The 912,527-nt window shown below is 72.4% G+C and carries 782 protein-coding genes, 13 tRNA genes, 8 pseudogenes and 3 riboswitches (2 of these 806 only partly in view); of the genes and pseudogenes, 363 read left to right on the plus strand and 440 right to left on the minus strand.

The window, feature by feature from the left end; translation table 11 throughout:
• From ahcY to ACQPW6_RS12990, 6 genes are all read right to left on the minus strand, one after another.
• Positions 1–875, minus strand: partial view of an adenosylhomocysteinase gene (gene ahcY, locus ACQPW6_RS12965; protein WP_433889741.1) — the 5' portion only. 577 nt of this gene lie to the left of the window's left edge; the window shows 875 of its 1,452 coding nt (coding positions 1–875); its start codon is at positions 873–875; the stop codon falls past the left edge of the window.
• A 235-nt stretch (positions 876–1,110) separates the two neighbouring features.
• Entirely contained in the window at positions 1,111–2,070 is a 960-nt protein-coding gene (locus ACQPW6_RS12970) for a cation diffusion facilitator family transporter (RefSeq protein WP_433889742.1), read from the minus strand.
• 93 nt (positions 2,071–2,163) lie between these two features.
• Positions 2,164–3,369, minus strand: coding sequence for a mannose-6-phosphate isomerase, class I (manA, locus tag ACQPW6_RS12975; RefSeq protein ID WP_433889743.1), 1,206 nt, complete (start codon positions 3,367–3,369; stop codon positions 2,164–2,166).
• Between the two features lie 5 nt (positions 3,370–3,374).
• On the minus strand, positions 3,375–4,544 hold the full coding sequence (locus ACQPW6_RS12980) for an SIS domain-containing protein (RefSeq protein ID WP_433889744.1): 1,170 nt from the start codon (positions 4,542–4,544) through the stop codon (positions 3,375–3,377).
• A 46-nt stretch (positions 4,545–4,590) separates the two neighbouring features.
• Entirely contained in the window at positions 4,591–4,770 is a 180-nt protein-coding gene (locus ACQPW6_RS12985; protein ID WP_433889745.1) for a Trm112 family protein, read from the minus strand.
• A gap of 202 nt (positions 4,771–4,972) precedes the next feature.
• Entirely contained in the window at positions 4,973–5,395 is a 423-nt protein-coding gene (locus ACQPW6_RS12990; protein ID WP_433894519.1) for a DUF3499 domain-containing protein, read from the minus strand.
• Positions 5,396–5,712: 317 nt separating this feature from the next.
• Here ACQPW6_RS12990 and ACQPW6_RS12995 point away from each other — a divergent pair, with 317 nt between their 5' ends.
• Positions 5,713–6,153 carry a metallopeptidase family protein gene (locus ACQPW6_RS12995; protein WP_433889746.1) on the plus strand — a complete coding sequence of 147 codons (441 nt, stop codon included), beginning with the start codon at positions 5,713–5,715 and terminating at the stop codon, positions 6,151–6,153.
• Positions 6,154–6,198: 45 nt separating this feature from the next.
• Here ACQPW6_RS12995 and ACQPW6_RS13000 read toward each other — a convergent pair whose 3' ends face one another.
• The 4 genes from ACQPW6_RS13000 to ACQPW6_RS13015 all read right to left on the minus strand — a co-directional run bounded on the left by ACQPW6_RS13000 (position 6,199) and on the right by ACQPW6_RS13015 (position 13,130).
• Positions 6,199–7,185: an IS481 family transposase gene (locus tag ACQPW6_RS13000; protein WP_433894407.1), complete on the minus strand. Its 987-nt coding sequence runs from the start codon at positions 7,183–7,185 to the stop codon at positions 6,199–6,201.
• A gap of 101 nt (positions 7,186–7,286) precedes the next feature.
• A complete protein-coding gene (locus tag ACQPW6_RS13005; protein WP_433889747.1) occupies positions 7,287–8,768 on the minus strand; it encodes a DUF5719 family protein in 1,482 nt (493 codons plus the stop codon).
• Entirely contained in the window at positions 8,765–12,664 is a 3,900-nt protein-coding gene (locus ACQPW6_RS13010; RefSeq protein ID WP_433889748.1) for a glycosyltransferase, read from the minus strand. Before ACQPW6_RS13010 ends, ACQPW6_RS13005 begins: the two co-directional genes overlap by 4 nt.
• Positions 12,665–12,866: 202 nt before the next feature.
• Positions 12,867–13,130: a WhiB family transcriptional regulator gene (locus ACQPW6_RS13015; protein ID WP_031519519.1), complete on the minus strand. Its 264-nt coding sequence runs from the start codon at positions 13,128–13,130 to the stop codon at positions 12,867–12,869.
• Between the two features lie 646 nt (positions 13,131–13,776).
• Here ACQPW6_RS13015 and ACQPW6_RS13020 point away from each other — a divergent pair.
• From ACQPW6_RS13020 to ACQPW6_RS13035, 4 genes are all read left to right on the plus strand, one after another.
• Entirely contained in the window at positions 13,777–14,361 is a 585-nt protein-coding gene (locus tag ACQPW6_RS13020) for a cysteine dioxygenase (protein ID WP_433889749.1), read from the plus strand.
• Positions 14,362–14,400: 39 nt separating this feature from the next.
• The gene (gene cofD / locus ACQPW6_RS13025) at positions 14,401–15,357 is read left to right on the plus strand and encodes a 2-phospho-L-lactate transferase (protein WP_433889750.1); all 957 of its coding nucleotides are present in this window, start codon (positions 14,401–14,403) and stop codon (positions 15,355–15,357) included.
• Entirely contained in the window at positions 15,354–16,652 is a 1,299-nt protein-coding gene (locus tag ACQPW6_RS13030) for a coenzyme F420-0:L-glutamate ligase (RefSeq protein WP_433889751.1), read from the plus strand. Before cofD ends, ACQPW6_RS13030 begins: the two co-directional genes overlap by 4 nt.
• Before the next feature lie 718 nt (positions 16,653–17,370).
• Entirely contained in the window at positions 17,371–17,838 is a 468-nt protein-coding gene (locus ACQPW6_RS13035; protein ID WP_433889752.1) for a hypothetical protein, read from the plus strand.
• 286 nt (positions 17,839–18,124) lie between these two features.
• Here ACQPW6_RS13035 and ACQPW6_RS13040 read toward each other — a convergent pair whose 3' ends face one another.
• A complete protein-coding gene (locus tag ACQPW6_RS13040; RefSeq protein WP_433889753.1) occupies positions 18,125–19,114 on the minus strand; it encodes a DNA-3-methyladenine glycosylase family protein in 990 nt (329 codons plus the stop codon).
• Positions 19,115–19,387: 273 nt separating this feature from the next.
• Positions 19,388–20,515, minus strand: coding sequence for a sugar phosphate nucleotidyltransferase (locus tag ACQPW6_RS13045; RefSeq protein WP_433889754.1), 1,128 nt, complete (start codon positions 20,513–20,515; stop codon positions 19,388–19,390).
• A 98-nt stretch (positions 20,516–20,613) separates the two neighbouring features.
• Between ACQPW6_RS13045 and ACQPW6_RS13050 the strand changes: the two genes are divergently transcribed.
• The 4 genes from ACQPW6_RS13050 (at position 20,614) to ACQPW6_RS13065 (ending at position 26,886) form a co-directional block, all read left to right on the plus strand.
• Complete coding sequence (locus ACQPW6_RS13050) at positions 20,614–21,375, plus strand: TIGR03089 family protein (RefSeq protein ID WP_433889755.1); 762 nt, start codon at positions 20,614–20,616, stop codon at positions 21,373–21,375.
• A gap of 215 nt (positions 21,376–21,590) precedes the next feature.
• Positions 21,591–23,021: an LCP family protein gene (locus tag ACQPW6_RS13055; protein WP_433889756.1), complete on the plus strand. Its 1,431-nt coding sequence runs from the start codon at positions 21,591–21,593 to the stop codon at positions 23,019–23,021.
• Between the two features lie 152 nt (positions 23,022–23,173).
• Positions 23,174–24,958 (plus strand): LCP family protein, encoded by a 1,785-nt coding sequence (locus ACQPW6_RS13060; RefSeq protein ID WP_433889757.1) that lies wholly within the window; start codon positions 23,174–23,176, stop codon positions 24,956–24,958.
• Positions 24,959–25,095: 137 nt separating this feature from the next.
• The gene (locus ACQPW6_RS13065) at positions 25,096–26,886 is read left to right on the plus strand and encodes an LCP family protein (protein WP_433889758.1); all 1,791 of its coding nucleotides are present in this window, start codon (positions 25,096–25,098) and stop codon (positions 26,884–26,886) included.
• A 58-nt stretch (positions 26,887–26,944) separates the two neighbouring features.
• Here the strand turns inward: ACQPW6_RS13065 and ACQPW6_RS13070 are convergent, their stop codons facing one another.
• Positions 26,945–27,997, minus strand: coding sequence for a glycosyltransferase family 2 protein (locus ACQPW6_RS13070; RefSeq protein WP_433889759.1), 1,053 nt, complete (start codon positions 27,995–27,997; stop codon positions 26,945–26,947).
• 146 nt (positions 27,998–28,143) lie between these two features.
• Between ACQPW6_RS13070 and ACQPW6_RS13075 the strand changes: the two genes are divergently transcribed.
• The gene (locus tag ACQPW6_RS13075; protein ID WP_433889760.1) at positions 28,144–29,703 is read left to right on the plus strand and encodes an LCP family protein; all 1,560 of its coding nucleotides are present in this window, start codon (positions 28,144–28,146) and stop codon (positions 29,701–29,703) included.
• A gap of 73 nt (positions 29,704–29,776) precedes the next feature.
• Here ACQPW6_RS13075 and ACQPW6_RS13080 read toward each other — a convergent pair whose 3' ends face one another.
• Positions 29,777–30,322, minus strand: coding sequence for an acyl-CoA thioesterase (locus ACQPW6_RS13080; protein ID WP_433889761.1), 546 nt, complete (start codon positions 30,320–30,322; stop codon positions 29,777–29,779).
• A gap of 116 nt (positions 30,323–30,438) precedes the next feature.
• Here ACQPW6_RS13080 and ACQPW6_RS13085 point away from each other — a divergent pair, with 116 nt between their 5' ends.
• A complete protein-coding gene (locus ACQPW6_RS13085) occupies positions 30,439–31,671 on the plus strand; it encodes an LCP family protein (RefSeq protein ID WP_433889762.1) in 1,233 nt (410 codons plus the stop codon).
• Positions 31,672–31,789: 118 nt separating this feature from the next.
• On the opposite strand, the gene ACQPW6_RS13090 is transcribed toward ACQPW6_RS13085, so the two are convergent.
• From ACQPW6_RS13090 to ACQPW6_RS13105, 4 genes are all read right to left on the minus strand, one after another.
• Entirely contained in the window at positions 31,790–32,212 is a 423-nt protein-coding gene (locus tag ACQPW6_RS13090; RefSeq protein ID WP_433889763.1) for a hypothetical protein, read from the minus strand.
• A gap of 140 nt (positions 32,213–32,352) precedes the next feature.
• On the minus strand, positions 32,353–33,048 hold the full coding sequence (locus tag ACQPW6_RS13095) for an LAETG motif-containing sortase-dependent surface protein (protein WP_433889764.1): 696 nt from the start codon (positions 33,046–33,048) through the stop codon (positions 32,353–32,355).
• Positions 33,049–33,309: 261 nt separating this feature from the next.
• A complete protein-coding gene (locus ACQPW6_RS13100) occupies positions 33,310–34,485 on the minus strand; it encodes an acyl-CoA dehydrogenase family protein (RefSeq protein ID WP_433889765.1) in 1,176 nt (391 codons plus the stop codon).
• A 150-nt stretch (positions 34,486–34,635) separates the two neighbouring features.
• Positions 34,636–36,006 (minus strand): LCP family protein, encoded by a 1,371-nt coding sequence (locus tag ACQPW6_RS13105; protein WP_433889766.1) that lies wholly within the window; start codon positions 36,004–36,006, stop codon positions 34,636–34,638.
• Positions 36,007–36,104: 98 nt separating this feature from the next.
• Here ACQPW6_RS13105 and ACQPW6_RS13110 point away from each other — a divergent pair, with 98 nt between their 5' ends.
• A complete protein-coding gene (locus tag ACQPW6_RS13110; RefSeq protein WP_433889767.1) occupies positions 36,105–37,445 on the plus strand; it encodes a UDP-glucose dehydrogenase family protein in 1,341 nt (446 codons plus the stop codon).
• A gap of 142 nt (positions 37,446–37,587) precedes the next feature.
• Here ACQPW6_RS13110 and ACQPW6_RS13115 read toward each other — a convergent pair whose 3' ends face one another.
• Entirely contained in the window at positions 37,588–38,160 is a 573-nt protein-coding gene (locus ACQPW6_RS13115) for a CGNR zinc finger domain-containing protein (protein ID WP_433889768.1), read from the minus strand.
• 101 nt (positions 38,161–38,261) lie between these two features.
• Here ACQPW6_RS13115 and ACQPW6_RS13120 point away from each other — a divergent pair, with 101 nt between their 5' ends.
• On the plus strand, positions 38,262–38,633 hold the full coding sequence (locus ACQPW6_RS13120; protein WP_433894520.1) for a VOC family protein: 372 nt from the start codon (positions 38,262–38,264) through the stop codon (positions 38,631–38,633).
• 127 nt (positions 38,634–38,760) lie between these two features.
• Positions 38,761–39,699 carry a hydroxymethylbilane synthase gene (gene hemC, locus ACQPW6_RS13125; RefSeq protein WP_433889769.1) on the plus strand — a complete coding sequence of 313 codons (939 nt, stop codon included), beginning with the start codon at positions 38,761–38,763 and terminating at the stop codon, positions 39,697–39,699.
• A 28-nt stretch (positions 39,700–39,727) separates the two neighbouring features.
• Here the strand turns inward: hemC and ACQPW6_RS13130 are convergent, their stop codons facing one another.
• Positions 39,728–40,288 carry a MarR family winged helix-turn-helix transcriptional regulator gene (locus ACQPW6_RS13130; protein ID WP_433889770.1) on the minus strand — a complete coding sequence of 187 codons (561 nt, stop codon included), beginning with the start codon at positions 40,286–40,288 and terminating at the stop codon, positions 39,728–39,730.
• Between the two features lie 144 nt (positions 40,289–40,432).
• On the opposite strand from ACQPW6_RS13130, the gene ACQPW6_RS13135 reads away from it, so the two are divergent.
• On the plus strand, positions 40,433–41,380 hold the full coding sequence (locus ACQPW6_RS13135; RefSeq protein ID WP_433889771.1) for an NADP-dependent oxidoreductase: 948 nt from the start codon (positions 40,433–40,435) through the stop codon (positions 41,378–41,380).
• A gap of 22 nt (positions 41,381–41,402) precedes the next feature.
• On the opposite strand, the gene ACQPW6_RS13140 is transcribed toward ACQPW6_RS13135, so the two are convergent.
• From ACQPW6_RS13140 to ACQPW6_RS13155, 4 genes are all read right to left on the minus strand, one after another.
• Positions 41,403–41,945 (minus strand): NUDIX hydrolase, encoded by a 543-nt coding sequence (locus ACQPW6_RS13140; protein WP_433889772.1) that lies wholly within the window; start codon positions 41,943–41,945, stop codon positions 41,403–41,405.
• Between the two features lie 4 nt (positions 41,946–41,949).
• Entirely contained in the window at positions 41,950–43,071 is a 1,122-nt protein-coding gene (locus tag ACQPW6_RS13145) for an NAD(P)-binding domain-containing protein (protein ID WP_433889773.1), read from the minus strand.
• Between the two features lie 47 nt (positions 43,072–43,118).
• The gene (locus ACQPW6_RS13150; RefSeq protein WP_433889774.1) at positions 43,119–43,454 is read right to left on the minus strand and encodes a hypothetical protein; all 336 of its coding nucleotides are present in this window, start codon (positions 43,452–43,454) and stop codon (positions 43,119–43,121) included.
• Between the two features lie 213 nt (positions 43,455–43,667).
• Positions 43,668–44,447, minus strand: coding sequence for a GntR family transcriptional regulator (locus tag ACQPW6_RS13155; protein WP_433889775.1), 780 nt, complete (start codon positions 44,445–44,447; stop codon positions 43,668–43,670).
• 30 nt (positions 44,448–44,477) lie between these two features.
• Between ACQPW6_RS13155 and ACQPW6_RS13160 the strand changes: the two genes are divergently transcribed.
• Entirely contained in the window at positions 44,478–44,948 is a 471-nt protein-coding gene (locus ACQPW6_RS13160; RefSeq protein ID WP_433889776.1) for an NUDIX hydrolase, read from the plus strand.
• Positions 44,949–45,054: 106 nt separating this feature from the next.
• Positions 45,055–45,990, plus strand: coding sequence for an NADP-dependent oxidoreductase (locus ACQPW6_RS13165; protein ID WP_433894521.1), 936 nt, complete (start codon positions 45,055–45,057; stop codon positions 45,988–45,990).
• A 10-nt stretch (positions 45,991–46,000) separates the two neighbouring features.
• On the opposite strand, the gene ACQPW6_RS13170 is transcribed toward ACQPW6_RS13165, so the two are convergent.
• The 4 genes from ACQPW6_RS13170 to ACQPW6_RS13185 all read right to left on the minus strand — a co-directional run bounded on the left by ACQPW6_RS13170 (position 46,001) and on the right by ACQPW6_RS13185 (position 49,579).
• Positions 46,001–46,492: a hypothetical protein gene (locus tag ACQPW6_RS13170; RefSeq protein WP_433889777.1), complete on the minus strand. Its 492-nt coding sequence runs from the start codon at positions 46,490–46,492 to the stop codon at positions 46,001–46,003.
• A 114-nt stretch (positions 46,493–46,606) separates the two neighbouring features.
• Positions 46,607–47,797 (minus strand): dipeptidase, encoded by a 1,191-nt coding sequence (locus ACQPW6_RS13175; protein WP_433889778.1) that lies wholly within the window; start codon positions 47,795–47,797, stop codon positions 46,607–46,609.
• Positions 47,798–47,865: 68 nt separating this feature from the next.
• Entirely contained in the window at positions 47,866–48,435 is a 570-nt protein-coding gene (gene purE, locus ACQPW6_RS13180; RefSeq protein WP_433889779.1) for a 5-(carboxyamino)imidazole ribonucleotide mutase, read from the minus strand.
• The gene (locus ACQPW6_RS13185) at positions 48,428–49,579 is read right to left on the minus strand and encodes a 5-(carboxyamino)imidazole ribonucleotide synthase (protein ID WP_433889780.1); all 1,152 of its coding nucleotides are present in this window, start codon (positions 49,577–49,579) and stop codon (positions 48,428–48,430) included. The genes purE and ACQPW6_RS13185 overlap by 8 nt, the downstream gene beginning before the upstream one ends.
• A 260-nt stretch (positions 49,580–49,839) precedes the next feature.
• Here ACQPW6_RS13185 and ACQPW6_RS13190 point away from each other — a divergent pair, with 260 nt between their 5' ends.
• Positions 49,840–50,379: a GtrA family protein gene (locus tag ACQPW6_RS13190; RefSeq protein WP_433889781.1), complete on the plus strand. Its 540-nt coding sequence runs from the start codon at positions 49,840–49,842 to the stop codon at positions 50,377–50,379.
• A 39-nt stretch (positions 50,380–50,418) separates the two neighbouring features.
• Here ACQPW6_RS13190 and ACQPW6_RS13195 read toward each other — a convergent pair whose 3' ends face one another.
• The 3 genes from ACQPW6_RS13195 to ACQPW6_RS13205 form a co-directional block, all read right to left on the minus strand.
• Positions 50,419–51,687 (minus strand): ATP-binding protein, encoded by a 1,269-nt coding sequence (locus tag ACQPW6_RS13195; RefSeq protein WP_433889782.1) that lies wholly within the window; start codon positions 51,685–51,687, stop codon positions 50,419–50,421.
• 12 nt (positions 51,688–51,699) lie between these two features.
• Complete coding sequence (locus tag ACQPW6_RS13200) at positions 51,700–52,374, minus strand: response regulator transcription factor (RefSeq protein WP_433889783.1); 675 nt, start codon at positions 52,372–52,374, stop codon at positions 51,700–51,702.
• Between the two features lie 128 nt (positions 52,375–52,502).
• Entirely contained in the window at positions 52,503–52,994 is a 492-nt protein-coding gene (locus ACQPW6_RS13205; RefSeq protein WP_433889784.1) for a carboxymuconolactone decarboxylase family protein, read from the minus strand.
• Between the two features lie 47 nt (positions 52,995–53,041).
• On the opposite strand from ACQPW6_RS13205, the gene ACQPW6_RS13210 reads away from it, so the two are divergent.
• A complete protein-coding gene (locus ACQPW6_RS13210; RefSeq protein WP_433889785.1) occupies positions 53,042–54,649 on the plus strand; it encodes a PLP-dependent aminotransferase family protein in 1,608 nt (535 codons plus the stop codon).
• 93 nt (positions 54,650–54,742) lie between these two features.
• Here the strand turns inward: ACQPW6_RS13210 and ACQPW6_RS13215 are convergent, their stop codons facing one another.
• Together ACQPW6_RS13215 and ACQPW6_RS13220 are read right to left on the minus strand one after the other, a co-directional pair.
• The gene (locus ACQPW6_RS13215) at positions 54,743–55,279 is read right to left on the minus strand and encodes an ATP-binding protein (protein WP_433889786.1); all 537 of its coding nucleotides are present in this window, start codon (positions 55,277–55,279) and stop codon (positions 54,743–54,745) included.
• 139 nt (positions 55,280–55,418) lie between these two features.
• Complete coding sequence (locus tag ACQPW6_RS13220; RefSeq protein WP_433889787.1) at positions 55,419–55,787, minus strand: STAS domain-containing protein; 369 nt, start codon at positions 55,785–55,787, stop codon at positions 55,419–55,421.
• 229 nt (positions 55,788–56,016) lie between these two features.
• On the opposite strand from ACQPW6_RS13220, the gene ACQPW6_RS13225 reads away from it, so the two are divergent.
• Entirely contained in the window at positions 56,017–56,868 is an 852-nt protein-coding gene (locus ACQPW6_RS13225; protein ID WP_433889788.1) for an RNA polymerase sigma factor SigF, read from the plus strand.
• Positions 56,869–56,901: 33 nt separating this feature from the next.
• On the opposite strand, the gene hutI is transcribed toward ACQPW6_RS13225, so the two are convergent.
• From hutI to hutU, 4 genes are all read right to left on the minus strand, one after another.
• Positions 56,902–58,170: an imidazolonepropionase gene (gene hutI, locus ACQPW6_RS13230; RefSeq protein ID WP_433889789.1), complete on the minus strand. Its 1,269-nt coding sequence runs from the start codon at positions 58,168–58,170 to the stop codon at positions 56,902–56,904.
• Between the two features lie 32 nt (positions 58,171–58,202).
• Positions 58,203–59,546 carry a formimidoylglutamate deiminase gene (locus tag ACQPW6_RS13235; RefSeq protein WP_433889790.1) on the minus strand — a complete coding sequence of 448 codons (1,344 nt, stop codon included), beginning with the start codon at positions 59,544–59,546 and terminating at the stop codon, positions 58,203–58,205.
• Positions 59,537–60,742 (minus strand): allantoate amidohydrolase, encoded by a 1,206-nt coding sequence (locus ACQPW6_RS13240; RefSeq protein ID WP_433889791.1) that lies wholly within the window; start codon positions 60,740–60,742, stop codon positions 59,537–59,539. The genes ACQPW6_RS13235 and ACQPW6_RS13240 overlap by 10 nt, the downstream gene beginning before the upstream one ends.
• Before the next feature lie 275 nt (positions 60,743–61,017).
• Entirely contained in the window at positions 61,018–62,679 is a 1,662-nt protein-coding gene (hutU, locus tag ACQPW6_RS13245; protein ID WP_433889792.1) for a urocanate hydratase, read from the minus strand.
• Between the two features lie 181 nt (positions 62,680–62,860).
• Here hutU and ACQPW6_RS13250 point away from each other — a divergent pair, with 181 nt between their 5' ends.
• Positions 62,861–64,213, plus strand: coding sequence for a diaminopimelate decarboxylase (locus tag ACQPW6_RS13250; protein WP_433889793.1), 1,353 nt, complete (start codon positions 62,861–62,863; stop codon positions 64,211–64,213).
• A gap of 419 nt (positions 64,214–64,632) precedes the next feature.
• Here ACQPW6_RS13250 and ACQPW6_RS13255 read toward each other — a convergent pair whose 3' ends face one another.
• The 5 genes from ACQPW6_RS13255 to ACQPW6_RS13275 form a co-directional block, all read right to left on the minus strand.
• Complete coding sequence (locus ACQPW6_RS13255) at positions 64,633–65,172, minus strand: hypothetical protein (protein WP_433889794.1); 540 nt, start codon at positions 65,170–65,172, stop codon at positions 64,633–64,635.
• 146 nt (positions 65,173–65,318) lie between these two features.
• Positions 65,319–66,170: a MurR/RpiR family transcriptional regulator gene (locus ACQPW6_RS13260; protein WP_433889795.1), complete on the minus strand. Its 852-nt coding sequence runs from the start codon at positions 66,168–66,170 to the stop codon at positions 65,319–65,321.
• A 170-nt stretch (positions 66,171–66,340) separates the two neighbouring features.
• A complete protein-coding gene (locus ACQPW6_RS13265) occupies positions 66,341–66,706 on the minus strand; it encodes a DUF488 domain-containing protein (RefSeq protein ID WP_433889796.1) in 366 nt (121 codons plus the stop codon).
• A 193-nt stretch (positions 66,707–66,899) separates the two neighbouring features.
• Positions 66,900–69,083: an MMPL family transporter gene (locus ACQPW6_RS13270; protein ID WP_433889797.1), complete on the minus strand. Its 2,184-nt coding sequence runs from the start codon at positions 69,081–69,083 to the stop codon at positions 66,900–66,902.
• 197 nt (positions 69,084–69,280) lie between these two features.
• Positions 69,281–70,615, minus strand: coding sequence for an AMP-binding protein (locus ACQPW6_RS13275; RefSeq protein ID WP_433889798.1), 1,335 nt, complete (start codon positions 70,613–70,615; stop codon positions 69,281–69,283).
• Between the two features lie 92 nt (positions 70,616–70,707).
• Between ACQPW6_RS13275 and ACQPW6_RS13280 the strand changes: the two genes are divergently transcribed.
• Positions 70,708–71,121, plus strand: a complete 414-nt coding sequence (locus tag ACQPW6_RS13280; protein ID WP_433889799.1) for a hypothetical protein — start codon at positions 70,708–70,710, stop codon at positions 71,119–71,121.
• Between the two features lie 460 nt (positions 71,122–71,581).
• Here the strand turns inward: ACQPW6_RS13280 and ACQPW6_RS13285 are convergent, their stop codons facing one another.
• Positions 71,582–72,970: a cystathionine beta-synthase gene (locus ACQPW6_RS13285; protein ID WP_433889800.1), complete on the minus strand. Its 1,389-nt coding sequence runs from the start codon at positions 72,968–72,970 to the stop codon at positions 71,582–71,584.
• A gap of 182 nt (positions 72,971–73,152) precedes the next feature.
• On the opposite strand from ACQPW6_RS13285, the gene ACQPW6_RS13290 reads away from it, so the two are divergent.
• From ACQPW6_RS13290 to ACQPW6_RS13300, 3 genes are all read left to right on the plus strand, one after another.
• Positions 73,153–74,217, plus strand: coding sequence for an SGNH/GDSL hydrolase family protein (locus ACQPW6_RS13290; RefSeq protein WP_433889801.1), 1,065 nt, complete (start codon positions 73,153–73,155; stop codon positions 74,215–74,217).
• A 123-nt stretch (positions 74,218–74,340) separates the two neighbouring features.
• The gene (locus ACQPW6_RS13295; protein ID WP_433889802.1) at positions 74,341–75,570 is read left to right on the plus strand and encodes an acetyl-CoA C-acetyltransferase; all 1,230 of its coding nucleotides are present in this window, start codon (positions 74,341–74,343) and stop codon (positions 75,568–75,570) included.
• A 289-nt stretch (positions 75,571–75,859) separates the two neighbouring features.
• The gene (locus ACQPW6_RS13300) at positions 75,860–76,783 is read left to right on the plus strand and encodes a hypothetical protein (protein WP_433889803.1); all 924 of its coding nucleotides are present in this window, start codon (positions 75,860–75,862) and stop codon (positions 76,781–76,783) included.
• An 88-nt stretch (positions 76,784–76,871) separates the two neighbouring features.
• On the opposite strand, the gene ACQPW6_RS13305 is transcribed toward ACQPW6_RS13300, so the two are convergent.
• Positions 76,872–77,198 carry a hypothetical protein gene (locus ACQPW6_RS13305; RefSeq protein ID WP_433889804.1) on the minus strand — a complete coding sequence of 109 codons (327 nt, stop codon included), beginning with the start codon at positions 77,196–77,198 and terminating at the stop codon, positions 76,872–76,874.
• A 120-nt stretch (positions 77,199–77,318) separates the two neighbouring features.
• On the opposite strand from ACQPW6_RS13305, the gene ACQPW6_RS13310 reads away from it, so the two are divergent.
• Positions 77,319–77,552 carry a DUF4287 domain-containing protein gene (locus ACQPW6_RS13310; RefSeq protein ID WP_433889805.1) on the plus strand — a complete coding sequence of 78 codons (234 nt, stop codon included), beginning with the start codon at positions 77,319–77,321 and terminating at the stop codon, positions 77,550–77,552.
• Between the two features lie 96 nt (positions 77,553–77,648).
• On the opposite strand, the gene ACQPW6_RS13315 is transcribed toward ACQPW6_RS13310, so the two are convergent.
• Positions 77,649–78,578 (minus strand): Bax inhibitor-1/YccA family protein, encoded by a 930-nt coding sequence (locus ACQPW6_RS13315; protein ID WP_433889806.1) that lies wholly within the window; start codon positions 78,576–78,578, stop codon positions 77,649–77,651.
• A gap of 108 nt (positions 78,579–78,686) precedes the next feature.
• Positions 78,687–80,717 (minus strand): tetratricopeptide repeat protein, encoded by a 2,031-nt coding sequence (locus ACQPW6_RS13320; RefSeq protein WP_433889807.1) that lies wholly within the window; start codon positions 80,715–80,717, stop codon positions 78,687–78,689.
• 319 nt (positions 80,718–81,036) lie between these two features.
• Here ACQPW6_RS13320 and ACQPW6_RS13325 point away from each other — a divergent pair, with 319 nt between their 5' ends.
• Both ACQPW6_RS13325 and ACQPW6_RS13330 read left to right on the plus strand, forming a co-directional pair.
• Complete coding sequence (locus ACQPW6_RS13325; protein ID WP_433889808.1) at positions 81,037–81,900, plus strand: bifunctional DNA primase/polymerase; 864 nt, start codon at positions 81,037–81,039, stop codon at positions 81,898–81,900.
• 50 nt (positions 81,901–81,950) lie between these two features.
• Positions 81,951–82,490 (plus strand): flavoprotein, encoded by a 540-nt coding sequence (locus tag ACQPW6_RS13330; protein ID WP_433889809.1) that lies wholly within the window; start codon positions 81,951–81,953, stop codon positions 82,488–82,490.
• A 113-nt stretch (positions 82,491–82,603) separates the two neighbouring features.
• Here the strand turns inward: ACQPW6_RS13330 and ACQPW6_RS13335 are convergent.
• From ACQPW6_RS13335 to ACQPW6_RS13345, 3 genes are all read right to left on the minus strand, one after another.
• A tRNA-Leu gene (locus tag ACQPW6_RS13335) sits at positions 82,604–82,686 on the minus strand.
• 214 nt (positions 82,687–82,900) lie between these two features.
• Complete coding sequence (locus ACQPW6_RS13340) at positions 82,901–84,223, minus strand: class I SAM-dependent methyltransferase (RefSeq protein ID WP_433889810.1); 1,323 nt, start codon at positions 84,221–84,223, stop codon at positions 82,901–82,903.
• A gap of 168 nt (positions 84,224–84,391) precedes the next feature.
• A complete protein-coding gene (locus ACQPW6_RS13345) occupies positions 84,392–85,768 on the minus strand; it encodes an NAD(P)/FAD-dependent oxidoreductase (RefSeq protein ID WP_433889811.1) in 1,377 nt (458 codons plus the stop codon).
• 475 nt (positions 85,769–86,243) lie between these two features.
• On the opposite strand from ACQPW6_RS13345, the gene ACQPW6_RS13350 reads away from it, so the two are divergent.
• A complete protein-coding gene (locus ACQPW6_RS13350) occupies positions 86,244–88,619 on the plus strand; it encodes a GH92 family glycosyl hydrolase (protein WP_433889812.1) in 2,376 nt (791 codons plus the stop codon).
• A 71-nt stretch (positions 88,620–88,690) separates the two neighbouring features.
• Here ACQPW6_RS13350 and ACQPW6_RS13355 read toward each other — a convergent pair whose 3' ends face one another.
• From ACQPW6_RS13355 to ACQPW6_RS13385, 7 genes are all read right to left on the minus strand, one after another.
• On the minus strand, positions 88,691–89,680 hold the full coding sequence (locus ACQPW6_RS13355) for an exopolyphosphatase (RefSeq protein ID WP_433889813.1): 990 nt from the start codon (positions 89,678–89,680) through the stop codon (positions 88,691–88,693).
• Entirely contained in the window at positions 89,677–90,237 is a 561-nt protein-coding gene (locus tag ACQPW6_RS13360; protein WP_433889814.1) for a DUF501 domain-containing protein, read from the minus strand. Before ACQPW6_RS13360 ends, ACQPW6_RS13355 begins: the two co-directional genes overlap by 4 nt.
• Before the next feature lie 153 nt (positions 90,238–90,390).
• Positions 90,391–90,903 (minus strand): FtsB family cell division protein, encoded by a 513-nt coding sequence (locus ACQPW6_RS13365; protein WP_433889815.1) that lies wholly within the window; start codon positions 90,901–90,903, stop codon positions 90,391–90,393.
• Positions 90,904–91,075: 172 nt separating this feature from the next.
• Positions 91,076–92,413: a phosphopyruvate hydratase gene (gene eno, locus ACQPW6_RS13370; RefSeq protein WP_433889816.1), complete on the minus strand. Its 1,338-nt coding sequence runs from the start codon at positions 92,411–92,413 to the stop codon at positions 91,076–91,078.
• Positions 92,414–92,543: 130 nt separating this feature from the next.
• Positions 92,544–93,260: a transglycosylase family protein gene (locus tag ACQPW6_RS13375; protein ID WP_433889817.1), complete on the minus strand. Its 717-nt coding sequence runs from the start codon at positions 93,258–93,260 to the stop codon at positions 92,544–92,546.
• A 510-nt stretch (positions 93,261–93,770) separates the two neighbouring features.
• Positions 93,771–94,877: a transglycosylase family protein gene (locus ACQPW6_RS13380; RefSeq protein ID WP_433889818.1), complete on the minus strand. Its 1,107-nt coding sequence runs from the start codon at positions 94,875–94,877 to the stop codon at positions 93,771–93,773.
• 226 nt (positions 94,878–95,103) lie between these two features.
• On the minus strand, positions 95,104–96,405 hold the full coding sequence (locus tag ACQPW6_RS13385) for a cytochrome P450 family protein (protein WP_433889819.1): 1,302 nt from the start codon (positions 96,403–96,405) through the stop codon (positions 95,104–95,106).
• 252 nt (positions 96,406–96,657) lie between these two features.
• Here ACQPW6_RS13385 and ACQPW6_RS13390 point away from each other — a divergent pair, with 252 nt between their 5' ends.
• Positions 96,658–96,999 (plus strand): hypothetical protein, encoded by a 342-nt coding sequence (locus ACQPW6_RS13390; RefSeq protein WP_433889820.1) that lies wholly within the window; start codon positions 96,658–96,660, stop codon positions 96,997–96,999.
• A 21-nt stretch (positions 97,000–97,020) separates the two neighbouring features.
• Here ACQPW6_RS13390 and ACQPW6_RS13395 read toward each other — a convergent pair whose 3' ends face one another.
• The 6 genes from ACQPW6_RS13395 to ACQPW6_RS13420 all read right to left on the minus strand — a co-directional run bounded on the left by ACQPW6_RS13395 (position 97,021) and on the right by ACQPW6_RS13420 (position 102,833).
• Positions 97,021–97,740, minus strand: a complete 720-nt coding sequence (locus ACQPW6_RS13395; RefSeq protein WP_433889821.1) for an endonuclease V — start codon at positions 97,738–97,740, stop codon at positions 97,021–97,023.
• Positions 97,741–97,744: 4 nt separating this feature from the next.
• Positions 97,745–98,833: a nucleoside triphosphate pyrophosphohydrolase gene (locus tag ACQPW6_RS13400; RefSeq protein ID WP_433889822.1), complete on the minus strand. Its 1,089-nt coding sequence runs from the start codon at positions 98,831–98,833 to the stop codon at positions 97,745–97,747.
• 86 nt (positions 98,834–98,919) lie between these two features.
• Positions 98,920–99,588, minus strand: a complete 669-nt coding sequence (locus ACQPW6_RS13405) for a SurA N-terminal domain-containing protein (protein ID WP_433889823.1) — start codon at positions 99,586–99,588, stop codon at positions 98,920–98,922.
• 126 nt (positions 99,589–99,714) lie between these two features.
• Complete coding sequence (locus ACQPW6_RS13410; protein WP_433889824.1) at positions 99,715–100,551, minus strand: HNH endonuclease family protein; 837 nt, start codon at positions 100,549–100,551, stop codon at positions 99,715–99,717.
• Positions 100,552–100,605: 54 nt separating this feature from the next.
• Entirely contained in the window at positions 100,606–102,141 is a 1,536-nt protein-coding gene (locus ACQPW6_RS13415; RefSeq protein WP_433889825.1) for a protein kinase domain-containing protein, read from the minus strand.
• Positions 102,138–102,833, minus strand: coding sequence for a hypothetical protein (locus ACQPW6_RS13420; RefSeq protein ID WP_433889826.1), 696 nt, complete (start codon positions 102,831–102,833; stop codon positions 102,138–102,140). The genes ACQPW6_RS13415 and ACQPW6_RS13420 overlap by 4 nt, the downstream gene beginning before the upstream one ends.
• A 288-nt stretch (positions 102,834–103,121) precedes the next feature.
• Between ACQPW6_RS13420 and ACQPW6_RS13425 the strand changes: the two genes are divergently transcribed.
• Positions 103,122–104,726, plus strand: a complete 1,605-nt coding sequence (locus tag ACQPW6_RS13425) for a DUF2079 domain-containing protein (RefSeq protein WP_433889827.1) — start codon at positions 103,122–103,124, stop codon at positions 104,724–104,726.
• A gap of 183 nt (positions 104,727–104,909) precedes the next feature.
• On the plus strand, positions 104,910–106,529 hold the full coding sequence (locus tag ACQPW6_RS13430; protein ID WP_433889828.1) for a DUF2079 domain-containing protein: 1,620 nt from the start codon (positions 104,910–104,912) through the stop codon (positions 106,527–106,529).
• Between the two features lie 115 nt (positions 106,530–106,644).
• Here ACQPW6_RS13430 and ACQPW6_RS13435 read toward each other — a convergent pair whose 3' ends face one another.
• From ACQPW6_RS13435 to ACQPW6_RS13465, 7 genes are all read right to left on the minus strand, one after another.
• On the minus strand, positions 106,645–107,553 hold the full coding sequence (locus tag ACQPW6_RS13435; RefSeq protein ID WP_433889829.1) for a TolB family protein: 909 nt from the start codon (positions 107,551–107,553) through the stop codon (positions 106,645–106,647).
• Positions 107,554–107,630: 77 nt separating this feature from the next.
• Positions 107,631–108,719, minus strand: a complete 1,089-nt coding sequence (locus tag ACQPW6_RS13440; protein WP_433889830.1) for a glycoside hydrolase family 19 protein — start codon at positions 108,717–108,719, stop codon at positions 107,631–107,633.
• A 133-nt stretch (positions 108,720–108,852) separates the two neighbouring features.
• On the minus strand, positions 108,853–112,401 hold the full coding sequence (gene mfd, locus ACQPW6_RS13445) for a transcription-repair coupling factor (protein WP_433889831.1): 3,549 nt from the start codon (positions 112,399–112,401) through the stop codon (positions 108,853–108,855).
• A gap of 642 nt (positions 112,402–113,043) precedes the next feature.
• Positions 113,044–115,614 carry an ABC transporter permease gene (locus ACQPW6_RS13450; protein ID WP_433889832.1) on the minus strand — a complete coding sequence of 857 codons (2,571 nt, stop codon included), beginning with the start codon at positions 115,612–115,614 and terminating at the stop codon, positions 113,044–113,046.
• Complete coding sequence (locus ACQPW6_RS13455; protein WP_433889833.1) at positions 115,611–116,399, minus strand: ABC transporter ATP-binding protein; 789 nt, start codon at positions 116,397–116,399, stop codon at positions 115,611–115,613. Before ACQPW6_RS13455 ends, ACQPW6_RS13450 begins: the two co-directional genes overlap by 4 nt.
• A 336-nt stretch (positions 116,400–116,735) precedes the next feature.
• On the minus strand, positions 116,736–117,221 hold the full coding sequence (locus ACQPW6_RS13460; RefSeq protein WP_433889834.1) for an SUKH-3 domain-containing protein: 486 nt from the start codon (positions 117,219–117,221) through the stop codon (positions 116,736–116,738).
• 8 nt (positions 117,222–117,229) lie between these two features.
• The gene (locus ACQPW6_RS13465; protein WP_433889835.1) at positions 117,230–117,739 is read right to left on the minus strand and encodes a YwqJ-related putative deaminase; all 510 of its coding nucleotides are present in this window, start codon (positions 117,737–117,739) and stop codon (positions 117,230–117,232) included.
• A 314-nt stretch (positions 117,740–118,053) separates the two neighbouring features.
• Here ACQPW6_RS13465 and ACQPW6_RS13470 point away from each other — a divergent pair, with 314 nt between their 5' ends.
• The 5 genes from ACQPW6_RS13470 to ACQPW6_RS13490 all read left to right on the plus strand — a co-directional run bounded on the left by ACQPW6_RS13470 (position 118,054) and on the right by ACQPW6_RS13490 (position 125,011).
• Positions 118,054–118,824, plus strand: coding sequence for a sensor domain-containing protein (locus tag ACQPW6_RS13470; protein ID WP_433889836.1), 771 nt, complete (start codon positions 118,054–118,056; stop codon positions 118,822–118,824).
• Positions 118,825–119,047: 223 nt separating this feature from the next.
• Complete coding sequence (locus ACQPW6_RS13475; protein ID WP_433889837.1) at positions 119,048–119,884, plus strand: sensor domain-containing protein; 837 nt, start codon at positions 119,048–119,050, stop codon at positions 119,882–119,884.
• A gap of 176 nt (positions 119,885–120,060) precedes the next feature.
• On the plus strand, positions 120,061–121,071 hold the full coding sequence (locus tag ACQPW6_RS13480; RefSeq protein WP_433889838.1) for an HNH endonuclease: 1,011 nt from the start codon (positions 120,061–120,063) through the stop codon (positions 121,069–121,071).
• Position 121,072: 1 nt separating this feature from the next.
• Positions 121,073–123,727: an SUKH-4 family immunity protein gene (locus tag ACQPW6_RS13485; protein WP_433889839.1), complete on the plus strand. Its 2,655-nt coding sequence runs from the start codon at positions 121,073–121,075 to the stop codon at positions 123,725–123,727.
• Positions 123,728–124,060: 333 nt separating this feature from the next.
• Entirely contained in the window at positions 124,061–125,011 is a 951-nt protein-coding gene (locus ACQPW6_RS13490; RefSeq protein ID WP_433889840.1) for a DivIVA domain-containing protein, read from the plus strand.
• Positions 125,012–125,312: 301 nt separating this feature from the next.
• On the opposite strand, the gene ppc is transcribed toward ACQPW6_RS13490, so the two are convergent.
• The gene (gene ppc, locus ACQPW6_RS13495; RefSeq protein ID WP_433889841.1) at positions 125,313–128,069 is read right to left on the minus strand and encodes a phosphoenolpyruvate carboxylase; all 2,757 of its coding nucleotides are present in this window, start codon (positions 128,067–128,069) and stop codon (positions 125,313–125,315) included.
• A 190-nt stretch (positions 128,070–128,259) separates the two neighbouring features.
• Between ppc and ACQPW6_RS13500 the strand changes: the two genes are divergently transcribed.
• Positions 128,260–129,558 (plus strand): sensor histidine kinase, encoded by a 1,299-nt coding sequence (locus ACQPW6_RS13500; RefSeq protein WP_433889842.1) that lies wholly within the window; start codon positions 128,260–128,262, stop codon positions 129,556–129,558.
• Between the two features lie 76 nt (positions 129,559–129,634).
• On the opposite strand, the gene ACQPW6_RS13505 is transcribed toward ACQPW6_RS13500, so the two are convergent.
• The 8 genes from ACQPW6_RS13505 to ACQPW6_RS13540 all read right to left on the minus strand — a co-directional run bounded on the left by ACQPW6_RS13505 (position 129,635) and on the right by ACQPW6_RS13540 (position 136,204).
• Positions 129,635–130,372 (minus strand): GntR family transcriptional regulator, encoded by a 738-nt coding sequence (locus ACQPW6_RS13505; RefSeq protein WP_433889843.1) that lies wholly within the window; start codon positions 130,370–130,372, stop codon positions 129,635–129,637.
• 157 nt (positions 130,373–130,529) lie between these two features.
• On the minus strand, positions 130,530–130,997 hold the full coding sequence (locus ACQPW6_RS13510; RefSeq protein ID WP_433889844.1) for an NUDIX hydrolase: 468 nt from the start codon (positions 130,995–130,997) through the stop codon (positions 130,530–130,532).
• Between the two features lie 258 nt (positions 130,998–131,255).
• Positions 131,256–131,759: a hypothetical protein gene (locus ACQPW6_RS13515; protein ID WP_433889845.1), complete on the minus strand. Its 504-nt coding sequence runs from the start codon at positions 131,757–131,759 to the stop codon at positions 131,256–131,258.
• A 39-nt stretch (positions 131,760–131,798) separates the two neighbouring features.
• Complete coding sequence (gene pth / locus ACQPW6_RS13520) at positions 131,799–132,392, minus strand: aminoacyl-tRNA hydrolase (protein WP_433889846.1); 594 nt, start codon at positions 132,390–132,392, stop codon at positions 131,799–131,801.
• 109 nt (positions 132,393–132,501) lie between these two features.
• On the minus strand, positions 132,502–133,110 hold the full coding sequence (locus tag ACQPW6_RS13525) for a 50S ribosomal protein L25/general stress protein Ctc (RefSeq protein ID WP_433889847.1): 609 nt from the start codon (positions 133,108–133,110) through the stop codon (positions 132,502–132,504).
• Between the two features lie 229 nt (positions 133,111–133,339).
• Entirely contained in the window at positions 133,340–134,332 is a 993-nt protein-coding gene (locus ACQPW6_RS13530) for a ribose-phosphate diphosphokinase (RefSeq protein ID WP_433889848.1), read from the minus strand.
• A 167-nt stretch (positions 134,333–134,499) separates the two neighbouring features.
• On the minus strand, positions 134,500–136,002 hold the full coding sequence (gene glmU, locus ACQPW6_RS13535; protein ID WP_433889849.1) for a bifunctional UDP-N-acetylglucosamine diphosphorylase/glucosamine-1-phosphate N-acetyltransferase GlmU: 1,503 nt from the start codon (positions 136,000–136,002) through the stop codon (positions 134,500–134,502).
• A 130-nt stretch (positions 136,003–136,132) separates the two neighbouring features.
• Positions 136,133–136,204, minus strand: a tRNA-Gln gene (locus ACQPW6_RS13540).
• 256 nt (positions 136,205–136,460) lie between these two features.
• Between ACQPW6_RS13540 and ACQPW6_RS13545 the strand changes: the two genes are divergently transcribed.
• The gene (locus ACQPW6_RS13545) at positions 136,461–137,459 is read left to right on the plus strand and encodes an acyl-CoA desaturase (RefSeq protein ID WP_433889850.1); all 999 of its coding nucleotides are present in this window, start codon (positions 136,461–136,463) and stop codon (positions 137,457–137,459) included.
• Between the two features lie 70 nt (positions 137,460–137,529).
• Entirely contained in the window at positions 137,530–138,132 is a 603-nt protein-coding gene (locus ACQPW6_RS13550) for a TetR family transcriptional regulator (RefSeq protein WP_433889851.1), read from the plus strand.
• A 38-nt stretch (positions 138,133–138,170) separates the two neighbouring features.
• Here the strand turns inward: ACQPW6_RS13550 and ACQPW6_RS13555 are convergent, their stop codons facing one another.
• Both ACQPW6_RS13555 and ACQPW6_RS13560 read right to left on the minus strand, forming a co-directional pair.
• Positions 138,171–138,551 (minus strand): VOC family protein, encoded by a 381-nt coding sequence (locus tag ACQPW6_RS13555; protein WP_433889852.1) that lies wholly within the window; start codon positions 138,549–138,551, stop codon positions 138,171–138,173.
• Positions 138,548–139,396, minus strand: coding sequence for a trans-aconitate 2-methyltransferase (locus tag ACQPW6_RS13560; RefSeq protein WP_433889853.1), 849 nt, complete (start codon positions 139,394–139,396; stop codon positions 138,548–138,550). The genes ACQPW6_RS13555 and ACQPW6_RS13560 overlap by 4 nt, the downstream gene beginning before the upstream one ends.
• Before the next feature lie 137 nt (positions 139,397–139,533).
• Here ACQPW6_RS13560 and ACQPW6_RS13565 point away from each other — a divergent pair, with 137 nt between their 5' ends.
• Positions 139,534–140,031, plus strand: coding sequence for a MarR family winged helix-turn-helix transcriptional regulator (locus tag ACQPW6_RS13565; RefSeq protein ID WP_433889854.1), 498 nt, complete (start codon positions 139,534–139,536; stop codon positions 140,029–140,031).
• On the opposite strand, the gene ACQPW6_RS13570 is transcribed toward ACQPW6_RS13565, so the two are convergent.
• The 9 genes from ACQPW6_RS13570 to ACQPW6_RS13610 form a co-directional block, all read right to left on the minus strand.
• Positions 139,990–140,787 (minus strand): LuxR C-terminal-related transcriptional regulator, encoded by a 798-nt coding sequence (locus ACQPW6_RS13570; RefSeq protein WP_433889855.1) that lies wholly within the window; start codon positions 140,785–140,787, stop codon positions 139,990–139,992. The two genes, ACQPW6_RS13565 and ACQPW6_RS13570, sit on opposite strands and share 42 nt — an antisense overlap.
• A 381-nt stretch (positions 140,788–141,168) precedes the next feature.
• Positions 141,169–142,305 (minus strand): galactokinase, encoded by a 1,137-nt coding sequence (gene galK / locus ACQPW6_RS13575; protein ID WP_433889856.1) that lies wholly within the window; start codon positions 142,303–142,305, stop codon positions 141,169–141,171.
• Positions 142,302–143,273 carry a UDP-glucose 4-epimerase GalE gene (gene galE / locus ACQPW6_RS13580; protein ID WP_433894522.1) on the minus strand — a complete coding sequence of 324 codons (972 nt, stop codon included), beginning with the start codon at positions 143,271–143,273 and terminating at the stop codon, positions 142,302–142,304. The genes galK and galE overlap by 4 nt, the downstream gene beginning before the upstream one ends.
• A gap of 5 nt (positions 143,274–143,278) precedes the next feature.
• Positions 143,279–144,337 (minus strand): galactose-1-phosphate uridylyltransferase, encoded by a 1,059-nt coding sequence (gene galT / locus ACQPW6_RS13585; RefSeq protein WP_433889857.1) that lies wholly within the window; start codon positions 144,335–144,337, stop codon positions 143,279–143,281.
• Positions 144,338–144,497: 160 nt separating this feature from the next.
• Positions 144,498–145,184 (minus strand): response regulator transcription factor, encoded by a 687-nt coding sequence (locus ACQPW6_RS13590; protein WP_433889858.1) that lies wholly within the window; start codon positions 145,182–145,184, stop codon positions 144,498–144,500.
• A 199-nt stretch (positions 145,185–145,383) separates the two neighbouring features.
• A complete protein-coding gene (locus ACQPW6_RS13595; RefSeq protein WP_433889859.1) occupies positions 145,384–147,276 on the minus strand; it encodes a PQQ-binding-like beta-propeller repeat protein in 1,893 nt (630 codons plus the stop codon).
• Between the two features lie 144 nt (positions 147,277–147,420).
• Positions 147,421–149,211, minus strand: a complete 1,791-nt coding sequence (locus ACQPW6_RS13600; RefSeq protein ID WP_433889860.1) for an ABC-F family ATP-binding cassette domain-containing protein — start codon at positions 149,209–149,211, stop codon at positions 147,421–147,423.
• Positions 149,212–149,626: 415 nt separating this feature from the next.
• On the minus strand, positions 149,627–149,824 hold the full coding sequence (locus tag ACQPW6_RS13605) for a DUF397 domain-containing protein (protein ID WP_433889861.1): 198 nt from the start codon (positions 149,822–149,824) through the stop codon (positions 149,627–149,629).
• Positions 149,824–150,708, minus strand: coding sequence for a helix-turn-helix domain-containing protein (locus ACQPW6_RS13610; protein ID WP_433889862.1), 885 nt, complete (start codon positions 150,706–150,708; stop codon positions 149,824–149,826). The genes ACQPW6_RS13605 and ACQPW6_RS13610 overlap by 1 nt, the downstream gene beginning before the upstream one ends.
• Before the next feature lie 221 nt (positions 150,709–150,929).
• On the opposite strand from ACQPW6_RS13610, the gene ACQPW6_RS13615 reads away from it, so the two are divergent.
• The 3 genes from ACQPW6_RS13615 (at position 150,930) to ACQPW6_RS13625 (ending at position 152,321) form a co-directional block, all read left to right on the plus strand.
• Positions 150,930–151,136, plus strand: coding sequence for a hypothetical protein (locus ACQPW6_RS13615; protein WP_433889863.1), 207 nt, complete (start codon positions 150,930–150,932; stop codon positions 151,134–151,136).
• Positions 151,133–151,570, plus strand: coding sequence for an ATP-binding protein (locus ACQPW6_RS13620; protein ID WP_433889864.1), 438 nt, complete (start codon positions 151,133–151,135; stop codon positions 151,568–151,570). The genes ACQPW6_RS13615 and ACQPW6_RS13620 overlap by 4 nt, the downstream gene beginning before the upstream one ends.
• Before the next feature lie 67 nt (positions 151,571–151,637).
• Positions 151,638–152,321: a hypothetical protein gene (locus ACQPW6_RS13625; RefSeq protein WP_433889865.1), complete on the plus strand. Its 684-nt coding sequence runs from the start codon at positions 151,638–151,640 to the stop codon at positions 152,319–152,321.
• Here the strand turns inward: ACQPW6_RS13625 and ACQPW6_RS13630 are convergent.
• Positions 152,318–153,004 (minus strand): TetR/AcrR family transcriptional regulator, encoded by a 687-nt coding sequence (locus tag ACQPW6_RS13630; protein ID WP_433889866.1) that lies wholly within the window; start codon positions 153,002–153,004, stop codon positions 152,318–152,320. The two genes, ACQPW6_RS13625 and ACQPW6_RS13630, sit on opposite strands and share 4 nt — an antisense overlap.
• Before the next feature lie 107 nt (positions 153,005–153,111).
• On the opposite strand from ACQPW6_RS13630, the gene ACQPW6_RS13635 reads away from it, so the two are divergent.
• The 4 genes from ACQPW6_RS13635 (at position 153,112) to ACQPW6_RS13650 (ending at position 156,138) form a co-directional block, all read left to right on the plus strand.
• Entirely contained in the window at positions 153,112–153,948 is an 837-nt protein-coding gene (locus ACQPW6_RS13635) for an NmrA family NAD(P)-binding protein (RefSeq protein WP_433889867.1), read from the plus strand.
• Between the two features lie 38 nt (positions 153,949–153,986).
• Entirely contained in the window at positions 153,987–154,670 is a 684-nt protein-coding gene (locus tag ACQPW6_RS13640; protein WP_433889868.1) for a class I SAM-dependent methyltransferase, read from the plus strand.
• A 10-nt stretch (positions 154,671–154,680) separates the two neighbouring features.
• On the plus strand, positions 154,681–155,361 hold the full coding sequence (locus tag ACQPW6_RS13645) for a DUF1707 SHOCT-like domain-containing protein (protein WP_433889869.1): 681 nt from the start codon (positions 154,681–154,683) through the stop codon (positions 155,359–155,361).
• A gap of 63 nt (positions 155,362–155,424) precedes the next feature.
• Positions 155,425–156,138, plus strand: coding sequence for a hypothetical protein (locus tag ACQPW6_RS13650; RefSeq protein ID WP_433889870.1), 714 nt, complete (start codon positions 155,425–155,427; stop codon positions 156,136–156,138).
• Here ACQPW6_RS13650 and ACQPW6_RS13655 read toward each other — a convergent pair.
• The 3 genes from ACQPW6_RS13655 to ACQPW6_RS13665 form a co-directional block, all read right to left on the minus strand.
• Positions 156,135–157,016: a TIGR03620 family F420-dependent LLM class oxidoreductase gene (locus ACQPW6_RS13655; protein ID WP_433889871.1), complete on the minus strand. Its 882-nt coding sequence runs from the start codon at positions 157,014–157,016 to the stop codon at positions 156,135–156,137. The genes ACQPW6_RS13650 and ACQPW6_RS13655 overlap by 4 nt on opposite strands.
• Positions 157,017–157,095: 79 nt before the next feature.
• Positions 157,096–157,653 carry a hypothetical protein gene (locus ACQPW6_RS13660; RefSeq protein WP_433889872.1) on the minus strand — a complete coding sequence of 186 codons (558 nt, stop codon included), beginning with the start codon at positions 157,651–157,653 and terminating at the stop codon, positions 157,096–157,098.
• Positions 157,654–157,732: 79 nt separating this feature from the next.
• Complete coding sequence (locus tag ACQPW6_RS13665; RefSeq protein WP_433889873.1) at positions 157,733–158,077, minus strand: ArsR/SmtB family transcription factor; 345 nt, start codon at positions 158,075–158,077, stop codon at positions 157,733–157,735.
• 159 nt (positions 158,078–158,236) lie between these two features.
• On the opposite strand from ACQPW6_RS13665, the gene ACQPW6_RS13670 reads away from it, so the two are divergent.
• Complete coding sequence (locus ACQPW6_RS13670; RefSeq protein ID WP_433889874.1) at positions 158,237–159,259, plus strand: NAD(P)/FAD-dependent oxidoreductase; 1,023 nt, start codon at positions 158,237–158,239, stop codon at positions 159,257–159,259.
• A gap of 96 nt (positions 159,260–159,355) precedes the next feature.
• Here ACQPW6_RS13670 and ACQPW6_RS13675 read toward each other — a convergent pair whose 3' ends face one another.
• A complete protein-coding gene (locus ACQPW6_RS13675; protein WP_433889875.1) occupies positions 159,356–160,330 on the minus strand; it encodes a quinone oxidoreductase family protein in 975 nt (324 codons plus the stop codon).
• A gap of 106 nt (positions 160,331–160,436) precedes the next feature.
• Here ACQPW6_RS13675 and ACQPW6_RS13680 point away from each other — a divergent pair, with 106 nt between their 5' ends.
• Positions 160,437–161,033, plus strand: a complete 597-nt coding sequence (locus ACQPW6_RS13680) for a TetR/AcrR family transcriptional regulator (RefSeq protein WP_433889876.1) — start codon at positions 160,437–160,439, stop codon at positions 161,031–161,033.
• Between the two features lie 63 nt (positions 161,034–161,096).
• Here ACQPW6_RS13680 and ACQPW6_RS13685 read toward each other — a convergent pair whose 3' ends face one another.
• On the minus strand, positions 161,097–161,666 hold the full coding sequence (locus ACQPW6_RS13685; protein WP_433889877.1) for a TetR/AcrR family transcriptional regulator: 570 nt from the start codon (positions 161,664–161,666) through the stop codon (positions 161,097–161,099).
• 111 nt (positions 161,667–161,777) lie between these two features.
• Between ACQPW6_RS13685 and ACQPW6_RS13690 the strand changes: the two genes are divergently transcribed.
• Positions 161,778–162,695 carry an NmrA/HSCARG family protein gene (locus ACQPW6_RS13690; RefSeq protein ID WP_433889878.1) on the plus strand — a complete coding sequence of 306 codons (918 nt, stop codon included), beginning with the start codon at positions 161,778–161,780 and terminating at the stop codon, positions 162,693–162,695.
• A 29-nt stretch (positions 162,696–162,724) separates the two neighbouring features.
• Here ACQPW6_RS13690 and ACQPW6_RS13695 read toward each other — a convergent pair whose 3' ends face one another.
• From ACQPW6_RS13695 to rsmI, 5 genes are all read right to left on the minus strand, one after another.
• The gene (locus ACQPW6_RS13695; RefSeq protein ID WP_433889879.1) at positions 162,725–163,615 is read right to left on the minus strand and encodes a 4-(cytidine 5'-diphospho)-2-C-methyl-D-erythritol kinase; all 891 of its coding nucleotides are present in this window, start codon (positions 163,613–163,615) and stop codon (positions 162,725–162,727) included.
• Positions 163,616–163,857: 242 nt separating this feature from the next.
• A complete protein-coding gene (gene rsmA / locus ACQPW6_RS13700) occupies positions 163,858–164,718 on the minus strand; it encodes a 16S rRNA (adenine(1518)-N(6)/adenine(1519)-N(6))-dimethyltransferase RsmA (protein ID WP_433889880.1) in 861 nt (286 codons plus the stop codon).
• A gap of 128 nt (positions 164,719–164,846) precedes the next feature.
• Complete coding sequence (locus tag ACQPW6_RS13705) at positions 164,847–165,740, minus strand: TatD family hydrolase (RefSeq protein ID WP_433889881.1); 894 nt, start codon at positions 165,738–165,740, stop codon at positions 164,847–164,849.
• A 68-nt stretch (positions 165,741–165,808) separates the two neighbouring features.
• Positions 165,809–166,249 carry a hypothetical protein gene (locus tag ACQPW6_RS13710; RefSeq protein ID WP_433889882.1) on the minus strand — a complete coding sequence of 147 codons (441 nt, stop codon included), beginning with the start codon at positions 166,247–166,249 and terminating at the stop codon, positions 165,809–165,811.
• A 180-nt stretch (positions 166,250–166,429) separates the two neighbouring features.
• Positions 166,430–167,329 carry a 16S rRNA (cytidine(1402)-2'-O)-methyltransferase gene (rsmI, locus tag ACQPW6_RS13715; protein ID WP_433889883.1) on the minus strand — a complete coding sequence of 300 codons (900 nt, stop codon included), beginning with the start codon at positions 167,327–167,329 and terminating at the stop codon, positions 166,430–166,432.
• Positions 167,330–167,633: 304 nt separating this feature from the next.
• Between rsmI and ACQPW6_RS13720 the strand changes: the two genes are divergently transcribed.
• The 4 genes from ACQPW6_RS13720 (at position 167,634) to ACQPW6_RS13735 (ending at position 172,855) form a co-directional block, all read left to right on the plus strand.
• Positions 167,634–169,361, plus strand: a complete 1,728-nt coding sequence (locus tag ACQPW6_RS13720; protein ID WP_433889884.1) for a dolichyl-phosphate-mannose--protein mannosyltransferase — start codon at positions 167,634–167,636, stop codon at positions 169,359–169,361.
• An 80-nt stretch (positions 169,362–169,441) separates the two neighbouring features.
• The gene (locus ACQPW6_RS13725; protein ID WP_433889885.1) at positions 169,442–171,124 is read left to right on the plus strand and encodes a penicillin-binding transpeptidase domain-containing protein; all 1,683 of its coding nucleotides are present in this window, start codon (positions 169,442–169,444) and stop codon (positions 171,122–171,124) included.
• Positions 171,125–171,215: 91 nt separating this feature from the next.
• Complete coding sequence (locus ACQPW6_RS13730) at positions 171,216–172,061, plus strand: EamA family transporter (RefSeq protein WP_433889886.1); 846 nt, start codon at positions 171,216–171,218, stop codon at positions 172,059–172,061.
• A gap of 80 nt (positions 172,062–172,141) precedes the next feature.
• Positions 172,142–172,855, plus strand: a complete 714-nt coding sequence (locus tag ACQPW6_RS13735) for a GNAT family N-acetyltransferase (protein WP_433889887.1) — start codon at positions 172,142–172,144, stop codon at positions 172,853–172,855.
• 85 nt (positions 172,856–172,940) lie between these two features.
• Here the strand turns inward: ACQPW6_RS13735 and ACQPW6_RS13740 are convergent, their stop codons facing one another.
• From ACQPW6_RS13740 to ACQPW6_RS13760, 5 genes are all read right to left on the minus strand, one after another.
• Positions 172,941–173,741 carry an SDR family NAD(P)-dependent oxidoreductase gene (locus tag ACQPW6_RS13740; RefSeq protein WP_433889888.1) on the minus strand — a complete coding sequence of 267 codons (801 nt, stop codon included), beginning with the start codon at positions 173,739–173,741 and terminating at the stop codon, positions 172,941–172,943.
• A 4-nt stretch (positions 173,742–173,745) separates the two neighbouring features.
• Positions 173,746–174,996 carry a serine hydrolase domain-containing protein gene (locus tag ACQPW6_RS13745; protein WP_433894523.1) on the minus strand — a complete coding sequence of 417 codons (1,251 nt, stop codon included), beginning with the start codon at positions 174,994–174,996 and terminating at the stop codon, positions 173,746–173,748.
• A gap of 143 nt (positions 174,997–175,139) precedes the next feature.
• Positions 175,140–176,903, minus strand: a complete 1,764-nt coding sequence (locus ACQPW6_RS13750; RefSeq protein ID WP_433889889.1) for a glycoside hydrolase family 6 protein — start codon at positions 176,901–176,903, stop codon at positions 175,140–175,142.
• A 343-nt stretch (positions 176,904–177,246) separates the two neighbouring features.
• Positions 177,247–178,593, minus strand: a complete 1,347-nt coding sequence (locus ACQPW6_RS13755) for a serine hydrolase domain-containing protein (protein WP_433889890.1) — start codon at positions 178,591–178,593, stop codon at positions 177,247–177,249.
• Positions 178,590–180,275, minus strand: coding sequence for an FAD-binding dehydrogenase (locus ACQPW6_RS13760; RefSeq protein ID WP_433889891.1), 1,686 nt, complete (start codon positions 180,273–180,275; stop codon positions 178,590–178,592). Before ACQPW6_RS13760 ends, ACQPW6_RS13755 begins: the two co-directional genes overlap by 4 nt.
• A gap of 307 nt (positions 180,276–180,582) precedes the next feature.
• On the opposite strand from ACQPW6_RS13760, the gene ACQPW6_RS13765 reads away from it, so the two are divergent.
• The gene (locus tag ACQPW6_RS13765; RefSeq protein WP_433889892.1) at positions 180,583–184,335 is read left to right on the plus strand and encodes a S41 family peptidase; all 3,753 of its coding nucleotides are present in this window, start codon (positions 180,583–180,585) and stop codon (positions 184,333–184,335) included.
• A 46-nt stretch (positions 184,336–184,381) separates the two neighbouring features.
• On the opposite strand, the gene ACQPW6_RS13770 is transcribed toward ACQPW6_RS13765, so the two are convergent.
• From ACQPW6_RS13770 to ACQPW6_RS13790, 5 genes are all read right to left on the minus strand, one after another.
• On the minus strand, positions 184,382–185,365 hold the full coding sequence (locus tag ACQPW6_RS13770; RefSeq protein WP_433889893.1) for a septum formation family protein: 984 nt from the start codon (positions 185,363–185,365) through the stop codon (positions 184,382–184,384).
• A gap of 135 nt (positions 185,366–185,500) precedes the next feature.
• On the minus strand, positions 185,501–185,719 hold the full coding sequence (locus tag ACQPW6_RS13775) for a hypothetical protein (protein WP_433889894.1): 219 nt from the start codon (positions 185,717–185,719) through the stop codon (positions 185,501–185,503).
• A gap of 107 nt (positions 185,720–185,826) precedes the next feature.
• Positions 185,827–186,726 (minus strand): SDR family oxidoreductase, encoded by a 900-nt coding sequence (locus ACQPW6_RS13780; RefSeq protein WP_433889895.1) that lies wholly within the window; start codon positions 186,724–186,726, stop codon positions 185,827–185,829.
• The gene (locus tag ACQPW6_RS13785; protein WP_433889896.1) at positions 186,723–187,694 is read right to left on the minus strand and encodes an alpha/beta fold hydrolase; all 972 of its coding nucleotides are present in this window, start codon (positions 187,692–187,694) and stop codon (positions 186,723–186,725) included. Before ACQPW6_RS13785 ends, ACQPW6_RS13780 begins: the two co-directional genes overlap by 4 nt.
• A complete protein-coding gene (locus ACQPW6_RS13790) occupies positions 187,691–189,199 on the minus strand; it encodes a flavin-containing monooxygenase (protein WP_433894524.1) in 1,509 nt (502 codons plus the stop codon). The genes ACQPW6_RS13785 and ACQPW6_RS13790 overlap by 4 nt, the downstream gene beginning before the upstream one ends.
• Before the next feature lie 233 nt (positions 189,200–189,432).
• Between ACQPW6_RS13790 and ACQPW6_RS13795 the strand changes: the two genes are divergently transcribed.
• The 5 genes from ACQPW6_RS13795 (at position 189,433) to ACQPW6_RS13815 (ending at position 193,117) form a co-directional block, all read left to right on the plus strand.
• On the plus strand, positions 189,433–190,236 hold the full coding sequence (locus ACQPW6_RS13795) for a MerR family transcriptional regulator (RefSeq protein ID WP_433889897.1): 804 nt from the start codon (positions 189,433–189,435) through the stop codon (positions 190,234–190,236).
• A 47-nt stretch (positions 190,237–190,283) separates the two neighbouring features.
• Positions 190,284–190,550, plus strand: a complete 267-nt coding sequence (locus ACQPW6_RS13800; RefSeq protein ID WP_433889898.1) for a DUF2630 family protein — start codon at positions 190,284–190,286, stop codon at positions 190,548–190,550.
• Positions 190,547–190,882, plus strand: a complete 336-nt coding sequence (locus ACQPW6_RS13805; protein ID WP_433889899.1) for a GNAT family N-acetyltransferase — start codon at positions 190,547–190,549, stop codon at positions 190,880–190,882. The genes ACQPW6_RS13800 and ACQPW6_RS13805 overlap by 4 nt, the downstream gene beginning before the upstream one ends.
• Positions 190,883–191,024: 142 nt before the next feature.
• Positions 191,025–192,527: an AlkA N-terminal domain-containing protein gene (locus ACQPW6_RS13810; RefSeq protein WP_433889900.1), complete on the plus strand. Its 1,503-nt coding sequence runs from the start codon at positions 191,025–191,027 to the stop codon at positions 192,525–192,527.
• Positions 192,524–193,117, plus strand: coding sequence for a methylated-DNA--[protein]-cysteine S-methyltransferase (locus ACQPW6_RS13815; protein ID WP_433889901.1), 594 nt, complete (start codon positions 192,524–192,526; stop codon positions 193,115–193,117). The genes ACQPW6_RS13810 and ACQPW6_RS13815 overlap by 4 nt, the downstream gene beginning before the upstream one ends.
• Before the next feature lie 130 nt (positions 193,118–193,247).
• On the opposite strand, the gene ACQPW6_RS13820 is transcribed toward ACQPW6_RS13815, so the two are convergent.
• The 5 genes from ACQPW6_RS13820 to ACQPW6_RS13840 form a co-directional block, all read right to left on the minus strand.
• Positions 193,248–195,794: a YfhO family protein gene (locus ACQPW6_RS13820; RefSeq protein ID WP_433889902.1), complete on the minus strand. Its 2,547-nt coding sequence runs from the start codon at positions 195,792–195,794 to the stop codon at positions 193,248–193,250.
• Between the two features lie 247 nt (positions 195,795–196,041).
• Positions 196,042–198,264: an MMPL family transporter gene (locus ACQPW6_RS13825; RefSeq protein ID WP_433889903.1), complete on the minus strand. Its 2,223-nt coding sequence runs from the start codon at positions 198,262–198,264 to the stop codon at positions 196,042–196,044.
• A gap of 171 nt (positions 198,265–198,435) precedes the next feature.
• Entirely contained in the window at positions 198,436–199,038 is a 603-nt protein-coding gene (locus ACQPW6_RS13830; RefSeq protein WP_433889904.1) for a TetR/AcrR family transcriptional regulator, read from the minus strand.
• Positions 199,039–199,278: 240 nt separating this feature from the next.
• Complete coding sequence (locus ACQPW6_RS13835; RefSeq protein ID WP_433889905.1) at positions 199,279–199,950, minus strand: GTP cyclohydrolase II; 672 nt, start codon at positions 199,948–199,950, stop codon at positions 199,279–199,281.
• A gap of 234 nt (positions 199,951–200,184) precedes the next feature.
• Entirely contained in the window at positions 200,185–201,186 is a 1,002-nt protein-coding gene (locus ACQPW6_RS13840) for an NADP-dependent oxidoreductase (RefSeq protein ID WP_433889906.1), read from the minus strand.
• A 182-nt stretch (positions 201,187–201,368) separates the two neighbouring features.
• Between ACQPW6_RS13840 and ACQPW6_RS13845 the strand changes: the two genes are divergently transcribed.
• Positions 201,369–202,052 carry a TetR/AcrR family transcriptional regulator gene (locus ACQPW6_RS13845; protein WP_433889907.1) on the plus strand — a complete coding sequence of 228 codons (684 nt, stop codon included), beginning with the start codon at positions 201,369–201,371 and terminating at the stop codon, positions 202,050–202,052.
• A 60-nt stretch (positions 202,053–202,112) separates the two neighbouring features.
• Here the strand turns inward: ACQPW6_RS13845 and ACQPW6_RS13850 are convergent, their stop codons facing one another.
• Positions 202,113–202,535, minus strand: coding sequence for a MarR family winged helix-turn-helix transcriptional regulator (locus ACQPW6_RS13850; protein WP_433889908.1), 423 nt, complete (start codon positions 202,533–202,535; stop codon positions 202,113–202,115).
• Between the two features lie 125 nt (positions 202,536–202,660).
• Here ACQPW6_RS13850 and ACQPW6_RS13855 point away from each other — a divergent pair, with 125 nt between their 5' ends.
• On the plus strand, positions 202,661–203,473 hold the full coding sequence (locus ACQPW6_RS13855) for an alpha/beta fold hydrolase (RefSeq protein WP_433889909.1): 813 nt from the start codon (positions 202,661–202,663) through the stop codon (positions 203,471–203,473).
• Between the two features lie 181 nt (positions 203,474–203,654).
• Here ACQPW6_RS13855 and ACQPW6_RS13860 read toward each other — a convergent pair whose 3' ends face one another.
• Entirely contained in the window at positions 203,655–204,203 is a 549-nt protein-coding gene (locus tag ACQPW6_RS13860; RefSeq protein WP_433889910.1) for a TetR/AcrR family transcriptional regulator, read from the minus strand.
• A gap of 76 nt (positions 204,204–204,279) precedes the next feature.
• On the opposite strand from ACQPW6_RS13860, the gene ACQPW6_RS13865 reads away from it, so the two are divergent.
• Entirely contained in the window at positions 204,280–204,975 is a 696-nt protein-coding gene (locus tag ACQPW6_RS13865; RefSeq protein WP_433889911.1) for an alpha/beta hydrolase, read from the plus strand.
• Between the two features lie 175 nt (positions 204,976–205,150).
• Positions 205,151–205,639, plus strand: a complete 489-nt coding sequence (locus ACQPW6_RS13870) for a DUF4265 domain-containing protein (RefSeq protein WP_433889912.1) — start codon at positions 205,151–205,153, stop codon at positions 205,637–205,639.
• Between the two features lie 249 nt (positions 205,640–205,888).
• Here ACQPW6_RS13870 and ACQPW6_RS13875 read toward each other — a convergent pair whose 3' ends face one another.
• The 8 genes from ACQPW6_RS13875 to galU all read right to left on the minus strand — a co-directional run bounded on the left by ACQPW6_RS13875 (position 205,889) and on the right by galU (position 212,437).
• Positions 205,889–206,350, minus strand: coding sequence for a GNAT family N-acetyltransferase (locus ACQPW6_RS13875; protein ID WP_433889913.1), 462 nt, complete (start codon positions 206,348–206,350; stop codon positions 205,889–205,891).
• 594 nt (positions 206,351–206,944) lie between these two features.
• A tRNA-Ala gene (locus ACQPW6_RS13880) sits at positions 206,945–207,018 on the minus strand.
• 81 nt (positions 207,019–207,099) lie between these two features.
• Positions 207,100–208,182 carry a divisome protein SepX/GlpR gene (sepX, locus tag ACQPW6_RS13885; protein ID WP_433889914.1) on the minus strand — a complete coding sequence of 361 codons (1,083 nt, stop codon included), beginning with the start codon at positions 208,180–208,182 and terminating at the stop codon, positions 207,100–207,102.
• A gap of 117 nt (positions 208,183–208,299) precedes the next feature.
• Positions 208,300–208,920, minus strand: a complete 621-nt coding sequence (locus ACQPW6_RS13890) for a GNAT family N-acetyltransferase (RefSeq protein ID WP_433894525.1) — start codon at positions 208,918–208,920, stop codon at positions 208,300–208,302.
• Positions 208,917–209,528, minus strand: a complete 612-nt coding sequence (locus ACQPW6_RS13895) for a MogA/MoaB family molybdenum cofactor biosynthesis protein (RefSeq protein ID WP_433889915.1) — start codon at positions 209,526–209,528, stop codon at positions 208,917–208,919. Before ACQPW6_RS13895 ends, ACQPW6_RS13890 begins: the two co-directional genes overlap by 4 nt.
• A gap of 77 nt (positions 209,529–209,605) precedes the next feature.
• Positions 209,606–210,088 (minus strand): cyclic pyranopterin monophosphate synthase MoaC, encoded by a 483-nt coding sequence (gene moaC / locus ACQPW6_RS13900; protein WP_433889916.1) that lies wholly within the window; start codon positions 210,086–210,088, stop codon positions 209,606–209,608.
• Positions 210,089–210,176: 88 nt separating this feature from the next.
• Positions 210,177–211,532 (minus strand): molybdotransferase-like divisome protein Glp, encoded by a 1,356-nt coding sequence (gene glp / locus ACQPW6_RS13905; protein WP_433889917.1) that lies wholly within the window; start codon positions 211,530–211,532, stop codon positions 210,177–210,179.
• Entirely contained in the window at positions 211,529–212,437 is a 909-nt protein-coding gene (gene galU, locus ACQPW6_RS13910; RefSeq protein WP_433889918.1) for a UTP--glucose-1-phosphate uridylyltransferase GalU, read from the minus strand. Before galU ends, glp begins: the two co-directional genes overlap by 4 nt.
• A gap of 81 nt (positions 212,438–212,518) precedes the next feature.
• Here galU and ACQPW6_RS13915 point away from each other — a divergent pair, with 81 nt between their 5' ends.
• Complete coding sequence (locus ACQPW6_RS13915) at positions 212,519–213,115, plus strand: 5-formyltetrahydrofolate cyclo-ligase (RefSeq protein WP_433889919.1); 597 nt, start codon at positions 212,519–212,521, stop codon at positions 213,113–213,115.
• A gap of 45 nt (positions 213,116–213,160) precedes the next feature.
• Here the strand turns inward: ACQPW6_RS13915 and ACQPW6_RS13920 are convergent, their stop codons facing one another.
• On the minus strand, positions 213,161–215,875 hold the full coding sequence (locus ACQPW6_RS13920; protein WP_433889920.1) for a penicillin acylase family protein: 2,715 nt from the start codon (positions 215,873–215,875) through the stop codon (positions 213,161–213,163).
• 179 nt (positions 215,876–216,054) lie between these two features.
• Between ACQPW6_RS13920 and ACQPW6_RS13925 the strand changes: the two genes are divergently transcribed.
• The 6 genes from ACQPW6_RS13925 to mscL all read left to right on the plus strand — a co-directional run bounded on the left by ACQPW6_RS13925 (position 216,055) and on the right by mscL (position 221,864).
• Complete coding sequence (locus ACQPW6_RS13925; protein WP_433894526.1) at positions 216,055–217,548, plus strand: potassium/proton antiporter; 1,494 nt, start codon at positions 216,055–216,057, stop codon at positions 217,546–217,548.
• Between the two features lie 144 nt (positions 217,549–217,692).
• Complete coding sequence (locus ACQPW6_RS13930; RefSeq protein WP_433889921.1) at positions 217,693–219,060, plus strand: MFS transporter; 1,368 nt, start codon at positions 217,693–217,695, stop codon at positions 219,058–219,060.
• A 66-nt stretch (positions 219,061–219,126) separates the two neighbouring features.
• Entirely contained in the window at positions 219,127–219,477 is a 351-nt protein-coding gene (locus ACQPW6_RS13935; protein ID WP_433889922.1) for an FmdB family zinc ribbon protein, read from the plus strand.
• Between the two features lie 98 nt (positions 219,478–219,575).
• Complete coding sequence (locus ACQPW6_RS13940) at positions 219,576–220,448, plus strand: S-methyl-5'-thioadenosine phosphorylase (protein WP_433889923.1); 873 nt, start codon at positions 219,576–219,578, stop codon at positions 220,446–220,448.
• 378 nt (positions 220,449–220,826) lie between these two features.
• On the plus strand, positions 220,827–221,291 hold the full coding sequence (locus ACQPW6_RS13945; RefSeq protein ID WP_433889924.1) for a hypothetical protein: 465 nt from the start codon (positions 220,827–220,829) through the stop codon (positions 221,289–221,291).
• Positions 221,292–221,342: 51 nt separating this feature from the next.
• Entirely contained in the window at positions 221,343–221,864 is a 522-nt protein-coding gene (gene mscL, locus ACQPW6_RS13950; RefSeq protein ID WP_433889925.1) for a large conductance mechanosensitive channel protein MscL, read from the plus strand.
• Between the two features lie 19 nt (positions 221,865–221,883).
• Here mscL and ACQPW6_RS13955 read toward each other — a convergent pair whose 3' ends face one another.
• Entirely contained in the window at positions 221,884–222,189 is a 306-nt protein-coding gene (locus ACQPW6_RS13955; protein WP_433889926.1) for a hypothetical protein, read from the minus strand.
• 179 nt (positions 222,190–222,368) lie between these two features.
• Here ACQPW6_RS13955 and ACQPW6_RS13960 point away from each other — a divergent pair, with 179 nt between their 5' ends.
• Complete coding sequence (locus ACQPW6_RS13960; RefSeq protein ID WP_433889927.1) at positions 222,369–223,562, plus strand: PLP-dependent cysteine synthase family protein; 1,194 nt, start codon at positions 222,369–222,371, stop codon at positions 223,560–223,562.
• 55 nt (positions 223,563–223,617) lie between these two features.
• Here ACQPW6_RS13960 and ACQPW6_RS13965 read toward each other — a convergent pair whose 3' ends face one another.
• Complete coding sequence (locus tag ACQPW6_RS13965) at positions 223,618–224,409, minus strand: VIT1/CCC1 transporter family protein (RefSeq protein WP_433889928.1); 792 nt, start codon at positions 224,407–224,409, stop codon at positions 223,618–223,620.
• 120 nt (positions 224,410–224,529) lie between these two features.
• Entirely contained in the window at positions 224,530–225,525 is a 996-nt protein-coding gene (locus ACQPW6_RS13970; protein ID WP_433889929.1) for a sigma-70 family RNA polymerase sigma factor, read from the minus strand.
• A 207-nt stretch (positions 225,526–225,732) separates the two neighbouring features.
• Between ACQPW6_RS13970 and ACQPW6_RS13975 the strand changes: the two genes are divergently transcribed.
• From ACQPW6_RS13975 to ACQPW6_RS13985, 3 genes are all read left to right on the plus strand, one after another.
• Positions 225,733–226,254, plus strand: a complete 522-nt coding sequence (locus tag ACQPW6_RS13975; RefSeq protein ID WP_433889930.1) for an N-acetyltransferase family protein — start codon at positions 225,733–225,735, stop codon at positions 226,252–226,254.
• Positions 226,255–226,375: 121 nt separating this feature from the next.
• Positions 226,376–227,161 carry a dioxygenase family protein gene (locus ACQPW6_RS13980; protein WP_433889931.1) on the plus strand — a complete coding sequence of 262 codons (786 nt, stop codon included), beginning with the start codon at positions 226,376–226,378 and terminating at the stop codon, positions 227,159–227,161.
• 21 nt (positions 227,162–227,182) lie between these two features.
• Entirely contained in the window at positions 227,183–227,812 is a 630-nt protein-coding gene (locus ACQPW6_RS13985; RefSeq protein ID WP_433889932.1) for a hypothetical protein, read from the plus strand.
• 129 nt (positions 227,813–227,941) lie between these two features.
• Here ACQPW6_RS13985 and ACQPW6_RS13990 read toward each other — a convergent pair whose 3' ends face one another.
• Both ACQPW6_RS13990 and ACQPW6_RS13995 read right to left on the minus strand, forming a co-directional pair.
• The gene (locus ACQPW6_RS13990) at positions 227,942–229,450 is read right to left on the minus strand and encodes an MFS transporter (RefSeq protein ID WP_433889933.1); all 1,509 of its coding nucleotides are present in this window, start codon (positions 229,448–229,450) and stop codon (positions 227,942–227,944) included.
• A gap of 262 nt (positions 229,451–229,712) precedes the next feature.
• The gene (locus tag ACQPW6_RS13995) at positions 229,713–230,372 is read right to left on the minus strand and encodes a TetR/AcrR family transcriptional regulator (RefSeq protein WP_433889934.1); all 660 of its coding nucleotides are present in this window, start codon (positions 230,370–230,372) and stop codon (positions 229,713–229,715) included.
• A 264-nt stretch (positions 230,373–230,636) separates the two neighbouring features.
• Here ACQPW6_RS13995 and ACQPW6_RS14000 point away from each other — a divergent pair, with 264 nt between their 5' ends.
• Positions 230,637–231,122, plus strand: coding sequence for a MarR family winged helix-turn-helix transcriptional regulator (locus ACQPW6_RS14000; protein ID WP_433889935.1), 486 nt, complete (start codon positions 230,637–230,639; stop codon positions 231,120–231,122).
• Positions 231,123–231,176: 54 nt separating this feature from the next.
• Here ACQPW6_RS14000 and ACQPW6_RS14005 read toward each other — a convergent pair whose 3' ends face one another.
• The 3 genes from ACQPW6_RS14005 to ACQPW6_RS14015 form a co-directional block, all read right to left on the minus strand.
• Positions 231,177–231,998: an ABC transporter ATP-binding protein gene (locus tag ACQPW6_RS14005; RefSeq protein WP_433889936.1), complete on the minus strand. Its 822-nt coding sequence runs from the start codon at positions 231,996–231,998 to the stop codon at positions 231,177–231,179.
• A 105-nt stretch (positions 231,999–232,103) separates the two neighbouring features.
• Positions 232,104–232,520, minus strand: coding sequence for a hypothetical protein (locus tag ACQPW6_RS14010; protein WP_433889937.1), 417 nt, complete (start codon positions 232,518–232,520; stop codon positions 232,104–232,106).
• A gap of 86 nt (positions 232,521–232,606) precedes the next feature.
• Entirely contained in the window at positions 232,607–234,193 is a 1,587-nt protein-coding gene (locus tag ACQPW6_RS14015; protein WP_433889938.1) for an MFS transporter, read from the minus strand.
• 628 nt (positions 234,194–234,821) lie between these two features.
• Here ACQPW6_RS14015 and ACQPW6_RS14020 point away from each other — a divergent pair.
• Positions 234,822–236,132, plus strand: coding sequence for a hypothetical protein (locus ACQPW6_RS14020; RefSeq protein ID WP_433889939.1), 1,311 nt, complete (start codon positions 234,822–234,824; stop codon positions 236,130–236,132).
• A gap of 86 nt (positions 236,133–236,218) precedes the next feature.
• Here the strand turns inward: ACQPW6_RS14020 and ACQPW6_RS14025 are convergent, their stop codons facing one another.
• Both ACQPW6_RS14025 and ACQPW6_RS14030 read right to left on the minus strand, forming a co-directional pair.
• Positions 236,219–236,887 carry an FMN reductase gene (locus ACQPW6_RS14025; RefSeq protein WP_433889940.1) on the minus strand — a complete coding sequence of 223 codons (669 nt, stop codon included), beginning with the start codon at positions 236,885–236,887 and terminating at the stop codon, positions 236,219–236,221.
• Entirely contained in the window at positions 236,884–238,065 is a 1,182-nt protein-coding gene (locus ACQPW6_RS14030; RefSeq protein WP_433889941.1) for an LLM class flavin-dependent oxidoreductase, read from the minus strand. Before ACQPW6_RS14030 ends, ACQPW6_RS14025 begins: the two co-directional genes overlap by 4 nt.
• A gap of 222 nt (positions 238,066–238,287) precedes the next feature.
• Between ACQPW6_RS14030 and ACQPW6_RS14035 the strand changes: the two genes are divergently transcribed.
• Positions 238,288–238,360, plus strand: a tRNA-Arg gene (locus ACQPW6_RS14035).
• A gap of 116 nt (positions 238,361–238,476) precedes the next feature.
• On the opposite strand, the gene ACQPW6_RS14040 is transcribed toward ACQPW6_RS14035, so the two are convergent.
• The 4 genes from ACQPW6_RS14040 to ACQPW6_RS14055 form a co-directional block, all read right to left on the minus strand.
• Positions 238,477–238,878: a hypothetical protein gene (locus ACQPW6_RS14040; RefSeq protein ID WP_433889942.1), complete on the minus strand. Its 402-nt coding sequence runs from the start codon at positions 238,876–238,878 to the stop codon at positions 238,477–238,479.
• 61 nt (positions 238,879–238,939) lie between these two features.
• The gene (locus ACQPW6_RS14045) at positions 238,940–240,430 is read right to left on the minus strand and encodes a hypothetical protein (protein ID WP_433889943.1); all 1,491 of its coding nucleotides are present in this window, start codon (positions 240,428–240,430) and stop codon (positions 238,940–238,942) included.
• Positions 240,334–240,666 carry a hypothetical protein gene (locus ACQPW6_RS14050; protein ID WP_433889944.1) on the minus strand — a complete coding sequence of 111 codons (333 nt, stop codon included), beginning with the start codon at positions 240,664–240,666 and terminating at the stop codon, positions 240,334–240,336. Before ACQPW6_RS14050 ends, ACQPW6_RS14045 begins: the two co-directional genes overlap by 97 nt.
• Positions 240,667–240,730: 64 nt before the next feature.
• A complete protein-coding gene (locus tag ACQPW6_RS14055) occupies positions 240,731–241,339 on the minus strand; it encodes a TetR/AcrR family transcriptional regulator (protein ID WP_433889945.1) in 609 nt (202 codons plus the stop codon).
• A 90-nt stretch (positions 241,340–241,429) separates the two neighbouring features.
• Between ACQPW6_RS14055 and ACQPW6_RS14060 the strand changes: the two genes are divergently transcribed.
• Both ACQPW6_RS14060 and ACQPW6_RS14065 read left to right on the plus strand, forming a co-directional pair.
• The gene (locus ACQPW6_RS14060; protein ID WP_433889946.1) at positions 241,430–241,840 is read left to right on the plus strand and encodes a DUF4345 domain-containing protein; all 411 of its coding nucleotides are present in this window, start codon (positions 241,430–241,432) and stop codon (positions 241,838–241,840) included.
• Between the two features lie 196 nt (positions 241,841–242,036).
• Positions 242,037–243,311 (plus strand): APC family permease, encoded by a 1,275-nt coding sequence (locus ACQPW6_RS14065; protein WP_433889947.1) that lies wholly within the window; start codon positions 242,037–242,039, stop codon positions 243,309–243,311.
• Positions 243,312–243,396: 85 nt separating this feature from the next.
• On the opposite strand, the gene ACQPW6_RS14070 is transcribed toward ACQPW6_RS14065, so the two are convergent.
• On the minus strand, positions 243,397–243,993 hold the full coding sequence (locus tag ACQPW6_RS14070) for a MarR family winged helix-turn-helix transcriptional regulator (RefSeq protein WP_433889948.1): 597 nt from the start codon (positions 243,991–243,993) through the stop codon (positions 243,397–243,399).
• A gap of 83 nt (positions 243,994–244,076) precedes the next feature.
• Here ACQPW6_RS14070 and ACQPW6_RS14075 point away from each other — a divergent pair, with 83 nt between their 5' ends.
• From ACQPW6_RS14075 to ACQPW6_RS14095, 5 genes are all read left to right on the plus strand, one after another.
• Complete coding sequence (locus ACQPW6_RS14075) at positions 244,077–245,414, plus strand: MFS transporter (protein ID WP_433889949.1); 1,338 nt, start codon at positions 244,077–244,079, stop codon at positions 245,412–245,414.
• Between the two features lie 471 nt (positions 245,415–245,885).
• Entirely contained in the window at positions 245,886–246,896 is a 1,011-nt protein-coding gene (locus tag ACQPW6_RS14080; RefSeq protein ID WP_433889950.1) for an amino acid ABC transporter permease, read from the plus strand.
• Positions 246,893–247,666, plus strand: a complete 774-nt coding sequence (locus ACQPW6_RS14085; RefSeq protein WP_433889951.1) for an amino acid ABC transporter ATP-binding protein — start codon at positions 246,893–246,895, stop codon at positions 247,664–247,666. The genes ACQPW6_RS14080 and ACQPW6_RS14085 overlap by 4 nt, the downstream gene beginning before the upstream one ends.
• Positions 247,667–247,755: 89 nt before the next feature.
• Positions 247,756–248,775 (plus strand): ABC transporter substrate-binding protein, encoded by a 1,020-nt coding sequence (locus tag ACQPW6_RS14090; RefSeq protein ID WP_433889952.1) that lies wholly within the window; start codon positions 247,756–247,758, stop codon positions 248,773–248,775.
• 159 nt (positions 248,776–248,934) lie between these two features.
• A complete protein-coding gene (locus tag ACQPW6_RS14095) occupies positions 248,935–249,735 on the plus strand; it encodes a GNAT family N-acetyltransferase (protein WP_433889953.1) in 801 nt (266 codons plus the stop codon).
• A gap of 30 nt (positions 249,736–249,765) precedes the next feature.
• Here ACQPW6_RS14095 and ACQPW6_RS14100 read toward each other — a convergent pair whose 3' ends face one another.
• The 9 genes from ACQPW6_RS14100 to ACQPW6_RS14140 form a co-directional block, all read right to left on the minus strand.
• Positions 249,766–251,109: an NtaA/DmoA family FMN-dependent monooxygenase gene (locus ACQPW6_RS14100; RefSeq protein WP_433889954.1), complete on the minus strand. Its 1,344-nt coding sequence runs from the start codon at positions 251,107–251,109 to the stop codon at positions 249,766–249,768.
• Between the two features lie 10 nt (positions 251,110–251,119).
• Positions 251,120–252,235 (minus strand): LLM class flavin-dependent oxidoreductase, encoded by a 1,116-nt coding sequence (locus ACQPW6_RS14105; RefSeq protein WP_433889955.1) that lies wholly within the window; start codon positions 252,233–252,235, stop codon positions 251,120–251,122.
• Positions 252,222–253,139 (minus strand): DUF1684 domain-containing protein, encoded by a 918-nt coding sequence (locus ACQPW6_RS14110; protein ID WP_433889956.1) that lies wholly within the window; start codon positions 253,137–253,139, stop codon positions 252,222–252,224. Before ACQPW6_RS14110 ends, ACQPW6_RS14105 begins: the two co-directional genes overlap by 14 nt.
• The gene (locus tag ACQPW6_RS14115) at positions 253,136–253,834 is read right to left on the minus strand and encodes a flavin reductase family protein (RefSeq protein ID WP_433889957.1); all 699 of its coding nucleotides are present in this window, start codon (positions 253,832–253,834) and stop codon (positions 253,136–253,138) included. The genes ACQPW6_RS14110 and ACQPW6_RS14115 overlap by 4 nt, the downstream gene beginning before the upstream one ends.
• Positions 253,831–254,964, minus strand: coding sequence for an LLM class flavin-dependent oxidoreductase (locus tag ACQPW6_RS14120; protein WP_433889958.1), 1,134 nt, complete (start codon positions 254,962–254,964; stop codon positions 253,831–253,833). Before ACQPW6_RS14120 ends, ACQPW6_RS14115 begins: the two co-directional genes overlap by 4 nt.
• A 14-nt stretch (positions 254,965–254,978) precedes the next feature.
• Entirely contained in the window at positions 254,979–256,142 is a 1,164-nt protein-coding gene (locus ACQPW6_RS14125) for an LLM class flavin-dependent oxidoreductase (protein ID WP_433889959.1), read from the minus strand.
• Entirely contained in the window at positions 256,139–257,521 is a 1,383-nt protein-coding gene (locus tag ACQPW6_RS14130; protein ID WP_433889960.1) for an NtaA/DmoA family FMN-dependent monooxygenase, read from the minus strand. The genes ACQPW6_RS14125 and ACQPW6_RS14130 overlap by 4 nt, the downstream gene beginning before the upstream one ends.
• 134 nt (positions 257,522–257,655) lie before the next feature.
• On the minus strand, positions 257,656–258,870 hold the full coding sequence (locus ACQPW6_RS14135) for an LLM class flavin-dependent oxidoreductase (protein ID WP_433889961.1): 1,215 nt from the start codon (positions 258,868–258,870) through the stop codon (positions 257,656–257,658).
• 267 nt (positions 258,871–259,137) lie between these two features.
• Positions 259,138–259,299, minus strand: coding sequence for a putative leader peptide (locus tag ACQPW6_RS14140; protein ID WP_433889962.1), 162 nt, complete (start codon positions 259,297–259,299; stop codon positions 259,138–259,140).
• 40 nt (positions 259,300–259,339) lie between these two features.
• Positions 259,340–259,454: riboswitch (SAM riboswitch) on the minus strand.
• A gap of 185 nt (positions 259,455–259,639) precedes the next feature.
• Between ACQPW6_RS14140 and ACQPW6_RS14145 the strand changes: the two genes are divergently transcribed.
• From ACQPW6_RS14145 to ACQPW6_RS14165, 5 genes are all read left to right on the plus strand, one after another.
• The gene (locus ACQPW6_RS14145) at positions 259,640–259,768 is read left to right on the plus strand and encodes a putative leader peptide (protein ID WP_433889963.1); all 129 of its coding nucleotides are present in this window, start codon (positions 259,640–259,642) and stop codon (positions 259,766–259,768) included.
• A gap of 309 nt (positions 259,769–260,077) precedes the next feature.
• A complete protein-coding gene (locus ACQPW6_RS14150) occupies positions 260,078–261,175 on the plus strand; it encodes an amino acid ABC transporter permease (RefSeq protein WP_433889964.1) in 1,098 nt (365 codons plus the stop codon).
• Entirely contained in the window at positions 261,172–261,990 is an 819-nt protein-coding gene (locus tag ACQPW6_RS14155; RefSeq protein WP_433889965.1) for an amino acid ABC transporter ATP-binding protein, read from the plus strand. The genes ACQPW6_RS14150 and ACQPW6_RS14155 overlap by 4 nt, the downstream gene beginning before the upstream one ends.
• A 134-nt stretch (positions 261,991–262,124) precedes the next feature.
• Positions 262,125–263,126, plus strand: a complete 1,002-nt coding sequence (locus ACQPW6_RS14160) for a transporter substrate-binding domain-containing protein (RefSeq protein ID WP_433889966.1) — start codon at positions 262,125–262,127, stop codon at positions 263,124–263,126.
• Between the two features lie 121 nt (positions 263,127–263,247).
• Entirely contained in the window at positions 263,248–264,258 is a 1,011-nt protein-coding gene (locus ACQPW6_RS14165; protein ID WP_433889967.1) for a pseudouridine synthase, read from the plus strand.
• 171 nt (positions 264,259–264,429) lie between these two features.
• On the opposite strand, the gene ACQPW6_RS14170 is transcribed toward ACQPW6_RS14165, so the two are convergent.
• Positions 264,430–265,227 carry a VOC family protein gene (locus tag ACQPW6_RS14170; protein WP_433889968.1) on the minus strand — a complete coding sequence of 266 codons (798 nt, stop codon included), beginning with the start codon at positions 265,225–265,227 and terminating at the stop codon, positions 264,430–264,432.
• Between the two features lie 188 nt (positions 265,228–265,415).
• Here ACQPW6_RS14170 and ACQPW6_RS14175 point away from each other — a divergent pair, with 188 nt between their 5' ends.
• Positions 265,416–265,622 (plus strand): hypothetical protein, encoded by a 207-nt coding sequence (locus tag ACQPW6_RS14175; protein ID WP_433889969.1) that lies wholly within the window; start codon positions 265,416–265,418, stop codon positions 265,620–265,622.
• Between the two features lie 16 nt (positions 265,623–265,638).
• Here ACQPW6_RS14175 and panD read toward each other — a convergent pair whose 3' ends face one another.
• The gene (gene panD, locus ACQPW6_RS14180) at positions 265,639–266,061 is read right to left on the minus strand and encodes an aspartate 1-decarboxylase (protein ID WP_433889970.1); all 423 of its coding nucleotides are present in this window, start codon (positions 266,059–266,061) and stop codon (positions 265,639–265,641) included.
• 224 nt (positions 266,062–266,285) lie between these two features.
• Positions 266,286–268,442 carry an FUSC family protein gene (locus ACQPW6_RS14185; protein ID WP_433889971.1) on the minus strand — a complete coding sequence of 719 codons (2,157 nt, stop codon included), beginning with the start codon at positions 268,440–268,442 and terminating at the stop codon, positions 266,286–266,288.
• A gap of 193 nt (positions 268,443–268,635) precedes the next feature.
• Here ACQPW6_RS14185 and ACQPW6_RS14190 point away from each other — a divergent pair, with 193 nt between their 5' ends.
• From ACQPW6_RS14190 to ACQPW6_RS14210, 5 genes are all read left to right on the plus strand, one after another.
• Positions 268,636–269,070, plus strand: coding sequence for a MarR family winged helix-turn-helix transcriptional regulator (locus tag ACQPW6_RS14190; protein ID WP_433889972.1), 435 nt, complete (start codon positions 268,636–268,638; stop codon positions 269,068–269,070).
• 108 nt (positions 269,071–269,178) lie between these two features.
• Positions 269,179–269,391: a heavy-metal-associated domain-containing protein gene (locus tag ACQPW6_RS14195; RefSeq protein WP_433889973.1), complete on the plus strand. Its 213-nt coding sequence runs from the start codon at positions 269,179–269,181 to the stop codon at positions 269,389–269,391.
• A 70-nt stretch (positions 269,392–269,461) separates the two neighbouring features.
• A complete protein-coding gene (locus ACQPW6_RS14200) occupies positions 269,462–271,765 on the plus strand; it encodes a heavy metal translocating P-type ATPase (protein ID WP_433894527.1) in 2,304 nt (767 codons plus the stop codon).
• A 35-nt stretch (positions 271,766–271,800) separates the two neighbouring features.
• Complete coding sequence (locus ACQPW6_RS14205) at positions 271,801–272,997, plus strand: DNA glycosylase AlkZ-like family protein (protein WP_433889974.1); 1,197 nt, start codon at positions 271,801–271,803, stop codon at positions 272,995–272,997.
• Positions 272,998–273,168: 171 nt separating this feature from the next.
• Entirely contained in the window at positions 273,169–273,903 is a 735-nt protein-coding gene (locus ACQPW6_RS14210; protein WP_433889975.1) for a rhomboid-like protein, read from the plus strand.
• Between the two features lie 40 nt (positions 273,904–273,943).
• Here ACQPW6_RS14210 and ACQPW6_RS14215 read toward each other — a convergent pair whose 3' ends face one another.
• Complete coding sequence (locus ACQPW6_RS14215; RefSeq protein WP_433889976.1) at positions 273,944–275,971, minus strand: D-alanyl-D-alanine carboxypeptidase; 2,028 nt, start codon at positions 275,969–275,971, stop codon at positions 273,944–273,946.
• 651 nt (positions 275,972–276,622) lie between these two features.
• On the opposite strand from ACQPW6_RS14215, the gene ACQPW6_RS14220 reads away from it, so the two are divergent.
• From ACQPW6_RS14220 to ACQPW6_RS14245, 6 genes are all read left to right on the plus strand, one after another.
• Positions 276,623–277,321 carry a GOLPH3/VPS74 family protein gene (locus tag ACQPW6_RS14220; RefSeq protein ID WP_433889977.1) on the plus strand — a complete coding sequence of 233 codons (699 nt, stop codon included), beginning with the start codon at positions 276,623–276,625 and terminating at the stop codon, positions 277,319–277,321.
• Positions 277,322–277,627: 306 nt separating this feature from the next.
• Positions 277,628–278,485 (plus strand): helix-turn-helix domain-containing protein, encoded by an 858-nt coding sequence (locus ACQPW6_RS14225; RefSeq protein WP_433894528.1) that lies wholly within the window; start codon positions 277,628–277,630, stop codon positions 278,483–278,485.
• Positions 278,486–278,652: 167 nt separating this feature from the next.
• Positions 278,653–278,862, plus strand: a complete 210-nt coding sequence (locus ACQPW6_RS14230) for a DUF397 domain-containing protein (RefSeq protein WP_433889978.1) — start codon at positions 278,653–278,655, stop codon at positions 278,860–278,862.
• Positions 278,863–279,056: 194 nt separating this feature from the next.
• Positions 279,057–280,253, plus strand: coding sequence for a PLP-dependent aminotransferase family protein (locus ACQPW6_RS14235; RefSeq protein ID WP_433889979.1), 1,197 nt, complete (start codon positions 279,057–279,059; stop codon positions 280,251–280,253).
• 381 nt (positions 280,254–280,634) lie between these two features.
• Entirely contained in the window at positions 280,635–282,227 is a 1,593-nt protein-coding gene (locus ACQPW6_RS14240; RefSeq protein WP_433889980.1) for a sodium:solute symporter family protein, read from the plus strand.
• A 102-nt stretch (positions 282,228–282,329) separates the two neighbouring features.
• Entirely contained in the window at positions 282,330–283,028 is a 699-nt protein-coding gene (locus ACQPW6_RS14245) for a class I SAM-dependent DNA methyltransferase (protein WP_433889981.1), read from the plus strand.
• A 143-nt stretch (positions 283,029–283,171) separates the two neighbouring features.
• Here ACQPW6_RS14245 and ACQPW6_RS14250 read toward each other — a convergent pair whose 3' ends face one another.
• The 3 genes from ACQPW6_RS14250 to ACQPW6_RS14260 all read right to left on the minus strand — a co-directional run bounded on the left by ACQPW6_RS14250 (position 283,172) and on the right by ACQPW6_RS14260 (position 290,317).
• Complete coding sequence (locus ACQPW6_RS14250; RefSeq protein WP_433889982.1) at positions 283,172–284,275, minus strand: ADP-ribosylglycohydrolase family protein; 1,104 nt, start codon at positions 284,273–284,275, stop codon at positions 283,172–283,174.
• Positions 284,276–284,439: 164 nt separating this feature from the next.
• Complete coding sequence (locus ACQPW6_RS14255) at positions 284,440–287,643, minus strand: tetratricopeptide repeat protein (RefSeq protein ID WP_433889983.1); 3,204 nt, start codon at positions 287,641–287,643, stop codon at positions 284,440–284,442.
• Between the two features lie 97 nt (positions 287,644–287,740).
• The gene (locus ACQPW6_RS14260) at positions 287,741–290,317 is read right to left on the minus strand and encodes a bifunctional FO biosynthesis protein CofGH (RefSeq protein ID WP_433889984.1); all 2,577 of its coding nucleotides are present in this window, start codon (positions 290,315–290,317) and stop codon (positions 287,741–287,743) included.
• A 457-nt stretch (positions 290,318–290,774) separates the two neighbouring features.
• Here ACQPW6_RS14260 and ACQPW6_RS14265 point away from each other — a divergent pair, with 457 nt between their 5' ends.
• Positions 290,775–292,322, plus strand: a complete 1,548-nt coding sequence (locus ACQPW6_RS14265) for a CehA/McbA family metallohydrolase (RefSeq protein WP_433889985.1) — start codon at positions 290,775–290,777, stop codon at positions 292,320–292,322.
• A gap of 270 nt (positions 292,323–292,592) precedes the next feature.
• On the opposite strand, the gene ACQPW6_RS14270 is transcribed toward ACQPW6_RS14265, so the two are convergent.
• A complete protein-coding gene (locus tag ACQPW6_RS14270) occupies positions 292,593–293,657 on the minus strand; it encodes an AMP-binding protein (protein ID WP_433889986.1) in 1,065 nt (354 codons plus the stop codon).
• 358 nt (positions 293,658–294,015) lie between these two features.
• On the opposite strand from ACQPW6_RS14270, the gene ACQPW6_RS14275 reads away from it, so the two are divergent.
• Entirely contained in the window at positions 294,016–296,955 is a 2,940-nt protein-coding gene (locus ACQPW6_RS14275) for a BTAD domain-containing putative transcriptional regulator (protein WP_433889987.1), read from the plus strand.
• Between the two features lie 178 nt (positions 296,956–297,133).
• Positions 297,134–297,319 carry a hypothetical protein gene (locus ACQPW6_RS14280; RefSeq protein ID WP_433889988.1) on the plus strand — a complete coding sequence of 62 codons (186 nt, stop codon included), beginning with the start codon at positions 297,134–297,136 and terminating at the stop codon, positions 297,317–297,319.
• A gap of 251 nt (positions 297,320–297,570) precedes the next feature.
• Here the strand turns inward: ACQPW6_RS14280 and ACQPW6_RS14285 are convergent, their stop codons facing one another.
• The 3 genes from ACQPW6_RS14285 to ACQPW6_RS14295 form a co-directional block, all read right to left on the minus strand.
• On the minus strand, positions 297,571–298,227 hold the full coding sequence (locus tag ACQPW6_RS14285; RefSeq protein ID WP_433889989.1) for a hypothetical protein: 657 nt from the start codon (positions 298,225–298,227) through the stop codon (positions 297,571–297,573).
• 138 nt (positions 298,228–298,365) lie between these two features.
• Positions 298,366–300,780, minus strand: a complete 2,415-nt coding sequence (locus ACQPW6_RS14290) for a PQQ-binding-like beta-propeller repeat protein (protein ID WP_433889990.1) — start codon at positions 300,778–300,780, stop codon at positions 298,366–298,368.
• Between the two features lie 309 nt (positions 300,781–301,089).
• Entirely contained in the window at positions 301,090–301,881 is a 792-nt protein-coding gene (locus tag ACQPW6_RS14295) for a VOC family protein (RefSeq protein ID WP_433889991.1), read from the minus strand.
• A gap of 316 nt (positions 301,882–302,197) precedes the next feature.
• On the opposite strand from ACQPW6_RS14295, the gene ACQPW6_RS14300 reads away from it, so the two are divergent.
• Both ACQPW6_RS14300 and ACQPW6_RS14305 read left to right on the plus strand, forming a co-directional pair.
• Positions 302,198–302,845, plus strand: coding sequence for a TetR/AcrR family transcriptional regulator (locus tag ACQPW6_RS14300; RefSeq protein ID WP_433889992.1), 648 nt, complete (start codon positions 302,198–302,200; stop codon positions 302,843–302,845).
• A 163-nt stretch (positions 302,846–303,008) separates the two neighbouring features.
• Positions 303,009–304,187, plus strand: coding sequence for a flavin-containing monooxygenase (locus tag ACQPW6_RS14305; protein WP_433889993.1), 1,179 nt, complete (start codon positions 303,009–303,011; stop codon positions 304,185–304,187).
• A gap of 28 nt (positions 304,188–304,215) precedes the next feature.
• Here the strand turns inward: ACQPW6_RS14305 and ACQPW6_RS14310 are convergent, their stop codons facing one another.
• Positions 304,216–305,592, minus strand: a complete 1,377-nt coding sequence (locus ACQPW6_RS14310) for an MFS transporter (protein ID WP_433889994.1) — start codon at positions 305,590–305,592, stop codon at positions 304,216–304,218.
• 71 nt (positions 305,593–305,663) lie between these two features.
• On the opposite strand from ACQPW6_RS14310, the gene ACQPW6_RS14315 reads away from it, so the two are divergent.
• Entirely contained in the window at positions 305,664–306,716 is a 1,053-nt protein-coding gene (locus tag ACQPW6_RS14315) for a GlxA family transcriptional regulator (protein WP_433889995.1), read from the plus strand.
• Between the two features lie 70 nt (positions 306,717–306,786).
• Here ACQPW6_RS14315 and ACQPW6_RS14320 read toward each other — a convergent pair whose 3' ends face one another.
• From ACQPW6_RS14320 to mca, 3 genes are all read right to left on the minus strand, one after another.
• Positions 306,787–307,200 (minus strand): ATP-binding protein, encoded by a 414-nt coding sequence (locus tag ACQPW6_RS14320; protein WP_433889996.1) that lies wholly within the window; start codon positions 307,198–307,200, stop codon positions 306,787–306,789.
• A 351-nt stretch (positions 307,201–307,551) separates the two neighbouring features.
• Entirely contained in the window at positions 307,552–308,067 is a 516-nt protein-coding gene (locus ACQPW6_RS14325) for an O-acetyl-ADP-ribose deacetylase (protein ID WP_433889997.1), read from the minus strand.
• Positions 308,068–308,082: 15 nt separating this feature from the next.
• Positions 308,083–308,961 (minus strand): mycothiol conjugate amidase Mca, encoded by an 879-nt coding sequence (gene mca, locus ACQPW6_RS14330; RefSeq protein ID WP_433889998.1) that lies wholly within the window; start codon positions 308,959–308,961, stop codon positions 308,083–308,085.
• Positions 308,962–309,034: 73 nt separating this feature from the next.
• On the opposite strand from mca, the gene ACQPW6_RS14335 reads away from it, so the two are divergent.
• Positions 309,035–309,742, plus strand: coding sequence for a TetR/AcrR family transcriptional regulator (locus ACQPW6_RS14335; RefSeq protein WP_433889999.1), 708 nt, complete (start codon positions 309,035–309,037; stop codon positions 309,740–309,742).
• Positions 309,743–309,751: 9 nt separating this feature from the next.
• Here ACQPW6_RS14335 and ACQPW6_RS14340 read toward each other — a convergent pair whose 3' ends face one another.
• Positions 309,752–310,144 carry an STAS domain-containing protein gene (locus ACQPW6_RS14340; protein WP_433894529.1) on the minus strand — a complete coding sequence of 131 codons (393 nt, stop codon included), beginning with the start codon at positions 310,142–310,144 and terminating at the stop codon, positions 309,752–309,754.
• 347 nt (positions 310,145–310,491) lie between these two features.
• On the opposite strand from ACQPW6_RS14340, the gene ACQPW6_RS14345 reads away from it, so the two are divergent.
• Both ACQPW6_RS14345 and ACQPW6_RS14350 read left to right on the plus strand, forming a co-directional pair.
• Positions 310,492–311,076 (plus strand): sigma-70 family RNA polymerase sigma factor, encoded by a 585-nt coding sequence (locus tag ACQPW6_RS14345; protein WP_433890000.1) that lies wholly within the window; start codon positions 310,492–310,494, stop codon positions 311,074–311,076.
• On the plus strand, positions 311,073–312,554 hold the full coding sequence (locus ACQPW6_RS14350; RefSeq protein WP_433890001.1) for a maleylpyruvate isomerase N-terminal domain-containing protein: 1,482 nt from the start codon (positions 311,073–311,075) through the stop codon (positions 312,552–312,554). Before ACQPW6_RS14345 ends, ACQPW6_RS14350 begins: the two co-directional genes overlap by 4 nt.
• A gap of 65 nt (positions 312,555–312,619) precedes the next feature.
• Here ACQPW6_RS14350 and purU read toward each other — a convergent pair whose 3' ends face one another.
• Positions 312,620–313,546 carry a formyltetrahydrofolate deformylase gene (purU, locus tag ACQPW6_RS14355; protein ID WP_433890002.1) on the minus strand — a complete coding sequence of 309 codons (927 nt, stop codon included), beginning with the start codon at positions 313,544–313,546 and terminating at the stop codon, positions 312,620–312,622.
• Positions 313,547–313,687: 141 nt separating this feature from the next.
• A complete protein-coding gene (locus ACQPW6_RS14360) occupies positions 313,688–314,170 on the minus strand; it encodes an SCO4402 family protein (RefSeq protein WP_433890003.1) in 483 nt (160 codons plus the stop codon).
• A gap of 250 nt (positions 314,171–314,420) precedes the next feature.
• Here ACQPW6_RS14360 and ACQPW6_RS14365 point away from each other — a divergent pair, with 250 nt between their 5' ends.
• Positions 314,421–315,548, plus strand: coding sequence for an ABC transporter substrate-binding protein (locus ACQPW6_RS14365; RefSeq protein WP_433890004.1), 1,128 nt, complete (start codon positions 314,421–314,423; stop codon positions 315,546–315,548).
• Between the two features lie 106 nt (positions 315,549–315,654).
• Here ACQPW6_RS14365 and ACQPW6_RS14370 read toward each other — a convergent pair whose 3' ends face one another.
• Entirely contained in the window at positions 315,655–317,229 is a 1,575-nt protein-coding gene (locus ACQPW6_RS14370; protein WP_433890005.1) for a hypothetical protein, read from the minus strand.
• A gap of 379 nt (positions 317,230–317,608) precedes the next feature.
• Positions 317,609–318,988 carry a transcriptional regulator gene (locus ACQPW6_RS14375; protein ID WP_433890006.1) on the minus strand — a complete coding sequence of 460 codons (1,380 nt, stop codon included), beginning with the start codon at positions 318,986–318,988 and terminating at the stop codon, positions 317,609–317,611.
• Between the two features lie 350 nt (positions 318,989–319,338).
• On the opposite strand from ACQPW6_RS14375, the gene ACQPW6_RS14380 reads away from it, so the two are divergent.
• From ACQPW6_RS14380 to ACQPW6_RS14390, 3 genes are all read left to right on the plus strand, one after another.
• Positions 319,339–319,995, plus strand: a complete 657-nt coding sequence (locus tag ACQPW6_RS14380; RefSeq protein WP_433890007.1) for a bifunctional DNA primase/polymerase — start codon at positions 319,339–319,341, stop codon at positions 319,993–319,995.
• Positions 319,996–320,237: 242 nt separating this feature from the next.
• Positions 320,238–321,071: an ABC transporter ATP-binding protein gene (locus ACQPW6_RS14385; protein ID WP_433890008.1), complete on the plus strand. Its 834-nt coding sequence runs from the start codon at positions 320,238–320,240 to the stop codon at positions 321,069–321,071.
• Positions 321,068–322,732: a transporter gene (locus ACQPW6_RS14390; RefSeq protein WP_433890009.1), complete on the plus strand. Its 1,665-nt coding sequence runs from the start codon at positions 321,068–321,070 to the stop codon at positions 322,730–322,732. Before ACQPW6_RS14385 ends, ACQPW6_RS14390 begins: the two co-directional genes overlap by 4 nt.
• Before the next feature lie 76 nt (positions 322,733–322,808).
• On the opposite strand, the gene ACQPW6_RS14395 is transcribed toward ACQPW6_RS14390, so the two are convergent.
• On the minus strand, positions 322,809–324,059 hold the full coding sequence (locus tag ACQPW6_RS14395; protein WP_433890010.1) for an MFS transporter: 1,251 nt from the start codon (positions 324,057–324,059) through the stop codon (positions 322,809–322,811).
• A gap of 99 nt (positions 324,060–324,158) precedes the next feature.
• Between ACQPW6_RS14395 and ACQPW6_RS14400 the strand changes: the two genes are divergently transcribed.
• The gene (locus tag ACQPW6_RS14400; RefSeq protein WP_433890011.1) at positions 324,159–324,737 is read left to right on the plus strand and encodes a CGNR zinc finger domain-containing protein; all 579 of its coding nucleotides are present in this window, start codon (positions 324,159–324,161) and stop codon (positions 324,735–324,737) included.
• A gap of 361 nt (positions 324,738–325,098) precedes the next feature.
• Here ACQPW6_RS14400 and ACQPW6_RS14405 read toward each other — a convergent pair whose 3' ends face one another.
• From ACQPW6_RS14405 to ACQPW6_RS14460, 12 genes are all read right to left on the minus strand, one after another.
• Positions 325,099–328,056: a BTAD domain-containing putative transcriptional regulator gene (locus tag ACQPW6_RS14405; RefSeq protein WP_433890012.1), complete on the minus strand. Its 2,958-nt coding sequence runs from the start codon at positions 328,054–328,056 to the stop codon at positions 325,099–325,101.
• Positions 328,057–328,215: 159 nt separating this feature from the next.
• Positions 328,216–328,764 carry a TadE/TadG family type IV pilus assembly protein gene (locus ACQPW6_RS14410; protein ID WP_433890013.1) on the minus strand — a complete coding sequence of 183 codons (549 nt, stop codon included), beginning with the start codon at positions 328,762–328,764 and terminating at the stop codon, positions 328,216–328,218.
• Entirely contained in the window at positions 328,764–329,135 is a 372-nt protein-coding gene (locus ACQPW6_RS14415; protein ID WP_433894530.1) for a TadE/TadG family type IV pilus assembly protein, read from the minus strand. The genes ACQPW6_RS14410 and ACQPW6_RS14415 overlap by 1 nt, the downstream gene beginning before the upstream one ends.
• Before the next feature lie 98 nt (positions 329,136–329,233).
• A complete protein-coding gene (locus ACQPW6_RS14420) occupies positions 329,234–329,605 on the minus strand; it encodes a TadE family protein (RefSeq protein ID WP_433890014.1) in 372 nt (123 codons plus the stop codon).
• Positions 329,602–329,727, minus strand: a complete 126-nt coding sequence (locus ACQPW6_RS14425) for a hypothetical protein (RefSeq protein ID WP_433890015.1) — start codon at positions 329,725–329,727, stop codon at positions 329,602–329,604. Before ACQPW6_RS14425 ends, ACQPW6_RS14420 begins: the two co-directional genes overlap by 4 nt.
• Before the next feature lie 66 nt (positions 329,728–329,793).
• On the minus strand, positions 329,794–330,039 hold the full coding sequence (locus tag ACQPW6_RS14430) for a hypothetical protein (RefSeq protein WP_433890016.1): 246 nt from the start codon (positions 330,037–330,039) through the stop codon (positions 329,794–329,796).
• A gap of 36 nt (positions 330,040–330,075) precedes the next feature.
• Positions 330,076–330,987, minus strand: coding sequence for a type II secretion system F family protein (locus ACQPW6_RS14435; RefSeq protein ID WP_433890017.1), 912 nt, complete (start codon positions 330,985–330,987; stop codon positions 330,076–330,078).
• Positions 330,984–332,000 carry a type II secretion system F family protein gene (locus tag ACQPW6_RS14440; protein ID WP_433890018.1) on the minus strand — a complete coding sequence of 339 codons (1,017 nt, stop codon included), beginning with the start codon at positions 331,998–332,000 and terminating at the stop codon, positions 330,984–330,986. Before ACQPW6_RS14440 ends, ACQPW6_RS14435 begins: the two co-directional genes overlap by 4 nt.
• A complete protein-coding gene (locus tag ACQPW6_RS14445) occupies positions 332,000–333,307 on the minus strand; it encodes a CpaF family protein (RefSeq protein ID WP_433890019.1) in 1,308 nt (435 codons plus the stop codon). The genes ACQPW6_RS14440 and ACQPW6_RS14445 overlap by 1 nt, the downstream gene beginning before the upstream one ends.
• On the minus strand, positions 333,304–334,107 hold the full coding sequence (locus ACQPW6_RS14450; RefSeq protein WP_433890020.1) for a hypothetical protein: 804 nt from the start codon (positions 334,105–334,107) through the stop codon (positions 333,304–333,306). The genes ACQPW6_RS14445 and ACQPW6_RS14450 overlap by 4 nt, the downstream gene beginning before the upstream one ends.
• 20 nt (positions 334,108–334,127) lie before the next feature.
• Positions 334,128–334,751, minus strand: a complete 624-nt coding sequence (locus ACQPW6_RS14455) for a hypothetical protein (protein WP_433894531.1) — start codon at positions 334,749–334,751, stop codon at positions 334,128–334,130.
• Between the two features lie 416 nt (positions 334,752–335,167).
• Entirely contained in the window at positions 335,168–335,473 is a 306-nt protein-coding gene (locus tag ACQPW6_RS14460) for a hypothetical protein (RefSeq protein WP_433890021.1), read from the minus strand.
• A gap of 153 nt (positions 335,474–335,626) precedes the next feature.
• On the opposite strand from ACQPW6_RS14460, the gene ACQPW6_RS14465 reads away from it, so the two are divergent.
• Positions 335,627–336,271 (plus strand): hypothetical protein, encoded by a 645-nt coding sequence (locus ACQPW6_RS14465; protein ID WP_433890022.1) that lies wholly within the window; start codon positions 335,627–335,629, stop codon positions 336,269–336,271.
• A 68-nt stretch (positions 336,272–336,339) separates the two neighbouring features.
• On the opposite strand, the gene ACQPW6_RS14470 is transcribed toward ACQPW6_RS14465, so the two are convergent.
• Positions 336,340–338,421 (minus strand): hypothetical protein, encoded by a 2,082-nt coding sequence (locus tag ACQPW6_RS14470; protein WP_433890023.1) that lies wholly within the window; start codon positions 338,419–338,421, stop codon positions 336,340–336,342.
• Positions 338,422–338,655: 234 nt separating this feature from the next.
• Between ACQPW6_RS14470 and ACQPW6_RS14475 the strand changes: the two genes are divergently transcribed.
• Positions 338,656–343,176 (plus strand): FtsK/SpoIIIE domain-containing protein, encoded by a 4,521-nt coding sequence (locus ACQPW6_RS14475; RefSeq protein WP_433890024.1) that lies wholly within the window; start codon positions 338,656–338,658, stop codon positions 343,174–343,176.
• Between the two features lie 122 nt (positions 343,177–343,298).
• Here the strand turns inward: ACQPW6_RS14475 and ACQPW6_RS14480 are convergent, their stop codons facing one another.
• The 4 genes from ACQPW6_RS14480 to ACQPW6_RS14495 all read right to left on the minus strand — a co-directional run bounded on the left by ACQPW6_RS14480 (position 343,299) and on the right by ACQPW6_RS14495 (position 346,465).
• Complete coding sequence (locus ACQPW6_RS14480; protein WP_433890025.1) at positions 343,299–343,565, minus strand: WXG100 family type VII secretion target; 267 nt, start codon at positions 343,563–343,565, stop codon at positions 343,299–343,301.
• A 214-nt stretch (positions 343,566–343,779) separates the two neighbouring features.
• On the minus strand, positions 343,780–344,379 hold the full coding sequence (locus ACQPW6_RS14485) for a hypothetical protein (RefSeq protein ID WP_433890026.1): 600 nt from the start codon (positions 344,377–344,379) through the stop codon (positions 343,780–343,782).
• Positions 344,380–344,447: 68 nt separating this feature from the next.
• Positions 344,448–345,398 carry an alpha/beta fold hydrolase gene (locus ACQPW6_RS14490; RefSeq protein WP_433890027.1) on the minus strand — a complete coding sequence of 317 codons (951 nt, stop codon included), beginning with the start codon at positions 345,396–345,398 and terminating at the stop codon, positions 344,448–344,450.
• 374 nt (positions 345,399–345,772) lie between these two features.
• Positions 345,773–346,465: a metal-dependent transcriptional regulator gene (locus ACQPW6_RS14495; protein ID WP_433890028.1), complete on the minus strand. Its 693-nt coding sequence runs from the start codon at positions 346,463–346,465 to the stop codon at positions 345,773–345,775.
• Positions 346,466–346,747: 282 nt separating this feature from the next.
• Here ACQPW6_RS14495 and ACQPW6_RS14500 point away from each other — a divergent pair, with 282 nt between their 5' ends.
• Entirely contained in the window at positions 346,748–347,533 is a 786-nt protein-coding gene (locus tag ACQPW6_RS14500; protein ID WP_433890029.1) for an SIS domain-containing protein, read from the plus strand.
• Positions 347,534–347,581: 48 nt separating this feature from the next.
• Here ACQPW6_RS14500 and ACQPW6_RS14505 read toward each other — a convergent pair whose 3' ends face one another.
• On the minus strand, positions 347,582–348,997 hold the full coding sequence (locus ACQPW6_RS14505) for a PAS domain-containing protein (protein WP_433890030.1): 1,416 nt from the start codon (positions 348,995–348,997) through the stop codon (positions 347,582–347,584).
• A gap of 408 nt (positions 348,998–349,405) precedes the next feature.
• Here ACQPW6_RS14505 and ACQPW6_RS14510 point away from each other — a divergent pair, with 408 nt between their 5' ends.
• Complete coding sequence (locus ACQPW6_RS14510; protein WP_433890031.1) at positions 349,406–350,422, plus strand: alpha/beta fold hydrolase; 1,017 nt, start codon at positions 349,406–349,408, stop codon at positions 350,420–350,422.
• A 29-nt stretch (positions 350,423–350,451) separates the two neighbouring features.
• Here ACQPW6_RS14510 and pdxH read toward each other — a convergent pair whose 3' ends face one another.
• Positions 350,452–351,111, minus strand: a complete 660-nt coding sequence (gene pdxH / locus ACQPW6_RS14515) for a pyridoxamine 5'-phosphate oxidase (RefSeq protein ID WP_433894532.1) — start codon at positions 351,109–351,111, stop codon at positions 350,452–350,454.
• A gap of 303 nt (positions 351,112–351,414) precedes the next feature.
• Here pdxH and ACQPW6_RS14520 point away from each other — a divergent pair, with 303 nt between their 5' ends.
• Positions 351,415–352,515, plus strand: coding sequence for a citrate synthase 2 (locus tag ACQPW6_RS14520; RefSeq protein ID WP_433890032.1), 1,101 nt, complete (start codon positions 351,415–351,417; stop codon positions 352,513–352,515).
• A gap of 123 nt (positions 352,516–352,638) precedes the next feature.
• Here ACQPW6_RS14520 and ACQPW6_RS14525 read toward each other — a convergent pair whose 3' ends face one another.
• Complete coding sequence (locus tag ACQPW6_RS14525; protein ID WP_433890033.1) at positions 352,639–355,707, minus strand: FAD-binding and (Fe-S)-binding domain-containing protein; 3,069 nt, start codon at positions 355,705–355,707, stop codon at positions 352,639–352,641.
• A gap of 120 nt (positions 355,708–355,827) precedes the next feature.
• Between ACQPW6_RS14525 and serC the strand changes: the two genes are divergently transcribed.
• Entirely contained in the window at positions 355,828–356,946 is a 1,119-nt protein-coding gene (gene serC, locus ACQPW6_RS14530) for a phosphoserine transaminase (RefSeq protein ID WP_433890034.1), read from the plus strand.
• A gap of 86 nt (positions 356,947–357,032) precedes the next feature.
• Here the strand turns inward: serC and ACQPW6_RS14535 are convergent, their stop codons facing one another.
• A complete protein-coding gene (locus tag ACQPW6_RS14535; protein ID WP_433890035.1) occupies positions 357,033–358,091 on the minus strand; it encodes a hypothetical protein in 1,059 nt (352 codons plus the stop codon).
• Between the two features lie 47 nt (positions 358,092–358,138).
• Between ACQPW6_RS14535 and ACQPW6_RS14540 the strand changes: the two genes are divergently transcribed.
• Both ACQPW6_RS14540 and ACQPW6_RS14545 read left to right on the plus strand, forming a co-directional pair.
• Positions 358,139–358,819 carry an SGNH/GDSL hydrolase family protein gene (locus ACQPW6_RS14540; RefSeq protein WP_433890036.1) on the plus strand — a complete coding sequence of 227 codons (681 nt, stop codon included), beginning with the start codon at positions 358,139–358,141 and terminating at the stop codon, positions 358,817–358,819.
• A gap of 90 nt (positions 358,820–358,909) precedes the next feature.
• Complete coding sequence (locus ACQPW6_RS14545; RefSeq protein WP_433890037.1) at positions 358,910–359,905, plus strand: aldo/keto reductase; 996 nt, start codon at positions 358,910–358,912, stop codon at positions 359,903–359,905.
• Between the two features lie 186 nt (positions 359,906–360,091).
• Here ACQPW6_RS14545 and ACQPW6_RS14550 read toward each other — a convergent pair whose 3' ends face one another.
• Positions 360,092–361,486: an MFS transporter gene (locus ACQPW6_RS14550; RefSeq protein WP_433890038.1), complete on the minus strand. Its 1,395-nt coding sequence runs from the start codon at positions 361,484–361,486 to the stop codon at positions 360,092–360,094.
• Between the two features lie 108 nt (positions 361,487–361,594).
• Positions 361,595–361,972 (minus strand): MarR family winged helix-turn-helix transcriptional regulator, encoded by a 378-nt coding sequence (locus tag ACQPW6_RS14555; protein ID WP_433894533.1) that lies wholly within the window; start codon positions 361,970–361,972, stop codon positions 361,595–361,597.
• Between the two features lie 212 nt (positions 361,973–362,184).
• Between ACQPW6_RS14555 and ACQPW6_RS14560 the strand changes: the two genes are divergently transcribed.
• Complete coding sequence (locus ACQPW6_RS14560) at positions 362,185–362,388, plus strand: ribbon-helix-helix protein, CopG family (RefSeq protein WP_433890039.1); 204 nt, start codon at positions 362,185–362,187, stop codon at positions 362,386–362,388.
• On the opposite strand, the gene ACQPW6_RS14565 is transcribed toward ACQPW6_RS14560, so the two are convergent.
• Both ACQPW6_RS14565 and ACQPW6_RS14570 read right to left on the minus strand, forming a co-directional pair.
• Complete coding sequence (locus ACQPW6_RS14565) at positions 362,370–363,407, minus strand: hypothetical protein (RefSeq protein WP_433890040.1); 1,038 nt, start codon at positions 363,405–363,407, stop codon at positions 362,370–362,372. The two genes, ACQPW6_RS14560 and ACQPW6_RS14565, sit on opposite strands and share 19 nt — an antisense overlap.
• Positions 363,408–363,831: 424 nt before the next feature.
• Positions 363,832–365,241: an NCS2 family permease gene (locus ACQPW6_RS14570; protein WP_433894534.1), complete on the minus strand. Its 1,410-nt coding sequence runs from the start codon at positions 365,239–365,241 to the stop codon at positions 363,832–363,834.
• A 167-nt stretch (positions 365,242–365,408) separates the two neighbouring features.
• Between ACQPW6_RS14570 and ACQPW6_RS14575 the strand changes: the two genes are divergently transcribed.
• Complete coding sequence (locus tag ACQPW6_RS14575; RefSeq protein WP_433890041.1) at positions 365,409–365,687, plus strand: DUF2530 domain-containing protein; 279 nt, start codon at positions 365,409–365,411, stop codon at positions 365,685–365,687.
• A gap of 29 nt (positions 365,688–365,716) precedes the next feature.
• Positions 365,717–368,116, plus strand: a complete 2,400-nt coding sequence (locus tag ACQPW6_RS14580; RefSeq protein ID WP_433890042.1) for an HAD-IC family P-type ATPase — start codon at positions 365,717–365,719, stop codon at positions 368,114–368,116.
• 24 nt (positions 368,117–368,140) lie between these two features.
• Here ACQPW6_RS14580 and ACQPW6_RS14585 read toward each other — a convergent pair whose 3' ends face one another.
• Together ACQPW6_RS14585 and ACQPW6_RS14590 are read right to left on the minus strand one after the other, a co-directional pair.
• Positions 368,141–371,353, minus strand: a complete 3,213-nt coding sequence (locus tag ACQPW6_RS14585; protein WP_433890043.1) for a sacsin N-terminal ATP-binding-like domain-containing protein — start codon at positions 371,351–371,353, stop codon at positions 368,141–368,143.
• 356 nt (positions 371,354–371,709) lie between these two features.
• A complete protein-coding gene (locus ACQPW6_RS14590; RefSeq protein ID WP_433890044.1) occupies positions 371,710–372,510 on the minus strand; it encodes a DUF3027 domain-containing protein in 801 nt (266 codons plus the stop codon).
• Positions 372,511–372,780: 270 nt separating this feature from the next.
• Here ACQPW6_RS14590 and ACQPW6_RS14595 point away from each other — a divergent pair, with 270 nt between their 5' ends.
• From ACQPW6_RS14595 to ACQPW6_RS14610, 4 genes are all read left to right on the plus strand, one after another.
• Entirely contained in the window at positions 372,781–374,160 is a 1,380-nt protein-coding gene (locus tag ACQPW6_RS14595) for an MFS transporter (RefSeq protein ID WP_433890045.1), read from the plus strand.
• 172 nt (positions 374,161–374,332) lie between these two features.
• A complete protein-coding gene (locus tag ACQPW6_RS14600; RefSeq protein WP_433890046.1) occupies positions 374,333–374,827 on the plus strand; it encodes a hypothetical protein in 495 nt (164 codons plus the stop codon).
• A gap of 61 nt (positions 374,828–374,888) precedes the next feature.
• Positions 374,889–375,578: a futalosine hydrolase gene (locus ACQPW6_RS14605; protein WP_433890047.1), complete on the plus strand. Its 690-nt coding sequence runs from the start codon at positions 374,889–374,891 to the stop codon at positions 375,576–375,578.
• Positions 375,568–376,476, plus strand: a complete 909-nt coding sequence (locus tag ACQPW6_RS14610; protein WP_433890048.1) for a 1,4-dihydroxy-6-naphthoate synthase — start codon at positions 375,568–375,570, stop codon at positions 376,474–376,476. The genes ACQPW6_RS14605 and ACQPW6_RS14610 overlap by 11 nt, the downstream gene beginning before the upstream one ends.
• Positions 376,477–376,656: 180 nt before the next feature.
• Here ACQPW6_RS14610 and ACQPW6_RS14615 read toward each other — a convergent pair whose 3' ends face one another.
• Positions 376,657–377,040, minus strand: coding sequence for a cold-shock protein (locus ACQPW6_RS14615; protein WP_433890049.1), 384 nt, complete (start codon positions 377,038–377,040; stop codon positions 376,657–376,659).
• Positions 377,041–377,209: 169 nt separating this feature from the next.
• Between ACQPW6_RS14615 and ACQPW6_RS14620 the strand changes: the two genes are divergently transcribed.
• The gene (locus ACQPW6_RS14620; protein ID WP_433890050.1) at positions 377,210–377,452 is read left to right on the plus strand and encodes a hypothetical protein; all 243 of its coding nucleotides are present in this window, start codon (positions 377,210–377,212) and stop codon (positions 377,450–377,452) included.
• Between the two features lie 66 nt (positions 377,453–377,518).
• On the opposite strand, the gene ACQPW6_RS14625 is transcribed toward ACQPW6_RS14620, so the two are convergent.
• Together ACQPW6_RS14625 and ACQPW6_RS14630 are read right to left on the minus strand one after the other, a co-directional pair.
• Positions 377,519–378,166: an HAD family hydrolase gene (locus ACQPW6_RS14625; protein ID WP_433890051.1), complete on the minus strand. Its 648-nt coding sequence runs from the start codon at positions 378,164–378,166 to the stop codon at positions 377,519–377,521.
• 131 nt (positions 378,167–378,297) lie between these two features.
• The gene (locus ACQPW6_RS14630; protein WP_433890052.1) at positions 378,298–379,287 is read right to left on the minus strand and encodes a hypothetical protein; all 990 of its coding nucleotides are present in this window, start codon (positions 379,285–379,287) and stop codon (positions 378,298–378,300) included.
• 88 nt (positions 379,288–379,375) lie between these two features.
• Here ACQPW6_RS14630 and ACQPW6_RS14635 point away from each other — a divergent pair, with 88 nt between their 5' ends.
• Entirely contained in the window at positions 379,376–382,117 is a 2,742-nt protein-coding gene (locus ACQPW6_RS14635) for a helicase-associated domain-containing protein (protein ID WP_433890053.1), read from the plus strand.
• A 7-nt stretch (positions 382,118–382,124) separates the two neighbouring features.
• Here the strand turns inward: ACQPW6_RS14635 and ACQPW6_RS14640 are convergent, their stop codons facing one another.
• Together ACQPW6_RS14640 and ACQPW6_RS14645 are read right to left on the minus strand one after the other, a co-directional pair.
• Entirely contained in the window at positions 382,125–383,030 is a 906-nt protein-coding gene (locus ACQPW6_RS14640) for a VanZ family protein (protein ID WP_433890054.1), read from the minus strand.
• 154 nt (positions 383,031–383,184) lie between these two features.
• Complete coding sequence (locus ACQPW6_RS14645) at positions 383,185–383,952, minus strand: LPXTG cell wall anchor domain-containing protein (protein ID WP_433890055.1); 768 nt, start codon at positions 383,950–383,952, stop codon at positions 383,185–383,187.
• Positions 383,953–384,308: 356 nt separating this feature from the next.
• Between ACQPW6_RS14645 and ACQPW6_RS14650 the strand changes: the two genes are divergently transcribed.
• Positions 384,309–385,964, plus strand: coding sequence for a DNA repair helicase XPB (locus tag ACQPW6_RS14650; protein ID WP_433890056.1), 1,656 nt, complete (start codon positions 384,309–384,311; stop codon positions 385,962–385,964).
• A 59-nt stretch (positions 385,965–386,023) separates the two neighbouring features.
• Here ACQPW6_RS14650 and ACQPW6_RS14655 read toward each other — a convergent pair whose 3' ends face one another.
• Entirely contained in the window at positions 386,024–388,456 is a 2,433-nt protein-coding gene (locus tag ACQPW6_RS14655) for an FtsX-like permease family protein (RefSeq protein ID WP_433890057.1), read from the minus strand.
• Positions 388,453–389,205 carry an ABC transporter ATP-binding protein gene (locus tag ACQPW6_RS14660; protein WP_433890058.1) on the minus strand — a complete coding sequence of 251 codons (753 nt, stop codon included), beginning with the start codon at positions 389,203–389,205 and terminating at the stop codon, positions 388,453–388,455. The genes ACQPW6_RS14655 and ACQPW6_RS14660 overlap by 4 nt, the downstream gene beginning before the upstream one ends.
• 458 nt (positions 389,206–389,663) lie before the next feature.
• Here ACQPW6_RS14660 and ACQPW6_RS14665 point away from each other — a divergent pair, with 458 nt between their 5' ends.
• The 4 genes from ACQPW6_RS14665 (at position 389,664) to ACQPW6_RS14680 (ending at position 394,215) form a co-directional block, all read left to right on the plus strand.
• The gene (locus ACQPW6_RS14665) at positions 389,664–390,920 is read left to right on the plus strand and encodes a sensor histidine kinase (RefSeq protein WP_433890059.1); all 1,257 of its coding nucleotides are present in this window, start codon (positions 389,664–389,666) and stop codon (positions 390,918–390,920) included.
• A 26-nt stretch (positions 390,921–390,946) separates the two neighbouring features.
• The gene (locus tag ACQPW6_RS14670; RefSeq protein WP_433894535.1) at positions 390,947–391,600 is read left to right on the plus strand and encodes a response regulator; all 654 of its coding nucleotides are present in this window, start codon (positions 390,947–390,949) and stop codon (positions 391,598–391,600) included.
• 148 nt (positions 391,601–391,748) lie between these two features.
• Complete coding sequence (locus ACQPW6_RS14675) at positions 391,749–391,928, plus strand: hypothetical protein (RefSeq protein WP_433890060.1); 180 nt, start codon at positions 391,749–391,751, stop codon at positions 391,926–391,928.
• 220 nt (positions 391,929–392,148) lie between these two features.
• Positions 392,149–394,215 (plus strand): HelD family protein, encoded by a 2,067-nt coding sequence (locus ACQPW6_RS14680; protein ID WP_433890061.1) that lies wholly within the window; start codon positions 392,149–392,151, stop codon positions 394,213–394,215.
• 93 nt (positions 394,216–394,308) lie between these two features.
• Here ACQPW6_RS14680 and ACQPW6_RS14685 read toward each other — a convergent pair whose 3' ends face one another.
• The gene (locus ACQPW6_RS14685; RefSeq protein WP_433890062.1) at positions 394,309–395,016 is read right to left on the minus strand and encodes a copper homeostasis protein CutC; all 708 of its coding nucleotides are present in this window, start codon (positions 395,014–395,016) and stop codon (positions 394,309–394,311) included.
• A gap of 449 nt (positions 395,017–395,465) precedes the next feature.
• On the opposite strand from ACQPW6_RS14685, the gene ACQPW6_RS14690 reads away from it, so the two are divergent.
• Entirely contained in the window at positions 395,466–398,774 is a 3,309-nt protein-coding gene (locus ACQPW6_RS14690) for an ATP-binding protein (RefSeq protein WP_433890063.1), read from the plus strand.
• On the opposite strand, the gene ACQPW6_RS14695 is transcribed toward ACQPW6_RS14690, so the two are convergent.
• From ACQPW6_RS14695 to ACQPW6_RS14710, 4 genes are all read right to left on the minus strand, one after another.
• Positions 398,755–399,540 (minus strand): ABC transporter permease, encoded by a 786-nt coding sequence (locus ACQPW6_RS14695; protein ID WP_433890064.1) that lies wholly within the window; start codon positions 399,538–399,540, stop codon positions 398,755–398,757. The two genes, ACQPW6_RS14690 and ACQPW6_RS14695, sit on opposite strands and share 20 nt — an antisense overlap.
• Complete coding sequence (locus ACQPW6_RS14700) at positions 399,537–400,538, minus strand: ATP-binding cassette domain-containing protein (protein WP_433890065.1); 1,002 nt, start codon at positions 400,536–400,538, stop codon at positions 399,537–399,539. The genes ACQPW6_RS14695 and ACQPW6_RS14700 overlap by 4 nt, the downstream gene beginning before the upstream one ends.
• 95 nt (positions 400,539–400,633) lie before the next feature.
• On the minus strand, positions 400,634–401,062 hold the full coding sequence (locus tag ACQPW6_RS14705; RefSeq protein ID WP_433890066.1) for a pyridoxamine 5'-phosphate oxidase family protein: 429 nt from the start codon (positions 401,060–401,062) through the stop codon (positions 400,634–400,636).
• Between the two features lie 61 nt (positions 401,063–401,123).
• Positions 401,124–401,666 (minus strand): VOC family protein, encoded by a 543-nt coding sequence (locus ACQPW6_RS14710; protein ID WP_433890067.1) that lies wholly within the window; start codon positions 401,664–401,666, stop codon positions 401,124–401,126.
• 130 nt (positions 401,667–401,796) lie between these two features.
• On the opposite strand from ACQPW6_RS14710, the gene ACQPW6_RS14715 reads away from it, so the two are divergent.
• Positions 401,797–402,558: an HD domain-containing protein gene (locus ACQPW6_RS14715; RefSeq protein ID WP_433890068.1), complete on the plus strand. Its 762-nt coding sequence runs from the start codon at positions 401,797–401,799 to the stop codon at positions 402,556–402,558.
• A gap of 179 nt (positions 402,559–402,737) precedes the next feature.
• On the opposite strand, the gene ACQPW6_RS14720 is transcribed toward ACQPW6_RS14715, so the two are convergent.
• The 3 genes from ACQPW6_RS14720 to ACQPW6_RS14730 form a co-directional block, all read right to left on the minus strand.
• Complete coding sequence (locus tag ACQPW6_RS14720; RefSeq protein ID WP_433890069.1) at positions 402,738–403,340, minus strand: GNAT family N-acetyltransferase; 603 nt, start codon at positions 403,338–403,340, stop codon at positions 402,738–402,740.
• A 100-nt stretch (positions 403,341–403,440) separates the two neighbouring features.
• Positions 403,441–404,505: an alpha/beta hydrolase gene (locus ACQPW6_RS14725; protein WP_433890070.1), complete on the minus strand. Its 1,065-nt coding sequence runs from the start codon at positions 404,503–404,505 to the stop codon at positions 403,441–403,443.
• Positions 404,506–404,705: 200 nt separating this feature from the next.
• On the minus strand, positions 404,706–405,416 hold the full coding sequence (locus ACQPW6_RS14730) for a TetR/AcrR family transcriptional regulator (protein WP_433890071.1): 711 nt from the start codon (positions 405,414–405,416) through the stop codon (positions 404,706–404,708).
• 156 nt (positions 405,417–405,572) lie between these two features.
• Here ACQPW6_RS14730 and ACQPW6_RS14735 point away from each other — a divergent pair, with 156 nt between their 5' ends.
• Positions 405,573–405,908 (plus strand): hypothetical protein, encoded by a 336-nt coding sequence (locus ACQPW6_RS14735; protein ID WP_433890072.1) that lies wholly within the window; start codon positions 405,573–405,575, stop codon positions 405,906–405,908.
• A 70-nt stretch (positions 405,909–405,978) separates the two neighbouring features.
• On the opposite strand, the gene ACQPW6_RS14740 is transcribed toward ACQPW6_RS14735, so the two are convergent.
• Positions 405,979–406,353 carry a cupin domain-containing protein gene (locus tag ACQPW6_RS14740; protein ID WP_433890073.1) on the minus strand — a complete coding sequence of 125 codons (375 nt, stop codon included), beginning with the start codon at positions 406,351–406,353 and terminating at the stop codon, positions 405,979–405,981.
• A 181-nt stretch (positions 406,354–406,534) separates the two neighbouring features.
• Entirely contained in the window at positions 406,535–407,149 is a 615-nt protein-coding gene (locus ACQPW6_RS14745; protein ID WP_433890074.1) for a TetR/AcrR family transcriptional regulator, read from the minus strand.
• A gap of 117 nt (positions 407,150–407,266) precedes the next feature.
• Between ACQPW6_RS14745 and ACQPW6_RS14750 the strand changes: the two genes are divergently transcribed.
• Positions 407,267–407,983, plus strand: a complete 717-nt coding sequence (locus ACQPW6_RS14750; RefSeq protein WP_433890075.1) for an SDR family NAD(P)-dependent oxidoreductase — start codon at positions 407,267–407,269, stop codon at positions 407,981–407,983.
• A gap of 26 nt (positions 407,984–408,009) precedes the next feature.
• Here the strand turns inward: ACQPW6_RS14750 and ACQPW6_RS14755 are convergent, their stop codons facing one another.
• From ACQPW6_RS14755 to ACQPW6_RS14765, 3 genes are read right to left on the minus strand one after another with little or no spacing between them, the layout of a single operon-like run.
• Complete coding sequence (locus ACQPW6_RS14755; RefSeq protein WP_433890076.1) at positions 408,010–408,546, minus strand: hypothetical protein; 537 nt, start codon at positions 408,544–408,546, stop codon at positions 408,010–408,012.
• A 5-nt stretch (positions 408,547–408,551) separates the two neighbouring features.
• Positions 408,552–409,493 carry a serine hydrolase domain-containing protein gene (locus tag ACQPW6_RS14760; protein WP_433890077.1) on the minus strand — a complete coding sequence of 314 codons (942 nt, stop codon included), beginning with the start codon at positions 409,491–409,493 and terminating at the stop codon, positions 408,552–408,554.
• The gene (locus tag ACQPW6_RS14765; RefSeq protein WP_433890078.1) at positions 409,490–410,212 is read right to left on the minus strand and encodes a Clp protease N-terminal domain-containing protein; all 723 of its coding nucleotides are present in this window, start codon (positions 410,210–410,212) and stop codon (positions 409,490–409,492) included. The genes ACQPW6_RS14760 and ACQPW6_RS14765 overlap by 4 nt, the downstream gene beginning before the upstream one ends.
• Positions 410,213–410,306: 94 nt before the next feature.
• Here ACQPW6_RS14765 and ACQPW6_RS14770 point away from each other — a divergent pair, with 94 nt between their 5' ends.
• Positions 410,307–411,428 (plus strand): ABC transporter substrate-binding protein, encoded by a 1,122-nt coding sequence (locus ACQPW6_RS14770; protein WP_433890079.1) that lies wholly within the window; start codon positions 410,307–410,309, stop codon positions 411,426–411,428.
• Positions 411,429–411,430: 2 nt separating this feature from the next.
• Positions 411,431–411,823, plus strand: coding sequence for a hypothetical protein (locus tag ACQPW6_RS14775; protein ID WP_433890080.1), 393 nt, complete (start codon positions 411,431–411,433; stop codon positions 411,821–411,823).
• A gap of 65 nt (positions 411,824–411,888) precedes the next feature.
• On the opposite strand, the gene ACQPW6_RS14780 is transcribed toward ACQPW6_RS14775, so the two are convergent.
• Positions 411,889–412,299, minus strand: coding sequence for a pyridoxamine 5'-phosphate oxidase family protein (locus ACQPW6_RS14780; protein WP_433890081.1), 411 nt, complete (start codon positions 412,297–412,299; stop codon positions 411,889–411,891).
• 402 nt (positions 412,300–412,701) lie between these two features.
• On the opposite strand from ACQPW6_RS14780, the gene ACQPW6_RS14785 reads away from it, so the two are divergent.
• The 4 genes from ACQPW6_RS14785 to ACQPW6_RS14800 all read left to right on the plus strand — a co-directional run bounded on the left by ACQPW6_RS14785 (position 412,702) and on the right by ACQPW6_RS14800 (position 416,243).
• A complete protein-coding gene (locus tag ACQPW6_RS14785; protein ID WP_433890082.1) occupies positions 412,702–414,168 on the plus strand; it encodes an MFS transporter in 1,467 nt (488 codons plus the stop codon).
• A gap of 9 nt (positions 414,169–414,177) precedes the next feature.
• The gene (locus ACQPW6_RS14790) at positions 414,178–414,645 is read left to right on the plus strand and encodes an SAM-dependent methyltransferase (RefSeq protein ID WP_433890083.1); all 468 of its coding nucleotides are present in this window, start codon (positions 414,178–414,180) and stop codon (positions 414,643–414,645) included.
• Positions 414,646–414,914: 269 nt separating this feature from the next.
• The gene (locus ACQPW6_RS14795; RefSeq protein ID WP_433890084.1) at positions 414,915–415,691 is read left to right on the plus strand and encodes a dienelactone hydrolase family protein; all 777 of its coding nucleotides are present in this window, start codon (positions 414,915–414,917) and stop codon (positions 415,689–415,691) included.
• A 99-nt stretch (positions 415,692–415,790) separates the two neighbouring features.
• The gene (locus tag ACQPW6_RS14800) at positions 415,791–416,243 is read left to right on the plus strand and encodes a hypothetical protein (RefSeq protein ID WP_433890085.1); all 453 of its coding nucleotides are present in this window, start codon (positions 415,791–415,793) and stop codon (positions 416,241–416,243) included.
• Between the two features lie 117 nt (positions 416,244–416,360).
• On the opposite strand, the gene ACQPW6_RS14805 is transcribed toward ACQPW6_RS14800, so the two are convergent.
• Positions 416,361–416,696, minus strand: a complete 336-nt coding sequence (locus ACQPW6_RS14805; protein WP_433890086.1) for a hypothetical protein — start codon at positions 416,694–416,696, stop codon at positions 416,361–416,363.
• A gap of 167 nt (positions 416,697–416,863) precedes the next feature.
• The gene (locus ACQPW6_RS14810; RefSeq protein WP_433890087.1) at positions 416,864–417,574 is read right to left on the minus strand and encodes a uridylate kinase; all 711 of its coding nucleotides are present in this window, start codon (positions 417,572–417,574) and stop codon (positions 416,864–416,866) included.
• A 286-nt stretch (positions 417,575–417,860) separates the two neighbouring features.
• On the opposite strand from ACQPW6_RS14810, the gene ACQPW6_RS14815 reads away from it, so the two are divergent.
• Together ACQPW6_RS14815 and ACQPW6_RS14820 are read left to right on the plus strand one after the other, a co-directional pair.
• Positions 417,861–418,439: a hypothetical protein gene (locus ACQPW6_RS14815; protein WP_433890088.1), complete on the plus strand. Its 579-nt coding sequence runs from the start codon at positions 417,861–417,863 to the stop codon at positions 418,437–418,439.
• A gap of 146 nt (positions 418,440–418,585) precedes the next feature.
• Complete coding sequence (locus ACQPW6_RS14820; protein WP_433890089.1) at positions 418,586–419,635, plus strand: alpha/beta fold hydrolase; 1,050 nt, start codon at positions 418,586–418,588, stop codon at positions 419,633–419,635.
• Here the strand turns inward: ACQPW6_RS14820 and ACQPW6_RS14825 are convergent.
• Together ACQPW6_RS14825 and ACQPW6_RS14830 are read right to left on the minus strand one after the other, a co-directional pair.
• Positions 419,610–420,449, minus strand: coding sequence for a protein kinase (locus tag ACQPW6_RS14825; RefSeq protein WP_433890090.1), 840 nt, complete (start codon positions 420,447–420,449; stop codon positions 419,610–419,612). The two genes, ACQPW6_RS14820 and ACQPW6_RS14825, sit on opposite strands and share 26 nt — an antisense overlap.
• 8 nt (positions 420,450–420,457) lie before the next feature.
• Positions 420,458–421,408, minus strand: a complete 951-nt coding sequence (locus ACQPW6_RS14830) for a radical SAM/SPASM domain-containing protein (protein ID WP_433890091.1) — start codon at positions 421,406–421,408, stop codon at positions 420,458–420,460.
• Positions 421,409–421,580: 172 nt separating this feature from the next.
• On the opposite strand from ACQPW6_RS14830, the gene ACQPW6_RS14835 reads away from it, so the two are divergent.
• The 4 genes from ACQPW6_RS14835 to ACQPW6_RS14850 all read left to right on the plus strand — a co-directional run bounded on the left by ACQPW6_RS14835 (position 421,581) and on the right by ACQPW6_RS14850 (position 424,616).
• On the plus strand, positions 421,581–422,333 hold the full coding sequence (locus ACQPW6_RS14835; protein ID WP_433890092.1) for a DUF6879 family protein: 753 nt from the start codon (positions 421,581–421,583) through the stop codon (positions 422,331–422,333).
• 12 nt (positions 422,334–422,345) lie between these two features.
• The gene (locus ACQPW6_RS14840; RefSeq protein ID WP_433890093.1) at positions 422,346–423,197 is read left to right on the plus strand and encodes a helix-turn-helix domain-containing protein; all 852 of its coding nucleotides are present in this window, start codon (positions 422,346–422,348) and stop codon (positions 423,195–423,197) included.
• A gap of 284 nt (positions 423,198–423,481) precedes the next feature.
• Positions 423,482–424,366 (plus strand): helix-turn-helix domain-containing protein, encoded by an 885-nt coding sequence (locus ACQPW6_RS14845; protein ID WP_433890094.1) that lies wholly within the window; start codon positions 423,482–423,484, stop codon positions 424,364–424,366.
• On the plus strand, positions 424,326–424,616 hold the full coding sequence (locus tag ACQPW6_RS14850) for a DUF397 domain-containing protein (protein WP_433890095.1): 291 nt from the start codon (positions 424,326–424,328) through the stop codon (positions 424,614–424,616). The genes ACQPW6_RS14845 and ACQPW6_RS14850 overlap by 41 nt, the downstream gene beginning before the upstream one ends.
• A gap of 97 nt (positions 424,617–424,713) precedes the next feature.
• On the opposite strand, the gene ACQPW6_RS14855 is transcribed toward ACQPW6_RS14850, so the two are convergent.
• Positions 424,714–425,220, minus strand: a complete 507-nt coding sequence (locus ACQPW6_RS14855; RefSeq protein WP_433890096.1) for an RICIN domain-containing protein — start codon at positions 425,218–425,220, stop codon at positions 424,714–424,716.
• Positions 425,221–425,474: 254 nt separating this feature from the next.
• Positions 425,475–425,906: a winged helix-turn-helix transcriptional regulator gene (locus tag ACQPW6_RS14860; RefSeq protein ID WP_433890097.1), complete on the minus strand. Its 432-nt coding sequence runs from the start codon at positions 425,904–425,906 to the stop codon at positions 425,475–425,477.
• A gap of 87 nt (positions 425,907–425,993) precedes the next feature.
• Here ACQPW6_RS14860 and ACQPW6_RS14865 point away from each other — a divergent pair, with 87 nt between their 5' ends.
• The gene (locus ACQPW6_RS14865; RefSeq protein WP_433890098.1) at positions 425,994–427,292 is read left to right on the plus strand and encodes an MFS transporter; all 1,299 of its coding nucleotides are present in this window, start codon (positions 425,994–425,996) and stop codon (positions 427,290–427,292) included.
• On the opposite strand, the gene ACQPW6_RS14870 is transcribed toward ACQPW6_RS14865, so the two are convergent.
• Together ACQPW6_RS14870 and ACQPW6_RS14875 are read right to left on the minus strand one after the other, a co-directional pair.
• Positions 427,270–428,232 carry a GNAT family N-acetyltransferase gene (locus ACQPW6_RS14870; protein ID WP_433890099.1) on the minus strand — a complete coding sequence of 321 codons (963 nt, stop codon included), beginning with the start codon at positions 428,230–428,232 and terminating at the stop codon, positions 427,270–427,272. The two genes, ACQPW6_RS14865 and ACQPW6_RS14870, sit on opposite strands and share 23 nt — an antisense overlap.
• Before the next feature lie 91 nt (positions 428,233–428,323).
• The gene (locus ACQPW6_RS14875) at positions 428,324–428,944 is read right to left on the minus strand and encodes a TetR/AcrR family transcriptional regulator (protein ID WP_433890100.1); all 621 of its coding nucleotides are present in this window, start codon (positions 428,942–428,944) and stop codon (positions 428,324–428,326) included.
• A 68-nt stretch (positions 428,945–429,012) separates the two neighbouring features.
• Between ACQPW6_RS14875 and ACQPW6_RS14880 the strand changes: the two genes are divergently transcribed.
• Positions 429,013–430,113: a hypothetical protein gene (locus ACQPW6_RS14880; protein ID WP_433890101.1), complete on the plus strand. Its 1,101-nt coding sequence runs from the start codon at positions 429,013–429,015 to the stop codon at positions 430,111–430,113.
• A 42-nt stretch (positions 430,114–430,155) separates the two neighbouring features.
• Here ACQPW6_RS14880 and ACQPW6_RS14885 read toward each other — a convergent pair whose 3' ends face one another.
• Positions 430,156–430,512 carry a hypothetical protein gene (locus tag ACQPW6_RS14885; RefSeq protein WP_433890102.1) on the minus strand — a complete coding sequence of 119 codons (357 nt, stop codon included), beginning with the start codon at positions 430,510–430,512 and terminating at the stop codon, positions 430,156–430,158.
• 361 nt (positions 430,513–430,873) lie between these two features.
• Entirely contained in the window at positions 430,874–431,476 is a 603-nt protein-coding gene (locus tag ACQPW6_RS14890) for a maltokinase N-terminal cap-like domain-containing protein (protein ID WP_433890103.1), read from the minus strand.
• A gap of 154 nt (positions 431,477–431,630) precedes the next feature.
• On the opposite strand from ACQPW6_RS14890, the gene ACQPW6_RS14895 reads away from it, so the two are divergent.
• From ACQPW6_RS14895 to ACQPW6_RS14905, 3 genes are read left to right on the plus strand one after another with little or no spacing between them, the layout of a single operon-like run.
• Positions 431,631–432,017: a GntR family transcriptional regulator gene (locus tag ACQPW6_RS14895; RefSeq protein WP_433890104.1), complete on the plus strand. Its 387-nt coding sequence runs from the start codon at positions 431,631–431,633 to the stop codon at positions 432,015–432,017.
• Positions 432,010–432,957 carry an ABC transporter ATP-binding protein gene (locus tag ACQPW6_RS14900; RefSeq protein WP_433890105.1) on the plus strand — a complete coding sequence of 316 codons (948 nt, stop codon included), beginning with the start codon at positions 432,010–432,012 and terminating at the stop codon, positions 432,955–432,957. Before ACQPW6_RS14895 ends, ACQPW6_RS14900 begins: the two co-directional genes overlap by 8 nt.
• A complete protein-coding gene (locus ACQPW6_RS14905) occupies positions 432,954–433,568 on the plus strand; it encodes an ABC-2 transporter permease (RefSeq protein ID WP_433890106.1) in 615 nt (204 codons plus the stop codon). The genes ACQPW6_RS14900 and ACQPW6_RS14905 overlap by 4 nt, the downstream gene beginning before the upstream one ends.
• A gap of 42 nt (positions 433,569–433,610) precedes the next feature.
• On the opposite strand, the gene ACQPW6_RS14910 is transcribed toward ACQPW6_RS14905, so the two are convergent.
• Both ACQPW6_RS14910 and ACQPW6_RS14915 read right to left on the minus strand, forming a co-directional pair.
• Positions 433,611–434,171: a phosphotransferase-like protein gene (locus ACQPW6_RS14910; RefSeq protein ID WP_433890107.1), complete on the minus strand. Its 561-nt coding sequence runs from the start codon at positions 434,169–434,171 to the stop codon at positions 433,611–433,613.
• A gap of 13 nt (positions 434,172–434,184) precedes the next feature.
• A complete protein-coding gene (locus tag ACQPW6_RS14915) occupies positions 434,185–434,625 on the minus strand; it encodes a nuclear transport factor 2 family protein (RefSeq protein ID WP_433890108.1) in 441 nt (146 codons plus the stop codon).
• An 86-nt stretch (positions 434,626–434,711) separates the two neighbouring features.
• Between ACQPW6_RS14915 and ACQPW6_RS14920 the strand changes: the two genes are divergently transcribed.
• Positions 434,712–435,383 carry a TetR/AcrR family transcriptional regulator gene (locus ACQPW6_RS14920; protein ID WP_433890109.1) on the plus strand — a complete coding sequence of 224 codons (672 nt, stop codon included), beginning with the start codon at positions 434,712–434,714 and terminating at the stop codon, positions 435,381–435,383.
• Between the two features lie 78 nt (positions 435,384–435,461).
• On the opposite strand, the gene ACQPW6_RS14925 is transcribed toward ACQPW6_RS14920, so the two are convergent.
• Positions 435,462–436,487 (minus strand): aldo/keto reductase, encoded by a 1,026-nt coding sequence (locus ACQPW6_RS14925; protein WP_433890110.1) that lies wholly within the window; start codon positions 436,485–436,487, stop codon positions 435,462–435,464.
• 125 nt (positions 436,488–436,612) lie between these two features.
• On the opposite strand from ACQPW6_RS14925, the gene ACQPW6_RS14930 reads away from it, so the two are divergent.
• Positions 436,613–437,290: a TetR/AcrR family transcriptional regulator gene (locus ACQPW6_RS14930; RefSeq protein ID WP_433890111.1), complete on the plus strand. Its 678-nt coding sequence runs from the start codon at positions 436,613–436,615 to the stop codon at positions 437,288–437,290.
• Here the strand turns inward: ACQPW6_RS14930 and ACQPW6_RS14935 are convergent.
• Complete coding sequence (locus tag ACQPW6_RS14935; protein ID WP_433890112.1) at positions 437,287–437,958, minus strand: sigma-70 family RNA polymerase sigma factor; 672 nt, start codon at positions 437,956–437,958, stop codon at positions 437,287–437,289. The genes ACQPW6_RS14930 and ACQPW6_RS14935 overlap by 4 nt on opposite strands.
• Before the next feature lie 86 nt (positions 437,959–438,044).
• On the opposite strand from ACQPW6_RS14935, the gene ACQPW6_RS14940 reads away from it, so the two are divergent.
• A complete protein-coding gene (locus tag ACQPW6_RS14940) occupies positions 438,045–438,884 on the plus strand; it encodes an alpha/beta fold hydrolase (protein WP_433890113.1) in 840 nt (279 codons plus the stop codon).
• Between the two features lie 795 nt (positions 438,885–439,679).
• On the plus strand, positions 439,680–439,811 hold the full coding sequence (locus tag ACQPW6_RS14945) for a hypothetical protein (RefSeq protein ID WP_433890114.1): 132 nt from the start codon (positions 439,680–439,682) through the stop codon (positions 439,809–439,811).
• Between the two features lie 33 nt (positions 439,812–439,844).
• On the opposite strand, the gene ACQPW6_RS14950 is transcribed toward ACQPW6_RS14945, so the two are convergent.
• A complete protein-coding gene (locus ACQPW6_RS14950) occupies positions 439,845–440,363 on the minus strand; it encodes a hypothetical protein (protein WP_433890115.1) in 519 nt (172 codons plus the stop codon).
• 554 nt (positions 440,364–440,917) lie between these two features.
• Positions 440,918–441,634, minus strand: a complete 717-nt coding sequence (locus tag ACQPW6_RS14955; RefSeq protein WP_433890116.1) for an SDR family NAD(P)-dependent oxidoreductase — start codon at positions 441,632–441,634, stop codon at positions 440,918–440,920.
• 198 nt (positions 441,635–441,832) lie between these two features.
• On the opposite strand from ACQPW6_RS14955, the gene ACQPW6_RS14960 reads away from it, so the two are divergent.
• The 5 genes from ACQPW6_RS14960 to ACQPW6_RS14980 all read left to right on the plus strand — a co-directional run bounded on the left by ACQPW6_RS14960 (position 441,833) and on the right by ACQPW6_RS14980 (position 448,479).
• Positions 441,833–442,249: a winged helix-turn-helix transcriptional regulator gene (locus ACQPW6_RS14960; protein ID WP_433890117.1), complete on the plus strand. Its 417-nt coding sequence runs from the start codon at positions 441,833–441,835 to the stop codon at positions 442,247–442,249.
• Between the two features lie 31 nt (positions 442,250–442,280).
• Positions 442,281–442,856, plus strand: a complete 576-nt coding sequence (locus ACQPW6_RS14965) for a TetR/AcrR family transcriptional regulator (protein WP_433890118.1) — start codon at positions 442,281–442,283, stop codon at positions 442,854–442,856.
• Positions 442,856–443,182 carry a hypothetical protein gene (locus ACQPW6_RS14970; RefSeq protein WP_433890119.1) on the plus strand — a complete coding sequence of 109 codons (327 nt, stop codon included), beginning with the start codon at positions 442,856–442,858 and terminating at the stop codon, positions 443,180–443,182. The genes ACQPW6_RS14965 and ACQPW6_RS14970 overlap by 1 nt, the downstream gene beginning before the upstream one ends.
• Positions 443,183–443,246: 64 nt before the next feature.
• Positions 443,247–443,582 carry a Pepco domain-containing protein gene (locus ACQPW6_RS14975; RefSeq protein WP_433890120.1) on the plus strand — a complete coding sequence of 112 codons (336 nt, stop codon included), beginning with the start codon at positions 443,247–443,249 and terminating at the stop codon, positions 443,580–443,582.
• Positions 443,583–443,610: 28 nt separating this feature from the next.
• Complete coding sequence (locus ACQPW6_RS14980) at positions 443,611–448,479, plus strand: HD domain-containing protein (RefSeq protein WP_433890121.1); 4,869 nt, start codon at positions 443,611–443,613, stop codon at positions 448,477–448,479.
• Between the two features lie 435 nt (positions 448,480–448,914).
• On the opposite strand, the gene ACQPW6_RS14985 is transcribed toward ACQPW6_RS14980, so the two are convergent.
• The 6 genes from ACQPW6_RS14985 to ACQPW6_RS15010 form a co-directional block, all read right to left on the minus strand.
• On the minus strand, positions 448,915–449,181 hold the full coding sequence (locus tag ACQPW6_RS14985) for a DUF4031 domain-containing protein (protein ID WP_433890122.1): 267 nt from the start codon (positions 449,179–449,181) through the stop codon (positions 448,915–448,917).
• Between the two features lie 2 nt (positions 449,182–449,183).
• The gene (locus ACQPW6_RS14990) at positions 449,184–449,606 is read right to left on the minus strand and encodes a hypothetical protein (RefSeq protein ID WP_433890123.1); all 423 of its coding nucleotides are present in this window, start codon (positions 449,604–449,606) and stop codon (positions 449,184–449,186) included.
• A 74-nt stretch (positions 449,607–449,680) separates the two neighbouring features.
• Positions 449,681–450,610: an N-acetylmuramic acid 6-phosphate etherase gene (gene murQ, locus ACQPW6_RS14995; RefSeq protein WP_433890124.1), complete on the minus strand. Its 930-nt coding sequence runs from the start codon at positions 450,608–450,610 to the stop codon at positions 449,681–449,683.
• Positions 450,611–450,731: 121 nt separating this feature from the next.
• Positions 450,732–451,682, minus strand: coding sequence for a MurR/RpiR family transcriptional regulator (locus ACQPW6_RS15000; RefSeq protein WP_433890125.1), 951 nt, complete (start codon positions 451,680–451,682; stop codon positions 450,732–450,734).
• A 120-nt stretch (positions 451,683–451,802) separates the two neighbouring features.
• Positions 451,803–453,149: a low temperature requirement protein A gene (locus ACQPW6_RS15005; protein ID WP_433890126.1), complete on the minus strand. Its 1,347-nt coding sequence runs from the start codon at positions 453,147–453,149 to the stop codon at positions 451,803–451,805.
• A gap of 67 nt (positions 453,150–453,216) precedes the next feature.
• A complete protein-coding gene (locus ACQPW6_RS15010; RefSeq protein WP_433890127.1) occupies positions 453,217–453,876 on the minus strand; it encodes a TetR/AcrR family transcriptional regulator in 660 nt (219 codons plus the stop codon).
• 85 nt (positions 453,877–453,961) lie between these two features.
• Between ACQPW6_RS15010 and ACQPW6_RS15015 the strand changes: the two genes are divergently transcribed.
• Positions 453,962–454,885 (plus strand): aldo/keto reductase, encoded by a 924-nt coding sequence (locus ACQPW6_RS15015; RefSeq protein ID WP_433890128.1) that lies wholly within the window; start codon positions 453,962–453,964, stop codon positions 454,883–454,885.
• 323 nt (positions 454,886–455,208) lie between these two features.
• Here the strand turns inward: ACQPW6_RS15015 and ACQPW6_RS15020 are convergent, their stop codons facing one another.
• The 6 genes from ACQPW6_RS15020 to thrC form a co-directional block, all read right to left on the minus strand.
• Positions 455,209–455,802, minus strand: coding sequence for a hypothetical protein (locus ACQPW6_RS15020; RefSeq protein WP_433890129.1), 594 nt, complete (start codon positions 455,800–455,802; stop codon positions 455,209–455,211).
• Positions 455,799–456,566 (minus strand): DUF4129 domain-containing protein, encoded by a 768-nt coding sequence (locus tag ACQPW6_RS15025; RefSeq protein ID WP_433890130.1) that lies wholly within the window; start codon positions 456,564–456,566, stop codon positions 455,799–455,801. The genes ACQPW6_RS15020 and ACQPW6_RS15025 overlap by 4 nt, the downstream gene beginning before the upstream one ends.
• A gap of 539 nt (positions 456,567–457,105) precedes the next feature.
• The gene (groL, locus tag ACQPW6_RS15030; protein WP_433890131.1) at positions 457,106–458,731 is read right to left on the minus strand and encodes a chaperonin GroEL; all 1,626 of its coding nucleotides are present in this window, start codon (positions 458,729–458,731) and stop codon (positions 457,106–457,108) included.
• 334 nt (positions 458,732–459,065) lie between these two features.
• A complete protein-coding gene (locus ACQPW6_RS15035) occupies positions 459,066–459,269 on the minus strand; it encodes a cold-shock protein (protein ID WP_009339379.1) in 204 nt (67 codons plus the stop codon).
• A 500-nt stretch (positions 459,270–459,769) separates the two neighbouring features.
• Positions 459,770–460,045, minus strand: a complete 276-nt coding sequence (locus tag ACQPW6_RS15040; RefSeq protein ID WP_433890132.1) for a MoaD/ThiS family protein — start codon at positions 460,043–460,045, stop codon at positions 459,770–459,772.
• Positions 460,042–461,334: a threonine synthase gene (gene thrC / locus ACQPW6_RS15045; protein ID WP_433890133.1), complete on the minus strand. Its 1,293-nt coding sequence runs from the start codon at positions 461,332–461,334 to the stop codon at positions 460,042–460,044. Before thrC ends, ACQPW6_RS15040 begins: the two co-directional genes overlap by 4 nt.
• Before the next feature lie 17 nt (positions 461,335–461,351).
• Positions 461,352–461,481: riboswitch (SAM riboswitch) on the minus strand.
• 211 nt (positions 461,482–461,692) lie between these two features.
• Between thrC and ACQPW6_RS15050 the strand changes: the two genes are divergently transcribed.
• Positions 461,693–462,658 (plus strand): glucosyl-3-phosphoglycerate synthase, encoded by a 966-nt coding sequence (locus ACQPW6_RS15050; RefSeq protein WP_433890134.1) that lies wholly within the window; start codon positions 461,693–461,695, stop codon positions 462,656–462,658.
• A 279-nt stretch (positions 462,659–462,937) separates the two neighbouring features.
• Positions 462,938–464,374, plus strand: coding sequence for an alpha,alpha-trehalose-phosphate synthase (UDP-forming) (locus ACQPW6_RS15055; protein ID WP_433890135.1), 1,437 nt, complete (start codon positions 462,938–462,940; stop codon positions 464,372–464,374).
• Between the two features lie 22 nt (positions 464,375–464,396).
• On the opposite strand, the gene ACQPW6_RS15060 is transcribed toward ACQPW6_RS15055, so the two are convergent.
• Genes ACQPW6_RS15060 through ACQPW6_RS15070 form a run of 3 tightly spaced genes read right to left on the minus strand, consistent with a single transcriptional unit; the run spans position 464,397 to position 467,251 of the window.
• Positions 464,397–465,776, minus strand: a complete 1,380-nt coding sequence (locus tag ACQPW6_RS15060) for an SMI1/KNR4 family protein (protein WP_433890136.1) — start codon at positions 465,774–465,776, stop codon at positions 464,397–464,399.
• Between the two features lie 60 nt (positions 465,777–465,836).
• Positions 465,837–466,205 carry a hypothetical protein gene (locus ACQPW6_RS15065; protein ID WP_433890137.1) on the minus strand — a complete coding sequence of 123 codons (369 nt, stop codon included), beginning with the start codon at positions 466,203–466,205 and terminating at the stop codon, positions 465,837–465,839.
• Positions 466,206–466,246: 41 nt separating this feature from the next.
• Positions 466,247–467,251, minus strand: a complete 1,005-nt coding sequence (locus ACQPW6_RS15070) for an oxidoreductase (protein ID WP_433890138.1) — start codon at positions 467,249–467,251, stop codon at positions 466,247–466,249.
• 156 nt (positions 467,252–467,407) lie between these two features.
• On the opposite strand from ACQPW6_RS15070, the gene ACQPW6_RS15075 reads away from it, so the two are divergent.
• A complete protein-coding gene (locus ACQPW6_RS15075; RefSeq protein WP_433890139.1) occupies positions 467,408–468,058 on the plus strand; it encodes a TetR/AcrR family transcriptional regulator in 651 nt (216 codons plus the stop codon).
• Here the strand turns inward: ACQPW6_RS15075 and ACQPW6_RS15080 are convergent.
• Positions 468,043–468,870 (minus strand): hypothetical protein, encoded by an 828-nt coding sequence (locus ACQPW6_RS15080; protein WP_433890140.1) that lies wholly within the window; start codon positions 468,868–468,870, stop codon positions 468,043–468,045. The two genes, ACQPW6_RS15075 and ACQPW6_RS15080, sit on opposite strands and share 16 nt — an antisense overlap.
• A 48-nt stretch (positions 468,871–468,918) precedes the next feature.
• Positions 468,919–469,623 (minus strand): IMP cyclohydrolase, encoded by a 705-nt coding sequence (locus ACQPW6_RS15085; protein WP_433890141.1) that lies wholly within the window; start codon positions 469,621–469,623, stop codon positions 468,919–468,921.
• A 94-nt stretch (positions 469,624–469,717) separates the two neighbouring features.
• Between ACQPW6_RS15085 and ACQPW6_RS15090 the strand changes: the two genes are divergently transcribed.
• Complete coding sequence (locus ACQPW6_RS15090; RefSeq protein WP_433894536.1) at positions 469,718–470,254, plus strand: GrpB family protein; 537 nt, start codon at positions 469,718–469,720, stop codon at positions 470,252–470,254.
• A gap of 73 nt (positions 470,255–470,327) precedes the next feature.
• Here ACQPW6_RS15090 and ACQPW6_RS15095 read toward each other — a convergent pair whose 3' ends face one another.
• Together ACQPW6_RS15095 and ACQPW6_RS15100 are read right to left on the minus strand one after the other, a co-directional pair.
• Positions 470,328–470,960: a DinB family protein gene (locus ACQPW6_RS15095; RefSeq protein WP_433890142.1), complete on the minus strand. Its 633-nt coding sequence runs from the start codon at positions 470,958–470,960 to the stop codon at positions 470,328–470,330.
• Positions 470,961–471,066: 106 nt separating this feature from the next.
• Complete coding sequence (locus ACQPW6_RS15100) at positions 471,067–471,651, minus strand: TetR/AcrR family transcriptional regulator (RefSeq protein ID WP_433890143.1); 585 nt, start codon at positions 471,649–471,651, stop codon at positions 471,067–471,069.
• 147 nt (positions 471,652–471,798) lie between these two features.
• Here ACQPW6_RS15100 and ACQPW6_RS15105 point away from each other — a divergent pair, with 147 nt between their 5' ends.
• Positions 471,799–473,298: an MDR family MFS transporter gene (locus tag ACQPW6_RS15105; protein WP_433890144.1), complete on the plus strand. Its 1,500-nt coding sequence runs from the start codon at positions 471,799–471,801 to the stop codon at positions 473,296–473,298.
• Between the two features lie 59 nt (positions 473,299–473,357).
• Here ACQPW6_RS15105 and ACQPW6_RS15110 read toward each other — a convergent pair whose 3' ends face one another.
• From ACQPW6_RS15110 to ACQPW6_RS15125, 4 genes are all read right to left on the minus strand, one after another.
• Positions 473,358–474,242 (minus strand): transglycosylase SLT domain-containing protein, encoded by an 885-nt coding sequence (locus tag ACQPW6_RS15110; RefSeq protein WP_433890145.1) that lies wholly within the window; start codon positions 474,240–474,242, stop codon positions 473,358–473,360.
• 263 nt (positions 474,243–474,505) lie between these two features.
• A complete protein-coding gene (locus ACQPW6_RS15115; RefSeq protein WP_433890146.1) occupies positions 474,506–475,111 on the minus strand; it encodes a peroxiredoxin-like family protein in 606 nt (201 codons plus the stop codon).
• Positions 475,112–475,240: 129 nt separating this feature from the next.
• Positions 475,241–476,530 (minus strand): hypothetical protein, encoded by a 1,290-nt coding sequence (locus ACQPW6_RS15120; RefSeq protein ID WP_433890147.1) that lies wholly within the window; start codon positions 476,528–476,530, stop codon positions 475,241–475,243.
• Positions 476,531–477,080: 550 nt separating this feature from the next.
• Entirely contained in the window at positions 477,081–477,839 is a 759-nt protein-coding gene (locus tag ACQPW6_RS15125) for a DeoR/GlpR family DNA-binding transcription regulator (protein WP_433890148.1), read from the minus strand.
• 74 nt (positions 477,840–477,913) lie between these two features.
• On the opposite strand from ACQPW6_RS15125, the gene ACQPW6_RS15130 reads away from it, so the two are divergent.
• A complete protein-coding gene (locus ACQPW6_RS15130; protein ID WP_433890149.1) occupies positions 477,914–479,239 on the plus strand; it encodes an MFS transporter in 1,326 nt (441 codons plus the stop codon).
• A 58-nt stretch (positions 479,240–479,297) separates the two neighbouring features.
• Here ACQPW6_RS15130 and ACQPW6_RS15135 read toward each other — a convergent pair whose 3' ends face one another.
• A complete protein-coding gene (locus tag ACQPW6_RS15135; protein ID WP_433890150.1) occupies positions 479,298–480,293 on the minus strand; it encodes an ArsR/SmtB family transcription factor in 996 nt (331 codons plus the stop codon).
• A gap of 143 nt (positions 480,294–480,436) precedes the next feature.
• Between ACQPW6_RS15135 and ACQPW6_RS15140 the strand changes: the two genes are divergently transcribed.
• The 4 genes from ACQPW6_RS15140 (at position 480,437) to ACQPW6_RS15155 (ending at position 483,058) form a co-directional block, all read left to right on the plus strand.
• On the plus strand, positions 480,437–480,820 hold the full coding sequence (locus tag ACQPW6_RS15140) for a hypothetical protein (protein WP_433890151.1): 384 nt from the start codon (positions 480,437–480,439) through the stop codon (positions 480,818–480,820).
• 46 nt (positions 480,821–480,866) lie between these two features.
• Positions 480,867–481,277 carry a TetR/AcrR family transcriptional regulator gene (locus ACQPW6_RS15145; protein ID WP_433890152.1) on the plus strand — a complete coding sequence of 137 codons (411 nt, stop codon included), beginning with the start codon at positions 480,867–480,869 and terminating at the stop codon, positions 481,275–481,277.
• Positions 481,278–481,409: 132 nt separating this feature from the next.
• Positions 481,410–482,069, plus strand: coding sequence for an RNA polymerase sigma factor (locus tag ACQPW6_RS15150; RefSeq protein WP_433890153.1), 660 nt, complete (start codon positions 481,410–481,412; stop codon positions 482,067–482,069).
• Entirely contained in the window at positions 482,066–483,058 is a 993-nt protein-coding gene (locus tag ACQPW6_RS15155) for a CU044_5270 family protein (protein ID WP_433890154.1), read from the plus strand. The genes ACQPW6_RS15150 and ACQPW6_RS15155 overlap by 4 nt, the downstream gene beginning before the upstream one ends.
• A gap of 27 nt (positions 483,059–483,085) precedes the next feature.
• On the opposite strand, the gene otsB is transcribed toward ACQPW6_RS15155, so the two are convergent.
• Positions 483,086–483,934 carry a trehalose-phosphatase gene (otsB, locus tag ACQPW6_RS15160; protein WP_433890155.1) on the minus strand — a complete coding sequence of 283 codons (849 nt, stop codon included), beginning with the start codon at positions 483,932–483,934 and terminating at the stop codon, positions 483,086–483,088.
• 591 nt (positions 483,935–484,525) lie between these two features.
• Positions 484,526–484,759, minus strand: a complete 234-nt coding sequence (locus ACQPW6_RS15165) for a DUF3263 domain-containing protein (protein WP_433890156.1) — start codon at positions 484,757–484,759, stop codon at positions 484,526–484,528.
• A gap of 202 nt (positions 484,760–484,961) precedes the next feature.
• Between ACQPW6_RS15165 and ACQPW6_RS15170 the strand changes: the two genes are divergently transcribed.
• The 3 genes from ACQPW6_RS15170 to ACQPW6_RS15180 all read left to right on the plus strand — a co-directional run bounded on the left by ACQPW6_RS15170 (position 484,962) and on the right by ACQPW6_RS15180 (position 488,207).
• Positions 484,962–485,894, plus strand: coding sequence for an ROK family protein (locus tag ACQPW6_RS15170; RefSeq protein ID WP_433890157.1), 933 nt, complete (start codon positions 484,962–484,964; stop codon positions 485,892–485,894).
• Entirely contained in the window at positions 485,894–487,117 is a 1,224-nt protein-coding gene (nagA, locus tag ACQPW6_RS15175; RefSeq protein WP_433890158.1) for an N-acetylglucosamine-6-phosphate deacetylase, read from the plus strand. The genes ACQPW6_RS15170 and nagA overlap by 1 nt, the downstream gene beginning before the upstream one ends.
• A gap of 145 nt (positions 487,118–487,262) precedes the next feature.
• A complete protein-coding gene (locus ACQPW6_RS15180) occupies positions 487,263–488,207 on the plus strand; it encodes a 1-phosphofructokinase family hexose kinase (protein WP_433890159.1) in 945 nt (314 codons plus the stop codon).
• A 274-nt stretch (positions 488,208–488,481) separates the two neighbouring features.
• Here ACQPW6_RS15180 and ACQPW6_RS15185 read toward each other — a convergent pair whose 3' ends face one another.
• On the minus strand, positions 488,482–489,558 hold the full coding sequence (locus ACQPW6_RS15185; RefSeq protein WP_433890160.1) for a carbohydrate-binding protein: 1,077 nt from the start codon (positions 489,556–489,558) through the stop codon (positions 488,482–488,484).
• A gap of 214 nt (positions 489,559–489,772) precedes the next feature.
• Here ACQPW6_RS15185 and ACQPW6_RS15190 point away from each other — a divergent pair, with 214 nt between their 5' ends.
• A complete protein-coding gene (locus ACQPW6_RS15190; RefSeq protein WP_433894537.1) occupies positions 489,773–490,723 on the plus strand; it encodes an SAM-dependent methyltransferase in 951 nt (316 codons plus the stop codon).
• On the opposite strand, the pseudogene ACQPW6_RS15195 reads toward ACQPW6_RS15190, so the two are convergent.
• Positions 490,720–491,172, minus strand: a pseudogene (locus tag ACQPW6_RS15195) (reductase); the annotation flags it as partial. The gene ACQPW6_RS15190 and the pseudogene ACQPW6_RS15195 sit on opposite strands and share 4 nt — an antisense overlap.
• A 422-nt stretch (positions 491,173–491,594) precedes the next feature.
• Here ACQPW6_RS15195 and ACQPW6_RS15200 point away from each other — a divergent pair.
• On the plus strand, positions 491,595–492,074 hold the full coding sequence (locus ACQPW6_RS15200; RefSeq protein WP_433890161.1) for a hypothetical protein: 480 nt from the start codon (positions 491,595–491,597) through the stop codon (positions 492,072–492,074).
• 224 nt (positions 492,075–492,298) lie between these two features.
• Here the strand turns inward: ACQPW6_RS15200 and ACQPW6_RS15205 are convergent, their stop codons facing one another.
• Positions 492,299–492,652 (minus strand): DUF6247 family protein, encoded by a 354-nt coding sequence (locus tag ACQPW6_RS15205; protein WP_433890162.1) that lies wholly within the window; start codon positions 492,650–492,652, stop codon positions 492,299–492,301.
• 465 nt (positions 492,653–493,117) lie between these two features.
• Positions 493,118–493,831 (minus strand): hypothetical protein, encoded by a 714-nt coding sequence (locus ACQPW6_RS15210; protein WP_433890163.1) that lies wholly within the window; start codon positions 493,829–493,831, stop codon positions 493,118–493,120.
• 180 nt (positions 493,832–494,011) lie between these two features.
• Between ACQPW6_RS15210 and ACQPW6_RS15215 the strand changes: the two genes are divergently transcribed.
• Entirely contained in the window at positions 494,012–495,154 is a 1,143-nt protein-coding gene (locus ACQPW6_RS15215) for an NADH-quinone oxidoreductase subunit D (protein ID WP_433890164.1), read from the plus strand.
• Between the two features lie 41 nt (positions 495,155–495,195).
• On the opposite strand, the gene ACQPW6_RS15220 is transcribed toward ACQPW6_RS15215, so the two are convergent.
• From ACQPW6_RS15220 to ACQPW6_RS15235, 4 genes are all read right to left on the minus strand, one after another.
• Entirely contained in the window at positions 495,196–496,227 is a 1,032-nt protein-coding gene (locus tag ACQPW6_RS15220; protein WP_433890165.1) for a hypothetical protein, read from the minus strand.
• Positions 496,228–496,381: 154 nt separating this feature from the next.
• Positions 496,382–497,389, minus strand: a complete 1,008-nt coding sequence (locus ACQPW6_RS15225; protein WP_433890166.1) for an ABC transporter substrate-binding protein — start codon at positions 497,387–497,389, stop codon at positions 496,382–496,384.
• A complete protein-coding gene (locus ACQPW6_RS15230) occupies positions 497,386–498,087 on the minus strand; it encodes an ABC transporter permease (RefSeq protein WP_433890167.1) in 702 nt (233 codons plus the stop codon). The genes ACQPW6_RS15225 and ACQPW6_RS15230 overlap by 4 nt, the downstream gene beginning before the upstream one ends.
• Positions 498,084–498,809 carry an ABC transporter permease gene (locus ACQPW6_RS15235; RefSeq protein WP_433890168.1) on the minus strand — a complete coding sequence of 242 codons (726 nt, stop codon included), beginning with the start codon at positions 498,807–498,809 and terminating at the stop codon, positions 498,084–498,086. Before ACQPW6_RS15235 ends, ACQPW6_RS15230 begins: the two co-directional genes overlap by 4 nt.
• Positions 498,810–499,020: 211 nt before the next feature.
• On the opposite strand from ACQPW6_RS15235, the gene ACQPW6_RS15240 reads away from it, so the two are divergent.
• Positions 499,021–500,175 carry an ABC transporter ATP-binding protein gene (locus ACQPW6_RS15240; RefSeq protein ID WP_433890169.1) on the plus strand — a complete coding sequence of 385 codons (1,155 nt, stop codon included), beginning with the start codon at positions 499,021–499,023 and terminating at the stop codon, positions 500,173–500,175.
• A 27-nt stretch (positions 500,176–500,202) separates the two neighbouring features.
• Here the strand turns inward: ACQPW6_RS15240 and ACQPW6_RS15245 are convergent, their stop codons facing one another.
• The 14 genes from ACQPW6_RS15245 to dacB form a co-directional block, all read right to left on the minus strand.
• Complete coding sequence (locus ACQPW6_RS15245) at positions 500,203–500,646, minus strand: rhodanese-like domain-containing protein (RefSeq protein ID WP_433890170.1); 444 nt, start codon at positions 500,644–500,646, stop codon at positions 500,203–500,205.
• Between the two features lies 1 nt (position 500,647).
• The gene (locus ACQPW6_RS15250) at positions 500,648–501,199 is read right to left on the minus strand and encodes a cysteine dioxygenase (protein ID WP_433890171.1); all 552 of its coding nucleotides are present in this window, start codon (positions 501,197–501,199) and stop codon (positions 500,648–500,650) included.
• A 334-nt stretch (positions 501,200–501,533) separates the two neighbouring features.
• Complete coding sequence (locus ACQPW6_RS15255; protein ID WP_433890172.1) at positions 501,534–502,025, minus strand: DUF3180 domain-containing protein; 492 nt, start codon at positions 502,023–502,025, stop codon at positions 501,534–501,536.
• Between the two features lie 71 nt (positions 502,026–502,096).
• Positions 502,097–502,723 carry a 2-amino-4-hydroxy-6-hydroxymethyldihydropteridine diphosphokinase gene (gene folK, locus ACQPW6_RS15260; RefSeq protein ID WP_433894538.1) on the minus strand — a complete coding sequence of 209 codons (627 nt, stop codon included), beginning with the start codon at positions 502,721–502,723 and terminating at the stop codon, positions 502,097–502,099.
• Positions 502,724–502,752: 29 nt separating this feature from the next.
• Positions 502,753–503,112 carry a dihydroneopterin aldolase gene (folB, locus tag ACQPW6_RS15265; RefSeq protein ID WP_433890173.1) on the minus strand — a complete coding sequence of 120 codons (360 nt, stop codon included), beginning with the start codon at positions 503,110–503,112 and terminating at the stop codon, positions 502,753–502,755.
• A gap of 133 nt (positions 503,113–503,245) precedes the next feature.
• Positions 503,246–503,758 (minus strand): nuclear transport factor 2 family protein, encoded by a 513-nt coding sequence (locus ACQPW6_RS15270; protein ID WP_433890174.1) that lies wholly within the window; start codon positions 503,756–503,758, stop codon positions 503,246–503,248.
• The gene (folP, locus tag ACQPW6_RS15275) at positions 503,755–504,624 is read right to left on the minus strand and encodes a dihydropteroate synthase (RefSeq protein ID WP_433890175.1); all 870 of its coding nucleotides are present in this window, start codon (positions 504,622–504,624) and stop codon (positions 503,755–503,757) included. The genes ACQPW6_RS15270 and folP overlap by 4 nt, the downstream gene beginning before the upstream one ends.
• Positions 504,625–504,748: 124 nt before the next feature.
• Positions 504,749–506,584: a phosphatidylglycerol lysyltransferase domain-containing protein gene (locus ACQPW6_RS15280; protein ID WP_433890176.1), complete on the minus strand. Its 1,836-nt coding sequence runs from the start codon at positions 506,582–506,584 to the stop codon at positions 504,749–504,751.
• Between the two features lie 176 nt (positions 506,585–506,760).
• Positions 506,761–507,381 carry a GTP cyclohydrolase I FolE gene (gene folE, locus ACQPW6_RS15285; RefSeq protein WP_433890177.1) on the minus strand — a complete coding sequence of 207 codons (621 nt, stop codon included), beginning with the start codon at positions 507,379–507,381 and terminating at the stop codon, positions 506,761–506,763.
• Between the two features lie 111 nt (positions 507,382–507,492).
• On the minus strand, positions 507,493–509,547 hold the full coding sequence (ftsH, locus tag ACQPW6_RS15290) for an ATP-dependent zinc metalloprotease FtsH (protein WP_433890178.1): 2,055 nt from the start codon (positions 509,545–509,547) through the stop codon (positions 507,493–507,495).
• Between the two features lie 244 nt (positions 509,548–509,791).
• Positions 509,792–510,346 carry a hypoxanthine phosphoribosyltransferase gene (gene hpt, locus ACQPW6_RS15295; protein WP_433890179.1) on the minus strand — a complete coding sequence of 185 codons (555 nt, stop codon included), beginning with the start codon at positions 510,344–510,346 and terminating at the stop codon, positions 509,792–509,794.
• Positions 510,347–510,374: 28 nt separating this feature from the next.
• A complete protein-coding gene (tilS, locus tag ACQPW6_RS15300) occupies positions 510,375–511,373 on the minus strand; it encodes a tRNA lysidine(34) synthetase TilS (protein WP_433890180.1) in 999 nt (332 codons plus the stop codon).
• 171 nt (positions 511,374–511,544) lie between these two features.
• The gene (locus tag ACQPW6_RS15305) at positions 511,545–512,741 is read right to left on the minus strand and encodes a zinc-dependent metalloprotease (RefSeq protein ID WP_433890181.1); all 1,197 of its coding nucleotides are present in this window, start codon (positions 512,739–512,741) and stop codon (positions 511,545–511,547) included.
• A 338-nt stretch (positions 512,742–513,079) separates the two neighbouring features.
• Positions 513,080–514,474 carry a D-alanyl-D-alanine carboxypeptidase/D-alanyl-D-alanine endopeptidase gene (gene dacB / locus ACQPW6_RS15310; protein WP_433890182.1) on the minus strand — a complete coding sequence of 465 codons (1,395 nt, stop codon included), beginning with the start codon at positions 514,472–514,474 and terminating at the stop codon, positions 513,080–513,082.
• Between the two features lie 114 nt (positions 514,475–514,588).
• Here dacB and ACQPW6_RS15315 point away from each other — a divergent pair, with 114 nt between their 5' ends.
• The 3 genes from ACQPW6_RS15315 to ACQPW6_RS15325 all read left to right on the plus strand — a co-directional run bounded on the left by ACQPW6_RS15315 (position 514,589) and on the right by ACQPW6_RS15325 (position 516,258).
• Positions 514,589–515,083, plus strand: a complete 495-nt coding sequence (locus ACQPW6_RS15315) for an inorganic diphosphatase (protein ID WP_433890183.1) — start codon at positions 514,589–514,591, stop codon at positions 515,081–515,083.
• A 68-nt stretch (positions 515,084–515,151) separates the two neighbouring features.
• The gene (locus ACQPW6_RS15320) at positions 515,152–515,751 is read left to right on the plus strand and encodes a TlpA family protein disulfide reductase (RefSeq protein WP_433890184.1); all 600 of its coding nucleotides are present in this window, start codon (positions 515,152–515,154) and stop codon (positions 515,749–515,751) included.
• Positions 515,752–515,760: 9 nt separating this feature from the next.
• On the plus strand, positions 515,761–516,258 hold the full coding sequence (locus tag ACQPW6_RS15325; protein ID WP_433890185.1) for a GNAT family N-acetyltransferase: 498 nt from the start codon (positions 515,761–515,763) through the stop codon (positions 516,256–516,258).
• 13 nt (positions 516,259–516,271) lie between these two features.
• On the opposite strand, the gene ACQPW6_RS15330 is transcribed toward ACQPW6_RS15325, so the two are convergent.
• Together ACQPW6_RS15330 and ACQPW6_RS15335 are read right to left on the minus strand one after the other, a co-directional pair.
• A complete protein-coding gene (locus ACQPW6_RS15330) occupies positions 516,272–516,637 on the minus strand; it encodes a YbjQ family protein (RefSeq protein WP_433890186.1) in 366 nt (121 codons plus the stop codon).
• 66 nt (positions 516,638–516,703) lie between these two features.
• Positions 516,704–518,191 carry an ABC transporter ATP-binding protein gene (locus ACQPW6_RS15335; RefSeq protein ID WP_433890187.1) on the minus strand — a complete coding sequence of 496 codons (1,488 nt, stop codon included), beginning with the start codon at positions 518,189–518,191 and terminating at the stop codon, positions 516,704–516,706.
• Between the two features lie 131 nt (positions 518,192–518,322).
• Between ACQPW6_RS15335 and ACQPW6_RS15340 the strand changes: the two genes are divergently transcribed.
• Positions 518,323–519,144, plus strand: coding sequence for a DedA family protein (locus tag ACQPW6_RS15340; RefSeq protein ID WP_433890188.1), 822 nt, complete (start codon positions 518,323–518,325; stop codon positions 519,142–519,144).
• Positions 519,145–519,158: 14 nt separating this feature from the next.
• The gene (locus ACQPW6_RS15345) at positions 519,159–520,715 is read left to right on the plus strand and encodes a threonine/serine exporter family protein (protein WP_433890189.1); all 1,557 of its coding nucleotides are present in this window, start codon (positions 519,159–519,161) and stop codon (positions 520,713–520,715) included.
• 107 nt (positions 520,716–520,822) lie between these two features.
• On the opposite strand, the gene ACQPW6_RS15350 is transcribed toward ACQPW6_RS15345, so the two are convergent.
• Positions 520,823–521,323 (minus strand): N-acetyltransferase family protein, encoded by a 501-nt coding sequence (locus ACQPW6_RS15350; RefSeq protein WP_433890190.1) that lies wholly within the window; start codon positions 521,321–521,323, stop codon positions 520,823–520,825.
• A 42-nt stretch (positions 521,324–521,365) separates the two neighbouring features.
• Positions 521,366–522,013 (minus strand): hypothetical protein, encoded by a 648-nt coding sequence (locus ACQPW6_RS15355; protein ID WP_433890191.1) that lies wholly within the window; start codon positions 522,011–522,013, stop codon positions 521,366–521,368.
• Positions 522,014–522,130: 117 nt separating this feature from the next.
• Here ACQPW6_RS15355 and ACQPW6_RS15360 point away from each other — a divergent pair, with 117 nt between their 5' ends.
• The 6 genes from ACQPW6_RS15360 to ACQPW6_RS15385 all read left to right on the plus strand — a co-directional run bounded on the left by ACQPW6_RS15360 (position 522,131) and on the right by ACQPW6_RS15385 (position 528,138).
• A complete protein-coding gene (locus tag ACQPW6_RS15360; protein ID WP_433890192.1) occupies positions 522,131–522,892 on the plus strand; it encodes a helix-turn-helix domain-containing protein in 762 nt (253 codons plus the stop codon).
• A gap of 93 nt (positions 522,893–522,985) precedes the next feature.
• Positions 522,986–524,245: an ion channel protein gene (locus ACQPW6_RS15365; protein WP_433890193.1), complete on the plus strand. Its 1,260-nt coding sequence runs from the start codon at positions 522,986–522,988 to the stop codon at positions 524,243–524,245.
• A gap of 197 nt (positions 524,246–524,442) precedes the next feature.
• Positions 524,443–525,843, plus strand: a complete 1,401-nt coding sequence (locus ACQPW6_RS15370) for a glutamate decarboxylase (RefSeq protein ID WP_433890194.1) — start codon at positions 524,443–524,445, stop codon at positions 525,841–525,843.
• Positions 525,844–525,946: 103 nt separating this feature from the next.
• Positions 525,947–526,174 carry a dodecin gene (locus ACQPW6_RS15375; protein WP_433890195.1) on the plus strand — a complete coding sequence of 76 codons (228 nt, stop codon included), beginning with the start codon at positions 525,947–525,949 and terminating at the stop codon, positions 526,172–526,174.
• Positions 526,175–526,483: 309 nt separating this feature from the next.
• On the plus strand, positions 526,484–527,077 hold the full coding sequence (locus tag ACQPW6_RS15380) for a DUF7144 family membrane protein (protein WP_433890196.1): 594 nt from the start codon (positions 526,484–526,486) through the stop codon (positions 527,075–527,077).
• Positions 527,074–528,138, plus strand: a complete 1,065-nt coding sequence (locus ACQPW6_RS15385; protein ID WP_433890197.1) for a rod shape-determining protein — start codon at positions 527,074–527,076, stop codon at positions 528,136–528,138. The genes ACQPW6_RS15380 and ACQPW6_RS15385 overlap by 4 nt, the downstream gene beginning before the upstream one ends.
• 423 nt (positions 528,139–528,561) lie before the next feature.
• On the opposite strand, the gene ACQPW6_RS15390 is transcribed toward ACQPW6_RS15385, so the two are convergent.
• The 3 genes from ACQPW6_RS15390 to ACQPW6_RS15400 all read right to left on the minus strand — a co-directional run bounded on the left by ACQPW6_RS15390 (position 528,562) and on the right by ACQPW6_RS15400 (position 531,478).
• A complete protein-coding gene (locus tag ACQPW6_RS15390) occupies positions 528,562–529,587 on the minus strand; it encodes a DUF2786 domain-containing protein (RefSeq protein WP_433890198.1) in 1,026 nt (341 codons plus the stop codon).
• Positions 529,588–530,066: 479 nt separating this feature from the next.
• Complete coding sequence (locus tag ACQPW6_RS15395; protein ID WP_433890199.1) at positions 530,067–531,008, minus strand: M56 family metallopeptidase; 942 nt, start codon at positions 531,006–531,008, stop codon at positions 530,067–530,069.
• Positions 531,005–531,478, minus strand: coding sequence for a BlaI/MecI/CopY family transcriptional regulator (locus tag ACQPW6_RS15400; protein ID WP_433890200.1), 474 nt, complete (start codon positions 531,476–531,478; stop codon positions 531,005–531,007). The genes ACQPW6_RS15395 and ACQPW6_RS15400 overlap by 4 nt, the downstream gene beginning before the upstream one ends.
• 112 nt (positions 531,479–531,590) lie before the next feature.
• Here ACQPW6_RS15400 and ACQPW6_RS15405 point away from each other — a divergent pair.
• Together ACQPW6_RS15405 and ACQPW6_RS15410 are read left to right on the plus strand one after the other, a co-directional pair.
• Positions 531,591–532,259 (plus strand): annotated as a pseudogene (locus tag ACQPW6_RS15405) (DedA family protein); the annotation flags it as partial.
• A 161-nt stretch (positions 532,260–532,420) separates the two neighbouring features.
• Positions 532,421–533,158, plus strand: coding sequence for a phosphatase PAP2 family protein (locus tag ACQPW6_RS15410; RefSeq protein ID WP_433890201.1), 738 nt, complete (start codon positions 532,421–532,423; stop codon positions 533,156–533,158).
• On the opposite strand, the gene ACQPW6_RS15415 is transcribed toward ACQPW6_RS15410, so the two are convergent.
• The 3 genes from ACQPW6_RS15415 to ACQPW6_RS15425 form a co-directional block, all read right to left on the minus strand.
• The gene (locus ACQPW6_RS15415) at positions 533,085–538,727 is read right to left on the minus strand and encodes a DNA repair ATPase (RefSeq protein WP_433890202.1); all 5,643 of its coding nucleotides are present in this window, start codon (positions 538,725–538,727) and stop codon (positions 533,085–533,087) included. The genes ACQPW6_RS15410 and ACQPW6_RS15415 overlap by 74 nt on opposite strands.
• A complete protein-coding gene (locus ACQPW6_RS15420) occupies positions 538,724–540,838 on the minus strand; it encodes a flotillin family protein (RefSeq protein WP_433890203.1) in 2,115 nt (704 codons plus the stop codon). The genes ACQPW6_RS15415 and ACQPW6_RS15420 overlap by 4 nt, the downstream gene beginning before the upstream one ends.
• A 69-nt stretch (positions 540,839–540,907) precedes the next feature.
• The gene (locus ACQPW6_RS15425) at positions 540,908–541,681 is read right to left on the minus strand and encodes a hypothetical protein (protein WP_433890204.1); all 774 of its coding nucleotides are present in this window, start codon (positions 541,679–541,681) and stop codon (positions 540,908–540,910) included.
• A 252-nt stretch (positions 541,682–541,933) separates the two neighbouring features.
• Here ACQPW6_RS15425 and ACQPW6_RS15430 point away from each other — a divergent pair, with 252 nt between their 5' ends.
• Positions 541,934–542,578: a class I SAM-dependent DNA methyltransferase gene (locus tag ACQPW6_RS15430; RefSeq protein WP_433890205.1), complete on the plus strand. Its 645-nt coding sequence runs from the start codon at positions 541,934–541,936 to the stop codon at positions 542,576–542,578.
• 145 nt (positions 542,579–542,723) lie between these two features.
• Here ACQPW6_RS15430 and ACQPW6_RS15435 read toward each other — a convergent pair whose 3' ends face one another.
• On the minus strand, positions 542,724–543,278 hold the full coding sequence (locus ACQPW6_RS15435) for a YceI family protein (protein WP_433890206.1): 555 nt from the start codon (positions 543,276–543,278) through the stop codon (positions 542,724–542,726).
• 105 nt (positions 543,279–543,383) lie between these two features.
• Between ACQPW6_RS15435 and ACQPW6_RS15440 the strand changes: the two genes are divergently transcribed.
• Positions 543,384–543,914, plus strand: coding sequence for a MarR family winged helix-turn-helix transcriptional regulator (locus ACQPW6_RS15440; protein ID WP_433890207.1), 531 nt, complete (start codon positions 543,384–543,386; stop codon positions 543,912–543,914).
• A 183-nt stretch (positions 543,915–544,097) separates the two neighbouring features.
• Here the strand turns inward: ACQPW6_RS15440 and ACQPW6_RS15445 are convergent, their stop codons facing one another.
• The 5 genes from ACQPW6_RS15445 to ACQPW6_RS15465 all read right to left on the minus strand — a co-directional run bounded on the left by ACQPW6_RS15445 (position 544,098) and on the right by ACQPW6_RS15465 (position 547,779).
• Entirely contained in the window at positions 544,098–545,177 is a 1,080-nt protein-coding gene (locus ACQPW6_RS15445) for a PucR family transcriptional regulator (protein WP_433890208.1), read from the minus strand.
• Positions 545,178–545,433: 256 nt separating this feature from the next.
• A complete protein-coding gene (gene tatA / locus ACQPW6_RS15450; protein ID WP_433890209.1) occupies positions 545,434–545,727 on the minus strand; it encodes a Sec-independent protein translocase subunit TatA in 294 nt (97 codons plus the stop codon).
• Between the two features lie 237 nt (positions 545,728–545,964).
• Entirely contained in the window at positions 545,965–546,570 is a 606-nt protein-coding gene (locus ACQPW6_RS15455; protein ID WP_433890210.1) for a hypothetical protein, read from the minus strand.
• 181 nt (positions 546,571–546,751) lie between these two features.
• Positions 546,752–547,018 (minus strand): DUF6295 family protein, encoded by a 267-nt coding sequence (locus tag ACQPW6_RS15460; protein WP_433890211.1) that lies wholly within the window; start codon positions 547,016–547,018, stop codon positions 546,752–546,754.
• Positions 547,019–547,023: 5 nt separating this feature from the next.
• On the minus strand, positions 547,024–547,779 hold the full coding sequence (locus ACQPW6_RS15465; RefSeq protein WP_433890212.1) for a dienelactone hydrolase family protein: 756 nt from the start codon (positions 547,777–547,779) through the stop codon (positions 547,024–547,026).
• A 49-nt stretch (positions 547,780–547,828) separates the two neighbouring features.
• Between ACQPW6_RS15465 and ACQPW6_RS15470 the strand changes: the two genes are divergently transcribed.
• Complete coding sequence (locus tag ACQPW6_RS15470) at positions 547,829–548,365, plus strand: MarR family winged helix-turn-helix transcriptional regulator (protein ID WP_433890213.1); 537 nt, start codon at positions 547,829–547,831, stop codon at positions 548,363–548,365.
• On the plus strand, positions 548,358–550,097 hold the full coding sequence (locus ACQPW6_RS15475) for an MFS transporter (RefSeq protein WP_433890214.1): 1,740 nt from the start codon (positions 548,358–548,360) through the stop codon (positions 550,095–550,097). Before ACQPW6_RS15470 ends, ACQPW6_RS15475 begins: the two co-directional genes overlap by 8 nt.
• A 141-nt stretch (positions 550,098–550,238) precedes the next feature.
• Here ACQPW6_RS15475 and ACQPW6_RS15480 read toward each other — a convergent pair whose 3' ends face one another.
• Both ACQPW6_RS15480 and ACQPW6_RS15485 read right to left on the minus strand, forming a co-directional pair.
• Positions 550,239–550,787 (minus strand): N-acetyltransferase family protein, encoded by a 549-nt coding sequence (locus ACQPW6_RS15480; RefSeq protein WP_433890215.1) that lies wholly within the window; start codon positions 550,785–550,787, stop codon positions 550,239–550,241.
• Positions 550,788–550,974: 187 nt separating this feature from the next.
• Positions 550,975–551,433, minus strand: a complete 459-nt coding sequence (locus tag ACQPW6_RS15485) for an SPW repeat protein (RefSeq protein WP_433890216.1) — start codon at positions 551,431–551,433, stop codon at positions 550,975–550,977.
• Between the two features lie 214 nt (positions 551,434–551,647).
• Here ACQPW6_RS15485 and ACQPW6_RS15490 point away from each other — a divergent pair, with 214 nt between their 5' ends.
• Entirely contained in the window at positions 551,648–552,376 is a 729-nt protein-coding gene (locus ACQPW6_RS15490; protein ID WP_433890217.1) for an MgtC/SapB family protein, read from the plus strand.
• Positions 552,377–552,562: 186 nt separating this feature from the next.
• On the opposite strand, the gene ACQPW6_RS15495 is transcribed toward ACQPW6_RS15490, so the two are convergent.
• The 4 genes from ACQPW6_RS15495 to ACQPW6_RS15510 form a co-directional block, all read right to left on the minus strand.
• The gene (locus tag ACQPW6_RS15495; RefSeq protein WP_433890218.1) at positions 552,563–554,653 is read right to left on the minus strand and encodes an ABC transporter ATP-binding protein; all 2,091 of its coding nucleotides are present in this window, start codon (positions 554,651–554,653) and stop codon (positions 552,563–552,565) included.
• A gap of 176 nt (positions 554,654–554,829) precedes the next feature.
• Entirely contained in the window at positions 554,830–555,228 is a 399-nt protein-coding gene (locus tag ACQPW6_RS15500; RefSeq protein ID WP_433890219.1) for a hypothetical protein, read from the minus strand.
• Positions 555,225–555,632: a hypothetical protein gene (locus ACQPW6_RS15505; protein ID WP_433890220.1), complete on the minus strand. Its 408-nt coding sequence runs from the start codon at positions 555,630–555,632 to the stop codon at positions 555,225–555,227. The genes ACQPW6_RS15500 and ACQPW6_RS15505 overlap by 4 nt, the downstream gene beginning before the upstream one ends.
• The gene (locus ACQPW6_RS15510) at positions 555,629–555,979 is read right to left on the minus strand and encodes a hypothetical protein (protein ID WP_433890221.1); all 351 of its coding nucleotides are present in this window, start codon (positions 555,977–555,979) and stop codon (positions 555,629–555,631) included. The genes ACQPW6_RS15505 and ACQPW6_RS15510 overlap by 4 nt, the downstream gene beginning before the upstream one ends.
• A 552-nt stretch (positions 555,980–556,531) precedes the next feature.
• On the opposite strand from ACQPW6_RS15510, the gene ACQPW6_RS15515 reads away from it, so the two are divergent.
• From ACQPW6_RS15515 to ACQPW6_RS15545, 7 genes are all read left to right on the plus strand, one after another.
• Positions 556,532–557,776, plus strand: coding sequence for a radical SAM protein (locus ACQPW6_RS15515; protein ID WP_433890222.1), 1,245 nt, complete (start codon positions 556,532–556,534; stop codon positions 557,774–557,776).
• On the plus strand, positions 557,773–559,116 hold the full coding sequence (locus ACQPW6_RS15520; protein WP_433890223.1) for a hypothetical protein: 1,344 nt from the start codon (positions 557,773–557,775) through the stop codon (positions 559,114–559,116). Before ACQPW6_RS15515 ends, ACQPW6_RS15520 begins: the two co-directional genes overlap by 4 nt.
• Positions 559,113–559,805, plus strand: coding sequence for an iron-containing redox enzyme family protein (locus ACQPW6_RS15525; RefSeq protein ID WP_433890224.1), 693 nt, complete (start codon positions 559,113–559,115; stop codon positions 559,803–559,805). Before ACQPW6_RS15520 ends, ACQPW6_RS15525 begins: the two co-directional genes overlap by 4 nt.
• Positions 559,795–560,139, plus strand: coding sequence for an aroma-sacti cluster domain-containing protein (locus tag ACQPW6_RS15530; protein ID WP_433890225.1), 345 nt, complete (start codon positions 559,795–559,797; stop codon positions 560,137–560,139). The genes ACQPW6_RS15525 and ACQPW6_RS15530 overlap by 11 nt, the downstream gene beginning before the upstream one ends.
• A gap of 115 nt (positions 560,140–560,254) precedes the next feature.
• Positions 560,255–563,638: an adenylate/guanylate cyclase domain-containing protein gene (locus tag ACQPW6_RS15535; protein WP_433890226.1), complete on the plus strand. Its 3,384-nt coding sequence runs from the start codon at positions 560,255–560,257 to the stop codon at positions 563,636–563,638.
• Between the two features lie 86 nt (positions 563,639–563,724).
• Positions 563,725–564,558: a S8 family peptidase gene (locus ACQPW6_RS15540; RefSeq protein WP_433894539.1), complete on the plus strand. Its 834-nt coding sequence runs from the start codon at positions 563,725–563,727 to the stop codon at positions 564,556–564,558.
• On the plus strand, positions 564,555–565,202 hold the full coding sequence (locus ACQPW6_RS15545; protein ID WP_433890227.1) for a GAF domain-containing protein: 648 nt from the start codon (positions 564,555–564,557) through the stop codon (positions 565,200–565,202). Before ACQPW6_RS15540 ends, ACQPW6_RS15545 begins: the two co-directional genes overlap by 4 nt.
• Positions 565,203–565,290: 88 nt before the next feature.
• Here the strand turns inward: ACQPW6_RS15545 and ACQPW6_RS15550 are convergent, their stop codons facing one another.
• Positions 565,291–567,159, minus strand: a complete 1,869-nt coding sequence (locus tag ACQPW6_RS15550) for a BTAD domain-containing putative transcriptional regulator (protein ID WP_433890228.1) — start codon at positions 567,157–567,159, stop codon at positions 565,291–565,293.
• A gap of 520 nt (positions 567,160–567,679) precedes the next feature.
• Here ACQPW6_RS15550 and ACQPW6_RS15555 point away from each other — a divergent pair.
• The 4 genes from ACQPW6_RS15555 (at position 567,680) to ACQPW6_RS15570 (ending at position 573,834) form a co-directional block, all read left to right on the plus strand.
• A complete protein-coding gene (locus ACQPW6_RS15555; RefSeq protein WP_433890229.1) occupies positions 567,680–568,336 on the plus strand; it encodes a TetR/AcrR family transcriptional regulator in 657 nt (218 codons plus the stop codon).
• On the plus strand, positions 568,336–569,310 hold the full coding sequence (locus tag ACQPW6_RS15560; protein ID WP_433890230.1) for an SDR family oxidoreductase: 975 nt from the start codon (positions 568,336–568,338) through the stop codon (positions 569,308–569,310). Before ACQPW6_RS15555 ends, ACQPW6_RS15560 begins: the two co-directional genes overlap by 1 nt.
• A 509-nt stretch (positions 569,311–569,819) precedes the next feature.
• The gene (locus ACQPW6_RS15565; RefSeq protein ID WP_433890231.1) at positions 569,820–572,507 is read left to right on the plus strand and encodes an SCO7613 C-terminal domain-containing membrane protein; all 2,688 of its coding nucleotides are present in this window, start codon (positions 569,820–569,822) and stop codon (positions 572,505–572,507) included.
• 934 nt (positions 572,508–573,441) lie between these two features.
• The gene (locus ACQPW6_RS15570; protein WP_433894540.1) at positions 573,442–573,834 is read left to right on the plus strand and encodes an ATP-binding protein; all 393 of its coding nucleotides are present in this window, start codon (positions 573,442–573,444) and stop codon (positions 573,832–573,834) included.
• A 295-nt stretch (positions 573,835–574,129) separates the two neighbouring features.
• Here ACQPW6_RS15570 and ACQPW6_RS15575 read toward each other — a convergent pair whose 3' ends face one another.
• Complete coding sequence (locus ACQPW6_RS15575) at positions 574,130–574,960, minus strand: HEAT repeat domain-containing protein (protein WP_433890232.1); 831 nt, start codon at positions 574,958–574,960, stop codon at positions 574,130–574,132.
• A 205-nt stretch (positions 574,961–575,165) separates the two neighbouring features.
• On the opposite strand from ACQPW6_RS15575, the gene ACQPW6_RS15580 reads away from it, so the two are divergent.
• Positions 575,166–575,888: a sensor domain-containing protein gene (locus ACQPW6_RS15580; protein WP_433890233.1), complete on the plus strand. Its 723-nt coding sequence runs from the start codon at positions 575,166–575,168 to the stop codon at positions 575,886–575,888.
• 112 nt (positions 575,889–576,000) lie between these two features.
• Here the strand turns inward: ACQPW6_RS15580 and ACQPW6_RS15585 are convergent, their stop codons facing one another.
• Entirely contained in the window at positions 576,001–576,963 is a 963-nt protein-coding gene (locus ACQPW6_RS15585; protein WP_433890234.1) for a quinone oxidoreductase family protein, read from the minus strand.
• A gap of 120 nt (positions 576,964–577,083) precedes the next feature.
• Here ACQPW6_RS15585 and ACQPW6_RS15590 point away from each other — a divergent pair, with 120 nt between their 5' ends.
• Complete coding sequence (locus tag ACQPW6_RS15590; protein WP_433890235.1) at positions 577,084–577,557, plus strand: MarR family winged helix-turn-helix transcriptional regulator; 474 nt, start codon at positions 577,084–577,086, stop codon at positions 577,555–577,557.
• On the opposite strand, the gene ACQPW6_RS15595 is transcribed toward ACQPW6_RS15590, so the two are convergent.
• From ACQPW6_RS15595 to ACQPW6_RS15605, 3 genes are all read right to left on the minus strand, one after another.
• Positions 577,554–578,768 (minus strand): glycoside hydrolase family 64 protein, encoded by a 1,215-nt coding sequence (locus ACQPW6_RS15595; protein WP_433890236.1) that lies wholly within the window; start codon positions 578,766–578,768, stop codon positions 577,554–577,556. The two genes, ACQPW6_RS15590 and ACQPW6_RS15595, sit on opposite strands and share 4 nt — an antisense overlap.
• Before the next feature lie 685 nt (positions 578,769–579,453).
• Positions 579,454–579,801: a hypothetical protein gene (locus ACQPW6_RS15600; protein ID WP_433890237.1), complete on the minus strand. Its 348-nt coding sequence runs from the start codon at positions 579,799–579,801 to the stop codon at positions 579,454–579,456.
• Positions 579,798–580,082 carry a hypothetical protein gene (locus tag ACQPW6_RS15605; protein ID WP_433890238.1) on the minus strand — a complete coding sequence of 95 codons (285 nt, stop codon included), beginning with the start codon at positions 580,080–580,082 and terminating at the stop codon, positions 579,798–579,800. The genes ACQPW6_RS15600 and ACQPW6_RS15605 overlap by 4 nt, the downstream gene beginning before the upstream one ends.
• Positions 580,083–580,225: 143 nt before the next feature.
• Here ACQPW6_RS15605 and ACQPW6_RS15610 point away from each other — a divergent pair, with 143 nt between their 5' ends.
• The 3 genes from ACQPW6_RS15610 to ACQPW6_RS15620 all read left to right on the plus strand — a co-directional run bounded on the left by ACQPW6_RS15610 (position 580,226) and on the right by ACQPW6_RS15620 (position 581,866).
• Positions 580,226–581,020: a helix-turn-helix domain-containing protein gene (locus ACQPW6_RS15610; protein WP_433890239.1), complete on the plus strand. Its 795-nt coding sequence runs from the start codon at positions 580,226–580,228 to the stop codon at positions 581,018–581,020.
• Positions 581,013–581,243: a DUF397 domain-containing protein gene (locus ACQPW6_RS15615; RefSeq protein WP_433890240.1), complete on the plus strand. Its 231-nt coding sequence runs from the start codon at positions 581,013–581,015 to the stop codon at positions 581,241–581,243. Before ACQPW6_RS15610 ends, ACQPW6_RS15615 begins: the two co-directional genes overlap by 8 nt.
• Positions 581,244–581,317: 74 nt before the next feature.
• Complete coding sequence (locus ACQPW6_RS15620; RefSeq protein WP_433890241.1) at positions 581,318–581,866, plus strand: pyridoxamine 5'-phosphate oxidase family protein; 549 nt, start codon at positions 581,318–581,320, stop codon at positions 581,864–581,866.
• Here the strand turns inward: ACQPW6_RS15620 and ACQPW6_RS15625 are convergent.
• Positions 581,863–583,065: a GDSL-type esterase/lipase family protein gene (locus tag ACQPW6_RS15625; RefSeq protein ID WP_433890242.1), complete on the minus strand. Its 1,203-nt coding sequence runs from the start codon at positions 583,063–583,065 to the stop codon at positions 581,863–581,865. The two genes, ACQPW6_RS15620 and ACQPW6_RS15625, sit on opposite strands and share 4 nt — an antisense overlap.
• Before the next feature lie 296 nt (positions 583,066–583,361).
• Complete coding sequence (locus ACQPW6_RS15630) at positions 583,362–583,931, minus strand: TetR/AcrR family transcriptional regulator (RefSeq protein ID WP_433890243.1); 570 nt, start codon at positions 583,929–583,931, stop codon at positions 583,362–583,364.
• A gap of 199 nt (positions 583,932–584,130) precedes the next feature.
• Here ACQPW6_RS15630 and ACQPW6_RS15635 point away from each other — a divergent pair, with 199 nt between their 5' ends.
• The 10 genes from ACQPW6_RS15635 to ACQPW6_RS15680 all read left to right on the plus strand — a co-directional run bounded on the left by ACQPW6_RS15635 (position 584,131) and on the right by ACQPW6_RS15680 (position 593,789).
• Positions 584,131–584,220, plus strand: a complete 90-nt coding sequence (locus ACQPW6_RS15635) for an LPXTG cell wall anchor domain-containing protein (RefSeq protein ID WP_433890244.1) — start codon at positions 584,131–584,133, stop codon at positions 584,218–584,220.
• A 137-nt stretch (positions 584,221–584,357) separates the two neighbouring features.
• Positions 584,358–584,933 (plus strand): RNA polymerase sigma factor, encoded by a 576-nt coding sequence (locus ACQPW6_RS15640; protein WP_433890245.1) that lies wholly within the window; start codon positions 584,358–584,360, stop codon positions 584,931–584,933.
• Positions 584,930–585,391, plus strand: a complete 462-nt coding sequence (locus ACQPW6_RS15645) for a hypothetical protein (RefSeq protein ID WP_433890246.1) — start codon at positions 584,930–584,932, stop codon at positions 585,389–585,391. Before ACQPW6_RS15640 ends, ACQPW6_RS15645 begins: the two co-directional genes overlap by 4 nt.
• A 278-nt stretch (positions 585,392–585,669) precedes the next feature.
• The gene (locus ACQPW6_RS15650) at positions 585,670–587,340 is read left to right on the plus strand and encodes an ABC-F family ATP-binding cassette domain-containing protein (RefSeq protein WP_433890247.1); all 1,671 of its coding nucleotides are present in this window, start codon (positions 585,670–585,672) and stop codon (positions 587,338–587,340) included.
• Between the two features lie 214 nt (positions 587,341–587,554).
• Complete coding sequence (locus tag ACQPW6_RS15655) at positions 587,555–589,003, plus strand: family 2B encapsulin nanocompartment shell protein (RefSeq protein WP_433890248.1); 1,449 nt, start codon at positions 587,555–587,557, stop codon at positions 589,001–589,003.
• Positions 589,000–590,040 carry a family 2 encapsulin nanocompartment cargo protein terpene cyclase gene (locus ACQPW6_RS15660; RefSeq protein ID WP_433890249.1) on the plus strand — a complete coding sequence of 347 codons (1,041 nt, stop codon included), beginning with the start codon at positions 589,000–589,002 and terminating at the stop codon, positions 590,038–590,040. The genes ACQPW6_RS15655 and ACQPW6_RS15660 overlap by 4 nt, the downstream gene beginning before the upstream one ends.
• A 72-nt stretch (positions 590,041–590,112) precedes the next feature.
• Positions 590,113–590,991 (plus strand): geranyl diphosphate 2-C-methyltransferase, encoded by an 879-nt coding sequence (locus tag ACQPW6_RS15665; RefSeq protein ID WP_433890250.1) that lies wholly within the window; start codon positions 590,113–590,115, stop codon positions 590,989–590,991.
• Positions 590,992–591,457: 466 nt separating this feature from the next.
• Complete coding sequence (locus ACQPW6_RS15670; RefSeq protein ID WP_433890251.1) at positions 591,458–591,865, plus strand: hypothetical protein; 408 nt, start codon at positions 591,458–591,460, stop codon at positions 591,863–591,865.
• Positions 591,866–592,111: 246 nt separating this feature from the next.
• Positions 592,112–592,678: a PadR family transcriptional regulator gene (locus ACQPW6_RS15675; protein WP_433890252.1), complete on the plus strand. Its 567-nt coding sequence runs from the start codon at positions 592,112–592,114 to the stop codon at positions 592,676–592,678.
• Between the two features lie 94 nt (positions 592,679–592,772).
• Positions 592,773–593,789, plus strand: coding sequence for a tyrosine-protein phosphatase (locus tag ACQPW6_RS15680; protein ID WP_433890253.1), 1,017 nt, complete (start codon positions 592,773–592,775; stop codon positions 593,787–593,789).
• Positions 593,790–593,870: 81 nt separating this feature from the next.
• On the opposite strand, the gene ACQPW6_RS15685 is transcribed toward ACQPW6_RS15680, so the two are convergent.
• From ACQPW6_RS15685 to ACQPW6_RS15710, 6 genes are read right to left on the minus strand one after another with little or no spacing between them, the layout of a single operon-like run.
• Positions 593,871–594,938, minus strand: a complete 1,068-nt coding sequence (locus ACQPW6_RS15685) for an FAD-dependent monooxygenase (RefSeq protein WP_433890254.1) — start codon at positions 594,936–594,938, stop codon at positions 593,871–593,873.
• A 2-nt stretch (positions 594,939–594,940) separates the two neighbouring features.
• The gene (locus tag ACQPW6_RS15690) at positions 594,941–595,897 is read right to left on the minus strand and encodes a class I SAM-dependent methyltransferase (protein WP_433894541.1); all 957 of its coding nucleotides are present in this window, start codon (positions 595,895–595,897) and stop codon (positions 594,941–594,943) included.
• Entirely contained in the window at positions 595,897–596,556 is a 660-nt protein-coding gene (locus tag ACQPW6_RS15695; protein WP_433890255.1) for a response regulator, read from the minus strand. The genes ACQPW6_RS15690 and ACQPW6_RS15695 overlap by 1 nt, the downstream gene beginning before the upstream one ends.
• Positions 596,553–597,296 (minus strand): sensor histidine kinase, encoded by a 744-nt coding sequence (locus ACQPW6_RS15700; RefSeq protein WP_433890256.1) that lies wholly within the window; start codon positions 597,294–597,296, stop codon positions 596,553–596,555. The genes ACQPW6_RS15695 and ACQPW6_RS15700 overlap by 4 nt, the downstream gene beginning before the upstream one ends.
• Positions 597,293–598,057, minus strand: a complete 765-nt coding sequence (locus ACQPW6_RS15705; RefSeq protein WP_433890257.1) for a class I SAM-dependent methyltransferase — start codon at positions 598,055–598,057, stop codon at positions 597,293–597,295. The genes ACQPW6_RS15700 and ACQPW6_RS15705 overlap by 4 nt, the downstream gene beginning before the upstream one ends.
• 12 nt (positions 598,058–598,069) lie before the next feature.
• The gene (locus ACQPW6_RS15710; protein ID WP_433890258.1) at positions 598,070–598,975 is read right to left on the minus strand and encodes an SAM-dependent methyltransferase; all 906 of its coding nucleotides are present in this window, start codon (positions 598,973–598,975) and stop codon (positions 598,070–598,072) included.
• 222 nt (positions 598,976–599,197) lie between these two features.
• Between ACQPW6_RS15710 and ACQPW6_RS15715 the strand changes: the two genes are divergently transcribed.
• The 14 genes from ACQPW6_RS15715 to ACQPW6_RS15780 all read left to right on the plus strand — a co-directional run bounded on the left by ACQPW6_RS15715 (position 599,198) and on the right by ACQPW6_RS15780 (position 624,237).
• On the plus strand, positions 599,198–599,479 hold the full coding sequence (locus tag ACQPW6_RS15715; protein WP_433890259.1) for an acyl carrier protein: 282 nt from the start codon (positions 599,198–599,200) through the stop codon (positions 599,477–599,479).
• Positions 599,476–600,741, plus strand: coding sequence for a beta-ketoacyl-[acyl-carrier-protein] synthase family protein (locus tag ACQPW6_RS15720; protein WP_433890260.1), 1,266 nt, complete (start codon positions 599,476–599,478; stop codon positions 600,739–600,741). The genes ACQPW6_RS15715 and ACQPW6_RS15720 overlap by 4 nt, the downstream gene beginning before the upstream one ends.
• Positions 600,741–601,973, plus strand: a complete 1,233-nt coding sequence (locus ACQPW6_RS15725; RefSeq protein WP_433890261.1) for a beta-ketoacyl synthase N-terminal-like domain-containing protein — start codon at positions 600,741–600,743, stop codon at positions 601,971–601,973. The genes ACQPW6_RS15720 and ACQPW6_RS15725 overlap by 1 nt, the downstream gene beginning before the upstream one ends.
• A gap of 378 nt (positions 601,974–602,351) precedes the next feature.
• Complete coding sequence (locus ACQPW6_RS15730; RefSeq protein ID WP_433890262.1) at positions 602,352–602,933, plus strand: LuxR C-terminal-related transcriptional regulator; 582 nt, start codon at positions 602,352–602,354, stop codon at positions 602,931–602,933.
• 155 nt (positions 602,934–603,088) lie between these two features.
• Positions 603,089–603,832 carry a cupin domain-containing protein gene (locus ACQPW6_RS15735; RefSeq protein WP_433890263.1) on the plus strand — a complete coding sequence of 248 codons (744 nt, stop codon included), beginning with the start codon at positions 603,089–603,091 and terminating at the stop codon, positions 603,830–603,832.
• Positions 603,829–604,161 carry an antibiotic biosynthesis monooxygenase family protein gene (locus ACQPW6_RS15740; protein ID WP_433890264.1) on the plus strand — a complete coding sequence of 111 codons (333 nt, stop codon included), beginning with the start codon at positions 603,829–603,831 and terminating at the stop codon, positions 604,159–604,161. The genes ACQPW6_RS15735 and ACQPW6_RS15740 overlap by 4 nt, the downstream gene beginning before the upstream one ends.
• A gap of 2 nt (positions 604,162–604,163) precedes the next feature.
• The gene (locus tag ACQPW6_RS15745) at positions 604,164–604,553 is read left to right on the plus strand and encodes a nuclear transport factor 2 family protein (RefSeq protein ID WP_433890265.1); all 390 of its coding nucleotides are present in this window, start codon (positions 604,164–604,166) and stop codon (positions 604,551–604,553) included.
• Positions 604,550–605,494: an MBL fold metallo-hydrolase gene (locus ACQPW6_RS15750; protein ID WP_433890266.1), complete on the plus strand. Its 945-nt coding sequence runs from the start codon at positions 604,550–604,552 to the stop codon at positions 605,492–605,494. Before ACQPW6_RS15745 ends, ACQPW6_RS15750 begins: the two co-directional genes overlap by 4 nt.
• Positions 605,460–605,906 carry an ester cyclase gene (locus ACQPW6_RS15755; protein ID WP_433890267.1) on the plus strand — a complete coding sequence of 149 codons (447 nt, stop codon included), beginning with the start codon at positions 605,460–605,462 and terminating at the stop codon, positions 605,904–605,906. The genes ACQPW6_RS15750 and ACQPW6_RS15755 overlap by 35 nt, the downstream gene beginning before the upstream one ends.
• Positions 605,907–605,954: 48 nt before the next feature.
• Positions 605,955–619,631, plus strand: a complete 13,677-nt coding sequence (locus tag ACQPW6_RS15760; protein ID WP_433890268.1) for an SDR family NAD(P)-dependent oxidoreductase — start codon at positions 605,955–605,957, stop codon at positions 619,629–619,631.
• On the plus strand, positions 619,628–619,957 hold the full coding sequence (locus ACQPW6_RS15765) for a hypothetical protein (RefSeq protein WP_433890269.1): 330 nt from the start codon (positions 619,628–619,630) through the stop codon (positions 619,955–619,957). Before ACQPW6_RS15760 ends, ACQPW6_RS15765 begins: the two co-directional genes overlap by 4 nt.
• Before the next feature lie 32 nt (positions 619,958–619,989).
• On the plus strand, positions 619,990–622,005 hold the full coding sequence (locus ACQPW6_RS15770) for a type I polyketide synthase (RefSeq protein WP_433894542.1): 2,016 nt from the start codon (positions 619,990–619,992) through the stop codon (positions 622,003–622,005).
• Positions 622,006–622,059: 54 nt separating this feature from the next.
• Positions 622,060–623,010: an AfsA-related hotdog domain-containing protein gene (locus ACQPW6_RS15775; RefSeq protein WP_433890270.1), complete on the plus strand. Its 951-nt coding sequence runs from the start codon at positions 622,060–622,062 to the stop codon at positions 623,008–623,010.
• A gap of 231 nt (positions 623,011–623,241) precedes the next feature.
• The gene (locus tag ACQPW6_RS15780) at positions 623,242–624,237 is read left to right on the plus strand and encodes an acyltransferase domain-containing protein (protein WP_433890271.1); all 996 of its coding nucleotides are present in this window, start codon (positions 623,242–623,244) and stop codon (positions 624,235–624,237) included.
• 19 nt (positions 624,238–624,256) lie between these two features.
• Here ACQPW6_RS15780 and ACQPW6_RS15785 read toward each other — a convergent pair whose 3' ends face one another.
• Positions 624,257–624,877, minus strand: a complete 621-nt coding sequence (locus tag ACQPW6_RS15785; RefSeq protein ID WP_433890272.1) for a TetR/AcrR family transcriptional regulator — start codon at positions 624,875–624,877, stop codon at positions 624,257–624,259.
• 142 nt (positions 624,878–625,019) lie between these two features.
• On the opposite strand from ACQPW6_RS15785, the gene ACQPW6_RS15790 reads away from it, so the two are divergent.
• Both ACQPW6_RS15790 and ACQPW6_RS15795 read left to right on the plus strand, forming a co-directional pair.
• On the plus strand, positions 625,020–625,652 hold the full coding sequence (locus ACQPW6_RS15790) for a hemerythrin domain-containing protein (RefSeq protein ID WP_433890273.1): 633 nt from the start codon (positions 625,020–625,022) through the stop codon (positions 625,650–625,652).
• 6 nt (positions 625,653–625,658) lie between these two features.
• A complete protein-coding gene (locus tag ACQPW6_RS15795; RefSeq protein WP_433890274.1) occupies positions 625,659–627,152 on the plus strand; it encodes an MFS transporter in 1,494 nt (497 codons plus the stop codon).
• A 100-nt stretch (positions 627,153–627,252) separates the two neighbouring features.
• Here ACQPW6_RS15795 and ACQPW6_RS15800 read toward each other — a convergent pair whose 3' ends face one another.
• Positions 627,253–628,200 (minus strand): sigma-70 family RNA polymerase sigma factor, encoded by a 948-nt coding sequence (locus tag ACQPW6_RS15800; RefSeq protein WP_433890275.1) that lies wholly within the window; start codon positions 628,198–628,200, stop codon positions 627,253–627,255.
• Between the two features lie 19 nt (positions 628,201–628,219).
• Positions 628,220–628,957 carry a TetR/AcrR family transcriptional regulator gene (locus ACQPW6_RS15805; protein WP_433890276.1) on the minus strand — a complete coding sequence of 246 codons (738 nt, stop codon included), beginning with the start codon at positions 628,955–628,957 and terminating at the stop codon, positions 628,220–628,222.
• A gap of 94 nt (positions 628,958–629,051) precedes the next feature.
• Between ACQPW6_RS15805 and ACQPW6_RS15810 the strand changes: the two genes are divergently transcribed.
• Positions 629,052–630,497, plus strand: a complete 1,446-nt coding sequence (locus ACQPW6_RS15810; protein ID WP_433890277.1) for a DHA2 family efflux MFS transporter permease subunit — start codon at positions 629,052–629,054, stop codon at positions 630,495–630,497.
• 136 nt (positions 630,498–630,633) lie between these two features.
• Here the strand turns inward: ACQPW6_RS15810 and ACQPW6_RS15815 are convergent, their stop codons facing one another.
• The 14 genes from ACQPW6_RS15815 to ACQPW6_RS15880 form a co-directional block, all read right to left on the minus strand.
• Positions 630,634–632,196 (minus strand): NADase-type glycan-binding domain-containing protein, encoded by a 1,563-nt coding sequence (locus ACQPW6_RS15815; protein WP_433890278.1) that lies wholly within the window; start codon positions 632,194–632,196, stop codon positions 630,634–630,636.
• Entirely contained in the window at positions 632,193–632,759 is a 567-nt protein-coding gene (locus tag ACQPW6_RS15820) for a phage tail protein (RefSeq protein ID WP_433890279.1), read from the minus strand. Before ACQPW6_RS15820 ends, ACQPW6_RS15815 begins: the two co-directional genes overlap by 4 nt.
• A gap of 79 nt (positions 632,760–632,838) precedes the next feature.
• Entirely contained in the window at positions 632,839–634,800 is a 1,962-nt protein-coding gene (locus ACQPW6_RS15825; RefSeq protein ID WP_433890280.1) for a putative baseplate assembly protein, read from the minus strand.
• A complete protein-coding gene (locus ACQPW6_RS15830) occupies positions 634,800–635,243 on the minus strand; it encodes a GPW/gp25 family protein (RefSeq protein WP_433890281.1) in 444 nt (147 codons plus the stop codon). The genes ACQPW6_RS15825 and ACQPW6_RS15830 overlap by 1 nt, the downstream gene beginning before the upstream one ends.
• 49 nt (positions 635,244–635,292) lie before the next feature.
• Positions 635,293–637,191, minus strand: coding sequence for a VgrG-related protein (locus tag ACQPW6_RS15835; protein ID WP_433890282.1), 1,899 nt, complete (start codon positions 637,189–637,191; stop codon positions 635,293–635,295).
• Positions 637,191–637,913, minus strand: a complete 723-nt coding sequence (locus tag ACQPW6_RS15840; RefSeq protein WP_433890283.1) for a peptidase M23 — start codon at positions 637,911–637,913, stop codon at positions 637,191–637,193. The genes ACQPW6_RS15835 and ACQPW6_RS15840 overlap by 1 nt, the downstream gene beginning before the upstream one ends.
• A 16-nt stretch (positions 637,914–637,929) precedes the next feature.
• Positions 637,930–638,352 carry a phage tail protein gene (locus ACQPW6_RS15845; RefSeq protein ID WP_433890284.1) on the minus strand — a complete coding sequence of 141 codons (423 nt, stop codon included), beginning with the start codon at positions 638,350–638,352 and terminating at the stop codon, positions 637,930–637,932.
• 99 nt (positions 638,353–638,451) lie between these two features.
• Complete coding sequence (locus ACQPW6_RS15850; RefSeq protein WP_433890285.1) at positions 638,452–639,354, minus strand: hypothetical protein; 903 nt, start codon at positions 639,352–639,354, stop codon at positions 638,452–638,454.
• Between the two features lie 2,423 nt (positions 639,355–641,777).
• Complete coding sequence (locus ACQPW6_RS15855; protein ID WP_433890286.1) at positions 641,778–641,957, minus strand: hypothetical protein; 180 nt, start codon at positions 641,955–641,957, stop codon at positions 641,778–641,780.
• Between the two features lie 1,264 nt (positions 641,958–643,221).
• Positions 643,222–643,380, minus strand: coding sequence for a DUF6760 family protein (locus ACQPW6_RS15860; RefSeq protein ID WP_433890287.1), 159 nt, complete (start codon positions 643,378–643,380; stop codon positions 643,222–643,224).
• A complete protein-coding gene (locus ACQPW6_RS15865; RefSeq protein ID WP_433890288.1) occupies positions 643,377–643,898 on the minus strand; it encodes a hypothetical protein in 522 nt (173 codons plus the stop codon). The genes ACQPW6_RS15860 and ACQPW6_RS15865 overlap by 4 nt, the downstream gene beginning before the upstream one ends.
• Positions 643,898–644,341, minus strand: coding sequence for a phage tail protein (locus ACQPW6_RS15870; protein WP_433890289.1), 444 nt, complete (start codon positions 644,339–644,341; stop codon positions 643,898–643,900). Before ACQPW6_RS15870 ends, ACQPW6_RS15865 begins: the two co-directional genes overlap by 1 nt.
• 70 nt (positions 644,342–644,411) lie before the next feature.
• The gene (locus ACQPW6_RS15875; protein WP_433890290.1) at positions 644,412–646,013 is read right to left on the minus strand and encodes a phage tail sheath subtilisin-like domain-containing protein; all 1,602 of its coding nucleotides are present in this window, start codon (positions 646,011–646,013) and stop codon (positions 644,412–644,414) included.
• 137 nt (positions 646,014–646,150) lie between these two features.
• Complete coding sequence (locus ACQPW6_RS15880) at positions 646,151–648,295, minus strand: eCIS core domain-containing protein (RefSeq protein ID WP_433890291.1); 2,145 nt, start codon at positions 648,293–648,295, stop codon at positions 646,151–646,153.
• A gap of 212 nt (positions 648,296–648,507) precedes the next feature.
• On the opposite strand from ACQPW6_RS15880, the gene ACQPW6_RS15885 reads away from it, so the two are divergent.
• Positions 648,508–649,959, plus strand: coding sequence for a hydrolase (locus tag ACQPW6_RS15885; RefSeq protein ID WP_433890292.1), 1,452 nt, complete (start codon positions 648,508–648,510; stop codon positions 649,957–649,959).
• A 77-nt stretch (positions 649,960–650,036) separates the two neighbouring features.
• Here ACQPW6_RS15885 and ACQPW6_RS15890 read toward each other — a convergent pair whose 3' ends face one another.
• The 3 genes from ACQPW6_RS15890 to ACQPW6_RS15900 form a co-directional block, all read right to left on the minus strand.
• Positions 650,037–652,094: an ATP-binding protein gene (locus tag ACQPW6_RS15890; protein ID WP_433890293.1), complete on the minus strand. Its 2,058-nt coding sequence runs from the start codon at positions 652,092–652,094 to the stop codon at positions 650,037–650,039.
• On the minus strand, positions 652,091–652,777 hold the full coding sequence (locus tag ACQPW6_RS15895) for a DUF4255 domain-containing protein (protein ID WP_433890294.1): 687 nt from the start codon (positions 652,775–652,777) through the stop codon (positions 652,091–652,093). The genes ACQPW6_RS15890 and ACQPW6_RS15895 overlap by 4 nt, the downstream gene beginning before the upstream one ends.
• 200 nt (positions 652,778–652,977) lie before the next feature.
• Positions 652,978–653,580: a helix-turn-helix transcriptional regulator gene (locus tag ACQPW6_RS15900; RefSeq protein WP_433890295.1), complete on the minus strand. Its 603-nt coding sequence runs from the start codon at positions 653,578–653,580 to the stop codon at positions 652,978–652,980.
• A 431-nt stretch (positions 653,581–654,011) separates the two neighbouring features.
• Here ACQPW6_RS15900 and ACQPW6_RS15905 point away from each other — a divergent pair, with 431 nt between their 5' ends.
• Complete coding sequence (locus tag ACQPW6_RS15905) at positions 654,012–657,092, plus strand: LuxR C-terminal-related transcriptional regulator (protein WP_433894543.1); 3,081 nt, start codon at positions 654,012–654,014, stop codon at positions 657,090–657,092.
• Positions 657,093–657,147: 55 nt separating this feature from the next.
• On the opposite strand, the gene ACQPW6_RS15910 is transcribed toward ACQPW6_RS15905, so the two are convergent.
• The 7 genes from ACQPW6_RS15910 to ACQPW6_RS15940 all read right to left on the minus strand — a co-directional run bounded on the left by ACQPW6_RS15910 (position 657,148) and on the right by ACQPW6_RS15940 (position 669,173).
• The gene (locus tag ACQPW6_RS15910) at positions 657,148–662,400 is read right to left on the minus strand and encodes a hypothetical protein (RefSeq protein WP_433890296.1); all 5,253 of its coding nucleotides are present in this window, start codon (positions 662,398–662,400) and stop codon (positions 657,148–657,150) included.
• 262 nt (positions 662,401–662,662) lie between these two features.
• The gene (locus ACQPW6_RS15915; RefSeq protein WP_433890297.1) at positions 662,663–663,490 is read right to left on the minus strand and encodes an NAD-dependent epimerase/dehydratase family protein; all 828 of its coding nucleotides are present in this window, start codon (positions 663,488–663,490) and stop codon (positions 662,663–662,665) included.
• A complete protein-coding gene (locus ACQPW6_RS15920) occupies positions 663,487–664,218 on the minus strand; it encodes a hypothetical protein (protein ID WP_433890298.1) in 732 nt (243 codons plus the stop codon). The genes ACQPW6_RS15915 and ACQPW6_RS15920 overlap by 4 nt, the downstream gene beginning before the upstream one ends.
• Complete coding sequence (locus tag ACQPW6_RS15925; RefSeq protein ID WP_433890299.1) at positions 664,215–665,834, minus strand: extracellular solute-binding protein; 1,620 nt, start codon at positions 665,832–665,834, stop codon at positions 664,215–664,217. Before ACQPW6_RS15925 ends, ACQPW6_RS15920 begins: the two co-directional genes overlap by 4 nt.
• A 22-nt stretch (positions 665,835–665,856) precedes the next feature.
• Entirely contained in the window at positions 665,857–666,738 is an 882-nt protein-coding gene (locus ACQPW6_RS15930) for a carbohydrate ABC transporter permease (RefSeq protein ID WP_433890300.1), read from the minus strand.
• Positions 666,735–667,607 (minus strand): ABC transporter permease, encoded by an 873-nt coding sequence (locus tag ACQPW6_RS15935; RefSeq protein WP_433890301.1) that lies wholly within the window; start codon positions 667,605–667,607, stop codon positions 666,735–666,737. Before ACQPW6_RS15935 ends, ACQPW6_RS15930 begins: the two co-directional genes overlap by 4 nt.
• A 195-nt stretch (positions 667,608–667,802) precedes the next feature.
• The gene (locus tag ACQPW6_RS15940; protein ID WP_433890302.1) at positions 667,803–669,173 is read right to left on the minus strand and encodes a glycoside hydrolase family 28 protein; all 1,371 of its coding nucleotides are present in this window, start codon (positions 669,171–669,173) and stop codon (positions 667,803–667,805) included.
• 168 nt (positions 669,174–669,341) lie between these two features.
• On the opposite strand from ACQPW6_RS15940, the gene ACQPW6_RS15945 reads away from it, so the two are divergent.
• The 8 genes from ACQPW6_RS15945 (at position 669,342) to ACQPW6_RS15980 (ending at position 680,972) form a co-directional block, all read left to right on the plus strand.
• Entirely contained in the window at positions 669,342–671,258 is a 1,917-nt protein-coding gene (locus ACQPW6_RS15945) for a cellulase family glycosylhydrolase (protein ID WP_433890303.1), read from the plus strand.
• Positions 671,255–672,400: a galactonate dehydratase gene (dgoD, locus tag ACQPW6_RS15950; protein WP_433890304.1), complete on the plus strand. Its 1,146-nt coding sequence runs from the start codon at positions 671,255–671,257 to the stop codon at positions 672,398–672,400. The genes ACQPW6_RS15945 and dgoD overlap by 4 nt, the downstream gene beginning before the upstream one ends.
• Positions 672,401–672,409: 9 nt before the next feature.
• Complete coding sequence (locus ACQPW6_RS15955) at positions 672,410–673,378, plus strand: acetylxylan esterase (protein ID WP_433890305.1); 969 nt, start codon at positions 672,410–672,412, stop codon at positions 673,376–673,378.
• Positions 673,375–675,462, plus strand: a complete 2,088-nt coding sequence (locus ACQPW6_RS15960) for a heparinase II/III domain-containing protein (protein ID WP_433890306.1) — start codon at positions 673,375–673,377, stop codon at positions 675,460–675,462. Before ACQPW6_RS15955 ends, ACQPW6_RS15960 begins: the two co-directional genes overlap by 4 nt.
• A gap of 5 nt (positions 675,463–675,467) precedes the next feature.
• Entirely contained in the window at positions 675,468–676,484 is a 1,017-nt protein-coding gene (locus tag ACQPW6_RS15965; protein ID WP_433890307.1) for a LacI family DNA-binding transcriptional regulator, read from the plus strand.
• Positions 676,485–677,011: 527 nt separating this feature from the next.
• Entirely contained in the window at positions 677,012–679,120 is a 2,109-nt protein-coding gene (locus ACQPW6_RS15970) for a sugar-binding protein (RefSeq protein ID WP_433890308.1), read from the plus strand.
• Between the two features lie 176 nt (positions 679,121–679,296).
• Positions 679,297–680,001 (plus strand): bifunctional 4-hydroxy-2-oxoglutarate aldolase/2-dehydro-3-deoxy-phosphogluconate aldolase, encoded by a 705-nt coding sequence (locus ACQPW6_RS15975; RefSeq protein ID WP_433890309.1) that lies wholly within the window; start codon positions 679,297–679,299, stop codon positions 679,999–680,001.
• A complete protein-coding gene (locus ACQPW6_RS15980; RefSeq protein ID WP_433890310.1) occupies positions 679,998–680,972 on the plus strand; it encodes a sugar kinase in 975 nt (324 codons plus the stop codon). Before ACQPW6_RS15975 ends, ACQPW6_RS15980 begins: the two co-directional genes overlap by 4 nt.
• Positions 680,973–681,456: 484 nt before the next feature.
• Here ACQPW6_RS15980 and ACQPW6_RS15985 read toward each other — a convergent pair whose 3' ends face one another.
• Complete coding sequence (locus ACQPW6_RS15985) at positions 681,457–682,428, minus strand: LLM class flavin-dependent oxidoreductase (protein WP_433890311.1); 972 nt, start codon at positions 682,426–682,428, stop codon at positions 681,457–681,459.
• A 105-nt stretch (positions 682,429–682,533) separates the two neighbouring features.
• Here ACQPW6_RS15985 and ACQPW6_RS15990 point away from each other — a divergent pair, with 105 nt between their 5' ends.
• The 4 genes from ACQPW6_RS15990 to ACQPW6_RS16005 all read left to right on the plus strand — a co-directional run bounded on the left by ACQPW6_RS15990 (position 682,534) and on the right by ACQPW6_RS16005 (position 686,769).
• Positions 682,534–683,367, plus strand: coding sequence for a helix-turn-helix domain-containing protein (locus tag ACQPW6_RS15990; RefSeq protein ID WP_433894544.1), 834 nt, complete (start codon positions 682,534–682,536; stop codon positions 683,365–683,367).
• A 623-nt stretch (positions 683,368–683,990) separates the two neighbouring features.
• Positions 683,991–684,392, plus strand: a complete 402-nt coding sequence (locus ACQPW6_RS15995) for a very short patch repair endonuclease (protein WP_433894545.1) — start codon at positions 683,991–683,993, stop codon at positions 684,390–684,392.
• A complete protein-coding gene (locus ACQPW6_RS16000; protein ID WP_433890312.1) occupies positions 684,389–685,384 on the plus strand; it encodes a DNA cytosine methyltransferase in 996 nt (331 codons plus the stop codon). Before ACQPW6_RS15995 ends, ACQPW6_RS16000 begins: the two co-directional genes overlap by 4 nt.
• Before the next feature lie 11 nt (positions 685,385–685,395).
• A complete protein-coding gene (locus tag ACQPW6_RS16005; protein ID WP_433890313.1) occupies positions 685,396–686,769 on the plus strand; it encodes a DNA cytosine methyltransferase in 1,374 nt (457 codons plus the stop codon).
• Positions 686,770–686,786: 17 nt separating this feature from the next.
• Here ACQPW6_RS16005 and ACQPW6_RS16010 read toward each other — a convergent pair whose 3' ends face one another.
• Genes ACQPW6_RS16010 through ACQPW6_RS16020 form a run of 3 tightly spaced genes read right to left on the minus strand, consistent with a single transcriptional unit; the run spans position 686,787 to position 690,810 of the window.
• Entirely contained in the window at positions 686,787–687,665 is an 879-nt protein-coding gene (locus ACQPW6_RS16010; protein ID WP_433890314.1) for a DUF6339 family protein, read from the minus strand.
• Positions 687,662–688,657 (minus strand): hypothetical protein, encoded by a 996-nt coding sequence (locus tag ACQPW6_RS16015; protein WP_433890315.1) that lies wholly within the window; start codon positions 688,655–688,657, stop codon positions 687,662–687,664. Before ACQPW6_RS16015 ends, ACQPW6_RS16010 begins: the two co-directional genes overlap by 4 nt.
• Positions 688,654–690,810 carry a helix-turn-helix transcriptional regulator gene (locus ACQPW6_RS16020; protein WP_433894546.1) on the minus strand — a complete coding sequence of 719 codons (2,157 nt, stop codon included), beginning with the start codon at positions 690,808–690,810 and terminating at the stop codon, positions 688,654–688,656. Before ACQPW6_RS16020 ends, ACQPW6_RS16015 begins: the two co-directional genes overlap by 4 nt.
• Positions 690,811–691,363: 553 nt before the next feature.
• Between ACQPW6_RS16020 and ACQPW6_RS16025 the strand changes: the two genes are divergently transcribed.
• The 5 genes from ACQPW6_RS16025 to drmB all read left to right on the plus strand — a co-directional run bounded on the left by ACQPW6_RS16025 (position 691,364) and on the right by drmB (position 703,536).
• The gene (locus tag ACQPW6_RS16025) at positions 691,364–691,567 is read left to right on the plus strand and encodes a hypothetical protein (protein WP_433890316.1); all 204 of its coding nucleotides are present in this window, start codon (positions 691,364–691,366) and stop codon (positions 691,565–691,567) included.
• Positions 691,568–691,758: 191 nt separating this feature from the next.
• Positions 691,759–696,519, plus strand: a complete 4,761-nt coding sequence (locus ACQPW6_RS16030) for a DEAD/DEAH box helicase (RefSeq protein ID WP_433890317.1) — start codon at positions 691,759–691,761, stop codon at positions 696,517–696,519.
• Positions 696,516–698,420, plus strand: a complete 1,905-nt coding sequence (locus ACQPW6_RS16035; RefSeq protein ID WP_433890318.1) for a UvrD-helicase domain-containing protein — start codon at positions 696,516–696,518, stop codon at positions 698,418–698,420. The genes ACQPW6_RS16030 and ACQPW6_RS16035 overlap by 4 nt, the downstream gene beginning before the upstream one ends.
• Positions 698,417–701,674, plus strand: coding sequence for a helicase-related protein (locus ACQPW6_RS16040; RefSeq protein ID WP_433890319.1), 3,258 nt, complete (start codon positions 698,417–698,419; stop codon positions 701,672–701,674). The genes ACQPW6_RS16035 and ACQPW6_RS16040 overlap by 4 nt, the downstream gene beginning before the upstream one ends.
• Positions 701,671–703,536, plus strand: coding sequence for a DrmB family protein (gene drmB / locus ACQPW6_RS16045; RefSeq protein WP_433890320.1), 1,866 nt, complete (start codon positions 701,671–701,673; stop codon positions 703,534–703,536). Before ACQPW6_RS16040 ends, drmB begins: the two co-directional genes overlap by 4 nt.
• A 617-nt stretch (positions 703,537–704,153) precedes the next feature.
• Here drmB and ACQPW6_RS16050 read toward each other — a convergent pair.
• Entirely contained in the window at positions 704,154–704,852 is a 699-nt protein-coding gene (locus ACQPW6_RS16050) for an SDR family oxidoreductase (RefSeq protein ID WP_433890321.1), read from the minus strand.
• 172 nt (positions 704,853–705,024) lie between these two features.
• A complete protein-coding gene (locus ACQPW6_RS16055; RefSeq protein WP_433890322.1) occupies positions 705,025–705,912 on the minus strand; it encodes a helix-turn-helix domain-containing protein in 888 nt (295 codons plus the stop codon).
• Between the two features lie 125 nt (positions 705,913–706,037).
• Here ACQPW6_RS16055 and ACQPW6_RS16060 point away from each other — a divergent pair, with 125 nt between their 5' ends.
• The gene (locus ACQPW6_RS16060; RefSeq protein ID WP_433890323.1) at positions 706,038–707,423 is read left to right on the plus strand and encodes an MFS transporter; all 1,386 of its coding nucleotides are present in this window, start codon (positions 706,038–706,040) and stop codon (positions 707,421–707,423) included.
• 188 nt (positions 707,424–707,611) lie between these two features.
• Here ACQPW6_RS16060 and ACQPW6_RS16065 read toward each other — a convergent pair.
• The 6 genes and pseudogenes from ACQPW6_RS16065 to ACQPW6_RS16090 all read right to left on the minus strand — a co-directional run.
• Positions 707,612–707,818 (minus strand): annotated as a pseudogene (locus ACQPW6_RS16065) (IS1634 family transposase); the annotation flags it as partial.
• Positions 707,819–707,893: 75 nt separating this feature from the next.
• Positions 707,894–707,998, minus strand: a pseudogene (locus ACQPW6_RS16070) (transposase family protein); the annotation flags it as partial.
• Positions 707,999–708,268: 270 nt separating this feature from the next.
• Positions 708,269–708,345 (minus strand) — tRNA-Thr (locus ACQPW6_RS16075).
• A 111-nt stretch (positions 708,346–708,456) separates the two neighbouring features.
• On the minus strand, positions 708,457–710,091 hold the full coding sequence (locus ACQPW6_RS16080; RefSeq protein ID WP_433890324.1) for an alpha/beta hydrolase: 1,635 nt from the start codon (positions 710,089–710,091) through the stop codon (positions 708,457–708,459).
• A 124-nt stretch (positions 710,092–710,215) separates the two neighbouring features.
• Positions 710,216–711,406, minus strand: coding sequence for a hypothetical protein (locus ACQPW6_RS16085; RefSeq protein ID WP_433890325.1), 1,191 nt, complete (start codon positions 711,404–711,406; stop codon positions 710,216–710,218).
• 309 nt (positions 711,407–711,715) lie between these two features.
• Positions 711,716–712,117 carry a winged helix-turn-helix transcriptional regulator gene (locus ACQPW6_RS16090; RefSeq protein WP_433890326.1) on the minus strand — a complete coding sequence of 134 codons (402 nt, stop codon included), beginning with the start codon at positions 712,115–712,117 and terminating at the stop codon, positions 711,716–711,718.
• Between the two features lie 103 nt (positions 712,118–712,220).
• Between ACQPW6_RS16090 and ACQPW6_RS16095 the strand changes: the two genes are divergently transcribed.
• Positions 712,221–713,156: an NADP-dependent oxidoreductase gene (locus ACQPW6_RS16095; RefSeq protein WP_433890327.1), complete on the plus strand. Its 936-nt coding sequence runs from the start codon at positions 712,221–712,223 to the stop codon at positions 713,154–713,156.
• 39 nt (positions 713,157–713,195) lie between these two features.
• Here ACQPW6_RS16095 and ACQPW6_RS16100 read toward each other — a convergent pair whose 3' ends face one another.
• Both ACQPW6_RS16100 and ACQPW6_RS16105 read right to left on the minus strand, forming a co-directional pair.
• Positions 713,196–714,407 (minus strand): DNA polymerase III subunit delta', encoded by a 1,212-nt coding sequence (locus ACQPW6_RS16100; RefSeq protein ID WP_433890328.1) that lies wholly within the window; start codon positions 714,405–714,407, stop codon positions 713,196–713,198.
• 202 nt (positions 714,408–714,609) lie between these two features.
• Positions 714,610–717,129: an asparagine synthase-related protein gene (locus tag ACQPW6_RS16105; RefSeq protein WP_433890329.1), complete on the minus strand. Its 2,520-nt coding sequence runs from the start codon at positions 717,127–717,129 to the stop codon at positions 714,610–714,612.
• A gap of 913 nt (positions 717,130–718,042) precedes the next feature.
• Between ACQPW6_RS16105 and ACQPW6_RS16110 the strand changes: the two genes are divergently transcribed.
• The 5 genes from ACQPW6_RS16110 (at position 718,043) to ACQPW6_RS16130 (ending at position 724,279) form a co-directional block, all read left to right on the plus strand.
• A complete protein-coding gene (locus ACQPW6_RS16110; RefSeq protein ID WP_433890330.1) occupies positions 718,043–719,458 on the plus strand; it encodes an MFS transporter in 1,416 nt (471 codons plus the stop codon).
• A gap of 352 nt (positions 719,459–719,810) precedes the next feature.
• Positions 719,811–721,112: an L-2-hydroxyglutarate oxidase gene (gene lhgO / locus ACQPW6_RS16115; RefSeq protein WP_433894547.1), complete on the plus strand. Its 1,302-nt coding sequence runs from the start codon at positions 719,811–719,813 to the stop codon at positions 721,110–721,112.
• Positions 721,113–721,466: 354 nt separating this feature from the next.
• Positions 721,467–722,264 (plus strand): tRNA (guanosine(46)-N7)-methyltransferase TrmB, encoded by a 798-nt coding sequence (gene trmB, locus ACQPW6_RS16120; RefSeq protein ID WP_433890331.1) that lies wholly within the window; start codon positions 721,467–721,469, stop codon positions 722,262–722,264.
• Positions 722,265–722,407: 143 nt separating this feature from the next.
• Positions 722,408–723,841, plus strand: coding sequence for a PrsW family intramembrane metalloprotease (locus tag ACQPW6_RS16125; RefSeq protein ID WP_433890332.1), 1,434 nt, complete (start codon positions 722,408–722,410; stop codon positions 723,839–723,841).
• Between the two features lie 138 nt (positions 723,842–723,979).
• Positions 723,980–724,279 carry a hypothetical protein gene (locus ACQPW6_RS16130; protein WP_433890333.1) on the plus strand — a complete coding sequence of 100 codons (300 nt, stop codon included), beginning with the start codon at positions 723,980–723,982 and terminating at the stop codon, positions 724,277–724,279.
• A 123-nt stretch (positions 724,280–724,402) separates the two neighbouring features.
• Here the strand turns inward: ACQPW6_RS16130 and ACQPW6_RS16135 are convergent, their stop codons facing one another.
• Positions 724,403–725,578: a peptidoglycan DD-metalloendopeptidase family protein gene (locus tag ACQPW6_RS16135; RefSeq protein WP_433890334.1), complete on the minus strand. Its 1,176-nt coding sequence runs from the start codon at positions 725,576–725,578 to the stop codon at positions 724,403–724,405.
• A gap of 12 nt (positions 725,579–725,590) precedes the next feature.
• A riboswitch (cyclic di-AMP (ydaO/yuaA leader) is annotated at positions 725,591–725,763 on the minus strand.
• A gap of 408 nt (positions 725,764–726,171) precedes the next feature.
• Here ACQPW6_RS16135 and ACQPW6_RS16140 point away from each other — a divergent pair.
• Entirely contained in the window at positions 726,172–726,897 is a 726-nt protein-coding gene (locus ACQPW6_RS16140; RefSeq protein WP_433890335.1) for an N-acetylmuramoyl-L-alanine amidase, read from the plus strand.
• A 147-nt stretch (positions 726,898–727,044) separates the two neighbouring features.
• On the opposite strand, the gene ACQPW6_RS16145 is transcribed toward ACQPW6_RS16140, so the two are convergent.
• On the minus strand, positions 727,045–728,388 hold the full coding sequence (locus tag ACQPW6_RS16145) for an HNH endonuclease signature motif containing protein (protein ID WP_433890336.1): 1,344 nt from the start codon (positions 728,386–728,388) through the stop codon (positions 727,045–727,047).
• 279 nt (positions 728,389–728,667) lie between these two features.
• On the opposite strand from ACQPW6_RS16145, the gene ACQPW6_RS16150 reads away from it, so the two are divergent.
• Genes ACQPW6_RS16150 through ACQPW6_RS16165 form a run of 4 tightly spaced genes read left to right on the plus strand, consistent with a single transcriptional unit; the run spans position 728,668 to position 732,695 of the window.
• The gene (locus ACQPW6_RS16150; RefSeq protein ID WP_433894548.1) at positions 728,668–729,597 is read left to right on the plus strand and encodes an ABC transporter ATP-binding protein; all 930 of its coding nucleotides are present in this window, start codon (positions 728,668–728,670) and stop codon (positions 729,595–729,597) included.
• Position 729,598: 1 nt separating this feature from the next.
• On the plus strand, positions 729,599–730,954 hold the full coding sequence (locus ACQPW6_RS16155) for an FtsX-like permease family protein (RefSeq protein ID WP_433890337.1): 1,356 nt from the start codon (positions 729,599–729,601) through the stop codon (positions 730,952–730,954).
• A complete protein-coding gene (locus tag ACQPW6_RS16160) occupies positions 730,951–732,063 on the plus strand; it encodes a sensor histidine kinase (protein WP_433890338.1) in 1,113 nt (370 codons plus the stop codon). Before ACQPW6_RS16155 ends, ACQPW6_RS16160 begins: the two co-directional genes overlap by 4 nt.
• Entirely contained in the window at positions 732,015–732,695 is a 681-nt protein-coding gene (locus tag ACQPW6_RS16165; RefSeq protein ID WP_433890339.1) for a LuxR C-terminal-related transcriptional regulator, read from the plus strand. The genes ACQPW6_RS16160 and ACQPW6_RS16165 overlap by 49 nt, the downstream gene beginning before the upstream one ends.
• A 94-nt stretch (positions 732,696–732,789) precedes the next feature.
• On the opposite strand, the gene ACQPW6_RS16170 is transcribed toward ACQPW6_RS16165, so the two are convergent.
• Positions 732,790–734,097, minus strand: coding sequence for a hypothetical protein (locus ACQPW6_RS16170; RefSeq protein ID WP_433890340.1), 1,308 nt, complete (start codon positions 734,095–734,097; stop codon positions 732,790–732,792).
• Between the two features lie 115 nt (positions 734,098–734,212).
• Positions 734,213–734,713 carry a SigE family RNA polymerase sigma factor gene (locus ACQPW6_RS16175; RefSeq protein ID WP_433890341.1) on the minus strand — a complete coding sequence of 167 codons (501 nt, stop codon included), beginning with the start codon at positions 734,711–734,713 and terminating at the stop codon, positions 734,213–734,215.
• A 317-nt stretch (positions 734,714–735,030) separates the two neighbouring features.
• On the opposite strand from ACQPW6_RS16175, the gene ACQPW6_RS16180 reads away from it, so the two are divergent.
• The 4 genes from ACQPW6_RS16180 (at position 735,031) to ACQPW6_RS16195 (ending at position 742,150) form a co-directional block, all read left to right on the plus strand.
• Positions 735,031–739,080, plus strand: coding sequence for an Ig-like domain-containing protein (locus ACQPW6_RS16180; RefSeq protein ID WP_433890342.1), 4,050 nt, complete (start codon positions 735,031–735,033; stop codon positions 739,078–739,080).
• A 181-nt stretch (positions 739,081–739,261) separates the two neighbouring features.
• The gene (locus ACQPW6_RS16185) at positions 739,262–740,158 is read left to right on the plus strand and encodes a YhjD/YihY/BrkB family envelope integrity protein (RefSeq protein ID WP_433890343.1); all 897 of its coding nucleotides are present in this window, start codon (positions 739,262–739,264) and stop codon (positions 740,156–740,158) included.
• Between the two features lie 142 nt (positions 740,159–740,300).
• The gene (locus ACQPW6_RS16190) at positions 740,301–740,762 is read left to right on the plus strand and encodes a VOC family protein (RefSeq protein ID WP_433890344.1); all 462 of its coding nucleotides are present in this window, start codon (positions 740,301–740,303) and stop codon (positions 740,760–740,762) included.
• A gap of 545 nt (positions 740,763–741,307) precedes the next feature.
• The gene (locus tag ACQPW6_RS16195) at positions 741,308–742,150 is read left to right on the plus strand and encodes a GH25 family lysozyme (protein WP_433890345.1); all 843 of its coding nucleotides are present in this window, start codon (positions 741,308–741,310) and stop codon (positions 742,148–742,150) included.
• A 124-nt stretch (positions 742,151–742,274) separates the two neighbouring features.
• On the opposite strand, the gene ACQPW6_RS16200 is transcribed toward ACQPW6_RS16195, so the two are convergent.
• Positions 742,275–742,805 carry a GNAT family N-acetyltransferase gene (locus ACQPW6_RS16200; RefSeq protein WP_433890346.1) on the minus strand — a complete coding sequence of 177 codons (531 nt, stop codon included), beginning with the start codon at positions 742,803–742,805 and terminating at the stop codon, positions 742,275–742,277.
• Positions 742,806–742,990: 185 nt separating this feature from the next.
• Positions 742,991–743,563 (minus strand): hypothetical protein, encoded by a 573-nt coding sequence (locus ACQPW6_RS16205; protein WP_433890347.1) that lies wholly within the window; start codon positions 743,561–743,563, stop codon positions 742,991–742,993.
• Positions 743,564–743,659: 96 nt separating this feature from the next.
• Here ACQPW6_RS16205 and ACQPW6_RS16210 point away from each other — a divergent pair, with 96 nt between their 5' ends.
• A complete protein-coding gene (locus tag ACQPW6_RS16210) occupies positions 743,660–744,838 on the plus strand; it encodes a UDP-N-acetylglucosamine--N-acetylmuramyl-(pentapeptide) pyrophosphoryl-undecaprenol N-acetylglucosamine transferase (RefSeq protein WP_433890348.1) in 1,179 nt (392 codons plus the stop codon).
• Between the two features lie 139 nt (positions 744,839–744,977).
• Positions 744,978–745,337, plus strand: coding sequence for a hypothetical protein (locus ACQPW6_RS16215; RefSeq protein ID WP_433890349.1), 360 nt, complete (start codon positions 744,978–744,980; stop codon positions 745,335–745,337).
• An 86-nt stretch (positions 745,338–745,423) separates the two neighbouring features.
• Here ACQPW6_RS16215 and ACQPW6_RS16220 read toward each other — a convergent pair whose 3' ends face one another.
• The gene (locus tag ACQPW6_RS16220; RefSeq protein ID WP_433890350.1) at positions 745,424–746,062 is read right to left on the minus strand and encodes an HD domain-containing protein; all 639 of its coding nucleotides are present in this window, start codon (positions 746,060–746,062) and stop codon (positions 745,424–745,426) included.
• A 177-nt stretch (positions 746,063–746,239) separates the two neighbouring features.
• On the opposite strand from ACQPW6_RS16220, the gene ACQPW6_RS16225 reads away from it, so the two are divergent.
• The 3 genes from ACQPW6_RS16225 to ACQPW6_RS16235 all read left to right on the plus strand — a co-directional run bounded on the left by ACQPW6_RS16225 (position 746,240) and on the right by ACQPW6_RS16235 (position 748,422).
• A complete protein-coding gene (locus tag ACQPW6_RS16225; RefSeq protein ID WP_433890351.1) occupies positions 746,240–747,262 on the plus strand; it encodes a GlxA family transcriptional regulator in 1,023 nt (340 codons plus the stop codon).
• 162 nt (positions 747,263–747,424) lie between these two features.
• Positions 747,425–747,664: a hypothetical protein gene (locus ACQPW6_RS16230; protein ID WP_433890352.1), complete on the plus strand. Its 240-nt coding sequence runs from the start codon at positions 747,425–747,427 to the stop codon at positions 747,662–747,664.
• Between the two features lie 272 nt (positions 747,665–747,936).
• On the plus strand, positions 747,937–748,422 hold the full coding sequence (locus tag ACQPW6_RS16235) for a pyridoxamine 5'-phosphate oxidase family protein (RefSeq protein ID WP_433890353.1): 486 nt from the start codon (positions 747,937–747,939) through the stop codon (positions 748,420–748,422).
• A 70-nt stretch (positions 748,423–748,492) separates the two neighbouring features.
• Here ACQPW6_RS16235 and ACQPW6_RS16240 read toward each other — a convergent pair whose 3' ends face one another.
• The gene (locus ACQPW6_RS16240) at positions 748,493–748,882 is read right to left on the minus strand and encodes a hypothetical protein (RefSeq protein WP_433890354.1); all 390 of its coding nucleotides are present in this window, start codon (positions 748,880–748,882) and stop codon (positions 748,493–748,495) included.
• An 85-nt stretch (positions 748,883–748,967) separates the two neighbouring features.
• On the minus strand, positions 748,968–750,785 hold the full coding sequence (locus ACQPW6_RS16245; protein WP_433890355.1) for a SpoIIE family protein phosphatase: 1,818 nt from the start codon (positions 750,783–750,785) through the stop codon (positions 748,968–748,970).
• A 792-nt stretch (positions 750,786–751,577) separates the two neighbouring features.
• Between ACQPW6_RS16245 and ACQPW6_RS16250 the strand changes: the two genes are divergently transcribed.
• A complete protein-coding gene (locus ACQPW6_RS16250) occupies positions 751,578–751,904 on the plus strand; it encodes a MerR family transcriptional regulator (protein WP_433890356.1) in 327 nt (108 codons plus the stop codon).
• 154 nt (positions 751,905–752,058) lie between these two features.
• Positions 752,059–752,736 (plus strand): DUF402 domain-containing protein, encoded by a 678-nt coding sequence (locus tag ACQPW6_RS16255; protein ID WP_433890357.1) that lies wholly within the window; start codon positions 752,059–752,061, stop codon positions 752,734–752,736.
• A gap of 273 nt (positions 752,737–753,009) precedes the next feature.
• Here ACQPW6_RS16255 and ACQPW6_RS16260 read toward each other — a convergent pair whose 3' ends face one another.
• On the minus strand, positions 753,010–753,297 hold the full coding sequence (locus tag ACQPW6_RS16260) for a hypothetical protein (RefSeq protein ID WP_433890358.1): 288 nt from the start codon (positions 753,295–753,297) through the stop codon (positions 753,010–753,012).
• Positions 753,298–753,446: 149 nt separating this feature from the next.
• Between ACQPW6_RS16260 and ACQPW6_RS16265 the strand changes: the two genes are divergently transcribed.
• The gene (locus ACQPW6_RS16265) at positions 753,447–753,602 is read left to right on the plus strand and encodes a helix-turn-helix domain-containing protein (RefSeq protein ID WP_433890359.1); all 156 of its coding nucleotides are present in this window, start codon (positions 753,447–753,449) and stop codon (positions 753,600–753,602) included.
• Here the strand turns inward: ACQPW6_RS16265 and ACQPW6_RS16270 are convergent.
• Positions 753,599–754,495, minus strand: coding sequence for an oxidoreductase (locus ACQPW6_RS16270; RefSeq protein WP_433890360.1), 897 nt, complete (start codon positions 754,493–754,495; stop codon positions 753,599–753,601). The genes ACQPW6_RS16265 and ACQPW6_RS16270 overlap by 4 nt on opposite strands.
• Positions 754,496–754,590: 95 nt before the next feature.
• On the opposite strand from ACQPW6_RS16270, the gene ACQPW6_RS16275 reads away from it, so the two are divergent.
• A complete protein-coding gene (locus tag ACQPW6_RS16275) occupies positions 754,591–755,232 on the plus strand; it encodes a DNA-binding response regulator (RefSeq protein WP_433890361.1) in 642 nt (213 codons plus the stop codon).
• A gap of 41 nt (positions 755,233–755,273) precedes the next feature.
• Here ACQPW6_RS16275 and ACQPW6_RS16280 read toward each other — a convergent pair whose 3' ends face one another.
• Complete coding sequence (locus tag ACQPW6_RS16280; RefSeq protein WP_433890362.1) at positions 755,274–755,468, minus strand: hypothetical protein; 195 nt, start codon at positions 755,466–755,468, stop codon at positions 755,274–755,276.
• Positions 755,469–756,036: 568 nt separating this feature from the next.
• Between ACQPW6_RS16280 and ACQPW6_RS16285 the strand changes: the two genes are divergently transcribed.
• Both ACQPW6_RS16285 and cutA read left to right on the plus strand, forming a co-directional pair.
• The gene (locus tag ACQPW6_RS16285; RefSeq protein ID WP_433890363.1) at positions 756,037–758,358 is read left to right on the plus strand and encodes an RNA-binding domain-containing protein; all 2,322 of its coding nucleotides are present in this window, start codon (positions 756,037–756,039) and stop codon (positions 758,356–758,358) included.
• Between the two features lie 111 nt (positions 758,359–758,469).
• On the plus strand, positions 758,470–758,802 hold the full coding sequence (gene cutA / locus ACQPW6_RS16290; protein ID WP_433890364.1) for a divalent-cation tolerance protein CutA: 333 nt from the start codon (positions 758,470–758,472) through the stop codon (positions 758,800–758,802).
• A 34-nt stretch (positions 758,803–758,836) separates the two neighbouring features.
• On the opposite strand, the gene ACQPW6_RS16295 is transcribed toward cutA, so the two are convergent.
• Both ACQPW6_RS16295 and ACQPW6_RS16300 read right to left on the minus strand, forming a co-directional pair.
• On the minus strand, positions 758,837–759,349 hold the full coding sequence (locus tag ACQPW6_RS16295; RefSeq protein ID WP_433890365.1) for an NUDIX domain-containing protein: 513 nt from the start codon (positions 759,347–759,349) through the stop codon (positions 758,837–758,839).
• On the minus strand, positions 759,346–760,611 hold the full coding sequence (locus ACQPW6_RS16300; RefSeq protein ID WP_433890366.1) for an XRE family transcriptional regulator: 1,266 nt from the start codon (positions 760,609–760,611) through the stop codon (positions 759,346–759,348). Before ACQPW6_RS16300 ends, ACQPW6_RS16295 begins: the two co-directional genes overlap by 4 nt.
• Before the next feature lie 261 nt (positions 760,612–760,872).
• On the opposite strand from ACQPW6_RS16300, the gene ACQPW6_RS16305 reads away from it, so the two are divergent.
• The 6 genes and pseudogenes from ACQPW6_RS16305 (at position 760,873) to ACQPW6_RS16330 (ending at position 764,673) form a co-directional block, all read left to right on the plus strand.
• Complete coding sequence (locus ACQPW6_RS16305; RefSeq protein ID WP_433894549.1) at positions 760,873–761,409, plus strand: ATP-binding protein; 537 nt, start codon at positions 760,873–760,875, stop codon at positions 761,407–761,409.
• Positions 761,410–761,455: 46 nt separating this feature from the next.
• On the plus strand, positions 761,456–762,133 hold the full coding sequence (locus ACQPW6_RS16310; protein WP_433890367.1) for a hypothetical protein: 678 nt from the start codon (positions 761,456–761,458) through the stop codon (positions 762,131–762,133).
• Positions 762,130–762,330: pseudogene (locus ACQPW6_RS16315) on the plus strand (helix-turn-helix domain-containing protein); the annotation flags it as partial. The gene ACQPW6_RS16310 and the pseudogene ACQPW6_RS16315, both read left to right, overlap by 4 nt.
• Positions 762,331–762,447: 117 nt before the next feature.
• The gene (locus ACQPW6_RS16320) at positions 762,448–763,113 is read left to right on the plus strand and encodes a radical SAM protein (RefSeq protein WP_433894550.1); all 666 of its coding nucleotides are present in this window, start codon (positions 762,448–762,450) and stop codon (positions 763,111–763,113) included.
• Positions 763,113–763,478: an SPASM domain-containing protein gene (locus ACQPW6_RS16325; RefSeq protein ID WP_433890368.1), complete on the plus strand. Its 366-nt coding sequence runs from the start codon at positions 763,113–763,115 to the stop codon at positions 763,476–763,478. The genes ACQPW6_RS16320 and ACQPW6_RS16325 overlap by 1 nt, the downstream gene beginning before the upstream one ends.
• Before the next feature lie 13 nt (positions 763,479–763,491).
• Positions 763,492–764,673 (plus strand): protein-L-isoaspartate O-methyltransferase family protein, encoded by a 1,182-nt coding sequence (locus ACQPW6_RS16330; RefSeq protein WP_433890369.1) that lies wholly within the window; start codon positions 763,492–763,494, stop codon positions 764,671–764,673.
• 426 nt (positions 764,674–765,099) lie between these two features.
• On the opposite strand, the gene ACQPW6_RS16335 is transcribed toward ACQPW6_RS16330, so the two are convergent.
• Together ACQPW6_RS16335 and ACQPW6_RS16340 are read right to left on the minus strand one after the other, a co-directional pair.
• Complete coding sequence (locus ACQPW6_RS16335; protein ID WP_433890370.1) at positions 765,100–766,479, minus strand: DUF3631 domain-containing protein; 1,380 nt, start codon at positions 766,477–766,479, stop codon at positions 765,100–765,102.
• 229 nt (positions 766,480–766,708) lie between these two features.
• Entirely contained in the window at positions 766,709–766,942 is a 234-nt protein-coding gene (locus ACQPW6_RS16340) for a hypothetical protein (RefSeq protein WP_433894551.1), read from the minus strand.
• A gap of 94 nt (positions 766,943–767,036) precedes the next feature.
• On the opposite strand from ACQPW6_RS16340, the pseudogene ACQPW6_RS16345 reads away from it, so the two are divergent.
• Together ACQPW6_RS16345 and ACQPW6_RS16350 are read left to right on the plus strand one after the other, a co-directional pair.
• Positions 767,037–767,399 (plus strand): annotated as a pseudogene (locus ACQPW6_RS16345) (helix-turn-helix domain-containing protein); the annotation flags it as partial.
• Positions 767,400–767,541: 142 nt separating this feature from the next.
• Positions 767,542–769,074, plus strand: a complete 1,533-nt coding sequence (locus ACQPW6_RS16350; RefSeq protein ID WP_433890371.1) for a site-specific integrase — start codon at positions 767,542–767,544, stop codon at positions 769,072–769,074.
• Between the two features lie 133 nt (positions 769,075–769,207).
• Here the strand turns inward: ACQPW6_RS16350 and ACQPW6_RS16355 are convergent, their stop codons facing one another.
• Positions 769,208–769,483 carry a hypothetical protein gene (locus ACQPW6_RS16355; protein WP_433890372.1) on the minus strand — a complete coding sequence of 92 codons (276 nt, stop codon included), beginning with the start codon at positions 769,481–769,483 and terminating at the stop codon, positions 769,208–769,210.
• Positions 769,484–769,502: 19 nt separating this feature from the next.
• Here ACQPW6_RS16355 and ACQPW6_RS16360 point away from each other — a divergent pair, with 19 nt between their 5' ends.
• Complete coding sequence (locus ACQPW6_RS16360; protein ID WP_433890373.1) at positions 769,503–770,891, plus strand: hypothetical protein; 1,389 nt, start codon at positions 769,503–769,505, stop codon at positions 770,889–770,891.
• Positions 770,892–771,105: 214 nt separating this feature from the next.
• On the opposite strand, the gene ACQPW6_RS16365 is transcribed toward ACQPW6_RS16360, so the two are convergent.
• The 4 genes from ACQPW6_RS16365 to ACQPW6_RS16380 all read right to left on the minus strand — a co-directional run bounded on the left by ACQPW6_RS16365 (position 771,106) and on the right by ACQPW6_RS16380 (position 776,625).
• Positions 771,106–771,178: transfer RNA gene (locus tag ACQPW6_RS16365), tRNA-Lys, on the minus strand.
• 95 nt (positions 771,179–771,273) lie between these two features.
• Positions 771,274–772,851, minus strand: a complete 1,578-nt coding sequence (locus ACQPW6_RS16370; protein WP_433890374.1) for an FG-GAP-like repeat-containing protein — start codon at positions 772,849–772,851, stop codon at positions 771,274–771,276.
• A 175-nt stretch (positions 772,852–773,026) separates the two neighbouring features.
• A complete protein-coding gene (locus ACQPW6_RS16375; RefSeq protein WP_433890375.1) occupies positions 773,027–775,369 on the minus strand; it encodes a DEAD/DEAH box helicase in 2,343 nt (780 codons plus the stop codon).
• Positions 775,370–775,956: 587 nt separating this feature from the next.
• Positions 775,957–776,625, minus strand: coding sequence for a hypothetical protein (locus tag ACQPW6_RS16380; protein ID WP_433890376.1), 669 nt, complete (start codon positions 776,623–776,625; stop codon positions 775,957–775,959).
• Between the two features lie 257 nt (positions 776,626–776,882).
• Here ACQPW6_RS16380 and ACQPW6_RS16385 point away from each other — a divergent pair, with 257 nt between their 5' ends.
• Complete coding sequence (locus ACQPW6_RS16385) at positions 776,883–777,233, plus strand: metallopeptidase family protein (protein ID WP_433890377.1); 351 nt, start codon at positions 776,883–776,885, stop codon at positions 777,231–777,233.
• Positions 777,234–777,398: 165 nt separating this feature from the next.
• Positions 777,399–777,471 (plus strand) — tRNA-Glu (locus ACQPW6_RS16390).
• A gap of 951 nt (positions 777,472–778,422) precedes the next feature.
• On the opposite strand, the gene ACQPW6_RS16395 is transcribed toward ACQPW6_RS16390, so the two are convergent.
• Both ACQPW6_RS16395 and ACQPW6_RS16400 read right to left on the minus strand, forming a co-directional pair.
• Positions 778,423–779,472, minus strand: a complete 1,050-nt coding sequence (locus tag ACQPW6_RS16395) for a phosphotransferase (protein ID WP_433890378.1) — start codon at positions 779,470–779,472, stop codon at positions 778,423–778,425.
• A gap of 110 nt (positions 779,473–779,582) precedes the next feature.
• On the minus strand, positions 779,583–780,143 hold the full coding sequence (locus ACQPW6_RS16400) for a TetR/AcrR family transcriptional regulator (protein WP_433890379.1): 561 nt from the start codon (positions 780,141–780,143) through the stop codon (positions 779,583–779,585).
• A gap of 82 nt (positions 780,144–780,225) precedes the next feature.
• On the opposite strand from ACQPW6_RS16400, the gene ACQPW6_RS16405 reads away from it, so the two are divergent.
• The 3 genes from ACQPW6_RS16405 (at position 780,226) to ACQPW6_RS16415 (ending at position 782,745) form a co-directional block, all read left to right on the plus strand.
• Positions 780,226–781,080, plus strand: a complete 855-nt coding sequence (locus tag ACQPW6_RS16405; protein ID WP_433890380.1) for a patatin-like phospholipase family protein — start codon at positions 780,226–780,228, stop codon at positions 781,078–781,080.
• A 265-nt stretch (positions 781,081–781,345) separates the two neighbouring features.
• On the plus strand, positions 781,346–781,996 hold the full coding sequence (locus ACQPW6_RS16410) for an HAD family hydrolase (RefSeq protein WP_433890381.1): 651 nt from the start codon (positions 781,346–781,348) through the stop codon (positions 781,994–781,996).
• A gap of 131 nt (positions 781,997–782,127) precedes the next feature.
• Complete coding sequence (locus ACQPW6_RS16415; protein WP_433890382.1) at positions 782,128–782,745, plus strand: ALF repeat-containing protein; 618 nt, start codon at positions 782,128–782,130, stop codon at positions 782,743–782,745.
• A 67-nt stretch (positions 782,746–782,812) separates the two neighbouring features.
• Here ACQPW6_RS16415 and ACQPW6_RS16420 read toward each other — a convergent pair whose 3' ends face one another.
• Entirely contained in the window at positions 782,813–783,874 is a 1,062-nt protein-coding gene (locus ACQPW6_RS16420; protein ID WP_433890383.1) for a hypothetical protein, read from the minus strand.
• A gap of 168 nt (positions 783,875–784,042) precedes the next feature.
• On the opposite strand from ACQPW6_RS16420, the gene ACQPW6_RS16425 reads away from it, so the two are divergent.
• Positions 784,043–784,498 (plus strand): group II truncated hemoglobin, encoded by a 456-nt coding sequence (locus ACQPW6_RS16425; protein WP_433890384.1) that lies wholly within the window; start codon positions 784,043–784,045, stop codon positions 784,496–784,498.
• Positions 784,499–784,519: 21 nt separating this feature from the next.
• Here the strand turns inward: ACQPW6_RS16425 and ACQPW6_RS16430 are convergent, their stop codons facing one another.
• The 4 genes from ACQPW6_RS16430 to ACQPW6_RS16445 form a co-directional block, all read right to left on the minus strand.
• Positions 784,520–785,833 (minus strand): RNA polymerase sigma factor, encoded by a 1,314-nt coding sequence (locus ACQPW6_RS16430; RefSeq protein ID WP_433890385.1) that lies wholly within the window; start codon positions 785,831–785,833, stop codon positions 784,520–784,522.
• Positions 785,834–785,889: 56 nt separating this feature from the next.
• A complete protein-coding gene (locus ACQPW6_RS16435) occupies positions 785,890–786,213 on the minus strand; it encodes a YciI family protein (protein ID WP_433890386.1) in 324 nt (107 codons plus the stop codon).
• Positions 786,214–786,274: 61 nt separating this feature from the next.
• Entirely contained in the window at positions 786,275–786,895 is a 621-nt protein-coding gene (locus ACQPW6_RS16440; RefSeq protein ID WP_433890387.1) for a dihydrofolate reductase family protein, read from the minus strand.
• Positions 786,896–787,120: 225 nt separating this feature from the next.
• Positions 787,121–787,801 carry a hypothetical protein gene (locus tag ACQPW6_RS16445; RefSeq protein ID WP_433890388.1) on the minus strand — a complete coding sequence of 227 codons (681 nt, stop codon included), beginning with the start codon at positions 787,799–787,801 and terminating at the stop codon, positions 787,121–787,123.
• Between the two features lie 179 nt (positions 787,802–787,980).
• Between ACQPW6_RS16445 and ACQPW6_RS16450 the strand changes: the two genes are divergently transcribed.
• A complete protein-coding gene (locus tag ACQPW6_RS16450) occupies positions 787,981–790,620 on the plus strand; it encodes a fibronectin type III domain-containing protein (protein ID WP_433890389.1) in 2,640 nt (879 codons plus the stop codon).
• Between the two features lie 137 nt (positions 790,621–790,757).
• Positions 790,758–790,952, plus strand: coding sequence for a hypothetical protein (locus ACQPW6_RS16455; protein WP_433890390.1), 195 nt, complete (start codon positions 790,758–790,760; stop codon positions 790,950–790,952).
• A 72-nt stretch (positions 790,953–791,024) separates the two neighbouring features.
• On the opposite strand, the gene ACQPW6_RS16460 is transcribed toward ACQPW6_RS16455, so the two are convergent.
• The 5 genes from ACQPW6_RS16460 to ACQPW6_RS16480 form a co-directional block, all read right to left on the minus strand.
• A complete protein-coding gene (locus ACQPW6_RS16460) occupies positions 791,025–791,429 on the minus strand; it encodes a nuclear transport factor 2 family protein (RefSeq protein WP_433890391.1) in 405 nt (134 codons plus the stop codon).
• A 28-nt stretch (positions 791,430–791,457) separates the two neighbouring features.
• Positions 791,458–792,462 carry an alpha/beta hydrolase gene (locus tag ACQPW6_RS16465; RefSeq protein WP_433890392.1) on the minus strand — a complete coding sequence of 335 codons (1,005 nt, stop codon included), beginning with the start codon at positions 792,460–792,462 and terminating at the stop codon, positions 791,458–791,460.
• Between the two features lie 92 nt (positions 792,463–792,554).
• Positions 792,555–793,982, minus strand: coding sequence for an MFS transporter (locus ACQPW6_RS16470; protein ID WP_433890393.1), 1,428 nt, complete (start codon positions 793,980–793,982; stop codon positions 792,555–792,557).
• Between the two features lie 204 nt (positions 793,983–794,186).
• Positions 794,187–794,543 carry an ArsR/SmtB family transcription factor gene (locus ACQPW6_RS16475; RefSeq protein WP_433890394.1) on the minus strand — a complete coding sequence of 119 codons (357 nt, stop codon included), beginning with the start codon at positions 794,541–794,543 and terminating at the stop codon, positions 794,187–794,189.
• Between the two features lie 181 nt (positions 794,544–794,724).
• Positions 794,725–795,771 (minus strand): LysR family transcriptional regulator, encoded by a 1,047-nt coding sequence (locus ACQPW6_RS16480; protein ID WP_433890395.1) that lies wholly within the window; start codon positions 795,769–795,771, stop codon positions 794,725–794,727.
• Between the two features lie 330 nt (positions 795,772–796,101).
• Here ACQPW6_RS16480 and ACQPW6_RS16485 point away from each other — a divergent pair, with 330 nt between their 5' ends.
• Both ACQPW6_RS16485 and ACQPW6_RS16490 read left to right on the plus strand, forming a co-directional pair.
• Positions 796,102–797,367 (plus strand): MFS transporter, encoded by a 1,266-nt coding sequence (locus ACQPW6_RS16485; protein ID WP_433890396.1) that lies wholly within the window; start codon positions 796,102–796,104, stop codon positions 797,365–797,367.
• Positions 797,364–798,233, plus strand: a complete 870-nt coding sequence (locus tag ACQPW6_RS16490) for an alpha/beta fold hydrolase (RefSeq protein ID WP_433890397.1) — start codon at positions 797,364–797,366, stop codon at positions 798,231–798,233. The genes ACQPW6_RS16485 and ACQPW6_RS16490 overlap by 4 nt, the downstream gene beginning before the upstream one ends.
• Positions 798,234–798,523: 290 nt before the next feature.
• Here the strand turns inward: ACQPW6_RS16490 and ACQPW6_RS16495 are convergent, their stop codons facing one another.
• From ACQPW6_RS16495 to ACQPW6_RS16505, 3 genes are read right to left on the minus strand one after another with little or no spacing between them, the layout of a single operon-like run.
• On the minus strand, positions 798,524–799,651 hold the full coding sequence (locus tag ACQPW6_RS16495) for a MerR family transcriptional regulator (protein WP_433890398.1): 1,128 nt from the start codon (positions 799,649–799,651) through the stop codon (positions 798,524–798,526).
• 49 nt (positions 799,652–799,700) lie between these two features.
• The gene (locus tag ACQPW6_RS16500) at positions 799,701–801,524 is read right to left on the minus strand and encodes a DHA2 family efflux MFS transporter permease subunit (protein WP_433890399.1); all 1,824 of its coding nucleotides are present in this window, start codon (positions 801,522–801,524) and stop codon (positions 799,701–799,703) included.
• Complete coding sequence (locus tag ACQPW6_RS16505) at positions 801,521–802,117, minus strand: MarR family winged helix-turn-helix transcriptional regulator (protein WP_433890400.1); 597 nt, start codon at positions 802,115–802,117, stop codon at positions 801,521–801,523. The genes ACQPW6_RS16500 and ACQPW6_RS16505 overlap by 4 nt, the downstream gene beginning before the upstream one ends.
• A gap of 228 nt (positions 802,118–802,345) precedes the next feature.
• Here ACQPW6_RS16505 and ACQPW6_RS16510 point away from each other — a divergent pair, with 228 nt between their 5' ends.
• The gene (locus tag ACQPW6_RS16510; protein WP_433890401.1) at positions 802,346–804,313 is read left to right on the plus strand and encodes a S53 family peptidase; all 1,968 of its coding nucleotides are present in this window, start codon (positions 802,346–802,348) and stop codon (positions 804,311–804,313) included.
• A 33-nt stretch (positions 804,314–804,346) separates the two neighbouring features.
• On the opposite strand, the gene ACQPW6_RS16515 is transcribed toward ACQPW6_RS16510, so the two are convergent.
• Complete coding sequence (locus ACQPW6_RS16515; protein ID WP_433890402.1) at positions 804,347–805,225, minus strand: sigma-70 family RNA polymerase sigma factor; 879 nt, start codon at positions 805,223–805,225, stop codon at positions 804,347–804,349.
• An 82-nt stretch (positions 805,226–805,307) separates the two neighbouring features.
• Between ACQPW6_RS16515 and ACQPW6_RS16520 the strand changes: the two genes are divergently transcribed.
• Complete coding sequence (locus ACQPW6_RS16520) at positions 805,308–805,757, plus strand: carboxymuconolactone decarboxylase family protein (protein WP_433890403.1); 450 nt, start codon at positions 805,308–805,310, stop codon at positions 805,755–805,757.
• A 69-nt stretch (positions 805,758–805,826) separates the two neighbouring features.
• Here the strand turns inward: ACQPW6_RS16520 and ACQPW6_RS16525 are convergent, their stop codons facing one another.
• Positions 805,827–806,435: an NAD(P)-dependent oxidoreductase gene (locus tag ACQPW6_RS16525; protein WP_433890404.1), complete on the minus strand. Its 609-nt coding sequence runs from the start codon at positions 806,433–806,435 to the stop codon at positions 805,827–805,829.
• A gap of 104 nt (positions 806,436–806,539) precedes the next feature.
• Here ACQPW6_RS16525 and ACQPW6_RS16530 point away from each other — a divergent pair, with 104 nt between their 5' ends.
• Entirely contained in the window at positions 806,540–806,944 is a 405-nt protein-coding gene (locus ACQPW6_RS16530) for a winged helix-turn-helix transcriptional regulator (protein ID WP_433890405.1), read from the plus strand.
• Between the two features lie 129 nt (positions 806,945–807,073).
• Positions 807,074–808,291 (plus strand): glycosyltransferase, encoded by a 1,218-nt coding sequence (locus ACQPW6_RS16535; protein WP_433894552.1) that lies wholly within the window; start codon positions 807,074–807,076, stop codon positions 808,289–808,291.
• Between the two features lie 84 nt (positions 808,292–808,375).
• Here ACQPW6_RS16535 and ACQPW6_RS16540 read toward each other — a convergent pair whose 3' ends face one another.
• From ACQPW6_RS16540 to ACQPW6_RS16550, 3 genes are all read right to left on the minus strand, one after another.
• On the minus strand, positions 808,376–811,729 hold the full coding sequence (locus ACQPW6_RS16540) for a glycosyl hydrolase family 95 catalytic domain-containing protein (RefSeq protein WP_433890406.1): 3,354 nt from the start codon (positions 811,727–811,729) through the stop codon (positions 808,376–808,378).
• Positions 811,730–811,823: 94 nt separating this feature from the next.
• Complete coding sequence (locus ACQPW6_RS16545) at positions 811,824–814,352, minus strand: discoidin domain-containing protein (RefSeq protein ID WP_433890407.1); 2,529 nt, start codon at positions 814,350–814,352, stop codon at positions 811,824–811,826.
• Between the two features lie 132 nt (positions 814,353–814,484).
• Entirely contained in the window at positions 814,485–815,711 is a 1,227-nt protein-coding gene (locus tag ACQPW6_RS16550) for an ROK family transcriptional regulator (protein ID WP_433890408.1), read from the minus strand.
• A 79-nt stretch (positions 815,712–815,790) separates the two neighbouring features.
• On the opposite strand from ACQPW6_RS16550, the gene ACQPW6_RS16555 reads away from it, so the two are divergent.
• The 5 genes from ACQPW6_RS16555 (at position 815,791) to ACQPW6_RS16575 (ending at position 822,662) form a co-directional block, all read left to right on the plus strand.
• Positions 815,791–816,681 (plus strand): LacI family DNA-binding transcriptional regulator, encoded by an 891-nt coding sequence (locus tag ACQPW6_RS16555; RefSeq protein ID WP_433890409.1) that lies wholly within the window; start codon positions 815,791–815,793, stop codon positions 816,679–816,681.
• 168 nt (positions 816,682–816,849) lie between these two features.
• Entirely contained in the window at positions 816,850–818,163 is a 1,314-nt protein-coding gene (locus ACQPW6_RS16560) for an ABC transporter substrate-binding protein (protein WP_433890410.1), read from the plus strand.
• Positions 818,164–818,269: 106 nt separating this feature from the next.
• Positions 818,270–819,232, plus strand: a complete 963-nt coding sequence (locus ACQPW6_RS16565) for a carbohydrate ABC transporter permease (RefSeq protein WP_433890411.1) — start codon at positions 818,270–818,272, stop codon at positions 819,230–819,232.
• The gene (locus ACQPW6_RS16570) at positions 819,229–820,104 is read left to right on the plus strand and encodes a carbohydrate ABC transporter permease (RefSeq protein WP_433890412.1); all 876 of its coding nucleotides are present in this window, start codon (positions 819,229–819,231) and stop codon (positions 820,102–820,104) included. Before ACQPW6_RS16565 ends, ACQPW6_RS16570 begins: the two co-directional genes overlap by 4 nt.
• Entirely contained in the window at positions 820,101–822,662 is a 2,562-nt protein-coding gene (locus tag ACQPW6_RS16575) for a glycoside hydrolase family 2 protein (RefSeq protein WP_433890413.1), read from the plus strand. Before ACQPW6_RS16570 ends, ACQPW6_RS16575 begins: the two co-directional genes overlap by 4 nt.
• Positions 822,663–822,670: 8 nt before the next feature.
• On the opposite strand, the gene ACQPW6_RS16580 is transcribed toward ACQPW6_RS16575, so the two are convergent.
• The 6 genes from ACQPW6_RS16580 to ACQPW6_RS16605 form a co-directional block, all read right to left on the minus strand.
• Positions 822,671–823,633, minus strand: coding sequence for a GNAT family N-acetyltransferase (locus ACQPW6_RS16580; RefSeq protein WP_433890414.1), 963 nt, complete (start codon positions 823,631–823,633; stop codon positions 822,671–822,673).
• A 127-nt stretch (positions 823,634–823,760) separates the two neighbouring features.
• Positions 823,761–825,944 (minus strand): peptidase C14, encoded by a 2,184-nt coding sequence (locus tag ACQPW6_RS16585; RefSeq protein WP_433890415.1) that lies wholly within the window; start codon positions 825,942–825,944, stop codon positions 823,761–823,763.
• Positions 825,941–826,783, minus strand: coding sequence for an SDR family NAD(P)-dependent oxidoreductase (locus ACQPW6_RS16590; RefSeq protein WP_433890416.1), 843 nt, complete (start codon positions 826,781–826,783; stop codon positions 825,941–825,943). Before ACQPW6_RS16590 ends, ACQPW6_RS16585 begins: the two co-directional genes overlap by 4 nt.
• Positions 826,780–827,637, minus strand: a complete 858-nt coding sequence (locus ACQPW6_RS16595; RefSeq protein WP_433890417.1) for an amidohydrolase family protein — start codon at positions 827,635–827,637, stop codon at positions 826,780–826,782. The genes ACQPW6_RS16590 and ACQPW6_RS16595 overlap by 4 nt, the downstream gene beginning before the upstream one ends.
• A complete protein-coding gene (locus tag ACQPW6_RS16600) occupies positions 827,634–828,821 on the minus strand; it encodes a mandelate racemase/muconate lactonizing enzyme family protein (RefSeq protein ID WP_433890418.1) in 1,188 nt (395 codons plus the stop codon). The genes ACQPW6_RS16595 and ACQPW6_RS16600 overlap by 4 nt, the downstream gene beginning before the upstream one ends.
• The gene (locus ACQPW6_RS16605; protein WP_433890419.1) at positions 828,821–830,212 is read right to left on the minus strand and encodes an aspartate aminotransferase family protein; all 1,392 of its coding nucleotides are present in this window, start codon (positions 830,210–830,212) and stop codon (positions 828,821–828,823) included. The genes ACQPW6_RS16600 and ACQPW6_RS16605 overlap by 1 nt, the downstream gene beginning before the upstream one ends.
• 350 nt (positions 830,213–830,562) lie before the next feature.
• Between ACQPW6_RS16605 and ACQPW6_RS16610 the strand changes: the two genes are divergently transcribed.
• The 10 genes from ACQPW6_RS16610 (at position 830,563) to ACQPW6_RS16655 (ending at position 843,394) form a co-directional block, all read left to right on the plus strand.
• Positions 830,563–831,369, plus strand: coding sequence for an IclR family transcriptional regulator (locus tag ACQPW6_RS16610; protein ID WP_433894553.1), 807 nt, complete (start codon positions 830,563–830,565; stop codon positions 831,367–831,369).
• A 637-nt stretch (positions 831,370–832,006) separates the two neighbouring features.
• The gene (locus ACQPW6_RS16615) at positions 832,007–833,845 is read left to right on the plus strand and encodes a peptidase C14 (RefSeq protein ID WP_433894554.1); all 1,839 of its coding nucleotides are present in this window, start codon (positions 832,007–832,009) and stop codon (positions 833,843–833,845) included.
• Between the two features lie 54 nt (positions 833,846–833,899).
• Positions 833,900–835,204, plus strand: coding sequence for a Gfo/Idh/MocA family protein (locus ACQPW6_RS16620; protein ID WP_433890420.1), 1,305 nt, complete (start codon positions 833,900–833,902; stop codon positions 835,202–835,204).
• Between the two features lie 88 nt (positions 835,205–835,292).
• The gene (locus ACQPW6_RS16625) at positions 835,293–836,543 is read left to right on the plus strand and encodes an ABC transporter substrate-binding protein (protein ID WP_433890421.1); all 1,251 of its coding nucleotides are present in this window, start codon (positions 835,293–835,295) and stop codon (positions 836,541–836,543) included.
• Positions 836,544–836,629: 86 nt separating this feature from the next.
• The gene (locus ACQPW6_RS16630) at positions 836,630–837,544 is read left to right on the plus strand and encodes a carbohydrate ABC transporter permease (protein WP_433890422.1); all 915 of its coding nucleotides are present in this window, start codon (positions 836,630–836,632) and stop codon (positions 837,542–837,544) included.
• Between the two features lie 2 nt (positions 837,545–837,546).
• Positions 837,547–838,398 carry a carbohydrate ABC transporter permease gene (locus ACQPW6_RS16635; protein ID WP_433890423.1) on the plus strand — a complete coding sequence of 284 codons (852 nt, stop codon included), beginning with the start codon at positions 837,547–837,549 and terminating at the stop codon, positions 838,396–838,398.
• Between the two features lie 8 nt (positions 838,399–838,406).
• Complete coding sequence (locus ACQPW6_RS16640; protein ID WP_433890424.1) at positions 838,407–839,537, plus strand: NAD-dependent epimerase/dehydratase family protein; 1,131 nt, start codon at positions 838,407–838,409, stop codon at positions 839,535–839,537.
• Positions 839,538–839,660: 123 nt separating this feature from the next.
• Positions 839,661–840,656, plus strand: a complete 996-nt coding sequence (locus ACQPW6_RS16645) for a dihydrodipicolinate synthase family protein (RefSeq protein ID WP_433894555.1) — start codon at positions 839,661–839,663, stop codon at positions 840,654–840,656.
• Positions 840,657–841,128: 472 nt separating this feature from the next.
• Positions 841,129–842,112, plus strand: coding sequence for a hydroxyacid dehydrogenase (locus ACQPW6_RS16650; RefSeq protein WP_433890425.1), 984 nt, complete (start codon positions 841,129–841,131; stop codon positions 842,110–842,112).
• A gap of 433 nt (positions 842,113–842,545) precedes the next feature.
• On the plus strand, positions 842,546–843,394 hold the full coding sequence (locus tag ACQPW6_RS16655) for an SMP-30/gluconolactonase/LRE family protein (RefSeq protein ID WP_433890426.1): 849 nt from the start codon (positions 842,546–842,548) through the stop codon (positions 843,392–843,394).
• On the opposite strand, the gene ACQPW6_RS16660 is transcribed toward ACQPW6_RS16655, so the two are convergent.
• Positions 843,388–844,020 (minus strand): NAD(P)-dependent oxidoreductase, encoded by a 633-nt coding sequence (locus ACQPW6_RS16660; protein WP_433890427.1) that lies wholly within the window; start codon positions 844,018–844,020, stop codon positions 843,388–843,390. The genes ACQPW6_RS16655 and ACQPW6_RS16660 overlap by 7 nt on opposite strands.
• 52 nt (positions 844,021–844,072) lie before the next feature.
• Positions 844,073–844,963 (minus strand): EamA family transporter, encoded by an 891-nt coding sequence (locus ACQPW6_RS16665; protein WP_433890428.1) that lies wholly within the window; start codon positions 844,961–844,963, stop codon positions 844,073–844,075.
• A 69-nt stretch (positions 844,964–845,032) separates the two neighbouring features.
• Between ACQPW6_RS16665 and ACQPW6_RS16670 the strand changes: the two genes are divergently transcribed.
• The gene (locus tag ACQPW6_RS16670; protein ID WP_433890429.1) at positions 845,033–845,638 is read left to right on the plus strand and encodes a MarR family winged helix-turn-helix transcriptional regulator; all 606 of its coding nucleotides are present in this window, start codon (positions 845,033–845,035) and stop codon (positions 845,636–845,638) included.
• Positions 845,639–845,744: 106 nt separating this feature from the next.
• Here ACQPW6_RS16670 and ACQPW6_RS16675 read toward each other — a convergent pair whose 3' ends face one another.
• Both ACQPW6_RS16675 and ACQPW6_RS16680 read right to left on the minus strand, forming a co-directional pair.
• Positions 845,745–846,884, minus strand: a complete 1,140-nt coding sequence (locus ACQPW6_RS16675) for a ricin-type beta-trefoil lectin domain protein (protein ID WP_433890430.1) — start codon at positions 846,882–846,884, stop codon at positions 845,745–845,747.
• A gap of 88 nt (positions 846,885–846,972) precedes the next feature.
• Positions 846,973–849,324 (minus strand): ricin-type beta-trefoil lectin domain protein, encoded by a 2,352-nt coding sequence (locus ACQPW6_RS16680; protein ID WP_433890431.1) that lies wholly within the window; start codon positions 849,322–849,324, stop codon positions 846,973–846,975.
• Between the two features lie 775 nt (positions 849,325–850,099).
• Here ACQPW6_RS16680 and ACQPW6_RS16685 point away from each other — a divergent pair.
• The 4 genes from ACQPW6_RS16685 (at position 850,100) to ACQPW6_RS16700 (ending at position 855,358) form a co-directional block, all read left to right on the plus strand.
• The gene (locus ACQPW6_RS16685; RefSeq protein ID WP_433890432.1) at positions 850,100–851,251 is read left to right on the plus strand and encodes an MFS transporter; all 1,152 of its coding nucleotides are present in this window, start codon (positions 850,100–850,102) and stop codon (positions 851,249–851,251) included.
• A gap of 443 nt (positions 851,252–851,694) precedes the next feature.
• Positions 851,695–853,182, plus strand: coding sequence for a sugar ABC transporter ATP-binding protein (locus tag ACQPW6_RS16690; protein WP_433890433.1), 1,488 nt, complete (start codon positions 851,695–851,697; stop codon positions 853,180–853,182).
• Positions 853,179–854,300, plus strand: a complete 1,122-nt coding sequence (locus tag ACQPW6_RS16695; RefSeq protein WP_433890434.1) for an ABC transporter permease — start codon at positions 853,179–853,181, stop codon at positions 854,298–854,300. The genes ACQPW6_RS16690 and ACQPW6_RS16695 overlap by 4 nt, the downstream gene beginning before the upstream one ends.
• The gene (locus ACQPW6_RS16700) at positions 854,297–855,358 is read left to right on the plus strand and encodes a substrate-binding domain-containing protein (protein WP_433890435.1); all 1,062 of its coding nucleotides are present in this window, start codon (positions 854,297–854,299) and stop codon (positions 855,356–855,358) included. Before ACQPW6_RS16695 ends, ACQPW6_RS16700 begins: the two co-directional genes overlap by 4 nt.
• 99 nt (positions 855,359–855,457) lie before the next feature.
• On the opposite strand, the gene ACQPW6_RS16705 is transcribed toward ACQPW6_RS16700, so the two are convergent.
• The 3 genes from ACQPW6_RS16705 to ACQPW6_RS16715 all read right to left on the minus strand — a co-directional run bounded on the left by ACQPW6_RS16705 (position 855,458) and on the right by ACQPW6_RS16715 (position 861,342).
• Positions 855,458–858,373, minus strand: a complete 2,916-nt coding sequence (locus tag ACQPW6_RS16705) for a PQQ-dependent sugar dehydrogenase (protein WP_433890436.1) — start codon at positions 858,371–858,373, stop codon at positions 855,458–855,460.
• Between the two features lie 115 nt (positions 858,374–858,488).
• Complete coding sequence (locus ACQPW6_RS16710; protein WP_433890437.1) at positions 858,489–859,718, minus strand: ThuA domain-containing protein; 1,230 nt, start codon at positions 859,716–859,718, stop codon at positions 858,489–858,491.
• A gap of 328 nt (positions 859,719–860,046) precedes the next feature.
• A complete protein-coding gene (locus tag ACQPW6_RS16715) occupies positions 860,047–861,342 on the minus strand; it encodes an ROK family transcriptional regulator (protein ID WP_433890438.1) in 1,296 nt (431 codons plus the stop codon).
• Positions 861,343–861,754: 412 nt separating this feature from the next.
• Here ACQPW6_RS16715 and ACQPW6_RS16720 point away from each other — a divergent pair.
• From ACQPW6_RS16720 to ACQPW6_RS16750, 7 genes and pseudogenes are all read left to right on the plus strand, one after another.
• Positions 861,755–862,927, plus strand: a pseudogene (locus tag ACQPW6_RS16720) (inositol-3-phosphate synthase); the annotation flags it as partial.
• A 443-nt stretch (positions 862,928–863,370) separates the two neighbouring features.
• Positions 863,371–864,183, plus strand: coding sequence for an SCO3242 family prenyltransferase (locus tag ACQPW6_RS16725; RefSeq protein WP_433894556.1), 813 nt, complete (start codon positions 863,371–863,373; stop codon positions 864,181–864,183).
• A pseudogene (locus ACQPW6_RS16730) lies at positions 864,180–865,082 on the plus strand (sugar phosphate isomerase/epimerase family protein); the annotation flags it as partial. The gene ACQPW6_RS16725 and the pseudogene ACQPW6_RS16730, both read left to right, overlap by 4 nt.
• A 186-nt stretch (positions 865,083–865,268) precedes the next feature.
• Positions 865,269–865,772, plus strand: coding sequence for an EboA domain-containing protein (locus ACQPW6_RS16735; RefSeq protein WP_433894557.1), 504 nt, complete (start codon positions 865,269–865,271; stop codon positions 865,770–865,772).
• Positions 865,773–865,899: 127 nt separating this feature from the next.
• Entirely contained in the window at positions 865,900–866,754 is an 855-nt protein-coding gene (locus ACQPW6_RS16740) for a TatD family hydrolase (RefSeq protein ID WP_433890439.1), read from the plus strand.
• A gap of 78 nt (positions 866,755–866,832) precedes the next feature.
• Complete coding sequence (eboE, locus tag ACQPW6_RS16745; protein ID WP_433890440.1) at positions 866,833–868,017, plus strand: metabolite traffic protein EboE; 1,185 nt, start codon at positions 866,833–866,835, stop codon at positions 868,015–868,017.
• The gene (locus ACQPW6_RS16750; RefSeq protein WP_433890441.1) at positions 868,014–869,456 is read left to right on the plus strand and encodes an alkaline phosphatase family protein; all 1,443 of its coding nucleotides are present in this window, start codon (positions 868,014–868,016) and stop codon (positions 869,454–869,456) included. Before eboE ends, ACQPW6_RS16750 begins: the two co-directional genes overlap by 4 nt.
• A 152-nt stretch (positions 869,457–869,608) precedes the next feature.
• Here the strand turns inward: ACQPW6_RS16750 and ACQPW6_RS16755 are convergent, their stop codons facing one another.
• Positions 869,609–870,898: an MFS transporter gene (locus ACQPW6_RS16755; protein WP_433890442.1), complete on the minus strand. Its 1,290-nt coding sequence runs from the start codon at positions 870,896–870,898 to the stop codon at positions 869,609–869,611.
• A 101-nt stretch (positions 870,899–870,999) separates the two neighbouring features.
• On the opposite strand from ACQPW6_RS16755, the gene ACQPW6_RS16760 reads away from it, so the two are divergent.
• Positions 871,000–871,383, plus strand: coding sequence for an ArsR/SmtB family transcription factor (locus ACQPW6_RS16760; RefSeq protein ID WP_433890443.1), 384 nt, complete (start codon positions 871,000–871,002; stop codon positions 871,381–871,383).
• A gap of 55 nt (positions 871,384–871,438) precedes the next feature.
• Here the strand turns inward: ACQPW6_RS16760 and ACQPW6_RS16765 are convergent, their stop codons facing one another.
• Positions 871,439–872,986 carry an MFS transporter gene (locus ACQPW6_RS16765; RefSeq protein ID WP_433890444.1) on the minus strand — a complete coding sequence of 516 codons (1,548 nt, stop codon included), beginning with the start codon at positions 872,984–872,986 and terminating at the stop codon, positions 871,439–871,441.
• Between the two features lie 200 nt (positions 872,987–873,186).
• Here ACQPW6_RS16765 and ACQPW6_RS16770 point away from each other — a divergent pair, with 200 nt between their 5' ends.
• From ACQPW6_RS16770 to ACQPW6_RS16785, 4 genes are all read left to right on the plus strand, one after another.
• Positions 873,187–873,834: a TetR/AcrR family transcriptional regulator gene (locus tag ACQPW6_RS16770; RefSeq protein WP_433894558.1), complete on the plus strand. Its 648-nt coding sequence runs from the start codon at positions 873,187–873,189 to the stop codon at positions 873,832–873,834.
• A gap of 33 nt (positions 873,835–873,867) precedes the next feature.
• The gene (locus ACQPW6_RS16775; RefSeq protein WP_433890445.1) at positions 873,868–874,281 is read left to right on the plus strand and encodes a VOC family protein; all 414 of its coding nucleotides are present in this window, start codon (positions 873,868–873,870) and stop codon (positions 874,279–874,281) included.
• Positions 874,282–874,359: 78 nt separating this feature from the next.
• Positions 874,360–875,334: a threonine/serine dehydratase gene (locus tag ACQPW6_RS16780; RefSeq protein WP_433890446.1), complete on the plus strand. Its 975-nt coding sequence runs from the start codon at positions 874,360–874,362 to the stop codon at positions 875,332–875,334.
• Positions 875,335–875,414: 80 nt separating this feature from the next.
• A complete protein-coding gene (locus ACQPW6_RS16785) occupies positions 875,415–876,020 on the plus strand; it encodes a hypothetical protein (protein WP_433890447.1) in 606 nt (201 codons plus the stop codon).
• Positions 876,021–876,060: 40 nt separating this feature from the next.
• Here ACQPW6_RS16785 and ACQPW6_RS16790 read toward each other — a convergent pair whose 3' ends face one another.
• From ACQPW6_RS16790 to ACQPW6_RS16800, 3 genes are all read right to left on the minus strand, one after another.
• Positions 876,061–876,591 carry a hypothetical protein gene (locus tag ACQPW6_RS16790; RefSeq protein ID WP_433890448.1) on the minus strand — a complete coding sequence of 177 codons (531 nt, stop codon included), beginning with the start codon at positions 876,589–876,591 and terminating at the stop codon, positions 876,061–876,063.
• Positions 876,592–876,836: 245 nt separating this feature from the next.
• Complete coding sequence (locus ACQPW6_RS16795; RefSeq protein ID WP_433890449.1) at positions 876,837–877,235, minus strand: RidA family protein; 399 nt, start codon at positions 877,233–877,235, stop codon at positions 876,837–876,839.
• A gap of 150 nt (positions 877,236–877,385) precedes the next feature.
• The gene (locus ACQPW6_RS16800; protein WP_433890450.1) at positions 877,386–877,769 is read right to left on the minus strand and encodes an STAS domain-containing protein; all 384 of its coding nucleotides are present in this window, start codon (positions 877,767–877,769) and stop codon (positions 877,386–877,388) included.
• 175 nt (positions 877,770–877,944) lie between these two features.
• Between ACQPW6_RS16800 and pyrE the strand changes: the two genes are divergently transcribed.
• Complete coding sequence (gene pyrE / locus ACQPW6_RS16805) at positions 877,945–878,475, plus strand: orotate phosphoribosyltransferase (protein ID WP_433890451.1); 531 nt, start codon at positions 877,945–877,947, stop codon at positions 878,473–878,475.
• Between the two features lie 151 nt (positions 878,476–878,626).
• Here pyrE and ACQPW6_RS16810 read toward each other — a convergent pair whose 3' ends face one another.
• On the minus strand, positions 878,627–879,442 hold the full coding sequence (locus ACQPW6_RS16810) for a TetR/AcrR family transcriptional regulator (RefSeq protein ID WP_433890452.1): 816 nt from the start codon (positions 879,440–879,442) through the stop codon (positions 878,627–878,629).
• Positions 879,443–879,561: 119 nt separating this feature from the next.
• Between ACQPW6_RS16810 and ACQPW6_RS16815 the strand changes: the two genes are divergently transcribed.
• The 5 genes from ACQPW6_RS16815 (at position 879,562) to ACQPW6_RS16835 (ending at position 885,828) form a co-directional block, all read left to right on the plus strand.
• Complete coding sequence (locus ACQPW6_RS16815) at positions 879,562–881,199, plus strand: FAD-dependent monooxygenase (protein ID WP_433890453.1); 1,638 nt, start codon at positions 879,562–879,564, stop codon at positions 881,197–881,199.
• Between the two features lie 193 nt (positions 881,200–881,392).
• A tRNA-Asp gene (locus ACQPW6_RS16820) sits at positions 881,393–881,467 on the plus strand.
• A gap of 4 nt (positions 881,468–881,471) precedes the next feature.
• Positions 881,472–881,545, plus strand: a tRNA-Phe gene (locus tag ACQPW6_RS16825).
• Positions 881,546–881,716: 171 nt separating this feature from the next.
• A complete protein-coding gene (hrpA, locus tag ACQPW6_RS16830) occupies positions 881,717–885,661 on the plus strand; it encodes an ATP-dependent RNA helicase HrpA (RefSeq protein WP_433890454.1) in 3,945 nt (1,314 codons plus the stop codon).
• 92 nt (positions 885,662–885,753) lie between these two features.
• Positions 885,754–885,828 (plus strand) — tRNA-Asp (locus ACQPW6_RS16835).
• A 1,063-nt stretch (positions 885,829–886,891) separates the two neighbouring features.
• Here ACQPW6_RS16835 and bldC read toward each other — a convergent pair.
• Both bldC and ACQPW6_RS16845 read right to left on the minus strand, forming a co-directional pair.
• Positions 886,892–887,098, minus strand: a complete 207-nt coding sequence (gene bldC, locus ACQPW6_RS16840; RefSeq protein ID WP_003949541.1) for a developmental transcriptional regulator BldC — start codon at positions 887,096–887,098, stop codon at positions 886,892–886,894.
• Positions 887,099–887,517: 419 nt separating this feature from the next.
• Entirely contained in the window at positions 887,518–888,363 is an 846-nt protein-coding gene (locus tag ACQPW6_RS16845; protein ID WP_433890455.1) for a hypothetical protein, read from the minus strand.
• A gap of 267 nt (positions 888,364–888,630) precedes the next feature.
• On the opposite strand from ACQPW6_RS16845, the gene ACQPW6_RS16850 reads away from it, so the two are divergent.
• Complete coding sequence (locus tag ACQPW6_RS16850; RefSeq protein ID WP_433890456.1) at positions 888,631–889,776, plus strand: Leu/Phe/Val dehydrogenase; 1,146 nt, start codon at positions 888,631–888,633, stop codon at positions 889,774–889,776.
• A 337-nt stretch (positions 889,777–890,113) separates the two neighbouring features.
• Positions 890,114–890,380 carry a DUF3073 domain-containing protein gene (locus ACQPW6_RS16855; RefSeq protein WP_433890457.1) on the plus strand — a complete coding sequence of 89 codons (267 nt, stop codon included), beginning with the start codon at positions 890,114–890,116 and terminating at the stop codon, positions 890,378–890,380.
• 69 nt (positions 890,381–890,449) lie between these two features.
• On the opposite strand, the gene purM is transcribed toward ACQPW6_RS16855, so the two are convergent.
• From purM to ACQPW6_RS16895, 8 genes are all read right to left on the minus strand, one after another.
• Positions 890,450–891,529 carry a phosphoribosylformylglycinamidine cyclo-ligase gene (gene purM / locus ACQPW6_RS16860; protein ID WP_433890458.1) on the minus strand — a complete coding sequence of 360 codons (1,080 nt, stop codon included), beginning with the start codon at positions 891,527–891,529 and terminating at the stop codon, positions 890,450–890,452.
• 159 nt (positions 891,530–891,688) lie between these two features.
• Positions 891,689–893,206: an amidophosphoribosyltransferase gene (purF, locus tag ACQPW6_RS16865; RefSeq protein WP_433890459.1), complete on the minus strand. Its 1,518-nt coding sequence runs from the start codon at positions 893,204–893,206 to the stop codon at positions 891,689–891,691.
• A gap of 165 nt (positions 893,207–893,371) precedes the next feature.
• Positions 893,372–893,785 (minus strand): PH domain-containing protein, encoded by a 414-nt coding sequence (locus ACQPW6_RS16870; protein ID WP_433890460.1) that lies wholly within the window; start codon positions 893,783–893,785, stop codon positions 893,372–893,374.
• Positions 893,786–893,908: 123 nt separating this feature from the next.
• Positions 893,909–894,352 carry a spore-associated protein A gene (locus tag ACQPW6_RS16875; RefSeq protein ID WP_433890461.1) on the minus strand — a complete coding sequence of 148 codons (444 nt, stop codon included), beginning with the start codon at positions 894,350–894,352 and terminating at the stop codon, positions 893,909–893,911.
• Positions 894,353–894,544: 192 nt separating this feature from the next.
• Positions 894,545–895,351, minus strand: a complete 807-nt coding sequence (locus ACQPW6_RS16880; RefSeq protein WP_433890462.1) for a sterol carrier family protein — start codon at positions 895,349–895,351, stop codon at positions 894,545–894,547.
• A 100-nt stretch (positions 895,352–895,451) separates the two neighbouring features.
• Positions 895,452–895,655, minus strand: coding sequence for a DUF4177 domain-containing protein (locus ACQPW6_RS16885; protein WP_433890463.1), 204 nt, complete (start codon positions 895,653–895,655; stop codon positions 895,452–895,454).
• A 95-nt stretch (positions 895,656–895,750) separates the two neighbouring features.
• Positions 895,751–896,320 (minus strand): Uma2 family endonuclease, encoded by a 570-nt coding sequence (locus ACQPW6_RS16890; RefSeq protein ID WP_433894559.1) that lies wholly within the window; start codon positions 896,318–896,320, stop codon positions 895,751–895,753.
• 159 nt (positions 896,321–896,479) lie between these two features.
• Positions 896,480–896,986: a DinB family protein gene (locus ACQPW6_RS16895; RefSeq protein ID WP_433890464.1), complete on the minus strand. Its 507-nt coding sequence runs from the start codon at positions 896,984–896,986 to the stop codon at positions 896,480–896,482.
• Positions 896,987–897,163: 177 nt separating this feature from the next.
• Between ACQPW6_RS16895 and ACQPW6_RS16900 the strand changes: the two genes are divergently transcribed.
• The gene (locus ACQPW6_RS16900) at positions 897,164–898,093 is read left to right on the plus strand and encodes an NAD-dependent epimerase/dehydratase family protein (protein ID WP_433890465.1); all 930 of its coding nucleotides are present in this window, start codon (positions 897,164–897,166) and stop codon (positions 898,091–898,093) included.
• 315 nt (positions 898,094–898,408) lie between these two features.
• Here ACQPW6_RS16900 and ACQPW6_RS16905 read toward each other — a convergent pair whose 3' ends face one another.
• The 4 genes from ACQPW6_RS16905 to purS form a co-directional block, all read right to left on the minus strand.
• Positions 898,409–899,272 (minus strand): DUF3592 domain-containing protein, encoded by an 864-nt coding sequence (locus tag ACQPW6_RS16905; RefSeq protein ID WP_433890466.1) that lies wholly within the window; start codon positions 899,270–899,272, stop codon positions 898,409–898,411.
• Between the two features lie 140 nt (positions 899,273–899,412).
• Positions 899,413–901,662 (minus strand): phosphoribosylformylglycinamidine synthase subunit PurL, encoded by a 2,250-nt coding sequence (gene purL / locus ACQPW6_RS16910; protein WP_433890467.1) that lies wholly within the window; start codon positions 901,660–901,662, stop codon positions 899,413–899,415.
• Entirely contained in the window at positions 901,659–902,360 is a 702-nt protein-coding gene (purQ, locus tag ACQPW6_RS16915; RefSeq protein ID WP_433890468.1) for a phosphoribosylformylglycinamidine synthase subunit PurQ, read from the minus strand. Before purQ ends, purL begins: the two co-directional genes overlap by 4 nt.
• The gene (purS, locus tag ACQPW6_RS16920; RefSeq protein WP_433890469.1) at positions 902,357–902,602 is read right to left on the minus strand and encodes a phosphoribosylformylglycinamidine synthase subunit PurS; all 246 of its coding nucleotides are present in this window, start codon (positions 902,600–902,602) and stop codon (positions 902,357–902,359) included. The genes purQ and purS overlap by 4 nt, the downstream gene beginning before the upstream one ends.
• Positions 902,603–902,974: 372 nt before the next feature.
• Here purS and ACQPW6_RS16925 point away from each other — a divergent pair, with 372 nt between their 5' ends.
• The 4 genes from ACQPW6_RS16925 to ACQPW6_RS16940 all read left to right on the plus strand — a co-directional run bounded on the left by ACQPW6_RS16925 (position 902,975) and on the right by ACQPW6_RS16940 (position 904,036).
• A complete protein-coding gene (locus tag ACQPW6_RS16925; RefSeq protein ID WP_433890470.1) occupies positions 902,975–903,292 on the plus strand; it encodes a histone-like nucleoid-structuring protein Lsr2 in 318 nt (105 codons plus the stop codon).
• Positions 903,293–903,584: 292 nt separating this feature from the next.
• A tRNA-Gly gene (locus ACQPW6_RS16930) sits at positions 903,585–903,656 on the plus strand.
• A 67-nt stretch (positions 903,657–903,723) separates the two neighbouring features.
• Positions 903,724–903,799: transfer RNA gene (locus ACQPW6_RS16935), tRNA-Gly, on the plus strand.
• 161 nt (positions 903,800–903,960) lie between these two features.
• Positions 903,961–904,036 (plus strand) — tRNA-Gly (locus tag ACQPW6_RS16940).
• A gap of 77 nt (positions 904,037–904,113) precedes the next feature.
• Here ACQPW6_RS16940 and ACQPW6_RS16945 read toward each other — a convergent pair.
• The 4 genes from ACQPW6_RS16945 to purD all read right to left on the minus strand — a co-directional run bounded on the left by ACQPW6_RS16945 (position 904,114) and on the right by purD (position 910,448).
• A complete protein-coding gene (locus ACQPW6_RS16945) occupies positions 904,114–905,016 on the minus strand; it encodes a phosphoribosylaminoimidazolesuccinocarboxamide synthase (RefSeq protein WP_433890471.1) in 903 nt (300 codons plus the stop codon).
• Between the two features lie 320 nt (positions 905,017–905,336).
• On the minus strand, positions 905,337–906,827 hold the full coding sequence (locus ACQPW6_RS16950) for a N,N-dimethylformamidase beta subunit family domain-containing protein (RefSeq protein WP_433890472.1): 1,491 nt from the start codon (positions 906,825–906,827) through the stop codon (positions 905,337–905,339).
• A 492-nt stretch (positions 906,828–907,319) separates the two neighbouring features.
• Complete coding sequence (locus tag ACQPW6_RS16955; protein ID WP_433890473.1) at positions 907,320–908,960, minus strand: hypothetical protein; 1,641 nt, start codon at positions 908,958–908,960, stop codon at positions 907,320–907,322.
• Between the two features lie 237 nt (positions 908,961–909,197).
• Positions 909,198–910,448, minus strand: coding sequence for a phosphoribosylamine--glycine ligase (gene purD / locus ACQPW6_RS16960; RefSeq protein WP_433890474.1), 1,251 nt, complete (start codon positions 910,446–910,448; stop codon positions 909,198–909,200).
• 205 nt (positions 910,449–910,653) lie between these two features.
• Between purD and ACQPW6_RS16965 the strand changes: the two genes are divergently transcribed.
• The gene (locus ACQPW6_RS16965; protein ID WP_433894560.1) at positions 910,654–911,388 is read left to right on the plus strand and encodes an SLATT domain-containing protein; all 735 of its coding nucleotides are present in this window, start codon (positions 910,654–910,656) and stop codon (positions 911,386–911,388) included.
• Between the two features lie 41 nt (positions 911,389–911,429).
• Here ACQPW6_RS16965 and ACQPW6_RS16970 read toward each other — a convergent pair whose 3' ends face one another.
• On the minus strand, positions 911,430–912,077 hold the full coding sequence (locus ACQPW6_RS16970; RefSeq protein WP_433890475.1) for a hypothetical protein: 648 nt from the start codon (positions 912,075–912,077) through the stop codon (positions 911,430–911,432).
• A 140-nt stretch (positions 912,078–912,217) separates the two neighbouring features.
• Positions 912,218–912,527: the final stretch of a GntR family transcriptional regulator gene (locus ACQPW6_RS16975; RefSeq protein WP_433890476.1), read on the minus strand. 368 nt of this gene lie beyond the right edge of the window; the window shows 310 of its 678 coding nt (coding positions 369–678); its start codon lies beyond the right edge, outside the window; the stop codon is at positions 912,218–912,220.

The following is a 912,527-nucleotide window of genomic DNA, read 5'->3' on the forward strand; positions in this document are numbered from 1 at the left end:
GTGATGATCACCCGGGCGCCCTGGCCGCGCAGCGACTCCGCGCAGCCCTTGCCGACGTCGCCGTAGCCGCAGACGACGGCGACCTTGCCGCCGATCAGGACGTCGGTGGCGCGGTTGATGCCGTCGATGAGGGAGTGCCGGCAGCCGTACTTGTTGTCGAACTTCGACTTGGTGACCGCGTCGTTGACGTTGATCGCCGGGAAGAGCAGCGAGCCTTCCTGCTGCATCTCGTACAGGCGGTGGACGCCGGTGGTGGTCTCCTCGGTCACGCCGCGGATCTCCGAGGACGCCTGCGTCCACTTCTGCGGGGACTCGGCGACGGTGCGGGTGAGCAGCCGCAGGACGTGGCTGTACTCCTCGCTGTCGGCGGTGGCCGGGTCCGGTACGGAGCCGGCCTTCTCGAACTCGACGCCCTTGTGGACGAGCATGGTGGCGTCGCCACCGTCGTCCAGGATCATGTTGGGGCCGCCGGTGGGAGTGTTGGGCCAGGTCAGCGCCTGTTCCGTGCACCACCAGTACTCTTCGAGGCTCTCGCCCTTCCAGGCGAAGACCGGGACGCCCTTGGGGTCGTCCGGGGTTCCGTCGGGGCCTACGGCGATGGCCGCGGCGGCGTGGTCCTGGGTGGAGAAGATGTTGCAGGAGGCCCAGCGGACCTCCGCGCCGAGCGCGGTGAGGGTCTCGATGAGGACGGCCGTCTGCACGGTCATGTGCAGCGAGCCGGTGACGCGCGCGCCGGCCAGCGGCTGGGCGGCGGCGTACTCCTCGCGGAGCGACATCAGACCGGGCATCTCGTGCTCGGCGAGGGTGATCTCCTTGCGGCCGAAGGCGGCAAGGGAGAGGTCCGCGACCTTGAAGTCGGTGGCGGTAGTGGTCATTCTGGCTGCTCCTCGGGATTGAGTTCGAGGCGGACGGTTCTGGGGCGCGGCCGGCAGACGGCTGTGGGTGGGTCCTGGCGTGGACACACCTCTCCCCCTGCGGCAGCGCAATCCGTCGGAGGCCCTCTCTCCCTCGGCCGGTCATCGTGCGGCGACCGCCCGACCGCCATCAGCAGCGACGTCTGGCTAGGAACGAATCTACACCGGACGGCTTGTCAGCCCCAGTGCGCGTTCCTCAACGGCCGCCGGGCGACTGGTCGGGGTCGGAGCCCGCCGCCGCGGCGGCGGCGCTGTAGACGTCGGGTTCGAGGTAGATGACGCGGGCGAACGGCTCGGCCGCGCGGATGCGCTCCTCGGCGGCGTCGATGGCGCGGGCGATCTCTGCGGCGGTGTCGTCGTGCTGGACGGCGATCTTGGCGGCGACGAGCAGCTCCTCGGGGCCGAGGTGCAGGGTGCGCATGTGGATGATGCCGGTGACGGTGTCGCCGTCCACGACGGCGTCGCGGATCCGGGTCAGCGATTCGGGGCCGGCGCTCTCGCCGAGCAGCAGGGACTTGGTCTCCACGGCGAGGACGAGGGCGATGGTGATCAGCAGGGTGCCGATGCACAGGGTGCCGACGCCGTCCCAGACTCCGTCGTCGGTGGCGAGCGCGAGGCCGACGCCGATCAGGGCGAGCGCCAGGCCGATCAGGGCGCCGAAGTCCTCCAGCAGGACGACGGGCAGTTCGGGTGCCTTGGCGCGGCGGATGAACTCGGGCCAGGACCGTCCGGCCCTGGTGTGGTTGGACTCTTTGACGGCGGTGCGGAAGGAGGAGCCCTCGGCGAGGATCGCGAAGATCAGGACACCGACCGGCCAGTACCAGTGGTCGATGGCGTGCGGGTGCCGCACCTTCTCGTAGCCCTCGTAGAGGGCGAACATGCCGCCGACGGAGAAGAGGACGATCGAGACGAGGAAGGCGTAGATATAGCGTTCGCGCCCGTAGCCGAACGGGTGCTCCTCGGTGGCGGCGCGCTTGGCCTTCTTGCCGCCGATGAGCAGCAGGCCCTGGTTGCCGGAGTCCGCGAGGGAGTGCACGCCCTCGGCGAGCATCGACGACGAGCCGCTGAACGCGAACGCCACGAACTTCGCCGCGGCGATGGCGAGGTTGGCGCTGAGCGCCGCGACAATCGCCCTGGTCCCGCCTGACGTGCTCATAGCTGGTGGGTGTCCTTCCGTCGGCCCGGATTTACCACGCCTTTACCGGCGTTGCGGACGGACATTGTCGCAGCCCGCTCGGCGGGGGGTGCGTCAGGCCGTCATCGTGGCGCGGAAGACGGTGCCGTCGCCGGTGAGTTCGGCGCGTTCGCCTGCCGGGAGGTAGCCGGACTGGCCGCGGTCGAGGTCGAGGGTGTCGCCGGCGGCGGAGCGCACGGCGATCCGGCCGTCGGTGCACAGCAGGATCTGCGGAGTGCGTGCGTCCAGCGGGCGCGGGTCGGCGCCGGGGGCCAGCACGTGCCGGGACAACCGGAACTCGTCGATCGGGGCGGCGTAGAGCTCCTCGCCGTCGGCGCCGGCTTCCGGGCGCAGCACGCCGGGGTCGCCGGATTCGAACCGGACGACGCGCAGGAGTTCGGGTACGTCGATGTGTTTGGGGGTGAGGCCGCAGCGCAGCACGTTGTCGGAGTTGGCCATGATCTCGACGCCGAGGCCGCCGCCGAGGTAGGCGTGCGGGACTCCGGCGCCGAGGTAGAGGGCCTCACCGGGTTGCAGCCGTACGTAGTTGAGCAGCATCGCGGCGATGATGCCGCGGTCCCCGGGGAAGCTGTGGGCGGCCTTGGCGTAGGCGGCGTAGTCGGCGGCGAACGGGGTGCCGGGGGTGCCGGCCAGCCGCTCGGCGGCCTGGGCGGCCTCGTCGACGGTGGCGGCCATCGCCTCGGGGTCGGCGCCGAGTACCGCGGCCAGCACCTCGCGCAGCGCCTGGTCCTCGGGCTGGGCGCGCAGGATGTCGGCGTAGGGGGCGAGGGCGTGGACGCCGAGCGCGTCGATGAGTTCGGCGGCCTCGGCGGGGCGGCGGAATCCGCACAGCCCGTCGAACGGGGTGAGCGCCACCAGCATCTCGGGCTTGTGGTTGGCGTCCTTGTAGTTGCGGAAGCCGGCGTCCAGCGGCACTCCGCGGGCCTCCTCGTCGGCGAAGCCGGCCTTGGCCTGGGCGAGGTCGGGGTGCACCTGCACCGACAGCGGTGTGCCGGCGGCCAGCACCTTGAGCAGGAACGGCAGCCGGGGGCCGAAGCGCTTGACGGCGGCGTCGCCGAGTTCGGCGGCCGGGTCGGCGTCGATGACGGCGTCGAGGGCGACCGGGCCCGCGCCGCGGTCGATCCGGGAGGGGGCGCCGGGGTGGGCGCCCATCCACAGTTCGGCCTGGGGTTCGCCGGTGGGCTCGGCACCGAGGAGTTCGGGGATGGCGGTGGTCGATCCCCAGGCGTAGGGGCGGATGGTGTTGATCAGGCGGTTCATACGGGTCATGATCTCTCGGTCGAAGCGACCGCCAGGTAGACGGCGGCGAAATCCACGAGGGCGAGCAGTTCGGCCGCGATGTCCAGCGGGTCGGCGGCGGTGGCGGCGATCTCGCTCAGCGGGGTGTCGTGGGAGTACGCCTGCTCGCGGGCGGCGGGCGCGGCCGATCCCGGCTGGTCGGCGGCCTCCTGGAGCAGCACGATGCGCAGCCGCAGCCCCGGGGACTCCTCGACGCGGTCGCGGAAGAAGTCGTCGGGGTCGGCGCCCTGTTCGTGCGGGCCGGCCTGCAGGGGGCCGTGGGCGGTGAGCGCGGCGGGCAGTTCGGCGCAGAGCGCGGGGCGGGCGGCCCGGCCGGCGAGCACCGAGGCGAAGCGGCGGCCTGCGGCGCCGGCGACCCGGCCCTGGCTCCACAGCAGCGGGAGGGCGTCGTCGAGTTCGGCGGCGAGCGTCTTGGCCGGGTTGGTGTAGGTGGCGATGGCCGGCCCGCAGCGGGCGGCGACCTCGTCGAGCCGGTCGGCGACGGCGTACAGCGCGGTGGTGGGGGCGCTGAGCAGCCCGACCCGGTCGGCGACCGCGAGCAGCGGGGTGAGCAGCGCCCAGAAGGCTCCGGTGTCGTCGGCGGGCTCGCCGGCCTCGGCGGCGCCGTCACCGTAGCGGTCGCCGTAGCCGTAACCGCCGCCGTTGCCGTTCAGGGCGGCGAACGGCAGGGCCATGCCGCGGACCTGGGCGACGGCCTCGGCCAGCGGCGCCTTGGGCGGGGTGACCGCCACGGCGGTGCAGCCGCGCCGGTACGCCTGCTCGACCAGGTCGGTCAGGCCCTGCTCGGTGCCCTGCGGGGTGAGGAGCAGCAGCAGGTCGAGCGGCCCGGCCCAGCCCGGCAGGGTCCAGTGCGACTGCTGCGCGGTGGGCCCGGTCGGGGTCAGCATCTGTACGGGGCAGCTGCCGGCGCCCAGTGCGGCGAGCATGTCGGCGGCGGCCACGGCGTCGGTGCCGGCGGCGGCGATGATCACGGTGCGCGGCCGGCCCTCCGGCCGCACCTCGTTGACTCCGGCCTCCTCGGCGAGGCGCAGCGCGGTGCGGACCCTGGCGCCCGCGGCGGCGGCGCCGCGCAGCAGCCCGTGGCTGTCGGCTGCGGCGAGGGCATCCGGGTCCTCAAGCAGCGACTCGTCGAACAACGCGACCTCCCGGTCGGGTGTCGGGGTGCGGTCCTGATCGGGCTGATCAGGCCGGGCGGCGGGCCTCGTCCACGAGGAGGACGGGGATCTCGTCGCGCACCGGGTAGGCCAGTCCGCAGCTGTCGGAGGTGCAGACGAGTTCGGCGGCGTCGGCCTCCTCGCGCAGCGGGGCGTGGCACGCCGGGCAGGCGAGGATCTCCAGCAGGCTGGGTTCGACGAGCGGCATGGCGGTGTCCTCCGGACGTTCTGCTGGCGCCGGTCCTGCGGCGGCCGGCGGGTGACTGCGAGCGGTGGGCGCCCACGGGGCCGGTGGGTGTCTGTGTCCGCGCCCTCAGCCTATCGCCGTGCGGCCTCACGCATGGCAGCTGCGGGTCCTGGCCTGTGGATAACCACCGGACGACCGGAGGGGGCCGCGTGAAGAGGGGGCTCTACGACTCGGGTGAGCGCAGCACCCGCAGGTGGCCGCGGCGGGCCACTTCGAGCGGGTCGATGTCGCGCCGCCCGGGGCCTGACGGCTGCCGCTGCTGCGGGCGGGCGGCCTCGCGGACGGCGTTGGCGAGGGCTTCGAGGTCGTCGCCGCTCGGCCGTACCGGGCCGGTGTCCGTCGCCAGCCGTACGACTTCCCAGCCGCGCGGGGCGGTCAGCCGCTCGGAGTGCTCAGAGCACAGGTCGTAGCAGTGCGGTTCGGCGTAGGTGGCGAGCGGGCCGAGCACGGCGGTGGAGTCCGCGTAGACGTACGTCAGCGTCGCGACGGCGGGCCGGCCGCAGGCAGTGCGCGAACAACGACGTACAGGGCTCACGATGTTGGACGGTACCGCACTCTTGAGCGGGCTGCGACGACTCTCCGTCAGCTCACCCGGTCGTGTCGTCCGGGTGAGCGCGAGGTGGCGGAAATCCGCCGCCAGGGCGCTGAGCTGGGTGGTTCTCCTCGTCCCTGGTGTGACGTACCGGAAGTAACACGGAGTGGCCGGTTTCGGCCGCCGATGGCTGCCGGTCGCCAGGTGGCGCGTTTCCGTCACCTCTGTGGCTTGATGCGATCGAAGCTCCCGGCGCCCGGGGCCGGTGGCCCGTGCGGAACCGTTCCGGCGGGGGCACCTGGCCCGACACGGCCGCCCGGAAACGGCGGCTCACCTTCACGTGTCCGATCCGGGGACTAGGCTCACCGCTGATGGACAGCCCGGCTCCGCCTCCTTCCGCACCACGTCCGCGCCACCGCGATCGCCACGGGCGCGGGATGCGCGGGCCTGTCGCGCCCCCGCAGGTGCCGCTCTCGGTCAGCCGCTCGGACGCCTTCGACGATCTGGTGCGCGACGCCGCCGACCGGCTGGAGCGGCGCTGGCCGCAGCTGGCCGACGTGGAGTTCGCCGTCCAGGAGGTGCCCTGGCCGCAGGACGTGCCCGACGACGGCGACCAGGTGCCGCTGGGCCGGCTGATCGGCGCGGCCAAGGACCGGCCCAGCCGGATCGTGGTCTACCGCCGCCCGGTGGAGATCCGCGCCAAGAGCCGCGACGAGCGGGCGCTGCTCGTCCACGAGGTGGTGGTCGAGCAGGTCGCCGAGCTGCTGGGCCTCTCCCCCGAGAACGTGGACCCGAAGTACGGCGAGGACTGACCGCGCAGGGCTGCCGGAACCTCGGCAGTCCGGGCGGGATGCGCCCTAGCTGTATTGACCCGCAGGGTTGTTGACACGGCTGATCGGGGGTTGTCCTCCGAGTGCGGTGTGGCAGCGATGGTAGTTGTAAGCGTGCAGGAAGGGTGCGAAGGCTTCGGTGCGTTCGGTGTTGCTGGCGTAGGGCTTGAGGTAGGCCCATTCGTCGAGCAGGGTGCGGTTGAAGCGTTCTACTTTCCCGTTGGTCTGGGGCCGGTAGGGCCGGGTTCGTTTGTGGGTGATCCCGGCCGCGGTCAGGGCGTCGCGCCAGGCGTGGGATTTGTAGCAGGAGCCGTTGTCGGTCAGGACACGCTCGACGGTGATCCCGTGGCCGGTGTAGAACGCCTGGGCCCGCTGCCAGAAGGCCACGGCGGTCTCTTTCCGCTCGTCGCCCAGGATCTCGCTGTAGGCCAGGCGGGAGTGGTCGTCGACGGCGGTGTGGATGAAGCTGTAACCGATCTTCGGGGTGCCGGAGGGGCTGCGGGCGGGTGTGGTGGCCTGGCGGTTCGCCTCGCCGGCCTGGCGGTCCATGACGCGGTGGCCGCCACCGTCGGGAATGTTCCCGAGTTTCTTGATGTCGATGTGGACCAGCTCGCCCGGCCGGTCCCGCTCGTAGCGGCGGATCACCGTGCCGGTCGGACGGTCCATCCAGGCCAGCCGGTTCAGGCCGTGCCGGGTCAGGATCCGGTGCACCGTCGATGTCGGCAGGCCGAGGACCGGGCCGATCCGGGCGGGCCCGAGCTTGCGTTCCCGGCGCAATTCGCACACGCGCACTTCGATAGCCGGCTCAGTCCGGTGCGGCGTGGTGCGGGGTCTGCTCGGCCGGTCGGCCAGACCCGCCTCACCCTCGTCCCGCCACCGCTTCACCCACTTGTAGCCCGTTGCCCGGGAGATTCCCATCTCGGCTGCCACATGAGCCACAGGCCGGCCGGCATCGACCCGCTGAACCAGCAGCCGTCTGCCGTGAACGGTCAGCCGGGCATTACGGTGGGACACGAAGACCTCCATGCGGTGCAGTCCTAGACAGCTCCACTGCATCGGAGGTCTTCGCCATGATCAAGCCCGACACGTGTCAACAACGCTCGTGATCAATACACCTAGCGGTTCAGGATCGCCAGGTCGGCGCCGGCCTCGGGCACCGAGACCGACGACTGGTCGTCCGGCATCGGCTGGATGGTGAACATCGGCACCCCGCCCTTGCTCAGCAGCAGCATGCGCGAGGCGTAGACCGGGCCGCCCGACAGCGGTTCCACGGTCACCGCGAAGTTGCCCTTGCCCTCGGCGGGGGGCGGCGGCTGCAGGGCCAGCGTCGAGCCGGCCTTGACGGTGACGGTCCTGGTGGCCGCTGTGCCGCCGGTCGCGCCCGCCGACGAGGTGACCTTCACCGTGGCGGCCTTGCCGGTGGCCGTCAGCGACAGGATCGACGCCTTGGGGCGGTTGTCGGCGACGGTGGCCCTGGTGGCGATCTGCGCGGTCGCCGGCAGGAACGCGATCTCCTGGTTGGCGCCCTTGCCGCGGGTGACGCGCAGCGCGGCGATCACCGGGGCGGCGCTGTGCGCGCTGCTCGACCCGATGATCAGCGATCCGGCGTCGCCCTTGGTGATGTCCCCGAGGTCGACCGCGGTGGTCATCCCGCTCTTGACGTGCAGCGTCTCGTGGCCGGCCGGGGTGATGAGACCGGTGGAGGTGGCCAGCTTCAGGGTGAGGTCGGCGTCATCCGATCCGGTCGCGTACGTCACCAGTCGTACGTCCGTGGCATCGGACGGGATGCCCGGCAGCACCAGGGAGGTGGCCGGCGCGGAGACCGGCGGCAGCCAGTCGGTGCCGAGCTTGCTGTCGGTGACCTGGACGTCGGCGCCCACCCGTCCGCTACGCGCGACCACGTGCACGGTGAGGTCGGCGTCCTTGTCGGCGACCAGGGTGGACAGCAGGACGGGCTTGGAGCTGCGGCCCGGCACCGTGATGCCGTCACCGGTGGACGCCTTCAGCAGACCGGACTTGTCGTACATCGAGATGTCCACCACCGCGGGGGTGTCATCGGGGTTGACCAGGTGCAGGTAGTCGGTGCGGCCGGCGGCGGTGCTCGCGCCGGGGAACCAGAAGTCGCCGCCCGGCGCCACGCACGAGGTGCCGAGCACACCGCGGCCGGGGCCCGAGTCCACGACGGTGGTCTGCTGCACGGTCCAGCCGGGGGCGAGCTGCCCGTCGGCGGTGCCGATCAGCGCGGGCGCGTCGGCCTTGTCCGTCGCATAGGCGGCGGGTTTGCCGGGCGTCTTCAAAGGCGCGAACGCCTTGCCCTTGGCCACGGCCGGCACCAACTGTGCGCTGCCCGGCGCCGTCGGGTCGGGGGCCTTGCTCCCCGCAACTGTGCCGGTCGGCGTGAACGACGTATAGGTGGTGGCCGCGAACTCCGACGACGAGGGCGACGGGCACAGCAGGGTGCTGCGCTGCACCGGCAGCCGGAGGGAGGGCGCGGAGTCGGCGGCCTTGGAGTCGCCGCCGCCGGTCAGCGAGGCGGCGCCGGTCAGGACGACGAGCGCGGCGACGGCGCCGGCCAGGGAGATCGTGCTGCGGTTCACTGCTGGTCGCTCCCGTCGCGGCGCTGGTCGCCTTCTTGCTGCTGGTAAGCGGCGGGGTCGCCGTAGGCCGCCGGGTCCTGGTAGCCGGCCGGGTCGGCGTAGGGCTGCTGCTCCCCGTAGCCGGGCGCCGGGTAGCCGGGTTCTGCGTAATCGGACCCGCTGCCGTAGCCCGCGGCCGTCTCGTCGTGGCCGGTCGTCGCGTAGGGGTCGTAGCCCGGCTGCTGCGGCACGTACCCGTAGCCCTCGCCGTAACCGGTGGGCTGCTGCTCGTAGGTCCCCGGGTCGGCGGGATACGGCTGCTGCTCCCACTGCCCGGTCTGGCCGGCGTAGTCGGGGTCCTGGGCGGGCGCGGCCGGGTCCTGCTGCTGGTCGGGGTAGCCGCCGTAGTACGGCTGCTGCTCGCCGGCCGCCCCGGGGACGGCGTACGGGTCGTAGCCGCCCTGCTCGTCGTAGCCGCCCTGCTCGGGGTCGTACGGGGCTGCCGCGGGCTCGTACGGGGGCTGCGCGGTCTCGGCGCCCGGGTCGTCGGGAGCGGGCTGCTCCGACGCGTCGTCGGCCGTCTCACCGGCAGCTGCGGCCTCCGCGTCGGCGGCGGCCTGGAGGCGGCGGGCCCTGCGGCCCTCGCCGCTCGCCTGGGCGGGGATCTCGGCGGCGACCGCGCCCTCTGCCTCCGGCAGGTCGTCGTCGATCTCCTTGCGGCGGCCGGGCAGCGCCAGGACCACCACGACGAGCAGGAGGACGGCCTGCGCGCCGAGCCAGCCGATGTGCGAGACCGGCTCCTTGAAGGTGACGTCCAGCCGGCCCCCCGCGGGCGGCAGTTCGAAGCCCTGCGCCCAGCCGTCCACCTTGACGGAGGTGAGCGGGGCGCCGTCCAGGGTGGCGTGCCAGCCGGCGGCGGCGGAGTCGGCCATCCGCAGCACCCGGCCCGACGGTCCGGCCGGCACCTTGGTGTGTGCCTCGACGCGTCCCGAGTCGACCCCTACCGGCTGCGCGCCCTTGCTGGTGATCGTCACCCGGGAGACGGGCTGGTCCACCCGCCACAGCTCGCTGCCGTCGGCCTGGCTGACCCGGGACAGCCCCGGGGTGCTGTCGAGTACCGCGCCCATGGAGGCGGGTGTGCCCTTCTGCGCCAGGATGTAGCGGACGGCGTAGCCGGCCAGCCGGCTGCCCTGGTCGGCGCCCGAACCCGCGACAAGGTTGGCGACGATGTCGTCCAGGGCTCCGTCGTGCGGCGCCTCTGCGGCGAGTTCCGCGTCGCCCAGATAGGCACCGCTACCGCGCACAAGGGCGTAGGACACGTGCCGTTCGGTGCCGTCCAGCACAAGGGTGCGCGGTTGGTCGCCGCTGACGCTCTCCTCCGCGACGAACGGCGGCACCTGCTGCGCGTTCTGCCGCTTGATCGGGCCGTCGGCGCCGTCGGCGATCCAGGTGAAGGCCGCGAGCAGCGGGGCGGCCACCGCGGCGACCGCGATCAGGCCGGCCACCGGCTGCCGCCAGCCGAAGCCGCTGGCGGCGATCCGCTCCTTGGCGTCCTCCGCGCCGACCACCGCGGCGGCCAGCAGGGCGATGCCGTACACAAGGGTGGCCGGTCCCGCCCACGCCTTGCCGTTCTCCACGACGGCGAAGAGCAGCCCGGTCGCGGCGGCGGCCCAGGCGGCGATGACCGCCCGGCGGCGCGAATCGCGCATGGTGGCGGCGAGCGCGGCGAGCACCAGGCCGACGAGCAGCAGGCCGCCGGACGCCTTGGGTCCGCCGGGGCTGAGCAGCAGCAGGTCGAGGCCGGACGCCGCCTTGGTGCCGCCGTACGGGATTCCGGCCTCGCGCAGCATCCGGCCGGGGTGGCTGAGCAGCGTCAGCGACCAGGGGGCGAGCAGCACCAGCGGTGTGAGGATCAGCGCGGAGAACCGCAGCAGATGCGGGACCAGCAGCTGCTGCTGGCCGTTCACCAGCCGCCAGCCGATGGTGACCACGGCGAGCACCAGCGCGATCGGCCAGGTGACCGGGGTGAACGCGGTGGTGAAGGTGAGCATCAGGGCCAGTGCCCAGGTGGACCGCCAGCCGGGGCGGGCGCCGCGTTCCACCGCGGAGTCGCTGAGTTGCAGGCCGGCGGTGCCGGCGGCGGCGCGGGCCATCAGCGGCAGCAGGATGGCCAGCACGGCGGTGCCGAGCCGTCCGGAGGCCAGCGCGCCGGTGGCGGCCGGCAGGAACGCGTAGGCGACCGACGCCCAGGCGCGCAGCAGCCGCGACTCCACGAGCGGGCGGGAGGCGAAGTAGGCGGTGACGCCGGCCAGCGGCACGGAGGCGACCAGCAGCAAGGTGAGCGTCAGGCTGGTGGAGCCGAACAGCACGGTGGCGAAGAGGCCGAGTACGGCGAGGTAGGGCGGCGCCGACTGGGTGCCGCCGGTGCCCAGCGCGTGCCAGGAGCCCGCGTAGCGCGCCCACAGGTCGGACGCGCCCGGGTCGGCGGGCAGCAGCGCGCCGCCGGACAGGGCGCCGCCGCCGATCAGTGAGCGGCAGGCGATCAGCGAGACGAGCAGCAGGACCGCGAAGAGCACCGGTCCCGGCTTGCGGGCGATCCGCTTGAGCCGGGCGAACTGCTCGACCTCCAGGAAGTCGCCGTCCTCGTCGCCCGGGCCGGACTCGACGGCTCCGCCGTGCCGTCCGGCGGCGGCCGTGGCGGCGTCGGCGCGGCCGGCGATGTTGCTGACCACCTGCTCGACGGTGGCCCGCACGGTCGCGCCGGGCGGCGGGAAGAGCGGGCGCAGTTCGGCCGGGGTGACCGAACCGCGTCCGCGTCTGCGGCGGGCGCTCAGCAGCCGTCCTGGGCGCAGCAGGACGGCGGCCAGGCCGACGATCTCGTCCACGGCCTGGCCGGGCACCTTGCCGACGAGGTAGGCCAGGGTGCGCAGCAGGGTGCCGACGACGATCCGCACGGCGACGTAGGGCAGCATCGGGCCGCGGGTGTTGGCCAGCAGGGTGTAGACGGCGCCGGACTTGTCCACCCGGTGCGGGTTGACCGCGGAGCGGCCGGCGCAGTCGACGGGGCGTCGCTCTCGGGAGGCCGCCTCGGCGTGCCACATCATGGCGTCGGGCGCGATGACGACCGCGTGGCCGGCGGCCTGGGCGCGCCAGCAGAAGTCGACGTCGTCGCGCATCAGGGGCAGCCGGCGGTCGAAGCCGCCCAGCTCCTCCCACACGTCGCGGCGCACCAGCATGCCCGCCGAGGACACCGAGAGCACCGAGCGCACCTGGTCGTGCTGGCCCTGGTCCTGCTCGCGGCGCTCGAGACCGGTCCAGCGCCGGCCGCTGCGGGCGATCGTCACGCCGACCTCAAGCAGTTGGCGGCGGTCGAACCAGCTGCGCAGCTTGGGGCCGACGACGGCGGCCGGGTGCGCGGCCAGCTCCTGGGCCTCCACCGTGCGCAGCAGTGCGCCGAGCGCGCCGGGGTCGGGCTCGCTGTCGTCGTGCAGCAGCCACAGCCAGTGCACCGGGTCGCCGTGCGGGCGCTGCGGCTCGTCGTAGACGTCGTCGTTCCAGGTGCGGCTGGCCGGGTCCCAGCCGCTGCGGCGCTCCAGGTAGGGCAGCTGGTCCGCGGTCATCGGCACGGCGGTCCGGGCGGCCTCCTCGACAGCTGCGCCGAAGCCGGTCCTGCGGGCCAGGTGCAGCACCCGCTGGTCGCCGAGGGAGTCGGCGAGCAGTCGTGCCGAGTCGTCCGCGCTGCCGGTGTCGGCGGCGATCACGTCCTGGACCGGGCGGTCCTGGGCGAGCAGGCCGGCGAGCGTTTTGGGCAGCCAGCGCGCGCCGTCGTGCGCGACCAGCACGGCGGTGACGACATGGCGCGGGAACTCAGGGGTGCCGGCCTGGTGGGCGGCCGGAGCTGGGCTGTTCACGGACATCGAGGTTCGGGCCCCGGTTCGCTGGACTGCGGTGGACGCATGAGCCCGCTCATGTGCGGGCTCGCGTCTCGGACGGCCCCCCACACTAACGGCTCAATCCGGAACCACCGTCCTGGTGTGAGAACAACGGCAGCCCGCCGCCCGTGCCTGCGGGCACGGAAAGCGGGCTGTACGGCGGCCGGCGGGGCGGTCGGCGGGGTGCCTAGACGACACCTTTCTTCAGCCGCCGGCGCTCGCGCTCGGACAGGCCGCCCCAGATGCCGAAGCGTTCGTCGTTGGCGAGGGCGTACTCCAGGCAGTCGGAACGGACTTCACAGGCAAGGCAGACCTTCTTCGCCTCACGCGTGGAACCGCCCTTTTCGGGGAAGAACGACTCCGGGTCGGTCTGCGCACACAGCGCACGCTCCTGCCAGCCGAGTTCCTCGTCGGCCTCTTCGGCCAGCAGCAACTGGAACTGCTCGGTCATGCGCGCCCCTCGTCTGTCGTGCTTCCCCGTGATCCTGCCGTCACCTTGTGCGGCTGAACGACACGAGTGAAATTACAAGTGCGCCGATCCGGGCCAGTCAAGCCGAGATCTGCTATTGGGTCCGTTATTCACTCCGCTGAACCAAGAGGTGACAGAAAGTGTTGATATCGGCCTAAAGGCTGTCATCCGTCAACCATGGTCCCGTCGGTCAACCGTTCACACTTCGTCAGACGCTGCGGGAACGCGCTGCGTTCCGCACGTTCGACTGAAGCGCCGTAGATCACATTCCGATCACAAAAACACACCATCGGATGCTCGGTAAACGGAATGCGAGGTGCACGGTTGCCGCTCCACTTATCCGCACACATCTGCGCACAAACCTTTCAGCAACCAACGTGGCCGGAACAGGTGAATGTGGTGCGACATACCGGACATCGAGTTGACAAGCACCGGCCTGAACGATCTGCTTGGCCTCATGTACGCCGAGCACCACGCGCCCTTCCGGACCCGCAACCGCGAGTCCCGCTGCGTCGCGCTCGCGCAGAGCTGTTGTTGTTCCTGTCGCTGCCGCTGAGTCCCCTTGTTCAGGGCCCTGTCACGGTCCTGGCACCTCCACCACTCGCGCATCCCGAGGAACACACCCTTCATGTACTCCGACGTCTCCATCGCCGGTGACCCGCTCGCCCTGCCCCACCTGCTCCCCCCGGTGCCGCAACACCCCGGCACAGTCGCGGAGTTCTCCGGACTCTCCCGCTCCATCGCCGCGAACCCCGCGCGGTGGGCCCCGCTGGTGCGTTATGACGCCACCACCCGCTGGTATGCCCGCCTGCAGACCGGCCCCGGATACGAGGTGTGGCTGCTGAGCTGGCTGCCCGGCCAGAGCAGCGGGCTGCACGACCACGGGCGTTCGTCCGGCGTGCTCACCGTGCTGAGCGGCGCGCTGCGTGAACGGTCGCTGGTCCGGCGGCCGTCGGCCGGTCCCGTCGGCGCGGCCGGTTCCGCCGGCGCGGTCGATCTCAGCGGCGCTGCCGAGACCGGCCGGGTGCTCGGCGCGGGGCACCAGCGCGTGTTCGCGCCCGGATACGTGCACGAAGTGATCAACGACACCCTGGAACCGGCGGTCAGCCTGCACGTCTACTTCCCGGGTCTGACCGAGATGACGCCGCACGCGTGCACTCCGGCCGACCGTGCCCGTACCGCGTCCGAAGCCCTGGCCCCGACCAGGAGGTAGCCGCCCGGCACCGGACGGCGGGCTGACAGACTGGGGCCCATGCGAATCGTGGTTCTGGCCGGAGGAATCGGAGGGGCGCGCTTTCTGCGCGGCCTCAAGACAGCGGCGCCGGAGGCGGACATCACCGTCATCGGCAACACCGGAGACGACATCCATCTGTTCGGGCTCAAGGTCTGCCCCGACCTCGACACCGTGATGTACACCCTCGGCGGCGGCATCCACGAGGAACAGGGCTGGGGACGGGCCGGCGAGACCTTCGCGGTGAAGGAGGAACTCGCCGCGTACGGCGTCGGTCCGGAGTGGTTCGGGTTGGGCGACCGCGACTTCGCCACCCACATCGTGCGCACCCAGATGCTCGGCGCCGGGTATCCGCTCAGCGCGGTCACCGAGGCGCTCTGCGCCCGCTGGAACCCCGGCGTGCGGCTGATCCCGATGTCCGACGACCGGGTGGAGACCCACGTCCTGGTCGAGATCGACGGCGAGCGCAAGGCCATCCACTTCCAGGAGTACTGGGTACGGCTGCGCGCCGCGGTCACCGCGCACGCCGTGGTGCCGGTCGGCGCGGAGGCCGCCAAGCCCGCGCCCGGCGTCCTGGAGGCCATCGGCTCCGCGGACGTCATCCTCTTCCCGCCGTCCAACCCGGTGGTCAGCATCGGCACCATCCTGGCGGTGCCCGGGGTGCGCGAGGCCATCGCCGACGCCGGGGTGCCGGTCGTCGGCCTCTCGCCGATCATCGGCGACGCCCCGGTCCGCGGCATGGCCGACAAGGTGCTGGCCGCGGTCGGCGTCGAGTCCACGGCCGGCGCCGTGGCCACCCACTACGGTTCCGGGCTGCTCGACGGCTGGCTGGTGGACACGGTGGACGCCGGCTCGGTGCCCGAGGTCGAGGCGGCCGGCATCCGCTGCCGGGCCATCCCGCTGCTGATGGACGGCCCCGAGGCCACCGCCCAGATGGCCCGCGAAGCGCTCACCCTCGCCGAGGAGGTCAGGGTATGACGGGCTTCGAGATGTTCGGCCTCGACGGGATCGGCGAGGTGCAGCCCGGCGCGGACATCGCCAAGCTCATCGCGGCCACCGGGGCCGGGCTCGCCGACGGCGACATCCTGCTCGTCACCTCCAAGATCGTCAGCAAGGCGGAGGGCCGGATCGTCCAGGCCGACGACCGGGAGGCCGCGATCGACGCGGAGGCCGTCCGGCTGGTCGCCCGGCGCGGGCCGACCCGGATCGTGGAGACCCGGCACGGCTTCGTGATGGCCGCGGCGGGCGTCGACGCGTCCAACACCCCGCCCGGCACGGTGCTGCTGCTGCCGGAGAACCCCGACGACTCCGCCCGGCGGATCCGCGACGGCCTGCGCGAACTGCTCGGCGTCCAGGTCGGCGTCATCGTCACCGACACGTTCGGCCGGCCGTGGCGCGAGGGGCTCACCGACGTGGCGATCGGCGCGGCCGGCGTGCACGTCCTGGACGACCTGCGCGGCGGGCGGGACGCGCACGGCAATCTGCTCAGCGCCACCGTCACCGCGCTCGCCGACGAACTGGCCGCCGCCGGCGACCTGGTGAAGGGCAAGGCGACCGGGACACCGGTCGCCGTCGCCCGCGGGCTTTCCCACCTCGTGCACCAGGAGCAGGCCGACGCCGGCGCCCGCGCGCTGGTGCGGCGGGCCGCCGACGACATGTTCCGGCTCGGGGCGTCCGAGGCGATCAGGGAGGCGGTCACGCAGCGGCGCACCGTGCGCGAGTTCACCGACGAGCCGGTGGACCCGGCCGCGGTCCGCCGCGCCGTCGCCCTCGCCGTCACCGCGCCGGCCCCGCACCACACCACTCCGTGGCGGTTCGTGCTGCTCGAATCCGCTGAGGCACGGACCCGGTTGCTCGACGCGATGCGGGACGCCTGGGCGGCGGACCTGCGGCGGGACGGCTTCTCCGAGGAGAGCGTGGCGAAGCGGCTGCGCCGCGGCGATGTGCTGCGGCGGGCGCCTTACCTGGTGGTGCCCTGCCTTGTCGCCTCCGGCGCGCACCAGTATCCCGACGGGCGGCGGGCTGCCGCGGAGCGGGAGATGTTCGTGGTGGCGATGGGGGCGGGCGTTCAGAACTTCCTGGTGGGCCTGGCCGGGGAGCAGTTGGGGTCGGCGTGGGTGTCCTCGACGATGTTCTGCCGCGAGGCGGTGCGGGACGTTCTCTCACTCCCGGAGGAGTGGGACCCGATGGGAGCGGTGGCCATCGGCCGCGCCGCCACCCCGCCTCCGGCGCGGTCAGAACGGGCCCCGGCGCCCTTCATCGCCGTCCGCTGACGCTTCCCGGGCCCCGGGTGGGCGGGGGAGGCGGCTTCGCGAGGTGGGTGGGGGAGGCGGTGGTTCGCTTCCGGTAGGTGGAGCCGTCACGCTTCCGGGCTCCGCCCGTGCCCCGGATTCCGGGTGGGCGGGGGAGGCGGCGGCTTCGCGGGGTGGGTGGGGGAGGCGGTGGATCTACCCCCGGTAGGTGGAGCCGTCACGCTTCCGAGCTTTGGGTGGTGGGAAGTGGTGGTTCGCTTCCGGTTGCCACCGGTGGGGTTTCCGCCCCGGTGGGCGGTGCCGTTGCGTTTTCACGGCTGGGCGTCGTGCCTGCCGTTTTTTCCCACCCGCCCGCCCGTGCGAGTGCGTCCTTAGGTGCGGGTCTTCTGGTGGGTGGGGGTCGGTGCCGGCCCGGGGCACCTCCTCGGGCTGTTCACGCATCCGGGGTAAATCGTTCGCCTCATGTTGTTCGCAGCCCTGCGGGGGCACCCCGGACCGTCCCCTCCCAGGCCGAATGGCGGCTTGAGGCCGCGAGGGGGTGATCGGTGGGTGGCTGGGGTGGTGGGTGACTTGTTGACTCTGGGGAGTGGGGGTAGGCGGTCGGCAAGGGTTCGGTCTTGTACTCCCAGGGGGCACGATGAGTGGACACGCGCTCAGCAACAGGGCCAGTGAGGTGGACTGGCGGGGTGAGGGGCGGTGGTACGACCGGTCGTGGGTGAGGGCCGGGTTGGCTCTTCTCGTGAGTGTCGCCGTGATCGCCGCGTTCGCCGTCGTGTGGGGAGACGTGTACTTGGCTGTGGGCGGCGCTGTCATCTGGGCCGGGGTATTCCTCGCGTTGCAGTTCGCGGCCCGGCATGTGCAGCGGCAGATCACTGATGAGACCGGTCTCAGCCGGCGGCAGATTCCGGTGATCGCACGTCGAATGCGCAAGGAACGCCTGCCCGTGGATCCGAAGGCACGCCTGGCGATGACCATCCTCACCCAGCGGCAGCTCAAGTGGATCCGCCAGGGACGCTGGTCGCCGCCCGTACTGGTCTGCCTCTACGTGCTCTTGGGAAGCACCTCCGTCGCGACAGGTGACGAGCCGGCAGGCACTATTTGGCTGGCACTCGCCGTGTTGGCCGTCCTTCTTGTGCTCTCTCAACGGCGCGCGGTCCACCGCCTGGAGCGGATTCGGGCGCACCTCTCCCCCACCCCCGATCAGTAACCGGCACCCGACAACGCACCCCCGCCGCCCACCGATCACCCCCCGCGGCCTCAAGCCGCCGACGGACCCGGGAGGGGACGGTCCGGGGTGCCCCCGCAGGGCTGTGAACGACATGGGGGCAACCAATTCACCCCGGTGCCGTGATCAGCCCGAGGAGGTGCCCCGGGCCGGCCCTGACCCCACCCACCACAAGACGTGCACCCAAGGACGCACTCGCACGGGTGGGCGGGTGGGAAAAACGGCAGGCACGGCGCCCAGCCGTGAAAACGAACCGCACCGCCGCCACCTACGGCTGCACGTTCGGCGCCAGCCGAGGCCCGTGCCGCGGCGGACTGGGCGCCCCCAGAAGGATGAGACGCGCGGCCCGGTGCCGCTGCCCCGCATACGGCGACAAAAGCGAAAGCATCGTCTCGTCGTCCGACCGCCTCGCCCCGGTCAGCGCGAACCCGATCCGATGCGGAAGGTGCAGGTCCCCGACCGTCACCGCGTCCGCCGCCCCGTGACTGCGCTGCACCGTCTCCGCCGCCGTCCACGGCCCGATCCCGGGTACGACCTGCAACCGCGCCGCCGCCTCCGTCGCGCTCAGGCGGGTCAGAGCGTCGAGTCGCGGGCCGAGCCGGGCGGCCCGCAGAACGGTGGCGGCGCGTTTGCCGTCGACGCCGGCCGCGTGCCAGTCCCAGGACGGGATCAGGGACCAGCCGCGGGCGTCGGGCATGACGGCCATCCGGCCGAGGTCGGGGCCCGGGCCGGGGGCGGGGTCGCCGTATTTGAGCACCAGCGTCCGCCACGCCTGGTACGCCTCCCCCGTCGTGACCTTCTGTTCGAGGATGGACGGGATCAGGGATTCGAGCACCAGGCCGGTGCGGGCCAGCCGCAGTCCGGGGTTACGGCGGTGCGCGGTGTGCACGAGGCGGTGCCGGGGGACGAACGCGGACGGGTCGTCGTGCGCGCCGAGCAGCGCGGGCAGCGCGTCGAGCAGCCACTCGGCGCCGGGGCCCCAGGCGTGGCCCTCGATCGCGGCCGGGCTGCCGGTGAGCCGCAGGGTGCCGGGGCCGGCGGGGGTGCGGCCGGCCCGCCAGACCGTGCCGTCGCGGGTGATCCGGAACGCCGGGTCGCCCGGCCCGCGGCGCAACGGGTAGAGGGTGCGCCGTACGTCGAGCGGCCCGTCGGGGATCCACGAGCGGCTACGGGCGGGCGCCGGCCCCGCGCCGTCGGCGGTAGGGCTGCGCGGCGCCGGCAGAGGCAGCGGCGGTCGCGAACGGGCGGGGTACGGCACCCGGCGAGGCTACCGCCCACCCCGGGCTCCGCGGCACCCGCCCGCCAACACCGGACCGGCGGTACCGACAGCCATCCAGACGCGCCGACCGAGCCCAGCGGCTCCCGGCAGCAAACCGGGCCACGCACCGACGACCACCCAGGCGCGCCCCGGGCGCCCACATCAGCCCCGGTCCGCGCGCCCCGAAACCCAGCCCGCGCCCCGGCCACTCCCATCAAACCGGCCCCCGCGCCCGGCCGGCGCGCCCCCCAACCGCCCGCAAAAAGAAACGCCTCACTGATCCGACGAGAACCGCACACTCCCCGCCGGAATCCGCGCCCCGCACCACACCCGCACCCCGTGCAGCAGCTCGTTGTCCGCGCCGACCTCCGCCCCGTCGCCGACCACCGCACCGTCAAGCACGGTCCGCGCGCCGACCCGGGCGCCCGCCCCGACCAGGGAGTTGCGGACCACGGCGCCGGGTTCGACCACGGCGCCGGCCAGCACCGTGCTGCCGTCGATCCGGGCGCCGCCGCCGATGGCCGCGCCGGCGGAGACGCAGCTGCCGCCGCTGAGTTTGGCGTCCGGGGCGATGTCGGCCCCGGGCAGGGCGAGGTGTTCGCCGTGCCGGCCGGGCACGGCGGGTGAGGGGGCGCGGCCGAGGACGAGGTCGGCGGAGCCGCGCACGAACGCCTGCGGGGTGCCGAGGTCGAGCCAGTACGTGGAGTCGACCATGCCCTGCAGGTGCGCGCCGGCCGCGAGCAGGCCGGGGAACGTCTCGCGTTCGACGGAGACCGGGCGGCCGGCCGGGATCGTGTCGAGGACGGAGCGGGTGAAGACGTACGCGCCCGCGTTGATCTGGTCGGTGACGATCTCCTCCGGGGTCTGCGGCTTCTCCAGGAACGCGGTGACCCGCCCGTCGGCGTCGGTCGGCACCAGGCCGAACGCCCGCGGGTCCTCGACCCTGGTGAGGTGCAGCGAGACGTCGGCGCCGGTCCTGCGGTGGGTGCCGACGAGTTCGCGGATGTCGAGGCCGGTGAGGATGTCGCCGTTGAAGACCAGGACGGGTTCGCCGGGCGCGGAGTGCAGCCGGTGCACGACGTTGCGCAGGGCGCCGCCGGTGCCGAGCGGGTCGGTCTCGGTGACGTACTCCAGGTGCAGGCCGAGCTCCGAGCCGTCGCCGAAGTGCGGCTCGAAGACCTCGGCCAGGTAGGAGGTGGCGAGCACCACGTGCTCGATGCCGGCGGCCTTGGCGCGGGCCAGCTGGTGGGTGAGGAACGGCACGCCGGCCGCCGGGATCATCGGCTTGGGCGTGTGGACGGTGAGCGGTCGCAGCCGGGTGCCCTTGCCTCCGACCAGGAGGATGGCTTCGGTCGCCGGAGGACTCTCCACACCGGCGACGGTGGCAGATTGTGCGCGCATGGGAATGATAGTTCCATAACCGGGTAAGCAGCGTATTCGGGACTTGACGGTTCGTCCGCCGCGCCACGCCACCGGATCTCGCCGGTAGCCTGGCAGATGTGACGCCCACCGCCGAAACCGGCACCCCCGCAGGACTTCTCGCCGCCGCGCTCCGCGCCGACCCCGGTCGCCCGCTGGTCACTTTCTATGATGACGAGACGGGCGAAAGGGTTGAGCTGTCGGTCGCCACTTTTTCCAACTGGGTGGCCAAGACCGCGAATCTGCTCCAGGAGGAGCTGGGCGCGCAGCCCGGCGACCGGCTCGCGCTGCTGCTGCCCGCGCACTGGCAGACGGCGGTCTGGCTGCTGGCCGGCTTCTCCACCGGCGTGCTGGTGGCGCCCGGCGGCGACCCGGCGGGCGCGGACCTGGTGGTGAGCGGCCCCGACACGCTGGACGCGGCGCTGACCTGCAAGGGCGAGCGGATGGCGCTCGCGCTGCGGCCGCTGGGCGGACGGTTCCCGACGCCGCCGGCCGGGTTCGCCGACTACGCGGTCGAGGTGCCGAGCCAGGGCGACCGCTTCGTGCCGTACGAGCCGGTCGGCCCGGACGCGCCCGCGCTGGAACTTCCCGACGGCGGCGGCGTACTGGCCGGCGGTGAGGTGGTGGCACGGGCCCGCGCCTCGGCGGCCGGCCTGGGCCTCGTACCCGGGTCGCGGCTGCTGTCCGGGCTGCCCTTCGACGGCTGGGACGGGCTCGCGGCGGGGCTCCTGGCCCCGCTGGCCGCGGACGCGTCGGTGGTCCTGTGCCGGCATCTGGACCGGCTGCCGGCCGACCAGCTGGCCCGCCGCCAGGACGCGGAACGGGTCACCCACACCGCCTAGGTCGACCGCCGTCCCACCCGCTCCGGCGCCCCGGCGGCCCCCGGAGAAGCTCGGGCGAGCAGAATTGGTGTCCGAGGCAACCAAGTTGTCCTTTCGACTGTCTGAACGATTGCCGGTAGGGCATTCGTGCCCCGCTCCCCGGCGAACGGCGATCGGCACACGGCGGGGGAGGACTCGCGCGCGGTGGCCGACAGGACCTACCGAGGGACGGGCACGTGACCACGCCAGCAGGGCCACCGCACGGGGACGGCGACGCAGAGCGCGAGGCGGACGGCGACGCGGCTCCGGAAGCAGCCTCGGAATCAGCCCCTGAGGCGGCCCCGGAGCCGACGCCAGGACCCGACGCCGAACCGGCCGCCGAACCGGCCGCCGAGCCCGACCCGGAACCGGAGCCGGCCCCCGACGAGCCCGCGGACACGGCCGAAGCCGCCGCCGGAAACGCCGAAGCACCGGCCCCCGGTGATCCGGCCCCCGGCGACCCCGCCGAGCGTCCCGACGAGCTCGGCGCCCCGAAAAAGCCCCGCCGCCGCCACCGCGGCCTCCGCATCGCCGCGATATGCACCGCCGTCGTCGTCCTCATCGGCGGCGGCGGCCTCTGGTACGTCTACGAGCAGCTCAACGGGAACATCACCACCGACACCGCCACCGAGACCCAGCTGAAGGTCCACGAGTCGGAGCGGCCCACCGAGGGGCCGACCAAGGCCGAGAACGTGCTGCTCATCGGCTCGGACAACCGCGGCTCCGGCAACGAGCAGTACGGCCACGACACCGGCACCCAGCGCTCGGACACCACGATCCTGCTGCACCTGTCGGCCGACCGCAGCAGCGCCACGGCGATGAGCATCCCGCGCGACCTGATGACGCACGTGCCGGAGTGCCAGGCACCGGACGGGCACACCGTCAAGGCGACGTTCGAGCAGTTCAACTGGGCGTTCCAGTTCGGCGGCGCCGCCTGCACCATCCGCACGGTCGAGAACATGACGCACATCCGCATCGACCACCACCTGATCGTGGACTTCGCCGGCTTCAAGAAGATGGTCAACGCCATCGGCGGCGTGGACGTCTGCCTGAAGGAGCCGGTGCACGACATCGACGCGCAGCTCGACCTGCCCGCGGGCAAGCAGAAGCTCAACGGGGCCCAGGCGCTGGGCTTCGTACGGGCCCGGGAGAGCATCGGCGACGGCAGCGACACCCAGCGGATGGAGCGGCAGCAGGATTTCCTGGCCTCGTTGATCAAGAAGGTGCGCAGCAACGGCGTGCTGCTCAATCCGGTGAAGCTGTACCCGCTGCTGTCGGCGGCCACGTCGTCGCTGACCGCCGACCCGGGGCTGGACTCGCTGAACGAGCTGTACGACCTCGTGCACAGCCTGCAGAAGACGCCGACCGGGGCGGTGCACTTCCTGACCGTGCCGCAGGAGCCGTACGTCAACGACCACAACCGCGACCAGCTCATCCAGCCCGACGCCGACGGCCTGTTCACGACGCTGCGCGAGGACCGGCCGGTCGCGGTGGCGCCCGACAGCTCGTCCGGTGACAGCGGTGCCAAGCCCTCACCGGATGCGAGCGGCAGCTCCACGGCCTCCCCGAGTACGGCGCCGACGTACCACGGGACGACCGCGGATCGGGACATCTGCGACAAAAACTGAACCGCTCCCCCGGGCATCGATCGAGCGCAGAGCCGATATTCAGGCATTTGTCCCTACATCGACCGGCGGATTTGTCACGGGCGCGCATCGGCGCTGAACTGGGCCGCTAGTGTGAGCGATCCGGCAGATCCGGTTGGAGGACACGAACGACCGTGGACAACCAGGGCGGCAGCAACATCGATCCCGCGGACCAGTGGGTGCTCGATCCGGCCACCGGCACGTACCAGTTGCGGCTGGAGCCGGAGACCGGCGCGGGCGGCCGGCCCGGCGTTCCGCGTCAGGCGGGCCCCACCACGAGCGGCACCGGTACGAGCAGTCCCGCCGGCGGAGCCGCAGGAACCGCCGGAGGCACCGGCACCGCCGGCACCCGTCGTGCCGGCGGCCCGACCACCAGCGGCACCGGCACCGCCGCCGTCCCCACCACCGCGCCGCCCGGCCGCCGTCGCCGGGCGAACCCCGACACCGCCACTCCGGACCGCCGCCGGGGGCGGAAGAAGGGGAAGTCCGGCAAGCAGAAGGCGCTGCTGTGGACCGCGGGCACCCTCGGCTTCGTCCTCATCGCGGGCAGTGTCGGCGGCTACCTGGTCTACCAGCACTTCAACAACAACATCACGACGGTGGACGTCGGCAACGCCGGCAGCAAGAACGTCACGCACTCCGGTCCGATGAACATCCTGGTGATCGGCACCGACAGCCGGATCGGCCTCGGCGACAAGTACGGCGACGCGGGCAGCGTCGGCCACGCGGACACCACGATCCTGTTCCACGTCTCGGCCGACCGCAGCAACGCGACGGCGATGAGCATCCCGCGGGACATCGTCACGTCCATCCCCGACTGCCCGACCAAGCAGAAGGACGGCTCCACCAAGACCATCCCCGGCACGCCGGCCGGGATGACGACGCCGAAGTTCAACGAGAGCCTGGGGGTGGACGGCCGCGATCCCGGCTGCACCATGCGGGCCGTCTCGCAGCTGACCGGCGGCATCCCGATCGACCACTTCATGATGGTCAACTTCGAGGCGGTCAAGACCCTGTCGTCGGCGGTCGGCGGGGTGGACGTCTGCCTGGACCGCCCGCTGGTCGACCCCAAGTCGCATCTGAATCTGCCGGCGGGGCCGCACAAGCTGGAGGGCGAGCAGGCGCTGGAGTTCGTCCGCACCCGGCACGCGCTGCAGAACCAGAGCGACCTGGACCGGATCAAGCTGCAGCAGAACTTCATCGGCGCGATGATCCGCAAGATGAAGTCCGGCGGCACCCTGACCAACCCGAAGAAGCTGTTCACGCTGGCGAACGCGGCCACCAAGGCGCTCACCGTGGACTCCGCGATCGGCAGCGTCAGCAAGCTGACCAGCCTGGCCAAGGACCTCAGCAAGGTGGACAGCAAGCACATCTCGTTCACCACGCTGCCGGTGGTGGACAACCCCAACGAGAAGGTGCACGCCACGGTCGTGGTGGACCAGACCCGGGCGCCGCAGCTCTTCTCGCTGATCAAGAACGACGTCTCGCTCACCCAGGTGAAGAAGCCGGCCGCCAAGCCCGACCCGCGGCTGGTCGGGCCGAAGGCCACCCCGCACGACACCCGGGTCAACGTGCTCAACGGCAGCGGGGTCTTCGGCGCCGCGCAGGACACCGTCAACTGGCTGCAGAACACCCAGGGCGTCAACCGCTCGGCGAACGCGGGGAACGCGCCCGCCACCGCCAAGACGCTCCTGGAGTACGCGCCGAACCAGGCCGACCAGGCCCGCTCGCTGGCCGCGATGATGGGGCTGCCGGCGTCCGCGCTCAAGCAGGGCACGGTGAACGCGAAGCCGCTGGCGTACATGAAGCTGACGCTCGGCAAGGACTTCAGCACGCCCGGTACGCCGATCGGACCGCCGACCAGCGCACCGAAGGATCTGCAGAAGACCGAAGCGGACAATTCGGCCTGCGTGAAGTAGCTCACGAAACCTGACGGTGATCCACGTCGTGTTAAGTCAAAGGGAAGAGGTGCAACTTCACCCGTCCCGATTCCGTCTGACAGATGGACGACCGGGGACAGCACGGACAACAGCGGGGATCAGCGGAAGGGGTTCGCATGCGCGACGGAACGGTGGGCGGGATGCCCGGAATACCCGGGGCACCCGGCGGCCGGCCGGACATGCACGCGGACCCGTACGGGAACCGGCAGTACCAAGGCACGAACCACGAGAGCCCGCAGTACGAAGACCCGCAGCACGAGAGCCCGCAGCACGAGGACCCGCAGCGCGGTGGCGGCGACGAGCCGCCCGGCGAGATACCCGAGCCACGCGCGGCCGGGGGCAGCGGTGGCGGGCACCGGCGCGGCGGGTCGCGGCGGCGGCCCAAGAGCCGTAAGCGCCGGATACTCAAGTGGACGGCGATCATCGCCGCGGTCGCGGTGCTCGGCACGGCGGGCGCCGCGTACGGCTACTACGAGTACCTGTCGGGCAAGATCCGCAAGGGCGAGCGGGTCAGCGGCAGCACACACGTGGCCAAGACCAAGGCCAACGCCAACGGCGACACCCCGATGAACATCCTCATCCTCGGCTCCGACACCCGCAACGACGCCGAGGACCTCAAGCTCGGCGGCGCGAAGGACACCGTGGGCCAGCCGCCCCGGGCCGACGTGATCATGATCGCGCACCTGTCGGCCGACCGCAGCAACATGTCGGTGGTCAGCATCCCGCGCGACACCCGGGTCGACATCCCGCAGTGCACCGATCCCAAGACGCACCAGGTGTTCGCGCCGAAGAACGCCATCATCAACGAGTCGCTCGGCCGCGGCGGCGCCGGCTGCACGCTGGCCACCGTGCAGAACCTGACCGGCGTCTACATCGACCACTGGCTGACCATCGACTTCTCCGGTGTGGTGAAGATGGCCGACGTCGTCGGCGGTGTCTCGGTCTGCGTCAAGGAGAACGTGGACGACCACTCGACCCCCGCGCAGCCCGGCGGCTCGCACCTGCACCTCAAGGCCGGCACCCAGAAGATCTACGGCAACACCGCGCTGCAGTGGCTGCGGACCCGGCACGCCTGGGGCAGCGACGCGATGCGCTCCAAGGCCCAGCACATGTACATGAGCTCGCTGATCCGGGAGCTGCGCAGCCAGAACCTGTTCACGAACCCGGGCAAGCTCAACAAGATCGCGACCACCGCGATGTCGGCGTTCGAGGTCTCCAAGGAGATCGGCACCCCGAAGAAGCTCTACGACCTGGGCATGCAGCTCAAGACCGTGCCGTCGAACCGGATCACGATGCTGACGATGCCGCACGACGCGGACCCGGAGGACCCGACCGCGCACTACATCCCGTCGGCGGACGCCCCCCAGGTCTGGTCGCTGCTGCGCAACGACGTGGCGATGGACAGCAACGGCAAGGCGAAGACGCCGGCCTCCGGATCGCCGGCGGCGAAGCCGACGACGACCGCGCCGTCCGGACCGCCGGCGGCCGCGGCGGCCACCATCCCGGTCACCGTCGTCAACGGCACGGCGGGCACCAGCGGCGGCGTGGCGACCGACCACCGGGCCACCAGCATCGCGACCGCGCTGAAGGCGGCCGGCTTCACCCAGGCCACCACAGGGCAGACCGCTCCCAGCCCGGGCACCGTCCTCAACTACCCGGCGAGCAGCGGCGCCCAGGGCAAGGCGAACGCCCTGTCGGTGGGCAAGGCGCTGAAGATCCCGGCAGCCAACGTCAAGGCGTCCACGACCGCGAAGGCCATCACGCTGACCGTCGGCGCGGACTGGAAGACCGGTACGGACTTCAGCAAGACGCTGCCGAAGAGCGGTTCGGTGCCGACGACGGCGGACGCGGTGAACGGGGCGGACACCACCGGGTGCATGGAGGTGCTGAAGATCTACCGCTGGTAGCGGGTGCCGGTGGGACCGGGGCCGTCCGTACCCGCCTCCGCGCGGGTACGGACGGGGCTCACGCCTCCGCGCGAGCGGTCTCGCTCTGCTCGTCGCGCACCGCGGGGCGGCGGCTGGCGATCACCCGGCGGGCCAGCGAGCGCGGGCTGGTCAGGAAGCCGTAGCCCCAGCACATGTGCATGGTGCCGAGCGCCAGCGGGATCCGCAGCCGGGCGCCCGCCGGCAGCCCGCGGCCGGCCGGCAGCGAGCCCAGGACGATGCCGGCCAGGTAGGCGGCGGGCACGACCAGCGCCCACGGCGTCAGGGCCGCGCCGACGACGATGCCGGCCACGTTGGCCAGCAGCGCGCCGGGCGCGGCCAGGTAGCGCAGGTTGACCGAGCCGCGGTGGTAGCGGGTGACGACCCGGCGCCAGCGGCCGTAGTCCTTGTACTGCTTGGCGAGCGCGCGCACGCTGGGCCGCGGCCGGTAGGAGACCCGCAGCTCGGGCGAGAACCAGATCAGGTGCCCCGCCTCGCGGATCCGGTAGTTCAGCTCCCAGTCCTGGGCGCGGATGAACTCCACGTTGTAGCCGCCCTGCCGTTCCAGCACCTCGCGGCGGAAGACGCCGAGGTAGACGGTGTCGGCCGGGGCGGCCTGGCCGCCGGTGTGGAAGGCGGCGTTGCCGACGCCGATCTTCGCGGTCATCGCGGCGGCCACCGCGCGCTCCCAGTCGTTCTCGCCCTCGGCGTGCATGATGCCGCCGACGTTGGCCGCGCCGGTCTCGGCGAGCAGCCGGACGGCGGTGGCGATGTAGTCCGGCGAGAGCATGCCGTGCCCGTCGACCCGGACCACGACGGGGTGCCGGGACGCCTGGATCGCCGCGTTGAGCGCGGCGGGCGTGCGTCCGGTGGGGTTGGGCACCGTGTGGACCCGGGGGTCCTCGGCGACCAGCTCGGCGGCGATCTCATCGGTGCGGTCCTTGGACGGGCCGATCGCGATGACGACTTCCAGCTCGCCTGGATAGTCCTGCTCCAGGATGTGCCGGACGGAGTCGCGCAGATGGCGCTCCTCGTTGAGGACCGGCATGATCACGGAGACTGCCGGGAGTGCGGTGTCAGTGGCGGCGTTCATCGCGGCAAACGTTACCGCTAACGGGGGACCCCAGCGCGTGGGGCCAAGACCTACAGTCCTATTTGTCCCTAGCCTGAACGGGTTCGCGTCCTTATCGCCCCACTACCTCACGGCCCCGTCCGTGACCTCTACGCGGAGGGACCCCCGTGCCGCCCAACCGACGCAGCCCGTCAGGAGCCCGCCGACCGGCCGCCGGCCGCCGTCCCGCCGCTGGGCGCAGGCCGCCGATCCGCTGGAGCACCAGGATCGCCGGCGGTGTGGCGCTGCTGGTGATCACCGCGGCCGGCGTCGGCCACGCCGTGGTGAACGGCATGAACGGCGCCATCGACCGGGTGGACGCCTTCGGCGGCATGCAGGGCCGCCCCGACGGCACCAAGGGCACCAACTTCCTGCTGGTCGGCACCGACGGCCGGGACGGCATCGACCCGGCGGAGAAGCGCCAGTACCACCTGGGCGGCGAGCCCTGCCACTGCACGGACACGATCATGCTGGTGCACCTGTCGGAGGACCGGTCGCGGGCGAGCGTCGTCAGCATCCCGCGCGACACGCTGGTGCAGCTGCCGACCGGGGCCGCGACCGCCACCCCGAGCCCGGCCGGCTCCACAGCGGCGGCCGTGGACGCCAAGGCGGCCGGCCCTTCCGCGAGCGCCTCCCCCACCGCGTCGGCCGCCCGCCCCGCCACCCGCCCGGCCAAGATCAACGAGGCGTACGCGGACGGCGGCCCCAAGCTCACCGTCAGCACCGTCGAGCAGCTCACCGGCGTGCACATCGACCACTACCTGGAAGTGGACTTCACCAGCTTCATGAAGACGGTGGACGTCATCGGCGGGGTCCCGGTCTGCACCACCCGCCCGCTCAAGGACTCGCACACCGGCCTGAACCTGCCGGTCGGCACCACCGTGCTGGACGGCGGTCAGGCCCTGCAGTACGTACGGTCCCGGCACCTGGACGAGTCGGCGGACCTCGGCCGGATCCAGCGCCAGCAGCGTTTCGTGGCGCAGATCATCCACAAGGTCACCAGCGGCGGCATCCTGACGAACCCGGTGGAGCTGGCCAAGGTGGCCGGCACCGCGCTCGGCTCGGTGCGCGCCGACCAGGGCCTGAAGCCGACCGATCTGATCGCGCTGGTCAAGAGCATGAAGAACTTCTCGTCGCACTCGTCGGAGTTCACCTCGGTGCCGATCAGCAACCCGAACTACACCGTGCCCGGTGTCGGCTCGACGGTGAAGTGGGACGACGCCAAGGCGGGCGTGCTGTGGGCGGACCTGCGGGCCGACAAGCCGCTCGCACCGGTCCGCAAGGCCCCGGCGGCGACCCCGCACGCCGGGGGGCTCAAGCCGGTCACGGTGGACGTCGACCCGGCGACCATCCGGGTCCGGGTGGCCAACGGCACCGACACGGTCGGGCTGGCGGCCTCCGCGCAGAAGGCGCTGCACGCGACCGGCTTCGCCACCACCGGCGCCCCCGGCACCTCGGAGCACCGCACGGCCAGGACGGTGATCACCTACGACCCGGGCTGGGACCGTTCCGCCAGGTCGCTGGCCGCGGCGCTGCCCGGCGCCCAGCTGGTGCCGGTGGCGGGGCAGGGCGCGGTGATGCGGGTGACGCTCGGCACCGACTTCAAGGCAGTGGCGCCGGTGGCCGCGGCGCCGCCGTCGGACAGCTCCGAGCACGCGCTGACCGGGGACGAGGTGGGCTGCCCGTGACGGGGTGGCGGTGAGACCCGTGGCGGGCGGTCGAGGGGACCCCAGCCCGTCCAGCCCCCGTCCCGTACGGCCCTCAGTCGTCCAGGCCCTCCGCCGCCCGCTCCCTGCGCAGCTCCAGGATCGCGCGGCGGCGGGCCAGCCGGTGGGTGCGGCGGATCTGCGCCTCCTGCCAGCGGCGGCGGTCGCGGTCGGTCTCCGGCAGCACCGGCGGCACCCGGCGCGGCCGGCCCTCGGCGTCCACGGCGACGAAGACCAGGTACGCGCTGGCCACCTGCTTGGCGGCGCCGGACTCGTTCCACCGCTCGGCCACCACCCGCACGCCGACCTCCATCGAGGTGCTGCCGGTCCAGTTGACCTGGGCCTTCACCTGGAGCAGGTCGCCGACCATGACGGGTTCGAGGAACGCCATCTCGTCCATCGCGCCGGTGACGGCCGGGCCCCCCGAGTGCCGTCCGGCGACGGCGCCGGCCGCGTCGTCGACCAGCTTCATCACCACGCCGCCGTGCACCGTGCCGAGCAGGTTCGTGTCGTGCGCGCTCATGATGTGGGAGAGCGTGATCCGGGAGGCGGAGTTCGGCTTGCCCGGGATCACCGGGGCGGCCGGAACGTCATCGATCATGACAGCCACTTTATGTCCGTTACGGCTTCGCTGCGGCCGGTGGCCGAATGCATCGGGTCTGCTACAGAACCGCCCTGGATTGCGGGTCGCACCGGGTGGCCAGGCACACTTTCGGCATGAACGGTTGGAGCGATGACACCGAGCGGCGACGGCTCTCAGAGCCGCCGCTCCCCCCAGAACTGTCGCCTCGCCGCGCCGCCGCAGCCGGTGGCGGCATCCCGCCGCAGCCCTCCGCGCGCCCGCAGCAGGGCGGCCCCGGCGGTCCCGGCGGATTCGGCGACCCGCAGCCGGGCGGCGGGTCCGGCGACGGCTACGGCCCGCCCTCGACGAGCGGCAGGGGCAGCGGTCCCCGGCGCCCGCGCTGGAGCACCCGCAAGAAGATCGGCTACACCGCGCTCGGTCTGGTCGTGGTGCTGCTCGTGGTGTCCGTCTCCACCTACTTCTGGGCCGACTCCAAGGTGCGCCGCGAGGTGGACCTCAGCAAGGTCGAGGACCGGCCGCCGACCGGCAAGGGCACGAACTACCTGATCGTCGGCTCCGACAGCCGTGAGGGCCTGACCAAGCAGGACGAGAAGGATCTGCACACCGGCGCCGACAGCGGCCAGCGCACCGACTCGATGATGATCCTGCACACCGGCAGCAACGGCACCACGATGATGAGCCTGCCGCGCGACTCCTACGTCACCATCCCGGCCTTCACCGGCAAGGAGTCGGGCAAGCGGTACGCGGCCTCCACCCACAAGCTCAACCGGGCGTATTCGGACGGCGGCCCCGAGCTGCTGACCCGCACGATCGAGTACAACACCGGCCTGCACATCGACCACTACGCGGAGATCGGCTTCTCCGGCTTCGTCAACCTGGTCAACGCGCTCGGCGGCGTCAACATGTGCCTGGACAAGCCGCTCAAGGACAAGGCGTCCGGCGCGGACTTCCAGGCCGGCTGCCAGAAGCTGAACGGCAAGCAGTCGCTGGCGTTCGTCCGGCAGCGGCACCAGGAGGCCGACCAGGACCTGGGCCGGATGCGCAACCAGCAGAAGTTCCTGTCCACGCTGGCGCACCAGGCGGCCTCGCCGACCACCGTGCTCAACCCGTTCAAGCTCTACCCGGTGATCGGCTCCGGCCTCGACACGCTCATCGTGGACAAGAAGATGAGCCTGCTCGACCTCACCCACATGTTCTGGGCGATGAAGGGTGTCACCGGCGGCAGCGGCAAGTCGATCACCGTGCCGATCGCCAACGCGAACTACATGACGCCGAACGACGGCGACGCGCTGAAGTGGGACATGACCAAGGGCAAGCAGCTCTTCGACGAGCTGAAGAACGACCAGAAGGTCACCGTCACGAAGTAGCGGCCCTCGCGCCCTTCGCGGGCGGCGGCATGAAGCGGCCCCGGTCACCACGGCGTTCACGCGCCGGGCGGCCGGGGCCGTTCCCGTTCCCGCTGTCTGCGGGCAGGTGCCGGACGGCTCAGGCGGGGATCGGCACGCCGGTGACGGTGGGCACCCACTGGTCCAGCTCCGCGCGCCAGTAACGGGCCACGTTCAGCCGGGTCGGCTTGGGCTCGCCCGGCAGCTGGAACCTGAGCGAGCTCCACAGCGCCCCCCGCCTCACGTCGGTCACCAGAGCCGCGGCCTCAGCGCGCGGTATCGCCGCCACCAGCTCCTTGGGGCGGGCGCTCATCCGCCCGGCCTTGTGGAAGACCACGGCCTGCTCGGTGACGGTGACGAAGTAGTACTTCACGAATGCCTGGGCGATCAGCCCGAACAGGTTGGTGAGGTACGGGCTCGGACCGGTCACCGTGTGGATCGTGGCGATGGGCCGGTCGGCCGGGTTGATCTGCGCGATGGCCTGGGCCACCTGTTCCTGCATCGTGGACTTCCGAATGGCCATGAAGTGCCCCCACTTTCGGTTGACTTGAAACGCCGCGACGCCGCTACCAGGCTGGTAGCGGCGTCGCAGCGTATCGTCTTCCGGCTGTCAGGTACGCGCCCAGGTGGCCGATCGTACGAAGCCGTGACTTCCGTTATCGATCAGTGACGTGCGGCTGCTCCGCGACGGCGCAGACCGAAGACCGCGCCACCGCCGATGACCACGAGGGCACCCGCGATACCGGCGATCATCCCGGTGTTGCTACCGCCACCGGTCTCGGCCAGGTCCGACGAGCCACCGGCCGCGGGAGACGGCGCGTTGGTGTCGTCCACGACCGGCGCCGCGGCGCTGGAGGTCGGGGCCGCGGTCGGCGGGGTGGTGGCCGGGGCGGCCGGCGTGGTCGTCGGAGCCTCGGTCGCCGGGGTGGTCGGCGTCGTCACCGGGGGGGAGGTCGGCGGCGGCGTGGTGGGCGGCGTGGCGCACGCCTCGGAGCCCGTGGTCACGTCCTTGTCGCCGACCTTGGCACCCGACGTCTTGACGACCGTCACGGTGTACGTGGTGTTGGGCGTCCAGGCGACCGGGATGCTGACGTTGACACCCTCCTGGGTGCCGACGACGTCGTCCTTGCTGCCGACGACGTTGTCGCCCTGGTGAACGGTGATGTTCACGTGGGTGCCGGAGCCGTCCTTGTCGAGCACGTTGATGGCGCCCTGGCCGGCCGTGCACGAGGCGGTCGGGGTGAACTCAGTGATGCTGCAAGCAAACGCGTTGCCTGCCACGCCGAGCGCGATTGCGGCTGCGGCGGAGGCGACGCCGATGGAACGCACCGCGATTGCGGTGCGGCGGGATATAGACACGTCTTCCCTTCACGGGATCGGAACACAAGCGCGGAATAGGGCACACAGTGGGCAATAGCCGTCCCCCGTACCACTGATGGCATCCACACCTCTACAAGCCCCGCCGCTTGCTTGTCAATTGATCGCAACCGGCGGCTAAACCGCCCCAACTACCCGAAGAGCACCCGGAACAGCACTCAATTGAGCACCCGTCCCGGCGGTTTATTACGGAGTTGAGACGTACGGAACCGTGATGCGCCGGGACGGCGGGCCTCGCGTCGGCTACGGCAGGTTGCGGGACATCACGATGCGCTGGACCTGGTTCGTACCCTCGTAAATCTGAGTAATCTTCGCGTCGCGCATCATCCGCTCCAGCGGGTAGTCCCGCGTGTAGCCGTAGCCGCCGAGGAGTTGGACCGCGTCGGTGGTGATGTCCATGGCCGCGTCGGAGGCGTAGCACTTGGCCGCGGCGCCGAAGAAGGTCAAGTGCTCGTCCTTGCCGCCGCCCTCCGAGACGCGCTCGGACCTGGCCGCGGCGGCGTAGGTGAGCTGGCGGGCCGCTTCGAGCTTCATCGCCATGTCGGCCAGCATGAACTGGATGCCCTGGAACTCGGCGATGGCCTTGCCGAACTGCTTGCGCTCCTGGACGTAGCCCTTGGCGTAGTCGAGCGCGCCCTGGGCGATGCCGATGGCCTGGGCGGCGATGGTGATCCGGGTGTGGTCCAGGGTCTTCATCGCGGTGGCGAAGCCGGTGCCCTCCTCGCCGATCATCCGGCTCGCCGGGATGCGGACGTGGTCGAGGTAGACCTCGCGGGTCGGCGAGCCCTTGATGCCGAGCTTCTTCTCCGGGGCACCGAACGAGACGCCCTCGTCGTCCTTCTCGACCACGAAGGCCGAGATGCCCTTCGAGCGCTTGTCGGGGTCGGTGACCGCCATGACGGTGTAGAACTCCGAGACGCCGGCGTTGGTGATCCAGCGCTTGACCCCGTCGAGTACGTAGAAGTCGCCGTCGCGCACCGCGCGGGTCTTCATGCCGGCCGCGTCGGAGCCGGCGTCGGGCTCGGACAGCGCGTAGGAGAACATGCCCTCCTTGCGGGCCAGCGCGCCCAGGTACGTCGCCTTCAGCTCCTCGGAGCCGGACAGCTGGACGGGCAGCGAGCCGAGCTTGTTGACCGCCGGGATCAGCGAGGAGGACGCGCAGACCCGGGCGACCTCCTCGATCACGATCACGGTGGACAGCGCGTCGGCGCCGGCCCCGTCGTACGCCTCGGGGACGTGGATGGCGTGCAGGTCGTTGGCTTCCAGCGCCTCGCGGGCCTCCTGCGGGAAACGCGCCTGCTCGTCCACCTCGGCGGCGAAGGGGGCGATCTTCGCCTCGGCTAGCGAGCGGACCGCGTCCCGGAGCATGTCGTGCTCCTCGGAGGTCCGGAAAAGGTCGAAGTCGGAGGAACCGGCCACAGAGTCTCACTCCCCGGGTGCTAACTACCGTTAAGTAACCCTACGATCGTAGGCCCGGGCGCCGCTGCGGTATCCCGTCGGCATGCGTGACGTTCATGACTTTCACCTCCCGTTCGGCGCGGGCCGCCCGCCCGCGCCGCCGCCGGGCCGTCAGGACACGTTCTTGCCGAGCTTGTCGACGGTGTTCGTGGCGATGTAGTGCTTCATCGTGTCGTTGCGCAGCGCCTCCCACAGCGCCGACGAGCCGTTGTCGTCGAGCAGCACCACCGACTGCTTCTGGATGGTGTCGAAGCCGGCGACCGGCGCGTTCATGAAGACCATGTCCGAGGAGCGCACGCCGCGCATGTTCCACACCAGGTCGCGCAGGTCGCCGTTGGACAGCTTGTCGTCCACGCTGACCACGTCGGTGAACTGGTCGAGGGTGTGCTTGAGCTTGAGCGGGTTGGCCAGGGTGCCGCCGGAGAGCATCTTGGACAGCACCGCGCGCAGGAAGTTCTGCTGCCGGTGGGTGCGGTCCAGGTCGCCGTTCGGCAGGCCGTAGCGCTCCCGTACGTAGTCCAGGGCGTCGTCGCCGTCCATGTGGTGGGTGCCGGCCGTCCAGACGCCGCCGGGGCCGTTGCGGCGGGAGACCGTCTTGTCCACGGTGATGTCCACGCCGCCGACCGCGTCGGTCAGCTTCTTGAAGCCGCTCCAGTCGATCACCGCGAGGTGGTCGATCTTCACCTTGGTGAGCCGCTGCACGGTGTCGATCAGCAGCGGCGGGCCGCCCCAGGAGAAGGCCGCGTTCAGCTTGGCCTTGCCGTGGCCGGGGACGTTCACCCAGGAGTCGCGGGGCAGCGAGACGACGTAGGCCTGTTTGTGGTCGGCGGGTATGTGCAGCAGCATCATCGTGTCGCTGCGCTGCGCGCCGGGCTTCCACTCCGGGGCCTTGGCGTCCTTGCCGGTGGTCGGCAGGTCGGAGCGGGCGTCCACGCCGACCAGCAGGAAGTTCTCGCTGCCGCCCTTGGAGGGCGCGGGCTGCGCGGCGGCCGGCACGTTCGTCGGGAACGCGTTGGGGATGCGGGAGACCCGGCCGGTGTAGTGCTCGAACGCCAGGTAGCCGCCGCCGACGACCAGCAGGACGCCGGCGCAGAGCAGGGCGAGGGCGGCGTACAGGACCCGGCGGGTACGGCGGCGGCGCCGGGCCGAGCGGTCGGGGGCGGTTCCCGGAGCGTCCGGACCGTCGGGCTCGTCCGGGACCTCGGGGTCGCCGGGAGCGTCGAAGGCTCCGGGGTCGTCGGGGCGGTCAGGGCCGCCGGGCGCGTCCAAGGCGCCGGTACCGCCGGGATTTCGGGGGTCGGTCGGCTCGGGGAGCGCGGCCGGCTCCGGCTGGTCGGCCGGCTCCGGTTGCTGCTCCTCGTCTGCCGGACCGGCCTCCTTGGCCCAGGACGGCCGGCGGGCCGTCGTCTCCTCGGCGGTGTCGGCGACCCCCTCGCCCCTCCCACCGGTTCTGCGCGCGGCTATGCCGTCGTCGTCACTCACAATTGCCCCCACCCCATAGATCTCTGCACGTATTGTGCAGCGCGCGCCCTCCCACCACCACGATTTGGTTCGCCCATTCCACGGCCTATGCTCTGCGCATGCCTCTGAAGCTCACCGTCATCGGCACCGGCTACCTCGGCGCCACCCATGCTGCGGCCATGGCCGAGCTCGGATTCGAGGTCCTCGGGCTCGACATCGAGCCGCGGAAGGTCGAGATGCTCTCCCAGGGCAGGGTGCCGATGTACGAGCCCGGGCTGGAGGAGATGCTCGCCCGGCACGTGGCCGGCCTCGACGGCTCCAGCGGGCGGCTGCGCTTCACCACCTCCTGGGAGGAAATCGCGGAGTTCGGCGACGTGCACTTCGTGTGCGTCAACACCCCGCAGAAGCACGGCGAGTACGCGTGCGACATGAGTTACGTGGACCGGGCGTTCGCGCTGCTGGCCCCGCATCTGCGGCGGCCGGCCCTGGTGGTCGGCAAGTCCACCGTGCCGGTGGGCAGCGCGGCCCGGCTGGCGGCGACGCTCGCGGAGCTGGCGCCGGCCGGGGAGGACGCGGAGCTGGCCTGGAACCCGGAGTTCCTGCGCGAGGGCTTCGCCGTCCAGGACACGCTGCACCCCGACCGGATCGTGGTCGGCGTGACGAGCGAGCACGCCGAGTCACTCCTCCGGGAGGTTTACGCGACACCCCTCTCAGAAGGCACGCCTTTCGTGGTCGCCGACTACCCGACCGCCGAGCTCGTCAAGACCGCGGCCAACGCCTTCCTCGCCACGAAGATCTCCTTCATCAACGCCATGGCGGAGGTCAGCGAGGCGGCCGGCGGCGACGTCGTCAAGCTCGCGGAGGCGATCGGGCACGACGACCGGATCGGCCACAAGTTCCTGCGGGCCGGGATCGGGTTCGGCGGCGGCTGCCTGCCCAAGGACATCCGCGCGTTCATGGCGCGGGCCGGCGAGCTGGGCGCCGACCAGGCGCTGACGTTCCTGCGCGAGGTCGACTCGATCAACATGCGCCGCCGCACGCACATGGTGGAGCTGGCCCGGGACGCGGTCGGCGGCGGGTTCCTCGGCAAGCGGATCGCGGTGCTCGGCGCGAGCTTCAAGCCGGACTCGGACGACGTGCGGGACTCCCCCGCTTTGAACGTCGCCGGTCAGATCCACCTCCAGGGCGGCCAGGTGACCGTCTACGACCCCAAGGGCATGGACAACGCGCGGCGGCTGTTCCCCACGCTCGGTTACGCGCCGACACCGGTGGACGCGGTACGGGGCGCCGACATAGTGCTGCACCTGACGGAGTGGCGCGAGTTCCGGGAGCTCGACCCGGAGGCGCTGGCAGAGGTGACCGGCCGCCGGCTGATCCTGGACGGCCGCAACGCGCTGGATCCCGCGCTGTGGCGCAAGGCAGGCTGGACATTCCGGGCGATGGGCCGCCCGGCCGCGTAGGCGGGGCTGTGGCGTGAGGCGCGCTTTCGGGTAAGGGGCAGGCGTCTTGGTGCGCGGTCCGTACGAGGCCGCGGTCGCGTAAGGGGCAGGCGTCTTGGTGCGCGCCCCCTACAACGCACGCGTTCGATCGGCGCCGGCCCCGTCAACCTGCCTTGTTCTTGCGGTAGGTCCGCATCTTCGCGCGGCTGCCGCACACCGCCATCGTGCACCAGCGGCTGCGGCCGGCCGGGCTGCGGTCGTAGTACACCCAGCGGCAGGTGTCGGAGGCGCACGCCTTCAGCCGCTGCCAGCTGCCGTCGGCCGTCCCCGCCGCGACGGCCGCCGCGATCCGGGCGGTGAGCACGGCGACGCCGGTGAGGCCGTCGGCCGGACGTACCGTCGCCGTGCCCGTCTCGTCCACGGCGAGCCGCAGCGGCCCGCGGGCCAGCAGGCGGGCCAGCGCGGCGACCGCCGCGGGCGCCATGTCCACGCCCGCGTGGGCCTGGCACGCGTCCCGCAGCGCCTCGCGCAGCTCGATCACCTCGGCGAGCCCGCCGTCCCCGAAATCCGCGCCCTCGGTGCCGTCCGGGCCGCCGTGCGCGCGCACCCACGCCGCCAGGTCGGCCGGCGTCAGCAGCTCCTCGCCGGTCTCGCTCTCCAGGTCGACGGTGTTCACCAGGTCCTGGACCAGCCGCAGCGGCTCGGGGGCGGGTTCGCGTACTCCAGGCTGCTGCACCCTTGCCACGTTACCGCTGCCACGCCATGATGAAGTAACGGTTACCGGCTGATGCCCGTATACCGGTAACGTCCTTCCCTGACGTCCCGTGAAAGGAACCCCTGATGATCGGCACGCTGAGCGCGGTGGCCCTCGACTGTCGCGACCCCCGGGCGCTCGCCGCCTTCTACGCCGAACTGGTCGGCGGCACCGTGGAGGCCGAGGACGACACCTGGGTCGACCTCAAGCGCCAGGGCGCCCAGACACTGTCCTTCCAGCTCGCCCCCGACCACCGCGCGCCCAAGTGGCCCGACCCGGCCGCCCCGCAGCAGATCCACCTCGACATCGCCGTCCCGCGCGAGGGCATGGACGACGCCGAGAAGCAGGTGCTCGCGCTGGGCGCGACGCTCCTTGAGGGTGACCTGGACGGCACCCGCAACTGGCGGGTCTTCGCCGACCCGGCCGGGCACCCGTTCTGCCTCTGCGCCTGCTGAACGGCCCTTTCGGTGCCGGGCGCGGGAGTCATCCCGACGCGGTGTCCGTAAAAGCAGCTCGGCGGCTGGCGTAATCTGACGGAATCGCCGTCCGGTGCGGCGGGTCGGATTCGGGGAGTTGGTCAACGTGGCTCAATATCTCGTCGGTTCGCGCGCCAGCAACCTTGCCAAAACCCAAGTACGTGAATATCTGCGGCCGTTGCGTGAACGGTTTCCGGACGTCACGTTCACCCACCGGGTGATTCTGGAGGGCGGCGACCGGGACCGAAAGTCGCCGACCTCCGTCGTGTCGGCCGCCAGCGGCGGTTCGGCGTTCAGCACCGAGCAGGAGGCGGCGCTGTCCCGCGGCGACGTCGACGTGGTCGTGCACTCGATGAAGGACCTGCCCACCGCGAACCCGGCCGGTCTGGTGCTGCTCGCCCCGCCGCCGCGCGAGGACGTGGCCGACGCCCTGTGCGGCTCGACGCTGGCGGGCCTGCGCGAGGGAGCGCGGGTCGGCACGGGTGCGCCGCGCCGCGTCGCCCAACTCCTCGCGGTGCGGCCCGATCTCCGGATGGTCCCGATTCGCGGGAATGTGCCGCCGCGGCTGAAAAAGATCGAAACGGAAGGGCTCGACGCGGTGGTGCTCGCCGTGGCGGGCCTTCGCCGTCTCGGCCTTGACGACGCGATCGGCGAAATCCTGCCACTCGACCTATTCCCGCCGAGCCCGGGACAGGGCGCCCTGGGAATCCAGATCCGCGAGGGCGACAGGGAAATCCGCGAAATCCTTTCCACCGCGGGGGATCTGTCGGCCGACGCGCAGGTCAGGGCGGAACGCGCGTTTCTCGCCGAACTGCACGGCGGGTGCAGCGTTCCGGTGGGTGCTTACGCCGAGTCGCTGCCGGGCGGCCGGCTGCGGCTGTCGGGTCAGGTGACGTCACTGGACGGCACCACGCAGATCTCCGCGACCCGGACGGGTGAGGCCGCGGATCCCGAGTCCCTCGGCCGGGGCCTGGCGGCCGACCTGGTCGCCCAGGGCGCTCACCGGATTCTGGACGCGATCCGTACGGCCGCGCTGGCCGGCTGAGAGGTCGTGGGCCGGCTGGAGGTCGCGGTCAGGGCGCGGGTCGGGCCGAGCGCGCGGTACGCGCCTTGCGGGGCGCGGCGGAGCGGGGCGGCTGGGCCCGCATGTGGTCGCGGACCCGGGTCATGATGTCGCCGAGATGGCGCAGGTCGTCGTCCGCCATGGGGTCGAACAGCAGACCGCGGATCAGCCGGACGTGCCCGGGAAGCACCCGCTCGACGAGGGCGCGGCCGTCGCCGGTGATGGCGACCAGGGTGGCGCGGTCGTCGTCGGGGCTCGGGCCGCGGGTGACCAGCCCCGCCTTCTCCAGCAGGCCGGCCTGGTAGGTCAGGCCGCTGCGGCTGTAGACGACGCCGTCGGCCAGTTCGGTCATGGTCAGCGGACCGTCCAGCTGGCTGAGCCGGGCCAGCAGCTGGAACTGGACGTAGCTGATGCCGCCCTCGGCGCGCAGCTGCTGTTCGACCTGGTGCTGGAGCAGGCTGACGGCTTCCATGAGCACGAAGTAGGCGCCCAGCTGGGCGGGATCGAGCGACGCGACGTCCTCGGGTCCGGGCACGGCACCGGGGCCGGGGGCGGGACGGCTGTCGGTCATCCGCTCACGCTACATGGTGCGAATTCGCAGCAGTGTGATCCTCCTCACCCAGGTTCGGCTTTGCTTCGAAGTCGAAGCAAGTTACGGTGACGTTGTGCTTCGAATTCGAAGCACACAGAACCGCACCTGGAACAGGGGAAGCTCATGAAGGCGATGCGTTACCACTCCTACGGCGACAGCGACGTCCTGGTCTACGAGGAGACGGACCGCCCGGTGGCGGGCGCGGGCCAGGTGGTGCTGAAAGTGGCCGGCGCCGCGTTCAACCCGGTCGACGTGCCGATCCGCGGCGGCGTGCTGAAGGACGTCTTCCCGGTGGCGTTCCCGCACACGCCCAACTACGACGTGTCGGGCGTCGTCACCGAGACGGGTGAGGGCGTGAGCGGCTGGAGCGTCGGCGACGCGGTGGTGGCGTTCCTGCCGATGACCGCACCGGGCGCGGCGGCCGAGTACGCGGTCGCGCCGGCCGAGGCGCTGGTCGCCGCTCCCCTGACCGTCGAACTCGCCGACGCCTCCGCGCTGCCCTCGACCGTGCTGACGGCCTGGCAGTCGCTGTTCGAACTGGCCGGTCTGAAGCCCGGCCAGAGCGTCCTGATCAACGGCGCGGGCGGCGCGGTGGGCGGTTACGCCGTCCAGCTCGCCGCGCAGGCCGGCGCCACCGTGACCGCGACCGCCGGTCCGCGCAGCCACGACCGGGTCCGCTCCTACGGCGCCGACCGGATAGTGGACTACACCGCCACCCCCGTCCTGGAGGCCCTGGCCGGCCGGCGCTTCGACGTGGTCCTGAACCTGGTGCTCAACCTGACTCCGTCAGCCCCGGAAGAGGTCGCCCAGCTGGTGGACGAGCTGGTAGCCGACGGCGGAGTCTTCCTGAGCACCACGACCCCGGTCCCGAAGTCCCCCGCCCGCGCCATCCGGGCGACGGACGTCTTCGTCCGCAGCGACGCGACCCGACTCGCCGACCTGGTCGCCCAGGTGAACGCCGGCACCCTCCAGATCGACGTGACGTCCCGCCGCCCCCTGACCGACCTCCCGTCCATCCACGACGAATGCCTGGCAGGCCGGCTCCCCGGCAAAACCATCGTGATCCCCTGACTCGACGACCGGGCGTATCCGGTCAGCGCAGTGCGGCGCGTACCCGATCGCGGAGGGTCTCGTCGGCGAGCGTGTCCGCGCTGCGCCAGGCCCAGGCGCTCACCTCTTCCTCCTGGAGCTTTACGGGCTGCTCGCCTTCCGCCCGGAACAGGTAGCGGAAGTCGATGTGCTGGTGCGCGTCCTCGTTCTTGGCGGGATTCGCCGGGATGGGGTGCACGTCGATGTGCACCGGGAGCGGGGACACCGGGGAGGGGGTCAGCGTGATCCCCGTTTCCTCGATCAGCTCCCGCAACGCGGCGCCGATGAGGTTCGCGTCCTCTGGCTCGACGTGTCCGCCCGGGGTCAGCCACTTGCCGAGGGCCACGTGGCGGATGAACAGTACGTCTCCGCTGCCGTTCAGCAGGACGGCCCCGGCCGTGACGTGGCCCCGGTATTCCTTGCGGTTCGTCAGGTCCACCCCGTCGTCCAACAGTTCGTGAACGACCGCCAGAGCGGCTTTCTCCTCGGGATGCGCGTCGGTATACCCGGCCAGCGTGGCGCGGATGTGGTCTGCCGTAATGGGCATCGGATCACCTGTTGTAGTAGCTGAGCCAGGTAGCGGCGATGGTCGCGCGGTCGTCTGCGGACACCTCGTGCAAGCCGGGGGTCAGGTCGCCTCGGGCCAGCAGTCTGACGCTCGCCAGGATCTCTCCTTGTACCAGGAAGATGAACGGTCCAACGCTGGCTCCGTGTAGAAAGTTGACGGCGTTGCCATGGTTCATCAGATAGAAGTAGTGACCGGTCGTCTGGTACCGGGTGATGTGCTCGCCCGAATTGGCACGGGTGTAGCCGTCCGGGAGGCCACTCAGCTCTAACTCGTCCTCCGAGCTGGTCACCGTTGCGACGTATGCCCCGTTCTTGAGCAGCGTGAAGTCCTCGCCTCTGAGTGCGAACGCCCCCGTGGAGCACAGCACCAACCCGGCTGCTCCAATCGCCTGATCTCGGTCGCGTGCGACGCCGAAGCCTTGTGACAGCGCCTGCGCACGCCTCACCGGATCGATGTCGTACACCGTGACGTTGATCCCCTTCGCATGCAGAAGGCGTGCGATGCTCGACCCGAGTTTGCCGAAGCCGATCACCAGCGCCGGGCGCCCGTGAAGAATGTCGCCCCGCCCCCGTAGCAGTGCTTCCGTGGAGAACACCACGGACTGCCCGACCAGGAAGTCCTCCGGATCCTTGAGCGGAGAACGGGCGACCGACAGCACCGGGCACGGCAGACTGCCCAACTCGGCATATCGTTTGTGTCCGTTCTCGGTGTCCTCGACCACGCCGAGCAACCGGCCGGAGAAACGGTCGGACAACTCCTGCAAGGACGGAGCGAAGTAGCCTCCCACGTCGACCAGGACGACCGGCTCGCCCGGCGCCCTGGTCTCGAGATAGGCGGTCGCCGCGTCGGGGTTCGCGAACATGTCGCGAGACAGTTCGTCGCACGGGGTGCTCCGCTCGACTTCTCGACGCGCTCCCATATCCACCGACTTGGGCTTGGGAAGCACGGCCCGCAGCTTGGACACCGTGCCCACGGCCCGAACAAACGCGGGACGTTCGGGCAGCAGATGGGTGATCAGCAACGAAGACGGTCGTTCGGGTGGCGTGAACGCCCGCGCGATCTTGCCGAAGTACGTATCGAGTCGCACACGCTCCGACGTTTCCATGAAAGCTCCTCCGATTCTCCGAGGCGAAGGTCTGTGGTACACGGCTGCTACTGCCTCGAAAGCGCGGCGATCTCGGCGTCCAGGTCGACCAGTTGGCAGCCGCGGAGGCGGCGGACGAGGTGGTAGGCGATCATGTAGCGGATATCGGGGTGGTCGTATCCGCAGATGCCGTCCACGAGGCGCTTCCGCGCCGGGTCGCGGGGGTCGTACAAGCAGCCGTACACACCCGCCACGGGATAGTGCTTCACCCGGACCGCCACGAATCCGGTCTTCAGGTGCGGGCACAGGCGGGTGGACTTCCACGCGCACGGCAGGCAGACCGGTGGATGGACCGCCGCCATGTCCTCCGGCCAGCGCGGCCTGTCACCTTGCGCGTCGCCCAAACAGCCAGAGCATTCCGCGCTCGTCGAGGTCGGACGAACGCTCGTGGCGGTCGGAGGATCAGCCTTGAAAGATGCCACGACATCTCCTGTAGAAGAGATTCTCACTGGCACTCATGTACATGAGCAACATGAACCAGAGTGACCTACTCATGTACATGAGTCAAGCAGTAGCGGGGAGTAAATGGCTGCGGCTGACTGCGAGGTGACGACTCGTCAGTCTCCGGCGGGGAAGCGGTAGTCCAGAACGAACTGGTCAGCGGCCATGACGGTGTCGCACACCTCAACCACGCGGCCGTCGTCCGTGACCGCGCTCCGGACCAGGTGGATCACCGGTGACCCCGGGCTGAGAGCAAGAGCGGTGATCTCGGCCTTGCTCGCAAGCCGCGCGCGAACCGTCTCGGTGAACTCCGCCAGGAGGTAACCGTGCTCTTCGAGCCGCGCGTAGATACCGCCACCTCCCGGGTTCTCCGCGAAGATCTCGGGGATGTCCTTGACCACGTCCCATGGAAGGAACGACGTTGCCTCCTCGGTCGGCACGTTGTCCCGGAAGTACCGCCGCTTGCGAGCCAGGACCTGCGCTCCCCTCGGAACGCCAAGCCGGTCGGCGATGTCTTCGGAGGCGTCGGCCGGCCCGACGAAGAGGACGTTGACGGAGGGCTCTCCGCCCGACTGCTCGGCCTCAGCCAGAAATGCGGCCTTGCCTGCCTTACGGTGCGCGCGGCGGAAGCGGTCCGAGGACTTACGCTGCACAGGCGGACGGGAACGTACGAATGAGCCGCGGCCATGGTGCGTCTCGATCAATTGCCTCGTACGAAGCTCCGCGACCGCCTTGCGCACCGTACCGGACGCGACCTTGTACCGGTCCATGAGTTCGGTCTCACTCGGCACCGCGTCACCGGGTGCGAGCGCGCCGGATCGGATCTGTGCCGCCAGATCATCGGCGATCTGGAGGTACTTCGCCTTGGCAGATGAGGCCAGGTCACTGGTCGCCATAGTCCTTCACTGTCTCCTATTCTCCTGTGCATGAGTAACAGCACCTCCCGAGACACGTCAACGCCGCAGCACTCCGTTTCCGTCGCCGGGGTGGTCGTCCGGGAGGACGGGCGTGTGCTGGTGATTCGGCGGGCGGACAACGGGGACTGGGAGCCGCCCGGTGGGGTGTTGGAGCGGGGGGAGACGGTTGAGGAGGGGGTGCGGCGGGAGGTTTTTGAGGAGACCGGGGTCGAGGTTCGGGTGGGGGCGCTCACCGGGGTCTACAAGAACATGGCGCTCGGGGTCGTCGCCCTCGTCTTTCGCTGCACGCCGGAGGGCGGATACGCGCGGACGTCTGACGAAGCTGCTGCCGTCGAGTGGGTGGCGGCCGACAAGGCCGCCGACAGTATGGGTGAGGTCTACGGCGTGCGGGTCAAGGATGCCCTGCGCGACGGCGGCCCCTGCGTGCGGGCTCATGACGGGCGGGTGCTGCTTCCTTCGGAGGATGTGGCCCGATCTTGAGGGAGGGTGGCCCTCGGGGGGCTGCCCGGGCGGGGGCTCGGGCGGGAGGGTGGAGGGGAGACGGTCGGGGCGAGTTGAGGTGGGGGCGTTCATGGCGGGACGGATGATGCGGGCTGTCAGTCCGCGGTCCTGGGGTGGGGCTGATGTGCTCGGGGTGATCGAGACGCCGCGGCCTGGAGCGGGGGCCACGGAGGTACTCGTGCGGGTGCGGGCTGCCGGGGTCAATCCGGCGGACTGGAAGGCGCGGGCGCACGGGGGGCTGGGGCTTTGGGGGGATCCGGTCATCCTGGGGTATGAGGTGTCCGGGGTGGTGGCGGCGGTCGGGCTCGGCGTGACGCACCTCCGGGTGGGGGACGAGGTGTTCGGGATGCCGCGGTTCCCGCACCAGGCGGGCGGCTACGCGGAGTATGTGGCCGCGCCCGCCCGGCAGTTCGTACGGAAGCCCGCGCGGATCGACCATGTGCAGGCGGCCGCACTGCCGTTGGGCACGCTGACCGCCTGGCAGGCGCTGACCGAGACCGCGGAACTGCGGCCCGGGCAGCGGGTGTTGGTGCACGGCGCCGCCGGCGGCTTCGGCCATCTGGCCGTGCAGGTCGCCAAGGCGCTCGGCGGGTACGTGATCGGCACCGCCCGCGCGGCCAAGCACGGCTTCGTGCGCGGGCTCGGCGCGGACGAGATGATCGACTACACCCGGGCGGACTTCGCCGACGCGGTCCGGGACGTCGATGTCGTCCTGGACACCATCGGCGGCGACTACGGCACCCGCTCGCTGCGGGTGCTGCGCACCGGCGGCACCCTCGTCACGCTCACCTCACCCGGCGACGTCCCGCCCGCCGAGCAGACCGGGCCCCTCGGCCTCCGCACCGGCTTCACCCTCGTCGAACCGGACTACGCCGGCCTGAAGGCCCTGGTCGACCTGGTGGAGGCGGACCGGCTGCGGGCCGAGATCAGCACCGTCCTGCCGCTCGAACAGGCGGCCACGGCGCACGAACTCGGCGAGACCGGACGCAGCACCGGGAAGATCGTGCTGACCGTCGCGTGAGCGGCCGGGCTCACAGCGTCGCGGCGCGCCTGCGGATCAGCACCGCCTGGGCGGCCAGGCCGAACGCCAGGTAGGGGTAGAGGGACACGTCTCCGATCGAACCCGCTCCGGCCGCGGGGTCGATCCACAGGCCCATGAACAGGTGCGCGACGACCGATGCCACCCACAGCGCCGCGGTCAGCCCCGTGCCCTTGCGGAGCACGTCCTCCTCGCCCTCGGAGGCGCGCCAGACCCGTACGGTGCGGGTCCGGGCCGCGGCGAGGGCGGCTGACACGGCCAGGCTCACCAGCAGCCAGAACACGAGCGAGACGGTCACCGGGCGGGAGTCGGCGGCGGTGACGAAGGCGTAGGCGATCCCGGCGACGCCCAACGCGGCGAGGGCCGCCGGTCCGGCCGTCGAAGCGGCGTTGCGCACCGGGCGCGCGGGCAACTGCCAGTACAGCAGCAGGCAGATGAGCAGCACGACGACGATCGGAACGGGTAGGTGGCCCGAGCTGTTCATCTCAACCCCCGTGCGTGGCACCGCACTTGGCCGCGCGGCACCGCGCCTCCCATTCTGCCAGCCGCCACCCGGCGCGCATCAGGCCGCCAGCCCGCGCCCGCCAGCCGCCGCCCCTCAGCCCGTGAGATCCGTGAACCGCGCCGCCGACGCCGGCCGCTTCGCGCGCAGCGTCCCCGCCACCGCCTGCGCGTCCCGCAGCACCCGCACCGCGTTCCGCCACGTCAGCTTCGCCAGATCCGCGTCCGACCAGCCCCGGGTGAGGAGTTCGGCGATCAGGTTCGGGTAGGAGGCGACGTCGGACAGGTCGGCCGGGGTGAACGCGGTGCCGTCGAAGTCGCCGCCGACGCCCAGGTGGTCGATGCCGGCCACCTCCCGCATGTGGTCCAGGTGGTCGGCGACCGTCGCCGCGGTCGCCTGCGGGCGCGGACGCGCGGCCTCGAAGGCGTGCTGCACGGCCATCCCGGCCGGGGTGGTGTCGAGCCGGTCGAAACCGTTCGCCACCATGTTCGCGTCGGCCTCCAGCGTCCACTCGATCGCGGCCGGCAGGATGAACTTCGGCACGAACGTGGCCATCGCCACTCCCCCGTTGGCCGGCAGCAGCGCCAGCATGTCGTCGGGGATGTTGCGGACGTGGTCGCAGACCGCGCGCGAGGAGGAGTGCGAGAAGAGCACGGGGGCCTCGCTGACCCGCAGCGCGTCCCGCATCGTGTCGGCCGAGACGTGCGAGAGGTCCACCAGCATGCCCAGCCGGTTCATCTCCCGTACGACCTGCTCGCCGAACGCGGTGAGCCCGCCGTGCGCCGGGGTGTCGGTGGCGGAGTCGGCCCACGGGGTGTTGTCGTTGTGGGTGAGCGTCATGTAGCGCACGCCCAGCGCGTACAGGTCGCGCAGCACGCCCAGCGAGCAGTCGATGGAGTGGCCGCCCTCCGCGCCCATCAGGGACGCGATCCGGCCCTCGGCGCGGGCCGCCTCCATGTCGTCGGCGGTCAGCGCGAGCCGCAGATCGGCCGGGTAGCGCTCGGCCATCCGGTGCACGACGTCGATCTGTTCGAGGGTCGCGGTGACGGCCGCGGCGCCGGTCAGCGACACCGGAACGTAGACCGACCAGAACTGCGCCCCGACGCCGCCGGCCCGCAGCCGCGGGATGTCGGTGTGGGTGCGGGAGCGCTGGTCCTCGGCGATGTCGAGCCGGTCCAGGTCGTAGCCGACCTGCTCGCGCAGCGCCCACGGCAGGTCGTTGTGCCCGTCCACCACGGGGTGGGCGGCGAGCAGTTCACGGGCGCGGGCGGCGGGCGAGGACGTCAACAGGGTCTCCGTTGCGGGAAGGGCCGGCACGAAGGCGCCGGCCCCGGAGCGGCCCGACGGGGCCGCCCTCAGTCGCCGAAGCCGAAGCCGGTGGACCCCTCCACCTTCGCACGCAGCCGGCGGCCCTTCTCGGTCGCCTGGTCGTTCAGCGACTGCTGGAACTCGCTCATCCGCGCCGTCAGCTCCGCGTCGAACGCGGCCAGCATCCGGACGGCGAGCAGTCCGGCGTTGCGCGCGCCCGCCACCGAGACGGTGGCGACCGGCACCCCGGCCGGCATCTGCACGATGGACAGCAGCGAATCCATGCCGTCCAGGTACTTCAGCGGCACCGGCACGCCGATCACCGGCAGCGTGGTGACCGAGGCGAGCATGCCCGGCAGGTGCGCGGCGCCGCCGGCGGCGCCGATCAGCACCTTCAGGCCGCGCCCGGCGGCCTGCTCGCCGTAGGCGATCATCTCGCGCGGCATCCGGTGCGCGGACAGCACGTCGACCTCGTAGGGCACGGAGAACTCGTCCAGCGCCTGGGCCGCGGCCTCCATGACCGCCCAGTCGGAGTCGGAGCCCATCGCGATGCCGACCAGCGGGCCGCCCTCGGACCCGTCGCTCCCGGACCCACCGCTGCTCTGCGGACTACTCATCGATCGTTCCTCGCAGGTAGTCGGCCGCGTGGCGGGCGCGCTCGCGCACCTGCGCCAGGTCGTCGCCGTAGGTGTTGACGTGGCCGACCTTGCGGCCCGGCTTCACGTCCTTGCCGTACATGTGGATCTTCAGGCCGGGGTCGCGGGCCATGCAGTGCAGATACGCCGGGTACATGTCGGGGTAGTCGCCGCCGAGCACGTTGGCCATCACCGTCCAGCGGGCCCGCGGGCGCGGGTCGCCGAGCGGCAGGTCGAGCACGGCGCGCAGGTGGTTGGCGAACTGCGAGGTGACCGCGCCGTCCATCGTCCAGTGGCCGCTGTTGTGCGGGCGCATCGCCAGCTCGTTGACCAGGATGCCGGGGGTGCCGTCCGCGCCGCGGGTCTCGAACAGCTCCACGGCGAGGTGGCCGACCACGTCCAGCTCCCGGGCGATGGTCAGCGCCAGCTGCTGGGCCCGCGCGGACAGCTCCTCGGCCAGCTCGGGCGCGGGCGCGATCACGGTGTCGCAGACGCCGTCGACCTGCACGGACTCCACCACCGGGTAGGCGACGGCCTGGCCGTGCGGCGAGCGGACCACGTTGGCGGCCAGCTCGCGGACGAAGTCCACCTTCTCCTCGGCCAGCACGGGCACCTCGGCCCGGAACGGCTCGGCGGCCTCCGCCTCCGACCGGACGATCCACACGCCCTTGCCGTCGTAGCCGCCGCGCGCGGTCTTCAGCACCACCGGGTAGCCGCCGACGGACTCGGCGAAGGCGGTGACCTCCGCCGGGCCGGCGACGATCCGGTTGCGCGGGCAGGGCGCCCCGATCTCGGCGAGCCGGACCCGCATGGCGGCCTTGTCCTGCGCGTAGAGCAGCGCGGCGGGGCCGGGCCGCACGACGACGCCGTCGGCCTCCAGGGCGCGCAGGTGCTCGGTCGGCACGTGCTCGTGGTCGAACGTGAGGACGTCGCAGCCGGCCGCGAAGGCCCGCAGCACCGCCAGGTCGCGGTAGTCGCCGACAGTGACGTCGGCCACCACCTGGGCCGCGGAATCCTGCGGGGTGTCGCTGAGGATCCTGAACCGGATGCCGAGCGGGATGCCCGCCTCGTGGGTCATGCGGGCCAGCTGGCCGCCGCCGACCATGCCGACTACGGGGAATGTCACGTTTTTTCCTGCCGGAGGTGCGTGGGAACCGGAAGCCCCCTTGTATTGGCCTTTCCAGGGTATCCGGCGTACGAGCACATGAACGACGCCCGACGTCCCGGGCGGCGGCCCCGGCGCTTGGATAGCATGAGGTGGACCAAACGCCCCACCCGAGGGAACGAACCCCGCCCGTCTCACGTCAGACAGAGCAGACCCGGAAGCACTGGCCGGGGCCGGACGGACGATCGCACACCACCCACAGACAGGGCCGAGCAGACACCATGAGCGCACCGCGAGGACTGCAGGGACTCCAAGGACTCCGCGTCCGGCTGCGGCTGGTCTACCGCGAGATCGCGAAGTTCGGGGCCGTGGGTGCGGTGGGCGTCCTGGTCAACATCGGGGTGTTCAACTGGGTGCGGCACAGCACCGACCTGCACACCGTACGGGCGTCGATCGTGGCCACGATGGTCTCGATCGTGTTCAACTACGTGGGCTTTCGGTACTTCACCTACCGGGATCGCGACAAGTCGGCGCGCACCAAGGAGCTGACGCTGTTCCTGCTGTTCAGCGCGGTCGGGTTGGTGATCGAGAACGGCGTGCTGTACACGGCGACGTACGGCTTCGACTGGGACAGCCAGCTGCAGAGCAACGTCTTCAAGTTCCTCGGCATCGGGATCGCCACGCTGTTCCGGTTCTGGTCCTACCGCACCTGGGTGTTCCGGGCGCTGCCGGCCCGCGAGGCCGTGGAGCAGGCGGAGGCGTTCCTGAACGAGGAGCAGCCGAAGGCGGCGGCGGTCAAGCGCCGCAAGGCGATCAGCTGACGATCAGACCGCTGGATACGCCCCCCGCGAGCCCCGCCCTCAGCTGACGACCTTCTCGCGGGGCGGCGGCGGCAGGATCTCCCGGGACAGGAAGAGCGCGAAGACCGGCGGACGCTGCTGGAGCAGTTCCAGCCGCCCGCCGTCCGCCTCCGCCAGGTCGCGGGCCACCGCGAGGCCGAGCCCGGTGGAGTTGCGGCCGCTGACCGTCCGCTCGAAGACCCGCGCGCCGAGGTCCGGCGGCACCCCGGGGCCGTCGTCGGTCACCTCCACCACCGCCTGGTTGCCGGTGACCCGGGTCCGCAGGCCCACCGTGCCGGCCCCGTGCATCAGCGCGTTCTCGATCAGCGTGGCGAGCACCTGCGCCACCGCGCCGGGCGTGCCCACCGCGCGCAGCGCCGGGGTGCCGGTGCGGACGATGGCCCGGCCCTCGTTCTGGTAGGCCGGCCGCCACTCCTCCACCTGCTGCTTGATCACCTCGTCGAGGTCGAAGTCCACCGCGGAGCCGGACCGGGGGTCGCGCGCGTTGGTGAGCAGCCGCTGCACCACATCGGTGAGCCGCTCGACCTGGCCGAGCGCGATGGTCGCCTCCTCCTTGACCGCGTCCTCGTCGTCGGCGGTGGCGACGATCTCCTCAAGCCGCATCGACAGCGCCGTCAGCGGGGTGCGCAGCTGGTGCGAGGCGTCGGCGGCCAGCCGGCGTTCGGCGGTCAGCATCCGGCCGATCCGGTCGGCGCTGGCGTCCAGCACGTCGGCGATCCGGTCCAGCTCGGGGACGCCGTAGCGGCGGTGCCGGGGGCGCGGGTCGCCGGAGCCGAGGCGTTCGGCGGTGCCCGCCAGGTCGGTGAGCGGGCTGGACAGCCGCCGGGCCTGCAGGACGGCCAGCGCGACGGCCGCCAGGACGGCGAGCAGCGCCACGGCCAGGATCACCAGCAGCGTGCGGCCGATCTCCTGGCTGACCTTGGAGCGGGCCTCCTCGACCTGCACGGACTCGCCGTGGTCGCCGTGCTCGCCGGAGGAGATGACCTTGCCCTTGGGCTTGTCGCCGAGGGTGACCACCGGATGGCCGGGAACGCGCACCACGGCGTAGCGGTCGGCGGAGATCTGCCGGTCAAGGCCCTTCTCGTCCACGCTCTCGCCGGCCAGCAGCCGGTTCTCCACGATGCCGACGAGCCGGACCGCCTCGGACTCCACGCCGTCGCGGGCACTGCTCTCGATCGTCCTGGACTCCACGATCACCAGGGAGAGCCCGAACACGGCGATGACGACCAGCACCACGGCCAGCGTGGAGGTGATCAGGCGGCGGCGCATGGAGGCCGCGGGTCAGTTCTTCTCGAACCGGAACCCGACACCGCGGACGGTGGAGATGTACCGGGGGTTGGCCGCGTCGTCGCCGAGCTTCTTGCGCAGCCAGGAGATGTGCATGTCGAGGGTCTTGGTGGACGACCACCAGGTGGTGTCCCACACCTCGCGCATCAGCTGCTCGCGGGTGACCACCCGGCCCGCGTCCCGTACCAGCACCCGCAGCAGGTCGAACTCCTTGGCGGTGAGCTGGAGTTCCTCCTCGCCCATCCAGGCCCGGTGCGACTCGACGTCGATCCGGACGCCGTGGGTGGCGGGCTGGGCGGGCTCGGTGGTGCCGCGGCGCAGCAGCGCCCGCACCCGGGCCAGCAGTTCGGCCAGCCGGAACGGCTTGGTGACGTAGTCGTCGGCGCCGGCGTCGAGGCCGACGACGGTGTCCACCTCGTCCGCCCTCGCGGTCAGCACCAGCACCGGGAAGGTGTGCCCTTCGGTGCGGATCCGGCGGCAGACGTCAAGGCCGTCCATCCCGGGCAGGCCCAGGTCGAGCACCACCAGGTCGATGGCGCCAAGCAGCGCCGCCTCCAGGGCGGTGGGTCCGTCCTCGCGCACCTCGACCTCGTACCCCTCGCGGCGCAGGGCGCGCGCGAGCGGTTCCGAGATGGATGCGTCGTCCTCGGCGAGAAGTACGCGGGTCATGGGCTTGATGGTAGACCGCAAGCCCATGTAACCGATGTCCCGGTGCGCGGCTCGGTCGCCGGACCGGGCCGCGCGGTTGCCGCGACCGGGCCGCGCGGCGCCGCGACCGGGCCGCGCGGTTGCCGGGCTCAGTCCAGCGACCACGGCCGGGCGGTGGCGCCGAGCCGGTTCCAGGCGTTGATGACGGTGATGGTCCAGATCAGTTCGGCGAGCTCGGTCTCGGTGAAGTGAGCGGCGGCCTCGCCGAAGACGTCGTCGCTGACGCCGCCGTCGGTGAGCCGGGTGGCGGCCTCGGTGAGGGCCAGCGCGGCCCGCTCGCGGGCGGTGAAGAACGGGGTCTCCCGCCACACCGGCAGCGCGTACAGCCTGCGCTCGCTCTCGCCGCCGTCCCTGGCGTCCTTGGAGTGGGTGTCCACGCAGTAGGCGCAGCCGTTGAGCTGCGAGGCGCGGGCCCTGACCAGCTCCAGCAGCGGGGCCTCCAGGCTCACCTTGCGGGATGCGGCGTCCAGGGCGCTCATGGCGCGGTTGATGTGCGGGGCCAGGGTGTCCACGGCGAGGCGGGCGGCGGGGACGACGAGGGCGGCCGCGGTGTCGGCGCTGGTGGTGGTCTCGGTGCTCATGACATCCAACCTACGGCTGGATTGGATCGCCGATAAGATCCAGTTTCGTGTCTGAATCCTGGCCCACTTCGCGCGGTGTCCGGCTCGGCTCGGGCGTGGATCTGCACCTGGATCTGGGCAGGGGTGACGCAGGGGGCGCGGGTGACGCCGAGGGCGGCGGCGAGGCCGCAGGCGGGCTGCGGGCCGCGCTCGAACGGGCGCTGCGGGACGCCGTCAGGGCCGGCCGGCTGGCCCCGGGCACCCGGCTGCCGTCCACCCGGAAGTTCGCCGCGGAGACCGGGCTGTCCCGCGGCACCGTCAAAGCGGCGTACGACCAGCTCACCGCCGAGGGCTACCTGACCGCCCGGCAGGGCTCGGGCACGGTGGTGGCCGCCCGGCCCGCGCCGGCCGCCGCGCCCTCCGGCGGCGCCCCCGCGGCCAGGCCGCCCCGGCACGACCTGCGGCCCGGCAGCCCCGACGTGACGTCGTTCCCCACCGCGGCCTGGCTGCGGGCCACCAGGAGGGCGCTGGCGGGCGCGCCCTCGGCCGCGTACGACTACGGCGACCCGCGGGGCCGGAGCGAGCTGCGGGAGGCGCTCGCGGAGTACCTGGGGCGCACCCGCGGGGTGCTGGCCGACCCCGGGCGGATCGTGATCACCTCCGGCTACGTGCAGAGCCTCGCGCTGCTGGTGCGGGCGCTCGGCGGCGGCCGCGCCCCGGTGTTCGCCATGGAGGACCCGGGGCTGCCGTTCCACCGCGAGGTGGTGCGCCGGAACGGCGGCAGGGTGGTGCCGCTGCCGACCGACGAGGACGGCGCGCGTACCGATGTGACCGCCGTGCTCGGCGGGGTGGACGCGGCGGTGCTCACCCCGGCGCACCAGTACCCGACCGGGGTCACGCTGCACCCCGCCAGGCGGCAGGAGTTCACGGCGTGGGCCAGGTCCGGCGGCGGCGTGCTGGTCGAGGACGACTACGACGGCGAGTTCCGCTACGACCGGCAGCCGGTCGGCGCTTTACAGGGGATGGCGCCCGACCACGTCGTCTACCTGGGCACGGCGTCCAAGACGCTGGGGCCCGCGCTGCGGCTCGGCTGGATGGTGCTGCCGGCCCGGCTGGTGGACCCGGTGGCCGAGGTGAAGCTGTACAGCGACCACCACACCGGGGCGATCGGGCAGCTCGCGCTGGCCGATCTGATCAGCAGCCATGGGTATGACCGGCATGTGCGGGCGGCCCGGCTGCGCTACCGGCGGCGGCGCGACCTGCTGGTCGAGCGGCTGGTGGGGCCGGCGGGGTCCAGGGCGGACGGCACGGCGGCGGCCGGGGTGGGCTGGCCGGCGGCGTCCGGGGCGGGCTGCCTGGCGGTGGAGGGCATCGCGGCCGGGCTGCACGCGCTGGTCACGCTGCCGGCCGGCGGGCCGGACGAGCGGGAGGTGCTGCGGCGGGCCGCGGCGCTCGGGCTGGCGGTCGGCGAGCTCGGCAGCCACTGGCACGCGGCGGACGAGGGTGCGGACGGTACGGGCGATAAGGGCGGTACGGGTGGTCGTTCAGACGCTGGCGCGGGCCGGCCGCAGGGGCTGATCGTCGGCTACGGCAAACCGGGCGAGGGCGGCTATCCGGCGGCCCTGGACGCGCTGGTGCGGGTGCTGCGGGGGCCGGTGCGGCGAGCGGGCGGCTGACCGGGAGGGCGGACGTGAGGGGTACCCGTACTCCGACGGCGCGCGCTTGGGAAAGGCGCGCCCCGGGGCCGTGCGCGGCGGAAAGCGGCGCCTTCAAGAAGGCGCGGCCAGCTCCGCCCACACCGTCTTGCCGACCCGGTCCGTGTGCCGGATCACGCCCCAGTCGAGGCACAGCCGCTGCACGATGAACATCCCGTGCCCGCCGGGACGCCCGGCACGGTGCGGGGTGCGGGGAGCCGGCTCGCCGGGGCCGCCGTCGGCCACTTCGAGCCTGACGGCCTTCGCGCTGAGCCGCAGCCGCAGCTCCTCGGGGCCGCCCGCGTGCAGGCAGGCGTTGGTGACCAGCTCGGACACCACCAGCAGTACGTCCTCGGCGGCGGCCGTGCGGTCCTCGGAGCGGGCGGGCAGCCAGCCCCAGTCGCGCAGCGCCTGCCGGGTGAAGTCACGGGCCCGCGGCACGATGCCGGTCTCGTCGGGCGCCAGCGTGAGCCGTCGCACCTCTGACGAGTACGCGTTCGCATCGGCCTTCCCGGGCCCGGAACCGGAACCGCCGGTGCCGGCCGTACCCGATTCCGCGTTCTCCGCGTCGGATCCGCGGTCATCAGCGGGGAAGGGCCGGGTGGTGCTCATCAGGGCCTCACCTCACGGATGTCCGACTGGTTTCGACAGTCTTCTGCCCGGTGGATCTCCGGGAAACCACCCGCGTCACCCGAAACATCGCGCACCCGGCACTCGCCACTCACGCCTCACAGCCCCCGTTCGCACCACGCTATTCCTGAAGTGCCTGGTCAAGCGCGTCATAGATCGTGAACACCGCTTCCGCGCCGGTGATCTCGAAGACCCGGGCGACGGTCGGGCGCATGGCCGCGAGCAGCACCTCGCCGCCGGCCGCCTCGGCCCGCAGCCGGGCGCCGAGCAGCACGTTCAGCCCGGTGGAGTCGCAGAACTCCAGCTCGGAGCAGTCGATCACCAGCCGCTTGACCCCGGCGTCCACGGCCGCCCCCAGCGGCTCGCTCAGCAGGTCGGCGGTGTGGTGGTCGAGCTCTCCCGCCGGTGTGAGGACCGCGGTCCGGCCGTCCTGTCTGACCTCGACATGCAGCCGGCCCAGGCCGGCGGTGCCGACCGCTTCGCGGTCCATTTGCGCTCCTTCGTCAATCTGCGGTGACGCGCCTTCCGACCCTACGCGTTCGGCGGGTGGGGCGGTAGTCACGGTGTGAGGGCTCTGACGTGCGACGGTACCGGGGACGGCGCCAGGTTTTCGCAGTACGGAAGTTCGTCGCCGAAAACTTGCGGCATCCCCCGTAGAAGGGGTAGGGGTGGAGATACGGCATCGGCATCGCCTACCGCCGCACATGAGGGAGGAGCACATGACACCCCGGCTCGGCCTGGATCATGAGCAGGAGCAGCTCGAGGGTCTCGACGGACTCCCGGAGATTCCACCGTACGAAAGCATCGGGGCGGTGGACGCGCGGGCGCTGTCCAAGACGCTCTTCGCCCGCCTCCAGTCGCTGGAGGAGGGCACCGCGGACTACTCGTACGTCCGCAACACACTGGTCGAACTCAACCTCGCCCTGGTGAAGTTCGCCGCGTCCAGGTTCCGCACCCGCAGCGAGCCGATGGAGGACATCATCCAGGTCGGCACGATCGGCCTGATCAAGGCGATCGACCGGTTCGAGCTCAGCCGCGGGGTGGAGTTCCCGACCTTCGCGATGCCGACCATCGTGGGCGAGATCAAGCGCTTCTTCCGGGACACCAGCTGGTCGGTACGGGTACCGCGGCGGCTCCAGGAACTGCGCCTGGACCTGGCCAAGGCCGGCGACGAGCTGGCCCAGAAGCTGGACCGCACCCCGACCGTCCGCGAACTGGCCGAGCGGCTCGACCTGCCCGAGCACGAGATCATCGAGGGCATGGCGGCGAGCAACGCGTACACCGCCAGCTCGCTGGACGCGCAGCCCGCCGAGGACGACCCGGAGGGCGCGCTCGCCGACCGGATCGGCTACGAGGACGGCGACCTGGAGGGCGTGGAGTACCTGGAGTCGCTCAAGCCGCTGATCGCCGGGCTGCCGCTGCGCGACCGGACCATCCTGTCGCTGCGCTTCGTCGGCAACCTCACCCAGTCCGAGATCGGCGAGGAGCTGGGCATCTCGCAGATGCACGTGTCGCGGCTGCTGACCCGGACGCTGTCGCGGCTGCGCCGGGGGCTGATGGTCGAGGAGTAGCCCCGGGACGTACGAGGACGGCGCGTCGGCCTGCTAGGCGGCGCGCCGGCCGTCTTTCCACACCGCCGCCGCCAGCGGGACTCCCGGGCGGTAGGCCAGGTGCAGATGGCTCGGGGCGTCGAGCAGCAGCAGGTCGGCGCGCGCGCCCGGCGTGACGGTACCGATGTCGGTACGGCGCAGGGCGCGCGCGCCGCCGTATGTCGCGGCCCTGACCGCCTCGTCCGGGGTCATCCGCATGTCGCGGACGGCGACGGCCACGCAGAAGGGCATCGAACTCGTGTAGGACGAGCCCGGGTTGCAGTCGGTGGACAGCGCCACGGTGGCGCCCGCGTCGAGCAGCCGGCGGGCGTCGGGGTAGCGGGCCCGGGTGCTGAACTCCGCTCCCGGCAGCAGCGTCGCCACGGTGGTGTCGCGGGCGTCGGCGAGCGCGGTCACGTCGGCGTCGTCCAGGTGCGTGCAGTGGTCGGCGGAGGCGGCGCCCAGCTCGACCGCCAGCCGCACGCCGGGGCCCTGGCCGAGCTGGTTGGCGTGCACCCGTGGGATCAGGCCGCGGGCCGCGCCCGCGGTGAGCACCGCCCTGGCCTGGTCGCCGTCGAAGGCGCCGCGCTCGCAGAAGGCGTCGATCCAGCGGGCGTGCGGGGCGCAGGCGTCCAGCATCGGGCCGGTGACCAGCTCGACGTAGCCGGCCGGGTCGGCGGCGAACTCCGGCGGCACCACGTGCGCGCCCAGGTAGGTGACCTCGTCGGTGTGCCGGGCGGCGACCCGCAGCGCGCGGGCCTCGTCGTGCACGGTGAGGCCGTAGCCGGACTTGGTCTCCAGGGTGGTGGTGCCCTGGTAGAGCGCCTCGGCCACCAGCCGGCCGACGTTCGCCGACAGCTGCTCGTCGGTGGCGGCGCGGGTGGCGGCCACGGTGGTGCGGATGCCGCCGGCGCCGTACGGGCTGCCGCTCATCCGGGCGGCGAACTCCGCGCTGCGGTCGCCGGCGAAGACCAGGTGCGAGTGGGAGTCCACGAAGCCGGGCAGCAGCGCGCGGCCGGCCGCGTCGAACCGGTTGTCAGTGGGGGGTGCTTTGCTGGAGGCACCGATCCAGGCGATGCGGCCGTTGTCGATGACGACGGCGGTGTCGTCCTCGATCAGACCGAGGAGTCCGTGCGCGGCGGGGAGAGAGGGATCGTTGGTGACCAGGCTGCCGATGTGGGTGATGACGGTGCTGCCGGCTCTGCCGGGACGGCCGATGCTGCTGCCGTACGTGCTGGTGCTGGCCGTGCTGGCGCTGGGCGTGCTGGGGCCGGCTTCGGTCATCGCGTGCTCTCCGGGGGTGCCCGGGGTGCCGGTCATTCGTGTACGGCGGCGATCGCCGCGGCCAGTGCGGCGGGCACGTCCTGGACCAGCAGGTGCTGCCCGTCGCGGACGACCGGCCGGCCGGCCACCACGGTATGCCGAACGTCCGCCGCGGTCGCGGCGAATACCGCGGTCTCGCCGCCGAGCCGGGGCGGCGGCCCCGCGGTGCGCACGGAGTCGAGTGCGATCGTCGTGAAGTCGGCGAGCGCGCCGGCCTCCAGGCGGCCCGCGTCCGGCCAGCCCAGGCAGGCATGGCCGTCCTCGGTGGCCGCGCGCAGCAGTTGGGCGGCGGTCCAGTGGCCGCGGGCACGGCTGCGCAGCCGCTCGTTCAGCTCCATCGCGCGCGCCTCCTCGAACAGGTCGATCACCGCGTGGCTGTCGCTGCCCAGGCTCAGCGCCGCTCCGGCGCCGCGCAGTTGGGGCGCCGGGCCGATGCCGTCGGCGAGGTCCCGTTCGGTGGTGGGGCACATGCACACCGTGCTGCCGGAGCGCCCGATCAGCGAGATGTCCTCGCCGGTCAGGTGGGTGGCGTGCACGGCGGTGGTGTTCCGCCGCCAGAAGCCGGAGTCGGCCAGCAGCCGGGCGGGGGTGCGGCCGTGCACGGCCAGGCACGCCTCGTTCTCGGCGGGCTGCTCCGACAGGTGGATGTGGGTGGGCACTTCGGCGGTCCGCTCGGCGAACCTGCGGTAGCCGTCCCGGTCGGAGAAGGCCCGCACCGAGTGCAGCGCCGCGCCGATCCTGGCCTGGTCGCCGCCCTTGAGCTGCGACCAGCGGTCGTACCAGCGGTCGCCGGTGCCGTCGCCGAACCTGGTCTGGGGGCCCTCCAGCGGCCGGTAGCCGCCGCGGGTCAGGCCGCCGTGCAGGTAGGCGGTGTCGAGCAGGGTGATCCGGATGCCGGCCTCGGCCGCGGCGGCGAGCAGCGCCTCGCCCATCGCGTTGGGGTTGTCGTACGGGGTGCCGCCCTGCTGGTGGTGCAGGTAGTGGAACTCGCCGACGCAGGTGATGCCGGCCAGCGCCATCTCGGCGTAGACGGCGCGGGCGAGGTCGAAGTACGAGTCGGGGGTGAGGCGGAAGGCGGCGGAGTACATCATCTCGCGCCAGGTCCAGAAGGTGCCGGAGCCGACCTGGGTCAGGCCGCGCAGCGCCCGGTGGAAGGCGTGGCTGTGCGCGTTCGCCAGGCCCGGCAGGGTCAGGCCGCGCAGCACGGTGGCGCCGGGCGGGGCGGCGGTCACGCCGGTGCGCAGTTCGGTGATCCGGCCGTCCGTGACGGCCAGCAGGACATCGGGCTCGGCGTGCGTGCCGAGCCAGGCGTGCTCGAGCCAGTAGGTCACCTGCACGCGAGGCCTTCCAGTACGTCGGCGAGTGCGGTCACCCCGGCCAGGCAGTCGTCCTCGGCGGCCGACTCGGCCGGGGAGTGCGAGACCCCGGTGGGGTTGCGTACGAACAGCATGGCGGTCGGGACGGCCTCGGAGAGGATTCCCGCGTCGTGTCCCGCGCCGGTCGGCAGAACGGGCACGGCCGTACGGGCGCCCTCGCCGGTCAGCAGGGCCGCGAGCCGGTCCCGCAGGTCGTGCGCGAACTCCACCACCGGGGTGAACGACTCCCGCGCCACGGTCACCCGCACGCCGTCCCGTTCGCCGCGCTCGACGGCGGCCTTCCGCACCGCGGCCACCACTTCGGCGAGGGTGGCCTCGTCGGCGGCGCGGGAGTCCAGCCAGCCGCTGACCAGGGACGCGATGGCGTTGACGCCGTTGGGCTCGACGCTGACCTTGCCGAAGGTGGCCAGCGCCCCGGCGACCCTGGCCTTCTTGCGGGCGGCCAGCACGGTGTTGGCGTAGGTCAGCATCGGGTCGTGCCGGTCCTCAAGACGGGTGGTGCCGGCGTGGTTGGCCTCGCCGTGGAAGTCGAACCGCCAGCGGCCGTGCGGCCAGATGGCGGAGGCGAGGCCGACCGGGGCGGCCAGCTCGTCCAGGGCGCGGCCCTGCTCGACGTGCAGTTCGACGAAGGCGGCGATGCGGGAGAGGCGTTCGGGGTCGGGGCCGATCGCCATCGGGTCGTGGCCCGCGCTCTCCATCGCGGCGGCGAGGGTGACGCCGTCGGCGTCACGCAGGTCGCGGGCCGCCTGGGCGGTGAGCTTTCCCGCCGTCAGGCGGGAGCCGGTGCAGGCGAGGCCGAAGCGGGCGCCTTCCTCGTCGGCGAAGTTGACGACGGCGAGGGGTTTGTGCGGCTCGGCGCCGCGGGCCTTGAGTTCGTCGAGGGCGGCGAAGGCGGAGATCACGCCGAGGGGGCCGTCGAAGGGGCCGCCGTCCGGGACGGAGTCCAGGTGCGACCCGGTGACGATCGCCTCCCCGGCGAGGGGGTTGCCCTGCCAGGCCCACTGGTTGCCGTTGCGGTCCTCCTCGTAGGCGAGGCCGCGGGTTTGCGCCTGCGCTTTGAACCAGGCGCGGCAGTCCCCGTCGGCGGACGTCCACGCGAACCGGCGGTAGCCGAGCGTCCGGCCGTCCCGGCCGATGGGCAGGAGGTCCCGCCACATCTCCCGAAATCCGCTGGGGTCGCCTCCGGCGGTCTGCTCCCCTACCCCGCCCCTTCCCGAAACCAAGGGCTCCGCCCCTGGACCCCGCTCCTCAAACGCCGGAGGGGCTGTTTTTCGCTCGCCGGGCCCCGAAGAACCAGCCCGTCCGGCGCTTGAGGACACGTTTTCAGCCCGTCCGGCGATTGAGGACAAAGGGGCGGGTGGGCGGGGAAGAGAAGCCCGTCCGGCGATTGAGGACCCGGGCCCCGGCTGGGCGCCGTTGTTGGGTGGCTCGCTCACCGCAGGTGCTCCCGCATGGGGGTGCGCACCCCGCGCCCCGCCGCCACCTCTTCCGCCTCCGGATAACCCGCGTCCACGTGGCGGATCACGCCCATCCCCGGGTCGTTCGTCAGCACCCGGCGGATCTTCTCCGCGGCGAGTGCCGAACCGTCGGCCACCGTCACCTGGCCGGCGTGAATGCTGCGGCCGATCCCTACGCCGCCGCCGTGGTGGATCGACACCCACGACGCGCCGGAGGCCACGTTCACCATCGCGTTCAGGAGCGGCCAGTCGGCGATCGCGTCGGAACCGTCGCGCATGGCCTCGGTCTCGCGGTAGGGGGAGGCGACGGAGCCGGCGTCGAGGTGGTCGCGGCCGATCACGATCGGGGCGGCAAGGGTGCCGTCGGCGACCATCTCGTTGAAGCGTTCGCCCGCGCGGTCGCGTTCGCCGTAGCCGAGCCAGCAGATCCGGGCCGGCAGGCCCTGGAAGTGGACGCGTTCGCCGGCCAGCCGGATCCAGCGGGCCAGCGACTCGTTCTCCGGGAAGAGGTCGAGGATGGCCTGGTCGGTCTTGTGGATGTCGGACGCCTCGCCGGACAGCGCGGCCCAGCGGAACGGGCCGCGGCCCTCGCAGAACAGCGGGCGGATGTAGGCGGGGACGAAGCCGGGGAAGGCGAAGGCGCGGTCGTAGCCGTACAGCTTGGCCTCGCCGCGGATGGAGTTGCCGTAGTCGAAGACCTCGGCGCCGGCGTCCTGGAAGCCGACCATCGCCTCGACGTGCTTGGCCATCGACTCGCGGGCCCGCTCGGTGAACTCGGCGGGCTTGGCGGCGGCGTAGTCGGCCATGTCGGCGTGTTCGACGCCGAGCGGCAGGTAGGCGAGCGGGTCGTGCGCGGAGGTCTGGTCGGTGGCGATGTCGATGGGTGCGTCCATGGCGAGCAGCCGGGGCACGGCGTCGGCGGCGTTGCCGAGCACGCCGATGGACAGCGGGCGGCGCGCGTCGCGGGCCTCGGTGGCCAGCCGCAGGGCGTGGTCGAGGGAGTCGGCGCGGACGTCGAGGTAGCGGTGCTCGATCCGGCGGTCGATGGCCCGCGGGTCGCAGTCGACGCAGATCACCACGCCGCCGTTCATGGTGACGGCCAGCGGCTGGGCGCCGCCCATGCCGCCGAGCCCGGCGGTCAGCGTGATGGTGCCGGCCAGCGTGCCGCCGAACCTCTTCTCGGCGACCGCGGCGAACGTCTCGTAGGTGCCCTGCAGGATGCCCTGGGTGCCGATGTAGATCCACGAACCGGCCGTCATCTGCCCGTACATCGTCAGGCCGAGGGCTTCGAGGCGGCGGAACTCCTCCCAGGTGGCCCAGTCGCCGACCAGGTTGGAGTTGGCGATCAGCACCCGCGGCGCCCACTCGTGGGTCTGCATGACGCCGACCGGGCGGCCGGACTGGACGAGCATCGTCTCGTCCTGCTTCAGGCCGCGCAGGGTGCGGACCATCGCGTCGAAGGAGTTCCAGTCGCGGGCGGCCTTGCCGGTGCCGCCGTAGACGACGAGCTTGTCGGGGTGCTCGGCGACCTCGGGGTCCAGGTTGTTCTGGAGCATCCGCAGCGCCGCCTCCTGCGGCCAGCCCTGAGCGCTCAGTTCGGTGCCGCGCGGCGCGCGCACCGGCCTCGGTCCCGTCATCGGTCCGGCCTCCTCGTTGACTGCCCGTCCACTGGGTCTGGAATCCACCGCGTCCGGTCCGCCGCGCCTCGTCCGCCGCGTCGGCTGTTCAGCAGATCTATTCACATCCTGGTCACCTGAATAGCTCTAGTCAACAAGGCCGGGTGGCGGCTCGCCGCGGCGGGATGGTGGGATGTCCGCCATGACCGACGCTGCTGTGACGAACGAGACCGGCTGGGACGAGGCCGGCACCCGGCGGGAGCTCGCGCTGCACGCGGCGGTGCGGCAGGGTCTGGTCGGGGCGGCCGAGCCGGTGACCGGGCTGCTCGACGCCACCGGCATCGAACGGTCGGCGCGGGCGCTGCACGCGGCCTTCGCCACGCCGGGCGTGGCGATCACCCATACGTTCGCGGTCAAGGCGGCCTCGCTGGTGCCGGTGCTCGCGCTGCTCGGCGAGTGCGGGCTCGGCGCGGAGGTGGCCAGCCCCGGCGAGCTGGCGCTCGCGCGCGCCGCGGGCATCCCGGCGGCGGCGACCGTACTCGACTCGCCCGCCAAGACGGTGGCGGAGCTGCGCGAGGCGCTCGCGCTCGGCATCGCGGTCAACGCGGACAACCCGCAGGAGCTCGCCAGGATCGACGGGCTGCTCGACGGCGGCCCCTGCGCCGCGCCGATCGGGCTGCGGGTCAACCCGCAGGTCGGCGGCGGCAGCATCGACGCGATGAGTACGGCCACGGCCACGTCGAAGTTCGGGGTGGCGCTGCGGGATCCCGGCGCGCTCGACTGGGTGCTCGCCGCCTACGCGCGGCGGCCCTGGCTGAACCGGCTTCACACGCACACCGGTTCGCAGGGGGTGCCGCTGGAACTGATGGCGGCGGGGGTGCTCGCCGCCTACGAGCTGGCCGAACGGATCAACGCGGCGGCCGGGCGGCAGCAGGTGACGGTGCTCGACATCGGCGGCGGGCTGCCGGTCAACTTCGGCTCCGACGAGGTCACGCCGTCGTTCACCGACTACGCGGATCTGCTGCGGGCGCGGGTGCCCGGGCTCTTCGACGGGCGGTACGGGCTGGTCACGGAGTTCGGGCGGGCGCTGCTCGCGAAGAACGGGACGGTGCTCGCGCGGGTCGAGTACGCGAAGTCGGCCGGCGGCCGGCGGATCGCGGTCACCCACGCGGGCGCGCAGGTCGCCACCCGCACGGTGTTCACCCCCGGCGCGTGGCCCCTGCGGGTGCTCGCCCTCGACGGCAAGGGTTACCCGAAGGGCGGCGAGCAGGCCGTCCAGGACGTGGCCGGCCCGTGCTGCTTCGCCGGGGATCTCGTCGCTACGGGGCGCGCGCTTCCGCTTCTCGAGGCGGGGGATCATGTGGCGCTCCTCGACACCGGCGCGTACTACTTCTCGAACCACTTCGCCTACAACTCGTTGCCGCGCCCGGCAGTCTGGGCTTTCACCGCCCACGCGGACGGCACGGTGGATTTCGCCCCGGTGCGGGCGCCGCAGACGCTTCCCGAACTCCTCGCGGAAAGCGGCGCGAACCTCCCGCCCCTGCGCCGCGGCTAACGCCCCTCCGGGGCCCGGCCCCGGCTCCCCACCCGCGCCCCGGTGGTGGGCTGGTCGCGCCCACGCGGCGGAGCCGCACATCAGAAACAGCCCCGCGCCCCTTCGGGGCACGAACCCCGGTTGCCAATCCGCGGCACCGTCGTGGCTTATCGCGCAGTTCCCCGCGCCCCCTACGGGGCGCAGATGACCGCTGGCCGCAAGGGGCACCTACCTAGGGGCGCGGGGAACTGCGCGACCAGCCCACCACCGGGGCGCGGACGGAATCGGACCCGGGGACGTACGGCGGGCCCCGAAGGGGCGCGGGGCTGTTTCTGATGTGCGGCTCCGCCGCGTGGGCGCGACCAGCCCACCACCGGGCGGACGGTCCCGCGACGGCCCGAAGGGGCTGGGCCGGGGGAATCCCCGGACGGAGCCCGGGGCTATCTGCGGGGGCCGCCGCCCGGGGCCGCGTCGCCGGCGGCTATGCCGGTGAGGTGGTAGGCGGACGGGTTGCCGTCGAGGCGGACCCACAACAGGGCGTCGCCGCGGCGTTCTATGCGGGCCACGCGGCGGGACCTGGCCCAGAGGCCGGCGCCGAGGCCGGCCATGAGCATGCCGCCGGCGCACGGCAGCGCCAGCGATGACGCCGCGGCCACCACGAAAGCCGCGAGCAGCCACCACCTCCGCCGCAGCAGCCACGTCCGCGCGGTCACCCTGCGGTCCTGCAGAATCACCGTCTTCGCGGCCCGCGACGCCGCTTCCGCCCGCTCCTCGTAGCGTCCGACCCGTACGAGGTACGCGGTCACCGCCGTGACGATGAAGAGCGCCGCGCCGGCCATCACGCCGATCCGCCGCCCGGTCGGACTGAACGTCACCGCCGTGCCGGGCGCCGCGGCGATCACGCCCAGCCACCACAGCCAGCACGCCGCCGCGCGCACCCTCACCGCCACCCGCGCCAATGTGTAGGCCCCGCGCGCCATCCCGCGCCTCCTCCGTACCGCTCCAAGGGTCGCCGCAGCGCGCGGCCGCACCCGGTAAGTGGTCGGGAGCGTACTTCGCGATTCTCAGATTTTCGTTAAGACGTGGGCCCGGACACGCCCCGGGGACGACCCCGGCTACGCCCGGCTCAGTCGGCGAAGACCCCGCGGGCCGCCGCGTGCGCGTCGAACTCCTCCAGGCGGGCCTGCGCGTCCGGCAGGTCGTCGCACATGGACTCCAGGAGCACCCGGCCGAGCAGCATCGGCCCGCACGGGGTGTCGAAGGCCAGGCCGGTGCCGACGGCCGCGGGCAGCAGCAGGTCGCTGTGCGCGGCGACGGGCGCGAACGCGCTGTCGGCGACGGTGACCACCGTCAGCCCGCTCTCCCGCGCCTGGCGCAGCGCGCCGAGCACCTCCCGCGGGTGCCGGGGCAGCGCGAAGCACAGCAGCGCGCTCGCCCCGGCCCGCACAGCCCCGTCGATCCGGTCGGCGAGCAACGTGCCGCCCTCGTCGAGCAGCCGCACATCGGGGTGCACCTTGGCCGCGAAGTACGCGAAGCCGCGGGCCTGGGCGGCGGCGGCCCGCAGCCCGAGCACCGGCAGCGGCCGGGAGGCGGCGAGGACGGCGGCGGCCCGGGTGACGGGCGCGGGGTCGGCGAGGAGTTCGGCCAGGTGCCGCAGGTTCTCGATCTCGGCGTGCACGGCCTGCTGGTACTCGTTGTACCCGGCCGCGGCGGGCTCGGCCCGTACCGGCGCGACCTCCCGCAGGTGGCGGCGCAGCGCCGGGTAGCCGTCGAAGCCGAGGGCGACGGCGAACCGGGTGACCGAGGGCTGGCTGACCCCGGCGAACTCGGCCAGCTCCACGCTGGACAGGAACGGCGCCTCGGCGGCCTTGCGGACCAGGCAGTGCGCGATCCGCCGCTGGGTGGGGGTCAGCCGGTGCGCCTCGAAGAGCGCGAGCAGCCGCGCGGAGGCGCCGGCCGCCCCGGTCCCGTCACTCATCGCCCGTCCGTCCCTCCGCACCGCGACGCGCACTCCCGCGTCCACCGCGGTTATTCACCGCTCCCCGACTCTGCATGACGTTATGCAGCCAGGCAAGCCCCGCACCGGGTCAACCAGGTCAACCGGGTCAACCGGGTCAACCGGGTCAACCGGGTCGGCTGCCCGACCGCTCACTCCCCCAGCCACCGCGCGAGCACGGCGGCGTGGCTGAGCTCCAGCTCCTTGGTGGCGGTCAGCAGCGTCAGCCCGCCCGTGCCCGCCCCGGCGGCGAGCTCGCGCAGCTGCGCCACGGCCGCCTCGTGCGCGGAGTCGTCCAGCTCCGCCCGGTAGCGGTCGCGGAACCCGGCGAACAGCTCGGGGTCGTGGCCGTACCAGCGGCGCAGGTCGGTGGAGGGGGCGATGTCCCGCAGCCACGTGTCGAGCCGGGCCGCGTCCTTGCGCATCCCGCGCGGCCACACCCGGTCGACGAGCACGCGCGTGCCGTCCCCGGCCGCGGGCTCCTCATAGATCCTGCGGTACGCGACCTGCTGCGTCATGACGGCACCTCACTCGTCGCCGGGCGGCCTGCCCCACCCGCCGAGCGTATCGACCCACCGTGAGGACCGCCCGGCGCGCGCATAGGAGCCCGGCGCAAAGGCCCGCACAGCCCGAGGGCCGGACGGTGGGTGATCCACCGTCCGGCCCTCGGTCGTGCGTCCGGGCCGCCGCTGAGCGGCGGCCCGCTGCGGCTCAGTGCTGCCGGCCGCTCTCGTCCAGCTGGCGGTCCTGCTGCCCGGCCGCGCCCTGGCTGCCGGCCGCGACCAGCGAACCGTGGTCCGCGCCGCGGTCCGCGTGGCCCGGCCACCAGGCCGCGTGGCCGATGAGCGCGGTGAGCGCCGGGGTGAAGAACATCGCCATCACGAACGCGGCGATCACGATGCCGAAGGCGATCGCGAAGCCCATCTCGGTCAGGAAGGTGTTCCCGGACAGCATGAGGGTGGCGAAGGTCGCCGCCAGGATGAACCCGGCCGCGCCGATCGTCGGCCCCGCGTGCCGCAGCGCCTCTGCCGCCGCCTCGCGTGGATTGCGGCCCTCGCGGGCCTCCTCTCTCAGCCGGGCGATCATCAGGATGTTGTAGTCCGTGCCGATCGCCACCACGAACAGGTACATGATGATCGGCAGCATGAAGATCAGCCCGTCGCCGCGGCCGAAGATCAGCACCGTGGAGCCGAGGGTCGCGCCGAAGCCGAGCGCCACCGAGGCGATCAGGTACCAGGGCGCCACCACGCTGCGCAGCAGCAGTCCCAGGATGATCATGATCAGGATCGCGGCGACCGGGAAGACCGTGCGGTAGTCGTGGTTGACGGCCGCGTTGATGTCCCGGTAGATCGAGGACGTGCCGCCGACCACCGCGTCGGTTCCCGGCGGCGCGTTGTCGCTCGCCACCGTACGGACCTTGCCGACCGCGGAGATCGCCTGGTCGCTGGCGCCGGAGTACTTCAGCGTCAGCGAGAACAGCGCGGTGCTCTTGTCCTTGCTGAGGTCCTTGCTCTGGTCGAACGTGGCGTCCGCGACGCCGTCGGTCTGCCGCAGCTTGCTCTCGAACGCCGTGAAGTCCACGCCGGTGAGCGGCTTGCCGTCGGTGGTGCGCAGGAAGACCGAGGTCGGGTCGGCGGCGCCGGCCGAGTACGCCTTCTCCATGGTGTCCTGGACGACCATGGACTCCTTGGTCTTGGGGATGGACCCCGAGGCCAGGTCGTAGTTCGCCTTGAAGCCGAGGGTGCCCAGCGCCAGCAGCACCATGACCAGGCCGGAGACGATCGCCACCAGGCCGGACTTCTTGCCGAGCATCCGGCCGATCGCGGCGAACCGCGCGTCGCTCGGCTCCTGCTGCCACTTCTTGCCGGGCCAGAACAGCGCCCGCGGCGGGATCAGCGAGCAGATCGCCGGGAAGAGCGTCAGTCCGGCGATCAGGGTGACCGCGACCAGGATGGCCAGCGCCGGGCCGAGCTGGGTGAGGAAGCCCAGGGTGGACAGGGTCAGCGCCAGGAAGGAGATGATCACCGCGCCGGCCGCCGAGGCGATGGCCTCGCCGACCCTGGTGACGCTGTTGATCATCGCCTGCTTGGGTTCGTCACCCGCCCGCAGCCGTTCTCGGTAGCGGAACATCAGGAACAGGAAGTAGTCGGTGCCGACGCCGAGCACCACCACGATCAGGAGCGCCGACAGCGAGTTGTTCGCCTTCAGCCCGAACAGCTTGGTGGCGTCCGCGATCAGCGCGTTCGACGTGGTGAACACCACACCGGTCAGGATGAGCAGCGGCATGATCGCGATGATCGGCGACCTGAAGATGATCAGCAGCGTGATGATGATGATCAGCAGCGAGCCGACCAGGGCCACCGCGTCCGAGGTGTTGCCGGCCTCCTGCTGGTCGAGCGCCTGCGCGGCCTGACCGCCGAGCTGCACCTTGAGGTCGGTGCCCTTGGCGAGCGCGGTGGAGTCCTTGCGCAGCTCCTTGGCCGCGTCGGCCTGCTTGGGCTGGCCGGCGGACTCCTTGTTCATCTGGACCAGCGACGTCTGGTACTTGCCGTCCTTGGACAGGCTGCCGTCGATGACCTTCTGGACCTGGTCGATCTTCTTGGTGCCCAGATCGTGGGTGATCTTGCTGATCTCCGCCTTGTCCGCGGCGGTCAGCGGGGCGTTGTCGTTCCGCTGGTAGAGCACGATCGCGGACGGCGTGAAGTTGGAGGGGAACGCCTTCTCCTGGATGTCCATCGCCTTGATCGACTGGTAGCTGCTGGGGAGGAAGCTACTTTCGTCGCTGTTCGACGGCAGACTCGGCGCTGTGGCGACGATCGCGACGGCTGCGATGAGCCACGCGACAATCGTCCATACGGGATGGCGGACGACTACGCGTCCGATGCGGTGGAACATGCGGTGCTGCCTCCATGGCAGGACGAATCACCGCCACCCTTTGGAGCGGGGCCCGGGTATCGGCGACCCGGACGGCGCGTGGCGCCGGCCGGTGGTGTGCGTCTGGACTTCGGGTACAACTTCGGGGACTGGTGCCCGTGAGCTTACTTGCCGCCCGACAAGTCACAACCGGCGGGGGTACCTGTATAGCTATCCGCTCACAGCGGCGGCAGCAACCGCTTTTGCGGCTTGCCCATCGCGTTGCGCGGCAGTTCAGGCAGGAAGCGGACCGCGCGCGGCCGCTTGTGCACCGACAGCCGGACGGCGACGAAATCCGTGAGTTCGGCGGCCGTCACGCCGTCGGCCACCACATAGGCGACCACCTGCTGGCCGAGGTCCGCGTCCGGCGCGCCGACCACCGCGGCCTCGCGGACCGCCGGATGGTCCAGCAGCGCGTTCTCCACCTCGCCGGCGCCGATCCGGTAGCCGCCGGACTTGATCAGGTCCGTCGAGGCCCGGCCGACGATCCGGTGGGTGCCGTCCTCGTCCACCGAGGCGATGTCGCCGGTACGGAACCAGCCGTCGGCGGTGTACGAGGCGGCGGTCGCCTCGGGCCGGCCGAGGTAGCCGTCGAACAAGGTGGGGCCCTGCACCTGCAGCTCGCCGATGCCGTCGGCGGACTCGGCGATCCGGGTGGTGATCCCGGCCAGCGGGGTGCCGACCGCTCCCGGGCGCCGCTCCCCCGCGGCCCGCGCGCTCAGCGTGATCAGCGTCTCGGTCATGCCGTACCGCTCCACCGGGGCCTGCCCGGTGAGCGCCAGCAGGTCGCGGAAGACCGGCGCGGGCAGCGGCGCGCTCCCCGACACCAGCAGCCGGGCGCCGGCCAGCGCCCGCGCGGCGGGCTCGTCGCGCACCACCCGGTGCCAGACGGTGGGCACGCCGAAGTAGAGGCTGCCGGCCGCCGCCGCGTACGCCTGCGGGGTGGGCCGGCCGGTGTGCACCAGCCGGCTGCCGGTGCGCAGCGCGCCCAGCACGCCGAGCACCAGGCCGTGCACGTGGAACAGCGGCAGGCCGTGGACGAGGGTGTCCTCGGCCGTCCACTCCCAGGCCGCCGCCAGCGCGTCCAGGTCGGCGGCCAGCGCCGCGCGGGACAGCAGGACGCCCTTGGGCGGTCCCGTGGTGCCCGAGGTGTACAGCACCAGGGCGGTCGCGGACGGCGGCGGCTCGGCGCCGGCGAAGTCGGCGCGCTCGGTGAAGTCCACCGGCACCAGCCGCGCGCCGGAGTCGCGCAGGATGTGCTCGCGCTCGGCCGGCCCGGCGTCCGGCGCGACCGGCACCACGGGCACCCCGGCCAGCAGCCCGCCGACCACGGCCGCGACCGTGTCCAGCGAGGCCGTCGCCGTCACGGCGAACGCCGCCGCTCCGGCCACCCGGCGGGCCACCGCCCCGGCCGCGCCCGTCAGCTCCTCATAGGAGCAGCTCTGCCCGGCGACGGTCACCGCGTCCGGCCGGTCGCCGCCGGTGTGCAGGGCCGTGAGCAGCGGCAGCGGCATGGCGGAATCCTCCTCAGGGACGGCAGACCCCCGGGGAAAACGGGGGGTAACCCCAGTGTCGCCCACCCTTCCGGTTCTCTACGGTGGGTCCCATGGACGCCCGGGACCCGGAACTGAAGAAGGAACTCGCCGCGACCTTGCAGGCCCGCAAGGATCTCGGTGACGAGTACGAGTCGGAGCTCGTCGACTCGTTCATGGACAAGATGTCGCAGCGCGTGGACAGCCACGTGGAGCGCAGCGTGCGACGGGAGATGGCGCAGCAGCAGACCTCGTTCGTGCGCGCCGACCGCCGCCCCATCGGCCCCCCGCAGAGCAACCCGCGCTTCGCGCGGTACGGCTTCGCCGGCTTCACGATGATCGCCGCGATCCCGCTCTCCGCGATCGGCGCGGTGAACGCGGGCACGGCGGGCCTGTTCATCACATGGGCGGGCATCGTGGGCGTGAACATCGCCCAGGGCCTCGGCACCTGGTTCACCCCGAGGGGCCGCCAGGACCGGGAGGACTAGCGCAACCACCCCTGATGCGAGCGAGCCGAGGGCCGCGCCGGTTTCGAAAGCGACGATGAGGAGGCCCTGAGGAACGAGGGGCCGCTCGAAGAGGAGCGTCGAAGCCGGATCCAAGCGGCCCTTGGCGAGCGAGCCTGAAAAAAGGGAGATTAACGCGGGAACCGCCGCACCCCCGGGATAAATCCGGGGGGCGGGACGACGGCGGTTCCCGCGGGGGACGCGGGCCGGGCCCGAGGGCACGGCTGGCGCGTCCGGGTCACCATGGAGTCCGGGAGCCGCTCCGGAAGCCTTGGCGCCACATCTGCGGTCGAGGTGGAGCCGGTGACCCGGCCCCGTTTCGACAACGCCCAATCTGCCGGACGCGTGTTAAGCCCGTGCTGCGTGCGCGTGTCGCGTGTGTACCACTTCGGCGAAGTCCCCCCGGGTTCCCGCCGCCGGCCTCACGCGCGGCCGGCCGGCCTCACGCGCCGCCGTGCCCGGCGAGGAACGCCAGCAGGTCCTGCCGGCTGACCACACCCGTCGGCTTGCCCTCCACCAGCACGATCGCCGCGTCCGCGCCCTCCAGCACCGTCATCAGGTCGCCCACCGGCTCGCCGGACCCGACCTGCGGCAGCGCCTTGGACAGGTGCTTCTCCAGCGGGTCGTCGAGGCCGGCCCGCTTGGAGAACAGTGCGTGCAGCAGCTCGCGCTCCACCACCGAGCCGATCACCTCCGCCGCCATCACGTCCGGGTGCCCGGCGCCGGGCTTGACCACCGGCATCTGCGACACGCCGTACTCGCGCAGCACCTCGATCGCCTGCCCGACCGTCTCGTCGGGGTGCATGTGCACCAGCTGCGGCAGCTCGCCGTCCTTGTGCAGCAGCACGTCGGAGACCCGGGCCTGGCCCTCGCTGTCGTCGAGGAAGCCGTGCGAGCTCATCCACTCGTCGCTGAAGATCTTCGACAGGTAGCCGCGCCCGCTGTCGGGCAGCAGCACCACCACCACGTCGTCAGGACCGAGCTCCTCGGCCACCTTCAGCGCGGCGACCACGGCCATCCCGCAGGAGCCGCCGACGAGCAGGCCCTCCTCGCGGGCCAGCCGCCTGGTCATCTGGAAGGAGTCCTTGTCGGAGACGGCGACGACCCCGTCGGCCACGTCGCGGTCGTAGGCGTCCGGCCAGAAGTCCTCGCCGACCCCCTCGACCAGGTAGGGGCGCCCGGAGCCGCCGCTGTAGACCGACCCCTCGGGGTCGGCGCCGATCACCTTGACCCGGCCGTCGCTGGCGTCCTTGAGGTAGCGGCCGGTGCCGCTGATCGTGCCGCCGGTGCCGACGCCGGCCACGAAGTGGGTGATCCGCCCGTCGGTCTGCTCCCACAGCTCGGGGCCGGTGGAGTGGTAGTGCGACAGCGGGTTGTTCGGGTTGCTGTACTGGTCGGGCTTCCAGGCGTTGGGCGTCTCGGTGACCAGCCGGTCGGAGACGTTGTAGTACGAGTCGGGGTGGCTGGGATCGACGGCGGTCGGGCAGACCACCACCTCCGCGCCGTACGCCCGCATGACGTTGATCTTGTCCGCCGAGACCTTGTCGGGGCAGACGAACACGCACTTGTAGCCCTTGCGCTGGGCGACCATCGCGAGGCCGACACCGGTGTTGCCCGAGGTCGGTTCGACGATGGTGCCGCCGGGCTTGAGCGCGCCGCTCGCCTCGGCGGCCTCGATCATCCGCAGCGCGATGCGGTCCTTGACCGAACCTCCGGGGTTGAAGTATTCGACCTTGGCCAGGACGGTCGCCTGGATGCCCTCGGTCACGCTGTTGAGCTTCACCAGCGGGGTGTTGCCGACGAGGCTGATCATCGAGTCGTGAAACTGCACCGTGTGTCTCCGGGTTCTCCGTGATGGTGGGGCCAGCCTAGGGCGTGTCCGGGAAATCCCGGGCGGACGTTGCCCGCGGCATCCAACGGGGCAACAGATTGTTGTACCGGTCGGTAGGCCGGGCCGGTAAGCAGCCGGCCGGCGAGCGGGCGGTACGCACGACTGGGAGGTGAGCCGGCTCGATGTCGAGGGCGAGGGTGGCACGGCGGATCGCGACCGCGGCGGCGTTCGGCGGCGGTGGGATCAGCCTGGTGGGCGGGGCCGCGGTCGGCCTGTTGCTGACCGAGGTACGGCTGGCGAAGCGGGTGGTGGGCGGTTCCGACGACGTGGCACCGCGGGCGGACGGCAGATACGGTTCGGCGTTCGCGCACCGCAGCGGCCAGTCGCCGCTGCGGCTGATCTTCCTCGGCGACTCCACGGCCGCGGGGCAGGGCGTGCACCGGGCCAGGGAGACCCCGGGGGCGCTGCTGGCCTCGGGGCTCGCGGCGGTCGCCGAGCGGCCGGTGAAGCTGGTGAACGTGGCGCTGCCGGGCGCCCAGTCGGACGACCTGGCCCGGCAGGTGGACCTGGTGCTCGACCCGGTGGGCCCGGTGGGGCAGCCGCCGGAGGTCGCGGTGATCATGATCGGTGCGAACGACGTGACGCACCGGATGCCGCTGGCGGTGTCGGTGCGGCTGCTGTCGGACGCGGTGCGGCGGTTGCAGGAGGCGGGCTGCCAGGTGGTGGTCGGCACATGTCCCGATCTGGGCTCGGTGGAGCCGGTCTACCAGCCGCTGCGCTGGCTGGCCCGGCGGATGAGCCGGCAGCTGGCCGCCGCGCAGACCATCGCGGTGGTGGGCCTGGGCGGCCGTACGGTGTCGCTGGGCGATCTGCTGGGCCCGGAGTTCGAGGCCAGGCCGCGCGAGCTGTTCGGCCCTGACAACTTCCACCCGTCGGCGGAGGGCTACGCGACCGCCGCCATGGCCGTCCTGCCGACGCTCTGCGCGTCGCTGGGCCTGTGGCCGGAGGCCGACGAGCGGCCGGACGCGCGCCGCGGCGAGGGCTTCCTGCCGGTCGCGGAGGCGGCGGCGGAGGCCGCTGCCGAGGGCGGTACCGAGGTGACGCCGGCGGCCGGCACGGCCGGGGGCGGGCGCGGGCGCTGGGCGCTGCTGAAGCGGCGGCGCAGGCGGCTGCCGGAGCACGAGGACGACCGGCAGCACGAGGAGGAGGCGGCAGCGGAGGGGGTGGGCAGCGGCGGCGTAGGGTAAGACGAGTAAGCAAGCGCTCAGAAACCCGCCGCGAAGCGCGCCTCAGCGGCCCGGGGGGCTCGACGGGCCCCGCGGGCCGGGGGCTGGAGCGCTTCGGAACCCGCCTCGACGAGGAGTGTCGCGATGCCAGAAGCCGTCATCGTCTCCGCCGCCCGATCGCCCATCGGGCGCGCCTTCAAGGGGTCGCTCACCCAGCTGCGCCCGGACGACCTGGCCGCCACGATCATCCAGACCGCGCTGGCCAAGGTCCCGCAGCTCGACCCGCGGCAGATCGACGACCTGATGCTGGGCTGCGGGCTGCCCGGCGGCGAGCAGGGCTTCAACATGGGCCGGATCGTCGCCGTGCAGATGGGCATGGACCACCTGCCGGGCTGTACGGTCACCCGCTACTGCTCCTCGTCGCTCCAGACCACCCGGATGGCGCTGCACGCGATCCGGGCCGGCGAGGGCGACGTCTTCATCTCCGCGGGCGTGGAGATGGTCTCCCGGTTCACCAAGGGCAACTCCGACAGCCTGCCCGACACGATGAACCCGGTCTTCGCCGACGCCCAGGCGCGCACCGCGCAGCGCGCCGAGCAGGGCAGCGCCGGGCTCGGCGACTGGCACGACCCGCGCGAGGACGGCGTGGTGCCCGACGCGTACATCGCGATGGGGCAGACGGCGGAGAACCTGGCGCAGCTGAAGGGCGTCACCCGGCAGGACCAGGACGAGTTCGGCGTCCGGTCGCAGAACCTGGCCGAGGAGGCGCTGAAGAACGGCTTCTGGGAGCGCGAGATCACCCCGGTGACGCTGCCGGACGGCACGGTGGTGGCCACGGACGACGGGCCGCGGGCCGGCGTCACGCTGGAGGGCGTGCAGGGGCTCAAGCCGGTCTTCCGCCCCGACGGCACGGTGACCGCGGGCAACTGCTGCCCGCTCAACGACGGGGCCGCCGCGCTGGTCGTGATGTCCGACACCAAGGCGCGCGAGCTGGGCATCACCCCGCTGGCCCGGGTGGTCTCCACCGGCGTGTCCGGGCTGTCCCCGGAGATCATGGGCTACGGGCCGGTCGAGGCGTCGAACCAGGCGCTGCGGCGGGCCGGTATGTCGATCGGCGACGTCGACCTGGTCGAGATCAACGAGGCGTTCGCCGCGCAGGTCATCCCGTCCTACCGGGACCTGGGCATCGACCTGGACCGGCTGAACGTCAACGGCGGCGCGATCGCCGTGGGCCACCCGTTCGGCATGACCGGCGCGCGGATCACCGGCACGCTGATCAACAGCCTGCAGTTCCACGACAAGCAGTTCGGCCTGGAGACCATGTGCGTCGGCGGCGGGCAGGGCATGGCGATGGTGATCGAGCGGCTGAGCTGAGCACTCGGGAGACGGCGGCGGTGACGCTCCGCGCGCGGCCGACTCCGTAACGCAGAGTTGTGACGTAAGTCGCAATCAAATCGCCCCCAGGATGTGATTTTCCCTGGGGGCGCTTTGTTTGCGCAGGTCAGCGCGGTCCTCCTCGGACGGACTAGGTCTATATACCCACCCAAGTCATGACTTTACGCACTGCAAAGGCCAGGGGTTTACCGGCAGAGTGAGTGAGGGGGAAGTTTCGTCCACCGGTCTGGTGGGCATTGCTCGGGTCGCGTCAGTCGGGAGAACGTCAGTGAGTGCCAACTTCACCGTCCTGCTGGTCGCCGCGGGTATCGCCGTGGCCGCGGGTTCCGCCGCCCTGCTCTCCGCCCGCGGTCTGCGCCGCGAGCTGACCGCCCTGCGCCAGGATCTGGCCGGCCTCAAGGTGCCCGCGCCACGCGAGTCGGCGTGCGAGACGGCCTGTGACATCAGGACCGCCGTGGCCGACGCGCTGGCCGACGAGCGGGAACGCGAGCTGGCCGAGGCGCGGGCCTTCTGGGCCGAGCAGGAGGCCAGGGAGACCGCGGGCGACGGCGCCTTCTTCCGCGGCGGCCTCTACGGCGCGGGCCCCGGCGGCGTGCTGCCGCCCGAGGCGGCGGCCGGCCTGCCCGACCTTCCGGACCTGCCCGAGCGGCCCGAGCGCGTCGAACGGATCGAACGGTCCGACCGGCCGGACTACGAGGTGCCCCCGGTGCTGCCGTACCTGCCCCGGCAGGCGGACTTCGCGGGCCTTGAGCCGGGCCTCGACGCCGAACTGGACGCTGGTCTCGACGGCGGCCTGGAACCGGACGCGCCGGAGCGCCCCGAGACGGCCAGGCCCGCGCCGGGCGCGATCCCGCACCCCTCGGGTCCGGACTACGCGCCCTCGCCGGTCGTGGCCTCTCAGGACCAGACCGCGCAGCGGCTCGCCGACCTCGCCGAGGGGCGCATCCCGCTCTCCGACGTCCGCCCCGGCCCGCTGGGCACGCTGGACGTGTACGTCTTCGCCGACGGCACCACGCTGTGCATGACCCCCGGTCACCGGGACACCGCGCTGCGGCTGTCGGACGCGCTGGACCGCGGTGACGTGCCGGTGCTGCGCGGCGGCTCCGCGATAGCCGGCGCCTACGCGCTGACCTTCGCCTTCGGCGAGGAGAGCGTGTACGTGCTCGCCGACCGGGTGGTGGCCTCGCTCTGACGTGGCCGCCGGGGGCCTGGCGCCGTACCGCGGCCCGGAGTTCGGCGTCCGGCGTCCGGCGCTGGGGATCAGGTGCTCGTCGGCCCGGCTAGCCGACGGCCTTCGCCGTCACCGTCACCCTGGCCAGCGCCTCGGCCAGCAGCCGCTGGCCGCCGGCCGGCTCCGCCTCGGCCAGCGCCGCCACCAACTCGTTGCCCGCGACGGCCAGTTGGTCGCCCACGGTGAACACACCGTCGTCGGGGATCAGCCGCGGCTCGCGGTCGGGGAACTCCAGCAGCTGCGCCTCGCGCGCCAACCACCGGGCCAGTTCCAGCCCTTCGGCCGCCGCGCCCGCCTGGAGCCTGCGTTGCGGCAGCGACCGCAGCCGCCCCGCGAGGCGTTCGACAGCGGGGCGCAAGTCGGTGGGTTCGGGCATGGCGCGACCCTACCCGGGTGAGGGTGCGGCCTCGCACCCATATCCGCACGCCCCTGATGGTTGCCAACAACCCACGGCTCGGGCACGGTGGGGTGACCGGACCACATACCGGAGGCGCCGATGTACCAAACGCACTTCTCCGAGGAAACCCACCGGAATCTGCTCGACCGCATTCCCCAATCCACCGGCCGTGAGGTCAGCGACTGGCTGCGAGCCGTCGCCGACGGTCCCTCGTTCCTCCGCTTCGACGAGAAGGTCAGCTGGCTGCGCAGCGAGCACGACCTCTCCTACGGCCACGCCAAGGCCCTCATCCACGAGTACGACCTGCGCCGTGCCGCGCGCAATCTGCTCTAGCCGCCGCCTTCCCACCACCCACCGACGCCGACGGGCCGCCGGGAAGCAGCGCTTCCGGGCGGCCCGTTCATGCTTGGCCGGCCTCTGCCGGACAGGTCAGTCGCGCAGCAGCGCGATCAGCCGCAGCATCTGCAGGTAGATCCACACCAGCGACAGCGTCAGGCCGAACGCGGCGAGCCAGGACTCGTTGCGCGGGGCACCGTAGCGGATGCCGTCCTCGATCTGCTTGAAGTCCAGGGAGAGGAAGAAGGCGCCGAGGGCGATGCCCAGGATGCAGAAGACGATCGCGAGCGGGCCGGTGGTGAGGCCGAGGCCGTTGTTGTTGCCGAAGGCGGCGAACAGCAGGTTGACCACCATCGCGATCACGAAGCCTACGGCGACGGCCAGGCCGATCCGCTGGTAGCGGGCGGTGACCCGGATGATCCGGGTCTTGTAGGCGAACAGCGTGCCCGCGAGGACCGCCATCGTGCCCAGCACGGCCTGGACGGGAGCGCCCTGCCATGCCTCGTTGTACTGCTCGCTGAGCACCCCGAGGAAGACGCCCTCGAAGATCGCGTAGCCGAGCACCAGCGCGGGCACCGGGCGGCCCATGAACGACTGGATCATGGCCAGCACGAAGGCGACGATCGCGGCGCCGAACGCGAGGCCCATGCTGTCGGGCAGCGCGAACCAGCCGAGCAGCACGCCGACGACCACGACGCCGAGGGTCATCAGCGTCCGCATGACGACGTCGTCCATCGTCATCCGGCCGGTCTGGGCCGGGCCCGCGGACGGGCCGGCGTACATCTGCTCCAACTGCTCGGGGCTCATCGGCTGCTGGTCGTAGGGGTTGCGGGCGCCTTGCGGCGGGTACGGGGCGCCGGCCTGTTGGTAACCGGCGCCGCCCTGGGCGTACGGATTACCGGCCTGGCCGTAGGGGTTGCCCTGCGTGCCCGCGCCGCCCTGCGCAGCCTGGCCGCCGAAGCCGGCGTACTCGCTCCCGCGGGTGAAGCCCCGCCGGGAGAAGACCGGGTTGCTGCTCCTCATGTCACTCCTCCATGGCCGCGTGCTGCGGCTCTGTCCCAAGAGTAATGGCTTGGCAAAAAAGCCAGCCAGTTCCTGGTCTGGAGGGTGATCGTTCCCCGAAACGACCGGTCAATCACGCCTGCGGCGGAAAAGGCCGCGGCGCGGCGTGCGCGCTTTGCGCCCGACTGACGGATCACGGGCCGGGGCGGGCGGCTGCGCGCCGCGGTGATCGGCCGGCGCGGCCGGCGGGTCCGGGGCCTCGGCGTCCAGCTCGGCGAGCAGGCCGCGGGCGGCGGCGGTCGCCTCCCGGCCGGCCGGGTCCTGGTCGAGCCACGGGCAGAGCAGCACCAGCCGGCACAGTGAGCCGAGGATGGTGACCTCCCGGGTCAGCCGGGCCCGCCCGGCAGCCGCCAGCCGCTCGGCGAGCCGCGCACCCACGTCGGCGCGGGCCGCCGGTTCCACCCAGCCGACCGCGACGAGCGCGAAGGCGGCGCTCTCGGTGATCCAGTCCTCCGGCCCGTTCAGCAGATCGAGCAGCACCCGCCGCCGCTCGGACCCCGCCCACGGCTGATCGGTCCGGTGATGCGCGATCCCCAGGCACCCGAACGTCTGCACCCCCCTGACCCACAGCTCAGGCCGATGATCGCGCAGCACACCCCCGAACTCGTCATCCGGCGGCACCGGCGGATGAACGAGCACCCCGAGCAGATCGTCGAGCGCCAGCCCGGCCAGCCGCACGGCATGGTCATACGCGGCAGGAATGTGCGGCCAGCTGAAAGCAGCGGTGTCCTGAACCAGCCGACCCGCCTCGGGCGCCGGCGGCGGTACGGCGGGGTAGGGGTCGAGGCCCGCATAACGCCACACCTGAACGCGAGCCCGCGCGTCGGCATCGCCGGACGTCTGCCGCTGGTCGGGGTCTGCCATCGGCCCCCTCGCGTCCGGCTGCCCCACCGGCACTCGCGGGTCCGGGGCTCCCACCGACTCCGCCGACAGTTCCGCGTGCGGGAACGCCAGCCGGAAGGCCAGGCCCGCGCTCGGGGGTTCGACTGTTGAGGACACCAGGCGGCTCGGGCCGTCGCGGTCAGGGCCGGCGTCGGCGCTCTGCAGGATCTGGTGGAGGACGTTCACCGTTGCCTCGGTGGCCTGGTCCACCGTGCCGAGCCAGGCGCGGGACTCGCTGTGGCGGGTCAGCACCACGGCCGCGTAGCCGTGGTCGGGGTGGGCGCGGAGGTGGTCGGCCAGGGCCAGCAGGTGGGCGGCGGCGCCGTCGGCGGCGAAGCGGACGCCGTGCACGGCGGGGGCGGCCTGGGGGTGGGCCGGGTCGGCCGCGGCGGCCCGTTCGGCCCAGGCCAGGCCCTGCGCGGGGCGGCCGGTGGAGGTGTAGAGCTCGGCGATGTCGACCATCAGCGACAGATCCGAGTCGTCCCGTTCGATCTCCTCCTCCCACACCCGCACCGCCTCGTCCGGCCGGTCCGCGGCGCGCAGCGCGTACCCGAGCATCACGCTGGCGACGTGGCCCGGCTCGGCCCGCCGGGCCTGCTCGGCCCAGGCCACCGCGCGGCCGGTGTCGCCGAAGCGGCGGGCCAGGCCGGAGCCGATCGCGGCGAGCCGGGCGTCGGCGGGGTGCCGGGCGATGACGGCGGCGGCCAGGTCGTAGAACGGCCGCAGCGCGTCCCGCGCCGGCTCCGGGATCGGGTCGGGGAGCGCCCCGCCGACCGCGCGGGCCAGCGCCTGGGTCATGACGTCGGGCGGCAGCAGGTCGGGCAGCCGGTCCTGGGTCAGCCAGGCCACCTGCGACCAGGGGCGGTCGTACTCGGCGCGGATCGCGGTCGCGATCAGGCCGACCGCCTCCGACCACTCGCCGCAGGCCGCCTGAAGGTGCGCGTGGCAGACGACCGCGCCGATGTAGGGGTTCTCCAGCGGGAACAGCGCGAGCGCGGCCCGCGGCCCGCCCGCCCTGGCGGCGAGTTCGCTGAGCGCCTCGTGCGTCTCGGGCAGCAGCGGGTCGATGGCGACGGCGTTGCCGAGGTGGCTCGCGGCGTGCGGCAGGTCGCCGCCGTCCATGATCAGCCGGGCGAGCGACGTCTCGCCCTCGGCCGCCAGCCGCTGCGCGCCGCCCCCGGCACACAACTCGGCGTCCCCCGCGTGCAGTTCGTCCACCGCCTGCCCCCTCCTCCGTGCTCGCCACGGCCGAGCCCCCGGCACGGCCAACTGGCAACGAGCCGACCGTAGTACCGCCGGGCGGCCGCCGCGAACACGGGGGTGGGCGCGCGGCTGGCGCATCCGGGCGCCGCCCCGCACGCGTGCGGCCGGTCCGGGCGCCGTCCCGTACGCCGCGGGTACGGCGTGCGCCCCCCGCTGCATCCGCTGATCACCGCAGTGACCCGGCCCGCGGCCCTATCCGGTGGACGCGGAGCCTCCGGCGCGGTATCACTGACATGTGGAGACGAACACGCGTTCGAACATCAGGGAGCAGGCCATGCCACGCCCCGACCACACCCGCGCCCTGCACGCGGCGCTGCTGACGGCCGCGCGCGGGCTGCCGGTGATCCCGCTGTCCCGCACCAAGATGCCCGCCGTCCGCTCCCCGCACCGGGACGAGCTGCGGGCGACCGGCTGCCGCGGCGAGTGCGGCAGACCGGGGCACGGGGTGTACGACGCGACCACCGACCCGGCGGCGATCCGCGCGCTGTTCGCCGTCGCGCCCTGGTCGACCGGCTACGGCATCGCCTGCGGCCGGGCGCCGTTCCATCTGATCGGCCTCGACCTGGACGTCAAGCACGGCACCGACGGGGTGGCCGAGCTGCGCGCGCTGGCCGGGGCGTACGCCTTCACCGTGCCCGACACCGTCACCGTGCTGACGCCCAGCGGCGGCCGGCACCTGTGGCTGTCCGCGCCCGGCCCGGTGCCGAACTCGGTGGGCCGGCTCGGGCCCGGCATAGATGTCCGCGGCGAGGGCGGCTACGTCGTCGGGCCCGGTTCCCGCACGGTCGGCGGCCGCTACCTGCTGGCGCCGGGCGCCGCCCGGCATCCGCTGGCCCCGGCGCCCGAGGCGCTGCTGCGGCTGACCGCGCCGCCGCCACCGCCCCGGGAGGCCGAGCCCGAGCCGCGGCACCCGGCCGAGAAGCGCGCCGCGGGCCTGGTGCGCTTCGTGCTCGACTCGCAGGAGGGCGAGCGCAACGGGCGGCTGTTCTGGGCGGCCTGCCGTGCGTACGACGCCGGATTCGGCGAGGCGCTGGCGCCGGCTCTGGTGACGGCCGCGGTGCACACCGGCCTGTCGGAGCGGGAGGCGGCGGCGACGGTGGCCTCGGCCGGCCGGCTGCGGGCCTCGCCGCATCCGTGACGCGTGGGGCACGGTTGCACTCCCGGGGACCGCCGGGGTTGGCTGTGACCATGACTTCCCGCACCTTGTACCTGTTCGGCTCCGCCGCTCCGCCGGTCTTCGACGTGGCGGGGGTGATCGAATCCGCGCAGGCCCAGGGGTGGGACGTGTGCCTGGGGTTGACGCCGACCGCGGCCCGCTGGCTGGGCGGCAGCCTGTCCGGGCTCGCGGCGCTGACCGGCCACCCGGTGCGCTCGGAGTACAAGCTGCCGGGCGAGCCCGACGTGTGGCCGGCGGCGGACGTGATCGCGATGGCGCCCGCCACGTTCAACACGGTCAACGCCTGGGCGCTCGGGCTGACCGACAGGTTCGTGGTGGGCGTGGTGGCCGAGGCGATCGGCCGGGGTGTCCCGCTGGTGGCGATGCCCTGCGTGAACACCGCCTACGCCCGGCACCCGGCGTTCGAACGGTCGATCGGCGAGCTGCGGCTGGCCGGCGTGAACGTGCTGCACGACAGCACCGGTTCGGTGCCGCAGGAACCCGGCCAGGACAGCCCGGCCGTCTTCCCGTGGCACCTTCTGCTCTCCGCGGTGGACGAGACGGCCGGCTGAACCGTACGCGGTGATCCGGCTGCGGGCCTCTCCCCCGTTCCCGGCCTGGTGGTCGCGGGCCGGGAGCGCCGCGGCCGGGCTCCTTGCGGAGGCGGCTCGCAGGATGGGGAGAGTGCCCGGAGCCGGACTTGAACCGGCACGCCCCCGAGGGGCAGCGAGGTTTAAGCTCGCCGTGTCTGCGTTCCACCATCCGGGCCGGGCGGGGCGCAGGAAAAGCGTATCCGTGCCGGAGGCGGCGAACAGGACCGCAGTTCAGCCATGTTGTCTTATTTTAGGGGTTACTGACGGAACATCAGTACCCTTTGAACGGTCCCAGGGCAGTACAGAACGGTTTCACAGCAGCAACTGTCACCACGCACAAGTGACGTGAAATCGCTCTCCGCAACCGGATGTTGACGCCCCGCAGGGCCCTATGACAGCCACGCGGCACGGGTGCGGGGCAGGCCCGAGTCGCCTTCGTCGTCGGTGCGCACCGCCATCACCTGGTTGACGGCGATCCGGTTGCGTTCGAAGGACAGCGCGGAGGCGGCCATGTAGAGCCGCCAGACCCTGGCCCTGCCGTAGCTCGTGGCGCGGGCCGCGGCCGCCCAGTGCTGCTCCAGGTTGCCGACCCAGGCGCGCAGCGTGCGCGCGTAGTGCTCGCGCAGCGCCTCCACGTCCCGCACCTCGAAACCGGCCTCCTCAAGGCGGGAGACGGTGGCGCCGACCGGGGCCAGCTCCCCGTCGGGGAAGACATAGCGGTCGATGAACTCGTCGATCTCGTACGCCTGTTCGTCGCGCAGCGGGCGGCGGGCGATCTGGTGGTTGAGCAGCCGGCCGCCGGGCCGCAGCAGCCCGTAGAGGGTGCGGGCGTACTCCAGGTAGCGGGCGCTGCCGACGTGCTCGGCCATGCCGATCGACGAGATCGCGTCATAGGGGCCGTCGGGCACGTCCCGGTAGTCCTGCACCCGGATCTCGATCCGGTCGCCGAGCCCGGCCTGGGCGATGCGCTTGCGGGCGAACGCGGCCTGCTCGACCGACAGCGTGATGCCGGTGGCGGTCACCCCGTAGTGCTGGACGGCGTGCAGCACCATCGAGCCCCAGCCGCAGCCGACGTCGAGCAGCCGCTGCCCCTCGCGCAGCCCCAGCTTGCGGCAGACCAGGTCGAGTTTGGCCTCCTGCGCCTGCTCCAGGGTGGTGTCCTCGGCCGGCCACAGGGCGCACGAGTAGACCATGGAGGGGCCGAGCACCAGCTCGTAGAAGTCGTTGCCGACGTCGTAGTGGTGGGCGATGGCCGCCTGGTCGCGGCGCTTGGTGTGGGCGATGCCGGTACGCCGGCGCACCTCCTCCGGCGGCGGCGCGGGCGGCAGCCCGGCACCGGCCAGCGACAGCGCGCTGCGGGCGGCCCGGTAGGTGACCGGGTCGCGCAGCACGGCCGTCAGCTTGCGGGCGGTTTCGGCCATCGAGACGGCCGGTCCGGCCTCGCCGCGCTCCCAGAACAGCCCGGAGAGCCGTTCGAGCGCGTCATAGAGGTCGCCGTCGATGTCGAGGTCGCCGGCCACCCAGGCGCGGGCCAGGCCCAGTTCGCCGGGCCGCCACAGCAGTCGGCGCAGCGCCCGGCGCCGGCGGATCACGAGTACGGGGGCGCCTTCCGGTCCCGCCTCACTGCCGTCCCAGGCGCGCACGCGCAGCGGGAGCGGTCGAGCCAGGGCCTGACCGGCGAGTTCTACGATTCGACGTGCCGCATCAGCCATGTTTCCGAGCGTACGACTGAAACTCGCCGTTGACCCGGGAATCTACGTTGCGGATACACATATATTCGCCGGACGGCCGAACATGCCGAGGGCGCCCGCACCACGGATGGCGGGCGCCCTCGGTTTCAGCGCTTGTTCCGGCTGGTCAGCCGGGGTACTGCGGGCCGTTCAGGAGGCGTTCGCCCGCTCGGGCGCCGGCTCGGCGACGACCGCGGCGACCGGGGCGGGACGGGCCGCCACGTAGAACTCCTCGCGCGGGTTCTCCATCGCGCTGAGCGAGACGACCTCGCGCTTGAGGAACATCCCCAGCGTCCAGTCGGCGAAGACCCGGATCTTGCGGTTGTAGGTCGGCATCGCCAGGCCGTGGTAGCCGCGGTGCATGTACCAGGCCAGCCGGCCCTTGACCTTGATCTTCGCCTTGCCGACGACGATCATCGCGACGCCCTTGTGCAGCCCGAGGCCGGCCACGGCACCCTTGTTGGCGTGCTTGTAGTCCGACTGCGGGAAGCCGCGCAGCCCGGAGATCACGTTGTCGCCGAGCAGCTTGGCCTGGCGCAGCGCGTGCTGGGCGTTCGGCGGGCACCAGGCGCCCTCGCCGGCGGCGAGGTCGGGGACCTGGGCGTTGTCGCCGGCGGCCCAGATGTAGTCGGTGCCGCGCACCTGGAGGGTGGGCGCGGTGTCGACGTGGCCGCGCGGGCCCAGCGGCAGGCCGAACTTCGCCAGCGCCGGGTTCGGCTTCACGCCGGCCGTCCACACGATGGTGGAGGCGTCGATCTCCAGTCCGTTGGCGAGCACCACGTGCTTGTCGACGCAGGACTTCATCGAGGTGCTGAGGTAGACCTCGATACCCCGCTCGCGCAGGTGCTCGAGGCCCCAGGCGCCGAGCTGCGGGCCGACCTCGGGGAGGATCTTGTCCGCGGCGTCGACGAGGATGAAGCGCATGTCCTCGCGCTTGACGTTCGGGTAGTACTTGGCCGCGTCGCGGGCCATGTCCTCGACCTCGCCGATGGTCTCGGCGCCGGCGAAGCCGCCGCCGACGAAGACGAAGGTCAGCGCCCGGCGGCGGACCTCCTCATCAGTGGTGGAGTCGGCCTTGTCGAGCTGCTCCAGGACGTGGTTGCGCAGGCCGATGGCCTCCTCGACGCCCTTCATGCCGATGCCGTTGTCGGCGAGGCCGGGGATCGGGAAGGTACGGGAGACCGCGCCGAGCGCCATCACCAGGTAGTCGAAGGGCAGCTCGTAGGACTCACCGACCAGCGGCTCGACCACGGCGACCTTGCGGTCCTGGTCGATGGTCGTGACCCGGCCGGTCAGCACCTCGGCCCCGGGCAGCACGCGTCGCAGCGGGACGACGACGTGGCGCGGGGAGATGCTGCCTGCTGCGGTTTCGGGAAGGAAGGGCTGGTACGTCATGTACGAGCGCGGGTCGACAACCGTGACGGTCGCCTCGCCGTACCGCATCTTCTTCAGGATGCGGCGCGCCGCGTACAGGCCGACGTAACCGCCGCCTACTACGAGGATCCGTGGACGCTCCGTGGTGCTCATGCCATCGAGTATCCAACACAGGTGGGGGACCCCCTCGTGAGCCCCTTCACAAGGTGATGGGTACCCTGTGCTACCCTGCCCGGCTTCACGATCGGCGCCCCACCTGCGGGTCCTGGACGATCGCGGGCCGCACCTCGACGGCGCCCGGTGATCGTGCCCGTGATCAGCGTCGATCACCCGGCGACCACCGCTCACGGGTCCGGTGTTCGACCACCCGTCACGTGCCTGAAACACTGCTGGGCCAAGGATTTCAGGGGTTTGGACGTCCGAAACCTTGGAAAATTGGCCCGCCGGGCGGGAACTTCATGTGAAGAGTTTCACAAAGGTTCTCGGAGTGCCGCCCTCCGCGGTTCCGCGCGGGCCGCCTCCGCAGTTATGTGTGGGCTGTGTGTTCATCGTGTGCCGGATCTTGACCGGCTCCGCCGCCGGGTATCGACTCGTCTCTTAGACAACGTTGTCAAGCGAAGGACCACTCATGTCAGGACTCCGCAGACACCGGCGTTTCGCCGTCGTGGTCGGAGTGATCGCGTCATCGCTGCTGGCGGCGGGCGCGCTGGCCGCACCGGCGGCGCAGGCCGCTCCGCCGGCCGTCTCCGACCCGACCGTCTACGTCAACCCGCAGGTCGGCAACACCACGGACGGGATGACCTTCCCCGGCGCCTCGATGCCGTTCGGGATGGAGCAGAACAGCCCGGACACCAACGTGGGGAACGCCGCCTACAACTACGACGCCACCACCCTGACCGGCTTCAGCCAGGTGCACCTGTCAGGTGTCGGCTGCCCGGCGGGCAGCTGGATCCGGGTGATGCCGGTCAGCGGCGCCGTCACCGACACCTCGCTGGCGGCGAACATGTCGCCGTTCCGGCACTCCACCGAGCAGTCCACGCCCGGCTACTACGCGGTGACGCTGGACAAGTCGAACATCAGGGCCGAGCTGACCGCCTCGACCCGGGTGGGCATGGACCGCTTCAGCTACCCGGCCGACACCGCCGCGCCCAAGGTGGTCGTCGATGTCGGCGACGTGTGGGGGCAGACGTTCGCCAGCGACGTGAAGGTGGTCGGCGACAAGATCCAGGGGTCGGTGACCAGCGGCTCGTTCTGCGGTGACGGGCGGCCCAGCCGGTACACCGTCTACTTCAGCATGACGCTCAATCAGCCGATCACCGACGTGGCCACCTGGAACCGCGGCGAGAAGACGCCGACCGAGGGACGTACCTCGGCCACCGGCGGCGCGGTGATCTCGGTGGCGCCCCACCCGAAGGCGCCGGTGGTGACCACCACCGGGATCTCCTACAGCTCGGTGGCGGGCGCGGAGAAGAACCGGGTGGCGGAGGCCACCGGTTCGCAGGGCAGGCCGCTCGCGTTCGACGCGATGCGGGCCGCCACCCACAAGGCGTGGCAGCACCAGTTGCTGTCGGTGAAGGTGTCGACCGACTCCACGGCCGACCTGAAGACCTTCTACACCGCGCTCTACCACGGCCTGCTGCACCCGTCGGTGGCACAGGACGTGGACGGCACCTACCAGGGCTTCGACGGCAAGCCGCACAAGGTGGCCAAGGGGCACGACTACTACCAGATGTTCTCCATGTGGGACACCTACAGATCGCAGAACCAGCTGGTGGCGCTGCTCGAACCACAGCGGGCCACCGACATGGCGCAGACGATCCTGGACATCTACCAGCAGGCCGGCTGGGTGCCGCGCTGGTCGCTCGGCCAGGCCGAGACCAACGCCACCAGCGGCGACCCGGTGACCCCGTTCGTCGTATCGCTGTACTCCCGGGGCCTGTTGGGCAAGAAGCTGGCGAACGACCTGTTCGACGCGCTGTGGAAGAACGTCAACGAGACGCCGCCGCCGTCCACGAACATCAACGGCCGGGCGTACAACCCCGATTACCTGGCCAAGGGCTACATCCCGTCCTCGAAGATCCCGAACGAGGCGGCCTCGATCGGCCTGGAGTACTCGCTCGCGGACTGCGCGCTCGGCACCATGGCGCGCGGGCTCGGCAAGGACGCCGAGGCCAGGCAACTACAGCCGCGCTGCGACGCGTTCAGCAACATCTGGGACACCTCGGCGACGTCGATGGGCTACACCGGCTTCCCGCAGGTGCGCGGTGACGACGGCGGCTTCGTGCCGGCCGACTCGGTGGTGGACGGCACCGGCTTCAAGGAGGGCACCGCCTGGCAGTACCAGTGGCTGGGCCAGCAGGACCCGAACAAGCTGTTCGGCCTGATGGGCGGTTCGGCGCTGGCGGAGTCGCGGCTCGACACGTTCTTCTCGATGCCCGCGGTGATGGCCGACCCGGCCACGGCCGCGTCGAAGAACTGGGTGACCGGCTCGATCGACTACGCCGGCCACTACCAGTTCAACCCGAACAACGAGCCGGACTTCCACGCCCCGTGGATGTACGCCTGGACCAGCAGCCCGTGGAAGACCTCCGCGGTCACCCGCGCGCAGCGGGCGCTGTTCACCGACGGCCCGCAGGGCATCCCCGGCAACGACGACCTCGGCGCGACCTCCGCGGTCGCGGTCTTCGAGATGCTCGGCATGTTCGAGGCGCAGCCGGGCTCCGGCAACTACGTGCTGTCGGCGCCGATGTTCCCGAAGGCGGTGATCACGCAGTCCGACGGCACCAAGCTCACCGTCAACGCCCCGGGCGCGTCCTCCACCAGCCTCCAGTACGTCAAGTCCCTGAAGGCGGGCGGCACTCCGACCACGAAGAGCTGGATCTCGCACCGGGACCTGCTCAAGTCGGGCACGCTCACCTTCAAGCTGACCACGGACCCGGCCTCCACGAGCTGGGGCGTCGGCACGCCCAACCAGCCGCCGGCGATGTCCGGCACGAAGGGGTAACCCCCGGCGGAACCAGAGGACCAGGCGAACGGGCCGGGGCGGCAAACATCCGCCCCGGCCCGTTCGCGTCGCTAACCGGCGTCCGCTGCCGTGCCCTCTGCCGTGTCTTCTGCCGTCTTCCAGGCGATGCCGTCGAGGATGTCGTGCTCGCTCACCACTACCTCCTGGGCTCCGGTGCGGTCCATGATGCGGAGCAGGACCAGGGCGCCGGCGGCGATCACGTCCACGCGGCCCTCGTGCATGACCGGGATCGCGGCGCGTTCGGCGTGGGTGGCGGTCAGGAGGCGGGTGGTGATCTCGCGGACCCGGTCCACCGATACGCGGGAGTGGTGGATCGCGGTGGAGTCGTAGGCCGGGAGGTCGAGGGCGATGCCGGCGATGGTGGTGACGGAGCCGGCCAGGCCGACCAGGGTGCGGGCCCGGTCGAGGGGGACCGTGCGGGCGGCCTCGTCCAGGGCCGCGTCGATGTCGGCGGTGATCGCGGCGACCAGGTCGGGGGTGGGCGGGTCGGTGAGCCGGCCGTCGTGCAGCAGGTGCCGTTCCGTCATCCGTACGCAGCCGATGTCCACCGAGCGGGCCGCCGTCACCTCGCGGTCGCCGAGGACGAGCTCGGTGGAGCCGCCGCCGATGTCCACCACCAGGTAGGGGCGTTCGAGGCCGTGGCCGCCGGTCAGTTCGCAGGTGGCGCCGGTGAAGGACAGGGCGGCCTCCTCGTCGCCGCTGATCACCTCGGGGCCGACGCCCAGCGCCTCCCGCACCCCGCGGACGAAGTCGTCCCGGTTGTCGGCGTCGCGCGAGGCGGAGGTGGCCACGAACCTGACCCGTTCGGCGGGCACGCCGTGCTCGCGGATCACCTCGGCGTATTCGCGGCAGGCCGCGAACGTGCGCTCCAGCGCCTCCGGCGCGAGCCGTCCGGTGCGGTCCACGCCCTGGCCGAGCCGGACGATCCGCATCCGCCGGTCCAGGTCGGCCAGCGTGCCGCTGCCGGTGTCGAGGTCGGCGACCAGCAGCCTGATGGAGTTCGTGCCGCAGTCGATCGCGGCGACCCGGGTGGCCGTCACCTGGCGTCCTCCGTCCCGGCCCGCTGCACGCAGGGCCCCTTGGCCCACCAGTCGGGCAGCATCGCCAGCGCCTCGTCGCCCAGCGGGTTCACGCCGGGACCGGCCGCCAGCGAGTGGGCGACCAGGACGTGCAGGCACTTGACCCGGTCGGGCATGCCGCCCGCGCTCGGAAAGCCCTCAAGGACGTCGATGGCGTCCCGGCGCGCGAGGTAGTCCTCGTGCGCGGCGCGGTAGCGGGCGGCCAGGTCCGGGTCGGTCGCCAGCCGGGCGGACATCTCCTTCATCACGCCGTCCGCCTCCAGCGTGCCGATCGCGGAGGCGGCCCGCGGGCAGGTCAGGTAGTACGTGGTCGGGAACGGGGTGCCGTCCTCCAGCCGGGGCTGGGTCTCCACCACGTCGGGGTTGCCGCACGGGCAGCGGTGCGCGACCGCGCGCAGGCCGCGCGGCGGCCGGCCGAGCTGGGCCCGTACGGCGGCGAGGTCCGCGTCGGTGGCGGGGGTGCTGCCCTGCGGGGCCCGGGGGGCGGGGGCGGGCTGGGGGTCGGGCGCGTTGTCCATGGGCCGTTCTGTCCGGAGGTGGGCGGTGATCGGGTGGGTGTCAGTGGGGCGAGTGGCGAGGCGAGTGGCCGGCGGCGGGATCTGCCGGAGCGCGGGCCGGGGACCCGGGCGCGGGCCGGGGCGCCGTTCCGGATCTGCCCAGGGGCAGCCGGCTCAGCGCCGGGCCGCGGGCGCCGCCGCGTCGGTGTCGGCCTGGTCGACCCCGTCGAACAGGTTGTCGTACCAGGGGCGGTGCGCCGCCGCGTCGTTGACCGGGTGCCGGCCGCCGGCCTGGTCGGCCGTGCCGCTGGGCGCGGGGGACGGCACCTCGAACCCGGTCTCGCCCGGCAGCACGTAGTGCAGGTGCTCGCGTGCCTGGGTGCGGACGTACTCCGGGTCCTGCCAGCGGGCCTTCTCCTCGCGGAGCTGCTCCACCTTGCGCTGCGCCTGCTGCGCCTCGCGGCGCTGGTCGGCGATGTCGGACCGCTGGGCGATGTACTGCCGCATCGGGTAGGCGAGCGCCACCACCAGTGCGCACAGCACCAGGGCGAGCAGCGCGGCCCTGCCGGTCAGCCGGCTGCGCCGCAGCGGGCGCGGGGGGCGGTTGGCGGCACGGTAGACCCGGGCCTGCGCCTCGTGGCCGATCGCCTTGAGCCGCGCCGCGGTGGAGAACCGGTCAGCCGCCACGCCGTCACTCCCCTCCACCGTTCCGTCGCCGTTCCCGCCCGCTCGTACGTCTCCGCACGCTCGTACGTGCCCGCACGCTCGTACGTCCCCGCACGCTCGTACGTCCCCGCCCACGGTACGGGACCGGGTGCGGGGACGTAGGGAGGCGGGGTCAGTCAGGCCCCTGCGCGGGTCAGCCCTTGAAGCGCGGGAACGCCGAGCGGCCGGCGTAGACCGCCGCGTCGTCGAGGATCTCCTCGATCCGCAGCAGCTGGTTGTACTTGGCGACCCGCTCGGAGCGGGCCGGCGCGCCGGTCTTGATCTGGCCGCAGTTGGTGGCGACGGCGAGGTCGGCGATCGTGACGTCCTCGGTCTCGCCGGAGCGGTGCGACATCATGCACTTGTAGCCGCTGCGCTGCGCCAGCTCCACCGCGTCCAGCGTCTCGGTGAGCGAGCCGATCTGGTTGACCTTCACCAGCAGCGCGTTCGCCGTGCCGTTGTCGATGCCCTTCTGCAGCCGCTCGGGGTTGGTGACGAACAGGTCGTCGCCGACGATCTGCACCTTGGTGCCGAGCCGGTCGGTGAGCACCTTCCAGCCCGCCCAGTCGTCCTCGAACAGCGGGTCCTCGACCGAGACCAGCGGGTACGAGGCGACCAGGTCCTCGTAGTACTCGGTCATCTCGGCGGCGGACCGCTCCTTGCCCTCGAACTGGTACTTGCCGTCCTTGTAGAACTCCGAGGCGGCGACGTCGAGCGCCAGGCCGATGTCCTGGCCGGGCCGGTAGCCGGCCTCCTTGATCGCCTCGACGATCAGGTCGAGCGCGGCGCGGTTGGAGTCCAGGTTCGGCGCGAAACCACCCTCGTCGCCGAGGCCGGTGGACAGCCCGCGGGACTTCAGCACGCCCTTGAGCGTGTGGTAGACCTCGGCGCCCCAGCGCAGCGCCTCGGAGAAGGACTCCGCGCCGATCGGGGCGATCATGAACTCCTGGATGTCCACGTTGGAGTCCGCGTGCGAGCCGCCGTTGAGGATGTTCATCATCGGGACCGGCAGCACGTGCGCGTTCGGGCCGCCCAGGTAGCGGAACAGCGGCAGGTCGGACGCCTCGGAGGCGGCGTGCGCGACGGCCAGCGAGACGCCCAGGATGGCGTTGGCGCCGAGCGAGGACTTGTCGGGGGTGGCGTCCAGGTCGAACATCGCCTGGTCGATCAGCCGCTGCTCGGTGGCGTCGTAGCCGACCAGCTCCGGGCCGATCTGCTCGATCACGGCCAGGACGGCCTTCTCGACGCCCTTGCCCTGGTAGCGGTTCTTGTCGCCGTCACGGAGTTCGAGGGCCTCGAAGGCGCCGGTGGAGGCGCCGGACGGGACCGCGGCACGGCCGGTGCTGCCGTCGTCGAGGCCGACCTCGACCTCGACGGTGGGGTTGCCTCGCGAGTCGAGGATTTCCCGGGCTACGACGACGTCGATGGACGGCACGTTGTCTCCTTCAGAGATCTGCGAAGTCTTCGTCTTCAGTGTCTTCTGTGTCGGCATGAGCCTAACCGGCTTCGCCGCCCGCGCCGGTCCTGGGCCGTGTCCTGAGACGGAAAACCGCCGGGCACGGGAAAACCCCGGCCGGGCACGCTCGGGGGGAGTACGTGCCCGGCCGGGGCGGATGGGGGGGTCAGCTCAGGTGCAGGTGCTGACCGGGGTAGATCAGGTCGGCGTCCTGGACGATGTCCTTGTTCAGGTCGTACAGGTGCTCCCAGCCGCCGGAGAGGTGCTGGGCCTGGGCGATGCCGGACAGCGAGTCGCCGGTGACGACGGTGTACTCGCCGTCGCCGTTCTTGACCGGAGCGGAGGTCTGGACCGGGGCCGGGGCGCTGTGCCTGGCGTGCCGGGGGGCGGACTTCTGCGTCGGCTGCTGGGTCGACTGCTGCGAGGAGCTGTTGTCGGAGGAGGACGAGCTGCTGCTGTTGCTGCTGGAGCCGCCGTTGTCGGAGGAGCCGCTGCCGGACGTGTTCACGTCGGCCGGGGCGCCGCCCGAGGTCAGGTTGCCGGCGCCGGCGCAGGACCAGGCACCCGGGCCCTGCATGGCGAGCAGCTTCTCGGCGGTGGCGATCTGCTGGTCCTTGGTGGCCAGGTCGGCGCGGGAGGCGTACTGGTCGCCGCCGGCCGCGTCCCAGCTGGACTGGGAGAACTGCAGGCCACCGTAGTAGCCGTTGCCGGTGTTGATGGACCAGTCGCCACCGGACTCGCACTGCGCGACGGCGTCCCAGGTGGAGACGCTGGCTGCGGAGGCGGAGGTGGCGGCTACGAGCGGTACGGCGATCGCGGTGCCGGTGACGCCGGCGAGAGCGGCGAACCGGACCAGCTTGGAGGCGCGACGGTGCTTTGCCATGGTGTTGTCATCCCTCACCGACGCCTGCGAGGTGAGCTGTCGGGTTCGGACGTGAGTTGCCCGGCCTGGGCCGCCTGCTGCGGCGCCTCGGCTTCACCCCGAGCCGGCCCCTGCTCGTCCGTCACGTTCGCGGCGCGGTGCGTGCCCGCTGTCCGGTGTGCGGATCAGGTTCCGGCGAAAGACCTTGGGTCCCCCGCTCCTGCCTGCGGCGCTTTCGCGTCGACTGTTCCCGTCGGTCGGCGGCAGGACTCGGCGTTCTGACCGGCGGGGCTCACTGTGGCGAGCGGTACGACGTTAAGCACAGGCCGCCGGGGAGGACAAACACCTCATGATCGCCCGCCGGGTGCCGTACCGGGCTGAGCGGTCGCACAGACCCGCAGGTCGCAGCGGGCGTTCTGAGCGCTCTGCGATGGAGCGGTCACAGCGGCCCGCGAGAGGCTTGTCACACCGGTGGCGGGCCGCGGCGTACGGTACGTCCGATTTGTCATCCGGCCGCCGCGACCCGGGAGTTCAGCCCAGAGTGAGGATCTGTCCGGGTTTGATGACATTCGGATCGGTGCCGATGGCCTGCTTGTTGGCCGCGTAGAGGTGCTGCCAGCCGCCGTCCACGTGCTGGCTGCGGGCGATGCCGGCGAGCGAGTCGCCGGAGCCGACGGTGTAACGGCTGGGCGCGGTGGGGCCGGTGGCGTGCTTGCCGGAGCCGACGGGGGCGGTCGCCTTGCCGTCGTCGGTGCTTCCCGGCCGGCCGGTCATGCCGAGGACCTCGGTACGGCTGGCCCGGTCTGCGGCGGCCAGCTCCTCGTCGGTCGGGCTGTACGGCCTGGCGTGCTTGCCGGAGCCGGCGCTCGGGTCGGGGGCGGGCAGCGGGTCGGTGCTGTCCGGGCCGCCGGGGTCGACCTGGCCGGGCGGGCGGACGTCGCCGGTGCCGGTGCCGGGCGAGGCCGGGTCGGTGGGGTCGGTGGACGGCGGGGTGGTGGTCCCCGTGGCCGGCGGGGGCGTGACCGGCGTGGTGGGGGCGCCCGGGGTGGTGGACGGCGGGGTGACCGGCGTGGTCGGGTCCGTCACCGGGGGCGTGACCGGCGTCGTGGGAGCGCCCGGGTCGATCGGGTCGGTCGGGTCGGACGGCGTGGTACTCGGCGTGGTCGTGCCGCCGCTCGCCCCCGTCGTCGAACCGGTGCTCGTGCCCGTGCCCGCGCTCGTCCCGGTGCCGGGCTGGTCGGCGGCCGGCGGTGTGGTGACCGACGCGAGCAGCCCCGTCAGCGTCTCGCAGCCGGGCCAGGCGTCCGGGCCGAGGTCGGACAGGATCCGCTCGGCCACGGCTATCTGCTGGGTGCTGGTCGCGAGGTCGGGGCGCTGGGCGTAGGCCGTGCCGCCGTACTGCTCCCAGGTGTCCTGGGTGATGGCGAGGCCGCCGTAGAAGCCGCTGCCCGGGTCGGCGTGCCACTGGCCGCCGGTCTCGCAGACCGCGACCCGGTCCCAGGTGGTCGCGTCGGCGGCGTGCGCGGCGCCCGCCCCGAGCAGGGGGAGCGCGATCCCGGCGCCCGTCGCCGCGACCGCCGCCATGGCGGCGGGAGCCTGGCGGGGGCGGCGGTGCTTGCCGTTCCCGGACGAGAGCATTCGGTCGCCTTTCTCTGATGCCTTGACGTGTCACGGCGGGGGCCGCTGATGCCGCTGTTGCGGCTTTTCCGCCGCCTTTGCGGTGCTTGGGGCGGCGCGGCCCTCGTGGTGCGCGTCCCGCGAGCCGGTTGTATCTCGCGTTGACCGCAGAACGTAGCGGTGTTGGCCAACGCATCACAAGTCGGTGTAGCGAGCGTCACGCCGTGATCACGTTCCTGACGCGGGGTCACTTCCCTTGCGCCGCCGGGGCGGTGCCGGGGGTGAACGCCACCGGTAGCGTACGCAATCCGCGCATGATCAAACCGCCGCGCCAGCGCAATTCTGCCGGATCGGCGGCAAGGCGCAGGTCGGGGAGCCGGGTGAGCAGCGTGGCGAACGCCGTTCTGGCTTCGAGACGGGCCAGCGGGGCGCCCAGGCAGTAGTGGATGCCGTGCCCGTAGCCCAGATGCGGGTTGTCCCGGCGGGCCAGGTCGACGGTGCCGGGCGCGTCGAAACGGGCCGGGTCGCGGTCGGCCGCGGCGAGCACGACGAGCACCGGGTCGCCGGCCGCGATCGGCCGGCCGCCGATGGTGAGCGGTCTGGTCGCGTACCGCCAGGTGGCCATCTCCACCGGGCCGTCGTAGCGGAGCAGCTCCTCGACGGCGGGGTCGAGCAGGGCGTGGTCGCCGCGGGCCAGCGCCTGCTGGAGGGCGGCCCGCTGCGCCGGGTGCCGGAACAGCGTGTGCATCCCGTTGCCGATCAGGTTGACCGTGGTCTCGAACCCGGCGAAGAGGAGCACGAAGCACATGGCGGCGGCCTCGTTGCCGGTCAGGTGCTCGCCGTGGTCGCTGGCCCGGATCAGACCGGAGATCAGGTCGTCGGCGGCGGACTCCTCGCCGAGCGTGGCGCGCTTGCGCTCGATCAGCTCGACCAGATACGTCCTGATCCGCTTGACCGCCCGCGCCACCCCGCCGCGCGGGCCGCCGCCCTGACCCGGCTTCACATGGCGCATCATCATGCCGGCCCAGTCCCGGAAGTCGTCCTGGTCCTCGGCGGGCACCCCGAGCAGGTCGCAGATCGCGTAGATGGGGAGCGGGAACGCGAACTCGTGGATCAGGTCGGCCTGCCCGGTGCCGTCCCGCAGCATCCCGTCCACGAACCGGTCGGCCAGCTCCCGCACCCGCGGCTCGAACTCCGCCACCCGGCGCGGGGTGAACGCCTTCGACACCAGCCGGCGCAGCCGGGTGTGGTCCGGCGGATCGATGTTCAGCAGATGCGTCATCAGATCCGCCGACCGCTCCCCCGGAATCCCGGTCTTCCCCCGCGCCCCCGGCGACTCCGCGTGATGCACCGGATTCTTGCTCAGCCGCCCGTCCGCCAACGCTTCCCGCGCCTCCGCATACCGCGTGACGAGCCATGCCTCCACCCCGCTGGGCACGGTCGTCCGATACACCGGCGCATGCTCCCGCAGCCACCCGTACGCCGGATAAGGATCGGAGGCGAACTCCCAGTCGAACAAGGTGGGCGGCGTCCCCGCGCGATCATCCATCCCCTGACGCTACCGCCGCGGCGCAGGTTGCCGCGGAGGGGAAGGTTCACCCCATCGGCGGAAAGATCATCGCTCGCCTTGGGTACGTCGGCCCCGCGCGCGAGACTCCGCCGCATGAGTGCACAGGTCGATATCCCGCCGGAAGGCGCTCCGGAGCCGGAGGAACCCGCCGACAGGTGGCCCCGGCCGCCGGTCGGCGGATGGACCGCAGCTGACCTCGACACGATTCCTGGGTTGCCTCCGCATACGGAGATGATCGATGGCGGCCTGTTCTTCGCAAGCCCACAGACCTACTTCCACATGGAAGTCCTGTGGGTATTGGTCTCGGCGGAGTCGGTCGAGCGCGACCGCGAGGTCAAACCGCGCAAGTACGCCCGGGCCGGCATCCGCAACCTCTGGCGGGTGGAGGAGAACGAGGGCCTGCCCGTCGTCTACGTGTACGAACTGGATCCGGCCACCGGGTCGTACGCGGTCACCGGCATCCACCACAAGGAACTGAAGGTCGAGGTCCCCTTCCCCATGACGGCGGATCTGACCTCGCTCAGGGGCCGCCGGACCGCTGCCTCGCAGCCCGAGGCCGGCGACCAGGGCTGAGTCTGAGCCCTGCCCGCTTCGCTACGCCGGTTCGGGGGCCGTGGCCTGGGCTGCGGCGAGGGTTTGGCGGCTGAGGTGGTCGGAGTGGCGGGTGGTTTCGGGGAGGCGGTAGGCGGGGGTCAGGGTCAGGACGTGGGTGGTGGTGGTCGGCAGGTCGATCAGGTGGCCGGTGGAGAGGTAGACCGGTTTCACGCCGGGCTGGGTGCGCAGGGCGCGGCCGACCGTCTCGGTGCCGTCGGTCAGGGGGGTGTGGGAGCCGCGGGCCTGGGGCAGGGCGGCGGGGTCGTGGCGGCCGGTGAAGGGGGTCTTGGCGACGCCCGCCGTGGGCAGGCCGGTGAGAACGCCGAGGTGGCAGGCCAGGCCGAAGCGGCGGGGGTGGGCCAGGCCGTGGCCGTCGCAGAGCAGCAGGTCGGGGGTGATCCGCAGGGCGCGCAGCGCCTCCACCAGGACCGGCAGCTCGCGGAAGGCGAACAGGCCGGGCACATAGGGGAAGGTCGTCCTCGCCACCGCGGTGGACTGCTCGGCCACCGCGAGGGTGGCCATGTCGATGACGACCACGGCCGCCGCGACCAGGTCGCCGGTGCCGCGGCCGTTACCGGCGTAGGCGACGTCCAGGCCGGCGACGTAACGGGGGTCGGACGGGCCCGGGCCGAGGTGGTCGGCGAGCGGTCGCAGCCGGTCCTGGAGCGCGCGGGCCTCGGCCTCGTCGGCGGGCCACTCGTGCGGAACGTCCACGCGCATGCCGCTACTCCCCCGCCTTCTGCGCCGTCTTCTCCTCGGTCTCCTCGGCCTTCTCCGCCTTCTCCGCCGCCTCCGCCGCGCGGATCGCCGCCCGGTAGCGGCGGGCCGCGTGTCGCAGGGCCGCCTCCGGGTCGAGGCCGGCGTCCTGGGCGGCGGCGGCCTCGGACAGCAGGTGGTCGCCGAGCGCGGTCTCGTCGGCGTAGGGGTCGGCGGGCGCGGAGGCCAGCGTCACCGGGCCGCCGGCCGGGGACTGCGGCACCGGCAGGCCCGCCGAGCGGGCCCGGGCGGCCAGCTTGGCGGCCAGCGCGAGGGCCGGGGAGGCGACCGGCACGCCGTCCGTCACGGACTCGCGGGCCTTCTCGACACCCTTGAGCCGCACCCAGTTGGCCTGCACCTGCTCGGGCGTCTCGGCGATCTCGTCGCCGTAGATGTGCGGGTGACGGTGCACCAGCTTGGCGACCAGGCCCGCCGCCACCTCGTCGATGTCGAACGGCTCGGCCGGATCCTCCTCGGCGATCGCCGCGTGGAAGACCACCTGGAGCAGGACGTCCCCGAGCTCCTCCTTGACCGCCGCGCGATCCCCCTCCTCGATCGCCTCGACCAGTTCGTACATCTCCTCGATGCCGTACCGGGCCAGGTCCTGGTGGGTGCGCAGGCTGCTCCACGGGCACTCGGCCCTGATCCGGTCCATCACCTGGACCAGGTCGAGCAGCCGGGCGCCGGGCAGGTCCCAGGAACCGGGCAGCAGCTCCAGGTCGGGCATCGCGACCCGGCCGGAGCCGCCGAGCGCGGCCAGCTCGTCGGTCACCTCGCGGTCGCCCTCGCCGCCGGCCGGCAGGTAGACGACCGTACGGGCGCCGGCCGCCGCGTCCACCAGCTCGCGCCCGGTCGGCGCGGCCAGCTCGACGCGGACACCCGCCTCGCGCAGATACGGCAGCTGCGGGTGCTCAGCGTCCGCGCACAGCACGCGGTCGGCCTCCCGCAGGATCTGCCAGGCCGGCCAGGAGAGCTGGCCGGGCGCGACCCGGTGGCTGGTGGTGAGCAGCACCAGCCGCCCGGGAGCGGCGCCGGCCGCTTCGTCTGCTTCGTTCACACCCCGAACGTACCCCGGGCCGCCGACATCCCCGCCGCCGGACCGGCCCGGCCGGCACGCACGGGCCGCCGGCGGGCCAGTATCCGTCAGGCGCCCTGCGGGGCCTGGGCCTGCGCCTGCGCGGCGGTCGGCGTCCGGTTCAGCAGCCACGGGTCCTTGGCGGCGCCGATGACCGCGGTCTTCGCGTCCCAGCTCCCGTACCGCGGGTTGATGTGCACGCCGAGCTCGTTCGCCTTCTTCGCGATGGCGCCGACGATCGCGGTCTGGCCGCCGTCGCTGCCGGGCTGGAAGCCGAGGCTCTGGGTGATCTTGCCGGCCGCCAGGCTGGTCCGCAGGAAGCTGTCGATGCCGCTCGGCGCGATGCCGTAGTTCTGCAGCAGGTCGGAGTCGAGGGCGGCCTCGCTGCCGTACTGCTGCACGGCCTGGGCGCGGGCGGCCTGCACCTCGCCGTTGCTGACGGTCAGTCTGGCGTCCGACAGCGCCTGGCTGATCACCTTGTCCTGCACCAGCATGGTCAGCGTCTGGGTGGACAGCGTGCTGCTCTCGCTGAGCAGCTGCGCGGCCTGCGGGGACTTCGTCTGCGCCGTACGCACCGCGTTGACCTGTGACTGGAGCGCGGCCACCGAGATCTTCTGGTCGCCGACCACCGCCGCGGAGCCGGTGCGGTCAGGTCCTGAACCACACGCGGTGAGTGCGGGCGACGCCAGCAGCAGCGCGGCTGCGGCGATCGAGACGGCGGTGCGGCGGCGGACCATGGTGCCTCCCGGCAGAAACGAGCCTCGCTGATCGATCGAACGCGGGCCTCATGAGAATAGAGAGCCCGGGGCGCCGATATCCAGCACTCCGCCGAACATGATCCGCCCGGCGGGCGGCCCCGGGACTCAGCCGCCGCACAGCTTCAGCATCATGTCCTTGTCCGCGGTCGTCACCGGCAGGTCGTACTTCTGCGAGACCTGCGCGAAGCGCACCGCGTAGGAGCAACGGATCTGGTGGTTCGGCGGCAGCCAGGAGGCCGGGCCGGAGTCGCTCTTGGAGCCGTTGGACGGACCGTCGACCGGAATCAGGTTGAGCGGATCGTTGGCGATGTCCTCGCGCTTTCCCTTGTCCCAGTGCGCGGCGCCCATCTGCCAGTCGTACGACAGCGGCATCACGTGGTCGATCTGGATCGTGGTGGCGTGCGTCTTGGTCCAGTTGATGGCCTTGCCGGTGTACGGGTCGTCCAGCTTCATGGAGGAGATCACGCACTTCGATCCGCCGCGGTAGTGCAGATCCGTCCCGTCCCGCTTGAGCAGGTCGTTCCGCGAGTCGCAGCCGTTGTGCGAGTACGGTATCGCGCCGGGCGCCGAGTCCGTCCAGGCGGAGCCGAACTCGTCCCTGCTGTAACCGGTCTTGGGCCCGCGGCCCTTGGTGGCGACCTTCTTGATCAGTGCGACGGCCTTGGCCTTGTCCGCCGCGGAAGTGATCGGCGCCAGGCCGGTCTTGGTGCCGTCGGGGTTGTCGAGCGGGCTGACGGCCCGCCCGTTGCTCACCACCGGGCCGCTGCCCGCGGTGGAACTGGCGCCGCCGCTCGGCGAGTCGAGGCCGATGTCGGTGTCCTTGCAGCCGGCCAGGCTCAGGGTGACGGTGAGGGCGGCCGCCGCGCACACGGCGGCCCTGCGCAGTCTCCTGGTACGGGAGGGCGCGGTGGTGGCGCCCGCTGTGCTGCTGCCCGCTGTCATGTACGCCCCTCGGGAGAGTTCTCGATGCCGGGAGACGCCGACCGCCCCCGCCTGCTACCCCTGCATCTGCCCCAACCAGGCGAGAGTACGGCGGACTTCCGCGGCGAACGGGTGGTGCGGGCCGTGCACCCGGTCGGCGTCGTACAGCAGCCGGGTCAGCACCTCGCGGGCCGCGTGCCGGTCGCCGGCGGAAAGCAGCAGGTGCGCGATCCGGCGGCGGATCTCCAGCGGGGTGGCCGGGTCGGTGGGCGTGTAGCGCTCGAAGTACGGCAGCAGGACCCGGTACTCGGCGAGCGCGGCGGCGGTGTCGCCGAGCTGCTCCAGGCACTGGGCCGCCTCGTAGCGGAAGCCGAGCGAGCCGCGGTCGGCGCCGCCGTACTGCGAGGCCAGCTCGTCGGAGAGCCTGCGCAGTTCGGGCAGCGCGCGGCGGTACTGGCCGTCCTCCATCAAGGTGGCGGCGTACTGCTTGCGCAGCGAGAGCAGCACCGGGGAGTGCTCGCCGTGCTTCTCGGCGGCGGCCGGCAGGATGCCGCCGAGGATGTCCACGGCCTGGGTGACCCGGCCGGCGTCCAGCAGCCGCCTGACCTCGTCCACCGCCTTGGCCAGGTCGATGGCCGCGGGCGCGGTGACCGGCGCGGGCGCCGGGTGGACCGGCGGCGGCGCGGGGCGGTCGGGCCAGGGCGCGTGCGGGCGCAGGAACGGCCGGGTGGGGTCCATCGGCCCCGGCGCGGGCTGCCCGCCGGAACCCGAACTCGGGCCGGGCAGCAGCGCGGCCAGGTCCCGGTAGACGTCCTGGGCGCCGGCCGGGCGGTCCTGCGGGTCCTTGGCGAGCAGCCGCAGCACCAGCGCCTCCAGCGACTCGGGCACCGCGGGCCGCAGCCGGCGCAGCGGCACCGGCGCCTCGTACAGGTGCCGGTGCAGCACGCCGAGCGCGGTGGAGCCGGCGAACGGCACATCCCCGCTGAGCAGTTCGTGCAGCAGCACGCCGAGCGCGTACAGGTCGGTGCGCGGGCCCACGGCGCCGCCCATCGCCTGCTCCGGCGCCATGTACGCGGGGCTGCCGATCGGCGAGCCGGTGTGGGTGAGCCGGGTGGTGTCGGTGTCCATCACCGAGGCCACACCCAGGTCGAGCACGGTGACCGTGCCGTCCGGCCGGATCATCACATTGCGCGGCTTGAGGTCGCGGTGCACGATCGGCACCGCGTGCACGGCCGACAGCGCCGCGCACAGCTGGGCCGCGACGGCCACCGCCCACGGCCACGGGTACGGCCGGTGCTCGGCCAGGTGGTCGCCGAGGTCCTTGCCCTCCACGTACTGCATGACCAGGTACAGGTCGTCGCCGTCGCCGCCCGCGTCGTGCACGGTGACCAGGCCGGGGTGGTCGACCTGCGCGGTGACCCGGCACTCGCGGTCGAAGCGCTGCCGCAGCTCGGTGACGTCCTGGCCGGCCGCGACCTTGTCGGGGCGCAGCAGCTTCACCGCGACCCGGCGGTCCAGCCTGCGGTCGTAGGCCGTCCACACCTGGCCCATGCCGCCCTGGCCGACGATCGCGGCCAGCTCGTACCGACCGGCGACGAGCCGGCCGGTCACCTGCCCTCCTCCTCCTTGCGGAGCAGGTTGCTCAACTCGTCGAGTTCGGCGCGCACCTGGTCCATCCGGGGACCGGGCGCGGGCGGGGCCGGCGGCGCGGCGGAGCTGGGTCCGGGTATCGGCGCGGGGGTGGCGGGCGACGGTGTGGGGGTCGGCGCGGGGCCGGGCGCCTGGGCGGCCGGGCCGTAGCCGTAGGGCGGCCGGGCGGGTATGCCGGGCCGGCCGGATATCGGGCCCTGCACCGGCCCGGGCGCGGCCGACGGGCCGCTGTCGGCCCGGTAGGAGTACGGGTTGGTGCTGCGCGGGTCCTGCCGGCCGAGCTGCTGCATCTGCTGCTGGTAGGCGAGGTAGCGGCGGGCGACGGCGCCGGTCCGCCGGACGTCCACCACCAGGAAGTAGACCGGGGTGGCGAACATGCAGAACAGCAGGCACGCCGCGCCGCTGTTGATCTGCCAGTCGTTGTCGTCGGTCGAGGTGGCGAAGAGCACGATCATGATCGGCACGAAGCCGGCCGACACCGCCAGCAGCACCCAGTCCTGGGTGCGCTTGAGCAGCATGGCGAGCCGGAGCATCGAACCCCACGCGCCGAAGCCGAAGGTGATCAGCGGCAGGACGGTGAAGAGCACGCGCAGCCCGATGTTCTCCGCCTGGCTGGCGGGCGGGGGCGGCGGAGCGGTGCCTTGGCCGTACATCGCTTGCTCCTGGACGTCGGTGCGGGTGGGGTGGACTGCGCGGCTCCCGGCGGCTCCGCCTTGCGCGCTACCGCACTTGGCGCCCCCGGTTCTGCTGCTGCGAGCGTATCGGCCACCGGGTCCGCGCGTCGCCCGGTCTCCGCCGACCTGTGGATAACTATTTCGGTTCGCGTACGACCGAGGGGCCAGGGGGCCGGCTTCCGGCGCGCCGTCCACCTGCCGGATCACCCGCGGGCCCAAGCTGGATTCCTACCAAACCTGGGTAAACCGGACGAGAAGGATCCGCCGATGCACGGCGAAAGCGAGACGGCCGAGGCCGAGGCCGCGACCGTGGCCCCTGCCCTGGACACCGAGGCCGTGCTCCCCGCCCAGGACGCGGCCGGCCCACCTCCTCCCACCGCGCAGGCCACCACCCAGGACACCGGCCTGACCCCAGGACCGGCCGACACCGGCGACGCGCACAGCCGGACCCGCGCCGCCGCCCCCTGGCTGCTGGCCGCCGCCTTCTCCGCGCTCTACGCGGCACTGTCGATCTCCCGCTACCGCCAGATGCGCACGATGTCCTGGGACCTCGGCATCTTCGAACAGGCCGTCAAGTCCTACGCCCACCTGCACGCGCCGGTCGCCGACCTCAAGGGCCCCGGCTTCAACGTCCTCGGCGACCACTTCAGCCCGATCACCGCACTGATCGCGCCCTTCTACCGGCTCTTCCCCACCCCCGTCACGCTGCTCGTCGCACAGGCGCTGCTCTTCGCGCTGTCCGTGGTGCCGGTGACCCGGGCGGCGGGCCGGGTGTTCGGGACGCGCGCCGGGCTCGCGGTGGGCGCCGCCTACGGGCTCTCGTGGGGAATCCAGCGAGCGGTGGACTTCGACTTCCACGAGGTCGCGTTCGCCGTTCCGATGCTGGCCTTCGCCCTGGAGGCGGTGCTGCGCGGGCGGTGGACCGCGGCCATGTGGTGGGCGGTGCCGCTGACGCTGGTGAAGGAGGACATGGGCGCCACCGTCGCCGCCCTCGCCGCGGTGGTGTGGCTGCGGTCGGCCCGCGCGACCACCCGCGGCGGGGCGAACGTCCGCACCTACGCCGTCATGCTGGCGGTGTTCGGCGCCGCCGCCTCGGTCCTGGAGATCCGGCGGCTGATGCCGGCCTTCCACGGCCCCGGCTACCACCTGCTCAACCACATCGACGGCGCCGGCACCCTCACCGGGCACATCCCCGCGGACACCGCCGTCCGCACCCTGCTGTGGCTGCTGCTGCCGGCCGGCGGTCTGCTCGCACTGCGCTCCCCGCTGCTGCTGGTGGCGCTGCCCACCCTCGGCTGGCGGTTCGTCAGCCACGAGCCAGCGGACTGGGGCACCGCCTGGCACTACAACGCGGTGCTGATGCCGGTGGTCTTCCTCGCGCTGGTGGACGCGGCCGAGCGGATCGTACGGTCATCGCCCCGGACGTCCCGCCGGCCCCGGCAGCCGCTCTCGTCGCGCCGCGCGCCGCTGCGCCCGTTCCTGCGCTCCTACGCGGCGGCCGCGCCCGTCGCCACGGTCGCCGCCGCGCTGGCGCTCAGCACCCAGCTCCCGCTGGCCTCGCTCTCGCACCCGGCCGCCTACCGGGTGGACGCGCGCACCAAGGCGGTGGTCGGGCTGCTCGACCGGATCCCGAACGGCGCCACCGTGGAGGCCAACGTGGGGCCGATCAGCAGGCTGGTCCGGCGGACGACCGTCTACTGGGTGGGCGGCACCAAGGGCGTGACTCCCGACTACCTGGCGCTGGAGGACAGCTCCGGCTGGGTACCCGACCCGGTCGGATACGCCCGGCAGCTGCACCCGGCCGCGCGGTACGTGATGGTCGGCAGCGCCGGCGGCTACGTGCTGCTGCGGCATGAGCGGGCGGCCGGGTAGGCCACCGTTCGACGAGCCCGGCGGCCGGCCCCCGCACCCGCGCGGCGGCCCGCCGGGTGACCGTCCGGTGACGGGACCATTACGGCCGGCGATCGGATTGGCGCATCAGACGACTCCCCCGGCACAGCCGCGTCCCGTATCTTTTCCGGCAGACCCCGACCGACCTGCCGTGGAGGACCGACGATGGACAGGGCCGAGGCCGTCATGGCGGAGCAGAGCACCAGGGCTCCGTCCAGCACGGCCGCCGGCGGCGAGGCGGCCGCCGGGCGCTTCGCCGGTATGCCCGGTCAGCGCCTGGACCCGTACCTGCTGGCGCTGCTCTCGCTGCTCGCCTTCATGGCCCTGTCGATCACCCGCTACCGGCAGATGCTCACCATGTCCTGGGACCTGGGCATCTTCGAGCAGGCGATCAAGTCCTACGCCCACCTGCACGCGCCCGTGGCCGACCTCAAGGGCCCCGGCTTCAACATCCTCGGCGACCACTTCAGCCCGATCACGGCGCTGATCGCGCCCTTCTACCGGCTCTTCCCCACCCCCGTCACGCTGCTCGTCGCACAGGCGCTGCTCTTCGCGATCTCGGTGATTCCGGTCACTCGCTGCGCCGGGCTGCTGCTCGGGCGCGGCCGGGGGCTGGCGATCGGGACGGCGTACGCGCTGTCGTGGGGTGTGCAGCGCGCGGTGCAGTTCGACTTCCACGAGATCGCGTTCGCGATGCCGCTGCTGGCCTTCGCACTGGAGGCGGTGCTGCGCAAGCGGTGGGGCGCGGCGATGTGGTGGGCGCTGCCGCTGATCTTCGTCAAGGAGGACATGGGGGTCACGGCCGGCGCCATCGGGGTGATCGTGTGGTGGCGCACCCGCACCGAGACCGCTCCCGCGGACGGGCCCGAGCCCGAACCCGGCACAGCTGCGGCGGTCAACACCGCCAAGGCGACCGTCCCGGCCCAGCAGGACGGCAGCACGGCGCCGGGCGAGGGCCGGGCCGACGGCGGCGCCGACGAGGCCGAGGACGACCAGGAGCCGCTGACCGACGCGCTGCGCTACGGGCCGTGGGCGATCGGCCTGGCCGGCTTCGGGGTGGCCGCCTCCGCGCTCGCGTTCGGGGTGCTGATCCCGGCACTAAACAGCACGGGCGCGTACGACTACTGGAACAAGCTCAACGGCAACGGGGCTCCGATGCCCGGGCACATCCCGCTCAGCACCGCGATCCACACCCTGCTGTGGATCCTGCTGCCGACCTCCGGGCTGCTCGCGCTGCGCTCCCCCCTGCTGCTGGCGGCGCTGCCCACCATCGGCTGGCGGTTCATCTCGCACGACGACCACTACTGGGGCACCGACTGGCACTACAGCGCGGTGCTGATGCCGGTGGTCTTCCTCGCGCTGGTGGACGCGGCGCAGATGTCGCGGACCAGCCGCCGGCCGTGGCTGCGGTCGTACGCGGCCGGAGTGCCGGCAGCCGCTGCGGGTGCGGCGCTCGCGCTCACCCTTTCGATGCCATTGGCGTCGCTGGCCCATACCGACACCTACAAGGTGGACGCGCACACCAAGGCCGTGGAGAAGCTGCTCGACGAGATCCCCGACGGGGCCACCGTGGAGGCGAACGTCGGTCCGATCAGCAGACTGGTGCACCGCACGACGGTCTACTGGGTCGGCGACACACCGGGCGTCACGCCCGACTACATCGCCATCGACAACACCTCGGGCTGGGTGCCCGACCCGGCGACCTACGCCAAGCAGCTGCACCCGACGGCCACGTACACCATGATCGCCAACTCCGAGGGCTACGTGATCCTGCGCCGGTCCTGAACACCGTTCGCGAACCCCGGCCTGAACACCGTTCGCGAACCCCGTAGCGCGAACGCCGTTCGTCAAGCCCCGTCGCGAACACCGTTCGCGCAACCCGACGCAGCTGCGTCGGGTTTCAGTCAGTCGGGTAGTCCACGTACGCGAAGCGCCTGCTGTCCGGTGCCCAGCTGTTGACGTTCAGGCTGCCCTGACCGCCGGTGAAGGCGAGCAGGTCGCGCGGGGCGCGGCCCTCGGGATCGGCCAGCCGCAGGATCACCTCGCGGTCGGCCGGGTGGCCCTGCGTGCCGGGCGGGAAGCTGATGTAGAGCAGGTGGCGGCCATCAGGAGACGGGTGCGGGAACCAGTTGACCCGCTCGTCGGAGGTGAGCCGGGTCAACTGCGACCCGTCCGGGCGCATCCGGAACAGCTGTGCGTGGCCGGGGACGTCGTTGCCGTGCTCGGAGTTGAAGTAGATCCACTCCCCGTCCGGGCCGAACTCCGGTCCGTCGGCGGGCGCCGGGCTGTCGGTGAGCCGGGTGTCGGGGCCGCCCGACGACGGCACCGTGAAGATGTTGCGGTAGCCCCACTCGTCGCCGCCGTACGGTTCGACGCCCACATAGGCGAGCGTCTCCCCGTCCGGCGAGACGCCGTGCAGGAAGTGCCGGAAGGGGCCGGGGCTGTGCTCGTTGGTGACCCGCCGGGCGGGCCCGCCCGCGAACGGCACCGCGTGGATGTGGCCGTCACCCGCCGACAGGTAGATGGTGCCGCCGTCCGGCGCGAGCACGTGGTCGTTGTTGGCGTCGGTGATCCCGCCGGTGTCGATGACCTCGGGCGCGCCGCCCTCCACGGGCACCCGCAGCAGCAGCCCGTCCTGGTTGAACACCAGCAGGCGGCCGTCCGGCGACCAGTTCGGCGCCTCCAGCGCGCTGTCGGCCGTCTCGTACACCAGGCGGGGCTCGCCGCCGTCGATGTCCGCGACCAGCAGCCGGGCGCGCTGCCCCGCCGCCAGCGGCCGTACGTTCGTCCCCGCTCCGGTGATCGTCACAGCTGATCACACTAACGCGCCCCGCTCACGGCGAGCGGGGCGCGTCGAAGATGATCAGACCGATGACGTCACGGAGGTCAGCAGCTCAGGTTGTTGCCCGCCGGGACTCCGAGGATCGAGACGAAGTTCTGGTAGGCGTTGACCCGGTCCTGCACCTCGGCCGGGTTGCCGCCGTTGCACTCGATGCTGCCGTTGATGCTGCGGATGGTCTCACCGAATCCGGCGCCGTTGACCATGGCGTTGTGCGGGGTCATGGTGCCCGGGCCGGTCTGGGTGTCCCAGTACCACAGGCCGGTCTTCCAGGAGATCGCCGCGTCGGTCTCGACGAGGCCGGGGTTGTCCAGCAGGTCGACGCCGAGCGAGTCGCCGGCCGCCTTGTAGTTGAAGTTCCAGCTCAGCTGGATCGGGCCGCGCCCGTAGTAGGAGTAGGTGCCGGCCGGGCAGCCGTAGGGCTCGGAGGCGCAGTAGTTGCCGGACTTGTCGATCTCGCTGACGTAGACGAGGCCGCCGGTCTCGTGGCTGACGTTGGCGAGGAAGGCCGCGGCCTCCTGCTTCTTGACGGTGTCGCTGCCGGTGGTCGCGAAGCCCGGGTACGCGCTGAGCGCCTCGGTCAGGCCGCTGTAGGTGTAGAAGGAGTTCCGGCTCGGGAACATCTGGTTGAACTGCGCCTCGCTGACCACGAAGGAGCCGCCGGACGGCGGGGTGGTGCCACCGCCGCCGCTGCACCCGTACGGGTCCCAGTACCAGGTGCTGATCACCGGGTCGTAGCCCGGGTTGTCGTGCGACGCCTTGTAGTAGTTGCCGTTGGTGTACTTGACGATGTCACCGGCCACGTAGTTGTGGCCCGCGGCCCACGCCGGGTAGTTGCAACTGTCGCCGGTGCCACCGGTGGTGCCGCCGGTGCCGCCCGAGCCACTGCCGCAGGAGCCCTGGTCGGCCCAGACTCCGGAGCCGCCGGTGGACGGCGTCTCGCCCTGGGTCCACCACTTGGCCTGCCAGTTGTGGCTGTTGTACGAGGCGGTCATACCGCCGGTGTAGACCGAGGACGCGTTGTACGGCGTCGTACAGGTGGCGGCGGAGGCGCTGGACGCCAGCGGTACGAGGATGGCCAGTCCTACCGCGACCGCCAGGGCGGTGAGAAAGGCTATGAGCCGTTTCGTTGACACGTGACCACTCCTTGTGGGGGATCGAGTGGGGTCGTGACCGACTCAAGCGGATTGGTCTGGACCTGTCAAGGTCCAGACCAATCAAAAAAGGGCGAACGGGCCGCCCGGCAGCGTCAGTTGCCGGGCACGAGCGTCAGTTGTCGAGCACGGTGGTCAGGAACTCCGCCGTCCACTCCAGCAACTGCCGTCCCACCACCGGCTTCCCGCCGATCCGCGCCGACGCCGGGCGCGGCACCATCAGCTGCCGGGTGGCGTGCTTGTGGACGGTCCGCGGGTAGATCCGGTTCAGCCGCAGCTCCTGCGACTCGCGCAACTCCACCGGTCCGAACCGGACGTTGCTGCCCTGGAGCGTGATGTCGCTGACGCCGACCTTGCGGGCCAGCATCCTCAGGGCCGCCACCAGCAGCAGGTTCTCCACCGGCTCCGGCAGCTTGCCGTACCGGTCGGTCAGCTCCTCGCGCACCGCCGCGATGTCCTGCTCGGTGGTCGCCGACGCGATGGCCCGGTACGCCTGGAGCCGCAGCCGCTCACCGGGGGCGTAGTCGTGCGGCACGTGCGCGTCCACCGGGAGTTCGATCTTGACGTCGAGCAGGGTCTCCTCCGGCTCGCCGCCCGACTCCAGCGCCGAGCGGTAGTCGGCGACGGCCTCGCCCACCATCCGTACGTACAGGTCGAACCCGACGCCCGCGATGTGCCCGGACTGCTCGCCGCCGAGCAGGTTGCCCGCGCCGCGGATCTCCAGGTCCTTCATCGCCACGTACATGCCCGCGCCCATCTCGGTGTGCTGGGCGATGGTGGCGAGCCGCTCGTGCGCGGTCTCGGTCAGCGGCTTCTCCGGCGGGTACAGGAAGTACGCGTAGCCGCGCTCCCGCGACCGGCCCACCCGCCCCCGCAGCTGGTGCAGTTGGGACAGGCCGAAGGTGTCGCCGCGCTCCACGATCAGCGTGTTGGCGTTCGGGATGTCGATGCCGGACTCCACGATGGTGGTGGACACCAGCACGTCGAAGCGCTTCTCCCAGAAGTCCACCACGACCTGTTCGAGCTGCGACTCGCCCATCTGCCCGTGCGCGGTGGCGATCCGCGCCTCCGGGACGACGGCCCGCAGCCGGGCGGCGGCCCGGTCGATGGACTCCACCCGGTTGTGGATGTAGAACACCTGGCCCTCGCGCAGCAGTTCACGGCGGATGGCCGCGCCGATCTGCTTCTCCTCGTACGGGCCGACGAAGGTCAGCACCGGGTGCCGCTCCTCCGGCGGGGTGGTGATGGTGGACATCTCGCGGATGCCGGTGACCGCCATCTCCAGGGTGCGCGGGATCGGGGTCGCGGACATCGTCAGCACGTCCACGTTGGCCCGCAGCTTCTTCAGCTGCTCCTTGTGCTCGACGCCGAACCGCTGCTCCTCGTCCACGATGACCAGGCCGAGGTCCTTGAACTTGGTCTCCGAGGAGAACAGCCGGTGGGTGCCGATCACCAGGTCCACCGAGCCCTCGCGCAGCCCCTCCAGGGTGGCCTTGGCCTCGCTGTCGCTCTGGAACCGGGACAGCGCCCGCACCTTGACCGGGAACTGCGCGTACCGCTCGGTGAACGTGCCCATGTGCTGCTGCACCAGCAGCGTGGTCGGCACCAGGACGGCGACCTGCTTGCCGTCCTGCACCGCCTTGAACGCCGCCCGCACCGCGATCTCGGTCTTGCCGTAGCCGACGTCGCCGCAGATCAGCCGGTCCATCGGGACCGACTTCTGCATGTCGTCCTTGACCTCGGCGATGGTGGTCAGCTGGTCGGGGGTCTCCGCGTACGGGAACGCGTCCTCCAGCTCGCGCTGCCACGGGGTGTCCGGGCCGAAGGTGTGGCCGGGGGCGGCCATCCGGGCCGAGTAGAGCTTGATCAGGTCGGCGGCGATCTCCTTGACGGCCTTCTTCGCCCGCGCCTTGGTCTTGGTCCAGTCCGCGCCGCCGAGCCGGTGCAGGGACGGGGCCTCGCCGCCGACGTACTTGGTGACCAGCTCCAGCTGGTCGGTCGGTACGAACAGCCGGTCGCCGGGCTGGCCGCGCTTGGCGGGCGCGTACTCCACCACCAGGTACTCGCGGGTGGCACCCTGCACGGTGCGCTGCACCATCTCCACGTAGCGGCCGACGCCGTGCTGCTCGTGCACGATGTAGTCGCCCGACTGGAGGGTCAGCGGGTCGATGGTCTTACGGCGGCGGGACGGCATCCGCCCCATGTCCTTGGTGGACGACTTCTGCCCCGACAGGTCGGTCTCGGTCAGCACCGCGAGCCGCAGCGCCGGGTCGATGAAGCCGTGCTCGATCGAACCGGTCGCGACCTGGACGACGGCCGGGGCGATCTCGCCGAGGTCCACGTCGAGCCGGGCCGCGATGCCCTCGCCGCCCAGCACCTCCACCATCCGGGCGGCCGGGCCCTGGCCCTCGGTGACGTAGACGGTGCGCCAGCCGTCGGCCAGCCAGCCCTTGGTGTCGGCCAGGGCGCGGGCAGTGTCGCCCCGGTACAGCTCGGGGGCGTGCATGCCGAGCTTGAGGGTGTCGGCGTCCAGGTCGTCGGCCTCGTCGGCGGCGAACGGGCTCACCGTCCACCACGGGACGCCCAGCTCGCGGGCCCGGTCCCGGACCGCGGCGATCGACCACAGCGAGGCGGCGCCCAGGTCGACCGGGGCCTCGCCGCCGCCCGCGCTCGCCGCCCAGGACGCCTCGAGGAACTCCTGCGAGGTGGCCACCAGGTCCGCGGCCCTGGTCCGGACCCGCTCCGGATCGCAGACCACCGTCATCGAACCGGCCGGCAGCACGTCGAGCAGCAGCTCCATCTCGTCCACCAGGACGGGGGCGAGGGATTCCATGCCCTCGACGGCGATGCCCTCGGCGATCTTGTCCAGCATCTCGTTCAGCTCGGGGTGCCGGACCGCCAGCTCGGCGGCCCGCTCCCGCACCTGGGCGGTGAGCAGCAGCTCGCGGCAGGGCGGGGCCCACAGGCCGTGCTCGGCGACTTCGAGGGAGCGCTGGTCGGCGACCTTGAAATACCGGATCTCCTCGACCTCGTCGCCCCAGAACTCCACCCGCAGCGGGTGCTCCTCGGTGGGCGGGAAGACGTCGAGGATGCCGCCGCGGACGGCGAACTCGCCGCGCCGCTCCACCAGCTCCACCCGGGAGTACGCGGCTGCCGCCAGGCCGTCCACGACCTCGCCGAGGTCGGCGCTGCCGCCCGTGCGCAGGGAGACGGGCTCCAGCTCGCCCAGGCCCTTGACCTGCGGCTGGAGCACCGAGCGGATCGGGGCGACGACGATCCGCACCGGGCCGGCGGTGACGTCGTCGGCCCGGGGGTGGGTCAGCCGGCGCAGCACCGCGAGGCGGCGGCCGACGGTGTCGCTGCGCGGGGAGAGCCGCTCGTGCGGGAGCGTCTCCCACGCGGGGTACTCCACGACGGAGTCCTCGCCGCCGGGCGGCATCATCGAACGCAGGGCCGCGGCCAGGTCCTCGGCCTCGCGGCCGGTCGCGGTGACCGCGAGGACGGTACGGGACGCTTTCGTGGCGAGCGCGGCGATGGCGAGCGGGCGGGCCGCGGGCGGCCCGACCAGGTCGACCTGCGGGCGCGCGCCGGAGGAGGCGGCGCGGACTGCCTCCGCGAGGGCGCTGTCGGCGAGGGCGGCGGCGACGAGACCGTTCAGACTCATGGGTTTCCGTCCCGAAGGGGTGCGGGGCGCCTTGGCGGCGCGGGCAACGCGAATCGCCCGACACGTCACACGGGCCGGGGGTCCCCACCACCCTACGACCTGCCGTCGCCCCCTGCGCCCCGCGGCTTCCGCCCCGCCCCCCACACCCGCCACTGGGGCTTACGCCCCCGGCCCCCTCCCACGCCGCCGTGGCTTGTCGCGCCCACGCGGCGCCAGCCGCAAATCCGATACAGCCCCGCGCCCCTGAAAAACCCCGCCGCTGGGCCTGGCCGCCCCGGCCCCCTGCGGCACCGCTGTGGCTTGTCGCGCAGTTCCTCGCGCCCCTTGAAACCGCCCCTGGCGGGTCGGCCCAAGGGGCCCGCGGATGACCGCCGAGGCCAGCCGGGCTTTCAAGGGGCGCGGGGAACTGCGCCACCAGCCACCCACCGGGCCCAGGGACCGGGAACGACCCCCAGGGGCCGGGCGAGCCGGGTTTTTAAGGGGCGCGGGGAACTGCGCCACCAGCCCACCACCGGGCCCAGGGACCGGGGACGACCCCCGGGGGCTGGGCGGGGGGATGTCGGGAGCGGGCCGCAGGACGGGCGGCGGCCCCGGGGCGCGGGGGGATGCGCCGGCCGGGGCCGCCTGGTTCACGGGGAAAAGCTAGTCCGTGGCGATCGCGTTCAGGACGTTCATGCGGCCGGCACGGAAAGCGGGCATCAGGGCGGCCAGCAGGCCGACCACCGCCGAGCCGATGAAGACCGCGATGATCGTCGCCCACGGCACGCTCAGGATGCCCAGGCCCTGGGACGCGAGCACCTGCTGGCCCGTGGAGCCCCAGCCGAGGCCGAGGCCGAGGCCGACCAGCGCGCCGAAGAGCGCGATGACCACCGACTCCAGCCGGATCATCCGCCGCATCTGGCGGCGGGACATCCCGATCGCCCGCATCAGGCCGATCTCCCGGGTGCGTTCCACCACCGACAGCGCCAGCGTGTTGACCACGCCGAGGATGGCGACCACGATCGCCAGCGCCAGCAGCACGTAGATCATGGTGAGCAGCTGGCTGACCTGGTCGTGCACGAGCTTCTTGTAGTCGGCCTGGTTGCGCACGTCCACCTGCGGGAACTGCTTGACGCTGGCCTTGAGCGACGCGTACGCCTGGTCGGTCTTCCCGCTCTGCGCCTTGGCGAAGAGCATGAAGTCGGCCGGCATCTTGTCCGGCGCCAGGTACTGCCTGGCGGTGGCGATGTTGATGAACATCGACCCGTGCTCGATGGCCGTGTCGTCGGAGGTGATCGCCGCCACCCGCAGCTTCGCGGGGGTGCCGCCGACCATCGCCACCGGCAGTACGTCGCCGATCTTGAGGTGGTTGTCCTTGGCGAAGCCCTCCGGCACCGACATCGCGTTGCTGCCGTAGGCGTTCGACAGCTTGCCCGCGGTGGTCGCGATCCGCAGGTCCTGCGCGTAGGTCGGATCGGCCGCGCTCAGCGACTTGGTGGTGGTCTTGCCGGACGGCAGCGTGATCTTCGCGTTCACCAGCGTGTACTGGGTGAAGTGCTCGATGTCGCTGGCGCCGCGCAGCGCCTTCTCCACGCCCGGGGTCAGCGGCTGGCTGCCGTTGTCACCCACCTGGACGATGAAGTCCGCGCCGACCGACTTGTCGAGCTGGTCGTTGGCGGAGGCCACCATCGAGGAGCCGACCACCGACATACCGGCCACCAGCGCCAGTCCGATCATCAGCGCGGAGGCGGTCGCACCGGTGCGGCGCGGGTTGCGCAGCGCGTTGCGCTCCGCGAGCCGGCCGACCGGGCCGAAGAAGCGCAGCAGCACCGCGCTGACCGCCCGGACGATCACACCGGCGAGCAGCGGTCCGACGATCACGAAGCCGATCAGCGTGAGCAGCACGCCGAGGCCCAGCAGGCTGCCGCCGGTCGACGCCTTGCTCGCCTGCGCCGCGCCGACCAGCGCGAGCACACCGGCCGCGCAGACCAGGATGCCGACCGCGGCCCTGATCCGGCCGGCCTTGGCGTCGGCGGGGGTTCCCGCGTCGCGCAGTGCCGCCATCGGGGAGATCTTGCCGGCCCGGCGGGCCGGGATGTACGCGGAGACCACCGTGACGACCACACCGATCACCAGGCCGATGACCGGCGTGGTGGCCTTGATCGTCAGATCCGAGGTCTCCAGCTTCAGTCCGGCCTTGCCCATCAGCTTCATCAGCCCGATGGCGAGTCCGATGCCGCCGCCGATGCCGAGCACCGAGCCGGTGACACCGAGCAGCACCGCCTCGATCAGCACCGACCGGTTGATCTGCCGCCGGCTGGAGCCGAGCGCCCGCATCAGCCCGATCTCCCGGGTGCGCTGGGCGACCAGCATCGAGAAGGTGTTGACGATCAGGAAGATGCCGACCAGCAGCGAGATGCCGGCGAAGCCGAGCATCGCGTACTTCATGAAGTTCAGGAACGACCCGAGGTCGTCCTTGTTCTCCTTCTTCTGCTCGGCCGCGGTGTGGATCTTGTACCCGTTGCCGATGGACGCCTGGACGTCCGCCTTGAGCTGCTCGTCGCTGACGCCCTTGGCGGCGGTCAGGTTGAACGTGGTGTACGCGTCGGACTTGCCCAGCAGCCGGGACTGCGCGGTGGGCGTGTCCACGTAGATCAGCATCGCGCCGGGGTTGGTGGTCTTGAAGGTGACCACCCCGGAGACGGTGACGTGGAAGTCGCCGGGCGCGGCGATGATCCGCAGCTGGTCGCCGATCTTGAGGTGGTGCTTCTTGGCCGCGTCGGCGTCGACGAGCGCCTCGGTGCCGTTCTTGGGCAGGTGGCCGCTGGTCAGCGACACCGCCTTGGTCTCGGTCGGGTCCCAGTTGCTGACGATGGTCGGGGCGCCGGACGACGAGCTGAGCTTGTCGTTCTGGGCGTTGGTGACCGTGACGTCGGTGCTGGTGACGTCCGGGACGGACTTGGCGACGCCGGTGGTGTGCGCCAGCTTGGCCTGGAGCGAGGCCGGCACCATGTCGGGCAGACCGGTGGCCTGCGCGTCGTCCACCTTCTGGGCGCTGACGGCGACGTCGGAGGCGGTGGAGCCGAAGAGCTTGTCGAACGTGGTGGTCATCGTGTCGGTCAGCACCAGCGTGCCGCACACGAAGCCCACCGACAGCAGCACCGCGATCGCGGAGAGCGTCATCCTGCCCTTGTGCGCGAGGAAGTTGCGCACCGAGGTCTTCCAGACGGTCATGACGTCCGCCCGCGACCGTCGAAGTTCTTCATCCGCTCGAGGACGCTGTCAGCCGTCGGGTTCTGCATCTCGTCCACGATCCGGCCGTCGGCCAGGTAGAGGACCCGGTCCGCGTAGGACGCGGCCACCGGGTCGTGCGTGACCATGACGATGGTCTGGCCCAGCTCGTCCACCGAGCGGCGCAGGAAGTCCAGCACCTCGGCGCCGGCCCGCGAGTCCAGGTTTCCGGTCGGCTCGTCACCGAAGATGATCTCCGGGCGGGCGGCGAGGGCGCGGGCCACGGCCACGCGCTGCTGCTGGCCGCCGGACAGCTGGGTGGGGCGGTGCTTGAGCCGGCCGGCCAGGCCGACGGTGTCCACCACCCGGTCCAGCCAGTCGCGGTCCACCTTGCGGCCGGCGATGTCCATCGGCAGCGTGATGTTCTCCACCGCGTTCAGCGTGGGGAGAAGGTTGAACGACTGGAAGATGAAGCCGATCTTGTCCCGGCGGAGCTGGGTGAGCTTCTTGTCCTTCAGGCCGGTGATCTCGGTGTCGCCGATCCAGATCCGGCCCTCGGAGACCGTGTCGAGGCCCGCGAGGCAGTGCATGAGGGTGGACTTGCCGGAGCCCGAGGGGCCCATGATCGCCGTGAAACGGCCGCGTGCGATGTCCACGTCCACCGCGTCGAGCGCGACCACCCGGGTCTCGCCGACGCCGTAGGCCTTGGTGACCGCACGCCCTGCTGCGGCAACGGCCGAACGCTCTCCGCTGCCCCCGGACTTGGGAACCGTTACTGCCGATGTCACTGCTGTCTCCTGTGGGGTGTGGTGGTGTGGCCGGGCTGTGCACCAAGCCTGTCCGAGCACGGGGTGTCCGAACGATGGGGCAGGTCTCCGTCTTGGGGTGGGGCTATCCCCACCCCGCCCTATGACCGTAGGGAGCACTCGGCTCCGGTTCGTCATCCCCGGGTATCAACCATGGCCACCCGAAAGTAGGTCCCTCCCCCTAGGGGTCCGGTACCTGCGGCTCATACCGGTGTCCGGGACAGCGACCGATCGGTGGTCGGCCGCGAGGGCGGGAAGATGGCAGGAAGCTGCCAACAGGGTGGGCGGCGGGCCGCGGGCGGCGCGGCCGCAGGCCGGTCAGGCCGTGGTCAGCCGGGTCGGCCGCAGGCCGGTGAGCAGGGTGGTCAGGGCGCGGTCGATGGTGGCGCCGGCGTACCAGTCGCCGGTGTGGTCGACCGCGTACACCCGCCCCTCCTCGTCGATGGCCAGCAGCGCGCCGGAGCCGGGCTCCTCGCCGAGCGGGCTGATCTCGACCTCCAGCGCCCGGCCGAGGTCGCCGATCGTACGGGCCTGGTGCAGGCCCAGCATCGGGTCGACGGTGACGGCGGTCGGCGCGAGCAGCCGGCCCGGTCCGGCCGCCGCCGCGATGGCCAGGCCGCCGAACTCCGCCCACGCCTCGACCGCGGCCGGGAAGACCGCGTGCCGGTGGCCGCCCGGCGAGACGTGCGCGCGCAGCCGGTCCGCCCACTCCTCGGCCGCCTTGATGTCCCAGCGGCCGGGCCGCCAGCCGGCCGCGCGCAGCGCCGCGTCCACCCCGACCGGGAACCGGGTGCTGTTCGGCATCCCGTCGTTCATGCGCCGCCCGCCGCCGGGTCGACCGGCCGCACCCCGAAGTGCGAGAGCAGCGGCCCGCAGGAGCGGCAGGGCGGGACGTAGGCGCCGTGCGCCGGGTCGCCGTCCTCGCGTATACGGCGCGCGGTGAGCTTCGCGCCGCGCAGCGCCTTGCGGGCCTCACCCTGGGTGAGCGGCTTGCGCGAGGCGCGCTTGCCGCGCTGCTCGTCGACCGCCGTCAAGTGGCGGGAAAGCAGCACCGGTTCAGGGCAGCGTCCGCTGAACCGCTCGCGCTGCGACACCGGCAGCGCGTCCAGGAAGTCCTGGACGATCGGATGCAGCGCCGGCGGCTGCTCCCCCTTGGCCCCCGTGCAGGTCAGCACCTCGTCGCGGATCAGCAGCGCGCCCGCCACGGCCGGCAGGATGCCGTCCCTGCGGTGCCGCAGCGGCGGCGGTCCGACCGGATCGCGGGCCGCGCTCCAGCTCAGTCGTGGATCGGCGGATCCCGCCGCCGGAACGTGAGTTGTCATGATTTGCGCGTATCCTCCTTCCGCCCGCGTCCGCGGGCGGTCCCCCGTACATCGACTCAGAGTGCCAAACGCGCCATCGGATGCGGAAGCGGGACGCGGCGTCAGAGCCATCCTGTGTGGGCCATGTCACCGTGTTGTGACGATGGGTCGGTGGTCCGGGCACCGTCCGTACACGTTTACGGGCTCCCACACAGCCGGAACACAGCCTTCAGGGGCGGCATGGACGGCGCACCCCCGGTACGGGGAGTATCGACCGCACGGCCCGCCGTCCGCGCGGACCCACCCCCCAATGCCAAGCAGGGAATGTGACCTCCATGCGCAAGACCCGGCTCCGTCTGGCCGCCGCCGTACTCCCCGCGCTGCTGTTCGCCGCGGCGTGCTCCGGCTCGTCCGACGACAAGTCACCGTCCGACGCCGGCGGCCACTCCTCCTCCGGCTCCCCGGCCCCCGGCTCGTCCGCGACGGCGGGCCCGCAGGCCCCCGACTCCGGCGGCAAGACACCGCTCACCAAGGCCCAGTTGACCAGCGCGCTGATCGCCACCACCGACGTGCCCGGCTACCAGGTGCAGGTGTCGCAGACCGACGACACCAAGGACACCTCGACGCTCACCTCGGACAAGCCGCAGTGCCAGCCGATGGCCGACATCACCAGCAGCAAGCCGGCGATCGTCCGCAAGGCGTTCGTCGGCGCCGCGTTCGCCAAGGCCACCGCGACCGGCAACCCCGACGAGATCACCCAGATGCTGGTCGCCAGCCACGCGCAGGGCGACGCCAAGAAGGTGATCGCCTCGCTGCGGGACGCGCTCAGCAAGTGCACGACGTTCACCGCGACCGACAACACCGGCGTGAAGACCCCGTTCGCGATCACCAAGAAGCCCGCGGCGTCGGCCGGCGACGAGGCCGTCAGCTATGTGATGACCGACACGAAGGACGCGAAGACCGGCGCCGCGAGCGTCACGGTGGTGCGCACCGGCGAGACGATCACCGCGTACCTGTCGGTGAAGTCGGCCGGCGGCCCCGGCACGCTGCCGGTGGACGTGGCGCGCAAGCAGAGCGACAAGCTGAAGGCGGCGCAGGCGAAGTAGCGGGGCGGAGGGCGCGGGCACGCGAGGCGGCCCGGGCCGGGTGACGGCCGGGGCCGGGTGGCGGCCCATTGGCGGCCGGGGCCGGGTGGCGGCCCGGTGTGATGAGCGGCCCGGGCGGGCTGCCGGCGCGTGTCGGATTCGCGGCGCGTGCCGTAAAGTCGCGCGGCAACGGGTCGTCGCCCGCGGGATCCCGGGGACGGACACAACACAGGGGTACGTTTCGATGCCGATACGCTCACACAGCCGCCTACTGACCGGTAGCCGCGGGCAGGCCGCTGACCTGCGACGCGACCGGGGCCAGGTCCTGGGCCGGGGCCTGGGCCCGGGCCGCGGCCCGGGACGGAGCCGCCGGCGGTCCGCCGTACTGCTCGGCGCCGCGCTGGTGCCCGCGCTCGCACTCACCGCCGCCTGCGGCGGGGGCGGCGGCGACGACAAGGCGAAGAAGCCGGGCCCCGTCGTGGCCTCCGGCGCGGTGTCGGTGGGCAAGCTCACCTCCTCGCTGCTCGGCAACTCCGACGTGCCGCACGTCCAGGTGCTGCCGGCCGGCGACAAGAGCCAGCTGCTCGGCGGCGGCGGGAGCGTGGAGGAGCCGGCCTGCCAGCCGATCTACGACGAGTGGAGCAGCCAGCCCAAGCACCCGCGGCAGGTGTACACCGGCGCGATGGTCACCGACAGCTCGTCACCCGACAAGGGCGCCAAGGCGATCAGCCTGTCGGTGATCGCCTCGTACAAGAAGGGCGAGGCGCGGGCGGTGCTCGACGACCTGACCGCCGCGCTGAAGACCTGCACCGGGTACAAGATCCTCCGCGAGGGCACCACCACGAGCTTCGTGGTGGGGTCGGCCAAGGCCGCCCCGGGTCTCGGCGACCAGGCGGTCGCGTACACGGTCGGCGACAAGTCCAAGGGGCCGGCCGGCACCATCCTGGTCACCGTGGTCCGGGTCGGCGACACCACCGCCGCCTACGAGACCATCAGGGCCGACCACAAGGCCGCCACCATCAACCCGGCGATCCCGCTCAAGCAGGCGGCCAAGCTGCGCACGGCGGCGTCCGGCAAGTGAGCGGAGACGGAGTCCGCCGCGGGCACGGCGGCGGCGCCGGCGAAGTGCCGGCCGGCTGCCCGGAGAACGACCGTCCGGCACGGCTGACCTGCCCCGACCGGGACCATCCCGGTCACGACTCTTGCCACACCCCCTAGGCTGTCGTCATCAGCCGGACGCAGCAGGGGGCAACCGCCATGACGACAGGTCGGCAAGGGCTGGGAGCACCTCCCGGCCCCGGAGCCGGGGAGAGGCCCGCGCCGCCGAACGCGGCCTACGCCGGACAGGTCGTGCACTTTCCCGACCCGCTCCGCGCCGCCCGTTTCCCGCAAGGGGTGTGGGTGGACGACGACGGCTTCCCCGACTTCTCGCCGTACGCGCGGGCGGCGGCGGAGATCGCCGAGCCGCCGGACGGATTCGGCGTGGACGAGCTGCGGCTGACCGACTACGTGTCGGCGAACGCGGCCCTGCACGCCACCGGGCACGAGCTGTGGGGCAGCCTGCCGGCCGTCGCCACCCCGCACGGCTGGACCTGGCACCACGTGGTCGGCAGCCGGCGGCTGGAACTAGTCCCCGCCGAGGTCAAGGCGCTGCTGCGGCACCACGGCGGGCTCGCCACCTCCCCCGCCGACCACACCAAGCGCGGCACCCGGCCGCTCCAGGAGACCAGGCCGGTGCACTTCGGGCTGCCGAAGGACGCGGTCACCGTCACCGAGTCGCAGGTGCGTGACGTGGAGGAGGAGCTCGGCTACCGGCTGCCCGGCGCCTACCGCACGTTCCTGAAGGCGGCCGGCGGCTGCGCGCCCAGCGGGGTGGCGCTCGACCCCGACCTCGGGCTGCTGATCGACCAGCCGTTCTTCACCGTCCGCGACGACGCGGCGGTCAACGACCTGGTCTATGTGAACAAGTGCCTGCGCGACCACCTCACCAAGGACTACCTGGCCATCGGGTACGTCCAGGGCGGCATCCTGGCCGTGAAGGTGAAGGGGGACGCGGTGGGCACGGTGTGGTTCTGCGCGTATGACGACGCGCGGGACGGCGAGCGCTGGGACACCCCCGCCGACCGGGTCGCCGAGCTGCTGCTGCCGTGCGGCGACTCGCTCGACGCCTTTCTGCTCCGGCTGGCCGGCAACCCGCCGGAGCTGGAGACCGTAGCGAACCTGATGGTGGACGGCGGGTTCGCCGCCGCCGTCGCCGTGGAGGGCTGAGATGGTCACGTTCGCGCAGGCGCAGGAGCGCGCGGAGCGCTGGATCAACGGTGACGTGCCGGCCTACCAGGCGCGGGAGATCCGGGTCCGCGAGTTCGACCTCGGGTTCGTGGTCTGGTCCGAGCCCCGCGAGGACGGTCCGTCGGCCGTCGACGGCGGCGACGTCCGGATCATCATCGCCCGGGACAGCGGCGAGGCCACGCTGTGGCCGGGACTGCCCATCGGCGAGCTGATCCGCCGCTTCGAGGAGGAGTACGGGCCGGTGCCGAACGACGCGGTGCCCGAGCCGCCGGAGCGGATCGATCTGGAGGCGACGTCCTTCCTGCTCAGCCCGCCGCAGTGGCTTCAGGACGCGGCGGACCGGATGGGAATTCCGGACCGCCGGACGGGCGGCGGCACGGGGTCGGCTGCCGCCGGGGCCAACCCGTCGGCAGCCGATGCCGGTTCGGGTTCGGGTTCCGGCATCGACTACCGGCGGCCCGCTGCCGCCGCCCCGGAGTCCGCGGGCCCGCGTGGCGCGGGCACGGCCGGGGTGAGCGCTCCCGGCTGGGAGGACGGCTCGGGCTCCGCGCGGAGCGCGGGTTCTGACCGGCAGGGCGCGTCCGGCTCCGGTTCGTCGTCCGGTATCGACTACCGGCGTCCGGGCGGTGACCCCGCGGCAGGCGACGGCTCCGGTTCCGGCAGCCGCGCGGCGGCTTCCGGGCAGGGCGGCGCGGGCCCGTCCGGCTACGACTCGCCGCAGAGCGGCCCGGGCATCGACTACCGGCGGCCGGGCGCCCGCGGCGGCTCCGCGGGGGCGGAGTCAGGTGACCGGGGTGCTGCCGCTGCGGCGCAGGGGAGTTGGGCCGGTAAGACGGTCAGCGACAGCGGCGAGGGAGAGTCCGTCGCGCCGCCCGCGACCGTGTTCGCGCCGCCGATCAGCGGCGCCGACCGGGAGCTGCCCGAGCAGCCGGGGCCGGGCATCGAGGCCGCGACCGAGCTGATGCCCGGGGGCAGCGCGCTGCCGCCGACCCGGCTCGACCAGAACCGGCCGCAGCCGCAGCAGGCACCGGCCCCGCCGGCGCCCTCCCCGCAGGCGCCGCCGGGAGTGCCGCACACCACCGGCGGGTCGCTCTTCCCGCCGCCGGGCGGCGCGCCCGTCGCCCTGCCGCCGCCCGCCGCCGGCGGTGGCGCCGCCGACATCGCGGACCTGGAGACGGCCAAGGCCGTGTCCCGGGGAAGCATTCCCGCGAGCCGCCCGGCGCGCAGCCCGGACGCACCGCCGCCGCCGGCCCCCGCGCCGCCGGCCGGCGGATACGTGCCGCCGCAGAATCCGTCGCAGGGCCCGCAGCGGGGTGCGTCCACCCCGCCGCCGCCCCCGGCGAACAACGACCCGCACTACGCCGCCACCATGCTGGCCGGGCCGTCTGGCCCGCCGCCTCCGCCGCCGCCGCCGGCGAACAACGACCCGCACTACGCGGCGACGATGCTCGCCGGTCCGTCGGGTCCGCCGCCGCCCCCCGGCCCGGCGCAGGGCCCGGCCGGGAAGGACCCGCACTACGCCGCGACCATGCTCGCGGGCGCCGGCGGCATGGCGCCGCCTCCCCCGCCGCCGTCACCGCAGCACGGCGGCCCCGGCATGGCGCCGCCGCCCCCGCCCGCGTACGGGTATCCGCAGCCGGCCAACGTGCCGACGGTCGGTCCCGGCTACATGGCGGTACTCCGCTACCGCGGCCAGGACGGCAGCGAGCAGCAGCTCATCCGGCGTTCCGCGCCCGGCACCCCGCACCCGGAGTGGCAGATCCTGCACGAGCTGCGGTCCATCGGGGTGCGCCCCGAGCAGGTGCTCGAACTGCACACCGAGCTGGAGTCCTGCGACCTGCCCGGCGGCTACTGCACCCGGATGATCCGGGAGACCTGGCCGCAGGTGCGGATCAGCCACACCGCCCCGTACGGCCATGACCACGCCAGCCGCCGGCAGGGCGTCCAGCACCTGCTGACGCACCAGGGCGAGCTGCACCAGGTGGCCGGCGCGCCGGCCCGCCCGCAGCCGCAGCGGGTGCCGATGCCCGACCCGCACAGCGTGCAGCGGGTGCCGCCGGTGCCGCTCGACGTGATCGGCCAGGAGCTGTCCATGGCCTTCGGGCCGCAGGGCCTGTTCAGGTTCGACCAGCGCGCGGTGTCCCGGCAGGGCGTGCCGGAGATCGTCGCGCAGACCCTGATGTGGTCCGGGCTGCCGGTGGACTTCGGCCCGTTCTTCTGGGCGCAGGCCCAGCCGGGCCAGCCGGTGCCGACCCTGGCGGAGCTCGCCCAGCAGCGCGGCGTGCAGCCGGCCGCCGACGCGGGCTCGTACCTGGTGATGGGCAACGACTTCGGCCGGCAGCTGTGCGTGCAGTACGGCACCGCGCACATCGTGGCCGTCCCGCTGGAGGCGGGCCCCGGAGGGACGACCGCGGCGGTGCCGCAGTTCGTCAACTCCAGCCTGCCGGAGTTCGCGCGCTGCCTGGCGCTGCTCGGCGGGATGTGGCGGCTGCGGATCGGGCTGACCCCGGAGCAGGCGGGGCACTGGACGGTGGACTTCCAGGCGCAGTTGGCCGCGCAGGACCCGGCGGCGATCGCGTCGCCCGACAACTGGTGGTCGGTGCTGATCGAGCAGATGTGGGACGGGCTCTTGTAGCGGTACGCGCGGCGGCCGGTGGCCGTCGGCGGGGCGGCCGGTGGCCGTCGGTACGGCGGTCCCTGCGGCGGGCCGGGTGGAAGGGGCGACCCTTTCCGCCCGGCCCGCCGTCGTTTTCGGCCACCCGGGGCCGGTTCGGCCATCCCCGCCTCGCCGGATGGGTAGCGGATGGGGATGGGTAGAAGAGAACCCGGAGTGTCGCGACCCGTACAATTCGGACATAAGCGAAAAATAGCTAAGGCGCCACAGCGCCAACCAGGGCCACATCAGCCATGACTCGGAGCAGCCCGTCGGCGAGATCACCAGCGGCAAGCGGCAAGAGGGGCGAAGGGCATGAGCAGCAACACGACGGCGTCGTCAGCGCGGACGACGCACGGTCTGGACACCGTACGGAACCGGGGCTACCGGCCCGACCAGGTGGACCGCTTCCTCGACGAGCTGTCGGAGGACCGCGACGCCGCATGGGAGCGGGCCGCCCGGCTCACCGTGCTCGCCAACGAGATGGACGCCGAGGTCACCGACCTGCGGCGGCAGGCCGAGGCGCTCAGCGGAACGGCGTTCGACGCGCTCGGCGAAGGCGCGCTCGAGCTGCTGCGGCTGGTCGAGGAGGAGGCCGCGGCGGTACGCGACCGGGCCGAGGCCGAGGCGCAGCACTCCCGCGACGCCGCCGAGATCGCCCGCCGCACCCTCCAGGACGAGGCCCGCGCGGCGGCCTCCGCCCGTCTCGCGGCGGCCGAGGACCAGGCCGAGCGGATGCTGGACGAGGCGTGCGGGCGCGCCGCGGAGATCCTCGGCCAGGCCCGCGCGGAGGCCGACGCGGTACGCGGCGAGGCCGGCCGGGCGCTGGACGCGATGCGCCAGGACGTCGAACGCGGGCTGGCCGAGACCGGCCAGGAGCAGCAGGAGCGGCTTGACGCGCTGGCGCACGAGGTGGCCGAGCAGGAGGCCGGGGTGGACGGCCGGCTCGGCGGCCTGCTCGCCGACGCGGAACGGCGGCTGGACGAGGCGCACAAGGAGCGGGCCGCGGCGGAGGAGGCGCTGCGCCTCCAGCAGGAGGCCGCCCAGGAGCGGGCGGCGGAGCTGCTCGCGGCGGCCCGGGCGCGGGAGGAGGCGCTGCGCCAGGACAGCGAGCGCGCGCTGCGCGAGCACGAGCAGCACCGCGACGAGATCCGCGCGCATCTCGCCCACGTCCGCTCCACCCTCGCCGCCCTGACCGGCCGCACCCTCCCCACCGACCCGGCGCCCCCGACCCTCCCGGGCCAGCCCCCGGCGACAGAAGACTGACGGCTCCGCCCCAGCCCCTCCCCCACCGCTGCCGACCACCGGCCCGCTGTGGCTTGTAGCGCAGTTCCCCGCGCCCCTTAGAAGCGTTCCGCTCGCGCCCCGGCGGGGATGCGCCCCGACAGGGGCGCGGGGAACTGCGCGCTCAGCCACATGCCGGCGGACAGCCGGGACGGCGGGCAATCCCGACGGCGCGATCCCGAGGGGCGCGGGGAACTGCGCCGCCAGCCACCGACGGCCCGCAGCCGGGGCGGCGGGAAACCGCCCGCGGCGCGGGCCGTGCTCGTCAAGCTCCCGGCAGGGGTCAGCCCGTGTTGCGCAGGCCCGCCGCCACCCCGTTCACCGTCAGCAGCAGTGCCCGCGAAAGCAGCGGGTCCGGCGACTCGCCGCGAGAGGCCGCTTCCCGCTGCCGCGCCAGCAGCGTCACCTGGAGGTAGGAGATCGGGTCCAGGTACTGGTCGCGGATGTGGAAGGTCTGGGCGAGCACCGGGCTTCCGGCCAGGAGTTCCGACTCGCCGGTGATCCGCAGCACCTCGCGCACGGTGAGCTCGTGCTCCGCCTCGATGTCGGCGAAGACGTGCTTGAGCTCGTCGGGCACCAGCGTGTCCACGTAGTGGCGGGCGATCCGCAGGTCGGTCTTGGCGAGCGTCATCTCCACGTTCGACAGGAAGTTGCGGAAGAAGTGCCACTGCCCGTACGCCTCGTCGATCACCGAGTCGAGCCCGGCCTCACGCGCGGCCTTCAGACCGGAGCCGACCCCGAACCAGCCGGGCACGATCTGCCGGGACTGCGTCCAGCCGAACACCCACGGGATGGCCCGCAGGCCGTCCAGGCCCGCGTCGGAGTCGGGGCGGCGGGACGGCCGGGAGCCCAGGTGCAGTTCGCCGAGCTGGTCCACCGGGGTGGAGGCGAAGAAGTACGGCGGCAGGTCCGGGTCCTCGACCAGCTTCCGGTACGCGCCGTGCGCCGCCTCGGAGACGATGTCCATCGCCGCGTCCCAGCGCGACAGCGCCTCGTCGGACTGCCGGGGCGCGGTGTGCAGCGCGGACGCCTGGAGGGTGGCGGCCACCGTCAGCTCCAGGTTCTCCCGGGCCAGCGACGGGATCAGGTACTTGTCCGAGATCACCTCGCCCTGCTCGGTGACCTTGATCTCGCCCTCAAGGGTGCCCCACGGCTGCGCCAGGATCGCGGTGTGCGAGGGGCCGCCGCCGCGCCCGACCGTGCCGCCGCGGCCGTGGAACAGCCGCAGCCGCACCCCGTGCCGGTGCGCCACGTCACGCAGCCGCCGCTGCGCCCGGTGGATCTCCCACTGCGAGGTGGTGATCCCGCCGAACTTGGACGAGTCGCTGTAGCCGAGCATGACCTCCTGCACGTCCCCGCGCAGCGACACCAGCCGCCGGTAGGAGGGGTCGGACAGCATCTCGTCGAGCAGCGTGTCGGCGATCTTCAGCTCGTCGGTGGTCTCCAGCAGCGGCACGATGCCGATCTTGGCGATCCCGCCGTGCAGGTCGATCAGCCCGGCCTCGCGGGCCAGCACCGCCGCCGCGAACACGTCGTCGGAGCCCATGCACATCGAGATGATGTACGACTCGATGACCTCGGGGCCGAACCGCTCGAACGCCTCCTGGATGGTGTGGAACACCCCCAGCGTCTTGGCCCCGGCCGCGTCGAGCGGCGCCGGGGTGGGCGCCAGCGGGCGGCGCGAGCGCAGCTCCTTGGCGAGCAGCTTGCGCCGGTAGTCGCGCGGCATGTCCGCGTACCGCCAGGACTCCTCGCCGAGCCGGTCGAAGAGCTGCCCCAGCGCGTGGTGGTGCGCCTCGGCGTGCTCGCGCACGTCCATCGTGGCCAGCTGGAGGCCGAACGCCGACAGGGTGCGGATCGTACGGTCCATCCGGCCGTCGGCGATCAGCCCGCCGCGGTGGGCGCGCAGCGAGGTCTGGATCAGCTCCAGGTCGGCCAGCAGCTCGGCGGTGCCCAGGTAGTCGCGCCCCGGCACGTGCGGGGTGCCGCCGGCCAGCCGCTCCCGGGTGTTGATCAGCTTCTGCCGGATGCAGGTGGCCTTCAGCCGGTACGGCTCCTCCGCGTTCAGCCGCTTGTAGCGCGGGCTGATCTCGGGCAGCGCCACCAGGTCGGTGGCCAGCGAGTCGAGCAGCTCCTCGCTGGCGCCGGCGTTGCGGATCGAGTTGGACAGCGCGCCGCGCAGGAAGTCGACCAGTTCCAGCGCGTCGGTGATGCCGTGCTCGTGCTGCAGGATCAGCACGTCCCAGGTGACCTGCGGGGTGACGTTGGGGTTGCCGTCCCGGTCGCCGCCGATCCAGGTGCCGAAGGTCAGCGGGCGGGTGCCGAGCGGCAGCGGCACGCCGACCCGGTCCAGCTCGGCGGCCAGGTCCTCCAGCACGTCGCCGACCGCGCCCGCGTGCAGCTCGTCCAGGTAGTAGATCGCGTTGCGGGCCTCGTCGGCGGGCTCGGGACGGACCACCCGCAGCTCGTCGGTCTGCCACAGCAGGTCGATGTTCTCGGCGAGCCGCAGGTCGGCGCGCCGCCGGTCGCCCGAGCCGCGGTGCGCCTCGTCGCTCTCCTCCAGCAGTTCGGCGATCCGGCGCAGCTTGTTGAGCACCGAGCGGCGGGCGGCCTCGGTGGGGTGCGCGGTGAACACCGGGCGCACGTTGAGGTTGCGGACGGTCTCCTGCACGTGCTCCGGGTCGCCGTCCTTGAGCAGGTCGGCGGTCTGGGTGAGCAGGCCGCCCTCCACCGCCCGGCGGGCCCGCAGGTCCCGGCCGCGGTGCACCTGCTCGGTGACGTTGGCCAGGTGGAAGTAGGTGGAGAAGGCGCGGACCAGCTTCGCGGCGGTCTCCAGATCGGTGTCGCCCAGCAGCTCCGCGGCGGCCTCGCCGTCGCTGCGGGTCAGGGCGCGGACCTTCTCGACGAGGTCCAGGAGCTCCTGTCCCTCCTGTCTCACCAGCGTGCCGCCGAGCAGCTCACCCAGGCGTCGGATGTCGGCTCGCAGGGCTGTACTGCTGTCTGGGCTGCTGCTGTCCGGGGCGGTGTCGGCGCTGCTCACAGGTGCGGCTCCTTGTGCAGTGGGGTGGGCGACGGCGTACAACGGCGTACTCGCGGACCGCGCTGTCCGACCGGTCCAGGATAGGTCGCCGTCCCGTCGGTGAGACGGGCAGCCCACCTGCCGGACAGCGTGGCCGAGACGAGAAGCCGGGAAGGTGGCCCGCGACGGGGCACCGCTTAGTCTGGACGGCATGAGCACGACGGGGGCGCGGGTACCGGACGACGGGGCTGGAGGACGGCCCCGGTCCGGCTGGTGGTGGTGGCCGCGGCGGCGCAGCTTCCTGCTGGACGCGTCGCTGGCGGTGGTCTCGGCGGTGGAGTGCGCCTTCGAGGGCGCCACCTTCGCCGACAAGACCGGGATCGCGGCCGGGGCGGGCGCGCTGTTCGGGGTGCTGGTCGGCGCGGTGCTGCTGCTCCGGCGGCGCTGGCCGGTGGCGGTGGTGCTGGTCGGGATCGCGGTCGCCCCGGCACAGATGGCCTACCTGCTGTCGCTCGTCGGCCTCTACACGCTGGCGGCCTCCGAGGTGCCGCGCCGGATCACCGCGGCGCTGGCCTCGATGAACGGCCTCGGCACGCTGATCGTGTCCTTCCTCCAGTTCCAGGACAACCTGCGCGGCGACGACAGCCGGAACTCGGCGTCGGTGGCGCTCACGCTGATCGTCGCGACGCTGGCGGCGCTCGGCCTCACCGCGCCGCCGGTGCTGCTCGGCCTGTACGTACGGGCCAGGCGCCGGCTGGTGGAGAGCCTGCGGGAACGGGCCGACGGCCTCGAACGCGAGCTGGAACTCCTCGCGGAGAAGGCGGCCGAGCGGGCCGAACGGGCCCGGGCCGACGAACGGACCCGGATCGCCCGGGACATGCACGACGTGGTCGCCCACCGGGTGAGCCTGATGGTGGTGCACGCGGCGGCGCTCAAGGCGGTGGCGCTCAAGGACCCGCTGAAGGCGTCGGCGAGCGCGGAGCTGCTGGGGGACATGGGGCGGCAGGCGCTCACCGAGCTGCGCCAGATGCTGGGCGTCCTGCGTACGGCGGAGGCCCCGGTGAAGGCCGTCGCCGTCGCGGCGCCGGTCTCCACCGCGCCGGTGCCGGACGAGGGCGGGCCGTGCCTGGAGCAGCTCGGGGCGCTGGTGGAGGAGTCGCAGGCCGCGGGCATGGGCGTGGAGCTGACGGTCGAGGGCGAGGCGCGGCCGTGCGGGGCGCGGATCGAGGCGACGGTGTACCGGGTGGTGCAGGAGGCGCTCACGAACGTGCACAAGCACGCGGCGGGCGCGAAGGCGCACGTGCGGCTCGCCTTCCGCGAGGCCGAGGTCGCCGTCCTCATCACGAACGGCCCCTCCGACGGTTCCCCCCGCGCCCACCTCCCCAGCGGCGGCCACGGCCTGATGGGCATGAAGGAACGCGTCACCTCCCACGGCGGCGGCTTCGCGGCGGGCCCGACGGAGGACGGCGGCTTCCGCGTCTCCGCGATGGTCCCCCTCCAGCCGGCCTGACTGCCGCCGGGCCCTGCCGTGGCGGGTTGCCGACCGCCCGTCGGAACGCTGTGGCTGATCGCGGAAGCGCGTGGCCCTATTCGAGGTCGTAGTCCGCGGCGAGCTGGCGGTCGGCGCTCATGAAGTCGCGGGCGTACTCGGTCACCTGGCCGTGCTGGTCCCAGTAGTGGTTGGCGATCGTCAGCGCGAGGGTGCCGGGCCGCACGTCGAGCAGCAGTGCGACATCCTCGGGCACCGCCCGCAGCGAGACCACGTCCCGCCGCTTCACCGCCCGCCGCCCGGTGCGCGCCTCGACCAGGCCGAACGTCATGGCGGGCAGCGGCGCGGCGGACAGCAACTCGGGCGCGGCTTGCGCCAGATCGCCGGCCAGCCACGAGGTGGAGACGGCGATCACGCCCTCCTCGTCCAGATAGCGCCGCCGCCGCTGCACGACGGAATCGCCTTCCTCGACTTCGAGCGCGTCGGCGACCTCCTCCGTCGCAGGCACGAGCCCGGCGCCGACGATCTCGGCACGCTCGCCCGTCCGGAAGCCGCTTCCTGTGCTGCGCTGCAACTGGAGCCGGTCGGGGCCGGGCGTCATCTTGCCGGGCATGCGGGCCACGGTGCCGATCCCCGGGATGGTCTGCGCGTACCCCTCCGCCCGCAGCACCGCGGCGACCCGCGTGGCCGTCGCCACCGAGACGTCCTCGTCCCGGACGATGTCGCGCACGGACGGGATACGGTCCCCGGGCTGGAGATCGCCACGCTCGATCTGCGCCTTGATCACAGCGGCGATCCGCCGGTAGGGCGGCAGGGCGGACGGGTTCCCGGACATGATCCTCACTCCCGTTCTGGAGCACTTGAGTACACCCGCGTGGCTCGCCAGGTGCTCTAGAACACCGTAGAGAGGTCGGCATCACGGCCAACAGTCGTGATCCGACACGTGTGGCGGGCGGTTGGCCGAGACCAGTCCGGAGAGTGGAGCGGGCCCCTCAGGCCAGGGGTCGTGATCGGCCGGATCGATCTGCCCGGTCGGCGAGGAGGAGAGCCAAAGGGCCGGCGGGCAGCAGGAAGCGGCCCTGGGTGACGGCGTCCAGCGCCTCCTGCCATGACCGCCAGGAGAGCTTGAAGTCCTGTTCGGTGGGGCTGAGTTCTTGCGGACCGCAGGTGAGGTCGCGGGCTTCGTAGAGGTGCACGCGGGCGGCCGAACCGAGCGTCGGAACGAAGGAACCGAGCGGCTTCCACGTCTCAGCGGTGATCCCGGCCTCCTCACGCAGCTCACGCCGCGCGCATTCCTCGTCCGTCTCGCCAGGCTCCCTGCGACCACCGGGAAGGAAGAGGTAGTCGCCGCCGTGGTCAGGGAAGTGCGCGCTGAGAATGGCGACGAGGCCGTCGCGCTCGCGGGCGACGATGACGGAGGCATCGCGGGTCGGGCCATGTCCAGGTTGGGCGTTGCTCATACCCGGCGAGGCTAGCGGGCATCAGCGGAGCATCGCGGCGAACGGCACGTTCATCACGACGGGGTGGGCGATGCCGCGGCCGTGGTAACCGTCTTCCCCGAAGGCGTCACCGTGGTCGGCGCACAGGATGATCAACCAGCGACTTTCGGCGGTGAGAGTGATGATCAGGCTGCTGCACCGCGGGAAACCCGATACTGGATCTCCCAGACGACAAGCCTGGTCGCTGACAGCGCGCCGACGTTCACCCCGGCGTGAGGGTCACAGCGTCAGGAAAGCGCCGCCCAGTATCGCCGCGCCCAACCCCGCCAGCGTCCACGCCGTGCGCCGCATCCGCAGGCCGCCGGCCACCACGATCGCGGCGAGCAGCAGCGCGCCGCCGAGCGGGACCCAGGCGAAGAGGACGCCGCCCCAGCCGGCCCGCACCACCTCGTCGGTGCCGGGCTTGACCGCGACCTTGACCTTCGCCCCGGTGCGGTGCCGGATCGGCAGGCTGATGCTGACCTTCGACCGGGCGGTCGCCGAGCCGTTCGGCGCGAACGGGCCCGTGCACGTGGAGTCGCCGCAGCTGACCAGCGTCATCGTGCCGCGCTCGCGGCCCTTGGTGAGCATCACGTAGTGCGCGGTGCGCCAGGAGTCCCAGGCGCCCGACGCGAGCAGCAGCGCGACCACCGCCACCACGGCGACGATCCTGCCGAGCAGCACCAGACCCCATGTGCCCTCGGCCACCCGCCGCGAGCGGCTGCGCTTCGCCGGCTTCACCATGCGGGCGATCTTTGGCCATGGCGTGCCCCGCGGTCAACCTCAGCTGTTGTACGTGCCCTGGGCCCGTTCAAGACCCTGCGCGGTGAGCGCCTCCACCGCGTCGGCGGCCCGGTCCACGAACCAGTCGAGCTCCTTGCGCTCAGTGGACGAGAAGTCCTTGAGGACGAACGCGGCCACGTCCATCCGTCCCGGCGGCCGGCCGATCCCGGCCCGCACCCGCAAGTAGTTCGCGCCGAGCGACCTGGTGATCGACTTCAGCCCGTTGTGCCCGTTGTCGCCGCCGCCCAGCTTCAGCCGCAGCGTGCCGAAGTCGATGTCCAGCTCGTCGTGCACGGCGATGATCCGGTCGGTCGGCACCTTGTAGAACTCCTTGAGCGCGGTGACCGGGCCGCCCGACAGGTTCATGAACGAGGCCGGTTTCGCCAGCACCACGCGCCGGCTGCCCGGTCCGATCGGCCCGAGCCGGCCCTCGACCACCTGGGCCTGCGCCTTGCCCGCGCGCTTGAACCGGCCGCCGATCCGCTCCGCCAGCAGATCGGCCACCATGAAGCCGATGTTGTGCCGGTTCCCGCTGTACTCGGGTCCGGGGTTGCCGAGCCCCACCACCAGCCAGGGCCCTTCGCTGTCGCTCATCCACGTCTCCCAGGGGTCGTGCGGGTGTGAGAACCGGCGCGGAGAACCGGCGCGGAAAAACGGCCGCCGCCGCACCCCGGAGGGTACGACGGCGGCCGGCTGCTTCGGATCAGGCCTCGGCGGCGGCGTCCTCGGCCGGGGCGGCCTCGCCCTCGCCCTCGTCCTCGGCGGGGGCCTCGGCCTGCGCGGCCACGACCTGGATCACGACGGCGTCGTCGTCGATCGCCAGCGTGGAGCCCTCGGGCAGCGTGATGTCCTTGGCCAGGATCGCCGCGCCGGCCTCAAGGCCCTCGATGCTGACGGTGACCTGGGTCGGGATGTGGGTGGCCTCGGCCTCGACCGGCAGCGTGTTGAGCACGTGCTCCAGCAGGTTGCCGCCGACGGCGAGCTCGCCCTCGGTCTGCACCGGGATCTCGACGGTGACCTTCTCGCCGCGCTTGACCGACAGCAGGTCGACGTGGTCGATGGTGCCGCGCAGCGGGTCGCGCTGTACGGCCTTGGGGATGACCAGCTCGCTGGCGCCGTCGAGCTCCAGCGAGATCAGCACGTTCGCGGTGCGCAGCGCGAGCAGCAGCTCGTGGCCGGGCACGGAGACATGCTTGGGCTCGGCGCCGTGGCCGTAGACGACGGCGGGGACCTGGTGGGCGCGGCGGACGCGGCGGGCAGCGCCCTTGCCGAACTCCGTACGGAGCTCCGCGGCGATCTTGACCTCGGCCATGGGGGCTCAACTCCTCGTGAATCAGCGGGAATGCAAACGACAGGCGGTACGGTCGCCCGACCCACGAGGTCGTCCCACTTACGAGGAGCGCGTCGATAACGGTTGCCGCCGGACAGACGTCCGGGGCCTCCCTCGCCGAGCAACGCGGACAGCGTAACCGGCGGGGAGGCCCCGGGCGAAATCGATCAGTGCGGGCGCGATGCCCGATCAGTGCTCGTACGGCGCTCGCTCAGTGCGAGACGGACTCGTGCGAGTCCTCGAAGAGGCTGGTCACCGAGCCGTCCTCGAACACCTCGCGCACCGCGTTGGCGATGGTCGGCGCCATCGACAGCACGGTGATCTTGTCCAGGTTGAGCTGGCCCGGGGTCGGCAGCGTGTCGGTGAGGATGAACTCGCTGACCCGGGAGTTCTTCAGCCGGTCGGCGGCCGGGCCGGACAGCACCCCGTGGGTGGCGGTCACGATGACGTCCTCGGCGCCGTTGGCGAACAGCGCGTCCGCGGCGGCGCAGATCGTGCCGCCGGTGTCGATCATGTCGTCGACCAGCACGCAGACCCGGCCCTTGACGTCGCCGACCACCTCGTGGACCTTGACCTGGTTGGCCACGTCGGGGTCGCGGCGCTTGTGCACGATGGCCAGCGGCGCGCCGAGCCGGTCGCACCAGCGGTCGGCGACCCGGACCCGGCCGGCGTCGGGGGAGACGATGGTCAGCTTGGAGCGGTCCACCTTGCCGCCCACGTAGTCGGCGAGCACCGGCAGCGCGAACAGGTGGTCCACCGGGCCGTCGAAGAAGCCCTGGATCTGGTCGGTGTGCAGGTCGACGGTCAGGATCCGGTCGGCGCCCGCGGTCTTGAACAGGTCGGCCATCAGCCGGGCCGAGATCGGCTCCCGGCCGCGGTGCTTCTTGTCCTGCCTGGCGTAGCCGTAGAACGGCACGATCACGGTGATGCTGCGCGCGGAGGCACGTTTCAGCGCGTCCAGCATGATCAGCTGTTCCATGATCCACTGGTTGATCGGCACGGTGTGGCTCTGGATCAGGAAGCAGTCCGCGCCGCGCGCCGACTCCTCGAACCGCACGTAGATCTCGCCGTTGGCGAAGTCGAAGGCCCGGGTGGGCACGAGTTCGACGCCCAGTTCCTCGGCCACCGCCTCCGCCAGATCGGGGTGGGCGCGGCCGGAGAAGAACATCAGCTTCTTCTCACCGGTCGTCTTGATCCCGGTCACAGCACCGTCTCCTTGGTGTTCGATCGGTTGTCTGTTCGATCGGTGTTCGACGCAGCGTCACCCGGAGTCGGGCGGGCTGGCGGAATTGTGTGCACCACACACGGTACGCCCCATCCGGCGCACCCGTGCACCTCTGCGACCGTCATGAGACGACCCTCACTCAGCCCTCACCCGGAGTGCCCGCCGGCCGGTCCTCCGGGCTGCCCATCTGCCGGTCCTCCGGCCGGTCCGCCGGTCTGCCGCGCGCGCTCCGCGGCCTGCGCAGCGGCGCTGCCGGGGCGCTTGCGGGCCACCCAGCCGTCGATGTTGCGCTGCTGGCCGCGGGCCACCGCCAGCGACCCCGAGGGCACGTCCTTGGTGATCACCGAGCCGGCCGCGGTGTAGACGCCGTCGCCGACGCTGATCGGCGCGACGAACATGTTGTCCGCGCCGGTCTTGCAGTAACTGCCGATGGTGGTGCGGTGCTTGGCCTCGCCGTCGTAGTTGACGAAGACGCTGGCCGCGCCGATGTTGGTGTGCTCGCCGATGCTGGCGTCGCCGACGTAGCTCAGGTGCGGCACCTTGGTGCCCTCGCCGATCGAGGCGTTCTTGATCTCCACGTACGTGCCCGCCTTGGCCTTCCGGCCGAGCACGCTGCCGGGCCGCAGGTACGCGTACGGGCCGACGCTGGCCTGCTCGCCGATCTCGGCCTGCTCGGCGACGGTGTTCCTGACCCGGGCGCCGGCGCCCACGGCGGTGTCGGCGAGCGTGCAGTCCGGGCCGACCTCGGCGCCGGCCGCGACGCTGGTGCCGCCCAGCAGCCGGGTGTTCGGGTGCACCACGGCGTCCGGCTCAAGCGTCACCTCGACGTCCAGCCAGGTGGTGGCCGGATCGACGATGGTGGCGCCGGCCAGCATCGCCCGGTGCAGCAGCCGGTCGTTCAGCGCCCGGCGGGCGTCCGCGAGCTGCACCCGGTTGTTGATGCCGGCGATCTCGTGGTGGTCGGCGGCGCTGAAGGCGCCCACCCGGTGGCCTGAGGTGCGCAGGATCGCCAGGGTGTCGGTCAGGTACTCCTCGCCCTGCGCGTTGTCGGTGCCGACCTTGCCGAGCGCCTCGACGAGCAGCTTCGCGTCGTACGCGTACACCCCGGAGTTGATCTCGGCGATGGCCCGCTGGCCGTCGTCGGCGTCCTTCTCCTCCACGATCGCGGCGACCTCGCCGTCGGCGGTGCGTACGATCCGGCCGTAGCCGGCGGGGTCGGGGACGCGCGCGGTGAGCACCGTCACCGCGTTGCCGTCCGCCTCGTGGGCGGCGGTGAGCGCGGTCAGCGTGCGGGCGGTGAGCAGCGGTGTGTCGCCGTAGGTCACCACGACGGTGCCGGACGGCCGGACGCCCCGATGGTCGAGCTCGTCGAGCGCGACCCGGACCGCGTGCCCGGTGCCGTTGCGCTCGTGCTGTACGGCGATCACGGCGGCCGGGTCGAGGGCGGCCAGGTGCTCGGTGACCTGCTCGCGGCCGTGGCCGACGACGACCACCAGGTGCTCGGGGGCCAGCTCGCGGGAGGCGGCGACCACATGGCCGATCAGGGACCGGCCGCAGATCGGGTGCAGGACCTTGGGCGTGGCCGACTTCATGCGGGTGCCCTCACCCGCGGCGAGGACGACGACGGCAGCCGGGCGGTTGGGGCTCACGACGGAGACTCCTCGGCTTCGGGTGTGGGACATCCGCAGGATACCGAGGGGACACGTGCCGGGCGCCCACCGAGGACCGGGGGCCGCCACGCTCACCCACGGGTGGCTGTAGGCCGCCGTGAGTGATCTGCTCCGCCGCCAGGACTCGAACCCGGACTTAAGGCACCAAAAGCCCCAGTGCTGCCGATTACACCACGGCGGATCAACCCGAACCCCTGGCCCGTCACCGGGCCCCGCGGGCTGGACGCCACCATCATGCCGTACGAGCCTGGGTGGACGCGACGCGAATCCGGGGTAGGTAACCGTTCGTCGGACCGGGTGAACCGGTTCTGTCGCTCGTCGTGCGTCGCTGCTTTACTTACGGAGGCGTAGGTTACGGGCGTAACAGGCGAAACCAGCCTCAGCGTTGACATTTGTTCCACACAGCGTTCCACACAGCCGATACACAAGGGACCGACATGACCACACAGCCGGACGTGATCGCCGAGTCCCGGGAACCCGGTAGCTCGCCAGCAGTACAGGGCGAGCCGCTGCCGAGTGCCACCCGGGGCGGCGAGAGCAAGCGGTCGATCGAGCAGATCAGCCTGCTGCTCTTCATCTGCATCCCCTTCGTGGCACTGGCCGCGGCCGTGCCGCTGGCCTGGGGCCGCGGCATGAGCTGGCTGGACGTCGGCCTGATGGTCGGCATGTACTACCTGGGCTGCCACGGCATCACCATCGGCTTCCACCGGCACTTCACGCACGGCTCGTTCAAGGCCAAGCGCCCGCTGAAGATCGCGCTCGCGGTGGCCGGCTCGATGGCCGTCGAGGGGCCGATCGTGCGCTGGGTCGCCGACCACCGCAGGCACCACAAGTTCAGCGACGCCGAGGGCGACCCGCACAGCCCGTGGCGGTACGGCGAGACGCTGCCGGCGCTGCTCAAGGGCCTGTGGTGGGCGCACATGGGCTGGCTGTTCGACGAGGAGCAGACCCCGCAGCAGAAGTACGCGCCCGACCTGATCGCCGACCCCGCCATCCGCCGGGTCTCCCGCGACTTCTGGCTCTGGACGCTGATCTCGCTGATGCTGCCGCCGCTGGTCGGCGGGCTGGTCACCATGTCCTGGTACGGCGCGCTCACCGCGTTCTTCTGGGGCTCGCTCGTCCGGGTCGCGCTGCTGCACCACGTCACCTGGTCCATCAACTCGATCTGCCACGCCGTCGGCAAGCGCCCGTTCAAGTCCCGCGACCGGTCCGGCAACGTCTGGTGGCTCGCGGTGCTGTCCTGCGGCGAGTCCTGGCACAACCTGCACCACGCCGACCCCACCTCGGCCAGGCACGGAGTGCTGCGCGGCCAGGTGGACTCCAGCGCCCGGCTGATCCGCTGGTTCGAACTGGCCGGCTGGGCGACCGACGTCCGCTGGCCCAGCCGGGAGCGGATTGCCTCCCGGCGTAAAGAAGACGTCAGCGAAGCGGCATGATGGAGCCGTGAGCGGCGACGGCACAGACGGCACGGCGGGTCCCTCTGCACGACGCCCGAGACGGGTCCGGATGACCGGCGAGGAGCGGCGCGAGCAGCTCCTCGACATCGGGCGGACGCTGTTCGCCGAGCGCGGCTTCGACGGCACGTCGGTCGAGGAGATCGCCCACAAGGCGGGCGTGTCCAAGCCGGTGGTCTACGAGCACTTCGGCGGCAAGGAGGGCCTGTACGCGGTCGTCGTCGACCGTGAGATGCGCCGCCTGCTCGACATGGTGACCGGCGCCCTCACCGGCGGCCACCCCCGTGAACTGCTCGAACAGGCCGCGTTCGCCCTCCTCGACTACATCGAGCAGTACACCGACGGCTTCCGCATCCTGGTCCGCGACTCCCCGGTGGCCCAGTCCACCGGCACCTTCGCCTCCCTGATCAGCGACATCGCCACCCAGGTCGAGGACATCCTCGGCCACGAGTTCAAACAACGCGGCTTCGAGCCCAAACTCGCCCCGATGTACGCGAAGGCCCTGGTCGGCATGGTGGCCCTGACCGGCCAGTGGTGGCTCGACGCCCAGCGCCCCCTGAAGGCCGAGGTGGTGGCCCACCTGGTGAACCTCTCCTGGAACGGCCTGTCGGGCCTGGAGCCCAAGCCCCGGCTGATCGGCCACCGCAAGAACTGACACGGCGGCCGATCGGGGGCGCCCGTGCGCCGGGAGCGTCAGTTCTCCGGGGGCTTCACGGCCACCGGTTCCAGGAACTCCAGACGGTTGCCGACCGGGTCCTTCGCGTAGAAGCGGTTGTGGGCCGGGAGGTCGTAGTCCCAGACGACCTGGGTGCCGTGGGCCTCAAGGCGCTTGGCGAAGTCGTAGATGCGGTCGACCCGGATACCGGGGTGGGCCTTGGCCGACGGGCGGTAGCCCTCCTCGATGCCCAGGTGGAGCACCGCCGTGCCGGCCTGGAACCAGCAGCCGCCGCGGGCCGCGAGCACCGGCGGCTTGGCCAGCTCGGTCATCCCGAGCACCCCGGTGTAGAACTCGCGCAGCGCGGCCTCACTGCCGGGCGGCGCCGCCAGCTGGACGTGGTCGATGCCGGCGATCACCGGGTCACCTCCGCGGCCCCGCCGGCCGGCCGCGGCGCGCGGGCGACGGCGAAGATCCGCCGGAACGGGAACACCGTGCCGTGCGCGCCCGGCGGATACGCCTTGCGCAGCAGGTCCCGGTACTGCCCGACGAACTCGGCCGCGGCGGTGGGGTTGCCTTCCAGCGCGGTGAGCACCGGCCGCAGCGCCGTCCCCTTGGTCCACTCCAGGACCGGGTCCTCGCCCTGGAGCAGCTGCACGTAGGTGGACTCCCAGACGTCCACCGGTTCGCAGCCGAGCACGGTGAGCCGCTCCAGGTACTCCGCGGGGCTGAGGATGTGCACGTACCGGCGCCCGTGGCCGTCCAGCGTGGTGCGCCAGCGCGGGGTGTCGCACAGCTCGGCGAGCAGCGCGTGGCTGGGGGCGGTGAAGTTGCCGGGGACCTGGAAGGCCAGCACGCCGCCGGGCGCGAGGTGGTCGAGCCAGTCGGGGAAGCGTTCGGCGTGCCCGGGCACCCACTGGAGCGCGGCGTTGGACACGATCAGGTCGTACGGCTCCTCAGGGGTCCAGCGGGCGGCGTCGGCGGCCCTGAAGTCCAGCGCGCCGCCGCCCGCGGTGGGCCCGGCGTAGCGCTCCGCCTCGTGCAGCATCTCCGGGGAGCTGTCGTATCCGGTGATCCGGGCGCCGGGCCAGCGGTCGGCGAGCAGTGCGGTGACGTTCCCGGGGCCGCAGCCGATGTCGGCGATCCGCGGCGCCCCGCCGCCCGGCAGGTCGCCGATCCGGGTGAGGAGGTCGAGGAACGGGCGGGTGCGATGGCCCGAATGCCGCAGATACTGCTGGGGGTCCCACGTTGGAGCTGCTTGCATCGTTCGTACTCCCCTTGCTGGTGCGGAGCCGCTGCCGAAAACGGAGGGCCAGGTTCTGCCCTCGGTTTCCAGCCTCCACCAGGAAGTATCTTGATGTCAAGAGACTTCATATCGACAGACCTACTACACTGATCGCCATGGAGGACGAGGTCGATCGGCTGGTGGCGGCATGGCGCCGGGAGCGCCCCGACCTCGACGTGGAACCGCTTGAGGTGCTCAGCCGGGTGAGCCGGCTGGCCCGGCACCTGGACCGGGCCCGGCGGCTGGCCTTCGCCGAGCACAGCCTGGAGCCGTGGGAGTTCGACGTGCTGACCTCGCTGCGCCGGGCCGGGCAGCCCTACCAGCTCTCCCCCGGGCAACTGCTCACCCAGACCCTGGTGACCTCGGGCACCATGACCAACCGGATCGACCGGCTGGCCAAGAAGCGGCTCGTGGAGCGGCTGCCCGATCCCAGCGACCGGCGCGGGGTGCTGGTCAGGCTCACCGCGGAGGGCCGCGACCGGGCCGACCAGGCGCTGGCCGGGCTGCTCGCGCAGGAGCGCGCGCTGCTCGGCGACCTCAGCGACCGGCAGCGCGCCGAACTGGCCTCCCTGCTACGACAGCTGACCGCGCCGTTCGACAACATCCCCGGCTGACGGCACCAGCTCGACCGGTCCGACGCCCGCCCTGCGGGCCAGCGCCACCGCGGCCAGCGTGGAGTGCACGCCCAGCTTGCCCAGCACGTTCTGCATGTGGGTGCGGACCGTGTGCGGCGACAGGAACAGCCGCTCGGCGACCGCCTTGCGGCCCAGGCCCGCCACCATGCAGCGCAGCACCTCCTGCTCGCGCGGCGTCAGCGACTCCACCAGCTGCTCGCTCTCGGTGCGGTGCCTGCGGGCCGCGGTGAGCTCGCGCAGCACCCCGGTCAGCAGCGCCGGCGGCAGATGCGTCTCGTCCCGCAGCACCCCGCGGACCACCGCGAGCAGCCGGGACAGCGAGCAGTCCTTGGCGACCCAGCCGGATGCCCCGGCCTGGAGCGCGCGGGCGGCCCGTACCGGGTCGTCCCGCTCGGCCAGCACCACGGTTCGGGTGACCGGGTACTCCGCCCGCACCCGCTCCACCAGCGCCAGGCCGTCGAGCACCGGGTCGCGCGGCTCGACGCGGCGCTGCTCCGACAGCGGCGGCACGGCGGCCAGCGCCACCGGCGCCCGCGGCCCCGTGCCCAGGTCGGCGTCCACCAGCAGGACGTCATAGCGCCTGCCGTCGGCCGACGCCCGGTCCAGGCACCGCTGCGCGGCGGGGCCGCTGCCCGCGGCCGAGACATCGACGTCAGGTTCCGCCGCCAGCGCGGCGGCAAGCGACTCGGCGAAGATGCGATGGTCATCGACGACGAGAACGCGGATTCGTCCCACGGACACCACTCCCGCTGTACGGCTCTCCCCCAGTGGCGGGGCGTCAGTCACGGGGGATCCGGCACCCGGACCGGGACCGCCGTCCCGTCCGGGTGCCGAACCCCGCGCGTCTCGCCCCCTGATCGGCACCGGCCCCCACCGGCGTCGTGGGAAAAGCGTAGGGCGTACCTCCGGGATTGGCGCGGTCTTGGCGCAAGTTCACGTACATGGGCACGTGCAATTGCCGGTGGCCCGGTACGGAAGGTGCGGCGGTGACGTGGGCCGCCTCACCCCTGGGCCGTACTGCCGGTGGCCGCGGGCCGGTCCCGCCGGTGGCCACCGGGCCCGTGCCGCCGACGTCCGCGGGCCGGTCCCGCTACCGTCCCCGCCCTGGCCGGGGGCTCACCAGAGCCGGTGCGCGCCCGCGCCCGGGGTGGTGGCGAACCTGCGCACCTGCGGGAGCGCCCGGGCGATGGTCTCGCCGAGCTCGGCCGCCCGGTCCTCCTCGACCAGGACGATCGCCGAGCCGCCGAAGCCGCCGCCGGTCATCCGGGCGCCGAGCGCGCCGCCGGCCAGCGCGGTGTCCACCACCAGGTCCAGTTCCGGGCAGGAGATCTGGAAGTCGTCGCGCAGCGAGACATGGCCCTCGGTCAGCACCGGGCCGATCTCCCGGGTGCGGCCCGCGTCGAGCAGCGCGAGCACCCGCTCGACCCGGCGGTTCTCGGTGACGATGTGCCGGGTCAGCCGGCGCATCCGCTCCTCCGGCAGCGCGACCAGCGCCGCGTCCAGCTGCGGGTAGGCCACATCGCGCAGTGCGGGCAGGCCGAGCGCCGCCGCGGACGCCTCGCAACCGGAACGCAGCTGCGCGTAGGCCCCGTCGGCGTGCGCGTGCTTGACCCGGGTGTCCACCACCAGCAGTTGCAGGCCCTCGGCGGCCAGGTCGAACGGCACCTGCCGCTGCTGGAGCCCGCGTACGTCCAGGTGCAGGGCGTGGCCCGAGGTGCAGCAGGCGGACGCGGTCTGGTCCATCACGCCGACCGGCGCGCCCACGTAGACGTTCTCCGAGCGCTGGCAGAGCAGCGCCAGGTCCTGCCGGGGCAGGTCAAGGCCGTGCAGCTCGGTGAGGGCGAGCGCGGTGACCACCTGGAGCGCGGCGGACGAGGACAGGCCGCCGCCGACCGGCACCGTGCTGTCGTAGTGGATGTCGGCGCCGGGTATGTCGTGGCCGGCCTCGCGCAGCGTCCACAGCACGGCGGCCGGGTAGGTGGCCCAGCCGCTCGCCGTGCCGGGTTCCAGGTCGGCCACCCGCAGCTCGACCACGCCGCCGTCCATGTCGGCGGAGTGCACCCGCAGGCGCCCGTCGTCGCGGCGGGCGACCGCCGCCCGGGTGGTGTGCGGCAGTGCGAACGGCATCACGAAGCCGTCGTTGTAGTCGGTGTGCTCACCGATCAGGTTCACCCGTCCGGGGGCCGCCCAGGCCCCCTCGGGCGCGCGGCCGTAGACGTCCTTGAACGCGATGTCCAGCGCGGCTTGCGTCATGCTTCGTCCTCCACCGGGGTCTGTGCGAACGTCCAGGCGTCGCGGATGATCTCCGCCAGGTCGGTACGGGTGGGCTGCCAGCCGAGCCGCTGCCTGGCGCGTTCGGCCGATGCGACCAGCACGGCCGGGTCGCCGGCCCGGCGGGCCTGCACGGTGGCCGGGATCGGGTGGCCGGTGACCCTGCGGGCGGTGTCGATCACCTCGCGGACCGAGAAGCCGCTGCCGTTGCCGAGGTTGCAGATCAGGTGCTCGCCCCCGGTGGCGTGATCGAGCGCCAGCAGGTGCGCCCGCGCCAGGTCGGCGACATGGATGTAGTCGCGCAGGCAGGTGCCGTCCGGCGTCGGGTAGTCCTCGCCGTAGACGGCGATCTGCTCGCGGCGGCCCTGGGCGACCTGGAGCACCAGCGGGATCAGGTGCGACTCGGGGTCGTGCCGCTCGCCGTGCCGGCCGTAGGCGCCGGCCACGTTGAAGTAGCGCAGGCTGACGGCGGCCAGGCCGTGCGCGGCGCACTCGCCGCTGATCATGTGGTCCACGGCCAGCTTGGTGGCGCCGTACGGGTTGGTGGGCGCGGTGGCCGCGTCCTCGGTGATCGGCACGGTGGCGGGCTCGCCGTAGGTGGCGGCGGTGGAGGAGAAGACCAGGGTGCGCACCCCGGACGCCCGCATGGCGGCCAGCAGTTCGAGGGTGCCGGCCACGTTGTTGCGCCAGTACTTCTCCGGGTCCGCGACCGACTCGCCGACCTGCGAGGAGGCCGCGAAGTGCAGCACCGCGTCGTAGGACCCGTCCAGCACCTTGCCGGCGTCCTGGACCCGGCCCTCGACGAACTCGGCGCCGGCGGGCACCCCGGACCGGAAGCCGGTGGACAGGTCGTCCAGCACCGTCACCGTGTGGCCGGCCTCCAGCAGGTGGGCGGCGACCACCCCGCCGACATATCCGGCGCCACCGGTGACCAGCAACTTCCTACGCACGTCCGTCACTTGCTCGCTACCTCTCGCAGTCGCAACGCCGCGGACTCCGGCGGCACGTCGTTGATGAACGCGCCCATGCCGGACTCGGAGCCCGCGAGGAACTTCAGCTTGCCCGAACTACGCCGGATGGTAAAAAGCTCCAGGTGCAGCGCGAAGTCCCTGCGGTCGTCCAGGTAGTCGCCGAGGCCGGTGAACGGCGCCTGGTGCCAGCCGGAGACGTAGGGGGTGGGCGGCTGCCCGTCGCCGAAGATCCGGTCGAAGCGGCGCAGCAGCTCCAGGTAGACGTGCGGGAACTCGGCGCGGGCGTCCTCGTCCAGGCCCAGCAGGTCGGGCACCCGGCGGTGCGGGTAGAGGTGCACCTCGTAGGGCCAGTGCGCCGCGTACGGCACGAAGGCCGTCCAGTGCTCGCCGGCCAGCACGATCCGGCTGCCGTCGGCGCGTTCGGCGGCCACCAGGTCGTCGAAGAGGTTGCCGCCGGTGGCCTGTCGGTGGGCGGCCAGCGACCGCAGCATCAGCTCGGTGCGCGGGGTGACGAACGGGTAGGCGTAGATCTGCCCGTGCGGGTGGCCGAGGGTGACGCCGATCTCGGCGCCGCGGTTCTCGAACGGGTAGACCTGCACCACGCCGGGCAGTTGGGACAGGTCCCTGGTGCGGTCGGTCCAGGCGTCGAGCACCAGCCGGGCGTCGGCGGGGCTGAGGTCGGCGAAGGAGGCGTCGTGGTCGGAGGTGAAGCAGACCACCTCGCAGCGGCCGGCGCTGCCGGTCAGCGAGGGGAAGCGGTTCTCGAACACCACGACCTCGTAGTCGGCGGCCGGGATCTCGCTGAGCCGGCCCTCCTTGGACGGGCACAGCGGGCACTGGTCGGCCGGCGGGTGGTATATCCGGCCCTGCCGGTGCGAGGCGATGGCCACGGTGTCTCCGAGCAGCCGGTCGTGGCGCAGCTCGGAGTCGGTGGCCACCGGGTCCAGCGGGCGCCGGTCGACGGCGTCGCGGACCACCGCGTCGGCGGAGTCGTAGTAGATCAGCTCGCGACCGTCCGCCAGCCGGCTCGACGTCTTCTTCACCCTGCGGCCCCTCACAACATACCCACCCAACATAACCGCACACAATGAATCACAACACAACAGCGCAGTCAATGTTCAGGGCAGCACGAAGTTCGGCGTACCGAAAGTAGGACAGGTCACGACACGGGAGGGCGCAACCAAACAAAGACGAACAGAATCTTTAACGAGACGGAAACATGGGGCCCGCCGACGCCCGGTCGAGCAGCCCGGTACGGGCCGCGAGCGCCGCCGCCTCGAGGCGGGAGCCGACGCCCAGCTTCATCAGCACCCGCTGCACATGGGTGCGCGCGGTGCTCGGCGCGATCCGCATGCCGGCCGCGATCACCCGGGTGTCCTCGCCGTCGGCGACCCGCACCAGCACCTCGACCTCGCGCGGCGTCAGCAGCTCCAGCAGCCTGGCGCCCTCGTCGTCGGGCTGCCTGGCCGGATTGAGCAGCTCGGCGAAGGCGCCCTGGAGCAGCGTCTGCGCCACCGCGACCTCGCCGGCCCGCACCTTGCCCATCGCCCGCTCGACGCCCTCTATCCGCTCGTCATGCCGGACGTAGCCGGCCGCGCCGGCGGCGAAGGCCGCCGCGATGCCGCGCGGATCGGGCACCGGGCCGAGCACGATCACCGCGACCGCGGGCCGCTCCCGTTTGATCCGCGCCACCGCCTCGAAGGCGCCGGGCGCGGCCGGCTCCGCGGTGCCGAACAGGCACACCTCAGGCGACCTGTTCACCACCAGCTCGGCCGCGGCGCCCGAAGGCGCCGAAGCGGCCAGCACGCGGTGCCCGCGCAGCTTCAGCGCGGAGGCCAGCGCCTCGGCGAGCAGCCGATGGTCATCGACCACGACGAGCCGTACGCCCATGTCGGGTATCCCCCATCCCCCCGGGGACCGACGGCCGCCGTCCCCGTGCCTCACGCATACCGCGCCAGGGCCCTTCCCAACCGCGCCCCCGCGGGAAGGCCCACAGGCCGGAAGTTACACGCTTGCCCCCTGGAGCGCGCCCCCATCCGGGCAGAAGCCCCCGGCAATTGCGGGGCTTCTGCCGGTCGTGCAGCCGGAATCAGCCGAACGACGCCAGGTAGTGCTGGTCCTGGTTGCCCGCGTAGACGGTCTTGGCCACCACGTAGAAGTGCTCGTTGTGCCACACGTTGTAGCCCTCCATCGACGAGACGTCCAGATGGTCGCTGGCCGCCGAGTCGAAGGTGGAGTACGGGGTGATCGCGCCGGTCGCCGGATCGAGCAGCACCAGCTTGGCCGCCACGTCGTAGTCGGACGGCTCGTACGCCAGCAGCTTGCCGTCCTGGATGGCCAGCCCCTGGATGTCGTGCTTGTCGCTCGGCTTGGCGATCCACTTCTGCTTGCCGTCGCTGGTGTTGAACGCGACGATGCCGCTGAGCACCTGGCCGTTGCTGTCGCTCTTGCTGCTCAGCGACAGGTAGACGGTGTCGGCGGTGACCAGCACGCTGTGCACGGCCTGCTTCTCGGTGCCGTCGTCGCTGATGTTGTACTTGTCGGTGCCCAGCGAGATCCGGGACTGCAGCCGGCCGCCCACGATCGTCGCCACGTCGGTGAACGTCTTGTCCTGGGTGCCGAGCAGCACCACCACCGGGTCGGTGGACACGATCGCGTTGACCTCGGTGCCGGTCGGCGCGGTCCACGACCACTTGGGGTTGCCGCTGTTGTCCGGGTCGATCAACTGCACCTTGTAGGTCTTGTAGTCGCAGTTCACCACGGCCACGAACTGGGCGCCGCCCGCGTAGCCGTCGTCCTCGCAGTTGCCGTTGCCGGACTGCCACAGCACCTTCTGGGTGCTGATCCGGTAGGCGATCGAGCCGTCCAGCCAGTCGATGCCGACGGTGTCGCCGCTGATCGCCATCTCGGCGTAGTCGAAGTCGTTCTTGGCGCCGGTGCCGCCGGGCAGCTTCGCCGTCCACACCGACTTGCCCGAGGTCAGGTCGAAGACCATCACCTGGTCGCAGCCCGGGCCGGTCTGGATCGCCGCGTAGTTCTTGTACGTGTCACGGGCGGCCGTGCAGTCGCCGCGGGACGGGGACGGCAGCACCCAGGCCTGGGCGCCGGTCGTCAGGTCGTACGCCACGACCTTGTTGATCTCGTTCTTCACCACGTACTTGTCGGTGAACCAGATCCCGAGCGCGTCCTTGAGGTTGTCCTTCTCCGCGACGGTGTCGGCGGCCTTGTCCCACTGGAAGGACATCAGGTTCTTGTGCGGCGCCTTCGTGGGCTGCTTGACGGTGCTCGGGCCGCCGGAGCTGGCCACCGGCGGCTTCGGGTCGTCGCCGCCGCCACCGCCCTTGGTGCCGAGGTAGACCCCGCCGGCGATCACCAGGACGGCGACCACGGCGGCGGCGATGATCGCCAGCATCTTGTTGTTGTTCCCGCCGCCGGACGGGGCGCCCTGGTAGGGGGGTTGGGCGCCGTACGGTCCGCCGGGGGGCGGGGTCTGGTAGCCGTACGGGCCCGGTTGGCCGGGCTGCTGGCCGGGTTGGCCCTGCTGGCCGGGGAACTGGCCGCCGTACGGGGGCTGCTGGGCGTACTGGGGCGCTTGCGCGTACTGCTGGTCGTAGCCGGGCTGGCCCGGGTACGGGGGCGGGGGCGGCTGCTGGCCGCCGCCGGAGTACGGCGGCGGGGGCGGCGGGCCCTGCTGCTGGAACTGCCCCGGCGGGAACGCGGCCTGGGTGGGCGCCTGCGCGTACGGGTTCTGCCCCGGCTGCACCGGCTGCGCGTACGGGTTGTCGCCGGGCGGCGGCGTGGCCGCCTGCGCCGGGTAGCCGTAACCGCCGCCGGGCGGCGGGGTGCCCGGTGCCGGATAGCCGTAACCGGCGACCGGCGGCGGGGGCGGCGGAGTGCCGGGAGCCTGCGACGGCGGCGGCACGGCCCCGTCGGACGCCCCGGACTTGGGCGGGTTTCCGGGCGGCGGGGGCGGCTGCGACATCAGCGGGACCTCTTCGTGCGAACAGGAGGGGACAGGGGGGCGGAAATTCTTTCTATCACCCGCTCCGCCCCACCCCGCGGGCCAGCGCTGTACCGTTACCGGCCCGCTACACCATTCCCCACCGGACCGCCCGGTTCCGCCGGCTCAGCTCTCCTCGGCCAGCTCCAGCCAGCGCATCTCCAGCTCCTCGCGCTCCGCGCGCAACGAGCGCAGTTGCAGGTCGAGTTCGGCGACCTTCTCGAAGTCCGTGGAGTGCTCGGCGATCCCGGCGTGCAGCTTGCCCTCGCGCTCGCCGAGCTTGTCCAACTGCCGCTCGATGCGCTGGAGTTCCTTCTTCGCCGCCCGGGTGTCGCCGGCCGGCTTCTCCTTCACCGGCGGGGGCGGCGGCGCGGCCTCCTCGGCGAGCCGGCGGCGGCGCTCCAGGTACTCGTCCACCCCGCGCGGCAGCATCCGCAAGCTCTGGTCGCCGAGCAGCGCGAACACCCGGTCGGTGGTGCGCTCAAGGAAGAACCGGTCGTGGCTGATGACCAGCATCGAGCCCGGCCAGCCGTCGAGCAGGTCCTCCAGCTGGGTCAGCGTCTCGATGTCCAGGTCGTTGGTCGGCTCGTCGAGGAACAGCACGTTGGGCTCGTCCATCAGCAGCCGCAGGATCTGCAGCCTCCTGCGCTCACCGCCGGACAGGTCGCCGACCGGCGTCCACTGCTTCTCCTTGGTGAAGCCGAACTTCTCGCACAGCTGGCCCGCGGTCATCTCCCGGCTCTTGCCGAGATCCACCCGCTGCCGTACCGCCTCGACGGCCTGCAGCACCCGCCAGTTCGGGTCGAGCTCGGCCACCTCCTGGGAGAGGTAGGCCAGTTTGACGGTCTTGCCGACGGTGATCCGCCCGGCGGACGGCTGCACGTCGCCGTCCGTCGCCTTGGCCTCCGCGAGCGCCCGCAGCAGCGAGGTCTTCCCGGCCCCGTTCACCCCGACCAGGCCGACCCGGTCGCCCGGGCCGAGCTGCCAGGTGATGTGCCGCAGCAGCTCCTTGGGCCCGGCCGTCACCGACACGTCCTTCAGCTCGAACACGGTCTTGCCGAGCCGGGAGTTGGCGAACCGCATCAGCTCCGCGGTGTCCCGCGGCGGCGGCACGTCCTCGATCAGCGCGTTCGCCGCCTCGATCCGGAACCGCGGCTTGGACGTACGGGCCGGCGCGCCGCGGCGCAGCCAGGCCAGCTCCTTGCGGACCAGGTTCTGCCGCTTGGTCTCCTCGGTGGCCGCGATCCGCTCGCGCTCGGCGCGGGCGAAGACGTAGTCGCTGTAGCCGCCCTCGTACTCGTACACGTCGCCGCGCTGCACGTCCCACATCCGGGTGCAGACCTGGTCGAGGAACCAGCGGTCGTGGGTGACGACCACCAGCGCGGTGCGGCGGGCCTGGAGGTGGCCCGCGAGCCAGGAGATGCCCTCCACGTCGAGGTGGTTGGTCGGCTCGTCGAGCACGATCAGGTCCTGCTCCTGGGTGAGCAGCTTCGCCAGCGCGATCCGCCGCCGCTCGCCGCCGGACAGCGGCCCGATCACGGTGTCGAGCCCGTCAGGGAACCCCGGCAGGTCGAGCCCGCCGAACAGCCCGGTCAGGATGTCGCGGATCTTCGCGTCCCCGGCCCACTCGTGATCGGCCCGCCCGGCGACGATCTCGTGCCGGACGGTCGCCTCCGGATCGAGGCTGTCGGTCTGCGTCAGCACGGCCAGCCGCAGCCCGCTCTGGTGGGTGACGCGGCCGGCGTCCGGGCTCTCCAGCTTGGCGAGCAGCCGGATCAGGGTGGTCTTGCCGTCCCCGTTGCGCCCGACGACGCCGACGCGGTCGCCCTCGGAGACGCCGAGGGAGACGGCTTCGAGGAGGGCGCGCGTGCCGTATGTCTTGCTGACGGCTTCGACGTTGACCAGGTTGACGGCCACTTCTTGTGTCTCCCGGGGGCAGGGGTATCCGACTCCTCAGCGTAGTCGGCTCCACCGGGTGCTCCCGTCAGGCCCTTTCCCGCCCCGGCGGGCGGCCCGCCTCCTTCTCCGGCTGGGCGCCGTGGCCTACCGGTTTTTCCCACCCCGCCCACCCGTGCAGATGCGTCCTTAAGGTGCGGGTCTTCTGGTGGGTAGGGGTCGGCGCCGGCCCGGGGCACCTCCTCGGGCTGATCACGGCACCGGGGGTAGATCGTGAAGCCCCATGTCGTTCACAGCCCTGCGGGGGCACCCCGGACCGTCCCCTCCCAGGCCGGACGGCGGCTTGAGGCCGCGAGGGGTGATCAGTGGTGCAGCGGGGCAGACGCCGACGGCGAGGAACCCCACCGGGAAAGCCGCCGACCGGTCCGTGGCCGGGTCAGCTCGGGAAGCGGTCACTCTTGAGCGCGCCGACGAACGCGGTCCACGCTTCGCCGCTGAACGCGAGCGACGGGCCTTCGGGGTCCTTGCTGTCACGGACGGGCACCACGCCGGACGTTCCGTCCGCTATCTCGACACAGTCGTTGGTGCTGCCGCTGTAGCTGGACTTGCGCCAGTTCTTCGGGGGGGTATCCATCACTTACCTCTTGTCTTCTTGGGCAGGAACTCGTCTGCGATCACCGCGATGTACTCCAGCGATTCAGCAGGATTCAGGGCCGATGACCGCAGGTCATCGAACACGAGGGTGTAGCCGTCTACCTCGTCCTTGGTTTCCAGGTAGAGGCTGGACGACAGGTTCTCCAGGAACACGACGCCCGAGTCGTTGGGGACGGCGGGGAACGAGAAGATGACGAAAGGACCGCTCAGCCCCGCGTGGGCGCCGACCGCGTACGGCAGCACCTGAAGCGTGACGTTGGGCCTCTGGACGGCCTCTGTCAGGCTGTCGAGCTGCGCCCGCATGACCTCGGCACCGCCGATCGGAGTCCGAAGAGCGGCTTCGCCGATGATCGCCCAGAAGCGAGCGGGCTTGTCCGCGCGGGTAAGGATCGTCTGCCGTTCCGCGCGGACCTTCTGCAACGTGTCGATCACGTCGTCGCGGACCAGCGCGGGGTTCGCCCGGATCACGGCCCGGCTGTACGCCTCGGTCTGGAGAAGGCCGGGGATCAGGATGGACTGGAAGGTCCGCAGATACTCCGCATCCGCTTCCAGACCGAGGTAGTTGGCGTAAGCAGGCGCGATGATCTGGCCGTAGGCGTCCCACCAACCGCGTTGCTTGCCGTCTCTGGCCAGGCCCAGCAGGTAGTCGCGCAGTGCCTGGTCTTCGACGCCGTAGTCGTCCAGCAGATCCCGGGTGTCCCGAACGCTGATGCCGAGCTGGCCCAGCTCAATTCGGCTGATCTTGGAACGGCTGCACTCCAGCACGTCGGCTGCGTCATCAAGTGACTTGGGGACTGCTTCGCGAAGTCTCCGCAGCTCAGAGCCCAGGCGGCGGCGCCTGACCGTGGGGATCTGCTCGGCCACAGTTGTCCCTTCTCCGTGTGTCGCTCTCAGTGTGCCGGGTTCGGCGGCAAAACGACACTTAATGATCATGGAACGGTTTCCACTCGAACGGAACTCGTTCTACAGGAACCGTTGCGAGATGCACCGCTGCGGGTCTAGCGTAGTAGCACCGTCACGGTGAGTGCGGATCCTTCGTACGGACCGTGGTCATCCACGTTGCTTGCTGCGGCCGGGAGTTGGAGATGGACGTTGGACGCACTCCGGGCCTGCGAGTCGTGCTCGGACGGCAGGTCGGTTCCGGCTCGGGCTTCCTCCTCCTCTTCGGCCGTCACGGCGAGCGGGTGGAAGAGGTCACGGACGCCCAGGCCATGACGCTGTTGGTGGAACTGGTCCGAGAAATGGGGTTATCGATCTCAGGTCAGCCGAACGACAGGAAGGCGCAGCCATGATTCTCGACCCGGGGCCGCCGGTGTTTGCTCACCTGGAATTCGACTGCGCTCCGTCCGCCGCGAAGTTAGCTCGCGATCACGCCTCGGACACGTTCGGGTACTGGCGCATTCCGGAGAGCACGCTCGATGACGCCAGGGTCGTGGTTTCCGAACTGGTCACGAATGCGATCAAGCACGCGGCCCGCCCTGCTCGTTCGGTGGCACACCCGTACGTGCTCACCCTGTGCCGGATGCCGGACTGCGTCGTCATCTACGTCCAGGACGGCGACCGGACGCCCCCGGTGTTGCGGAAGCTCTCGGACGGCGACGGTGGGGGGCGCGGTCTGCATCTCGTTGAACAGCTGAGCGCTCAATGGGGATACGCCTATCCGAGCCCCGGGTTCGGCAAATCCGTCTGGGCGAAGCTCGTGGTTCCGGAACTGTCGCCCGGGTGAAGGCGAGGGGGCCTCCCCCGACCCTTGGCCGCTCGTTCACTTACCGCTCACCGATAAAGGAACAGCCATGCCCGAAACGCAACCCGCCGCCCGGCCCGGCGTCTATACCTGGTCTCCCCTGACCTGGGGGCCGCACAAGATTCCGGTGCCGTTCGCCGCCGTGTGGAGCGGTGAACGCAACGACACCGGCCAGCTCCATATCCGTACCGGCCGCAAGGGCGTTCCCAGCCTGGCCTACCGGGACGAACGGCCCGAGGACCGCGACCGGCACGGCGTGCTCTGGGCCCGGACGACGTGGGCACCCGGCAGCGGCACTCCCCAGTTCGCGGACATGCACCCCTTACGTCAGCGCGACGCCATGCTGCTCAAGCTCTGCCAGGTGTGCGGGAAACCGGCGGACCGGACCCGGGAGGGGTGGCTGTTCCTGGAGGCGCGCGGCCCGCACACCCTGGACCTCCCCGACCCCGCCGACCCGTACCAGGGCTTCACCTCCAAGCCCCCGGTCTGCTCCGGATGCGCGGTGCTCGCCGCCCGCATGTGCCCGCACCTGGGCGACCCGGTCGCCTTCCGCAGCCGCAAACCCCTGCTCTGGGGCACCTTCGGCGGCATGTACCTGCCCAACCGGACCGGCCGCGTCCTGGGCCTCCCCAAAGACGACCGCCTCCCCTACTGGCGCAGAGACGCGGCGCGGTGGTTCCTCGCGAGTCAGCTCATCGTCGAACTCACCAAGTGCACGCCGGCCGAGATCTAGGCACGCCAGGTAGGCGGCGAATCCGTCACGGCCGGCGCCGCCGCGGGGGCCGGCTGTCGCGGGGTTGCCTGGTCGTGGATGTGGGCGATCACGGTGTCGATCGCGGCCTCAAGGGCGTCGGTGGCGTGCTGGGCCTGGGCGAGGAGAAGGCCGCCCTGGACGGCGGTCAGGAGCGCCAGGGCGAGCTTGTCGGCGTCGGTCTGCGGGCGCAGGGTGCCATTGGTGAGCATCCCGAGCAGACCTTCGCGGATGGCTGTGGCCCACGCGGTGAAGCTCGCGGCCAGGGCTTCGCGTGCCTGCGGGTTGTGGTCGGACAGTTCGCTGGACAGGCTGCCGAGCGGGCAGCCCCCGGTGCCGCCGTACTGCCGGGCCGCATCGACGACGACATCGCGCCACGCGTTAAGGGCAGCGAGGCTGTCGAGCCGGGCCAGCAAAGGGGCCTGATGCGCGAGGATCGCCTCGGTCTGGTAGGCGATGACCGCTCGGGTGAGATCGTCCTTGTCGGCGAAATAGTGGTAAATCTGCGACGAGCTGACTCCGGCGGCGTCGCGCAGCGCCGGGGTGCTCGTGCCGGCCGCTCCGTGCTGGTACATCAGATCCGCCGCGGCCGCGATGATCCTGTCGCGGGTCGCACGGCCCTTCTTGGTGCTCGGCGCGTCCTGCCGCGCCGTCTGCGTTGACATCCGCTCACCCCTGACTGGATTTGACGATCCAATTTTAGCCGCCCTAGATTGGATAGAGCAATCCAGTCTGCCGCACCATTTCCGATCCGCCCGCAGGGGAGAACGACATGATTCTGGTAACCGGCGCGTCCGGAAAGGTCGGCTCGGAAGCCGCCCGGCTGCTCGGCGCGGAGCAGCAGCCCACGAGAGCGCTGGTGCGCGATGCGTCCCGCGCGCCCCTGGCCGGCGTCGAGACCGTCACCGGCGACTTCGACCGCCCGGACACGCTCGACGCGGCCATGCGCGGCGTCGAGACCGTCATCCTGGTCAGCCCGGCCGTGCCCGCCCAGGAGATCGCGGTCATCGCCGGCGCCGTGCGCCAGGGCGTACAGCACATCGTCAAGATCACCAGCAAGGCGTCGGCCGACTCCCCGGTCGAGCGCCGTCGCGGTCAGGCGCAGATCGAGGAGTACCTGCTGGCCGCCGGAGTCTCCTACACGCTGCTGCGGGCGAACGCCTACATGCAGAACATCCTCGCGCTGGCTCCGATGATCAAACAGTCGGGCGGGTTCGTGATGTCCGCCGGCGACGGCCAGGTCGGCATGATCGATGCCCGTGACGTCGCCGCGACCGCCGTGAAGGTGGCAGTCTCGCCGGAGGCACACGTCGGCCGGACGTACTGGCTGACCGGGCCGGACCTGATCACCTACGACGACGTCGCCAAGGAGCTGTCCGATGCGCTCGGCCGCACGGTCGAATACCGCAGGACCACTCCTGCCGAGCACCGGGCGGCGATGCTCCAGGCGGGCGTGCCCGAGAGCGTCGCGACCTCCAACGCCCAGGCTTTCGGGCTGATCGCCGAGGGTGACGCGGCATGGCTGTCTGGCGAGGTCGCATCGGTCACCGGCACGGCGCCGCGCCCGCTGCGCACCTTCATCGCGGACCACGTCGCGGCCTTCACCTGAACGTCAGCGGGCGAGCCGGGTGCGCTACGGTCGCCGCCGTGGTGGAACGGGATGCGTTCGCAGTGACGCGTGAGGGATATGACGGGGCCGCGGAGTTGTATGCGCGGCGGTTTCGGGACGAGCTGCGGGGGAGGCCGGTCGAGCGGGCGGTGCTCGGCGCGTTCGCCGAGGTGGTGCGGGCCGACGGCGCCGGGCGCGTCGCGGATCTGGGGTGCGGGCCGGGGCACGTCACCGCGCATCTGCACGCGACCGGGCTGGAAGCCTTCGGCGTTGACGGGTCCACCGCGATGATCGCGCTCGCCCGGCAGAGTTATCCGGAGCTGCGCTTCGACGTGGGCTCGATGTCCGCCCTCGACATCGCGGACGGCTCGCTGGACGGCGTCCTCTCGCGGTGGTCGGTCATCCACACACCACCCCCCGAAGTGCCCGCGATCTTCGCCGAGTTCCACCGCGTCCTGGCCCCCGGCGGCCACCTGCTGATCGGCTTCTCGTCCAGCGAGGACGCAACGCACGCGACGCAGCCCTTCGACCACACCGTCGCCGTCGCCTACCGGTGGTGGCCCGACCATCTCTCCGCGCTGCTGCGCGCGTCCGGCCTGGACGAGGTGGCCCGGATGGTCCGGGAGCCGGAACCCGGCGACCGGCGGCAGTTCAAGGAGGTCCACCTGCTGGCCCGCAAGCGGCCGGGCGGGGGGCTGGCCCGCCCGGAAGGCGCTGCATAGGGTGACGGGCATGAGCATGAACGAGCCGCGCGATCCGCGGATGCTTCGGGTCTCGCACGAGGACCGGGACCGGGTGGTGGAGATCCTGCGGGTGGCCGCCGGGGACGGTCGGCTGGACGCGGAAGAGCTCGACGAGCGGCTGGAACGGGCCTTGCGGGCGCGGACGTTCGCGGATCTGGAGCCGTTGACCGAGGACCTGCCCGTACCGCAGCCGGCGCCGCCGCGCCTGCCGGAGGCCGTGCCCGCGCCGGCGGGGTTGGTGAAGGCGGAGGACGAGGTCGCCTGGTCGGTGCACGGGGTGCCGATGCGCCGGGAGGGCGCGTGGGTGGTGCCCCGCGCGGTGCACCTCGACGTGCACGGCGGCACCGCGCGGCTCGACTACACGCTCGCGCGGCTGCCCGAGGGCGGCGCGAGCGAGATCCACGTGTCGGTGCACGGCGGTTCGGTGCGGCTGATGCTGCCGCCGGGGGTCGCGGTGGACATGACCGGCGTGACCCGGCACGGCGGTTCGCTGCGCGACCGCTCGCTGCGGCACGCCGACTCCGAGGTGCCGATCACCCACGTCATCACCATGACCGGCTCGGTGCACGGCGGGAACGTCAAGGTGATGTCGGCCGACCAGTCCCCGAGCAGCCGCCGCGACCGCCGCCGCCTGGAGCGGGCCCGCCGCTCGCGGCGGGACGGGAGTTAGCCGGCAGGCCGGGACAAGTCGGCCCGGGCGCCCCGCGGTTCCCGGCGCGGTGAGGCGGCCTCCGTGCCCGGCTTGATGGACCTGGCCTACACGACGGCCGGCGGTGTCGTGGGCGCCGCCGTGACCAACTACCTGTCGAGGAACCAGGAACGCAGGCAGCTGCGCGCGGCCGTCATGCAGCAGCTGCATCACGTCGCCGCCGTGCGCGACGGGGTGTGCGCGATCGTGCCGGGCCGCAGAGGGCGTCCGGCGCAGTACTTCGTCGGGCAACGGCCGCCGGCCACCGGGCAGTTCCGTGTCACGGCGGTCCTGGACGACGACCGCGACGCCGAGCACGCCCTGCGGGAGGTGATCTCGGATCTCGTGGTGGCCGCGCTCTCGGCGGGCCTTCCGCGGCGGGTCCTGGACTTCGCCGCGGGCGGCGAGGAACGCGCGCTGCAGTCCGAGGTCATCAGGCTGATCGACCTCCGCCTCGGCGGCGTCCTGGGCGAGCCGCTCGACGAACTCATGGCGCACAGCGAGCAGTACCGGAACGCGACGGCCCAACTCCTGCTCCAGGCCCTGTGGCGGCCCTGGCAGACGAGGTGGCGGACGCGCTCGCGCCTTCGTGCCCTGCGCCGCGACGTCGACGCGCTCCACCGCGAGCAGCAGGCCGCCGTGGCCGCCCTGAGCGGGCACGCCGACGTGCTCGCCGTGCGGCTCCGCCCCGAGCCGGACGGGACCGACGGCCCAGCCGGACCGGACCGACGGCCAGAGCCGCCGCGGGCCGGCGGCTAGGACGCCGGGAGGAGCGCCGGGGCGAGGCGGCGCCAGAGGGGGAGGGCGGAGTCGCCCGGGGCGATGCCGATCACCTGGACGCCGACGTGGTCCGCGCCGGCCGCGACGTGGGCGCGCAGCTTTCCGGCGATCGTGTCGAGGTCGCCCCAGAAGACGAGGTCGTCGATCAGCCGGTCACTGCCGCCGTGCGCGACCTCGTCCTCGGTGTAGCCGAGCCGGCGGAACTTGGCGAGGTTGTACGGGGTGTGCAGGTAGGTGTGCATGTGCGCGCGGGCGGTCTGCCGGGCCTTGCCGGGGTCGGTCTCGAACAGCACGGCGTGCTCGACGCCGAGGAACGCGTCCGGCCCCAGGGTCTCGCGGGCCCGCGCGGTGTGGTCCACGTTGACGTGGTAGGTGTGGGCGCCGGCCGCGCGGTCGCGGGCCAGCTCCAGCATCTTGGGACCGTAGCCGGCGAGGATCCGCCGGATCGGCCCGCGCGGCGCCGGGTTGGGCGACGTGAACGCGTCGAGCTCGTCGAGGTAGCCGCGCATGGCCTCCAGCGGCGTGGCCCCCGGCACCCCCGCACCGATGCCGAGCCCCAGCACGTGCCGGTCGGGATAGGCGTCGGCCAGCAGCAGGGCGCCGCCGTACGTGGTCCTGGCCGCGCGCTGCCCGATCTGCGCGATGCCGTTGACCACGTGCATCCGCTCCGTGGCGGCGAGCAGGAACCCGGCCTGCGACAGCGCCTCGCGCCCGCCGACCTCGGGCACCCAGATCGCCCGCCACCCCAGCTCCTCGAGCTCCCGCACCGACTCGCGCATCAGCGCGGCCGGCTGCTCCTCGAAGTCGAAGGTCCAGACCCCGAACGTCCCGAGGTCCACCCCGTCAATGCCACCCATCACGCATCTCCCCGCGCACGCCGCCGATCACCAGTACGCATCGAAGTATCGTGGATTAACGATATGAGCGCAACCCGGCTCACGCCCTCCGGCGCCCCAGGAGAACCGCTTGCTCCTGCTTGAGCAGGTCGAAACTGTCCCGGACGTAAGCGCGGATCTCCGCCATCGGGAAGGGCTGAGGGAGCTGTTCGAGAGTGAGGTCGCCCCCGTTCCACCTGGCCACGTCGATCTCGTGCCAGGAGGCGTGGGCGTAGACCTCCAGCAGGATCTGCGGCATGTGCGGTTCGCGCAGCAGATCCGCCTTGGCCACCAGGATGTCGCGCATGGCGCGGTGGTTGGGCAGGAACACCGTCGTGATCCACAGCCGCCACTGCGCCGACTCCTCGTCGGTGGGGGGTATCCCGTCCGCCCCGTGCTGGAGAGGGGAACGGCCGTCCGGGCGGGGATGCCGCTCCGAGAACCCCTTGTACACGCGGCTGTTGATCTCGGTCAGGGCGAGAAGCGGCCCGTAGAACTCGCTCAACTGCCGGTTCACCCGGGCCAGTCGCTCCTTCCGCTGCTCCAGCCGAAGGCTGTTCAGGTAGGTGACGAGGTACCCGGCGAATGCCAGCCCGACGGTGATGATCGCTGCCCACATGGGCGGCAACGCTAACGCCCCGGGCCGCCCGGAGGGGCCCGGGAGCACGAATCGGGGGCGCCGCAGGGGCCGCGGACCTCTAGAGCGTCGCGCCGAGCACGGCGACCAGCTGCGCGATGCGCTTCTCGTCCCGCTTGTAGTGCGTCCACTTGCCGATCCGCGTCGCCTGCACCAGGCCGGCCCGCTGCAGTTCGGCCATGTACGCCGACACCGTCGACTGGGCCAGGCCGGATTTGGCGCGCAGGTGGCTCACGCAGACGCCCACCTCGACGGGGTCGGCGATCGCCTCGTACTCCGCGAAGTTCCGCTCGGGCTCCCGCAGCCATCTGAGCATCTGGAGGCGGACGGGGTTCGCCAGCGCGCGCAGCGCCTCGACCACGTCCTGGTCCGTGCGCCCTTCGAGGTCGATCGCGGGTTCGGGCATACGTTCATTCTACCGGCGCTCCCGTCGACGTATCGCGGCATCTCGATCCGACCCTGCTCCGGGCTGTTTGCGGATCGCGTAGCGCCGAAGGTCCGGCCCGTTGCCGAACCCGGTCGCCCCGGCCAGCATCCGCACCCCGCCGGGGCTAGGGTCGTCAGCATGCGGAGCTCAACGGGGAGCAGGGATCTGGTCGTTGTCGGCGCGGGCATCGTGGGCGCGTCGGTGGCCTATCACGCCGCCCGGGCGGGCGCCGCCGTGACGCTGGTCGACGCCGGGCGGCCGGGCGGCGGCGTGACGGCGGACTCGTTCGCCTGGATCGGGGCGTCCGGCGTGCTCGACGGGCCGGCCGCCGCGCTGCGGGCCACCGCGACGGCCGAATACCACCGGCTCGGCACCGAGTTGCCGGGGCTCCCGGTGACCTGGTCCGGCGCGCTGAGCTGGAACAGGCAGCGCAGCGCGCCGGCGGCCGGACCCGGGCAGACGATCGTGGACGCGGCGACCGTCGCGAGCATCGAGCCCGCCGTCCGGCAGCCCCCGGAGTGGGCGATCTGGGCGCCGGACGACGGGGCCGTCGATTCGGTGGGCGTGGTCGAGCGGCTGGTCGCGGGCGCCCGCGCGCACGGGACCCGGGTGCGTCTGGACACCGCGGTCACCGCGCTCCGCCGGGACGCGGCGGGCCGGATCGCCGGGGCCGACACGACGGCGGGGCCGCTCCCCGGCACAACGGTGGTGCTGGCGGCGGGAGTTGCCACGGCCGCGCTGGCCGCACCGCTCGGCGTACGCGTCCAGGTCGAACCGTCACCGTGCCCGCTGTTCCGGCTCAGCGCCCCGGCCGGCCTGGTCCGCACCCTGGTCAGCACCGAGGACTTCGACCTCCGGCAGGTCGCCGCCGACCGGCTGATCGCCGCCGCCGACTCGCCCGAACAGACCCTGGCCGCCGTCCGGTCCACCTTCCGCGGCGCCGAGAGCGTCGAACTGCTCAGCACCCGGCTCGGAGCGCGTCCGATGCCGGTGGACGGTGAGCCGATCATCGGCCCGATCGCCGAGGTGCCCGGGCTCTACGTGTCGGTGATGCACGCGGCGGTCACGCTGGCGGCGGCCGTGGGCCGCCTGGTCGCACGGGAGTTGGTGGACGGAACGGTCGAGCCCACGCTGTCGGGCTGCCGGCCGGACCGCTTCTGACGGCGGGCGAGCACGTCAACGCCGGGGCCGGCGAATGGCGTTCCGCCCAGTAGCGTCCCAACCAGCAACTGCCAGACGGGACTTCGCGGGCTCGGCCTACGGGATCAGCAGGACGCGGCCGAGGTGGGTCCGGGACTCCAGGAGGACGTGGGCGCGGGCCGCCTCCGTCAGCGGAAGCCGGATGGCGGTCGCGGTGCGCAGCCGGCCGGCGGCGGACCACTCGGCCACCTCGGCCTGCTCGGCGCGGGCGCGGTCGGGAGCGGCGGCGCGCCAGTCGTAGAGCGCGAAGCCGATGGCCGAGCGCAGGCCGAAGAGGCTGGTCACCGGGATCTGGCCGAGTTCTCCGCTCGCGGCGCCGTAGACCAGCACCCGGCCGGCCGGCGCGAGCACGTCGAAGCTGCGGAGCAGGACGTCCCCTCCGACGGAGTCGAGCACCAGGTCCACGCCGCCCGGGGCGACCTCCCGCACCCGGTCCTGCCAGCCCTCCACGCTGTAGTCCACGCCGGCGTCCGCCCCGTATCCGCGGGCGAAGTCCAGCCTGGCCGGGGAGCTCGCGGTGGCGATGACGGTGCCGGCGCCGAGCAGCCGGGCCAGTTGGACGGCGTGGTGCCCGATCCCGCCCGCGGCGGCGTGCACGAGCACGGTCTCGCCCGGCGCGAGCCGCCCGTGCCGCAGGCTGCCCAGTGCCACCGGTGCGGCCAGCGGCAGCATGCACGCGGCGGCGGCGTCCAGCCCGTCGGGCACCGGCACGGCCCACTCCGCGTCGCTGACGGCGTATTCGGCGTAGGCGTCCTCGGCGGTGCCGGCATACCTGCGCCCGACGAGTTCCGCGCCGACGCCCGGCCCCACCGCCTCGACGGTGCCGACCACGTCACCGGTGGGCCGGCCGGGCAGCGGGCGGCGGAAGAGCGGCGGGCTGGCGGGGCCCCGTCTGATCAGCGTGTCCACGAAGTTCGCGCCGATCGCCTCCGCCCGGATCAGCATCTGCCCGGGGCCGGGCTCGGGAATGTCGGCCTCCTCGACGGTGAGCACGTCGGGGTCGCCGTATTCGTAGTAGCGGACGCGTCGCATGGCAGCACTCTCCTCCGGCGCGGACCATAAATGGACCGTCGGTCATGTTATGCCCGACCGTACTTGACCGCCGGTCCAGTTGTCCACGCTCCCTTACGATGCACGCATGCCAGCAGCAGATCGCCCCGAGCGCGCCGACGCGGCCCGCAACCGGCGCGCGATCCTGGCGGCCACCGAGGATCTGCTCACCCGGTACCGGCCCGAGCAGATCTCGATGGAGCAGGTCGCCGCGGCGGCCGGCGTCGGCAAGGGAACGGTGTTCCACCGGTTCGGCAGCCGGGCCGGCCTGATGCGCGAGCTGATGGTCGAACGCGCGCTGGCCATGCGGCAGGACATCACCGAGGGGCCGCCGCCACTGGGCCCCGGCGCACCGCCCCGCGAGCGGTTGCTCGCCTTCGTGGACGAGGCCACCGCGATCATCGTCCGCAACCGGAGCCAGATGGCCGCGCTCGAACACGCGGAATCCACCTCGCAGCAGCCGGTCGACCACGAGGCCCACCCGGTCTACGCGTTCTGGCACGCCCACGTCGCCGGCCTGCTCACCGCCTCCCGCCCCGGCCTGACCGACCCCGACGCCCACGCGCACCTGATCCTGGCGGCGTTCCAGAGCGCGACCCTGCTCCACGACGACTCCCCGGACGCCCCCGCCCGCTTCGCCGCCGCGCTCCGCAGGCAGATCACCGCCCTCCTGACCGCCGCCTGAGCGCCCCCCGACCACCGCTTGAGCGCCCCGCCGCCCCGGCGACTCTGAGACGGGCCGACCGGATCAGCGGGCGCGTACGCCGTCGATGGCGATCCCGAGCAGCAGATCGGCCTCGGCCGGCCCGTCGGCGTCCTGCTCGGTGGCCAGCGCGATGGCGCCGACGAGCTTCAGCAGCTGGGAGATCGTCACCCCGGGACGCACGGCGTCCCCCGCGCGGACCAGGAGGGCGTCTCCCGCGGCGGCGATCATGTCGTGGCAGGTCGCGCCGAACCCCGGCTCCGCCTCACGCATCAGGGACGCCCCGAGCCCCCGGTTGGCCACGGCGTGCGCGCCGACGGCACGCAGCCAGCCGGCCAGGGCCTGGCCCGGATCGGGTGCGGCGAGCAGATCGCCGGCCCGCGCGCACAGCGCCTCCACCCGGTCCTTGAACACCGCCTCCAACAGCGCCTGGCGGGAGGGGAAGTGGCGGTGCAGGGTCGCCGACCCGACCCCGGCCCGGCGAGCGACCTCCTCAAGCGAGACGTCGGCGCCGTGCTCGGCGATCAGCTCCCCGGCGGCGGCCACCACCTTGCCGGCGTTGCGGCGGGCGTCGGCCCGCATGGTCCGGCGCGGCGGGGCGGCGTCCTCTGGCACGGGATCTCCTGGCGGTTTTGAAAACGGGGTGGCCCTCCATATAGTACCGAGCAGGAAACGGGGGCCCACCCCACTTACTGGCGGCGGCCCGTGAACCCCAGGGAGACGAACATGAACCCGACGAACAAGACAGTCGTGGTGGCGGGAGCGACCGGCCTGCAGGGCACGGCGGTGACGCGTCACCTGCTCCGCGCCGGCTGGCAGGTCCGCGCACTGACCCGCGACCCGCGAGGAGCGCGGGCGGCGGAGCTGGCCCAGGCCGGCGCACAGGTCGTCCGGGCGCGGATGGAGGATGTCGACTCGCTGACCGCCGCGGCCGAGGGCGCCTGGGGAATGTTCAGCGTCCAGCCCACCGTCGGCTCCCCTGGCACCGCGCCGGACTTCAGCACCGGGGACGAGGTGCGGTGGGGCGTGAACGTCGCCGACGCCGCGCGGGCCGCGGGCATCGGGCACTTCGTCTTCACCTCGGTCGCCGGCGCGGACCGGCACCACGACGAGAAGCTGCCGGTGAACCTGGTCAGCAAGTGGCGGATCGAGCAGCACATCAGCGCGCTCGGGCTGCCCGCGACGATCCTGCGGCCGGTGTCCTTCATGGAGAACTTCACCGGCGGCTACGCACTGGTGGACGGCGCCCTGTCCACCGGGCTCGCGCCGGAGGTGCCGCAGCAGATCATGGCCGTGGACGATGTCGGCGCCGTGGCCGCGCTCGCGTTCGCCGGCCCGGAGGAGTGGATCGGCCGGCAGGCCACCCTGGCGGGCGACGAGCTCACGCCGGTCCAGATCGCCGCGGCCGTCGAGAAGGCGCTCGGCATACCCCTGCCGTACGTACAGATCCCGATCGAGGCGATCCGCTCCCTGAACGAGGACTTCGCCTACGCCAACGAGTGGCTCAACACGGCCGGTTATCGCGCCGACATCGCCGCCACCCGGGAGATCCACCCCGCCGCGATGGACTTCGCCACGTGGCTGGCCCGGACCGGCGCGTCCCAGATCGCCGCGTTCCTGAACTCACCCTCCCGGCGGGCGTGAGCCGCGTGGGACCCCCGCCGGGCGGCCCGCTAGACCAGTACCGCGCCCCGCGCCGGGCCCACCGCAAGGTGGGAGCGGGGGATCGCCCCGGCGATCCGCTCGCCCGCGGCCCGGTCCGCCGCGAGCAGCGCGCAGGACGGACCCGACCCGGACACGATCGCGGCGAGCGCCCCGGCCGCCACCCCCGCCGCCAGCGTGTCCCCGAGCTCGGGCCGCAACGAAACCGCCGCCCCCTGAAGGTCGTTGGACAGCGTCCGCGCCAACTCCCGCGCGTCCCCTGCCCGCAGCGCCGCGAGCAACGCGGGATCGGCCACCGGCTCCGGCACGGAGGTGCCCCCTTCGGCCCGCAACCGATCGCACTCGCGGTAGACCGCCGGCGTGGAGAGCCCGACCTCCGAGGTCACGAACACCCAGTGGAAGGAGCCCCCCACCTCCAGCGGGGTGAGCTGCTCCCCCCGGCCTACCCCGAGCGCCGCCCCGCCGACCAGCGAGAACGGCACGTCGCTGCCCAACTCCGCACAGATCGCGAGCAGTTCCTCGCGCGACGCCCCGGTCTCCCACAGCGCGTCACAGGCGACCAGCGCCGCCGCCGCGTCCGCGCTGCCGCCGGCCATGCCGCCCGCGACCGGGATGTCCTTGACGATGTGCAGCCGGACGTCGGGCTCGATCCCGTACCGCTTGGCGAGCAGGATCGCGGCGCGCGCGGCGAGGTTGGTCTCGTCGAGCGGGACGCCCTCGATGTCCCGGCCCTCGGCGGTGATCCGCAGCCCGTCCGCCGGGGAGGCGGTGACCTCGTCGTGGAGGCCGACCGCGAGGAAGACGTTGGCCAGGTCGTGGAAGCCGTCCGGCCGCACGTCGCCGACGGCCAGTTGGACGTTGACCTTGGCGGGCGCGCGTACGGTGACGGAAGCGGCGGTCACGGCGGGTTGCTCCTAGCGAGTCGTGCGGAGATTTTCAGAAGGACAGAACACCACAGGGCCGCGCCGCGGGAAAACCGGGGAACCCGGGGCCCGGAGAACCCGGGAGCCCGGCAGCGCGGGGCACCCGGCGGACCGGAACCCGGCGGCGCCGGGGCACGCGCGCACCGGAAAGGCGCGAACCGGGAAAGGCGGGAACCGGGACACGCGCGCACCGGGAGAGGCAGGGACCGGGGAACGGGCCCTCACCCCGCCCGCCGCTCCGCGATCGCCGCGAACTCCTCGACGCCGAGCGCCTCGCCCCGCGCCTGGGGCGACACCCCCGCCGCGACCAGCGCCGCCTCCGCCGACGCCGCGGACCCCGCCCACCCGGCGAGCGCCGCCCGCAGCGTCTTGCGGCGCTGCGCGAAAGCCGCGTCCACCACCGCGAACACCTCGCTCCTGGAGGCGGTCGTCCTCGGCGGGTCGCGGCGGACCAGGGCGACGAGGCCGGAGTCCACGTTGGGCGCGGGCCAGAACACGTTGCGGCCGATCGATCCGGCCCGCCGCACGTCCGCGTACCAGTTGGCCTTGACCGACGGGACACCGTAGACCTTGCTGCCGGGTCCCGCGGCCAGCCGGTCGGCGACCTCTGCCTGCACCATGACCAGGGTGCGTTCGATGCTGGGGAACTCGGCGAGCATGTGCAGCAGCACCGGCACGGCCACGTTGTACGGCAGGTTCGCGACCAGCGCGGTGGGCGGCGGCCCGGGCAGTTCGGTGACGGTCATGGCGTCGCTGTGCACGAGCGCGAACCGTTCGGCGCGGTCCGGCATCCGGGCGGCGACGGTCGCGGGCAGCGCGCCGGCCAGTACGTCGTCGATCTCGATCGCGGTGACCCGGTCGGCCGCTTCGAGCAGCGCCAGGGTGAGCGAGCCGAGGCCCGGGCCGACCTCGACGACCGTGTCCTGCGGGCCCACCCCGGCGGTCCGCACGATCCGACGAACAGTGTTCGCGTCGATGACGAAGTTCTGGCCGCGCTGCTTGGTCGGGCGTACGCCCAGCGCGGCGGCCAGCTCACGGATGTCGGCGGGGCCGAGCAGGGCGTCGGGGTCTGTCGTACTCACACCGGCCAGGGTACGGGCCGCCCGGGTACGTTTCCGGCCACCGGCCGGGGGTATGGGCGCCGCCCCCGCGCGCCGGACCGGGCGCGGACCGGGCGCGGGTCAGGCCCGAAGCAACCGGCGCAGCCGGGTCAGTACCCGAACGCCCGCGCCGTGTTCGCCGCGACAGCCGCAGCGAGCACGTCCTCCTCCTCACCCCGCGCCGCCGCCATCACCCGCAGCGTGAGCGGGATCAGGTAGGGGGCGTTCGGCCGCCCCCGATAGGGCACCGGCGGCAGGAACGGCGCGTCGGTCTCCACCAGCAGCCGGTCGCGCGGCGCGACGGCGACGGCGTCCCGCAGGTTCTGCGCGCTCTTGTAGCTGACCGTGCCGGCGAAGGAGAGGTAGTAGCCGCGCTCGGCGCAGACCCGGGCCATGTCCGCGTCGCCTGAGTAGCAGTGGAAGACGACGGTGTCGGGCGCGCCCTCCTCCGCCAGGATGCGCAGCACGTCGTCGTGCGCGTCCCGGTCGTGGATGACCAGCGCCTTGCCGTGCCGCTTGGCGATCTCGATGTGCCGGCGGAACGAGTACTGCTGCGCGGCCGTGCCGTCCGGCCCGGTGCGGAAGTAGTCGAGACCGGTCTCGCCGACGCCCCGCACCTGCGGCAGGGCGGCGAGCTCGTCGATCGCGGCGAGTTCGGCGTCCAGCCCCGCCATGCCGCCGGCCTCCCGCGCGGGCTGGAAACCGCCGCCCGGGTCGCCGTGCACGATGCGCGGGGCCTCGTTGGGGTGCAGGGCGACGGTCGCCCAGATGGCCGGCCAGGCGGCGGCGGTCTCCGCCGCCCAGCGGGAGCCGGCCAGGTCGCAGCCGACCTGGATCAGCGTGTCGACCCCGACGGCGGCGGCCTGCTCCAGCGCTTCGGCGACGGTGCCCGACTGCATGTCGAGGTGGGTGTGCGAGTCGGCGACCGCGACCCGCAGCGGCTCGGGCGGCGGCGGGGCCGCGTTCTTGTTGTCGCGGGCCGGCTTGGCGGGTGTGGAAGGCATGCTCCGATCCTAGGCAGCCCGTTCGCGGGAGCCGCGCCCGCCCGGACGGCGTCCTCCGAAGGCGTCCCTCAGGCCGAGTCCTCGTGCCGGTGGTGCAGGAAGTTCAGCACGGACCAGTGATGGGCCGGCCGTTCCACGGGGGCGTCCCGCCGAGCCTTCCACAGCGAGGCGACGACGTCGGAGACCTGCCCCGACCGCATGATCCGTACGGTGTGGCCGTCGCAGTTCTGGCAGGTCGGACGGGTCAGCGGCGACGGCACCTGAGCGCCGTCCGCCAGATAGGTGACGAACTGCACGCCGGACGCGTCCTGGTGGTGCTCGATCTCGTAGCCCTGCTCCCAGCCGTGGCCGCAGCTCATGCAGGCGAAGGCGTACGCCTCCGTGACGTTGCGCTCCGTGAGGCTGTGGCCCGTGACGCTGCGGCCCGGGACGTCGTGGCCCGGGACGTCGTGGCCCGGGACGTCGTGACCCGTCGCGGCGCTTGCACCGGTTCCGGCGGTCTCGCTCATGGCTCTCCTAGGTGCCCTCCCGGACGTGGTGTCCGGGGCGGGACTTCCCACTGACCAGCGAACGCCTCGGCGCCGGTTCCCGCAGGTCAGGAAGCCGACTCTTGGGGGAGATTTGGGTTCCAGCTGGGACAAGCCGGATGTTGCTTTGCCCGGGGAGCCGTTTGTGCGGGGTGTGCCGGACTACGCGCCCGATGTCGCGCCAGGCAGTGCGCCGGTGCGCTTCGCGGCCACCACCGCGTCGAAGACCTCGCGTTTGGGCAGGCCCGCCTCCGCGGCGACCGCGGCGATCGCCTCCTTGCGGCGTTCCCCCGCCTCCTCGCGGTGCCGCACCCGGGTGACGAGTTCGGCCGGGTCGAGCGCGGACGGGCCCGGCGCGGGCGCGCCCTCCACCACGACGGTGATCTCGCCGCGTACGCCGTCGGCCGCCCAGCGGGCCAGTTCCTCCAGCGGGCCGCGCCTGACCTCCTCGTAGGTCTTGGTCAGCTCCCGACAGACGGCGGCACGCCGGTCCGGGCCGAACGCCTCGGCCATCGCGGCGAGCGTGTCGTCGATGCGGTGCGGGGCCTCGAAGTACACCAGCGTCCTGCGGTCCGCGGCGACCTCGCGCAGCCGGGCCAGCCGTTCGCCGGGCTTGCGGGGCAGGAAGCCCTCGAAGCAGAAACGGTCCACCGGCAGTCCTGACAGCGCCAGCGCGGTCAGCACGGCGGACGGCCCGGGGACCGCCGTCACCCGGATGCCCCGTTCCACCGCGGCGGCGACCAGCCGGAAACCGGGGTCGGAGACGGACGGCATCCCGGCGTCCGTCACCAGCACCACCCGGGCACCGCCGGCCAGCGCCTCGACCAGCTCCGGGGTGCGGGCGGCCTCGTTGCCCTCGAAGTACGACACCACGCGAGCGGTGGTCTGCACGCCGAGCGCCTGGGTCAGCCGGCGCAGCCGCCGGGTGTCCTCGGCGGCGATCAGGTCGGCCCCGGCGAGCTCGGTGCCCAGCCGGGGCGGGGCGTCGGCGGGGGTGCCGATGGGGGTGCCGGCCAGGACGAGGACGCCTGCGGCTGCGGCGGGGGTGGCTGAGGTGGTCACCCGGCCATCGTCCCACCGGTGCGGACGCGCCCGCGCCCGGCGGCGGCCCGGTGCACGTCGGGCGGCGGCCCGGCGCGGGTCCTCGGGCGGCGGCCCGGCGCCGGGCGGCGGGCATCCGGGGGCACGGCCCGGCTCGCCTCGCCGTCCACCCGGGACCGCGACCCCGCGCGCCTCACCCTCCGCCCGGGCCTGCGACCCGCCCCACTCCCCCGATCCCGTCCGTCCGAACCTCTGATACCGGACAAAGTCCCACCCTGTGTGGTGGGCTCATCGCATTCTCAGGGCGGTTCCCTACGATGGGCCGGTGACGAGTGAGACCGCGACCCATGACCGTGCCGACGAGGGCACTCGGGCGAAGCCGGAGCAGAGCGCGTGGGCGCAGCGGCTGCGCCGGTTCGGCTATGCCGAAAGCCCCCGCACGGACACCCGGGAGCGGCTCGTCCCGCGCTTCCCGGAACCCGGCACCCGGATGTGGGAGGCGCTGGGCATCGGCCCGGCGGCCGCGCGGATCCTGGCCCGGCTGTCGGGCTGGCTCGGCCCGGTCGCGGTGGCGCTCTTCGCGGGCCTGATCCGCTTCTGGCACCTGGGCAGCCCCAACGAGGTCGTCTTCGACGAGACGTACTACGCCAAGGACGCCTGGTCGCTGCTGAAGTACGGCTACGAGGGCACCTGGCCGGACGGCAAGATCGTCAACCCGCAGCTGGTGGATCCGAAGAACCACGTGATCCCGCTGTCCGACACGGCCAGCTACGTCGTGCACCCGCCGATGGGCAAGTGGGTGATCGGCTTCGGCGAGTGGATCTACGGCCTGACCCCGTTCGGCTGGCGCTTCTCGATGGCGCTGCTGGGCACCCTGTCGGTGCTGATGCTGTGCCGGATCGGGCGGCGGCTGTTCCGTTCCACCGCGCTCGGCTGCGTGGCCGGGCTGCTGATGTCGGTGGACGGCCTGCACTACGTGATGAGCCGGATCGCGCTGCTCGACCTGGTGATCATGTTCTTCGCGCTGGCCGCGTTCGGCTGCCTGCTGGTGGACCGGGACTGGTCGCGGGCCAGGCTCGCCGCGGCGCTGCCGGTCGACGACAGCGGTTTCGCCGGGCCCGACGACCACACCGGCTCCCGGGTCGGGATGGGCTGGCGGCCGTGGCGGATCGGCGCCGCCTTCTTCCTCGGCCTGGCCGCGGCGAGCAAGTGGAACGGCCTGTACTTCCTGGCGTTCTTCTGCCTGCTGACGCTGGCGTGGGACATCGGCTCGCGGCGGCTGGCGGGCGCCCGGCGGCCGTATCTGTCGGTGCTGAGGAAGGACCTGGGCTGGTCGGCGCTGACGATGCTGCCGGTCGCCCTGGTGACGTATCTGGCCACCTGGACCGGCTGGTTCCTGTCCGACAAGGGCTACAACCGGCACTGGGCGGACGGCCGCGGCGGCACCTGGTCGTGGATCCCCGGCCCGATCCGCAGCCTGTGGAACTACGAGACGCAGGTCTACAAGTTCAACGTCGGGCTGCACACGCCGCACCCGTACCAGTCGAACCCGTGGAGCTGGATGGTCCTCGGCCGGCCCATCTCGTACTACTTCACCTCGCCGGCCAACGGCAGCCAGGGCTGCCACAGCAGCGGCGGCTGCTCCCGGGAGATCCTGGCGCTCGGCACCCCGCTGCTGTGGTGGTCGGCGTGCTTCGCGCTGGTGTACATGCTCTACCGCTGGGTGCTGCGCCGGGACTGGCGCGCGGGCGCCATCCTGTGCGCGGTGGCGGCCGGTTACCTGCCCTGGTTCCACTACCAGGACCGTACGATCTTCTACTTCTACGCCGTCGCCTTCGTGCCGTACCTGTGCCTGGCGGTGGCGATGATGGTGGGCGCCTTCCTCGGCCCACCGGGCGCGAGCGAGAACCGGCGGATGTGGGGCGCGGTGGGAGCCGGCACCCTGGTGCTGCTGATCATCTGGAACTTCATCTACTTCTTCCCGATCTACACGGGTCAGACCATTCCGACCAGCAGCTGGCAGGCCCGGATGTGGTTCGACTCCTGGGTGTGACCGGGTGCCGTAGCATGGTGCAGGTTTTATGGAACACGTACGGTTGAACGTGTTCAAAGGGGATGGGAGGGGGGATTCCGATGCCCATGGCACGCGGGGTCAAGACGGGCATCATCGGCGCGGTGTTCGCCGGGATGCTGGGGGTCGCCGGTTTCGGCGCGTACAACATCTACAGCTCACTGAACAAGGACAGCGGAAGCGGTTCCGGGGCGTCGCAGACGGTGGGGGCCTCCACCGACGACAAGCCGCTCGGAGTGAAGGACGTGCAGTCCGCCGCGGACGCGTTCCTGAACGCGTGGACGGGCGGCGACCTGCAGAAGGCCGCTGACGCCACGGACTCGCCGCAGACGGCGCTGGCCGCGCTGAACGAGTTCAAAACGGACGCGCGCATCACAGCTGTGCGCGCGGTGACCAACGCGGCCTCGGCCGCCGACACGGGCACCGACCCGTCCACCCCCGCGGCGGGCGACTCGGCCGGCAAGGTGACGTTCTCCGTCGAGGCCACCATCAACTACCAGGGCTCGGTCTACCCCTGGTCGTACAGCTCAGGTCTGACGGTCGCGCGCAATGCGGCGGGCAAGCCGGCCGTCACCTGGGCCTCGTCGGTGGTCAACCCGCACCTCGACACCGGCGACTCCGTCGTCACCGGGCCGGCCAGCACGCCGGACGTGCAGATAGTGGACCGCAAGGGGAAGGTCATGGACCCGGCCACGTTCCCCTCGCTGGCTCGGATCATCCCCGACCTGCGGACCCGGTACGCGGACAAGCTCGGCGGCGGCGTCCCCGGCGTCGAGACATACGTGAAGAAGTCGGACGGCTCGACCGGCCTCACCCTGCACAAGCTGAAGAAGGGCCGGCCCGCCAAGCTGGACACCACGCTGGACTCCACGATCCAGGCGGCGGCGGAGAAGGCGGTGGCCGCACATCCCTCCTCGGGTGTCACCGCGCTCGACACCGGCACCGGCGGCATCCTGGCCGTCGCCAACAACCCGGCCGACGGCACCGACTACGCGCTGGGCGACACCTCTGCGCCGGGTTCGACGTTCAAGGTGGTCACCGCCGCGGCGCTGATCGAGCGCGGCCACCTGACCCCGTCCTCCCCGGCGCCCTGCCGGAACGGCGCGAACTACGGCTACGGCAAGGCGTACAAGAACGACGGCGACATGAACGTGCCGGGCGCCGATCTGAGCTACGACTTCACCCGGTCCTGCAACACCGGCTTCATCCTCCAGGCAGGCTCGCTCGGCGCCACCGGACTGGTGGACACCGCCAAGCAGTTCGGCATCACCCAGCCGTGGAACATCGGCACCACCTGCACCGACCCGAACGTGCCCGGCGGCACCGGCGACGAGCTCACCTCGGAGATGATCGGCCAGGGCACCCTGCAGCTGAGCCCGCTGGTCATGGCGTCGGTGGCGGCGACCGCGGCGACCAGCGACTTCCACCAGCCGGTGATCGTGGACAAGAAGCTGATCGGCAAGCCGATCGCCAAGGCCGACGGCATCAAGCAGCAGACCTCGCTCTACCTGCGGCAGATGATGCGCGCGACGATCACCGACGGCACCGCCACCGGCGTCATGAACGGCTTCGGACCTGACTCCGGCGCGAAGACCGGCTCGGCGGAGACCGACACGTCGGCCATGCCCAACGGCTGGTTCGTCGGCTTCTCCGGTGGCGTGGCCGCCAGCGCGGTGGTGCACAGCGGCGGTCACGGCAACGCGTCGGCGGGTCCGATGGTGGCGGCGGTGCTGCGCGCTTCATGAGCGTGCGGTTCGTGAGGATGCGGTTCGTGGGCGTGGCGGTCGTGGGCGTGGCGGTCGTTGACGCGCCTGCCGCGGGCGGCGGGTGGCGGGGGTGACGCCGCTGGTCGCCACCGCGGTGCTCGTCGCCGCGCTCACGCACGCCAGTTGGAACGCCATCGCGCACGGCATCAAGGACCAGTTGCTCGCGTTCACCCTGGTGGGTGGCGGCGGGGCGCTGTGCGCGGCGGCGCTGGCACCGTTCGCCGCCCTCCCGCGCGCCGCCGCGTGGCCGTACCTGATCGCGTCCGTACTGGTCCATCTGGCCTACCAGTACCTGCTGATGCGCTCGTTCCAGCTCGGCGACTTCGGGCAGGTCTACCCGATCGCGCGCGGCATCGCGCCGCTGGCGGTCACCGTGCTGGCCGCCGTCTTCGTCCACGAACGGCCCGGCGGCTGGCAGACCGCGGGCGTGCTGGTGGCGTCCGCGGGGCTCGGCGGGGTCGCGCTGTGGGGCATGCGCGGCAGGACGCCCAACTGGCCGGCGCTGGCCGCCGCGGCCGGCACCGGGCTGACGATCGCGGGCTACACGGTGGTGGACGGCGTCGGCGTCCGCGACTCCGGCACGTCGCTCGGCTACATCTGCTGGCTGCTGCTGATGCAGGGCCTGGTCGTCCCGGTGGTGGCGCTGACCGCCCGGCGCGGCGAACTGTTCGCGCAGCTGCGTCCGGTGGCGGTACGCGGGCTGTTCGGCGGAGCGCTGTCGATCACCGCGTACGGGCTGGTGCTGTGGGCGCAGACCCGCGCGGACCTGGCCCCGGTGGCCGCGCTGCGCGAGACGTCGATCATCGCGGGCGCGGCGATCGGCGCGCTGTTCTTCAAGGAGCACTTCGGCCGGCCGCGGATGGTGGCGGCGGCGCTGGTGGTCGCCGGGATAGGGCTGATGCTGCACGCGGGTTGAGTGCCGTTCGGGTGACCGGCAGCCGCGCACTCACACGAAGGGGTGGCTTCGCCGCGCCTTCCTGGTGTAATAATCATTCCATGAGTTCACCTATTACCGTAACGAAGGTAGCCTCGCCCTTCGCGGACACGGCCGAGGCCGTACGGGCGTGGGTCCGCGGTTGGGTCGTCTCGCGCTGCGCGGCCGAACCCGTCGCCTCTGCGTGGGGTTTCACCGTGGACGTGGGCCTGCCCGGGCACGTCATGCGGCACGTACTGCACACCGCGGACGAAGCGGCCGTCCGGAAGATCACCGAGCACGCGACCGCGCCCGGCGTCTGGTTGAAGGCGTTCGTCGCGCCGGAGACGCTCGAACCCTGGCTCGCCGACGGCTGGCACCTCGCGGAGGGGCCGGGCTACCTGATGTCCACCACGCTGGCCGTCACACCCACGCCGGACCCCGTTCCCGATGATTACCGGCTGAGCATATGGACGCGCGGCGGCGTCACCCGCGCTCTGGTGCGCACCGCCGACGGGGCTTTCGCCGCGCGCGGCCAGATCGCCGTCACCGGTGCCACCGCCGCCGTCGACCAGGTGGAGACGGACCCGGCGCACCAGCGGCGCGGGCTGGGGCGCCTGGTGATGCGCAGGCTCGCCGCCGCCGCGGCGGAGCAGGGGGCCACGGCGGGCGTGCTGGGCGCCACTCCGGAGGGCCGGGCGCTGTACGAGACGACGGGGTGGCGGATGCTGGCGCCGCTGACCGGCGCCGTGCGGGGCCCGGACCCCGACGCCGAGGGAGCCCTCCGACGGTCTTGAGCGGATCGGGACGGCCGCCTGGGTCAGGGCCGGCCGGCCGCCTCGTCCCCGCGCCTTCACACCCTCCCGCGCCCTCCGCCCCGTCCTACTCGGCCGCCGCGCTCACCTCGTCGGAAAGCATCTGCTGGAAGCTGTTGTTGCTGTTCAGGATGCCGCCCTCCACGGGCAGCGTCACACCGGTGATCCAGGCGGCGTCCGTGGACGCCAGGAAGGTGATCGCGGCGGCGATGTCGGCGGGTTCGCCGACCCGGCCGAGCGGGTAGCCGCGGGCCGCGGCGGCCAGTGAGTCCTCCCGGCCCTCCCAGGCGCGGGTGCGGATGGTGCCGGGCGCCACCAGGTTGACGCGCACCCGGTCCGGTCCCGCCTGCACCGACAGCGTGCGGGTCAGCGACATCAGTGCCGCCTTGGCCGCGCTGTAGGAGTGGTTGCCGAAGAACGAGATGCCGTTCACCGAGCCGACGTTGACGATCGAGCCGCGCCCGCCCGCCGCCTTCAGGTAGGGCATCGCGGCCCGCGAGCAGCGCATCGAGCCGACCAGGCAGACGTCCAGGTCCCTGGTCCAGTCGTCGTCGAGCTCGTCGGCGAAGTCCTCGCGGAAGTCGCTGCACGCGTAGGCGTTGTTGACCAGCACGTCCAGGCCGCCGAACGCCTCGGCCGCGAACGCCACCGCCGCCCGTACCGCGCCGGAATCGGCCACGTCGCACACCAACGCCTCGGCTCTGCCCCCCGATTCGCCGATCGAGGCGGCGACCGCGCGCCCCGCCTCGCCGTCCAGATCCGCGATCAGCACCGCGGCGCCCTCGGCGGCGAACCGCCGGGCGGTCGCCTCGCCGATGCCGTGGGCCCCGCCCGTCACCATCACGCTGTACGTCTCGAAGCGTCGCATCGCGTCAGCGTAGGCACTCCCGTACGGCCCTGACCAGAGCCTGGGCACGGGGGTCGGCGGTGACGTTGCGCTGCATGCCGTTGGTGACGTACCCGAAGCCGATGCCCGCCTCCGGGTCGGCGAAGCCCAGGCAGCCGCCGCGGCCCGGGTGACCGAACGCGCCCGGGCCGAGCAGCGGGGAGGCCGGGCCGTGCAGCATGTAGCCGAGGCCGAAACGGGTGTTGACCACCAGCACCTTGTCGGGCCCCTCGGACTCCACGGTGCGCGCGGCGGTCAGTGTGGCCGGCGCGAACAGCCGCCGGCCGTCCACCTCGCCGGCCAGCGCCGCGTAGAAGCGGGCCAGCGAACGGGCGGTGGCGATGCCCCCGGACGCCGCCAACTCCCCCGCGCGGTAAGCCGGATCGTTCTCGTCAGGGAGCGGGGTGATCGCGGCGAACGCGCGGCGGGTCAGCGACTCCGGGTCGGCGTAGGCGTCGGTCACCGACTGCTTGGGGCGCGCCCGCAGGCCGCCGGACGCGGGCGGCTGCGGGGTCTGGATCTCGCCGATCCGGCCCACCCGGTGCTCCTGGCCGGCCGGCAGGCCGACCCACAGGTCGAGTTCGAGCGGCCGGGCGATCTCCTCGGCGACGAACCGGCCGAGCGGCCGTCCCGACGCCCGTCGCACCAGCTCGCCGACCAGCCAGCTGTACGTCTGCGCGTGGTAGCCGTGCGCGGCGCCCGGCGGGAACAGCGGCTGCTGCGCGGCGACCGCCCGCGGCCCGGACACGCCGTCCAGCGCCTGCTCCGGGGTGAGCGGCACGTCGAGCGCGGGCACCCCGGCCCGGTGCGCGAGCACGTCACGCACGGTGACGCGCTCCTTGCCGCGGGCCTTGAACTGCGGCCAGTAGGTGCCGACCGGGGCGTCCAGGTCCAGTTGCCCGCGCTGGTGGAGCAGCAGGAGGCAGGCGGCGGCGACGCCCTTGGTCGCCGACCGCACGGTCTGCGCGGTGTCCTCACCCCACGCCTCGCCCTGCGCCCCGCTCCCTTGCTCGCCGCGCGCCTCGGCGCCGGGCTCGCCGCCCGCCTCGCCGCCGTCGAAGTCCGCCGCCCCGCCGCCGTCGAAGTCCCGGCTGCCGGCCCACAGATCGACGACCTTGCGCCCGTCCCGGTACAGCGCGAACGCGGCCCCGCGATCCCCCCGGCGCTCGAAGTTCCCGGCGAACGCGGCCCGCACGGCCTCGTAACCGGCCGCGATCTCGCCGTCCACCCGCAGCATCTCGTCTCTCCTCAGCAGCGTCACCCCTGGTCCCATGCTCCCTCATCCGGGAACGGGGCCCGAACACAGGGCCGGGCCCGTGACGAGGGCGCGGGATGCGGCCTCGGCACGGGCCCGGTGGGGGGACCCGCTGAACGTAAGGGCTACGACAGCGGCGGGTATGCGTTCGCCACGAGCTGGTGGAACTGGGCGGAGAACCAGTCACCTGCGAGCGGCGAGTTCGGCAGCGCACCGGTCAGGTTGTTGCCGTTGCGCCCGTTGCCGGTGTAGGTCGGGTCGCACATCCGGTCGAAACCCTTGCCCTGGTCGTTCGGGATCGCGGTGCTCGAACCGTCGGACTCACCAGGGGGCTTGACCCACACGTAGGCGTCGAGTCCGGCCGCGGGCGAGGCGGTGGGCCGCGCACCGAGGCCGGCGCCGGACTGGTTGCACCAGTTGCCGGCGTGGATGCGGCGGTCGATCCGGCCGCCGTCGACGTACGTGTCCACGCTGGTCGTCGCGCCCGGGGCGGTCGGACGGGCCGAACCGCCCCAGCCGTTGCGGGAGGTGTCGATCAGCATGCCGATGTTGGAGTTGAAGCCGTCCTGCACCAGGAGCGTGCGCAGCGCCTGCGCGTAGCTGGTCTCGTCCACGTAGTTGTTCCAGTCGACCCACTTGGACTGCCGCACGGTGGTGCCGTTGACGTTGTCGGTGACCTTGAAGTTCGGCTCGGTCGTCGCGCTGTAGTTCGCGGTGTTGACGATGAAGCCGGTCACGTCGTTGACGGTGGCGCCGCTGGTCGTCGCGGCCTTCAGGAACTCCTGCGCGGCCGGGGCCAGGTTGGAGTCCCAGCCGAGCCAGGCGTGGTGCGCGGCGTCGATGTAGTTGTAGACGTTGCCGATCGCGCCGAGCTTGTTGAGCGCGTAGCCCACGCCCTTCTCGTAGTTGCCGTTCGCCTTCATCGTCGCGCAGGCGTCGGTCGAACCGGCGGTGCCGCCCGCGTTGGTGGTGAGGTTGGGCAGCGAGTCGGGCTCGATGATGTTGACGATCCGCAGACTCGCGTACTTCGGGTCCGACATGATCGCGGCGATCGGGTCGATGTACTCGGTCTCGTAGCGGCCGATCTCGGTGGCGCCCAGCTCGCCGTTGGAGGCGAGGGCGGCGCAGTCGCGGCCCGGCAGGTCGTAGATGACCAGCTCGATGGTGAGCGGCTGGCCGCCGGCCTGCTGCACCGCCTCGTCCAGGTGGTCGCGCAGGCCCATACCGCCGTTGACGCCGTCGATCGCGGCGATCCGGTCCAGCCATACCGCGGTGGACTGGTTCGCGATCTTCTGCCCGCCGTCGGCCGCGGCCTTCGCGGACCACTCGGGATTGACGTAACCCTTCGCTCCCGCATACGGGTTGTCCACCCGGCTGCCGTCGGGCGGGTTGGTCGGCGGGGTGGTGGGAGGCGTCGTCGGCGGAGTGGTGGGCGGGGTGGTCGGCGGCGTGGTGCCGGTGCCGCCGCCACCGCAGGTCACACCGTTCAGGGTGAACGACGTCGGCGAGGTGTTGGTGCCGCTGTACGAGCCGTTGAAGCCGAAGGTCGCCGTACCGCCGCTGGCCACCGCGCCGTTGTACGACAGGCTGGCCGCGGTGACGGCCGCGCCGGTCTGGCTGACGGTGGCGTTCCAGCCCTGGGTGACCTTCTGGTTGCCGGAGAAGGACCAGCCGAGCGTCCAAGTGGTCAGCGCGGGACCGGTGTTGGTGATCGTCACCTGGGTGGTGAACCCGGTGTCCCACTGGCTCACGCTGTAGTTGACGGCGCAGCCTGCGGTGGCCGCCGATGCGGTCGAACTGCTGACGGCGGCGACCGCGCCGCCGGAGGCGACGATCAGTGCGCCCGCGGCCAGCAGGGCGCTTCTGCGTCGGTTAGTCGGAACTGCCATGTGCGAACGACCTCCATATGGGGGGATGGACCTCGCGAAGCTGCTTCGAGAGGTCAAGGGAGGTGGTGCGGTGGATCGTGGTTCGGTTACACGCTCTTAACGTGGGAGCGCTCCCATAGTGGGGAGAGGGGTTGCCCGTGTCAATGCTTGAAGCACGACCTGCTATGGCGACGGCTTAACCGGAACCCCGGCGGAGGGGGCGCCGGCGGCGCCAGGGGCGCGGGTCGCGGGGGCCGCGGCCAACGTCCAGGGGCGCGGGAAACTGCGCGCCCAGCCACGAACGGCCCGCAGACGGCCGAATACCGCCCCCGCAACGGCGAGTTGCCGCACGTGCGGCCCCGCATCAGCGCCGACGCAACCCACAAGCGTGCGCGAGAAAGTTCCCCAACCGCCCCACAGCATCGCCCTCCTTGTACGCGTACAACACCCCGCTCAACCCGTCCCCGCCCGCGCGCAGCAGCAAAGCGCTGACGGGACTCCCCACCCCCGCGTCGCCCGTCGGCAACCGCACCGGAACAGAGACCTTCAGGTCCCACGCATCAGACCCGGCGGCCGGGGCGACGACCCCCTCCCCGCCCAACCGGACCTCAACCTGACCTTCCGTCAAAATCCTTACCACAAGCGGAACTTCACGCTCAGGCGTGTTGACGGCGCCAGCCCACGTGCTCCCCTCCGGCAGTGCGAGCGGCCGCGCCGGATCCGGTACCACCGGACTGATCCACTCGTCCCGGTACCCGGGTACAAGTTCGGCCATCACGTGCCGGACGATCGCGTCGCGCGCGCCCTTGTTCGTGGTGTTGGTCAGCACGGAAACCGCGAGCCCGCGCCCCGGAACCCCGATCGTCATCGCGGCGACCCCGGGCCCGCCACCTCCGTGGCTGTGCACGAGCGGAGAACCGGCGCCGGCAGCGGCCACACACCACCCGAGCCCGTACCCCAGATGCTCGTTGACCGGCAGCCCGGCCAGCGTCGCGGCGGCCGTGCCCGGCCCCATTACCCGCCCGAACGACCCCGTGAACAAAGCCAGTTCACCAGCCGTGGCCCACCCGAGAGTGGCCCCCGGGTGCCCGCAGTCGTAGTCCGGGTACGCCCGGCCGTCGACCGCGTACCGCACGGCGGCCGGCGCCGGGCCGGTGTACCGGGCGCCGATCCGGCAGGCGTCGAGGCCGAGCGGCTCGCACACCCGCCGCCGTACGAATTCGGCCAACCCGACCCCGGCGGCCGCCTCCAACTCCCGCCCGAGCAGGCGATAGCCGAGGTTCGCGTACTCGAACCCGGCGTCCGGCGCCCGGAGTTGAAGCACGTACGCGTCCGGGTCGATCGGCCGGCCGCCGTCCCCGTCGTACTCCCAGTGGTAGAACGGCGCCAACCCGCCCCGGTGCCGCAGCAGTTGGCGGAGCGTCGGCGCCCCGAAGCGGAATGTGCCGGGCACCGGCGCGTCGAGGTCGAGGAGCCCGTCGTCGGCCGCCGCACACACCGCGGCCGCGGTGAACGGCTTGGTGACGGAGGCGAGTCCGTACGCCGTACCGGGCGTCGCCGGGCGGCCGGTCGCCGTGTCCGCCGTCCCGTACGCCTCGGCGAAGACCACCTCGCCGCGCTCGGCCACCGCGATCGAGACAGACGGGCAGTCGTACCGTCGCAGCGCCTCGGCGCAGTGCTCGGCGAACGCGCGGGTGTCGAGTCCCGTCACGCGGTCGCCCGCGCCGCCGCCCGGCCGGCCGTGCGGCCGGAGAAGATGCAGCCGCCCAGGAACGTCCCCTCCAGCGACCGGTATCCGTGCATGCCGCCGCCGCCGAAGCCCGCGGCCTCCCCCGCCGCGTACAGCCCGGCCAGCGGCGCCCCCCGCCCGCCGGCGGCGTCACCGCCCACGGGGGCGGGCACCAACACCCGCCCCTCCAGGTCGGTTTCGAGCCCGCCGAGCGACTTGCGGGTCAGGATGTTGAGCCGTACCGCGATCAGCGGCCCGGCCTTCGGGTCGAGCAGCCGGTGCGGCGCGGCCGTCCGGATCAGCTTGTCGCCAAGGTAGTTGCGGGCCCCGCGGATCGCCGTGACCTGGAGGTCCTTGGTGTAGGTGTTGGCGATCTCCCGGTCCCGCGCCTCGATCTCGCGGCGCAACTCCGCCTCGTCGATCAGCCCTTCACCGCTGAGCGCGTTCATCCCCCTGACCAGCGCGCCGAGTTCGCGTTCCACGACGAAGTCCACGCCGTGCTGCTTGAACGCCTCGACCGGTCCCGGCGCCCCCGGCAGCACCCGCTTCAGCACATCGCGCACGCTGCGGCCGGTCAGGTCCGGGTTCTGCTCGGAGCCCGACAGCGCGAACTCCTTCTCGATGATCTTCTGCGTGAGCACGAACCAGGTGTACTCGTGGCCGGTCCGCATGATGTGCTCGAGCGTTCCCAGCGTGTCGAACCCGGGGAAGTACGGCACCGGCAGCCGCTTGCCGGTCGCGTCCAGCCACAGCGAGGACGGGCCCGGCAGGATGCGGATGCCGTGCTTGTGCCAGATCGGGTTCCAGTTCTCGATGCCCTCGGTGTAGTGCCACATCCGGTCGCCGTTGATGCCGGAGGCGCCGGCCGACTCGGCGACGCCGAGCATCAGGCCGTCCACATGTGCGGGCACCCCAGACAGCAGCTTCTTCGGCGGGGTGCCGAGCCGCTCCGGCCAACTGGCCCGTACCAGCTCGTGGTTGCCGCCGATCCCGCCGCTGGTGACGATCACCGCCTGCGCGCGCAGGCTGAACTCCCCCGCCGTCTCCCGCGAACTGGCCTGCCCCCGTTCGGCGTCGCTCTCCACCAGCAGCTCGCCGGTCACTCCGTCCACCGCGCCGTCGGTGCTCGTCAGCCCCGTCACCCGGTGCCTGAACCGCAGTTCGACCCGGCCGCGGGCCACCGCCTCCCGTACCCGCCGTTCGAACGGCTCGACCACGCCGGGTCCGGTGCCCCACGTGATGTGGAAGCGCGGCACCGAGTTGCCGGGGCCGGTCGCCAGGAAGCCGCCGCGCTCGGCCCAGCCGACCACCGGGAACAGCCGCAGGCCCTGCTCGCGCAGCCACGCGCGCTTCTCGCCGGCGGCGAAGTGCACGTACGCCTCGGCCCAGCGGCGCGGCCAGTGGTCCTCCGGGCGGTCGAAACCGGCGGTGCCGAGCCAGTCCTGGAGGGCGAGTTCGGGGCTGTCCTTGATCCGCATCCGGCGCTGTTCGGGCGAGTCCACCAGGAAGAGGCCGCCGAACGACCAGAACGCCTGGCCGCCGAGCGAGGCCGCCGGCTCCTGGTCGAGCAGGATCACCTTCCGGCCGGCGTCGGCCAGTTCGGCGGTCGCCACCAGACCGGCCAGCCCCGCCCCCACCACCACGACGTCCGCGTCCAGCGCCATCGGCTCGCTCCCTCGATCGATCGTCTGCTGCTTCTGCTCGGCCTGTACGTCTGCTCGGTGCTACGTCTGCTCGGTGCTACGTCTGCTGCTCGGTTTCACGTCTGCGGGCGGCGGTGCCCGCGCGCATGATCGCCGGTGCCGGGCCGGCCCGGTACTTACTCGCGGGTCAACTCGTCGGTAGCACGTTACGCGAGCGCTCGCGGCAGGTCAGCGGGGGCGGCGGGAGGAATCTGCGGGGCCGGGGCGCGCCCGGGCGCGGGGGCGGCGGCTCGCGGAAAAGTTGCTGGCCGGTGCCGGGGGCCGAACCATGGGACGGGTGAGCGATCGCGCGTACCTACGGTTCCCGCACCTGCACGGCGACCTGCTCTGCTTCGCCGCAGAGGACGACATCTGGGTCGCCCCGCTCGACGCGCCCGGCCGCGCCTGGCGGGTGACCGCGGACCGTACGCGGGTGGGCCCGCCGCGGCTGTCGCCCGACGGCACGACGATCGCGTTCACCACCTGGCGCAGCCTGGACCCGGAGGTGTACCTCGTCCCGGTGGACGGCGGAACCGCCAGACGGTTGACGTACTGGGGCAGCACCGACACCCGGGTGTGCTCGTGGACCCCGGACGGCGACGTCCTCGCCGTCTCCTCGCACGGCCAGCCGTTCTCGTACTTCACCTGGGCGCACAGCGTGCCCGCCGACGGCGGCGGGCCCGGCGGCCCGCTGCCATGGGGGCCGGTCTCGGACATCGCCGTCCACGACGAGCCCCGGGAGAGCGACGGGGGCGAGGCCGGGGCCGGGTCCGGGGCCGGGTCCGGCGAGGCGGCCGGCGAAGGGGACCCGGCGCGCGAAGGGGGCGGCGAGGCGGCCGTCGAACGCCGCACCCTGCTGCTGACCGGTACCCCGCCGCACGAGCCGCACGCCTGGAAGCGCTACCGCGGCGGCGCGACGGGGCGGCTGTGGCTGCACGGCGAGCGGCTGGTCCCGGAGCTGAACGGGCACCTGGCCGCGCCGATGTTCGTGGCCGGCCGGATCGCCTTCCTCTCCGACCACGAGGGCATCGGCAACCTCTACTCCTGCCGCCCGGACGGCACCGACCTGCGCCGGCACACCGACCACGCCGACTTCTACGCCCGCAGCGCCGCCACCGACGGCATCCGGGTGGTCTACCAGTGCGCGGGCGAACTGTGGCTGGTCGACGACCTGGCCTCCCCCGACGCCCGGCCGCGCCGGCTGGAGGTGCGGCTCGGCGGGCCGCGCAGCGGGCGCCGCCAGTACCAGGTGCCCGCGTCCTCGCACGTGGACGGTCTCGCCATCGACGGCACCGGCCGGGCGAGCGCGGTGTGCGTCCGCGGCAGCCTGTACTGGCTCACCCACCGCGACGGCCCGGCCCGGACGATCTCCGACTCGCCCGGCGCCCGGGTGCGGCTGCCGGAGATGCTCGGCGACACCGGCCTCGTCGCCTTCGTGACCGACGCCGAGGGCGAGGACGGCATCGAGCTCGCGCACCTGCCGGGGCGGGCGTCGCGGGCACTCAGCCGCGGGCCGCAGGAGGCCGGCGACGTCCCGGCGTACGCGGCCGCGGAAACCGCTGCCGGGGGCGAACCCGCTGCAGCTGCGGCGGGTTCCGGCGGCGTTCCGCGGGCCGACGCGGTGCCGCTGCCGGAGCCGACCGGCGCGACCAGGTGGCGGGACCCCGCGGAGAGTGACACGTCGGCCGATGGTCATAAGAATGTCCAGATCACCACAGCGCTCACTCGTTCGGGTGAGGTGCGCCTGACCGACACAGCTGCGGCGGGTAACGACAAGCCGGCCGGCGCAGCTGTAGCGGTCAGCGACGAACAGCGTTCGCAACCCGCCGCAGCTGCGCACGGCGGACGGCTGGCCGTCGGCAGACTGGGCCGGGTCCTGGAGCTGGTCTCCTCCCCCGACGGCCGCACCCTGGCGGTGGCCGCCCACGACGGCCGGCTGCTGCTGATCGCCACCGGCGAGGGCGAACCTCCGACCGACGCGGACGGCGACGACTACGACGCCGTCCCTTCCGGCACCGGCGGCCCGCCGGCCGGCACCGTGGACGAACTCGTCCGCTCCACCAACGGCCCGGTCCGCGACCTCGCCTTCTCCCCCGACTCGGCGTGGCTGACGTGGTCGCACCCCGGTATCGGCCGCAGTCTGCGCTCGGTTCGGATCGCCCGCCTGGACGATCACACGATCATTGATGTGACCAACGGCAGGTTCGAGGACGAGCAGCCGGTGTTCACCCGCGACGGCCGCTATCTGGCGTTCCTGTCCTGGCGCGGCTTCGACCCGGTGTACGACGTCCACACCGGCGACCTGTCGTTCCCGCTGGGCTGCCGCCCCTACCTGGTGCCGCTGAACTCCGCGACCCCGTCACCGTTCGCCCTGCCGGTGGACGGCAGCCCCGTCGGCAGCGGCCTCGACCCGGGTGAGGCCGGCGGCGAGGGCGGCGACGGCCCGGTCGTGGTGGAGGCGGAGGGGCTGCCGAGCCGGGTCACCCCGTTCCCGGTGTCGGCGTCGAAGTACTCGGCGCTCGCGCCGGTCCGCGGCGGCCTGGTGTGGCTGCGCTGGCCGATCTCGGGCGCGCTCGGCGAGACGTTCGTCAACCCCACCGACCCGTCGGCCCGCCCCACCCTGGAGTACTTCAACCTCGGCAAGTCCCGGCGCACCGAACTCGTCCACCACATGGACTGGTACGCGGTCAGCGGCGACGGCCGGCGGCTTGCCGTCTTCGACCAGGGCGAGCTGGCGGTGCTGCCGTCCAACGAGCGCGGCGACGACGACTCGACCGTCTACGTCGACATGCGGCGGATCATGCACGAGGTCGAACCGGGCGCGGAGTGGCGCCAGTCGTACGCCGAGGCCGGCAGGCTGATCAGGGACTACTTCTGGGCGCCCGACATGTGCGGCGTGGACTGGCCCGCGGTGCTCGACCAGTACCGCCCGCTGGTCGAACGGGTCGCCACCCCCGACGAGTTCGCCGACCTGCTGCGCGAGGTACTCGGCGAACTCGGCACATCGCACGCATATGTGCAGCCCGCCCGCCGCAACGAGGGCCCGCCCCACTACCAGCGCCCGATCGGCCTGCTGGGCGCCGACTTCCAGCACCACAAGGACGGCGGCTGGAGCGTGGCGCGGATTCTGCCGGGCGAGTCGTCGGACTCCAAGGCCCGTTCGCCGCTGGCCGGAACGGGCATCAGGGAGGGCGCGGTGCTCACCCATGTGGACGGCCGGCCGGTCGATCCGGACGCGGGACCGGCCCCGCTGCTCGCGGGCGCCGGCGGCACCACCGTCGAGCTGACGTTCACCCCGCCGGGTGGCAGGGGCGCGCCGCGCCGGGTCGCGGTGGTGCCGCTGATCGACGACCGTCCGCTGCGCTACCAGCACTGGGTGGCCAAACGCCGCGCCATTGTGCGGCGTCTGAGCGGCGGCAGGTGCGGCTACCTGCACATCCCCGACATGGGCGGCTCCGGCTGGGCGCAGTTCAACCGCGACCTGCGCAAGGAGGTCGCCTACGACGCGCTGCTGGTCGACGTCCGCGGCAATGCCGGCGGCAGCATCAGCGAACTCGTCATCGAGAAGCTCAGCCGTACGGTGCTCGGCTGGGACCTGACCCGCGACGCGCAGCCCGTCTCCTACGTCGGCGGCGCCCCGCGCGGCCCGGTGGTCGCGATCGCCGACGAGGCGACCTCGTCCGACGGCGACATGATCACGGCCGCGTTCAAACTCCTCGGACTGGGCCCGGTGGTGGGCCTGCGCACCTGGGGCGGCGTGGTCGGCATGACGGGCCGGCACAAGCTGGGCGACGGCACGGTGATCACCGTGCCGATGAACGCGGCCTGGTTCGACGCGTACGGGTGGTCGGTGGAGAACCACGGCGTGGACCCGGACATCGAGTCGCTGCGCACCCCGCTGGACTGGGCGGAGGGCCGGCACGGCCAGCTCGACGTGGCCGTGAACACCGCTCTCACGCTGCTGTCCCAGCACCCGGCGGCCACCCCGCCCGACCTCTCCGCCCGCCCCGACCGCGCCCGCCCCCCGCTCCCGCCGCGCTGAGGCGCGCGCGGCGGGCCGTCGCGACCGGGGCCGTCGGACCGGGACGTCACGACCGGGTGGTCGCGGCGCTCTTCGGGGCTGTGCCGCCCGTTCCGGACTTCGCGGCGGTATCGTGCGTCGCGAGGTCCAGCGCGGCCCGTACGGCGCTCTCCTGCGCCGTGAGGGTGTGCTCCCGGGCGACGGTGTAACCCGCGATCAGGTCGGCCACGCTGGTGGTCTGGGAGGCGCTGCGCCACAGCGGCGTCGTGGTGTCGATCCGCTGGATCAGCGCGTTCACCGGGGCCTGTGCCCGCACCGGCCAGTTGTGCGCCTTGAGCAACTGCTCCTCGATGCCGAGGGAGTCGGCGACGCTGCCCGTCCACTGCTCCCAGTCGGACCGGTTGGAGCTGCTGAGCTCGTCCGGCGGCAGCGCGAGGGCGGCGTCGAACCGGCCCTCCGCGTCGAGATACGCGTACTGGTCGGCGGTCAGCGTCCGCCGGTCGCGCCGCATCGACCCGGTGGCGGTGCCGCTGCGGGCGGCGAAGAAGCACACGGCGTTGTGGTCGCCCGCCTGCCACGCGGACTTGCCCGGGTAGAGGGCGCGGGTGGGGCGGGCGGCCGGGTCGAGCGTCCAGGCGTCCATGTCGTACCGGGCGATGAGCGTATGGCAGTAACCCGCCGCATCCTGCGCCAGTTGCGCGGCGCCGGGGTAGGGCCGGTTGAACAGCGCGGCCGTGCCGAACGCCTCCCCCTGGTGCGGCTGCGCGCAGGGCACGATGCGCACGGTCTGCGCCGCCTCCATGCCTCCGGCGAGCGTCGCCGCGTCGGCCGTGAAGCAGTCGCCCGCCCTGAGGTGGCGGGGGTCGGGATCGGCGGTGTGCGGATCGGCGCTCACCTTTACGGGTGAGTGCGTGGCGGTCGGCGCGGCAGACGTTCCCGATCCGTGGCAGCCGGCCACCGATACGGCGGCAGCCGCGACGGCCGCGACCGTCGCGAAGACGGCACCCCTGCGTCCGGCGCGGACACGTACGACAAATGCTGAACCGATCATCGCGACGACCCCCCGGGCAGATCCTAGGCGCTGGGACCGCCGGTGCGGCACACGGGCGACGTGAAGAAGGGGCGCCCCCTCAGGGGGTGCCCCTTCCGCGTCACGGTGTTCGCGCGACTAGCTCAAAGCGCGACGTCAGCTCCAGTTGTCGCTGTCGTCGGACTCCGAGTCGCGACGCTCCTGCGCCTGGTCCTCGAAGTCGGAGCGGCGCTCCTGACCCTGCTGTGCGCCACGCTCGGCCATCTCACGGGGGTTGTCCGCGTCAGCGGCCTTCTCCCGCTGCTCACCGGCGGCACGCTTGCCCTTCTCGGTGAACTCGTTGGCCTTGTCCTTGAACTGGTCGAAAGCGCCCATGATTCACTCCTCCTGGAGTTTGTGGGGATGGGGCCTCGATCAGACTGACACGGCGCCGCACACCTCGCATCTCGGACGAAAACCCTCTGTGATCGCAGGGGTTGGCCTCACTGTGTGTGATGCCCCGCGGCGCGCGCCGACTCGTCGGCCTCCCCGCCCCGCCCGACCAGCCCTCGCCGCACTCCCGCCTGACCGGCCAGCGCCGGCGCCGCCCGCCGCATCTCGCGGCGTCCGAGCGGGCCGCCGATCACCGATGGCAGCGCGCCGCGCACCGACTGCATGCCGCGCAGCCACCACTGCGCGTATACGTGCGGCGAGCGGCGCACGACGCCGGCCGCGAGCCGCTCCACCGCGGGCTCCAGCGGATATGTGCGGTTCGTCGGCCACGGCAGCTTGGCGCGCAACTCGCGCAGTACGTCGTCCTGGTCGGCACCGCGCACCATGTCGGTGTCGGTCCAGCTCAGATAGCCGACGCCGACCTTGACCCCGAGATGGCCGATCTCCGCGCGCAGACTGTGCGCGAATGCCTCGACACCCGACTTGCTCGCGCAGTAGGCGGCCATCATGGGCGCCGGAGTGAGCGCGGCGAGCGACGCTATCTGCAGCAGGTAGCCGCGCGAGGCGATCAGCGCGGGGAGGAAGGCGCGGGCGGTGGTGACGCTGCCGAGCAGGTTGACCTGGATGACGCGGTCGAACGCGTCCGGGTCGGAGTCGAGGAACGGCCCGCCGGTGGCGACTCCAGCGTTGGCCACCACGACGTCGATCCGGCCGAAGTGCGCCAGCACCTCGGCGGCGACCGCGGCCATCGCGTCGCGGTCGGTGACGTCCGCGGTCCAGCAGGCCGCTCCGCCGCCCAGCGCCCCGGCGACCTGCTTCAGCTCGTCCGGTTCGAGGCCGACCAGCGCGAGCCGGGCGCCGCGCGCCGCGAGCTTGCGGGCCAGCAGCGCGCCCACCCCGCGGGCCGCACCGGTGACCACCACGACCTGACCGTCCAATGATCTGCTCATGCGCTCTTCTCCTCTTCGGCCGGCAGGGCGAGGGGTGACACGGCGGTCTGATCATCGGACGTGACGCCGCCGGCGGTCAGGTGGTCGGCGGCAAGGCGCCGGATCACGGTGTCCACGGCCGCCGCGTCCTCGATCGGCGTCATATGGCCGAGGCCGGGCAGTTCGGTCAGGCCGGCGCACAGCGGGAGGACCGCTGCCAGACCACGGGCGTGCACCTTGGGGGTGAGTTTGTCGGCGCTGCCGACCAGCACGGCGGTGGGCGCGGCCAGCGCGGCGGCCTCGGCGTCCAGGTCGAGCACGGCGAGCACCCGCCCCCAGGCGGAACGCTGCCGGGCCCGGCAGGCGTGCACGATCCGCGCGGTGAAGGCGACCTGCTCGCGGGTGGCGCCGGCGGCGAGCACGCCGTACTTCAGCGCGGCGCGCGACAGCGGGGTGACGGGGCCGAGCGGCAGCCGCGAGGTGAGCAGCTGCCGGTGGAAGGCGCGCCTGATCGCGCGCGGCCCGAACCGCGACGGCAGCACCTGCGTCGAGCCCAGCAGCCGTCCGCTGCCGGTACTGGCCAGCAGCACCGCGGCGGTGCGGTCGGTGACGGCCGTGCGCCCGGACGCCGCCATGATCGTCATACCGCCCATCGAGTGGCCGACGAGCACCGCGCGCTCACCGTCGGGCACGACAGCCGTGACGACCGCCTCCAGGTCGTCGGCGAGCACCCCGGTGCCGTAACCCCTGCGGGTGGCCGGCGGCGCGCTGCGGCCGTGGCCGCGCTGATCGTAGGCGACCACCCGGAAGTCGGCGGCGAGCCGCCGCACGACCGGCGCCCAGAAGAGGGTGGAGCAGGTCCATCCGTGTGACAGCACGATGGTCGGACCGTCGGACCGGCCGTACTCCTCGACGTGGATGCGGGTTCCGTCATCCGATACGACGGTCAGTTCGCGGCGGGCGGCCACCGCCTCGTACGGCACGCTCACGACATCGCCTCCACCGACTGCTCGGCATCCGCGGCGACCGGCGCGAGCACCTCGTACTCCGACAGCTTCAACTGCTGGGTGGCGCGCCGGAACTCCGCGGTGGTGCCCGGCCAGGCGGTGGTGTTGCGGCCGTTGGCGTCCAGGTACCAGCTGTTGCAGCCGCCGGTGTTCCAGACGGTGCGGGCGGCGCGGCGCTGCATCTCCTCGTTCCACGCACTGACTGCGGCGGGTTTCGCGTCCAGCGCGGCGCCACCCGTACGGGTGAGGGTGCGCAGGTAGTCCGCCACGTAGTTGAGCGACGATTCGATCATCAGGATCATCGAGCTGTTCCCGAGGCCGGTGTTGGGGCCGATGATGAACAGCAGGTTGGGGAAGCCGTCCACGGTGCAGCCGCGCAGCGCGGCCATCCCGTCCTTCCAGTGCTCGGTCAGCGTGCGGCCGTCCGATCCGATCACCCGATCACCGATCGGCATGTCGGTGACGTGGAAGCCGGTTCCGAAGATGATCGCGTCGACTTCGCGCTCGGTGCCGTCGGCGGTGACGATCGACGAACCGCGCACCTCTGCGAGCGCCGAGGTGACCACCTCTGTGTTGGGTTGCGCGAGCGCCGGATAGTAGGTGTTGGACAGCAGGATGCGCTTGCAGCCGATGGTGTAGTCGGGGGTGAGCCGGGCCCGCAGTGCCGGGTCTTTGACCGACCGCCGCAGATGGCCGCGCGCGATGGCCTCGGCCGCCTTCATCAGCTTGGGCCGCTTCACGAACGCGCCCACCTGGAACTCGCGAATCGTCCACAGCAGTGCGCGGCGCGCCTTCGCGGTGCTCGGCACCTTGCCGTGCAGCCAGCGTTCGGCGGCCGTCACCGGGCGGTCCACCCGGGGCATCACCCACGGAGGGGTGCGCTGCACCACGGTGAGCTGCCCGACCTCCGGCTGGATCGACGGCACGATCTGGATCGCGGACGCGCCGGTGCCGACCATCGCGACCCGCTTTCCCCTCAGGTCGAAGTCGTGCTCCCAGCGCGAGGAGTGGAAGACCCGGCCGGGGAAGTCCTCGATCCCGGGGATGTCGGGGATCTTGGGGTCGGACAGCGGGCCGGTCGCGGAGATCACCACGTCCGCGGTCAGCTCGCCGGCCGCGGTCGTCAACTCCCAGCGCCGGTTGTCGCCGTCCCAGCGGGCCTGCCGGACCTCGGCGCCGAACCGCAGATGCGGGCGCAGCCCGAAGGTGTCGGTCACCCGTTCGAGGTAGGCGCGGATGTGCTGCTGCCCGGAGAAGGCGCGCGGCCAGTCCGGGTTGGGCGCGAAGGAGAACGAGTACAGGTGGGAGGGCACGTCGCAGGCGCAGCCGGGGTAGCTGTTGTCGCGCCAGGTGCCGCCGACCGAGTCGGCCCGCTCCAGGATCACGAAGTCGGTGATCCCCTCGCGCCGCAGCCGTACCGCCGCCCCGAGCCCGCCGAACCCGGACCCGATCACCGCCACCCGCACGTGTTCACGGCCGTCGTCCATGGCACCGCCCTCCACATCCGTCACGCCGACTCGCTTCTTAATCACGCCAGCAATCACTGGCATAGTCGGGACTGTAGGGCACACCGGGTTACCAGCGGTAGGGGTAGGCCGAAATCCGCCGCAAGGGCATCGGGTACGCCGGCCGCCGGCAGTCCCCGCGCCGGCCCCCGCCCGTCCCGCGATCCGCAACAGGGGCGGCCGGTAACGGTTACCGCAGGCCATAGGCTGGCCGGGTGGACGACCACGACGACGACAACGCGACCAGGCCGCGCGAATACCGCGTGGAGGAGCTGGCCGAAGCCGCCGGCATCCCCGTCAGGACGCTGCGCTTCTACCGCGAGCGCCGCCTCCTGCCGCCCCCGCGCCGCGACGGCCGGATCGCCTGGTACGGCGAGGACCACCTCGCCCGGCTGCGTACGATCGCCGCCCTGCTGGAACGCGGCCACACCCTGGGCGGCATCGCCGAGCTGATCGCCGCCTGGGAGAACGGCCGCACCCTGCACGGGGTAGCCGAACTGCTCGGCCTTGAGGGCGCCCTGGCCATGCCCTGGTCGGCCGAGACCCCGGTGCGGCTGACCCCGCAGGAGCTGGCCGACTACTTCGGCCACGACGTCAGCCCGGAGAACCTGACGGACGCCCTGGAGATCGGCTACATCGCGGTCGACGGCGAGAACGTCGTGCACATCAGCCGCAGGCTGCTGGACGCCTCCGCGGCGCTGGTGCGCGAGGGCGTGCCGCTGTCCGCCGTCCTGGCGGCCGGCCGCGAGGTGCGCGGCCACGTGGACGCGATCGCGGAACTCTTCACCAAGGCCATCAAGGACAACGTGCTCGGCCCGGTGGCCGAGGCGGCGCCCGCGGAGGCGCAGCGCATCGCCGAATCCGTGCAGAGGCTGCGCCCGCTGGCCAAGAACATCGTGGAGGCGGAGATGTCGCTCGCCATGGAGCGCCGGATACGCGCGGAGCTGGACGCATGGCTGCGCGAGCAGCACTCAGGCGATGATCACACCGGAAAGACCGAGCACAGGCGGCGCGCCTGACCGGCGGCATAGAGTGGGACGCAGCTACCCCTACCGGGAGGTGTCCCGTGCAACAGCCCCATGACGCCGACGCGGAGAAGGCCATCCTCGGCCGGATCACCGCAATGGTCGCGGACGAGAAGACCCTGCGCGATCTGCTCACCGCCGGGGGGATCGACGGCGCGACGGAACGCGAGCGGCTGACCGCCCTCGAACACGAACTCGACCAGTGCTGGGACCTGCTCCGGCAGCGCCGCGCACTGGCAGAGGCCGGGGAGGACCCCGGCGCCGCACAGGTCAGGCCGTCCTCCACCGTCGAGGGCTACCGCTCATGACGGACCCGGCCGGCGGGGAGCGCGCGCGCAGCGCCGTCACCGTCAGCGACGACCCGCAGAAGAAGCGGTACGAGGCCAGGATCGGCGGCGAGGTGGCCGGTGTCGCCGCGTACATCCGCACCCACGACATGATCGCCTTCATCCACACCGAGGTGCGCGACGAGTACGAGGGCCGCGGCGTCGGATCCTCGCTGGCCCGCAGCGCCCTGGACGAGGCCCGCGCGCAGGGGCTGCGGGTGCTGGCCGTCTGCCCGTTCTTCGACGGCTGGATGGGCAAGCACCCCGAGTACGACGACCTGCGCTATGTGCCCGCCAGCCAGGTGACCGACTGACCCGCTTCCATTGGAGCGGTTTTCGCCCACCCGGCGCCCTGTGCGTCGCGCGCGCTCACCCGCAGGAGTGAGCGCGCGCCGACCGGACCTCGATGTCGTTTTCTCGCCAGACCGGGAGCGCGCGGCGGGCGATGCTGGTGGGGTGCATACGGACTTCGACGCCTGCGTTCGTGCCGTCCAGTCGAAGGACTCCCGGTTCGACGGGTGGTTCTTCACGGCGGTGCTGACCACCCGCATCTACTGCCGGCCCAGCTGCCCCGTGGTACCGCCGAAGGTCGAGAACATGACCTTCTACCCGAGCGCCGCCGCGGCCCAGCAGGCCGGCTTCCGGGCCTGCAAACGCTGCCGTCCTGACGCCAGCCCCGGTTCGCCGCAGTGGAACGAGCGCGCCGACCTGGTGGCCCGCGCCATGCGGCTGATCGCCGACGGCGTGGTGGACCGCGAGGGCGTACCGGCGCTGGCCGCGCGCCTGGGCTACAGCCCGCGGCAGGTGGAACGGCAACTGCTGGCCGAACTGGGCGCCGGACCGCTGGCCCTGGCCCGCGCCCAGCGCGCGCAGACCGCCCGGCTGCTGATCGAGACCACCGCACTGCCCATGGGCGAGATCGCCTTCGCGGCCGGCTTCTCCAGCATCCGCACCTTCAACGACACCGTCCGCGAGGTGTTCGCACTGGCCCCCGGCGAACTGCGCGCCAGAGTGGCCGGCGGCGCACAGAGCCGTACGGCCGCCGCGCAGGAGACGCCCGGCGTGCTCGCCCTGCGGCTGCCCTTCCGCCGTCCGCTGACCCCCGACAACCTGTTCGGGCACCTGGCCGCCACCGGCGTCCCGGGGGTCGAGGAGTGGCGGGCGGGCGCCTACCGCCGCACCCTGCGGCTGCCGCACGGCACCGGCATCGCCGCCCTGCGGCCGGAACCCGACCACATCGGCTGCCGGCTGTGGCTGACCGACTGGCGGGACCTCACGCAGGCGATCAGCCGCTGCCGCCGGCTGCTCGACCTGGACGCCGACCCGCAGGCCGTGGACGCCCTCCTGTCGCAGGACCCGCTGCTGGCGCCGCTGGTCGCGAAATCGCCCGGCAGACGGGTGCCCAGGGTGGTGGACGGCCCCGAGTTCGCCGTCCGCGCGGTGCTCGGCCAGCAGATCTCCACGGCCGCGGCGCGCACCCACGCCGGGCGCCTGGTGCAGGCGTACGGCGAGCCCGTCACCGACCCCGACGGCGGGCTGACCCACCTGTTCCCGTCCACCGCCGCACTGGCCGGCCACGACCCGGCGCAGCTGGCGATGCCGCAGTCCCGGCGCACCACGCTGGCCGCCCTGGTGCGGGCACTGGCCGACGGCGACCTTGACCTCGACGTCGGCAGCGACTGGCAGCGGGCCCGCGCCCAACTGGCCGCACTGCCCGGCTTCGGGCCGTGGACGGTCGAGTCGATCGCGATGCGGGCGCTCGGCGACCCGGACGCGTTCCTGCCGACCGACCTCGGCGTACGGTACGCCGCCCGCGACCTGGGGCTGCCGGCCACTCCCGCGGCGCTGACCCGGCACGCCGCGGCCTGGTCGCCCTGGCGCGCCTACGCCACGCAGTACCTATGGGCGACCGGCGACCACCCCATCAACCTGCTCCCCCTGGAGGGTGTTTCCCGATGACGACCGCGACCCCGACTGCCGCCGCCCCGACCACCGCCCCCGGACGGACCGCCGTGACCGAAACCGCCGCCTCTGCCGCGGGTAACACACCGTTCGTCGCACACACCGTCGTCGACAGCCCCTGCGGGCCGCTCACCATGGTCGCGCGCGACGGCGCCCTGGCCGGTCTGTACATGGTCGCGCAGCGGCACCGGCCGCCGGAGGAGAGCTTCGGGCCGCGCGACGACGACCTGCCGGTCTTCGCCGAGGCGGCGAGGCAGCTCGACGCCTACTTCGCGGGCGGGCTCAGCCGGTTCGACCTGGACCTGTCGATGACGGGAACACCGTTCCAGCGGCGCGTCTGGCAGGCGCTGCTGGACATCCCCTACGGCGAGACCGTCTCGTACGGCGAGCTGGCGGTGACCCTCGGGCAGCCGACCGCGTCCCGCGCGGTGGGGCTGGCCAACGGCAAGAACCCGGTCGGCATCATCGTGCCCTGCCACCGGGTGGTCGGCGCCGACGGCAGTATGACCGGCTACGGCGGCGGCGTGGACCGCAAGCGCTGGCTGCTGGCGCACGAGCGGGGTACGCACCAGCCGATGCTCGGCTGACGGCTCGTCACCGGCGTCATCGTCAGCCCGGCACGCGGCAACCAGCCGCAGCTGCACCGGTTTCCCCGGTCATACATAGGTCCGTAGTACCGGCGGCGGTGACCCCTGCAAGGGGCCGCCGCCGCACCGGCTACTCGACGAGTGCTTCCGCCATCTGCCGTCCGGGGACGTCCGCATCGCCGCCGGGCGTCTCCTTGCGGCGGCGACCGCGCCACCAGCCGTAGCCGGCGATGCCGATCACCGCCAGCAGGGACGCGGCCGCCGCCGCCTCACCCTCGTGCAGCCCCGGCGGGGTGAAGGAGCAGGAGACCGACGAGGCGCCGCCACCGAGCGGCACGGCGACCAGGCCCAGGTAGGACGAGGCGGCGTGCGACCCGCGGCCGTCCGCCGAGCAGGACCAGCCCTTGATGGCGGGCGCGGCCAGCACCGCGTATCCCTTGGTGCCGGGCCGCAGCGTGGCGTGGAAGCCGTCGTCGTTGATGGCGACCTTGGTGGCCGCGGTGGCGGCGAGCCGCTGCTCGGCCGCGGCCAGCCGGCTCCGGTCGAGGCAGCCAAGGCCGTTGGCCGGCAGCTTGCCGCGTGAGGCCGCGTGCACCCACAAGGTGAAGCGCCCGCTCGCGGGCACCTCGCCGATCCGCGCCATGGCCGCGCGGTGGCTCGGCATCAGCCCCTGGAACGGCACCGGCTGCTGCCCGGCGAGCGCCACGGTACCCATCAGGTTCGGCGCCCAGAAGTAGATCTGGTTGCCCGCAGGACAGGCCGAGTCGAGCCGGTAGGTGTTCGAACCCGCCGTGCCCCTGCGGCCGTTCCGCACCGGAAAACCGTCGCCTCTGCGGTGGATCGGACGGCCCGCGCTGTCGTGCAGCGCGATCGTGCCGGGTGTGTAGACGCGGCTGCCGAGCAGCATCTCCTGGTTGCGGTACGGCGACGGGCCGTACCTCCCGGCGGGAGCCGTCGCCCGTACGGTGACCATCGGCGGCACCGCCTGGTGGGTGACGATGGGCGGCGCAGTCTGCGGAGGGTTGGCGCGCTGATGCGGGTCGGGCGGCGAGTGCAGCCGCGCGCCGACCGACAGGAGCACGTCGGTGACGGGGTTGTCGATGCTCTGCGGGGCGCGGCCGCGCGAGGTCCAGCCGCCGCCGAGCGACGCCAGGGTGCTGGTCAGCACCTCGGAGGTGAGGCTGCTGTAGTACTGCGCGCCCTGACCGCCGACTTCCAACGGGTCATTGCTGACGGTCTGTTGACGCCCCGGCTCGGTGCGATACGCCGGCCAGGCGTCGTTCGCCTTGATCGCGTCGCGCTCCCACTGCTGGCGCTGCCCCCAGGGGGCGTAGTTGTCGAACGACTCCAACTTCTTGTGGTCGGTCCAGGAGTTGCTGATCGCGGACTGCCCCACCTGGGTGACGATCAGCAGCCCGACCGCGATGGCGGCCGGCACCGTACGCCGCAGCCGCTGCGCCCGGTCGAAGAGCAGCAGCGCGCCCATCGCGAGCACCAGCCCGGCACCGGCCAGCGGATAGGTCGAGGGTCCCGCCAGGCCGTCGTCGGCGATGAACACCGACGCGGCCACGACAGCGGCCATCACCCCGGCACCGCAGGCCAGCGGGCGCCACCCGGGCAGTCCGTGCGCGAGCGCGAACCAGGCGGCGATCACCAGCACCCCGCTGAGGGCGAACGTCTCGCGGTAGGCGCTGCCGTTGGGCGTGGTGAAGGCGTACCAGAACAGGTGCGTCGGGCCCCACTGGAAGGAGGCCGCGACCACCACCGCCAGCGCCGTCCACACCGCGCGGGTGCGGCGCGGCACGGCCCGGTGGAAGGGCAACGCGAAGGCGAGCAGCAGGGCGGCGGTGTCGATGTAGTTCGACGGGCTGGCGAAGCCGTAGGTGCCCGGCAGCATCCGGACCAGCATGTCCGACCAGGGCACCGCCTGGAAGTCCTGCTTCGGCAGCGGGTAGACGAGCTTGTCGCCCTTGACGATGGTCATCAGCACGGGCGCGGTCAGGGCGACGCCGAGAACCATGCTGAGCGCGCCCCTGCCGGCCGCGATCAGCCGCTGCCGGTTGGTGGCCGTACGGTCGGTGGCCAGCCGCGCCAGCAGCACCAGAGCGGCCGCGACGGTGGCCATGTAGGCGGTGTAGAAGTTGGCGAACCAGCAGATCGCCACCACCCCGACCGACAGCACCATCCGCCGCCCGGCCCGCGCCCACTCCCCGACCAGGCAGAGCAGCGGGAAGGCGATCAGCCCGTCGAGCCACATGGGGTTGTACGAGGCGAGCATCAGGGTCCACCCGCACAGCGCGTACGAGCTGCCCAGCAGACCGGCCGCCCACCAGCGTCCAGGGCGCAGGGTGAGCAGCAGGCACGCCATCGCGGCGGCCGCGGCGCCGATCTTGAGCACGGTGATGACGTAGAGCGCCAGATCGATCCGGTCGCGCGGGAAGAGCGCGACCAGCAGCGCGAACGGGCTCGCCGTGTACGCGCCGAGGTCGGGCAGGAAGCTGCTGCCGTAGCCGGACTGCCAGTTCAGCAGCAGGCCGCCGTTGGCGCCGCCGTGCAGCATGTCCCAGAAGTGGGCGTGATAGGGCACGTATTGGTTGCCCAGGTCATTCACATTGCGGGTGCGGCTGCCGAACGGATAGCTGCGCGCCATGGCGTCGCCCACGCAGAAGGCGATCATTGCGACGGACGCTGACAGTAAAGCCGCCCGGAGCCGAAGCCGCCCGCCAGGGCCGGGGAAGTCTACTTCGGATGCCATCGGTTCCCCCGCGCCTGTCTTGTGCGTCATCTCTGCAGATAGTAAACAGAGTTGGGAGGCGCATTGACACGGACTATGTATGCATCGCGTAACAAGACGTCCCCGGCGGAGAATTGACTCCGGCCGGGGACATCTTTTGCAAAGATGTGATTAGTTCGGGGACAACCAATCAGACCCGAATCGACTCACGGTCGTCGTCCGCGGCGCCCTGCGGCACGGTGTGGCCGGCCACCACCAGGCTCTTGCGCAACTGCTCGCCCTCGACATCCACGTTGGGCAGCACCCGGTCGAGCCAGCGCGGCAGCCACCAGGCGCCGCGGCCGAGCAGTGCGAGCACCGCCGGCACGATGGTCATACGGACGATGAACGCGTCGAAGGCGACGGCGATGGCGAGCCCGAAGCCCATCATCTTGATCATCGACTCCGAGGAGCCGATGAACCCGGCGAAGACGCTGATCATGATGACCGCGGCGGCCGAGACCACCCGCGCGCCATGGGTGAATCCGGTAACGACGGCTTGACGTGGCGACTCGCCGTGAACGTACGCCTCCCTCATCCGGGTGACAAGGAAGACCTCGTAGTCCATCGCCAGTCCGAAGACCACACCGATCATGAAGATCGGCATCATGCTCATGATCGGACCAGTCTGCTCAACGCCGATCAGACCGGCCAGCCAGCCCCACTGGAAAACCGCCACCACTGCGCCGAGTGCGGCGAGCACCGACAGCAGGAAGCCGAATGCGGCCTTCAGCGGCACCAGCACCGAGCGGAACACCACCATCAGCAGCAGGAAGGCGAGCCCGACGACCAGCGCCAGATACGGCACCAGGGCGTCGTTGAGCTTCTGCGAGACGTCGATGTTCATCGCAGTGGTGCCGGTCACCAGTACGTGCGCCCCGGTGGCCTCGGTGAACCCACCCGAATGGCCGCGGATGTCGTGCACCAGGTCCTCGGTCTGCGAGCTGCTCGGCTTGGAGTCCGGCACCACGGACAGGGTCGCGGTGTCACCCTTGGCGTTGAACGACGGTTCGTGCACCGTCTTGACGTCCGGGAAGCCGGCGATGGTCTGCTTGACCTGCTGCGCCGCCGCCTTGGAGTCGGCGCTGTGGGCGGTGTCCACCACCACCATGAGCGGCCCGTTGAAGCCGGGGCCGAAGCCGTCGGACAGCATGTCGTACGCCTTGCGCTGGGTGGTGCTGACCGGCTGCGAGCCGTCGTCCGGCAGGCCGAGCTGCATGCTGGTGACCGGTATCGCGGCCAGGCCGAGCGCCACCACGCCGGCGATCAGGAACGGAACCCGGCGCCTTACCACCAGTTGGGCCCAGCGAGTACCGCGATTGGGCTTGCCGTCGGTGGCCGCGCGGCCCTTGCGCACCTTGCGGGTGAGTACCTTGGGGCCGGCGAAGCCGAGCAGCGCGGGGATGAGGGTGAGTGCGATCAGTACCGCGACGGCGACGGTGCCCGCGGCCGCCAGGCCCATCTTCGTCAGCATCGGGATGTTGACGACGGCGAGGCCGGCGAGCGCGATGAGCACGGTCAGACCGGCGAACACCACCGCGGAGCCCGCCGTGCCGACCGCCCGCCCGGCCGCGTCCTCGCCGTCCCGGCCCTCCATGAGCTCGTGCCGGTGCCGGGAGACGATGAACAGCGCGTAGTCGATGCCGACCGCCAGTCCGATCATCGACGCGAGGGTGGATGACGTACTGGACAGGCCGAGCGTGCTGGCCAGCGCCGTGATGGACGCGATGCCGACGCCGACACCCATGATCGCGGTGAGCAGCGGCAGTCCGGCGGCGACCAGCGAGCTGAATGTGATCATCAGAACGACGGCCGCGATGCCGATGCCGATGACCTCGCTGTTGCCGGTCTCGGGTGACGCCTGCAGCGCGTCGCCGCCGGTCTCCACGGTCAGCCCGGCGTCCCGGCCGTCCTGCGCCGCGTCCTCGATGGAGTGACGGGTGGCGTCGGTGATGGCGGTGGACTTCGCGTCATAGGTGACGGTCGCATACGCGGTGCGGCCGTCCTTGCTGACGGCGTCGCCGCCGTCGGCGAACGGGTCACCCACGGTCGCCTTCTGCGGGCTGTTCTTCAGATCGGTGACGACCTTCTCGACGGCCGCGCGATTGGCGCCCGCGGTGATCGTCTGACCATTGGGCGCCTTGAAAACCATACGAGCGCCGGCGCCGTCCGCATTCGACCCGGGTGACCGTTCGTGCAGCAGATCGAATGCCTGCTGCGCCTCGGTACCCGGCACCGTGAAGTTGTCACTCGGCGCGGACGGCGCGGTGGCGGCGCCGACACCGGCGAGCGCCAGCAGGCCTATCCAGACCAGGACGACATAACGCCGTCGCCGGAACGCGAACCGGCCAAGTTTGTAGAGGAAAGTAGCCATGAGGGCATGGACTCCCGTCGGAAGAAGTCGGAATTGGGCGCGAGGAACCAGCCCGACGACGAGAGCGGCGTGTCAGGTGGAGCGGTGACGCAGTAAGTTGAAACGAGCGCTGGGAATGCTTATGTGATTACAGTTCGACCCGATGAGGTCTCAGGTGATCAGATGCCGGGCTTATTGAAGACCCAGCGCGGGGACGACCACGGCGTCGATGTACCGGTGGCTGTACTCCGGATCGGCATCGACACCTTCGATGATGGGCCGCGCCAGTGCGGCCCCGAACAGCATGTGCGGAATGAACTCGCTCGCCGGACGGTCGGCCGCCAGCTCGCCGCGGTCCACCGCGCGCTGCACCAGGAGCCGGAAGCTGTCCAGCTCCGGTTCGATGAGCAGCTCGCGCAGCGCCCGGAACAGGTCCTCGTTCTGGAAGGCGGCGTGCGCCAGGCCTCGCATGAGTTCCTGGTCGCGTTTGGTCTCGGTCTGGTCGTGACAGCGGACCAGCTCGTGCAGGTCGCCCGGGAGCGACCCGGTGTCGATGTCCGACATGGACACCGGCTTGGAGTGCCGCAGCGCGGTGGCGACGAGTTCCGGCTTGCCCTTCCACTGGCGGTAGAGGGTGGCCTTGCTCGACCGGGTACGGGCGGCGACAGCGTCCATGGTCAGCGCCTCGTAGCCGACCTCGCGCAACAGCTCGACGACCGCCTCGTACAGCTCCCGCTCGCGCTCGGGGGTCAGGCGAGTACGACGTGAGGCCGGTGTGGCCGCCTGTGCCGTCATGTCCTGCTCCCTTCTCCGAACGAATCCGCACGGCAGCTTACGGTGTCGGGGCGGCAACGTAGCGACACCGTCAGGCGCCGTTCCGAACCGTCCGACCCGTTAGCGAAACGATGTCGTACACCTAGAGAGTAGACGACCCACGAACGAAACGCCACCGTTTCGATCGTGGGACGTATCACGCGCTTGTATGTCGGCTCCCGACAACCCGTCCACGGCGCCGCGCGTCCGCCGGGGGCGGGCTCAGGCGGGCAGCGCCAGGGTGTGGCCGGTGTGCTCGACCTTCGCCCGCAGATAGCGCACGTTGGCCGCCGACAGGTGGACACCGGTGGGCACCCGCTCGACCACCTCGGTGCCGAGCGCCGCCAGCTGCCGCTCCTTGTCGGGATTGTTGCTCAGCAGCCGGATGCCGGTCACGCCCAGTGCGGTCAGCATCTGGGCGGCTGCGGTGTAGTCCCGCTCGTCCTCGCCGCGACCGAGCGCGAGGTTGGCCTCGTAGGTGTCCAGACCCTCGTCCTGCAGCGCATAGGCGTCGAGTTTGGCGTACAGCCCTATGCCGCGGCCTTCCTGACGCAGATACAGCAGATAACCGCCGTGCTCGGCGATCCGCTCGGCGGCCTCGCGCAACTGCGGCCCACAGTCGCAGCGCTCGGAACCGAACACGTCACCGGTGAGGCACTCCGAATGCGGGCGCACCAGCGGAACGCCGGCCCGCCGGTAATCGCCGAGCCCGAGCGCCAGGTGCTCCTTGCCATCCGCCAGGCCGGTGAAGGTGAACACATCGGCGGTCGTCTCCCAGCCGTCGAGAAATCTCAGCGGAACGCGCACCTTGGTGCGGATTTCGGCGGCGACCGCAACTGCCGCCGGTGCGCCGGCCGAACGTCCCTCAATCTGGCTTACTGCCTCACCCGACATGGTGACTCCCCCTCGTATGATCTTGAAATATCAAGCTCTCGCCGGGCGGGATTATTTCCACGATGGGCTGTGGCTCAGGTCACATGACGTCGTGGCGAGGGTGACGTACGGGGCGGCAGGTTGACGGCGCCGGCGCCGAAACGCTGTTCCTCGGACCGGGTGAGTGCGCGCCCGCGGTGTTGACGGTGCGGCCGACCCCGGCGCCGCCGCCAGCTTGCCGGGCGCCTATATGACCTACGCGCCCATGACCACGACCAGCTTGCCGCGGGTGTGCTCCCGCACCAGATCGCGGTAGGCGCGCGGCGCCTCCTCCAGGCGGTAGCGGCGGCCGATGGAGACCGGCAGCGTTCCGTCGGCCGCGCGGGCCGCCAGTTCGTCCAGGTCGCCGAGCCGGGCGCCGCCGTAGACGGTCTCGAACGTGAAGTCGCAACCGTCGAAGTCGCCGGGGTCCGGGCTGGGAAAGGCGACATTCAGCAGCCGGCCACCCGGTCGGAGTAGTCGGCCGGCGTCCACCAGCCGGCTGCCGGGAAGCGCGGTGTTGACCAGCGCGTCGAAGCCGTCCGGCCGGCGGCGGACCGCCTCGGCGACGAGGTCGGCGGCATGACGGTCGATCACCTCCGCCGAGCCCAGGCCCCGTACGTACGCCTCGTCGGCCGCGCCCGCGGTAGCGACCACATGCACCTTCGCCGCGGCCAGCAGCGGCACCACCGCGCTGCCCACGCCACCGGTCGCGCCGACGACCAACACGCTCTCGCCGGGCTGGAACCGGCCCGCCCGCAGCACGGCCAACGCGGTCAGACCGGCGATGGGCAGCGCGGCCGCCCGATCGGCGGCCAAGGCGGCCGGGCGCAGCGCGAGCGCGGGGGTATCGGCTTCGAGGACGGCGTATTCGGCGACGGTCCCGGTGGTCAGCGACGGCGGGGCGGCGAACATCGACGCCATCTGGACGGTCTCGCGAGGCAGCGCCGTTCCGAACACCTCGTCCCCCACGGCGAACCGGTCGACCCCGGCGCCGATCGCGGTGACCCTACCGGCGAAGTCGCTGCCCGGTATGTGCGGGAACCGCAGCGGCGCCAGCCCCGCCAGCACACCGCTGAGCGATCTGAGGTCGGCGGGATTGAGCGCGGCCGCCGCCGTCCGCACCTGGATCTGGCCCGGTCCCGGCAGCGGAACCGGCACCTCTGCGACGGCCAGCACCTCCGGCGAGCCGTAGTCCCGGGCAACCACTGCCTTCATCGTGCCGTCCATCAAGCGTCCCCGCCCTCACAGCTGCGGCCGTTGCCGACCTTATAAACGGACCAGGTGGTCACGTTATTCAGAACGTAGCACCTAACCTGACCACCTGGTCCGCTTCCGGTATCGTCGTACAACTAGAGGTGCAGTGCGACGAATCCGAGACGAGCGGGGAGCCAGCCAGGATGACCGCGACGTCACCGCCGGAACGACTGCGCGCCGACGCCGCGCACAACCGGCGGGTGCTGCTGAACGCCGCAGCTGCGACGTTCGCCGAACAGGGCATGGACGCGTCGATCGCGCAGATCGCCGCACGGGCCGGGATCGGCAAGGGCACGGTCTTCCGGCACTTCGCCACCAAGGGGCAGCTCGTCGCCGCGATCTTCTGCGACCAGCTCGACGAGCTGACGTCGATCGGCACGGCGTTGCTCGACGCGGCCGACCCGGCCGCCGCGCTGTCCGATTTCATGACCGCGGGCGTGGAGCTGCAGACCCGCGACCGCTCCTTCTGTCAGGCCGCCAACGGCGTGGCCCGCACCGATCCCGCCGTCCGCGCCGCCAGCGCGCGACTTTCCCGGACCGCGGAGGCGCTCACCGACCGGGCGCGGCGCCAGGGGGCCGTACGCGACGATGTCACCGGAGCGGACATCGTGCTGCTCCTCGGCGCCGCCTGCCAGGCCGCCGCACCCGTCGCAGCTGCCGCGCCCGAACTGTGGCGGCGCTATCTCGCGCTGATCATCGACGGCCTGCGCCCGGAAGCCGCCCACCCCCTCCCCCACCCGGCGCCGACCAGCGCGCAGCTCACCGCCGCCGCGAAGGCGGCACAGACTGCGTCGGTTTCGGCGGCGGAGGCGACCGCGCGGGGCTGAGTCCGCTCGACGCCCTGAGCTTGGCCGCGGCAACGGCCGTCGGCCGGCGAGCCCGCGCCGCTACGCCGTCGGGTCGGGGCCGAGCGTGATGTCCAGCAGCTCGCCCAGCTGGTCCAGTTGGGCGGGCGACAGACCGTTGAACGAGGACTCGAGGACGACGTCCACGGCGTCCTGACCCTCGGCGCGGAGCCGCGCGCCCTTCTCGGTGAGCCGGTGCCGCACCGCGCGGCCCGGTCCCGGTACCCGTTCGATCAGTCCGCGATCCGCCATCCGGGTGGCCAGCGAGCCGAAGGACTGGTCGGTCTGAAAGGTCAGCACGGCGAGGTCGTGCAGGGACGCGTCGGGCTTGCGATGCAGGTGGCGCAGGGTGTCCCACTGGACGAGCGAGAGGTCGAGTGGCGCCAGGGCCCGGCTCAGCGCTCGGTGGTGGCGGTACTGCAAGCGCTTGACGGCCAGGGCGACTTCGGCCGGACGGTACTTCATGCCGCCCATCCTATCCCCTGAAAGACAGCTTCCTTATATCCTGATGCTGATATAAGCTTCCTTATGTTGTTCGCGACGAACGCCGCCGCAAGTCCGACCGCGAAGCCCGACGTAAGAAGGAAAAGATGACCGCCCCCACCACGACCGGCACCCTTCGCCCCACCAGCGCCCAGATCACCACCGAGACCCGCACGCTCCAGGGCGGCGCCACCGGCCCGGTCGAGGTGACGTTCGAGGACCGCGACCGCACCCGGACGTTCCTGCTCCTGCACGGCGGTGGCGGCGTGGCCACCATGGCCGGCTTCGCCGACCTGCTCGCCGAACGCACCCGCTCCCGGGTGCTCCTGCCCACCCACCCGGGCTTCGGCGGCACGCCCAAGGCCGCGGGTCTCACCGGCGTCGCCGCGCTGGCGCAGGCGTACGTCACGATGCTGGACGAGCTCGACCTCACCGACGTCACGGTGGTCGGCAACTCCTTCGGAGGCTGGCTCGCCGCCGAGATAGCCCTGCTGGGCAGCCCGCGGGTCAGCGGCGCGGTGATCATCGACGGGGTGGGCATCGAGGTCGAAGGCCGGCCGATGACCGACGTCCGCGGCCTCGCGCCGGCCGAGATCAGGTCGTACTCCTTCCACGACCCGAGCAAGGCGCCCGCCGCGCCGGGCGGCGGCAACGGGCCGAGCCCTGACGTGCGGGCGCTGATCGGCTACGCCGGCCCGACCATGTTCGACCCGACCCTCGCCGACCGGCTCGGCGGCCTCGACCTCCCCGTCCACGTGCTGTGGGGCGAGAGCGACGGCATCGTCACACCGCAGTACGGGCGCGCCTTCGCGGCCGCGATCCCGTCGTCGAAGTTCACGCTGCTCCCGCGTACCGGCCACCTGCCGCAGGTCGAGGCGCCCGAGCAGCTGCTGAGCGCACTGCTCGACCCTGCCCACTGATCACGACACCGGCGCCCGACCCGCGCCCATGGTGTCCGGTTGGCCTACCGCGCACAGTGGTGACGGTTCTGTGGGCGCCGCATCTGCGGGCGATCGGTAGTCCCGTGCTCGTAGTCCCGTTCCGGACAGTCAATGCCCGGGGTCGGCGACGACCTCCGACCGGGTGAGCGTGCGCGCACAGTCAGGTGCCGTCGATCGTGCCGAGGAAGTCGTGGAAGGCCCGGCGCGTGCGGGCGGTGTCGCCGGTCGCGTCCAGGTCCATCAGGAGGCCGCGGATGACGGCGAGCACGACGGTGGCCAGTTCGGGCCGCCCGAGGCTGCGCATGCCGGTCTCCAGCGGCGCGAGCCAGTCAGTGGTCGCGGCCCGCCGGAACCCGGGCCAGAGGGGCTCTCCCGCGGTGTCGTGCAGCCGGTTGAACATCCGCAAGTAGGGCGCGCCCTCCGGCCCGGAGACCGCGGACCAGGCGCGGGCGAGGGTCGCCGGGTACGGCTCGTCCGGTCGCAGCGAGATCAGCGCGGTGAACGTCTGGAGCTGGCGCTGCCGGGCCTGTCCGAGGATCTCGCGGAGCAGTCCGTCACGGGTCCCGAAGTGGTAGATCAGCATCCGGCTCGACGTGCCCGTGGCGGCCGCCAGCGACTCGAGCTTGTCGGGCAGCCCGTTCTCGAGCGAGTAGTCGGTACAGGCGTCGAGAAGCCGCTGCCTGATCTGCGGTTGCCGTTGCCTGCCCATCGCGTCATTTTTTCACGTAATAATTGTTACGTCTACTGTTGTCGAAGACGGACGAAGGAACGGCGAGGAGGTCGTGATGCGGGTCGTTTTCGTGCACGGGGCATGCGTCAGGGACGGTTCGTGGTGGTGGCACCGGACCGGTGAACTGCTGGCCGAGCGGGGTGTCGCCAGCGAGGCGCCCGCCCTGCCGAGTTGCGGCGAGACGGGTGCGCCGGTGGACGCAGCAGGGCCCGGACTCGCCAAGGACGTCGCCGCGGTCCGGCGGGTGTTGACCGCGAGCGACGAGCCGACCGTCGTTGTCGCCCACAGCTACGGCGGGATCGTCACCGCCGAGGCGGCAGCGGGCATCGACTCCGTCCACCACCTACTGCTCGTATCGAGCTATCTGCCCGAGATCGGGCAGAGCCTCTCCTCGTTCGGCGGCGAGGAGCCCGCGCCGTTCCTCGACATCGCCCCCGACGCCGGCACCTTCACGGTCCGGCTCGACGCGCTGGCCGGAACGTTCCTCCAGGACTGCGACGCGCGTATCCAGCGCCAGGCAGCGGACAGGACGGCCGCGCAGAGCCTGGCGGTCCTCCAGCAGCCGGTGAATGCGGCGGCGTGGCGTCAGGTTCCCTCGACGTACCTCGTCTGCCTCCAGGACGGAGGCACGCCCGCCAAGCTGCAACGCGAGTACGCCGGCCGGGCGGGCAGCGTCGTGGAGATCGACGCCGGCCACCACCCGTTCCTCTCTCAGCCCGCCGCTGTACGAGACCTGATCCTGGGGCTGTGACGACTCCTCCTCCCGGCGTATGCGGCCTGCATGCCGGTCGGTGACGCCCTCACCTATGCGGGCGGTAGACCTTGTTGGCGAGAGCGCTCAGTAGTCGTCCGACGTCCGCGAGACGAACGCCCGGCCAACCGCCGCCAGAGGCCCAGGCGTCAAAGCGACAGTAGATGATGGTGCCGTGACGAGCATCAAAGACGGTTATGTGAAGGTCCACTTCAGGATGGTCCTGGCCGACGACGGGTGGCCGCCGGTGAGTGTCGAGAGTCTGTGGGCGGTGGACCTCGGCGATGGCACGGTGCGACTGGCCAACACTCCGTGGTTCGTACGCGGGATCGCGAGCGACGACGTCATACGGGTGGAGTCCGACAACGAAGGCGTCCGCTGGGCCCGGGAGACGGTTCGGGCTTCCGAGCACTGCACGATCCGGTTGATCGTGCTGAAGGACGACGGTTCAACGGCCGCCCGGCAGAGCGTTCTGGAGACGTTTCACGGCCTCGGCACGACCGGTGAGGGAATCGAGCAGTACCGGATGGTGGCTCTGGATGTCCCGCCGGAGGCGGATCTGCCGCGGATCCGCAAGCTCTTGGAACACGGTGCGGCCAAAGAGTGGTGGCACTGGGAGGAAGGGTGTGTCACAGCCGCCTGGAATTCCATCGCCCTCGGATGAAGTCCCGGCGGTCACACCCGCGCCACCTGCCCCGAGCCGATGCCACCGTCCCGGCCCCCGAAACGCCGAGATCCCGCCCGATCGAAGTGATCGGACGGGATCTCGTGAACTCTTCCTGAGCGGGCCAAGGCAGTGGTGTTGCGGGTGGTCACGAGGGTCCTTGGGCTGGCGCCTTGAGGGCCGCTAGAGAACGCCTCTCACCCGCTGAGTGATCGGTTCCCGGCTGAGCTGCTCTTCTCGGGGTAGCGGTCAGTGATCCTCGCGAAGCGCGAGCGTGATGTGCTCGTACTCGCCGTGTCGTACTGTCTCGACGGGCTGGAAACCGCATTTCTCCAGCAGCCGGACCGAACCGGTGTTCCCGGTGAAGGGATCCGCGAACAGCGGCCGGGTCGTTTCCCGCTTCAGGAAGAGCGTCAGAGCTTCGGTTCCGATGCCGCGCCCCCAGTACTGGGGGCCGAACCAGTAGCCGATGAAGCGCTTGCGCTTCTCCCACCAGGCCATGATGTTCCCTGCTGCCTCGCCGTCCACTGTGACGGTCTGCACGAGAACGGCCGGGTCTCCAAGCACTTTCGTGACCCAGTGGGTCATAAAGGTCTCCCTCTTCCGGGGAGTGAACTTGGACCGGCGAACCGCTTCCGCATCGTGTTCGTGGGCGAAGAACACTTCCAGATCGGCTTGCTCGACGTCCCTGAGCCGCACGTCGTTTCTCATCCCCAGCGAGCCTGGCACCAGGCACTGACAATCGGCTCTTCGCGCTGCCCTTGGATGCGGCCCCGGGTTGTCCTCATGCGGTGTCAGGTGTCCTCAAGGCAGCGGTGAGTTATCGGTTGGGAGGCGGCCACCCTCTGCGATCCTGATGTGCGCCTTCTACGGTTGGAGCTGCGAAGGCGCCCCCGTCCCAGCGCCGCAGCCAGGCGTGGTCGACCTCACCGGCAAACGAGCCATCGCCGCGCAGCGCACAGCGCGACCACCCCGAAGTCGTCACGATCACTGCATCAGCAGCCCAGACACCCCGAGAAGCCTGCCTGCTGCCACCAGAGGGCCCGGAGACTCGCACGACTACGTGAGAGACGTAAGCACCACCAGCCGGGATCACACATGGCCGCCGGCAGCCACAGACCGCCGCACGCACCGGAACCACCGCGAAACCTCAGGCCTACGACCGACAGGCAAACCGCCACCGGCACTGGCCACGTCCGGATGCGCCTTGAACAGACCGCCGAAACGCCGAGATCCCGCCCGATCGAAACGATCGGGCGGGATCTCGTAAACCGTTTACGAGCCGACTCGCGAACGGCCCGGTTGTGGACCTGAGGGGATTCGAACCCCTGACCCCCTCGATGCGAACGAGGTGCGCTACCGGACTGCGCCACAGGCCCTTGCAACGAAGAAAACTCTAGCATCCCGGCAAGGGTGGTCGTGAACGTGATTTGGGCTGGTCCGGGTGGCGGGGGCCGGTGTTACTCGTTGGCGGCGCGGGGGCGGTCGGGGTCTGCGTACTGGTCGAAGAGCGGGGTCCGGCTGGTGCGGGGGCGGCGCGCGGGGGGCTGCTGGTCGCGGTCGCGCGGCGCGGCGGGCGCGGGGTCGGCCGCGGGGGTGGTGCCGGAACGGGCCGCGCTCCAGGTGTCGGGCGTGCCGGCGTCCGGGCGGCCCGGGGTGCGGGGGGCGACCGGCGCGGTGACGTAGGTGGGGCGCGGGACGGGGACGGGGTCCCAGCCGTCGTCCGCCGTCTGCTGGGCGCGCTGCTGGTCCACCCATTCCGCGTGGTCGGTCTGCTCGACCAGGGCGCGGCGGTCGGCGGTGCGCGGCGACGGCGCCGGCACGGGGGCGGCCTGGGACGACGCGGCAGCGGAGTGCCGCTGCTCGGCGGCCGACGCCGGGCGGTCGGGGCGACCCGAGTGGTCGGGACGGGCCTGGCGGGCCGGGCGCTCGGGGCGGTCCCGCAGCCGGCGCGCCGCCTCTGCCGCGTGCCGCTGGTCGATCCGCACCTCGAAGCGGCGCCGCTCCTGGCGGCGCATCTGGCCGATGTAGACAGTGAGCAGAACGGCCGGTACGGCAGGCGCCCAGAGCATCGAGAAGCCGCCGACGGCCACGGCGATCGCGCCGACCGTGAAGGCGACGAACAGCAGCGTGGTCGTACGCCGGCGGCGGGCCAGCACCTTGGCGCGCGGATTGGGCACGGCCGACGAGCCGGCGGAACCGGCGGACGACTGCGCCAGGGGGACGGACGGGGCACCCTGTGCGGCGCGAACGGGTGCCGGCCGCACCTCGGTCACGGGCACGGCAAGGCTGCGGACGTCCACCGCGCCCGCGGGGTCGAGGTCGTCCTCGACGTCGTCGGCCCCGGGCTCGACGCTCTCACCTCGCGCCTTCGCGACGCGCCGCTCCATCGCCGCCCGCCCGGACAGCAGCCGGATGGCGGTGCTGAAGCGTTCCGTCGGACGCGCTTCGTTGAGCTCGTCCTGCCTACGGAGCCACATCGGCACCAGGTAGGCAGCCCAGGCCCCGACGATGACTGCGTAGATGAGGCCGCTACTGCTCACGCGCTACACGGTAGGGGTGATCGCGACACGCCATACGCAATTTGGCCCGGTGTGTCGCACGATCTGGTTGATATGCCGAGAATTTTTTGCGATTGGCTTCATTTTCGAACAATTGTTTTATTTGTGAGCGGCGTCCGGCCTGGTCTGCCGCCACCGGTTGAGCAAACCTTCCGGCACCTCTTCGGCGGTCAGCGCGTAGACCAGATGGTCTCGCCATCCACCGTCGATATGCAGATAGCGCGGGCGCAGCCCCTCTTCGCGGAACCCGAGCTTTTCGGCGACCCGGCGACTGGGCGCGTTCTCCGGGCGAATGCACACCTCCACCCGGTGCAGCCCGACCCGGCGGAAGCAGTGGTCGACGGTGAGTGCGACCGACGTGGGCATCACCCCGCGGCCGGCGACCGCCTCGTCCACCCAGTAGCCGATGTGCGCCGAGCACATAGAGCCCCAGGTGATTCCCGCGACGGTGAGTTGACCGGCCAGCCGCCCCTGGTAGTCGATGACGAACGGCAGCATCCGTCCGGCGCCGGCTTCGGCGCGCAGGTGGCGGACCATCTGACGATATGTGGGACGCTGCGCCACATGCCCGGGGGGCGCGGGCGGCACGGTTGCCTCCCAGGGGCGAAGCCATTCGCGGTTGCGCCGGTTGACCTCTCGCCAGGCGCGCTGGTCGCGCATCCTGATCGGGCGGAGGGTGATGTCACCGTCCACCAGTTCGGCCGGCCAGGACCCGTTCAGCTCGGTCTCCCAGGGACTGGAGGTACGGAGGGGGTGGGTGGTGCGCTTGTCGGATGGTGCGACGTCGGGTGGTCCGAAGTGTGACGATCCGACGTCGGATGGTCTGACGTCGGATGGTCTGACGTCGGATCACCCGATGTCGGATGATCGCCGCCCCGGAGCTGGTCCACGGCGTGCACCAGGAGCGGAGCGAGTACGGCGAGGCCGTCCTTGACCCCGCCGGTCGAACCGGGGAGGTTCACCACCAGGGTGCGGCCTCGGACCCCCGCCACGCCACGCGACAGTACGGCGGTGGGTACCTTCTCCCGGCCGGCGGCGCGGATCGCCTCCGCGATTCCCGGGATCTCGTAGTCCAGCGCCGCCCGGGTGACCTCGGGCGTGCGGTCGGTCGGCGAGATGCCGGTGCCGCCAGTGGTGACGACCACGTCGTACACGGCTGCCGCCGCCCGGTGCAGCGCCTCCCCCACCGGGTCGCCGTCCGGCACCACCTGCGGGCCGTCCACGGTGAAGCCCAGCCGTTCCAGCGCGGCGACGATCAACGGGCCGCCCCGGTCCTCGTAGACGCCGGCGGCCGCGCGGTTGGACGCGGTGATCGCAAGCGCGCGCATGGGCGCGGGCGACGGAGACTGCGGCGGTTGCGGCGCGGACGGCTCGCGGGAGGGGGGTGGCGGCTCGTGCGGCGCACTCATGGCCGGTGCCAGTCGCCGGACTTGCCGCCGGTCTTCTCCTCGACCCGCACATCGGTGATGACCGCGGCCTTGTCGACGGCCTTGACCATGTCGATCACGGTGAGCGCGGCGACGCTGACGGCGGTGAGCGCCTCCATCTCCACCCCGGTGCGGTCGGTGGTCTTCACGGTGGCGGCGATCTCCACGGCGTCGTCGGCGACCACCAGGTCGACTGTCACACCGGAAACGACCAGCGGGTGGCAGAGCGGGATCAGGTCCGGTGTGCGCTTGGCGCCCATGATGCCCGCGATCCGTGCGGTGGCCACGGCGTCGCCCTTCGGCACACCCTCGCCACGCAGGAGTTCGATGACCCGCGGGTTGACAAGGACACGCCCTGTCGCCCGTGCCGTGCGCGCGGTGACGTCCTTGGCGGAAACGTCGACCATACGGGCCGCGCCCGCGTCGTCGAGGTGGGTGAGGTGCTGCTGCGCGCTGCTCATCGTTCTCCCGGTGCGGTCTCCTGGGCAGACACCGTACCGGCACGCACCCGCGCCCGGCCCGTTGGCCCGCACGCCCGGGCGCGCACCACTAGTCCAGCAGGATCACATCGACCTCGTCGCCGGCCGCCACAGAGGTGCTGGATTCCGGTACGACAATCAGTGCGTCGGCGTATGCCAGCGCTTTGACCAGGTGCGAGCCCGAACCACCCACAGCTGTGACGGTTCCGGTCACCCGATCGTGGTGACCGCGCAGATACTGCCGCCGCCCTTGCGGCGAGTGCTCGATCGCCGTCACGCACCGGGCCCGTACGACTTCCCTATGAACGGCTCCGGCGCCCATCAGTGTGCGGATGACGGGGCGGACGAACAGCTCGAAGGAGACGTAGGCGCTGACCGGGTTCCCGGGCAGGGCGAGCAGCGGGGTGCGGTCGGGGCCGATGCGGCCGAAGCCCTGGGGCTTGCCCGGCTGCATGGCGAGCTTGCGGAAGTCGACGTGGCCGAAGTCGGCACCGCCGCCCTCCGGAGCGTCCTCGTCGCCCTCCTCGCTGCCGAACGACGACCCGCCGCCCAGGGACGACAGTGCCTCCTTGACGACGTCGTACGCGCCGACGCTGACGCCTCCGCTGGTGACGACGATGTCGGCGCGGACCAGCTGGTCCTCGATCGTGGCGCGCAGCGTCTCGACCTCGTCGGCGACGGCTCCCACCCGGTACGCGATGGCGCCGGCGTCGCGGGCGGCGGCGGTGAGCGCGAAGCTGTTGGAGTCGTGGATGCGGCCGGGCCCGAGGGGCTCACCGGGCTGGACGAGTTCGCTGCCGGTCGAGACGACGACGACCCGCGGCCGCGGCCGAACCGTCACGGTGCCGCGTCCGATGGCGGCGAGCAGCCCGATCTGCGACGGGCCGAGCACGGTTCCGGCGGCGAGTGCCAGCTCGCCCGCGGCGACGTCGCTGCCGCGGGCACGCACGAACTGGCCGGTCTCCGCGCCCTGGTACACCCGGACCTCGCCACCGGAGGCGGACGCGTCGGTGCTGTGCGCGGCCATGGTGCTGACCGGGCCGCCGCCGGTGCCGCCGTCGGTCCACTCGACGGGAACCACTGCCTCTGCGCCGGGTGGCAGCGGAGCGCCTGTCATGATCCTGGCGGCCTGACCGGGCCCTACGGTGGGGAGTTCGCCACTGCCTGCCGCGATATCGCCGATGACGTCCAGGACGGCCGGGTGCGCGTCGGTCGCCGCCTTCACGTCGGCGGTACGGATCGCGTAACCGTCCATGGAGCTGTTCTCGAACGGTGGCAGGGCGACGGGCACGGTGACATCCTCGACCAGGACGCACCCCTGGGCGTCGAGCAGTTGCAGCTCGATCGCCTCCAGCGGGCTCAACTGGCCCAGGATGCTGTCCAGGTGCTCGGAGACGGACCACACTCGGTCGGCGCCATCACTCACTCTTGCAACTCCTCCGCGACGTACGAACGTAGCCAGGTCCGGAAATCAGGTCCCAGGTCATCACGTTCGCATGCCAGTCGGACAATCGCACGCAGATAGTCACCCCTGTCGCCGGTGTCGTAGCGGCGGCCGTTGAAGACGACACCGTGCACCGGGCCGCCGTTGTCGTCGCGGTGCGAGAGCTCGGTGAGGGCGTCGGTGAGCTGGATCTCGCCGCCGCGGCCGGGGCCGGTCTTCTTGAGGACCTCGAACACGGCGGGATCGAGCACATAGCGTCCGATGACGGCATAGGAGGAGGGCGCCTGGCCGGCCTCCGGCTTCTCCACCAGGTCGGTGACGCGCACCACGTCGTCGTCCGCGGTCGGCACTATGGCGGCGGATCCGTAGAGGTGGATCTGCGCCGGATCGACCTCCATCAGGGCGACAACGCTGCCGCCGTGCTGCTGCTGAACCTCGATCATGCGGGCGAGCAACGGGTCGCGGGGGTCGATGAGGTCGTCGCCGAGCAGGACGGCGAACGGCTGGTCCCCAACGTGCGGTTCGGCGCACAGCACCGCGTGGCCGAGGCCTCTGGGGGCGCCCTGGCGCACATAGTGCATGGTCGCCAGATCGCTGGATTCACGCACCCGGGCGAGCCTGGACTCGTCACCCTTGCGGGTGAGCGCTTCCTCCAGCTCGTAGTTGCGGTCGAAGTGGTCCTCAAGGGCCCGCTTGTTGCGGCCGGTGATCATCAGCACATCGGACAACTGCGCCGAGACCGCCTCCTCGACCACGTACTGGATCGCCGGCTTGTCGACTACCGGAAGCATCTCCTTGGGCGTCGCCTTGGTCGCCGGCAGGAAGCGGGTGCCCAGGCCGGCTGCGGGGATGACAGCCTTGCTGATCCGGGTGGGTGAATGCGTCATGCACTGCACCATAGCGTTCACCAATGAGCACCAGATGAAATACTGGTTCATTGTGGCTGATAGGCGGCAATCGTGCGTGATGTGAGTGAGGTCGGAGCGCAGAAGGCGCAGCTGCGCGCGGAACTCCTGCGGGCCAGACGCGGTTTGACCGCCGAGGAACGGCACACGGCGAACGCCGCACTGCTGCAGAGGGTACGTGGCCTGCCGGAATTCAGCGTTGGCGGAACCGTCGCCGGGTACGTCTCGATGGGCACCGAACCCGGCACCCGTGCGGTCATCGACTCGCTGCGGCAGGCCGGTACGCGCGTCCTGCTGCCCGTCCTGCTGCCTGACAACGACCTGGACTGGGCCGAGTACGGCGGCCCTGAGGCCCTGGAGCGCACCAGGCGCGGCCTGTTGGAGCCGACGGGTCCCCGACTGGGCCCGGCAGCCGTCACGGCCGCACACACCGTCCTGCTGCCCGGCCTCGCCGCCGACGCCCGCGGGGTGCGTCTGGGACGCGGCGGCGGCTCCTACGACCGGGTGCTGAGCCGCGTCCAGGAGGCGGGCGGAACGCGACCCGCGCTCATGGTGCTGCTCTACGCCCACGAGGTGGTGGAACGCGTGCCGCGCGAACCGCACGACCATTTGGTGGACGCCGCAGTGACACCGGACGCACTGTGGCGCTTCACCGGTTGACGCCAACCGACACCTAGGGGGCGTTTTCGGCACCAGGGGGACGGTTCACGGCGTCAGCGCCATCTTCGCCTTGGTGGCCGCCTCGACCTGTTCCTCGGTGAAGTACCAGGGCAGCAGCTCGTTGTTGGCCCATTTGCTCGTCTGGTCGGTGTAGTGCGCGTTATATGCGTGCCCTGAGGCACCGGTGAGGTTGATCCACCGGGACTTGTCGAGGTCACCGAGGTTGACGATCATGCGCATCGAGGGAACCCACACGACGTCGTAGCCGCCGGCCGCGTTCCAGCCGGTCGCGTCCACGGCCGCCTCGCCACCGCCGAGCTGCCAGGGGCCGCGGTTGAGCAGCCACTTGACCACGGCGGGCCCGTCGGTGCCCAGCGTCTGGTTCTTCAGGTCCAGCTTGTGCAGCCGTCCCCAGCTCCAGGTGCTGATGTCCTTGCCGAGCTTGGCGGTCAGCTCGTAGCGGGCGTCCTTCATGGCCTGCGCGAGCAACTCGTCGCGGGTGCTGTGCTTGGACTGGTCGGGGTCGCCGGTGAAGAACGCGGTCGTGGACATCGTCCACCACGGGCTGGTCTCGTCCGGGAGGATGTTCCGCATCACCTCGAACCAACGGTCGCCTCCGTCGGGCTGCGCCTCGTCGGGGTCACGCTGGCCGCACTCCTCCACGGTGGTGTCCCCGCTGATGTTGTCGACGGGACCGGTCTGGCCCGGCGGCAGCACCCGCAAGCACTGCCCCTTGGGACGCAGCTCCTTTGGCAGCTTGTTGCCAACGCTCAGCTTGAGCACGTTGCGCCAGACGGCGTTGAAGTAGGCGGCGGCCGCCGAGTCCGCGTCCTGGTTGTAATCCCATCCTTCAAGCAGCTTCTGCGCATCGCGCACGTAGTCGTGCTTGTCGTTCTTGATGTCGACCTTCAGCAGGTAGGGCACGAGCAGCTGGGCGATCTCGCTGCTGTCGTCGCCCTGCATCGCCTGCATGTCGTCCATCGAGATCCGGCCGCCGTCTTTGGTCTTGGCCACGATGAGGTTGTTGATGCGCTGGCTGCGAGTGCCGTAGTCCCAGTCCTGGGTGAGCAGGTAGGGGTACTTGCTCTGGTCGATGACGGGTTGGTTCGCCGTCACGATGTAGCCGGAGGGTGGGTTCTCCTCGTACGGCATCGAGTTGAACGGGATCGACGGGCCCCACTTGTAGTGGGAGTCCCAACCGGGCACCGGGTAGGTGCCGTCGACGCCCTTGGCGCGGATCGGCACCTGTCCGGGGGCCTGGTAGCCGATATTGCCCGCGGTGTCGGCGTAGATCAGGTTCTGCGAGGGGACGGCGAAGTTCTGCGCCGCGGCGCGGAACTGCTGCCAGTTCTGCGCCCGGTCGAGCTGGAAGACGGCATCCATCGTCTTCGATGGGGTGAGTGCGGTCCACTTCAGGGCGACCGCGTAACCGCTGTTGACGCCGCCTGGCGGGTCGGTGACCGGTGCGGTCTTCCCGACGTCGCGCAACTCGTCGCTCCGGTCGGAGATCACCGGTCCGTTGTTGGTGGTGCGCACCGTGATGGTGCGGGGCTTGCCGCCGGCGACCCTGATGGTCTCCTTGCGCGTCGTGAACGGCTGCTGCTTGCCGTCGTAGAGGTAGGTGTTGCCGGTGACCTTCTCCAGGTAGAGGTCGGTGACGTCGGCGCCGAGGTTCGTCATGCCCCAGGCGATGTCCTGGTTGTGGCCGATGACGACGCCGGGCATACCGGAGAAGGTGTAGCCGGCCACGTCGTACGGGCAGGCGGTGCTCACCGTCCGGCAGTGCAGGCCCATCTGGTACCACAGCGAGGGCAGCTGCGGCGCGAGGTGCGGATCGTTGGCCAGCAGCGGTTTGCCGGTGGTCGTGTACTGGCCGGAGACCACCCAGGAGTTGGACCCGATGCCACTGCCGGTGGTTCCGAGGAGCGCCGGCATCTGGTCGATGATCTGCGAGATCCCGGAGAGCTGTGCGTCCACCGTGCTGTTGAGGCCCTGCGGCCCGGATGCGCCCGCGGGCTGGTAGTCACCGGTAGATTTGTCGACAGTGCCCGGTTGGCTGATGATCGGCTGGTTGCGGTCGTACGGATACGCCGGGTAGAGCTGCTCGATCTGCGCCTGACTGAGCCTGCTGGTCATCAGCGCGCGGTCGATCTCGTCCTGCATGTTGCCGCGCAGGTCCCACGCCATCGCCTTGAGCCAGGCGACCGAGTCCACCGGCGTCCACGGCTGCGGCTTGTAGTTGTTGCTGAACGAGAGCGCGGCGTATTCGACGGACAGGGAAGAGCCGCTGTGGTCCTTCAGGTACGCGTTGACACCGTCGCTGTACGCCTGCAGGTACTTCTTGGTGGTGGCGTCCAGCTTGGTGTCGTACTCCTGCTGCGCGACGCCGTGCCAGTTGAGCGTGCGCAGGAAGGCGTCGGTTTCGACCTGCCCCTTGCCGAACATCTCCGACAGCCGGCCCGAGGTGAGGTGCCGGCGCACGTCCATCTCGTAGAAGCGATCCTGCGCCTGGACGAAGCCCTGGGCGCGGAAGAGGTCCTCCGGGGAGTCGGCGTAGATCTGCGGGATGCCGTTGGCGTCGCGTTTGACGTCGACCGGCGCGGTCAGGCCTTTGAGCTTCAGCGAGCCGGTGGTCTGCGGGAAGGAGGCACGCACTGTACTGACGCTCCAGTACGACCCGTACCCGACGCCCGCCACGAGCAGGAGCACGACCGTGATCACCACGAGGCGTAGGCGGCGGGACTTCTTCCGTGCGGGCATCGCTGTCCTTCGAGGGGCAGGGCGGACCGGATGATCAAGGTGCTCTTTGTGCAAGGGCAACCATAGGCGTAGGCGCTGTGCGGCCTGGACGCGGAGTCGGGGAGACCCTCGGTTGACCTTGGAATGTCAAGGGAGGGTAAAATGTTAGCTAGGGCAACGAAGTTGAAAGGACCGCGCTCCTGACTGTTCACCATCTCAACGAGATCCTGCTCATCGGCGCCTCTGTTCTACTCATCGCCGTCGTCGCCGTACGGCTGGCGTCACGCAGCGGCCTGCCCACCCTGCTCATCTACCTCGCCATCGGCGTCGCGATCGGACAGGACGGCCTGGTCGGCTTCACCTTCGACAACGTCGCACTGACCCAGGTGCTGGGTTACGCGGCTCTCGTGGTGATCCTCGCGGAGGGCGGTCTCGGCACGAAGTGGCACGAGATCAAACCCGTGATGCCGACCGCCGCGGTGCTGTCGACGGTCGGGGTCGTGGTGAGCGTCCTCATCACTGCCGGCGCCGCGCACTATGCGGTGGGCCTCGACTGGCGGCAGGCACTGATCATCGGCGCAGTGGTGTCGTCCACGGACGCAGCGGCGGTCTTCTCGGTGCTGCGCAATGTGTCTCTGCCCAAACGCATCACCGGTGTGCTGGAGGCCGAGTCCGGCTTCAACGACGCCCCTGTGGTGATCTTGGTGGTCGCCTTCTCGGCTGCCGGGCCGATAGACAGCTGGTATCACCTGCTCGGCGAGATCGTGCTGGAGCTGCTGATCGGTGCCGCGATCGGGCTCGCGGTGGGCTGGTTCGGCGCCTACGGCCTCAAGCACGTCGCGCTGCCCGCCTCCGGCCTCTATCCCATCGCGGTGCTCGCCATCGCGGTGGCGGCCTACGCGGCAGGCGCAATGGCGCACGGTTCGGGATTCCTCGCCGTCTACATCGCCTCGCTCATCCTCGGCAACGCGAAGCTGCCGCACCGCCCCGCCACTCGCGGCTTCGCCGAAGGGCTCGGCTGGATCGCGCAGATCGGCCTTTTCGTACTTCTCGGTCTTCTGGTCACACCGCACGAGCTGGGCGACGACATCGTGCCCGCCCTGATCATCGGCTTGTTCCTGACCCTGGTCGCGCGGCCGGCCGAAGTGGTGATCAGTCTGCTGCCGTTCCGCATTCCGTGGCGTGAACAGGCGCTGATGTCGTGGGCGGGGCTGCGCGGCGCGGTGCCGATCGTGCTGGCGACCATTCCCATGGTGGCCGGGGTCGCCGACAGCCGGCGGATCTTCAATATCGTCTTCGTACTTGTGATCTTCTACACCCTGGTGCAGGGTCCGACGCTGCCCTGGCTGGCCAAACGGCTTCAGCTCGGCGCCACCGACGGTGACGGCGCGGCGGACCTCGGTATCGAGTCCGCGCCCCTGGAACGGCTGCAGGGGCATCTGCTCTCCGTCGCCATCCCCAAGGGGTCGCGCATGCACGGCGTCGAAGTCGGCGAGCTGCGACTGCCGGCGGGTGCCGCGGTCACGCTCGTGGTGCGCGACGGGGCCAGCTTCGTTCCGCTGCCGTCCACCACACTGCGGCGCGGTGACGAGCTGCTCGTGGTCACCACCGACCCGGTGCGGGACGCTGCCGAGGACCGGCTCCGGGCTGTCGGCCGGGGCGGCAAGCTGGCGGGATGGCTCGCGGAGACGTGACCCCGGCGAGGCTCCGCGGCGCGATCACGGGTAGGTACTACGTATGATGGTCAGGTATTTGTCGAGTGCAACCTCTGTCTGAAGCAGAGCCGGCGCGGTGAGCCCGCGCTGAGCGGACGGCTCTCGGCGCGGCTCCGCGGGCTCATGCCCGGAACGCGCCACCAGGCGGCAGAAAGTTTTCAGACCGTGGCATCCAAGGTGCCCTTTTCCTCCTTGCCATCCGAAGTGAGGGCGGCTGACGCTGCCCCGAAACCGGGCTATCGGCAGTTGCTGCGCACACCGGGCGCATGGACGTTCCTGCTTCCCGGATTCGCCGCGCGGCAGCCGTTCGCGATGCTCACCATCAGCATGGTGCTGCTCATGGAGCACACCACCGGCTCCTACGGCACAGCGGGAGCCGTCGCAGCCGTCACCGGGGTGTCGATGGCACTGTGTGCACCGCGCGGCGGGCGGCTGGCCGACCGGTTCGGGCAGCGTGCGGTCCTCGTGCCGGGCGTCCTCCTGCACTCCTCGTCCGTCGTCGCGCTGGTGGTGCTCGCTCTCGCGCACGCGCCGGTCTGGGCGGCGTTCGCGGCAGCGGTGGCCGCGGGCGCGACGGTGCCCCAGGTCGGCCCCATGGTGCGGGCCAGGTGGGCGGTGGCGCTCGACGGGTCCGCGCAGCGTTCCGCGTCGCCTCTGATGGCCACCGCCGCGGCCTTCGAGTCGGTGACGGACGAGTTCACGTTCGTCATAGGTCCGGTGCTCGCCACCGCGCTGTGCACCGGCGTGGACCCGGCGGCGGGTCTGCTCGCGGAAGCCGCACTCACCCTTGTGGGTGGGATCTTCTTCGCCGCCCAGCGCAAGACGGCGCCCGTGCCGGTAAGCGCCGCCCGAGGTGCGGAGGCCAGGCAGGCGTCGGCGCTGTCGGTGCCCGGCGTGCGCGCGCTGGCGGTCGCCTTCCTGGGCATCGGCGCGGTCTTCGGCGGCATGCAGGTGTCGATCACCGCGTTCACGCAGGAGGCGGGGCGGCCAGGCATCAGCGGGTTGCTCTACGGGACGTTCGCCGCCGGCAACATGCTGGCCGGAGTGGTCTACGGCACAGTCACCTGGCGCCGTGGTCCGCGCTGGCGGTTGTTGACGGCATACGGAGCGCTGACGGTGGCCTGCGTACCGTTGTGGGCCGTGCACGCGGTGCCGCTGCTGGGCATGCTCGGACTCCTGGTGGGCCTGTGCATCGCGCCCGCTCTGATCACCGGCTACACGTTGGTAGACGCCCTGGTGCCCGCCGCGGTACGAACAGAGGCGTTCACCTGGTTGACCGGTTCGGTCGCACTCGGTCAAGCGGCGGCTGTCACGGTGGCCGGACTTCTTGCCGACAAGGCGGGCTCGCACGCGGGGTTCGCGGTGCCGCTGATGGGCACCGCGCTGGCGTTCGCGGTGCTCACGGGACTGCGCGGGCACCTGGTGCCGTCGCCCCGGAGCGTGGTCGCCGCCAGTGTGATCGATCACCGTCCGGCCGTCGTGGTGGACTGACGCCGGGAAATGCTGCACTATTGAGCGTCGTTAGCACTCAATGAGTGAGAGTGCCAGGAGGAGCAAGTGCCGACGTACCAGTATCAGTGCACCGAGTGCGGCGAGGGCCTTGAGGTGGTGCAGAAGTTCAGCGATGACGCGCTGACTGTGTGCCCCAACTGCAGCGGACGCCTGCGCAAGATCTTCTCCGCCGTGGGCGTGGTCTTCAAGGGCTCCGGTTTCTACCGGACCGACAGCCGCGGCTCCTCGACGGGCAGCGCGCCCGCCGCCAAGAGCAACAACGGCAATTCCGAAGGCAAGACCGCCGCGCCGTCGTCTTCGTCCGACTCGTCGTCCGGTTCGTCCTCGCCTTCGAGTTCGTCGTCCGGCTCCTCGTCGTCGGGTTCGTCGTCGTCCAGCAGCACGTCGGCAGCCTGAACGACGCCTGCATCCCGGCCGGCCGCAGATCTTACGAACCCCCGTCGCTCCGGCGACGGGGGTTCGTCGCGCTTCCGTGTCCCGTCTAGGGTGATCGCATGGTGCAGAGCAGCGGTGTGAGCGGCGCGGCCGACGCAGGGGCGCAGGCCGAGATCGGCGTTATCGGTGGATCCGGCTTCTACTCCTTCCTCGATGATGTGATTGAAGTCACGGTTGACACCCCCTATGGACAGCCGAGTGATTCGCTCTTCCTGGGAGACGTGGCCGGCCGCCGAGTGGCGTTCCTGCCGCGGCACGGGCGCAAGCACCACCTGCCGCCGCACAAGATCAACTACCGGGCGAATCTCTGGGCGCTGGCCTCGGTGGGGGCACGTCAGGTACTCGGACCGTGCGCGGTGGGCGGATTGCGCGCGCAGTACGGTCCGGGCACCCTGCTCGTGCCCGACCAACTGGTGGACCGCACGAAGTCGCGCGAGCAGTCGTACTTCGACGGCGAGGTGCGGGCCGACGGCCAGGTGCCGAACGTGGTGCATGCGACCTTCGCCGACCCGTACTGCCCGGTGGGGCGAAAGGCCGCAGTGGACACGGCACGCGCCGGCGGCTGGGAGGCGGTGGACGGCGGCACGCTGGTGGTCGTTGAGGGTCCCCGATTCTCCACGCGGGCGGAATCGCTCTGGCACGCGGCGCAGGGCTGGTCCGTGGTGGGCATGACCGGGCACCCGGAAGCTGTCCTCGCCCGCGAACTCGGTCTGTGCTACACGTCGTTGACGCTCGTGACCGACCTGGACGCGGGCGCGGACACCGGCGAGGGCGTCTCGCACGAGGAGGTGCTCGAGGTCTTCGCGGCCAACGTCGGGCGAATGCGGGACGTGCTGTTCGACGTAGTGGGCGCGCTGCCGGCCAACGACGAGCGGGACTGCCTGTGCAGGGACGCACTGGGCGGGCAGGACACGGGAATTCCGCTTCCATAGCAGTTTCGGGGCCCGGCAGGGGCTGTTGACCAGGAGTTCCCTCGTTCGGGTGGCCGGTTTATCCACAGCCACCAGGTTGTCCACAGGGCCTCCTACGGGTGTCGGCGCAGTGCGCGATGGTGGATCTGCCGACCGGATCGACCGGTCGGCGTCCCTCGTGTCAGGCGGTGGTTCCCCATGCGTACGTCCGTAGCGGTCCCGGCTCGCAATCAGGCCCCAAAGTCCCCCGGGTCTCCGGCCGTTGCCCCCTCTCCCCCGTTCCCGTCAGCCCAGGAGTCGATGGCGCCGGCTGCTCCAGAGCCGTACGCGCCGCCGCGCTGTGCGGTGCCGCCGTTCGCGCCGATCCGTGCGGGTAGCGGCTTGTTCGGAGGCCGGCCGATGCGCCGACCAGCGCGGCGCAAACGGCGGGCCGCGGCGCTCGGCCTGGCCATGACCGCCGCAGCGTTGGCCGCGACCGCGGCGCACGGGGCCGCTCCGCGGCAGGTCGCTGCGGCGCCGCGCGGCCCATCGGTGGCGCAGGCCGTCCACGAACGGCACGAACGGCCTGCCGACGTCGTCAGGGCGCCGGTGCGGATCGCGGACGCGAGCGTCGTGGGGCTGCTGCGTCCGGGCGACCGGATCGACGTACTCGCCGCGTCGCGAGTGGTGGCCTCCGGCGTGACCGTCGTCGCGATCCCGCACACGGGCGTGGACGACGTCGCTTCGTCGCAACCGCCTTCGGGCACCGGCCTCCCCGCCGGCGGGCCGGGCGGCGCGCTCGTCGTACTGGCCGTGCCGCGACCCGCCGCGGCCGCTCTGTCGGGTGCCGCCGCGACATTGCCTCTGGCGGTGACATTGTGCTGAATCACCCGTTCGTGAAAGGCGATTGGACACGCCGTTCCGGGATTGCCTTGTATGGCGGAATCCATCATTCCGCCCTATCGGCATCAGGAGAGAGGCGCGTCGGTGAGAGACACGACCAAGCCGAGTCTGCTGGCAGGCTTCAAAGAATTCATCATGCGCGGCAACGTGATCGACCTGGCGGTGGCCGTGGTCATCGGCGCGGCGTTCAGCAACATCGTGAACTCCGTGGTGAACGGGATCATCAACCCGCTCGTCGGTGCGTTCGGTACGAAGGACCTCGCTGGGTACTCGTCCTGTCTCAAGGGCCCGTGCGTGACGAACGACAAGGGCGAGGTGGTCGGCGGCATCCGGATCATGTGGGGTTCGGTGCTCGGCGCGACCCTCACCTTCCTGATCACGGCCGCGGTGGTCTATTTCCTCATGGTGCTGCCGATGGCCCGCTACCTGGCGCGCCGGGCGGCCAAGACGAAGCACGACGAGGTGGTGGAGAAGGTGGCCGAGGTGGAGGAGATCACGCTACTGCGCGACATCCGCGACGCCCTGGTGGCGCCACGCAGCGGTGGCATGAGCTGACGGAGGCAGGCAACCGGATTCAGTTGTGGTGCGGCGGCTTCTCGTTGAGGAAGCGCGCGAAGTCGTCGTCCGCGGCACCGGCGGGTGAATCGCCCCAGCCGCGATCGGAGTCGTCGGCCGAGGGCCGGTCGAACGGGTCGTCGAAGACGAGCCCGGGGGCTGTGGCTGCCGAACCGGTGGCAGAGGGCACCGCTCCGGGCCGGGAGACGTCCACCGCGGAGTCCGTCTCCCCCGCCGTCTCTCCTGTGCCGCCTGCGCCCCCGTCTGAGGACGGTGCGGGGTCGGCAGCCGGCGGAACTGCGGAATCGGGGGCGGCGGGGCTCATGCCTCCAGGGTACGGCGGTGCGGCGGCCACCGAGCCGGCGCCCGAAGCACTGGCGCCGCCTGAGCGGCGGGCCCCGCAGCCGACATCGTCTTCACGGCCGCCTTCGCCGTCACCCAAGCGGACGGGTGGAGATACCCCAAGTGTCCGTTTGAGGCAGTCGGACGGATATACCTGGCCTCATGAGCGCACCCGAGCCGACGTCGTCCTCCCCAGCACCGGTCCCCGCCGCCGGGCAGACACCGCCACCGGCACCGGCAGTGGAACTGGACATCGACCGAAGCGACCCCGAGTACCGCCGCTGGTTGAGCGAGGCTGTGGGGAAGGTCCATGCCGATGCCAACCGGTCCGCCGATACCCATTTGCTGTCGGTGCCGCTCCCGGCGGACTGGGGCGTAGACCTCTATCTGAAGGACGAGTCCACGCATCCGACGGGCTCGCTCAAGCACCGGCTGGCCCGTTCGCTGTTCCTGTACGCCCTGTGCAACGGCTGGATCCGGCCGGGACGCCCGGTGATCGAGGCGTCCAGCGGCTCGACGGCCGTCTCGGAGGCCTACTTCGCCCGCCTGATCGGTGTCCCGTTTGTGGCCGTGATGGCACGCAGTACGGTCCGGTCCAAGATCGATCTGATCGAGTTCCAGGGAGCCCGCTGCCACCTGGTGGACGACCCGTGCGAGGTGTACGAGACGGCGGCCCGGCTGGCCCGGGAGACCGGCGGACACTACATGGACCAGTTCACGTACGCGGAGCGGGCGACGGACTGGCGGGGCAACAACAACATCGCCGAGTCGATCTTCCGGCAGCTGGCGGCGGAGCGGCACCCGGTTCCGACCTGGATCGTGGCGACGGCCGGCACCGGGGGCACTTCGGCAACGCTGGCCCGGTATGTGCGCTATGCGCAGGCGACGACCGGGATCTGCGTGGCGGATCCGGAGAACTCGGCGTTCCTCCCCGGCTGGCGGGACCACGACCCGACCGCCACCACTGGCACCGGTTCCCGGATCGAAGGGATCGGCAGGCAGCGGGTGGAGCCGAGTTTCGTGCCCGGCGCCATCGACCGCATGATGCGGGTCCCGGACGCGGCGTCGATCGCCTGCGTGCGGGTCCTGGAGCGGTTGCTCGGCCGCAGGGCGGGCGCGTCCACGGGCACCGGACTGTGGGCGGCCTTCCGGATCATCGCGGAGATGCGCGAACGCGGTGAGCACGGCAGCGTGGTCGGCTTGCTGTGCGATCCGGGCGAGCGCTACCTGGAGAAGTACTACGCGGACGGCTGGCTGGCCGAGCAGGGCATCGAGATCGGCCCGTATCTGGCGCGTCTGGAACGGTTCCTGGACGGCGGCTCGCTGGAGGTCGACGGCCCGCGCAGAGCGGCCTGAGACGGGTCGGCCCACGCGGGGCGCGGCCTGTCGCCCGCCCTCACGTTGAGGACGGTCACACGCCTGCCGCGCCCAGTAGTGCGCCGACCGCGTAGGTCACGCCCATCGCGAGCGCGCCGCCAGCCGCGTTGCGGATGATGGCGGGCCTGACGGGGGCGCTGCCGAGGCGGGCGCTCACCCAGCCGCAGCCGACCAGCGCGGCCAGTACCGAGACGACAGTGACGCCCAGTCTCCAGCTCTCGGCCGGCAGCACGATCGCCAGCAGCGGCAGCAGTGCTCCGACGGTGAAGGAGATGAAGCTGGCCCAGGCGGCGTGCCAGGGGTTGGCGAGTTCGTCGGGGTTGATGCCGAGTTCGACGCGAGCGTGGGCGCCGAGGGCGTCGCGGGCGGTGAGTTGGCGCGCCACCTCCCGGGCGAGGTCGTGGCTGATGCCCTGGTCTTGCAACAGGCCGGTCAGTTCCTCGAGTTCGGCCTGCGGGGTGGCGGCGAGCTCCTCGCGTTCCAGGGCGAGTGCGGCCTGTTCGGAGTCGCGCTGGGTGCTCACCGACACGTACTCGCCCGCCGCCATCGAGAGCGAGCCGGCCATCAGACCGGCGAGGCCCGCGGTGAGCAGCGCCGATCGGGAATCGGTCGCACCGGCCACGCCTACGACCAGGCCGGCGGTGGACACGATCCCGTCGTTGGCGCCCAGGACGGCGGCGCGCAGCCAGTTGAGCCGGGTGCCGAGATCGTCGTGGTGGGGTTCTCCGGCGTGCTTGCCGGTGCGATCCTCAGCGTCCTCCGCCGGCTGCTGCGGCGCCGCGCTCGCTGTGTCGGCCGCAGGCCGGGTCCCCGTGTCGTCGTTCATGGGAGGCAGCGTCTCACCTCGCACCCGTCATCCGCCGCGCAGGGCAAGGCCGAACCCCGGCGCGGGGGGGATGCACCGGGGTTCGGGTCTGTGGTGAGTTCTGGGTAGGTCTGCCGGGGCTCAGGCGGCTTCGTAGTCCAGGCCGGTCGCCCGGGCCATCCGCTTGAGGTCGGCGAGCGCGTGCTTCTCGATCTGGCGGATGCGCTCCCGGGTGAGGCCGTGCTCCTTGCCGACCTCGGTCAGGGTGCGCTCGCGGCCGTCCACGATGCCGTAGCGGGAGCGGATGATGGAGGCGGTGCGGTCGTCGAGACGGTCGATCAGGCCGTCGAGTTCCTCACGCCGCAGCATGACCAGCACGGAATCCTCGGGGGACGGCGCGGCGCCGTCTTCGACGAGGTCGCCGAACTCGGTCTCGCCCTCGGCGTCCACCGACATGTTGAGCGACACCGGGTCGCGGGCCCAGTCGAGCACGTCGGCGACGCGTTCGGGGGTGGAGCCCAGCTCGGTGGCGATCTCCGTCGGTTCGGCGTCACGGCCGTGCTCGCGGTTGAACTCCCGCTGCACCCGCCGGATCCGCCCCAGCTCCTCCACGAGGTGCACGGGCAGCCGGATGGTGCGCGACTGGTCGGCGATGGAGCGGGTGATGGCCTGCCGGATCCACCAGGTCGCGTAGGTGGAGAACTTGAAGCCCTTGGCGTAGTCAAACTTCTCGACGGCGCGGACCAGGCCGGCGTTCCCCTCCTGGATCAGGTCGAGCAGGGGCAGGCCGCTGCGCGGGTAGCGCCGGGCGACGGCGACGACGAGTCGGAGGTTGGAGCGGATGAAGACGTCCTTGGCGCGCTCGCCGGCGGCGACGATCGCCTCCAGTTCCTCACGGCGCGCGTCGGCGCCGGAGTCGGCGGGCAGATCGGGGTCGGCGGAGAGTATCCGCTCGGCGTAGACGCCTGCTTCGATGTCCCGGGACAGCTCGACTTCACGGGCGGCGTCGAGCAGCGGCGTACGCGCGATCTCGTCCAGGTACATGCCGACGAGGTCGCGGTCGGCGACTTCCCCGCCTGCCGCGCGAACGCTGCTGGTCCCGCCTGCGTGACGACGGGCGACGGCACGGGTTGCCATGCGTGCTCCCTTACGAAGGTGCGGTCGGACTCGGTCGGATGGAACTGCTGTCGTAGCCTGGCCACTCGGCTCCCGCCTTCGCGGCTCTGCTCTTCCGGTTGCCCCATCCGATCTGAATAACGACTGGAATCCGGACACAATTCCCATGTCGTCACCTGTTTTTTATGATCATGCAGTATGCTGTCCCGCCACAGAGAGAGACATCCGGTGTCAGAACGTAAAGAAGTGCTGGTCAGCCCGGGTTCCGAGGACGATCTGACAGCTCTGACCGACATCTACAACCACTTCATCCGCGAGACGCCGACCACCTTCGATGTCACCCCCATGCGTCCCGAGGATCGCCGCCCCTGGTTGCTCTCCCACCCGGAAGACGGCCCCCACCGGCTCATGGTTGCTCGTATTCCGGGTCCCGAGCCGAGAATTCTGGGCTATGCGACCAGTAGCGGGTTCCGCCCGAAGGCCGCCTATGCGACGTCGGTGGAGACCACGATCTACCTCGCGCCGGACGCGACCGGCCGCGGCGTGGGCACGCTGCTGTACGAGGCGCTTTTCGACGCCCTGCGCGGTGAGGACCTGCACCGCGCCTATGCGGGCGTCACGCTGCCGAACGAGGCGTCGCTGCGCCTGCATGAACGTTTCGGCTTCCGGCAGGTCGGGCTGTACGAGCAGGTCGGGCGGAAATTCGGCACCTACCACGACGTGGCGTGGCTGGAGAAGCGGCTTCGCTGACCGCCGCCCCCACGCACCTTGAGTCGCGTCCCGCGCCGATCATTGTTTGAACCTTCAAGCAGACCGCGCTACCGTCACCCCTGTACGCGTACGCTTGAATCTTCAAAGAGGGGTTACCGCGATGACCGCACCAGCTCCGGAGCGCATGCCCGCGCTCTACCTCTCGCACGGTGCCCCGCCGCTCGCCGACGACCCGGTGTGGCCGGGGCAGCTCGCCGCCTGGTCGGCCGAGCTGCCCCGGCCCAAGGCGATCCTGGTGGTCTCCGCGCACTGGGAGGAGGCGCCGCTCGCCATCGGCGCGACCACGACCCTCCCGCTGGTCTACGACTTCTGGGGCTTCCCCGAGCACTACTACCAGGTGCGCTACGAGGCCCCCGGGGCGCCGGGCCTCGCCGAGGACGTGCGCAAGCTGCTGCGCGGCGCCGGACACCCCGTGCAGGACGTGCCGGACCGCGGGCTCGACCACGGCGCCTATGTGCCGCTGGTGGAGATGTTCCCCGCCGCAGACGTTCCGGTGCTCCAGGTGTCGATGCCGACGCTCGACCCGCAGCAGCTGCTGGCGGTCGGCCGCAGACTGGCGCCGCTGCGCGACGAAGGCGTGCTGATCATCGGCAGCGGCTTCTTCACGCACAACCTGGCGGCGCTGCGGCACGCCGGTCCGCGGCCGCCCGAGTGGTCGGCGGAGTTCGACGACTGGGGGCACCGCGCCCTGGACGCGCAGGACGTCGACGCCCTGCTGGACTTCGAACACAGTTCGCCCGCCGGGCGGCTGGCCCACCCGCGAACCGAGCACTTCGCCCCGCTGTTCGTTACGCTCGGCGCCGCCGAGTCCGACCTCGGCAGTCAGCGCAGCATCATCGACGGATTCTGGATGGGTCTCGCCAAACGCTCGATCCAGTTCGGCTGAACAGGAAGACACCCCACTCTCATGCTCAAGCAGAAACGACGCATCGCGATCGGCGTGGCCCTGCTGGCCGGTGCCATGACGCTGGCCGCCTGCGGCTCGGACAGCTCGGACGGGAAGAAGGACGCCGGCAGCACCACGCCCGCCGCCACGAGCGGCGACAACAAACCCGCCGCCTCCTCCGTCTCCTGGCCGGCCCCGTCCGACGCCTCCGCGCGGGCCAAGGCGGCCGGACTGCCGATGCTCGGGCAGGAGGGCCAGGTGCTGCACATCCACAGCCACCTGGACGTGTACGTGGACGGCAAGGTGGTGACGGTGCCGGCCCTGGTCGGCATCGACGAGGCCAAGCAGCAGATCAGCCCGCTGCACACGCACGACACCACCGGCGTCGTGCACATCGAGTCGCCGGTGCAGGCCGACTTCACCCTCGGCGAGTTCATGACCGAGTGGAACGTGCCGATCACCTACAACTCGCTCGGCACGCTGAAGACCGGCGGCGGCAAGGAACTGCACATCTTCGTCAACGGCAAGGAGCAGTCCGGCAACCCGGCCACGCTCAAGCTGACCGCGCACGCGGAGATCGCCGTCGTCTACGGCTCGGCGGCCGACAAGGTGCAGGTGCCCACCTCGTACAACTGGCCGCAGGGCCTGTAAGCGCCGCTAACCCCCCGCAGTCTGCAGCGGTTTTCACCCGGCGCAGAACGACGATAAGACAAAACGGCAGGTCCCCACCCTTCCGAGTGATCCGGAAACGGTGGGGACCTGCCGTATGACGTCACACGGTCAGTGTGCGATCACCGGCACCGCGAAGTCCTCGACGGAGTCGCCGTCGGCGGTCTTCTCGGGCTGGTTCTGCACACCTGCGTTGACCAGGGAGAACACCAGCGCCGCGGAGAGGATCAGGATCCCCATCGCCACGTAGATGGCCACCGAGTAGCCGTGCACTGCCGACCGGTTCACGAAGTCGTGGTTCGCCAGGTCGGCCGCGCTCTTCTTGTGCGACGAGATCCACGAGGCCGTGGCGCTCGTCGCGAGGGTGTTGAGCAGGGCGGTGCCGATGGAGCCGCCGACCTGCTGCGAGGTGTTGACCATCGCGGACGCGACTCCCGCGTCCTCCGGCCGCACCCCGTGCGTGGCCAGGCTCATGGCCGGCATGAACGCCGTACCCATGCCCAGGCCCATCAGGATCAGGCCGGGCAGCAGGACGGTCGCGTAGCTGGAGTCGACCTTGATCTGGGCCAGGATGCCCATACCGACGGCCGCGACCAGGAAGCCGGGACCCATCAGCAGCCGCGGCGGGACCCGCAGCATCAGCCGGGTGCCGATCTGCGTGGAGCCCACGACCATGCCGCCGACCATGGGCAGGAAGGCGAAGCCCGACTTGATCGCGCTGTAACCCAGCACCTGCTGCAGGTAGTACGTCAGGAAGAGGAACAGGCCGAACATGCCGATGATGGCCAGGCCGAGCGACAGGTAGATGCCGCCGCGGTTCCGGTCGGTGACGACGCGCAGGGGCAGCAGCGGGGCCTTGACCCTGCCCTCCACCACGACGAAGGCCGCGAGCAGCACCAGGGCGCCGGCGAACAGCGACAGCGTGCTGCCTGCCGTCCAGCCGGACGAGTCGGCGCGGCTGAAGCCGTAGACCAGCGCGACCAGGCCGAGGCTGGCCAGGATGACGCCGGGGATGTCCAGGCGGTTGCGGTTGCGCCCCTGTGCGGGCTCGTTGATGAACAGCACGGCGCCGATGACGGCGGCCACGGCGAAGAAGATGTTCACGAACAGCACCCAGCGCCAGTTCAGGTACTGGGTCAGCACGCCGCCGAGGACGAAGCCGAGGGCGGCACCGCCACCGGCGATGGCGCCGTAGATGCCGAACGCCTTGGCGCGTTCCTTGGCGTCGGTGAACATCACCGCGAGCAGCGACAGCGCGGCGGGCGCGAGCAGCGCGCCGAACACGCCCTGCAGGGCGCGCGCGCCGAGCAGCATGGCGGTGTTGACGGCGGCGCCGCCGAGCGCGGAGGCCGCGGCGAAGCCGAGCAGGCCGACGACGAAGGCGTTCTTGCGTCCCCACAGGTCGGCGACCCGGCCGCCGAAGAGCAGCAGGCCACCGAAGGCCAGGGTGTAGGCCGTGATGACCCACTGCTTGTTGCTGTCCGAGATCCCCAGGGATGCCTGAGCGGACGGCAGAGCGATGTTCACGACGGTCGCGTCGAGTACGACCATCAGCTGGGCCAGTGCGATGAATATGAGCGCTGTCCAGCGCTTTGGATCAGGTTGGAGCGTTTCAGGCATAACTGGACTCACTAATCGGTGCGGAGTGACAGGACGTGGGGACGTGTGTCAGCAATCGGTTCCGTCCGGCGCCTTGGATCGAGGTCCTGAATCCCGGCCCCGGTCCCCACCCTGTGTGGGGGAACCCGCCCTCTGGGGGCATGGGCCGCGGACGGGCGTCCGGCGGGACGAGCGGTGGATCCGGGCCACGCAGATCGTTGATCTTGGCGAACTCGCCTACGCTATAACCCGGCTGGAGTACGTTGCGAACGAATTACGGTGGCTAGCAGCGTTTGGTCTGCAAATCCTCCAGAGTGGCGGCGGTCCCCGTCAGCACCGACTGCGCGGGTGCGCGCAGCCCGTCGAGGAAGAGTTGCAGGTGGCGCTGGACGAAGCGTTCGAAGCCCAGGCAGCCGGTGCCCGGCAGCGGCCGGGACAGCTGGGTGACGGCCACCATCAGGTCACCGACGGCGATGTCGGTGCGCAGCTGGCCGGAGCGCTGGGCCCGGTCCATGATGGCGGTGATCGAACGTTCCAACCGCTCCACTTGGGCGACGACCGCGGGATCGAGGCGGTCGAACACGTCGGACAGCAACGGGCAGATGGCCCCGATCCGCTCCTCGGCCGCCTCGAAGACGAAGCGGCGTAGTGCGGCGAAGGCGTCGGGCTCTTCGGCGAGCGCGTCCTCCGCCCGCTGGGCGGTCTGTGCCATGACCGAGCACGTGACCTCGCGGATCAGCTCCGCGCGGTCGGTGAAGTGCCGGTACAGCGTGGCGTTGCCCACTCCGGCCCGCCGGGCCACTTCGTCAAGCGGCACATCGGGTCCGAGTTCGACGACGGCCTCGCGGGCCGCGGCGACGATCCGCTCCCGGTTGCGGGTGGCGTCCGCGCGCAGCCGTACGGCGCGGGGCGGCCTGGTGGCGGTCTCGACGTCGATGGTCACGGCGGGCTCCTTCCGGGGTCGGTGTCACAGTTGCTGTGAACGGCTCATGTCGAAACGGATAGTGGCTCCCCGTTTCCTGACACCAAGGTTAAACGGGGAGTCGGTCCCCGGATATTTCGGGTCCCTGTGTGACCTGCGTCACTCATTTTCGGCCACAGAGGTGTCGGGTGGCCGGTATGCCGCGCACGGGGGGCGCGGGCGACACGGGGAGGCGCGGGCAGCACAGAGGTGCCGCTCATTGAAGCTTCAAGAAGTGCACCTACGATGAACAGCATGAAATGGCTGACCGAAGACGAGCAGGCGACCTGGCGGGCGTTCCTGCACGCCACGACGCTGCTCGAGGACCACCTGGACCGTCAGCTCCAGCGCGACGCCGGCATGCCGCACATGTACTACGCGCTGCTCAGCACGCTCTCCGAGACGCCCGGCCGCAGCATGCGGATGACCGAACTCGCCGAGCAGGCCAAGATCACCAGATCCCGGCTCTCGCACGCGGTGGCCCGCCTGGAGGGCAACGGCTGGCTGCGCCGCGAGAGCTGCCCCTCCGACCGCCGCGGCCAGGTGTGCGTACTGACCGACGCCGGCTACCAGGAACTGGTGCGCAGCGCGCCCGGGCACGTGGCCGCCGTCCGCGGTGCGATCTTCGACCGGCTCAGCCCCGAGCAGACGCGGCAGCTCGGCGAGATCTCCCGGGTCATCGCCGAGGGACTGCACCAGCCGGAGGGCGCCGACCTGCCCTGGCTGCGCTGAGAACGCCCCTCAGCCGCCCCCGCGGGGCCGGTACGAGCCCGCGGGCCCTGACGGTCAGCGGCGGCCCGAGCGGGCCAGCCAGCGGCCGTCGTGCCGGCTGACCTCGATCGGCCGGCCGAAGCACTCGGTGAGCCGGTCTCCGGTGAGCACCTGCTCGGCCGTCCCGGAGGTGAGCACCCGGCCCTCCTTGAGCAGCATGACGTGCCCGATCGCGGGCGACAGCTCCTCCAGGTGGTGGGTGACGGTGATGGTCGCCAGGCCCGTCCTGGTGACCGCGAGCCGGTGCATGGCGTCGATCAGGTCCTCGCGGGACGGCAGGTCGAGGGCGTTGAACGGCTCGTCGAGCAGCAGCAGCGACGGGTCGGCCATCAGCGCCCGCGCGACCAGCACCCGCGCCCGCTGACCGCCCGAACACACTCCGTACGGCCGCTGCTCCAGCTCCTTGATGTCGAGCTCGGCCAGCAGCGCGTGCGCCCGATCGCGCACCTCTGTGTCGTACTTGCGCCACAGCGGCTGCACGGTGCCGGTATGACCGGTGAGGACGACAGTGTGGGCGGTCGCGTCCAGCGGCACCTTCTGGGCGGACGACACCAGGCCGATGTGGGCGCGCAGCTCGCGCATGTCCACCCTGCCGAGACGGTGGCCGAGCACCTCGACGGTGCCGGTGGTCGGGTGCATCAGCGCGCCGATCAGCCGCAGCAGCGTCGTCTTGCCTGCACCGTTGGCGCCGAGCAGCGCCCAGTGCTCGCCGGACCGGACCGTCCAGCTCACGTCGTCCAGGATGACCTGTCCCGTGGTGTACCGGCGGACGCTGGCGGCGTCGAGTGCCGCCACGACCGCCGGCGTACCGCCTGCCGCAGTGCCGTTGGCTGTCATGCCGGCACGGTAGCTGCATCCACCATCTTCACGCGGCCGGTTCCGGCATGTGGAAACGCGCACAGTCTGTGCCGGGTCGCTGCCGCCACAGGCGGACGCCGCCCCCTACCCGAGGTGGAGGCCGCCGTCGATGTGGAAGTCGCGGCCCTGGATGACGGTTCCCTGCCTGCCGCCGCTGACGACGTTGGTGACCCGGCCGCCGCCCTCGCCCTGGGCGCCGCCCTGTGCGGCTTCGGCCTCGGCAAGGATCGCCCGCAGCTCGGCTGCCGCCGCCGGGTCCTCGGCCAGCACCCGGCGCAGTTCACGCCGCCACTGGGCCTCGACGTCGCCGGCGGCCTCGGTGTCGCCGTCGCGCCGCGCGGCCTCCAGCTCGCCGCGGTAGGTCTCCAGGTCGTCGGCCGCCGTCGGCCGCCGCAGCAGCCGCGCCACCCGGTCGCGGACCTGCGTCCAGGCGTCGGTCGCCATGAGTGTGACCAGCGTGGTCGCGCCCGACGCCGCCAGCGCCGTCAGCTCCGGTTCCATTTCCGCCCCCTCTGTGACGGGTTGCCACCGCGTCGTGACACACGATAGCCGCGCGGTCCGCGCCGCTACGCCCCGCAGGGGATGTCCTACCCGCCGGTCGTCCGGGCCGCACTTGTGTCGGCCGCGGCGGCGTCTTCGCCCTGCTGCACGGGCGGTGACTGCAGCGAGCGCGGCAGCCCGCTCCGGTAGAGCAGGAACGTCGCCACGAAGCCGACCGCGAACAGCGCCGCCGACCACCAGTAGGCGACGGTGTAGCTGTGCAACTGCGACTGCGCGAGCACCGCGGGGGTGTGCTGCTTGCCGGACAGGTAGCTGGCCGCGGCGCTCGTCGCCAGGGTGTTGAGCAGCGAGGTGCCGATGGAGCCGCCGACCTGCTGCGAGGTGTTGACCATCGCGGACGCGACACCTGCGTCGTGCGGCTCCACGCCCGCGGTGGCGAGGTTCATCGCGGTGGCGAAGATCAGGCCGAGGCCGAGGCCCAGGACGAGCGTCGGCGGCAGTACGTGCGCGGCGTAGGTGCTGTTGCGGTCAAGCGCGGTCAGCCACGCCATGGCGCCGCACGACAGCAGCATGCCGGTCGGAACGATCGGCTTCGCGCCCAGCTTCGGAACCAGCACATTGGTGGTGGTCACCGACGTCGCCATGATCAGCAGCACCATCGGCAGGAAGGCGAGCCCGGTCTGCACCGGTGAGTAGTTCAGGCTCTGCTGGAGGTAGTACGTCAGGAACAGGAAGACGCCGAACATGCCCGCGCCGGAGATGAACATCGCCAGGTACGACGCGCTGCGGTCCCGGTCGGCGACCACCCGCGGCGGCAGCACCGGGTGCTGCGCGCGGACCTGCCAGCGGGCGAAGGCGATCAGCAGGATCGCGCCGGCGGCCAGGAAGCCCCAGGTGCCGGTCGAGCCCCAGTCGTGCTGCTCGGCGTTGGAGAAGCCGTAGACGATGCAGAAGAGGCCGGCCGAGACCAGGACCGTGCCGGGGATGTCCAGGTGCGGCTTCGCCGGCCGGCCGCCCGGCGACAGCAGGCGCAGGCCGCCGAGGAACGCCACCAGTGCGAAGAGCAGGTTGACGTACAGGCACCAGCGCCAGTTCAGGTACTCGGTCAGCACGCCGCCGAGCAGCAGGCCGACCGCGCCGCCGGCGCCCGCGATGGCGCCGTAGATGCCGAACGCCTTGGCGCGCTCCTTGGGGACCGTGAACGTCGTGGTGAGCAGCGACAGTGCCGCGGGCGCCAGCAGGGCGCCGAACATGCCCTGGAGGGCCCTGGCGGTCACCAGCACCTCGAAGCTGGGCGCCGCGCCGCCGATCGCCGAGGCGACCGCGAAGCCGACCAGGCCGATCAGGAAGGTCACCTTGCGGCCGATCAGGTCCGCGAGCCGGCCGCCGAACAGCAGCAGCGAGCCGAACGCGAGGGCGTAGGCGGTCACGATCCACTGCCGGTTGCCGTCGTTGAAGTGCAGGTCGGTCTGGGCGGACGGCAGGGCGATGTTCACGATCGTGGCGTCGAGGATCACCATCAGCTGTGCGACGCCGATCACGGCCAGCACCCACCAGCGGTGGGACGGTGTGCCGACGACGCTGCCGCGCCCCTGTCTCCCGCCGGGCCTCCCTCCGGAGGCGCTGCCGCCCGGTCCTGATTCCGCGGAGCTGCCAGGGGTGCTATGGGCCATGACGTGATCTCCTCAGCGCTGGCGCAGGGTCCGTCCGTCCCTCGGTTTTTCTACGCTAAGCGCAGCTCAGCGGGCCCGCCACGCGAGGCGGCGGGGGCGGCGCGAGGGCGGGCCGCGAGGGCGCGGGAGACGGGGGCGGGGGCGGGTCGTCGCGTGGGCGCGGAGTGCCGAGGAGCCGCCGTCGCGTCCGGTCCCCGTACCGGGTGCGAGGGCGGCTCCTCCGTTCACGGTCGGGGCCCAGGCGGCGGCCCGGGTCCCGTACTCCACCGCGACCGCCATCGGACGACCGTCCCGGGTGGCGATGACGGCCACGGATCCGACCACCGCGCGGCCCGCGTTTCACCGGGTGTGCGGCACTGACACAACGATCAGTAACCGCCCATTCGATACGACTAACGCATCGTCACTCGTTCGGCGTGACTCAATGAGCGGCCGTCCGCGCGCAGGTGTACGCGCGGGCGGCCCGCACCCATGCCCGGCGCGGCGGGCCGCCACACCCGGACGGCGACCGCGTCACCCGCTCGCCCTGTGCCGGTAGCCCGTACGCAGCATCTCCGCGCGCGGCCCGCGGCCGCGCCGCGTTGGCTGGGTGCAACAGGGGCGGGTCCTCCGGCGAGGGAGTGCGCAGATGGCGACCATCGAGGGCGGTCCCGGCGGCTCCGACGGCTCCGGGGACGGACCGCTCAGTGCCGGCGAGCGGGCCGAACTGCTCGCCCTCCGCAGCCGTTTCCCGGCCCGGCACCGGCTGCGCTCCTTCTTCTCCGCGCTGCTCATCACACTGGCCGCGGTACTCGCCCCGCTCAGCGCGGTGGCCGTGTGGGCCGCCGACCAGATGGGTGACACGGACCGCTTCGTGTCGACAATGTCGCCGCTCGCCTCCGACCCGCACGTGCAGGCGGCCGTCACCGACCGGGTCACGGACGCGGTCGTACAGTATGTCGATCTTGACGCGCTGCTGGCCGGCGTCACCCCTGGCGACCGGCCGGAGGTCAAGGCGGCGCTGGGGACACTGAGCGGCCCCATCAGCAGCGGCCTGAAGGACGTCGTACACGGCACAGTGGCGTCGTTCGTCTCCAGCGACGCCTTCCGCACGATCTGGACTCAGCTCAACCGGCAGGCGCACGGCGCGTTCACCGGGGCGCTGACCGGTGACAGCGACACTGCCGTACGGGTGAAGGGCGACGCGGTCGTCCTGGACCTGGCGCCGGTCGTCGCGCAGGTCAAACAGCAGCTAGTGGACCGCGGGGTGGGCATCGCGTCCAAGATCCCGGCGGTGCACGCCAAGTACACGCTGGTGCAGTCGCGTGACGTCAAGCGGGTCAAGACCGGCTTCCGGCTGCTGCAGGTGATGGGGAACTGGATGACGCCGCTGACGGTCGTGCTGGCTGCGGCCGGCGTACTGCTCGCCGGCCGGCGGCGGCGCGCACTGGTGGCGGCCGCGCTGGGCATCGCGGCGGGGGTGGCCGTGCTGGGCATCGCGTTGACGGTTTTCCGGATCATCTACCTCGACCACCTGCCGACCGGGGTGGACGACAAGGCCGCCGCCGCGGTCTATGACCAGCTGGTACGACTGCTGCGCAGCAGCGTGCGGATGGTGGTCGTGCTCGGGATCGTCGTGGCGGTCGGCACGTGGCTGAGCGGCGCGGGACGGTGGGCGGTACGGAGCCGGGCCATGTGGGAGTCGGGCATCGCGGCGGTGCGGGACGCCGCGGGGGTGACGACGACCGGACCGGTGGGGCCGTGGGTGCACCGTCACCGCGGCTGGCTGCGGTGGGGGACGGTGCTGGTCGCGGCGGTCGCCTTGGCGCTGTGGTCGTATCCGACCGGGATGGTGATCTTCTGGATCGCGGTGGTCGTCCTGGCGGCGCTCGCGGTGATCGAGTTCCTGGACGACGCAGAGGCGTCGGACAGCGGACCCGCCGTCAAAACGCCCGCATAGGCAGCGGTTTCCGGGATGACCAACAGTTCATCGTCCCGGAAACCGCTGCCTATGTGTCGGGTAGGGCCTGAACCAGCCGCAGCTGTTCACGCTTCGACGGCGAGCGCGGCCAGTTGCTCGGCGAACGGCACCAGGTCGTCGTCGACCTCGCCCGCGCTCTCCGCTGCGCCCGGCGCGGGCCGCGCGCGGCCCGGACGCCCGTCGAGCAGCGACGCGAGTTCCGCCGCCGCGCGGTCGATGCGGACGGCGAGCGCGTCGTCGCCGGCCGCGCCCCAGTCCTCGGAGGCCGCGTAGACACCGGTGGGTACGACGACCGCGCGCAAGTAGCCGAACAGCGGGCGCATCGCGTGGTCGAGCATCAGGGAGTGCCTGGCGGTGCCGCCGGTCGCGGCGATCAGCACCGGGGTGCCGGCCAGCGCGTCCTTGTCGATCACGTCGAAGAACGACTTGAACAGCCCGCTGTAGGAGCCGGTGAACACCGGTGTGACGGCGATCAGGGCGTCCGCCGCGGCCACCGCGTCCACCGCCTCGCGCAGCCGGGGCGGCGGGAAGCCGGTGACCATGTTCTGCGCCACCTCGCCGCCGAGGTCGCGCAGCTCGATCACCCGCACCTCGACCTCAGCGGCGGCCAGCCGCCGTACGGCCGCGGTCAGCCGGTCGGCCAGCAGCCGCGTCGAGGACGGCCGGCTGAGCCCGGCGCTGACCACGACCAGCCGCGTCACCGCGCCCTCCTTCACGACGGACTCCTCGGTCACGAGGTCACCTCCAGCTCCACGTCATCCGCGGCGGACGCCGCACCGGCACCCGCACCCTCACCCGAACGAGCGCCCGCGCCCGTACCCGCCGCAGCTGCGGCGTCCGCGTCCCGGCGGGCCACCAGCGAGGCGTGCGTCGGCGCGTCCGGCACCTGCGCCGGCCGCCCCTTGGCGAACTCCGCGCGCAGCACCGGCACGACCTCCTCGCCGAGGATGTCGAGCTGCTCGAGGACGGTCTTGAGCGGCAGCCCCGCGTGGTCCATCAGGAACAGCTGCCGCTGGTAGTCGCCGACCTCCGCGCGGAAGCCCAGCGTGCGGTCGATGACCTGCTGCGGCGAGCCGACGGTCAGCGGCGTCTGGTCGGTGAACTCCTCCAGCGACGGACCGTGTCCGTAGACCGGCGCGTTGTCGAAGTACGGGCGGAACTCGCGTACCGCGTCCTGCGAGTTCCTCCGCATGAACACCTGGCCGCCGAGTCCGACGATGGCCTGCTCGGGCGCGCCGTGCCCGTAGTGCGCGAAGCGCCGGCGGTAGAGGTCGACCATCTTCCGGGTGTGCTCCATCGGCCAGAAGATGTTGTTGTGGAAGAAGCCGTCGCCGTAGTAGGCGGCCTGTTCCGCGATCTCCGGGCTGCGGATCGAGCCGTGCCAGACGAACGGCGGCACGCCGTCCAGCGGGCGCGGCGTCGCGGTGAACGACTGCAGGGGTGTGCGGAACTTCCCCGCCCAGTCCACGGCCTCCTCGCGCCACAACTTGTGCAGCAGCGCGTAGTTCTCCACCGCCAGCGGGATGCCCTGCCGGATGTCCTTGCCGAACCACGGGTAGACCGGCCCGGTGTTGCCGCGGCCCATCATCAGGTCCACCCGGCCGTCGGCGAGGTGCTGCAGCATCGCGTAGTCCTCGGCGATCTTCACCGGGTCGTTGGTGGTGATCAGCGTGGTGGACGTGGACAGGATCAGCTTGCTGGTGCGCGCGGCGACGTAGCCGAGCATCGTCGTCGGGGACGACGGCACGAACGGCGGGTTGTGGTGCTCGCCGGTCGCGAAGACGTCGAGCCCGACCTCTTCGGCCTTCTGCGCGATCGTGACCATCGCCTTGATCCGCTCGTGCTCGCTCGGCACGCGGCCGTTCGTCGGGTCCGCGGTGACGTCGCCGACCGTGAAGATCCCGAACTGCATCTCAACCCACCGTCCATTTGGTTGACCGTTCAACTGCTTACCTCGTCGAACGCCCCTCCCCCGCCCTCTATTCCCCTCCCCGCCCCGGGCCCGCCCCGACCCCCGACCTCACGCCCGGACCGGCCCCCAGGCCCCCGGCCCCGCGCTTGAACGCACCCCGACCGGGGAGGAAGCCGGCGCCCCCCGCCGATCCGCTACGCTGTCATCCGTCAGACCCACCCCGCCCCAGTAGCTCAGGGGATAGAGCACGGCTCTCCTAAAGCCGGTGTCGCAGGTTCGAATCCTGCCTGGGGCACGTTCCGAATCCACGACCCGGCGCGGCCGTCGCTCACCACGCCGTGGCGCGGTTCGGCCGCCGGGCAGACCGGCTCCGCAGCCCCGTCCGCAGGCAGGCGGGGGCGCTGCGCGGAATCACCAGCGGTTGAGGACGGACCGGGTCACGGACATCGCGTCGCCGCCGCGCGCCACGGCGTCGAGGACGGCGGTGGCGAAGTCGGAGGGCAGCCCGGTCGCCAGCGGGCTGCCGAGTTCGCTGCGGCACGCGCGGGGCGCGTCCAGCTCCAGGGGCGTGCCGTGGCTCAGCTCGAAAACGGTGGGGGTGCCGGGCGCGCCGGGTTCGAAGGCGGCGCCGAGCAGGGCCCTCATCGCCGTTCCGCCGCACGACCGGCGCAGTTCCACGACGGTCCGGATCGGCCGACCGCGCCGTTCGGAACCGGGCCGTTCGCGGCGCACGGTGTGCGGGCCGGTGTACGCGGCCGAGGTCTCGTCGTTGCGGATGGCGGCGCGCCGGCCGCCCAGCCTGCTGATGATCACCGCGGGTCCATTCCCCAGGCGCGGCGCCAGACGTTGTTGAACAGTTCGGGGAACCGGTCGATCACCTCGGGGGTGTAGTCCTGGCCGCCGGGTGGGTGCGCAGCGCCGCCTCGTACGCGTCCTCGGGGCTCGCCCCGCCGTCCATCAGCCCGGCCTCGGTGAGCTGGTGGAGCATGAAGTCGGCCTCGCCCTCGCTCAACGGGCGACCGGTGGCCAGTGCCTGGCGTATGCCGGCGGCCATGACGTCGTTCGGCGCGAAGCGGTCGAGTTCGGGCCGGGACAGGTGCCGGAGGACGCGGCTGAGGTGTTCGAGTGTGTAGTCGCCGGCGGCCGGCAGATCGGGGGGAGTCGGCGCCGCGGATCGCGGAGTCTCCGGTGTCGCCGCCGCCGGTCTCGGGTCCGCCGACGGTGTCGCCGCTGCCGGTCTCGGGCCCGCCGGCTTCGCACCGGCCTGTCCCTGCCCCGGTGGCCGCGTTGTTGCCGCTGACCGCCGGCCGGCGCTCAGCCGCATCCGTGTCCGCCGGCCCGTGAGCAGCGCGGACGACGTGCGGGCGGTCCGGCGCAGCCGTGCGCCCCGGGCGGCCGGACCGGTGGCGGCAGCGGCCGCGACTCTGCGGCGCCGCCAGTAGAGCAGCACCAGCACCAGCAGGACCAGTTCCGGGAGCAGGCGGATCACGGGGATGAAGGAGCGGGCGGAGATGCCGTGGTGCGATGACGCGGCGGATGCCTGCTCGGGGGTGGGCGCGCCGAGGAAGACCGTGTGCGAGCCGCTGTCCACGGACGGCTCGGTCAGCGAATCGCCCACGTGCTGCGGCAGTTGGGCGTAGTGCGCCTTGAAGTTGCTGTCGCTGACCTGCTGGAAGGGGACGTTGGTGAGGTCTACTCCACCGTAGACGTAGGTGCGGGTGTGGACCGTGTCGCCCTCGGTCGTCTTGTGGGTGACGTTGAACTCGCCCTTGGTGTAGGAGTCGACGTAGTCGTCGAAGGTGTCCGTGGGCTTCCAATACGTCGCGGTCGCCCAGTCGTCGACATCCCCCTTGTCGATGAGGTCGCCGTACGCGGTGTCCTGCTTGCGGCTGAGGTCCCGGTACCACTGGGCGGCGACCCGGGCGACGTAGACCCGGCGCAGATCCGCGTACGCCGGTGCCGTGTTGATCTCGTTCTTCAGCTCGGGCAGCACCAGGCTGCGGAACAGCTGCTCGTTGTGGGTCTCGGTGGCCTTGTCCTGCTTCGGGCACGACGCGGCGGCCGACGTTCCGTGGACCTTGAGGTGCTGCGTCTCCATCTCGACGTCCAGCGGGGCGTCGATGATGTAGAGCTTGTCGCCGCCCTGGTGCACCTTGGCGGGCTGGGGCACGATCCACGTGCGGTAGGACATGCAGTTGCCCGCCATCAGACCCCAGAACTGCTTGCCGAGCGCGGTGTCGGGATGGATGAGCCTGCCGATGCTCTTCTTCATCTGCAGGTCGGCCTGGGGCATGACCCGGCCGGCGTCGGTACGGCCCAGCTTGCCGTCGACGATGCGATCGGGCTCGGTGGGGTCTGCTTCCACTTCGACTCCAGGAAGTCGTCACGCGGCTCGGAACGGAGGAAGACACCGTTCCGGTAGACGTCGAACACGACCACCCGGTTCTTCACCAGGTTGCCGGTGCTGGCGGTCACCACCGTCATACGGGTGCCGTCCGCGGTGACGTACTCGATGGCCGCCACATTCCTGTTCATGGAGATGCCGTGGTTGATCCGGTCCTGCTGCATGTACCTCGCCAGGCGGGTGGTGCCCCACGGCACCTGTCCCTTCGGCGACGTGGCCGCCGCCGGGAGTCCCGCCCGGGTCGGGGCCGCACGCGCCGCGTCAGCACGGCCAGTCGGGGGCCGGGTCCTCGGCGAGCAGGGGGCGGAGGGCGCCGAGGACCGCGCCGACGCAGACGTCGCGCAACTGGGTGCGGGTGCACGTCTCCTGGGTGAGCCAGTCGACGCAGAGGATCTGGACGAAGACCAGCCAGCTCTTCAGGACGCCGGACACGGCCTCGCGGACGTCGTCGTCCGCGAGGGGGAGTACGGCCAGCAGCCGCGTGCGGAGCGCGTCGAGCTCGTTCGTCATGATCGTCTGGATCACCGGGTCACCCGCGAGGACCCGGTTCGCGGCGAGGACGGCGTTGCGGTTCGCCACGAAGTAGTCCAGGTGGACGTCCATCCCCTGGATGAGCTGCTCCAGCAGGGAGTCGGCGGGGTCGAGCCGCGTCTCGGCGAGCAACTGGTCCGCCGCCTGCTGGTAGACGGCCGCGAAGAGGGTCTGCTTGCTCGGGAAGTGCCGGTAGAGCAGGGCCCGGGAGACCCCCGCCTGGTCGGCGACCTCCTCCATCAGCACGTCGGCGTACGGGTGCGTGGCGAAGAGCCGGGCGCCGACCGTGAGCAGTTGGGCGCGGCGGTCGGCGGGGGTGAGTCGCTGGCGGGGGGACACGGGAGAAGTCTAGTTGACACGGGTCTACTTGGCCGCCACTGTAGTAGACACATGTCAACTAAGCTCCGCAGTGACGGCTTGGAGGAATCAATGGCCAGGGTTCTGCGCCCGCTCACACAGCTGATGGGATGGGCCTGTGTGGCGATCGGCCTGTTCCACGTGGCGCTCGGCAACGCGGCGATCCCCGGCGCCGGTTCCGCCGGTACGACGATCGACAGCTGGGGCAGGTTCATGGGCGCCAGCTTCGTCGGCTACGGGCTGGCCTGGATCTGGACCGGGCGGCAGCGCCCGATCCCGGCACAGGCGGTGCGGTGGCTGACCGCGGTCTTCCTGCTGGGCGGCGTGGGCCGGCTGATCTCACTCGCCGAGCACGGCTGGCCGCAGTGGTTCCAGATCGCGCTGACGGTGATCGAACTCGGGTTGCCGCCGGTCTTCTTCTGGCTGGCCGACGCGGAGGAAGGGCCCTCTGGGGCGGCGGCGACCTGGTGGCCGGCCGACTGATCGACGAACGCGCCTGAGCCCGGCCGAGCCCGGAACCGCGAGCCCCGACGACGACTCCGGCTCCGGCTCCGGGCCGCGAACGCCGGGCGCGACACCGGCTGGACACCTCGGCCCGGTACGGTGCGCCGACCCGCGACCCGCGACCCGCGACCCGCGACCCCGGCCCGCCGTCCGCCGTCCGCCCGAGGAGTGAGTGTTGACCACCCCGCCGCCCCCCGCCGGCCCCGGCGCCGGCCCCGCCCTGAAGCGCCGGCTGGGAGTCTTCGACGCCGTCGTCATCGGCCTCGGTTCGATGATCGGCGCGGGCATCTTCGCCGCGCTCGCCCCGGCCGCCGGGGCCGCGGGGTCCGGGCTGCTGCTCGGTCTGGCGCTGGCCGCCGTGGTGGCGTACTGCAACGCCACGTCGTCAGCCCGCCTGGCGGCCCGCTACCCCCAGTCGGGCGGCACGTACGTCTACGGGCGTGAGCGCCTCGGCAACTTCTGGGGTTATCTGGCCGGTTGGGGGTTCGTCGTCGGCAAGACGGCCTCGTGCGCGGCGATGGCCCTGACCGTCGGCTCGTACGCGTGGCCGGGGCAGCAGCACGCGGTCGCCGTCGTCGCCGTGGTGGCACTGACCGCGGTGAACTACGCCGGGGTGCAGAAGTCGGCCTGGCTGACCCGGGTCATCGTCGCCGTCGTGCTCGCGGTGCTCGCCGCGGTGGTGGCCGTCTGCCTGACCAGCGGCAGCGCCGACACCGCGCGGCTGGGCATCGGCACCGACGCCACCGTCGGCGGGGTGCTCCAGGCCGCCGGGCTGCTCTTCTTCGCCTTCGCCGGCTACGCCCGCGTCGCCACCCTCGGGGAGGAGGTACGCGACCCGGCCCGCACCATCCCCCGGGCGATTCCGATCGCCCTGGGCATCACCCTCGTGGTGTACGCGGCCGTCGCCGTCACCGTCCTGACGGTGATCGGACCGGACCGGCTGGGGGACGCCACCGCGCCGCTGGCCGACGCCGCCCGCGCCGCCGGCGCTCCGGGCCTGGTGCCGGTGGTACGCGCGGGGGCCGCCGTCGCCGCGCTGGGTTCGCTGCTGGCGCTGATCCTCGGCGTCTCGCGCACCACCCTCGCGATGGCCCGCGACCGGCACCTGCCGCACGCGCTGGCCGCCGTCCACCCGCGCTTCCACGTCCCCCACCGTGCGGAACTCGCCGTCGGGGCCGTCGTCGCCGTGCTCGCCGTGACGGTGGACGTCCGCGGGGCGATCGGCTTCTCGTCCTTCGGCGTGCTGGCGTACTACGCCGTGGCCAACGCGTCCGCCCTCACCCTCACCCCCGCCGAGGGACGTCCTCCCCGCGCCGTACCCGTAGTCGGCCTGGCCGGCTGCGTCGTCCTGGCGTTCGCCCTGCCGGCGGCATCGGTCGCCACCGGCGCGGCGGTCCTCGCCCTCGGCGCGGTCGTCTACGCCGTCCGCCGTACCACCGACCGCGACTGACGACCCGCGACTGACAGACCCGGGTTGCACCGACTCCCCCGCGCGGTCTACGCCGCCAGGCGGACATCCCTCAGGCGTACTGCCGTCAGCCGGCTTGCGGGCGCTGCGAGGTCTCGGCCGGCGAGCCGGGGTCGCGCTGCTCGTCCTCGATCTCGCGCAGGTGCCGTAGCGCCGGAAGGGCCGCGGTCAGCGCCGCCGCCTCGTCAGCAGGCAGCCGTTCGATGAGCCGGGCGAACGTCTCGATGCCGGTCTGCCGCCGCGCGTGCATGTAGGCGGAGCCCGCCTCGGTGATGGCGACCAGCACCACCCGCCGGTCGGCCGGGTCGCTGCGCCGCTCCACCAGGCCGGCCCGCTCCAGGGTGGCGACCAGCGCCGTCGCCGAGGGCTGGGTGATGCCGGACATCGCCGCGAGGTCGGTGATCCGCCGCGGGCCCGTCCGGTTCAGGGTGCCGAGGGCCGATGTCGAGGTGAGGCTCAGGTCGCGGGACACCCGGCGGAGCAGGGACGAGAGCAGGTCGTACACCACGTCGGCCGACCGCGCCGCGGCCTCCGCCTCAAGGTCCACCCCGCCTCCGGCACCCGCGCCGCCGACGGGCTCGCTCCTCGCCGCGGAGGCCGCGGAGGCCGCGGAAGCCGCGGAAGCCGCGGAAGCCGCGGAAGCCGCAGAGGCGGATGTGCTCATGAGCGGAAGCCTAGCCGCCCGCGATCTAGCTGCATCATGCATCACATTGACAGTCTATATAGATAGTCAATATTGTTGGCCACATGACAGCAGAACCTCACACCGCGGACACCGCGCCGGACGCGAGCGACCGGCCGAGCCCGTTCCGCCAGCCGAAAGCCGTCTGGGCGGTGGCGTTCGCCTGCGTCATCTCCTTCATGGGCATCGGCCTCGTCGATCCGATCCTGCCGTCGCTCGCGTCGAAGCTGCGGGCCAGCCCCAGCCAGGTGGAACTGCTCTTCACCAGCTACCTCGTGGTGACCGCGGTGGCGATGCTGGTGACCGGCTGGGTCTCCAGCCGGCTGGGCGCCAAGGCCACGCTGATCGCCGGGCTGGTGCTGATCGTGGTGTTCTCCGCGGTCGCCGGCGCCAGCGGGAGCATCGGGCAGATCGTGGAGTTCCGGGCCGGCTGGGGCCTGGGGAACGCGCTGTTCATCGCGACCTCGCTCGCGGTGATCGTCGGCTCGGCCAGCGGCGGGTTCGCCGGCGCCATCGTGCTGTACGAGACCGCGCTCGGCGTCGGCATCGCGCTCGGCCCGCTGCTGGGCGGGCTGCTCGGCAACATCAGCTGGCGGGGGCCGTTCTTCGGCGTCTCCGCGCTGATGCTGATCGCGCTCGCGGCGACCGCGATCCTGGTCCCGGCGACGCCGCGGCCGGCCCGGAAGTCCTCGATCAGCGAGCCGCTCAAGGCGCTGCGGCACCGCAGCCTGACCACCACCAGCGTCACCGGGCTGCTGTACAACTGGGCGTTCTTCACCATCCTGGGCTACGCCCCGTTCCTGATGCACCTGTCGCCGCTGAAGCTCGGCGCGGTCTTCTGCGGGTGGGGCGTGCTGGTCGCGATCTTCGCGGTGTTCGGCGCCCCGGCGCTCAAGTCCCGGTTCGGGACGGCCCGGACGCTGTACGGGACCATGGTGCTGATGGCCGTCGACTCGCTGGTGATCGGCCTGTTCCCGGGCCACCCGGCGGTCGTCATCGGCGCGACGATCGCGTCGGGCGTCTTCATCGGTACGAACAACACACTGGTGACCACCGCGGTGATGAGCATCTCGCCGGTGCCGCGTCCGGTGGCCTCGGCGACGTACGGGTTCGTCCGGTTCATCGGCGGCGGGCTGGCACCGTTCGCGGCGGGCAAGCTGGTCGAGCACTACAACGCGCATGTGCCGTTCATCCTGGGGGCCGTCGTCCTCGTGGCGGGCGCGGTGGTGCTGAGCACCGTGCACGGCGCGCTGGACGAGGCCGACGCGGACGAGACGCACGCCGGGCCCTCGCACGAGCGGGCGGACGCCGAGGACGCGGCCGGGGACGTGCCGGGCCTGCCGGAGGAGGCCGTGCTGGCCGAGACGGCACTGACCGAGGACCGCGAACTCGGCCGCGGTTGAGTGGCGGACGCGAACACTCCGCACTTCGGTGCGACTGCCTGGCCCCGCCCCCGGCGCGAACGCTCGCGGCGGAGTTCACAGGGGGTTCATTGACTTGGCCGGCCCGGGCTGCCTGACTTGCACCAGGGCCGGTTGACCGGTCATCGGCGCGATGTCCGCACGGGCGGACGGGTGATGGGTGGTCGGGATGTACGCAGGACCGGGGATGGCCGCGTGGCGACGCCACGGCCGTCGCGCCGCGTTCCTGGCCCGGCACATCGACCTGCTCCGCGTGTGCAGCGCCCTCTGTTGCGGCTGACTCCCGGTCCCGCTTCCGGGCCCGCCTCCGGTCCCACCCCCGGTCCGCCTCCCGGTCCGCCCTTCCGGTTCTGAGCCGCGGCTCGTCCGGGCGCCGGGTCTGCTGACCGTCGACAACCCCTGAGACTCCCTGGTCCCTGCCACCTGCCGGCCTGCCCCCGCGCTGGAGTTCCGATGAGCGACTCATCCCCGCCCGCCGGCGTCGCCGACGCCGCACCGGACGTACCCCCGTCCCCTCCCCCGTCTCCGCCGCCCGCCCCCGGGCCCGACGCGCTGAAGGCGCAACGCGTGATCCCGCTGCGGCACCCCGGCCGCTGGATCGCCACCCTCGTCGTCCTCGTGGTGGTCGCCCAGCTGATCCACGGGCTGGCCACCAACCCGTTCTTCGAGTGGGACAGGTTCCGCTACTGGTTCCTGCGGCCGGTGATACTCGACGGCCTGCTGGTCACGCTCAAGGTGACCGCGTGGAGCGCGCTGTTCGGGCTGCTCGGCGGCGTCGTGCTGGCGCTGTGCCGGCTGTCGCGGAGCCCGGTGCTGCGCACGGTCGCTTGGGTGTACATCTGGCTGTTCCGGTCGGTGCCGCTGATCGTCGTGCTGCTGTTCATGTACAACTTCAGCGCCCTGTATGCCACGTTGAGCGTGGGCGTGCCCTTCGGCCCCGGCTTCGCGCACTTCGACGAGTCGAAGCTCGCCACCGAGATGGTGGTCGCGGTGGTCGGCCTCAGCCTCAACGAGGCCGCGTACGCCGCCGAGGTGGTGCGGGCCGGCGTGCTCTCGGTCGACCAGGGCCAGCACGAGGCAGCCGCCGCGCTCGGCCTGCCCAGGGGCTACCAGTTCACCCGGATCGTCTTCCCGCAGGCGCTGCGGGCGATCGTCCCGTCGTACGTCAACCAGCTGATCGGCCTGATCAAGGGCACCTCGCTGGTCTTCTACGTCTCGCTGCTCGACCTGTTCGGCAAGGCGCAGACGATGGCGAGCACGTATCCGAGCGACATCGTGCCGCTGCTGCTCGTGATCACCGCCTGGTACGTGATCCTCACCAGCGTGGTGTCGGTGGTCCAGTTCTACGTGGAGCGGTACTACTCGCGCGGCGCGCTGCGCACCATGCCGCCCACCCCGTTGCAGAAGCTGCGCGCCGGGCTGTCCGGCGTACGCGGCCGGATCGCGATCGGAGCGGCGGGATGAGCGGCGGGACGAGCGCCGCCGTCAGCATCCATGACGCGCACAAGTGGTACGGCGCCCACCACGTGCTGGCCGGTGTCGACCTGACCGTGCGGCCAGGGCAGGTGACGGTGATCGTGGGGCCGTCGGGCTCCGGCAAGTCCACTCTGCTGCGGGCCGTGAACCACCTGGAGAAGCTGGACATCGGGCACGTCAGCGTCAACGGCGAGCTGATCGGGGTGCGCAGGCACCGCGGCCGGCTGAAGGAGCTGAGCGAGCGGGCGATTCTCGCGCAGCGCAGCCGGATCGGCTTCGTCTTCCAGAACTTCAACCTGTTCCCGCACCTGACCGTGCTGGAGAACGTGGCCGCCGCCCCGGTCGCCACCGGCCGTACGTCGCGGGCCCGTTCGCTGGACGCGGCCCGGGTGCTGCTGGAACGGGTCGGGCTCGGCGACAAGGCCGGTGCCTGGCCGCGGCAGTTGTCCGGAGGACAGCAGCAACGGGTCGCCATCGCGCGGGCCTTGGCGCTGGAGCCCGGCGTCATCCTCTTCGACGAGCCGACGTCCGCACTCGACCCCGAACTGGTCGGCGAGGTGCTGGCCGTCATCAAGGACCTGGCGACCAGCGGCACCACGCTGATCGTCGTCACGCACGAGATCGGCTTCGCCCGGGAGATCGCCGACACCGTCGTGTTCCTGGACGGCGGCCGGATCGTCGAGCAGGGCACGCCGGAGGACGTCCTCGACCACCCGCGGCACCCGCGCACCAAGGAGTTCCTGAGCAAGGTGCTCTGACCGCCGCTCCCGCCCCCTCGCGACGCGCCGCCCTCGCACCACCAGACCCTCGCCACACCCCGATACCCTATGACCGTTAAGGATGCGATATGTCCCGCTTTCGTACCAGATTCCTGCTCAGCGCCGCCGTCGCGTCCAGCCTCGCCCTCGGGCTCACCGCCTGCGGCGGCGGCGACGGCGACAGCGGCTCCGCGGCCCCGGCCGCCGCGACCGCCAAGGACGGCGTGGTGATCGGCGCGGTGTCCAACGGCGCCGCGAAGCCGGCCACGCTGACCGTGCCGGTGAACGCCGCGCTGCGCGCCGAACTGCCCAAGAGCGTCACCGACAGCGGGCAGTTGGTCATCGGCCTCGGCTTCCTCCAGGGCGGCGCCCCGCCGATCGGCTTCGTCGGCGACGACCAGAAGACCGTCACCGGCTCCGAACCCGACCTGGCCCGGCTGATCGCCCAGGAGTTCGGCCTCAAGCCGGTGTTCCACAACGCCACCTGGGACAACCTGTTCGTCGGCATCGACAGCGGCAAGACCGACGTCGGCTTCTCGAACATCACCGACACCGAGCAGCGCAAGGAGAAGTACGACTTCGCCAGCTACCGGCAGGACAACCTCGGCCTGGAGGTGCTGAAGAAGAGCAAGGTGACCTTCGACGGCACCGCCGACAGCCTGGCCGGCCTGACCATCGCCGTCGGCTCCGGCACCAACCAGGAGAAGATCCTGCTGGAGTTCCAGAAGGAGCTGAAGGCCAAGGGCAAGAAGCTCACGATCAAGTACTACCAGGAGAGCAACAGCACCTATCTGGCGCTGACCTCGGGCAAGATCGACGGCTACTTCGCGCCCAACCCCGGCATCGCCTACCACATCGTGCAGACCGCCGGTAAGCCGCAGGCCACCCGCAGCGCGGGCAAGTACTCCGGCGCGGGCGCCACCTTGCAGGGGCTGATCTGCGCCACCACGAAGAAGGACGACGGCCTTGCCAAGCCGCTCGCGGACGCGATCAACCTGCTGATCAAGGACGGCCAGTACGCCAAGTGGCTGGCCACCTGGAACCTCGCCAACGAGGCCGTGCCGTCCTCCCAGATCAACCCGCCGGGCCTGCCGCTCGACAACTCCTGACCGGCGCGAGCACCGGCACGGGCACGGACACCGGCACGAGCACCGGCACCGGCACTACGCCCCCACACCGTGACGAGGCCCACACCCGTCACACGGGCCGCCCGCCGCGCCCAGCAAGAACAATGGCCGTGAGCAGCAGAAACGGAGTGCACCGCCACCATGTCGACCAGCCTTCAGCCCCCGCAGCAGCCCGCCCCGAACGGCGCCGGCGCCCCTGACCTGGCCGCCCCTGCCGTCCCGACCGTCCCGACCGCCCTGGCCGTTCTGGACAACCCGGCCTGGGCCGCACTGACCGGACCGCACCGCCACCTCGCCGAGATCGTCGGCTCGGCCGCCCGCTACCAGGCGGAGGTGTCCCCGTTCACCGCGATCGAGGACGCCGGCGACCCGCAGGCGTGGGCGGATCTGGCCGCGCTGGTCGGCCCGGGCGGCACCTTCGCGCTGGCCGGGGTGCCGGAGCTGCCCGAGGGGTGGTCCACCGGCCAGTCGGGGGACGGCGTACAACTGGTGGCCGACACCCTGCGGGATGAGTCCGACCCGGAGGCGCGGCGGCTGACCGACGCCGACGTGCCGGAGATGCTCGACCTGGTGGCGCGCACCAAGCCGGGGCCGTTCCTGCCGCGGACCATCGAGCTGGGGGCGTACTACGGGATCTTCCGGGACGGCCGGCTGGTCGCCATGGCGGGCGAGCGGCTGCGCCCGCCCGGCTTCACCGAGATCAGCGCGGTGTGCACCGACGACGCGCACCGCGGGCAGGGGCTGGCGACCAGGCTGGTCCGGCATGTCGCCGCGGGCATCAGGCAGCGCGGCGACACCCCGTTCCTGCACGCGGCGGCGGTGAACACCCGGGCGATCAGGCTCTACGAGTCGATGGGCTTCCGGCTGCGCCGCAGCACCAGGTTCCACTTCGTCCAGGTGCCGGAAGGCGCCGCCGGCGGGGATTCCGCCGGCGGCGCCTGAGCCGTTCCGCCCGAGGACCCGCGGGGTCGGTCAGGTCAGCGGCGGCAGCTCCAGGTGCTCGCGCAGGGTCGTGCCCTCGTACGCGGTGCGGTACGACCCGCGCTCCTGGAGCTCGGGGACGACCTTGTCCACGATGTCGGTCAGCGCGTCGGGCAGCAGGTGCGGCACGATGTTGAAGCCGTCGGCGGCCCGGGTGCGCACGTAGTGGGTCCACTTGTCAGCGATCTGCCCGGCGGTGCCGACGAACGGCGGCCTGCGGGACTGCACCTCGCGCACCAACTGCACGATGGACAGGTCCCGTTCGGCCGCCAGGTCGCGCCACTTCTGGATCTGCGCCAGCTTGCCCGTGCGGTCCTCGATGGCGATCGTGCCGCGTGACGGGTCGAGTTCGGCCTCGCTCGGCTCGATGTCGGGCAGCGGCCCGTCCGGGTCGTAGGCCGACAGGTCGGTGCCCCAGTACTGTTCGAGGAACGCGATCGCCCGTGGCGGCGAGACCTGTTCCTCGCGCAGCCAACCGGCCTTGTCCTCCGCGTCCTTGGCGTTGTCGCCGACCACCACGATGGCGCCGGGCAGGATGCGCACCGAGTCGGCCGGACGCCCGTGCCTGACCAGCCGGGCCCGCAGATCGGCCGCGTAGGCGAGCGCCTTCTCGTAGCCGGTGTTGGCGGAGAACACCACATCGGCGTGGGCGGCGGCCAGTTCACGGCCGCCGTCGGAGTCGCCGGCCTGGAAGACCACCGGACGGCCCTGCGGGCTGCGCGGCACGGTGGCCGCCGCCCGCAGCCTGACCAGGTCGGTGTCCCTGGCCACGGTCCTGTCCGCCCCCGCCGGGGCGTCCGCCGCGGCCCACAGCGCCTTGGCCGCCTCGACGAAGCCGGTGGCCCGCTCGTAGCGGCGCTCGTGCGCCAGCCAGCCGCCGTGCCGGAAGTTCGCGCCGGTCCAGGCGTTGTCGGTGGTGACCACGTTCCAGCCGGCCCGGCCGTCGGACAGCAGGTCGAGCGAGGCCAGCCGGCGGGCGAGGTCGGCCGGGTAGTTGTAGGTGGTGTTCTGGGTGGCGACCAGGCCGATCCTGCTGGTCGCCCCGGCCAGTGCGGACAGCTGGGTGATCGCGTCCGGCCGGCCGGCGATGTCGAGGTCGAAGACCCGCCCCTGGTTCTCGCGCACCCGCAGCCCCTCGCCGAGGAAGAACGCGTCGAACAGGCCGCGTTCGAGCAGCCTGGCGACATCGACGAAGGTCTCGATGGCGGTGTGCGAGGGTGACGAGGGCTTCGTCCAGATGAGTTGCGGGCCGACGCCGGTGAAGAAGACGCCGAGGTGCACCCGGGCGTTCGGGTCGTGGTCGGGGGTGGCGGTGCCCTGCACCGGTGCTGGCATGGCGGTCACCTCAGGAGTTCGTGGTCGCCGGGACGGCGAACCGGTTGGCCGGGCGCGGCAGGCCCAGGGTGTCGCGCAGGGTGGCGCCCGGCCGCGGCGGCCGGTGCGGTCCCGCGTCGGCGAGGGCGGGCAGCACCTGCCGGGCGAGCACCGGCAGATCGGTGCCGAGCACCGCGGGACGCAGCCGTACGCCGTCCACGCTGCCCGCCAACTCCCGCAGCAGGCCGACCAGTCCGGCCGCGGAGCCGATGTGCCGCAGCCGGCCGGTCTGCGGCCATGGCCCGTCCAGCGCGGCGAGCCTCTCGACGGCGGGCAGTCCGGCGTCGAGCAGCACCTCGACCTCGGCGAAGACCAGCGGCGCGCCGGCCTGCCTGGACACCGCGGCCGCGGCGGCGACGGCCGCCGGGTCCGGCTGCGCGACGAGGACGACGTCGGCCCGGCCGCCGACGGCGAGGTGGTCGGGGGCCAGCACCACGACCTGCCCCTGCGGCGGCCTCGGCGTGATCAGCGGTCCCTTGACGGTGAAGCGGTCGCCTTCGACGTCGACGTGGTGGACCTTGCGCCAGTCCAGGAAGCGGCCGGTGGCCACGTCCTTGATCACCGCGTCGTCCTCCCACGAGTCCCACAGCGCGCGGGCCGTGTCGATCACGTCCGCGACCTCGCGGCGCAGCGCCCGCGGGTCCAGCGGCACCGCCCCGACGGTCGCCTGCGCGTGGGCGTCGTTGGCGGCGCCGACCACCCAGGCCGCCCGGCCGTTGCTCGCGTGGTCGAGCGAGGCGAGCTGGGTGGCCAGGTGGAAGGGCTCGGTGACGGTGGCGTGCAGGGTCGGCGCGAGGCCGATCCGGTCGGTCAGGGTCGCCACGAACGCGGCCCGGGTGCCGGCCTCGACGCGCAGGCCGGCGCCGTTTCCCGGGGCGTTCCCTGGGCCGCTCCCGGCGTCGGGCGGCAGCGGTGTGTCGGCGAAGGTGACGAGGGCGAAGCCGGCCTCCTCGGCGGCGGCGACGGTCCGGCGCAGCGCGGCGCCGCCGAGGCCGCCGCCCGCGGTGGCGGCGGCGGGATGGGCGCCGCCGCCGTCGGCCTCAAGGGCCAGGTGCAGGCGGCGGCCGCCGTGGTCACGGCTGGTCATTGCGCGGCTTCTCCTGCGCCGGGTCCGGCCGGCCGGCACGGTCGCCATCGGCTCCCGGCACGACCGGGGCCGGGTCGCCGGTGGTGGACTTCGGGCCGGTCGGGGTCTTCTCGCCGGCCTCGATCGGCACCCGCAGCCGGTTCTCGGCCGGCGGCAGCGGGCAGGTGGCCAGGTCGGTGTAGGCGCAGGGCAGGTTCGAGGCCCGGTTGAAGTCGATCAGCACGGTGCCGTCGGCGTCGGGCGCGGCGATGGACAGCGCGCGGTTGGCCGCGTAGGTGGTGACACCCGAGGTGGCGTCGGTGAGCAGCACCGTCAGGCTGCCGGCCGCCCGGCCGTTGAACGCGGTCAGCCGGTGGGTCGTCCCGTCGAGCTCGAACTCGACCTGGCCCGGGGCGTCGTAGACGTGGCTGAGGCCCTCGACGGCCGCTCCCACGGTCGTCGGGCGCGGCGCGTCGAACGGCAGGTAGCGGCCGGTGCGGGCCCACCGCGGGTCGGGGGCGTAGGCGGGGGTGCCGGCGAAGGCGAGCCGCAGCGCGTTCTCCGGGTGCCGGGGCCTGATGATGTCGTGGCCGCCGCGCTTGGCGACCTCGATCACCGCGTCGCCGGCGGCGGGGAACAGGCTGTCCCGCTCGGCGATCACGCCGAAGTCGTGCCGGCCGCGCAGCGTCTGCCCGTCGAGCAACAGCTCCTCGCCGTCGGCCAGTTCGACCATCACGCCCTCGTCGGTGCTCGACCAGGCGCCGGGCGCGTCGGGGAAGCGGGCCGGGATCTCGTCCAGCCAGCGCAGGCTGGTGATGGCGAGGAAGCCGTGCGGGTCGGCGAGCTGCCGCTCGTGGTCGGCGTGCCAGCGCTCCCAGTCCTCGACGAAGGCGGCGCGGTCGGTCTCTGCTGCTTGTGCGGTCACGATGACTCCTTGGCTGGAACTCGGGTGTCGGAGGCGGGTGTTCTGAGGGCGGTGTCGGCGGCTTCTTCGAGCCGGCGGAACCGGCTGGCGTGGAAGACCAGCGGCGGCACCGAGTGGTCGGCGTCCAGCGCGTGGATCCGCAGCAGGACGATGTCGTGGTCGCCGGCCCTGACGTGCTGCTCGATGGAGCAGTCGAACCAGGCGCTGCCGCCGTCGAGCAGCACGGCCCCGTCGTCGGTGGCGTGCCAGTCGAGGCCGGCGAACCGGTCGCCGGTGCGGGCGGCGAGCTGTGCGCAGGCGGCTTCCTGTTCGGCGCCGAGCACGGTGACGCCGAGCCGGGCGCGGTCGGCCAGCACCGGCCAGGTGGTCGAGGTGTGCGCCACGCAGACCGACAGCAGCGGCGGGTCGAGCGAGACGGAGGTGAACGAGTTGGCCGCGAGTCCGGCGGGGGCGCCGTCCACCAGTGCGGCGATCGCGGTCACGCCGGTGGGGAACGCGCCGAACACCCGGCGCAGTTCGGCCGACGCGAACGACCCTTCCTGGGACGGGAGTCGGCCGTTCCCGCTCTGCTCGGCCGACCTCCCGTCGCCGTTCCCGTTCCCGTTGCTGTGCGCGGGGGCCTGCGGCCGGACGGGCTGCCGCGGGCCGCGCCCGTCACGGCGTTCGTCCCTGCACTGCGCCTTGGTCGTCGTCATCGTCGCTTCCACTCCTCGGCGAGCAGTCGGTAGGAACGGACCCGGTCGGCGTGGTCGTGCGTGATGGTGGTGACCACCAGCTCGTCGGCGCCGGTGGCGTCGCGCAGCGTCTCCAGCTGGTCGGCGACCTGCTGCGGCGATCCGACGAACTGCGTCTCGACGCGGTCCCGCACCAGCTCCTCCTCCTCCGCGCTCCACACGTGCGTGCGGGCCTCGTCGGGGGTGGGGAACGTGATGGCGCCGGCCCCGCTGCGGATGCTGTGCACCCACAGCCCGTAGCCGGTGGCCAACTCCCGTGCGGTGGCCTCGTCCTCGGCCACCACGACGTCCGCGGAGACGCTGACGTAGGGCCGGTCGAGCTCGGCCGACGGGACGAAGGCGGCCCGGTAACCCTCCGCCGCCTCCAGTACGGTGGCCGGGCTGACGTGGTAATTCGCCGCGAAACGCAGGCCGTTGGCGCCGGCGACCTGGGCGCTGATGCCGGCGCTGCTGCCCAGGATCCACACCTGGAGTTCGGCGCCCTCGCCCGGCACGATGTGCGCCTCGACGCCGTCGGCGGTGGCGTAACTGCCCGCCAGCAGCGCGAGGATGTCGGCGATCTGCTCGTCGTAGGGCTGCGGTTGCGCGCCCGGCTGGGTCAGCAGCCGCTTGTGCAGCGCGAAGCGCGGCGACTTCAGCAGCTTCTCGAACGAGAACCGGGCCGGTATCCGCAGGCCGCCCGGCGTGTAGCCGTCCACCACCGCGGTCGCGGTCAGGGCCGGCACCTTGGCGGCGGCGCCGGGCTCGGCCCGTCCGCCGGACCGGCCGAGGCCGAGGTCGAACCTGCCGGGGTGCAGGGCGTCCAGCAGCCCGAACTCCTCGACGGTGGACAGGGCGGTGCGGTGTCCGAGCTGTACGGCGCCGGCGCCGAGCCTGATGGTGCTGGTGGCGGCGGCGGTCAGGGCGAGGACGACGGCCGGGGAGGTGCCGGCCACGCCTGGGTTGAGGTGGTGTTCGGCGAACCAGTAGCGGGAGTAGCCGAGTTGTTCGGCGTGCCGGGCCAGGTCGATGCTGTTGCGCAGCGCCTGTCCCGCGCTGGATCCGGAGGAGATCGGCACGAGGTCGAGTACCGCGAGCGGGGTGTTGGCCACGGTGGTGCTCCTTGTCAGGCGCTGGCGGTGGCCGCGGCGTCGGCCGCGCTGATGGGTTCTGCGGTGGGCTCAGCACCGGTTCCGGCTTCGGCTCCGGCTTCGGCTCGCGTTCCGGGCGCGTCCGTGCCGGCCGGGCCCCACTCCCACGGCGGGTCGGGGATGTCCCTGCGCAGCACGGGCGCGATGTCGGACTGGAACAGTTCGAGCGCGTCGCGGTGCTGCGCGTCGGTCAGCCCGCCCGCGTCCGCGTGCAGGTGCAGCACGGAGTGGCCGAACTGCTCGTGGTAGCGGTGCACCTTGTCGATGACCTGCTGCGGGCTGCCGATCAGCGCCGAGCTGCGCTCGACGAAGTCCTCCAGGGTCGGGAAGACCGGCTCGACGCCCAGCTGCTTCTGGAACGCGAGATGGCCCTCGAAGACCGGCCGGTAGGCGGCGATCGCCTCCTGCGAGGTGCGGGCCGCGTAGTAGCCGGCGCTGCCCGCGCCGACGGTGGCCAGCGCCGGATCGTGGCCGTAGTGCTCCCACTGCTCGCGGTAGTACCGGACGAGTTCGGCGTAGGGCTCGATCGGGTTGGTGACGTTGGCCGAGAACAGCGGGTCGCCGTAGCGGGCGGCCAGGTCGACCGACTCGCGGCTGGTGGCGCTGCCGTGCCAGACCCGTACCGGACGCTGGAACGGCCGCGGCCACACCTCGGCCCCGGTCAGCTCCGGCCGGAACCGCGGGCTGGCGGTGACCTTGTCCTGCCGCCAGATCCGCCGGAACAGCTCGTAGCTCTCGGCGTTGCGGTCCCACTGGTCGTCGGTGGTGACATCGAACAGCTCGCGCTGGGCCGAGCCGTTGCCCTTGCCGACGATCAACTCAAGTCGCCCGCCCGACAGATGGTCGAGCGTCGCGTAGTCCTCGTACGCCCGCACCGGGTCGAGCAGGCTGAGCGTGGTGACCGCGGTGAACAGCCGGATCCGGGAGGTCAGGGCGGCGAGGTGGCTGAGCACCACGGGTGGCGAGGAGGAGATGAACGGGCGCTCGTGCCGTTCACCGACGCCGAAGCCGTCGAAGCCCAACTCCTCGGCCAGCAGGGCGTTGTCGACCACCTCGCGGAACCGGTCCTGGGTGGACTTCCTGTGTCCGGTCACGGGGTGCGGCGCGTGCACGATCAGGGTGATGGCGAGGAACTTCACGATGCCGCCCTCCCCGTGCCGGCCGCGGCGCGTGCCCGGTCGGGGTGCGCCAGGCCCAGGTGGTCGCGCAGCGTCTCGCCCTCGTACTCGGTGCGGAAGACCCCGCGCTCCTGGAGCAGCGGTACGACGGTGTCGGCGAAGTCGTCGATGCCGCCCGGGGTCAGGTGCGGCGCGAGGATGAAGCCGTCGCTGGCGTCGGCCTGCACGAACTCGTCCATCTCGCGGGCTACTTGGGCCGCGGTGCCGACGAAGGACTGCCGGCCGGTCAGCTCGATGACCAGCTCGCGGATCGAGAGCTTCTTCTCCTCCGCGACCGCCCGCCAGCGCGCCACGGTCTCGGCCCGGTCCATGGTGTTGGTGTCGGCCCGGCCGCGCACGATCGGGTCGCCGTCGATCAGCGGCTCCACCTCGGGCAGCGGGCCGTCGGGGTCGTACGCGCTCAGGTCGCGGTTCCACACCCGCTCCACGAACGTCATCGCCGTCGCCGGGCTGACCTGCTGGTGCCTGATGACGTCGGCCCGCTCGTGGGCGTCCTCCTCGGTGTCGCCGAGGACGAAGGTGACCCCGGGCAGGATCAGCAACTGGTCGGGGCTGCGGCCGTACTTGGCCAGCCGGCCCTTGACGTCGGCGTAGAAGGCCCGGCCGGCGTCCAGGGTGCCGTGCCGGGTGAAGATCGCGTCGGCGGCCGACGCGGCGAACTCCCGGCCCTGCTCGGAGTCGCCGGCCTGGAAGATCACCGGGTGGCCCTGCGGGCCGCGCGGCACGTTGAAGTGCCCGCTGATGTCGAACTGGCCGACATGGTGGTCGAACCGGCCGGGACCTGGTGCGTTCAGGAAGGCGCCGGACGCCTTGTCGGCGACGATCTCGTCTCCCTGCCAGGAGTCGAGCAGCACGCGGACGGCGGCCAGGAACTGCTGCGCCCGCTCGTAGCGGTCCTCGCGGGCGAGGTAGCCGCCGCGGCGGAAGTTCTCGCCGGTGAACTCGTCCCACGAGGTGACCACGTTCCAGGCGGCGCGGCCGGCCGACAGGTGGTCGAGCGAGGCGAACTGCCGTGCCACCTCGTACGGTTCGTTGAACGTGGAGTTGATCGTGCCGGCCAGGCCGAGCCGGTCGGTGACGGCGGCGAGCGCGGCGAGGATCGTGAAGGTGTCGGGCCGGCCGACCACGTCGAGGTCGTGGATCCGGCCGCCCTGCTCGCGCAGCCGCAGCCCCTCGGCCAGGAACAGGAAGTCGAACTTGGCCCGTTCGGCGGTTCTGGCGAGATGGACGAACGAGCTGAACTCGATCTGGCTGCCGGCCGCCGGATCGCTCCACACGGTGGTGTTGTTGACGCCGGGGAAGTGCGCGGCGAGATGGATCTGCTTGGGCGTGCTGCTCATACGGGATCGCCCTCCTCGGGGCTTCGGCTTCGCGCGGGTCGCTCACGCGGGACGTTCGGCGGTCGCGGTCTCGGTTGCAGCCGAGGCCGGGCGGTCGCGCGGTCGCGGTCAGGCGGTCGCGGTCACAGTCACGGTCAGGCGGCGGCGTAGCGGTTGGCGGGGCGCGGGAGGCCGAGCAGTCCGCGCAGGGTGCCGGCCTCGTACTCGTGCCGGAAGGCGCCGCGGCGCTGGAGTTCGGGCACCAGGCCGCGGGTGATCTGCGCCAGGTCGTGCGGCAGGGTGGCCGGCCGCAGCCGGAAGCCGGAGAGGCCGCTCGGCGCGAAGTCGTCGAAGAGGTCGGCGAGTTCGGCTGGGGTGCCGGCGAAGACCAGCGCGTCGCTCGCGTACGGCGCCTCCAGCAGACCGTCCAGCCTGGCCCTGCGGTCGGCGGCCCGGCCGGGCTGCTCGTCCAGGAAGACCACCAGGTCGGCGAGGACGTGCACGGTCTCGGCGGCCCGGCCGGCCCGGTCCTGCTCGTCGCGGATCTCGCCGATGACCGCCGCCGCCTGGCCCGCGTCGTGCGGGGTGACGAAGCCGAGGTCGGTGGAGCCCGCGACCAGCCGGAAGGGCTCGGTGCGGTGCGCGAGCGCGGCGACCAGCGGCTGGCCCTGCGGCGGACGCGGGGTGATCGAGGGGCCCTTGACGCTGAAGTGCCGGCTCTCGAAGTCGATGTAGTGCAGCTTGTCGCGGTCGATGAAGCGGCCGGTGGCCACATCGCGGATCTCGGCCTCGTCCTCCCAGCTGTCCCACAGCCGCCGCACCGCCTCCACGTAGTCGGCGGCCTCGCCGAACAGGTCCTGGAGCAGGGCGAGTCCGGCCGGCGAGTCGAGTTCGCTGACCGGCAGCCGGGGCAGCGTGCGGCGGCCGAAGTGCGCGGCCTCGTCGGCCTTGCCCGACACCCTGACCTGCACGCCGGCCCGGCCGCCGCTGACGTAGTCGAGGGTGGCGATCGCCTTGGACAGGTGGAAGGGCTCGGTGTGGGTGACCACCGCGGTCGGCACCAGTCCGATGTGCCGGGTCAGCGGGGCGATCCGGGCGGCGGTGAGCACCGCGTCCAGCCGGCCGCGCACCTGGTCGGTGCGGTTGTCGGAGCCGGCGGGGCTGTTGAAGGGCGGGCCCTGCGGGCCGAGCGAGTCCTCGATGGTGATCAGGTCGAGCAGGCCGCGTTCGGCCTCGGCGGCCAGGCCGGCCCAGTACGGGGCGCCGAACAGGTCGGCGGGCCGGGCGTCGGCCTCCCGCCAGGCCGCGGGGTGCCAGCCCGCGCCGTCGAGGGCGACGGCCAGATGGAGGTGGGTGGTCGGACGGGACATGGGCGTACCGCTTCCTGCTCGGATCTGCGCGGACGGGTCGCAGGCGGACGGCCGCTCACCGGGCCTGGCGGCGTAACGGCCTTGAGAAGTAAGGGAGTTGCCGCTTCGTTGCGGCGTGGCGGGGTTGCGGCATGAGCGGCATGAGCCGCGTGAGCGGCGCGCCGGCGGGCGCGGGCATGCCGGACGGGGCCCGCGCCGGGCGCACGGCCCAGGGCGGGTTCGGCGGAGACGAGGGGGAGGGCGGAGCGGGGAGAGCGCGGCCGGAGGTCAGCCGGCGGTGCGCGGCAGCGCGGCGGTCCGGAACTCCGGACAGCGGGGCGCGGTCGCCGGTGCGCCCGGACACAGGGCGCCGGCGACACGCTGGAGGTCGATGTGCCGGCGGGAGAACATGAGGATGCCCGGCATCGACCGCTCAGTGGTCTTCCGCACCGCCGACACCTCCCCGTCCCGATCGGCTCGCGCCTGTTCGAGCTCGCACTTGCCGAGCCGTCTTCGGCTCCGCCGGGTCGTCACCTGGAGCACCCCACCGCGACAGAGGGTTGCCGGTCAGCCGGCCAGGGCCTTGGTTGCTGACGCTCATGACCTGCAAGCACGGTAACTCCGTCGCGCGCTCGAACACAATCCCCTCCCGCCCGGAGTGACCTGCGTCGCTCCGGCCCGGTCGGGGCGGCCGGGGGATTGTCCAACCGCCGCCCTGCGGTTAACGTGCTGTAGGCATAGGCCCTTCTGAGCGGGCCACCAGAGCGACGCGACCGAGGGGATGGGACACATGGACGCCGACCGGCGCGACCACGAGCTGTGCCCCCGCGGCTCGTTCCAGACCCCGGTGACCCGGCGGCATGTCGACCTGCTCCGGGTCAGCAGCGCGCTGTGTCCGGAAACGCCCGCGGTCCACTGACCGTTCGACGGCGACGCGCCGGAGCCTGAGCGCTCGGTGAACGCGCGCCGCACCGCATTCCCGCTGAGCCGCCGTTCGCCCTCGTCCCGTCTTTCCGGGATCGACGGTTCGCCCGGCCGGCCTCGAACTCCCGCTCGCTCCTCGGCAGTTGACGTGGCGCCGGTCATCGGCGTGCGGCCGGGACGTGCGCGCCCACGCCTCCTTACGCCTTCCTCCCGGTAGCCGCCCGCGGCGCACCGGCCCCCGCGCGGGGCCGTCGCGCCCGCATGCGCGCCGCCGCGGTACCCCGACGAGACGGGAACCCCGCCGATGACCCAGCACGACACCTCAGGACCGGCCACCGCCGCGCCGGGACACCCGCCGCCCGACCCCGCACCCACGCCTCCCGACCTGTCCAAAGCGGCGGGCCGGACGCCGGACGGCCGACCGTCGGACAGCGGGGCCCTGGACCGCCGTTCCCTGGACCGCAGGCCCGACGACGAGGAGCTGCTGTCCGCGAAGCTGGTGCCGCTGCGCCACCCCGGCCAGTGGATCTCCGCGGCCGTGCTGCTCGTACTGTTCGCGATGCTGGTCCACACCCTGGTCGCCAACGACCGCTTCCAGTGGCACGTCGTCGGCCACTACTTCCTGCGCGGCTCGATCATGCACGGCCTCGAACTCACCTTGTGGCTCACCGCCGCCGTGATGTCCAGCGGCTACCTGCTCGGCATCGGGGTGGCCGCGATGCGGCTGTCCCGCAACCCGGTGCTGAGCTCGCTGAGCTTCGGCTTCGTCTGGCTGATCCGCTCGGTGCCGCCGCTGGTGCAGCTGCTCTTCTGGTACGAACTCGCCTCGCTCTACCCGCGGTTGTCGGTGGGCGTGCCGTTCGGCCACGAGTTCGCCGGGGTGCAGACCGCGCACCTGTTCAGCGGCATCCTGGCCGCCTACGTCGGGCTCACCCTCGATGTGGCGGCGCTGTCCGCGGAGATCGTGCGCGGCGGCATCCTGTCCGTCGACCCCGGGCAGCGCGAGGCCGCGAAGGCGCTGGGGCTCGGCGAGGGGCGGATCTTCCGCAGGATCGTGCTGCCGCAGGCCATGCCGGCGATCATCCCGTCGTCGGGCAACCTGCTGATCGGGATGCTCAAGGCGACCTCGATCGTCAGCGTCATCGCCGTCCAGGACCTGCTGTACTCCACCCAGTTGATCTACAACCAGAACTTCCTGATCATGCCGCTGCTGCTGGTCGCGACCATCTGGTACATCATCCTGACCACGCTGCTGTCGATCGGGCAGTTCTACGTCGAGCGCTACTACGCGCGCGGCAGCGACCGGTCGGACAAGCCGCCGTCCCGCGGTCTGTGGCAGGTGACGCGGTCCAACATCCCGCTGTTCGGCTCGGCCAAGTCGCCGCTCGCGGGGCTGTCATGACCGCCGCCGACGACCGTCCGCTGGTGCGGATCAGGGGCCTGCGCAAGAGCTTCGGCGCGAACGTCGTGCTCGACGGCATCGACCTGGACGTGCGCGAGGGCGAGGTCACCGTGCTGCTCGGCCCGTCGGGCTCGGGCAAGTCCACGCTGCTGCGCTGCGTGAACCATCTGGAGAAGCCGGACGGCGGCTTCGTGGAGATCGGCGGCGAGATCGTCGGCTACCGGCAGGGCGCCGGACGGAGCGGCGGGCGTCCCAGCGCCGAACGCCCCAGCGGCGGCCGGCTGCACGAGCTGCCGAACCGGGCGATCACCCGGCAGCGGGCCCAAGTGGGCATGGTCTTCCAGCAGTTCAACCTCTTCCCGCATCTGACCGTGCTCGACAACATCACCGAGGCGCCGGTCGCGGTGCGCGGCATCCCCAAGAAGCAGGCCGTGGCCCGGGCCCGCGAACTGGTCGCCCGGGTCGGGCTGGCCGGCCGGGAGGACTCCTATCCCCGGCAGATGTCCGGCGGCCAGCAGCAGCGGGTGGCCATCGCCCGTGCGCTCGCCATGGAGCCGCGGCTGCTGCTCTTCGACGAGCCGACCAGCGCGCTCGATCCCGAACTCGTCGGCGAGGTGCTCGCGGTGATGCAGGATCTGGCCCTCAGCGGCATGACCATGATCGTCGTCACCCATGAGATCGGCTTCGCGCGCAAGGTGGCCGACACGGTGGTCTTCCTCGACGGCGGAAAGATCATCGAGGCCGGCGCGCCCGCGGACGTCCTGACCGCGCCGCGGCACGAACGGGCCAGGTCCTTCCTGGCCGCCGTCCTCTGACCCTCGCTCCCGCACGCGCTCCCCGCAGGTACCGGCCGGCCGACGCAGCCCGGCACCGTACCGCTCGCCTCCGCACGTCCGCGCAGGTTCCCGCACGTCCTCCCGCAGGTCCCACCCTTGTGAAAGGCACTCCCGTGACCACCGAAAGCCGTTCAAGCCGCCGCGCCCCGCGGCTGGCCGCCGCCACCGCCGCCGTCACCGTAGGTCTCGCCCTGCTCGTCGCCTGCGGCAGTTCCTCCGACGACGACGCCTCGTCGGGCGCGCCGCCCGCCCCCGGTGCCACCAAGTCAGGCGCCAAGGCGGCGGACTCCACCGCGATCCCGGTGCAGGACGTGATCTCCACCGTCGCCGCCGACCCCGCCCTGAAGGCCGAACTCCCGGCCAAGGTGCGCGACAGCGGCACGCTGACGCTGGGCACCACCCGCTCCCCCGGCGTCCAGGGCCTGCCGCACGCCGGCGAGCAGAACGGCACGGCCGTCGGCCTCGACGTGGACCTGCGCAACGCCGTCGCCAAGGTGCTCGGCGTCAAGTGGGACGTTCAGTACGGCACGTTCCCCACGGTCATCCCCGGTGTGCAGAACGGCCGTTACGACGTCGGCCAGGACAACTTCGGTGCCACCAAGGCCCGCGAGCAGGTGGTGGACTTCGCCACCTACCTCAACGACGGGCAGGCGTTCCTCGGCTCCAAGGACGTGAAGGTGGACACCGTCAAGCAGCTCACCGACCTGTGCGGGCTGACCATCGCCACCTCCCCCGGCTCGACCTTCCAGCAGATCCTGACCGACGGCGCCGGCAAGTGCGCCGCGCTCGGCAAGAAGCCGTACAAGGTGCAGTACTTCGCCGACAGCGCGCCGATCTTCCTCGGCCTGGCGAACGGGAAGGTGGACGTCATGTTCGGCCCGACCCTCGGCCTGAAGTACGACGCGACGCACATCGCGAACACCAAGTTCCTCGGCGAGATCAGCACCACGCCGGTCGGCTTCGTCACCGCCAAGGGCTCGCCGATCGCCAAGGCGCTGAGCGACGCCGTGAACAAGCTGATCGCGGACGGGGACTACGGCAGGATCTTCGCCAAGTGGGGGGTGCCGGGCACCGGGATCACCACGTCGCAGCTGAACCCGGCGACCACTTTCTGACGCCTGCCGCGCGGCGCCCGTCCGGCTTCCGCCCCGGCCGGCCGGTCGCGGCCACCCGCCTCAGCTGGAGCGCATAGGCTGCACCGGTCGCCGGCACCGGCGGCCGGAGAGGTGAGCGCGGGTGGCACGCAGAGGCGGGGCGAAGGGGCCGGCGGCGCCGCTGGAGCAGCGCGAGGGCGTCGATCCGGTACGGCTGCGGCTGCCGCAGGACGACGAGGGCCGGTGGGCGACCGTCCGGGCGTATCTGGTCGAACGGTACGGGGCCGCCGTCGGGGCCGAACGGGTGGACGCGATGCTGGCCGCGGGACGGTTCGTCACCGCGGACGGCCCGCTCGACCCGGCGGCCGGCTACCGCGCCGGGACCTGGGTGTGGTTCCACCGCGACCTCGCCCCCGAGCCCGAGGTGCCGTTCCCGGTGCGGGTGGTGCACCGGGACGAGCGGATCGTCGTCGCGGACAAGCCACACTTCCTGGCCACCACCCCGCGCGGCCGGCACATCACGCAGACCGCGCTGGCCCGGCTGCGCGGCGAGCTCGCGCTGCCCGCGCTCTCCCCCGCCCACCGCCTCGACCGGCTGACCGCGGGCCTGGTCCTCTTCGTCGTGACGCCGCGGGACCGCGGGGCCTACCAGACGCTTTTCCGTGACCGGCTGGTACGCAAGGAGTACGAGGCGGTGGCCGCGTACCGCCCGGAGGTGCCGCTGCCCCGGACCGTGCGCAGCCGGATCGTCAAGGAGCACGGGCAGCAGGCCGCCCGGGAGGAACCGGGACCGCCGAACGCCGAGAGCCGGATCGAGCTGCTGGCCCGCCGGGACGGCCTCGGCCGCTACCGGCTGCTGCCGCTGACCGGCCGCACCCACCAGCTGCGCGTCCATATGAACGCGCTCGGGCTGCCGCTGCTGAACGATCCGCTGTACCCGGAAGTGCTCCCCGAGCCGGAGCCTTGGGCGCCGGACGGCGTGGGGGCGGACGGCATGGCGGACGAGGCCGGGTCCGGGTCCGGGGCGGCGCCCGACTTCTCCCGGCCGCTGCAACTGCTCGCGCGGGCGCTGGAGTTCACCGACCCGCTGACGGGGCGGGCGATGCGCTTCGAAAGCACGCGCGAGCTGGCGGCCTGGCCCCGGCAGGACTGACGGCGGCGCGGAGCGCGACCGTCGCGGCGGGGTGCACCGGGCGGCGGGACCCGCGCACCGGGCGGCCGGGCACGGGTGGCCGGCTGGGGGTCGAGCTGGGGGGCCATCGGGGCAAGGCCGCGTCCCGCGCGCGCCGTCCCGCGAACATCCCCGCCCGGCGGGCGCTCCGGCTCAGACAGTCGGCGGCAGCGGGTCGAGTACCGCGAAGAACGCCTCCTCGGGGTCCCTGAGCAGGGCCATCCGGCCGACGCCCGCCATGTCGGTGGCCGGGACCACGACCGAGCCACCGCCCGCCGACGTCCTGGCGACCACCCCGTCGCAGTCGTCCACCGCGAAATACGGCTGCCAGTAGGCGGAGCCCGCGGGCAGCATGTCGGTGCCGAGCTGCATGAGGCCGGCGTGCGACTGCGCCTGCCCGCCGCCGGTCGGGGACGCCACGATGTAGACGCCCGCGCCGGAGTCCTCGGGCAGCGGCATGTCCTCGTAGTCCCAGCCGAAGACCGAGCCGTAGAACCGCTTGGCGGCCGGCCCGTCGGTCGTGGTCAGCTCCGTCCAGCACAGGCCGCCGAGCGAGCCGACCCGGTCCAGGCCCTTGGTGCGCTTGGGCTCGAAGACCGCGAACTCCGCTCCGTCCGGGTCGGTGTACCCGGCGAACCGGGACTCGCCGGCGACCTCGGCGGCCGGGAAGCGCACGGTGCCGCCGGCCTGCTCGACCGCCTTGGTGGTGGCGTCGGCGTCGGTGGTGTGGAAATAGACCGTCCACGCGGACTTGGCATCTTCGTCCAGCGGGCCGAGCGCGGCGACCGTCTCGCCGTCGAGCTGGAAGAAGCCGTAGCCCCCGGCCTCAGGCCCGGCCGACTCGAACCGCCAGCCGAACACCGCCGTGTAGAAGGCCGCGGCGGCCTGGATGTCACGGCTGCCGAGGTCGAGCCAACTGGGCGCGCCTGGCACGTAGTCGTTGCTGAGCATGGCCTTCCTCCAGATGGTTTTGTCCGATACGCAGTGTTCTCACTCACACTCAGCTTGGCAGCCGCCACTGACAATCGCCGCTCGTGGCTGGTCAGCACGCGTGAGCGGTGCCCGCGCGTGCCGGTGCGGGCACGGGCTGTGCCGTTATCGATTCGGGATTGTCAGTGCCGCCGTCTAGGGTGGTTCGCATGTACGGGGGAAGTCTCGATCAAGCGAACGCCGCACTGCGCGCTTATGTGCAGGAGCACGGCGACCGGCCCTGGACGGCCGATGAGCTCACGGAGCTGGCACGACTGCGCACCCGCTGGACGTCGGCGGCGCGCGGCGCACGTATGCAGATACGCCCGGTGAACGGGCAGCAGGTCCGCGGCGCGGCGGTCGTCACCGCCGCCTGAGCCCCCCGGACCCTGCTCAGGCGCGCGCAACCGCGTGCGGGGGCCGTACGGCGTCGGTGCCGGGGGCGGGCTCGGCGGTGTCGTCGCCCAGCGCGATGATCCGGTTCGCCGCGTCCACATGGACGACGGCCGGCCGCAGCGCGCGGGCCTCGGCGTCGTCCACCTGGGCGTAGCTGATCAGGATCACCAGGTCGCCGGGGTGCACGAGGTGGGCGGCGGCCCCGTTGATGCCGATCACGCCGGAGCCGCGCTCGCCCTCGATGACATAGGTCTCCAGCCGGGCGCCGTTGGTGATGTCCACGATGTGCACCAGCTCGCCGGGCAGCAGGTCGGCGGCCTCCATCAGCGCGGAGTCGACGGTCACGGAGCCCACATAGTGCAGATCGGCCTGGGTCACGGTGGCCCGGTGGATCTTGGACTTGAACATGGTGCGCAGCACGGTGCCGTCCTCCTGGCGGATGAGCTGGTCGCGTCCCGGGCGGGGTACGCGCCGACGTCCCCAGGGTAGAGCGGCCGCCCGCGGGGCGGACATGCGGGCGGCCCGGGAGTGCGGAAGATCTCAGGCGGGTGGTCGGGTCGCGTCCGGGGTTCGGTCAGATCCGGGGTCCGGTCAGGGCCGCGCCGCGGTCACGTCCGCGGTCAGGTTCACGGTCACGTCTGCGGTCACGTCTGCGGTTCGGCGACGGCGGAATGGGGTGCGGGGGCCGGGGCGGCCGGGGACGTTCCGGGGCCGGCCGGGCCGGGCAGCTGGTCGTACAACTCCGCCAGGCAGGCGTTCAGCCGGCGCAGCTGCGGCGGGCCGCCGCGTACCGGGCGGGGCGGGGCGGCGTTCGGGCGGTGGCCGAGGCGGCGGCGTACCTGGCCGACGTTCTGCGCGGTCAGGCCGAGCTGCGGCCCGACGCCGGCCAGCTCGGCGGGCTCGACGACGGCCAGCGCGCGGGCGGCGTGCGCGCACTCGGCGAGGGTGTCGGCCCAGTCGGCGGCGTGCGGGTCGGACCCGGTCCGCCGCCAGGGCAGGCCGCGGGCCGGGGCCGCCGCGTCCTCCGTGCCGCGACGTGCGAACAGCGCGCGGTGCGCCCTGGCCGGGGCGGCCGCCTCGGCCAGCAACCGCGCGGCCCGGTCGAACGCGCGGGACAGATGGCGGATCGCCGTGGGCTCGGGCGCCGGTTCGCGGGTGGCGGCGAGCAGGTCCTGGAGCACGCGCAGCGCGCGGGCGGTGCGGCCCCGCATCACGATCTCGGTGCGCAGCGGGAGGACGAGGTAGGCGGCGGTGATGCCGCAGGCCGAGCCGATCAGGATGCCCTCGGGTCGCTGGACGAGCAGCGCGGCGCCCTGCTCGCCGTTGAGGCTGTAGAGGACCGCGAGCAGGCTCGTCACGCAGAACGCCCAGGCCGCGTAGGTCAGGTCGCGCAGCCAGGAGCCGATCAGCAGATAGCAGAAGATCACCGTGATCGCGGCGGCGGGCACGCCCGCGACCAGGTGCGCGACCAGCGTGCCGGTGACCGCGCCGGTGAACGCCCCGGCCACCCGCAGCCCGCTGCGGTGCACCACGTCACCGCGGCTCCTGGCCGCGCTGCAGACGACGAACGCGGTGATCACCGTCCACACCCACCGGTGCCCGAAGACCAGGTGCCCGGCGAGGAACGCCACCCCCATGGACGCGGCGAGCTGCAAGGTCAGCCGGGTCTGCGGCTGCGGATCCCGCCAGCCGCCCTCCCGCCGCGCGGGCGCGGGCACGTCCCGGATCGGCCACTCCGCCGCGTCGATCCCCCGCACCTGCCCGGCCAGCACCCGGACGTCGGCGAGCGCCCGGTCGAACTCCCCGTCCGGCCGGGTGGCGTCCGGACCTGCGGCGGGCGGGGCGGCCGGGGCGGACGCAGCCGCGAGACCCCTCGCAGCGGCCGACGCAGCAGGCCCGGCTGGCGCCCGCCCGTCAACCGGCGCCCGGTTGAGTTCCCCGTCCCGCTCGGGGACGGCGGCGTGACCGGCGTCCGGGAGCGCAGGGCCAGGCCGGCCGGACGGCCCGGGCCACGTCTCGACCACCGGCCCCGGCGCCGTCACCGGCTCCGCCAGTACCTCCACCCGCAGCACCGCCGCGGCCAGCGCGTCCAGCGGGGCGCGGTCGGGGTCCGCGCCCGGTAGCCGGGCCGCGTCGAGGCGGTCCTCCACGGCGAGGGCCGTGCGGTGCAGGGCGTTCAGCGCGCGGGTGCGGGTCCGGCCGGGCCGCGGGAGGGCGCGCAGCCGTTCGGCGGCGGCGGCCAGGTCGAGTGCCGCAGCCGCGGCCTCCCGGGTGGGCCGGCCGGGCAGCGCGGTCTGTACGGCGATCACGCAGGCGACCGCGATCAGCCCGGCGACCCCGCCCCACAGCGGCCCGGTCGACTTGGCGGCGCTCGGCGGCACCGGCACCACCAGCACCGAGATCAGCGGGGTGAGGGCGAGCCGGCCGAACCGCCGTACCTTCCCGCCGAACCGCATCATGTAGCGCGAGGCCGCGACCGCCCCGACGAAGACCGCCGCGCCCAGCCACGTGTGATGCAGCATGAAGCGTCCGACGAGGGCCGCGAGGATGCCGATCGCGGGCACGTAGACCAGGGCGGAGAGCCGATGGGGGAGGCTGGTGGCGTGCAGACTGCGCGAGACCAGGACGGCGACGACCGTCGCGATCACCACCACCCCGCCGGGCAGGTCGGCCTCCCGCGCGATCCCTCCGGCGACCAGCAGGGCGACCACCGAGGCGAGCACCGTGCGGACCGCGATCATCAGCCTGACCCGTCCGGGGTCGAGCCGCGGCACCCAGTTGCCAGGCGCCAGACCGGCCACCGGCAGTCGCCACGCCGCCCCCGTCCCGATTATTGCTACGCCTTGCTTACGAAAGGAACGCACCAATCCCCCTCATCACGGGCTCGACCCCGGGCCGCCTGCTGACCTGATGCCAGTCTGGTACGGGCCCACCTCGAACCCGAGCCTCTTCCGTCCGCCTACGATCGTACGCACACCTTAGGAAATGGCCACCATGTTTCCCCCTCCGCCACTCGACCCGGCCGCCGTCGTCCGGCGCGCGGTGAACCGGCTCGGCCGCCGCATGCGCGCGGAGCGGCCGCCGGACGCGCTGCCGACCGGCCGGCTCGGCGCGCTCGCGCTGCTCTACCGCTCGGGCCCGTCCAGCCCCGGCGCCATGGCGACCGCGCTGCGCGTGCAGCCGCAGTCGCTGACCCGGACGCTGGCCGCGCTGGAGGCGGACGGCATGGTGACCAGGACCCGCAGCGCGGCGGACGGCCGGCAGGCCAGGATCGACCTGACCGAGCGCGGGTTCGACGCGATGGCCCGCGATGTCGCGTACGCGGACAACTGGCTGCGGATCAGGATGGAGACGGAGCTGAACGAGACCGAGCGCGAAGTGCTGCGGCTGGCCGCCGCCCTGCTCGACCGGCTCGCCGACGACGACTGAGAGACTGGGAGAGATACCCCCTGGGGGTGTTCGCGTTCATACCCCTAGGGGGTATAAAGTGAGTACCGAGGGCGGGAAAGCCGTCCCAGGTATGACGAGGAGCACACCATGAGCGAGGCCGTCTACTCCGTCTCCGGTATGAGCTGCGGGCACTGCGAGTCCGCGGTCACCGCGGAGGTCACCGCGATTCCCGGCGTCACCTCCGTCAAGGCGGTGGCCGCCACCGGGCTGCTGACCGTCGGCTCCGAGCAGCCGGTGGACGACGCGACGGTGCGGGCCGCGGTGGACGAGGCGGGATACGAGCTGGTCGGCCGCGCCTGACCCGTCCGGCCGCGCGGGTACGCGGCACAGGCAGGCGGAACCGGCGCCGACCAGGGGAGTGGAAGTGACGATGACCAGCGGTACGACGGAGAGCGGAGCGGCCGGGCAGGCCCGGCGGGTCGAGCTGGCGATCGGCGGCATGACGTGCGCGTCCTGCGCCGCCCGGATCGAGAAGAAGCTCAACCGGATGGTGGGCGTCAGCGCCACCGTCAACTACGCGACCGAGAAGGCCAGGGTCGCCTACGGGGACGGGATCGCGGTCGGCGACCTGATCGCGACGGTCGAGGCCACCGGCTACACCGCGGCTCCCCCGCCGCCGCCCGCCACCACCGCTCCCCCGGCGCCCGGGCCGGCCGGCACCACCGGCGGCGCCGACGCGCCCGACCCCGAACTGATCACGCTGCGCCAGCGGTTGACGACCGCGATCGTGCTCGCCGTGCCGGTGATCGCGATGGCGATGGTGCCCGCCTGGCAGTTCACCAATTGGCAGTGGCTGTCGCTCACTCTGGCCTCGCCGGTCGTCGTCTACGCCGGCTGGCCCTTCCACCGGGCGGCCTGGACGAACCTGCGGCACGGCGCCGCCACCATGGACACCCTGGTCTCGGTCGGCACGCTGGCCGCCTTCGGCTGGTCGCTGTGGGCGCTGTTCTTCGGCGACGCGGGCATGGCCGGCATGACGCATCCCTTCGAACTGAGCGTCTCCCGCGGCGGCGGCAGCAGCAACATCTACCTCGAAGCGGCGTCCGGCGTCACGGCGTTCATCCTGGCCGGCCGGTATTTCGAGGCGCGGGCCAAGCGGCGGGCCGGCGCCGCGCTGCGCGCGCTGCTCGAACTCGGCGCCCGGGACGTCTCCGTGCTGCGTCCGGACGGCCGGGAAGTGCGGGTGCCGATCGGCGAGTTGGCGGTCGGCGACCGCTTCGTCGTACGGCCTGGCGAGAAGATCGGCACCGACGGCGTGGTGCGGGACGGCGGTTCCGCGGTGGACGCGTCGATGCTGACGGGCGAGTCGGTGCCGGTCGAGGTGGGTCCCGGCGACCAGGTCACCGGCGGCACGGTGAACGCGGGCGGCCGGATCGTCGTGGAGGCGGTCAGGGTCGGCGCGGACACCCAACTGGCCCGGATGGCACGGCTGGTGGAGGACGCGCAGAACGGCAAGGCGGCGGCGCAGCGGCTGGCCGACCGGATCTCGGCGGTGTTCGTGCCCGCCGTGATCGCGCTGGCGCTCGGCACCCTGGTGGTCTGGCTGGCGCTCGGCGAGGGCGGCACCGCGGCGTTCACCGCGGCCGTCTCCGTACTGATCATCGCCTGCCCCTGCGCGCTCGGCCTGGCCACGCCCACCGCACTGCTGGTCGGCACCGGGCGGGGCGCCCAACTGGGCATCCTGATCAAGGGGCCCGAGGTGCTGGAGTCGACCCGCGCGGTCGACACGATCGTGCTGGACAAGACCGGGACGGTCACCACGGGCGTCATGACGCTGACCGAGGTCCACGTGGCGGCCGGCACCGAGGAGAAGGACGTGCTGCGGCTGGCCGGCGCCCTCGAACACGCCTCTGAGCACCCGATCGCCCGGGCGGTGGCGGCGGGCGCGGAGCAGCGGGTCGGCGAGCTGCCGGCCGTCACGGACTTCGGCAGCGTGGCCGGGCTCGGCGTGCACGGTGTGGTGGACGGGCACGCGGTGCTGGTCGGCCGCGAGCAACTGCTCGGTGATTGGGCGCAGTCGCTGCCCGCCGAGCTGTCGGCGGCGAAGTCGGCGGCGGAGGCGCGGGGCGGCACGGCGGTGGCCGTCGGCTGGGACGGCCGGGCCCGCGCGGTGCTGGTCGTCGCCGACGCGGTGAAGCCGACGAGCGCGGAGGCGGTACGGCGGCTGCGCGGCCTCGGGCTGCGGCCCGTGCTGCTCACCGGCGACAACGCGGCGGTGGCCGGCTCGGTGGCGGCGGCGGTCGGCATCCCGGCGGCCGATGTGCACGCCGAGGTGCTGCCGGAGGACAAGGTGGCCGTGGTCAGGCGGCTCCAGGAGCAGGGCGGCACGGTCGCGATGGTCGGCGACGGCGTCAACGACGCGGCGGCGCTCGCGCAGGCGGACCTCGGGCTCGCGATGGGCACCGGCACGGACGCGGCGATCGAGGCGGGCGACCTCACGCTGGTGCGCGGCGACCTGCTGGTGGCGGCCGACGCGATCCGGCTGGCCCGGCGCACCCTGACCACCATCAAGTCCAACCTCTTCTGGGCCTTCGCCTACAACGTGGCCGCGCTGCCGCTGGCCGCGGCCGGGCTGCTCGACCCGATGATCGCGGGCGCGGCGATGGCCTTCTCGTCGGTCTTCGTGGTGGCCAACAGCCTGCGGCTGCGCACGTTCACGCCGCTGGCGCGCTGAAGCGGGCGCGCGGTCGCCGTGTGAGCATGGGGGCCATGACGGCAGACGGGGTACTGCGGCGGGTTTCGGTGGCCGAGCGACGGGCACGGGTGGCGGTCAGGCAACTGGCCCGGTTCAAGCGCTGCGAGGACGTGGCCGACGCGCTGGTGGCGCTGCACGCCACCGATCCGGCCACCGTGTTCCTGTCGGTGGGCGCGCGGCTGGGCGAGGCCGGGACCGCCACCGCCGGGATGGAGAAGGCGCTGTACGGGGAGACCGGCAGCCTGGTGCGGATGCTGGCGATGCGGCGAACGATGTTCGTCGTCACCCGGGAGACCGCCGCGGATGTGTACGCCGCCGCCGGGCAGAAGATCGCGGCCAACGAGCGCAGGAAGCTGCTGGTCTTCCTCGCCGAGGGCGGCGGCTGGGACGCGAAGTGGCTGGCCGCGGTCGAGGCGGAGGTGGTTGCCGCGCTGGACACGCACGGTGAGATCAGCGGCGCCGAGCTGTCCAAGCTGGTGCCCGGGCTGCGCGAACGGGTGCTGGTCGCCGCGGGCAAGCCCTACGAGGCGTGGCAGAACGTGGCGAGCCGGATCATCAGGACGATGGCGGCCGAGGGCCGGATCGAGCGGCGGCGGCCGATGGGCTCGTGGATCAGCGGGCAGTTCCGGTGGGCGAACGCCGAGCCGCTGCCGGAGCGGCCGGCGCCCGAGGCCCGCGCGCGGCTCGCGGCGGCGTGGCTGAGAGCGTACGGACCGGGCACCGAGGCCGACCTGAAGTGGTGGACGGGCTGGTCGCTCACCGACACCCGCAAGGCACTCGCCGCGAACCACGCACAGTCTGTGACGGTTTCGCGCGGCGACGATGACGGCGACGGCGTGCCGGGCTTCGTCCTTCCCGGTGACGACGCGCCCGTGGACGGCGCCCCGCCGCCCGCCGCCCTGCTGCTGCCCGCGCTGGACCCGACACCGATGGGCTGGCAGGACCGCGACTGGTACCTGCCGCAGTCGCACCGGGCCGCGCTGTTCGACGGCACGGGCAACGTCGGGCCCACCGTGTGGTGGGGCGGCGAGGTGATCGGCGGCTGGGCGCAGCGGCCCGAGGGCACGGTGGCCTGGCGGCTGCTGGCCGACCGCGGCGCGGAGGCGGCGGCGGCCGTCGCGGAGGCCGCACAGGAGCTCACCGGGCACCTTGGCGACGTACGGGTGACGCCCCGGTTCCGTACGCCCCTGGAGCGCGAGCTGTCCGCGTAGCCGGTGCGCGTAACCGGCACAGGGGCAGCGGGTTCGCGACGAAACCCGCCGCAGAGGCAGCTGGTGGAAACCCGGCGCAGCTGCGGCGGGTTTCCAACCAGCGCCCATACCCACCGCGCCGGTGTCGGATAAACCTCGCACCAGCGTCGTTTTCCGGACAGAATCCGAGACGTGGATCCCGCCAGCGCCCAGCGCAGCCGCCGTCCCGCCCGGGCCAGGGCCACCGCGCTCACCCGGGCCGTGTGGGGCTACGTGCGCAGCGCACCCGGCACGTACCTGTGGCTGGCCGCGCTGTTCGTCACCACGATCGTCATCCACCGGATGGGGCCGAACCACGCGGACCACTTCCTGCGGGCGCGGTCCACCAACATCCACAACCTGTCCACCCACCCGGTGCGCGCGCTCTTCCGCAGCGCGCTGTGGATCGACGGCGGCGGCTGGCCGCTGTACGCGCTGCTCTACACGGTCTTCCACGCCACCGTCGAACGCTGGCTCGGCACCCTGCGCTGGCTGTTCGTGGTCGTCTTCGGCCACGTCCTGGCGACCTACCTCAGCGAGGGCGTCCTGCTGTGGGCGATCCGGCACGGCCACGCCCCGCAGTCCGCCGTCAACACCCTCGACGTCGGCGTCAGTTACGGCCTCGCCGCGGTGGAGGCGGTGCTCGCCTACGCGATCGCCGCGCCCTGGCGCCTGCTCTACGCCGGCTGCCTCACGCTCTTCTACGCGCTCGCGCTGGCGGACGAGCGGAACTTCACCGCCGTCGGCCACCTCAGCGCCGTACTGCTCGGCTTCGCCTGCTACCCGCTGACACGCGGACGGCCGGGTCGGATCGACCCGGCCGCCTGGTGCCGTCGCGCGTACCGCAGGCTGTCCCGCCGGCCGGCGGGCCCAGCCGGTCCTCGGTGACCGGCGGCCGGTGACCGCCGGCCGCCCGCCGCCCGCCGCCTCAGCTGGTGCGCAGCAGCTTCGTGCCGAACGACGGCTTGTCCAGGTCGTCCTGGAGCACGACCGGCACAGAGGTGCGCGCCGAGCCCGACCCGAAGCTGATCGTGCCGACCGGGGTGCCGGCCTTCGCGCTGTGCGGCAGCCCGCCGCTCTCCGTGGTCAGCGAGACGCCCGCCTTCATGCCGGGCCAGCCGATCGCGACCAGGTCCTTCTGCGCCACGACCGGCGTCTTGCCGCCGAGCCCGTCGTCGATCTGCCCGACGACCTGGCCCTTCTTGACCACCGTGGCCGATGTCAGGCCGCCCTGGACGCCGTTGATCAGCGCCTGGCTCTTGGTCAGCGCGATGGTCAGGTCGTCGAAGACGGTGGCGCCGCCGTGCTGCTGGAGCACCACGCCCAGGATCAGCTGCTCCTTGCCGGCGACCTTCTTCTGCGCCGCCCACATCAGGGCGCCGCCGGCCGGCGTGGTGGAACCGGTCTTGATGCCGATCACACCCGGGTTCACCAGGTCGTTGTTGTTGTTGTAGATGGTGCCCACACCGGGCACGTCGACGTTCGGCAGCGCCACGACCGAGCGGAAGACGTCGTTCTTCATCGCCGCGCGGGCCAGCTTGAGCTGGTCGACGGCGGTGCTCTTGGTGGACGACTCGACGCCGCTCGCACCCGTATACGTGGTGTTGGTCATCCCCAGGTCGTGCGCGGCCTTCATCATCTTGGTGACGAACGCGCCCTGGGTGCCGGCGTCCCAGCGGGCCAGCAGCCGGGCGATGTTGTTGCCCGACGGCACCAGCAGCAGCTGCAGCATCTGCCGCTCGCTGAACTTCTGGCCCGCCTTCACGACCGCGATCGACTCGTCGCTCGACGTGGACTCGGCGGCGGCCTGCGCGTCGACCGGGATCATCGGGCCGGTCTCCTTCCCGCTCAGCGGGTGGTCGCGCAGGATCACGTAGGCGGTCATCACCTTGGTGACGCTCGCGATCGGCATCGGGGTCTGCGCGCCGTGCACGCCGAGCGAGCCGAGCCCCTCGACCTCAGCGACGGACTGGCCCTGGTCCGGCCACGGCAGCGACTGCGGCAGCGGGGTGCCGGCGAAGGTGTACGACGCGGCGGAGGTCAGCTTCATCGACGGCGACGGGATGGGCCGCAGCGTCTGCACCACGCAGAAGATGATCGCGAGCAGCACGACCAGCGGGGTCCAGATCTTGAACCGCCGCACGACGCTGCGCAGCGGGGTCTGCCGCGGCGGCGGGGTGTTGGTCAGCTCGGCGAGCAGTTTCAGCGGGGCGTCCGGGGTGAGGGGCACGGGCATCCCGCGCGTCCCCTCCGGCCCGACGGGCGGCTCCTCGACCCGGCCGGCGCCCTCCTTGGGAGCGGGCGGCGCCACGGCGCCGATCCCGGCGGGCCGCGCCACGCCCAGCGCTTGGGCTGTCGGCAGGTCAGAGACGAGCGGGCGCAGCACGGACCGCCGCGCCTCGCGCTCCGCGCGCGCATCCGCGTCCGCGGCCGGCCCGGCGCCGTCGCCTTCCGCGGGGCTCTCCCCCGCCGCCTTCGCCGCAGGCGCCGCCGCTTCGGCGGGAGCGGCGTCCTCCGGCCCGTCGCCGTCTTCGGCAGCAGGCTGCGGTTCTGACTCGGGCTCGGGCTCCGGTTCGGGCTCCGGTTCGGCGTCAACCGGGCTGCCGTCCCCGGGGTCGTCCCCGGAGTCCTCAGCCGAGTCGTCGGCGGAGTCCTCGGCGGAATCGTCCGCGCCGGCAGCGTCAACCTCGTCGTCCTCGGCTGCGTCCGCCCCCTGGTCCTCGGGGCCGTCAGCGGGCGCGTCCGGCTCCGCGGGATCGCCGGCCGGCCCGTCCTCCGCCGGGGTCTCGTCCGCCGGCGGCTCGTCGGACGGCGGCTGCTCGTCCCGGGGAGGTGCCTGGGAAGGGGCTGGAGGGGGTGTGGAAGGGGCGGGGGAGGCGTCGGGGGGCTCGGGGGCGGTCGTCGGGGTGTTCGCGGCGGAGACGGGCTCCTGCGGCGGGGGCGGGGGTGCGGTCACATGCGGACCGAGGGGCACAGGAGCCTCATCCGTTGCAGCGGGCAGGTCACGATCCGGTTCCGGTTCCGCCGGCTCGGCGGGCGGGGTGCGCGAGACGGACCGGCGGATCGTCGTAGTGCGGTCGCTCGGCGCGTCTACTTCCGACAGCTCATCACGCGTATCCGGTTCCAGCCCGGAAGCAGACGGCGCCGACTGCCCGGTTGCGCCCGTTCGGGGGGCGTGCGCCCGCGCGGACGCCTCCTCGCCGCCGGATCCGCCGTGTTCTCGTTCGCGCAGCGGCCCGCGTCCGGCGGACACCACATCCGCCACACCCGTATCAGAAGGCGCCCGGAACACCGCCAGCCTCGGATCAACGGCCGTACGCCCGGCCGCCTCCCCCGACGTCCCGTGCTCCTGCTCCCTGCCGGGGGACTCGCCCGCCACGCAGACCTCCTCCACACATCGTGCGGGGCGCACCGAATGGCGCCCCTACCCGTCCTGGCTCACACTGGCAAGTGTCCCGCGACAGGCCCGCAGGCCGACTGCGACACCCCACCCACCCCGTAGACGAGAACGACATACCACCCGGTTCCCGCCGATATGGAGAAGGCGCTCTCGACAGGCCGGTGTGAGAGGCGTCACCCTGTCATTCATCCACGCGGGGAGGCATGGATGGGCAAGAGCCGCAGAACAATTCCGGAAGAGCTGTTGTTGCTCGCCCTGGACCCGACGACCGGGACCACGGCGCAGCCGCAATCGCTCGACCTCGGCCTCGCCGGGGCGCAGCTCGTCGAGCTGGCCCTGGCCGGACGGATAGCCCCTGACGGGGATCGTATCGCCGTGGTGCACCCACGGCCGACCGGAGATCCGACCCTGGACTCCGCGCTCGAGCTGCTGCGCCGACGTGGCAGCCCGGTGCGTGCCGTCCACTGGATCGGCGGGCCCCGGCTGGGGCTGCGCCAGACATATCTCGCGCATCTGGAGCGGTGCGGCATGGTGCACGCCGTGCCGGGACAGATGTGCGGTGTACTGCCGACCACGCGGTACCAGGCGTCCGACAGCGCGGTCAGCCGGGAGATCAGAGCCCGGCTGGACAGTGCGATCCGCACCGGCGTACCGCCGGACCCGCGGACCGCCGCGCTCGCCGCGCTCGCCCACTCCGTGGGGCTCGGCAAGCACCTGTACCCGGGTAACGAGGGCCGGTCGTCACGATCGCGCCTGCGCGACCTGATCAGGTACGACCCGATGGGCGGCCTCGTCGCGCACGCCGTGATGGACGTGCAGAACGGGGTCGCGGCGCAGCCGAAGCAACGGCCGCCGGCCCAGATCCAACGGGCCACGGCCGGGCACAGCACCATGGCCCGCGCCTGAGCGCACCGCCCTGAACCGGCTCGGCACACCCCGCCGGGCCGGCGAACGGGACGCACGGCACCGCAGCACGGCACCGTAAGCACCGCAGCACACCCCCGTACCCTCCGGGAGCCGCTGTGACGCGCGGGACGCCGCACCGACCGGGCAGCAGCCCGTACGGTCCGGCGCCCCGCGCGTCATGCTTTCCGGCGCGGCCGGATCGCCCGCGCGGAGAAATCTTGTTCCGTTCATTCGCCAGCGCGGCGATGACCGCTAGTGGCAGGCTGCTGACCATCAGTACGGATCAGCGTGGAGGTGCGAGTTCCTGTGGTCGCCAACGTCAACCCCACCGTCAGGCGCCGCCGGTTGGGTTCGGAGCTGCGCAAGCTCCGTGAGGAGAAGGGCATGACGGCCGAGGAGGTCGCCGCCCGGCTGCTGGTCTCGCAGTCGAAGATCAGCCGCCTGGAGAACGGCCGCCGCAGCATCAGCCAGCGCGATGTGCGCGACCTGTGCGGGGTGTACGGGGTCGAGGACGTCCGGATCGTCGACTCGCTGATGAACATGGCCAGGGAGTCCCGCCAGCAGGGCTGGTGGCACGCCTTCGGCGACATCCCGTACAGCGTCTACATCGGCCTGGAGACCGAGGCGGCCAGCCTGCGGGTCTTCGAACCCCAGGTGGTGCCCGGGCTGTTGCAGACCCCGGCGTACGCGGCCGCGGTGATCGCGGGCAACCTGCCGGAGGCGACCGGCGAGCAGGTCGACAAGCGGGTCAGCGTACGGCTGCGCCGCCAGGAGCGGATCAACGACGAGAACGCGCCGCTGCGGATGTGGGCGGTGATCGACGAGGCCGCGCTGTGCCGCCGGGTCGGCGACAACCGCACGATGCGCGAGCAGCTGCTGCACCTGGTGGAGTTGAGCCGGCTGCCGCATGTCACCGTCCAGGTGCTGCCGTTCGAGGCGGGCGCCCACCCGGGCCTGAGCGGTCAGTTCGCGGTGCTGGAGTTCACCGACGCGACCGACGCCACTGTGGTCTACCTGGAGGGCGTCACCAGCGACCTCTACCTGGAGAAGGACACCGACGTCCAGGCGTACGGCCTGATGTACGAGCACCTGCGGGCGCAGGCGCTGAGCGCGGAGCAGACCCGGGAGTTCGTCGAGGCCGCCGCGGAGCGGTACGCGGACTGAAAACCGGCACAATACATCGCGGCCTAGTGAATAGGGAAGATTTACAAGGAATATGCCATCCACTTGGGTGAAGGCGCCCACTGCGCACTGATGGTGGCGAGTAGCGTCGATCGCAGTCAGTCAGTGGCGTGAAAACGCCGTTCTCACCAGTACAGACCGGAGCAGAGATGGCAATCAAGCTGGGCAGCACCCCCGCGTGGATGAAGTCTTCGCGGTCCACCGGAAACGGTGCATGTGTCGAAGTCAAGTCCCCCGCCGTCGAGTCGGTGGTCGTGCGCGACTCCAAGGACCCGCAGGGTCCGGTCCTGACGTTCTCGCCCCAGGCGTGGGCCTCGTTCGTCACCGACGTGGACCACGGCGCGTTCAACCTCCGCTGATGGGCCGGCACCGCGTGCGACATCGGTGACCCCGCGCCACACGACATAACAGCACACGGCAGATAATGCGCAGCACAACAGCAGAGCCCTCTCGACTGGTTTCGCCGTCCTGGCCGAGGGGGCTCCCTGCTGCCCGCGGACCGGATCGTGGAAAGTGCCTGGACAGTGCACGGATCTTTCGTAGGCTGCCCGGCATGACGACGACCCCAGCGACGACCGCCCCGCCCGCTCTCGCCTCCCGGTCCCGCGCGGTAGGGGCGTCGCCGGTGCGCGAGATCCTGGCGCTGACCGCGCGGCCCGAGGTGGTCTCGTTCGCCGGGGGGCTGCCCGCACCGGAGTTGTTCGACGCGGCGGCGATCGCGGAGGCGTACGCCCGGGTGCTGGCCGAGGCGCCGCACCGGGTGCTGCAGTATTCGACGACCGAGGGCGATCCGGCGCTGCGCGGCGCGGTGGCCGCCCGGCTGACCGGGCGCGGCCTGGCCACGTCTGCCGACGACCTGCTGGTGACCGGGGGTTCGCAGCAGGGGCTGACGCTGATCGCCGCCGCGCTGCTCGAACCGGGCGATGTCGTCCTGGTGGAGAACCCCACGTACCTGGCCGCGCTCCAGTGCTTCGGCTTCGCCGGCGCCCGGGTGGTGCCGGTGCCGACCGACGAGGACGGGGTGATCCCGCAGGCGCTGGAGGAGCTGGTGCTGCGGGAGCGGCCCAAGCTGCTCTACCTGGTGCCCGACTTCCAGAACCCGACCGGCCGTACGCTGCCTGCCGCGCGGCGCGAGGCGGTCGCCTCGGTGGCCGCCAGGCACGGGCTGTGGATAGCCGAGGACGACCCGTACGGGGAGTTGCGGCTGGAGGGCGACTACCAGCCGTGGATCGCCGGGCTGGCGCCGGCCGCCGACCGCACGGTGCTGCTCGGCAGCTTCTCCAAGATCATGGCGCCGGGCCTGCGGCTCGGCTGGCTGCGCGCGCCGAGCGCGATGCTGCGCGCCTGCGTGATCGCCAAGCAGGCGGCCGATCTGCACACCTCGACGGTCGACCAGGCCGCCGCCGCCCGCTACCTGGCCGACAACGACCTGGACGCGCACCTGGCGCGGGTGCGCGCCGCCTACCGGGCGCGCAGGGACGCGCTGCTGGCCGGGCTGCCCGCCGCGCTGCCGGCCGGCAGCAGCTGGAACCGGCCGCAGGGCGGCATGTTCGTCTGGGTCAGGCTGCCGGAGGGCCGTGACGCCACCGCGCTGCTGCGCACGGCGATCGAGCACGGCGTGGCCTACGTGCCCGGCACGCCCTTCTACGCCGCCGCGCCGGAGACGGGCACGCTGCGGATGTCGTTCACCACGCACACGCCCGGCGAGATCGCCGAGGGCCTGACCCGGCTGGCTCGCGCGCTGGCCTGACTCCGGGCCGCCTGCCGGCCCCCTGCGGACCGACCGCGGCCCGGTCTCCCTGCCTCCCCCCTCCAGCCGTCCGGGATTCCCGCACCCCGTACGGCTGTTCGGACTGTGCCCGGTGTGACGTGTGTGAAGTCGTGCAGCGAAGTGCCCGCTCATCGTGGGCGAGCGATCAGGGTCATCACAATGCCAAGTAGAGCAAAGAGAAAGCAAAATCGTTCTGCTCGCTGACTTGAGTTCAGACTCCTGAACGCCAAACCCTTGACCGGCGGTCCGGACCAAGGGTTCAATCCCCCAAGTCCCCACTCCCGCACGGGGGCGACCCGCCCGAGGGAACGTCGCAGCGAAGCGCGCTCTCGTTCGCAAGGCGGACCCCCTGGAGGGGACATGAACAGTCTCGACTGGGTCGTGCTCATCGCGTACTTCGGTGTGATGATCGCGATCGGCTTCTGGTCGCACAAGCGCGTGGACGACGTGGGCGACTACTTCACTGCCGGCGGCCGGATGCCCTGGTGGCTGTCCGGCATCTCGCACCACATGTCCGGCTACAGCGCGGTGATGTTCACCGGCTACGCGGGCATCGCCTACCAGTACGGCATCACCTCCTACGTCACCTGGGCGTTCCCAATCGCACTGGGCATCGCCATCGGCGCCAGGCTGTTCGCGCCCCGGCTGAACCGGCTGCGCTCCCGGCTGTCGGTGGCCTCGCCGCTCGAATACCTCAAGAACCGCTACAACCTGACCACCCAGCAGGCGCTGGCCTGGTCGGGCGTGCTGCTCAAGGTGGTGGACGTCGGCGCCAAGTGGGCGGCCATCGCCACCCTGCTGTCGGTGTTCACAGGTGTGACCATCACCCAGGGCATCGTCATCACCGGCGCGATCACCGCCGTCTACTGCACGGTCGGCGGCCTGTGGGCGGACGCGCTCACCGAACTCGGCCAGTTCGTGATCCAGTTGATCGCCGGCCTGGCCATGCTGGTAGCCACCCTGAACAAGCTCGGCGGGATCAGCGGCATCTGGAACGTCTGGGACGAGCCCGCGCTGCGCCACCACGACCACCCGGTGGCCGGCCCCTACACCACCGTCTTCCTGCTGGCGTACCTGTTCATCAAGACCTTCGAGTACAACGGCGGCATGTGGAACCAGGCCCAGCGCTACATGGCCACCGGCTCCGCCCGCGAGGCGACCCGCTCGGCGTGGCTGTCGTCGGCGCTGTGGTTCGTCTGGCCGGTCGTGCTGTTCTTCCCGATGTGGGTGTCGCCGCTGCTGGTGCACGCCAAGAAGCCGGACGGCTCGGACTCGTACGGCCTGATGGTCGAACAGCTGCTGCCGCACGGGCTGCTCGGCCTGGTCGTGGTCGGCTTCTTCTCGCACACCATGGCGATGTGCTCCTCCGACGCCAACGCCATCGCGGCCGTCGTCACCCGGGACATCGCGCCCGCCTTCTCCAGGACGGCCCGCGAGTGGACGCAGCGGATCGGGCTGATCGCCGCCCGGGTCACCACACTCGCCTTCCTCGGCCTGTCCATGGCGGTGGCCACCCAGGTCAACTCGCCGACGTTCAAGGACATCATCACGGTGGTCATCAAGTGGGTGGCCGGACTGATGGGCCCGATCGCGATCCCGTTCATGCTGGGTCTGCTGCCCAGGTTCCGCAAGTCCGGGCCGACGGCGGCGCTGACCAGCTGGGCGCTCGGCCTGCTGGCCTTCTACCTGCTCAACTACCCGATCAACGATGCCGTGTCCGGCGGTGTGAACCTCGAATACCAGATATCGCTGCCGCTGGTGGTCTCGCTCGTCCTCTACATCGTGGTCGGCTGGATCAAGCCCGAGGACACCCCGGAGCGGGACGCGCTGCTCGCGAAGATCAACTCAGACGACGGCGGTGGCGGCCCCGGCTCCGCGTCCGTCGCACTGCCGGAACCCGCCGCCTCCGAGGACGAGTTGCTGCGCGGGACGGCGACCAGGGCGGCGGAGTAGGGCGGCTGGCGGAGACGCCGCCGTTTGATTCCGGTGCGGCGGAGGGCCGCCGCCGGATAAGTCCGGTGCGGGCGGGAAGGGCCGGCACTACGCTCGGGCGGCATGATCGAACCGCCCTCAGCTGAGCCGCCCTTCCTGTCCGGCACCCGCTCGTCCTACGACACCTGGGCCGCCGACTACGCCGAACGCTTCCAGGCGGAGCTGGCGGCCAAGCCGATGGACCGGGCGCTGCTCGCCGCCTTCGCCGAACTCGTCACGGGCGCGGGCGGCGGCCTGCCGGTCGCCGACGTGGGCTGCGGGCCCGGCCATGTGACCGCGCACCTCAGCGGGCTCGAGCTGACCGCCTTCGGCGTCGACCTGGCGCCCGAGATGGTCGCGGTGGCCCGGCGCTCCCACCCGGAGCTGCGCTTCGAGGTGGGCTCGATGACGGCGCTCGACCTGCCGGACGGCTCGCTCGGCGGCATCGTGGCGTTCTACTCGATCATCCACCTGCCGGACGCGGAACTGCCCCGGGTGTTCGCCGAGTTCCGCCGCGTGCTGGCGCCCGGCGGGCAGCTGCTGCTGGCGTTCCACGACGGCGACGGACTGCTGCGGCTCGACGAGTCCGACGGCCACCCCGTCCCGCTCGACTACTACCTGCGCCCGCCGGAACTCGTCGCCGGACTGCTGGGTCGGGCCGGGCTGCCGGTGACGGCACGGCTGACGCGGGAGCCGTACGAGGCGGAGTCGCTGCGGCGGGTGTACCTGGTGGCCGGGCGGCCGGTGGACGGCAGCGGGCCGGAGGCGGGGAGCGCGGGCTGACGGGTGATCGAGGACGAAACGAACGGTGTTCAGACCGTTCGGCGACCGGAGCCGCGACGAACGGTGTTCAGGCCGCCGGGTGATCCGTGCCGTCACGAACGCTGTTCAGGCCGTCGGGTGATCCCTGCCGTCACGAACAGTGTTCAGGCCGCCGGGTAGCGGTCGAGCCAGGCCGGGCTCGCGCCGGACGGGCCGTGCAGGGCGGACGCCTGGGTCATCTCCATCGCGAAGTCGTCGGCGAGCTGCAGGATCGTGGCGCGGCCCTCGAGTTCGGCGGTCCAGGCCGGCGGCAGCGCCGTCTCGCCGTGCTGGACGCCCAGCAGGTTGCCGCAGATCGAGCCGGTGGAGTCGCTGTCGCCCGAGTGGTTCACGGCCAGCAGCAGCCCGTGCCTGACGTCCTCGGCGACCAGCGCGCAGTAGACCCCGATGGCGAGCGCCTCCTCGGCCGTCCAGCCCTCACCCAGCGCCTCGACCCGCTGCGGCGACGGCATCCCCTGCCGTACGGCGCCGAGCGCGCCCTGCAACGCGTCCGTCGTCTCCTGGTGGCCGGGCCGGGCGCCGAGCAGCGCCAGCGCGTGCTGCACGGAACCGTCCAGCGCCTCGCCGCGCGCCAGGCCGTGCACGATGACGGCGAACGCGCCCGCCGCGAGCTGCCCGGTCGGGTGGCCGTGGGTCTGCGCGGCGCACTCCACCGCGAGCTGGAACACCAGTTGCGGCTCCCAGCCGACCAGCAGCCCGAACGGCGCCGAGCGCATCACCGTGCCGCAGCCCTTGGAGCCGGGGTTCTTCGGCTGCTCCAGGGTGCCCATCCGATCGTCGGACAACCCGCTGATGCACGCCCCGCCCGGCGCCCTGCGCGCGTACAGCCACTCCTCGCGGGCCAGCCAGCCGGAGTCCTTGCGGCGCTCGTCGGGACCCCACTCGCTCTGGGTGGCCGACCAGCGGCGATACGCGCGGTGTATGTCGGTCGGCGGGTGCCAGGCGCCGGTGTCGCGGCGCACCTGGGCGCGGATCAGCCCCTCGACCGTGAACAGCGTCATCTGCGTGTCGTCGGTGACCGCGCCGCGCCTGCCGTACGCCGTCACGTAGTCGGTCACGCCGTCCGGTCCGTGGTTCTGCCGGATCGCGTCCAGCGACTCGAACTCCACGCCCGCGCCGAGCGCGTCACCGATGGCCCCGCCGAGCAGGCAGCCCCGGACGCGGCTGCGGAAGTCCTGCTGCTGCGCGCGTCCCCAGACAGCGGTCAAGGCGGTCCCCTTCGATCGTGTTCGATCCTGGCCGGACCGAACCCGGTCCGGCACCGATCTTCACTGGTCCGAACCCGTTCCGGTCCAGCACGATATCCGACGCCGCTGGGAGCGGAAGAGGGGCGAGAACTAGGCGAGGCTTGCCGCGATTGGGGTTATTGGGGTCATTGGGTAGCGCGGGGCGCGTTCTGGGCCTGGTTTTCGAGCCGCGCCCGGTTTTCGAGCGCCCGGCGCGCGGCGGCGACACGTTCACGCCGGGCGTCGAGGGGCTCCCGGCCGGCGGGAGCCCGCTCGGCCAGCCAGGCCAGGTCGCATTCAAGGCCGGCCAGCACGTGCCAGGGGGCGCCGGCGGCGAGCAGCATGTCGAACCGGTCATCGGCGGTGGGCCAGTCGGCCCCGGCGCAGGCGATGATGGCCACGGAGGCGTTCTGGGCCGGGGCAACGAGAAGATCCCGAGGAAGCGGGGTGACACCGCCAGCGAAGCTCCCAGCCGGGTCATCGGGCACCGGGGAGCCGGGAGCCGGGCCACCGCCGTCGAGGGCGGCGAGCGCCTGTTCGGTCAACACGTCGACGCTGCCGGGGAGGAGCACCCTCAAACGGGCCAGCGCTGCTCGGGCCTCTTGCGAGCTGCCCGCCCGCCGGGCCAGCCGGCAGCGCACCAGGAGCAGGTCGAGCGCGTCCGGCTCCACTGCGGCGACAGCGTCCAGGTCGGACCGGGCGTCTTCCTCCCGGCCCAGCAGGCTGAGCAGTTGCGCACGCAGTACCCGCACCATGTGCGCAGCGGGATCGGTGTCGAGCAGGGCGTCGAAATCGGCCAGCGCGTCGAGCGGCCGGCCAAGTCGGAGACGGGCGAGGGTGCGCAGTTCGCGCGCCTGGGGATCGTCGGAAGCGCCGTCGAGCAGCCGGTCGCATACCGCCGCCGCCTCCTGCCAACGGCCCATGTCCCTGTAGACGCCCGCCAGTTCGCGGCGCATCCCGCGGTCGTCCGGATCGAGTCGGGCGACAGCGGCAAGGTCGTCGAGAGCGGCCTCGTACCGGCCCACGTTCCGGTACGTCATGGCCCGGAGCAACTGCCAGTGCCTGTTCCGTCTCACCAGGACGACCATGTCGAGATCCGGCAGCGCCTCCTCGTAGCGGCCCAGCTGGACCAGCGCGGTGGCGCGTCTGGCATGCGATGGGATCCGGAACCGGGAGTCGTCAATGCCGCCGGGAGCGAGCGACACATCGCAAGCTGCGACGGCGTCTTCCGGCCGTGCTCGGGCCAGGTAGGACTTGGCGATGATGGAGGCGTAGCTCGCGCTCGGCCAGTCGTCCGAGTCGAGTTCGCAGGCCCGCTCGTAGTCCTCGATGGCCTCGTCGTGGCGGCCGAGGAGGCAGTTCGTCGTGGCCCGCTGGCCCAGGGCGCGAGCGGTCGGGGCGAGGCTGACAAGCATGTCGAGATCGCTCAGTGCCTCCTCGTGCCGCCCTGCCACGGACCAGCAGATGGCTCGCAACTGGAGCGGAATGAGCGCCTCCGGATCGTGTGCCAGGGCCCGTCCGAAGGCGGCGCCCGCCTCTTCCCAGCGGCTCAGTTCGATCAGCGCCCAGCCACGGTCTTCCTGAACGCCGTAGGTGTCGAGACCCAGTCGGAGCGCACTGTCGCAGTCGGCCAGCATGGCGGTCAGATCGATGTCGCCGACGCGACGTGCCCTCGCCCGCCCGGCGAAGGCCCGCGCCCTGGCGTCATCGGGCAGCCTGCCCCGGCCGAGCAGCGCCGAAAGCACCCGCACGACCGCCCCCTCGTCCTCCTCGACCGCCGCGCCCAGCCGCCGCCCCCAGTCCGCGACCGCCGCATCGTCCCGGTCAGCGCCGGCCGCCGCCAGCATTCCGGCCCAGCGGCGTACAGCCTCCAGACCGGCCCCGGCCGCCGCCACCGCGTCGGCCAGCGCAACCGGCAGCGCCTGCCGGGGATTGGCGCACAGCAAGTGGTACGTCTCCTCAAGCCGGAAGCCCAGCCACTGCCCGTCGACCCACAACTCCTCGCCGGACAGGCCCGCTTCCGCCTCCGCCCGCCAGCCGCCGAACGCCGTCGACAACCGTCCGTGCTGCTCGCGCCAGCCCTGCGGGGACCTGGTGCGTCGCAGCCGGAGCATCACCGTACGGACCACGTCGTGGTAAGCGGCCTGGCCCGCGCGCTCGTTGACGAACGGGAGGGAGCGCAGCCAGGCGTAGAGGCCGGCGGCCTCCGGGGCGACCGCCGCGCGGAAGACGTCCTCGTCCAGGCGGCGCGGGAGGGCGGCGGACAGGGCCGCGTCGCGGCGGGCGGGGTCGTCCACCCACTTCAGGAAGCGTTCGACGGCGGTGTCGCTGGGGTCGTCCACCGCTTCCGCGCCGGCCGGACGGGCCTCGGCGAGCATGGAGACCAGGACCGGCAGCCGGCCGGACAGCCGCAGCACCGTCTCCACGGCGCTCTCGTCGATGACGCCCTTGTCCGCGAGGAGTTGGCGGGCCTCGGCCTCGGTGAACAGGTCGAGCGGCACGTCCTCGACCAGGTCCAGGTGGTCGGACCAGACGGCGGGCGCCAACGGGCCCTGGCCCGCCAGGGTGATGACGAGGTTCGCCGGCAACTGACCGTAGCGGTCGTCCAGGACGAGGTCGTGCAGCCAGCGGTCGAGCAGCGGGCCGGTGCGCTCGTAGGTGTCGAAGAACAGCGCCGTCCAGGGGGCGTTGGCGGCGGCCGCGGCCAGGTCGGCGACCAGGACCGGGGTGAGTACGGCCAGCGGCTCCATCACCAGGCGGACGTCGTGCTCGTTGCGGAACCGGGAGCTGAGCAGGGCGCGGATCCGGTCGGCGCCCTGCGCGACCTGGCCGGGGTCCATCGCGCCGACGAACGGGCCGAGCCCCGGCAGCAGGCCGATCCCGGCCAGGCTCACCTGGGCGGCGACGACGCTGCCCGCGGTGGGCGCGTCGAGCACTCCGGCCGCGGTCTCCGCCTCGTGCCGGCGCTCCCGGTAGGTGGCGTGGAGCTTGTCGAACGCCTTGAACGGGCGGTCCTGCTGCCCGAACTGGGCGCTGAGCGCGGCCATCGCGTCCAGGACGCCGGTCACGCCCTCGTCCACGTACGCGGTCAGCGCGTGCTGTTCGTGCGCCGCGCTCTCCCACTGCCGCAGCAGCGACGACTTCCCGACGCCGGCCGCGCCGCGCACATGGAACAGGAAGCGGTGCGCCTCGTCCTCGGGGGCGGTGGTCAGGTTGGCCCGGAAGGCGGCGATCTCGGTGCGCCGGCCGACGAACGCGCCTCTGCGACGGCGCCTGATCAGCTCCTGCATCGAGGGGCGCGCCGGCGCACGTGCCGACGATCGCGCCCCGGACTGCGGCTGAGCTGGCACCGGCCGATCCCTCTCCCCCGGAGTACCGCCCGGGGCGCCCGTACAGCACCCCGGATCCCCCGGAACCAGCCTAGCCGGGGCCCGGTAAGCGGGCCGGTCAGTCGCTCAACACCGGCAGCAGCTGCGGCAGATGACCGTCGGAGGCACGCCCGGCCGCGAGGCGTTCCGCGGACACCTCGCCGTAGAGCGTGGAGCGCTGCCGGGACGGACGGCCGGCCGCGTCGGCGATGGCGACCAGGTCGCGGATCGACCGGTAGGAGCCGTAACTGGAGCCGGCCATCCGGGAGATGGTCTCCTCCATCAGGGTGCCGCCCAGGTCGTTGGCGCCGGAGCGGAGCATCTCGGCGGCGCCCTCGGTGCCGAGCTTGACCCAGCTGGTCTGGATGTTGGGGATGTGCGGGTGCAGCAGCAGCCGGGCCATCGCGGTGACCGCGCGGTTGTCGCGGGCGGTCGGGCCCGGGCGGGCGATGCCGGCCAGGTAGACCGGCGCGTTGGTGTGGATGAACGGCAGCGTGACGAACTCGGTGAAGCCGCCGGTCTCCTGCTGGATCTGCGCCAGCAGCCGCAGGTGGCCGAGCCAGTGGTGCGGCTGGTCCACATGGCCGTACATCATCGTGGACGAGGAGCGTATACCCAGCTCGTGGGCGGTCTTGACGACCTCGATCCAGGTGGCGGTGGGGAGTTTGCCCTTGGTGAGCACCCAGCGCACCTCGTCGTCCAGGATCTCGGCGGCGGTGCCGGGGATGGAGTCGAGGCCGGCCTCGCGGGCGGCGGTCAGCCAGTCGCGGATCGACATCCCGGTGCGGGTGGCGCCGTTGACGACCTCCATCGGCGAGAACGCGTGCATGTGCATGCCCGGCACCCGCTCCTTGACCGCCTTCGCGATGTCGAAGTACGCGGTGCCCGGCAGGTCCGGGTGGATGCCGCCCTGCATGCACACCTCGGTGGCGCCGACCTCCCAGGCCTGCTCGACCCGGTCGGCGACCTGGGACAGCGACAGGGTGTACGCGTCGGCGTCGGTGCGGCGCTGCGCGAAGGCGCAGAACCGGCAGCCGGTGTAGCAGACGTTGGTGAAGTTGATGTTCCTGGTGACGATGTACGTCACCTCGTCGCCGACCACCGCCCGCCGCAGGTCGTCGGCGATCCGGCAGAGCGCGTCGAGCGCCGGGCCGTCGGCGTGCAGCAGGGCCAGCGCCTCGGAGTCGGTGAGCTTGGTGGGGTCGTCGGCGGCCGTCTTGAGCGCGGCGAGCACGTCGCCGTCGACCCGGTCGGGAACCATGCCGGGGGCGGCCTGCTCGCGCAGTTCCTCCCAGTCGCCGTAGACCTCGTCGAAGTCGTCGCGGCGGTCGGAGGTGCGGCCCTCGGTGTCGATGGTGGCGTGCAGGTCGGTACGACCGCCGGCGGCCGGGAACTCCTCCTCCGGCTCCTGCCACGGCCGGCCCGTCACGACCGCGTCCTGCACGGCGAGTCCGGTGCCGGGGTCGGCGAGCGCGCGCACGTGCGGCAGCAGCCGGGGGTCGAGCCACGGCTCGCCGCGCTGGATGAACTCCGGGTAGATGGTGAGGCGTTCACGGAGCTCGAAGCCGGACTCGGCGGTACGGGAGGCCAGCTCGTCGATCTGCGGCCACGGCCGTTCGGGGTTGACGTGGTCGGGGGTCAGCGGCGACACCCCGCCCCAGTCGTCGATGCCGGCCTCGATGAAGCGGGCGTACTCGCCGTCGACCAGGTTGGGCGGCGCCTGGATGCGGGCGGCCGGGCCGAGCACGATCCGGGCGACGGCGATGGTCGCGGCCAGCTCCTCCAGCTCGGCGTCGGGCATACCGCGCATAGCTGTGTCGGGTTTGGCGCGGAAGTTCTGGATGATGACTTCCTGGACGCCGTGGTAGCGGCGGGCGGTGCGGCGGATCGCGAACAGCGACTCGGCGCGCTCCTCGTGGGTCTCGCCGATGCCGATCAGGATGCCGGTGGTGAACGGCACGTTGGAGCGGCCGGCGTCCTCCAGGACGCGCAGCCGGACGGCCGGCTCCTTGTCGGGCGACCCGTAGTGCGGGGCGCCGGGCTCCGACCACAGCCGGGTGGCGGTGGTCTCCAGCATCATGCCCATCGACGGGGCGACCGGCTTCAGCCGCTGGAGGTCGGTCCAGCTCAGCACCCCGGGGTTCAGGTGCGGCAGCAGCCCGGTCTCCTCCAGCACCCGGATGGACATCGCGCGCACGTAGGCGAGCGTGTCGTCGTAACCGTGCGCGTCGAGCCACTCGCGGGCCTCGGGCCAGCGGTCCTCGGGGCGGTCGCCGAGGGTGAAAAGCGCTTCCTTGCAGCCCATTTCGGCGCCGCGCCGTGCGATGTCCAGCACCTCGTCCGGCGACAGGTACATCCCGTGGCCTTCGCGGCGCAGCTTGCCGGGCACCGTCACGAACGTGCAGTAGTGGCACTTGTCCCGGCAGAGCCGGGTCAGCGGGATGAAGACCTTGCGCGAATAGGTGATGACCCCGGGCCGGCCGGCTGCCTCCAGGCCCGCGTCCCGCAGCCGGGCGGCGGTCGCGGACAGCCTGGTCAGATCCGCGCCGCGGGCCTGGAGCAGCACCGCGGCCTCGCCGGTGTCGAGGGCGACGCCTTCCCCGGCGCGGTGCAGGGCGCGGCGCATGGCATTGGCGGTGGGCGATGACGAGGTCATCCTCCGAGGATAGGTGGACCCAGGGACATTACGGCGGCCCACAGGGGCGCGGGCCGCGCCGGGGCGCTGTCGCGTTTCTCACCAGGGAAAGCGGGTTCGGGTGGAATACCCGCGGGCGGATACGGCGCGTAGCCGTTCCGGGTGACGGCGCGAGGCGCGTGTTGACGGCGGGCGGTGACCGTCGCGGGTGGACGAGAGTGGTCAAGCCTGATGGCCGGCGGTGACCGTCGCGGGTGGACGAGGGCGGTCAAGCCTGGCGGCCGGTGGTCACCGTTGCGGGTGACACTGTGCGGCGCACGTTGACGGCCGACGCTCACCGTTCCGGTGGACGAGGGGCGGTCAAGTTGACCGCCGGGCCGTAACCGCGGAGGGCGATGGGGCGGCTGGGACGTTGACGGACAGCGTGCGGCCACGCCTCGGCCACGCTCCCGTCACCCGGGAGGGTGACCGTACCGGCATGGACCGACGCGACGTACTGAAGCTCTCCGCACTCGCGGGCGCCACCGGCGTCCTTACGCTGGCTCCCGTGAACTTCGCGGCTGCCTCCTCCGACGCGGATTCCGGCCCGGGTGCGAACCCCGGCCCGGGATCGGGCGCCGGCTCGACCCGTACCGTCACCGTCAGCGGCCATCTGCCCACCGGGGTCGCCGACTTCGTCTACCTGCCGGTGCAGGTGCCGCGCGGGGTACGGGAGATCGCCGTCTCGTACACGTACGACAAGCCCACCGTCCCGGCCGGCTCGGTCGGCAACGCCTGCGACATCGGCATCTTCGACCAGCACGGCACCGACCTCGGCAGCCGGGGCTTCCGCGGCTGGTCGGGCGGCGCGCGCACCGAGTTCGCGATCAGCGCGGAGGAGGCCACCCCCGGGTACCTGGCGGGACCGGTGGAGGCGGGCACCTGGCACGTCATCCTGGGGCCGTACACCGTGGTGCCCACGGGCCTGGACTACTCCGTGACCGTCACCCTCACCTACGGCGAGGCCGGGCACACCCCGGCGCCCCACTACCCGCCGGAGCGGGCCCCGGGCCGCGGCCGGGCCTGGTATCGCGGCGACTGCCACCTGCACACCGTGCACTCCGACGGCAAGCGCACCCTGGAGCAGTTGGTGGCGCTGGCCCGCGCCGCCAAGCTGGACTTCATCAACTCCAGCGACCACAACACCAGCTCGGCGCACGCCTTCCTCGGCCCGCTGGCCGGCGACGACCTGCTGGTGCTGACCGGCGAGGAGGTCACCACCCGCAACGGCCACTTCCTGGCGATCGGCACCGACCCCGGCGTCTGGTTCGACTGGCGCTACCGGGCCCGCGACGACGCGTTCGACCGCTTCGCCCGGCTGATCCGGCGGGCCGGCGGCCTGGTGGTGCCCGCGCACCCCTACGGAACGAGCCTGGCCAGCCAGTGGAAGTTCGGCTACGACGACGTGGACGCCGTCGAGGTGTGGAACGGCCCCTGGACGCCCGATGACGAGGTCTCGCTGCTGACCTGGGACAACCTGCTCACCGCCTCGGCGAAGAACGGCGGCCGGTGGGTGCCGGCGATGGGCAACTCCGACGCCCACCGCGACCCCGACGTCGTCGGCCTGCCGCAGACCGTCATCCTGGCGGACGGCCTCGACCGCGCCTCGCTCCAGGCGGGCATCCGCGCGGGCCGCTCCTGGATCGCCGAATCGGCCGCGGTGCAGCTCGCGTTCACCGCGTCGGGACCGCGCGGCGAGCACGCGGGCATCGGCGACCGGCTGCGGGTCGCCGCGGACGCGGCGGTGACGGTACGGCTGGAGGTGAGCGGGGTGCCGGTGAACTCGCTGGTGCGGCTCGTCACCGACGAGGGCCAGATGCACGCGGAGGCGCTGCCCGCTTCGGGGACGGTGGAGTACGCGACGACCGCGTCGCTGGCGGCCTACATCCGCGCGGAGGTCCGCCACCCGGCCGCCGACGGCGGAGCATCCGGCCTCCCCGGCCCGGCGGCGGCCATCACCAACCCGATCTGGCTGGGCCGCGCCTGACCCCAGTTCCGCGCGCCGTAGCGGGCTACGGTCTCAGCCGAACTACCGGCCGGGGTGGGCTGGTCGCGCAGTTCCCCGCGCCCCTGGTGAAGCCGGGACGTCCAGATGACGCCAGACGCGAACGGACCGCTTTCAAGGGGCGCGGGGCTGCGCTTGATCTGCGGCTGCCGCCGCCTGGGCGCCACCAGCCAGAGCGGACCCGCACATGCCCACCCACCGCAAGGGGTTGCCGTCCTGGCCGCCCCCACCGGCGGGTGGGCCGGGGTCCGGTCAGGACGTGACGCGGATCGGCAGGAGGATGCGCCAGATCGCGTCCTCCACTCCGTGCACCGCGGCGATCCAGCCGACGTTCTCCTCGTCCGTCCCCAGCCGCACCGCCTGCGCCAACTCGCCCATCACGTCGGACAGGTCCCCGTGCCCCATGGCCGGTTCGAGCCGGCCGCCGGCCGCCCCGTCGTCGTGGTAGCGGTGGTAGGCCGCGGCGCCGCGCAGCACCCCGACCGGGCGCCACTGCTGCGCCAGCCGCCACACCGGCTCACCTGCGACGCGTACCCCGTCGGCCTCCATGACCTGGGTGCGGCTGCGGTCCACCGCGAGCGCGGACCAGCCGTCGGTGCCGGTCAGCACCAGCTCGGGGGCGCAGCGCCGTACCGCGCGGCCGACCGACTCGGTGGCACCGGCCGAGGCGAGCACCAGCGGCACCGCGGCCATCCCCGCGTACAGGCAGCCGAGGAACGCCCCGGCCAGGTCGGGCCCCTGCGGGTAGACGAGCATGACCCGGCTGCCGGGTTGCAGCAGCGTGCCGAGCCGGGCGGCGATCGCCCGGGCCCGCCGGTCGAGTTCGGCGTAGCTGCAGCCGGCCGTGCCGGTCACCGCCGCGCCGGCGAAGGGCAGTTCGGGCACACCGTGCGGGTTGCGCTCCGCGCGGTGGCGCAGCAGCGGGCCGGGCAGCCGGCCGGAGTCGCCGCCGCTGGTGCGTGACCCGTTGCCGCCGCCGTTGCCCGGCCGTCCGGCCCGGCCCGACCTGCCGGGCCTGCCGTCCGTGCCGCCGCTGTCGCCGCCACCGCCGGGGCGGTCTGATCCGCCGGTCATGGGAACCACCGCGGGCACTCCCAGTGGTGCGGGGCGCAGAGGCCGTACCGAGCCTGCCGCCAGCCTGCTCCAGCGGATCGCGCGCTGGGCCAGCGCGACGGTGTCGGCCACGACAGCGGGGACCGGGGCCGCGGGGACGGGAACCGTCGGGCCCGGGACCGTACCGGCGCCGGAACCGGCGCCGCCCCGGCCCGCGCCGCTCGCGCCGTCACCCGGGCCGGTCGCCCAGAAGGATTCCGACATCCGGACCGTACTCCTCTTGTCACATGAACCCGGCAAACCGCCCACGCACTCCGTACACATCCCGGCCCCGCTATCCGGCCGGTCGCAGAACGCACACCGGCACGAACGATCCCCTCACAGCACAACCTCCGGGCACACACAGTCCGAACCTCGAATTCGACCCAACTTCTGCCGCAAGGCCGGTTCGGTACCCGGACGGGGTGACCCCGGCGGCCCGACACGGCAAACTGGCACAGGCGGCTCCGCATCAGCGGTTTCGCCTGCCGTGCGGACAACTGTTCCGGTCGGCGATGAACGATAGATATACGCGCGGAGAGTCAGGTTCCGGCCGGGACCGGCCGCGGTTCAGGGGGCATGGATGGCAAGCAGCACGGAACCGGGCGACAGCCGACGGTTGCGGTTCGCGGTCCTCGGCCCGGTGCGCGCCTGGCGCGGCGACGAGCTGATCGCCACCGGCGCGCCGCAGCAGCGCGCCCTGCTGGCCGCACTCCTGCTGCGCGGCGGACGGACGGCCACCGCCTCGGAGCTGCTCGACGCGGTGTGGGGCGAGACGCAGCCCAACACCGCGCTGGCCGCCCTGCGTTCGTACGCCTTCCGGCTGCGCAAGGCGCTCGGCTCCCAAGCGCTGGTCACCGACTCCGGCGGCTACGCGCTGCGGCTGGACGACGACATGCTCGACACCCGGGTGGCCGAGCAACTGGCCGCCGAGGCCGACAAGATCCGTGCCTCCGACCCGGCCGGCGCCCGCGAACGGCTGGCCTCCGCGGTGGCGTTGTGGGTCGGCGAGCCGCTGGCCGGGCTGCCGGGCCCGTTCGCCGAGGCGCAGCGCGACCGGCTCACCCAGTGGCGGGCCGCCCTGATCGAGTCGCTGCTCGAACTCGACCTGGAACTGGGCGCGCACGCCGAGGCCGTCTCCAAGCTCACCGCGGCCTCCGCCGAGCACCCGCTGCGCGAACGGCTGCGCGCCCTGCTGATGCTGGCCCTGTACCGCAGCGGGCGGCAGGCCGAGGCGCTCGGCGTCTACGCCGACACCCGGCGGCTGCTCGCCGAGGAACTCGGCATCGACCCGTCGGCCGAACTGAAGGACCTGCACCAGCGGATCCTGGAGGCCGACCCGTCGCTCGCCGCGCCCGCCGGCAGCGCGCCGACCGCCCCCGAGGTGGTCAGGCCCGCGCAACTGCCCGCGATCGTGCCCGACTTCACCGGCCGCGCCGCCGTCGTCAGGGAGCTGGCCGGCCAACTGGCCGCCGCCGCGAGCGAGCACGGCGTGATGGCCGTCTCCGCGGTGGCCGGCATCGGCGGCGTCGGCAAGACGACGCTCGCGGTGTACGTCGCGCACGCCGCCCGCGAGGCGTTCCCCGACGGGCAGTTGTACGTCGACCTGCAGGGCACCAGCCCGCGCCCCAGCGAACCCGAGGCCGTACTCGGCTCGTTCCTGCGCGCGCTCGGCCTCGCGGACGCCGCGATACCCGACTCGCTGGCCGACCGGGCGGCGCTGTTCCGCTCCACCCTGGACGGCCGCCGCGTGCTCGCCCTGCTCGACAACGCCTACGACGCCGCGCAGATCCGGCAGTTGCTGCCCGGCACGCCCGGCTGCGCCGCGCTGGTCACCAGCCGGGTGCGGATGGTGGACCTGGCCGGCGCGCACCTGGTGGACCTCGACGTGATGTCGCCGGAGGAGGCGCTCGAACTCTTCACCCGGATCGCCGGCGAGGAGCGGGTCAGCAGCGAACGGCAGGCGGCGCTCGACGTGGTGGCCGCCTGCGGCTTCCTGCCGCTGGCGATCAGGATCGCCGCCGCCCGGCTGGCCGCCCGCCGCACCTGGACGGTGTCGGTGCTGGCCCGCAAGCTCGGCGACCAGCGCCGCCGGCTGGACGAGCTGCGGGCCGGCGACCTCGCCGTCAAGGCCACCTTCGCGCTCGGCTACGGCCACCTGTCGCCCGCGCAGGCCCGCGCGTTCCGGCTGCTGTCGCTGCCCGACGGCCCGGACATCTCGCTGCCGGCCGCGGCCGCCGCACTGGACCTGGACGTCTACGAGGCCGAGGAGCTGCTCGAAGCGCTGGTGGACATCAGCCTCATCGAGTCCGCGGCGCCCGCCCGCTACCGCTTCCACGACCTGCTGCGGCTCTACGCCCGCGAGTGCGCGGAGCGCGACGAGGCCGGGCCGGAGCGCTGCGCCGCGCTGTCGCGGGTGATGGACTTCTACCTCGCCTCCGCCGCCTGCACCTACGAGTGGGAGAACCCCGGCGACCGGGTGCTCGACCACCTCGCGCCCACCACGCACCCCGGGCTGACCTTCGAGGACCGCGAGGAAGCCCTGGAGTGGCTGTTCTCCGAGTCGCAGGACCTGCTCGCGACGGTCCAGCAGGCCGCCGACGACGGGTGCGAGGGGCTGATGCGCCGCGCGGTGGACCTGCTGCTCGTCACGCAGGACCTGATGGAGTCCGGCGTCTACGCACGGCAGTACGAGCAGGCCACCCGCGCGCTGGTCAGCACCGCGCAGGACCTCGGCGACCTGGTCGTGCAGGGCCGTGGCCGGGTGCTGCTCGGCCAACTGCTGTGCATGTCGGGCCGGTTCCAGCAGGCCGAGACGGAATCCGCGCAGGCGATGGTGCAGGGCCTGGCCGCCGACGACCCCATCACCCGCAGTTACGCGCCGAACCTGCGCGGCATCGTGGCGATCTACGGCCGCCGCTTCGAGGACGCCGCGCACTTCCTCACCGGGGCGCTGGACATCTTCCGTGCCGACGGCAACCAGCACGGCGAGGCGGCCACCCTCAGCAATCTGGCCCGCGCCCAGACCGAACTCGGCGACGTGCCCTCCGCGTTGGCCTCCACCGAGCGCGCGGTGGAGATCTACCGCGAGCTGGGCGCCGGATTCCGGCTCGGCAACGGCCTGTACGCGATGGGCACCGCGCTGACCACCGCGGGCCAGTTGGGTGAGGCGGTGGACTGCCTCAACGAGTCGCTGGACATCTTCCGCGAGGCGCGGCAGCAACTGTGGGAGAGCATGGCCCTGTTCCGGCTGGCGAAGGCGCATCTGGCCGCCGGCCGCTGGCGGCAGGCCGCCGCGTTCGCCGAGCAGGCGCTGCCGCTGCTGCGCGAGACCGGCGGCGAGTGGCGGGTCGCCAACGACCTGACGCTGCTGGGCCAGGCGCTGGTCGGCATGGGCCAGCCGATCCGCGCGCACGCCTGCTGGCACGACGCACTCGGCATCTTCACCGCGCTCGGCGCGCCCGAGGCCGACGAGGTACGGGCGCTCATCGACGACCACCCGGCGTCCGCGCAAGCGGTGTGACCCTCAATTCACCGCAGGTCACATCACTTATCACATCGCTCATTGATGCCGTTTATCAGTTGATTATCGACGGCTGCCACGATTCCATCACTGCACGAGCTGCCCACCTGGTGGCGCACGGGGGTTGCCGCCGGGTGGGCTTCACGACAGCACGTCCCTGATAGCACAGGAGATCGATATGAGCACCGAAGTCCCGAAGCCGCCGAAGACGCCGCCGGCCGACGGTCCGCTCGACCCGGACAACTTCCACGTGACCAGCGAGCCCGCCGATCCCCCGGAGGGCCTGCTGCCGCCGGTCCCGGAAGCCAAGGGCGGCACCGTGGCACCCGACAACTTCCACGTGACGGACAAGCCGAGCGGCTGACCACCGCACTCCACGGCTGAACCGCGCGCGGACCACGAAACGGGGGACCGCACGGGGGGACCGTACAGGGGGAACGACACAGGGGGACGAGACGGGGGACCCGCCGGGGGACGCAGGGGGAAACGGGGTCCCGGGGGGAACGGGGGGCGCCAGGGGGACCGGAGGACTCGGGGGGAACGGGTTCACTTCCGGGGGCGCACCGCAGATCGGCCGCAGCGTGGAGGGGACGCTGCGGCCGGTCTGTTTTTTCGTTACATGCCGGGCGGGCTGATCGACGGCCCGGTCTGCGGGGACGGCGGGCTGATCGAGGTGTCCGGCGGGGACGCGGGCAGCGGCGGCAGATCGGTCAGCGTCGGGGGCGGGTCGTCGTACGGCGGGGGCGGCTCGTACGGCGGCTGCGCCTGCGGTTCCGGCTGCGGCTGGGGCTGGGGCTCCGTCTGGAGCTGGGGCTCCGTCTGGAGCTGCGGCTCCTGTTCCGGCAGGGGTTTGGGGCGCGGGCGGCGGGACGGCAGGGCCGCCGCCCCCAGCAGCATGAGGGCCGCCGCGCCGAAGGCCGCGGCCACGCCGGTGTCCAGGCCGGGGCCGCCGGCCGTGAGCGAGCCCGCCGCCTGGGCCTGGCGGACCATCCACAAGATGGTGATGGCCAGCACGATCAGGCCGGCCAGGGCCACCACGGGCCGGGACCGCAGCAGTACACCCAGCAGGGTGAGCAGCGCGGCGAAGCCCATCGGCAGGAAGAGGGAGCCGAGCAGGGCCGCGTTGTCCGGAGTGACGCCGACCCCCGTGAAGAGGTCGTCCACTCGGAACCGGGACCCGTGGCGACCGCCGTACCAGGAACGGAAGGGGCTCCAGACGGCGATCGCCGCTCCGATGAGCGCGAGGAGGGACCCGAAGACGGTGCGGATCATCTCGGTCGTCGCCTCACTTCGCGTACTCGACCCCCTCGCCGCCGACGCTACGCCCGCCCCGCCACCCCCGCCACACGAGCAGCAGCCGAGCGGGTGCCCGGTGATCTGAGGCGGCCCGGGCCGCTGAACGCGGGGGGCTCAGGCGCGTCGGGGCGCGGCCCCGGTGCCCTTCGTCGCGTCGAGTGCGTACACGCAGCGGTCCTTGGAGCACGCGTAGACCACGCCCTCCGCCGCCACCGGCGACCCGGTGATCTCCCCGCCCGTCTCCAGCCGCCAGCGCAGTTGGCCGCCCTGCGCGTCCACCGTGTACAGGCAGTGGTCCTTGGAGCCGAAGTGCACCCGGCCGTCCGCCACCGCCGGCGAACCCACGACCTCGCCCTGCGCGGCGAAGCGCCACCGGGGCGTACCGGTGACCGCGTCCAGCGTGTAGAGCGCGCTGCCCGCCCCGAGGTGCACCCCGCCTGCGGCGACGAGCACGGGCTCGACGGACTGCCGCGGCTCGGTCGCCACCCGCCACCTGGCGCGGCCGTCGGCCGGGTCGAGCGCGTAGACGGTGCCGAGGTGGTCGGCGACGTACACGCCGCCGCCCTCCGCGCCGGTCCCGGGAACGTGCGCGGGCGGTGCGAACATCACCGCGGGCGCGTCGAAATGCCAACGCTCGGCGCCACTGCGGGCGTCGAGCGCGAGAACCCTGGTACCGGCGGTGAGATACACGACGCCGTCGGCCACCACCGGCCGGGTCGGCATCGAACCGGCGGCGCCGGGCTCCCCCACCGGATACGACCACATGTCGGAGCCGGTCAGCGCGTCGACCGCGTGCAGCAGGCCGCCGCCCTGGTAGTACACCGCCCGGCCGTCCACGGTCGGGCCCGAGTCGGTGGACTCGAACTCCGTCTGCGCCCCGCCGCGCTCCCAGCGCAGCGAGCCGCGCCCGGCGTCCCACGACTGGACGCCGCCGCCGCGGGTGCCGGTGACGACCGTGCCGGCGTCGGCCCGTACCGCGTAGATCCAGCCCTCGATGGGGGTGCGCCAGCGGTCGGCGCCGTCGGTGGCGTCGAGCGCGAACAGGCTGGGGCCGTCGGAGGCGTGGATCCGGCCGCCGTCCACCGCCATCGTCCAGGCCACGTCACGGGTCTTGAACTGCCGCCGCCCGCTGGCCACGTCGAGCGCGTGCACCTCGAAGGAGGTGACGTAGAGCAGGCCGCCGGCCACCACCGGGGTACCCCAGACGTCGTTCGACATCCGGAAGCGCCAGGGCCGCCACTCCCCCGGCGGTGCCTTCGGCGAGGACTGCGCGGGGACGGCGGCGGGCGCCGGGTCGCCCGCGCGGTGCGATCCGGCCCGGTGCCGTACCCACTCGGTGCCGGGCAGCGCGGCTGCCTGCGCCTTGTGCTCGACGGCCTCGGCGACCCGCAGCCCGGGGCCGATCGGCGCGGAGCCGGCGAGCTGGACGGGGGCGGACCGGCCGTTGCCGTTGCCGTGGTCGAGTCCGACCGCGGGGGCGGCGGGGACGCTCGCCGCGGCGGCGCCGTCCCGCCCCGGTCCGGCGCTGAGCGGGGCGTGCTGCGGGCGCGGCGGTGCCTGGACCGGCGGCGCGGCCACCGGGGCCTGCGGGCCGGCCGCGTGCGCGCCCCGGCTGCGGCCCGCGGCGGCTGCCGTCCGGCCGCTGCGGCGCTGCTCTATCAGCGCCACCGCGCCGGGCGGCAGCCAGGCCGAGGCGGTGCCGGTGTCGTCGCCGCCGGCCGAGAACAGGTGCGGGGCCAGCTGCGCCTGGAGGTCGGCCGGGGTGGGGCGGCCCTCGGCCTCCATCCGCATGCAGGACTCGATCAGCGGGCGCAGCTCGTCGGGCAGCCCGTGCAGGTCGGGTCCCTCGCGCAGCAGCATGAAGACCGTCTCGACCGGGTTCGCGCCGCGGAACGGGGCGTGCCCGGTGGCGGCGAAGACCAGCGTGGAGCCGAGCGAGAAGATGTCGCTGGCGCCGCGCACGCTGCGGGAGTCCCTGGCCTGCTCGGGGGACATGTAGGCGGGGGTGCCGACGGCCACGTTGGTCATCGTCAGCCTGGTGTTGGACACCCCGGAGGCGATGCCGAAGTCGATCACCCGCGGGCCGTCCTCCACCACCAGGACGTTGGACGGCTTCATGTCGCGGTGCACCAGGCCGGCCGCGTGGATCGACTGCAGCGCCTCCGCGATGCCGGCCGCCAGCCAGCGGACGGCCTGGGCGGGCATCGGCCCCGCCTCGTTGACGATCTCCTCCAGAGACGGGGCCGGCACGTAGGCGGTGGCGAGCCAGGGCACCGCGGCCCGCGGGTCGGCGTCCACCACGGCGGCGGTGTAGAAGCCGGAGACCGCGCGGGCGGCCTCCACCTCACGGGTGAAGCGGACCCGGAAGAGCTGGTCCTCGGCGAGTTCGGCGCGCACCGTCTTGATCGCCACCCGGCGGCCGGATGCCGAACGGGCGAGATAGACCAGCCCCATGCCGCCGGCGCCGAGCCGTCCCAGCACCTCGAAAGGGCCGATCCGTCTCGGGTCGTGCTGCGTCAGCTGCTCCATCACTGCCCTGCCACCTCCCCGTGCCCCGCTTTGTCGCCGCTGTGCCCCGTGCCAGCGTGTTTCCTGCCCCGCCCCTCGCGGCCGGTCGTCCAGTCCCCACGTCAGCGTACGAGGCTGATTGTTCCTGGGATGGACGCCGGTTGCGAACCCGGGGCAGTCACGACACGCCCGGAGGGCGAACTCGTTATCATCCGCCATCGCACACGGTCAGGTCACGCGGCGCGCCGTACGAGGGCCGGGGCAATGGCCGACACGTCAACCGGAGTGACAGCAGGGGCTGGTGGGACCCCGCCGGCCGGGGCCTCGCCGCTAGCCGGGGGTCTGCTCGCTCCTGCGCTGCAGGTCGATGACGGCGAACTCGGCGCCCTGGTCGTCGGAGACCACGGCCATCCGCCCGAACGGCGAGTCCGAGGGCTCGTTGATCACCCGGCCGCCGAGCCGCTTGACGGTGGCCGCGGCCTCGTCGCAGTCGGCGACGACGAAGTAGACCTGGAACGCCGAGGGGTGGTCGGCCGCGAGGTCGGAGGCCCGGTTCATCCGGCCGAGCACCTGCTGGTCGGGCTGGCCGGGCAGCGACCAGACCTTGTAGTCGAAGTGCACCCCGTCGCCGACCTGCTGCTCGTCGTAGCCGAACACCGCGGGGTAGAAGGCGTCGACGGCCGCCGCGTCCCGGGTGTGGTTCTCCGCCCAGCAGTAGCCGCCGGGCTCGTTGACGATGCCGAAGCCGAGGTGCCGGCCGGCCTGCCAGACGCCGAAGAACGAGCCGCCGGGGTCGGTGGCGCCGGCCATCACGCCCGCGTCGCCCACCGTGTCGGGACCGAAGACCACCTGGCCGCCGGCCTCGGTGATCCGCTCGGCCGTCTTCGCCACGTCGGAGCTGGCCAGGTGCAGGCCCCAGGCGGTGGGCATCGACGGGTCCACCTTGCCCATCAGCGCCGCCGCGGCCTTCCCGTCCCGGGAGGCGATCGTGTAGTGGCCGTACTCCTCGCCCTGGTCCTGGAAGGACCAGCCGAACAGCTCGCCGTAGAAGCGGCGGCCTGCCGCGAGGTCGGGGACCGACACGTCGGCCCAGCAGGGTGCACCTTCGCCGAATGTGGACATGAGCCGGTCCTCTCCGTACCTGGTCCGCACCGAGCGGTGCGGTGTCTGTATTGCCACCGTATCCAGTGATCCTCCCACCCGCACGGATCACAATTCGAACGTATGGTCAATTCTTTCGAAGGGGCGGAATCGATCGTTCCGGAGGTGCGCAAAAGGGGCGAAACGGCCTTGCCGCGCCAGTCACGGGGGTCGCAGCAGTCTCCTGGGGCATCCGTGGTCACCCCTGCTGAGCTGCGATGACGGACCGGTCCCGAGGGGACTCCCCATTTGCACGCCGCCAGATCGCGCGCTGATCACGCGTCGGTAAACTGACGGCATGACAGGACAAGTTCGCACCGTCGATGGCCGTGTCGCGGGTCGCCGCGGGCAGGCGACGCGGCAGAAGCTGCTCGACTGCCTGGGCGAGATGCTGAGCACGTCCCCGTACCGGGACGTCAAGGTGATTGACGTCGCCCGGATGGCCGGCACCTCCCCCGCAACGTTCTACCAGTACTTCCCCGACGTCGAGGGCGCCGTCCTGGAGCTCGCCGACGAGACGGCGAAGGAGGGAACGAGCCTGACCCAGCTGGTCGCCGGCCGCTCCTGGGCCGGCAAGGCCGGCGCCCAGGCGTCCGAGCAGCTGGTGGACGGCTTCCTCTCCTTCTGGCGGAAGCACGACGCGATTCTGCGCGTGATCGATCTCGGCGCCGCGGAGGGGGATAAACGATTCTCCAGAATCCGCCTGCGGATCCTCAACGCGGTGACCGGCTCGCTCACCGAATCCATCAGGGACCTCCAGGACAAGGGCAGGGTCGACAAGGAGGTCAACCCGGCGGCCGTGGCCGGCGCGCTGGTCGCCATGCTCGCGGCGGTCGCCGCGCACCAGAAGGGCTTCACCGGATCCGGCGTCAAGCAGGCCGAGCTGAAGCCGAACCTGGCTCTGCTGGTGCACCTCGGCGTGACCGGCCGCAAGCCGCCGAAGTGAGCTGACCGCGCACCGCAGCGCCGGCGACTCCCGCCGCCCTACCTGACCGCCCGCCGCCCGGGCTACGCTCACACCCGCGCCGACCGTTACCTCCGGGTACGGCCGCCACCGCCGGGTATACGAGCGGCGTCGTCAGATCAGGACCAGGCTCCGGGAGTTCCCCATGTCCGACCCCACCACCGCCGCCCCGGGCGTCTCCGCGGGCACCGCGAGCACCGCGGAGCCGGACGCCATAGTGATCGGGGCCGGCCCCGGTGGACTCGCCGCCGCGGCGGCGCTGCGGCAGCGGGGCGTGCGGCCGCTGGTGCTCGAACGCGCGGAGCGGCTCGGCGCGTCCTGGCGCGGCCACTACGACCGGCTGCACCTGCACACCACCAGGCGGCTGTCCGCGCTGCCGGGGCTGCCGATCCCGCGGGCGTACGGCCGCTGGGTCGGCCGCGACAACGTGGTGCGCTACCTGGAGCAGTACGCCGAGTTCCACGCGCTCGAGGTGACCACCGGCATCACCGTGGAACGGGTGAACCGGGTCCGCGACCGCTGGGAACTGCCCGCCAACGGCGGCCGGGTGCTCACCTCACCGGTCGTCGTGGTGGCCACCGGCCACAACCACACGCCGCACATACCCGACTGGCCCGGCCTGGACACCTTCCCCGGCGAGCTGCTGCACGCCGCCCGGTACCGCAACGCGGGCGACTACGCCGGGCGGGACGTGCTCGTCGTCGGCGTCGGCAACACCGGCGCGGAGATCGCCGTGGACCTGATGGAGGGCGGCGCCGGCCGGGTCAGACTCGCGGTGCGCACCCCGCCGCACATCATGCGCCGCTCCACCGCCGGCTGGCCGGCCCAGGCCAGCGGCATCGCGGTACGCCGGCTGCCGCCGCGGCTGGTGGACCGGCTGGCGCCGTACATCGAGCGCGTCAGCGTCCCTGACCTGTCCGAATACGGCCTGGCCCGGCCCGAACACGGCCTCTACGCGCGGGTGCTGGACGGCGCCATCCCCGTACAGGACGTCGGCCTGATCGACGCCATACGCTCGCGGCGGGTCGAACCCGTCGCAGCTGTCGAGGGTTTCGACGCTGACAAGGTGCGGCTCGCGGACGGCAGCCGGATCAGCCCCGAGGTCGTCATCTGCGCCACCGGCTACCGGCGCGGACTGGAACCGCTGGTCGGTCACCTGGGAGTGCTCGACGGCCGGGGCCGGCCGGTGGTGCACGGCACCCGCACGCCGCCGGGCGCTCCGGGGCTGTACTTCACCGGCTTCACCAATCCGATCAGCGGCATGTTCCGCGAGATGGCCCTGGACGCGCGGCGGATCGCGCGCTCGGTCGCCCGGCACAGCTGAGGGCTTCCGGGCGCGGGCCGCCCGCCGTTCAGAGCGCGGCAGGCAGTACGGCCGGGGCGGCGGGCGCGGCGGCCGAGCGGCCGCGGATGGCCAGCGACATCAGGGCGGCCAGCGCGCACAGTGCGCCCGAGCTGTACCAGACGACGTCGTAGGAGCCCAGCGCGTCCCGGGCGACGCCGCCGAGGAACGCCACCAGCGAGGCGCCTATCTGGTGAGAGGCCAGCACCCAGCCGAAGACGATCGCGCTGTCCTCGCCGTAGTGCTCGCGGCACAGGGCGATGGTCGGCGGCACCGTCGCCACCCAGTCGAGGCCGTAGAAGACGATGAACAGGACCATCGGCGGGTGCACGCTGTCGGCCAGCGTCATCGGCAGGAACATCAGCGACAGGCCGCGCAGCCCGTAGTAGATCGCCAGCAGCCGGCGCGGCGATATCCGGTCGGTGAACCAGCCGGAGGCCACCGTGCCCACGATGTCGAAGACCCCGATGACGGCCAGCAGCGACGCCGCCGCCGTGACCGGCATCCCGTGATCGTGCGCGGCGGGCACGAAGTGCGTCTTGACCAGGCCGTTGGTGGACGCGCCGCAGATCGCGAAGGTGCCGGCCAGCAGCCAGAACGTACCGGTACGTGACGCGTCGCGCAGCGCGCGCAGCACCCGCAGCCCGGTCCCGGTGACCGGTGGCGGCTTCGGGGTGAACTCGGTGGCGCCGTAGGCCGCCAGGCCCACATCCGCGGGGTGGTCGCGGAGCAGCAGCCAGACGAACGGGACGACGGCGAGCGCGGCGCCCGACACCAGCGCGGCGGCCGGCCGCCAGCCGTGGTGCTCGGTGATCCAGGACAGCAGCGGCAGGAACACCAGCTGGCCGGCCGCGCCGCCGGCGGTGAGTATCCCGGTGACCAGGCCGCGGCGGGCCACGAACCAGCGGTTGGTGACGGTGGCGGCGAAGGCCAGCGCCATCGAGCCGCTGCCGAGGCCGACCAGCACGCCCCAGCACAGCACGAGCTGCCAGCTCTCGGTCATCCTGACGGTCAGTCCGGCGCCCAGTGCGATGGTCAGCAGCGCGCAGGCGACCACCCGCCGGATGCCGAACCGGTCCATCAGACCGGCGGCGAACGGCGCGGTGAGCCCGTACAGCGCCAGGTTGACCGACACCGCGAAGCCGATCATGCCCCGCGACCAGCCGAACTCGGTGTGCAGCGGGTCGATCAGCAGCCCGGGCAGCGAGGCGAACGCCGCCGAGCCGATCAGCGTCACGAAGGTGACCAACGCGACCAGCCAGGCGCGGTGCACCCGCGGCCGGCGCGGGCGGCCGGCGGGAACGTCAGTCGGGGCGGAGGCGCCGGCCTCGGCCTCAGCGGGCGGAACGGCGGATCCTGCGGCGGCGGCTTGAGATGTCTGCGTCACGTGGATCAGTCTCTTGTGCCCGGCACCGGGCGACGAGTGGCCCGAAGGACATGATGTGCAAGGATCGGGCCATGGCCGTCTCCCCGCACTCCGCCACGCCAACTCCCGCACTGGACACACCCCCTTCCACGGTCTTCCGGCACCAGGACCGGCACCGGATCGCCGTCTTCGCCCTCGACGGCGTCATCCCCTTCGAACTCGGCATCCCGCTGCGGATCTTCGGCGGCGCCAGGCACCCCGACCACGACGGGAATCTCTACGAGCTCGTCACCTGCAGCCTGGCCCCCGGCCAGGTCCGTACCGACGCCGACTTCCCGATCGTCGTCACCCATGGCCCCGAGGCGCTGGCCGAGGCCGACACGGTGGTCGTCCCCGCCTCCTACGCCCTCGGCACCGTCTTCACCGACGGGGTGCTTCCCGCCCCGCTCGCGGCCGCCTTCGGCCGGATCCGGCCGGGCGCCCGGATCGTGTCGATCTGCACCGGCTCCTTCCTGCTGGCCGCCGCCGGACTGCTGGACGGCCGGCCCGCCACCACCCACTGGTCCGACGCCGACCACTTCCAACGGCTGTTCCCCAGCGTCAAGGTGAACGCCGATGTGCTCTACGTGGACGACGGCGACGTGCTGACCTCCGGCGGTGTCGCCGCCGGCATCGACCTCTGCCTGCACATCGTGCGCCGCGACTTCGGTACGGCGGTGGCCAACGCCGTCGCCCGCCGCACCCTGGTGCCGCCGCACCGCGACGGCGGCCAGACCCAGTACATCCGCCGACCGCTGCCCGAACCGCAGTTGTCAGGTACCGAGCGGGCCAGGGCCTGGGCCCTCGACCGGCTCGACCAGCCGCTGAACCTGCGGCAGCTCGCCGCCCGCGAATCCATGAGCGTCCGCACCTTCACCCGGCGGTTCCGGGAAGAGGTCGGGATGAGCCCCGGGCAGTGGCTGACCCAGCAACGGGTCGAGCACGCCCGCCACTTGCTGGAATCCACCGACCTGAGCGTCGATCAGGTCGCCCAGCAGTCCGGCTTCGGTACCGGCGCTTCGATGCGGCAGCATCTTCAGTCGGCGCTCGGGGTGTCACCGACGGCCTACCGCCGGACCTTCCACACCGCCGCCCACCGCACCTGAGCGGCCGGCGCCAGCCAGTCTCGCGGCGCGCGGCCAGAGAGGGAGCCGGGGCAGGAGGCCGAAGGCAGGGTCAGCGCAGGGCTACCGTGACCGACCGGTCGACCTCGCACCAGATCTGCTTGCCGGCACCCTCAGGCTGCCAGCCCCAGCGGTCCGCGAGGCCGTCCACCAACTCCAGGCCGCGGCCACCGGTCTCGTCTCGCTGTGCGTGCCGCGGGGCGGGCGGCGCCTCGCTGGTGTCGGCCACCTCGACCCGTACCGGGGCCGCGGGAGCGGCCGGGAAGAGCATCCGCAGCACCGCGGGACAACCGGTGTGCACCACCGCGTTGGTGACGAGCTCCGAGATCAGCAGGATCAGCGTCTCGGCAACCAGCTCGTCGGCCCCTATGCCGGAACCCACCAGCCGGGAACGCGCCCACCGACGGGCTCGGCCGACCTCTGCGGGATCGACCCCGACCTCCAGTTGCACCTGAAGCACCTGCACTGCTCACACCATCCGAACCGGCGGACACAACGCCTCGCGCCTGCCCGAGATCACCGTGCGTGATCTCGGCCTAACACAGCATGATTGACCTACAGTCACCCCAACAAGCGCTTCGGGCATATTCCAGCGCAACGGAGTAGCCATACCGCATACTGTGCCGCGCACCCGGCGGGAGCTCCGTCGCCAAGGCTCCGACCCCGCCCGGTCCAGCCGGGCGGCGCTTTCGGGGATCCCTGAACGTACGCGCACCCGATGGAGCGTACCCGAGCCGGAACCATGCACCACCGCCTGACAAGTTACGCATCGGACACAACTCCGCGCGGACGCTCCGTAATCAAACAGCGCTCGATCTCAGGACTCTGGCTGCTGAGCGGTGAAGGCCGCATACGCAGCGTCATCAAAGAGCACGAAGCGCACCTCGTCCACGGCGGTTGCCGACTCCCGCACAGTCCGGACGGCGATCCGCGCGCCATCGTCCATCGGCCACCCGTAGACCCCGGTGGAGATCGCGGGGAAGGCCACGCTGGTGGCGCCGAGTTCATCGGCGACGCGCAGCGATTCGCGGTAGCAGGAGGCAAGCAACTCGGAGCGGTCCTCCCCCGGCTGCCAGACCGGGCCGACCGTGTGGATCACCCAGCGGGCCGGCAGCCGGCCGGCGGTGGTCGCGACCGCCTGCCCGGTGGGCAGTCCGCGCCCGTACTTCGACGCCCGCAGTTCTCGGCAGGCGTCGAGGATGGCGGGGCCGCCCTTGCGGTGGATGGCGCCGTCGACGCCTCCACCGCCGAGGAGTGAGGAATTCGCGGCGTTGACGACGGCGTCGACGTGCTGCTCGGTGATGTCGCCCTGGGCGAAGGTGAGATGAACCATGGACTCATCCTGGCCTCATTCCCCGATGCCCGCGAAGAGGTTTGTCTCGGGCAGCCGAGCCGCGATCCGGCTGCGGGCCAGTACGTAGTCCTCGGTCGGCCACAGAGCGCGCTCAAGATCCCGGGGATGGGAGAAGAAGGGGTTGTCGGGGGCGGCCTGGGTGGCGTGGGCGCGGAAGGCGCGGTCACGGGTGGCGAAGTGCTCTGCGCAGTCGATCCGGGTGGTGGGGCTCAGGTCGGGAGCCCAGTCCGGCCAGTGGTCCAGGACCTCGCCCATACCGGATGGCACGCCCTGGCTGATCATGCCGCGGTGCAGGGTCGCGAACCACGCTCTCGAAAAGGCCACTTGGTAGTAGAGCTTGAGCGGCTGCCAGGCCGGGCCCGCCTGCGGGTAGCGGTCCGGATCGCCGGCCGCCTCGAATGCCTCGGTGGTGACCCGGTGGGTCTGGATGTGGTCGGGGTGCGGGTAGCCGCCGGACTCGTCGTAGGTGATGACGACCTGCGGCCGGACCTCTCTTATCGCCTGCACCAGCCGCTCCGCGGCGGCCGGTACCTCCTCCCTGGCGAAGCAGTCGGGCGGCAGCGGCTCCCCTTCCCCGGGCAGCCCGGAGTCGGTGAAGCCGAGGAAGCGGTGCCGCACTCCCAGCACGGCCGCGGCGGCGGCCATCTCCTGCTTTCGCAGCTCCGGGAGCCGGGCCCGGACCTCGGGGGTGTCCAAGAGGGGGTTGAGCACATCAACGCGCTCCCCACCGGTGCAGGTCACCACGGTGACCTCGACGCCGTGCGCGGCGTAGTGCGCGAGAGTGGCGGCGCCCTTGCTCGACTCGTCGTCGGGGTGGGCGTGGACGGACATCAGACGAAGGTTCGGACGGTCGACTTGCTCGTTTTTCTTCATGGACCTAACTTTAGGTCGGACCCACTCGATTGGTCAAGCACTTTTTTAGGTCCGACCAAGTAAAGTGGGAACCATGGCCCAGCTCCGCGAGTTCAAGAAGCAACAGACCCGGCAGACGATCGCCCACGCCGCCACCGATCTGTTCCTGCGCAACGGCTTCGAGGGCACGACGATCGCCGACGTCGCCGATGCCGCCGGAGTCTCGAAGATGACCGTCACCAATTACTTCCCGAGGAAGGAGGACCTGTTCTTCGACATGCATGAAGAGGTGATCACCGGCCCCGCCCGCGCCGTCGCCGCCCGTCCCGTCGGCGACTCCGCACTGGACGCGGTGCGCCGTGACTACCTCCAGGCCGTTCAGCGGCAGGACGCGCTGCTCGGCTGGACCCGGCCGGCCTTCACCCGGCTGATCGACCAGAGTCCGGTGCTGCGTGCCCGGCTCCGGGAGATGTTCGAGCACCAGGAGCAGGCGCTCTCCGTGGTACTCGCCGAGGCCACCGGCGAGCAGGCGGACTGCTTCGAGCCGCGGCACGCAGCCGCCCAGCTCAGCACGGTGCTCCGGCTGCTGTTCGGCGAGGCGCAGCGCCGGGTGCGGTCGGGGGACACGAAGGACGAGCTGTTCGCGGCGCTCGACCGGACCGCGGTCGCCGCGTTCGCCCGGCTGGAACCGTCACTGGCCGGATACGCGGTACGGCAGGTGCCGGCTGACCAGAAAGAACCCGGAGAACCCGGAGATTTCGAAGACGGGCCCGCAGCAGGGCCCGAGGAAGGAGAAAGATGAACGAATGAGTCAGGCGGAGAGCGGGCGAGCGGTGTCGTCCGTGGCCGCCGCCAGGTCGGGGTAGACCTCGAAGAGCCGGCGTACGCCCAGCGCAGCCAGTACCCGGTTGACATGCGTGCCGCCACCGTAGCCGTCGGTGGGGGTGTCGAGTTCGGTCGCGCCCTGCTCGGGGAGGACGATCCGCAGCCGTCCCGCGCAGGATCGCATCAGCCGGCGGGCGCCGATCAGGACTCCGACTCCGCTGGAGTCACAGAAGCGCACGTCAGCGAGGTCGAGTACCAGGCTGCGGCGGCCGTCGGCGACCGCGTCGTGCACCTTCTGCCGGACCGCGGGCGACGAGATGAGGTCCATCTCGCCCGCGACCGTCACCACCACCCAGCCTTCTCGCTCGGCCTGGGTCACCAGCACCGGTTCCCACCTCGCCTCGCCGTCGAGTTCAGCAATGTCATCTCTACGAGCCTATGCCCGTTCTCAGCCGTAACCCTGCAATGTTCCGGTCACACACACATAACAGAGAGCCAAAACCGATCACATGCGGCGCCAGGTTGGTGCAAAGGGGCGCACTCCTCCGCGGGCGGCCGGTAACGTCGGGAGAGCGCATTCGGACAAGGAGCACGCACTCCACTACGGTCGGTGTCCGGCCGGCCGGTCATCGGAGAGCGGACCGGCGGGGCGGAGCGACCGGCAGGACGACCAACGGGGCGACGGGTAAGGCGACGGGCAGAGGCGACAAGGCAGGGGGCCGGCGGATGACGACACCCGCACCACCGCGCTGGGACCGCAAGATGCAGCAGCGGTTGGCGCGTGGCGAGGAGGCCGCTCTCGGCGAGCTCTACGACCGGTACGCGTCGCTGGTGCACGGCCTGGCGCACCGGGTGCTGGATGACGACGAGGCCACCGACCAGGTCACCCGTGAGGTGTTCGGCTACGTCTGGGAGAACCCGGACGCGTACGAGCCGAAGCACGGTTCGCTGCGCGCCTGGCTGGCCGCGCTCACCCAACGGCACGCGGTGCACCGGCTGCGGCAGTACGAGAACCGGGGCCGGTCCAGTGCGGCCGAGGTGGAGGACCGGGTCCGGGAGGCCAACACCGCGGCCCGCGCGGACTTCATCGTCACCTCGATGCCGGAGCCGCTGCGGGTCGCGCTCCAGCTCGCCTACCGGGAGCGGCTCGACTACCGGACCGCGGCGGTCGATCTCGGGGTCAGCGAGGACGAGGCGCGGCGCCGGCTGCGGCTGGGACTGCAACTGCTGTCCACCGCGATGGATCCGGGCGCCGACGCGGGCGGCGCCGACCGGTCCCTGGATAGCCGCGGGCCGCGGGGGCTGCGATGAGCGGCCCGGCGTTCCGCAACGGCGAGGGCCACTCCGACGGCGAGGACAGCGGCGACCGGCCCCGGGTGCCGAGCCAGCGGGCACAGCCGGACGACGGCCCGACACCTGAGTTCCCGGCGCCGCCCCCGGCCGAGACCCAACCCGAGACCCCAGGACCCGGGACCGCCGCCGATACCCCGGCCGAACCCGCGGCCGAGGACGAGGACTTCCCCGGGAGCGAGCTCCCCCGCGATCCGCGGCTGCCGGCCCGGACCCGGGTCCTGGGGTCGTCGCAGCCGCGGCCGGTGCAGTTCGACCACGGCACGCTCAAGTCGCTGCTCGGCGCGTGGGCGCTGACGGTCTGCTCGACGGACGAGTCGCTGGCCGTCGAGGTGCACCTCACCGACTGCGCGACCTGCGCGGATGAGGCGCTGCGGCTTCGGGACGCGGTCGGGCTGCTGCACCAGGAGGAGTCGCTCGACCTGAATCCGCTGCTGCGGGCCCGGGTGCTCGAAGGGTGCCTCGGCCGCCGCCCGGCACGGATCCCGGTGCCGGAGTGGGCGAGCCCCTATGACGCGGAGGCCGCCCGGCTGGACGCGCTGCTGCGCGACCTCGGCGACGGGTACTGGAAGGAGCCGGTCGAACTGCGCTGGTACCAGGGCCGTTCGGTGAAGCGGGAGTTCACCGTCGGCCAGGTGATCGCCCACCTCACCGCGGTGGACGGCCTGCTGGGCCGGGCGCTCGGCCTGCCCGCCTCCGGTCTGGACACCGAGGGAGCCGCGGACGACGAGCCCGGGCAGCCGGCGACGGGCGCGCGGGCGTCGGGTCTGGTGCTGCCGCCCGGGACGGGTGACGTTCCGGACGACCTGCCGCTCGACCCGCAGGCGCGCACGTCGGCGCACTGGGCGACGCAGGGCGACCTGTCCGGCGAGCAGCTGCGTACGGCGTGGCGGGAGCAGAGCCACGCCCTGGTGCGTACGGTCTCCTTCGCCGACGGCGGGGTGGCCGACCTCGGTGTGGACTACGGCTCGTTCGCGCTGCCGATGCGGGACGCGTTCGTGGACCGGGCGTTCGAGTGCTGGATCCATGCCACCGACATCGCGGACGCGGTGGCCTACCCGTATGACCCGCCGGCCCCGCGGCATCTGGGGCTGATGGTCGATCTGGCGGCGCGGATGCTGCCCGAGGCGCTGGCCGGCCGCCGTCGGGCCGGGCTGACCGCCTGGCCGGCCCGGCTGGTGGCGGCGGGCGCGCCGGGCCGTTCGATGCGCCTTGAGGTGGAGGGGCACGGCGGCGGTGAGTGGTGGGTGTCGCTCGACTCGCCGGGAGCGGTGGCGTCGCCGGACGAGATGGTCGCGCATGTGGCGATGGACAGCATGGAGTTCTGCCAGCTCGCGGCCGGGCATCTGGAGCCGGACGACGTCGCGGCCGGTCAGGAGGGCGACCGGGATGTCGTACGCGATGTGCTGTTCGCGGCGGCGTCCATGTCCCGGCTCTGACCGGATCCGGCTCCCGGCAGCGAGGCCGAAGACCGGCCACACGGACCAGGCCGTGGGGCCGGGTGTCAGGCGAAGACGACCGTCCGGCGGCCGTTGAGCAGCACCCGGTGCTCGCTGTGCCACTTCACCGCGCGGGCCAGCGCCTGGCACTCCACGTCGCGGCCGATGGCGACCAGCTGGGCCGGCGTGACCTGGTGCCCGACCCGTTCGACCTCCTGCTCGATGATCGGCCCCTCGTCCAGTGCGGCCGTCACATAGTGCGCGGTGGCGCCGATCAGCTTGACGCCCCGGTCGTGCGCCTGGTGGTACGGCTTGGCGCCCTTGAAGCTCGGCAGGAACGAGTGGTGGATGTTGATGATCCGGCCGGGCAGCTTGTTGCACAGGTCGTCGGAGATCACCTGCATATAGCGGGCGAGCACCACCAGTTCCACGCCCTCCTTCTCCACCAGGGTCAGCAGTTCGGCCTCGGCGGCCGCCTTGGTGTCCCGGGTGACGGGGATGTGGTGGAAGGGCACCCCGTAGGAGCCGACCAGCTCGCGGAAGTCGGTGTGGTTGGAGACCACGGCGGCGATCTCCACCGGCAGCGCGCCGATGCTCGCGCGAAACAGCAGGTCGTTGAGGCAGTGCCCGAACTTGCTGACCATGAGGATGATCCGCATGCGCTCCTGCGACGGGTGGATCCGCCAGTCCATGTGGTAGGCGCTGCCCACCGCTGCGAAGCTCGCGCGCAGCCGCTCGGCGGTGACGACGTTCTCGGCGGAGAAGTGCACCCGCATGAAGAACAGGCCCGTGTCGTTGTCGCCGAACTGCTGGCTGTCCACGATGTTGCAGCCGGTCATGAAGAGGTAGCTGGAGACCGCGTGCACGATGCCCTGCTTGTCCGGGCAGGACAGGGTGAGGACGTACTCCGGGTCCGCGCCGCCTCCCTCGGGGGCGGTGTCGGGGACGACGGCGTAGTCAGGGGTGTCGGCCTGCGGCGGCTGTTCGGTCACGGCGCCAGCCTCGCACACCGGCCCGCCGTCCGGCGCGGCGTTCCGCCCTCCGGAACGCCGGCCCCCGCACGACGGCGCCCGGCACGTACAGGAGGGCCCGCCGCCACGCACAGAGGTGCCCGCCCCGCGCAGAAGCGCCCGTCACACCGTCCGGTTGTAGATCGCCAGCACTTCCAGCGAGCGCGGCGGCGTGTCGGGGTCGTCCCCGTCGGCGCCGGCCAGCCGGATGTGCGCCTCGCGCGCCGCGCGTACCGCCTCCGGCCACGCGTGGTGCTCCAGGTAGGCACTGGCCGGGGCGTCGGCGCCGACCTGGTGCAGGATCTTCAGCACCCGCAGCACCGCGACGTCGACCAGCGCGGCCTCCTGCGAGTCGCGGAAGATCGTGCCGACGTACTTCTCCGCCGACCAGTTGTCCAGCCAGGTGTCCTCCACCAGGCGGTACACGGCGTCGGTGACGTCGCCGTATCCCTCGCGGCCGGTCTGCCAGACCTCGCGCTGGAACTCCGGGTCGCTGATCATGTGCAGCGCGGAGCGCACATTGCTGCGCCAGCGCCACCACGGCATGTCGTTGAGGGGCATACCCCCCATCGTGGAGGAGGGGCGCCCGCGGCGGGAAGACTTCATAGAACCTTGCACAAGCCGAGATCGTACGTGGCGTCACATTGGCGCCCGTAATTCACCCGAACGTGGCCTTTCGTTTGGGCAAGGCAACCCGCGCGTTGGGCGTGGACCGGAATCTTCCAGCTACATGACGGAACGGCGCACACGGAAGTCCATACGAGCGGCGGCCCCTCTGCTCGCCGCAGCTGCGCTGCTCGGTGCCTGCGGAGTGGTCCCCGGGGTCTCGGGGGGCTCCGAGGGCCCGATCGTCGTGATGACCTGGGCTCCGGAGGACACCAAGGCCACCAACATGCCGGGGATGCTGGCCATGGCGCAGGTCTTCCAGAAGTACGTCAACGACCAGGGCGGGCTGAACGGGCGCAAGCTGAGGGTCCTCACCTGCAACGAGGGCAACCTGCCTGCCGCCCTCGCCGGCTGCGAGCAGCGGGCGGAGAAGGCCAAAGCGGTCGCCGTCGTCGGTTCGTACAGCGAGCAGGGGTCGATCTTCGTGGCGGAGCTGACGGCGGCCGGCATCCCGTACATCGGCGGCTACGGGATCACCCAGAACGAGTTCCAGAGTCCCATGTCCTACCCGATCAACGGCGGACTGCCCGCGCTGCTGGCAGGAAGTGGCCGCCAGCTGGCGGACGTGTGCAAGAAGGTGACACTGGTCCGGCCGGACACGATCACCGGCGACCAGTTCCCGATCTTCCTCGACCAGGGCCTGGCGGCCGGCCGGCGTGCACCGGCGCGGGACATCCCGACGGCCGACGACGTGTCGGACTACACCGACCCGGCCGCCCGGTCGGTCGGCGACAACAAGCCCACCAGCTGCGTGTCCGCGGTGCTCGGCGACCACACCAGTACGTTCTTCGACGCGCTGCGCAGGACCGGCGACAACAAGCCGAAGGTCCGGGTGTCCTCGGTGCTCGGCAGCGTCCAGCAGTCGTTGGTCGACTCCACCGGCGGCGCCGCCAGCCCGCTGGAGGGCGCGTACGTCACCGGCTGGTACCCGGCGACCGCCGACCCGAAGTGGAACCCGATGAAGGCCGCCATCACCAAGTACGCCTTCGGCGACAACCGGATCGAGGCCTCCGACCCCGGGGTGCAGACCACCTGGATCGCGTACGACGTCTTCGCCAAGGTCGTCCGCGCCATGGACCACGGCACGAAGGTGAACGCCGCCGGCGTACGGCTGGCGATGGACCGCACCACCGGCCTGAGCACCGGCGGCCTCACGCCCACCCTCGGCTGGTCGCTGGACGACACGCTCAACGTCCCGAGCCAGCCCAGGATGGTGAACTCCTCGATCACCTACCAGGTGGTCAAGGACGGCACGCTGGTGCAGGCCAGGCCCGGCTTCGTCAACGTGGCGGCGACCCTGCGGGACACCAAGAACTGACCGGGGCCGCGGCCCGCGCCGACCAGCCTCGCCCGGGGGCCCGCGTCAGCCGGCCGAACCCGCCCGCGCGGCCCCGCCGGCCCGGGCCGGCCCCGCCGCCGTACCGCTAGAGCTGGCTGTACTCCCGCTTGGTCAGGCCGTACTTGGTGGCGATGCTGTTCCACAGCTTGACCGCCTTCTTCTTCTCCGACGTGGCGGTGCCACTGGAGTTGTTCGCGGCCTGCGACTGGGTGGTGTTGCGCGCGTGGCCGCCCTTGCACACCTTGCCGTGCGCGGCCGCGGCCTGGTCGGCCCAGCTCGCGTAGTGGCCGTCGGCGGCGGCGGACGCCTGCCATGCCTTGGTGAGCGCGTCGGTGAGGGCCGCGTGGTTGGGCAGCCGGTCCACCGACAGCGTGCCGAGCTGGGTGACCAGGCCGGTGCGCTGAGTCGCGGCGGACCGCAGGGCGGTGGCCGCCGCGCCGAGGTTCTTGCAGTTCTTGATCGACTCGACCGCGCCGACCACCGCGCTGCGGCTGGCGCCGCTGGTGTTGAGCAGCGAGTCGAGCGCCTGCGCCTGCTGCTTGGTCGCGTTGTCGACGGCCGGGGCGCTGCTTCCGGTGGACGCCGACGCGCTCGGCTTGGTGGAGGCCGCGGCGGAGGTGGTCTTGTCGGCCACGTTGCCGCTGCCGCCGGAGCCGCCGCCGCTGTTCATCAGCGCGCCGACGATCAGGCCGGCCACCGCGAGACCGGCCACCGTGATGCCGATGATCACACCGGGTGACATCCGGCGCCGGCCGCCGCCCCGGGAGCCGCCGTCGTCGTAGCCGTCGTAGCCGGGCTCGTACGGCTGCTGCTGCTCGTACTGCTGCTGGCCGAACTGCGGCTGCCCGTACGGCGCCCCGCCCTGCTGGTTCTGGCTCGGCGGCTGGATGATGCGCTGCCGCAGCGGTTCGGGGCCGGGTACGTCGTTGCGGAAGAGGTGGTCGTAGTCGCTGTCGTTCTGCGGCGCGGGCTGCGGTCCCTGCTGCTCGTAGCCCTGCTCGTAGCCCTGGCCCGGACCGGGGCCCTGCCCCTGGCCTTGCTGGTCGTAGCCCTGCTGCTGGTAGCCGCCCTGGCCGCCGTACGACTGCTGCTGCCCGTACGAGCCCTCGTCGTACGAGCCCTGGCCGTACTGCTGCTGCCCGTACGGCTGCTGCTGCGGCTCCTGCCGGCCCTGCTGCTCGTAGGGGTCGTAGCCGCCCTGGTAGCCGGCCTGCTGCTGCGGCTCGTCGTCGTGGAAGATCGACAGCGGCAGCGCCTGGGTGGCCTCGGCGGGCGGCGGTTCGGGGATCATCCGGCGGCCCTCGTCGTGGGCGGCCTGCGGGGGCAGCGGCGGCTGCTGCGGCGGCGGGGGTATCGGCCCGGGGCCGGCCATCGGCGCGCGGCCGCCCGGGGCGTCGCCCGGGTACGGCGGCAGCATCTGGGTGGCGTCGGCGATCGGGACGGGCGGCGGCGGCAGTTCGCCCGGGTACGGGGGCAGCATCTGCGTCGCGTCCGCGGGTTCCGGCTGCTGCGGCGGGGCCTGCCCCGGGCTCGGGCTGCCCCAGGGGGCGCCGCCGGCCGGCTGGACGTGCTCGCCGTAGGCCGGGGGCTGCTGCTCGGCGGGGAGAACGACGCCCCGGTACGGTTCGGGTGTTTCCTCGCCGCGTCCGTTGCTGTGCATCGCCGCTAACTCCCGCCTCTACCCTGTCGTGGACGTCTGCACACGCTACCGGGTGAACTCAGGCCGCCGACACTTACCCGAACGAGTGAGCGCCTCGCCGCCTGCCCCCGGTGCGCGCCGGACGGCCGGCCGGGCGCCCGCCGCCGGGCCTGCTCAGCGCTTTGCCGGGCCGCCGACCTGGGGCGCCGGTCAGATAACGATTCGGTACTGGCGCCAACCGGAACACCCGGCAATGCCTCGGCTACCCCGGCGTGTGACCTCGCACTCCTCCCCCGCCGGGCGCACCGCGCTCGTACCGCCGTCCCTTATGCGGCTTTCGGGAACTCCGGCACGCCAGTACCGTCACGCGGCTCCTGCGGCAGCGTCACCCCGCCTCCGCTCACGCGGCCTCCTGCTCCTCCAACCGGGCGCCGAACTCCCGCACCACGGGCTCCGCGGCGAACGGTTCGAGCCGCTGCCGGAAGTCCTCCAGGTATTCGGCGCCGCGGTTGGAGCGCAGCCCGGAGAGCAGGGTGACGGCCTGTATGCCGGTGTGGCAGGCGAGTTCGAGCTCGCGCTGCTGTACGTGCGCGTCGGCGAGCAGCAGCAGGTCGATCGCGCGCCGCCGGGAACGGGACTCCGGGTGCGCGGCGAGCGCCTCCTCCGCGCGGCGTACGGCGGGCGCGGCCTGGCCCAGGTCGCGGTGGCAGTGCGCCAGTTCGTCGGCGAGGTAGGCGTGGTCGAAGTGCGCGATCCACGGCGGGTCCTCCTCCGGCCGCGAGCGCTCCATGGCGTCAACCGCCAGCCCCGCCACGGTGGTGAAGGTGCGGGCGTCGCCGAGCAGCGCGTGGCCGCGGGCCTCGGCGGCGTAGAACATCGCCTCCGCGGTGGCGGTGACCTGGCCGCGGGCGCCTTCCTGCGCGGCGCGGGCGAGTTGGGCGATCTCCCGCGGATTGCCGAGCGCGGCGGCCAGGTGGCTCATGCTCGCGGCGAGGATGTAGCCGCCGTAGCCGCGGTCGCCGGCCGCCTGAGCCAGCCGCAGCGCCTGGATGTAGTAGCGCTGGGCCAGGCCGGGTTGGCCGGTGTCCACGGCCATGTATCCGGCGAGTTCGGTCAACCGGGCGACGACGCCGAACAGTTCGCGGCCGACCGCCTCGCGGTAGGTGCCGGCCAGCAGCCCGGAGACGACGCTGTTGAGGTAGTGCACCACCACCGGCCTGACGTGGCCGCTGCCGAAGCGGTGGTCGAGTTCGGTGAGCGCCTGGGTGGTGGCCTTGACCGCCTCGACGTCCGCCATGCCCACCCTGGCCCCGCCGTTGCGGGCGACGCCCTGGTCGGGACGGGTGATCAGCCAGTCGCGGCTGGGCTCGACCAGCGCGGAGGCGGCCACCGTGGAGCCGGTGAGGAAGTCGCGGCGGCCGACGTCGCTGCGCCACAGCTCGCAGACCTGCTCGATCGCGCCGAGCACGGTGGGCGCGAAGTGCAGGCCGATGCCGGTGGCCAGGTTCTTGCCGTTGGCCATCCCGATCTCGTCGATGGACACCGCGCGGCCGAGCTTGCGGCCGAGCGCCTCGGCGATGATGCCGGGGGCGCGTCCGCGCGGCTGCTGGCCACGCAGCCAGCGGGCCACCGACGTCTTGTCGTAGCGCAGGTCGAGGCTGTGTTCCGCCCCGCACATGTTGACCCTGCGGGCCAGCCCCGCGTTGGAGCAGCCGGCCTCCTGGATCAGCGCCTGGAGCCGTTCGTTCGGCTGCCGCGCCACGAGTGGTCGTGCGGCCATCAGTTCCCCCTCGTACGGCTCTGTGTGCGGAAGACTTCCCACCCTGCGGGCGAAAGATGCGGTGCGATCCGGTGGATTCGGGTGTCATACGGTGCGATGTGGTGTGATGCCATGTTTTTTCGATGAATCGGCGTACGACTGGACTCTGACCGGACGGTGGCCGGACAAGGGCCGTCCGCCGTGCGGCAGATGGGGTCTGCCGCCGTGCGGACCCTGAGTGCCTACCCGGATCCGGTGCCCGCTGCCCGTGCGCGCCCCCAGGCGTGCACCAGTGCGCCCGTCATGAGCCGCGGACGCACCACCTCGGCTCCGCCCCGTAACCCCCGCAGGTGAGCGAAGTTGTGCAGCGCGTGGAAGACACCATCGGAGCGCCGGGCCGGCTCACCGGCGAACTGCTCGACTCTGCGGTCCGCTACGCGCAGGAGCGGCACTGGGACGTGCTGCCGGGTGCCTGGCTGGAGACCGACGCGGCCGGCGTACGGCGCTGCTCGTGCGGGTCGGCCGCCTGCCCGGCCCCCGGCGCCCACCCGACCAGGCCCGACTGGTCCTCGCAGGCCGGCGGCAGCGGCCCGGCGGCCCGCCGGATGTGGCAACGGCAGCCGCTGGCCTCGGTGTTGCTGCCGACCGGGCGGGCGTTCGACGCGATCGACGTGCCGGAGGGCGCGGGGTGCCTGGCGCTGGCCCGGATGGAGCGGATGGACCTGCCGCTCGGCCCGGTGATCGGCACGCCCGCCCGCCGGATGATCTTCTTCGTGCTGCCCGGCGCCACCGCCAAGGTGCCCGAACTGCTGGCCAGGCTTGGCCTGACGGCCTCGGCGCTCGACCTGGTGGTACGCGGCGAGGGCGACTGGGTGGTCGCGCCGCCGACCCGGGTGGGCGCGGGCGGCTCGGCGCAGTGGGCCAGGGAGCCCACGGCCCTGAACCGCTGGCTGCCGGACGTGGAGGAGCTGGTGAGCCCGCTGGCGTACGCGTGCGGGCGGGACGCGGTGGCGGCGCGGGGGCGCTGAGCGAGTGCGCTGAGCCCGGGTTCCGGGCCGGGGTTCCGGGCCGGAGTTCTGAGCCCGGGTTCTGAGCCGGGGTTCTGGGCCGGGGTTCTTAGCCGGGGTTCTGAGCCGGGCAGGCTCAAGGCTCGCTCAGATCGATCGTCACTGTCCGTGGTCCCGTCTAGGGTTGTTGTACGTACGAAGGTGCGTACGGGCGCCCCCTGACCGGTGGCGCTCACCGGCACGAACGGGGAGAGGTGCCACGGATGGAAGGGCAGCGGGAGACGGCGGGCGGCGGATACACGGCCGGGCAGGCCGCCGGCGGCGGGGACGAGCCCGCGGTGGTGGTGCGCGGGCTGTGGAAGCGGTTCGGCGAGCAGGTGGCCGTCGCGGGGATCAGCCTGGAACTGCCGGCCGGGCGGTTCATCGGCCTGGTCGGGCCCAACGGGGCGGGCAAGACCACGACGCTGTCGATGATCACCGGCCTGCTGCGCCCCGACGACGGCGGCGTGCGGATCGTGGGCCGGGACGTGTGGTCGGACCCGGTCGGGGTGAAGTCCAGGATCGGCGTGCTCCCCGAGGGCCTGCGGCTCTTCGAGCGGCTCTCGGGCCGCGAACTGCTCGGATACACCGGCCGGTTGCGCGGCCTGCCCGGTGACGAGGTCGACAAGCGGGCCGGCCAGCTGCTGGACGTGCTCGACCTGGCCGGATCGCAGCACAAGCTGGTGGTCGACTACTCCACCGGCATGCGCAAGAAGATCGGTCTCGCCGCGGCCCTGCTGCACAACCCCGAAGTGCTGTTCCTCGACGAGCCGTTCGAGGGCGTCGACCCGGTGTCCGCGCAGGTCATCCGGGGCGTGCTGGAGCGCTACACGGAGTCGGGCGGCACGGTCGTGTTCTCCTCGCATGTGATGGAGCTGGTGGAGAGCCTGTGCGACTGGGTCGCGGTGATGGCGGCCGGCCGGATCGTGGCCCGCGGCCCGCTCGCCGAGGTCCGCGGCGAGGCGCCCACCCTCCAGGACGCGTTCCTGTCCCTGGTCGGCGCGGAGCGGCGGGAGGGCCAGGACGACCTGGACTGGCTGAGCGGCGGCAGGCGATGAGCGCGGCCCCGGCGGTCTTCACCGATCCCCCGGCGCCCGCGCCCCGATCCGGCCGGCCGGCGTCCATCACCCCGGTCTTCGTCCGGCTGAAGCTGTCGCTGCTGCGCAACGGGCTGCGGCAGTCGCGCGGCCGTACGGTCGGCTGGTCGATCGGCGTCGCTTTCGCGATGCTCTACGCGCTCGGCAACGGCGCCGCGATGATCGCGCTGCGTGACAACGACTACGCGCCGGCCGCCGCCATCACCGTGGCCGTGGTGCTCGGCGTGGGGTGGACGGTGATGCCGCTGTTCTTCTTCGGCGGCGACGACACCCTCGACCCGACCCGGCTGTCGATGCTGCCGCTGCGCCCGCGCCCGCTGGTCACCGCGCTCATCGTGTCCTCGCTGATAGGCGTCGGGCCGCTGTTCACGCTGCTGGTGGCGACCGGCACGGTGATCGCGGTGGCGCACGGCGTGGCGGCGGCCGTCGTCGCGGTGCTCGCGGTGGCACTGACGCTGCTGCTGTGCGTGGCGCTGTCGCGGGCGGTGGCCGCGGCCAACACCCGGCTGCTCACCAGCCGCAAGGGGCGCGATCTGGCGGTGCTCAGCGGGGTGTTCATCGCCGTCGGCGCGCAGCTGATCAACCTCGGGGCCAACTCGCTGTCGTCCGACGACGGCCTGCACCGGGCGTCCTCCACGGCCGACGTGCTGCGCTGGATCCCGCCGGCCACCGCGGTCGACGCGGTGCGCTCCACCGGGCGCGGGGCGTACGGGCTGGCCGCCGTTCAGTTGGCGGTCACCGTGCTGGCGCTCGGGCTGGTACTGCGCTGGTGGTACCTGAGCCTGTTCAAGCTGATGGTGTCGCCGGACGCGTCCACCCTCCAGGGGGAGCCGGAGCGTACGGCGGGCGCGAGCCGGACGCGGTCGCTGTCCGTGCTGCTGCCCACCCGCCTGGTGGCCGGCCGCACCCGGCCGGTGATGGAACGCCAACTGCGCTACATGTGGCGCGATCCGCGGGCCAAGGCGTCGCTGGTCACCGGGCTCGCGGTGGGGCTGCTGCTGCCGCTGGTCGCGGTGGTCCAGCACGGCACGGTGTACCAGTGCCTGTGGGCGGCGGGGCTGCTCGGCATGCAGATGTACAACCAGTTCGGCATGGACGGCTCGTCGTTCTGGACGGTCGCGGCCACCATCGGCACCCGGCGGGACGCGGGCCTGGAGCTGCGCGGCCGGGCCCTCACGCTGGCGCTGATCGCGGTGCCCTACGTCACGGTGGTGACGGCGGGCGCGGCGGTACTGCTCGGCAGGGTGGAGGCGCTGCCCGAGACGTTGGGCCTGGCGTTCGCCTTCCTGGGCTCGCTGATCGCCACGGGGGCGTACGCGAGCGTGCGGTATCCGTACGCGGTGCCCGGCGACAACAACCCGTTCGCGAACGGGGCGCCCGGGCAGGGCGGTCTGGTCGCGCTCAACCTCTTCGGCGGGACGGCGAGCGGGGCGGGGCTCTGCCTCCCGGTGCTGGTGCCGGTGATCGTGCTTCACGTGACGGGTCATCACGGGCTGCTGTGGCTCGCACTTCCGGTAGGCGCGTTGTATGGCATAGCCATGGCAGCGGCATCCCTCCACTTCACCGCTCCCCGCCTCCTCGACCGGCTCCCCGAGATCCTGGCGGTCTCCTCCAAGGGCTGAAACAGCAGAGACTGCCCCTTCGGGCCGGTGGCCACCCGCGCCACCGCCGTGGCGGAGCGCGCGGTTCCCCGCGCCCCTAACGGGGCACGTGCTCGCGTCGCGCGAGGTCAGGGGTGGGCGGGGTGGACGCTGGGGGGCGGTCGGTGAGCCAGGCCGCGAGGGCTGCCAGGGGGAGGGCGGCGCCCAGGAGGGTCGTCGGGGTCCAGCCGCCGGCGTGGTAGGCGTAGGAACCGGCCTGCGATCCGATCGCGCCACCGACGAAGAACGTGGCCATGTAGGCGCTGTTGAGCCGCGCCCTCGCTCCCCCGTCGAGCCGGTACACGACGTGCTGGCCGAGGATCAACGTCGTCTGCACCGCCATGTCGAGGAGCACCGCCGCCCCGCCCAGCGCGAGCACACTGTGCCGCCCGAACCCGGCGAGCGCGAAAGCCCCCGCCGCCACCGCGAAGGCCACCGCGGTCATCGGCCGCACCAGGCCGCGGTCCGCCCACCGTCCGGCCAGTGGCGCCACCAGCGCGCCGCCCGCGCCGGCCAGCGCGAACAGCCCGACCTGCCACTGCCGGTAGTTGAACGGGTCACTCGTCAGCAGGAAGGAGACGGTCGTCCAGAACACGCTGAACGCCCCGAACATCGCCGCCTGGTAGAGCGCCCGGCGCCGCAGCGCCGGGAACCGCTTCATCAACCGCGCGGTCGACCGCAGCAGTTGCCCGTACGACAGCGCGGCCGCCGCCTTCCCGGGAGCCCGCCGGGGCAGTTGGGAGCGGAGCACCACGGTCAGGACGGCCATCAGCACGGCGGAGGTCAGGTAGACCACCCGCCAGCTGGTCGCGTCCGCCAGCATGCTGCCGAACGTGCGGGACAGCAGGATGCCGGTGAGCAGCCCGCTCATCACCTGGCCGACGACCCGGCCGCGGCTCTCGTCCGGCGCGAGGTCGGCGGCGAAGGGGACGAGTATCTGGGTGACGACCAGGGTCGTGCCGGCGATCAGCGAGGCGATCAGCAGCACCGGGAAGTCCGGCGCTAGGCCGGCCAGTACGACGGCGCCGGTGGTGAGGCAGAGCAGCAGGGTGGCCAGCCGGCGCTTCTCGACCATGTCGCCGAGCGGCACGATCAGCAGCAGGCCGAGCGCGTAGCCGAGTTGGGTGACGGTGACCAGGCTGCCGGCGGTGACGGCGTCGATGCCGAAGGTCTTACGCAGTTCGCTGAGCAGCGGCTGCGCGTAGTAGAGGTTGGCGACGGTCAGCCCGCAGGAGACGGCGAGCAGGACGATCAGGCGGCGCGGCGGGCCGGTGGTGGCAGGGGCGTTGGCGGGCAGCGGCGGCGGCACAGGGCACCTCACGGCGAGTGGGACGCGGACGAGCGGGAACCGGTTAGACCGGTTCGGCGACCGTACCAGTTAAACCGGTTCCGGTAGTACGCTGTCCGGATGACAGACACCACTACGGTCTGCTTCCGCGAAGGCGCGGGGCGGCTGTGCCTGGACTTCCTGCGGACGCTTCGGTACCGCGGAACGCCGGACGCCACAGAGGAGTTGGCCCGGCCGGCCGACCTGGCGGCGTGGGTGCGGCAGTGCGGGCCCTGCGGGGGCGCTTCCGGTGTGGTGGACGAGGAGCGGGTGCGGGAGGGGCGGGCGCTGCGGGAGGCGGTGTACGAGCTCGTCACCGCGGCGGGTGGCCCTGGCGGACCGGGCGCGGCGAGTTCGGGCGCGCGGTCGCGGGTGAACCGGGCCGCCGGGGAGGCGATGCCGGTGCCGCGGCTCAGCCCGGCGGGGGAACTCCGTTGGTACGCGGAGGATCCCGTGCGGGCCACTCTCGCGGTGGTCGCGCGGGACGCGCTTGATCTCGCGACCAGTGCCGAACTCCTCGCTCGGTTGCGGCCGTGCGCGGCCGCGTCGTGCGGGGCGCTGTTCCTTGATCAGTCCCGGCCGGGGACGCGGCGGTGGTGCTCGATGGATGTGTGCGGGAACCGTGCGAAGAAGTCGGCGCTGCGGGCCCGAGATCACTGACCTCCGGTCGGGTCAGCCGGGCCTCGGCACCCCGCCGCACCACCCGCGAACCGTTCCCGGCTCTCCCGCCGCGGTGGCTGGTGGCGCAGTTCCCCGCGCCCCTTAAAAGCCGAGGCTCACCTCAAGCACCCAACCCGCGCCCCTTAAAAGCCGAGGCTCACCTCAAGCACCCAACCCGCGCCCCTTAAAAGCCGAGGCTCACCTCAAGCGCCCAACCCGCGTCCCTTACGCGGCCCGCTGCAAGGCGCCCCGTAAGGGGCGCGGGGAACTGCGCGATCAGCCCACCACCGGCCCGCGGCCGGGGGCGGTCGCAGCAGGTCCCGGGCCCGTTCCGGGCTTGTCCCCGTAGGGGGGCGCGGGGCTACGCGACGCTGTCGCGCCAGGTGGGGAGGAGTTCGTCGAGGAGGGCTTCTACTCGTGGGGGGAGGCCGCGGGCCGGGCCGTTCAGGGTGGCGGCGCGGGTGATCAGGGACTGGGCCGCGGCCTCTACGCGGGCCGGGTCGGCGGTGGCGTGGGTGGCGCGGAGGAGGGCGAGCCAGAGGCGTTCGTCGTTCGGGGAGACCGCGAGCGCCGTGTCGATCGCGGCCACTGCCGCCTTCGGCTTATCCGCGTCGAGGTGGAGGCCGGCGAGGGCCAGGGCGATCTCCGCGACGAGCACCGGGTGCTGCGCGTCCACTATCTCGTGGGACAGCCAGCCGTAGCGGCCGGGCGCCCGGTCCTCCAGGAGCCGGCCGCGGGCCAGGGACAGCGCGTCGGTGAGCAGCCGGCGGCGGGCCGCCGGGTCGCCCGCGGCGACGCCCTGGCCGGCCTCGTGGTGCAGCGTCTGGAGCACGTCCCAGTCGCACACCACGGACGTGGAGAGCACGATCCGCCCGGTGCCGTCGAACGTCAGCCTCGGGGTGCCGTCGGCGTCGGTGCCGAGCCATTCGCGCAGCCGGTCCACCATCGCGTCCCTGACGTCCTCGGTGACTCCGCGCGGCCACAGCGCGGACGCCAGCACCCGCGGGTGCACGCCCTCGCGGTGCAGCAGCAGCAACGCCAGTGCCTCGTTGAGCAGTTGGCGGCGGTCCTCGGGCGGCGGCTCGACGCCGATGAGTTCGAACCCGCCGAGCAGCCTGGCGTAGATGCCGGGGCGGCCCTGGTCGCTGAGGTCGACCAGGAACGGCGGTGCGTCCGGGCCGGGTTCGGGGCCGTCGCCGCCGGCCTCGGCGAACAGCCGCAGCACGGCCGCGTACTGGGCGGCCGGCAGCTGCTGCGCCTCCAGGTCGAGCCCGAGCAGCGGCGCCAGCAGCCGTCCCTCCGCGGTGATCTGCAACTGCCAGGCCGCGCCCGGCAGTTCGGCCTGGTCGGTGGCGACCAGGTAGCCGATGCCCAACCGGCCGGCGTCCGCGGCGAGTTCGGCGAGCCGTTCGGCCTGCTCCTCGGTGGGCTCGGTGGCCAGCAGTACCAGGTGCGGCGCCCACTGGGTGTGCTGGGCGGTGCCGGTCCGGCCGGTGAGCACGCTGTCCTGGCCCGCGTTGCGCAGCGCGCCCGCCCGCTGCGCGGTCTCGGCGGACATGATCTCGATGACCTCGGGCAGGTCGGCCAGGTGCCGCACCCGGGCCGGCGCCAGCGCCGTCAGGTCCTCGGCGAAGCCCACCAGGGTCACCGTCATCCGGTCCGACCAGCCGTTGGTGGCGAGTTCCGCGGCGACGGCGGCGAGCACCGCCTCGCGGTCGGCGGCGGCGCCGGTCAGCGACACTATGCCGGGCACCGCTTCGAGGTTGAGCAGCAGCCGGGCGCCGTCGAGCGTGCCGAGCGCGACGAGGCCGGGGTACGGGGCCGCGGCGGTCATGTCGGCGTCCTCGACCAGGTCACCGCGCTCCAGGCGCCAGAAGGTCTCGTCCTGGCCGATCGTCCACGGTGTCGGCGGCCGGCCCTCGGGCCAGGCCAGTTGGAGGTGCAGCGAGTCCGAGGTGAGCCAGGCGGCGTAGACGGTGGGCAGTTGGCGGCCCTCCGCGTCCAGCCGCGCGGACAGCGTCCGCAGCGCCCGGTCGAGGAAGGACACGGTGTCGGGGTCGGCGCCGATCCGCAGCGCGTCGGCGACGTCGGCCTGCGGCCCGGTGGGGGTCCGCGGGGTGCGCAGCACGCCGGCGGTGACCGACTGCCACAGCGCGGTACGACGCCGGCGGCCGAGCGCGGCCAGCAGGCCGGCGGCCAGCAGCGGCGCCCCGATCAGCGCCTCGGACAGGTCGAAGCCGTGCGAGGACGAGGACGACTGCGCGGTGGCGTGCTCGGCCGCCGCCCCTGTGCTGGTGCCGGTGTCGTGGGCGGGAGTCGCGTGGCCGCCGCCGGAGCCGCCGCCCGAAAGGTCGGCGGAGGACTGCTCGGCGGCCGGCTGCGGCGCCGCGTGCGCGCCTTCTTTCGCGGTGTCCTTGGCGCCGCCGTGCTCGGCGTAGTGCTGGATGTCGGGCGCGGTGTGCGGTGCGGCCACCGGCATCTCGACGAGGTCGCCGCCGTGCGCGTCGGCGGGCATCTCCATCACCCAGCCGGGCCTGATCAGACTGGCCTGCGAGAGCTTCGAACCGTCCGGCTGCACCCGGTCCTTGTTGAGCTGGTAGATCTCGTGGTACCTGCGGCCGTCGCCGAGATGCCGCTGCGCTATCTCCCACAGCGAGTCGTGGTGCCGGCCCTCGGGCGGGTTGATCCGGTAGAACTTGGTGCCCTGCTGCGCCGACTGCCCGGCGCCCTGCGCCGCCGCGCCGCCCTGCTGCCCCTGCGCGCTCGGCTGGGCCACGGCGGTGCTGGACGCGCGCGCGTTGTGCTGGCCCGGGGTCTGCTGGGCGGAGGCCGCGACGCCGGGACGGGCCTGGCTCTCCACGCTCTGGTGCTGGCCGAGTTGGGAGAGCCCCGGCACCAGCCCCGCGGTGCTGACGCCGAGCAGCAGCAGCGCGGCCACCAACTGCCGGGCCAGCAGCTGGCTGCCGCCGGAGGCGGGCACCCGGTGCGGCATGCCGACGCCGGAGACCGCGGCCTTCGTCTCGACGAGCACGCACGCGGTGAACTGCGCCCAGGCCACCCACACCACCACGGCAAGGGTGTTGATGAACGTCTCGGAGGTGATCGGCTGCCGCAGCACGTCGGAGTTGAAGTGGTGCGGGAACGGCGAGCCGATGAAGTACAGCAGCGAACCGGGCACGCCGACCACCAGCACCGCGAGCAGCACGAACGCGCCCAGCGCGCGTACCACGTCGCCGAACGTCCGGCGCCTGCGCGGCGGACGCCCCGCCGGGCCGGCCTGCTGCGCGCGGTTGCCCCCCGCGGCGGTCGTGCGTGCCATGGCTGCTTCCCTGCTTCCTCTGTGCCGTCGTGCCGTCGTGTCGTCGTGCCGTCGTGCCGTCGTGTCGTCGTCGGCTGCCTCTCGCGTGCCCGGTGCGGGCCTGCCCTACGTTGATACCAACGGGGGCGGGCGGCGGTCACCCCCGTTACGCCCCGGCGGCTATCCGGGGTCGGTCACCGACTCGGCCGATGCCTTCCCCTTGGCCGTGAGGTCCTTCTTGTAGAAGAACCCGGTCAGGATCGGCTTGTACGTCAACTCGACCGTCACCTCGACGCGGTCGGCGGCCATGCCGGTGCAGGTCGCCACGATGTCCGCGGCGTTGATGCCGAGCAGTCCGACGTACTGGTCGACGCGGGCCGGGCAGTCCTGGTAGTTGATCTCCGGCGCGGTGCCGGGCAGCGCGGTGCGCAGCTGATCGGTGTTGATGTCCTCAGCCGCGTATCTGGCCGCCTGCTCGGCGATGTCGGCGGCCCGCTCGCGCTGCGAGATGGACATGCCGCCGTCCACCACGAAGCCGGCCAGCGTCATGAAGACGAGCGCGAAGATCAGTACGGCGGCGGCGCCGGAGCCCCGGTCGTCCCGCAGCCGGTCACGCAGCCCGCGCAGCACGTTCGCCCGCGCCGCTTTCGACCGCGCCGCTATCGCCCGCGCCGCTATCGCCCGCGCCGCTTTCGACCGCGTCCCGTTCCACCTCGTAGGCGTCCGCATCAGCCCGCCCGCTTGTAGGGGTCGATCGGCGAGACGCCGGTGGAGGTCATCTGCTTGTCGATCTTCAGCCCGAGGTCGCCGAGGCCGCGGATCTTGCAGGTGACCTGGACGCTGAACAGGCCGCCGGGCGCGAACCCGGCGCTGGTCTTCGTCACCTGCAACGTGCCGCTCACGCACGTGTCGTCGAGGTCGGCGGTGGCCGCGGCCCGCGCCTCGTCCATCGCCGGACCCTCGTCGTGCTGGATCGACCCGGCGCGGGCGGCGTCCCTGGCGGCGCTGTCCACCGACCCGCGACCGTCCACGAGTTGGCCGAAGGCGACCAGGATCAGGATGAACAGGATCATCACCGGCGCGAGGATCACCACCTCGATGGTGGAGACACCGCGGTCGGTACGCCGACCGGTCCACGCGTCGGCGCGCCGTCCGGTACGGGCACGGGTACGAGTACGGATGTCGGACGTCAACCGGCTCACCCCGTGTCCCGCACGAAGCGCTCGATGGGCCCCTGCGACTTCTCGTCCACGGTGAACTTCATGCCTGGGAAGACCGTCGGGACGTGGCCGGTGACCCGGACGCTGACCGAGGTGCCGTTCCGGTCCGGGTGCGCCTCGGGGCTGGTCAGCAGCTGCGGGCCGAGCTGCTGCACGTAGTCGTGGGCGACCTGGCTGGCGTCGGCGGCCCAGCCCGGGTTGTCGTCGGCCTCCGCGCGCGCCTTGCGGGCGCCGGCCTGCGCGGCGGCCTGGGCGACATGGTCGGCGAAGAAGTACAGTCCGAACTGCACCGTCGCGAAGATCATGAAGAACAGCACCGGTGTCAGGAAGACGAACTCGATCGCCGTCATGCCGCGATCACCGCGACCTGCACCACCACCGGCACCGCGAGGCCCGGCACCGCGCCGCCCGACACCGCGCACGCCGACACCGCTGTCGCCGTGCGCGGCGTCCAGTCTGCGGCGCACGGCACGGTGCAGCGCGCCGGTGGTTCGGTTCACGACTCGTCTCCCCCGTGTTCTGCTCGGTCGTCGCCCGATCAGCAGTTGCTGGTGTTCGAGGTGCTCTGGATGCAGTTGCTGACGGAGTCGGACTTGTTGCTGAGGGCCTTGTTGATCGCGACCCCGACGACGCCGACGATCGCGACGACGATCGCCGAGATGACCACCCATTCCACGGCCGAGGCACCACGCGAGGTGTCCTCGTCGCGGGCGTGGGCGATCCGGCCGCGCAGGTAGACGATCATGAAGTCAAGGACGGGATGACTGATCGGCAGTCGGTTCATGGTTCTGGTCCTCCGTTTTCGATGACTCGCTGGTGATCAGATCTGGAACACGCGCATGGCTGCGGGGTAGATCAGAAAGACCAGGAAGCCCGCGCACAGCAGCAGCTGCGCCACGAGCATGGACTGGGAGTTCTCACCGGCCGAGCCTTCGATCTCGGCGAGCTCCCGGTGCCGCATCGTCTCCGCGCGAGAGGCGAGCGACTCACGGATCTTGGCGCCGTCATCGGCCACCAGAGCGAGTGTGACAGAGAGGTCCTGCAACTCCTCGATACCCAACTGCTCACCCAGCCTGCCGAGCGCGACCCACTGGCTGGTGCCGGTGATCCGGGCGTCGGACAGGCAGTTTCGGATACGCATCAGCGCCCAGCCGTCGCTGACCTCGGCCGCGGCCATCAGCGCCTCGGGCAGGCCGCGCCCGCCGGCCAGGTTCATCGACACCAGGTCCAGATAGGCGCCGATCACCCGCCGCAGGTCCTTGCGCTTGTCGGCCGCGTCGCGGCGCACTTCGAGGTCGGGCAGCATGAAGAACACCGCGCCGCAGACCAGGGCGAGCCAGACCGGGATGATCGGGCTGCTGCCCAGGCCCAGTTGCCAGATCAGCGCGAACAGGAACGGCCCGAAGACCACGCCGGCCGCGCCGAGGATGGTCTTGGTGGCGAGGAAGGACTCCCAACTGCGGTCGAGCACGGCCAGGTCGGCGCGCAGCGAGCGCATCTCCCAGCCCTGCTGGATGTAGAAGGCGGAGATCCGGTGGCCGAGCCGGCTGCGGTAGTCGGTCGGTACCGGTTCCGCGGTGCCGCCGGTCATCGGGCTGGCCGCGCGCATCGCGTCGATCTGCGCGACGGTGGACACCGAGCTGCGCCTGCTGGGCATCAGCGCCCGGACCAGCGCGAAGATGCCGAGGCCGACGATGCCGCCGACCAGGCAGCTGAAGAGGATGGTGTTCATCGGGTACCCGCCTCCTGGCCGGGAACGGCGTGGCCGCCGTGGCCGCTCTGCCCGTGGTCGGGCATGGCCTGTGGCGGACCCTGTACCCGGTGCCGGCCCGCCGCGAACTGCCCGGCGAGCGCGGCCTGCCGCTCGGCCAGCCGCTCAGGCGCGTGCACCAGGAAGCGGTCGGGCGTCTCGACCTGGGACAGCTTGCGCAGCCACCAGAACCCGGCGGCGAACAGCAGGCACACGACCAGCAGGACGAGTTGGCCGAGCGCCGTGCCGTACGGCTTGACGAAGCCGCGGTTGAAGATCGCCAGGCCGAGGACGAACACCACCGAGACGATCACGACGATCTGCACGCTGCGCCGGGTGCTGGACCGCTGCGCCATCACGCGCTGCCGCATGTCCACTTCCTCGCGGGCGGACTTGGCGAGCGCGCCGAGCACCTCGCGCAGACCGGGGCCGCGCAGCCGGGCGTTGAGGATCAGTGCGGCCACGATGATGTCGGCCGAGGCGTCGTTGATCTCGTCGGCCAGGTGCTGGAGCGCCTCGGGCAGCGGCGTACGGGCCCGCAGCCGGTCCACCAGCGACTCCAGGTGGACCCGCAGCGCGGGAGCCGCCGCCCGCGACGAGGCCGGGATGGCCTGTTCGAGGCCGACGGCGCCGGCGATGGTGTCACGCAGCGACTCCGTCCAGGCCGCCAGCGCCTCCACCCGCTTCATCGCGGCGCGTTCCTCCGCCGCGCCGCCGAACAGCTTGTCCCAGGCGAAGACCAGCAGCGCGGTGGCGAGGCCGAGCACGACCCAGCGGGTCAGCCCCAGCACGATCAGGCCCGCCACCACGGCGATCGAGCCGCGCTGCGAGATGAACCGGACCAGATCCGAGGCCTTGTCGGTGTTCGTCTGGCCGGCCACCGCCGGCTTGGGCGCCCAGCCGCGCATCGCCACGACGAACAGCGCGATACCGCCGCCGACCACCGCACCGGCCAGTAGTCCGAACAGTACGGACGTCGAGAAGACACCGGTCATTACCGCCACACCCCCGTGGGCTGGTAGCCGTTGGCGAGGAGTTCGTCCAGGCAGGAGATCGGGGCGTGCGGGAGTGCCACGCCGTCTCCTGTCTCGGCGAAGACCTCGCTGGACAGGACACGGCCGTCCACACCGTTCACCTCGCGGACGGAGGTGACCATGCGGCGCAGGGTGCCGCCGCGCTGGAAGTCGTTGCGGCGCTGGACGAAGACCACGAAGTCGATCGCGCCGGCAACCAGCATCTGCGACGCCTCGACCGGCAGCCGCTCGCGCGCCTGGAGCGCGTAGGTGGAGATGCGGTTGAACACCTCGGCGGAGCTGTTGGCGTGGATGGTGGACAGCGAGCCGTCGTTGCCCTGCGACATGGCGTTGAGCATGGTGACGATCTCGTCGCCGAGCACCTCGCCGACGATGACCCGGGAGGGGTTCATACGCAGCGAGCGGCGGACGAGTTCGGCCATCGTGATGGCGCCCAGCCCTTCGGAGTTGGGCAGCCGTTCCTCGAACGCCACCACGTTGGGGTGCAGTTCGGGGAACTGGTCCAGGCCCAGCTCCAGCGCGCGTTCCACGGTGATCAGCCGCTCGAACGGCGGGATGACGTTGGCCAGCGCCCGCAGCAGCGTGGTCTTGCCGGCGTTGGTGGCGCCGGCGATCATCACGTTCTTGCGGGCCAGCACGGCCGCGGACAGGAACGAGCCCAGCTCAGGGGTGAGCGTGTAGTTGCCGACCAGGTCGCTGACGAAGACCTTGCCCATCCGGGCCCGCCGGATGGAGAGCGCCGGCCGCCTGGTCACGTCCATCACGGCTGAGAGCCGGGAGCCGTCGGGCAGCCGGAGGTCCAGCTGCGGGTTGGCGGTGTCGAACGGGCGCGAGGACAGGCCGGAGTAGGCGCCGAGCACCTGGATCAGCTCGATCAGCTCGTCGTCGGTCTCCGCGACCGGGTCCACCTGGACTTCGCGGCCGTCGGAGTAACCGACGAAGACCTGGTCGCAGCCGTTGATGTCGATGTTCTCGACCTCCGTGTCGTCCAGCAGCGGTTGCAGCCGGCCGACGCCGAACAGCGCCGCGTGCACCGCCGCCGCGTACCCCTCCTCCGCCTCGGCGTCCGGCGGGGTGCGGCCGACGGTGATCTCAGAGCGGGCGTAGTCCTCAAGGATCTGCGCGATGATCGCCCGCGCGAACTGCCGCTCGTCCTCGGGGGACATGACGGGGACGTTCGCTATCTGGTCCAGCCTGCGCTGTTCCGAGATGCGGTCGCCCGCCTCCTGGCGGAAGCGTTTGACAAGCGAGTGGTCGACCACACTCATCGCAGCACTCCGTACCGGTGCGGTACGTCGGAGGTGATCTGGCGGGCGGAGCGGATCAGCAGGGACTTGTCGAGCCGGCCGCGGCGGCGTCCGTTGAGCATGTCGGCGCCGGCCGGGTCGTGCGCGAGAGTGCCGACCACCCGTGCCGAAATCTGCGAGGCGACCAGCATCTCGTTGACCTGGCCGGCCTCCCGGGCGCTGTGCCCGGGGTCGGTGATCAGCACGATGCCGATCGGCGGGAAGCCGAGCGCGGCGGCGGCGCCGCGCTGCGACCCGTGCAGCTTCGCCGACAGCGCGCCGGCCCTGTCCCTGACCCGGGCCAGGTGCTCGGGCTCGGTGCGGGAGACCAGCAGCACCAGGGCGGCGTGCGGGAAGAGTTCGAGCGACGGCGAGTCGGCGCCGATCCGGCCGCAGTCGGCGATGACGTCGGCGGCGCCGTTCGGCGACTCGGCCAGGGTGGCGAACGCCTGCCCGAGGATCGGCCACAGCCCGGCCAGGCCCGCGGCCTGTTCGGCGCCGCCGAGGCCGACCAGGACGTCGAGTCCGCCGGACAGCGGCTGGGCGTGGTCCCACAACTGCTCGGCGGCCAGGCCCCGTCGGGCGGTCGCGGCCAGCGACAGCAGGCCCGAGTTGGGGTCGAGCACCCCGCCGTGCGCGGCCCGCGAACGGTAGACGAGGTCGCCGCCCGCCGGGTCGGTCTCGGCGAGCAGCACCCGCCGCGGCCATACGGCGGCGAGGGCGACCGCGGCTGTGGTGACGCCCGGCGAGCCCTTGTCGGCTGCGATAGCGATCAGTGCCATGACTGTCTAGACCCGCTCGCTCAGTTCCCCGCGGTGGATGGTGGGACGAGCACCAGGGCGACGCTGTTCGCCGATGCGGCGATGGTCAGCGCGGAGACTTGGCTGCTGTTGGCGACGACGGTGACCGACTCGTTGCCGGTCTGGCTGTTGCCGATCGCGGACTTGACGGTCAGGCCGGTGGCGATCGGCATCCCGCCGGTGGGGGGCGCGCCGCCGGTCGATCCGCTGCTGGTGCCGGTGCTGGACCCGGTCGCGGACTTGCCCGCGTCGGTTCCGACGTAGTAGGCCGCGACCGTGTCGCCGACCGCGATGCCCTTGTAGAACTGACCGTCCTTGAGGGACAGCCCGACCATGGACTTGCCCGCGGTCAGCACGTCGTCCTTGTCGGTGATCATGTTCTGGACGAGGATGCTGTCCTTCACCAGGGTGGTGGCGGCCCGGTAGTGACTGGTCAGGTCGCCGCGCTGCTTCCACAAGATGAACGACATGTCGGTGTCGTCGGACACCATGACCTCTTTGATCGCGGTCGGCGGGATCGGCTCGCCGGCGGCGACGGTGTCGGTGATCTCCACGACCGACACCTTGTTGCCCGCCCGCATCACCATCACGGTGGCGCCGAGCGCGCCGAGCAGGATGAGCAGCACGGCCAACGCGGCCAGCGCGGGCTTGCGTTCCCGCGGTGCGACAGGCAGCCGCTCTCCGCCGACCGGACCGCCGGGCCCCGGTGCGGGAACAGGCTGGCGGCCACCGCCGCCACCCGCAGCGGATCGTTCCCTGGTTTTCACGTCACTGCCCCCGTCGAGCCTGCGTGTGTGCCGACATCGTTTGTGTTGGGATGGACTGCCGCACTCCGGTCCGGCGCCAGCCCGTATGTCGATGTCCGGTCACCGCACGCTATCAGCGCTGAATAAACACCCTCAAGGCGCAGCCCGTGACAAGCGCCTCACAGCATTGCAACAGAACCGCACGGCGCGAGGGTCAGCCCGACGTCAGAGAGGCAACGTCGGCGCGGCATCGGCGGGGAGTCAGCCCGTACCGCGTACGGGTTGCCGCACGCGGGTCACTGCATGCGGTAGAGCTTCGCCTCGACCGGGGTCACCTTGGGCGGAGTCCGCTTGATCTCCGCGTCGATGATCGGGATCAGCTTGCCGACCAGGGTCTGGATCCGGCTGCGGCGGCCGTTGATGTCGGACGTCCAGGTGTCGGCGGTCTTGCCGACCCACACCTTCTTGCCGTTCATGTCGGCCGCGGTGGTCTTCAGTGTGTCCTGGAGCTTGGTGACCTCACCGCTCAGCCTGCTGCGCAGGTTCTGCAAGTCGGTCAGGTACGGATTGGTCGCCGTCGCTTTCGGATCCGTGCCGCCCATGTCATCCACCCCCGTGGTGTGCTGGCGGCGGCGCCTGCGCGCTGCCGCGGTTTCCGGGGGCACATCATGCCACCTGCCGTACGGCCGACGGCAGCCGCCTGGCCGCACCGGATCGCTCGGCCCTATCGTAGTGCCGACCACCAGGAGGACCACGTGTCACACAGCACCCCGGAAGAAGACCGGATCACGCTGACGCCGATCAGCCGGCCCGACCCGGCGGCCAGGGACAACAGGCGCCGGCGCCGTACGATCGCCGTCGCCGTGCTGGCGGGCGTGGTCGTGGTCGCGGGGGTCGTGTGGGCGGTGGTCGCGGCGAACCAGGGCGACGACAAGCCGGCCAAGCACAAGGCCGTGGTGCCGTACGCGTTCGGGCCCTACGTGCGCTCCACGGCGGCGCAGTCGGCGTGGTACCCGCTGGCCGACGGCAACAGTGACCCCAACAAGGGCTACGCCTACCTCAGTTACAACGCCGGCCCGGACAAGGGGGCGCACGTGTCGGTCAACCTCGACCCACCGTTCACCCAGCAGCCCGGCGACAACTCCGACTGGCTCACCACGATCTTCGGCACCCCCGTGACCCCGTCGAAGGCCCACAAGTACGACGCGGGCCCGGTCGGGGGGACGATCTGGTGCGCCGACATCAGCGCCAACGGCGGCGCGTTCACCGAGTGCGTCTGGAACAGCAAGAGCGTGTACGTCTCGCTGACGCCGACCCTCGGCCACCACACCGTGACCTCCGCAGACGCGCCGGCCGACCTGCGCTCCTTCCTGAAGGCCCTGCAGATCTCCGAGAAGTGACGAGGACGTGACCGCGGCCCGGTGGGACGTCCCACCGGGCCGCGCGTTGTTCGGGCAGGTGAAGCCCGTTACTCCGGCAGGTTCTGCATCAGCTCGGTGGTGTCGAAGCCGTCCTTCTTGACCATCGCCGCGACCGCCGGGTCCTGCAGCCACTTGGCGTACGCCGCCTGCTGCTGGTTGCTCATCTTGCCCTCGTCCATGACGGAGCCGTCCGCCTTGAGGAAGTTCTGAGCCGGCGTCTTGATGTAGCCCTTGGGGTTGCCGGTGTACGTGACCGGCGGGTTGCCCGGGACCGGGTGGATCGGGCCGATGGTGACCGGCGGGATGACGGCCGGGTCGAAGCCGCCCTTGAGGCCGTTGTGCGGGTCGGGTGACAGCAGCAGGCTCGCCTTGGTGCGGTAGGTGTTGCGCCATGAGGTGTCGAGCTTGATGCCCTCAAGTGCCTTGTACTTGTCGGCCAGGCCGCCCGGTGCCTGCTCCGGCTTCACACTGACCAGGTCCTTGGCCCAGCCGGTCAGCAGCGTGTTCACCGTGTCGGTGGCGAGCCCCGTTCCGGTCTCCTTGGCGGCGGTGGCGGCAGCGGAGGCGCCACCGGTGACGCCGGCCTCACCCACCTTGTAAGCGGCGTCGATCATCGCGCTGCGGGCGGAGTTGACGCCGTCGGCCCACGCCTGGGCGTCCGACTCGGTGGTGGCCATCGCCGAGTCGAAGGCCTTGCCGTAGAGCTTCATCATCTCGCCCTGCTTGATGTTCAGGTACTCGCTCGACCCGGGGTCGGTCTTCTTGGTGTGGGCGATCTGCGTGTTGAGGTCGAGCCGGTAGGCGTCGAAGGTGGCGCTGATCTCACCCGCGGTGTGCGGGTCGCGCGAGGCCTCGGCGACCAGCGACTCCCACATCGGTCCGCTCAGCTCCATGCCGAAGCGCTTGGGGTCCTGGCCGGCCAGGAACGCCTTCTCGTCCCACTTCGACGCCTTCTCGGTGAAGCCGCCCACGGTGGCGTCGTTGCCGAACATCTTGTCGGCCATCGGCGAGGTGGTGCCGTACTCCAGGTCGTTCCAGTACGCGCGCACCAGGTCGCCGTAGAAGGCGTCCATGCCGTCCACCGGGTGGATGCTCTTGGTGTCGTCGCTCTGGGTGTGCTGGTAGTTGTCGCTCATCAGGTGGGCGGTGAGCTTCTCCGCCAGCGGCTCGTTCGTCGCGCGCAGGGTGATCGTCGAGGCGTGCAGGATCTTCATGAACGACGCGGCGCGGGACTTGGGCTGGTCGAGCTCGAAGGTGGTGCCGGGGTAGATGAAGCTCTGGATCGTGTCGTAGTTGTGGTCCACGAACTCGCCGGACGCCTCCGGGTTGTTGGATATGGCGTCGAACAGCTGGCCGTAGTGGTCCTGGCCCCAGGGGCCGTTGCCCATCCCGCCGCCGTTCATCCACTCGCGCTCGTTCCCGTGCTTGTTCGAGTTGCTGAACACCCGGTCGCCGAGCGCGACGAGGAAGTCCTTGTCCTGCGTTCCGCCCTTGAGGAACGGGATCAGGTCGTCGGGGCGGAAGATGTTGCGCGGGTCCTTGAAGTCGTCGAACCACTTGTTCCAGCCGGCCTGCTTGTCCTTCGCGCTCTGCCCCTCGAACTTCACCTGGGTGTAGGTGCCGAAGGTGTTCGCGAGCACCGAGCGGTCGTGCTCCAGCTGGTCGGGGTGCTTGGAATAGCGGTCGTCGTACGGGTTGTCCGCCATGTCGTTGGAGATCTGCTGGAACCGCTGCGGGCCGAGGTCGTCGTAGAACGCCTTGACGAAGTCGGCGTCGTCCTTGTGGGCCTCGAGCTGGTTGAACAGGTCCTCGGGGATCGTGTCGCCCTTGTCGAGCGCCTTGTTGTACTGGTCGGCGAGCGCCTTGCCGTCCTTCTGCGACTGCGCGGTCTGCCCGACCATGCTCTCGTCGATCGACACCATGCCCTTGTGCCCCGGGTACGGCTTGTCGGCCGCCATCGACAGGTGGTAGCGGCGGGTGAGCATCGGCGTCTGGTCGTCCAGCCAGCTGCAGATCCCGATCAGCTCGCCGAGCCCGGAGGAGTCGAGGCCGTATGAGTCGAACTCCGACTTGAAGGAGGAGGACATGCTCCGCAGGTGGTCTTTGTCGGCCTTGTATGAATTCGTCATGCCCAAAAGAGCAGCGGCGTCGATTCCCGAAAAGTCACCCACGTGCGTTCGCCTCTCCCCGTTCTCCCCGTAAGTCCTTGCACCGGCATGATGCCATGCGGCCGCCGTACGGTTCCCAGGGTGATCAATTCCCCGGCACGAGGGGGGTTTCCTGATGTTTCGGGAGGCGGATAGCCTCGTGGGGTAGGTGTGCGTGCAGGGCTCGGGCGGGCCCGACGGGGAGGGAAACATCCCATGCGGGTGACCGTGACGGTCGTACAGCAAGGAATCGACGGGCAGGACGTCCTGGTGACGGCGGACGACTCCGCCAGCGCCGGCGACGTCGCGCTCGCCCTGGCCAGGGCCGTCGGCGGTGACGCGGGTGGCCCGGCCTCGGCCGCGGCGGCCGGCGGTGTCGTGCTGCCGTTCCCGCAGCAGGGCGGCGGCCGGTTCCCCGGACAGGCCCAGGCCCCCGCCGGCCCCGTCGCGGCGTTCGGCAAGCCGGCCGTCGCGGAACGGCCGCCGGTGCTGTGGGCCGACGGCGCCCCGTGCGACCCGCGGGCCCCCGCGACGGCCGTGCTGCGCGACGGCATGCGGGTCACCGTGGACGACTCCATCGGCCCGTTCATGCGCGCCGGGGAACCGTCGGGGCGCTACGAGATCCGGGTGTGCGCCGGTCCCGGCTCCGGCCGGGTGGCCCGGCTCGGCCTCGGCACCGCTACCCTCGGCTCCGGGCAGCGCTGCACGGTGTCGGTGCCGGACGGCGCCCTCGCGCCGCTGGCCGCCCGGGTCTCGGTGGGCTCAGACGGCCGGGTGACGCTGGCCGCGGAGCCGGGCGCCGGCGTCCAGTTGGAGAACGAGCCGGTCACGGCTGAGCAGGAGTGGCCGGCCGGCCGCCAAGTACGCGCCGGGGACTCGGTGTTCGTACTGGACGCGCCGAGCGTGCCGGACGCCCACCTGTCGCCGATGGGCGAGGGCGGGCTCGCCTACAACCGGCCGCCGCGGCTGAAGTCGCTGCCGCCGCGGGCCCGGCTGTTCGTTCCGCAGCCGCCGAAGAAGGGCGAGGGCGCCCGGTTCCAGATGATCGCCGCGGCGGTGCCGCTGGTCTTCGGCGTGGCCATGTACTTCATGGTCCACCAGGTCTACATGCTGCTGTTCTGCCTGATGAGCCCGGTGATGATCATCGGCCAGTGGGCCAGCGAGTCCCGCGAGGGGAAGAAGAAGGACCGCAACTCCGCCAAGGACTACAAGGCCGACCTCGCCCAGCACGAGATCGACCTGGAGGCCGCCCGGGTCACCGACCAGCGCGAGCGGCGGGCCGGCTACCCCGATGCCGCGGAGATCCTGCTGTTCGCCACCGGCCCGCGCCGCCGGCTGTGGGAGCGGCGGATCACCGACCCGGACGCGATGCGGCTGCGGATAGGCGTGGCGAACATGCCCGCCGACATGGAGCTGATCCCCAAGGGCCATGTGTCCGACGACGTGCCGCCGCCGGTGCCGCCGGACGTCTTCGACGTGCCGGTGCCGCTGCCGTTCCCCGAGGTCGGGGTGATCGGTGTGGCCGGCGAGCGGGCCGACGCGCTGTCCACCGCGCGCTGGATGGTCGCGCAGGCGGCCGTCCTGCACAGCCCCCGCGACCTGTCGATGGTGGTGCTGTCCTCCGCGCAGGACGCCGACGCGGCCTGGGGCTGGGCGCACTGGCTGCCGCATCTGACCCCGCAGGCCGGGCAGGACTGCGTGTCGCTGATCGGCACCGACCAGGAGGCGGCCAACCGCCGGATCAACGAACTCCTCCAGGAACTGGCCCGCCGCAAGGCGGACTCGGCGGCCACCGCGGGCGGCGGCCGGCTGCGCCCGGACCCGTACGTGCTGGTGGTGCTGGACGGCGCCCGGCTGCTGCGCCGGATGCCCGGTGTGCCGCAACTGCTCCAGGAGGGGCCGCGGTTCGGCATCTTCGCGCTGTGCATCGACGAGGACGAGCGGCTGCTGCCCGAGGAGGTGCGGGTCGCGGTGTGCTGGTCGCCGCAGTTCCCCGGCCGGGTGCATCTGCGCGGCGGCGGCCTGGAGCGGATCGGCGACATCCTCGCCGACCGGATCGGCGACGAGTGGTGCCAGTTGGTGGCGCGTTCGCTGGCGCCGATCAGGGACGTCAGCCGGGACGACGCCGACAGTGCGCTGCCCACCTCCGCCCGGCTGCTCGACCTGCTCGGCATGCCCGATCCGACCGGCAACGACGTGGCCTCGATCTGGCAGCGCGGCGGCTCCACCACGGCCGCGCCGATCGGCGTCGGCGCGGACGGCCCGTTCGTCCTCGACATCCGCAAGGACGGCCCGCACGCGCTGGTGGCCGGCACCACCGGCGCCGGCAAGTCGGAGCTGCTGCAGACCGTGATCGCGTCGCTGGCCGTCGCCAACCGGCCGGACGCGCTGAACTTCGTACTGATCGACTACAAGGGCGGCAGCGCCTTCCAGGACTGCGCCCGGCTGCCGCACACCGTCGGTATGGTCAGCGACCTGGACGCGCACCTGACCGAACGCGCGCTGGCGTCGCTGGCCGCGGAGCTGCACCACCGCGAGACCATCCTGTTCAACGCGGGCACCAAGGACATCGAGGACTACAACGACGCGCGCCGGATGCGCCCGGAACTCGAACCGATGCCCCGACTGGTGCTGATCATCGACGAGTTCGCCTCGCTGGTCGCCGAACTGCCGGACTTCATCGCCGGTCTGGTGGACATCGCCCGCCGCGGCCGGTCGCTCGGCGTGCACCTGGTGCTCGCCACCCAGCGCCCGGCCGGTGTGGTCAGCGCCGACATCCGCGCCAACACCAACCTGCGGATCGCGCTGCGGGTCACCGACGCCGACGAGTCGCGGGACGTCATCGACGCCCCCGACTCCGGCGCCATCGCCAAGTCCACCCCGGGCCGGGCCTATGTGCGTTCCGGCGCGCAGTCGCTGCTCGGCGTGCAGTCGGCGCGGATCGGTGGCCGACGCCCGGCGAGCGGCCAGCAACGGGCCAAGGCCGGTGTGCAGGGCTTGAGTTGGACCGCGCTCGGGCGGCCGATGCCGCGCGGCCCCGAGGGCGACGCCGACGACGGCACCATGGTCACCGACCTCGCGGTGCTGGTGGACGCGATCCGGGAGGCCTCTGATCTGCTGGGCTTCCCCGCGCCGCGCAAGCCGTGGCTCGACCCGCTGCCCGAGCACGTCACCGCCGAGTCGCTGCCCGCCACGGCCGGCGACCCCGAGCGGGACGTGCTGCCGATCGCGTACGGCCTCACCGACCTGCCCGCCCAGCAGGCCCGCGCTCCGCTGGCCGTCGACCTGGTGCACGGCGAGCACGTGCTGATCGTCGGCGGCCCGCGCTCGGGCCGGTCCACCGCGCTGCGCACCATCGCCGGCGCGCTGGCCCGCGACACCTCGCCGCAGGATGTGCACGTCTACGCCATCGACTGCGGCGCCAACGCGCTGCTGCCGCTGGTGGGGCTGCCGCACTGCGGCGCCGTCGTCACCAGGGACCAGCCGGAGCGGCTGTCCCGGCTGCTCGACCGGCTGTCCGGCGAGGTGTCCCGGCGGCAGCAACTGCTCGCCATGCGGGGCGCGTCGAGCGCGGCGGAGCAGCGCGCGATGGCGGCGACCCCGGAGGAGCGGCTGCCCTGGATGGTGCTGCTGCTCGACGGCTGGGAGGGCTACACCTCGACCTTCGAGACGTACGACTACGGCAAGTTGATCGACGGCGCGCAGCGGCTGTTCCGCGAGGGCGGCTCGGCCGGCCTCAAGGTCGTGATGACGGCCGACCGTTCGGGCTTCAGCGGGCAGATCTCCTCGGTCTTCGCCGACAAGCTGATCCTGCGGATGGCCGACCCCAACGACTACAGCACCGGCGGCCTGGCCACCCGCGAGGTGCCCAAGAACATGCCGTCGGGGCGGGCGCTGCGGCCCACCGACCGCGGGGTCCAGGAGAGCCAGATCGCGCTGCTGGCACCCGAACCGGCCGGCCAGGCGCAGGTGGAGGCGCTGCAGCGGATCGGCCGGGAGGCCGGCGGGCGCTTCGGGCGGCTGCCGCGCGAGCTGCGGCCGATGCGGGTGGACGCGCTGCCGCCGCGGATCACGGTCTCCGAAGCCTTCGCGCTGGAACCGGACTTCACGCCGCCCGGGCCGCTGTGGACGCTGCTGGCCGTCGGCGGCGACGAGTTGCAGCCGCTGGGCGTCGACCTCCAGGAGTCCGGCCCCGGCTTCGTGATCGCCGGGCCGCCCAAGTCGGGGAAGTCCACGACGCTGGTGGCCGCGACGCGTTCGCTGCTCTCGCAGAGCGTGCCGATCGTGCTGATCACCCCGCGCCGCTCGCCACTGCGCGACCTGGAGAACGAGGACGGCGTGCTGGGCAGGCTGGGCTCCGACGCGTCCCAGGACGATCTGCGGACGATGACCGAGGAGGCCGGCGGCCGGCCGTTCGTCGTGGTGGTGGACGACGCGGAGTTGCTGTACGACTCCCCGCTGGACACGGCGCTGGAGGAGGTCGTCAAGTCGGGCCGGGACGGCGACCACGCGGTGATCGCGGCGGGCTCCGCGGACCAGATGGGCTCGCAGTACCGCGGCTTCCTGGTGGAGGCGCGGCGGTCCAGGAACGGGATGCTGCTGTCACCGCAGGGCGCCACCGAGGGCGATCTGTTCAACATCCGGCTGCCGCGGGACGCGGGCGGCGGCCCGACGGGGCGCGGCCTGCTGATCCGGGGCGGCGAGGTGGTGCAGATCCAGGCGGTGGGGCTGGGGTAGCCGGTCGGCGCGGGGGCCGGGCCTGCCGGCCCGGCGCTGCGGGCCGGACAACAGCGAAGGGGCCGACCTCCCGGATTTCTCCGGGGGCGGCCCCTACTGCTGGCGACTGCTGGCGCGAAAGGTCAGCGGGTGGCAGCTTCGACGTTGTCCGCGTTGGTGTTCGCGGAGCGCTCGGCCTCGTGCAGCGTGGCCACGAACTTGTCGAAGGTCGGCTTCAGCTGCGACCACTCGTTACGGAAGCGGTCCGCGGCCGGTCCCTTCCAGTAGCCGTCGCTGCTGGTGGTCGCACCCTGGAGGTGGCTGATGAGCGTGTCCAGGTTGCCGGCCTCGGTCTTGAACTTCCCGGCCAGGTCGCGCAGCTGCTGGATATCAGCACCGTGAAGAGCCATCTGATTCCTCCCCGTTTCTCAGGAACGTGCGGGCGTCTCGCCCGCCTCAGGGACGCTAGCGTACGAGAGCCGGGAATGCAGCCCTCACCCGGGAACCCCCTTGACCACTACAGAGCTGTTGCGCACCGAAGACACAACGGAGATGGCGGGGCGCGACGGGCCGCACGAAGTCGGCCGGATTCGGCGGAATGTCGGAAGTCGCCTTCGCGGCGCGTCAGTTGCCGGGCAGCCCGGTGCGGGAGAACGTGTCGGTCGGGCCGCCGGTCCACTTCACGGTGAGCGTCTGGCCGTCGGGGGCGAGCACGCCGTGGCCGGTGGTGCGGTCCCTGTTGCCGTCCATGCAGGTCAGTTTGAGGCCGACGCCGTCGGTGTCGGTGTACGAGCCGCCGCACAGGCTGGTGCTGGTGAGCCCGGCTTCGCCCTTGCCCAGCACCAGTTGGACCTTGGCCGAGCCCTCCGTCGCCAGCCAGACGCCCTCGATGCCCAGCGACGAGTCGGCGCCCGGGCTCGCGGTGGCACCCGGGCTGGCGGAGTCCGTGCCGGTGGCCGTGGCCGTGCTCGTCGGCTTGCCGGTGCTGCCGCCGGTGGTGGCGGCACTGTCGGCGGCCGACGAGCTGCCCGCGGGCGCGGGCGCGGTGGTCTGGCCGGTGACGCCGGACGACGGCGGTGCCTGCCCGTCCTTGTCACTGCTGCCGCCGCAGCCGGCCACCGCCAGGGCGACGGCGACCGCCAGTACCGCGGCACCCGCTCCCATGAACTTGTGCCGTGCGACCTTGTGCCGGATGAGTTTGTAGCGAGCGAACCTGTGACGCATGTGCTCCCCCGTGACGCGATATCGAAGCCAGCGACGGCAAGCTACCAGCAGGTCCTGGCAGTCTGCGCCTACCTCACGCGCTCCGCCAGCGACTCGCGCAGGAAGCGTTCGAGCTCTTCACACCACGCGTCTGGCTGGTCCCACGGCAGCAGGTGGCCGGCGTCGGGTATCTCGGCGTACCGGCCGCGGGGCAGCACCCTGACCATCTCCTGCGCCTCGGCCCGGCCCAGCTCGCCGTCCAGGCCGCGGACGACCAGTGCCGGGCACTCGACGCGGGCCAGCTCGTCCCAGTGCGCGTCGCGGATCCAGGGGTCACGGGAGCGCAGCAGATGGCGGGCCGCGTACTGCGGCCGCCAGCCGTCGTCGTCCTCGGCCATGACCTCGGCGAAGAAGTCGCCGCGGGCCGGGTTCGGCGGATCGGCCCACGGGTCGAGGCCGCCGAACCAGTCGCGGACGTCGGCGAGGCTGGCGAAAGGCACCGGCCAGGACCGCGTCCAGTCCTCCCACTCGCGCTGCCCGGCCTCGCCGAGCGCGGAGGCCCGCATGTCGCAGATCACCACGGCGGTGACCAGGTCGGGCCGGCGGGCGGCCACCTGCCAGGCGGTGAGCGCGCCCATCGAGTGCCCGACCAGGGTGACCGGGGCCAGGCCGAGCTGATCGACGGCGGCGATCGCGTCGGCGAGGTAGGCGTCCGGCCCGTAGGGGCCCTCGGGCTTGCCGCTGCGTCCGTGCCCGCGCTGGTCGAGGGCGAGGGTGCGGTAGCGCGGGGCGAGGCGGCGGGCGGTCGCCGCCCAGTGCGAGGCGCGTCCCAGCAGGCCGTGCAGCAGCAGGACGGCGGGCCGGTCGTCCGGGGCGGCGGGGGTGGCGGGGGTGGCGGGGTCAACGGGGGCAGCGGCCGGGCCGCCGTCCGGGGCCGGGACCGCCGGCGGGGCCGCGTAGTCCCACACGGCGAGGCGGATGCCGTTCGCACCGGTCACGTCGTGGCGCCGGGTCGTGTACCGGCCAGTGTGCTGCTCCATGAGCCGCACCTCCTTTCCGCGCCCCACGCTATCGAACTTTTATTCGAACAAACGGCTCAGGACGCCAACACCGCTCTTTCGGGTGACAACGCTCAAGGATTGGCCGGCACGGCCGAGGGGAGGACTTCAGCGGGACGCGGCGCGAAGGGGAAGCGGGTCGCGTGGAGGTCGCGGAAGGCTCGGGGTTCCGAGTCCTCCAGGGGTCCCGATGGGGAGGGACAGGGGAGGAAGGGCCGCTCCGGCGCCGTTCACACGGCGCCGGGGCGACCCCACCGCTCAGCGGGTCTGACCAGGTCTTCTACCGGGCCTGAGTCGTCGGTCGGGCGCGCCGGACGGGGACGCCGGCAGAGCACGTCGGCAGGGGGGGCCGCCGGCTACCGCTTGGCCACGAAGACGTGCGAGGCCACCTCCGGGTCCAGCTCCGCCGCCTCGCCGCCGCTGCCGACCAGCACACCGCCGGGCGAGGTGGTCACGCTCACCACGGCGCCCGGCTGCACGCCGGCCCGCCGCAGCGTGTACATCACCTGCGCGTCGGTCTGGATCGGCTCGCCGATCCTGCGCACCACCACGCTGGTGGCCACCGATCCCGGCCGCAGCTCGTTCAGGCTGACCATGCCGTCGCCCAGGAACGGGTCGGCCTCGCCGGACTCGCCCAGTTCCTCCAGGCCGGGGATGGGGTTGCCGTAGGGCGACTCCGTGGGGTGCTTGAGCAGCGTCAGCACCCGCCGCTCCACCGCCTCGCTCATCACGTGCTCCCAGCGGCAGGCCTCGGCGTGCACCTGCTCCCACTCCAGGCCGATCACGTCGACCAGCAGGCACTCCGCGATGCGGTGCTTGCGCATCACGCGGGTGGCCGTGCGCCGGCCCTCGTCGGTCAGTTCCAGATGCCGGTCGTCCGCGACGTGCAGCAGCCCGTCGCGCTCCATCCGCGCCACCGTCTGGGAGACCGTCGGGCCGCTCTGGTCGAGCCGCTCGGCGATTCGGGCGCGCATCGGGACCACACCCTCCTCCTCCAGTTCGAGGATGGTGCGGAGATACATCTCCGTCGTATCGATCAATCCGGACATGCGTGCCCCTCGTTCGTTCGTGCGTGGCCCTGCACCAATTCTGACGCATAGCACCGACAACCGGCCCCGGCCGCGAGGCGCGGGTAGCATCCGCCGCTCCCGGCGGCGGTTCCAGGGCGGCTTCGCGGCGGTTCCGTGGCGGTCCCGGCGCCGGTCGCGGGGCCTCTGGCGCGGCCTGGGCACGGCCTGGGCACGGCCTGGGCACGGACATGGCGAGGCTTCCCCGGACGCCCCGGGACGCGTCCTTGACACCGGCCGGGCCCCGGCCGCACGGTGTCCCGCATGACTGAGCCCCGCACCGACCCCCGCGCGGACCTGGCCGACCGATGTTCCGACCGGTATCTCGACGCCGCCATCGGCCTGCTGCGCCGGGTGCGGGACGAGGAGGCGGACAGCATCGCCGCCGCCGCGACCGCCATCGCCGACGCGGTGGCCGCCGAAGGGCGGATCTTCACCTTCGGCGCCGGCCACTCCTCGCTGGCCGCCCAGGACGTGGTCTACCGGGCCGGCGGCCTGGCGGTGGTCAACCTGCTCGCGGTGCCCGGCACCGTCGGCATCGACGTGATGCCGGCCACCCTGGGCAGCGCCCTGGAGCGGGTGGACGGGCTCGCCGCGGTCGTCCTGGACACCAGTGCCGCCCGGCGCGGCGACGTCCTGGTGGTGATCTCGCTGTCCGGCCGCAACCCGCTGCCGGTGGAGATGGCGCAGAACGCCCGCGCGCTCGGCCTGACCGTCATCGGCGTCACGTCCGTGGCGTACGCCGAGCAGACCCGGTCCCGGCACTCCTCGGGCACGTTCCTGAAGGACCACTGCGACATCGTGCTCGATTCCAAGATCGCGACGGGTGACGCGGAGCTGACCGACGACGCCATCCCGGCGCCGTTCGCCCCGGCCTCCACGGTGGTCACCAGCGCCCTGATGCAGGCCGTGATCGCGAGCGCCGCCACCGAGCTGGCCGCCCGCGGCATCACCCCGCCCATGCTGCGCTCGGGCAACGTGGACGGCGGCCACGACTGGAACGGCCGGATCTTCGAGGAGTACCGGGACCGGATCTTCTTCCGCCACTGAGCGGCCGGTCATACAGGCGCCGGGGCGGGGCCGCCGCCGTTACGCCGCTCAGTCCTGCTGCCGCCGCTCCCCCGCGAGACCGGCGAGGTCGAGCGCCATCGCGACCCGCGCCGCCACGTCCTCGGCGTAGGCCGCGTCCGGGCGGTCGAAGAGCCGCCGGCCCGATCCGCGCAGGAAGGTGAGCACGCCGAGCGTCCTGCCGCGGCTGCGCAGCACCGTGGACAGCCCGTGCACGGTCCCCCGCGGCCAGCGCCGGTCGGCGGCCCACGCGTCGATCCGCTCCTCTGCGGCGGTCTGCTCCTCGGCGAGCGAGCCGAAGCCGGTGCGTACGGTGCCGAGCCGTTCGACCGCCTGGCGTGCCGGGTGGTTCTGGCCGTAGCCGACGGGGATGGCGTTGTCCGCCGTCAACTCGCACGGGCCGGGCTCACCTTCCGGGGTGGACGCTATCCGGGCCAGTTGACCGTTGCCGTGCACCAGGTCCACCAGTGCGTGGTCGGCGAAACCGGCCAGCGCGAAGTCCAGCTGCAAGGTGGCCGCCTCCAGGGCGGTGCCGCACTCCGCCGCCGCCCGGTCCGCACGGTGCAGCTGCTGGTAGCGGAAGCGCACCTGTGCGGCGTCCTTCTCCGCGGTCTTCTGCCGGGTGATGTCGGTGAACAGCCAGCCCACGCCCAGCGGCACCGGCTCCTCGCCGAGCGGTGACCCCAGCCGGACGAATCCGCTGCGCCAGCAGTACCGGCCGCCGCTGTCGTCGCCCCGGGGGGTCACCCACAGGTCGGCGGTGGCGGTCGGCGGCGCGCCCTCGGCCAGTACGTGCTGGAGCGCGTTCTCCAGCTCCTCCACGCCCGCGCTGAGCAGGTCCCCCAGCGGGCGGCCGAGCAGTTCCGAGCGCCCGGTGCGCAGCATCCGCGCGCCGTACCCGTTGACGACGGCCGGGCGCAGGTCCGCGTCGATCAGCGCCACGCCCCAGGACGCGTCGCTGAACAGTGCCTCGCTGAGCGCGATCGAGCGCTCCAGGTCGATCTGCGTGTGCACCTCGGAGAAGGCGCAGTAGACGCCGGCGGGCCGGCCGTCGGCGCCCGGCACGGCGGCGGACTGGGTGCGGACCAGCACCCTGCGGCCGTCCTTGGTGACCAGCGCGAACTCGTGCACCCGGCGGCCGGGCGCCACCATTGCGGCGAGCAAACGTTCCGCCACGCCTTCGGCGTCGGCCGGCCGGGCGGCCCAGCCGCCGAAACCGCGCCGCCCTATGGCGTCGGTCGCGCTCCAGCCGAGTATCCGTTCCGCTTCCGCGTTCCAGTGCGTGACCACACCGTCCTGGTCGAAGGCGCAAAGACCCGCCTCCATACCGTCGAGCAGTGCCGCAAGCAACTGCTCGTCACCCCCGTGCCCGTCGGGGCCCACGTGGTCACCACTGCCGCCGGCGTCGTCACCCAGCGGCTTCGATTGCGCATCGAAAGGCTGCACGGCACAACATTCAACACGTGTGTGGGCTGCGTCACACCGGATTTACCTAAATCAGTTGTGCGGTTTCCCGTCGGTTCCTAATGTGGCGGTACACACGAAGGGAGGTGGTCTGATTCATGAGTTGCAGTCGGACACGTGAGGTGACTGCGGGCTAGTTCCGCGCACTGGGCGTGCGCGTTGCGCGCCAATCCCACGCAGTTCACCCGACCCGCGGGCTCGTCGGACTTGTCCGGCCGGTGCCCGGAGCCTCGGCTCCGGGGAGCAGCCCGCGGGTCGTTCGCGTTCCCGCCCGGTCGCGGGCGGTGCTCCTGGAACAGCGGTTTGCTGAACCGGCAAGGTTTCTGGCGCCGGGCCGGTCGCGGCCGGATGATCGTCTGAGGTCACCGAGCAACGCCGCCTGGAGGATCCATGTCGCAGCCCACCGCAGCCCCGTCGCCCCAGTCGCAGCCGCCGGCCGCGCTCCAGGTGACCCACCGCCTGGTGGCGGCCCCCGCCGGCCGCATCCACCTCGTCGAGCAGGGCAGCGGGCCGCTGGTCCTGCTGGTGCACGGTTTTCCCGAGTCCTGGTACTCCTGGCGGCACCAGCTGCCGGCCCTCGCCGCGGCCGGCTACCGGGCGGTGGCCGTCGACGTCCGCGGCTACGGCCGCTCCTCGAAGCCCGCAGAGGTGTCGGCCTACCGGATGACCGAACTCGTCGCGGACAACGCCGCCGTGGTGGCCGCGCTCGGCGAGGAGTCCGCGGTGATCGTCGGCCACGACTGGGGCTCGCCCATCGCCGCCAACTCCGCGCTGCTGCGGCCGGACGTCTTCACCGCCGTGGGCATGCTGAGCGTGCCCTATGCGCCGCGCGGCGGCCCGCGCCCCACCGAGGCGTTCGCGGCGATCGGCGGCGGCGAGGAGTTCTACGTGAGCTACTTCCAGGAGCCGGGCCGGGCGGAGGCGGAGATCGAGCCTGATGTGCGCGGCTGGCTCGCCGGCATCTACGCCGCCCTGTCGGCGGACACCATGCCGCCGGCCGACGGCCCGAGCCCGTACTTCGTCGCACCCGGCACAGACATGTCGGACCGGTTCCCCGGCAAGGCGCTGCCCTCCTGGCTGACGGAGGCCGAGCTCGACGTATATGCGGCGGAGTTCGAGCGGACCGGCCTGACCGGCGCGCTCAACCGCTACCGGAACATGGACCGGGACTGGGAGGAGCTCGCCGACCTGGACGGGGCGCCGATCACCCAGCCGTCGCTGTTCGCCGGCGGCGCCCTCGACGCGTCCACCACCTGGCTGCGCGACGCCATCGCCGCCTACCCCACGACGCTGCCCGGCCTGCACGGCTCCCACATCCTCGAGGGCTGCGGGCACTGGATCCAGCAGGAGCGCGCGGAGCAGGTCAACGAGCTGCTGGTGGACTGGCTGCGGGCGGTGCACAGCTGACCGTCCGCTGCGGGCGCGGGACCGGCCGCCTACGGCGCCAGGCGTTCGACGCGCCAGCCGGCGTCCTGGGCGGCGTCACCGGCGGCCTCGTCGCGTACGTAGCGCAGCCGGTCGTGCAGTCGGTTCTCCCGGCCCTGCCAGAACTCGGCGGTCACGGCCGCGACCCGGAAGCCGCCCCAGAACGGCGGTACGGGCACCTGAGCGCCTTCCGGCCACCGGTCGGCCAGTTCCCGGTACCGGTGCTCCAGAGCCTCCCGTGCGGCCACCGGGGCCGACTGCTCGCTGGCCCAGGCGCCGATCTGGGAGCCGTGCGGCCGGCTGTGGAAATACTCGGCCGTCTCGGCCGGCGACACGCGCTCCACGGTGCCGCCGACGATCACCTGCCGGGCGATCGGGTGCCACGGGAACAGCAGCGAGGCGACGGGGTTGGCGGCCAGCTCGCGGCCCTTGCGGGACCCGTGGTTGCTGAAGAAGACGAATCCGCGCCGGTCGTAGCCCTTGAGCAGCACCATGCGCGAGCTGGGCACCCCGGCGGAGTCCGCGGTGGACACCACCATTGCGTTGGGTTCGGTGAGCAGGCCGTCGGCGGTGGCCCGCACGGCCTCGGCGAACCAGCGGGCGAACTGCTCGTAGGGGTCCGCCGCGAGACCGCTCTCGGTCAGCGCGGCGGAACGGTACTGCTTGCGCATGGCCGCCGGGTCGTCCGCGCGCAGCTGGTCGTCACTTGGTTCTGGCACCCGCTCATCCTGCCGGACCGGCGGCGCGGGCCGGGATGTGCGGCATCTCACCCTGTCTGTCATGAGCGCTTGCCGCGAGAATTACCCGAACGCTCCGGGCGTGCCGGACCCGGCACCGCCGCTCCCGGCGGCTGATCCGGATGGAGCAGGGTGATCGCCCCGCGGGAGGGGCATGACCCGAAGAGGCCGCCATCGCACCAGATACCAGGCACCGCCGTTCAGCGCACCGTCGAATTGATCTAGAGGAGCCGCCTCATGTCCGACTTCGTACCCGGCCTCGAAGGAGTAGTCGCGTTCGAGACAGAGATCGCCGAACCCGACAAGGAGGGCGGTTCGCTGCGCTACCGGGGCGTCGATATCGAAGACCTGGTCGGCAAGGTGGGCTTCGGGAACGTGTGGGGCCTGCTGGTCGACGGGAAGTTCAACCCGGGGCTGCCGCCCGCCGAGCCCTTCCCGATCCCGGTGCACTCCGGTGACATCCGGGTGGACGTGCAGTCGGCGCTCGCCATGCTGGCCCCGGTGTGGGGCCTCAAACCGCTGCTCGACATCGACGCCGAGGAGGCCCGCGACGACCTGGCGCGGGCCGCCGTCATGGCGCTGTCGTACGTGGCGCAGTCCGCGCGCGGCCAGGGCCTGCCCATGGTGCCGCAGCAGGAGATCGACAAGGCGCAGTCCATCACCGAGCGCTTCATGATCCGCTGGCGCGGCGAACCCGACCCCAAGCACGTGGCCGCGGTGGACGCGTACTGGAGCTCGGCCGCCGAGCACGGCATGAACGCCTCCACGTTCACCGCCCGGGTCATCGCCTCCACTGGCGCGGACGTCGCAGCTGCGCTGTCCGGCGCGGTGGGCGCGATGTCCGGACCGCTGCACGGCGGCGCGCCGTCCCGGGTGCTCGGCATGATCGAGGAGATCGAGCGCACGGGTGACGCGGAGGCGTACGTGAAGGCCGCCCTCGACAAGGGTGAGCGCCTGATGGGCTTCGGCCACCGCGTCTACCGCGCCGAGGACCCGCGGGCCCGCGTGCTGCGCCGTACGGCGCGCGAGCTGGGCGCGCCGCGCTACGAGGTCGCCGAGGCGCCGGAGAAGGCGGCGCTCCCCGAGCTGCACGCCCGGCGTCCCGACCGGGTGCTCGCCACCAACGTCGAGTTCTGGGCCGCGATCATGCTGGACTTCGCGGAGGTGCCCGCGCACATGTTCACCTCGATGTTCACCTGCGCCCGTACGGCCGGCTGGTCGGCGCACATCCTGGAGCAGAAGCGCACCGGCCGGCTGGTCAGGCCGTCGGCCCGCTACATCGGCCCCGGCACCCGCGGCCCGCAGGACATCGAGGGCTACCAGGGCATCGCCCGCTGACGCCGGCGCGCCGGGCGGACCCCGCGCCGTTCGTCGGCGCGGTGGGCGGGCGCCGTTCACCGGCGCCGGGAACGGCGTCGTGGATCCGCCCGGCGCATCTGGCACGGTTTCCGGCCGTCCCCGCTACTCCGGGGGCAGCGCCTCCGCCAGGAGTTCGGCCAGGTGACGGGCCTTGACGCCGTCGCCGCCGAGCTGGGCGATCTGGGTGCGGCAGGAGAAGCCGTCCGCGAGGACGGCCGCGCCCGGTCCTGCGGCCCGCAGGGCGGGCAGCAGCGCCTCCTCCGCGCAGGCGACCGACACCTCGTAGTGCCCCGCCTCGAAGCCGAAGTTGCCGGCCAGGCCGCAGCAGCCGCCGGCCAGTTCGCCGGTGAGCCCGGCGCGTTCCCGCAGCCGGCGGTCGGCGGCGTCGCCGAGCACGGCGTGCTGGTGGCAGTGGGTCTGGCCGACGGCCGTACGGTCGAGCCGCGGCGGGGTCCAGCCGGGCGCGTACTGCTCGACGGCCTCCGCGAAGGTCCGCACCGAGGCGGCGAGCGCGGCGGCGCGCGGCTCGCCGGGGCCGAGCAGTTCCGGCAGGTCGGCGCGCAGCGCGGCGGCGCAGCTCGGTTCGAGCACGACGAGCGGCAGGCCGGCGTCGAGCACCGGCCGCAACCGCTCCAGGGTGCGCCGCATGACCTTCTTGGCGTGGCCGAGCTGGCCGGTGGAGACCCAGGTCAGGCCGCAGCAGACGGCGGCCGGCGGGGTCAGCACCCGCAGCCCGGCGGCCTCCAGCACCCGCACGGCGGCCCGGCCGACCTCGGGCGAGAGGTGGTCGGTGAAGGTGTCGGGCCACAGCACGACGGTGGTGCGGGTGGTGCCATCGGGCCCGTTGGGGCCGCCGGGGCTGTCGGTCTCGGGCCGCGAGCTCCCGGCGTTCGATTCCGAACGTCCTTCGCGTCCCCCGTTCGTGGCTCTGCCGTCCCACCATCGAGTGAATGTCTCGGACGCCAGTTCGGGGATGGCGCGTTCGCGTGCGATTCCGCCGAAACGTTTCGCGAGCCAGCCGGTTGACCGAGTTCTGCCAAGGGCGTTGAGCGTCCCGGCGACCGGGGCGGCGGCCCGCAGCCAGACCGGCAGCCAGCCCATCGCATAGTGGGAACGGGGCCGGAGCCGGCGCCGGTAATGGTGGTGCAGGAACTCCGCTTTGTACGTGGCCATGTCCACCTCGACCGGGCAGTCCGAGCGGCAGCCCTTGCAGGACAAGCACAGGTCAAGCGCGTCCCGTACCTCGGTGGACCGCCAGCCGTCCTGGATCACCTCGCCGGCCAGCATCTCGTGCAGCAGCCTGGCCCGGCCGCGGGTGGAGTGCCGCTCCTCTCCGGTCACCCGGAACGACGGACACATCACGCCGCCGCCGCCCGATTGCGGGGCCGCCGTACGGCATTTGGCGACCCCGACACAGCGGGCGATCGCGGTCGGAAAATCACCTCGGTCATCCGGATAGGTGAACTCCACATCGGCCGGCCCGGGCCGGCCGGCGGGCAGCGCGGCGAACCGCAGATTGCTATCAATGGGGTCGGGACGCACGAGCATCCCCGGATTCATTCCGCCGTCGGGATCCCAGAGGTCCTTGAAATCTGAAAAGAGTGCGATCAACTCCGGGCCGTACATCTTCGGCAGCAGTTCGGCGCGCGCCTGCCCGTCGCCGTGCTCGCCGGAGAGCGAGCCGCCGTGCGACACCACCAGGTCCGCGGCGGCCTCGGAGAAGCGGCGGAAGCGCGCGATCCCGGCCTTGTCCATGAGGTCGAAGTCGATACGCACATGGACGCAGCCGTCGCCGAAGTGCCCGTAGGGGGCGCCGCGCAGCCCGTGCGCGGCCAGCAGGGCCCGGAAGTCGCGCAGGTAGCCGCCCAGCCGGGCGGGCGGCACCGCGCAGTCCTCCCAGCCCGGCCATGCCTCGGTGCCGTCGGGCATCCGGGTCGCGGTGCCGGCCGCGTCCTCCCTGATCCGCCACAGGGCGCGCTGTCCCGCCGGGTCGGCGACCACAGCGTGGCCGGTCACGCCGTCGGCCGCCCGGGACAGCTCGCGGGCCAGCGCCGCCGCCTCGTCCGGGTCGTCCCCGCCGACCTCGACGAACAGCCACGCGCCGCCTGGAGGCAGCGCGTGCCGGGCCGTCCCCACCAGGTCCGCGGCCATCCCCTCGACCGTCAACGGCCGCCGCGGCAGCAGGAGATGCGCGGCGTCCGCGGCGGCGCCCTCGTCGGGGTAGCCGAGCACGGCCAGGGCCCGCGCGGTCGGCAGCGGCACCAGCCGTACCGTCGCCTCGGTCAGCACCCCGAGGGTGCCCTCGCTCCCGGTGAAGGCGCGGGCCGCGTCCCGGCCGTGCTCGGGCAGCAGCCGGTCGAGGGCGTAGCCGGAGATCCGGCGCGGCAGTTGGGGGTAACCGGTGCGCAGCAGTGCCAGGTTGCGGTCGGCCAGGGCCCGCATCCCGTCGCCGAGGCGGCCGGCGGTGCTGCCGGCGGCGGGCTGACCGGCCGTCATGGCGCCTTCGGTCACCGTGCCGTGGACGGTCGCGGCCTCCCGGCCGGCGCCGGCGGCCGAGAGCCTGACGGGCTCCCCGCGGTAGGTGAGCACGTCCAGCGCCCGCACGTTGTCGGCGGTGGTGCCCCAGGCCACCGAGTGCGAGCCGCAGGCGTTGTTGCCGATCATGCCGCCGAGAGTGCAGCGGCTGTGCGTGGAGGGGTCGGGTCCGAAGGTGAGGCCGTGCGGGGCGGCGGCGGCCCGCAGTTCGTCCAGCACGACCCCCGGCTGTACCCGGGCGGTCCCGGCCTCGGCGTCGATTCCGACCACCCGGTTCATGTGCCGGGTGAAGTCCAGGACGACTCCGGTACCGGTGGCCTGCCCCGCGATGGACGTCCCGCCACCGCGCGGCACCACGGGCACCCCGAGCTCCCGGCACACCGCGAGCGCCGCCGCCACGTCCTCCGCGTCGCGGGGCGCCACCACTCCCAGCGGCACCCGGCGGTAGTTGGACGCGTCCATGGTCATCAGGGCCCGTGCCCCGGCGTCGCAGGAGACCTCACCGCGTACCGCCGCATGCAGCGCCCGCTCCAGATCCCGCGCCCGGTCCGTTCCCTGGTCCCGCGCCTGGTCCTTCGCCCGCCGCGCCGGGTCCTCCGTGTGCCGGGCCGATCGCCCCGCCATGTCCGCAGCCATGGACCCAGCTTGCCCGGTCACGGCACCGGGGGACGGGCGGGCCGCCGTGAACCGCCGCGGCGCCGTCTCACCGGATGGAACACTCACGGAAACCTGACCGTGACGCACTACGCTGCCAGCGTGGCCGATATCCAGATTCCCGCTGACATCAAGCCCACCGACGGACGCTTCGGATCGGGCCCCTCCAAGGTGCGGACTCAGGCGCTCGACGCCCTGGCCGCCACCGGGACGTCCCTGCTCGGCACCTCCCACCGCCAGGCCCCGGTCAAGAACCTGGTGGGCCAGGTCCGTGACGGCGTCCGGCAGCTCTTCTCGCTGCCCGACGGCTACGAGGTGGTGCTCGGAAACGGCGGCTCCACCGCGTTCTGGGACATCGCGACGCACGGTCTGATCACCGCCAAGTCCCAGCACCTGTCGTTCGGCGAGTTCTCCTCGAAGTTCGCCAAGGCCGCCCAGCTGGCGCCGTGGCTGGAAGCGCCGAGCGTGATCAAGTCCGAGCCCGGCACCCACCCGGAGCCGGCCGCCGAGGCGGGCGTGGACGTATACGCGTTCACCCAGAACGAGACCTCCACCGGTGTCGCGGCGCCGATCCGCCGGGTCGCGGGTGCCGACGACGGCGCGCTGGTCGTGGTGGACGCCACCTCGGGCGCCGGCGGCCTGCCGGTGGACATCACCGAGACGGACGTCTACTACTTCGCGCCGCAGAAGTCCTTCGCGGCCGACGGCGGTCTGTGGATCGCCGCGTTCTCGCCGGCCGCCCTGGAGCGCGCCGCCGCGATCGCCGCCTCCGGCCGGCACATCCCGGCGTTCTTCGACCTGCCGACGGCGATCGACAACTCGACGAAGAACCAGACGTACAACACCCCGGCGCTGTCCACCCTCTTCCTGCTCAAGGAGCAGCTGGAGTGGATCAACGGGCAGGGCGGCCTGGACTGGGCCACCGCGCGCACCGCGGACTCCTCCTCGCGGCTGTACGGGTGGGCGGAGAAGGCCTCTTACGCTTCGCCGTTCGTCGCCGATCCGGCGCAGCGCTCGCAGGTCGTCGGCACCATCGACTTCGAGGACGGCATCGACGCCGCCGCGGTGGCGAAGGTGCTGCGGGCCAACGGCATCGTGGACACCGAGCCGTACCGCAAGCTCGGCCGCAACCAGCTCCGGGTCGCGATGTTCCCGGCCGTGGAGCCGGCCGACGTCGAAGCGCTGACCAACTGCATCGACTACGTCATCGGCGCGCTCTGAGCAGACCCGCTCACCCGCTGACCTGATCGGACCGGCTCTGAACTGAGCCGGTCCGACTCGTTCCACCCCTTCTCGGCTGCCCGGGGTCAGTCCTGCCGGTCGCGGTGGCTGCGCCGCGCCTTGCGTGCCCCGATGCCCAGCGCGGTGATCGCGGCGAGTATCGCCAGGCCCACCGCCTTGCTCCCGTTGCTGCCCGAGCCGCCGTCCTTCGCCTTGGAGGGCGAGGTACCGCCGGTCCCGGTCGGCGAGCTGCCCGCAGGGGCGGACGCCGAGCCCGAGGCCGACGGGCTCGGCAGGCTCGCCACGTTGTCGGGGAGGTCGGCGCCGCTCAGCGGCTCGCGCCACACCTGGCTGTCCGCGCCCTCGCTCCCGTACATCAGCGCCCGGCCGTCCCGGGTGTAGGTGACGGACTCGCCCTGCGGCTGCATCGGCAGCGCCAGGCTGCCTATCAGCCGCGGCCGGTCGTTCACCCAGCGGTAGTCGTCGGCCGAGATATAGCCGCGCAGCGCCAGCCGGCTGCCGTCGGGCGAGAAGGCGCCGTCAGTCACCCAGGGCACGTCGGCGATCCGCCGGAAGACGTTCACGCCCTGCGCGGTGAGCTTCGCCGGGCCCTCGTAGAGGCCGCCGCCCTTGTCGTTCTTGCTGGCGATGTAGACCCGGCCGGTCTTGGGCTGCACCATCAGGGCCTCGGCGTTGCGCGGCCCGGCGGCGTACTTGACGGTGAAGCGGGTGACGTCCACCGTCTGGTCGCGGAGCTGCCGGGGCTCGGGGAAGCGGTAGATCCACACCTCCGACCAGGCGCCGTCGAGGTTGTCGCCGATGTCGCCGACGTACAGGTCGCCGTCGGGGCCGAGCGAGATGGCCTCCACGTCGCGGGCGTGGACGCCGCGCATGGTGATCCGGGCGACGGTCTTGCCGGTGGCCGAGTCGATCCCGTAGACGTACGGCCCGTCGCCGCTGTCGTTGTGCGTCCAGTACACCCCCGGGTGCAGCCGACTGGCGGCGAGCCCGCTGGATTCGGTGATCCGCGGGTCGCTGATCCGGAAGGCGACCGAGGGGCCGGTGTCGGCCGCCGCGGGCACGGCTGACCCGCAGGCCAGGGCGAGGGCGGCGCAGCCGGCCGCCATCGGGAGATACGCACGCATGGACCCCAGTGTCCCTGGTCGCCGCCCGGTCGGGGATGATGCCCGGCATGCGTTACCTCTTCGTCGGCGATTCGATGACCGTCGGCGCCGCCGGCGACCACACCTGGCGCTACCGGATGTGGCAGCACCTGTGCGGACTCGGTGAGCGCTTCACGGTGGTGGGCCCGCGCACCGCGCTGTACGACCCGGCGGTCGGCTCGGCGGTCTCGGAGGACTACGCGGACCCGGCGTTCCCCGCGCACGCCCGGCGCCACCTGGCCGGCTGGGGGGAGGGCTGGCAGCAGCTGGCCCCGGTGATCGGGGACACCGTCAGGGAGCACCGGCCGGACGTGCTGCTGATATCGCTGGGCCTGATCGACCTGGGCTTCTACACCAACGCCGAGCAGACCGCGGCCAACGCGGAGCTGTTCATCACCGAGGCGCGCGCCGCCCGCCCGGGGCTGCGGATGGTGCTGCTGCCGGTCATCCCCAACACCCGGGCCGACCTGGACCCGGACTTCGCCGACCAGTGCGCGGAGCTGAACACCCGGCTGGCGAAGGTGGTCGCCGAGTACGACTCCCCCGACTCGCCGCTGCTGCTGGCCTCCCGACCCGAGGGCTACGACATCCTGCTCGACACCTACGACGGCACCCACCCCAACGCCGAGGGCGAGCACAAGCTGGCTGCGGCGTTCGCCGACGCGATGCACCAGGCGTGGGACCTCGGGGCGCCCTACGAGCGGCTCTGACGCCGGCCGGGCGGTTCCGCTGGACCGCCCGGGGGCCACCCCACGGACAGCCCCTTGATTCGAGCGCACTCCAAGAGCTTGGCTGGCTCCATGGAGTACACACAGCTCGGACGTACCGGACTCAAGGTCAGCCGCCTGGTCCTCGGCACCATGAACTTCGGTCCGCAGACCGACGAGGCGGACAGCCACGCGATCATGGACGCGGCGATCGCCGCGGGGGTCAACTTCTTCGACACCGCCAATGTCTACGGCTGGGGCGAGAACAAGGGCCGCACCGAGGAGATCGTCGGCAGCTGGTTCGCCAAGGGCGGCGGCCGGCGCGACAAGACCGTGCTGGCCACCAAGGTCTACGGCAACATGCGCGGCGACGGCGACGACTGGCCGAACTACGACAAGCTGTCGGCGCTGAACATCCGCCGCGCGGTCGACGCCAGCCTCAAGCGCCTGGGCACCGACCACATCGACATCTACCAGTTCCACCACGTGGACCGGGCCACCCCGTGGGAGGAGATCTGGCAGGCGATCGACGTCCTGGTCGCCCAGGGCAAGATCCTCTACGCCGGGTCGAGCAACTTCGCCGGCTGGCACATCGCCCGGGCCAACGAGGCCGCCGCCCGCCGCGGATCGCTCGGGCTGACCTCGGAGCAGTGCCTGTACAACCTGATGGAGCGGCGCGCCGAGATGGAGGTCATCCCGGCGGCGCAGGGGTACGGCCTCGGGGTGATCCCGTGGTCGCCGCTGCACGGCGGTCTGCTGGGCGGCGCGCTGCGCAAGCAGCGTGAGGGCGGCGGCGCCCGCTCCACCGGCGGTCGCAGCGCGGACGCGCTGAAGGACGAGGCGCAGCGGGTGCAGATCCAGGCCTACGAGGACCTGTGCGACAAGCACGGCCTCAAGCCGGGCGACGTGGGCCTGGCGTGGCTGCTGACCCGCCCGGGGGTGACCGGTCCGATCGTCGGCCCGCGCACCCAGGAGCAGCTGGACTCCGCGCTGAGCGCGGTGGAGCTGGAGCTGTCGGCGGAGTTCCTGGCCTCGCTCGACGAGATCTTCCCCGGTCCCGGCCCGTCGCCGGAGGCCTTCGCCTGGTAGCGGTTCGAGCCGGCCCCGGTCCCGGGGCGGCCCGTGCCCGGTCCGCCGCCGCGGTTCAGTGCACCGCGGCGGCGACGACCACCACGACGAGCATCAGGACGAAGGCGGCGGTCATCACGCGGGTACGGGTCTTGGGGTCCACGCTCCGAGGTTAACCGGCCCGGCCGGCCACCCCGCCGCCCGGGTTCAGGCGGCGGGTGTGAGGCTGGGCGCGGTGTCCTCCTCGGCGCCGCTCCCGGGCTCGTCCTCGCCCCGCGGCGCGCTCCCCTTCCGGGGCACGAAGGACACCAGCGGCTGGTCCTTGGCCGGGCGCAGGTTGATCCGCGGGCGCAGCCCGCCGCTCTTGGCCAGTACCAGCCCGACGGTGGCGGCGGCGGCCGCGGCGACCAGGCCGCCGGACAGGAAGCCGACCCTGGCCCCGTAGTTGTCGGTGACCCAGCCCATGATCGGGCCGCCGATCGGGGTGCCGCCGACGAAGACCATCATGTACAGGCTCATCACCCGGCCGCGCATGACGGGTTCGGTGGCCAGCTGCACGGAGGCGTTGGCGCTGGTGTTGAAGGTCAGGCTGCACACGCCGATCGGCACCAGCAGCACCGCGAACAGCCAGAACGTGGGCGCCAGCGAGGCGGCGGCCTCCAGCAGCCCGAAGAGCAGCGCCGCGGCGACCAGCATCCGCAGCCGGGTACGGGTGCGGCGGGCGGCGAGCAGCGCGCCGATCAGCGAGCCGCCGGCCATCAGGGTGTTCAGCAGGCCGTAGGTGCTGGCGCCGCTGTGGAAGACGGTGTTGACGAAGGCGGACAGCCAGATCGGGAAGTTGAAGCCGAACGTGCCGATGAAGCCGACCAGCACGATCGGCCAGATCAGCTCGGGCTTGCCGGCCACGTAGTGCAGCCCCTCGCGCAGCTGCCCCTTGCCGCGCGGTGCCCGTTCGATCTTGTGCAGCTCGGCGGTGCGCATCAGCAGCAGCCCGGTCAGCGGTGCCAGGAAGGACAGGCCGTTGATCAGGAACGCCCAGCCGCTGCCCACGGCGGTGATCAGCACACCGGCGACGGCCGGTCCGACGAGCCGGGCGGCCTGGAAGTTGGCGGCGTTCAGCGAGACGGCGTTGCGGACGACGTCGGGGCCGACCATCTCGACCACGAAGGTCTGCCGGGTCGGGTTGTCCACCACGGTCACCATGCCGAGCAGGAAGGCGATGGTGTAGACGTGCCAGACCTGGACGACGCCGCCGAGGGTGAGGCCGGCGAGCAGCAGGCCGAGGGCGCCGAGGGCGGCCTGCGAGCAGAGCAGGATCTGCCGCTTGGGGTAGCGGTCGGCGATGACGCCGCCGTACAGGCCGAAGAGCAGCATGGGCAGGAACTGCATCGCGGTGGTGATGCCCACCGCGAAGGACGAGCCGGTGATGCTGAGCACCAGCCAGTCCTGGGCGATCCGCGACATCCAGGTGCCGGTGTTGGAGACCACCGCGCCGGTCGCGAAGAGCCGGTAGTTGCGGATCTTGAGTGAGCTGAAAGTGCCCGTCTTCACGGCGGGACGGTCAGGTTCGGTTGCGGCTTCTGGTCCGGCTGCCGAACTCAATCGGTACTCGCCTCCCCTTCGTCAGGTGTCGCGTACGCGGCTACCGCGCGTACATCCGGTCCTACGGTCGGATCCGTCGGCGGGGAGAACCGTCGGCGGACCGGCGCGTCACAGTTGTGCGAGCTTCTCCAGGACGGGGGCGGCGGCACGCAGTACGGCGCGCTCCTCGTCGTTCAGTCCCTCGGTGAGCTGGGCCAGCCAGGCGTTCCGCTTGGTGCGGCTCTCGGCGAGCATCGCCTCGGCCTCGTCGGTGCGGCTCACCACGACCTGGCGGCGGTCCTCGGGGTGCGGCTCCCGGCGGACCAGCCCCTTGGCCTCCAGCATCGCCACGATCCGGGTCATCGACGGGGGCTGTACGTGCTCCTTGCGGGCCAGTTCGCCCGGTGTCGCCGATCCGCAGCGGGCCAGGGTGCCGAGTACCGACATCTCCGTCGGGCTGAGCGATTCGTCGACGCGCTGGTGGCGCAGCCGGCGCGACAGGCGCATCACGGCGAACCGCAGCGCGTTCACCGCGGCGGCGTCGTCCTCGGACAGTTCAGTCACGGTCCTTAGCCTAGCTCATTAGCTAGACTAAGGACACCGAACGTCCCCCGTTCGGGCTGTGTTCCGAAACACTGCGGACACTTTTCTCACCCTTACGGGTGAGAAAGCAGCCGATACCGACCCACCGGGCCACTCCTTCCGGGGACCGTTGGCACATGGCATCGAGAGTGCTCAGCCTCCGCATCGACGGAGACCTGTGGGAGCGGATCAGCGACCATGCCGCCAGACGAGGGATGACCGCGCAGGACTACGTGGTCCAGGCGCTCGTCCGCGACGACTTCGACGAGCGGTTCAAGGCCGCCGTCGAGGAGACCGACCGCTTCTACGCCGAGCCGCCCTCTCAGGCGGGCTCGGCGTAGCGGGGCAGCAGGGCGAGGGCCGGCGGCCCGCCCCGGTAGCCGAGGTCGCGGGCGGCCTGGTGGGCCTGCGGGCGGGCGGCGAGCATGGCGAGGTGGCGGTGCTCGGCCGGCCGCAGCCCGGCCGCCCGGTCCGCCGGGCCGGCTGCGGGCGTACGGTCCGGGGCGGTCAGGGCGGCGAGCTGGGCGGCCAGCGCCTCGCGCAGCTGGTTCACGGCGAGCGGATAGGCCCGGTGCGCGGCCCGGCCGGCCCAGCCGGCGGCCGATCCCCCGCGCGGGGCGCCGGCCGCGTCGCGTACGTGCACGGTGTGCACGTTCCGGTAGTCCTCGGCGGTCTGGTAGCGCGGCTCGAAGACCAACGTCACCCGGGTGCCGGAGGCGAATTCCACCTCGGCGAAGCGATACCGCAGTTCGGATCCGTACGGTATGTGACCGCGCGATATACGGCGGCGGGCGAGCGGATAGCTGAAGGCGAAACAGGCGGCACCGGGAAATCCGATCCGGCCGTGGGTGGAGGCATGGAGTGCGATCTCGGGCAATCCAGGCCGACCGTTCATCACCACCCGCATTTCCGGGGCGATCTGTTCCGGAGCGCGACCAAGGTAGGCCGCATAGCCGGCCGGCGGCAGAATCGCCCGGAGAATGGACAGCATATGAAACCACTCATATCCGGCCGCACCGTACTCGGTGTCCACGAATCGGCCGTGCTGGACGTCCCGCTCCCGGTTCTTGGTGAACTCGACGGTGATCCGCGCCATCCGGTCGCCGCCGGGCTCCCGCTCGGCCACCGCCGCGACCACCTCGGCGAACCGGCGGACGGCCGAACTGTGCCCGTAGACGTCGTTGACCGCGATCCGGGCGCGCGGGTGGGCGCGGGCGGTGTCTGCGAGAGCGGGCAGGTCAGCGGGCGAGCAGGCGGGCTGCTCGAGCAGCACCCGGGCCGCCGGATCGAGCCGCAGCAGGCCGCGCAGCAGCCCCAGCCGGGTGGGCGTGGGCGTGGCCACCGCCCAGACATCGACCATCCCGGGGTCCACACTGCCGAGACCCAGAGCGGCCTCCGGCCCCGGTCCCGGGCCTGACCCCGGGCCCGCCCCCGGCCCGCCCACGGCCCGGGAGCCGCCGGACCGGACGCCCCCGGACCGGGCACTTCCGGCCGAATCCAGGACGACCACCCGATGGCCGTCCGCTCTTAACTGCGTCGCATAACGGGCGCCGGTGGCGCCCGCGCCGAGCACTGCGATCCTCATCCTGGCTCACTTCCCCCGTGATGCCGCAAAAGGCTGACCGCGCGCAACATAACCCGCGGTACGGGAATCCAATCCTGATTGGCGTGAGCACGCCGCTGTGATCCGGATCACAGCATAGATCCCGGGTGGTTCAGCACGCGATCACAGCGCATTTATGCGCGCCGCCGCAATTAAGGTTCCGGCGGCGGAATCCCCGGCCTCAGAGCAGCCCGAGCGCCGGCATCATGTAGTAGAAAGCGAAAACAGCGGCGACCACGTAGAGCGCGAACGGCACCTCGCGCCACCGCCCGGCGGCCACCCTGAGCACGCAGAAGGTCAGGAAGCCGATCCCGATGCCGTTGGTGATCGAGTAGGTGAACGGCATCAGCACCATGGTCAGGAAGGCCGGCACCGCGATGGTGAAGTCGCTCCAGTCGATCTCCCTGACCGACCCGGCCAGGATCAGGAAGCCGACCGCGACCAGCGCCGGGGTGGCGGCCTGGGCCGGCACCATCGTGGCCAGCGGTGTGAAGAACAGCGCCAGGACGAACATCAGGCCGGTCACGACGCTCGCCAGCCCGGTCCTGGCGCCCTCGCCGACGCCGGCGGTGGACTCCACGAAGCAGGTGTTCGCCGACGAGGACGAGGCGCCGCCGACGGCGGTGGCGATGCCGTCGATCATCAGCACCTTGCTCATGCCGGGCAGGTCGCCCTTCTCGTCCAGCAGCCCGGCCTCGTCGCTGACGCCCAGGATGGTGCCCATCGCGTCGAAGAAGCAGGACAGCAGCACGGTGAAGACGAACAGCACGCCGGTCAGCACGCCGACCTGCTGGAAGCCGCCGAACAGGCTGACCTTGCCGATCAGCCCGAAGTCCGGGCTGGCGACCGGGTTGCCCGGCCACTTGGGCACCGTCAGGCCCCAGCTGGCGGCCGGGATGTCCGCGACGGCGTCCACGATCACCGCGACCACCGTCATCGTGACGATCGAGATCAGGATCGCGCCGGTCACCTTGCGGATGATCAGCGACAGGGTCAGCAGCGCGCCGAGGATGAAGATCAGCACCGGCCAGCCGGTGAGGTGGCCGTCGGAGCCGAGCTGGAGCGGCACGGTGGTGTGAGCGGCGTCCGGCATCCGGGTCACGAAGCCGGAGTCCACCAGGCCGATCAGCATGATGAACAGGCCGATGCCGATCGCGATGCCCTTGCGCAGCCCGAGCGGCACCGCGCTCATCACCCGCTCCCGCAGCCCGGTGGCCACCAGCACCATGATCGCCAGACCGGCCAGCACCACCATGCCCATCGCGTCCGGCCAGCTCATCTTGGGGGCGAGCTGCAGGGCGACCACGGTGTTGACGCCGAGCCCGGCGGCGAGCGCGATCGGCACGTTGCCGATGACGCCCATCAGCAGCGTGGTGAACGCGGCGGTGATCACGGTGGCGGTGACCAGCTGGCCGTTGTGCAGGTGGTGACCGTACTTGTCCACCGCGGAGCCGAGGATGATCGGGTTGAGCACGATGATGTACGCCATCGCGAAGAAGGTGGCGAGACCGCCGCGGATCTCGCGCGGCACGGAGGACCCGCGCTCGGAGATCCGGAAGTAGCGGTCAAGGCCGGTGGCGGCGGGCGGCATGCGGGTCCTCAAGGTGCTCAACTTGGATGATGATACGAACGAATCCGGCCAGCGGGTGACCGGTTTCAGTATGAATAAACAACATGTCAAACGCCATCTCCGCGCGTAGACGCCTGCGCCGCCTGGCCCCCGGCCCACCCCGCAAGGCGCCCGATTACCATGACCGCATGAGCAGCAGCAGCAAGCAGCGCGAGCCGTTGCGGGAGGCCCCCGAGCCGCTTGAGGCCAACGACGTCGCCACCGTCACGATCGGCACGATCGTCTGGTTCGCGCTCTTCGTCGTGCAGCTGCCCTTCTACGGCTGGTACTCCGACCACGGCCACACCTGGTGGATCTGGACCTGCCTGGCCGGCGGCTGCCTCGGCCTGGTCGGCCTGCTCTACGTCCGGGCCCGGCGGGACGCGATCCGCCGCGCGCAGCAGTCCCAGGACGCGCAGAACGCGTAGAAGCCCGGCCGTCCACGTACCGTCTGACCATGACGGAACGCAACGCCATCGACGTCGTCACACCCCGCAACCCCGGTCTGACCAGCGAGGAGGTCGCCGAGCGGGTCGAGCGCGGTGAGGTCAACGACGTGCCGGTCCGCTCGTCGCGCTCCGCCGGCGAGATCGTCCGGGCGAACGTCTTCACCCGGTTCAACGCGATCATCGGAGTGCTCTTCCTGGTCATCCTGGTGGTCGGCCCGATCCAGGACGGGCTGTTCGGCTTCGTGATCGTCGCCAACACCGCGATCGGCATCTTCCAGGAACTGCGCGCCAAGCGGACCCTGGACAGCCTCGCGGTGATCGGCGAGTCGCGGCCCGAGGTCCGCAGGGACGGCGCCACCGCCGAGATCCACACCTCGCAGATCGTGCTGGGCGACCTGATCGAGCTGGGTCCCGGCGACAAGGTGGTGGTGGATGGCGAGGTGGCCGAGGCCGACAGCCTGGAGATCGACGAGTCGCTGCTCACCGGCGAGGCCGACCCGGTCGTCAAGCGGGCCGGCGACCAGGTGATGTCGGGCAGCTTCGTGGTGGCGGGCGGCGGCGCCTTCACCGCCACCAAGGTCGGCCGGCAGGCGTACGCGGCCCAGCTCGCCGACGAGGCGTCCCGCTTCACCCTGGTCAACTCCGAGCTGCGCAACGGCATCAGCCAGATCCTCAAGTACGTGATGTGGCTGATGATCCCGACCGCCGTCGGGCTGATCATCAGCCAGTTCACCGTGGAGAGCCACGACGGCCGCGAGGCGGTCCGCCGGACGGTCGGCGGCATCGTGCCGATGGTGCCGGAGGGCCTGGTGCTGCTCACCTCGGTGGCCTTCGCGATCGGCGTGGTGCGACTCGGCCGCAAGCAGTGCCTGGTGCAGGAGCTGCCCGCGATCGAGGGCCTGGCCCGGGTGGACGTGGTCTGCCTCGACAAGACCGGCACCCTCACCGAGGGCGGCATGGACGTCGCCGAACTGCGCCCGCTGGACGGCGCCGACGAGGCGTACGCCGCCCGCGCGCTGGCGGCCCTCGGCGGCAGCGACCCGCACCCCAACGCCAGCCTCCAGGCGATCATCGACGCCTACCCGGCGCCCACGAAGGCCGCCGACGCCTGGCGGACCACCGGCACGCTGCCGTTCAGCTCCGCCCGCAAGTACAGCGGCGCCGCCTTCACCGAGCCCGACGGCGGCACCGGCAACTGGCTGCTGGGCGCGCCCGACGTGCTGCTGCCGGACGGGCATGCCGCCCTCGGGCAGATCGACCGGCTGAACGACGAGGGCCTGCGGGTGCTGCTGCTCGCCCGTACCGACACCGCGCTCGACGACCCGGCGGCGGCGCGGGCCGTCACCCCGTTCGCGCTGGTGGTGCTGGAGCAGCGGCTGCGCCCTGACGCCGCCGAGACGCTGGGCTACTTCGCCGACCAGCAGGTGCAGACCAAGGTGATCTCCGGCGACAACGCCGTGTCGGTCGGCGCGGTGGCCGGCAAGCTCGGGCTGCCGGGCGCGCAGCAGCCGGTGGACGCACGCCGACTGCCCGCAGGGCGGGACGAGATGGCCGAAGTCCTGGAGCGCGGCTCGGTGTTCGGCCGGGTGACGCCGCAGCAGAAGCGGGACATGGTGGGCGCGCTCCAGTCCCGCGGCCACAACGTGGCGATGACCGGCGACGGCGTCAACGACGTACTGGCCCTGAAGGACGCCGACATCGGGGTGTCGATGGGCTCGGGCTCCGAGGCGACCCGGGCGGTGGCACAGATCGTGCTGCTCAACAACAGCTTCGCGACGCTGCCTTCGGTGGTCGCCGAGGGGCGCCGGGTGATCGGCAACATCACCCGGGTGGCGACACTGTTCCTGACCAAGACGGTCTACTCGGTGCTGCTCGCGGTGCTCGTGGTGTGCTGGCAGGTGCCGTACCCGTTCCTGCCGCGCCATCTGACGCTGCTGTCCACACTCACCATCGGCGTGCCCGCGTTCTTCCTCGCGCTGGCGCCCAACAAGGAGCGCGCGCAGCCGCACTTCGTCCGCCGGGTGATGCGGTACGCGACACCGGCCGGCCTGATCTGCGGCGTCGCGGCCTTCGCGTCCTACCTGTTCGCCCGGCACGTCTACTCCGGTCCGCACGCGCTGGACGCGGAGACCAGCGCGGCGACGCTCACGCTGTTCCTGCTGGAGGTGTGGGTACTGGCGATCGTCGCCCGCCCCTACACCTGGTGGCGGATCGCCCTGGTGCTGGCGATGGTGGCGGGATTCGCGCTGGTGCTGGTCGTGCCGTGGCTCCAGGACTTCTTCGCGCTGCGGCTGGCGGGCGACGAGGGCCCGTGGACGGCGGTGGGCATCGCGGTGGCGGGCGGCGTGGTGCTGGAGTTCGTGTGGGCGTGGATCCGGCGCCGGGACACCGCCGGGCTGCCTGCCTGACGGAGGGGACGGGGCCCCGCCGGCTCAGTCGAACCAGCGGGCGCGGGCCAACTCCTCGGTCCTGGTGGGGTCTTCGAGCAGAGCCGTCAGCTCGAAGCGGCGGTGCCAGTGGCCGGCCGCCCAGGCCAGCCCTGCGGCGACACCTTCAACGGTGGCGGCGTGCAGGACACCGTCCACGTAGCGCCAGTCGAGCTCGACATCGCCGGTGACCAGCAGCTCCTCGTGCTCGACGTAGCCGGTGGGGGCGCTGGGCAGCAGGTCGTGGACGGCGGGCAGCACGTCGTGCGGCTCGCCCTGCGAGACGACCTCGGCCCGTACCGCCTCGCTGAGCCTGCGCACCTGGAAGAGCTCGGCCAACTCCGCGGCCAGCAGCGGCGGTACGGGCAGCAGCGCCCGTCCGGCGGCCAGCGGGAGCAGGTCGGGGGCGTCGGCCACCAGCGCGTCGGCGGCGTCCACCACGACCGGTTCGCCGTCCACCACCGCGCGCAACTCGTCGGGGAGGGTGACCTGTTCGGGGTCGAGTTCGGCCAGCGCCGCATACAGCCGGTGCAACTGGGCCGGGGTGACCGGGCGATCGGGGTCGGCGAGCCGGGCCAGCAGTTCGGCGGCGCCGCCGGGCTCGGCGAGCAGCGCGCTCACCGAGGTGCGCACGCCGAGCGCCCGCAGCACCTGCTCGTCGACGGCGGTGTCGGTCTCGGCCTCGTCGTAGAGGCCGGCGAGCAGCGGGTCGCCGCCGGCCGCACGCAGGCCGACCGGGCGGCGGCCGTCGAGCACCGGGTGGTCGCGCAGCCACCAGGCGGCGTACGGGGTCACCGACTCGGTGGTGCCGTCGGGCAGCATCACGCGCACGGGCGCGGTGATCGCGTCGCGCAGCGGCGGCCGGGAGAGCATGGCAAGGGCCTGCGGCCAGGCGTCGTCGTCCACCAGGTCCAGGTCGCGGACGCCGGTGATCTCGGTGGCGACCGGCGGCACGTCGGCCTCGGGCAGCTGGTCGAGTACGTCCTCGCACCAGACGTCCACGGCGTCCAGCAGGCCGACGTCGTCGGGCTCGGCGTAGTCGCCCTCACGGGGTTCGAGGTCGTCCGGGTCGAGCACCACGTCGCCGGCCCTGACCAGGGCGAACGTGGCGAGCACGCCGACTGCGGTGAGGGGCTGTTCCCCCCACCGGTCGGCCAGTTCGGCGTCCACCGTGCCGAGTTCGTCCTCGCGCAGGACGGCTTCCAGGGGGCTGCCGGGCAGCACCAGCTCGCCGGCCGGGGCGAGTTCGCCCTCGTCGTCGGGCAGTGCGAGCGCCGCGAGCCACGGTTCGTCGCCGGGCGCGAGGCCGCCGGCGGCGGCCAGGCCGAGCACGACGGCGGCCAACTCGTCGGCGTCCAGCCCGCCCTGGTCGTCCCAGGCGCCGCTGTCGTCGTCGAGCGAGGCGGCGACCGCGGCCCGCACCTGCGGGGTGGTCAGGACGGCGCGGGGCGTGGCGGGCGCGGCGCCGAGCTTCTCCAGCAGCGGGTGCGCGGCATCGGCGTGCGCCACCCGCAGGCCGAGCCGGGCGAGCAGTGCGGGGTCCACCCGGTCGGCGCCGTCCTCCCCCGGCACCGGCAGCAGCACCTGGCGCGGGCCGATCACGGTACGGCCGTCGGCGAGCGGCACCGGCAGGCCGCTGAGCACGTCGGAGTCGGTGCCGGCCAGCGCGTCGTAGAGCCGCCACCACCAGTCCGCCGGACGCTCGGTGCCGGCAAGGCGGTCCACGGCCTCGGCCAGGGTGAGCCGGGCGACGCCCAACTGCCGTAGCGCGGGCCGCCGTTCGAGGGCGGACGGCAGCAGCGTCGGCAACACCTCGGCCAGCACCTCGACGGCTCGGGCGGTGGCGCCCTCCACGACCTCGGCCTCCACCGGGCGCAGGGCGTGGCCCTCGCCGGCCAGCGGGCCGCCGCCGTCCCAGGCGGCGTCGGGGACGTCCAGCCGCTCCGGCCGCTCCGGCCGCGGGCCCTGCTGCGGGTCGGAGGCGCGGGGCAGGAACGGCGTGCGGGGCAGCGCGGCCAGCACCCGGCGGCGCAGCTCGGCGTCCAGCTCGCCCTTGCCGAGCGGGCCGGGCACCAGGTCCACCAGACCGGTGCTGACCGGGCGCCAGTCGGCGAGCAGCCGGACGTACGAGGCGGCGGCGCGTTCGAGCAGGAAGTCGGTCAGCGGCCCGGGCGCGGCGTGCCTGCGGGTCGGGTCGAGCGGGAACGAGGCGAGCAACAGGGCGGGCAGGCCCAGCGGTTCGTCGGTCGGCGTCGGGGCGTGTACGACGCCCGCGGTGCGCGGCGCGGCGGGCGCGCCGTCCTCGCCGACCGGGACCGCCCAGGTGACCGACCACACCGGGCGCAGCCGCTCCTCGACCGGGCGGTCGGCGAGCAGCGCGGCCTCCAGCGGGCCGCCCTCGGCGGACACCCGCCAGCGGCTGGGGCCGGTACGTGAGGTGTCCTCGATCAGCACGTCGGCGCCGTCGAGCGCGGTGCGGGTCAGGGTGCGGGTGCCGGCCGGGGTCTCGATCACCACGTCGGCCAGGCCCGGGAGCGCGAGCAGCAGCGCGTCGTCGACCGCGTCGAGCAGCCGGACGGCGAGATCCTGCGCGGCGCCGTCACGCAGCGGCAGCAGGACGACGGTGTCGTACGGGTCAGGCGCCCGGCCCTCCGCGGCGAACGGCAGCCGCAGCAGTGGGACGTGGCCGTCGCGGCGGCGCAACTCCTCGTCCAGGCCGGGCAGTTGCGCGGCCAGCCCGCGGGCCTCGTTCAGCGACCAGCGCACCCCGCCGGTGCGGCTGATCACCGCGGGCTCGTCGCTGACGGCCAGCACGGCGGCGAAGCCGACGCCGAAGCGGCCGACGGCGGCCGGGCCGTCGTCGCGCTTGGCGGAGGCGCGCAGGGTCGACAGCGACTCGACGGCGGCGGCGTCGAGCGGGGCGCCGGTGTTCGCGGCGGCCAGCAGCGCGGGGGCCTCGGCGGTGGCCTCGTGCAGCGTGAGGCGGAGCCGGCCGGGGACGCCGGCGCGGGTGGCCGCGTCGGCGGCGTTCTGCGCGAGCTCGATGACCAGGCGGTCGCGGTAGCCGCCGAGGGCGAGGTCCTCCTCGGCGTTGGCGTCCTCGCGGAAGCGGGCGGCGGAGGTGGACCAGGCGGTCAGGACGGCTTGCCGCAGGGGGGTGGTGGCGAAGGGGTCGCCGTCCGGGCCTTCGCCCGGCCGGGGGGCACCTGTGCGGGTCACTTCCGCCCTTCCGTCGGTTCATCCGGGGCCTTGCGGCCCCTTGCGGCCCCGACGCTATCTCCTGCGGAGCTCCCCGACGAACCCACCCACCGTTGCCGGTTCCGGCCGCCCCCGGACCACCCGCCGGTGGTGGGCTGGCCGCGCAGTTCCCCGCGCCCCTCAAAAGGCGTTCCGCTCGCGCCGGGCGTTACAGAGGGCGCCCCGACAGGGGCGCGGGGAACTGCGCGACCAGCCACAGCGGCGGGAAAGCCGGGACAGAGCGCAACCGGCCACGGCGGGTTGCCGGGGGGCGCGGGGAACTGCGCCACCAGCCCGCCACCGGTCCCGCACCAGACCTCGTACCGCGCCGGAGGCGGCTAAGCCTCCAGGCTCAGCGGGTCGTCGAGGTCGTCGAGGACCATGGGGGACGGGCGGGGGGGTGGGGGCATCAGGGCGGCCTCGGAGTGGGCGCCGCAGCCGTAGCCCAGGGAGACGAGGCGGCCGTCCGCCGGGGAGAACTCGTTCGCGCAGATGCCGAACGCCTGGCTCAGTGAACCCGCGATCGGGACGAGGAAGGCGCAGCTCACGCAGTTCGCGGGCGCCGCCTGCGCCATCGGCGACTTCGCCCCGAACTGCTCCTCCCAGCGGTCGGCGGCCGAATGCAGCCCGTACCGCGAAAGCACCCGCGGCCGCCGCATCCCGATCTCCTGCGCGACCGCCCCGATCGTCGCGATCGACGGCACCACCGCGGGCGCCACCGCGTCCTCGTCCGCCGGATCGTCGGCCGCCGCGGCGTCCGCGGCGTCCGCCCACCCGGGCTCGAGCCGCAGATCGTCCGCCTCGGTCGGCAGCAGATCGCCGGGCCCGAGGTCACCGGGCCGCAGCCGTTCGCTCCAGGGCACCCACTCGGGTGCGAGCACCGCGTCGGAACCGGGCAGCAGCACCGTTTCGTCCACGGTCACGTTCTTGGCCCGGGACGCCCGGGTCAGCGTCGTCGCCCACCGCCAGCCCCGGTAGGCCGGCTCCTTGCACGCGAAGAAGTGCGTCACGACGCGATCACCCTCGGCGACCACACCGAGGTGCTCCCCGACGGACTGCGGCCCCGCCGCCTCCTCCGTCATGGCAAGCGCGACTTCGACCGCCTCGGCGCACAGGCGGTCAGGTGTCCGGCTTCGCATCGCAGCACTCACAGAAATCGTTTCTCTCTCTACGCCGTCTCACGTGTGCGCTCGCGGGCGGACGGACCGGGCCGGGACCCGATGCGGGAAACTGGGGCGGAGCGGACCTGTGGACCGCTTCAACGCCTTCGTTCCCTGCCTCACTGGCCCTGCGGACGCATCCTCGGGCGCACCTGTTGTCACCCATTCTGCGCGATCGCACGCTACCTGTGCGCACCACAGGCGCAAAGGAGGGGGTGCGTGCTTCGACAATTGGGGCAGGATTGCGTCGTGGCACGTTCCGACACAGTGGGCCAGGGGCCCCTACGCAAGGCCGGAGGCGCCCTCACGAACAGCGTGGGGCGGTCGGCGGGTGCCGTGCGCCGCCGCGTCCGGCGGTCCACGCACGCGGGAGGCGCGGGCGAGTCGGGCCTGGCGAAGCTGATCGAGCTGCACGCGGTGAACTCCGCGGGCGACATGCTGATCACCGTCGCGCTGGCCAGCACCGTCTTCTTCTCCGTGCCGTCGGGCCAGGCCCGCGGCCGGGTCGCGCTCTACCTGCTGGTGACGATGGCGCCCTTCGCGCTGCTCGCCCCGGTGATCGGACCGCTGCTGGACAAGCTGCAGCACGGCCGCCGGGCGGCCATGGCGATGTCGATGATGGCCCGCGCGGTGCTGGCCTGGACGATGGCCGGGGTGGTGTCCACCGCCGGCCTCGGGCTCTATCCGGCGGCGCTCGGCGTCCTGGTGGCCTCCAAGGCGTACGGAGTGGTGCGCAGCGCCGTCGTACCAAGACTTCTGCCCGGCAGAACGACCCTGGTGAAGGCGAACTCACGGGTCACCCTCGCCGGGCTGCTCGCCACCACCATCGCCGCGCCGGTCGGCGCCGGCCTGCACAAGATCGGCCCGCAGTGGCCGCTGTACGGGGCTTTCGCCGTGTTCATGACCGGCGCGCTGCTGTCGATGGCGCTGCCGCACAAGGTGGACTCGGCGCGCGGCGAGGGCAAGGTGCGGCTGTCCGCCGACGAGGAGGCGCCGGCCGAGCCGGCCGGCATCCCCGGCAAGAAGCCGGGCCTGCTGGGCGTCGGCTCGTCGGTGCTGCACGCGCTCCAGGGCAACGCGGGGCTGCGCGCGCTGTCCGGCTTCCTGACGATGTTCCTGGCGTTCATGCTGCGCGAGCACCCGCTCGGCGGCCTGTCCGGTCCGATGTCGCTGGGCGCGGTGGTGATCGCGGCGGGCGCGGGAAACGCGCTGGGTACGGCGCTGGGCGCGTGGCTCAAGTCGCGCGGACCCGAGGTGATCATCGCCACCGTGCTGATCTTCGCGCTGTCGGCGGCGGTCTGCGCGGCGACCTGGTACAGCCTGTTCACGGTGGCCGGCCTGGCCGCGGTCGCCGGCATCTCACAGGCGCTGGCGAAGCTGTCGCTCGACGCGCTGATCCAGCGTGATGTGCCCGAGCTGGTCCGCACCTCGGCCTTCGCCCGCTCCGAGACGGCGCTCCAGCTGTCCTGGGTGGTCGGCGGCGGCCTCGGCATACTGCTGCCGCTCAACGGCCCGCTGGGCATGTCGGTCGCGGCCTGCCTGGTGCTGACGGCGTTCCTGGTGGCGGTACGCGGCCTGGTGGGCGCGGCCCGGCGCGGCGGGAGTTCGGCCAAGGCCCGGGTGGCGTAACGCGCGTGGCGCGCTCCGGCGGGGCTCGCCGGACGCGCCCGGAGCCGGACGGACCGGGCCTGGGCAGTCGCGGGACCCGGCTTGGGGCAGTCACGAGACACGGCTTGGGGCAGTCGCGGGACACGGCGCACCCCCGCGCGGACTGGGGGCAACCGCCCGGTAGCCTCCCTCCATGAGCATTCGCCGCGCTGCCACCACCATCGGTGCCATCTCCCTCGGGCTCGTCGCCCTCACCGCCTGCGACAAGCCGACCCCGCTGGCAACGGTGACCGTGGGCACCAGGACCGTCACAGCCGAGGCGACCGACAAGTGCTACAACCACGGCAAGAAGCTCCCGCAGGCGATCTTCCTGGCCTGCCTGCAGAACGGGAAGCCCAAGCACCACATCACCGTCGCGGTGGGCGACAAGGTGCGGGTCGGGGTGGACCCGAAGATCGGCAAGAAGGGCTGGCTGATCGCCAACGGCACCACGCTGGTCACCAACGAGCTGCTCAAGGACAAGACGTACTGGTCGCTCGACAGCGCGCAGCTGTTCAGCCAGCAGGACCCGCAGAGCGGCCAGACGTCGACGGCCAAGCAGGTCGTCCTGAACATCGTGGAGTCCGGCGACACCACGGGCAACGACTCGTACGGCATCTGGCAGATCCAGCTGATCCGGGGCAAGTGACGGCTCCCGTCCGGCCCCTGATCCCGCGCCAGTGAACCCCGATCCCGTGACCCCCGATCCCGTGACTTCCGGTCCCCTGCCTCCCGCCGGCGCCCCGCACCGGCTGCTGGTGGTGACCGCGGTCGCCGTCGAGCGGGACGCCGTCGCGGCCGGCCTGCACCTGGCGGGGCACACCGCGGCCGACGTGATCGCGGCCGGCGCCGGACCGGCCGCCGCCGCTGCGGCCACCGCCACCGCGCTGGCCCGCGGCTCGTACTCCCTGGTGATATCGGCCGGCATCGGCGGCGGGTTCGCGCCCGCGGCGCCGGTCGGAACGGTCGCGGTCGCCGAGTCGATCGTGGCGGCCGACCTGGGCGCGCAGACGGCGGAGGGCTTCGTCCCGATCGCGGACCTGGGCTTCGGCACCTCGCAGCACCGTCCGCCCGCCGCGCTGTCCCGGTCGGTGGCCGCCGCGCTCGGCGCCGCGTACGGCCCGGTGCTGACGGTCAGCACCGTCACCGGCAGCGCCGAGCGGGCCGCCGAGCTGACCGGGCGTCACCCGGACGCGGTCGCGGAGGCGATGGAGGGCTTCGGGGTGGCGGAGGCCGCGGCGGCCGGCGGGGTGCCGGTGCTGGAGATCCGTACGGTCTCCAACACGGTCGGCCCGCGGGACCGGGCGGCCTGGCGGATCGGCGAGGCGCTGGCGGCGCTGACGACGGCGTTCGGGAAGCTCCCGGCCGCACTGGAGGTTGAAGCAGGACATGACGACTGACGGCGCCGCGGCCACGCGGACGACAACCGGCCCCCTTGCCCAGGACGAGCCCGCCGCGGGCGACGCGCTGCGGATCGCGTTCTCGCCGTGCCCCAACGACACGTTCGTCTTCCACGCCTGGGCGCACGGCCTGGTGCCCGGCGCCCCGCCGCTCGACGTCACGTTCGCCGACATCGACATCACCAACGGCATGGCCGAGCGCGGCGAGCTGGACGTCCTGAAGGTCTCGTACGCGGTGCTGCCGTGGGTGCTCGACGACTACGTGCTGCTGCCGTGCGGCGGCGCGCTCGGCCGCGGCTGCGGGCCGCTGGTGCTGACCCGGGAGCCCGGCGTCGACCTTGCGGGCAAGACGGTGGCGGTGCCGAGCGAACGCTCCACGGCCTACCTGCTGTTCCGGCTGTGGGCGGCGGACCAGGTGCCGGGCGGCGTCGGCGAGATCGTCGTACTGCCGTTCCACGAGATCATGCCCGCGGTGCGGGACGGCCGGGTGGACGCCGGCCTGGTGATCCACGAGGCCCGCTTCACGTACCAGAACTACGGCCTGCACAGCCTCGCGGACATGGGCGAGCACTGGGAGTCCACCACCGAGCTGCCGATCCCGCTGGGCGCGATCATCGCCAAGCGCTCGCTGGGCGCCGAGCGGCTGCACGCGCTGGCCGACGCCGCCCGCGCCTCGGTCCGGGCGGCCTGGGACGACCCGGCGGTCTCCCGCGACTACGTGCTCGCGCACTCGCAGGAGATGGATCCGGCGGTCGCCGACCAGCACATCGGGCTTTACGTCAACGAGTTCACCGCGGATCTCGGCACCGACGGCTACGCGGCGGTGCGCGGGCTGCTGACCCGGGCGGCAGCCGAGGGCCTGGTCCCGGCGCTGGCCCCGGACGCGCTGGCGTTCTGAACCGCCGGGCCTCTGGGGCTCCGGACGTCCGGGCCCCCGGGGCCTCTGGACCGTTCCTTTACCTGCCCGAAATCGCTGACCGAAAATCGACGAAATCCGGCCGGAATCCCGGCCGGATCCGCCCGAATACCGCTCGGTAGAACTCGGATGAAATCGGCAACGCCGCCGCGTGCGGCGGGCTCACACGTCCAACTGATCGGCGACCACCCGCAGCACGGAGGCGATCTTGTGGCCGTGCTCCCGGTCCGGATACCTGCCGCGCTGAAGAGACCGCGCGACCTCCTCCAGGAGAGTCGTCAGATCCTGGACGATGGGCAGCAGTTCATCGGGCTTACGGCGCTGGGCCGCCGCGACCGAGGGGGCGGGATCGAGCAGCGTCACCGAAAGTGCCTGGTCACCGCGCTGTCCGGCGACGACTCCGAATTCCACGCGCTGGCCGGGCTTGAGCGCGGCGACTCCGTCGGGCAGGACAGAAGAGTGCACGAAGACGTCGCCGCCGTCGTCGCGGGAGAGAAAGCCGAAGCCCTTCTCGCTGTTGAACCACTTGACCTTGCCGGTAGGCACGTCCGACCTCGTCCTCATTGCTCGACTGCGCGAAACCGCTCTGAATAAGACTGCGGCGGGCCCATCGGGGACCCGCTGGGCTCCAGGCTAATGGCCTGGTGCTGTCTGACAAGACGCCGAGCTCCCGTCCCGTACCCCGGCACCCACAGCACGGATCTACCCTTGTCCGGTGAGCAGACAAACCATGGGCCCCGGTGACCTGCTGGTCAGGATCGGGGCGATCATCTTCCTCGTCGGGGCGGTGGGCACCATCGCCACCGTCGCGCCGCTGCTGCTCGGCACGCACCGGCTGCCGACTCCGGCGTATTTCGTGTCGATGCTGATGGGGGTGGGGCTGGCGGTGGCACTCGTCGGGCTGCTCAGGTCGGCGCTGGCGCAGCGGCAGGGCGGCCAGCGGCAGGGCGCGCAGTAGCAGGGCCAGCAGCAGGGCGCGGCTTCGAAGGCGGGCTGAGCGGTCCCTTTACGCTGCCTGGCCGGATCAGGCCGCCGCGGCCCGGTGACCGGCCAGCCAGGCGGGGAACTCGGTGAGGTCGGTGAGCACGACGTCGGCGCCGGCCGCGCGGAGTTCGGCCGCGTCGCACGGCCCGGTGGTGACCGCCACGGACAGCGCGCCCGCCATGCGGGCGCCACGCACATCGCCGAGGTGGTCGCCGACGTAGACGCTCGCGCCGTACTCGATCAGCGCCTCCGCCTTGGCCTCGGCCCACAGCCAGCCGCGCACCTCGGCATCGATGCCGACCTGGGCCAGGTGCAGCTGCGCGTTCGGCGCGTACTTGGCGGTGACGACCACGGGCCGGCCGCCGGCCGCGCGTACGGCGTCCACGGCCTCGACGGCGCCGGGCATCGCGGGCGTCGGCGTGATCGCGTACTCCGGGTAGATCGCCCGGTAGCGCTCGCTCAGCTCCTCGACGCGCTCAGCGGGAAACCAGTGCGCGAGCTCTTCGTCCAGCGGGGGCCCGAGGCGGGTGACCGCGAGGTCGGAGTCGATGAAGACGCCGGTCTCGGCGGCGAGCCGGTCATAGACCGCCTTGATCCCCGGCCGGGAATCGATCAACGTCATGTCGAGGTCGAACCCGATGGTCAGCTCGGCCGCCCGCGCGGCAAGATCCTTGGTCACACCACCCATTCTCCCCCGAGAGGTCAACCCGGTTTCCCCGCCGCGTGCGCGCGACCAGTCCCGGCGGCGCTTGAGCCGGGGACGGGCGCAGCCTCGACGGCGGCTGGCCGGGCGGGAGAGGTGGCGGCGGGATCCCGGGATCACGCCGTGCGGCGGGCGCGCCAAAGAAGGTAGAGCGCTGAGGTCACCGCCGCCGCCCGCACCGCCGTCGGCAGCGCGTCCTGGAAAGCGTGCCCCATCTGCCCCTGCGCGATCGGATCGCCCCACTTCCGGGTGTCCCGGCCCCACACCCACACGAGCAGCCCGGCCGCCGCCGCCCCGGGAATCCCGAGCACCGCGAACTTCGCCTGCGTCCGCGTCAGCCGACGCGAGAGGTACCCCGCCAGCCACCCGAGCAGCAATGGTATCCACGACCCGAGCACCGCCCCGGCCACCAGAAGCGCCGCGGCCAGCAGAAGCACCGGGCTCCCCCAGCCCCGCCCCCGCGGCAGCAGCCTGCGCCGCGGCCGGGCGGCCGTCTCCTCCTCGTACTCGGCGGCCGCCTCCTCCGTCTCGTCCGCCTCCGGCGCCGCCAAGCGCCGCCGCGGCACCGGCCGGTCCCCGCTCTGCTCCGCGAGCTCCTCGTCGTCGAACGGGATGAACACCCCGCCGGTCATCCCGGGCAGCCCCAGCAGCTCGTCCCCGGCCCGGGTCCGCCCGCCGTTCGGCCCGACCCGCCACCAGTCGGGAGCGTCGTCGTCCCCGGCCGCGGCCCGCCCTCTGCGCGGGGTCGGCACCTGCGGCCCGTCCTCGCCGTCCGCAGGACCCCCCTTGGACATCGACGGCCGCTTCGGCGCCGGCTTCTGCTTGGCGTACGGCCCGTACGAGCCGGGCGGCGGCTCGGCCGGGGGCGCCTCGTAGGCCGGGCCGGCCGTCCCCGCGGCGGCCTCCACCACCTCGTCCGGCGAACCGATCCTGCCGAGGATGCGCCGCACGGTCGCCGTGTTGTCGCTCTCGCGCCGCTCGCGGTCGATGTCGTTGCGCAGCTGCGTGACCAGCCGCATCCGCTGGGCGGCGGGCAGCGCCGTCTGCGCCAGGTCGCCGACCCGGCTCAGATAGTCGAACACCAGCTGATCGCTCTCGACGCCCACCGCAGGGCCCCCTTCGTCGCGCTGACTCGACGGTACCCGCCTGTCAGGGCGGCTGTCGTCACCCGGCCGGGCGGCTAATGTGGAACGAATGACGACTGGAGGCCAGAGCTCGGCACCGCGCACGCTCGCGGAGGACCTGCGCGCCCGCGACGACGACGCGCTGGCCCTCCTGCTGCGCGCCCGCCCGGACCTGCTCACCCCGGTTCCCAACGACCTCACGCAGCTCGCCACCCGCGCGGCGACCCGCACGTCGGTGCTGCGCGCCCTCGACCACCTGGACACGTTCACCCACCAGGTCGCCGAGGCCCTGGCGCTCCCCGCGGACGGCTCCCCGTACGAGACGCTGCGCGTCCTGATGACGGGCCACCCTCCCGTCGCGGGCGCCGAGGCGGCGGTGGGCGAACGCGGGGACGGCGCCGAGGGCCCGGCGGGCGGAACGGCGCAGGGCGAGCGGCCCGCCCCCGCCTCCGACCAGCGCACCCGCGCCGAAGACGAAGCCCCCACAGGCGCCGAAGCCGGCACCCGCTCCGATCCCGACGCCGGCGCCGCGCACGTCATCGCGCAGCGCCGTGACGTCCCCCGCGCCGGCGCCGAACCCCTCGACGCCGGCCTCGTCGCCGCCGTCCTGGACGCGCTGCCGTCCGCGGTGACCACGCTCCGCGAGTGCGGCCTGGTGTGGGGCGGCGACGGCGGCCCGCTGCGGCTGGTGCGCACCGCGCGTGACGTGCTCGCGCCGGCCCCGGCCGTGGTGTCGGCGACCGGTCTCGGCCCGTCCGTGGGCGAGGCCACCTCGGGCATGTCGCCGGCCCGGCTGCAGGAGATCCTGGCCGACGCCGGGCTCGCCGCCACCCACGACCCGACCAGCGCGATCGGCGCCCTCGAAGCGCTGCTCGGCGACTCGCAGCAGCTGGGGGCGCTGCTCGCGACCGCCCCCGAGGGTGCGCGGGGCGTGCTCGACCGGCTGGTGTGGGGGCCGCCGTACGGCGAGGTGCGCGACGCGACCGTCCCCGTACGGGCCGCCGACGCGACCACCCCCGTCCAGTGGCTGCTGGCGCGCGGCCTGCTGCTGCCGACCGGACGGCACAACGTCGTCCTGCCGCGGGAGGCGGCCCTCACCCTGCGCGGCGGCCGGGCGCACCGCAGGCCCGAGCCCGTACCGCCCGCCGTCGAGCCGGTGCAGCGCACCCCCCGCACCGTGGACGCGACCGCGGCCGGCCAGGCGTTCACCTCCGTCCGCACCGTCACCGACCTGGTCAAGGCGTGGGAGACCGGCGGCCCGGCGGTGCTGCGGGCCGGCGGCATCAGCGTCCGCGACCTCAAGCGCACCGCCGCCGCCCTCGACATGGCCGAGCCCGAGGCCGCGTTCTGGCTCGAACTCGCCTACGCCGCCGGGCTGATCGCCACCGACGGCGAGCTGGACGAGATCTACGCGCCGACGCCCGCCGCGGACGAGTGGCTGCTGCTGCCCGCCGAGCAGCAGTGGGCGGTGCTGGCCACCGCCTGGCTGAAGGCGACCCGGACGCCCGGCCTGGTCGGCACCCGTGACCCGAAGGGGCGGGCGCTGGCGGCGCTCGGTCCGGAGCTCGACCGTTCGCTGACGCCCCGGGTACGCCGCCGTACGCTGCTGCTGCTCGCCTCGCTGCCGCCGGGTTCGGCGGCCACGCCGGCGGCACTGCTGGCCCGGCTGCGCTGGGACAGCCCGCTGCGGGCCGCCGCCGACGCGCTGCGCGCCGACCTGCTGGGCTGGACCCTGCACGACGCCGAAACCCTCGGCCTCACCGGGCGCGGCGCGCTCGCCGCGCATGCCCGTCCGCTGCTGGCCGCCGCGGCGGGCGGAGGCAGATCCCCGGCCGGGAGCGCGGGCAAGGCCGTCGACACCGTCGCCGCCGTGGAGTCGGCCACCGCGCTGCTCGCGCCGCTGCTGCCCGAGCCGCTGGACCACGTACTGCTCCAGGCCGACCTGACCGCCGTCGCGCCCGGCCCGCTGATCGCCCCGCTCGCCGAGACGCTGGGCGTGCTCGCCGACATCGAGTCCAAGGGCGGCGCCACCGTCTACCGCTTCACGCCCGACTCGGTGCGCCGCGCCCTGGACGCGGGCCGTACCGCCGCCGAGCTGCAGGCGTTCCTCACCGAGCACTCGCGCACACCGGTGCCGCAGCCGCTCAGCTATCTGATCGACGACATGGCCAGGCGGCACGGCACGCTGCGGGTCGGCGCGGCCTCCGCGTATCTGCGCTGCGACGACGACGCCGTCCTCAGCGAGCTGCTCGCCGACCGGCGGGCGAACGGCCTGGGCCTGCGCCGGCTGGCCCCGACGGTGCTGGCCGCGCAGAGCGACCCGGCGACGCTGCTCGACCGGCTGCGCGCGATGGGGCTGGCCCCGGCCGCCGAATCCGCCGACGGGGACGTGCTGATCACCCGTCCCGACGCCCACCGCACCCCGCCGCGTACCGCCCCGGTCCCGCTGCCCGACGGGCCGCCGGTCCCCGAGGCCAAGCTGCTGGGCGCCGCGGTGAAGGCGATCCGCGCGGGCGACCGGGCCTCCACCGCCGTCCGCCGCGGCCCCTCCCCCGACGGGCCGTCCGCCGACGACGTGCCGCGCTCCCCCAGCGCCGACACGCTGGCCACGATGCAGTCCGCCGTCCTGACCGGCGAGTCGCTGTGGATCGGGTACGTCAACGCCGACGGCGCCGCCAGCCAGCGGGTGATCGCGCCGGTCCGGGTCGAGGGCGGCTACGTGACGGCCTACGACCACACGGCCGACGAGGTCCGCACCTTCGCGCTGCACCGGATCACCGGGGTGTCGGAGCTGGCCGAAGACCCGGCCTGACCCTGCGTCAGTCCTCCGGCGGCGGGGGGTTGCGGCGGTTGGCGCGCTGGTACCAGTGGTTGCGGCGGGGGTGAAGGGCGCGGCCGAGGCGGCGGCCCAGGAAGAGGTAGCCGAGCAGCGCGCCGAACGTGTTGAGGATGACGTCGTCGATGTCGAACGCGCGGCCCTCGACGATCGCGCCCTGGGTCGCCTCCACCAGCACCATCACGAACGCCGTGATCACCGCGACCCGCAGCAGGCCGCGGGCGCGCGGGAAGAGCATCGGGAGCAGGATGCCGAACGGCACGCCCAGCACGATGTTCCCGCCGATCTGCTTGACCGAGTCGCGCAGCTCCGGCTGGTCCAGGTACGCGCGGATCGACGCCCCCGGGCGCAGGTTGGTGTGGATCAGGTGCACGGACGCGGGCGACGGCACGAGGGTGACCTTCGCCAGGGCCACGGCGAAGGCCACCATCAAGACGATCGCCACCGCCATGACCGCGGCGCGGGCGAGGGAGGCGGCGAAGCTGCGGCGTTGCAGAACGGGGCGGCGCGGGGCGTCGGCCGCCTTTGCGGCTCCGGTGCCTTCCGTCTCGGCCGCCGGGCGGGGGGTGCTCCGGCGGAAGCGGGACGGGGACTTCTCGATCGTGGCCGGCTGACGTACGGCCGTGGCGTTCTTGGCGGAACGGGACCGCGGCTTGGCCTTCGTCTTCAGGGCGGCGGCGGTGGGCTTGGCCGCGGGCTTGCGGGCGGGTTTGCGCGGCGGCTCCGGTTCCGCGGGCTTCGGCCTGAGCCGGGCCCGGGCGCGGGCCAACGCCCCGGTGCCCGTCGTGGGGTCGGCCTTGGCCTTCCGGTCGGCCGCCGTCGAGGCCTTGCGCCGCGTCGGGCCTTTCGGCCGCGGCGCCTCATGGAACATCGCCACTCGTACGGCCATCGACCGTGACCCCCCTCGGTAGGCACCTGTGAGCGGCGCCTACCCCGGACCGGCCGCCGTACGCCGTGAACGCGCCGCCGCGCGGCCCAACCGCCGTACCGAGGACGGCGGTACGGCGGGTACGGCGGTTGCCCGCGATCGGCGGCTCAGCGGATCAGTTGTGCCGGCCGCGCCGCCGGGTGGCCATGACGAACGCCCCGCCGAGGCCGAGCGCCCCGGCCGCCGACGCCGCCATCCACCCGATGTCGCTGGCCCCGGTGTGCGGCAGCTGCCCGGGCGTGGTGGTCGGGGGTGTGGTGGGAGGCGTGGTGGGGGGTGTGGTCGGCGGAGTGGTGGGAGGGCTCGTCGGTGGAGTCGTGGGCGGCGTGGTCGGGGGTGTGGTGGGAGGCGTGGTCGGAGGGGTCGTCGGAGGCGTGGTCGGAGGCGTCGTAGGCGGAGTGGTCGGGGGCGTGGTCGGCGGAGTCGTGGGGGGCGTCGTAGGCGGGGTGGTCGGCGGAGTGGTGGGCGGAGTGGTGGGCGGGGTTGTCGGGGGCGTCGTCGGTGGAGTCGTCCAGGTGGTGGTCGGCGGCGTCGTGGTCGGAGTGCAGGTGGTGGTCGGCGGGGTCGTGGGCGGGGTCGTGGGCGGCGTCGTCCACCCCTCGTCCCACCCCTCGTCACTGCGGCTGTCGCCGGGGCCCGAGCCGACGTCCTGCGCCGTGGCCGTCTCGGTCGCTCCCGGCTCGGGCGCCGCGCCCGCCGCCGAACCGGGGAGCAGGAGGCCGGTCGCGGCCATCACGGCGGCGGCGCCGACGACCGCGGTGGCCGCCGCGGCGGCGCGCAACCCGGTCCTGCCGCGCGGAGCGCCCGCGGCCTCGTCCGAGCCGTCGGCTGAGGTCTGTGGAGGTGGGGTGGGAGAAGGCTGCTGCGGGTTCATGGAGGACATGGCCGACAGAAAACATCAAATCGGACCCGTCCTCCCGTCCCCGCGCCGTGCCCCACCGCAGCCCACCGCCAAGGTTCGTACGGATGGGGAACAACCGGGCCCAGGGTTGGCCGCCAGGCGGGTGACAGCCGCCGTACCCAAGCGGACGCCCACGTGGCCTGCGACACGCTGTACCGCCAGCCATCCGCAGTACAATTTCCTGTTTGGACGGAGTAGCGGTTACCACGCTCGGGGGATGATCCCCGCCGCGCGACGCGTTGCCCCTGCCGGATCCACTGCTGGAATCCCCTGGAGACCCAGCCGGATTCCCCGCCTGATCCACAGCCGGATCCACAAGCGTCCGCGGAGGTAAACGCGTGTCCTGCCTGATCGTCCAGAGCGACAAGACGCTGCTGCTGGAGGTTGACCACGAGGAGGCCGACGCCTGCCGCCGCGCCATCGCCCCGTTCGCGGAGCTCGAACGGGCCCCCGAGCACATCCACACCTACCGTCTGACCCCGCTCGGCCTGTGGAACGCCCGGGCCGCCGGGCACGACGCCGAGCAGGTGGTGGACGCCCTGGTGCAGTACTCGCGCTACCCCGTGCCGCACGCCCTGCTGGTCGACGTGGCCGAGACGATGGACCGCTACGGGCGGCTGCGGCTGAGCAAGGACCCGGCACACGGCCTTGTGCTGACCACCACCGACCGGCCGGTCCTGGAGGAGATCCTGCGCTCCAAGCGGGTGCAGCCGCTGGTGGGCGCCCGGATCGACCAGGACACCGTCGCCGTTCACCCCTCCGAGCGCGGCCAGATCAAGCAGGTGCTGCTCAAGCTGGGCTGGCCGGCCGAGGACTTCGCCGGCTACGTCGACGGCGAGGCGCACCCGATCGAGCTCGACGAGTCCGACTGGAGCCTGCGGCCGTACCAGAAGCAGGCCGTGGAGAACTTCTGGCACGGCGGCTCCGGCGTGGTCGTCCTGCCCTGCGGCGCCGGCAAGACCCTGGTCGGCGCCGGTGCGATGGCCGAGGCGAAGGCCACCACGCTGATCCTGGTGACCAACACCGTCTCGGCCCGGCAGTGGAAGCACGAGCTGATCAAGCGGACCTCGCTCACCGAGGAGGAGATCGGCGAGTACAGCGGCACCCGCAAGGAGATCCGGCCGGTCACCATCGCCACCTACCAGGTGCTGACCACCCGCCGTAAGGGCGTCTACCCGCACCTGGAGCTGTTCGACTCCCGCGACTGGGGCCTGATCCTCTACGACGAGGTGCATCTGCTGCCCGCCCCGGTGTTCAAGTTCACCGCCGACCTCCAGGCCCGCCGCCGGCTCGGCCTGACCGCCACCCTGGTGCGGGAGGACGGCCGCGAGTCCGACGTCTTCTCGCTGATCGGCCCGAAGCGCTTCGACGCTCCCTGGAAGGAGATCGAGGCGCAGGGCTACATCGCGCCCGCCGACTGCGTCGAGGTCCGGGTCAACCTCACCGACTCCGAGCGGCTGACCTACGCCACCGCCGAGACCGAGGAGAAGTACCGGTACTGCGCCACCACCGCCACCAAGCGGAAGGTGACCGAGGCGCTGGTCGCCAAGCACCGGGGGCAGCAGACCCTGGTCATCGGGCAGTACATCGACCAGCTCGACGAGCTCGGCGAGCACCTGGGCGCCCCGGTGATCAAGGGTGAGACGCCCAACGCGCAGCGCGAGAAGCTCTTCGATGCCTTCCGGCAGGGCGAGCTGTCGGTGCTGGTGGTCTCCAAGGTGGCGAACTTCTCCATCGACCTCCCCGAGGCCACCGTCGCGATCCAGGTGTCCGGCACGTTCGGCTCCCGCCAGGAGGAGGCACAGCGTCTGGGCCGGGTGCTGCGCCCGAAGGCCGACGGCCACGAGGCCCGCTTCTACTCGGTGGTCGCCCGCGACACCATCGACCAGGACTTCGCCGCCCACCGCCAGCGCTTCCTGGCCGAACAGGGCTACGCCTACCGCATCGTCGACGCCGACGACCTGCTGTCCGGCGCGGAGGACGACGGCATCTAGGTGCCGGGTGGGTGCACGGCGGGGCGGCGCTTCGGCGCACGGCCCCGCCGTCACCCGCGTCACTCCGTCCGCAGCGCCGTCGCCGTCCGGGTCCGCGCCGCCCATCCGGCGGGCAGCAGCGCCCCGGCCGCGGCTATCAGCAGGCCGCCCAGGCCGAGCAGCACCATCTGCGAGGCGTGGTAGACGTCCATGTCGACCGCCGGGATCCTGGTCCCGGCCGCGTTGCCCATCGCCGGCAGGATCACCCCGTGCAGCGCCATCCCGACCGGGACCCCGACTATGCCCGCGAGCAGCCCGAGCCCGGCCACCGACGTGATCACCATCGCCACCGTCTGCCGCGGCGCCATCCCCAGAGCCTTGTACACCCCCAGGTCGTGCACCCGCTCCCGGGTGTCGAGCACCACCGTGTTGAGCACGCCGAGGCCGGCGACGAGGATCAGCATCAAGGTCATCGTCGCGATGATCGCGTCCATGGCGATGATCGTGGAGCTGTACCAGCTCGGCGTGAGCAACGCCTCGGCTTGCAGCGGTGCCAGGTCCGCGTTCAACTGCCGCAGGTACGCCGCCTGGTCGGTGCCGGACTTGAGGTCCACCGAGAACTCGGCCGGCGGGCCGTCCGACGCCCCGGCCAGGCCGACCGCGGTGAGGGTGGCCCGGTCGGTGAGCACCCGCAGCCCGTCGTTCCCGGTCGTGAACGCCTCCCCGACGATCCGCACCCGCTCGCTGCGCCCGTCGCCGTTGAGCGTCACCAGGTCGCCGACCTTCGTGTCGGTCGCCTTCAGGAAGCGGCTGGCGACCACTATCTGGCCGGGTCCGCTGAACCAGTGGCCGGCCACCATCTGATAGGCGCCCCACGCCGAGTCCCCCTGGTACACCACCGCCGTGCACGTCCCCGGCACGCCGGCGAACGTGACGTCCATGAACTCGCTGGAGAAATACCCCCGCGTCCCGGGCTGTGCGCCGATCACCCGCCCGACTGCTGTCGCGTTGGACGGCGGCCTGACCGTCCCGGATGACCCCGCCGGCGGCTTGCCGCCCGGCGGCGGCGCGTTGTGGTTGCCTGGCGCGCCGACCACCGGCCCCGTGCCGTGCACCGTCACATCGCCCGGCGTGTCACGGTTCAGGGCGTGCTGGACGTTGTTGAGCGAGGCGCCGAGGCCGTAGGCGAAGGTGACACCGACCGCACCGAAGAGGATCGCGGCGCCGATCGTCAGCGACCTGGCCGGCCGGGCGAACGGGCTCGCCAGCCCCAGGCTCAGCGCTCTGGGCAGCGGCAGCCGGCCGGCCAGCCTGGCCACCGCCCTGCCCTGCCCGACCCGCGGGGTGCGGCCGATGGCGATCGCCTCGACGGTCCGCAGCCTCCCGGCCCGCAGCGCGGGCACCAGCGCGGCGACCACCACCATCGCGAGCACCCCGACCGGCACGACCACGTCGATCCAGCCCGCCACCGTCAACGTGCCGCTGTCGTAGGCGTCCTGGGCCTGCGCCAGCAGCGGGACCGCGGCCAGGTTGCCGACCACCAGCCCCAGCGCGGTGCCGACGGCCGCCGGGACCAGCGCCTGGCCTACATAGGCCCGGCCGACCTGCCCCGGGGTGAAGCCGAGCGCCTTCAGGATGCCGATCCTGCGGGTGCCCGTGCTGACCGCGCCGCTCACCACCATCCCGACGATCAGTACCGACATCGCCAGGCCGAGTACACCGAAGGCCGTGACGAACGGGACGAAGGTCGCCGACTCCTGGACCGCGGTCGCCTTCACCACCAGGTACGAGAGCGCGCCGGTCAGCGAGCCCGCGGGCGCCGCCGCCGCGATCGCCGAGCGGTCGGTGGCCATCTGCGCGCTGCTGCCTGCCTTCGTGAAGCGGTACAGCATCTGCTGGTCAGGTGTGCTGCCGGGCGCGGTGAGCGCGGCGATCTGCGCGGGCGCCACCCAGGCGTCGGCGGTCTTGGTGGCCGAACGGGCCAGTCCGACCACGGTCAGTACCGGCTTGCCGGGCAGCGAGTCGAACGTGACCTTCTCCCCCAGCGCATCGGCCCTGGCCCAGCCGTCGGTCAGCACGATCTGGCCCGGCCCGGTGGGCCAGTGGCCGTGGGTGACCTCCAACCGGTCCACCGGCCCGCCCGCCTGCGGGCGTCCCGCGATCGTCAGCGGCGTCACCGGCGGAGAGGGTGCGCCCTGCGGCGCGCCGGCGGGCGGGGGCATCTGCGGTCGGGCCACGACGACGGCGAACGGCCCGGCGCTGCTCGTCACCCCGGCGGCCTGCGCGGTGGTGGCGACCTGCGCCGCGGTGGCCTTGGCTCCGCTGAACCGGGCGGTCAGCTGGGAGCCGTGCTGCTTGCCGAACTCGTGGTCGAACGGGGCCTGCGAGGACACCACGAGTCCGAGGGCCATCAGCGAGGCGGCCACCGCCATCATGGTGGTCAGCGCCATGACCACGCTCTGCACCCGCCGCCGCCCGACCCCGGCCCGTACGACCTTCCCGAGCGCGCTCATCGGCCTGCCGCCGTCTCGGCGCGCGGGTGGCGGCTGTCCCGGGTGATCCGGCCGTCGACCAGTTCTATCGTGCGGGTGGCGCAGCTCTCGGCCAGGGACAGGTCGTGGGTGACCAGCAGGATCGTCTGGCCGTCGGCGTTGAGATCGGTCAGCAGCTGTCTGACCTCCGCGCCGGACGCGGTGTCCAGCGCGCCGGTGGGCTCGTCGGCGAGCAGCAGGGCGGGGCGGTTCATCAACGCGCGGGCCACGGCCACCCGCTGGCGTTCGCCGCCGGACAGCCGGCCGGGATATGCGGCGGCGTGCCGGTTGATGCCGAGATAGCCGAGCAGTTCGGCGGCCCGGTCGCGGGCGCCCGACCGGTCCTGGCCGAGGAGTTGGGCAGGCAGCAGCACGTTGTCCAGCACGGTGAGGTCGTCGAGGAGGTTGAAGAACTGGAAGACCATGCCGATCCGGTCCCGCCGGTAGCGGGCCGAAGCGGTCTCGCTCAGCTCGTCCACCCGCACGCCCGCGACGGTGACGCTGCCCTCGGTCGGCCGGTCGAGACCGGCGATCATGTTGAGCAGCGTGGACTTGCCGCTTCCCGACGGCCCCAGAACGGCCAGCGCCTCGCCCTGCCGCACCTCGAGTGACAACCCGTCGAGCGCGGGCGGCCCCTCGTCGTATCTCTTGCCGACATCGCGGATGTCGATGACGGGTGAGCCGCTGACGCGTGCGGATGAACTGCCGTCGCTGCCTTGCCTGCTGGTCACGAGGTCCTCCGTGAGAGTGCCTTTCGACGGTTCGCCCGCCGGTCTTCGACGCTACGTATCGGGCCGGTCGCGGCACGTCACTCTCCGTGCCGATCATGGGTACGGTGCCAGGAGGATGCCGCCGCAGGTCATACCGCAGGCGTACGTGATCGGCGTAGCCCCAGATCGAAAGACGCCCCGCTGGGACGACGTGCGGGCCCGGGACGAGTTGGCACACTGAGCGATGTCAGGAAGACAGGCGGGACGGCCGGTGTGGGGAGGCGGGCGAGGTGGAGAGCGGAATGGGTGGTGCGATCGCCGCCGCGACGAGCGGCCCGGGCGTGACCGGCGGCGCAGGCGGTACGGGCGGCGCGGGCGGATCCGACCCGTCCGGCCGGCGGGGGTTCCTCAGGCAGCGCGGGCGCCTCGCGCGGGGCGCTCGCCCGCGGCTCAGGCTGTCACAGCGGGTGCCGGTCGGCTTGCAGAGGCTCTCGCGCTGGACGTGGACGGCCGACGTCTTCCTCGCGGTGTTCCTCGCGGCCTTCACGGTCGAGAGCGCCACCCGCCAGTACCGCTTCGTCGACGACATGCAGCACCGCCCCTTCGATCCCGGCGATGGCACCGTGCCGCCCCCGCCGCCGCCACCCGACCTCGTCGGTCAGGCCGGCCATCTGGTCTCGGTGTCGGTGCCGCTGTGGGCGCTGGTTCTGGTCTCGGCCACCGCGCTGCCGCTCGCGGTGCGGCGCCGCTACCCGCTGGCCGCCTTCTGGGTCATCTTCGGCGCGACCCTCGCCTTCCACGCCTCGACCAATCCGACCGAGGACACCAACGGCCCCACGCTCTTCACCTTCGTGTCCACGCTGGTCGCGGCCTACAGCGTGGCGGTCCACGGTGCCAAGCGCCGGGCCCAGGTGCTGACCCTGACGCTCGGCACCGTCTTGATGCTGGGCTTCCACCATGCGACGATCCCGGCCATCTCGCCCGGCTTCGTGCCGTTCCTGCTGCTGGTGCCGGCCGGGCTGGCGGCCAACACCGTGCACACCTGGCGGCAGCGGGTGAAGACGATGGAGACCGAGCACGAGGCGGCGACGCTGCGGGCGGTGGAGCAGGAACGGGCCAGGATCGCCCGCGAGTTGCACGACGTGGTGACGCACAACGTGAGCATGATGACGGTGCAGGCCGGCGCGGCCCGCAAGGTGATGGCCAGCTCGCCGGACGACGCACGGGAGGCGCTGCTCGCGGTGGAGGCCGGCGGGCGGGCGGCGCTGTCGGAACTGCGGAACGTCATGGGGCTGTTGACGATGGGCGCGGATCCGGACGACCCGGCGGAGGTGGAGCTCGCCCCGCAGCCCGGTCTGGGGCAGGTGGGCGTGCTGGCCGGGCGGATACGTGACACCGGCGTGCCCGTCGAGCTGACCGTGTCGGGCGACCCGGTGCCGCTGCCTCCAGGAGTGGATCTGGCGGCGTACCGGGTGGTCCAGGAGGCACTGACGAACACGGTCAAGCACGCGGTGGGCGCGGCGGTGCGGATCAGCGTCGAGCATGCTCGCGACGAGGTGCGGATCGAGGTCGCCGACACCGGCGGGTCGGCGGCGGCCTCGGCCGCCGCCGGGAACGGGCGCGGGCTGATCGGGCTGCGGGAGAGGCTGGCGGTCTATGGCGGCACGCTCGACGCGGGGCGCCGGATAAGCGGGGGTTACCGGGTGCGGGCTGTGATTCCGATGGGGGACGTGTGAAGTCGAACGACGCGGCGGGCGCGCCGATGCGGGTGGTGATCGCCGACGACCAGTCGCTGGTGCGGAGCGGTTTCAAGATGATCCTGGAGGCCGACGGGATCGAGGTGGTGGAGGAGGTGGCGAACGGCGAGGAGGCCGTCGCGGCGGTCCGGCGCACCCGACCCGACCTGGTGCTGATGGACGTCCGGATGCCGATGCTCGACGGCCTGGAGGCCACCCGGCGGATCCTGACCGGCGGCCCGAACGAGCCTCGGGTCCTGATGCTGACCACCTTCGACCTCGACCGGTATGTGTATGCGGCACTGACGGCGGGGGCGAGCGGGTTCCTGCTCAAGGACGTCACACCGGAGTACCTGGTGTCGGCGGTCCGGCTGGTCAGGGCCGGCGACGCGCTGCTCGCCCCGGTGATCACCCGCCGGCTGGTCGAGCGGTTCGCTTCCCGCGACGCGGCGGCGGCCACGCTGCACCGGGATCTGGCGGCGCTGACGCCGCGCGAGCTGGAGGTTCTCCAGGTGATGGCGAAGGGGCTGACGAATGCGGAGGTGGCCACGCGGTTCCGGCTGAGTGAGGCGACAGTGAAGACACATGTGGGACGGATTCTGGCGAAGCTCTCGCTGCGGGACCGGGCGCAGGCGGTGATCGTGGCGTACGAGACCGGTTTGATCACGCCGGGGTCATGAGGCGGGGAACGGGCGCCCGCGGCCGGGTGTCGGGGATGACCCTGACGGCCGGGTCAGGGTCCGGTGTCAGCCCGCAGGGGGAGCCGGGGCCCACAGGGTCCGCCCTGAGCCCGACGTGCGGCGATGCGGGATTTCGTACGGTGGAGATATGGCTTCTACGACATTTCATACGGGTCCGGCGACAGCAGTCCACGGCGGTACGGCGCTCGGCGCGGGATCGTCGGGTTCGCGGCACCGGGTGGGCAGCGCGGTCCGCGCGGTGCGGGTTTTCGTGGTGACGGCGGTCGAGATCGTGGTGCTCGGCGGGGACGGTCTGCGCCGCGCGTGATCGCGCACGGCGCCTAGCGTTGCGGGACACGCCTGGCGGTTCTCCGGGCAGAGGACGCGGCGGCTGGCGGGCGGCGGGTAATTCATTCGACCGACCCGTGCCGGACACGTATGATTTCGCGTCTTGCCGCCTCCCTGGGAACACGGGAGTGCCGCCGGCCGGACGGAAACCGGGCGGCACACGCCAGAAACGAGTCCATCCCGCAGCCGGAGGCAAAACCGTGCCCTCGCACGCCCAGAACACGCACCTCGACGACCCGCTTCAGCGTGAACGCGACCACCTCGCCTCCTCCCGGGCCGCGCTGCGCGCCATGCGCGCGGACGTGGAGTCGCTCGACATCTCCGACGTCACCGGCAACTGGGTCAACGCCAAGATCCTGGCCGGTGAGATCGACTCCCGGATCAAGGCGCTGGCCGACCTCGCCGGCACCCCGCTCTTCTTCGGCCGGCTCGACTACCAGCACGCCCCCGGCGTCGAGGTGTCCGAGGGTGCCGACGGCGAGAGCTTCTACATCGGGCGGCGGCATGTGCACGACGCCGGCGGCGACCCGATGGTGATCGACTGGCGCGCGCCGGTCTCGCAGCCGTTCTACCGGGCCACCCGCAACGACCCGCAGGACGTGGGGCTGCGCCGACGGTTCGGCTACACCGGCGGCGACCTCACCGCGTACGAGGACGAGCACCTGACCGACCCGGCCGAGGCCGACACCACGAGCAAGCTGCTGCAGAGCGAGATCGAGCGCCCGCGCGTCGGCCCGATGCGGGACATCGTGGCGACGATCCAGCCCGAGCAGGACGAGATCGTCCGGGCCGGGGCGAACGGCACGGTGTGCGTGCAGGGCGGCCCCGGCACCGGAAAGACGGCGGTCGGCCTGCACCGGGTGGCGTTCCTGCTCTACGCGCACCGGGAGCGGCTGGCCCGCACCGGGACGCTGGTGATCGGGCCGAACAAGTCGTTCCTGCAGTACATCGAGCAGGTGCTGCCGGCGCTGGGCGAGCTCCAGGTCAAGCAGGCGACGGTGGACGACCTGGTCGCGCATGTCGAGGTGCGCGGCACCGACTCCTCGCTCGCGGCCCGGATCAAGGGCGACGCCCGGATGGCCGAGGTGCTGCGCCGGGCGGTGCGGTCCGGCATCCGCCGGGAGCCGGCCGAGCCGCTGGTCGTGGTGCGCGGCTCGCGCCGCTGGCGGCTGCCGGTCTACGAACTGGCGGAGATCATCGGCGAGATGGCCGACCGGGAGATCCGTTACGGCGCCGCGCACGACGCGCTGCCGCAGCGGATCGCGCACGCGCTGCTCGTCCAGATGGAGCGGTCGGGCGAGGCGCCCGACGACCGGGTGCAGGACGCGGTGGCCCGCAACTCCGCGGTGAAGGCGCTGGTCAAGGAGTGCTGGCCGCCGGTGGATCCGGCGAAGACGGTGCTGCGGCTGCTGTCGGACCCGGAGTTCCTGGCGCGGGCGGCCGACGGCCTGCTCACCGAGGACGAGCAGGTGGCGATCCTGTGGGCCAAGCCCGCGCGGGGGCTGGCCTCGGCGAAGTGGTCGGCGGCGGACGCGGTGCTGGTGGACGAGGCGCGGGACCTGGTGCAGCGGACCGGTTCGCTGGGGCATGTGGTGCTGGATGAGGCGCAGGATCTGTCGCCGATGCAGTACCGGGCGGTGGGGCGGCGGTGCTCGACCGGCTCGGCGACCGTTCTGGGTGACCTCGCGCAGGGCACGACGCCGTGGGCCACCGCGTCGTGGGACGAGGCGCTGACGCATCTCGGCAAGCCGGAGGCCCGGATCGAGGAGTTGACGCGCGGCTTCCGTGTGCCGCGCGGGGTGATCGCGTTCGCGTCCCGGCTGCTGCCGGCGATCGCTCCCGGGCTGGCCCCGGTGGTGTCGGTGCGGGAGTCCGCCGGGGAGCTTGAGGTCCGGGAGGTCAAGGCCGACGGGCTGGACGCGGCGGTGATCGGGGCGTGCGAGGAGTCGCTGGCGCAGGAGGGGTCCACCGGGCTGATCGCCGCGGATGCGCGGATCCCGGCGTTGGCCGCTGCGCTGGGCGCCGCGGGGATCGCGTACCTCGCGCCCGGCGAGGAGACGTCGGCCGAGGCGCGGCTCACGCTGGTGCCGGCGTCGCTGGCGAAGGGGCTCGAGTACGACTTCGTCGTGCTGGACGATCCGGCGGCGATCGTCGAGGGCGAGCCCGACACGCGCACGGGCCTGCGCCGGCTCTACGTCTCACTGACCCGCGCGGTCTCCGCCCTGACAGTCCTCCACAGCGCGCCCCTCCCGGCCGCCCTCACCTGACGCGCCACACGCGCCCGCAGTCCGGCGCCCCGGCGCGCCACCGTCGTGGCCGGTCGCGCAGTTCCCCGCGCCCCTTCGGGGCCCGGGGCCGGGCTATGCCTCTTGGAGGGTGTCGAGGGCGGCGCGCCATTCGCGGACGGCGTCCGGGGAGACCGGGCCGGCCCAGCCCGCGGGGCGCACCGCGCCGCCGACGTGGAAGGCGTCGAGCCCCGCCGCCCGCAGCCGGGGCACGTGCTTGAGCAGCAGGCCGCCCCCCACGAGCAGCCGGGGCTCGTACCCCGGCTCCCCCACCCGCGCGGCCTCGGCGCAGAGCACCGGCAGCCCCGTCGTGACGCCGTCCGCCGACCCGGCGGTCAAGTAGGTGTCGAGCCCCGGCAGGCCCGCGAGCTGGAGCCGCACCGCGTCCCGGTCCGCGGCCCGGTCGAAGGCGCGGTGGAACGTCCACCGGCACCCGTCCAGGACGTCGACGAGCGCGTGCACCGCTTCCAGGTCGGCGTGGCCGCCCGCGTCGAGGAAGCCGAGGACGAACTCCTCCGCGCCCTCCGCCCGCAGCCCCTGCGCGGCCTCGCACAGCGCGTCGAGCTCGCGCGCGTCCGCGACGCCGAACCCGTCGGACAGCCGCAGCATCACGCGCAGCGGGATCTCGACGGCCGCGCGAATCGCCCCGAACGTGGCCCGGGACGGGGTGAGCCCGTCGGCCGCCATATCGGTAACCAGTTCGAGGCGGTCCGCGCCGCCGTCCCGGGCCGCTACGGCATCCTCCGCGCCGAGGGCGATCACCTCGAAGATTGGTCTAGACATATGAGCAAGGGTGCCACACGCGCCACTCCCACGCGAGAGGCGGGCCACTCTCGGGAGTGACGCTCAGCGAACGTCCCACCATCTTCCGGGACAGAACGTCACGCCACGGCGACCGGCCGCCCGAAACTCACCGCCACCACCCGCACGGCGGTCCCGCCCGGACGCCCCGAATCCTCGTCGGCGAGCCCGCCGTTGACGCCCCCGGCCAGGACGCGCCCGGCAGGGGCGCGGGGAACTGCGCCGCCGGCCCCCCACCGGCCGGTGGTCCGGCAACAACAGCAACTGCCCCTCCGGGCCGGGCGCCGTGCGCGCCACCGTCGCGGCTGAGCGCGCAGTTCCCCGCGCCCCTAATGGGCCCCGGCTCGCGCCCGGCGAGGGGAACCTCCCCGGTCAGGACGGCCCCCGCCAGGGCGCGGACGGCAATGCCGGGGCCAGGCTAACCTGCAGCGGTGAGTCCCGACCTGGTCCTTCTTCCTCGCGTCGCCTATCGGCGACAGGAGATCACCGCGCCGCGCCTGCGCGCGCTGCTCGCGCTGCTCGCCGGCGACCTCCGCACCGGGTGCAGCAGTGAGCGGCTGGTGGAGGGGCTGTGGGTCGGGGAGCTGCCGGAGCGGCCGGGGAAAGCGTTGCAGGTGCTGGTGTCTCGGGCGCGGGCGCAGTTGGGGGCGGACGTCATCGTCAGCACGCCCAACGGGTACCGGCTCGGCCTCGCCGAGGAGCAGGTCGACAGCTCCGCCCTCCTGCTGCACGCCGCCACCAGCGCCGACCGCGCCCGGTCAGGCGATCACGCCGGCTCGCTCGCCGCCGCCGAGGCGGGGCTCGCGCTGTGGAGCGGGACCACCCGAGCCGCGAGGGACAGCGACGACCCCGTCGAGAACCTGCGCGCCGAGCGCGCCCCCACCCGCGACACCCTCCTCCGCGCCCAAGCCCTCGCCCTCGCCCGCCTCGGCCGCCACGCGGAGGCCGCCGGCCCGCTGGCCGTCACCGCCGCCGCGCACCCCCGCGACGAGGAGGTCCTCGCCGAACTGCTGCGCGGCAAAGCGGCCACCGCCGGCCCGTCCGCCGCGCTCGCCCGCTACGAGTCGTACCGCCGCGAGTTGCGCGAGGACCTCGGGTCGGATCCGGGCGCCGCGCTCAAGGCCGTGCAGCAGGAGTTGCTGCGCGGCGACACCCCCGCCGTCCGGTACGGCGTTCCGCACGAGCCGAACCAACTCCTCGGCCGGGACGCGGACATCGCGGAGGTGGAACGGCTGCTGCGCGCGTCCCGCGCCGTCACCGTCGTCGGGCCCGGCGGCCTGGGCAAGACCCGGCTCGCGCACGCGGTGAGCCGCCGCGCCGAGCAGCGCGTGGTGTGCTTCGTGCCGCTCGCCGGCGTCACCGCGGACGCGGACGTGGCCGGCGAGGTGTCCTCCGCGCTCGGCGCGGGCAGCGGCCCCGCCGACCCCGCACCCAGCCCGGCCGGAAACCCCCCGACCGCCGCGATATCCGGCATCCTCAACGCCCTCGGCCCCGGCCCCGCCCTCCTGGTCCTGGACAACTGCGAGCAGGTCATCCGCGGCGCCGCCGACCTCGTACACGCCCTGGTCTCGTCCGCCAAGGACCTGCGCGTGCTCGCCACCAGCCGCTCCCCGCTCGGCCTCACCTCCGAATCGGTGTACGCGCTACCGGAGTTGGGCCCCGACACCTCCATCCAGCTGTTCACGCAACGCGCGAGGGCCGCCCGGAGCGGTGTGGCGCTGCCGCCGGACGCGGTGGCCGAACTGTGCCGGCAGCTCGACGGCCTGCCGCTGGCCGTGGAGTTGGCCGCGGCCCGGGTACGCGCGCTGTCCGTGCCGGAGATCGCCCGCCGCCTCGGCGACCGGTTCGCGCTGCTGCGCGGAAGCGCCCGGGACGTTCCCGAACGCCACCGCACCCTGCACGCCGTCGTCGAGTGGAGCTGGAACCTGCTCGACGAGGACGCCAGAGCGGCGCTGCGCACGCTGTCCGTCTTCCCGGGCGGCTTCTCCGGCGACGCGGCCGAACACGTCCTGGGCGAGGACGCGTTGTTCCTGTTGGAGCAGTCGGCCGACCAGTCGCTGCTGACCGTCGAGGACACCGCGTCCGGCGTGCGGTTCCGCATGCTGGAGACCGTACGGGAGTTCAGCGCGGCCCGGCGCGCGGAGGCCGGCGAGGAGGACGTGGCCGTCGGCCGATTCCTGTCCTGGGCGCGGGACTTCGGGGTCGCGCACCACGACGCCCTGTTCGGCCGCGAACCCCGGACGGCCTGGGAGCGGATCAGGCCCGACCACGACAACCTCGTGCTGGCCCTGCGGCACGCCCTGGCCCGTGACGACGGCCCGACCATCGCCGCCCTGACCGCCATGCTCGGCGCGCTGTGGTCCACCGACGCCAACTTCCCGCGCCTCAGCGCCCTCGCCACCGACACCGGACCGCCGCTGTCGCACTACCACCCGGAGCCGGAGTACGTCGAAGTCACCCGGGCCGCCGCGGTGGTGTGCACGGCGAGCATGCTCATGGGCTACGGGCCGCGCGCCGTACGCCAACTCGTCACGCTCCGGCGGCTGCCCCCGGCCCCGCCCGACACACTGCTGCGGGCCACTGCCGTCGTGCTGAGCGCGATCCCCGACATGCGTCCGCCGCACTACGAGGGACTGCGCGCGCTGTGCGATGGGGAGGGCCAAGTCGGCGGCGGCGCAAAGCCGTTGGCGGCAGGCCAAGTCGGCGGCGGCGCACAGCCGTTGGTGGCCGGCCTCGCCGAGTGCGTCGCCAGCTACGTCTGGGAGTACGAGCACGAGGTCGACCGCGCGCTCGACTCCGCGCACCGGATGGTCACGGCCCTGGCCAGCGTCGACAGCCCGACCGTCCAACTCCTCGTCCACTCCCGGCTGGCCGAACTGTGCCTGCGCACGGGGCAGGGCCAGCCGGCCTACGAGCACCTGAGGGCGGCGCTCGACGCGCTGCCGCGGCTCGGCGACGGGCACGACTACATCGGCATCCGCTCCGCCCTCGTCCTGGCCTGCCTGCAACGCGGCGAACCCGACGAGGCCGAGCACTGGCTGCGGCAGGCCGAGGCGGAGAGCGGCAGCACCCAGCGGCAGGACGACTTCTACATCTACGGCACGGACCTCGGCGGGCGGGCCGAGATCGCGCTCACCCGCGGGCTGACGGAGGTCGGACTGGGGTTGTGGCGCGGCGCCGTGGAGCGGATACCCGGGGCGGGGCCGGCGGGCGGCTTCGAGAAGGCCCCGGTGGACGGCATAGGGGACGGGACGGCGGACGGGTCCGTCAACGGCTCGGCCGTCGGCACGGTGGACGGCGACGAACCGTGGCTCGACCCGTGGACGTTGCAGGTCCAGTCGGCCGCGGTGACGGCGCACGCGCACGCCGGCCGGCTCGAACTCGTCTCGGGGCTGGTCGAACGGCTCCGGCAGCGGCTGCTGCTCTCCTCCGCCCCGCCCGCGCCGATGGAACTGCCCCTGTTCGGGACGGTGTTGCACGCTCTCGGCATGGCGGAGCTGGCGTCCACGGGCAACGCCACCAGCGAGGCCGGGCACCCCGTCCCCGTACGGATGATCGCGCTGGCCGAACGCCTCGGCGTACTGCGGGAGTTCCAGCCGACGATGTCGGCGGCCCGCGCCCGGCAGGCGGCCCAGAACGCCGACGGGGCGGCATACTCCGACGCGCTCTCGGAGTACACCGCCCTGAAGCGGGACGAGTTGTGGGCCGCGGTCCGCGCCCTCACCTCGGGTCGCGGTTGAACAGCGCGGTGGTCCAGCGGTAGCCGAGCGCCGTCAGGCCGACGCACCACAGGATCGCGATCCACCAGTTGTTGCCGATGTCGGTGCCGAGCAGCAGGCCGCGCAGCGTCTCGATGGCCGGGGTGAACGGCTGGTACTTGGCAACCGGTTGGAACCAGCCCGGCATGGTGTGCACGGGCACGAACGCGCTGGAGATCAGCGGGAGGACGATCAGCGGCAGCGCGTTGTTGCTGGCCGCCTCCGCGTTGGGGCTGACCATGCCCATCCCGACCGCGATCCAGGTGAGCGCGAGGGCGACGAGCGCGAGCAGTCCGAACGCGGCCAGCCACTCCAGGGGCGTCGCGTTCGAGGACCGGAAGCCGATGGCCACACCGACGACGCCGACCAGGACCACGCTCGCGATCGACTGGAGCACGCTGCTGATGACGTGGCCGATGATCACCGAGCCGCGGTGGATGGCCATGGCGCGGAAGCGGGCGATGATGCCCTCGGTCATGTCGTTGGAGACGGAGACCGCGGTGCCGACCACGGTGCTGCCGATGGTCATCAGCAGCAGACCGGGGACGATGTAGGCGATGTAGTCGGAGCGGTCGCCGCCGCCGATGCTCGCGCCCATGGCGTCGCCGAAGATGTAGACGAAGAGCAGCAGCAGCATGATCGGGGTGAGCAGCAGGTTCAGGGTGAGGGACGGATAGCGGCGCGCGTGCAGCAGGTTGCGGCGCAGCATCGTGTTCGAGTCGCGTACGGCCAGGGCGAGGGTACTCATCGGACGGCATCCTTGGGCTGGTGGGGAACGGTGTCGGCGCTACCGGCGGGGGCGGGGTCGGCGTCGGTGCCGCCGGTGAGGGCGAAGAAGACGTCGTCGAGGTCGGGGGTGTGCACGGTCAGTTCGTCGGCCTCGACGCCGGCGGCGTCCAACCAGTCGAGGATGGAACGCAGTTCGCGCTGGCTGCCGCCGCTGGGGATCTGCAACGAGAGCGCCTCGTCGTCCCGGCTGACCTCGCGCAGCGCGGAGGCGGCGGACCGGTAGGCGTCGGGGTCGGTGAACCGGAGCCGGACATGGCCGCCGGGGATGAGCCGCTTCAACTCCTCGGCGGTGCCCTCCGCGGCGATCCGTCCGTCGCTCAACACGGCGATGCGGTCGGCGAGTTCGTCGGCCTCGTCCAGGTACTGGGTGGTGAGGAAGACGGTGACGCCGCCGGCGACCAGCTCGCGGATGATGCGCCAGGTGTTGTGCCGGGAGCGGGGGTCGAGGCCGGTGGTCGGCTCGTCGAGGAAGATGATCCGCGGGCTGCCGACCAGGGTCATGGCGATGTCGAGGCGGCGTTTCATGCCGCCGGAGTAGGTGGAGGCGGGCTTCTTGGCTGCGTCGGTGAGGTCGAAGCGCTCCAGGAGTTCGGCGGCGACCCGCCGCCCGTCCCGGCGGGGCAGGTGGTGGAGGTCGGCCATGAGGAGCATGTTCTCCTCGCCGGTGATCAGGCCGTCCACGGCGGAGAACTGCCCGGTGACGCCGATCGCGGCGCGGACGGCCTGCGGGTCGGTGGCGAGGTCGTGGCCGCCGACGCGGAGTTCGCCGGCGTCGGCGGAGACGAGGGTGGAGAGGATCTTCACGGCGGTGGTCTTGCCGGCGCCGTTCGGCCCGAGGAGGGAGAAGACGGTGCCTGCGGGCACGGCGAGGTCGATCCCGTCGAGAACGGTCTTCTCCCCGTAGGCCTTGCGCAGTCCGCCGGCCGCGATGGCCGGTTCGGTGTTCGTTGTCGTCATGCCCCGAACCCTGCGGCCACCTGCCTTCACCCCGGTTCCAACCCGGTTTCACCCTCCTGAAACCGGCGGCCTCGGCAGCCGCCGGAGGCGGGGGGTCAGGTCCAGGAGCCCAGGTCGGCGGTGTGCCAGTGGGCGGGGCGCATGCGGATCACCACGTGGTCGGACATCTCGGTGACCGCCATCTGCACGTAGCGCTCCAGTGACTCGCCTGACAGGTAGCGGGCGGCCAGTTCGCGGTGGTGGGCGGGGGTGCCTTCGGTGATCTCGGCCACCGGGCCCTCGACCGAGACGTAGCGGGTGGTCGGGCTCGTGCGTTCGACCAGGAGGCTGAAGCGGCCCGCCGACCGGATCAGTCTGCCCTTGACGGAATCCGCGCCGGTCAGGATCCACGGCAGCCCGCCGGGCTCGTAGCCGAACCAGATCGGTACCACCAGCGGCCCGCGCCCGTCCTCCCCCGCGACGCCCACCGCCGCCGTACGGGGCTCGGCCAGAAACGCTTCTCTCTCTTCGCGTGTCAGTGCCATACATCCACCGTAGCCACGCCCACTGACAAGTCCACTGACAACCCGCTCCACCGCGAAGGGCTCAGCCGCCGTCGCCCGCCCTCCGCACCGGCGCGCTGCTGCGCCCCCGGCCCCGGGCGGCCAGCTCCGCGTCCAGGGTCTCCTGGGCCACCCGCATCACCCGGGCGTACTCCGGCTCCTGGAGCCGCCTCCACATCTCGTCCTCGGCGATGTCCTCGACCCGGCTCACCACCCACCAGATGTTCCCGAACGGGTCCTTGATCCGCCCGCCGCGCTGCCCGAAAGCGTCGTCCGCCACCGCCGTGACGATCCCGGCCCCGGCCGCCGCGGCCCGCGCGAACACCTCGTCCGCGTCGGCGACGAACACCCGCAGCAGGCTCGGCATCACCGGCCAGTCCGCGTGCCGGTCGAAGGCCAGCACGACGGTGTCGCCGACGCGGATCTCGCCGTGCCCGATCTGCCCGTCCTCGGTCGGCACCCGCGCGAGTTCCCCGCCTCCGAACGCCGCCGTGACGAAGTCCAGGAAGGCCCCCGTGTCATCGGTGACGACCCAGGGCGCGACGGTGGTGTAGCCCGCCGGCGTGGTCGTGGTCTGCTCGGGCATGACGGTCCTCTCGCTGGGGTTGCTCCGGGGTCCACGCTAGGAGCGAACGAGGTCAGCTTCTGTCCTCGATGCCCGCCGCCCGGCGTCCCCGGTCCCCCGCCGCAAGCCCGCGTGGCGCAGAATTGCGGCCATGTCGAATTCCGCCGGCCCGACCGCCGCCTCCCACCCCCGTCATGACGCCCTCCTCGCCGAGTGGTGCGAACTGGTGCGGCGCTGCCGGCATGAGGACGGGTACGGGACCGGGAACGGGGTCGCGAACGGAGCCGGGAACTGGGTCGCGAACGGAGCCGGCGGCGGCGCGCGGGACGGTGGCGGCGCGCCGGATCCCGAACCGTACGGGCGCGACCTGCTGGCCCGCTGGTCCGAACCCCAGCGGCGCTATCACACGGTCGACCACCTAGTCGCCGTCCTCGCCCGCGCCGTCGAACTGACCGGGTACGCGGACGATCCCGACGCCGTCGCGCTGGCCGCCTGGTTCCACGACGCCGTGTACCGGCCCGACCGCAGCGAGAACGAGGAGCGCAGCGCCAACCTCGCCGAACGCGCCCTGCGCGAGGCCGGGTTGGACGAGGAGAAGACCAACGAGGTCGCCCGGCTCGTACGGTTGACGACCACCCACGACCCGGCCGACGGCGACCACAACGGCGAGGTGCTGTGCGACGCCGACTTGGCCGTCCTCGCCGGAGGCCCGGCGGACTACGCCGACTACGCGGCGGCCGTACGCGCGGAGTACGGCTTCGTACCGGATCCCGACTTCCGCGCCGGGCGCGCGGACGTCCTGCGCCAACTCCTCGCGCTGCCAAGGCTGTTCCGCACGCCGTACGGGCAGGACAAGTGGGAGGCGACGGCCCGGCGCAACGTGGGTACGGAGTTGGAGCTGCTGGAGGCGTGACGCGCAGGCCGACCGCCGTCAACTGACCCCCGGTTCCCGGCCTGGCAGCCGTGAGCCAACCGCCGTACCGGGCCCCGACTCCCGACCCGGCCGCCGTCAACCCGCCGCCGCACCAGGCCCGTTGGCCCGCCTCAGCCAGCCGCCGCACCCGGCCCCGGCTTCCGACCCGGCCGCCCGCCCTAGCCAGCCGCCGTACCCGGCTCCGGATCCCGCCCCGGGCGGTCGAGCCGCCACACCACGTCGATCCCGACCCCCGCCGGCGGCCCCGGCGGCGTCACCTGCTCCCGGCCCACCTCGCGGAAGCCCAGCCTGCGCGGAATCGCCCCGCTGGCCGTGTTGGCCACGTCGTGCGTGATCTCCAGGTGGTCGACCTCCTCCTCCGCCAGGCCGAACATCTCGGCGATCACCGCCTCCGTCGCCCGGGTCGCGATGCCCTGCCCGGTGACGGCGGGGTGCAGCCAGTAGCCCAACCGCCAGGCCCGGCCCTCGACTTCGGCCGTCCGGTACGCCTGGTACATGCCGGCGAGGGCGTCGTCCTTGGTGATCGCGTAGTTGTACACCTCGCCGTTCTCCCACCGGGTCTCGCACCGCGCGAGGAAGTCCCGGGTGCGCCGCACGCTGTGCCCGCCGGCCCACTGCCCCCAGGGCGTCAGGTGCTCAAGCGACTCCGAGATCAGCGTGAACGCCGGAACGAGGTCGCTCTCCCCCCGCCAGCAGCGCAGCGCGAAGTCCCCGCAGTCGATCAGCTGCCTCGGTCGTGTCCGTCGTCCGGGTCGCTCCATGAGGCCGATTGTTTCGCGGCGGAGCGGCTCCCTTCGCCAGGGGTCGTCCTGCCGGCCCCGGCGGTGCCCCGGCGGTCGCCCTGCCGCCGCCCGGGTACGGCTAACCGTGCGCGTTTCCCGTGGCCGCCGCCCGAGCGCCCGGGGCTGCTTGGCCGCCGCTGCCGCCCACGTGACGTTCCAGGAACGCGAGTTGCGCCGCCACCGCCTCCTCGTGCGCGGCCAGGAAAGGCGCGTAGTGCATGCCGGGCAGCCGTACGAGCTCGCCGCGCGGCGCGTCCTCCGCCACCTGGAGGGCCGGCCCCGGAACGGCCGACTGGTCCTGGTCGCAGACGACCACCAGCAGTGGGCAGCGCACCTGGGACGCGTACCGGCCCGGCCGGTAGAACCCGGACGCGAGGGCCGAGCGGGCGGCGACGGCCGGGAGCCAGTTCGACGAGCCCCCGTTGGCGGCGCCGAGCGCCTGGTCGGTCTCGACGACGTCCGGCGTGGTGAGCGCCGAGACGCTGCCGGGCGGGCCGCCGAGCGGCACGGTCAGCGCGGGGCGGCCGAAGACCCCGACGATCGAGTCGATGACCGCGAGCCCGGTGAAGCGCAGCATCGCGCCCGGCTTCTGGTGACGCAGCGCGTTGCGGGCGACGACCTGGCCGTCGGGGTTCGGGGTCTGCGCGATGGCGGCGGCGACGTCCGGGCTCTGGGCGGCGACCTTGATGACGTGGCCGCCGGAGAGCGAGAACCCCCACACCGCGATCCGCGCGGGGTCCACGCCCGGGAGCGTCCGGGCGAACTCGATCGCGGCGTGCCAGTCCGCGACCTGGTCGCCGTTGCGCACGACCTGGCGCGGCTCGCCGCCGCTCTCGCCGATGCGGCGGTAGTCGAACGCCAGGACGCCGTAGCCGGCCTCGTGGAAGCGGCGGGCGAAGAGATTGGTGGCGGGTTCCTTGGTGACGGCGAAGCCGCCGGCCATGATCACGCAGGCGCCGTTGCGGGTGGGGTAGTGCCAGGCGGCGCAGTCGGTACCGGCACTGGCGAAGCGAACGGCTTCCCGTCCCGGGGCGGGGGGTCGTTCCCCCGGCTCGGGAGCCGGCCCCGGCGTCGCGGCGGCCTTGGGCACGGCCCCCGACGCGGGTACGGACACGGACTCGGACACAGGCACGGACTCGGACATGCCGACCCTCCGGACAGACAGACGCGATCAATCCCTCCCTTGAAGTGAACCACGCGGTTCACAGCCTGTCCACGCGGGCCGGGGCCGGGGCTGAACGGGGTCAGGCTCGGGGACTGGTGCGGGTCGAGGCAGGGCCAGGGCCCGGGCTGAACGAAGCCGGGGGCGAGCCGCGCGTGGGCTGAACGGGGCCGGGCGGGGGCCTACGTGTTGGCCGTTTCCTCTCGTTCCAGCGCGCGGATCAACGCTGCGAACCCGGGGTTGATGTCACCGTCCCCGCCGCGCGGGCCCGGGCTGATCAGCCAGTCCACCAGGAAGCCGCGAAGCACCGCGAGGATCATCTCGGCGACCTCCGACTTCCGCTGCGGCGACCACTGTTGGGGGCACAGCGACAGCAGCAGCGGCAGGTACTGCTGGGACGCGCCGCGCACCAGGTCGGCGTAGCGGTCCGGGTTGTACATCGCCAGGCCGATCGCCTGGTCGAGCACGCGCAGCCCGGACTCCTCCCCGACGAGGACGCCCCACATCGCCCTTACGCCCGCGACCAGTTGGGACCCGTTCGCCTCTCCCGCCGAGGTGGACGTCTCGGCCGCCGCCAGCGCGTGGCCGATCCGGCGTTCGCGCAGTTGCAGGATCGCCTGCCGGAGCAGGTCGTCGCCGCCGTCGAAGTGGTAGAGCAGCACCTTGTGGGTCGTACCGGCCGCGCGGGCGGCGCGGCGCAGGGAGAAGTCGACGAGACCGTTGGCTGCGAGGTCGTCGGTGACGCGGTCGAGCAGCTCGCGCCGCCGCGCCTCCCCGCGCGGCGAACCCGCCGACCGCCGGTACCCCGCGCGCCCGTCCTGCGCGCCCGGCCCGTCCTGGCCGTCCTGCCCGTCCTGCCCGTCATCACCTGAGGTGTTCGTGTCGCTCTCCACGGTGGGCCATCCTCACACAGCGGTACGGTGCCCCCGCCGATCCGCGACGGTGCCGCCGCCGGTTCGTCCGAGGCCGCGACCGGCCCCGGGGCACGACAAGAACGCGATCGTGCGGCACGCTGACCCCTATGCCAGCCCCGACCGGAGCACCCGCCCATGCCCACTGAGCCCGGAGAAACCGCCCCGGCCGCCCCCGCCCCCGTCCACACCCCGACCACCGGCACCGTCTGGGCGACCGTGCACCTGCCCGGCGGCCTGCCGCTCGGCTACTGCGACATCAGCCCCAGAGGGCTGACCCCGGTCGAGATCCGCAGCATCGCGTACCGCACGTCACGCTGGGGCACGATCCGCATGGGCCTGTTCCCGGCCACGTACATCCTCGTCGCGCGCGCGGAGGACGCGGCCGGCCGCCGCCTGTACGGGGAGAGCCCCGAGTTCGTGATCGAGCTCGGCCGGACGGTCACCACGCGGATCGACCTCGCCCCGCGCTGAAGACCGGCCCCGTCCGACCCGGCCCCGTCCGATCCGGCCCCGTCGCCCAGCCCTGCCCTGCCCTACCCCCTCAGTCGAGACTCTCGGCCGCCTTGGTCAACGGCCCTCCCGCGTCACCGGTGTTCATCGTTCCCGCCGGTTCGAACAGCAGGATCGCGGTCTCCTCCTCCGCCACCGGGCAGTGTTCGACCCCGCGCGGAACGACGAACAACTCGCCGGACTCCAGCACCACATCACCGTCCCGCAGCTGGATCGTGAGCCGACCGCTGACGACCAGGAACAGCTCGTCGGTGTCCTCGTGCGTGTGCCAGACGAACTCGCCCTTCAGCTTGGCGAGTTTGACCTCGTAGTCGTTGAGTGCGGCCACCTTCTTCTGCGACCACAACTCGCTGAACTGCGACAGCTTTTCGGCGAGGTTGACGGGAGCGAACGATGACTCGGACATCCAGCATCCTTCCTCGGGGCCAGTCCACCGGGAGCGGCCTCTCAAGCCCCCCGGCCGGCGTCACGAGCCTTTCACGGCCGGGGCCGACCCGTCTTGTACGTTTCTGGCGCGTGCGCGAGACGCGCGACTGCGCGAGATGCCCGCGACGCGCGGGAGCGGAGAGCCCGGAGACCGGGGAGCGCTACGGCCTGCGGACGGCGGCCAGCCCCTCGTCGTACAGGTCGAGGATGTCGCCCTCCCCGTCGCCTTCCAGCCACGTCGCCGTCGCGGCGTCGAAGCACGCGAACGCCGTCGCGACGATCGCCCGCGCCTGCCCCCGGTCCGCCGCCCCCGAAGGCGTCAACCTCGCTTCGAGCAGCGGCAGTAGCTCCTCCTGGAAGCGGACGCGCTTGCCGAGGTAGGCGGCGCGCAGCGAGTCGGTGCGGTGCACGAGGCGGAAGCGTTGGAGCGCCTGCGCGCGGGTCTCGTTGACGGCGAGCGCGGCTTGGAACGCGGCGCGCAGCACGTCCCAGGGGTCGGCGTCGTCCGGCTGCTCGCGGACGGTGTCGGTCAGGACGGCGACGAACCGGTCCTGGCTGGTGCCGATGAGGTCTTCTTTGGTGCCGAAGTAGCGGAACAGGGTGCGTTGGGAGACGCCGGCCTCGCGGGCGATCTGCGCGATCGTCGTCTCGTCGTAGCCCTGCTCGGTGAACAGGCGCAGCGCGGTGTCCAGGATCTCCCGGCTGGCCAGCTGCCGGGTCCGGTCCCACAGCGTGGGCGGCGTCGCCGTCCCCTTGCCCTGCGCTTCCTGCGTCATGCGGCCAGTTTAGCCGGGGGTGCCAGGTTGGCACTCACCCGAGGTTTGGCAGTCACTGCCAGCGAGGCGTACGCTGCCAAACAGAGACCGGGCAACCCCAGCTTCAGGAGACCGACCATGCCAACGAGAACAGCCCTCATCACCGGCGGAACCAGCGGAATCGGCAAGGCCACCGCGCTGCTGCTCCGCTCACGCGGCTACCGCGTCATGGTCACCGGCCTCGGCGACCCGGACGCGGCCGGCCTGCCCGCAGACGTCATCGCCGTCCGGGCCGACGCCCGCTCCCTGGCCGACATCGACCGGGCCGTCGAGCAGGCCCGCGAGCACCTCGGCTCCCTCGACCTGCTCCACCTCAACGCGGGCGTGTCGCACCCCGGCCCGATCGAGTCCACCGACGAGGCCGCCTTCGACGCGCTGTTCGACGTCAACGTGAAGGGCAGTTTCTTCACCCTCCAGAAGGCGCTTCCGCTGCTGAACGAGGGCGCGTCGGTGGTCTTCACGGTCGGCGCGGGCGAGGGCCTGGGCTCGGCCCTGACCGCCGCGAAGGGCGCTCTGCTCCCCCTCATGCGCTCCCTCGCGATCGAACTCGCCCCGCGCCGCATCCGCGTCAACGCGGTGAGCCCCGGCGTGATCGACACCCCCGCCTACACGAAGCTGGGCATCCCCCCGGAAGCAATCGCCTCCTGGTCAGAAGGCGTCCCCCTCGGCCGCATCGGCACCCCGTCCGACGTCGCCGAGGCCGTAGCGTTCCTGTCCTCCGACGCGGCGACCTACATCACGGGCGACAACCTCCTCATCTCCGGCGGAATGGGCGTCCACCCCCAAGCGGCCTAGCCGCGCCAGAACCCCGAACCGGGTCCCTACCACCGATCGAAAGCCCACCCGGGGTACCACCCACCCAAGCGTGAACGGTGCGCCTCCCAGTCCCCGCCCGCCAACTCGCCCACCGGCCGCGCCGTGATCCGCCCGGCCCCGTCGATGTCGAACCCCCAGGAGAAGCCGGTCAGCGGCACGACATGCCGGTCGGCCGGCTCCAACGGCGTCCACGCCAGAAAGCTGTGCGCCAGCCACGCCAACGGCCTCCGCTCGTCCCGCGACGGAGCGTCGAACAAGGTGGGCTGCACGCCGTAGAAGCAGTACGGGGACGGCGCGTCCTCGAAGATCCGGAACGGGTCCATCTCGAAGGCGGTCCCGTCGGACGAGTTGTCCGTCGACCGGACCAACTGCACCCAGCCGAACATCGCGCGGTAACCGCGGGCCGGGTGGTCAACCACGGCCGTGCAGCTCGGAAATCCCGGCGACTCCGCCGGACTCCCCACGACGCCGGGCTCGTTGACGCGCTCCACGGCCACCGTCACCGTTCCCGTCACGCCATCGTGGACGAAGGGGAGGATCATCCGCCTCACGCCCCCGGGTGCAGGGCGGTCTGGACTGCCCTGGTCAGCCTCATGAATTGCTGCGGGCCGACCGTGTCGATCCGGGTCGGCGGGGGCGTGCCCTGGGAGCGGGCGAGGATGAACTCGTCGGGGACGGCGCGCAGGTGGACGATCACCAGGCCCGGGGGGACGCAGAGGACGTATTGGCCGAAGTTGCCGAGGGCCAGGAACGAGCCGGGGGTCAACAGCCTTGGCAGCCACCAGCAGTAGCCGTAGTCGAGCTGGACGCCGGCGCCGCGGTCGACCTGGACCGAGGTGCTGTCGGCCACCCAGGACGCGGGGACCACCTGCCGGCCGGCCCACTGGCCGCCGCGCAGCAGCGTCGTGCCGAGCCGGCCGAGGTCGCGGGCGGAGAGGAAGAAGTGGTGCGCGAGGTGTTCGGACACCTCGGGGCGGCCGAGGAGTTGCTGCCGGGACGGGTCGAAGTCCTCGAAGCCGAGCGGGGCGGCCAGGTCGTCGGCGAGCGCGGCGAAGACCGAACGTCCCGTGCAGCGCTGGAAGATGGTGCCGAGGGCGTTGAAGTCCCAGTTGTTGTAGTGGAACAGCGTGCCGGGCGGCTGCGAGCCGCGCGCCGGGGCGTGCTCCTCGGGTCCGGCAACGGTGGCCGCCGGGTGGTAGACGCCGGAGCTCGACGTCAGCAAGTCCCGTACGGTGGCCCGGCGTTCCTGCGGGAGGAGGCCGCCGGTGTCGTCGATGCCGAGTTCGGCGAGGGTGGCGCCGAGCGGGATGGTTCCGTCGGCGACGGCGGAACCGTAGAGGACGGAGAGGATGCTCTTGCGCGCCGACGCGAGGTAGCTGGGCGCGGACGTCTCGCCGTGGTCGAGGACGACCCGGCCCCCGTCGAGGGCGAGGAACGCCGTGGTCGGCAGGGCTTCGAGCATGCCGACGACCTGCTGGAGGTCCGTCATGACGACTCCCCCGCCGGGCGGCCGGCGAGGCCGAGCAGGTGGGCGAGCGCGGCGGGGCGGTTGACGCCGTGCGCCACGAGTACCTGGCCGGCCCGGCTGCCGGGGGTGCGCAGCAGCCCGAGAAAGAGGTGCGCGACGGTGACCCCGGCCCCGTGCGCCTCGGCGAGCGCGCCGTCGATCGCCCGGCGCACATCCTGCCCGACCGCCGGCCGCGCCCGGTCGGTTGTCGCGTCCGCATCCCCCTCAAGGCCGGCGCGAACCTCCGCCGGATCCGCCCCGAGCGCCCGGATGACGGCGCCCGCCAACCCGCCCGGATCGTCGAGAACCGCGACGAGCAGATCACCGCTGTCGACAGCGTCATGCCCGAGTCGCCCCGCCCGCGCCTGAGCGCGCCGCAGGCAGCCGAGCGCGTCGTCACCGAACCCCCGCAGCCCGCCCGTCCGGACGAGATCCTCGACGGTCAACTGCGCGATCAGCGGGGCGTACCGCTGCTGCGCCCCCTGCCGGCTGAGCCCGCGCGACGCCCCGATCTCCCCCCACGAACACCCCTCGGCCCGCGCCAACTCCACAAAGAACCCGACGAGGCTCTCCCCGAGCACGGTGAACTCCCCGGCGATCCGCTCGGCGGCAGCGATCTGCTGCACGGGATCGCGCGGCCCGGTGATCCCGTCAAGGAGCACCAACCCGACGAGCTCCGACAGCGTGGGCATCTGAGGCATGTCAACACTCTAGTTGACGCCCGATATTCGTCAACACCTCCATTGACGGAGGGCGGTAAGCTATCGGCGAATCGCGACAGGGGGGCGCCAACTCATGGATACGACGCCGATAGCGGCCGGCACGGGACACGCGGAGGCCGCCGCCGGCGGGGGCGTTCGGGTGGGGGCTCTCGTTCCGCTCAGTCGGCCCGGGTGGGTTGAGGCCGGGCGGCAGCTGCTGGCGGGGCTGGAGCTCGGGGTGGGGGACGTCAATCGGGGTGGCGGGATCAGCGGGCGGCCGCTTGAACTCGTCGTGCGGGACACCGCTGCGGATCCCGCGAAGGCGGCCGCCGCCGTGGAAGAGCTGGCCGGGACGGGCGTTGCCGCCGTCGTCGGGGAGTATCACAGCGTCGTCGCTCGCGCCGCCGCTGCCCAAGCCGACGCCCTCGGGGTGCCGTTCCTCTGCTCGTCGGCCGTCCTCGACGCGCTCACCGATGAGCCGACGGAATGGGTCGCGCGGATCGCGCCGGCGCAGTCGCGCGGGTGGCGGATCTTCGCGGACTTCCTACTCGGCGCCGGGCACCGCCGGATCGCCGTCGCGGCCGAGCCGAGCGTCTACTGGGCGGCCGGGGCCCGCATCCTGCGCGAACACCTCGCCCCGCGCGGCGGCACCCTCGTCGAACTCGACGCGCGCGCACTCGGCCCCGCCGCGTTGTGCGACGAACTCGTCGCCCAGCGCGCGACGGCCCTGCTGCTCCTGGTCGGCACCCCGGAACCGGCCGTGCCGATCGTCACGTCCGTCCGCCACGACCCGCGCCTCGCCGACGTGTTGATCGGCGCACCGGCCGGGCAGCCGGAGTTCGCCGAGTGGGCGAGCCTGCTGGGCGGCGACGGCGCCGCGATCCCGTTCCTGCGCTACCTGCCAGAACACCTCAGCCCGCTCGGCGCCCGCGTCGAAGCGGCGCTCCGCGAACGACTCGACGAGGCAGCCTCGTTCGTGGCCTTCGAGGGGTACGACACGATCGCCGTCCTGGCCGAAGCGCTGCGCGCGCACCACGGGACCCGCACTAAGGCGGCCGACTTCTGGCCGCACGTCACGGCCGAAGGCACCCGCGGCACGATCAGCTTCTCCCGCCAACCCGCCCTCACCGCCTGGCAATGGACCTGGCCCCCCATCCAGGTCGCCGACCGCGACCCCGCGAACCCGACCCGCTTCCGCGTCCTCCACACCGGCTGACGATGACCATGGAGCTGGTGTACTGCGTGCACGGGGGACGGCGTGCCGCCGCGGAGTTCGGCCGGGCCGCGTGGGGGGACGAGGCGGTGGTGCCCGAGCAGACCGCAGGGGTCAGCGCACTTGCCCACATGACCAGGTTGCGGGCCGGCGAGCTGAGCGTGACGGCGTTCTCCGGCACGATCACGGAAGTGATCACCGACCCCAACGGAATGTCCTGGGTGACGGTGGCGCGCACCGACGGCGAGGAGGACGAGATCCCAGCGTTCGGGGGCGTGGAACTCTACCGGGCCGGCCGCCGGTTGACCGTTCGCGAGATCAACACCGCGGCGCCGTCCGATCGGCTCCCGTCCTACCTCGTCATCGAGGTCTGGCTCGACCGGCCCCCCAGCGAGTGAGGTCAAGCGCGCTCCACGTCGTGAGCACGCGCGCGACGGGCGGACGGCCGTCGTCCCAGGCGCGGTTACTGGGCATGGCCGGACAACAGCCAGCGGTGGACGCGGACTTCCAGGAGGACGCGGTCGGCTGACGGGCCCGGGCGGGTGGGGGCGGTCACGTTCCAGGCGTACTTCTCGTTGAAGGCGGTCACGACCTCGTGGGGGAAACCCCCGCGGATCAGGGAGGCTTCGCCCTCCGCGACGACCGGGGCGCGGCCGTCCTCCAGGGCCAGCGAGACGCGGGGGTCCACCTGGACGTTGCGGACCTTGACCGCGCCGGCCCCCGCGCCGATCCACCACCGGTCGCTCCGGTAGACGAACCAGACGGGGGTGACGTGGGCCGAGCCGTCCGGGCGCAGGGTGCACAGCCAGACGTTCTGCTCCTCGTCCAGGCGCTTGAGGACGGCCGGTTCGGGAACGTTCGCGGGATCACTCACCCCGCCATCCGACCAGCCCCCGCCAGGACCCGCATCGGGCGGCGCACCGGACCATCGTCCTAGGTCGCCGGGCTCGCGGGCGCCGGTGAGGACGGGGTTCTCATCCGGCGGCGGGGGCATTAGTGTCGGGAGTGCTTGATCCGCTCACGGATCTCGCCGATCTGATCAACAACACTCGACGTTTCTGCCGGCGCTGGAGCCGACGCCGATGTGGGCCTCGTCAACGGGGTCCCGTCCGCGTCACCATGGACGACTCCTGGCGGCAGGGGGCGGCGCCCGCGTGACGCGGCCGGCCCCCGGGCCGTCCCACCGCGCAGCGGAAGGTTCGCCGTGGCAGCGCGGCACTGGTCTCGTCATCGCTCTCGTCATCGCTCTCGTCTGCGCGCACCCGCTCGCGCGGGCATGTCGGGGGACGGGCACGTCTCTTATCGTTCGGCGCTGCGGACGCCCGGCGCGGCGGGGTTCTTCCTGGCCGCCGCACCGGCGCGGGTCGGCGTCGCCATGGCCGGCCTCGGCATCGTCTGGCTGGTGCACGGGGAGACCGGGTCGTTCGGGGTGGCGGGCCTGGTCACCGGGGCTTTCGCCGTCGCCGAGACGGTCGTCGGACCGCAATCGGCCCGGCTCATGGACCGGTTGGGGCAGACTCGCGTCCTCGTCCCCCTGCTGTGCGCGCACGCGGTGGCGATCACCGCGCTGGTCGCCCTCGTCCTGGCGGGGGCGCCCGCCGTGGCGTTGGCGGCGGCCGGCCTCGGGGCGGGGGCGACGATCCCGCAGTTCGGCGCGCTGTCCGCGGCGCGGTGGTCAGCGCTGCTGCACGGGCGCCCCGAGATCACCCCGGCGTTCGCGCTCGAAACGATCAGCAACGAGGTGGCGTTCCTCGTCGGCCCAGCCCTCGCGGTGCTGGCCGCAACGCGGTTGTATCCGGCGGCGGGGACGGGGCTGGCGGCGGTACTTGTCGTCGGGGGCGGCCTGGCCTTCGCGGCACAGCGCCGTACGACCCCGGCGCCGTCGTCCCGTTCGGCGGGGCCGGTGTCCGGCGGACGGGGCGCGGCGCGCGGCGAAACGCGGGCGTCGGGCCGTACGGCCCGGGCCCCGGTGGCCGAAAAGCCCGGCGCGGCGCGCGCTGAAGCGCGAACGACGAGGCGTACGGCCCCGGCCCCGGCGGACGCACAGTCCGGCGTGCACGCGAGGACGCTCGCCGCCCCGCGCAGCGAAACCCCCGTCCCCACCGCCCTCTTCACCCGCCCCTTCGCCCTCCTCCTCACCGTCAACGGAGCCTTGGGCATCTTCTTCGGCTCGATGCAGGTCTCGGTGAGCGCCTTCGCCGACGCTCATCACGCCGCGCCCGCCGCAGGCGTCCTGTACGGGCTGATGAGCGTGACGAGCCTGCTGTCCGGTGTCGTCTACGGGCGGCGGGCCCGCTCACGCACCTCCCCCTCCGCCCAACTGCCGCTGATCCTGGGCTTCCTGGCCTGTACGTCACTGCTGCCGCTGCTCGCCGACGCGCCGTGGCAGCTCGGGCTCGCGCTTCTGCTTCCCGGTGCGGGTGTCGCCCCGCTGATCATCGTCTCCTCGACGCTCATCGAGTCGGTCACGCACCGGTCGGTGCTGACGCAGACGTTCACCTGGGTCAACTCCGCGAGCGCGGCCGGCATCGCCGTCTCCGCCGCGGCGGTCGGGCGGCTGGTGGACGGGTCCGGCGGCGCACGCGCGGGCTTCACCGTTCCGCTGCTCGCGCTCGCCGTGACGGCAGTGCTGACGTGGTCCGGTCGCCACGCCCTGGCCCCGAAAGCCCCGGACACCGCGGGCACGGCGAGCCCAGCCCCAGCCCCAGCCCCAACGCGCCCCCCGTCCCGGCCGGTTCAGTAGCATCGGGCCATGTCGAGCTTCGAGATCACCCCGATCGGCACGGTCCGCAACGACCGGACGGACGTCCAGAACAGCGACAACTGGGGCGCCGTCCGCAGCACGATCACCGTGGACGAGCGTTTCGGCGACGCGTGCCTGCAGGGGCTCGACGGCTTCTCGCACGTCGAAGTCCTGTTCGTCTTCGACCAGTTCACGGAGGCCGACGACTACCGGGAGCCCCGCCCCTACCGGGGCCGCGCCGACCTCCCGCCGGTCGGGATCTTCGCGGGACGCGGCCCGCGCCGGCCGAACCGCATCGGGGTGACGGTCTGCGCGATCGACGCCGTCAACGGGCGCGAGTTGACGGTGACGGGGCTGGACGCGGTGTCGGGCACGCCGGTCATCGACCTGAAGCCGGCGATGGTGGAGTTCGCGCCGACGGGTATCACGCAGCCGGACTGGGTTACCGACATGATGTCGGCGTACTTCCAGCCGTAGCCGGGCGAGAGGGCGAGGCCGGGTTCCGAGGCCCAGCGCCCGGGGCCCGACGCCCGGGTTCGGGCCCAGCCCGGGGGCCCGCGCCGCCCCGCCCGCCCCGGCCCACGCCGGGATAAGCTGCCCGCATGACCACCGGGACCGGCTCGCGCCGCACACAGATTGGTGACCCGGTGCTCCGCTGAGCGCCGCCGGGGCCGCCCGCGCTCCCCCCTCCGTCGTGTTGATCACCAGCTCCAGCAGATCGACCACGACGACAGGAGAGCCCTCCCATGCCCACCAAGACGTTGCAGATTCCCACCCCGGACGGCCTGGCCGACGCGTTCGCCGCCTTTCCCGACGACGACGACGGCGGCAGCACCCCGCACCCCGGGGTCCTCCTCTACACCGACGCGTTCGGCGTCCGGCCCGTACTGGCCTCGATGGCCCAGGAGTTGGCCGGGCACGGCTACTACGTGCTCGTCCCCAATCTCTACTACCGGCACGGCCCCGCCCCCGTGATCGAGCTGCCCGCGCACATCGGTGAGGACGTACGGCCCGCCGTCATCGGGCAGTTGATGCCGCTGATCGACGCGCACACCACCGAGCGCGCGCTGCGCGACGCCGACGCGTATCTCACCTTCCTCGCCGCGCAGCCCGAGGTCAGCACAGGACCGTCCGCCGTGATCGGCTACTGCGTGGGCGTCGGCCTGGCGCTGCGCACGGCGGCGGCGCATCCCGGCCAGGTGGCGGCCGTCGCCGGTTTCCACCCCGGTTTCCTGGTGACGGACGCGCCCGACAGCCCGCACCGGGTCCTCGACGGCCTGACCGCCGAGGTCCATCTCGGCCTGTCGGAGCACGACATGCGGCCCGAGGCGATCGCCGCACTGAACGGGGCGCTGGACGCGGCGGGCGCCACGTACACCACCGAGATCTACCCGGGCACGATCCACGGCTACACGATGTCCGACACCGACGCGTTCAACTCAGCCGGGCTGCAACGCCATTGGGCCCGCCTGCTCCCCCTCCTGGCCCGCACCCTCGCGGACGGCCGCGGCGCCGGCGCCTGAGACGGACCCGCAGAAGCCCACGCCCAAGCCCCCCGCCGGCGCCCGGGACACGTCTGGCATGATCACGACGCCCGACCCACCACAACCCTGAGGATCACCGTGGCCCACATCAGCCGCACCCGGACCTTCGCCGTGACCGCCGCCGCGCTCGCCGCCGCCTTCGCGTGCGCCAACAGCGCCGCCGCGGAGGACTACCCGCCCGCCTACAACCAGAAGACGCAGTTCCTGACCAACGACCCGAAGCCGACCATGCCCGTCGCCTCCAAATTCAAGGACCAGAAGCTGGCCACCGGCATCTACACCTGGAGCCAGGTGGACAACACCGCCCACCGCAGCATCTGCCTCACGAAGGGCACGTACACCTGGGACGACTTCCTCACCCCGGGCAACGGCACCTACGCGCACAAGTCGAGCCTCCAGGACGACCACCAGGACCCGCCGGCCGTCCTGAACGGCATCGTCGATCTGAAGGGCTGGGGCCTGCCCTCCCAGGACTGGACGTGGGGTTCGGAACTCGTCCTGACCCAGGTGGTGAGCAGCTGCACTCCGTGACGTGACGCGATGTGACGTGACGTGAAATGACCGCAGCCGACCGGGCCCGGGGCGCCGACGCCTGAGACGGGCCCGGGGCGCACGCGGTCAGATCGTCACGAGCGTGGTCGCGCGGGCTCAGATCGTCACGAGCTCGATGCCGCGATACGCCCGCCGCGGGAACGCGAAAGCGATCGACGTCCACCCGCGCACGCCCACACCCGCCGAGACGTCGGCGCCGTGCCAGAAGAACGACATCATCGGGGTCCCGTCGACCGTGATCATGTCGCTGCCCGGCGCCGAACGGTCGAAAGCCGCCCCGGCGGGCACGTCACGCTCGTCGGTGAGCGGCGACCACGAGGCGGGAACGGGCAGCCCCGCGCGCTCGAACATGTCCCGCAGGCCCTGGAGCCCGCCGCAGAAGACGCCCCCGAAGTCGTCGTGGTTGTCGACCACTTCGCCCACCACGTCCATGACGGCAACCGCCCACGCGTCCCCGCCACCGGTGACGAGCCGCCCGTGCGGAGCGGCCCAGCGCACAGCGCCAACCGGCCCGGCCGGCCCCTCCCGGAACCAGAACACCCGCGCACCCCTCCCGAACTCCCGAACTCCCGCGCCCACGCGCCGAAATGCCCGTCCCGCTACGGTGCATGCGTCCTTCGCGTTCCGCCCTCGCGAAGCACCGGACGCGCGACGTCCCGGTTGTCCATGATGACGTCGGCGTGCGCACGCGGATCGGCCTCCGCGTCGTACAGCCGCTCGGCGGGGATGTAGTAGCGGCGGTAGTGCTCGGCCGCCTCCTGCTCGGAGTTCATCCACGCGGAGTCGCGGGCAGTGCCCCTGGCCAGGACCAGGTCGAAGTCGATCTCGACGAAGATCCGCAGGTCCCACAGGTCGCGGAGCCCGGGGCGGAGCAGGTAGCCGCCGTCGGCGATCACGATCGCGTCGGCGGCCACCGGGCGCAACTCGGCTGGGAACAGGGCCTGTTGCTGCTGGTCGAAGTACCGCGACTGGACCTGCCGGTCGCCGCCCGGTCCGAGGGGCGCCAGCAGGCGCGTGCGGATCGCGTCGAGGTCGAACGCGCCGCGGTAGAAGCCGTCCGGCCCCGGCGGGCGTTCGGTGCGTGGCCGCTTGAAGTCGTCGAGGTCGGCGCGCAGGCACGTCCGGCCCTGGTCGGCGAGCACGGCCGCCAACTCGGCGGCCAGCGTGGACTTCCCGGACGCGGAGAACCCGTCCACGCCGACCCGTACCGGATGCGGCCGTCGGACGCCGGTGATCATCCGGGCCAGCCGGTGAAGCACCGCCGTGCGCGTCCCGTTGTCGGTGTGTGGTGTCGAAGGCTCCTTTTCCACGGGGCGAGCCTAGAGCGGTGGCGCGGCCCGGTGCTCTCGTCGGCGTCGCGGGGAGGTGGCCGCCGCCGGTCGTGGGCGCACCGACGCAGGCGGCGACCACCGCCGCCGCGCTTCCGCCTGGTCGACGACACCGAGCAGTAGCGACGCGGACCTCAGCCGGGACCTCCACCAGGGGCCTCAACCCGGGCCTCCACCCGGACTCCACCTGGGCCCCGGCCCGGACTTCCACCCGGGTTGGACCCCTGGGTTGAAGGAATTCGGGGCGCGTCAGCAGAAGCTCGTACACATGACAACGACCGACTGGTTCATCGACCTCGCGCTCCTGCTCATCGTCCTTCGCCAGATGCGCGAGGAGCCGCTGACCGCCCGCACCGTCCTGCTCCCGCTCGGCATGATCGCCTGGGCCGGCAGCAAGTACCTGACCGACATCCCGACCGCCGGCAACGACGTGCTGCTGGCCGTGGTCTTCGCGGCCACCGGGGTCGTCTTCGGCCTCGCCGGCGGCCTGCTCACCAGCGTCCGGCACGACGGCGGGCACGACGGGGGCCACGACGGCGGGCACTCCGGCGGCCACGTGCTGATCAAGGCGTCCCGCGGCGCGGCCGCACTCTGGATCGTCAGCATGGGCTTCCGGCTGGGCTTCGCGGTGTGGTCCACGCACGCGTCCGGCGCCGCGCACCTGACCAGCTTCTCCGCCGCGCACCACATCACCAGCGGCCAGGCCTGGGTCGTCGCCCTGCTGCTGATGGCGGTCGGCGAGGTCGTCGCCCGCCTGGGCACGATCATCGTCCGCGGCCAGCGGCTGCAAGCACGGGCCGACCGTGACGCGAACAAGCCGGTCCACCGCGTGGGCGCCTACGTCTGACCGGCCCACCGCCTGACCGGTCCACCGCGTGGGCGCCGCCGTCTGAGCCGCGCAACAGCCCGCGGCGCGCCGCTCGACACGCGCACCGAACCGCAGCTCACCCGGCTCGACCCCCTACCCGTACATGATCAGCACGGAGGTCCCTCATGTCCGCATCACACCGCACGCCGCACGCCCGCATCCTGCCCCGGCTGGCCGCGGCCGTCGCCACGGTGGCCCTCGGAGCGGTCGCCTGCTCGTCCGGCGGCGGGCACACGGCGGCCGGCGCTTCGACCAGCGCTTCGACCAGCACGCCGAGCACGCGGGCCGCAGCAGTGGCCGCTGCCACCGCGGCGCCGGCCACCGTCCCGCACTCCACCCCGACCGGGCCGGGCGCGTTCCTCGGGCCGGTTCGCCAGGTCCCGGTCGACGGCATCACGATCGGCTACCGCCAGTTCGGCTCCGGCCCCGAGCTCGTCATGGTCATGGGCGACACGGGCACCATGAGCGACTGGACGGTCGACCTGCTGAGCCTGATCGGCCGGCACTACCACGTCACGATCTTCGACAACCGCGGCGTCGGCTACACGACCGACGACACATCGGTCCCCGACACCATTCCCCTCATGGCGGACGACACCGTCGGCCTGATCAAGGCGCTGGGTCTGCGGCACCCCGCACTGCTCGGCTGGTCGATGGGCGGCGAGATCGGCCTGACCGTCGCCGCGCTGCACCCGGGCGCGATCAGCGCGCTCGTGAGCACCGGCGGCGACCTCGGCGGCAGCCACGCCGTCAACACACCGCCCGCCATCGCCAAGGAGCTCAACAGCCCCAAGACGACGGGTCCGCAGATGATGGACCTGCTCTTCCCGGCCGACGCCACCGCCGCGCGGACCGCGTACATCGCCCAACTCGGCCTGATCCCGCCGGAGAAGGTCAGCGACGAGACGCTGCTGCGTCAGTACCAGGCGGGCCAGGCGTACGAGTCCTTCGAGGACACCTGGAACAAACTCCCCACCAGCACCATCCCGATGCTGATCACCAACGGCTCCCTGGACAAGATCACCCCGCCCGCGAACGCCGCCGTCATCACCCACCGCGCCAAGCACGCCCAGTTGGTCATGTTCCCCGACGCGGGCCACGCGATGCTCGTCCAGGACTCCCCCCGATTCGTCTCCCTGGTAACCGCGTTCACCAAGTCGTCCGGCCTCGGATGACCGACCCGCCCGGGGCGAGGGGGACGCTCCGGTGGGCGAGCCATTCGCGCGCGGCCGTCACCATCGCGCCGAGCCATTCCTGGTCCGGGCGGCGTTCCACGAGGCCCTGATACATGCGGAGTTGGGCCACGGCGAACGCGTCGATCGCACGCGGGTCCGCGTCCGTCCACCCGGGGCAGTGGGCCGCCCAGGATTCGGCGGACTCGGCGCTGTGCCCGGCCGCGACGAGTTGCAGCGCGAGGATCGCCGGGTCGATGAAGGCCGCGCCCAGCGTGGGCCAGGCCCAGTCGACGAGCCAGACCGCCCGCGCGCCCACCAGGATGTTGCTCGGGTTGATGTCGGTGTGCAGCAGGGTGTCCCCGCGAAACAGGCCGGCCTCCGCCTCGCCTCCCGCGAACCGGTCCCACCGCGTCTCCGCCCATCCTCGGGCCTCGTCCGGAACGGTAACGTGCGCGATCTCTTTCAGCGCGCCCGTGATTCGGGGCAGGTCCGGCGACCCCGGTTCGAACCTCGCGTGCCTCGCCTCGACGGCCTCGAAGCCGAGCACGATCCACTCGTCGTCCCGCGCGGTCCAGCGGATCGCCGGTGAGAGCGGTTGTACGGCGGGGTTGATCACCCATTCGCGGTAGAGGGACGCGCGGTGGCCGCCGGGCCGGTTGCGAACGGCCTTGACGAAGAACCGCCCGTGCTCGGCGTCGATCAGCCCCGTGAATTCCGCGCTGAACCCGCGCTTCGTCCGTTCGACGCTGACGATCTCCCCCGCGTGGGGTCGGATCAGATCCCGGAACCCCTGGCCGGGCAGGCTGCCACTCATCGCGTCCTTCAGTTCCTCGGGGAGCACTCGGTCCCCGGATGGCCGGGGCTGCACTCCCGTTCGCTGTCAGGGCCGCACGGCTGCTGCGGCGCGTTGTCCGGGCTGCACGGAGCCTGGTCCGGATAGCAGCCCCGCGACTCCCGGACCGCGTCCCGGATCCCCGCACTCGCCCTGACCATCTCCGGGCCGCCGAGGATATCGGCGAGCGGCGTCGTCCGGACGTTGCCCGCGTCGATGAACCCGGAGAAGACGCACGGTGAGACCGTGCCGTCCGGGCTGACGGAGGCCGCCCCGTCGCCACACCGGCCGCACAGTTCCGACAGGTCCGGCTCCAGGTCCCGGCCGCCTCGGCCGCCCCGGCCGAAGGGACGGACGTGGTCCACGCCGATACGGGTGACGCCCAGCGCCTCCAAGTCCCGCCGCACCGAACCCACATGAGCCTCACCCTCCCGGGTGATGATGCCGACGCGTAACGGGATGCCCAGGCGCACCGCTCGCCCGATGTTGGCGCGGGTACGGCGGTGGGACGGGCGGCGGGTCATCGCGTCGTGCTCGGGCGGCCGGTCCGAGTAGTACGACGTGGCAAGGCTCAGCCTGTCCCGCTGGAAGAGCGCCCAGCACCGGGCGGACACATGCACGAGGTTGCTGAACACCTCAACCCCGAGGCCCAGGTTCAGCGCGTGGTCCGCCAACTCGGCGAAGTCAGGGTGCATAGTCGGCTCGCCCCCGATGAACTGGACGTTGCGCACGCCACCGCCGGCCGCCTGATCGAGCACACCGTGCCAGTCGGCGCGGGACATCGTCCCGTGGCCACCCGCCGGCCCGGACCCGTTGTAGCAGTGTGCGCAGCGCAGTTGGCACTTGCGCGTCAGGTCAAGCCACAGGAGCCGCGTGCTCGTCTTCCGGCCCGATAAGACCTCTGTCGCCATGAGCCCTCCTCTCATCGTCGCCGTCGTCATGCACGGGACGCTAGAAGCTGGAAGCCGGTGAGCGGTACGGTACTTTCTCGAATTTGCTCGACGCGCCCCACGGATTGCGGGTGTTTTCTCCCGGGCCCTCCCCGATCCCGTAGTGCCGGGCCGGAGCCCCGGCCAAGCTGCTGGATCAACACCCCTAGAAGGGAGAACGTCCATGGCTCGCGAATTGCGCTTCACCGGTACGGACAGCAAGGTCGACGGTTGCCCCGCCCTGCACACGGACGTGCGGACCGGCGAGATCATCGTCCAAGGGGCACCCGTCACCGACCCCGGCGACGTCGCACAGCTCCAGCACCTCGGGCCGAACGAGGCCGCGGTGGCCGTACCGCGCGAACTGCTCGTGAACTGGGGGCCGAAGGAGATGGAGCGAGTGCCGGACATCGTTGACCGGGACACCTTCCGGCGTCTGTTCCACACCTTCAAGCACACCGCGTGGCGCCTGGAGACGCGGCGCGGCTACGCGTCCGACCGGCAGGACCCCGACTTCCGCGCGTTTCTCGCCACCGGGTCGGCGCCCTGCGACCCGGACGAGCCGTGGTTCGTCAACGTCAGGGCCCAGACGGCGGCAGGCAAGACGGTCGGACGCGTCCGCATCGCCGACAAGCCGCCCACCACCGAGCAGTTGTTCCTGCTCGACTACGCCCGGCACAACGCCGCAGCCGGTGAGGACATCCGCTACTTGTGGCGCGAGGACGCGGGCCAGGCCGGCCTGCCCGCGGAGGACTTCTGGATCTTCGACTCGCGTCTCGTCGCCCTGCTGCACTTCGACGACCAGGACAACCTGCTGACCGTCGAGCTGATCACGGAACCTGCGGAGGTCGTGCGGTACGCCGTCGCGCGCGACGCGGCGATGCACCACGCCGCGCTCTACGGCCAGTTCGCCGCGCAGGCGGCCTCGGCCACGTAGCCCGCCTGACCGGTGAGCACCGACTATCAGCAGGCACGAGCTGCGCTCGGAGCACGTCTGCGTGAACTCCGCCTCTCGAGCCCTGATGGCCGGCTTACCGGTCAGCAACTCGCGCAGCGGCTCGGCTGGCAGGGCTCCAAGGTCAGCAAGCTGGAGAACGGCAGGCAGACGGCCACCCCCGAGGACCTGCGAGCGTGGGCCGAGGCGACCGGCCGACCGGAGGCATCCGCCGAACTCGCCGCGCGGCTGGCCGGGTTCGAGTCCCACATCAGGTCCTGGCGCCGAGCCCTCGCGAACGGCTTCAAGCCGATGCACGAGGATCTGAGCGCGGAGATCGAGCGCACGGTGGAGATCCGGATGTGGGAAGAGTCGGTCGTCCCCGGCCTGATGCAGACCCCCGAGTACGCGCGCCACGTCATCCGGCGGTACGCGGAACTGCTGGGCGGGGCCAGTGACATCGAGGAAGCGGTACGGGCCCGAGCGCAGCGGCAGGAGTGGTTGTACCAGCCCGGACGCAAGCTGCACGTGCTGATGTGGGAAGCCGCACTGCGGTCGCTGATCTGCCCTCCCTCCGTACTGGCCGCCCAACTCGACCGCCTCACCGGACTGATCGGCTTGGACACCGTCGATCTGGGCGTCATCCCGTTCACGGCGCCCGTGAAGATCGTGCCCGCAAACGGCTTCTGGGTCCTGGACGACCGCCTGGTCGTCGCGGAGGACTGGCACGCCGAACTGTGGTTGGACGACGCCGACAACGTCGCCCTGTACGGGAAGGTCTGGAAGACCCTCCGCGAGTCCGCGGTGTACGGAGCCGACGCCCACAACGTCATCAACGCCGCCAGGCGTGCGCTGGAACCGGGTTAAAGAACCCCTGCGAATAGGCTCCGCTCACGCCCGGAGAATGCGTTAATTCGGTTCTCTGAACGATGCGGCGGGAACCTCCGCGGAATTACGCGTCGCAGGTGGGGAGGGGTGCACCCCGGTGACAGACTGCGATTGGTACAACGAGGTTGTGTGGCAAGGGAATTGGAACATCGGGAAGCGGGAGATGTGGCCGATTACCCCTACACAGAGGGGAATAGAGTCGCTACCGTCGGTCATGGAGCGGGGACTCCGCTCCGAACTGGAACGGCCAACGGGAGAACGGCATGATCAATCGGAAGCAGGGTGGCGACCGCAGCAACGTCGTCCCGCCCTCCATGTCCACCCGCGAGATGTACGGGCGGGAGATCCGGTACCAGCGGGAGCGGATGGGGATGAGCCAGGAGGAGTTGGGCGATCTGCTCTTCCTCAGCCGGTCGCAGGTGACCCGGATGGAGCTCGGCACCCGGCGTATCCAGCCCGGCTGCGCGGAGATGCTGGACACCATCCTCAACACGGGCGACTACTTCGTCCGCAACCTGGACGGGGCCCGCGCCACGCCCTACCCCGAACACTTCGCGGACGTCGCGGAGTTGGAGGGGCTGGCCGAGGACATCCGTGAGTGGGGTCCGGTGACGGTGCCCGGCCTGCTCCAGACGGAGGCGTACGCCTCGGCCATCATTCGCGGCTGGGACCCGGTGCTCGCCGACCCGAAGGTCAAGGAGCGGGTCATGGCCCGGCTCGCCCGCGCGCTGATCTTCGCCAACGCCGACAACCCGCGCTACCGGGTGATCCTGGACGAGGCGGTGCTCCGCCGTCCGGTGGGCGGCCCCGCCGTGATGGCCGAACAGCTCCGGCACCTCATCGAGATGGTGAAGCAGAGCCGCATCCTGCTCCAGGTGCTGCCGTTCAACGGTGGCGCGCACGCGGGCATGGACGGCGCGCTCAAGCTGATGAAGTTCGAGGAGGACGCACCGATGGCGTACCTCCCCGGTTTGCAGACGGGCACGCTGGTGGACGATCCGGCCGCCGTCAAGCGGTTCCACCTGGCATACGATCTTCTCGGAGCGGCGGCTCTGTCGCCGAAGGCTTCGTTGACCCTCATCGAAGCGGTAGCCGAGGAGTACGAGCATGGAACTCAAGTACGGCCTGACGGCGGTGACTTGGCGTAAGAGCAGTTACAGCGGCGGAAGCGGCGGCGACTGCATCGAGGCCAGCGACAGCCTGACCTCCGCCAGTTGGCGCAAGAGCAGCCACAGCGGCGGCGACGGCGGCGACTGCATCGAGTTCGCCGACAACCTCCCCGACGTCATCCCGGTCCGTGACAGCAAAGACCCGCACGGCCCGGCCCTCACCTTCACCCCGGCAGCATGGACCGCGTTCGTGACGTCCGCCGCCGAGGGCCACTTCCCCGAGGCATAACCGCCTCAAGTTCCACCCCCGCACGCCCAAAAACGGGAGGGACCCCACCGGGGCCCCTCCCGTCGCGGTTACGACGACGCGGAGTCGCGCCGCGGCCTCACTGGGCCCATTCCTGATCGAACTTGTCCACTTCACAGGTCCACTGGATCAGGGCAACGCTGTTCGCCTCGCTCCCGTGAGGAACTGCCAGGCAACGGCCGCTTTCCTTGTTCCGCAGCCGGTTGTTGCCGTCATATATCCACTGCTGCTCGGGATGGCCGCTTTCGCAAGGCCACTGGATCGCCCCGGCGCCGTTGGTGTGGCTGGCGCCACCTATGGCGAGGCACTGCTCGGTGACGACATTCTCCAGCGTGTACGTCGATGTGGCTCCCGGAACGAGATCCCAGTACCAGTTCTCTTCATTCCGCACCAAGCTGCAGTCGAACTGAATGGCCAGCGCCCCCTCCGTATGGTTCCCCTGCCCGATCGACAGACATTTATAGCTACTCAGGTTTTGTGCCCACAACTCACCTTCGTGGCCGTTGGCGCTGGCCGGAGCCGCAGAAAGCGGAACGGCGGCAAGCACCGCCACCCCCGCCGCGATTGCCATGCTGCGAATGCGCATGCTTTTCCCCTCCCAGATGCGAGCTTCCCCCGCGGCGGCCACGATACTTGGGGTTCGTCCTTAGCAGCCACCGTTTCCCGACGGAATAATCGGAATTCGATATTCCACCCGAGCGCCCCGCAACCGCGCGAATTCACGTTCACCTGATTGCCACTCGATCAACCCGATGAGTTCATCTGGCTCATATCCTGCCGGAACGCGATCTCGGACAGCGACCTCTCGTAGACGAAGGGACCCCACCGGGGCCCCTCCCGTCAGGTTTTTTGGACGAGCGTGCTGTCGGGGCCGAGTGGGGTGCCGTCGGTGCCGGTCGGGGTGACGTCCGGGACGGGGACGCCGTGCCGGTCGAGCAGGACCGAGTGGGGCTCGCCGGGGGCGAAGGCGTGGCGCTGCCCCCACTGACGCAGGGTGAGGATGACGGGGAAGAGGTCGCGGCCGGCCTCGGTGAGCACGTACTCCTGGCGGCGGCCCGAAGGCGCGGTGCGCTGGGTGAGCAGGCCGCGGCCAGTGAGTTTGCGCAGGCGGTCCGTGAGGATGTTGCGGGCGATGCCGGTGCGCCGCTGGAACTCGGTGAACGACCGCGCCCCGTCCATGGCGTCGCGGACGACGAGCAGGCTCCACCGGTCGCCGACGAGATCGAGCGTGCGGGCGACGGGGCAGTCGGGGTCGGTCCAGTCGAGGTGCACGGCGCCTCCCGGTGAGTTGCGAATTGAAACCATCATGCCGTACCGTCGAAACGGTTGCAATCTGCTACTCATCAGATGGGGGGCGCGATGAACACGTGGCGGCGATTGCTGCTCGCGACGGTGTGCGGTGTCGCCGTGGCGAGCATCTACGCGGCGCAGCCGATCCTCGGTCCGATGGGACGCGGCCTCGGGGTGCCGGCCGGGCTCACCGGGTGGATCGTGACGACCGGCCAGTGCGGCTACCTGGTCGGGCTGATGCTGCTGGTGCCGCTCGGCGACCTGGTCGATCGGCGCCGGCTGATCGCCGTGCATCTCGCGGTCACCGCGGGAGGCATGGTCCTCACGGCCGCGGCGCCGACCGCGTGGGTGGCGTTCACGGGTCTCGCCCTCGCCGGCGTGTTCGCGGTCGTCGTGCAGACCACCGTCGCCTACGCCGCGTCGACGGCGCCGCCCGCCGAACGCGGACGCACCCTCGGAGTGGTCACGTCGGGCGTGGTGGTCGGCATCCTCGGCGCCCGGGTCGTCACCGGCGCCCTCGCACAGGCGTGGGGATGGCGGAGCGTCTACGCCGTGCTCGCGGTGCTCGCCCTCGGGCTGGCGGCCCTGGTCCTCCTCGTGCTTCCGGCCGAGGAGGAACGCCGCGCCGGGCCGGCGGGGTACCCACGTGCCCTGGCATCGCTCGGCGGCCTGTTCGGCAAGCGCGTCTTCCTCACCCGCGGGCTGACCGCCTTCTTCCTGTTCGCCTCGTTCGGCACCCTGTGGACCGGGGTGTCCCTGCCGTTGGCGGACGCGCCATGGCGGCTGAGCGAGAGCCAGATCGGACTGTTCGGCCTGGCCGGGCTGGCGGGCGCGCTCGGTGCGGCACGTGCGGGGCGGTGGGCGGACGCGGGCCGGACGAGACCGGCCACCGGCCTCGCCCTGGCCCTGCTCGTCGTCTCGTGGGCCGCGACCGCGCAGCTGGACAGGTCGCTGTGGCTCCTGGTCGCCGGCATCGTGGCGCTCGACTTCGCCGTGCAGGTGGTGCACGTGAACAACCAGCACGCGCTCACCGCCGCGCTGCCGGACCGGATCAGCGGTGTCATCGGCAGCTACATGCTCTTCTACTCGCTCGGCTCCGCGCTCGGCGCGGCCACCACGACCGCCGTGTTCTCCGCGCACGGCTGGGGTGGCTCCAGCGTTCTCGGAGCCGGATTCGCGCTGTGCGGACTGGCGGTCTGGGCGATCGACCTGCGGGCGCCGGGCGACAGCGGGCTCTCCGCCGACCGGGACGACGACGCGGGTGCGCCGCGGCAGCGCGCGGAGGACCCGGCGCAGGCGGAGGGCCCGGACAAGGCGGAGAGCCCGGCGCACGCGCCGGACGGTGCTACTCCTGCCCGGTGGAGATGAGGGGGGCGTCGCGGGAGATCTCGCGGAAGCCGACGCTGTAGTAGAGGCCGCGCGCTCGGGGGTGGCCGGGTGCGCCCAGGCAGGCGACCGTCGCGTGGGTCGCGCCGGCCGAGCGGGCCCGGCGCAGGCCGTGCAGCATCATCGCGCGGCCAACTCCCTTGCGGCGGTGGTCCGGATGAGTTCCGACCGGCTCGAACTCGACGGTCTTGTTCGCCTCGTCGAACCACATGATCGCCGAGGCCGCCATCGTGCCGTCCGGGGCTTCGACGAGGACGTGCAGGTCGCCGCGGTACGCGGAGGTCCGGCGTACGCCCTCGTAGGTCTCGGCGCGGTACGGCGTCGGGGCCCAGACGTCCAAGTGCGCCTGGACCGCGGCTTCCGGCCCGGCCTCGTCCGCCGTGCGGAACGTGAACCCGGGCGGCAGGACGGGCTGTTCGACGTCGGTGAGGTCGCGCGCGTTGAGCTGCGTCCAGACGCCGGTGTCGCCGAGGGAGGACGGGTCGGTGACGTAGCCGTGGGCGGCCCAGCGGGTGAGGGCCAACTCGTCGGAGGCGGAGGGGATCACCGTGCGTTCGAGGCCCGGGGCGAGAGCGTGGAACCAGGTGATGATCTCTTCGAGCAGGGCGGGGTGGGAGGGGTCGTCGGGGTCGACCTGGTAGGTCAGGGAGGCGCCGGTGACGGTTTTGACGGTGCCGTCGCTTCGGCTTACCTGGTACGGGAGTTGGGCCCAGGCCCAGGCGGCCGGCTCGCCGCCGTCGGCGAACCAGAGGCGGGCGGGCCAGTGCGCGCCGAGGTCGGCGTGGCCCTTGCCCCAGATCCAGGCGAGCTCGCCGTAGGAGCCGCCGGCGGCGATCAGGTGGGGGTGGCTGGCGGTGACGCGCTGGGCCAGGGCTTGCATGTGGGTGACGTCGGCAGGGGTCAGGGGGGCGTAGTCCGTCATGGGGGGACACGGTCCCAGGGTCCCGGGGGTCCGTCGAAGGGTTTTCCGCCGCCGCGCGCTTCCGGTTGTCGCCCGGGTGGCCGCTTCCCGGTCAGCGGGCTGGGTGGGCGCGGCCTCTGACCAGGGGCAAGAAGACCTCGTCGATGATCTCGGTCAGCGTCTCGTCCGGGGCCTCGGGGAAGCCGCGGGAGGCGTATTCGGCGCGGAGGAGGGTCAACGGGGTGCCGGCCACGCGGGGGTGCAGGGATTCGGGTGGGGCCTCGCCGCGGGCCACCGCGCGGGTGAGCAGGGTCCACCATGCCGCGTCCGTGCGGGTGGTGCCGGACTGGGCGCGGAGGAGGGTGAGCAGGTCAGGGGTGTCGGCCGCCGCGGTGAGGAGGTCGCGGAGGACGGCGCCCTGGGGGGAGGACCACGTCTCGTTCGCCGCGCGCAGGAGCGCCAGCGCGTCGCCGCGCAGCGTCCCCGTGTCCGGGACGCGCAACTCCGCGTCGGCCAGGTGCCGGTAGGCCGCGACGCCGAGCGCCGCGCGGGACGGCCAGCGGCGGTAGATCGCGTTCTTGTTCGTGCCGGCGCGGTGCGCGACCCGGTCCATGGTCATGCCCGCGTAACCGGCCTCGCGGAGTTCCGCCGCCGCGGCCCGCAGGATCGCGTCCTCCAGCGCCGCGCCACGGCGCCGGGTCGTACCTCCGCGCTGCTCGTCAGCTGCCGTCACGTCTCTCCTCTCCCCGATAGGGTACCGTGCGTACCCTATTCCGCCTCCACCGGATCGGGAGACCTCTGTTGCGCGCCTTCGGCATCACCTACGACACCGGCTTCACGTCCGGCGGGACGACCACGCACGAACCGTTCCTGCCCGACATTGTCCAGCGCGAGATGCGGGTCATCCGCGACGACCTGCGCTGCGACGCCGTCCGGATCACGGGCGGGGACGCCGACCGGCTGGAGATCGCGGCGCGCGCCGCCGCCGACGCCGGACTGGAGGTCTGGTACTCGCCGTTCACCAACGGGCTGACGCAGGACGGGCTCTTCGCGTTCCTGCTGGACGCCGCCGAGCGGGCGGAACGGATCCGGCGCGGCGGCGCGCGGGTCGTGTTCCTGACGGGGTCGGAGGTCAGCCTGTTCACGGACGGTTTCCTGCCCGGCGGCAGCCTCCGGGAGCGGACGGCGCTGCTGGCCGACGACCCGGCGGCGTTCCGCGCGCTGCTCCCCCGGCTGCATGCCGACCTGAACGCGTTCCTCGGGCGGGTGGTGGGTGAGGTCCGTGGCCGTTTCGGCGGACGGGTCGGGTACGCGTCGGTCGCGTTCGAGGGGGTGGACTGGACGCCGTTCGACGTCGCCGCCACGGATTCGGGGTACCGGGACGCGACGAACGCGGGGACGTTCGCGGGCGCGCTCCAGGGGCAGTTGGCGCGGCTGGGGCCGGAAACGGCCTTCGCCGTGACGGAGTTCGGGTGCGGGACGTTCCGGGGCGCGGGGGACCTCGGCGGGCGCGGCGACTCGATCGTCGAGTGGGGGGACGACGCGCGGCCGGTGCGGATCGCCGCGGGGACCGTACGGGACGAGGGCGAACAGGCGCTGTACGTGCGGGAGATGCTTGAGGTCTACGACGGGGTGGGCGGGGTGGACGCGGCCTTCGTCTACACGTTCGCGCGGTGGGACCTGCCGGGGACGGCGGGGGACGGGGGCGGGACTGGGGACGGGGCTGGGGACGGGACCGGGGGCGGGACCGGGGGTGATCCTGAACGGGACTTCGACGCCGCGAGCTTCGGCGTCGTGCGGGTGCTGCCGCCGGGCGCGGCGCGCGGGCCGTACGCGGAGTTGGGGTGGGAGCCGAAGGCGGCCTTCCACGTGCTGGCCGGCTTCGGGCGGGCTCGCGGCTGAGGCGCGGGCCCGCCCGTTCGGAGCCCCGCTCCCCCGGTCGGCTCACATCGCCGGGACCCGGGCGGTTGGCGGGTTGCTGTGGGTGGGGCGGGGGGTCTCGCGGGGGCGGTGGGTCCGGGACTGCGGCGGGTCCGCGTCCGGCGCCTTCACCCGGAGGCGGCGGCGGGTTCCGGCGGCGAAGCGCTCGCTGGTCACCCGGTAGCCGCGCGAACGGAGTTCGCCCGTGTACGCGTCGAGGAAGTACGGCTCCTCCGGGCCCTCGTGGTAGAGCCGCACCCGGCGCAGCCCGAACCCGGCCATCCGGTAGCCGGGGCCCCAGGCGGCCTCGTCCACCAGCCAGTCGGCCGGTTCGAAACCGGCCGCGTCGAGCGTGCGGGCGATGCGCTTGCGTATCCCCACGGAATCAACTCCCGTTGCGGGTAGGCCGGGACGGGCGCGGGGCGGGGCGGGGTTCGCCGTGCGGCGGCGCGACCGGGGCGGGCCGACCGTGGGGTGGCGCGACCGGGCTCTTCCGGTCTGCGGATGGTGCTCCCACGGGGTTCCTCCAAGCGGCCGACGAACGCGAGTCATTGACTTCAACGCCGCCAGTCCGCTCCGCGGGTGACGGGCGCGAGTCACTGACTTACACGCGCCGGGCGGGCGCTCCCGTGACGCGCTTCTCTCCGCGAGCGGGCGCTCCCCCATGACGAACGCCCTCCGCGAGCGGGCGCTCCCCGGGACCGGGCGCTCCCCGTGACGGGCGCCCGCCGCCGCCTCCGCGCTACTTCGCGCGCAACACCGCCAGGCAGCCGCCGACTTGGGCCGAGTCCGGGCCGTCCGGATGCCACGTGCCCATCACCACCCCGGCCACGTCGGGCCCCTCGACCGCGCCGCCCACGCTGAGCACCCGGTGCAGCTGGACGGTCACGCTGCCCGCGTCCAGCACCCCCGCCCCCGTCCGACGCCCGCGCGCCTCCGCAGGCCCGACACCGTTCTTGCTGCTCGGGTCGGAGACCGTCTCCGCCCGTACCAGGCCCAGGAGTTCCCCGCGCCAGACCGGATCGGCGGCCCCGTCGTAGAACCAGCGGGTGCCGAGCACGCTGTGCTCCGAGGTCGCGATGAGCGGATCACCCGTGACCCCGGGCAGCGCGTCGGTGAGCGGGGCGCCCCGGTACGTCATCGGAATCTGGTACAGCACGGACGCGTCCCTCAACAGGTGCGTCTCGATGCCGACTTCACCGTCCGGATCCTCGAAGCGGAAGTACCCGACGGGAGTGAGCGTGGGTATCCCGGACCCGATGTACCACTCCTGCCGGGAGAGCCACTCGGGCAGGAACTCGCGGAAGTGGGGAACGAGGGTCGCGCCGGGATGTGTCTTCGCCATGCGCCCGCACGCTATCGCAGGATCCCCCTCGCGGCGCCGGCCATGGACGGTCTCGCCGACCGGGGCCGCACGTACGCCCCGCCGGGCCGAGGCTTGTCCGGGAAGCTGTTCTGGCTGTATATGTTGGGTAAGTACAGTGAGAACGGAGGGCGCCGTGCGGGTCGTGTTGTCCAACAGCAGTGGGGTGCCGCTGTATCAGCAGATCAAGGAGCAGATCGGGGCGGCCATCCTCGCCGGGGAGCTTGGGGAAGGTGACGCGCTGCCGTCCGTGCGGGTGCTCGCGCGGGATTTGCGGATCAGCATCATCACCACCACGCGGGCCTATTCGGAGCTCGCCGGCGAGGGGTTCATCGGGACCGTGCCCGGCAAGGGGGCGTTCGTGCTGCCGCTGGACTCCGCGCTCGTGCGCGAGCAGCTGCTGCGGCAGGTGGAGGACGGGTTGCAGGCCGCGCTGGACGCTGCCCGGCGGGGCGGGCTCGGGCGGGACGAACTCATCCAGATCCTCGACGGGTTGATGGGAGCTGAGCGCGAACATGCCTGAGGACAAGGCGAGTCAAGCCGCGAGCGCACCCCCACTCGCTTTCGCGCTGCGAGGCGTCGGCGTCCCCGTCGGCAACGGCTTCGCGCTGCGCGACGTCAGCTTCGAGCTGCCCACCGGCTACGTGATGGGCCTCATCGGCGCCAACGGCGCGGGCAAGACGACCACCATCCGCTGCCTGCTAGGCATGCGCGGCATCGAGACCGGCGAGATCGAACTCCTCGGGCACCGCGTGCCCGGGCCCGTCGCGCTGCGACAGGACGTCGGGGTGGTGCTCGACCACACCTACCTCGTCGGGGAGTGGCGGCTCGCCGAGGTCGAGCGGACGCTGCGGCCGTTCTACGACCGCTGGGACAGCGGGCGTTATCGGGAGCTGCTGGACGAGTGGGGGCTCGACCCCCGGGCGCGGGTCAAGGACCTGTCCCGGGGCATGGCGATGAAGCTGATGATCGCCGTCGCGCTCTCGCACCACGCGCGGCTGCTCGTCTTCGACGAGCCGACCAGCGGCCTCGACCCCGTCGCCCGCGACGAACTCGTCGGCATCATCGGGGACTTCCTGCTCGACGAAGGCCACAGCGTCCTGTTCTCCACGCACATCACCACCGACCTGGAGCGGATCGGCGACTACGTGACCCTCATCCACGACGGCCGCGTCATCCGCACCGGCCCCAAGGACGACGTCCTGGACGCCTACCGGGTGGTGCGGGGCGGCCCCGACGACCTGACCGGACTCGTCGGCGTCGAACTGATCGGCCTCAGAAGGACGGCGGCCGGCGCGGAAGCGCTCGTCCGCACCGAGGAGGCGGATCTGCTCGACGGCCACGTCCTCGTGGAGGCGCCGACGCTCGAGGAGATCGCCGTCCATGTCGGCTCCCGGCCGAGAAGGCCCGGAGCCACCGGGACCGCACCGCAACGAGGCGGCCGGCGCGGGGTGATCGCATGACCGCCGTCGGCCGGGTGACGATGCTGCACCTGCGCACCGTCGCGCCGTACCGGACCCAAGGGCTGCTGTTCTACGGCCTGTTGGTCGCGATCCTCGCCCGCAACCCGGTCGGCCTGGTGCCGGTGCTCGCGCTGATGCTCACGCCGGTGATCGCCGCGTACCCGTTCGTGATCGCCGACAAGGCGGGACTGGAGACGCTGTACGCCGTCCTGCCGCTGTCCCGCCGGGCGGTGGTGCTCGGGCACTACACCTGGGCGCTGGCGAGCTTCGCCGGCACGGTCGTCGCGGGCGCGGTCCCGGCCGTCATCCTCATGCGGACCGAGGACGGCCACCTGGACGGCCACACCCTGATGACGCTGCTGACCGTGTCGTGGGCGCTGTTCGCCCTCAACATCTCCGTCCAGCTCCCCCTGTTGATGCGGTTCGGCTACGCCCGCAGCAGCGCCCTCGGCACGAACATCCCCGTCGCCCTGATCATGCTGGCCGTCTACCGCCTGCACCTGACGATCGCGTCGGTCCAGGTCTGGCTGCCGCTGCTGTGGGCGGGCGGGGCGGCGGTGCTCGTGGCGTCGGCGACCCTGGCGGCCCGCCCGGCGGACCAACAGGCTTAGCGGGCGCGGCTGTTGGCCGGGTCCGGCGACAAGGCCCCGCGCTCATCCGTCGATCCGGGCCGCGTCCAGCCCGTCGAGAACCGCGTCCACCGTCTGGCCCGCGTCCAGCTCCGAGGTGTCGAGCCAGAGCCCGAGGCGCGGGGTCTCCGCGCGGAACACCCCGTCGAGCCCGCCGACGGACCAGGCCCCGTAACCGGACTTGCCCCGCCCCGCCTCCCGCGCCGCCACCGCCTCGACCCCGGGCGCCAGCACGACGAGGTAGAGCGGGCGCGTCCGCACCGCGGACAGGTACTCCGCCAAGTGCTCGCCCAGGATGACGTCCTGGACGACGACGGTCCAGCCGGCGTCCGCGTACGCGTCAGCCGTCGCCGCCGACAGGCGGTAGCGCAGCCGGAGTTGGGCGTCGGCCTCGGCCTCCGCCGCGGGCCCCGCCCCGGGCTCCACCTCCTGGCGTCCCGACACGATCATCCGGCGGAAGACGTCACCGCGTACGTGCACCGACCGGGGAAGCCGCTCCGCGAGCAGTTGGGCGACGGTGGACTTGCCCGACGCCATGATGCCGGTGATGACGACGACGGCAGCGGAGTGGAGCGGCTCGGTCATGCGGATCTCCTCCTCAGAACATGCCGTTTCCGTTCGCCGACTGCTCCGGGACCGGCTGCATCACGTCCCAGTGCTCGACGATCTTTCCCTCGTCGAACCTGAAGATATCCACGATCGCCGAGCCGGGCTGTCCCGGGACCCGGACGCCGTGGACGTGGGCTATCACGTAGTCGCCCTCCGCGAAGAGGCGTTTGACGTCGGCGTGCAGAGCCGGGAAGGACTCGGTGAGGGTGCCGACGAAGGCCCGGAGGCCCTCGCGGCCGTCCGCGATCAGCGGGTTGTGCTGGGTGTAGCGGTCGCCGACGAGCTTCGAGACAGCCTCGAAGTCCTTGTTGTTCAGGCCGGCTTCGTAGAAGGCGAGGACGGTCTGCTTGTTCGCTTCGAGCCTCGCTTCGAGGCTCGGGTCGGGTGCCGGGTCAAGCGTCGGGTCGGGGGACGGGGCGGCGGACGGCATGGCGTTGCTCCGTAGCAGTCGAGCTTGCGTGGACGAGTGTAGCGCTACAAGCGTAGCGCTATGCCGATTCGCCTACAATGGCTGCCATGAACACGACCCCGCCGGCGTCCGGCGCCCAACGCAGCCGCAACCGCCGCGGCCAGGGCGAACGGCTCCGCGAGGACATCCTCACCGTCACCCTGCGGCTGCTCGACGAGCTCGCCGACGACCAGGCGCTGTCGCTGCGCGCCGTCGCCCGCGAGGCCGGGGTCGCCGCCACATCCGTCTACCTGCACTTCGCCGACCACGACGCCCTCGTCCTGGCCGCCATGGAACGCTGCCACGGCGACCTCACGGAGGCGGTCGACAGGGCCGACACCGGCGCGGACGGCGACCCGGTGGCGAGCCTGCGCGCCCGCACCCTCGTCATGGGCGAGTGGGCCTTCCAACACCCGGGCCTGTACAAGGTGTTGCACGAGAGCACGATCAACCAGCGGGCGAACACCTCGTTCAGGTACGACCTCACCGAGGGCAGCACGGCCGCCGTCCAGCGCTGCATGGACGCCGGGCTCGCGCCGGCCGACGACGCGGCGGCCGTCGCGCTCGACCTGCGGGCGGCGGTGCACGGGGCGGTGTCGATACGGCTCAACCAGTCCAAGGAGAGCGGCAGGCAGTGGCCGCCGCTTGAGGAGCAGGTGGAGCGGTTCCTGGTCAAGCTGGTCGGCGTCGCCCGGTCGGGGGCGGGGGCGGGGGCGGAGGCGGGGGCTTCGCGAGGCTGACGGGCGGGGCGCCAACTGGCGCGTGGGCGCGGCTCGTTACGGGCCGCCGATCGCCTCCTACCGGACCGCCGCCGGCTGTCAGGCCGCCGCGCGTTCGGCGGGCGGACGGCGGCGCAGGCCCGTCTCCTGAAGCGCCGGCGGCAGGTACTCCTGGTCGAGCCTGCCAACTTCCGTACCGGGCGGGACGATCGCGTCGATCCGGTCCAGGATGTCGTCGCCGAGCACGACGTCGAGCGCGGCGAGCAGGTCGTCCAGGTGCTCCATCGTGCGCGGCCCGATGATCGCGCTGGTGACGCCCGGGTGCGCGATGGCGAACGACGTGGCGAGGTGCGTCAGCGGCATGCCCGCCTCCTCCGCGAGCGCGATGAACTGCTCGACGACGTCGATCCGTTGCCCGTCGTTGAGGTGCTTGAGGAAGCTGGCCCGGCGCAGCCCGTTCTCCTGGTTCCTGCGCACCCGCCCGGTCAACAGCCCCTGGGCGAGCGGCCCCCACACGAGCGCGCCCATCCCGTACCGCTGCACGACGGGCAGCACCTCGCGCTCGATGCCGCGGTTGAGGAGGGAGTACGACGGCTGCTCGGTGCGGAAGCGCGCCAGGCCCCGGCGCTCGGCGACCCACTGCGCCTCGACCATGTCCGAGGCCAGGGTGCCGGACGAGCCGATCGCCCGGACCTTGCCGTCGCGGATCAGGTCGGTGAGCGCGGAGAGGGTCTCCTCGACATCGGTGGTGGGGTCGGTGCGGTGGATCTGGTAGAGGTCGATGTGGTCGGTGCCCAGCCGGCGCAGCGAGTTCTCGACCGCGGTCATGATCCAACGGCGGGACGTGCCCTGCTCGTTGGGGTCGCTGCCGACCGGGCGGCTCACCTTGGTGGCGAGCACGACGTTGTCGCGGCGACCGCCGGCGAGCGCCTTGCCGACGACCTCCTCGGAGTCGCCGTACGCGTCGGCGGTGTCGATGAAGTTGATGCCGGCGTCGAGGGCTTTGTGGATGACGCGGACGGAGTCGGCGTGGTCGGCGTTGCCGATGGACGAGGCGAACATCAGGGTGCCGAGGGCGTACGGGCTGACTTTGATGCCGGTGCGGCCGAGGGTGCGGTAGCGCATGGGTCCTCCGGGGTGCGGTAGCGGGGCGGTGCGGTAGCGTGGGGGCTAAGTGGAAAGTCATTCCGGTACCTGTGTCGTCGACTATACGGAAAGGCTTTCCGGTTACGCAACCGGGAGGGATGATGGTGGGCGAGGAGGCTCAGGGGGCCGGGGGGCAGGTGGCCGGTTCGGGCGAGGGCCAGGCGGCCGGTTCGGGCGGTTCGGCCGGGGCCCAGGCGGCCGAGGGGGCGCCGCGGCGCAGGCGGGCGGACGCGCAGCGCAACGTCGACGCGCTGCTCAAAGCGGCGCGGGCCGTCTTCGACACGTCCGGCGTGGACGCCCCCGCCAAGGAGATCGCCGACCTGGCGGGCGTCGGCGTCGGCACCCTCTACCGGCACTTTCCGCTGCGCTCCGACCTCGTCAAGGCGGTGGTCGAGACCGGGATCGACGCGTGCGCGGCGGCCGGGCCGCGGCTCAGCGCCGTCCACGAACCCGGGGACGCGCTGGCGGAGTGGCTGCGCCAATACACCGCGTTCCTGGGGACGAAGCGGGGGCTGGCGCCGGCGCTGCACTCGGGCGACCCGGCGTACGCGGGGCTGTCCGGCTACTTCCACGAGAAGTTGGGCCCGGCGCTGGCCGCGCTGCTCGACGCGGCGGCGGAGGGCGGGGAGGCGCGGGGGGATGTCGAGGCGCATGAACTGCTGTACGCCATCGCGAACTTGTGCGTGCCGGTGCCCGGTGGGGGGCCGGAGTACAACCAGCGGATGGTGGGGCTGCTGATCGACGGGTTGCGGCAGCCCGGGGCGGGCGGCGGTCCGCGTTAGGTCGCCGTGAGGCGGTCGCGCTGGAGGCGGCGGGCGAGGGTGCGGCGGACGGCGGCGGTCTCCCGGGGTTGCTGAGGGGTTCCCTGAGCCGGGGCGTTTTCCGGTGCCTGGGCGGGAGCGTTCCTGGCGGGCTTCGCGGGGACGTCGAGACGGCGGCTGATCTCGTCGTACGCCGTCCGGTAGCTGCCGCCCAGCCGGGCCCGGTGCCGCAGGAGGTCGTCCTCGACCAGGCGCCGCAGTTCGTCCACGTGCCGTGGCGTGAAGCGTGTGCGGCCGCGGGCGACGGCGTCCAGGAAGGGCGTGCAACTCGCGCTGCCGGCAGGGACGTTCGCGGCGATCTCCTCGGCCAGCCCCCAGAGCCGGCCTTCGAGCCACGGCACGTCGTACTGGTCGAGGCCGAGGCCCATCGGGGGCAGCGGGTCGCCGCTCGCGCGGTACTTCGCGACGTGCTTGGACACGGCCGGCTGGCTCATCTCGGTGAGCCGGGCGATCCGGTCCTGCGTCCAGCCGAGGCCGACGAGGATGCTGATCATCTCGGCGCGCTGCTTGCGCATCTCCTCGCCGGCGCGGATGACCTCGTTCATCTCGGCGAGGATGCGTTCGGCCTGGTCGTCGGTGAGGGTTCGCGGCGCTTGCTGCGCTTCCTCCGGGTTCCTCTCGGGTGCCATAGCTCGGTTATACACCGTGGTCAGGTGAGGGCGAGGGCTTCATAACCGGGTTGTATAACGCGGTTATGAGTGACAGGATGGGCGTCATGCCCACTTTCACCGCACCTGACGGCACCCGGCTCGCCTACCGCGAGAGCGGCGACGGCGACCCGCTGATCTGCGTTCCCGGCGGTCCGACGGACTCCCGCTACCTCGGCGACCTCGGCGGCCTGTCCGCGCACCGCCGGCTGATCGTCCTCGACCTGCGCGGGACGGGCCGGTCGGACGTACCGGCGGACCCGTCGTCGTACCGGTGCGACCGCCTGGTCGACGACGTGGAGGCGCTGCGCGCGCACCTCGGGCTCGCGCGGGCGGATCTGCTCGGCCACTCGGCCGGGACGAATGTGGTGACGCAGTACGTGGCCCGGTTCCCGGAACGGGTCGGGAAAGTGGCGCTGATCGGGCCCAGCACGCGGGCGGTCGGCATCGAGATCGACGGGGAGGCGCGGCGGGAGGTCGCGCGCGGGCGGGAGGGGGAGGCGTGGTTCGCCGACGCGTGGCCGGTGCTGGATTCGCTGACGCGAGGTGGGGACGGGGGTGGCGATCCCGGGGCCATCGCCCCGTTCTTCTACGGCCGTTGGGACGCGGCGGCCCAGGCGCACCATGCGGCTTTCGGCCGCCCGGAGAACGCGGAGGCGGTGCGGGTTTTCGGGGCCCCCGGGGCTTTTTCGCCTGCGGCTACGCGAGCGGGGATTGCGGCGTGGGCGGGCCCGGTCCTCCTGCTCACCGGTGAGTTCGACGTGAACAGCCCGCCCGGCGCGACCGAGCGGTTCGCGTCGCTTTTCCCCGCGGCGGGGTGCGAGGTCCAGGCGGGGGCGGGCCACTATCCGTGGGTGGACGCGGCGGAGGCTTTCACGGGGGCGGTGTCTTCGTTCCTCCGGGCGTGAGCCTGCCCCCCGGGCCCCGGCTACACGGGGGCCACTCGCCGTGGGGGGCTCGGGCTTCGTGGCCCGGCCCCGGCCGGTGGGGGGCTGGTGGCGCAGTTCCCCGCGCCCCTGGGGGTCGGCCCTTGCGGTCGCGTGCCGACTTCCCCCCGGCGGGGGCTGAGCGCGCAGTTCCCCGCGCCCCTGGGAGGTTGCCCCATTGCGGTCGCGCGCTGGCTTCCCCCCGGCGGGGGCTGAGCGCGCAGTTCCCCGCGCCCCTGGGGGGTCGGCCCTTGCGGTCGCGTGCCGACTTCCCCCCGGCGGGGGCTGAGCGCGCAGTTCCCCGCGCCCCTGTCGGGGCGCCTCGTTGACGCCGGGCGTGAGGCTGTATTCGTTTTGCGGCTGCCGCCGCGCGGGCGCGAAAAGCCAGACGGGGCGCCCGTTACGCCGGGCGCGAGCGGAACGCCTTTAAAGGGGCGCGGGGAACTGCGCCACCAGCCACAGGCGGCGGAAAGCCGGCACGTCACCGCAAGGGGCACCTCCCAGGGGCGCGGGGAACTGCGCCACCAGCCCCCAACGGACCCGCACGGGGCCGCTCGCCCCAAGCGGGGCGCCCCGTCGGCGTCAGGTTTCGCGGGACGTTCAAACCGCCCGCGTTAGGGTGAGCCCCACGAACGGGTCGTACCCGGTGAGAGGTTGGAGCTGAACGTGTTCGGGGGCGGAAAAAGGAAAAGCGGGCTGCCGAAAATCCCGAGAAGCGTGGATCCGCGACGCGCCCGCGCCCTGCCGGTTCCAGCCCAAGCGCAAGCCGACGCGCGTATGTTCATGCTGGGTGGCGACACCATCCGGGCGGTCAAGGTGATCGTGGACGCCACGGGCTACGACCTGCGCCAGGCCCGGGACATCGTGTACGCGCTCGTCTACGACATCGAGGTGCCGAGGGAGAGCTGAGCCGGGGCGCGGGGCACGCGGATTCGCGGAACGTCACGCCCACGTGAGGGCGACGGCGGTCACGTCGGCGGTGCGGCCGGCCACGACCACGGCCAGGCCCTCACCGTCGAGTACCGCCAGGCGCGCGGCCATCCCGTCCCGGGGCAGCATCCGCACGCACGCGTAGGGCTCGTCCGCGATGAGCAGCGGTTCCGGGCACGGCTCGACGACCGGGCCGGGGCGCGATCGTTGGCTCGCCAGCCACGCCTCGATGGTGTCCCCCGTGATGTCGTCCGGGGGCTGCTCGACCTGGCTCATCACGTCGGCGATCAGCTCTTCAGGAGTGGCGCCGGGGCGGTTCACGGTGGGGTGCCGGAGGGTGGCGACAGTGACGTCCGGGTACTGGACGCGGATCTCGAACACCTCGTCGGGGGAACCGTAGTGGCTGCCGGCGGTGTAGCCGAGGAGACCGGTGGGGCGGCCGGAGGGGATGGCTATGCGGCCGGTGAGGGCTTGTTTCGCCCAGGCGAGGGTGAGGGGTGGGCGGGGTGGGCGCTCTTCGCTGAACTCCACGGGGGCCTCCGGCGGTTGAGGTAGGGCGAGCCGCGGCTCGCCTCGCGCAAGCCTAGCCACGACGGGGGGTGGCGCACCCCCGTAACCCCCACCGGCCGGTGGGGTCGGCTCGGACCGCAACGCGTTGCGGTGGGCGGGCTTGTGCAGGTCGGCTGTGGCTTGTCGCGCAGTTCCCCGCGCCCCTGGGAGGTGCCCCCTGACGGTCGCGAGCCGACCTCCCCCCGGTGGGGCTTGTCGCGCCCACGCGGCGGCAGCCGCAAATCGGATACAGCCCCGCGCCCCTGCCGGGGCGCCTCGTTGACGCCGGGCGCGAGCGGACCGCCTTTAAAGGGGCACGGGGAACTGCGCCACCAGCCCCAACGGGCGGAAAGACAGCACGCCACCGCAAGGGGCACCTCCCAGGGGCGCGGGGAACTGCGCCACCAGCCACGGCGGACCCGCACAAGTTCACTCACCCCAAACGGGGGCGCCCTCCCAGGGGCGCGGGGAACTGCGCCACCAGCCCCAACGGACCTGCACGTGGCCGCTCGGCGGGGGCGGTGGGTGTTCGCCGGTTAGGCGGCGGGGAGGTGGGGGTGGGGGTGGATCTCCTCTATGCGGTCGCGCTTCGCGTACATGTCCCAGTACAGGGCGGCCAGGTCGGCCGGGGAGACGACCGGGAAGGAGGCTGTTTTAGGGTCGGCGGCTGCCGACTCCGCGGCCTCGCTGCCGGTGATGAACGCGGCGATCGACAGGGTGCCGGCGTAGACGCCGGAAGGGGCGAGTTCGCCGTTCAGGGAGTAGAGCCAGTTGCGGGCCGCGGCCATCAGCGGGCCGATGCCGCTCCAGTGGGGCATCGGGTGGACGGCGGTGGCGCCGGTGGTCATCAGGAAAGCGCCGTCGCCGCGCGCCTTCCATTCCGCCAGCACCGCCTGGACGACGGCCAGCGGCGTGAGCAGGAGCAGCGGGATGTCCTGGGCCAGGTCGGCCGGTCGCAGCTCGGCGGCCGGGGTGAAACGGCCGCTGGGGAACGGGCCGTACTCGATCACGTCGATCCGGCCGAACCGCTCGCGGATCGCCCCGATCAGTGCGGGGATCTGCTCCGGCGCGGAGAGGTCGGCGGGGAAGCCGGCCGCCTCGATGCCCTCGGCGCCGAGCTCGTCGACCAGGGCGTCGAGGCGGTCCTTGCGGCGCGCGACCAGGGCGACGCGGAAGCCCTCGGCGGCGAACCGGCGGGCGATCGAGGTGCCGAGGCCCTGGCCGGCGCCGAAGACGGCGATCACTTTGGACATGGGGGTGCTCCTCCAACTACCGCGGTGCGGTGACGGTGACGGTAAACAGTGACGGCGAGGGAGTCCGGATCAGCGCCCACGGCATCCGCGAGGCCCTGACCTCCAATTCCTCTCATTTGTTCGTAACGCCATGATGCGCCAGTATGGAAGCCGCTACAAAAGGCACATCCATGTGCGCGACGGAGAGGAACGGGCGCCATGCAGGACAGCCCCGGTACGGAGATGGCCGCCGCGATCGGCCCGTGCGCGAGCATCCCGGCCGACCAGATGGCCTTCATCCGCCAAGTGCTCGACCGGATCGGCGACAAGTGGAGCATGCTGATCATCGCCGTCCTGAAGGACGGCACCCTGCGCTACACCGACCTGCAGCGCCAGATCCCCGGCATCTCCCAGCGCATGCTGACCCACACCCTGCGCCAACTCCAGGACGACGGCCTGGTCACCCGGACCGCGTACGCCGAGGTGCCGCCGCGCGTGGAGTACACTCTCGCCCCGCTCGGCCACGGCCTCCAGGAGATCGTCAAGCAGCTGATCGGCTGGGCCTCCGAGCACCACGACGACATCCGCGCGCACCGCTCCCGCACCCCCTCCACCCCTCGCGCGACGACCGGTTGACGTTCTGACAATCTAGGTACAAAATGTCAGGGTGTCAGAGCATCCCGTAACCACCTCCTCGCGGCGCGAGCAGATCGTGGGCGCCGCCGTCGCCGTGTTCAGCCGGTACGGCTACCGGCGTACGTCCATGGAGTTGCTCGCCGACGCCGCCGGCGTCTCCCGGCCCGCCCTCTACCAGCACTTCCGGAACAAGAAGGACGTCCTGCGCGGTGTCGCGCAGCTGATCGACGCGCAGATGGGGGCCGCCGCCCGCGCCGCCGTCGGCGGGACGGACAGCCTCGCCGACCGGCTCTACTCCGTGCTCTCCATCAAGCTCGAAACCGGCATCGGCGTCGCCGACGCCGGGCACCGGCAGGAACTCATCGCCGAGGCCACCGCCTTGGGGATCACCTCGGCCTCGCCGCTGGAAGGGCCGCTCGCCGACGTGCTGGCCGATGTGCCCGGGGTCAAGGAAGGCGCGGTCACCGCGCGGGAGATCGCCGCACTGCTGCTCGACTCCACCGTGGGGATCGGGCAGTCCGACGACCCGCCGGACGTGCTGCGCGCACGGCTGCGGCAACTCGTCGACCTCACCACCCGGGCCCTCGGACAGGGGAGCAGTTCCTGATGATCACCACTGTCGTGCTGGCGTTCACCGCCGGATTCTGCGCGGGCAACGGCCTGCCGTACTACGTGATGGGCAGCGTCGGCGACGGGGTCAGCCCGTCGCCGCTGCGGCCCTCCGCCGCGGGGAACGTCGTCAACGGCGTCATCCTGCTGGGCGCGGCGGCCGTGAGCTGGCACTACGCCCACATCTCCGATCACCCGTGGGCCGGTTGGGCCGCGGCCGGGGTCGGCGTGCTGTCGGTCGGGCTGATCCATGCCCGGCTGTGGCGGCGCGACCCCTGGGGGCGCACGCCCGAAGTGGCGCCCAACGCGGGCGCCGACGCCTAAAGTTGACGCACGCGGCGGCGCGCGGGCCGTCCGCTTGGGCGACTTGGGCCGGGGGAACGGGCAGATGTCCGACAGCACCACATCCGACAGCACGACGGCGGCACTGCCCTTCTGGGTCAGCCCGGTCGACGAGACCGGCGACGGGGACGACAGCCTGGGCATCCTCGGCGGGGACGCCGTCCTGCGCTCCGTCCCGCTGGGGCCGCTCCGCAAGAACCTCGCCGCGACCGTGGACGCGCTCCAGGAGATCTTCAACGACGTGATCGCGCGCGGCGGTTCGCTGCCGCTGGCCGAGGCACAGCTGTCGTTCGAGGTGACGGCGAGCGGCGGGGTCCAGCTCATCGGCACCGGGCAGGTGCAGGGCAGCCGGGGCCTGACGCTCACCTTCAAGCGGCCGTAGCGGCGCGGCTCCGGTGCCCGCCTCCTCCGTGGCCCGATTCAAGGCCCTGCTGATCGGGGCGAGCGAGTACGACGACCCGGCGATCGCCGACCTGCCGTTCGTCCGCGACGACCTCCAGAAGCTGCACGCGGTGCTGACCGAGCGGAACTTCACATCCGTGGAGATCGTGGAGTCCCGGCGCGGCATCACCGCGACCGTCGTCCACGCCCAGGTCAGCGGGTTCCTACGGGACGCCGCGCCCGGCGACACGCTCTTCGTGCTGCTCAGCGGCCACGGCCAGCACTTCAGGGGCGCCGACTACCTGATCCCGGAGGACGCGAGCTTCGCCGTACGGCCGTTCGCCGACTGCTGCGTGGAGATCGGCTGGCAGCGGGAGCTGGAGGACTCGGCGGCGGCCCGGATCGTGTTCCTGGTCGACGCGTGCCGCGAGGGCATCGAGGAGGACGTCAAGTCGCCTGCGGGCGTGGCCGGTTGGAGCAGGCGGAAGATCGCGGCGGCGCTACAGCGCAAGGTCGCCTACGTCTACGCCTGCTCCCCCGCCCAACTCGCGCGCTTCGTAAGGCCGTCGGACACCCTCGTGGCGAACGGCGAAGGGGCGGACGGTGGCGGGACGGACGGCGGCGGGACGGACGGCGTGTCGCCCGGCGAGGGGGGCGAGTCGTTCAGCCTCTTCTCGCGGGCCGTCGCAGATGTCGTCGGCGGGACCGGGCACGCCGTGGACCTGGCGGAGTTCACCGACCGCGTGCAGGACCGGATGGCGGCGCTGCACGCGGCCTACGGCAAGCCGGGGGCCGTCCAACTCCTGCACGTCACCACCGACACCGAGCGGGCCGGCTTCGACGTGCTGCCGGGCCCGGCCCGGCTGTCGGCCGTACATCCGTGGGTCCGGACCGTCACCGCGCATCCGGCCTGGGACCGTACCGCCGCGGGCCCCGGCCGGGACGCGCTGCGGGCCGCCTGCGGACGGATGGCCGTCCAACTCGCCGCCCGCTACGAGGAGTCGGCGGCGGCGCTGCGCGACGACCCCTGGCACGACGGGCAGTTGGGCCGCCGGGTGCAGGAGCGGATGGGCTTCCTGGTCGGCCGGATCGCCGACGTCCTTCCGGCCTCCGGCCCCGGCAGGCCCGCGCTCAGCCCGACGGAGGCCGCGCTTGCCGCGCTGCTGCCGCTGGTCGACCACACGTTCTGGGCCGCCGAGGCGGCCGGCCGGGTGGCGGTGCTGCGCGCGGACGGCGCCGGGCAACGCAGTCTGGACCAGGGCCGGTTCCAGGAGTTCATCCGCAGTCACCCCCGACTGGTGCGGCGGCTGCGGACCCTGGACCAGGCGGGCGATCCGCGCGGCGACGCCGAGCGGATCCGCTGGTGGCTCTTCCACCGGTGGCTGCTCCAGCAACCGGAGCTGTACGCGGGCCAGTCGCTCGCCTCGCTGCTGAGCGGCGACGGCGGTGGCGTTGCCTCTGACGGTGACGTCGGCGACCAACCGGCCTGGGTGGAGGGCGCGTTGTCCGCGCAACGGCTGGCCCGGTTCGTCCGCGACCAGCGCATCGCCCCGTTCTCGGTGGCGGGCGGCCCGGCCGCCGCGAGCAGCCCGCTGTCAGGCATGGCGTCCGGCCAGGCCGCCTACGACGAGGTGTACGACGTGGTGGCCGCGACCACCGGTGACGAGCACGAGGTGCGCGAGCCGCTGGTCGCCGCGCTTTGCAAGGCCGCACACGCCCTCGCGATCGACCCGGTCGACCTGCCGGAGATCGTGGTCGAGCACCTCGGCATCTCCGACAGCGTCGACCTCGGCCAACTCCTCACCACCCTCCGGGAGTCGGACTGGCGCGCCTCGGGCATCGGCCGCGCGCTGAACGCCGTCTGCCGGCACCCCGCCGTCCAGATCGCGCTGCGCGAGCACGCCCAGCGCACCGACACCCTGCTCCGCGACATCAACCGCGCCGCCGCGCTCGCACCGCTCGGCGCGCTGCCGCCGTACGCCGACGCCGACCGGGTACGGCTCAGCGGCCACACCCCCGAGCACCTGTCGGAGGGCATCCGCTTCCAGCTCGCCGAGGACCGCGTCCAAGAGCTGCTGATGGGCGAATCACTCTACGGCGACCGGTCGTTGGCGATCCGCGAGCTGTACCAGAACGCGCTGGACGCGCTCCGCTACCGCGACGCCCGCACCCAGTACCTGCGCCGCACCGGCGACCGCCGGCAGCCGGACGGGTGGGAGGGCCGGATCACCTTCCGGCAGGGCGTGGACCAGGACGGCCGCCCGTACCTCGAATGCCGGGACAACGGCATCGGCATGGGCGTCCACGAACTCAGCCGCACCTTCGCGCAGGGCGGCGCCCGCTTCGTCGATCTGCCCGAGTACGTCGAAGAGCAGGCGCTGTGGGCCGAGTTGCACCCGAAGATCGAACTGCACCCCAACAGCCGGTTCGGCATCGGCGTGCTGAGCTACTTCATGCTCGCCGACGAGATCACCGTCCGCACCTGCCGGATGACCCGCGCGGGCCGCCCCGGCCGGGTCCTTGAGGTCACGATCGCGGGCCCCGGCAACCTGTTCCGGATCGGGGACGCCGGGGAGGGCGAGGAGACCGGGACGGCGGTGCGGCTGCTGCTGAACCGGGGGGAGTTCGTGTCCTGCGTGGACACGCTGGAGAGCTTGCTGTTCGTCTCCCCGTACCGGGTGTCGGCGGAGTACGGTTCCCGGCGGCTGGAGTGGGCGCCGGGCGAGCTGTCGGAGTACGCGTGCACGCAGATGACGGGGGACCGCGGCCCGGCGGGAGAGCCGGCGATCAGCGTCGTCCCGTCTCGCGACCCGGATCTGTGGTGGGCACCGTCAGAGGGCCGCGTGCTCGCCGACGGCCTCCGCGTCAATCCGCCGGATGACGGCACGGATGCCCCGCACGGCGTGCTCATCAACCTGCACGGGCCGCAGCAGCCCGAACTGACCGTGAACCGAAGGTGGTTGCTCAGCCTCGACTCGGACCACGTGACACGCTCCGCGCTGGCCGCCGTGTCGGACCTGCTGCGGAACGGGCCCTCGCTGGTGACGCCCGGGTGGCTGAACCGGGTGTCGGCGTCGTCGCTGCCGCTGGCCGACACGATCGCCGAGCAGGCGGCGCGGCTGCGGCTGCCCGTACAAGCCGGGGTCCAGCAGACCACGTTCGACACCGTCGGCCACTTTCCGGCGGACCGGCTGCTGCTGGCGCTGTTCGGCCTGGACACTCTCTCGCACCAGCCCACCCGGCGTGCCGCGCCCCTGGTCCGCTGCATGCCACAGGCCCTGCTCGCCTGGCGGCTCCGTGCACTGCACCGGGCGAGCACCGATGGACCACCCGCCGGGCCGGGTACACGCCTGTCCCCCGCCGGAGCCGTACCGGACGCCGTCCGCGCCAGGCCCTCGGACCAGCGGCTGCTGCTCTTCCTGCCGCGCAGCAACAGGTGGCTCATCAACGCCGGGCGGCACATCAGGCCCTCGACCGACGAATTCCCGTACGACAAGGTGCTCACCGGCAACTGGCCGGTGTCCACCGACCCCTTCGCGGCCGGCGCCAACAACCTCTCACTGCTCCCTACTTGGCGCCCCGCCGCAGAGACGCTGACCGCACAGGAGATCTTCGACGCCGTCGAGCCGAGCGGGATGACCGCCGGTGAGGTCCGCGACCGGTACACCGAACTCGGTTATCGGGCCGAGCCGTTGGGCGGCACCGAAACAGCCGGTCCGGCCGACCTGCCGCTGCTGTGGCCACTCGGCAGCGGCGTCACCGGCTGGCTGCCGCCGGGCGCCGCACTGTCGCCCGCGCAGATCGCGTACAGCGCCGCGATGGCCGACTGCTCCACGCACGCGGCGGCCCGGCGGCTGCGGGACCTGGGCTACCAGGTGCCGGCGGTGTACCCGGTCAGGGACCGCTGGCTGCTGGAAGAGCGGCGGATGCTGAACAGGCCGTGGTCGGCCCAGTCCGTGCAGCCTCCCGAGGAGGAGTTCGCGGAGGTGACCCGGGTCAAGCTCGTGTCGGCCGCGCACGTTTCGGGGTGGCCGGTACGGAAGGTGGCCGGCCTCCTGCGGGAAGCCGGCTTCGTCATGCCGGGCGGGACCGACGCCGTGGCCGAGTTGAGCCCGGACGACGAAGTGCTGCTCGGCGGAAGGGAGTTCTCGCCTCCGGTGGACCGCACCCTGTCGGTGGCGTACATCTTCGCGGTGGCCGCCCGGACCCGTCGCCCACCGGACGATGTGCGACTGCGGTTCGGCCAACTCGGTTACGCCGTGCCCGACTCACTCCCGGAGCTGGACGACCGGATCCGGGAGTGCCTCCAGCTCGTCACCGAGGCCGACCGGGATCTCTGTTGGTACATCTCGGACGAGCCGGTCCCGCTGCACGTCCTGGGGCTCCTGGCCGTCAGGGTCGGCCGCAGCGTGCGGGCCGTGGCCGAGGCGTTGGCCGCGCTCGGGCAGCCATGCGCCGAGGTCTCGGAGTTCGCCACCTCCCTCGACCCGGGCGACCTCGCCGACCTTGGGGCACCGGGCCGTCCGGTCACCGCCGCCGAGCTCTATGCCGCCGCCCAGCAGGGTGGCATCTCCCGGGAGGACGTCCTCCACCAACTGGCCGCGCTCGGCTATGAGATCGCCCCGATAGACCCGGAGTTCGAGCGGGACGTGTGGGCGGAGGGGCAGTTGGAGGGGTTCCTCGGCGAGGGGTCGAGGGGGATGCCGGACTTCCTGGCGAGCTTCTCGTCGTTCGCGGGCGCCCCGGCCGACGCCGACCGCGCGTCATTCGGCGTCACCGACATCTCGCTGCCCGCACTCGCCGCGTTCGCGCTGCGCCGCGGGCTCGCCCTGCGAGAGGCATCCGACATCGCCGAACACTGCGGCCTGCGCAGCCCGGTGCGCGACTGGTTCCCCTGACACACCGCCGCGCGGCCGCGACTCACCCCGGCCGGCATCACCAGGGGCGCGGGACTGTTGTCGATCTGCGGCTACCGCCGCGCGGCCGCGACTCACCCCGGCCGGCATCACCAGGGCCGCGGGACCGTGTCCGATGCGCGGCTGGCGCCGCGTGGGCGCGACTCACCCCGGCCGGCATCACCAGGGCCGCGGGGCTGTGTCCGATGCGCGGCTACCACCGCGCGGGCGCGACTCACACCCCGGCCGGCATCACCAGGGCGCGGGACTGTTGTCGATCTGCGGCTACCGCCGCGTGGGCGCGAGTGGAGCGGGTTTAAAGGGGCGCGGGGAACTGCGCGACCAGCCACGACGGTGGCGCGCCTGACCACCGGCCCGGAGGGGCAGTCGCTGTCTGTGTCTGTTCCGCTCGCGGCAGCGAACGAGGCGCCCGGCCCGTCAGGGGCCGGGGTATTTGCGGCGACGGAGGCCCGCGGCCGTGAGGCGGCGGACGAGTTCCTTGCTGCCGATCTCGATCGCGCCGAGCCGGACCGCTTCGGCGTAGCGGGACGCCGGGAGGTCGTAGTGGTCGCGTTCGAACGCGCGCGGCGGGGCGCCCAGGCGGGCGGCGAAGGCGTGCAGCTCGGCGTACGAGGTGTCGCTGACCAGGTGCGACCACAGGCGGCCGTGGCCGGGCCAGGTCGGCGGGTCGATGTAGACGGGCACGGTCAGCTGTCTTCCGGGGCGGGGTCGGGAGCCGGGCCCGGGCCCAGCGAGCCCACCGGGGCGATCGCCTCGCCGACCGCCTCGCAGACCCAGTGCGGGTCCGGGCCGAGCTCGGGTTCGACGGCGAGGGCGTGCGGGTCGTCGCAGTGCGGGCACAGCGGCCAGCGGCCGTAGGTCTCCAGGAGGGCGTCCTGGACGTCCTGGGCGAGCAGGCCGGGGACGTAGGGGGCACCGTCGGACCACTGCTCCAGCCACCAGCGGCGCGAGCTCACGGCTTCTTCGAGGAGGGAGACGGTTTCGGGGGCGGTGGCGCCTCTCGCTTGGAGGTCGGCGAGTACGAGTGCACGGGCGGCGTGCAGCACGCTCTCGTCTGCGGGCTCCGGCCCGCTGTCCCGGTCGGGGCGCCCTTCTTCCGGTACGTTCATCCCCCTATTTTCCCCCTTCGGGGGAACCGCCCCACCAGCCCCTTCCGGTCGCCCCCGGACCGTCCGCCCGTCGGCTAGGAACCCGCTGACGTCAGGGCCTGGCGGAGGTGGCCGTTCGAGGCGGCCAGGAGGCGGGTGGCTGTGGGGGCGTCCACCTGGGCGAGGAGGGTGAGGATCGCGGGCTTGACCTCGCCGTCCGTGGCCGTCAGGGCCGCCTCGATCGCCGCGTCGCCCGCTCCTGTCGCGAGGGCGACGATCCGGCGCGAGCGGGCCCGCAGCTTCTCGTTGGACGCGCGCACGTCCACCATCAGGTTGCCGTAGGTCTTGCCGAGCCTGATCATCGTGATCGTCGACAACATGTTGAGCACCAGCTTCTGCGCCGTCCCGGACTTCAACCGCGTTGATCCCACGACGAGTTCGGGTCCGACGACCACCTCGATCCCGTGCTCCGCGGCAGCGGCGAGCGCGGACCCGGCGTTGCACGAGAGGCCGATGGTCAGCGCGCCGACCCCGCGCGCGTACTCCACCGCGCCGACCGCGTACGGCGTGCGGCCGGACGCCGAGATGCCGACCACGCTGTCGGCCGCCGTCAGCCCCAGCGCCGCCAGGTCCGCCGCGGCCAGCTCCCTGCTGTCCTCGGCGCCCTCGATCGACGTGACCATCGCCTCGGGGCCGCCCGCGATCAGGCCGACGACCTCCTGCCCGGGGGTGGTGTTGAACGTCGGCGGGCACTCGCTGGCGTCGAGTACGCCGAGCCGTCCCGCCGTGCCCGCCCCGGCGTAGACCAGCCGCCCGCCGCGGGCCATCCGCGCGGCGATCCCGTCGATCGCGGCGGCGATCTGCGGCAGCTGGCCGGCCACCGCGGCCGGAACGGTGGCGTCCTCACCGTTCATCGTGCGCGCGATGTCCAGCGTCGAGAGCCGGTCGATCTCCGCCAGGTCCGGGCGGAACTCCTCCGTCGTGAGCGTCTCCAACTCGCGGCGCAGCTCGGTGTAATGCGACATATGCGGCTCGTTCATCCTTACTCTGCGATGCTTTTCCGGTGCTCTTCGGCGCTCTGACGTGCGTGAGGAGGCGGGTACGGGCGGTAAGCGGCGGAAAGTGCCGGTTGGTGACGATCATGCCTCATGCGCGGGCGGCGCGCGGCCGGTGCCGGTGCGCGAGCGCTTCGTACGAAGCGGACAGGGCGGGCGCGGCGGAGTCGTAGGTGCGTTGCGCGACTCCGATGAACAGGCAGTCCACGACCAGCAGTTGGCCCGTCCTGCTGGACATCGCGGCCGGCCGCAGCTCGCTCTCCCGCGAACTGGACGTCGTCAGCACGAGATCCGCGTACTGCGTCACAGCGCCGTCCGCGCGGCCGGAGATCGCGATCGTGGTGGCACCGTGGTCGAACGCGGCGCGCAGCGGCTCGATGACGTCGTGGGTGCTGCCGGAGTGGGTGATCGCGAGGGCGACGTCGCCGGGCCGGAGTTGGACGGCGTTGGTGACGGCCAGGTGCGGGTCGGCGTGCGCGTGCGCGATCAGGCCGATCCGCAGCAGCTTCTGGGCCAGGTCCTGGCCGACGAGGCCGGACGCGGCCATGCCGTAGATGTCGATCCGGCGGGCGACGGCGAGCGCGCCGACCGCCGCTTCCAGCTGCACCATGTCGAGTTGGGCTGCGGTGTCGGCGAGGGTCTGCTGCTCTTCGAGGGCCAGCTTGGTGACGACGTCGGGGAGGGCGTCGTCCACGGCGATGTCGGCGGTCATCGCCGGTGGCGCGCCGGTCGCCTGCTGGGCGGCGAACGCGGCGAGGGCCAGCCGCAGGTCGCGGTAGCCCGGGTAGCCGAGCAGGCGCGCGGTGCGGACGACGGTGGCTTCGCTGGTGCCGGTCCTGATCGCCAGGGCGGTGACGGTCAGCTGGGCGCAGCCGGCGGGGTCGCTCGCGACGGCTTCCGCGACGCGCTGCATCGAGCGGGTCATGGAGGGCGCGGCGGTGCGGACCTTCGCGGCGAGGGCTCCCGGGTCGGGGAGGGTGACGGGGGTGGCGGGAGGAGTGGGGGTCGGCTGGGCGGTGTGCGCGGGGTGGGCTGCACGCATGCTTCGGAGGCCTGGGGGGAAAGTTTCCTTCACGCTGTAGGTCACCTTCTGAAAGGTATTTTCACCCCCAGCTCCCGTCAACCCCGCGTCCCCGGCCGAACCCGGCCAGCCCCCGGGCGGTCAGTCGGGAAGCGCGGCGAGCATCGCCTGTTGGTGGCGGTATCCGACCGTCTCGTACCCCACCACCGTCACGAACGGCGCGAGCATCACGATCAGCAGGCACACCGCGATCGCCGCCCCGACCGCCGCCAGAACGACCGCCACCGCCAGGACGAGAAGCGTCGCCGAGATCAGCAGCAGGTGGAAGCGGTCCGCGGAGGACAGCAGCAGCGTGTGCAGCAGGTACACCATCAGCAGGTACACCCCCACCGGCACCGCCAGCGCGAGCACCACCGCCGTCCGGCCGATCTCCGCGTCGTGCTCCAGGGCGAGTCCGGCCACGTGCAGTCCCCCGCCGGACGCGGCGATGCCCGCGAACAGCGGGATGTGGCCGTAGCCGAACAAGTACCCCCGGGCCCGGCGGCGTTCGAGGACGTCACCGAACGGCGTGGTGAAGTACACCCACCACATGCCGAACGTCAGGCCGATGCCGGCCACCACCACCGCGATGGCGTTGCCGCTCCAGTGCGTGCCGTCCGCGCCGCCGAGCAGTTCGCCGGACGAGGCGACCGTGCCGACGACCCCCTCGCCGAGCACGATGATCGCGAACAGGCTGTAGCGCTCGGCGACATGGTGCGGATGCCACGGTGTGTCGCCGGCGCCGCCCTGGGCGAGCCGCGGCAGCACCATCTCCAGCACGCCGAGCACCGCGAACGCGGCGAAGGTGGCGGCGAACGGCAGATGCGTGAACGCGAGGGCCAACCAGCCGAGTTGGAGGAGCGCGGTCCAGCGGATGTTGGCCATGCCGACGTCCCGGTACCCGGGTGACTCGCGCGCGGCCCGCCACCACTGGGACAGCAACGCGACCCGCATCACCACGTACCCGAGCACGATCACCCGCATCTCGAAGTGATCGCCCTCCTGCACGGAGTGGAACATCGCGGGCAGCCCCAGCGAGAACACCACGACGCCGATCATCTGCACCATCGTGAGCGCCCGGTCCAGCCAGTCGTCCGTGCCGAACGCGGACGCGAACCAGCTGTAGCCGATCCAGGCGACGCTGATCGCGAACATCGCCACCACGAACGCGGCGACCCCGCTCCCGGCGTGGCCCGCGGCCAGCGTCTCCGCGAACTGGTCGGCGGCGGTGCCGACGGCGACCACGAAGGTCAGGTCGAACAGCAGCTCAAGGGGGGTGGAGACGCGCCCGCGCTCGCCGGGATCGCGCCCGGTCATCCGCACCCGGCTGTGCGCCAGCCTGCGGACCCCGTCGCCGCCGCCCCGCGCCTCGTCCCCGCCGTCCTGCGCCCCGTCGCCCGTATCCGCGGCCGCCCCGGCGGACTGCGGGGGATCGTTCTCGCTCGGCATGGTGGTTCGGTGGTCCCTTCTCCGGTGGGGATGAGCTTGCTGCACCCTGTCTACGGCGTCCAGGCCGTCAGAGCCCGGAAGGCGGGGCGGGCGGCGGGCGCAGGGCGTCCAGGAGGAGGTCCAGGAGGCGGGTGACGCGCTTCGGGGTGTCGCCGGCCGCGGTGGCGAGGAACACGCCGAGCAGCATCGTGGTGATGTCCTCCGCCTCGACGTCCGACCGCAGCGAACCCGCCCTGGCGCCCTCGGCGAGGAACGTGGCGAGCACGGCCGTGATCCGCTCGCGGGTGGTCGGAGTCGCCATCCGGCCGGACGCCCAGCCGGCCCGCAGCGTGTCGATCATGCCGCGCTTGGTGGCGACGAAGGCGGCGTAGCGGTCCATCCACGCGCGCAGGGCGGCGTCAGGGGGGAGGTCGGCGAGCAGGGCGGGGGCGCTCGCGGTGACGTCGTCGAGCTCGGCGGCGTAGACGGCCTCGACCAGGGCCTCGCGGGTCGGGAAGTGCCGGTAGAGCGTGCCGATGCCGACGCCGGCGGCGCGGGCGATCGTCTCCAGGACGACGGTGTCGTCGGCGGCGGTGAAGGCGTCGCGGGCGGCGGCGAGGAGTTTCTCGCGGTTGCGGCGGGCGTCGGCGCGGGCGGGCCGGCCGGCGGCGTCCGGGACGGGGTCGGGGGACGGTTCTCCGGGCGTGCCGGGGGGCTCCGGCGCGCCTGGCGGATCGGCGGGAGTCAAAACGGAGGTACCTCCGGTAGTGTTACAGTCGAAGAACGGAGGTTCCTCCGCTTCGTATCCATGGTCGCACAAGGACGGGATTCCCATGTCGCACACCGACACCTTCACCGACACCACGGCCTCCGGCGCCCCGCGCCCCGGAGGCGGCTGGCAGCTCGCCGGGCACACCGTCTCCCGCGTCGGCTTCGGGGCGATGCAGCTGGAACGGCTCGACGGCGACCGGGCCGCGGCCGTCGCGATTGTGCGGCGCGCGGTCGAGCTCGGCGTCGACCACATCGACACGGCCGAGTTCTACGGGTACGGCTTCGCCAACGGGGTCCTCCGCGAGGCGCTGCGCGAGGAGGACGGCGTGGTCGTCGTCAGCAAGGTCGGCGCGGCGCCGGACCCCGGCGGCCCGCGCCCGCTGCGGCTCGCGCAGCGGCCCGAGGAGCTGCGGGAGGCCATCGAGGCCAACCTCGCGAGCCTCGGGCTCGACCAGATCCCGGTGGTGAACCTGCGGCGCGCGGACGCCGGGGCCGGGCTGATCGCCGAGGGCGACCAGATCGTCGACCTCGACGACCAGCTCGCGGTGATGGTCGCGCTGCGCGACGAGGGCAAGATCGGCGCGATCGGACTCAGCAACGTCAGCTTGGCGCAGCTGCGGCGGGGGATGCCGGCGGGGATCGTGTGCGTGCAGAACGCTTACAGCTTGGTGGCGCGGGACGACGAGGAGACGCTCGCGCTGTGCGTGGAGGAGGGCATCGCGTGGGTGCCCTACTTCCCGCTCGGCAGCGCTTTCCCCGGCTTCCCGAAGGTGACGGACCAGCCCGCGGTGCGGGCGGCGGCGGAGTCGCTGGGCGCGAGCCCGGCGCAGGTGGGGCTGGCGTGGCTGCTCCAGCACGCGCCGAACGTGCTTTTGATTCCGGGGACGGCGGATGGGGCGCACCTTGAGGCGAACGTGGCGGCAGGTTCGCTCGCGCTGAGCGGTCCGACGATGGCTTCCCTCGACGCGATCCGCGCTTCCCGCTGAGCCCCGACCCGCCCCGCCGCGGGGGTTGCGCCCGTACCCCGACTGCCAGCCGGTGGGGGCTGAGCGCGCAGTTCCCCGCGCCCCTGACGGGGCGCCCTTGTCGCCGGGCGCGAGCGGAGCGCTTTTAAGGGGCGCGGGGAACTGCGCGACAAGCCACGGCGGGCCCGCACCTACCCACGACGGGGCCGGGCCCCGAAAGGGGCGCGGGGAACTGCGCGACAAGCCACGACGGCGCCGCACCTACCCACGACGGGGCCGGGCCCCGAAAGGGGCGCGGGGAACTGCGCGACAAGCCACGGCGGGGCCGCAGTGATTCGCGGCGGTCAGGGGCGGGGGGGCTGGAGGGACTCCAGGCGGGTGAGGAGGGCGCGGAGGGTGGGCTCGGGGATGGACGGGTGGGGGGCGGGGGAAGCGGGGTCGAGCCAGGGCCAGAGGTCGGGCCCTATGAGCTCGCTCGCGCGGACCGGCGCGCGATACAGGTCCGTGCCGTACTCCTCCGCCAGCCGCGCCGCGAACAACCGCTGCAACTGCGGACGCAACCGCTTCTCCAGGTACGCCGGCCCCTCCGCCCCGAGCGCGTTGTGCACCAGCCACTCCCACGACCCCAGCCCCGGCTGCGAGTGGCCGAGCAGCCGGACCGGCCGGCGCAGGCCCGAGTCCCGGGCGCTGCCGGCCAGCGCGTAGCGGGCGATCACGATGCCCGCCGCGACGAACGCGGCGAGGCCGAAGGCCACCGCGTCCACCCCGTCGGTGACCGCGAGCAGCACCTCGCCGGCCGCCGCGACGAGCACCAGCACCGTGACGGAGTGCCGTACGGAGCCGATCCGTACCCGCCGCCGCGGGGGCGCGGTCTCGGCGCGGGCGGCGGTCTGCACCGGGGCCGTGATGTCGATGAAGCCCCGCGAGTTCGCCGTCATACGCTCTCTCCCGCTCCTAGTTGGGCCGCCAGGCCGTTCAACGCGGCGGCGGCCCGGTCCCGTTGGGCGTCGGACATCGGGTGGCTGGAGTAACGGGCCTCCCGGAACAGGTCGGTGAGCGCCGCCGCGTCCGCGGCGATGTCCAGGCCGCTGTCGGCGACCCGGCGCAGCAGGTCGGTCGGGGTGTCGGAATCCTCCCTGACGACCCCGGAGCCGGCCAGCGACGCCTCCATGGCGACGTAGCAGGCGATCACGGCGGCCCGCGCGTCGGAACCGTCGAGCAGCGCGCGGCGGCCGGATGCCACCGCGTCCGCCAACGCCCCAGCCGCGAGGGGCGGTTCGGCGCTCGGCGCCTGCGGCGGCTTCCCGCCCAGCTCCTCGCGCAGCCGTACGTACGCGTAGGCCAGCCCCGCGAGGAACACCAAGGCGATGACGACGAGGACGACGTACCAGAGCGGGGAGTGGCCCGATTCCGGCGGAGGGGGGTTCGGAGGTGCGGAGGGCTGGAGCGCGGGGAGGGGGGCGGGTTTGGGGGGCGGTTCGTGGTAGGGGCGCCGCCGCAGCCGGTGCAACGCGATGGCCCCGGCGGGCACGGCGACGGCGAACGCCAGCAGAGCGGCACGCACCGCCTGCACGAGGCGCAGTTCGACGGGGTCGAGCGACGCGTTGTGCCCGACCTGCCCCCGGTGCCGGATCAAGAGGGCCGCGCACAGCACGCCCCAGCCGAGCGCGAGCAGGATCGTCGGCAGATCGCCCGTGACCACCCCCCGGCTCCGCCCGGGCCAGCCCCCGGGCCGCAGCAGCAGCGCACTCAGCGCGACCCCGGCAACGACCACGGCGAGCAGCACCCGCCCAAGGCCGCCAGAGCCACCGGAGCCGACCGACAGGCCCGCGCGACCCGGCCTCACCGCGCTACCCGCACCACCGGGGCCGGCCGCCAGCCCGCGACCCGGCCTCGCCGCGCTACCCGCACCACCGGAGCCGGCAAACACGTCCGCACCACCCGTACCGCCCGGCGCAACCGGCCCACCCGCACCGTTCACCCCCGGACCATCGCCGTGCTTTCGCCGCACCGGCCACCACACGCTCAGCTCCGTCCCCCCGTGCCCCCGTCCCCTCGCGGCAGCCTCGCACACAAGTCCGGGGGCCCGCCAGACCGGGCCGGCCGGGGCGGCGGGTGCCCGGCGGACGGCTCGCGTCGGGCCCGCGGCAAGCGGAAGGCGGTGCCCCCCTGTCGTCCAGGGGGGCACCGCCTTCGTCGCGCGGGCTGCCGATCGGGCTGATCCGGAGAGGATCGGTCAGATCAGAAGTCCATGTCACCGCCGGGCATGCCGCCCGGAGCGCCGGCCGGAGCCGCCTTCTCGGGCTTGTCGGCGATGACCGCCTCGGTGGTGAGGAAGAGCGCGGCGATGGAGGCCGCGTTCTGCAGGGCGGAGCGGGTGACCTTCGCCGGGTCGATGATGCCCTCGGCGATCAGGTCCACGTACTCGCCGGTCGCGGCGTTGAGGCCGTGACCGGGGGTGAGGTTGCGGACCTTCTCCACCACGACGCCGCCCTCAAGGCCGGCGTTGACGGCGATCTGCTTCAGCGGGGCCTCGAGCGCCAGCTTGACGATGGCGGCACCGGTGGCCTCGTCACCGTCGAGCTCCAGCTTCTCGAAGACGGCGGTCGCCTGGAGCAGCGCGACGCCACCACCGGCGACGATGCCCTCCTCGACGGCGGCCTTCGCGTTGCGCACCGCGTCCTCGATGCGGTGCTTGCGCTCCTTGAGCTCGACCTCGGTGGCGGCACCGGCCTTGATGACGGCCACGCCGCCGGCCAGCTTCGCCAGCCGCTCCTGGAGCTTCTCGCGGTCGTAGTCCGAGTCGCTGTTCTCGATCTCGGCGCGGATCTGGTTGACCCGGCCGGCCACCTGCTCGGTGTCACCCGAGCCGTCGACGATGGTGGTCTCGTCCTTGGTGATGACGACCTTGCGCGCGCGGCCGAGCAGGTCCAGGCCCGCGTTCTCCAGCTTGAGGCCGACCTCCTCGGAGATGACCGTGCCACCGGTGAGGATGGCGATGTCGCCGAGCATGGCCTTGCGGCGGTCACCGAAGCCGGGGGCCTTGACGGCCACGGACTTGAAGGTGCCGCGGATCTTGTTGACGACGAGCGTGGACAGCGCCTCGCCCTCGACGTCCTCGGCGATGATCAGCAGCGGCTTGCCGGACTGCATGACCTTCTCCAGGAGCGGGAGCAGGTCCTTCACCGAGGCGATCTTGGAGTTGACGATCAGCACGTACGGGTCGTCGAGCGACGCCTCCATACGCTCCAGGTCGGTGGCGAAGTAGGCGGAGATGAAGCCCTTGTCGAAGCGCATGCCCTCGGTGAGCTCGAGCTCGAGCCCGAAGGTCTGCGACTCCTCGACGGTGATGACGCCTTCCTTGCCGACCTTGTCCATCGCCTCGGCGATGAGCTCGCCGATCTGGGTGTCGGCGGCGGAGATGGAGGCGGTGGAGGCGATCTGCTCCTTGGTCTCCACGTCCTTGGCCTGCTCCAGCAGAGCGGCGGAGACGGCCTCGACGGCCTTCTCGATGCCGCGCTTGAGGGCCATCGGGTTGGCGCCGGCGGCTACGTTGCGCAGGCCCTCCTTGACCAGGGCCTGGGCGAGCACGGTCGCGGTGGTCGTACCGTCACCGGCGACGTCGTCGGTCTTCTTGGCGACTTCCTTGACCAGCTCGGCGCCGATCTTCTCGTAGGGGTCCTCCAGCTCGATCTCCTTGGCGATGGAGACACCATCGTTGGTGATCGTGGGGGCGCCCCACTTCTTTTCGAGAACGACGTTGCGGCCCTTGGGGCCGAGGGTGACCTTGACGGCGTCGGCGAGCTGGTTCATCCCGCGCTCGAGTCCGCGCCGCGCCTCCTCGTCGAACGCGATGATCTTTGCCATGGTGAAGTGTCCTCCGCGGACTGGGTTCCCCCACCGGGGCAGGGGGCGGTGGATCGGACCGCGTGGCGCCCGCGACGGACGGCCAGCCTGGTCGCCGGTATCTTTCCGGCGCCCGAGCGGGCCTCGCCGACCCGGTCCTGCTGTCACTCTCACTCGGAGAGTGCTAACGCCAATGATTAGCACTCACCCGGGTGGAGTGCAAGCGTCAGCCGTCCGGACCCCCCTTACGTGCGCGCCCCACGTGCGCGCGCACGAAGGACCCGTACCGCGGCACTGCGGTACGGGTCCTTCGCCGTGAGTACGTCGCGTCGGTGGCCGAACGCGCCGGAGCCGATCAGCCGGCCAGCCGGACCATGTCCGCCTGCGGCCCCTTCTGACCCTGCGAGATCTCGAACTCGACCCGCTGGCCTTCTTCGAGGGTGCGGTAACCGTCCATCTGTATCGCGCTGTAGTGGACGAAGACATCCGCACCACCGTCGACCGCGATGAAGCCGTAGCCCTTCTCCGCGTTGAACCACTTGACGGTGCCCTGAGCCATTCCTAACTCCCCTATTACTGGCCCTATCGCGGCCCCGCGCTCCGCGGGCCCGGGTCAGACCTCACCCCGGGTAGGACCCCTTACCTTCGGCAGGGAGAGCCACGAGAGGTGTGCGCCGGAACGCGTCGACCGCGGCTGAATGTATCTGCACGGATGCCCAGTGCAACAGGTCAATCGGACGAGAATTCTTGGCGTGACCGATCGGAAATAGCCCGTGATAAATCGATAATGCGGGGCATCTCGGGCCTGACATAGCTCACCAACGGGACATTCGTCACGTGAATTTGGCGATAAATCGCCGCACTGACCGTCGATGGGGGGCACTTGCCCCCGGCAACCGTACAACTTTGAAACTTCCGCCCCGCACCCGCCCCCTCCCGTGCCAGGTGCAACAGTGCCCCGCTCACCACAAAGGGGTGAACGGGGCACATTTCGGCGGGTCTCACACCGCCGGCCGCCGACCGACGTCAGATCTTTGTCAGATCAGTGTGCGGGATGGTTCAACCACCCGCGACCGCGGGAATGATCGAGACGCTGGCGCCGTCCGGAACAGCCGTGGCGAGACCCTCGGAAAAGCGGACATCGTCATCATTTACATACACGTTGACGAAACGACGGAGCTTTCCGGTGTCATCAAGAACCCGAGCGGAAATACCCGCGTGATTCTCCTCCAGCGACGCGATGACCTCGGCGAGCGTGCCGCCCTCGGCCGGCACCTCGGCCTGGCCGCCGGTGTACGTACGCAGGATGGTCGGGATACGGACGGATGCACTCATGCGAGGCCAGCCTCTCGGAACGCGGCAACGGTCGGGCGGATGGTCGCGGTGGGTCCGGTGGTCGGTGCCACCGCGTCCAGGGTCTTCAGGCCGTCGCCGGTGTTGAGTACGACGGTCTCGGCGGCCGGGTCGAGCTGCCCGGACTCGATCAGCTTGCGCAGCACTCCCACCGTCACCCCGCCGGCGGTCTCCGCGAAGATGCCCTCAGTGCGCGCCAGCAGCTTGATGGCGTCCACGATCTGCTCGTCGTTGACGTCCTCCACCGCGCCGCCGGTCCGCCGGGCGATGTCCAGCACGTACGGGCCGTCCGCCGGGTTGCCGATGGCCAGCGACTTGGCGATGGTGTCCGGCTTCACCGGCCGTACGACGTCCAGCCCGGCCTTGAACGCGGCCGAGACCGGCGAGCAGCCCTCGGCCTGGGCACCGTAGATCTTGTATGCCTTGTCCGGCACCAGGCCGAGCTTGATCAGCTCCTGCAGCCCCTTGTCGATCTTGGTGAGCTGGGATCCTGAGGCGATCGGGATCACCAGGTTGTCCGGCAGGTGCCAGCCGAGCTGCTCGGCGATCTCGTAGGCCAGCGTCTTGGAGCCCTCGCCGTAGTAGGGGCGCAGGTTGACGTTGACGAAGCCCCAGCCCTCGCCGATCGGGTCGCCGATCAGCTCCGAGCAGAAACGGTTCACGTCGTCGTAGCCGCCCTCGATCGCGACCAGCTCGCCGCCGTAGACCGCGGCCATCACGACCTTGCCGGCCTCCAGGTCGTGCGGGATGAACACGCAGGAGCGGAAGCCGGCCCGGGCGGCGGCGGCGCCGACCGCGCCGGCCAGGTTGCCGGTGGAGGAGCAGGACAGCGTGGTGAGGCCGAAGGTGCGGGCCGCCTCAAGGGCGATGGCCACCACGCGGTCCTTGAAGGAGTGCGTCGGGTTGCCGGAGTCGTCCTTGACGTACAGGCCGCCGGTGACGCCCAGCTCGGCGGCCAGGTGGTCGGCCTTGACGAGCTTGGTCCAGCCCGGGTTCAGGTTCGGCTTGGTCTGGACGTCGGCCGGGACCGGCAGCAGCGGGGCGTACCGCCAGATGTTGGCCGGGCCGGCCTCGATCCGGGCGCGCAGCGCCTCCGGGTCGCCGGCGGGGAGGTCGTAGGCCACTTCGAGCGGCCCGAAACACTCCACGCAGGCGAAGATCGGGCTCAGCGGGAAGCGGGTGCCGCACTCCCGGCAGGACAGTGCCGCCGCCGGCCCGAAGGCGGGGGTCGAGGGGTTGTCCTGGGTGCCGGCGATTGTCTGGACAGACATGATGGCGAGGCCCTTTCTCCTCATCTTCCCCGTGACGGACGTCGCCACGAGACGGAATTGGCACCTTCCCCACCGTGTGACCTCGCGGTCGGCGGGAGGGTTGCCGGGGCTTCAACGGGCCGTTCCCTCTGCCCCTCTGGATGAGCGGTATGGCACCGGATGCTCTGGCTCCGGGCGTTTGTCCCGCGCTGACCCCCGGCATGCGGCGGTCATACGCGTTGTTCAAGACTGTAACCGACGAGGGTGACAGCTGAGATGGTCGTCCGGTCCGCGAGATGTGGCGCGCGAGGCCGCGTCGGAACTTTTGTCTGATTATGGCCGGTATCGATGTGTCACGAACCACAAGGAGACGTCCGACGTGCTCGATGAGGTGGAGCGGTGGCTGACCCGCCGGTCCTGGTCGGCGGCCGACCGGCCGCTTGACGTGCTGCTCGCGGCGAAACGGGCCGCCGGGGAGCGGGGCACGATCAGCGTGGTGCTGCCGGCGCTCGACGAGGAGGCGACGGTCGGGGCGATCGTGGCGGCGATCCGCCGGGACCTGATGTCGGCGGCGGTGCCGCTGGTGGACGAGGTGGTGGTGATCGACTCCGGCTCCCGGGACGGCACGGCGGCCGTCGCCGCGGCGGCCGGGGCGCGGGTGGTGCGGCGGGACGAGATCCTGCCGCGGCTGCCGGCCGTGCCGGGCAAGGGCGAGGTGCTGTGGCGGTCGCTGCTGGTGACCAGCGGGGAGATCGTCTGCTTCGTGGACGCGGACCTGCGGGAGTTCGACACGCGGTTCGTCTCCGGGATCGTCGGGCCGCTGCTCACCGAGCCCGGGGTGCAGCTGGTCAAGGCGATGTACGACCGGCCGCTGGAGACCGGCGGGACGGTGCTGCCGGCCGGCGGTGGCCGGGTCACGGAGCTGGTGGCGCGGCCGCTGCTGAACCTGCACTGGCCGCGGCTGGCCGGTTTCGTGCAGCCGCTGGGCGGGGAGTACGCGGCGCGGCGGTCACTGCTTGAGGGGCTGCCGTTTCCGGTGGGCTACGGGGTGGAGCTGGCCATGCTCATCGACGCGCTCGGCGTGGTGGGGCTCGACGGGCTGGCCCAGGTGGACGTCGGCGTGCGCCACCACCGCCACCAGGACGGCCAGGCGCTCGGCCGGATGGCCGCGGCGATCTACCGCACGGCCCAGCTCCGCCTCTCGCGGGGCCTGGTGCGGCCCCGGCTCACGCAGTTCCACCGCGCACCGGGCGGGGGTTTCGCCCCCCGCACCTACGAGGTGGACGCGGACGAACGCCCCCCGATGCGCACGATCCCGGAGTACGCAACCCGGAAGGTGGCGTAGCCGGCCCCGGCCGCACCAGACGCTCCCGGCTACGCCCGGCTTCAGGGGCGCGGGGAACTGCGCGACCAGCCACGACGGCGGCGCGCCTTACCACCGGCCCGAAGGGGCTGGTCCTGTTGTTTCCCGGCCAACGGTCGGTGGTGGGCTGGTGGCGCAGTTCCCCGCGCCCCTGAAAAGCGGTCCGCTCGCGCCTACGCGGCGGGAGCCGCAAAAAGCCGGGGGTGGCCGGGAGCGCACGGTGGACGTTTGAGGGTGCGGGCCGCTGGCTAAGCTGGCCGCATGGTTGACCTTGCCGGTTCGGAAGAACATGCCGCTCGGATTCTTGTCGCCTCCAATCGGGGGCCCGTCTCGTACTCCTTGGGGGACGACGGGGAACTGGAGAGCAGGCGCGGCGGGGGCGGGCTCGTCTCGGGGCTGAGCGCGATCGGGCCGGAGGCCGGGGCCGTCTGGGTGTGCGCCGCGCTCGGCGAGGGCGACCGGGAGGCCGTGCGCCGGGGCGTCGGCGAGCCGGGGTCGCGGATGATCGCCATCGAACCCGACGTCTTCCACGCCGCCTACAACGACATCGCCAACTCCGCCCTCTGGTTCGTGCACCACATGCTCTACCAGACCCCCCTGGAACCCCTCTTCGACGAGGAGTTCCGCACCCAGTGGGCGGCCTACCAGACCTACAACGCCGCCTTCGCCGACGCCCTCGCCGAGGAGGCCGCCGAGGGCGCCGCCGTCCTCGTGCAGGACTACCACCTCTCCCTCGTGCCCGCGATGCTCCGCGAGCGCCGCCCCGACCTGCGCGTCGGCCACTTCTCGCACACGCCGTGGGCGCCGCCGGACTACTTCCGCCTGCTGCCCGACGACATCGCCGCCGAACTCCTCGAAGGCATCCTCGGCGCCGACCGCGCCGCCTTCCTGACCCGCCGCTGGGCGGACGCCTTCGCCGCGTGCTGCGTGGCCGTACTGGGCGCCACCCTGTCCGACGACGGCCTGGAGATCACCTGGCGGGGCCGGACCACCCGGCTCGGCGTGCACGGCCTCGGCGCCGACGGCGACTTCCTGCGCGAACGCTCCCGCCGCCCCGACGTGGCCGACCGGATCGAGGCGCTGCGCACCGAGGCCGGGCCCGGCCGCAAGCTGATCGTGCGGGTGGACCGCACCGAGCTGTCCAAGAACATCGTCCGCGGGCTGCTCGCCTACCGGCAGCTGCTCACCGACCACCCCGGCTGGCGCACCCGCGTCGTCCACCTCGCCTTCGCCTACCCCTCCCGGCAGGACCTGTCGATCTACCGGGAGTACACCGCCGAGGTGGCCCGGGTCGCCGACGAGATCAACGCCGAGTTCGGCACCGCCGACTGGAAGCCGGTGCTGCTCAAGGTCGACGACGACTTCGCCCGTTCGCTGGCCGCCTACCGGCTCGCCGACGTGGCCCTGGTCAACCCGATCAGGGACGGCATGAACCTGGTCGCCAAGGAGGTGCCGGTGGTGTCGGACAACGGCGTCGCGCTGGTGCTGTCCCGTGAGGCGGGCGCGTTCGAGGAACTCGGCGACGACGCGATCGTCGTCAACCCGTACGACATCCGGGCCACCGCCGCCGCGCTGAACACCGCACTGACCCAGCCGGACGCCGACCGCACCGACCGCACGAAGCGGCTGGCCTCGGCGGCCACCGCGCTGCCGCCGAGCCAGTGGTTCCTCGACCAGCTGCACGCGCTGGACGACTGACCCAGGTGCTTGCGGGGCCGCCTCAGCCGCGCGCGGTGGCTATCAGCTCGGCGCCGCGCTCCGGCGTGATGATCGCCGCGATCAGCGGGTCGGCGAACAGCACGACCGGGGCTATGTGGTCCTCGCAGCGCGGGCGCCACCACGCGAACGCGGCCTTCAGCTCCGGCCAGGCGGCGTCCAGCAGCGCCGCCCGGTCGGCGCGCACCCGGGCGTAGTCGGGCACCGGATCCCGGGGCGCGGCGGCCCCGGTCTCCGCGACGATCACCAGCGGGCCGATGCGCGGCGGCGGGTGCCCGGCGGCCAGGAACGCCGGCTCGGCGGCGAGGCGGTCGGAGATCGCGCGGACGGCGGCGTCGAACTCCGGGTTGCCGAATCCGAGCCGGTAGCCGGGCTCGGCGCAGCGGGCCTCGTACGCCATGACGGCGGCGCGGGTCGCCGCGGAGCCGTCCCGCTTCAGCCGCCCCACAGTCGAGTAGGCGCCGGGGCCCCTGGCCGTCTCCTGAGCCACCATCAGCGGCAATAGTTCCGCGCTGAACAGCGGCTCCTGGAACGCCGGTTCACCGTCGTGGTTGACGTGGAGCACGGTGTCGAGCAGCATCGGCTCCCACTCGCCGCGCATCCCCAGCAGCTGCGTGCGCAGCAGCGCCGCGCGCTGACGCCCGTACTCCACCGCGGCGGCGAACACCTCCAGCGGTTCGTCGACGGCGCCGCCGAGCGCCGCGACCCTGGCCCGTTCGACCTCCGCGTCCCAGTGGTCCCTGGTCGGGCCGGGCGGCTGGCGCAGCGCGTGGAAGGACACGTACATGTCGCGCATCAGGTCGTAGAACGACCCGAATCTCTGCGGTCCCTCGCCGGACCAGGAGGCGAGCCAGTAGCCGGCCCACTCGCCGTCCGCGTCCACGTCCTCGGGATCGAGCAGCATCACCGCCGCGTCGCCCTCAAGGGACAGCCGCAGGGCGCGGCGCAGCACCCGCGCCTCGTTGACCGGGTCCCACCCGCCGTCGTCGCCCTCATCGCCATCGCCGGCCGTCTCCTCGGGCCCCTCCTCCGCCAGGTCCTCGTAGACCTCGATCCAGTCGCGGTCGTCGGTGTCGGCGAGCCAGGCCAGCTCTGCCGCACCGGCCAGCCGGTAGATGAAACTGCCCGTGTCGCGCCAGCCGTTCGTGACGAGCAGGAAATCCCGCAGGGACGGCGGCAGCCGGCGCCCGAGCCGCGCCTCGGCCGCCGCGACCTCGGCCTCGGCGGCCGGCTCGAAGCCCAGCCAGCGGTCCCGCCGGACCTCCGGCACCAGCTCCTCGTCCGCCCCCGGGCCGTGGCCGTCGACCCACTCCCCGCTCCACCGTTCGAGAAACGGGCGCCAGTCGCCCCGTCCCCGCCGCTCTCCCCGCCCCGTCGTCTCCATGTCCCCCATCCCACCACGGGGGTCTGACAACGCCCCCTGACCGACCCCAGGGCCGCCGCCCTACTCCGCGTCCTCGTCGTCGTCCGGCCACAGGTCGTCGGCGCGCAGGGCGAGGTCCTGGAGGACGTCCGTGGACGACACGTCGGTGCGGCCCGCGTCGTGGATCTCCGCGAGCGCGAGGTAGATCAGCGAGAAGACGCCGGTGAGCCGCTCGATGACCGGCCCGAGCTGCGCGCTCAGCGCCTCCGCGAGGTCGCTGGCCGTCGCGTCCATCGGGAACTCGATGTCCGGCAGCATCTCGTTGAGCAGCGCCCGCATGTTCTCGCCGGAGAGGTCGTCGCGATCCGGGTCCTCCTCGATCAGCGTCTGCATCTGCTTGGCCTCCGTCAGGATGCCGATGACCCGGCGCACGAAATCACTGTCTTTCATGCCCGGAGCGTACGGTGCCGCCGCACGCCCCCGCGGGAAGCTCAGCGCACCGGCTCCGCGATCCGGTACGTGACGCCCGTCAGCCGTTCCGACTCCTCCCACAGCCGGCGCTGCGCCTCGGTGTCGTACGAACGGGCGCTGGACTCGACGCGGACCGGGTGCCCGGTGAACTGCGCGCGGCCGGGCGGCCCGTAGTAGTCGCCGCCGCGCGCCACCGGATCGACCGCGGCACGTACCGGGGACAGCGCCGCCGTCCGCGGGTCCTGCAGCAGCCACCAGGTGAGCGCCCGCAGCCGGGGGTGCAGCGCCACCCGGACCGGCAGTGGCATGTCCCGGCCGAACTCGGTGCGGGCGTTGCCGGGGTGGGCGGCCACCGCGACGGTCGGCGCGCCGGCTGCCGACAGCCGGCGGTCCAGTTCGTAGGTGAACATAAGGTTCGCCAACTTGGCCTGGAAGTAGGCGTGTTGGTAGCGGTATCGGCTCGCCCGGGCGTCCGGCCCGGCGCCCGGTTCGGCCCCCTTTTGGCCCGCGCCTGCCTGGTGCAGGTCGTCGAAGTCGATGCGGCCGCGCCGGTGTCCGATGCTGCTGACCGTGACGACCCGCGAGCCGGGCACCGCCAGCAGCCGGTCGAGCAGCAGGCCGGTGAACGCGAACGGGCCCAGGTGGTTGGTGGCGAAGGTCATCTCGTGTCCCGCCGCGGTGAGTTCGTAGCGCGGCCTCACCCCGCCGGCGTTGTTGAGCAGCAGGTCGAGCCGGGGGAAGGCGGTTCGGATCTCGCCGGCGGCGACACGGATCGACTCCGGCGAGGCCAGGTCGAGCCGTACGGTGCGGACGGCCGCGGCGGGCAGCTCGGCGGTGAGCCGGGCCGCGGCGGCGGCAGCTCTGGTGTCGTTGCGGCAGGCCAGTACGACGGTGGCGCCGCGGGCGGCGAGCAGCCGGGCCGCCTCGAAGCCGAGGCCGGTGTTGCCGCCGGTGATCAGGGCCGTGCGGCCGTGCTGGTCGGGGATGTCGGCGGCGGTCCAGCGCGGGCGGGGGGTGGTGGGCATGGGTTGTCTCCGTCGCCGGGTCGGTCGGTGGGTAGAATCGGGATGGCGATCCCGGTTACGTCGAGAATACGGGACAGCCATCCCGCTTGTCGATCGCCGAGTAGGGTCGGGACGACCGGCCGACCGGCCCGACTGCTGAAAGGACACGGCCCCGCGATGGTGAACGAGCCCGCGCAGGCGTCGGCGGAGACGCCCGCGCAGGCGCCCGCGAAGGCGTTGCGCGCCGACGCGCGGCGCAACCGTGCCCGGGTGCTCCAGGTGGCCGCCGAGGTGTTCGCGGCCGAGGGGCTCGCGGTGCCCGTGCACGAGATCGCGCGCCGGGCCGGGGTCGGCACCGGTACCGTCAGCCGGCACTTCCCGACGAAGGAGGAGCTGTTCGCGGCGGTTCTGCTCGACCGCATGGCGGTGCTCAGTGCTCAGGCGGACGCGCTCGCCGAGGGCGAGGACGCGACGACGGCGTTCTTCACGTTCTTCGCCAGGCTCGTCCACGAGGGCGCGGCCCACCGCGGGCTCGCCGAGACGCTGGTCGGCGCCGGATACGACATCGACCAGGCGGCGGCCGAGCACGACTGCGACGTGTCGGCCCGCATGAACGCGATGCTGCTGCGCGCGCAGCGGGCCGGGGGCGTCCGGGAGGATGTCACGTACCCGGACGTGAAGGCGCTGATGACCGGCTGCCTGTCACGCGAGCCGGACCCGGCGGACGCCGACGCGGGCGCCGACGCACTGTCCCGCCTCATCACGGTGGTCTCCGACGGCCTGCGGGCCCGCGCGAACCCCGCGCCGCGGGGTCAGTTGCCGTCGTAGGAGACCACGACGCCGCCGAGGTCGGTGGCCACCTGGTTGCCGAGGCTCGCGTCGCAGAGGTCGACCGTCCAGTTGGCGGCCGTCACCACGGTGGCCGGCACTCCCACGTAGGCGATCGCCTCGCGCAGCGCTTCGTCGCGCGCGGCGTCCGACGGGTACAGCGTGAGCGTCGCGCAGTTGGAGTCGGCGGCGCCCGCCGCGCCCGTCTCGCAGGTGAGCGACACCGGGGACGCGGTGTGCCGCTCGCGGCACCCGGCCGAGCCGGCCAACTCGTCCGCCAGGGCGGTGACCTTGGTGAAACGGGGCGTCGCCGGGATCGCCGGCAGCGGGTACTTGGGGATCTTCTGCTGGTCGATCGGCGGCAGCACGACCCCGCCAAGCGCGCGGGCGATGTCGGGCGCGCGGCTGGGCAGTTTGACCCAGATGAACCAGTTGCCGGCGGCGACGATCGTCTGGTGGAACGGCTTCCGCCGACCCGCGCCGATCGCATCCCCGACGTCCAGCCGGGAGAACCTCTTCGGGTCGAGTACGTTGATCTCGATGATCGACCCGTCCGGCCCGACGGCGCAGGTCAACGTTGATCCGTACTGGTCGGCCGAGTTCTCGCCGACCGCCTTCGTACAGGGCAGCCCCTTGGCCGACAGCCGCGCCTGAATGTCCACCGCCGCAACGAAGTCGGGCCCGGTCGGCACGTTCGACGGCATCGGGATCTTCGGCGGCGGCCCACCCGACCGCCAGCACCCGGCCGCGAGCGCCAGCACGCACACCAGCGCCATGATCCGGGCCACCGGCCGGGCGACACGACGGAACATACGGATCAGTCCTTGGGTGCCGCCGGCGGTGGCCTCGTCGTCGGAATTTTACGCGCCCTGCTCGCCGGGCGAGAGGGTGATGAGGTCCGCTGCGGGGAGGGCTGAGAGGGGGAACGCCGTTGCTGCTACGCGGAGTTCGGGGGTGAGGGCGGACCACAGGGTGGTCAGCAGGGTTGCCGGGGTGGGGGCGTCCGTGCGGGTCTCGGTGAACGGGGGGCCGGTGGTGACGGTTTGGGTGTCGGAGTGGTAGGTCGTCAGCAAGATGGCCTCGCCGGGGGCGAGTTCTCCGACGCGCAGGGTCATGCGGTCGGTTGCCGTGCGGGGGCCCGGGCTGTGGCGGGCCGCGCCGAACCAGGCGGCGGAGCCGTTCGTGTCCGCCACCACCGTCAGGCGGGGGGTGAAGATCGGCGGGTCGGGCTCGTAGTCGAGGTCGTCCAGGGCCTGCGCCGGGGGCCGGCCGGCGGCGAGGCGGTCGGCGACCGTGGCGACCTGTTCGCCGTTGCCGTAGACGATCCACCGGCCGGAGGGGCGTACGGCCACGTAGTGGCGGAGGGCGTCGTCCGCGTCGCCCGCGACCGGGGCCACGGTCAACTCGCCGTCGGCGCCCGTGCGGTGCAGCGTGCGGGAGCGCGACGCAGCCGTCCGACCGGTGAGGAAGTACGCCCCGACGGGCGTCCCGTCGCCGGTGCAGGCCCACAACACCCCGCGTCCCGGATACCGGTTGGCCGACAGCACGTCGTCGAGCAGCTCCATTTGTCCCACCTCTCCGCGACCCCGCCGGGGGCCGGACACCGACAGACCGTCGCCCCATCCAACCGCAGCCGATACCGTTCCCTCCGTGGCGGACATGGCGGTGTCGATCAGTGAACCCGACCCGGCGTGGGCGGTGGCCTTCGCGCGGCAACGCGACGCGCTGGAAAGCGCGTTGGCGCCCTGGCTGGCCGGGCCGATCGAGCACGTCGGGTCCACCGCCGTGCCCGGGCTGCGGGCGAAGCCGGTGGTGGACGTGCTCGCGCCGGTCGGCGCGCTCGACGAGCGGGACGCGATGGTGGACGTGCTGTCGGCGGACGGCTGGCTGTACTGGCCCGACGACCCGCGCGGCGACACCCGGTTGTGGTTCCTGCGCCCGCACCCCGAGGCGCGCACCCACCATCTGCACGTCGTCGTGCACGGAGGCGCCAGGGAACGGGCGTTGCTGACGTTCCGCGACGCGCTGCGCGCCGACCCGGAGCTCGCGCGGGCATACGAGGAGCTCAAGGTCCATCTGGCACAGGAGAGTTCGGGCAACCGGAACGCGTACACCAACGGGAAGGCGCGGTTCGTCGCCGACGTGCTCAGGGCGGCGGGGATCGACGATCCGGTGGCGGAGGATCTGCCGGAGTGACGCACGCCCGCTGAGTAACTGCCTTACAGGAGAGGGTCAGTTCAGGGGCGTACCGTCTCCGGGCGCCCGGGCGTCAGCTGCGCGGGCCGTCCCAGTCCCGGTACAGGTCCCGCAGCAGCGCGATCTCCGCTCCGTGGTGCAGGACCTCCTGGTTGACCCACCACACCGTGTCGATGAACGCGTCCTCCGGGTCACTGCCGTTGGGGTACGTGCTGCGGCCGATCACGTCCAACTCGGCGTCGTCGGCGATCCCGAGGAGCGCGGCGCGCCAGGCTTCGGCCGCCTCGGTGAAGGCGGTGACGGCGGCCGCCGCGTCGCCGGGGACGCGGTAGTCGGCGCGGTCCAGCGCGTGGCTGCCCGCCGTGTGGTCCGCGCGCAGCGCCAGCATCTCGCTCAGGTGGACCAGCCGCCAGGCGATCGTGGTGAACGGCGGCGGCACCGGATTCGGGACCTCGGCCACGTCCCGGCCCCACTCCCCCGCCCCGGCCAGCCCGGACGCGCGCGGACCCGGCCCGTCGGCGTGCCGCCGTACCGACCAGCAGCCCGGCACCGGCTCCCACAGGTACTCGGCGTCGGTCAGCGGGCCGACGGGCACCTGCTGGCCGTTCCCGCTGTCGAGGAACGGGCCCGCGAGCCGTTCGGCCAGGCGCTGCCGGGCGAAGTCGAACTCGTCGAGGAGGGGGGTGAGGCGGCTGGGGGTCGTCACGGGTGCTCCTGCTGGGTACGGGGCCGGGCCGGGGTGGGCACTCTGCCAGGTCGCGGCACGGCGCCGCGCCTCGTTTTCCGCCGGACGGCCCGTCGAGCCCCGGCTGTCAGCGCGGCGCCCGCACCACCGGCAGGAACACGTCGTCGACGATCCCCGTGAGCGTCTCGTCGGTCACCGGCCGCCGGGAGAGCAGGAGTTCGTGCCGCAGCAGGTCGGTGGGGAGCGTCACGACGCGGACCGGCAGCCGGGCGGACGGGATCTCGCCGCGGGCGGCGGCCCGTTCGAGGATGGTGGTCATGACGTCGCTCATGACGGTGAAGAACTCCGGGTGCAGGTCGGGGAGGTCGGCCATGATGCCCCGGATCACGTCCTGGCCGGTGTCGCGATGCCGGTGGACGGTCTGCCGCAGGACGGCGAGCACGTCGCCGCGCAGCTCCCCGGTGTCCGGGATCTCGTCGGCGATCGAGCCCCCGCGGTGGCGCATGGCGGCGACGACGAGCTCGGCCCGGTTCGCCCACCGCCGGTAGAGCACCTGCTTCCCGGTCCGCGCCCGGGCCGCGACCCCCTCCATCGTCAGCCGCGCGTACCCGACCTCGCTCAGCTCCGCCCAGACGGCGTCGAGGATCGTCGCTTCGAGGGCGGGCCCGCGGCGGCGCGTGCCGCGGTCGCCGGCGGCGGCTCGGGCTTCCATCGCTGCGCTCGCTTCCGGGGTTCGAGGGGTCGGGGGCCGATGGTCAGCGGCCCGAGGTCGATAAGAGACCTTGCGTCTCCTGTAACGCCAGTCTACGCTGCGAGAAGTAGAGACGTTCCGTCTCTTATGATGCTCGATGAGGGCCCCATGAGCGGTACGCGTACCAGCCCCGCCCCCGGCGCCAAGCCCCCAGGGCTCGATCGGGACGTGCTCACACGCGCCCTCGTCCTCGTCCTCGGGGCCGTCGCGCCGCTGCTCGACAGCACCGTCGTCAACGTCGCCCTCCGCGACCTCGGCCAGGACCTGCACGCGGGCGTCGGCACCGTGCAGTGGGTCAGTACGGGGTATCTGCTCGCGCTCGCCATGGCCGTGCCGCTCAGCGGGTGGACGGTCGAGCGGTTCGGGGCGCGCCGGATGTGGCTGCTGTCGCTGCTGCTGTTCCTCGGCGGCTCGCTGCTGTGCGGGGCCGCCTGGAACATCGGCGCGCTGATCGCCTTCCGGGTGGTCCAGGGGGTCGGCGGCGGGCTGATGATCCCGATCATGCAGACGCTGCTGATGCGGTCGGCGGGCGGCCGGCAGATCGGGCGGCTGATCGCGGTCGTCAGCCTGCCCGCGCTGGTCGCGCCGATCTTCGGGCCGGTGATCGGCGGGCTGGTCCTCAGCCACTGGAGCTGGCGCTGGATCTTCTACGTCAACCTGCCGATCTGCCTCGCCGCCGTCGCACTGGCGCTGCGCCACCTGCCCGCCGACGGCCCCGGGCGGCCCGGCCTGCGGCTCGACGTACGGGGCCTGCTGCTGCTCTCCCCCGCGCTGGCCGCCGTGATCTACGGGCTGTCGTCGGCCGGCGGCGGCGGTTTCGTCCGGGTACAGGTGCTCGCCCCGGTGGCGTGCGGGGCGGCGCTGCTCGCCGTGTACGCCCGCACCGCGCTGCGGACCCCGGCGCCGCTGATCGACCTGCGGCTCTTCCGGGTGCGCTCGTTCAGCGCGTCCTCGGCGCTGCTGTTCCTGTCGGGGCTCGCGATGTTCGGCGCGATGCTGCTGCTGCCGCTGTACTACCAGCAGGTGCGGGGGCAGGGCGTGGTCGCGGCCGGGCTGCTGCTGGCGCCGCAGGGGGTCGGCAGCCTGCTGGCGCGGGGCGCGGGCGGGCTCACCGACCGGATCGGGCCGCGTCCGGTGGTACTGGGCGGGATCGCGCTGACCGCGCTCGGCACGGTGCCGTTCGCGTTCGGCGTGCGGCACACCGACTACTGGGTGCTCGGGGCCGCGCTGGTGGTGCGGGGCGCCGGGCTGAGCGCGGCGAACATGGCCGTGATGGTCGGCGCCTTCCGCGACCTCGCGCCGGACGAGATCCCGCACGCCAGCAGTACGACGCGGATCATGCAGCAGGTGGGCGGGTCGTTCGGGGCGGCGGTGCTCGCCGTCATCCTGCAGCGGGAGCTGGCGGGGTCGGGTGGCCAGGCCGCGGCCGCTTACGGGCACACGTTCACCTGGGCGCTGGGGTTCACGGCGCTGGCGGTGCTGCCCGCGCTGCTGCTGCCGTCCGCGGGGAGGCCGGCGGGCCCGGCAGGTCCGGCGGACGTGGCGGGCGCGGCGGACGCGGCCTCCCCGTCGAGCACGGAACGCACGAAAGGGCGGCGGGACCGTTGAAGGTCCCGCCGCCCTTTCGGCCGGTTCGATCAGTTCGCGCCAGGCGCTGATCGGGCCGATCAGTACGCCGAGTTGACGTTGTCCATCGAGCCGTACCGGTCCGCCGCGTAGTTGCAGGCGGCGGTGATGTTGGCGACCGGGTCGTAGATGTTCATCGAAGTTCCGGACACGTGGTACGTGTTGAACGTCGGCTGGATCACCTGGAGCAGACCCTTCGAGGGAATGCCGTTCTGGGCGTTGATGTCCCACAGGTTGATCGCCTGCGGGTTACCGCTCGACTCGCGAATGATGTTGCGGTGAATTCCCTCGTAGGAACCGGGAATACCCTTGGCGTGCATGATGTCGAGCGACTGGCGGATCCAGCCGTCAAGGTTGTTCGCGTAGGTCTTGGTGACCGCGGCCTTCTTCGGGGCGGCCTTCTTCGGCTGCGCGACGATCGCGACGCGCTTGGTGGAACGGTTCGCGGCCTGCTTGTCCTTCGCGCGCTCGGCAGCGGCGGCAGCGGCCTTCTTGGCGGCGGCCTTCGCGTTGGCGGCCTTGGTCGCCGCGGCGGCGTCGGCCTTCTTCTTCGTTGCGGCGGCGGCCTGGTCAGCGGCCTTCTTCTTGCTGGCGGCGGCCAGGTCCTGCTTCTTCTGTGCGGCGTCCTTGATGGCCTTCTGCGAGGCCATGCCGGCCTGCGGGCCGATCTGCTTGACGGCCGCGCCCTGCTCGGTCTTCGCACCGGCCAGCGGGCTGGAGCCCTTGGCGTTCTGGGATACGGAGAACCCGGCAGGGTCACCCGCCGCGGTCGCCGATCCTGCTCCGGCGGTCGCTTCCAGGCCCGTGACACTCAGAACGACAGCGGCTGCGGCTGCGGCACCGGCAACCGTGATCTTGTGCTTCTTCGACAGGCGGTTGAAGGCGTTGAACGCGGGGAGCTTCTTCGGGATCGCGGAGAAACGCATGCGGGACTTTCCTCTTCCGTTGGGGACCTGTGAATTGTTAGAGGTAGCGAATTCATAGGTCAAAGACCCCCTCTACGAATGGCATTCGTAGGTGGCGGGGAAGAGGAGCTGAAATTCCGGGTGGATCGGCATGGGCGTGCGCTTCCGCATTAACTAAGCGGCTTAGTATGTGACGCACGTCCTATCGAGGACGTCACAAGGGGGCGCCCTCCCGATCGCTCAGTGTGACGAGGAGGGCGCTTTATGTGAGTGAAAGTCGGTATTTAGCGGGCCGTATCGGACGGGGCTTCCGCGGAGGCGGCGGGCGGGGTCCCAGTGCCGGCGGCGCGGGCGGTGCGGGCGTGGGCCAGCAGCTCGTCGACCGTCCACTGGTCGTATGCGTGCTCGCCGTACTTCACGGCAAGCAGCCGGCCGTCCGGGGCGAAGAGGAAGTCGGCGGGCAGGCCGAGCTGGCCGCCGTTCGGCATGACCGGCGCCAGGCGCTCGCGGCGCCGCAGCACGCCCCACATCGACGTACTGACCGCCCGCGCCAGGCCCGGCCAGGCCCGCGGGTCGAGCGCGGCCCGGGCGGAGGACTCGACGCCGAACTCCCGGTAGAGCTTCTTGTCCGGGTCGCCGACCACCGCGAACGGCAGGTCGGCGGCGTATTTGCGCAGCTCCTCGTCGGTCGAGTGGAACACCACCACCTCGCGGACGCCCGCGGCCTCGATCTCGCCGGCCCGCCGTACCACCGACCTCAGATGCAGACTGCACACCGGGCACCCGGCGAACCTCCTCAGCTGGAGGTGCACCAGCCGCTCCGGGTCCGGCACGGGGACGTCCTCCCCGGACATCGCGGCCAGCTCACGTGGAGCCGGCGAATCCCCCACGGCAAAGATCGTTTCGCTCCTGCGCACGGCGTGCTCCCATCTGATCGGCGTCATCGATACGTCGTACGAGCGGGACGGAACCGGTAGAGCGTCATCTTCATGTGTACCCGCAGCGGTCAACACCCTTGCCTACAAAGGAAATTCCGCCAGCCGCGCCCTGGCGGCGGCGCGCACACCGGCCTCCTCCATCGGATCGTCGCGGAGCGTGACGAGCCGTGCCCGCACGATCGGCAGGTCCGGCGCGGAGCCGCAGGCCAGCAGGCGGGCCGGGGTCTCGCAGTCCCACAGCGACTCGGTGAGGGCCAGCGCCAGGCCGACCGGGCCGTCCGGGCCCCTGGCGCCCTCCGGGGGCTCGGGGGCGATGACCGCCAGCGCCTTCAGATAGGCGGGCCGCTCGTACGAGTGCGGGGTGAGGGCCCACAGCCGGCGCAGTACGGGTGCGGCCTCCGCCGCCTCCGGCCCGAACCGGGCCAGGCCCTCCGCCAGGCTGTGGGGCCCGCACCACTGGCGCCGGTCCCACAGCGCGGTGAGCTCGTCGACCAGCAGCGGCAGGTCACGGTGCTCGCCGTGCGCGGCCAGCACGTCCAGGCCGAGGTCGGCCCGCCACGTCCGGGGGCCCGATGCCCATGCGCGGGCGGCCGGGACGGCGAGGGCGCCGAGCCGCAGGACCGCCTGCCGGAGGCCGACCAATGACCAGCGGTCGTCCTCGGTGCCGAGGGACGGGACCAGGGGGATCAGGGCGGGGTCCGGGGGGCGGGCGGACAGGGCGCGGAGGGCGTTCACCTTGGGCTGGGTGGACGCTCCCGGGTCGGCGAGCAGCGCCAGCAGGGCGCCGGTGCTCATCGCCCGCTCGGCGAGACCGGGCGGGCGGGGCGGCCGGGCACCCGGCCTGGTGATGCCCCAGCGGGGCCAGGGGGCGGCGTGCCACAGCGGGGAGTCCGTCCCGGTCAGCCGGGCGCGGGCGACGTCGGCGAGGTCGTCCCACCAGGACGGTGGCCACACCTCGGCCACCGATTCCAGTACGTCCACCCAGTGCTCGCCGTTCCGGATGTACGCGCGCAGGGCGTCGCGCGCCTCGCGGGCGTCGGCCGTGTCCGGCAGGGCCAGCAGCCGCAGCACCTCGGCGGCTCTTGCGCAGGAGTACGCGTCGGAGGCGAGCTGGGGGGTGAAGGTGGTGGCGGGCAGGCCGCAGTCGACGGCCAGACGGGCCAGGTAGAGGGAACGGTCATCGACGGCGTCCCAGCGGCGGTCGTTCGCCACCGCGTCGCTGACGAGGGCGGCGACGGCGGCTCGGTCCTCCCCGGCCCGGAGCGCGCCCAGGCCCCGGCCGCGCTGGACCAGCCCGGTCAGGGTGCGGGCGGGGGCCCACACCCACTCGTCGCCTGCGGCGGGCGCGCTCCCGGTGTCGTCGGCGTTCACCGGACGGAGCTTGCCGGAGCGGGGGCGCTGCCGCGAGGTGTTTTACGGCCCGGCCCCGGCCCGCAACCGTTGCGACCGTCTCCCGGCTACCGCCCGGCGCCCGGCTGAGCGCGCAGTTCCCCGCGCCCCCAAACAACCGGGGCACCCCCGGCCGGGACGAGCCCCGAAGGGGCGCGGGGAACTGCGCGGCCAGCCACAGCGGACCGGGAGATGAGGACGGTCCGAAACCGTTACGGCCGCATCCCGACCACCGCCCGGCGCCCGGCCGAGCGCGCAGTTCCCCGCGCCCCCAAACAACCGGGGCACCCCCGGCCGGGACGAGCCCCGAAGGGGCGCGGGGAACTGCGCGGCCAGCCACAGCCGACCGGGAGATGGGGACGGCCCGAAACCGTTACGGCCGCATCCCGACCACCGCCCGATGGGTGGCCGAGCGCGCAGCTCCCCGCGCCCCCAAACAACCGGGGCATCCCGTAACGCCAAGCAGCCGCTCGCCCGGGGCGCGCCGGGGGAGGGCGAATGGAGCGCCTATGTATATAGGGGACAGAAGCGGCTATACGCGGTGCACCTCGACGCCCGCCTCCGTGAGGGCGGAGGTCGCCGAGGTGGGGGCGGAATCGTCGGTGATGACCACGTCGAGGGCGGTTGCCGGGGCTGCGGCGGCCAGGGCCGTGCGGGAGAATTTGGCGGCCTCGGCCACGGCGATCACGCGGCGGGATGAGGCGATCGCCGCGCGTTTTACTGCCGCGTCGGCCAGGTCGTAGGCCGTCAGACCCTCCCCCGCCGTGAGTCCGCAGCACCCGATGATCGCCGTGTCGAAGCGCAGCGCGGTCAGGGACGCCTCGGTCAGGGGGCCGGTCAGGGCCAGCTCGCCGGGGCGGGGCTCGCCGCCGGGGAGGAGGAGTTTCAGCTGGGGGGCGCCGGTCAGGGCGTTGGCCGCGTGCAGCGACAGGGGGACGACGGTCAGCCGGCGGTGGGCGAGCAGGCGGGCCACCTCCAGGCAGGTGGTGCCGCTGTCCAGGACGACGGACTCGCCCTCGGCGATCATCCCGGCCGCCTCGGCGGCGATCCGCCGCTTCGCCTCGACGTCGTCCTGCACGCGCAGCGCGAACGGCGGCTCCTCGCCGCGCAGCAGCAGGCTCCGCGCCCCACCCCGGTACCGTTCGAGCACGCCCTGCTCGGCCAGAACCTCCAGGTCACGGCGGACGGTCATCTCGGACGCGCCGGTCAGCTCGGCCAGTTCCGCCACGCTCAGCCGGCCGGTCTCGCGTACCGCCTCGGTGATCTTCCTCAGTCGTTCCGCACTCGTCACACCCCACATCGAACACCGCACGTGTTCAAAGTGCAACTTTACAAACACGATGGACGTTCGTTACGTTCGCACGCATGGACAGATCCCTACGGGCCGGCCGCCAGGCCACCTTCGCCTTCTTCGCGCTCAACGGCTTCGTCATGGGCATGTGGATCGTGCACATCCCCGCCGTCGAGCACCGGGTCGGCATCAGCCACGCCGTACTCGGCTGGCTGTTGCTGCTGCTCGGCGGCGGCGCGTTCGCGGGGATGCAGCTGGCCGGGCCGCTCACCGACCGGATCGGCGCGCGCAAGGTCGTGCCCGCGAGCGCCGCGCTGTGCGGCGCGGCCGTCGTCCTGCCGGGGCTCGCCACCGCGCCCTGGGCGCTGGGCGCGGCCCTGCTGGTGCTCGGCTTCGGCAACGGCTGCCTCGACGTGAGCATGAACACGCACGCGGTGCAGGTGGAACGGGGCTACGGGCGGCCGATCATGTCCGCGTTCCACGCGGTGTTCTCGGTGGGGGGCGTGATCGCCTCGCTGATCGGGGCGGTGACGCTCCGCTGGGGGTGGGGCGCGGCCGGGACGCTCGGCGGGGCGGCGGTCTTCGCGCTCGCCGCGACCGCGCTGGCCGCGCGGGGCCTGCTCGGGCAGCGGGCGGCGGGCCCCGGGGCGGACGGTGAGGTGCCGGCCGGCGACGGTGCGGTTTCCGCCGGCGACGGCGCGCTGTCCGCCGGCGACGGTGGCGTGCCCGGCGGTGACAGTGCGGCGCCCGTGGCCGCGCCGGGCGGCGCCGACGTTTCCGCGCGGCGCAAGACGCCCCGGCGCATCTGGGCGCTCGCCGCACTCGCCCTCATGCTGATGCTCTCCGAGGGCGTGGCCAACGACTGGAGCGTGCTCGACCTGCGCGACGTGCTGGACGCGCCCGCCTCGACCGCCGCGCTCGCGTACGGGGCGTTCGCCACGGCGATGACGGTGGGACGCTTCCTCACCGACCGGGTGGCGGCGCGGTTCGGGGCGGTCGCCGTCCTGCGGTACGGGGCGGGGATCGCGGCGGTCGGGCTGACGACGGCCGCGTTGTCGCCGGGGGTGGCGCTCGCGCTGGTCGGGTGGACGGTGTTCGGGATCGGGCTCTCCGGCTGCATCCCGCAGTTGTTCAGCGCGGCGGGGCACTTCGACCAGGAGGCGGCCGGGGCGAATGTGTCGCGGGTGGCGGGGCTGGGGTACCTCGGGATGCTCGCGGGGCCCGCTGTGATCGGGCCCATGACGCACTTCATTCCGCTCAACGTGGCCTTCTTCCTGCCCGTGGGCTTCTGCGTGATCGCCTGCGCGACGGCCGGAATGCTGGACGCGCCGGGCGACCGGGCGGGGCGCGCCTCCGCACCCGAGGGCCGGGCGGCCGACCCCGAACTCCTGGACTGCTGACCGCCGTTCCCCGCCTGCTCGGGGGACGGCACGAGGGCTGCCCCGCCTGCACGAAGGTCTACTGCTGCCGGCGCGGGTCGAGGAGGTTCTCGGCCTGCTGCGTGCGCCGGTAGTACACGCGATGGCCGTGCCGCGTGCGGCTCAGCAGGCCGGCGCGATGGAGGCGCGTGAGGTGGTACGAGACGGTGGACGCATCCAGGTGGTGGAGTTCGGCCAGGTCACCGGTGGTGAGAGGCTGGCTCAGGCAGGCCAGCAGCCGGTGCCGGGTCGCCCCCAGGACGTCGGCGACCGGGCGGCTGTCCGGTTCGGCGGGCCGGCCCGTGGGGGCGTGCGACAGGGGGTAGCAGAGCATCGTGTCGTGGCTGAGCAACGGGTCGAGCCCCGGGGTCAGTTGGCCCCCGGTGACGGTCGGAATCATGATGACCGCCGGCGCGTGCGAGAGCGTGACGCTGAAGGTGCTGCGGATGCTCAGCGTTCCCTCGCACCAGCTGACGTCCGGATGAACAGAGCCCAGAGCGGCGCCAGTTCCCTGCTCGGCCATCACCCGTGAGCGGGCGTTGATCTCGATCTCCACCCGGTCGCGGATGGCCGGCCAGCGCGGGGCGAGCGTGTGGTGCCACAGGGCGTGCAGCTCCCGAGCGGTTCGCTGGGCGAACGCCGTTTCCCCCCGGTCGAGTTGGTCGCGGATCGGGGCGGACAACTCGGTGCCGGTGAAGCCGTCACGCCCCGAACCCGTGGTGAACAGGGCGATCTCCTGGATCAGCCGGGCCGGCGGCAGCGTCTCGATCTGGTGCAGCTCGTCGTCAAGAGCGGGGGCGAACCGGTCGGGCGTGGGGCTGATGAAGTCCGGCAGCCACACACGTCCCTGAACGAGCCCGGCCAGCAGGGGCATCCTCTCGTGCAGCAGCCGCAGCGGAGCACGGTACCGGCCGGCCGCGCGGGCACCGGCCGGCGGCCTGGCCGCGGCGGACAGGACTCCGAACAGCTCGGCCATCGGCGATATGGCGAACCTTGTCCTGGCGAGTTCGGCCGGTTCCATGGTCAGACGCAGCATGATGCCTTCCGGTACGGAGTCGGACGGTTCACGGACGCGGCAAGCCAAACATTTGAGCCTCATCGAATCAATTGCCTTATCGGCCAACTTCCGCGTTTACTCGGGGTCTTGCGGGACTCGTCGAATCAAGGGAGAGACCTGAATTGAAACGTCGAATCGGTATTGCCATGGCAGCCTCCGCCTGTGCGCTGGGAACGGCCTTCGCCTTCGCGGCGCCGGCCAGCGCAGCGGACCAGACCAGGGTGGATGTGCCCAACCACCCCAACACCGGGCACGCTGACTGGAAGAAGTCGACCCACCACGGCTGGGTGTGCGACGACGCCTCGGACGGCTACCAGGTGTACGCCTACTGGTACTTCAGTAACGGCGGGTCGAGCCCCCGCATAAACGCGCCCGCGCATACCGGCGGCACGACCGGGAATGGCTGCGTCGACTACTACCCGGGCGACACGGTCTCGGTGACGACTGTCGAGGTGTGCCTCAATATCCCGAACGGCTTCGACCCGTGCGGCGACAAGAACACATAGAGGGGGTCACGGGGTCGCGGGGTCACGGGGTCACGGGGTCCACACCGTGACCCCGCGCAGCCGGGGGGAGAGCGTGGCCGCCGCCGTCCGGATCGCCGACGCGGAAGGCATCGAGGCCGCCTCGATGCGCCGGGTCGCCACCGAGGTCGGCACCGCGACGACCGCGCTCTACCGGTACGTCGCCCGCAAGGACGACCTCCTGGAGCTGATGATCGACAGCGTCTTCGGCGAGCAGCCGCCGCCCGCGAAGCCGTCCGGCGGCCGGCAGGCCGACCTGCGGCTGTTCGGCCGATGGAGCAGGGCGCTGACGCTGCGGCACCCGTGGATGGCCTTCCTGTCGGCCGGCGCCACCTTCGGTCCGAACCGGCTGCGGTCAGCCGAGTACGTCTTCGGTGCCGCCCAACCGCTCGGCCTGGACATCGACCGGATGATGGCCGCGGTGGACGGCGCCGGCTGACGCGGGGCGCGACCCCCCTCCGGCCGCCGCACGTACGGTGAAACCGCTGGTCGACGCGGCGCCGAACGCTGCGGCGCGGCGCGCGCAAGTAGGAGGTGGGGCCGGACGGATCCGGCCTCAGGAGGAGGGGCGATGACCAGGTCGCACATACCGCGGGGCGGCGGCGGGGACGAGCTGCCCGACGGGGGTAACGGCGGTGGCACCGGCGGGAGTTGCGCGGACGATCCGGGCGGCGACCCGCGCGGCGACGACGCCGCGCTGCTGGCCCGTTCGGCCCGCGAACCGGAGTCCTTCGAGCCGCTGGTCGGCCGGCACTCGACCGCACTGCACGGCTATCTCGCCCGGCGCGCGCCCAGCGCCGCCGACGACCTGCTGTCCGAGGTGTGGCTGCGGGCCTTCGCCGGACGCGCCGGCTTCGACCCGGCGAAGGGCACCGTACGGGCCTGGCTGTTCGGCGTGGCCCGGCACGTGCTCGCCGCGCACTGGCGGGGCACCGAGGCCACCGGGCCGGACGTTCCCGAGCCGATCGCCGACCCCTGGTACGCGGTGGACGCGCGCCTCGACGCGGCGGCGGTGGCCCCGTTGATCCGCCGCACCATGGTCGAACTTCCGCACGTGGAACGGGAGTTGCTGCTGCTCGTGATCTGGGAGCAGCTCACCCCGGCGGAGGCCGCGGACGTGGTGGGAGTGCCGCAGGGCACCGCCAGATCCCGGCTGCACCGGGCCCGCGCCCGGCTGCGCGAGGCCATCGACCGATCGTCACTGACCAGCCTGACAGGAGAACGCGCGTGAGCACCGACGAGCAGAACTGGCTCCCGGCCGGCTCGGACGCCGGCACCGACTTCGACGCCGACTTCGACCTGACCGGTCTCGACACGCTGACCGCCGCCCGCGACGTACCGCCGCCGTCCGCGACCGTCCTGGCCTGCGCCCAGGCCGTGATCCTGGCCGCCGTCCAGCGCGAGGAGCCGGCGGAGCCGGTCCCGGCCCCCGCCCGCCCGCGGCGCACGCGCCGCTGGATCGTGGCCGGCGTCGCGGTGGCCGCGGTCGCCACCGCCGCGGCCGTCCTGCCGGTGGTGGACTTCGACGGCAGCAGCGCGGCGAACGCGTCGGCGGCGACGACGTTCCTGAACAAGACCGCGGACCACGCGGGGGCGCAGGCGGACCACCGGGGAAGGTACTGGAAGGTCCAGCTCCTGTCGCCCGACTCCCGCGACCCGCTCGGCTACACCTCCTGGGAGACCAGGGACGGAGGGTACGCGTCCGACGGACACGGGCATCTCAGGCACTGGAGCAAGCCCGAGGCGTCCCGTGTCGGCCCCGACGGCAAGCAGGTGCCGCTGACGAGGCAGACGTACTGGGGCGGCCCGTCCACGGCCGCGGTCACCTGGGACCAGGTGGCGGGCCTGCCCACCGACCCCGAGGCTCTGCGGGAGCGGCTCGACCCGCACGACCCGCGACTGCCCGGCGCGGTGTACGAGACCGCTTCGGACCTGCTCGCCAGCGCTCCCGTCACCTCGCGGCAGCGGGCCGCGCTCTACCAGGTGATCGCCTCACTGCCCGGCGTCCACCTCGACGGCACGGCCAAGGACGAGCTGGGGCGCACCGGCACCGCTGTCAGCATGACGCAGCGGTTCGTCGCCAAGGGACCGGTGGTCACCTGGACGCTGCTGATCGACCCGGACACGGGCAAGGTGCTCCAGAGGTCGGACGACGGCCGGAAGGGCCCGCTCAACCCCGCGACGTACGTGTTCACCGGGTGGACGGACAAGATCGCCTGACCGCCCCGCCGGCGGACCCGGGCCCCGTCACTCCAGGGCGTCGGCCAGTGCGTCGAGGACGGCGACCACGCCCTCGGGGCCCGGGACCACCAGGTCGGCCTGGGCCAGCAGCTCCGCCGGGGACTCGCCCGTTCCCGCGCTCGCCACCAGCAGGCCGGGCAGGCCCTGCTCTCGGCGCTCCTGGACGGCGCCGAACGCGGCGAGGTCGCCGAGGTCGTCACCGGCGTACAGGACGCAGGAGGCGTCCACCTCGCGCAGGTACTGGGCCAGCGCCACGCCCTTGTCCACGCCGGGCGGGCGCAGCTCCAGAACGTAGCGGCCCGGCTCGATCATCAGGCCGTGCCGCTCGGCGAGGCCGGTCAGCGGCTCGCGCAGCGCCTCGAAGGCGGCGTCGGGGTCGTCGGTGCGGCGGGTGTGGACGGCGACGGCGCGGCCGCCCTTGTCCTCGATCCAGGTGCCGTGCCAGGCGCCCGCCTTGTCGAGGAAGCCGGGGAGTTCGGCGCGGACGGCTGTCACGCCGGGGTGGTCGCCGGGGGTGTGCACCTCGCTGGTGTGCGCGTCCCAGCGCTCGGCGCCGTAGTGGCCGAGCACGACCAGGTGGTCGAGGGCCGGGACGCCCGCGAAGCCGCCGTAGCGGACCGCGACGCCGGCCGGGCGGCCGGTGACCACGGCGACGGCGGCCAGGTGCGGGGCGAGGCGGGTGAGGGCCGGGACGGCGCCGGGGTGGGCGCGGGCGGATTCCGGGTCGGGCACGATGGGGGCGAGCGTGCCGTCGAAGTCGAGGGCGACGACTGCGCGTTCGGGCCGCGCGAGCAGGGCTGCGAGGCCTTCCTTTCCGGCGGGGGTGGCGGGGGCGAGTACGTCGGCGGAGGCCATGTCGCCGACTTTACCCGGGCGGGGCCGCGCCAACCCTGCACGTGGCTCGCGCCCGGCGTAACGAGGTGCCCCGGCTGGGGCGAGCGATCCCCTGCGGGTCCGATGTGGCTTGTCGCGCAGTTCCCCGCGCCCCTTTACACGCGCTCCCCTTACGCCCGGCGTAACAGACACCCCGGCTAAGGCAAACGGTCATGTGCAGGCCCGCTCTGGCTGGTGGCGCAGTTCCCCGCGCCCCTGAAAAGCGCTCCGCTCGCGCCCACGCGGCGGAGCCGCACACCAGACACAGCCCCGCGCCCCTTTACATGCGCTCCCCTTACGCCCGGCGTAACAGACACCCCGGCTAAGGCAAGCGGTCATGTGCAGGCCCGCTCTGGCTGGTGGCGCAGTTCCCCGCGCCCCCGAAAAGCGCTCCGCTCGCCCCCACGCGGCGGAGCCGCACATCAGACACAGCCCCGCGCCCCTTTACACGCGCTCCCCTTACGCCCGGCGTAACAGACACCCCGGCTAAGGCAAGCGGTCATGTGCAGGCCCGCTCTGGCTGGTGGCGCAGTTCCCCGCGCCCCTTGAAAAACGGTCCGCTCGCCGGGGGCGTCAGCGGGCGGCGCGGCGGGTGGCGCGGGCTTCGCGGAGGCGGTTGATGGTGGTGGGGGCGTGGGAGAGGGCGCGGGGGTCGTCGAGGAGGGCGTTGAGGAGTTGGTAGTAGGCGGTCGGGGACATGCCGAGGCGTTCGCGTATGGCGCGCTCGCGTGGGCCGGGGGCGGTCCAGTTGGCCGCCGCGATCTCCAGCACGGCCACGTCCCGTTCGGACAGACCTTCCGCCGTCATCGAACCTCCCACCGTCCATCCCCAGCCGCCCGCAGGGCGATCCCCGCCGGGTGGGCGCCCGTCCCCGCGTGGGCGGGTGGCCGTTGTCTCCCCTGCTGCCCGCAGGGCAATCCTCGCAGATCGGCCCCGACCCGGCACCACCCCGGCGATCTTCTCGCGGAGTGGACTAGACCTCTAGTACGTTAACGGCGAGACTGTCCTCGTGAGACATGTCATCGCCCTCGATGTGGGCGGCACCGGGATGAAGGCCGCGCTGATCGCGGCGGACGGCACGCTGCTGCACGAGGCGCGGCGTGCCACCAACCGGGAGCGCGGGCCGGAGGCCGTCGTCAGCGGGATCCTGGGCTTCGCCGACGACCTCCGCGCGCACGGCATACGCGAGCACGGCGAGCCGGCCGCCGCCGCGGGCGTGGCCGTTCCCGGGATCGTGGACGCGGCCAACGGCATCGCCGTCTACGCCGCCAACCTGCGCTGGACGGACGTCCCGCTGCGCGCGCTGCTGTCGGAGCGGCTCGGCGGCGTGCCCGTCGCGCTCGGCCACGACGTCCGCACCGGCGGCCTCGCCGAGGGCCGGATCGGCGCGGGCAACGGCACCGACCGGTTCCTGTTCGTCCCCCTCGGCACCGGCATCGCCGGCGCGATCGGGATCGACGGCCGGATCGAGGCCGGCGCGCACGGCTACGCGGGCGAGATCGGGCACGTCGTGGTCCGGCCCGACGGGCCCGAGTGCGGCTGCGGGCAGCGCGGCTGCATGGAGGCGCTGGCCTCGGCCGCCGCGGTCTCCCGCGCCTGGGCCGCGGCCAGCGGCGACCCCGAGGCGGACGCCGCCGACTGCGCCCGCGCCGTCGAGGCCGGCGACCCGCGGGCGGTGGCCGTCTGGGGCGACGCGATCGACGCGCTGGCCGCCGGACTGGTCACCGGCATCACGCTGCTCGACCCCCGCGTGCTGATCATCGGCGGCGGGCTCGCCGAAGCCGGGGACATCCTCTTCGGGCCGCTGCGCGCGGCAGTCGAGGCACGCATCACCTTCCAGAAGCTCCCCCTCATCGTCCCCGCCGCACTGGGGGACACCGCAGGATGCCTGGGCGCCGGCCTGCTCGCCTGGGACCTACTCTCCGTGGAGGTAACCGCCTGATGGCCGCCGTAACGACAACGCACCGCACGGTGCTGGCGGGTGCCCGCGTGGCCCTGCCCTCCGGTGTGGTGGAACGCGGCCGGCTGACGGTCGAGGGCACCCGGATCACCGGGACCGGCACGGACCACGACCCGTCGGCGAACGGCAGCAACGGCCGCGCCGTAAACGCGGACGGCGCCGGCGAACCGGCCGGCACGACGACCGTGGAGCTGGCCCCCGGCCACCTCGTCGTCCCCGGCTTCGTGGACATCCACAACCACGGCGGCGGCGGCGCGTCCTTCACCTCCGGCACCGTGCAGGACATCCTCACCGGCGTCCGCACCCACCGCGAGCACGGCACCACCACGGTCGTCGCCTCCACCGTCACCAACACCCTTGAGGCGCTGACCCGGCAGGCCGGACTGCTGTCCGAGCTGGTCGAGCAGGGCGAGTTGGCCGGCATCCACTACGAGGGCCCGTTCATCTCGCCGTGCCGCAAGGGCGCGCACGACGAGGGGCTGCTGCGCGACCCCGACCCGGCCGACGTCCGCAAACTCGTCGACGCCGCGCGCGGCACCGCCAGGATGGTCACGCTGGCGACCGAACTGCCCGGCGGCATCGACTCGGTGCGGCTGCTGGCCGAACTCGGCGTGATCGCGGCCGTCGGGCACACCGACGCCACGTACGAGCAGACGAAGGCGGCCATCGACGCGGGCGCGACCGTGGCCACCCACCTGTTCAACGCGATGCCGCCGCTCCAGCACCGCGAGCCGGGACCGATCGCGGCGCTGCTCGAAGACGACCGGGTCACCGTCGAGTTGATCAACGACGGCACCCATCTGCACCCGTCCGTCCTGGAGTTGGCGTTCGGCACCGTCGGCGCCGGCCGGGTCGCGTTCATCACCGACGCGATGGACGCGGCCGGCTTCGGCGACGGGCTCTACGAGCTCGGGCCGATGAAGGTCGAGGTGCGGGAGGGCGTGGCGCGGCTGGTCGAGGGCGGCTCCATCGCCGGTTCGACGCTGACGCTCGACACGGCGTTCAAGCGGGCCGTCACGGTGGACGGCCTGGCGCCGGACGACGTGGTGCGGGCGATCTCCACCAACCCGGCCCGGCTGCTGGGGCTTTCGGACCGGATCGGGACGCTGGAGGCCGGCAAGGACGCGGATCTCGTCGTCCTCGACGAGGAGTACGAGGTGGTGGGCGTGATGCGCAAGGGCGAGTGGGTGGTCCGGCCGGCGTGAGGCGCGGGCCCGCCACCTTCGCGGCGGCGGGCGTGAGGCGCGGGCCCGTCACCTCGGCGGTGGCGGCCGGCGTCCGCCTCACAGATGGGTAAAAAGCGTCCGACCCGCTCTGGGCCGGGCGCTTTTGTTTTGCCATCATCAAGAGGTGATCATCACCGTCACGCTGAACGCCGCGCTCGACCTGACCTACCGGGTGGCCGCGCTGCGCCCGCACACCACGCACCGGGTGCTCGACACCGTGGAGCGGCCCGGCGGCAAGGGCCTCAACGTCGCCCGGGTGCTGGCCGCGCTCGGCCACCCCTGCACCGTCACCGGATTCGCCGGCGGCGCGCCCGGCGCCGAACTGCGGCAGCGTCTCGCCGCGACCCCCGAGGCGGCCGGCGGCCTGCTCACCGACGCGCTGCGGCCGGTCGGCGGCGCCACCCGCCGTACGGTCGGCGTCGTGGACGTCTCGACCGGCGACACGACGATGTTCAACGAGCCGGGGCCGACCGTCACCGCCGCCGAGTGGGCGGACTTCCTCGACACCTACCGGGGCCTGCTCGAAGCGGGGGACGTCACGGCGGTCGCGTTGTGCGGCAGCCTGCCGCCCGGGGTGCCGGTGGGCGCGTACGCGGACCTCGTGCGGGAGGCGCGGGCGACGGGGGTGTTCGTCCTGCTCGACACGCACGGCGAGCCGCTGCGGCGCGGGGTGGCCGCGCGGCCCGACCTGATCAAGCCGAACGCGGAGGAGCTGGCCGGGCTCACCGGCTACTCCGAGCCCGGGCGGGCGGCGCGGGACGCGCGGCGGCGCGGGGCCCGGGCGGTGGCGGCGTCGCTGGGGGCGGAGGGCATGCTTTTGATTTCCGAGGAGGGCGGGTGGCGGGCGGTCGCGCCCGAACGACTGGCCGGGAATCCGACCGGGGCGGGCGATTCGGCCGTGGCCGGCCTGCTGTCCGGGGTGGCCGAGAAACTCTCCTGGCCGGAGCGGCTGGCGCGGGCGGTGGCCTTGTCCGCGGCGACGGTGGCCGCCCCCGCGGCGGGAGAATTCGCCCCGGCCACCTACACGTCCACTTTGCCCCGGGTCACGGTGACCCCGGCCCCGGCATAGCCCCGCGAAGGCCGTCCCCCGGCCGCCAGGCCGGTGGTGAGCTGGCGCCGCGGGGCGCGAGCGGACCGCTTTTCAGGGGCGCGGGGAACTGCGCGACAAGCCACAACGGCGAGAAAGCCGGCAACGGACCGCGACCCCGGCGGCGGTAGCCGAAGGGGCGCGGGGCTGTCCCCGATATGCGGCTGGCGCCGCGCGGGCGCGACAAGCCACAACGGCGGGCCGGCCGGGAACGGGCCGCAACCGCAGCGGCGGGGCGCCTCCGCAGGAGCCCGGGCTACTTCTGGACCTGCCCCTGCTTCAGCCAGACCTGGTCGAGGTTCACGCCGCACACGTCGCCCTGCCCACAGCTCAGCGCCAGCGTGTTCGCCCCCTTGTTGAGGTTCACGTACGCGTACGTGGAGTCACCCCACGCCTTCGACCAGTCCGTGTCGTGGTTCCAGTTGCTCAGGTGCACCGGGGTGTCGCGCGCGGTGCCGTTGACGGCGAGGCTGAGCGTCGCGTCCTTGCCCGCGTTGCCGTAGCCGACGAAGAGCGTGTAGTCGCCGTCGGTCGGCACCGTGACCGTCCACGTGACGCTGGCGCCCACGTTGTCCATGTGGTCCACGTACGTGCCGCCCGCGGCCTTCGCGCCCGGCCACTGGGTGCTCGGCACCGCGCCGCCGGCCAGCGCCAGCGTCGACACGTCGGTGGTCTTGGAGGCGAACGGCGGCGGGGTGGTCGGGGCCGCGGCGGTCTTGCTGGGCGCGGCGGAGGTCACCGGCGGGGTGGTGGGCTTGTCGTCCGCCTGGTTCTTGCCCTTGTCGCCGCCGCCGTTGGTCATCGCGAAGGCGATCACTATGGCGACCACGGCCACCACGGCGACGGCCGCGATCACCAGGCCCTTGCGGCTGCGCTCGGGGCCGGGCCCGCCACTGCCGGGACCACCGCCGGAGCGGTGGCCGCCCGCGGGGGGCTGCTGGTCGTACTGCTGCTGGCCGTACGAAGGCTGCTGCTGCCCGTACGCCTGCTGGCCGCCGTACTGCTGCTGCCCGTACTGCTGGGTCTCGCCCGGGGCCTGCTGGGCCGGCTGCGGGTAGCCGTAGCCGCCCGTCTGGCCCTGCCCCTGCCCCTGGCCGGGGCCCTGGCTGGCGTAGCCCGGCTGGCCCGGCTGCGGGTAGCCGTACGCGCCCGCCTGCGGCTGCTGCGCGGGGCGGCGGCTGCCCACCGGCTGGACCTGGTGGTGCGACGTGCGCGGCGTGCCCGGCCGGCCCCCGGCCGGATCGGCCTGAGGCTGCTCCTCGGCGCCCTCCGAACGGTAGAGATACGCGAACGGGTCGTCGTTCTCCGGGGTGCCGTCGTTTCCGACCGTCATCCGCTGTCCACTCCCTCTTACTGCCTTACCGCACACGCATCGCGAAGGTTGACGCGGCGCTGTGGTATTCGGGAACACTACCGGCCCCGGACGACACACCGCTCAGACCTTGGACGCATCACCAGGTCAGGAAGGTTCCCTGTGACCAGTCACACCCCAACCGTCACGTACCGTTAACCTCGTGGACGACGAGTGGCTGCCCTGGCAGGACGCGATGTCGCGGGCGCTCTACGGGCCCGGCGGCTTCTTCGTCCGGGAGCGCCCGGCGGCGCATTTCCGCACGTCCGTGCATGTGTCGCCGCGGTTCGCCGGTGCCGTCGCCGAACTGCTCCTACAGGTGGACGCGGCGCTCGGGCAGCCGGCCGTCCTGGACTTCGTGGACATGGGCGCGGGCGGCGGCGAGCTGTGCGCGGGCGTGCTGGCCGCGCTGCCCCCGCAGGTGGCGGCCCGCACTCGGGCGCACGCGGTGGAGCGTTCGGCGGCCCCGGCGGGGCTCGACCCGCGGATCGAGTGGCGCCGGGAGCCGCCGGCCGGGGCGCACGGGCTGCTGTTCGCCAACGAGTGGCTGGACAACGTGCCCGTAGGGGTGGCAGAGGCTTCCGGGGGGCCGCCGCGGTATGTGCTGGTCAGGGCGTCGGACGGCGCCGAGCGCGCGGGCGCCCCCGTCACCGGGCCTGACGCGGAGTGGCTGGCCCGCTGGTGGCCGCTGGCCCCCGGCTCCGGTCACCGCGCCGAGATCGGCCTCGCCCGGGACACCGCCTGGGCCACGGCCGTCGGCGCCCTGTCCGCGGGGCTCGCCGTGGCCGTGGACTACGCCCACGGTCGTACGGACCGGCCCCCGTACGGCACGCTCACCGGCTACCAGGCCGGGCGCCAGGTCCTCCCCGTACCCGACGGCAGCCGCGACCTGACCGCCCACGTGGCCATGGACGCCCTCCCCGGCACCACCTGCTCCCAGCGCGCCGCCCTGCACGCCCTCGGCCTGCACGGCGCCCGCCCGCCCCTCGCGCTGGCCGCGTCCGACCCGGCCGCCTACGTCCGCGCGCTCGCGGCGGCCTCGGAGGCGGCGGAACTCACCGCGGCGGGCGGCCTCGGCGACTTCACCTGGCTGGCGACGCCGGTGGGGCCGGCCTGTACGGGGCTGCTGCCGCAGGGCCCGGGCTAAGGCTGGAGCAGCTTCGCCTCGGTCTGCGGGTCGAGACCGACCCGCGGGCAGTCCGGACGCTGCGGGGCCTCGCCGCCGATCGACCGCAGCCAGCGCCAGGTGTCGGCGACCGTCTCGCCGACCGGACGGCAGCGCAGCCCCGCGGCCAGCGCCTTACCGGTGTCGGAGCCGTGCATCGTGGCGTGCAGCTCGCCCGGCGGGATCCAGACCGGGAGCTGCGTCCAGGGCTCGATGCCGGCCGCCTCGATCACGGCGGGATCGGTCCAGCGCAGTTCGGCGGCCGAGCCGGTCGCGGCCACGCACGCGTCGAGCAGCCCGCCCATGGTGGTGTGGCCCGGCGCGCTCACCAGGTCATACGGCCCGCCCCGGCCGGCCTCCACCGCGTCCAGCGTCCAGGCCGCCCACTCGCCGCCGGCGGCGCTCGCGGTTCCCCGGACCGGCGGTCCCGGTCAGGACGGCGGCGCCGGGCGCGGGCCCGGTGCCGTCCGGGTTTTCCGCCCCCGGTGGTCGATGCGGTTCGTTTCCGGGCGCGGGCCCGGTTGCCTGCCGTTTTTTCCCACCCCGCCCGCCCGTGCGGGTGCGTCCTTGGGTGCACGTTTTCTGGTGGGTGGGGTCGGTGCCGGTCCGTGGCACCTCCTCGGATTTCCTCCGCGCGGGTTTCGTCGTCGACTGCACGCCGGTCTGTCGGAAATCCTGCGGGGGCACCCCGGCCCGTCCCCTCCCGGGCCGGACGGCGGCTTTGAGGCCGCGGGGGGTGATCGGCGCGGGAGGGCCGGTGTGGGCCGGCATCCGTTGGCGGCTTGCGGTGAGTTCCCCGGGGCAACTTCCGTCACGCCTGACACGGTGGCGGTCGGCGGGGTTCAATTGCCCCATGCTGCGCAGAGGAACGTCGTCCGCCGCCGTTGTCTTCGTCGCGTGCGTGGTCGCCGCCCTCACGTCGTGTTCCTCGGACTCTTCGGGCGAGTCGGCTGCTGAAGGCAAACCCAGCGGGTCCGGCCCCACGGGGACGGTGACGCCGTCGGCCGCGCCGACCAGGCCGTGCGGCGACGGGACGTGCGACATCAAGGTCGCGGTGGGAGACATCGTGAACGTGCCGGCGACGTACGGTCTCGGGCCGATCAAGGTGACGGCGATCGGTGGCGGCAGGGTCGAGATGGCCGCACCGGTGACGGGGTCGGGCTACAGCGTCTCCGGCTGCTCCGGCGGCGGCAGCGTGTCGTCGGCGGGCGGCGGCGGTGTCGGATTCAGCTGCGGCGAGGGACCGGCCGCGACCATCAACGAGGCGATGAGCCTGAAGGTCGTCCACATCGTGGGGAAGACCGCCGTCCTCAGCATCAAACCCGCCAAGTGATCCCCGGCGCCGACATCCCTTGACCGGTGGCTGCGGGCGGCCCGGCCGGCCCGATCGGCAGAGATCAGACCGAGGTGGCCTGCAAAACGTAGACACGCTCATGCCGGATGACGGTCAGGTACTCGAACATCCCGCCTTCCACATATGCGGTGGCAACGCCCGGACCGACGCCTTGGTAGTCCGAACCGTCAAGGTAGAGCTCGGTTCGTACTCCCACGCCCACGTCACGCGCCCAACTCCCGGTGTGCCGCTCGGACGATGTCGCCCGCTTCCCGCACCGCCTTCCGCGACAGTTCGGGATCCTCGGCCTCTGCGGCGACCTGCTCGGCCCGGTGCAGCCTCCGCGCCGTCTCGGGCCGGCGTTCGATCTCCGCGACGACCGCCCAGCGCAGCAGGAACATGTGGACCGGTGCGAGCGAGTTCTGCTCGACCGCCATCGCCAGGGTCTCGTTCTTCTCCCACTCCATCTCCGCGAGTCGATAAGGCGCGAGCTTGGCGATCGCCTCGCGGAGGGCGTCGGGAGTGCGGTCGGGCCTTGGCGCGATCGGTGCGTCGTGGGGCAGGGACTCTGCTGTCATCGTTTCCTCCGGCGCGCCGGGCAGAGGCGCCAGCATCCAGGATGCCGCAAACGCGCACTACCTGTCGGCCTCCACCGCGAGGTGCGCGACCACCCGCACCACCACCGCACCCGCGTCTCGGTCTTCGACCAACCAGCACCAGCCAACGAACCCGCACTCCCACCGATCACCCCCCGCGGCCTCAAAGCCGCCGTCCGGCCTGGGAGGGGACGGGCCGGGGTGCCCCCGCAGGATTTCCGACAGACCGGCCCGCACCCGAAAACGAAACCCGCACGGAGGAAATCCGAGGAGGTACCCCGGACCGGCACCGACCCCCACCCACCAGAAAACGTGCACTCAAGGACGCACCCGCACGGGCGGGCGGGTGGGAAAAAACGGCAGGCGCGGCGCCCAGCCGTGAAATCGAACCGCACCACCCACCGGGCGAAAGCCCCGAAGGCCCCGGCGCCGAGCCGGGGACCCCGGTCAGTCCGGGAGTTGGGACAGCGTGTAGCTGTCCACGCCGTGCAACGGCGAGGTTGTGGACAGCACCGTCCCGTCCGCCGACGCCAGCGTCAAAGGCGGTTGGCCGGGAAGGCCGACAGGAGGCGGAACCTGCCAGACAACGATCATCGTGCCGGTGTCCGGAACCAGAATCCGTCGGCCCCCCAGGCCGACAAACGCCACCTCCGCCGCAACCTGAAGCGCCGTGCAGCCGATCCAAGGCGCCTGCCCCACCAACTCGCGCCCGTGCTCCAGCCGATACGCCATGCTCCGCGTGCCCGCTCCTGCGTACACCTCGGCCATGCCGAGGTGGCCCGGCTCGCCCGCCGCCAGCCGCCGGGCAGCGGACGGCAACGGGTCGACCGGGCGGACGGAGCCGCCGCCCACCCACCGCCACGTGCCGTCGGCGCGACGTTCAAGCAGCTGCTGGAACGACACCGCTCGCCGCGCCGAGCCCGGCCGCCGTACGAGCCAAAGCGCCGCGACCCCGCGGGCGTCATCGACGTCCGCGGCCACCACCGTGAACCACCACCGCGGCAGCCACCACGGCTGAAGCGGGCGCCCGCCGGCGATCCACCGGAAGACGCGCATCGCGATCCGGTCGGCCAGCGGGTCCTGCCAGAACCGCAGGCCGGGCGGACGCGTCACGCCCTCCGGTAACGCCAACCGCCGCCGCCGCACGATGCCCAGGCCCATACCCCGACCGTACGCACGCCCGTGCCACCCGGGAACCCGCCCGCGGCGGCGGTGACGATTCCGGGACGATCCGAACCGGGAAGCACCCCGTCGCCGGCAACGGAGCCCAGGCCGGGAGGCCCAGCATCCGAACCGGGCAGCGACCCGCCCCGCGCAGGGGCGACCTGAGAGGATGGGGGCATGACGGAGACCACCATCGGGATCGGCGGCGCGGCCGAGGGCACCGACATGGTGCTGAACATCGGCCCCCAGCACCCCTCCACCCACGGCGTGCTCCGCCTGCGGCTCGTGCTCGACGGGGAGCGGATCCAGTCAGCGGAGCCGATCGTCGGCTATATGCACCGGGGCGCGGAGAAGCTGTTCGAGGCCCGGGACTACCGGCAGATCATCATGCTGGCGAACCGGCACGACTGGCTGTCGGCGTTCTCCAACGAGCTGGGCGTCGTCCTCGCCGTCGAGCGCATGCTCGGCATGGAGGTGCCGGAGCGGGCCGTCTGGACCCGCACGCTGCTCGCCGAGCTGAACCGGGTACTGAACCACCTGATGTTCCTCGGCTCGTACCCGCTCGAACTCGGCGGCATCACCCCGATCTTCTACGCATTCACCGAGCGCGAGCAGCTCCAGCACGTGATGGAGGAGGTCTCCGGCGGCCGGATGCACTACATGTTCAACCGGGTCGGCGGCCTGAAGGAGGACCTGCCGAACGGCTGGACCGGCCGCGCCCGCGCCGCGGTCTCCGGGGTGCGGGCCCAGCTCGGGCGGATCGACGAGCTGGTGATGGGCAACGAGATCTTCCGCGGCCGCACCCGCGGGGTCGGCGTGCTCGCGCAGTCCGACGTGCACGCGTTCGGCGTCAGCGGGCCGATCGCGCGCGGCTCCGGCGTGGACTTCGACCTGCGCCGCGACGAGCCGTACCTCGGGTACGGGGAGCTGGCGGACACGCTGAAGGTGGTCACCAGGACCGAGGGCGACTGCCTGGCCCGCTTCGAGGTGCTGCTCGAACAGGCCCACAACTCGCTCGACCTCGCCGACGCCTGCCTGGACCGGATGGCCGAGCTGCCGCCGGGGCCGATCAACCAGCGGCTGCCGAAGGTGCTCAAGGCCCCGGAGGGGCACACCTACGCGTGGACCGAGAACCCGCTCGGCATCAACGGCTACTACCTGGTGTCGAAGGGCGAGAAGACGCCGTACCGGCTGAAGCTGCGCTCGGCGTCGTTCAACAACATCCAGGCGCTGACGGTGCTGCTGCCCGGCACGCTGGTGGCGGACATGGTCGCGATCCTGGGCTCGATGTTCTTCGTGGTCGGCGACGTCGACAAGTAGCCGGCCCCGGGCCTCGCACCCGCCGAACGCCGGGCCCGGACCTAGCTCGACGCCTTCGTCGTCCGCAGCGGGGTCATGTCGAACTGCTCCGTGTCGTCGTGCGGCGTCAGGTCGATGACCTCCGGCTCCTCCGCCGCAGGTTCCCCCGCCGCGGGCCCCTCCGCCAAAGGTTCCTCGGCCGTGGTCTCCCCGGCCTCGTCCACGACGTCCTCCTCCGAGGACACCCCATCCCGCTCCCCCGGCGGAATCCCCTTCGTCCCGAAGAAGTCGAACCCCCCGATCGCCCGGTTCCCATGCGGCGCGTTCGGGTCGGCCGGCGACCGCGGCGGCTGCGCGTACGGCAGCACCGCCGCCGCCACCGCCGGCACCAGCCGGTGTTCGCGCACCGGCAGCCCTGCCGGGGACACCCGGGCCCCGTCGGCACCGGGCTCGGTCCGGGTGTGCCGCCCGATCCGGTCCTCCTCGGGCGACGCGGCCTCGCGGGCCCGCGCCTCGGCGACCGTACGTTCGGCCTGCTGCCTGGCCCCGTTGCGGGACAGGTCCCGCAGCGCCTGCTCGGCGCGCAGGAAGGCGGCCGGGCCGATCGGCGACGGCGCGGTCAGGGCGAGTGCCTTGGGCGCGCCCTCGATCTGGAGCCTGCGCTTGCTCTCCAGCGCCCGGGCCCGCTCGCTCTCGGCGGTGGCGTAGCGCCGCAGCAGCTCGGCGTGCTCGGTGCGCAGCCGGGCCAGTTCGCCCCGCTTGCCGCGCAGTTTCTTCTCCAGCCGGCCGCGGATCTCCCGCGACTCCTCCAGGTCGGACTCGACCTCGGCTATCCGCTCGTCGGTGCGCCATTCCTCGCGCACCCGCGCGTTCTCCAGCTCGGCGACCCGGTGGCCGGCGGACCGGTCCCAGGTGCGGGCCAGCGCCGCCCCGGCGCACGCGGCGACCGCGGTGGCGATCGTGAGCATCCGGACCACACCGGTATCGGAGACGGCAAGGGAGGCGACGGCGAGTGCCGCGGCACTGCCCGCGACGGTCAGCGGCGGCAGCATCCTGTGCAGCGGCTGCGAATGGCGGTGACGTCCACGGGGCATGGCCAGAAATTTAGCGTGCGGGGGACCTTCATGGGGCGGCGGGGTGGTTATTTCGAGGCCGGTTCCGGCCAACAAATGGCCACCGAATACGGAGGGCATTCAGGCCCGCACGATGTGTCCGTAATGTGCAGTTCTGAATGCCCCCCACTTCGGGCTACTTGGTGAGGCCCTTCGACTTCAGGTAGTCGGCGGCGACATCCGCCGGCTTCTCCCGCTCGGCGTCCACCTTCTGGTTCAGATCCGTCAGATCCGCGGTGGTGAGGGTCGCGGTGAGCTTGTTCAGCGCGGCGGCGATCGCCGGGTCGCCGGCGTCCTTGGCGTTGACCACCGGCAGCAGGTTGTCCGCGTTCTGCAGGTGCTTGTCGTCGGTCAGCAGCACCAGGTTGAACTGGTCCAGCGTGGCGTCCGTGGTCGTGGTCAGCACCAGCTGGTCGGTGCCGTCCTTGACCGCCTGCTTGGACTGCGCGGTGCCGACGCCCTTGGGGTCGATTCCGGTGATGTCGATGCCGTACGTCGACTTCAGACCCGGCGAGCAGAACGGCCGGTCCGGGCATTCGTCGCCGGCCGCCAATTTGATCTTGAGATGCGAGGCGCCAAGATCGGAAAGCGTCTTCAGCTTGTGCTGCTTGGCGAAGTCCTTGTTGACGGCAAAGGCATTCTGGTCGACGGCCTTGCCGACATCGAGCACCTTCAGCCCGCGCGGGGTCGCCAGCTTCGTCAGCGCGGTAACCGTCGCGGTGGCGTCACTGGAGGCGACCGGCTTGGCCTTCGGGCCGTTCGCCTTGGTGTTGAAGAACTCCGCGAGCGTCGCCGCGTACTCCGGGACGATGTCGATCTGGCCCTTCTCCAGGGCGGGTTCGTACAGCTCGCGGTTCTCCAGGGTCTGCACCTTGGTGTGGTAGCCGGCGTCGGCCAGCACCTTGGCGTAGAGCTCGGCGAGCACCGAGGACTCGGTGAAGCCGGCCGACCCGATCACCAGGTCCTTGCTGCCGCCCGATGCCGCGGTGGTGCTGGTGCTGTCCGAGGGGGCGCTGGTCGCCGGGGCCGACGAGTCGGTGTCGCCCTTGTCCTCCAGGCTTTTGCCTCCGCCGCAGCCGGCCACGCCCGTCAGCAACAGGGCGGCTACTACGGCCGTACCGGCGACGCGCACGCGTCCGTTCATGGGTTCAGCACTCCTAGTGAGTCCGCGCCGGGCCGATTGCGCCGGCGCATGGGGTCGAGCAGCCGCTGAAGGATCAGGAAGACCCCTTCGACGAGCAGGGCGAGGACGGCGACCAGCACCGCGCCCGCCACCACCTGTGCGGTGATCTGCCGGTTGAAGCCGGCGGTGATGATCCTGCCCAGGCCGCCGAAGCCGGCCAGGGCTGCGAGGGTGGCGGTGGCCACCACCTGGACGGCGGCGGTCCGCACGCCCGTCCAGATCAGCGGGAAGGCCAGCGGCAGTTCGGTCCTCAGCAGCAACTGCGGACCGGTCATGCCCATTCCACGGGCCGCCTCCACGACGTCCTGGTCGACCTCGCGCATGCCGACGTAGGCGTTGGTGACCAGCGGCGGCACCCCGAACAGCACCAGCGAGATGATCACCGGCCAGTCGCTGTCCGAGCCGATTGCGAACAGCAGCAGGGTCAGCACCGCGTAGGTCGGGATGGCCCGGCCGACGTTGGAGATGTTGATCGCGACGGCGCCGCCCCGGCCGTAGTGGCCGAGCACGATGGCGATCGGCAGCGCGATCACCAGCGAGATGCCCAGCGACACCCCGCAGAAGTACAGGTGCTCCGACAGCCGGTGCAGCACGCCGTCGCTGCCCGACCAGTTGGAGCCGTCGGTGAGCCAGTCCCAGGCTCCGCTCACCGCGCTCATGACGCCGCCACCTTCTCCGCCTCCACTGTCCGCCGGGTTCTCGGGGCCTTGGTGCGGCGGCCGTGCCGCCACGGGGTGAGCAGCCACTGCACGCCCAGCAGCAGCACGTCGGCGATGATCGCGAGCACCACGCAGAGCACGGACGCGGCCAGCACCTGCGCCTTGAAGTTGCTGTCGATGCCGGATTTCAGCAGGTTGCCGAGGCCGCCGTAGTCGATGATCGCGCCGACCGTGGTGAGCGCGACCGTGGAGACGGTGGCGATCCGCAGTCCGGCCATCACCGCGGGCAGCGCCAGCGGCAGTTCCACGGTGAACAGCAGCCGCAGCGGGCCGTAGCCCATCGCGCGGGCCGCCTCCCGTACGTCCTCGGGCACCGCCTCAAGGCCGGCCAGGATGTTGCGGACCAGAATGGTCAGCGAGTACAGCACCAGGCCGGTGACCACCAGCGACGGCGAGATCCCGAACACCGGCAGCAGCAGCGAGAACATGGCCAGCGACGGCACCGTGTACAGAATCGTGGTGATCGCCAGCACCGGCCCGGCCGCCAGCCGCCAGCGGCGGGCGATCAGCGCCAGCGGGAAGGCGATCAGCAGGCCGACGGCCACCGACACGGCAGTGATCCAGATGTGCTGGACCGTCGCGTCGGTCAGCTCGTGACGGTAGTTGTGGAGGTACTTCCCACAGATCCAGTCGTTGGAGACCAGACAGTTCTTGTCAGCCATGCGTGTCCACCTCCCCCATCGTGACGTCCGCATGCCTCTCGTCCGCATGCCTTGCAGGTTCCGGGGCAGAGCCCCGGCAGATCCCTGGCGCGAGATCTTCGGCGAGCCTATCGCCGGGCAGTGACATTCCGGCCGGCCGCCATACAGCCGCAACACTCCCGCCACACACGGCGGGGAGAGTACGGTTGCAAGCCGTCATCAGTGAGGACCCATGATCCGTTTCGAGAACGTCAGCAAGCGATACCCGGACGGCACCGTTGCCGTGGACGATCTGTCCTTCGAGGTCGGCGAGGGCGAACTGGTCACGCTGGTCGGGCCCTCCGGCTGCGGCAAGACGACCACCATGAAGATGGTGAACCGGCTGATCGAACCCACCGGGGGTCGAATTCTTCTCGACGGCGAGGACATAGCCGGTATCGAACCCGTACAGCTTCGGCGTCGGATCGGTTACGTCATCCAGCAGGTCGGCCTGTTCCCGCACAAGTCGGTGCTGGAGAACACGGCGACGGTGCCGTCACTGCTCGGCTGGAAGCGGGCCGCGGCCCGCGAGCGGGCGGCCGAGCTGCTCGACCTGGTCGGCCTCGACCCCAAGGTGTTCGGCCCGCGCTACCCCGACCAGCTCTCCGGCGGCCAGCGGCAGCGGGTCGGCGTGGCCCGCGCGCTCGCCGCCGACCCGCCGGTGCTGCTGATGGACGAGCCGTTCGGCGCGGTGGACCCGGTGGTGCGCGAGCGCTTGCAGACCGAGTTCCTCAACCTCCAGGCCAACGTGCGCAAGACCGTGCTCTTCGTCACACACGACATCGAGGAGGCGGTCAGGCTCGGCGACCGCATCGCGGTGTACGGCGAGGGCCGGATCGAGCAGTACGACACGCCGGCGACGGTGCTGGGGAAGCCGGCGACGCCTTACGTGGCGCAGTTCGTCGGCTCCGACCGGGGACTGAAGCGGCTGTCGGTGACGGCGATCGAGCCGTCCGACCTCGAACAGCCGCCGACGGTCCGGCTGGAGGACACGGTGGAGTCGGCCGCGGCCCGGATGCGCGAGGAGGACGCCCGCTGGGCGGTCGTCCTGGACGCCAACGGGGAACTGCACGGCTGGGTCCAGCTGGACGCTCTGGCGCTGGCCAAGGGCGGCGCGGTACGGGATCACGCGCGGCGGATGGAGGCGTGGGTGCCGGTGGGGGCGAACCTGAAGCAGGCGTTCAGCGCGATGCTTCAGTACGACGCCGGGTGGATCGCCGTCGTCGACGGGGCGAAGTTCACCGGCGTGCTGACGCCGGCCAGGTTGCATGAAGCGTTGCGGCGCTCCATCGACGCGGACTCCTCCGGAGTGGACAGGGCCGAGGTCACGATCGAGACGGTCGGCTGACTGCCGGGCGCACGTTCCCGATGAACGCTAGGCGCCGTCGGCGGGTGCGGCTATCGACGGTGTGGGGCGGGATGGGGCACCCGTCGGGGGCGTGACCGGGTGGCCCTTCTCGCGCCAGGCCTGGAAGCCGCCTTCCAGGTCCGTCGCGCGGGTGAGGCCCAACTCCTGGAGGGACGCCGCTGCCAGGCTGGAGGCGTAGCCCTCGTTGCAGATCACGATGACGTGCAGGGCGTGGGATATGGCCTGGGGGACGCGGTCGGGGCTCGTCGGGTCCAGGCGCCATTCGAGTTCGTTGCGTTCCACGATCACCGCGCCCGGGATCGTGCCGTCGCGGTCGCGCAGCGCGCCGTAGCGGATGTCCACCAGCAGGGCGCCGTCGCGGGCGGCGGTCGCCGCCTGGGCGGGGGTGAGGCGGTCGAGGCCGGCGCGGGCCGCGGAGAGCAGGTCGGACACGGAGCGGGACGCGGTCATCTCACCATTCCTCGGGGCGCTCGACGAGTTCCAGCCGCAGGGTGCTGCCCTTGCGGCTGTAGCGGCGGATCAGCGGCAGCGGCGGGTAGTACGCGTGCACCGAGACCGCGTGGCTGGACTCGGAGACGTTCCGCACCTGGTGCACGTGGTTGCGGCCGAACGCCCGGCCGCCGCCCTCGGGGAGCACGCGCTCGCGGTCCACGCCCTCGGCGAGTTCCAGCGAGCGCCAGCCCTCGGAGGGCAGCGGCACCGACAGCGACTGCTCGGTGAGCTCGCCGCCGGCGGTGACGAAGACGCCGTACGAGCCGCCGTGGTCGTGCCAGCCGGTCTCGGCGCCGGGCGGCCAGCCGATCAGCCACGCCTCGGCGCCGCCGGGGCCTTCGAGCCGTACCCAGGTGCGGCCCTCGGGGTCGAGCGGCAGGTCGCCGACGACGGCCGGGTCGGCGGCCACCTTGCGGGCGAAGTCCAGGAGTTCCGCGGCGGTCGGCGCGGCAGCGGGCGCCACGGTGGTCGCAGGGGTCACGGGGGTGGAGACGGGTGCGGTGACAGACATCGGTCGAGTCCCAGGGGAAGCCGCGCCCGCGGCAGGCAGCGGCGGGAGGCCGCTGCGGAGCGTCTTACGGCGCGAAGGTGAACGGTGGGCCGGAAACGCGCTTCAGCGCGCGTCCGTACACACGCAGCCCGCGTACCTGACGAGGTCCAGATGGACTCGCCGGTGCAGTCGCAGGCCGGATCCGCTCATACCAGGGACTGAACCACGACGCCGGGGCACCGGTCAAGCCGGACACCGTACGTCACCCGTCCGACCGTACGCCGCCCCTCCGACCGCGCCCCGCCCGTCCGACCGCGCCTCACCCGTTCCGGCGCATCGGGAGTACGGCCCGCGCTCAGCGGCGCTGCTGGAGGACCGTCGGCGCCTTGTCGTCGTCCTCGGGCAGCTTGCAGACCCGTTCGAGGAACATCGCGGCCACCACCACCAGGATGCCGGCGAGCACCGCGAAGCCCGCGTAGATCGCCTGGTGGCGGCGCGGGTCCATGTCGAGCCGGTACATCACCAGGAACAGGCCGGTGCCGCCGTACATGCCCACCACCAGCGCGGCCACCAGCGCGCTGGCCTGGCCGAAGACCACCACCCGGGCGGCGGCCAGCGGATCGACGCCCTTGGCGCCGGGCCGCCGTTCGCGCTGGGCGCGCAGCCGGGCGCGCAGTGACAGCGCGGTCGCGAACAGCGCGACGGCGATCAGCAGCAGCACCACCGGCGCCGCCACCGGCACGCCGGGCAGCGTGCCGACCGAGTCCCAGAGCTTGGCCCCGGACCACGACAGCACGCCCGCCACCGCGAACAGCCCCGCCAGCGTCCTGATCCGCAGCGTCCTCACCGAGTGCCCGCCTCCACCTTCGCCTTGCCCCACTGTGCGCCAGCCGCGCCGTCCCGCCGCTCGCCCAACGATTACTCGGGCAGCCTGAGTTCCACGTCGTCCCGGCGGCGCACCTCGCCGCTGTCCCGTGCGGTCCGCAGACCGTCCAGCAGCGCGGCGACCGGCCCGCGGCCCGGCAGCTCGGCCGCCGGGTCCACGTCGTACCACGGTACGAGCACGAAGGCCCGCTCGTGCGCACGCGGGTGCGGCAGGGTCAGCACCGGGTCGTCGCTCACCACGCCCTGGTAGGCGACGATGTCCACGTCGATGGTGCGGGCGCCCCAGCGCTCGGCGCGCACCCGCAGGAACGCCTCCTCGATGGCGTGGCCGCGCTCCAGCAGCGAGTCCGGCGGCAGCGTGGTGCGGACCAGCAGCACCGCGTTGAAGTAGCTGGGCTGCGAGCCGGGCTCGACGCCCCAGGGCTCGGTCTCGTACACCGGTGAGACCGATCTCACCCGCACGCCCGGGGTGTCCTCCAGCGCGTCGATCGCGCCCTGGAGGGTCTCCAGGCGGTTGCCGAGGTTGCTGCCGAGGGCGATCACCGCGGTCTTCGGGTTGGACAGCGTGCTGTCCGCCGCGTCCACCCTGGCCACCACCGACGGCGGCACCGGCTGCACGGTGGGGTCCTCGACCGGCCGGTCCTGGGCGTCCGGCCACACGGGCCGCGGGGTCTGCGGCGACTCGGAACTCACGGGCGCCTCCGGGTGATGGTCACGGTCACGTCGTCGAAGGGCACGGTGATCGGGGCGTCCGGTTTGTGCACGGTCACCTCGACCTCCTGCACCACCTCGTGCCCGAGGCAGACGTCGGCGACGCGCTGGGCGAGGGTCTCGATCAGGTCCACCGGATCGCCGCTCACGACGGCGGCGACCTGCTCGGCGACCACACCGTAGTGCACGGTCGCGGTGAGGTCGTCACCGGCCGCCGCGGGGGCGGTGTCCAGGCCGAGCACCAGGTCGACGACGAAGATCTGGCCGTCCCGCCGCTCGTGCTCGAACACGCCGTGGTGCCCGCGGATCTTCAGGCCGCGCAGCGTCACTCGGTCCACGAAATCCACTCCCGCCGGTCGGTGCGGGGCCGCTCACCGGCCCGTGATCAGGAGGACGAATCTACGGCATGGGCGCAGGTCACCCGACGCTGTCCCCGTCCGTCCCGGCCGCACCCCGCCGTTCGCCCGCACGTCACCCGACGGTGTCCCCGTCGTCGCCCTCCGCGCCGCCGGCGCCCTCCGGGCCGTCCTCGTCCTCCGCGCCCTCCTCGTCGTCCTCGGCCAGCACCGGGGAGCCGTGGTGCACCCACAGCCGCCAGCCGTCGGCGGTGCGGTGGAAGACGTTGGTGGCCACCACCAGGCCGCCGACCAGCGAGCCGGCCGAGCCGTCCTCCTCGGCCGGACCGCCGGTGAGGATGTTCTCGGTGCAGGTGACGATGGCGGCGTCGCCGTCGACGGCCACCTCGACGTCGGTCAGGAAGAACTGGATGTAGTCGGTGTTCGCCATGATCAGCGCGTAGGAGCGCATCACCTCGCGGCGCCCGCGCAGCACCGGCCAGCCCGGGTGCACCACGGCCACCGACTCGGCCAGCGGCCCGGACAGCACCACCGCTTCGAGGGCGTCCAGGTCGGAGGTCTCCACGGCGTCGTAGAAGGACTGGTTGGCGCGCTCCACGGCGCGCGCCTCCGCCGTACGCGGCGTCACCGGCTCTCCCCCGCGGCCTGGATGGCGCGGGCCACCCGGACGGCGTCGGCGCTGGCCTGCACCTCGTGCACCCGGACCGCCCAGGCGCCCTCGCGGGCGGCGATCGCGGTGACCGCGGCGGTGGCCGCGTCGCGTTCCCTGGCCGGCGGCGGGTCGCCGGCCGCGCCGGCCAGGATGCGGCCGAGGAAGCGCTTGCGGGAGGCGGCCACCAGCAGCGGGCAGCCGAGCTCGCGCAGCGCGGCGAGCCTGGCGAGCAGCGTCAGGTCGTGGTCGGCGGTCTTGGCGAAGCCCAGGCCGGGGTCGAGCACGATCCTGGCCGGGTCGACGCCGCCGGCCACCGCGCGCTCCAGGCCGGACCGCAGCTCGGTGACGACCTCGCGGAGCACGTCGTCGTAGACCGCCCGGTTGTTCATGTCGATGCTCTGGCCGCGCCAGTGCATCACCACGAACGGCACCTGGGCGCCCGCCACCACCGGGATCATCTCGGGGTCGGCGAGGCCGCCGCTGACGTCGTTGACCAGCCGGGCGCCGGCCTGCACGGCCTGCGCGGCGACGGACGCGCGCATGGTGTCGACGCTCACCAGCACGCCGGAGGCGGCCAGTTCGCGGACCACCGGCACCACCCGGCGCAGTTCCTCCGCCTCGTCCACCCGCTTGGCGCCGGGCCGAGTGGACTCGCCGCCGACGTCCACCAGGTCGGCGCCCTCGGCGACGAGGTCCAGGCCGTGCTTGACGGCCAGCTCCGGGTCGAACCACCGCCCGCCGTCGGAGAACGAGTCGGGCGTCACATTGACCACGCCCATGACCGCGCAGCGGTCCCACTCCGGCAGTCCGACGGGCCCGTTCCGGCCCTGCAACGTAACCATGCGCCCAGCGTAGGCGGTACGGGGGCGGCGGCCGGTCAGCGCCGGTCCGGGCGGCGGCCGGTTCAGGCCGAGGTGCGGAGCGGAGCGGGTGGTTCAGGGCGACGCGCGGGGTCGGACGGGCGGTTCAGGCCGCCGCGTTGTGCTTGCGCGGCTCGGGTTCGGTCGCGTAGCCGGGCTTGGCGGCCTGCGGGCGGCGCTTGGCGCGTCCGGGCAGGAAGCGCTGGATCGCCGCGGGCAGCGGCAGCGAGAGCGTCACGAAGCCCTCCGCCTGCATGATGGCGAATCCGATCCGGGGCAGGTCGCGGGAGTTGGGGAAGACCAGGAACCGCGGCACCCACTCCGGCTGGAACTTCGCGTTGAACTTGTACAGCGACTCGATCTGGAACCAGCGGGACAGGAACACCAGCAGCCCGCGCCAGCCGCGCAGCACGGGTCCCGCGCCGATCCGCTCGCCACGGGCCAGCGCGGAGCGGAACATCGCGAAGTTCAGCGACACCCGGGAGATGCCCAGCGAGGGCGCCTGCTGGAGGGCGGCGACGATCAGCAGTTCGTTCAGCCCCGGGTCGGCGGCGCGGTCGCGGCGCATCAGCTCAAGCGACATGCCGTCGGCGCCCCACGGCACGAAGTGCAGGACGGCCCGCAGGTCGCCGAGTTCGGGCTGCGGCGCGCCGGCCTCGCGGGCCTTGTGCGCGGTGACGACCACGCAGTCGCCGTCGGCCTGCTCGCCGAACCGGCCGAGCGCCATGGAGAAGCCGCGTTCGGTGTCGGTGCCGCGCCAGGCGTCGGCGGCCAGCCGCACGCGGTCCTTCTCCCCCTCGGTCAGCTCGCTGACCCGGCGGACCCGGCAGACGTAGCCGGACCGCTCGATCCGGCTGACCATCTGGCGGACGTTGCGCATCGCGCGGCCCTGGAGGGTGAACGCGGCGGAGTCGACGATGGCCTCGTCGCCGAGTTCGAGCGCGTCGAGGCCGGTCTGCCGGGTCCACACCTCGCCGCCGGTCTCGCTGCACCCGACGACCGCGGGCAGCCAGGCGTGCTCCCTGGCCAGCTCCATGAACCGGCAGATGGCGCCGGGCCAGGCCTCGACATCGCCGATCGGGTCGCCGCCGGCCAGCATCACCCCGGACACCACCCGGTAGCAGACCGCGGCCTTGCCGCTGGGCGAGAACACCACGGACTTGTCGCGGCGCAGCGCGAAGTGGCCGAGCGAGTCGCGGGCGCCGTGCCGGGCCAGCAGCGCGCGCAGCCGCTCCTCGTCGTCCTCGCTGAGCTCGGCGACCGGCCGGCCGGGGCGCAGCACCAGATAGACCGTCGAGATCGCGACCAGCAGGCCGAGGCCGCCGAGCGAATAGCCGACCACGTCGTTGACCCGGTCGCTGGTGTAGTGCACCGGGCCCTGGAAGCCGAACAGCCCGTACAGCACGTGCTGGAGCCGGGCGGTCAGGCCCGGGGTGCCGCGGTCGGCGGCCGGGTGGGCGCTGGTGATCACCAGGCCGAGGCCGAACGCGACGGTGCTGAGCAGCGCGAAGTTGAGCACCGCGCGCCAGCGGGTGCGGGGGTCGGACAGCGCCTGGAACTCGTGCCGGTACCGGATCAGCACCCCGAGCAGCGCCAGCGACACGGCCGCGCCGAAGAACGAGTGCCGGTAGATCAGCTGGGTGGCCGCGCCGACCGGCATCAGCACCACAGCGGCCCACCAGGCCCGCTGCTTGCCGCGTTTGAGGGCGTGCGCCAGCATCAGCAGCAGGATGCCGGTGACGATCGCGGTGGCGGCGGCCAGCGAGCTGACGGTGCCGGGGAACAGCGCGGCGAGATGGTGCATCCGCCCGTTGCGGAACGCCGGGAAGACCGCCGAGATCACGTCGAGCAGGCCGATCACGGCGGTGGCGGTGCCGATGATCTTCGGTACGGCGGAGGACCGAAGGGGCCAGCGAAGGCGGCGCGCCTGTGCGGAGGACATGGGTCACCAAGCTTCAACATCACGGGCATACGGATGATTGCGCCCCTTAGGACGCGAAGTCGGATGTCCGGGTTCCGTCCGGATGCGACAGCTTGGAAGGTACACCCACCGGGCGGGTTCGGCCTGCCGGGATGCCGGGTTGCCGGGATGCCCGCCTGCCGGGTTGCCGGTTCGGGTCAGCCCCTGCCGATGATCAGGCTCATGGCCTCGGCGCGGGTGGTGGGATTGCGCAGCTGGCCGCGGACCGCCGAGGTGATGGTCTTGGCGCCGGGCTTGCGCACGCCCCGCATCGTCATGCACATGTGCTCGCACTCGACCACCACGATCACCCCGCGGGGCTCCAGGATGCGTACCAGCGCGTCGGCAACCTGGGTGGTCAGCCGCTCCTGCACCTGCGGGCGCCGAGCGTAGACGTCGACCAGACGGGCCAGCTTGGACAGACCGGTGATCTTGCCGCTGACGGCCGGGATGTAGCCGACATGGGCCACCCCGACGAACGGCACCAGGTGGTGCTCGCAGGACGACATCACCTCGATGTCCTTGACCAGCACCATCTCGTCGTGGCCGAGGTCGAAGGTAGTGGTCAGCACGTCCTCCGGCTGCTGCCAGAGGCCGGCGAATATCTCCCGGTAGGCGCGGGCCACCCGGGCCGGGGTCTCGCGCAGGCCCTCGCGGTCCGGGTCCTCGCCGACGGCGATCAGCAGCTCGCGGACGGCGGACTCGGCCCGCTTCTCGTCGAACGAGCCGACGCCCGCGCCACCGCTGGCGCCGGCGTCGAGTGTCACGGGATCGGTCATCAGAGCCTCTTCCTTCCGAGCTGCGCGCAGGGCCGAAAAACGGCCGCGGCCCCAAGGTTAGAACCCCGGGGCCGCGGCCCGCATTCCGGTAGGTGCCCCGGACCTGCGCAATCAGTTGTTCTGCTGGCCGTCCTCCGGACGGTCGACCGGCTCGGCGACCGGCGGCTTGGCCGTGGAGATACCGGCCGGGCCGTTGCCGTTGGCGGGCTGGCTGCCGTTGGTCAGCGCCAGCTCCTTCGGCGAGAGCACCGGCGGCCGGGTGGACGGGGTACGGCGAGCCGAGCCCGTCCAGGCCGGACGGGCCGGGCGCTTGACGATCGGGGCGAAGACCTCGGCGATCTCCGCCTTGTTGAGCGTCTCCCGCTCCAGCAGGGCCATCACGAGGTTGTCCAGGACGTCCCGGTTCTCCACCAGGATCTCCCAGGCCTCGTTGTGCGCCGTCTCGATGAGCTTCTTGACCTCTTCGTCCACCAGCCCGGCGACCTCTTCCGAGTAGTCGCGCTGGTGACCCATCTCACGGCCGAGGAACGGCTCCGAGTCGCTGGTGCCGAACTTGATCGCGCCGAGCCGCTCGGTCATGCCGTACTGCGTGACCATGGCGCGGGCGGTCGTGGTGGCCTTCTCGATGTCGTTGGAGGCACCGGTGGTCGGGTCGTGGAAGACCAGTTCCTCCGCGGCCCGGCCGCCCATCATGTAGGCCAGCTGGTCCAGCATCTCGTTGCGCGTGGTGCTGTACTTGTCCTCGTCGGGCAGGACCATGGTGTAGCCCAGGGCCCGGCCGCGGGACAGGATCGTCACCTTGTGCACCGGGTCGGAGTTCGGTGAGGCCGCCGCGACCAGGGCGTGTCCGCCCTCGTGGTACGCGGTGATCTTCTTCTCCTTGTCCGACATGATCCTGGTGCGCTTCTGCGGACCCGCCACGACCCGGTCGATGGCCTCGTCGAGGACGAGGTTGTCGATCAGCTTCTTGTCGCTGCGGGCGGTGAGCAGCGCCGCCTCGTTGAGCACGTTGGCCAGGTCGGCACCGGTGAACCCGGGGGTGCGCCGGGCGACGGCCATCAGATCGACGTCCGGCGCGATCGGCTTGCCCTTCTGGTGCACCGTCAGGATCTCCAGGCGCCCCTGGAGGTCCGGCGGGTCAACCGCGATCTGCCGGTCGAAGCGGCCCGGGCGCAGCAGCGCCGGGTCCAGGATGTCCGGCCGGTTGGTGGCGGCGATCAGGATCACGCCGCCCTTCACGTCGAAGCCGTCCATCTCGACCAGCAGCTGGTTGAGGGTCTGCTCGCGCTCGTCGTGCCCGCCGCCGAGGCCCGCGCCGCGGTGCCGGCCGACGGCGTCGATCTCGTCGACGAAGACGATCGCCGGGGCGTTCGCCTTGGCCTGCTCGAAGAGGTCGCGGACCCGGCTGGCGCCGACACCCACGAACATCTCCACGAAGTCGGAGCCGGAGATCGAGTAGAACGGCACGCCGGCCTCACCCGCGACCGCACGGGCGAGCAGCGTCTTGCCGGTACCGGGGCGGCCGTAGAGCAGCACGCCCTTGGGAATCTTGGCGCCGACGGCCTGGAACTTGGCGGGCTCCTGCAGGAACTCCTTGATCTCCTGGAGCTCCTCCACCGCCTCGTCGCAGCCCGCGACGTCGGAGAAGGTCGTCTTCGGCGTGTCCTTGGTGATCAGCTTGGCCTTGGACTTCCCGAACTGCATGACGCGCGAACCGCCGCCCTGCATCTGGTTCATCAGGAAGAGGAAGACCAGCACGATCAGCACGAACGGCAGCAGGGACAGCAGGATGCCGAGGAAGGCGTTCTGCTTGGACTGCGACACCGTGTACTGGTCCTTGAGGTGAACCCCCGAGACCTTGCCGTCCACGATGTTCTGCAGGTTCGCGGCGATGGCGGCACCCTGGTCGCCGATGTAGCTCGCCTTGATCTTGTCGCTGCCCTGGATCTTGACGCCGTCGTTGAGCTGGATCTTGATCGAGTTGTCGTCGCCGGTCGTCAGCTCGGCGTTCTTCGCCTGGTTGGTGTTGATCGCATGCAGCACCACGCCGGTGTCCACCGTCTTGTAGCCGCCGCCGGAACCGACGACCTGCATCAACACGACCACGGCGAGGACAGCCAGCACGATCCACATAACTGGCCCACGGAAATAGCGCTTCACGTCCATCCATGCGGGGCGACTTCGCCCCGTCCCTCCTGCCACAGTGAGGCACCGCCGCCTGAGGCCGCGTGCACATCCGGTGTATTGACCCGACCTTCGGACGGTACCCCAGCATTGTCGCCTGAGGTTGCCGCCGACCGTTAACTAACCCGCTTTCCCCTGCTCCAACGGCGAGAAACCGGCTGTGGTTCCCGCAGCCGAACGGGGCGAAGGTGACCTGCGTCCCTTCCGCGGCGCCACCGGGTCCCCGTCAGCCGCCGTAGACGTGCGGGGCGAGCGTGCCGACAAACGGGAGATTGCGGTACTTCTCCCCGTAATCCAGTCCGTATCCCACGACGAACTCATTGGGGATGTCGAAACCGGTGTATTTCACGTCGATCGCCACCTTGGCGGCCTCGGGCTTGCGCAGCAGCGTGCACACCTCCAGGGAGGCGGGGCCGCGCGAGCCGAGGTTGCTGATCAGCCAGGACAGCGTCAGGCCGGAGTCGATGATGTCCTCGACGATGAGCACGTCACGGCCGGCGATGTCGGTGTCCAGGTCCTTCAGGATCCGCACGACGCCGGAGGACTTGGTGCCGGCGCCGTAGGAGGACACCGCCATCCAGTCCATCGTCACGTTGCTGGACAGCGATCTGGCCAGGTCGGCCATCACCATCACGGCGCCCTTGAGCACCCCGACGATCAGCAGGTCCCGGCCCGCGTAGTCCCGGTCGATGCGCGCGGCCAGGTCAAGCAGCCGCGCGTCGATCTCTGCCTTGGAGACGAGGACCTTCTCAAGGTCGGGGCCCATGTCGTTCTCGTTCACTGCGCGGTACGTCCCTCGGTGTGCGGCTCTACGACGGCGAGAAGAACAGTCTCCCATCAGCCCGCCGGGCGCTGACGCCGCCCGGCAGGTTGAGCGCTTTCTGGCCGTGCCAGCCGGTCACCAGGCGGTCCACCTCCTCGATGTGCCGGGCGAAGAGGAAGCCGGGCGGGGAGCCCGCGGCGATGGCGGCGGCGCGCAGCACGCGGCGGCGGACGGCGGCCGGCAGCGCGTACAGCCGCAGCACGTCCAGGCTGCCGTCGTCGCCGGCCGCGCCGGCCTGGGCGTCGGCCGCCCACTGGTCGAGCGCGTCCGCGTCGTCCCTGGACAGCTGGGCGGTACGGGCCAGCGCCTCGACCACGCCCTTGCCGAGGGACTTCTCCAGCACCGGCAGCGCCTCGTGCCGCACCCGGGAGCGGGTGTAGGCCGGGTCCTGGTTGTGCGGGTCCTCCCACACCGTGATGCCCTGGGCCAGGCAGCCCTGGCGGACGGTGTGCCGGTCGAGCAGCAGGAACGGTCTGCGGTAGCGTCCGCCCGCCCCCGAGACGGCGGCCATGCCGGACAGCGAGCGGGTGCCGGAGCCGCGAGCCAGGCCCAGCAGCACGGTTTCCGCCTGGTCGTCGCGGGTGTGGCCGAGCAGCACGGCGGCCGCGCCGCGGGCCTCCGCGGCGGCGTCCAGGGCCGCGTAGCGGGCCTCCCTGGCGGCGGCCTCGGGGCCGCCCTGGCGGCCCACGGTGACGCCTACCGCGTCCACCGGGTCCAGGCCGAGGGCGCGCAGCCGGCCGGCCACCTCCTGGGCGCGGCCGGCCGAGCCGGCCTGCAGTCCGTGGTCGACGGTGACGGCTCCGGCGCGCACGCCGAGTCTTGGGGCTTCGAAGGCGAGGGCGGCGGCCAGCGCCATGGAGTCGGCACCGCCGCTGCACGCGGCGAGCACCAGCGGGTGCGGGTCGTGGGCGGACGCGGTGAGGACGTCGTGCAGGACGCGGCGGACCGCCAGGCGTATCGCCGCGACCGTGGGGTGGGGTCCCATGTCCGGATCCCTCCTGAGGAGGCTTGGGGAGTGGCTGTGGAGCCCTGCGCCGCCTAGAGCGATGACGCAGGGTATCCAGATGGTGACAGAAGCTCGGGCCTTACCCGAGCATCGCACGCGCCACCCCGCGCCTGTCGTCCCTCGGACGGGTGAACCGGGCGGGGAGCGGGCTCAGGAATCGCTGCGGCTGTGCACCCGCGCCACCCAGTCCGCCGGTTTGGCGATCTCCGCTTTGGTGGGCAGCGTGTTGGGTGAGGTCCACACCCGGTTGAAGCCGTCCATGCCGACCTCGCCGACCACCGCGCGCACGAAGCGCTCGCCGTCGCGGTACTGGCGCATCTTGGCGTCCAGGCCGAGCAGCCGGCGCAGCGCCTGGTCCAGCCGGCTGGCGCCCTTCGCGCGGCGCTGGCTGAACTTCTCCCGGATCTCCGCGACGCTGGGCACGACGTCGGGCCCCACGCCGTCCATCACGTAGTCGGCGTGGCCTTCGAGCAGCGACATCACGGCCGTCATCCGGGCCAGGATCTCCCGCTGGGACGGGGTCTGGACCAGGTCGACGAGGCTGCGCTCCTCGCGCGGGGCGTCGTCTTCGGGGACGTCGTCGGCGTCGGCCTCCTTCGCGTCCCGGCCGCCGTTGCCGGTGACCGACTGGACGGCCTCCCTGACCCGCTCGATCAGCGTGGAGGCGTCGAGCTCGGTCTCGCCGAGGAACGACTGGATCTCGCCCTCGATGTGGTCGCGCAGCCACGGGACGGCGGAGAACTGGGTGCGGTGGGTCTCCTCGTGCAGGCACACCCACAGCCGGAAGTCGTGCGGGTCGACCTCGAGTTCGCGCTCGACGTGGACGATGTTCGGCGCGACCAGCAGCAGCCGGCCCGCGCGCGGCTCGCCCGGGCCCGGGGCGGCGGGGCCGGCCGGCATGTCGCGGCTCGGCGGGGCGAAGGTCTCGTACTGGCCCAGCACCCGGGAGGACAGGAAGCTCAGCAGCATGCCGACCTCGACGCCGGTGACCTTGCCGCCGACCGTGCCCAGCACCGCGCCGCCCGGGCCGCCGGGGCGCTTGGCCTGCATCTTGCCCAGCAGCGGCTTCATGACCTCGCGGAAGCCGGCGACGTTGGCTTTGACCCATCCTGGGCGGTCCACGATCAGGACGGGGGTGCTGTGCGGGGGCACGTCGGCGTCCCCGTCCCCGTACATCCGGGTGAAGCCGCGCACGTGCGCTTCGGAGGCTTGCGCGTGCTTGCGCAGCTCCGCAACGATCGCCCGGGCCTCGTCCCGGCTCACCTCAGGCCCCGGCCGGGTCAGCCGCTGCGCGGTCGCCACGGCGAGGTTCCAGTCGACCATCTCGCTTCCACCGATGCTCGTCATGTCTTCACGGTACGTTGCCGCTCCCGCTTTGGGTGCCCCGGCAGCCGATCCACCCACTCCGAGGGCGCCCCGAACCCGCCCTGCGGGCGGCCCGCATGCCCAGCCCCATGCGGTGGTTCCCGGCCCCCGGCCGGTGGTGGGCTGGTCGCGCAGTTCCCCGCGCCCCTGATGAAGCCGGGGCAAGCCGCGCCCACGCGGCGGAGCCGCAGATCAGATGCAGCCCCGCGCCCCTGCCGGGGCCCATCGTGGCCGGGACGCGATGTGCCCCGGCCGGGCCTGGTTTTTCAGGGGCGCGGGGAACTGCGCGACAAGCCACAGCGGACCCGCGCGCTGGGCTCTTACCGCGACGGAGTCGATAGCGCTGAGGTCAGGGCGTCCAGGGCCGATTGGGCCGGGTTGGGGGCCGGGGCGCCCTGGGTCATGAAGGCGAAGGCCAGGAGGCGGCCGGTGGGGGAGACCGTCAGGCCGGCCTCCGTGTTCGTGCCGGTGAGCGTGCCCGTTTTCGCGCGGACGACTCCCGCGCCGGGGGTGCCGCGGAAACGGGTGGCGAGCGTGCCGGTGAAGCCGGCTATCGGGAGGCCCGTCAGGATCGGGGCCAACTCGGGGTGCCGGGGGTCGGCGATGAGCGCCAGGAGCCGCGCCAGCGTCACGGGCGCGAGCGCGTCCACGTGGTCGAGTCCGCTGCCGTCGGCGAAGACCGCCTTCCCGAGCGGCACCCCGTACTTCCGCAGCGCCCCCGCGATCGCCTGCGCCCCGCCGCTGAACCCGGCCGGCAGGCCCGCCGCCCGGGCGGTCTGCCGCGCCAGCGCCTCCGCGAGATCGTTGTCGCTGTACGTCAGCATCCGCTCCACCAGCTCCGAGAGCGGCGCCGACTGATGCACCGCCAGCCGGCTCCCGCCGGCCCCCCGGGCGGGCCCGGGCGTCCCGGCCACGGTGATCCCGCGGGCCCGCAGCAGCTCCGCGAAGGACTCCGCCGCCGCCGACGCCGGATCGAACGCCCGCTGCGCCGGCCCCTCCGTGGACTTGTCGAGCCGCCCCTCGTCCACCATGAGCGCGGTGACCGGCGAGAGGTTCTCGTTGTGCCCGATCGGGTGAAGGCTGGGCCCGGCGAAGTACGACGTGTCGTAGCCGAGCGCCACGCTCCGCTGCCCGCGCGCCTTGAGCGCCGCGGCCGTGTCGTCGGCGAGCCCGGTCAGTTCGAGGGTCGGGTCGCCGCCGCCGACGAGCACGATCCGGTTCGCGCCGGTGGACACCACCGTGGTCGTCAGCCGGGCGTCGGGCCCGAGCGTGCCGAGCGCGGCGACGGCGGTGGCGAGCTTGGTGGTGGACGCGGGCGTCGAGGTGACGTCGGCCCGGTGCCCGTACAGCAGCTGCCCGCTGGCCACGTCGATCACCGCGCCGGTGGTGACCGGGCCGAGCGCGGGCGCGGCCATCAGCGGGTCGAGGCGGGCGGCGAGCGGGTCGGCCTTCGCGGCGGGGGCGGCGGTGCCTTCCGGGACGGGCAGCAGGACGGGGGCCGCGGTCGGCGCGGGGCTCTGCGTGGTGTTCGGCAGGGACGGCGGCACGGCCCCGGGCGGCAGGGTGGTGATCGATATGGAATAGGCGGGCTGCCGTGCCCGGTCCCGCGCGGCGGCGGCCGAGCGCTCCGCCGTACGCTGTCCCGCGTCCCACGGTCCCGCCGCGGCCACCGCCCCGACGGCCACCGCCAGACCTATCGCGGCCGATCCCGCCACGACCTGCCACGTCCTGCCGTGCGGCACCGCCGACCAGCCCCTCTCACGACCACCCGATTGCGTGGGAGACACTTAATCACCCGCATTACGCGCTGATCATGGAGGAGTAGGGCCTTGGAGTTCGACGTCACGATCGAGATCCCGAAGGGTTCGCGGAACAAGTACGAGGTGGACCACGAGACCGGTCGTATCCGCCTGGACCGCAGGCTCTTCACCTCGACCAGCTACCCCGCCGACTACGGCTTCATCGAGAACACCCTCGGCCAGGACGGCGACCCGCTGGACGCGCTGGTCATCCTGGACGAGCCCACCTTCCCGGGCTGCCTGATCACCTGCCGGGCGATCGGCATGTTCCGGATGACGGACGAGGCCGGCGGCGACGACAAGGTGCTGTGCGTGCCCGCGTCCGACCCGCGGGTGGAGCACCTGCGTGACATTCACCACGTCAGCGAGTTCGACCGGCTGGAGATCCAGCACTTCTTCGAGGTCTACAAGGACCTGGAGCCCGGCAAGTCGGTCGAGGGCGCGGACTGGGTCGGCCGCAGCGAGGCGGAGGCGGAGATCGAGGAGTCCTTCCGCCGCCTGAAGGAGCACGGCCCCGGCCACTGAGGCCACCCGCCGGGTGCCGGCGCCCGCCCGGTGAACGGGCGGGCGACGGCCGGTGCGAGACTCGTCCGATGACCCTGCGAACAGCCGAACGCCCGCGCGTCCGGGTGAAGTTGGCGGCACTGGCGCTGACGGCGGCCTTCGCAGCCGGCGCGTGCTCCGGCGGCTCGGGCGGCAGCGCGTTCACCGCGACGAAGTCCGGCTTCGACACCGCGCCGGCCGCCAAGCGCAGCACCGCCCCGGACCTGGCGGGCAAGACGGTGGACGGCGGCACGGTCCGGCTCTCCGACTACCGCGGCAGCGTGGTCGTGGTGAACCTGTGGGGCTCCTGGTGCGACTCGTGCCGCCTCGAAGCGAAGAGCTTCGGCCAGATCGCGACCCGCTACCGGGACAAGGGCGTACGTTTCCTCGGCATCAACACGCGGGACAACGGCACGGTCCAGGGCCGGCGCTTCGAGAAGACCTTCGGTATCACGTACCCGAGCCTGTACGACCGCTTCGGCAAGCAGATCAGCCGTTTCGCCCCCGGCACGGTCAACCTCCAGACGATCCCGTCCACGATCCTGATCGACCCCCAGGGCAAGGTCGCGGCCCGCTCACTGGGCCCGCTGAGCGGCGAGCACCTGGAGTCCGGCCTCACCACCCTCCTCGCGGAGAGCCCGGCCCGGTAGGCCCGGAGTATGGACGATCTTGAGACCGCGCGGCTGGTGCTGCATCCGCTCACCGCCGCCGAGGCGCAGCGGCTCCTCACCCGGGAGCCGGGAGCGGGTGACCGCTGGGGGCCGGGGTATCCCACCGACGGGGACCTGGCCGGGGCCCGCCGCTTCCTCGGGATCCGGGGCGCGACCGGCGACCCCGGAGTGTTCTGCTGCTACGAGATCCGGCACCGCGCCGGCGGTGAGGCGATCGGCGGCCTCGACTTCCACGGGCCGGCCGACGACGAAGGCGCCGTCACCATCGGCTACGGCCTGATCCCGGCGGCACGCGGCCACGGCTACGCCGCCGAGGCGCTGCGCGCGCTCCTCGTGCTGGCCCGCGCCCACGGCGCCACCCGCGTGCTGGGGGACGCCGACGCCTCCAACGTCGCCTCCCAGCGGGTGATGGCCGCCGCGGGCATGCGCCAGGTCGCGGCCACCGACCAGCTGACGTTCTTCGCCATCAGTTGGCCGGAGCCGTGATCGAACGGCCCGCTCACTCCTTGGCGAGCACCACCGCCGTGCCGTAGGCGCAGACCTCCGTGCCCACGTCCTGCGCGTCCGTGACGTCGAACCGCATCATCAGCACCGCGTTGGCGCCGCGCGCCTGTGCCTGCTCGATGAGGCGCTCCATCGCCTGGTTGCGGGTCTGCACCAGGGTCTTGGTCAGACCCTTCAGCTCGCCGCCGACCATCGACTTCAGGCCCGCGCCGATCTGGCTGCCCAGGTGCCGGGAGCGGACGGTCAGCCCGAACACCTCGCCGATCACCCGTTCCACCCGGAAGCCCGGTGCCTCGTTCGTGGTGACCACGAGGATCGCCGCGCCCTGTTCCTGTCCACCGCCGAAATCTTCGATTCCCATGGAGGGAAGCCTGCCCCGCCACGCGCAGCCACGCATGCGCGAGCCCGCCGCGCTACTCCAGCCGCGCTACTCCAGCCGGGGCTGCTCGGCCGGCGCCGGGCAGATCCGGCGGCCGTCCTGGTCGAAGACGTACAGGTGCGCGAGGTCCACCAGCAGCGGCACCCGGTCGCCGCGCCGTACCCGGATGTCGGGGCCGGTACGCACCACCAGGTCACCGGTCTCCGTCACCGGTGCGGACGGCCGGTCCATCACCGAGACCGGGCCGTGCCCGGCGGCGTGCGCCGGCTTCGGCGGGGTTCCCTTGAACGCGTCGAAGCCGGAGTCAGAACCCGAACCGTCGGAACCCGAGGCCGCCCCCGCGGCGGCCCCCGACCCCGACCCGTCCCGCTCCATCACGCTCGCCTGTATCCGCCGGGCCGCCTTCTGCGCCAGCTTGCCGAGGCCCACGCCGGCGCTGTGGCCGCCGTGTCCGTTGCCGTTCGCCGCCCGCCGGGCCGCGGATCTGGACAGCGTCCCGGTCGGCCGCGGCGCCTCCAGCTCGGGGACGACGGCCGGCCGCGACCCGGTGTTCAGGTGCACCAGCGACTCGTGCCCCTGGTACTCCACGTGCTCCACGATCCCGCTGAGCACCACCTCGCCGGCGTGCGCCTGGCTGGGCTGGGCGATCCGTACCGCCTCCGAGCGCAGGCCGACGATGATCGGCCGGTTCTGCTGGATCCGCAGCATCTGGTGGTCCAGGCTGAGCGGCTCGGGCAGCCCGAGCCGCTGCCGGCCGAAGTCGATCCACATCCCGCCGCCGAGCGGGGCGAGCACGGTCGCCTGGAGCAGGTTGATCCGCGGGGTGCCGACGAACGCGGCGACGAACACGTTCTCCGGCAGGTGGTACGCCTCCCGCGGGCTGCTGATCTGCTGGAGTACGCCGCTGCGCATGATCGCGACCCGGTCGCCGAGCGACATCGCCTCGGCCTGGTCGTGCGTGACGTACACGGTGGTGACGCCCATGCCGTGGGTGAGCCGGGCGATCTCGGCCCGCAGGTGGGCGCGCAGCTTGGCGTCGAGGTTGGACAGCGGCTCGTCCATCAGGAAGACCGACGGGTGCCGGGAGATCGCCCGGCCCATCGCGACCCGCTGGCGTTCACCACCGGACAGCTGGCCGGGGTAGCGGTCGAGGATCTCCTCGATGCCGAGGATCCTCGCGGTCTCGTCCACCCGCGGGCCGGCGTCGGCGCCGGGCATCTCGAAGCGGAGTGGGAAGCCGATGTTCTCCCTGCTGGTCATGCTCGGGTAGAGAGCGAAGTTCTGGAAGACCATCGCCATCCGGCGGTCGCCGGGCGCGAGATCGTTGGAGTATTCGCCGTCGAGCAGCAGCTCACCGGTGGTGATGTCCTCAAGGCCCGCGATCATCCGCAGGACGGTGGACTTGCCGCAGCCCGAAGGCCCCAGCAGCACCAGGAACTCCCCTGGTGCGATGTCCAGCGAGAACCGGTCCACGGCCGGGGACGGCTGCTTCGGGTAGAACTTCGAAACTTCGTGCAGGGTGATGGCGCGAGTCATAACGGGAGCCGCCAGGTGGTCGGACGCGGTGACGGGGCACGTGGGGGGAGACGCGATGCTGCGCAGAAGGTAGTCCACTTCGGCAGGTTGCGAAACGTTTGTATCAACACTGGATTGATAGTTTTGATCCCGTGACGAACATCGCGCTCGGTCCGAGCTGGCTCGACCCCGACCATCTGATCAACACGTACGGCCTGTGGGGCGTGCTGCTGATCGTGTTCGCCGAGTCGGGACTCCTGATCGGATTCTTCCTGCCCGGCGATTCGCTGCTGTTCACCACGGGTCTGCTCGTCGCGGGCGGCACCCTCGACCGCCCGCTGTGGCTGGTGGCGCTGCTGATCGCGGTGGCCGCCGTGGCCGGCCAGCAGGTCGGCTACCTGTTCGGACGCAAGGTGGGCCCCTCGCTGTTCAGACGGCCGGATTCCCGGCTGTTCAAGATGGAGAACATCGAGAAGGCGCACGCGTTCTTCGAGCACCACGGGCCCAAGGCGATCGTCATGGCGTGCTTCGTCCCGGTGGTGCGGACCTTTACGCCGATCGTCGCCGGCGTCAGCCGAATGAACTACCGCACCTTTGTCACCTTCAACCTCATCGGCGGTTCGATGTGGGGCGCGGGTGTGACGCTGCTCGGTTACTGGCTCGGCCAGATCGATTTCGTGGCGAAGAACATCGAGGCGATTCTCGTCCTGGTGGTGCTGGTGTCGGTGCTGCCGCTCGTCATCGAGTACCTGCGGTCGCGGCGCAAGGCGCAGCGCGGCGGGTCGGACGGCCCGTCCGGCGGTCCCTCGGGCGGCGGCACCGGCGGCCCCGGTGGCGGGTCCGCCGGGATGGTCGCGGGGACGGCGGCGGACGGCGTTCTGGACGGCGCCGCGGACGGCGCTGTGCGGCCGTCCGAGACGGCGACGGGGATGGCCCAGCGGGCCGGCGGCCGGCACCGCGCGCAGAAGCGCTGAGCCGGGAGCGGTCGGTGTCGGAGGAGGAAGGCGGGGGAGGCGGCGGCCATGCCGAGGGCGTGCGGTCCGGGTTCACGCCGCCCGAGGGCTACCCCGTGCTGCCGCCGCCCCCGTACGGCGGCAGCGCCTTCACCCCGCCGGACGGCTTCCCGGTCGTCGTCCTGCCGCCCGACGACGCCCGCTGGCAGGACCGGATGCGGGCCATGGTCCGGCTGCCGGTCACCGAGCGGCCCGCGCCCGTACCGCCCGCCGGCCGCCCCGAGCCCGAACCGGCCGCCGTCCCCGTACCGCGGGTGCTCGACCTCACGCTGCGGATCGGCGAGCTGCTGCTGTCGGGCGGCGAGGGCGCGGAGGACGTCGAGGCGGCGATGCTCGGCGTGGCGTACGCGTACGGACTCGCCCGGGTCGAGCCGAATGTCACGTTCACCCTGCTGGGCGTGTCCTACCAGCCGTCGCTGACCGACCTGCCGGTCACCATGAGCCGTACGGTGCGCCGGCGCGGCACCGACTACACCCGGCTGGCCGCGGTCTTCCAGCTGGTGGACGAGATCACCGCGCACGAGGCCACGCTGGAGGACGCGTACCGCACGCTCGCCGACATCCGGCGCAACCGGCACCCGTACGGCACCTGGGTGCTCACCGGGGCGTCGGGACTGCTCGCGGGCGCGGCCAGCCTGCTGGTCGGCGGCAACTTGATCATCTTCGTGGCCGCCGCGCTGGCCGCGATGCTCGGCGACCGGCTGGCCTGGCTGCTGGCCGGGCGCGGGCTGCCGGAGTTCTACCAGTTCGCGGTGGCCGCGATGCCGGCCGCCGCGATGGGCGTGCTGATCGACCGCTACGCGCACTGGATCCCGGGCGCGGCCGGCGTGCAGTCCTCCGCGGTGATCACCGGTGGGCTGTTCGCGCTGCTGCCCGGACGCGCGCTGGTCGCCGCCGTGCAGGACGGGCTGACCGGCTTCTACATCACCGCGTCCGCCCGGCTGCTCGAAGTGATGTACCTGGTGGTCGGCATCGTGATCGGGGTGACCCTGGTCCTCTACGCGGGCTTCAAGCTCGGCGCCGACCTCAACCCCGACCAGGCGCTGCGCGCGTACGACCACCCGTGGGTGCAGCTGGTCGCCGCGATGGTGCTGACGCTCGCGTTCGCGGTGCTCCTTCAGTGCGAACGGGGTGTGCTGGTGCTCGCCACCCTCAACGGCGGCGTCGCCTGGACGGTCTACGGCGTGCTGCACCAGCAGGCGCACGGCAACCAGGTCGCGAGCACGGCGGCCGCGGCCGGCCTGGTCGGCCTCTTCGGCCAGCTGATGGCCCGCTACCGGTACGTGTCCGTGCTCCCGTACGTGACCGCGGCGATCGGCCCGCTCCTCCCCGGTTCGGCGACGTACTTCGGGCTGCTGGCGTTCACCCAGAACCACACGGACGAGGGGTTCACGCTTCTGACGCGGGCGGCGGCTCTGGCGCTCGCGCTGGCGATCGGGGTGAACCTCGGGAACGAGGTGGCGCGCCTCGTGCTGCGGACGCCGGGGCCGGCGGGGCCGCGGGGGGCCGCGAAGCGGACCCGTGGGTTTTAGCGAACCCAGGCCGGGGAGTCGGCCGGCCGACGGCCTCGACCGCGACGGGCGGGGCCCGTCCCCCGGCTTTCCCGCCGTCGTGGCTTGTCGCGCAGTTCCCCGCGCCCCTACGGGGCGCATGCTGGCCGGGTTGGCAACTCCTTGCTCAGCAGCGTGCCCCGGGGGCCGAAGCCGGCGGCGGAGTAGAAGCGGGTGGCGGCGGTGTTGGGCGCGAAGATGCCGGCGTAGAGGACGACGATGCCGCGCTCGACGGCGCCCCGCTCGATCGCGGCGACCAGGGCGGCGCCGACGCCTTCGCCTCGGTGGCCGTCGAGGACGACGGTGTGGATCTCGGCGGCGGGGCGCGGGATCAGGATCTGGTGGTCAGGGGGGAGGGCGAGGGGGACGAGTTCGGCCATGCCGACGACGCGGGTCTCGTTCTCGGCGACGAGGACGAGGCTGTCGGAGCCGCCGGAGAGCAACGCGTCGAAGTGCCGGCGCACGGCCTCGGCGTCGGGCAGCCGATAGAGCCCCGGATCGAGCTCGACATGCCGCTCGGCGTTGGCGATCCGCAGCCCGACGAGCGCGTCACGATCCCCGACCCCGGCCCGTCTGACCCGCATCTCCATCCCGGCACCCTACGGCCCCGCCGTCATGGGTGGGCGCGATGGTTAGAGGTCGGTGACCGTGAAGTCCCCCAGGGACGCGATCAGTTGGTGGGCGCGGACCCAGCGCAGGTGTGGGTCGCCGAAGCGGACCTGTGCCGTGTCCACGGCGACGGGTTCCGGTCCGAGCGAGGAGTACCGGACGCCGAGAACGCCCCACAGGGCGTACGACCGCACCCGTACCGCGACCCAGGCCGGGCGCAGGTGGGGGCAGCCGCGTACTGACTGGTGCGCGCAGGGCACGCACACCGGCGGATGCGCCGTCAGTTCGTCCCCGCGCCGCAACTCATGGGCGTCGGCGTCCAGCAGCCACAGCACCCCGTCCCGGTTGCGGTCGGCCGGCCCGCCGCAGATCTGGCACCGCAGACCACCCATCGCCAGCCGCTGCCGCAGCGAATGGACCTTCCCGAACTCCGGCCTTCCCCGCCCCGGCTCCGAGACCGTGCGCGTCCAGAGGACACCCAACTCACGATCGAACGCCCGCTCGTGGGCGAACCCGACGCCACGCCCGCCGCGCCGGACCACCACCGGCACATCGAGATCCTTCTCCCCGCTCCACCGCGTGACGTACGGCACCCTTACCGGTGCGCGGCGGGCATCTCCGGCCCGGATGGTGTCAGGGGCCGAGGTCTCCGACTGCGATACATCGTTCATGGGCCTAGAATGACGCCGGAATGTCGCCTCACGTAACGTCACCGCCGGTGTCGGAACGACGACACAGGGGGCGTCATTTCGGTGTCAATGCCGCCGTCAGAGAGCTAGCGTGAACCCATGGCCACACCCAACAGCGCCCTGCGGGCCACCCGCATGAGCCTGCTCATGTCCCAGGACGACTTCGCCCGCGCCCTGCGGGAAGCGGGCCGGCGTGCAGGACACCCCAACGACGCGTCCAAGCGGCTCGTACAGCGCTGGGAGGCGGGCATTTCCCTGTCCCCGCGCCCGGCCTACGCCCGCGCGCTGGAAGCCGTCACCGGACTGCCCATAGAAGTCCTCGGCTTCCCGGCCGCCGTTCCCCAAGCCCACGTCTCAGACGACGGAAAGGGCGGCCACGACCTGGTCGAATCGCCCACCGGCATCGCCGCTTCACAAGGGATGCCGACCGCACAACCGGCACCCCGGGGCAACTACTCCGGAGTATGGCTGTCGCGCTACGAGTACGTCTCCTCCAGCAGGGACAACCAGGTGTTCACCGGCCTGCACTACGCCGTCATCCTGCAGCACGCCAACCGGCTGACCGTACGCAGCCTGCCCGGCTCCTCGGACTCACCGCTCACGATGGACCTGACCGTGGACGGCAACGTCATCACCGGAACCTGGGTCGAACAAACGGCAGAGGACGGCCACTACCGGGGCGCCCGCTACCACGGCGCCATCCAGCTCCTCGCCGAACCCACCGGACGCCGGCTGACCGGCAAATGGGTCGGCTTCGGCACCGAGATGGACGTCAACACCGGCCCGTGGGAGCTCATCTTCCAGGACGCCTCGACCACCAAGGCCACTCTGGACAACTACAACCGCCGCCCGGCGCCCTGACGCGGGGGCACGTAAGCACCGAAGCCAGACAGGTCCGGGCCGCGTCCGGGGGTTTGGGTCGGTTTGCTGGGAAGTGGGCGTTATGGTGACGCCGTGGTCACTACCGCTCCCACCACGGCCCGGCGCCTGCTGCCCCTGCTCGGGCCCGCTGTCGCCGTCGGGGTCGGCGCCGCGCTCGTGCTGCTCGGGGTCAGCGTCGTCGCGGAGAAGTTGCAGCATGTGCTGTGGGGGAACCTGCCTGACGCGCTCGGGGTCGGGCGGTACTCCATCGGCTGGATGCTCGCCGTCCTCACGGCGACCGGGATCGCCGTCGGGCTCGTCGTCTGGAAGGCTCCGGGGCATGCCGGGCCCGATCCGGCGACGACGGGGCTGGTGGATCCGCCGCTCGGCGTCCCCGTGCTGCCGGGGCTCCTGGTCGCCACCGCGCTCGCCCTCGCCGGCGGGGTGAGCCTGGGTCCTGAGAACCCGATCACCGCGGTGAACGTCGCCCTCGCCTGCGCGCTGGGCAAGCGCTTCGCCACTCCCGTCCCCGCCGAGATCTGGATCATGCTCGCCGCCGCCGGCACGATCGGCGCGCTGTTCGGCACCCCCGTCGGCGCCGCGCTGATCATCGGCGAGACGCTCGCCGCCCGTCCCGCCCCGGGCGCGCTGTGGGACAAGCTGTTCGCCCCGCTGGCCGCGGCCGGCGCCGGCTCGCTGACGATGGTGCTGATCTCGCACCCGTCGTTCGACATCAACCTGCCGCCGTTCACGAAGCCCGGGTACGGCGACATCCTGGCCGCCCTGGTGATCTCCACGGTCGGCGCCGCCCTCGGGCTCGTGCTGGTCTACGCGTTCCCGTACGCGCACACCGCCTTCCGCCGGCTGCGGAACCCGCTGCTGATGCTGACCGCCGGCGGCCTGACGCTGGGTCTGCTCGGCGCGCTCGGCGGCAAGCTGACGCTCTTCAAGGGTCTCGACGAGGTGAAGACCCTCGCCGCGCACCCGGACGCGTACTCCACCGGCCGGCTCGCCCTGCTGACCGGCGTGAAGCTGGCCGCCCTGCTGGTGGCCGCCGCCTGCGGCATGCGCGGCGGCCGGATCTTCCCCGCGGTCTTCGTCGGGGCGGCGCTCGGGCTGTTCGCGCACGCGGTCGTCCCGGCTGTGCCGCCCGCGCTCGGCGTCACCTGCGCGGTGCTCGGCGTGCTGCTGGCGATCACCCGGCAGGGCTGGCTGAGCCTGTTCACGGCGGCGGTCCTGGTCGCGGACACCGCCGTCCTGCCGATCCTGTGCCTGGCGATGCTCCCGGCGTGGCTGCTGGTCACCGGCCGCCCGCAGATGCAGCTGAACGAGGACGGCACCTCGCTCAGGTGACCCGCTCAGGTGACCCGCTGAGGTGACCCCGGTCAGGTGATCCCGCGAAGGCGAGGCCGCCCCGGCGAGCCGACCGGTCCGCGACGCGCCCGCCGTGCCCGCCCTGACGTCCCGCGGCCCCTGACGTAGCGTCGGACGCAGTCGTACGACACCCCAGGCCGGGAGGCACCCCGGCCGCCGGCCGGAAGGCACCGCGCATGTCCCTGCACAAAGGAACGGGCTCGTCCCGCGAGATCGCCGTCAACCCGTTCATCGGCGAGGCCGACCCGGTCGGCGGCATGACCACGGCGCCGCCCAAGCACCGGCTGCCGGACGGCCCGATGACGCCCTCGGCCGCGTACCAGCTGGTGCACGACGAGCTGATGCTCGACGGCAACTCGCGGCTGAACCTGGCCACGTTCGTCACCACCTGGATGGAACCGCAGGCCGCCGTGCTGATGACCGAGTGCGCCGACAAGAACATGATCGACAAGGACGAGTACCCGCGCACCGCCGAGCTGGAGCGGCGCTGCGTGGCGATACTGGCCGACCTGTGGAACGCCCCCGACCCCGCCTCGGCGGTCGGCTGCTCCACCACCGGCTCGTCCGAGGCGTGCATGCTGGCCGGCCTGGCGCTCAAGCGCCGCTGGTCCAAGCGCACCCCCGGCTATCCGGCGAGCGCCCGGCCGAACCTGGTGATGGGCGCGAACGTGCAGGTGTGCTGGGAGAAGTTCTGCGCGTTCTGGGAGGTCGAGGCCCGGATGGCGCCGATGACCGGCGACCGGCTGCACCTGGACGCCGACGCCGCGATCGCGCTCTGCGACGAGAACACCATCGGCGTCGTCGCCATCCTCGGCTCCACCTTCGACGGGTCCTACGAGCCCGTCGCCGAGATCTGCGCCGCCCTGGACGCGTACCAGGAGCGGACCGGCACCGACATCCCCGTCCACGTGGACGGCGCCTCCGGCGCGATGATCGCACCGTTCCTCGACGAGGACCTGGTGTGGGACTTCCGGCTGCCGCGGGTGGCGTCGATCAACACCTCGGGGCACAAGTACGGCCTGGTCTACCCGGGGGTCGGCTGGGCGCTGTGGCGGGACACCGAGTCGCTGCCCGAGGAGCTGGTCTTCCGGGTCAACTACCTCGGCGGCGACATGCCGACCTTCGCGCTGAACTTCTCCCGCCCCGGCGCCCAGGTGGTGGCCCAGTACTACAGCTTCCTGCGGCTCGGCCGGGACGGCTACCGCGCGGTGCAGCAGACCAGCCGGGACGTGGCGCGCTCGCTGGCCGCCCGGTTCGCCGAGCTGGACGACTTCCAGCTGGTCAGCAAGGGCGAGGAGTTGCCGGTCTTCGCGGTCACCACCGCGCCGCACGTGACGGCGTTCGACGTGTTCGACGTCTCGCGGCGGCTGCGCGAGCACGGCTGGCTGGTGCCCGCGTACACCTTCCCCGCCGACCGGGAGGACCTGGCGGTGCTGCGGGTGGTGTGCCGCAACGGCTTCTCGGAGGACCTGGCGGACCTGCTGATGAGCGACCTGGGCCAGCTGCTGCCGGAACTGCGCCGCCAGCCGCACCCGTTGAACCGCCCCGAGCAGGTGGCGACGGCGTTCCACCACTGACCGCTGACCGCCCACCGGGCGTTCGCCGCTCGCGGGCGGTTCGAACGCCCGCGAGCGGACAGACCCCCACCACCGACCCACACGCAACCGAAAGGCGGGCCCCATGGCCGAGCACACATACCGGGTGACGGAGATCGTCGGCACCTCCCACGAGGGCATCGACCAGGCCGTGCGCAACGGCGTCAAGCGCGCGGCGCAGACCCTGCGGGGACTGGACTGGTTCGAGATCACCGAGGTCCGCGGGCACATCGTGGACGGCGAGGTGGAGCACTTCCAGGTGGGCATGAAGGTGGGGTTCCGGCTGGAGGAGACGGAGAGCGGCGTGCAGTAGCCCTGCGGGCGGCGGGCCCCGGGCCCCGGGCGGGTACGGCCGGGGCCCGGGCGGGTACGGCCGGGGCCCGGGCGGGTACGGCCGGGGCCCTTCTGACGGGGCCTCGGACGCGCCACGCGGACGCGTCCCCGCCACGGCTCCCCCTCACAGCTCCCTCTGACGGGCGGCGCCCGGACGGCGTATCAGTAGTAGCGGCAATCGACAGATCATCAGATCATTTTGTCGTTAAGGCGGGTATTTGTCGGATCAGCCGGATCCACTGGCCGGCTCCCGCCGTGAACGCTGACGCTGACGCACTCGGGAGCCGCCATGAGCCAGGAACCGCCCGCATCCCCGCCGCCCCCGCCGGGTTCCAAGCCGCCCGGCTCCACCGGCCCCACCCCGCCGGGACCGTCCGGCCCCTCCGGCCCGTCGGGCCCCGGCGGCCGGACCGCCCCGCCCCCGCCACCGTCCGGCCGCGGCGGGCAGCGCGACCCGCGCCAGGACTGGGCGGCCGGCGGCGCCGTCTTCGCCGGCACGCTGCTGCTCATCTCGGGCGTGCTCGCCGTCCTCGAAGGCATCGTCGGCATCGCCAGGGACTCCGTCTACGTGTCGACCCGCAACTACACGTACGAGTTCAGCACCACCTCCTGGGGCTGGATCCACCTGGTGCTCGGCGTCATCGCCGTCCTCGTCGGATACGGCCTGCTGCACGGCGACTCGTGGGCGCGGTACGCCGGTATCGGGCTGGCCGGGCTGAGCCTGATCGCCAACTTCATGTTCCTGCCGTACCAGCCCGTGTGGTCGGTGATCATGATCGGCATCGACCTCTACGTGATCTGGGCGCTGGCCGTCTACCACCCCCTGAACGCCGGCCGCGCCGGCCACACCGGCCCTGGCGGCCACGCGGGAGGCACGCTGTGACGTCGTACACCCCCATCCCCAGCCTCGAAGCGCTGCGCCGCTGCACCGTCGCGGTGGACATCGGCGCGTCCCGCACCCGGGTGTTCCTGCGCGGCGGCGGCCTGATCGCCGACGAGCCGAGCGTGGCCGCCGTCGACATCCGCACCGGCGCGCTGATCGCCGTCGGCGCCCGGGCCGAGCAGATGGCCGGCCGCACCCCGCAGCACATCCGGGTGGTCCGGCCGGTGGCCGGCGGCGCCATCGTGGACATCTCCATGGCGCAGCGGATGCTGCGGCACGTGCTCGGCGACAAGCTCGGCAAGCGCTGGCGCCGGATGTCGGTGGCCCGCGGCCTGCCGGTGATGCGGGCGGCCGTGTGCATGCCGCACGGCAGCGAGCCGATCGCCCGGCGGGCGGCGATCGAGACGCTGTACGGGCTCGGCGCGCGCCGCGTCGAACTGGTGGACACGCTGATCGCCGCGGCCGTCGGCTGCGGGCTGCCGGTGGAGCACCCCGAGGCCACGATGATCGTGGTGTGCGGGGCCGGTACGACGCAGGTGGCGGTGCTGTCGCTCGGCGCGATCGTGGCGGCCGAGACGGTGCCGGTGGGCGGCGACGCGATCGACCGCGCGGTGGTGCAGCACCTGCGCAACGCGCACGAGCTGATGCTCCCGAGCCAGTCCGTACGCCCGCTGCACCAGATGCTCGGCGAGCCGGCGAGCGGCGGCACGGTCACGACGGAGGTGCACGGCCGCGACGTGGTGAGCGGCCTGGCCCGCTCGGTCCGCGTGGAGACCGAGGGAGTCCGCCACGCGATGCGCACCCCGCTGACGTCCGTGCTCGACGCGATCACGACGGTGCTGCGCCACTGCCCGCCGGATCTGGTGGCCGACCTGGCCGACCGCGGCATCATGCTCGCGGGCGGCAGCGCCCTGATGCCCGGCCTTGACCTGATGCTCCGCCAGGCGACGGGGATGCCGGTGCATGTGGCCGACCGGCCGGACACGGTGGCGGTGCAGGGGTTGGGGGCGATGATTGAGGGGAAGGTGCGGCCGATGGTGCTTGATCCTCTGACGGCCTGAACCCCACCCGGCGGGGTGGCCCGCCTCGACCCGGGACCGCGCCCCCGGTGGGGGCTCCCGAGAACCCACCCGACGGGGTGGCCCGCGCTGTCCCGGGACCGCGCCCCCGGTGGGGGCTCCCGAGAACCCACCCGGCGGGGTGGCCCGCGCTGTCCCGGGACCGCGCCCCCGGTGGGGGCTTGTCGCGCAGTTCCCCGCGCCCCTTTGGGGCACGTCGTGGCGGGCGTTGGACGCGAGCGGACCGCATTTAAGGGGCGCGGGGAACTGCGCCACCAGCCACGACGGCGGCGCGGACGACAACGGGCCGGAACCACCCCTAGGAGCGCGGGGCTGTAGTTGGATTTGCGGCTGCCGCCGCGTGGGCGCCACCAGCCACGACGGCGGCGCGGGCGGCCGGTGAACCGGGAGCGGGACGCGGAAAAGCTAGAAGCGGGCGCGGTCCGCCGCGGATCGGCCCGCTTGCCAGCCGTCCTCGTCGCGGGCCTTCAGGCGGGACGTGGTCGTCGTCGGGAAGAGTCGTCGTCTGGCCGTCCGGACGGCCAGATCCCGCGCCGCCAGGGCAGGCAGAAGCTCGCCTTCCGCGCGGGCGGACGAACCGACCTCCGCCTCGGTCGCCGCCACCAGCCGCCCCCGGATCCGCCCGGCGTAGGCGATCAGGAACGACTCCCTGAACTCCCGCGAGCGCGCAGCGCCCAGCGCCCGGTCCGCCTGGACGAGCAGCGACGTGTACAGCAGCTCGACCGCGTCGAGATCAGCCTCGTACCCCACCACCGTCGAGAACCCGAAGTCCCCTGACCACACCGCCTCGCAGCGGTTCGCCACCGCGACGGCGTCGAGCAGCAGCGCCTTCGCGCCCTCGTAGGGCCGGTCCACCCCGATCCGGCGGAAGCCGGGGCCGCCGGGGGCGCCGGCGTCCGAGCCGTGCGTGGCGGCGAGCAGCGCGGCGTCGATGCTGTGCCGGGCCATCAGGTGCTGCGCCTTCGCGGACAGCGCCTCCGCCTCCTCCGGGAAGCCGGTGGATTCCGCTTTCGCGAGCAGCGCCCGCACGCGCCCGAGCATTTTTCCGGCGGAGCCGGTGGGGGCGGGGGTCGCCGGGCGCTGCGGGGCGGTGATCCGGGGGAGGCGGCCGTACAGGCACAGGACCTCCACGAGGAGGACGGCCGTACGGAAACGGTCCAGCCGTTCGGCTGCGGCGAAGTCGGTGAGCGACGTCTCGCCGAGTGCGGCGGCGAGCCGCTGATGCCGGGGGGTCAGCTCCCGGCCGGCCATCCGGACCAGGTCGGCGGGCTCCCACCCGCGCCCGGCACACTCCCGCAGCACCCGCCCGGTGACCCGGCCCGCGACCCGGTCCCACGTGTCGCCCGCGGCGGCCAGGACGGAGGCGGCTCCATCCACGTCATCGCCTGCGGCGGCCAGGGCGCGTGCGTACGCCTGCTCGAACTCATCCACGCTCCCATTCTCCCCGCCCCGTCGAGCGCCCCCGCCCCCGGCCGTCGATCATCCGCGGCACCGTCGTGGCTGAGCGCGCCGTTCCCCGCGCCCCTTGCGGGGCCCACCGGCCGTCGATCATCCGCGCCGCCGTCGTAGCTTGTCGCGCAGTTCCCCGCGCCCCTACGGGGCTCGATCGGGGTCACGCTGATCAGCGCGCATCGGGTTGCGTCTCCGACGTCGAGGAACGCTCCCGGCGCAACGTGCCCCGTCAGGGGCGCGGGGAACTGCGCGCTCAGCCCCCACCGGGCCGCAGGTCGGGAACGACAGGATGCGCCCGAAGGGGCGCGGGGAACTGCGCGCTCAGCCACGACGGCGGCGCGCTCGACAAGCGAGCCGGGACCACCCCAAGGGGCGCGGGGAACTGCGCCGCCAAGCACGACGGCGGCGCGCCCGGCCGGCGGAGCGGGAGCGGCGCCGGGGCCCCGGGCCCCCGGGGGCTAACCGGGGGGAGGGGATTCGCCCTGGGCTACCTCGATCGAGCCGTGGAGGTCCGCCGCAGCCTCAAGCGCGCACACCGCCGACACCGCCAAGCACCCCAAAAGCACGGCCGCTATCGCCCGCACCCCCCGTCCCCCCACATGCCGCGCCCCCGCCGTGTCGGCGGCCAGCAGCGCCGCCACCCGCCGTGGCACGGGGCCCGCCGCAGCGGGGAGCGCCGCGTGCGGGCGCAGTACCGGGCGGGAGGCCAGGGCCGCGCGGCCGATCGCGCGAGCGGCGACGCGGCGGTCGCCGACGGCCGTCGCCGCGGACTCGTCGGCCCACCGCTCCAGCGCGTACGACAGCGGCCCGCGCAGCATCCGCAGCGCGGGATGGCACGCGCACGCCAGCGCGACGGCGGTCAGGAAGAGATGGTGGCGCCCGGCCAGGTGCGCGCGTTCGTGCGCGAGGAGCGCCTCCCGTTCGGCCGGGTCGAGCGCGCGCAGCATGCCCGTGGTGACGACGATCCGCCCGGGCCGGCCGGGCAGCGCGTACGCGTCGGCTCCCGCGTCCTGGACGACGGTCAGATCGCCCGCCGCCGTTCCTTCCGCCACCGCGGCCCGCCGGGCGCGTCCGGCGACGACCACGTGGCGGCGGGCGGTGCGTACCAGCGCCACGACGACCGCGGTCAGCAGCGCCGCGGCCACGCAGGCCGCCGGGATCGTCTCCTGGTCGCCGACCACCGGCAGCACGAGGTGCCCGACCGCGGCCACCGGCGGCAGCCGCAGCGCGCCCGCGCCGGCCAGCAGGCACAGCGCCGCGGTGCTGCACGCGGCGAGCGCGACCGCGGACCCGGCGAGCAGCCAGGCGGCCAGCCGCGGCGGCAGCGCGTCCCCGAGCCGCCGCGCGGCGGGCGCGCCGAGCAGGGGGACGAGCAGCGGCGCCCAGACGGCGTAGTTCACCCCGTGCCCTCCCCACGCGCGGACCGCGCGGAGCCACCCGCGGCCCCCGCCCCGTCCGGGCCCGTCTCCCCCGCGACCTCAGGCGGAGCCGTCCCCGCCTCGGCGAGCAGCTCCCGCAGCACCCGCTCGTCGTCCGGGTCGAGCTGCGAGACGAACCGCGCCAGCACCGTCCCCCGGTCGTCCTCCGCCGACTTGTCCAGCTCCGTGCGCATCCGCCGGGCGGCCAGGCCCGGCGAGTCCTGGACGGGCAGGTAGGCGTAGCCGCGACCCGATCGGGTGCGGCTGACCGAGCCCTTCTCGTGGAGGCGGGCCAGGATCGTGGTGACGGTGGTCCTGGCCAGCGCCGCGCCGAGTTCGCGCTGCACGTCCGCAGGGGTGAGGGCGCGGCCGTCGGCCGCCCAGAGCGCCGCGAGCACGCTCGCTTCCAGCTCGCCCGAAGGACGGCGGGCCGCCGCGTTGGCCTCCGGCATGGATCGCCCCTTCCCGCTCGTTCGTCTACAGTTCTGTAGACCGTCTACACGAATGTAGTCGGCCAGGGTGCCGCGTGCACCCCGACACCCATTATGGGAGGGCCCCACCGCCATGCCCCTGCCCGTGCCGCAGCAAGGCGTCCATGACGCCGTCCACCAGGCCGTGAACGTCCTCGACCCCGGTTCGCTGCTGTCCTCCTTCGGCGCGGTCGGCATCGCCGTCGTGCTGTTCGCCGAGACCGGCCTGCTCATCGGTTTCTTCCTGCCGGGCGACTCGCTGCTGTTCACCGCGGGGCTGCTGTGCGTGCCCGGCGCGTCCGGGGTGGTGCATCTCACGCTGTGGCAGGTGCTGGTCGCCGCCGTCGCGGGGGCGCTGCTCGGCGCGCAGACCGGGTACGTGATCGGGCGGCGCGGCGGCCCGGCGCTGCTCGCGCGGACGCGGAACGCCAAGCTGCACCAGGGCGCGGCCCGCGCCGCCGAACTCCTCGCGCGCTACGGACACGCCAAGGCCGTCGTCCTGGCCCGCTTCGTCCCGGTGGTGCGGACGGTGCTGAATCCGCTGGCCGGCACCCTTGACGTGCCGGTCAGGACGTTCACCGTCTGGCAGGCGGCGGGCGGCACGGTGTGGACGGTCGGGCTCGTGCTCGGCGGGTACGGGCTGGGGTCGTCGATCCCGCACGTGGACACGTATCTGCTGCCGATCGTCGCGGTGATCGTGGTGGTGTCGCTGGTGCCGCTGGTGATCGAGGTGCGGCGGGGCCGCCGCGAGCGGGCGGCGGGGGGCTCGGCCTCCTCCCCGGCGCCCGGGAGTGCCCCGGCGTCCGGGGGTGCCCCGGCCGGCCCGGCGTCTGGCGGTGCCCCGGCCGGGAGCGCCCCGGCCGTCTCCCCTGCGCCCGGTGCCGACCGTGCCGCCGCCTCCCGCCCCGCCGACCGGGAGGCTCTGTGACGCCCGCGAACCCGCTCGCCGCCGCCCTCGGCGTGAGCCCCCGCTTCGACGCCGGCCTCTACCGCTGGGTGACCGACACCGCCCAGCACGCCCCCGGCCCGGTCAACGACACGATCCGGGTCTTCAGCGACTACGGCCTCGGCCTCTTCGCCGTCCTGATGCTGCTCGCCCTGTGGCACGCCCGGCCGTACGGGCCGGTCCGTACGGTGCAGGCGCTGGCCGTACCGCTCACCGTCGTGGCGGCCTTCCTCGTCAACGACGTGCTCAAGTCGCTCGTCGACGAGCAACGGCCGTGCCGCACGCTGCACACCGTCACCGTCGAGGCGTGCCCGGCGCTGGGCGACTGGTCCTTCCCGAGCAACCACACCGTCATCGCCGCCGCGACGGCCGCCGCGCTGCTGCTGGTCGACCGGCGGGTGGGGCTGCTGGCCGCGCCGCTCGCGCTGCTGATGGGCGCCTCCCGGGTGTGGATCGGCGTGCACTACCCGCACGACGTGCTCGCGGGGCTGGTGGTCGGCGCCCTGGTGGGGACGCTGCTCACGCTGCTGGTCCGGCGGTACGCGCCCCGGGCGGAGCGGTGGCGCCTGCTGAACGTCCCACTGCTGGACGGGCGAGGTGACCCGGTCGCCGACGCTGCCCCGGCTGCCCCGGCTACCCCGGCTACCCCAACTGGCCCGATGGGCGCGGGTAGTCGGCCCGCAGAGCAGCCCAGCGTGCCGACTGCTCCGGAGTAGAGAGCCCCCGGATCTCGGCGAGTTTGAGCAGCGCGGCCTCGGCTCCGGAGGCCAGGGTCTGCGCCTCGGCGCGGTAGTGGTCGGTGACCAGGGCGTCCAACTCGGCTGCGTTCATGGTGGGAACGATCCGGGCGGCAATCCTGTTCATCGTCCGGTACGAGCCCTGGAGCAGGAACGGCGGCTCGGTGCGGGTGTGGTCGGCGGTGGCGGCCGACGCGATGTAGGCGGCGTTGACGTCCAGGACGGTGGCCCGGGCGCGCAGCAAGTGCCTCAGTACGGCGAGGATTTCGCCGCGTTCGGCGGCGGAGTAGGGGTACGCGAGGGCGTCCGCGCGGGCGGTGGGGTCGTCCTCGGCGAGCCGGATCAGCAGCTCGACGTCCGCGCGGTCGCGGCCGGCGAGCGGGGCGAGCACGTCGTTGGCGGTGAGCGAGTTCTCCACGTAGCTGAGCGCGAACAGGGCTTCCCTGCCGGTGAGTACGTCACCGAGGTTCCACACGTCGGCGCGGTTGGCGAGCATGTCCGGGATGCGGAAGAGGCGGCCGGACTCGGTGTACGGATTGCCCGCCATGCAGACGGCGAAGCGTTTTCCGCGCAGGTCGTAGCTGCGGGCGGTGCCTTCGACGCGGCGCTGGGCGTCGCACAACGGGATGAACTTCTGCAGGAGTTCGGGGGACGTGTGCTGGATGTCGTCCAGGTAGAGCAGGACATTGGAGCCCAGTTCGAGGGCGAACGTGATCTTCTCGACCTCGCGGCGGGCGGCGGCGTCCGGAGCGCGCTCCGGGTCCAGCGAGGTGGTGGCGCTGCCGAGCGCCGGCCCGGAGACGGTCACCAGCGCGAGCCCGAGCCGGGCGGCCACGTACTCCATGAGCGAGGTCTTGCCGTACCCGGGCGGCGACATGAGCATGAGCAGCCCGCCGGCGGCGCCGAACTGCTTGTCGAGGCTGTCCCCGACGAGCGGCAGACTCACCTCGTCGAGCAACCGGTTCCGCACGAACCCGCCGATGGCCCGCGCCCGGTACGACTCCAGCCCGAGCCGCGCCCGCTCCCGGTCGACGGCTTCCCCCCGGGCCCGCTGGTACGCCCGATAGGCCGGCACTTCGGTGGCGCCGAACTCCCTTACCCGGCAAAGCAGTTCGTCGGCGCGGAGGTCGATCCGCCCGTCACTGATCCGGGGATGCGCCCCGAGCAGCCCGGTGACACTGAGCCGAACGTCGGCGTCGGAGCCGTACCGGTTGAGGCGTTCGCCGCAGACAAGAGCGGCGGCGACTTCAATGACGTCACCATCGATCCCGGCTGCGGCACCCTGCGACGCGGTGAAAGCGCCAAGCCACGCCGAGGCCAGCTGCCAGCGCGCGGAAAGGTCCCCGCCGAGCGCCGCCAGGTCAGCAGTGAACTCCTTGTACGGAACCCCGTCGACCCCTCCGAGCGCCCGAACAAACCCCTCCCGAGCCCCCCGCGCCGCAACCCCTTCAACGAACGCCCCCTGCGCGGAAGCCAGTTCCCCCACGAGGTACTCCCCAACAAGCAGCCCAAAGCCCCCACCCGGCCCCCCACCAAGCCCACCCACCCCACCCCGCCGCAAAAACTCCCCCGCGACAAGCCCGATCTCGTGGGCAAGCCCCGCGAGAGCATCGCCGCCCACGGGGCGCGATTCCGAGCCGCCAGGCTCACCCAACGCCGGGCCGGCGCCGGCCTGCGAAGCCAGGCCGATAGGCCCACCCGCGCCCGGGGCGGCGGCCCCGCCCGACCGCGCCGGGACCGAGCCGCCAGGCCCACCCGCGCCCGGGGCGGCGGCCCCGCCCGGCACCAGGCCGCCGCCACCATACGAAGCCGGGCCGCCAGGCAGACCTCGGCCGGTGGCACCAGCACCACCCGACCAAGCCAGGCCCGAGCCGCCAGGCTCACCTCGCTCAGCGGCGCCTGCCCCGCCAGTCCGCGCTGAGGTTGAGCCGCCAGGCTCACTCAGCCCACGGGCAGCGCTGGCCTGCGAAGCCAGGCCGCCAGGCCCACCCGCGCCCGGGGCGCCAGCCCCACCGGCCCACGCCGAGCCCGAGCCGCCAGGCTCACCCAACGCCGGTCCAGCGCCGGCCCGCGAAGCCAGGCGGCCAGGTCCACTCCGGTCGGCGACGCCGGCCTGCGAAGCCAGGCCGCCAGGCCCACCCGCGCCCGGGGCGGCGGCCCCACCGGCCCACGCCGAGCCCGGGCCGCCAGGCTCACCCGACGCCGGGCCACCGCTAGGCTGCGAAGCCAGGCCGCCAGGCCCATCCGCGCCCGGGGCGCCAGCCCCGCCCGGCCGCGCCGGGACCGGGGCGCCGGTCCCAACACGGCGGGGCGTGGCTGAGCCGGCAGGCTCGGGGTCCGGTGGGGTCCGTCGTGCTGTCGCGCCGAAGGCTGATGTCGCTCGGGTCAGGGATCTCGCCCTCGTTTCCCATCCCTCTCTCATCTCCGGCGTCGCCGCGAACGTCCACACCAGCTGGGCCGCCGCGCGGACTTGCGGCGGGTAGCGGAGCAGGGCCGCGCCCGTCAGCAAGGGGTGCAGGGCCTCCAGCAGGAGGGTCGCGTCGTGGTCGTGGACTCCGCGTTCGTAGCCCTCGTCCAGGCGGGTCGCGGTCGCCTCGCGCACCAGGTCCGCCGGCGGCGTTGTCGCCAGCCTGGATGACGGGGTTGTCAGGAGGAGGCTCGCCGCCAGGTATTCCGCGCGGTACAGGTCCGGGGACTCCGACACCAGCGGGCGGTTCCAGAAGCGGCGGGTGGACGCCAACTCCTCGTCCCTCACCGGCATGAGGTAATCCGTGCCGCTGATCGTGAACGCCAGGCCCCCGTCGTGCGGGACCAGGGCCAGGTCGAACGGGCGGGTGTTCACGGCGAAGCGGTGCCGGCCGAGGCGGATCACCGCGCCACCGTCCTCGTACAGGTCCTGGCGGTCGCGCAGGGCGCGGCCGGTGTCCTGGCGGGCGGCGGCGAGTGCGGCGGTGAGTTCTGCGGCGCGGGCCGGGTCGCCGAGGTCGGCCAACTCACCCGCGATCCGTCGGTGTTGCGCGGGCATCGGGTCGGCCGCGAAGTACGTGTTGACGTCGTCGAGCGAGTCGAGCCCGGCGGCCCGGCGCCGCACGCCGTCCAGGATGCGTTCGGCGGAGAGCGCCAACCTCCGCACCCGGTCGGCCCGTTCGTCGGAGAGCGCCTGCTTGCGCGCCGCGAACGTCTGCTGGATCTCCTCGCGCCGCTCGGCCAGCTCCGCCAGCCGGTCGGCGCCGGCCGCGAACCGGGTCGCCAGGTCCTCGACCTGGACGAGCAGCCTGCCGAGCTGCTCGTCGCACTCCTCGGGCGTCCCGGCCGCGGCCAGCGCCCCGCTGACGCTCTGCCCGAGCAGCGCGCTCTCCGCGGCGAATTCGGCCTGCGTCTCGCGGGCGAGCAGGGCGCCCCGCCGGGCGTCGAGCAGCGCGCGGGCCCGGTTGACGGCGCCGAGCACGTCGGCCGCGGCGGCGAGGATGCGGGTGCGTACGGTGGCGTCGGCGATCTCCAGGGTGCCCGCGGTCTCGGTGACCGTCCGCAACCCGGCGGCCTGCTCGTCCAGTTCGGCGGCCATCGGCTCGGCGTCGGCGGCCGTCCCGATCGCCGCCGCGGCGACCGCGATCTCCTCGATCCGCTCCCGCTGGGCGTCAAAAGCGTGCTCGTCGGCGAAGCAGTCGGCGGCCCGCCCGGCCGCGGCGGCCAGTTCGCGGGTGAGTTCGGCGGCCAGCGCGTCGAGCCGGTCGTGGTCGGCGTACCGCAGGTCGCGCAGGGTCACCAACCGGCCCTGAGCACACCGGAGTTCGGTGAGCCGCCGCACCCACTCCCCCGCGTCCGACGCGGCCTCGCCCCGCACCCGGCGGACCAGCGCGGCGCCCTGCGCCGCCGCTTCCTCGACAGCCTGCGCCGCAGCGGAACGCTGCTCGCGCACCCGCGCGTACTCGGCGAGCACCTGCCGCCCGGTGTCCCGCACCTCGGCCAGCGGCCCGGCCAGGCCGCCCGACTCCGGTTCCGCCAGCCAGTGGTGCCGGTCGAGCACCCGGTCGCAGGCGGCGGTCAGCGCCTCGTAGACGGCGGTCGCCGGGGTGGTCTCCAGCGCGCTGCGGGCGACCGACAGGGCGTCGGAGACGGCCCGCACCAGGTCGGGGTTGCCGATGCGCGCCAGCGGCCCGGCGCCGACCGGCCGCGCGGCGGCGTAGGTGTCGGACAGGAACGGGGTCCGCCAGCGCCGCACCGGGTGGACGCGGACGGGTTCGCCGCCCTCCGCCGGGCGCAGCGTGAGCAGCGTGCCGTCCTCGTAGAGCGCGCAGCCCTGGACGTGCAGCGGGGCCGCGGCCTCCTGGCGGATCAGGTTGTACGGCAGCAGCAGCCGGCGGCCGTCAGCGGCGGCGTGGAAGACGTAGAGCACGTCCTCGCCGTTGGCCGAGCGCACCAGGCGCTCGAACTCCAGCGGCTCGCCGCCCGGTTGCGGGTCCTCGACGTCGAACGTGCGGGTGCCGCCGGTGGCGAGCGCGTAGCCGCCGGGGAAGATCACGCCCTGCTCGTCGGGCAGCCGCAGGCACGCCTGGCCGAGCGCGTCGATCCGCTCGATCTCGCCGGTACGGGTGTTGACGGCGAAGTGCCGGTCGGCGTCCTCCCGGTAGGGGCGGACCCGCAGCAGCAGCAACGGGCCCGCGGTGGCCCACGCCACCTCGGCGTCGGCGAGCGACTGCAAAGCGTCCTCTACCGGCTCGCGGTACTCCGACTCCCCTGTGCGCAGAGCCAGTTCGCCGCCGGTGGTGGCCACGGTGAGGGTGCCGCCGTCGGCGGCGGTCAGGGCGAGGTGCGGGTGCCGTCCGGGGACGTGGTCGGCGCGGCCGGCCGCCGTCCACGCCACGGCGTGGGCGCCGGCCGCCTCCTCCCCCGCCTCGCGCGCGGCCCCCTCGTACCGGCAGCGGCCGTCGCGGCCGACCCGCCAGCCCAGCGCCCGTACGTCACCGGCGCCGGGGCCGGTGCGGAAGACGGCGAGCAGCCGGCCCTCCAGCACTCGCAGCCGCAGCAGCCGGGTCTCCCGGTAGTAGCGGTAGAGCTCGGCGAACTCCCGCTGGAAGGCCGGGTCGTCGAGCAGCCCGACGGCCGGGGCCTCCTCAAGACCGGCCCCCGGGCCCTCGCCGCCCGTGCCGTCGCCGCCCGTGCCGTCGCCGCCCGGGCCCTCGCCGTCCGTGCCGTCGCCGCCCGGCAGGCTGAGCAGTTGGAAGACGTCGGCGACCTCGGTGACCTCCGCCGGGTTCGCGGCGAAGAGCAGGTACCGGCCGACCGGGGCCACGTCGGCGGGCAGCGACGCCCGTGCCGTACGCAGCCGTTCGCTCCCGGCGAGCCGCAACTCCGAGCCGCCGAAGACCTCCTGGCGGCGCGCGTTGAGCGTCTCGGCCCGCCGGGCCAACTCCCGGGCCGCCGCCTCAAGTCGGCCGCGCAGGACGTCGTACGCGTCGGCGTCCAGGCCGGCTTCGGCCCCCGCTTCGGCCCCCGGCTCGATGTCCGTGCCGCCGGCGTCCCGCAACGCCCCCTGCCCGGCGCTCACTTCTTCCCGTTCCCGTTCGCCACCACCGCGCCGGCGGCCACCCCGGCACCCGCGCCCGCGCCCGCGGCGGTCGCCGCCGTGAGCCGGGCGATCAGCGCCGACGCCGACAGGTTGGCCAGGTCGCCGCTGCCCAGCGAGGACAGCACGCGGGTGGCGTCCTCGGTGAAGCGGCCCGAGCCGTCCAGCCACGGCGCCGCCATCGACCGCACGGTCTCGGAGTTGGCCACGAACGAGTCGACGCTGCGGCCGGCCGACACCGCGTTCACCAGCCGGTCGAAGAAGACCGAGTCGCCGCCGACGATGCTGATGTCGGCCTTGTCCAGCCCGCTGGCGATCACGCTCGCCTGCGCCTGCGCGATCTCCCGCTGCGTGTCGAGCCCGGCCAGCCTGATGTCCCGCTCCGCGGCGATCCGCAGCCGGTACTCCTCGTGGCCGCGCGAGGCGTCGTCCAGCGCCGCCATCGCCGCGGCCTTCTCCGTCAGGCCGGCCGCCTCCGCCTTCAGCTTCTCGCCGATCACGGCCGCGTCGGCGGTGGCCTGCGCGGCGGTGCCCTCGGCGTGCGCCAGCGAACGGGCCCGCAGGCCCTCGGCGTCGGCCTTCGCCTGCGCCGCCGTGCCCTCCGCCGTCGCCAGCGACAGCAGCCGGGCGCCCTCGGCCTCCGCCTTGAGCCGGGCCGCCGTCGCGTCCGCCTCCGCGAGGCCGACCTTGGTGATCGCCTCCGCGCTGCGCTCGCGCACCTCGACCTCGGCGAGGCCGGCCGCTGCGGCCTCCGCGCGCAGTCCCTCGGCCAGCCGGATCTTCGCCTCCGCGTCCATCTCGGAGGTCCGCTTGCGGGCCTCGGCCATGGTCAGCGCCTCGCGCGCCTTGTGCTGGGCGGCCTGCTCCGCGGCCTCGGCCGCCTTGATGTCCTTGACCAGCTGCTCCTGCGCCTGCGCCTCGGCGGTGATCACCAGCGCCTGCCGCTCCCGCTCGGCCTCCTGCACCAGCCGCAGGCCCTTGATCGACTCCTCCTGCTCGGCGACCGTGCGGTCCACCGCGATCCGCTCCCGGATGACGTCGGCGACCTCCCGCCGCTCGCCCTCGACCTCCTTCTCCTTGGAGATTCGGGCGAGTTCGGTCTCGCGTTCGCGGGCGATGACCTCAAGGACCCGGTCCTTCTCGATCCGCTCGTTCTCCACCGCGATCACCCGCTCGCGGTTCTTCTGCGCGACGGCGACCTCGCGGGCCTGGTTCTCGCGCTGCACGCCGAGTTGCTCCTCGGTGCGGATGAACGCGCCCTGGAAGCCGAGCCGTTCCTCCTCCTGCACCCGCGCGGTGGCCGACTCCTCGCGGGCCCGCAGCGTCTCGACCTCGCGGCGCTGCTTGATCTCCGCCTCGCTCTGCCGCCGTTCGAGCTCCAGGATGGTCTCACGGGCCTCGACGTTCTGCCGGGTGATCTCCTTCTGCTCGGTGCGCTGGAACTCGTTGGTCCGCACGTGCTCGATCGCGGTCAGCTCGGTGATCTTCCGGATACCCTGCGCGTCAAGGATGTTGGCCGGGTCCAGCTGGGTGAGCGGGGTCTGCTCCAGGAAGTCGATCGCGCAGTCTTCGAGGTGGTACCCGTTCAGGTCGGTGCCGATGACCTGGATGATCTGGTCGCGGAAGTGCTCGCGGTGGGTGTAGAGGTCGACGAAGTCCAGCTGCTTGCCGACCGTCTTGAGCGCCTCGGAGAACTTCGCGCTGAACAGCGCCTGCAACGTCTCCTGGTGGCTGGCCCGTTCGGTGCCGATCGCCTGCGCGACCTTCACCACGTCCTCCTTGGTCTTGTTGACCCGGACGAAGAACGTGAGGTGGATGTCGGCCCGGATGTTGTCCTGGCAGATCAGGCCCTCGCGGCCGGTGCGCTGGATCTCGATCGTCTTGACCGAGATGTCCATCAACTCGCTGTTGTGCAGCACCGGAAGCACGACGCCCCCGGTGAAGGTGACGTCCACATGGCGCGACTTGGAGATGATCAGCGCGTGGCCCTGCTCGACCTTCCGGAACAGCCGGCTGACGGTGAGCAGCACTCCGAGTGCGATGAGGGCGAGAACGGCGAACAGCACGCCGATCCCTATGACGGTGGCATCCATGGCGGATCCTCGAACGGTGAGGTGTGCGGATGTGGTGGCAGGGGGACGTCAACCGGGCTTGTAGGCCGGTCAGTTGAGGTCGGGGACGGCGAACGGCGCGGCTCTGAAGAACTCGCCCTCGTCGTCGTACGCGTAGAGCAGCGCGGTGCTGCCGGCGGTCAGCGGCGGGTCCGGGTCGTCGTCGCCCGGCGGGCCCTCGCATCTGACCTGGACGATCGCGGTGGAGCCGTCGGGCGCGGCGACCTCGGCCTGGCCGAACCGGTCGGTGACGGTGCCGGTGCGGATCACGCAGACCTGGCCGACGAAGTCGGCGCGGGACGGGCTGCGTTCCTCGGGGAACAGGTGCCGCAGCGGCCGGACCAGCGTCCAGGTCAGCGGCCAGCCGCCGAGCACGGCGGCGGGCAGCAGCGCGACCGAGGCGGCGAGCCGGAGCCCGCCGGGCAGCCCGGCGGCGTCCAGTGCGACGGAGCCGACCAGGCTGACGAACCAGCTGAGCGCGGTGAGCAGCGACAGCGCGACGATCATGGGGACGCCACCGAGCCCGGCGGCATCCAGCAGGTTGACGTGCGACCGGTGGCCGTCGGTGCCGCTGCCGTTGTGAGCGCTGCCGTCGGTGGCGTGAGCGCTGCCGCCGGCGTGGGCGTCACCGCCGTGGGCGTCACCGGCGTGGTGGCCGGGGCCCGGGTGTCCGTGGTGGGCGGGCGCGAAGTGGCCGTGGTGGCCGGGGCCGTGCGAATCGGCAGCGCCGATCAGCACGAGCCCCCAGTAGCCGACCACGACCACGAGCGCCCCTCCGTAACAGACGGTCGGAAAGCCGAGAGCGACTGCGGTGAACTCCCCCATTCCCGCTCGCCTCCCCCCGTACCGGCTCTTCGACCGCCGCAGTGATCGTGGCAGTACGGGGGCCTGTTCGGCATTGCCGGTTCCCGGCAGAGTTGACGGGCCCCTGACGTCCTGAACCACCCGCAACCGCGGGGCTCCCGGCTGCGTCTGAACGGCCCGGGCGCGTCCGGAAGCTGCTGCGGCACCGGTCCGGCGGGTGCAGGACCGCCGGCCGGGCCGCTGTGTCAGACCTCCCGGCTACCGTCTTCGAGCATGGACCCGGACGACTGGCTGGCCGACACCCGCACCTCGTACGACACGGTCGCGGTCAGCTACGCCGAGCAGATACGCGACGCGCTGGACGGCCTGCCGTACCTGCGGGCCGCGCTGGCGCTGTTCGCCGACTCGGTCCGTTCGGGCGGCGGCGGCCCGGTGGCCGACGTGGGATGCGGGCCCGGCCACGTCACCGCGCACCTGCGCGGGCTCGGCGTGGACGCGTTCGGCATCGACGTCTCGCCCGGCATGATCGACACGGCCCGCGCCGACCACCCCGGGCTGCGGTTCGAGGTCGGCTCGATGACGGCCCTCGGCCTCGCCGACGGGTCGCTCGCGGGCGCGCTGGCCTTCTGGTCGCTGATCCACGTCCCGGACGTGGAGGTGCCGGCGGTCCTGTCCGGCTTCCGGCGGGCGCTGCGCCCGGACGCGCCGCTGCTGGTCGGCTTCCACGTCGGCGACGGGTCCCGGCTGAAGACCGAGGGCTACGGCGGCCACCCGATGCGGGTCCACGTGCACCGGCGGCAGCCGGCGCGGGTGAGCGGCTGGCTGCGCGATGCGGGTTTCACGGTGGAGACCGAGATGCTGCTCGATCCCGAGGGGAGCACGCCGGGTGCGATCCTGTTCGCCCGCCGCCGCGGGTAGCCGCCGTGGGTAGCCGCCGTGACGCTGCTCGCGGGCACCGGGCGGGAACGCGAACGGCCGCCGTCCGCGTGCGAGACGCGGACGGCGGCCGGTGTACGTCATACGGCCGGTGGGCCCCCGGGCGCTGGGTGCCCCTTCGGGGAGGTCAGTCCTTGGCGGGCTGGCCGGCCTCGATCTCCAGGGCGATCCGGATCTTGTCGCTGACCGCCGCGCCCGCCGGGCCGCCGGTGACACCGAAGGCGCTGCGGCTGATCTCGGTGGCGGCCGAGAAGCCGGCCACCGGGCTGCCGTCGAAGCCGGTGCCGAAGCCGTTCAGTTCGAGCTCCAGCGTGACGGACTTGGTCACGCCGTGCAGCGTCAGGTCGCCGTCGATCTGGAAGACGGCGGCGCTCTCGGCGCGGACGGCCGTCGAGGTGAAGGTCATCTCCGGGAACTTCTCGGTGTCGAGGAAGTCCGCGCTGTTCACGTGGGTGTCCCGGGCCTCGTTGTTGGTGCTCACCGACGCGGTCTTGATCACCGCGGTGACGGTGGACTGCAGCGGGTCCTCCGCCGTCACGATGGTGCCCTCGAAGGTGGCGAAGCTTCCGCGGACCTTGGAGACGCCCAGGTGCCTCACGAAGAACGACACATCGGAGTGCACGGGGTCGATCGTCCAGGTGCCGGCGACGTAGCCGGGGATCACGTCGGTGTTGGTGGTCATGGGGACTCCTCGGGCGGAACCTTCAAGACGGGTTTATTTTTTGTTGAGCGCTCACCCACCATAACGCCATGGTGTTGAGAGTTCAACCACCCTTATGCTGGACGTATGGACGAGGTGCGTTGGCTGAGCGACGCCGAGCAGGAGATCTGGCGGTCTTACATGACCGCCAATGTGGAGTTCTCGGCGCACATAGACCGGCAGCTGCGCCGGGACTCCGGCATGCCCATGGCGTACTACGAGATCCTGGTCCGGCTGTCCGAGGCGCCGGGCCGCCGGCTGCGGATGAGCGAGCTGGCCGAGCAGTCGCAGTCCTCCCGCAGCAGGCTCTCGCACGCGGTGGCGGCGCTGGAGAAGTCCGGCTGGGTGGCGCGCAGCCCCGTCGACGCGGATCGCCGCGGGTGGGTGGCGGAGCTGACGGACGAGGGTTTCGCGGCGCTGGCAGCCGCGGCCCCCGGCCACGTGACGGCGGTCCGCGAGCACCTTTTCGACGTGCTGACGCCGGAGCAGCTGGAGGCGCTGCGGGAGATCGGGCGGGCCATCAGTGCGGGGCTCCGTGCGGAGTGCGACGCGGCCAAAGAAGACCCCGACGCCTGCGCGTCAGCCGAAGACGGCGAGTGCCCCCCGCCCCCCTGCTGACCGTCCTGCGGCCCGCACCGCCCTACGGAGCCCCGCCGCAACGGTTCCGGCCCGCCGCCGACCGACGGCCCGGTGGGGGCTGATCGCGCCCACGCGGCGCCAGCCGCACATCAGAAACAGCCCCGCGCCCCTTACGGGGCCGTCAACCGGGGTCCGTGAACCGGGGCCCGTGAACGCTCCCGGCTACAGGGGTTTTTGGGGCCAGTTCAGGAGGCGGGCGCCTAGGGCTGCGGTTTCCAGGGTGTAGCGCTGGAGGGAGTCGTCCAGGTCGAAACCTGTGAGCGCCGCGATCCGGTCCAGGCGGTAGGACAGCGCGCGCACGCTGAGGTCGAGGCGGCGCGCCGCCTCCGCGCTGACGTAGCCCGCGGCGGCAAACGCCCCGATCGTCTCCAGCAGCGGCCCCGCCCCACCCCGCGCCTGCTCCAGAGGACCAAGCACCGTCCGCACCAGATCCGCCATCGCCGCCCGGTCCCGCAGCAGCACCGGGAAGACCAGCAGATCCGCCGCCTTCAGCACCGAACCGGTCAGGCCCAGCCGCTGCGCCAGGTCGAGCGCGCTCAGCGACTCCTCGTAGCTGCGCACCACCCCGACCGCCCCGCTGTGCGGGCGGCTCACCGCCGCCCGGGCCTGCCCCGCCGTGGTGAGTTTGACGAACGCGTCGAGCACCGCCTGCTGCGTGGTGGGTGCCACGCACACCAGGCGGCCGTCCTTGGGCGCGATCAGCGCGTCGTGATCGCCGAACCGTCCGGCCAGCTCGCGTTCCACCCGGTAGAGCACCGGGTGCGCCTCGTCGTAGGTCTCGCCGGCCGGGGCCTCGGCCACCGCCACCACGTGCCGGTCGGCCAGCCGCAGCCCGAAGCCTTCGGCCTGTTCGGCGATCCGGCCGGGGTCGCTGCGCCCGTAGAGCAGGTCGTCGATGAACTTCCTGCGGGCCGCCTCGGCCCGCCGCACCGCGTGCCGCTGCGCCCGGTCGTGGCCTTCTGCCAGCGCCGCGACCCCCGCTTCGAGGGCGGCCAGCACGGCGCTGCCGACCTGCCGGAGCTCGGCGGCGTCCCGGCTGCCGGTGACGCCTGGCAGGGCGGGCCAGGCGCGGCGGACGGCGGCCAGGTGGGCCGCGGTCAGTTCACGCAGCCCGAACCCGGAGTCGGCGGCCTGTTCGCCGAGCGCCCTGCGGCTCTCCCGCTCGGTCCGGCTGAGCGCGCGGCAGCTGCGGGATATCTCGGCGAGCGTCTCGGGGAAGCCGGCGACGAACTCCGCCGGCACCGCGCCCGCGGCAGCATTACCCGGGGCTGAACCCGGCCGGTGGCCGGCACCCTTGTGGCCGGGACCCGCGCCAGAAGCCGCTCCTGGGCCCGTACCGCTCCGCGACACCACAACAGGCCCCCCGCCATGCCGACGCGTCCCGCGTCGGCCCACACTTCCGTACTCCGGCCGTCAAGAACCTATCAAGACTGCCGGATCCCGGAAGTGACGGGGGACCGCCCGCCCGGGGCTCCCGCCCCGGGACCGTGCTGCTCCGCTACTTCGCCGGGCCGGTGGCCGGCTGCGGCGCGGGCTTGGCGGTGGTCGTCGCCTCGTTCGCGGTCACCACGTCGCTGGGGGTGATGGCCTCAGGCGTCGGGGTCGGCGAGGACGCCGGCTCGGCGGTGTCCGCCGCGTCGTCCGTCTTCATCGCCTTCGCCTCGGACTTGAGGATGCGCATGGACTTGCCAAGGCCGCGTGCGGCGTCCGGCAGCTTCTTGGAACCGAACAGCACGATGAGCACGATCGCCACCACGATCAGGTGCCACGGCTCCAGCCCGTTTCGCAACATGGAGATCCTCGCTTCATTACAGGGGCCGACAACGTATGCCTCAACTGTCGCATTGTCACCCGAAAGCCCTCGGCCACGGCAACCCGGGTACTCAAAGCATGCGCAAAAAGCTGGTGAACGGGAAGACCCCCCGTGCCGCTGATCGTCACGGAACCGCGCAGGCGGGAGGGCCGATCCCCTGGTCAGAGCGGTCCCCGCGGCCCCGCGGAGGGCCCGGGGATCGAATAAACCTTCGGGTTACGCGGCGACGGTGACGCGGTCGCGGTGCAGGTGCCGGGTCCGTACCCGGTGCGCCTTCTTGGGCCCGTCGGCCGGCCGGCGGGCGAAGACCACCAGCCGGAGTATGACGAACCGTCCTATACCGGCCGCCCCGGAAGCGCCCAGGTAGACGGCCTGGGTGAGCAGCGGCCCGGCGCCGGGGCGTACGGCACCGAGCAGCAGCACGGCCGCGGTGGTGAACAGGTAGGCCGCGACCAGCGTGAGCGCCGACTTGGCGTGAATCCGCCAACCCGCCGAGCCCCGGCGGCCCTTCGCGCCGCCGCCATCGCCCGACCCGCCGCCCGCGAAGGTGAACCGGTGGTGCAGCTCGGTGGTGACCAGCGTGGACACCACCGTCACCACCGCGTTGGCCACCGCGAACGGCACCCGGCCGGTGGTCAGCAGCAGCACCCCGCTGGACAGCAGGCTCACGCCGCCGCCGAAGAAGACGAACCGGACGAACGCGGCGAGCGGCCCGCGCGGCGCGGCGCCGTCCCCGCCCGCTCCGGCCGGCCGCTCCCCCTCGCCGGCGGCGGCCGGCACCGCCGGGACCGCCACGCTCGCCGTGCTCGTCATCGTCTTCATGCCACCACAGTGCCCGGTGCCACTGACATCGCGCCCACACGCCGCTGACAGCGCGCGCACCGCCGTGTCGGTACGGCCCACGGCCGTGTCGGTACGGCGTCGGCGGACACCGCCACCAGCGCGCACATCGCCGCCAGAGCGGGCATCGTCAAAGCGGACATCGCCAGCGCGGGCATCGTCGTCAGACCTGCATGTCCGGCGGCACCGCCGCCAGCGCCTCCTGGATGGAGGCGACCAGCCGCCGCGCGGTGTCCGCGGTCAGTTCCAGCGCGACCCGGGCCGACGGGCCCTTGGCCGGGTCGGTGAGGTCGATGTTCAGGGTGTGCTCGGCCATCGCGTGCACCGGGTGGTCGAAGTAGACCGTCATGTCGGTGACGTGGAACCAGGAGCCGCCCGGCCCCTTCGCGCTGCCGTCTGCCTTGTCCTTGACCGTCGTGTAGGTGCACATGTCGGTCAGGCCCCCAGGTGCTTGCCGAAGAACTCCGTGATCCGCTCCCAGCCGTCGTTGGCGGCGGCCACGTTGTAGGAGGGGCGGTCCACGGCGAAGAAGGCGTGCCCGGCGCCCTCGTAGGTGTGGAACTCGAAGTCCTTGCCGTTCTCGGTGAGGATCCGGCCCAGCTCGGCGACCTGCTCGGGGCTGGGGTGGCTGTCCTGGTCGCCGAACAGGCCGAGCAGCGGGGCGTCCAGCTGCGGCAGCCGGTCCACCAGCGTGGTGACCTTGATCGGCAGGCCCTCGGGGATCGTGCCGGTGACGAACGCGCCGTAGCAGTCGACGGCGGCGTCCACGTCGAGCGTGCAGCCGACCAGGACGGACTGCCGGCCGCCCGAGCAGTGGCCGATCACGCCGACCTTGCCGTTGGACGTGGGCAGCGCGCGCAGGTACGCGGCGGCGGCGGACACGTCACCGGTCAGCCGGTCGTCCGGCACGCCGCCGTTGGCACGGCCGACGGCGGCGGCGTCGTCCGGCGAGGCGCCGGGGGCCTCGCGGGAGTAGAGGTTCGGGCAGATCGCGTCGTACCCGAGCTCGGCGAACCGGCGTACGACCTCCTTGGACGCCCGGTCGTAACCCGGCATGTGGTGGATGAAGACGACACCGCCGCGGCGCTCGCCGCCTTCGGGAGAGGCGATGTACGCCTCGATCTCGTCGCCGTCGTGACCGGTGAGGCTGATGGTCGTCGCGGTCAGGGAACCGGAGGGGGAATAACTCATGGCGACAGCTATACCATAAGCCTGGACTGATCAGTTTATACTGAAGATCATGACGATGATCACCGGCAGTGCGGGAGATCCAGGGGGCCGTACCGCCGACGGTGCCGAAGCGGACGCCGCCCCTACCGGAGGCGCGGGCGACGGCCCCGGCGGAGCGGCGAGCGGCCCCGCCCGGATCGCCACCGACCTGCGGGCCTGCCTCGGCCCGCTGGTCCGCCGGCTGCGGCAGGTCAAGCCGGACGACGAGCTCACCCTGTCGCAGACCTCCGTGCTGGTCAGGCTCGACCGGGAGGGACCGGCCACCGCCTCCGAGCTCGCCGCGGCCGAGGGCATCCGCGCCCAGTCGGTGTGCACGATCGTCAACGCGCTCCAGGACCGCGGCCTGGTCGCCCGCGACCCCGACCCGTCCGACGGCCGCCGCGTCCTGGTGTCGGTCACCGCGGCCGGCACCGAGGGTCTGCACGGCGCCCGCCGCGAGCGCGCCCGCCGGCTCACCGCGGCCATCGCCGAGGAGCTGACCCCCGCCGAACAGCACAGCCTGGCCACCGCCATCCCGCTGCTGGAGAGGATCACCCGACGTGTCTGAGCCTTCGGGCATAAGCATCGCCGGCGCGGGCAGCGCCGGCGGCGCCGAGGATCCGCACCCCGAGCGGCCCGACCGCTACAAGTGGGTGGCGCTGTCCAACACCAGCCTCGGGATGTTCATGGCCACGGTGGACTCGTCCATCGTGATCATCTCCATGCCGGCCATCTTCCGCGGCATCCACCTGGACCCGTTCGGGGCCGGCAACATCAGCTACCTGCTGTGGATGATCATGGGATACCTCCTGGTCACCGCGGTACTGGTGGTCACCCTCGGGCGGCTCGGCGACATCGTGGGCCGGGTGAAGATGTACAACCTCGGCTTCGTCGTCTTCACCTTCGCCTCCGTCGCGCTGTCCTTCGACCCCTTCCTCGGCGGCTCGGGCGCGGTGTGGCTGATCGCCTGGCGGGTGGTGCAGGCGCTCGGCGGCTCGATGCTGATGGCGAACTCCGCCGCGATCATCACCGACGCGTTCCCGGCCAAACAGCGCGGGATGGCGCTCGGCATCAACCAGATCTCGGCGCTCTCCGGGCAGTTCATCGGCCTGGTGCTGGGCGGGCTGCTGTCCGCGTGGGACTGGCGGGCGGTGTTCTGGGTCAACCTGCCGTTCGGCATCCTCGGCACCATCTGGGCCTACCGCTCGCTGCGCGAGACCTCCGCCCGGCAGAAGTCCCGGATCGACTGGTGGGGCAACCTCACCTTCGCCGCCGGGCTCGGCGCGCTGCTGATCTCCATCACCTACGGCATCCAGCCCTACGCCGGCCACTCGATGGGCTGGACCAGCCCGAAGGTGCTCAGCGGGCTGATCGGCGGCACGCTGCTGCTGGTCGTCTTCTGCGTGATCGAGTCGCGGGTGGCGCAGCCGATGTTCCACCTGGCGCTGTTCCGCAACCGCGCCTTCACGGCCGGCAACGCGGCCTCGCTGCTGGCGTCGGTCGCGCGCGGCGGCCTGCAGTTCATGCTGATCATCTGGCTCCAGGGCATCTGGCTGCCGCTGCACGGCTACGACTTCGCCGACGCGCCGCTGTGGGCCGGCATCTTCCTGCTGCCGCTGACCGCGGGCTTCCTGGTCGCCGGGCCGCTGTGCGGCTACCTCTCCGACCGGTACGGGGTGCGCTACTTCACCACCGGCGGCCTCGTGCTCTTCTCGCTCAGCTTCGTCGGCCTGCTCCTGCTGCCGATCACGTTCTCGTACTGGGCGTTCGCCCTGCTGATCATGCTCAACGGGATGGGCTCGGGGATGTTCTCCGCGCCGAACACCTCGGCGATCATGAGCAGCGTCCCGGCCGGGTACCGCGGCGCGGCCTCCGGCATGCGGTCCACGTTCCAGAACTCCGGGATGTCGCTGTCGATCGGCATCTTCTTCTCGCTGCTGATCGTCGGCCTCGCCAACCGGCTGCCGAACGCGCTGAACTCCGGGCTGCGGGCGCAGGGCGTGCCGCCGGACGTGGCCCAGCACGCGGCGAACCTGCCACCGGTCTCGACGGTCTTCTCCGCGTTCCTCGGGATCAACCCGGTACAGACGCTGCTGGGGCCGAGCGGCGCGCTGGACAAGCTGCCCGCGCACAACCGGGAGGTGCTGACCGGCAAGGAGTTCTTCCCGAACCTGATCTCGGCGCCGTTCCACCACGGTCTGGTGATCGTCTTCGGCACGGCGGCGGCGATGGGGCTGCTGGCGGCGACGGCTTCGCTGCTGCGGGGGACGCCGGGGCTCGACCCGGATCAGCTGGGCTGATCCGGGGTCCGGGCGGGGGCGGCCGGGCCGGGGCGTACGGGCCTGGGACTCGTACGGGCCGGGGAGCTGGGCCGGGGGCCGCGCGGGCCCGGGACTCGTACCGGCCCGGACTCGTACCGGCTTGGGAGCTGGGCCGGGGGCTCAGGCGCGTTCGCCGCGGGGCAGCCGGATATGGAGCTCGGGGTGGCGCGGGCTGTCGAAGCCGAGGCTGCGGTAGAGGGCGTCGCCGTGGCTGGTCGCGTGCAGGTTGACCACCCACGCGTCGGTCTCCCGGCCGAACCAGTCGAGCAGCGCCTCCAGGCACGCCTTCGCGTAACCCCGGCGCTGCCGGCGCGGATCGGTGCTGACGTTGGACAGGTGGCCGGTCACGGGCGCCGGGTTCAACGGTCCCGGGGCGCGGTCGTAGCAGATGCCGACCGCGGTGCTGACCACTCCCAGCTCGGGGTCGTCCACCACGAAGGCGGCGAACTCCGCCGGGCGGCCCAGCCGTTCGGCGAACCACCGCTGCGCTTCGGCCCGCCAGGGCGCGTCCTCCGGGCCGGGCTCCTCGCCCATCGACGCGAACATCAGCGCCCGCAGCCGTACCAGCGCCGCCGCGTCCCGCACTTCGGCGCGCCGGACGGTGACGGGCGGCCGCTCGGCCGGGTCGCCGGCGCCTTGAGCTGGGGCTATGCCTGAGTCGGTGTCCATGGCACGCATTCTCGCCGAAGGCCACGGGCGGCGGCACCCGGTTTCCGACCGTGGCCGTCGGCGTGGACAGCGCCCCGCGGACGCGGATGCGGACGGCCCCCGGCCGTCCGCATCACCGTTCAACTCATCTCATCGCACCGGACGCTTCACGCCGGAAGCACCGGACCGGACGCACCGGACCGGAACGTCAGTGCTTGGCGCCCGAGCGCCGCCGCATCATCCCGAGGCCCATCGTGGCAAGGCCGAGCAGAACGGCCACTCCGCCGACGATGGCGTTGTTCGTGATGGTCTTGGTCGTGTCGGCGCTGCCGGCCACCACCCACGGGGCGACGATGGTCCACGCGCCGATCGCGCAGGCGACCCAGCCGAGGCCGTGAGTCCGTTCCAGAACCGAGCCGAAGCCCATCGCCAGGATCGCCAGCGCGATACCGGTGATCAGGTTGCTGACCCGCAGACTGGTGAAGCCGTCGAAGCCCACCACCCACGGCGAGATCGCCAGATACAGGCCGGTCAGCAGGCACAAGCCCTCGATGAGGCCGGCCATCGGCTTCGCCGACGCCTCGGCATACCTGCCACGCAGTGCCATCAGGTCGGGATGGTTCTCGATGTGGGTCGGTTCGGTCGGTTGGGTCGAATGGGTGGCCATACCAGCCACCTCCTTCGGATACGCAGTTCACTCCTGTCGTGGGTGACCTCCGGGTCTCCGCCCCGAAGTTGCCCCACCCATAAAGACAGCGTAAATCTCCGTCGCGGCTCCGGCCACTGCCCGGGGCCTCCTACCAGAAATCAGACCATTTCGATTTCCTCCGCGGCCGCCCGGCGACGGGTCCCGGCCGGATACCGGGTCGTAGCATGCCGGGATGGAACTGGCGAGTTGGGGAGAGGCCACCGGGCAGGGCTGGGAGCAGATCGGCGAGCTGGGCCTGGCCCTCGTCCTGTCGGCGGCGATCGGCCTGGAGCGGGAGGTACGGCAGAAGAGCGCGGGGCTGCGGACGCACACCCTGGTCGGGCTCGGCTCGGCACTGATCATGCTGGTGTCGAAGTACGGCTTCACCGACGTACTGACCGGGCACACCGTCCTCGACCCGTCCCGGGTCGCGGCGCAGATCGTGTCGGGCATCGGCTTCATCGGCGGCGGGCTGATCTTCGTACGGCGGGACATCGTCCGCGGCCTGACCACCGCCGCGGTGGTCTGGCTGACCGCCGCGGTGGGGATGGCGGCCGGCGCGGGGCTGCCGGTGCTCGCGCTGGTGGTGACCGGCAGCCACTTCCTGGTCGTGCTCGGCTTCGCGCCGCTGGCCGCCCGCATCCCCGGCTCCACCCGCGCCCCGGCCTGGCTGCGGCTGGACTACGACGACGGCCGCGGGGTGCTGCGGACGGCGCTGAGCCACTGCACCGACATGGGGTACGGGGTCATCGACCTGTCCACCGACCACCACCCCGAGCACGCCGAGGACGAGCACCGCGGCACGGTGACCGTCCATCTCACGGTGCAGGGCCCGCGACCGGTGATCGAGCTGGCGACGGTCCTCTCGGAGATCGACGGCGTCCGGCACGTCAGCACGACGCAGGACGACGCCGTCGACTGAGCCGGTCCCGGCCGGGACGGGCCCCGAAGGGGCGCGGGGCTGTATCTGATGTGCGGCTGCCGCCACGTGGGCGCGACCAGCCACCCACCGGCCGCAAGCCGGGGAGCAACAGCACCAGCCCCTTCGGACCGGGAGGCCGGCCGTCCCCCGGCCACTCCTCTCAGCAACCGCGCCGGAGGCGTACGTTCACGGGCCGAGCCAGCGAAAGCCCGGCTTCCCCCTCTGCGCCGCGCGCCACATCTCCAGCGCGTCGGCGCCCGCCGCCAGTACCTCGGGCCCCTCGTCGTCGTCCTCGAAGACCTCTATGGCCTCAAGCTCCGCGTCCGCGCCGGCCGAGCCCGCGGCGCCGGAGAGCAGCTGGCCCTGGACCAGGTCCCGGTACTCCTCGTTGTCCGCCAGCAGCTCCTGGTGGGTGCCGCTGCCGACCACCTGACCGCCCGCCAGCACGATGATCTTGTCCGCCTCGACCACCGTGGACAGCCGGTGCGCGACGGTGACGACCGTGCAGGACGGCCCGGCGACGCTGCGGACGGTGTCGCGCATGGCCAGCTCGTTCAGCGCGTCGAGCTGCGAGGTGGCCTCGTCCAGCAGCAGCACCCGGGGCGCGCCGAGCAGCGCGCGGGCGATCGCGATGCGCTGCCGCTCGCCGCCCGACATCAGCACGCCGGCGTCGCCGACGTCGGTGTCCAGGCCCTCGGGCAGCCGCTCGACCAGCCCGGTGAGGCCGACCCTGGCGACCACGGCCGCGACCGCGTCGCCGTCGGCGTCCGGGCAGGCGTAGCGGATGTTGTCGCCGACGGACCCGGCCAGCACCGGGGTCTCCTGCTCGACGTAGGCGATCATCCGGCGCAGCCCGTTGAGCGGCACCTCGGTCACGTCGAGGCCGTCCACCAGCACCCGGCCGGCGTCCGCCTCGTAGAAGCGCTCGACCAGCGCGAGCACCGTGGACTTGCCGGCGCCGGACGGGCCGACGATCGCGGTGTGGCTGCCGGGGGTGACCTGGAAGCTCACGCCGTTGAGTATCGGGCGCTCCAGGTAGCCGAACCGGACGTCCTCGAAGGTGATTTCGGCCGCGCCGCCGGGGCGGGCGGGGGCGCCGGTCGGGGGCGAGACGATGCTCCGGTCGGTTTCGCCGGGGGCGGCCATGTGCGCGACCGTCTCCAACTCCCGCTCGGGGGAACGTTCTTCGGCCCGCGGCACGCCCTCCCCCGCCGCGCCGTCCGTCACGGCGGTCTGCTCCAGGTCCAGGTTGAGGATGTCGTTGACCCGGTTGAACGACACCAGCCCGCGGTGCAGGTCCGACATCAGCTGCCCGACACTCACCAGCGGCACCGCCAGCGTCGTCAAGTACAGCAGGAACGTGATGAGTTGGGAGATCGTCAGCCGCCCGGTGGCCACTTCCCCGCCGCCGACGCCGAGCACCACGAGGAACGAGCCGTGCACGCCGAGCGTGATCGCCGGGGTGATCTGCGACTGGATCCGGGAGAGTTTGAGCCCGCCGTCGTAGGCGCTCGCCGCCTGCACCTCGATCTCCCGCAGCTCGCGCTGCTCGGCCCGGCTCGCCTTGACCGTGCGGATCGCGCGAAGGGAGCGGTCGAGCACCGCGATCAGCCGGCCGATGCTCGCCTGGGTCTGCATCGCGGCCGGCTTGACCCGGGGCAGGATCAGGAACACTGAGCCGAAGCTCACCGTCAGCACGCCGACGGTGGCGCCCAGCAGCGTCAGGTCGACCCTGCCCATCAGCACCAACGACGCGATCAGCGTGATGGAGCCGGTGATCGCCGTGACCGGTCCCGTGGTGACGATGGACCGCAGCAGCATCGTGTCGCCGCTCGCCCTGGACAGCAGGTCGCCGGACCGCCGCTGGTCGTGCTCGGCGATCCGCATGTAGAGCAGGTGCGCGCCGAGCCGGATCCGCAGGTCGCGGACGACCGCCTCGCCGGTCCTGCTGAGCACGTAGCCGCCGACTCCGGTGAGGATCGCGCCGATCAGGAAGATCGCCACCAGCAGCAGGATGATCCACAGGATCTGCCGGCCGGCCACCACGGCGTCCAACAGCCGCCCGGTGACGATGGGTTGGGCGAGGGTGGCGGCGTCGGCCACCAGCACCAGCAGGAAGGCGCCGAACAGCGCGGTCCTGCGTTCCGCGGCGAAGGCCAACAGGCCCCGGACGCCCGGCTGGTAGACCGGCCGCCCGCCCGGTGAGGGGGGTGGAGCGCCCGGCGAGACCGGTGGCGCGGCCTCGTTGGCGCTGCTCGATGACGTGGACGCTCCCATGAGTCGCGATCCTCTCCCGTCGGCCGCGAACGCCCGGGGGCGGCGGAGCACGGTGCTCCGCCGCCCCCGGGATCGCGGTCAGGCCCTTGCACAACCGGGCGCCCGACGTGGTCGGTGCGGCCGGCCGGGCCGGAACTAGGTCAGGCCTGCACGCCGCACGCTGCGACAGGCCGCTCTCAGTACTCCGTCGGCCAGAGCATCTTGCCCTGGTCGAACGTGAGCGTCATCTTGGTGGTCGGGTCCGGCAGGTACTTGACCAGGCAGAACACCGTCGGACGGTCATCGGCGAACCGGGACCGCTGCACCACCACGCCCTCCGGCGGGGCGATCCCGCGCCGGCCGAGCTCCTCGGGCGAGAGCAGCACGGTCCTGACGAACAGGACCTTGTCCTCCAGCGTCGGGATCTCGTTCATCTCCGCCAGCACGGCCTGGAAGCCGGGCGTGCGGGCGTACTCGTAGATGTCCATGAGCGCGTCGAGCATCCAGCGCCGGCGCGTCTCCAGATCGACGTCGTTGATCGAGACCGGCGAACCGGCCGCCGCAGCAACCGACTCGACCGCCGTGTCAGTCGTCATGCCTGACCGCCGCCTTCCTGGACCGCGAAGCTGTCACCGTGGTCGAACGTGATGGTGACGCGCTTCCACAGCGCGCCTTCCGGAAGCGCCCGGCTGACGCAGAAGACGGTCGGGCGCCGGTCGCCGAACTCCGAGCGCTGGATCCGGATGCCGTCCGGCGGGGTCAGCCCGCGCCGCTCCAGCTCCTCCGGGTCGAGCAGCACGGTGCGGACGAACGTCGCCTTCTCGTCCCACGTCATCGACGCCATCGCGCGGTACATCTGCTGGAACGGCTCGGCCGCCGTGTACTGTCCGATCGCCCGCAGCCCGTCGGACATCCACCGGGCCAGCTCGGGGTGCACCCCGGCGGCCAGCTGGTCACCCTCGTCCTCAGCGCCTACGAGGGTCAGAGGAGCGATGGTCACGAGCCGTACGAGACGCAGACGACCTCGCCGACCGACACGCAGAGCGTGCCGCCCTTCTGGATCGGGGCGACGGCGGAGGCGGTGTGCGCGAGCACCTCGTCGGCGGTCAGCACGCCGTCCTGCGGCGGCTCGAACCAGCGCGGGCTGATCCGCAGCGCCTCGGGCAGTTCGAGGCCCCGCTCGCGCAGCGCCTCGGGGGTCAGCCGCTCCGCGGTGGCGGTGAGGCGGTCCTCGACGGGCAACGCGTTGATCTCGGCGGCGAGTTCGAGGTACTCCGGGCTCGTCACGACTCGGATGAGCTGCTCGCTCGCTTCGCGTACGGCCTCGGGGCTCAGGTCCTCGTTCATGATCGTCCTCCCTGGACATCCATGCGGACTTGCTTGGGGGGCTTGCTGGGAGACGAAGCTAGGAGCCGCCGGTTCAGTAGCGGTATCGCGCAGGTATATGACCGAACAGTGCGCATGCCAACGATGGTTGACGCGTTCGGCGGCGGGGCCGGCCGGCCGTTTGCCGGGGTTCCGGCGGCAACTCACCGCCGGTCAGGGGGTGTACGGGGGCCGAGAGGTCCGCTCGGCGGCCGGTCGTCGGCGGTCGGGGCGACGGCGGGGCGGCGCGCCCGTGACTGCTGGGGCGGACGGGGCCCGGACCTACCGGAAATGAACCGGTGCCAAGCCTGTGTGAAAGTCCCCGGGTTCATGCTCGGGGCACGGCCTTCGCGGGCCGGTTCGGCGCGGGCTCTCGGCGCGGGCCTGCTCGACGCGGCGCGGTCGGCAGAGGTGAACGGGGTTGCGGTTGCGGCCCGTTCGCCGGCCGTGGGCGTTGGCGGGCCGTGGGGTTCGCGGGCCGTGAGGTTCGCGGGCGAGGGCGCTCGTGGGCCGAGGGACGAAGGCGGTGGTGGGATGCATCTGGCGGAGTACCTGGCGCTGCGGCCGGTTCCGGCGGCGGGCGTCGTGCTGGCGCTGACCGGCCGCTGCCCGCTGCACTGCGCGCACTGCTCGACGGACTCGACGGCGGCCGGGACGGATGTGGCGGGCGGGGTGCTGGTGCGGTTCGCGGAGACGTTCGGGGCGGGGTTCCGCGGGGCGGGGCCACCGGCGCCGGGTTCGGCTGCGGGTTCAGGTTCGGCTCCGGCTCCGGCTCCGACTTCGGGTTCGGGTTCGGGTTCGGCTGCGGGTCGGGGTCCGGATTCGGCGGACGGGGCGTTGGCCGGGGCGCCGGCTGTCGCGCTGCTTACCGGGGGCGAACCGCTGCTGCGGCCCCGGTTGGTGCGGCAACTCGCCGAGCGGTGCCGGGCGGTGGGGACGGCGAGCTTTCTGCTCACCGGCCTCTTCTACGCCCGGGCGACTGCTCGGGGCGCGTCCCGGGACTCGGTGCCCGCGCCGATCGCCGCCGCGCTGGCGGCCGTTGACCACGTCTCGGCCAGCCTGGACGCGTTCCACGAGCGCGAGGTGCCGCGCGGGGCGGTGTTCGCCGAGCTGCATCGGCTGCTGGCGGCGGGCAAGGACGTCAGCCTGCACGTGCTGGGCGCCGGCCCCAGTGACCCCTACCCGGACCGCACGGCGGCGGCCGTCCGCGCGGAGTTCGGCACCCGGGTCCCGATCCTTGTCGGCCGGCTGGCCCCGGTAGGCCGTGGCAGGTCGCTCGGCGAGGCACTCACGGACCCGGCGGCCGGGGCGGACGGTCCTGGCGGCGGCGGTACGTTGCCGTGCGCGATGGCGGCCTGGCCGGTCGTGGGCATGGACGGCACGATCACCGCGTGCTGCAACCAGCACGTGCTCGACCGGCGGCCGGTGCCGCCTCATCTGCTGCTCGGCCACGCTGACCGGGACGGCTGGCCCGCCGTCCGGGCCCGCACCGTCAACTCGCCCGCGCTGCGGGCGATCCGCACGCTCGGCCCCGACGCGCTGACGTCCGCCGGGACGGGCGGCGGCGGCTGCGCGGGGTGCCGCGCACTGCGCCCGGCGGTGGACGGCGGGGACCCGGTGAGCGGTGAACTCGCCGCGACCGTGGCCGCGTTGGAGGCCCCGGTGGCCCAGCTCCAGTCCGCTGCCGGGGCGACCGGTTTCACCCGCCGTTACGGCGACCCCCGGCACGCCGACCTCGTCCTCCTCGGCCACCGGCCCGGATCGAGGGGATCGCCGTGAGCCGGGTATCACTGACGCTCGACGAGATCGACGCCGCCCGCCGGCAACGCGGCCGCGCGGCACTCCTGTACGTCACCGACCGCTGCCCGGTGGGCTGCGCCCACTGCTCGGTGGACGCCCGCCCGCTCGGCGGCCGGATCACCGACTGGCCCCGGTACGAGCGCGTGCTCGACCTGCTCTGCGCCGAACCCGCCCTGGAGGTGGTGGGCATCTCCGGCGGCGAACCCTTCACGGAGCGCCGGGGCCTGACGCTGGCAGCGCGCCGCCTGACCGAGGCCGGCAAGCTCATCGTCCCCTACACCAGCGGCAATTGGGCAGCCGCGCCCCCGCCCGCCGGATCCTGGCCCCGCGAGATCCTGCGCGCCAGCGCGTGCCTGATCCTGAGCACCGACGCCTACCACGCGACCCGCCTCCCCCCGCAAAGCTTCATCAACGCGGCGCGGACGGCAGCAGAAGAGGGCACATGGATCGCAGTCCAGGTAGCAACCCCACCCCGCGAGCCCGACCCAAGCCCCACAAACCTCGCAGCCGCCGAACCCACCACCGTTCGGCCCTTCCCGCCGCCAGAATCCCGCGAGCCCGAGCCCGGCAGCGCGAACCCCACCCTCCCGGCGCCACAAACGCGTGAGCCCGGCACCGGCTCGCACGGCACCACCCACCCCACCCCGGCCACCGGGCGCACACCCGCAGCCGCACCCCCAGCCCACACGAGCGGCAGCCCGGCCGGGATACGGCAAACGCCCGGGCCGCACGGCACCGCCCCGGCCACCGGGCGCACACCCGAGCCCGCACCCCCAGCCCGTCCAGCCCGGGTGGCGCGGAACGCCTCGTCCCGGGGGCCCGGGGTCGGTCGGGAGGTCGAGGCCGCGCAGGCGTTGCTGCGGCGGGCGTTCGGGGGCGGGTGGGAGTCGTATGCCGAGGTCAGGGCCGTGCCGCTGCTGGGGTACGGGCGGGGCGCCGGGGTTGTGGGGCCGGTCGGCGTGCGGGCCGGTGGGGGACTTGGGCGGTGCGACGTGGCCGGGACGCCGGTCGTGCGGTACGACGGGGGGGTTTCCGCGTGCTGCAACGAGGTGGTCGCCGCCGGGGGCGGGCCTGACGGGCTGCGGCGGCACGTCGATCAGCCCGACGTGCTGGCGCGGCTCGCGCGTGACCCCTATCTCACGGTGCTCGGCGCGCACGGCGCCTCCGCGCTGACCCGGCTCCCCGAATTCCAAGCGCTGGCCGGCGCCCCGGCAGCCGGTCTGTGCGACCTGTGCTGGAAGCTCGTCCGCACCGGGCGCACCGACAGCCCCGCCGTCCGCGCCCTCGCGCTGCTTCCGGCCTCCGGGAGGGCCAAGTGACCGGGCACGCCGCCACGTTGCGGGTCAAGACGCGGGCCGCGCTGCCCGCGCTCGGGCGGGCCACCGCCCGGGTGTGGCGGGAGCCCGGCCCCGCCGAGCGCTACGCCGAGTACCTGTTCCTGATGCACGCCGTCGTACGGGCCAGCGTCCCGCTGATGCAGCAAGCCCGGTCCCGCTGCGCCGAGTTGGCCCCGGCCGACCCGATCGCCGGCCCGCTCGCCGCGTACTTCGCCGAGCACTCCCTCGAAGAACGGGACCACGACGCCTGGCTGCTGGCCGACCTGCGGGCCGTCGGCCGGGACCCGGACGACGCGCTGCGCCGCGTACCGCCGCCCGTCGTCGCGGAGTTGGTCGGCGCTCAGTATTACTGGCTGCTGCACCACCACCCGGTGGCCCTGCTCGGATACGTCGCCGTACTGGAGGAGCAGCCGGGCGCACCCGAGCTGCCCGCCGCGCTGGAGCGGCTGACCGGGCTGCCCCCGGCCGGGTTCCGCACGCTGCGCGAACACGTCGCCGAGGACCCGGAGCACCGGGCCCGGCTCGATCTCGTCCTGGACGCACTGCCGTTGACCCCGGAACACGAGGCTCTGGTGGCTCTGAGCGCGCTGCACACCGTGGCCGCCGCGACCAGGCTCTTCACATGGCTGGCCGACCGCCGGCTGATTGGGGTGACCGACCGTGCAGGGTGACAACGCGCGCGAGCCGCAGGACTGGTGGGACGACTCCGACGACACGGACGACACCGAGGCCGTCGCCGACGACCCCGACGACCCCGGGACCGTCGCCGATCCGGCCGCCGCCCCAGACCCACATGCCACGTTCGACCCGGCCGCCGACCCGCTCGACGCCCTCGACCGGGCCGGCTTCCCCGTCACCGGCATGGGCGAGGAGCAGCGCGCGGTCCTCGCCGCCCTCACCCCCGCGGAAACCGAAGTCCTGCTGGAGATCAAACGGCGGCTCGACGACTCGGAACCGGAGGTGCACGCCCACGAAGCCGGCCTCATCGGCGGCCTGTTCTTCTGACCGAAGCCCCCCACCCCCGGCCCTGCGAGCCGCCGCCCGCCGGACCACCAGCCCGCCGCACCCCTCGACGCCCGACGCCCGTCGCCCGATGCCCGATGCCAGGAGAGGAACGACCATGACGAGCATGCTCAGTTGCCGGCGCTGCTCGGCCGTCGTACCCGCACAGGCCCGCTTCTGCCCGTCCTGCGGGACGGAGACCGCGCAGCCCGCCGCCGCGCCACCGGAGGCCAGAAAGCTGGTCACCGTGGTCTTCTGCGACCTGACCGGCTCCACCGAACTGTCCGGCCGGCTCGACCCGGAGGCCCTCCGGGCCGTGACGCTGCGCTACTTCGCCGTGATGCGCGAGTGCCTGGAGCGGCACGGCGGCACCGTCGAGAAGTTCATCGGCGACGCCGTGATGGCGGTGTTCGGCGTGCCCGTGCTGCACGAGGACGACGCCCAGCGGGCCGTCCGCGCCGCGATGGACATGCTCACCGCGCTGGAGGTGCTGAACGAGGAGCTGGAACGCGACCACGGCGTCCGGCTCAACGTGCGGATCGGCATCAACACCGGTGAAGTCGTCGCCACCGGCGACCCGTTCGCGCAGCAGGTGCTGGTCTCCGGCGAGGTCGTGAACGTCGCCGCCCGGCTGGAGCAGAACGCGCAGCCCGGCCAGATCCTGATCGGCCCCGACACGTTCCGCGCGGTGGACCGGCTGGTGGTGGCCGAGGTGGTCGGACCGCTGCGGCTCAAAGGCAAGGCCGACACCGTGCTCGGCCGGCGGCTGCTCGACCTGCGCGGCGACGACCCGGCCGTGCTGCGCCGCTTCGACTCGCCCTTCGTAGGGCGCGGCAACGAACTGCGCGAGGTGCGGCTGATCGCCGAACGGGCCGTACGGGGACGGCAATGCCACCTGCTGACGCTGTTCGGCGACGCCGGGATCGGCAAGACCCGGCTGGCCAGGCACTGGCTGGCGCAGGCGTCGGCGGAGGGCATGCTGATCGGGACGGGGCGCTGCCGGCCGTACGGCGAGGGCGGTTCGCTGCTGGCGCTGGCCGACGCGGTACGGCCGCTCGCGGACGAGGTGGCCCGCGCGATGGACGCGAGCGGGGACCAGGACCCGGACGCCGAGGAGGCGTTCGCGGTGCTGCGCGGCGGGCTGCTGCTCGACGGCGCGCCCAGCCCATCCGTCGAGGACACCTGCTGGGCGGTGACGTGGCTGATCGAGGCGGCGGGCCGGGAGCGGCCGGTGGTGCTGGTGCTCGACGACTGCCACTGGGCGTCGGCCGTGCTCTTCGACGTGGTCGACCACATCGTGGCGGAGGTCCGGGACACCCCGGTGGTGGTGCTGTGCACGGCCCGGCCCGAACTCCTCGACCGGCGGCCGGGGTGGGGCGGCGGCGTGCTCAACGCGAGCTCGCTGATCGTGCCGAGGCTGGAGGCGGACGAAGTGCGGCTGCTGGCCGCCCACTTGAACCGTCCGGCGGAGGTCGTGGCGCACGCCGCCGACGGACCCGACACCCTGCTAGAGGCGGACGCGCTGCTCGAACGGGCCGAGGGCAATCCGCTCTACCTCGAACAACTGCTGGCCACGGTGGGCGACTCGGGCGACGCGACCGGGCTGCCGCCGACCATGCACGCGCTGATCGCCGCGCGGATAGAGGCACTTGAGCCGGGGCAGCGGGCCACGCTCGACGTCGCGGCCGTCGCGGGCCAGGACTTCACGCTGGACGAGGTGACGGCGGTACTGGGCGAGCCGCCGGCCCCGGCGCCCGGCAACTCCGTTGACCCGGTGGTGCATTCGCTGGTCCGCCGCCGGCTGGTGGAGCCGTCCCGCTCGTCGGCCCGCCGCCGGGGCGCCCCGTACCGGTTCGCGAGCGCGCTGATCCGCGAGGTCGCGTACATCGGCATGGCCAAGCGCACCCGCGCCGAACGCCACGAGCGCCTCGCCGACCACCTGGCCGCGCGCGGCGCGGACGACGAGACGGTGGGCACCCACCTGGAACGCGCCTTCCGCCACCGCGCGGAACTCGGCGCCCCGGACGCGAAGGCCGACGAGTTGCGCCGCCGCACCGCCCACCACCTGGGCGCGGCCGGCCAGACCGCCGCCGACCGCTGCGACCTCCTCCGCGCAGCCGACCTCCTCCACCGCGCCACGACCCTCCTGGGCCCGACGGCCCCGGCCTCCCTCCCCCTCTCCCAACGCCTGGCCGAGGCCCTCTTCGCCCTGGGCCGCCCCACAGAGGCCCGCGACCTGCTGACCCGCGTCGAGGAGGCGGCAACGGCCGCGGCCTCCGCGCAAACCGCAGACGAGCACGAGCAGATGACCGCTCCGCCGCCCGGCGCGGCTGCCGGCCGGCAGCCGGGTCCGAACGCACCGCCCACGCGCCCACGTGCCTCGCTACCCACGGCCGCGCCCGACCCGACCCGGCCCCCCGGAGCCGAGCCCACCGCACCCGGCACCCTCGGCGCGGGTGCGCCCGGGGCCCGCGCCGACCAGGGCGCCTACAGCCGACCCTCCGAGGCCGCGCGGATCGCCGCCCACGCCCACCTCTACCTCGCCTGTACCGACCCCGCCGGCGACTTCCCCCGCTCCGTCGCCGTCGCGCACGAGGTCGAGGGGGTGTTCGCGGCCTGCGGGGACGGGCTCGGGCTCGCGCGGGTCACGTTGCGGGTCGGGCAGCAGGAGCAGGTGCTCGGGCGGTACGCGGCCAGTCGGGCGCTGCTGGAGGAGGCGTTGGGACTCGCCGAGGGGGTCGGCGCCGCCGCTGAATGCGCCACCGCCATGGGGGCGTTGGCCGTCGCGCTGTGGCTGGGGCCCACCCCGGCCGGGGAGGCGGTGGCCCGGTGTCAGGGGCTGCTCGACGAGCACGCGGACCGGCGGGCCGTGCGGGCCGCGGTGAGTTACCCGCTCGCCGTGCTGCACGCGCTGCGCGGCGAGCCCGAACAGGCCCGCGCCTGCCTGGACTTCGCCGAACCCATCATGCGCGAGCTCGGCCTCGGCTACGCGCGGGCGTTCAGCCCGCTGTTCGCCGGCACCGTGGACGTCCTCGCGGGCCGCCCCGACGACGCCGAGGAGCGGCTGCGCGAGTCCCGTGCCGCCGCCGACCGGCTCGGCGACACCGGCCTGGCGGCCACCGCCGCCCGCAACCTCGCCCGCCTGCTGCTGACCCGCGGCCGGCACGCCGAGGCCGCCGACCTCGCCGACGGGACCTCCGCCGAGGACGCCTCGCCGGTGGACGCCGCCGAGACCTACGGCGTCCGCGCCCGCGTCCTCGCCGCTCGCGGCGAGGGCGAGCAGGGCCTGCTGCTGGCCGACCGCGCGCTGGCCGCCGCGTCCCGCGCCGACTGCCCGGCCGGCCTGGCCACCGCCCACCTGGACCGCGCCCACGTACTGGCCGCCCTGCACCGCACCCCCGACGCGGCCACCGCCGCCCGCGCCGCCCGCGCGGAGTTCCTGCGCAAGGACCACCGGATCGGCCGGAGTTGGGCCGACGCCTTCCTCGACGGCTTGGAGTGACCGTGCCCCCTCCCACCGTGCCCCCGACGTCCGCCGCCCCCGCGACGCCGCCGTCCGGGAACCGACAACCGCCCGGCGCCTCCGCGTTGGACACCGCCCGGCGTGCCCCGGCCGCCGATCTGACCTGGAGCCTGCTCACCCGCGAGCGCGGCACCGCCGAGGTGGCCGCGGCCTGGGACGGCGAGGTCACCCCCGAGTGGGCCTGGGGCGGCGCGACCGGCCGGGGCGTGCGGGTGTGCGTCGTGGACAGCGGCGTGGAGAGCGGGCACCCGATGATCGGCCCGGTGGACGGCTCCTACGTCGTCGCCCCGGTGGACGGCACGATCCGGGTCACCGAGACCGAGCCCACCGACGTCTGCGGCCACGGCTCCGCCTGCGCGGGCATCATCCGCTCGCTCGCACCGGACTGCGAGATCCACAGCGTCCGGGTGCTCGGCGAGAGCTTCGGCGGCACCGGCGACGTGTTCGTGGCCGGCCTGCGCTGGGCCGTCGAGCAGGGCTTCGACGTGATCAACCTGAGCCTGTCCACCTCCCGTCCGCGCTTCACCCAGCCGCTGCGCGAGGTCGCCGACGACGCGTTCTTCCGGCGCAGCGTCATCGTCGCCTCCGCGCACAACATGCGGGTGGAGAGCTTCCCTTGGCGGTTCTCCTCGGTGATCTCGGTCGGCAGCCACGACGTCGACGACCCGGAGCTGGTGCTCTACAACCCGCGTCCGCCGGTGGAGTTCTTCGCCCAGGGCCAGAACGTCGAGGTGGCGTGGCTGGGCGGCGCGCAGACCCGCACCACCGGCAACAGCTTCGCCACCCCGCGGATCTCCGGCCTGTGCGCGCTGATCCTCAGCAAGCACCCGCGGCTGACCGCGTTCCAGCTCAAGAACATCCTTTATCTGACCGCAGCGAACGTCCGAGGAGAGTCATGACCCAGAGCAACGAGCTGGTCGCCGCGGTGTCGGCCGCGATGGCGGATTCAGGGGCGGAGAGCCGCCGGCTGCTGCAGTCGATCGTGGACGCGGCCCGGGCGATCTTCGGCGCCCAGGCCAGTTCCATCTTCCTGCTGGACGAGGACAGCGGCGAGTTGGTCTTCGAGGCGGTCGCCGGGCAGGGCGAGGAGTGGCTGGTCGGGCAGCGCTTCCCGGCTGACCGCGGGATCGCCGGCTGGGTGGCGACCACCGGCGAGGCGATGGTGGTGGACGACCTGTCGACCAGTTCGTCGTTCGCCCGGGACATCGCCGAGTCCACCCGCTATGTGCCCAACTCCCTGATGGCGGTGCCGCTCAGCTACGACGACCAGGTGCTGGGCGTGCTGGAGGTGCTGGACGCGAGCCCCCAGGCCCGTTCCGGAATAGCGGAGTTGGAGCTGCTGGGGCTGTTCGCCAACCAGGCGGGGGTGGCGCTGCGGATCGTGTCGCGGACGCGGGCGGCGCGCAGCGCGCTGGTCGGCTCGGGTGAGGACTTCACCGAACTGGTCGGCCTCGTGCAGACGTTGCAGCGCCTTGACGGCAACCGGCGGGAGTCCGGGTTCCGGCTGATCGACTCGCTGCGGGACGTGCTGAGCCCGCTGTGACGGGCGCTCGTGGTGACGCGGGCCCCGGCCGCCGGTGCGGCTGGGGCCCGTTCTGCGAGGGGACGCTTCCGCGCCGGAGAGCGAACGGTCAGAGAACGGCGGGGTGTTGGGCCGGGGTTCCGACCCGCTGGCCGCGTTCACCTGGTCGTTCGCGCTCCGGATCGCCGCCCCGCTCCTCCGGCTGCTGCTCCTCCCGGGCACGTTCACGCGCGTAGACGCGAATCGGGAAGGGGAGCCGGTAGCAGGGGTCGTGCGCGTCGCTCTGCCAGGCCCGTACGACCACCAGGTGCGCGGCGATCAGCCGCTCGACGGCCTTCTCGGCCTGCGGCAGTCCGGTGCCGAGCGCGGCGGCGGCGTCGTGCAGGCTGAACGCGGAGTCCGCGAGCAGTCCGATCCGGCGCAGTGCGAACCGGTCGGGGGGCAGCAGGTCGAGGTAGGAGCTGTCCAGGCGCGGCCGCATGCGCAGGTCGCCGGCCACCATCTCGTCGAGCAACTGCCGTTCGTCAGCGAGCCGTCTGGCGTAGTGCGCGAGCGTGAGGTGGCCGAGGGCCGCGAGGTTCGCGCCGACGATCCGGATGGGCAGCGGCAATTGGCCGCAGGTGGCGACCAGGCCGCGGGCGGTGACCGGTTCGGCCGCCACCCGGTGCGGGCCGATCAGTCGGCCGAGCAGGTCCAACGCCTCTTCCTCGTCCATGGGTTGCAGGTCGAGGTGCTCGACGGCTTCGAGGCCGACCAGCCGGCGGCGGCAGGTGACCACCACCCGGCTCTCGCCCGCACCCGGCAGCATCGGTCTGACCTGTGACTCGTCCGAGGCCCCGTCGAGCACGACGAGCATCCGGCGGTCGGCGAGCTGGGTGCGGTAGAGCGCGGCCCGCTCGTCGAGCGCGCGCGGCAGCGTGCCCGACACGCCGACCCCGCGCAGGAGTTCGGCCAGTACATCGACCGCCGGACGCGGCCGGCCCTGCCGGTTGCGCATCCGGACCAGCACCCGCCCGTCGGGGAAGTGCTGCCCGACCTGGTGGGCGCAGTGCACGGCGAGTGCGGTCTTGCCGACCCCGGCCAGGCCGCTCACCACCGCCCCGCGATGGGAGGAGGAGGCGCCGCAGACGGCCGCGGTCAGCTGCCGGACGTCGGCCACCCGGCCGGTGAAGTCCGCCAAGTCGCCGGGGAGTTGAGTGTGGTCGGAGCGGATCACGACGGGCTTGGCGCGGGCAGCGGCCCGCGGCTCCAGGCTGTCGTCGCCGCGCAGCATCGCCTCGTAGAGCCGGCCGAGCACCGGGCTGGGCTGCATGCCCATCTCCCTGACCAGGTCCTGGCGCATCGCGTCGAACTGGGCCAGCGCCTCGGCCTGCCGGCCCGACTGGTACAGCGCGAGCATCTGCGCGTGCCGCAGCCGTTCGCGGTACGGGTGCCGGCGGGCCAGCTCGTCGATGTCGTCCACGTGCTGGGCGTGGTGGCCGAGCGCCAACTCGGCCTGGCACCAGTCCTCGTAGACCGTCAGATAGCGGTCCTCCAGCGCCTCGGCCTCGCTGGCCAGCGCCGGCACGGTGGCCAGGTCGGACAGCGCGGGCCCGCGCCACATCCCGACGGCCGTGCCCAGCAGGTGAGCGGCCTGCGTGCTGTCGCCATTGCGGGCCGCCAACCTGCCGCCGCGCGCCAGCTCTTCGAAGCGCAGCAGGTCCAACTGCTCGGCCTGTACGTGGATGAGGTAGCCCGGCGGCCGCCGGACGAGCACCTGTTCCGGCTCCGACCCGGCGAGGGCGTGCTGTTCGGTGTCGCCGCGCAGCGCCTTGCGCAGCGCCGAGACGTACACCTGGAGGTTCTTGTGCGCCGTGCGCGGCGGTGTGCCGGACCACAGGGCGTCGCAGAACGCGTCCACGGAGACGATCCGGTTCGGTCGGCACAGCAGCAGTCCGAGGACGATCCGCTGCTTCAGAGGCCCAAGTTGAACCGGCAACGACCCGGCGTGCGCCTCCAGCGCTCCAAGTATCCCGAAACGTACAGGTGAACGCGGTAAACAGCGATCCTCAACTGCCCCTTCACCCACTGGCCCTCCTGAGGTGCTTCCGACATATTTCAGGTACAGGCAGTAGTGCTGTGCGGTACGGACTGTGCATTCCCCAACCGAATGTTTGCATCCGCTTGGCGTTCGGTCCACAGGGCGACGGCGATTCCGGGCCGCGATCCAACCGGAAATTAAGAAACGCCTAAGTCATGGCCCGTACGGGCGCGTTGGGCGCGGAGCTCGGGATTCCGAGGACTGAGACGCCCTATTGGTGTCTTCCATCGCATCAATCGCAACGGTCTCGATAGCCGCTTTGGCCACAGTAATCCGCGGGGTGGAACGGGGCCGGGGGACGTGCGGACAGGCGGGGCCGTCGGGCGGACGAGGACGGAGCGGGGGTCTGGCGCGCGGCGCCGTTTGACCGTACGCTTTGAGCAACTGCTCAAACTGACCGCGAGGTTGTGGGGACGGCATGGCGAAACCGGGCGTACCGAGCAAAGCGGGCGGCGGGCCGTCGGCCGCCTCGGAGCAGACCCGGCATTCGCTGGTCGCGGCCGCGATCGACGTGCTGCGGACGGACGGCTACCACGGCGCCAGCGCCCGCCGGATCGCCGAGCGGGCCGGCTGCAACCAGGGCCTGGTCTTCTACCACTTCGGCTCGGTGGCCAACCTGCTGCTCGCCGCGCTCGACGCGGTCAGCGCGGACCGGTTGCAGCGCTACACCGCGGCGGTCGCCGAGACGTCCTCAGTGGTCGGGCTGACCGACGTGGCCGCCGCGATCTTCGAGGAGGACCTGGACAGCGGCTACGCGAAGGTGCTGGTGGAACTGATCGCCGGCGGCTCCTCGGCTCCCGGGCTCGGTCCCGAGGTGGCCGCGCGGATCGAGACGTGGACGGGGTTCGCGCAGACGGCCGTCGAGGATTCGGTGGACCCGGTGATGCTCGCGGCGACCGCGCCGGCCGGCGAATTGGCATATGCGATCGTCGCGATGTACCTCGGCCTGGAAATGCTCAGCCATCTCGACGGGGACCGGGACAAGGCCCGTGCCTTGTTCGGCCGGGCCCGTCAACTCACGGCGCTGGCCACCGCGCTCGGCATCCTGCCGGGCGCGAAGGGAGAGGACGCGTAATGAGCGGGAAGATTTCGGCCGGCGAGCCGGCCTGGCAGCCCGGCGGGGACACCGGACTTGACGCCGTCACCGGCGCGTTCAGCTACTCGGGCCGGGCGATCACCGGCCAACTCCTCGCCGGCGGGCGGTCGGTGCGTACCCTGACCGGCCACCCCGAGCGCGCGCCCGGCGAATCGCCCGTCGACGTACGGCCGTTGGACTTCACCGACCCGCAGGGGCTGCGCGAGTCGCTGACCGGCACGACCACCCTCTTCAACACCTACTGGGTGCGCTTCGCGCACGGCCGCACCGACCACGAGCTCGCGGTGGCCAACTCCCGGGCCCTGTTCGCGGCGGCGGCGGACGCAGGCGTGCGGCGGATCGTGCACGTCAGCATCACCAACCCGGCCGCGGACTCGCCGTTCCCGTACTTCCGCGGGAAGGCCGCGGTCGAGGAGGCGTTGCAGGCAACCGGGTTGCCGTACTCGATCCTGCGCCCGGCCGTGCTGTTCGGCGGGGACGGTGTGCTGCTCAACAACATCGCCTGGCTGCTGCGGCGGCTCCCGGTCTTCGCGGTCGGCGGCCGGGGCGACTACCGGATCCGGGCGATCCACGTCGACGACCTGGCGCGGCTCGCGGTCGACAACGGCCACGTGGTGCCTGGCGAGCGGACGCTCATCGGGAACGCGGTGATCGACGCGGTCGGGCCGGAGCGGCCGACGTTCCGCCAGCTCGTGACGTCGATCCGAGACGCGGTGGGCAGCCGCGCCCGCATCCTCCCCGCCCCCGGCCCGGCCGTCCCGGCCCTCGGCCGCCTGCTCGGCCTGGCCCTCCACGACGTGCTCCTGACCCGCGACGAGTACGGCGCGATGGCGAGCGGCCTCGCCGACACCCCGGGCCCGGCGACGGGCCCGACCCGGATCTCCGCTTGGCTGGAGGAGAACGGCCCGGAACTGGGCCGTAGTTACGCGAACGAGTTGCGCCGCCACTTTTAGTTTCCCAAGTGGGCTCGGAAGGGGCCGGCATCCGCCGTGGGTGTCCCGGTGGGGGCTGGCGACGCAGTTCCCCGCGCCCCTTCGGGGCCCCGCGGGTGCTCGTGGGGCGCGAGCAACCCCTGCCGGGCGCAGAGAGGCAAGCCGAAAGCCCCGAGGGGCTTTTCAGGGGCGCGGGGAACTGCGCGATCAGCCACAGCGGGCCCGCAGACCGGGGGCCGGCGGTCGGACGGCGGCGGCGGGGCCCCGCAGGGGCCTTTCTGGGGGCGCGGGGAACTGCGCGGCCAGCCACAGCGGGCCCGCAGACCGGAATCGACCGGAGAACCCACGACGAGCCAGGGCCCGCGGGGCCCTGAAGGGGCGCGGGGAACTGCGCGACAAGCCACGGCGGGCCCGCAGACCGGGGGCGGGCGGTCGGACGGCGGCGGCGGGGGCGTACTCGCGGCTGAAGCCCCGCAGGGTTGAGTACGGCTACTCATGGCCCCGCCCCCCACCCAGCCAACACTGAACCCATGGACGCCCACCACCCGCGCTGCCCCGCCTGCGGCACCCCCGGCCCGGCCGGCGGCGCCGCCTGCCGCACGTGCCGACTCCCGCTCACCGGGCCCGAGATCCCCGAGCTCGGCAACCTCAACGCCGCGCTCGCCGACCTCGACTCCCGCCGCGCCGTCCTCCTCCAGCGCAGAACCGTCCTCCTCGCCGGGCTCCAGGCCCGCCACCAAGCCCCGGCCCCCGCCCCGGCCTGGGGCGCCGGGTGGCAGCACCGCGGAAGCGACCAACCGCGCCCCGACACCCCCGCCCGCTCCGTGCAGACGGTCCTGCTCGTCCTCGGCGGCCTGCTGATCAACATCGCGGGCCTGGTCTTCACCCTGGTCAGCTGGGGGCACCTCGGAATCGGCGGCCGCACCGCCGTCCTGACCGCGCTCACCGCAGTCGCCCTGGCCGCGCCCTTCCCGCTGCGCCGTCGCCGGCTGAACGCCACCGCCGAGGCCGCCGCCGCGATCGGCCTCGCACTCGTGCTGCTCGACGCCTACGCGGTCCGCGCCGCGCACGTGGCCGGGCTGCAACACCCGGGCCCCGCCGCGTACTGGGCCGCGGCCACCGCCCTGATCGGCGTCTGCGCCGCCGCGTACGGCCGGCTGACCCGGTCCGCGTTCATGCCGCCGGCCGGCCTGCTGCTCCTCCAGTGCACCGCCCCGCTCGCCGCGGTCGCGACCTCCGCGCACCGCACGGGATGGGCGGCCGCGCTGCTGGCCGCCGCGACGTTCGACTTCGGCGTGGCGCTCCTCGTCCGCTCAACGGGCCCCGGCAGCAGGGCCGTTGTGATCCTGATCGCCCGGATCGCGGCCGCGCTGACTGCCGTCACCGGTGGCCTCCTGGCCGCCGACGCCGCCCTGACCGCGTCCGACTACGGCCCCGCGCTGCGCTCCTGCCTGCCGCTCGTCCTCCTCGTCCTGCTCGGCGCGACCGCCGCGACCCGGCACCGCGAACTCCCCTACGCCGCCCGCGTCTTCGGCGCCACCCTCGCGGGCCTCGCCCTCACCGTCACGCTCGCCGCAGCGCCGGTGGTCGCCCTGCCCGACTCCTGGTCGGCCCTCGGGACCGCGCTGCCCGCCGCGCTCCTGGCGATGGCGGCAGCCTCCCAGCTCCCCCGCTCGCCGCGCGAGCGCCCGCACGCGCTGTGGGCCGGGTTCAGCGGGGCCGGCTCCTTCGTACTGGGCTCGGCCGTGGTGATGGAACTCCCCTTGCTGCTGCGCGCACTTGCCGAGCCGCTGCGGCAGGCGCTGCCCAGCGAGAGCATCAAGGCCGTTGATTTTCCCGGGGGTTGGCGGGTGGACGGGGCCGTGCCGGTGGTGATGGCGCTGGTCGTGGTGACGTTCGGTGCGGCGATGCTGCTGCTCGGGCGGCGGGGCGTCGGACCGACCGGAGCCGATGAACGTTCAACGGCACAAGCTCCGTACCCGGTACGGGGGTTGCTGGGCAGCGCGGCGCTGATCGCGGGCATCGTCGCCGTCGCGCTCACGCCCGTCGCGGCCGGGTGGCCGTATCCGGTCGCCCTCGCGGCCGCCGGGTTCCCTGGGCCGGTCGCGGCCGTTGTCCTGGTCCGCCGCCAGAACGGCCACCCGGGACCGGCGGTGTCGGCGCTGGGCGCGAGCCTGGCCATCTCGCTGGTGTGGTCGCTGCCGGAGACGGGCGCGATGCTGGTGGTGTGGGGAGCGTCGGCGCTGCTCGCGGCTGTGCTGGCAACGCTGTTGACGACCGGCGCGGCGGCGCGGGGTTCGTGGGACGGCCGGAGCTGGGTGGCGGCGGGCGCGGCCGCGTTCACGGTGGTGGCGGTCGGCATCGAGGCGGTGCGGGCGGCTTCGGCGTCGGGCCTGGTCCCGCACTTGGCGGCGTTCGCGCTGCTCGGGGTGGCGGTGGGTACGGTGCCGGTGGCGGCGTGGCTTTCGGGACTGGACGCCCGGGTTGGACGCGCACCAGGCTGGAACGTCGAGCCGGCCGATCGGGGCACGGGGCCGACGGGCCCGGGCCCGTACCGCGCCTCGCTCGGCCTCGCCGTCGAACTCCCCGGCTACGCCCTCGCGTTCATCGCGGTCCTGATGACCCTCACATACCCGCGCTCCCTCAGCGTCGCGCTCGCGGTCGTCGGCGCGGCAGGGCTCGGGGTGGCGCTGCGCGGCGAACGGCGCAAGGGTGCCCTGCCGTTGGCGGCGGGCGCGCTGATCGCCGCCTCGTGGGTGCGGTTGGTTCTCGCGAACGTGCACGACCCGGAGGCGTACACGGTGACGGTGTCCGCGGCCGTCCTCGTCCTCGGGCACCTGCGCAGGCGCCGCTCGCCGTGGACCACCTCGTGGTCGGCGTACGGGGCCGGGCTCGCCTTCACGCTGCTGCCCAGCCTCGGGGCGGCGTGGTCGGACGACCAGTGGCTGCGGCCGCTGCTGCTCGGGCTCGCCGCGTTGGGGCTCACGCTGGCGGGCGCGCGGCGGCGGCTTCAGGCGCCGCTGCTGACGGGTGGGGCGGTGCTGGTGGCTGACGCGCTGCACGAACTCGCGCCGACGATCGCGCAGACCCTCGGCCTCCTCCCGAGGTGGGCCCCTCTGGCCGGGGCGGGCCTGCTGCTCGTGTTCCTCGGCGCGACGTACGAACATCGCCTCGCGGACGGGCGCCGGTTGCGAGAGGGGTTCCGCCACCTACGCTGACCCCCTCCGGGGAGGTCCGCGCACAAACCCCCGCCACCCGGGGCCGCCGCGCCCCGTTCAGCTCCCCCCGGGCCCTCCGGGCCCCCGGCCCACCGTAGTTCCCCGGTCGTCCCCCATGCGCAGCCCGGCGGGGGCTGGTCGCGCAGTTCCCCGCGCCCCTTCAAGACCCCGCCGCGGCTCCCCCGGCCGTCCCCCATCTGCGCCCCGGCGGATGGCTGAGCGCGCAGTTCCCCGCGCCCCTTTTGGGCCCTTCGGGCCCCAACGGGCGCGCGGCCACGGATGGAGCCCCGCAGGGGCTCTCTAGGGGCGCGGGGAACTGCGCCACCAGCCACGGACGGCCCGCAGCCGAGGTACGACGGGGGAGCCCCGAAGGGGCTTTCTTGGGGGCGCGGGGAACTGCGCGAGCAACCCCCACCGGCCCGCACACCGGCGACGACCGGCCAAACCACGGCGGAACCCGGGGGCCCGCAGGGCCCCAAAGGAGCGCGGGGAACTGCGCCACCAGCCACGGACGGCCCGCAGCCGAGGTACGACGGGGGAGCCCCGAAGGGGCTTTCTTGGGGGCGCGGGGAACTGCGCGAGCAACCCCCGCCGGGGCGCGGACCGGGGGCGGCCGGTTGGACTACGGCGGGGGCGTACTCCCCGTTCGAGCCCCGCAGGGTTGAGCCCCCGCCCCCACCCCCCCGGGCGAATATCGACTTGTCCAGATTCGGGCGAAGCCCGAAAGAGCCCCGCCGCACCCCACCCCGCCTGCGGCCAAGCCGCGCAGACGTGGTGAAGGGCGTGTGCGGGAGCACACCCGCTCGTGCATGGCGCCCGGCGCGGGGTAGGCGCATTCCGTCCGGCCCGGGGCAGCGGCCAGCGGATCGGCGGATGAGGTGGGAAGCGGCCGGCGGCGTAGTCGGAGTGGAACGCCGGCTTGGAGATGGTGCCGATGCGTACGAGTGAGGTCTACCGGGGTGAACCCGGGGCGATTGCGGCTGCCCGGCATGCTGCGGCGGCGTTTTTTCGGCGCCTCGGCGGAGACGGGACAGCGGCGATCGCCGGAGCCGTGGTCGACACGGCGATGCTCGTCGTCAGCGAGTTGGTGACGAACGCGATCCGGCACACGTCGGGCCCGTGCGGCCTCGACCTCGAACTCGTCGAGGGAGCCGTGGAGATCACCGTCTGGGACACCTCCCCGCGCCCCATCGCGGTGATGAGCCCCGACCCCAACCGGGTCGGCCGGCACGGCATGGAGATCGTCGTGGCGCTGTGCGGCTCGTTCCGCGTCGCCCGCCGCGCCGCCGGCAAACAGATCACCGTCCGCGTCCCGTTGACCGCCTGACGACCGCCTGATGACTCCGACGACCTTCCGACGACCGCCGGAACGGACCGATTGTGGACGCGCGGCGGACGGATGGCGGACGAATTGTGTGTGGAGCGCTACAGGTCGCTACCCTTGCGGCGATCGTCCCGGCCCGCGCAGCGCAGCCGGTGCGTTCCGCAGCCCGGGGCAGCGTCGCCCCGGCCCAAGTGCCGGCGGTGGACCCACCCACACCCGCCGCCACGGGGGGCGCCCGAGCCGCCCGGCCCGAGCGCCCCTCGATCCGCGAAATCCCTGGTCACGGTGATGCCGCAGATCACCGCGCCTCCCGTACCGCCTCCACCGCCTCCCGCACCTCCGGGTGCGGATCGTCGGCCAGACCGTCGAGCAGCTCCGTCACCCCTGGGGTGGACCAACGGGCGACGGCCCACACCAGGTCCTCCCGCACGCCGGGGTCGGGGTGGACGGCAAGCCCGGCCAGGACCAGCTGGGCGAGCGGGCCCCGTCCGCGCATGCCGAACCAGTGCAGCGCCTCCCGCAGCACGGCCGGGTCCCCGGGATCACCGGCTGCCGAGGCTGCCATGACCCTCGCCAGCAGCACCCGGGACGGCGGTGGCGGCCCGTCCAGCGGGTGCGGCAACCGCTCCCGCAGCCGCCGCGCGCCGTAACCCCCGCGCTCCCGGCAGCCGAAGCAGGTACAGGGGCGCACGCCGTGCGCGTCCGGCCGGTACCGCCAGCCCGCCACCTGCGGCGCGGCGCGGATCCCGTGCACCTCGCGCGGCCGGATCGCCCGGGGCACGAACACCTCCCACCCGCGCGGATCGTCCAGCTCGGCGATCCGCCGCACCGCCTCGGCCGCGCGTACGGTGCCGGCCCCGGCGTCCCGCGCCACCCCGGCGGAGTAGTGCCCCAGTCGTACGACCTGGTCGTCGTCGAGTCGTACGTGGACGGCCACCAGCCCGCCCCGGCTGCCGAAACGGGCCAGTTCACGCAGCCATTGGTGGGTGAGGGTGTACGACGGCAGCACCGGGAAGCAGTACACCCCACGGCCGACGTCCTGCCCGTGTCCGTGGCCGGCCGCGCGGATCCCGGACCGCCGGATGCGCGGCACGTTCGCCGCCGACGTCACGTGTACGAACATCGCCATGAGCGGATGGTAGGCGGATGACGACTGGCGGATGACGGATGGCGGCCCCGGCCCCGGCCTCGGACCCGTGGACGACGGACCCTTACGGGGGCTGGCCCCACCCTCAGGTGGGCGGGCTGCCGGATGCCGGTGGGCGGGGGGTGGGCGGCATCGTGGTGGAGGTCAGGACGACAGCAGGTCCACCCCCAGGATGACGAGGCCCGCCATGGACACCAGCACCCTTTCGTACGCACCCGCCGCCGCGCGCGGCGCCGCCGCTCCGCTCCCCCGGCCCGCGGCCAAGCGCTCGCCGGGGTTCTGGCGGGCACCGTTCGACGGGAGCACCTACCGCGAGATCGGGTACACGCTCGCCTCGCTGCCGATCGCCGTCGGCGGCTTCACGTTCGCCGTCACCGGGTTCTCGGTCGGGGTGAGTACGGCCACCACGCCCGTCGGACTGCCGGTGCTGGCAGGGACGTTGGGCGGCGCGCGGCGGCTCGGGGCGCTGGAGCGGCGGCGGGTGCGGGCCCAACTGCGCCGGGAGACACCGGAACCCGCCGCTCCCCCGGCGGTTCGCGAGTCCGGCTGGTGGGCCCGGGTCCGGGCCCGGCTGGCGGACGGGGCCGGGTGGAAGGCGCTCCTCTTCCAGACGGTCATGTTCCCCTGGCGGGTGGCGAGTTTCTGCGTCTCGCTGACGTTCGTCGCCACCGGTTGGGCGCTCGCGCTGCTGCCCGCGTACTCCTGGGTCTTCCCGCACTACGTCGGCTGGCCCGGCTACCGGATCTACGACTACACCTCGCACGGCGAGCACCACCAGTTCTACCTGTCCTCGCCCGCCGAGATCGCCGGCACCTCGCTGCTCGGCCTGGCCATCGTCTTCCTCATGCCGAAGCTGGTGCACGCGCTGACCAGCGTCGACCGGGCGGCGGTCCGCGGAATGCTGGGCTGACACGCACAGCCCGCGTGGTCTGCTGACGCGCACAGCCCGCGTGGTCTGCTGACGCGCACGGCCCGCCTGCTCGACCGACGCGCTCGGCCGCCCGCCCCCGGTCCGCCGCGCCCTACGCCGGCGTCGTGAAGACGACCCGGCGGCCCGGCTCGACGGGCGCGGTCCAGGTCTCCTCGACCTGGGCCAGCGGCACCGGCAGCGCGTCGGCGGCCAGCGCGCCACTCGTGAACTGCTCGATCAGCGAGGGCAGTTCAGCGACGATCCCGGCCGCCGTCACCGACCCCTGGCCGCTGCCCATGATCCGCAGGTTGGCCGCGCGCAGGACGAAGGACGGCAGGGTGATGTCGGGTCCGGCCGTCGAGCCGATCTGGATCCAGTCGAGCGCGGCGGCGCGGTCGGTGCGCCGGGTGAGCACGGCGGGGATGGCCTGCTCCGTCGGGGCGCCCCACGTGTAGTCGAGCACGACGTCAACGTCCCCCGCCGCCTTGCCGAGTTGGCCGGCGACCTGGTCGGGGTCGCCCGCGAGCGAGATGACGTCGGTGGCGCCGAGCCCGGCGAGCCGGCCGAGCCGCTCCGGGTCGCGTCCGGCGGCCACGATCCGTTCCGCGCCCAGGAGTTTGGCGATCCGCACGGCCATCTGGCCGGCGTTGCCGGTCGCTCCGAGCACCAACACGCCCTGCCCGGACCGGAATTGGATCCGTCGGCGCAGCGCCACCCAGGACGACATCGCCGGGTTCATCGCGGCGGCGACGACCACCGGGTCCGCGCCGTCGGGCAGCGGGACGCAGCGGCGCGGATCGACGAGCGCCCGTTCGGCCATCGTGCCGGGGACGTCGTCCTCGGCCACGAAGTACACCGTCCGCCCGTCGGGCAGCCTGGCCACGCCGTCCACGCCGGGGATCAGCGGCAGCTGCCCGTCGCTGGTGTAGTGCGTGCCGGACGCGCCGGAGCGGACCCGGGGGTGCAGGCCGGCGGCGAGCACGTCCGCGAGCAGCTGTTCGCCGGCGGGGGCGGGGTCGGGGTGCTCCTCGTAGCGGGGCGGGCGGTCGAACGAGCTGACGACAGCGGCGAACATGGGGCTCCTTCGTCGCGCGGCGGCCGGGGGTCGGCTGGGGGGCGGGCACGCCGGCAGGGTTAGTACGTGGCACCAACCAAATTAGTTGGTGCCACGTACTACGTCAACTATGCTGGCCGCATGTCCACCGACGACGTACCCCCCGACGAGGCGCTCCCCGAAGCCGCGCCCGCCGGCACCCCGCCGCCCGACCTGGGGATCGTGGACGCCCTCGCCCAGATGTCGTTCCTCGTGCAGGGCGCCCTGGGCAAGGTCGCCGCCGACCACGGGCTGTCGGTCATCCAGCTGCGCCTGCTCGGCGTCCTGCGCGACCGCGAGCCCGGCATGCAGGAGCTCGCCCGGCACCTCGGCCTGGACAAATCCAGCATGACCGGGCTCGTCACCCGCGCCGAGCGCCGCGACCTGCTCCGCCGCACGCCGTCACCGGACGACGGCCGCGCCGTCCGGGTCTCGCTGACGCCGCAGGGCCGCGACCTGGCCCGCGCCGCCGAGGCCGCCGCCGCCGGTGAGATCCGCGCCCTGACCGCACACCTCACCGGCGCCCAGCGCACCCAACTCTCTTTGCTGGCAAGCACGTTGGTGGCGCGGGGTTAGAACGGCGTCAGGGTCAGCTTGACCGCCGTCGGCGCGTTGTCCTGAATGTACGAGGCGAAGTTGGCGACGTCGTCGAACGCGAAGCCGTACGCCTTGCCGTCGGCGGTCGCCGCGTGGATCGCCTTCGCGTAGTGGTTGGTGACCGCCTCCTGGTAGAACGCGGCCGGGTCGGTGGTCGGCTGGGCCGAACTGCTCAGCAGCGTCGAGCGGTTGAAGCCGGCGCCGAGCACGGCGGCCACCGGGCCGGTCGTGCCGTCGTTGGGCGCGGCGAGGGCGCCGTCGCAGTAGAGCACGTCACGGGTGGACGGCCGGCCGAAGGAGACGGCGGCGGGGCCGCTGAACGTCATCGTGTCGCCGCTGACCCGGCCGGTGAACGCGCCCGCGTTGGTGGTGACGGTGAGGTCCTTGCCCGCGTAAGCGCTCCAGACGTCGGCGATGTACGGGTCGAAGTAGTCGGCGGCGAACAGGCCCGCGTCCAGGCCGTGTCCGGGCGCGATCACCCGCAGGTCGTCCACGACGAGCGGCGCGAACTCCGGTACCGCCTTGACCGCCGCGAACGCCTGCGCGCGCCCGCCGTCACGCAGCATGCCCGTCGTCTGGTCCTGGGCGCCGGTGAGTTGGATGCCGAGCGGCACGCTGAACATGTCGACCATCGTGGTGTTGCAGTACATCCCGGAGGAGTTGTACGTGAACTCCGCGCAGTCGTGCAGGACCTGGTAGCTGGGGTCGGAGGTCACCCAGCCGGCCGGGTACTGGAGGGCGGGGTTGCCGTTGCCGTCCGCCACCGCCTTGAACTTGAGCTTGTCGCCCAACGCCACATAGATCCGGCCAGACATGTAGGGCATCGAGATCGTGGTGTCACCGCTGCCGGCCAGCGGGATCGCGTAGTCGGTGAAGCCGTCGGCGCCGTTGTCGGAGAGGGCTATCGGGACCAGCGTGCCGTCCGGCGCGACCCGGACCTGGCGGCCGTCCTGGTTGCCGACGATGTAGACGTAGACCGACGAATTGGCGTACGAGCCGGTGCTGTTGACGACGGTCAGCGGCAGTGCGCCGGCCGCCTGCGGCCGGGCACCGTCGTCAGGCGTGACGGCCGCGAGCGCGTGCGGCGCGGCGACAGCGATGGCCGGGCCGGCCACGGCGGCGCCGGCGATGGCGGTCAGCAGCCTCCGGCGGGTCAACGGACGTTGGTGGCGGGGGGAGTTGTGCGTCATGGAGTGCTTGCCTCTTTCGTTGCGGTGCTCGGCGGCGTGGGGGCGCCGCGCTGTGGGGGGACACGCGGAGGCGACGGCGGGCGGGGAGGCCGGCCACCGAGCAGGCGTCAACCGCCCCGCCCGGCTTGACGATCCACCACTGAGAGCGCTCTCAGCACCGAACCATCCGCCGTCGCCGGGCCCCGATGCTACGCACGCGGCGGCCTGGCGCCAACCCCGCCTCTGCACGAAATCGCTCACGCTCGGTGGGAACGAAACCGGCTGAACCGGGCTTGAACGGGACGTAATTCTGCGCCGACCGGGCGGCATAAGGCCCGCTTAATGTGCGGCTAAGGGCGATCCTGTGCGACCCGCTCCCTCGAGGGTGAGGCGAGGCGGGGCGCCCGCGCGCCGGGCGCGAACCCGTGCGGCTCGCTCCGCGAGGTGAGGCGGGGCGATGGCTCACGGTGCGCGCCGCCGGGCGCGATCCCGTACGACCCGCCCCGCAAGGCGGGACGCCCGCGCGCCGGGCGCGAACCCGTGCGGCTCGCTCCGCGAGGTGAGGCGAGAGCTTGCGGTGCGCGCCGCCAGGCGCGAACCGCTCCCTCCCAGAGGGCGGGGCGATGGCTTGCGGTGCGCGCCGCCCGGCGCGATCGTGTGCGGCTCGCTCCGCGGAGCGAGAGCTTGCGATGCACGCCGCCAGGGTTCAGCTGTGCGCCTCGGGGTCGTCAGCCTCGGGGTTGTCATCCTCGTTGCCGGGGTCGTCCGTCTGTGGGGGGAGGCGGGCGCCGCGGCTTTCGGCGACGCGGTGGACGTCGCGCAGTGAACGGGCGAGGCTGGCCGCCAGCGCGCGGGCTCGTGACGGGCTGACTCGGCGCCCGGCGAGCAGGTCCGCCGACTGGTCGAGCAGGTCGGCGGCCCGGTCGAGCTGATCGCGCTCGACGTCGTCGGCGACCCGCGAGACCCGGCTCGGCCCGGCGCCCATGAGGTAGCACGGCCTGCCGTCGCCGTTCGACCACGGCAGCAGCCGCATGGCGTCGCCCGGGGCGCTCACGCGGCCACCTCGACGGCGGGGAGGAGCCGGGGGTCCAGGTCCAGCCCGTGCGGGGCGATCAACAGGCGCCGCCGGCCCCGGCGTTGACGCCTGGCCTCCGCGCAGCGCCGCTCGTGCGCGAGGACGTACGGCCGCACGAGCGCGACGTCCTCGCCCCGCAGCGGCGCGGTGACGTCGCACCGCGTGACGGCGGCGGCCCGCGCGGCCACCGGCGAGCGGTGCCGGCCCGACGCGGGCCGCCGCCGCGTCAACCGGGCCAGACAGGAGAGGAGTTGGTGCATGGGGCGCTCCGTGGAATGCGATGACCGACGTCACGGCCGTGACGAGACCGCTGGGTAGCGAGCTGTTCACAGCGTGGTACCGATCGGGCTAGGCTCGCCAGAGGACAGCGGGTGACGGAGCATCAGTCACGGGGGTGTTGACGGTGGGTAATACGTACGGCGAATGGCTCAAGTCGCGACGGAAGGCAGCGGGCCTCACGCAGGAGGAACTGGCGGGGGCCGCGATCATGACGCGGACGCACATCGCCCATATCGAGGCCGGGCGTCGCATCCCGTCCCCGGAGGACGCGCAACGGCTTGACCGGGCGCTCAACACCGGCGACGTGCTGAGCAGCTTCCTTCCGCAGAAGGACGCGGCGGTCGCCGACTACTTTGCGCCTGCCCGGCAGCTCGAACAACAGGCCACGGAGATCCGCGAGTTCGCTCCTACCTTCGTTCCCGGCATTCTCCAGACCGAGGCGTACACCCGTGCGGTCTTCAGTACGGCGTACCCGCCTCGGAGCGAGAACGAGCGTGACAGGTACGTCGTCACACGGCTGGAGCGCACCAAGATCCTCAGTGACCCCGTACTGCCCGTGGTGTGGGCGCTGCTGGACGAGTCCGTCCTGCACCGTCTGATCGGCGGTCGCGAGGTCATGGCGGAGCAGCTCATGCACCTCGTCGACCTGGGCGAGAGCACGCGTATCCGCCTGCACGTTCTTCCGTTCGGCCTCGGCTTTCAGCCGATCCTGGAAGGCATGCTGTCTCTGATGTGGTTCGAGGACCAGCCTCCAGCCGCCTACAGCGAAGGCGCGTCGATCGGCAAGGTGCATGATTCCCCGGCCGTAGTACAGCAGTTGCAGGGTCGCTACGATCTGGCACTGGGCGACGCACTGCCGATGAGGGAGTCGATCGCCCTCATGCGCGCGACAGCTAAGGATCTCCGGCACCATGACTGAGCACATCATCCCGACCGCCTCCGCGCTGAGCGGCTGGCGCAAGTCGTCGTACAGCAACGGCTCAGGCGGCAGCTGCCTCGAAGTCCTGGACGGCCAGCCCGCCGCCGTCCCCGTCCGCGACTCCAAGGACCCGCACGGCCCGGCCCTCCTCTTCCCGGCCGCCGCCTGGGCCGCGTTCATAGCCGACGTCAAGGCACACGCCTTCGACCACGGCCACGCGTAACTCCACGCACCGCGAGCGCGCGGCGCGCCATCGGTGGTCACCGGGGCGGCGGCGGAATGTCAGACCCTCCCCTCATGCTGGGAACCGGACATAACCGCACCGAACCTCCGGAGGACGACATGGCGAACGGCACGCTCGACTCACGCTTCAGCGCACCTGCGGCGGAGCCCTCGGGGTGGGCGGAGGTGGACGCGGTGCTGGCGGCGGCCGGCACGTACTGGCTGACCACTGTGCGGGCGGACGGCCGGCCGCATGTCACGCCGTTGATCGCGGTCTGGCACGAGCAACGGCTCTTCTTCACCACCGGCGACGGGGAGCAGAAGGCCCGCAACCTGGCCGCCAACCCGCAGGTCGCGGTGACCACCGGGAACAACGGCCTCAAGGAGGGGCTGGACGTGGTGGTCGAGGGCGCGGCCGTTCGGGTGAGGGCGCGGGAGCGGCTCGCGGTGCTGGCCGACGCGTGGGTGCGGAAGTACGGCGAGGAGTGGCGTTTCGAGGTCAGGGACGGGGATTTCTGGCATCCGGGCGGCGGCGCGGCCGGCGTCTACGAGGTGGCGCCGGCCAAGGTGCTGGCCTTCCGCAAGGAGGGGACGTACGCCCAGACGCGCTGGCGATTCGACTAGGCCGCCGTCCCCGCTCCGTCGTGGCTCGCCGTGAACGGGCCGTCCGGCGCGAAGGCCGTGGCGGCGAAGCGCTCGCCGATCCGGCGGTGGGCGGCGGCGTCCGGGTGCAGCCCGTCGGGCAGCGGCAGTTCGGCGAAGTCCTGCTCGCCGTACAGGTCGCGGCCGTCGAGGTGGTGCAGGTTCGGGTCGTCGGCCGCGCGCTGCCGCACGAGGGAGCTGAGCTCGTCCCGGATGACGTTGAGCGTCAGCTTCCCGAAGGCCCGTTCCGCCGGGTCGCCGGTCGCCTTGAACCTGAGCTGTCCCTCGCTGACGGTGCTGAAGTCCGGCGCGCTGGGGCCGGGGGTGTCCTCGTGGATGGGGCACAGCACGGGCGAGACGACGAGCAGCGGCGTGTCCGGGTGGCCGTCGCGGATGGTGTCGAGGAAGCCGTGCACGGCGGGGCCGAAGGCGCGCAGCCGCATCAGGTCGGCGTTGACGATGTTGATGCCGATCTTGACGCTGATGAGGTCGGCCGGGGTGTCGCGCATGGTCCGCGCGGTGAACGGGTCGAGCAGCGCGCTGCCGCCCAGGCCCAGGTTGACCAGGTCCACGCCGCCGAGGGAGGCGGCCAGCGCGGGCCAGGTGGTGGTGGGGCTGGCCGCGTCGGAGCCGTGGCTGATCGAGCTGCCGTGGTGCAGCCACACCCGGCGGTCGCCCGCCGGCACCGGCTCGACGGGCGCGTCGGTGCGCAGCGCGATCAGCTCGGTGGTCTCGTTGTGCGGCAGCCAGAGCTCGACGAGCTTGTCGCGGCCGGGCAGGCCGGTGAAGCGGACGGTGCCGGGCCGGCCCTGGTGGTGCTCGGCGGTCCCGTCGGTCATGTCGATGGTCAGGGTGCTGCCGCCGGGCACGCTGCCCTGGGCGGCCAGTTGGCCGTCCACCACCAGGTCGTACACGCCGCCGGGGCGCGGCGGGGCGCCGACGTAGACCCGTTTGGTGGGCAGCGTGTCCAGTTCGACGGCGGTGGCGGCGGTACGGAACACCAGCCGGACGCCGGCGGGCTGGGACTCGGCCATGGCCAGTTGCCCGTCGGCGTACTGCGCGCGAGCCCAGCCGGGCAGCCGGTGCGGCAGCAGGCCGTGCGCGGTGCGCTCCAGGTCGAGGGCGCCGCGCAGCAGGTCGGCGGTGAGGGGGGTGGTGGTCCAGGGGGGCGTGGTGTTCATGGTGTCCAAACTGTTAAGCGTGCGATGTGCGGGACTCGGGGACGGGTACCCCAGGGGCGCGGGGAACTGCGCGACCAGCCACGACGGACCGGAAACCGGCCGCGAACCGGAACCGGCACGGCGGGGGCTGTGTCCCGGGGGGGCCGGGCGCAGGGCCGGGCGCGGGCCGAGCGCTGGGCCAGGCGCGGGACCGGGCGCGGGACCGGCCGCGGGACCGGCCGCCGGGCAGAGCGCGGGACTGGCCGCCGGGACGGGTGCTGGGCCGGCCGCCGGCCGGGTGCCGGGCCGGGCGCCGGTCACGACACCGGCCAACTCCTCAGGAGAGCGTCGAGCGCGTCCAGCACTCGCGTCCAGGACTCCTGCGAGTCCGGCGCGCTGTGGCTGAAGCCGCCCGCCGCCTCCAGGCTGACGTAGCCGTGGAAGACGCTGCCGATCAGCCGGACGGCGTGGGTCTGGTCCGGTTCGGCCAGGTCGTAGCCGCGCAGGATCGCCCGGGTCATCTGCGCGTGCCGACCGCCGGCGCTGGCGGCCGCGGCCTCCGGGTCGAGCCGGAACTGGGCGGCGGCGTAGCGGCCGGGATGCTCCCTGGCGTAGTCGCGGTAGACGTTGCCGAACGCGGCCAAGGCGTCCTTCCCGGCTCGCCCGGCCAGCGCGGCGGCGCCCCGGTCGGCGAGTTCGGCCAGGGCGAGCAGCGCGATCCTGGTCTTGAGGTCCTGCGAGCTCTTGACGTGCGAATACAGGCTCGCGACCTTGACGTCGAAGCGCCGGGCCAGCGCGGAGACGGTCACCTGGTCGAAGCCGACCTCGTCGGCGAGTTCGGCTCCCGCGAGGGTGAGCCGGTCCGCGGTCAGTCCTGCCCGTGCCATGGCTCGCTCCTTCCGTTCAGCTAAGACCAGTGTGCATTTACCTAATACCTTTAGGCAAATCTGCCTGAGATGAAGGGAACGGTGACGGGGGTCGGAGCGCGCCCGCGAGCCGAGCGGTGTGAATCCTTTTCGGCGGCCGGCGCCTCTTGTGGGCGTACCGGCCGCCGGGGCCGGTGAACGGGGTCACGGAGGAAGAACCATGATGTGGATCGGCATCGCGATCGTCGGCATCCTGCTGGTGTGCGCGTGCAGCGTCACGCTGCGGCGGCGGCGGCGAGGTCGCGTATGAGTGCGCGCCCGTACGCGGAGCCGCACGAGTACGCGGAGCCGCACCCGTACCCCCACCCGGGCCCGTACACGCATCCGGCCCCGGACTCACACCCGCACCCGCACCCGCACCCGCAGGGACACCCGCAGGCAGGAGCCATGAGCCGAAGCTTCCGCTGGCCGGACGAGCGGCTGATCAGGGCGGCCCAGGACGGGGACGTCGACTCGCTCGCCGCCGTCGTCCTGGAGTCGCAGCCGCACGTGCGCAGGTTCGCCCGCACGCTGTGCGCCTCGCCGCAGGACGCCGAGGACGCGGCGCAGGAGGCGTTGATCATCCTGTACGAGAAGATCGGCACGCTGCGGGCGACCGGGGCGCTCGCGTCCTGGATGTTCCGCATCGTGCGCAACGAATGCGTGGCGCACCTGCGGCGGCTGGCCGCGCGCAAGGAGGCGCCGGCGGCCGAGCCGGAGCCGTGCGCCGTTCCCTCCGCGGAGGAGGAGGCGCTGCGCGCGATGCAAGCCGAGCGGATCGCGGCGGCGGTGAGCGCGCTCCCCCGCGAGCAGCGGCAGGTCCTCGTCATGCGGGACCTCCAGGGCCTGCCCGGGCATACGGTCGCCCGCTCGCTCGGCCTCAGCACGGCCGCCATGAAGTCCCGCCTCCACCGGGCCCGCGCCGCGCTGCGCCACTCGCTGGAAACGACCCGCCAAGCGGCGGGAGAGGAGCACGGGAGGTGACCCGTCCGGTGAACGTGATGGACAGGACGAACGAGGCGAGCGGGGCGGACGCGGCCGGCAGGGCCGACGGGTCCGACGGGTCCGGCGGGGCCGACAAGTCCGGCGCCGCCAGCATGGCCGACAGGTCCGGCAGGGCCAGGGCCAGCAGGGCGAGCCGGGCCGACACGACGGGCAGGGCGGCCGCCGACTACGCGAGCCGGTCGGTCACGCGGCATCTGATCCGCGGGGCGATCGGCCTGGCGGTGATCGCCGGCTCGATGGCGGCGGTGCCGTTCGCCGGCCCGCTGACCCTGTTGGCCGCCCCGCTCGGCCTGATCGCCTTCCGCGGCTGCCCCACCTGCTGGGCGATCGGCCTGGCCCAGACGATCTCCCGCGGCCGGCTGGAACGCGAGTGCGGGGACGGCGTCTGCACGCTGACGAAGGCGCCCCCGCGCACCCGCACGAACCCCCGCGGCTGAGCGGCGGCTGGGCACCCTGGGACGGCCGACCACCGCGCCGGCCGTCCACCGGTTGGTAAACTGGGCGGGACCTTGATCGTTCGGTGTGGAGAAGGACGCAGACATGGCGGGTGACGACGACATCTCCGGGTGAGGCCCGGATGTGATCGGCCACCGGCAGGCGCGCGTACAGGGGCGCTGCCGTCGTGGCCATGTCGGCGTTCACATTTCCCCTTGTCTGCCCAGGGCAGCAGCGGCATCTTTCCGGCTGCCCTCATGCCATCCGAGGTCTCTCCGCCATGTCAGAGCACTCCGTCATCTGCACCAATCTGTCCTTCTCCTGGCCCGACGACACGCCCGTCTTCGACGACCTGAGCTTCGCGCTCGGCGCCGGGCGCACCGGGCTCGTCGCGCCCAACGGCGCCGGCAAGAGCACGCTGCTCCGGCTGATCGCCGGCGAGCTGCGGCCCACCGGCGGGTCGCTGCTCGTCAGCGGCACGCTCGGGTACCTGCCGCAGAACCTGCCGCTCGCCGACCCGGCCGGGGCTTCTGCCGACCGCCCCGGCGAGCCGGTTGTCGCCGACCTGCTGGGGATCGCCGGCGTGATCCGCGCCATCGACGCCGTCGAGTCGGGGGACGTCAGCGAGGAGCACTTCACCGCCATCGGCGACGACTGGGACATCGAGGAGCGCACCCGCGCCGAGCTGGACCGGCTGGGCCTGGGCGGGCTCGGCCTCGACCGGAGCCTGCGCACCCTCAGCGGCGGGCAGACCGTCTCGCTCGGCCTGGCCGCGCAACTGCTCAAGCGGCCGGACGTGCTGCTGCTGGACGAGCCGACCAACAACCTCGACGCCGAGGCCCGGCACCGGCTCTACGACGTGCTGGAGGGCTGGAACGGCTGCCTGCTGGTGGTCAGCCACGACCGCGCACTGCTGGACCGCGTGCAGCGGATCGCCGAGCTCGACCGCGGTGAACTGCGCTTCCACGGCGGCGACTTCACCTCCTACGAGGAGGCCGTGCGGGCCGGCCAGGAGGTCGCCGAGCGCAACGTGCGCAACGCCGAGCAGGAGCTGAAGCGGGAGAAGCGCGAGTTGCAGCAGGCCCGCGAGCGCGCCGAGCGGCGCGCGAGCAACGCCGCCCGCAACCTCAAGAGCGCCGGCCTGCCGCGGATCTTCGCCGGGAACATGAAGCGCGGCGCACAGGAGTCCGCGGGCCGCGCGGGCCAGACGCACGCCGCGAGGGTCAGCGACGCCAGGTCCCGGCTCGACGACGCGGGGCGCGCGCTGCGCGACGACCAGCGGATCACCGTGGACCTGCCGGACACCGAAGTCCCGGCCGGGCGGAACCTGTTCATCGGCGAGGAGCTGCAAGTCCGCTACGGCGGCGAGCCGTTGTTCGCGGGCGGCGGCGTCGGCCTGACGATCCGCGGCCCGGAGCGGATCGCGCTGACCGGCCCCAACGGCTCGGGCAAGACGACGCTGCTGCGCCTGGTGGGCGGCGGACTCGACCCGGACGGCGGCCGGATCAGCCGGGCGGACGGCCGGGTCGCGTACCTCTCGCAGCGTCTCGACCTGCTGGACCCGGACCGTACGGTGGCGGAGAACTTCGCCGCGTTCGCCCCGCACCGGCCGGAGTCGGAGCGGATGAACCTGCTGGCCCGGTTCCTCTTCCGTGGCCCGGGCGCCCACCTCCCGGTCGGGGTGCTGTCCGGCGGCGAGCGGCTGCGCGCCACCCTGGCCTGCGTGCTGTGCGCGGAGCCGTCCCCGCACCTGCTGCTGCTCGACGAGCCGACGAACAACCTCGACCTGGTCAGCGCCGCCCAGTTGGAAGGCGCGCTGGCCTCCTACCGGGGAGCGTTCCTGGTGATCAGCCACGACGAGCCGTTCCTCGCCCGCATCGGCGTGAACCGCCGGCTGCACCTGGCCGCCGGCGAACTCACCGAGCCGGGGACACCGGAGTCGGCGGTCTAACCCGGAGCGCGGGGGCGCGGGGCGGCGCGCGGAATCGCGCGCGCCCGCTGGCCGCCTCACCTCGGGGTTTGCGCTCCCGGGGGCCACCGCACGCCGTACCGGGGTGGCCCCCGTCGCTGGTTGGCTGGTGGCTGCGCGATGGCCGTCCCCCCTTCCGGACGCCGAGCCCTGGGCGGCCGCCGCGCCCCGCTCTGTTGATCTCCCGGGAGAGAACGTGCCCGCTTCGGAAACCACCACCGGCCCCACCACCGACGAGCCCGACCAGCCCGACCGGTCCGCCGCCGGCGGCCGGCTCACCAGCCTCGGCACCCTGGCCGCGCGCCAGCTCGCCACCACCACCAAGTCAGAACCGCAGATGCGGGCCATCAGCTCGCGGTGGCTGATCAGGATGCTGCCGTGGACCGATGTGAAGGCCGGCACCTACCGCGTCAACCGCAGGCTCCAGCTGCGGATCGGCGGCGGCCGGGTGCAGTTCGAGCACAACGGCGCCGACGACGTCCGGGTGGTCCCGGAGAGCCTCACCGAACTGCCGGTGCTGCGCGGCTACTCCGACACCGGCGCGCTGCGGGAGCTCGCCGCCAGGTACCAGGTGCGCGAAGTGCGGGCCGGACAGGTGCTGTTCGAGGTCGGGCAGCCGGTCACCGAGACGTATCTCGTGGTGCACGGCCGGCTCACCCGGTTCACCGAGGGCGCGTACGGCGAGGAGGCCGTCGTCGGCGTCGTCACCGGCGGGCAGCCGCTGGGCGACGAGGCCATCGGCGGCACCGAGCCGCGCTGGACGGACTCGGTGCGGGCCGACACCGCCGCCGTCCTGCTGGCGCTGCCCTGGGCGGCGATCGCCGAGTTCACCGACCGACTGCCGTCGTTCGCCGAGCAGTTGGCCGGGCACGAAGGACGGCAGCGGCTGCCGGCCAACCGCAAGGGCGAGGCGGACATCCCGATGCAGGCGGGGCACCGCGGCGAGCAGGCCATCGGCGCCGGCTTCGTCGACTACGAACTCCGGCCGCGCGAGTACGAGTTGTCGCTGACGCAGACCGTGCTGCGGGTGCACAGCAGGGTCAGCGACCTCTACAACCACCCGATGGACCAGACCCAGCACCAGCTGCGGCTGACCGTCGAGGCGATCCGCGAGCGGCAGGAATGGGAGCTGGTCAACAACCGGGACTTCGGCCTGCTGCACAACACCGAGCACGGCCAGCGGATCAGCACGCACTCCGGACCGCCGACGCCCGACGACCTGGACGAGCTGCTGTCGATGCGGCGCGGCACCCGGATGTTCCTGGCGCACCCGAAGGCGATCACCGCGTTCTTCCGGGAGTGCAGCCGGCGCGGCCTGGTGCCGGGCACGGCCGACGTGGGCGGGCACCAGGTGCCTGCCTGGCGGGGCGTGCCGGTCTTCCCGTGCGGCAAGATCCCGGTCAGCGCGCGGCACACCAGCAGCATCATCGCGCTGCGCACCGGCGAGGACGACCAGGGCGTCATCGGCCTGTACCCGGCCGGCCTGCCCGAGGAGCACCAACGGGGCCTGAACGTACGGTTCATGGGGGTCAGCAGTACCGCGATCGTGAAGTACCTGGTGTCCGCCTACTACTCGATGGCGATCCTGGTCCCCGACGCGGTCGGCATCCTGGAGAACGCCCAGCTCGGCCGGAGCGCCGAGTGACCGCCCCCTACCGGCTGCCGGGGCCGCCGAGCCTGGCCCGTACCGTGCGGGCCCGGCGCAGCGGCGCCGTCCCCGGGCTGCGGTACCGGCCCGCCGCCCCCGCCGACCAGGCGAAGGTCGCCGAGGTCGACCGGCGCCTTGAGACCTGGGCCCGCGGCCTCGACCTGTTCCCGGCCGCGTGGAAAGGGGACTTCGCCGGCTTCCAGTTCGGCCGGGCGGTCGTCCTCCAGCACCCGGGCGCCGCCGACCTGGACCGCCTCACCGTGGCCGGCAAGCTGCTGCTCGCCGAGAACCTGGTGGACGACTGCTACTGCGAGGAGGAGGAAGGCAAGGGCGGCTCGCACCGCGGGCTCGGCGGCCCGCTGCTGATGGCGCAGGCGGCGATCGACCCGCACCACGGCACACCGGAGTCGGAGCAGGGCTGGCTGCTGGGCATGCAGGCCGACGGCCCGCTGCGGTCGTACCACTGGGCGATGAAGGACTACGCCGAGTTCGCCACACCCAGCCAGTGCGGCCGGTTCGTGCACGACATGGCCCGGCTGCACCTGGGCTACCTCGCCGAGGCCGCCTGGCACGAGACCCGCTACCGGCCGCAGGTCTGGGAGTACCTGGTGATGCGGCAGTTCAACAACTTCCGCCCCTGCCTGTCGATCACCGACGCGGTGGACGGCTACGAGCTGCCCGAAGTCGTCTACGCCCGCCCGGAGATCCAGCGGATCACGGCGCTGGCCTGTAACGCGACCACCATCGTCAACGACCTCTACTCGTTCACCAAGGAGCTGGAGAGCGACCCGACGCACCTCAACCTGCCGCAGGTGGTGGCCGAGAACGAGGGCGGCGGGCTGAAGTCGGCCTATCTCAGGAGCGTGGAGATCCACAACCAGATCATGGAGTCGTTCGAGGAGGAGTCCGCCGTGCTGGCGGCGACCTCACCACTGGTCGAGCGGTACGCCCGCGGGCTGTCGGACTGGGTGGCCGGCAACCACGAGTGGCACGCGACCAACACGCACCGCTACCACCTGCCCGACTACTGGTAGCGGCCAACCGGCCTTCCGTGACACATCGTCAGCACCCCGCTCGTCAGCACCCCGCACCAAGAGGAGTCACTGTTGACCATCCACCATCCCGCGAGCACGGCGCAGTTGCCGGTACCGGCCCAGTCCTCGTACCAGAACCGCGTGGCGGACTACTGGAACGCCGAGCAGAACCCGGTCAACCTCCAACTCGGCATGATCGACGACCTCTACCACCACCACTACGGCGTCGGTGACGTCCAGTGGTCCGTACTCGACGAGTCCGACCCGGAGCGGCGGCGGGAGAAGATCACCGCGGAACTGCACCGCCTGGAGGTCGCGCAGGCCGAACTGCTGGCCGGGCGGCTCGGCCCGCTCGCCCCCACCGACCGGGTCTTCGACGCCGGCTGCGGGCGGGGCGGCGGCAGCATCACCGCGAACCTGCGCTACGACTGCCACGCCGACGGCGTCACGATCTCCGCGAAGCAGGCGCAGTTCGCCAACGAGCAGGCCAGGGCGCGCGGTGTGGACGGCAAGGTGCGCTACCACCACCGCAACATGCTCGACACCGGCCTGCCGACAGGGGCTTACGCGGCCTCCTGGAACAACGAGTCCACGATGTACGTGGAGTTGGACCTGCTGTTCGCCGAGCACTCCCGGCTGCTGCGGCACGGCGGCCGCTATGTGGTGATCACCGGCTGCTACAACGACACCTACGGGCGCGCCTCCCGCGAGGTGTCGCTCATCAACGCCCACTACATCTGCGACATCCACCCGCGCTCGGCGTACTTCAAGGCGATGGCCAAGAACCGGCTGGTGCCGGTGCACGTCGAGGACCTGACCGCGGCCACCGTCCCGTACTGGGAGCTGCGCAAGGAGGCCGACCACCTGGTCACCGGGATCGAGGACGCGTTCCTGACAGCGTACGAGAACGGCAGCTTCCAGTACCTGATGATCGTGGCCGACCGGATCTGATCCGCTCCCCCGCCCGCCAGGGCCACCAGCCGGCGCCGGCCGCGGGAAGCCACCCGCGGCCGGCGCCGCCCCTTTACCGCTACCGTTTCCGGGAATTTGCGGCAACTTGACCCTCGCGTGCGGCGCTATCCGCCGATAATTCACCTTCCGCGGGCCCCGCACCTCCCGCCCGTCCGGGAAGCAGCATCCCGCCACTGCGGAACTCACCAGCACCAAAAGAACCCATTCGACTCATCCGATTCAGGCCCGTCCAACGTGCTTACGGCACGGGCCGACCTGCCGCTACTCTCAGCTTCCGAGTGTTCGTTGAGCCACGTCAGCAGGGAGAGCAGACGCCATGTCGCACGATGTTCCACCGCCGCCAGGACCGCCGGTCCCGCCGAATCAGGGCGTTCCCGCCGGGAGTTCTTTCGACCCCGCATCGGTCAATCGCTTCGACTGGGCGATTCTCGGTATCGGTTTCATTGTGTTCATCTTCTCGTTCTTCGACTACTACTCCTGGGATCTCGGTCCGTTCGGGAGCGTGAGTTGGAGCGCCTGGCACTTCGGCCACGGGCTGTTCATAGCCTGGTTCGCGATGGTCGTCACCGTGCTCGCGGCGGGGGTCGTCGCGGTCAGCCTGTTCGTCCCCACGGTGACCCTGCCGCGGCCGGCCCGGCTGCTGAGCGTCCTCGGCTTCGGCATCGGCTTCGTGCTCTACGTCATCGCGATCTTCGCGCACTCCGACTTCGGCAGCGGCGGCGGCCACGCCTTCAGCTTCTGGATCAGCCTGATCCTCGCCGGCGCCGGCGCGGTGATCGCTCTGATGCGCGCCCAGCAGACCGACACCGTGCTGCCCGGCCAGCTGGGCAGTCTGCCCAAGGTCGGCCGGTAACCCGGCAGGCACCACCCCGCCCCACCTCCGGGCCGCCGCCTCCACCGTCACCGGTGCGGGCGGCGGCCCGGAGGCGCGTCCGGGCTCCGGCGTGCTTCCCGGGCCCCCGCGGGCTTCCCGCTCCCGCGCGCTTTCGGGCTCCGGGAGCTCTGGAAGCGGCACGGTCGCGCTGCTATAGTCGAGTTCGGTTACTCGAACTCGACTAATTCATCGCCCAGTTGGCGGTGGCCACCGACGGGAAGCCCGATGCCGCCACGCGCGCTGCGTACGCCCCTGACGCTCGCGGTGCTGAGCCTGCTGCGCGAACAGCCCCGCCACCCCTACGAGATCCAGGCGCTGGTCCGCGAGCGGCATGTGGACGAGGTCGTGAAGATGCGCGGCGGCTCGCTCTACGACGCGATCGGCCGGCTGGCCGACGCCGGACTGATCAGCGCGGTCACCTCGGAACGGGAAGGCGCCCGCCCCGAACGCACGGTCTACGCGATCACCGCCGAAGGCGAGGCCGTGGCCGACGCGTTGGTGCGGGACTATCTGCGCACGCCCGCGCCGGACTACCCGGTGTTCGTCACCGGTCTCGCCCACATCCTCAACCTCGACGCGGCGACCGCGGTGGAGCTGCTGCGGGAACGCCGGGACACCATCCAGGCGGACCACGATCGGATCGCCTCCCAACTGGCCGAAGACACCGCCAACTTGCCCCGTGTGGTGACCCTGGAAGCCGAATACGCACAGGCGCTGCGCGTCGCGGAACTGGCCTGGCTGGACCGGGTCGTCCACGACATCGACGCGGGCGCGATGCCCTGGCTCGACTAGCAGCCGCGCTGCCGGCCGGCACCCGGTGGACGTCGTCCTGACGGCCGCGCGCGTTGCCCGGCCGCCGGCGGCGCGGACGAAGCGGAGGAAGCACATGGGAACGGTCGTGTTGGCGGTCGACGTAGTGCGCGACAGCGCCGGAGTCCTCGGCGTGTCATGGGAGTTGGCGGGCGGCGGACCCGTCGAGCTGGCGATCGGGCCGACGCCCGAGGCGATCGACCACGCCCATCCGGTGGCCCGCGTCGAAGGCGCGGCGCGGATGTCGCTGCCCGAACTGGGGCCCGGCAGGCACTACGTGTCCGTCGCGCCGCTCGACGGGGGCACCGCCGTACTCGCCGCCGAACGGCTGCTGCCGCTCGAAGGCGCGAGCAACTTCCGTGACCTGGGCGGCTATCGCACGGCCGGCGGCGGCCGCACGCGGTGGGGCGCGGTCTTCCGCGCGGACGCGCCCGACCGGCTCACCGCCGCCGACCTCGCCGCGATCGAGCAGCTCGGCCTGCGGGTCGTCTACGACCTGCGTACCGACGACGAACGTACCCAGGCCCCGTCCGCGCTGCCCGCCGCCGTCCGGCAGGAACTCTTCGACATCGGCGGTGACGCGGCGCACGCCACCCCGCTCAACAAGATGTTCCGGTCCGGCCGGCTCGACGACCTGCCCGACGACTTCCTGCACCACGTCTACCTGGACATCGGCGAGCAGGACGCCGCCGCCCTCGGCCGGGTGCTCACCGGGCTCGCCGCACCCGGCGGCCTGCCCGCGCTGATCCACTGCACCGCCGGCAAGGACCGCACGGGGCTGGCCGCCGCGCTGCTGCTGTCGGTGCTCGGCGTGGACGACGAGGCCGTGCTCGACGACTACACGCTCAGCAGCGGCTACTTCAGCGAGCGCCGGATGGCCAAGCTGCTGCCCAGGCTCGCCAAGCTCGGCCTCGACCCGGACCGCTACCGCGAGGTGTTCGGCGCGCCCCGGCACGCGATGGCGGCCACGCTGGACGCGCTGCGCTCGACGTACGGGTCCGTGCCGGACTACCTGTTCGAGCGCGGCGGTGTGACGCCCGAGACGATCGCCGTGCTGCGGGAACGGCTGGTGACAGCGGACGCGGATTCCTGAACAACCCTGCGTCGTAGCGGACATGGGTGAGGGGCGCGGCGAACCCGCCGCGCCCCTCCTGTTGGTGCCGGGCCGGGGCCGTCAGACCCGGGCCGCCCAGTCGATCCGGTAGTCGAGCACCCAGTCCAACGAGGCTCCGGGCGAGGTGTCGTTGAGCTTGGCGGCCGACGCGCGGGCGCCCAGTGCGACGATGCCCTCGACCCGTTCCCTGCGCAGCTCCTCGTAGCGGGCCGCGGCCTGCGGCCTCGGCAGGTCGCGCAGGCACTTGGCCAGCACCACCGCGTCCTCCAGTGCCATCGACGAACCCTGCCCCGACGTCGGGGTGGTGGCGTGGGCCGCGTCGCCGAGGATCACCATCCGGTCCCGCGACCAGGTCGGGACGGTGGGCAGGTCGTGGGTCGGCAGCGCGTAGAGGTCGGTGTACGTCGAGCGGATCATGTCGGTGACGAACGGGGGCGCGTCGGCGAAGGCGGCGAGCAACCGCCGGATGAGCGAGGCGCGGTCCATCTCCGCCAGCTCCGCGCGGCTCGGCTCCTGACCCCAGGGCAGGTTGGCGAACCACCACACCTCGCCGCTGCCGGAACCGGCGTAGCCGAAGAAGCCCTTGCCGGTACGGATGAACTGGAGTTGCGCCGGCTCGCCGGGCGCCTCCACGCCGGACGCGAAGCCGCCGAGGTTCAGCAGCGGCACGTAACGCGTGGTCGGCGCGGCCGGGTCGATGATCGACCGGGTCCTGGAGTGGATGCCGTCGCAGCCGACGAGCAGATCGCCGGTGAGCGTCGAGCTGTCGGAGAACAGCGCGGTGACCCCGTCGGCGTCGGTGTCGGCGGCGACCAGCCGCCGGTCGTGCAGGATCCGGGCGCCGCGCGCCACCGCGGCCTCGCGCAGCAGCCGGTAGAGGCCGACGCGGCGCATCGGCGCGAAGCCGGACGGGCCGACCGCGCCCGCCAGCGACTCGCGCAGCACCGTCTCCTTCAGGCCCAGGGTCTCCAGTGCGGCAAGGCCGTTGGGGGCGACCATCACCCACAGCCCGACGTCCTTGTCCTCGGCCGGGCGGGCCTCGCAGATGGTGACGTCGACGCCGATGGAACGCAGCGCGACGGCGGTGGCCGGTCCTGCCACCCCGCCGCCGATGACCAGGGCGTGCATCGCTAACTCCTCTCGTTTCCGGGGGCGGTTGTCCCGTTCACAGCTGGTCCGGTCCCGGCCGCTGCGGTCCCGGCCGCTGCGGTTCCAGCCGCCCGGGTCGCGTCCTCGGCCGTCGCGCGGGCGTGCACGATCCGGCCGCCGAACAGGTCTGGCAGCGACGGGTCGAGCCCGTACCGCTCCAGGCAGTACCGCCAGCCGACGTCAGAGATGCTGCCGAAGCCGGCCGCGGCCAGCTCCGCGGCGATCTCGGTCGGAGTGAAGAACGACCGCCACGGCTCGCCCGTCCGGGCCATCGCCTCGGCCATCGCGGCCAGTACCGGCCTGCGTTGCGGGGGCAGCGCCTCGGCCGGCTGGTTGTAGTCGAAGACCAGCTCGGTGGGCGCCGGCAGCCGGGCCACGAAGCGCGCGGTGTCGAGCAGCGCGTCCCTGGTCAGATAGGGCGCCACCCCCAGCAGCAGGAAGAACGCCGGTGCGTGCGGGTCGAATCCGGCGGCGGCGAGGCCCGCCTCCGCGGTCTGCTCGGCGAAGTCCACCGGGCAGAAGACGACCGTGTCGGGTATCGCGATGCCGGCCTCGGCCAGCCGGCCGCGCTTCCACGCCTGGGTGGCCGGCAGGTCCACCTCGAAGACCTTCAGCGCCGGATTCCTGTTCCGGTAGGCGAACGTGTCGAGGCCCGCCCCGAGGATGACCACCTGCCGGGTCCCGGTGGCGGCGCTCAGCGCGTCCTCGGCGACCCGGTGGCGCAGCGCCATGAACAGCCTCACCTCGGCGGGCATTTGGCGTGTGCCGGGCGGCAGCGCGGCCGCTGCGTTTCCGGAACCGTCGGCGGGGTCGGCGAGCCCGCCGATGATGCGGGCCGCCAGCGGGTCGGCGAACACCGGTGGCGCGTCCGCCTCCTGGTGGACGGCGCGGGCCCGCGCCGAGCTCAACGCGGTGCGGCTTGGCCGGCCGGTCTGCATCACCGTTCGCCTCCTGTGGTGGTCAGCCGCAGCCGGCGGGCGTAGCTGATCAGCTCCGCCCGCCGGCTGACGCCGAGCTTGACTTTGATGGACGCGCGCTGCGCTTCGATGGTGCGGACCGACAGGCCCAGTTCGTCGGCTATCTGATGGTGAGTCAGTCCGTCGGCGATCAGCCCGAGCACTTCGCGTTCACGCCGGCTCAGCGCTCCGTCGGGGTCGTCCGGCCGGTCGAGCAGTGCGGCGCCGAGCGCCGGATCGAGGTACCGGCCGCCGGCCGCCAACGCGTCGACGGCGGCGACGAGTTCCTCGGCGGCGGCGTCCTTGGGCAGGAAGCCGTGCGCGCCGGCGGCCAGCGACTGCCGTGCGGAGTCGAGGTCGTTGTGCATGGTGAGCATGAGCACCCGGGTGCCCGGCGACACCGCCCGTACGGTGGGCAGAATGCCGAGGCTGATGGTGCCGAGGAAGCTGAGGTCGAGAAGCAGCACGGTGGGACGGTGCCGGTCCACCTGCTCGACGGTGCCGGCCAGGTCGGCCGCCTCGCCCACGACGTCGTAGCGCTCCTCGGCGAGCAGCGTGCGGATGCCGCAGCGTACGACGGGGTGGTCGTCACAGATCAGGATGGTCGGTCGGGCTGTCACCGTACGGTCGGGCGACGTCATCGCCTGGCCTCCCCGTCCGGCCTGCTCGACGTCTTCGACACGCTCGAACGGCCCGACGCGTTCAGCCCGTTGGGCCCGCTCGGCCCCCGCGACCCGTACGGCCCCTTCGGTCGCGGACTCCTGGGCAGCGAGAGCGTGACGTACGTGCCGGTGCGCCGGGACCGCACCGCCAGATAGCCGCCCGCCTCCCGGGCCTGCGCGTACATCCCGGTGAGCCCGAAGTGCGGCCCGGTGGCGGCCGGTTCGAAGCCGCGGCCGTCGTCGGACACCACGCAGACCAGCCGGTCCCGGCCGCCCGCCACGGTCACCCAGGCGTGCTCGGCGCCGCTGTGCTTGGCGGTGTTGTGCAGTGCCTCGCGCAGGATCCGGTACGCGATCAGGTCGTTGGCCGACCACCGGCCGCGCGGGGCGCCGCGGCTCTCGACGCGGATGTCGATGCCGGTGGCCGACTGAAGATCCTCGGCGGTGGCGGTCAGCGCGGACGGCAGGTCGGGCTGCGGTGGGGCGGGCAATGCCGAACCGTCGATCAGGTCACGGAGGTTGGCGATCTCCCGGTCGATCAACTCCTTGAGTTCCGTGCCCAGTTCGCGCGGCAGCGGGCCGGGCCCGGCGAGCGCCCGGCCGAGCTGGATCCTGGCCATGGCGAGGGTCTGGAGCACCCCGTCGTGCAGGCTCTGCGCCAGCGGGGGCAGCCCGCCGCCGAACGGGCCCGGGGCCGGCGGCGCAAGCTCGCCGCTCATCGCGCCCCCGGAAGCCGCGCGGAGAACAGGCAGACCGTACCGGTCCTGACCGTCTCGACATCGGTGAACCGGGCGCTCAACTCCTCGTTCAGATCCTCCAGTCGGTCGTCGAGGTTGCTGAACACCTCGCTGCGGTTGAGCTTGGCCAGCAGCTTCCCCGAACGCCTCGTGTGGTGCGGGCCGTTGCCGAGGACGGTGCTGCCGAACACCCGGCCGCCGGGCCGCAGCAGCGGCGTCACGTGGTCGAAGACCACCGACTTCTGCCGCATCGAGCCGGGCAGGCAGTGCAGCAGGAAGTTCATGCCGACCGAGTCGTACCGCTCGGCGCCGAGGGCGAACGGCTGGAACGCGTCACCGACCCGGATCTGCGGGTGGTACCGGCTGATCCGGCGCGCGGTGGTGGCGAGCACCACCTCGTTGAGGTCGACCAGCGTGATCGACGGGGATTCCACCGGAAATCTGCATTTGTCCAGAAACCAGCCGGTGCCGGGTCCGATATCCAGATGCGCCGCACCGATCTGCCGGTTGTAGTGTGCCAGCATTCGACCGCGCGGACAGCGCCACATAAACCGGCTCATCATGCCGAGTACGAACATGTCGTAGGCCGCGAGCATGGGTCGCCGATAGGACTCGGCGCCGGCCTGAATGCGGGCCTGTGTCGGTTCCTGAAGTGCCGCTTCCACGAAGGGTTCTGACGGCGGTTCAGGTACCGGTTCAGATGCCGGTTGCGCCACCGGTTTGGATGCCTGGTTGGATTCCATGTCCTCGCCCGGTCAGTCTCGGGTCGCGGTGATGAACTGGCCGCCGGGCAGCCGGCCGTCGGGCCGCCCGTAGCGCGCGCCGAGGTCGCCGCGCTCGGTGATCTCCAGCGTCCAGCCCTGCGCCGCCACCCAGTCCCGGCCGCCCGGGCCGAGGCCGCCGCGGACCATGGCGCTGATCCGGTCCGCGCCGGGCGTGGTGAGCGCCGCGGCGGCGGCCCGCGGGTCGGGTCCCGCCTTGTCGGCGTGTTCGAACACCAGCCGGCTGCCGGGTGCGGACAGCCGGCCGACGTCGGTGATCACCTGCCGGGCCTGGTCGCCGGTGAGGTAGGGCAGCACGCCCTCGGCGACCCACGCGGTCGGCCTGCCGGGATCGAACGAGTGGCCGGCCCCCTGGCCGGCGCCCTGGCCCGTCCCGTGGCCCGTCCCGTGGTCAGCCCCGTGGCCGGTGAGCCGGGCGGCGAAATCCTCCCTCAGGTCGGCGTGGACGGCGTTGCGGGAGCGGGCGGTCGGCCTGGCGCCCGCGTCGGCGAGCACCTTGTCCTTGAAGCCGAACACCGACGGGGTGTCCACCTCGAACACGTCCGCCTCCGGCAGCGGCAGCCGGAACGCCCGCGTGTCGAGGCCGGCCCCGAGCAGCACCACCTGGGTGCAGCCGGCCGCCGCCGCGTCCCGCAGGTAGTCGTCGATGAAGCGGGTGCGCACCACCCCGCGGGAGTAGAACAGATCCACCCAGGCCTCCAGCGACGGCCACTCGTCCGGCTCGGTGACGGCCTTGGCCGCGTCGACGAACAGCTGGGCGTACGGGTCGTCGAACATCCGGTCCGCGCGGCCGGACTCCATCGCCCTTGCCATCGCCACCGCGACCGCGGTGATCCCGGCGCCGGCCGGTGCCTTTGTCGGTGCTGCTGACGCGTCCATTCTCGTCTCCGCCCGATCGGGGAAATCAATTGAGCTCAGTGAAGCATCGGTGCGGAAATGCCGTCAATAATTCCTTGGGTAGGCAATAAGTCATTCGCGAGGATGGGTCGGCCTCATTCTCGGGTATGAGCCGATTTAGTTCCCTGGGCGGAAGAAATTCAGGAGCATTATTGCGTAGCCTGAGGCCCCTGGTCCGTTGCCGAAATGCGAAGGGGATTCGCTGTGTCATTCACAATTGACGAGCTGATGGAGATCCTGGTCGTCAAAGCAGGACTGCCCCGTTCCGCGGTCACCGCCGACCCGACTGCCACGCTCACCGACGTCGATCTGGACTCGCTCGCGCAGCTCCAGGTCAGGGCGGAGATCGCGGACCGCTACGGGGTCGAGCTGGACGACGAGCACGCCGGCGCCACCTTCGGCGAGCTGGTGGCGCTGGTCAACCACGGCACGCTGGTCAGCCAAGGCACCCTGGTCGACGAAGGACTGAGCGAGCACGCGCGATGAGCGGCCTGCGGCGCATCGTGGTCACCGGGATCGGCGTGGTCGCGCCCGGTGGCGGCACGCGGAAGGCGTTCTGGCAGCAGATCACCGACGGGCGCACCGCGACCCGCCGGATATCGCTGTTCAACCCGGCGCAGTTCCGCTCCCAGCTGGCCGCCGAGGTCGATTTCGACCCGCTCGCGGCGGGCCTGACCCGGCAGGAGGTGTTCCGCAACGACCGCTCGGTCCAGTTCGCGCTGGTCGCCGCCGACGAGGCGATGGCCGACTCGGGCCTGGCCCTGGACGGCGGGTTCGACCACGAGCGGATGGCGGTGTGCCTGGGCAGCGCGGTCGGCGCGAGCACCCGCCTGGAGGACGAGTACGTGGTGGCCAGCGACAACGGCCGCAACTGGCTGGTGGACCCGGAGTTCGCGTCCAGCTTCCTCTACCAGGCGTGGGTTCCCAGCAGCATGGCCGCCGAGGTCGCGCACCGCTACGGCGCGCACGGCCCGGCCTCGGTGGTCTCCACCGGCTGCACCTCGGGCATCGACGCGATCGGGCAGGCGTACCAGCTGATCCAGGACGACGTGGCCGACATCATGGTGGCCGGCGCGAGCGACGCCCCGATCACCCCGATCTCGATCGCCTGCTTCGACGCGATCGGCGCCACCAGCACCCGCAACGACGACCCCGAGCACGCCTCCCGGCCGTTCGACGCGACCCGCGACGGGTTCGTGATGGGCGAGGGTTCCGCGGTACTCATCCTGGAGGAGTACGAGCACGCCAGGCGGCGGGACGCGCACATCTACGCGGAGATCCGCGGCTACGCCAACCGCTGCAACGCCTTCCACATGACCGGACTGCGCCCGGACGGCGTGGAGATGGCCGCCGCGATCGGCAGCGCCCTCGACCAGGCGCGGCTGGACCCGACCGCGCTCGACTACGTGAACGCGCACGGCTCGGGCACCAAGCAGAACGACCGGCATGAGACCGCCGCCTTCAAGCTCAGCCTCGGGGAGTACGCCTACCGGGTGCCGGTCAGCTCCATCAAGTCCATGGTGGGGCACTCCCTCGGCGCGATCGGCTCCATCGAAGTAGCCGCGACCGCACTGGCCATCGAGCACAACGTCGTGCCGCCCACCGCCAACTACTCCGCGCCCGACCCGCTCTGCGACCTGGACTACGTCCCCAACACCGCCCGCGACCACCGGGTGGACGCGGCCCTGTCGGTCGGCAGCGGCTTCGGCGGTTTCCAGTCCGCGATCGTCCTGGCCGGGGTGCGCTGATGGCCGCCGTGATCACCGGGCTCGGCGTGGTGGCGCCTACCGGCATCGGCGCGGCCGAGCACTGGCGCGCGACCCTGGCCGGCGAGCTCGCGGTGCGGCCGATCGAGACGTTCGACGCCGGCCGGTACGCCACCACCCTGGCCGGCCAGGTACCCGGGTTCGACGTCACCGAGCACGTACCGGACCGGCTGGCCGTGCAGACCGACCGGTGGACGTGGCTGGCGATCGCCGCCACCGGCATGGCACTTGACGACGCCGGCTACGACCCGGCGGCGTACGACCCGTACGCCACCTCCGTCATCCTGGGCAGCGGCTCGGGCGGCAACGAGTTCGGCCAGCGGGAGATCCAGGCCCTGTGGAGCAGGGGCCGCAAGGCGGTCACCGCGTACCAGTCGATCGCCTGGTTCTACGCCGCAAGCACCGGCCAAGTGGCCATCCACCAGGGCGCGAAGGGCCCGTGCGGAGTGCTGGTCTCCGACGCCGCGTCCGGCATCGACAGCATGGGCTGGGCGGACCGGGCGATCCGCCGCGGCACCGGCGCCGTCCTGGCCGGCGGCACCGAGGCGCCGATCGCGCCCTATGCGCTGACCGCGCAGATGGCCGGCGGCCACCTCTCCACCGCCACCGACCCGAAGGCCGGCTACAAGCCGTTCGACCGGGCGGCCAACGGCCATCTGCCGGGCGAGGGCGGCGCGGTGCTCGTCATCGAGGACGACACCTCGCTGCGGGCCAGGTCAGGCCCGGCCGGCTACGGCGTGCTCGCCGGCTACGCCGCCACCCAGGACGCGCACCACTACCGTGAATCCGCGTCCGACGGGCGGCAGTACGCCCGCGCCATCCAACTGGCCCTGCACAAGGCGGAAGTTCGCCCCGACCAGGTGGACCTGGTGCTCGCCGACGGGGCCGGCCGCCCGGAGGCCGACGCGGCCGAAGCAATGGCGCTTCGCTCGGTGTTCGGCCCGCACGGGGTGCCGGTCACCGCCCCGCAGGGGCTCGTCGGCCGGCTGCTGTCCGGCGGCAGCGCGCTCAACGTGGCCACGGCGCTGCTGGCGATGCGGGCCGGCGTCATCCCGCCGGTCGGCAATCTGGACGACCCCGATCCGGAGTACGGCCTGGATCTGGTGTGCCGGCCGCGCGAACGCCGGCTGGACACCGTCCTGGTCACCGCCCGCGGCCAGGGCGGATTCAACAGCGCGCTGGTGCTGCGCGCCCGTACCCCGCAGCGCCCCTGACGTCACCTCGCAGCGCGCGTCACGTCCCCTGGAACGACGGCCGCGCGGGCTTCTTCGTACCGTCCGAGAAGTACGCCCGCGCGGCCTTGCTCCGTCCTGGAATCCCCGACCATTCCCACAAGAGACCCACTCAGCCGGAGCACAGGAAGCACGCCCCTGTTCCGGTACTGGTTACGCGAGTACGCCGCAGGGGGAGCCACCTGCGGTGGCGGTGTTGGCTGCCCCACAAATCCACAGATGATTTATCACTCTGCGGGGGTCTCGATGGAAATTGTACGTGGTTTAGACGATTTGTTGCCGGTCGCAGTCTGTGGTGGTCCTGGCGTGTACCGAGCAGGGATGATGACAGTTCTGCGCGGTATACCAGGGATCCATGTGGTGCTCGAATTCGACACCGCGAGTTACAGCCCCAAGCTGCTGAGTGACCATCAGGCACGCGTACTGCTGATGGATCTGGACAGCTTCGACATCGAGGACCTGCTGGCGAGGCAGCTGGTCAGCAGGACCGCCGAGCAGGCGGTGAAGGTGCTCGCACTGTCCGCGAGCCTCGACCCCGGCACCGCGATCAAGGTACTGCTCGGCGGCGCGCAGGGCTTCCTGCACAAGGACACCGCCGTCCAGGGCCTGGTCGAGGCGATCCGCGCGGTCGACCGCGGCGGCGTCGCCCTCGACCCGCAGGTGGCGAGCGAACTGGTCACGGCGCTGCGCTACAGCGGCCCGTCCGAGGTCCCGGCCGGCCCGGGCGACGCGGTGAAGCTCACCCCGCGGCAGCGGCAGATCCTCGGCCTGATCGGCCACGGACTGACCAATGTGGAGATCGCCGACCAGCTACAGCTGGGCAGGCCCACGGTGAAGACCCACATCTCCTCGCTGCTGCGCGCGCTCGACCTGCGCGACCGCACCCAACTGGCGGTGTACGCCTGCATGCACGGATTCCGGACCCACGCGGCACTTCCCTGATGAGAACGACCCGGCCGGCTGCGGAACACCCGTAGCCGGCCGGGGATTCCCCGCACCGGGCCGGGGATTTCCCGCAAGCGGCCGGGGATTTCCCGCCGATATTTCGCGGCAGATCTCCGATGCGGACCGAGAGGACCGTCGGACATGATTCTCACATGAGCAAACAAAAGGTGAGTCGAATCAGGGCCGAGGATATCGAGCCCTATCGGGCCCGCGGCGGCCAGTTGCGGATGGTGCTGCACCCCGGTTCCGTCGGCAGCCGCTCCGGATACATGGGAACGGCGGTTCTGCAGCCCGGCGAATACGTGGTCGAGCATTTCCACCCGTACGGCGAGGAGTTCCTTTTCGTCGTCAGCGGCGACCTCATGCTGGAGGCGGAGGGCGAGGACTGGCCGGTGTCGGCCGGCGAGGGCATCTACGTACCGATCGGCAAGCGGCACCGGCTCCGCAACGTGGGTTCGACGGAGTCGCTGGCCGTCTACCACGTCGGCCCGCTCGCCCCGGACCCGGCGCTGGCGCACGTCGACACCGAGGTGCTCGGCGAGGAGGGCAACGGCGGGACGGCGGACGGGCAGAGCGACCAGGCGGCCGGCACGGCCCGGGTGCTGTTCATGATGAAGGTGGCCGAGGACAGGCGCGAGGACTTCCTCGCCGCGTACGAGAAGGTGCGGCTGGACGTCGCCGCGACACACGGCCACATCCGCGACCAGATCTGCCGGGCGCCCGACAAGCCGGAGCAGTGGCTGATCGCCAGCGAGTGGACCTCGATCGAGGACTTCTTCACCTGGGAGCGCTCCGAGGAGCACAAGGAACTGGTCCGGCCGATGCGCGAGTGCTACTCCGAGCCGGAGTTCCGGAGTTTCACGGTGGTCGCCGAGACGATGGCGACGTGGTCATGAGCACGATTTCCACCGAGGAACGCCTGATGACGTACATCAACGTCTTCCACTGCAAGCCGGAGAACCAGCAGGCGCTGTCCGCCGCGATCCACAAGGAGACCGACGAGATCGTCCGGCACATGCCCGGCTTCATCTCGGCCAACGTGCACTGCAGCGTGGACGGCAGCCGGGTCACCAACTACGCGCAGTGGAGCGAACTCGCCGCGTTCCAGGAGCACATCAGGAGCGAGGCGGGCCGCGCGCTGATCCTCGAAATGCACAAATACGCCGACAACGTGGACGTCCACGTCTACCAGGTCGACTGGATCATGTCCGGCGAAGGGAAATGACCATGGGTACCGCACGAGAGCTCTGGGATTCGGTGTACGCGGCGGTCGAGGCCGACAACGGCGGCGCGCTGAACGCGCTGTGCAGCGCGGACGTCGAGATCCGCACCGCCAGCCAGGACACCAGGGGCGCCGAGCGGCTCGCCGGGATGTTCGCGCAACAGCGCGGGCTCTACGACGAGTTGGAGCACAAGGTGGACGGGATCATCGAGTCCGCCGACGGCTCCGCGCTGTCGGTCGAGCTGACCCTGTCCGGCATCCCCAAGGGCACCGAGCAGCGGCTGACCTGGAACGTGGTGGAGACGGTCAGGGCCGACGCCGGCCGCATCGTGTCCTGGCACGCGATGCTCGACCGCACCGGCCTGATCCAGCAGATCCAGGCACTCAAGCGATGACCGCCGCGCCGGTGCCCGGGCCGATGTCAGCGCCGGCCGCAACCGCCGTACGGCAGGCGCCCGTTCGGGCCGAGGTCGAGGTAGCCGACGGCGTGGTCGCGGTGCTCAACGGGGACGGCGGCGCGGGCCTGTCCAACAGCGTGCTGCTGCTCGGCGAGCCGGCCACCGTCATCGACACGATGCTGCTGCCGTCGATGGCCGACGACATCGTCGCCGCGCTGAGCCGCCGGGGCAGGCGCGCCGAGCTGGTCGTCAACACCCACATCCACACCGACCACATCGGCGGGAACGTCCTGTTCGACGGCGTGCCGATCGTCGCCCACCCGCGCACGGCGGCCGGGATGCGCAAGATGATCGGCGAGCCGGGGCTGCCCACGCTGCTCGCCAAGGTGATGCCCAGGTTCGCGGCGGTGCTCGCCGACTGGGACAGCGTGGCCGCCGACCCGGTGCCGCCGGCCGGCATCGAACGCCAACTGCCCTTCGGTGCGCGGGTCCTGGAGTTCACCGACGCCCACTCGGCGGCCGACCTCGTGGTGTGGCTGCCGGCCGAACAGGTGCTGGTCACCGGCGACCTGTGCTTCTCCGGGGTGACCCCGCTCGCGGTGCACGGCCGGGTCGGCCGCTGGCGGGCCGCCCTCGACCAACTCATCGCGCTGCGCCCGAAGGTGGTACTGCCCGGGCACGGCAAGCCGGCCGGGATCGGCGAACTCCGCGACCTGGCCGACTACTTCGACCGCGTGCTGGCCGCCGCCCGGCTGGCACACACCGGGCAGCTGTCCGCCGAGACGGTATGGGCGCGGTTCGATCCCGGCCCGGCGGCGGGCTGGCTCGAACCCGAACGGACCCTCGTCAACATCCAGGTGGCTCTGTCCGAGCTCACCGGAACACCATTCCAAGGAGAACATCGTGTCCAACAAGGCCATGGCCCGACGCATTCTTGACGAAGGCTTCTCGCAGGGCAACGCCGACGTCCTCGACGAGGTGATGACCGAGGACTTCGTCAACCACAACGCGCCCCCCGGAATGGACACCAGCCGCGAGGGCGTCAAGTCGGTGATCCGGATCGAGCGGGAGGGCTTCCCCGACCTGAAGGCCGACATCATCCGCGAGTTCGAGGACGGCGACTTCGTCATCCAGCACGTGACGCTCACCGGCACGCACAAGGGCGTGGTGTTCGGCGCGGAGCCGACCGGCCGGACCATCAGCTGGAACGAGATCCACATCGCACGGGTCCGCGACGGCCGGGTCAGCGAGCACTGGGCGTGCAACGACCTGCACGTCCTGATGATGCAGCTCGGCAAGATGACGCCGCCCGACACGTCCGCGTTCCGCCGGGCGGCCGCCGGTTCCTGACCGGCCGCCCAGCGTCGTCCCTCCGGGATCTCGTCGAGGAGATGCATCATGACTGACGGTTTCGCCAACGGTTCGGGCTCGGCTTCGGGCTCCGGCTCGGGTTCGGCTTCGGGCTCGGGTTCGGGCTCGGGTTCGGGTTCGGGTTCGGGTAACGGGATCGCCGACGGTTCCGCGGTGGAGTCCGCGGACGGTTTCGCGATCATCGGGCTCGCCGCCAGGCTGCCCCGGGCGAACGGGCCGGCCGAGTTCTGGCGGCTGCTGCGCTCCGGCACCGACGCGGTGACCGACCCGCCCGCGGGGCGGACGTCGACCGCCCGCCGTGGTGCGTTCCTCGACGACGTCTCCGGGTTCGACGCCGGTTTCTTCGGGATCTTCCCGCGCGAGGCCGCCGCCATGGACCCGCACCAGCGGCTGATTCTGGAGCTGGGGTGGGAGGCGCTGGAGAGCGCCCGGCTGACGCGGGAGCGGGCCGCCGGGACGCAGACCGGTGTGTTCGTGGCGGCGCCGGGCGAGTACGGGCAGGCGGACGGCTCGCCGGAGGGCGGGCCTGACCAGTACACGTTCACCGGGCGGCAGCGCGGGATGGTGGCCAACCGGTTGTCGTACGCCCTGGGGCTGACCGGCCCCAGCCTCACGGTGGACACCGGGCAGTCCTCGTCACTGGTCGCCGTCCACCTGGCGGTGCAATCGCTGCGGACCGGTGAGTGCGATGTGGCCCTGGCGGGCGGGGCCAGCCTGATGCTGGCCCCGGACGCCGACAGCGGCCTGGCCGAGATGGGCGTGCTCTCCCCCGACGGCCGCTGCCACGTCTTCGACAGCCGCGCCAACGGCTTCGTCCGCGGTGAGGGCGGCGGCCTGGTCGTCCTGAAGCGACTGCCCGACGCCCTCGCCGACGGCGACCCCATCGCCGCGGTCATCGCGGGCAGCGCGGTCAACAACGACGGCCGCACGGACGGTCTGACGATGCCCAGCGCCGCGTCCCAGCAGGCACTGCTCGCGCGGGCGTACCGGCAGGCCGGCATCGACCCGGCCGCCGTCCAGTACGTCGAACTGCACGGAACGGGCACGGCGGTCGGCGACCCGGTGGAGGCAGCCGGCCTCGGCGCGGCCCTCGGCACCGCCGAGGGCCGGACCAGCCCGCTGCTGGTCGGCTCGGTCAAAACCAACATCGGCCACCTGGAGGCGGCGGCCGGGATCGCCGGCCTGCTCAAGACCGTACTGAGCCTGCGGGAGCGCGAGTTGCCCGCAAGCCTGCACTTCGCGCACCCCAACCCGGCGATCGCCCTGGACGAGTTGAACGTGGAGGTGAACGCACGGACGCGCCCGTGGCCGCCCGGCCGCGCGGTGGCCGGCGTGAGCTCCTTCGGCCTGGGCGGCACGAACTGCCACGTGATCCTGACGGAGGCTCCGTCGCGCCCGGATGCGCCTGCCCCGGCAGGGATGGCGGTGGTGCCGTGGGTGCTCTCCGCGAAGACGCCGGCCGCGCTACGCGCCCAGGCCGGCCGCCTGCTCGCGAGGTTCGCGTCGACCGGTCCCGACCGCCCGGACCCGGTGGATGTGGGCTTCTCGCTGGCGACGACGCGGACGGTGTTCGGGGTGAGGGGGGTGGTGCTCGGTCGTGATGGGGCCGACCTGGAGTCTGGGTTAAGGGAGTTGGCGGCCGGTGGCGGCCCGGTGGTGGAGGGTCCGGCGCTGGCCGGCCCAACGGAGGCTGGCCTGAGTGGCCTCGCCCCGGCGGAGAGTGGCCGGAATGGCGTCCTCCCGGCGGCGGACGGCTCGGCCGGCAGGCCGACGGCTGTCAGTCCCCCGGCTGTCAGCCCGACGGCGGAGAGTCAGACCGCAGACGGATCCGCGGGGCCCACCTCGACGGCGGACAGCCCGGGGGCGCTCCACCCGGAGGCCGAGTCGGCGGAGGCCAGCGGTGCGACCGAGGGGTCGGCGGCTGTCAGCCTGACGGCGGAGCGCCAGACGGCTGACGGCCCAGCCGGCAGGCCGACGGCTGTCGATGCCCCGTCCGTCAGCCTCACGACGCAGTCTCAGACCGCAGACGGACCCGGGGGACCCACACCGTCGGCAGACGGCCCGACGGTGCTCCAACCGGCGGCCGAGTCGGGGGCGCTCAGCACAACGGCCGGCAGGCCGGGGGCGCTTCAACCGGCGGTCGGCGCAACGGGTGACGTGCCAGTCGTCGGCGGACTGGCGGCGCCCGCCTCGGTCGCCTCCGCGCTTTCTGCGATGGCCGCCGCGTTCGTGGGTGGGGGCGAGGTGGACTGGGGCGCGGTCTTTGACGGGACCGGGGCGCGGACGGTCGACCTGCCCACGTATGCCTTCGAGCGGTCGAGCGCCGGCCCCGACCGGGCCGCGCCCGCCGTAGCCACCACCGGTGACGACCTGCTCGGGGTCGTCCGCGCCCAGGTCGCCGCCCAGTTGGGGCACGACGACGCCAACTCCGTACCCCGGGATCGCGGCTTCAAAGACCTCGGCTTCGGCTCGCTCGCCGCCGTCGAACTCGCCGAGCGGCTCACCGCCGCGATCGGTGCGCAGGTCGAGGCGACCGCCGTCTTTGACTACCCGAACCCGGCCGCGCTCGCCGCGCACCTGGCCGGGCTCGCCTCTGACCGTCACACCGCCGGCGACGTGCCGGCCCCCGTTCCGCCGGCCGGCGACCACCCCCGAACGGTCCCGGCCGGTGCCCCCGCAGCCGGTGCCGACGATCCGATCGCGATCGTCGGCACCGGCTGCCGATACCCCGGCGGCGTCACCTCCGCGGACGGCCTGTGGGAGGTCGCGGCGACCGGCCGGGACGTGATCTCCGGCTTCCCCACCGACCGCGGCTGGGACCTGGCGGCGCTCTACGACCCCGACCCGGACCGGGTCGGAACCACCTACGTCCGCGAGGGCGGCTTCCTCGCCGACGCCGCCGGGTTCGACGCCGGGTTCTTCGGGATCAGCCCGAGCGAGACGCTCGCGATGGACCCGCAGCAGCGGCTGCTGCTCGAAGTCACCTGGGAGGCGCTGGAGAACGCCGGCATCGACCCGCACACCCTGGCCGGCAGCCGAACCGGCACGTTCGTCGGCATGTACGGCTGGGACGCCGGCGAGTCCGTCGAGGGCTACCGGATCACCGGCGGCCTGTCGGCGGTCGCGTCCGGCCGGGTCGCGTACACGCTCGGCCTCGAAGGGCCGGCCGTGACGATCGACACGGCGTGCTCGTCCTCACTGGTCGCGATGCATCTGGCCGCCCAGTCGCTGCGGTCGGGCGAATCGGACCTGGTGCTGGCCGGGGGCGCCACCGTCATGTCGACCCCCCGCGTCTTCCTCGAATTCGCCCGGCAGCGCGGCCTCTCCCCGGACGCGCGGTGCAAGTCCTTCGCGGCGGACGCGGACGGCACGGCGTGGGCGGAGGGCGTCGGCGTCGTCGTCCTGGAACGGTTGTCGGACGCGCGGCGCAACGGGCACGAGGTGCTGGCGCTGCTGCGCGGCAGCGCGATGAACCAAGACGGCGCGTCCAACGGGCTCACCGCGCCCAACGGCCCCTCCCAGCAACGGGTGATCCGCGCCGCACTCGCTGACGCGGGCCTGACTCCCGGCGACGTGGACGTCGTCGAGGCGCACGGCACCGGGACGCCGCTCGGCGACCCGATCGAAGCGCAGGCCGTGCTCGCCACCTACGGACGCGGCCATCCGCCGCACCGCCAACTCCTGCTCGGCTCGCTGAAGTCGAACATCGGGCACACGCAGGCGGCTGCGGGCGTGGCGGGCGTGATCAAGATGGTCGGCGCGCTGCGGCACGGTATCGTGCCCGCCACATTGCACGTCAACGCCCCTACCGCTCACGTGAAATGGTCCGGCAGTGGGGTACGGCTCGCGACCCGTGCCCAGGACTGGCCGGAGACCGGGCGGCCGCGTCGGGCGGGTGTGTCCTCGTTCGGGATCTCCGGCACCAACGCGCACGTCATCCTCGAACAGGCCCCGGTTGACGGGGCGTTGCGCCAGGGCGATTCACGGCCGTCCGTCGTGCCGTGGGTCCTGTCGGCGCAGACCGAGGACGCTCTGCGCGGACAGGCACAGCGCCTGCTCGCGCACATCGCCGCCGACACCGCCGAGCGCGATCCGGCGGACATCGGCCGTTCGCTGGCGTCCCGTTCGCGGTTCGCGTACCGCGCGGTAGTGGTCGGCGCGGACTCCCACGCCCTGACGGCCGGCCTGTCGGCGGTGGCCGACGGGCTGCCCGTCGGGAACGTGACCTACGGCCAGGCGGAGGAGGAGCCCGGGAAGACCGCGTTCGTCTTCCCCGGTTACGGCTCCCAGTGGCGCGGGATGGCCGCCGAACTGCTCGACACCGAGCCGGTGTTCGCCGCCCGCATGGCTGACTGCGCCCGGATCATGGACCCGTTGGTGGACTGGTCGCTGCTCGACATCGTCCGGGAGGCGGCGGACGACTCCTGGCTGGCGCGCGCCGACATCACGCAGCCCGCGCTGTTCGCCGTACTGGTGTCGCTGGCCGAGCTGTGGCGCTCGCTGGGCGTGCGGCCCGACGCCGTCGTGGGCTCGTCGCAGGGCGAGATCGCGGCGGCCTGCGTGGCCGGCGCGCTGTCGCTCGACGACGCGTGCCGGCTCATCGTGGCCCGCTCCAGCCTGCTCAACGAACGGCTCCCCGGCGCCATCGCCTCGGTCGGCGCACCGGTGGCCGAGGTCGTGGACCGGCTGCCGCCCGGCCTGGCGATCGCGGGCGTCAACGGCCCGGCGGGCACGACGGTGACCGGCCCGGCGGACGCGCTCGACGATTTCGTCGCCGAGCTGCGGGCCGCCGACGTGCCGGCCAGGATCGTCGCGCCGTTCGCCTCGCACTCACCGCTGCTCGACCCGCTGGAGGACCGGTTCGCCGACCTGGTCTCGTTCGTCCGCCCGGCCGGCTCGCCGGTGCCGGTGTACTCGACGGTGACGGGCGCGCCCGTCGCGGGCGAGGAGCTGACGGCGGACTACTGGTTCCGCAACTGCCGGCAGCCGGTGGCGTTCCAGCCTGCGGTGGAGGCACTGCTCGCGGACGGGTTCACGCACTTCGTGGAGTGCTCGCCGCATCCCGCGATGGGCATCCACATCGAGCAGACCGCCGAACGGGTCGGCCGCACAGCGGTGGTGGTCGGCTCGGTGCGGCGCGACGAGGGCGGCCCGGCACGTTTCCTGACCTCGGCGGCGGAGCGGTTCGTTCACGGCGGCGAGGTGGATTGGGCTCCGGCGTTCGGCGCCGGTGCCCGCCAAGTGCCGCTGCCGACATACGCGTTCGACCGGCGCCGGTACTGGCTTGAGCCGGTGCCCCAGGCGGACGTGACCGGTCTGGGCCTGACCGCAGCCGATCACCCGCTGGTCGGCGCGGTGGCCGAACTTCCCGGCACGGGTGCGGTGTTGCTGACCGGCCGGCTGTCCCTCGCCGCCCACGGCTGGCTGGCCGACCACGCGGTGGCGGGCACGACGTTGCTGCCGGCGACGGCGTTCGTCGAACTGGCCTTGCGCGCGGGGGCGGCGGCCGGCCGGGGGGTGCTGGGTGAACTGGTGATCCAGACACCGCTGGTGCTGCCCGAGCAGGGTGGCGTGGACGTCCGGGTGGTCGCGGACGAGGGTGGGGTCGCGATCCACTCGCGGACGGATGGCGAGTGGGTGATGCATGCGCGGGGCGAGTTGGCGGAGGGGGCGTCGGCTGACCCGTCCGCCCGGCTGGACGAATGGCCGCCTGCTGCGTCAACGCCGGTGGACCTGGCCGACGCCTACCAGCGGCTGGCGGAACGCGGTTACGGCTACGGCCCCGCTTTCCGTGGCCTGCGCGCGGTATGGCGGAGAGGCGAGGAGACCTTCGCCGAGGTAGCCCTCCCGGAAGGCACGCCCCCGACCGGTTTCGCTCTCCACCCGGCCCTGCTGGACGCGGTGTTGCACGCGGCGCTGACGACGTTCGCGGGTGACGGCATGTCCCTGCCGTTCTCCTGGACCGACGTCCGCGTGCTCGCCTCCGGCGCGGCCGCCCTGCGGGTGCGGCTGACGCCGAAGGGCGTTGAGGAGTTCGCGGTGGCGGCCTACGACGAGACGGGCAGCCCGGTGTGCACGGTGGGTTCGGTGACCTTGCGCCGACTGTCCGCCGCACAGCAAGCAGCACTGTCCCGGACAGCGACTTCCCACGTCCTACTGGAACCGACCTGGCCACCCCTGGCCCGGTTGAAGGCGCCCCCGGTGTCGGTGGCGGCATGGGAGGAGTGGGACAGGACGGCAACGCCGCCGAACGTGGTGGTGCTGGATCTCCGGCACGGGTTCGCCCCGGCCGGCCCGCCGGACGCGGCGAGTTCGGTGGCTGTGTCCGACGCGACTGGCACGGAGCCCCCACAGAACGCCGCCGGTTCAGGCTCCGCCCGGCCGCGCGCCGCGAGTTCGGAGGCCGGGGCAGACCTGGCGAACTCCGGTGCTGCCCGGCCTGGCACCGCTAGCCCGAGCGCCAACGGTGCCGGCCTCGACCACGGGGCCGACGTCGTCGCTGCCACGCACCTGGCCACCCACCGCGTGCTCGCCGTGCTCCAGGGGTGGCTGGCCGATGAACGCGCTTCGGAGATCGTTCTGTTGATCGCCACTTGTGGCGCGGTGCAGCGAAGTGGGGATGGGGCCGCTGATCCCGTTGCCGCTGCCGTGTGGGGGCTTGTGCGGGCCGCTCAGGCCGAGGCGCCCGGGCGGGTTGTGCTCGTGGATGCTGACGGGGGGATCGATGTCGCCGGCGTCGTCGCCAGTGGTGAGCCGCAGGTGATGGTCCGGGCGGGGGTGGCGCATGCCGCTCGGCTCACGCCCGTGTCGGACGTCGGCTCGGGCGGGTTCGGCACCGCCGGGGCCACGCTGATCACCGGCGGCACCGGGGGCCTCGGCTCGGCGCTGGCCCGGCATCTCGTCACGCGGCACGGCGTCCGGCAGCTCGTGCTCGCCTCGCGACAGGGGCCCGACGCGCCCGGCGCCGCTGACCTCGTCGCCGATCTGGCCGAGTTGGGGGCCACCGCCCACGTGGTCGCGTGCGATGTCACCGACCGCGCCGCCGTCGACCAGTTGGTGACGTCCGACCTCAGCACCGTCATCCACGCGGCCGGGGTGCTGGACGACGGCGTGCTCGACGCGCTGAGTCCGGACCGGATGGACACCGTCCTGCGGCCCAAGGCCGACGCTGCCTGGTATCTGCACGAGGCCACCGCGCGGACCGGTGCCACGCTCGTCCTGTTCTCCTCCGTGCTCGGCGTGTTCGGCGGCCCCGGACAGGCCAACTACTCCGCTGCCAACGCCTTCCTGGACGCGCTGGCCGGCCACCGGCAGCACCACGGGCTGCCCACCGTGTCCATCGGCTGGGGCCTGTGGGACCGCAGCATCGGCATGACCGGGCAACTGCGCGACGCGGACGTCGACCGGCTCAGGCGGCGCGGCCTGACCGAACTGCCCGTTGACGCGGGGCTGTCGCTCTTCGACGCGGCGCTCGCGCAGGGCCGTCCGCACGTGGTGGCGATGGTGGTCGACCGCGCCGCGCTCCAGGTGTCCGCCGCCACCGGCGAACTGCCCTCGGTGCTGAGCGACTTGATGCCCACCCGGGCTCAAGTCGCGGCCACCGCCGATCCGGCGCCCACGGACCTGCTCACCCTGACCCGTACCGAGGCCGCGTCCCTCCTCGGGCGCGCCGGCGCCGAACAGATCGACCCCGACCGCAACTTCCGTGACCTCGGCTTCGACTCGCTGCTGTCCGTCGAACTGCGCAACCGCCTCAAGACGGCCACCGGAACGCCGCTGCCGGCCGGCGTCGTCTTCGACTACCCCACGCCCGCCGCGCTGGCCGGCTACCTGCGCGAGCGGACCGCCGGCCGCCCCGCTCAAGTCACCGACGCCCGACCTACGTTGGTGGCGGACGACGCCGACCCGATCGTCGTGGTCGGCATGGGCTGCCGCTTCCCCGGCGGCATCGACTCCCCCGCCGACTTGTGGGAGGCCGTCGCCGAGGGCCGCGACGCGATCGGCGACTTCCCGACCGACCGGGGCTGGCAGGTCGCCGGGCTCGCCACCCGCCAGGGCGGATTCCTCGCCGACGCGGGCGCGTTCGACGCCGCCTTCTTCGGCATCAACCCGCACGAGGCCGCCGCGATGGACCCGCAGCAGCGGCTGCTGCTCGAGGTCAGCTGGGAGGCGGTGGAGCGGGCCGGGATCGACCCGGAGTCGCTGGCCGGCAGCAGGACCGGCGTGTTCGCCGGGATCATGGCGCAGGACTACGGCGCCGGGGTCGATGACGCGGCGGCCGGGGTGGAGGGCTACCGGCTGATCGGCAGCCAGGGCAGCGTCGCGTCCGGCCGGGTCGCGTACGCGCTCGGCCTGGAGGGGCCGGCGGTCACCGTGGACACGGCGTGCTCGTCGTCGCTGGTCGCGGTGCACCTGGCGGCGCGGTCGCTGCGGTCCGACGAGTGCGACATGGCGCTGGTCGGCGCGGCAACGGTGATCGCCACGCCGCGCGTGTTCGTGGAGTTCGCCCGGCAGGGCGGCCTGGGCGCGGACGGGCGCTGCAAGTCGTTCGGCGCGGCGGCCGACGGGACGGGCTGGAGCGAGGGCGCGGGCGTGCTCGTGCTCGAACGGCTGTCGCGGGCACGGGAACGCGGCCACCGCGTGCTCGCGGTGCTGCGCGGCAGCGCGCTGAACCAGGACGGCGCGTCCAACGGCCTGACGGCCCCCAACGGCCCGTCCCAGCAACGGGTGATCCGCGCCGCACTCGCCGACGCGGGCCTCGGGAGCGGGGACGTCGACGTACTGGAGGCCCACGGCACAGGCACGGTGCTCGGCGATCCCATCGAGGCGGAGGCGGTGATCGCGACATACGGCCAAGGCCGCCCGGCCGAGCGGCCGTTGCTGCTCGGCTCGGTGAAGTCCAACCTCGGCCACACCCAGGCGGCGGCGGGCATGGCGGGCATGATCAAGATGATCGCCGCGCTCGGCGAGGGCGTGGTACCCCCCACGCTGCACGCGAACCCGCCGACGTCGGCGGTGGACTGGTCGCGCGGCGCGGTCGCGCTGGCCACCGAACGGGCGGAGTGGCCGCGCACGGGGCGCCCCCGGCGGGCGGGGGTATCGGCGTTCGGGATCTCGGGGACGAACGCGCACGTGATTCTTGAACAGGCTCCGGTGGAAGGGGAGTCGGCGCGCGAAGTGCGGCTGGCGCCGCCCGGTAGAGGTCAGTTGGCGCGGGCGGCCACGGGGAGCTTGGCGCGGGCCGCCACGGCACGGCCGACTGCGGCGGGCAGGGGCCAGCAGGAGCCGATCGCGGCGGGCCAGCCGACACCGGCCGGGACGGACCAGGCCGCGACCGCCGCGCCACAGCAACCGATGCCCGCTGGCGCGGACCAGCACGCCGCCACCACCGCACGGCAACCAGCGCCCGCCGGCACCGACCAACCAGACGCCGTTGGCACAGGACGCCTGGCACCTCCCAGCACGGACCAGCCGACACCCGTCGCCGCACAGCGGCCAACCCCCGCTGACGCGGGCCAGCCCACCACCGTCGCCGCACGGCAGCCAGCGCCCGCCGGCAGTGACCGACCTGCCCTCGTCGGCACAGGACGCCCGGCACCGTCCACCGCACAGCGGCCAACACCCGCCGACGCGGGCCAGCCCACCACCGTCGCCGCGCAGCAGCCAGCGCCCGCCGACAGCGACCAACCGGCCCACGTCGGCACAGGACGGCCAACACCGTCCACCGCGAACCAACCAGCACCGGCCCTCGCCAGTGCGGACGAGCCCGCCGCCGTTGCACCCCGGCAGCAGGCCCCCGCCGGCACCGGCCCCGCCGCCCCCGTTGGCTCCGAACGGAGCTGGCCAGTCGTGCCGTTGGTGTTGTCCGCGCGCTCGCCCTCCGCGCTTCGGGGGCAGGCCGCGCGGTTGCTCGCGCATCTGCGGGCGCATGACGGGCTCGACGTGGCGGCGGTCGGCCGTGCGTTGGTTGCGACCCGGTCGCGGTTTCCCTACCGGGCGGTCGTCACCGGTGCGGACCGGGGTGAGTTGCTTGACCGGCTGGGCGAGGCCGCTCACGCCGAGCCGGCCGAACCGGTGGCCGGGCCCGTTGTGTTCCTCTTTCCCGGGCACGGGAGCCAGTACCCGGCCATGGGTGCCGCGCTCTACGCCGAGTTTCCCGCCTATGCCGCCGCGCTCGACGACGTGCTCGGCGCGCTCGACGCCAACCTCGAACGGCCGCTGGCCGACCTGCTGTTCGCCGAGAAGGGGTCGGCCGGTGCGGCCGTGCTCCAGGATCAGACCGAGTTCACCCAGCCAGCGCTGTTCGCCGTCGAGATCGCCCTGTACCGGCTGCTGGAATCGTTCGGGCTGCGGCCCGACTACCTGCTCGGCCACTCCTTCGGCGAGTTGGCCGCGGCGCACGTCGCCGGCATCCTCTCGCTGCCCGACGCCGCCAGGCTGATCACCGCGCGCGGGCGGTCGATGGGGGCCTTGCCGCCAGGCAGCATGGTGCAGATACAGGCCGGCGCCGACGAGATCGAACCCACCCTTGAGCCCGGCGTCTCGATCGCCGCCCTCAACGCGCCCGACGCCACGGTGATTTCCGGGACGGCGGAGGCCGTCGAGCGGGTGGTCGAACGCTGGCGGGAACGCGGCCGGCGGTCGATCAAGCTGCGCAACCGGCACGCGTTCCATTCGGCCGAACTGGACGGCAGGCTCGGTGAGTTCGCGGCCGTGGCGGCGAAGGTCACGTACCAACCGCCGACGATCCCGATCCTGTCCAACGTCACCGGCGGCCCGGCCGGGGAGGGCGACCTGCGGTCGGCGGACTACTGGCTGCGGCACGCCAGGGGCGCGGTACGGTTCGTGCCCTGCGTGAACTCCCTCGCGGAGCTGGGCGCGCGGACCTTCGTGGAGATCGGGCCGGGCCGGGCACTGACCACGCTGACGGCGCAGAGCATTCCCAGCAAGGTGGTGGCGCTGTCGCTGCTGCGGCGCGACCTGCCGGAGTTGACGAGCATGCTGCCCGCGCTCGGCGAGCTGTCGGCGCGGGGACTGCCGGTGGACTGGCGGGCGGTGTTCGGCGAACGGCCGGGCCCGTACGCGGAGTTGCCGAGCTACGCGTTCGACCGGCAGCGCTTCTGGTTGCGGCCCGAACCGGCGGTCGCGGGAACGGGGTTGGGGTTCGTCGCGGCGGACCACCCCGTGCTGACCGCCCGGATGGAGCTGCCGGACGACGGCCCCGTGCTGCTGTCCGGCTCGATCTCCCGCAACTCGCCGCGCTGGCTGGCCGATCACACGGTGGCCGGTACGGTGCTGGCGCCCGGCACGCTCTTCGCCGAACTGGCGCTGCGGGCTTGCGCGGAGCTCGGCGCGAGCACGGTTCGCGAGCTGGTGATCCAGGCGCCGCTGGTGCTCCCGGAGCAGGGCGGGCTGGCGGTCCAGGTGATCGCCCACCCGGCCGGCGAGGTGGTGATTTCCGCGCGCCCGGACGAGCCGGCGGCGACGTGGGTGGTGCACGCGCGGGGTTCGATGGCCGCCGCAGCCCCGGTGATCCCGCCCCGGCTGACGGCCTGGCCGCCGTCCGGCGCCGTGCCGATCGACCTGGGCGGCGCGTACGACCGCCTGGCCCGGCAGGGCTACGACTACGGTCTGACCTTCCGCGGCCTGCGCGCGCTGTGGCGCGACGGCGAGGACGTACTCGCCGAGGTGACGGCGGAGGTCGACACGGCAGGCTACGGCCTGCACCCGGCGCTGCTGGACGCGGCGCTTCAGGCGTGGCTGGTGGGCACGGCGCGGGCCGGCACGGACGTCCCGTTCGCCTGGCAGAACATGACGCTGCACCGTTCCGGGGCGGGGACCCTGCGGGTCAGGCTCTCCCCGTCAGGCCCGGAGGACGTGTCGGTGACTGTGTACGACGAGTCGAGCCACCCGGTGCTCACGGCGGAATCGGTCCGCCTCCGCCCGATGACTCCGACCGTCCGCCTCCACGAACTGGCGTGGACGCCGCTTCCTACGGCCGAACCCGCGCCCCCGGCTGTCCTCGCGTCCGGGGCTGCCGGGCCGACGCGAGTCACCCCGCATGCCGCCGCCACCAACCCCGACTCCATTCCCGTACTCAATCGCGTGCACCCGTCACCTACCGGCTCCGCATCCGCGCACACCTCCACAAACCGGCCGGACACCAGCACCGCAACCGCGCCGCCGACCGGCGTCCCCGGCGCTACGCCCGCCCCCGGCTCCCCCTCCTCGTCGCAGCCCGACGTCGTCGTCCTGGACATGCCCTTCACCGGGTCGGATGTCGTCTCCTCTCTTCACGCCGCCACGCGGAGCGTCTGGAGCGCCTTGGCCGCGCCCGGGAACCAGCGGGTTGTGGTCGTCACCCGAGGGGCCGTCGCCTTGGCCGGCGAGGGGGTTGTTGACCTCGGCGGGGCTGCTGTCTGGGGGCTCGTGCGGGCGGCTCAGTTGGAGCAGCCGGGGAGGTTTGTCGTCGTTGATACGGATGGCGAACTGGATCTCGGGGGTGTGCTGCGCACCGGGGAGTCGCAGCTCGTCATCCGGGCGGGCGTCGCTCACACTCCCCGGCTCGTGCCGCTCCTCGACGAATCGGGCCGCACCTCGACCTTCGGGGCGCACAGCAACGTCCTCATCACCGGGGGCACCGGCGGGCTCGGGGCGTTGTTCGCCCGGCATCTGGTCGCCTCGCATGGGGTCAGGCGGCTCGTGCTCGTCAGCCGGCGCGGGGCGGACGCGCCCGACCTGCCCGCCCTCCAGCGTGAGTTGAACGAACTCGGCGCGGACGTCCGCGTCCTCGCCTGTGACGTCTCCGATCGGGACGCCGTCGGCCGGCTCGTCACCGCCGACCTCACCGGCGTCGTGCACGCGGCCGGAGTGCTCGATGACGGGGTGATCGGGTCGCTCACGCCGGAGCGGCTCAGCTCCGTGCTCGCCGCGAAGGCGGACTCCGCGTGGCATCTGCACGAGGCCACCCGTGGGCTCGACGTGTCTGCGTTCGTGCTGTTCTCGTCCGTCGCCGGCACGCTCGGGTCCGCCGGGCAGGGCAACTACGCGGCGGCGAACGCGTTCCTGGACGGGCTCGCCGCGCATCGCCGGGCCGCCGGGCTGCCTGCCGTGTCGATCGCCTGGGGGCTGTGGGCCGGGCAGCGCGGGATGACGGGGCATCTGCGTGATGCCGATCTCGCGCGGCTGCACGACCGGGGGCTCGCGGCGATCGCCGAGGCCGACGGGCTGGCGATGTTCGACGCCGCGCTCAGCGCGCCGCGCGCGCAGGTCGCCGCGGTCACGTTGCGCGCGCCCGCCCGGCCGGGGCGCAAGGACGATGCTGCAAGGCTGCGACACGAGCTCGCCGGGCTCGACCGGGACGAGCAACGGCAGCGCGTGCTCGACCTGTTGATCCGCACGCTGGGCTCCGTGCTCGGCCACCGCGAGGACCAGGCGCCGGACGCGGAGCGCAACTTCCGTGACCTGGGGGTCGATTCGCTCACCGCGATCGAACTGCGCAACGCGCTCGCCCCGTTGACCGACGTGCCGCTGCCAGCCACCTCCGTGTTCGACCACCCGACTCCGGCGGCGCTCGCCGACCACATCCACCGAACCCTCGTCGCGCCGGTACCGGACGCGCGGCCGAGCCGGAAGGAGTTGATCGAGACGATGGACACCCAGCAACTGATCGCGGCCGCACTGGGGGAAGGTGGTCCGCGATGACCGGCCGGATTCCCGCCGCCCGCATACCGGCCCAACGCAAGCCCCCGCGGCGGGAGTCGGCGGCGCGGAAGGCCGACGTGGGCCGGGCGCGGCCGTCTCCCCCGCACCGGGACCGGGCGTTCCTGGCCGCGATGTGGCAGATCCTCGTCTCGATGGGCGGGCCCTTCGTCCCGCTGATCCCGCCGCCGGCCGAGTTCGAGGACGACCCGCGCGACGGCGCCTGGGGCGACCCGGACTCCGAGTGGGGCTACCTGAGCTACCAGAACGAGCCGGGCTACCGGAGCCACCCGGACCGCCCCAACTCCGGTGGGAGTGAGCCCCGATGACCGAGGACACCGAGGCCCGGCTGGTCGCGGCGCTGCGCGAGTCGCTCAAGGAGATCGAGCGGCTGCGCGGCACTGGCCGGGGCGGCGACGACCCGGTCGCGGTCGTCGGCATCGGCTGCCGGTTCCCCGGCGGCGCCGACTCCGCCGCCGGCCTGTGGGACCTCGTCGTCGAGGGCCGGGACGCGATCTCGGGCTTCCCCGCCGACCGGGGCTGGGACCTGGCCGCGCTCTACGATCCCGACCCGGACCGTCCGGGCACGACGTACGTCCGCGACGGCGGATTCCTCTCCGGTGCCGCCGAGTTCGACGCCGGGTTCTTCGGGATCGGCCCGGTGGAGGCCGTGGCGATGGACCCGCAGCAGCGGCTGCTGCTCGAAGTCGCATGGGAGGCGCTGGAGAACGCCGGCATCGACCCGCACGCCCTGGCCGGCAGCGCGACCGGCGTGTTCGTCGGGCACATGGCCCAGGAGTACGGGCGCGACCTGGCCGAAGCCGGCACCGAGGGCTACCGGTTGACGGGCACGGCGGGCAGCCTCGTCTCCGGCCGGCTGTCCTACACGCTCGGCCTTGAGGGGCCGGCCGTGACGATCGACACGGCGTGCTCGTCGTCGCTGGTCGCGGTACACCTGGCCGCCCAGTCGCTGCGGTCGCGGGATTCGGATCTCGTGCTGGCCGGCGGCGCGACCGTCATGGCGACGCCCCGGGGCTTCGTGGACATGGCCAGGCAGCACGGTCTGGCGCCGGACGGGCGGTGCAAGTCGTTCGCAGCAGCGGCGGACGGCACCGGGTGGGCCGAGGGCGTCGGCGTCGTCGTCCTGGAGCGGCTGTCGGACGCGCGACGGAACGGGCACGAAGTGCTGGCGCTGGTACGCGGCAGCGCGGTCAACCAGGACGGCGCCTCCAACGGGCTCACCGCGCCCAACGGCCCCTCCCAGCAACGGGTGATCCGCGCCGCACTCGCCGACGCGGGCCTGACCACCGCCGACGTGGACATCGTCGAGGCGCACGGAACGGGAACGGTGCTGGGCGATCCCATCGAGGCGCAGGCCGTGCTGGCCACGTACGGGAAGGACCGGCCCGCCGAACGGCCCCTCGCGCTGGGGTCGTTGAAGTCCAACATCGGGCACACCCAGGCAGCGGCCGGGGTGGCCGGCGTGATCAAGATGGTCGGGGCGCTGCGGCACGGCATCGTGCCGCCGACACTGCATGTGGACGCGCCGAGCCCGCATGTGGACTGGACGTCGGGGGCGGTACGGCTGGCGGCCGGGCGGCAGAGCTGGCCGGCGACCGGGCGTCCGCGCCGGGCGGCGGTGTCGGCGTTCGGCATCGCCGGGACCAACGCGCACGTCATCCTCGAACAGGCCCCGCCGACGCCGGAGACGACCCGGCGGCCGATGCCCGCCGTGCCGTGGGTGCTGTCGGCGAAGACCCCGGCCGCGCTGGCCGCACAAGCCGACCGGCTGCTCGCCCTGCTCGCGGCGCCCGAGGGGGCCGAACTCGACCCGGTGGACGTGGGGTTCACCCTGCTGGCCCGGGCCCGGTTCGCCCACCGGGCCGTCGTACTCGGCGCCAACCGGGACGAACTGCTCGCGGGGCTGCGGCGGTTCGCCCGCGCGCCCGAGCCGGGCAGCGTGATCGGACGTGGCGAACTGCGGGACCTGGCCGAGCGGTTCACGGCCGGCGGCGCGATCGACTGGGCGGCCCTCTTCGCCGAGTCCGGCGCCCGGCGGGTCGAGCTGCCGACGTATCCCTTCGCCCGGCAGCGCTTCTGGTCCGCGCCGGGCCCGTCGGCGACACCGGCGGCCGCCAACACCACCGCACCAGCAGGGGACTTCACCGACACCGTACGGACCGCCGTCGCCGACATGCTCGCCGAGTACGGCCCGGTCGGCCTGGACGACGACCTCGTCGCCCACGGGCTGAACTCGCTGACCGCCGTCGAACTGCGCGGCCGGCTCCAGGCGTTGACCGACGCCCGGATCGGCCTGAGCGACATCTTCGACCACCCGACCATCCGCTCGCTGGCCACGTTCCTTGACGAGCACTGACTCTTCCGCCGCCTGCTCCCCCACCCGCTCCACCGACCGTTCCGGAGGCTCTCGATGACCATCGACCCCGTTGCCGCGCTCGGCTTCGACCAGTTGGTGCCGCCCGCGACCGTGAACCGGCGCTCCGCCCGCGAGGTGTTCGTCACCGACCACGCGCGGATCGGCCCCGAGGAGTACGCCATCGCCATACGGGTGGCGCCCGACCACCCGCTGTGGTCGGACCAGCAGGCGCCCTGGCACGACCCGTTGGCGATGACGGAGGCGTTCCGGCAGGCGTTCGTCGTGATCCGGCACGAGTACCTGGACGTCAAGCGGGGCACCCCGTCCGCCGTGCAGCAGATCACCCTGACCGTGCCGGAGTTGGCCGCCTTCCGGGCCGACGGGAGCACGCCGCTGCAAGGCGTCATCAAGGTCAGGGTCACGCAGACCGACGAGACGTTCGACATCGCCGGCGACTTCATCGTCGGCTCGGCGCGGGCGATGACGCTGTCGTTCGGCAGCGTCCTGTTCCCGCCCAAGTCCTACCGGGAGATCCGGGACTACCAGCGGTCCCGGCGGACCGTGGACGCTGGGAGCGGCGGGAGCGGCGGGAGCGGCGGCACGGCCGACGTCAAGCCGGTCGAGCCCGAGTCGGTCGGGCGGCGCGACCGGGGCAACGTGGTGATCGGGCCCGCCGTGCGGCCCGGCCGGTTCCCGCTGCTGGTGGACCGCACCCATCCGTCGTTCTTCGACCGGGACTACGACCACATCCCGGCGTCGCTGCTGATCGAGGCCATGCGGCAGTCCGCGCTGCGCAGCGCGGCGGAGGCGGGGCTGCGCGCGGGCGAGGCGGCCCTGACCCGGGCCGAGTTGGACTTCGGCATCTTCGTGGAGATCGACGTGCCCGCCGAGTGCGCGGTGACGGTGACCGGCCGGCCGGGCGCGGTGACGGCGTCGGTCGCCATCGACCAGGCGGGCGTCCGGGTCGCGAGCGGAACGCTGGAGCTGACCGCGCTCAACCCCTGACGCGCCCAACGCCTGAGGCGCGCGCCACCGTGACGCGCGCGCCACCGTGACGCGCCCACCGCCGTGACCCGCCCCGCCACCCTGGCACGCCCGCCGCCGTGCCCCTCCGATTCCCGTGACGCGTCCCGCCCCCGGCGACGAGCCCGAGCCGACAAGCCCGGCCCCAGCCCGAGAATCCCAACCCGCGCCCCGCCCCCGCCGCCCCCCAGACCGCCAAAGGTGATGGTTCCCATGGACGTTCGCCGCGAAGTCGCCCTGGTCTTCCCCGGCCAGGGCGCCCAACAACCCCGAATGGGCGCGGACTTGTACGGCGCCGACCCCGCCTTCACCTCGCTGCTCGACGAGTTCTTCGCCGCGAGCGGTGCCGAGGGCGCCCGCCTGCGGGACGACTGGCTCTCCGCCCACCCCGGCCCGGAGTTCGACGACTGCTCACGCGCGCAACCCCTGCTGTTCGCCGTCGGCGCCGCACTCGCCGCCGCCGTGATCGCCCGCGGCCTGCGCCCCGCCGTCCTGGTCGGGCACAGCGTCGGCGAGCTCGCGGCAGCAGCCGTCGCCGGGGTGTTCAGCGTCGCCGAGGGCAGCCGGGTGATGGCGGCCAGGACCACCGCGATGGCGGAGACCGAACCCGGCGGGATGCTCGCGGTGGCCGCGAGCGCCGACCGGATCCGCGAGGCGCTCGGCGGCGACCTCGCCGGGCACGGAGTGGCGGTCGCGGCGGTCAACAGCCCCTACCAGACGGTCCTTTCGGGCGGGGAGACCGCGCTGCGCGCCGCCGAGCGAACCCTGACCGCCCAAGTGGTCGCGTGCCGCCCGGTGAAGGCGAGGCAACCGTTCCACAGCCCGCTGTGCGCCGACGCGGCGATCCGGTTCCGCGACCTGCTCAAGGACGTCGAGCTGCGCCCGCCCGCCCTCACCATCCGCTCCACCTGCACGGCCCGCGACGTGACCGCCGCCGAGTCCGTCACCCCGGAGTTCTGGTCGGCCCAACTGGCCAGGCCGGTACTGTTCTGGCCCGCGATGGACGACCTCCTCACCTCCGGTACCCGCGTCTACCTCGAAGCGGGCCCGAAAGGGAGTTGCGCGGCCGTCCTGCAACTCCACCCCGCGGTCCAGAACGGCCGGAACGTCGTCCTGCCCCTGCTCCCGGCAACTCCCGGGTCCGACCCCCGCGCGACCCGCCACCTCTTCGACGAGTCCGTCAGCACCGCCCTGGCGATGACGGCCTGACCGGGGAGGGCCCGGGCGCCTACTCCGCCGCCAGGTCCAGGCTCGCCGGCACCGCGCGGATCGCGCCCGTCAGGCCGGCCAGGAGGGCGGCCCGGCCGCCCGCTCCGCCGCCGCGGACCCAGGCACGGCCGGGGATGCTGAAGGCCGTCATGACCAGCTCGGCCAGGACGTGCAGGCGCAAGTCGTCGCGGTCGAGGGCGAGTTTGGCCGCGAGTGAGGCCACCAACTGCTCTCTCACGCGCGCCCGGTAGTGCTCCAGGTAGCGCAGCAGCGCCGGTTCGGAGACGGCGAGGCGGCGGGTGGCGAGGAAGCGGTCGTCCCAGGTGTCGTCGAGGCCGGAAGCGGCGGCGGCCAGCACCCGGTGCAGCTCGCCGAGCACCGGGCCGGACAGCGGGCCGGCCTCGACCTCGGCCAGGAAGGCCGCCCACAGCTCGGCCTCCGCCTCGATGCCCGCCGCCTCCTTCGCCTCGAAGGTGCGGGAGAACGTGCTCTTGGAGACCTCCGCCTCTTCGGCCAGCTCCTCCAGCGTGACCACGTCGAAGCCCTTCTCGGCGAACAGCCGCAGCGCGGCGTCCGCGAGCGCCCGGCGGGTGCGCAGCTTCTTGCGCTCGCGCAGCGGCAGGGAACGGTCCATCGTCATGGCCGCCATTCTACGCGCACGACATCTGGACTCAAGAGATGCTGAGCACCTTTTGAGCCTTGACATGAAATGAGTCTGAGGTTCATTCTGGGCTGAGAGTCACCCAGCCCCGCACACCTGCACAACGGCACGGAGGAACCCAGTGGACTACAAGCTCGACATGAGCATGATGTTCCAGATCCACAACGCGCTGGTCAGGGACCTCAGACAGGTCGTCCGGATCGCGTCCGGCACCGGCGACGACCCGGCGAAGCTGCTGCGGGCGGCGCTCGGCTGGGAGCTGTTCAAGAAGTTCCTCGTGGTGCACCACCAGACCGAGGACGACATCCTCTGGCCCGCCCTGCGCGCGGCGGTCGCCGGCAACCCCGACCAGCTCGCGCTCGCCGACGCCCTCGAAGCCGAGCACTCCGTCATCGAGCCGCTGTTCGCGGAAATCGACGCGGCCGGCGCCGACCCCGACCACGGCCACCAGCGGTTCGCCGACATCGTGGACGAGTTCGCCGGCAAGCTCACCGGCCACCTCACCCACGAGGAGACCGACGGCCTGCCGCTGATCGACCTCGCGCTGCCGCCCGAGCAGTGGCAGCACTTCGCCGCCGTGCACGGGCAGCGGCTGCTGCCCGACGCCCCGACATACATGCCCTGGCTGCTCAGCGACACCGGGCCGGAGGCCCTCGACCGGATCCTCACCAAGTTCCCGCCGCACCTGGCGACCGCCTTCCGCGAGCAGTGGGCACCGGCCTACTCCGCGCACGACGCCTGGAACGGTCGGTGACCTGCCATGTCCATTGACAGCACCGCCGACGGCACGGCCAAGAGCACCGCCGACGGCACATCCCGTCAGACAACCGGCCCCGCGGGCCCCCGCGGCCTCGGCCTCGCGCTGCTGGTCATCGCCGCCGCCCAGCTCATGCTGGTGCTCGACGACACGATCGTGAACGTCGCCGTGCCCAGCATCCAGCGCTCGCTGGACGTCCCGCCGGCCGACCTGAACTGGGTGATCAGCTTCTACGCGCTCGCCTTCGGCGGGCTGCTGCTCGTCGGCGGCCGGGCCGGCGACCTGTTCGGCCGGCTGCGGGTCTTCCGCGCCGGCATCGCGCTGTTCACGCTCGCCTCGGTGAGCGGCGGATTCGCGCCGAACGAGACGGCGCTGATCGTCTCGCGCGTCGTCCAGGGCTGCGGCGCCGCACTCGCCGCGCCCTGCGCGCTGTCGCTGCTCGCCGTCACCTTCCCCGAGGGCCCGGCGCGGACGAAGGCGCTCGGCGTGTACGGCGCCATGGGCGGCCTCGGCTCGGTGCTCGGCCTGTTGGTGGGCGGGGCGCTGACGGAGTACGCGAGCTGGCGGTGGGTGCTGCTCATCAACGCGCCGATCGCGCTGCTGGTGCTGGCCGGCACGGGCCTGGGCGTGCTGAAGCCCGGCGAGACCGAGCGGGCCCGGATCGACGTGCCCGGCGCCATCACCGCCACGCTCGGCATCGGCTCGCTGATCTACGCGCTGAGCCGCGGCACCGCCGACGGGTGGTCGGACGCCGGCACCCTCGCCTCGTTCGCGGCCGGCGCCGTGCTGGTGGCGTCCTTCCTGGTGATCGAGCGGCGCAGCCGGGCGCCGATGCTGCCCTCCCGGCTGGTCGCCGACCGCAACAGGGGCGGCGCCAACGCGGTGATGCTGCTGCTCGGCCTCGGCCTGCTCGCGATGTTCTACCTGCTCACCCTCTATATGCAGGTGGTACGGCACTACTCGCCGCTGCACACCGGCCTGGCCTACCTGCCGATCGTGGTGGGCACGGGTGTCGCGGTCGCCGGCCTCGGCCCGCGGCTGCTCGCGGCACTGCCGGCCGGGGTCGTGGTCGGGGCCGGGATGGGGCTCGGCGCGGGCGGCCTGCTCTGGGTCGCGCTGCTGCTCGACCCCGGATCGGGCTACTGGGTGACGCTGGTCCCGGCGATGCTGGCCGTCGGCATCGGCACCGGTATGACGTTCATCGGCTGCACGGTGACCGGCATGCGGGGCGTCGAGCCGCGCGAGTCGGGCGTGGCGGCCGGCCTGCTGAACACCAGCGTGCAGTGCGGCGGCGCGCTGGGCCTCGCGGCGCTCGCGGCCGTCGCCTCGACGGTCACCAGGAACAAGGTGTCCGCGGGCCACGCCGCCGCCTCCGCACTGACCAGCGGGTACGCGGCCGGCCTGCTGGCGGGCGCGGTGATCTACGCGGTGGCCGCGGTGGTCGCGGCCGGCACCATGAACGCCCGGCTCACCGCGGAGGAGGCCGCCGGCCACTGACCGCCGGGGCCGCCGCCCTCCCCGTATGCCGCTGTCCCGTACGCCGCCCTCCCGCACCCCACCGGGACGGCGGCACCGGCGCGCGCGCCTCCCAGCCCCGTCAGATCCGCTCGGGCAGCCCGAACATCGCGAAGACCTCAGGATCGGTGAAGACGACGTTCCGGGCGATCAGGCCGCCCGCCACGGTGAGGAGCTGCAACGAATGCACCCGGTGGCCGCCGTCCGGCTCCCGCGTGTACAGCACCAGCGCCGGCTGCCCGTTCGCGGTGAGCGGCCCGGTCCCGTCGGGGAGGCGGTCCAGCATCCGGCAGTCCATGCCGCGCATCTCGTAGACCCGGTCGATGAACAGGCCGTAGTCGCGCCTGCCGCGGAACCACAGCGGCACCGGCGGCATCTCCAGCACCGCGTCCGCCGCGAGCAGCCGCACCAGCGCGGGCACGTCGGCCGTCTCGAACGCCCGCACATAGCGCTGGACCAGCGCCCGCACCTCGGGGTCCTCGGGCTCGGCGACCTCGTCGGGGCCGCCCGCGTCGGCGAGGGCGGCCCGGGCCCGCTGGAGCGCGCTGTTGACGGCGGCGGCCGTGGTCTCCAGCTGCTCGGCGACCTCGGCGGCGCTGAACTGCAGCACCTCGCGCAGTACCAGCACGGCCCGCTGCCGCGCCGGCAGCACCTGCGTGGCGGCCACCAGCGCGAGCCGCAGGTCGGCCCGTACGTCCGCGTCGAACCGCGGGTCGGGGAAGGGCTCAAGCCAGGGGACGTCGAGCGCCGGGGTGAGCGGCGCCCGGGGGTCGTCGCCCGGCGCGCCGAGGCCCGACGGCAGCGGACGCCGGCCGCGTCCCTCCAGTGCGTTCAGGCAGGTGTTGGTCGCGATCCGGTACAGCCAGGTGCGCAGCGACGCGCGCGTGCCGTCGTACCGGTCGCGGGCCTTCCACGCGCGCAGCATGGTCTCCTGCACCAGGTCCTCGGCCTCGTGGAACGAGCCCGTCATCCGGTAGCAGTACGCGACCAGCTCGCCGCGGTACGGCTCGTAGTCCGTCCGACCCTCCACCGGTGCCTCCACCGGTCCATCATGGCGCAGCCGGCAGGCCGCCGATCATCAAACCGATGGTGAAGTCGAACCGGTCGTGCAGGGTGCCGGCGGTCAGCTCGGTGGCATACCGCTTGGTCTGCGGGAAGGTGTCGGGCAGCGCGGCGAACCGGCGCAGCAGCTCGTCCTGGCCGACCACCCAGCCGTCCTCGCTGCGGCCCCGGCGGCTGTCGGCGAGCGAGACCTCCAGGCTGTAGGCGTTGACGTAGAGCGTCAGCGAGTCGATCGCCCAGGCGGCGGCCAGCGGGTCGATGCCGCCGGCCAGCAGGATGGCGAGCATGCCCTCGGCGACCCGCAGTGTGTCCAGGTTGGACGGGGCCGCGGCGAAGGCGGCCTGCGAGATGCCGGGGTAGCGCAGGTACTGGTCGCGCAGCTGGGCGCAGACCGCGGTGATCTGCTCCCGCCAGCGGGCCGGGTCGGGCTCCGGCAGGTCGATGACGGCGCACAGCCGGCCGATCAGCAGCTCGTCCAGGTCCTCCTTGTTGACCACGTGGGCGTAGAGCGAGGACGGGCCCGTCTCCAGCGCGCTCGCCACCCGGCGCATGGTGAGGGCGGCGTATCCCTCGCTCTCCACGATGCCGAACGCGGTGCTGATGATGGCCTCGACGGTGATCGGCTTCTTGCGGCCGGCGGCCGGTCCGCTCCGGGACGAGGGGGCGCCGGAGTCGGTGCCGAGCTGGTGTCGTGCTGCGCGCCGTTGCTGCGGAGTCGGGGGCATACGGGCAGTCTAGCGAACTCGCGAACAGTGTTCCACAACACTCCGAACGCTGCTCGTGTTGCCACGAACAGTGTTCTGGCGTAGAACAGTGTTCGTGACCACTCAACAGCTCTCACCCCCAGCGCCCACCACCCCCGCCGGGCTGCCGACCCGCTCCGCGTGGCTCGTCCTGGTCGCCGTCGTGCTGGCCGACATCATGGATCTGATCGACTCCAGCGTCGCCAACCTGGCCGGCCCCTCCATCCGCGCCGACCTCGGCGGCGGCCAGGTGACCCTGCAATGGGTGCTCAGCGCCTACACCGCGGCCTTCGCGCTCGGCCTGGTCATCTCCGGCCGGCTCGGCGACGTGCTCGGCCGCCGCCGACTGTTCCTGCTCGGCATGACCGGCTTCACCCTGGCCTCGCTGGCCTGCGGCCTCGCGCCCGATCCGGTGTTCCTGATCGTCGCCCGCACCCTCCAGGGGCTGTGCGGATCGGTGATGATCCCGCAGGGCCTCGCCCTGGTGAAGGTGGTCTTCCCGCCGCAGCACCTGCGCAAGGCGCTGACCCCGGTCGGCCCGCTGATGGGCGTGACCATGGTGGCCGGGCCGATCCTGGCCGGCTGGCTGCTGCACCTGGACCTGTTCGGCAGCCAGTGGCGGTCGATCTTCCTGATCAACGTCCCCTTCGGGGTGGTCGCCGGGCTGCTCGCCTGGCGGGTGCTGCCCCGCCGCGGCGGCGAGGACCCGGCCGCCCGCCTCGACCTCACCGGCGTCGCGCTGCTCACCGCCGCCTCGGCGCTGCTGATCGTCCCGCTGATCCAGGGCCGCGACCTCGGCTGGCCCGCGTGGACGTACCTGATGATGGCCGGCTCGGCCGTCGTCCTCGCGCTGTTCGTCGTCTCCCAGCGGCGGGCCGCGCACCCGGTCATCACCCCGACGCTGTTCGCCAAGCGCAGCTTCGTCGTCGGCCTGGTGATCGTCGCCGGGTTCTACGCGTCACTGAGCGCGTTCGTGCTCACCATCAACCTGCTGCTCCAGCAGGGCATGCACTGGACGCCGCTGCACGCGGGCCTCGCGCTGATCCCGTGGGCGCTGGGCACCGCGGTCGCCGTGCTGCTCGCCGGCGCGGTGCTCGCCGAGAAGCTCGGCCGCGGCACCCTGCACCTGGGCCTGTCGATCGCCGTCGTCGGCCTGCTCGCCCTGTGGTGGTCGGTCGCCCACTTCGGCGACGGCCTCACCGTCGGGAAGCTGGCGCCCGCGCTGCTGCTCACCGGCTTCGGCTCGGGCCTGGTGTTCATCCCGCTGGTCGACTTCATCATCGGCGACGCCACCCCCGAGGAGGTCGGCACCGGAGCGGGCCTGCTCAACGCGGTGCAGCAGTTCGCCGGCGCGATCGGCGTGGCCGCGCTCGGCACGGTGTTCTTCGCCCGGGTCGGGCACGGCTCCGCGCACTCCTACCTGGCCGCCGCCGAGCTGGTCTTCGGCATCGCGGCCGGCCTGAACCTGCTGACGCTGCTGCTGGTGGGCCTGCTGCCCAAGCACGCGCAGCAGGCCCACTGAGCCGGCCGGCCTCCCGGGAGGGAACGCGGGAGGCCGGGCGGCCGTTCAGGCCGGGATCACCGGGGTCGCCGGCTCGCCGGGAGCGCCGGGAGCGCCGGGAGCGCCAGGGCACCTTGGATCGCCGGGATTACCGGGATCAGCTGCTGCTCGCGTTCGACGGCCCGAAGAACTCGATCTCCGCGATCGAGACCTGCTTCTGCGCGGAGATCTGGTAAGCGGACTCCAGGACGAAGCGGACCTTGGTGACGTCGCCGACCCGCAAGGCACGGCGCTGGCCGCCCGCCCCCTGGTCGAGGGTGATGTCGCGGGTGGTGGTCTTCCCGCTCGACGTGGTGATCTGGGCCTCGATGCGGTGCGGGAGGGCCGCCTTGGTGTTCTGGTCGGCCCGCGAGGAGACCCCCGGGGTGATGATCAGGTCGAGCAGCCGGGTCGGCTGGTCGAAGGACGCCTCGATCCACTGGCCCTGGCCCGACTCGGAGACCCCGGGACCCCACCAGGTGTTGTTGAGCTCGTCGAACGCCGACTGCGGCCCGTGGCCCGGGAAGGAGTGCGACGCGGCGAAGTGGTCGGGCGAGACCGGGGCCCGCTTGGAGAAGTGGTCGCGGGTGGCCTGGACGCCGTCGGGGATGTTGACGGCCGCGATGATCACCAGGGTCAGGGCGACCGCCGCCCCCAGCCAGCTGAGCACCCGGTCGAAGGCGCGGCGCACCCGGGGGCGGTCGCCGGCCCACGGGGTCTCCCGGTTGCGGAAGCCCAGCAGCCGCCGCCACCACGGCAGTTGGCGCCCGGGCACGTGCCGCTCGCCGGCCATCGGCATCGCGCACCTGGCGCAGTAGTGCCGCTCGGGCCGGTTGCCGGTGCCGCACCAGGGGCAGGGCGTGCCGCCCTCGGTGCCGAGCTCCACGCCGGGGGCCCGTACGGACTGCGGGCGCTGGGCCACCGGCCGGCCCGGCAGCACCGGGGCGACCGAGGGGGCCGCGTACGGCTCGGGGTCGGCGACCGGGACGAGCAGCCGGCGGGCCCGGTCGGTCATGCCCTCGCTCTCCAGGGTGCTCGGGCCCTGGGCGTTCGGTCGCTGGGCGCTCGGCCCCTGGGTGCTCGCGGGCTCGTTCTGGAGGGTGTCCTCCAGGTCGGGGTCGGCGGGCGGCGGGGCGCCGGGCGAGTGGTAGCCGGCCGGCGCCTCGAAGGCGGCGGGAGCCTCGCGGGGGGCGGGCATCTCGTAGGCGGCGGGCGTCTCGCGCGCGGCGGGGGCGCTCCCGGCCTGACCGTCCGTGCCGTCCGGGCCGTCCGGGCCCGAGTACGGTCCCCACGGGTCGGACACCTCGGGTACGGGCTGCGGACGGTCCGCGCGGGGCAGGCCGGCGCCGCCGCCCGGACGGGCGAAGGCGTCCCAGCCGGGTTCCGCGGCCGGCGGGCCCGACGGCTGCTCCGCGGGGGACGGCGAGGGGGGCGGCGACGGGACGAGCGACAGCCCGCCGCGTCCCGTGCCCTCCGACGAGCCGCCGGAGCCCTCCTCGGCCGCACGCGAACCGCCCTCGTGCGAGCGGGAGTCGGCGGTCCCCGCGGCGGACCCGGCGGTCGCGTCCGCGGTGGCCCCGTTGCGTTCCGCCCAGCTCAGCACGGCCCCGCAGGCGTCACAGAACGACAGGCCCGGCTCCACGCGGGCGCCGCATTCGCCGCACTTCTGGCTGGTCGTCATCTCTCCGGGGTCCTTTCGGCGGGTTCGCCGACGGTCACCTGGACCGTGTACGGCATGTGGGCGGGCCTGGCGGCGGCCACGATGGTGTCGAGGCGGTACTCGTCCGCCGAGGTGGGCGCCGGCAGCGCCAGGAGTACGTGCAGGCGCGGGCGTTCCTCGCCGGGGAACCGGCCCAGCGGGCGGCCGCTCCAGTCGGCGCCGCCGCTCTCGGTGATCACCGGCTCGGTGCCGAACGCGAGCCTGACCGCCTCGGCCAGGCCGCGCCGGGTGCCGCGGATGCGGTGCAGGTACGCCGCCGTGGCCACGGCGGCACGCAGCAGCGGCTCGGGTTCGGTGCCGTCGGTCTCGGCGCCGACCCAACTGGCCAGCCAGCGGGCGAAGTCGAGCGGCGCGAGGAACGGCTTGAAGTAGGTGTCGAGGCAGTCGAGCGCGCTGTGGATCGGCGCGACCACGTCGTCGAGGCCGGCGACGAAGCGCAGCGCGAGGTCGTCGTCGGCGAAGACGGCCGGCAGCATGCCGCCGATCGGCGCGGACGAGCCGAGGCCGTCGATGGACCCTCTCATCGCCGACTCCCGCTGGTCCAGGCGGTGTTCGGCCCGGCGATCGGCTGGACGTTCGGCCCGGCGTTCGGAGCGGCGCTCATCAGGACGCGTCCCCGATCACCCGGACGCGGTGGTCGAAGGAGAACACCAGCGACGGCGGCGACAGGTCGATCCGGTTGGTCGCGTCGCCGCGCTTGCCGCTCAGCGGGTCGGCCGGGTGCAGCACGACCTCGTCGACCAGCTCCACGCCCGGCACCCGCTGGAGCACCGCGAACGCCTCGCCGGCCTGGACGGGCCGGCCGAACGGCCAGCCCTTGCCGTCGGTGCCGCCGGTCAGCGGGTCCAGGTGCCGGTAGAGGGCGTCGTGCACCTGCCGGCGCACCCGGTCGGTGTCCACGCCGCGGAAGGCGTGCACGGTGGCGACCACGGTGACGCCCTGGTAGAACGGCGGGCCGACCGCCAACCGGGTGCCGATCAGCCGCCGTTCGTCCAGGTGCCGGGTGATCCGCTCCAACAGCGCCTCGCCGAGCACCAGTTGCTCGAACCGCAGCCGGCCGCCGGGATCGGGCACGGCCTGCGGCACCACCAACACCCTTACCGCGTAGGCGCCGTGCTCGCCCTCCTCGCCCTCCAGGCAGGTGATCCGCGCGGTCTCCGGGGCGGCCCGGCGGGCCAGCTCCTCGTAGTCGCGCAGCGTCACCGCCCGGTCCTGCGCGCGCAGGCTGATCGGGGCGCGGACCTTGGCCTCCTCGACCGTCTCGCCGTCCACGCCGCCGAGCGCGGCCTCGCGGTTGACGACCTCGGAGACGTACGGGATGGAGGTCCGCAGGATCTGCACCGAGCCGCGCGCCACGTTGCCGTCCCGGCCGCCGCCGGTGCGGTAGCGGCGGGCCCTGATCGGGGAGCCCTTGGGGGCGACGGTGCCGTACTGGCGCAGCGAGCCGTCGGGTTCGCGGACCGCCGGGCCGAAGGCGATCTCGCCGGTGGTGGCGTCCAGCGTGATGTGCCGGTCCTCGGGGCCGGAGGCGGCGAAGTTCTGCACCACCTCCCAGTCCGTCCAGCCCTCGTGCTCGGCGGTCTGGAGCAGCAGCGGCGGGGTGTCGCCGACGACCGGGAAGTGCGCGAGCCGCAGCCGCTGCCCGGGCAGCCCGGTGGACTCCCCGAGGGCCTCGTCGGTGACGGTCTCGGCGTGCACGGTGGCGGTGGTGCCGCCGATGGTGAAGGCCACGGCCGACCTGATCGTCGGCGAGTTGGTGTAGAAGGGCTGGCCGGGCAGCGGCTCGGTGACCCGGCAGCGCAGCCAGCCGGCCTCCTGGCCGGCGTTGCGGGACAGCACGTGCCCGCCGGGGACGTGCAGCACCACCTCGCCGGGCCGGTTGAGGCCGCCGGTGCCGTCCCGGTCCACCTCGCAGGGCTGCCAGCCGTCCTCGGTCCACGCCTCCCACTCCAGCGGCGGCTGCCGCGGGTCGACGCCGACACCGTCCACCCGGCTGTCCAGGTCGAGGGAGACCGCGCAGTGCGGAACGGCGGCGGTCAGGCCGAGCAGCATGCAGTCGCCGGGCGCGGGCGCCTCCGCGAAGCACAGCACGTCCTTGTCGTCGTCGGCGAGGTCGTGCGTGCGGTCCACCACCTGCTCGCCGCGGTGCTGCACCAGAAGATGGCCCAACGAGCTGTTCACGATGGACAGTTCGCGCTCGGTGGCGAAGACCACCGCCTCCTCGTCGGCGGTCCGCACGGTGGCCGCCTCGGTGCCGACGGGGATCGCCACCGGCTCGTCCTGCGGCGCCGACAGCCAGAAGGTCACATCGGTGCGGGCCGCGGACGGCGGGAACAGCGTGATCCCGACCAGGTCGAGGAACGCCAGGTGGTTCTTCTCCGGCACCCGGTTGAGCCGGTAGACGATCTGGTCGGCCATGTGCGCGACCGTCTCGACCAGCGTGACGCCGGGGTCGGAGACGTTGTGGTCGGTCCACTCCGGCGCGCGCTGCTGGATGTAGCGCTTGGCGTCGTCGACGAACTGCTGGAATCGGCGGTCGTCGAGATTCGGGGAGGGCAGGGCCATCAGCGGTCGCTTTCAGAGGAGTTGCCCGTGCCGGGGCCGGTGCCCGGCTCGTCGTGGGACGGGATGACGTAGAACGGGAAGACGAGGCTGCGCGGGTTGTTCGTGCCGCGGATCGAGTAGCGCACGTCGATGTACAGCACGCTCTGGTCGGTGCCGGCGGTGACCTCGACGTCGTCCACCTCGATCCGCGGCTCCCAGCGGTCCAGGCTGACGTACACCTCGTGCTGGATCCGGCCCGCGGTCTGCTCGTTGACCGGTGCGAAGACCAGGTCCTGGATCGCGCAGCCGAAGTCCGGCCGCATCGGCCGCTCCCCCGGCGCCGTCGACAGGACCAGCCTGATCGCCTCCTCGATCTCGCGTTCCCCGCTGACCAGGGCGATCCCGCCGGTCGGCCCGATCCGCAGCGGGAACGACCACCCCGACCCGACGAACTGCTCGGCCATCAGACCCGCTCCTGCCTTCCTGAAAAGATCGGTATTCGAATCGGCCGCCTCATATCGGCAGCGGAACCCCGTTGACCAGCACCTCGGGCGACATGATCAGCGTGCTGGCGGCCTTGATGGTGGTGTTGGCGATCGAGGTGATCTGCACGGTGCCCTCGCCGGAGAGCATCGCGGCGCCGACCGCGTTCATGTTCAGCGCGCCCAGCGCGTTCAGCCCCAACTCGCCGTTGGCGCGCACGTTGACCACGCCGTCGCCGCTGATGCTCAGCGGGCCGCCGCTCTTGATGGTCAGCGCGCGCCGGGCGCTGAGCGTGAGGTCGGTGCCCGCCTCGACCGACACCTCGCGGCTGCCCTTGATCGTCACCGACCCCTTGCTGTCCACGGTGATCTCGGTGTTGGCCCGGTCCAGGTTGATCACCAGCTGCTTGTCGCCGGTGGTGAGCCGGACGCCCTGCTTCCGGCGGCCGGTCTGCTGGCTCAGCAGGTCCATCCGGTTGCCGTCCCGGTCCGAGACGGTGTGCCGGCTGGCCTTCTTGCGGACGGCGTCGTGCAGCGGCACATCGCTGACGACGGTCGGGTTGTCCTTGCCGTTGTAGAGGCCGCCGATCACGAACGGGTGGTCCAGCGCGCCGCGGTCGAACGCCACCAGCACCTCGTCGTTGACGTCCATCGGGAAGATCCCGCCGCCGCCGAGGCCGCCCAACTGCACCGTCCGCGTCCAGTCGCTGACGTAGCTGTCGTCCAGCCACGGGAACTGCAGCCTGACCCGGCCCTGCTTGAGTGGGTCGTTGACGTCGGTGACCAGCGCGTTGGCCACGCTCGGCAGTCGCGGCGCGATCTCGCCGCCACCGGAGGCGAGCCCGTACAGCGAGCGCCACTGGCGTCCGCTGACCGTCACCCACGACTCGTAGTGCTTGCCGTCGCCGAACAGGTGCCGTACCGAGGTGACGGTGTACTTGCCCTCGAAGGGCTCGCCGACGTCGGACAGCGCCACCGGAACTCCCGGCCGCAGCTTGGGATTTCCGCGCGCGACGACCTCCACCTCGGCGAACGAGGAGGTGACGTCGTCGGCGAGCGCGTCGGCGGCGAACTTCACCTCGTTCTGCTTGTCGTAGGGGGTGCCGGTGTCGACCAGCTTCACCATGCCGAACTTGCCCGCGGCCACCCCCGGCGTGGTGCCGATCCCGATACCGGGGTTGGACACGGCCGGTGAGACGGCGCTGAGCTTCTTCTTCGTGGTGACGTCCCAGCCCCGCGACTCGACCTTGCCGACCTGGTCGGCGGCCGTCACCGCGGCCCGCAGCCGCAGGATGTCGTGGCCGGCCTGGAGCACGAACGGGCTCTTGTCGCCGTCGGTGCTCGGCGAGGGCGCGCCGGAGGACGGCTTGGGCGTCACGAACTGGAACTTGCCGTCCGAGTCGATGGACATCACCATCTCGTTCTCGTCGGCGAGGCGGGCCAGGAAGTCCCAGTCGGTGACGTTGGACTGGCTGATGAACTGGTAGACGGTCTTGGTGGACTGGATCCGGCCGATCGGCACGCCGTCCTGCGCGGCCAGCTTCCTGGCGATGTCGGACGCGCTCTGGTTGCGGAAGGCCGTCACCCGGCGGCGGCGCAGCAGCCGGTGCCCGAGGTCGTAGCCGCGGATGACGGCGAACGTGCCGGTGCCGTCGTAGTCGACCTCAAGTCCGGTGACCTCACCGGTCAGCAGCCGGTCGCCGGCGCCGCGGCCGTCGGCCACCGGCGCCAGCACCACGGTGGTGCCGAACTTCACGCCGAGCTTGCCGAGCAGCTTGCGGTACGGGTCGCGGAAGGTCAGCCGGAACGCGGCCGGCACCCCCACCCCCTGGTCCACGTAGCTGTCCACCAGCGCGCTGGTGTACTCCGGGGGCAGCTTGGCGCCGCCGATCTTGACGTCGATGACATTGGAGAACGCGTACCGCACCATCAGCCGTGCACCTCCTCGGCCGCCGGCAGCACCAGTTCGACGCCGGTCTTCAACTGCCCTGGATCGTCAATGCCGTTGGCCTCGGCGATCGACCGCCAGGCGGCGGCGTTGCCGTACTCCCGCCAGGCCAGCGACTGCAACGAGTCGCCCGCCACCAGCCGGTGGACGCGCTGCGCGGTCAGCGCGCCCGACGTCGGGTTCTGGTTCATGGTCTTGCCGGGGATCTCGTGCAGTTGCAGCCGGCAGGTGGCGCGGATCGGCACGCCGGTGGTGCCGAACAGCGAGTACGCGGCCTCGACCGAACTGACGTACGCGGTGAAGCGGGCCGTCGAGAACGACCCCCACTGGAACACCACCCACGGCGGCGAGGGCTGCTTGGCGCCGATGCTCTTCATCGTCGTCTCGCAGCACTCCAGCAGCGCCTCGACCTTCTTCAGCACGGAGTTGCCGGTCGGCTCGTCGGAGGAGTCGAGGAAGATCTCCACGCTCATCTCCATCGCCTCCACCCCCATGAACTCCGGGAGCGAGCCGTCCCGTTCGATCTGCGCCGGGGTCGCCTTCCACTGCGCGCGCCGGGTCAGCGACAGCTGCGCCGGGTTGAAGTCGAAGCCGAACGTCTTGATCAGCCCGCCGGGCATCGTGCTGTCGCCCACGGGAGGTTCGTGAATTGCCAGGTTGGCGCGGATCAGGCTCTTGCCGGCGCCCCTGCTGCCCTTGGCCATGGTGTCGGCAGTCCCTTCAGTCCGTGAATCCGTGGTGGGCGATCTCCAGGACCTCCGTGGCGACCGCCGGGTTGGCCGGGTCCAGGCTCGGCCCGCTCCAGCTCACCGGCAGCACGTCGATCAGCCCCCAGCTCGCGACCTCCGAGCCGTCCGCGCGCAGCGCCGCGATCTGCGCGGTGGGCCGCTTGATCCCGGTCTGCACGGACGAGATCCACTTGGCGACCTTCGTCGTGTCCGGGGTCAGCGGGCGGGTCAGCCGGATCGTGGAGAACGTGACCCGGGTCGGCAGCGTCCAGACGAAGCCGTTGTTGCCGCCCTCGTGGCGGTGCTCGACCTCCACCTGGGACGCCAGGCCGTCGCACCCGTTGAAGTAGCCGAGGCTCTCGCCGTCGATGCTGAGGCTGAACCAGATGGTGGAGCCCGGGTCCTGGCTGGACATCGCGGCGGGCCTTTCTGTCGTTCGGGTCGATCAGGTCTGTCGTTCGGCTCGGTGCGGTCGGCTCGGTCGGTCGGCTCGGTCGTTCGGGAGGGGGCGGGGTCAGCGGCGTGGGTCGCGGAGTTTGCCGATCCGCTCGCGGTCCAGCCGGAGTTCGGTACGGATCAGCCGGGTGACCCGGCCGATGATCCGGTGCACGAGCTCGTCGAGCTGGAAGTCGGTGAGGTCCCGCGGGTCGAACCCGCCCGCGGGCACGGCGGTGTACTCCGGCGGCGGCGAGGCGGAACGGGCGGCGGCCTGCGGCGGTTCGTACGGTGGCGGCGGCGCGGCCGCGTCCGACCGGGTGTACGCGGGCGGCGGCGGATCGGCGGGCCGGTGTGGCCGGCTCGACTGCGAGGTGAAGACGTTGCCGACGGTGGCCGCGGCGGCGGAGGCGAGGCTGCCGATGGCGGACGAGCCGGGCTTGTGCGCTTTGTTGCGCCCGAGGCGCTGGACGACGGGCATGTCGGTGACGGGGGCCGGTGGCCGCGCGAGGGGCGTCACCGGGAGCGGCGCCGACGTGCTCTGCGCGGGCCGGCGCAGCGGCACGACCTTGGCGGGCCCGGTGACGCTGCGCTGAACGTCGGTGGGTGGGTTGAGGGTTGGCGAGATCGGCGGTACGAGGCTCAGGGCTCCCGGAGGGCCGACGAGGGGTGGCGGCGGGGCCATGGGGAGGATCTGGGCGGAGGTGGTCTGGGTCGGCACGGGCACGGCGCTCATGGGCGCGCCGAGGGGTGAACGCCGGGCCGGGGGCGGGGTGTTGTCCGGGACGGCGTGCACGGGGATCGGAGCGGCGATCGGGGCGCCGAGCCCCGGGCGGGCGCGGCGCTGGACGACGGGCGCGGCGCTGGACGCCGACGTGCCGCGCGTGGAGGGCGAGTTGAGCGGGACGACGGGCAGCGACCCGGCGGGGGTTGTGGCCGAGCCTGACGGGGGGGCGCCGGTCTTGCCGCCGGGACCGTTCACGTGTGAGGAGGGGGACGGCGAAGTGCCATCTCCCGCGCTGGACCCCGGTTGGACCGGACCACGGCTGCCACCGGCCAGGTCGGACGGCGAGAGGCCACTGCTGGCTGAGCGCTGCACGGGCGAGCCAACGCCGGGCGCGGAGCCCGGGCCGTCTTGGTTGCCACCGGCCTGGGCGGACGACGAGGCGCCACCGGCCGCGCGCTGAACGGGCATGCCGGCGCCCGCTGCGGAGCCCGCGCCACGACCGGAACCGGCCGCAGCGCCGCCGTTGCCACCCTGGCCGGGGCCAGCGGAGCCTGCGGCGCCACCACGGTTGCCGGACGGCATGCCGCCGTCACCCACCGCGCGCTGCACCCAGGCACCTGCGGCGGGGCCACGCCCAGATCCGGCAGCACCGCCACCGCTGCCGCCCGAACGACCGCCGTCCCCACCGGCTGATCCACTCGCCGCACCAGGGCCACCGCCTTGACCGGACGGCAAGCCGCCACCGCCACCCGGCGCGCGCTGAACCGGCATCCCCGCACCGGGGCCATTTCCGGAACCGGCGGCCCCACCGCCCGAACCACCCGCAGCGCCAAGGCCACCACCCTGGCCGGACGGCGAGCCGCCGCCAACCGCACGCTGCACGGTCATACCCGCACCGGTCCCTGCGGCGCCACGGCTACCCCCGGCCTGGCCAGACGCCGACGCGCCTACACCGGAGCCGAACGCAACGCCACTACCGCCACCCCGGCCCGAACCTCCCGAACGACCAGCGTCGCCACCGGCCGACCCACCCGCAGCACCACCGCCGCCTTGGCCAGACGGCAAGCCGCCGTCAACCGCACGCTGCACTGGCATACCTGCGCCACCCGCACCGGAACCGGCGGCCCCACCACGGCTACCGCCGGCCTGGCCAGACCCCGAGGCGCCTCCACCGGAGCCAGACGCGGCGCCACCGCTGCCACCCCGACCCGAACCTCCGACGTCTGCCGAGCCACTTGCACCGCCACGCCCGCCTTGGCCGGACGACGAGCCGCCACCAACCGCACGCTGCACGGGCATCCCCGCGCCACCCGCACCAGAGCCGAACGCGGCGCCACCGCTGCCATCACCGGCCGAACTTCCCGAACGACCAGCATCGGCCGAGCCACTTGCACCGCCACGCCCGCCTTGGCCGGACGGCGAGCCGCCACCGCTACCCGCCGCACGCTGCACCGACATACCCGCGCCACCCGCACCGGAGCCGAACGCGGCACCACCGTTGCCATCACCGGCCGAACTTCCCGAACGACCAGCATCGGCCGAGCCACTTGCACCGCCACGGCCGCCTTGGCCGGACGGCGAGCCGCCACCGCTACCCGCCGCACGCTGCACCGACATGCCCGCGCCACCCGCACCGGAACCGGCGGCGCCGCCACGGCTACCGCCAGCGTGACCAGACCCCGAAGCGCCTACACCGGAGCCGAACGCAGCGCCACCGCTGCCACCCCGACCCGAACCTCCCGAACGACCAGCGTCGCCACCCGCAGCACCACGACCGCCTTGGCCGGACGGCGAGCCGCCGCCAACCGCACGCTGCACCGGCATCCCCGCACCGCCCGCACCGGCGTTGCCGCTCGCCGAACCAACCGCACCACCGTGGCCACCGCCGGCCTGACCGGACGGCGACGATCCGCCACCGCCGACCGCCCGCTGCACCGAGGCACCCGCACCGGTGCCGGAACCAGAGTTCCCGCCCGCTGAACCCCCGGGACCACCACCGGAGACACCCCCGCCAGCCGAACCACCCGCACCCGAGCCGAGCGGGCCACGACCCGCACCCGTATTCCCATCGACACCACGGCCGCCGCTGCCCGAAGCAGACGACGAAGCCCCGCCACCACCGGCCGCGCGCTGCACCGGCATACCCGCACCAGACCCCGACGCGCCCGGGCCACGACCCGAACCGGCTCCGCCGCCCGAGCCGCCATGGCCAGCACCAGCCTGGCCGGACGGCATGCCACCGTCACCAACTGCCCGCTGCACCGAGGCGCCCGCACCGGCACCTGAACCCGCCGCAGCGCCGCCCCGGCCTGAACCTCCCGAAAAACCAGCGTCTCCACCGGCAGCACCGGCCGCGCGTTGCACCGGCTTACCAAGGCCGCTCGCGCCAGACCCCGATCCAGCCGGACCGAGACCGGCCCCACCGCCCGAACCGCTCGCACCACCACGGCTACCGCCAGCCTGACCAGACGCCGAGGCGCCACCGCCCGCCTGACCGGACGCCGAAACTCCGCCACCGCCGACAGCCCGCTGAACCGGCGTACCGGCACCGCCCGCACCGGAGCCCAGCCCCGCCGGGCCACGACCGGAACCAGCGTCTCGGCTCGCCGAACTGCCCGCCGAGCCAATAGCACCGCTGCCACCGGCCTGGCCAGACGCCGAAACCCCGCCACTACCCGTCATGCCAGCGCCACCCGCGCCAAAGCCCTGGCCAGCCGCACCACCATCAGCCCCGCTGGCCGAACCACCCGCACCACCACGGCCACCGCCAGCCTGGCCGGACGGCGAACCGCCACCAACCGCCCGCTGAATCGGCGTACCAGCGCCACCCACACCGGACCCCGGGCTACGACCGGCACCGGTGTTCCTACCCGCTGAACTCCCCACAGCGCCGCCGCTGCCAGCCCCGCCCGCAGTCCCGGGACCGGAATTTCCGCCAGCCGTACCCTTACCGCCATCGCCCGCCGGGCCAGACGGCGAACTTCCGCCAGCCGCGCGCTGCACCGGCATGCCAGAGCCCGGCCCTACCGGACCGGAACCACCCGCGACGCCACCGCCGCCCGAACTCTCCTGCCCAGCAAGGGGGTTGGCGCCGCCACCGTTACCGCCGACCGCCCGCTGCACGGAGGCGCCCGCGCCGGAGCCCGCGCCTACCGGGCCAAGTCCCGCACCGGCGGAACCACCCGCAACGCCACCGCCGCCCACCGCGCGCTGTATCGGAGCGCCCAGGCCCACCGGGCCACGTCCGCCCGGCTGGCCGGACGACGAAGCCCCGGATCCGGCCGCACCGGGGGCCGAGCCCCCGGCAAAACCACCCGCGCCGGGGCCGGGGCCGGGGCCTACCGGGCCATCACTGCCACCGACCTCGCCGGACGGCGAACCGCCGCCGAAGACCGCGCGCTGCACCGGCATACCCGCGCCAACGCCCGAACCACCCGCGCCACCCGACGCGCCCGTCCGCGTCACCGGGAGAACACGCTGCTGCCCGCCCGTCGAACCGGAGTCCGACCGGGTCAGGGACCTCGCCCGGGGGGCCTGGGCCGCCGGCAGGGGCGTCACCCGGACGCCGGACGGCGCCGGTGAACTGCCGGGCGTGGACGGCGAACCGCTCACCGCCGCGCGCTGGAGCGGCATCGAACCGCCCGTAACTCCCGCCCCGGCAGGGGACGAAGGCCCCGAACGCTGGTTCGCGGGCAGCGCCCGCAGCGGGACCGCCGGGGCCCGCTGCACCGGGGCCGTGCTGTCCCGCAACGGGATCGTGCCCGGGCGGCGTTCGAGGCCGGAGACCGGGCGGGCGGCCACCGGGCGGGACGCCGGATCGCTGAGCATCGCGGTCGGCTCGCCGCCGAGCACCGCGTGCGAGGCCGTGCCCATGAACGACGGGTTCTGCCAGGTCGGCAGCCGGCCGCCGAACGCGGAGTCGGCGACTCCGGTGCGGCTCACGGCCACCGCCCGCTGGATCGGCGGCAGTCCCGCCCAGGACGCGGCGACCGGCGCGACAGCACCGCCCACCGCTCCCGGCTCACTCCGAGCAGCGGCCGGCGCAGACGCCGGCTCCCCGCCGGACGGCGTACCCGCGTCCGGCGTCCGGCCGCCCCGCAACCGTTCGAACAACCCCACCGCTCAGCCCTCCGCTCCGGCCCGCGTCACCAAGGACGCGATCCCGTCCGTCCAGCGGCGGCGGTCGTGGTGTTCCAGGTCCAGGATCTCTTCCAGGCTCCAGTGGAAGTGGTAGGCGACGTACGCGATCTCCTCGTGCAGCCGGTCGTTCGCGTACGTCACGATTCCCCCAGGCGGCTCCCGCCGAGTTCGACCTCGAAGGGTTCGGCGCAGTGCGGGCACTCCACAGCCGCCCGGGTGTGGCCCTCGGCGTTGATCTGGCGGTAGAAGTCCTGCAGGAACGCCAGGTCGGAGGCGAACATGTTCTCCACGATGCCGTCGTGCACGATCGGGACGGTGCCGAGCCGGGTGATCACCCGGCCGAGCAGCACCACCGACAGGAACGCCGGGTTCTCCTGGACGCGCATGTCGCGCAGCGGGACGAGTTCGTCCCGCGCCGTGGACAGCCGCATCACTCCGTCCCGGTGCACGACGCCCGACTCGTCCACGTATCCGCGCGGCAGCTGGAACGCGAACTCCGTCCGCAGCACCTCCTGTTGCCGAGGCGGCTGCTGCTGGATCGGCGGAGCCTGCACCACCTGCGGAACCTGGCCGGCCGGCGCCCCGTCGGCCGGCGCGGACGGTGTCACGTCCGCGCCGGACTCCTGGACGCTGTCAGCCCTGGCAGCCGAACGGCGCATTACTCGATGACCAGTTCTTCGAACGCGATGGTGACGGTCTCGGTGAGCGCGGCGGCCTCGCCGGCCTTCACCGTGCTCGCGTCGATCTTGTTGCACCAGGCGTTGCGCAGGTGGTAGCGCTTCACCGGGTTGTTCTGGAAGTCCATCATGATGATGGAGGCGTTCTTGCGGGCCGTGGTCATCTGCCCGGTGATCGACTCGTTGATCCACTGGGTGAACGAGGCCGAGTGGGTCATGCCGCGGACCACCGTGCAGGTGCCGTTCTTCTTCACGCCCGGCAGGTTCTTGACCACGTTCTGCCCGTTGGGGGTGTTCTGCTGGTAGGTGATGACGTCCTGCTCCATGCTGAGGCCGCTGACCTCGGAGAGGTACTCGACCATGACACCGTCGATCTGCAGGCCGAAATTGTGTGAGGTGAGAGCGTCACCCGGCTGGAGACTCATGAGTTCGCTGTCCTTGGGAGGGTCGTGAAGGTCGTGAGGGTGGCGTTACGGAGCGGGGCAGCCGGGCGGGCTACTCCTCCAACTCCCCGCTGCCGCTGGAGAACTGGGCCAGCCGGAAGATCACGAACTCGGCGGGCTTGACCGGCGCGATGCCGATCTCGCAGACCACCCGGCCGACGTCCACCGACTCCGGCGGGTTGGTCTCCTCGTCGCACTTGACGTAGAAGGCCTCCTCGGGGCGCTGGCCGAACAGGGCGCCGCTGCGCCACTCGTTGACCAGGAACGCCGAGATGTTGCGCCGGATCCGGGCCCACAGCGCGTGGTCGTTCGGCTCGAACACCACCCACTGGGTGCCGAGGAGTATCGACTCCTCCAGGTAGTTGAAATACCTGCGGATGTTCAGGTAGCGCCAGGCCGGGTCGGAGGAGATGGTGCGGGCTCCCCAGACGCGGATGCCGCGGCCGGGGAAGGCGCGGATGCAGTTGACGCCGATCGGGTTGAGCAGGTCCTGCTCGCCGCGGGTGATCTGGTTCTCCAGGTCCACCGCGCCGCGGACGACCTCGTTGGCGGGCGCCTTGTGCACGCCGCGCTCGGCGTCGTTGCGGGCCCAGATGCCGGCGACGTGGCCGCTCGGCGGGATCATCCTGGACTGGCCGCTGGACGGGTCGAAGGTCTTGATCCACGGGTAGTACAGGGCCGCGTACTTGGAGTCGTAGCCGGCCGTCTCCTGCCGCCACACCCGGATCTGCTGGGCGTTCATGCCCGGCGGCGGGTCGATGACCGCGACCCGGTCGCCCATCAGCTCGCAGTGCGCGATCAGTCCGAGCTGGACGGCCTTGACGGACTCCAGGTCGATCGCGCCGCGCTGGTAGGCGGCCATCAGGTCGGGCACGGCGACCATGGAGATCTCGTCCACGGCCTCCAGGCCGCCGAAGCCGGTGCGGTCCGAGGAGTCGCCCAGGTAGTGGGCCGGGCCGGGGTGCGACTCGTCGGCCGGCGCGCCGGAGGCGGCGGGCGCGGCGGAGCCGGGGGCGGCGAGGGCCACCGTCTGGTTGTCGGGGCGGGCCAGCTGCCCGGCGGGCGCGGCCTCGGCCACGGCGATGAGCTTGGAGCGCTCCTTCACCTGGGTGACCACGTAGTTGCGGCCGCCCTTCTTGGCGCTCACGTCGAAGGTCTCGACCGGCTTGTCGCCGTCCTTGACGACCAGCTTGAAGCGTTCGGGGGCGCCCTCGCCGTCGGCGTCCGCGACCTCGACGCTCAGGGCGCCGCTGCCGCCCGCCGCGATGGCCGTCACCGTGAACGAGCCGAGCTGCTTGGGCTCGCCCGACTCCAGTGCGGCGTGGGCACCGGAGCCGCGCACCGCGGCGCGGCCCGAGCCGGCCGCGCCGTCGATCGGCGCGCCCTCCTTGGAGCCGCCGACGCGGACCACGTAGGCCGCGGAGCCGCCGTTGTTGAAGAAGCCGTAGACGGAGTGCGCGAGGTAGTACCCGTCGGTGAACTCACCGAACGACGCCACGTACTGCGACCAGTTGGTGACCAGGGTCGGCTCGTTCAGTGGACCGCTCGACGCGAGTCCCACGAAGGCCGCGACCGACGTACCCACTCCCTCGATGGGGCGCGAGCCGCTGGTCACCTCCTCGACGTAGACGCCGGGCGACAGGTAGGACGGCATGCTCTGCTCTCCTCGGGGTACGAGACAGGAACGGAGTCAGCCTCTCCCGTACCCGGGCGCGGCCGAAACGTCCCTGGGGGCCGGGCAGGGGGCACCGCCGTTGCCCTCGGGGGCAGCCGCCCGGTGGACGGGCGCACTCAGGAGCGGCCGCCAGGTACGTACTCCTCGGGACGGTCAGCCGGATAGACCGACGCGAACGGCTGGTCGCTCTGGGAGTTGGCCTTCACTGTGATGCGACCGCGGTCGATGCCCAGGCGTACCAGTTCGGCCACCACGGCCCCAGCGCGCTTCTCCGCCAGGTTCCGCAATGCGATCGCTCCGCCGCGGGCGTGGCCTTCGACCACGATCGGCGCCGTGGACTGCTGCCACATGGCGGCCGTCTTCTCCAGCTGACTCTTGCTGAGGTTCGTCAGCACGTCCGAGCGCTCCTCGAAACGCAGCCGCGGAACCTGGGTGGTGACGACTGTCAGCGGGTTGAGCGCGGTGGCGCGGTTCTTGCCGTGGAAGCTGCGCTCGCCACCGGGTTCGTACATCTTGAAATACCACATGCCACCCATAGCGGACTTGACCTCCCGCTCCAGGAGCCCGCGGGCCACCTGACGGGCCTCTTCCTCCGACATGACCTTCCCGGGGTTGGCCCGCACGTAGGCCCCGGCAGTCTGCACGGCGGCGTTGTGCAGGAGCGCCGTCATCAGCGAGGTGCGGTTGAAGTTCTCCAGGCTGATCTGGTCGGCGCCATCACTGCTCTGGGCCACCACCGTGCCGTAGTGGTAGGGCCAGATCCGCTCCGTGGGTACCCGGTTGCGGTAGTGGTCGAACTTCTTGTCCACGCCCGCACGGGGCTCGGAGTCGATGGTCCGGGTGGTCAGCGCCTCGCCGACCTTCGCCCGGGCGCTCTCGTTGATCCCGATGGCGTGTTCACTCGCCGTGAACTGCCCATTGCGCAGGCTCGTGCCGTACGCCGCACCGGGAGCCCGGGCCGGATCGGCGCCCTGAGCGGCCTGTGCCGCCTCCCGCGGGGTGGTCGGCGGCCTGCCGGAGCTCAGCGCGCCGGCCAGGCGCGGCAGCCCGATGCCCCCTCTGGATCCGATGTCGGCGGACACTCCCCTGCCGTCGGGGCCGCGGAAGACGGCCTGGCCCAGCAGTCCTCCGGTGGTCAGCTTCTCGGCGACCTCCACGCATTCGTGCTGGACCAGGTGCATGAATCGGGTCAGGACGGCATCGTCCAGATCCGTCGCGGCCCGGGGGCGGACCACCGTAAGCTTTTCCCCGGAGCTGCCGGGCAGTGAGTGGCCGCCGGCGGACAGCCGCATGTAACTGCCCGTCTCCGCCAGTGACCTGTTGGCCGCCGCGATGACGGCCGGCACGGCGTAGAACTCCTTGGCGCCGTGCTGGGAGTTCATGGCCATCGTGCGGTCGTTGGACCAGGACAGGGCGACCGGCTCACTGGCCGCGACGTGCTCGGTGAGGCTGCCGTGGAACGTGCCGCCTTCGAGACGGACGGTGACCGAGGGCTGGGTCAGCGCGAAGGCCGGAAGCTGGTCACCGGAGGACTGGTCGTACGCGGGAGCGGCCGGCGCAGTACCCGCGGCATAACGTTGCAGGTGCGGTAGGACGGCCGAGCGGGCGTCCGCGGTCCGCTGGATGCCCGGTCCCTCGCCCCGGACGGAGCTGGGGCCGCCCGACCCCATGCGCGCGGCGTTGGACTGCGCCTCACGTTCCTCGGCGTCCTGCGGGTGGGTCATGTTGAACCCGCCGCCAGTCGGATGCCCGACCGAGGCCCGCTGCTGGTTGCGGACCGTGTGCGTGATCTCGTGGTCCAGCGTCAGCGAGTCATCGCCGCCAGCTCCGATCACGATGTCCTGGTCCACCGTGAAGGCGCGGGCCTGGACGGATGCGGCGGCCTGCCGGGCGGCCGAACCGGTGTGCACCCGCACCCGCGACAGATCGGCCTGGAACTGCTCCTCCTTGCGGGCCAGCGTCGCCTGGTCCAGAGGTGTGCCCGGCGTGCTCAGACCCGCCTCGACCCCGGAACGCCGGGGCGGCTGCTGGTGGCCGCAGCCCCCGTCGTGCACGTGCTGCTCCTGCTCGGCCAGTTGGGCCACGGCGGCGTTGCCCGCGGAGCGCTGGAGGGCGAGGACGGCCTGCGGCGAGCGGCTGGCCACGGCGTGGTTGGCGGCGATGGCCGGGGCCTTGGCCGGGCCGCCGCGGCGCGCCCCCGCTCCCCTGGCGGCTGCCGTACCCTGCTTCTTCGTGTCCGACGTCTGATCCTGGCTGCGCATACGAGTCCCCGCGACGGCATGGTGACGGTGAACCACCACGTATACCGCCGTGCCGAGCGGCCGGGAATGACCTTGGGGGCACTCCGGGGGGCAGTGCGTGCTGCCCGGCGCGTGCCGGGGGCCGATCGGGCAGGCACGTCCGCCCCAGCGGGCAACGGTCCCTGCCCCGGGGCCTCATGACCGCCACCGGGCGATGGCCCTAGCGTGGCCGGGTGAGCCTATGGACTTCTCTGGAACCCGCGTCGGCCACGGTCGATCCCGGCGGCAGCACGACGGTACGGCTGCGCCTGCGCAACACCGGTGACGTGGTGGACGAGTACCACTTCGAACCGGTCGGCGACATCGCGCCGTGGACCACGGTGGAGCCGCAGGCCCTGCGGCTGTTCCCCGGGACGACCGGCACGGTGCAGCTGAGGTTCGCGCCGCCCCGCACGCCGGACGCGACCGCCGGGCCGAACCCGTACGCCGTGCGGATCACCCCGACCGAGCACCCCGAGGCGACCACCGTCCCCGAAGGCAACCTCACCATCACCCCGTTCACCGAGATGCGCGCCGAACTCGTACCGCCCACCGTCAAAGGCCGCTTCCGCGGCCGACCCCGGCTCGCGATCGACAACCTCGGCAACACCAAGCTCACCGCCTCCCTGGACGGCAACGACAACGGCGACCAGCTCTCCTACGACATCCGCCCCAGCAGCGTGCAAATCGAGCCCGGCCGCGCCGTGTTCGTCAAAACCACCCTGCGACCGCGGAAGATCATCTGGTTCGGCACCAAGGAACAACGCCCCTACCGGCTCTCCGTCCTGCGCTCCGGCAGCAAACCGCACCCCGTGGAAGGCACCTACGTCCAACGCGGCTTCCTACCCCGCTGGCTCGCCACCTTCTTCGGCGTCATCGCCGCCCTCGCCCTCACCTTCGTCATGCTCTGGATCGCCCACAAACCCGCCGTGAACTCCGGCGCGACCGAGAAGGTCGTCGAAGCCGGCGCCACCCTCACCCCCACCCCGACACCGTCGGCCGTGCTGCCGCCGCCGCCCCCGACGAGCGTGCCGGCCGCCCCGGTCACGACCGCCCCGTCCAAGGCCCCGGCGGCGCCCCCGCAGCACTCCTCGGCTCCGAGCGGCGGCAACAAGCCCAAGCCCAAGAAGCCCCCGGTGGAAACCGCGGCCACCGCCGTCAACCGGCTGGCCGTGGGCGACCCGTCGGGCCGGCACATCTGCTACCGCGCCTTCGTCGCGGGCGACGGCTGGGGGAAGCCCGCCTGCGACGGCGCGATGGCCGGCAACAGCCAGAACAAGGCGATCAAGGCGCTGAACATCGCCGTGTACGGCATGGCCGGCTCGTCGGCCAACGCGTTCATCCACAACCCCGAGTCGACCAACGGGCAGGGCAAGTGGGAGCCGAACTGGACGGCGATCATCGCCGACGGCAAGGACAACTACATCGGCAGCACCAAGCCTGACGCCCAGGACATGTCGGGCTTCGCCATCAACATCGGCAGCGGGCAGATCTGCCAGAACATCCGCTTCGACGGTTCCACCGACTGGGGCAAGGAGGTCTGCGCGAAGCAGCGCAACGCCTTCAACTTCGGCGGCACGGTGGACAACGACCGGTTCCTGGAAGCTGTCTGGTTCACCGTGATGGACGTCCCGCCCGCCTCGTGAGGCGGCGCGGGACCGGCCGGGCGTCCCGCCAGGCGCCCGGCCGGGTACCGCGGTCCGCCCAGGTGCCGGGTACGGCTCTACCAGGTGCCCTCGCCCGGCACCAGGCGGCCGGCCTTGCGGTACTCGCGCCGGGCACCTTCCAGCAGGTCCGCCGCCGTGACCAGGCCGTCGCGGCCGGCCGCGAGGTACGCGGCGGTCACCACCGCGCTGCGGATGGAGCCGCCGGCCAGCTCGAAGTCCGCCGCCACCCGCCCCGGTTCGAGGCCGGCCGCGCACGGCACGTGCGAGAGGCTGTGCCGCCACAGGGCGAGCCGCTGCCCGGCGTCGGGGAACGGGAAGTCCACCACCAGGTCGAGCCGCCGGGTGAACGCCTCGTCGATGTTGGCCCGCAGGTTGGTGGTCAGCAGCGCGATCCCGTCGAACGACTCAAGCCGCTGGAGCAGGTACGAGCTCTCCATGTTGGCGTACCGGTCGTGCGCGTCCTTCACCTCGGACCGCTTGCCGAAGACGGCGTCGGCCTCGTCGAAGAGCAGCACGGCGTCGGTGCGGTCGGCCTCGCTGAAGATGCGTTCGAGGTTCTTCTCGGTCTCGCCGACGTATTTGTCGACCACGGACGACAGTTGGACCATGTAGAGGTCGAGCCCGAGCTCGGCCGCGACGACCTCGGCGGCGAGCGTCTTGCCGGTTCCCGAACCGCCCGCGAACAGGCCGAGCACGCCCCGGCCGCGCCCGCCGCCCGCGCTGAGCCGCCAGTCGCCGAGCACCCGGTCGCGGTGCCGGGCGCGCAGGGCGAGTTCGCGCAGCTGGGTCAGCGGCCCGGACGGCAGCACCAGGTCCCGCCAGTCCACGGCGGGGCGGATCCGGCGGGCGTGCTGTTCGAGCCCTGAGGCGGACTGCTGGCGGGCACCGAGGCGCAGGTGGGCCGCCGTCAGCGGGGTCCCGTCGAATGCGGCGAGGCCGCGGGCCGCGCGGGCGGCCCGAGTGATGTGGTCGCCGGCCAGGTGGTACGGGACGACGGTGGCGGCCAGGTCGAAGCCCGGCTCCTCGCCGAGCGCGGCGGACCAGGCACGGACGGCGCCGGCCCGGCGCGGCGGCGCCTCCAGGACGAGCGGGTCGTCGTCGCACCACTGCGGGTCGTACGGGCGCGGCCCGGTGATCAGTACGAGGACGTCGGTGGCGGCGGTCAACTCCCGTACCAGCGGCCCCGGTCGGTCCGGCAGGCCGGCGACGACGACCGCGCGGCCGGTCAGCCGGGCCTCGCGCAGCAGGTCGGGGATCCGGTCCTCGGGGCCGGAGAAGCGCATCGCGGGGACGCCCGCGGTGTGCAGCGCGGCGGCGATCGAGGACAGGCCGTCGCCCTCGCGGCGCTCGCGCACGTAGACCCCGGCGGCCGGGCCGGCGGCGACCAGGGCGGCCAACCGGTTTACGAAGAGGCCCAGTTCGTCGTCCGGGAACGGGCCCTGCCCGTCGTACCCGTCGCCGTGCTCGTCGTCGTGCGGCTCGGCGGGCGCGGGCAGCGGGTGGACGTGCCCGGTGAGGGCCGGGTCCGGTGAGTCGTCGCCGAGCAGATGCGCCACCAGCCGGTCGGGCACCCGCAACGACCGGCTCAGGAAGGGGCGTTCCGGCTCCTCGACGGTCAGCAGGCCGAGCGCGCACAGCGGGGCCGCCGGGTGCAGCCGGGCCCGGGCGGCGGCCAGGTGGACCGGGATGCCGCACAGGTCCAGGGCGAGTGCGACGGTCGCGCGGCGGCGGCTGATGTCGTCGTTGAGGTAGCCGTACAGCGGCTCGAAGCCGCGGTCCACGTCGGGCGCGAGCGCGAACAGCAGGATCACCGCGTCGAGTCCGGTCAGGCCGAGCCGCGCGGCGAGCGCGGACAGCCGGTCGGCGGGCGCGTCGTTCGGGTCGGGGAAGGCCAGCCGCAGCGGCTCCGCCGGGCTCAGCAGATGCCGCACGGCCTCGTCCGACAGGTACAGGCCGCGCAGCGGGTCGCCGGCCGTGGGGTCGTCGGCGGACCGGTACTCGACCAGCAGCGCGACCCGTTCGCGCAGGTCGGCGAGGCGGGCGAGCAGCGCCTCGGCGGGGTCGGTGACGTCCGCGGGGTCGCCCGGCGTGCGTGGCGGGGTCTCGGTGGTCATGGCGTCGTCCTGCCCGAGCCGCGCTTGCGCCGGGCCGCCTCCCTGGCCTCCCGGGCCGCCGCCACGTGCCGCGGCCGGTGTGCGCGCTCCCGCGGATCGGCCGGGGTGCCGTCGATGGTGCGGACCCGGACGGCCGCGCCCTCGGTGACCGGCGGACCGGCGTCGTACTCGGGGTAGGCCGGGAAGGGCGCGGTGATCATCACGTCGAGCGACGGCTTGAGTTCACCGCCGAGCGCGGACCAGATCTCCGCGAGGGAGCGCGCCTCGGTCTGCACGCCGGCCACCGACAGCGGCACCGACAGGCCCAGCTCGCCCAGCAGGCCCGGGAGATCGGCGGGCGCGATCACCTCGCGCGGGATGAGGGTGGCCAACACGGCCGACAGCAGCCGGTGTTCGTCCTGCGGCTGCTTCGTCCACGCCGTGACCAGGTACGACAACCGGAACCAGCGCGGGGGTTGGCGCCGCTTGACCACGACGTCCCGCTCGTCGACCACCGCGACATGGCCGCGCTGGCGGCGGTTGACGTCCTCGCGGATGTCGTAGAGGTAGGCGTTGATGGCCGGCGCGTTCTGCCGGGCGGCCCAGTCCCTGGTGGGGGCGTCGAAGGCGACGTTGATGCCGGAGCCGTGCAACGCCCCGCCGCTGAGCAGGTTCTTGAGGACCTCGTCCACCTCGTGGATCACCGTCGTGCTCCCGCCCTGCCGTGCCCGGCCCCGCGTGTCGTCTGTACTGCCTTGCTGTGCCGCCGATTTGAGCGCTGCCGCCGTGCGGCTCCGCGGTCGTACCGATCCTGCCTGCCGCACCCCCCGTCCCCGCAGTCACACCGGGACAACGGCGGGGCAGAGCGGAATGCCCGGAGGGTCAGCTCCGGATGCCCGTACGGTCAGATGTAGCCTTCACGCAAGGCCTGGGCGACGGCGTGTGCCCGGTTACGGAGATGCAGTCGGGTGGTCAGTCCGTGCATGACGTTCTTGACCGTGCGTTCGGAGTACGACAGCTTGCCGGCGATCTCTCCGGTGTCGAGACCCTCGGCGACCAGCCGCAGTACGTCGACCTCGCGCGGGGTGAGCCCCGCGGCGGGGGCGCCGGGGCGGCCGGCGGCGCTGCGGTGCAGCGTCCCCACCTGGTTGATCAGCCGGCCGAGCAGGTCGGCGGGCAGGTCACCGTCGCCGCGGGCGGCGGCCAGTACGGCCTGCACCAGCCGGGTCGCGGTGGCCTCGTGCCGCCAGACGATCGCGCCGACACCGCACTCGATCACGTCGAGCAGCTCGGCCTCCCGCAGCGTGCCCACCACGAGCACCGCCCGCGCGCCCTCGCTGCGCACCAGCCGGCGCAGCCGGGTCAGCGCGGCCTCGTCGAGCGCGTCCTCGATCAGCAGCGCCACCATGCCGGGGCCGCAGTCGGCCTCCTCGCGCAGGTCGATCTCGGGGTACCTGCGCAGCTGGCTGTGCGCGCCCTCACGCGAGATCGGGTCCTGGGCGTGCACCGCGACACGTATCCGGTCGAGCCGGTCGGCTCTGCGGTCCGCTCTCCTGTCGGCCTTTCGGTCCGCAGACCCGGGCAGTGCCGCGTCCGTTGCCCCTGCCGTTGCCCTGCCGGTCGTGCGGTCGGTTGCCCGATCGGTCGGCAGGTCGGCTATTCGGTCCGCTTTTCGCGGAGCCATTCGGTCCGCTCTGTCGTCCTTCTTGGTGTCGGCGGGGCGGGAGTGAGTGGTGCGCGCTGCGCTGAGCAAGCTTTTCCCCCATGTCCACTTACGCGCCACCTTGGTGGACCCGGTGGCAGATGTGCGCTCTACACACTCCTGGGGCGAGTGTGATCCGCGCAATCGTGGAGCACCACGAGCCGGACCACGAGATCGGCCCCGCGGGCACCACGAGGGGGACAGGCCCGTACGGCCCGTACGAGGAGGAGGCAGGGATGTCAGGACCGCACCGTGCACAACCGCGGGAACACCGCCGTGCCGCCGCGCTGCTCGCGGCCGGCGCCGCGCGCGCCCGGGCCGGTGCGGGCGGTCTCGTGCTGCTGCGCGGTGCCACCGGCACCGGCCGAACCACCGTCCTCGAGGCCGCCGCGGAGGACGCCGCAGCGCACGGCATGCGGGTGCTGCGGACCCGCTGCTCCCCCGGCGACGCCACCGTCCCCTTCGCCGCCGTACGTCAACTCCTCGGTCCGATCACCGGCTTCGAGCAGATCGGCGGCGAGGCCGAAGGGGAGCGCGGCGAGCGCGAGCAGGGCGACCGGCTGTGGAAGGTGCTCTGCTCGTACGCCGAGGTGGGCCCGCTGCTGCTGGCCGTGGACGACGTGCACCTCGCCGACCCGCCCTCGCACCGCTGGCTGGTGGAGTCCGCCCGGCACGTGGACCTCTTAAAGCTGCCCATCCTGCTGGCGGTCACCGAACGCAGCCAGTACGACATCGACCCGCCCGCACCGGGCTTCGCCCACACCCTCCCGCACGCCGTCGTGCACACCCGCACGCTCGCCCCGCTCAGCGCCAACTCGGCGGCCGAACTGGTCCGCGCGCAGGTCCCGGCGGCGACCGACGAGTGGGCCGACAGCTGCCTGCGGGCCGGCGCCGGCAGCCCGCTGCTGCTGCGCGCCCTGCTGGACGACCTCGCCGTCCACGAGTGCACCGGCGCCCGCCCGGCCGTCCCCGAGACGACCGCGGCGCTCTACCCGGGCGCGTACCCGGCGGCCGTCTCGTGGTGGCTGGACAGCTCGGGCCCCGGCACGGCGGAGGTCGCCCGGGCGCTCGCGGCGCTGGACGAGGGCTGGGGCGACGAGGCGGCGGAGGCCGGCGAGGAGTGGTGGGAGGCGGTCCGCGGCGGCGGGTCCGACGTCCGGAGCACGGGCCTCGGCAGACGGTCGTACGCCCGGACCGCGACCCCCGGCCTGCGGGCGGGCAGCGGGATGACGACCCCCGACGTACAGTCGTACGCCCGGACGGCGACCCTCGCCGTCGGGGCGGACACCCTGACCGCGACCCTCGACGTACGGGACCGTGTACGGGACGACGTACGGTCTGACGGCCGGCGCGCGCGGCCGGCCGACGCCGGGCCGTGCCAACCCGCCGAGGACGTCGGGCGGTTGCTCGCCGAGCTCGCCGGGGCCGATCCGGTGCGGGTGGCGGGGTGGGTCACCGCGATGACCGGCCTCGGGGTGCTGCGGCTCGACTACTGCGGCCGGCCCCGGTACGCCCACCCGCTGCTGCGGGACGCCGTCCTGACCGGCGTGCCCGAGGCGCGGCGGCGGGCCGCGCGGCGGGCGGCGGCCGAGGCGATGCTGCACCGGGGCGCGCCCACCGAGATCGTGGCGCGGCAACTGCTGCTGACCGATCCGCTGGACGCCCCCTGGGTCCCCGGCGTGCTCCAGGACGCCGCCTCGCTCGCTCTGCACGCAGGCCGGTCCGCCGACGCGCTCGCCTTCCTGCGCAGGGCACTTGACGAGCCGCTGTCCGACGAGCACCGGCAGCGGCTGCTCACCGAACTGGGCTCGCTGGAGTGCGCGGACAACGAGTCGTCGGCCGGCATCCCCCGGCTCACCGAGGCGCTGCGGCTGACCGGCACCCCGCACGACCGGGTGCGCGCCGCCGTCGCGCTGGGCACCGCGCTCACCGCGCGCGGCAGGACCCGCGCGGCGGTGGAGGTGCTGCGTACGGTGGACGGCCAGCTCGCCGGCCACCCCGACCTGGCCGGCACGTTGCAGAGCGCGTCCGCGCTGCTGTCCGACCACGACCAGACCGTCCGCCGCGAGGTCTACCGCTGGCTGCTCGGCACCGCCGAGGACTCGCCCGAGCTGGTCGGCCCGGCCGCCCGCGCGCTGCTCGTCCGGTACGCGGCCACCGCCGGGCTGATCTCGGCGGCCGACGCGATGCGGCAGGTGCGCGGGCTGCTCGCCGAGCCGGCCGACCCGCTGACCGAGCCGTTCCTGCTCGGCACCGTTGCCGCGGTCGCGCAGTGGGCCGACGAACTCGACGAGGCGGAACGGCTGGTGGGCCGCGGCCTGGCCGACCACCCCGCCTCCCACCACCTGCCGCACCCGATGCGCGACGCGCTGCTCAACACGCGGGCCGACATCGCCGCCGGCCGCGGCGAATTCGGACACCTGGCGCGGCAGTTGACGGCCGAGCTGCCGCCGCACGCCGACACCCGGCCGTCCAACGTGCTCGCGCACACCCTCATCGAGCTGGTCGAGACCGGCCGTGCGGCCGAGGCGCAGCGGCTCGCCGACCGCTTCGACCTCGGCGGGACCGCCGACACCTGGGAGCGCAACCGGTTCATCTACGCGCGCGGCCTGCAACGGGCCGCGGCCGGCGAACAGGCCGCCGCGCTGCACGACTTCCTGGAGTGCGGACGCCGCCAGTCGGCGCGCGAGGTGGTCAGCCCCGTGGTCACCCCGTGGCGCACGGCCGCCGCCGAGTGCTCGCTCGCGCTGGGCAATCCGCGGCAGGCGCTCGCGCTGGCCGAGGAGGAGCTGCGGCTCGCCCGCGTCTGGGGCACCCCGCGCCCGGTGGGCCGCGCGCTGCGGGTGCTCGGCACCGTCACCGGCGGGCGGCGCGGCCTCGAACTGGCCGGCGAGGCGGTGCGGGTGCTGCGGGACGCGGCGGCCACCGTGGAACCCGAGCTGGTGGCCGCGCTGATCGCGCAGGGACGGCAGTTGACCGCTCTCGGGGAACGGTCACGGGCCCGCGGCTGCCTGCGGGAGGCGGTGGAGCGGGCGGAGCGGATCGGGGCGGTGCGGCTGCGCGGGCTCGCCGACGAGGCGCTGCGCGAGGGCGGCGCTCGGCGCGCGGGGACCGCGCGGACCGGGTCGGAGTCGCTCACCGGGAGCGAGCGGCGAATCGCTCAGCTGGCCGCTGACGGGCGGACGAACACGGAGATCGCCGAGGTGCTGCACCTCGCGCGGCGGACGGTGGAGACCCATCTCACCAACTCCTACCGGAAGTTGGGGATACGGCGGCGGAGTGAGCTGACCGCTTCGCTGGGCGCGGAGACGACGTGAACCGGGACACCGGGGCTCCGCCCCGGGCCCCGGTCCTCAGGTGCCGGACGAACAACTAGGGAGCGGGCGGGGGCGGGGGCGTCGCCTTGACCCCCAAGTGGTTGTCCGGGTCCTGGAGTTCGGCGCCGGCCGTCGCCACCATGCGCCGCACCATCGGCTCCGGCATCCGGATCACCACCGGCTGCGGGAGGGTCATCTCGCGTTCCGCCGTGCCGGCCCGGGTGCCGCGGACTCGGTTCGTCACCTGGGCGGTCACTCGGACGTCCAGGGTGAACTGGACGAGGACCGATGACATCTTCGGCTTGTGCAGCGGCATCGAACCCGCCGCGTTGGCCGCCGTGCCGGTCCCGCCCGCCGTGCCGCCCGAGTCGGCCATCATCTGGTTGAGGCGGAACTCCTCCGCGTTGAGCAGGCCCGCGCCGCCCAAGGCGCGGCCCGACCTGCTCTGTTCCGCCGTGCTGACGCCGTCGGCCTGGGTGGGGCGGGGGGACTCCAGGGTGCTCTGGCCGACCGTCTCGAAGGTCATCTTGTCGCCGACGCCGAGCACCCGGCCCTGGCGCAGCCGGGCGTGCAGGGAGGCGTGCAGGTCCTGGCCCTCGGCGCCGCTCGCGTGGACCGGGGGGAGGTCGACGCCGGCGGAGGTCAGCAGCGGCAGCGCCGCGATCATCCATTCGGTGGAGACGGCCTCGTTCAGGGTGTACGCGGCTGCCTGGCCCTTGTCCCTGAAGCGGTCGCCGCCGCCGGCCGCGCGGACCGCGTCGCTGACCAACTCCCGCACGCGCGGCGCTCCTTGGAAGCCGTTGACCTGTGCCTCCATCGGCAGCCGTACGCCGGCCTCCCGCCAGGGGCCGAGCCGGGCCGGGGCGGCGCCCCGGGGGCCGGCGGCCACCGGTGCGGCGGTCGGCAGGGGGGTCACCCGGGCCAGCGCCGCCAGGTCCTTCGCCGGGACCCGGTGGGTGAACGCGAGGTTGTCCAGGGCGACCATGGCCACCCGGCCGGCCGCGGAGTGGAGCTCAAGGCTCGCCCTGACCGGCACCCGCATCTTCGCCGACTGCGTGCTCTTCGCCTCGGCGACCGCCTTCACACCGAGCTGGCCGCGGCTCGCGTCACCGGTGCGCCGCGACGAGCTGGTGGCGAAGCCGGCCCCGGCCGCGCCGCCCAGGCTCTTCAACTGGCCGACCCCGCTGTCGGGTTTGCCGGAGCCGGCGAAGACGCCCGCGGCGCCCTTGGTCACGCCCTGGCCCTGGGAGCCGGCCTGCTGGGCGACCGCCGAGGTGATGTACTCCATGTCCCGGCCGTCGTCCGCGGTGCCCTCGTACGCGCCGTCGCGGACCCGGTCGACCTTGAACACCGCCCAGTGCGGGGTCTTCCGGCCGTCGAGCAGTTCGACGGTGACCCCGCCGTCCATCGCGCCCGACAGCAGCCCGGCGGAACCGCTGCGGTCGAGGACCCGCAGCAGCCGCTGCACGTTGTCGTTGCGGTCCTTGAGCTGCTGGCGGGGCAGCAGGTCGTCGGCGAGACCCTTGTTCTTGCCCTGTGCGAGGCGTCCGCGCAGCATCTCCAGCAGCGGCACGAAGTTCGGCAGTCCCTCGACCATGCCGAAGCCGAGCGGGAGCCTGCGGTCCAGGGTCGGCGGCGCGGTGCGCGCCGCGGCGGTGGACGAGGACTCGGCGGCGTCCCGTTCCTCCGTCCGCGCCCCGGCCCGCTCCTTGCCCTTCTTCGTCCCGGTCTCCGTCCCGGCCGGCTCCTTGCCCTTCACCGTGCCCCCGACCGGCTCCTTCGCCGCCGGCTCCTCGTCCAGCTTCAGCTGCCGCCGGATGGACGGCGGCAGCTGCGCCTCCGTCAGCCACACCGCCGCCTCGGCCGGCAGCGTGCGGACGGCCTTGGCCACGTACGGGCCGCCGCCGGTGACCTTGACCTCCGCGACCATGTTCACCAGCAGGTCGCACTGCACCAGGTAGAGAGGGGCCTTCTTCGGGGTGTGCGCGTTGCGTTCGACCGTGCCGGAGATCGTGGCGGTGTCGGTGCCGCCCGCCGTCCTGGTGCGGTAGCCCAGCATGCCCTGGCCGGTGCGCCCTTCGGCGAAGTTCTCCGAGGCCGTCATGCCGAACTGCACGGTGCTGCTGGTGCCGTTGCCCTGCTGGCCGCCGGCCTGGTGGCCGCCGAGCGCGAGGGTCTCGGTGCCGGGGCCGGCGCCCCTGTGCAGGAACTTCGGGTTGGCCAGCGTGAGCCGGGTGCCGACCGCGCCGTTCAGCGCGGCGGTGCGGCGCTGGTAGCGCAGGTCCTTCACCACCCAGCCCGACGAAGTCGCCTGCCGCACCGCCGCGTTGACCGCCTGCGGGCTGAACCGCTCCTCGATCGCCAGCCGGGGCGCGAGCCCCTCCGTCGCCAGCGCGGGGTCCTCGCGCAGCGCCTTGTTGCGTCCGGCGGCCCGTGACAGCAGCTGGAAGGCGAGGTCCCTGATACCGCTGCCGTCGCCGAGGGACTCGGTCAACTGCCAGTCGCGCAAAGGCCGTCCGGTGGCCGGCCGGGGTATGAGCCCGGCGAGGTCGCCGATGCCGGCGGCGTTGAACTCGCGTTCGGGCGCGGCCGGCCGGCCCGTCCGCCTCGCGGCGGCCTCCTCCTGGCGCCGCTTGCCGTCGTCGTCGAGAGTGAACTCCGTCGGGGTGAGCAGCCGTACGTCCTGCTCGTCCATCTGCATCTCGGCGACGGCCCGCGCCTCGGGCACGCTGCGGCCCGGCGCGCCGGGGGTGAGCGAGCGGGCCAGTTTGCGCGGCCGGGAGGTCATGCTGACGTTCACGTCGAGCCGCAGGGCCGCGCCGAACGCGCTGGCGTCCTCCGAGCCGTTGGTGAGGGTGTCGGTACGGGTGGTGGGACCGGCCTGGTTGCGGCGGGTGCCGACCTGGTGCTTCTCGTAGCGGGCCGAGCCGGTCAGCACGCCGGGGGCCAGCCTGACCTGGCCGAGCACCAGGCCGCCGATCGACCGCGCACTGCTGCGCCCGCTCTGCGCGGTGCTGGCGACGCCGGAGTGGCTGCGTACCATCCAGTCCTTGATGTCGCCGAGGTAGCGGGTCTCGCCGAGGCTGCCCCTGACCCGGATCAGCACGTCGTGGGCGTGCAGGGTGGTCTTGCGGCGCAGTCGTACCGGGATGCCGGTGGACAGCAACTGGGCCTTGTTCACCTTCAGGTTGGTCTCGGACAGGGCGGCCATCAGCTCGCGGTAGTTGTCCCGCTGCGCCGCCGCGTCCTCCTTGCTGCTCCCCAGGCTCGACGGCTGGGCAGCGCCGAAGACGGGCAGGTAGCCGGCCAACTGCGGGTCGGTCGCGAACAGTTCGCGTACCGCCCGCACCATCGGGCCGGTGTCCACCTGGCTGAGCACGACGCTCGAACCCGTCGTGAACGGCAGGTGCCGTACGACGTCCTGCTCCCCGGCGCCCTCGCCGTTCTCACGACCCGAGCCGTTCTCACGGCCCTCGCCGTCCACGCGACCCGAGCCGTCCCCGCCGTCCGAACCCTCCTTGCCGGCGTCGTCCCTCCGCTTCGGCCTCTTGATGAAGTCGCCGGCCGTCGCCCCCGGCGGCAGCGGCAGCCCGAACTCCGCTGCCTCGTCCGCGCGCAGGCTGACCCACACCTTCATCGAGTGCTCGCTGATCCGGTTCGCCGGGTTCAGCACCATCGCGGCCGAGCCGGGCCCCGTACCCTTCGCGGTGAACCGCACCACCGCCTGGTAGAGCACCTTCTCGCCGCGCACCTCGGCGCCCTGCCGGGTGGAGACCGTCTGCTCCGACTGGCTGAACCTGGCCTTGCGGGCGGCGCCCACCGGCATGGCCGTGCCCCGTACGACGGCCGCGTTGCCGGCCGCGCCGACGCCGATCGCCGGGCCGAGCCCGGCCGTGACCGCCCGCCCCTTGCCGGCGCTCGCGGCGGCGGTGTGCTGCGCCTGCTGGTGGGTGCGCAGCTGGGTGCCGCCGGTGCGCCAGGCCGGCGTCAGGCCGGTGATCTCGGCGTGCAGGTGGTAACTGGCCGCCGTGCCGCCGTCCTTGGAGTGCAGGTCCTCGCCGACGACACCGTCGCGCAGCAGCCGGGGCATGTCCTCGAGGACGGTCGCCGACGCCGTCGCCGCGTAGAGCCGGGTGCGGCCGGGCGCGCCCGGCGCCGTCACCGACGGGTGCATCACGGAGGCGACCGCGTCGAAGAGCCCGCCGCCGCCCTGGTGCGGGGCGGCGGCGTCGGCCACGGCGACCGGGGCCATGGAGTCGGCGAGCGAGACCCGGCGGGCGAGCGGCGGTTCGACGGGCCGCGGCGGCGCCAACTCCCCCGTGCCGGCCGGGATCAGGTGCTCGGTGGGCACCCGCTGCTTCAGCGTGCCTGACCCGCGGAAGGTCTGGGCGTCCTGGGTGCCGGACTTCTGCACCCGCACGCCGAACCGCACCTTGCGCGGCACCTCCACCGTGCCCTTGTCGCTGCGCAGCACCCGCGGCTCCGCCACGCTCTTCTGGCTGCGGGACTCCCGGGAGGACTGCCAGGGCTGCACGTTGCCGGTGCCCGCGCCGCCGAGCCACAGCCCCGGGACGACCGGCGCGAGCCCGAAGCCCATGCCGCCGACGCCCTTGCTGGACGAGGAGCCGGCCGTACTGCCCGTGGTGGCGGCCGAGTTGTGCTGCACGTCGACCTTGGTCTCCTTGCCCTCCGCGTCGTCCAGTTCGGCGACCGGCGGCCCGTCGGGGTCGGCCGGCAGCACGGCGAGGTCCTTCTTGGGGTGGTAGGCGGGCGGCCGGTCGCCGGAGTCGGGGGAGATGGTGACGGTGACGTCGAACCACTCCTTGCCCGTCGCGCCCCGGACGGCGAAGGCGCGGCCGGAGCCGAAGAACGACTCGGGCCGGCCGGCCAGTTCCGCGGCGATCCCGGCGACGTCCCGGCCGGCGTGCCCGACGGCGGCGGCGACCGCGTGCTTGACGAACTCGTGCCCGGTCAGCCCGTAGGAGGTGGACAGGCCGCCGGCTTCGAGCGCCATCAGGTACGGCGGCAGCACGAGCCCGGCCTCGGCCCGCTCGTCGATCCCGGCGGCCGGGGCGACCGGCCGCCCCTTGCCCTTGCCCAGCCCGGCGGGCCGGTCCATCCCGTCCACCCGCTGCCGCAGGGCGGCGGCGGTGGCCGCGTTCCCGGCGGAGTTCATGAACCCGAGCAGCGGATTCGCGGTGCCCGCGCCGCTCCCGCCGCTCCCGTTCGTCCGCGGCACCCGCGCCACCCGGGGGGCCTGCTGCGAGCCCTCCGCCTTGCTGTCAACCGACTGCCGCTGTCTCCGCACGGCTTCACGTTAACCACCCGGGCCCCGCCGGAACCGTTCGTCAAACCGCCGCCTCCGACTCGACACCCGCCGCACACCCGCAGGTCACCTCCGCTACGGCCGCCGTCCGCCGGGCCGCCGCGACGCCCGGCTTGACCGGGGAGGGCAGCCGGGCTCGACGGGGGCGAGAAGCCGGGTCAACGAGGGGCTGAAGTCGCTCGGGGCGCAGTGAGGCACGCGGTGACGCACGCGGTGGCGCCCGCAATGCCGCGGGCCCGCCCGGTCAGTGCATCCGCGACACCTCCGCCGCCTCCGCCAGCACGTCGGACGGGTCGTCCTGCGGCAGATAGCCCAGGTCGCGGGCCGAACTCGTGGTGTCCCAGTGCGGTATCGCGTTCGCCGACACCCCGAAGTGGACGCCGTAGCCCGGTTCCGCGGTCAGGGCGGCGGTGACGAGCCGGCCCGCGTCGTCGTCCGACAGCCACAGCCGGGCGTGCCCGGGATCGGTCAGCGGGAAACCGGTCAGGCCGAGCCGCAGCGAGACCACCGACGAGCCGTGGGTGTCAGCGTGCATCCGTGCGAGCGCCTCGCCGACCACCTTGCTCATCCCGTAGGCGCAGCACGGGTGCGGCTCCCAGGCGGGGTCGATCGGGTACCGCTCGGGCCGGCTGTCGCCGCCGGCCGCGTGCACCGAGCTGCCGAAGACGATCCTCGGCACGTCCGCCGCGGCGGCCAGCACCCGTTCGGTGAGCACGATGTTGGTCGCGTACAGCCGCTCCCACTGCGCGGTGGGCGACGGCTCGCCCGCCAGGTGGAGCAGCGCGTCGGCGCCGACCATCGCCGACCGCGCCGCCTCCTTGGACGCGAGGTCGGTGACGACCAGTTCCTCGTCCTGCGTGACCGGGCCGCCGACCCGGTCCACCAGCCGCAGCCGGTAGCGCGGGCGCAGCCGGGGCCTGAGCACGCCCGCGACCCGGCCCATACCTCCGGTGACGACGAGCAGCGGTCTGTCGTTCCCCGGTCGGGGCTCCGACTGGGGCGCTGACTGGGGTACTTGCTGGGTCCCTGACTGGGTTCCTGGCTGGGTCACTGGTGGGGTTCCCCCGTTCACTGGTTGAGGTCCGCCGCCCCGACGGCGGCGTAGACCGGCTGGCTCACCACCACCTTGGCCTTGCTCACCGCCGCGGTGACCATGGCCGCGTAGTCTTTGTCGCCCTGCTGCGGAGATATGCCGCTCTGTTGCGGCGACTTGCCGTCCTCCTTCCCCGTCGCCCCGGGCAGCGTGTCGATGAGGTGCATCTTCAGATTGGACAGCCACAGGTCGTAGAACTCGGGCAGGTCGAACCGCTGCGGCCCGTAGACCGGCTGGTCGTCGCTGACCGCCTGGGCGCGCCGCTGGTTCTCCGCGTCGAGCTGGTTCAGCAGCGCCGGGTAGTCGAGCACGTCGGCGATGTGCCGCTGCTGGCCCAGCCGTTCGGCGGCCTTGTTGCGTACGGCGTCGGTGAGCGCCTGCTTCTTCAGCCAGTCGATGGGGCGCACACCGCCGACCGGCGCGGTCCAGAAGTCGGCGGCGGCGCTCTTCGACGTCGCGAAGTGCCGGCGGGCGGCCGGCTCGTCGGCGGCCAGCGTCAGCCGGAACTCGCCGAGGTCGACGGGCGCTCCGTCGACCGTCACCACGGCCGCCGCCGGGCCGGCCGGCCGCGGACCGGCCGTGACCGGCGGGCCGGCCGGACGGGCGGCCCCGGGCCGGCCCGAGTCGCAGCCGGCCAGCAGCAGGGCGGCGGCCAGCGCCGGCAACGCGAACGCGAACAGACAGGGGCGCGGGCGAAGGCGTCTCATTGCTTCTGGTAGGCCTCCTCCAGCTCCTGCCGGATCTGGTCACCGCCGCCGCTCTTCCACGCCTTGACCGCGTCGTCCCATGAGGACAGCGGCTGCCGGCCCTGCAGGATCGCGTTCTGCGCGTCGGTGATGTTCGTCCAGAGCAGCGAGCCCTTGCTGGAGTTGGTGTCGGAGAAGTACTCAAGTGCCGGGTTGGGCAGCGAGTGCGGCACGAACTGGTTGCCGAACGCGTACTCCTTCTTCGTCACGTCGGGCAGGCCGGGCTCGTACAGCACGGCGGGCGCGTCGGCGATGTAGCTGATGTTGAGCCCGGTCTCGGTGGTGCCGGTCTGGTTGAGCACCGGGTTGCCGTCCTTGACGGTGTAGTCGCGGCCGGCGACACCGTACTTGCGGAACTGGAACTCCTCGGTGCCGAAGGGCGCGGCCAGCCAGTTGGCGATGGCCAGCAGCTCCTTGATCCGCTTGTCGTCGGCCTTCTTGAACGCGGTGAAGCTCAGCGCGGCGCCGTTCTGCCAGTGCGAGGGCGTCGAGTCGGCGTCGAACTTCGGCGGCACCATGCCGATCACGTCGTAGCTCTTCCCGGAGACGTTCTCCCGGTAGAACTGGCTGAACGCGGTGTAGCCGTTGTCGGTGAACACCACCTGGCCGGCCTCGAACCACTGGGTCGGGTTGGCGCTGGAGGCGAAACCGTCGGGCTGCACCAGGCCGTCCTTGACCAGCTGCGCACAGGTGGCCAGCGCCTGCTTGGTCTCCGGCGCCTCGTAGAAGCTGGTGAACTTGCCGCCCTTGATGTCCCAGGTGTTCGCCACCCCGAGCATCTGCTGCACGATCGCGACCATGGTGGAGGCGCTGCCGAGCGCCCACCGGTGGTGGGCCGGGTCGTTGACCTCCGCGAAGAGCTTGCGCAGGTCGGCGAACGTGGTCACGCCGTCGGTCGACAGGCCCTTGGCCTTCAGCAGGTCGTTGCGGACGAACAGCGGCCGGCCGATGATGCCGCGCGGCACCGGGATGCCGTAGATGCCGCCGGCGTACACCGCGGCCTTCCAGCTCTCGGTGGGGATGTTGGCGAGGAACGGGTAGTCCTTGGCGGCGTTCCCCGACAGGTACGGGGTGAGGTCCTGGAACTTGGCCGCGAGCAGCGCGGGCAGCTGCGGGACGGCGCCGGCGATCTGCACCAGGTCGGGCAGGTCGTTGCCCGCCACCAGGGTCGCCAGCTTGCTGGGGTAGTCGGGGGTGGGGGTGATGACCAGGTCGAGCTTGGTGCCGAGCCGCCGGTTGACCTGCTGCCAGTACGGGTTCTTGCCGAGCGGCGGCGGCACCGGGCTGTAGGTCTGTACGAACGCGCTGACCGAACCGCCCTTGCCGGGCGCCCCGTTGCTCACCTTCTTCGGGTTCGCCGGGAAGTTCAGGAAGCCCGGCAGGTTGCCGTCCTTGGTGGCCGGCAGGTCCGGGGTGACGCCCTGGTAGGGCAGGTACGCGGGGAGCGCGACCTTGGCCGAGCTGCTGCTGTGCGTCGTCGTGCCTCCCCCGCAGGCGGCGAGCAGCGGTCCGCCCGCTGCGAGGGCCCCGGCGCCGAGCGCGCCGCGCAGAACTGTTCTTCGGCTGGTGATCGTCATTGGTTCCGTCCTCTGTTACGGGTTACCCCTTGACCGCGCCGACCAGCACGCCCTTGGCGAAGTGGCGCTGCAGGAAGGGGTAGACGAGCAGGATGGGCACGATCGAGATGACGAGCATGGCCATCTGGATCGACTGTTGCGGCGGGAGTGCCTGACCGTTGGCCCCCAGCTGGTCGACGCCGAGCTGGGTGTTGTTGACGACGTAGGTGCGCAGGACGAGCTGCAGCGGCCACTTGGACGTGTCGTTGATGTAGAGCATCGCGTTGAAGAACGCGTTCCAGTAGCTCACCGCGTAGAACAGGCCGATGACGGCGAGCACCGCCCGGGACAGCGGCAGCACCATCTTCAGCAGGATCGTGGTGTCGCCGGCCCCGTCGATGCGGGCGCTCTCCATGATCTCCTGCGGGATCTCCATGAAGAAGGCGCGGACGACGATGACGTTGAAGGCGTTGATCAGTACCGGCAGGATCAGCGACCAGTAGCTGTCCACCAGGCCGAGGTTGGTCACCACCAGGTAGCTGGGGATGATGCCGGGTGCGAACAGCAGGCTGAACAGCACCGCCATCAGCATCGGCTTGTGGCCGAAGCTGCCGGGGCGGCTCAGCGCGTAGCCGAGCAGCACGGTGCCGCCCAGCGAGAGCACGGTGCCGACGCAGGTGATCAGGACGCTCACCAGCAGCGCCCTGGTGACCACGCCGCCGGCGAAGATCGCGTGGTAGGCGGAGAAGGTCACGGACTTGGGGAACAGCACGAACCCGCCGGCGTCGGTGACCTGCTTGCGGCTCGCGATGGACGTGGACAGGATGCCGACGAACGGCACCACGATCAGCGCGCACACCACCGTCAGTACGACGGCCTTGACCGACTTCCCGAAGATCCCGGTCTGGATCGGGTACGCGCTCACGACTGGTAGATCCCTCGCTCGCCGAAGATGTGCGCCAGCTTGTTGGCCCCCATGACGAGTGCGATGCCGACCAGGCCCTTGACCAGGCCGACGGCGGCGCTCACCCCCCATTCGCCGCCCAGCACACCGTTGTTGTAGACGTAGGTGTCCAGCACCTCGCTGCTCTGCCGGCCGACCGCGCCCTGCTGGAGCACGATCTGCTCGAAGCCGACCGACAGCACGTCGCCGAGCCGCAGGATGAGCAGCAGGATGATGATTCCGCGCAGGCCCGGCAGCGTGACGTGCCACATCTGCCGCCACGGTCCGGCGCCGTCGACCCGGGCGGCCTCGTAGAGCACCGGGGAGATCTGGGACAGCGCGGCCAGGAAGAGGATGGTGGCCCAGCCGGTGTCCTTCCACATCACCTGGCTGGTCAGCAGCACCTTGAACAGGTGGGCGTTGCTGATGATGTCGACGGTGTGCAGGTGGTGCGACCTGAGGGTGTTGTTGACCAGGCCGGCGTTGCCGAGCATCTGCTGGAAGATCGCCACCACGATCACCCAGGACAGGAAGTGCGGCAGGTAGAGGATGCTCTGCACCAGCCGCTTGAGCCGCTCAGAGCCGAGCGAGTTGAGCAGCAGGGCGAGCGCGATGGGTGCCGGGAAGACGAAGACCACCTGGAGCACCGTGATGGTGAGGGTGTTCTCCAGCGCGTTGACGAAGGCCGGGTCGCCGTTGAAGACGACGGTGAAGTTGTGCAGGCCCGACCACGCGCTGTTCTTGATGCCGATGAACGGCTGGTAGTCCTTGAACGCGATGACGTTGCCGAGCAGCGGGAAATACTGGAACAGCAGCAGGGTGGCGAGTCCCGGTATGGCGAACAGCACCATGACTTTGTCTCTGCGCAGTCGCCGCCACCACCGTTGCTGATTGTGCTGAGGTGGTCTCGCCTCGGCTGTCACTGTTGTTTTCCCAGCCGTCGACCCGACATCCGTTTCAATAGCCAAGACCGCCTCCTAGCGACATGTGGAAATGCGGAGGAGAAACCTCATTGACCCCGCGGTGAGTCACCGTACACGAGGCTCCTAAACCGGTCCAGTAGAAGTACGTGGCGAGTTTGCGTAGACCCTCGCCTCGTCCCGCTCCGGGTGCGCGGCGACGCCGTCGAAGTCCGTCACGGACAACCCCTGCACGTCGCTGACCAGCAGCGCGGGCCCGAAGTCGGCGGCCGGCTCGCCTTCCCAGCGCACCCGGCATCCGCGCAAGACCACGTCGGTGGCACGTTCCAGGTGGAAGCCCGCGGTCACCCCCTTGACGAACTCCTCGGCGGCCGGGCGCACGTCGATCCGGCCGCCCGGCCACCGGGCCGGGGCGGACAGCGCCACGCTCACCCCGTCGAACACCACACCGGAGATCTCACCGGGGCCGCCGCGCACCACCACGGAGTTCTCCGACCTGGCCGTGATGTTGCTGAACCGCACGTTCCTGATCGAACCGACCGCGCCCGTCCAGCGGTTGACGGCCACGTAGATCGGCTCCCCGTGGCCCCACCAGGGCTCGTCGAACAGCCGGGTGCGCACCACGATGTTCGAGAACAGGACGTCCGAGACGTCCCCCTGCTGGCCGAGGTTGACCGACAGCCCGCGGTTGCTGGCGTCCACGACGCAGGAGTCCACCACCACGTTGCGCACCGAGGTCGCGCAGTCGGCGCCGATCGCGAACGCGCTGGAGGTGGAGACCAGCGTGCAGCCGCTCACCGTCACGTTCTCGGTGTCGCCGAAGCGGACGCTCTCGTCCCGGCCCTTGATGCTGATCGCGTCGTCGCCGGTGCTGATGTGGCAGTCGGAGATCCGCGCGTCGCGCACGCAGTCCAGGTCGATGCCGTCGCTGTTGGGCACCTTCAGGTCGTTCTCGATCCGCACCCCGCTGACCAGCACGCTCCGGCAGCCGGTGAGCCGCAGCGTCCAGGCGGCGGCGTCCCGCAGCAGCACGTCCCGCACCGTGACCCGCCGGCATCCGACCAGGTAGACGGTCAGCGGACGGGCCTCGCGCATCGCGTAGATCGTGCCGCGGTCCTCGGCGACGAAGAACCGGCCGCCGCCGTCGATCGTGCCGGCGCCGAGGATCGCCACGTCCTGCGCGCCGTCGGCGGTGATCAGCATGATGTCCTCGCCGGGCGGCGGGGCGTCCGGGCCGAAGCCGGGCGTGGCCGAGGCCCGCCGGTGGGTGTAGTCGGCCGGGTCCTCGCTGGCCTGGAGCACCGCGCCGCGCTCGATCTCCAGCGCCACCCGGGACCGCAGCTCGATGCTGCCGCTGCGGAACACCCGGCCGGCCGGCAGCAGCACCGTGCCGCCGCCCGCCCGGTGGCAGGCGTCGATCGCCGCCTGGATCGCGGCGGCGTCATTGGCGAGGCCGTCACCCGCCGCGCCGTAGTCCCGCACGTCGTAGCCGGCCATATCTGCTCCGCCTCTCCTCCGCTTCTGCCCCGCGCGCGCTCTCCGGCGGGCTCGGGGACGTTTGCCATCGCGGGACTCTAGGCGCCGGGAACGGCAGTGTCCAGGGTTGACGCTAAACCGATCCAGCAGTACCGTCTCCCAGCAATCGAACATCGAGAGGATGCGGGTGTGGAACGCAGCTTTGCCCGACTCGAAAAGGATTCCCTGACCGACTTCTGGATCGGTGTCAATTTCTGGTCGAAAGTCGGCGGCCCGCGAATGTGGTCGGAATACGATCACGATGTCGTGGTCAAGGAACTCCAGGTCCTGCGTGATCACGGACTCAATCTGACCCGGTCCTTCTTCTTCTGGTCCGACTTCATGCCGGAGCCCGACGTGCTCAGCGAGCAGGCGGTGGCCCGGTTCGAGGACTTCCTCGACGTGCACAGCCAGCTCGGCATGCGGACGGTGCCGACCCTGCTGGTGGGGCACATGTCGGGGGAGAACTGGGACCCGGCCTGGCGGGCCGGCCGCGACCTGTACTCCGACGTGTGGCTGGTGGACCGCCAGGCGTGGCTGGGCGAGCAGCTGGCCCGCCGGCTGGCCGGCCACCCCGCCGTCGCGGGCTGGCTGCTGTCCAACGAGATGCCGCTGTACGGCGGGACCGCCGCCGCGCAGACGGTCTCCTCCTGGGCCCGGCTGGTGGTGCGCGGGCTGCGCGCCGGCGGCGCGACCCAGCCGGTGTCGGTCGGTGACGGCGCCTGGGGGATCGAGTCCACCGGAGTGGACAACGGCTTCCGGCTGCGCGACCTGGCCGCCACCATCGACTTCGCCGGACCGCACTCCTACCCCGCCGACTCCGACCGGCTCCGCCAGCACCTGAGCGCCGCGTTCTCCTGCGAGCTCGCCGCGGTGGCCGGAAAACCCGTCGTCCTGGAGGAGTTCGGGGCGTCCTCGGACTTCGTGTCGGACGAGCAGCTCGGGCACTACTACCGCCAGGTGCTGCACATGTCGCTGCTGGGCGGCGCCACCGGCTGGATGGCCTGGAACAACACCGACTACGACGGGCTGGCCGACCAACCTCCTTACAGCCACCACCCGTTCGAGATGCACTTCGGCGTCACCGACCACGAGGGCGCCCCCAAGGAGTCGCTGCGCGAACTCGCCGCCTTCGGCGCCCTGTTGCGCGAGGTCGAGATGTGGCACTGCACAAGGGCCGCCACCGACACCGCACTTGTGGTGCCGACCCATGTGGACACCGCCTTCCCGTTCACCCACGAGAGCGACCGCACCCTCGGCATCGCCGCGCTGCGCCACTCCTACGGCGCGGCCCGCGAGGCCGGCCTCGCCCCGGCCGTGGTGCGGGCCACCGACGGCATCGGCGACGACGCCCGGCTGTACCTGCTGCCGTCGGCCAAGCAGCTCACCGCCCAGGCGTGGCGCCGGGTCACCGAGCTGGCCGAGGGCGGCGCCACCGTCTACGTCTCGTACAGCGCGGGCGACCACGACGTGCAGCGCGGCCCCTGGTGGCCGGGGGTCAACGAGCTGTTCGGCGTCCGGCACGGGCTGCGTTACGGCATGGTCGACCGGATCGAGGACGACCGGCTGACCCTGGAGTTCGAGCGGGACTTCGGCGGCATCGCGGCCGGCGACAGGCTGACGCTGCCGGTCGGCGGCAACGCCCATCTGCGCGGCTTCCTGCCGGTCGAGCCGGTCACCGCCGAGGTGCTGGCCAGGGACGCGGCCGGCCGCCCGGCGCTGCTGCGCCGGCGGATCGGCGACGGCTGGCTGGTGCTGTGCACCGCCCCGATCGAGGCGATGGCCTCGTCCGCGCCCGCGGTCAACCCCGAGGACACCTGGCGGCTCTACGACGCGCTCGCCCGGGAGGCCGGGGTGCGCCGGCCGGTCACGGTCGCCGATCCGCGGGTCCTGGTGGACTCCCTGGTGCACCGCGACGGCCGGCGCTTCTACTGGTTCGTCAGCCAGAGCGACCAGCCGCTGACGTTCACACCGCGGGGCGCGGCGCTGACCGGGCTCGACGGGACCGAGGCCGGCGAGGTGACCCTGCCGCCGTTCGGCGTACGGGTGTTGAGGAGTGCGGCGTGAAGATCACCGGACACGAACTGTTCCTGGTCGAGCCGCGCTGGCTGTTCCTGCGGGTGGACACCGACGAGGGCGTCAGCGGCTGGGGCGAGCCGATCGTCGAGGGCCGGGCGCACACGGTGGCGACCGCCGTCGGCGAGCTGATGGAACTCATCGACGGCAAGGACCCGTTCCGGATCGAGGACCACTGGCAGACGCTGGCCAAGGCCGGCTTCTACCGCGGCGGTCCGGTGCTCTCCAGCGCGCTGGCCGGCATCGACCAGGCGCTGTGGGACATCAAGGGCAAGGCGCTCGGCGTGCCGGTCTACGAGCTGCTCGGCGGCCCGGTCCGCGACCGGGTGCGGGTCTACGGCGGCCTGTACGGCACGGACGACGCCGAACTGGTCGCCTCCGCCCGCCGCCAGGTGGACTCCGGGCTGACCATGGTCAAGCTCAACCCGGCCGACCTGCTGGCCCATCTGGACACCCCGGCCGCGCTGCACGCGGTCATCGAGCGGGTGGCGGCGGTGCGCGAGGAGATCGGCTTCGGGGTCGACCTCGCGCTCGACTGCCACGGCCGGTTCAGCACCCCGATGGCGCGGCGCTTCCTGGCCAGGCTCGAACCGTACGAGCCGGCCTTCGTGGAGGAGCCGGTGCTGCCGGAGTTCTCCGCGCACCTGGGCTCGATCGCGGCCGGCACGCCGATCCCGATCGCCACCGGCGAACGGCTGTACTCCCGTTGGGACTTCCGCGACGTGCTCGGCAGCGGCATCGCCGTCGCCCAGCCGGACCTGTCGCACGCGGGCGGGATCTCCGAGGTCCGCAGGATCGCCGCGGCGGCCGAGACGTACGACGTGGCGCTCGCGCCGCACTGCCCGCTCGGACCGATCGCCTTCGCCGCCTGCCTCCAGGTGGACGTGGCCACCCCCAACTTCCTTGCCCAGGAGCAGAGTCTGGGCCTCGGCTACCACCCCGACGCGGGCCAGGTCGACTACCTGGCCGACCCCTCGGTGTTCGCCGTGGCGGACGGTCACGTCGCCCGGCCCACCGCCCCCGGTCTCGGCATCGAGATCGACACCGACCAGGTCGCCAGGGCCGCGGAACGCGGGCACCGCTGGCGCAACCCGGTCTGGCGACACGCAGACAACTCCCTGGGCAGCTGGTGAGGAGCGACCATGGCGCAGTTCGACCTTCCGCTTGAGCAACTGGCGGGCTACACACCGGAGCTGGCCGAGCCGGCCGACTTCGACGCGTTCTGGAAGAGCACCCTGGACGAGGCCGCGGCCCACGACCTGGCCGCGGTGTTCACCCCGGTCGACACCGGCCTGGCGCTGATCGAGTCCTACGACGTGACCTTCGCCGGCTACGGCGGCGAACCGGTCAGGGGCTGGCTGCACCTGCCGGTGCACCGGGACGGCCCGCTGCCCTGCGTCGTGCAGTACGCCGGCTACGGCGGCGGACGGGGCCTGGCGCACGAGAGCGTGCTGTGGGCGGTGGCCGGGCACGCGCACTTCGTGATGGACACCCGCGGCCAGGGCTCGGCCGGCTCGATCGGCGACACCCCCGACCCGCACGGCTCGACGCCCGCCGTCCCCGGCTTCATGACCAGGGGCATCCTCGACCCGGCCGGCTACTACTACCGCCGGGTGTTCACCGACGCGGTACGCGCCGTCGCGGCGGCCCGCAGCCACCCGGCGGTGGACCGCGACCGGGTCGCGGCGGCCGGCGGCAGCCAGGGCGGCGGCATCGCGCTCGCCGTCGCGGGCCTGGTGCCGGACCTGGCGGCGGTCATGGCCGACGTGCCGTTCCTGTGCCACTTCCGGCGGGCCACCGAGCTGACCGACGCCTTCCCGTACGCCGAGATCGCGCAGTACCTCGGCCGGCACCGCGACCACCTGGACACGGTGTTCGACACGCTGTCGTACTTCGACGGTGCCCTGATGGCCCGCCGCGGCACCGCGCCCGCGCTGTTCTCGGTGGCGCTGATGGACGTCACCTGCCCGCCGTCCACGGTCTACGCGGCCTACAACGGCTACCCGGCGCGCAAGGAGATCCGGGTCTACCCGTACAACGACCACGAGGGCGGCCAGAGCGTGCAGCAGGCCGAGCAACTGCGCTGGCTGTCAGCGGAGTTCGGCCGATGACGGCGCTCGGGTCGTCCACGTCGTCCACGTCGTCCACGTCGTCCACGTCGTCCACGTCGTCCACGTCGCTGCCGGAGCTGTTCGGCGCGGCCGGCTTCGACGCGCTCGGGCCGTGGAGACCGGTGCCGCCGGCCTCAGACCGGGACGCCTGGCTGGCGGTGGACCCGCGGGAGCGGGCCCAACTGCTGGCCGAGGCCGAGCGGTTGGCCGCCGGGCCCTGGCCACAGCCCACCGCGGGCGACTACCTGCGGTACCGGTCGGCCGGCGACCGCACCTCGTTCGAGCGGCCGTACTTCGAGCGCCGCGCCCGGTTGGCGGCAGCGGTGCTCGCCGCGGCCCTCACCGCGGAGGAGACCTGGCTCGCCGAGGTGGTCGACGGGATCTGGCTGCTGTGCGAGGAGACCAGCTGGTGCCTGCCGGCCCATGACACGTTCGTCGCGGACGCCGGGCGCTCGCTGCCCGACCCGGAGCAGCCGTGCCTGGACCTGTTCGCCGCCGAGACCGCCGGCCTGCTCGCCTTCACCGACCTGATCCTCGGCGACCTGCTCGACCAGCGGGTACCCGAACTACGCCGGCGGGCCCGGGCGGAGGTGGCGCTGCGCGCGCTCGAACCGTTCCGCCGGCACGAGTGGTGGTGGTTCGGCAGCACCGGCAGGACCAACAACTGGAACCCGTGGATCTGCTCCAACGTCCTGGCCGCGAACCTGCTGCTGGAGAGCGACCCGGGCGTGCGCACGGCCACCGCCCGCCGGGTCGCGCAGGCGCTCGGCAACTTCCTGGACGGCTATCCGGCGGACGGCGGCTGCGACGAGGGCGCACAGTACTGGTGGCGGGCCGGCGGCTCGCTGTTCGACTGCCTCGACACGTTCCACCAGGCGAGCGGCGGTGCGCTCGACGCGTTCGGGCTGCCGCTGGTGCGGGCCGTCGCGCGCTACCCGCTCGCGGTGCACCTGGCCGGGCGCTGGCAGGTGAACTTCGGCGACGGCAGCGCGCTGCTGTCCGCCGACGCCCCGGCCGACCTGCTGCACCGGTTCGCCCGCAGGACGGGTGACGCCGAACTGGCCGCCCACGCGGTGGCGCTCGGCGCGGTCGCCGGGTCGGGGCCGGGCGACCGGGCGCTCAGCTCGCTGGGGCGGCGGGTGGCGGGGCTGTTCGACACGGAGTGGCGGGCGGCACGGGAGGTGCGGGCGCGGGCGGCGGATCGGGCCGCCGGGGATCGGGCGGCCGACGGTGCGGCTGATGGTGAGGCCGACGGTTCGGCTGATGGTGCGGCTGATGGTGCGGCTGATGGTGCGGACGTCGAGAACGCCGGCGGGTTCCCGTACCCCGCGCACAGCTGGCTGCCCGACCTCCAGGTGCTCACCGCGCGGCAGCGGGCCGGCAGCCCGGCCGGGCTGTTCCTCGCCGCGAAGGGCGGCCACAACGACGAGAGCCACAACCACAACGACGTCGGCTCGTTCGTCGCCGGCTGCGACGGCCGGCCCGTGCTGGTCGACGTGGGCGTGGGGACGTACACCGCGCAGACGTTCTCCGCCGACCGTTACGCGATCTGGACGATGGGCAGCGACTACCACAACGTGCCGGAGGTCGGCGGCGCCGGCCAGCGGGCCGGCCGGGAGCACCGGGCGTCCTCGGTGAGCGCGTCGCTCGCCGACGACCACGCCCAGCTGAGCCTCGACCTGGCCGCCGCGTACCCCGCCGAGGCGGGCCTGCGGTCCTGGCGGCGCACCCTGCGGCTGGACCGCGCGGCCGGCCGGATCACCCTCGACGACGAGTGGGAACTGCGGACGCCCGCCGCCGTGTTCACACACCTCGTCACCCCGTCCGAGGTGACCTGCCCGGCGCCCGGCCGACTCGACCTCGCCGTCGGCGGCACCGCGCTCACGCTCACCCACGACCCCGCGCTCAGCGTGTCGGTGGAGGAGGTCGAGGTGACCGACCCGAAACTGACCCCCGTCTGGGGCGGCGTCCTGCGCCGGATCAGGCTCGGCGCAGGCGGCGGCCTGACGGGCCGTTACCGGATATCATTGTCTCCCTCCTCATTGTTTCCCTCCCTCACCGAAAATACGGAGGTGCCCGGTTGAAACGGGTGACGATCCGCGATATCGCCGCTCGTGCCGGAGTGACCAAGGGCGCGGTCTCCTTCGCATTGAACGGACAGCCCGGCGTGTCCGAGGCCACCAGGACCCGCATTCTCAAGGTGGCGAAGGACCTGGGCTGGCAGCCGAACAGCGCGGCACGGGCATTGTCGTCCTCGAAGTCGGGCGCGGTGGGCCTCATCCTGGCCCGTCCGGCGCGAACTCTCGGGGCGGAGCAGTTCTTCATGCAGCTCATCTCCGGTATCGAGGCGGAGCTGTCCAAACGCCCGATCGCGCTGGTCCTCCAGGTGGTGCCCGACCTGGAGGCGGAGGTCGCCGCGTACACCCGCTGGTGGAGCGAGCGCCGGGTGGACGGGGCGCTTCTCACCGACCTGCGGGTCGAGGACAGCCGGGTCGGCGTGCTGCGCGAACTCGGCATCCCCGCAGTGGTGTTCGGCGGGCCCGGGCACCACGATGGGCTGCCGGGCGTCTGGAGCGACGAGACCACGGCCATGAACGCCGTCGTGGAGCACCTGGTCGGGCTCGACCACCGGCGGGTCGCCCGGGTGGCCGGCCGCCGCGAGTTCCTGCACACCCACCTGCGCGACCAGGCGTTCCAGGCCGCCGTCGAGCAGTACGACCTGCTCGACGGCAGCACCGTCTACACCGACTTCAGCCCGGCCGAGGGCGAGGCCGCCACCCGGCAGCTGCTGTCCGCCGACCCGCTGCCGTCGGCGATCATCTTCGACAACGACGTGATGGCGGTGGCCGGCGCCCGCACCGCGGCCGAACTCGGCCTGCAGATCCCGCGCGACCTGTCGGTGGTGGCCTGGGACGACTCGATCCTGTGCCAGCTCACCCAGCCGCCGCTGACCGCGGTGTCCCGCGACATCGAGGCGTACGGGGCGCATGGCGCGCGGGCGCTGCTTGAGCTGATCGAGGGCGCGGTGCCGGACATCGACGTGCAGGACCACGCGCCGTCGCTGGTGGTCAGGAAGAGCACGGCGAAGGCGCGGACGCGGCCGTGACGCCCGCCGTGCGTTGCGCCTTGCGGCGCGCCGTGCGTTGCGCCTTGCCGCGCGCCGTGCGGCGGCGGTGACGCGGCAGTTCTGAGCCGTACCGGGGCGCCGGCGGATCGAGCGGTACACCAACCGCCCGCCGGCGCCTCCGCCTTGCCCCCGCGGGCCCTGAACTTCCTTGCCCTGCTTGCCGAATGCCTGCGCGACACCTTGACACTGGACCGGTTTAGCAGTTGTATGTGCGTGCTTTCCAGAGAAACACGTCAGAACATTCGAGCGCGCAATCGGCAATTACCTTCCGCCCCGCGGGGAGATCAGTGGAGATCCGGGGCGGGCGGGTAATCCGTCATGCGCGAGGAAGGTAGATAATGCCTCTGTCAGGACGGTCAACGACGACGCTGTCACGGACAGTACCGATAGCGACGGCGGCCCTTGCCATGGTCTTCGCGGCAATGGCGTTCACCCCCACACCCGCGGTCGCGCGAGACGCCGGAACGGCCCCCCGGGCCGCCTCGGCCGCCAACTCCGTGCGGGCCATGGCCACTTCGGCGGCCACCACCGCCAGTCCGGCCGCCACCACCACGTACTACGTGGACTCCGCGGCGGGCAGCGACGCGAACAACGGCACCTCCCAGTCCACCCCGTGGAAGAGCCTGGACAAGGTCAACGCCACCACCTTCCAGCCCGGCAGCCAGGTGCTGTTCAAGGCCGGCGGCTCCTGGACCGGCACCCTCAAGCCGCTCGGCTCGGGTTCCAGCGCCGCGCCCAACACCATCGGCCGGTACGGCACCGGCGGCACCCCGGCGATCAACGCGGCCGGCGCCGCCGAGGCCGTACTCCTGCACAACGTGCAGTACTGGACGGTCACCGGGCTGCAGCTCACCAACCAGACCACCGCGGCCGGCGCCCACTCGGGCGTGGTGATCGACGCCCAGAACGCCGGGCTGCTGCACAGCATCCACATCAACGGCCTGGACATCCACGACATCGACGGGCTCTCCGCGAGCGCCACCAAGAACAGCAACGCGGCGATCCTGGTGACGGTCGAGAGCACCCAGACCACCGCGTGCAACGTGGCGTCCAGCGTGCCGTCGTGGTTCGACGACCTGCGTCTGGAGAACAACTACCTGCACGACCTGCACACCGAGGGCGTCTACATCAACGGCGCCTACGACCAGTGGTGCGGGGCGCAGGGCAGCACCGCCGACACCACGTACTGGTACACGAACCTGGTGGTCAGGAACAACTTCATCAACCGCACCGGGGCCGACGGCGTGGTCGTCAGCTACGGCAAGTCCCCGCTGGTGGAGAACAACACGCTGTACGACGCGGGCATCAACGGCAACGGCTACCAGTACATCGCCGGGCTGTGGTCGTTCGCGTCCAGCGACTCGCTGTTCCAGTACAACGAGGTCGCGCGGATGCACTACCAGAACCAGTCCACCACCGACTCGGGGGCGTTCGACACCGACCTGCTCACGTTCGGCACGCACGTCTTCCAGTACAACTACACGCACGACAACGCGGGCGGCATCCTGCTCGACTGCAGCGACCGGTACGCCACGACCGTCTACCGGTACAACATCAGCCAGAACGACTCCGACCACAGTTGGAGCGGCGGCACGGCGGTGCTGTTCAACCCGACGCACTTCTACAACAACACGATCGTGGACACCACGAGCGACCCGTTCAACGTCTACATCAACACCTCGCGCAGCACGGCCTCGCAGCCGTTCACCCCGGACATGGTGACCTTCCAGAACAACGTGGTCTCGACGGTCAACACCGCCAACACCTGGGCCGGCGCGACCTACGACCACAACGCCTACCAGGGCGGCGCGGCCCCGGCCGGCGACACCCACGCGGTGGTCGGCGACCCGCAGTTCACCGAACCGGGGATGGGTTCCGAGGGCCGCGGCACCGTCGACGGCTACCAGCTCAAGCCGACGTCACCGCTGATCGGCAAGGGCGTGGCGATCTCCGGCAACGGCGGCAAGGACTACTGGGGCGACACCGTGCCCAGCGGCTCCGCGCCCGACATCGGCGCCGACCAGTACACGCAGAAGACCGTCACCGTGCCGGCCGAGACCGTGCACCCGGCGGCGACCGCGCCGACCATCGACGGCGTGCTCAACTCCTCGGAGTGGAGCACCGCTCAGTCGCAGCTGCTCCAGAAGGCCACCATCGGGCTGCCCACCGGCGACGGCGTCAAGTACTCGCTGCTGTGGGACAGCGGCCATCTCTACGTCGGGTTCTACGCGACCGACAACAGCCACGCGCAGTACCCGGACGACTCGTTCGACATCTATTTCGACCCCGACAACAGCAAGTCGACCAAGCTCGGCACCGACGACCGGTTCTACAACCTCACCCAGGCCGGCGTGCTCACCGAGACGCACGGCAACACGGCGGGCGTGACCGCGGCCGTCAGCCACTCGCAGACCCAGTGGTTCGGCGAGATCGCCATCCCGTGGAGCACGCTCGGCGTCACGCCGGCCGCGGCCAGGACGCTCGGCTTCGACATCGCCTACAACGACGACATGGACGGGGTGGGCGGCCGTTCCGGCCAGTTGATCTGGGCCGGCAACGCGAACGACTGGCGGGACCCGGAGTTCTACGGGAACGCCACGCTGTCGGCGAGCTGACGCTTCCCGCTCCTCACCGTTCGCACGCTTCCCCGCTTCCCCGCTTCCCCGCTTCACCGCTTCCCCGCTTCACCGCTTCCCCGCTTGCGGCGGGCCGCACCGGCCGGCAACACCCCGGCCGGTGCGGCCCGTTCACGTCACCACGCCCACGCACCGCACGAACCGAAAGGGCTCCCATGAGCAGCAGCACCCAGCGCGCGGCTCCGTCCGCCACCGCGCGCCCGCCCGTCACGCCGCAACTCGCCGCCACCCGGGTCATGGCGGTGCTGCGCTCCGCGGGCCCCGCCGGACTCCCGCCTGTCGCGGGCGCGTTGGCCGCCGGGGGCGTCAACTGCCTTGAGGTGTCGCTGACCACGCCCGGCGCGCTCGACGCGCTCGCCCGCATCGCCGACGCACTCGGGCCGCGGGCGGCGGTGGGCGCCGGCACCGTCCTCACCGTCGCGCAGGCCAGGGACGCGCTCGCGGCCGGCGCCCGGTTCCTGGTGGCGCCCGTCGTGGACGGCGACGTCATCCGGCTCGCCGCGGACCTCGGCGTGCCGTGCTACCCGGGCGCCTGGACCCCGACTGAGGTCCGCACCGGGTGGGACGCGGGCGCGGCGGCCGTCAAGCTGTTCCCGGCGGGAACCGGAGGGCCGGGCCACGTACGGCAGTTGACGGCGCCGCTGCCGCACATCCCGCTGGTCGCCGTCGGAGGCGTGGAGCCGGCCCGGGCCCGCGCGTACCTCGACGCGGGGGCCTTCGCGGTCGGGATCGGCTCGCCGCTGCTGGGCGGGGCGGACGCCGATCCCACGCCCGAGGCGCTGGAGCGGCTCACCGGCCGGGCCCGGGCGCTGGTCGCCGCGCTCGGCGTGCTCGCCGGCGAAGCGGAGGGCGGACGGTGACGGCCCCGTCAGACCCCCAAGTGCCCGACCTGCCCTACCTGGTGACCATCGGAGAGGCCCTCGGCGTGCTCTCCGCGTCGGAGCCGGGCCCGTTGAGCATGGGCACCGGGATGCGGCTCGGCATAGCGGGCGCCGAGTCGAACGTGGCCGTCGGCGTGAGCCGGCTCGGCGGCACCGCGGTGTGGGCGGGCCGGGTGAGCGAGGACGCGCTCGGCGACCTGATCCTGCGGGAGTTGCGCGCGGAGGGGGTCGTCACCGTGCCGGTGCGCGACCCCGCCCCGACGTCCCTGCTGCTCAAGGAGCGCCGGACCGCCGGCCACAGCCGGGCCCGCTACTACCGCACCCTCACCGCCGGCAGCCGGCTGACCCCGGACGACGTCCCCGAAACGCTGGTGGCGAACGCGGCCGTCCTGCACGTCACGGGCATCACCCCGGCCCTCGGCCCCGGCCCCGCCGCAGCCGTCACCCACGCGGTGGACATCGCCCGCGAGGCGGGCGTGACCGTCTCCCTCGACGTCAACTACCGCTCCCTGCTGTGGGACGAGCCGGCCGCCCGCCACGCCCTTCTCCCCCTGCTGCGGCGCAGCGACCTGATCCTCGCCGGAACCCACGAGGCCCGTCTCCTGTCCCCCGGCGACCACGCCCCCGAGGCACTGGCCGCGTCCCTGTGCGCCCTCGGCCCGTCCGCCGCTGTCCTCAAACTCGGAGCCGCAGGCGCCCTCGCGCTGATCGACGGCACGACCTACCACCAACCGGCCTTCCCGGTCCCGGTCCACGACACGTTCGGAGCAGGCGACGCATTCGCCGCGGGCTACCTGGCCGAGCTGCTGACGTCCCGCCCACCCGCCGAACGCCTGCGCACAGCAGCCCTGTTGGGGGCTTTCGCGGTCAGCACGTCGGGCGACTGGCAGGGCCTCCCCCACCGCCGCGACCTCGGCCTCCTCCACCACCCGGACGACATCGTCCGCTAGCGGACGACCGGCCCGCGGCCGTCAGCCCCAGGCTCCGGCGGGCTGGCCGGTGGTCACGTTCAGGCGGCTGAAGAAGTTGGTCAGGGCGATCATCAGGGTCAGGGATGCGAGGGCCTTCTCGTCGTAGGGGGCGGCGGCCTCGGTCCAGATCGCGTCGGGGACCGGGTCGCCGCGGTCGGGGAGCCTGGTCGCCGCCTCGGCCAGGGCGAGGGCGGCGCGCTCGGCGTCGGTGAAGCAGGGGGCCTCGCGCCAGGCGGGTATGGCAGGCGAAGAAGCGGACGGTGGTGGCGTTCGCGTTCACGATCGAGGGGGGATGATCACGGGGATCGAACTGGTGGGGGAGGCGGGGAGGTTGGAGGGGTTGGGGGTTGTCGTGCTTGAGGATTGAGCGGGGGGGGTTGAACGGGGCCGCCCGGGCCGGGGGGCAGGCGTGGCCGGGACCAGGCCGGACGTCGCTGGGGCCGGACGTGGCCGGGGCCGTCAACTAGCCGCGTCCCACCGGGTCCCCGCGCTCGGCAACCCGCAGAGCGGGGATCAGGCCCGCGACCCGTTCGAGCTGATCGCGCTGCGACCGCAGGTCCATCCCCCCGAGCCGTACGACGATGTGCCGCACCCCGGCCGCCACGTACCGCCCCAACTGCTCGACCACGTGCTCGGCCGTACCGCCGACAACCGCCTGGATACGGGCCAGTTCACCGAGCGGCATGCCGTACGTGGCCCGCGCGTACTCGTCCAACGCCCGGCGCCCGCCGTCAGCGCCGTCGTCGATCCGTACCGTCACGAACAGCGCGGGCGTCACGTCCTCCGCCGAACGCCCGGCGCCGGCCGCGGCCTCGCGGATGTCGCGGAGGCCGGCCGCGTAGTCGGCGGGGTCGGGCGGGTACGGCAGCCACCCGTCGTACATCCGCCCGGCGCGGGCGAGCGCGGCCGGGGTCGCGCCGCCGAGCCAGATGGGCGGCCCCCCGGCGCGGAGCGGCCTGGTCGTGGGCGGGATGTCGGTGAACCGGAGCAGGTCGCCGTCGAACGCGTCGGCCCCGTCCCACAGGGCCCGCCACAGCGCGACGGTCTCGTCCAGCCGGGCGAACCGCCGTTCCCACGGCAGCTCGGAGAGCTCGTAGAGCGGCTTCCCGAACCGCCCGGGAAAGCCCGCGCCGACGGTCACGGTGAGCCGTCCGCCGGACAGCAGGTCGATCGACGCGAGCGACTGCGCTGCCTGGATCGGCCGCCGCAGGAACGGCATGAGCGCCGCCGTCCCGAGCGTCACCGTCTCGGTCGCGGGGGCGAGCGCGGCCAGCATCGTGAGCGCCTCGATGCGCGGGCTGATCAGGGAGTCGTTGACGAAGAGCGAGGCGAAGCCGGAGCGTTCGGCGTGCCGGCCGAGCGCGACGAGCTCGCGGGGGTCATCTGCCGGGCCCCACAGGGCAGTTCCGGTCGGAAGCAGTACACCGATGTCCATGCCGGTGATGCTCGCGACCGGGCGCGGCCGGCGACAATTCCCTGCGGGGAATGGCCGGGGCCTCGCCGGCACCGTTACAACTGGCCCGTGGACTACAACCGGCCCGTGGACTTCCCGCGCGCACTGCGCGAACGCCGCACCCGCGGCCACCTCAGCCAACTCGACCTGGCACTGCGGGCAGGCACCAGCCAGCGCCACCTCAGCTTCATCGAGTCCGGCAGGTCCGTCCCCGGCCGGAACATGGTCGTTCGCCTCGCCGAGTCCCTGGAGTTGCCGCTGCGGGAGCGCAACGAGCTGCTGCTGGCGGCCGGTTACGCGCCCGCCTACCCGGAGAGCTCCCTCGACGATCCGGTGCTGGCCCCGGTGCGCACGGCGATCGACCACATCCTCCGCGGCCATCTCCCGTACCCCGCCCTGGTGGTGGACCGGGGCGGCGACCTGATCGCGGCGAACACCGCGTTCGCCGCGCTCACCGAGGGCGCCGCCCCCGAACTCCTCGGCCCCGGCACGAACGCCTACCGCCTCGCCCTGCACCCCGACGGCCTCGCCCCCCGCATCCGCAACCTCGCCGAATGGTCCCGCCACATCCTGGCCCGCCTGGACCACTTGGAGGAACTGCGCGCCGAACTGGCCGCGTACGTGCCCGAGTTGGAACCGTCCGCCGGCCACCTGGGTTTCGCGGTCCCCCTCCACCTGGCCTCCCCCTACGGCGAGTTGCACCTGATGACGACGGTGACGACGTTCGCGACCGCCGTGGACGTGACACTCGCCGAACTCAAACTGGAGGCGTTCCTACCGTCCGACCCGGAAACGTCCGAGGCACTCGCGTCCCCCGCCTGGGCAACAGCCTGCACAGCCGCGGGTCAGACCCCGTCAACCCGCACCGCCCCGGGCCGTGCCCTGAAGGTGAACCCCAACCCCTCCACAAACCGCTCATAACTCCGCGCCACCCGAATCTCGATGGCGTCATACCCCCGAGCCTCCAAAACCGAGTGATCAAACCCGAGCCCGGCAGCAATCTCCCGAATCTCCACGGGCGGATGCAGCAAATGAACCCCGTCCACCGCCCAAAGCCCCTCAATAACCGCCCGCCGCTCACCCCGATCGCCCAGATTCCACTGCGCAGCAAAGCGATCAGCCAAAAACTGCGGATCATTCCCCATCATCCCGGCCTCCTCCCGCCCAACGCCTAGGAGCCCGATCCTCCCCACTCAGAAGCCCCCACCAATTCCCCCCAGGTAATAGCCTCAGTGTTCGGCGGCCGATACCGGTTGCCATGACCACAGCGAATCAGGCGGCCCCAGTCCGCTTACGGGCGTTCACCGAGGGCCACCTCGCCTTCCTCGATCGCCTCTCCACGGTTCCCGAGGCTGCCTGCGGCGGTACGGGACGACGGCCTGAATCCGGTGCGGCAGGCTCGGGCCCATGATGGAATCAACACAACATTCGTAGTCCGGCGGCTCGACCGTACGGACCCGGATGTCGTCGGGATCGAGCCACGATCGTGAGGCACAGCCGCCGTGAGCACCATGAAGCCGTCGTCGCCCGCCGTCTCAGCCCGCATGAGCAGCCAGGCGAGCAAGGACACGGCCGCCGAACTGCAGGTTCGACGCATCCTGCACGCGGCGGGCCTGCGGTACCGCGTGGAGTACCCGGTGCCAGGCATGGCGCGGCGCCGGATCGACGTGGCGTTCACCTCGGTCAAAGTAGCCGTCCTGATCGACGGATGTTTCTGGCACGGCTGCCCAGAACACGCGACGCAGCCGAAGGCGAACGCAGAGTGGTGGCGGCAGAAGTTGGACCGCAACATGGCACGTGACGCGGAGACCACGGAGCACCTCACAGAGACCGACTGGGAGGTACTGCGCTTCTGGGAGCATGAAGCACCGGATGACGTGGCCCTCCGTGTCGCGGCGGCGGTGGAGCGGCGGAGGGGCCGGCGGGAACCGGGGAGGAATCGTTGAGCGGACTGAGCTTCGTCGATGTGTGCTCGGGGGCGGGTGGGCTCGCTCTGGGACTGGAACGAGCGGGCTTCACGCCGCGACTCCTTTTGGACAACGAGTCGTCTGCCTGCGACACGCTCAATGCCAACCGGCCGCATTGGAACGTGCTGAATGCGGACCTTCTCGGCTTCGATCCCGTGGACCACCCCGAGGTGTACGACGTCGATCTGCTGGCCGCCGGACTGCCCAGGGTGAAGTCGAGCGCAACAGTGACACGCCGGTCGTCGGACACCGAGTTGCGTCTCATCGAGGCGACCGCCTACCTCGTCCACGCCGTCCAACCACGCGCACTGATCATCGAGAACGTGCCCACCTTGGTCGACCAGGACTCCCTGGCGCCGATACGGGACTTCCTCCACAAAGAGCTGGAGCACCTCGGCTACGAACTGATCTGGTTCATCCTGAACGCCTCCGACTTCGGAGTGCCCCAGGACCGTATGCAAGGCATCCTCGTTGCCGTGAAACAGCAGTGGGCGGGTGTCTTCCGACAGCCCCGCCCCACCGTCCACGAGCCCGTATCGGTCGGAGAGGCGCTGGCATCGTCGATGCGTTCCCGCGGCTGGCCGGACGCCGACCGTTGGGTGGCCCAGGCGACGAGTGTGGCGCCGACCTTGGTGGGCGGATCCAAGACACACGGAGGCCCTGACTTCGGGCCGAGCGGCACAAAGGCCAAATGGCGACGCATGGGGGTCTACACGAAGTCGTTCGGGAACGAGCCGCCGGGCCCTGACTTCACGTGGGATCCGTCACTCGGGGACGACGGACTCGTGAAGATCACGGTGGATCAGGCCGCCCTGCTTCAAGGCTTCCCCGAAGCGTGGCGGATTTCCGGACTCAAGACCGCCCGGTACCGTCAGATCGGGCACGCGACCCCACCGCCGGTCGGAGAGTCGTTGGGACGAGCCGTCGCCGAAGCGTTGAATGCGGATCCGGGAGCCCCCGCGGCCGGCTAGACTTCGGCCACATGACCAGCTCGGCGCACCACCGACCCATCCTCGACAAGCCCTTTGTCCTGGACCTCTTCGCAGGACCCGGAGGGCTGGATGTCGCCGGGCACGCGCTCGACATCCCGAGTCTCGGTATCGAGTGGGACAGAAGTGCGTGCCTCACGCGATACGCGGCCGGGCTGGAGACCCTGCACGGCGACGTGAGCGCGGTGCGCAGGAATTCCTTCGAGACGCTGCCGCCGGACGTCAACGTGCTCGCAGGCGGCCCTCCGTGCCAGACGTACTCGGTCGCCGGCCACGGGGCCGGACGCCAAGCCCTGGACCGGGTCAAGAAGTACATCGAGAGGCTGATGGCGGGTGAGTCCGACCAGGAAATCGACGAGGACCTGAAGACTCTCCCCGATCCGCGCACCGCACTCGTCCTCGAACCTCTCCGATACGCGATCCAGGCGACCCGGAGCCCGAACCGGGAGCACCGGCCGTACGACGTCATCGTCCTGGAGCAGGTCCGCGAGGTCGAGGCACTCTGGAAACACTATGCCAAGGTGCTGGAGGAGACAGGGCTACCCGACGGGACCAGGTACAAGGTCGTCGTCGATGTCCTGGACACCGAGACCTACGGAGTTCCGCAGACGCGATCCCGCGCGGTGCTGATCGCTCGGCGTGAAGGGCTGGGTGAACCCTCGCTTCCCTCGCCGACTCACCGTTCCTACGAAGCCAAGGAATGGAATCGGAGGAACGGGAAGAAGGCCGCGGGCCAAGTCCACCAGGCGACCCTCTACGACGACACCGAGCCGGCGGCCGAGGAGCACCGGGCAACAGGGGACCAGGGCCTTCAGCCCTGGAGATCGATGGGTGATGCCCTCGCAAACCGGGTGGGCTCACATCCGGGACGCCGCACTCCGTTCCTGGTTCGCTCGAACTACGGCAGCTCCAGCAACCCGGGGCGACGAGGCGTACGAAGCGACCAGCAGCCCGCCTTCACCGTCACCGGCAAGATCAGCCGCTTCGTGGTCTTCCAACACCTCGACGAAAGTGTCCTCTACGAGGGCGCACGGTTCAGCATGAACGAGGCCGGGATGCTGCAGAGCTTCCCGCCGGACTATCCGTGGTCGTCCACGGCGCAGGCCCAGCAAGTGGGCAATGCCGTACCGCCACTTTTCGGCACGCACCTGCTGAGCGCCGCTCTGGGGCTTCCCAGGCCGGACCCGGAGGCATTGAGGAAGCCGTGGCAACCGGCCACGGAGGAACAGCGGGCCAAGCTGCGCAGCGACGGCTGCGGGGCCGCCGACGCCTGCACCGACAGCTGCCCGCGCCCCGAGGACCAGGTGCCGCCCCCTTCCTCCGTGCGCCCTCGTAAGAGCAAGGACAAAAAAGCGTCGGCAAAGTAGCCCGAGCACGGCTCAGGTCAGTCCCCGCTTTTCCTGCCCCTGATCGGCGCGGTCTCGAACAGCTCCGCGAAGTAGTCGGTGAGCGCGGCCACGGATTCCTCCGGGACGGGGTCCTCGTCGGGCCCGTTCGGGAGTTCGTACCGCTGGACCGGTGGCGCCGATTCCGCTTCCGCGATCCAGTCCCGCAGAGGGGCGGAGTCGCGGGGCCGGTCCGGCGCCAGGACGTCGTAGGCCAAGGTCGCTCCCGCCGCGTTGATCGCGACGCTGAGGCCGTTGACCTCCCGTCCGCCGGAGACCTGTCCGTTCTTCAGAAGACGGACCAACGCCTGGGCGGTGGGACGGTGATCGATCAATTCGCTCCGGAGAACGGTGTGGATGAGGTCCTGATTTCCGCAGGCGACCTCGACCGGCTCGTAGTCCGACCCGTTTCTGAAGAGTTCGGCCGCCCACCACAGGCGGGAGAAACACTGACGATCCGCCGGGCCACGGAAACGCTCGGCAGCGACACGCCTTTGCGGCCTGTTCGCCGTCGGCTCCGACAGGTGCCGCCAGACCACATAGTCCGGGGCCACGGCCAGGGCGAAGTGATTCCACAGACGTTTGTCCGCTGCTTCCCGTCGCGTCAGGCGCAGCGTGGCATGGAACCGTGGCGCGAGCCATACGTCGGCTCGGGTGCGGTCCTCCCGGAACTCGAACATGGCGTCCTCCACCAGGCTCCGGATCGGCTCGACCTGCCACCTGGCGTCGTCCTCGGGGAGCGGCTCGACGACCTTGGCGAGATCGATGCCGCCGTGCACCTGTTCGCCCTTGAGCAGTTCCTCGGTGAGGAACGGATCGACGGCGGAGGTGGCGAGCAGCCCCAGGCGCTCCGGTACGTGGTTCGGTCGGTCGATCACGTCTCGCTCTCCCGGTTCATCTGTTCCAGACTGCGGATGACATAGCCGAGCGCCTTGGAGGCATCGGCACGACGGACCGCCGCGTAATGGATACGCGTCTGCAGTTCCACCCAGCCCGAGTCGCCGGTGCGCCGGCGATGGACCTGCCGCAGGGCCTCCTCGACATGGACGCCGGGAATCACGTCGGGGAGCATCTCCCGCAGCACGTCACCCTGCCAGTCGGTGGGGAAGACCGGCCCGCCGGCGGGCTCCACCTCCAGATCGCCGATGGCGCCGTGAAACACCGCCGTCCAGACATCGGTGGCCATCTGGGCGACCAGGAGGTCCCGCACCTTGCTGTCCACACCCGAGCCGCTGCTGTCCAACAGGTCGATGACGCCTTCTACATCGGTGTTCACGAACACGGTGGGGACTCTGGCCGAGGTGTCCACGATCCAGGGCGCGTCTGTGTAGGCCTGGAGCCACTCCCGGGAGCTTCTCCTGAACGACGCCTTCTGGACGTCGAGTTGGAGCCCATGGACCGGCTCGTCGGAAACCGTGTCGATGATCCAGCTCCGGTCGGTCTCGGCGACCGACCGTCCGCGTACCTCTTCCACCGTCCCGACGGCGTACACGGCGAGGGAGGCCCGACCCAGGTGATCGTCACGGAACACCTCCAGCGAGCCGGACCAGTCCCGGCCGTCCTCCGCGTCGAGCGTGAGCTTCGCGGAGGTACGGACATTGGTCTCGCCGTCCGTCAGCACGGCAAGGACACAAAGATCCGACCAGGGCGCGTCCGGCGCGTTCGCCCCGGGCGGCAGCGTCGCCGAAAGGCCGATCGTGGCGCTCACCCAGTCCGTGTGGCCCGCGATGCCGAGCGCGACAGCCTGCTGCTGAGTCGAGTAGGCGGTGGTCTCCAACTGGTCGCGGGTACCGTCGGAGAGCTTGAGGGAGACCGAGGTCACCCTGAGCGTGACCGCCCGGTTGAGTCGCTTGTACGGATAGAACTTCACGCGTCACTCCCCTTGCCGACACGGAGTTCGACAACAAGACGGGTGAGAGTGGTCCGGACCGGGTGGCTGGTGACGTCGGTGGTTCCTCGGAACTTCGCTCGCCGCGCGCCCGGTGTGAAGCGCAGTGTTCCGTTCTCCGCCTCGCAGCCCTCGACGCCCACGAGTTCCGCCCAGTCCAGCCTGGGACGGCCTCCCGAGCGCACGTCGAACTGGGCGACCGGCACCATCGGGACGATCTCGTCGCCACGCGGGATGCTCACCTCGCCGGTGATCTGCCACTCGCCGCCGTCGCCGACCGTCGCGTCGAGTCCGTCAAGGACCGGAACCACCGGGCCGGTGGGTGTCTTTGCCTTGGGCCTCGTTCGCACCGTCAATGCCTTGCGCAGGGCCTCACCGCCTTCGCCGCCGCTGTGCTTCGGCCGTGCGACGAGTTCTCGCACCGCATTGTTGGCCTCGGTGGTCAGCGCGTTGATCCGCCGGTAAGCGGACGGCGACCACCGCAGCGTCAGCTCCTCCGTCTGGCCCCAACGATCATGCTCGGGGGGTTCCGCCGCACGCAGGAACTCCTCGGCCTCGTTCGCGAAAGGGGCCGTCTCTCCGGCTGCCTCACCCACCAGCAGGACGGCCTGGAAAGGATTGGTGCTGTTCGGCAGCCTCGGAACCACGGTCCTCTTGACGGTCATGCGGTTGCCGCGCAGCGAGTGCATCCGGTTCTTCGCCCCGTCCCTGTCCCCCTCGGCGTCGGTGACGAGCAGAACGGCTTGATGCGTACCGAACGTCCCGTGGGCGCCTCCGGACAACGGCAGCTTCAGTGGGACGCTGCTCGCCGCCACCTGCCCGGCCTCGGTGAGGCGACTCACCGTGGTGCCCTCGTAGTACGCCCTCAGGGCGCGGGTCCGGGAGGGCTGCTCGACAGACGGGTCCACCTGTTGCTCCGCCACGACCTCCTTGCCGTTCCGCAGGGCACGGACGGAGACCTCCAGGAGGGGGAGCCTGCTGCCTCCGCCGGTCATCGCGGCCCAGAAGTCACGCCCCAGTGCCTCGACCAGTCGCGCGTGCATCCTGGTGATGTCGCGCGTGTCCTCATCGCCCTCCTCCTCCGGACCGAGGGGCACGTCGTCGAGGTCGGAGGAGTTCACCGCCTGGCCGGCCACGTCGTGCGCGCCGACGATGAGGAAGGACGTACCGGGTTCGTCGGTCTCCCGCGTCAGGTACAGGCTCTCCATGGTCTCCTCGTCCGCCCACCAGGAACGGGCGACCATGGCACCCGGCGAGTCGGGATCAGGGCGCCCGAACCAGGCGGGACCCGCGTAGGATTCGCCGTCGACCTCACGCCAGGGCAGTTCGAGACGGCCGATGGCCCGTCGCTCGGTTCGTCCCTCGTGCGGCACGGAGAGGGTGGAGTTGATGAGCACCAGCCCGAGGGCGCTGGTGGCCCACAGCGTCGCCTTGCCGAGGCCGTACGAACCACCCGCGCCGGGACCGGACTTGAGGCTCTCCAGTTGGCGTCTGACCACGGCGGCGAACTTGCCGTCCGAGTAGTCGTCGCCGATGAGCCCGGAGGCGTTGTAGTCGTCGACGCGCAGCAGGACCAGGCGGCCCTTCTCGTACATGTCGCGCACACCGGCGTCCACGACCCGACCGACCTTCTGGTTGCCGGCGGTCTCCGAGACGGCGGAGTAGTGCGGGAAGAGGTCGTTCCAGAGGATCGCCTCACGGAAGGCGTCCAGTGCCTCGCCGGTGAGTTCGTGCAGGGTGTAACGGACCTTGACCGGGCGGCCGTTCCCCCTCAGCCGCTCGTCCAGGCTGTTCTGGCACGTCTCACGCGCGAGAACCTGCACGTCGGCGTCGAAGGCGAAGGCCGCGGCATTGCCCAGGTCGCGCCCGCCGTCGAGGTAGCCGGGGCGGTGGTACCAGGTGACCGGGAGGCCGGCCTGGGTGTCGGTGGTGCGGGTGTGCACCGTTCCCACATCCGTGCCGAGCGCTCTGGCGATGTCCGCCATGACGGTCGGGCGGGGCGTCGATCGACCGGTGATCCATGCGGACACAGCAGCCCGAGTGAGCTCGAGTTCATCGGCCAGTTCGGCCTGCGTCTTCCCTGCGAGCTTGAGCTGTCGGGCCAACCAGGGCCCGAACTCCTCACCTGTCTCCACGCCCCGCCTGCTCTCCTCGGTGTCCCATGCCGATCGCACGGTGTGGGTCACGAGGCTAATTTGACAGGCACGTCAGCGTCAACCAACAGTTGATCGCTCGGATCGCTCGAACCACTTCAGTCAGTCTGGCCGACTTGTCCCGAATGACCGGTTCTCAACCCGTATGTGGCACTTCCGCAAATGGAACCGATCACCTCACTTAATTCGAGCGGGAGTTCTGGTTGCGGACTCAGGAGAAAAGCGGCTAGGCTCGTCGCGATGGGTATCCATCCCGCTCGCAGAACCCAAAATCGGGGGGACCGGGCGGCCAGGGGAGAAGTGCGGCCAAAACCTGGACGCCCGGTCCCCCAACGCCTCCACGGAGCTCCACGAGATCCCCGACAGCGAAAAGCCTCCCGAAAAGGACTGGCCGCACGAGACCGCCATCCACTAGCTTGTTCCAGCGGAAGACAGACTCACTCCGATCTCAGATCATCAGCTTTTCTCACACGGGGGATGTGTGCCCGAATACACCCCTTGTGCAGTACGTCATGCAAACCGACAGGGGGACCGGATGAATGAGCAGGACAGTGAGTCGTTGGACTCGCTCCGGGAGTCGAGCGCATTCGACCTGGCAATCAGGGTGGCAGGAAGCAAGGCCGAGGTCCAGGTGATTCTCCACGAGTTCAACCTGTCCGAGGTGGATTTAGCCGACAGGTTCCCCGTCCTGGCGAAGGTGGCCCAGGGGCTGCCGGACGAGACCGCTCCTCCGGCCTGATTCAGCACGTCACAGGCCCGAAGTCTCGGTCTCACAACGACTGACGGCTTCACCGCGAACCCTCCGCTTCACGAAGGCACTGTGGAAAACAACGCCCAGCGCCACGACGAACACGGGCCGGCCGGCGAGCCGGGGGCCGGCCCGTGTTCCCTCCAGCGTCCGGATCTTTGACACCCAGGAGCGCAGAAGCAGTGCCGTCATCGTCCTCTTCGGTTGTTCAGACCGTTCTCGAACAGTCCTCGCGTGTTCTGCAGACGTACGCCGTGGACCCTGGCCTCGTGGCCGAACATGCCAATGGAGAGCGCCGTATCACTCAGGGCGGATACGGCGACCGCCAGCTTTTCGAGCTCGTCCAGAACGCGGCGGACGAAATGTCCGACGCGTCGAGCGGGCGAGTTCATGTCGTCCTCACAGAAACCCACTTGTACTGCGCGAACGAGGGCCATCCGGTGACCCCTGAAGGCGCGGAGACAATTCTCCGGATGAGCATGTCGAAGAAGCGTGGCGGCCAGATCGGGCGTTTCGGGGTGGGCGTCAAATCGGTTCTCGTGGTGACCGATGCGCCGGAATTCTTCAGCAGCACCGGAAGTTTCGGGTTCGACCGGGCCTGGTCGTACGAGCAGATCAGGGCCGTGCCGGGCGTGACGGAGCGCTACGGCCCGACGTTCGACGCCCCCGTGCTGCGGATGGCCCGGCCGCTGGACGTGCAGGCCGAGCGTGCCTCCGATCGCGTCCTGAACGAGCTGCTGAACTGGGCCACCACCGTCGTTCGTCTGCCCCTGCTCCCGAAGGCGGACGACCGGCTGGGCCGGGACATGCACGGTGGACGCGCCAAGGACCACGGCGAGCCCCGCGAGGAGTTCCCGGTCGGCTTCCAACTCTTCTCGCCGCACGTGGCGAAGGTCGTGCTGGAGGACCGCCGGCCACGGCCCCTGGCCCGTCGGACACTGACCACCCAGCACACCGGCGGCCTGCACACCGTGGTCGAGGAGCGGACCGGGAAGGCCGTCGCCACCGAACGCTGGCGCGTGTTCACCACCACCCACGAACCCGGTCGGCACGCCCGCGCGGACGCCGGAGAACTGCACGACCGGCTCTCCCTCGACCTCGCCTGGGGCGTCCCCGCGCTGACGAAGGACCCGGAGAGCGGTCTGTACGTCAGCCCGCGGTCGCGCGGACGCGGCAAGTTCTGGTCCTTCTTCCCGACCAAGTACGAGATGTCGCTGAGCGGCATCCTCAACGGCGCCTGGAAGACAAATGAGGACAGACAGAACCTTCTGGACTCCTCACCGTTCAACCAGGAGATGATCCGGGCGGCGGCACAACTGGTCGTCGCGTCGCTCCCCGCCCTGGCGCCCGCGGAGGACCCGGCCGCCTACCTCCCGCTGCTGCCCGGCCGTGTGAAGGAGGCGATCAGCTGGGCCGACGAGTTTCTGACCGAGGAGATCTGGGGGTGCACCGCGGTGCGCCCATCGCTCCCCGACCAGAACGGTGTGCTGCGTGTGCCGACGGACTTGCGAGTGCACCCTCGTCCCAAGGACTCGAAGTCGCTGCTGCGGTGGCTGCGGTGGTGGCACGAGTGCCCACACCGTCCGTCGGACTGGCTGCATCCGAGCGTCGAAGCGGATTCTCTGCGCTCCGGCAAGGTCGAACACATCCTCGGTGCGGCCAGGCACGAACGAGCCGATGTGCGCGACTGGTTGGAGGCCCTCGTCGAGAGCGGCACCGCCGAGGCGTCCGCGACGGCGGTCCGCATTCTCGCCGACATGGTCGATGTCGGTTCCCCGTTCTTGGAGGAGGCCCGCAAGGCCCACATCGTCCTCACCGAGGAGCACGGTCTCGTCGCCCCCGTGCAGGGCAAGGTGTACCGCCGCGCCGAACAGGGCGGACTGCGCGAATCCCTGGTGTACGTGGTGGCCGAGCTCGCCCAGGACCCCTCGCTGGCTCGCGCCCTTGACGTCCTGGGTATTCGGGAGGCCGATGTCGAGGGCCGGTTCGACAGCGTCCTGGATCAGGGCTTCGGCCACTACAGCGACTCGGACTGGGAGCGATTCTGGGAGCTGTTCCGTCAGGCCGGGGTCCGTCGGCTGACCCACAAGGTCCTGGAGAGGGTGCCCACCCCGCGCTCGACGCTTCGGGTACGGACCGCCGGCCGCCGCTTCCGGCCGATCGAGGACTGCATGCTGCCGGGTGTCGTCGCCGATGCGAAGCGCGATCCGGGCATCGCGGTCGACATGGCGTTCCACTCCGACGACACTTTCTTCTTCTCACAGGTCGACCTGCGGGAACGACCGTTCGGCGGGGTCCGCCCCCAGGAGGACGAAGCGTGGTTCGTGGAGTACCGAGAAGCCCTCCACGCGGCGTACCTGCGCGACCTGGACAGTCGCTCCCCGCGCCCGGCACTGAACCGGATGAAGGTCGAGGGCGCCGCGATCGGCGGCCCGCTCCACCTCTTCCGCGCCCTCTCCGAGGAATCCCGCGCGGCCTTCCTGAAAGTGCTGCCCGACGACGCCGTGGTGGACAACTGGACGCGCCAGTACGGCGCACAGGCCAACACCCGACAGGCCGTGACCTCGCCGATCCGGTGGATGCTGAGGAAGTTCGGCACGATCGCCACCTCCCAGGGGATCAAGCCGCTCAAGGAGGCCGTCGGACCTCAACTCGCCGGCTATCGGGACGTGCTGCCGGTCGCCGACATCTCTCCTGAGAAGGCCCGCAGGCTACGACTCCCGACCACCGTCGACGAGGTTCCCGCCGACCGATGGAAGACCCTTCTCGACGAGGTGATCCGCAGCGAGGACGACTCCTTCGTCGGCGCCACCTACGTGATGCTGACCCGGTTCGGTGCGGACTTCCCCGAGGACACCCTTACCCGTTGCAGGATCGGCGACGCCTGGGGAACCCGACCCGACGGTGAGATCACCGTCGCCGTCGGAGCCACTCAGTACCAGGCGCTGCGCGCCGAGCAACTCCCGGCACTGCTCGTACCGGCCGCCGCCGACGCCGAGTTGATGATCGAGAAGTGGGGCATGCTCCGCTACGCCGACGTGATCAGCCGGGAGACCCGCGAGGTGCCGGAGGGGGACCCCGTACCGCTGGTCGAGCTGTTCCCCGCCCTGCGGCAGCGTCTGAGCAGCGGGAACCGCAACAGCACGGTGCAACGGTGCAGCGAGCTGGAGGAGGTCACCCGTACGCCCAACGGCACGCACACCTCCCCCTTGGACGCCGTGCGCCAGGACAGCACCGTCAAGGTCCGTGTTCCGCTGGACGCCGAACCGATGCTGCGCCTCATCGACCGCGAACTCGGCCTGGGCCTCGGTCCTGCCGGTTGCCGCTCGGTTCTGGACCACCAGGACCGTATGGCTCGGGACAGCGAGCTGAAGGCGGCGCAGAAGGCGGTGCGTGAGGCCGAGGACGTGGTGACCAAGATCGAGCTGCTGATCGGTGCGGACGCTCTCCGGACCGGCCTCCCCGAGGGACTGATGGAGGCCGAGCTGCTGGCGACCGACGGGGTGGAGCCGTCCGGACGCCGGATCGCGCAGATGGCGTTCAACGCGCACGGTGACGGAGTGCTCCAGCAGCACGTCCGGGACATCCAGGCACGCTTCCCCAACGCCCCCGTCGGATACGGAGGTTCTTCGGCGGCCATCGCGTTCGTCTCGGAATTGAGGCTGCCTGTCGCGTTCGCCGGTTCGAGGACCCCGTCCCCGCCTCCGTTCGAGACCGTCGAGGGCCCTCGCGATTTCCCGAGCCTGCACGAGTACCAGGAGGACCTGGTACGGAACATCTCCACCATGCTCGACCGGCTGGCCCCCCAGCGCGGCATGTTGTCGCTGCCGACCGGCGCCGGCAAGACCCGGGTCACCGCCGAGGCCGTGATCCGCTGGGTGAAACGGGTCGGTGACCTCAAGGGCCCGCTGCTGTGGATCGCGCAGACCGAGGAGTTGTGCGAACAGGCCGTCCAGAGCTGGAAGTTCGTCTGGAGCAAGGTCGGCGCGGAACGGCCACTGACGATCAGTCGGCTGTTGAGTGCCAACGAGGTCGGGAACGTCGTCGACCACCCGCACCTGGTGGTCGCCACCGACGCCAAGCTGGAGCGGTGCCTGGGCACCGACCAGTACGCCTGGCTGCGCCAGGCCGCACTGGTGATCGTGGACGAGGCACATACCGCCATCTCCAAGCGGTACACCCAGGTCCTCGGCCAGTTGGGACTCACTCAGTACGAGACCGGCCGGCACCTGCTCGGCCTGACCGCCACCCCGTTCCGGAACACCAACGAAGATGAGACCCGCCGCCTGGTCGGTCGCTTCGGCAATCGGCGACTCGACGAAGGGGTCTTCCCGTCGGGCGACCCGTATCGCGACCTCCAGGACTGGGGGATGCTCGCCCAGGTCGAGCACCGCACCCTCGAGGGCGGTCGTATCGAACTCACACGGGACGAGAGGACACACGCCGATCGGATGGCCGTGCTCTCCCGCTCCGCCGAGCAACGGCTCGCCGACGATCACGCGCGCAGTCGACGCATCGTCGACTCGGTGGCGGAACTGCCGGACGACTGGCCGACGCTGCTCTTCGCCACCTCCGTCGACCACGCCAAGTACCTGGCGGCCATGTTCAACGACCAAGGTGTCCGGTCCGCGGCCGTGGACTCGACGACCAACTCGCAGGACCGTCGCAATCGCATCGAGAACTTCCGAAGCGGACGCATCCGGGTACTCACCAACTACGGTGTGCTGACCCAGGGATTCGACGCTCCGGCCACTCGTGCCGTGGTCGTGGCCCGACCGGTCTACAGCACCAACGTGTACCAGCAGATGATCGGTCGCGGACTGCGCGGACCGCGGAACGGCGGCAAGAAGAGCTGTCTGATCCTCAACGTCAGCGACAACATCGCCAACTTCGACACGCACCTCGCCTTCAGTCAGTTCGAGCACCTCTGGAGCCGGAAGTGACCGACGTCTACCAGGACAGCCCTCCGCTCACCGACGAGCAACTGGCCGTGGTCGACCAACCCTGGAACGCTCGTGTCCTGGTAACGGCCGGCGCCGGTGCCGGAAAGACGCACACTTTGGTACGCCGGCTCGACGCGCTGTGCGGTCATGAGAATCCCGAGCAGGCGCTGGAGGCCGCCGAGATCCTGGTGCTCACCTTCTCCCGGGCCGCCGCCCGGGAGCTGCGCGAGCGGATCTCCTGGCACGGGGAACGAGCCCACCGAGTACGCGCGCGAACGTTCGACGCGTGGGCCTATGAGGTGCTCCTTCAGGTTCATCCGGACGCCGAGTGGGGAACGGTCGGCTTCGACGAGCGGATCGCCGCTGCGTCCCGCGCGATCGCGAAGGGCGCGCTGGAGATCGGGGACGCGGTACCACCCGCTCATGTCGTGATCGACGAGGTGCAGGACCTGCTGGGTGAGCGCCGCGAGTTGGTTGAGACGCTTCTCGACCGGTACCAGGACAGTTGCGGTTTCACCATCGTCGGCGACGCGGCCCAGACCGTGTACGGCTTCCAGATCGAGAACCTGAGAGAACGCGCTGACGAGACCGGCCGCTTCTTCGACTGGCTGCGCTGCTCCTACCCCGACGACCTGGTGGAGCTGCACCTGTCCCAGAACTTCCGGGCCACCACCGCCGAGGCCGGAGTCGCCCTGGCGCTCGGCCCCCGCCTCCAACAACTGGGCGATCAGGACGAGGCCGGAAGGCTCTACGACGAACTGCGCGACCTCCTGCTGGCTCCGGCGAACGGCATGGGCGGCCTGGACGACGAGTTCACCCTGGACGGCCTGCGGAACCTCTCCGACACCTGCGCCGTCCTCACCCGTGACAACCAGCAGGCTCTCGTGGTCTCCCACCTGCTGCACGCGCACGGCATCGACCACCGGCTGCGGCGCCCGCTGGAGGATCGTCCGGTGCCCTACTGGGTCGCCGAGTTGCTGCGCCGTACCGAGGCGAACGCCCTGACCGAGGAACGGTTCCGTACGCTCCTCGCGGACATCCCGCTCCCGTACGAACCCGACGCCACCACCCTGTGGACGGTGCTGCGGCGGGCCGCGCGCGGAGCAGGACGTGGCGTGCTGGACCTGGACCGGTTGCGCCGGGCGGTCGCCTCGGGCGGATTCCCCGACGAGGCGGCCGACCCGGAGACGTCCGCCGTCGTCGTCTCGACGGTGCACCGCGCCAAGGGCCTGGAGTTCGACCGGGTGATCGTCCTGACGCCGGTCGCCCTCGCCGAACTCCGCAAGCGGTACCAGGACGAACTGGACCTGCCTGCCGAGGCGCGCGCCCTGTACGTGGCGATGACACGTGCCCGTCAGGATCTCTACCACATGCCCCCTCCCGAACTGCCGCTCTTCAGGAGGGCGGGAGGCCGGCGCCACGGTCGTCGCTACCTCGGGTCATGGCGGTCGTACGACAGGTACGGGATCGTCGCCGAGCCTGGTGACGTGAGCCGGGACGACCCGCCCGGCCGGCAGACGGCCGCAGTCGCCACTCAGGCGTATCTCCTGGACCATGTGCGTCCCGGTCAGGAGGTTCTGCTGCGCAGGCGTCACGATCTGCCGCTGAGCGAGGCGGAGAGCCCGCCGTACGCCCTGGTGCACGAAGGACGGGAGATCGGCGAGGCCTCGCAGAGGTTTCGCGAGGAGCTGTTCCAGGTGCAGAAGGTGAACCGCACCTGGGACCCGTGGTGGCCCGACGAGATCCACGGCCTGCGGATCGACACCCTGGAGACCGTGACGGGCAGCACCGCCGCCGGCGCCAACGCCGGCCTCGGGGAGCGAGGTGTGTGGATCGTGCCGCGGATCACCGGCATCGGCCGCTACCGGAGAGCCGACAACCACGAGGAGCAGGGCGAATGACACAGCCGGCAGGCCGACACTCCGAGCACTACCGGGTCCGGGACGAGGAACTTCTGGCGGGGCTCCGCCGTGAACTCCTGGGCCCTGCAGAGGACTCCGAGTCGGAGGACCGGGGTGAGATCCTCACACGGGACGCACCGATCGACCGCTATCTGACCGGTGTGCTGTACCCGCGCGCCGCAGACAGGGACACGAAGGAGCAGCAGAACGACGACGCCGACGGACAGCAAGGGCTGGACGCCGCCCCTTTGATCGCCCGGGAGGACTCCGAGGAGTCCGGCACGGCGCAGGAGGTCGGCGCTTCGGGAGACAGGCGTCCCTCCTCGATGGGTCTCACTTTCGCGGTCCGGCCCGCCATAAGCGGTTCGATCATGGTCTCGGCCCGTGCGGCCCTCTACGAGCCCACCGATACCGCCGGCAAGCGTGTCCCTGCCCGCCGTGCCGAGGCCCGTACCACCGCCGAGCAGCAGGAGCTGTGGCGGCGCAGGGAAATCGCTCTCCCGGACCAGACGGTCGACGTGACCCGGCCGGATCCGCGAATGAGGATCACGCTGGCCCCGGAAGCCGCGCTGCACGTCAACGTCCGGCGTCCGGACCGGGCCAACGGCACGGTCACGATCACGGTCACGTTGATCAACACGCAGAAGGTCGGGGAGTGGGATCTCCAGGACGCCTTCTCCCTGTTCCAGTGCGGTCTGACGATCCGAGCCGCCGACGGCTCCGCCGCGTTCGTCGAGCGTCCCGCCCCGGCCGCCGATCACGACCCGGAGATCGCCACGAGTCGGTTGCTGCACCGCCACGCCCCGACCTTCGCAGTCGGACACGGCTGCGCCGCCGAGTGGGACTGGACTCCGCAGCCGATCGGTATGACCGAGGTCGAAACGCCCGCCGTCCCTGAGGTGCGGACCCAGTTCGTGCCCTCCGTGGAGGTGCTGCTCACCGATTCCAACCCGGAGATCGACAGTTCGGCGCTGTCCATGCTGGGGCTGGCCGAGCGGTCCGACACCGAGGTCCTGGCCGCTCTGGAAGGGCTCGCGACCGGGTACGAGCATTGGATCGACCGCAAGTCGGTCGAGGCGCACGATCTGGCAGGCGGCCCGCACGAAAAGCCGGCGCGGGATCAGGTGACTGCCTGCCGCGAGGCGCTCGACCGCATCCGTGAGGGTATCGAGCTGCTGCGGACCGAGCCCGATCTGATGAGGGCCTTCCGACTCGCCAATCGGGCCATGGCCGAACAACGCGCCCGCAGCAAGTGGGTGAAGGACGGACGCGTCGGCGCCCCCGACCCGGCCGCCGGTCGCTGGCGCCCCTTCCAGATCACGTTCGTGCTCCTCTGTCTGGCCGGCATCGACGACCGCTCGCATCGCGACCGGCGGATCTCCGACCTTCTGTGGTTCCCGACCGGCGGCGGCAAGACGGAGGCCTACCTCGGTCTGATCGCCCTCACCTCGTTCCTGCGCCGTATCCGCAAGGGCGCGGACGGCGGCGGTGTCACTGTCCTCATGCGGTACACACTGCGGCTGCTCACCCTCCAGCAGTTCGAGCGCGCGGCGATCCTGCTCTGCGCCATGGAGCGCATGCGGCGCCGGACGCCCGAATTGGGCCCTGAGGAGTTCTCCGTCGGCATGTGGGTGGGGCGTTCGGCCACCCCCAACACGCTGGCCGTGGCGAATCTGAAGCTCGACGAGCTCCGAAGGAATCTCGACAAGCGCCTCGCCACCGAGAATCCCGTCCAGCTGCACGCCTGCCCGTGGTGCGGAACCCGTCTCGACGCACGGAACTACGAGGTCGACGAGGACGCCAAGCGGATGCGTGTCCGCTGCCCAGGCACGGGCTGCGACTTCACCGACGGCCTGCCCGTCCATCTCATCGACGAGGCGGTGTACGACGCGCGGCCGACCCTGGTGATCGCCACCGTCGACAAGTTCGCGTCGATGCCCTGGCGCCCCGCGACCTCAGCTCTCTTCAACCGTGACGACGACCCGGACGGCGGCACCCCGCCCCCTGAGCTGATCGTGCAGGACGAACTCCACTTGATCTCCGGCCCGTTGGGTACGCTCACCGGCCTCTACGAGACAGCCGTGGACGCACTTGCCGACCGGCCCAAGGTGATCGCCTCCACCGCGACCATCCGTCGCGCCGCCGATCAGGGCCACCACCTCTTCGCCCGCGAGGTGCGGCAGTTCCCGCCCGCCGGTCTGGACGCCCGCGACTCGTGGTTCGCCGTGGAGACCCCACGCGAGGAAAAGGCGAGCCGCCGCTACGTCGGCCTCCTGGCCCCCGGCACCAGCCAGTCCACCCTCCTGATCCGCACGTACGCCACCCTGCTGCACCGGGCCAAGCAGTCGAAGGCGGAGGACGAGGTGCGCGACGCCTACTGGAGTCTTGTCGGCTACTTCAACAGCCTCCGACTGCTGTCCGCGGCCGAACTCCAGGTCCATGACGACGTGGTGGCCTATCTGGAGATGCTCGCGGAGCGCGAGGGAGTGGAGGTCCGCTCGGTCGCCAACTACTCGGAGCTGACGAGCCGTATCGACGCCAGCGAGATCCCCACCCGCCTCAAGGGCATCGAGAAGCGGCTGCCCGGCGACGACACCGTGGACGTTCTCCTGGCCACCAACATGATCGCGGTCGGCGTGGACGTGGACCGCCTCGGCCTCATGGCCGTGATGGGCCAGCCGCAGACGACCGCCGAGTACATCCAGGCGACCAGCCGGGTGGGCCGCGCGCACCCCGGCCTGGTCGCGGTCATGCTCAACTCGACGCGTTCCCGCGACCGCTCCCACTACGAGAGCTTTCAGCATTTCCACTCGGCCCTGTACCGCGAGGTCGAGTCCACGTCCGTCACCCCGTTCTCCGCCCGCGCCCGCGATCGGGGCCTGCACGCGGTGATCGTCGCCCTCGCCCGCATCATGATCCCCGCCGCCCGACCCGACGAGGGCGCCGGCCAGGTCGAGTCCTACGAGGACGTGCTCCGGGGGCGCATCAAATCGATCCTCCTGGAGCGTGTGGAGGCCGTCGCCCCGGAGGAGACCGACGCCGTGTCCCGAGCCTTCGACGAGTTCGTCGAGTGGTGGTGCAAGGAGGCCGGGATCGACAACAACCTGCTGTTCGAGCGTCGAAGGGGCAGTCGTACCCCTTCACTTCTGAAGGCGTACGACGACGAGTCCCATGACGCCGAGGCATGGGCCACCTTGTGGAGCCTGCGCGACGTCGACGCCGAGACCGCCCTGTTCATGGAGGGAACCCGATGACCCCGCCCCCCGCCCGCCGCCGCCGGACCGGCGCGAACGGAGCCGCCCCCGCCCATAACCTGCCGCGGCGTGGTGCGATCCGCCGTGCCCAGGCGATCACCACGTACGGCGTCGGATCTCTCATCGCCGTCGACCACGAGTCGTTCATCGTCTCGGGCCTCGACGAGGCGGAGCGGAGCTGGAGCCGTGACGAGTCCCCGAGGATCTACGAACGGCGCCTGGCCCGGGTGCTCGGTGTCGACTACTTCCGGCTGCCACCCGCTTCCGACGACACCAGCAGGGACGGCCTTCGCGTCCGGCGATTCCCCTTGATGCACTCCTGCCCCGAGTGCAACGACCTGCAACGGCACCGCGACTTCAATCCGCCTGCCGGGCGAAGCGTCTGCGGCACGTGCGAGGTCGACCTGGTCCCCTCCCGTTTCGTCGTCGCCTGCGAAGCCGGCCACCTCGGCGAGTTCCCGTACTGGCAGTGGGTGCACCGATCCACGGACCGTGGTGCCTCGCGGGCGGCACAGTGCGGAGGAAAGCTCAAGATGCGTACGACCGGGCGCACTTCGTCTCTCCGCTCCATTCTCGTCTCCTGCACCTGCGGGCAGGCTCCGGAGGTCTCGATGGAGGGTTCTTTCCGCAGGCGCGCGCTCAAGGACCTGGGTCTCACGTGCCGAGGCACCCGCCCGTGGCTCGCGGGGTCCGCTCTCGCCCAGGAGTGCGGTCTCCCCCTGCGTACGTTGCAGCGTGGCTCGTCAGCGGTGTGGCAGCCGGTGCTCAAGGCGGCGCTCTCCATCCCGCCGTGGAGCGACGGCCGGTCGGATCCGCTCGCAGAGCACTGGGCGGCGCTCCGCGAGTACGACACACGCGAGCAGGTCGAGATCTATCTCAAGGGTGCTTTCAAGGGAAAGTGTCCGGTGCCGCTGGACGAGGTGATGGCGCTCCTCGACGCGGAGCGGGAGGAGGACCCCGACAGCGAGACGGCCCCCACCTTCGACCACCGCTACCGCGCCCTGCGCAACAAGGAGTACGAGCGGCTCCGCGCAGGCAATGACGAGAGCGAGCACTCCCACAACGAGCAGTTCGTCTGTGAGGGCCCGCTGGGCGATCAGGGTGTGCTCGACCCTCTCGGCGTCACCGGCCCGATGCTGGTCAAGAAGCTTCGCGAGGTGCGCGCCCTGAAGGCGTTCACCCGGCTCGTCGACGCCGAGTCGACAACGGACTCCATGGAGATGCCGCTGTCGGAACGTCCCCTGCACTGGCTCCCGGCCATGGAGGTGCGGGGCGAGGGGGTCTTCCTCCGATTGGACGAGGACCGACTCGGCGCATGGGAGAAGAGTGTGGCGGTGGCAGCCCGGGTGGATCGGATGCGTACCGCCCACCAGCGGGTGCTGGAGCAGCGGGCCGAAGACCCGAGCAGGGTCGTACCCTCCCCCGCAACCCCTCGTATGGTGCTGCTCCACACCCTGGCCCACGTTCTCATCAACGAGTGGAGTCTGGAGGCGGGTTACCCGGCCGCGGCCCTGCGCGAACGCCTGTACGCCGCCGACGAGATGGCCGGGATGCTCGTCTACACGGCGACGAGCGACTCTGCGGGCAGCCTGGGTGGCCTGGTCGCCCAGGGGGAACCGGAGACTCTCGGCCGTACGGTGCGCTCGGCCGTCCGCCGCGCAGAGTGGTGTTCCTCGGACCCGCTCTGTATGGAGACCGAGGCGTCCGGTGCCGGCGGAGTCAACCTGGCGGCCTGCCACGCCTGCGTGATGCTGCCGGAGACGAGTTGCGAGCACAACAACATCCTGCTCGACCGCGCCCTGCTCGTCGGCACCCCCGACGACCCTCGACTCGGCTACTTCGAGGACGTCCTGGGGCAGTGACCTCGAATCATCCGCCACGGCACCGATGGTGATCCGCCATGTGCCACCCCCCGGTTCCGGAGCCTGAGAAGGCAGGTCCGGAGCTGCTCACGGCACGCAAGATGTCCCCGTCACGCCGCTCGGCATGCCCGAGAAGCAGAAAACCCCAGGTCACGGCGAGTGAGTCCTGGGGTCTTCCGGAGCCGCCTTCGGGATTCGAACCCGAGACCTACGCATTACGAGACCGTGAGGGATCGTGTTGCGTGGTGCCTGGTCGTGCTGTCTGGTGCTGTCCTGCCTGATCAGAGCATGTGCAACAGGTCAAGCCGTGCCGCCCTGTGATGCACCGTCCAAAGGCGTCTGTCCACCGGCCGTCCACCGGTGGGCTCTTCACCGGCCTGCCGGCGAGACCGCCGATGGGCCGCCAACGACTCTGCTGACCGGCTGGAGAGGCGTGCGAAGGCCACTATCGAAACTCTACAAGCGATCCGCGGATGCCTTCCTCCACGGATCGCCACCCGATGGCACCTCGTCTGAGCAACGACTCTGGACTTGATCCGCTTGGGCGGACATCCGTCGGTCAACGGCCGATACCGTGGTCCGCGGTCGCGTCGCCCACGGCTGACCGCACAATGAGATCAACCGACCTGGCCGACCGGCCGCATGACGAGGTGGTTGACATTCACGCCTCCGGGTTGGTTGACGGCGAAGAGGATCGCCTCGGCGACCTGCTCGGCGGTCAGAGTTGGTGCCGCCTGAGGGCTTCCACCGCGCTCGTTCCAGAATGGGGTGTCCACGACCCCTGGGGCGACAAGAGTGACGCCTACGCCATCCTTGGTCGCCAAGAGCCGGACGTTCTCGGCCAAGGCGTGCGCGGCCCACTTGGTGACGGAGTAGAGGTTGCCGGGCGTGTTTCTGGTGCCTGCGACCGAACCGACGATCACGATCCGGCCCTTGGACACCCTCAGGTGCGGCAGCGTCTCGCGCACCAGCAGAGCCGGGCCGAGGACGTTGGTGAGAATCATGGCACGCATGGACTGAGGGTCGTGGTCTTCCAGGGTGCCGGGCAGCGAGAAGCCGGCGTTGGCGATCACCGTGTCCAATCGGCCCCACAGGCCCGCGACCTGGCTCACAGCTGAGGCGATATGGCTCTCGTCACCGGCATCACCACTGATGGTCAGCAGCCGCTCCCCCGCTGCGGTGGAGGTGGCGAACGCGGCGAGCCGATCGGCGTCGCGGCCGGTGATGGCCACTTGGTGACCTTGTTTGAGCAGGGCACGGGCAGTGGCCGCACCGATTCCGCTCGAACCGCCGGTGATCAACGTGACGGGGTCCATGGGACGGCCTCCTCATTCGCCGCGGTATCGGCAACGCGCCAGGGCGCCAGGCGTCAGTGAACACTGGATTGGCGCATGCAGGCCCTCCGTGATCATGATGTTGTGACGCAACACGAACAGAGGGCGGCCTGCGCCGCCACAACATTTTTGTCGATCGGGATTTCGTGAGCGCCTAGCCGTGTCTCCGAGCGGGTGAGACGGGCGCCGTCTCACCGGAACCGACGGACGGGCCGGAGGCGGCGAGGTCGAGGAGCGTCATCTTGTCGTGGTCCGGGCTGCCGGGCGGCGCCATGTAGATGATGAGGCGATGGCCTTGTGTGCGGTTGAGGGACAGCCCTTGGTGCGAGAGCGTCATCGTGCCGACCTCCGGGTGTCGGAGCGTCTTCTCGCCGTCGCCGATCGTGTGCACCTCGTACCGCTCCCAGAGCCGGTTGAAGTCGGGGCTCTTGACGATGAGCTCACCTACGAGGGCGGCGAGATCCGGGGCATCCGGATCGGTGCCGGCGATCGCCCGCAACTGGGCGACGGACCCCTTGGCCTTCTGTTCCCAGTCCGCCCACAGCTCGCGCGCAGCCGGGTGCAGGAAGTTGTACCGGACGGTGTTCCGCTGCCGCTCCGGCCAGTCGGCGATGCCGTGGAGCAGCCGCAGCCCGCCGGGATTGGCCGCCAGCAGGTCGTTTGTGCGGCTCACAACGTACGCCGGGTTGGGCCGGAGTGTCTCCAGAAGCTGCGTGACGGTCGGACGGACCCGCCGTGACGGCAGGGGACGGGGCTCGGGCGCACGCCGCGCCGCCCGCGCCGCCAGCTCGTGCAGGAAGCCGCTCTCCTCCTGGTTGAGGCGGAGCGCGTGGGCCAGCGCCTCGACCACGGAGGGGCTCGGATGGGTCTCCTTGCCGCGTTCCAGACGTATGTAGTAGTCGATGCTCACACCGGCCAGCGCCGCCAGCTCCTCCCGGCGCAGACCGGGCGTCCGGCGCGTGCCGGTTCCGGCGGGCAGTCCGACGTCTGCCGGGCGTACCTCGCCACGGCGAGCCCGCAGGAACTTCCCGAATTCGGTCATGTCGTCATTCTGCCAGCGTGTGATCAGGGAGCCAGCCCGGAGCCTGGCTCTGTTACACCCACCTATGGCGCACCCCGGAAGATCACGGTCTGCCTCGCCCTCGCGCGCCTCACCAGTCTGGACGGATGACCACTCTTGAACCAGCTCGTGCGTCACAGGATGCCCGGCACGGCACGGCCGCACCGAAGCTGATCCTGGCGACCACGTTCATGGGCATCTTTCTGCTCAACCTCAACACCATGGCGATGAACGTGGCGCTGCCCGGGATCGGGCGGAGCTTCGGCGGCAGCACGGCGGGACTGCAATGGATCGTGGACGCCTACACGCTGATGTTCGCCGCACTCCTGCTGTCCGCGGGCACGCTCTCCGACCGCATCGGGGCGAGCCGCGCGTTCGGCGCCGGCGTCGCTGTCTTCACGGTCGCCTCGGCGGCCTGCGGACTGGCGCCGGGGCTGGGCGAGCTGATCGCCGCCCGCCTGATCCAGGGGAGCGCGGCGGCGATCATGCTGCCCTCCTCGCTGGCCCTCGTCCGGCAGGCCTTCCCGGACGCGGCCGAACGGGCACGGGCCATCGCGCTGTGGACCGTTGGCGGAGCCGTCGCGGTTGCCGCCGGCCCGGTGGCCAGCGGGGTGCTGTCCAGCACTCTGAGCTGGCGGGCGATCTTCGTCGTCAACCTGCCCGTCGGCATCGCCACCCTCGCGGTGTTGACCCGCGCGGAGCGCTCGCCGAGCCGTGCCGCGCCGCTCGATCCGTACGGCCAGCTCACGGCGATCGTCGCGCTCGCGGCGCTGACCTTCGCGGTGATCGACGGAGGGGAGAACGGTTTCGGCGAGCCCGTGGTACTGGGCTGCCTGGGGCTCGCCGCAGTGGCGACGGCCGCGTTCATCATGATCGAGGCACGTACCGCCGCGCCGTTGGTCCCGCTCGACCTCTTCCGTTCGCGCACCGTGACGGTTTCGGTCGCGATCGGCTTCGTCGTCAATGCCGCGTTCTACGGGCTGGTGTTCGTGCTGAGCCTGTTCTTTCAGGACGTTCTGAACCTGTCCGTCATGGCCGCGGGGCTGATGTTCCTACCGATGATGGCCGTGATCGCCGGAGCCAACCTGGCCTCGGCCAGGGCTGCGGCACGCTTTGGGCCGCGGATCCCGATCGCCATGGGACAAGCGATCTTCGCGCTGGCGATGTTCGGCCTGCTCTGGATCGACGAGGGCACCAGCAGACCAGTGATCGCGGCGATGCTCATCCCGGTCGGCCTCGGCCTGGGTCTCCTCGTACCTTCCCTGACCGCCATCCTGCTGAACGACATCGCCGCAGATCGGGCCGGAATGGCCGCCGGGATCCTGAACTCCTTCCGGCAGACGGGCGGCGCGCTCGCCGTGGCCGTCTTCGGGGCCTTGGTCGCGGACCGTGGTGAGTTCGTTGTGGGTCTGCGGGTCGCCTTGTGCGTCGCGGCTGTGATGCTGACAGCCACCACGGTCTCAGCCCTCATGCTGCCGCGCGGCGGTACCTGACGGGACGGTGACAGGGATGTCTGTATACGAAAACGTCGGTTGGCCTGCGGATATGCGTGAGCGCACGCCGGATCGGCGTGTGTCCAGGCAGGTGTGTTCCTGCTGGTCAGCCGGGCGTGCCCGGTTCCAGGGTGATGATGCGTTTGGGCTCGGTGATGCCGAGCTCGGCGAGGATGGCGCGCTGGGCGGGAGCTGGTCTCGATCCGCAGCAGTCCGCCGGGGGTGGCCCGCAGGAAGCGGGGCAGACCGGGCTTGGTGGACAACTTCCCGCGCAGTTCAGCGCGATTGAGCGGTGTGAGCTTGTCGGATCCCTTGATGGCCTCTTCGAGCTGGGCGATCAGTTCGGCGCGGATGCCGGCATCGCGTGTGGCCTGGCCGGGATTGTGGCAGATGACGCGACCCAGACCACCCGCGTGAGCTTCCCCTCGGGCAGGTCCTCGCGGACCTGGCGGTCCACTCGGTGCCGTCGGCATGCGCATCAGCTGGGCGGTGGCGGAGTTGGAGCACTCGGTGGCCAGCCAGGCGACCTGCTGGTCGAAGTCGTGGGTGTGCCCCGCGTCATGCCGCGCCCACGGGGCACCTCAGAGCTACCTTTCCCGTTCTGACGGAGCATCACGCACGCTTGTCCACCGGCTGTCCACCGAGCCCCATCGCGTATACCCGGCCCAACCGTCCCAGATGAGCAAAAGACCAGTTCAGAAGCCCGAGTCGTCTATACGGTCACGGAACCCAAACCTGCGACCCACGCATTGCGATGCGTAGACCGCACGTGTCCGTTTAGACCGAATTCCAAGGTCGACCATAACAAGAAACCCCAGGTCAGAGGACCGACCTGGGGCTCACCTTGGAGCCGCCTTCGGGATTCGAACCCGAGACCTACGCATTACGAGTGCGTTGCTCTGGCCAACTGAGCTAAGGCGGCGTGCCGCGGGGCTTGCCAAGGGTGGCAGGCGCAGCGGCGCCAAGTCTACAGGGTTGTCGGGGGTGGTCAGGACCGGGCGGGGATCTTGTGGGGGGTGGGGAAACGGGCTGGTCAGGTGCACTTCTTGTGGTCCGGGGGGACCTTGCCTTCGAGGAGGTAGGCGTTCACCGCGGTGTCGATGCAGTCGGAGCCGCGGGCGTAGGCGGTGTGGCCGTCGCCGTCGTAGGTGAGGAGGTGGCCGGAGGAGAGCTGGGAGGCCAGGGACTGCGCCCAGGCGTAGGGGGTCGCGGGGTCGCGGATGGTGCCGACCACCAGGATCGGGGCGGCGCCCTTGGCCGAGATCGGCGCGGCGTGGCCGGTGGCCTTGATCGGCCAGTAGCCGCAGACCAGGGAGGACCAGGCCAGGGTCGTACCGAAGTGCGGGGACGCGGCGCGGAAGGACGGCAGCGCCTTCTCGACGTCGGCCGGGGAGGAGAGCGCGGGCGGCAGGTCGAGGCAGTTCACGGCCGCGTTGGCGTACATCAGATTGGAGTACTTGCCCTTGTCGTCGCGCTCGTAGTAACTGTCCGAGAGCTGGAGCAGCGGGCCGCCGTCGCCCTTGTTGGCGCTCTGCAGGGCGCCGCGCAGGGTGGGCCATGAGCCCTGGTCGTACATTGCGGCAATCACACCGGTGGTGCCGAGCGCCTCGGTGAGGCTGCGGGAGCTGCCGGTCTTGAGCGGGTGCGCGTCGAGCGACTTGAACAGGGCGTCCAACCGGTTGCCCGCGTCGGTCACGGAGGTGCTGCCGAGCGGGCAGTCCGCCTGCTTGATGCAGTCGGCGGCGAACGCCTTGAAGGCCACCTCGAACCCGCCGGCCTGGGCGCGGCTGCTCTCCAGCGCGTCCACGGACGGGTCCATGGCGCCGTCCAGGACGAGCCGGCCGACGCGCTGCGGGAAGAGGCCGGCGTAGGTGGCGCCGAGGAAGGTGCCGTATGACTTGCCGACGTAGTTGAGCTTCTGGTCGCCGAGCACCGCGCGCAGCACGTCCATGTCACGGGCGGAGTCCACGGTCGAGACATGGTCGAGCAGCTTGGCGGAGCGCTGCTCGCAGCCGGCGGTGAAGCTCTTGTCGGCGATGGTGATCTTGTCGATCTCCGCCTTGTCGTCGGGTGTGGTGTCGATCGCCGTGTACGCGTCCATCTTGGCGTCGGTCAGGCAGGTGACGGGTTCGCTGCGGGCGACGCCGCGCGGGTCGGCGGCGACCATGTCGTACCGCGAGGTGACGGGCGCGGGGTAGCCGAGGGCCGCGTACTGGAGGTAGTCGACCGCGGAGCCGCCCGGCCCGCCCGGGTTGACCAGCAGCGATCCGAGCTTCTTGCCCGGGCCCTTCGCCTTCTTGCGGGCGACGAAGAGATGCAGGTCGTGGGAGGAGTCGGGGTGCGCGTAGTCGAGCGGGACAGTCAGCGAGGAGCAGTCGAAGTCCGGCGCGCCGCAGGAGTGCCAGGACAACTTCTGCCCGTAGTACGAGGCCAGGTCGGCGGGGACGGCCGTGCCGGAGCTGCCTGGCGTGCTTGATCCGTTTGACGTCCCGGCGGTGTCGGAAGTTCCCGACCCGCCGGACGTATCGGACGCGCTGGCGCCGGGGATCGCCGAGGAGGCCGCCGCGCGGTGGCCACCCCCGTCGGAGCCGCAGGCGGACAGCAGCAGGAGCAGTCCGGTCACCGCGGACGCGATGGCGGGGATGTGGAGCGGGCGCTTGGAGTGCATGGGCGGCTCGGATCCTCCCGTCGAGGGTGAGTTGAGCGTAACCGTCCAGGACCGGGGCGGTCGGGGGCGGTGGACACGAATGGGTGATTCCAGGATTTATGCTGGATTGCTCGATTACAGAGAGCTACTGTCTGGGTACGGACTTCTTGAGGCCGCTGGGCTTCGCGGGGGCGGTCGGCTTCGCGGGGTGGGCGGGCCTCGCGGGTCCGTCGAGCTTCTCGGTCAGGTATCCGGAGACCAGGGCGAGCAGCTCACGGCGGGTGCGGACCCCGTCGATGATCCGTACGCCGTCGTCGCCACGGGCGTGCAGCACGGTGCGCAGCCGGAGGGCGGCGGCGCGCGGGGCGACCTCGCCGGTGGCGGAGGCGAGTAGCAGAGAGGTACGGGGACTGGTGGCAGTGGTCGAGGCGGCAGAACCGGCGGAGCCGGAGGAAGGAGGCAGCGGTGGATACGTACCGGATACGCCGGCGGCGGCGCGGTAGCGGTCGGGGTGCGCGAGCGCTTCCTGTACGGCGCAGGGAGCGGCGGTGCCGACGCCGATGACGGCGCGCGCGGAACGGGCGGTCAACGTGCGGTAGCGGGTGGCGACTTCGGCGAGCACGGCGGCGGAGTCCTGGCCGCAGTCGCGGGGCAGCACGAGGACGAAGGGGTCGGCGAGGCCGCGTTTGGCCTGGATGGCGAAGCCGTCATAGAGATCGGGGTCGGTGGTGACTGAGGTGGCAGCGAAAGAGGAGGTGGCAGCTGGAGCGGAACTGGAGGTGCGGTTCGGGACGGTGCCGTTCGGGATGGCGGCGTGCGGGGCGGCGGCATTCGGAACGGTGGACCCCGGGGACGGGGCTGGAGCTGGGGCCTGCGCCGGGTCGGCCGGGAGGTGGGCGATGACGACGGGGTAGCTGAGGCCGGCCGCTCGGGCGGAGTCGTAGTGCGGCGGGAGCCAGACGCGGGTGCCGTCCCGCAACTCCTGAAGGGTGCCCCCGGCGGGGTATCCGATGGTGCGAACGGTGGGCGGCGGCGGAGCGGGCTGCGGTGTGTGCGCCGGTGCGGGAGCGAGCACGGGCGGGGGCGCTGCCGCCGGCGTTCCCCGGCCGGGCTTCGCCGGTCCGCCGCCGACCAGCAGCGGTACGGCCAGGACGACGGCCACCACCGCGGCCACCCCGGCGGCGGCAGCCCACAGCATGGTGCCGCGGTGATCGGCGGGCAGTTCGTACGGCTGCCCGGCGCGCTCGGACCACCAGTGCCGCACCGCACGCAGCGCGAGAATCACCGCCGCCGCGGCGGCCAGCAGCAGCGACACGGACAGGACGACGTCGGCCACAACGGCAAACCCCTCGGGACGGCTGCGCCCCCCGGGGACCATCGGAGCAGGTGGGAGCGCTGTCTGCACCTTGCAACGGGGCGGGCCCGCGGGTCGGGAGCCGTTACGGTCGCGGGCCCGCGATCACCCGAAGGCGTCACACGAGCCGCCCATTCGGCGGAGGGAGGAGTCACCGGGCGGCCGGGCGCCCGGAGCCGGCCACCGGGCAGGCGCCGGCGCCCGGGCCCGCACTGACGGGAGGTCAGGCAGCAGCTCGGACGGGAGGCGGGACGAGAGGTGGGACGAGAGGTCAGGGAGCCAGAGAGGAGGTCAGACGGGGAGGGGGTCCGGGCGGGACTCGTAGGCGGTGCGGGCGGTGAGGATGTCCGTCATGTGGTCCTCCGCCCACGCCCGCAGCGATTCCAGCAGGGCGGACGCCTCTTCGCCCAGCGGGGTGAGGGCGTAGTCGACGCGCGGCGGGATCGTCGGATAGACGGTCCGGGTGACCAGGCCGTCGCGCTCGAGGTGGCGCAGTGCCTGGGTGAGCGACTTCTGCGTGATGCCGTCGAGCCGGCGGCGCAGCTCGCCGAAGCGCATCGGGCCCGAGGTGAGGGAGGGCACGATCAGCACGGTCCACTTGCTGCCGAGTACGTCGAGCACGGTGCGAGACGGGCAGTTCCGCAGATAGGCGTCGGCGCCGCCGTATCCTCGCAGGCTGTGAGTGGTATCCATGAGTCGTCTATATACCTGGAAGGTGCCTACTTCACAAGAGATACCTACCGCCCAAGGATGGGAGCACGAACTCGACAGACCATCAGCGGATTTGGAGCGGGCCATGCTTTCCATCGTCCAGGACGCCTTCGGCGGCCCCGAGGTACTCGTCGCGGCCGAGACGGAAGTGCCCAGGCCGACGTTCACCGAGGTGCAGGTCCGTGTGCACGCGACCTCGGTGAACCCGGTGGAGGGGTACATACGGTCCGGGCAGGTGCCGCTGCTCGGCCGGCCGCCGTTCGTCCTCGGCTGGGACGTCTCCGGTGTGGTCAGCGAGGTCGGGGCGGGCTCGTCGCGCTTCGCGGTCGGTGACGAGGTCTACGGGATGCCGTTCTTCCCGCGGGCAGCCGGTGCCAACGCCGAGTACCTGGTCGCGCCGAGCCGGATGCTGGCGCGCAAGCCGGCCGGCCTCGACCACGTCCACGCCGCCGCGCTGCCGCTGGTCGGGCTCACCGCCTGGCAGGGCCTGGTCGACTACGCCGGCATCGGGCCCGGCGACCGGGTGCTGATCCACGCGGCGGGCGGGGGCGTCGGGCACGTGGCCGTGCAGATCGCCAAGGCGCGCGGGGCCTATGTGATCGGCACGGCGAGCGCAGGCAAGCGGGACTTCGTGATGTCGCTGGGAGCCGACGAGGTGGTCGACTACCAGGCCACCGACTTCACCGAGGCGGTGCGGGACGCCGACGTGGTGTTCGACGTGGTCGGCGGCGGCAACGGGGAGCGGTCGCTGGCCAGCCTGCGGCCCGGCGGCCACCTGGTCACGGCCGTCGACCACTCCAACGCCGAGCTGCGTGCCAAGACGGAGGCGGCGGGGCTGCGGTTCAGCGGGATCGCGGTCGAACCCGACTACCCGGGCCTGGACGCGCTGACCCGGCTGGTGGACGAGGGCAGGCTGCGGCCGTACGTCACGCAGACGTTCCCGCTGCGGGACGCGGCCAAGGCGCACGAGCTGGTGGAGGCCGGCGGGCTCCAGGGGAAGGTCGTCCTGACGGTGCGCTGAGGTGCCGGGCGCGGCCGGCGAAGCCCGCGCCGGGGCGGGTCAGCCGGCTCGCAGGGCGAGCGTCATCGCCTCGACGGCCAGCAGCGGCGCCACGTTGCGGTCGAGGGCGTCGCGGCAGGCGAGCACCGCTTCGATCCGGCGGAGGGTGTGTTCGGCGCGGGAGGAGGACGCGATCTGCTCGATGCCCTGCTGGGCCTCGACGTTGGCGATGCTGCCGCCGACGCCGAGCTGGACGGCGAGGACGTCGCGGTAGAAGCCGGCCAGGTCGGTCAGCGCCAGGTCGAGGGTGTCGCGCTGGGTGCGGGTGGAGCGGCGCTTCTGCCGGTCGGCGAGGTCCTTCATCACCCCGGCGGTGCCGCGCGGCATCCGGCCGCCGGCGCCGGCCGCCGCTCCCATCGCGGTGCGCAGCTCCTCGGTCTCCTTGGCGTCCATGCCCTCGGCGACGGCCTTGGCGTCCTCGGTGGCGGAGTCCACCAGTTCCTGCGCGGCGCGCAGGCAGCCGCCGATGTCGGCGACGCGCAGCGGCAGCCGCAGGACGGTGGCCCGGCGGGAGCGGGCGGACTCGTCGGTGGCCAGCCGTCGGGCACGCCCTATGTGCCCCTGGGTGGCCCGTGCCACCTCCGCGGCCAGCCGCGGGTCGATGCCGTCCCTGCGGCTGAGCACCTCGGCGACGGCGTCGGCCGACGGGGTGCGCAGGCTCAGCAGCCGGCAGCGGGAGCGGATGGTGGGCAGCGCGTCCTCCACGGAGGGGGCGCAGAGCAGCCACACCGTGCGGGGGGCGGGCTCCTCGATGCCCTTGAGCAGGACGTTGGCCGCGCCCTCGGTCAACCGGTCGGCGTCCTCGATCACGATCACCTGCCAGCGTCCGCCGGACGGCGAGAGAGTGGCCCGGCGGACCAGGTCGCGGGTCTCCTTGACGCCGATCGACAGCAGGTCGGTGCGGACGAACTCGACGTCGGCGTGGGTGCCGATCACGGTGGTGTGGCAGCCGTCGCAGAAGCCGCAGCCGGGGGGCGCGCCCAGGGCGCGGTCCGGGCTTACACATTGCAGTGCGGCGGCGAACGCCCGGGCGGCGGTGGAGCGGCCGGAGCCCGGGGGGCCGGTGAACAGCCAGGCGTGCGTCATGCTGGACGCCGTCTTGGCGGGCTCGCCGGCCGCCTGGGCGGTCACCTGGGCGTCGGCGTCCGCGGCGGCGGCGGACAGCTCGGCCACCACGTGGGGCTGGCCGACTACGTCGTCCCATACGGGCATGGCCTGCGGTCGCTTCCTGGAGGCTGACGATCAAGGCCCGGGTGCGGGTCCCGGTCCGCGTCCCATTCTGGCGTACGGGTCTGACATTCCCGCGCCCGGCAGCAGACCCGGGCCCCGCCCCAGCCCCGCCGGACCCGGCCGGCCCGCGCCCGGCCCCCGGACCCGTCCGGCCCGCGCCCCGCCGCCCCCGTCAGGGACCCGATCAGAGCGCCAGCCGCTGCACCCCGCTGGCCACCGCCCGCTGCTCGGGCGCGTCCGTGCCCGTCCAGCACGACCCGCGGCGGGCCAGCAGCCGGCGCAGCCACAGCTCGGTGGAGACCAGCTCGCCGAGGCCGTCGAGCGAGACCGGCTGCCCGTCGGCGGCCGCTTCGAGGGCGGAGCGCACCACCCGCGCGTCGATCAGGCCGGCGTCCGCGAGCAGCGGGGCGTCGAAGAGGTCGAGCAGCGGGTCGAGGGAGGCGCGGACGCCCGCGCGCGCCGCCGCGGCCGTCGGCGCGTGGGAGGTGGCGCCCCAGCCGAGCGGGAGCTCGTGGACGCCGGCGCCTTCGAGGACGTCGCGGAGCACGTCGGCGCGCGCCCCCGGCCGCACCCGCAGCGCGCCGGGCAGGGCGCGGCAGGCGCGCACCACCTGGTTGTCGAGGAAGGGCGCGTGCAGCCGCTGCCCCGGCACCGCGACCGCCTGCTCGAAGACCCGGTAGTCAGCGGCGTGCCGGGCCAGCGCCGCCCTGGCCCGCCGCTCCCCCGGCCGCTCCATCGGCCACGGCCGGCGCGCCGCGTTCTGCAGCCGCACGGCCACCTCGGCCAGCGCCTCCCCGGTCAGCCAGCGCGCGGCCGGCCCCGGCCGCACCCAGGACATCGCGGCCAGTGAGGCTTCGAGCGGTCCGCCCCCGCCGCCCCCGGAGCCGGTTCCGTCGTCGGGATACCCGAAGTCACGTTGCAGCAGCCGGACCGCCGCGTCCTCCACACCCTGTTGATAAGGCGTGCGGGCCAGCCGCCGGGCCGCGCGGTAGACGGTGATCGGCACCGTGAACGGCACCAGCACCGAGTGCCCGGGGCTCGCGGCCCCGTCGGCCCGGGTCAACGCGGCCACCGGGCGCACCAGATGGCGCCGCCGCCGGTCCATCAGCAGGTCGGCCAGCCGTGCCGGGTGCGCGTCGAGCACCTGCTTGGCCCCGTAGCCGATGAGGTGGTCGGCGCCGCCCGCAGCCAGCCGCCGCCGGTGCCGTTCGGCGACGACCAGCGACGGGCCGGGTTCGTCGGTGAGCGGGCCGAGCGCTCCGGTGCTCAAGTCGGCGTAGGGCAGCGCCTCTTCGCCGCCGGGTACGACGACGTGCCGCAGTCGCGGGTCGGTGGCCATCGACCTGGCCCGTTCCAACTCCGCCTCGCGGGCCTGGAGTCCGCCGCCGGACAGCTGGACCGCCAGGTCGTTGAAGGTGACCGCGAGCAGCCGCTCGCCGGCCAGCGAGCCGCGCCCCGGCAGCATGCCCGGCATGCCGGGCAGCCCGGCGGCCAGCAGCGCCAGGGTGGCCGAGGCGCTGCCGCCGGAGAGGTCGGCGCCGATGCCGGGGGCCGGCGCGTCGCCGGGGTCGGGCACGAAACGCGGCTGCGCGAGCCGGGCGCGTACCGCCTCGATCAGCGCGTCGCGTACGCCCTCGACGGCCAGTTCGGTGTCGGCGGAGTTGGCGGGCTGGTGGCCGACGGCCAGCGAGGCGGTGGGTTCGTAGCTGGTGATCTCCGGTGCACCGTCGCGCAGGTGGAGCGCGTGGCCCGGCGGCACCCGGCGCACTCCGACGTACGGGGTGCCGTCGCCGAGGGCCTCGGGCGAGTCGGGGCAGGCGAGCAGGGCGGCGAGGTGGGTGACGTCGAGGCCGGCCTCGATCAGGTCGGCGAGCGGCAACGCGGCGGTGGCGTAGGCGGATCCGCCCGACCACCGGGTGTGGAAGACCGGCCGGGCGCCGGCCAGGTCGCCGAGTACCGTGATCCGGCGGCCGAGTTGGAGCACGGCGGTGTAACTGCCGGGCCAGGCCGTCACATGGCGCAGCGCCCCGCCGCGCGCGGCGACCAGGCCGAGCCGCAACTCGGCGTCGCTGGCGCCGCATCGGCCGAGTACCGCGAGCCGGGCGATGCCCTGGCCGTTGCCGGCGCCGTTGAACGAGCCGTTGCGGGCGCCCCGTTGGCCGCCGGACTGGCCGCCCTGGCGACCGGACGACGACGAGGGCGAGGACCCGGAGCCGGCGCCGTACCCGTTGCCGTACGCCGGATCGCCATAGGCACCGTAAGCGCCGTCGGGCCCGGACGACCCATAACCGCCGGACGACCCGTAACCGCCGGACGACCCGTAACCGCCGGACGATCCGGAACCGCCCTCCGACCCGTAGCCGCCGGGCGACTCGTAATCCCCGTACGCCGCACCGCCGTTCCTGCGGTCGCCGCCACCCCTGCGGTCACCGTCGTGGCCACGGGCACCCTCGTGCCCGCTGGGATCGCCGCTGCCGTACCCGTGCGCGAACCCCTCGCCGTAGGAGAAGCCGTACGACGAGCCGCCGCCCGGGTCGGCGTGCACGACCCGCACCTCGTCGGGCCGCCAGTCGCCGACCACCCAGAGCGGATCGGGGTCTCCCCACAGGAGTTGGGCGCCGACCGGCTGGAGCGAACGCGACCGGGCCGGGGCACCGGGGATCCGGCTCGCGATGGCACTGCTCCACCCCACCAACCACCGCATCGCGCCGCCTCCACAGGCTGTGGACAGCCGGCGCGCGGGCTCGACCGCCACTCGCCCCGACCGGCCGCCACGTCTGACGTCCGAAAGACCATGCTGCCACGTGGAGGCGCGCAAAGAGGCGCATGGGCACACCAAGCAGCGCCGGGTCGCGCTCGGTAAGCACCCATGAAACGGGAGAAAAAGAACAAGGAGCGAGAAGTAACCGGTCAGGAGGTGAACCGAATCCAGGTCGGACCCGGTGCCGGATCGAACGGTGGATCAAGCGCGCGCCGAAACGTCTGGTTCGCGCCAAACTCTGCGGCACATGCCGCAGTTCATATGCCGGGTGATCAAGGCGCCGCCTGGCGACGGTTTTTCGCCGCGGATCTTCGCCACCGGCACCTGCGGGACACCCTGGGAGGCCGCCGGCGACCGCCAACGGCACTTGCGGCAAAGGGAGTCAACGGCCCGGGAAGCGTGTGCGGCCTCCCGGGCCGGTCCGCCACCCGCGGGGATTGTGGCAGCGGAACCCCCTGGCCCGCCGTTCCCCGTCGTAGCCGCAAGCGGAGAGCGCGGGCCGACCCACGGCCTCCATCCAACGGCCGCCGTCCGTTTTGGTACAGAGCGCACGGCCGGGCGCACGGCCACATATACCGGGAGCACGCGCCAACCGGCATTCTGGTAAGGGGCTGGATTCGCGCCATCCGACACAAGGCTCTTAACGGTAGGGATGCGGCGAACTACGCTGGGTGTACCCGGTTCGCACCTGTACGCGCGGCCCGGGTACCCGGCACTTGCACCGCGCTCGCCGTGCGGCGGCTTCCGTGGTGGCTGAATCGAGTTCCACCGGGTTCCAGGGGAGGGCGATCCCCGCACCCTTGACAAGACCAGGCCGGCCGGCCTGCCCCCCAGCGGCATCACGAGGTGAACCGCAGTGAACAGAGAACACCGCGGGCCGAACGAGAAGCTCGGCACCCTTCTCTCCCTGGCGGGCATCAGCAACGCCGGACTGGCGCGCCGGGTCAACGACTTGGGCGCGCAACGCGGCCTGACCCTGCGTTATGACAAGACGTCGGTCGCGCGCTGGGTCGCCAAGGGCATGGTCCCGCAGGGCGCCGCGCCCCATCTGATCGCGGCGGCCATCGCCAGCAAACTGGGCCGTCCGGTACCGCTGCACGAGATCGGTCTCGCCGACGCCGACCCGGCTCCCGAAGTCGGCCTGGCCTTCCCGCGGGACATCGGCGAGGCGGTGAAATCGGCCACCGATCTGTGGCGGCTCGACCTCGCCGGGCGGCGCGGACCCGGCGGCGGGGGCATCTGGCAGAGCTTGGCCGGATCTTTCGCAGTGAGCGCTTACGTGACGCCCGCATCGCGCTGGCTGATCACCCCGGCCGACGCCACGGTGGCCCGGGACGCACCGGCGCCGGGCATGAACCACGTCGGGCACACCGACGTCGGAAAGCTCCGCGAGGCCGCCGAGGACGCCCGCCGCTGGGACTCCAAGTACGGTGGCGGCGACTGGCGTTCGGGCATGGTCCCGGAGTGCCTGCGGGTCGAGGCGGCCCCGCTGCTGCTCGGCTCGTACAGCGACGACGTGGGCCGCGCGCTGTTCGGCGCCACGGCCGAACTCACCCGGCTGGCCGGGTGGATGGCCTTCGACACCGGCCAACAGGAGGCCGCCCAGCGGTACTACATCCAGGCGCTGCGGCTGGCCCGGGCCGCCGCCGACGTGCCGCTCGGCGGTTACGTGCTCGCGTCGATGTCGCTTCAGGCCACCTACCGCAACTTCTCCGACGAGGGCGTCGACCTCGCGCAGGCCGCGCTGGAGCGCAACCGCGGCCTGGCCACCGCGCGCACCATGAGCTTCTTCCACCTCGTCGAGGCCCGCGCGCACGCCAAGGCCGGCGAGGGCGCGGCCTGCGGCGCGTCGCTCGCCGCGGCGGAGGCGCTGCTCGAACGGTCCCGCCCGGGCGACGCCGACCCGAGCTGGCTCGGCTTCTACTCCTACGACCGGCTCGCCGCCGACGCCGCCGAGTGCTACCGCGACCTGCGGGTGCCGCGCCAGGTGCAGCGCTTCACCGAGCAGGCGCTCGCCCGGCCCACCGAGGAGTTCGTCCGCTCGCACGGGCTGCGGCTCGTCGTGTCCGCCGTCGCCGAACTGGAGTCGGGCAATCTGGACGCGGCCTGCGCGGCCGGCACCAAGGCCGTGGAGGTGGCCGGCCGGATCTCCTCCGCCCGCACCACCGAGTACGTACGCGATCTGATGCACCGCCTGGAGCCGTACAACGACGAACCGCGGGTACTGGAACTGCGGGAGCGGGCCAGGCCGCTGCTGGCGGCGCCGGCGTAAGCGGGTGAGCGGATGAATGAACAGGTGAACGGGTGATCGGGTGAACGGCGGCAGACCGGCGGACGAGCGGACGGTGGACGGGTTCGGTTAACGGGTCGCGGCGGCTCCCGCGGGCCGGAATGATCACGTAGGTTCGGGCGCGTCGGGACGGTTGCGCGCGCTGCTGGTTCGGATATGCGCGCGAACGCGGCCTGAACGTACGGCCGTCCGACCGCGTGGCCGTACGACCGTACGACCGCCGCATCGTCCGAACGCCAGATCGTCAGACCGCATGACCGTCCGAACGTCACACCGTCAGATCGCCGCACCGTCCGTCCCCCGGGCAACGTACGGAGGAAGCCCCCCGATGCCGATGTCCCCACCGAGCCCGAGCCCGCGCCCGGGCGAGGCGCGCGAGAACGCGTTACGGCAGGACGTCGTCGTGATCGGCGCCGGCATCGTCGGGCTGGCCACCGCGTACGCGCTGTCGCTGGCCGCGCCCAGGCTGCGGATCACCGTCCTGGAGAAGGAACCGGGGCCGGGGCAGCACCAGACCGGCCGCAACAGCGGCGTCGTGCACAGCGGCATCTACTACCGGCCGGGCTCGCTCAAGGCCAGGTACGCGCTGGCCGGCGGCGCCGAGCTGGCGAAATTCTGCGCGGCGCACCGCATCCCGTACGAGATCACCGGGAAGCTGATCGTCGCGACCGAGCACGCCGAGCTGCCCCGGCTGCACGCGCTCGTGCAGCGCGGGCGCGAACACGGCATCCCTGTGCGCGAACTGGGGCCCGCGCAGATCGCGGAGTACGAGCCGCAGGTGGCGGGGCTCGCCGCGATCCACGTCGGCACCACCGGGATCTGCGACTTCCGCGCGGTGGCGCGGGCGCTGGCCGGGCTGGTGACGGCGCCGGACGACGGCGGGGGCGCGGACGGCGGCTCGGGCGCCGGCGGGGCGCCCCGGCGCGGCGGTTCGATCCGGTACGGCGAGGAGGTCGTCGGTATCGCGCGCGAGGCGGACGGTACGGTCACCGTCCTGACGCCGGCGGCTCGACTGCGGACGAAGGTGCTGGTCAACTGCGCGGGGCTGCACTGCGACCGGATCGCGCGGATGGCCGGGGACGATCCGGGGATGCGGATCGTTCCTTTTCGGGGCGAGTTCTACGAGCTGGCGCCGGGGCGGCGGGGGCTGGTGCGCGGGCTGGTCTACCCGGTGCCCGACCCGGACTTCCCGTTCCTCGGCGTGCACCTGACGCGTGACGTGCACGGCGGCGTGCACCTCGGGCCGAACGCCGTTCCCGCGCTGGCCCGCGAGGGGTACCGGCGGGGCACCGTACGGCTGCGCGACCTCGCGGACACGGCGGCGTTCCCCGGTACGTGGCGGATCGCGCGGCGGCACTGGCGGCAGGAGGCGGGGGAGATCCGCCGCTCGCTGTCCAAACGCGCCTTCACGGCGGAGGCCCGCCGCCTCCTCCCGGCCCTCCGCCCCTCCGACCTCCGCGCGGCCCCGGCGGGCGTCCGCGCGCAGGCGGTGCTCCCTGACGGCACGCTGGTGGACGATTTCCTGTTCGCGGGAGGTGGCCCGTTCGTCCACGTCCTGAACGCGCCCTCGCCTGCGGCGACCGCTTCGCTCCCGATCGGGCGGGAGGTGGCGCGGCGAGTGCTTGAGGCGTTGTGACCCCGGAGCACGAACGGCCCTGCGGGCCGGCTCGCACGGGCCGCTCGCCGCGGGGGCCACGGCCGCCCCCGGCCCCACGGCCAGCGGTGGGCTGAGCCGCCCAAACCCACCCGCCGCAAGGGTCACGGCCGCCCCCGACCCGCGCCCCGCACTGGGCTGAGCGCGCAGTTCCCCGCGCCCCTGAAAAGCGGTGCGCTCACGCCGAGGGGCGGCCGGGACCCGTAAGGGGCGCGGGGAACTGCGCGACCAGCCACAGCCGGGCCGCACAAACCCGCCCCCCGCAGGGACCGCGGGCCTCGCCGGAACCTCCGGCCGCTCGGGGTCCCCTCCAGGCCCCGTAGAATTGTGCGCATTGTGCCCCGCTCACCTCACACCCCCGCCGCCGCGCCGCCGGCGCTTCCCGCGCAGTCCCCGCGCCCCGGCGAAACCGTCACCCCGAGGTTCCCCGGCGGACCGGCCGCCGACCCCGCGCGCTCGCACGACGAGCACCGGATCCGTTCGTTCCACGCGCGCCGCGGCCGCATCACCGTCGCGCAGGCCGCCGCCATCGACCGGCTGTGGGACGCCTGGGGCGTCGAGCTGGACGGCTCGCCGCTCGACCTCGACGCGCTGTTCGAACGCCCCGGGCCCGTCGTCCTGGAGATCGGGTTCGGGATGGGCGACGCCACCGCGCGGATGGCCGCCGCCGACCCGGGCACCGGCATCCTCGCCGTGGACGTGCACACGCCCGGCCAGGGCAATCTGCTCGCGCTCGCCGACCGCGGCGGCCTTACCAACGTCCGGGTCGGCAACGGCGACGCGATCGTGCTGCTGCGCGACATGCTGCCGCCCGCGTCCCTCGCCGGCCTGCGCGTCTACTTCCCCGACCCGTGGCCCAAGGGCAAGCACCACAAGCGGCGGCTGATCCAGCCCCCGTTCCTCGACCTGGTGACCCCGCTGCTGCGCCCGGGCGCGGCCGTGCACTGCGCGACGGACTGGGAACCGTACGCCGAGCAGATGCTCGACGTGCTCACGGCGGCTCCCGGCCTGGTCAACCAGTACCCGGCGGAAGGTTTCGCCCCGCGCCCCGACTTCCGCCCCGAGACGAAGTTCGAGCGGCAGGGCCTCGCCAAGGGCCACGTCGTACGCGACCTGCTGTTCACCCGGGCGTAACCGCACGGCTCACCTGAACGTCACCGCGCGGCCGAAGAGCGCGTACAGCCGTCGTACGCGCCCCCTACGTCCGCGTACCACACCGGCACGCGCCCCCGTACACACCCTCGCGTAGCACCGCCCGCCACCCGTACTGTCGACAGGTGTCCACGTACTCGTACTCGCCCTCGCCCGACTCCGGTCGCGAGTCCTACGAGCCCGTACCCGCACCTGTACCCGTACCCGCCCCCCGATCGTCCCGATTCCGTTCCGCCGGCCCCGGTGCCGACGGATCCGCTCCCGCCGACCCTGGTTCGGCAGCAGAGCCGGCCGGGCCGCCGAGCACCGTCCACTACGCGCCGCGGCGGCCGTTCTGGGAGAGCAAGGCCGTCCGCACCGGCGCGCTGTTCACGTCGCTCGCCGTGTGCGGCATCATCATCCTCGCGGTGGTGCGCGATCACATAGGCACCGAGAGCTTCCTCGTCGGCCTGGCGCTGGCGATCCTGCCGGTGCCGCTGCTGCTCGGCGCGTTCCTGTGGCTCGACCGGGTCGCGCCGAGCCCCTGGCAGAACGTGGTCTTCGCCTTCTCGTGGGGCGCGTGCGCGGCGACGCTGGTCGCGCTGTTCGCCAACGAGTACGGCGCCAAACTGCTCGCCACGACCTTCTCCGCGAGCCCCTCGCAGACCGACCGCTGGGGTGCCACGTTCGTCGCACCGCTGGTCGAGGAGACGGCGAAGGGCACCGCGATCCTGCTCCTGTACCTGTTCCGGCGGCGGCACTTCGAGAGCCTGGTGGACGGGATCGTGCTCAGCGGGCTGGTCGCGACCGGTTTCGCGTTCACCGAGAACATCCTCTACATCGGGTCGGCCTTCGGCGAGGACAAGGCGCTCGGCTCGTCCCTCCTCGGCTCCGCGACGGCGGCGACGTTCTTCGTACGGGTGCTGATGACGCCGTTCGCGCACCCGCTGTTCACATCGATGACCGGGATCGGCTTCGCGGTCGCCGCGCTCACCCCGCCGGGGCGGATCTGGCGCAAGCTGGCGCCGCTGTGCGGCTGGGGCACGGCGATGGTGCTGCACGGGGTGTGGAACACCTCCTCGCAGCTGTCGCCGGTCAGCTTTCTGACGGTGTACGTGGCCGTGATGCTGCCCGTGTTCGGGCTGGTCGTGTGGTTCGCGTTCTGGGCGCGGGCGCAGGTGCTGCGCACGATACGGACGACGCTGCCGGCCTACGCGGCGGCCGGCTGGCTGTCGCCCGCAGAACCGTTCGCCCTGGCCTCGATGCGCGCCCGGACGCTGGCCCGCACCATCGCCCGGCGCGGCTTCGGCGAGCCCGGGGCCCGCGCGGTCCGCGACTACACCGTCTTCGCCACCCACCTCGCCCTGCTCCGCGCGGCGGCCACCCGCGGCCTGTCCACCCCCGACTTCGCCGCCCGCGAGGCCGAACTCCTGCACCACCTGTGGCACCGCCGTTCCTGCGCCCAGCCCTCCCTGGCCGAATCCACCTGGACCCTCCGCCCACCCCCACCTCCCTGGCCCGCACGATGGCCCCCCTACCCACCCCACCAACACGCCCCACCGGGCGGCCGGCACCTGTAGGCGATCCAGCACCGGCCTCCGCCCGTACCCCCGGCGGCCGGCTGCACGAGGGCCTCCGGCGGAGGGGTGTCGGGGGTGGGGGTTAGCCTCGGGGTGGGCTTTCGGGTGGCGGGGGTCTTTGGGATGGAGGAGGACGGGATGGGTGGGATTCCCGCTGGTGCGGTGGCGGCCGGGGGTTTGATCGGCGGGTACGGGGTGGCGCGTTGGACCAGGCGGCGGGAGCTGGGCGGGGTGGCGCTTGCCGCGGCGGGGGCGGTGGCTGCGCGGGAGTGGCGGGAGCGGGCCGGGTCGCCGGCTGCCGTGGTGCTCACCGGGGCGTATGTGGCCGCGTTCGCCGGGTCGCACCCGCTCGCCAAGAAGGTCGGCTCCTGGCCGGCGGTCTTCGCCGTCGCCGGGGGGATGGCCGCGGCCTCGTGGGTGCTGGCCGGGCGCAAGTAGGGCTGCCTTGCGCGCTCGCGCGGGGTCCTCGGGGCGGAAAATCCGACGGCCCTGGCGTCGGGGGGACTTCGCCAGGGCCGTCGGGTTCCCGGGGGGACGGGAGTAACGGGGTGGTGCGGTGGGTCAGACGGTCACGTCGTGGGAACGCAGCCACGGCAGCGGGTCGGTGGGCGCGCCGCCGCCGGGGCGGACCTCCAGGTGGAGGTGCGGGCTCGGGACGTTGCCGGTGGCGCCGACCCGGCCGATCGTGTCGCCGGTGGTGACCTGTCCCGAGGTGACGACCATCGTCGACAGGTGGCAGTACCAGAGCTCGGTGCCGTCATCGAGAGTGAGCACGACGCGGTAGCCGTACGAGCCCGCCCAGCCGGCGGACGTCACCGTGCCGCCGTGGACGGCGTGCGCCGGGGTGCCGGTGGGGGCGTCGAAATCCTGGCCGGTGTGGCTGGTGGCCCAGGGCGAGTCGGACTCGCCGAAGCCCGCCGTGAGGGTGTAGGACGCGACCGGTTTGACGTAGGACGCGGCCAGTTGGGCCAGGCGTTCGGCCTCCGCCTTGGCTGCCGCGGCGGCCTCGGCCTTCGCCTTCTCCTCGGCGGCGGCCTTCGCCTGGGCGGCCTGCTCGCGCACCTTCTGGGCGGCGGCCTCGCGGGCTGACTGGTCGGCTGCGGCCTTCTCTGCGGCCTCGCGCTCGGCGCGCGCGACTGCCTCGCGCTGGCGGGCGACCTGGCCGAGTATCCGGGTGCGGAGCGCTTCGCCGGGCTCGACGGCCGTGGGGACTCCGGCGGGCGTGTCCGTGGTGGCGGCCGGGTCGGAGTCCGGGGCCGGGTCAGGGTCCGTACGGTCCTGGGCCGCATCCTGGCCGTCCGCCGCACCCCGCACAGGCTGTACGGGGGTGTCCGCGGCCGGGGTCGCGGCCTCGGGCAGCTCCTTGACGGCTGACAGCGCAACGGAGTTGGGGACGCCCGGCGACTCGGGCACGCCGACCGCGTCCGGTGCGTCCAGTACGTCGGGGCCGGGCGCCTCGCTCACGTCGCTCAGGTCCGGCGCGGCCAGCGGCGCCGGCGCGGACTCCGCGGCGACGGCCACACCTCCCGCCCCGACCGCGGCCATCGCCGCGACCCCGAGCACGGTCGTGCCACGGGCGAGATTGCGCTGCCGGGGCAACCGGTGCCTGCCGCGCAGATCGTCCAGGTAAGCGGCGGCGTCGGGCGTTTCGGACGCGGGGAACTCGTCCCAACCACCGGCTCCGGCGGACTCGGCCTCCGGAGCGGGTGGAGCGTAGGCAGGCTGGTTGGACGCCACGGCGGGCGCACTCCTTTCCTTCCTTCTCGCCTACCGGGTTAGCTGACGGGTTCGGAGCAGGAAGGTCTCCTACGGGCCTGAGTGCTGCCCGATTCACCCCATTGGACCCCTCCTGAGCCGTGGGTGACGGCGTACAGAAGGGCGGGTCCCCGGTTCCCGCGGACGGGATTCGGCAAGCGCACGGTGCCGCCTGTTCGGCGACGGTGACGACCGCGCTGCGTTATCGAACGTTAATAGAGCCGGAGGCGAATTCCAAGCCGAATCCAAGAGTTGACGGCGGGAACCAACCGGCCACATCAGTCGTAGTAGGGGTATAGCGGGCAAGTGGTGTGGCTGGGCGGTGACAGGAGCGTAAGTCAGTTGTTATCGGAGGGGGTTGAGATGGCTACCTTGAGTGAGTAGGTGGCGGTGGCGCGCCTTGTGGGCAAGGGGCGCGGGCGGCAGACGGGCCGGGTGCCAGCGGTCTGGACCTCTGCCAATTCGCGAAGCCCTTGGCAGGTCAGGGGGCCGGGTCGCACGATGAACGAGCCCCACGTTCTTGTCATGCACTCGCCCCACCGTGCTGACGCCTGCCCGCCCCACAGGGAGCCCCCATGCCCAGCTCCAGCCACTCCCCCGAATCCCGGTCCGCCGAGAGCTCCTCGCCCGGCTTCTCGGCCGAGTCCTCAGCCGACTCACCGGCCAACTCCTCCTCCGCCAGCCGCCGTTCGCTGCTGCGCGGCGGCCTGGCCCTCGGTGCCGCCGCCACCGCGGGCCTGGCCGGCGAGCTGTGGCCCGGCGGCAGGACCCGTGCCTCGGCCGCCACCCGCACGGCCCGGCCGGCCGCCGGCACCGTCGACTACCCGTCGGCCACCTGGGCCCCGGCCAGCACCGCCAACTACACCGTGGCCAACCGGCCTTCGACCTATCCGATCAACCTGGTGGTGATCCATGTGACCCAGGAGACGTTCAGCGACACGATCAAGCTCTTCCAGGACCCGGCGCACGCCGCCACCTCGCACTACGTCGTCAGGTCCGCGGACGGCGCGATCGACCAGTGCGTGCGCGAGCACGATGTGGCCTGGCACGCGGGCAACTGGGACTACAACACGCGCAGCATCGGCATCGAGCACGAGGGCTGGGTGGACCAGCCCTCGTACTTCACCGCGGCGATGTACCACGCGTCGGCCGCGCTGACCGCCGAGATCTGCGACAAGTACGGGATACCCAAGGACCGGCAGCACATCATCGGGCATGTCGAGGTGCCCGGCACCGACCACACCGACCCCGGGCCGAACTGGGACTGGGTGCGGTACATCCGGCTGGTCAACGGCGGCTGACCGGCGACGCGCTCGGGGTGGCCGGCGAGCGGCCGCCTGGCACGGGCGCCGGCCGCCTGCCCGGGCGCGCGGCGGGCTGCCCGGATGCGCGGCGCCCTGCCCCGGGTGCGGCCGGAGCCGGCCTGCCCTCGGCGCCGAGCCGCCGGCTCAGTTCGCGTTGCCGGAACGCAGCCGCACATGCCGCTCGCGGGCCAGCTCAAGGAGGACGGACCGCAGGGCGTCGCGGGTCCGGCCGCGGGTCTTGATGGCGTGGCAGTTGGGGCAGAGGGCGATCATCTGGCTGGGGTGGTCCCGGCCGCCCAGGCCCAGCTCCACGACGTGGTCCACCTCGAGGATGGCCGCGCCGGCGGTGGTGACGTCGGCGGGCTGGCCGGTGCAGGTCGGGTTCTCGCAAGCGCCGTCGCTCCGCTTGAGCACGGCTTTGCGGGCCGCGGCCAGCCGTATGGGGTCGCTGCCGGTGGCGTCACGGCGCGGGGCCTCGCCGGCCTGGCGCCGTTCCCGCTCCCGGCGTTCGGCCATCCGGCACAGCCGGTCGTACTCGGCGGCCCGGGCGCGCATGGCCGCGGCTTCCTCGGCGGCGGCCGAGAGGGCGGCGGGGTCCGCAGGGACGGGTGGCGTCGCGGCCGGCTGATCGGCCGCGCCGCCGGTCCCGGCCTCGCCCCCGGTCCCATCCCCGGCACCATCCCCGGGCCCGGCCGGCGGTGGCGCGTCGTCGGCGACCCCCTCGTCGTAGAGGCCGACCTCGGTGAGCAGTTCGCGGTGGTCGAGCCCGTCGAAGTACGTCTCCAGCAGGGTGCACAGGACGGCGAGGCGGGTCTCGCCCGAGCGCCGCAGCAGGTCGTGGTAGGGGTCGGCGAGGCCGCCGGTGGGCTGGTTGGCGGCGAACCAGCGCCGTAGTTCGGCGTCGCCGTGCGCGCTGGGGACGGCGCCCTCGTGATCGCGCAACTCCCACAGGCCCGCCCGGTGCAGGGCGGCGATCGGGTAGTCGGGCCGGGGGCGTTCGTTCCGCTGCCCGTGCCGGGCCAGCAGGCCGCCGACCGCCTCCTGCGTCTCGTCCCACGGCAGCAGCCGCCGCGCCCCGTGCCGGGCCCGCCCGATGGCCCACAGCAAGGTGATCGGCTGGTAGAGCGCGGGCCCGCGCCCGGACGCCCGGTTCACCGTCAACCCGGCTATGCGGGCGAGCAGTTCCTCGGCGCCGTCCGAATCCGCCGGCCCACCCGAGACCACCGTGTAGTCGAGGCGGCGCAGCAGCGCGGCGACCGTGGCGTCGCCCCCCACGAACTCCTTCGCCGTCAACCGCTCCCGCCCCGGCAGATAGCCGTGCGCGACACCGACGATGGCCTTGGAGTCGTACAGCCTGCCGCCGTACGACAGCAGGTAGCGCTGAGCCCGCCGGAACCCGTAGTCGCGCAGGAACTGAGCGCGCCCGAGCCGGTCGCACTCCGCCACCGCCTCGTCCACCTCAAGCCTCGTGATGTCTCTCAGCGCCATGTTTGGAACGATATCCCGCACCACTGACACCCCTCCCCCCACTGGCCCCGACCAGGCAAGCCCCCGAAGCGCGCGGGGAACTGCCCGCCCAGCCCCAGCGCACCCGCACCCCACCGACCCGCCCCCGGGGCCGCACCCGAACCACGCGCCCCACCCCCCATGGTGGGGTTTTCTGTAGTGCGGAAACCGGATCCTGGCAGCATGTTCCCGCCCCCGCGATCTCCGTAGCGTCGAAGCATGACGTCGGAGGACCACAAGCACCAGGGAGAGGTCGCGGAGATGATGACGTACGGCGTGGCAGAGGAAAGGCCGGTACGCGGCGGAGCCGGGGAAGCGTTGCGGCTGGCGTCGGTGACGAAGGTGTACGAGGGCGTGTCGAGCCCGGTGACGGCGCTGGACGGGGTGTCGCTCGTGCTGGAGTCCGGCACCTTCACCTCGGTGATGGGGCCGTCCGGCTCCGGCAAGAGCACGCTGCTCCAGTGCGCGGCCGGGCTCGACCGGCCGACCGGGGGGCAGGTCTTCGTCGGCGGCGACGAGCTGCCGGGCGGGGACGAGGCGGCGGTGACCAGGTTCCGGCGGACGCGCGTCGGTTTCGTGTTCCAGCAGTACAACCTGATTCCCTACCTGACGGTGACGCAGAACGTCCGGCTGCCGCAGCAGCTCGCCGGCCGGCGCGGCAGCCGCGAGGAGCGCAGGGAGCGGGCCGCGATCCTGGACCGGCTCGGCATCGCCGACCTGGCCGACCGGCGGCCCGCGGAACTGTCCGGCGGCCAGCAGCAGCGCGTGGCGATCGCCCGGGCGCTGGCCGCCAGGCCCGCCGTGCTGTTCGCCGACGAGCCGACCGGCGCGCTCGACACCGCCGGCGGGCGGCAGGTGCTGGAGCTGCTGCGCGAGAGCGTCGAGCGGTTCGGCCAGACGGTGGTGATGGTGACGCACGACCCGGTGGCCGCGGCGTACGCGGACACGGTGCTGTTCCTGGCCGACGGTTCGCTGGTGGACCGGCTGCCGAACCCGACGGCGGAGGAGGTGGCCGGCCGGATGGCCCGCCTGGACGACCTCGCCGCCCGCCGCGGCCGGCGCACCCCCGCCCCCGCGGACACCCAGGCCGCGACCGCGGACACCCAAGCCCCGACCGCGGGCACCCAGGCCGCGACCGCGAGCACCCAAGCCCCCACCTACCCGCGCCCCATGACCGTGAAGGGAGCCTGACATGGCCACCGGACTGGCGATCGCCTCCGTAAGGCACCGCCGCGGCGGCTTCGTCGCGAGCTTCGTGTCCGTCTTCCTCGGCGCGGCCATCGTGATGGCCTTCGCCTCGATGCTCGACACCGCCGGCGGCCCGGGAGTGGCCGACAGCGACAAGAACGTACTGACGATCATGGCCTCGGTGATCGGCGGCTGGGGCGCCATCATCGTGGCCTTCTCGGTCGGCACCATCCTGGCGGTGGCGGCCCGGCAGCGGGCCGCCGAGCTGGCGCTGCTGCGCAGCGTCGGCGCCACCCCGGGCCAGGTGACCCGGCTGATCATGGCCGAGACGGCGGTGGTCGGCGTGCTGGCCGCGCTGCTCGCCGTCCCGGCCGGCTTCGGCGGCGGCTACGGGCTGCTGCACATCCTGCAGGCCACCGGCCAGGTCGGCGACGGCGTCGGCTACCGGTTCGGCGGCTCCGCGCTGGGCACCGGCGTGGTCGGCACGCTGGTCGCCGCGCTGATCGCCACCTGGGTGACGGCGCGGCGCGCGGCCCGCCGCCGGGTGCAGGACGCGCTGCTCGACGCGGCCGACGGCGGCCGCACGATGGGCCGGGCCCGGCTGGTCGCCGGCCTGGTGCTGCTGGTCGGCGGGATCAGCTGCGGTGTGATGACCGCGACCGTGATGGACGGCAAGCAGTTGCAGACCCAGTCCGTCGCGGGCGAGGGCTGCGTCATGTCCTCGCTGGGCTTCGCCCTGCTGGCGCCGGTGATCCTGCGGGCGGCGAGCGCCGTGCTCGGTCCGCTGCTCGGCGGCACCGGGGCGTCGGCCCGGATGGGCGTGCTCGCGGTCCGGCAGCGGATCCAGCGGGCGGCCACCCCGATGATGCCGATCGTGATCTGCACCGCGATCTCCACCGGCACGCTGTACATGCAGGCCATCTGGAACAGCACCAGGACCACCATGACGGCCGACGACAAGAACACCGCGACGCTCAACTACGTGGTGGTCGGGGTGATCGCGGTGTTCGCCGCGGTGATGCTGGTCAACCTGCTGGTCTCGGAGACCACCAACCGGCGGCGGGAGTTCGCGCAGCTGCGGCTCACCGGGGCGACCCCCCGGCAGATCCTGCGGCAGGTCTTCGCGGAGAATGTGCTGATGCTGGTCACCGGGGTGCTGTTCGGATCGCTCGCCGGCCTGCTGTCGGTGGTGCCGTACAGCCTGGCCGTGACGGACAAGGCCGTGCCCGACACCTCGATCGGGATCTACCTGGCCGTGGTCGGCGGCGTGGCCGCCCTCACCGTCGGCGCGAGCCTGGCGGCGGCCCGCCGCACCACCCGCGGCCCGGCGATCACCGTCCTGCGGGGTGCGGCGGCATGACGCGGCACGGAGGGGGGCAGCGGATCCGGAACGGACTGAGGTCGCTGGTACGACGCCCGGACGGCAGCTGGAGCTGGGGCCGGCTGCTGGTCACGCAGGGCGTGGTGTCCCTCCTGGTCGCTCTGGACGTGGCCCTCGTCCGGCTCGCCTTCGGGCCCGACTACTTCTGGCCGCAGTGGGTGTGGTTCGGCCTCGCGCTCAACCTGGCGGCACAGTACGCCGTCTACTGGGGCCGCCGCCGGCCGCCCGGCCGGCGGCGGGGGCTGGCCATCCAGGCCGCGCTGAGCGTGGTGTACGTGGCGATGGACATCGGCGTCTGGCTGCTGTCCGGGCGCGGCTTCTTCTGGCCGGTGTTCACCATGCCGGTGGTGGCCGCCGCGCTCGCGGCCCACGCCTGGTGGCTGCAGCGGCTGCCGCCGGCCCGGGAGCGTGAACTCACCGACCGGGTCAAGGTGCTCAGCCGCACCCGCAGCGGCGTGCTCGACGTGCAGGCCGCCGAACTGCGGCGGATCGAGCGGGACCTGCACGACGGCGCGCAGGCCCGGATGGTGTCGCTGGCGATGAACCTGGGGCTGGCAAGCCAGTTGCTCGACCGCGACCCGGCCGCCGTCGCAGAACTGCTCGTCGAGGCCAGGGCCACCACGCTGTCGGCGCTGGGCGACCTGCGGACGGTGATGGAGGGCATCTCCCCGCCGGTGCTGGTGGACCGGGGTCTGGTCGGCGCGGTGCAGGCGCTCTCGCTCGACATGGCGCTGCCGGTCACCGTGACGGCGGACGTCCCGGGGCAGTTGGCGGCGCCGGTGGAGTCGGCGGTGTACTTCGCCGTCAACGAGTGCCTGGCCAACGTGATCAAGCACAGCCGTGCGCAACGGGCCTGGGTCGGCCTGAAGCACGCCGACGGTACCCTGACCGTCGTGGTCGGCGACGACGGGGTGGGCGGCGCCGACCTCGGCGCCGGAACCGGACTGCGCGGCCTCGTCCGCCGCCTTGAGGTCTTCGACGGTGCCGTCACGCTGCAGAGCCCGCCCGGCGGTCCCACCGAAGTGACCTTGGAGATACGTTGCGCGTTGTCGTCGCCGAAGACCTCGCCCTCCTCAGGGACGGCCTGACCCGGCTGCTGGTCGCCCATGACTTCGAGGTCGTCGCCGCGGTGGGCGACCCCGACGCCCTGGCCGCCGCTCTGGAGGACGAGCAGGTCGACCTGGCGATCGTGGACGTGCGGATGCCGCCGACCTACCGCAACGAGGGCCTGGTCGCGGCCATCGAGGCCCGCACCCGGCGCCCCGGACTGCCGGTGCTGGTGCTCAGCCAGTACGTGGAGCAGCTCTACGCACGGGAGTTGCTGAAGTCCGGCGAGGGCGCGATCGGCTACCTGCTCAAGGACCGGGTGGCCGACGTACCGAAGTTCATCGACACCGTCAGGGAGGTCGCCGGCGGTGCGACCGTACTCGATCCGAAGGTGGTGGCCGCGATGGTCTCACGCCTCGACGCGCACGAGCCGCTGACCCGGCTGACCCCGCGGGAGCGGGAGGTGCTGTCGCTGATGGCCCAGGGCCGCTCCAACGCCGGTATCGCCGCGGCGCTCGTCGTCACCGAGAACGCCGTGAGCAAGCACATCAACAACATCTTCACCAAGCTCGAACTGCCGACCGCCTCCGACGACAACCGCCGGGTGCTCGCGGTGCTCCAGTACCTGCGCGACCCGGCCGCCACCACGGAGCGGGCCCCGGGGCGCGAGTAGGTCCCGGGCGAGGGTAAGACCCGGGCGGGCGCGGAGGGCCCGAGCCCCGTTTCGGGGGCGGGGCCCGGGCCCCGTCAGGAGGCGGGGGGAGCGGTCACTTCCCCCCTTGCAGCTGCGGGTTGAGGGCGATCGACTTGAGCTCGTCGAGCGATATCCCGGGGTTGCCCTGGACCACCGAGCCGTCGGGCGCGTACTTGTCGGTCGCCCAGGTCGCGATGATCCGGCGGCCGTCGGGGTACAGGACGTCCACGACGGACTCCGGGGCCCCGGGGTCCCGGGACGAGTCCATGTACGCGTGGACCTTCGCGCCGTCGCTCATGGTGCTGACCTTGCAGACCGTCTCGCCGCGCTCGCAGACCATCAGCGGTGACACGTCCTTGTACATGCCCGACTGGGTCTGCACCGCGACCACCCCCTTGTCCGTGCCCTTGTCGTAGGTCGCCACGGCGTAGCCGTCGGAGACGCCCCAGTCGCTGAGCCTGCCGCCCTTGGACAGGGCGGAGGTGATCACGTCTCGGACCTCGGAACCGGACGCGAGCCCGGATGTCGGAGTCGACCCTGTGTGTCCCGGCCTCAGCGGCGGGGTGGGGAGCGCGTCGAACGCCCTCGTCCACACCTTGCTGCTGATGATCTCGGTGAGCTGGTCCTTGGACAGCACCATGTCGCTCGGACGGACGCTCGTCCCGCCGCTGCCGCCGGCGGACTCCGTGATCGAGATCTCCAGGCCGTCCTTGGTGACGAGGTCCACCGAGTACAGCCCCTGCGCCGCCGGGCGGCCCTTCACCGCGACCCTCTCGGTGACCATCAGCACAGACCCGTTCCGCAGTGTCCGCATCGTGCACTTGGCACCGAACTGGTTCGACTTCTGCTCGTCGAGGCATGCGCTGTAACCGAAGTACTGACCGGCCGAGAAGCGGGTGTTGTGCCGGGAGAGCGTGAGGTTGAGTCCGGACGTGCCTGTCAGCGTGGTGTAGTCGGCCTGCGCCCGGAGCGCTCCCCATTTCTGCATCGTGCCCATGCCACCGGTGTGGGTGGCCTTGCCGCTCTTGGGCAGCAGGCCGGTCAGGGTGGCCACCATCCACGCAGACGTCACCGGCGGCCCGGCCTTGTGGTAGGGCACGTTCGCATCCTGGCCGGGCACCGCCGGGCCGCCGACGACGGTGTGGGTGGGCGAGGCGCCACCGCCGCCGCCCAGCACTCCGGCGCCGAACAGCGCCCCGCCGGTGGCGACCACGGCCAGCGCCACGGCGGCGGCGCTCATCTGCACGGCCCGCACCTTGACCTGGCGCATCCCGCGGGCGGTGGCGCGCGACACCAGGTCGGGGGAAGGGGCGGGAAACTCCTCGGCCGCCTCCATCATCGCGCTGGGCAGGAGCTGGGCGAACTGCTCGTCAAGGGACATGCTGGATCTCCGTCCAGGAGTGGTGGGTACGAAACCGCGGCGGTCCACCGCGGGTGCCGCGGCCGCTGCGGGCTGCCGCGAGCCGTAGGGGTCGGGAGGACCGGGCGGACCGGGCCTACTTCGGCGTGATCTCCATGAACTGGCTGCCGAGCAGCGCCCGCAGCCGTTGCAGTGCCCGCAGGCACTGGGCCCGTACCGCCTCCGGTGTGGTGCCCAGGGTCAGCGCGGTCTCGTCGGCCGAGCGGTCCTCCCAGTAGCGCAGCACCAGCACCGCCCGGTCCCTGGGGGACATCCGGGCCAGCGCCTCCAGCAGCGTCAGCCGCAGCTCGGGGTCCTCGCTGCGGCCGGCCGGCTCCGGCAGGTTGTCGCTGGGGTACTCGTCGGAGCTGCGGCGGCGGCGCTGCGAGAGGAAGAGGTGCACCAGGACGGTGTTGGCGTAGGCGACCGGGGTGTCGGTCCGGTCTATCCGGCGCCAGGAGCGGTACATCTTCGCCAGCGTCTCCTGCACGAGGTCTTCGGCCAGGTGCCAGTCCCCGGTCAGCAGGCACGCGGTGCGGAACAGGTGTCTGCTGCGCGCGGCGGCGAACTCCAGGTAGTCCGCGGGTGCTTCGGCCACTGCGTGTCCTTCCGGTCCTTGCTCGTGGGCCCCTCGGCTCAGTCCTGTTCGACGTCACCGACCTTCGACTACTTACACGCGTGGGACCACGCTCGTGTGACGGCCCACCGGCCACGATTTCCCGGCGCCGCCAAGCTGCGGCCGTCACGGGTCTTTACGGGGGTGCCACGGATGGATTAGAACGGCAGTCGTCCGATGTTAAGTGCAGCCGACACCCAGTTCACCCACGATGTTGATTGACTGCGGGCAGACACAGCCTCAATCATCGGATCACTTCCGGGCCCGCAGCCGAGCCGCGTCCAGCCCTGGAGGGCACCGTGCACATCATCCCCCTGAACCGGAGGGCCCCGCTCCGGCGTGCCCTCGCGCTCTGGTCGGCGCTGCTCGCCGCGCTGGCCGGCATCGTCGTGATGGGCTCGGGCGCCGCCGCCCAGGCCGCGCCGGGCGGCCCGGCCGCCAAGACCCCGGCGGCCCCGGGCCCCACCACCGCCTGGCGGCACGGCTCCTTCCAGCTCGACCCGACCGCCGTGGTCAGCCGCTCCGACCTCGTCCTCGGCTCGCCGAACACCGACCCGATCGCGTCGATGCCGCTGGGCAACGGCTCGCTGGGCGTGGCCGCGTGGGCGGCCGGCGGCTTCACCGCGCAGCTGAACCGGTCCGACACCATGCCGGACCGCAAGTCGCCCGGCCAGCTCAACATCCCCGGCCTGTCGGTGATATCGCACGCCGCCGACTTCCACGCCACGCTCGACCTGACCGACGGCGTGCTGCACGAGTCCGGCGGCGGCATGTCGCTGAAGGCGTGGGTGGCGGGCGACAAGGACGAGTTGATCGTCGACGTGTCCGGCGCCGACCCGTCGGTCGCGCAGACCGCGACGGTCAACCTGTGGTCGGGACGCAAGCCGGCCACCGCGGTCTCCGGCACCGTCGGCACCCTCTCCGAGACCTGGGTGGACGGCGGTTCGGGCGGCAGCGGCAAGACGTTCGGCACGCTGGCCGGCATCACCGCCGGCGGCCGGCAGGTCAGCACCACCGTGGCGAGCCCGACCCAGATCAAGGTCGGCTTCAAGCCGAAGGCCGACGGCACCTTCCGGGTCGTGGTGGCCTCCCCCGGCTGGACCGGCGGCAGCGACAAGCAGACGGCGGTCAAGACCGCGGCCAAGGTGATCGGCCACGACGCCGACGCCCGTGAGTCGTCCCTGCTGTCCGGCCAGGACCGCTGGTGGAAGAGCTTCTGGACGCACTCGGGCCTGGTGGAGATGAACTCCGCCGACGGCAGCGCCGCTTACATCGAGAACCTGCGCACGCTCTACCTCTACGAGGAGCAGGCGTCGATGAAGAAGGGCATCTACCCGGGCAGCCAGGCCGGCGAGGCCGACATGTTCGCGTGGAGCAAGGACCAGCAGACCTGGCAGCCGTCGGCGTACTGGCTGTGGAACCTGCGCACCCAGATCTCGGCGAACATGAGCACCGGCAACTACGCCCTGAACACCCCGATCTTCGACATGTACGCCGAGGACACCCCGCAGATCGAGGCCTGGACGAAGGCCGCGATGGGCGGCCTGCCCGGCTCCTGCCTGCCCGAGACCATGCGCTTCAACGGCAACGGCGGCGACCTCGGCCCGGGCGTCAACTCCTCGTGCAGCCAGGCGAGCGCGCCGAACTGGAACGCGCTGGACATCTCCAGCGGCCCCGAGGTCTCGCTCTACATGTGGGAGCAGTACCAGGCCACCGGCGACCTCAAGACGCTGAAGAAGTACTTCCCGTTCATGAAGTCCACCACCGAGTTCCAACTCGCCTACCAGAAGGTCGGAACCGACGGCCTGCTGCACGCGAACGCCAACGCGCACGAGACGCAGTGGTCGGTGCAGGACCCGACCACCGACATCGCGGTGGACCGGACGCTGTTCCCGATCATCCAGCAGGCCGCGAAGGCGCTGGGCACCGACAGGGGCGCGGACGCCGCGCTGGTCAAGCGGGTCACCAAGGCCGCCACCCAGATCCCGCCGTACCCGCGGACCGACCAGGACACCCGCAGCAAGCTGCTCAACCCCGGTTACACGCAGGCCGAGACGGACGCGGCGGACGCGACCGGTACGGACATGATCGCCATCTCCTACGAGCCGGCCGCCGAGCGGCGCAACGGCGAGAACATCGAACTGGAGCCGCTGTGGCCGTGGAACACGGTCAGTGACCAGGACGCCAACCTGTTCTCGCTGGAGCAGCGCAGCTACGCCCACCGCCCCAACAAGGGCGGCAACGACTGGTCGATGGACGCGATCGACGCGGCCCGGCTGCAGAACCCGGCCGAGGTGCGCAGCAACCTGATCTCGCTCACCGAGGGCCACCAGGTGTACCCGAACGGGTTCGCCGACCTCGGCAACTCCCTCGGCTACCAGCCGTACATCGAGCAGGAGTCGGGCGCCGCCACCGCCGTCAACGAGGCACTCGCGCAGGACTTCGACGGCATCATCCGCTTCGCGCCGGCCTGGCCGAGCGACTGGGACGGCGCCGGCAGCGTCTACCTCCAGCACGGCGACAAGGCGGACGTCCAGGTGCAGAACGGCACTCTGGTGACCGCCGCGATCGAGGCCGGCAGCAACGGCACCCTGCGGGTGAAGAACCCGTGGCCGGGGCAGCGCGTCGAGGTCGTGGACGGCCGCAGCGGCCGTACCGTGGTGCGCTCCACCACCGCGGCCATCGTCAACGTGCCCGTGCACAAGGGCAGTTCCTACCTCGTGCAGCAGGTGTCCGCGCCCACCGGCGCGCTGCCGTTCGCCGAGGTCACCGGCACCGCGCCGACCGCCGCCCGGCACCTGGGCCCGGTCAAGCTCGGCCTGGACGCCACGGCCGACCCGACGGGCACCGCGACCGCGGGCGCCGTCCTCGACACCACCAACCACTCCTACGGCATCACGCAGTTGGACGACGCCACCGCGCCCGGTGGCAGCACCACCGCCGCGGTGGTGGACGGCCTGACCGCGCGCACCACCGGCACCCCGGCCGGGCACGGCAGCAGCGACCTGTACTTCGGCATCGACAACGGCACAGCGGCCAGCGGGAGTTACGACGCGACGGTGACGGTGTCGTACTACGACGCGGGCACCGGAACGCTCGCCGTGCAGTACGACAACGGCGCCCGCGACCCGGACCACACCGCGGGCAGCATCAAGCTCACCGACAGCAGGACCTGGAAGACCGCCCAAGTCAGCATCAAGGGCGGCTACTTCGGCGGCCTTGAGGCCGCGGGCGGCGACTTCCGGCTGCACGACCCGGCCGGCGGCCCGATCACCGTGCACAGCGTCGGGGTGAGCGTCACCGGCGCCTGGGTGCCCGCCGAGCACGCGTTCCCGCCGGCCCCGGCGATCACCACCCCGCACGCCGGCTCGACCGTCAAGCTCGACTCGGCCATCGCCGGAACGGCCCTGCCCGACGGCACGGTGACCGTGCACGAGGGCGCGAGCACGGTGTGCACCGGCACCGCCGACCACACCGGGGCGTGGAGCTGCGCCCCCGACGGCGGCCTCACCGCCGGCCGGCAGACCGTCACCGCGACCGCCGCCGACCCGACCGGGCTGACCAGCGACGCCTCCGCGGGCGTCAACTTCGACGCCTCCGACCTGCCGCCGGGCACCTCCACGGTCGGCGCGGTGGTCGGCGAGACCAACCACGCCTACGGCATGAGCGAGGACGAGACCCCCTCGGGCGGCTTCGACGGCCCGACCACCGCCGCCGTCACCGACGGCCTGACCTCACGTACCAGCACCCAGGGCAACATCTACTTCGACATCGACGACTCGGTGGCGCACGCGGGCTTCTACACCGCGCAGTTCACCGTCTCCTACTACGACCAGGGCAACGGATCGTTCTCCGTCCAGTACGACAACGGCAGTTCGGACCCGTACAAGTCAACCGGCGGCATCCCGCTGACCGGTACCAACACCTGGAAGACCGCGACGGTCACCGCCTCCGACGCCTACTTCGGCGGTCAGCAGCACTCCGCCGCCGACTTCAGGCTGCGCAACGGCGGCGGCCAGGTCACCGTGCACAGCGTCGCCGTCAAGATCTCCGGTGACGGCGTGCCCGACAGCGCCCCGTTCGCCCCGGCAGTGACGATCAGCTCGCCGGCCGCCGGCAGCACCGTCACCGCCACGCCGGCCGTGACGGGCACGTCGGAGCCTGACGCGACGGTCACCGTGCGGGACGGCGACGCCTCGGTGTGCACCACCACGGCGTCCGACAGCGGCAGTTGGACGTGCACGCCGTCCGCTCCGCTGGCGGCCGGGCCGCACACCCTGACCGCCGGTGCCACCGATCCGACCGCGACCGCCGCTCCGTCGGCTACGGTGACGGTGACCGTGGCGTGATCGTCGGGTAAGACCTCACACCGTGTGAACTGACGTGCGAGCAGGCACGTGAGTTGGCATTCCCTCAGCCCGGGCCCCACCAGCGGTCGGCAACGGCCACCGGTGGGGCCTGAGTTGCGTCGGAGGTGCCCGGCCAGGTATCCACAGCGGTGACGCTACGGGATGTGCGGAAGGTGAAACCATGGCCAGACTGACCAGCGCCTGGAAGCAGTCCGCTCCCGGGCGACTGTGGAAGCAGGCCGCGCACATCGAACTGATGCACCGTTCGATGGGGTTCGCCGCGCTCGGCTTCGTCACGCTGATGCCGCTGCTGGTCGTGGTCGCCGCGGCGACCCCGTGGGAGAACCGTCCCGGCTTCGCGCAGTGGGTCGTCGACGGCATGGGCCTGGACGCGAGCGGCGCGCACAGCGTCCGCAGCCTGTTCAACGCGCCCCGCAACGTGCTGAGCGCCACCAGCGTGTGGAGCCTGGTGTCGCTGGCCTACTTCGGCCTCACGTTCGTGGCGAGCGTGGAGACCGGCTACCGCAAGATCTGGGACCTGCCGTCCGGGCCGTGGCATCGCGACTGGCGCCGCACGGTGTGGCTCGCGGTGCTGACCGGCTACCTGTTCTGCGAGTCGCAGAGCGCCGCGGTGATGGGCAGCGGCACCGTGCGCGGCGGCACCAGGATCGCGCTCACGTTCGTACTCGGCGTCGCCTTCTTCACCTGGGGCCAGCGGTTCCTGCTCTACGGCGTGGTGGACCTGCGCACGGCGCTGCCCGGCGCGGTCTGCACGATGCTCGGACTGGCCGGCCTGCGGCTCTTCTCGCACCTGTTCTTCGCCCCGATGATCGTCAGCAACGTGACCACGTACGGGCCGGTCGGCACGGTACTGACCGTCGAGACCTGGCTGGTCGGCGTCGGCTTCGTGGTCTTCGGCGGCGCGCTGCTCGGCCGGCACATCCGGGACGGCCGGATGCTGCGGCGCGGCGACGAGATCCCGCGGCCGCGGCAGCCGGAGGGGTGGTACGAGGTGCCGGAGGAGGAGACGCCGGGCGTGCGGTGGCACGCGGACGGGGCCGGCGGGGCGCCGGAGTGACGGTTCCGGGGAGAGCGCGTGCGACCGGCCGGAGTCGGCCGCGGTCAACCACGGGCGGCCGTTGCGGACGGGAACTGACCGCGACAGCTGGCAGGCTGGCGGCGGTGAACCCCGCCAAGCCCACCACGAACGGAGCAGAACGATGAGCCGCGAAATCCAGATCACGTTCGACGCCCACGATCCGTCCGCGCTGTCGTCCTTCTGGCGCGACGCGCTGGGTTACGTGCACCCGGGCCCGCCCGGCGTCGAACTCCCCGAAGGCGCGGACCCGTTGGCCGCGTGGGACGCCTTCTTCGACCGGGTCGGACTGCCGCAGGCCGAGCGCAACACGCGCTCGGCCGTCGAGGACCCGGACGGGCACGGCCCGCGGCTGTTCTTCCAGCAGGTGCCGGAGGGCAAGACCGCCAAGAACCGGCTGCATCTCGACGTCCGCGCGGCGCCCGGCCTTGAGGGCGAGGAGCGGATGGCGGCGCTGGAGGCCGAGTGCGAGCGGCTCGTCGCGCTGGGCGCGGCCCGGGTACGGCGCTTCGAGGCCGACCCGCCGATGAGCGCCGGCTTCATCGTGATGACCGACCCCGAGGGCAACGAGTTCTGCCTCGACTGACCGGCTACCGACTGGCTGTTGATCGGCTACCGATCGGCTATCGACCAACTCCCGTACGATTCCGCGCCGGCGTGGCGGTTCGCACGCCGGTGCGGTGGTTTCGTGCCGGTGAAAGTTCCGGCCGGGGGTCCGCCATCGTCGCAGCTCCATGGCATCCCCACTGGTCTACACCACAGAGGGTTGCGTACAACCCCTTTACGGCGGGGGTCAGTTCATGCGTCACTCATGACGCGTTCACCTCAAGAACCACAAGCACCCCGTAACGTACTGCTCGCACCGAACGAACGTGCCAGTCGCACCGCCTCGCACCACCCGCACGACATCGCACCGCACCGCACGGCCCGCGTCAGTGAGACGCGCGGATCCGTCGGCACGCTCTCGTGCACCACCGCCCCGCCCCTGCGTGCCGCGGGCAAGCGCCGTCTTTCTACGCGAGTAGAGCCACCAAGCACCTCGCAACGTCGTCCCCCGCACCACCCCAACGCGCCAGGAGGAAAGCCTTGTTCTCCCGAATCCGCATTACCAGGGCTGTGCAGCGGAAACTGATGGTGACCGGAGTCGCCGGCGCGAGCATGGCGCTCGCCGTGACGATGTCGGCGGGCTCGGCCAGCGCGCAGACCCTGCCGTCGGGCAGCAACATCCCGCTCGGCAGCGGCTACATGGGCGTCGGCTACACCGCGGACAGCAAGGCGTTCGCGCCGGACACCCGGCAGCTGCAGCTCGGCTCTGACGGTGTCGCCGCCCCGGCCGCGACGACCCAGGCGGGTATCGACGTCTCGCACTACCAGGGTTCGATCAACTGGTCCTCGGTGAAGTCCGCCGGCATCCAGTTCGCGTACATCAAGGCCACCGAGTCCACCAACTACAAGGACCCGACCTTCAACGCGGACTACCTGAACGCCTACAACGCCAAGGTGATCAGGGGCGCGTACCACTTCGCCCGGCCCGACCTCTCCGGCGGCGCGGCCCAGGCGAACTACTTCGCCAGCAACGGCGGCGCCTGGTCGGCCGACAACCTGACGCTGCCCGGCATGCTGGACCTCGAAGGCGGCTGCTACGGCAAGTCGGCCGCGTCCATGCAGTCGTGGATCCTCGACTTCTACAACACCTACAAGTCGCGGACCGGCCGGGACGTGCTGATCTACACCAGCGCGAGCTGGTGGAACTCCTGCACCGGCGGGTGGAGCGGCATGTCCGCCAAGAGCCCGCTGAACGTGGCGCACTGGACCACGGCGGCCAGCCCGACGATCCCCAAGGGCTTCCCGTACTGGACCTTCTGGCAGTACACCGACTCCGGTTCGGTGAGCGGCGTTTCGGGTGCGGTGGACCGCGACCGGTTCAACGGCACGGCGGCGCGGCTGCTGGCGATGGCGAACAACACCCCCTGATCGGGGCGGGGTTGGTCCTACCGCCCGGGGCGGACGGGTTCGCGGACGGTTCGCGGACGCGAGCCGGTTCGCCCCGGGCGGGGTGGTCGGGGCCGGGCCCAGAAGAGGCGCGGTGTCCCCGGCGTCAGCTGACGCGGCGGGCCAGCACCTGACCGGGCCAGGTCCCGGAGACGAAGGGCTCGGTGGGCGTGAAGCCGTTGCGCTCGTAGAAGGCGACGAGTTCGCCCCCGCCGCCCGCCCAGCAGTCGACGCGCAGCAGGTCCACCCCGGCCCGCCGGGTCTGCTCGACGGCATGGCCGAGCAGCGCGGCCCCGATGCCCCGGCCGACGTACCGCCGGTCGGAGACCAGCAGCCGCACGTACCGCTCGGGCTCCCGGGCCGCCGCGATCGGCATGTGCGGGCTGGGCCCGGCGTCGAGTACCAGCGCGCCGACCGGGGTCCCGTCCAACTCGGCGATGTACGGCTCGTTCTCGGTCGTGTACCGCTCGACCCGCTCGACCCCGCCGGGCTTCTTGGAGTACGGCGTCGTCCCCCACTGCTCGGTGTTCCCGCGCGCGTTCATCCAGGCCACGGCACCGTCGAGCATGCCGAGCACGGCCGGGGCATCGGCCGGGCTGCCGGGGCGGATCCGGAGGTCATCGGTACGGTCGTCCATCACAAGATCCTCAACACTCCGGTTCATTGGGGGCCGGGGTGGCCGGGGCGGCCGGGGTGGCCGGGGTGCTCGGGGCGCCCCTGGCCGACGGGTAGGCGGCCGGGCTGACGGGCCGACGGGCCGACGGGCCGACGGGCCGGGATTCGGCGGGCCCCCGGACAGCGACCGGACCTGCCCGCCCGAACCTACGCCGTGAAATCCCGCGCCTTGATCTTCGCCATCCGGCCGTCCGGATGGTGGAAGACCAGCCCCTCCGCCCCGTCCTCCTCGGCGAGCCGGCGGACCACCGCCCGCAGCGACTCGAAGTCGCGCCCGGCCGGCTCGACGACCTCGGCGTCGGCGTGCCGGATCAGCCGGTGCCCGGCCGCGCGCTCCGGATTGCCGTTGATCTTCGGCCCGACGAGCTCATAGGTCCCGGCCTCGAACGCCCCTGCCCCGCCCGCCAGTTCACCGTCGGCGACGGCCTCGGCGTGGAACTTCGCGAACGCCGACTGCCCGACCGGCTCCCACCCCATCGTCTTCCCGGTGACCTCGTCGGTACTGACGGCCACATAGCCGGCCGGCTGCGCCTTCCCGGCCTTGACCTCCCGCCGAGCCCACCACACCCCGCCCTCGTCGAGCATGACGCAGGTCCCGTCGTACTTCCGAGTGGCCCGCCCCTCCCCCTCGGCCACCCACTGGCACCGGGTGTCAACCTGCGGCAGCACGTGCGCCCGGTCATCGGGATCGCGAACGAACAGCGTGGGTATCTTGCGCATGCTTCCCCCCAATATCGACTCCCGCCATCGTCGCCCAATCCGCCGACCGCCCGCACGGATTTATCCCGTGGGGCCCGCGGGGTCTAAGGTGCGCGGGTGAACAGCGCACCCCCTCTCCCCCGCACCTTCCGGCTGATCGTCACGGGCGGCGGCACCGGCGGCCACACGTACCCGGCTCTCACCGCGATCCGTACGCTGCGGGCGCGGCTCGCGGCGGGCGGCGGAGCGCTCGACGTGCTGTGGATCGGCACCGAGGACGGCTTGGAGGCGCGGGTCGCGCCGGCCGAGGGCATCGCGTTCACGACGGTCGCCACCGGCAAGATCCGCCGTTCGAGCAACCCGCTGAAGATGGTGTCGCCGGCGAACGTACGTGACATGGCGCGGGTGCCGCTCGGCGTCGCGCAGGCCAGGAAGGTCGTCGCCGACTTCAAGCCGGACGTGGTTCTCGCCACCGGCGGTTACGTCGCCGTGCCGGCCGGGCTGGCCGCGCGCATGTGCCGCCGCCCGCTCGTCCTGCACGAGCAGACCGTGCGCCTGGGCCTGGCCAACCGCAGGCTCGCGGGTTCCGCGACCAGGATCGCGGTCTCGTCGGAGTCGTCGCTGCCGCTGCTGCCCGAGTCCGTACGGGACATCGCGGTGGTGACCGGCAATCCGATCCGCCCCGAGGTGCTGACCGGCCACCCGGACAAGGCAGTTGGGGCCCTGGGCCTGCACGCGTTCGACCGCCGCCTGCCGACCGTCTACGTCACGGGTGGCGCCCAGGGCGCGCAGCAGATCAACGAGGTCGTCCGGGACACGCTGCCGTGGCTGCTGGAACGGGCGAACGTGATCCACCAGTGCGGCCCGGCCAACGTCGACGGTCTGCGTCACAACGCGGCGGCCCTGCCAGCGGAGTTGGCGGCCAGGTACCACCTGGCGGGCTTCGTCGGCCCGGAGTTGCCCGACGTCCTGGCCCTGGCCGACGTGGTGATCTCGCGCAGCGGCGCCGGCACGCTCGCGGAACTGACGGCCCTCGGCAAGCCGGCGGTGTTCATCCCGCTGGCGACCTCGGCGGGCAACGAACAGGCCCACAACGCGAGCCACTTGGAACGTTCCGGCGCGGCCGTCGCCCTGCTGGGCGAGGTCACCCCCGACGCCCTGCGCGCCGCGACCACCCCGCTCCTGACCGACCCGGCCCAGCGCGCCGCGATGTCCGACCGCGCCAGGTCGCACGGCCGCCCGGACGCGGCCGACCGGCTGGTGGACGTCATCCTCTCGGCAGCCACCCCGGGCTGACCGCCGTCTGCCGGCGGTCCGCCCCCGTCACGTGCCGCGTCGCAACTCGCAGGTGCGTAGGCCGGCTTCGGGGGCACATGGTCAGGAGACCCGGCACCCGCGGTGCCTCCTGACCCGACCGGCAGAAACGGAACCCACCATGCCCAAGGTCCTCGGCCGTGAACCGGCGCTCTGGCTCGCCCTCGTCGCCGTCGTCATCAAGCTCTCCACCGCGTTCGGCCTGGACCTCACCAACGGGCAGCAGGCCGTCGTCAACGCCGCCGCCGCGGCCGTCATGGGCGTCCTAGTCGCCTTCTCGGTGCACGACGGAGTAGGCGCCGCAGTCCTCGGCCTGGTCCAGGCCGCGGTCGCCCTCGCCGTGGGCTTCGGCCTGCACTGGTCGCCCGACCAGCAGTCCACCGTCCTCAGCCTCGCCACCGCTCTCGTGGCCATGTGGACCCGCACCCAGGTCACGGCCAAGGTCCCGCCGGCCCAGATCGTCCGCCCCCGCAAGGCCTGACACACGGCGGGGGTCCCCCTCAGCGGGCTCCGCTGCGGGGGGCCACGCCCGTTCGAGCCGCACCCCGACGCCGCGCGCCGCCCGGGCTACTCGGGCCAGTCGGAGCCGAGAATGATCTCGACGAAGTCCTGCCGGACGAAACCGGGCAGGTAGTGCGCCAGCACGTCATCGTTCATCGTGCCGAACGTCGTGTCCGGGCGGTCCTTCATCCCTTCGGTGAACGCCGCCAGGATGCGCTGCTTGAACCCGTCCCGCTGGTGGGCCGCGGTCACCTCCTCGACCTGCGCCGGGGTCACCTGATCGAGGTCGAACCCCAGCACGTCCGTCTCCACACCCGCCGTGACCAGCGCGGCCTCCGGCTCGAGGTGCTCGACGATGCCCGGCGTCGTGTGCAGCGCGATGCCCAGCCACACCGTGCGCGCCTCCGCCGGGCCGCGGCCGTGCGCGAGCAGGAAGTCGCGGGCCAGGTCGGCGCCGTCGACCTCGAACCGCTGGTCGGTACGCCGGTAGCGCTCGGTCAGCCCGAGGTCGTGGAACATCGCGCCGACGTAGAGGAGTTCGGGGTCGAAGCTCAGGCCGCGGTGGCGGCCCTTGATGCTGCCGAACAGGAACACCCGGCGGGAGTGGTGGAACAGCAGCGGGGTGGCGGCGGCGCGGACGAACTCGGTGGCGTCCCGTACCAGCTCGGTGTCCGGGATCGTGATCCCGGCGATCGACTCGCTCATGCGGTTCTCCTGGTCGTTTCGGCTGGTGGTCGTTTCGGCTGGTGGTGGTTCCGGCCCGTGGCCGTTCCGGCCGGTGGCCGGCCGCACCTATAGCGTTGACCGCGCCGGGGCCCCCGCGCCCCGCACCCTCGGACGTCCTTCGCACGGATTCGGACGAACCGCCCCCAGGAGATCGACATGGCCGCCACCACCGCGAACCCCGCCTCCCCCCAGCGGGTCGGCATCGTGGTCTTCGACGGCGCGAAGCTGCTCGACATCGCCGGCCCCAGCGAGGTCTTCAGCGAGGCGAACCTGCTCGGCGCCCGCTACGAGCTGTCGCTGTGCTCGGTCGGCGGCCGGGAGGTCACGTCCTCGACCGGCATGCGGATCGCCGTCGATCTGGACGCCGCCGTGGACGGCCTCGGCTTCGACACGCTGCTGGTCAGCGGCGGTGACCGGCTCCCCACTCACCCGATCAGCCCACAGCTGCTGGCCGCTGCGGCGGCCCTGGCCGAGCGGTCGGGGCGGGTCTGCTCGATCTGCACGGGCGCGTTCATCCTGGCCGGCGCCGGTCTGCTGAACGGGCGCCGGGCCACGACGCACTGGCGCCACACCCGGCTCCTCCAGGACGCGTACGCCGACATCGCCGTCGAACCCGACGCGATCTTCGTCCGCGACGGGCGCACCTTCAGCTCGGCCGGGGTCACCGCCGGGATCGACCTGGCGCTCGCGCTGGTCGAGGACGACCACGGTGAGGCGATGGCCCGCCAGGTCGCCCAGTCCCTGGTGGTGTTCCTGCAACGGCCGGGCGGGCAGTCGCAGTTCTCGCCCACCCTGCGCGGCCCGCGCCCGCACGCGTCGGCGCTGCGCGCCGTGTTCGACGCCGTGGCCGCCGATCCGGGGGCGAACCACTCCGTCCCGGAGCTCGCCGCCCGCGCCACCATGAGCCCGCGCCACATGACCCGGCTGTTCCGGGAGGAGTTGGGGACGACGCCGGCCCGTTACGTCGAAGCCGTGCGGTTCGACAGCGCCAAGGCGGCGATCGAGGGCGGGCACAGTATCGGCGAGGCGGCGGAGCGGGCCGGTTACGGGAGCCCGGAGTCGTTGCGCCGGGCCTTCGTCGCCCGGCTCGGGCTCTCACCCCGCGCCTACCAGCAGCGTTTCCGCTCGGCGCAGCGCCCGGACGCGACCCGGCCGCCCCGGGCCGGCCGGCCCCACTGACCACATCCTCACCAATTGGTCTGGACCTATTGAAGCGGCGGGCGCCCCCGGGCAAGCTTGCTGCTGCGCGCGCACCCCCTGCACCACCTCGCTGCACCGCACCACACCCCTTGGCCACACGGCAGGCGCCTGCGCCTGCCACGGAAAGGAGTCGTGATCACCATGCGCAAGAAGATCCTCGCCCGCGCGGCCACCGTCGCCGCCACCGCGATCCTCGGAATGGGCCTCGCCACCACGGCCGCACAGGCCTCGCCGCCGCCCGGCAGCGGCTTCATGTTCATGGGCTACTTCCCCACCTACGCGAGCTGCGTCGCCCAGGCGCAGGCCAACGCTCCGGTGCACGGGCCCGTGTACATCTGCGAGTACGGCACGAACAACCTGTACCTGATGTGGATGCACTGACCGGACCCGGGCCGGCCTGAGCGGGCCTGATCCGACCCGGCAACGTACGACCCGAGAACGGGCCCGCGCGGCATCCCGCCGCGCGGGCCCGTTCCGCCTCCGCGTGGGCGTCCCGGTCGACGGGCGCGGCGCGATTACCGTGGGCGAGTGGACGGTGATCCGGCCGCGTCCGGCCCCGTCCGGCCGGCTGGTGTCGAGAACGCGGCGGCGGCTCCGTCCCAGGAACACAGCGGCCACCAGCGGCCGCCCGGACAGCGGAGGACGGACGAACCATGGACGCCGAGCAGATCGCACAGGAACTGGCCGACGCCGACGAGCTGTTGAACAAGGCGACGATGGCACGGCTGGCGTACAACGGCCCCGACGGCCTGCCCCGCGTCGTCCCGATCGGGATCTACTGGACCGGCGACGAGATCGTGATGGCCACGGCGGCCACCGCCCCGAAGGTGAGCGCGCTGACCGCCCGCCCCGAGGTCGCCCTGACCATCGACGCCGGCGACAGCCCCGGCTCGGCCAGGACCCTCTCGGTGCGCGGCATCGTCCACCTCACCATCGTCGACGGCGTCGTCCCGGAGTACCTCGCCGCCGCACGCAAGAACTTCGAGCCCGAGTACGCCGCCGAGTTCGAGAAGAACTGCCGCGCCATGTACGACCAGATGGCCCGCATCGCCCTCGAACCGCGCTGGGCCCGCTTCTACGACTTCGGCACCGGCCGCGTCCCCCAGTTCCTGGCCGACCTCGCGGCGAAGATGGGCTGACGTCCCCGGGCGCGGGCGGGGAGGCGGCCGGGGCGGCAGGCGGCAGGCGGCGGGAATCCGCACCCCGTGATCAACGGGACTCGTGGTCCGGTTCGGCTGCCGGAACGGCGAAGGTCGTGCTGGTGCCGGTCATCGCCGCCAGGGCGAGGAAGGCGGGAGGCAGCGGCGGGATGAAGGTCACGCCGGGGCCGGCGTGGGCGTCCAGGAGAAGGGCGAGCACGTCGACGCTGATGTGGGTGACCTCGGACAGGTCGATCGCCAACGGGAGGTGTGCGCGGCCGGCGCGGCGGGTGAGGGTACCGATGCAGTCCTCGATCCGGCGGTCGAGAACTCCCACGAGCACGAGCACGATGCTGTCGTCCAGCGTCCAGTAGGTGGCGCGTGCCTCGGCGAACCGTTCCACCACGGCAGCTGCGGGAGGCGTGGTGTCGGGCGTGCCGGATGCGGCAGGACTGCTCACATGGTGCCTTCCAGTCGGGCGGACCAACGGTCCCCCGTGCAGTTCCTACCCTGTTGTGCTTCCGCCAGCCACTGGGGGTGGCCGGTCAGTGTTCCGTGGGGATGCGGAGGGCGAGCAGGACGGTGTCGTCGCTGGCCTGGTCGTCAGCCACCTCGTTGGCCAGCCGCTCGATCAGGGCGGGTAGCGGCGTGGACGTGCCGGCCGACAGGAGGGAGGCGGTGTGGTCGATGGCGGCGTCCAGGTCGTTGCCGGCGCGTTCGATCAGCCCGTCGGTGTAGAGCAGGAGCGTGGCCCCCCGTTCCAGGACGATCTGGTGGTCGTGGCGGTCGGTCGAGGGCAGGGCGTAGTGAAGCAGTTGGCCGTGGTCGGTGAGCCGGATGACGTGGCCGTCGGGGCGCAGCAGGAGGGGCGGGGGGTGTCCGGCGTTGGTCCAGGTCATGGTCCACTGGTCGTTCTCGTGGTGGATGTGGGCGTGCAGAAGGGTGCCGGAGGCGGGCAGCGGCAGGACGCGGCAGGCGTATTCCAGGGCGGTCAGTGCTGAGGCGGGGCCCTCGCCGTTCTTGATCAGGACTGCCTGGCGGAGCATGCTGCGCACTTGTCCCATGAGGGTGGCCGCGTGGATGTCGTGTCCGCTGATGTCGCCGACGGTGATGGCCACGCCGGGGTCGCGGTCGGCGTGGGGGTGGGGCAGGGGGAAGGCGTCGTACCAGTCGCCGCCGACCATGTCGTGCGCGGATGCGGGACGGTAGAGGGCGGCGATGTCCATGCCGGGCAGCGTGGGCAGGTCGGTGAGCATGGCCTGCTGGAGTTGGTGGGCGACGTGGACGCGGGTGTCGAGGTAGACGGCGCGCTCCACGGCCTGGGCGGTGTAGCCGGCGATGGTGGTCAGCACGGCCGCCTCGTCCAGGTCCACCGCGTGCTCGGTGTCCCAGCCCAGGGCCAGGACGCCGACCGGGCCGTGCGCCGCGATCAGCGGCACGCAGGCGGCGGACGCGATCGCCAGGGCGTCGAAGGCGGCCAGCGCTGCGGAGGCGTAGTGCTGGGCGAGGTGGGCCCGGTCGGGGACGGTGACCATGCGGCGCTCGCGCAGCGCCCGTGCGGCGGCGAAGCTGGCGCCCCGGTCCATGCGGGTGACCGGGTCCACGGGGTGCACGGTGTCCGGGTCGGGGAGGTGGTGCAGTTCGTCGCCCTCCAGGAGCAGCATGCCGATGTAGGAGGGTTTGAGGCTGTTCCGCAGGAGGTTCTGTACCCGGGTGCGGATCTGGTCCACCGTTGCGCCGGCTGTCAGCTCCTCGGAGGCGCGCAGCAGCAGTTCCGCGCTGTTCAGGTCCCGGCGCGCCTGGTGGGTCAGGGACTGGGCGCGATGCTGGGCGCCGGTGGCGTTCTTGGAGGCGATCCGCAGCCGGAGTTCGGCCGAGCAGGCTGCCGCCAGGTCCGTGAGGTCGCCGCGTTGCTCGGAGGTCCAGTGGCGCGGGGTGGTGTCGGTGGCGCACAGGACACCCAGGACGTTGCCCTCGGCGTCGGTCAACGGCATGCCGGCGTAGGCCGCCACCGCGTCGCCGGGAGGGGGACCGGCCAGGTCGCCGGTGCGGGTGTCGTCGATGAGGACGGGTGCGGCCGAGGTGATGACCTCTCGGCTCAGGTCCAGGGCTGTCCGTCGGCTCGGGTCCAGGGCTGTCCGTCGGCTCGGGTCCAGGGCCGTCCGTCGGCTCGGGTCCAGGGCCGTCCGGCCATGACCGGTGGAGGGTCCGACCACGGCTGGGAAGACGAGGCCGTCCCTCTCCCGCAGCGCTATCAGCGCGACCGGGACAGCGAGGACGCGTGCGGTCAGGCGGGCGAAGCGCTCCAGGTCGGCGTCCGGGATCGCTGAGAGGCCCGACCCGTCCAAGAGACTGGGTGCCATCGCATCGGTCGTTTCTTCGATGCCCATGTGCCTTCCCACCCTTCCGATCCATGGCCCCAGGGGCCGCTGCAGGACGGCTTCTACCCCGTCGCGACCCAAGGATTGGTGCGGATTCCGATACGGCTGCCGAACAGGACGTCGCCCGAGCGTCGCCCGAGCCGGAACCCCGGGACTGCTGGCGTCTGCCCCGCGGCAGGAGGATTACTCGTCGACTCGGGACTGACTGCCTCACAGAGAGACCTCAGGAAATCTATGCCGGCCGGAGTAGACATTGAGTGCTGGACGTGGTTATGGTTTCTCTTGTAGCCGAGATCGAAAAGGCCCGGCAGACACGAACTGCCAGGCAGGAGTACGTGCAGGTACGGGTAGATGCGGTACGCAGTGCGGTGCGGTGGTGGAGTTCCGGAGCCAGGGCAGGTGCGTGACGGCGACGGGTACTGACGACCGGACCGGGTGGCCCGCAGTGATCAGGGGCCGCCACGCGCAGGACAGCGGGACGCAGTACCCGCTTGGCAAGTGAGTGATCCAGAGGAAGAGAACGGAGGCGCTCAGCATCATCAGGATCGCCCGGACCGAATCACGTGAAGTCCGGGTACCGCAGGACATCGAGAAGTGAGGTGGTCTCCGGTCACGCATCCGCGATCCCCGCACACCCGACCCAGTACCGGTCGGGCCGGCGGAAACAGAAGGTCGGCAGAGCACGAACGCCGGCAGATGGTGTAGCAGTTCCTTCGGGGCCCTGGCGGCAGTACCGCGCCGGGGCCCCTCCACGCGTGCCAAAAGAGAGGCAGCATGACCGCAGACGCATCGTTCGACCGTCTCGACGACGACGACTACCCCGCCTACACCATGGGCCGGGCCGCCGAGATACTCGGCACCACACAGGGCTTCCTCCGCGCTATCGGCGAAGCCCGCCTGATCACCCCGCTGCGCTCAGCCGGCGGCCACCGCCGCTACTCCCGCTACCAACTGCGCATCGCCGCCCGCGCCCGCGAACTCGTCGACCAGGGCACGCCCATCGAGGCCGCCTGCCGCATCGTCATCCTCGAGGACCAGCTCGAAGAAGCCCGGCGCATCAACGCCGAACACCGCCGCGCCGCGGGCCCGCCGAATCCCTAGGCCCTCGTGACAGGACCCGCCGACCTAGCCCTCTCCCCCCTGACAGCAGATGCGCCCCCGCCTGGCTCCGCCCGCGCGGTCGGGGTTCAGATACGACGTCGTGAACGCAGGCACCGGCTGTTTGACGAGCCGGGACAGCAGGTATGCCTACGACGTGCCAGATCCCGGAGCTGACCATCCGACGTTCGCGGCCGGGCAGACCGTCGTCCGGCGGGACGTCTTCCGCAGGCGGGTGTGGAGCGCGCAAGCCTTCCGCGTGGTGCGCGACACCCCCGAGGCCCTGGTCGTGGCGTGCCGGCCGGGCGCGGAGGGCCTGGCCCCCACCGCGTGGATCGCGTCGCGACTGAACGGCGAGAACGCGGGCCGGCAGCAGGCGCTGCTGGACCTCGCGTCCGGCGATTGGCAACTGGCGAGGTGGACGTGGCAGAGCACCGTTCTGCTGCTGTGGAACCCACCCGGTTCGTACTTCAGCGTCAACGCCTTCTACGACCCGTCCGACGACCACCGCCTCGATCGCTGGTACGTCAACTTCCAACGCCCGCTGCACCGAACGGCGATCGGTTTCGACACCTTCGACCTGCTGGTCGACCTCGTGGTCGCACCGGATCGATCCAGCTGGGTGTGGAAGGACGAGGACGAGTACGCCCAGGCGCGCCGCTTGGGCGTGGTGAGCGAGACCGACCACACGGCAGCGGAAGCGGCACGCGAGCAGGTACTGGAGATGGTCATCCGCGGCGAAGGCCCCTTCACACCTGAGGCAGGCTGGACCCGTTGGCGCTCCGACCCGTCGTGGCCGACCCCGGTGCTGCCGCCAACCGCCGCCCTCCCCTGAACGCCAGCCTCCGCGCCCGGCACGTGAACGGGGCATGGCGGCCCCGCGAGGCCGCCGCGCCCGGCACGTGAACCGGGCATGGCCGCCCCGCGGGGCCGCAACGGGCCTTCCACCGCCTCCTCGAACCGGCGACGACCCGCCTTACCGACCCGGGCGACCCGAACGGGGTGACCGCCGCCCGGCTCCGCCGGCGGGGGCCTCGTCATGTCCGGGTGTCAGTGGTGGGTCGTAGGCTCGTGGGATCCATCGCTGACTGCCCTGGACCGGCCCCCGTCAACAGCGCGGCGGGGGCTGGGGCAGCGACTCGATGGCCCTCACGACCAGGGCCCGCGCGTCCGCACCGTAAGCGGCGTGCCGGTGCAGCGTCGCGAACGCCTTCAGGTACACACCGACCTCGTCCGGGGCGGTGATCCTGACGGAGGCCGACAGGGGCTCGTGATCCACCCGCTGATCGTCGAACACCGTGAACGACTCGATGGGCCACATCGCCTTGAAGTGCCGGGGGCGTTCGAACAGCGGCAGGTTGGCCTTCTGCAGCTGCTTGAGCCCGGTGCGCTGCATCCGCCGCACGCCCCGACTTGGCCTCGCTCCACCCGCACCGGACCGCGACCTCCCGCTTCGTGATCGCCGCGTCCAGCCGGAGTTCGCGTAGACGCGCGGCAAGTTGCTCGCGGGCGGCTTGCACGCTGGCGGACGGGGAGGCCGGCGGCATGGGGTTCGGTGATGCCCTCTCCTTGACACTCGCCGCCGCCGTCGGCATCTCCGAGCAGCTCATGGGCGAGATCGAATCCGGCTGGCGCAGTGCCACCCCGGCCAACCTCGCCCGGATGGCCGCCACACTGCAACGTTCGTGGCCAGCGCACTAGCCGAGCCGGGACAGGTCTTCCTCCGACAGACGCAGGCCCGCCGCCGCCACGTTCTCCCTCAGATGCGCCGGGTCGCCGGTTCCTGGGATGGCCAGCACGTTGGGGCCCTTGTGGAGGGTCCAGGCGAGGCGGATCTGGGAGGGGGAGGCGCCGTGGCGGTCGGCGACGTCGGCGAGGACCCGGTCCGCGTCCGTCACGGAGCCCGAGGCGGAGGGCGCCGCACCGGCGGGGCCGCCGCCCACGGAGAAGAAGGGAACGAAGGCGATGCCCCGCTCGGCGCAGGCCCGCTGGATGGCGTCGTCCTCGCGGCGGGTGGCGAGCCCGTACTGGTTCTGCACGCACACCACCGGGGCGATGGCTAGCGCCTCCTCCAAGTGCTCGGGGCCGATGTTGGAGATGCCCAGGTGCCGGATGAGGCCCTCTTCCCGCAGTTCGGCCAGCGCCTCGAAACGCTCCTTGAGGGAGCCCTCACCGCGATCGAGGCCGATGCCGATGCGGAGGTTGACCACCTCAAGGCGGTCCAGGCCGAGTTGCCGGATGTTCTCCTCGACCTGACCGCGCAACTCCTCCTTGGTGTGCACCCCGACGAAGGCACCGGACGGGTCGCGGCCGGGACCGACCTTGGTGGTGATGACCAGGTCGTCAGGGTAGGGGGCGAGTGCGGTGTTGATCAGCTCGTTGGCGGAGCGCAGGCCGGAGAAGTAGAAGGCGGCGGTGTCGATGTGGTTGACGCCCAGTTCGACCGCCTCCCGCAGCACCTCGATGGCCTGAGCGCGGTCGCTGGGGCTGCCGTCGGCCCTGCTCACCAGGCGCATGGCGCCGAAGCCGAGTCGGTTGACGGTGCGGTCGCCGAGCGTCCAGGTCCCGGCGGCGCCGGCGTTGGTCGTTGTCATGGCATGAAGTCTTGCCCGAGTGGTCCCGCGCTGCCGGGAATGGCAACTTCCTGCCTCCTCTGGCGGGTCGGAGGCGGTCGGTGAAGACTGGGGTCATGAGCGTGGAAAGCGGCGTACACGTGCTGCGCGGCGAGGCGGAGGTTTTCGCCCGCACGCACCATCTGTTCGCCACGGCCGGTGAGCTGTGGTGCGCGGCACGCGACCTCAACACCTGGGCCTTCGGTCATGAGCTTCCCGACCGGTTGCCCGATGCGCATCCCCGGTTGCGCAAGCTGTACCAGCCCAGCGCGCTGATGAGCCCGCCGATGGCCCGGCATCTGCGGACCGTGGCGGCTTCCCCGGACGCGCAGGTCCGGATCACCGCGGACACCATCAACGAGACGATCATCATCGACCAGCGGTTCGCCATCCTCGCGGGCGATCTGGGCGCGGGACGGCGCAGCTACAGCGTGGTCTCCGAGCCGACGCTGGTCCAGAACGTCACCTCGCTGTTCGAGGCGGCCTGGCGGTCGGCGACCGATCTCGCGGTCTACGACGTGCAGCACGCGGAGCTGCGCGAGATGGCGCCGCGGGTGCTCGAACTGCTCGCCTCCGGCTGCAAGGACGAGACGGCGGCCCGGGTGCTGGGCCTCGGGGTGCGCACATATCGGCGCCGGGTTGCGGAGCTGATGTCCGCGCTGGGAGCGGACTCCCGCTTCCAGGCGGGCGCGCGGGCCCGCGACCTGGGTCTGATCTAGCACGCCTCTCGTGTGTCGGCCACGAACGTTGCTGGGGTTGGTCAGGCGGCTTCGGGGCTGGGCCGGCCCCAGGCCGACAGCCGGTCCGGCGTTGCCCGGTTGCGGGAGAGGTCGTCGATGAGCTTGCGCAGGCTCCAGTGCGTGAACCGGCGCCCCAGCGCAACCGGGCCGGTGGTGGCCGTCGCGATGATGAACTCGCGGTCGTCATCACTGACCAGGCGGGGACAGCCTCCCACTCACCGAGGGTCCAGCGCAGCCATCCCCTTGTCGTTGAACGCATGGATCACGTCCCGCCCCGTGTCCTCGTGCCCGGCGACCAGCCGGCCGATCGCCGTCACGGGCGTGCCCGACGCTGAAGCCACGATGATCAATGCCCGGCGCACGCCCGCCCCCGGCACGGCTGTGCCCCGGCCGTCCGAAGACGACCGGGGCACCGAAACCGCAGGCCAGCGACCTCCGAGGAGGCCGGACTCCGTAGGCCGTGTGGGACTCGAACCCACAACCAATGGATTAAAAGTCCTGGCCAGGGCGTGCCGGGCGGTGGGGATCAGTGAGCGGCAGTCCGAAAGCCGCAGGTCAGACGGGAGCGAGCTGCCGCCTGATCCTGTGACGGATGCCGTGTGCCAGCACGTCCGCTCACGCAGCGCTCACGCATCGGGTCGCGCCGACGCTCCAAGCGGCTCCTGCCCTGAGCTCATTTCGTAGTTTCAGTCCCGAAACCTCATTGGGATCACTAAACTGCGGAGGTCTAAACCGATGTTGCGACACACCTTGATGCAATTCTGATCAGAGAGTGGGTAGCAGATGAACCTTGCCACCATCGAGCGAATGGTACGAGAGGGCGATCTAAGCATAGAGGCTCTGAAATACTTGATCGATTGTCGTGGCGAGTGCGAATGGCTTGATTTCAAGCAGGAATTACATCTGGACAACGATCACGGAGCAGCATCCTTCACCAAGGATGCTCTAGCCATTAAGAACACCGGCGGCGGTTACATTGTTGTCGGAGTTCAAGACAAGAGCTGGGTTCCCGTGGGCCTGGCGAGCGAGCTTCCCTATGACGCGAAGCTCCTTCGGGACAAGATTCGCCGCACAGCGGGAATCGAGATTTCCGTGGACATTGTTCAGCATCAGCTCCGCTACACGGGAGAACCTCGCTGGTTCGCAGTAATCTTCATTCGATCTGCGACCAAGCGTAGAAAGCGCCGCACTCCAACCATCGTAAAGCATGACTTTTGCGTCAAGGAATCCTACGGACTCCGACAAGGCGAGATCTATTTCCGACGTGGCGACTCCACCGTTCGAATCAATAGCAGCGATGAGCTTGAGGAGCTGCTCGACGACCTTGAGGAGCGCGCAGACCAAGACGGTCTCACTAAAGAAACGAAAAGTCCATTTTCCGTTGATTTGGGAACGTATCGACTTCTCGAAAAAGATTACCGGTTCTTCGTTGGACGCAACAAACTCCGAGAACAGCTCATTTCGGCAGTGACACGAGATCCACGCATCTGGATCATTAACGTCCATGGACCCGGCGGAGTGGGAAAGTCCGCGCTCGCCACATGGGCCGCGTACCATTTCTACGAAGGCCGCGCCTTCGAGGCGATCCTACAACTGACCGCCAAAGAGACGGTGCTCACACCGGGTGGCATTACTCGATCCGATAGTAGAACGCTTTATTCACTTGAGGGGCTCCTCGATCAAATCCTTAGACTCTTCAGCGAAGAATCTCCCGAAGCGCTGGATGAGAAGAAATCCACAGTTATCGAGTGGCTTTCTGTGTGGCCGACTCTAATCGTGCTCGACAACCTGGAGACTGTGGACGACGGAAGGATCATTACTTTCATTCAAGACCTCCCTCCAGAGTCGCTTGCAAAGGTCATCATCACCAGCCGACGCAAGACGGGCGGATGGGAATACCCAGTAACCGTCCCGGAGCTAAGCACTGACGAGACACGCGAATTTACGGCGGTGAAGGTAGAGGAACTCCAGGTCAAGCTTCAACTTACGGATCGCCGGATAGAGCAGATCAACAAGGCTTGTGGGGGACTTCCCTTGGCAATCCAGTGGGCACTTGGGCGCTTCAAATTGCGAGGCGACTTCGACGGTGCACTGAATGACGTCAAGGGGGAGGATTCACCTGTACTGGAATTTAGTTTCCGCAACATCTGGGATGTCCTCTCGCAAGACGCAAAGCGCGCTCTGTCGGTGATGTACATCTTCGACACCCCTCCCGGAATTCAACTCCTTGGCCTTGCTACCGAAATGTCGCACGACCGGCTGGATACCGCCCTTCGAGAGCTGGAGGACGCGACGCTCGTGAGTCGCCAGCTCCACCCTGCCGACGGCCAGGCAGTCTTCGTGGCCCTACCCATTACGCTTGCTTTCGCTGGCCGCCAGCTTGCGCAATTCGGTAGCCTGGAAACTGATGCACGACGCCGAGTTCAGCAATACACCCAGCAGATGGAGCTAAAATCATGGGAAGTAGAACGCTTCGTTAGCATTTTCGAGCGGTACGGAATTCACACAGACAACGATAAGCGGGGCGCAATTCTATGCCGTCGAGGTGAGTCCGAAACTTTCTCGGGGAACATCGAGGCGGCAGACGACCTATTCAAGCAGGCTCGCGATGTCGCTCCAACAAGCGCATACGTATTCGCCATGAGCGCCAACTACGAACTAGCTAGAAAACGGATCGGTCAGGCGATGAGCTTCGCGAATACTGCATGTAGTCGAGCGAATAGACTAACCGGTGGGCTCGCGTACGGAGTGAAGGCGAGAGTGTGCGACGCTCAGCGAGACAAATATGGGCGAGTAAATGCCCTTCGCCGAGCTGTGGAATTCGCACCCAGCGACCTCGTGCTGCGGCACCAACTCGGTGTAGCGCTCAGTCGCGCCGGAGAAACTGACGCAGCCATTAGAACATTTACAGAAATCATCGATGATGAGTCCCTGAAGGAGGTCCCGAGCGAAACACTCCTTATGGCTATCAAGACCCGAGTCATCAATTACAGGCGTCTTGGGCGCGACGACGAGGCGCGAGAAGATCTGGCGCTAGCCAAGTCCCTGCTGGCTCAACATCCGCACCTTAGCTCACAAGCTCACCACATCGCCGAGCTTGAATAATTGTCAACAGAGGTCGTTGCCTGTTCTGACCGTGAGAGCAGGCACGAACTGCGCCCAAGGCGCTCGGCCCCTCGACTCCCCGCCAGAAGCTCAGCTCGGTAGGTTCGGTGCATGACTGACGTCGTGCAAGTATCGACTGCTACCGAGACGCGAGAGCAAGCCGTCCAACTGGCCGAGTCCGTGGTGCGAGCGCGACTGGCCGCCGGGGCGCAGATCGTCGGGCCGGTGACGTCGGTGTTCCGGCATCGCGGGGAGTTCGGGACCGGGGAGGAGTGGCAGTTGCTGCTCAAGACCACCGCTGAGCGGTACCCGGCGCTCGAAGCGCATCTGGTGGAGCACCATCCGTGGGACAAGCCGGAAGTCGTCGCCTTGCCGATCGTGGCGGGGTCGGAGGCATACCTGCGCTGGGTCGCCGAGACCACGGGCCGATCCGAGGCTTGGTAGGCGTCATCAAGGTCACGTCGGTCCGCCTGGCCGGCTAGCTCGTCGTTGCTCCATCGTGCAGATATGCCGGTGTATTGCGGCCCCACGACTGCATCGCGGCGTGGAATCGGCGGCGGAGTCCGTCGCGGAGGGCCCGTGCGGCCGAATCGGGGGCGAGAAAGGTGAGTTCGGACAGCTCATGGTCACGGGGGCGGAGGGAGCCGGCTTTCTCGCGAGTAAGAGTGCCTCCGTTGAAGATGAAGGCCAGTTGGTCGTCCCAGGGGCCGTGGGGTGGGACCCAGTCGACGACGAGGAGGCCGTGGAGGGTGACGTCGAGGCCAAGTTCTTCTTTGAGTTCGCGGCGGGCCGCGTCGTCGGGGGCCTCGTTCGCCTCGGCCATCCCGCCGGGAAGGTCCCAGCCCGGCTTGTACGTCGGCTTGACCAGGAGGATGCGGCCTTCCTCGTCGCGCAACAGCACGTCTGCGGAGACGCGTTTGCGGGCCTGGGTCGCGTTGCCTTCGGCGAGGTAGGCGTTCCAGGCTTCGGGATCGGCTGGGGTGGGCCTCATGGGGTAGTGCCTCCGCGGGGCCGGGGGATGATGTCGGCGAGCAACAGCATTCTGGCCCGTCGGGCGTCATCGAACCGTGTCAGGAAGGCCCGGACCGGTGGATGGGTGCGGTGGGGGTGTAGTTGCTGGCGTAAGCCGTCGAGTTGGCGGACGACGCGGACCGATCCGAGGTTGAGGTCGGCGGCGAGCAAGTCGTGGCCGACGGTGATGGCGGCGTCCAGTTCGCGGCGGTGGAGATGAATGCCCGCCAAGGTGATGCGGCTCAGGGCCAAGGACCGTGTGCGGCCAGCTTCCCGGAGGCTGATGGCGCGCTCCGCATGGGATTGGGCATGGTCGTGGCGTTGCAAGTCGCGCAGGACGAGGGCGGATTCGATGGCCAGGGCAGCGGCGTCGAAGGGGCTGAGCCACGGGCGTTCGGCTTCGGCTCCCAGGGCGAGGGCTTGTTCGGCCTGGTCGAGGGCGCGCAGGGCCGCCTCGGTCTGGCCGGAGGCGGCGAGTGCGCGGGCGGACATGGCGTGCAGGCGGGCGGTGAGTGCGGGGATGGTGGGACCGTGGGCAGCGATGTCGAGTCCGGTCAGGGACCAGTGGACGGCGGTGGCGGGGTCGCCGGTTTGTAAGGCGAGGTGGCTGTTGCTCGCGGCGATGCCTGCGGCGAGCGGCGTGTCGCCGGCGGCCCGGGCAAGGGGCAGCGCGCGAGTGAAGTGGCGCCCTGCGACATCGTCGCGGCCCGAGTCGTGGGCCATCCACCCGGCCATCTCGGTGAGGGCTGCGGCTACGGCGAAGACCTGAGCTGTGCCGTCAGCGTTGACGAGGCGGGGGCCGATGTTGTCGCTCAGGTGCCGGATGACCGCGTTGTAGAGACGGCCTCCGCCGGCTTGCCGGTCGGCGTTGCGGAAGGCGTCCATGGCCGCCATGTCGTCGCCGTCGGGCGGCAGTTCAGCGTTCATCGGGCCGGACGGGCCGGTGGCGACCGGCTCCCAGGAGCGTTTGGCCAGTCCGAGCAGATGGCCGGGGATATGAAAGGCGTCCGCAATCTGTTCGAAGACGGCAAGCTTTTCGACGCGGGTCTTGCCATTCATGTAGTCGTAGAGCCGACCTTGGGTGATTTCGGCGGCGCTGGCGATGCGCCGCGTACTCACGCCACGGTGGTTGAGCAGTCGGAACAGCGTGCCCATGTCGCGTTCCGCGCAAGCGGTGAGCAGGCGCTTGTCGGCCAGGAGCCCGGCGACGACCTCGCGCGGATCTCCCTGTGCACGGCCCATGGGATTCCCCTCCCCTACGGCAGCCATTCGAGGCTACGGCCTGCGCCCCTGTCCCGACTCCAAGTTGGCGTCACTCAATGGAGTCCCTTGCGTGCGGCACGCAGTCATTTACTGAGGGTGCTCCGTTGCTCCGAGCAATGCAACGGCGGCTGCTGCCTGGATCACCCAAGGAAGGTCAAGCGCCATGTCCCAAACCGAGCTGCCGCTCTACGGCTGCCCGTTCCCTGCCTGGGGCGGGTCACGGTGACCCGCGTCGGGCTCATGAGTCCCCACGGGTTTCGGGTCGCTGCGGAGGACGCCGCTGTATCGCGGGCGCGGCGCAAGATCCTCGCGTTGGTGCGCACCTGGGACGTACCGCTGACGGACGAGGCGTTCGACGAACTGGCGCTGCTGGCAAGCGAGGTGATCACCAACGCGATCCGGTACAGCCGTGCGTCGTGCGTGGTGGTTGTGCGGTGGACCGGGGCACGAGTGCGGGTGGAAGTGACCGATACCGAACCGACGCGGCCGATACCGCGCGACGAGCAACTGGACGCGGAAGGCGGACGCGGCCTGCAGCTGGTGGAATCGCTGGCCGCTGACTGGGGCAGTGCGGCGGTGCCCGGCGGCAAAGTCGTCTGGTTCGAGGTCGGGGCGGAAGACGTCGAGCAGGGCGCTGCGATCGGACCGGCGGGCCCATTGTCGGAGCCGGGCTCGCGCGCCGCGGAGGCCGGACGGCTAGTCCGTCCGGCATGGCCCGATGCATACGCACGGTGGGCACCGAACGGGCTGCAGACCTGGCTGCATCGGATCTGCTGAACCGGCCCCTCCCTATTCGGATAAGCCTTCACGAGAAAGCGAAGCCATGAGTACGACATCGGACGCCCGGCTCTCAGCACACGGACGCACGCCGGCCCAGCCCGAGCCCCGGCACGAAACCCCGGCGCAGGGGGTGCCGTACATCGCCCGGTGGAGCGGGGAGCAGGATCCTTCGGTGCGGGTGGTCGCCCGGGGCGGGCAGTGGATCGGGATCACGTACGCCGACCGGCGGGCGTTCGACCGGGACCCCGGTGGGGTGCTGTGGACGCGGACGACCTCCCGGCCCGGGAAGGGGCAGCCCCAGTACGGGAAGGTGCACAGCCTGCGCCAACGGCTGTGCATGGAACGGCTGCTGTGCCAGATCTGCGGCGGACCCGCCGACCGCACCCCCGACGGCACGCTGTGGCTGATCGACGCCCACGCCCGCGACCTGCTGCCCATGGCCGAGATCACCACCCACCCGCCGGTCTGCCTGCCCTGCGCCCACCGCTCCGTCCGCGCCTGCCCGCATCTGCGCCCGGAGTGGGTGGCGCTGCGCGTGAAGTCCGCCGTGCCGTACGGCGTGAACGGCATTCTCTATCAGCCTGGCCACCGAGCCCCGGTCAAGGTCACCGCAGCTGAAGTTCCGTTCCACAGCGCCCGCATCCCCTGGGTCCTGGCCAGCCAACTGATCATGCGCATCAGCGACTTCACCGTCGTCAACCTGACCGGCCACGCCCAGTGACCGCCCGCACCCGTACCCGCCCCAGGCGGTTGCACCAGGAACCCGAAGCGGTCACCTGGGCCCGCCAGAAGGCCGGCCTGACCAAACGCGCGCTTGCCGCCGCCGTCGGCATCTCCGAACAGCTCATGGGCGAGATCGAATCCGGCTGGCGCAGCGCCACCCCCGCCAACCTCGCCCGGATCGCCGACGCACTGAACTGCCCACTCGTAGCCCTGGAACGCAGACACGAACACCGCGGCCATGCCCCCGGTCCGAGCGCCACCGGTCCAGCGTGTGCGCCCCATCCGTCACTACCCCGCAGGAGACCACCCATCATGACGATCACCGAGGAACCCGCACCCGCCACTACGGAAATGCCCCGCATACGCTCGCTGGCCCTGGACCTCACCCGCGCCTGCCAGGCCACCTGCGACCACTGCTACAACCACTCCGGCCCCGGCAAAACGACCGGCGCCATGACCCGCGACGACTGGCTCTCGGTCCTGGACCAGGCCGCCGCCATGGGTGCGGGACGCGTCCAGTTCATCGGGGGCGAGCCGACCCTGCACCCCGACCTGCCCAAACTGATCAACCACGCCGTGGACTCCGGCCTCGCGGTGGAGATCTTCAGCAACCTCATCCACATCCGCCCCCACCTGTGGCCGGTTCTCCGGCAGCGCGGGGTGTCGCTCGCCACGTCGTACTACTCCGACCTCGCCGAGGAGCACGACCGGATCACCCGCCACCGCGGCTCTTACCAGCGCACCAAGGCCAACATCACCAAAGCTCTCGGCTTCCGCATCCCGCTGCGCGCGGCCCTCGTCCGCGTCCGTGACGGCCAGCGCATCACCGAAGCCACAGCCGAACTGCGCGAGTTAGGCGTCACTCACATCCGCACCGACCACCTGCGGGCCATCGGCCGCGGTGCCGGAGACACCGACCACCACGACGTCAACGAGCTGTGCGGGAACTGCGCCCAAGCCAAGGGCGGGCAGCGGTGATGCCCGACGGCAGTGTGGCCGGCTGTGTGATGTCCGGCGGCATGATGTCCGCCGGCAACGTCCGGGAGCAGCCGCTGACCAGCATCATCGACGGCGACGCATGGCAGAGGATCGTCGCGACCATCCCGCAGCGGAACGCCAAGCGCCAAGGCAGCGGCCAGCCCTCGTCCCAGCCCGACCCGCTGCACGACCTCCCCGCCACCGACGCCTGCACACCCGACTCGTGCACGCCGAAGGAGGACTCCTGCCAGCCCTCCCCTGGCGTCGACTCGTGGGCCGACATCACGACAACCGCCTGTAATCCCGACCAGGACGGCAGCGACTGCGCCCCCGCCGAGTCCGAGGCGTGCGAACCCTCCTACTGACAGGCTGGATCCCATGGACTGGCAAGCACACGCCGCCGCCCTGGCCGACGCCACCGTGCACCCCGACTCGCTCTGGCATCCGGCCATCGCCGCCACCCCGCGCCACCTGTTCGTCCCGCGCTGGTGGCGCCAACTGCCCGACCTCGGATGGACGTTGCGGGCCGGCGCCGACGAGCCCGACCGCTGGATGAACGCCGCCTACAGCAACCGCACTCTGGTCACCCGCGTCGGCGACCTGCACGCCGACCACGCCCAGCCCGACGACCATCCCACCGGGCTGCCCACGTCCTCCTCCACCCTGCCCGGCCTCATCGTCGCCCTGTTCGACCACGCACTGCTCACCGACCACACCAACGTCCTGTGCGTGACCGGCAGCGGCTACGGCACCGCGCTGCTCGCCCACCGGCTGACCGATACGGCCGTCACCAGCATCGACATCGACCCCTACCTCGTCAGCGCAGCAACCCACCGCCTCGGCGTCACCGGCCTCCACCCCTACCTCGAAGTCCGCGACATCACCGGCGAACTGCCCGGCCGCCACGACCGGATCATCTCCACCGTCGCCCTCCCCGGCATCCCACCCACCTGGCTGGCCGCACTCAACGACCACGGCCGCCTGGTCACCAACCTCGCCGGCACCGGCCTGATCCTCGTCGCCGACAAGACCCCCGACGGAGGCGCCCGGGGTCAGATCGCCCCCGATCACGCCGGGTTCATGGCCACCCGCGCCGGGACCGACTACCCGCCCCAACCCGGCAACCGCCACGCCTGGACCGACGACGGCGAGACCGTCACCACCGGCCGCTACCCCGTCATCCAGGTCGCCGAGACCTGGGAACTGATGTCAGCCATGGCCCTCGCCGTCCCCGGCATCCGGCACAGCTACACCGAGGAAGACGGCGTGCGCACCGCCGTCATGTCCCACCCCGACGGCTCCTGGGCCCGCGCCACCGGCCGCCGCGGCGAAGCACCCACCGTCCACCAGACCGGCCCCCGCCCCCTGTGGGACACCCTCGACGCCATCCGCCACGACTGGCTCTCCGACGGCTACCTCCCCGTCTACGGAGCCACCGCGACGATCGACCCCGACGGCACCCTCCACCTCACCCGCAGAAACTGGACGACGGTGATCCCCCCTCCGGAACCCATCGTGCGACCTCGCGGAGCCGACTCAGCTCTGGGAACGCCGCCGTAGGCGGACTCACTTGGGGCTGCGGCGTCTATCGCATGCGGCGGGACGCCAGCCCCATTGTTTGGACCCGGGTGCCCTCGCTCGGGTCCGGACCTGTCCCGCTCCCCAGGGCGGAGGCAGTTGCGTACGCCGGGCCCCTGGACCGTCGTAGGCGACAACTTGCTCCGTCGGGGCGTAAGGATGGCTTACCCCACAACTTGCTGCGCCGCAGATCGCCTGTGTCCACCGCTGCCGTGGCCGGCGCTTCTCGTCCTGAGGTCCACGACCCTGATTACTTCTCGCGGGAGACGAGGGGCGACCCGTCCCACCCGTTGCGTTCCTGGTCAGCGCAGGTACGGGTGGAATCCTGATGCGGGTCGACCCGTTGCGGGCAACCGACCCGTCCCCGTGCTGACCTGCACGGGGACGGGTGGGGCGGGTGGCTGCGGGTCAGCGCTCGCCGCCCGAGGCTGCCTCCGGCCGGGGGCAGTAACGAGCCCAGGCGTCGGCGAACTGGTGGCGGGCGAAGCCTCGGCGCTGGCTGCGGTCGGGGAAGCGGCGGTTGGCCGCGCCGATGCCGAAGTCCTTCAGCAGGAGTTGCAGGCCCCGAGCGGTCAGGCCGTGGGGGCCGTGCTCGCGCCAGGGGGCCTCGCCGTCCGCGTGCAGCGCGGCGAGAAGCTGCTCGGTCGACAACAGCGCAGGGTCGCCGGACGCGGCGAACACCGCGCGAATGTCGGCCAGGATTCGGATCGCGAGCGCCGCCTCCTGATCGTTGCCCTCTTCGTGAGCCGTCAGCACGCGGCACGCCTGCCGGGCACGCTGCGGCCACGCGCCTCCGGCGAGGTCGGCGACGGCCACCAGCGGCTCCCAGGTGTCCGCCGCGCGGTCCTCGACCGGCATCACCGGCTCCATCGACGCCGCCACGTCGGTCAGCGGCACCAACCACCCCGCCAACCGGTCCCGCAGATCGTGCAATTGCGGGGTGTCACGGCGGGAGCGAAAGGGCAGCACCTTCTCCCCCGGTCCGCGCCTCCGCATCCGGACCACCACCGCGCGGTCCATGATCGTGTCCGGCAGGTCGCCGATCCCGGCCAGTGCCGCCATCGCGAACGTCGCGAACTTGGTCGGCTTGTGCTCCGGCCCCACGACCCGGGTGGTGGGGCGGTTGCGCTGGTGACCGGAGTTGAGGAGCCCGCGCATCTCCTCGTTCTTCTCCGCGACCTTCGCGCTGCCGAAGATGGTGTCCGCCTCGTCCACCAGCAGCGTCGGCGGCTGCTCCGTGATCGACCGGAAGATCGCCGCCGGGGTCGAGTTCACCGTGATGAACGGGTCGTGGACGGTGTCGTGCAGCACGTCCAGGAGGCGCGACTTCCCGCACCGCTTCGCTGGGCCGACAACCGCCAGACGCGGTGCGTGCTGCCACGCGGGCTGGAGATGGGTCACCGCGATCCACAGGGTGACCGCGTCCAGAGCCTCAGCGCCTGGCATGACCACGTACCGGGAGACAGCTGACCGCAGCTCGGTCAGCAGGTCAGCGCCCTCCGAGAGCGCGTTGCCCGGTGGCGGACCGAGTGGCCCGAGCGGCTGACCGACCGCGGTGACCGGCTCCCGGTCAGTGACCGCGGTCAGATGACCGGGTGTTCCGGTCAGCCGGTCAGTGACCGGAGGAGGCCCGGTCACCGCAGCCGACCGGGCGGCGGGCAGCTTCGGTTCGGCGGTCAGTTCCGCGAGCGGCTGCCGCGTCGTTCGGTCTGGCTGACCGGGTACGGTGACCGGCGGCCAGGACGCCGTAGGGGGCGCGTCCCGGACAGCGGCTGTCGTAGGCTGCATGTCGTAGCTCCTCGACCGGTGGGTGCAGGCTGGCCGGCCCGCCCCACCTGGGTTGAACGTTTCTGGCGTACAGGGGAGTTGTGAGCCTCCGGCGTTGGCGCGTCGGGGGCTCGTTCGTTCTCGGCGGTTGGCGCCGCGCGAGCGACCACGGACAGTACGACGAACGTCTGCCGCAGTCCACGGGATCTTGGGCGGCGCTCAACGTGCGCGCGTACGAGGACCACGGACGTCACGCAGCGAGCCCCAGCAGGGCCTGCAACTCGGCCGTCACCACGCGATACGAATTGCCCAACCGCAAGACGCGGCACGGGTACTGGCCGTGCTTGGCCAACTCGTAGCCCTTGCTCCGCCCCAGGCCCAGTGCGCGGTTCGCCGTCTCCAGGTCCACCGCCGCCGGCAGCGACAGCAGTTCGTCCTTGGCCATCCCCTTGGCCACCGGCCGGGTCGTACCGCTCTCCCGCATAGCTGCCTCCTCGCACATACAGCTCTCGGCGAACGCGGTCTCGCATCCATCTCCAAGCCCAGGTCAGGAGGGTGCACCAAGCTACTGTGTCGCCATGACACAACGCGGTGCTGATGCTGGGCGGAATGAAGACAACGCCCCCGAGTGGGCCGACCACGTCATCGCGACGGTGGCGGCCGAGGTCCGCCGGCTCCGCAAGGAACTGGGCATGAGCGGCGAAGACCTGGCCCGCGCCTGCGCCGACCTCGGGTACGCGATCCCACGCAACGTCATCGCCAACATGGAGTCCGGGCGTCGTGCCCAACTACCGCTGGTCGAGGTCATGGTGCTTGCCAAAGCCCTGCACGTGGCGCCGATCTGCCTGATCTATCCCGTCGGCCTCGTGGAGCGCGTGCAGGCGCTCCCCGACGAGGAGCTGACCGACACGTTCGACACACTCCAGTGGTTCACCGGCGAGTCCTACGACTACGACGGCCCCAGCCCCCAACTGCGCGAGCGCAGAGCCGCACCGCAGCGGACCTGGTCAATGGATGCCGAGGGCAAGATCGTCTGGAAGGACGCCCCGGCTGACGGTTTCTGAACCTGCTGGGGGAAGCACCATGAAGGGCTCGACTCACCGCCGGTGCTACTGCCGCGACGCCGAAACTGGTCGGCCGCTCGGGAAGGCGTGCCCCAAGCTCGCGAACCGCAAGCACGGGTCCTACTCCGTACGGCAGGAGCTTCCCCCACGTGCGGACGGCACGCGTCGCTCCTTCAACCGGGCCGGTTACGACAGTCTCAAGGCGGCTCAGGCCGACCTGGACCACGTCCGCACACTCCTCGGCCTCGCCGACACCGACGACCTGGACAGCGTCGAACGCATTGCAGCCCTCCTGGAGCGCCTGGTCGAGGAGAAGGCGCCGCTGCCCAACGTCGAGGAGATCCGCCGACGCCTCCGGTCCGGGCTCGACCTACGCGGCGGCACGACGGTCGGCGAGTGGCTGGACCTCTGGTTCGCGTCCAAGAAGCGCCGCAGGACGACGCTCAACGGCTACGCGTCGCACATCAACGTCCACCTCAAGCCGCGCATAGGCCATGTCCGGCTCGACCGGCTCAACGTCGGGCACCTCGTGGAGATGTTCGACGGGATCGCTGACGCCAACGAGGTCATCGCGGCCGAGAACGCGGCCCGGCGCGCACAGATCGCCCAATGCAAACCGAGTGCGCCGGGACGGCCCGTCGCCGCCGAACGGGCACGACTTGCGGCGGAACGGGCAAAGCTCGCCGAGATGCCGCCCTTCCGCAAGGTGACCGGCCCCTCCACTCAGCAGGCGATACGCCGGACCCTGCGCGCCGCGCTCAACTCCGCCATCGCGCAGCAGCTCATCACCTTCAACCCGGCCTCCCACGTCGAACTCGCCTCGGGCCGACGGCCGAAGCCCCTGCTCTGGACGGACGAGCGCGTCCGGCGGTGGCGGCAGACCGGCGAGGTTCCCGGCCCGGTCATGGTCTGGACGCCGCAGCAGTTCGGCGTCTTCCTCGACGCCGCCCAGGACGACCGGCTGTACGCCCTCTTCCACCTCGTAGGCTTCCGCGGCCTCCGTCGCGGCGAAGCAGTCGGCCAGGACTGGAGCAACGTCGACCTCAAGGCCGGCCTCATCACCCCGGCGAAGGAGATCGTGGTCGACGGCTGGGACCCGTACGAGGCCGAGCCGAAGACGGACGGCAGCGCCAACACGATCGCCCTGGACAGCCTGACGATCGCCGCCCTCCGCGTCCACCGGAAGCGCCAGAAGAAGGACCGCAAGAAGTGGGGCACGGCCTGGAAGGACACGGGCAAGGTCTTCACCCGCGAGGACGGCTCCTGGCTCCACCCGGAAATGGTCTCCGAGACCTTCCGCCGCATCCACGCGACGACCGATCTCCCCCCGATCACCTTCCGCGACCTCCGCCACGTCGCCGCGACCCTCACCCACGCGGGCGGCGGCGACATCCACACGGTCAAGGAGGTCCTGCGCCACTCCACAATCGCCCTGACCTCGGACACCTACACGAGCCTCCTCCCGGAGCTGGACCGGGAGGTCGCGGAGAAGGCCGCGGCCCTCGTCCCCCGCGCCCGGCGAGTGCAGCGAATGAGGCTCCGTCAGCAGTGAAGGCTGCTGCCAATGCCAGGAGGACATCATGGACGTCATCCGGAGTCTCCCAGCGGATCTAGGTAGCGGCGAAGTTGACGGATATCTCCTCCACAGGCGACGAGCGTGCTCGCTGATTCCACAGAAGGAGGTATTACGTCGCCTTACCGCTGATGAGCCCCACGATCGCCCCGAATCCCATCATGTACGTCCTGGAACATGCCTCCGCTGCGGCGCTCACCTGCTCAGAGTCACCGCCGAACGCGGCCAATACGACATTCGAGATCAGTGCCAGAACTGTCAGTGCAGCCACCGTAGAGAAGATCAGCTTGAAGCGCGGCGACAAGTCGGAGTTGTTCTCCGGCGCGCGCATGCTCAGCTGTTCAGACCCGTAAGAACGCGCCCGCCTACCTTGGTTTTGGTTCTCCATGCCCTCGTATACTGCCCAGATGGGACATTGGTCTGAGAGCCTCATCGACGAGGCGGCGCAACTGATCGGCGGCAGCCCTGACCGTGAGCTGGTGAAGGACGCGCTCGCTCAGGCCGGCCGAGAGATTGACCTCCTGTCGGGCCGCAGCTTCCATCCTCTGCGCCGGACAACCTCCGTCTTCGAGCCGAATGGTTTGCCCTTCGTGGACGTCCCAGACTTGCAGGTCGGCTCGATAGAACCGGGGGCGCGAGTCTGGGAGGTCCCCGATCCGGTGAACCCCCAGATGGCGACTGTCTTGCAGGTTTCAGCCTTGGCCGACCCTGTTCCGAAGGCGGCCTCTATCGCCGACGCGCTCTGGATCGCAGGCCAGCTTGTCGCCGGAACGTCGCAGACAGGACGCCTGTCGGGTGACTATGTCCTCGGCTGGTTGGGCACTTTCGTGGACCCTGAGCAGCGAAAAGAAGTGTTCCGGCGCGTTATGGACCCAGCTGCTCACTTCTATGTCCCGATCCTCGGGCTCGCTGCCGAGGGATGGTGGTTCCAAATCTCCCGTCGTCTCATCTGGGTGACGAACGAGACCGAGGATGAAGGACGGCTCATCGAGCTACTGCTGGATGAAGCGAAGACCGGCGGTGAAACCTCACCACTCGCAGCCCTTGAGCCCATCCTGATCGCAGCTCCGATGACACGGCAACCGGCGGATTGGGCATTTACTGCCCGCATCTGGACAGAGCAAGTTCATCGCCCCGCTGACAGGCCATGGAGCAGGTTCGCGAAGGCAATCCATGGCCACGGCATACCGACCACCACCATTGACCCCATTTCGACCCCTTACGAGATCGCATGCCAGATGGTCTTGAAGGGTTACTGGCACGGCTATATCAAGGGGGACGAGCCCGTACTGGCGAGCGCCATCGCGATGGCCTACCCACGGCAGGTTGCCCACATTCAGCGTCTGACACACGCACCGGACAGGACCTCTGCCGCCGCGACCCTGCTCGAACAATTGATCCGCCCTGGATTCGATCCGGCCCGGGGAGCAGAGGCGACCCGCCGATACGTGCGCCGGAAGGCAAGCATCGTGGTGATGCAGTACAGGAAGGGGGAGGCTCCGGAGCGGTACCCCTGGACGCAGGTCGGTGTTAGCGAACGTCGCTACTACAAGCTCCTGCCCCTGTTCGCGCAGAAGGTCAACGGCCGCTACGAGTACGAACACGACGACGTAGTGACGCGCATGAAGGCCCACCTCAACCGCATAGACGACGCGCGAGCCGTCCGAGCAGCGGCCCTCGATGTCCTCCGATCCCACGGATTCAATGACGAGGCCGCCCGCAAATGGCTACAGCGACACCGACCTGAGCAGGCTGTAGACGCCTGGCCACGCCGTCAGCGGTCGCAGGAAGTGTAGGTACCGGCAGGATCGCGGCGCTGTGCAGTCGAGCTTGTCACCGATCCACCCCACAGCAGATGCCCACGTGGCAGCGGCCACCCCAACCTCGCGGTCGCGCGCCCGCTCACGCATCGCTCACGCTCGGCCCCCGGCACGGCCGTGCCCCGGCCGCCTTCAGGCAACCGGGGCACCAAACCCGCAGGTCAGCGGCCTCCGAGGAGGCCGGACTCCGTAGGCCGTGTGGGACTCGAACCCACAACCAATGGATTAAAAGTCCACTGCTCTGCCAATTGAGCTAACGGCCCGCCCCCGCAGCATAGCCGCAGGGTGGGGTGCGGGCCGAGTCGGAATCGGGGTGGGGGCCGGGGGCCGGGGGCGGGGGCACGGCTGGTGGGGTGGGCTAGCTGATCTGGGTGAAGGGCTTGTAGTACGTGTATGCGTAGAGCTTCGGGGTCGACAGGCCGCCCCGGTTGTTCGCGTTGATCAGGAAGACACCGCCGCCGGGGGTGCGGCCGAAGAGGTCGCCGTAGCCGTTGTTGTCCATGTCGCCGCTCGCGACGATCTCCTTGTAGCCGCCGAAACCGGTGGCCATCTTCGTGCGGGCGGCCAGGCCGCCCTTGCCCGTGCCGCGGTAGAGCCACAGCGTGCCGGACTTGTCGCGGGCCACCAGGTCGGTGTGGCCGTCGCCGGACAGGTCGCCGCGGCCGGTGACTAGGTTGTACGCGTTCCAGCCCGTGCCGAGCAGCGTCCGGGCCGACAGCGTGCCGGCGGACGTGCCGCGGTAGAGCCACAGGTTGCCGGAGCCGTCGCGGGCGACCACGTCGGGGTAGCCGTCGCCGGACAGGTCGCGGGTGGCGATGAGCGACGTGTAGCGGTTGAAGTTGCCGCCGAGGTACGTGCGGGGGAGCTCGTCCAACGAGCCGCGGTCGGGGTGGTGGTAGACGTAGAGGCCGCCACCCGGCGTCCGGGCCAGCAGGTCCCCGACGCCATCACCGTCCAGGTCGCCGGCCTGGGTGACGTAGTTGAGCTGCACGTGGTTGTAGTAGGTCATCCCGTAGTTCGGCTGGCAGCCGCTGAGCCGGCCGGACTGATCGAGGTCGCAGGACGAGACGAGTCCCCAACCACCCAGGTCCTGGCGGGCCATCACCGAACCGCTCATGTCCGGCAGGATGGCCGCGTCGCGGCTCCAACCGAGCATCTCGCCCCGGTACGCGGTGACGTTGGTGTAGACGCGCACGCCGTCCGTGCCCACGCAATGGGTGGCCATGGTGGCGGAGATGCCGATCAGCTTGCCGCCCGCGACCAGCGCGCCGCCCGCGTCACCGAGGCATTGGTCCGCGTGACCGGGCGCCGTCGCACCCTTGGCCGGCAGTGTGCAGAAGGTGCCGGGGGCGGGAGTGTGGCCGAGGGACTTCGCGCAGGTCGCGGCCGACAGGATCGCCACCCGCTCGTTGTGCGCGTGCCGCTCGACGTACTGGCCGTTGGGCGCCGTCCAGGAGTAGAAGACCGCCTCGGCTCCCGGCGAGTAGAGCGCCCTGTCCGCCGTACTCGCCAGCACCGGCGTGCCCGTTCCCGTCTTGTAGCTCACCGGGATGGAGGGCGCCTGCACGACGGCGAACGCGGCCTCACGGGTCTGCCAGTCGTACTGCGGGTGGATGACGTACTTGGGGTCGCCCGTTCCTTCGTTCGGGCTGCCGCCGTGGTACCGCGTCAGTATGTCGTCCTGGGTCCGGCCGGTGAAGCAGTCAGGTGAGGTGAGTGCGTAGGTGGGCGTCAACTGGACGCCGGAACAGGCGCGGTACGTGTCCGAGCGCAGATTGTTCGACTGCAGGGCGATCAGCCACGACGGCACCGGCTGCGCCCCCGCCGCCGACGCGCTCTGCGCCCCGCCGCCCACCAACGCGCCCCCGAGCAGCGCCCCGGCCGCCGCCAGCGCGGCCAACGCCCGCCGCACGCGCGGCAGTCTCTTGATCCTCACGACGTCAGAACCCCCCACTGTAGGAACAAAGCGGCACACTCTAACAGCAGACGCACAGGTGAGCGAAAGCAGGAGAACGGGCCCCCGTCCCGCGCGGATTGGCGCGGGACGGGGGCCCGTTCACAGGTCAGCGGCGCTTCACCCGGCGTTCACCGGGCGGGGCCGTACGGCGCGGTCAGCCGTTCCGCTTCCACCGCGGCTTGCGCTCGACCGAGCCGCCGGACGTGCTCGGGCCGGACGCGCCGCCCGAACCGGAGCCGGAACCCGAGCGGTTGTCGCGGCTGTACGACGAGGACGCCGGACGGTCGCGGTCACCGTAGGAGGGACGACGGTCGCGGTCGCCGTACGACGGGCGGCTGTTGTCGCGGCGGTCGCGGTTGAACGGGCGGTCGTCGCTGCGCGCGCCGTACGAGGGGCGGCGGTCGCGGTCACCGTAGGAGGACGGCCGCGAGTCGCCACCGCGCGAGGCACCGTAGGACGGACGGCTGTCGCGCCGGTCGTCGCCACGCGCACCGTACGACGGCCGCGAGTCACGATCACGCGGGGCACCGTACGACGGGCGGCTGTCACGGTCACGCGAACCGCCGTACGAGGGACGGGAGTCGCCGCCGCGCGAGGCGCCGTAGGACGGACGGCTGTCCCGCCGGTCGTCGCCGCGCGAACCGTACGACGACCGCGAGTCGCGGTTTCCGTACGAGGACGAGGACGAGGAGCCGGACGACGACGAGGACGAACGCGAGTCGCGGTCGCGGTTGTTGTACGGCGGGCGGTCGTCACGGCCGCGGTTGTCCCGCCGGTCGTCACGGCGGTCATCACGCCGGTCGAAGTTGCCCCGGTCGTCGCGCCGCGGCGGGTACGACGAGCGCTCCTCGCGCGGCTCCGGCACCTGTGCGGCGGCGGCCTCGGCCGCGGCCGCCTCGGCGGCGAGTTCGGCGGCCTTGGCGGCCACCGCCTCCTCCGGGTCCTCGCCGCGCTCACGCGCGCTGCGCGCGGTCAACCGGTCGGCCTCCTCGCGCAGTTCGGTGGCGCGTCGCTGCACCCGCTCCAACTGCTTGGTGAGGTCGGCGACTTCGCGCTCCGCCTGGGTGGCGGCGTTCTGCACGGCGTCGGCCTGCACGTCGGTGAGCGAGCGCGCGCCGGTGATCCTGGCGACGTCCTCGTCGAAGACGCCCGCGCCGCCGATGATGTGCCGCGTGGCGTCCACGCCCGCGTCCTCCATCAGCCGGAAGATCTGCTTGCGCTGGTGCGGCAGCGCGAGCGACACGACGGTGCCGGACTCGCCGGCCCGCGCGGTGCGGCCGGAGCGGTGCAGGTAGTCCTTGTGGTCGGCGGCCGGGTCGACGTTCAGCACCAGGCCGATGCCGTCCACGTGGATGCCGCGGGCGGCGACGTCGGTGGCGACCAGCACGTTGACCCGGCCGGCCTTGAAGTCCTCCAGGGTGCGGGTGCGGGCGCCCTGCGTCATGCCGCCGTGCAGCGCGTCGGCGCGCACGCCGGACTCGATCAGCTGCTCGGCGACCCTGTCCGCGCCCATCTGGGTGCGGACGAAGATGATCGTGCGGCCCTTGCGGGCGGCGATCGCGGCCGTGACCGGCGTCTTGTCCTTGGGCTTCACCACCAGCACGTGGTGGCTCATCGTGGTGACCGCGCCCTGGGCCGCGTCCACCTCGTGGGTGACCGGGTCGACCAGGTAGCGGCGCACCAGCGAGTCGATCTCGTTCTCCAGCGTGGCGGAGAACAGCAGCCGCTGGCCGCCGGCCGGGATGAGGTCGAGGATCTCGGTGACCTCGGGCAGGAAGCCCATGTCGGCCATCTGGTCGGCCTCGTCGAGGATCGCGATCTGGACCGCGTCCAGGATCGCGGCGCCCCGGTTGATCAGGTCGCGCAGCCGGCCCGGGGTGGCGACGAGGATGTCGACGCCGCGCTCGAGCGCGTAGATCTGGTTCTGCATGGACGTGCCACCGCAGACGACCTTCATCTTCAGGCCGAGGACGTCACCGTACGGCTGGAGCGCGTCGGCGACCTGCATCGCCAGCTCGCGGGTCGGGGTGAGGATGACGCCGCGGGGGCGGCGGCGCTCGCTGCGGGTGCCGGCCAGCTGGGTGAGCAGCGGCAGGCCGAACGCGAGGGTCTTGCCGGAGCCGGTGCGGCCGCGGCCCAGGATGTCACGGCCGGACAGGGCGTCCGGGATGGTGGCGGCCTGGATGGGGAAGGGGGTCGTCACGCCGTTCTGGGTGAGCTTGCGGACGACGGCTTCGGAGAGGCCGAGGTCGCCGAAGGTGATGCCGGGGGTTTCGGCGGCCTCCTCGGCGGCGGCGTCGGTGTCGGTGGCCGCGGCGGGCGCCTCGTCGGTGGCGGCCTGGGGCGCGTCCTCGATGGCGGCCGGCTCGGCGGCCGGGTCGATGTCGATGGTGGTGGTGATGGCCGGGGCGGCGGCGTCGGCGGCGTTCTCGGGCGCGTCGGCCACGGAAGTGGCGTTCACGGGCATGGCGGAACGGTCGGCACTGTCAAGGGACATGCTGAAGCAAAACCTCTCGGAGACTTACGGCACGCGCCAGCTCCGCAGGTTGCTTACAACCGCCTCTATGCGGTCAGCCACAGGAGAAAAGGAACGCGCCACGGGCGCGCATCGGTTCAGGCGCCAGGCAAGGGGATCAAACGATCTACCAGCATACGCACTGGGCGGAGCTTTAGCCAATCACCTCCGGTGGGGGTGCGGGGGACGGCGCTGACCTGGGGGAATGGGGGCGCCGGTCCGAGGCGCGGGGCGCGGGCGGGCGGCTCCGGTGCGGCCGGGGGCCCCGGCCGGATGCCCCGGTTCGGCCCGGTGCTCCGCTGCGGCCCGGTGCTCCGGTGCGGCCCGGTGCTCCGGTGCGGCCCGGTGCTCCGGTGCGGCCGACCGCCTCGGCGGGGGGTGTACGCCCCCGGCGCCAGGTGTGAGCGGTGCTGGGAGCGATCGGCGGCAGGTGTGAGCGGCGCCACCTGCGTACGGCGCTAGGTGTGATCGGCGCCACCCGCGTACGGCGCCACGCGCGTACGGCGCCACCCGCGTACGCACAGCCCGCCGCGAGCCCCGCCGCGAGCCCCGGCCCCCGGGGCGCGCGTTCAGTGGCCCCTCCCCTGGTGCCCGTGCTTGGCCCGGGCCCCCTCGCCCGGGTCCGGGGAGCCACCCGGGTCGGTGGACGGGGGGCCGTCGGTCGGGGCGGTGCTGGGCGGATCGGTGGTGGGGACGTCGGACGGCGGCTGGGACGCCGGCGGGTCCGTCGGGGACTGCTCCTCGGTGGGCGGTGGGCTGGCCGAGCCGGCCGGGGGCGTCGGGGTGAGGCCGCCGGCCGCCGCCGGGGCGGAGGCGCCGCCCGGAGCGGCCGGGGCGCCCGGGCCGCCTGAGGGTGACGCGACCTTGGCACCGTTGACGCCCTGGTGCGCCTTGCCCTGTCCCCCGCCGGCCGCGTTGCCCTTCCCCGAGCCCGTCCCGCTGCCGTTTCCGCCGCCGTCGGCGCCGTGCGGGCCGGCCACCACGCTGCCCGCGCTGACCGGCGTACGGTGCGGCGCCTTCGGGTCGGACTCGCTGCCCGCGCTCACGCAGGCGGCGACTCCGGCGGCGACGACCGCCACCAGGACGGCCGCGCGGAGCCCGGCGCGGCCCCGGCCTTTGCCCTCGCCGCCGCCATGACCGCCGCCATGACCGTTGCCGTTGCCGTCGCCTTTGCCTCTGGCGGGGCCGGCGGCCGGGCCGGAAGGCTGGACGGGGGCTTCGGCTGGGGCTGGGAGCACGTGCATGCACCTCGGGCTCGGTACGGGGGTGCGCGCGTACGGCTGCGGGCGCGGGCACCCGTGCGGGGGGATGCGGGGGGATGTCGTATCCCCGTGCCCAACGCGGCACGCGCCCGCCAGGACACGCCCGACACGCCCGGTATGCCTGACGCGTATGCCACGGCGTGCGTGATCGGCTCGGCGGGCTCGACGGCCGGGAACGGACGGCCGGGGCCGTTGCCACCCGGCGGAGGGCGGCGTCCCCGACAATGGGCCTTGTGCTGGAGATGTCGCGGGAAGCGTTCGAAGAACTGGTGAGCCAGGCCCTGGACACGATCCCCCCGGAGCTGACGCGGGTCATGGACAACGTGGCCGTGTTCGTCGAGGAGGAGTCCGACCCGGCGGGCCCGGAACTGTTCGGCCTGTACGAGGGGACGCCCCTGACGGAGCGCGGCGAGTGGTACGCCGGCGTGCTCCCGGACCGCATCTCCATCTACCGCGGCCCGACCCTCCGCTACTGCACGACCCCGGACGAGGTCGTCCACCAGGTAGCCGTGACCGTGGTCCACGAGATCGCCCACCACTTCGGCATCGAGGACGCCCGCCTCCACGAACTCGGCTGGGGCTGACCGGCCCCCTCGCGGAGCGCCCACCACCCCGCACGAGCAGCCCGGGGCCGCCCGCCCTTACCCCCGCAACCCCCCACCCGAAACCGTTTTGGCGATCCCCGCCCCATCCCATATGCTTCTCGCGTCCCCGACGTGCGCCCCAGGCGCCCATTGGCGGGCCAATTAGCCCTCATCGTCTAGTGGCCCAGGACGCCGCCCTTTCAAGGCGGTAGCACGGGTTCGAATCCCGTTGGGGGTACCTACAGCCACGGCACTTTGGGCTTCCTCGCTCCGAGGAAGCCGGTGCGTGGCTTGCGTGGCCATTTCGACCCTTTCCGCGCCTTCAGCCGGCTCGGGTAGTGCCTCGGCCGGCCGGGTGATCGTGACGGTCACGTCGTCGGACGCGAGGTCCACTTGGATCCGCAGCCCGATGACCTCGAACAACGGTCGCGGCAGCTTCTGGAGCGCTCGGGCCAGATTCAGCGCCGCCAGATGCGGCAGGTCGTCCAGCAGGTCGGCGTCTTGAGTGCTGGGAAGATCCCGCGCCGCCGTGTCGCCAGCCTGCACCGCTTTCCACCCGCCGCTCTGCCGTCCGGCGGGATCGGCCGCTGCGCTCAGGCCGCGGAGCCGACCACCGCTGCCAGCTCCCGTACGCCCGTCACCCGCGGGTGCACATCCCGCCCACGTCATCGCTGACCTGGCCGCCACCGGCCCGCGCGGGACCGTGCTCGACATCGGCTGCGGTCGCGGAACGACCACCCGCGCGCACGCCGAACGGCTCGCCCCCACGAGACTGATCGGCCCCCGGGCGAACAGCAGTAGACCGAGCCTGGAGGCGTCTGTGGTGCATCAGTCAGCCGGTTGGGCAGGCCCATCATCGCGCCCATGATCAACGTCACGGCGCGCAGCGTCACCGCCCGCTCCACGGCAGCCTCCGCCATCGCGTCCCGTCCCACGCCGCCGGACGGAAACGACCCTCGACCACCAGCCGGCCCGCCGGGAGGCGCTGGTCAGACCGGCCGCCAGTTGCACGCGATCCCGTGGGGGGCACCACACACCTGGCCGCAAGCGCACCACGTGGCCGCACGTCGTCCTTCTCCTGGCCGCTGCCCAACCGCCCGGCGGCGCACCGCACCTGACGGGGTGGCCGCCGTTTCGTCTGCCGGGACGCCGGCATCATCGGCCTTCTGAGTCCGCCAACCGCCAACCGCTACGAACGGGCGATGAACGCGTCCCGCACCACGTCACGCGAGCCCGTCCACCACTCCAGCAACCGTTCGCCGGACACCCACAGACGGTCCGGGCCGTGATCGTCCTTGTCGTAGTGCCACTGGAGCTGCCAGAAGTCCGACATCCGCTTCCACCACAGCCGCTCGGCGGCATCCGCGAGATCCGCGTCCGAGACCGGCACCACGGACCGGTAGCCGGACACGAACGCCGCCACCCGGCCGAGGTCCAAACGGCCGTCCTCCGTGCCGAACTGCACCTGCGCGCTGCGCACGGCCTCCTCGGCGTAGGGGCGCACGCCGAGCCGGTCCCAGTCCAGCACCGCGGAGATCACCGGGCCCCGCCACAACAGGTTCAGGTGCTGGAAGTCCCCGTGCGTCCAGCCCACCGGTCCGCGCGGCACCTCAACCGCCGGACGCCGGCCGGCCCACTCGGCGATCAGTTCCTTGCGCCGACGCAGCGCAGTGGCGGCGGCCAGGTCGAACGGCGACGGCTCGTCCAACCGCGCGATGATTTCCTGGAAACGATCGGCCTCCGCCAAAGCGGACTCCGGGGCAGTCACCTTCGCCCGCGGCACCTCGGCCGCCGGTGGCAGAGCCGCCTCCGGAATCGCCAGACTCCGGTGAACCTCTCCGAGCAACACACCCAGCCGTGCCGCCTCGTTCAGATCCAGCGTGGTGCCCGGCCGGTGCACACCCGCCGCCCAGGGCAACAGGCAGTAACTCCGGCCGTCGATCTCGGCCAGCGCATCTCCCGCCGCGGTCAGACACGGCGCACACACCGGCAACCCCGCGGCAGCCAGCGGCTGGAGAACCCCCAGGCTCCTACGGGCCTTCACCACCGGCACGTCCACGATCAGTTTCAGCGCGAACTCACCCCGCGCAGTCCGGACGCGCCAGTTCCGGTTCATCAGCCCCTCGGCCAGGTACCGAACGTCGTGAACCTCACCGAGCCCGAACACCCCCGCCAGGAACGGCAGATCGTCCGCAGCACCACCGGGCCGTACGTGTCCTTCTGTACCGCTGCTCACCACCGCAGGCTACCGAGCCACACGACGTGGAGAAGACGGGGAGCCGGGGGGCCGTGTCGTGAACGCGTTGTGGTGTGACCTGCGGACACCGTGTGATCGTCCGTCCTCGTTCTTCAGTGCAGGAGCAGTTCGCAGAAGCGGTCCAGGGCGCGGTCGGTGCGGCGGTGGTCGCCGGTGGTCGTGAGGTCGAACAGGAGGCCCCGGACGACGGCCATGACCAGCGTGGGGGTGACGGTGTCGTCAGGGCCGGTCGCGATGTCGCGGAACGTGGCGCCGAGGGTGTCGAACCAGCCGGTGATCGCCTCGGCCTGATCGGGGTAGTTCTCGGGGTGGGCCAGGCCGTCGGCGTGCACCTCGAAGATCAGCCGGACGTACGGGGCGCGCTCCGGTGCGCTGATCCAGGCCCAGATGCCGCGCACGCTCTCCTCCGGAGAGGCCGACTTCGGCGGGAGGTGCTCGGTCAACCGGGTCGCTCCACGACGGCGGGCCTCGGCGAGGACCGTCGCCACCAGCTCCTGCTTGCTGCCGAAGTCGTAGAGCAGCATCCGCGGGCTGGTGTCGAGAGCCGCGGCCAGCGGCCTCAGGCTCAACGAGGCCAGGCCGTGGGCCAGTACGTAGTCGGTCGCCCGTGCCAGCGTGCGCTCCCGCCGGTCGGGATCGGGGGGTCGTCCCACGGTGGATCACCCTCTCGGCCGTGCGGATCTGAGTCCACCTCAATATATGGTACGACTGTTTCAATAACGGAGGGAGACAGTCGTGTACGCACACGACCGCGCACTCGCACTCGGCGCCGGAGGCCCCGTCGGTGCGGCCTGGACGGCCGGACTGGCCTGCGGACTGCGCAGTGTCGGAGTGGATCTCAGCGAGGCTGACCTGATCGTCGGCACCTCGACCGGCGCGATCATCGGCGCGCTGCTGGCCACCGGTCAGGACCCCGGCCGGCTCGTCACCCCTGTGCGCCGTGCCGGCTCCGACGGCACCCCGCCCCAGGTGGACGGGCGCCGGCTGGGCGAGGTGTTCGCCGTGCTCGGCGATGCCGCCTCGAACCCGGTCGAGGCGTGGCGCGGGGCGGGCAGAATCGCGCTCGCCGCCGAGACCGGCCCCGAGCAGGCACATGTCGACCGGATGCGCGCCATGGTCGGCGCGGACCGATGGCCGGACCGGAAGCTGCTCATCACTGTGATGGACACCGAGACAGGCGAGCCGAAGGTCCTCGACCGTGCCAGTGGCGCACCGTTGCCCTCCGCCGTGGCGGCCAGCACGGCCTTCCCGGGCATCTACCCACCGATCACCATCAGCGGCCGCCGGTACATGGACGGCTCCCTGCGGTCGGCGACCAACGCCGGCCTCGCGGCCGGAGCCCGCACGCTCGTCGTCATCGACCCGCAGGCGCACCTGTTCCCCCGCGAGTTGCTCCACCGGGAGCTGGCGGTCGCCGGGGCGCGCACAGTGGTGACCATCGAGCCCGATCCGGCGTCAACACGCGCGTTCGGCTCGGACATGAACGACCGGACGGTCTGGGAGCCGGCCTACCAGGCGGGCCTTCGCCAAGCCGCCGATGCCGCAGAGCAGCTCGACTTCGCGTGGAAGACCGGATCCGACACGGACTGAGCGCCGCCCGATCTCCGGAGTGGTGCTGCGTGGACCTCGACGCGGAGGTCGCCCGCAAGATCGAGAAGAACGTCCGGCGCACGGACGAGCGCAACGAGCACGGGGCACAGAGCCGGACGAGCGGCGGCTGAACGTCTTCCGCGCCACGGTCACCCGTGGCGCCGGCAGGCCGGCCGGCGGCGGGTTCGGGGATGGGATGCGCTCCTGGCCGAGCGCGCCAGGGGCAACACCGCTGCTTGAACGCGGCACGCCCTATGCTGCCGGGATGATCAAGCCCATTGAACTCGTCATATTCGACTGCGACGGCGTGCTTGTCGACAGCGAGCGCATCGCCGCGCGTGTCCAGGTGTCCCTCGGCGCGGAGTTGGGCTGGCCGCTCACCGAGGACGAGGTGGTGGCCCGGTTCATCGGGCGCTCGCACGCCGCCAACCGCGAGCAGGTCGCCGCTCGGCTCGGCGAGGACACGGCCGCGATCTGGTCGAAGAGGTTCGAGCAACTCCACCGGGAGGCCGTGGATGCCGGGCTCGCCCCGGTCGACGGCCTGCCGGAAGCGCTCGACGCGCTCACCCTGCCGACCTGTGTCGCCTCCAGCGGCTCGCACGAGAAGATGCGGCACACCCTGGGGCGCACCGGACTCTACGAACGCTTCGCGGGCCGCATCTACAGTGCCACCGAAGTGGCGCACGGAAAGCCCGCGCCCGACCTGTTCCTGCACGCCGCTCGGCAGATGGGCGTCGATCCCGCGGCCTGCGCGGTGGTCGAGGACAGCCGGCCCGGCGTCCTCGCTGCCCGCGCCGCCGGCATGCGGGCCTTCGGCTATGCCGGCGGGCTGACCCCGGCCGAACGCCTTGAGGGCCCCGGCACCACCGTCTTCTCCGACATGCGCAAGCTGCCGACGCTCATCGCCGAGGGGTGACCGGCCCCGCGGGAAGAGGGCGCGCAGATTGCTTGATCCGGGCAGTGATTCGCGGCGGGGCCGGCGGGGACAATCACTGGGCTGTTCACGAACGGACCGTTCTGCGACTACGTACAAGGTGGTTCATTCTCTTGCGACTGACCCGCGCGACTCTCGCCGTCGCCACTGGCGCCCTCGCCTCGACGCTGCTGCTCGCCACTCCGTCCCTCGCCGCCGGCACGCCGCATCCCAGCGCCGCCGCGTCGTCTGTTCCGGTTGCCGCCGCGGCGTCGGATCCGGGGTCCGGCTATGACGGGATGGACGAGGACGACCTGCGCATCGCCATACTCCAGATACTCGGCAACCCCGCCAGCGGGGAGCGGGTGACCCGGGAGGCGGATGAACTCCTGGACAACGGGACCGCGGAGGAGATGCGCGCCTGGCTGGAGACGGGGTACCGGCTCGCGCAGGCCGAGGACGACCGGGTCGCCATCTTCCGGATCCTGGCCGACCCCGACACCGGTGTGGCCGTTCATCGCGAGGCCACCAAGGCCCTGGACGACGGGAGCCCCGAAGCCCTCCGCGCGTTCCTGGCGACGGGGTACCGGCTCGCGCAGGCCGAGGACGACCGGGTCGCCGTCTTCACCATGCTCGCCGATCCCGGCATCAGCGACGCCATGCGCCAGGCGATCTACGCCGTGCTGGACGACGGCTCACCCGAGGCCCTGCGGCAGTTCATCGAGGTCGGCCAGTACGAGGTCGACGGCTAGCAACCGCGTCACGGCGGTCCGTTCGTCGACGTCACCTCGACGGGCGGACCGCCGCGTCCCGGAGTGCTCACGTCAGGGTGAGGACCAGCACCACCAGCGCCAGAACCGCGAGCGCCGCTCCGCCGAACTGCCAGGTCCGTTGGCGCGAAGGCAGCGCGCGTACGTGGGGGGCGTGCTCGCCGGGGAAGACGTAGTAGACCCAGTTCGGCTGCTGGGGGACGGTGATCCGGGCCAGGGGCAGGTGGCGCAGAGCGGTGTGGCGGGCGAGCTCGCCGGGGCGCCGGTTCAGGCGGGGCGGCAGGTCGGGGAACTGGTCGGCGAGGTCTTCCGGCAGCTTCTCGTCGCGGCTCACGGTGATCTTCTGCCACCGGCCGGCATCGCGGGCGAGCAGCCGGGCCGCGAGCGGAACTCCGTTGGCGGGTAAGCGTATTCGCGCCTTGTGGACGCGCCTGGCGATGACGCCCTGGGTCCATGTCACGCTGCCGCCGGTCCCCTTGCACTGGGGGTGGACGACGGTCCCGGTGCGTTTGCAGTCGGGGCAGTCGCGCCTGCCGCGGCCCCCGCAGTCGGTGCAGCCGATGCGTCCCTTCCCTTGGCATTCCGCGCAGGCGGCGCCCTCCGCACCGCACTCACGGCAGGTGGTCCTGACCCCACCGGGCCTGGCGGTGGCGTACTTCCGCCGCTTGCCGGTGCCCTGGCAGCGCACGCACGGGTCCAGGCCGCGGCAGCCGGTGCAGGACATCGTCACCTCGCAGGGCACATGGCCCTGGCCCTGGCAGCGCGAGCAGGTGACTCTGCCGTTCCCACAGGGACAGAGCCGGTCGTTCAGCGAGTCCTGCTTCAGCAGCTTCACGGTCGTGGCGGCGAAGGGGTGGACGGGGGCATCGAGCCCGTAGTCGTCGAGCACCTCGTACACGGGCAGCTTCGACACGGGGTGCTTCGCGAGATCGACGGCGCCGTCCTGCGTCTGCCGGCTCTCGGTGCGGGTCTCGATCAGACGCTCGGTCGTGCCTTCGAGCAGCGGGCACCACGTGAGGGCCGCCGGGCCGGCGAGGCCCACCTCAGCCGCCCCCGGGCGGCCGTCGAGATGCCGCTGAACGGCCGCGCGTACGTCCTGCTCGCTGAGCACCCGATCAGCCCCCTGCCGCCCGACCACCCGATGCCTGCACGGTAGCCGCAGCGGCGGTGGCGCTGAAGGCTTTCGTCGAAGCCGGCCGGGCGGCCGCATTTCGGGGGCGGCCTGGTGGGATCATGGGGGTCGGCGGGCCGGGTGGAGTGAAGTGAGGGGACGGGGACCATGGGCGGGCGCGGCGGGTCTTTGAGCGAGGCGGTCGGCGGGGTCGAGGTGCTGCGGCGGCTGAGCAACAGCTTCTACGACGAGGTGCTGGCCGATCCGGTGCTCGCGCCGGTCTTCGCCGACTTCACCTGGACGCACATCGAGCATGTGGCGATCTGGCTCGACGAGGTCTTCGGCGGGCCGGAGGCGTTCACCCGCGACCTCGGCGGGCACCAGGCGCTGCTGCGCTCGCATCTCGGGCTGGGCATCACCGAGGAGCAGCGGGTGCGGTGGATGGAGCTCATGGCGCGGGCCGTCGACAAGGAGCTTCCCGACGACGGGGCCCTGCGGCAGCAGGTGATGGCCTACTTCGACTGGGGGACGAGGATCGCCCGGGACGTGTCGGCCGACCCTGAGGGCACCGACCTCGGCGACCCCGGTCCCACGCCTCGCTGGAGCTGGGACGGGCTGGCCTGACGAAGCGTCACCCCCGGCCTGTTACCCCAACTGGCCGCGGCGGCGGGCGAGATACGCGGTCTCGGCGGTGTTGCCGGCCAGCTCGATCGCCCGGTCGTACGCCGCACGCGACTCCCCGCTGCGGCCGAGCCGCCGCAACAGGTCCGCCCGGGTGGCGTGGTACGCGTGGTAGCCGGCCAGCGGCTCGGCGAGGCGGTCGACGATCGCCAACGCGACCTCGGGGCCGTCGAGTTCGGCCACCGCGATGGCCCGGTTGAGTGCGGTGACGGGTGAGGGGTCGACGCGGGCGAGCTGGTCGTAGAGGGCGAGCACCTGCGACCAGTCGGTGTCCCGGATGTCCCGGGCCGAGGTGTGCACGGCGTTGATCGCCGCGAGGATCTGGTAGCGGCCAGGCGCAACCCCGGCCCCCGCACCGGCGTCGGCGCCAACCCCGGCGGCGGCCCCGGCCACTGCGGCAGCGGCAGCCCCGGGGGCCGCCCCCGCAGCCACAGCAGCCAGCCGTTCCCGCACCAACCCGTGCCCCTCAGCGATGAGTTGAGCATCCCACGCCCCCCGGTCCTGCTCGTCGAGCGCGACCAGCTCGCCGCCCGCCGACACCCGCGCCGCCCGCCGCGCCTCGGTGAGCAGCATCAGCGCCAGCAGCCCGGCCACCTCCCCGTCGTCCGGCAGCAGGACCCGGATCAGCCGGGTGAGCCGGATCGCCTCCTCCGTCAGGTCGTGCCGTACCGGATCGGTGTCGGGGCCGGTGGCCAGGTACCCCTCGTTGAAGACGAGGTAGAGGACGGTGAGCACGCCGGACACCCGTGCCGGCAGATCCTCCGGGGACGGCACCCGGTACGGGATGCGCGCCGCCTTGATCTTGGCCTTCGCGCGGGTGATCCGCTGTCCCATCGCGCTCTCGGCCACCAGGAACGCGCGGGCGATCTCGGGCACCGTCAGGCCGCCGACCATGCGCAGCGTCAGCGCCAGCCGGGCCTCCATCGCCAGCGCCGGGTGGCAGCAGGTGAAGATCAGCCGGAGCCGGTCGTCGTCGATCGCGCCGAGCGGCTCGGGCGGCTCGTCGTCGGACAGCATCTGAGCCTCCTCGTGCTTGTCCTGGCGCTTGTTCTCGCGCCGGAGCCGGTCGATGGCCTTGCGGTTGGCGGTGGTGGTCAGCCAGGCGCCGGGGTTGGGCGGCACGCCGTCGCCCGGCCACCGCTCGACGGCGGTCGCGAACGCCTCGGCCGCCGCCTCCTCGGCGATGTCGAGATCACCGAAGCGCCTGGTCAGGGCGGCGACCACCCGGGCCCACTCCTCGCGGTGGGCCCGGCTGACCGCCTCCCGGACGTCGATCACAGAGTCCGTCGCAGAGTCCGTCGCAGGGTCCGTCGCAGAGTCCGTCACAGGGTCCGTCACAGGAACGGCCGGACCTCGACCTTGCGGTTGCAGGCCCGCGATCCCTCGGCGGCGAGCGCCAGCGCCACATCGAGGTCGGGGGCCTCGATCACCCAGAAGCCGGCCAGGTACTCCTTGGACTCCAGGAACGGCCCGTCGGTGACCAGCCCCTGGCCGCCCCGGTTGTCCAGGACGGTGGCCGTGTCGGGCATCGCGAGGCCGCCGGCGAAGACCCAGTTGCCCTCGCCTTGCAGCCGTTCGTTGAACACGTCGATCGCGGCCTCCTCCTCCGGGACGGCGAGGCTCGGCCGGTCATGGATCACGGAAAGCAGGTACTGCATCTGAGGATCATCTCCAATGAAATGAGGGGTGAAGGGTGAGGGGTGAGGGTGGTGCCGGACGTCAGGCCGTCGGGTACTGCGGGCGTCCGGCCGGCCGGAAGACCTGGATCGTCACGCCCTTGGAGTCGACCCGCGACTCGACCAGGTCGAGCGCGAGGTCCGGGCCGTCCGCCGGGAACAACCGCGCGCCCTGGCCGAGGACCACCGGCACCACGATCAGCGTGATCTCGTCGACCAGGCCGCTCGCGAGCAGCGACCGGAACAGCGTGCCGCTGCCGTGCACCTGCAACTCACCCCCGGGCCTGGCCTTCAGCTCCCGGACGGCGGCCTCGACGTCACCGGACAGCACGGTGGTGCCCGACCACTCCGGGCCGGCGAGCGTACCGGAGGCCACGTACTTGGGCCGGTTGTGCAGCGCCTGGTGGACGGGCTCCCAGCCGGGCACGTCCTCGACCTTCCGGCTCCCCCACGACTCGGCGAACAGCTCGTACGTCCGCCGGCCGAGCAGGAACGCGTCGGCCCGCGCGTACGCCTGGTTGATCAGCGCGTGGGTGTCCTTGTCACCGGCCCCGAGCGCCCAGCCGCCGCGCTCGAACCCGTGCCTGCGGTCCTCGTCCGACGAGCCGCCGTTCCCCTGCATCACACCGTCGACGGTGACCTGGGTCATGGTCGTGAGCTTCATGATCGTGGTTCCTCTGCTTCGGCGCCGCCCCGCGTGGGCGGCCTTCACCCCTGCTACGAACGCGGCCACCCCGATCCGACACCCCCGCCCGGATTTCCTCAGGAGAAGTTTCCAGCACCCGCCGCCCGATCCGGCGGCACGACGCTCCCGGCGCCCCGGCCGGCCCCCGCCGGCCCGGCACCCCCCGCCTAGCAAGCCCCCGGCCCGGCACCCCCCGCCCCGTACTCAGGTCTTGAACGGATTACTCGTCATGTTCGCCAGCCCCTGCCGCACATCCCCGGACAGCTGCTCCGCGATGTGGACGACGCACATCAACGGCACCAGCCGGTTGATCCGCGGGTCCCGGATCTTGACGGTGTACGCCGACCTGACGCCCTGCTTGCGGCCGACCGAGAAGCCCGCGCAGCCGGGCGCGCTGAAGCGGTACCGGGTGGCGAGGACGTAGCCGGCCCCGATGGTGCCCGCCACCACGTTCACCGGGAAGGTCCGGGTCACCCGGGTCTGCAGTCCCTCGGGCCGGCCCTTCAGCGCGGGGAGCCCGGCATGGGAGACGCTGAGGTGGTCCTCGGCCAGCGCCCTCGACTCCCGCTGGACCTCCCCGACGATCCCGCCCTCGGCGCCGCCCGCCTGGTACGCGTTCACCCAGCCGGCCGCCTGGTCCAGATCGGGCCCCTCGTAGACGGCGTACGGCCGCAGCGAGTCGGTGACGCCCGCCTTGCGCACCCGCGCCACGGGCCCGGAGCGGCCCTTCACGTGCAGGTCGAACGTCGTCTCCTTGCGCTTGAACTCCGGTACGCAGGTGAACTCGCCGAGCGCCTGGAACGTCACCGTATGCCTCCCCGTCCTGGCCGCCGCGCGGCCCTCGCGGCGCTCCGCGCCGCCTCCTCGTCCTGCGCCGACGAGCATGGCAGGCGCCTCGTACGAACCCGGGGGTTCGGCCCCGGCAGCACTCCCCAACCGCCCCACCAGCATCTCCACCGCGGCCGATTTCCCGGCCCTGACGGGATCTTGACATCTCGTCCGGACCTGCGGAGGGTAATAGACAACGATGTCAGAACCTGCTCCATCGCCAGTCGGAGGGTCTCGTGGACACGCCAGGTCAACCCGGTCTCGATCGCCGGACGTTCCTCACCATCGCGGCTGTCGGGGCCGGCCTGGTGGCCGTTCCCGCCGGGCTCATGGGCGCGCAGCCGGCCGGCGCGGAACCGGCCGGCGGCCGGCCGCCGCTGGGCGGAGCGCCGGGGGGCCGCCCGGAGGCGGCGGCCGTGACCGACCTCGCGGTCGAGTCGGTGGACTCCGCCGGGATCACCCTGCGCTGGAGCCCGCCCGCCCGCGCGGTGCAGTACGAACTCCGGTCCGCGGACCGGCCGATCGACGCCTCGACCTGGCACACCGCCCGGCGTATCGGCGGGCTCCGCCCGGTCGGCGCGGCCAACGGTTACCACCGGCTCAGCCTGCGCGGGCTCGACCCGGACACCCGGCACTGGTTCGCGCTGGCGACCTTCGACGGCCGGCGCTGGTCGGCGCCGTCCAACGCGCCGGCCACCCCGCCGACCCGGCTGGACCAGGTCGAGGTGTGGATGTTCGAGCAGAACGCGTCCGACGCCCGCAACCGGCGGCTCACCCGGGTGGTCGCGCCGGACTTCGTCCACCGGGCCCAGTACGAGTGGGTGGGCACCGAGTACGAGGACCGCGGCTTCCCCGCCGTCCGGCAGAGCCTCGTCCGGCTGGCGCAGGACGGCGCGCTGCTCGGCGCCGGGGTGTCGGCGAGCTACTGGGAACCGGACCTGGAGACGCTCGCGCCGGGTGTCGATCCCGCCGAGGCGTCCGGCGACCCGCTCGGCAAGGGGCCGGTGTACCACCTGGTCAGCGATACTCCGAGCGCCGTCAAGCAGCTGGTCTTCAAGGCGGAGCGGCAGATCGGGGCCGGGTTCGACGGCATCGAGTTCGACGAGTGGTACCCGACCGACACCTCCGTGATCGCGCCGGCGATGCGGGCGATCAAGCAGTGGGCGCGGCAGAACCACGGGCGGACGGTCTACCTGTCGGCCAACTCGACGTACGGCGGCGCCGACTTCCCCGCGCTCGACGGCGACACCAACACCGGCGCCGAGGCGGTCGACTACTACCTGCGCAACTACCCGTTCCGGCTCCAGGGGTTGGACGTGCCGGCCGCCGAGAGCACGGCGCTGTTCGACGGCACCGCGAACCTCATCCCCCAACTGCGGTCCGCCATCGCCAAGGTGGCGCCCAAGCCGTTCGTGTTCTTCATCGACTACGCGACGCCGACGATCTTCTGGGGGCCGCACGACTTCGCCTCCTGGCCGGCGTTCATCCGGATCGCGTCCGCCCAGATCCTCGCCGCGGGCGGCTTCCCGGCGGCCGGCCGCAGCATGTACAACGCGCTCGACGGCCTGGTGCGCGGGGTGTTCACGCTGGAGTCCAACCTCGCCGCTTTCCAGCGCGACCACCACGAACTGCGGCGCGGGCTCCGGGCGATCACGCCGGACACGCTGAGCGTGAGCGCCGCGAACGTGCGGTTGTCCGCGTTCGACCAGCCGGGGCGGCGGATCGTGCACGTGGTGAACGGCGACTTCGACAACGCCGCCGGCCGCATGAGCACGCAGCACGACCTGACGGTGACGGTGTCGGCCGACCGCCGCCCGGCCGGCGTCACGCTGCTGACCCCGGACGCCGTCGGCTCGGCCCGGCAGCAGCCGGTGTCCTGGCGGTACGCGGCCGGCGAGGTCACCGTGCGGGTGCCGCGGCTGGACTTCCACAGCGTCCTGGTGCTCGGCCTCGACCGGCCCTACCGGGCCCAACTCACCGCCACCCGGGTGGTGTTCCCGTTCCCCGGCCCGGGCACCGTGCCGGTCGGCAACAGCGTGCACCTGGTGGCGGTGCCGACGCAGGGCACCACCCAGCAGGTCCGCTGGTCGGTCGACGGCCGGCCCGGCGGCGACAGCCGCGTCGGCACGGTGACGGCGGACGGCACCTACACCGCGCCGGCCCGGATCCCGGCCGGCGGGTCGGTGACGGTCACCGCGGCGAGCGCCGCGGAGCCCGATGTGGCCAGCAGCGTCCAGGTGGCGGTCGGCGGGGCGGTGCGGCTGCCGTGGAAGGCGCGGATCCGGGCCGGCGAGACCACCGACCTGGGCCACCGGCCGCCCGACGGGTGGCGGATCGTCGAGGGCCGCGGGGACTGGGACGTCACCGACGGCGCCCACGGGCCGGTGATCGCCAACACCAGCCTGACCGAGGGCGAGTCGCAGGGCGACACGATCGGCGAACCGGCGCTGCTCGTCGCGGGCGACCAGAGCTGGACCGACTACGCGTTCGCGGTCACCGTCACGCCGACCGTCGAGCCGGTGGTGTGGTACTCCGATCCCGGGTACCGGGCGGACACGTTCGTCGGGGTGGTCGCACGCTTCCAGGACGACGCGAACTACTACGAGTACCGGCTCTGCGCCGACGGCAACGCCCGGCTGTCGGTCAAGCGCGACGGCGTCCTGGCGCAGGTCGGCGACCCGGTGCCGGCGGCGTTCCCGCAGGTCGGCGCGGCGGCCGAGGTCGCCGTCCGGGCGGCGGGGGACGTCCTGGAGCTGTGGCTCGACGGGACGCTGGTCCGCCGGGACAGCGGCGTCGCTCTCGGCCGGGGCGGGGTCGGGCTGGTGACGAGCCTGACGCAGAACACGTTCGACGCGATCCAGGTGACCCCGGCCTGACCAGGCGGCGGCGGCCGGACTCGGGCCGCCGCGGCGGGGTTTGAGTACCCGTGCTCATGCCCGAGCGGGGCGGACCGGCGCACGCTGCTGGTACGCCACGCCGGAGCGTCCGGCGTGCGGGCGCCGGGGGGCTTGTCGTGGCGGTACTGGGCATGGTGGCGGGGCTGGTGGCCGCCGCGGCGGTGTGGCGGCAGTCCGTCCGGTCGGGGCAACGGCTCGGCGCCGGTATGGGCTGCCTCCTTCTGGGCGGCGTGGTGTTCACCCTGCTGGTGGGCGGGTGGGTGGTCCTGGTCGTCCTGAGCGGCTCGGACCTCGGGCTCACCACGCCGTGACGCCCTACCGGCGGGCGGCCGGCCGGCTGCGGATCAGGCGGCCGGCCGCGAATTCAGGCTTCCGGCCGCGGATCAGCCTTCCGGCAGGGTCCGGCCCGGCATCGGCTCCGCGAGGGCGGCCCGCTGGGCCGGAGCGGCGAACGGGTCGGCGAAATACTGCGTCTCGTGCACGACGTGCTGCCCGGCGAACTCCATGACGCTCACCGTGTACGACGGCACCCCGTCATAGGTGATGACGCACTCGCTCACCCACAGGTCGCCCTGTCCGGTGATCCGCCGGACGCTGAAGTGCCGGTCCGACGGGTGGCCGCCGCGCTGCGCCGCGATCGTCGCGCGGCCGGCGAACCGTTCGCCCGACTGCGGGTAGTCCAGGATCGCGTCCGGCGCGTAGACGGCGTGCTCGGCCTCGATGTCGCCGCGTTCCGAGGCCCGCCAGTGCTCCTCGATCGCGGCCCTGGTCAGCGAGTCGTCGGTCATGGCACCGCCCTTCCGTGGCGGTCACAGCCTAGGTACTCGGGGCCGTGATCCGGCGTATCCACGACGCGCGGGCCGCCTTCGCCGCCTGGGACACCGTCGCCTGCGGGGCCATCAGGTCGAAGCCGTGGAAGCCGCCTGACCACACGTGCAGTTCCGCCTGGCCGCCGGCCCGCCAGATGGCCGAGGCGTAGGCCACGTCCTCGTCGCGGAACGTCTCGGCGGAGCCGCTGTAGATGAACGCCGGTGGCAGGCCGGCCAGTTCGGCCGCCCGGGCGGGGGCGGCGTACGGCGACACGTCCGGGCCGCCGCGCGCGGCGCCGAGCAGCGCCGCCCAGCCGGTCTCGTTCGACGTGCGGTCCCAGACGCCGATGCCCGCCATCTGCCGGGCCGACGCGGTGTCGTTGCGGTCGTCGAGCATCGGGGCCTGGAGCATCTGGGCCGCCAGCGCCGGGCCGCCGCGGTCCCGCGCGAGCAGCGCGACCGCCGCCGCGAGGCCGCCGCCACTGCTCGCGCCGGCGATGACGACACGGGCCGGGTCGATGTTCAGCTCCTCGGCGTTCTCCGCGACCCACACCAGGCCGGCGTAGCAGTCCTCGACCGGTGCGGGGTACGGGTGTTCGGGCGCGAGCCGGTACTCGACGGAGATGACCGCCGCGCCCACCGAGGTGGCGAGGTCGACGATGTCGGGCAGGCCGGTGCGCCGGTCGCCGAGGATCATCCCGCCGCCGTGCGTGTGGTAGATCGCCGGGGTCGGCGCCGTGGCGGCCGCCGGGCGGCATACGAGCACGATGACGTCAGGACCGCCGGCCGGCCCCGGCACCGTCCGCTCGAAGACCTCGAACTCGCCGCCGCGGCGCAACTCGTCGTCGGACAGCGCCGCCAGGCCCGGCGGGCCGGCCCGGAACGCGGCGATCAGGTCCGGCGTGATCGACGGCGGCAGCGTCTCGACGACGGCGGCGAGGGTCTGCGCGAGCTCGGGGTCGAAGGGAGGGGGCGGGCCGACGCGGTCGGCGGGCGTGGTGGCGCTGGTCATGGGCGAGCTCCTGTTCGGGAAGGGGGGCGGGGAAGGGCGACGGGGAATGGGCGGGGCGGGGGCGAAGGCGGGGCGGTGGTGCGGGGCGGGGCTCACTCCGCCGCGGCGGTCAGTTCCTCGCCGGCGCCGCGCGGCGACGAGGCGGGCTCCGCGGCCCGTTCCCGGTGCTCGTCGCGCGGGCGCAGCCCGAACCAGATCAGGGCCGCGCTGACCAGCGTCAGCGCCACGTCCACCGTCAACGCGAGGTGGATGCCGGACAGTTCGGAGCCGCGGGTCGCGGCGATCGAGCTCAGGATCGGGATGGCCGCGGTGATGGCGACGTTCTGCGTCATCAGGGTCAGGCCGGTCGCCAGGCCCTGCTCCTCGTTCGGGAGGCCGGACGTCGCGGTGACCGTGTAGCCCACGATCGACGTCACATGGCCGAAGAACCCGATGAGCAGCGCGGGGATCACGATCGCCAGCCCGGCCCGGCCCGAGCCCAGGAACACCAGCGGGAGGACCGCGAGGCCCTGCACGGTCATCCCCGCCACCAGCACCCTGCGGTGGCCGAAGCTCCCGATGAGCCGCCCCGCGATCACCCCGGCGGCCACCGCCGCCAGGCCGGGGAGGCCGAAGATCAGGCCGGTGACCAGCGGCGACAGGCCCAGGACCTTCTGCAGGTAGAGCGTCATCATGAAGATCATGGCGGTCTCGAAGAAGATCACCAGGCCCGCGTAGTTGCCCCACTTCACCGTGGGCCGCCGGAGGATGCGCACCGGCGCGAGCGGGGCGGGCGCGCGCAGTTCGACCAGCCAGAACGCCGCCAGCAGGACGGCGCCGACGACGGCCGCGACGGCGTTCTTCTCGATGATCGCGTAGACCGCGGCCAGCAGCCCGCCGGTCACGGTCACCGCTCCCGGCAGGTCGGTCCGCACCCGGTCGGGTACGCCGCCCCCGCTGATCAGCGAGGGCGCCAGCAGCAGGATGGCCACGGCGACCGGCACGTTGATGAAGAACGCGGCCCGCCAGCTCAGCAGGCTGACGAGGGTGCCGCCGAGCAGCGCCCCGACGGTGAAGCCGGCGGACAGCAGCGCGCCGTTGAGGCCGAGGACCCGGGCGCGCATCTTCGGTTCGGTGAAGGTGCTGGTGAGCAGGGACATCGCCGCGGGCGTCGTCATCGCGGTGGCGAAGCCCTGGAGCGCCCGGGCGGTGAGCAGCGTCCCCGCGTTTGCGGCGAAGCCGCCGAGCAGTGACGCCCCGGTCAGCAGGACCATCCCGGCCAGGAACAGGTTGCGCCGCCCGAACAGGTCGGCCAGCCGGCCGAACAGGAGGGTGAAGCCGGCCGCGGGCAGCGCGTACGCGGAGGCGATCCACGGCAGCCCGCCCAGCGACAGCCCGACGCCCGCGCCGACGTCCGGGAGCGCGACGTTCAGGATCGAGAAGTCGGCGGACAGCATGAATCCGGCGCCGAGCAGGATGAAGAGGATCAGCCGCTCTCGGGTGGTGAGGCGGGGAGGCGGGCTTGTCGTGGCGGCAGCCATGGTTCGGTTCCTTTCTGGCATAGGCGTGGCCTGGCGCAGGCGGGGCCTGACGTGGGCGCGGTCTGGCATAGGTGTGCGGCCTGGCACAGGTGTGCGCTCTGGCGTAGGCATGACACGCAGGGCTGATGGACCGGCCGCGGCGGGCGCGGACGGGGTGGTGGTGTGGCGGCCGGGGGCTCGGGCAGCCGGGGGGCGTGCCGACTGCTACGCGCGGGCGTCCGTTTCCGGCTGCTCGGCCACCCGCTTGAGGGTGGCGAGCCGCCGGCCCCATTCGGCGGCGAGCGTGGCCATCCACCGGGCGGTGGCGTTCAGCGCGTCCGGCCGGACGGCGTAGCGCACTTCGCGTCCGACCCGGTTGCCGGTGACGAGGCCGGCGGCGTCCAGTACGGCGAGGTGTTTCACGACGGCCTGCCGCGAGACGGGGAGGTGCTGGGCGAGTCCGGTGGCGGTGACCTCGCCCCGCGCGGCCAGCAGGTCGAGGAGTTCGCGCCGGGTGGGATCGGCCAGTGCGGCGAGGACGGCGCTGACCGGCTCGACGGCGCCGTCACGTTGGTCGGTCATACCGGCCGTTCTACGACGCGGCCCCCGCGCATGTCCAACGCTCCGGGCCGGCCGCGGGTGTTCATGGGTGCCTCCAGTCGCCGCTGATGGTGCAACCCCCTGGTTGCAAGTCCAGGGTCGCACATGGATGCGGCCTGGTGCAACCACTTGGTTGCACGACGGTGGGCGCGGGGCAGCCCCGTCAGGCCGGAAGCAGCCGGTCCCTCGTGCTCAGGAGGAACGACTTGAACGCCGCCACCGGCGCGGTGTCCCGGCCGCCGTCCAGCCAGGCCACGCCGATCTCGCGGACGGCGCGCTGGCCGGCGACGTGGAGTTCGGTCACGCCGGGACGCGGGACGGCCGGGGGTGGCAGCAGGGCCACGCCGAGGCCGGCCGCGACCAGGCCGCGCAGCGTCTCCGCCTCCTCGCCCTCGAACGCGACCCGCGGGACGAACCCGGCCTCGGCGCACAGCGCGTCGGTGATCCGGCGCAGGCCGAAGCCGGTTTCGAGGGTGACGAACGGCTCGGACGCCACCTCCGCCAGCCGCACCCGGCGGCGGTTGCCGAGCCGGTGGTCGGCGGGCACCACCAGGCGCAGCCGCTGCTCGGCCAACCGCCGTACGACCAGGCCGGGTTCGTCGGGCAGCGGCGAGGTCAGGCAGAGGTCGAGGCCGCCGGCCCGCAGCCGTTCGAGCATCGCCTCGCCGTAGGTCTGCACGAGGTGGAAGCGGATCCGGGGGTGGTCGGCGCGGAAGTCGCGCAGGAGCGAGGGTACGGTCTCGGGCCCGAGGGTGTGCAGGAAGCCGAACGCGACCCGGCCGCCGGCCGGGTCGGCGTCGAGGCGGACCGCCTCCGCGGAGCGCTCGACCTCGGCGAGCGCGCGTTCGGCGGCCTGCTGGAAGGTGCGGCCGGCCCGGGTCAGCCGCAGCGTGCGGCCCTGCCGGGCGAACAGCGTGACCCCGAGGTCGGCCTCCAGCCGGGCCAGCGAGCGGCTGAGCGTGGACTGCGGGACACCGAGGCGTTCGGCGGCCCGGGTCATGTGCTCCTCGCGAGCGATAGCGGCGAACCAGGCGAGCCGCGGAGCGAGTTGACCGGCCCAGGCCCCGGGCGCGAGTTCGGCCGCGGGCCCGGATTCGTCCGCGAGGCCGAGCCGGTTGGCGGGTCCGGGCCGGTTGGCAGGGCCGGGCTCGTTCGCGGTGCGCGGCCGGTCCGGGGCGCCCGGGCCGTCCGAGGTGTCCGGCCGGCTCACGGCGCCCGGCGGGTCCAGTGCACTCGACCCGTCTGCGGGGAGCGGCCCCTTCGCTGGACTCGGCCGGTCCGCGAGGCCCGGGCCGCCCGAGGCGCCCGGCCCGTTCACGGCGCCCGGGCCGTCCCCAGGGCCCGGGTCGTCCGCAAAGCCCGGCCCGTTCACGGCGCCCGGGCCGTCCCCAGGGCCCGGGTCGTCCGGTGTGGGCGAGACCTCAGTTCTGCCGTTGCCCTCCACGTAAATCCCTCCGGCCTGCTCTCATGCACCGCTGGATCAATTCTGCACCTCTCATGCATTGGACGCATCGAAAAGCGCGGTCGTAGCGTCGCCGGCATGGACACCGCACGCGCAGGCGGGGCCGGCCCCGTACCCATCGGCACGACGACGAGCCCCGCCCCCGGCGCGGGCCCGGCCGCGGCCGATCACCGGCTGCGCGCCGGCAGCCACGGCTACCGCCGGGCCAACCTCGCCCTGTTCGCCGCCGGCCTCGCCACCTTCGCGCTGCTGTACTCCACCCAGGCGCTGCTGCCGGCGATCTCCACCGGCCTGCACCTGTCCCCCGCGCAGGCCAGCCTGACCGTCACCGCGACCACCGCGGCCCTGGCCGTCACGCTGCTGCCGGCGAGCGCGCTCAGCGAGCGGTACGGGCGGACGCCGGTGATGACGGCGTCCGTCTTCGCCGCGTCGCTGCTCGCGCTCGCCGTGCCGTTCGCGCCGAACCTCGCCGTGCTCGTCGCCCTGCGCGCTCTGCAAGGGGTGGCGCTGGCCGGGCTGCCGGCGACCGCGATGGCCTACCTCGCGGAGGAGCTGCACCCCTCCGCGGTGCCGTCGGCGATCGGGCTCTACGTGGCGGGCAACTCCGTCGGCGGCATGAGCAGCCGGGTCGCCGGCGGCGCGCTCGCGCAGCTCCTCGGCTGGCGGGCCGCGCTGCTCGCGGTCGCCCTGACGGCGCTGGCCTGCGCGGCCGCCTTCCGGGTGCTCGTCCCGCCGGCCCGGAACTTCACCCCGGGGCCGCTCTCGCCGCGCGCGCTGGCCCGCACGGCGGCCGGGCACCTCGGCGACGCCCGGCTGCGCCGGCTCTACGTGGTCGGGATGCTGTTCATGGCGGTGTTCGGGGCGGTGTACACGGTGCTCGGCTACCGGCTCAGCGGTGCGCCGTACCGGCTGTCGCAGGGGGCGGTCGGCGCGATCTTCCTGGTCTACCTGGTGGGGACCGGGACGTCGGCCGCGTCCGGCGCCCTCACCGCGCGGCTGGGCCGCCGCGCCGCCTTCGCGGTGGCGCTCGTGCTGTGCGCGGGAGGGCTGCTGCTGACGCTCGCCGGGTCGCTCGCGGCGATCCTGTCCGGGCTCGTCCTGGTCACCGGCGGCTTCTTCATCGGCCACGCGGTCGCCTCCGGCGCGGTCGGGCGCACCGCGCTGACCGGCCGGGCACAGGCGTCGGCGCTCTACCTGACGGCGTACTACATCGGCAACAGCCTCGGCGGCACCCTCGGCGCCTACGCCTACCGCCTGGACGGCTGGTCCGCCACCACCGCGGTCGCCCTCGCCGCCCTCGCCCTGGCCGCGCCGGCCGCCCTGCGGGTAGCTTCGCCCCGGTGACCGCGACCGAGACGCAGGGCTTCGCATCGACCTCCGACGGGACGCGTCTGCGCTGGGTCGCGCTCGGCGACCGGACGCGGCAGCCGCCGGTGGTCCTGCTGCACGGCGGTCCCGGCCTGCCGGACTACCTGGGCCCCGTCGCCCCCATGAACGCCGACCTCGCCCCCGTCCACCGGTACGACCAGCGCGGCACGGGCCGGTCCCCGTGGCGCGGCAGCCACTCCTTCGCCCGGCACGTCGGCGACCTCGCCGAACTCCTCGACGCCTGGGCGGCGCCGCGGGCCGTGCTGATCGGGCACTCCTACGGCACCGACCTGGCGAGCCGGTTCTGCCTGGCGCACCCCGAGCGGGTCGCCGCGGTGCTGCTGATGTGCGGGCCGTTCGTCGGCGACTGGCGTACCGGGTACCGCGCGGAACGGGACCGCCGGATGTCGGCGGCCCAGCGGGAGCGGCTGCGCGCGTTGCAGGACCTGCCGGACCGCACGGAGGCGCAGGAGGCCGAACTGCTCACGCTGGCCTGGTTCACCGACCACGCCGATCCCGAACGGGGCCTGCGCTGGGCGGTCCAGGGCGCCCGGCAGCGCCGCCCCGTCAACTGGGCCATGAACGCCGAACTCGGCAGGGCGGGCCGCGCCGACCCGCTCGACACGCACCTCGACGCGCTGCGCGCGTGCCTGCCCGCGCGGACGGAACTCCTCGCCGGGACCGGCGATCCCCGCCCGCTGGCGGCGCTCGAATCCCTCGCGGCCCGACTCGACCTCCCGCTGACCCGGATCGAGGACGCCGGGCACGAGCCCTGGTTGGAGCAGCCGGAGGCGGTACGGACGACCCTGCGGCGATTCCTGCGCGGCGCGTTGGGCTCGTAGGGCCCGGGCCGGCGGCTCAGACCCCGGGACGCGCAGGGCCCCGTCCACCGGCTGGGACTCGGGGACGCGTAGGCCCGACGGCTCAGACCCGGGCGACGCGCATGGCCCAGCCGGCGGCTGAGACCCCGGGGCGCGCAGGGCCCAGCCGGCGGCCGAGACCCCCGGCGCTCAGAGCGCGTCCACCGGCTCGGACCCGGGAGCGCACAGCGCCCGTCCACCCGCTCGGACCCAGCCGGCGTCCCCACCCCCATGGGCCCGGCCGGCGTTCCCACCCCCACGGGCCCGGGCGCTCACACCACCAGCAGCCGCAGGCCCAGTTCCGCCGCGTCCAGGGCCACGAGATCGCGGTTGCGCTCGGCCCACCGGCCCGAGGTGAGGTCGGTCCGGAGGGCGGCCACCGCGCGGTGTTCCGCCTCGGGGCCGACCCGGGTCCATACCGACATCGCGCGGCGGACGTGGTCCTCCAGGTATGCCTCGGGGCGGCGCCAGTACGCCTCGAAGAAGCCGTCGGCGCAGTCCCAGGGGACGAGGACCGGCTCGGCGCGGGCGTCGATCGCCCGGGCCAGGTCCGCCAGCGACGGCCAGTCGGCCATCACCTCGGCGAACTCGGGCAGGTAGTCGCGGGAGAGCCAGAACCGCTGGGGCCAGCCGGGCTCGCTCGCGTCGTAGGTGAGCACCACCACCCGGCGGGCCACCCGCCGCATCTCGCGCAGCCCGGCGACCGGGTCGGGCCAGTGGTGCAGGGTGCTGACCGCCATCGCCGCGTCGAAGGACTGGTCCTCGAACGGCAGGCTCTCGGCCCCGGCCGCCACGCACGGCGCCGCCCCGGGTGGGCGCTGCGCCCGCATCACCGCCGACGGTTCGACCGCCGTGACCTCCCGGTCCGCCGGCTCGTACGACCCGGTGCCGGCGCCGACGTTCAGCACGGTGCGGGCGTCGCCGAGCGCGTCCCAGATCCGGGCGGCGATGCGCGGCTCGGTGCGCCGGGTCGCCGGGTAGGCGGAGCCGATCTTCTCGTACAACTGCGCGCCGAACATGTTCAGTTGCTCTTCGGGCGTGGTCCTGATCCCCATGGCACGTGCCTCCAGCTCCCGGTCGATGGCCGCCACCATGGCGGCCGCGTGGTCGCGTTCGGCGAGCAGCAGGCCGCGCAGCCGGCGCAGGTGCGCCACCGCGTCGGTGGCCGGGTCGTCCACCAGGTCCGCGATCTCGCGCAGCCCGAAGCCGAGCCGCCGGTAGCCGAGCACCTCCCGCAGCCGCTCCACGTCGCCCGGCGTGTAGGCCCGGTACCCGGCGGCGGTCCGCGCGGAGGGCTGTACGAGGCCGATCTCGTCGTAGTGATGCAGCGTGCGGACGGTGACGTCGGCCAGCTCGGCGACGCGTCCCACGGTCAGGTGCGCTTCCACGTCCCCGACCATGGGCCATGACGCCGCGTGAGGGTCAAGCGGTGGCACGGTGCCGGCCGGTTCAGCTGCGGTCGGCCGCCGCGTCCGTCCGGGTCCCGTCCGGGAGCTGATCGGCGGGACGGGGCAGGTCGGCGGCACCGGGCACGTCGGCGGGAGCCGGGCCGTCAGCGGCACGCGGCACGTCGGCCGCCTCCACCGGCGGGATCACCTGGGTCTCCGGCGCCCCGCCGCCGGGCGCCTCCTTGACCGCCGCGGCGGTCTCCGCCTCGGAGCGCGCCTGGTTGCCCGAGACCATCCGCAGCGGCACCTCCTTCAGCCGGGTCGACAGCACGATCGCGCCGAGCAGCAGCACCGCGACGATCACGAACACCACGTCTCCCGCCGCGGAGAACCCGGCGAAGAACGGATGGCTGAGCGGCTTGGCCAGGCCGTTCAGGAACGACGTGTCGTCGAGGCCGCCGCCCAGGTGCTGGTGCAGTGCGGCGAGCTGGTCCGGATGCGCCTTGCCCGCCGCGACGAAGCCGGGGTCGGTCGCCGCCTTGGCGTACTCGTGGCCGATCTTGGTGCCGGCCTGCGCGAACAGCACGGACAGGAAGATCGCGGTGCCCAGGGTGCCGCCGATGGAGCGGAAGAAGGTCGACGCGGCGGAGGCGACACCCATGTCCTTGGCGGGCACCGCGTTCTGCATCGCCAGCACCAGGCTCTGCATGTTCAGTCCGAGGCCGATGCCGAAGACCGCCATGTAGATGTCGGTCCGCCACAGGGGCGTGTCGGCGCCGAGCGTGATCATCAGGCACATGCCGATGACCATGAGGACCGAACCGACCACCGGGAAGATCTTGTAGCGGCCGGTGCGGGCGATCAGCTGGCCGGCGCCGAGCGAGGCGAGCATCAGGCCGGCGACGAGCGGAAGCAGCAGCAGACCGGACTTCGTCGGCGAGGCGCCCTTGACGATCTGCAGGTAGAGCGGGATCACCGACAGGCCGCCGAACATCGCCATGCCGATGATCGTGACCTGCGCCGACGCGACCGAGAAGGTGCTGCTGCGGAACAGCCGCAGCGGCAGCAGCGCGTCATCGCCCATCCGGTGCTGCACCCAGACGAACACCGCGAGGCCGGCCGCGCCGATCAGGTAGCAGGCGAACGAGCCGGCCGAGGCCCAGCCCCAGCTCTGGCCCTGCTCGGCGACCACCAGCAGCGGCACCAGGCCGACGGCGAGCAGGATCGAGCCCCACCAGTCGATCCGCCGCTCGCGGCGGACGTGGTCGAGGTGCAGCACCTTGGCGATGACGACCAGCGCGAAGGCCGCGATGGGGACGTTGATGTAGAAGATCCAGCGCCAGCCGGCCGTGCCCAGGAAGCTGTCGGTGCCGGAGAGCAGGCCGCCGAGCACCGGTCCCAGCACGGAGGCGCTGGCGAAGACGGCCATCATGTAGCCCTGGTAGCGGGCCCGCTCGCGGGGCGGGATGATGTCGCCGATCACCGCGAGGGCGAGCGGCATGATGCCGCCGGCGCCGATGCCCTGGAAGGCGCGGAACCCGGCCAGTTCGTACATCGACTGGGCCAGGCCGCACAGCGCCGACCCGATCACGAAGATCACGATCGCGAGCATGAACAGCCGCTTGCGGCCGTAGATGTCCGACAGCTTGCCGAACAGCGGCGCGGCTATCGTCGAGGTGATCAGGAACGCGGTGGTGACCCACGCCTGCGCGGACAGGTCGTTGAGGTCGTTGCCTATGGTCTTGATAGCGGTGGAGACGATCGTCTGGTCGAGCGCGGCGAGGAACATGCCGAGGACGAGCCCGGACAGGATCGTCAGGATCTGCCGATGGGTCAGCGCGCCGTCCGGCGGCTCGCCCGTCGTCCGTGCTGCGGTGGCGCTCATGCGGTGCTGCCTTCTTCCGGTTCGCCGGTGCGCGCGGGGGGCCGCGCCGCGCCGGTCATCCAATGGGTGTGGGTCGTGTCGTAGGCCGCGGTGAACCGCTCCAGCAGGTGGACGAACTGGCCCCGCTCGCCGGGGGACCAGTCGCTCAGCACCTCCTCGAAGAAGGCCTTGCGGGCGTGCTCGTGCGCGGCGATCACGGCCTGGCCGGCCGCGGTGACCACCAGCAGGCTGGCCCGGCCGTCCACCGGGTCGGCGCGGCGTTCCAGCAGTCCGCGGGTCACCAGCGCGGTGACCTGCCGGCTGACCGTGGACAGGTCGGACTGCAGGCCGGCGGCCAGCGCGCTGGCCCGCATCGGGCCGTCGCCGGCCAGGGTGCGCAGCAGCATCTGCGTCGCCGAATCGACGTCGTCGCTCGCCGCGGCCAGCAGCCGGGCCTTGGAGCGCCGTACCGTCCGCAGCAGGTCGATCACCGCCTCGGCGACCGAGGACACCGGGGCGCCGCGGCCGTCCGGCCCGGAGCGGGCGGAGACCGTCGCCCGTTCCGCCCGTTCCTTCCGTTCCGCCACCGGCGCCGTGCCTGGTTGATCCGCCATCGCGCACCTCCGCGTCCCAGATACTTGTATAGCACAAGAACTTGGGGTGTACAAGTAATCACCGGGCGGCCCCCGCGGCGGGCTGACGGTCCGGCAGGACGGCGTCACACCACGGGAGGAGGGCGGGTTTGCCCACGGCCGCAACCGGGGAGTGCGCGGATGGTGTCGTATCAGGGTGAAAGCGGCGGCCTCGGGGGGCCGCCGCGCTTGCGGAGGAGCAGGAGGGTCATGAGCGGGGTGTTTCGTACGGGGGCCGCGGTCGCGGTCTGCGCGGCGGTGGTCGCCGCCGGCGGGATCGCGGTCACCGGAGGTTCCGCGCAGGCGGCGCCGGACGGTACGGGGCCGGCCGTCGCCGTGCCCGCGTCCGTCCCGGCCGCGGTGGGCGGCGCCGCGTGGCTGGGGGCGGCGCCCGCGTCGCAGCGGCTCACCGTGCAGGTGTGGCTCACCCCGGACGCCGGCCGGGCCGCCGCGTTCGCCGACGCCGTGTCCACCCCGGGCAGCCCCGCACTCCACCACTACCTCAGCCCGGACGCGTACGCCGCCCGGTTCGGCCCCTCCGCCGCGCAGGCCGGTGCGGTGACGTCATGGCTGGCCGGCCGGGGGCTGACGGAGGTGCACGTCGCCGCCGGCCGCGACTACGTGTCGGCGACCGGGCCGGTGCGGGCGGTCGAGTCGGCCTTCCAGGTGCGGATCGGCCGCTACCGGGCCGGGGCCGCGGCGCGCGCGACGGCCGGCCGGTCGCAGGAGTTCACGTCGAACGACCGCGCGGTGTCGGTGCCGGCCGCGCTGGCGCCCGACGTGCTCGGGGTGACGGGCCTGAGCAGCGCGCCCGGCACAGCCCGGAGCACGGCGACGACCCGGCCGGCGGCCAAGCCGGCCACCTGCTCCGCGTACTGGGCGCAGCACGTGCACGCCCTGCGCCCCGCCTACCAGGGGCTCACCCGGGCCGCGCTGCCGGTCTGCGGCTACTCCGCCGCCCAACTGCGCGCCGCGTACGGGGCGAACTGGCGGGACGCCGGCAAGGGCCAGACCGTGGCGCTCACCGAGGACGAGTCGCCGACCGCGATGTTCCGCACGCTCACGGCGTACGCCCGCAGCAACCACCTCCCCCTCCCGAAGCCCTCCCAGTTCCGGCAGGTCAAGGCCGGGACCGCGTCCTGCAAGACGTCCTCGGCGGAAGGAGCCCGCGCGGCCCAGTCACCCCCCGTCGACGTCGAGGCGGAGATGGACTCCGAGGCCGTGTACGCCATGGCGCCGGCCGCGAACCAGGTGATGGTGGTGGGCAGCGGCTGCGACGAGGACCAGGCGCTGCTGAACGCGGTCTCCGCCGTCCTCGCCGGTGACGGCCACCGGCCGCTCGCCTCGATCGCGTCCAACTCGTGGCAGATCCCGATCGGGATGGTCTCGCCGAAGATCGTGCACGCCCTCGATGTGCGCGCCGCCGCCGAGGGCGTCGGCCTGTACTTCGCCTCCGGCGACACCACCGGCCTGACGGTCACGGCCTCCGACCCGTACGCGCTGACGGTCGGCGGCACCACGCTCGGCATCGGGCCCGCAGGGAAGCGGCTGTTCGAGACCGGCTGGTCGAGCGACTCCGGCTCGCTCGACGGCGGCAAGTGGACCGACATCGGCATCAGCGGGGGCGGCGGGGGCGTCAGCGACGTCTACCGGCAGCCGTCGTACCAGAAGGGCGTCGTCCCGGCGTCGATGGCGAAGGTCACGGTGGGCGGCAAGACGGTGCTCGGCCGTACGGTGCCCGACATCGCCGCCGCCGCGGACCCCGACACCGGCATGCTGACCGGCTACACCGACACCGACGAGAACGGGAAGCCCGGCCCTTACCGCACGGTCTCCAGCGCCGGCACCAGCCTGGCCACCCCGCTGGTCGCGGGCCTGGTCGCGGACGCCCAGCAGGGCCGGAAGTCCCCGTTCGGCTTCGTCAACCCGCTGCTCTACAGCGCGGCCCGCACCCACGCGTTCCACGACGCGCTGCCGATCAGCAAGTCCGCCCCGCAGCAGGACCGCGCCGCCTACATCGCCCCCGACGAGACCTTCACCGACCCGGGCGTCGACGTCTTCGACACCCACCGCCGCCCGGACACCGACCAGGTGACGACGAGGGGCTACGACACGACGACCGGCCTCGGCACCCCCAACGGCCCGGCGTTCCTCGCGGCCCTGCGCCGCTGCCGCTGATCCCCGCCCACGGCGTGCCGGAACGCGCGCCGCTCACGGCGCCGGCGGCAGGTCCATCAGCGCGAGCTTGGCCGGGTCGGTCAGCGCTGTGATCTCGGTGATCCGGGTGGCGGTGACGGTGAATGCCAGGACCGAGAGCGGGGAGCCGTCCGCGCGCCAGGAGATCACGGCGGGGCGGGTGCCCAGCAGGGCCGGGCGGCCGTGGACGGCCGCGCTCGCGCCCAGCTGCGCGCTCGCGGCGACCCGGGTGGCGCCGAGGGTGACGACCTCGCCGGCCGGGGTGTCGACGGTCAGCCGTACCTCGGGGTCGAGCACCCGCAGCAGCGCCTCGAAGTCGCCGCCGTGCGCGGCGGCCAGGAACGCGTCGACCACCTTGCGCTGCTCGCGCCCGGCCCCGGCCGGCTGCTCGGCGGTCCGCACCTTCCGGCGGGCCCGGCTGGCCAGCATCTTGGCGGCGGCGGTGGACTTGCCGAGGATCTGCCCGATCTCCTCGAACGGCACCGCGAACAGGTCGTGCAGCACGAACGCCAGCCGCTCGCCGGGCCCGAGCGAATCGAGCACGACCAGGAGCGCGAGGCCGACCGAGTCGGCGAGCGCCACGTCGTCCTCGGGGGCGGGCGCGGTGCCGGCGGCCACCACGAGCTCGGGCAGCCGGTCGTCGTAGGACGCCTCGGGGCGGGTGGCCCGGGAGCGCAGCACGTCCAGGCTGATCCGGCCGACGACGGTGGTCAGCCAGCCGGCCAGGTTGTGGATGGTCGCGGTGTCCTGCCGGGACAGCCGCAGCCAGGCGTCCTGGACCACGTCCTCGGCGTCGGCGTGCGAGCCGAGCATGCGGTACGCGACCGCGCGCAGCCGGTCGCGCTCTGACTCGAACGCGCCGGCCACCGGGTCCGTCGGGCTGCTGTCGGACATCTTGTTACCTTCCTCGGTTCCGCTCCGTCATGAGGATGACGGGCCCGGAAGGGCAGAGGTAACCGCTGAAGGAGCAGGACCGATGGAAGCACGTATGAAGAACGCGACGAGCCCCGACGTGATGACGGCGGTCCGCCACCTGCACAAGGCGATCGGCGCGGGGGGCGTGGACCCGCGGCTGCTGAGCCTGCTGCACCTGCGCACCAGCCAGATCAACGACTGCGCGCCGTGCGTCTTCTCCAGCATCATGACGGCGAAGAAGGCCGGTGAGACCGACGAGCGGCTGCACCACGTGGCCGTCTGGCGGGAGACCCCCTTCTTCACCGAGGAGGAGCGCGCCGCCCTCGCCCTGGCCGAGGCGGCCACCCGCCTCCAGGACGGCGCCCCGGGCGTCACCGACGAGATCTGGGACGCCGCGGCCGACCACTTCACCGAGGACCAGCTGTCCTCGATCATCCTGGAGATAGCGACGACCAACTTCTTCAACCGGATCAACCGCACGATCCGCGAGCAGGCCGGCAAGACCTGGTGAACCCTCCCGCGGGTGCGCCGCCGGCGACCAGCAGCCGTCCGCCCGGCGGCGCACCCCGCGGGCCCGAGGTCAGCTGCTGATCGCCGGGGCCTGGCGCACGTAGGCCGGGTCGGTCACCTGGGCGAGCAGGAAGGCGGCCATGTCCGCGCGGCTGGTGGACAGGCCCACCACGCCGTGGCCGTAGTGGCCAACCTTGATGTCGCCGGTGGCCGGGCCGTCGTTGAGCTTGGCGACCCGCACCAGCGTCCAGTCCAGGTCGCAGGCCCTGACCGCCTCCGCCGCCGACCGCACCTCCGCGTAGGGGCGGGGAGCGACGGACTTCACCAGCCGGACGAGGGCCTTGACCTTCAGGTCCGGCTTGTCGGCCGGGTCGGGAACGCTGCACGTGGACACGACCACGAGCCGTTTGACGCCGGCGGTGTCCATGGCGGCGATGATCCTGCGGGTGGCGGCGCTCTCCGAGCCGACCCCCTCGATGACGGCGTCGGCGCCGGTCACCGCTTCGAGGATCGCCGCCTCGTCGTCGAGCTGTCCGGCGACCACGGACAGCTCCGGGTGGGAGACGGCGAGCTTGCCGGGGTTGCGGGCGTAGGCCGTGACCGAGTTCCCCAGGTCGAGGGACCGCTGTACGAGCAGCTGCCCCATCCGTCCGGTCGCGCCGAAGATCGTGATCCTCATGGTGGGCGGCACCTTCCTGGCCGAAAACTGAACCACTAAAGATTCTTTACCGGTGAAGGTAGCACGGGTGGGCGGCCGGGGCGGCAACTAGCATGAGCGGCATCATGGATGAGGCGGAGGACCCCCGGACGGCACGCTGCATGGAGGTCCTGTCGGTCATCGGGGACCTGTGGACCCTGGCGATCGTGATGGCGCTGCAGGAGTCGGGCGCGAAGCGCGAGGGGAACGCGGCGGCCACGCGGACCGCGGAGAGCGGGCAGGCCGAGGCGCGCGAGCCGGGGATGCGCTTCAACGAGCTCCAGCGGGCCGTCCCGAAGCTCAACGCGGTCACCCTCACCAACCGGCTGCGCAAGCTGGAGGACGCCGGCGTCGTCAGCCGGGTCGCGGAGTCGCGCGGCAAGCAGTCCACCGTCTACGACCTCACGCCGTTCGGCCGCAAGCTGCTGCCGATCGTCGACGCGGTCCGCACCGTCGCGCTGGACCTGGAGCGCTCGGGTTTCGCCCCCTGAGCCGGCGAGGTTCTGGCTCCCCCTCCATTTTCAACGTATAGCGCAAGGGGGGGCTTGCGGCAAGGGCCCCGGTCTGCCCCAGAATCGGCGGCGGCGGAAGCCGGAGTCGGGTGAACGGGAGTCATGACGATGCGGGTGCTGTTGACGGCGTGGGGATCGCGCGGGGACGTGGAGCCGCTGGCCGGGCTGGCCGCGGCGCTGCGGGCGGCCGGGGCGGAGGCGCGGGTCTGCGTGCCGCCGGACGAGGAGTTCGGGGCGCTGCTCGCCCGGGCCGGGGCGGAGCTGGTGCCGCTCGGGCCGTCGGTGCGCTCGGTGGTCAGCGGGCCCAAGCCCACCGCGAAGGACGCCTTCCGGCTGGCGCCGGAGCTGGTCGCCGCCCGGTTCGCGACGCTGTCGGCGGCGGCCGAGGGCTGCGACGCGCTGGTGGCGACCGGTCTGATGCCGGCCGGCGCGCCGGACGTGGCCGAGAAGCTGGGCATCGGCTACGTCTTCGCCTGCTTCCACATCGCCGGGATGCCGTCCCGGCACTTCCCGCCGGGCGCGCGGCCGGGCCGGCGGTCGCCGGAGGGCGAGACCGACAACCGGGTGCTGTGGCGGCAGGACGGCGAGCGGGTGAACGCCCTGTACGGCGAGGCGCTCAACGCCGGGCGGGCGGCGATCGGCCTGCCGCCGGTCGGAGACGTCCGCGAGCACGTCGTCACCGCCCGGCCGTGGCTGGCGGCGGACCCGGTCCTGTGCCCGGCGCAGGGCATGACCGACCTCGGCCTCGTACAGACCGGGGCGTGGATCCTGCCCGACGACCGTCCGCTCCCCCGGGACCTTGAGGCGTTCCTCGACGCGGGCGCGCCACCGGTCTACGTGGGCTTCGGCAGCATGGCCGCGCACGCACCCGAGGGCATCGCCCGGGTGGCCGTCGAGGCGTGCCGGGCGCTGGGGCGCCGGGTGGTGCTGGCCCGGGGCTGGGCGGGACTCGCCCCGGTGGACGACGGCGACGACTGCCTGGCCGTCGGCGAGGTCAACCAGCAAGCGCTGTTCGGGCGGGTGGCGGCCGTCGTGCACCACGGCGGCGCGGGCACCACGACGACGGCCGCCGTGGCGGGCGCGCCTCAGGTGGTGGTGCCGCTGATCGCCGACCAGCCGTACTGGGCCGGCCGGGTGGCGGCGCTGGGCATCGGCGCGGCCCACGACGGCCGGACCCCGACCTTCGCGTCGCTGTCCGCCGCGCTGGCCGCCGCCCTGGCGCCGCAGGCCGGGACGCGGGCGCGGGCCGTGGCCGGCACGATCCGCACCGACGGGGCCGCGGTGGCCGCGAAGCTGCTGCTCGAAGCCGGCCGGGCGCCTCGGTAGCACCCGGCCGGCTCAGCGGAGACCGCTCAGCGGCGCTTGCTCAGCGGCGCTCGCCGCTCGGCAGCGCTCGCTCAGCGGCGGCGGCTAGCCGAACACCTCCATCTCGTAGAGCGAGTAGCCCCATTGGCCGGACAGCTGGCTGCCCTGCATGCGGATGTATCTGGCCTGGCCGCTGATGGGGATCTTCTCGGTGCCTCCCGAGGCGTTGGTCTTCGAGTACAGGTCGTGCCAGGTGGAGCCGTCCGTGGAGCCCTGGATCCTGTAGGACTTCGCGTACGACTCCTCCCACAGCAGGTCCACCTCGGAGAGGTTGTACGTGCTGCCGAGGTCCACCTGGATCCAGCTGTTGGCGTCCTGGCTCGCGCTCCACCGGGTGGAGAGGTCGCCGTCGAACGCCTTGGCCGCGGACTGGTCGGCGCTCGACTGCGACGAGGCCGAAGCCGGCTTGCCCTGGGCGAGGTTGGCCTTCGGGGCGCTCATGGTGAGGTTGACGGTGACGGTCTTGCCCGCCTGGAGCGGCAGCACCCGCGCGATGTTGCCCAGCGGGGAGCTCTGGACGGTCACGCCGTCCCCGGTGATCGAGGAGATGCCGGAGCGCTGGATCAGCGTCAGGTTCTGGTCGATCTTCGAGGTGAGCGTCACCTTCGCGGTGTGCGCGCCCATGTCCCAGGCCAGGTCGTTGATGGTGAACTGGCCCTTGCCGAGCATGCCCTTGATGTCGCCCTTGTCCAGGCCCTTGGGCAGCGCCGGCAGCAGTTCGAGCGTGCCCGGCTGGGTGGCGGCCAGCATCTCCATCATCACCGTGGGCACGGAGTTGACCACGTCCGTGGCGAACGTGTTGTGGTTGTTGTAGTGGGAGGTGGCCATGCTGCTGTAGTAGTAGTCGTCCTTGGCGAACCGCAGCAGCTTCGCGCCGACGGAGTCGGCCTGGTTGAGGTCGGCGGCGATCAACGCGCCGTGCAGCAGCCCGTGTCCGGCGTTCTCGTAGGAGCCCTGGTCCTTCTTCTGCAGGAACACCTGGGCGGCCTTGAACTGCGCCGGGTTCTTCTCCGGGGTGATCTCGCGGTAGGGCCAGACCGGCATCAGGCCGCTGGAGTGCCGGTGCTGGTAGTTGTTCTTGTTCTCCAGGTCCGGCCAGGCCCACTCGGCCAGCGCGCCGTCGTTGTTGATCAGGTACGGCGGCAGGTTGTCCAGCTTCTCCTGCCAGACCGGGATCTTGTCGGCGTCCCGGCCGAGCGTCTTGGCGGTCTGGATCAGCGTGGTGAGCGCGAACTTGGCGCCGGAGATGTCGTAGACCGAGTTCACGGCCAGCGGCACCCCGCCGGGCGGGGTGTTCTCCGGGGAGATCGAACCGGCGAAGATGTACTTGCCGTTGGCGTCCTTCTTGGTGAGGAAGTCCTCGTAGAAGTCGCCCATGTCCCGGATCAGCGGGTAGTACTGGTCGGCGAGGAAGGTCTTGTCCCCGGAGACCTCGTAGTACTCCCAGAACGGTTCGAGCAGCCAGGACTCGCCGCCGGTGACGTACTGGTACGGGTAGTCGAAGTTGATGTTCGAGATCAGCCCCTCGCCGTTGGGGGTGTTGCCGCCGGTCAGCATGCCCCTGGTGCCGAGCAGCTTCTTGGCGTTGGTCTCGAAGTCCTTCTGCCACTGCTTGTTGAGCCAGAAGTAACCGGCCATCGCCTCCGGCATGTTGCCGATGTTGCCGCTGGAGATCTGCAGGTTGAGGTTGGCGTCCAGATGGTAGTAGCCGTCCCAGCCGACGTTGCTGTCACCGGTCCAGTTGCCGAGCAGGTCCGGTGCCTCGGTCGGTCCGCTGGAGCCGAGCAGGTGGTAGCGGCCGGCGTAGAACATCCGCTCGTAGAGCGCGGGGATCGGCGTCGAGGAGTTCTTCTGCTCGGCGAGCAGCTCCTCGGTGGACTTGGCGCGGTCGGCGGGGGTGGCGCCGAAGTCGATCGAGACCCGGCCGAAGATCGCGCTGTGCGCGCTGGTGTGCCGGTTCAGCAGCGTCTGGTAGTCGGTGCTGAGGCCGCCGAGCTTCTGCTGGAGCAGGTTCTTGCTCCACTCCTGCTCGGCCGGGACACCGCCGTTGTACGTGCCGTTGTAGCGCTGGGTCAGTGACAGCAGCAGGACGTAACTGGCGTTCGCCACCGTCACCTTGCCGTTGCTGATCGTCTTGGTGCCGTCGGTGACGATCCTGGTGACGCCCTCGTAGCCGGCGTTGTAGCTGCCGCTGGGGTACTTGGCGCGCAGGTTCAGGTAGTCGGTGGTGGAGTTGTCGGTGGTGGTGACGCCCTTGTTGAGCAGGTTCATCGCCGGGTCGATGGACAGGCCCAGCGTCATGGTCTCCTTCTGGCCGGACGGTGCCGCCTGGTACTGGACGGTGGCGCCGTCGGTGCGGGAGACGAACGAGTCGCGCTCCCAACCGCCCTTGTTGTCGCTCCAGTTGACCTTGACCACGCCGTTGGCGTAGTCCGTGGAGCGGACGTAGTTGCTGACCGGCCCGGCGTCCGGCATCTGGATGCTCATCTTGTAGCCGGGGTGCTTGCTGCCCTCGCCGCCGCCCTGGTAGCCCTGCACGTCGGCGGCCAGCTGGTTGGCGTCCTGGTAGTCGTCCGCGATCAGGTCGTCGCGGATCTTGTTGATGTTGTCCTGGCTGACGGTGTTGAAGGTCCGGTGCGGATGGGCCTCCGTCCGCGCCATGAAGAAGTCCTTGTCGTCGAAGACGACGGTGTCGTCGCGCGGATTGCCGAAGACGATGATGCCCTGCTTGCCGTTGCCGGCCAGCAGTCCGTCCTGCCAGTCGCCGTACGACGTCGGGTACGTGGTCGAGGGCGCGACGGTGGCCGAGCCGGCGGCGCCGGGCGGAGTGCTGCCCGAGCTGCCGTAGACCGCGAACTCGTAGAGCGAGTAGCCGTACTGGGTGGCCGGCGTGACGCCCTGCATCCGCACGTAGCGCGCGGCCCTGTTGACGTTGACGGTCTCGGTGCCGCCCTGCCCCGTCGTGGTGGAGAAGGCGTCCGTCCAGCTGGAGGAGTTGTCGGACACCTGGATCTTGTACGCCTTGGCGTACGCGGCCTCCCACGACAGCACGGCCGTGGTGACGTTGTACTCCGCGCCCAGATCGACGTAGATCCAGGCGTTGTTGTCGTTGCTGTGGTCGCTGGACCAGCGCGAGGACGTGTTGCCGTCGATCGCGTTGGCGGCGGTGAACGTGCCGTCCTGGTAGGACGCGACGGCCTTGGCGTTCGCGCCCCGCGCCAGGTTCACCGGCGCGTCGGCGGCCGGCTGCGCCGCGTTGGCCTGCAGCGCGACGGCGACCAGCAGCATGACGGCCACCGCGACGCCGAGCAGCTTCCTGCCGACGGCGGCGGGTGAGGTCGCGGGTGAGGGTGGGCGGGCGGTGCGGGATGAGGGTGGGCGGTTCGTGCCCTGGTTCATGTGGGGGGTCCCTTTCTCAGGTCTGCTCAGGTCTTCTCAGGTCTTCTCAGGTCGGAACCACGCCTGGCAACGTTGTCAGCCGGGTCGCTCGTCCTCAGCCGCCGCTGGTGACGCGGACGGAGGAGATGGCGTCGTTGTTGCCGGTCGCGGTCAGGTTCGGGGTGTCGCTGGTGAAGGTCCACTTGGTGCCGCTGAAGCCCGCGTCCGCGTAGGCGGTGACGGTCAGGCCGGCCGGCACCCGCAGGGAGGAGACGCTGTCGTTGGCGATGCCGGCGGCCTGGAGCTGCGGCAGGTCGTAGCTGCCGGCCGGCAGGGTCGCCGACGGGCCGGAGTAGTTGGCGTCGCCGTACAGGACCGCGGCGCCGGTGCCGGCCGTGGTGGGGGTGCCGTAGACCTCGAACTCGTAGAGCGAGTAGCCGTACTGGGTGGCCGGCGTGACGCCCTGCATCCGCACGTACCGGGCCGCCTTGTTGACGTTCACGGTCTCGGTACCGCCGAGGCCGGTCGTCGTGGAGTAGGCGTCGGTCCAGTGCGAGGCGTCGTCCGACACCTGGATCTTGTAGCCCTTGGCGTACGCCGCCTCCCACGACAGCACGGCCGTGGTGACGTTGTACTCACCGCCGAGGTCCACGTAGATCCACGCGTTGGGATCGTTGCTGTGGTCGCTCGACCAGCGCGAGGACGCGTTGCCGTCGATCGCGTTGGCGGCGGTGAACGTGCCGTCCTGGTAGGACGCGACGGCCTTGGCGTCGGGGTTCGCCGACAGGTTCACCGGGGTGCCGGCCGGCGGCGCGGGCGGGTTGGGGACGGTCTGGCCGGCCGGCGGCCAGAGGGTGAAGGTGTTGGTGCCGCTGTGCGCGGCGGCGAACGGACCGGCCATGGTGTTGCTGCTCGCGACCTGCTGGCCGAAGAAGTCCGTGGTCACGTCGGCCTGGATGCTCTGGTTGGCCAGCGGCATCTTGCCGACCCTGGCCTGGGTGACCGGGGTGTTGCCCTGGATGCCGGACGCGTCGAGGTCGAAGCTCAGCGACAGCCCGCTGGTGGTCGCCGTGGAGTGCAGGTTGGAGACCGTGCCGGTGGAGTTGCCCTCCTTGACCTCGGTCTTGTCGGTGGCGTTGTCGGGCAGCACCGAGCCCTGGACCAGGTTGTTGTACCAGAAGAACTTCTCCGGCGAGGTGAGCGCGGTGGTCTCGTTCATCGTGCCCGGCTGGAAGTAGTACGCGTCCCGGCCGCTGCCGTCGTTGTGGATGTTCCCGTTGTCCACGAAGAGGTTGTTGGCGAAGACGACACCGGTGGCGTCCAGCGTCCTGATGTCGCTGTTGCCGATGAAGACGTTGTTGTCCACCAGCACCGGGCCGAACACGGCCTCCGCGTAGTAGCCCCACGGGCTGTTCATCACGATGTTGCCGGTGATCCGGACGTTCTGGCTGCCCCAGTCGGTCCAGATGCCCGCGGAGTTGCCGCCCTTGGAGTTCTTGACGTAATTGCCCTTGATCAGGCCCTCGTTCATGTAGTGGACCTTGATCGGGGCGGTCTCCGCGCCGCTGAACTCGTTGCGGTAGTTGGTGTCCTCGATCCGGTTGTAGAGGATCTGCGAGTGCCAGGAGAAGACGCCCGCGATGCCCGACTGGCCGCATCTGGCGATGTAGTTGTTGCGCACGATGTGCGAGCCGTACGCGCTGGTGTTGTGGAAGTCGGTGCGCGGTGTGCCCGGACGGTTGCCGGCCCAGGTGTCGTTGCTCAGGCCGATGTCGATGCCGATGGTGCGGGCGTTGAGCACGATGTTGTTCTCGATGATCCACTTCAGCCCGCCGTAGACGCTGATCGCGCCCGCCTGCCGGCGGTCCGGGCTGTCGGGGAAGTCCGAGTAGGTGTTGGCCGCCTGCTTGATCGTCAGGCCGTTGACCGTGATGTAGCCGAGGCCCCACACGTCGGGCGCGAAGACCTGCCGGCGGACGTTGATCTCGGCGAGCCGCGCGTTGGGGTCGGCGCCGTTGAAGTTGGCCCAGATGGTGGTGCTGGACGAACCGACCTCGGAGTACCAGGAGTCGGCCGCGCTCTGCACGGTGCTCAGCGCCGGCTTCTCGTAGTACGCGGTCTCGTCGAGGTAGACGTCACCGGCGGTGTAGCCGGCGAAGGTGCCGCCGCCCCCGCCGTTCGGCTGGCCCTGGGCGTACGGGTTCCAGTCGCCGAAGTAGCTGTTGGGGAGGGTGACGCTCCAGACGTTTCCGGTGCCGTGCGTCCAGGAGTTGACCTCCTCCGAGCCCTTGATCGTCACCTCGCCGTCGCCGGCGTTGGTGTACGTGATCCGGTGCGACTCGTCGGTGCCGCCGCGGGCCGGCTTGACCGTCTCGCGGTACAGCCCGGAGTGCACCATGACGGTGTCGCCCGGCTGCGCCTCCTGGGCGGCGTGGTTGATCGTCAGATACGGCGACGCCTGGGTGCCGGCGTTGCTGTCGCTGCCGTTCTTGGCGACATGGATGACGCGCGGGGCCGCCGCGGCGGCCTGCGCGGTGATCGCCGGTACGGCGATCGACACGAGCGCGAAGACGCCGGCGAGGGCGCAGAGCGCTTTGATCCGTGGGCCGGCGCGCCAGGGCCGCCAGCGGTTTTTAAGTTTCATTATTAATCTATGCAACTTTCTCTGGTGATCTGCCCGCAACAAGTGGCGGCGGTTCGTGCACGGTACCGGCGGCCCGCGCCCGCGACAAGAGATCCGACAGAGGGTACGTGGCGGCCCGTTCGGCGGACGGGCTTACGCGCGCGCCGCGACCTGCGGGCCGTGCCCGGGCGCGACCGACCCCTGGAGCACCAGGGCGGCGCCGCCGATCGCCGCCGCGTCCCGCGGGTTGCTCGACAGGTCCACCCGCACGCCGTGCATGTCCCGGGTGAACGCCTGCCGGGCCAGCCGGCGGCGGATCTCCGTCACGTAGATCGACCCGGCGACGGCGAAACCGGGCCCGGCCAGCACCAGCGTGTCCAGGTCCCACAGGTTCGCCAGCGTCACCGCGCCCTCCGCGAGCAGCGCCGCCGACTCGTCGACCAGCGCCCGGGCGTCCTCGTCACCGTAGATCGCGGCCCGCGCGAGCACGTCGAAGGCCCGGTCGTCGGGGTCCTCGGAGCGGATCCGCAGCCGGTCCGCCAGACCGGGTACGGCCCTGGCCCGTCCGACCAGCACCCGCGGAGCGGCGTACTGCTCCAGGCAGCCCCGGTTGCCGCAGTAGCAGGGCTCGCCGTCCCGGACCACCGCGATATGGCCGATCTTGCCCGCGTTCGAGCTGGCGCCGCGGTGCAGCGCGCCGTCCAGCACGACGCCGGAGCCGATGCCGGAGTTCATGTAGAGGCAGCCGAAGGTGCGCTCCCGGGAGACCTGCCGGCCCCAGAACTCCCCGACGGCCGCCGCCGCGGAGTCGCTGTCGACCAGCACCGGCACGCCGAGCCTGCTGGTCAGGGCGTCGGCGAGGTCGAGCCCCGCCTGCGGCAGCAGCCCGGCCGGGGCGAGGAAGCCGCCGCGGACGACGTCGACCGGGCCCGGGCCGACGACGGCCATCCCGGCCACGCTCTGCGGCGGCAGCCCGAGCCCGTCGGTGACATCGCGGTACAGCGCCGCCAGCCGCGCGACCACCTCGGCCGGCCGGCCGTCGGCGGGCCCGGCGACCAGCTGCCGGCCCACGGTGCCGCCGCGGGTGTCGGTGACCACGCAGGTCAGGGTGTCGGCGCCCATGTGGATGCCGACGCCGTACGCGGCACGGGAGTTGATCACGAGCATGGTCCGCGGCTTGCCGCGGGTGGCCACCGTGTCGCCGGTCTCGCGGACGACGCCGTCGTCGATCAGCCGGCGGACGATGTTGGAGATCGTCGGCTGCGTCAGCCCGGTGACCTTGACCAGCTCCACCCGGCTGATCGGTCCCGAGGACCGGATGAGGTCAACGATGAGCGCCCGGCTGCCGGGTCCCGCAGCCGCCGACTCCCGTCGGGCCACGCTCGACCACCTCTCTTCTCGCCGTACGCTGTCGCACGGCTACGTTACGGGGACGAGGTTAATCGACCAGGAGGAAACCATGGCCGCGGCACCTGCCGGCCCCGGGCCGGACGCGCAGCCCGGCACGCAGCAGAGCCCGCAGCCGGGCACGCCGGTCGGACTCGCGCTGGTGAGGGACGCCGAGGTGCTCGGCACCGAGCCGTTCTTCCACGAGTTCATCGCCGGGATGGAACGCGTCCTGGTGCCGCTCGGGGTGCCGGTGCTGCTCCAGGTGGTCGCCACCGTGGCGCAGGCGTGCGAGCGGATGCGGGCCTGGGCGCGGCACGGCCAGGTGCAGGGGCTGATCCTGATCGACCTGCTGCCCGGCGACGAACGGGTCGCGCTGGTCAAGGAGTTGGGGCTGCCGAGCGTCGTCATCGGCGACCCGGTGACGGCCGGCGGGCTGCCCGCGGTGTGGACGCAGGACGACGTGGCCATGGCCGATGTCGTCGCCGAACTGGTCGCGGCCGGCCACGCGCACCTGGGCCACGTCGGCGGCCCGGCGCAGATGGCGCACACGATCATCAGGCGGCGCACCTTCGAGGCGGTCGCGGCCGAGCACGGGGTGCGCACCACGACGTTCGACGGCGACTACTCCGAGGCCGCCGGCGTGCGGGCCATCGCCGCGGTCGCCGCCGCCGCGGCCGCCGACCGGCCCACCGCGCTGGTCTTCGACAACGACGTGATGGCGCTCGGCGCGCTGCACGAGGCGGGCCGCCGCGGCCTCGCCGTCCCGGCCGACCTGTCCCTGGTGGCCTGGGACGACTCGGCGCTGTGCCAGCTCGCGGTGCCGCCGGTCAGCGCGGTCAGCCACGACGTGCAGGAGCTCGGCGAGCTGGCCGGGAACACGCTGGCGGAGGCGCTGACGGGGGCCGAGGTGCGTACCGTCAAGGCCGCGCCGGCCCGGCTGGTGGTCCGCGGCACGCTGTAGCCGGGGGCGCGCCGGGCGGCCGGTCGGGGTGGCGCGGCGGGGGCCGCGCGGACTGCCGCATCGTTCGCGCATCTCTTTCATAGATTACTAATCTTACTTATTGACTTCCGTTGACTGCTCCTGGACGCTGTGTCCCGTTCGAGCACGTTCCGAGCAAAGGAAAGCTCTATGGACCACCGCATCAGCCCGCGGGCCGTGCGCGTCGTGGCCGCATCCGTCGTCAGCGCCCTCTCCCTCGTCCTGGGCGGCTGCGGCACCGGCGGCGACTCGGCGAACGGCAGCGGCGGCAGCGACTCGATCGACGTCGTCACCCGCTGGGACGCGGGCAACACCGCCCGCGCCGCCCAGGACCAGGTCTTCAAGGACTTCACCAAGGCCACCGGCGTCAAGGTCAACTCCACCGACGGCCTGGAGACCATCGACGACCAGGTGGAGAACGCCGTCGCCGCCGGCAAGTCGCCCGACGTGGTGATCGTCAACCTCTACGACAAGACGCTGGGCTGGCTGGACGCCGGCGTCACCGTCCCGGTCGACGGCTACCTCAAGGACTGGGGCCTGGCGGGCAGGATGAAGCCGGCCGCGCTCGACGAGTGGCGGGTCGGCGGCAAGTCCGGCGGCAAGCTGCAGGGCCTGCCGTTCTCCGGCTTCAGCTGGCCGGTCTGGTACAACACCGACCTGCTCAAGCAGGCCGGCGTCGACAAGGTGCCGACCACCACCGACGAGCTGATCGACACCTCGAAGAAGCTGCGGGCCAAGCACATACAGCCGCTCACCGTCGGCGGCAACGACTGGACCGGGCAGAAGCTCTTCTACCAGATCGCCGAGTCCTACACGGACGCGCCGACCATGGAGAAGGTCATGCAGAGCGGCGGCTACTGCGCCAACCCGTCCGTCATGAAGGGCATCGGCCTCTTCACCCAGCTGCGGGACGCCGGCGTCTTCACCGACAACGCGGCCGGCCTGAACGCCGACGCGATGTACGCCGCGTACTACTCCGGCAAGGCCGCGATGATGTCGGCCGGCTCCTGGGCGTACACCGACGCGAAGAAGTCCGGCACCGGCGTGGAGAAGCACACCGCGCTCGGCGGCCTGCCGCTGCCGGCCGGCTCCGTGTACCAGCAGCCCACCGCGCTCCAGGGCTTCACCGGCGTCGGCTTCATGATCACCAAGCGCGGCGCGTCCAAGGACCGGATCGACAACGTGCGGAAGTTCATCACGTCCTTCTACAAGGACCCGACGGTCGGCTCCTTCGTCAAGGACGCCAGCATCCTGCCGCCGACCACCGGCGACTTCTCGAAGTACGCCACCGACCCGCTGCTCTCGCAGTCGCTCACCCTCGACGGCAAGGTCGACTACGCCGTGGTCCCCGACGTGTGGATCGGCTCCGCCTCCGACCCGATCATCCAGGTGCTGACCGGGGCGTACGGCAAGTCGTCGGCCGCCAAGATCTGCGCCGGCCTCGACAAGGCCACCAAGGGCTGAGCCCCGCGGGTCCCGGCGGGGGCCGCCCTGACCCGGGCGGCCCCCGCTCCGCTGCGGCGGTCCCTACTCCCTGCCCCAGAACGCCACTTGCCGAAAGAAGCGCATGATGTCATCGACCAGCACGCTGCCGGCCGGCGCCCGCGCCGCGCAGCCGGCTGCCGCCGCTCCCGTCAGACGAAGGCGCGGCGGCAGCGCCCTGCACTCGCCGCGGCTGCTGTGGCTGACGGTCCCGTCCCTGGTGTGGTTCGCCGTCTTCTCGGTCGGCCCGCTGGTCGCGATGTTCGTCATCGCGACGCTGAGGTGGAAGGGGCTGATCTACGACCCCAGTTACGTCGGCACGCAGAACATCCGGCACGTCTTCACCGACCCGGTGTTCCACGACGCGCTGCGCAACAGCGCCATCCAGGTCGCCGTCGTGATCCCGGTGATGATCCCGCTGGCCTTCATGCTCGGCTACCACCTGAGCACCAGGCCGCGCGGCTACCGGGTGCTGTCGGTGCTGTACTTCTCCCCCGGTCTGATCTCGATCTCCATCACCGGGATGATCTTCTACGGGGTGCTGTCCCCGAACGGCGGCGCCAACGGTCTGCTGAGCGCGGTCGGCCTCGACTCGCTGGTCAAGCCGTGGCTCGCCGACCCCGGCACCGCGCTGTTCAGCCTGATCGCCATCGACCTGTGGCGCGGTGTCGGCTGGACCGCGGTGCTCTTCGCCGCCCGGCTGTCCAGCCTGCCCGCCGAGGTCACCGAGGCGGCCCGGCTGGACGGCGCCGGCCGGTTCCGGATCATGTGGCAGATCGCGTTCCCGATGGTCAAGGAGTACGTCAGGACGCTGACGATGCTCCAGTTCCTGTGGACGCTGTTCACCTCCGCCGCGCTGATCCTGCTGCTCACCAAGGGCGGCCCCGGCACCTCGTCCACCACGCTGTCCTATCTGGTCTACGAGAAGGCGTTCTCGCAGAGCGACCTCGGCTACAGCCAGGTGGCCGGCGTCGTCCTGCTCATCCTCGGCATCGCCGGGATGCTCCTCATCCGTGTCCTGCTGCGCAGCCCCCTGGAGAAGACCCGATGACCGCCCCGAACCCCGTCCGGGTGCCGCACCGCCCGTCCGCGGGGCGCCGCTCGCGCCGACCGCGCGGGTCGGTCGCCACCGTGCTGTCCTGGCTCTACGCGGCGCTGCTCGCCGCGCCGCTGTACTACCTCGCGGTGAGCGCGCTCAAGACCAACATCGAGATCTTCAACCACCCGTTCGCGCTGCCCGAGCACTGGCTGTGGAAGAACTTCAGCACCGCCTGGCACACCGCCGACCTGGGCACCGCGCTGCTCAACTCGCTGTTCATCTCGGTGGTCGCGATCGCGCTGACGCTGGGCCTGGCGCTGCCGGCCGCCTACGCGCTGGCCCGGCAGGACAACCGGCTCTCCCGGCTGGTCTCGGGCACGTTCGCGGTCGGGTTCCTGATCCCGCCGTTCGCCGCGCTGATCCCCACGGTCGTGCTGGCCATCAAGATGCACCTCTTCTACACCCGCGAGTTCCAGATCCTGTTCCTGCCGGCCAGCGCGCTGCCGCTGTCGGTGCTGCTGCTCACGCAGTTCATGCGGACGGTGCCGCCGGCGCTGGTGGAGTCCGCGGCGATGGACGGCGCGGGGCACTGGCGGGTGCTGGTCAGCGTGTTCATCCCGATCGCGATGCCCGGTGTCGTCAGCGTGACGATCCTGCAACTCCTCACGTTCTGGAACGAGTACCTGTTCTCGCTGACCATCACCGGCACCGCGCCGGACATCCGCACGGCGCAGGTCGCGCTGCCGACGCTGGTCTCGGACTCGACCAACTTCGGGGTGCTCACGGCGGGCACGCTGCTGACGCTGCTGCCGGTGTACTTCGCGTACTCGATCTCCAGCCGCCGGATGCAGGAAGCACTCACCGCAGGGGCGGTCAAGGGATGACACTCACCACACCGGCGGCAACGGCCGCCGCCAGCCGGCTCGACCTCGGCGGGGCATGGGAACTGACCTGGTCCGACGGGCCGCAGGACGCGCCCGAAGGCGTCCGCGGCACCGCCGTGCCCGCGCGGGTGCCGGGCGAGGTGCACACCGCGCTGCTCGCCGCCGGGCTGATCACCGACCCGGACGCCGGGCTCGGCGAGCTCGCGCAGACCTGGGTCGGCCACTCGCAGTGGACCTACCGCCGCCGCTTCACCTGGACGCCGAAGGCCGGCACCAGCACCGACCTGGTGGCCGACGGCCTGGACACGATCGCCGAAGTCCTCGTCAACGGGCGGCACATCGGGGCCGCGAAAGACCAACACCTCACCTATCGCTGGCCCGTTGACGACGCACTGCGGCCCGGCGACAACCTGATCGAGGTGCGCTTCGCCTCGGCCTGGGACGCCGCCCGCGCCCATGAGCGCGCGCACGGACCGCTGCCGAGCCCGTACGACGAGCCGTACCCGCACATCCGCAAGGCCGCGGCGAACTTCGGCTGGGACTGGGGGCCGCACTTCGTCACCACCGGCATCTGGCGCGGCATCCGCCTGGAGACGTACACCGGCCGGATCGAGCACATCAGGCCGCTGGTCACGCTCGCCCCCGACCACAGCGCCGCGCACATCACGGCGCACGTGCGGGCGGAGGCGCCGGTGGGCGCGCACGTGCGGATCGAGCTGACCGACCCGGACGGCGGCCCGGTCGCCTGGGCGACGAGCACGGTCGTGCACGGCGAGGCGGCCGTCACGCTGACCGTCGAGGACCCCGAGCTGTGGTGGCCGATCGGCCTCGGCAGCCAGCCGCGCTACCGGCTGCGGGCCGAACTCATCGCCTCCGGAGCGGAGTTGGACGCCACCGCGGTCCGGGTCGGCCTGCGCAGCGTGGCGGTCGACGAGAGCCCCGACGCGCTCGGCACCCGCTGGGCGCTGGTCGTCAACGGCACGGTGGTGCGGATCCGCGGCTACAACTGGATCCCCGACGACACCCTCGCCAGCCGGGCCACGCCGGAGCGGGTCGCCGCGCGGATCGACCAGGCGGTGGCGGGGAACGCCAACCTGCTGCGGGTGTGGGGCGGCGGCCACTTCGCGACCGAGGAGTTCCTCACCGCGTGCGACGAGCGCGGGGTGCTGGTCTGGCACGACTTCCTGTTCGCCTGCGCCGCCTACAGCGAGGACGAGGAGACGGCCGAACTGGTCACCGCCGAGGCCGAGCAGGCCGTCGCGCGGATGTCGCCGCACCCCAGCCTGGTGCTCTGGTGCGGCGGCAACGAGACGGTGGTCGGCCTGCACCACTGGGGCTGGGCCGACCAGTTGGGCAGCCGCGGCTGGGGCGCGGCCTACTACCTGGACGTGCTGCCGCGGGTGCTGGCCCGGCTCGACCCGACCCGCCCGTACCTGCCCAACTCGCCCTGGTCCGGCACGCTCGAGCGGGACCCGACGGCCGACAGCCACGGCCCGAGCCATCTGTGGGACGCGTGGAACGAGGCGGACTACGCGCACTACCGGGACCACGATCCTTCGTTCGTCTCGGAGATGGGCTGGTGCGGGCCGGCGGCCTGGACCACGCTCGAACGGGTGCTGGACGGCCAGACGCCCGGGCCCGACTCACCGCTCACCCGGCACCACCTGCGCGCGATCGACGGCATGCACAAGCTGACCCGCGGCCTGCAACCGCACGTGCCCACGCCCGGCAGCGGCGCCGACTGGCACTTCGCGACCCAGGTGGTGCAGGCGCGCGCGGTCGCGGCCGGCACGGAGTGGCTGCGGTCGCGGGAGCGGTGCGCCGGGGTGGTGGTGTGGCAGCTCAACGACTGCTGGCCGGCCATCAGTTGGTCGGCCGTGGACAGCGCGGGCATCGAGAAGCCGCTGTGGCACGCGCTGCGCCGCTCGTTCGCGCCCCGGCTGGTCACGGTCCAGCCGGTCACCCCAGGACCGACCCACGATCCGACCGGCCCTGACGGGCTGGTCCTGGCCCTCGTAAACGATTCCGCCGCGGCCTGGCGGCCCGAGGTGGTGATCCGCCGGGTCGGCCTGGACGGCCGCGAGCACGCGCGGGTGCGGATGACGGCGGACTGCCCGGCCGGCGGGCTCCTGCACCTTCCGGTGGACCCGGAGGTCGCCGAACCGGCCGACCCGCACGGCGAGTTGCTGGTGATCGACGCGGACGGCTCGCGAACCACGTGGAGCTACCGCCCCGACCGCGAGCAGACGGCTCCGCGCCCCGAGCACCGGGTGGACCTGACGGTGGCGGACGGCCAACTCCGTCTGGAGGTGACGGCGTTGACGGTCCTGCGCGATGTGTGCGTCTTCGCCGACCGGCTGGCCGGCGAGCTGGACATCCCCCCGGGCGAAATCATGGTCGACGCCGCGATGATCACCCTCCTCCCCGGCGAGCGCCACACGTTCCGCGTCACCCGCCGCACGGGCCCGCCGATCCCGGAGAGGTCAGCGGCGGCGCTGTCGCGCAATCCCCGGCTCCTGGAGGAGGCGGTGAGGTCCTTCGGCGAGGTCAGCCGCTGACCTCGCCGTCAGAACGAGTCCCCGTACCAGTGCACGGCCCCCGGCGCGCTCACCGTCGCGACGACCTCGTCGACGGTGGCGCCCAGGGCCCGGGCCATGCCGAACCGGGTGGGCGCGGCCGTGACCTCCGCGAGCAGAAGCGGCAGCGCCTCCCGCACGGCCCGGACCGCCGGCAGCCGAACCCCCACCCCCCACGCGCCCACATCCCGCGCCCGCGCACCGGCGAAGGCGAAGAGCGCCCCGGCAACGTCGGCCCCGTGGCCGGGCGCGAGGGCGATCTCGGCGATCTCGACGTGCCCGGGACGGGGGTGCCGCACGACGAGGAAACCCGCGGGCCGGGGCGCCGCTTCCGGGTCGGTCTCCGCGAGCAGTGTCTCGGTCGGGGGCGCGTACCAGACCGGGACACGGTGCTGCCAGTCCTCCGCGGTGCGGACCGTCGTCAGCGGGCGGGACGCGTCGAACGTGGCGCGCAGTTCTTGGAGGGCCGGCAGGTCGGCCGGGATCGCCGGGCGAACGGTCACCGGGCCCGCGGGGGCGAGCCGGTCCGGGGCGGGGTCGGCCGGGGGGCCTGACCAGCCCGGGGCGGCGAAGGTGCGCCAGCCCGCGTTTTCGTAGACCGCCGGGGTGGACGTGAAGAGGAGGGACCACGCGCAGCCGTCCGCCGTCATCGTCGCCACGGCCGCCGCCAGCAGCCGGCGGACGTGGCCCCGGCCGCGGGCCTCGGGGTGGGTGGCGACGCTGCCGAGGCAGCCCACCTGCTGCGGCTCGCCGGTGGAGGAGCGGATCGGGCGGGGCTGGTAGTGGACCACGGACACCGGGCGTCCGCCGTCGTCCACGGCGACGAACGTCCGGCGGTGCCGGCCGGGGTCCTGGGACCACAGCGCGATGACCGGCGCCGGGTCGGGGAAGGCCGCCGTCCACAGCGCGTGCAGCGCCGGCTCGTCCGCCGGGGTCGCGGTGCGGTACTCCATGGCGGCGGCCTCCCAGGTCGAACGTCCGGTTCAGATAAGGCGGTTGAGCGGGCCGCGGGCCTCCGGGGCGGCGGCCCCCCAGGTCGAACGTCCGGTGCGCGTAGGGCTGTTGAGCGGGCCGCAGGTCTCAGAGCGTGAGGTTGCCCGTCCTCGCACTGACCCGCCCGCCGTCCGGCGGCATCCCCTCCCGCGTGACGCCGTCCTCCGTGCACGCGGTGTGCAGCAGCGAGGACGAGCCGGTGAACGCGGCCGCCGCCAGGGCCAGTCGGCCGCCGGCGAACCGGGCGCCGACCGCGCTGTACCGGTTGGTGCCGTCCGCCACCCGCAGGTGCGCCGTGTCCGGGCCGGAGGCGCTGCTGCGCAGATCGCCCAGCTCCCAGCTGACGGTGGCCCCGGCGGCCCCGGTGTCCCGCGCGAGCAGCGCCCGCGCCGCGTTCGTACCGGAGAGCACGGCCCCGCCGCCCACGCTGATCCGCTGGTCGCGCACCGCGCTGAGCGCGATCCCGGTGTCGGTGAGGCTGCCGCCCTCGACGGCGACCTCGGCCGCGCCGACCGACAGCGGGGCCGCGTCCGCACGGCCGACCAGCCGGCAGTCGCTGAAGCGGACGGCGCCGGCCCCGCGCAGCACCGTGCCGTCGAGCCCGGTGAGCGTGCTGCGCACGAAGTGCACCGGCGCGGTGACCGGGGTCTGCACCAGGACGGCGGCCTTCGGCAGGTCGAAGGTGCAGTCGGTGATCGTGGTCGGCCGGGTGGAGCGCGCCGAGCGCTGCCCGACCGCGAAGAACGAGGCCGTACAGCCCCGCAGTTGGGCGCCGTCGGCGTTGACCACCAGCGTGCCGGCCGGGTCGAAGGTCGGCCGGGCGATGACCTTGACGTTCTCCAGCGTCAGATCGGTGATCTTCGTGTTGGCGGTGAACCACGAGCAGACGTGGTCGCGTACGGTGATCCGCTTGGCCGACTCGCCCCACTGCGCGCCGGAGTTGGCGATGTCCATCAGCCCCGAGTTGCCCTCGAAGAGCAGGTCGTGCTCGTACTGCCCGTGGGTGGTGAACGGGTTGCCGCCCTCGTCGTCACCGTCGCCGTGGCAGTTCACGACCTGGCAGTAGGCGGACGCCGTCAGGTCGTTGAGGTGCCGGACGTTGCTGGTGGTGCAGTCCGCCACGTGCCCGTAGAGGCAGTAGATCTGCTGGGTGAGGTAGCCGGCGCCGCCGTAGAACACGGTGGGCGGGTTCTTCAGGCCGCAGTCGACCGTGCGGTACCGGGTGCACCAGCGCCGCATGACCACCGGCCAGAACGTGCCGGTGGCCTGGATGCCGGAGACGTCGCAGTCCACGGCGTACTCGTACGCCACGGGGTGCGATCCGGTGTACTCGTCGTCGGTCGCGCCGGTGTCCTGGCCGGCGCCGAGGAAGACCAGGTTGCTCACCCGGGCGCCGACGACCGGCTCGACCCGGCGCCAGGTCAGGGTGCGGCCGGCCGCCAGCGGCCAACCGTTGAGGTAGCCGACCCGGATGTGGCCGCCGTCGATGATCTCGGTGATCTCGACCATCTTCTGCAGCTCGCGCTCGTCGCTGCCGCCGCCGGCCACCTCGTCGCTCTGCACCGCCCACCACTGGCCGACCTCGAAGGCGCCCGCGTCGGGTACCGGGAAGGCGTCGGTGAGTTCGATGACACCGGCGGCCAGCGGGTGGCTGACGGTGTCGCCGGTGGCGGTGCCCTGGAAGAACAGCACCGCGCCGAACGGGTTGTCGTGGACGTTGCGTTCGATGCCGCCGGTGTGGACGGTGTGGCCGCCGAAGTCGAGCTCGATCCGCGAGCGGTGGAAGGTGTGCCGGCGCCGGAACAGCAGGTCGGTGTGCGCCTCGACCCGGTGCACCGACGGGTCCAGGACCATCGCGTCGAGGGCGTCGTCGGCCGGGACGGCCGCGTCGAACAGGCCGAAGCCGCGGAAGTCGAGCACGCCGTCGTGCAGCCGGCGCCAACGGCCTTGTGCGGGGCGGTCGTTCGGCCGCAGCAGGGTGCCGCCGTTGGGTGCGCCGGTGCTGCCGGCGTCCCACCGTACGGTCATGCCGCCGCCGTCGCCGGGCGAGCGGTAGCCGGCGACCACCGCCACAGCCCCGTCCCGCAGGCCCTTGGACCGTACGGCGAGCAGTTCCGCCACGGTGTTGTGGGCCGTCGTGCCGTGCTGACCGGCGGCGGGCGCGGAGCCGGGCGTGGCGGCCCGGGCCGGGGTGGCGAGCGCGCCGGCCGCGACGGCGGCGGCGCCCACGCCGCCGGTGCGGAGCAGGTGTCTGCGGGTGCTGGTCGTCATGGGGTCTCGCCGTCCTTGTGCCGGGGGCGGAGCGAACTGCGGTACGGGGGCATGAAGTCGGTGCGCGGCATCTGGTCGGCCAGCACCCCGCCGTCCACCACGATCCGGGTGCCGGTCAGGTAGCCGCCCTCGTCGCAGGCGAGCAGCAGCAGCGCGCCGCCGAGCTCCTCGGGCCGCGCGTAGCGGCCCAGCGGGATGCGCCGGCGGTAGGCAGCCTCGAACGCCTCCCGGTCGAAGGGGAATTCGCCGTCGATGGGGGTGTCCACCATGCCGGGGGCGATGCTGTTGACCGTGATGCCGTGCGGGGCCAGCTCGACCGCGAGGGTCTGGGTGAGCAGGTCGACGGCGGCCTTGGAGGCGTTGTAGTGCGCCAGCCCGGCCTCGGCGACAAGCGCGTTCTTGGAGGTGATGGTGATGATCCGGCCGGGCAGGCCGTCGGCGACCATGTGCTCGGCGATCCGCTGGGTCAGGAAGAACACCGCGTCGAGGTTGACCCGCATCACCCGGTACCAGCTGCGCGGGGTGATCTCGTTGAACCGCTCCAGGGCCGCGGTGCCGGCGTTGTTGACCAGGATGCGGATCGGGCCGGCCTGCTCGCGCACCCGGTCGGCGAAGCCGTGCAGCGCCTCGGTGTCGGCCAGGTCCTGCTCGACGACGAGCACGCCGCGGCCCGCGGCGCGGACCAGCGCGGCGGTCTCGGCCAGCCCTTCGGCGCCGGGCAGGTCGGTGAGGACCAGGTCGGCGCCGGCCTCGGCCAGTGCCACCGCGAAGGCCCGGCCGAGGCCGCCGGCGGCCCCGGTGACCAGCGCGGTGCGCCCGGTCAGGTCGAAGGCGGTCACGGCTGCTCCAGCCCGAGCAGTTCCAGCGACGGGCGGTGGATCAGCGCCTCCACCGCGTCCTGGTCGAGCGGGTCGAGGCCGGGGATGCCGGGGATCCGGGCGATCGCACGCAGGCCCTCGACCGAGTCGTCGACGGTGGTGAACGGGTAGTCGCTGCCGAAGAGCAGCTTGTCCCAGACCCCGTAGTCCTGCACCAGGCGCAGGCTGTGCCACAGCTGGAACGGCCGGTAGTGCAGGGCGCTGATGTCGGCGTAGACGTGCCGGTGCTTGCGGATCACCGCGATGCACTCGCCCTCGAAGGGGTGGCTGAGGTGGGCCAGCACCATCCGCAGCTCCGGGTGGCGCATCGCCACCCAGTCCAGGTGCCGGGGCATCGCGTACTCCAGCGGAGCCTGCGAGACGAAGGTGGTGCCGGTGTGGACGAGCAGCGGCAGGCCGTGCCGCTCGGCGTACGCGTACAGCGGCTCGTACTCGGGCGCGGCCGGGTCGAATCCGGCGTACATCGGCATGAGTTTGATCCCGCGCAGCCCCAACTCCTGGTGGCCGTGCCGTAGTTCGTCCTGCCAGCCGGGCTGGGTCGGATCGAGCGCGAGGTAGCCGATCAGCCGGTCGGGCTGCTCGGCCACGTACTTGGCGACCGCGGAGTCGTCCACCCACAGCCCGCTGCGGCGCGCCTTGCCGCCGACCACGATGGTGCGGGTGCCGGCCGGGGCGGTCGCCGCGTAGTCCGCGTACCGCACCGTGAGATCGACCTCGCCGGCGTGCGCGCGGGCCGACTCGGCGCGGAAGGCGTCGTCGAAGTCGTGGCTGTGCCGGAAGAGATGGGAGTGGACGTCGGTGATCGGCTGCGTCATGTGCGTTCCCTCTTCTCCCAGCCGGCCTCGAACATGTTCCAGAAGCCGTGGGTCGGCGGGTGCTCGGCGAAGACCTCGTCGGCCAGTTCGACGCCGAGGCCGGGCGCGTCCGGCAGCCCGACGTACCCGTCGGTCACCGGCAGCGTGCCGCGGACCGCCTCGAAGACGAACGGTTCGAGCAGGCCGTCGAAGGTCTCCAGGATCTTGAAGTTGGTCAGGCCGAACGCGGCGTGCGCCGAAGCGGTGGTGCACAGCGGCGAGTTGGAGTTGTGCGGGGCGACCACCATGCCGTGCGCGTCGGCCTGCGCGGCGATCTTCCGCAGCTCGGTGAAGCCGCCGGCCATCGACAGGTCGGGCTGCACGATGTCCACCGCGTGGGTGGCGAACAGCTGCTTGTACTCGTAGCGGTTGTGGAAGTGCTCGCCACCGGAGAGCGGGAACGGCGCCAGCTGCCGCAGTTCGGCGTAGCGCTCGATGTGCGTCCACGGCAGCGGCTCCTCGAACCAGCCGATGTCGTACGGCGCCAGCTCGTACACCAGCCGCCGCGCGGTGCCCATCGCGAACCGGGCGTGGCCCTCGATGAACAGCTCCACCTCGGGGCCGACCGCCTCCCGCACCGCTGCCACCAGCGAGAGCGAGCGGTGCAGTTCGGGGCGTTCCAGCTCGTGCAGTCCGGCGCCGAACGGGTCGAACTTCAGCGCGGTGTAGCCCTTGGCCACGGTCTCCTTGGCCTTGGCGGCGAAGACCTCGGGCTCGCGCTCGCCGGTGTACCAGCCGTTGGCGTAGACCCGGACCCGGTCCCTGGTGGCGCCGCCGGTCAGCCGGTAGACGGGGACCCCGAGCGCCTTGCCCATCAGGTCGTACAGCGCCTGGTCCACGCCCGAGACGGCGATGCCGCCGATGTCGCCGCCGCGCAGGAAGTCGCCCTGGTACATCCGCAGCCACAGTTCCTCGACGTCGAACGGGTCGGCGCCCAGCAGGTGGCGGCGGCCCATCGCCTCGGTGAGCCGGCAGGTCTCGTCCGCCCGGTAGGGGTGGGTGATCTCGCCGACGCCGGTCAGGCCCTGGTCGGTGTGGACCCGGACGTAGCCGAAGTCCCGCCAGGAGGTGCCGAGTTGCAGGGTCTCGACCTTGCTGATCCGGCCGGCCGGGCCGGCCGGGCGGCTGGTGTTCACGGTCAGCATCAGCGGACTCCCTTCGCGGGGGCGGCATTCGGGGTCGGGCCGGCACCCGGGGTCGGAGCGGCGGCGCCGCCCATCGTCGAGGTGTGCGCGAGGTCGCTCGGGCCGCCCTCGGCCAGCGTCCGCTTCACCGCGGCCTCGGTCGCCTCGACCAGCCGGTCCACGTCGGCGTCGGTGTGCGCGTAGGACAGGTGGCTGCGCTTGAGGTTGAGCGGCAGCTCGAACACGCCGTGGCCGATCAGGTGCCGGCGGTAGCCGACGAACAGCGCGGTGTCGTTGGCGAGCAGGTCGTCGTAAGCGAGCGGCGCCGGTCCCGGCATGAAGTAGCTGACGAAGACCGAGCCGTAGCCGGTGACCACGGCGGGCACGTCCAACCGGCGGTAGAGCGCGTCGAGTTCGGTGCGCACCCGGTCGCCGAGCCGGAAGACGTGCTCGTGCACCGGCTCCTCGCGCAGCTTGCGCAGCGTGGCCAGCGCGGCGGCGACCGGCGCCGGGTGGCCGTTGTAGGTGCCGGCGAAGAAGACCGGGCCGCCGGGGCGGCTGCTGAACAGGTCCATCAGGTCGGCCCGGCCGCCGAGCGCCCCGATCGGGGCGCCGTTGGCGATGGCCTTGCCGAGCGTCGTCAGGTCGGGGGTGATCCCGCAGATCGCCTGGTAGCCGCCGAGCGCGTGCCGGAAGCCGGTGATCACCTCGTCGAAGACCAGCACGCTGCCGGCCGCGGTGCACTCCTCGCGCAGCGTGCGCAGGAACTCCTCGGTGGGCAGCAGCGCGCCGACGTTGTGCGGGATCGGCTCGACGATGACGGCGGCGATGTCGGCGCCGTGCTCCGCGAACACCTGCCGGACGCCGGCCGGGTCGTTGAAGCGCAACACCAAGGTGGCGTCCAGGACTTCGGGCAGGATGCCGGTGGAGGTCGGGTCGGGCCGGCCGACCCGGTCGGCCGCCGAGATAACGTTCAGGCTCACCGAGTCGTGCCAACCGTGGTAGCAGCCCTGGAACTTCACCACCAGCCTGCGTCCGGTGGCCGCTCTGGCCACCCGCAGCGCGTGGAAGGTGGCCTCGCTGCCGGTGCTGGTGAGCAGCACCTTCTCCACCGACGGGATCAGCTCGGCCAGTTGCTCGGCGAGCAGCACCTCGCCGTCCGTGACGGCCACCCCGGTCAGCCCGATCCGGCCGGCGGCGTCCGCGCTCGCGGCCGTCACCTCCGGGTCGTTGTGGCCGAGCAGCGGCGGTCCGAACGCGGCGTGGTAGTCGGTGAACTCCCGGCCGTCGGCGTCCCAGAACCGGGATCCCGCGGTACGGGTGATCACCAGGTCGAGCAGACCGGGAATGCTGCGCTGGCCGCTGTTGACCCCGCCCGGTATCACCCGGCGGGCCCGCTCGGCGAGCGTCATGTGGTGCTCCTCGCGTCGATGCTGTGGGGAGCGGCCCCGGCCCTGCCCGGCCGGGAACCGCGGGGCGCCATCCGCCCGGCAGGTCGTCGCAGGATTCGTTCGCTGCACCGTAGGAACGGAGCTTTCGAACTTCGGACTCTTCGAACTTCGGACTCTTCGAACTCGTTGAACTTCAGAACGCTGTTCTGAATAACCGAACAGTGGGGCGATCCTAGATCCGCTTTTGCAGGCCGGTCAAGGGGGGCGAAGTGGTAAAGTGTTCGGCTATGCAGAACAGTGCGGAATCCCGGCTCGATGACGCGGCGGGCGGCGGACCCGGGGACGAGCCCGACGGCCAGCCGAAATACCTGGTGAAGACCGTGGCCAGGGCCGCGGAGATGCTGGAGGTGCTCGCCGCCTGCGGGCCCGGAGCCGGCCTCAGCGTGACCCAGGTCGCACAGCGCGGCGGGATGTCCAAGAGCGCCGCGTTCGGCCTGCTGCAGACCCTGCGGCACTACGGCCTGGTCGCCGACGAGGGCGAAGGCATGAACCGCCGCTACCGGCTCGGCATGTCACTGGCCCGGCTCGGCGACCGGGCCCAGGCGCAGGTCTCGCTGCGCGACACCGCCCGCCCGGTGCTCCGCGAACTGACCGCCGCCACCGGGATGGCCTCCCGGGTCGCGGTGCCGCAGGACGGCCAGGCGGTGATCGTGGACCAGGTGGACACCCGCGGCGGCCTGCGGCTCGACCTGCGGATGGGCGCCCGCGAACTGCCGCACTGCACGGGCATCGGCAAGGCGCTGCTGGCCGCGATGCCGGAGCAGCAGGCCAGGGAGCTGGTCGCGCGCACCGGGCTGCCGCGCCGCACCTCCCGGACCATCACCGACGAGGCGACCCTCTTCTCCCACCTGTCCGACGTCCGCGCCACCGGTTACGCGCTGGACGACGAGGAGGACGCCGACGGGATCTTCTGCATCGGCAGCGTGGTCCGCAACCACCGGGACGAATGTGTCGGCGCGATCAGCATCACCGGCCTCAAGCTCGACCTGCCCGGCTGGCGGTTCCGCGAACTCGGCCTCCAGGTAAGGGACTTCGCCGACCGGATCAGCCACAGCCTCGGCCACGACGGCGCGGCGGCGCCGGCTGCCGGCCGCTTCCCGGCCACCGAGGGGCCTTGACCGATTCACCGGCAGGGGCATAGCGTCTCGCCCCGTCGGACGGTGCCGCGCAAGCACCCTGCCCCTGGTCTGCGCTTTTCCCGCACCGGTCCGCACCGCCATCCGCCCCACGGCAAGCGTCACGGGATACGTCCTCACCCAAGGCCATCGAAGGCTGAGGCACCCCGTGAACGATTTTCCTGGCTCCGCGCCGGGTCCCCGATCCGACCAGAACGCCGCTCCCGGCGCCGAGTCCGGCGCGGCCGGCACCGCCGGCAGCGCCGACACCTCGCGCCGCGGGCTGCTGCGGGCCGGCGGCTTCGGCGGCCTGCTGCTCGCGGCCACCACCACCTCGCTGGCCGCCGGTTCCGGCACCGCGCGGGCGGCGGACTCCGGCACGACCGCGCCGACTACTCCGGCCGCGCATGCCGCGGCCCCGCTGACCGCTGACACCGTCGCCCGGCTGCTGGCCGTGAACCCCAAGGGGATCGCCGCCGGCGCCGTCGCGCTGGTCGCCGGCTACCGCGCCGCGGGCGACGGCGGCGGCCTCGCGGCCCGCTGGGACCCGGCCTCGGACGCGGCACCCAACGGCGGCACCGTGCTGCGGCCGGCCGGGCACACCGGCCGGGGCCGCTGGCTGATGGTCCACGCCGGGGCGCTGGACTTCCGGCAGTTCGGCCTGTTCGACGGCGCCGCCCCGGCCGACGACGCGCTGGACGCGATGGTCGGCGACGCCACCGTGCATCGGATCGAGGCACACACCGACCTGCGCTTCACCCGGCGGCACACCTTCGGCCGGTCCCGGATCGAGCTGGACTTCGGCGGCCACACGGTCAGCACCGTCGGCATCGAGAAGAACACCACGGACAACCCGTTCGGCGCGGTGCTCTACTTCCGCGGCACCGTCACCACCACGACCGTCAAGTCCTCGCTGTCCGCCCCGATGCCCGACCTCGCCGACATCTTCGAGGTGCCGGACAGCAAGGCGTTCACCGTCGGCCAGTGGTGGAGCGTCGAGATCGACGCGGCCGCGGGCACCGGGATCTACGAGAAGGAGGTGCAGAAGCTCGTCCAGGTCACCGAGGTCGTGGACGGTACGCACATCCGCGTCAACTACAAGATCGGCTGGGACCTGGCCGCGGGGCGCACCTTCACCTGGACCCGGGTGGAGCCCGTCGAGCGCGCGCACGTCCGCAACATGGTCTTCGAGGGCGTGCCGGACGTGCCCGACGGCGACACCCTGTCCGGCTCGCACCCGGTCGCCTACGAGTACGCCGTCTCCTGCGACGTGTCCGGAATCGACGCCACCGGCACCTTCTGGCCGGTGGTCATGCGCCGCTGGTGCACCTACTTCCGCACCTACGAGTGCCAGTTGAAGAACCCGGCCTCGGTCACGTACGGCGGCGCCGGCTACCTCACCCAGCAGATCTACTGCCTGTACGGCCACGTCTCGGACTGCCATGTCGCCAACTCCCGGCACCTGAACGACTGGACGGCCTCCGCCTACGGCTACGTCACCAACTGCCACGGAGACGGCGACGACCAGGGCCCGTTCGTCACCCACGGCCAGTTCGAGCACGACCTGACCTTCACCGGCAACTCCGGGCTGATGACCTTCGCCAACTCCGGGGCCGCCTGGGGCGGCGCGGCCAAACGGGTCACCGTCCGGCGGCACGCCTGCTCGTGGTTCGTGGCCAGGACGAACGTCACCGACCTGACCCTGGAGGACATGCTGGTGATCGGCAACGCCCAGCCGAACTCCGGGATGATCTGGATCAACGCCGACGGCGCCCAGTTGCGCGGCTGCACCGCCTCCGGGCCGCTGGTGATCGCGCAGTCCTCGCAGCGCTCCAAACGGCCCACGGTGATCGCCGACTCGGCCTTCACCCAGGGCAAGGCGTCCGAGATCACCGCCGCCGCGGTGACCGCCGACGTGCACCTGCTGCGGGTCACCCTGAAGGGCCTGGACGGGGCGCAGTTCAACGGCACCGGCGAACTCGTCCTGGACCACTGCGAGTTCACCGGCGCCTCGGCGACCGCCGACCCCACTGCCGTCGCGCACGCCGACATCACCGTGCACGGCGGGAACTTCGCCGACACCGGCCTGGTGCTGAAGTCCGCCAAGGACCAGCGGCTGTGGATCGACGGCGGCGCCCGCTTCGGCGGCGCCAACAGCGCGGGGGCCTTCCTGTCCCGGACGGACACCGGCACAGACAGCGGCACCGGCGCCGGGCGGACCGTGCGCTGGCAGCTCGACGGCCTGGACTCCGCCGCCGGATCCGCCGGCACCGCGCACCTGTTGATCACCGGGGGCGTCAACCACTACCGCGCGGCCGGCTCCTCGTTCACCGGCGGCCGGCTCGACCTCGCCCCGGCCGCCTTCAGCGGCGACAGCCACCTGCTGCACACCGGCTGCACCGAGGACGGGGTGACCCGCAGCGCGATGCCCGCCGAGGGCGAACGGGTACGGCACACCGCGGGAAACCTCCTGCTCTGACGCCGCCCCGGCACCCCGGCTCCGCCGGCCCCTTCACGCCACCGTGAGGACCTCATGACCCAGCTCCCGCCCCGCCCCGCCGACACCGCGATCAACGGCCGGCCGGTCCGGATCGCCCTCGTGGGCGCCGGCAACCGCGGCCTGACCTACGCCGACTGGATCACCGCGCATCCCGCCCGCGCCCAGGTCACCGCCGTCGCCGACCCGCGCCCCGACGCCCGCGCCCAACTGCCCGCGGCCACCGGTTACACCGGCTGGCGGGAGCTGCTGGCGGCGACCGAGGCGAACGGCGGCCCGCTGGCCGACGGGGTGATCGTGGCCACCCAGGACCGCGAGCACGTCGAGCCGGTGCTCGCACTGGCAGAGGCCGGGTACGCCGTGATGGCCGAGAAGCCGCTCGCGCCGACCGAGGCCGAGTGCCGCACGATCGTGGCGGGCGTGCGGGCGGCCGGGGTGCCGTTCGCGGTCTGCCACGTGATGCGCTACACCCCGTACACCGACCTGGTGAAGAGCGTCGTGGACAGCGGGGTGCTCGGCACCGTCACCGGGCTCGACCACCTGGAGCCGGTCGGCTGGTGGCACTACGCGCACAGCTACGTCCGCGGGCCCTGGCGGCGCTCGGACCTGTCGTCACCGATGATCCTCGCCAAGTCCAGCCACGACCTGGACTGGATCACCTACGTCACCGGGCGGCGGATCGAGACCGTCGCGAGCTTCGGCTCGCTCAGCCACTTCCGGCCGGAGAACGCCCCCGAGGGCGCCGGTGACAACTGCCTGGAGTGCGCCGCCGAGCCCGGCTGCCCGTACTCCGCACCGAAGTTGTACTACCCGGCACTGCGCCGCACCGGCGGCGGCTGGCCGATCGACCACCTCATCCCGCACGGCCAGGCGACCCCAAACGAGGCCGAGTTGACCCGGGCGCTGCGCGAAGGCCCGTACGGCCGCTGCGTGTACAAGTCCGACAACGACGTGGTGGACAACCAGGTCGTCGCGATGCGGCTGTCCGGCGGCGCCACCGCGGTCTTCACGATGACGGCGTTCACCGAGCAGACCCACCGCCAGACCCGGATCTTCGGCAGCCACGGCTGGCTGCGCGGCGACGGCGAACGGGTCACCGTGCACGACTTCCGCGACGACAGCGTGCGGGTCCACGACGTCGGCGCGAGCGGCACCAACGCCGCGGACGGCCACGGCGGCGGCGACGCCGTCCTGGTCGAGTCGTTCGTCACCGCGCTCGCCACCGGCGACCGCTCCCACATCCGCTCCGGGCCCGCCGAATCGCTCGGCAGCCACCTCGCGGCCTTCGCCGCGGAGCGCTCCAGGCACCGCGGGACGGTCGAGACCGTCCCGGCGAGCTGATCCCGCCGCTCCCCCGACCGCACCGCGGCTGATCCGCCGCTCCCCCGACCACACCGCACACGCAGCACGTTCCGAAAGCGAGAATCACGTGAGACGCCGCAACACCGCAGTGCTCGCCGCCGCCATCGCCATCGCCGCCGTCGCCGTGACCGGCTGCGGCTCGTCCACCGGCTCCGGCTCCAGCTCGAAGAAGACCGTCAACGCCTGGGTCTACCCGGTGATCAACGACCCCAAGGCCGACGCCGCCTACTGGGACGGCCTGGTCAAGGGGTTCGAGAAGGCCCACCCCGGTACCAAGGTGAAGGTCTCCACCTACCCGTGGGCCAACCGGGACACCGCGCTGGCCACCGCCCTGGCGGCCGGCAAGGGCCCCGACGTGGCCTACCTCATCCCCGACCAGCTCTCCGCCTACCAGCGCAACCTGATACCGGCCGACCAGTGGATGGCGGCGGCGGACAAGGCGGCCTACCGCCCGGCGGCGCTGAAGTCGGTCACCGTGGACGGCAAGCAACTCGCCGCGCCCGTACTGATGTCGGCGTATCCGCTGCTCTGCGACAAGAAGGTGCTCGACGCGATCGGCGAGACCGCCAATCCGACCACCTGGGACCAACTCGCCTCGATCGCGCCGAAGTTGAAGGCCAAGGGCTACTACGCCACCAGCTACAGCGGTGACACCACCGCCACCCTCAACATGACCTTCTACCCGCTGCTGTGGCAGGCGGGCGGCGACGTCTTCTCCTCCGACGGCAGCAAGACCGCGTTCAACGGCGCCGCCGGCGTCAAGGCACTGACCTGGCTGAAGACCTTCGTGGACAACGGCTGGACGCCCAAGGACCTGGTCACCACCACCCCGCAGATCGAGCAGACCGACCTGGCCAGGAACAAGGTCGCCTGCACCTGGCAGAACACCGCCGCCGAGGTCCAGCCGTTCTGGGGCAAGGACAACATCCAGGTCAGCCCACCGCTGCGCAGCGCCACCTCCGTGGCGTACGGCACCGTCGGCACCCTGGCGGTGTTCAAGGGCGCCAACCAGACGCTGGCCGGCCAGTGGATCTCGTACGTCTCGCAGCCGGCGAACACCGCGGGGCTGCAGAAGCCCGGCGGCTACTTCTCGCCGCGCACCGACGCGGCCCCGCTCTACCCCGGTGACGCGCTCCAGCAGTCCACCGAGAAGGTGCTCGGCAGCACCGACGTCGGCCCGCTGAACAAGGCCGCCCGGGACGTGATGGGCGTGCTCGCGCCGCAGATCCAGGCCGCGCTGCTCGGCAAGTCCGACCCGAAGAAGGCGCTCGACGACGCGGCGAAGGCCGCCGACCAGCTGATCGCCCGCAAGCGCTGACCGTACCGTCCGGCCGGTCCCACCCCGTCCGGCCGCCGGCCCGCACCGGCACCGCAGCGCGCCCGTCGCTACCCGAAGGAGGTCCCGTGGCCGCAGTCGCGGAACGTACCACCACCCGCCCGCGCACGACCCGACCCGGACCGCACGCCCGCCGGGAGGCCCGGATCGGGCTGCTGTTCGTGCTGCCCTGCTTCCTGCTCTTCCTGGTCTTCCGGTTCGGTCCCGGCGTCGCCGGGCTGCTGCTCGGCTTCACCGACTACGCGATCGGCGACAGCACCCACTTCACCGGGCTGCAGAACTTCCAACGGATGGCGCACGACCCGCTGTTCTGGTCGTCGCTGCGGGTCACCGTGGTCTACAGCGTGATCGCGGTGCCGTTCACCGTGCTCGCCTCCCTGGGGCTCGCGCTGCTCACCCGGCGGGCCTTCCGCGGCTCCCGGCTGTTCCGGTCGATCTTCTTCCTGCCGGTGGTCACCAGCCTGATCCTGGCCTCCACCGTCTTCATCTGGATCTTCTCGACCAAGGGCCCGTGGTCGGCGCTGATGGGGATGCTCGGGCTGCCCGAGCAGTCCTGGCTGACCGACTCCGCCCTGGTGCTGCCGGCCCTCGCGCTCGTCGGCATCTGGTCGCGCTGCGGCTACGGGATGCTCATCCTGCTGGCCCGACTCCAGGACGTACCACGGGAGTTGGAGGAGGCCGCACTGATGGACGGGGCCGGCCCCTTCCAGCGCTTCAGGTACATCGTCGCCCCGCAGCTCAAGCCGGCCTTCTTCTTCCTCGCGGTGATCGAGACCACCAACAGCTTCCAGATCTTCGACGCCATCTACGTCATGACCGGCGGCGGACCGGCCAACGCCAGTTACAGCCTCGTCTACCAGCTCTACGACGCGGGCTTCAAGTACATGGACCTCGGCTACGCGAGCGCGCTCGGCTGCGTCCTGTTCGTCCTGACCATCGTCGTGGCGCTGGTGCAGCGGCTGGTACTCGGAAAGGAGAAGTGACCATGGCGAACCCGACCGACACCGTTCCGGGCGCGTTCCGGCCGGGCGTCGCCGGACGGCTGGTGCGCGCGCTGCTGCTCACCGTGGCCTCGCTGGTGACGGTCTTCCCGTTCTACGCGATGATCGTGCTCTCGCTGAAGCCCGGCGCCGCCGTCTCGCTGCCCGGCAGCCTGCTGCCCTGGCACCTCAGCGGCTCGTCCTACCACGCGGTACTGGACGCCCAGGACGTGTGGCGCTGGCTGCTCAACACCCTTGTCTACTCAGTGGTGTCGGTGGTCGGGGTGCTCGTACTGGCCGCACTGGCCGGATACGCCTTCGCCAAGAAGCGGTTCCGCGGCCGGGAGGCGATGTTCTGGTCGTTCCTGTCCATGGTGATGGTCCCGTACCACGTCACCATGATCCCGACCTTCATCATGATGGCGAAGATCGGCGGCGTGGACACCTACTGGGGCCTGATCATCCCCACCCTCGCCAACGCCCAGGCGGTGTTCCTGATGCGGCAGTTCATCAAGGACCTCCCCGACGAGATGTTCGAGGCGGCCCGGCTCGACGGCTGCGGCGAGCTGCGGATCTTCGTCAGCATCGTGCTGCCGCTGCTCAAGCCGATCCTGGCCACCCTCGGCACGTTCGTCTTCCTGTGGCACTGGAACGACTTCCTCTGGCCGCTGATCATGGGCCAGAGCAGCGACATGCGCACCCTCACCGTCGGCATCGCGTCCCTGCAACAGCAGCAGGTGCCGCTCAGCCAGGTGCTCGCCGGATCGGTGATCGCCTTCGTCCCCATCTTCGCCGCGTACATGGCCGGCCAGCGGTACTTCACCGAGGGCGTCACGGGATCGGCAGTCAAAGGATGACCCACTCCATGACCGACAACTCCCCTTCTCCGGACGGTGTTCGGTGCGGTTCGCCGGACGGCGTTCCGGAAGGCTTTCCGGACGGCGAGAAGCAGCTCGAAGACCTGCTGGCCACCCCGTCCCCCGCGCTGGTGGCCGACCTCGGCCGGCTCGACGGCGACCTGGTCGTCCTCGGCGCCGGCGGCAAGATGGGGCCGAGCCTGTGCCGGCTGGCCCGGCGGGCGCTGGACGCGGCGGGCCGCGAAGACCTCGCCGTGCACGCCGTCTCCCGCTGGTCGGACCGGGCCGCGGCGGACGCGCTCGCCGCCGACGGTGTACGCCCGGTCGCCTTCGACCTGATGGACGGCGACCCGGGCCGGCTGCCCGACGCGGGCAACGTGGTCTTCATGGTCGGCGCCAAGTTCGGCTCCGCCGGCAACCCGGCGCACGCCTGGGCGGTCAACGCGGCGCTGCCCGACCGGATCGCCCGCCGCTACCGGGACGCGCGGATCGCCGCCTTCTCCACCGGCAACGTCTACCCGCTGGTCGCGACCGCCTCGGCCGGCAGCGCCGAGACCGACCCGGTCGGCCCGGTCGGTGAGTACGCGATGTCCTGCCTCGGCCGCGAGCGGGTCTTCGGCCACCACGCCGCCGAGCACGGCACGCGGGTGGCGCTGCTGCGCCTCAACTACGCGATCGACCTGCGCTACGGCGTGCTGGCCGACATCGCCTCGGCCGTGCACGCGGGCGAACCGGTGGACGTCACCACCGGCCACGCCAACGTGGTCTGGCAGGGGTACGCCAACGAGGTCGCGCTGCGGTCACTGCGGCACGCCGCCGCCGAGCCGTTCACGCTCAACCTCACCGGCCCGGAGACGGTGTCGGTGCGGCGGCTGGCCGAGATGTTCGCCGCGGAGTTCGGCCCGGAGGCCACGGACGGGGCTCCGTCTGCCGAACTGGGCCCCGGCATAAGCTCTTTGACTGTGGGTCAGGAGTCGGGCACCGCGCTGCTGTCGGACGCGAGCCGCTGCCACGCGCTGTTCGGCTATCCGCCGGTCCCGCTGCGCACGCTGGTGCGCTGGCAGGCCGAGTGGATCCGCCGCGGGCACCCGCTGTCCGGCCGGCCCACCAAGTTCCAGGTCCGCGACGGAAGGTTCTGACCCATCGTGTCCTCCCGCAACCAGCACGAAGGCACCATCACACCGGCCGGCACGGACAGCGGTTCGGACGACCGCGGTTCGGCAGCCGGCGGCGCACTCGGCCTGCTCGCCGCAGGCACCGTCATACCCGCCCACCCGCTCGCCCTGGACGCGCGGCGCCGGCTGGACGAGCGGCGGCAGCGGGCGCTGACCCGCTACTACCTGGCCGCCGGGGCCGGCGGCGTCGCCGTCGGGGTGCACACCACCCAGTTCGAGATCCGGGACGCACGCGTCGGCCTGCTGCGGCCGGTGCTCGAACTCGCCGCCGAGACCGTGGACAAGGAGGCCGGCCGGCCGGTGGTCAAGGTGGCCGGCGCCTGCGGCTACACCGCGCAGGCCGTCAGCGAGGCGGAGCTTGCCGCCGAACTCGGTTACGACGCGGTGCTGTTGAGCCCCGCCGTGCCGGGCGCGGACGAGGCCGGGCTGCTGGAACGGGCCCGGGCCGTCGGCCAGGTGCTGCCCGTCGTCGGCTTCTACCTCCAGGAGGTCGTGGGCGGCCGCTACCTTTCCCCCGGCTACTGGCGGGCGTTCGCCGAGATCCCCTCGGTGGTGGCGGTCAAGACCGCGCCCTTCGACCGCTACCGGACCGCCGAGGCGATCGCCGCGATCGCCGAGAGCGACCGCGCGGACGAGGTCGCCCTCTACACCGGCAACGACGACGCGATCCTGACCGACCTGCTCACCCCGTACCGCACCGCGACCGGCCGCCTCCGCTGGTTCGCCGGCGGCCTCCTCGGCCAGTGGGCGGTATGGACCCGAGCGGCAACCGACCTGCTCGCCCAGGTCCGCGCGGCGCGAGCCGGCGACCACGCCCTGATGACCGACCTGCTGCGCAGATCCCCGCAGTTGACCGAGGCGAACGCAGCAGTCTTCGACGTCCGCAACGCCTTCCGCGGCTGCATCCCCGGCGTGCACGAGGTACTACGCCAGCAGGGCCTCCTAGAAGGCACCTGGTGCCTGAACCCCGACGAGTTGCTCTCCCCCCGCCAGTCCGAGGAGATCGCCCGGGTCGCGACCGCCTACCCGTGGCTGACGGACGACGAGTTTGTTGCGGAGCACCGCGATGAATGGCTCCGCTGAGGCAGGGGGGTTTGGCGGGCCGGACGGGCCCGAGCGGCCGGGCGGGCCGGGACGGCCGGACGGGCCGGACGGGCCGGACGAGCCCGAGCGGCCGGACAGGCCGGAACGGTCGGCGCGGTCAGAACGGCCTGTTGGGCCGGACGGGCCCGGGCGGCCGGGCGGGCCGGAGCGGCCGGATGGGCGGGAACGGCCTGTTGGGCCGGAACGGCCGGACGGGGCGGGCGGGCCCGAGCGGCCAGACGAGCCGGAACGGCTGGACGGCCTGGAACGGTCAGAGCGGTCTGTTCGGCCGGAAGGGGCGTCGCGGCCGGACGGGCCCGAGTGGCCGGATGGGCGGGAACGGTCGGCGCCGTCAGAACGGCCTGCTCGGCCGGAAGGGGCGGCGCGGCCGGGCGGGCCGGAGGGGCCGGAACGGGCGGGGCGGGCCGGAGGGACGGGAGCGACCGAGGCCGCTGGGCGGCGGGCGGTCGTTGTGGTCGCGGTGGGGGCCGCGCTGCGCGAGCAGTTGTTCGCTCCGGACGCATGGCAGCGGCTTTCGCAGTCGGCCGACCTGGTCCTGCTCGACCAACCCGGCGACCGGGCCGGGCTGGCCGCCGCGCTGGGCGAGGCCGACATCCTCGTCACCGGCTGGGGGACCGCCCGGCTCGACGCCGAACTGCTCGCGGGCGCACCGCGGTTGAGCCTGCTGGCGCACACCGGCGGCGCCGTCAGCCCGTATGCGACGCGCGCGGTCTTCGACCGGGGCGTACGGGTCACCCAGGCCGGCGCGGCGATGGCCAGGCCGGTCGCCGAGGTGGCCCTCACCTTCACCCTGGCGCTGCTGCACCAGGTCCACCGCTTCGACCACGCGCTGCGGGAAGGGGCCCCATGGCAGGTGGCCGAGGACGCTCCGGAGCGGCACCAGATACTCGGCTGCCCGATCGGCGTGATCGGGGCGTCGCGCACGGGCCGTGCGTACATCGCGCTGGTGCGGGCGCTCGGCGCGGAAGTGACCGTCGCCGACCCGTACTTGGGTGCTGCCGAAGCCGAACGTCTCGGCGTCCGGGTCGCCGGCCTCGACGAGCTGCTGTCCGCCAGCCGGATCACCGCCGTGCACGCTCCCGCCCTGGCCGAGACCCATCACCTGCTCGGCGCACGGGAGTTGGCGCTGATGCCGGACGGCGCGGGCCTGGTCAACACGGCACGTTCCTGGCTGGTCGACGAGGCCGCCCTCCTCGCCGAGTTGCGCGCGGGCCGCCTCGACGCGGCCCTGGACGTCTTCGACGCGGAACCCCTCCCGACCGACCACCCGTTCCGCACGCTCCCCAACGCTCTGCTGACCCCGCACAAAGCGGCGGCAACAGTGGAGGGCCGCTTCTCCCTCGGCGAGAGCACGGTGTCCGAAATCGAACGCCACCTACGCGGACAGCCGCTCCTCCACGCGGTAACCCGCGAGTCCCTGACCCGCGTCGAGTAACCCCGCGCAACGGTCACACCACCCGGTGGCGCCCGGCATCGCGGCTCCCGTACCGCGGCCGAGCGCCCGCAGGGCACTCCCCCGACCGGCGGTCTCCTGGGGGCGCGGGGAACCGCGCCACCAGCCCACCCGGTGGCATCCGGCAGCGCGCCCCCCACGCCCCGCCCCGGACGCCCGCAGGGCACTCCCCCGGCCGGCATCTCTTGGGGGCGCGGGGAACTGCGCCACCAGCCACGACCGACCGGCACCCGACCGAACACCCCCACCACCCCAGGGGCGCGAGGAACTGCGCCACCAACCACCCACCGACCCGCACCCGACCAAACACCGCCACCACCCCAGGGGCGCGGGGAACTGCGCCACCAGCCCCCCACCACCCCCCACCCAGACCCATGCGGCCGCAACCAAAGCACTCACCCCGGAGGACCACCCCGTGACGCTCGACGCCCGCCCCGCCCTCGTCGGCGCGTTCCGACTCGCCGAAGGCCCGGTGTGGGACGGTCCGCGCGAGCGGCTGATCTGGGTGGACGTGGAGGGCGGCCTCGTCCTTGAGGGAGTGCTGCGCCCTCGCGCCGTGGAGGTCGTCAAGCGGCACCGGCTGCCCGGAACGGTCGGCGCCGTCGCCGCCGCCGCGGACGGGCGGCTGCTCGTCGCCGGGCCGCGCAGGCTCACCGTCATCACGCCGGACGGCGACCACCTCCCCGGCGCCCGGGTGCTCGCGCCGGGGACGGCCGGGCGGCTCAACGACGGCGGGTGCGATCCGGCCGGCCGGTTCCTGGTCGGCAGCACCGCTCTCGACGGCCGCCGCGGCGATGACGTCCTCGTCCGGCTCGACGGCGGCGCGCAGCCGACCCTCCTCGACCGCGACCTCACCTGCTCCAACGGCCCGGCCTGGTCGCCCGACGGCCGGCTGATGTACAGCGTGGACACCGGCCGCGGCCTCGTCCACGTGCGCGACTACGACCCGGTGGACGGCCGGACCGGGGAGCGCCGCGAGTTCCTCGCGGTCACCGGCGGGCTCCCCGACGGCCTGTGCGCGGACCGCGAAGGGAACCTGTGGCTGGCGGTGTGGGGCGCGGGCGAGGTGCGCTGCTACTCCCCGGCGGCCGAGCGGCTGGCCACCGTACGGGTGCCGGCCGCGCACACCGCCGGCGTGGCCTTCGCCGGACCCGGCCTCGACACGCTGGTGATCACCGCGGCCGGCCCGGAGGGCGGCCTGTTCACCGCCCGACCGGGGGTCCGCGGCCTGCCGGCCCCGGCTTGGAACGGCGACGCTCAGTAGCCCGCCGTGAAGCGGGAGCAGAGGTGCTCGGGGCGCTCGGCCTCGTCCAGCAGGACGACCGCGAGGTCTTCGTACGAGAGCGCCGAGACGCCGTGGCCATCGGTCACCAACTCGTCTGCCCCCAGGCGGAATCGCCCGGTCCGCTCGCCGGGCGCGAGCAGTGCCGCCGGGCTGAGGTACGCCCACTCCACGTCCACCGACTTCTGGCAGCGGGCGAGTTGGGTCGCGCAGGCCGCCGCGATCGGCCGCCACTCGACGGGGAAGTCCGCCGCCTCGGCGACCGTCCCACCGCCCGGCAGGGTGAGAGTGCCGGCTCCGCCGACGACCAGCAGCCGGATGCCCGTACCCGCCAGCACCTTCAGCAACGCGTCCGTCACCAGCACGAGTTGGTCTTCGAAGCCGGGCGCCGGCCGCGTCGCCGCGATCACCACGTCCTGCCCCCGCACCACCTGCGAGATCGACTCCGCGGACAGCGCGTCCCCGACCCGCGCCACCGCCCCCTCCGGCAGTTCGGGGAATCGGGCGGCGGACCGTACGACCGCCGTGACCTCGTGCCCACGGCCCAGTGCCTCAGCGGTGATCCGCCGGCCGGCCGCTCCCGCCGCGCCGAAGACGGTGATGCGCATGACTGGTCTCCTTGTCTCGTGGGATTGGGATGACGTGGGATGACGTGGGAACTCACGCGTTCAGGTCCTGGACGGCGGCCGGGCCGCCCGCGGCACGCACCGGGGCCGGCGAGGGCCGCCGCCGCAACTGGGCGAACACCAGCGAGCCCAGGATCAGGACGCCGCCGACCACCTGGAGCGGACCCAGGTCCTGCCCGAGCGCCAGCCAGCCGACGATCGTGGCGACCGTCGGGCTGAGCAGCGTGAGGAACGTGACGTTGGTGGGCGGGAGTTCGCGGATGCCGCGGAACCAGAGCGTGTAGGCGACGGCCGCGCCGATCAGCGTCAGGTAGGCGTAGCCGAGCACGTTCCCGGCGCTCAAGGACGACGGCGGCGGCCCCTCGACGAGCAGCGCCACCGGCAGCAGCACCGTCCCGCCCGCGACCAACTGCCAGCCCGTGACAGCGAGTAGCGGCGCCGGGGCGGGCCACCGTTTGCTGAGCACCACACCCGTGGCCATGACCACGGCGCTGCCGGCCGCCGCCGCGATGCCGAGGCCGTCGAGCCGTGCCCCGGGCTGCACGACCAGCAGCCCGACGCCGAGCACCCCGGTCAGCCCCGTCAGCACCGTGCGCGCGGTGAGCCGGTCGCCGAGCAGCCCGGCCGAAAGACCCGCGACCAGCAGCGGCTGCACCGCGCCGACGGTCGCCGCGACCCCGCCGGGCAGCCGGTACGCGGCGATGAACAGCAGCGCGAAGAAGGCGCCGATGTTCAGCGTGCCGAGCAGCAGCGAGCGCCACCACCACACCCCGTGCGGCCGTCTTCTGGTGAGCGCGACGAGCAGCAGCCCGGCGGGCAGCGCGCGCAGCACGCCGGCCAGCAACGGGCGGTCCGGCGGCAGGTATTCGGTGGTGACGTAGTAGGTGGTGCCCCAGACGGCGGGGGCGACGGCGGTCAGCAGCACGATTCCCGATCGATTCCTTAGCACTAAGATAAAGTATCTCAACGCTAAGAGATTGGCTAGTGTGGGTCCATGGAGCCCCAGGAACAGCGCGCGACGGGCCCGGCGCACCGCCGGGCGGACGGCACAGCGGACGGCGCGGCCCCCGGCCCGGCCGGCGACGCGGCGGACGGCCCGGCCGGTGCGGATCACCTCGACATGGTGCTCGGGCAGTGGAGCCGCCAGTGGCCCGGCCTGGACGCGTCCCCGATGGCGGTGATCGGCCGCCTGAAGCGGCTGAGCCGGCTGCTCGACGCCGAGCTGCGCCGGGTCTTCGCCACCCACGGCCTGGACTCGGCGTCGTTCGACGTCCTCGCCACGCTGCGCCGCAGCGACCCGCCGCACCGGCTCACTCCGGCGCAGCTGATGGAGTCCTCGATGGTCACCTCGGGCGCGGTCAGCCAGCGGCTCGACCGGCTGGAGAGCGGCGGCCTGGTCAGCCGTACCCGCAGCACGGCGGACGCCCGCGTGGTGCACGTCGAACTCACCGCGCAGGGACGGGCGTTGATCGACCGGGCACTGCCCGACCATGTGGCCAACGAGCACCGGCTGCTCGGCGCCCTGGACCCGGACGAGCGTGACGCGCTGGCCGGGACGCTGCGGACGCTGCTGCTGTCGCTCGGCGACGGTACGGCGTGAGCTCCGGGTGCCCGCCAACTTCCTGTGCGGGCGGCGGAGTTCACGCCGTACCGGAAGGTGAGGACCGGGCGGGCGCCGGGGCCACAGCGCCCGCCCGGCCCGGCTGTCAGCCGCCGATCGACGACCAGTGCTGGTTGGCCCCACCGTTGCAGTCCCACAGCGCGACCTGCGTGCCGTCGGTGGTGGAGCCCGCCGGGTCGTCGAGGCAGCGGCCGGAGACCGGGTTGCGGTAGCCGCCGTTGTACGCCTGCCACTGCTGGTTGGCGCCGCCGTTGCAGTCCCAGATCTCCGCCTTGGAACCGTTGGCGGTGGCGGCGCCGGTCACGTCGAGGCACTTGCCGAGCGCGCGCAGCGTCCCGTCACCGGGAGCGCTCCACACCTGCGCGCCGGTGCCGTTGCAGCCCCAGATCTGAACGGCCGTACCGCTGGCGGAGTTCGCGCCGTTCACGTCGAGGCACTTGCCCGTGATCCCGGACCGTATCGCCCCGCCGGCCGGCACCGGCGGCTTGAGCCAGCCCGCGCTGTCGGCCGCCTGCACACCGGCGTTGAAGGCGTCGGCCATCTTGCCGTAGCCGGTGTCGTTGGGATGCAGCGCGTCGGACAGGTCGGCCGCGGTGAGCGCGCCCATGTCCACCAGCCGGTCGTGCCGGCCGGCCGCCTGCTTGGCCGCCACGATGTCGGCGACCTTCTGGTTGAACGCCGGGCGGTAGCCCTCCTCGCCGGCCGAGGTCGAGATGATCACGGTGCCGACCAGCAGGGTGGCGTCCGGCGCGTCCCGGTTGATCTGGTCGATCAGGGCGCTGAGCCGGTCGGGTGCGGTCGGCACCTGGTAGTTGCCGTTGAGGTCGTTGGTGCCGATCTCCAGGGTGATGATGTTGGGCCGGTAGGCGGCCATCACCGCGTCCGCGATGCCGGCGATCTGGTCGATCCGCCAGCCGGAGTGGCCCTCGTTGTCCGGGTCGGACATGTCGCCGTCCCGGCCGGTGCCGACGAAGTCCGACGTGTGGCCCTCGGCGGCGAGTTGGTTCCACAGGAAGCCGCGGTAGCTGTTGCCGGTGGAGCTGCCGACGCCCCAGGTGATGGAGTCGCCGAGCGGCATCAGCCGCAGCGGGGTGGGGGTCACCGCGGCGGCCCGCGGGGCGGCGTGCGGGGCGGCGGCGGTGGTCCCGGCCATGGCGGGAGCCGCCGTGCCCAGGCTGACCGCGGCGGCAAGTGCCGCGATCAGACCTGCGGTTGATCTCTTCATTCCCGGTCCTCGTGATTCGTCGGTGGGGGGAAGCACGGGCGGGCGGCCCGCTGGTCGGGGCCCGCCGGGGGTACGGGGACGGCGCCGGTCATGACGCCGTCGGCAGGTTCCACTTCTGGTTCGTGCCGTTGTTGCAGTCCCAGATGTCCAGTTGGGTGCCGTTGGTGGTGGTGAAGCCGGGGACGTCGAGGCAGCGCCCGCTGGCGGAGCTGACCAGGGCGCCGTTCTGCTGCTGCCACTGCTGGTTGGAGCCGCCGTTGCAGGTCCACAGCTCCACCGGGGTGCCGTTGGCGGTGCCGTTCCCCGTGACGTCCAGGCACAGCCCGTTGGCCTGGAGCGTGCCGCCGTTGACCGTCCACTGCTGGGCGCCCGAGGTGTTGCAGTCCCACAGGTCGGCGACGGCGCCCGCGGTGGACGAACCGCCGAAGTCGTCAAGGCACTTGGCGGTGTTCAGCGCGGAGGTGACATGGCCGACCGGCGGTTGCGCGGTGCCGGAGCCCGGCGTGATCGTGAGGTTGTCGAACTGGTCGAGGCGGTAGCCCTGGATACCCAGTCCGGCCTGCCCGGTCTGGAAGGAGGAGTCGGCGACCGAGCCGATCTGGTTGCCGTCCACCTTCGCGGTGATCTGGCTGCCCTGGAACTGGAGCGACAGGTTGTGCCACTTGCCGGTGCCGAGCGCGGTGGTGGTGCCGGTGGCCAGGGTGTGGTTGGAGCCGTCGGTGTACATCTTCTCGATCCACCACTGGCCGGTGTCGCGGATCCGCAGGTAGTACGCGTTCATGTGGGACTGCGGACGCTGCTGGGTGCCGGCCCGGCCGAGCAGTTCCGTGGTGCCCGCGGCGCTGAGGTACGCGTCGGCGCTGACGGTGTAGTTGGACCAGGTGGTGTCGCCGATCAGCGCGTACGAGTCGGAGTCGTCCTGCCACTCGATCGGCTTGACCGGGGCCATCTGCTGCACGCAGCGGCCGGCCCGGCCGCCGGCGCAGTTCTGTACCTCGAACGAGCCCTGCATGTCGGACAGGTAGGTCGCCTCGCCGCCCACGGCAACGTTGTCGAAGTTGTCGGAGTAGGGAAGCGCGAGGGCGTGTGCGGCGGGCGGGGTCGCGGTGCCCTTGCCGCCGCCGCCCATGGTGGTGACGGTGTAGACGTAACCGGGCTGCATCGTCAGCGAGTACGAGCCGCCGGACGGCGTGATGTCCTGGGTGTGGACGAACGAGGTCGCCGCGCTGGGGCTGTTGACGTCGGTGGCCCAGACGTGGACGGCGCCGGTCGAAAGGCCGCCCTGGACATGGAAGTTGGCAGTCTGCGAGCCGGTGGAGGTGGTGGTCTCCAGGATCGTGGAGTAGTCCGAGGAGGTGTTGGACTTCACGGTGACGTAGGTGCCGTTGTTCTCGTTGCCGCCGAGGTAGCCCGAGGCGGAGTCCACGAACTTCCAGCCCGGCTTGGTAAACTGGGCGACCTGGGCGGTGGCCCAGGTGCTGGCGCCGATCTGGTAGTTGCCCGACCAGGGCGAGGCCGCGGTGGCCAGGCCGACGGTGTTGTAGGGCAGGTTCGGGTAGATCGCGGCGATCAGCGGCCAGTTGAAGTAGCTGGTCATCTTCGCGTCGATGTAGCCGCGGGTGATCGCCCGGATCAGCGCGGGGGCACCGGTGTTCATGTCCTGCGAGCCGCTTTCGGAGTCCCACAGCGGCTTGCCGTTGTTCTTCGCGGTGCTGGTGCTGGAGCAGGTCTTGGCGTCGCCGCCGTCACCGCCGTTGCACGAGTAGTGCGCGCCGATGATCGAGACGGCGTTGTTGAACGCCGAGTTGTTCGCCATGTCGTCGGCGACGCCCCAGCCGGAGTCGTCCGCGACGAGCTTGACGGCGCCGTAGCCGGCGTTGTTCAGCGCGGAGCGCAGCTGGACGTACCAGTTGGCGTCGTGGCCGCGTTCGTTCCAGCCGCCGAGGTAGCTGATGGTCAGGCCGTGCTGCTTGGCGCAACCCAGCCAGGAGATCAGGTAGTTGATGGTGTCGGTGGACCAGAACCCGCCGCTGATCCAACCGGGCGCGGCCCAGGCGAGCCCGTACAGCCCGATGTCGGGGTTGCGCGCCTTGGCCTGCTCGGCGAGCCAGAACTCGTAGCCGGCGTTGCAGTTGACCGTGCCCTTGCTGTGCTCGATGGACGGCTCGGAGCCGTCGGTGGAGTTGGCGTCGCCACCGATCTCCAGCTTCAGCAGCTGGAGGTTCGCCCCGTAGCCGGGCTTGAACATGTAGTCCAGGATCTGCGACTGCTGAGCGGCCGGATAGTTCGTCAGGAGCCGGGAGTTGCCACCGCCGCCACTGATGGCGCCGATCCCGTCGAAGGTGCGGCCGCTCTGGGCGCCGTCGACGGTGATCGTTGTTGTGGCGGCGTGGGCGGGGGCGATGCTTACCGCGAGGAGCGCGGCGAGGAGGGTAAGCACCCATAAGGGTGCGAGTCGGATGGTTCTGGCCATGGGGGGCCGCCTTTCGTGGGGGGGAAACGGTGCACAGTGTGCTGTCGTGTTGGATTAATGGTCAATGCTTCGAACATGAATCCCCAAACAAACACGGTGCCCTCGCCGGGCGGGCGATGACGCGACCAGGTGTGCCGGGTCCGTGTCCGCGACGAAGGACGGTGGCTCCGCCCCCGCGCCCCCGGGTGGGTGGGGGAGGCGGGGGATCCACCCCCCCGGTGGGCGGTGCGGTTCGTTTTCACGGCTGGGCGCCGTGCCTGCCGTTTTTCCCACCCGCACCACCCGTGCAGATTCGTCCTTGGGTGCACGTTTTCTGGTGGGTGGGGTCGGTGCCGGTCCGTGGCACCTCCTCGGATTCCCTCCGTGCGGGTCTCTGTTTCGGCTGCACCCCGGCTTGTCGGAAATCCTGCGGGGGCACCCCGGACCGTCCCCTCCCAGGCCGAGTGGCGGCTTGAGGCCGCGGGGGTGGGGGTCTACGCCGAGGTGGCGGCTCGCTCCGGTTCGTCGGCGGCTATCCGTCGCTACAGGTGCGCCCCCAAAGGGGCGCGGGGAACTGCGCCACCAGCCCACCATCGGGCCGCGCGTCCGGGAACTGCCGAAGGGGGCTGGGCAGAGGGCCCCGGTGGGCGGGCGTAAGGTCCTCTCCGGGAGAGTCGCTTCCGGGTGGGTGGGCGTACCTCGGAGGTATGCCTTGCTCCGGCATTATCGGGGCGTTCTGCGCGCGCCCGGGATCGTCGTCCCGTTGGGGAGTGTCTTCGCGGGCGCCACCGCGATCGGGATGCTTGACCTCGCTCTTCTTCTGTTCGGGCGGCAGCTCACCGGGTCGTTCGGCGTCGCCGGGGCTGTCACGGGGGCGTTCGGCGTGGGGAACGCCGTTGGGCTGCCGTTGCAGGCGCGGCTCATCGACCGGTTCGGGCTTGTGCGGGTGCTCGCGCCTGCCGGGCTGCTCTGCGGCGGGCTGCTGCTCGGGGCGGCCGTGGGCCTCACGTCGAGGGCGCCCGCAGCGTTGGTCGTGGTCGCCGCGCTCGCCGGGCTGTGCCTGCCGGCGGCCACCGCCGGCACTCGGGTGCTGCTGCGCGACCTGGTCGCGGAACCTGCCGTCCGGCCGGCCGGCTACGCGCTGCTCGCCGTCCTCTTCCAGCTCGGGCTGCTGAACGGGCCGCTGCTGGTGGCCGGGCTGGTCGCCGTGACCGGGCCCCGCGCAGCGGTTGTCGCGGCGGGCGTCCTGGCCTGCGCGTCCGGGGTGCTGCCCGCGCTCAGCCCGGCCGCCCGGGGGTCGGGCGGCAACCGGAAGGCGACGCACGCCGCGCGCCCGACGTCGTACCCCGGTGTCCGGACCCTCGTCATGGGCGCCGCGGGTACCGGCCTCGCCGCCGGGCTCACCGGCGTCGGCGTCCCCGCCGTCGCGCTCGCCCGCGGCGTGCCCGCTCTCAGCGGGGTCCTGCTGTCGCTCGCCTCCGTCGGCATGCTGCTCGGCGGCCTCGCCTGGGGCGCGCGGCCCCGCCGGGCCACCAGCCGGCACCTGCTGCGTGGCCAAGTGGGCGTCGCCGCTGCTGCGTTGGGCGTCGCCGTGTCGACGGCCTGGCTGCCGGCCTTCGGGGTCGGGCTGTTCCTGGGCGGAGCCTGCGCCGCCCCGGTGTCGGTCACCGCGTCCGGCCTGCTCGACACGGTGGCCGGGCGCCCGGTGCTCGCTCGCGCCTACGCGCTGATGGTGTGTGTCCAACTCCTGGGCAGCTCCGTCGGATACGTGCTCGGCGGGAACCTTGCCCCGGTCAGCCCCGCTCTGGCCTTCGGCTGCGCCGCCGCCGCGCTGGCCGGCACGGCGGCCTGGACCCGTACCCGTAGGGGCTCGCTTGCAGCCGCAGGCGGGGGCCTCAGCCGGCCGTCGGGCTAAGTGAAAGTTATGGTTTCGTGCTCGCAATTCGGCGGCCCGCTCAGCGCTGCCGCGAAAGCACAAGCACCGGACCGGCATTACGCGCCCTTGACCGACGTCCCGGCCTAGGCCGGGACCCCGCAGCCGACCAGCGACGACCCCGTCCAGCCGCCCCCGCACCCCCCATCACCGGTTGCCGCACGGGCAGATGAGGGCCCCTCACGTTTCCAAACTGGTGCCGCCCGCACCCTTGCCCTCCACCGCGGACAGCATTAGTTTGTTCGCTGAACTGACGAACGAAAGTTTTCGACTTTCCCGGCCCACCCAGTTCCACCACCGGTTTCCGCGCCGATTCAATTGCCCAGACTTGCACAGCGACTCCCCCAGCGCAGCTGCTCCGGCGTATCGATTCAATTCCATGGATCCTCCCCCTAGGTGGCAATGTGACTTCTCCTCTGCTTCAAATGCGGGGAATTACCAAGGAGTTCCCCGGCGCCCGCGCGCTGGACGGCGTCGACCTCGACGTCGAACCCGCCGAGGTGCACTGCCTGCTCGGCCAGAACGGGGCCGGCAAGTCGACCCTGATCAAGGTGCTCGCCGGTGCGCACCAGCCGGACAGCGGCGTGCTGACCTGGGACGGCGCCCCGGTCGTACTGCCCGACCCGACTGCCGCCATGCGGCACGGAATCTCGACGATCTACCAGGAACTCGACCTGGTGGACGGGCTGTCGGTGGCCGACAACATCTTTCTCGGGCACGAGCGCGCCCGGTTCGGGCTCACCCGCCGCGGCGAGACCGCCGACGCCGCGCGCGAACTGCTGCGCTCGCTCGGCCATCCGGAGATCCACCCGGGCCGGGAGGTCGGCAGCCTCTCGGCCGCGCAGCAGCAGATCGTCAGCATGGCCCGCGCGCTGTCGCACGACACCCGGCTGATCGTGATGGATGAGCCGTCGGCCGTACTCACCCAGGATGAGGTGGCCAACCTCTTCCGGGTCATCCGCGAACTCACCGCCGCCGGCGTGGCGGTGCTCTACATCTCGCACCGGATGGGCGAGATCCGGGCGATCGGCAGCCGGGTCACCGTACTCAAGGACGGCCGTACCGTCGCCTCGGGCCTGCCGGCGCGCACGCCGACCGCCGAACTGGTGGCGCTGATGACCGGCCGGGAGGCCGCGTTCGACTTCCCCGACCGCACCGCGCAGGCCGCCGAGGACGAGCGCGCCGAGGTGCTGCGCGTGGAGCATCTGACGCTGCCCGGCAGCTTCGAGGACGTCAGCTTCACGGTGCACGCCGGCGAGATCGTCGGCCTGGTCGGCCTGGTGGGCTCCGGACGCTCGGAGATCCTGCACGCCGTCTACGGGGCGACCCGGCCGGCGGGCGGCACGGTGACGGTGGACGGCCGGGTGCTGCCGCCCGGGCAGGTAACCGCCGCGGTGCGCGCGGGAGTCGGGCTGGCGCCCGAGGAGCGCAAGAGCCAGGCGCTCTTCCTGCACGACAGTGTGGTGCGCAACGTCAGCGTCAGCTCGCTGAGCCGGTTCGCCCGGTTCGGCTGGCTGGACCGCCGCCGGGAGACCGCGGCGGCGGCGGCCAAGGTCGCCACGCTCGACCTGCGCCCCGCCGACCCGCAGCGCGCGGTGCGCACGCTGTCCGGCGGCAACCAGCAGAAGGCCGTACTGGCCCGCTGGCTGCTCAGGGAGTGCCGGGTGCTGCTGCTCGACGAGCCGACCCGCGGTGTGGACGTCGGCGCCCGCGCCGAGTTGTACGCCCTGGTGCGGTCGCTCGCCGACAGCGGGGTGGCCGTGCTGTTCGTCTCCAGCGAGGTGCCCGAAGTCATCGGTCTCGCCGACCGCGCGCTGGTGCTGCGCGAGGGCCGGATCGTCCACGAGGCGGAAGCCGCGACGTTGCAGGAATCCCACGTACTCGACCTCGTGATGGAGGAGAGCCACTCATGAGCGACCTGGCCAAGCCCGATCTGACCAAGTCCGCCTCGGCCGAACCGGATTCGACCGGACCGGGCGCACCGGAGCCGCCGGAAGGCGCCGGCAAGCCCGCGGCGGGGCCGGCCGCCGCACGGCCGATGGTCCGGCTGCTGCCGGGACGGCAGGTGCACAGCCTGGGGCTGGTGGTGGTGCTCGGCCTGCTGTGCGTGGTGGGCACGGTGACCTCCTCCAACTTCCTCACCAGCAGCAATATCGTCAACATCCTGACCAGCGCGGCGGTCATCGGCGTCATCACCGTCGGCCAGACGTTCGTCATCATCGGCGGCGGCATCGACCTGTCGGTCGGCGCGATCGTCGCGGTGGCGTCCGTGTGGTGTACGACCGTGGCCACCCAGGACTACGGCCTGGGAGGGATGCTCTTCACCGCCGTGATCGTCGGCTGCGTGGTCGGGCTGCTGAACGGGGTCCTGATCGCCTACGGCAAGATCGCCGCGTTCATCACCACGCTGGCCATGATGGCCAGCGCCCGCGGTGTCGCCGAGCGGCTGTCGGACCGGCAGTCGCAGGTGGTGACGGTCAGCTCGTTCAATGACATCGCCACCAAGAAGTTCCTCGGGATACCCCTGCTGGTGTACCTGATGGCCGCGATCGTGGTGGTCGGCTGGCTGCTGCTGAACCGTACGACCTTCGGACGACGCACGTTCGCGGTCGGCGGCAACCCGGAGGCGGCCCGGCTGGCCGGCATCGCGGTACGGCGGCACACCATGCTGCTCTACCTGCTGTCCGGGGCCTGCTGCGGCATCGCGGCGATCATGCTGACCGCCCGCACCACCAGCGGCGCGAGCAACCTGGGCAACCTCTACGAACTCGACTCCATCGCCGCGGTGATCATCGGCGGCACGCTGCTGGCCGGCGGCCGCGGCTCGCTGATCGGGTCGATCCTCGGCGTCCTGGTGTTCACCACGATCACCAACATCTTCGTCCTCAACAACCTGACCACGGACATCCAGGAGATCGCCAAGGGCGGCATCATCATCGTCGCCGTCCTGCTCCAGCGCCCCCGTACCCGTGGCACGCGCGGCCCCCGTGGCACCCGCCCAGCCGAATCCGTGAAGGGAACATCCGCATGAAAGAGACCAGACCAGCGGCCATGGGACGCCGGAACATGCTGTTCGGGGCCGGCGCCCTGGGCAGTGGCCTGCTGCTGTCGGCCTGTACCAGCAACTCCACAGGCGACTCCGACAAGGCCAACGTCAAGGCCACGACCAGCGCTTCGGGCGACACCCCCGGCAAGCACGTCACGGTCGGCTTCTCCGCGCCCGCGGCCGACCACGGCTGGACGGCGGCGATCACCAAGAACGCCAAGGCGCAGGCCGGCCAGTACAGCGATGTCAGCTTCCAGGCGGCCGAGGGCACCAACGACGTCAACGCGCAGATCAGCGCCGTCCAGACGCTGATCGACCAGAAGGTCGACGTGCTGGTCATCCTGCCGTTCGACGGCAAGGCGCTGACCTCGATCGGCACCCAGGCGATGACCGCGGGCATCCCGGTGGTCAACCTCGACCGGATCTTCGACAACTCCCTCGCCTACCGCACCTGGATCGGCGGCGACAACTACGGCATGGGCGTCAACGCGGCGCAGTACATCGTGAAGACGCTCAAGGCCAAGGGCGTCAGCAAGCCGGTGATCGGCGAGATCGCCGGCATCGACAACCTCGAACTGACCAAGCAGCGCAGCCAGGGCTTCAAGGACGCGCTCGCCAAGGCGGGCTTCTCGGTGAGCATCAGGCAGGCCGCCGACTTCACCGCCGACAGCGGCCAGCAGGTGATGAGCAACGTGCTGCAGGCCCGGCAGAAGCTGGACGCGGTCTGGAACCACGACGACGACCAGGGCATCGGCGTGGAGGCGGCCATCAAGCAGGCCGGCCGGGACGAGTTCTTCATGGTCGGCGGCGCCGGGTCCAAGCACGCGATGACGGAGATCAAGGCCGACAGCGGGGTGCTGAAGGCCACGGTGGTCTACCCGTCGAGCATGTCGGCTTCGGCGATCACGCTGGCCCGGCTGATCGGCCAGAACAAGGGGATGGGCGACCTGGTCGAGCAGGAGGTGCCCACCGTCATCACGCTGTTCTCGGCGACGGTCACCAAGGAGAACGTGGACGCCTACCTGCCGACCTCGTTCACGTAAGCCCGCTCCGCCGAACGCCGAACTGCCCCGGGCCGACGGTCCGGGGCAGTTCGCTGTGGTGGTGGCGCCGGCCGGCTGCGGCCGGCGCCGGGTCGCCCGTCAGGCGGAGGCGAGGTCGAACTCCTCCCAGGGGCCGATGGACGTGCGGTTGGCGATCAGCGGCGAGGCACCCGCGTTGTCGGCGGTGACGTACTTGCCGTTGACGCCGGCCTTCAGGCTGACGCTGCCGTCGGTGTTGTGGATCAGCTGGAAGGTCTCCCAACTGCCCGCCGTGGCACGGTTGGCGATCAGTGCCGCCGCGCCCGCGTTCTCGGCGGTGACGTACTGGTTGTTGGCGTGCGCCCGCAGGGCGATGTTGCCGCCGCCGAGGTCGGTCTCGTCGAAGCTCTCCCACGGGCCGACGGTCGTACGGTTGGCGATCAGCGGCGCCGCGCCCGCGTTGTCAGCGGTGACGTACTTGCCGTTGGCGTGCGCCTTCAGGCTGATCACGGTGCCGGGCGGATTGGTCGAGCCGCCCGGGGTGCCGACTCCCGCGCCGCCGAAGACCGTCCAGTTGACGTTCATCAGCGCACCGGCGCCGGTGTGGCCGGACGGGTTGCGGGCGACGAAGTAGACCTTCCCGCTGCCCGTCGGCACGTTGGTGAGGTTGGCGGTGACGTCGGTGTACGTCTGCCAGGCGCCGGTGGTCGGCACGGTGGCGGTGCCGAGCAGCGGCCCGTCAGCGGCGTTCCAGCGGACCTCGACCCGGCCGCCGGCGTTCGCCGAGGCCGCCCGGAAGGTGACCGCGTTGATGTTGTTCAGCGCGATCGGCGAGATCGTCCAGTAGTCGCCGTCCTCGATGAAGCCGATGTCCTGGCCGCCGCCCGCGCTGTCGGAGCCGCTCTCGACGGTGACGCCCGGGGTGTCGGTGCCCTGGCCGTTCGCGGCCCGGCCGGTGTCGGTGAAGAACTCGGCCTGCTTGTGCTTGGGTTGCAGGGTGATCTGCGCCCGGCCGGTGATCGGTGCGGCGGCGCCGCCGCTGCCGCCCTTGTCGGTGTAGCTGGCCTCGATCACATAGAAGACGTTGTCGCCGTCGCTGTGGCCGTTGGACAGCGTGGTGGTGACGGTGGCGCTGCACCCGGTGTACTGGTCGAGCGGGTGGCCGTGGGTGTCATGCCCGAGGATGGCCTGGATCTTCACCTGCCCGCAGTCGATCGCGCCGTCCTCCGGATCGGTCACGGTCACCGCGAAGTTGACCTTGTCACCCCAGTCGAACAGGCCGCCGTTGGGTGGGGAGGTGATGGTGAGGGTCGGCGCGGTGTTGCCCGCGGTGATCGTCAGGCTCGACGTCGAGGACTTGCCCGCGCTGTTGGTCACCGTCAGCACCGCGGTGTAGTTCCCGACCGCGGTGTAGGTGTGGCTGGGGTTGGCGCTGGTCGACGTGGCCCCGTCGCCGAAGGCCCACTTGTAGGTGAGGGCCTGGCCGGCCGGGTCGCTCGAACCGCTGCTGGAGAAGTTCACCGCGAGCGGCGCGGGACCGCTGGTGCGGTTCGCGCTCGCCTTGGCGACCGGCAGCGCCCCGCCGTTGAGGTAGTCGATCCGGTAGATGCCGGCGTCGGCGTTGTTGCCGCCGTAGCCGGTGCCCCACTCGACCATGTAAAGGGCGCCGTCCGGGCCGAACTTCATGTCCATCGGCTTCTTGAACGGCACCGAGGGCAGGAAGGGCGCGATCGTGTCGATGCTCGCGTTGTCCGGCTTCACATGGAACGTGTAGACCTTGCTGGTGTTCCACTCCGAGAAGATCGCCTGGCTGTCCATGGCCTGCGGCCACTTGCGGTCGGAGTTGAGGTTCGCGTCGTAGCGGTAGACCGGGCCCGCCATCGGGGCGCCGCCGCTGAGCATCGGGAAGTTGTTCGGGTCGGCGTTGTAGTGGTACCAGACCGTGGCCGGGGTGGCCGGCGGCAGCTTGGTCAGACCGGTGTTGTTGGGCGAGTTGTTGGTCGGGCCGCCCGCGCAGTCGAACGGGGCGCCGGAGGTCTGGGTGGCGAAGTTGTAGTCCAGGTAGGGGGTGTTGTTGCCGATGCAGTACGGCCAGCCCGCGTTGATCGGCTTGCTCAGCAGGTCCCACTCGACGGTGTTCTCCGGGCCGCGGCCGGCGTTGGGACCGCCGGCGTCAGGACCGTAGTTGCCGACCAGCAGGTTGCCGGTCTTCGAGTCCAGCGCGATCCGGAACGGGTTGCGGTAGCCCATGGCGTAGATCTCGGGCCGGGTCTTGGCGGTACCGGGCGCGAAGAGGTTGCCGGCCGGCACGGTGTAGGTGCCGTTGGCCTCCGGGTGGATGCGCAGCACCTTGCCGGACAGGCTGTTGGTGTTGCCCGCGGTCCGCTGGGCGTCCCAGGAGGAGCGGCCGGCCTGCTCGTCGATCGGCGCGTAGCCGTCGGACGCGAACGGGTTGGTGTTGTCGCCGAGCGACAGCCACAGGTTGCCGTTCTTGTGGTCCATGGCCATGCCGGCGCCGTGGTGGCAGCACTCGGCGCGCTGCACCGGCACGTCCAGCAGGATCTTCTCGCTGCTCATGTCGAGCGTGGAGCCGTTGATCGTGAAGCGGCTCAGCCGGTCGACGCTGGTCGCCGACGGCGAGTAGTAGAGGTAGATCCAGTGGTTGGTGGCGAAGGCCGGGTCGAGCGCCATCGCGAGCAGGCCGCTCTCGTTCGCCGTGAAGACGCTGAGGTGGCCGATCACCGCGTTGGTGCCGTCGGTGTTGATGACCTTCACATCACCGAGCATGTCGATGAAGAAGACCCGGCCGTCACTGGCGATGTCCAACTGGAGCGGGTTTCCGCCCGAGTTGTCGAGCAGCACCCGCTGGAAGCTGCTGTCCGGCACCCCGTCGACGGCCGGGCTCACCGCGGCCGGGGCCGCCGCGGGGGTTTTGTGTGCGGCGTTCGCCGGCGCGGTGGTGAACAGCGCCAGAGCCGGCAACAACAGCAGCAGCGCCAGGAGTTGCGCCCAACTGCGCAGCCTTGGGCGCTTCATTGGTCGTGCGGACGACATGGGGTCTCCTCGGTGATGGGGGGTGGAACTGGGCATGAGGGATCGCCACGGCCGCGGATGGCGGAGCCGGCCGTGCGATGGGGTGACGCGTAAGACCTCAGTGGGTGCTGAGGTCGAACTCCTCCCACGGGCCGATGGCGGTGCGGTTGGCGATCAGCGGCGCCCCGCCCGCGTTCTCGGCCGTCACGTACTTGCCGTTGATCCCGGCCTTGAGGCTGATGCTGCCGTCGGAGTTGTGGATCAGCTGGAAGGTCTCCCAACTGCCCACCGCCGCCCGGTTGGCGATCAGCGACTGCGCGCCGGCGTTCTCGGCCGTCACGTACTGGTTGTTGGCGTGGGCGCGCAGCGCGATGTTGCCGTTGCCCTTGTTGATCTCGTCGAACAGCTCCGAGGTGCCGACCGTCGTCTTGTTGGCGATCAGCGGCGAGCCGCCGCCGTTGGGCGCCGAGACGTACTGGTTGTTGGCGTGCGCCTTCAGGCTGACCACCGGATCGGTGGGCGGCGGAGTGGTGCTGACCGTGCAGTCGCCGGGCAGCGCGCCGGCCGCGGTCTGGATACCGCCGAGCAGCAGGTGCAGGAAGTTGGGCTCGGTGTAGCTCTCGATGGTGTGGCCCATGCCGGTGTACCAGGCACGCCCGCCGTCGTAGTTGTGGCACCAGGTGGTGGGGTGGTCGGCGCCCATCGTGGAACCGGGGTACGAGTTGTCGTCCACCGAGGTCAGGACGTGCACCTGGGAGCGGGGGTTGGTCTGGAAGTCGTACCACTCGTCGGTGTGGGTGTACGTGTTGGGCAGTCCCGCGGTGGACGGGTGGGTGTGGTCCTCGACGGTGACGGTGGCCGGCGCCGGGGCGGGGTGCTGCTTGAAGTACGCGCCGACCAGGCTGCCGTACCAGGCCCAGGTGTAGCCGCTGTCGGCCGCGGCGTGGATGCCGACGTAGCCGCCGCCGTGCTCGATGTAGCGCTGGAAGGCGTCCTTCTCCGGCTGGGTGCTGACCGGGTCGCCGGTCGCCGACAGGAAGACCACCGCCGCGTACTGGGCGAGGTTGGCGTCCGTGAACTGGGTGTCGTCCTCGGTGGCGGTCACGGTGAAGTTGTTCTGCGTGCCGAGCTGCTGGATGGCGGCGATGCCGGCCGGGATGGAGTCATGGCGGAAGCCGGTGGTCTTGGAGAACACCAGGACCTTGAACGGGGCGGCTGCCGCCTTGGCGCCGGCGGCCGGTGGTGCCGCGGCGTTCACGGCCGGCGCGGCCGCGGTCAGGATGGCGGCGGCGGAAAGGCCCGCGGCTGCCAGGAGGGCGATTCTTGTGCGTGGGCGGGGCGTGCGCATGGCGGCTCCTCGGTCGAACGCACTGCAGGGGGATATGCCCGGGCGATCGGTCGATGGTGGGCCGAGATCGTCCGCGGCAGGGGGCATCACCGCACCGCGCCTCGTGGCAGCAGGGATGCCTCTTTTGCTTTGCGGCGCGCTGATCAGCGCAAACCGCAAGCAGAACCATGTATTTGTTCGTTGGGTCAAAAAACTAATTGCCCGTGTGCTGAGCGTCAAGACTTGTCACAGACAAGTCAAAAGACGCCTCACTGGTCACACCTTCAACCACCGGGGGCCCGGCGCCCGGCCGCCAACTCCCCCGTGGCGGGCTCGAATTGAGGGAAGGTCAGCCCGCCGGGCTGGTCAGGTCGATGTACGCCGACGGATCGCGCAGGATGGTCTGCACCCCGGCGCCGGCCGCCCCGCGTACCGCCGCCTCGGCGCCGAGGCCGGAGACCTGCAACCGGTCCGGGCGCCAACGGCCGGAAGTGACGCGGGAGTTCAACTGCTCCTGGAGTATCGGCAGCAGCCAGGGCGCGAGCCTCGCGTAGATCCCGCCGATCACGACCTCCGGCGGGTCGAGCAGGTTCACCGCGCTCGACAGCACCACGCCCAGCGCCCGTCCGGCCACCGTGAGCGCGTCGGTCGCGGCCTCGTCCCCCGCGGCGGCGAGCGCCGCGAGCTGGTCGACCGGGCCCTCGCTGGTCGCCGTGGCCAGCCCGAACTGCCCCTCGCCGCGCCGCCCGCGGGCCTCCGCGCCGACCGGCGGCAGGTCGGGATCGGCCGGCTGCGCCGGGTCGATCCCCGCGGCCAGCAGCAGCGCGTCCTGCCCGGCGTAGCGCTCCAGGCAGCCGCGCGCACCGCAGCCGCACTCCCCGCCGTCCGGGCGCACCGTGACGTGGCCGATCTCGCCGGCGAAGCCGCCGCCGCGGAACAGCGTGCCGTCCACCATCAGCCCGGCGCCGATCCCTATCCCGCCGGACACGTACAGGAAGCTGTCCCCGGCCCCGGCCGGGCGGGCCTGGAACTCGCCGATCGCGGCCAGGTTCGCCTCGTTGTCGACGGAGACCTCCAACGGCTGCCTGCCCAGGCCCCGTTTGAGCAGCATGGCGGCCGGCACCCGGTGCCAGTCCAGGTTGGGGGCGTGCAGCACCTCGTCGTCACGGACCAGGCCGGGCACTCCCAAGTTCACCTGGACCGGGGCCAGTCCGGCCCGTCGGGCGGCGGCGCAGGCGCGGGCAGCGAGCCGGCCGGCCGCGTACAGCGTCTCCTCGGCCGACCGGCCGCGGTTGCGCACCCGCTCGGTCAGCCTGACCCGGGGCGCGCCGGTCAGATCGGCCACGCACACCGCCGTGTAGTCGACGTTGACCTCCACGCCGACACCGGCCGCGCCGCGCGGGTTGAGGGCGAGCGCGCCACCGGGGCGGCCGACCCTGCCCTGGTTCTCCGGCACGTGTTCGACGACGAGGCCGGCCAGCCGCAGCTCCTCCACCAACGAGGAGACGGTGGCCTTGGTGAGGCCGACCTGTGCGGCGACGGTGGCACGGGACGCGCTCTGTCCGGCCGCGACCTGGCGCAGCACCAGAGCCAGGTTGTGGCGGCGCATACTCTGCTTGCTCGCCGGCTGCACGCCGCCGTTCATCACGCTGCTGCGACCTTTCTCCGCCTGCGGAGGCCGCGAACGGCTCGCACGGGCAACCCTCTCCGGCTTGGACCCAAGATCAAACTAATCGACGCTCCACAGCAGGTCAACGGCCATCCTTACACTCACAGGAACCGGTATCGCAACCCCCGACGCGGCGGCTCGCCGCCCGCGTCCCACCGATTGCCTCCTGCCTATTGCCGTGCACCCGGCCGCTGATTAGTTTATTTGCTGAACTGACGAACAGCTACGTCCCGCACGGCACGGCGACGCTCGGCCAGTCTCCTCACGGTCGCGGGGGACCGCTCAACTGACTGCCTTTTCGCGCACTTTCCCGCACCGTGAGACTCCCGATTTGACGGTCTCCCGGAACGCTACGCTCCTCGGCAGTCGCCAATCGGAGGTGAACGGCATGGGTTCGGTCAAGGCACATGACTCCCGGCTGGGAGTGTGGATCATCGGCGCGCGCGGCTCGGTCGCCACCACCGTCGTGGTGGGCGCCGCGGCCCTCGCGGCGGGCCTGGTCCCACCGGTGGGCTGCGTGACCGAACAGCCGGATTTCGCCGACGCGGGCCTGACTCCCGTCGGCGGCCTCGTCTTCGGCGGCTTCGACATCGCCGACGTGCCGCTGGCCAAGCGGGCCGAGCAGTTGGTGGCGGCGGGCGTGCTGCCGGCCGACCTGCCGGGCTCGGTCTCGGCTCAACTCGACGCCGCCGACCGGGAGATCCGGCCCGGCTTCTCGGCCGCCGACACCGGGTCGCAGGCCGCCCAAGCCGACGTGCTGGCCGCGCAGTTGGCGGACTTCCGGGACCGGCACGGGCTGCCCAGGGTCGTCGTCATCAACCTCTCCTCCACCGCGCCGCAGCCCGCGCCGCACCCGGCCTTCGCCGAACTGGCCGCCCTGCGGGCCGCGATGGCCGGCGATGAGCCGGTGCTCCCGGCGCACGCGCTGTACGCGTACGCGGCGCTCAGCGCCGGCTGCGGCTACATCGACTTCACGCCGTCCGGCGCGATGCTGATACCCGCGCTCGACGAACTCGCCCGCGAGCGGGCCGTGCCGTACACGGGCAACGACGGCAAGACCGGCGAGACCCTGGTCAAGAGCGCGCTGGCGCCGATGTTCGCGCACCGCGCGCTGCGCGTACGGTCCTGGTCCGGCACGAACCTGCTCGGCGGCGGCGACGGCGCGACGCTCGCGGACCCGGAGGCCGCGGCGAGCAAGACGGCGGCCAAGGCGCGGGCGCTGGCCGGGGTCTTCCCGTACGAGGTCGAGGGCGACACCCACATAGACGACGTGCCCGCGCTGGGCGAGTGGAAGACGGCATGGGACCACATCGCGTTCGACGGCTTCCTGGGCGTGCGGATGACGATGCAGTTCACCTGGCAGGGCTGCGACTCGGCGCTCGCCGCTCCGCTGGCCCTCGACCTGGTCCGCCTGCTGGCCCGCGCCCACGAGTTGGGCGCGACGGGAGTGCAGTCGCAGTTCGCGTTCTTCTTCAAGGACCCGCTGGCCGCGACGGAGCACAGGGTGGTGGCGCAGTACGAGCAGCTCCGAGCGTGGGCGCGGGGCGCGGCGGCGGGGGCGGCGGCGTTAGCGGACCAGGCCGCGACGGCGACCCGCGAAGGCGCGGACGCGGAGGAGCGCCGAGCGCCGGGCGCGGCGGGCGAAGCGCCGCCTGCGGCGACGGCGCCCGCGACGGGCCGGACATCGGCTGACCGGACGCCGACCAGCACCGCGCGGACCGCAGATCGCCGGGCGGGCACGGCAGAGCACCGTCTGCAGGGCGCCGCGGGCGAAGCGCCGCCTGCGGCGACGGCGTCCGCGACGGACCCGGCGGCGGCAGCGCCGCGGACCTCGGCCGCGGGCCGGGCGCGAGCCGGGCAGCCGGCGGCCCCGTCGGGCCGGGCATCGGGCACCTCTACTTCCTCCATCGCCGGGCGCGGGCCCGTTGGGCGGGAGGGCTGGTGAGAGGGCTTGCCGGTGTCGGGGATCTTGTTGAACTCGTGCGGGCGCCTGCCGCGTTGACCGTGCCGGGGGACACGCTCGTCGGGTCGGCTGCCGGGGGGTGGCCGTTCGGGGGGCGGGGGGCTGGCGGGGTTGCCGGGGCTTCGGTGCTTCTTTATTGGGGCGGGATGGCGCTCAACGACTATGCCGACCGGGAGGTTGACGCCGTCGAGCGGCCCGGGCGGCCGATTCCCTCGGGGCGGGTGAGTCCCGCGGTCGCGCTGGGGACCGCCACCGCGCTGACCGCCGCCGCGCTCGGGGTCGCCGCCGTGTCGGGTGGGCGGCGGGCGCTGGTGACCGCCGTGCCGCTGGCCGCGCTGGTCTGGGCGTACGACCTCGGTCTGAAGGACACCCCGCTCGGCGGCCCCGCGATGGCCGCGGCCCGCGGCCTCGACGTGCTGCTGGCCGCCGGTCCCGACGGCGCCAGGGCCGCCGCCCCCGCCGCCGCGGTCGTCGCCGGGCACACCGGCATCGTCATGGCGCTGAGCCGCAGCGAGGTCACCGGCTCCTCCGCCACGCTGCCCGAGGCAACGCTCGCCGCAACCACCGCCCTCGCCGCGGGAGTTGCCGCGCTGCCAGGCGCGTCCGGCCGGCAGCGCGCCACCGCCGCCGCCGTACTCGCCGTCTACCTCCGTACGTTCGGCGGCGCGCAGTTCGACGCGATCCGCAAGCCGGACCCGCGCCGCCTGCAACGGGCCGTCGGCAGCGGCATCCTCGGCCTGATCCCGCTACAGGCCGCCCTGGCCGTCCGGCGCGGCGCGGCCGGCACCGCCCTGCCCCTGCTCGCGGCGCTGCCGCTGGCCCGCCGCCTGTCCCGGAAGGTGTCTCCGACATGACGGACCCGTCCCCGTCCCCGCACCCGTCAACTCTCCCGGCTCCCCCGCTGCGCTTCGGCTACGGCACCAACGGCTTCGCCAACCACCCCCTGGACCAGGCGCTCGACGTGATCGCCGGCCTCGGCTACGAGGGCGTGGCGCTCACGCTCGACCACGACCACCTCAACCCGTTCGGCCCGGACATCACCCAGCAGGTGCGCGCGGTGCGCCGCCGGCTGGACGCGCTCGGGCTCGCGGTGGTCGTCGAGACCGGTGCGCGCTACCTGCTCGACCCGTGGCGCAAGCACGCGCCCACCCTGCTGCACGAGGAGGGCCGCGAGACCCGCGTCGACCTCCTGGACCGGGCGATACGGATCGCGGCCGAACTCGGCGCCGAGGCCATGTCGTTCTGGAGCGGGGTGCTCCCCGAGGGCAGCACGCCGGAGCGCGGCCACGAACTGCTGGCCGAGGGCTGCGCCCACCTGTGCGCGACGGCCGCCCGCGAAGGCGTCGTCCTCGGCTTCGAACCGGAGCCCGGGATGCTGGTCGAGGACCTGGCCGGCTTCCGGCGGCTGCGCCAAACCCTCGGTGAACCGGCCGAGTTCAGGCTGACCCTCGACATCGGCCACTGCCGGTGTCTGGAGCCTGAGCCGGTCGCCGACTGCGTGCGGGCCGCCGGGCCCGACCTGGTGAACGTGCAGATCGACGACATGCGGCGGGGTGTGCACGAGCATCTGGAGTTCGGCGAGGGGGAGATCGACTTCACCCCCGTACTGGCCGCGCTCTCCGAGGTCGGCTACCGGGGCCTGGTCGCCGTGGAGTTGCCCCGGCACAGCCACAGCGCCCCGCTGACCGCCCGCCGTTCACTGGCGTTCCTGCGCGCGCACAGCCCGCGGCCCGCCGCTGAACGGACTCCGGCCGCCCCCTCCCCCGTCCCGCCGCCCGAGGCGCTGGACGCCGACCTCAGTCCCGACGGCCGGGCCTGGCTGCTGGCGGCCACCAAGCGGGCCGCGGCCGAACCCGCCGCGCTGCTGGCCGACTTCCCCGCCGTCGGACGGTACTGCGGGCGCGGCCCGCTGACCGCCGCCGACTGGCCGGGCTGGACGGTGGACGACGCGGCCCGCGCCGTCCTGCTACGCGGCGCGAGCGCGCAACTCGTCGCCGCCGCCTACCACCACGGGGATCGCGCCGAGCGCCGGGCTGTGCTGCGCGCGCTGCCCCAACTGGGCCTGGGCGAGGCCGCCGTGCCGCTGATCGAGGACGCGCTGCGCACCAACGACAGCTCGCTGGTCGCCGCCGCGCTCGGCCCGGCCGCCACCGGGCTGAGCGACCGGGCCTGGCGGCAGGGCGTGCTCAAGTGCGTCTTCCTCGGGGTCCCGCTGCGCGAGGTCGCCGCCGTCGAGGACCGGGCGGACGCCGAACTCGCCCGGATGCTGCTGGACTTCGCGCACGAGCGGATCGCGGCGGGGCGGGACGTGCCCGAGGACGTCTTCCCGCTGCTGCGCCCCTACCCCGAACTCGTCGGCTCCTCCGCGATCCACGCCGAGTCGGACTCGCCCGTCCCGCGCCGGGCGGAGGCGGCCCGCCGGGTGCTCGCCGCCCTGCGCTGAACCCTCGGCGCCTCGCGCCGACCCCCTCGCCACCCGCCGCGCACGAGCCGTGCCCGAGCCGCGTCCGCGTCCGACCAGCGTTCGACCCGCGCCCCCACCGCGCCGACCCCCACCCCCGGAGGACCGCATGCGCATCTTCGACCCGCACATCCACATGAGCTCGCGCACCACGGACGACTACCGGGCGATGTACGCGGCGGGCGTCCGCGCCCTGGTCGAGCCGGCCTTCTGGCTGGGCCAGCCGCGCACCTCGGCGGGGAGCTTCGTGGACTACTTCGACGCGCTGCTCGGCTGGGAGCCGTACCGGGCCTCCCAGTTCGGCATCCGGCACCACTGCGCCATCGCGCTCAACCCGAAGGAGGCCAACGACCCGCGCTGCGCGGAGGTCATCGACCTGCTGCCCCGCTACCTGGTCAAGGACGGCGTGGTGGCGGTCGGCGAGACCGGCTTCGACTCGATGACCGCGGCCGAGGAGAAGTCCTTCGCCGCCCACCTCGCGCTGGCCGTCGACCACGGGCTGCCCGCCCTGGTGCACACCCCGCACCGCGACAAGGCGGCCGGCACGGCCAGGTCGCTCGACGTGATCAGGGAGTCCGGCATCCCGGCCGAGCGGGTCGTGGTGGACCACCTCAACGAGCTGACCGTACGGCAGGTGCTCGACGCCGGCTGCTGGGCCGGCTTCTCCATCTACCCCGACACCAAGATGGAGCCGGACCGGATGGTCCGGCTGCTCCAGGAGTACGGCACCGAACGCGTCCTGGTGAACTCCGCGGCCGACTGGGGCCACAGCGATCCGCTGCGCACCCACGCCACCGGTACGGCGATGCTGGCGGCCGGCTTCTCCGAGCAGGACGTGGAGCAGGTGCTGTGGCACAACCCGGTCGCCTTCTACGGGCAGAGCGGACGGCTCGAACTGGACGGCCCTGAGGCGGACGCCGCGGCCCTCTTCGAGGGTAACTCCATCCAGCGCGGGCCTCGTTGACGCGTCAGCCGACGCACCGCGCCGCCGCCCCCGTTCATCCGCTGACCCCGCTGACGCCGCCCACCCCTGGAGGTCCCGATGCGTCTGCACCACGATGACGACACCACCGTCCACCTCGGCTACTGCACCAACGTGCACCCGGCCGAGGACCTGGCCGGCATCGTCGGCCAACTGGACCGCTACGCCGGCCCGGTACGCGAACGGCTCGGCGCGGACCGGCTCGGCCTCGGCCTGTGGCTGGCCCACGACGTGGCCCACGAGCTCGCCGCCGACCCCGCGGCCACCGCCCGGCTGCGGACCGAACTCGACGCCCGCGGCCTGGAGGTGGTGACGCTCAACGGCTTCCCGTACCGCGGATTCCACGACCCGGTCGTCAAGCACGCGGTCTACCGGCCCGACTGGACCGAGCCGCAGCGGCTCGCCTACACCCTCGACCTGGCCGACGTGCTGGCCCGGCTGCTGCCCGACGACGCCCGCCGCGGCAGCATCTCGACGCTGCCGCTGAGCTGGCGCGACCCGTGGGACCCGGAGCGGCGGGAGGCGGCGGGCCGGCAGATCAGGGCACTTGAGGCCGGCCTCGCCGAGCGGGCGGCACGCGACGGGCGCCCGATCCGGGTCGGCTTCGAACCGGAACCGGGCTGCGTGGTGGAGACGGTGGCTCAGGTGGAGAACGAACTCCAGGGCCTGGGAGGGCACTTGCTCGGGCTGTGCCTGGACGCCTGCCATCTGGCGGTCACCTTCGAGGACCCGGCGCAGGTACTCGGCCGGCTGGCGGCGGCCGGCCTGCCCGTCGTCAAACTCCAGGCGTCCTGCGCGCTCCAGGCCGCCGATCCGGCCGACCCGGCGGTCCGGGAGGCGCTGGCTCCCTTCGTCGAGCCGCGCTTCCTGCACCAGACCCGGGAGGCGCCGGCCGCGCCCGGCGCCGAGGTGCCGGCCGCCGACGACCTGCCCGACGCGCTGTCCGGCCCGGACGCGCTGCCCGGCCGGGCGCCCTGGCGGGTGCACTTCCACGTCCCGCTGCACGCGGCCCCGCAGCCGCCGCTGACCAGCACCACGCCCGTACTCGAACAGACGCTGGCCGCGCTGTTCGGCGGCCCGGCCGCGCTGACCGACCACGTCGAGGTCGAGACGTACACCTGGTCGGTGCTGCCCCCTGGCCAGCGTCCGGAGGGCGACGACGCGCTGATCGACGGCCTCGCCGCCGAAGTGGGCTGGGCCAGAAAGGCGTTGACGGGGCTCGGCCTGACGGAGGTGCCGGCATGACCGGGACCGGGCGGACCGAGAAGGGCCGGACCGGGAAGTTGCCGGCCGGGAAGGGGCGCAGGCGTACGGTCGTGCTGGACGTCGTCGGGCTCACCCCGCGCATCCTGGAGCACATGCCCGCGCTGCGGGCCGTCGCCGCCGAGGGCTTCTCGGCCGAACTGACCACCGTCTTCCCGGCGTTGACCTGCCCGGTGCAGTCGAGCATCCTGACCGGCTCGATGCCCGACGAGCACGGCATCGTCGGCAACGGCTGGTTCTTCCGGGACGCCGGGGAGATCTTCCACTGGCGGCAGTCCAACAGCCTCGTACACGGCGACAAGCTGTGGGCCGCCGGCCGCCGGGCCGACCCCGACTACCGGGTGGGCAACATCTGCTGGTGGTACGCGATGGGCATGGACGTGGACGTCACCGTCACGCCGCGGCCCGTCTACCACTACGACGGCCGCAAGTCCCAGGACTGCTACGCCCACCCGCAGTCCGTGCACGACGAACTCACCGCCGCCCTGGGCCCGTTCCCGCTGTTCAGCTACTGGGGTCCGGGCGCCGGGCTGGCCTCCACGCAGTGGATCGTCCGCGCCGCGCAGCACCTCCTGGACACCCGCGCCCCCGACACCCTGCTGGTCTATCTCCCGCACCTGGACTACGAGTTGCAGCGGCACGGCCCGGACGGACCGCAGGCGGTGGCCGCGGCGCGCGCGGTGGACGACGTCATCGCCCCGCTGCTCGCCCGGCTGCGCGCCGAGGGCACGACGGTGGTCGCGCTGAGCGAGTACGGCATCACCGCCGCCCGACGGCCGGTGGACATCAACCGGGCGCTGCGCCGCGAGGGGCTGCTGAACGTCTACGTCCAGCAGGACATGGAGAACCTCGACCCGTGGACCTCGGCCGCGTTCGCGGTCGCCGACCACCAGGTGGCGCACATCTACGTCCGGGACCCGGCCGACATCCCGCGCACCCGCGAGGTGGTCAAGTCGCTGCCGGGAGTGGACCGGATCCTGGACCGCGGCGAGCAGGGCACGCTGCGCATCGGCCACGAACGGGCCGGCGAGCTGGTCGCGATCGCCGAGCCCGACGCCTGGTTCACCTACTACTACTGGCTGGACGACGACCTCGCCCCGGACTTCGCGACCGGCGTGGAGATCTTCCGCAAGGCCGGCTACGACCCGGCCGAGCTGTTCCTCGACCCGACCGACCCGACGGTGAAGGTGCGGGCGGCGGTCTCGCTGGCGAAGCTGAAGCTCGGCATCCGGACCTCGCTCCAGGTCGTCGGCCTCGACCCGTCCTGCGTGTCCGGCAGCCACGGCCGGCTGCCGGACGATCCGCGGGACGGGCCGCTGCTGATCTGCTCGGACCCGGAGCAGGGGCGGGACCGCTTCCATGTGACGGAGGTCAAGGATCTGCTGCTGCGGCTGAACGGGCTGGCGGAGCCGGTGAGTTGACGGTCGCGGGCTGACGGCCGGCGGTCCGGTGAGCGGGGCCGGGGGCGTTCCGGCGAGGCGCGTCGCTCCGAGGGTCACCGTCGGGGCGTTGGTTCGGAGGTCACCGTCGGGGCGTTGGTTCCCGGCCGTCCTCGGCGCCCGCCGTTGCGCGGTCAGCCGGACTCGGGCACCCGGCGCCGGTTGGCGGTGACCACGAGTCCGCCGGCGAGGGCCAGCGCGAGCAGGGCGACACCGAAGACGGTCGCCCCATCCGTCAGCCCGACGGCGTCGCTGAGGTAGCCGGCCGACACCGGCAGGATGCCGGCCGGCACGTAACCGCCCACGTTCAGCGCCGCGTTGGCCTCGGCGAGCCGGTGCGCGGGGACGGTGGAGTTGAGCAGCGACAGGCCGCCGAGCTGCCCCATGCCCTGGCCGCCGCCGGCCAGCAGCGCGGCGGCGATCAGCAGCGGCGCGGACGAGGTGTGCACGGCGGCGACCAGCACGCCCATGGCGAGCGTGGTGCTCACCGCGCCCGCGGTGAGGATCGTGCGCCTGCGCAGCCGCTGGACCGCGAACTGCACGCCGGTCGCGGTGAGGAACATCGCGAACGCCATCGCCCCGGCGACGATCCGGCTGGTGGTCCCGAGCAGCCCGGACAGCAGGGAGGGGCCGAGCGAGAGCACGAAGGAGGTGGCGGTGATGCCGGGCGCGAACACGGCGATGCCGAGGGCGAGTTGCAGCCCGCCACCGGGCACGGCCGGGATCCGGATCCAGGTGGCCTTCCCGCCCTGCGCCGCGCGCGGCGGCAGCGGCATCCGCACCACCGCGACGACGGCCGTGGCCAGCAGCACCGCCTCGACCACGAACACGGTGACGGTCGGCGCGGGCAGCGTCTCGGACAGCACACCCGCGAGCAGCGGCCCGAGGCCGGCCCCGAAGACCATCGCGCACGACGCGATCAGCGCCGCGAGCCGCTTGCGGTCGGGCCCGGCCACGTCCGTGACGGCGGCCATGCCCGCGGAGACGGCGGCGCCGACGGCGATACCGGTGAACAGCCGGGCCACGACCAGCGCGGCCACGCTGTGCGCGGTGGCGAAGATCGCGCAGGCGGCGAGCGCGAGCCCGAGCGCGGGCAGCAGCACCGTCTTGCGGCCGAGCCGGTCGGACACGACGCCGGACACGAGCAGCGAGCCCAGCAGCCCGACGATGTAGCAGGCGAAGATCACCGTCAGGGTGCCCTTGGAGAACCCGATGTCGTGCTGCCACAGCACGTAGAGCGGCGTGGCCGCGTTGGACAGCACGAAGATCGCGGTCACCGGCCACGCGGCCGGCCACACCCACCACCCGGCGGCCCGCGCCACGCCCGCTCCCGCCACCGCTCCCGCCCCCGACGACGAGGGCGCGCCCGCCCCACCGGGCCCGGCCCCGTTCGCCTGCACGGGCACCGTTCGACTTTCCGACATGGCTGATCCCCCTCCGCTGAAGCCAGTACGAGTTATTTCGAACTTAGCATGCAGTACGATAGAACTCGTACAAGGAGCCAGACCGCCCGAGGAGAAGCCCCATGCCCACCAAGGCGCACCCGGCACACCCGGCGCACCCCGGCGAGGTCCCCGCCGACCTGCCCGAGCCGCTGCCGGAACCGGCGGTCGCCGACCTGCGCCTCGAAACGGTGCTCGGCGCGCTCAGCGACCCGTTGCGGCTGGAGATCGTCCGCAGACTCCTGCTGGAATCAGAGGAGTTCGACCACACCTGCGGCTGGTTCGGCTTCGACCGCCCGAAGTCGTCCCTCACCCACCACTTCAAGGCGCTCCGCGAGGCGGGCATCACCCGCCAGCGCCAGTACGGCCTGGAACGCCGCAGCCACGTCCGGGTGGACGACCTGAACGCGCGCTTCCCCGGCCTGCTCGCCCTGGTGGCGGCCTGGACCCCGGCCGACTCGAACTGACCGACCAGGCCCGGCCTGCGGCCCGCAGGTCGCGGGCCTCCCGGTGGCGCCAGCGTCAGGCCCGCTCCCCCACCCCGGACTTCTCGCCCGCGGACCCCTCCGCCGCGAACCCCTCCCCCACCGGCTCCTCGACCGCCGTCTCCTCCTCCGCCGGCTCCTCCACCGAGTGGGAGTCGGTCAGAGTCAGCGCGCCGCCCGCCGCGATCAGGCCGACCAGCACCGCGAGCAGCGCGTAGGTGATCCGTTCGCCGTGGAAGAAGGACGCGACCAGGTCGCCGCTCCAGGTGCCGGCCGGGAGCCGGGTGGTGACCAGGGCGGCGATCAGCGTGCCGACGACCGCGGTGCCGACGCTGGAGCCGACCTCCTGGGCGGTGTCGTTGAGGGCCGCGCCGATGGAGGTGCGGTTGCTCGGCATCGCGTCGACGAGGGCGACCGCGCAGATCGTCATCACGGTGCGCAGCCCCACGGTCATCAGCACCATGCAGACCGCGATGGCGGTGTACCCGTGGTCGACGCCCCAGGCCAGGCCGCCCAGCGAGCCGGCCAGGAAGGCCGCGCCGACCAGGCAGGCGATCCGGTGGCCGAACCTGCGCGCCAGCCACTCCGACAGCGGGGTGGCGACGATCATCGTCACGATGATCGGCAGGTTGGCCAGGCCGGCCCGCACCGGGCTCCAGCCGTAGGCGTACTGGAAGTGCAGGATCAACCCGAACATCACGCTGGCCATCGCGATCGACGTCCCGGTCTGTGCGATGGCGGCGCCGCGGACCGTGCCGCTGGAGAAGAGCCGCAGGTCCAGCATGGGTTCCGGGGTGCGGCGCTCGTGCCGGACGAACGCGGTCGCGGCCGCGACGGCGCCGACGATCGACCCGAGGGTGATCGCGGAGAGCCAGCCGTGCTCGACGCCGCTGGTCAGCGCGTAGCAGGCGAGCCCGATGGCGCTGACGCTCAGGACGGCGCCGGGCAGGTCGAGCGCGTCCTTGGTCAGGTCCTCGGGCCGGTCGGCCGGGACGCCCAGCCGGACGCCGACGCAGGCGATCAGGGCGATCGGGGCGTTGACGACGAGCAGCCACTCCCAGCGCACGTGGGCCAGCGCGGTGCCGCCGAGCAGCGGCCCGAGGACGAAGCCGGACATGCCGACGACGATCATCACCGTCATCGCGCGCATCCGCAGCGCCTTGTCGTCGAACAGCCGGAAGACCAGCGAGTTCGTGATCGGGGCCATCGCCGCGGCGGCGACGCCGAGGGCGGCCCGCAGGGCGATGAGCTGGCCCGCCGTGGTGACGGCGATCACGCACAGGCTCAGCGAGCCGAAGACGGCGAGTCCGGTCAGCAGCACCCGGCGGCGGCCGAGCCGGTCGGCCATCGAGCCCGCGGTGAGCAGCAGGCCGCCGAAGGTCAGCGAGTAGGCGCCGGTGACCCACTGGAGCGCGGTCGTGCCGCTGCCGAGGTCGCGGCCGATGGTGGGCAGCGCGATCGACAGCAGCGTGTTGTCGATCATCTCGACGAAGAAGGCCAGGCAGAGGGCGGCCAGCGGGATCCACGCGGCGCGCAGGGACGGATAGGTGCGGGATGACGGCTGGGCCGGCGGGGCGGTGGTCATGGCGGTCCTCCGATCAGACATCGAGCGGGGTGGGCGGGGAGTGGCATCCCATGGAGTCGAACCTCGTTCGGTTATCGAACCACGTTCGATACGCTACGATAGAACAACGTTCGATACGGTGCAAGCGACGCGAGGGGATGTGAGCCATGGCACGCCTGCAGAACCGCCCCGCGCCGGGGCGCCGGCGCGCTTCGCACTCGATGGAGTCGGTGCTCACCGAGGCGGTGGCGCTGCTCGACGAGGCCGGGGCACCGGCACTGACCTTCCGGGCGCTCGCGCAGCGCCTCGGTGGCGGCGTCGCCAGCATCTACTGGTACGTCTCCAGCAAGGACGAGCTGCTCGACCGCGCCACCGACCACGTGATCGGCGGGGTGCTGGCCGACATCGAGGCGCTACCGGACAGCGACGACCCGATCGACGACCTGCGGGTGATGGCCCTGCGGCTGTTCGACGCGATCGTGGACCGGCCCTGGCTGGGCGCGTTCTTCATGCGCAGCGCCGACGTCCAGGGCAACTCCCTGCGCCTGTACGAGCGGCTCGGCCGGCAGACCCTCCGCCTCGACCTCACCGCGCGGCAGCGGTTCCACGCCGTGTCCGCGGTCGTCGGGGTCGTCGTCGGCTCCGCCGTCGACATGGGGCAGGAGCCGCCGCAGGAGGTGCTGGACGGCGCGGTCGACCGCGAGGAGTTCCTCGGCCGCTACGCCCAGGCGTGGCGCGAACTCGACCCCGCGGACTTCCCGTTCGTGCACGAGATCGTCGACGAGTTCGACGGCCACGACGACGTCGACCAGTTCCGCTCCGCGCTGGAGCTGACCCTCACGGGCCTGCGGCTCCAGGCCCGGGGATGACCGACCGCCGCCCGCCGGGTTAGAAAGATCCTCATGGAACTCACCCAGATACGCCTGTTGGTGTCCGACTTCCCGGTGGTCTACCGGTTCTACCGGGACGTGCTCGGGCTCAAGCCGCAGTTCGAGGCCGAGAGCGGCCCGTACGCCAAGTTCAGTCCTGATGCGGGGAGTGGCGGGATCGCTCTCCAGGAGCGGGGGCAGATGGCCGGGGTGCTCGCGGAGTTGGGAGTGCGGCCGGTCGGGTATCGGGCGCTCGTGGTGCTGCGGGTGGACGATCTGGCGGCCGCTCACCGCGAACTCACTGCGCGGGGAGCGGTGTTCACCCGGGGGCCGGAGGCCATGGGGGAACGGATGCGGGTCGCCTATCTGGCGGACCCGGAGGAGAACGTGATCGAGCTCCAGGAGTGGGTGGTGCTGCGCGAACAGGCTGGTGGCGCGGCCACCTAGCATGATCGTCCGCGCCGCCGGGCGCCGCTCGGGGGGCGTAGGGTCGCGGTGACGGCGTCAGGCGAAGGGGCGGGACAAGTGATCGGGATCGCGGAGATCGAGGCGGCGGCGCGGCTGATCGACGGGCACGTGGTGCGTACGCCCACGGTGCCGTCCCCGGGGCTGTCGGAACTGCTCGGCGTGCCGGTCGTCGCCAAGCTCGAACTGCTGCAGCGCACCGGCTCGTTCAAGGCGCGCGGCGCGACGGCCCGGCTGCTGTCGCTGAGCGAGGCCGAACGCGCGGCCGGGGTCGTCGCGGTCAGCGGCGGCAACCACGGGATCTCCGTCGCCGTGATGGCGCAGGCCCTCGGGATCAAGGCCACCGTCGTCATGCCCAAGTCGGCGCCCGCGCGCTCCATCGAGATCGCGGAGTCCGCCGGGGCGGTGGTACGGCTGACCGACACGATGGACGAGGCGTTCGCCCTCATGTCCAGTCTGCAAGCCGACGGCCTCAGCCTCGTCCACCCCTTCGACGACCCGCTCGTGGTGGCCGGACAGGGCACCGTGGGACTGGAGTTCGCGCAGGACCTCGGCGCGGCCGGCGCCGACGGCGTGACGGACGTGCTCGTCAGCATCGGCGGCGGCGGCCTCATCGCCGGGGTCGCCGCCGCCCTGCACGCGCTGATGCCCGGCACCCGGATCTGGGGCGTGGAGACCGAGGGCGCCGAGGCCATGTCGCAGGCGCTCGCCTCGGGCGGTCCGCGGCCGGTCGCGCTGTCCTCGATCGTCACCACCCTGAGCGCGCCCGCCGCGTCCCAGCTCACCTACGATCATGTGTCCGCCCTGGTCAACGAGGTGCTGACGGTGCCGGACCGGGACGCCGTGCAGGGCATCCTCGACCTGGCGCTGCACGCGAAGGTGTGGGCGGAGCCGGCCGCCGGCTGCCTCGTCCCGGCCGCCCGGCAGGTACGGGAACGGGTCGGCGCCGACGCGCGGATCGGGCTGGTGGTGTGCGGCGGCAACGCCACACCGGCCGAAGTCTTCGGCTGGGCGCAGCAGTTCGGCCTGCTCTGAGCGCCGCGTAGCCGCCCGGCCACGGGAGGTTCCTGCGGGGAGCGGCCGGTGTGTCAGACCCCAGGGGCATCATGGCGGCCATGGATGCGATACGTACCCGGCCGCCGCGCGACCGCCACGAGCTGGACACCGTGCTGCGTACCGGCCTCGACCTGATCAAGGCGGTCGCCCCTGACCTCAGGTACCGGCTCGTCGGCACGGCGGCGGCCCGCCTGCAAGGCGTCGAACTGCCCGTGGGCGACATCGACATCCTCCTCGACCGGCGGCAGGACGTGGACGCCGTCGGCGCGGCGCTGGCGGAGCTTCCGTGCGTCACCGCGCCGCAGTGGCTCGCGCCGGCAAAGCAGTATTACGCCTGCTACAGCCTGGGCGGCGTCGAGTTCAGCGTCAGCACGGTGGAGGTGCCGGGCGACGCGGACGGGTACGAGTGCCAAGGGCCCGGCCCCTGGCGGCACTTCGTCACCGTCGCGCTCGGCGAGCACCGCGTCCCGTGCGTACGGCCCGAACTCCGGCTCACCACCGAGTTCCTGCGCGACCGGCCCGACCGGTACCGGCCGCTTCTCGCCCATCTCGGCGCGCACGGCGCCGACTTGCGGCTGCTCGAACTGAGCATGGCCGTACGGAAGGTCCCCGCGTCGTTCAGGCAGCTGACGCGGGAGCTTCCGGCAGCCACCGGCCGGCCGTAGCCGACCCGTCCAGGACGCCCCCCTCAAGATCCCCGCCGGCTCACTCCGCCCCGGCGGCCAGCCGGCGGACCAGGGAAGCCTGCGGCTCCCCCAGCGAGCAGAGCAACTCGCCGTCCTGGACGTGGAGTTCCAGCCGGTGCGCCCTCGCCGTGTTGAGGTTCTGGCCGTAGGTCACCGAGCGGGAGCTCTCCACCGTGCGGATCTCGCTCCACGGGTGGACGGCCGTCCCGCCGGGGTAGGTGATGATCACGCCGCCGTCGAAGAGGTGCAGCCGGGGGATGCGCAGGTCGCGGCGCCTCTCGTAGCGGATCGACGCGAACGGTGTGGCGACCGCGATCACCAGCAGGGCGACCCCGATCCAGGTGACGAGCGCGGGGAACGGGCCGATGACCATGCCGATGCCCGGCGCCAGCAGGCTGACCGTCACGATGAATCCGAGGCAGCCGACGTCCCCGCCGCCCAGCGGGTGGACCGCCTGGGACGTGCCGAAACGGTGCTGCGCCGCGAGGTCCGCGACGTCACGCAGCGTGCCTTCGCCGCCCGAACCGGCCGCCGGGCCGGGCCCGTTCACGCCAGGACCGCTCGCCGGCGCCGATTCCAAGCCCACCGATTCCGAACTCGCCGCATCCGAACCTGCCGCGTCCGGGCTCACCGATTCCGACCCCGCCGCGTCCGAACTCGCCGCGTCCGAACTCGCCGCGTCCGAACTCGCCGCGTCCGCAATATCCGACACCGTCACGCCCCCTCCCGGCGCCGTACCCGTCGCCCTCTCCCTACCCACAACGCGCGTACGGGTCCCGCCGGTTGCGGGCCGGGTCAGACGGCGCCGCCCACCACGGCCAGCGCGTCGATCTCCACGAGGAAGTCGGGGTGCACCAGGCCGGCCACCCGGACCAGCGAACTGGCGGGCGGGCGCGCCGCGTTCTGGTGCTCGTCGCGCACCCGGCGGAACGCCGCGAGGTCGTCGAGATCGGTCAGGTAGACCGTCAGCTTCACCACGTCCGCCAGCCGGGAGCCGGCCGCCTCCAGCGCGGTGGCCAGGTTCGCGTACACCTGGCGGGTCTGCGCCTCGGCGTCCCCCTTGCCGACCAGCCGCCCGTCCGCGTCCAGCGGGACCTGGCCGGACACCGCCACCATCGGCCCGCTGAACGCCACGGCGTGGCTGTAGCCGTTGGAGGGGGGAGAGCCCTCGGGACGTACGTGGTGCTCCGCCACTGTGCCTCTTCTCCCGCTGTCTCAGCGTCTCGCCTGCGCGCCCTCGCGCCCTCGCGCTTGCGCGCCGCCGCGCCGTCTCCGCGTGGCTTCTCGCTGCCGACGAAGATACGCCGACGCCGGATCGGCGAGCGGCGATTCGCGCGGGAGGGGTCAGAGCTCGCCGAGCTCGTCCGCCGTGACGACCGGGAACAGGGCGGCGGCGCCGGTGAGTTCGAGGAGGTGGCGGACGCTGTCGCTCGGCGCCAGCAGGCTGACGCCGCCGCCCCGTTCGAGTGCCTTCTGCCGGGCGCGCAGCAGCGTGTTGAGGAAGGTGGAGTCGGCGAACGTCACGCCGGAGAGGTCGAGGACCAGGTGGACGTGCTGGCCGAGCGCCCGGTCCACCCTGCCGCGCAGCGGGTCGGACGTGTCGAGGTCCATCTCGCCGACGACCTTGATCACGCCGGGCCGGCGGCCGGGCTCGTCCGCCACGGGGACGGCGGGGCTGTCGTCCGGAGCCGGGACGTCGTCCTCGGAAGCCGGGAAGGCGGAATCCACGATGGCCCTCCACATCTGAACTGTTGCTATCAAGCAAAGATCCTCTCACAACCCGCCCCGCGCAGGAATCGCCGGTGGTGAAGGGAACGGGACAGGGGGTGCCAGGGGGCCGCATGGGACATCCGGGGCCGCCCGGGCCCCCGGCCGCGCCCGCCCGATGGGACACTCTGAGGCTGTGACCTCTTCAGAACTGGCCCGCCGGGTCCATGCCGCCGCCCACCTGACCGGCGAATTCGTCCTCCGCTCCGGTGCCACCACCACCGAGTACTTCGACAAGTACCGCTTCGAGGCCGACCCCGAGCTCCTGGACGCCATCGCCGAGCGGATGGCCCCGCTGGTGCCGGCCGGCACCGAGGTCCTGGCGGGGCTCGAGATGGGCGGCATCCCGGTGGTCACCGCCCTCGGCCGGCACACCGGCCTGCCCTGCGCGTTCGTCCGCAAGCAGGCCAAGGCGTACGGCACCTGCCGGCTCGCGGAGGGCGCGGACGTCGTCGGCCGGCGGGTGCTCGTGGTGGAGGACGTCGTCACCAGCGGCGGCCAGATCCTGCTGTCCACCGCGGAGTTGCGGACGCTGGGGGCGGACGTGCGGCACGCGCTGTGCGTCATCGACCGCGGGCAGGGCGGGGCGGAGGCGCTGGCCGCGCAGCAGATCGGGCTGCTGTCGCTGCTGACGGCAGCCGACCTCAAGGCGGCCCGCGCGGCCTGAGGCGCGGGCCGCGCGAGGACGTGGCCGATGGGCGGCGGGCCCGCGTCGGTCGGAGGCCCGGTCGGAGGCCCGGTCGGAGGCCAGGTCGGAGGCCCGGTCGGAGGCCCGGTCGGAGGCCCGGTCGGAGGCCCGGGCGCGGGTGGGCTCGCGGTTAGGCCGTGGGGAGGGAGATGCCGTGGACGATGAAGGCGGTGAGGGTGTCGACGGCCTCCTGCTCGGACAGTTCACGCCCCAGCAGGCCGCCGGCGCCGGACGCGCCCGATCCCGTACCGCCCGCGCCGGCGCCCGACGCGCCCATCCCCGTACCGCCCGGCCCCGTACCGCCCGCGCCGGACGCGCCCAGCCCCGTACCAGCCGCCCCCGCGCCCGAAGCGTCCAGTAGCCAGGTGAACGCGAACTGCGTCATCAGGGAGACCATCGCCGAGGCCACCACCAGTGGTTCGCCGGGGAGGCGGCCGCCGGCCGCGCGGATGTGTTCCAGGTGGTCGGCGATGTCGTGCAGGTTGGGCTCCATCAACTCCCGCAGCCGGTCGGCGAATTGGTCGTCGACCATGGCGGCCTGGTGCAGTGCGAGGATCACCGGGCGGTTGGTGCTGGCGAACCGCCAGAAGACGGCGACGTGCCACCGTACGGCCGCCGGGTCGGTGAAGTCCGGGCTGTGGCCCGGCTCTTCGACCCGTTCGTCGCCCTCGGCGAGCATGTCCACGAGCAGCGCTTCGAGCAGCTGCTCCTTGCTGGTGAAGTGGCTGTAGAACGAGCCGGCCGCCCGGTTGGCCTCGGCGGTGATGTCGGTGATCTTCGCCTTGAGGTAGCCGGTCCTGGCGAAGACCCGTTTGGCGGCCTCCTTCAACGCGGTCTCGGTCTCGGCTGAGCGCCCCTTGCGCCCGCCGACCGTTCCCGCACCGGCCGCGCCACCGCTTCCCGCTCCCACTCCGGTTCCCGTTCCCGTTCCCGCTCCGGTCGTCATCCCGTCCACCTCTTGCTGCCCGGCTGCCCTGCCCGCGGCCCCTTGCCAGGGACGGTAGCAGTGGTAACCTGAATTCAGATTCACTGAATCTCAATTCAGTCTACCGTGAGGAGCCCGCCGTGAGCGCCGACCCGACCTCCACCCCCCACACCCCCGTCCTGATCGTCGGCGCCGGCCCGGCCGGCCTCGTCCTGGCCTGCGACCTGGCCAGGCGCGGCATCGCGCACCGCCTGATCGAGCTCGACGCGGCCGATTTCGCCGGCGCCCGCGGCAAGGGCCTGCAGCCGCGCACCCAGGAGGTGTTCGAGGACCTCGGCCTGCTGGACGCGGTGCGCGCGCACGGCGGCCCGTACCCGCCGATGCGGGCGTATCGCGACGGCGAGACCGTCTGGGAGGGGCGGATGGACGAGATCCGCGAGCCCACCCCCGACGTGCCGTACCCCAACGCCTGGATGCTGCCGCAGTGGCGCACCGGCGAGCTGCTGCGCGACCGGCTGGCCGCGCTCGGCGGCTCGGTGGAGCGCGGCACCGCGCTCGTCTCGTTCACCCAGGACGCGGACGGGGTGACGGCGCTGCTGCGGCACAGCGGCGGCGACGGCGACAGCAGGCCCGTCCTGGACGAGGAGGTGCGGACCGAGGAGGTGCGGGACGAGGAGGTGCGGGCCGACTACCTGATCGGCGCCGACGGCGGCCGCAGCACCGTCCGCCGCACCCTGGGCGTCGGCTTCGCCGGCGAGACCCGCGAGGAGCAGCGGACGTTCCTCGCCGACGTGCGCGCGGACGGCCTCGACCGCGACCACTGGCACGTCTGGCAGCCGGCCGACCCCGACCAGGCCAGGTACGCGCTCGCGATGTGCCCGCTGGCCGGCACCGACACCTTCCAGCTCACCCAGGGCCTGCCGCCCGACGTGCCCGTCCCGCAGGCGACGCTGCCCGAGCTGCAGCAGCGGGTCGACGCCGCCGCCGGGGCCGGCCGGGTCCGGCTGACCGAGGTGGTCTGGCACTCGCTCTACCGCGCCAACATGCGGATGGCGGAACGGTTCAGGACCGGCCGGGTCTTCCTGGTCGGCGACGCGGCCCACGTCCATTCACCGGCCGGCGGCCAGGGCCTGAACACCGGCGTCCAGGACGCGTACAACCTCGGCTGGAAGCTGGCCGCGGTCCTCGCGGGCGCGCCCGCCGGGCTGCTCGACAGCTACGAGGAGGAGCGGCTGCCGGTCGCCGCCGACGTGCTCGGCATCAGCACCCGGCTGCACGACAAGGGCGTCGCGGGGGACGCGGACGCGCACCGGCGCGACGATCCGGTGCTGCACCAGCTGGGACTGGGCTACCGGGGCGCCTCGTTGAGCCGCGAGGAGCGTACGGTGCCGGGCCCGGTGACCGCCGGCGACCGCGCCCCGGACGCGCCCGGCACCGGCCCGCACGGCGAACCCGTCCGCCTCTTCGACCTGTTCCGCGGCCCGCACGCCACACTCCTCGCCTTCGGCGAGAAGGCCGCCACCGAGGCGGCAGCCCTGACCGCGTCCATTCCCTCCGGCCTGCGCACGGTCGCGATCCTCTCCCCCGGCGAGCGGCCCCCCGCCGGCATCCACCCCTTCACCGACACCGCCGCCCACGCCCGCACCGCCTACGGCCCGCAGTCCGACGGCACCCTCCTCCTGATCCGCCCCGACGGCTACATCGGCCTCACCCTCGACGCCACCCCCACCGCCGCCCGCCACGTCCTCCCCTACCTGTCAGCCACCTCCCGCCCGTGACCCGCCGCGGGGTGGGCTGGGGTGCAGGTCACGTGGGCGGGGGGAGGGGTCAGGTCTGCTAGGCTGATGCAGCGATATCGCGGGGCCGGGTGCTCTGTCGGGTACCGGAATCACCGGGCGGGACGGGTGCGGGTCTGCGAAATCGGTGCGGGAGCAGTGCACGAGGTGTGCAAGACTTGTCCCGCACGAGCTTGGTCCTGTGGAGCAGTTTGGAGTGCTCGCCACCCTGTCAAGGTGGAGGCCGCGGGTTCAAATCCCGTCAGGACCGCTGCGGCTGGGTAGCTCAGTTGGTACGAGCGACCGCCTGAAAAGCGGTAGGTCGCCGGTTCGACCCCGGCCCCAGCCACCGCACGACGTAGGGCCCGCCTTCCGAGGCGGGCCCTACGTCGTTCCCGCGTCACGACGCCAGGCGCCACGCCGCACTCGCGCCACGAACGGCCGCCGTCGGGCGCCGCCCGCCCCCCCGCGGGAAATGGGTTCGCCGGGGACCGCGCGCAGATGCGATCCTGGGTGACGTATGTCCAGACACGTGACCACCGCTGACCTCGCCGGACGGCTGCCCTCGCTGACGCTGCGCGACGAGCAGCGGCTCGGGCGGCGGCTCGACGGCGCCCGCCGGATCCGCAAGCCGGAGGCGCGGGCCGCGGTGCTCGACGCCATCGCCGCCGACATCGACCGCGGCGAGCAGCGGATAGCGGCCCGCCGGGCGGCGGTGCCGGCCGTGTCGTATCCGCAAGCGCTGCCGGTCAGCCAGAAGAAGGACGAGATCCTCGCGGCGATCCGCGACCACCAGGTGGTGATCGTCGCGGGCGAGACCGGCTCGGGCAAGACCACCCAGATCCCGAAGATCTGCCTGGAGCTGGGCCGCGGGGTGCGCGGCCTGATCGGCCATACGCAGCCGCGCCGGATCGCGGCCCGCACCGTCGCCGAGCGGGTGGCGGAGGAGCTGCACACCCCGCTGGGCGAGGCGGTCGGCTGGAAGGTCAGGTTCACCGACCAGGTCGGCGACTCCACCCTGGTCAAGCTGATGACCGACGGCATCATGCTGGCCGAGATCCAGACCGACCGCGAGCTGCGCGGCTACGACACGATCATCATCGACGAGGCCCACGAGCGCAGCCTCAACATCGACTTCATCCTCGGCTACCTCGCCCAACTGCTGCCCCGCCGCCCGGACCTGAAGGTCGTCATCACCTCGGCGACCATCGACCCGGAGCGCTTCTCCCGGCACTTCGGCAACGCGCCGATCGTGGAGGTCAGCGGGCGCACGTACCCGGTCGAGGTGCGCTACCGCCCGCTGCTGGAGGAGGGCTCGGAGGACGCCGACCGGGACCAGATCACCGCGATCTGCGACGCCGTGGACGAGCTCCAGGCGGCCGGCCCCGGCGACGTGCTGGTGTTCCTGTCCGGCGAGCGGGAGATCCGCGACACCGCCGACGCGCTGGAGAAGAAGAACCTGCGCGGCACGGAGGTGCTGCCGCTGTACGCGCGGCTGTCCTCCGCCGAGCAGCACCGGGTCTTCCAGCAGCACTCCGGCCGCCGGATCGTGCTGGCCACCAACGTCGCCGAGACCTCGCTGACCGTCCCCGGCATCCGGTACGTGGTGGACCCCGGCACGGCCAGGATCTCCCGCTACAGCGCCCGCACCAAGGTGCAGCGGCTGCCGATCGAGCGGATCAGCCGGGCCAGCGCGAACCAGCGCAAGGGGCGCTGCGGGCGTACGTCGGACGGCATCTGCGTCCGGCTGTACGACGAGGACGACTTCCTGTCCCGGCCGGAGTTCACCGACGCGGAGATCCTGCGGACGAACCTGGCGTCGGTGATCCTGCAGATGACGGCGGCCGGGCTCGGCGACATCGCGAAGTTCCCGTTCATCGACCCGCCGGACAGCCGCAACATCAAGGACGGCGTCCAACTCCTCGAAGAGCTCGGCGCGTTGGACCCGAAGGAGAAGGACCCGCGCAAGCGGCTGACCGACACCGGGCGCAAGCTCGCGCAGCTCCCGGTGGACCCGCGGCTGGCCCGAATGGTGCTGGAGGCCGGGCGCAACGGGTGCGCGCGCGAGGTGATGGTGATCGCCGCGGCGCTGTCCATCCAGGACCCGCGCGAACGCCCCTCCGACAAGCAGGCGCAGGCCGACCAGCAGCACGCCCGCTTCCGCGACCCGACCAGCGACTTCCTGTCGTTCCTCAACCTGTGGCGCCATGTGCGCGAGCAGCAGCGGGAGTTGTCGTCCTCGGCGTTCCGCCGGATGTGCCGGTCGGAGTTCCTGAACTACCTGCGGATCCGCGAATGGCAGGACATCTACAGCCAGTTGCGGTCGGTCGCCAAGCAGCTCGGCATCAGCGTGCAGGAGCCGGCCGACGGCGCCGACGAGGCCGCCGACCCGCAGCACGTCCATGTGTCGCTGCTGGCGGGCCTGTTGTCGCACCTGGGGCTCAAGGACACCGAGAAGAACGAGTATCTGGGCGCCCGCAGCGCGAAGTTCGCGATCTTCCCCGGCTCGGCGCTGTTCAAGAAGCCGCCGCGCTGGATCATGTCGGCGGAGCTGGTGGAGACCTCCCGGCTGTGGGCGCGGGTGAACGCGCGGATCGAGCCGGAGTGGGTGGAGCCGCTGGCCCAGCACCTGGTGAAACGCACGTACAGCGAGCCGCACTGGGAGAAGGACCAGGCGGCGGTGATGGCGTACGAGCGGGTGACGCTCTACGGGGTGCCGCTGGTCGCGCAGCGCAAGGTGCACTTCGGGAAGATCGACCCGGAGACCTCACGGGAGCTGTTCATCCGCAACGCGCTGGTGGAGGGCGACTGGCGCACCCACCACCAGTTCTTCCACGACAACCGCAAGCTGCTCGGCGAGGTCGAGGAGCTCGAACACCGGGCGCGGCGGCGGGACATCCTCGTCGACGACGAGACGCTGTTCGACTTCTACGACGCGCGGCTGCCCGAAGACGTGGTGTCGGGCGCCCACTTCGACGCGTGGTGGAAGCAGAAGCGGCGGGACGAGCCGGAGTTGCTCAACTTCGAGCACTCGATGCTGATCAACGAGAACGCGGAGACGGTCACCAAGGCCGACTACCCCGACTCGTGGCGGCAGGGCGCGCTCAAGTTCCGGGTGACGTACCAGTTCGAGCCGGGCGCGGACGCGGACGGCGTGACCGTGCACATCCCGCTCCAGGTGCTCAACCAGGTGACGGCGGACGGCTTCGACTGGCAGATCCCGGGGCTGCGCGAGGAGGTCGTCACCGAGCTGATCCGCTCGCTGCCCAAGCCGATCCGCCGGCACTACGTACCGGCGCCGAACTACGCGAAGCGCTTCCTGGAACGGGCGGTGGCCGGCCCGGACCCCCTGCCGTGGGTGCTGGCACGGGAGTTGCGGCAGATGGTCGGGGTGCCGGTCGCCGCGGAGGACTTCGACCTGGCCAAGGTGCCGGACCATCTGAAGATCACCTTCCGGGTGACCGACGAGCGGCGGCGGAAGATCGCCGAGGACAAGGATCTGGACGCGCTGCGGCTGCGGCTCAAGCCGAAGACGCGGGAGGCGATCACCAAGGCGTTCGAGGCGGCCTCCGAGCCCGCGCTCGCCTCGCTGGAGCAGCGCACCGGGCTGACGGACTGGACGGTCGGCGCGCTGCCGCGGACGTTCGAGACCCGGCGGGCCGGGCAGCCGGTGAAGGCGTACCCGGCGCTGGTCGACGAGGGCGCGTCGGTGGCGGTACGGCTCTTCGACACCGAGCCCGAGCAGGCCGCGGCGATGTGGCGCGGGACGCGGCGGCTGATCCTGCTCGGCGTGCCGGTGAACCCGGCGAAGTTCGCGGCGGACCGGCTGTCCAACCAGCAGAAGCTGGCGCTCTCCCGGAATCCGCACGGCAGCGTGCAGGCGCTCTTCGAGGACTGCGCCACCGCGGCGGCCGACCGGCTGATCGCCGAGCACGGCGGGCCGGCCTGGGACGAGGAGGCGTACCGCAAGCTGTTCGACGCGGTGCGGGCGGACCTGGTCGAGCTGACCGCACGCAGCGTGCAGCAGGTGCAGCAGGTGCTGGCGGCCTGGCAGTCCTGCGAGCGGCGGCTGAAGGACACCCGGAGCCTGGTGCTCGTCGCGAACCTCCAGGACGTCAAGGAGCAGTTGGCGGGGCTCGTGCACCCCGGGTTCGTGACCGAGGCCGGGCTCAAGCGGCTGCCGGACCTGATGCGGTACCTGGTCGCGGCGGACCGGCGGTTGCAGCAGATGCCGACGAACGCGCAGCGGGACGGGACGCGGATGGAGAAGGTGCGGGAGATCCAGGGGGAGTACGGGGAGCTGCTCGCGGCGCTGCCGAAGGGGCGGCCGGTGCCGGCCGCGGTGCGGGACATCCGGTGGATGGTCGAGGAGCTGCGGGTCAGCTACTTCGCGCACGCGCTGGGCACGGCGTACCCGGTCTCCGACAAGCGGATCTTCAAGGCGCTGGACGCGGCGTGGCCGTGAGGGCGGCGGCGGAGGTTTACGCGTTCGACCGCACCCCGTGAGCTGCTGTACAGTCTGTCTCGCAGCCGCGGAGTGAACGCGCTGCGACACCAGGTCCTGTGGAGCAGTTTGGAGTGCTCGCCACCCTGTCAAGGTGGAGGCCGCGGGTTCAAATCCCGTCAGGACCGCTTCCCCGTCTGCCACTAGGCCCGCACCCACCACCGGCTGCGGGCCTTTGTGCTACCCCAGCCCAACCCGGACCTGCAACGGGGCACCAGCCCCATCCCCCGGCTGCCGGTCCGAACCCAACCCGGCCTGCGAGGCCGCGCCCGCGGCGGCAGCCGCGCAACAGACACAGCAAATCCCGTCAGGACCGCTCCCCCGTCTGCCACTAGGCCCGCACCCACCACCGGCTGCGGGCCTTTCGTGCTACCCCAACCCAACCCGGACCTGCAACGGGGCACCAGCCCCGTCCCCCGGCTGCCGGTCCGCTTCGGTTGCGCGCGCAGTTCCCCGCGCCCCTTCGGGTCGCCGCCGTGCCGGGCCCAGCTCGTTGCCGTCTGCCCCGCCGCTGTGGCTTGTCGCGCCCACGCGGCGGCAGCCGCACGTCAGATACAGCCCCGCGCCCCTATCGGGGCGAAGCCCCCTCACCCGGCTACCGGTCCGCTTCGGTTGCTCGCGCAGTTCCCCGCGCCCCTTTGGGGCGCCGCCGTGTCGGGCCCGGCTCGTTGCCGTCTGCCCCGCCGCTGGGGCTTGTCGCGCCCACGCGGCGGGAGCCGCACGTCAGATACAGCCCCGCGCCCCGACTCCCCCCTGACTGGGGCGTGAGCCCCCTGTGCGCCGGGGGGTGCGCGCCCGGGTGGGGGGTTCATTATCGTAGGGGGTGGAAGATCCACAAGGGGGGTGGGTGTGATGGGAGTCACGGGAAGTCGTTTGGGAAACGGGGAACATGGGAGGGGTTGGGAGGGTGTCGATTTAATATGTGCAATGGCACCCGAACACCGGGCATCTCAGGCGCTAAAGAGCAGGAGCCCCCAAGGCCCCACAGACCCCGCCGCACCACCCCCTCGCGGCCAAAAAAAGAGCCGCATCGGACCCGGCGGAGTCCGATGCGGTTCTCTTGAAGCTGATCCTGCGGTCAAACCGTGATGCTGAACACGTGCTTCCCTGCGGCCCTCCTGATGGGGGCAGTTGAGCCACCGGGTGGGGCGACCTTTGGGGTGGGGGCCCCGTAGCCGCCCAAAAGGGCTGTCAGGCCTCGCTGCGCTGCTGCGGGATCCCCGCAAGCAGCGCGCGGACCTCCGCCTCGCGGTAGCGGCGGTGCCCGCCGAGCGTGCGGATGGACGTGAGCTTGCCGGCCTTGGCCCAGCGCGTGACCGTCTTCGGGTCAACGCGGAACATGGTCGCAACCTCAGCAGGTGTTAGCAACGGCTCGGCATCAGGGGTGCGAGCGGTCATGAGCGGCCTCCTCGAGAGAACCGAACCAACGCGGTTCTTTCCTCTAAATTCTGCACCTTGACCCACGTTGCCCGAAATGGCGGACGCGGGCCGAGTCGGTAATAGGACGAACGGCTTGTCCTCGGCACTACAACTACACCATCCGTCCAGCCGCGTCGGCCAAACCGATGGATTTGCCCTCTCAGGTGTTGAACCTCGACGGAAGCCGATGGACCATGCCATAACGGACAGTCACCCCAACGTGACGATCAGTCACAGCGCGATCATCTGCCACATCCCCACCTTTGAAACGAGCCCGAAGCGGGCCCGAAGCGGGCCCGATGTCCCATTTTGGCATGACAGATACGGATGCACGCAAGAGTCTGGTTACGTGCTCTGCGTCACGCTCGGGCCAATAGACCCTTTCGGACCGCCAGCCGTCAACTGGAGAACTGGAGTTCGCGCACCGCGCGCCAGCGGTCGGTCAGGCGTTCGTACGCCACCCCCGCCGCCTCCGAGTCGCCCTCCCGCAGCGCCGCGAGCCCCTCGGCCACGTCCGCCGCCGACCGGTCCTCGGCCAGCAGCTCGGGTCCCATCGCGTGCACGAGCCCGCCGTAGTCGAGCTCGACCAGCGAGCGCGGGTGGAACTCCTCCAGCCAGCGTCCGACGTCGATCAGGCCGTCGATCAACGGCCCTTCCTCCAGCGCGTCCTTGAGCACCCGCAGCGCCCGCGCCACCCGCCGCCGCGCCTGCACCATCGGCGTCCGGTAGCGCATCACCGGCTCCTTGGACTCCCCCGCGCCGGCCGGCTCGTACTCCCGCTCGTCGTCGCCGACCAGGACGAACCAGCGCACCGGCACATGCCAGGTGGCCGACCTGATCCACGGCCGCGCGTCCGGATTGCGCTCCCGCCACGACTCGTGCTCGGCGGCGGCCTGTTCGCGCACCAGCGCCGGCAGCATCGCGTCGAGCACCGGGTCGGGCAGCAGCGTGCCGGCCTGCTCAAGGGCCAGCCAGCCGCGCAGCCTGGTGCGCCACGGGCAGATGTGCGTGACGCCGCCGATCACCGCGACGAACGCGTCGCCGCTCTCCCGTACCGGCACCGCGATCGGCGGCACCGCCACCAGGTTGGCCAGCGACTGCCGTAGCTCGTCCTGTGCGGTCCTGGACGCGCCCTCGGCCGCATACCGGTACCAGTGACCGCGTTCGGGCTCGGGAAAGGCCCCCAGCGGCTCGTAGACCCGCAAATAGGCCGCGTACGGGACCAGTACCGGTGAACCGCCCACACCCGCTCCCTCGCCACCGTGCAGATCTCCCGATCGTCCCACGCGAGCCCGTCCCCCGGAGGTGATCCCGGCCACTGTCAGGCCGCGTCCCGGGCCGTGGCCCGGACCCGCCGGAGAGTCCGTCACCCGACCGCTCTGTCAGGCAACTGTCAGGCGGGGCCGACCAACCTCCATGATCGGCCCCGCAGGGCCTACCCTGAGGCCATCGAGCCCGCCGCCACCCGTACGGGGGCGCGAAACCCAATCCCCACGGGGAGCCACTGGACTATGGGAGTCACCACCGTGACCGACGTACGACAGACCCAGCCAGAGACCGAGAGTGTCATCGCCAAGCTGTTCCGATCGGACCAGGGCGGGCACGAGCAGGTCGTGCTCTGCCAGGACCGCGCCTCCGGCCTGCGGGCCGTGATCGCACTGCACTCCACCGCCCTGGGCCCGGCCCTCGGCGGCACCCGCTTCCACCCCTACGCCACCGACGACGAGGCGGTCGAGGACGCGCTGAACCTCGCCCGCGGCATGTCGTACAAGAACGCGCTCGCCGGGCTCGACCACGGCGGCGGCAAGGCCGTCATCATCGGCGACCCCGACACCGCCAAGTCCGAGGAACTGCTCCTCGCCTACGGCCGGTTCGTGTCCTCGCTCGGCGGCCGGTACGTCACCGCCTGCGATGTCGGCACGTATGTCGCGGACATGGACGTGGTCGCCAGGACGAACCGCTGGACGACCGGCCGTTCGCCCGAGAACGGCGGCGCCGGCGACTCCTCGGTGCTCACCGCCTTCGGCGTCTTCCAGGGCATGCGGGCCGCCGCGAAGACACAGTGGGGCGAGCCGTCGCTGCGCGGCCGGCGGGTCGGCATCGCCGGCGTCGGCAAGGTCGGCCACCACCTGGTGGAGCACCTGCTCGACGACGGCGCCGAGGTGGTCGTCACCGACCTGCGCGCGGAGGCCGTGACCCGGATCACCGACCGGCACCCGCAGGTCACCGCGGTACGGGACGCCGAGGTGCTGGTCCGCACCCCGCTGGACGTCTACGCGCCCTGCGCGCTCGGCGGCGCGCTGGACGACGCCACCGTGGCCGCGCTCACCGCCACCGTGGTCTGCGGCGCGGCCAACAACCAGCTGGCCCACCCGGGCGTCGAGAAGGACCTCGCCGACCGCGGGGTGCTGTACGCGCCTGACTACGTGGTGAACGCCGGCGGCGTGATCCAGGTCGCCGACGAGCTCCAGGGTTTCGATTTCGACCGGGCCAAGGCCAAGGCGACGAAGATCTACGACACCACTCTGGCCATTTTCGACCGGGCCCGCACCGACGGGGTACCGCCCGCGGTGGCCGCCGACCGGCTGGCCGAGCACCGGATCGCGGAGCGCACGGCGGCCGCGAGCGAAGCGATGTGGGGGCACCCCCAGGCGTAGCTCTGGGGGAGGTTGCGTCCGGCGGCCTCCTGAACCGTCCGGGAACGGCTTCCCCAGGGGCCTCTTGAGGGGCTTCCTGAGCCGTTGGCGTGACCGATAGCACGGCCCGATAGCAAGTTCGCGCTAGAAGAAGGTAAAATCGGCCCTGACCAGGCAGGACAGGGCCGTCAATGGCCCCTGTTCCGACGCGCTTCGTGCGGGCGACGTACCGTGTGGCGTCGGAAGCAGGTACCGTTGAGGCCCTACGGACCGGTCTCTCCCCGGAGAGGTCGCTCCGCATCATGAACGCGTGTCAAGTCTCGGGGCCATCGAGCCCCGCCGTTAAGGGGGTCGAGCCATGGGGCGCGGCCGGGCCAAGGCCAAGCAGACGAAGGTCGCCCGCCAGCTGAAGTACAACAGCGGCGGCACGGATCTCTCACGTCTGGCCGACGAGCTGGGCGCATCGCCGTCGATTCCGGTTAATCCGGAACCTGTCGAGGACGATGACGACGAGTTGGACGACGACGACCCGTACGCTCAGTACGCCAAGCTGTACAACGATGACGAGGACGAAGAGGACGACGAGTCCTCGTCATCTCCCTCGTCCCAGCGCCGTCGCGCTTGACGCGGTACACACGTTGACCCGGTCCGGGGCCCGCCTCGGACCGGGTTTCGTCGTGGCCCCGCCGGCTGCTCAGGCGCTGTAGTCACCCACCAGCTCGGCGGCGGGCGCGGTGCTGCTTTCGCGTGCCGTGATCCGGCCGGCCACCCAGGCGTCCGCGCCGCGGTCCGCGAGGGTCGCGAGCGCCACGTCCACCGACTCCTGGGGGACGACGGCGATCATGCCGACGCCCATGTTCAGCGTCTTCTCCAGCTCCTCGCGGGCCACCCCGCCCAGCTCGCCGACCAGGCCGAAGACCGGGCCGGGCGCCCAGGTCGAGCGGTCGACCTCGGCGCGCAGCCCGTCCGGGATCACCCGGGCCAGGTTGTTGGCCAGGCCGCCGCCGGTGATGTGCGAGAAGGCGTGCACCTGCGCGGTACGGGTCAGCGCCAGGCAGTCCAGCGAGTAGATCCTCGTCGGCTCCAGCAGCTCCTCGCCGAGCGTGCGGCCGAACTCCGGCACCTCGCGCTCCAGCGCCCAGCCGGCCCGGTCGAAGAGCACGTGCCGCACCAGGCTGTACCCGTTGGAGTGAAGTCCGGAGGACTCGATCGCGATCACCACGTCATCGGGACGGATCCGGTCCGCGCCCAGCAGCAGGTCCGCCTCCACCACGCCGGTGCCGGCGCCCGCCACGTCGAAGTCGTCCGGGCCGAGCAGCCCGGGGTGCTCGGCGGTCTCGCCGCCGACCAGCGCGCAGCCGGCCAGCACGCAGCCCTCGGCGATGCCCTTGACGATGGCCGCGACCCGCTCCGGGTGCACCTTGCCCACGCAGATGTAGTCCGTCATGAACAGCGGCTCGGCGCCGCACACCACCAGGTCGTCCACCACCATGCCGACCAGGTCGTGCCCGATCGTGTCGTAGACGCCCATCCGGCGGGCGATGTCCACCTTCGTGCCGACGCCGTCGGTCGCCGAGGCGAGCAGCGGGCGCTCGTAGCGCTTGAGCGCGGAGGCGTCGAACAGCCCGGCGAAGCCGCCGAGGCCGCCGACCACCTCGGGGCGGGCGGTCTTGCGCACCCACTCCTTCATCAGGGTGACGGCACGGTCGCCGGCCTCGATGTCCACGCCGGCGGCGGCGTAGCTGGCACCGGTTGTCCCGGGGGTCTCAGACATGGCGGGGGAACTTTCGGGTCGGCGTGCGGTTCGGATGAGCGGCGGGCGCGGGCTCGTGCCCGGGCGTCAGGACCATCAGGACGTGCGGCGGTCGCGGATCACGGGCGGCGGGGCCGGGTCACGGGGCGGTCGCGGATCACGGGCGGCGGCGGGGCCGGGTCACGGGCGGCGGAGGGCGTCCGCCGCGTCGGCGCCGCCGGCCAGCTCCGTCTCCAGCAGCTGCTTGCCGAGCAGCTCGGGGTCGGGCAGATCCATCGGGTACTCGCCGTCGAAGCAGGCCCTGCACAGGTCGGGCTTGGCGATCGTGGTGGCCTCGACCATCGCGTCCAGCGAGATGTACGCGAGCGAGTCCGCGCCGAGCGAGGTGCCGATCTCGTCCACCGTCATGCCGTTGGCGATCAGCTCCGCGCGGGTGGCGAAGTCGATGCCGAAGAAGCACGGCCACTTCACCGGCGGCGAGGAGATCCGTACGTGCACCTCGGCGGCGCCCGCCTCGCGCAGCATCCGCACCAGGGCCCGCTGGGTGTTGCCGCGGACGATCGAGTCGTCCACCACGATCAGCCGCTTGCCGCGGATGACCTCCTTGAGCGGGTTGAGCTTGAGCCGGATGCCGAGCTGCCTGATGGTCTGCGACGGCTGGATGAACGTCCGCCCGACGTAGCTGTTCTTCACCAGGCCGGAGCCGTACGGGATCCCGCTGGCCTCGGCGTAGCCGACGGCGGCCGGGGTGCCGGACTCCGGTGTCGGTATCACCAGGTCGGCCTCGACCGGGGACTCCTTGGCCAGCCTGCGGCCCATCTCGACCCGGGACAGGTACACGTTCCGGCCGGCGATGTCGGTGTCCGGGCGGGCCAGGTAGACGTACTCGAAGACGCAGCCCTTGGGGCGGGCCTCGGCGAAGCGGCTGGACCGCAGCCCGTTCTCGTCGATCGCGATCAGCTCGCCGGGCTCGATCTCCCGGACGAAGCTGGCGCCGCAGATGTCCAGGGCCGCGCCCTCGGAGGCGACCACCCAGCCGCGCTCCAGCCGGCCGAGCACCAGCGGGCGGATGCCCTGCGGGTCGCGGGCGGCGTAGAGGGTGTGCTCGTCCATGTAGACCAGGCTGAAGGCGCCCTTGATGCGGGGCAGTACGAGCGGGGCGGCCTGCTCGACCGACAGCGGTTCGCCGTCGGGGCCGCTCTGGCCGGCCAGCAGCGCCGTGACCAGGTCGGTGTCGTTGGTGGCCGCGACCTTGGTGGCCCGGCCGTTGGTCTGCGGGATGGCGGCGACCATCTCGGCCAGTTCCGTGGTGTTGACCAGGTTGCCGTTGTGGCCGAGGGCGATCGAGCCCTGGGCGGTGGCGCGGAAGGTGGGCTGCGCGTTCTCCCACACCGAGGCGCCGGTGGTGGAGTAGCGGGTGTGACCGACGGCGATATGGCCGGTCAGCGAGCCGAGCGAGGTCTCGTCGAAGACCTGGGACACCAGGCCCATGTCCTTGAAGACCAGAATCTGGGAGCCGTTGCTCACTGCGATACCGGCGGACTCCTGTCCGCGGTGCTGCAGGGCGTACAGCCCGAAGTAGGTGAGTTTGGCGACCTCTTCACCGGGGGCCCAGACACCGAAGACGCCGCAAGCGTCCTGGGGGCCCTTCTCACCGGGGAGCAGGTCGTGGCTGAGTCGTCCGTCACCACGAGGCACGTCACCGAGTCTAGGGCAGGTTCCCCGACCCGCCGAACGGGCGACCTCGCGGAACCCGGCTCCGACCTGCGTTCTACGCGGGTAGTGCCATGGGGCGCACGGGCACGTGATGTGGGCCCCAGGGCGGGGCCGGCGCCGGCGGAACGGGCGGTCCCGCGGGGATCGTCACGCGGCCGGGCGGAGTCCGGGGTCGGTGACGAGGGCGGTGATCTCCGCGGCGGCCCGCGTCGGCGGCCGGAAACCGGCCCATTCGATCACGGTGGTCTGCTCGGGTTCCGCGCCGATGATCGTCAGGTTCCCGCCGTTGACGGCGGCGGCGCCGGTCACGTCGGCCCAGGGCAGGAAGCGGACCGTGCGGCCGTTGCGCACCCGCAGCCCCTCGGGGGTCGCGGTGACACCCCACCACGTCATCCGCAGCACCACGGCGGTGTAGCCGGCCACGCCGAGGGTCTGGCAGAAGACAAGCCACACCGCCGGGCTGTGCACCAGGTCCGCCCGCACGGCGCCGAAGACGACGAACACCAGGCTCGCGGTGAGCAGCCACGCACCGAACCGCGGCCCCCATTTCGTACGTGTCACGTCCGGTTCCCCCCGGTCAGCCGTGCGGGCTCAGACCCCGTAGTGTGCACCGCCCGGCCGCCGCCCCGCCATGGGGTGGGGCGGCCGGGCGTACGGGCGCGGCCGGGCGCGGGGTGACCGGGGTCAGCCGCAGGCGACGTCGCCGCTGCTGTTGCCGTTGACGATGCTCTGACCGGGCGGGCGCTCCTCGTAGATGACGCTGACGCAGTGGCCGTTCGTGCCGGTGACCCGCACCGGACCCGCGTACTGGGTGTAAGTGCCGACGTCGTCCGGCGCCTGGTCACCGGGGCCGAAAAGCTGCACCGACATATAGCGCGCGGTGCCCCGGCTCACGCTGGTGACGTAGACGGCGCAATTCGTGCCGCCGCTCGCGGACGAATAGTAGAGGTAGGCGTAACCGTCCGTCCGGTTCGACGAGTTGTACAGCCGGTATTTGCCCACCTGCGAGCCCGCGCAGCCGTACGCGCCGGCCGGCTGGGCGGTCGTCGCCGAGGCGACCTGCGGGGCCACCAGCAGGCCGCCGAGGGCCAGCGAAAGAGCGGCCGCGCCCGTCGTGAACTTCTTCACACGAATTCCTTTGTTCGCCTCACACCACGCTGGATGTCGTCGCGACGACGTCGAAAAGATTCCCATCGGGGCGGGGGTGCGTCAACGAATGCCGGAATTCGTGGAACAGCGGAGTTCGTGGAATAGCGAGGTTCGCGCGGGCGGCCGGGTTCGGGCGGCCGGGTTCGCGGCGGGGGCCTCCCGCCCGCCGGGTCAGGACATGACCGGGAGGTACGGGGCCAGGTCGGCGCGTTCGCCGCTCGCGGCGACCTTCGCGTCGTCCAGCGCCCGCGCCCAGGAGAGCCGGCCGGTGGCCAGCCGGACCCAGGTCAGCGGGTCGGTCTCCACCACGTTGGGCGGGGTGCCGCGGGTGTGCCGGGGGCCGGGGACGCACTGGACCGCCGCGTAGGGCGGGATGCGCACCTCGACGGAGTTGCCGGGGGTGGCGGCGGCCAGCGCGTCGGCGAGCAGCCGGACGACGGCGGCGAGCGCCTGCTTGTCGAGCGGGATGTCCAGGCCGGTGGCGCGGGCCAGGTCGTCGCTGTGCACGACGAGTTCGACCAGCCGGGTCACCGTGAAGTCCAGCGCGCGCATCCCGTCGAAGGGGTGGCCGAGCAGCCGGTCGGTGCGCAGTGCCTCCGCCTCCAGCGCCGGCAGCAGCCGCGCCTCGGCGTCGATGGCCTCGACCGGGTCGCCCATCGCGGCGGCGGTCTCCCGGGTGGTCGCGTCCAGCCGGTCGGCGATCCCGGCGGTGGACACCGCCCAGGTGTCGAGGTCGGTGAGCCGGGTGCCGGGGGCGGGCGGAGAGTCGTCGGCGTGCAGCGTCCGGACCGCCTCGATCTGCCGCACGATGTGCGCGACGAGCAGCCGCACGTCCCAGCCGGGCAGCCCGCTCTCCCGCGCCCACTGCTCCTCGTCCAGCGCGTGCACGGCCCGCCGCACGTGCTCCACCTGCGCGATCAGCGCGCCCCAGGTCCTGGCGGGATCGTAACTGCGGGCTCGGCGAGCGGCGTTGGGCATACCGGCGAGCGTAGTACGGCGGCCGTTGTGGACGCGGGGCCGCGCCGGGGCCCGTCCGAGCCCCGGCACGGCCACGGTCGCCGCCGTCGTACGGCGCCGGTCAGCCCTGCCGCGGACGCTCGAACGTCAGCAGCAGACCCTCGACGGCACCGGGACCTATCCGCCCCTTCACGTCGGCCGCGGTGATGGACTTCAGCGCCCAGCCGTCGTCAGCCTGCTTGTTGAGCGTCTTCTCCAGCTTGTCGCCGTCCAGCGCGTCGCCGATCAGCGACTCCCGGAACGAGACGACCTTGTACTCGAACATGCCCGAGCCCCTCGCTTGGTGGTGTCGTACGTACCCGTACGCATACGACAGCCACCCAACCACGAACGCCCGCACCGGTTCACCGATTGCCCCGCTCAGCCCTCGGCGAGTGCCGTCCAGCCGACCAGCGGCTCGGTGTCGAGCTCGAAGCCGACGGGCTCGGGCAGCGGCAGGGTCTTCCCGAACGGAACGGTGTGCCGCTCCTGGTAGACCCCGTCCACCGGCTCGCTGTGCACGGTGACGTCCCGGCTGTCCCGGTCGATCAGCAGGTAGACGGGAATGGCCGACTCGGCGTAGGCGCGCGGCTTGTCGACCCGGTCGCGCTGCGAGGTGTCCCGGTCGTAGGAGGTCACCTCGACGACCATCAGGACGCCGTCCGGGTCGGCCCACTCGCCGGAGCGGAGGAAGTGGCCGGTCGGAGCGAGGGCGCCGTCCGGGATGGCGCGGCCCTTCCGGTACGTCTCGACCTTGACGCCACGATCCCCGTAGAGGCTCAGCTCGGGCCGCTGCCGCATGCACTGGCGCAGCAACCACATGACGATCTCGCTGTGGACGCCGCCCCGCACCGCCTTGACCCCCATCTTTCCGCCGAGGAACTCCAGGCGAGGCTCTTCCGCGTGCCGTGCCGCCGCGGCGGCCAGAGCTTCGAAGTCCTCCAGGAGCATCTGCACGCGATCGTTCCGCGCCTGCGGTCGGTCATCCACTTCAGCCACCGCATATCTCCCCGTGCCTGAATCGTCACGCTAGGTTTCTCAGCTTATAGGGTCTAAACCTGAGATTAACGCTTCAAGATCAAGATCACCCGAAAGGGTGAGCGGGGGCCTTTACGCGCCGACCGTGCCGTCGATCCCCTCGCGGAGCAGATCCGCGTGGCCGTTGTGGCGGGCGTATTCGAGGATCACGTGCTGCATGACGAGGCGGAGGGAGACGTCCTCGGAGTGGCGGGCGTTGTGGACGACGACGTCCAGTGAGGGGGCCGCGGCCTCGATCCGGCGGGCGTGGTCGATCTCGGCGTGCCAGGCCGCGAAAGCCTCCGCGCGGTCGGCCCCGGCCGCGTCGTAGGCGACCTGGAAATCGCCGTCGGGTGACCAGACGAGTGGGATGTCCTGGCCGTCGATGACCCGGCGGAACCAGGCGCGTTCGACCTCGGCCATGTGCCTGACCAGGCCGAGCAGGCTGAGCGTGGACGGCGGCATCGACTGCCGCCGCAGGTCCTCGTCGGACAGGCCGTCGCACTTCATCGCCAGGGTTCCCCGGTGGAAGTCGAGGAAGCCGCGCAGCGTCTCGCGCTCGTTGCCGGTGGTGGGCGGGTCGATCCGGTCGGTGTTCATCGGGGCATTGTCGCCTGCGGCGCGCTCCGCCGACCGCCTGGGCCCGGCGGCCGGCCCGGCACCGTCCCCCCGCTGTGACCGGGCTCACACCCGGAACCGTCACGCGCGCCCGGGCCCGCCCGTCCACTCCCGGTAGCCGGGCTCGCGCCCGGGGAAGTACGACGAAGGAGGAACGTCATGCGTGTGGTCGTCGCCGGAGCGACCGGTGTCATCGGACGTCAGCTCGTCCCGCTGCTGGGCGACGCCGGGCACGAGGTCGTCGCGCTGTCCCGCAAGCCGGGGCCCGCGCGTCCGGGCGTCAGGCCGGTCGCCGTCGACGCGCTCGACCGGGGCGCGCTGGGAGCGGCGGTACGGGACGCGAAACCGGACGCCGTCGTCCACCTGCTGACCGCGATCCCGGCGCAGATCGACCCGCGCAAGGTGGGACGGGACTTCGCCGTCACCAACCGGCTGCGGACGGAGGCGACCCGGACGCTGATGGAGGCGGCGTACGACGCGGGCGCCGGCCGGTTCATCGTCCAGGGCCTGGCCTACGCCTACGATCCGGCCGGCGGGCCGGGCGCCGCCGACGAGGACGAACCGTTCTGGGCGAAGCCCCCCAAGCCGTGGGCGGGCACGCTCGACGCGCTCAAGACGCTCGAACGTCTCACCGCCGACGCGGACGGCCTGGTGCTGCGGTTCGGCCACCTGTACGGGCCCGGCACCGCGTTCGACCGCGACGGGTCGACGATCGGGCAGATCAAGGCCCGGAAGATGCCGGTGGTCGGCGACGGCAGCGGCATGTTCTCCTTCACGCACACGCAGGACGCGGCGCTGGCGGTGCTGGCCGCGATCGGCCGCCCCGAGGTCAGGGGCGCGCTGAACATCGTGGACGACGAGCCCGCCGCGCTCGGCGAGTGGCTCCCGGTGGTGGCCGAGCTGGTGGGCGCGCCCGGGCCGCAACGGGTGCCGGTGGCGATGGCCCGGCTGGCCGCCGGGGCCTGGGGCGCCGCCTTCATGACCCGCCTGCGCGCCGCCTCCAACACCCGCGCCCGCACGGATCTGGCGTGGTCCCCCCGCTACCCGTCCTGGCGCACGGGCTTCGCGGCGGAGCTGGCCGCGAGCTGACGGGGGGCGCGCAGGTACGCGGCGGTCCGGCACCGGCCGGAAGTGGCTGGGCGAGCGGCCGTCTGCGGGCCCGCTGTGGCTGATCGCGCAGTTCCCCGCGCCCCTATCGGGGCGCATTCTCACCCGGGCGCGACGTGCCCCGGCATCACCAGGGGCGCGGGGCTCATGTCGATATGCGGCTGGCGCCGCGCGGGCGCGACCTGCCCCGGCATCACCAGGGGCGCGGGAACTGCGCCGCCGGCCCGCCACCGGCCGGGTGGTCCGGCGACCACCGCAAGGGGCTGGGCAGGTGGCCCGTCCACGGGCTGGGGACGCTCAGCCTTGGGTGAGGAGGAGAGCGCCGGTCACCGTCAACGCCAGGCCGGCGAGGCCGAGGAGCGACACGAGAACCACGCCGCACCCCTGCGCCCGCCCGTCCTCGCGCGCGTCGAACGCGAAGACCGACGGGTCGGCGGGGGCATAGCGCACCAGCGTCTCCGTGCCGATCGTGTGGGCCTGGCCCGAGACGTAGTTCGGGCTGAGGGCGGTGACGGCGCGGCCGTCGGGCGTGTGGAAGGTGACCACCGGGCTGTAGCGGGTGTGGGTGTGGCCGTCGTCGTCGCGGTGGGTGGACTGGGCGACGGCCACCACGCGGGCGGTGGCCTCGGCCCCCGTGGCGAGCAGGGACTTGCGGTGACGCGCGGCGCGCCGGGTGACGGTCAGGGCCCAGGCCATCAGCGCCGCCAGCATCACGCCGATACCGAGCGGAGCCCAGCCGGGGTCACCGGTGCCGAAGGCGACCCGGGCGACGAGGGCCGCCCAGACCAGGCAGGCCGCCGTGACCGCGAGGCCCAGTTCGCGGCGCCGGCCGCCGCCGGCGGCGACCTTGAACTCGTACGGCCGGCCGGCCGGGAAGCGTACGGTGACCTGCCGCCCGACCCAGGCCGCGTCCACCGTCCCGTTGCGCCGGCCGGTGGTCGGCAGCACCAGCCGCTCGCCGGTGCCCGGGTCTTGGAACGCGAGCACGACGGGCACCCCGTCCATCCGGTCCGCGCCGGCCTCCCGCGGCACCTCCACCCGCTCCACCCGCGCCAGCACCCGCACCACCCCGGCCGCACCTCGGAAGTACCGCCGCCCCTGCACCCCGCCCACCGCGCCCCAGGCCACGCACCACAGCACGAGAACCACGTCGAACACCATGACCACCCCCTCGGCAGCGAGGACGGCCGGGCAGCCGAAAAGGTTGCAGCCCCGTACCCAGCACCAAGCCCCGTAGAGTCAAGTCATCTGACTCTACGGGGCTGGTAGTAGCCGAACGGGTGCCCTGGCGGGGGCTCAGCTCACGCCAGCAGGCCCGGGATCGTTGCCTCGTGGGCCTCGCGGAGTTCTGCCAGCGGGATCGTGAACTGGCCCTGGATCTCGATCGTCTCGCCGTCCAGCACGCCGATCCTCGTGGCCGGGAGGCCGCGGGCGCCGCACATGTCGGTGAAGCGGAGCTCCTCCGAGCGGGGGACGGCGACCAGGGCGCGGGCGGCGGACTCGGAGAAGAGGAAGACGAACGGGTCCAGGCCGTCGGGGACGACCAGCCGGGCGCCGAGGCCGCCGCGCAGGCAGGACTCGGTGACCGCCTGGATCAGGCCGCCGTCGGACAGGTCGTGGGCCGCGTCGATCATGCCGTCCCGGGACGCGGAGATCAGGATCTCGCCGAGCAGCCGCTCGCGCTCCAGGTCCACGGCCGGCGGCAGACCGCCGAGGTGGTCGTGCACGACCTGCGCCCAGGCGGAGCCGCCGAGCTCCTCGCGGGTGTCGCCGAGCAGGTAGACCAGGTGGCCCTGGTCCTTGAAGGCGATCGGGGTGCGGCGGTCGACGTCGTCGATCACGCCGAGCACCGCGACCACCGGCGTCGGGTGGATCGCCACGTCGCCGGTCTGGTTGTAGAGCGAGACGTTGCCGCCGGTCACCGGCGTGCCGAGCTGGAGGCAGCCGTCGGCCAGGCCGCGGGTCGCCTCGGCGAACTGCCACATCACCGCCGGGTCCTCCGGCGAGCCGAAGTTGAGGCAGTCGGAGATCGCCAGCGGCTTCGCGCCGGTGGCGGCCACGTTCCGGTACGCCTCGGCCAGGGCGAGCTGCGCGCCCGTGTAGGGGTCGAGCTTGGCGAACCGGCCGTTGCCGTCGGTGGCGATGGCGACGCCGAGGTTGGTCTCCGGGTCGATCCGGATCACGCCGGAGTCCTCCGGCTGCGCCAGCACCGTGTTGCCCTGCACGAACCGGTCGTACTGGTCGGTGACCCACGCCTTGGACGCCTGGTTCGGCGAGCCGACCAGCGCGAGCACCTGCTCGCGCAGCTCCGCCGCCGTCCCGGGCCTGGCCAGCTTGTTGGGGTCGTCGGCCTGGAGCGCGTCCTGCCAGTCCGGGCGGGCGTACGGGCGGTGGTACGTCGGACCGTCGTGCGCGACCGAGCGCGGCGGCACGTCCACGATCTGCTCGCCGTGCCAGAAGATCTCCAGCTGCGAGCCCTCGGTCACCTCACCGATCACGGTGGCGATGACGTCCCACTTCTCGCAGATCGCCAGGAAGCGCTCGACCTTCTCCGGCTCGACGATCGCGCACATCCGCTCCTGCGACTCGCTCATGAGGATCTCCTCGGGCGAGAGCGTGGCGTCGCGCAGCGGCACGGTGTCGAGCTCGACCCGCATGCCGCCGGAGCCGGCCGAGGCCAGCTCGCTGGTGGCGCAGGACAGGCCCGCGCCGCCCAGGTCCTGGATGCCGGCCACCAGCTGCTCGCGGAAGATCTCCAGCGTGCACTCGATCAGCAGCTTCTCCTGGAACGGGTCGCCGACCTGCACCGCGGGCCGCCGGGACGGCCCCGTCGAGTCGAACGTCTCGCTGGCCAGCACCGAGACGCCGCCGATGCCGTCGCCACCGGTCCTGGCGCCGTACAGGATCACCTTGTTGCCGGGGCCCGACGCCTGCGCGAGGTGGATGTCCTCGTGCTTCATCACGCCCACACACAGCGCGTTGACCAGCGGGTTTCCCTGGTAGCAGGGGTCGAAGACGACCTCGCCGCCGATGTTGGGCAGGCCCAGGCAGTTCCCGTAGCCGCCGACGCCGGACACGATGCCGGGCAGCACCCGCTTGGTGTCGGGGTGGTCGGCCGCGCCGAACCGCAGCGGGTCCATCACCGCGACCGGCCGGGCGCCCATCGCCAGGATGTCCCGGACGATGCCGCCGACGCCGGTGGCCGCGCCCTGGTAGGGCTCGATGTACGACGGGTGGTTGTGCGACTCGATCTTGAAGGTGACGGCGTAGCCCTGGCCGACGTCGACCACGCCGGCGTTCTCGCCGATGCCGACCAGCAGCGCGTCGGTCTGCGGGGCCTTCTCGCCGAACTGCTTCAGGTGCACCTTGCTCGACTTGTACGAGCAGTGCTCCGACCACATCACCGAGTACATCGCCAGCTCGGCGCCCGTCGGACGGCGGCCGAGGATCTCCCGGATGCGCGCGTACTCGTCCTCCTTGAGGCCGAGTTCCTTCCAGGGCTGCCCGGCCTCCGGGGTCCCGGCGGCGTGCTTGACCGTGTCGAGCGTCATGCGGTGACCAACTTCTTGAGGACCGAGGTGAAGAACCCGAGGCCGTCGGTGCCGCCGGTGCCGATGCCCGGCTCCACGGCGTGCTCGGGGTGCGGCATCAGGCCGACGACGTTGCCGGCCGCGTTGCTGATGCCGGCGATGTCGCGCAGTGAGCCGTTGGGGTTGCCGTACCCGTCCCCGTACGCGCCCTCGGGGTAGCGGAAGACCACCCGGCCCTCGGCCTCCAGCTCGTCGAGGGTGCGCTCGTCGGCGGTGTAGCGGCCGTCGATGTTCTTCAGCGGAATGGAGATCTCGCGGCCGGCGGTGAAGTCCGACGTCCACGCGGTGGCCGCCGTCTCGACCCGCAGCTTCTGGTCCCGGCACACGAAGTGGAGGTTGTCGTTGCGCAGCATCGCGCCAGGCAGCAGATGGGTCTCGGTGAGTACCTGGAATCCGTTGCAGATCCCGAGCACCGGCATTCCGGCGTTCGCCTGTTCGATGACCGTCGCCATCACCGGGGAGAAACGCGAGATCGCGCCGGCCCGCAGATAGTCGCCGTAGGAGAAGCCGCCGGGCAGAACGACCGCGTCGACCTGCCGGACGTCCTTGTCGCGGTGCCACAGCGGCACCGCTTCCGCGCCCGCCAGCCGCACCGCGCGCTGCGTGTCACGATCGTCAAGGGTGCCCGGAAATGTGACGACGCCAATGCGCGCAGTCACGACTCCACCTTTACGCTGAAGTCCTCGATCACGGTGTTGGCGAGAAAGGTCTCGGCCATCTCCCGAATGCGGCCGAGGGCGGCGTCGTCGACCGGCCCGTCGACCTCTAGTTCAAAGCGCTTTCCCTGGCGGACGTCGGAGATCCCGTCGAAGCCCAGGCGGGGTAGTGCGCGCTGCACCGCCTGGCCCTGGGGGTCGAGGATCTCCGGCTTGAGCATGACGTCGACTACGACGCGTGCCACTGGCACTCCCGGTGGTGTGGTGCGTGAGGTCCTCTCAGCGTACCCGGTGGAGAAATCTACGCGGGTAGATATACGGTGCACCGACAGAGATGCCAGGTTGATCACGGATCACGTTTATGTATCGGCTGTCGAAATGCTTGGGGGAACCCGGCAGGAAAACATAGGGTCCCGATTGCGATGAGGCTTGGGACGGTACGAACCCGGGAATTATCAGCACAAGGCCGCCGTGCCATTTAGTGGCTTCACACAAAAATGAAAACTTGTCGACACCGTCGTGTCGGCCTGCCCGCGCCACCGCCCCACCGCGACCGTGCGCCGGTCGCGGCCCGGGCCGGGCGCTCAGGCCGATCGCGTACGAAAGGACCGATCCCTATGGCGCAACGCGTACTCGTCACCCTCGCCGACGACCTTGACGGCGGCGAGGCTGCGGAAACGATCGCATTCGGCGTGGACGGCCAGTGGTACGAGATCGACCTCTCCTCCAAGAATGCGGACAAGTTGCGCACCGATCTCGCGCCGTACGTCGAGGCCGGCCGCCGCCGCACGCTTTCCGGACGGGCCTACAAGCGCACCCCGATCGCGCCGACGCCGGCCACCGTGCGGGCCTGGGCGCAGTCGAACGGATTCGAGGTGCCGGCCCGCGGGCGCATTCCGAAGAAGGTATACGAAGCCTTCAACAAGGCTGGCTGAGTGACGAGTTGACGCTCCGTCGGTGGACGGCCGGGGTCGCGGGCATGCCGCGGGTCCGGCTCTCCGCGGGGGGGTCGGGCGGCGGTCCGGCTGGGGGTTCAACCGGGGTCCGACCGGGGGTTCAACCGGGGGTCCGACCGGGGGTCCGGGTTGCGGGGGCCACGGCGGCGGGCCGGGGGCCGACACGGGACGCGGGTGCTCCGCGAGCCGATTGGACAGCCACCCCCTTGTTTCGGATAGTGTGTGGAACACGCCGAGGGCAGGCCGGAAAGGCCAGGTCAGCGGACGTCACGCGGGTGTAGCTCAGTAGTAGAGCGCCCCCCTTCCAGGGGGGAGGCGCATGGTGCAATTCCTGTCGCCCGCTCTGATCACTCTTCGTCCATCCGGGGCTCAGCCCCGGATCGGGTAGGGTGTTCGAAGTCGCAGTTCATGCGGACGTGGCTCAGTTGGTAGAGCATCACCTTGCCAAGGTGAGGGTCGCGAGTTCGAATCTCGTCGTCCGCTCCAGAGATACAGCGATACGAAGGCCTCGGTCACCGCGACCGGGGCCTTCGTCGTCGCGCGGGCGCGCCGTGGATGTTTCCGGTTCCCCGCTCCCCTGTTCCCCGCTCCCCCGGATATGGGTTGCCGGACCGCTCGGCCGATCGGGTACAGTATCTGCACGACCTGCGGACGTGGCTCAGTTGGTAGAGCATCACCTTGCCAAGGTGAGGGTCGCGAGTTCGAATCTCGTCGTCCGCTCCAGAGATACAACGGTACGAAGGCCCCGGTCACCGCGACCGGGGCCTTCGTCATTGCGCGGGCGCGCCCTGGGGTGCGGACTACTCCCAGGTCAGGCCGGTCAGCCGCTCGTACGCCTCGACGTAGCGCGCCCGGGTGGCCGCGACCACCTCGGCCGGCAGCGGCGGGGGCGGCAGGTGACCGTGCCGGTCCCAGCCGGAGGCCGGGGAGGTCAGGTAGTCCCTGACGTACTGCTTGTCGAAGGACGGCTGCGGGTGGCCCGGCTCCCACAGGTCGGCGGGCCAGAAGCGGGACGAGTCCGGGGTCAGCACCTCGTCGGCGATGACCAGCTCGTCCTGGTCGTCGAAGCCGAACTCGAACTTGGTGTCCGCCAGGATCACACCGCGCTCGCGGGCCATGTCGCGGGCCCGGGAGTAGACCGCCAGCGTGATCTGCCGCAGCCTGGTCGCCGTCTCGGCGCCGACCTGGCGGGCCACCTCCTCGTACGACACGTTCTCGTCGTGGTCGCCGACCTCGGCTTTGGTGGCGGGCGTGAAGATGGGGGCGGGCAGCTCGGAGCCGTCCACCAGGCCCTCGGGCAGGGCCAGGCCGCAGACCGTGCGGTCGCGCTCGTACTCGGCCAGGCCGGAGCCGGTGAGGTAGCCGCGGGCCACGCACTCGACGGGGACCATCCGCAGCGAGCGGCACACCATGGTGCGCCCGGCCCAGTCCGCCGGGGCGCCGGCGGGCACGTCGGTGGAGATCACGTGGTTCGGCACGAGGCCGTGCAGCTGGTCGAACCACCACAGCGAGAGCTGGGTGAGGATCCGCCCCTTGTCCGGGATGCCGTTGGGCAGCACCCAGTCGTACACGGAGGTGCGGTCGCTGGCGACCATCACCAGGTCCCCGGCCTCGTTCCGGTAAAGGTCGCGGACCTTGCCGGTGTGCAGGTGCACCAGCCCGGGTACTTCCACGGGCTCCGGCTTTTCGACGAATCCGGGCATCGGCGTCCTCCCCAGTCGGTGTTCCAGCTCCCGATTCTCCCGCACGCCGGACGCATTCCCGGCAGCGGGCCGCCCCGGCGGGGCAGGAAGCCGCCCGCCCAGCCCCTTGCGGCCGCCGCCGGACCTCCGGCCGGTGGGTGGCTGGTCGCGCAGTTCCCCGCGCCCCTGTTGAAGCCGGGGCACATCGCGCCCCCGCGCAGGATCGGGCCCCGGCAAGGACGCGCCCCAAAGGGGCGCGGGGAACTGCGCGACAAGCCACGACGGACCCGCACCGAACCGGGGCAGCGGGGAGCGGGGGCCGACAACCCAAGCAAGAAGCGTCAGTCGTGCTTGCAGATCCGGTCGAGCAGGTTGGCGGTGGCGCGCTGGACGCGGGTGTCGACATGGCCGGGCCGGTCGAGGGCCGGGGACCAGGCGAAGGTGCCGGAGGCGAAGACGTACGCGCCGCTGGGCGCCCGGTACAGCGACGTCTCCTGGTGCTGGCGGCGGCCGTCGGCGGACTCGTACGGCGAGTGCGCCAGCAGGATGCGCTCGATCGTCTCGGGCAGCGGGGTGCGGGGGAAGTAGCGGTCGGCCTCGCCGGCCACCAGGCCGTCGATCTCGTCGCCCTCCGCCGCGCCGGTCGCCTCCCACAGCCAGTGGCCGGCGTTCCTGACCACCAGCGGGGACGGCTGCGGCACCCGGCCGGCGTACTGGACGCCGAGCAGCAGCTGCTCCGGCTCGCCCTGGTCGCGCCACAGCGCGCTGCGGCCCTTCGCGTCGCCGCGCCGCTTGCGGCAGTTGAGCAGCCGGTCCGGGTCGCCGGCCGCCGACGGGGTCAGCTCCACCTGCCAGTACATGGTGTTCGCCGACAGGAACACCAGCGAGGTGCCCTGGTCGCGGGCGGCCTCGGCGGCCCGCCGCATCGGCTTGGACCAGTACTCGTCGTGGCCGGGGAAGACCAGCCCCCGGTAGCGGGACGGGTCCACCCGGCCGGCGTGGAGATCGCGGGCGTTGGCGTAGGCGAGGTCGTAGCCGTAGCGCTCGGCGTAGCGGACGAAGTCGTAGGCGTGGCCGATGTGCAGCGGCAGGCCGGCGCCCGCGTACGGGCGGTCGAACGAGACGGTGGTCGCCGCCTCCTGCTCGCCGAGCAGCCGGCCCGCGCCGTCCCACGCGTGGTAGAGGCTGGCGCCGGTCCTGCCGTCCTCGGGGTAGAGGTTGTACGCCTGCCAGGTGACGTCCGGCAGCAGCAGGAGCAGGTCGGCGGTGGCCTCGGTGTCCCGGACGGTGAACGGGATGTGGCTGCGGTAGCCGTCGTCGGCGGTGGTGAGGACGGCGACATACGCGCCGGTCTTCCAGTACGGCGGGATCTGCAGCCGCCAGGAGTGCCACCAGTGGTGGCAGGAGACGGTGCGGCCGGCCGCCAGCGGGGGCGGCTGGACTATGCCGGACAGCCGCGGGCTGGCGCTCACCTGGGCGGCGCCGTCGCCCGCGTAGTGGCCGATCCGGTAGACGTCCACCGTGAACTCCTGCGGCGGGTCCACGGTGATCCGGAAGTCGATCGCCTCGCCGGGGGCGACGGCGCCGGCCGACGCGAAGCCCTTGATCTGGCGGCGCACATCGTCCGCGGTGCGCGGGCCCGCGACGTGCGGGCGGGGCGGCGGGGTGCCGGAGCTGGCGGCCAGGTCGACGTACCAGGGCACGACCTGGCCGTCGTCGTCCAGATACTGCGGGCTGTCGCGCAGCCAGGGCAGCGGGCCCTGTCCGAACGGGTCCGACACACCGTGCGCGAGCGCGCCGGACTCCCAGCGCCTGATCTGATCCGCGGCCATCGCGATCCCTCCCTCCCCGGGCCGTCCCTGCCCGGGCCACACCACGCCTCCCGCGTCGCCGCCGCGGGGCGGGGCAACGGTGCGGCAGGGTCAAGCAGATCACAGAAAGCTCGTTCGCCGTTACCGTTCGTGGCGAATTTCCGGAACGGATCGGGCGGCGAGTGAAGCAGTTTCGGTCACCCTGGTGTCGCGCACACCCCAGCGGGCGAACAAGCCGCCCCAATTACGCCGTCCGCATGACGGAGCACCCCTGCTCCCGCCTCACCCCTCCCGGCCGCCCCCGGGTCCCGCCCGCTGGTCAACCTGAGCCCCGTCGGGGCTGAGCGCGCAGTTCCCCGCGCCCCTATGGGGCCCGACCGTCGTGCATCGGCTGCCTGCCGGTGGTGGGCTGGTGGCGCAGTTCCCCGCGCCCCTGACGGGGCGCAAGCCGCCGGGAGCGAGAGGCAGCCCTGACGGGGCGCGGGACGGCTCGCGCTACCGCAGGCGGGGCCGCTAAAGGAGACGGACCGGTTTGTCCGGGCGGGCGCCTACCGCGGTCAGCCACGCTCGGAGGGGGGCGGGGTCGCCGTTTTCGACCAGGCGGAGGACCGGCCAGGCCAGGTCGGCGCGGCGGGCGCCGTCGACCAGGAGGGTGGGGCCGTCGAGCCAGTCGAGGCCGGGCGCGGCCCCCGCGCTGTCCACCGCGGAGCAACAGATCATCGCCGTCACGTGGTCACTGAGAAGCTCCCGCCCGGTCCTCGGCGGCAGCAACTGCACGATCGGGCTGTCCCCGACCGGCTCGTGCACGGCGGGCGCCGCCGCCTCCTCCTGCGCGACGAGCGCGCCGAGCCGTGCGGCCAGCTCCTCGCTGCCGCCGAGCGCGAACCGTTCGATCACCCGGGTCAGCGTCGCCGCGCCCGGCTCATCGCTGAGCGCGCCGCCCCCGCCCTCGCTGAGCAGCAGCCCGCTGCCCCGTGCACCCACCGGCTCGTCCACCGGCACACCGGCCGGGCGGCCGACCGGCGGCCGTACCTCGTCCAGCACGCGTATCAGCCGCGCCGCCTCCCCGCGCCAGATCCGCTCCACGACCTGCTCGGGATAGCAGGCCCAGCTCACCGCCGCCCACCCGGGCCCGGGCCTGCTCGGGCCGCCGTGGAACAGCCGGGCCGCGAGCAGCGACACCGCCTCGTCCACGACCCCGGGCTCCTCCAGCAGATCGCAGGCGGGCCGCTCGCCGAGCCGGGACTCGAAGCCGTCGGCCAGCCGGTCGCGCCGGGACAGCTCGGTGAGCGCGGCGACCACGCCCACGTCGAGCCGGGACGGCCAGCGGCCCATCCGCCAGGCGGGCAGCGCGACCCGGGTCAGCAGCCGGTCCCAGCCGGCGTAGGCCAGGCCGACCTGCTCCTGGGCGACGATCCGCAGCCCGTAGTCGACGGCCTGCGCGCGTTCGGAGGCCGCGGCGGCCACGCCCCGTTCCATCTCCGAGGCGTGCACCCGGCAGCCGTGCAGCAGCACCCTGACCACCCAGCCGAGGAAGCCGTACGCGGGCCGCAGCAGCACCCGCCGGATCCGGCCACCGCCGGTCCGGCCGGCCGGGCCGGTCCGGGTGGCGACGCCCGCCGCCGCGTCGAGGCCGCGCAGGAAGCGCCGCGCCGCGGATATCTCCGGGTCGGCCGCCGCACCCGTGCCGGCCACCACCGGCGCGAGCAGCGCCCGCAGCTCGGGCACCCGCATCCACCACAGGAACGGCGAGCCGATCACCAGCACCGGCGCCGGCCGCCCGGCGGCCGCGCGGCGCGCGGAGTCCTTGCGCTCCTCCAGCCAGCTGTCGCAGTCGGGGGTGAACTCTATCGCCGACGGCACCGGCACCTGGAGCCGTTCCGCGAGGTCGCGGACCATCCGGTGCAGATCGGGCGCGGCCGACTCGGTGACCGGCACGGTCGGGGTGACCGCGGGCCTGGCCCGTACGATCACCGCCGCCACGGCCGCGGCGAGCAGCAGCACGAGCAGCGCCGCCGCCGTCACACCCCACCTGACCCCGTCCCACTCCGGGCCGATCCGCCCGGTCGCGCCGCCCGCGTGCAGCACCACCGCCGCGGCGGCCGGCAGCAGCGCCGCGCCGAGCGCGGCCCCGCGGATCCGCAGCACCGCCATCGCACGGGAGCGTGCGACGGCCTCACCCGCTTCTCCGGACAATGACGGCTCACCCCCTGAGCTGTGGTGACCGCCTCGGTGACGGCCTCCCCCCACTGTCGCACCGCCCACCGACATCGCAACGGCCGTAGGGCTGATTGCCGCAATGTCCCGCGGTGCGCCTTCCGGGCACCATAGTTGGGCGGGTGGGGAGAGTCAGCCGTATGGCTCAGTCATCACTCCATGGAGTGGCGTTGGTCAGAGCCCGGCCGCGCGCGCCGCGATGTCCGTACGGTGGTGTCCGCCGTCCAGCGTGATCCGGTCCAGGGCGCGATAGGCCCGGTCACGGGCCTTGCCGAGGTCCGGTCCCGTGGCCGTCACCGACAGCACCCGGCCGCCGGCGCTGACCACCCGTCCGTCGTCGGCGAGACGGGTGCCGGCGTGCAGCACGTACGCGTGGCTGTCCTTCTCGGCGACGTCGGCGAGGCCGGTGATCGGGTCGCCGGTGCGCGGGGTGTCGGGGTAGTTGTACGAGGCGATGACGACGGTCACCGCGGCGCCGTCGCTCCAGCGAAGCTCGGGGAAGGCGGCCAGCTGGCCGGTCGCGGCGGCCCGCAGCAGCCCGGCCAGCGGGGTCTTCAGCCGGGCCAGCACGACCTGGGTCTCGGGGTCGCCGAAGCGCGCGTTGAACTCGATCACCCGCACCCCGCGCGAGGTGATCGCCAGGCCCGCGTAGAGCAGCCCGGCGAAGGGCGTGCCGCGCCGCCGCAGCTCGTCGACGGTGGGCTGGAGCACCGTCCGCGTCACCTCGTCCACCAGCTTGGGGTCGGCCCACGGCAGCGGCGAGTACGCGCCCATGCCGCCGGTGTTGGGCCCCTCGCCGGCGTCGAGCGCCCGCTTGAAGTCCTGGGCGGGCTGCAACGGGATGACGGTGTCGCCGTCGGTGACCGCGAAGAGCGACACCTCGGGGCCGTCGAGATACTCCTCGATCACCACCCGGCCGCAGCTCAGCGCGTGTTCGCGGGCCGCGGCGAGATCCTCGGTGACGACGACGCCCTTGCCCGCGGCGAGCCCGTCGTCCTTGACGACGTAGGGCGCGCCGAACGCGTCGAGCGCGGTGTCGATCTCCTCCGGCGTCGTACACACGTAGGCGCGGGCGGTCGGCACGCCGGCCGCGGCCATCACGTCCTTGGCGAACGCCTTGGAGCCCTCGAGCGCCGCGGCCTCGCGGGTCGGGCCGAAGCAGTCGATACCCCGGTCGCGTACGGCGTCGGCGACCCCGGCCACCAGGGGCGCCTCCGGGCCGACGATCACGAAGTCCGCGCCGAGATCGGCGGCCAGACCGGCGACAGCCGCGCCGTCCAGCGCGTCCACCGGGTGCAGTTCGGCCACCTCGGCGATCCCGGCGTTGCCGGGCGCGCAGTGCAGGGAGGTGACGTCGGGGTCGAGGGACAGGGAACGGCACAGGGCGTGCTCGCGGGCGCCGCCGCCGATGACAAGGACCTTCACGCGCACAAGGGTAGTGGTCCGCGGCTCCGCGGGCCGCCCTCACTCTTTCGGGCGACCGCACGATCCGTCCTATACCTGATCACCCGCCACTTAAGGGCGTAATACCCGGGTTCTGTCCTTCTTGCTCAGCCGTTCGGCGGTAAGAAGAGAGCTTCACCACCGGGCCGGGCAGTCGACGAGGGAGCGTGCAGTGGGCCAGCCGGACATGTTTCCCGAGGAGACCCCTCGGGAAGAGCCCGCGCGGCGGGCGCTGCATCACCAGCACGAGGACCTGCGGGCGCTGCCCTTTCCGCTGGGCGACTGGGGGGAGCCCGCCGAGCGCCTCGAGGAGCTCTACCGGTGGGCGGAGTCCGGCGCCGAGCGCACGGCCGACTGGTATCTGCACGACCGGATCAGCAAGCGGCGCGCCGCCCGCTCCCTGCGCGCGGCGGCGGCCCTGTTCGGCGCGGCCGGCCTCGCCCTGCCGCTGGTCGAGCTCACCGGGGCAGCCGATTCCACGGCCGGCTGGAGCTATCTGGCGCTGCTGGCGGCGGCGATCTGCGTCGGCTTCGACCGGGTCTTCGGCCTGACGACGGCCTGGATGCGGGACGTCTCCACCGCGCAGGCCGTAGAACGCCGGCTGGAGGCGCTGCGCTTCGACTGGGCCTCGGAGAGCGTCCGGGAGATCCTCGGCCCGACCGAGGGCACCGCGGCGGAGGCGGCCGAGCGCTGTCTGACGATCCTGCGCCGGTTCTGCGACGACGTCGCCGACCTGGTGCGCGCCGAGACCTCCGACTGGCTGCTCGACTGCGCCCCGCGCGCCGCGCTGCCGGCCCTGCGCACCCAGTCCGCCGCCTGGCCGATCCCGCGCCCCGACACGTCCCCGCCGCGCCGCCTCCCGCACCCGAGCACCCGCCCGAACATGCCCCGGCAGCGCCCGCCGGAGAACCCGGGGCGCTGACCGGGGGCCGCCCGCCGCCTGAAGCCGGCCGGGGCCGCCCGCTAGCTGAAGACGATCATCGAACCCTGCCCCAGGGAGCGGGTCGCCGCCGCGTGCAGGCCCAGCCAGACCTGGTGCTCGCGGGCGAACGGACCGGTCGCAAGGGTGGGGGCCGCGGGCTCTTCCAGCGTGGTGTGGTGGGCCGGGGGCTCCGGCGGCCGGGGCGGGTTGGCCGGGTCGATGCCGATCACCGGCGCGACGAACTCCAGCTCGCGCAGCAGCCCGTGGCTGGAGCCGAGCGGGCCGCCGCCCGCCAGCAGCTCGTCGTTGACGACCGGCTGCGGGAAGTCCAGCGGGACGTACGCGCCCGCGTGGTCGTAGTGCCACACCAGGTGCGAGCGCTGCGCGGTCGGCTCGAACATCTCCAGCAGCTGCTCGTAGTCGCCGCCCAGTGCGTCGACCGGCGTCACCTCAAGGCCCTGGAGGCTCAACAGGTAGGCGCGGCGCAGGAAGTGCAGCGCGTCGTAGTCGAAGCAGGCGACCGGGCCGACGTCACCGGACAGGCCCGGCATGTAGCTGTAGACCGGCACGGGCGGCTGGCCGGCGTCGGTGAGGGCCTTGTCGTAGCGGGCCAGTTCCTCGGCGAAGGGGTTTTCCGGGCTGTGGCAGAGCACGTCCACGAGCGGCACGAGCCACAGGTCGCAGGCCACGAACACTCCATCCGGTCGGGAGCGTACAGCGTAATTCGGCGGTGCCGGTCCCGTCAGCGGGTGGGGTCCTGATGCTGCCGGCCGCCACCCTGTGCATCGGGTACGTGAGACGCCGTGAGGTGCCGTGAGGTGCCGTCAGCTCACGGCACCAACTTCTCGATCAGGTGCAGCGTGTGGTCGTTGTACTGGTGCGTGAGCTGCCGCGCGGCATCGATGTCACGGGCGGCGACCGCGTCCACCAGGCCCTCGTGGCCGGCCCAGCAGACGCCCGCCAGGTCGTCGAGCGCGCGCAGGTGCGGTACGGCGTAGATCCAGGTCTGGATCCGCACCCGGTCGAGGAACTCGCAGATGTGCGGGTTTCCGCCGATCGCCGTGAGCTCCCGCCAGAAGCGCAGGTCGCAGCCGATCAGCACGTCCAGCACGCCGGCCCTGGCGGCCCTCGCCGCGGCC

It is taken from the genome of Streptomyces sp. CA-111067 (assembly GCF_050956065.1).
Classification (GTDB): domain Bacteria; phylum Actinomycetota; class Actinomycetes; order Streptomycetales; family Streptomycetaceae; genus Actinacidiphila.

Bases quoted from the DNA above. Each gene is read 5' to 3' on its own strand.
- ACQPW6_RS12970 (WP_433889742.1), bottom strand. From the start codon at position 2,070: ATGAGCACGTCAGGCGGGACCAGGGCGATTGTCGCGGCGCTCAGCGCC.
- manA (WP_433889743.1), bottom strand. From the start codon at position 3,369: ATGAACCGCCTGATCAACACCATCCGCCCCTACGCCTGGGGATCGACC.
- ACQPW6_RS12985 (WP_433889745.1), bottom strand. From the start codon at position 4,770: ATGCCGCTCGTCGAACCCAGCCTGCTGGAGATCCTCGCCTGCCCGGCG.
- ACQPW6_RS12995 (WP_433889746.1), top strand. From the start codon at position 5,713: ATGGACAGCCCGGCTCCGCCTCCTTCCGCACCACGTCCGCGCCACCGC.
- ACQPW6_RS13010 (WP_433889748.1), bottom strand. From the start codon at position 12,664: ATGTCCGTGAACAGCCCAGCTCCGGCCGCCCACCAGGCCGGCACCCCT.
- ACQPW6_RS13015 (WP_031519519.1), bottom strand. From the start codon at position 13,130: ATGACCGAGCAGTTCCAGTTGCTGCTGGCCGAAGAGGCCGACGAGGAA.
- ACQPW6_RS13020 (WP_433889749.1), top strand. From the start codon at position 13,777: ATGTACTCCGACGTCTCCATCGCCGGTGACCCGCTCGCCCTGCCCCAC.
- cofD (WP_433889750.1), top strand. From the start codon at position 14,401: ATGCGAATCGTGGTTCTGGCCGGAGGAATCGGAGGGGCGCGCTTTCTG.
- ACQPW6_RS13030 (WP_433889751.1), top strand. From the start codon at position 15,354: ATGACGGGCTTCGAGATGTTCGGCCTCGACGGGATCGGCGAGGTGCAG.
- ACQPW6_RS13045 (WP_433889754.1), bottom strand. From the start codon at position 20,515: ATGCGCGCACAATCTGCCACCGTCGCCGGTGTGGAGAGTCCTCCGGCG.
- ACQPW6_RS13065 (WP_433889758.1), top strand. From the start codon at position 25,096: ATGCGCGACGGAACGGTGGGCGGGATGCCCGGAATACCCGGGGCACCC.
- ACQPW6_RS13070 (WP_433889759.1), bottom strand. From the start codon at position 27,997: ATGAACGCCGCCACTGACACCGCACTCCCGGCAGTCTCCGTGATCATG.
- ACQPW6_RS13080 (WP_433889761.1), bottom strand. From the start codon at position 30,322: ATGATCGATGACGTTCCGGCCGCCCCGGTGATCCCGGGCAAGCCGAAC.
- ACQPW6_RS13085 (WP_433889762.1), top strand. From the start codon at position 30,439: ATGAACGGTTGGAGCGATGACACCGAGCGGCGACGGCTCTCAGAGCCG.
- ACQPW6_RS13090 (WP_433889763.1), bottom strand. From the start codon at position 32,212: ATGGCCATTCGGAAGTCCACGATGCAGGAACAGGTGGCCCAGGCCATC.
- ACQPW6_RS13110 (WP_433889767.1), top strand. From the start codon at position 36,105: ATGCCTCTGAAGCTCACCGTCATCGGCACCGGCTACCTCGGCGCCACC.
- ACQPW6_RS13130 (WP_433889770.1), bottom strand. From the start codon at position 40,288: ATGACCGACAGCCGTCCCGCCCCCGGCCCCGGTGCCGTGCCCGGACCC.
- ACQPW6_RS13135 (WP_433889771.1), top strand. From the start codon at position 40,433: ATGAAGGCGATGCGTTACCACTCCTACGGCGACAGCGACGTCCTGGTC.
- ACQPW6_RS13140 (WP_433889772.1), bottom strand. From the start codon at position 41,945: ATGCCCATTACGGCAGACCACATCCGCGCCACGCTGGCCGGGTATACC.
- ACQPW6_RS13145 (WP_433889773.1), bottom strand. From the start codon at position 43,071: ATGGAAACGTCGGAGCGTGTGCGACTCGATACGTACTTCGGCAAGATC.
- ACQPW6_RS13155 (WP_433889775.1), bottom strand. From the start codon at position 44,447: ATGGCGACCAGTGACCTGGCCTCATCTGCCAAGGCGAAGTACCTCCAG.
- ACQPW6_RS13160 (WP_433889776.1), top strand. From the start codon at position 44,478: ATGAGTAACAGCACCTCCCGAGACACGTCAACGCCGCAGCACTCCGTT.
- ACQPW6_RS13165 (WP_433894521.1), top strand. From the start codon at position 45,055: ATGCGGGCTGTCAGTCCGCGGTCCTGGGGTGGGGCTGATGTGCTCGGG.
- ACQPW6_RS13170 (WP_433889777.1), bottom strand. From the start codon at position 46,492: ATGAACAGCTCGGGCCACCTACCCGTTCCGATCGTCGTCGTGCTGCTC.
- purE (WP_433889779.1), bottom strand. From the start codon at position 48,435: ATGAGTAGTCCGCAGAGCAGCGGTGGGTCCGGGAGCGACGGGTCCGAG.
- ACQPW6_RS13190 (WP_433889781.1), top strand. From the start codon at position 49,840: ATGAGCGCACCGCGAGGACTGCAGGGACTCCAAGGACTCCGCGTCCGG.
- ACQPW6_RS13195 (WP_433889782.1), bottom strand. From the start codon at position 51,687: ATGCGCCGCCGCCTGATCACCTCCACGCTGGCCGTGGTGCTGGTCGTC.
- ACQPW6_RS13200 (WP_433889783.1), bottom strand. From the start codon at position 52,374: ATGACCCGCGTACTTCTCGCCGAGGACGACGCATCCATCTCGGAACCG.
- ACQPW6_RS13205 (WP_433889784.1), bottom strand. From the start codon at position 52,994: ATGAGCACCGAGACCACCACCAGCGCCGACACCGCGGCCGCCCTCGTC.
- ACQPW6_RS13215 (WP_433889786.1), bottom strand. From the start codon at position 55,279: ATGAGCACCACCCGGCCCTTCCCCGCTGATGACCGCGGATCCGACGCG.
- ACQPW6_RS13220 (WP_433889787.1), bottom strand. From the start codon at position 55,787: ATGGACCGCGAAGCGGTCGGCACCGCCGGCCTGGGCCGGCTGCATGTC.
- ACQPW6_RS13225 (WP_433889788.1), top strand. From the start codon at position 56,017: ATGACACCCCGGCTCGGCCTGGATCATGAGCAGGAGCAGCTCGAGGGT.
- hutI (WP_433889789.1), bottom strand. From the start codon at position 58,170: ATGACCGAAGCCGGCCCCAGCACGCCCAGCGCCAGCACGGCCAGCACC.
- ACQPW6_RS13240 (WP_433889791.1), bottom strand. From the start codon at position 60,742: ATGTGGCGGGACCTCCTGCCCATCGGCCGGGACGGCCGGACGCTCGGC.
- hutU (WP_433889792.1), bottom strand. From the start codon at position 62,679: ATGACGGGACCGAGGCCGGTGCGCGCGCCGCGCGGCACCGAACTGAGC.
- ACQPW6_RS13250 (WP_433889793.1), top strand. From the start codon at position 62,861: ATGACCGACGCTGCTGTGACGAACGAGACCGGCTGGGACGAGGCCGGC.
- ACQPW6_RS13255 (WP_433889794.1), bottom strand. From the start codon at position 65,172: ATGGCGCGCGGGGCCTACACATTGGCGCGGGTGGCGGTGAGGGTGCGC.
- ACQPW6_RS13260 (WP_433889795.1), bottom strand. From the start codon at position 66,170: ATGAGTGACGGGACCGGGGCGGCCGGCGCCTCCGCGCGGCTGCTCGCG.
- ACQPW6_RS13265 (WP_433889796.1), bottom strand. From the start codon at position 66,706: ATGACGCAGCAGGTCGCGTACCGCAGGATCTATGAGGAGCCCGCGGCC.
- ACQPW6_RS13270 (WP_433889797.1), bottom strand. From the start codon at position 69,083: ATGTTCCACCGCATCGGACGCGTAGTCGTCCGCCATCCCGTATGGACG.
- ACQPW6_RS13275 (WP_433889798.1), bottom strand. From the start codon at position 70,615: ATGCCGCTGCCGCTGCTCACGGCCCTGCACACCGGCGGCGACCGGCCG.
- ACQPW6_RS13280 (WP_433889799.1), top strand. From the start codon at position 70,708: ATGGACGCCCGGGACCCGGAACTGAAGAAGGAACTCGCCGCGACCTTG.
- ACQPW6_RS13290 (WP_433889801.1), top strand. From the start codon at position 73,153: ATGTCGAGGGCGAGGGTGGCACGGCGGATCGCGACCGCGGCGGCGTTC.
- ACQPW6_RS13295 (WP_433889802.1), top strand. From the start codon at position 74,341: ATGCCAGAAGCCGTCATCGTCTCCGCCGCCCGATCGCCCATCGGGCGC.
- ACQPW6_RS13305 (WP_433889804.1), bottom strand. From the start codon at position 77,198: ATGCCCGAACCCACCGACTTGCGCCCCGCTGTCGAACGCCTCGCGGGG.
- ACQPW6_RS13310 (WP_433889805.1), top strand. From the start codon at position 77,319: ATGTACCAAACGCACTTCTCCGAGGAAACCCACCGGAATCTGCTCGAC.
- ACQPW6_RS13315 (WP_433889806.1), bottom strand. From the start codon at position 78,578: ATGAGGAGCAGCAACCCGGTCTTCTCCCGGCGGGGCTTCACCCGCGGG.
- ACQPW6_RS13325 (WP_433889808.1), top strand. From the start codon at position 81,037: ATGCCACGCCCCGACCACACCCGCGCCCTGCACGCGGCGCTGCTGACG.
- ACQPW6_RS13330 (WP_433889809.1), top strand. From the start codon at position 81,951: ATGACTTCCCGCACCTTGTACCTGTTCGGCTCCGCCGCTCCGCCGGTC.
- ACQPW6_RS13340 (WP_433889810.1), bottom strand. From the start codon at position 84,223: ATGGCTGATGCGGCACGTCGAATCGTAGAACTCGCCGGTCAGGCCCTG.
- ACQPW6_RS13345 (WP_433889811.1), bottom strand. From the start codon at position 85,768: ATGAGCACCACGGAGCGTCCACGGATCCTCGTAGTAGGCGGCGGTTAC.
- ACQPW6_RS13350 (WP_433889812.1), top strand. From the start codon at position 86,244: ATGTCAGGACTCCGCAGACACCGGCGTTTCGCCGTCGTGGTCGGAGTG.
- ACQPW6_RS13360 (WP_433889814.1), bottom strand. From the start codon at position 90,237: ATGGACAACGCGCCCGACCCCCAGCCCGCCCCCGCCCCCCGGGCCCCG.
- eno (WP_433889816.1), bottom strand. From the start codon at position 92,413: ATGCCGACACAGAAGACACTGAAGACGAAGACTTCGCAGATCTCTGAA.
- ACQPW6_RS13375 (WP_433889817.1), bottom strand. From the start codon at position 93,260: ATGGCAAAGCACCGTCGCGCCTCCAAGCTGGTCCGGTTCGCCGCTCTC.
- ACQPW6_RS13380 (WP_433889818.1), bottom strand. From the start codon at position 94,877: ATGCTCTCGTCCGGGAACGGCAAGCACCGCCGCCCCCGCCAGGCTCCC.
- ACQPW6_RS13385 (WP_433889819.1), bottom strand. From the start codon at position 96,405: ATGGATGATCGCGCGGGGACGCCGCCCACCTTGTTCGACTGGGAGTTC.
- ACQPW6_RS13390 (WP_433889820.1), top strand. From the start codon at position 96,658: ATGATCGATGGCGGCCTGTTCTTCGCAAGCCCACAGACCTACTTCCAC.
- ACQPW6_RS13395 (WP_433889821.1), bottom strand. From the start codon at position 97,740: ATGCGCGTGGACGTTCCGCACGAGTGGCCCGCCGACGAGGCCGAGGCC.
- ACQPW6_RS13405 (WP_433889823.1), bottom strand. From the start codon at position 99,588: ATGGTCCGCCGCCGCACCGCCGTCTCGATCGCCGCAGCCGCGCTGCTG.
- ACQPW6_RS13410 (WP_433889824.1), bottom strand. From the start codon at position 100,551: ATGACAGCGGGCAGCAGCACAGCGGGCGCCACCACCGCGCCCTCCCGT.
- ACQPW6_RS13420 (WP_433889826.1), bottom strand. From the start codon at position 102,833: ATGTACGGCCAAGGCACCGCTCCGCCGCCCCCGCCCGCCAGCCAGGCG.
- ACQPW6_RS13425 (WP_433889827.1), top strand. From the start codon at position 103,122: ATGCACGGCGAAAGCGAGACGGCCGAGGCCGAGGCCGCGACCGTGGCC.
- ACQPW6_RS13430 (WP_433889828.1), top strand. From the start codon at position 104,910: ATGGACAGGGCCGAGGCCGTCATGGCGGAGCAGAGCACCAGGGCTCCG.
- mfd (WP_433889831.1), bottom strand. From the start codon at position 112,401: ATGAGTCTGAACGGTCTCGTCGCCGCCGCCCTCGCCGACAGCGCCCTC.
- ACQPW6_RS13450 (WP_433889832.1), bottom strand. From the start codon at position 115,614: ATGACCGTCTGGAAGACCTCGGTGCGCAACTTCCTCGCGCACAAGGGC.
- ACQPW6_RS13460 (WP_433889834.1), bottom strand. From the start codon at position 117,221: ATGCCGAACAGCACCCGGTTCCCGGTCGGGGTGGACGCGGCGCTGCGC.
- ACQPW6_RS13465 (WP_433889835.1), bottom strand. From the start codon at position 117,739: ATGACAACTCACGTTCCGGCGGCGGGATCCGCCGATCCACGACTGAGC.
- ACQPW6_RS13470 (WP_433889836.1), top strand. From the start codon at position 118,054: ATGCGCAAGACCCGGCTCCGTCTGGCCGCCGCCGTACTCCCCGCGCTG.
- ACQPW6_RS13475 (WP_433889837.1), top strand. From the start codon at position 119,048: ATGCCGATACGCTCACACAGCCGCCTACTGACCGGTAGCCGCGGGCAG.
- ACQPW6_RS13480 (WP_433889838.1), top strand. From the start codon at position 120,061: ATGACGACAGGTCGGCAAGGGCTGGGAGCACCTCCCGGCCCCGGAGCC.
- ACQPW6_RS13485 (WP_433889839.1), top strand. From the start codon at position 121,073: ATGGTCACGTTCGCGCAGGCGCAGGAGCGCGCGGAGCGCTGGATCAAC.
- ACQPW6_RS13490 (WP_433889840.1), top strand. From the start codon at position 124,061: ATGAGCAGCAACACGACGGCGTCGTCAGCGCGGACGACGCACGGTCTG.
- ACQPW6_RS13500 (WP_433889842.1), top strand. From the start codon at position 128,260: ATGAGCACGACGGGGGCGCGGGTACCGGACGACGGGGCTGGAGGACGG.
- ACQPW6_RS13505 (WP_433889843.1), bottom strand. From the start codon at position 130,372: ATGTCCGGGAACCCGTCCGCCCTGCCGCCCTACCGGCGGATCGCCGCT.
- ACQPW6_RS13510 (WP_433889844.1), bottom strand. From the start codon at position 130,997: ATGAGCAACGCCCAACCTGGACATGGCCCGACCCGCGATGCCTCCGTC.
- ACQPW6_RS13515 (WP_433889845.1), bottom strand. From the start codon at position 131,759: ATGGTGAAGCCGGCGAAGCGCAGCCGCTCGCGGCGGGTGGCCGAGGGC.
- pth (WP_433889846.1), bottom strand. From the start codon at position 132,392: ATGAGCGACAGCGAAGGGCCCTGGCTGGTGGTGGGGCTCGGCAACCCC.
- ACQPW6_RS13525 (WP_433889847.1), bottom strand. From the start codon at position 133,110: ATGGCCGAGGTCAAGATCGCCGCGGAGCTCCGTACGGAGTTCGGCAAG.
- ACQPW6_RS13545 (WP_433889850.1), top strand. From the start codon at position 136,461: ATGACCACACAGCCGGACGTGATCGCCGAGTCCCGGGAACCCGGTAGC.
- ACQPW6_RS13550 (WP_433889851.1), top strand. From the start codon at position 137,530: ATGACCGGCGAGGAGCGGCGCGAGCAGCTCCTCGACATCGGGCGGACG.
- ACQPW6_RS13560 (WP_433889853.1), bottom strand. From the start codon at position 139,396: ATGCAAGCAGCTCCAACGTGGGACCCCCAGCAGTATCTGCGGCATTCG.
- ACQPW6_RS13565 (WP_433889854.1), top strand. From the start codon at position 139,534: ATGGAGGACGAGGTCGATCGGCTGGTGGCGGCATGGCGCCGGGAGCGC.
- galK (WP_433889856.1), bottom strand. From the start codon at position 142,305: ATGACGCAAGCCGCGCTGGACATCGCGTTCAAGGACGTCTACGGCCGC.
- ACQPW6_RS13590 (WP_433889858.1), bottom strand. From the start codon at position 145,184: ATGGGCGTACGGCTCGTCGTGGTCGATGACCATCGGCTGCTCGCCGAG.
- ACQPW6_RS13595 (WP_433889859.1), bottom strand. From the start codon at position 147,276: ATGTCGCAGCCGCCCCCGCCGCCCGGAAACCCGCCCAAGTCCGGGGCG.
- ACQPW6_RS13605 (WP_433889861.1), bottom strand. From the start codon at position 149,824: ATGGATACCCCCCCGAAGAACTGGCGCAAGTCCAGCTACAGCGGCAGC.
- ACQPW6_RS13615 (WP_433889863.1), top strand. From the start codon at position 150,930: ATGGACGTTGGACGCACTCCGGGCCTGCGAGTCGTGCTCGGACGGCAG.
- ACQPW6_RS13620 (WP_433889864.1), top strand. From the start codon at position 151,133: ATGATTCTCGACCCGGGGCCGCCGGTGTTTGCTCACCTGGAATTCGAC.
- ACQPW6_RS13625 (WP_433889865.1), top strand. From the start codon at position 151,638: ATGCCCGAAACGCAACCCGCCGCCCGGCCCGGCGTCTATACCTGGTCT.
- ACQPW6_RS13630 (WP_433889866.1), bottom strand. From the start codon at position 153,004: ATGTCAACGCAGACGGCGCGGCAGGACGCGCCGAGCACCAAGAAGGGC.
- ACQPW6_RS13635 (WP_433889867.1), top strand. From the start codon at position 153,112: ATGATTCTGGTAACCGGCGCGTCCGGAAAGGTCGGCTCGGAAGCCGCC.
- ACQPW6_RS13645 (WP_433889869.1), top strand. From the start codon at position 154,681: ATGAGCATGAACGAGCCGCGCGATCCGCGGATGCTTCGGGTCTCGCAC.
- ACQPW6_RS13655 (WP_433889871.1), bottom strand. From the start codon at position 157,016: ATGGGTGGCATTGACGGGGTGGACCTCGGGACGTTCGGGGTCTGGACC.
- ACQPW6_RS13660 (WP_433889872.1), bottom strand. From the start codon at position 157,653: ATGTGGGCAGCGATCATCACCGTCGGGCTGGCATTCGCCGGGTACCTC.
- ACQPW6_RS13665 (WP_433889873.1), bottom strand. From the start codon at position 158,077: ATGCCCGAACCCGCGATCGACCTCGAAGGGCGCACGGACCAGGACGTG.
- ACQPW6_RS13670 (WP_433889874.1), top strand. From the start codon at position 158,237: ATGCGGAGCTCAACGGGGAGCAGGGATCTGGTCGTTGTCGGCGCGGGC.
- ACQPW6_RS13675 (WP_433889875.1), bottom strand. From the start codon at position 160,330: ATGCGACGCGTCCGCTACTACGAATACGGCGACCCCGACGTGCTCACC.
- ACQPW6_RS13680 (WP_433889876.1), top strand. From the start codon at position 160,437: ATGCCAGCAGCAGATCGCCCCGAGCGCGCCGACGCGGCCCGCAACCGG.
- ACQPW6_RS13690 (WP_433889878.1), top strand. From the start codon at position 161,778: ATGAACCCGACGAACAAGACAGTCGTGGTGGCGGGAGCGACCGGCCTG.
- ACQPW6_RS13705 (WP_433889881.1), bottom strand. From the start codon at position 165,740: ATGCCTTCCACACCCGCCAAGCCGGCCCGCGACAACAAGAACGCGGCC.
- ACQPW6_RS13710 (WP_433889882.1), bottom strand. From the start codon at position 166,249: ATGAGCGAGACCGCCGGAACCGGTGCAAGCGCCGCGACGGGTCACGAC.
- ACQPW6_RS13725 (WP_433889885.1), top strand. From the start codon at position 169,442: ATGCCCATGGCACGCGGGGTCAAGACGGGCATCATCGGCGCGGTGTTC.
- ACQPW6_RS13735 (WP_433889887.1), top strand. From the start codon at position 172,142: ATGAGTTCACCTATTACCGTAACGAAGGTAGCCTCGCCCTTCGCGGAC.
- ACQPW6_RS13740 (WP_433889888.1), bottom strand. From the start codon at position 173,741: ATGCGACGCTTCGAGACGTACAGCGTGATGGTGACGGGCGGGGCCCAC.
- ACQPW6_RS13745 (WP_433894523.1), bottom strand. From the start codon at position 174,996: ATGCTGCGGGTGGACGGCGAGATCGCGGCCGGTTACGAGGCCGTGCGG.
- ACQPW6_RS13750 (WP_433889889.1), bottom strand. From the start codon at position 176,903: ATGGCAGTTCCGACTAACCGACGCAGAAGCGCCCTGCTGGCCGCGGGC.
- ACQPW6_RS13760 (WP_433889891.1), bottom strand. From the start codon at position 180,275: ATGGCGCTGGACGCGGACGTCGTGGTGGTGGGGGCGGGGCTGGCCGGT.
- ACQPW6_RS13765 (WP_433889892.1), top strand. From the start codon at position 180,583: ATGGGACGGGTGAGCGATCGCGCGTACCTACGGTTCCCGCACCTGCAC.
- ACQPW6_RS13770 (WP_433889893.1), bottom strand. From the start codon at position 185,365: ATGATCGGTTCAGCATTTGTCGTACGTGTCCGCGCCGGACGCAGGGGT.
- ACQPW6_RS13775 (WP_433889894.1), bottom strand. From the start codon at position 185,719: ATGGGCGCTTTCGACCAGTTCAAGGACAAGGCCAACGAGTTCACCGAG.
- ACQPW6_RS13780 (WP_433889895.1), bottom strand. From the start codon at position 186,726: ATGAGCAGATCATTGGACGGTCAGGTCGTGGTGGTCACCGGTGCGGCC.
- ACQPW6_RS13790 (WP_433894524.1), bottom strand. From the start codon at position 189,199: ATGGACGACGGCCGTGAACACGTGCGGGTGGCGGTGATCGGGTCCGGG.
- ACQPW6_RS13805 (WP_433889899.1), top strand. From the start codon at position 190,547: ATGACGGACCCGGCCGGCGGGGAGCGCGCGCGCAGCGCCGTCACCGTC.
- ACQPW6_RS13815 (WP_433889901.1), top strand. From the start codon at position 192,524: ATGACGACCGCGACCCCGACTGCCGCCGCCCCGACCACCGCCCCCGGA.
- ACQPW6_RS13820 (WP_433889902.1), bottom strand. From the start codon at position 195,794: ATGATCGCCTTCTGCGTGGGCGACGCCATGGCGCGCAGCTATCCGTTC.
- ACQPW6_RS13825 (WP_433889903.1), bottom strand. From the start codon at position 198,264: ATGGCTACTTTCCTCTACAAACTTGGCCGGTTCGCGTTCCGGCGACGG.
- ACQPW6_RS13830 (WP_433889904.1), bottom strand. From the start codon at position 199,038: ATGACGGCACAGGCGGCCACACCGGCCTCACGTCGTACTCGCCTGACC.
- ACQPW6_RS13835 (WP_433889905.1), bottom strand. From the start codon at position 199,950: ATGTCGGGTGAGGCAGTAAGCCAGATTGAGGGACGTTCGGCCGGCGCA.
- ACQPW6_RS13840 (WP_433889906.1), bottom strand. From the start codon at position 201,186: ATGAAGGCAGTGGTTGCCCGGGACTACGGCTCGCCGGAGGTGCTGGCC.
- ACQPW6_RS13845 (WP_433889907.1), top strand. From the start codon at position 201,369: ATGACCGCGACGTCACCGCCGGAACGACTGCGCGCCGACGCCGCGCAC.
- ACQPW6_RS13850 (WP_433889908.1), bottom strand. From the start codon at position 202,535: ATGAAGTACCGTCCGGCCGAAGTCGCCCTGGCCGTCAAGCGCTTGCAG.
- ACQPW6_RS13855 (WP_433889909.1), top strand. From the start codon at position 202,661: ATGACCGCCCCCACCACGACCGGCACCCTTCGCCCCACCAGCGCCCAG.
- ACQPW6_RS13860 (WP_433889910.1), bottom strand. From the start codon at position 204,203: ATGGGCAGGCAACGGCAACCGCAGATCAGGCAGCGGCTTCTCGACGCC.
- ACQPW6_RS13865 (WP_433889911.1), top strand. From the start codon at position 204,280: ATGCGGGTCGTTTTCGTGCACGGGGCATGCGTCAGGGACGGTTCGTGG.
- ACQPW6_RS13875 (WP_433889913.1), bottom strand. From the start codon at position 206,350: ATGAGAAACGACGTGCGGCTCAGGGACGTCGAGCAAGCCGATCTGGAA.
- ACQPW6_RS13895 (WP_433889915.1), bottom strand. From the start codon at position 209,528: ATGCGCGCGCTTGCGATCACCGCGTCCAACCGCGCGGCCGCCGGCGTC.
- moaC (WP_433889916.1), bottom strand. From the start codon at position 210,088: ATGAGCAGCGCGCAGCAGCACCTCACCCACCTCGACGACGCGGGCGCG.
- galU (WP_433889918.1), bottom strand. From the start codon at position 212,437: ATGACGCATTCACCCACCCGGATCAGCAAGGCTGTCATCCCCGCAGCC.
- ACQPW6_RS13920 (WP_433889920.1), bottom strand. From the start codon at position 215,875: ATGCCCGCACGGAAGAAGTCCCGCCGCCTACGCCTCGTGGTGATCACG.
- ACQPW6_RS13930 (WP_433889921.1), top strand. From the start codon at position 217,693: ATGCCCGGAACGCGCCACCAGGCGGCAGAAAGTTTTCAGACCGTGGCA.
- ACQPW6_RS13940 (WP_433889923.1), top strand. From the start codon at position 219,576: ATGGTGCAGAGCAGCGGTGTGAGCGGCGCGGCCGACGCAGGGGCGCAG.
- ACQPW6_RS13945 (WP_433889924.1), top strand. From the start codon at position 220,827: ATGCGCCGACCAGCGCGGCGCAAACGGCGGGCCGCGGCGCTCGGCCTG.
- mscL (WP_433889925.1), top strand. From the start codon at position 221,343: ATGGCGGAATCCATCATTCCGCCCTATCGGCATCAGGAGAGAGGCGCG.
- ACQPW6_RS13955 (WP_433889926.1), bottom strand. From the start codon at position 222,189: ATGAGCCCCGCCGCCCCCGATTCCGCAGTTCCGCCGGCTGCCGACCCC.
- ACQPW6_RS13960 (WP_433889927.1), top strand. From the start codon at position 222,369: ATGAGCGCACCCGAGCCGACGTCGTCCTCCCCAGCACCGGTCCCCGCC.
- ACQPW6_RS13965 (WP_433889928.1), bottom strand. From the start codon at position 224,409: ATGAACGACGACACGGGGACCCGGCCTGCGGCCGACACAGCGAGCGCG.
- ACQPW6_RS13970 (WP_433889929.1), bottom strand. From the start codon at position 225,525: ATGGCAACCCGTGCCGTCGCCCGTCGTCACGCAGGCGGGACCAGCAGC.
- ACQPW6_RS13980 (WP_433889931.1), top strand. From the start codon at position 226,376: ATGACCGCACCAGCTCCGGAGCGCATGCCCGCGCTCTACCTCTCGCAC.
- ACQPW6_RS13985 (WP_433889932.1), top strand. From the start codon at position 227,183: ATGCTCAAGCAGAAACGACGCATCGCGATCGGCGTGGCCCTGCTGGCC.
- ACQPW6_RS13990 (WP_433889933.1), bottom strand. From the start codon at position 229,450: ATGCCTGAAACGCTCCAACCTGATCCAAAGCGCTGGACAGCGCTCATA.
- ACQPW6_RS14000 (WP_433889935.1), top strand. From the start codon at position 230,637: ATGAACAGCATGAAATGGCTGACCGAAGACGAGCAGGCGACCTGGCGG.
- ACQPW6_RS14005 (WP_433889936.1), bottom strand. From the start codon at position 231,998: ATGACAGCCAACGGCACTGCGGCAGGCGGTACGCCGGCGGTCGTGGCG.
- ACQPW6_RS14010 (WP_433889937.1), bottom strand. From the start codon at position 232,520: ATGGAACCGGAGCTGACGGCGCTGGCGGCGTCGGGCGCGACCACGCTG.
- ACQPW6_RS14015 (WP_433889938.1), bottom strand. From the start codon at position 234,193: ATGGCCCATAGCACCCCTGGCAGCTCCGCGGAATCAGGACCGGGCGGC.
- ACQPW6_RS14020 (WP_433889939.1), top strand. From the start codon at position 234,822: ATGGCGACCATCGAGGGCGGTCCCGGCGGCTCCGACGGCTCCGGGGAC.
- ACQPW6_RS14030 (WP_433889941.1), bottom strand. From the start codon at position 238,065: ATGCAGTTCGGGATCTTCACGGTCGGCGACGTCACCGCGGACCCGACG.
- ACQPW6_RS14060 (WP_433889946.1), top strand. From the start codon at position 241,430: ATGGCCAGGGTTCTGCGCCCGCTCACACAGCTGATGGGATGGGCCTGT.
- ACQPW6_RS14070 (WP_433889948.1), bottom strand. From the start codon at position 243,993: ATGAGCACATCCGCCTCTGCGGCTTCCGCGGCTTCCGCGGCTTCCGCG.
- ACQPW6_RS14075 (WP_433889949.1), top strand. From the start codon at position 244,077: ATGACAGCAGAACCTCACACCGCGGACACCGCGCCGGACGCGAGCGAC.
- ACQPW6_RS14080 (WP_433889950.1), top strand. From the start codon at position 245,886: ATGAGCGACTCATCCCCGCCCGCCGGCGTCGCCGACGCCGCACCGGAC.
- ACQPW6_RS14085 (WP_433889951.1), top strand. From the start codon at position 246,893: ATGAGCGGCGGGACGAGCGCCGCCGTCAGCATCCATGACGCGCACAAG.
- ACQPW6_RS14090 (WP_433889952.1), top strand. From the start codon at position 247,756: ATGTCCCGCTTTCGTACCAGATTCCTGCTCAGCGCCGCCGTCGCGTCC.
- ACQPW6_RS14095 (WP_433889953.1), top strand. From the start codon at position 248,935: ATGTCGACCAGCCTTCAGCCCCCGCAGCAGCCCGCCCCGAACGGCGCC.
- ACQPW6_RS14100 (WP_433889954.1), bottom strand. From the start codon at position 251,109: ATGCCAGCACCGGTGCAGGGCACCGCCACCCCCGACCACGACCCGAAC.
- ACQPW6_RS14105 (WP_433889955.1), bottom strand. From the start codon at position 252,235: ATGACCAGCCGTGACCACGGCGGCCGCCGCCTGCACCTGGCCCTTGAG.
- ACQPW6_RS14115 (WP_433889957.1), bottom strand. From the start codon at position 253,834: ATGACGACGACCAAGGCGCAGTGCAGGGACGAACGCCGTGACGGGCGC.
- ACQPW6_RS14130 (WP_433889960.1), bottom strand. From the start codon at position 257,521: ATGAGCAGCACGCCCAAGCAGATCCATCTCGCCGCGCACTTCCCCGGC.
- ACQPW6_RS14135 (WP_433889961.1), bottom strand. From the start codon at position 258,870: ATGTCCCGTCCGACCACCCACCTCCATCTGGCCGTCGCCCTCGACGGC.
- ACQPW6_RS14145 (WP_433889963.1), top strand. From the start codon at position 259,640: ATGGACGCCGACCGGCGCGACCACGAGCTGTGCCCCCGCGGCTCGTTC.
- ACQPW6_RS14150 (WP_433889964.1), top strand. From the start codon at position 260,078: ATGACCCAGCACGACACCTCAGGACCGGCCACCGCCGCGCCGGGACAC.
- ACQPW6_RS14155 (WP_433889965.1), top strand. From the start codon at position 261,172: ATGACCGCCGCCGACGACCGTCCGCTGGTGCGGATCAGGGGCCTGCGC.
- ACQPW6_RS14170 (WP_433889968.1), bottom strand. From the start codon at position 265,227: ATGCTCAGCAACGACTACGTGCCAGGCGCGCCCAGTTGGCTCGACCTC.
- ACQPW6_RS14175 (WP_433889969.1), top strand. From the start codon at position 265,416: ATGTACGGGGGAAGTCTCGATCAAGCGAACGCCGCACTGCGCGCTTAT.
- ACQPW6_RS14190 (WP_433889972.1), top strand. From the start codon at position 268,636: ATGTTTCCCCCTCCGCCACTCGACCCGGCCGCCGTCGTCCGGCGCGCG.
- ACQPW6_RS14195 (WP_433889973.1), top strand. From the start codon at position 269,179: ATGAGCGAGGCCGTCTACTCCGTCTCCGGTATGAGCTGCGGGCACTGC.
- ACQPW6_RS14200 (WP_433894527.1), top strand. From the start codon at position 269,462: ATGACCAGCGGTACGACGGAGAGCGGAGCGGCCGGGCAGGCCCGGCGG.
- ACQPW6_RS14205 (WP_433889974.1), top strand. From the start codon at position 271,801: ATGACGGCAGACGGGGTACTGCGGCGGGTTTCGGTGGCCGAGCGACGG.
- ACQPW6_RS14220 (WP_433889977.1), top strand. From the start codon at position 276,623: ATGGGCAAGAGCCGCAGAACAATTCCGGAAGAGCTGTTGTTGCTCGCC.
- ACQPW6_RS14230 (WP_433889978.1), top strand. From the start codon at position 278,653: ATGGCAATCAAGCTGGGCAGCACCCCCGCGTGGATGAAGTCTTCGCGG.
- ACQPW6_RS14235 (WP_433889979.1), top strand. From the start codon at position 279,057: ATGACGACGACCCCAGCGACGACCGCCCCGCCCGCTCTCGCCTCCCGG.
- ACQPW6_RS14240 (WP_433889980.1), top strand. From the start codon at position 280,635: ATGAACAGTCTCGACTGGGTCGTGCTCATCGCGTACTTCGGTGTGATG.
- ACQPW6_RS14245 (WP_433889981.1), top strand. From the start codon at position 282,330: ATGATCGAACCGCCCTCAGCTGAGCCGCCCTTCCTGTCCGGCACCCGC.
- ACQPW6_RS14260 (WP_433889984.1), bottom strand. From the start codon at position 290,317: ATGACCTCGTCATCGCCCACCGCCAATGCCATGCGCCGCGCCCTGCAC.
- ACQPW6_RS14265 (WP_433889985.1), top strand. From the start codon at position 290,775: ATGGACCGACGCGACGTACTGAAGCTCTCCGCACTCGCGGGCGCCACC.
- ACQPW6_RS14270 (WP_433889986.1), bottom strand. From the start codon at position 293,657: ATGTCGGAATCCTTCTGGGCGACCGGCCCGGGTGACGGCGCGAGCGGC.
- ACQPW6_RS14275 (WP_433889987.1), top strand. From the start codon at position 294,016: ATGGCAAGCAGCACGGAACCGGGCGACAGCCGACGGTTGCGGTTCGCG.
- ACQPW6_RS14280 (WP_433889988.1), top strand. From the start codon at position 297,134: ATGAGCACCGAAGTCCCGAAGCCGCCGAAGACGCCGCCGGCCGACGGT.
- ACQPW6_RS14285 (WP_433889989.1), bottom strand. From the start codon at position 298,227: ATGATCCGCACCGTCTTCGGGTCCCTCCTCGCGCTCATCGGAGCGGCG.
- ACQPW6_RS14290 (WP_433889990.1), bottom strand. From the start codon at position 300,780: ATGGAGCAGCTGACGCAGCACGACCCGAGACGGATCGGCCCTTTCGAG.
- ACQPW6_RS14295 (WP_433889991.1), bottom strand. From the start codon at position 301,881: ATGTCCACATTCGGCGAAGGTGCACCCTGCTGGGCCGACGTGTCGGTC.
- ACQPW6_RS14300 (WP_433889992.1), top strand. From the start codon at position 302,198: ATGACAGGACAAGTTCGCACCGTCGATGGCCGTGTCGCGGGTCGCCGC.
- ACQPW6_RS14305 (WP_433889993.1), top strand. From the start codon at position 303,009: ATGTCCGACCCCACCACCGCCGCCCCGGGCGTCTCCGCGGGCACCGCG.
- ACQPW6_RS14315 (WP_433889995.1), top strand. From the start codon at position 305,664: ATGGCCGTCTCCCCGCACTCCGCCACGCCAACTCCCGCACTGGACACA.
- ACQPW6_RS14325 (WP_433889997.1), bottom strand. From the start codon at position 308,067: ATGGTTCATCTCACCTTCGCCCAGGGCGACATCACCGAGCAGCACGTC.
- mca (WP_433889998.1), bottom strand. From the start codon at position 308,961: ATGAAGAAAAACGAGCAAGTCGACCGTCCGAACCTTCGTCTGATGTCC.
- ACQPW6_RS14335 (WP_433889999.1), top strand. From the start codon at position 309,035: ATGGCCCAGCTCCGCGAGTTCAAGAAGCAACAGACCCGGCAGACGATC.
- ACQPW6_RS14345 (WP_433890000.1), top strand. From the start codon at position 310,492: ATGACGACACCCGCACCACCGCGCTGGGACCGCAAGATGCAGCAGCGG.
- ACQPW6_RS14350 (WP_433890001.1), top strand. From the start codon at position 311,073: ATGAGCGGCCCGGCGTTCCGCAACGGCGAGGGCCACTCCGACGGCGAG.
- ACQPW6_RS14360 (WP_433890003.1), bottom strand. From the start codon at position 314,170: ATGAAGTCTTCCCGCCGCGGGCGCCCCTCCTCCACGATGGGGGGTATG.
- ACQPW6_RS14365 (WP_433890004.1), top strand. From the start codon at position 314,421: ATGACCTGGGCTCCGGAGGACACCAAGGCCACCAACATGCCGGGGATG.
- ACQPW6_RS14370 (WP_433890005.1), bottom strand. From the start codon at position 317,229: ATGCACAGCAACGGACGCGGCGAGGAAACACCCGAACCGTACCGGGGC.
- ACQPW6_RS14375 (WP_433890006.1), bottom strand. From the start codon at position 318,988: ATGGCCGCACGACCACTCGTGGCGCGGCAGCCGAACGAACGGCTCCAG.
- ACQPW6_RS14385 (WP_433890008.1), top strand. From the start codon at position 320,238: ATGGAAGGGCAGCGGGAGACGGCGGGCGGCGGATACACGGCCGGGCAG.
- ACQPW6_RS14390 (WP_433890009.1), top strand. From the start codon at position 321,068: ATGAGCGCGGCCCCGGCGGTCTTCACCGATCCCCCGGCGCCCGCGCCC.
- ACQPW6_RS14400 (WP_433890011.1), top strand. From the start codon at position 324,159: ATGACAGACACCACTACGGTCTGCTTCCGCGAAGGCGCGGGGCGGCTG.
- ACQPW6_RS14405 (WP_433890012.1), bottom strand. From the start codon at position 328,056: ATGGCACGCACGACCGCCGCGGGGGGCAACCGCGCGCAGCAGGCCGGC.
- ACQPW6_RS14410 (WP_433890013.1), bottom strand. From the start codon at position 328,764: ATGCGGACGCCTACGAGGTGGAACGGGACGCGGTCGAAAGCGGCGCGG.
- ACQPW6_RS14420 (WP_433890014.1), bottom strand. From the start codon at position 329,605: ATGACGGCGATCGAGTTCGTCTTCCTGACACCGGTGCTGTTCTTCATG.
- ACQPW6_RS14430 (WP_433890016.1), bottom strand. From the start codon at position 330,039: ATGAACCGACTGCCGATCAGTCATCCCGTCCTTGACTTCATGATCGTC.
- ACQPW6_RS14435 (WP_433890017.1), bottom strand. From the start codon at position 330,987: ATGAACACCATCCTCTTCAGCTGCCTGGTCGGCGGCATCGTCGGCCTC.
- ACQPW6_RS14440 (WP_433890018.1), bottom strand. From the start codon at position 332,000: ATGACCGGTGTCTTCTCGACGTCCGTACTGTTCGGACTACTGGCCGGT.
- ACQPW6_RS14445 (WP_433890019.1), bottom strand. From the start codon at position 333,307: ATGAGTGTGGTCGACCACTCGCTTGTCAAACGCTTCCGCCAGGAGGCG.
- ACQPW6_RS14450 (WP_433890020.1), bottom strand. From the start codon at position 334,107: ATGGCACTGATCGCTATCGCAGCCGACAAGGGCTCGCCGGGCGTCACC.
- ACQPW6_RS14460 (WP_433890021.1), bottom strand. From the start codon at position 335,473: ATGGGCGGCACGGATCCGAAAGCGACGGCGACCAATCCGTACCTGACC.
- ACQPW6_RS14470 (WP_433890023.1), bottom strand. From the start codon at position 338,421: ATGACGAATTCATACAAGGCCGACAAAGACCACCTGCGGAGCATGTCC.
- ACQPW6_RS14475 (WP_433890024.1), top strand. From the start codon at position 338,656: ATGCGGGTGACCGTGACGGTCGTACAGCAAGGAATCGACGGGCAGGAC.
- ACQPW6_RS14480 (WP_433890025.1), bottom strand. From the start codon at position 343,565: ATGGCTCTTCACGGTGCTGATATCCAGCAGCTGCGCGACCTGGCCGGG.
- ACQPW6_RS14485 (WP_433890026.1), bottom strand. From the start codon at position 344,379: ATGCGTCACAGGTTCGCTCGCTACAAACTCATCCGGCACAAGGTCGCA.
- ACQPW6_RS14490 (WP_433890027.1), bottom strand. From the start codon at position 345,398: ATGGAGCAGCACACTGGCCGGTACACGACCCGGCGCCACGACGTGACC.
- ACQPW6_RS14495 (WP_433890028.1), bottom strand. From the start codon at position 346,465: ATGTCCGGATTGATCGATACGACGGAGATGTATCTCCGCACCATCCTC.
- ACQPW6_RS14500 (WP_433890029.1), top strand. From the start codon at position 346,748: ATGACTGAGCCCCGCACCGACCCCCGCGCGGACCTGGCCGACCGATGT.
- ACQPW6_RS14510 (WP_433890031.1), top strand. From the start codon at position 349,406: ATGTCGCAGCCCACCGCAGCCCCGTCGCCCCAGTCGCAGCCGCCGGCC.
- pdxH (WP_433894532.1), bottom strand. From the start codon at position 351,111: ATGCGCAAGCAGTACCGTTCCGCCGCGCTGACCGAGAGCGGTCTCGCG.
- ACQPW6_RS14520 (WP_433890032.1), top strand. From the start codon at position 351,415: ATGTCCGACTTCGTACCCGGCCTCGAAGGAGTAGTCGCGTTCGAGACA.
- ACQPW6_RS14525 (WP_433890033.1), bottom strand. From the start codon at position 355,707: ATGGCTGCGGACATGGCGGGGCGATCGGCCCGGCACACGGAGGACCCG.
- ACQPW6_RS14535 (WP_433890035.1), bottom strand. From the start codon at position 358,091: ATGCGTGCGTATCTCCCGATGGCGGCCGGCTGCGCCGCCCTCGCCCTG.
- ACQPW6_RS14540 (WP_433890036.1), top strand. From the start codon at position 358,139: ATGCGTTACCTCTTCGTCGGCGATTCGATGACCGTCGGCGCCGCCGGC.
- ACQPW6_RS14545 (WP_433890037.1), top strand. From the start codon at position 358,910: ATGGAGTACACACAGCTCGGACGTACCGGACTCAAGGTCAGCCGCCTG.
- ACQPW6_RS14555 (WP_433894533.1), bottom strand. From the start codon at position 361,972: ATGCGCCTGTCGCGCCGGCTGCGCCACCAGCGCGTCGACGAATCGCTC.
- ACQPW6_RS14560 (WP_433890039.1), top strand. From the start codon at position 362,185: ATGGCATCGAGAGTGCTCAGCCTCCGCATCGACGGAGACCTGTGGGAG.
- ACQPW6_RS14565 (WP_433890040.1), bottom strand. From the start codon at position 363,407: ATGGTCGATGTCTGGGCGGTGGCCACGCCCACGCCCACCCGGCTGGGG.
- ACQPW6_RS14570 (WP_433894534.1), bottom strand. From the start codon at position 365,241: ATGCCGCCCGCCGCCACCGGCCTTGACCGCTACTTCCGGATCTCCGAG.
- ACQPW6_RS14575 (WP_433890041.1), top strand. From the start codon at position 365,409: ATGAGCAGCAGCAGCAAGCAGCGCGAGCCGTTGCGGGAGGCCCCCGAG.
- ACQPW6_RS14580 (WP_433890042.1), top strand. From the start codon at position 365,717: ATGACGGAACGCAACGCCATCGACGTCGTCACACCCCGCAACCCCGGT.
- ACQPW6_RS14590 (WP_433890044.1), bottom strand. From the start codon at position 372,510: ATGCGAAGCCGGACACCTGACCGCCTGTGCGCCGAGGCGGTCGAAGTC.
- ACQPW6_RS14600 (WP_433890046.1), top strand. From the start codon at position 374,333: ATGAGCATTCGCCGCGCTGCCACCACCATCGGTGCCATCTCCCTCGGG.
- ACQPW6_RS14610 (WP_433890048.1), top strand. From the start codon at position 375,568: ATGACGACTGACGGCGCCGCGGCCACGCGGACGACAACCGGCCCCCTT.
- ACQPW6_RS14625 (WP_433890051.1), bottom strand. From the start codon at position 378,166: ATGGGTGGTGTGACCAAGGATCTTGCCGCGCGGGCGGCCGAGCTGACC.
- ACQPW6_RS14635 (WP_433890053.1), top strand. From the start codon at position 379,376: ATGACGACTGGAGGCCAGAGCTCGGCACCGCGCACGCTCGCGGAGGAC.
- ACQPW6_RS14640 (WP_433890054.1), bottom strand. From the start codon at position 383,030: ATGGCCGTACGAGTGGCGATGTTCCATGAGGCGCCGCGGCCGAAAGGC.
- ACQPW6_RS14645 (WP_433890055.1), bottom strand. From the start codon at position 383,952: ATGTCCTCCATGAACCCGCAGCAGCCTTCTCCCACCCCACCTCCACAG.
- ACQPW6_RS14655 (WP_433890057.1), bottom strand. From the start codon at position 388,456: ATGAGCGCGCTCGGGAAGGTCGTACGGGCCGGGGTCGGGCGGCGGCGG.
- ACQPW6_RS14670 (WP_433894535.1), top strand. From the start codon at position 390,947: ATGCGGGTGGTGATCGCCGACGACCAGTCGCTGGTGCGGAGCGGTTTC.
- ACQPW6_RS14675 (WP_433890060.1), top strand. From the start codon at position 391,749: ATGGCTTCTACGACATTTCATACGGGTCCGGCGACAGCAGTCCACGGC.
- ACQPW6_RS14685 (WP_433890062.1), bottom strand. From the start codon at position 395,016: ATGTCTAGACCAATCTTCGAGGTGATCGCCCTCGGCGCGGAGGATGCC.
- ACQPW6_RS14695 (WP_433890064.1), bottom strand. From the start codon at position 399,540: ATGAGTACCCTCGCCCTGGCCGTACGCGACTCGAACACGATGCTGCGC.
- ACQPW6_RS14700 (WP_433890065.1), bottom strand. From the start codon at position 400,538: ATGACGACAACGAACACCGAACCGGCCATCGCGGCCGGCGGACTGCGC.
- ACQPW6_RS14705 (WP_433890066.1), bottom strand. From the start codon at position 401,062: ATGGCACTGACACGCGAAGAGAGAGAAGCGTTTCTGGCCGAGCCCCGT.
- ACQPW6_RS14710 (WP_433890067.1), bottom strand. From the start codon at position 401,666: ATGCCCGAGCAGACCACGACCACGCCGGCGGGCTACACCACCGTCGCG.
- ACQPW6_RS14715 (WP_433890068.1), top strand. From the start codon at position 401,797: ATGTCGAATTCCGCCGGCCCGACCGCCGCCTCCCACCCCCGTCATGAC.
- ACQPW6_RS14720 (WP_433890069.1), bottom strand. From the start codon at position 403,340: ATGGAGCGACCCGGACGACGGACACGACCGAGGCAGCTGATCGACTGC.
- ACQPW6_RS14725 (WP_433890070.1), bottom strand. From the start codon at position 404,505: ATGTCCGAGTCCGTGCCTGTGTCCGAGTCCGTGTCCGTACCCGCGTCG.
- ACQPW6_RS14735 (WP_433890072.1), top strand. From the start codon at position 405,573: ATGCCCACTGAGCCCGGAGAAACCGCCCCGGCCGCCCCCGCCCCCGTC.
- ACQPW6_RS14740 (WP_433890073.1), bottom strand. From the start codon at position 406,353: ATGTCCGAGTCATCGTTCGCTCCCGTCAACCTCGCCGAAAAGCTGTCG.
- ACQPW6_RS14745 (WP_433890074.1), bottom strand. From the start codon at position 407,149: ATGACGCAGGAAGCGCAGGGCAAGGGGACGGCGACGCCGCCCACGCTG.
- ACQPW6_RS14750 (WP_433890075.1), top strand. From the start codon at position 407,267: ATGCCAACGAGAACAGCCCTCATCACCGGCGGAACCAGCGGAATCGGC.
- ACQPW6_RS14755 (WP_433890076.1), bottom strand. From the start codon at position 408,546: ATGATCCTCCCCTTCGTCCACGATGGCGTGACGGGAACGGTGACGGTG.
- ACQPW6_RS14760 (WP_433890077.1), bottom strand. From the start codon at position 409,493: ATGACGGACCTCCAGCAGGTCGTCGGCATGCTCGAAGCCCTGCCGACC.
- ACQPW6_RS14765 (WP_433890078.1), bottom strand. From the start codon at position 410,212: ATGCCTCAGATGCCCACGCTGTCGGAGCTCGTCGGGTTGGTGCTCCTT.
- ACQPW6_RS14770 (WP_433890079.1), top strand. From the start codon at position 410,307: ATGGATACGACGCCGATAGCGGCCGGCACGGGACACGCGGAGGCCGCC.
- ACQPW6_RS14775 (WP_433890080.1), top strand. From the start codon at position 411,431: ATGACCATGGAGCTGGTGTACTGCGTGCACGGGGGACGGCGTGCCGCC.
- ACQPW6_RS14785 (WP_433890082.1), top strand. From the start codon at position 412,702: ATGTCGGGGGACGGGCACGTCTCTTATCGTTCGGCGCTGCGGACGCCC.
- ACQPW6_RS14790 (WP_433890083.1), top strand. From the start codon at position 414,178: ATGTCGAGCTTCGAGATCACCCCGATCGGCACGGTCCGCAACGACCGG.
- ACQPW6_RS14795 (WP_433890084.1), top strand. From the start codon at position 414,915: ATGCCCACCAAGACGTTGCAGATTCCCACCCCGGACGGCCTGGCCGAC.
- ACQPW6_RS14805 (WP_433890086.1), bottom strand. From the start codon at position 416,696: ATGGACGTGGTGGGCGAAGTGGTCGACAACCACGACGACTTCGGGGGC.
- ACQPW6_RS14815 (WP_433890088.1), top strand. From the start codon at position 417,861: ATGACAACGACCGACTGGTTCATCGACCTCGCGCTCCTGCTCATCGTC.
- ACQPW6_RS14820 (WP_433890089.1), top strand. From the start codon at position 418,586: ATGTCCGCATCACACCGCACGCCGCACGCCCGCATCCTGCCCCGGCTG.
- ACQPW6_RS14825 (WP_433890090.1), bottom strand. From the start codon at position 420,449: ATGAGTGGCAGCCTGCCCGGCCAGGGGTTCCGGGATCTGATCCGACCC.
- ACQPW6_RS14830 (WP_433890091.1), bottom strand. From the start codon at position 421,408: ATGACGACGGCGACGATGAGAGGAGGGCTCATGGCGACAGAGGTCTTA.
- ACQPW6_RS14835 (WP_433890092.1), top strand. From the start codon at position 421,581: ATGGCTCGCGAATTGCGCTTCACCGGTACGGACAGCAAGGTCGACGGT.
- ACQPW6_RS14845 (WP_433890094.1), top strand. From the start codon at position 423,482: ATGATCAATCGGAAGCAGGGTGGCGACCGCAGCAACGTCGTCCCGCCC.
- ACQPW6_RS14850 (WP_433890095.1), top strand. From the start codon at position 424,326: ATGGAACTCAAGTACGGCCTGACGGCGGTGACTTGGCGTAAGAGCAGT.
- ACQPW6_RS14855 (WP_433890096.1), bottom strand. From the start codon at position 425,220: ATGCGCATTCGCAGCATGGCAATCGCGGCGGGGGTGGCGGTGCTTGCC.
- ACQPW6_RS14865 (WP_433890098.1), top strand. From the start codon at position 425,994: ATGAACACGTGGCGGCGATTGCTGCTCGCGACGGTGTGCGGTGTCGCC.
- ACQPW6_RS14870 (WP_433890099.1), bottom strand. From the start codon at position 428,232: ATGACGGACTACGCCCCCCTGACCCCTGCCGACGTCACCCACATGCAA.
- ACQPW6_RS14890 (WP_433890103.1), bottom strand. From the start codon at position 431,476: ATGGCGAAGACACATCCCGGCGCGACCCTCGTTCCCCACTTCCGCGAG.
- ACQPW6_RS14900 (WP_433890105.1), top strand. From the start codon at position 432,010: ATGCCTGAGGACAAGGCGAGTCAAGCCGCGAGCGCACCCCCACTCGCT.
- ACQPW6_RS14905 (WP_433890106.1), top strand. From the start codon at position 432,954: ATGACCGCCGTCGGCCGGGTGACGATGCTGCACCTGCGCACCGTCGCG.
- ACQPW6_RS14910 (WP_433890107.1), bottom strand. From the start codon at position 434,171: ATGACCGAGCCGCTCCACTCCGCTGCCGTCGTCGTCATCACCGGCATC.
- ACQPW6_RS14915 (WP_433890108.1), bottom strand. From the start codon at position 434,625: ATGCCGTCCGCCGCCCCGTCCCCCGACCCGACGCTTGACCCGGCACCC.
- ACQPW6_RS14920 (WP_433890109.1), top strand. From the start codon at position 434,712: ATGAACACGACCCCGCCGGCGTCCGGCGCCCAACGCAGCCGCAACCGC.
- ACQPW6_RS14925 (WP_433890110.1), bottom strand. From the start codon at position 436,487: ATGCGCTACCGCACCCTCGGCCGCACCGGCATCAAAGTCAGCCCGTAC.
- ACQPW6_RS14935 (WP_433890112.1), bottom strand. From the start codon at position 437,958: ATGGCACCCGAGAGGAACCCGGAGGAAGCGCAGCAAGCGCCGCGAACC.
- ACQPW6_RS14940 (WP_433890113.1), top strand. From the start codon at position 438,045: ATGCCCACTTTCACCGCACCTGACGGCACCCGGCTCGCCTACCGCGAG.
- ACQPW6_RS14945 (WP_433890114.1), top strand. From the start codon at position 439,680: ATGTTCATGCTGGGTGGCGACACCATCCGGGCGGTCAAGGTGATCGTG.
- ACQPW6_RS14955 (WP_433890116.1), bottom strand. From the start codon at position 441,634: ATGTCCAAAGTGATCGCCGTCTTCGGCGCCGGCCAGGGCCTCGGCACC.
- ACQPW6_RS14960 (WP_433890117.1), top strand. From the start codon at position 441,833: ATGCAGGACAGCCCCGGTACGGAGATGGCCGCCGCGATCGGCCCGTGC.
- ACQPW6_RS14970 (WP_433890119.1), top strand. From the start codon at position 442,856: ATGATCACCACTGTCGTGCTGGCGTTCACCGCCGGATTCTGCGCGGGC.
- ACQPW6_RS14975 (WP_433890120.1), top strand. From the start codon at position 443,247: ATGTCCGACAGCACCACATCCGACAGCACGACGGCGGCACTGCCCTTC.
- ACQPW6_RS14990 (WP_433890123.1), bottom strand. From the start codon at position 449,606: ATGAACGTACCGGAAGAAGGGCGCCCCGACCGGGACAGCGGGCCGGAG.
- murQ (WP_433890124.1), bottom strand. From the start codon at position 450,610: ATGTCGCATTACACCGAGCTGCGCCGCGAGTTGGAGACGCTCACGACG.
- ACQPW6_RS15000 (WP_433890125.1), bottom strand. From the start codon at position 451,682: ATGCGTGCAGCCCACCCCGCGCACACCGCCCAGCCGACCCCCACTCCT.
- ACQPW6_RS15005 (WP_433890126.1), bottom strand. From the start codon at position 453,149: ATGCCGAGCGAGAACGATCCCCCGCAGTCCGCCGGGGCGGCCGCGGAT.
- ACQPW6_RS15015 (WP_433890128.1), top strand. From the start codon at position 453,962: ATGTCGCACACCGACACCTTCACCGACACCACGGCCTCCGGCGCCCCG.
- ACQPW6_RS15020 (WP_433890129.1), bottom strand. From the start codon at position 455,802: ATGACGGCGAACTCGCGGGGCTTCATCGACATCACGGCCCCGGTGCAG.
- groL (WP_433890131.1), bottom strand. From the start codon at position 458,731: ATGGCAAAGATCATCGCGTTCGACGAGGAGGCGCGGCGCGGACTCGAG.
- ACQPW6_RS15035 (WP_009339379.1), bottom strand. From the start codon at position 459,269: ATGGCTCAGGGCACCGTCAAGTGGTTCAACGCGGAGAAGGGCTACGGC.
- ACQPW6_RS15040 (WP_433890132.1), bottom strand. From the start codon at position 460,045: ATGAGTGCATCCGTCCGTATCCCGACCATCCTGCGTACGTACACCGGC.
- thrC (WP_433890133.1), bottom strand. From the start codon at position 461,334: ATGTCTGTCCAGACAATCGCCGGCACCCAGGACAACCCCTCGACCCCC.
- ACQPW6_RS15055 (WP_433890135.1), top strand. From the start codon at position 462,938: ATGGTTGACCTTGCCGGTTCGGAAGAACATGCCGCTCGGATTCTTGTC.
- ACQPW6_RS15060 (WP_433890136.1), bottom strand. From the start codon at position 465,776: ATGGAGACGACGGGGCGGGGAGAGCGGCGGGGACGGGGCGACTGGCGC.
- ACQPW6_RS15065 (WP_433890137.1), bottom strand. From the start codon at position 466,205: ATGAAAGACAGTGATTTCGTGCGCCGGGTCATCGGCATCCTGACGGAG.
- ACQPW6_RS15070 (WP_433890138.1), bottom strand. From the start codon at position 467,251: ATGCCCACCACCCCCCGCCCGCGCTGGACCGCCGCCGACATCCCCGAC.
- ACQPW6_RS15075 (WP_433890139.1), top strand. From the start codon at position 467,408: ATGGTGAACGAGCCCGCGCAGGCGTCGGCGGAGACGCCCGCGCAGGCG.
- ACQPW6_RS15080 (WP_433890140.1), bottom strand. From the start codon at position 468,870: ATGTTCCGTCGTGTCGCCCGGCCGGTGGCCCGGATCATGGCGCTGGTG.
- ACQPW6_RS15085 (WP_433890141.1), bottom strand. From the start codon at position 469,623: ATGGAGCTGCTCGACGACGTGCTGTCGGCCAACCGGTATCCGGGACGC.
- ACQPW6_RS15090 (WP_433894536.1), top strand. From the start codon at position 469,718: ATGGCGGTGTCGATCAGTGAACCCGACCCGGCGTGGGCGGTGGCCTTC.
- ACQPW6_RS15100 (WP_433890143.1), bottom strand. From the start codon at position 471,651: ATGGAAGCCCGAGCCGCCGCCGGCGACCGCGGCACGCGCCGCCGCGGG.
- ACQPW6_RS15105 (WP_433890144.1), top strand. From the start codon at position 471,799: ATGAGCGGTACGCGTACCAGCCCCGCCCCCGGCGCCAAGCCCCCAGGG.
- ACQPW6_RS15110 (WP_433890145.1), bottom strand. From the start codon at position 474,242: ATGCGTTTCTCCGCGATCCCGAAGAAGCTCCCCGCGTTCAACGCCTTC.
- ACQPW6_RS15130 (WP_433890149.1), top strand. From the start codon at position 477,914: ATGGACAGATCCCTACGGGCCGGCCGCCAGGCCACCTTCGCCTTCTTC.
- ACQPW6_RS15135 (WP_433890150.1), bottom strand. From the start codon at position 480,293: ATGCTGCGTCTGACCATGGAACCGGCCGAACTCGCCAGGACAAGGTTC.
- ACQPW6_RS15150 (WP_433890153.1), top strand. From the start codon at position 481,410: ATGACCAGGTCGCACATACCGCGGGGCGGCGGCGGGGACGAGCTGCCC.
- otsB (WP_433890155.1), bottom strand. From the start codon at position 483,934: ATGGCCTCCGCCGACGTACTCGCCCCCGCCACCCCCGCCGGAAAGGAA.
- ACQPW6_RS15165 (WP_433890156.1), bottom strand. From the start codon at position 484,759: ATGACGGCGGAAGGTCTGTCCGAACGGGACGTGGCCGTGCTGGAGATC.
- nagA (WP_433890158.1), top strand. From the start codon at position 485,894: ATGGCCGCCGTAACGACAACGCACCGCACGGTGCTGGCGGGTGCCCGC.
- ACQPW6_RS15185 (WP_433890160.1), bottom strand. From the start codon at position 489,558: ATGACGGTCGGAAACGACGGCACCCCGGAGAACGACGACCCGTTCGCG.
- ACQPW6_RS15190 (WP_433894537.1), top strand. From the start codon at position 489,773: ATGTCGCGGGCGCTCTACGGGCCCGGCGGCTTCTTCGTCCGGGAGCGC.
- ACQPW6_RS15200 (WP_433890161.1), top strand. From the start codon at position 491,595: ATGCTGCGCAGAGGAACGTCGTCCGCCGCCGTTGTCTTCGTCGCGTGC.
- ACQPW6_RS15205 (WP_433890162.1), bottom strand. From the start codon at position 492,652: ATGACAGCAGAGTCCCTGCCCCACGACGCACCGATCGCGCCAAGGCCC.
- ACQPW6_RS15210 (WP_433890163.1), bottom strand. From the start codon at position 493,831: ATGGGCCTGGGCATCGTGCGGCGGCGGCGGTTGGCGTTACCGGAGGGC.
- ACQPW6_RS15215 (WP_433890164.1), top strand. From the start codon at position 494,012: ATGACGGAGACCACCATCGGGATCGGCGGCGCGGCCGAGGGCACCGAC.
- ACQPW6_RS15220 (WP_433890165.1), bottom strand. From the start codon at position 496,227: ATGCCCCGTGGACGTCACCGCCATTCGCAGCCGCTGCACAGGATGCTG.
- ACQPW6_RS15225 (WP_433890166.1), bottom strand. From the start codon at position 497,389: ATGAACGGACGCGTGCGCGTCGCCGGTACGGCCGTAGTAGCCGCCCTG.
- ACQPW6_RS15230 (WP_433890167.1), bottom strand. From the start codon at position 498,087: ATGAGCGCGGTGAGCGGAGCCTGGGACTGGCTCACCGACGGCTCCAAC.
- ACQPW6_RS15235 (WP_433890168.1), bottom strand. From the start codon at position 498,809: ATGGCTGACAAGAACTGTCTGGTCTCCAACGACTGGATCTGTGGGAAG.
- ACQPW6_RS15240 (WP_433890169.1), top strand. From the start codon at position 499,021: ATGATCCGTTTCGAGAACGTCAGCAAGCGATACCCGGACGGCACCGTT.
- ACQPW6_RS15245 (WP_433890170.1), bottom strand. From the start codon at position 500,646: ATGACCGCGTCCCGCTCCGTGTCCGACCTGCTCTCCGCGGCCCGCGCC.
- ACQPW6_RS15250 (WP_433890171.1), bottom strand. From the start codon at position 501,199: ATGTCTGTCACCGCACCCGTCTCCACCCCCGTGACCCCTGCGACCACC.
- folP (WP_433890175.1), bottom strand. From the start codon at position 504,624: ATGGTTACGTTGCAGGGCCGGAACGGGCCCGTCGGACTGCCGGAGTGG.
- ACQPW6_RS15280 (WP_433890176.1), bottom strand. From the start codon at position 506,584: ATGTCCTCCGCACAGGCGCGCCGCCTTCGCTGGCCCCTTCGGTCCTCC.
- folE (WP_433890177.1), bottom strand. From the start codon at position 507,381: ATGACCGATCCCGTGACACTCGACGCCGGCGCCAGCGGTGGCGCGGGC.
- ftsH (WP_433890178.1), bottom strand. From the start codon at position 509,547: ATGGACGTGAAGCGCTATTTCCGTGGGCCAGTTATGTGGATCGTGCTG.
- tilS (WP_433890180.1), bottom strand. From the start codon at position 511,373: ATGGGACCCCACCCCACGGTCGCGGCGATACGCCTGGCGGTCCGCCGC.
- ACQPW6_RS15305 (WP_433890181.1), bottom strand. From the start codon at position 512,741: ATGACGAGCATCGGTGGAAGCGAGATGGTCGACTGGAACCTCGCCGTG.
- ACQPW6_RS15320 (WP_433890184.1), top strand. From the start codon at position 515,152: ATGACCCTGCGAACAGCCGAACGCCCGCGCGTCCGGGTGAAGTTGGCG.
- ACQPW6_RS15325 (WP_433890185.1), top strand. From the start codon at position 515,761: ATGGACGATCTTGAGACCGCGCGGCTGGTGCTGCATCCGCTCACCGCC.
- ACQPW6_RS15330 (WP_433890186.1), bottom strand. From the start codon at position 516,637: ATGGGAATCGAAGATTTCGGCGGTGGACAGGAACAGGGCGCGGCGATC.
- ACQPW6_RS15335 (WP_433890187.1), bottom strand. From the start codon at position 518,191: ATGACTCGCGCCATCACCCTGCACGAAGTTTCGAAGTTCTACCCGAAG.
- ACQPW6_RS15350 (WP_433890190.1), bottom strand. From the start codon at position 521,323: ATGGAGATGCGGGTCAGACGGGCCGGGGTCGGGGATCGTGACGCGCTC.
- ACQPW6_RS15355 (WP_433890191.1), bottom strand. From the start codon at position 522,013: ATGAACGATGTATCGCAGTCGGAGACCTCGGCCCCTGACACCATCCGG.
- ACQPW6_RS15360 (WP_433890192.1), top strand. From the start codon at position 522,131: ATGGCCACACCCAACAGCGCCCTGCGGGCCACCCGCATGAGCCTGCTC.
- ACQPW6_RS15370 (WP_433890194.1), top strand. From the start codon at position 524,443: ATGTCCCTGCACAAAGGAACGGGCTCGTCCCGCGAGATCGCCGTCAAC.
- ACQPW6_RS15375 (WP_433890195.1), top strand. From the start codon at position 525,947: ATGGCCGAGCACACATACCGGGTGACGGAGATCGTCGGCACCTCCCAC.
- ACQPW6_RS15380 (WP_433890196.1), top strand. From the start codon at position 526,484: ATGAGCCAGGAACCGCCCGCATCCCCGCCGCCCCCGCCGGGTTCCAAG.
- ACQPW6_RS15400 (WP_433890200.1), bottom strand. From the start codon at position 531,478: ATGCCGGAGGCCAACGCGGCGGCCCGCCGTCCTTCGGGCGAGCTGGAA.
- ACQPW6_RS15420 (WP_433890203.1), bottom strand. From the start codon at position 540,838: ATGGATGCCACCGTCATAGGGATCGGCGTGCTGTTCGCCGTTCTCGCC.
- ACQPW6_RS15425 (WP_433890204.1), bottom strand. From the start codon at position 541,681: ATGGGGGAGTTCACCGCAGTCGCTCTCGGCTTTCCGACCGTCTGTTAC.
- ACQPW6_RS15430 (WP_433890205.1), top strand. From the start codon at position 541,934: ATGGACCCGGACGACTGGCTGGCCGACACCCGCACCTCGTACGACACG.
- ACQPW6_RS15435 (WP_433890206.1), bottom strand. From the start codon at position 543,278: ATGACCACCAACACCGACGTGATCCCCGGCTACGTCGCCGGCACCTGG.
- ACQPW6_RS15440 (WP_433890207.1), top strand. From the start codon at position 543,384: ATGGACGAGGTGCGTTGGCTGAGCGACGCCGAGCAGGAGATCTGGCGG.
- tatA (WP_433890209.1), bottom strand. From the start codon at position 545,727: ATGTTGCGAAACGGGCTGGAGCCGTGGCACCTGATCGTGGTGGCGATC.
- ACQPW6_RS15455 (WP_433890210.1), bottom strand. From the start codon at position 546,570: ATGAAGACGATGACGAGCACGGCGAGCGTGGCGGTCCCGGCGGTGCCG.
- ACQPW6_RS15460 (WP_433890211.1), bottom strand. From the start codon at position 547,018: ATGTGCACCTACACGACGGTCAAGGACAAGGCAGACGGCAGCGCGAAG.
- ACQPW6_RS15465 (WP_433890212.1), bottom strand. From the start codon at position 547,779: ATGAGTTATTCCCCCTCCGGTTCCCTGACCGCGACGACCATCAGCCTC.
- ACQPW6_RS15470 (WP_433890213.1), top strand. From the start codon at position 547,829: ATGACGATGATCACCGGCAGTGCGGGAGATCCAGGGGGCCGTACCGCC.
- ACQPW6_RS15480 (WP_433890215.1), bottom strand. From the start codon at position 550,787: ATGGACACCGACTCAGGCATAGCCCCAGCTCAAGGCGCCGGCGACCCG.
- ACQPW6_RS15485 (WP_433890216.1), bottom strand. From the start codon at position 551,433: ATGGCCACCCATTCGACCCAACCGACCGAACCGACCCACATCGAGAAC.
- ACQPW6_RS15490 (WP_433890217.1), top strand. From the start codon at position 551,648: ATGGAACTGGCGAGTTGGGGAGAGGCCACCGGGCAGGGCTGGGAGCAG.
- ACQPW6_RS15495 (WP_433890218.1), bottom strand. From the start codon at position 554,653: ATGGGAGCGTCCACGTCATCGAGCAGCGCCAACGAGGCCGCGCCACCG.
- ACQPW6_RS15500 (WP_433890219.1), bottom strand. From the start codon at position 555,228: ATGACGACTGACACGGCGGTCGAGTCGGTTGCTGCGGCGGCCGGTTCG.
- ACQPW6_RS15510 (WP_433890221.1), bottom strand. From the start codon at position 555,979: ATGAACGAGGACCTGAGCCCCGAGGCCGTACGCGAAGCGAGCGAGCAG.
- ACQPW6_RS15515 (WP_433890222.1), top strand. From the start codon at position 556,532: ATGCATCTGGCGGAGTACCTGGCGCTGCGGCCGGTTCCGGCGGCGGGC.
- ACQPW6_RS15535 (WP_433890226.1), top strand. From the start codon at position 560,255: ATGACGAGCATGCTCAGTTGCCGGCGCTGCTCGGCCGTCGTACCCGCA.
- ACQPW6_RS15545 (WP_433890227.1), top strand. From the start codon at position 564,555: ATGACCCAGAGCAACGAGCTGGTCGCCGCGGTGTCGGCCGCGATGGCG.
- ACQPW6_RS15555 (WP_433890229.1), top strand. From the start codon at position 567,680: ATGGCGAAACCGGGCGTACCGAGCAAAGCGGGCGGCGGGCCGTCGGCC.
- ACQPW6_RS15560 (WP_433890230.1), top strand. From the start codon at position 568,336: ATGAGCGGGAAGATTTCGGCCGGCGAGCCGGCCTGGCAGCCCGGCGGG.
- ACQPW6_RS15565 (WP_433890231.1), top strand. From the start codon at position 569,820: ATGGACGCCCACCACCCGCGCTGCCCCGCCTGCGGCACCCCCGGCCCG.
- ACQPW6_RS15570 (WP_433894540.1), top strand. From the start codon at position 573,442: ATGCGTACGAGTGAGGTCTACCGGGGTGAACCCGGGGCGATTGCGGCT.
- ACQPW6_RS15575 (WP_433890232.1), bottom strand. From the start codon at position 574,960: ATGGCGATGTTCGTACACGTGACGTCGGCGGCGAACGTGCCGCGCATC.
- ACQPW6_RS15580 (WP_433890233.1), top strand. From the start codon at position 575,166: ATGGACACCAGCACCCTTTCGTACGCACCCGCCGCCGCGCGCGGCGCC.
- ACQPW6_RS15585 (WP_433890234.1), bottom strand. From the start codon at position 576,963: ATGTTCGCCGCTGTCGTCAGCTCGTTCGACCGCCCGCCCCGCTACGAG.
- ACQPW6_RS15590 (WP_433890235.1), top strand. From the start codon at position 577,084: ATGTCCACCGACGACGTACCCCCCGACGAGGCGCTCCCCGAAGCCGCG.
- ACQPW6_RS15595 (WP_433890236.1), bottom strand. From the start codon at position 578,768: ATGACGCACAACTCCCCCCGCCACCAACGTCCGTTGACCCGCCGGAGG.
- ACQPW6_RS15605 (WP_433890238.1), bottom strand. From the start codon at position 580,082: ATGCACCAACTCCTCTCCTGTCTGGCCCGGTTGACGCGGCGGCGGCCC.
- ACQPW6_RS15615 (WP_433890240.1), top strand. From the start codon at position 581,013: ATGACTGAGCACATCATCCCGACCGCCTCCGCGCTGAGCGGCTGGCGC.
- ACQPW6_RS15620 (WP_433890241.1), top strand. From the start codon at position 581,318: ATGCTGGGAACCGGACATAACCGCACCGAACCTCCGGAGGACGACATG.
- ACQPW6_RS15625 (WP_433890242.1), bottom strand. From the start codon at position 583,065: ATGAACACCACGCCCCCCTGGACCACCACCCCCCTCACCGCCGACCTG.
- ACQPW6_RS15630 (WP_433890243.1), bottom strand. From the start codon at position 583,931: ATGGCACGGGCAGGACTGACCGCGGACCGGCTCACCCTCGCGGGAGCC.
- ACQPW6_RS15635 (WP_433890244.1), top strand. From the start codon at position 584,131: ATGATGTGGATCGGCATCGCGATCGTCGGCATCCTGCTGGTGTGCGCG.
- ACQPW6_RS15640 (WP_433890245.1), top strand. From the start codon at position 584,358: ATGAGCCGAAGCTTCCGCTGGCCGGACGAGCGGCTGATCAGGGCGGCC.
- ACQPW6_RS15650 (WP_433890247.1), top strand. From the start codon at position 585,670: ATGTCAGAGCACTCCGTCATCTGCACCAATCTGTCCTTCTCCTGGCCC.
- ACQPW6_RS15675 (WP_433890252.1), top strand. From the start codon at position 592,112: ATGCCGCCACGCGCGCTGCGTACGCCCCTGACGCTCGCGGTGCTGAGC.
- ACQPW6_RS15680 (WP_433890253.1), top strand. From the start codon at position 592,773: ATGGGAACGGTCGTGTTGGCGGTCGACGTAGTGCGCGACAGCGCCGGA.
- ACQPW6_RS15685 (WP_433890254.1), bottom strand. From the start codon at position 594,938: ATGCACGCCCTGGTCATCGGCGGCGGGGTGGCAGGACCGGCCACCGCC.
- ACQPW6_RS15690 (WP_433894541.1), bottom strand. From the start codon at position 595,897: ATGCAGACCGGCCGGCCAAGCCGCACCGCGTTGAGCTCGGCGCGGGCC.
- ACQPW6_RS15695 (WP_433890255.1), bottom strand. From the start codon at position 596,556: ATGACGTCGCCCGACCGTACGGTGACAGCCCGACCGACCATCCTGATC.
- ACQPW6_RS15700 (WP_433890256.1), bottom strand. From the start codon at position 597,296: ATGAGCGGCGAGCTTGCGCCGCCGGCCCCGGGCCCGTTCGGCGGCGGG.
- ACQPW6_RS15705 (WP_433890257.1), bottom strand. From the start codon at position 598,057: ATGGAATCCAACCAGGCATCCAAACCGGTGGCGCAACCGGCATCTGAA.
- ACQPW6_RS15710 (WP_433890258.1), bottom strand. From the start codon at position 598,975: ATGGACGCGTCAGCAGCACCGACAAAGGCACCGGCCGGCGCCGGGATC.
- ACQPW6_RS15720 (WP_433890260.1), top strand. From the start codon at position 599,476: ATGAGCGGCCTGCGGCGCATCGTGGTCACCGGGATCGGCGTGGTCGCG.
- ACQPW6_RS15725 (WP_433890261.1), top strand. From the start codon at position 600,741: ATGGCCGCCGTGATCACCGGGCTCGGCGTGGTGGCGCCTACCGGCATC.
- ACQPW6_RS15735 (WP_433890263.1), top strand. From the start codon at position 603,089: ATGAGCAAACAAAAGGTGAGTCGAATCAGGGCCGAGGATATCGAGCCC.
- ACQPW6_RS15740 (WP_433890264.1), top strand. From the start codon at position 603,829: ATGAGCACGATTTCCACCGAGGAACGCCTGATGACGTACATCAACGTC.
- ACQPW6_RS15745 (WP_433890265.1), top strand. From the start codon at position 604,164: ATGGGTACCGCACGAGAGCTCTGGGATTCGGTGTACGCGGCGGTCGAG.
- ACQPW6_RS15750 (WP_433890266.1), top strand. From the start codon at position 604,550: ATGACCGCCGCGCCGGTGCCCGGGCCGATGTCAGCGCCGGCCGCAACC.
- ACQPW6_RS15760 (WP_433890268.1), top strand. From the start codon at position 605,955: ATGACTGACGGTTTCGCCAACGGTTCGGGCTCGGCTTCGGGCTCCGGC.
- ACQPW6_RS15765 (WP_433890269.1), top strand. From the start codon at position 619,628: ATGACCGGCCGGATTCCCGCCGCCCGCATACCGGCCCAACGCAAGCCC.
- ACQPW6_RS15775 (WP_433890270.1), top strand. From the start codon at position 622,060: ATGACCATCGACCCCGTTGCCGCGCTCGGCTTCGACCAGTTGGTGCCG.
- ACQPW6_RS15780 (WP_433890271.1), top strand. From the start codon at position 623,242: ATGGACGTTCGCCGCGAAGTCGCCCTGGTCTTCCCCGGCCAGGGCGCC.
- ACQPW6_RS15785 (WP_433890272.1), bottom strand. From the start codon at position 624,877: ATGACGATGGACCGTTCCCTGCCGCTGCGCGAGCGCAAGAAGCTGCGC.
- ACQPW6_RS15795 (WP_433890274.1), top strand. From the start codon at position 625,659: ATGTCCATTGACAGCACCGCCGACGGCACGGCCAAGAGCACCGCCGAC.
- ACQPW6_RS15805 (WP_433890276.1), bottom strand. From the start codon at position 628,957: ATGCCCCCGACTCCGCAGCAACGGCGCGCAGCACGACACCAGCTCGGC.
- ACQPW6_RS15815 (WP_433890278.1), bottom strand. From the start codon at position 632,196: ATGACGACCAGCCAGAAGTGCGGCGAATGCGGCGCCCGCGTGGAGCCG.
- ACQPW6_RS15820 (WP_433890279.1), bottom strand. From the start codon at position 632,759: ATGAGAGGGTCCATCGACGGCCTCGGCTCGTCCGCGCCGATCGGCGGC.
- ACQPW6_RS15825 (WP_433890280.1), bottom strand. From the start codon at position 634,800: ATGGCCCTGCCCTCCCCGAATCTCGACGACCGCCGATTCCAGCAGTTC.
- ACQPW6_RS15830 (WP_433890281.1), bottom strand. From the start codon at position 635,243: ATGGCCGAGCAGTTCGTCGGGTCGGGGTGGTCGTTCCCGCTGCGGATC.
- ACQPW6_RS15835 (WP_433890282.1), bottom strand. From the start codon at position 637,191: ATGGTGCGGTACGCGTTCTCCAATGTCATCGACGTCAAGATCGGCGGC.
- ACQPW6_RS15840 (WP_433890283.1), bottom strand. From the start codon at position 637,913: ATGGCCAAGGGCAGCAGGGGCGCCGGCAAGAGCCTGATCCGCGCCAAC.
- ACQPW6_RS15845 (WP_433890284.1), bottom strand. From the start codon at position 638,352: ATGTCCAGCCAGGACCCGGGCTCCACCATCTGGTTCAGCCTCAGCATC.
- ACQPW6_RS15865 (WP_433890288.1), bottom strand. From the start codon at position 643,898: ATGCGCCGTTCGGCTGCCAGGGCTGACAGCGTCCAGGAGTCCGGCGCG.
- ACQPW6_RS15870 (WP_433890289.1), bottom strand. From the start codon at position 644,341: ATGAGTCTCCAGCCGGGTGACGCTCTCACCTCACACAATTTCGGCCTG.
- ACQPW6_RS15875 (WP_433890290.1), bottom strand. From the start codon at position 646,013: ATGCCGTCCTACCTGTCGCCCGGCGTCTACGTCGAGGAGGTGACCAGC.
- ACQPW6_RS15880 (WP_433890291.1), bottom strand. From the start codon at position 648,295: ATGCGCAGCCAGGATCAGACGTCGGACACGAAGAAGCAGGGTACGGCA.
- ACQPW6_RS15890 (WP_433890293.1), bottom strand. From the start codon at position 652,094: ATGACCACCGAGACCCCGCCACGCACGCCGGGCGACCCCGCGGACGTC.
- ACQPW6_RS15905 (WP_433894543.1), top strand. From the start codon at position 654,012: ATGTCAGGACCGCACCGTGCACAACCGCGGGAACACCGCCGTGCCGCC.
- ACQPW6_RS15920 (WP_433890298.1), bottom strand. From the start codon at position 664,218: ATGAGACGCCTTCGCCCGCGCCCCTGTCTGTTCGCGTTCGCGTTGCCG.
- ACQPW6_RS15925 (WP_433890299.1), bottom strand. From the start codon at position 665,834: ATGACGATCACCAGCCGAAGAACAGTTCTGCGCGGCGCGCTCGGCGCC.
- ACQPW6_RS15935 (WP_433890301.1), bottom strand. From the start codon at position 667,607: ATGGTGCTGTTCGCCATACCGGGACTCGCCACCCTGCTGCTGTTCCAG.
- ACQPW6_RS15940 (WP_433890302.1), bottom strand. From the start codon at position 669,173: ATGGCCGGCTACGACGTGCGGGACTACGGCGCGGCGGGTGACGGCCTC.
- ACQPW6_RS15955 (WP_433890305.1), top strand. From the start codon at position 672,410: ATGGCGCAGTTCGACCTTCCGCTTGAGCAACTGGCGGGCTACACACCG.
- ACQPW6_RS15960 (WP_433890306.1), top strand. From the start codon at position 673,375: ATGACGGCGCTCGGGTCGTCCACGTCGTCCACGTCGTCCACGTCGTCC.
- ACQPW6_RS15970 (WP_433890308.1), top strand. From the start codon at position 677,012: ATGGCCACTTCGGCGGCCACCACCGCCAGTCCGGCCGCCACCACCACG.
- ACQPW6_RS15975 (WP_433890309.1), top strand. From the start codon at position 679,297: ATGAGCAGCAGCACCCAGCGCGCGGCTCCGTCCGCCACCGCGCGCCCG.
- ACQPW6_RS15985 (WP_433890311.1), bottom strand. From the start codon at position 682,428: ATGGACATCGGTGTACTGCTTCCGACCGGAACTGCCCTGTGGGGCCCG.
- ACQPW6_RS15995 (WP_433894545.1), top strand. From the start codon at position 683,991: ATGAGCAGCCAGGCGAGCAAGGACACGGCCGCCGAACTGCAGGTTCGA.
- ACQPW6_RS16005 (WP_433890313.1), top strand. From the start codon at position 685,396: ATGACCAGCTCGGCGCACCACCGACCCATCCTCGACAAGCCCTTTGTC.
- ACQPW6_RS16025 (WP_433890316.1), top strand. From the start codon at position 691,364: ATGAATGAGCAGGACAGTGAGTCGTTGGACTCGCTCCGGGAGTCGAGC.
- ACQPW6_RS16040 (WP_433890319.1), top strand. From the start codon at position 698,417: ATGACACAGCCGGCAGGCCGACACTCCGAGCACTACCGGGTCCGGGAC.
- drmB (WP_433890320.1), top strand. From the start codon at position 701,671: ATGACCCCGCCCCCCGCCCGCCGCCGCCGGACCGGCGCGAACGGAGCC.
- ACQPW6_RS16050 (WP_433890321.1), bottom strand. From the start codon at position 704,852: ATGGACCCCGTCACGTTGATCACCGGCGGTTCGAGCGGAATCGGTGCG.
- ACQPW6_RS16055 (WP_433890322.1), bottom strand. From the start codon at position 705,912: ATGACCGAATTCGGGAAGTTCCTGCGGGCTCGCCGTGGCGAGGTACGC.
- ACQPW6_RS16060 (WP_433890323.1), top strand. From the start codon at position 706,038: ATGACCACTCTTGAACCAGCTCGTGCGTCACAGGATGCCCGGCACGGC.
- ACQPW6_RS16080 (WP_433890324.1), bottom strand. From the start codon at position 710,091: ATGCACTCCAAGCGCCCGCTCCACATCCCCGCCATCGCGTCCGCGGTG.
- ACQPW6_RS16090 (WP_433890326.1), bottom strand. From the start codon at position 712,117: ATGGATACCACTCACAGCCTGCGAGGATACGGCGGCGCCGACGCCTAT.
- ACQPW6_RS16095 (WP_433890327.1), top strand. From the start codon at position 712,221: ATGCTTTCCATCGTCCAGGACGCCTTCGGCGGCCCCGAGGTACTCGTC.
- ACQPW6_RS16100 (WP_433890328.1), bottom strand. From the start codon at position 714,407: ATGCCCGTATGGGACGACGTAGTCGGCCAGCCCCACGTGGTGGCCGAG.
- ACQPW6_RS16105 (WP_433890329.1), bottom strand. From the start codon at position 717,129: ATGCGGTGGTTGGTGGGGTGGAGCAGTGCCATCGCGAGCCGGATCCCC.
- lhgO (WP_433894547.1), top strand. From the start codon at position 719,811: ATGTCCCCACCGAGCCCGAGCCCGCGCCCGGGCGAGGCGCGCGAGAAC.
- ACQPW6_RS16130 (WP_433890333.1), top strand. From the start codon at position 723,980: ATGGGTGGGATTCCCGCTGGTGCGGTGGCGGCCGGGGGTTTGATCGGC.
- ACQPW6_RS16140 (WP_433890335.1), top strand. From the start codon at position 726,172: ATGCCCAGCTCCAGCCACTCCCCCGAATCCCGGTCCGCCGAGAGCTCC.
- ACQPW6_RS16145 (WP_433890336.1), bottom strand. From the start codon at position 728,388: ATGGCGCTGAGAGACATCACGAGGCTTGAGGTGGACGAGGCGGTGGCG.
- ACQPW6_RS16150 (WP_433894548.1), top strand. From the start codon at position 728,668: ATGATGACGTACGGCGTGGCAGAGGAAAGGCCGGTACGCGGCGGAGCC.
- ACQPW6_RS16155 (WP_433890337.1), top strand. From the start codon at position 729,599: ATGGCCACCGGACTGGCGATCGCCTCCGTAAGGCACCGCCGCGGCGGC.
- ACQPW6_RS16160 (WP_433890338.1), top strand. From the start codon at position 730,951: ATGACGCGGCACGGAGGGGGGCAGCGGATCCGGAACGGACTGAGGTCG.
- ACQPW6_RS16170 (WP_433890340.1), bottom strand. From the start codon at position 734,097: ATGTCCCTTGACGAGCAGTTCGCCCAGCTCCTGCCCAGCGCGATGATG.
- ACQPW6_RS16185 (WP_433890343.1), top strand. From the start codon at position 739,262: ATGGCCAGACTGACCAGCGCCTGGAAGCAGTCCGCTCCCGGGCGACTG.
- ACQPW6_RS16190 (WP_433890344.1), top strand. From the start codon at position 740,301: ATGAGCCGCGAAATCCAGATCACGTTCGACGCCCACGATCCGTCCGCG.
- ACQPW6_RS16195 (WP_433890345.1), top strand. From the start codon at position 741,308: ATGGTGACCGGAGTCGCCGGCGCGAGCATGGCGCTCGCCGTGACGATG.
- ACQPW6_RS16200 (WP_433890346.1), bottom strand. From the start codon at position 742,805: ATGGACGACCGTACCGATGACCTCCGGATCCGCCCCGGCAGCCCGGCC.
- ACQPW6_RS16205 (WP_433890347.1), bottom strand. From the start codon at position 743,563: ATGCGCAAGATACCCACGCTGTTCGTTCGCGATCCCGATGACCGGGCG.
- ACQPW6_RS16215 (WP_433890349.1), top strand. From the start codon at position 744,978: ATGCCCAAGGTCCTCGGCCGTGAACCGGCGCTCTGGCTCGCCCTCGTC.
- ACQPW6_RS16220 (WP_433890350.1), bottom strand. From the start codon at position 746,062: ATGAGCGAGTCGATCGCCGGGATCACGATCCCGGACACCGAGCTGGTA.
- ACQPW6_RS16225 (WP_433890351.1), top strand. From the start codon at position 746,240: ATGGCCGCCACCACCGCGAACCCCGCCTCCCCCCAGCGGGTCGGCATC.
- ACQPW6_RS16230 (WP_433890352.1), top strand. From the start codon at position 747,425: ATGCGCAAGAAGATCCTCGCCCGCGCGGCCACCGTCGCCGCCACCGCG.
- ACQPW6_RS16235 (WP_433890353.1), top strand. From the start codon at position 747,937: ATGGACGCCGAGCAGATCGCACAGGAACTGGCCGACGCCGACGAGCTG.
- ACQPW6_RS16245 (WP_433890355.1), bottom strand. From the start codon at position 750,785: ATGGCACCCAGTCTCTTGGACGGGTCGGGCCTCTCAGCGATCCCGGAC.
- ACQPW6_RS16250 (WP_433890356.1), top strand. From the start codon at position 751,578: ATGACCGCAGACGCATCGTTCGACCGTCTCGACGACGACGACTACCCC.
- ACQPW6_RS16260 (WP_433890358.1), bottom strand. From the start codon at position 753,297: ATGCAGCGCACCGGGCTCAAGCAGCTGCAGAAGGCCAACCTGCCGCTG.
- ACQPW6_RS16265 (WP_433890359.1), top strand. From the start codon at position 753,447: ATGGGGTTCGGTGATGCCCTCTCCTTGACACTCGCCGCCGCCGTCGGC.
- ACQPW6_RS16270 (WP_433890360.1), bottom strand. From the start codon at position 754,495: ATGACAACGACCAACGCCGGCGCCGCCGGGACCTGGACGCTCGGCGAC.
- ACQPW6_RS16275 (WP_433890361.1), top strand. From the start codon at position 754,591: ATGAGCGTGGAAAGCGGCGTACACGTGCTGCGCGGCGAGGCGGAGGTT.
- ACQPW6_RS16285 (WP_433890363.1), top strand. From the start codon at position 756,037: ATGAACCTTGCCACCATCGAGCGAATGGTACGAGAGGGCGATCTAAGC.
- cutA (WP_433890364.1), top strand. From the start codon at position 758,470: ATGACTGACGTCGTGCAAGTATCGACTGCTACCGAGACGCGAGAGCAA.
- ACQPW6_RS16295 (WP_433890365.1), bottom strand. From the start codon at position 759,349: ATGAGGCCCACCCCAGCCGATCCCGAAGCCTGGAACGCCTACCTCGCC.
- ACQPW6_RS16300 (WP_433890366.1), bottom strand. From the start codon at position 760,611: ATGGGCCGTGCACAGGGAGATCCGCGCGAGGTCGTCGCCGGGCTCCTG.
- ACQPW6_RS16305 (WP_433894549.1), top strand. From the start codon at position 760,873: ATGAGTCCCCACGGGTTTCGGGTCGCTGCGGAGGACGCCGCTGTATCG.
- ACQPW6_RS16310 (WP_433890367.1), top strand. From the start codon at position 761,456: ATGAGTACGACATCGGACGCCCGGCTCTCAGCACACGGACGCACGCCG.
- ACQPW6_RS16320 (WP_433894550.1), top strand. From the start codon at position 762,448: ATGACGATCACCGAGGAACCCGCACCCGCCACTACGGAAATGCCCCGC.
- ACQPW6_RS16325 (WP_433890368.1), top strand. From the start codon at position 763,113: ATGCCCGACGGCAGTGTGGCCGGCTGTGTGATGTCCGGCGGCATGATG.
- ACQPW6_RS16330 (WP_433890369.1), top strand. From the start codon at position 763,492: ATGGACTGGCAAGCACACGCCGCCGCCCTGGCCGACGCCACCGTGCAC.
- ACQPW6_RS16335 (WP_433890370.1), bottom strand. From the start codon at position 766,479: ATGCAGCCTACGACAGCCGCTGTCCGGGACGCGCCCCCTACGGCGTCC.
- ACQPW6_RS16340 (WP_433894551.1), bottom strand. From the start codon at position 766,942: ATGCGGGAGAGCGGTACGACCCGGCCGGTGGCCAAGGGGATGGCCAAG.
- ACQPW6_RS16350 (WP_433890371.1), top strand. From the start codon at position 767,542: ATGAAGGGCTCGACTCACCGCCGGTGCTACTGCCGCGACGCCGAAACT.
- ACQPW6_RS16355 (WP_433890372.1), bottom strand. From the start codon at position 769,483: ATGGAGAACCAAAACCAAGGTAGGCGGGCGCGTTCTTACGGGTCTGAA.
- ACQPW6_RS16360 (WP_433890373.1), top strand. From the start codon at position 769,503: ATGGGACATTGGTCTGAGAGCCTCATCGACGAGGCGGCGCAACTGATC.
- ACQPW6_RS16375 (WP_433890375.1), bottom strand. From the start codon at position 775,369: ATGTCCCTTGACAGTGCCGACCGTTCCGCCATGCCCGTGAACGCCACT.
- ACQPW6_RS16410 (WP_433890381.1), top strand. From the start codon at position 781,346: ATGATCAAGCCCATTGAACTCGTCATATTCGACTGCGACGGCGTGCTT.
- ACQPW6_RS16425 (WP_433890384.1), top strand. From the start codon at position 784,043: ATGGGCGGGCGCGGCGGGTCTTTGAGCGAGGCGGTCGGCGGGGTCGAG.
- ACQPW6_RS16435 (WP_433890386.1), bottom strand. From the start codon at position 786,213: ATGCAGTACCTGCTTTCCGTGATCCATGACCGGCCGAGCCTCGCCGTC.
- ACQPW6_RS16440 (WP_433890387.1), bottom strand. From the start codon at position 786,895: ATGAAGCTCACGACCATGACCCAGGTCACCGTCGACGGTGTGATGCAG.
- ACQPW6_RS16445 (WP_433890388.1), bottom strand. From the start codon at position 787,801: ATGCTCGTCGGCGCAGGACGAGGAGGCGGCGCGGAGCGCCGCGAGGGC.
- ACQPW6_RS16460 (WP_433890391.1), bottom strand. From the start codon at position 791,429: ATGACCGACGACTCGCTGACCAGGGCCGCGATCGAGGAGCACTGGCGG.
- ACQPW6_RS16465 (WP_433890392.1), bottom strand. From the start codon at position 792,462: ATGACCAGCGCCACCACGCCCGCCGACCGCGTCGGCCCGCCCCCTCCC.
- ACQPW6_RS16470 (WP_433890393.1), bottom strand. From the start codon at position 793,982: ATGGCTGCCGCCACGACAAGCCCGCCTCCCCGCCTCACCACCCGAGAG.
- ACQPW6_RS16475 (WP_433890394.1), bottom strand. From the start codon at position 794,543: ATGACCGACCAACGTGACGGCGCCGTCGAGCCGGTCAGCGCCGTCCTC.
- ACQPW6_RS16485 (WP_433890396.1), top strand. From the start codon at position 796,102: ATGGACACCGCACGCGCAGGCGGGGCCGGCCCCGTACCCATCGGCACG.
- ACQPW6_RS16495 (WP_433890398.1), bottom strand. From the start codon at position 799,651: ATGGTCGGGGACGTGGAAGCGCACCTGACCGTGGGACGCGTCGCCGAG.
- ACQPW6_RS16500 (WP_433890399.1), bottom strand. From the start codon at position 801,524: ATGAGCGCCACCGCAGCACGGACGACGGGCGAGCCGCCGGACGGCGCG.
- ACQPW6_RS16505 (WP_433890400.1), bottom strand. From the start codon at position 802,117: ATGGCGGATCAACCAGGCACGGCGCCGGTGGCGGAACGGAAGGAACGG.
- ACQPW6_RS16510 (WP_433890401.1), top strand. From the start codon at position 802,346: ATGAGCGGGGTGTTTCGTACGGGGGCCGCGGTCGCGGTCTGCGCGGCG.
- ACQPW6_RS16515 (WP_433890402.1), bottom strand. From the start codon at position 805,225: ATGTCCGACAGCAGCCCGACGGACCCGGTGGCCGGCGCGTTCGAGTCA.
- ACQPW6_RS16520 (WP_433890403.1), top strand. From the start codon at position 805,308: ATGGAAGCACGTATGAAGAACGCGACGAGCCCCGACGTGATGACGGCG.
- ACQPW6_RS16525 (WP_433890404.1), bottom strand. From the start codon at position 806,435: ATGAGGATCACGATCTTCGGCGCGACCGGACGGATGGGGCAGCTGCTC.
- ACQPW6_RS16530 (WP_433890405.1), top strand. From the start codon at position 806,540: ATGGATGAGGCGGAGGACCCCCGGACGGCACGCTGCATGGAGGTCCTG.
- ACQPW6_RS16535 (WP_433894552.1), top strand. From the start codon at position 807,074: ATGCGGGTGCTGTTGACGGCGTGGGGATCGCGCGGGGACGTGGAGCCG.
- ACQPW6_RS16540 (WP_433890406.1), bottom strand. From the start codon at position 811,729: ATGAACCAGGGCACGAACCGCCCACCCTCATCCCGCACCGCCCGCCCA.
- ACQPW6_RS16545 (WP_433890407.1), bottom strand. From the start codon at position 814,352: ATGAAACTTAAAAACCGCTGGCGGCCCTGGCGCGCCGGCCCACGGATC.
- ACQPW6_RS16555 (WP_433890409.1), top strand. From the start codon at position 815,791: ATGGCCGCGGCACCTGCCGGCCCCGGGCCGGACGCGCAGCCCGGCACG.
- ACQPW6_RS16560 (WP_433890410.1), top strand. From the start codon at position 816,850: ATGGACCACCGCATCAGCCCGCGGGCCGTGCGCGTCGTGGCCGCATCC.
- ACQPW6_RS16565 (WP_433890411.1), top strand. From the start codon at position 818,270: ATGTCATCGACCAGCACGCTGCCGGCCGGCGCCCGCGCCGCGCAGCCG.
- ACQPW6_RS16570 (WP_433890412.1), top strand. From the start codon at position 819,229: ATGACCGCCCCGAACCCCGTCCGGGTGCCGCACCGCCCGTCCGCGGGG.
- ACQPW6_RS16575 (WP_433890413.1), top strand. From the start codon at position 820,101: ATGACACTCACCACACCGGCGGCAACGGCCGCCGCCAGCCGGCTCGAC.
- ACQPW6_RS16580 (WP_433890414.1), bottom strand. From the start codon at position 823,633: ATGGAGTACCGCACCGCGACCCCGGCGGACGAGCCGGCGCTGCACGCG.
- ACQPW6_RS16585 (WP_433890415.1), bottom strand. From the start codon at position 825,944: ATGACGACCAGCACCCGCAGACACCTGCTCCGCACCGGCGGCGTGGGC.
- ACQPW6_RS16595 (WP_433890417.1), bottom strand. From the start codon at position 827,637: ATGACGCAGCCGATCACCGACGTCCACTCCCATCTCTTCCGGCACAGC.
- ACQPW6_RS16600 (WP_433890418.1), bottom strand. From the start codon at position 828,821: ATGCTGACCGTGAACACCAGCCGCCCGGCCGGCCCGGCCGGCCGGATC.
- ACQPW6_RS16605 (WP_433890419.1), bottom strand. From the start codon at position 830,212: ATGACGCTCGCCGAGCGGGCCCGCCGGGTGATACCGGGCGGGGTCAAC.
- ACQPW6_RS16620 (WP_433890420.1), top strand. From the start codon at position 833,900: ATGACCCAGCTCCCGCCCCGCCCCGCCGACACCGCGATCAACGGCCGG.
- ACQPW6_RS16635 (WP_433890423.1), top strand. From the start codon at position 837,547: ATGGCGAACCCGACCGACACCGTTCCGGGCGCGTTCCGGCCGGGCGTC.
- ACQPW6_RS16640 (WP_433890424.1), top strand. From the start codon at position 838,407: ATGACCGACAACTCCCCTTCTCCGGACGGTGTTCGGTGCGGTTCGCCG.
- ACQPW6_RS16660 (WP_433890427.1), bottom strand. From the start codon at position 844,020: ATGCGCATCACCGTCTTCGGCGCGGCGGGAGCGGCCGGCCGGCGGATC.
- ACQPW6_RS16670 (WP_433890429.1), top strand. From the start codon at position 845,033: ATGGAGCCCCAGGAACAGCGCGCGACGGGCCCGGCGCACCGCCGGGCG.
- ACQPW6_RS16675 (WP_433890430.1), bottom strand. From the start codon at position 846,884: ATGAAGAGATCAACCGCAGGTCTGATCGCGGCACTTGCCGCCGCGGTC.
- ACQPW6_RS16690 (WP_433890433.1), top strand. From the start codon at position 851,695: ATGCGGGGAATTACCAAGGAGTTCCCCGGCGCCCGCGCGCTGGACGGC.
- ACQPW6_RS16695 (WP_433890434.1), top strand. From the start codon at position 853,179: ATGAGCGACCTGGCCAAGCCCGATCTGACCAAGTCCGCCTCGGCCGAA.
- ACQPW6_RS16700 (WP_433890435.1), top strand. From the start codon at position 854,297: ATGAAAGAGACCAGACCAGCGGCCATGGGACGCCGGAACATGCTGTTC.
- ACQPW6_RS16705 (WP_433890436.1), bottom strand. From the start codon at position 858,373: ATGAAGCGCCCAAGGCTGCGCAGTTGGGCGCAACTCCTGGCGCTGCTG.
- ACQPW6_RS16710 (WP_433890437.1), bottom strand. From the start codon at position 859,718: ATGCGCACGCCCCGCCCACGCACAAGAATCGCCCTCCTGGCAGCCGCG.
- ACQPW6_RS16715 (WP_433890438.1), bottom strand. From the start codon at position 861,342: ATGAACGGCGGCGTGCAGCCGGCGAGCAAGCAGAGTATGCGCCGCCAC.
- ACQPW6_RS16740 (WP_433890439.1), top strand. From the start codon at position 865,900: ATGCGCATCTTCGACCCGCACATCCACATGAGCTCGCGCACCACGGAC.
- eboE (WP_433890440.1), top strand. From the start codon at position 866,833: ATGCGTCTGCACCACGATGACGACACCACCGTCCACCTCGGCTACTGC.
- ACQPW6_RS16750 (WP_433890441.1), top strand. From the start codon at position 868,014: ATGACCGGGACCGGGCGGACCGAGAAGGGCCGGACCGGGAAGTTGCCG.
- ACQPW6_RS16755 (WP_433890442.1), bottom strand. From the start codon at position 870,898: ATGTCGGAAAGTCGAACGGTGCCCGTGCAGGCGAACGGGGCCGGGCCC.
- ACQPW6_RS16760 (WP_433890443.1), top strand. From the start codon at position 871,000: ATGCCCACCAAGGCGCACCCGGCACACCCGGCGCACCCCGGCGAGGTC.
- ACQPW6_RS16765 (WP_433890444.1), bottom strand. From the start codon at position 872,986: ATGACCACCGCCCCGCCGGCCCAGCCGTCATCCCGCACCTATCCGTCC.
- ACQPW6_RS16770 (WP_433894558.1), top strand. From the start codon at position 873,187: ATGGAGTCGGTGCTCACCGAGGCGGTGGCGCTGCTCGACGAGGCCGGG.
- ACQPW6_RS16775 (WP_433890445.1), top strand. From the start codon at position 873,868: ATGGAACTCACCCAGATACGCCTGTTGGTGTCCGACTTCCCGGTGGTC.
- ACQPW6_RS16785 (WP_433890447.1), top strand. From the start codon at position 875,415: ATGGATGCGATACGTACCCGGCCGCCGCGCGACCGCCACGAGCTGGAC.
- ACQPW6_RS16810 (WP_433890452.1), bottom strand. From the start codon at position 879,442: ATGACGACCGGAGCGGGAACGGGAACGGGAACCGGAGTGGGAGCGGGA.
- hrpA (WP_433890454.1), top strand. From the start codon at position 881,717: ATGTCCAGACACGTGACCACCGCTGACCTCGCCGGACGGCTGCCCTCG.
- bldC (WP_003949541.1), bottom strand. From the start codon at position 887,098: ATGACCGCTCGCACCCCTGATGCCGAGCCGTTGCTAACACCTGCTGAG.
- ACQPW6_RS16850 (WP_433890456.1), top strand. From the start codon at position 888,631: ATGGGAGTCACCACCGTGACCGACGTACGACAGACCCAGCCAGAGACC.
- ACQPW6_RS16855 (WP_433890457.1), top strand. From the start codon at position 890,114: ATGGGGCGCGGCCGGGCCAAGGCCAAGCAGACGAAGGTCGCCCGCCAG.
- purM (WP_433890458.1), bottom strand. From the start codon at position 891,529: ATGTCTGAGACCCCCGGGACAACCGGTGCCAGCTACGCCGCCGCCGGC.
- ACQPW6_RS16880 (WP_433890462.1), bottom strand. From the start codon at position 895,351: ATGCCCAACGCCGCTCGCCGAGCCCGCAGTTACGATCCCGCCAGGACC.
- ACQPW6_RS16885 (WP_433890463.1), bottom strand. From the start codon at position 895,655: ATGTTCGAGTACAAGGTCGTCTCGTTCCGGGAGTCGCTGATCGGCGAC.
- ACQPW6_RS16890 (WP_433894559.1), bottom strand. From the start codon at position 896,320: ATGCTCCTGGAGGACTTCGAAGCTCTGGCCGCCGCGGCGGCACGGCAC.
- ACQPW6_RS16895 (WP_433890464.1), bottom strand. From the start codon at position 896,986: ATGAACACCGACCGGATCGACCCGCCCACCACCGGCAACGAGCGCGAG.
- ACQPW6_RS16900 (WP_433890465.1), top strand. From the start codon at position 897,164: ATGCGTGTGGTCGTCGCCGGAGCGACCGGTGTCATCGGACGTCAGCTC.
- ACQPW6_RS16905 (WP_433890466.1), bottom strand. From the start codon at position 899,272: ATGGTGTTCGACGTGGTTCTCGTGCTGTGGTGCGTGGCCTGGGGCGCG.
- purL (WP_433890467.1), bottom strand. From the start codon at position 901,662: ATGACGCTCGACACGGTCAAGCACGCCGCCGGGACCCCGGAGGCCGGG.
- ACQPW6_RS16925 (WP_433890470.1), top strand. From the start codon at position 902,975: ATGGCGCAACGCGTACTCGTCACCCTCGCCGACGACCTTGACGGCGGC.
- ACQPW6_RS16945 (WP_433890471.1), bottom strand. From the start codon at position 905,016: ATGCCCGGATTCGTCGAAAAGCCGGAGCCCGTGGAAGTACCCGGGCTG.
- ACQPW6_RS16950 (WP_433890472.1), bottom strand. From the start codon at position 906,827: ATGGCCGCGGATCAGATCAGGCGCTGGGAGTCCGGCGCGCTCGCGCAC.
- ACQPW6_RS16955 (WP_433890473.1), bottom strand. From the start codon at position 908,960: ATGGCGGTGCTGCGGATCCGCGGGGCCGCGCTCGGCGCGGCGCTGCTG.
- ACQPW6_RS16965 (WP_433894560.1), top strand. From the start codon at position 910,654: ATGTTTCCCGAGGAGACCCCTCGGGAAGAGCCCGCGCGGCGGGCGCTG.